The organism is Microbacterium galbinum, assembly GCF_023101185.1.
Classification (GTDB): Bacteria; Actinomycetota; Actinomycetes; order Actinomycetales; family Microbacteriaceae; genus Microbacterium; species Microbacterium galbinum.
Window position 1 is genome coordinate 2120318 of record NZ_CP078077.1, and the last position, 909169, is coordinate 3029486.

General features: G+C 69.2%; 858 protein-coding genes, 14 tRNA genes, 1 other RNA gene and 4 riboswitches (2 of these 877 cut by a window edge). Of the genes, 522 read left to right on the forward strand and 351 right to left on the reverse strand.

What is annotated here, in order from left to right; translation table 11 throughout:
* Positions 1-54, reverse strand: the beginning of a protein-coding gene (upp, locus tag KV396_RS10310) for a uracil phosphoribosyltransferase (RefSeq protein WP_247623271.1). The gene continues 579 nt to the left of window position 1, outside the view; the window shows 54 of its 633 coding nt (coding positions 1-54); its start codon is at positions 52-54; its stop codon lies off the left edge, out of view.
* A 91-nt stretch (positions 55-145) separates the two neighbouring features.
* Between upp and KV396_RS10315 the strand changes: the two genes are divergently transcribed.
* Complete coding sequence (locus tag KV396_RS10315) at positions 146-601, forward strand: nucleoside deaminase (protein WP_247632814.1); 456 nt, start codon at positions 146-148, stop codon at positions 599-601.
* 17 nt (positions 602-618) lie between these two features.
* Here the strand turns inward: KV396_RS10315 and KV396_RS10320 are convergent, their stop codons facing one another.
* Positions 619-1590: a cation diffusion facilitator family transporter gene (locus KV396_RS10320; protein WP_247632813.1), complete on the reverse strand. Its 972-nt coding sequence runs from the start codon at positions 1588-1590 to the stop codon at positions 619-621.
* 60 nt (positions 1591-1650) lie between these two features.
* On the opposite strand from KV396_RS10320, the gene proC reads away from it, so the two are divergent.
* A complete protein-coding gene (gene proC / locus KV396_RS10325) occupies positions 1651-2490 on the forward strand; it encodes a pyrroline-5-carboxylate reductase (RefSeq protein WP_247955664.1) in 840 nt (279 codons plus the stop codon).
* 2 nt (positions 2491-2492) lie between these two features.
* On the forward strand, positions 2493-2780 hold the full coding sequence (locus tag KV396_RS10330) for a DUF1905 domain-containing protein (protein WP_247623267.1): 288 nt from the start codon (positions 2493-2495) through the stop codon (positions 2778-2780).
* A gap of 31 nt (positions 2781-2811) precedes the next feature.
* On the opposite strand, the gene KV396_RS10335 is transcribed toward KV396_RS10330, so the two are convergent.
* The gene (locus KV396_RS10335) at positions 2812-3483 is read right to left on the reverse strand and encodes a potassium channel family protein (protein ID WP_247623266.1); all 672 of its coding nucleotides are present in this window, start codon (positions 3481-3483) and stop codon (positions 2812-2814) included.
* On the reverse strand, positions 3476-4906 hold the full coding sequence (locus KV396_RS10340; protein WP_247955665.1) for a TrkH family potassium uptake protein: 1431 nt from the start codon (positions 4904-4906) through the stop codon (positions 3476-3478). The genes KV396_RS10335 and KV396_RS10340 overlap by 8 nt, the downstream gene beginning before the upstream one ends.
* A gap of 104 nt (positions 4907-5010) precedes the next feature.
* Here KV396_RS10340 and KV396_RS10345 point away from each other — a divergent pair, with 104 nt between their 5' ends.
* The 9 genes from KV396_RS10345 to KV396_RS10385 all read left to right on the forward strand — a co-directional run bounded on the left by KV396_RS10345 (position 5011) and on the right by KV396_RS10385 (position 9619).
* Positions 5011-5427, forward strand: a complete 417-nt coding sequence (locus tag KV396_RS10345) for an ArsR/SmtB family transcription factor (RefSeq protein ID WP_247623264.1) — start codon at positions 5011-5013, stop codon at positions 5425-5427.
* A gap of 270 nt (positions 5428-5697) precedes the next feature.
* Complete coding sequence (locus KV396_RS10350; protein ID WP_247623263.1) at positions 5698-5889, forward strand: helix-turn-helix domain-containing protein; 192 nt, start codon at positions 5698-5700, stop codon at positions 5887-5889.
* Positions 5890-6025: 136 nt separating this feature from the next.
* Positions 6026-6124: a 30S ribosomal protein bS22 gene (locus tag KV396_RS10355; RefSeq protein ID WP_003792170.1), complete on the forward strand. Its 99-nt coding sequence runs from the start codon at positions 6026-6028 to the stop codon at positions 6122-6124.
* A gap of 97 nt (positions 6125-6221) precedes the next feature.
* A complete protein-coding gene (locus KV396_RS10360; protein WP_247955666.1) occupies positions 6222-6524 on the forward strand; it encodes a rhodanese-like domain-containing protein in 303 nt (100 codons plus the stop codon).
* Positions 6521-6784 carry a glutaredoxin family protein gene (locus KV396_RS10365; protein ID WP_247623261.1) on the forward strand — a complete coding sequence of 88 codons (264 nt, stop codon included), beginning with the start codon at positions 6521-6523 and terminating at the stop codon, positions 6782-6784. The genes KV396_RS10360 and KV396_RS10365 overlap by 4 nt, the downstream gene beginning before the upstream one ends.
* Positions 6781-7083 (forward strand): Dabb family protein, encoded by a 303-nt coding sequence (locus tag KV396_RS10370; RefSeq protein WP_247632810.1) that lies wholly within the window; start codon positions 6781-6783, stop codon positions 7081-7083. Before KV396_RS10365 ends, KV396_RS10370 begins: the two co-directional genes overlap by 4 nt.
* A gap of 145 nt (positions 7084-7228) precedes the next feature.
* A complete protein-coding gene (locus KV396_RS10375) occupies positions 7229-8041 on the forward strand; it encodes a basic amino acid ABC transporter substrate-binding protein (RefSeq protein ID WP_247955667.1) in 813 nt (270 codons plus the stop codon).
* Between the two features lie 79 nt (positions 8042-8120).
* Positions 8121-8867, forward strand: a complete 747-nt coding sequence (locus tag KV396_RS10380) for an amino acid ABC transporter permease (RefSeq protein ID WP_247955668.1) — start codon at positions 8121-8123, stop codon at positions 8865-8867.
* Positions 8864-9619: an amino acid ABC transporter ATP-binding protein gene (locus KV396_RS10385; protein WP_247623257.1), complete on the forward strand. Its 756-nt coding sequence runs from the start codon at positions 8864-8866 to the stop codon at positions 9617-9619. Before KV396_RS10380 ends, KV396_RS10385 begins: the two co-directional genes overlap by 4 nt.
* Positions 9620-9684: 65 nt before the next feature.
* Here the strand turns inward: KV396_RS10385 and KV396_RS10390 are convergent, their stop codons facing one another.
* The 5 genes from KV396_RS10390 to KV396_RS10410 form a co-directional block, all read right to left on the reverse strand.
* The gene (locus KV396_RS10390) at positions 9685-10776 is read right to left on the reverse strand and encodes an ABC transporter ATP-binding protein (RefSeq protein WP_247955669.1); all 1092 of its coding nucleotides are present in this window, start codon (positions 10774-10776) and stop codon (positions 9685-9687) included.
* Positions 10773-11567 (reverse strand): ABC transporter permease, encoded by a 795-nt coding sequence (locus tag KV396_RS10395; protein ID WP_247632808.1) that lies wholly within the window; start codon positions 11565-11567, stop codon positions 10773-10775. Before KV396_RS10395 ends, KV396_RS10390 begins: the two co-directional genes overlap by 4 nt.
* Entirely contained in the window at positions 11564-12520 is a 957-nt protein-coding gene (locus tag KV396_RS10400) for an ABC transporter permease (protein ID WP_407665509.1), read from the reverse strand. The genes KV396_RS10395 and KV396_RS10400 overlap by 4 nt, the downstream gene beginning before the upstream one ends.
* A complete protein-coding gene (locus KV396_RS10405; RefSeq protein WP_247955671.1) occupies positions 12499-13638 on the reverse strand; it encodes an ABC transporter substrate-binding protein in 1140 nt (379 codons plus the stop codon). Before KV396_RS10405 ends, KV396_RS10400 begins: the two co-directional genes overlap by 22 nt.
* 146 nt (positions 13639-13784) lie before the next feature.
* Positions 13785-14300, reverse strand: coding sequence for a GNAT family N-acetyltransferase (locus KV396_RS10410; RefSeq protein WP_247955672.1), 516 nt, complete (start codon positions 14298-14300; stop codon positions 13785-13787).
* Between the two features lie 125 nt (positions 14301-14425).
* Here KV396_RS10410 and KV396_RS10415 point away from each other — a divergent pair, with 125 nt between their 5' ends.
* On the forward strand, positions 14426-15208 hold the full coding sequence (locus tag KV396_RS10415) for a sulfite exporter TauE/SafE family protein (protein ID WP_247624724.1): 783 nt from the start codon (positions 14426-14428) through the stop codon (positions 15206-15208).
* A gap of 396 nt (positions 15209-15604) precedes the next feature.
* On the opposite strand, the gene aspS is transcribed toward KV396_RS10415, so the two are convergent.
* The gene (aspS, locus tag KV396_RS10420; protein WP_247955673.1) at positions 15605-17386 is read right to left on the reverse strand and encodes an aspartate--tRNA ligase; all 1782 of its coding nucleotides are present in this window, start codon (positions 17384-17386) and stop codon (positions 15605-15607) included.
* Between the two features lie 116 nt (positions 17387-17502).
* On the opposite strand from aspS, the gene KV396_RS10425 reads away from it, so the two are divergent.
* Positions 17503-17901 (forward strand): DUF5684 domain-containing protein, encoded by a 399-nt coding sequence (locus KV396_RS10425; protein WP_247955674.1) that lies wholly within the window; start codon positions 17503-17505, stop codon positions 17899-17901.
* A gap of 1 nt (position 17902) precedes the next feature.
* Positions 17903-18532 carry a histidine phosphatase family protein gene (locus KV396_RS10430; protein ID WP_247623249.1) on the forward strand — a complete coding sequence of 210 codons (630 nt, stop codon included), beginning with the start codon at positions 17903-17905 and terminating at the stop codon, positions 18530-18532.
* A 25-nt stretch (positions 18533-18557) separates the two neighbouring features.
* On the opposite strand, the gene KV396_RS10435 is transcribed toward KV396_RS10430, so the two are convergent.
* On the reverse strand, positions 18558-19517 hold the full coding sequence (locus tag KV396_RS10435; RefSeq protein ID WP_247955675.1) for an NAD(P)/FAD-dependent oxidoreductase: 960 nt from the start codon (positions 19515-19517) through the stop codon (positions 18558-18560).
* Positions 19518-19727: 210 nt separating this feature from the next.
* On the opposite strand from KV396_RS10435, the gene KV396_RS10440 reads away from it, so the two are divergent.
* From KV396_RS10440 to ccsB, 6 genes are all read left to right on the forward strand, one after another.
* The gene (locus KV396_RS10440) at positions 19728-20213 is read left to right on the forward strand and encodes a MarR family transcriptional regulator (protein ID WP_247623247.1); all 486 of its coding nucleotides are present in this window, start codon (positions 19728-19730) and stop codon (positions 20211-20213) included.
* A gap of 66 nt (positions 20214-20279) precedes the next feature.
* On the forward strand, positions 20280-20684 hold the full coding sequence (locus KV396_RS10445) for a MerR family transcriptional regulator (protein ID WP_247955676.1): 405 nt from the start codon (positions 20280-20282) through the stop codon (positions 20682-20684).
* 64 nt (positions 20685-20748) lie between these two features.
* On the forward strand, positions 20749-21399 hold the full coding sequence (locus KV396_RS10450) for a TlpA family protein disulfide reductase (RefSeq protein WP_247623245.1): 651 nt from the start codon (positions 20749-20751) through the stop codon (positions 21397-21399).
* Positions 21396-22157 carry a cytochrome c biogenesis CcdA family protein gene (locus KV396_RS10455; RefSeq protein ID WP_247955677.1) on the forward strand — a complete coding sequence of 254 codons (762 nt, stop codon included), beginning with the start codon at positions 21396-21398 and terminating at the stop codon, positions 22155-22157. Before KV396_RS10450 ends, KV396_RS10455 begins: the two co-directional genes overlap by 4 nt.
* A 43-nt stretch (positions 22158-22200) precedes the next feature.
* Positions 22201-23979 (forward strand): cytochrome c biogenesis protein ResB, encoded by a 1779-nt coding sequence (gene resB, locus KV396_RS10460; protein ID WP_247955678.1) that lies wholly within the window; start codon positions 22201-22203, stop codon positions 23977-23979.
* A gap of 4 nt (positions 23980-23983) precedes the next feature.
* A complete protein-coding gene (gene ccsB / locus KV396_RS10465; RefSeq protein ID WP_247623242.1) occupies positions 23984-24961 on the forward strand; it encodes a c-type cytochrome biogenesis protein CcsB in 978 nt (325 codons plus the stop codon).
* Positions 24962-25149: 188 nt separating this feature from the next.
* Here ccsB and KV396_RS10470 read toward each other — a convergent pair whose 3' ends face one another.
* Positions 25150-27102 (reverse strand): YhgE/Pip family protein, encoded by a 1953-nt coding sequence (locus KV396_RS10470; protein WP_247955679.1) that lies wholly within the window; start codon positions 27100-27102, stop codon positions 25150-25152.
* Entirely contained in the window at positions 27099-29870 is a 2772-nt protein-coding gene (locus tag KV396_RS10475; protein ID WP_247955680.1) for an efflux RND transporter permease subunit, read from the reverse strand. Before KV396_RS10475 ends, KV396_RS10470 begins: the two co-directional genes overlap by 4 nt.
* Positions 29871-30010: 140 nt before the next feature.
* Here KV396_RS10475 and KV396_RS10480 point away from each other — a divergent pair, with 140 nt between their 5' ends.
* Complete coding sequence (locus tag KV396_RS10480; protein ID WP_247955681.1) at positions 30011-30631, forward strand: TetR/AcrR family transcriptional regulator; 621 nt, start codon at positions 30011-30013, stop codon at positions 30629-30631.
* Between the two features lie 6 nt (positions 30632-30637).
* Here the strand turns inward: KV396_RS10480 and KV396_RS10485 are convergent, their stop codons facing one another.
* Complete coding sequence (locus tag KV396_RS10485; RefSeq protein WP_247955682.1) at positions 30638-31615, reverse strand: o-succinylbenzoate synthase; 978 nt, start codon at positions 31613-31615, stop codon at positions 30638-30640.
* A gap of 116 nt (positions 31616-31731) precedes the next feature.
* On the opposite strand from KV396_RS10485, the gene KV396_RS10490 reads away from it, so the two are divergent.
* From KV396_RS10490 to KV396_RS10530, 9 genes are all read left to right on the forward strand, one after another.
* Positions 31732-32679, forward strand: a complete 948-nt coding sequence (locus tag KV396_RS10490) for a 1,4-dihydroxy-2-naphthoyl-CoA synthase (RefSeq protein ID WP_247955683.1) — start codon at positions 31732-31734, stop codon at positions 32677-32679.
* Positions 32680-32688: 9 nt separating this feature from the next.
* Complete coding sequence (locus KV396_RS10495; RefSeq protein WP_247632794.1) at positions 32689-33831, forward strand: AMP-binding protein; 1143 nt, start codon at positions 32689-32691, stop codon at positions 33829-33831.
* A 33-nt stretch (positions 33832-33864) separates the two neighbouring features.
* Complete coding sequence (locus KV396_RS10500) at positions 33865-34656, forward strand: class I SAM-dependent methyltransferase (RefSeq protein WP_247955684.1); 792 nt, start codon at positions 33865-33867, stop codon at positions 34654-34656.
* Positions 34657-34725: 69 nt separating this feature from the next.
* Positions 34726-35922: a sensor histidine kinase gene (locus tag KV396_RS10505; RefSeq protein ID WP_247955685.1), complete on the forward strand. Its 1197-nt coding sequence runs from the start codon at positions 34726-34728 to the stop codon at positions 35920-35922.
* Positions 35919-36554, forward strand: a complete 636-nt coding sequence (locus KV396_RS10510) for a response regulator (RefSeq protein WP_247623233.1) — start codon at positions 35919-35921, stop codon at positions 36552-36554. Before KV396_RS10505 ends, KV396_RS10510 begins: the two co-directional genes overlap by 4 nt.
* Positions 36555-36665: 111 nt before the next feature.
* On the forward strand, positions 36666-37427 hold the full coding sequence (locus KV396_RS10515) for an ABC transporter ATP-binding protein (RefSeq protein ID WP_247632791.1): 762 nt from the start codon (positions 36666-36668) through the stop codon (positions 37425-37427).
* Positions 37424-38902, forward strand: a complete 1479-nt coding sequence (locus tag KV396_RS10520) for an ABC transporter permease (RefSeq protein WP_247955686.1) — start codon at positions 37424-37426, stop codon at positions 38900-38902. The genes KV396_RS10515 and KV396_RS10520 overlap by 4 nt, the downstream gene beginning before the upstream one ends.
* Before the next feature lie 100 nt (positions 38903-39002).
* Positions 39003-39629: a 2-phosphosulfolactate phosphatase gene (locus KV396_RS10525; protein WP_247623230.1), complete on the forward strand. Its 627-nt coding sequence runs from the start codon at positions 39003-39005 to the stop codon at positions 39627-39629.
* 63 nt (positions 39630-39692) lie between these two features.
* Positions 39693-40154, forward strand: a complete 462-nt coding sequence (locus KV396_RS10530) for a DUF3054 domain-containing protein (RefSeq protein WP_247955687.1) — start codon at positions 39693-39695, stop codon at positions 40152-40154.
* An 11-nt stretch (positions 40155-40165) separates the two neighbouring features.
* Here KV396_RS10530 and KV396_RS10535 read toward each other — a convergent pair whose 3' ends face one another.
* The 4 genes from KV396_RS10535 to KV396_RS10550 all read right to left on the reverse strand — a co-directional run bounded on the left by KV396_RS10535 (position 40166) and on the right by KV396_RS10550 (position 43481).
* Positions 40166-40654 (reverse strand): SprT-like domain-containing protein, encoded by a 489-nt coding sequence (locus tag KV396_RS10535; RefSeq protein ID WP_247955688.1) that lies wholly within the window; start codon positions 40652-40654, stop codon positions 40166-40168.
* A 54-nt stretch (positions 40655-40708) separates the two neighbouring features.
* Positions 40709-41236 carry a hypothetical protein gene (locus tag KV396_RS10540; RefSeq protein ID WP_247623227.1) on the reverse strand — a complete coding sequence of 176 codons (528 nt, stop codon included), beginning with the start codon at positions 41234-41236 and terminating at the stop codon, positions 40709-40711.
* 92 nt (positions 41237-41328) lie between these two features.
* Positions 41329-42189, reverse strand: a complete 861-nt coding sequence (locus tag KV396_RS10545; RefSeq protein WP_247955689.1) for a spermidine synthase — start codon at positions 42187-42189, stop codon at positions 41329-41331.
* A 32-nt stretch (positions 42190-42221) separates the two neighbouring features.
* Positions 42222-43481 (reverse strand): LCP family protein, encoded by a 1260-nt coding sequence (locus tag KV396_RS10550; RefSeq protein WP_247955690.1) that lies wholly within the window; start codon positions 43479-43481, stop codon positions 42222-42224.
* Between the two features lie 180 nt (positions 43482-43661).
* Between KV396_RS10550 and KV396_RS10555 the strand changes: the two genes are divergently transcribed.
* The 12 genes from KV396_RS10555 (at position 43662) to rpoC (ending at position 63084) form a co-directional block, all read left to right on the forward strand.
* Entirely contained in the window at positions 43662-44951 is a 1290-nt protein-coding gene (locus tag KV396_RS10555) for a sugar ABC transporter substrate-binding protein (protein WP_247623224.1), read from the forward strand.
* Positions 44952-44966: 15 nt separating this feature from the next.
* Positions 44967-45941, forward strand: coding sequence for a carbohydrate ABC transporter permease (locus tag KV396_RS10560; protein WP_247955691.1), 975 nt, complete (start codon positions 44967-44969; stop codon positions 45939-45941).
* Positions 45938-46771 (forward strand): carbohydrate ABC transporter permease, encoded by an 834-nt coding sequence (locus tag KV396_RS10565; protein ID WP_247623222.1) that lies wholly within the window; start codon positions 45938-45940, stop codon positions 46769-46771. Before KV396_RS10560 ends, KV396_RS10565 begins: the two co-directional genes overlap by 4 nt.
* Positions 46768-48252: a glycoside hydrolase family 3 N-terminal domain-containing protein gene (locus KV396_RS10570; protein ID WP_247955692.1), complete on the forward strand. Its 1485-nt coding sequence runs from the start codon at positions 46768-46770 to the stop codon at positions 48250-48252. Before KV396_RS10565 ends, KV396_RS10570 begins: the two co-directional genes overlap by 4 nt.
* 14 nt (positions 48253-48266) lie before the next feature.
* A complete protein-coding gene (locus KV396_RS10575) occupies positions 48267-49130 on the forward strand; it encodes a MurR/RpiR family transcriptional regulator (protein ID WP_247955693.1) in 864 nt (287 codons plus the stop codon).
* A gap of 154 nt (positions 49131-49284) precedes the next feature.
* Complete coding sequence (locus KV396_RS10580) at positions 49285-50958, forward strand: ABC transporter substrate-binding protein (RefSeq protein ID WP_247955694.1); 1674 nt, start codon at positions 49285-49287, stop codon at positions 50956-50958.
* Positions 50959-51076: 118 nt separating this feature from the next.
* Positions 51077-52081, forward strand: a complete 1005-nt coding sequence (locus KV396_RS10585) for an ABC transporter permease (RefSeq protein ID WP_247623218.1) — start codon at positions 51077-51079, stop codon at positions 52079-52081.
* Between the two features lie 34 nt (positions 52082-52115).
* Positions 52116-53066: an ABC transporter permease gene (locus tag KV396_RS10590; protein WP_247623217.1), complete on the forward strand. Its 951-nt coding sequence runs from the start codon at positions 52116-52118 to the stop codon at positions 53064-53066.
* Positions 53063-54754: an ABC transporter ATP-binding protein gene (locus KV396_RS10595; RefSeq protein WP_247955695.1), complete on the forward strand. Its 1692-nt coding sequence runs from the start codon at positions 53063-53065 to the stop codon at positions 54752-54754. Before KV396_RS10590 ends, KV396_RS10595 begins: the two co-directional genes overlap by 4 nt.
* 47 nt (positions 54755-54801) lie before the next feature.
* A complete protein-coding gene (locus tag KV396_RS10600) occupies positions 54802-55407 on the forward strand; it encodes a hypothetical protein (protein WP_247955696.1) in 606 nt (201 codons plus the stop codon).
* A gap of 219 nt (positions 55408-55626) precedes the next feature.
* Positions 55627-59127 (forward strand): DNA-directed RNA polymerase subunit beta, encoded by a 3501-nt coding sequence (rpoB, locus tag KV396_RS10605; RefSeq protein WP_247632778.1) that lies wholly within the window; start codon positions 55627-55629, stop codon positions 59125-59127.
* An 81-nt stretch (positions 59128-59208) separates the two neighbouring features.
* Complete coding sequence (gene rpoC, locus KV396_RS10610; protein WP_247623213.1) at positions 59209-63084, forward strand: DNA-directed RNA polymerase subunit beta'; 3876 nt, start codon at positions 59209-59211, stop codon at positions 63082-63084.
* Positions 63085-63163: 79 nt separating this feature from the next.
* On the opposite strand, the gene KV396_RS10615 is transcribed toward rpoC, so the two are convergent.
* The gene (locus KV396_RS10615) at positions 63164-63760 is read right to left on the reverse strand and encodes a hypothetical protein (protein WP_247955697.1); all 597 of its coding nucleotides are present in this window, start codon (positions 63758-63760) and stop codon (positions 63164-63166) included.
* A gap of 75 nt (positions 63761-63835) precedes the next feature.
* On the opposite strand from KV396_RS10615, the gene KV396_RS10620 reads away from it, so the two are divergent.
* The gene (locus tag KV396_RS10620) at positions 63836-64762 is read left to right on the forward strand and encodes a carbohydrate kinase family protein (RefSeq protein WP_247955698.1); all 927 of its coding nucleotides are present in this window, start codon (positions 63836-63838) and stop codon (positions 64760-64762) included.
* An 86-nt stretch (positions 64763-64848) separates the two neighbouring features.
* A tRNA-Tyr gene (locus KV396_RS10625) sits at positions 64849-64933 on the forward strand.
* Between the two features lie 54 nt (positions 64934-64987).
* Here the strand turns inward: KV396_RS10625 and KV396_RS10630 are convergent.
* Positions 64988-65746: an SDR family NAD(P)-dependent oxidoreductase gene (locus KV396_RS10630; RefSeq protein ID WP_247632775.1), complete on the reverse strand. Its 759-nt coding sequence runs from the start codon at positions 65744-65746 to the stop codon at positions 64988-64990.
* Between the two features lie 49 nt (positions 65747-65795).
* On the opposite strand from KV396_RS10630, the gene KV396_RS10635 reads away from it, so the two are divergent.
* From KV396_RS10635 to KV396_RS10665, 7 genes are all read left to right on the forward strand, one after another.
* Entirely contained in the window at positions 65796-66287 is a 492-nt protein-coding gene (locus tag KV396_RS10635) for an FBP domain-containing protein (RefSeq protein WP_247623208.1), read from the forward strand.
* A 45-nt stretch (positions 66288-66332) separates the two neighbouring features.
* Positions 66333-67130, forward strand: coding sequence for an enoyl-CoA hydratase/isomerase family protein (locus tag KV396_RS10640; protein ID WP_247955699.1), 798 nt, complete (start codon positions 66333-66335; stop codon positions 67128-67130).
* A gap of 119 nt (positions 67131-67249) precedes the next feature.
* Positions 67250-68278, forward strand: coding sequence for a hypothetical protein (locus KV396_RS10645; protein WP_247955700.1), 1029 nt, complete (start codon positions 67250-67252; stop codon positions 68276-68278).
* On the forward strand, positions 68275-69078 hold the full coding sequence (locus KV396_RS10650; RefSeq protein ID WP_247955701.1) for an inositol monophosphatase family protein: 804 nt from the start codon (positions 68275-68277) through the stop codon (positions 69076-69078). Before KV396_RS10645 ends, KV396_RS10650 begins: the two co-directional genes overlap by 4 nt.
* Before the next feature lie 201 nt (positions 69079-69279).
* Positions 69280-70395, forward strand: a complete 1116-nt coding sequence (locus KV396_RS10655) for a M23 family metallopeptidase (RefSeq protein WP_247955702.1) — start codon at positions 69280-69282, stop codon at positions 70393-70395.
* A gap of 68 nt (positions 70396-70463) precedes the next feature.
* A tRNA-Thr gene (locus KV396_RS10660) sits at positions 70464-70535 on the forward strand.
* Positions 70536-70571: 36 nt separating this feature from the next.
* Positions 70572-70645, forward strand: a tRNA-Met gene (locus tag KV396_RS10665).
* A 40-nt stretch (positions 70646-70685) separates the two neighbouring features.
* On the opposite strand, the gene KV396_RS10670 is transcribed toward KV396_RS10665, so the two are convergent.
* The 6 genes from KV396_RS10670 to KV396_RS10695 all read right to left on the reverse strand — a co-directional run bounded on the left by KV396_RS10670 (position 70686) and on the right by KV396_RS10695 (position 75039).
* Entirely contained in the window at positions 70686-71780 is a 1095-nt protein-coding gene (locus tag KV396_RS10670) for an FUSC family protein (protein ID WP_247955703.1), read from the reverse strand.
* Complete coding sequence (locus tag KV396_RS10675) at positions 71780-71986, reverse strand: CDGSH iron-sulfur domain-containing protein (protein WP_247955704.1); 207 nt, start codon at positions 71984-71986, stop codon at positions 71780-71782. The genes KV396_RS10670 and KV396_RS10675 overlap by 1 nt, the downstream gene beginning before the upstream one ends.
* The gene (locus KV396_RS10680) at positions 71983-73020 is read right to left on the reverse strand and encodes an iron-containing redox enzyme family protein (protein WP_247955705.1); all 1038 of its coding nucleotides are present in this window, start codon (positions 73018-73020) and stop codon (positions 71983-71985) included. The genes KV396_RS10675 and KV396_RS10680 overlap by 4 nt, the downstream gene beginning before the upstream one ends.
* Positions 73021-73119: 99 nt before the next feature.
* On the reverse strand, positions 73120-73557 hold the full coding sequence (locus tag KV396_RS10685; protein WP_247955706.1) for an SRPBCC family protein: 438 nt from the start codon (positions 73555-73557) through the stop codon (positions 73120-73122).
* Positions 73558-73618: 61 nt separating this feature from the next.
* The gene (locus KV396_RS10690; RefSeq protein WP_247632767.1) at positions 73619-74089 is read right to left on the reverse strand and encodes a heme-degrading domain-containing protein; all 471 of its coding nucleotides are present in this window, start codon (positions 74087-74089) and stop codon (positions 73619-73621) included.
* Between the two features lie 95 nt (positions 74090-74184).
* Positions 74185-75039, reverse strand: coding sequence for an SDR family oxidoreductase (locus KV396_RS10695; RefSeq protein ID WP_247955707.1), 855 nt, complete (start codon positions 75037-75039; stop codon positions 74185-74187).
* Positions 75040-75133: 94 nt separating this feature from the next.
* On the opposite strand from KV396_RS10695, the gene KV396_RS10700 reads away from it, so the two are divergent.
* The 8 genes from KV396_RS10700 (at position 75134) to glmM (ending at position 82138) form a co-directional block, all read left to right on the forward strand.
* A complete protein-coding gene (locus KV396_RS10700; RefSeq protein WP_247623198.1) occupies positions 75134-75499 on the forward strand; it encodes a winged helix-turn-helix transcriptional regulator in 366 nt (121 codons plus the stop codon).
* A gap of 115 nt (positions 75500-75614) precedes the next feature.
* A complete protein-coding gene (locus tag KV396_RS10705; protein WP_247955708.1) occupies positions 75615-77156 on the forward strand; it encodes an APC family permease in 1542 nt (513 codons plus the stop codon).
* Between the two features lie 81 nt (positions 77157-77237).
* Positions 77238-78080, forward strand: a complete 843-nt coding sequence (truA, locus tag KV396_RS10710; protein ID WP_247955709.1) for a tRNA pseudouridine(38-40) synthase TruA — start codon at positions 77238-77240, stop codon at positions 78078-78080.
* A 74-nt stretch (positions 78081-78154) separates the two neighbouring features.
* Positions 78155-78823, forward strand: coding sequence for an endonuclease/exonuclease/phosphatase family protein (locus KV396_RS10715; RefSeq protein WP_247957582.1), 669 nt, complete (start codon positions 78155-78157; stop codon positions 78821-78823).
* A 32-nt stretch (positions 78824-78855) separates the two neighbouring features.
* Positions 78856-79608 (forward strand): MBL fold metallo-hydrolase, encoded by a 753-nt coding sequence (locus KV396_RS10720; RefSeq protein WP_247955710.1) that lies wholly within the window; start codon positions 78856-78858, stop codon positions 79606-79608.
* Between the two features lie 196 nt (positions 79609-79804).
* Positions 79805-80251, forward strand: coding sequence for a 50S ribosomal protein L13 (rplM, locus tag KV396_RS10725; RefSeq protein ID WP_102194388.1), 447 nt, complete (start codon positions 79805-79807; stop codon positions 80249-80251).
* Positions 80252-80278: 27 nt separating this feature from the next.
* On the forward strand, positions 80279-80764 hold the full coding sequence (gene rpsI / locus KV396_RS10730; RefSeq protein ID WP_247623194.1) for a 30S ribosomal protein S9: 486 nt from the start codon (positions 80279-80281) through the stop codon (positions 80762-80764).
* 15 nt (positions 80765-80779) lie between these two features.
* Complete coding sequence (gene glmM / locus KV396_RS10735) at positions 80780-82138, forward strand: phosphoglucosamine mutase (protein ID WP_247623193.1); 1359 nt, start codon at positions 80780-80782, stop codon at positions 82136-82138.
* A gap of 70 nt (positions 82139-82208) precedes the next feature.
* Here glmM and KV396_RS10740 read toward each other — a convergent pair whose 3' ends face one another.
* Positions 82209-83147 carry a Ppx/GppA phosphatase family protein gene (locus KV396_RS10740; protein WP_247955711.1) on the reverse strand — a complete coding sequence of 313 codons (939 nt, stop codon included), beginning with the start codon at positions 83145-83147 and terminating at the stop codon, positions 82209-82211.
* A gap of 36 nt (positions 83148-83183) precedes the next feature.
* Here KV396_RS10740 and coaA point away from each other — a divergent pair, with 36 nt between their 5' ends.
* From coaA to KV396_RS10795, 11 genes are all read left to right on the forward strand, one after another.
* Positions 83184-84128 carry a type I pantothenate kinase gene (gene coaA, locus KV396_RS10745; RefSeq protein ID WP_247623191.1) on the forward strand — a complete coding sequence of 315 codons (945 nt, stop codon included), beginning with the start codon at positions 83184-83186 and terminating at the stop codon, positions 84126-84128.
* 61 nt (positions 84129-84189) lie between these two features.
* Positions 84190-86037: a glutamine--fructose-6-phosphate transaminase (isomerizing) gene (glmS, locus tag KV396_RS10750; RefSeq protein ID WP_247955712.1), complete on the forward strand. Its 1848-nt coding sequence runs from the start codon at positions 84190-84192 to the stop codon at positions 86035-86037.
* 52 nt (positions 86038-86089) lie between these two features.
* Positions 86090-86449, forward strand: coding sequence for a holo-ACP synthase (locus tag KV396_RS10755; protein ID WP_247632760.1), 360 nt, complete (start codon positions 86090-86092; stop codon positions 86447-86449).
* Positions 86446-87552, forward strand: coding sequence for an alanine racemase (gene alr / locus KV396_RS10760; RefSeq protein ID WP_247955713.1), 1107 nt, complete (start codon positions 86446-86448; stop codon positions 87550-87552). The genes KV396_RS10755 and alr overlap by 4 nt, the downstream gene beginning before the upstream one ends.
* Entirely contained in the window at positions 87549-88034 is a 486-nt protein-coding gene (tsaE, locus tag KV396_RS10765) for a tRNA (adenosine(37)-N6)-threonylcarbamoyltransferase complex ATPase subunit type 1 TsaE (protein ID WP_247955714.1), read from the forward strand. Before alr ends, tsaE begins: the two co-directional genes overlap by 4 nt.
* A gap of 66 nt (positions 88035-88100) precedes the next feature.
* Positions 88101-88724 carry a tRNA (adenosine(37)-N6)-threonylcarbamoyltransferase complex dimerization subunit type 1 TsaB gene (gene tsaB / locus KV396_RS10770; RefSeq protein ID WP_247955715.1) on the forward strand — a complete coding sequence of 208 codons (624 nt, stop codon included), beginning with the start codon at positions 88101-88103 and terminating at the stop codon, positions 88722-88724.
* Entirely contained in the window at positions 88721-89212 is a 492-nt protein-coding gene (gene rimI, locus KV396_RS10775) for a ribosomal protein S18-alanine N-acetyltransferase (protein ID WP_247955716.1), read from the forward strand. The genes tsaB and rimI overlap by 4 nt, the downstream gene beginning before the upstream one ends.
* A complete protein-coding gene (gene tsaD / locus KV396_RS10780; RefSeq protein WP_247632755.1) occupies positions 89209-90276 on the forward strand; it encodes a tRNA (adenosine(37)-N6)-threonylcarbamoyltransferase complex transferase subunit TsaD in 1068 nt (355 codons plus the stop codon). The genes rimI and tsaD overlap by 4 nt, the downstream gene beginning before the upstream one ends.
* Positions 90273-90767 carry a hypothetical protein gene (locus tag KV396_RS10785; RefSeq protein ID WP_247632754.1) on the forward strand — a complete coding sequence of 165 codons (495 nt, stop codon included), beginning with the start codon at positions 90273-90275 and terminating at the stop codon, positions 90765-90767. The genes tsaD and KV396_RS10785 overlap by 4 nt, the downstream gene beginning before the upstream one ends.
* A gap of 6 nt (positions 90768-90773) precedes the next feature.
* On the forward strand, positions 90774-91817 hold the full coding sequence (locus KV396_RS10790) for a hypothetical protein (RefSeq protein ID WP_247955717.1): 1044 nt from the start codon (positions 90774-90776) through the stop codon (positions 91815-91817).
* Positions 91814-92929 (forward strand): hypothetical protein, encoded by a 1116-nt coding sequence (locus KV396_RS10795; RefSeq protein WP_247955718.1) that lies wholly within the window; start codon positions 91814-91816, stop codon positions 92927-92929. The genes KV396_RS10790 and KV396_RS10795 overlap by 4 nt, the downstream gene beginning before the upstream one ends.
* 1 nt (position 92930) lies before the next feature.
* On the opposite strand, the gene KV396_RS10800 is transcribed toward KV396_RS10795, so the two are convergent.
* On the reverse strand, positions 92931-94130 hold the full coding sequence (locus KV396_RS10800) for a class I SAM-dependent methyltransferase (protein ID WP_247955719.1): 1200 nt from the start codon (positions 94128-94130) through the stop codon (positions 92931-92933).
* Between the two features lie 139 nt (positions 94131-94269).
* Here KV396_RS10800 and groES point away from each other — a divergent pair, with 139 nt between their 5' ends.
* The 3 genes from groES to KV396_RS10815 all read left to right on the forward strand — a co-directional run bounded on the left by groES (position 94270) and on the right by KV396_RS10815 (position 97202).
* On the forward strand, positions 94270-94566 hold the full coding sequence (gene groES, locus KV396_RS10805; RefSeq protein WP_017203655.1) for a co-chaperone GroES: 297 nt from the start codon (positions 94270-94272) through the stop codon (positions 94564-94566).
* Positions 94567-94877: 311 nt separating this feature from the next.
* The gene (rarD, locus tag KV396_RS10810) at positions 94878-95813 is read left to right on the forward strand and encodes an EamA family transporter RarD (protein ID WP_247632749.1); all 936 of its coding nucleotides are present in this window, start codon (positions 94878-94880) and stop codon (positions 95811-95813) included.
* 132 nt (positions 95814-95945) lie between these two features.
* A complete protein-coding gene (locus KV396_RS10815) occupies positions 95946-97202 on the forward strand; it encodes an ABC transporter substrate-binding protein (RefSeq protein WP_247955720.1) in 1257 nt (418 codons plus the stop codon).
* A gap of 152 nt (positions 97203-97354) precedes the next feature.
* On the opposite strand, the gene KV396_RS10820 is transcribed toward KV396_RS10815, so the two are convergent.
* The 4 genes from KV396_RS10820 to KV396_RS10835 are packed head-to-tail and all read right to left on the reverse strand — an operon-like array spanning position 97355 to position 101340.
* On the reverse strand, positions 97355-98092 hold the full coding sequence (locus KV396_RS10820) for an ABC transporter ATP-binding protein (protein ID WP_247623176.1): 738 nt from the start codon (positions 98090-98092) through the stop codon (positions 97355-97357).
* The gene (locus KV396_RS10825; RefSeq protein ID WP_407665513.1) at positions 98089-99105 is read right to left on the reverse strand and encodes an ABC transporter ATP-binding protein; all 1017 of its coding nucleotides are present in this window, start codon (positions 99103-99105) and stop codon (positions 98089-98091) included. Before KV396_RS10825 ends, KV396_RS10820 begins: the two co-directional genes overlap by 4 nt.
* The gene (locus tag KV396_RS10830; RefSeq protein WP_247623175.1) at positions 99095-100072 is read right to left on the reverse strand and encodes a branched-chain amino acid ABC transporter permease; all 978 of its coding nucleotides are present in this window, start codon (positions 100070-100072) and stop codon (positions 99095-99097) included. The genes KV396_RS10825 and KV396_RS10830 overlap by 11 nt, the downstream gene beginning before the upstream one ends.
* A gap of 5 nt (positions 100073-100077) precedes the next feature.
* Positions 100078-101340, reverse strand: coding sequence for a branched-chain amino acid ABC transporter permease (locus tag KV396_RS10835; RefSeq protein WP_407665598.1), 1263 nt, complete (start codon positions 101338-101340; stop codon positions 100078-100080).
* A gap of 366 nt (positions 101341-101706) precedes the next feature.
* Between KV396_RS10835 and guaB the strand changes: the two genes are divergently transcribed.
* From guaB to KV396_RS10875, 8 genes are all read left to right on the forward strand, one after another.
* Positions 101707-103209, forward strand: coding sequence for an IMP dehydrogenase (gene guaB / locus KV396_RS10840; RefSeq protein WP_247623174.1), 1503 nt, complete (start codon positions 101707-101709; stop codon positions 103207-103209).
* Positions 103210-103409: 200 nt separating this feature from the next.
* Positions 103410-104453, forward strand: coding sequence for a response regulator (locus KV396_RS10845; RefSeq protein WP_247623173.1), 1044 nt, complete (start codon positions 103410-103412; stop codon positions 104451-104453).
* Between the two features lies 1 nt (position 104454).
* Positions 104455-105441 carry an ATP-grasp domain-containing protein gene (locus KV396_RS10850; RefSeq protein WP_247623172.1) on the forward strand — a complete coding sequence of 329 codons (987 nt, stop codon included), beginning with the start codon at positions 104455-104457 and terminating at the stop codon, positions 105439-105441.
* Positions 105438-106151: a PHP domain-containing protein gene (locus tag KV396_RS10855; RefSeq protein ID WP_247955721.1), complete on the forward strand. Its 714-nt coding sequence runs from the start codon at positions 105438-105440 to the stop codon at positions 106149-106151. The genes KV396_RS10850 and KV396_RS10855 overlap by 4 nt, the downstream gene beginning before the upstream one ends.
* Complete coding sequence (locus KV396_RS10860; protein WP_247955722.1) at positions 106148-107638, forward strand: glycosyltransferase family 2 protein; 1491 nt, start codon at positions 106148-106150, stop codon at positions 107636-107638. Before KV396_RS10855 ends, KV396_RS10860 begins: the two co-directional genes overlap by 4 nt.
* The gene (locus tag KV396_RS10865) at positions 107635-107778 is read left to right on the forward strand and encodes a hypothetical protein (protein WP_247632743.1); all 144 of its coding nucleotides are present in this window, start codon (positions 107635-107637) and stop codon (positions 107776-107778) included. Before KV396_RS10860 ends, KV396_RS10865 begins: the two co-directional genes overlap by 4 nt.
* Positions 107775-108122, forward strand: a complete 348-nt coding sequence (locus KV396_RS10870; RefSeq protein WP_247623168.1) for a response regulator — start codon at positions 107775-107777, stop codon at positions 108120-108122. The genes KV396_RS10865 and KV396_RS10870 overlap by 4 nt, the downstream gene beginning before the upstream one ends.
* Positions 108119-109918 (forward strand): sensor histidine kinase, encoded by a 1800-nt coding sequence (locus KV396_RS10875; RefSeq protein ID WP_247632742.1) that lies wholly within the window; start codon positions 108119-108121, stop codon positions 109916-109918. The genes KV396_RS10870 and KV396_RS10875 overlap by 4 nt, the downstream gene beginning before the upstream one ends.
* 63 nt (positions 109919-109981) lie before the next feature.
* On the opposite strand, the gene KV396_RS10880 is transcribed toward KV396_RS10875, so the two are convergent.
* Positions 109982-111112, reverse strand: coding sequence for an FAD-dependent oxidoreductase (locus KV396_RS10880; RefSeq protein ID WP_247955723.1), 1131 nt, complete (start codon positions 111110-111112; stop codon positions 109982-109984).
* Positions 111113-111150: 38 nt separating this feature from the next.
* On the opposite strand from KV396_RS10880, the gene KV396_RS10885 reads away from it, so the two are divergent.
* The 3 genes from KV396_RS10885 to KV396_RS10895 all read left to right on the forward strand — a co-directional run bounded on the left by KV396_RS10885 (position 111151) and on the right by KV396_RS10895 (position 117534).
* The gene (locus KV396_RS10885) at positions 111151-112266 is read left to right on the forward strand and encodes a GuaB3 family IMP dehydrogenase-related protein (protein WP_247633994.1); all 1116 of its coding nucleotides are present in this window, start codon (positions 111151-111153) and stop codon (positions 112264-112266) included.
* Between the two features lie 59 nt (positions 112267-112325).
* Positions 112326-113078 carry an SURF1 family protein gene (locus KV396_RS10890; RefSeq protein ID WP_247624719.1) on the forward strand — a complete coding sequence of 251 codons (753 nt, stop codon included), beginning with the start codon at positions 112326-112328 and terminating at the stop codon, positions 113076-113078.
* Positions 113079-113277: 199 nt separating this feature from the next.
* Entirely contained in the window at positions 113278-117534 is a 4257-nt protein-coding gene (locus KV396_RS10895) for an ExeM/NucH family extracellular endonuclease (RefSeq protein ID WP_247955724.1), read from the forward strand.
* 80 nt (positions 117535-117614) lie between these two features.
* Here KV396_RS10895 and KV396_RS10900 read toward each other — a convergent pair whose 3' ends face one another.
* Entirely contained in the window at positions 117615-118421 is an 807-nt protein-coding gene (locus KV396_RS10900) for a DeoR/GlpR family DNA-binding transcription regulator (RefSeq protein ID WP_247623164.1), read from the reverse strand.
* Positions 118422-118653: 232 nt separating this feature from the next.
* Between KV396_RS10900 and KV396_RS10905 the strand changes: the two genes are divergently transcribed.
* The 11 genes from KV396_RS10905 (at position 118654) to KV396_RS10955 (ending at position 130416) form a co-directional block, all read left to right on the forward strand.
* On the forward strand, positions 118654-119952 hold the full coding sequence (locus tag KV396_RS10905; RefSeq protein ID WP_247955725.1) for an ABC transporter substrate-binding protein: 1299 nt from the start codon (positions 118654-118656) through the stop codon (positions 119950-119952).
* Between the two features lie 82 nt (positions 119953-120034).
* Positions 120035-120958 (forward strand): carbohydrate ABC transporter permease, encoded by a 924-nt coding sequence (locus KV396_RS10910; protein ID WP_247623162.1) that lies wholly within the window; start codon positions 120035-120037, stop codon positions 120956-120958.
* 2 nt (positions 120959-120960) lie between these two features.
* Positions 120961-121806, forward strand: coding sequence for a carbohydrate ABC transporter permease (locus KV396_RS10915; protein ID WP_247632737.1), 846 nt, complete (start codon positions 120961-120963; stop codon positions 121804-121806).
* Positions 121807-121855: 49 nt separating this feature from the next.
* Positions 121856-122719: a ketose-bisphosphate aldolase gene (locus KV396_RS10920; protein WP_247623160.1), complete on the forward strand. Its 864-nt coding sequence runs from the start codon at positions 121856-121858 to the stop codon at positions 122717-122719.
* Positions 122720-122754: 35 nt separating this feature from the next.
* Entirely contained in the window at positions 122755-124029 is a 1275-nt protein-coding gene (locus KV396_RS10925) for an ADP-dependent glucokinase/phosphofructokinase (protein ID WP_247955726.1), read from the forward strand.
* Positions 124026-125006 carry a class I mannose-6-phosphate isomerase gene (locus KV396_RS10930; RefSeq protein ID WP_247955727.1) on the forward strand — a complete coding sequence of 327 codons (981 nt, stop codon included), beginning with the start codon at positions 124026-124028 and terminating at the stop codon, positions 125004-125006. Before KV396_RS10925 ends, KV396_RS10930 begins: the two co-directional genes overlap by 4 nt.
* 64 nt (positions 125007-125070) lie before the next feature.
* Positions 125071-125583, forward strand: coding sequence for a DUF3817 domain-containing protein (locus KV396_RS10935; protein WP_247623157.1), 513 nt, complete (start codon positions 125071-125073; stop codon positions 125581-125583).
* The gene (guaA, locus tag KV396_RS10940) at positions 125580-127166 is read left to right on the forward strand and encodes a glutamine-hydrolyzing GMP synthase (RefSeq protein ID WP_247955728.1); all 1587 of its coding nucleotides are present in this window, start codon (positions 125580-125582) and stop codon (positions 127164-127166) included. The genes KV396_RS10935 and guaA overlap by 4 nt, the downstream gene beginning before the upstream one ends.
* An 8-nt stretch (positions 127167-127174) precedes the next feature.
* Positions 127175-128560: a glycosyltransferase gene (locus KV396_RS10945; RefSeq protein WP_247955729.1), complete on the forward strand. Its 1386-nt coding sequence runs from the start codon at positions 127175-127177 to the stop codon at positions 128558-128560.
* Between the two features lie 130 nt (positions 128561-128690).
* Positions 128691-129116 (forward strand): YciI family protein, encoded by a 426-nt coding sequence (locus KV396_RS10950; RefSeq protein WP_247955730.1) that lies wholly within the window; start codon positions 128691-128693, stop codon positions 129114-129116.
* Position 129117: 1 nt separating this feature from the next.
* Entirely contained in the window at positions 129118-130416 is a 1299-nt protein-coding gene (locus KV396_RS10955; protein ID WP_407665514.1) for an RNA polymerase sigma factor, read from the forward strand.
* Positions 130417-130476: 60 nt separating this feature from the next.
* Here KV396_RS10955 and KV396_RS10960 read toward each other — a convergent pair whose 3' ends face one another.
* Together KV396_RS10960 and KV396_RS10965 are read right to left on the reverse strand one after the other, a co-directional pair.
* The gene (locus KV396_RS10960; protein ID WP_247623152.1) at positions 130477-130749 is read right to left on the reverse strand and encodes a GlsB/YeaQ/YmgE family stress response membrane protein; all 273 of its coding nucleotides are present in this window, start codon (positions 130747-130749) and stop codon (positions 130477-130479) included.
* A 153-nt stretch (positions 130750-130902) separates the two neighbouring features.
* Positions 130903-131814: a Bax inhibitor-1/YccA family protein gene (locus tag KV396_RS10965; RefSeq protein WP_247955731.1), complete on the reverse strand. Its 912-nt coding sequence runs from the start codon at positions 131812-131814 to the stop codon at positions 130903-130905.
* An 89-nt stretch (positions 131815-131903) separates the two neighbouring features.
* Between KV396_RS10965 and KV396_RS10970 the strand changes: the two genes are divergently transcribed.
* The 6 genes from KV396_RS10970 (at position 131904) to ligD (ending at position 139813) form a co-directional block, all read left to right on the forward strand.
* Complete coding sequence (locus tag KV396_RS10970) at positions 131904-132890, forward strand: glycerophosphodiester phosphodiesterase family protein (protein WP_247955732.1); 987 nt, start codon at positions 131904-131906, stop codon at positions 132888-132890.
* 85 nt (positions 132891-132975) lie between these two features.
* Entirely contained in the window at positions 132976-133941 is a 966-nt protein-coding gene (locus KV396_RS10975; protein WP_247955733.1) for an ABC transporter ATP-binding protein, read from the forward strand.
* Positions 133938-134951 (forward strand): ABC transporter permease, encoded by a 1014-nt coding sequence (locus tag KV396_RS10980; RefSeq protein WP_247955734.1) that lies wholly within the window; start codon positions 133938-133940, stop codon positions 134949-134951. The genes KV396_RS10975 and KV396_RS10980 overlap by 4 nt, the downstream gene beginning before the upstream one ends.
* Positions 134952-135034: 83 nt before the next feature.
* The gene (locus KV396_RS10985) at positions 135035-137497 is read left to right on the forward strand and encodes an ATP-dependent helicase (protein ID WP_247955735.1); all 2463 of its coding nucleotides are present in this window, start codon (positions 135035-135037) and stop codon (positions 137495-137497) included.
* A gap of 70 nt (positions 137498-137567) precedes the next feature.
* Positions 137568-138686, forward strand: coding sequence for an SseB family protein (locus tag KV396_RS10990; RefSeq protein WP_247955736.1), 1119 nt, complete (start codon positions 137568-137570; stop codon positions 138684-138686).
* Between the two features lie 71 nt (positions 138687-138757).
* Positions 138758-139813: a non-homologous end-joining DNA ligase gene (ligD, locus tag KV396_RS10995; protein ID WP_247955737.1), complete on the forward strand. Its 1056-nt coding sequence runs from the start codon at positions 138758-138760 to the stop codon at positions 139811-139813.
* A 1-nt stretch (position 139814) separates the two neighbouring features.
* Here the strand turns inward: ligD and KV396_RS11000 are convergent, their stop codons facing one another.
* Together KV396_RS11000 and KV396_RS11005 are read right to left on the reverse strand one after the other, a co-directional pair.
* On the reverse strand, positions 139815-140858 hold the full coding sequence (locus KV396_RS11000) for an ATP-dependent DNA ligase (RefSeq protein WP_247955738.1): 1044 nt from the start codon (positions 140856-140858) through the stop codon (positions 139815-139817).
* A gap of 112 nt (positions 140859-140970) precedes the next feature.
* On the reverse strand, positions 140971-142422 hold the full coding sequence (locus KV396_RS11005; RefSeq protein WP_247955739.1) for a phytoene desaturase family protein: 1452 nt from the start codon (positions 142420-142422) through the stop codon (positions 140971-140973).
* 84 nt (positions 142423-142506) lie between these two features.
* Here KV396_RS11005 and KV396_RS11010 point away from each other — a divergent pair, with 84 nt between their 5' ends.
* On the forward strand, positions 142507-142995 hold the full coding sequence (locus tag KV396_RS11010) for a hypothetical protein (RefSeq protein WP_247623142.1): 489 nt from the start codon (positions 142507-142509) through the stop codon (positions 142993-142995).
* A gap of 30 nt (positions 142996-143025) precedes the next feature.
* Here the strand turns inward: KV396_RS11010 and KV396_RS11015 are convergent, their stop codons facing one another.
* Together KV396_RS11015 and KV396_RS11020 are read right to left on the reverse strand one after the other, a co-directional pair.
* Entirely contained in the window at positions 143026-144261 is a 1236-nt protein-coding gene (locus tag KV396_RS11015; protein WP_247955740.1) for an acyl-CoA dehydrogenase family protein, read from the reverse strand.
* 103 nt (positions 144262-144364) lie between these two features.
* Entirely contained in the window at positions 144365-145027 is a 663-nt protein-coding gene (locus tag KV396_RS11020; protein WP_247623140.1) for a TetR/AcrR family transcriptional regulator, read from the reverse strand.
* A gap of 172 nt (positions 145028-145199) precedes the next feature.
* Between KV396_RS11020 and sucC the strand changes: the two genes are divergently transcribed.
* The gene (gene sucC / locus KV396_RS11025) at positions 145200-146366 is read left to right on the forward strand and encodes an ADP-forming succinate--CoA ligase subunit beta (RefSeq protein WP_247632721.1); all 1167 of its coding nucleotides are present in this window, start codon (positions 145200-145202) and stop codon (positions 146364-146366) included.
* An 18-nt stretch (positions 146367-146384) separates the two neighbouring features.
* Positions 146385-147287, forward strand: coding sequence for a succinate--CoA ligase subunit alpha (sucD, locus tag KV396_RS11030; protein ID WP_247623138.1), 903 nt, complete (start codon positions 146385-146387; stop codon positions 147285-147287).
* Positions 147288-147354: 67 nt separating this feature from the next.
* Here the strand turns inward: sucD and KV396_RS11035 are convergent, their stop codons facing one another.
* Together KV396_RS11035 and KV396_RS11040 are read right to left on the reverse strand one after the other, a co-directional pair.
* Positions 147355-148269 carry a homocysteine S-methyltransferase family protein gene (locus tag KV396_RS11035; RefSeq protein ID WP_247955741.1) on the reverse strand — a complete coding sequence of 305 codons (915 nt, stop codon included), beginning with the start codon at positions 148267-148269 and terminating at the stop codon, positions 147355-147357.
* Between the two features lie 99 nt (positions 148270-148368).
* Positions 148369-149790, reverse strand: coding sequence for an NCS2 family permease (locus KV396_RS11040; protein ID WP_247623136.1), 1422 nt, complete (start codon positions 149788-149790; stop codon positions 148369-148371).
* Between the two features lie 93 nt (positions 149791-149883).
* Here KV396_RS11040 and KV396_RS11045 point away from each other — a divergent pair, with 93 nt between their 5' ends.
* The 7 genes from KV396_RS11045 (at position 149884) to KV396_RS11075 (ending at position 159852) form a co-directional block, all read left to right on the forward strand.
* Positions 149884-151284 (forward strand): cell division protein PerM, encoded by a 1401-nt coding sequence (locus tag KV396_RS11045; RefSeq protein WP_247955742.1) that lies wholly within the window; start codon positions 149884-149886, stop codon positions 151282-151284.
* Between the two features lie 9 nt (positions 151285-151293).
* On the forward strand, positions 151294-151881 hold the full coding sequence (gene purN, locus KV396_RS11050; protein WP_247955743.1) for a phosphoribosylglycinamide formyltransferase: 588 nt from the start codon (positions 151294-151296) through the stop codon (positions 151879-151881).
* A 45-nt stretch (positions 151882-151926) separates the two neighbouring features.
* Positions 151927-153534 (forward strand): bifunctional phosphoribosylaminoimidazolecarboxamide formyltransferase/IMP cyclohydrolase, encoded by a 1608-nt coding sequence (gene purH / locus KV396_RS11055; protein ID WP_247632718.1) that lies wholly within the window; start codon positions 151927-151929, stop codon positions 153532-153534.
* A 225-nt stretch (positions 153535-153759) separates the two neighbouring features.
* The gene (locus KV396_RS11060) at positions 153760-155295 is read left to right on the forward strand and encodes an AlkA N-terminal domain-containing protein (protein ID WP_247955744.1); all 1536 of its coding nucleotides are present in this window, start codon (positions 153760-153762) and stop codon (positions 155293-155295) included.
* Positions 155292-155789 (forward strand): methylated-DNA--[protein]-cysteine S-methyltransferase, encoded by a 498-nt coding sequence (locus KV396_RS11065; RefSeq protein ID WP_247955745.1) that lies wholly within the window; start codon positions 155292-155294, stop codon positions 155787-155789. Before KV396_RS11060 ends, KV396_RS11065 begins: the two co-directional genes overlap by 4 nt.
* Before the next feature lie 323 nt (positions 155790-156112).
* Positions 156113-158044, forward strand: a complete 1932-nt coding sequence (locus tag KV396_RS11070; protein ID WP_247955746.1) for an ABC transporter ATP-binding protein — start codon at positions 156113-156115, stop codon at positions 158042-158044.
* Positions 158041-159852, forward strand: coding sequence for an ABC transporter ATP-binding protein (locus KV396_RS11075; RefSeq protein WP_247632714.1), 1812 nt, complete (start codon positions 158041-158043; stop codon positions 159850-159852). The genes KV396_RS11070 and KV396_RS11075 overlap by 4 nt, the downstream gene beginning before the upstream one ends.
* Before the next feature lie 86 nt (positions 159853-159938).
* On the opposite strand, the gene KV396_RS11080 is transcribed toward KV396_RS11075, so the two are convergent.
* The gene (locus KV396_RS11080) at positions 159939-160775 is read right to left on the reverse strand and encodes an alpha/beta fold hydrolase (protein WP_247623128.1); all 837 of its coding nucleotides are present in this window, start codon (positions 160773-160775) and stop codon (positions 159939-159941) included.
* A gap of 208 nt (positions 160776-160983) precedes the next feature.
* Between KV396_RS11080 and KV396_RS11085 the strand changes: the two genes are divergently transcribed.
* Positions 160984-161811, forward strand: coding sequence for a hypothetical protein (locus KV396_RS11085; RefSeq protein ID WP_247955747.1), 828 nt, complete (start codon positions 160984-160986; stop codon positions 161809-161811).
* A 37-nt stretch (positions 161812-161848) separates the two neighbouring features.
* On the opposite strand, the gene KV396_RS11090 is transcribed toward KV396_RS11085, so the two are convergent.
* The 7 genes from KV396_RS11090 to KV396_RS11120 form a co-directional block, all read right to left on the reverse strand.
* Positions 161849-163288: a GH1 family beta-glucosidase gene (locus tag KV396_RS11090; RefSeq protein ID WP_247632711.1), complete on the reverse strand. Its 1440-nt coding sequence runs from the start codon at positions 163286-163288 to the stop codon at positions 161849-161851.
* Entirely contained in the window at positions 163285-165519 is a 2235-nt protein-coding gene (yicI, locus tag KV396_RS11095; protein WP_247955748.1) for an alpha-xylosidase, read from the reverse strand. Before yicI ends, KV396_RS11090 begins: the two co-directional genes overlap by 4 nt.
* Positions 165519-166406: a carbohydrate ABC transporter permease gene (locus KV396_RS11100; RefSeq protein ID WP_247623124.1), complete on the reverse strand. Its 888-nt coding sequence runs from the start codon at positions 166404-166406 to the stop codon at positions 165519-165521. The genes yicI and KV396_RS11100 overlap by 1 nt, the downstream gene beginning before the upstream one ends.
* Positions 166406-167371: a carbohydrate ABC transporter permease gene (locus KV396_RS11105; RefSeq protein WP_247624718.1), complete on the reverse strand. Its 966-nt coding sequence runs from the start codon at positions 167369-167371 to the stop codon at positions 166406-166408. The genes KV396_RS11100 and KV396_RS11105 overlap by 1 nt, the downstream gene beginning before the upstream one ends.
* A 58-nt stretch (positions 167372-167429) precedes the next feature.
* Complete coding sequence (locus KV396_RS11110; protein WP_247623123.1) at positions 167430-168737, reverse strand: ABC transporter substrate-binding protein; 1308 nt, start codon at positions 168735-168737, stop codon at positions 167430-167432.
* A 129-nt stretch (positions 168738-168866) separates the two neighbouring features.
* On the reverse strand, positions 168867-169880 hold the full coding sequence (locus KV396_RS11115; protein WP_247955749.1) for a LacI family DNA-binding transcriptional regulator: 1014 nt from the start codon (positions 169878-169880) through the stop codon (positions 168867-168869).
* 201 nt (positions 169881-170081) lie between these two features.
* Complete coding sequence (locus KV396_RS11120) at positions 170082-170540, reverse strand: GNAT family N-acetyltransferase (protein WP_247632708.1); 459 nt, start codon at positions 170538-170540, stop codon at positions 170082-170084.
* 117 nt (positions 170541-170657) lie between these two features.
* Between KV396_RS11120 and KV396_RS11125 the strand changes: the two genes are divergently transcribed.
* Positions 170658-172877: an NADP-dependent isocitrate dehydrogenase gene (locus KV396_RS11125; protein WP_247955750.1), complete on the forward strand. Its 2220-nt coding sequence runs from the start codon at positions 170658-170660 to the stop codon at positions 172875-172877.
* Positions 172878-172976: 99 nt separating this feature from the next.
* Here the strand turns inward: KV396_RS11125 and KV396_RS11130 are convergent, their stop codons facing one another.
* Complete coding sequence (locus KV396_RS11130; protein ID WP_247955751.1) at positions 172977-174443, reverse strand: L,D-transpeptidase family protein; 1467 nt, start codon at positions 174441-174443, stop codon at positions 172977-172979.
* 90 nt (positions 174444-174533) lie between these two features.
* Positions 174534-174938, reverse strand: a complete 405-nt coding sequence (locus KV396_RS11135; protein WP_247632705.1) for a RidA family protein — start codon at positions 174936-174938, stop codon at positions 174534-174536.
* A gap of 25 nt (positions 174939-174963) precedes the next feature.
* Between KV396_RS11135 and KV396_RS11140 the strand changes: the two genes are divergently transcribed.
* From KV396_RS11140 to KV396_RS11155, 4 genes are all read left to right on the forward strand, one after another.
* A complete protein-coding gene (locus KV396_RS11140; protein WP_247632704.1) occupies positions 174964-178299 on the forward strand; it encodes a family 20 glycosylhydrolase in 3336 nt (1111 codons plus the stop codon).
* A gap of 74 nt (positions 178300-178373) precedes the next feature.
* Positions 178374-179561: an ROK family transcriptional regulator gene (locus tag KV396_RS11145; protein WP_247623116.1), complete on the forward strand. Its 1188-nt coding sequence runs from the start codon at positions 178374-178376 to the stop codon at positions 179559-179561.
* A gap of 74 nt (positions 179562-179635) precedes the next feature.
* Entirely contained in the window at positions 179636-180562 is a 927-nt protein-coding gene (locus KV396_RS11150) for an ROK family protein (RefSeq protein WP_247957586.1), read from the forward strand.
* On the forward strand, positions 180555-181334 hold the full coding sequence (locus KV396_RS11155) for a glucosamine-6-phosphate deaminase (RefSeq protein ID WP_247955752.1): 780 nt from the start codon (positions 180555-180557) through the stop codon (positions 181332-181334). The genes KV396_RS11150 and KV396_RS11155 overlap by 8 nt, the downstream gene beginning before the upstream one ends.
* A 68-nt stretch (positions 181335-181402) precedes the next feature.
* Here KV396_RS11155 and KV396_RS11160 read toward each other — a convergent pair whose 3' ends face one another.
* The 6 genes from KV396_RS11160 to KV396_RS11185 all read right to left on the reverse strand — a co-directional run bounded on the left by KV396_RS11160 (position 181403) and on the right by KV396_RS11185 (position 188793).
* Entirely contained in the window at positions 181403-181807 is a 405-nt protein-coding gene (locus tag KV396_RS11160; RefSeq protein ID WP_247955753.1) for an NUDIX hydrolase, read from the reverse strand.
* The gene (locus KV396_RS11165; protein ID WP_247955754.1) at positions 181800-183164 is read right to left on the reverse strand and encodes an FAD-binding oxidoreductase; all 1365 of its coding nucleotides are present in this window, start codon (positions 183162-183164) and stop codon (positions 181800-181802) included. Before KV396_RS11165 ends, KV396_RS11160 begins: the two co-directional genes overlap by 8 nt.
* Complete coding sequence (locus KV396_RS11170) at positions 183161-183532, reverse strand: YrdB family protein (RefSeq protein WP_247955755.1); 372 nt, start codon at positions 183530-183532, stop codon at positions 183161-183163. Before KV396_RS11170 ends, KV396_RS11165 begins: the two co-directional genes overlap by 4 nt.
* A gap of 9 nt (positions 183533-183541) precedes the next feature.
* Positions 183542-185617, reverse strand: coding sequence for a sigma-70 family RNA polymerase sigma factor (locus tag KV396_RS11175; RefSeq protein ID WP_247955756.1), 2076 nt, complete (start codon positions 185615-185617; stop codon positions 183542-183544).
* Between the two features lie 477 nt (positions 185618-186094).
* Positions 186095-187270 carry an N-acetylglucosamine-6-phosphate deacetylase gene (locus KV396_RS11180; RefSeq protein WP_247955757.1) on the reverse strand — a complete coding sequence of 392 codons (1176 nt, stop codon included), beginning with the start codon at positions 187268-187270 and terminating at the stop codon, positions 186095-186097.
* Positions 187267-188793: a family 20 glycosylhydrolase gene (locus KV396_RS11185; protein WP_247955758.1), complete on the reverse strand. Its 1527-nt coding sequence runs from the start codon at positions 188791-188793 to the stop codon at positions 187267-187269. Before KV396_RS11185 ends, KV396_RS11180 begins: the two co-directional genes overlap by 4 nt.
* 52 nt (positions 188794-188845) lie before the next feature.
* Positions 188846-188930, forward strand: a riboswitch (ZMP/ZTP riboswitch).
* 38 nt (positions 188931-188968) lie between these two features.
* Here KV396_RS11185 and glyA point away from each other — a divergent pair.
* Entirely contained in the window at positions 188969-190243 is a 1275-nt protein-coding gene (gene glyA / locus KV396_RS11190; protein ID WP_247623108.1) for a serine hydroxymethyltransferase, read from the forward strand.
* Entirely contained in the window at positions 190240-191118 is an 879-nt protein-coding gene (locus tag KV396_RS11195) for a bifunctional methylenetetrahydrofolate dehydrogenase/methenyltetrahydrofolate cyclohydrolase (RefSeq protein ID WP_247955759.1), read from the forward strand. The genes glyA and KV396_RS11195 overlap by 4 nt, the downstream gene beginning before the upstream one ends.
* A 37-nt stretch (positions 191119-191155) precedes the next feature.
* Here KV396_RS11195 and KV396_RS11200 read toward each other — a convergent pair whose 3' ends face one another.
* Genes KV396_RS11200 through KV396_RS11235 form a run of 8 tightly spaced genes read right to left on the reverse strand, consistent with a single transcriptional unit; the run spans position 191156 to position 198966 of the window.
* Positions 191156-191593, reverse strand: coding sequence for a hypothetical protein (locus KV396_RS11200; protein ID WP_247623106.1), 438 nt, complete (start codon positions 191591-191593; stop codon positions 191156-191158).
* A 59-nt stretch (positions 191594-191652) separates the two neighbouring features.
* The gene (locus KV396_RS11205; RefSeq protein WP_247955760.1) at positions 191653-192375 is read right to left on the reverse strand and encodes a DUF6882 domain-containing protein; all 723 of its coding nucleotides are present in this window, start codon (positions 192373-192375) and stop codon (positions 191653-191655) included.
* A gap of 37 nt (positions 192376-192412) precedes the next feature.
* On the reverse strand, positions 192413-193231 hold the full coding sequence (locus tag KV396_RS11210; RefSeq protein WP_247955761.1) for an HpcH/HpaI aldolase family protein: 819 nt from the start codon (positions 193229-193231) through the stop codon (positions 192413-192415).
* A complete protein-coding gene (locus KV396_RS11215) occupies positions 193216-194001 on the reverse strand; it encodes a 2-keto-4-pentenoate hydratase (RefSeq protein ID WP_247955762.1) in 786 nt (261 codons plus the stop codon). The genes KV396_RS11210 and KV396_RS11215 overlap by 16 nt, the downstream gene beginning before the upstream one ends.
* A 9-nt stretch (positions 194002-194010) precedes the next feature.
* Positions 194011-195177, reverse strand: a complete 1167-nt coding sequence (hpaD, locus tag KV396_RS11220; RefSeq protein WP_247955763.1) for a 3,4-dihydroxyphenylacetate 2,3-dioxygenase — start codon at positions 195175-195177, stop codon at positions 194011-194013.
* Between the two features lie 41 nt (positions 195178-195218).
* Positions 195219-196715, reverse strand: coding sequence for a 5-carboxymethyl-2-hydroxymuconate semialdehyde dehydrogenase (gene hpaE, locus KV396_RS11225; RefSeq protein ID WP_247955764.1), 1497 nt, complete (start codon positions 196713-196715; stop codon positions 195219-195221).
* Complete coding sequence (locus KV396_RS11230; RefSeq protein WP_247955765.1) at positions 196712-197395, reverse strand: GntR family transcriptional regulator; 684 nt, start codon at positions 197393-197395, stop codon at positions 196712-196714. The genes hpaE and KV396_RS11230 overlap by 4 nt, the downstream gene beginning before the upstream one ends.
* Complete coding sequence (locus tag KV396_RS11235) at positions 197392-198966, reverse strand: fumarylacetoacetate hydrolase family protein (RefSeq protein ID WP_247955766.1); 1575 nt, start codon at positions 198964-198966, stop codon at positions 197392-197394. The genes KV396_RS11230 and KV396_RS11235 overlap by 4 nt, the downstream gene beginning before the upstream one ends.
* A gap of 142 nt (positions 198967-199108) precedes the next feature.
* Between KV396_RS11235 and KV396_RS11240 the strand changes: the two genes are divergently transcribed.
* The 3 genes from KV396_RS11240 to KV396_RS11250 all read left to right on the forward strand — a co-directional run bounded on the left by KV396_RS11240 (position 199109) and on the right by KV396_RS11250 (position 202978).
* Positions 199109-200488, forward strand: a complete 1380-nt coding sequence (locus tag KV396_RS11240) for an MFS transporter (RefSeq protein ID WP_247632688.1) — start codon at positions 199109-199111, stop codon at positions 200486-200488.
* 118 nt (positions 200489-200606) lie between these two features.
* Positions 200607-202484 (forward strand): FAD-dependent monooxygenase, encoded by a 1878-nt coding sequence (locus KV396_RS11245; protein ID WP_247957587.1) that lies wholly within the window; start codon positions 200607-200609, stop codon positions 202482-202484.
* A gap of 113 nt (positions 202485-202597) precedes the next feature.
* Positions 202598-202978, forward strand: a complete 381-nt coding sequence (locus KV396_RS11250; protein ID WP_247623096.1) for a VOC family protein — start codon at positions 202598-202600, stop codon at positions 202976-202978.
* A 32-nt stretch (positions 202979-203010) separates the two neighbouring features.
* Here the strand turns inward: KV396_RS11250 and KV396_RS11255 are convergent, their stop codons facing one another.
* The 4 genes from KV396_RS11255 to KV396_RS11270 form a co-directional block, all read right to left on the reverse strand.
* Positions 203011-203406 (reverse strand): VOC family protein, encoded by a 396-nt coding sequence (locus tag KV396_RS11255; protein ID WP_247955767.1) that lies wholly within the window; start codon positions 203404-203406, stop codon positions 203011-203013.
* Positions 203407-203507: 101 nt separating this feature from the next.
* Positions 203508-205247 carry an HNH endonuclease signature motif containing protein gene (locus tag KV396_RS11260; protein ID WP_247955768.1) on the reverse strand — a complete coding sequence of 580 codons (1740 nt, stop codon included), beginning with the start codon at positions 205245-205247 and terminating at the stop codon, positions 203508-203510.
* Between the two features lie 341 nt (positions 205248-205588).
* Positions 205589-206455 (reverse strand): PhzF family phenazine biosynthesis protein, encoded by an 867-nt coding sequence (locus KV396_RS11265; RefSeq protein ID WP_247955769.1) that lies wholly within the window; start codon positions 206453-206455, stop codon positions 205589-205591.
* A 68-nt stretch (positions 206456-206523) separates the two neighbouring features.
* Positions 206524-208170, reverse strand: coding sequence for a thiamine pyrophosphate-binding protein (locus KV396_RS11270; protein WP_247955770.1), 1647 nt, complete (start codon positions 208168-208170; stop codon positions 206524-206526).
* 145 nt (positions 208171-208315) lie between these two features.
* On the opposite strand from KV396_RS11270, the gene KV396_RS11275 reads away from it, so the two are divergent.
* Positions 208316-208834 (forward strand): phosphoribosyltransferase, encoded by a 519-nt coding sequence (locus KV396_RS11275; protein ID WP_247623091.1) that lies wholly within the window; start codon positions 208316-208318, stop codon positions 208832-208834.
* 30 nt (positions 208835-208864) lie between these two features.
* Here the strand turns inward: KV396_RS11275 and KV396_RS11280 are convergent, their stop codons facing one another.
* From KV396_RS11280 to KV396_RS11315, 8 genes are all read right to left on the reverse strand, one after another.
* Positions 208865-210388 carry an ATP-dependent DNA ligase gene (locus KV396_RS11280; RefSeq protein WP_247955771.1) on the reverse strand — a complete coding sequence of 508 codons (1524 nt, stop codon included), beginning with the start codon at positions 210386-210388 and terminating at the stop codon, positions 208865-208867.
* A 127-nt stretch (positions 210389-210515) separates the two neighbouring features.
* Positions 210516-211286, reverse strand: coding sequence for an enoyl-CoA hydratase/isomerase family protein (locus KV396_RS11285; protein ID WP_247955772.1), 771 nt, complete (start codon positions 211284-211286; stop codon positions 210516-210518).
* 14 nt (positions 211287-211300) lie between these two features.
* Positions 211301-212464 (reverse strand): 1,2-phenylacetyl-CoA epoxidase subunit PaaE, encoded by a 1164-nt coding sequence (paaE, locus tag KV396_RS11290; protein ID WP_247955773.1) that lies wholly within the window; start codon positions 212462-212464, stop codon positions 211301-211303.
* Positions 212464-212946 carry a 1,2-phenylacetyl-CoA epoxidase subunit PaaD gene (gene paaD / locus KV396_RS11295; RefSeq protein ID WP_247955774.1) on the reverse strand — a complete coding sequence of 161 codons (483 nt, stop codon included), beginning with the start codon at positions 212944-212946 and terminating at the stop codon, positions 212464-212466. The genes paaE and paaD overlap by 1 nt, the downstream gene beginning before the upstream one ends.
* A gap of 5 nt (positions 212947-212951) precedes the next feature.
* A complete protein-coding gene (gene paaC, locus KV396_RS11300) occupies positions 212952-213767 on the reverse strand; it encodes a 1,2-phenylacetyl-CoA epoxidase subunit PaaC (protein ID WP_247955775.1) in 816 nt (271 codons plus the stop codon).
* Positions 213764-214069, reverse strand: coding sequence for a 1,2-phenylacetyl-CoA epoxidase subunit PaaB (gene paaB / locus KV396_RS11305; RefSeq protein ID WP_247955776.1), 306 nt, complete (start codon positions 214067-214069; stop codon positions 213764-213766). Before paaB ends, paaC begins: the two co-directional genes overlap by 4 nt.
* Positions 214069-215070, reverse strand: coding sequence for a 1,2-phenylacetyl-CoA epoxidase subunit PaaA (gene paaA, locus KV396_RS11310; RefSeq protein ID WP_247955777.1), 1002 nt, complete (start codon positions 215068-215070; stop codon positions 214069-214071). The genes paaB and paaA overlap by 1 nt, the downstream gene beginning before the upstream one ends.
* Positions 215071-215169: 99 nt before the next feature.
* Positions 215170-215589, reverse strand: coding sequence for a pilus assembly protein CpaE (locus KV396_RS11315; RefSeq protein ID WP_247632676.1), 420 nt, complete (start codon positions 215587-215589; stop codon positions 215170-215172).
* Positions 215590-215677: 88 nt separating this feature from the next.
* Here KV396_RS11315 and KV396_RS11320 point away from each other — a divergent pair, with 88 nt between their 5' ends.
* The 5 genes from KV396_RS11320 to KV396_RS11340 all read left to right on the forward strand — a co-directional run bounded on the left by KV396_RS11320 (position 215678) and on the right by KV396_RS11340 (position 223653).
* Positions 215678-217798 carry a RecQ family ATP-dependent DNA helicase gene (locus KV396_RS11320; protein WP_247955778.1) on the forward strand — a complete coding sequence of 707 codons (2121 nt, stop codon included), beginning with the start codon at positions 215678-215680 and terminating at the stop codon, positions 217796-217798.
* 250 nt (positions 217799-218048) lie between these two features.
* A complete protein-coding gene (gene dhaK, locus KV396_RS11325; protein ID WP_247955779.1) occupies positions 218049-219041 on the forward strand; it encodes a dihydroxyacetone kinase subunit DhaK in 993 nt (330 codons plus the stop codon).
* Entirely contained in the window at positions 219041-219685 is a 645-nt protein-coding gene (gene dhaL / locus KV396_RS11330) for a dihydroxyacetone kinase subunit DhaL (protein ID WP_282185339.1), read from the forward strand. The genes dhaK and dhaL overlap by 1 nt, the downstream gene beginning before the upstream one ends.
* Positions 219685-222201, forward strand: a complete 2517-nt coding sequence (ptsP, locus tag KV396_RS11335; protein ID WP_247955780.1) for a phosphoenolpyruvate--protein phosphotransferase — start codon at positions 219685-219687, stop codon at positions 222199-222201. The genes dhaL and ptsP overlap by 1 nt, the downstream gene beginning before the upstream one ends.
* Before the next feature lie 447 nt (positions 222202-222648).
* Positions 222649-223653 carry a hypothetical protein gene (locus tag KV396_RS11340; RefSeq protein WP_247955781.1) on the forward strand — a complete coding sequence of 335 codons (1005 nt, stop codon included), beginning with the start codon at positions 222649-222651 and terminating at the stop codon, positions 223651-223653.
* Positions 223654-223661: 8 nt separating this feature from the next.
* Here the strand turns inward: KV396_RS11340 and paaZ are convergent, their stop codons facing one another.
* From paaZ to KV396_RS11375, 7 genes are read right to left on the reverse strand one after another with little or no spacing between them, the layout of a single operon-like run.
* On the reverse strand, positions 223662-225743 hold the full coding sequence (gene paaZ, locus KV396_RS11345; protein WP_247955782.1) for a phenylacetic acid degradation bifunctional protein PaaZ: 2082 nt from the start codon (positions 225741-225743) through the stop codon (positions 223662-223664).
* Positions 225740-226585, reverse strand: coding sequence for a 3-hydroxyacyl-CoA dehydrogenase family protein (locus KV396_RS11350; RefSeq protein ID WP_247957589.1), 846 nt, complete (start codon positions 226583-226585; stop codon positions 225740-225742). Before KV396_RS11350 ends, paaZ begins: the two co-directional genes overlap by 4 nt.
* A gap of 23 nt (positions 226586-226608) precedes the next feature.
* Complete coding sequence (locus tag KV396_RS11355) at positions 226609-227349, reverse strand: enoyl-CoA hydratase/isomerase family protein (RefSeq protein ID WP_247955783.1); 741 nt, start codon at positions 227347-227349, stop codon at positions 226609-226611.
* Positions 227346-228533: a thiolase family protein gene (locus tag KV396_RS11360; protein ID WP_247955784.1), complete on the reverse strand. Its 1188-nt coding sequence runs from the start codon at positions 228531-228533 to the stop codon at positions 227346-227348. Before KV396_RS11360 ends, KV396_RS11355 begins: the two co-directional genes overlap by 4 nt.
* Before the next feature lie 10 nt (positions 228534-228543).
* Positions 228544-229890, reverse strand: a complete 1347-nt coding sequence (locus tag KV396_RS11365; protein WP_247955785.1) for a dihydrolipoamide acetyltransferase family protein — start codon at positions 229888-229890, stop codon at positions 228544-228546.
* On the reverse strand, positions 229887-230936 hold the full coding sequence (locus KV396_RS11370) for an alpha-ketoacid dehydrogenase subunit beta (RefSeq protein ID WP_407665516.1): 1050 nt from the start codon (positions 230934-230936) through the stop codon (positions 229887-229889). Before KV396_RS11370 ends, KV396_RS11365 begins: the two co-directional genes overlap by 4 nt.
* Positions 230933-232060: a thiamine pyrophosphate-dependent enzyme gene (locus KV396_RS11375; protein WP_247955786.1), complete on the reverse strand. Its 1128-nt coding sequence runs from the start codon at positions 232058-232060 to the stop codon at positions 230933-230935. The genes KV396_RS11370 and KV396_RS11375 overlap by 4 nt, the downstream gene beginning before the upstream one ends.
* A 150-nt stretch (positions 232061-232210) precedes the next feature.
* Here KV396_RS11375 and KV396_RS11380 point away from each other — a divergent pair, with 150 nt between their 5' ends.
* Both KV396_RS11380 and KV396_RS11385 read left to right on the forward strand, forming a co-directional pair.
* Positions 232211-232645: an Lrp/AsnC family transcriptional regulator gene (locus tag KV396_RS11380; protein ID WP_247623073.1), complete on the forward strand. Its 435-nt coding sequence runs from the start codon at positions 232211-232213 to the stop codon at positions 232643-232645.
* Between the two features lie 43 nt (positions 232646-232688).
* A complete protein-coding gene (locus KV396_RS11385; RefSeq protein ID WP_247955787.1) occupies positions 232689-233282 on the forward strand; it encodes a TetR/AcrR family transcriptional regulator in 594 nt (197 codons plus the stop codon).
* A 38-nt stretch (positions 233283-233320) separates the two neighbouring features.
* On the opposite strand, the gene KV396_RS11390 is transcribed toward KV396_RS11385, so the two are convergent.
* Entirely contained in the window at positions 233321-233971 is a 651-nt protein-coding gene (locus KV396_RS11390) for an HAD-IA family hydrolase (RefSeq protein ID WP_247955788.1), read from the reverse strand.
* An 85-nt stretch (positions 233972-234056) separates the two neighbouring features.
* Between KV396_RS11390 and KV396_RS11395 the strand changes: the two genes are divergently transcribed.
* Positions 234057-235181 (forward strand): DUF998 domain-containing protein, encoded by a 1125-nt coding sequence (locus KV396_RS11395; protein WP_247955789.1) that lies wholly within the window; start codon positions 234057-234059, stop codon positions 235179-235181.
* 6 nt (positions 235182-235187) lie between these two features.
* Here KV396_RS11395 and KV396_RS11400 read toward each other — a convergent pair whose 3' ends face one another.
* On the reverse strand, positions 235188-236048 hold the full coding sequence (locus tag KV396_RS11400) for a MurR/RpiR family transcriptional regulator (RefSeq protein WP_247623069.1): 861 nt from the start codon (positions 236046-236048) through the stop codon (positions 235188-235190).
* A 64-nt stretch (positions 236049-236112) separates the two neighbouring features.
* On the opposite strand from KV396_RS11400, the gene KV396_RS11405 reads away from it, so the two are divergent.
* Positions 236113-237015, forward strand: a complete 903-nt coding sequence (locus KV396_RS11405) for an N-acetylglucosamine kinase (protein WP_247955790.1) — start codon at positions 236113-236115, stop codon at positions 237013-237015.
* Positions 237005-237940 carry an N-acetylmuramic acid 6-phosphate etherase gene (gene murQ, locus KV396_RS11410; protein ID WP_247632663.1) on the forward strand — a complete coding sequence of 312 codons (936 nt, stop codon included), beginning with the start codon at positions 237005-237007 and terminating at the stop codon, positions 237938-237940. The genes KV396_RS11405 and murQ overlap by 11 nt, the downstream gene beginning before the upstream one ends.
* A 22-nt stretch (positions 237941-237962) precedes the next feature.
* On the opposite strand, the gene KV396_RS11415 is transcribed toward murQ, so the two are convergent.
* Positions 237963-238280, reverse strand: a complete 318-nt coding sequence (locus KV396_RS11415) for a DMT family transporter (protein ID WP_247623066.1) — start codon at positions 238278-238280, stop codon at positions 237963-237965.
* Positions 238277-238648 (reverse strand): DMT family transporter, encoded by a 372-nt coding sequence (locus tag KV396_RS11420; protein WP_247955791.1) that lies wholly within the window; start codon positions 238646-238648, stop codon positions 238277-238279. The genes KV396_RS11415 and KV396_RS11420 overlap by 4 nt, the downstream gene beginning before the upstream one ends.
* Positions 238649-238785: 137 nt before the next feature.
* On the opposite strand from KV396_RS11420, the gene KV396_RS11425 reads away from it, so the two are divergent.
* A complete protein-coding gene (locus KV396_RS11425) occupies positions 238786-239880 on the forward strand; it encodes a winged helix DNA-binding domain-containing protein (protein WP_247955792.1) in 1095 nt (364 codons plus the stop codon).
* A 33-nt stretch (positions 239881-239913) separates the two neighbouring features.
* Here the strand turns inward: KV396_RS11425 and KV396_RS11430 are convergent, their stop codons facing one another.
* The gene (locus tag KV396_RS11430; RefSeq protein WP_247955793.1) at positions 239914-241356 is read right to left on the reverse strand and encodes an XRE family transcriptional regulator; all 1443 of its coding nucleotides are present in this window, start codon (positions 241354-241356) and stop codon (positions 239914-239916) included.
* 111 nt (positions 241357-241467) lie between these two features.
* Here KV396_RS11430 and KV396_RS11435 point away from each other — a divergent pair, with 111 nt between their 5' ends.
* Positions 241468-243330 (forward strand): phosphoenolpyruvate carboxykinase (GTP), encoded by a 1863-nt coding sequence (locus KV396_RS11435; RefSeq protein ID WP_247955794.1) that lies wholly within the window; start codon positions 241468-241470, stop codon positions 243328-243330.
* 186 nt (positions 243331-243516) lie between these two features.
* On the opposite strand, the gene KV396_RS11440 is transcribed toward KV396_RS11435, so the two are convergent.
* From KV396_RS11440 to KV396_RS11450, 3 genes are all read right to left on the reverse strand, one after another.
* Positions 243517-245418 carry an ABC transporter ATP-binding protein gene (locus KV396_RS11440; RefSeq protein ID WP_247955795.1) on the reverse strand — a complete coding sequence of 634 codons (1902 nt, stop codon included), beginning with the start codon at positions 245416-245418 and terminating at the stop codon, positions 243517-243519.
* A 68-nt stretch (positions 245419-245486) separates the two neighbouring features.
* Entirely contained in the window at positions 245487-245693 is a 207-nt protein-coding gene (locus KV396_RS11445) for an AsnC family protein (protein ID WP_247623060.1), read from the reverse strand.
* Positions 245694-245884: 191 nt separating this feature from the next.
* Complete coding sequence (locus KV396_RS11450; RefSeq protein WP_247623058.1) at positions 245885-247345, reverse strand: MFS transporter; 1461 nt, start codon at positions 247343-247345, stop codon at positions 245885-245887.
* Positions 247346-247489: 144 nt separating this feature from the next.
* On the opposite strand from KV396_RS11450, the gene KV396_RS11455 reads away from it, so the two are divergent.
* Entirely contained in the window at positions 247490-247987 is a 498-nt protein-coding gene (locus KV396_RS11455; protein WP_247955796.1) for a GAF domain-containing protein, read from the forward strand.
* A 24-nt stretch (positions 247988-248011) separates the two neighbouring features.
* Here KV396_RS11455 and KV396_RS11460 read toward each other — a convergent pair whose 3' ends face one another.
* The 4 genes from KV396_RS11460 to KV396_RS11475 form a co-directional block, all read right to left on the reverse strand.
* Positions 248012-249748: a glycoside hydrolase family 35 protein gene (locus tag KV396_RS11460; RefSeq protein ID WP_247955797.1), complete on the reverse strand. Its 1737-nt coding sequence runs from the start codon at positions 249746-249748 to the stop codon at positions 248012-248014.
* Between the two features lie 95 nt (positions 249749-249843).
* Positions 249844-251199, reverse strand: coding sequence for an ABC transporter substrate-binding protein (locus KV396_RS11465; protein WP_247955798.1), 1356 nt, complete (start codon positions 251197-251199; stop codon positions 249844-249846).
* A 76-nt stretch (positions 251200-251275) separates the two neighbouring features.
* Positions 251276-252121 carry a carbohydrate ABC transporter permease gene (locus KV396_RS11470; RefSeq protein ID WP_247624713.1) on the reverse strand — a complete coding sequence of 282 codons (846 nt, stop codon included), beginning with the start codon at positions 252119-252121 and terminating at the stop codon, positions 251276-251278.
* 46 nt (positions 252122-252167) lie between these two features.
* Entirely contained in the window at positions 252168-253085 is a 918-nt protein-coding gene (locus tag KV396_RS11475) for a carbohydrate ABC transporter permease (protein ID WP_247623054.1), read from the reverse strand.
* Between the two features lie 159 nt (positions 253086-253244).
* Between KV396_RS11475 and KV396_RS11480 the strand changes: the two genes are divergently transcribed.
* From KV396_RS11480 to KV396_RS11490, 3 genes are all read left to right on the forward strand, one after another.
* On the forward strand, positions 253245-254243 hold the full coding sequence (locus tag KV396_RS11480) for a LacI family DNA-binding transcriptional regulator (protein ID WP_247957591.1): 999 nt from the start codon (positions 253245-253247) through the stop codon (positions 254241-254243).
* 166 nt (positions 254244-254409) lie between these two features.
* Positions 254410-254895 carry a hypothetical protein gene (locus KV396_RS11485; protein WP_247955799.1) on the forward strand — a complete coding sequence of 162 codons (486 nt, stop codon included), beginning with the start codon at positions 254410-254412 and terminating at the stop codon, positions 254893-254895.
* A gap of 41 nt (positions 254896-254936) precedes the next feature.
* Positions 254937-255740: a hypothetical protein gene (locus tag KV396_RS11490; protein ID WP_247955800.1), complete on the forward strand. Its 804-nt coding sequence runs from the start codon at positions 254937-254939 to the stop codon at positions 255738-255740.
* A 402-nt stretch (positions 255741-256142) separates the two neighbouring features.
* Here KV396_RS11490 and KV396_RS11495 read toward each other — a convergent pair whose 3' ends face one another.
* The 7 genes from KV396_RS11495 to KV396_RS11525 all read right to left on the reverse strand — a co-directional run bounded on the left by KV396_RS11495 (position 256143) and on the right by KV396_RS11525 (position 261739).
* Positions 256143-256445 carry a Fe-S protein gene (locus KV396_RS11495; RefSeq protein WP_247955801.1) on the reverse strand — a complete coding sequence of 101 codons (303 nt, stop codon included), beginning with the start codon at positions 256443-256445 and terminating at the stop codon, positions 256143-256145.
* A gap of 115 nt (positions 256446-256560) precedes the next feature.
* Positions 256561-257034, reverse strand: a complete 474-nt coding sequence (gene ribH, locus KV396_RS11500; protein ID WP_247623052.1) for a 6,7-dimethyl-8-ribityllumazine synthase — start codon at positions 257032-257034, stop codon at positions 256561-256563.
* A complete protein-coding gene (gene ribA / locus KV396_RS11505; protein WP_247623051.1) occupies positions 257031-258296 on the reverse strand; it encodes a GTP cyclohydrolase II in 1266 nt (421 codons plus the stop codon). Before ribA ends, ribH begins: the two co-directional genes overlap by 4 nt.
* Positions 258293-258940 carry a riboflavin synthase gene (locus tag KV396_RS11510; RefSeq protein ID WP_247955802.1) on the reverse strand — a complete coding sequence of 216 codons (648 nt, stop codon included), beginning with the start codon at positions 258938-258940 and terminating at the stop codon, positions 258293-258295. Before KV396_RS11510 ends, ribA begins: the two co-directional genes overlap by 4 nt.
* Positions 258940-259983, reverse strand: a complete 1044-nt coding sequence (ribD, locus tag KV396_RS11515; protein ID WP_247955803.1) for a bifunctional diaminohydroxyphosphoribosylaminopyrimidine deaminase/5-amino-6-(5-phosphoribosylamino)uracil reductase RibD — start codon at positions 259981-259983, stop codon at positions 258940-258942. Before ribD ends, KV396_RS11510 begins: the two co-directional genes overlap by 1 nt.
* 54 nt (positions 259984-260037) lie before the next feature.
* Positions 260038-260184: riboswitch (FMN riboswitch) on the reverse strand.
* Between the two features lie 66 nt (positions 260185-260250).
* Positions 260251-261114: an Fpg/Nei family DNA glycosylase gene (locus KV396_RS11520; RefSeq protein WP_247955804.1), complete on the reverse strand. Its 864-nt coding sequence runs from the start codon at positions 261112-261114 to the stop codon at positions 260251-260253.
* A gap of 61 nt (positions 261115-261175) precedes the next feature.
* Positions 261176-261739 carry a GNAT family N-acetyltransferase gene (locus KV396_RS11525; protein WP_247955805.1) on the reverse strand — a complete coding sequence of 188 codons (564 nt, stop codon included), beginning with the start codon at positions 261737-261739 and terminating at the stop codon, positions 261176-261178.
* A 90-nt stretch (positions 261740-261829) separates the two neighbouring features.
* Between KV396_RS11525 and mfd the strand changes: the two genes are divergently transcribed.
* The 5 genes from mfd (at position 261830) to KV396_RS11550 (ending at position 270843) form a co-directional block, all read left to right on the forward strand.
* The gene (gene mfd, locus KV396_RS11530; RefSeq protein WP_247955806.1) at positions 261830-265411 is read left to right on the forward strand and encodes a transcription-repair coupling factor; all 3582 of its coding nucleotides are present in this window, start codon (positions 261830-261832) and stop codon (positions 265409-265411) included.
* A gap of 87 nt (positions 265412-265498) precedes the next feature.
* On the forward strand, positions 265499-265660 hold the full coding sequence (locus tag KV396_RS11535; RefSeq protein ID WP_247623045.1) for a hypothetical protein: 162 nt from the start codon (positions 265499-265501) through the stop codon (positions 265658-265660).
* Between the two features lie 50 nt (positions 265661-265710).
* A complete protein-coding gene (locus KV396_RS11540) occupies positions 265711-266322 on the forward strand; it encodes a gamma carbonic anhydrase family protein (protein WP_247955807.1) in 612 nt (203 codons plus the stop codon).
* Entirely contained in the window at positions 266315-269257 is a 2943-nt protein-coding gene (locus tag KV396_RS11545; RefSeq protein WP_247955808.1) for an aminotransferase, read from the forward strand. Before KV396_RS11540 ends, KV396_RS11545 begins: the two co-directional genes overlap by 8 nt.
* A 158-nt stretch (positions 269258-269415) precedes the next feature.
* Positions 269416-270843, forward strand: coding sequence for an APC family permease (locus KV396_RS11550; RefSeq protein WP_247632641.1), 1428 nt, complete (start codon positions 269416-269418; stop codon positions 270841-270843).
* Between the two features lie 63 nt (positions 270844-270906).
* Here the strand turns inward: KV396_RS11550 and gdhA are convergent, their stop codons facing one another.
* Together gdhA and KV396_RS11560 are read right to left on the reverse strand one after the other, a co-directional pair.
* Positions 270907-272277 (reverse strand): NADP-specific glutamate dehydrogenase, encoded by a 1371-nt coding sequence (gene gdhA, locus KV396_RS11555; RefSeq protein WP_247955809.1) that lies wholly within the window; start codon positions 272275-272277, stop codon positions 270907-270909.
* A gap of 143 nt (positions 272278-272420) precedes the next feature.
* Positions 272421-275117 carry a phosphoenolpyruvate carboxylase gene (locus tag KV396_RS11560; protein WP_247955810.1) on the reverse strand — a complete coding sequence of 899 codons (2697 nt, stop codon included), beginning with the start codon at positions 275115-275117 and terminating at the stop codon, positions 272421-272423.
* A gap of 82 nt (positions 275118-275199) precedes the next feature.
* Between KV396_RS11560 and nhaA the strand changes: the two genes are divergently transcribed.
* The 4 genes from nhaA to KV396_RS11580 all read left to right on the forward strand — a co-directional run bounded on the left by nhaA (position 275200) and on the right by KV396_RS11580 (position 279330).
* The gene (nhaA, locus tag KV396_RS11565; RefSeq protein WP_247955811.1) at positions 275200-276366 is read left to right on the forward strand and encodes a Na+/H+ antiporter NhaA; all 1167 of its coding nucleotides are present in this window, start codon (positions 275200-275202) and stop codon (positions 276364-276366) included.
* A gap of 34 nt (positions 276367-276400) precedes the next feature.
* A complete protein-coding gene (locus tag KV396_RS11570; RefSeq protein ID WP_247955812.1) occupies positions 276401-277060 on the forward strand; it encodes a MazG family protein in 660 nt (219 codons plus the stop codon).
* Positions 277061-277193: 133 nt separating this feature from the next.
* A complete protein-coding gene (gene hisS / locus KV396_RS11575) occupies positions 277194-278459 on the forward strand; it encodes a histidine--tRNA ligase (protein WP_247957592.1) in 1266 nt (421 codons plus the stop codon).
* Positions 278460-278517: 58 nt separating this feature from the next.
* Positions 278518-279330 carry an SGNH/GDSL hydrolase family protein gene (locus tag KV396_RS11580; protein WP_247955813.1) on the forward strand — a complete coding sequence of 271 codons (813 nt, stop codon included), beginning with the start codon at positions 278518-278520 and terminating at the stop codon, positions 279328-279330.
* Here KV396_RS11580 and KV396_RS11585 read toward each other — a convergent pair.
* On the reverse strand, positions 279299-279826 hold the full coding sequence (locus KV396_RS11585; RefSeq protein ID WP_247632635.1) for a VOC family protein: 528 nt from the start codon (positions 279824-279826) through the stop codon (positions 279299-279301). The genes KV396_RS11580 and KV396_RS11585 overlap by 32 nt on opposite strands.
* Positions 279827-279909: 83 nt before the next feature.
* Between KV396_RS11585 and KV396_RS11590 the strand changes: the two genes are divergently transcribed.
* Positions 279910-280689: an AraC family transcriptional regulator gene (locus KV396_RS11590; protein WP_247632634.1), complete on the forward strand. Its 780-nt coding sequence runs from the start codon at positions 279910-279912 to the stop codon at positions 280687-280689.
* Here the strand turns inward: KV396_RS11590 and KV396_RS11595 are convergent.
* Positions 280665-281930 (reverse strand): APC family permease, encoded by a 1266-nt coding sequence (locus tag KV396_RS11595; RefSeq protein ID WP_247955814.1) that lies wholly within the window; start codon positions 281928-281930, stop codon positions 280665-280667. The genes KV396_RS11590 and KV396_RS11595 overlap by 25 nt on opposite strands.
* 43 nt (positions 281931-281973) lie before the next feature.
* Positions 281974-282444 carry a PaaI family thioesterase gene (locus KV396_RS11600; RefSeq protein ID WP_247632632.1) on the reverse strand — a complete coding sequence of 157 codons (471 nt, stop codon included), beginning with the start codon at positions 282442-282444 and terminating at the stop codon, positions 281974-281976.
* 101 nt (positions 282445-282545) lie between these two features.
* Here KV396_RS11600 and KV396_RS11605 point away from each other — a divergent pair, with 101 nt between their 5' ends.
* The 10 genes from KV396_RS11605 (at position 282546) to KV396_RS11650 (ending at position 292114) form a co-directional block, all read left to right on the forward strand.
* Positions 282546-282935, forward strand: a complete 390-nt coding sequence (locus tag KV396_RS11605; protein ID WP_247632631.1) for a GntR family transcriptional regulator — start codon at positions 282546-282548, stop codon at positions 282933-282935.
* Complete coding sequence (locus KV396_RS11610) at positions 282932-283966, forward strand: DUF1648 domain-containing protein (protein WP_247955815.1); 1035 nt, start codon at positions 282932-282934, stop codon at positions 283964-283966. The genes KV396_RS11605 and KV396_RS11610 overlap by 4 nt, the downstream gene beginning before the upstream one ends.
* Positions 283966-284940, forward strand: coding sequence for a CPBP family intramembrane glutamic endopeptidase (locus tag KV396_RS11615; protein ID WP_247955816.1), 975 nt, complete (start codon positions 283966-283968; stop codon positions 284938-284940). Before KV396_RS11610 ends, KV396_RS11615 begins: the two co-directional genes overlap by 1 nt.
* 31 nt (positions 284941-284971) lie before the next feature.
* A complete protein-coding gene (locus KV396_RS11620) occupies positions 284972-285631 on the forward strand; it encodes an O-methyltransferase (protein ID WP_247955817.1) in 660 nt (219 codons plus the stop codon).
* A gap of 116 nt (positions 285632-285747) precedes the next feature.
* Positions 285748-287028: a phosphopyruvate hydratase gene (gene eno / locus KV396_RS11625; RefSeq protein WP_247623030.1), complete on the forward strand. Its 1281-nt coding sequence runs from the start codon at positions 285748-285750 to the stop codon at positions 287026-287028.
* Between the two features lie 100 nt (positions 287029-287128).
* Positions 287129-287602, forward strand: a complete 474-nt coding sequence (locus KV396_RS11630) for an FtsB family cell division protein (RefSeq protein WP_247632627.1) — start codon at positions 287129-287131, stop codon at positions 287600-287602.
* A 46-nt stretch (positions 287603-287648) separates the two neighbouring features.
* Positions 287649-288191 (forward strand): DUF501 domain-containing protein, encoded by a 543-nt coding sequence (locus KV396_RS11635; protein ID WP_247955818.1) that lies wholly within the window; start codon positions 287649-287651, stop codon positions 288189-288191.
* A complete protein-coding gene (locus KV396_RS11640) occupies positions 288188-289510 on the forward strand; it encodes a S8 family serine peptidase (protein ID WP_247623027.1) in 1323 nt (440 codons plus the stop codon). Before KV396_RS11635 ends, KV396_RS11640 begins: the two co-directional genes overlap by 4 nt.
* Before the next feature lie 38 nt (positions 289511-289548).
* Entirely contained in the window at positions 289549-291042 is a 1494-nt protein-coding gene (locus KV396_RS11645) for an NAD(P)/FAD-dependent oxidoreductase (protein WP_247632625.1), read from the forward strand.
* 286 nt (positions 291043-291328) lie between these two features.
* Complete coding sequence (locus KV396_RS11650; RefSeq protein WP_247955819.1) at positions 291329-292114, forward strand: cation-transporting ATPase; 786 nt, start codon at positions 291329-291331, stop codon at positions 292112-292114.
* A 17-nt stretch (positions 292115-292131) separates the two neighbouring features.
* Here the strand turns inward: KV396_RS11650 and KV396_RS11655 are convergent.
* Positions 292132-292204 (reverse strand) — tRNA-Leu (locus tag KV396_RS11655).
* Positions 292205-292292: 88 nt separating this feature from the next.
* Here KV396_RS11655 and KV396_RS11660 point away from each other — a divergent pair.
* The 3 genes from KV396_RS11660 (at position 292293) to KV396_RS11670 (ending at position 295508) form a co-directional block, all read left to right on the forward strand.
* A complete protein-coding gene (locus KV396_RS11660; RefSeq protein WP_247955820.1) occupies positions 292293-293540 on the forward strand; it encodes an alanine racemase in 1248 nt (415 codons plus the stop codon).
* A complete protein-coding gene (locus tag KV396_RS11665; protein ID WP_247632622.1) occupies positions 293537-294850 on the forward strand; it encodes a D-arabinono-1,4-lactone oxidase in 1314 nt (437 codons plus the stop codon). Before KV396_RS11660 ends, KV396_RS11665 begins: the two co-directional genes overlap by 4 nt.
* A gap of 91 nt (positions 294851-294941) precedes the next feature.
* Positions 294942-295508, forward strand: a complete 567-nt coding sequence (locus tag KV396_RS11670) for a LemA family protein (protein ID WP_247623022.1) — start codon at positions 294942-294944, stop codon at positions 295506-295508.
* A 33-nt stretch (positions 295509-295541) separates the two neighbouring features.
* Here KV396_RS11670 and KV396_RS11675 read toward each other — a convergent pair whose 3' ends face one another.
* Together KV396_RS11675 and KV396_RS11680 are read right to left on the reverse strand one after the other, a co-directional pair.
* Positions 295542-296495 (reverse strand): hypothetical protein, encoded by a 954-nt coding sequence (locus tag KV396_RS11675; protein WP_247955821.1) that lies wholly within the window; start codon positions 296493-296495, stop codon positions 295542-295544.
* Positions 296492-297748, reverse strand: coding sequence for a winged helix-turn-helix domain-containing protein (locus KV396_RS11680; RefSeq protein ID WP_247955822.1), 1257 nt, complete (start codon positions 297746-297748; stop codon positions 296492-296494). Before KV396_RS11680 ends, KV396_RS11675 begins: the two co-directional genes overlap by 4 nt.
* A gap of 97 nt (positions 297749-297845) precedes the next feature.
* Here KV396_RS11680 and KV396_RS11685 point away from each other — a divergent pair, with 97 nt between their 5' ends.
* Together KV396_RS11685 and ilvA are read left to right on the forward strand one after the other, a co-directional pair.
* Positions 297846-299042 (forward strand): AI-2E family transporter, encoded by a 1197-nt coding sequence (locus KV396_RS11685; RefSeq protein WP_247623019.1) that lies wholly within the window; start codon positions 297846-297848, stop codon positions 299040-299042.
* On the forward strand, positions 299039-300268 hold the full coding sequence (ilvA, locus tag KV396_RS11690) for a threonine ammonia-lyase (protein WP_247955823.1): 1230 nt from the start codon (positions 299039-299041) through the stop codon (positions 300266-300268). Before KV396_RS11685 ends, ilvA begins: the two co-directional genes overlap by 4 nt.
* A gap of 60 nt (positions 300269-300328) precedes the next feature.
* On the opposite strand, the gene greA is transcribed toward ilvA, so the two are convergent.
* Positions 300329-300817: a transcription elongation factor GreA gene (greA, locus tag KV396_RS11695; protein WP_247623017.1), complete on the reverse strand. Its 489-nt coding sequence runs from the start codon at positions 300815-300817 to the stop codon at positions 300329-300331.
* 96 nt (positions 300818-300913) lie between these two features.
* On the reverse strand, positions 300914-301300 hold the full coding sequence (locus KV396_RS11700) for a DUF4307 domain-containing protein (RefSeq protein ID WP_247623016.1): 387 nt from the start codon (positions 301298-301300) through the stop codon (positions 300914-300916).
* A 68-nt stretch (positions 301301-301368) separates the two neighbouring features.
* On the opposite strand from KV396_RS11700, the gene KV396_RS11705 reads away from it, so the two are divergent.
* Positions 301369-301668: a hypothetical protein gene (locus tag KV396_RS11705; protein WP_247623015.1), complete on the forward strand. Its 300-nt coding sequence runs from the start codon at positions 301369-301371 to the stop codon at positions 301666-301668.
* 4 nt (positions 301669-301672) lie between these two features.
* On the opposite strand, the gene trhA is transcribed toward KV396_RS11705, so the two are convergent.
* Positions 301673-302359, reverse strand: coding sequence for a PAQR family membrane homeostasis protein TrhA (trhA, locus tag KV396_RS11710; RefSeq protein ID WP_247957593.1), 687 nt, complete (start codon positions 302357-302359; stop codon positions 301673-301675).
* Between the two features lie 144 nt (positions 302360-302503).
* Between trhA and KV396_RS11715 the strand changes: the two genes are divergently transcribed.
* From KV396_RS11715 to KV396_RS11725, 3 genes are all read left to right on the forward strand, one after another.
* Positions 302504-303283, forward strand: coding sequence for an isoprenyl transferase (locus KV396_RS11715; protein ID WP_247623014.1), 780 nt, complete (start codon positions 302504-302506; stop codon positions 303281-303283).
* Between the two features lie 54 nt (positions 303284-303337).
* A complete protein-coding gene (locus KV396_RS11720; RefSeq protein ID WP_247955824.1) occupies positions 303338-304468 on the forward strand; it encodes an aminotransferase class V-fold PLP-dependent enzyme in 1131 nt (376 codons plus the stop codon).
* A gap of 158 nt (positions 304469-304626) precedes the next feature.
* On the forward strand, positions 304627-306009 hold the full coding sequence (locus tag KV396_RS11725) for a PhoH family protein (RefSeq protein ID WP_282185340.1): 1383 nt from the start codon (positions 304627-304629) through the stop codon (positions 306007-306009).
* A gap of 73 nt (positions 306010-306082) precedes the next feature.
* On the opposite strand, the gene KV396_RS11730 is transcribed toward KV396_RS11725, so the two are convergent.
* The 5 genes from KV396_RS11730 to xseA are packed head-to-tail and all read right to left on the reverse strand — an operon-like array spanning position 306083 to position 310329.
* Positions 306083-307477 carry a class II fumarate hydratase gene (locus KV396_RS11730; protein ID WP_247955825.1) on the reverse strand — a complete coding sequence of 465 codons (1395 nt, stop codon included), beginning with the start codon at positions 307475-307477 and terminating at the stop codon, positions 306083-306085.
* Positions 307474-308133, reverse strand: a complete 660-nt coding sequence (locus tag KV396_RS11735) for a carbonic anhydrase (RefSeq protein ID WP_247632617.1) — start codon at positions 308131-308133, stop codon at positions 307474-307476. Before KV396_RS11735 ends, KV396_RS11730 begins: the two co-directional genes overlap by 4 nt.
* The gene (locus KV396_RS11740; protein WP_247632616.1) at positions 308130-308768 is read right to left on the reverse strand and encodes a DUF4245 family protein; all 639 of its coding nucleotides are present in this window, start codon (positions 308766-308768) and stop codon (positions 308130-308132) included. Before KV396_RS11740 ends, KV396_RS11735 begins: the two co-directional genes overlap by 4 nt.
* Positions 308765-308995 (reverse strand): exodeoxyribonuclease VII small subunit, encoded by a 231-nt coding sequence (locus KV396_RS11745; RefSeq protein ID WP_247955826.1) that lies wholly within the window; start codon positions 308993-308995, stop codon positions 308765-308767. Before KV396_RS11745 ends, KV396_RS11740 begins: the two co-directional genes overlap by 4 nt.
* Before the next feature lie 56 nt (positions 308996-309051).
* Positions 309052-310329, reverse strand: a complete 1278-nt coding sequence (xseA, locus tag KV396_RS11750) for an exodeoxyribonuclease VII large subunit (RefSeq protein WP_247955827.1) — start codon at positions 310327-310329, stop codon at positions 309052-309054.
* 122 nt (positions 310330-310451) lie between these two features.
* On the opposite strand from xseA, the gene KV396_RS11755 reads away from it, so the two are divergent.
* The 3 genes from KV396_RS11755 to KV396_RS11765 all read left to right on the forward strand — a co-directional run bounded on the left by KV396_RS11755 (position 310452) and on the right by KV396_RS11765 (position 313046).
* Positions 310452-311486 (forward strand): 4-hydroxy-3-methylbut-2-enyl diphosphate reductase, encoded by a 1035-nt coding sequence (locus tag KV396_RS11755; protein ID WP_372491953.1) that lies wholly within the window; start codon positions 310452-310454, stop codon positions 311484-311486.
* A gap of 2 nt (positions 311487-311488) precedes the next feature.
* Positions 311489-312280, forward strand: coding sequence for an IclR family transcriptional regulator (locus KV396_RS11760; RefSeq protein WP_247955828.1), 792 nt, complete (start codon positions 311489-311491; stop codon positions 312278-312280).
* A 241-nt stretch (positions 312281-312521) separates the two neighbouring features.
* On the forward strand, positions 312522-313046 hold the full coding sequence (locus KV396_RS11765; protein ID WP_247955829.1) for a DUF6264 family protein: 525 nt from the start codon (positions 312522-312524) through the stop codon (positions 313044-313046).
* Positions 313047-313130: 84 nt separating this feature from the next.
* Here the strand turns inward: KV396_RS11765 and fbaA are convergent, their stop codons facing one another.
* Entirely contained in the window at positions 313131-314159 is a 1029-nt protein-coding gene (gene fbaA, locus KV396_RS11770) for a class II fructose-bisphosphate aldolase (protein ID WP_247623004.1), read from the reverse strand.
* A 187-nt stretch (positions 314160-314346) separates the two neighbouring features.
* On the opposite strand from fbaA, the gene glpX reads away from it, so the two are divergent.
* Both glpX and KV396_RS11780 read left to right on the forward strand, forming a co-directional pair.
* Entirely contained in the window at positions 314347-315333 is a 987-nt protein-coding gene (glpX, locus tag KV396_RS11775) for a class II fructose-bisphosphatase (RefSeq protein WP_247955830.1), read from the forward strand.
* Between the two features lie 181 nt (positions 315334-315514).
* A complete protein-coding gene (locus KV396_RS11780) occupies positions 315515-315802 on the forward strand; it encodes a hypothetical protein (protein WP_247623002.1) in 288 nt (95 codons plus the stop codon).
* Here KV396_RS11780 and KV396_RS11785 read toward each other — a convergent pair.
* Together KV396_RS11785 and KV396_RS11790 are read right to left on the reverse strand one after the other, a co-directional pair.
* Complete coding sequence (locus KV396_RS11785; protein ID WP_247955831.1) at positions 315783-317042, reverse strand: DNA recombination protein RmuC; 1260 nt, start codon at positions 317040-317042, stop codon at positions 315783-315785. The two genes, KV396_RS11780 and KV396_RS11785, sit on opposite strands and share 20 nt — an antisense overlap.
* Positions 317043-317089: 47 nt before the next feature.
* Complete coding sequence (locus KV396_RS11790) at positions 317090-317683, reverse strand: 3'-5' exonuclease (RefSeq protein WP_247632610.1); 594 nt, start codon at positions 317681-317683, stop codon at positions 317090-317092.
* A 59-nt stretch (positions 317684-317742) separates the two neighbouring features.
* Here KV396_RS11790 and KV396_RS11795 point away from each other — a divergent pair, with 59 nt between their 5' ends.
* The 5 genes from KV396_RS11795 to KV396_RS11815 all read left to right on the forward strand — a co-directional run bounded on the left by KV396_RS11795 (position 317743) and on the right by KV396_RS11815 (position 320948).
* Positions 317743-318480 carry a class I SAM-dependent methyltransferase gene (locus tag KV396_RS11795; RefSeq protein ID WP_247955832.1) on the forward strand — a complete coding sequence of 246 codons (738 nt, stop codon included), beginning with the start codon at positions 317743-317745 and terminating at the stop codon, positions 318478-318480.
* A gap of 58 nt (positions 318481-318538) precedes the next feature.
* Positions 318539-319612 carry a redox-regulated ATPase YchF gene (ychF, locus tag KV396_RS11800; protein WP_247955833.1) on the forward strand — a complete coding sequence of 358 codons (1074 nt, stop codon included), beginning with the start codon at positions 318539-318541 and terminating at the stop codon, positions 319610-319612.
* A 123-nt stretch (positions 319613-319735) separates the two neighbouring features.
* A complete protein-coding gene (locus tag KV396_RS11805) occupies positions 319736-320227 on the forward strand; it encodes a hypothetical protein (protein WP_247955834.1) in 492 nt (163 codons plus the stop codon).
* Between the two features lie 62 nt (positions 320228-320289).
* Positions 320290-320523 (forward strand): FitA-like ribbon-helix-helix domain-containing protein, encoded by a 234-nt coding sequence (locus KV396_RS11810; RefSeq protein ID WP_247632606.1) that lies wholly within the window; start codon positions 320290-320292, stop codon positions 320521-320523.
* Positions 320520-320948, forward strand: a complete 429-nt coding sequence (locus KV396_RS11815) for a type II toxin-antitoxin system VapC family toxin (RefSeq protein WP_247955835.1) — start codon at positions 320520-320522, stop codon at positions 320946-320948. The genes KV396_RS11810 and KV396_RS11815 overlap by 4 nt, the downstream gene beginning before the upstream one ends.
* Before the next feature lie 60 nt (positions 320949-321008).
* Here KV396_RS11815 and KV396_RS11820 read toward each other — a convergent pair whose 3' ends face one another.
* Complete coding sequence (locus tag KV396_RS11820) at positions 321009-321788, reverse strand: alpha/beta fold hydrolase (RefSeq protein WP_247955836.1); 780 nt, start codon at positions 321786-321788, stop codon at positions 321009-321011.
* Between the two features lie 81 nt (positions 321789-321869).
* Here KV396_RS11820 and KV396_RS11825 point away from each other — a divergent pair, with 81 nt between their 5' ends.
* Positions 321870-323636 (forward strand): GNAT family N-acetyltransferase, encoded by a 1767-nt coding sequence (locus KV396_RS11825; RefSeq protein ID WP_247955837.1) that lies wholly within the window; start codon positions 321870-321872, stop codon positions 323634-323636.
* Between the two features lie 12 nt (positions 323637-323648).
* On the opposite strand, the gene KV396_RS11830 is transcribed toward KV396_RS11825, so the two are convergent.
* From KV396_RS11830 to KV396_RS11845, 4 genes are all read right to left on the reverse strand, one after another.
* Positions 323649-323924, reverse strand: a complete 276-nt coding sequence (locus tag KV396_RS11830) for a hypothetical protein (protein WP_247622993.1) — start codon at positions 323922-323924, stop codon at positions 323649-323651.
* Positions 323925-323962: 38 nt separating this feature from the next.
* A complete protein-coding gene (locus KV396_RS11835) occupies positions 323963-325168 on the reverse strand; it encodes a N(5)-(carboxyethyl)ornithine synthase (protein ID WP_407665600.1) in 1206 nt (401 codons plus the stop codon).
* A gap of 68 nt (positions 325169-325236) precedes the next feature.
* On the reverse strand, positions 325237-326214 hold the full coding sequence (locus tag KV396_RS11840) for a cation transporter (RefSeq protein WP_247955839.1): 978 nt from the start codon (positions 326212-326214) through the stop codon (positions 325237-325239).
* Positions 326211-326696: a transglycosylase SLT domain-containing protein gene (locus KV396_RS11845; protein ID WP_247955840.1), complete on the reverse strand. Its 486-nt coding sequence runs from the start codon at positions 326694-326696 to the stop codon at positions 326211-326213. The genes KV396_RS11840 and KV396_RS11845 overlap by 4 nt, the downstream gene beginning before the upstream one ends.
* A 151-nt stretch (positions 326697-326847) precedes the next feature.
* On the opposite strand from KV396_RS11845, the gene KV396_RS11850 reads away from it, so the two are divergent.
* Positions 326848-327501, forward strand: coding sequence for an alpha/beta fold hydrolase (locus KV396_RS11850; RefSeq protein ID WP_247955841.1), 654 nt, complete (start codon positions 326848-326850; stop codon positions 327499-327501).
* Positions 327502-327526: 25 nt separating this feature from the next.
* Complete coding sequence (locus KV396_RS11855; RefSeq protein WP_247955842.1) at positions 327527-329191, forward strand: ABC-F family ATP-binding cassette domain-containing protein; 1665 nt, start codon at positions 327527-327529, stop codon at positions 329189-329191.
* 3 nt (positions 329192-329194) lie between these two features.
* Here KV396_RS11855 and KV396_RS11860 read toward each other — a convergent pair whose 3' ends face one another.
* The 3 genes from KV396_RS11860 to KV396_RS11870 form a co-directional block, all read right to left on the reverse strand.
* Positions 329195-329539 carry a LysR family transcriptional regulator gene (locus KV396_RS11860; protein ID WP_247622989.1) on the reverse strand — a complete coding sequence of 115 codons (345 nt, stop codon included), beginning with the start codon at positions 329537-329539 and terminating at the stop codon, positions 329195-329197.
* Positions 329540-329650: 111 nt separating this feature from the next.
* Positions 329651-329950, reverse strand: a complete 300-nt coding sequence (locus KV396_RS11865) for a Fe-S cluster assembly protein HesB (RefSeq protein ID WP_247622988.1) — start codon at positions 329948-329950, stop codon at positions 329651-329653.
* 107 nt (positions 329951-330057) lie between these two features.
* A complete protein-coding gene (locus tag KV396_RS11870; protein ID WP_407665601.1) occupies positions 330058-330564 on the reverse strand; it encodes a GNAT family N-acetyltransferase in 507 nt (168 codons plus the stop codon).
* 90 nt (positions 330565-330654) lie between these two features.
* On the opposite strand from KV396_RS11870, the gene KV396_RS11875 reads away from it, so the two are divergent.
* Entirely contained in the window at positions 330655-331209 is a 555-nt protein-coding gene (locus KV396_RS11875) for a Dps family protein (RefSeq protein ID WP_247622986.1), read from the forward strand.
* 57 nt (positions 331210-331266) lie between these two features.
* Here the strand turns inward: KV396_RS11875 and KV396_RS11880 are convergent, their stop codons facing one another.
* Positions 331267-331779 (reverse strand): DUF6328 family protein, encoded by a 513-nt coding sequence (locus KV396_RS11880; protein WP_247632595.1) that lies wholly within the window; start codon positions 331777-331779, stop codon positions 331267-331269.
* Between the two features lie 65 nt (positions 331780-331844).
* Between KV396_RS11880 and KV396_RS11885 the strand changes: the two genes are divergently transcribed.
* Positions 331845-332051 carry a hypothetical protein gene (locus tag KV396_RS11885; protein WP_247632594.1) on the forward strand — a complete coding sequence of 69 codons (207 nt, stop codon included), beginning with the start codon at positions 331845-331847 and terminating at the stop codon, positions 332049-332051.
* A gap of 4 nt (positions 332052-332055) precedes the next feature.
* On the opposite strand, the gene KV396_RS11890 is transcribed toward KV396_RS11885, so the two are convergent.
* Together KV396_RS11890 and KV396_RS11895 are read right to left on the reverse strand one after the other, a co-directional pair.
* The gene (locus KV396_RS11890) at positions 332056-332646 is read right to left on the reverse strand and encodes a 1-acyl-sn-glycerol-3-phosphate acyltransferase (RefSeq protein ID WP_247632593.1); all 591 of its coding nucleotides are present in this window, start codon (positions 332644-332646) and stop codon (positions 332056-332058) included.
* Between the two features lie 22 nt (positions 332647-332668).
* Positions 332669-333274: a carboxymuconolactone decarboxylase family protein gene (locus KV396_RS11895; RefSeq protein ID WP_247955843.1), complete on the reverse strand. Its 606-nt coding sequence runs from the start codon at positions 333272-333274 to the stop codon at positions 332669-332671.
* A 110-nt stretch (positions 333275-333384) separates the two neighbouring features.
* Here KV396_RS11895 and KV396_RS11900 point away from each other — a divergent pair, with 110 nt between their 5' ends.
* Positions 333385-333534 (forward strand): hypothetical protein, encoded by a 150-nt coding sequence (locus KV396_RS11900; protein WP_247955844.1) that lies wholly within the window; start codon positions 333385-333387, stop codon positions 333532-333534.
* Between the two features lie 23 nt (positions 333535-333557).
* Here KV396_RS11900 and KV396_RS11905 read toward each other — a convergent pair whose 3' ends face one another.
* The gene (locus KV396_RS11905) at positions 333558-335036 is read right to left on the reverse strand and encodes an MDR family MFS transporter (protein WP_247622980.1); all 1479 of its coding nucleotides are present in this window, start codon (positions 335034-335036) and stop codon (positions 333558-333560) included.
* Positions 335037-335202: 166 nt separating this feature from the next.
* On the opposite strand from KV396_RS11905, the gene KV396_RS11910 reads away from it, so the two are divergent.
* Entirely contained in the window at positions 335203-337272 is a 2070-nt protein-coding gene (locus tag KV396_RS11910; protein WP_247957595.1) for an ABC transporter ATP-binding protein, read from the forward strand.
* Between the two features lie 21 nt (positions 337273-337293).
* Here the strand turns inward: KV396_RS11910 and KV396_RS11915 are convergent, their stop codons facing one another.
* The 7 genes from KV396_RS11915 to KV396_RS11945 are packed head-to-tail and all read right to left on the reverse strand — an operon-like array spanning position 337294 to position 344564.
* Positions 337294-338064 (reverse strand): SDR family NAD(P)-dependent oxidoreductase, encoded by a 771-nt coding sequence (locus KV396_RS11915; RefSeq protein ID WP_247955845.1) that lies wholly within the window; start codon positions 338062-338064, stop codon positions 337294-337296.
* 16 nt (positions 338065-338080) lie between these two features.
* Entirely contained in the window at positions 338081-339028 is a 948-nt protein-coding gene (locus KV396_RS11920) for a glycosyltransferase family 2 protein (RefSeq protein ID WP_247955846.1), read from the reverse strand.
* Positions 339029-339051: 23 nt separating this feature from the next.
* Positions 339052-340188 carry a cysteine desulfurase family protein gene (locus KV396_RS11925; RefSeq protein ID WP_247955847.1) on the reverse strand — a complete coding sequence of 379 codons (1137 nt, stop codon included), beginning with the start codon at positions 340186-340188 and terminating at the stop codon, positions 339052-339054.
* 5 nt (positions 340189-340193) lie between these two features.
* Positions 340194-341045 carry a carboxylating nicotinate-nucleotide diphosphorylase gene (gene nadC, locus KV396_RS11930; protein ID WP_247955848.1) on the reverse strand — a complete coding sequence of 284 codons (852 nt, stop codon included), beginning with the start codon at positions 341043-341045 and terminating at the stop codon, positions 340194-340196.
* A complete protein-coding gene (gene nadB, locus KV396_RS11935; RefSeq protein WP_247955849.1) occupies positions 341045-342517 on the reverse strand; it encodes an L-aspartate oxidase in 1473 nt (490 codons plus the stop codon). Before nadB ends, nadC begins: the two co-directional genes overlap by 1 nt.
* The gene (gene nadA, locus KV396_RS11940) at positions 342514-343851 is read right to left on the reverse strand and encodes a quinolinate synthase NadA (RefSeq protein WP_247955850.1); all 1338 of its coding nucleotides are present in this window, start codon (positions 343849-343851) and stop codon (positions 342514-342516) included. The genes nadB and nadA overlap by 4 nt, the downstream gene beginning before the upstream one ends.
* Entirely contained in the window at positions 343848-344564 is a 717-nt protein-coding gene (locus tag KV396_RS11945; protein WP_247622973.1) for an NUDIX hydrolase, read from the reverse strand. Before KV396_RS11945 ends, nadA begins: the two co-directional genes overlap by 4 nt.
* A 260-nt stretch (positions 344565-344824) precedes the next feature.
* On the opposite strand from KV396_RS11945, the gene KV396_RS11950 reads away from it, so the two are divergent.
* The 13 genes from KV396_RS11950 to KV396_RS12010 all read left to right on the forward strand — a co-directional run bounded on the left by KV396_RS11950 (position 344825) and on the right by KV396_RS12010 (position 361046).
* Positions 344825-346516, forward strand: a complete 1692-nt coding sequence (locus KV396_RS11950) for an ABC transporter substrate-binding protein (RefSeq protein ID WP_247632584.1) — start codon at positions 344825-344827, stop codon at positions 346514-346516.
* Positions 346517-346558: 42 nt separating this feature from the next.
* Positions 346559-347554, forward strand: a complete 996-nt coding sequence (locus KV396_RS11955) for an ABC transporter permease (protein ID WP_247622971.1) — start codon at positions 346559-346561, stop codon at positions 347552-347554.
* The gene (locus KV396_RS11960) at positions 347547-348536 is read left to right on the forward strand and encodes an ABC transporter permease (RefSeq protein ID WP_247632583.1); all 990 of its coding nucleotides are present in this window, start codon (positions 347547-347549) and stop codon (positions 348534-348536) included. The genes KV396_RS11955 and KV396_RS11960 overlap by 8 nt, the downstream gene beginning before the upstream one ends.
* The gene (locus KV396_RS11965; RefSeq protein WP_247632582.1) at positions 348533-349390 is read left to right on the forward strand and encodes an ABC transporter ATP-binding protein; all 858 of its coding nucleotides are present in this window, start codon (positions 348533-348535) and stop codon (positions 349388-349390) included. The genes KV396_RS11960 and KV396_RS11965 overlap by 4 nt, the downstream gene beginning before the upstream one ends.
* Positions 349387-350253: an ABC transporter ATP-binding protein gene (locus tag KV396_RS11970; protein WP_247955851.1), complete on the forward strand. Its 867-nt coding sequence runs from the start codon at positions 349387-349389 to the stop codon at positions 350251-350253. Before KV396_RS11965 ends, KV396_RS11970 begins: the two co-directional genes overlap by 4 nt.
* Positions 350254-350281: 28 nt before the next feature.
* Positions 350282-350376: riboswitch (glycine riboswitch) on the forward strand.
* A gap of 1 nt (position 350377) precedes the next feature.
* A riboswitch (glycine riboswitch) is annotated at positions 350378-350474 on the forward strand.
* 54 nt (positions 350475-350528) lie between these two features.
* Complete coding sequence (locus KV396_RS11975) at positions 350529-351710, forward strand: glycine cleavage system aminomethyltransferase GcvT (RefSeq protein ID WP_247955852.1); 1182 nt, start codon at positions 350529-350531, stop codon at positions 351708-351710.
* Positions 351707-352084 (forward strand): glycine cleavage system protein GcvH, encoded by a 378-nt coding sequence (gcvH, locus tag KV396_RS11980; RefSeq protein ID WP_247622966.1) that lies wholly within the window; start codon positions 351707-351709, stop codon positions 352082-352084. Before KV396_RS11975 ends, gcvH begins: the two co-directional genes overlap by 4 nt.
* Positions 352085-352145: 61 nt before the next feature.
* A complete protein-coding gene (gene gcvP / locus KV396_RS11985; protein WP_247957596.1) occupies positions 352146-354986 on the forward strand; it encodes an aminomethyl-transferring glycine dehydrogenase in 2841 nt (946 codons plus the stop codon).
* 221 nt (positions 354987-355207) lie between these two features.
* A complete protein-coding gene (locus KV396_RS11990) occupies positions 355208-356845 on the forward strand; it encodes a peptide ABC transporter substrate-binding protein (RefSeq protein WP_247622965.1) in 1638 nt (545 codons plus the stop codon).
* A 104-nt stretch (positions 356846-356949) separates the two neighbouring features.
* Complete coding sequence (locus tag KV396_RS11995; protein ID WP_247622964.1) at positions 356950-357876, forward strand: ABC transporter permease; 927 nt, start codon at positions 356950-356952, stop codon at positions 357874-357876.
* Positions 357869-358810: an ABC transporter permease gene (locus KV396_RS12000; RefSeq protein WP_247632579.1), complete on the forward strand. Its 942-nt coding sequence runs from the start codon at positions 357869-357871 to the stop codon at positions 358808-358810. The genes KV396_RS11995 and KV396_RS12000 overlap by 8 nt, the downstream gene beginning before the upstream one ends.
* Entirely contained in the window at positions 358807-360486 is a 1680-nt protein-coding gene (locus KV396_RS12005; protein WP_247955853.1) for a dipeptide ABC transporter ATP-binding protein, read from the forward strand. Before KV396_RS12000 ends, KV396_RS12005 begins: the two co-directional genes overlap by 4 nt.
* Positions 360483-361046, forward strand: a complete 564-nt coding sequence (locus KV396_RS12010; protein WP_247955854.1) for a PH domain-containing protein — start codon at positions 360483-360485, stop codon at positions 361044-361046. Before KV396_RS12005 ends, KV396_RS12010 begins: the two co-directional genes overlap by 4 nt.
* 34 nt (positions 361047-361080) lie before the next feature.
* On the opposite strand, the gene KV396_RS12015 is transcribed toward KV396_RS12010, so the two are convergent.
* Entirely contained in the window at positions 361081-361887 is an 807-nt protein-coding gene (locus KV396_RS12015) for a CPBP family intramembrane glutamic endopeptidase (protein WP_247955855.1), read from the reverse strand.
* Positions 361888-361990: 103 nt separating this feature from the next.
* Between KV396_RS12015 and typA the strand changes: the two genes are divergently transcribed.
* The 4 genes from typA to KV396_RS12035 all read left to right on the forward strand — a co-directional run bounded on the left by typA (position 361991) and on the right by KV396_RS12035 (position 367785).
* Positions 361991-363904, forward strand: a complete 1914-nt coding sequence (typA, locus tag KV396_RS12020; protein ID WP_247622959.1) for a translational GTPase TypA — start codon at positions 361991-361993, stop codon at positions 363902-363904.
* Positions 363905-364124: 220 nt separating this feature from the next.
* Positions 364125-365024 carry an aggregation-promoting factor C-terminal-like domain-containing protein gene (locus tag KV396_RS12025; RefSeq protein ID WP_247955856.1) on the forward strand — a complete coding sequence of 300 codons (900 nt, stop codon included), beginning with the start codon at positions 364125-364127 and terminating at the stop codon, positions 365022-365024.
* 107 nt (positions 365025-365131) lie between these two features.
* Positions 365132-366151, forward strand: coding sequence for a glutaminase A (gene glsA, locus KV396_RS12030; protein WP_247955857.1), 1020 nt, complete (start codon positions 365132-365134; stop codon positions 366149-366151).
* Complete coding sequence (locus KV396_RS12035) at positions 366148-367785, forward strand: MFS transporter (protein WP_247955858.1); 1638 nt, start codon at positions 366148-366150, stop codon at positions 367783-367785. Before glsA ends, KV396_RS12035 begins: the two co-directional genes overlap by 4 nt.
* A gap of 3 nt (positions 367786-367788) precedes the next feature.
* On the opposite strand, the gene KV396_RS12040 is transcribed toward KV396_RS12035, so the two are convergent.
* Positions 367789-368337, reverse strand: a complete 549-nt coding sequence (locus KV396_RS12040) for a helix-turn-helix domain-containing protein (RefSeq protein WP_247632571.1) — start codon at positions 368335-368337, stop codon at positions 367789-367791.
* A 105-nt stretch (positions 368338-368442) separates the two neighbouring features.
* On the opposite strand from KV396_RS12040, the gene KV396_RS12045 reads away from it, so the two are divergent.
* From KV396_RS12045 to KV396_RS12075, 7 genes are all read left to right on the forward strand, one after another.
* Positions 368443-369162 carry an AzlC family ABC transporter permease gene (locus KV396_RS12045; RefSeq protein WP_247955859.1) on the forward strand — a complete coding sequence of 240 codons (720 nt, stop codon included), beginning with the start codon at positions 368443-368445 and terminating at the stop codon, positions 369160-369162.
* Positions 369159-369473, forward strand: a complete 315-nt coding sequence (locus KV396_RS12050; protein WP_247955860.1) for an AzlD domain-containing protein — start codon at positions 369159-369161, stop codon at positions 369471-369473. Before KV396_RS12045 ends, KV396_RS12050 begins: the two co-directional genes overlap by 4 nt.
* A gap of 55 nt (positions 369474-369528) precedes the next feature.
* Positions 369529-369876 (forward strand): histidinol dehydrogenase, encoded by a 348-nt coding sequence (locus tag KV396_RS12055; protein ID WP_247955861.1) that lies wholly within the window; start codon positions 369529-369531, stop codon positions 369874-369876.
* Positions 369877-369885: 9 nt separating this feature from the next.
* Positions 369886-370206 carry a ferredoxin gene (fdxA, locus tag KV396_RS12060; RefSeq protein WP_042542002.1) on the forward strand — a complete coding sequence of 107 codons (321 nt, stop codon included), beginning with the start codon at positions 369886-369888 and terminating at the stop codon, positions 370204-370206.
* 10 nt (positions 370207-370216) lie between these two features.
* Positions 370217-371329 carry a succinyldiaminopimelate transaminase gene (gene dapC, locus KV396_RS12065; protein WP_247622951.1) on the forward strand — a complete coding sequence of 371 codons (1113 nt, stop codon included), beginning with the start codon at positions 370217-370219 and terminating at the stop codon, positions 371327-371329.
* Positions 371330-371546: 217 nt separating this feature from the next.
* Positions 371547-372842: a citrate synthase gene (locus tag KV396_RS12070; RefSeq protein WP_247622950.1), complete on the forward strand. Its 1296-nt coding sequence runs from the start codon at positions 371547-371549 to the stop codon at positions 372840-372842.
* Positions 372843-372852: 10 nt separating this feature from the next.
* Positions 372853-373344 carry an SRPBCC family protein gene (locus KV396_RS12075; protein ID WP_247955862.1) on the forward strand — a complete coding sequence of 164 codons (492 nt, stop codon included), beginning with the start codon at positions 372853-372855 and terminating at the stop codon, positions 373342-373344.
* A gap of 18 nt (positions 373345-373362) precedes the next feature.
* On the opposite strand, the gene KV396_RS12080 is transcribed toward KV396_RS12075, so the two are convergent.
* Positions 373363-374766 carry a DEAD/DEAH box helicase gene (locus KV396_RS12080; RefSeq protein WP_247955863.1) on the reverse strand — a complete coding sequence of 468 codons (1404 nt, stop codon included), beginning with the start codon at positions 374764-374766 and terminating at the stop codon, positions 373363-373365.
* Positions 374767-375017: 251 nt separating this feature from the next.
* Complete coding sequence (dapD, locus tag KV396_RS12085) at positions 375018-375959, reverse strand: 2,3,4,5-tetrahydropyridine-2,6-dicarboxylate N-succinyltransferase (protein WP_247955864.1); 942 nt, start codon at positions 375957-375959, stop codon at positions 375018-375020.
* Between the two features lie 86 nt (positions 375960-376045).
* Here dapD and dapE point away from each other — a divergent pair, with 86 nt between their 5' ends.
* From dapE to KV396_RS12100, 3 genes are all read left to right on the forward strand, one after another.
* Positions 376046-377119 carry a succinyl-diaminopimelate desuccinylase gene (gene dapE / locus KV396_RS12090; RefSeq protein ID WP_247955865.1) on the forward strand — a complete coding sequence of 358 codons (1074 nt, stop codon included), beginning with the start codon at positions 376046-376048 and terminating at the stop codon, positions 377117-377119.
* Positions 377101-378318 carry a hypothetical protein gene (locus KV396_RS12095; protein ID WP_247955866.1) on the forward strand — a complete coding sequence of 406 codons (1218 nt, stop codon included), beginning with the start codon at positions 377101-377103 and terminating at the stop codon, positions 378316-378318. Before dapE ends, KV396_RS12095 begins: the two co-directional genes overlap by 19 nt.
* Before the next feature lie 93 nt (positions 378319-378411).
* Complete coding sequence (locus KV396_RS12100; RefSeq protein WP_017203323.1) at positions 378412-378585, forward strand: DUF3117 domain-containing protein; 174 nt, start codon at positions 378412-378414, stop codon at positions 378583-378585.
* A gap of 84 nt (positions 378586-378669) precedes the next feature.
* Here the strand turns inward: KV396_RS12100 and KV396_RS12105 are convergent, their stop codons facing one another.
* Positions 378670-379308, reverse strand: a complete 639-nt coding sequence (locus tag KV396_RS12105; protein WP_247622945.1) for an O-methyltransferase — start codon at positions 379306-379308, stop codon at positions 378670-378672.
* 89 nt (positions 379309-379397) lie between these two features.
* On the opposite strand from KV396_RS12105, the gene KV396_RS12110 reads away from it, so the two are divergent.
* Complete coding sequence (locus KV396_RS12110) at positions 379398-379772, forward strand: Sec-independent protein translocase family protein (RefSeq protein ID WP_247955867.1); 375 nt, start codon at positions 379398-379400, stop codon at positions 379770-379772.
* A gap of 30 nt (positions 379773-379802) precedes the next feature.
* On the opposite strand, the gene KV396_RS12115 is transcribed toward KV396_RS12110, so the two are convergent.
* The 3 genes from KV396_RS12115 to KV396_RS12125 are packed head-to-tail and all read right to left on the reverse strand — an operon-like array spanning position 379803 to position 382761.
* Complete coding sequence (locus KV396_RS12115; protein WP_247955868.1) at positions 379803-380924, reverse strand: Mrp/NBP35 family ATP-binding protein; 1122 nt, start codon at positions 380922-380924, stop codon at positions 379803-379805.
* On the reverse strand, positions 380921-381490 hold the full coding sequence (locus KV396_RS12120) for a DUF1003 domain-containing protein (RefSeq protein WP_247622942.1): 570 nt from the start codon (positions 381488-381490) through the stop codon (positions 380921-380923). Before KV396_RS12120 ends, KV396_RS12115 begins: the two co-directional genes overlap by 4 nt.
* Entirely contained in the window at positions 381490-382761 is a 1272-nt protein-coding gene (locus KV396_RS12125) for a magnesium transporter MgtE N-terminal domain-containing protein (protein ID WP_247622941.1), read from the reverse strand. Before KV396_RS12125 ends, KV396_RS12120 begins: the two co-directional genes overlap by 1 nt.
* An 87-nt stretch (positions 382762-382848) precedes the next feature.
* Between KV396_RS12125 and KV396_RS12130 the strand changes: the two genes are divergently transcribed.
* Entirely contained in the window at positions 382849-383571 is a 723-nt protein-coding gene (locus KV396_RS12130) for a general stress protein (RefSeq protein WP_247955869.1), read from the forward strand.
* Positions 383571-384239 carry an alpha/beta hydrolase family protein gene (locus tag KV396_RS12135; protein WP_247955870.1) on the forward strand — a complete coding sequence of 223 codons (669 nt, stop codon included), beginning with the start codon at positions 383571-383573 and terminating at the stop codon, positions 384237-384239. The genes KV396_RS12130 and KV396_RS12135 overlap by 1 nt, the downstream gene beginning before the upstream one ends.
* Before the next feature lie 11 nt (positions 384240-384250).
* Here KV396_RS12135 and KV396_RS12140 read toward each other — a convergent pair whose 3' ends face one another.
* Both KV396_RS12140 and KV396_RS12145 read right to left on the reverse strand, forming a co-directional pair.
* Positions 384251-385663, reverse strand: a complete 1413-nt coding sequence (locus tag KV396_RS12140) for an aminopeptidase P family protein (RefSeq protein ID WP_247955871.1) — start codon at positions 385661-385663, stop codon at positions 384251-384253.
* 36 nt (positions 385664-385699) lie between these two features.
* Entirely contained in the window at positions 385700-386722 is a 1023-nt protein-coding gene (locus KV396_RS12145; protein WP_247622937.1) for an endonuclease/exonuclease/phosphatase family protein, read from the reverse strand.
* 100 nt (positions 386723-386822) lie between these two features.
* Here KV396_RS12145 and KV396_RS12150 point away from each other — a divergent pair, with 100 nt between their 5' ends.
* Positions 386823-387698 (forward strand): PHP domain-containing protein, encoded by an 876-nt coding sequence (locus tag KV396_RS12150; RefSeq protein WP_247955872.1) that lies wholly within the window; start codon positions 386823-386825, stop codon positions 387696-387698.
* 68 nt (positions 387699-387766) lie between these two features.
* Positions 387767-388633: a DUF817 domain-containing protein gene (locus tag KV396_RS12155; RefSeq protein ID WP_247632558.1), complete on the forward strand. Its 867-nt coding sequence runs from the start codon at positions 387767-387769 to the stop codon at positions 388631-388633.
* 45 nt (positions 388634-388678) lie between these two features.
* Here KV396_RS12155 and KV396_RS12160 read toward each other — a convergent pair whose 3' ends face one another.
* A complete protein-coding gene (locus KV396_RS12160) occupies positions 388679-390202 on the reverse strand; it encodes a DEAD/DEAH box helicase (RefSeq protein WP_247632557.1) in 1524 nt (507 codons plus the stop codon).
* 195 nt (positions 390203-390397) lie between these two features.
* On the opposite strand from KV396_RS12160, the gene KV396_RS12165 reads away from it, so the two are divergent.
* Complete coding sequence (locus KV396_RS12165; RefSeq protein WP_247622933.1) at positions 390398-391114, forward strand: ferritin-like fold-containing protein; 717 nt, start codon at positions 390398-390400, stop codon at positions 391112-391114.
* Between the two features lie 46 nt (positions 391115-391160).
* Here KV396_RS12165 and KV396_RS12170 read toward each other — a convergent pair whose 3' ends face one another.
* Positions 391161-391448 carry a hypothetical protein gene (locus KV396_RS12170; RefSeq protein WP_247632556.1) on the reverse strand — a complete coding sequence of 96 codons (288 nt, stop codon included), beginning with the start codon at positions 391446-391448 and terminating at the stop codon, positions 391161-391163.
* Between the two features lie 5 nt (positions 391449-391453).
* On the reverse strand, positions 391454-391678 hold the full coding sequence (locus tag KV396_RS12175; RefSeq protein WP_247622931.1) for a DUF3107 domain-containing protein: 225 nt from the start codon (positions 391676-391678) through the stop codon (positions 391454-391456).
* Between the two features lie 167 nt (positions 391679-391845).
* Here KV396_RS12175 and KV396_RS12180 point away from each other — a divergent pair, with 167 nt between their 5' ends.
* Together KV396_RS12180 and KV396_RS12185 are read left to right on the forward strand one after the other, a co-directional pair.
* A complete protein-coding gene (locus tag KV396_RS12180) occupies positions 391846-395061 on the forward strand; it encodes an ATP-dependent helicase (RefSeq protein WP_247955873.1) in 3216 nt (1071 codons plus the stop codon).
* Positions 395058-398561: an ATP-dependent DNA helicase gene (locus tag KV396_RS12185; RefSeq protein ID WP_247955874.1), complete on the forward strand. Its 3504-nt coding sequence runs from the start codon at positions 395058-395060 to the stop codon at positions 398559-398561. The genes KV396_RS12180 and KV396_RS12185 overlap by 4 nt, the downstream gene beginning before the upstream one ends.
* Here KV396_RS12185 and KV396_RS12190 read toward each other — a convergent pair.
* Positions 398507-399787, reverse strand: a complete 1281-nt coding sequence (locus KV396_RS12190; protein WP_247955875.1) for a phosphotransferase — start codon at positions 399785-399787, stop codon at positions 398507-398509. The genes KV396_RS12185 and KV396_RS12190 overlap by 55 nt on opposite strands.
* Positions 399788-399858: 71 nt before the next feature.
* Here KV396_RS12190 and nudC point away from each other — a divergent pair, with 71 nt between their 5' ends.
* Together nudC and KV396_RS12200 are read left to right on the forward strand one after the other, a co-directional pair.
* Entirely contained in the window at positions 399859-400734 is an 876-nt protein-coding gene (gene nudC / locus KV396_RS12195) for an NAD(+) diphosphatase (protein ID WP_247955876.1), read from the forward strand.
* On the forward strand, positions 400731-402452 hold the full coding sequence (locus KV396_RS12200; RefSeq protein ID WP_247955877.1) for an ATP-dependent helicase: 1722 nt from the start codon (positions 400731-400733) through the stop codon (positions 402450-402452). The genes nudC and KV396_RS12200 overlap by 4 nt, the downstream gene beginning before the upstream one ends.
* Positions 402453-403256: 804 nt before the next feature.
* Here KV396_RS12200 and KV396_RS12205 read toward each other — a convergent pair.
* Positions 403257-404666, reverse strand: a complete 1410-nt coding sequence (locus KV396_RS12205; protein WP_247955878.1) for a zinc-dependent metalloprotease — start codon at positions 404664-404666, stop codon at positions 403257-403259.
* Between the two features lie 117 nt (positions 404667-404783).
* Between KV396_RS12205 and KV396_RS12210 the strand changes: the two genes are divergently transcribed.
* Together KV396_RS12210 and KV396_RS12215 are read left to right on the forward strand one after the other, a co-directional pair.
* The gene (locus KV396_RS12210) at positions 404784-405869 is read left to right on the forward strand and encodes a YlbL family protein (RefSeq protein WP_247632549.1); all 1086 of its coding nucleotides are present in this window, start codon (positions 404784-404786) and stop codon (positions 405867-405869) included.
* A gap of 57 nt (positions 405870-405926) precedes the next feature.
* Complete coding sequence (locus KV396_RS12215) at positions 405927-408848, forward strand: UPF0182 family membrane protein (RefSeq protein WP_247632548.1); 2922 nt, start codon at positions 405927-405929, stop codon at positions 408846-408848.
* Positions 408849-409007: 159 nt separating this feature from the next.
* Here KV396_RS12215 and KV396_RS12220 read toward each other — a convergent pair.
* Positions 409008-409081 (reverse strand) — tRNA-Met (locus KV396_RS12220).
* 79 nt (positions 409082-409160) lie between these two features.
* On the opposite strand from KV396_RS12220, the gene KV396_RS12225 reads away from it, so the two are divergent.
* Positions 409161-409970 (forward strand): carbon-nitrogen hydrolase family protein, encoded by an 810-nt coding sequence (locus KV396_RS12225; RefSeq protein WP_247955879.1) that lies wholly within the window; start codon positions 409161-409163, stop codon positions 409968-409970.
* A 63-nt stretch (positions 409971-410033) separates the two neighbouring features.
* Here KV396_RS12225 and KV396_RS12230 read toward each other — a convergent pair whose 3' ends face one another.
* Positions 410034-411242 (reverse strand): aminotransferase class I/II-fold pyridoxal phosphate-dependent enzyme, encoded by a 1209-nt coding sequence (locus tag KV396_RS12230; RefSeq protein ID WP_247955880.1) that lies wholly within the window; start codon positions 411240-411242, stop codon positions 410034-410036.
* Between the two features lie 100 nt (positions 411243-411342).
* Here KV396_RS12230 and KV396_RS12235 point away from each other — a divergent pair, with 100 nt between their 5' ends.
* From KV396_RS12235 to KV396_RS12245, 3 genes are read left to right on the forward strand one after another with little or no spacing between them, the layout of a single operon-like run.
* The gene (locus KV396_RS12235) at positions 411343-412956 is read left to right on the forward strand and encodes a S1C family serine protease (protein WP_247955881.1); all 1614 of its coding nucleotides are present in this window, start codon (positions 411343-411345) and stop codon (positions 412954-412956) included.
* Between the two features lie 46 nt (positions 412957-413002).
* Positions 413003-414256: a CDP-glycerol glycerophosphotransferase family protein gene (locus KV396_RS12240; RefSeq protein ID WP_247955882.1), complete on the forward strand. Its 1254-nt coding sequence runs from the start codon at positions 413003-413005 to the stop codon at positions 414254-414256.
* A complete protein-coding gene (locus KV396_RS12245) occupies positions 414253-415689 on the forward strand; it encodes a CDP-glycerol glycerophosphotransferase family protein (RefSeq protein WP_247955883.1) in 1437 nt (478 codons plus the stop codon). The genes KV396_RS12240 and KV396_RS12245 overlap by 4 nt, the downstream gene beginning before the upstream one ends.
* Positions 415690-415730: 41 nt before the next feature.
* Here KV396_RS12245 and KV396_RS12250 read toward each other — a convergent pair whose 3' ends face one another.
* Positions 415731-416801 carry a glycosyltransferase family 2 protein gene (locus KV396_RS12250; RefSeq protein WP_247955884.1) on the reverse strand — a complete coding sequence of 357 codons (1071 nt, stop codon included), beginning with the start codon at positions 416799-416801 and terminating at the stop codon, positions 415731-415733.
* 78 nt (positions 416802-416879) lie between these two features.
* On the opposite strand from KV396_RS12250, the gene KV396_RS12255 reads away from it, so the two are divergent.
* The 6 genes from KV396_RS12255 to KV396_RS12280 all read left to right on the forward strand — a co-directional run bounded on the left by KV396_RS12255 (position 416880) and on the right by KV396_RS12280 (position 422798).
* Positions 416880-418163 carry a CDP-glycerol glycerophosphotransferase family protein gene (locus tag KV396_RS12255; RefSeq protein WP_247955885.1) on the forward strand — a complete coding sequence of 428 codons (1284 nt, stop codon included), beginning with the start codon at positions 416880-416882 and terminating at the stop codon, positions 418161-418163.
* A 2-nt stretch (positions 418164-418165) separates the two neighbouring features.
* The gene (locus KV396_RS12260) at positions 418166-418933 is read left to right on the forward strand and encodes a biotin--[acetyl-CoA-carboxylase] ligase (RefSeq protein WP_247955886.1); all 768 of its coding nucleotides are present in this window, start codon (positions 418166-418168) and stop codon (positions 418931-418933) included.
* Between the two features lie 87 nt (positions 418934-419020).
* On the forward strand, positions 419021-419539 hold the full coding sequence (locus KV396_RS12265) for a PH domain-containing protein (protein ID WP_407665602.1): 519 nt from the start codon (positions 419021-419023) through the stop codon (positions 419537-419539).
* 67 nt (positions 419540-419606) lie between these two features.
* Positions 419607-420758, forward strand: a complete 1152-nt coding sequence (locus KV396_RS12270; protein WP_323131825.1) for a 5-(carboxyamino)imidazole ribonucleotide synthase — start codon at positions 419607-419609, stop codon at positions 420756-420758.
* Positions 420759-420879: 121 nt separating this feature from the next.
* Complete coding sequence (gene purE, locus KV396_RS12275; RefSeq protein WP_247957597.1) at positions 420880-421347, forward strand: 5-(carboxyamino)imidazole ribonucleotide mutase; 468 nt, start codon at positions 420880-420882, stop codon at positions 421345-421347.
* Positions 421344-422798, forward strand: coding sequence for an LCP family protein (locus KV396_RS12280; protein ID WP_247955889.1), 1455 nt, complete (start codon positions 421344-421346; stop codon positions 422796-422798). The genes purE and KV396_RS12280 overlap by 4 nt, the downstream gene beginning before the upstream one ends.
* Positions 422799-422975: 177 nt before the next feature.
* Here KV396_RS12280 and KV396_RS12285 read toward each other — a convergent pair whose 3' ends face one another.
* Positions 422976-423575, reverse strand: a complete 600-nt coding sequence (locus KV396_RS12285) for a hypothetical protein (RefSeq protein ID WP_247955890.1) — start codon at positions 423573-423575, stop codon at positions 422976-422978.
* A 143-nt stretch (positions 423576-423718) separates the two neighbouring features.
* Entirely contained in the window at positions 423719-425482 is a 1764-nt protein-coding gene (locus tag KV396_RS12290) for a DUF4012 domain-containing protein (RefSeq protein WP_247955891.1), read from the reverse strand.
* Positions 425483-425600: 118 nt separating this feature from the next.
* Between KV396_RS12290 and KV396_RS12295 the strand changes: the two genes are divergently transcribed.
* The 6 genes from KV396_RS12295 (at position 425601) to KV396_RS12320 (ending at position 435863) form a co-directional block, all read left to right on the forward strand.
* Positions 425601-426674 (forward strand): glycosyltransferase, encoded by a 1074-nt coding sequence (locus KV396_RS12295; protein WP_247955892.1) that lies wholly within the window; start codon positions 425601-425603, stop codon positions 426672-426674.
* Positions 426675-426878: 204 nt separating this feature from the next.
* A complete protein-coding gene (locus KV396_RS12300; RefSeq protein ID WP_247955893.1) occupies positions 426879-429026 on the forward strand; it encodes a hypothetical protein in 2148 nt (715 codons plus the stop codon).
* Between the two features lie 104 nt (positions 429027-429130).
* Positions 429131-432469, forward strand: coding sequence for a glycosyltransferase family protein (locus tag KV396_RS12305; protein ID WP_247955894.1), 3339 nt, complete (start codon positions 429131-429133; stop codon positions 432467-432469).
* 87 nt (positions 432470-432556) lie between these two features.
* Entirely contained in the window at positions 432557-433426 is an 870-nt protein-coding gene (locus tag KV396_RS12310) for an ABC transporter permease (RefSeq protein WP_247955895.1), read from the forward strand.
* A complete protein-coding gene (locus KV396_RS12315; protein WP_247955896.1) occupies positions 433426-434184 on the forward strand; it encodes an ABC transporter ATP-binding protein in 759 nt (252 codons plus the stop codon). Before KV396_RS12310 ends, KV396_RS12315 begins: the two co-directional genes overlap by 1 nt.
* A complete protein-coding gene (locus KV396_RS12320) occupies positions 434181-435863 on the forward strand; it encodes a glycosyltransferase family 2 protein (RefSeq protein ID WP_247955897.1) in 1683 nt (560 codons plus the stop codon). Before KV396_RS12315 ends, KV396_RS12320 begins: the two co-directional genes overlap by 4 nt.
* A 55-nt stretch (positions 435864-435918) precedes the next feature.
* Here KV396_RS12320 and KV396_RS12325 read toward each other — a convergent pair whose 3' ends face one another.
* Genes KV396_RS12325 through rfbA form a run of 7 tightly spaced genes read right to left on the reverse strand, consistent with a single transcriptional unit; the run spans position 435919 to position 444586 of the window.
* On the reverse strand, positions 435919-437001 hold the full coding sequence (locus KV396_RS12325; RefSeq protein ID WP_247955898.1) for a glycosyltransferase family 4 protein: 1083 nt from the start codon (positions 436999-437001) through the stop codon (positions 435919-435921).
* A 4-nt stretch (positions 437002-437005) separates the two neighbouring features.
* Positions 437006-437923, reverse strand: coding sequence for a glycosyltransferase family 2 protein (locus tag KV396_RS12330; protein WP_247955899.1), 918 nt, complete (start codon positions 437921-437923; stop codon positions 437006-437008).
* 9 nt (positions 437924-437932) lie between these two features.
* Positions 437933-440014, reverse strand: a complete 2082-nt coding sequence (locus KV396_RS12335; protein WP_247955900.1) for an acyltransferase family protein — start codon at positions 440012-440014, stop codon at positions 437933-437935.
* A complete protein-coding gene (locus KV396_RS12340) occupies positions 439995-441296 on the reverse strand; it encodes a UDP-glucose dehydrogenase family protein (protein ID WP_247955901.1) in 1302 nt (433 codons plus the stop codon). The genes KV396_RS12335 and KV396_RS12340 overlap by 20 nt, the downstream gene beginning before the upstream one ends.
* Positions 441297-441300: 4 nt before the next feature.
* Positions 441301-442722, reverse strand: a complete 1422-nt coding sequence (locus KV396_RS12345) for a sugar nucleotide-binding protein (protein WP_247955902.1) — start codon at positions 442720-442722, stop codon at positions 441301-441303.
* On the reverse strand, positions 442719-443717 hold the full coding sequence (rfbB, locus tag KV396_RS12350; RefSeq protein ID WP_247955903.1) for a dTDP-glucose 4,6-dehydratase: 999 nt from the start codon (positions 443715-443717) through the stop codon (positions 442719-442721). The genes KV396_RS12345 and rfbB overlap by 4 nt, the downstream gene beginning before the upstream one ends.
* Positions 443714-444586: a glucose-1-phosphate thymidylyltransferase RfbA gene (gene rfbA / locus KV396_RS12355; protein WP_247955904.1), complete on the reverse strand. Its 873-nt coding sequence runs from the start codon at positions 444584-444586 to the stop codon at positions 443714-443716. Before rfbA ends, rfbB begins: the two co-directional genes overlap by 4 nt.
* A 122-nt stretch (positions 444587-444708) precedes the next feature.
* On the opposite strand from rfbA, the gene KV396_RS12360 reads away from it, so the two are divergent.
* From KV396_RS12360 to KV396_RS12370, 3 genes are read left to right on the forward strand one after another with little or no spacing between them, the layout of a single operon-like run.
* Positions 444709-446646, forward strand: a complete 1938-nt coding sequence (locus tag KV396_RS12360) for a DUF6541 family protein (protein ID WP_247955905.1) — start codon at positions 444709-444711, stop codon at positions 446644-446646.
* 19 nt (positions 446647-446665) lie between these two features.
* Positions 446666-447406 carry a glycosyltransferase family 2 protein gene (locus KV396_RS12365; protein WP_247955906.1) on the forward strand — a complete coding sequence of 247 codons (741 nt, stop codon included), beginning with the start codon at positions 446666-446668 and terminating at the stop codon, positions 447404-447406.
* Positions 447403-447792: a DUF2304 domain-containing protein gene (locus KV396_RS12370; RefSeq protein ID WP_247955907.1), complete on the forward strand. Its 390-nt coding sequence runs from the start codon at positions 447403-447405 to the stop codon at positions 447790-447792. Before KV396_RS12365 ends, KV396_RS12370 begins: the two co-directional genes overlap by 4 nt.
* Before the next feature lie 7 nt (positions 447793-447799).
* Here the strand turns inward: KV396_RS12370 and KV396_RS12375 are convergent, their stop codons facing one another.
* Positions 447800-448816, reverse strand: a complete 1017-nt coding sequence (locus KV396_RS12375; protein WP_247955908.1) for a glycosyltransferase — start codon at positions 448814-448816, stop codon at positions 447800-447802.
* A 102-nt stretch (positions 448817-448918) separates the two neighbouring features.
* On the opposite strand from KV396_RS12375, the gene KV396_RS12380 reads away from it, so the two are divergent.
* Genes KV396_RS12380 through KV396_RS12390 form a run of 3 tightly spaced genes read left to right on the forward strand, consistent with a single transcriptional unit; the run spans position 448919 to position 451826 of the window.
* Positions 448919-449869, forward strand: a complete 951-nt coding sequence (locus tag KV396_RS12380) for a glycosyltransferase (protein ID WP_247955909.1) — start codon at positions 448919-448921, stop codon at positions 449867-449869.
* Positions 449866-451095, forward strand: coding sequence for a lipopolysaccharide biosynthesis protein (locus KV396_RS12385; RefSeq protein ID WP_247955910.1), 1230 nt, complete (start codon positions 449866-449868; stop codon positions 451093-451095). The genes KV396_RS12380 and KV396_RS12385 overlap by 4 nt, the downstream gene beginning before the upstream one ends.
* Positions 451092-451826, forward strand: coding sequence for a glycosyltransferase (locus KV396_RS12390; RefSeq protein WP_247955911.1), 735 nt, complete (start codon positions 451092-451094; stop codon positions 451824-451826). Before KV396_RS12385 ends, KV396_RS12390 begins: the two co-directional genes overlap by 4 nt.
* Here KV396_RS12390 and KV396_RS12395 read toward each other — a convergent pair whose 3' ends face one another.
* Positions 451827-452714 (reverse strand): glycosyltransferase family 2 protein, encoded by an 888-nt coding sequence (locus KV396_RS12395; protein WP_247955912.1) that lies wholly within the window; start codon positions 452712-452714, stop codon positions 451827-451829.
* Between the two features lie 166 nt (positions 452715-452880).
* Here KV396_RS12395 and glf point away from each other — a divergent pair, with 166 nt between their 5' ends.
* The 3 genes from glf to KV396_RS12410 are packed head-to-tail and all read left to right on the forward strand — an operon-like array spanning position 452881 to position 455574.
* On the forward strand, positions 452881-454017 hold the full coding sequence (glf, locus tag KV396_RS12400; protein WP_247955913.1) for a UDP-galactopyranose mutase: 1137 nt from the start codon (positions 452881-452883) through the stop codon (positions 454015-454017).
* Between the two features lie 31 nt (positions 454018-454048).
* Positions 454049-454840 (forward strand): ABC transporter permease, encoded by a 792-nt coding sequence (locus tag KV396_RS12405; protein WP_247622888.1) that lies wholly within the window; start codon positions 454049-454051, stop codon positions 454838-454840.
* Positions 454840-455574 (forward strand): ABC transporter ATP-binding protein, encoded by a 735-nt coding sequence (locus KV396_RS12410; RefSeq protein WP_247632515.1) that lies wholly within the window; start codon positions 454840-454842, stop codon positions 455572-455574. Before KV396_RS12405 ends, KV396_RS12410 begins: the two co-directional genes overlap by 1 nt.
* Before the next feature lie 39 nt (positions 455575-455613).
* Here the strand turns inward: KV396_RS12410 and KV396_RS12415 are convergent, their stop codons facing one another.
* The 3 genes from KV396_RS12415 to KV396_RS12425 are packed head-to-tail and all read right to left on the reverse strand — an operon-like array spanning position 455614 to position 459079.
* Positions 455614-456207 (reverse strand): hypothetical protein, encoded by a 594-nt coding sequence (locus KV396_RS12415; protein ID WP_247955914.1) that lies wholly within the window; start codon positions 456205-456207, stop codon positions 455614-455616.
* Positions 456207-457169 (reverse strand): glycosyltransferase, encoded by a 963-nt coding sequence (locus KV396_RS12420; protein ID WP_247955915.1) that lies wholly within the window; start codon positions 457167-457169, stop codon positions 456207-456209. Before KV396_RS12420 ends, KV396_RS12415 begins: the two co-directional genes overlap by 1 nt.
* Positions 457166-459079: a glycosyltransferase gene (locus KV396_RS12425; RefSeq protein ID WP_247955916.1), complete on the reverse strand. Its 1914-nt coding sequence runs from the start codon at positions 459077-459079 to the stop codon at positions 457166-457168. The genes KV396_RS12420 and KV396_RS12425 overlap by 4 nt, the downstream gene beginning before the upstream one ends.
* Positions 459080-459236: 157 nt before the next feature.
* On the opposite strand from KV396_RS12425, the gene galE reads away from it, so the two are divergent.
* Positions 459237-460244 carry a UDP-glucose 4-epimerase GalE gene (gene galE / locus KV396_RS12430; RefSeq protein WP_247632508.1) on the forward strand — a complete coding sequence of 336 codons (1008 nt, stop codon included), beginning with the start codon at positions 459237-459239 and terminating at the stop codon, positions 460242-460244.
* 12 nt (positions 460245-460256) lie between these two features.
* On the opposite strand, the gene KV396_RS12435 is transcribed toward galE, so the two are convergent.
* Together KV396_RS12435 and KV396_RS12440 are read right to left on the reverse strand one after the other, a co-directional pair.
* Positions 460257-461510, reverse strand: coding sequence for an O-antigen ligase family protein (locus KV396_RS12435; protein WP_247955917.1), 1254 nt, complete (start codon positions 461508-461510; stop codon positions 460257-460259).
* A gap of 41 nt (positions 461511-461551) precedes the next feature.
* Entirely contained in the window at positions 461552-462967 is a 1416-nt protein-coding gene (locus KV396_RS12440) for an O-antigen ligase family protein (RefSeq protein ID WP_247632506.1), read from the reverse strand.
* Positions 462968-463035: 68 nt separating this feature from the next.
* Here KV396_RS12440 and manA point away from each other — a divergent pair, with 68 nt between their 5' ends.
* The 4 genes from manA (at position 463036) to KV396_RS12460 (ending at position 469223) form a co-directional block, all read left to right on the forward strand.
* Positions 463036-464160: a mannose-6-phosphate isomerase, class I gene (gene manA / locus KV396_RS12445; RefSeq protein WP_247955918.1), complete on the forward strand. Its 1125-nt coding sequence runs from the start codon at positions 463036-463038 to the stop codon at positions 464158-464160.
* A gap of 178 nt (positions 464161-464338) precedes the next feature.
* Positions 464339-464656 (forward strand): WhiB family transcriptional regulator, encoded by a 318-nt coding sequence (locus KV396_RS12450; RefSeq protein WP_247622876.1) that lies wholly within the window; start codon positions 464339-464341, stop codon positions 464654-464656.
* A 116-nt stretch (positions 464657-464772) separates the two neighbouring features.
* The gene (locus KV396_RS12455) at positions 464773-467844 is read left to right on the forward strand and encodes a glycosyltransferase (protein WP_247955919.1); all 3072 of its coding nucleotides are present in this window, start codon (positions 464773-464775) and stop codon (positions 467842-467844) included.
* Positions 467841-469223, forward strand: a complete 1383-nt coding sequence (locus KV396_RS12460) for a DUF5719 family protein (RefSeq protein WP_247955920.1) — start codon at positions 467841-467843, stop codon at positions 469221-469223. Before KV396_RS12455 ends, KV396_RS12460 begins: the two co-directional genes overlap by 4 nt.
* A 22-nt stretch (positions 469224-469245) precedes the next feature.
* Here the strand turns inward: KV396_RS12460 and KV396_RS12465 are convergent, their stop codons facing one another.
* Positions 469246-469674, reverse strand: a complete 429-nt coding sequence (locus tag KV396_RS12465) for a hypothetical protein (protein WP_247622873.1) — start codon at positions 469672-469674, stop codon at positions 469246-469248.
* Between the two features lie 79 nt (positions 469675-469753).
* Between KV396_RS12465 and KV396_RS12470 the strand changes: the two genes are divergently transcribed.
* The gene (locus KV396_RS12470) at positions 469754-469960 is read left to right on the forward strand and encodes a DUF3499 family protein (RefSeq protein ID WP_247622872.1); all 207 of its coding nucleotides are present in this window, start codon (positions 469754-469756) and stop codon (positions 469958-469960) included.
* 3 nt (positions 469961-469963) lie between these two features.
* Here the strand turns inward: KV396_RS12470 and KV396_RS12475 are convergent, their stop codons facing one another.
* A complete protein-coding gene (locus tag KV396_RS12475; RefSeq protein ID WP_247955921.1) occupies positions 469964-470773 on the reverse strand; it encodes an RDD family protein in 810 nt (269 codons plus the stop codon).
* A gap of 16 nt (positions 470774-470789) precedes the next feature.
* Here KV396_RS12475 and KV396_RS12480 point away from each other — a divergent pair, with 16 nt between their 5' ends.
* Positions 470790-471782, forward strand: a complete 993-nt coding sequence (locus tag KV396_RS12480; protein WP_247955922.1) for a stage II sporulation protein M — start codon at positions 470790-470792, stop codon at positions 471780-471782.
* A 9-nt stretch (positions 471783-471791) separates the two neighbouring features.
* Here KV396_RS12480 and KV396_RS12485 read toward each other — a convergent pair whose 3' ends face one another.
* Genes KV396_RS12485 through KV396_RS12505 form a run of 5 tightly spaced genes read right to left on the reverse strand, consistent with a single transcriptional unit; the run spans position 471792 to position 477349 of the window.
* Complete coding sequence (locus tag KV396_RS12485) at positions 471792-473099, reverse strand: DUF58 domain-containing protein (protein WP_247955923.1); 1308 nt, start codon at positions 473097-473099, stop codon at positions 471792-471794.
* A complete protein-coding gene (locus KV396_RS12490; RefSeq protein ID WP_247624703.1) occupies positions 473100-474023 on the reverse strand; it encodes an AAA family ATPase in 924 nt (307 codons plus the stop codon). It abuts the gene before it with no gap.
* A gap of 37 nt (positions 474024-474060) precedes the next feature.
* Positions 474061-475299 carry a DUF4350 domain-containing protein gene (locus tag KV396_RS12495; RefSeq protein ID WP_247955924.1) on the reverse strand — a complete coding sequence of 413 codons (1239 nt, stop codon included), beginning with the start codon at positions 475297-475299 and terminating at the stop codon, positions 474061-474063.
* Positions 475296-475937 carry a DUF4129 domain-containing protein gene (locus KV396_RS12500; protein ID WP_247955925.1) on the reverse strand — a complete coding sequence of 214 codons (642 nt, stop codon included), beginning with the start codon at positions 475935-475937 and terminating at the stop codon, positions 475296-475298. The genes KV396_RS12495 and KV396_RS12500 overlap by 4 nt, the downstream gene beginning before the upstream one ends.
* Positions 475934-477349, reverse strand: a complete 1416-nt coding sequence (locus KV396_RS12505) for a hypothetical protein (protein ID WP_247955926.1) — start codon at positions 477347-477349, stop codon at positions 475934-475936. Before KV396_RS12505 ends, KV396_RS12500 begins: the two co-directional genes overlap by 4 nt.
* Before the next feature lie 97 nt (positions 477350-477446).
* On the opposite strand from KV396_RS12505, the gene mtrA reads away from it, so the two are divergent.
* The 5 genes from mtrA (at position 477447) to hpf (ending at position 483063) form a co-directional block, all read left to right on the forward strand.
* Positions 477447-478127 carry an MtrAB system response regulator MtrA gene (mtrA, locus tag KV396_RS12510; protein WP_247632497.1) on the forward strand — a complete coding sequence of 227 codons (681 nt, stop codon included), beginning with the start codon at positions 477447-477449 and terminating at the stop codon, positions 478125-478127.
* A gap of 7 nt (positions 478128-478134) precedes the next feature.
* Entirely contained in the window at positions 478135-479817 is a 1683-nt protein-coding gene (gene mtrB / locus KV396_RS12515) for an MtrAB system histidine kinase MtrB (RefSeq protein WP_247955927.1), read from the forward strand.
* 11 nt (positions 479818-479828) lie between these two features.
* A complete protein-coding gene (locus KV396_RS12520) occupies positions 479829-481538 on the forward strand; it encodes an LpqB family beta-propeller domain-containing protein (protein ID WP_247955928.1) in 1710 nt (569 codons plus the stop codon).
* Positions 481539-481778: 240 nt separating this feature from the next.
* A complete protein-coding gene (locus KV396_RS12525) occupies positions 481779-482312 on the forward strand; it encodes a ComF family protein (protein WP_247955929.1) in 534 nt (177 codons plus the stop codon).
* A 94-nt stretch (positions 482313-482406) separates the two neighbouring features.
* Positions 482407-483063 (forward strand): ribosome hibernation-promoting factor, HPF/YfiA family, encoded by a 657-nt coding sequence (hpf, locus tag KV396_RS12530; RefSeq protein ID WP_247955930.1) that lies wholly within the window; start codon positions 482407-482409, stop codon positions 483061-483063.
* A gap of 60 nt (positions 483064-483123) precedes the next feature.
* Here the strand turns inward: hpf and KV396_RS12535 are convergent, their stop codons facing one another.
* Together KV396_RS12535 and KV396_RS12540 are read right to left on the reverse strand one after the other, a co-directional pair.
* Entirely contained in the window at positions 483124-484461 is a 1338-nt protein-coding gene (locus KV396_RS12535) for a coiled-coil domain-containing protein (RefSeq protein ID WP_247632493.1), read from the reverse strand.
* 77 nt (positions 484462-484538) lie between these two features.
* Positions 484539-485147 (reverse strand): PadR family transcriptional regulator, encoded by a 609-nt coding sequence (locus KV396_RS12540; RefSeq protein WP_247955931.1) that lies wholly within the window; start codon positions 485145-485147, stop codon positions 484539-484541.
* A gap of 165 nt (positions 485148-485312) precedes the next feature.
* Here KV396_RS12540 and secA point away from each other — a divergent pair, with 165 nt between their 5' ends.
* Positions 485313-488114, forward strand: a complete 2802-nt coding sequence (gene secA / locus KV396_RS12545; protein ID WP_247622860.1) for a preprotein translocase subunit SecA — start codon at positions 485313-485315, stop codon at positions 488112-488114.
* A 67-nt stretch (positions 488115-488181) separates the two neighbouring features.
* On the forward strand, positions 488182-489411 hold the full coding sequence (locus KV396_RS12550; RefSeq protein ID WP_247632490.1) for a pyridoxal phosphate-dependent aminotransferase: 1230 nt from the start codon (positions 488182-488184) through the stop codon (positions 489409-489411).
* Here the strand turns inward: KV396_RS12550 and KV396_RS12555 are convergent.
* Together KV396_RS12555 and KV396_RS12560 are read right to left on the reverse strand one after the other, a co-directional pair.
* Positions 489332-490576 (reverse strand): AAA family ATPase, encoded by a 1245-nt coding sequence (locus KV396_RS12555; RefSeq protein WP_247955932.1) that lies wholly within the window; start codon positions 490574-490576, stop codon positions 489332-489334. The two genes, KV396_RS12550 and KV396_RS12555, sit on opposite strands and share 80 nt — an antisense overlap.
* Complete coding sequence (locus KV396_RS12560; protein WP_247955933.1) at positions 490573-491193, reverse strand: SAF domain-containing protein; 621 nt, start codon at positions 491191-491193, stop codon at positions 490573-490575. The genes KV396_RS12555 and KV396_RS12560 overlap by 4 nt, the downstream gene beginning before the upstream one ends.
* Positions 491194-491293: 100 nt before the next feature.
* On the opposite strand from KV396_RS12560, the gene KV396_RS12565 reads away from it, so the two are divergent.
* Complete coding sequence (locus tag KV396_RS12565; RefSeq protein ID WP_247632487.1) at positions 491294-491572, forward strand: helix-turn-helix domain-containing protein; 279 nt, start codon at positions 491294-491296, stop codon at positions 491570-491572.
* Here the strand turns inward: KV396_RS12565 and KV396_RS12570 are convergent.
* Positions 491560-492171, reverse strand: coding sequence for a hypothetical protein (locus KV396_RS12570; RefSeq protein WP_247632486.1), 612 nt, complete (start codon positions 492169-492171; stop codon positions 491560-491562). The genes KV396_RS12565 and KV396_RS12570 overlap by 13 nt on opposite strands.
* 124 nt (positions 492172-492295) lie before the next feature.
* On the opposite strand from KV396_RS12570, the gene KV396_RS12575 reads away from it, so the two are divergent.
* Positions 492296-492682 carry an Rv3235 family protein gene (locus tag KV396_RS12575; RefSeq protein ID WP_247622854.1) on the forward strand — a complete coding sequence of 129 codons (387 nt, stop codon included), beginning with the start codon at positions 492296-492298 and terminating at the stop codon, positions 492680-492682.
* Between the two features lie 24 nt (positions 492683-492706).
* Positions 492707-494191 carry a sensor histidine kinase gene (locus tag KV396_RS12580; protein WP_247622853.1) on the forward strand — a complete coding sequence of 495 codons (1485 nt, stop codon included), beginning with the start codon at positions 492707-492709 and terminating at the stop codon, positions 494189-494191.
* 75 nt (positions 494192-494266) lie between these two features.
* Here KV396_RS12580 and KV396_RS12585 read toward each other — a convergent pair whose 3' ends face one another.
* A complete protein-coding gene (locus KV396_RS12585; protein ID WP_028503730.1) occupies positions 494267-494515 on the reverse strand; it encodes a WhiB family transcriptional regulator in 249 nt (82 codons plus the stop codon).
* A 228-nt stretch (positions 494516-494743) separates the two neighbouring features.
* Between KV396_RS12585 and KV396_RS12590 the strand changes: the two genes are divergently transcribed.
* On the forward strand, positions 494744-495145 hold the full coding sequence (locus KV396_RS12590) for a hypothetical protein (RefSeq protein ID WP_247955934.1): 402 nt from the start codon (positions 494744-494746) through the stop codon (positions 495143-495145).
* Positions 495146-495151: 6 nt separating this feature from the next.
* On the opposite strand, the gene bcp is transcribed toward KV396_RS12590, so the two are convergent.
* Genes bcp through aroA form a run of 3 tightly spaced genes read right to left on the reverse strand, consistent with a single transcriptional unit; the run spans position 495152 to position 498027 of the window.
* Positions 495152-495625, reverse strand: a complete 474-nt coding sequence (bcp, locus tag KV396_RS12595; RefSeq protein ID WP_247955935.1) for a thioredoxin-dependent thiol peroxidase — start codon at positions 495623-495625, stop codon at positions 495152-495154.
* A gap of 9 nt (positions 495626-495634) precedes the next feature.
* Positions 495635-496705: a ribosome small subunit-dependent GTPase A gene (gene rsgA, locus KV396_RS12600; RefSeq protein WP_247622850.1), complete on the reverse strand. Its 1071-nt coding sequence runs from the start codon at positions 496703-496705 to the stop codon at positions 495635-495637.
* Positions 496702-498027: a 3-phosphoshikimate 1-carboxyvinyltransferase gene (gene aroA, locus KV396_RS12605; RefSeq protein WP_247955936.1), complete on the reverse strand. Its 1326-nt coding sequence runs from the start codon at positions 498025-498027 to the stop codon at positions 496702-496704. The genes rsgA and aroA overlap by 4 nt, the downstream gene beginning before the upstream one ends.
* A gap of 50 nt (positions 498028-498077) precedes the next feature.
* On the opposite strand from aroA, the gene KV396_RS12610 reads away from it, so the two are divergent.
* Genes KV396_RS12610 through KV396_RS12620 form a run of 3 tightly spaced genes read left to right on the forward strand, consistent with a single transcriptional unit; the run spans position 498078 to position 500330 of the window.
* A complete protein-coding gene (locus tag KV396_RS12610; protein WP_281731228.1) occupies positions 498078-498740 on the forward strand; it encodes a sigma-70 family RNA polymerase sigma factor in 663 nt (220 codons plus the stop codon).
* Entirely contained in the window at positions 498737-498982 is a 246-nt protein-coding gene (locus KV396_RS12615; RefSeq protein WP_247622847.1) for an anti-sigma factor family protein, read from the forward strand. Before KV396_RS12610 ends, KV396_RS12615 begins: the two co-directional genes overlap by 4 nt.
* 43 nt (positions 498983-499025) lie before the next feature.
* Positions 499026-500330: a GNAT family N-acetyltransferase gene (locus KV396_RS12620; protein WP_247955937.1), complete on the forward strand. Its 1305-nt coding sequence runs from the start codon at positions 499026-499028 to the stop codon at positions 500328-500330.
* A gap of 66 nt (positions 500331-500396) precedes the next feature.
* Here the strand turns inward: KV396_RS12620 and KV396_RS12625 are convergent, their stop codons facing one another.
* A complete protein-coding gene (locus tag KV396_RS12625; protein ID WP_247955938.1) occupies positions 500397-504083 on the reverse strand; it encodes a multifunctional oxoglutarate decarboxylase/oxoglutarate dehydrogenase thiamine pyrophosphate-binding subunit/dihydrolipoyllysine-residue succinyltransferase subunit in 3687 nt (1228 codons plus the stop codon).
* A 158-nt stretch (positions 504084-504241) separates the two neighbouring features.
* On the opposite strand from KV396_RS12625, the gene guaB1 reads away from it, so the two are divergent.
* The 3 genes from guaB1 to KV396_RS12640 all read left to right on the forward strand — a co-directional run bounded on the left by guaB1 (position 504242) and on the right by KV396_RS12640 (position 508199).
* Positions 504242-505696, forward strand: a complete 1455-nt coding sequence (gene guaB1, locus KV396_RS12630; RefSeq protein WP_247955939.1) for a GMP reductase — start codon at positions 504242-504244, stop codon at positions 505694-505696.
* A 128-nt stretch (positions 505697-505824) separates the two neighbouring features.
* Positions 505825-507141, forward strand: a complete 1317-nt coding sequence (locus KV396_RS12635) for a hemolysin family protein (RefSeq protein WP_247955940.1) — start codon at positions 505825-505827, stop codon at positions 507139-507141.
* Positions 507138-508199, forward strand: a complete 1062-nt coding sequence (locus KV396_RS12640; RefSeq protein WP_247955941.1) for a hemolysin family protein — start codon at positions 507138-507140, stop codon at positions 508197-508199. The genes KV396_RS12635 and KV396_RS12640 overlap by 4 nt, the downstream gene beginning before the upstream one ends.
* A gap of 73 nt (positions 508200-508272) precedes the next feature.
* Here KV396_RS12640 and KV396_RS12645 read toward each other — a convergent pair whose 3' ends face one another.
* Complete coding sequence (locus tag KV396_RS12645; RefSeq protein WP_247955942.1) at positions 508273-509340, reverse strand: NADH:flavin oxidoreductase/NADH oxidase; 1068 nt, start codon at positions 509338-509340, stop codon at positions 508273-508275.
* A 56-nt stretch (positions 509341-509396) separates the two neighbouring features.
* Between KV396_RS12645 and KV396_RS12650 the strand changes: the two genes are divergently transcribed.
* The 3 genes from KV396_RS12650 to KV396_RS12660 all read left to right on the forward strand — a co-directional run bounded on the left by KV396_RS12650 (position 509397) and on the right by KV396_RS12660 (position 511886).
* Complete coding sequence (locus KV396_RS12650; RefSeq protein WP_247955943.1) at positions 509397-510230, forward strand: ADP-dependent NAD(P)H-hydrate dehydratase; 834 nt, start codon at positions 509397-509399, stop codon at positions 510228-510230.
* Positions 510227-511465, forward strand: a complete 1239-nt coding sequence (locus KV396_RS12655; RefSeq protein WP_247955944.1) for a hypothetical protein — start codon at positions 510227-510229, stop codon at positions 511463-511465. The genes KV396_RS12650 and KV396_RS12655 overlap by 4 nt, the downstream gene beginning before the upstream one ends.
* 109 nt (positions 511466-511574) lie before the next feature.
* A complete protein-coding gene (locus tag KV396_RS12660; protein WP_247622837.1) occupies positions 511575-511886 on the forward strand; it encodes a thiamine-binding protein in 312 nt (103 codons plus the stop codon).
* A gap of 14 nt (positions 511887-511900) precedes the next feature.
* Here KV396_RS12660 and KV396_RS12665 read toward each other — a convergent pair whose 3' ends face one another.
* Positions 511901-512356, reverse strand: a complete 456-nt coding sequence (locus KV396_RS12665; RefSeq protein WP_247955945.1) for a DUF2000 family protein — start codon at positions 512354-512356, stop codon at positions 511901-511903.
* Positions 512357-512404: 48 nt separating this feature from the next.
* Here KV396_RS12665 and KV396_RS12670 point away from each other — a divergent pair, with 48 nt between their 5' ends.
* Genes KV396_RS12670 through KV396_RS12680 form a run of 3 tightly spaced genes read left to right on the forward strand, consistent with a single transcriptional unit; the run spans position 512405 to position 515059 of the window.
* The gene (locus tag KV396_RS12670; RefSeq protein WP_247955946.1) at positions 512405-513190 is read left to right on the forward strand and encodes a helix-turn-helix transcriptional regulator; all 786 of its coding nucleotides are present in this window, start codon (positions 512405-512407) and stop codon (positions 513188-513190) included.
* Between the two features lie 9 nt (positions 513191-513199).
* On the forward strand, positions 513200-514429 hold the full coding sequence (locus KV396_RS12675; RefSeq protein WP_247955947.1) for an MFS transporter: 1230 nt from the start codon (positions 513200-513202) through the stop codon (positions 514427-514429).
* Positions 514430-514438: 9 nt separating this feature from the next.
* Positions 514439-515059, forward strand: coding sequence for an NUDIX hydrolase (locus tag KV396_RS12680; RefSeq protein WP_247955948.1), 621 nt, complete (start codon positions 514439-514441; stop codon positions 515057-515059).
* Between the two features lie 12 nt (positions 515060-515071).
* On the opposite strand, the gene metX is transcribed toward KV396_RS12680, so the two are convergent.
* Together metX and KV396_RS12690 are read right to left on the reverse strand one after the other, a co-directional pair.
* On the reverse strand, positions 515072-516280 hold the full coding sequence (gene metX / locus KV396_RS12685; protein WP_247632469.1) for a homoserine O-acetyltransferase MetX: 1209 nt from the start codon (positions 516278-516280) through the stop codon (positions 515072-515074).
* Positions 516281-516387: 107 nt separating this feature from the next.
* Positions 516388-517710: a bifunctional o-acetylhomoserine/o-acetylserine sulfhydrylase gene (locus tag KV396_RS12690; protein WP_247632468.1), complete on the reverse strand. Its 1323-nt coding sequence runs from the start codon at positions 517708-517710 to the stop codon at positions 516388-516390.
* 147 nt (positions 517711-517857) lie between these two features.
* Between KV396_RS12690 and KV396_RS12695 the strand changes: the two genes are divergently transcribed.
* Genes KV396_RS12695 through KV396_RS12705 form a run of 3 tightly spaced genes read left to right on the forward strand, consistent with a single transcriptional unit; the run spans position 517858 to position 519981 of the window.
* On the forward strand, positions 517858-518640 hold the full coding sequence (locus KV396_RS12695; RefSeq protein WP_247955949.1) for an SDR family oxidoreductase: 783 nt from the start codon (positions 517858-517860) through the stop codon (positions 518638-518640).
* 2 nt (positions 518641-518642) lie between these two features.
* Complete coding sequence (locus KV396_RS12700; protein WP_247955950.1) at positions 518643-519356, forward strand: uracil-DNA glycosylase; 714 nt, start codon at positions 518643-518645, stop codon at positions 519354-519356.
* Between the two features lie 4 nt (positions 519357-519360).
* The gene (locus KV396_RS12705) at positions 519361-519981 is read left to right on the forward strand and encodes a GNAT family N-acetyltransferase (RefSeq protein ID WP_247622829.1); all 621 of its coding nucleotides are present in this window, start codon (positions 519361-519363) and stop codon (positions 519979-519981) included.
* Here the strand turns inward: KV396_RS12705 and KV396_RS12710 are convergent.
* The 6 genes from KV396_RS12710 to KV396_RS12735 all read right to left on the reverse strand — a co-directional run bounded on the left by KV396_RS12710 (position 519975) and on the right by KV396_RS12735 (position 525929).
* Positions 519975-520766 carry an ABC transporter ATP-binding protein gene (locus tag KV396_RS12710; protein ID WP_247955951.1) on the reverse strand — a complete coding sequence of 264 codons (792 nt, stop codon included), beginning with the start codon at positions 520764-520766 and terminating at the stop codon, positions 519975-519977. The two genes, KV396_RS12705 and KV396_RS12710, sit on opposite strands and share 7 nt — an antisense overlap.
* A complete protein-coding gene (locus tag KV396_RS12715) occupies positions 520763-521554 on the reverse strand; it encodes an ABC transporter ATP-binding protein (RefSeq protein ID WP_247955952.1) in 792 nt (263 codons plus the stop codon). The genes KV396_RS12710 and KV396_RS12715 overlap by 4 nt, the downstream gene beginning before the upstream one ends.
* The gene (locus tag KV396_RS12720) at positions 521551-522423 is read right to left on the reverse strand and encodes an ABC transporter permease (RefSeq protein WP_372491556.1); all 873 of its coding nucleotides are present in this window, start codon (positions 522421-522423) and stop codon (positions 521551-521553) included. The genes KV396_RS12715 and KV396_RS12720 overlap by 4 nt, the downstream gene beginning before the upstream one ends.
* The gene (locus KV396_RS12725; RefSeq protein WP_247955953.1) at positions 522420-523367 is read right to left on the reverse strand and encodes an ABC transporter permease; all 948 of its coding nucleotides are present in this window, start codon (positions 523365-523367) and stop codon (positions 522420-522422) included. The genes KV396_RS12720 and KV396_RS12725 overlap by 4 nt, the downstream gene beginning before the upstream one ends.
* Before the next feature lie 18 nt (positions 523368-523385).
* The gene (locus KV396_RS12730; protein WP_247955954.1) at positions 523386-524903 is read right to left on the reverse strand and encodes an ABC transporter substrate-binding protein; all 1518 of its coding nucleotides are present in this window, start codon (positions 524901-524903) and stop codon (positions 523386-523388) included.
* A 105-nt stretch (positions 524904-525008) separates the two neighbouring features.
* Complete coding sequence (locus KV396_RS12735) at positions 525009-525929, reverse strand: alpha/beta fold hydrolase (protein ID WP_247633981.1); 921 nt, start codon at positions 525927-525929, stop codon at positions 525009-525011.
* A gap of 171 nt (positions 525930-526100) precedes the next feature.
* On the opposite strand from KV396_RS12735, the gene KV396_RS12740 reads away from it, so the two are divergent.
* From KV396_RS12740 to KV396_RS12750, 3 genes are read left to right on the forward strand one after another with little or no spacing between them, the layout of a single operon-like run.
* Positions 526101-526577 (forward strand): carboxymuconolactone decarboxylase family protein, encoded by a 477-nt coding sequence (locus tag KV396_RS12740; protein WP_247622822.1) that lies wholly within the window; start codon positions 526101-526103, stop codon positions 526575-526577.
* Positions 526574-527287, forward strand: a complete 714-nt coding sequence (locus KV396_RS12745) for a tyrosine-protein phosphatase (protein ID WP_247955955.1) — start codon at positions 526574-526576, stop codon at positions 527285-527287. Before KV396_RS12740 ends, KV396_RS12745 begins: the two co-directional genes overlap by 4 nt.
* A gap of 56 nt (positions 527288-527343) precedes the next feature.
* On the forward strand, positions 527344-527814 hold the full coding sequence (locus KV396_RS12750; RefSeq protein ID WP_247632459.1) for an SIP domain-containing protein: 471 nt from the start codon (positions 527344-527346) through the stop codon (positions 527812-527814).
* Between the two features lie 23 nt (positions 527815-527837).
* Here KV396_RS12750 and KV396_RS12755 read toward each other — a convergent pair whose 3' ends face one another.
* From KV396_RS12755 to KV396_RS12770, 4 genes are all read right to left on the reverse strand, one after another.
* Positions 527838-528275 carry a Fe-S oxidoreductase gene (locus tag KV396_RS12755; RefSeq protein WP_247632458.1) on the reverse strand — a complete coding sequence of 146 codons (438 nt, stop codon included), beginning with the start codon at positions 528273-528275 and terminating at the stop codon, positions 527838-527840.
* Entirely contained in the window at positions 528272-529078 is an 807-nt protein-coding gene (locus KV396_RS12760) for an arginase family protein (protein ID WP_247632457.1), read from the reverse strand. The genes KV396_RS12755 and KV396_RS12760 overlap by 4 nt, the downstream gene beginning before the upstream one ends.
* A 68-nt stretch (positions 529079-529146) precedes the next feature.
* Positions 529147-529890, reverse strand: coding sequence for a PspA/IM30 family protein (locus KV396_RS12765; protein WP_247622817.1), 744 nt, complete (start codon positions 529888-529890; stop codon positions 529147-529149).
* A 55-nt stretch (positions 529891-529945) separates the two neighbouring features.
* Positions 529946-531991, reverse strand: coding sequence for a TPM domain-containing protein (locus KV396_RS12770; RefSeq protein WP_247955956.1), 2046 nt, complete (start codon positions 531989-531991; stop codon positions 529946-529948).
* A gap of 122 nt (positions 531992-532113) precedes the next feature.
* Between KV396_RS12770 and KV396_RS12775 the strand changes: the two genes are divergently transcribed.
* From KV396_RS12775 to KV396_RS12790, 4 genes are read left to right on the forward strand one after another with little or no spacing between them, the layout of a single operon-like run.
* Entirely contained in the window at positions 532114-532953 is an 840-nt protein-coding gene (locus KV396_RS12775) for a DUF3097 domain-containing protein (protein WP_247955957.1), read from the forward strand.
* A gap of 43 nt (positions 532954-532996) precedes the next feature.
* Positions 532997-533722 (forward strand): tRNA (guanosine(46)-N7)-methyltransferase TrmB, encoded by a 726-nt coding sequence (gene trmB, locus KV396_RS12780; protein ID WP_247632454.1) that lies wholly within the window; start codon positions 532997-532999, stop codon positions 533720-533722.
* Complete coding sequence (locus KV396_RS12785; RefSeq protein ID WP_247955958.1) at positions 533719-534549, forward strand: CPBP family intramembrane glutamic endopeptidase; 831 nt, start codon at positions 533719-533721, stop codon at positions 534547-534549. Before trmB ends, KV396_RS12785 begins: the two co-directional genes overlap by 4 nt.
* A 38-nt stretch (positions 534550-534587) precedes the next feature.
* Positions 534588-534980, forward strand: a complete 393-nt coding sequence (locus tag KV396_RS12790; protein WP_247955959.1) for a DUF1304 domain-containing protein — start codon at positions 534588-534590, stop codon at positions 534978-534980.
* Between the two features lie 27 nt (positions 534981-535007).
* On the opposite strand, the gene KV396_RS12795 is transcribed toward KV396_RS12790, so the two are convergent.
* The 6 genes from KV396_RS12795 to KV396_RS12820 are packed head-to-tail and all read right to left on the reverse strand — an operon-like array spanning position 535008 to position 538587.
* Positions 535008-535409, reverse strand: coding sequence for a RidA family protein (locus KV396_RS12795; RefSeq protein ID WP_247955960.1), 402 nt, complete (start codon positions 535407-535409; stop codon positions 535008-535010).
* 60 nt (positions 535410-535469) lie between these two features.
* Entirely contained in the window at positions 535470-536447 is a 978-nt protein-coding gene (locus KV396_RS12800) for a zinc-binding dehydrogenase (RefSeq protein WP_247955961.1), read from the reverse strand.
* Between the two features lie 18 nt (positions 536448-536465).
* Positions 536466-536888, reverse strand: coding sequence for an organic hydroperoxide resistance protein (locus KV396_RS12805; protein ID WP_247622809.1), 423 nt, complete (start codon positions 536886-536888; stop codon positions 536466-536468).
* Positions 536889-536914: 26 nt separating this feature from the next.
* A complete protein-coding gene (locus KV396_RS12810) occupies positions 536915-537382 on the reverse strand; it encodes a MarR family winged helix-turn-helix transcriptional regulator (RefSeq protein ID WP_247622808.1) in 468 nt (155 codons plus the stop codon).
* A gap of 36 nt (positions 537383-537418) precedes the next feature.
* Positions 537419-538117: an ion channel gene (locus KV396_RS12815; RefSeq protein ID WP_247955962.1), complete on the reverse strand. Its 699-nt coding sequence runs from the start codon at positions 538115-538117 to the stop codon at positions 537419-537421.
* A 44-nt stretch (positions 538118-538161) separates the two neighbouring features.
* A complete protein-coding gene (locus KV396_RS12820; protein ID WP_247632449.1) occupies positions 538162-538587 on the reverse strand; it encodes a GIY-YIG nuclease family protein in 426 nt (141 codons plus the stop codon).
* A gap of 128 nt (positions 538588-538715) precedes the next feature.
* Here KV396_RS12820 and treS point away from each other — a divergent pair, with 128 nt between their 5' ends.
* Together treS and KV396_RS12830 are read left to right on the forward strand one after the other, a co-directional pair.
* Complete coding sequence (treS, locus tag KV396_RS12825; protein WP_247622805.1) at positions 538716-540485, forward strand: maltose alpha-D-glucosyltransferase; 1770 nt, start codon at positions 538716-538718, stop codon at positions 540483-540485.
* Positions 540482-541942: a maltokinase N-terminal cap-like domain-containing protein gene (locus tag KV396_RS12830; RefSeq protein ID WP_247955963.1), complete on the forward strand. Its 1461-nt coding sequence runs from the start codon at positions 540482-540484 to the stop codon at positions 541940-541942. Before treS ends, KV396_RS12830 begins: the two co-directional genes overlap by 4 nt.
* Before the next feature lie 31 nt (positions 541943-541973).
* Here the strand turns inward: KV396_RS12830 and KV396_RS12835 are convergent, their stop codons facing one another.
* A complete protein-coding gene (locus KV396_RS12835; RefSeq protein ID WP_247955964.1) occupies positions 541974-542366 on the reverse strand; it encodes a VOC family protein in 393 nt (130 codons plus the stop codon).
* A 106-nt stretch (positions 542367-542472) separates the two neighbouring features.
* On the opposite strand from KV396_RS12835, the gene cmtR reads away from it, so the two are divergent.
* Both cmtR and KV396_RS12845 read left to right on the forward strand, forming a co-directional pair.
* Positions 542473-542835, forward strand: a complete 363-nt coding sequence (gene cmtR, locus KV396_RS12840; RefSeq protein WP_247632446.1) for a Cd(II)/Pb(II)-sensing metalloregulatory transcriptional regulator CmtR — start codon at positions 542473-542475, stop codon at positions 542833-542835.
* A complete protein-coding gene (locus KV396_RS12845; RefSeq protein ID WP_407665522.1) occupies positions 542822-544753 on the forward strand; it encodes a heavy metal translocating P-type ATPase in 1932 nt (643 codons plus the stop codon). Before cmtR ends, KV396_RS12845 begins: the two co-directional genes overlap by 14 nt.
* A 61-nt stretch (positions 544754-544814) precedes the next feature.
* On the opposite strand, the gene KV396_RS12850 is transcribed toward KV396_RS12845, so the two are convergent.
* Positions 544815-544887: transfer RNA gene (locus KV396_RS12850), tRNA-Arg, on the reverse strand.
* A 16-nt stretch (positions 544888-544903) separates the two neighbouring features.
* Positions 544904-545710, reverse strand: coding sequence for an SGNH/GDSL hydrolase family protein (locus tag KV396_RS12855; RefSeq protein WP_247632445.1), 807 nt, complete (start codon positions 545708-545710; stop codon positions 544904-544906).
* A 70-nt stretch (positions 545711-545780) separates the two neighbouring features.
* Here KV396_RS12855 and argS point away from each other — a divergent pair, with 70 nt between their 5' ends.
* Both argS and KV396_RS12865 read left to right on the forward strand, forming a co-directional pair.
* Positions 545781-547445 carry an arginine--tRNA ligase gene (gene argS, locus KV396_RS12860; RefSeq protein ID WP_247632444.1) on the forward strand — a complete coding sequence of 555 codons (1665 nt, stop codon included), beginning with the start codon at positions 545781-545783 and terminating at the stop codon, positions 547443-547445.
* A gap of 38 nt (positions 547446-547483) precedes the next feature.
* Positions 547484-548344, forward strand: a complete 861-nt coding sequence (locus KV396_RS12865) for an LmeA family phospholipid-binding protein (RefSeq protein ID WP_247632443.1) — start codon at positions 547484-547486, stop codon at positions 548342-548344.
* Position 548345: 1 nt separating this feature from the next.
* On the opposite strand, the gene KV396_RS12870 is transcribed toward KV396_RS12865, so the two are convergent.
* A complete protein-coding gene (locus tag KV396_RS12870; protein WP_247955965.1) occupies positions 548346-549380 on the reverse strand; it encodes a YhjD/YihY/BrkB family envelope integrity protein in 1035 nt (344 codons plus the stop codon).
* 150 nt (positions 549381-549530) lie between these two features.
* Here KV396_RS12870 and lysA point away from each other — a divergent pair, with 150 nt between their 5' ends.
* The 6 genes from lysA (at position 549531) to KV396_RS12900 (ending at position 556850) form a co-directional block, all read left to right on the forward strand.
* Positions 549531-550949 (forward strand): diaminopimelate decarboxylase, encoded by a 1419-nt coding sequence (gene lysA, locus KV396_RS12875; RefSeq protein WP_247955966.1) that lies wholly within the window; start codon positions 549531-549533, stop codon positions 550947-550949.
* Between the two features lie 21 nt (positions 550950-550970).
* A complete protein-coding gene (locus tag KV396_RS12880; protein ID WP_247955967.1) occupies positions 550971-552275 on the forward strand; it encodes a homoserine dehydrogenase in 1305 nt (434 codons plus the stop codon).
* Positions 552272-553207 (forward strand): homoserine kinase, encoded by a 936-nt coding sequence (gene thrB, locus KV396_RS12885; RefSeq protein WP_247955968.1) that lies wholly within the window; start codon positions 552272-552274, stop codon positions 553205-553207. The genes KV396_RS12880 and thrB overlap by 4 nt, the downstream gene beginning before the upstream one ends.
* A 168-nt stretch (positions 553208-553375) precedes the next feature.
* A complete protein-coding gene (gene rho, locus KV396_RS12890) occupies positions 553376-555307 on the forward strand; it encodes a transcription termination factor Rho (protein ID WP_247955969.1) in 1932 nt (643 codons plus the stop codon).
* A gap of 11 nt (positions 555308-555318) precedes the next feature.
* Entirely contained in the window at positions 555319-556398 is a 1080-nt protein-coding gene (gene prfA, locus KV396_RS12895; RefSeq protein ID WP_247622789.1) for a peptide chain release factor 1, read from the forward strand.
* 32 nt (positions 556399-556430) lie between these two features.
* The gene (locus tag KV396_RS12900) at positions 556431-556850 is read left to right on the forward strand and encodes a phage holin family protein (protein ID WP_247955970.1); all 420 of its coding nucleotides are present in this window, start codon (positions 556431-556433) and stop codon (positions 556848-556850) included.
* Positions 556851-556856: 6 nt separating this feature from the next.
* Here the strand turns inward: KV396_RS12900 and epsC are convergent, their stop codons facing one another.
* A complete protein-coding gene (gene epsC / locus KV396_RS12905) occupies positions 556857-557420 on the reverse strand; it encodes a serine O-acetyltransferase EpsC (protein ID WP_247622787.1) in 564 nt (187 codons plus the stop codon).
* Between the two features lie 10 nt (positions 557421-557430).
* Positions 557431-558369, reverse strand: a complete 939-nt coding sequence (gene cysK, locus KV396_RS12910; protein WP_247955971.1) for a cysteine synthase A — start codon at positions 558367-558369, stop codon at positions 557431-557433.
* Between the two features lie 100 nt (positions 558370-558469).
* Here cysK and prmC point away from each other — a divergent pair, with 100 nt between their 5' ends.
* The 17 genes from prmC (at position 558470) to KV396_RS12995 (ending at position 575340) form a co-directional block, all read left to right on the forward strand.
* Complete coding sequence (gene prmC / locus KV396_RS12915; RefSeq protein ID WP_247955972.1) at positions 558470-559330, forward strand: peptide chain release factor N(5)-glutamine methyltransferase; 861 nt, start codon at positions 558470-558472, stop codon at positions 559328-559330.
* A gap of 38 nt (positions 559331-559368) precedes the next feature.
* On the forward strand, positions 559369-560094 hold the full coding sequence (locus tag KV396_RS12920; RefSeq protein WP_247622784.1) for an L-threonylcarbamoyladenylate synthase: 726 nt from the start codon (positions 559369-559371) through the stop codon (positions 560092-560094).
* The gene (locus KV396_RS12925; RefSeq protein ID WP_247622783.1) at positions 560091-561260 is read left to right on the forward strand and encodes a glycosyltransferase family 4 protein; all 1170 of its coding nucleotides are present in this window, start codon (positions 560091-560093) and stop codon (positions 561258-561260) included. The genes KV396_RS12920 and KV396_RS12925 overlap by 4 nt, the downstream gene beginning before the upstream one ends.
* Complete coding sequence (locus KV396_RS12930; RefSeq protein ID WP_247955973.1) at positions 561257-561760, forward strand: hypothetical protein; 504 nt, start codon at positions 561257-561259, stop codon at positions 561758-561760. Before KV396_RS12925 ends, KV396_RS12930 begins: the two co-directional genes overlap by 4 nt.
* Before the next feature lie 123 nt (positions 561761-561883).
* A complete protein-coding gene (gene atpB, locus KV396_RS12935; protein ID WP_372491578.1) occupies positions 561884-562690 on the forward strand; it encodes a F0F1 ATP synthase subunit A in 807 nt (268 codons plus the stop codon).
* Between the two features lie 46 nt (positions 562691-562736).
* Positions 562737-562973 (forward strand): ATP synthase F0 subunit C, encoded by a 237-nt coding sequence (gene atpE / locus KV396_RS12940; protein ID WP_045258877.1) that lies wholly within the window; start codon positions 562737-562739, stop codon positions 562971-562973.
* Between the two features lie 28 nt (positions 562974-563001).
* Positions 563002-563553, forward strand: a complete 552-nt coding sequence (locus KV396_RS12945; RefSeq protein ID WP_247632434.1) for a F0F1 ATP synthase subunit B — start codon at positions 563002-563004, stop codon at positions 563551-563553.
* On the forward strand, positions 563553-564341 hold the full coding sequence (locus KV396_RS12950) for a F0F1 ATP synthase subunit delta (RefSeq protein ID WP_247622779.1): 789 nt from the start codon (positions 563553-563555) through the stop codon (positions 564339-564341). Before KV396_RS12945 ends, KV396_RS12950 begins: the two co-directional genes overlap by 1 nt.
* A gap of 47 nt (positions 564342-564388) precedes the next feature.
* Positions 564389-566029: a F0F1 ATP synthase subunit alpha gene (gene atpA, locus KV396_RS12955; protein ID WP_247622778.1), complete on the forward strand. Its 1641-nt coding sequence runs from the start codon at positions 564389-564391 to the stop codon at positions 566027-566029.
* 20 nt (positions 566030-566049) lie between these two features.
* Positions 566050-566949 (forward strand): F0F1 ATP synthase subunit gamma, encoded by a 900-nt coding sequence (locus KV396_RS12960; RefSeq protein WP_247955974.1) that lies wholly within the window; start codon positions 566050-566052, stop codon positions 566947-566949.
* 23 nt (positions 566950-566972) lie between these two features.
* Positions 566973-568427, forward strand: a complete 1455-nt coding sequence (gene atpD, locus KV396_RS12965; RefSeq protein ID WP_247622776.1) for a F0F1 ATP synthase subunit beta — start codon at positions 566973-566975, stop codon at positions 568425-568427.
* A 2-nt stretch (positions 568428-568429) separates the two neighbouring features.
* Entirely contained in the window at positions 568430-568690 is a 261-nt protein-coding gene (locus KV396_RS12970; RefSeq protein WP_247622775.1) for a F0F1 ATP synthase subunit epsilon, read from the forward strand.
* Between the two features lie 76 nt (positions 568691-568766).
* Positions 568767-569525, forward strand: a complete 759-nt coding sequence (locus KV396_RS12975; RefSeq protein WP_247955975.1) for a YaaA family protein — start codon at positions 568767-568769, stop codon at positions 569523-569525.
* Positions 569526-569642: 117 nt separating this feature from the next.
* On the forward strand, positions 569643-570425 hold the full coding sequence (locus tag KV396_RS12980) for a DUF5684 domain-containing protein (RefSeq protein ID WP_247632432.1): 783 nt from the start codon (positions 569643-569645) through the stop codon (positions 570423-570425).
* A 108-nt stretch (positions 570426-570533) separates the two neighbouring features.
* Positions 570534-571517: an aldo/keto reductase gene (locus tag KV396_RS12985; RefSeq protein WP_247955976.1), complete on the forward strand. Its 984-nt coding sequence runs from the start codon at positions 570534-570536 to the stop codon at positions 571515-571517.
* 78 nt (positions 571518-571595) lie between these two features.
* Complete coding sequence (locus KV396_RS12990) at positions 571596-572399, forward strand: PP2C family protein-serine/threonine phosphatase (protein WP_247632430.1); 804 nt, start codon at positions 571596-571598, stop codon at positions 572397-572399.
* Positions 572400-572457: 58 nt separating this feature from the next.
* Positions 572458-575340 carry an FtsK/SpoIIIE domain-containing protein gene (locus KV396_RS12995; protein ID WP_247955977.1) on the forward strand — a complete coding sequence of 961 codons (2883 nt, stop codon included), beginning with the start codon at positions 572458-572460 and terminating at the stop codon, positions 575338-575340.
* Positions 575341-575344: 4 nt separating this feature from the next.
* Here KV396_RS12995 and KV396_RS13000 read toward each other — a convergent pair whose 3' ends face one another.
* Positions 575345-576340, reverse strand: a complete 996-nt coding sequence (locus KV396_RS13000; protein WP_247955978.1) for an asparaginase — start codon at positions 576338-576340, stop codon at positions 575345-575347.
* Positions 576341-576426: 86 nt separating this feature from the next.
* Here KV396_RS13000 and KV396_RS13005 point away from each other — a divergent pair, with 86 nt between their 5' ends.
* On the forward strand, positions 576427-576921 hold the full coding sequence (locus KV396_RS13005; protein ID WP_247632427.1) for an OsmC family protein: 495 nt from the start codon (positions 576427-576429) through the stop codon (positions 576919-576921).
* Positions 576922-576935: 14 nt separating this feature from the next.
* Here KV396_RS13005 and KV396_RS13010 read toward each other — a convergent pair whose 3' ends face one another.
* Entirely contained in the window at positions 576936-577733 is a 798-nt protein-coding gene (locus KV396_RS13010) for a lysophospholipid acyltransferase family protein (protein WP_247622768.1), read from the reverse strand.
* 125 nt (positions 577734-577858) lie between these two features.
* Here KV396_RS13010 and KV396_RS13015 point away from each other — a divergent pair, with 125 nt between their 5' ends.
* Both KV396_RS13015 and dxr read left to right on the forward strand, forming a co-directional pair.
* Positions 577859-578845, forward strand: coding sequence for an FKBP-type peptidyl-prolyl cis-trans isomerase (locus tag KV396_RS13015; protein WP_247955979.1), 987 nt, complete (start codon positions 577859-577861; stop codon positions 578843-578845).
* A gap of 35 nt (positions 578846-578880) precedes the next feature.
* Positions 578881-579963 carry a 1-deoxy-D-xylulose-5-phosphate reductoisomerase gene (dxr, locus tag KV396_RS13020; RefSeq protein WP_247632425.1) on the forward strand — a complete coding sequence of 361 codons (1083 nt, stop codon included), beginning with the start codon at positions 578881-578883 and terminating at the stop codon, positions 579961-579963.
* Between the two features lie 3 nt (positions 579964-579966).
* Here the strand turns inward: dxr and KV396_RS13025 are convergent, their stop codons facing one another.
* On the reverse strand, positions 579967-581589 hold the full coding sequence (locus KV396_RS13025; protein ID WP_247955980.1) for a Mur ligase family protein: 1623 nt from the start codon (positions 581587-581589) through the stop codon (positions 579967-579969).
* Between the two features lie 61 nt (positions 581590-581650).
* Here KV396_RS13025 and KV396_RS13030 point away from each other — a divergent pair, with 61 nt between their 5' ends.
* A complete protein-coding gene (locus KV396_RS13030) occupies positions 581651-582964 on the forward strand; it encodes a M50 family metallopeptidase (protein ID WP_247955981.1) in 1314 nt (437 codons plus the stop codon).
* A gap of 9 nt (positions 582965-582973) precedes the next feature.
* Here KV396_RS13030 and KV396_RS13035 read toward each other — a convergent pair whose 3' ends face one another.
* Positions 582974-584857 (reverse strand): chorismate-binding protein, encoded by a 1884-nt coding sequence (locus KV396_RS13035; protein WP_247955982.1) that lies wholly within the window; start codon positions 584855-584857, stop codon positions 582974-582976.
* Between the two features lie 251 nt (positions 584858-585108).
* Between KV396_RS13035 and ispG the strand changes: the two genes are divergently transcribed.
* Together ispG and KV396_RS13045 are read left to right on the forward strand one after the other, a co-directional pair.
* On the forward strand, positions 585109-586239 hold the full coding sequence (ispG, locus tag KV396_RS13040) for a flavodoxin-dependent (E)-4-hydroxy-3-methylbut-2-enyl-diphosphate synthase (RefSeq protein ID WP_247624699.1): 1131 nt from the start codon (positions 585109-585111) through the stop codon (positions 586237-586239).
* 17 nt (positions 586240-586256) lie between these two features.
* The gene (locus KV396_RS13045) at positions 586257-587120 is read left to right on the forward strand and encodes an alanyl-tRNA editing protein (RefSeq protein ID WP_247955983.1); all 864 of its coding nucleotides are present in this window, start codon (positions 586257-586259) and stop codon (positions 587118-587120) included.
* 7 nt (positions 587121-587127) lie between these two features.
* Here the strand turns inward: KV396_RS13045 and KV396_RS13050 are convergent, their stop codons facing one another.
* On the reverse strand, positions 587128-588546 hold the full coding sequence (locus KV396_RS13050; protein ID WP_247955984.1) for an RNB domain-containing ribonuclease: 1419 nt from the start codon (positions 588544-588546) through the stop codon (positions 587128-587130).
* Positions 588547-588638: 92 nt separating this feature from the next.
* Between KV396_RS13050 and KV396_RS13055 the strand changes: the two genes are divergently transcribed.
* The 8 genes from KV396_RS13055 (at position 588639) to KV396_RS13090 (ending at position 599452) form a co-directional block, all read left to right on the forward strand.
* Positions 588639-589409 carry an isocitrate lyase/PEP mutase family protein gene (locus tag KV396_RS13055; RefSeq protein WP_247632419.1) on the forward strand — a complete coding sequence of 257 codons (771 nt, stop codon included), beginning with the start codon at positions 588639-588641 and terminating at the stop codon, positions 589407-589409.
* 45 nt (positions 589410-589454) lie between these two features.
* The gene (locus KV396_RS13060) at positions 589455-591209 is read left to right on the forward strand and encodes a proline--tRNA ligase (protein WP_247955985.1); all 1755 of its coding nucleotides are present in this window, start codon (positions 589455-589457) and stop codon (positions 591207-591209) included.
* 95 nt (positions 591210-591304) lie between these two features.
* Positions 591305-592369, forward strand: a complete 1065-nt coding sequence (locus KV396_RS13065; RefSeq protein WP_247955986.1) for an LOG family protein — start codon at positions 591305-591307, stop codon at positions 592367-592369.
* A gap of 87 nt (positions 592370-592456) precedes the next feature.
* Positions 592457-593440, forward strand: coding sequence for a transcription termination factor NusA (gene nusA / locus KV396_RS13070; RefSeq protein ID WP_247622757.1), 984 nt, complete (start codon positions 592457-592459; stop codon positions 593438-593440).
* Positions 593441-593536: 96 nt separating this feature from the next.
* Entirely contained in the window at positions 593537-593776 is a 240-nt protein-coding gene (locus KV396_RS13075) for a YlxR family protein (protein WP_247622756.1), read from the forward strand.
* A gap of 59 nt (positions 593777-593835) precedes the next feature.
* Positions 593836-596598 carry a translation initiation factor IF-2 gene (gene infB / locus KV396_RS13080; protein ID WP_247955987.1) on the forward strand — a complete coding sequence of 921 codons (2763 nt, stop codon included), beginning with the start codon at positions 593836-593838 and terminating at the stop codon, positions 596596-596598.
* A gap of 134 nt (positions 596599-596732) precedes the next feature.
* Positions 596733-597167 (forward strand): 30S ribosome-binding factor RbfA, encoded by a 435-nt coding sequence (gene rbfA, locus KV396_RS13085; protein ID WP_247622754.1) that lies wholly within the window; start codon positions 596733-596735, stop codon positions 597165-597167.
* 131 nt (positions 597168-597298) lie between these two features.
* A complete protein-coding gene (locus KV396_RS13090; RefSeq protein WP_247955988.1) occupies positions 597299-599452 on the forward strand; it encodes a helix-turn-helix domain-containing protein in 2154 nt (717 codons plus the stop codon).
* Between the two features lie 4 nt (positions 599453-599456).
* Here the strand turns inward: KV396_RS13090 and KV396_RS13095 are convergent, their stop codons facing one another.
* Complete coding sequence (locus tag KV396_RS13095; RefSeq protein WP_247955989.1) at positions 599457-600359, reverse strand: HhH-GPD family protein; 903 nt, start codon at positions 600357-600359, stop codon at positions 599457-599459.
* A gap of 66 nt (positions 600360-600425) precedes the next feature.
* Between KV396_RS13095 and truB the strand changes: the two genes are divergently transcribed.
* The 6 genes from truB (at position 600426) to KV396_RS13125 (ending at position 606710) form a co-directional block, all read left to right on the forward strand.
* Positions 600426-601319 carry a tRNA pseudouridine(55) synthase TruB gene (gene truB, locus KV396_RS13100; RefSeq protein WP_247632413.1) on the forward strand — a complete coding sequence of 298 codons (894 nt, stop codon included), beginning with the start codon at positions 600426-600428 and terminating at the stop codon, positions 601317-601319.
* Positions 601316-601684 carry a hypothetical protein gene (locus tag KV396_RS13105; RefSeq protein ID WP_247632412.1) on the forward strand — a complete coding sequence of 123 codons (369 nt, stop codon included), beginning with the start codon at positions 601316-601318 and terminating at the stop codon, positions 601682-601684. The genes truB and KV396_RS13105 overlap by 4 nt, the downstream gene beginning before the upstream one ends.
* 56 nt (positions 601685-601740) lie before the next feature.
* Positions 601741-602178: a hypothetical protein gene (locus KV396_RS13110; RefSeq protein ID WP_247632411.1), complete on the forward strand. Its 438-nt coding sequence runs from the start codon at positions 601741-601743 to the stop codon at positions 602176-602178.
* Entirely contained in the window at positions 602175-603128 is a 954-nt protein-coding gene (locus KV396_RS13115; RefSeq protein WP_247632410.1) for a bifunctional riboflavin kinase/FAD synthetase, read from the forward strand. Before KV396_RS13110 ends, KV396_RS13115 begins: the two co-directional genes overlap by 4 nt.
* A 200-nt stretch (positions 603129-603328) precedes the next feature.
* Positions 603329-605473 (forward strand): DEAD/DEAH box helicase, encoded by a 2145-nt coding sequence (locus KV396_RS13120; RefSeq protein WP_247622747.1) that lies wholly within the window; start codon positions 603329-603331, stop codon positions 605471-605473.
* Between the two features lie 208 nt (positions 605474-605681).
* A complete protein-coding gene (locus KV396_RS13125) occupies positions 605682-606710 on the forward strand; it encodes an ATP-dependent 6-phosphofructokinase (RefSeq protein WP_247622746.1) in 1029 nt (342 codons plus the stop codon).
* 91 nt (positions 606711-606801) lie between these two features.
* Here KV396_RS13125 and KV396_RS13130 read toward each other — a convergent pair whose 3' ends face one another.
* Complete coding sequence (locus KV396_RS13130) at positions 606802-608898, reverse strand: S9 family peptidase (RefSeq protein WP_247955990.1); 2097 nt, start codon at positions 608896-608898, stop codon at positions 606802-606804.
* 155 nt (positions 608899-609053) lie between these two features.
* On the opposite strand from KV396_RS13130, the gene KV396_RS13135 reads away from it, so the two are divergent.
* From KV396_RS13135 to KV396_RS13150, 4 genes are all read left to right on the forward strand, one after another.
* Complete coding sequence (locus tag KV396_RS13135; RefSeq protein WP_247632408.1) at positions 609054-610379, forward strand: inorganic phosphate transporter; 1326 nt, start codon at positions 609054-609056, stop codon at positions 610377-610379.
* Entirely contained in the window at positions 610376-610711 is a 336-nt protein-coding gene (locus KV396_RS13140) for a peptidase (protein ID WP_247622743.1), read from the forward strand. Before KV396_RS13135 ends, KV396_RS13140 begins: the two co-directional genes overlap by 4 nt.
* A 46-nt stretch (positions 610712-610757) precedes the next feature.
* A complete protein-coding gene (locus tag KV396_RS13145; RefSeq protein ID WP_247632407.1) occupies positions 610758-611666 on the forward strand; it encodes a phosphodiesterase in 909 nt (302 codons plus the stop codon).
* Between the two features lie 88 nt (positions 611667-611754).
* On the forward strand, positions 611755-613215 hold the full coding sequence (locus KV396_RS13150) for an aspartate ammonia-lyase (protein WP_247622741.1): 1461 nt from the start codon (positions 611755-611757) through the stop codon (positions 613213-613215).
* Positions 613216-613281: 66 nt separating this feature from the next.
* Here KV396_RS13150 and KV396_RS13155 read toward each other — a convergent pair whose 3' ends face one another.
* Positions 613282-614151, reverse strand: coding sequence for a fumarylacetoacetate hydrolase family protein (locus tag KV396_RS13155; protein ID WP_247632405.1), 870 nt, complete (start codon positions 614149-614151; stop codon positions 613282-613284).
* 89 nt (positions 614152-614240) lie between these two features.
* On the opposite strand from KV396_RS13155, the gene KV396_RS13160 reads away from it, so the two are divergent.
* From KV396_RS13160 to KV396_RS13170, 3 genes are all read left to right on the forward strand, one after another.
* Complete coding sequence (locus KV396_RS13160; protein ID WP_247955991.1) at positions 614241-615581, forward strand: PrsW family intramembrane metalloprotease; 1341 nt, start codon at positions 614241-614243, stop codon at positions 615579-615581.
* A gap of 202 nt (positions 615582-615783) precedes the next feature.
* The gene (locus KV396_RS13165; RefSeq protein ID WP_247622738.1) at positions 615784-616152 is read left to right on the forward strand and encodes an FKBP-type peptidyl-prolyl cis-trans isomerase; all 369 of its coding nucleotides are present in this window, start codon (positions 615784-615786) and stop codon (positions 616150-616152) included.
* 154 nt (positions 616153-616306) lie between these two features.
* Positions 616307-616861 (forward strand): YceI family protein, encoded by a 555-nt coding sequence (locus KV396_RS13170; protein WP_247955992.1) that lies wholly within the window; start codon positions 616307-616309, stop codon positions 616859-616861.
* Positions 616862-616889: 28 nt separating this feature from the next.
* On the opposite strand, the gene KV396_RS13175 is transcribed toward KV396_RS13170, so the two are convergent.
* Complete coding sequence (locus KV396_RS13175; protein WP_247955993.1) at positions 616890-618182, reverse strand: MFS transporter; 1293 nt, start codon at positions 618180-618182, stop codon at positions 616890-616892.
* A 188-nt stretch (positions 618183-618370) separates the two neighbouring features.
* Between KV396_RS13175 and rpsO the strand changes: the two genes are divergently transcribed.
* The 3 genes from rpsO to KV396_RS13190 all read left to right on the forward strand — a co-directional run bounded on the left by rpsO (position 618371) and on the right by KV396_RS13190 (position 619987).
* A complete protein-coding gene (gene rpsO / locus KV396_RS13180) occupies positions 618371-618640 on the forward strand; it encodes a 30S ribosomal protein S15 (protein WP_017203073.1) in 270 nt (89 codons plus the stop codon).
* Between the two features lie 158 nt (positions 618641-618798).
* Positions 618799-619671: a hypothetical protein gene (locus KV396_RS13185; RefSeq protein ID WP_247955994.1), complete on the forward strand. Its 873-nt coding sequence runs from the start codon at positions 618799-618801 to the stop codon at positions 619669-619671.
* Complete coding sequence (locus KV396_RS13190; protein ID WP_247632400.1) at positions 619664-619987, forward strand: transcriptional regulator; 324 nt, start codon at positions 619664-619666, stop codon at positions 619985-619987. Before KV396_RS13185 ends, KV396_RS13190 begins: the two co-directional genes overlap by 8 nt.
* Positions 619988-619990: 3 nt before the next feature.
* On the opposite strand, the gene KV396_RS13195 is transcribed toward KV396_RS13190, so the two are convergent.
* Entirely contained in the window at positions 619991-620995 is a 1005-nt protein-coding gene (locus KV396_RS13195) for an isopenicillin N synthase family dioxygenase (protein WP_247632399.1), read from the reverse strand.
* Positions 620996-621117: 122 nt separating this feature from the next.
* Here KV396_RS13195 and efeU point away from each other — a divergent pair, with 122 nt between their 5' ends.
* Genes efeU through efeB form a run of 3 tightly spaced genes read left to right on the forward strand, consistent with a single transcriptional unit; the run spans position 621118 to position 624648 of the window.
* Complete coding sequence (gene efeU / locus KV396_RS13200; protein ID WP_247955995.1) at positions 621118-622071, forward strand: iron uptake transporter permease EfeU; 954 nt, start codon at positions 621118-621120, stop codon at positions 622069-622071.
* The gene (gene efeO, locus KV396_RS13205; RefSeq protein WP_247632397.1) at positions 622068-623300 is read left to right on the forward strand and encodes an iron uptake system protein EfeO; all 1233 of its coding nucleotides are present in this window, start codon (positions 622068-622070) and stop codon (positions 623298-623300) included. The genes efeU and efeO overlap by 4 nt, the downstream gene beginning before the upstream one ends.
* A 34-nt stretch (positions 623301-623334) precedes the next feature.
* Positions 623335-624648 (forward strand): iron uptake transporter deferrochelatase/peroxidase subunit, encoded by a 1314-nt coding sequence (gene efeB, locus KV396_RS13210; RefSeq protein ID WP_407665524.1) that lies wholly within the window; start codon positions 623335-623337, stop codon positions 624646-624648.
* A 28-nt stretch (positions 624649-624676) separates the two neighbouring features.
* On the opposite strand, the gene KV396_RS13215 is transcribed toward efeB, so the two are convergent.
* Together KV396_RS13215 and KV396_RS13220 are read right to left on the reverse strand one after the other, a co-directional pair.
* A complete protein-coding gene (locus KV396_RS13215) occupies positions 624677-625540 on the reverse strand; it encodes a serine hydrolase domain-containing protein (RefSeq protein WP_247955996.1) in 864 nt (287 codons plus the stop codon).
* Positions 625541-625550: 10 nt separating this feature from the next.
* The gene (locus KV396_RS13220) at positions 625551-626687 is read right to left on the reverse strand and encodes an acyltransferase family protein (protein WP_247622728.1); all 1137 of its coding nucleotides are present in this window, start codon (positions 626685-626687) and stop codon (positions 625551-625553) included.
* A gap of 111 nt (positions 626688-626798) precedes the next feature.
* Between KV396_RS13220 and KV396_RS13225 the strand changes: the two genes are divergently transcribed.
* Genes KV396_RS13225 through KV396_RS13235 form a run of 3 tightly spaced genes read left to right on the forward strand, consistent with a single transcriptional unit; the run spans position 626799 to position 630077 of the window.
* Positions 626799-628025, forward strand: coding sequence for an LLM class flavin-dependent oxidoreductase (locus tag KV396_RS13225; RefSeq protein ID WP_247622727.1), 1227 nt, complete (start codon positions 626799-626801; stop codon positions 628023-628025).
* Between the two features lies 1 nt (position 628026).
* A complete protein-coding gene (locus KV396_RS13230; protein ID WP_247955997.1) occupies positions 628027-628671 on the forward strand; it encodes an FMN reductase in 645 nt (214 codons plus the stop codon).
* A 53-nt stretch (positions 628672-628724) separates the two neighbouring features.
* Positions 628725-630077 carry an FAD-binding oxidoreductase gene (locus KV396_RS13235; protein ID WP_247955998.1) on the forward strand — a complete coding sequence of 451 codons (1353 nt, stop codon included), beginning with the start codon at positions 628725-628727 and terminating at the stop codon, positions 630075-630077.
* A 37-nt stretch (positions 630078-630114) separates the two neighbouring features.
* On the opposite strand, the gene KV396_RS13240 is transcribed toward KV396_RS13235, so the two are convergent.
* Together KV396_RS13240 and KV396_RS13245 are read right to left on the reverse strand one after the other, a co-directional pair.
* Positions 630115-630804: a response regulator gene (locus tag KV396_RS13240; protein WP_247955999.1), complete on the reverse strand. Its 690-nt coding sequence runs from the start codon at positions 630802-630804 to the stop codon at positions 630115-630117.
* Positions 630801-632081 (reverse strand): sensor histidine kinase, encoded by a 1281-nt coding sequence (locus tag KV396_RS13245; RefSeq protein WP_247956000.1) that lies wholly within the window; start codon positions 632079-632081, stop codon positions 630801-630803. The genes KV396_RS13240 and KV396_RS13245 overlap by 4 nt, the downstream gene beginning before the upstream one ends.
* Positions 632082-632220: 139 nt before the next feature.
* On the opposite strand from KV396_RS13245, the gene KV396_RS13250 reads away from it, so the two are divergent.
* Positions 632221-633660, forward strand: a complete 1440-nt coding sequence (locus tag KV396_RS13250; RefSeq protein ID WP_247632389.1) for a cation:dicarboxylate symporter family transporter — start codon at positions 632221-632223, stop codon at positions 633658-633660.
* A gap of 59 nt (positions 633661-633719) precedes the next feature.
* Here the strand turns inward: KV396_RS13250 and KV396_RS13255 are convergent, their stop codons facing one another.
* A complete protein-coding gene (locus KV396_RS13255) occupies positions 633720-633899 on the reverse strand; it encodes a DUF5302 domain-containing protein (protein ID WP_247622721.1) in 180 nt (59 codons plus the stop codon).
* Between the two features lie 10 nt (positions 633900-633909).
* Positions 633910-634521 (reverse strand): DedA family protein, encoded by a 612-nt coding sequence (locus KV396_RS13260; RefSeq protein ID WP_247956001.1) that lies wholly within the window; start codon positions 634519-634521, stop codon positions 633910-633912.
* A 155-nt stretch (positions 634522-634676) separates the two neighbouring features.
* Here KV396_RS13260 and KV396_RS13265 point away from each other — a divergent pair, with 155 nt between their 5' ends.
* The 6 genes from KV396_RS13265 to KV396_RS13290 all read left to right on the forward strand — a co-directional run bounded on the left by KV396_RS13265 (position 634677) and on the right by KV396_RS13290 (position 642313).
* Positions 634677-636608: a GDSL-type esterase/lipase family protein gene (locus KV396_RS13265; protein WP_247956002.1), complete on the forward strand. Its 1932-nt coding sequence runs from the start codon at positions 634677-634679 to the stop codon at positions 636606-636608.
* 265 nt (positions 636609-636873) lie between these two features.
* Positions 636874-639150, forward strand: coding sequence for a polyribonucleotide nucleotidyltransferase (locus tag KV396_RS13270; RefSeq protein ID WP_247956003.1), 2277 nt, complete (start codon positions 636874-636876; stop codon positions 639148-639150).
* Between the two features lie 213 nt (positions 639151-639363).
* A complete protein-coding gene (locus KV396_RS13275; RefSeq protein ID WP_407665525.1) occupies positions 639364-640392 on the forward strand; it encodes an aldo/keto reductase in 1029 nt (342 codons plus the stop codon).
* 80 nt (positions 640393-640472) lie between these two features.
* Positions 640473-641075, forward strand: a complete 603-nt coding sequence (locus KV396_RS13280; RefSeq protein WP_247622716.1) for a histidine phosphatase family protein — start codon at positions 640473-640475, stop codon at positions 641073-641075.
* Between the two features lie 63 nt (positions 641076-641138).
* Positions 641139-641879 carry a 4-hydroxy-tetrahydrodipicolinate reductase gene (gene dapB / locus KV396_RS13285; protein WP_247622715.1) on the forward strand — a complete coding sequence of 247 codons (741 nt, stop codon included), beginning with the start codon at positions 641139-641141 and terminating at the stop codon, positions 641877-641879.
* Positions 641876-642313: a hypothetical protein gene (locus KV396_RS13290; RefSeq protein ID WP_247956004.1), complete on the forward strand. Its 438-nt coding sequence runs from the start codon at positions 641876-641878 to the stop codon at positions 642311-642313. Before dapB ends, KV396_RS13290 begins: the two co-directional genes overlap by 4 nt.
* Before the next feature lie 11 nt (positions 642314-642324).
* Here KV396_RS13290 and KV396_RS13295 read toward each other — a convergent pair whose 3' ends face one another.
* From KV396_RS13295 to KV396_RS13305, 3 genes are all read right to left on the reverse strand, one after another.
* On the reverse strand, positions 642325-642750 hold the full coding sequence (locus tag KV396_RS13295; protein ID WP_247632384.1) for an OsmC family peroxiredoxin: 426 nt from the start codon (positions 642748-642750) through the stop codon (positions 642325-642327).
* 81 nt (positions 642751-642831) lie between these two features.
* Entirely contained in the window at positions 642832-643407 is a 576-nt protein-coding gene (locus KV396_RS13300) for a DUF4395 domain-containing protein (protein ID WP_247956005.1), read from the reverse strand.
* Positions 643408-643426: 19 nt separating this feature from the next.
* The gene (locus tag KV396_RS13305) at positions 643427-643840 is read right to left on the reverse strand and encodes a thioredoxin family protein (RefSeq protein WP_247956006.1); all 414 of its coding nucleotides are present in this window, start codon (positions 643838-643840) and stop codon (positions 643427-643429) included.
* Positions 643841-643953: 113 nt separating this feature from the next.
* On the opposite strand from KV396_RS13305, the gene KV396_RS13310 reads away from it, so the two are divergent.
* Genes KV396_RS13310 through KV396_RS13320 form a run of 3 tightly spaced genes read left to right on the forward strand, consistent with a single transcriptional unit; the run spans position 643954 to position 645997 of the window.
* Positions 643954-644763, forward strand: a complete 810-nt coding sequence (locus KV396_RS13310) for a thymidylate synthase (protein ID WP_247622710.1) — start codon at positions 643954-643956, stop codon at positions 644761-644763.
* Positions 644760-645236: a dihydrofolate reductase gene (locus tag KV396_RS13315; protein ID WP_247956007.1), complete on the forward strand. Its 477-nt coding sequence runs from the start codon at positions 644760-644762 to the stop codon at positions 645234-645236. The genes KV396_RS13310 and KV396_RS13315 overlap by 4 nt, the downstream gene beginning before the upstream one ends.
* Positions 645236-645997 (forward strand): SDR family NAD(P)-dependent oxidoreductase, encoded by a 762-nt coding sequence (locus tag KV396_RS13320; protein ID WP_247956008.1) that lies wholly within the window; start codon positions 645236-645238, stop codon positions 645995-645997. The genes KV396_RS13315 and KV396_RS13320 overlap by 1 nt, the downstream gene beginning before the upstream one ends.
* Positions 645998-646006: 9 nt before the next feature.
* On the opposite strand, the gene KV396_RS13325 is transcribed toward KV396_RS13320, so the two are convergent.
* Positions 646007-646555 carry an NUDIX domain-containing protein gene (locus KV396_RS13325; RefSeq protein ID WP_247956009.1) on the reverse strand — a complete coding sequence of 183 codons (549 nt, stop codon included), beginning with the start codon at positions 646553-646555 and terminating at the stop codon, positions 646007-646009.
* 62 nt (positions 646556-646617) lie between these two features.
* On the opposite strand from KV396_RS13325, the gene dapA reads away from it, so the two are divergent.
* The 14 genes from dapA (at position 646618) to dapF (ending at position 660432) form a co-directional block, all read left to right on the forward strand.
* Positions 646618-647595, forward strand: coding sequence for a 4-hydroxy-tetrahydrodipicolinate synthase (dapA, locus tag KV396_RS13330; RefSeq protein ID WP_247622706.1), 978 nt, complete (start codon positions 646618-646620; stop codon positions 647593-647595).
* Positions 647596-647648: 53 nt separating this feature from the next.
* The gene (locus tag KV396_RS13335) at positions 647649-649325 is read left to right on the forward strand and encodes a ribonuclease J (RefSeq protein WP_247622705.1); all 1677 of its coding nucleotides are present in this window, start codon (positions 647649-647651) and stop codon (positions 649323-649325) included.
* 67 nt (positions 649326-649392) lie between these two features.
* The gene (locus KV396_RS13340; protein ID WP_247956010.1) at positions 649393-652158 is read left to right on the forward strand and encodes a DNA translocase FtsK; all 2766 of its coding nucleotides are present in this window, start codon (positions 649393-649395) and stop codon (positions 652156-652158) included.
* On the forward strand, positions 652158-652733 hold the full coding sequence (gene pgsA / locus KV396_RS13345) for a CDP-diacylglycerol--glycerol-3-phosphate 3-phosphatidyltransferase (RefSeq protein ID WP_247622703.1): 576 nt from the start codon (positions 652158-652160) through the stop codon (positions 652731-652733). Before KV396_RS13340 ends, pgsA begins: the two co-directional genes overlap by 1 nt.
* Positions 652730-653215, forward strand: coding sequence for a CinA family protein (locus KV396_RS13350; RefSeq protein WP_247956011.1), 486 nt, complete (start codon positions 652730-652732; stop codon positions 653213-653215). The genes pgsA and KV396_RS13350 overlap by 4 nt, the downstream gene beginning before the upstream one ends.
* Positions 653216-653356: 141 nt before the next feature.
* The gene (locus tag KV396_RS13355; RefSeq protein WP_060925763.1) at positions 653357-653665 is read left to right on the forward strand and encodes a helix-turn-helix domain-containing protein; all 309 of its coding nucleotides are present in this window, start codon (positions 653357-653359) and stop codon (positions 653663-653665) included.
* A gap of 24 nt (positions 653666-653689) precedes the next feature.
* A complete protein-coding gene (locus KV396_RS13360; protein WP_247956012.1) occupies positions 653690-653914 on the forward strand; it encodes a DUF3046 domain-containing protein in 225 nt (74 codons plus the stop codon).
* 269 nt (positions 653915-654183) lie between these two features.
* Positions 654184-655233: a recombinase RecA gene (gene recA / locus KV396_RS13365; protein WP_247632373.1), complete on the forward strand. Its 1050-nt coding sequence runs from the start codon at positions 654184-654186 to the stop codon at positions 655231-655233.
* A gap of 245 nt (positions 655234-655478) precedes the next feature.
* Positions 655479-655952, forward strand: a complete 474-nt coding sequence (locus KV396_RS13370; protein WP_247956013.1) for a regulatory protein RecX — start codon at positions 655479-655481, stop codon at positions 655950-655952.
* A 47-nt stretch (positions 655953-655999) separates the two neighbouring features.
* Positions 656000-657547: a tRNA (N6-isopentenyl adenosine(37)-C2)-methylthiotransferase MiaB gene (gene miaB, locus KV396_RS13375; protein ID WP_247632371.1), complete on the forward strand. Its 1548-nt coding sequence runs from the start codon at positions 656000-656002 to the stop codon at positions 657545-657547.
* Positions 657544-658482, forward strand: a complete 939-nt coding sequence (gene miaA, locus KV396_RS13380) for a tRNA (adenosine(37)-N6)-dimethylallyltransferase MiaA (RefSeq protein WP_247956014.1) — start codon at positions 657544-657546, stop codon at positions 658480-658482. The genes miaB and miaA overlap by 4 nt, the downstream gene beginning before the upstream one ends.
* Before the next feature lie 32 nt (positions 658483-658514).
* Positions 658515-659042, forward strand: coding sequence for a dihydrofolate reductase family protein (locus KV396_RS13385; protein ID WP_247622696.1), 528 nt, complete (start codon positions 658515-658517; stop codon positions 659040-659042).
* 48 nt (positions 659043-659090) lie between these two features.
* Positions 659091-659537 (forward strand): GNAT family acetyltransferase, encoded by a 447-nt coding sequence (locus KV396_RS13390; RefSeq protein WP_247956015.1) that lies wholly within the window; start codon positions 659091-659093, stop codon positions 659535-659537.
* A 22-nt stretch (positions 659538-659559) separates the two neighbouring features.
* The gene (gene dapF, locus KV396_RS13395; RefSeq protein ID WP_247622694.1) at positions 659560-660432 is read left to right on the forward strand and encodes a diaminopimelate epimerase; all 873 of its coding nucleotides are present in this window, start codon (positions 659560-659562) and stop codon (positions 660430-660432) included.
* A 32-nt stretch (positions 660433-660464) separates the two neighbouring features.
* Here dapF and KV396_RS13400 read toward each other — a convergent pair whose 3' ends face one another.
* Complete coding sequence (locus tag KV396_RS13400; protein ID WP_247956016.1) at positions 660465-661106, reverse strand: class I SAM-dependent methyltransferase; 642 nt, start codon at positions 661104-661106, stop codon at positions 660465-660467.
* A gap of 68 nt (positions 661107-661174) precedes the next feature.
* On the opposite strand from KV396_RS13400, the gene hflX reads away from it, so the two are divergent.
* Entirely contained in the window at positions 661175-662680 is a 1506-nt protein-coding gene (gene hflX / locus KV396_RS13405) for a GTPase HflX (RefSeq protein WP_247956017.1), read from the forward strand.
* 15 nt (positions 662681-662695) lie between these two features.
* On the opposite strand, the gene KV396_RS13410 is transcribed toward hflX, so the two are convergent.
* Complete coding sequence (locus KV396_RS13410; protein WP_247632365.1) at positions 662696-663361, reverse strand: SIMPL domain-containing protein; 666 nt, start codon at positions 663359-663361, stop codon at positions 662696-662698.
* Between the two features lie 163 nt (positions 663362-663524).
* Between KV396_RS13410 and ssrA the strand changes: the two genes are divergently transcribed.
* Positions 663525-663894, forward strand: a transfer-messenger RNA (tmRNA) gene (ssrA, locus tag KV396_RS13415).
* Positions 663895-663974: 80 nt separating this feature from the next.
* Here ssrA and KV396_RS13420 read toward each other — a convergent pair.
* Positions 663975-664121, reverse strand: a complete 147-nt coding sequence (locus KV396_RS13420; protein WP_247622690.1) for a hypothetical protein — start codon at positions 664119-664121, stop codon at positions 663975-663977.
* 45 nt (positions 664122-664166) lie between these two features.
* On the reverse strand, positions 664167-664337 hold the full coding sequence (locus KV396_RS13425) for a hypothetical protein (protein ID WP_247956018.1): 171 nt from the start codon (positions 664335-664337) through the stop codon (positions 664167-664169).
* 162 nt (positions 664338-664499) lie between these two features.
* Here KV396_RS13425 and KV396_RS13430 point away from each other — a divergent pair, with 162 nt between their 5' ends.
* A complete protein-coding gene (locus tag KV396_RS13430) occupies positions 664500-665579 on the forward strand; it encodes an ATP-binding protein (RefSeq protein WP_247956019.1) in 1080 nt (359 codons plus the stop codon).
* Between the two features lie 12 nt (positions 665580-665591).
* On the opposite strand, the gene KV396_RS13435 is transcribed toward KV396_RS13430, so the two are convergent.
* The 3 genes from KV396_RS13435 to KV396_RS13445 are packed head-to-tail and all read right to left on the reverse strand — an operon-like array spanning position 665592 to position 667260.
* Entirely contained in the window at positions 665592-665822 is a 231-nt protein-coding gene (locus KV396_RS13435) for a three-helix bundle dimerization domain-containing protein (RefSeq protein WP_247632363.1), read from the reverse strand.
* A gap of 45 nt (positions 665823-665867) precedes the next feature.
* Positions 665868-666446 carry a hypothetical protein gene (locus KV396_RS13440; RefSeq protein ID WP_247956020.1) on the reverse strand — a complete coding sequence of 193 codons (579 nt, stop codon included), beginning with the start codon at positions 666444-666446 and terminating at the stop codon, positions 665868-665870.
* 16 nt (positions 666447-666462) lie between these two features.
* Complete coding sequence (locus KV396_RS13445; protein ID WP_247622685.1) at positions 666463-667260, reverse strand: inositol monophosphatase family protein; 798 nt, start codon at positions 667258-667260, stop codon at positions 666463-666465.
* Between the two features lie 549 nt (positions 667261-667809).
* On the opposite strand from KV396_RS13445, the gene KV396_RS13450 reads away from it, so the two are divergent.
* The 3 genes from KV396_RS13450 to KV396_RS13460 all read left to right on the forward strand — a co-directional run bounded on the left by KV396_RS13450 (position 667810) and on the right by KV396_RS13460 (position 670931).
* On the forward strand, positions 667810-669576 hold the full coding sequence (locus tag KV396_RS13450) for an ATP-dependent nuclease (RefSeq protein WP_247956021.1): 1767 nt from the start codon (positions 667810-667812) through the stop codon (positions 669574-669576).
* Between the two features lie 785 nt (positions 669577-670361).
* Positions 670362-670763, forward strand: a complete 402-nt coding sequence (locus KV396_RS13455; RefSeq protein WP_247956022.1) for a hypothetical protein — start codon at positions 670362-670364, stop codon at positions 670761-670763.
* 24 nt (positions 670764-670787) lie between these two features.
* Positions 670788-670931, forward strand: coding sequence for a hypothetical protein (locus KV396_RS13460; RefSeq protein ID WP_247956023.1), 144 nt, complete (start codon positions 670788-670790; stop codon positions 670929-670931).
* Here KV396_RS13460 and KV396_RS13465 read toward each other — a convergent pair.
* The 5 genes from KV396_RS13465 to KV396_RS13485 form a co-directional block, all read right to left on the reverse strand.
* The gene (locus tag KV396_RS13465) at positions 670928-671776 is read right to left on the reverse strand and encodes a hypothetical protein (protein ID WP_247956024.1); all 849 of its coding nucleotides are present in this window, start codon (positions 671774-671776) and stop codon (positions 670928-670930) included. The two genes, KV396_RS13460 and KV396_RS13465, sit on opposite strands and share 4 nt — an antisense overlap.
* A 134-nt stretch (positions 671777-671910) precedes the next feature.
* Positions 671911-671983: transfer RNA gene (locus KV396_RS13470), tRNA-Lys, on the reverse strand.
* A 123-nt stretch (positions 671984-672106) separates the two neighbouring features.
* Positions 672107-673336: an MFS transporter gene (locus KV396_RS13475; protein WP_247956025.1), complete on the reverse strand. Its 1230-nt coding sequence runs from the start codon at positions 673334-673336 to the stop codon at positions 672107-672109.
* Entirely contained in the window at positions 673333-673773 is a 441-nt protein-coding gene (locus tag KV396_RS13480) for a MarR family winged helix-turn-helix transcriptional regulator (RefSeq protein WP_247956026.1), read from the reverse strand. The genes KV396_RS13475 and KV396_RS13480 overlap by 4 nt, the downstream gene beginning before the upstream one ends.
* A 36-nt stretch (positions 673774-673809) precedes the next feature.
* Positions 673810-674598 carry an IclR family transcriptional regulator gene (locus KV396_RS13485; RefSeq protein WP_247956027.1) on the reverse strand — a complete coding sequence of 263 codons (789 nt, stop codon included), beginning with the start codon at positions 674596-674598 and terminating at the stop codon, positions 673810-673812.
* Between the two features lie 103 nt (positions 674599-674701).
* Here KV396_RS13485 and KV396_RS13490 point away from each other — a divergent pair, with 103 nt between their 5' ends.
* From KV396_RS13490 to KV396_RS13500, 3 genes are read left to right on the forward strand one after another with little or no spacing between them, the layout of a single operon-like run.
* The gene (locus KV396_RS13490) at positions 674702-675475 is read left to right on the forward strand and encodes a CoA transferase subunit A (RefSeq protein WP_247956028.1); all 774 of its coding nucleotides are present in this window, start codon (positions 674702-674704) and stop codon (positions 675473-675475) included.
* 1 nt (position 675476) lies between these two features.
* The gene (locus KV396_RS13495; protein WP_247956029.1) at positions 675477-676133 is read left to right on the forward strand and encodes a 3-oxoacid CoA-transferase subunit B; all 657 of its coding nucleotides are present in this window, start codon (positions 675477-675479) and stop codon (positions 676131-676133) included.
* Between the two features lie 5 nt (positions 676134-676138).
* A complete protein-coding gene (locus tag KV396_RS13500; protein ID WP_247956030.1) occupies positions 676139-677323 on the forward strand; it encodes an acetyl-CoA C-acetyltransferase in 1185 nt (394 codons plus the stop codon).
* A gap of 9 nt (positions 677324-677332) precedes the next feature.
* On the opposite strand, the gene KV396_RS13505 is transcribed toward KV396_RS13500, so the two are convergent.
* The gene (locus KV396_RS13505) at positions 677333-677620 is read right to left on the reverse strand and encodes a hypothetical protein (protein WP_247956031.1); all 288 of its coding nucleotides are present in this window, start codon (positions 677618-677620) and stop codon (positions 677333-677335) included.
* Positions 677621-677830: 210 nt separating this feature from the next.
* Between KV396_RS13505 and KV396_RS13510 the strand changes: the two genes are divergently transcribed.
* From KV396_RS13510 to ilvC, 7 genes are all read left to right on the forward strand, one after another.
* Entirely contained in the window at positions 677831-679078 is a 1248-nt protein-coding gene (locus KV396_RS13510; protein ID WP_247956032.1) for an MFS transporter, read from the forward strand.
* Positions 679079-679141: 63 nt separating this feature from the next.
* Positions 679142-680548, forward strand: a complete 1407-nt coding sequence (locus KV396_RS13515) for an alpha,alpha-trehalose-phosphate synthase (UDP-forming) (protein WP_247622671.1) — start codon at positions 679142-679144, stop codon at positions 680546-680548.
* A gap of 40 nt (positions 680549-680588) precedes the next feature.
* Entirely contained in the window at positions 680589-681386 is a 798-nt protein-coding gene (gene otsB / locus KV396_RS13520; protein ID WP_247956033.1) for a trehalose-phosphatase, read from the forward strand.
* A 9-nt stretch (positions 681387-681395) separates the two neighbouring features.
* A complete protein-coding gene (gene ilvD, locus KV396_RS13525) occupies positions 681396-683111 on the forward strand; it encodes a dihydroxy-acid dehydratase (protein ID WP_247956034.1) in 1716 nt (571 codons plus the stop codon).
* Positions 683112-683183: 72 nt separating this feature from the next.
* Complete coding sequence (locus tag KV396_RS13530; protein ID WP_247622668.1) at positions 683184-684986, forward strand: acetolactate synthase large subunit; 1803 nt, start codon at positions 683184-683186, stop codon at positions 684984-684986.
* 2 nt (positions 684987-684988) lie between these two features.
* Positions 684989-685498, forward strand: a complete 510-nt coding sequence (gene ilvN / locus KV396_RS13535; protein WP_247622667.1) for an acetolactate synthase small subunit — start codon at positions 684989-684991, stop codon at positions 685496-685498.
* Between the two features lie 80 nt (positions 685499-685578).
* The gene (ilvC, locus tag KV396_RS13540; RefSeq protein WP_247956035.1) at positions 685579-686607 is read left to right on the forward strand and encodes a ketol-acid reductoisomerase; all 1029 of its coding nucleotides are present in this window, start codon (positions 685579-685581) and stop codon (positions 686605-686607) included.
* A 63-nt stretch (positions 686608-686670) separates the two neighbouring features.
* On the opposite strand, the gene KV396_RS13545 is transcribed toward ilvC, so the two are convergent.
* Entirely contained in the window at positions 686671-689505 is a 2835-nt protein-coding gene (locus KV396_RS13545; protein ID WP_247956036.1) for an FAD-binding and (Fe-S)-binding domain-containing protein, read from the reverse strand.
* Positions 689506-689579: 74 nt separating this feature from the next.
* Between KV396_RS13545 and KV396_RS13550 the strand changes: the two genes are divergently transcribed.
* Complete coding sequence (locus KV396_RS13550) at positions 689580-690242, forward strand: GntR family transcriptional regulator (RefSeq protein WP_247956037.1); 663 nt, start codon at positions 689580-689582, stop codon at positions 690240-690242.
* A 16-nt stretch (positions 690243-690258) separates the two neighbouring features.
* On the opposite strand, the gene KV396_RS13555 is transcribed toward KV396_RS13550, so the two are convergent.
* On the reverse strand, positions 690259-691173 hold the full coding sequence (locus KV396_RS13555) for a hypothetical protein (protein WP_247956038.1): 915 nt from the start codon (positions 691171-691173) through the stop codon (positions 690259-690261).
* 61 nt (positions 691174-691234) lie between these two features.
* Here KV396_RS13555 and KV396_RS13560 point away from each other — a divergent pair, with 61 nt between their 5' ends.
* The 3 genes from KV396_RS13560 (at position 691235) to serA (ending at position 693771) form a co-directional block, all read left to right on the forward strand.
* The gene (locus KV396_RS13560) at positions 691235-691726 is read left to right on the forward strand and encodes a hypothetical protein (RefSeq protein WP_247956039.1); all 492 of its coding nucleotides are present in this window, start codon (positions 691235-691237) and stop codon (positions 691724-691726) included.
* Positions 691723-692055 (forward strand): hypothetical protein, encoded by a 333-nt coding sequence (locus KV396_RS13565; RefSeq protein WP_247956040.1) that lies wholly within the window; start codon positions 691723-691725, stop codon positions 692053-692055. The genes KV396_RS13560 and KV396_RS13565 overlap by 4 nt, the downstream gene beginning before the upstream one ends.
* A 111-nt stretch (positions 692056-692166) precedes the next feature.
* Complete coding sequence (gene serA, locus KV396_RS13570; protein WP_247956041.1) at positions 692167-693771, forward strand: phosphoglycerate dehydrogenase; 1605 nt, start codon at positions 692167-692169, stop codon at positions 693769-693771.
* Between the two features lie 66 nt (positions 693772-693837).
* Here the strand turns inward: serA and KV396_RS13575 are convergent, their stop codons facing one another.
* Positions 693838-694383, reverse strand: coding sequence for a TetR/AcrR family transcriptional regulator (locus KV396_RS13575; protein ID WP_247956042.1), 546 nt, complete (start codon positions 694381-694383; stop codon positions 693838-693840).
* 91 nt (positions 694384-694474) lie between these two features.
* Between KV396_RS13575 and KV396_RS13580 the strand changes: the two genes are divergently transcribed.
* From KV396_RS13580 to KV396_RS13615, 8 genes are all read left to right on the forward strand, one after another.
* The gene (locus KV396_RS13580; protein WP_247956043.1) at positions 694475-696010 is read left to right on the forward strand and encodes an MFS transporter; all 1536 of its coding nucleotides are present in this window, start codon (positions 694475-694477) and stop codon (positions 696008-696010) included.
* Between the two features lie 67 nt (positions 696011-696077).
* Positions 696078-697121, forward strand: coding sequence for a 3-isopropylmalate dehydrogenase (locus tag KV396_RS13585; protein WP_247956044.1), 1044 nt, complete (start codon positions 696078-696080; stop codon positions 697119-697121).
* Positions 697122-697182: 61 nt separating this feature from the next.
* Positions 697183-698283 (forward strand): branched-chain amino acid aminotransferase, encoded by a 1101-nt coding sequence (locus KV396_RS13590; protein ID WP_247956045.1) that lies wholly within the window; start codon positions 697183-697185, stop codon positions 698281-698283.
* A gap of 83 nt (positions 698284-698366) precedes the next feature.
* Positions 698367-699143 (forward strand): fumarylacetoacetate hydrolase family protein, encoded by a 777-nt coding sequence (locus KV396_RS13595; RefSeq protein WP_247632345.1) that lies wholly within the window; start codon positions 698367-698369, stop codon positions 699141-699143.
* Positions 699140-700408 (forward strand): MFS transporter, encoded by a 1269-nt coding sequence (locus KV396_RS13600; RefSeq protein ID WP_247956046.1) that lies wholly within the window; start codon positions 699140-699142, stop codon positions 700406-700408. The genes KV396_RS13595 and KV396_RS13600 overlap by 4 nt, the downstream gene beginning before the upstream one ends.
* Positions 700405-701175, forward strand: coding sequence for a class I SAM-dependent methyltransferase (locus tag KV396_RS13605; protein WP_247956047.1), 771 nt, complete (start codon positions 700405-700407; stop codon positions 701173-701175). The genes KV396_RS13600 and KV396_RS13605 overlap by 4 nt, the downstream gene beginning before the upstream one ends.
* Positions 701176-701187: 12 nt before the next feature.
* Entirely contained in the window at positions 701188-702693 is a 1506-nt protein-coding gene (gene gltX / locus KV396_RS13610; protein ID WP_247956048.1) for a glutamate--tRNA ligase, read from the forward strand.
* A 168-nt stretch (positions 702694-702861) separates the two neighbouring features.
* A tRNA-Gln gene (locus KV396_RS13615) sits at positions 702862-702933 on the forward strand.
* 81 nt (positions 702934-703014) lie between these two features.
* Here the strand turns inward: KV396_RS13615 and KV396_RS13620 are convergent.
* Complete coding sequence (locus KV396_RS13620) at positions 703015-704019, reverse strand: hypothetical protein (RefSeq protein ID WP_247956049.1); 1005 nt, start codon at positions 704017-704019, stop codon at positions 703015-703017.
* A gap of 138 nt (positions 704020-704157) precedes the next feature.
* On the opposite strand from KV396_RS13620, the gene KV396_RS13625 reads away from it, so the two are divergent.
* On the forward strand, positions 704158-705135 hold the full coding sequence (locus KV396_RS13625) for a DNA topoisomerase IB (protein ID WP_247956050.1): 978 nt from the start codon (positions 704158-704160) through the stop codon (positions 705133-705135).
* Here KV396_RS13625 and KV396_RS13630 read toward each other — a convergent pair whose 3' ends face one another.
* Both KV396_RS13630 and KV396_RS13635 read right to left on the reverse strand, forming a co-directional pair.
* Positions 705136-705993: a 3-hydroxyacyl-CoA dehydrogenase gene (locus KV396_RS13630; protein ID WP_247956051.1), complete on the reverse strand. Its 858-nt coding sequence runs from the start codon at positions 705991-705993 to the stop codon at positions 705136-705138.
* A gap of 54 nt (positions 705994-706047) precedes the next feature.
* Entirely contained in the window at positions 706048-706473 is a 426-nt protein-coding gene (locus tag KV396_RS13635) for a MarR family winged helix-turn-helix transcriptional regulator (RefSeq protein WP_247956052.1), read from the reverse strand.
* A 111-nt stretch (positions 706474-706584) separates the two neighbouring features.
* Between KV396_RS13635 and pepN (KV396_RS13640) the strand changes: the two genes are divergently transcribed.
* A complete protein-coding gene (gene pepN / locus KV396_RS13640) occupies positions 706585-709077 on the forward strand; it encodes an aminopeptidase N (protein ID WP_247956053.1) in 2493 nt (830 codons plus the stop codon).
* On the opposite strand, the gene KV396_RS13645 is transcribed toward pepN (KV396_RS13640), so the two are convergent.
* Positions 709074-709604, reverse strand: coding sequence for a GNAT family N-acetyltransferase (locus tag KV396_RS13645; RefSeq protein ID WP_247956054.1), 531 nt, complete (start codon positions 709602-709604; stop codon positions 709074-709076). The two genes, pepN (KV396_RS13640) and KV396_RS13645, sit on opposite strands and share 4 nt — an antisense overlap.
* On the reverse strand, positions 709604-710242 hold the full coding sequence (locus tag KV396_RS13650) for an MBL fold metallo-hydrolase (protein WP_247956055.1): 639 nt from the start codon (positions 710240-710242) through the stop codon (positions 709604-709606). The genes KV396_RS13645 and KV396_RS13650 overlap by 1 nt, the downstream gene beginning before the upstream one ends.
* Before the next feature lie 154 nt (positions 710243-710396).
* On the opposite strand from KV396_RS13650, the gene KV396_RS13655 reads away from it, so the two are divergent.
* Positions 710397-710469, forward strand: a tRNA-Glu gene (locus tag KV396_RS13655).
* A gap of 59 nt (positions 710470-710528) precedes the next feature.
* Here the strand turns inward: KV396_RS13655 and KV396_RS13660 are convergent.
* The 3 genes from KV396_RS13660 to KV396_RS13670 form a co-directional block, all read right to left on the reverse strand.
* The gene (locus tag KV396_RS13660) at positions 710529-711845 is read right to left on the reverse strand and encodes an acyltransferase family protein (protein WP_247956056.1); all 1317 of its coding nucleotides are present in this window, start codon (positions 711843-711845) and stop codon (positions 710529-710531) included.
* Positions 711846-711962: 117 nt separating this feature from the next.
* Complete coding sequence (locus KV396_RS13665; RefSeq protein WP_247956057.1) at positions 711963-713087, reverse strand: DUF4349 domain-containing protein; 1125 nt, start codon at positions 713085-713087, stop codon at positions 711963-711965.
* Positions 713084-713641 carry an RNA polymerase sigma factor gene (locus KV396_RS13670; RefSeq protein ID WP_247956058.1) on the reverse strand — a complete coding sequence of 186 codons (558 nt, stop codon included), beginning with the start codon at positions 713639-713641 and terminating at the stop codon, positions 713084-713086. Before KV396_RS13670 ends, KV396_RS13665 begins: the two co-directional genes overlap by 4 nt.
* 241 nt (positions 713642-713882) lie before the next feature.
* Here KV396_RS13670 and KV396_RS13675 point away from each other — a divergent pair, with 241 nt between their 5' ends.
* Entirely contained in the window at positions 713883-714887 is a 1005-nt protein-coding gene (locus KV396_RS13675) for a TerC/Alx family metal homeostasis membrane protein (protein WP_247622641.1), read from the forward strand.
* 28 nt (positions 714888-714915) lie between these two features.
* Here KV396_RS13675 and KV396_RS13680 read toward each other — a convergent pair whose 3' ends face one another.
* Complete coding sequence (locus KV396_RS13680) at positions 714916-715512, reverse strand: LON peptidase substrate-binding domain-containing protein (RefSeq protein WP_247956059.1); 597 nt, start codon at positions 715510-715512, stop codon at positions 714916-714918.
* A gap of 53 nt (positions 715513-715565) precedes the next feature.
* Here KV396_RS13680 and KV396_RS13685 point away from each other — a divergent pair, with 53 nt between their 5' ends.
* Positions 715566-716063 carry a DUF427 domain-containing protein gene (locus KV396_RS13685; RefSeq protein WP_247956060.1) on the forward strand — a complete coding sequence of 166 codons (498 nt, stop codon included), beginning with the start codon at positions 715566-715568 and terminating at the stop codon, positions 716061-716063.
* Positions 716064-716080: 17 nt separating this feature from the next.
* Here the strand turns inward: KV396_RS13685 and KV396_RS13690 are convergent, their stop codons facing one another.
* Together KV396_RS13690 and KV396_RS13695 are read right to left on the reverse strand one after the other, a co-directional pair.
* A complete protein-coding gene (locus KV396_RS13690) occupies positions 716081-717394 on the reverse strand; it encodes an LLM class flavin-dependent oxidoreductase (protein ID WP_247956061.1) in 1314 nt (437 codons plus the stop codon).
* The gene (locus tag KV396_RS13695; protein ID WP_247956062.1) at positions 717391-718686 is read right to left on the reverse strand and encodes an O-acetylhomoserine aminocarboxypropyltransferase/cysteine synthase family protein; all 1296 of its coding nucleotides are present in this window, start codon (positions 718684-718686) and stop codon (positions 717391-717393) included. The genes KV396_RS13690 and KV396_RS13695 overlap by 4 nt, the downstream gene beginning before the upstream one ends.
* A gap of 187 nt (positions 718687-718873) precedes the next feature.
* On the opposite strand from KV396_RS13695, the gene leuC reads away from it, so the two are divergent.
* The 6 genes from leuC (at position 718874) to KV396_RS13725 (ending at position 725217) form a co-directional block, all read left to right on the forward strand.
* Positions 718874-720313, forward strand: a complete 1440-nt coding sequence (leuC, locus tag KV396_RS13700) for a 3-isopropylmalate dehydratase large subunit (RefSeq protein ID WP_247956063.1) — start codon at positions 718874-718876, stop codon at positions 720311-720313.
* A gap of 2 nt (positions 720314-720315) precedes the next feature.
* A complete protein-coding gene (leuD, locus tag KV396_RS13705) occupies positions 720316-720912 on the forward strand; it encodes a 3-isopropylmalate dehydratase small subunit (protein ID WP_247622635.1) in 597 nt (198 codons plus the stop codon).
* 65 nt (positions 720913-720977) lie between these two features.
* Positions 720978-722345, forward strand: coding sequence for a UDP-N-acetylglucosamine 1-carboxyvinyltransferase (gene murA, locus KV396_RS13710; protein WP_247622634.1), 1368 nt, complete (start codon positions 720978-720980; stop codon positions 722343-722345).
* A gap of 5 nt (positions 722346-722350) precedes the next feature.
* Complete coding sequence (locus KV396_RS13715) at positions 722351-723106, forward strand: lysophospholipid acyltransferase family protein (protein WP_247632329.1); 756 nt, start codon at positions 722351-722353, stop codon at positions 723104-723106.
* The gene (locus KV396_RS13720) at positions 723096-724229 is read left to right on the forward strand and encodes an NAD(P)H-dependent glycerol-3-phosphate dehydrogenase (protein WP_247632328.1); all 1134 of its coding nucleotides are present in this window, start codon (positions 723096-723098) and stop codon (positions 724227-724229) included. The genes KV396_RS13715 and KV396_RS13720 overlap by 11 nt, the downstream gene beginning before the upstream one ends.
* On the forward strand, positions 724135-725217 hold the full coding sequence (locus KV396_RS13725; RefSeq protein WP_247956064.1) for a D-alanine--D-alanine ligase family protein: 1083 nt from the start codon (positions 724135-724137) through the stop codon (positions 725215-725217). Before KV396_RS13720 ends, KV396_RS13725 begins: the two co-directional genes overlap by 95 nt.
* Before the next feature lie 18 nt (positions 725218-725235).
* On the opposite strand, the gene KV396_RS13730 is transcribed toward KV396_RS13725, so the two are convergent.
* Positions 725236-725880: a hypothetical protein gene (locus tag KV396_RS13730; protein ID WP_247956065.1), complete on the reverse strand. Its 645-nt coding sequence runs from the start codon at positions 725878-725880 to the stop codon at positions 725236-725238.
* A gap of 23 nt (positions 725881-725903) precedes the next feature.
* A complete protein-coding gene (locus KV396_RS13735) occupies positions 725904-726389 on the reverse strand; it encodes a DUF3515 family protein (protein ID WP_247956066.1) in 486 nt (161 codons plus the stop codon).
* A gap of 23 nt (positions 726390-726412) precedes the next feature.
* Between KV396_RS13735 and thiL the strand changes: the two genes are divergently transcribed.
* Positions 726413-727408, forward strand: coding sequence for a thiamine-phosphate kinase (gene thiL, locus KV396_RS13740; RefSeq protein WP_247956067.1), 996 nt, complete (start codon positions 726413-726415; stop codon positions 727406-727408).
* On the opposite strand, the gene rsmD is transcribed toward thiL, so the two are convergent.
* A complete protein-coding gene (gene rsmD / locus KV396_RS13745) occupies positions 727378-727983 on the reverse strand; it encodes a 16S rRNA (guanine(966)-N(2))-methyltransferase RsmD (RefSeq protein WP_247622627.1) in 606 nt (201 codons plus the stop codon). The two genes, thiL and rsmD, sit on opposite strands and share 31 nt — an antisense overlap.
* Positions 727984-728044: 61 nt before the next feature.
* Here rsmD and KV396_RS13750 point away from each other — a divergent pair, with 61 nt between their 5' ends.
* The 7 genes from KV396_RS13750 to KV396_RS13780 all read left to right on the forward strand — a co-directional run bounded on the left by KV396_RS13750 (position 728045) and on the right by KV396_RS13780 (position 733700).
* The gene (locus KV396_RS13750; protein WP_247956068.1) at positions 728045-730219 is read left to right on the forward strand and encodes an ATP-dependent DNA helicase RecG; all 2175 of its coding nucleotides are present in this window, start codon (positions 728045-728047) and stop codon (positions 730217-730219) included.
* Between the two features lie 54 nt (positions 730220-730273).
* Positions 730274-730771 (forward strand): pantetheine-phosphate adenylyltransferase, encoded by a 498-nt coding sequence (gene coaD, locus KV396_RS13755; protein WP_247622625.1) that lies wholly within the window; start codon positions 730274-730276, stop codon positions 730769-730771.
* A 63-nt stretch (positions 730772-730834) separates the two neighbouring features.
* The gene (locus tag KV396_RS13760) at positions 730835-731383 is read left to right on the forward strand and encodes a YceD family protein (RefSeq protein WP_247624698.1); all 549 of its coding nucleotides are present in this window, start codon (positions 730835-730837) and stop codon (positions 731381-731383) included.
* 2 nt (positions 731384-731385) lie between these two features.
* Entirely contained in the window at positions 731386-731595 is a 210-nt protein-coding gene (gene rpmF, locus KV396_RS13765; RefSeq protein ID WP_247622624.1) for a 50S ribosomal protein L32, read from the forward strand.
* 88 nt (positions 731596-731683) lie between these two features.
* Complete coding sequence (gene rnc / locus KV396_RS13770; protein WP_247622623.1) at positions 731684-732301, forward strand: ribonuclease III; 618 nt, start codon at positions 731684-731686, stop codon at positions 732299-732301.
* Positions 732294-733157: a bifunctional DNA-formamidopyrimidine glycosylase/DNA-(apurinic or apyrimidinic site) lyase gene (mutM, locus tag KV396_RS13775; protein ID WP_247956069.1), complete on the forward strand. Its 864-nt coding sequence runs from the start codon at positions 732294-732296 to the stop codon at positions 733155-733157. Before rnc ends, mutM begins: the two co-directional genes overlap by 8 nt.
* A gap of 63 nt (positions 733158-733220) precedes the next feature.
* Positions 733221-733700 (forward strand): hypothetical protein, encoded by a 480-nt coding sequence (locus KV396_RS13780; protein ID WP_247956070.1) that lies wholly within the window; start codon positions 733221-733223, stop codon positions 733698-733700.
* 170 nt (positions 733701-733870) lie between these two features.
* Here KV396_RS13780 and KV396_RS13785 read toward each other — a convergent pair whose 3' ends face one another.
* The 5 genes from KV396_RS13785 to KV396_RS13805 are packed head-to-tail and all read right to left on the reverse strand — an operon-like array spanning position 733871 to position 737584.
* Positions 733871-734428, reverse strand: coding sequence for an immunity 22 family protein (locus tag KV396_RS13785; protein ID WP_247956071.1), 558 nt, complete (start codon positions 734426-734428; stop codon positions 733871-733873).
* Positions 734425-735123: a DMP19 family protein gene (locus KV396_RS13790; RefSeq protein WP_247956072.1), complete on the reverse strand. Its 699-nt coding sequence runs from the start codon at positions 735121-735123 to the stop codon at positions 734425-734427. The genes KV396_RS13785 and KV396_RS13790 overlap by 4 nt, the downstream gene beginning before the upstream one ends.
* 10 nt (positions 735124-735133) lie before the next feature.
* Positions 735134-736210: a GNAT family N-acetyltransferase gene (locus tag KV396_RS13795; RefSeq protein ID WP_247956073.1), complete on the reverse strand. Its 1077-nt coding sequence runs from the start codon at positions 736208-736210 to the stop codon at positions 735134-735136.
* A complete protein-coding gene (locus KV396_RS13800) occupies positions 736207-737295 on the reverse strand; it encodes a GNAT family N-acetyltransferase (RefSeq protein WP_247956074.1) in 1089 nt (362 codons plus the stop codon). The genes KV396_RS13795 and KV396_RS13800 overlap by 4 nt, the downstream gene beginning before the upstream one ends.
* 13 nt (positions 737296-737308) lie before the next feature.
* A complete protein-coding gene (locus KV396_RS13805; protein WP_247632318.1) occupies positions 737309-737584 on the reverse strand; it encodes a hypothetical protein in 276 nt (91 codons plus the stop codon).
* Positions 737585-738095: 511 nt separating this feature from the next.
* On the opposite strand from KV396_RS13805, the gene smc reads away from it, so the two are divergent.
* The 3 genes from smc to KV396_RS13820 all read left to right on the forward strand — a co-directional run bounded on the left by smc (position 738096) and on the right by KV396_RS13820 (position 743128).
* Positions 738096-741641 carry a chromosome segregation protein SMC gene (smc, locus tag KV396_RS13810; protein ID WP_247956075.1) on the forward strand — a complete coding sequence of 1182 codons (3546 nt, stop codon included), beginning with the start codon at positions 738096-738098 and terminating at the stop codon, positions 741639-741641.
* A gap of 69 nt (positions 741642-741710) precedes the next feature.
* Positions 741711-742583, forward strand: coding sequence for a signal recognition particle-docking protein FtsY (ftsY, locus tag KV396_RS13815; protein ID WP_247622614.1), 873 nt, complete (start codon positions 741711-741713; stop codon positions 742581-742583).
* A 44-nt stretch (positions 742584-742627) separates the two neighbouring features.
* Complete coding sequence (locus tag KV396_RS13820) at positions 742628-743128, forward strand: DUF2004 domain-containing protein (protein WP_247622613.1); 501 nt, start codon at positions 742628-742630, stop codon at positions 743126-743128.
* 15 nt (positions 743129-743143) lie between these two features.
* On the opposite strand, the gene lipA is transcribed toward KV396_RS13820, so the two are convergent.
* Together lipA and lipB are read right to left on the reverse strand one after the other, a co-directional pair.
* Complete coding sequence (lipA, locus tag KV396_RS13825) at positions 743144-744133, reverse strand: lipoyl synthase (RefSeq protein WP_247622612.1); 990 nt, start codon at positions 744131-744133, stop codon at positions 743144-743146.
* On the reverse strand, positions 744130-744768 hold the full coding sequence (gene lipB / locus KV396_RS13830; RefSeq protein ID WP_247956076.1) for a lipoyl(octanoyl) transferase LipB: 639 nt from the start codon (positions 744766-744768) through the stop codon (positions 744130-744132). Before lipB ends, lipA begins: the two co-directional genes overlap by 4 nt.
* Positions 744769-744864: 96 nt before the next feature.
* Between lipB and KV396_RS13835 the strand changes: the two genes are divergently transcribed.
* Together KV396_RS13835 and ffh are read left to right on the forward strand one after the other, a co-directional pair.
* On the forward strand, positions 744865-745452 hold the full coding sequence (locus KV396_RS13835) for a TetR/AcrR family transcriptional regulator (protein WP_247956077.1): 588 nt from the start codon (positions 744865-744867) through the stop codon (positions 745450-745452).
* A 61-nt stretch (positions 745453-745513) separates the two neighbouring features.
* Positions 745514-747070, forward strand: coding sequence for a signal recognition particle protein (gene ffh / locus KV396_RS13840; protein ID WP_247956078.1), 1557 nt, complete (start codon positions 745514-745516; stop codon positions 747068-747070).
* Here the strand turns inward: ffh and KV396_RS13845 are convergent.
* Positions 746967-747932 (reverse strand): EamA family transporter, encoded by a 966-nt coding sequence (locus KV396_RS13845; RefSeq protein ID WP_247956079.1) that lies wholly within the window; start codon positions 747930-747932, stop codon positions 746967-746969. The two genes, ffh and KV396_RS13845, sit on opposite strands and share 104 nt — an antisense overlap.
* 78 nt (positions 747933-748010) lie before the next feature.
* On the opposite strand from KV396_RS13845, the gene KV396_RS13850 reads away from it, so the two are divergent.
* Positions 748011-748892, forward strand: coding sequence for a LysR substrate-binding domain-containing protein (locus KV396_RS13850; RefSeq protein ID WP_247956080.1), 882 nt, complete (start codon positions 748011-748013; stop codon positions 748890-748892).
* Positions 748893-748952: 60 nt separating this feature from the next.
* Here the strand turns inward: KV396_RS13850 and glpK are convergent, their stop codons facing one another.
* The 3 genes from glpK to KV396_RS13865 all read right to left on the reverse strand — a co-directional run bounded on the left by glpK (position 748953) and on the right by KV396_RS13865 (position 753055).
* Complete coding sequence (gene glpK, locus KV396_RS13855; protein ID WP_247956081.1) at positions 748953-750467, reverse strand: glycerol kinase GlpK; 1515 nt, start codon at positions 750465-750467, stop codon at positions 748953-748955.
* A gap of 35 nt (positions 750468-750502) precedes the next feature.
* Positions 750503-751258 (reverse strand): MIP/aquaporin family protein, encoded by a 756-nt coding sequence (locus KV396_RS13860; protein WP_247622605.1) that lies wholly within the window; start codon positions 751256-751258, stop codon positions 750503-750505.
* A gap of 87 nt (positions 751259-751345) precedes the next feature.
* The gene (locus tag KV396_RS13865) at positions 751346-753055 is read right to left on the reverse strand and encodes a glycerol-3-phosphate dehydrogenase/oxidase (protein ID WP_247956082.1); all 1710 of its coding nucleotides are present in this window, start codon (positions 753053-753055) and stop codon (positions 751346-751348) included.
* Positions 753056-753229: 174 nt separating this feature from the next.
* On the opposite strand from KV396_RS13865, the gene KV396_RS13870 reads away from it, so the two are divergent.
* Complete coding sequence (locus KV396_RS13870; protein WP_247624697.1) at positions 753230-754129, forward strand: sugar-binding transcriptional regulator; 900 nt, start codon at positions 753230-753232, stop codon at positions 754127-754129.
* A gap of 3 nt (positions 754130-754132) precedes the next feature.
* Here KV396_RS13870 and KV396_RS13875 read toward each other — a convergent pair whose 3' ends face one another.
* Positions 754133-755284, reverse strand: coding sequence for a glutamate--cysteine ligase (locus tag KV396_RS13875; RefSeq protein ID WP_247632309.1), 1152 nt, complete (start codon positions 755282-755284; stop codon positions 754133-754135).
* A gap of 208 nt (positions 755285-755492) precedes the next feature.
* Between KV396_RS13875 and rpsP the strand changes: the two genes are divergently transcribed.
* The 5 genes from rpsP to KV396_RS13900 are packed head-to-tail and all read left to right on the forward strand — an operon-like array spanning position 755493 to position 758283.
* Complete coding sequence (rpsP, locus tag KV396_RS13880; protein ID WP_247622602.1) at positions 755493-755930, forward strand: 30S ribosomal protein S16; 438 nt, start codon at positions 755493-755495, stop codon at positions 755928-755930.
* A 6-nt stretch (positions 755931-755936) separates the two neighbouring features.
* Positions 755937-756167, forward strand: coding sequence for an RNA-binding protein (locus tag KV396_RS13885; RefSeq protein ID WP_247622601.1), 231 nt, complete (start codon positions 755937-755939; stop codon positions 756165-756167).
* The gene (gene rimM, locus KV396_RS13890) at positions 756151-756783 is read left to right on the forward strand and encodes a ribosome maturation factor RimM (protein ID WP_247632307.1); all 633 of its coding nucleotides are present in this window, start codon (positions 756151-756153) and stop codon (positions 756781-756783) included. The genes KV396_RS13885 and rimM overlap by 17 nt, the downstream gene beginning before the upstream one ends.
* Positions 756784-756802: 19 nt before the next feature.
* Positions 756803-757498: a tRNA (guanosine(37)-N1)-methyltransferase TrmD gene (trmD, locus tag KV396_RS13895; RefSeq protein ID WP_247956083.1), complete on the forward strand. Its 696-nt coding sequence runs from the start codon at positions 756803-756805 to the stop codon at positions 757496-757498.
* Positions 757499-757542: 44 nt separating this feature from the next.
* Positions 757543-758283, forward strand: a complete 741-nt coding sequence (locus tag KV396_RS13900) for a class I SAM-dependent methyltransferase (RefSeq protein ID WP_247632305.1) — start codon at positions 757543-757545, stop codon at positions 758281-758283.
* Between the two features lie 12 nt (positions 758284-758295).
* Here KV396_RS13900 and map read toward each other — a convergent pair whose 3' ends face one another.
* Positions 758296-759078 carry a type I methionyl aminopeptidase gene (map, locus tag KV396_RS13905; protein WP_247622597.1) on the reverse strand — a complete coding sequence of 261 codons (783 nt, stop codon included), beginning with the start codon at positions 759076-759078 and terminating at the stop codon, positions 758296-758298.
* A gap of 113 nt (positions 759079-759191) precedes the next feature.
* Here map and KV396_RS13910 point away from each other — a divergent pair, with 113 nt between their 5' ends.
* The 9 genes from KV396_RS13910 (at position 759192) to KV396_RS13950 (ending at position 766239) form a co-directional block, all read left to right on the forward strand.
* Entirely contained in the window at positions 759192-759680 is a 489-nt protein-coding gene (locus KV396_RS13910) for an MFS transporter permease (RefSeq protein ID WP_247622596.1), read from the forward strand.
* A gap of 167 nt (positions 759681-759847) precedes the next feature.
* Positions 759848-760195 (forward strand): 50S ribosomal protein L19, encoded by a 348-nt coding sequence (rplS, locus tag KV396_RS13915; RefSeq protein ID WP_247622595.1) that lies wholly within the window; start codon positions 759848-759850, stop codon positions 760193-760195.
* Between the two features lie 117 nt (positions 760196-760312).
* Complete coding sequence (gene lepB / locus KV396_RS13920) at positions 760313-761047, forward strand: signal peptidase I (protein WP_247622594.1); 735 nt, start codon at positions 760313-760315, stop codon at positions 761045-761047.
* A complete protein-coding gene (locus KV396_RS13925) occupies positions 761044-761703 on the forward strand; it encodes a ribonuclease HII (RefSeq protein WP_247956084.1) in 660 nt (219 codons plus the stop codon). The genes lepB and KV396_RS13925 overlap by 4 nt, the downstream gene beginning before the upstream one ends.
* Before the next feature lie 53 nt (positions 761704-761756).
* Positions 761757-762083 (forward strand): DUF2469 family protein, encoded by a 327-nt coding sequence (locus tag KV396_RS13930; protein ID WP_247622592.1) that lies wholly within the window; start codon positions 761757-761759, stop codon positions 762081-762083.
* Between the two features lie 116 nt (positions 762084-762199).
* Positions 762200-762562: a YraN family protein gene (locus KV396_RS13935; RefSeq protein WP_247632303.1), complete on the forward strand. Its 363-nt coding sequence runs from the start codon at positions 762200-762202 to the stop codon at positions 762560-762562.
* The gene (locus tag KV396_RS13940) at positions 762559-764088 is read left to right on the forward strand and encodes a YifB family Mg chelatase-like AAA ATPase (RefSeq protein WP_247632302.1); all 1530 of its coding nucleotides are present in this window, start codon (positions 762559-762561) and stop codon (positions 764086-764088) included. Before KV396_RS13935 ends, KV396_RS13940 begins: the two co-directional genes overlap by 4 nt.
* Positions 764085-765275, forward strand: coding sequence for a DNA-processing protein DprA (dprA, locus tag KV396_RS13945; RefSeq protein ID WP_247956085.1), 1191 nt, complete (start codon positions 764085-764087; stop codon positions 765273-765275). Before KV396_RS13940 ends, dprA begins: the two co-directional genes overlap by 4 nt.
* Positions 765276-765333: 58 nt before the next feature.
* Positions 765334-766239, forward strand: coding sequence for a tyrosine recombinase XerC (locus KV396_RS13950; RefSeq protein ID WP_247956086.1), 906 nt, complete (start codon positions 765334-765336; stop codon positions 766237-766239).
* A gap of 7 nt (positions 766240-766246) precedes the next feature.
* Here the strand turns inward: KV396_RS13950 and KV396_RS13955 are convergent, their stop codons facing one another.
* Positions 766247-766792 carry a murein hydrolase activator EnvC family protein gene (locus KV396_RS13955; protein WP_247956087.1) on the reverse strand — a complete coding sequence of 182 codons (546 nt, stop codon included), beginning with the start codon at positions 766790-766792 and terminating at the stop codon, positions 766247-766249.
* A 300-nt stretch (positions 766793-767092) separates the two neighbouring features.
* Between KV396_RS13955 and rpsB the strand changes: the two genes are divergently transcribed.
* From rpsB to KV396_RS14000, 9 genes are all read left to right on the forward strand, one after another.
* Complete coding sequence (gene rpsB / locus KV396_RS13960) at positions 767093-768043, forward strand: 30S ribosomal protein S2 (protein ID WP_247622586.1); 951 nt, start codon at positions 767093-767095, stop codon at positions 768041-768043.
* 44 nt (positions 768044-768087) lie between these two features.
* The gene (tsf, locus tag KV396_RS13965; RefSeq protein WP_247622585.1) at positions 768088-768915 is read left to right on the forward strand and encodes a translation elongation factor Ts; all 828 of its coding nucleotides are present in this window, start codon (positions 768088-768090) and stop codon (positions 768913-768915) included.
* Between the two features lie 91 nt (positions 768916-769006).
* Positions 769007-769723, forward strand: a complete 717-nt coding sequence (gene pyrH / locus KV396_RS13970; RefSeq protein ID WP_247622584.1) for a UMP kinase — start codon at positions 769007-769009, stop codon at positions 769721-769723.
* A gap of 68 nt (positions 769724-769791) precedes the next feature.
* Positions 769792-770346, forward strand: coding sequence for a ribosome recycling factor (gene frr / locus KV396_RS13975; protein ID WP_247622583.1), 555 nt, complete (start codon positions 769792-769794; stop codon positions 770344-770346).
* Positions 770347-770352: 6 nt separating this feature from the next.
* The gene (locus tag KV396_RS13980) at positions 770353-771492 is read left to right on the forward strand and encodes a phosphatidate cytidylyltransferase (protein WP_247956088.1); all 1140 of its coding nucleotides are present in this window, start codon (positions 770353-770355) and stop codon (positions 771490-771492) included.
* The gene (locus KV396_RS13985; RefSeq protein WP_247956089.1) at positions 771489-772061 is read left to right on the forward strand and encodes a DivIVA domain-containing protein; all 573 of its coding nucleotides are present in this window, start codon (positions 771489-771491) and stop codon (positions 772059-772061) included. The genes KV396_RS13980 and KV396_RS13985 overlap by 4 nt, the downstream gene beginning before the upstream one ends.
* A gap of 158 nt (positions 772062-772219) precedes the next feature.
* Positions 772220-772798 (forward strand): aggregation-promoting factor C-terminal-like domain-containing protein, encoded by a 579-nt coding sequence (locus tag KV396_RS13990; protein ID WP_247632296.1) that lies wholly within the window; start codon positions 772220-772222, stop codon positions 772796-772798.
* A 9-nt stretch (positions 772799-772807) separates the two neighbouring features.
* Positions 772808-773095: a hypothetical protein gene (locus KV396_RS13995; protein WP_247956090.1), complete on the forward strand. Its 288-nt coding sequence runs from the start codon at positions 772808-772810 to the stop codon at positions 773093-773095.
* Positions 773096-773097: 2 nt separating this feature from the next.
* Positions 773098-773814, forward strand: coding sequence for an alpha/beta hydrolase (locus tag KV396_RS14000; RefSeq protein WP_247957601.1), 717 nt, complete (start codon positions 773098-773100; stop codon positions 773812-773814).
* Positions 773815-773820: 6 nt separating this feature from the next.
* Here the strand turns inward: KV396_RS14000 and KV396_RS14005 are convergent, their stop codons facing one another.
* Positions 773821-774876: an AI-2E family transporter gene (locus tag KV396_RS14005; protein ID WP_247622578.1), complete on the reverse strand. Its 1056-nt coding sequence runs from the start codon at positions 774874-774876 to the stop codon at positions 773821-773823.
* A 179-nt stretch (positions 774877-775055) separates the two neighbouring features.
* On the opposite strand from KV396_RS14005, the gene KV396_RS14010 reads away from it, so the two are divergent.
* The gene (locus KV396_RS14010) at positions 775056-777041 is read left to right on the forward strand and encodes a glycosyl transferase (protein ID WP_247632294.1); all 1986 of its coding nucleotides are present in this window, start codon (positions 775056-775058) and stop codon (positions 777039-777041) included.
* The gene (locus KV396_RS14015) at positions 777038-777982 is read left to right on the forward strand and encodes a tetratricopeptide repeat protein (RefSeq protein WP_247956091.1); all 945 of its coding nucleotides are present in this window, start codon (positions 777038-777040) and stop codon (positions 777980-777982) included. The genes KV396_RS14010 and KV396_RS14015 overlap by 4 nt, the downstream gene beginning before the upstream one ends.
* Before the next feature lie 24 nt (positions 777983-778006).
* Here KV396_RS14015 and glgB read toward each other — a convergent pair whose 3' ends face one another.
* From glgB to glgX, 3 genes are all read right to left on the reverse strand, one after another.
* On the reverse strand, positions 778007-780211 hold the full coding sequence (gene glgB / locus KV396_RS14020; RefSeq protein ID WP_247956092.1) for a 1,4-alpha-glucan branching protein GlgB: 2205 nt from the start codon (positions 780209-780211) through the stop codon (positions 778007-778009).
* Complete coding sequence (locus KV396_RS14025) at positions 780208-782187, reverse strand: alpha-1,4-glucan--maltose-1-phosphate maltosyltransferase (RefSeq protein ID WP_407665531.1); 1980 nt, start codon at positions 782185-782187, stop codon at positions 780208-780210. The genes glgB and KV396_RS14025 overlap by 4 nt, the downstream gene beginning before the upstream one ends.
* Before the next feature lie 158 nt (positions 782188-782345).
* Complete coding sequence (gene glgX, locus KV396_RS14030; protein WP_247956094.1) at positions 782346-784418, reverse strand: glycogen debranching protein GlgX; 2073 nt, start codon at positions 784416-784418, stop codon at positions 782346-782348.
* Positions 784419-784510: 92 nt separating this feature from the next.
* On the opposite strand from glgX, the gene KV396_RS14035 reads away from it, so the two are divergent.
* Genes KV396_RS14035 through KV396_RS14050 form a run of 4 tightly spaced genes read left to right on the forward strand, consistent with a single transcriptional unit; the run spans position 784511 to position 789633 of the window.
* Positions 784511-785683: a cysteine desulfurase family protein gene (locus KV396_RS14035; protein WP_247956095.1), complete on the forward strand. Its 1173-nt coding sequence runs from the start codon at positions 784511-784513 to the stop codon at positions 785681-785683.
* Positions 785684-785710: 27 nt separating this feature from the next.
* Complete coding sequence (gene mnmA / locus KV396_RS14040; RefSeq protein WP_247957602.1) at positions 785711-786790, forward strand: tRNA 2-thiouridine(34) synthase MnmA; 1080 nt, start codon at positions 785711-785713, stop codon at positions 786788-786790.
* Between the two features lie 42 nt (positions 786791-786832).
* Complete coding sequence (gene ligA / locus KV396_RS14045; RefSeq protein WP_247956096.1) at positions 786833-789166, forward strand: NAD-dependent DNA ligase LigA; 2334 nt, start codon at positions 786833-786835, stop codon at positions 789164-789166.
* Complete coding sequence (locus KV396_RS14050) at positions 789163-789633, forward strand: hypothetical protein (RefSeq protein ID WP_247956097.1); 471 nt, start codon at positions 789163-789165, stop codon at positions 789631-789633. Before ligA ends, KV396_RS14050 begins: the two co-directional genes overlap by 4 nt.
* A gap of 15 nt (positions 789634-789648) precedes the next feature.
* Here the strand turns inward: KV396_RS14050 and KV396_RS14055 are convergent, their stop codons facing one another.
* Both KV396_RS14055 and KV396_RS14060 read right to left on the reverse strand, forming a co-directional pair.
* Positions 789649-791496, reverse strand: coding sequence for a DEAD/DEAH box helicase (locus KV396_RS14055; RefSeq protein ID WP_407665532.1), 1848 nt, complete (start codon positions 791494-791496; stop codon positions 789649-789651).
* A 48-nt stretch (positions 791497-791544) separates the two neighbouring features.
* Complete coding sequence (locus tag KV396_RS14060; RefSeq protein ID WP_407665533.1) at positions 791545-793257, reverse strand: long-chain-fatty-acid--CoA ligase; 1713 nt, start codon at positions 793255-793257, stop codon at positions 791545-791547.
* Positions 793258-793319: 62 nt separating this feature from the next.
* Between KV396_RS14060 and gatC the strand changes: the two genes are divergently transcribed.
* Genes gatC through KV396_RS14090 form a run of 6 tightly spaced genes read left to right on the forward strand, consistent with a single transcriptional unit; the run spans position 793320 to position 798874 of the window.
* Positions 793320-793619 (forward strand): Asp-tRNA(Asn)/Glu-tRNA(Gln) amidotransferase subunit GatC, encoded by a 300-nt coding sequence (gene gatC / locus KV396_RS14065; protein WP_029259178.1) that lies wholly within the window; start codon positions 793320-793322, stop codon positions 793617-793619.
* Positions 793616-795133 carry an Asp-tRNA(Asn)/Glu-tRNA(Gln) amidotransferase subunit GatA gene (gene gatA, locus KV396_RS14070; RefSeq protein WP_247956099.1) on the forward strand — a complete coding sequence of 506 codons (1518 nt, stop codon included), beginning with the start codon at positions 793616-793618 and terminating at the stop codon, positions 795131-795133. The genes gatC and gatA overlap by 4 nt, the downstream gene beginning before the upstream one ends.
* Positions 795133-796647 (forward strand): Asp-tRNA(Asn)/Glu-tRNA(Gln) amidotransferase subunit GatB, encoded by a 1515-nt coding sequence (gatB, locus tag KV396_RS14075; protein ID WP_247956100.1) that lies wholly within the window; start codon positions 795133-795135, stop codon positions 796645-796647. Before gatA ends, gatB begins: the two co-directional genes overlap by 1 nt.
* 50 nt (positions 796648-796697) lie before the next feature.
* The gene (gene dinB / locus KV396_RS14080) at positions 796698-797954 is read left to right on the forward strand and encodes a DNA polymerase IV (RefSeq protein ID WP_247956101.1); all 1257 of its coding nucleotides are present in this window, start codon (positions 796698-796700) and stop codon (positions 797952-797954) included.
* 37 nt (positions 797955-797991) lie between these two features.
* On the forward strand, positions 797992-798309 hold the full coding sequence (locus KV396_RS14085; RefSeq protein WP_247622565.1) for a hypothetical protein: 318 nt from the start codon (positions 797992-797994) through the stop codon (positions 798307-798309).
* Positions 798293-798874, forward strand: a complete 582-nt coding sequence (locus tag KV396_RS14090) for a nucleoside/nucleotide kinase family protein (protein WP_247956102.1) — start codon at positions 798293-798295, stop codon at positions 798872-798874. The genes KV396_RS14085 and KV396_RS14090 overlap by 17 nt, the downstream gene beginning before the upstream one ends.
* 12 nt (positions 798875-798886) lie before the next feature.
* Here KV396_RS14090 and KV396_RS14095 read toward each other — a convergent pair whose 3' ends face one another.
* From KV396_RS14095 to orn, 6 genes are all read right to left on the reverse strand, one after another.
* Entirely contained in the window at positions 798887-799372 is a 486-nt protein-coding gene (locus tag KV396_RS14095) for a DUF2017 family protein (RefSeq protein ID WP_247956103.1), read from the reverse strand.
* Positions 799369-799665, reverse strand: coding sequence for an ATP-dependent Clp protease adapter ClpS (gene clpS / locus KV396_RS14100; RefSeq protein WP_247956104.1), 297 nt, complete (start codon positions 799663-799665; stop codon positions 799369-799371). Before clpS ends, KV396_RS14095 begins: the two co-directional genes overlap by 4 nt.
* Positions 799662-800009 carry a metallopeptidase family protein gene (locus tag KV396_RS14105; RefSeq protein WP_247956105.1) on the reverse strand — a complete coding sequence of 116 codons (348 nt, stop codon included), beginning with the start codon at positions 800007-800009 and terminating at the stop codon, positions 799662-799664. The genes clpS and KV396_RS14105 overlap by 4 nt, the downstream gene beginning before the upstream one ends.
* 27 nt (positions 800010-800036) lie before the next feature.
* Positions 800037-800669 carry a LysE family transporter gene (locus KV396_RS14110; protein ID WP_247956106.1) on the reverse strand — a complete coding sequence of 211 codons (633 nt, stop codon included), beginning with the start codon at positions 800667-800669 and terminating at the stop codon, positions 800037-800039.
* Between the two features lie 79 nt (positions 800670-800748).
* Positions 800749-800824 (reverse strand) — tRNA-His (locus tag KV396_RS14115).
* A 36-nt stretch (positions 800825-800860) separates the two neighbouring features.
* On the reverse strand, positions 800861-801487 hold the full coding sequence (orn, locus tag KV396_RS14120) for an oligoribonuclease (RefSeq protein ID WP_247956107.1): 627 nt from the start codon (positions 801485-801487) through the stop codon (positions 800861-800863).
* Positions 801488-801547: 60 nt separating this feature from the next.
* On the opposite strand from orn, the gene KV396_RS14125 reads away from it, so the two are divergent.
* Positions 801548-801619: transfer RNA gene (locus KV396_RS14125), tRNA-Arg, on the forward strand.
* A 16-nt stretch (positions 801620-801635) separates the two neighbouring features.
* On the opposite strand, the gene KV396_RS14130 is transcribed toward KV396_RS14125, so the two are convergent.
* Positions 801636-801908 carry a hypothetical protein gene (locus tag KV396_RS14130; protein WP_247622558.1) on the reverse strand — a complete coding sequence of 91 codons (273 nt, stop codon included), beginning with the start codon at positions 801906-801908 and terminating at the stop codon, positions 801636-801638.
* Between the two features lie 191 nt (positions 801909-802099).
* Between KV396_RS14130 and KV396_RS14135 the strand changes: the two genes are divergently transcribed.
* From KV396_RS14135 to KV396_RS14150, 4 genes are all read left to right on the forward strand, one after another.
* On the forward strand, positions 802100-802612 hold the full coding sequence (locus KV396_RS14135) for a single-stranded DNA-binding protein (protein WP_247956108.1): 513 nt from the start codon (positions 802100-802102) through the stop codon (positions 802610-802612).
* 72 nt (positions 802613-802684) lie between these two features.
* On the forward strand, positions 802685-803176 hold the full coding sequence (locus KV396_RS14140; protein ID WP_247956109.1) for a DUF6993 domain-containing protein: 492 nt from the start codon (positions 802685-802687) through the stop codon (positions 803174-803176).
* A gap of 61 nt (positions 803177-803237) precedes the next feature.
* Positions 803238-804917 carry an energy-dependent translational throttle protein EttA gene (gene ettA, locus KV396_RS14145; RefSeq protein ID WP_247622555.1) on the forward strand — a complete coding sequence of 560 codons (1680 nt, stop codon included), beginning with the start codon at positions 803238-803240 and terminating at the stop codon, positions 804915-804917.
* Positions 804918-804923: 6 nt separating this feature from the next.
* Positions 804924-805418: an acyl-CoA thioesterase gene (locus tag KV396_RS14150; RefSeq protein WP_247622554.1), complete on the forward strand. Its 495-nt coding sequence runs from the start codon at positions 804924-804926 to the stop codon at positions 805416-805418.
* Between the two features lie 24 nt (positions 805419-805442).
* Here KV396_RS14150 and KV396_RS14155 read toward each other — a convergent pair whose 3' ends face one another.
* Positions 805443-806330, reverse strand: a complete 888-nt coding sequence (locus tag KV396_RS14155; protein WP_247956110.1) for an acyl-CoA thioesterase — start codon at positions 806328-806330, stop codon at positions 805443-805445.
* Positions 806331-806379: 49 nt separating this feature from the next.
* On the opposite strand from KV396_RS14155, the gene KV396_RS14160 reads away from it, so the two are divergent.
* Positions 806380-807051, forward strand: coding sequence for a hypothetical protein (locus tag KV396_RS14160; RefSeq protein ID WP_247956111.1), 672 nt, complete (start codon positions 806380-806382; stop codon positions 807049-807051).
* Between the two features lie 15 nt (positions 807052-807066).
* On the opposite strand, the gene KV396_RS14165 is transcribed toward KV396_RS14160, so the two are convergent.
* The 4 genes from KV396_RS14165 to pepN (KV396_RS14180) form a co-directional block, all read right to left on the reverse strand.
* Positions 807067-808725, reverse strand: a complete 1659-nt coding sequence (locus tag KV396_RS14165) for an FAD-binding dehydrogenase (protein ID WP_247956112.1) — start codon at positions 808723-808725, stop codon at positions 807067-807069.
* Positions 808722-809171 carry a globin gene (locus KV396_RS14170; RefSeq protein ID WP_247622550.1) on the reverse strand — a complete coding sequence of 150 codons (450 nt, stop codon included), beginning with the start codon at positions 809169-809171 and terminating at the stop codon, positions 808722-808724. The genes KV396_RS14165 and KV396_RS14170 overlap by 4 nt, the downstream gene beginning before the upstream one ends.
* Positions 809168-810244 (reverse strand): mechanosensitive ion channel family protein, encoded by a 1077-nt coding sequence (locus KV396_RS14175; RefSeq protein WP_247956113.1) that lies wholly within the window; start codon positions 810242-810244, stop codon positions 809168-809170. Before KV396_RS14175 ends, KV396_RS14170 begins: the two co-directional genes overlap by 4 nt.
* A 100-nt stretch (positions 810245-810344) precedes the next feature.
* A complete protein-coding gene (gene pepN, locus KV396_RS14180; protein WP_247956114.1) occupies positions 810345-812897 on the reverse strand; it encodes an aminopeptidase N in 2553 nt (850 codons plus the stop codon).
* Positions 812898-813020: 123 nt separating this feature from the next.
* Between pepN (KV396_RS14180) and KV396_RS14185 the strand changes: the two genes are divergently transcribed.
* Genes KV396_RS14185 through KV396_RS14205 form a run of 5 tightly spaced genes read left to right on the forward strand, consistent with a single transcriptional unit; the run spans position 813021 to position 817899 of the window.
* Positions 813021-814205 carry a ferrochelatase gene (locus KV396_RS14185; RefSeq protein WP_247956115.1) on the forward strand — a complete coding sequence of 395 codons (1185 nt, stop codon included), beginning with the start codon at positions 813021-813023 and terminating at the stop codon, positions 814203-814205.
* A gap of 38 nt (positions 814206-814243) precedes the next feature.
* Positions 814244-814729, forward strand: coding sequence for a ribose-5-phosphate isomerase (locus KV396_RS14190; protein ID WP_247622546.1), 486 nt, complete (start codon positions 814244-814246; stop codon positions 814727-814729).
* Between the two features lies 1 nt (position 814730).
* The gene (locus KV396_RS14195; protein ID WP_247956116.1) at positions 814731-815729 is read left to right on the forward strand and encodes an Fpg/Nei family DNA glycosylase; all 999 of its coding nucleotides are present in this window, start codon (positions 814731-814733) and stop codon (positions 815727-815729) included.
* A gap of 35 nt (positions 815730-815764) precedes the next feature.
* Positions 815765-816406, forward strand: coding sequence for an FMN-binding negative transcriptional regulator (locus KV396_RS14200; RefSeq protein WP_247956117.1), 642 nt, complete (start codon positions 815765-815767; stop codon positions 816404-816406).
* Entirely contained in the window at positions 816403-817899 is a 1497-nt protein-coding gene (locus tag KV396_RS14205) for an amidohydrolase (RefSeq protein WP_247956118.1), read from the forward strand. Before KV396_RS14200 ends, KV396_RS14205 begins: the two co-directional genes overlap by 4 nt.
* 61 nt (positions 817900-817960) lie before the next feature.
* Here KV396_RS14205 and KV396_RS14210 read toward each other — a convergent pair whose 3' ends face one another.
* Positions 817961-818446: a Dps family protein gene (locus KV396_RS14210; RefSeq protein ID WP_247622542.1), complete on the reverse strand. Its 486-nt coding sequence runs from the start codon at positions 818444-818446 to the stop codon at positions 817961-817963.
* 140 nt (positions 818447-818586) lie between these two features.
* On the opposite strand from KV396_RS14210, the gene KV396_RS14215 reads away from it, so the two are divergent.
* From KV396_RS14215 to KV396_RS14265, 11 genes are all read left to right on the forward strand, one after another.
* Positions 818587-819123, forward strand: a complete 537-nt coding sequence (locus KV396_RS14215) for a gamma carbonic anhydrase family protein (protein ID WP_247956119.1) — start codon at positions 818587-818589, stop codon at positions 819121-819123.
* 29 nt (positions 819124-819152) lie between these two features.
* Positions 819153-819226, forward strand: a tRNA-Ile gene (locus tag KV396_RS14220).
* A 38-nt stretch (positions 819227-819264) separates the two neighbouring features.
* A complete protein-coding gene (mvk, locus tag KV396_RS14225) occupies positions 819265-820278 on the forward strand; it encodes a mevalonate kinase (protein ID WP_247956120.1) in 1014 nt (337 codons plus the stop codon).
* Positions 820275-821228: a diphosphomevalonate decarboxylase gene (mvaD, locus tag KV396_RS14230; protein WP_247956121.1), complete on the forward strand. Its 954-nt coding sequence runs from the start codon at positions 820275-820277 to the stop codon at positions 821226-821228. The genes mvk and mvaD overlap by 4 nt, the downstream gene beginning before the upstream one ends.
* Positions 821225-822328, forward strand: a complete 1104-nt coding sequence (locus KV396_RS14235; RefSeq protein ID WP_247956122.1) for a phosphomevalonate kinase — start codon at positions 821225-821227, stop codon at positions 822326-822328. The genes mvaD and KV396_RS14235 overlap by 4 nt, the downstream gene beginning before the upstream one ends.
* On the forward strand, positions 822318-823379 hold the full coding sequence (gene fni / locus KV396_RS14240; RefSeq protein WP_247956123.1) for a type 2 isopentenyl-diphosphate Delta-isomerase: 1062 nt from the start codon (positions 822318-822320) through the stop codon (positions 823377-823379). The genes KV396_RS14235 and fni overlap by 11 nt, the downstream gene beginning before the upstream one ends.
* A 14-nt stretch (positions 823380-823393) precedes the next feature.
* Positions 823394-824443, forward strand: coding sequence for a hydroxymethylglutaryl-CoA reductase (locus tag KV396_RS14245; protein ID WP_247956124.1), 1050 nt, complete (start codon positions 823394-823396; stop codon positions 824441-824443).
* Complete coding sequence (locus KV396_RS14250) at positions 824440-825600, forward strand: hydroxymethylglutaryl-CoA synthase (protein ID WP_247956125.1); 1161 nt, start codon at positions 824440-824442, stop codon at positions 825598-825600. The genes KV396_RS14245 and KV396_RS14250 overlap by 4 nt, the downstream gene beginning before the upstream one ends.
* A gap of 15 nt (positions 825601-825615) precedes the next feature.
* Complete coding sequence (locus KV396_RS14255; protein ID WP_247632261.1) at positions 825616-826464, forward strand: transposase; 849 nt, start codon at positions 825616-825618, stop codon at positions 826462-826464.
* Positions 826465-826601: 137 nt separating this feature from the next.
* A complete protein-coding gene (locus tag KV396_RS14260; RefSeq protein WP_247956126.1) occupies positions 826602-827723 on the forward strand; it encodes a hypothetical protein in 1122 nt (373 codons plus the stop codon).
* Positions 827724-827729: 6 nt separating this feature from the next.
* Positions 827730-828542, forward strand: a complete 813-nt coding sequence (locus KV396_RS14265; RefSeq protein WP_247956127.1) for a L,D-transpeptidase — start codon at positions 827730-827732, stop codon at positions 828540-828542.
* Between the two features lie 61 nt (positions 828543-828603).
* On the opposite strand, the gene KV396_RS14270 is transcribed toward KV396_RS14265, so the two are convergent.
* The 4 genes from KV396_RS14270 to KV396_RS14285 all read right to left on the reverse strand — a co-directional run bounded on the left by KV396_RS14270 (position 828604) and on the right by KV396_RS14285 (position 832284).
* Positions 828604-830280: an MDR family MFS transporter gene (locus KV396_RS14270; RefSeq protein ID WP_247956128.1), complete on the reverse strand. Its 1677-nt coding sequence runs from the start codon at positions 830278-830280 to the stop codon at positions 828604-828606.
* Positions 830281-830886: a TetR/AcrR family transcriptional regulator gene (locus tag KV396_RS14275; RefSeq protein WP_247956129.1), complete on the reverse strand. Its 606-nt coding sequence runs from the start codon at positions 830884-830886 to the stop codon at positions 830281-830283.
* Positions 830887-830940: 54 nt separating this feature from the next.
* Positions 830941-831273, reverse strand: coding sequence for a DUF7882 family protein (locus tag KV396_RS14280; RefSeq protein WP_247632256.1), 333 nt, complete (start codon positions 831271-831273; stop codon positions 830941-830943).
* Between the two features lie 84 nt (positions 831274-831357).
* Positions 831358-832284 (reverse strand): helix-turn-helix domain-containing protein, encoded by a 927-nt coding sequence (locus KV396_RS14285; protein WP_247632255.1) that lies wholly within the window; start codon positions 832282-832284, stop codon positions 831358-831360.
* Between the two features lie 164 nt (positions 832285-832448).
* On the opposite strand from KV396_RS14285, the gene KV396_RS14290 reads away from it, so the two are divergent.
* A complete protein-coding gene (locus KV396_RS14290; protein ID WP_247956130.1) occupies positions 832449-833453 on the forward strand; it encodes a YihY/virulence factor BrkB family protein in 1005 nt (334 codons plus the stop codon).
* 11 nt (positions 833454-833464) lie between these two features.
* On the opposite strand, the gene KV396_RS14295 is transcribed toward KV396_RS14290, so the two are convergent.
* Positions 833465-834202 carry an exonuclease domain-containing protein gene (locus KV396_RS14295; protein ID WP_247622528.1) on the reverse strand — a complete coding sequence of 246 codons (738 nt, stop codon included), beginning with the start codon at positions 834200-834202 and terminating at the stop codon, positions 833465-833467.
* Between the two features lie 66 nt (positions 834203-834268).
* Here KV396_RS14295 and KV396_RS14300 point away from each other — a divergent pair, with 66 nt between their 5' ends.
* A complete protein-coding gene (locus KV396_RS14300; protein WP_247622527.1) occupies positions 834269-835168 on the forward strand; it encodes an alpha/beta fold hydrolase in 900 nt (299 codons plus the stop codon).
* Here the strand turns inward: KV396_RS14300 and KV396_RS14305 are convergent.
* Positions 835128-835613: an Lrp/AsnC family transcriptional regulator gene (locus KV396_RS14305; RefSeq protein ID WP_247622526.1), complete on the reverse strand. Its 486-nt coding sequence runs from the start codon at positions 835611-835613 to the stop codon at positions 835128-835130. The genes KV396_RS14300 and KV396_RS14305 overlap by 41 nt on opposite strands.
* Positions 835614-835780: 167 nt before the next feature.
* Between KV396_RS14305 and pdhA the strand changes: the two genes are divergently transcribed.
* From pdhA to KV396_RS14320, 3 genes are read left to right on the forward strand one after another with little or no spacing between them, the layout of a single operon-like run.
* Entirely contained in the window at positions 835781-836902 is a 1122-nt protein-coding gene (gene pdhA / locus KV396_RS14310; protein WP_247956131.1) for a pyruvate dehydrogenase (acetyl-transferring) E1 component subunit alpha, read from the forward strand.
* Positions 836899-837906, forward strand: coding sequence for an alpha-ketoacid dehydrogenase subunit beta (locus tag KV396_RS14315; protein ID WP_247956132.1), 1008 nt, complete (start codon positions 836899-836901; stop codon positions 837904-837906). The genes pdhA and KV396_RS14315 overlap by 4 nt, the downstream gene beginning before the upstream one ends.
* Positions 837903-839258 carry a dihydrolipoamide acetyltransferase family protein gene (locus KV396_RS14320; protein ID WP_247956133.1) on the forward strand — a complete coding sequence of 452 codons (1356 nt, stop codon included), beginning with the start codon at positions 837903-837905 and terminating at the stop codon, positions 839256-839258. Before KV396_RS14315 ends, KV396_RS14320 begins: the two co-directional genes overlap by 4 nt.
* Here KV396_RS14320 and KV396_RS14325 read toward each other — a convergent pair.
* Complete coding sequence (locus tag KV396_RS14325) at positions 839255-839842, reverse strand: TetR/AcrR family transcriptional regulator (RefSeq protein WP_247956134.1); 588 nt, start codon at positions 839840-839842, stop codon at positions 839255-839257. The genes KV396_RS14320 and KV396_RS14325 overlap by 4 nt on opposite strands.
* Before the next feature lie 111 nt (positions 839843-839953).
* Here KV396_RS14325 and KV396_RS14330 point away from each other — a divergent pair, with 111 nt between their 5' ends.
* The 5 genes from KV396_RS14330 to KV396_RS14350 are packed head-to-tail and all read left to right on the forward strand — an operon-like array spanning position 839954 to position 845881.
* Positions 839954-841507, forward strand: a complete 1554-nt coding sequence (locus KV396_RS14330; RefSeq protein ID WP_247956135.1) for a carboxyl transferase domain-containing protein — start codon at positions 839954-839956, stop codon at positions 841505-841507.
* Between the two features lie 5 nt (positions 841508-841512).
* Positions 841513-843447 (forward strand): acetyl/propionyl/methylcrotonyl-CoA carboxylase subunit alpha, encoded by a 1935-nt coding sequence (locus tag KV396_RS14335; RefSeq protein WP_247956136.1) that lies wholly within the window; start codon positions 841513-841515, stop codon positions 843445-843447.
* Positions 843435-844583: an acyl-CoA dehydrogenase family protein gene (locus tag KV396_RS14340; RefSeq protein ID WP_247956137.1), complete on the forward strand. Its 1149-nt coding sequence runs from the start codon at positions 843435-843437 to the stop codon at positions 844581-844583. Before KV396_RS14335 ends, KV396_RS14340 begins: the two co-directional genes overlap by 13 nt.
* Positions 844584-844592: 9 nt before the next feature.
* On the forward strand, positions 844593-845078 hold the full coding sequence (locus tag KV396_RS14345) for a MaoC family dehydratase (protein WP_247956138.1): 486 nt from the start codon (positions 844593-844595) through the stop codon (positions 845076-845078).
* Positions 845075-845881 carry an HpcH/HpaI aldolase/citrate lyase family protein gene (locus KV396_RS14350; protein WP_247956139.1) on the forward strand — a complete coding sequence of 269 codons (807 nt, stop codon included), beginning with the start codon at positions 845075-845077 and terminating at the stop codon, positions 845879-845881. Before KV396_RS14345 ends, KV396_RS14350 begins: the two co-directional genes overlap by 4 nt.
* Before the next feature lie 25 nt (positions 845882-845906).
* Here KV396_RS14350 and KV396_RS14355 read toward each other — a convergent pair whose 3' ends face one another.
* A complete protein-coding gene (locus KV396_RS14355) occupies positions 845907-846494 on the reverse strand; it encodes a histidine phosphatase family protein (RefSeq protein WP_247956140.1) in 588 nt (195 codons plus the stop codon).
* Positions 846491-847330 carry a Sir2 family NAD-dependent protein deacetylase gene (locus tag KV396_RS14360; RefSeq protein WP_247956141.1) on the reverse strand — a complete coding sequence of 280 codons (840 nt, stop codon included), beginning with the start codon at positions 847328-847330 and terminating at the stop codon, positions 846491-846493. Before KV396_RS14360 ends, KV396_RS14355 begins: the two co-directional genes overlap by 4 nt.
* A gap of 83 nt (positions 847331-847413) precedes the next feature.
* On the opposite strand from KV396_RS14360, the gene KV396_RS14365 reads away from it, so the two are divergent.
* Positions 847414-848223: a TrmH family RNA methyltransferase gene (locus KV396_RS14365; RefSeq protein ID WP_247956142.1), complete on the forward strand. Its 810-nt coding sequence runs from the start codon at positions 847414-847416 to the stop codon at positions 848221-848223.
* Here the strand turns inward: KV396_RS14365 and KV396_RS14370 are convergent.
* Positions 848220-848786, reverse strand: coding sequence for a DEAD/DEAH box helicase family protein (locus KV396_RS14370; RefSeq protein WP_247956143.1), 567 nt, complete (start codon positions 848784-848786; stop codon positions 848220-848222). The genes KV396_RS14365 and KV396_RS14370 overlap by 4 nt on opposite strands.
* A gap of 5 nt (positions 848787-848791) precedes the next feature.
* Positions 848792-849619: an SGNH/GDSL hydrolase family protein gene (locus KV396_RS14375; protein WP_247956144.1), complete on the reverse strand. Its 828-nt coding sequence runs from the start codon at positions 849617-849619 to the stop codon at positions 848792-848794.
* Between the two features lie 125 nt (positions 849620-849744).
* Here KV396_RS14375 and KV396_RS14380 point away from each other — a divergent pair, with 125 nt between their 5' ends.
* Both KV396_RS14380 and KV396_RS14385 read left to right on the forward strand, forming a co-directional pair.
* Positions 849745-851487, forward strand: coding sequence for a DEAD/DEAH box helicase (locus tag KV396_RS14380; RefSeq protein ID WP_247622511.1), 1743 nt, complete (start codon positions 849745-849747; stop codon positions 851485-851487).
* A gap of 104 nt (positions 851488-851591) precedes the next feature.
* The gene (locus tag KV396_RS14385; RefSeq protein ID WP_247956145.1) at positions 851592-852686 is read left to right on the forward strand and encodes a VIT1/CCC1 transporter family protein; all 1095 of its coding nucleotides are present in this window, start codon (positions 851592-851594) and stop codon (positions 852684-852686) included.
* On the opposite strand, the gene KV396_RS14390 is transcribed toward KV396_RS14385, so the two are convergent.
* Positions 852683-852916 (reverse strand): hypothetical protein, encoded by a 234-nt coding sequence (locus KV396_RS14390; protein ID WP_247956146.1) that lies wholly within the window; start codon positions 852914-852916, stop codon positions 852683-852685. The two genes, KV396_RS14385 and KV396_RS14390, sit on opposite strands and share 4 nt — an antisense overlap.
* Before the next feature lie 106 nt (positions 852917-853022).
* Positions 853023-853105, reverse strand: a tRNA-Leu gene (locus KV396_RS14395).
* Positions 853106-853217: 112 nt separating this feature from the next.
* Here KV396_RS14395 and KV396_RS14400 point away from each other — a divergent pair.
* Positions 853218-854513: a M20/M25/M40 family metallo-hydrolase gene (locus KV396_RS14400; protein ID WP_247956147.1), complete on the forward strand. Its 1296-nt coding sequence runs from the start codon at positions 853218-853220 to the stop codon at positions 854511-854513.
* Positions 854514-854558: 45 nt separating this feature from the next.
* Positions 854559-855383 (forward strand): undecaprenyl-diphosphate phosphatase, encoded by an 825-nt coding sequence (locus KV396_RS14405; RefSeq protein WP_247632235.1) that lies wholly within the window; start codon positions 854559-854561, stop codon positions 855381-855383.
* A gap of 12 nt (positions 855384-855395) precedes the next feature.
* On the opposite strand, the gene KV396_RS14410 is transcribed toward KV396_RS14405, so the two are convergent.
* Complete coding sequence (locus tag KV396_RS14410) at positions 855396-856244, reverse strand: PAC2 family protein (RefSeq protein ID WP_247956148.1); 849 nt, start codon at positions 856242-856244, stop codon at positions 855396-855398.
* Between the two features lie 124 nt (positions 856245-856368).
* On the opposite strand from KV396_RS14410, the gene KV396_RS14415 reads away from it, so the two are divergent.
* From KV396_RS14415 to lnt, 9 genes are read left to right on the forward strand one after another with little or no spacing between them, the layout of a single operon-like run.
* The gene (locus KV396_RS14415; protein ID WP_247624693.1) at positions 856369-857019 is read left to right on the forward strand and encodes an HAD family hydrolase; all 651 of its coding nucleotides are present in this window, start codon (positions 856369-856371) and stop codon (positions 857017-857019) included.
* On the forward strand, positions 857016-858035 hold the full coding sequence (locus KV396_RS14420; RefSeq protein WP_247956149.1) for a tRNA (adenine-N1)-methyltransferase: 1020 nt from the start codon (positions 857016-857018) through the stop codon (positions 858033-858035). The genes KV396_RS14415 and KV396_RS14420 overlap by 4 nt, the downstream gene beginning before the upstream one ends.
* Before the next feature lie 10 nt (positions 858036-858045).
* Positions 858046-858978 carry a hypothetical protein gene (locus KV396_RS14425; RefSeq protein WP_247956150.1) on the forward strand — a complete coding sequence of 311 codons (933 nt, stop codon included), beginning with the start codon at positions 858046-858048 and terminating at the stop codon, positions 858976-858978.
* Entirely contained in the window at positions 858978-859970 is a 993-nt protein-coding gene (locus KV396_RS14430) for a helix-turn-helix transcriptional regulator (RefSeq protein WP_247956151.1), read from the forward strand. Before KV396_RS14425 ends, KV396_RS14430 begins: the two co-directional genes overlap by 1 nt.
* Positions 859967-860986 (forward strand): helix-turn-helix transcriptional regulator, encoded by a 1020-nt coding sequence (locus tag KV396_RS14435; protein WP_247622497.1) that lies wholly within the window; start codon positions 859967-859969, stop codon positions 860984-860986. The genes KV396_RS14430 and KV396_RS14435 overlap by 4 nt, the downstream gene beginning before the upstream one ends.
* 2 nt (positions 860987-860988) lie before the next feature.
* Positions 860989-861228 carry a twin-arginine translocase TatA/TatE family subunit gene (gene tatA, locus KV396_RS14440; protein WP_247622496.1) on the forward strand — a complete coding sequence of 80 codons (240 nt, stop codon included), beginning with the start codon at positions 860989-860991 and terminating at the stop codon, positions 861226-861228.
* Positions 861229-861285: 57 nt separating this feature from the next.
* Positions 861286-862044 (forward strand): twin-arginine translocase subunit TatC, encoded by a 759-nt coding sequence (gene tatC, locus KV396_RS14445; protein WP_247633975.1) that lies wholly within the window; start codon positions 861286-861288, stop codon positions 862042-862044.
* Entirely contained in the window at positions 862041-864515 is a 2475-nt protein-coding gene (locus KV396_RS14450; protein WP_247632229.1) for a DEAD/DEAH box helicase, read from the forward strand. The genes tatC and KV396_RS14450 overlap by 4 nt, the downstream gene beginning before the upstream one ends.
* A 23-nt stretch (positions 864516-864538) precedes the next feature.
* On the forward strand, positions 864539-866050 hold the full coding sequence (gene lnt, locus KV396_RS14455) for an apolipoprotein N-acyltransferase (RefSeq protein WP_247956152.1): 1512 nt from the start codon (positions 864539-864541) through the stop codon (positions 866048-866050).
* On the opposite strand, the gene KV396_RS14460 is transcribed toward lnt, so the two are convergent.
* The 4 genes from KV396_RS14460 to KV396_RS14475 form a co-directional block, all read right to left on the reverse strand.
* Complete coding sequence (locus tag KV396_RS14460) at positions 866047-866430, reverse strand: RNA polymerase-binding protein RbpA (protein ID WP_247622493.1); 384 nt, start codon at positions 866428-866430, stop codon at positions 866047-866049. The two genes, lnt and KV396_RS14460, sit on opposite strands and share 4 nt — an antisense overlap.
* A gap of 105 nt (positions 866431-866535) precedes the next feature.
* Complete coding sequence (locus KV396_RS14465; RefSeq protein WP_247956153.1) at positions 866536-867312, reverse strand: glycerophosphodiester phosphodiesterase family protein; 777 nt, start codon at positions 867310-867312, stop codon at positions 866536-866538.
* Positions 867309-868235, reverse strand: coding sequence for an SPFH domain-containing protein (locus KV396_RS14470; RefSeq protein WP_247622491.1), 927 nt, complete (start codon positions 868233-868235; stop codon positions 867309-867311). The genes KV396_RS14465 and KV396_RS14470 overlap by 4 nt, the downstream gene beginning before the upstream one ends.
* Before the next feature lie 8 nt (positions 868236-868243).
* Positions 868244-868717 (reverse strand): NfeD family protein, encoded by a 474-nt coding sequence (locus KV396_RS14475; RefSeq protein ID WP_247622490.1) that lies wholly within the window; start codon positions 868715-868717, stop codon positions 868244-868246.
* A 120-nt stretch (positions 868718-868837) separates the two neighbouring features.
* Between KV396_RS14475 and KV396_RS14480 the strand changes: the two genes are divergently transcribed.
* Entirely contained in the window at positions 868838-869602 is a 765-nt protein-coding gene (locus KV396_RS14480) for an SDR family oxidoreductase (RefSeq protein ID WP_247956154.1), read from the forward strand.
* Positions 869603-869666: 64 nt separating this feature from the next.
* On the opposite strand, the gene KV396_RS14485 is transcribed toward KV396_RS14480, so the two are convergent.
* Positions 869667-870263 (reverse strand): HdeD family acid-resistance protein, encoded by a 597-nt coding sequence (locus KV396_RS14485; protein WP_247622488.1) that lies wholly within the window; start codon positions 870261-870263, stop codon positions 869667-869669.
* Positions 870264-870441: 178 nt separating this feature from the next.
* Here KV396_RS14485 and KV396_RS14490 point away from each other — a divergent pair, with 178 nt between their 5' ends.
* Genes KV396_RS14490 through KV396_RS14500 form a run of 3 tightly spaced genes read left to right on the forward strand, consistent with a single transcriptional unit; the run spans position 870442 to position 873643 of the window.
* On the forward strand, positions 870442-870840 hold the full coding sequence (locus KV396_RS14490; protein WP_247957604.1) for a helix-turn-helix transcriptional regulator: 399 nt from the start codon (positions 870442-870444) through the stop codon (positions 870838-870840).
* A 5-nt stretch (positions 870841-870845) separates the two neighbouring features.
* Positions 870846-871256: a VOC family protein gene (locus tag KV396_RS14495; protein WP_247956155.1), complete on the forward strand. Its 411-nt coding sequence runs from the start codon at positions 870846-870848 to the stop codon at positions 871254-871256.
* Positions 871257-871285: 29 nt separating this feature from the next.
* Positions 871286-873643 (forward strand): ATP-binding cassette domain-containing protein, encoded by a 2358-nt coding sequence (locus tag KV396_RS14500; RefSeq protein WP_247956156.1) that lies wholly within the window; start codon positions 871286-871288, stop codon positions 873641-873643.
* Positions 873644-873667: 24 nt separating this feature from the next.
* Here KV396_RS14500 and KV396_RS14505 read toward each other — a convergent pair whose 3' ends face one another.
* Complete coding sequence (locus KV396_RS14505; protein ID WP_247956157.1) at positions 873668-874516, reverse strand: class I SAM-dependent methyltransferase; 849 nt, start codon at positions 874514-874516, stop codon at positions 873668-873670.
* Positions 874517-875023: 507 nt separating this feature from the next.
* Between KV396_RS14505 and KV396_RS14510 the strand changes: the two genes are divergently transcribed.
* Positions 875024-875500, forward strand: coding sequence for a hypothetical protein (locus KV396_RS14510; protein ID WP_247956158.1), 477 nt, complete (start codon positions 875024-875026; stop codon positions 875498-875500).
* A gap of 88 nt (positions 875501-875588) precedes the next feature.
* Positions 875589-876917 carry an MFS transporter gene (locus KV396_RS14515; protein ID WP_247956159.1) on the forward strand — a complete coding sequence of 443 codons (1329 nt, stop codon included), beginning with the start codon at positions 875589-875591 and terminating at the stop codon, positions 876915-876917.
* Positions 876918-876942: 25 nt separating this feature from the next.
* Here the strand turns inward: KV396_RS14515 and KV396_RS14520 are convergent, their stop codons facing one another.
* From KV396_RS14520 to polA, 6 genes are read right to left on the reverse strand one after another with little or no spacing between them, the layout of a single operon-like run.
* A complete protein-coding gene (locus KV396_RS14520) occupies positions 876943-877773 on the reverse strand; it encodes an arginase family protein (RefSeq protein WP_247956160.1) in 831 nt (276 codons plus the stop codon).
* Positions 877774-877820: 47 nt separating this feature from the next.
* Positions 877821-878570 carry a formylglycine-generating enzyme family protein gene (locus tag KV396_RS14525; RefSeq protein ID WP_247956161.1) on the reverse strand — a complete coding sequence of 250 codons (750 nt, stop codon included), beginning with the start codon at positions 878568-878570 and terminating at the stop codon, positions 877821-877823.
* The gene (locus KV396_RS14530; RefSeq protein WP_247622479.1) at positions 878567-879322 is read right to left on the reverse strand and encodes an SGNH/GDSL hydrolase family protein; all 756 of its coding nucleotides are present in this window, start codon (positions 879320-879322) and stop codon (positions 878567-878569) included. Before KV396_RS14530 ends, KV396_RS14525 begins: the two co-directional genes overlap by 4 nt.
* 53 nt (positions 879323-879375) lie before the next feature.
* Positions 879376-880410 carry an LLM class flavin-dependent oxidoreductase gene (locus KV396_RS14535; RefSeq protein ID WP_247632215.1) on the reverse strand — a complete coding sequence of 345 codons (1035 nt, stop codon included), beginning with the start codon at positions 880408-880410 and terminating at the stop codon, positions 879376-879378.
* A gap of 54 nt (positions 880411-880464) precedes the next feature.
* Positions 880465-882141, reverse strand: a complete 1677-nt coding sequence (locus KV396_RS14540; protein WP_247956162.1) for a DUF885 domain-containing protein — start codon at positions 882139-882141, stop codon at positions 880465-880467.
* A gap of 37 nt (positions 882142-882178) precedes the next feature.
* A complete protein-coding gene (gene polA, locus KV396_RS14545) occupies positions 882179-884812 on the reverse strand; it encodes a DNA polymerase I (protein WP_247956163.1) in 2634 nt (877 codons plus the stop codon).
* Between the two features lie 45 nt (positions 884813-884857).
* On the opposite strand from polA, the gene KV396_RS14550 reads away from it, so the two are divergent.
* Entirely contained in the window at positions 884858-885286 is a 429-nt protein-coding gene (locus KV396_RS14550) for a hotdog fold thioesterase (protein ID WP_247632212.1), read from the forward strand.
* Here KV396_RS14550 and KV396_RS14555 read toward each other — a convergent pair.
* Positions 885261-885824 (reverse strand): GNAT family N-acetyltransferase, encoded by a 564-nt coding sequence (locus KV396_RS14555; protein ID WP_247956164.1) that lies wholly within the window; start codon positions 885822-885824, stop codon positions 885261-885263. The two genes, KV396_RS14550 and KV396_RS14555, sit on opposite strands and share 26 nt — an antisense overlap.
* On the reverse strand, positions 885824-886441 hold the full coding sequence (locus tag KV396_RS14560) for an ANTAR domain-containing response regulator (RefSeq protein ID WP_247622473.1): 618 nt from the start codon (positions 886439-886441) through the stop codon (positions 885824-885826). The genes KV396_RS14555 and KV396_RS14560 overlap by 1 nt, the downstream gene beginning before the upstream one ends.
* Before the next feature lie 99 nt (positions 886442-886540).
* Between KV396_RS14560 and KV396_RS14565 the strand changes: the two genes are divergently transcribed.
* Positions 886541-886623 (forward strand) — tRNA-Leu (locus tag KV396_RS14565).
* 15 nt (positions 886624-886638) lie between these two features.
* On the opposite strand, the gene KV396_RS14570 is transcribed toward KV396_RS14565, so the two are convergent.
* The 21 genes from KV396_RS14570 to rpoZ form a co-directional block, all read right to left on the reverse strand.
* Positions 886639-887307 (reverse strand): esterase/lipase family protein, encoded by a 669-nt coding sequence (locus tag KV396_RS14570; protein ID WP_247956165.1) that lies wholly within the window; start codon positions 887305-887307, stop codon positions 886639-886641.
* Positions 887304-888107 (reverse strand): alpha/beta fold hydrolase, encoded by an 804-nt coding sequence (locus KV396_RS14575; RefSeq protein ID WP_247956166.1) that lies wholly within the window; start codon positions 888105-888107, stop codon positions 887304-887306. The genes KV396_RS14570 and KV396_RS14575 overlap by 4 nt, the downstream gene beginning before the upstream one ends.
* A 99-nt stretch (positions 888108-888206) precedes the next feature.
* Positions 888207-889655, reverse strand: a complete 1449-nt coding sequence (gene pyk, locus KV396_RS14580; RefSeq protein ID WP_247632209.1) for a pyruvate kinase — start codon at positions 889653-889655, stop codon at positions 888207-888209.
* A gap of 54 nt (positions 889656-889709) precedes the next feature.
* On the reverse strand, positions 889710-891176 hold the full coding sequence (locus KV396_RS14585; protein WP_247632208.1) for a glutamate synthase subunit beta: 1467 nt from the start codon (positions 891174-891176) through the stop codon (positions 889710-889712).
* Positions 891169-895692 (reverse strand): glutamate synthase large subunit, encoded by a 4524-nt coding sequence (gltB, locus tag KV396_RS14590; RefSeq protein ID WP_247957605.1) that lies wholly within the window; start codon positions 895690-895692, stop codon positions 891169-891171. The genes KV396_RS14585 and gltB overlap by 8 nt, the downstream gene beginning before the upstream one ends.
* A gap of 145 nt (positions 895693-895837) precedes the next feature.
* Positions 895838-896866 (reverse strand): prolipoprotein diacylglyceryl transferase, encoded by a 1029-nt coding sequence (lgt, locus tag KV396_RS14595; RefSeq protein ID WP_247956167.1) that lies wholly within the window; start codon positions 896864-896866, stop codon positions 895838-895840.
* 10 nt (positions 896867-896876) lie between these two features.
* The gene (gene trpA, locus KV396_RS14600) at positions 896877-897680 is read right to left on the reverse strand and encodes a tryptophan synthase subunit alpha (protein ID WP_247622467.1); all 804 of its coding nucleotides are present in this window, start codon (positions 897678-897680) and stop codon (positions 896877-896879) included.
* Positions 897677-898897, reverse strand: coding sequence for a tryptophan synthase subunit beta (gene trpB, locus KV396_RS14605; RefSeq protein ID WP_247622466.1), 1221 nt, complete (start codon positions 898895-898897; stop codon positions 897677-897679). Before trpB ends, trpA begins: the two co-directional genes overlap by 4 nt.
* Positions 898894-899673: an indole-3-glycerol phosphate synthase TrpC gene (trpC, locus tag KV396_RS14610; RefSeq protein WP_247956168.1), complete on the reverse strand. Its 780-nt coding sequence runs from the start codon at positions 899671-899673 to the stop codon at positions 898894-898896. Before trpC ends, trpB begins: the two co-directional genes overlap by 4 nt.
* Positions 899673-899903, reverse strand: a complete 231-nt coding sequence (locus tag KV396_RS14615) for an HGxxPAAW family protein (RefSeq protein ID WP_247622464.1) — start codon at positions 899901-899903, stop codon at positions 899673-899675. Before KV396_RS14615 ends, trpC begins: the two co-directional genes overlap by 1 nt.
* 47 nt (positions 899904-899950) lie before the next feature.
* Positions 899951-900541, reverse strand: coding sequence for a Trp biosynthesis-associated membrane protein (locus tag KV396_RS14620; protein ID WP_247956169.1), 591 nt, complete (start codon positions 900539-900541; stop codon positions 899951-899953).
* On the reverse strand, positions 900538-900897 hold the full coding sequence (hisI, locus tag KV396_RS14625; protein WP_247956170.1) for a phosphoribosyl-AMP cyclohydrolase: 360 nt from the start codon (positions 900895-900897) through the stop codon (positions 900538-900540). Before hisI ends, KV396_RS14620 begins: the two co-directional genes overlap by 4 nt.
* Positions 900894-901655 (reverse strand): imidazole glycerol phosphate synthase subunit HisF, encoded by a 762-nt coding sequence (gene hisF / locus KV396_RS14630; RefSeq protein ID WP_247956171.1) that lies wholly within the window; start codon positions 901653-901655, stop codon positions 900894-900896. Before hisF ends, hisI begins: the two co-directional genes overlap by 4 nt.
* Positions 901655-902494, reverse strand: coding sequence for an ATP phosphoribosyltransferase (gene hisG / locus KV396_RS14635; RefSeq protein WP_247632201.1), 840 nt, complete (start codon positions 902492-902494; stop codon positions 901655-901657). The genes hisF and hisG overlap by 1 nt, the downstream gene beginning before the upstream one ends.
* 38 nt (positions 902495-902532) lie before the next feature.
* Positions 902533-902796 carry a phosphoribosyl-ATP diphosphatase gene (locus KV396_RS14640; protein WP_017202142.1) on the reverse strand — a complete coding sequence of 88 codons (264 nt, stop codon included), beginning with the start codon at positions 902794-902796 and terminating at the stop codon, positions 902533-902535.
* The gene (gene rpe / locus KV396_RS14645) at positions 902793-903413 is read right to left on the reverse strand and encodes a ribulose-phosphate 3-epimerase (protein WP_247624690.1); all 621 of its coding nucleotides are present in this window, start codon (positions 903411-903413) and stop codon (positions 902793-902795) included. The genes KV396_RS14640 and rpe overlap by 4 nt, the downstream gene beginning before the upstream one ends.
* Before the next feature lie 62 nt (positions 903414-903475).
* On the reverse strand, positions 903476-904954 hold the full coding sequence (locus KV396_RS14650) for an RsmB/NOP family class I SAM-dependent RNA methyltransferase (protein WP_247956172.1): 1479 nt from the start codon (positions 904952-904954) through the stop codon (positions 903476-903478).
* The gene (gene fmt, locus KV396_RS14655; RefSeq protein WP_247956173.1) at positions 904951-905871 is read right to left on the reverse strand and encodes a methionyl-tRNA formyltransferase; all 921 of its coding nucleotides are present in this window, start codon (positions 905869-905871) and stop codon (positions 904951-904953) included. The genes KV396_RS14650 and fmt overlap by 4 nt, the downstream gene beginning before the upstream one ends.
* A 19-nt stretch (positions 905872-905890) precedes the next feature.
* Positions 905891-907849: a primosomal protein N' family DNA-binding protein gene (locus KV396_RS14660; RefSeq protein ID WP_247956174.1), complete on the reverse strand. Its 1959-nt coding sequence runs from the start codon at positions 907847-907849 to the stop codon at positions 905891-905893.
* A gap of 16 nt (positions 907850-907865) precedes the next feature.
* Complete coding sequence (gene metK / locus KV396_RS14665; protein ID WP_247956175.1) at positions 907866-909059, reverse strand: methionine adenosyltransferase; 1194 nt, start codon at positions 909057-909059, stop codon at positions 907866-907868.
* Positions 909060-909150: 91 nt separating this feature from the next.
* A protein-coding gene (rpoZ, locus tag KV396_RS14670; protein WP_247622455.1) for a DNA-directed RNA polymerase subunit omega crosses the window boundary here: on the reverse strand, positions 909151-909169 show its final stretch. It continues 239 nt past the right edge of the window; the window shows 19 of its 258 coding nt (coding positions 240-258); its start codon lies beyond the right edge, outside the window — the gene reads right to left on this strand; it ends in the stop codon at positions 909151-909153.

The window sequence follows — 909169 nt, forward strand, 5'->3', positions numbered from 1 at the left end:
CAGCACCGAGAGCTTGTGGGTGACGAGAGGGTGGTCGGCGACGTGAACACGCATGGAATACAGGCTAATGCGCCGAGCGGCCCGGCACGACATCGGATGCGCCGCGCGCGGCGGTCGCCGCATGCTGCTGTCGTAGGCTCGACCCATGACCGCCACCGACCTGCCCGCGATGCGCCGTGCGCTCGTGCTCGCGGCGGAGGCGAGCATCGCGGACGAGATCCCGGTGGGTGCCGTGGTCGTCGACTCCGCCGGTCGCATCATCGCCGAGGGGCGCAACACCCGCGAGGAGACGCACGATCCCACGGGTCACGCCGAGGTCGAGGCGCTGCGCCGGGCCGCGGCATCCGTCGGCTCCTGGAATCTCGAGGGGCACACCCTCGTCGTCACCCTGGAACCGTGCCTCATGTGCGCCGGAGCGATCCTGCAGGCGCGCATCGGACGGGTCGTCTTCGGGGCGTGGGACGACAAGGCGGGAGCCGCGGGGTCGATGTACGACGTGCTGCGCGATCGCCGTCTGCCCTACCGGGCCGAGGTCGTCGGGGGACTCGAAGCGGATGCCGCTACCGCCCTGCTCCGCGACTTCTTCGCCCGCAAGCGCTGACGCTGCGGCCTGGGCGGTCAGTCCGAGGACTTGAAGACGAACGCGTCCGTCGGGGGCTCCGGATCGAGGGCCGGCCGGTACACGTCCGGCTCGATGTAGATCACGCGAGCGGCGGGAACGGCCTCGCGGATGCGTGCCTCGATCTCATCGATGTCGTCGGCGGCCTCGCGCACCGACTTGTCGGCGGTCAGTGCGATCTTCGCCGCGACCATGAGCTCGTCGGGGCCGAGGTAGAGGGTCTTGATGTGGATGAGCTTCTCGACCTCGTCGCCGGCAGCGATCGCGTCGACGATGCGATCGAGGTCGGCGGTGGTGGCGCCTTCGCCGACGAGCAGGCTCTTGGTCTCGATGCCCAGCACGATCGCGATGAGCACCAGCAGCACACCGATCATGAGCGTGCCGATCGCGTCGAACACCGAGTTGCCGGTGATGACGGTGAGCCCGACGCCGAGCAGTGCGAAGCTCAGACCCGCCAGCGCACCGGTGTCCTCGAGCAGAACGACGGGCAGTTCGGGCGCCTTGGAGCGGCGCACGAACGACACCCAGGACTGCCCCTTCTCGCGAACGAGGTTGCTCTCCTTGATCGCGGTGCGCAGTGAGAAGCTCTCGAGTCCGATCGCGATCACGAGCACGACGATCGGCAGCCACCACCACACGGGGTCCAGTTCGTGCGGGTGCGTGAGCTTGTCGATGCCCTCGTAGATGGCGAACAGGCCGCCGAGGGAGAACAGGATGATCGACACGACGAACGCCGAGACGTACCGCTCGCGGCCGTAGCCGAAGGGATGCGCGCGGTCGGCCTCGCGGCGCGACTTGCGTCCGCCGAGCAGGAGCAGGAGTTGGTTGCCGGAGTCGGCGATCGAGTGCACGGCCTCGGCGAGCATCGACGCGGACCCCGAGAGCAGCCAGGCGACGAGCTTCGCGAGCGCGATGCCCATGTTCGCCAGGAACGCTGCGATGATCGCCTTGCCGCCGCCGGATGCACTCATGCGTCGAGTCTAGATCGCCCCCTCTGGGGATCGCAGGTGCGCCCGCCGTAGGATGACGACATGGCTGACTCTCTCCCCGCTCTCGCGTTCCTCGGTGCCGGTTCGATGGGAGGGGCGATCCTGCGCGGCGTCGTCGCCTCGGGTGTCGCCGTCGACGGTGGGATCACCGCCACGAACCGCTCGCGGGTGAGTGCCGCCGACCTCGCCGACCTTCCCGGCGTCACGACCATCGCCCTCGAAGAGCGTCCCGACGGCAACCGCGACGCACTCGCTTCCGCCCGGATCGTGCTGGTGGGCGTGAAGCCGGGGATGGTGCCGGATCTGCTCCGCGAGATCGCCCCGCACCTCGCCCCGGACGCCATCGTGGTGAGTCTCGCCGCCGGTGTGACGCTGGCCACGTTCGCAGACGCGCTCGGCGCCGACGTGCACGTCATCCGCTCGATGCCCAACACCCCGGCGACGGTCGGCAAGGCGGTCACCGGTCTCGCGGCCGGTCCCGCATCGACGCCCGACGACATGGCGCTCGTGCGCCGCCTGTTCGAGACGGTCGGCGCCGTGATCGAGGTGCCGGAGTCGCAGATCGACGCGCTCTCGACGATCTCGGGTTCGGGCCCCGCCTACGTCTTCCTGCTCATCGAGGAATGGACGAAGGTCGGCCTCGGGCTCGGCTTCAGCGAGGCGGACGCCCGCCTGATGGCGGAGCAGACCTTCATCGGCTCGACGGCGCTGCTCGAAGCGTCGGGGGAGACCCCGACCGAGATGCGCCGACGGGTCACGAGTCCGAAGGGCACGACCGAGCGTGCGATCGCGGTGCTGCAGGATGCGCACCTCGAGAAGACGTTCGCGGATGCTTCGGCGGCCGCGCTGGCGCGCGCTCGGGAGCTCGCCGCCGGGGCGTGACCATGCGGCTGCGGTTCTCGGGCGAGATCTGGTTCTGGCGCGGACCCGCGCCGTTCCACTTCGTGACCGTGCCCGAGACCGAAGCGGTGATGATCGGCGAGGTCGCCGCGGTCGTCACCTACGGGTGGGGGATGATCCCGGCATCCGTCACGATCGGCGGAACGCGCGTGACGACGTCGCTCTGGCCGAAGGACGGCGGCTACATCGTCCCGATCAAGAAGGCTCTGCAGGACGGTGAGGGTATCGGCATCGACGACGTCGTCGACATCACTCTCGACATCGACGCCTGACGCCTCGCGCGACCTGTACGAGTCGCGCGCGTCAGCGGTCGAGGGCGGCGAAGCGCTCGATGTCGCTGTTGGTGCCCGAGACGATGATCAGGTCGTGGTTCGTGACGATCGTGTTCGCCTCGGCGTAGCGGAACGGCTTGCCCGGGCTCTTGACGCCCACCACCGTGACGCGGTACTTCGTGCGCACGCCGGACTCGTTGAGGCCGATGCCTCGGATGAACTTCGGCGGGTACATCTTGGCGAGCACGAAGTCGTCGTCGAAGCGGATGAAATCGAGCATACGGCCGCTGACGAGGTGGGCGACGCGCTCGCCGGCCTCGCGCTCCGGATAGATGACGTGGTTCGCTCCGACGCGGGCGAGGATCTTGCCGTGCGACTGCGAGACGGCCTTGGCCCAGATCTGCGGGACCTTGAGGTCGACGAGGTTGGCGGTGATGAGGACGGATGCCTCGATCGACGAGCCGACCGCGACGACCGCCACCTGGAAGTCCTGGGCGCCGATCTGGCGCAGGGCGTCGATGTTCTTCGCATCGGCCTGCACGGTGTGCGTGACGCGATCCGACCACTTCTGCACGAGCTCGAGGTTGCCGTCGATCGCGAGGACCTCCCGGTCGAGGCGATCCAGTTCGCCCGCGCAGGCGGCGCCGAACCGGCCGAGACCGATGACGAGGACGGGAGCGTCGCCCCGGAGGACTTCAACCAACGATCGGCCTTTCCACGGGCAGTGAGTAATACTGCGATCGCGACGTCGCGGCGACTGCCGCGGCGAGAGTCACTGTACCAATGCGCCCCATGAAGATGGTGGCGGCGAGCACGTAGGAGCCGGCGTCGGGGAGCTCGGCGGTGAGGCCCGTCGAGAGTCCGACGGTGGCGAAGGCGGAGATCACGTCGAACAGCACGTGGCTGATGTCGGCCTTCGTGATCTGCGCGATGACGATGGTCGACAGTGCGACGATCGTGGCTCCCCAGGCGACGACGCTGAGCGCGACGCGCTGCACGTCGCTGGGGATGCGCCGGCCGAACACCTCGACGGACTGGCGACCCTTCGCCTCGGACCACACCGCGATCGCGAGCACCGCGAGGGTGGTGACCTTGATTCCTCCGGCGGTCGACGCCGATCCTCCACCGACGAACATGAGCATGCTCGCGGCGACGAGCGACGAGCCGTTGAGGTCGGCCATGTCGATCACGTTGAAACCGCCCGAGCGGGTCATCGCCGACAGGAAGAAGGCCTGGAACGTCGTGTCGGCGGCATCCATCGAGCCGAAGGTCTTCGGGTTCTGGTACTCGAGGATGAGGAAGACCGCGGCTCCGAGGACGAAGAGCAGCACGGTTGTCACGAGTGTGAGCTTGGTGTGCAGCGACCAGCGCTTGACGTGCCAGACGTGCTTGGCCAGCGAGTAGATCACGGGGAAGCCGATGCTTCCGAGGAAGACGCCGACCATCAGCAGCGACAGCACGAGGTAGTCGTCGGCGAACACCGCGACGCCGCCGTCGTTGGGGGCGAAGCCCGTGTTCGTGAACGCCATCGCGGCGAAGTAGGGGGCTTCCCAGAGCGCCGCGATCGGACTCACCCCGGCCATCACGAGTCCGGGGTAGAGGAGCACGGCGAGCGCGCCCTCGATGATGAGCGCCGAGAAGGCGACGGTGCGCAGCAGCTGGCCGACCTCCCCGAGGCGGACGGTCTGGCTCTCGTTGACGACGCCGCCGTGCGCGCGCATCGGGTTGGTGTCGCCCGCGGCGAGGAGCTTGGCGCGCAACCCCAGGCGCTTCGAGATCACCATGCCCATGAGGGAGGCGAGGGTCAGAACGCCGAGACCGCCGATGTTCACGCCGACGAAGATGAGCACGTGCCCGAACGGCGACCAGTGGTTCGCCATGTCGACGGTCGCGAGGCCGGTGACGCAGATGGTCGAGACGGCCGTGAACAGCGCGTCGCTGAGCGGGGTGACGGTGCGATCGGCCGCAGCGATCGGCAGCGAGAGCAGCACCGTGAACACGAGGATCAACAGCGCGAACACCACGATCGCGAGACGCGAGGGCGAGGAGGTGAGGATGTGGCGACCGTGGGCGGCGACATTGCGCAGGCGTTGCTTGGGGGACGACGCAGACACGATGCCCGACATCGCGTCCCCTTTCGTCTGCCTCCGCCGCAGATCGGCGGCGGCTCAGCACCTGCGACCGAGCCCTCGTCATGGTACTCCGTGCCGGGGACGACTACCCTGAACACATGACCGACATCTTCGACGTGATCGCAGACGGTACGAGGCGAGACATCCTCCAGCTCCTCCTGCGGCGCACCACCGAAGGAGAAGCGGGCACGAGCGTCAGCCAGATCGTCGCCGACCTCGGCATCAGTCAGCCCACGGTGTCGAAGCACCTCAAGGTGCTCCGCGACGCCGAGCTGGTGACCGTGCGCGAAGACGGTCAGCGTCGTTTCTACAGCCTCGCGGTCGAGCCGCTCGAGGTCGTCGACGACTGGCTGGTGCCCTTCCTCGTCGACGCGTTCGGCGATGACGCCCCCGACATCGCCTACCCCGGGGCTCCGATCCCCGAGAGTGCCGCGCACGCGGCGGAAGTGGTCGGTCGCGCGGCGGCATCCGCGAAGCACGTAGTCGCCACGGCCCTCAAGCGACTCGGCGCCTGACACCCCGCTCGACACAGTTCGCCCCCGGCGACCGGGGGGCTGTCGTCGGGGGCGATGCCGCGGGCCCCAGCCCGCGTGTCCCGAGGCGGTGCCTGCCCCGGTCCTGGGCCGAGTGTGACACTTCCGGCTGAGTGAACCTCGGAGAGAGGCTATGCCTCTGCTGTGACGAGCGACGGCACCGTGAGTCCCGTTGTTCACACTGGCCCCAAGGGTTTACACGCGTCACTGCCAACCCATAGAGTGTGCTCATTCGAGAAAGGGGTATGTGGGATGCCCGAAGTTCCTGACGTCCGGTTCCTCACTGTTGCTGAGGTGGCCGGGATCATGCGCGTGTCGAAGATGACCGTCTATCGGCTCGTGCACTCCGGCGACCTGCCGGCCATCCGTTTCGGACGCAGCTATCGCGTGCCGGAGTCCGCCGTGGCGGACGCCCTGCAGCGCCCGATCGCCGACGTCGGCTGACCGAGCGGGAGTCCGCATCGTCGGTGTGACGGCGCAGGCCCGACGGTTTGCTAGACTGATCCGAGGCATTTTTCCGTGCCCGTACCCGGGCGTCCGATCATCGCGACGCCCAACCCCCTGACTTAGTGAGGTTTCCGTGGGTTCTGTCATCAAGAAGCGCCGCAAGCGCATGGCGAAGAAGAAGCACCGCAAGCTGCTTCGCAAGACTCGCCACCAGCGCCGCAACAAGAAGTAAGCGGCCAAGACACGAGCGCCCCCGACAGCTCTTCGGAGCATGTCGAATGGGGGCGCTTTGTGTCTCTGCCGAAGGTCCGAGCAGCTCGAAGGAAGCCATGAAGTCGATCACCGTCACCGAACTCGCCGACCGCACGGGCACGCCGCTCATCGACGTGCGCGAGAAGGACGAGTTCGCGGCGGGCCATGTGCCCGGCGCCGTCAACATCCCGATGTCCGAGATCGGCAACCGACTCGAAGAGCTCCCGGCCGAGTCGTTCGACGTGATCTGCCAGGCCGGCGGCCGTTCGGCTCGCGTCGTCGAGGCGCTCGAAGCGCGCGGCTACGACGCCACCAACGTCGAGGGCGGCACGGGCGAATGGATCGCGCAGGGACGCGCGCTCGAGGTTCCCTCGGCGTGACCACGCTGACCCTCATCGGCAAGCCCGACTGCCACCTCTGCGACGTCGCCTCCGAGGTCATCGACGCCGTCGTCGCCGAGCTGCCGGATGCCGCGGCCGAGCGGATCGAGATCGTCGAGGCCTCGATCACCGAAGACCCCGCCCTGTTCGATCTGTGGTGGGAGAAGATCCCCGTCGTCCTGATCGACGGAGAACTGCACGCGCACTGGCGACTCTCGCCGGACCGACTGCGCACCGCCCTCGAGGAGGCCCTGAAGTGACCATCCGCCATGTCGTCTCCTGGAAGCTCGCCTCGGAGGACGCCGACGAGCGCGCCGCGCAGGCCGCCGAGGTGGCCCGCCGCCTCAACGCCCTCGACGGTGTCGTGCCGCAGCTGCTGTCGATCTCGGCCGGCGCGAACGTCGTGTTGCCGGAGTCGAACTGGGATGTCGTGCTCGTCGCCGACTTCGACTCCGTCGAGGCGCTCGACGAATATCAGGTGCACCCCGCGCACGTCGAGGCGGCGGGATACATCCGGTCCGTCGTGAGCGCACGGGTCGCCGTCGACTTCGAGATCTGATCCCCGCACGCGTAACGCACCGAAACAAAACCGTAATCCTGGATCGGGCACTCTTAGTAGGGCATCCACCCGGCACGTGCCAGGATGTTCACCTATCGGCCCACTTCGGTGGGCCTTACCCTGCCATCGACTCTCAGGAGCTGTTATGCACCGTCGCACTACCTTCGCCGGCCTCGCACTCGTGGCTGCCGCAACCCTCGCGCTCGCAGGCTGCGCCGGCGGAACCGACTCCGGAAGCGGGGACTCGGATGCCGGAGATGAGTACGGTCTCGTCAGCGCAGGCACGCTGACCGCCTGCTCCGACGTGCCCTACCCGCCCTTCGAGGTCGAGGACTCGAGCACCGAGAGCGGCTACTCCGGGTTCGACATCGATCTTCTCGACGCGATCGCGAAGAAGCTCGACCTCAAGCTCGCCGTCCAGGACGTGGGCTTCGACGCGCTCCAGTCCGGCACCACGCTCGTCGCAGGTACCTGCGACCTCGGAGCCTCGGCGATGACGATCACGGACGAGCGCAAGGCGAACATCGACTTCTCCGACCCGTACTACGACTCGCTGCAGTCGCTGCTCGTGCGCACCGACTCGGGTATCGAGTCGATCGACGACCTCGCAGGCAAGAACGTGGGCGTCCAGCAGGGCACGACCGGCGAGACGTACGCCACCGAGAACGCCACGGGCGCCGAGCTCGTGCAGTACCCCTCCGACGGCGAGCTGTGGCCCGCGATGCAGGCCGGTCAGATCGACGCCATTCTGCAGGATCAGCCGGTCAACATCGAGCACGAGAAGGCCGACAGCGCCTACAAGATCGTCGAGACGTACGACACCGAGGAATCCTACGGTTTCGCCTTCGCCAAGGGCGAGAAGGACGCGCTCGTCGATGCGGTGAACTCCGCCCTGCAGGAGCTGCGCGACAGCGGTGAGTACCAGAAGATCTACGACTCCTACTTCAGCGCGAACTGATCGTCGTGCGTAGGAGTTTCGGAGGTCCTTCACAATGGCGTTGAAACGGACGACCAGGACGAAGCTGTATCGCCTGGTGATGTATGTGGTGTTCTTCGCGGTCATCGCGGGGATCGCCCTGTCGATCAATTGGGAACGGGCGATCCCCCAGTTCCTGAACGTGGAGGTCGCCGCGAGGCTCTTCCCCGACATCATCACGATCGGCCTGCGGAACACGATCCTGTTCACGATCATCGCTTTCACGGGTGGTCTGCTGCTCGGCATCCTCTTCGCGATGATGAAGCTGTCGAGCATCGGATTGTTCCGGTGGGTGGCTACCGCGTGGATCGAGCTCTTCCGCGGCCTTCCCGCCCTTCTGACGATCTTCTCGGTGGCATTCATCGTCCCGATCGTCTTCGGGTGGAAGGTGCCGGGCGGGCCGGTCGGCGCCGGACTCCTCGGACTCATGCTGGTGGCTTCGGCGTACATCGCCGAGGTCATCCGCGCCGGGGTCCAGGCTGTGCCGAAGGGGCAGACGGAGGCGGCGCGCTCGTTGGGCATGTCGCCGCTGAAGACGATGTTCTGGATCATCCTCCCGCAGGGTTTCCGCATCATCATCCCGCCGATGACGAATGAGCTGGTGCTTCTGTTGAAGGACACGTCACTCGTGTTCATCGCCGGTAGCTTCATCTGGTCGAAGGAGCTCACCACCTTCGTCCGCGACGCGAACACGTCGAACGCGAACGCGACGCCGCTGATCGTCGGCGCCCTGCTGTATCTGGTGGTGACCATTCCGCTCACGCGATACACCGCGTGGCTGGAGCGACGGATGGCGAGAGAACGATGATCACAGAACTGATCGATGTCCACGCTCCGGCGATCGACATCCAGGGTCTCGTCAAGACCTTCGGCGACAACGAGGTGCTCAAGGGCATCGACCTCACCGTCACCAAGGGCGAGGTCGTCTGCGTCATCGGCCCCTCCGGCTCGGGGAAGTCGACGCTGTTGCGCTCGGTCAACCTGCTCGAGGAGCCGACCGGCGGCAAGGTGCTGATCGAGGGGATCGACATCACCGACCCCGAGACCGACATCGACCGTGTGCGCACCCGCATCGGCATGGTGTTCCAGAGCTTCAACCTGTTCCCGCACCTCGATGTGCTCGGCAACCTCACCGTCGCCCAGCAGCGGGTGAAGAAGCGGAGCAAGGCCGAAGCACAGAAGATCGCGATCTCGATGCTCGACCGAGTCGGGCTGTCGCAGAAGGCGGATGCCTATCCGGGGCATCTGTCGGGTGGGCAACAGCAGCGCGTCGCGATCGCGCGGGCGCTGTGCATGAACCCCGACATGATGCTGTTCGACGAGCCGACGTCGGCGCTCGACCCCGAACTGGTCGGCGAGGTGCTGCAGGTCATGCGCACGCTCGCCGACGAGGGCATGACGATGCTCGTGGTCACCCACGAGATGGGCTTCGCCCGTGAGGTCGGCTCGCGCCTGATCTTCATGGACGGCGGTCACATCGTCGAAGAGGGCGACCCGCGCGAGGTCATCGGCAACCCGCAGCACCAGCGCACGAAGGATTTCCTCTCGCGCGTGCTGTGAGACGTTCACACACGACGAGGCCCCCGGAGCATTTCGCTCCGGGGGCCTCGTCGTGTGTGCGGAGTTCAGGCGCGCGGGTGCACGGCTACGGGTTCGGGCGCGACCGCGATGCGGATGCGATCGCCGAAGGCGGGGTGGATGCCGGGGGCGTGCTGCACCCGGACGATCTCTCCCGCTTCGGTGCGAACGAGCGTGCGACGCATGCTGCCGAGGAAGGTGCTCTCCTCGACGATCGCGTCGGTCGCGGCATCCGCCTCCGAAGCGAAGAACACGTTCTCGGGGCGCAGGTACACGTCGACCGGGCCGTCGGCGGGCGTCTGCAACGGCAGCCGCTGCCCCCACACGACGACGTGGTCGCCCTCGGCGACCCCGGCGACGACGCTCGAGAGGCCCACGAAAGCGGCGACACCGGCGGTCGACGGCGTCGTGTAGAGCTGCTCCGGCGACCCGATCTGCTCGATGCGGCCCGAGTTCATCACGGCGATCCGGTCGGAGACGGCGAGCGCCTCCTCCTGGTCGTGCGTGACGAACACGGTCGTGATGCCCAGGCGCAGCTGGATGCGGCGGATCTCGTCGCGCAGCTGCACGCGCACCTTGGCGTCGAGCGCTGACAGCGGCTCGTCGAGGAGCAGCACCTTGGGCTCGGTGACCAGGGCGCGCGCCAGCGCCACGCGCTGCTGCTGGCCGCCCGACAGCTGGTGCGGGTAGCGGTCGGCGAAGTCGGCGAGACCGACCAGGGCGAGAGCATCCTTCGCGCGCTTCGCGGATTCGGATGCCGACACCCCGCGGCGGCGCAGTCCGAAGGCCGTGTTCTCGGCGACGCGCAGGTGCGGGAACAGCGAGTACGACTGGAAGACCATGCCGATGTCGCGCTTGTTGGTCGGGACGCGCGAGACGTCCTGACCGCCGAGCAGCACCGCGCCCTCGTCGGAGCCCTCGAGGCCCGCGAGCACGCGCAGGAGCGTGGTCTTGCCGCAGCCCGACGGACCCAGCAGCGAGACGAACTCACCCGGGGCGATGTCGAGGTCGACGCCGTGCAGCACGCGGTTGCCCGCGTAGCTCTTCACGATGCTCTGCAGCTGCACCCGGGTGCCCTCGCCCGCCTCGGCGAGCAGCAGGTTGTCCTGGGTGCGGGGGAGTGCGTGATCGATGGTCATGAGTGGGCCTTTCCGTTGCCGCGTGCGACGCGACCGATGAGGAGGAGCAGGAGGAACACGAGCGCGAGTGCCAGCAGCGTGAAGATCGCCGGCGCGTACGGGTCCTGCTTCTGCACGACGACCATGGCCGTCTGGAACACCTGCCTGTTCAGCAGCGAGGCGATGGTGAACTCGCCGAGCACCACCGCGATCGAGATGAGCGACGCGGCCAGCAGGCCCTGGCGCAGGTTGGGCGCCAGCACCTTGAGCACGACCGTCGGCCAGCCCGCCCCGAGCGACCGTGCGGCCTCGGAGAGCGTGCGCAGGTCGGCGGCGTCGATCGACGCCTGGATCGAGCGGTAGGCGAAGGGCAGCACCGTGATGCCGTACGCGAACGCGAGCGTCCACGTGCCGGTGCCCACCGAGCGGCCGATCTGCAGGTAGATCGGGGCGAGACCGACGACCAGCACGATCGCGGGGATCGAGATCGGCAGCAGCACCGCGAACTCGAAGATCGGCTTGAGCTTGCCGAAGCGCAGGTTCACCAGGATCATCGTCGGCGCGAGCAGGAACAGCACGATCGCGACGGTGACGACGGCGAGGATGAGCGAGTTGCCGAGACCGGTCCAGATCGGCTTGATCGCGGCGGATGCAGCGGGGTCGAACAGCGCGAGCCAGTGGTCGAACGAGAGCCCGCTCTCGGTGTCGCGGAGTGTGTAGAGGAACGTCGACACGAGCGGGATGGCGAAGAAGAGGCCGACGAGGATGCCGATGACCCAGCGGGTCGTGAGCGAGGGGGCGAGACGGTTCACGACTGCCACCTCGTAGCCCGACGCTGGATCAGGGAGTACAGGGCCATCACGACGCCGACCACCACGATCATGCCGAGGGCGAGCGCACCCGCGAGGTTCTCACGACCGAGCACGGTCTCGCTCGTGAGCGCGGTGCGGATCTGCAGCGGCACGATCTGCGAGCCCTGGCTCGCGAGAGCGGCGGCCGTGGCGTACGACGAGAACGAGTTCGCGAAGAGCAGCAGCAGGCTCGCGAGGAACGACGGGGCGAGCACCGGGAGCCCGATGCGCAGCCAGAAGCTCGTGCGCGTGCCGCCGAGGGTGAGGTTCGCCTCGGCCCACTGCGGCTTGAGTGCGGCGAGGGCCGGCATGAAGGTGATGACCATGAGGGGGATCTGGAAGTAGATGTACGGCAGGATCAGGCCGGGCAGTTCGTAGAGCCACGTGCCGTTCTCGTAGATGTTGATGCCGAACGTGTCCTTGAGGAACACCGTCAGCACACCCTGGATACCCATCATCGCGATGAAGGCGAACGCCAGCATCACGCCGCCGAACTGGGCGAGGACTCCGGCCGCGGCATCCACCGACGAGCGGATCGCGCCCTGCGGATTCATCCCGAGCAGGGCGTAGCATACGAGCGCACCGACGACGGCGCCGACGACAGCGGTCAGGAGCGAGATCCAGGCGGAGTTGGCGAACGTGTTCAGCACGACGGGATCGCCGAGTGCTGACACGTTGGTCCAGGTGAACGAGCCGTCCTTGGTGAAGAAACCGGAGCCGATCGCGAGAAGCGTCGGCACGGCCAGGAACAGCAGGATGTAGGCCGCGAAGGGCACGAGGCCCAACCAGGCCCAGGAAGGCGCGGACCGCCGGGCCCGCGCGGTGTGCGCGGGCCCGACGGGGGTGACGGGGGCGGATGCCGGAGCATCCGCCCCCGTGTCGACGAGAGTCGTCACTGGACCGCCGCTGCCCACTTCTCACCGAGCAGCGTGCCGGCATTGGTGGACTGCTCCTCGGTGGGGACGACCGTCTCCTCGGGAACCTCGGGCAGAGCCGCAGCGAGGTCGGCGTCGATCGTGCCGGCCTCGGTCATGGCCTCCATGCGCACGGGGCGAGCGCCGCCGCCGAGCCACAGGTTCTGCACCTCGTCGCTGTAGAGGAACTCCTGCCACAGGCGCGCCGCAGCCGGGTGCGGGGCGTCGACGTTGACCGCCTGGTTGTAGTAGCCCGCGTAGCCGGTGCCGTCGAAGACCACGACCTCCCAGTTAGGGTTGTCGGCCTTGTGCGAGGCGTTCAGGTAGTCCCAGTCGAAGACAACGGGGGTCTCGCCGCTCGCGACGGTCGCCGTGGTCACGTCGACCTTGAGCAGGTTGCCGGCCTTCTGCAGCTCCGAGAAGAAGTCGATGCCGGGCTGGAAGTCGTCGAGCGTGCCCTCGGACTGGACGGTCGCGAGACCGACCGCGGCGAACGCGGCACCGGCCTGGGTCGGGTCGCCGTTGATCGCGACCGCACCCTTGTAGTCGGCCGAGAGCAGGTCGGCGAGCTCGGCGGGAGCGTCGAACTTCGAGGAGTCGTAGCCGACCGACATGTATCCGCCGTAGTCGCCGACGAAGAGGCCGGTCGGCTCCTTGAGCTCGGCGGGGATGTCGTCCCAGGTCTGCACCTTGTAGGGGGCGAAGTAGTCGGTGTTCTGGAGCGCGACCGTGAGGCCGATGTCGAACACGTCGGGAGCGGTGTCGAGGCCCTTGTTGGTCTCGGCGGCCTGGATCTCCTCGGCGCTGGACACGTCGGGGGAGGCCTCGTTGATGGTGATCTCGGGGTACTTCTCGGCGAAGAGGTCGAGGATCTCGCCGTAGTTCGCCCAGTCGCGCGGCAGCGCGATGACGTTGAGCTGGCCCTCCGCCTTGGCGGCGGCCTCGAGGTCGGCGAAGGTGCCGAAGTCGGCGACGGACGTCGCGGTCGCGGCGTCGGTCGAGCCCTCGCCGGCGTCGGTCGCGTCGGCGGCGCCGGAGCAGGCGGTGAGTGCCAGAGCGGCGGTGGTGACCAGTGCGATACCGGCGCCGATGCGCGCGCGGCGGGTGAAGCGTGCCATGAGTGTCCTCTCGGGTGACCGGCGGTGCGCCGGTTCGGGTTGCGAGAGGAAACTATGGGCCGTGAGTTACCGGCCGGAGCGGCGTGGGTGAACGGAGGGTGACCGGGTGGTGGCGGGGTGGGGTGCGCCCCGTCCTGGCGCGGAGTTCAGGCGGTCTCGACCGTGTATTTGAAACCGAGATGTGACCCGATATACCCCAACTTCTCGTAGAAGCGGTGGGCGTCGGTGCGCGCGGCATCCGAGGTGAGCTGCACCATCGCGGCTCCAACAGCGGGTGCGGCCTGCTCGCCGACCCAGCGCATCACCGCCGATCCGATGCCCGACGACCGCAGGTCGCTCCGCACCCGCACGGCCTCGACGAGCAGCCGCCGGGCGCCCCGACGCGCCATGCCCGGGATCGAGGTGAGCTGCAAAGTGCCGACGATCGCCCCGTCGAGCTCGACGACGAGCAGGTCGTTCGACGGCTCGGCGAGGATGTCGAGGAGCGCCTCGGCATACGCCGGCCGGTCTTCCGCCGAGGCGACATCGCCGCGCGCGGCACTGATCGGGTCGTCGGCGAGCAGGGCGATCACGGCATCCGTGTCGTCGGCCGTCGCGCGGCGCAACACCGCGCTCCCCAGGCGCGACGCGAACGGGTGCGGCAGTGGGAGGGCCTCGATCATGGCTCCAGTCTGCCAGCGGGCGCGTCGCACGCTGACGAGCGGATGCCGGTGCGCGCCCGAGTCTCTGGAATCATGGCCGGGTGGATATCGGCACCGTGCTCGGACTCGAGCAGCTCACCTGGGGGATGCTGCTGCTCGTCGTCATCGCCGCCTTCGCCGCGGGCTGGATCGATGCCGTCGTCGGGGGCGGTGGGTTGCTGCAACTGCCCGCGCTGCTGCTCATCCCCGGGATCGCGCCGATCCAGGCGCTCGCGACCAACAAGCTCGCCTCGGTGTTCGGCACCGCCACCAGCAGCGTCACCTACTATCGGCGCGCGAAACCCGACATCCGCACCGCGATCCCGATGGCCCTCATCGCGCTCGCCGGATCGTTCGGCGGGGCTGCGGTGGCCACGCTGCTGCCCGCCGCGGCGTTCAAGCCGATCATCGTCGTGGCCCTGCTCGCCGTCGCACTCTTCACCGCCTTCCGGCCGCAGATGGGCGCGGCGACCATGCTGCGCTTCCACGGGCACAAGCACCACATCATGGCCGGCGCGGCCGGTCTCGTGATCGGCTTCTACGACGGCATGATCGGGCCGGGAACGGGAACGTTCCTCGTGATCGCGCTCGTCGCGCTGCTCGGCTACGACTTCCTGCAGGCCAGCGCCAAGGCCAAGATCGTCAACCTCGCCACCAACCTCGGTGCGCTGTTGCTCTTCATCCCGCACGGCTCGGTGCTGTGGGTGCTCGGAGGGATTCTCGCGGTCGCCAACGTCGCGGGCAGCTACCTGGGGTCGCGCATGGCGATCTCGCGCGGCACGAAGTTCATCCGCGTGGTGTTCCTCGTCGTGGTGATCGCCCTGATCGCCAAGCTCGGCGTCGACGTGTGGAACGAGAACCTCGCTCCGGCCCTCGGACTGGCCTCCTAGGGGCGGGAGCCTTCGACAGGCTCAGGGGACCAGTCTCGCGGGGCGGGACCCTTCGACAGGCTCAGGGACCCAGTATCAGGACCCGGGTTGCTGAGGTCTTGGATCCGAACTGGGTTGCCGAGGCTGTCGAAGCATCCCCGCCGGCGTCAGCATCCGTTTGCACGGAGTGCGCACGCCTGCACGGCGACACGGGCGGATGCTCCGTGCATGTGTGATGCGTCCGTGCGGGTGTGCGGGGCGGGGCCCTTCGACAGGCTCAGTGACCCCGTCTCTCGGGCAGGGCCCTTCGACAGGCTCAGGGACCCAGCTCAAGTCGAACCCGGGGACGCGACAGGCCCAGCACCCGGAACCGGGTTACTGAGCCTGTCGAAGCATCCCCCAAGGGGGGGCAGAGGGTCAGGCCTCGTCGTCCTCCGGCTCGTAGTCGACGCCGGCCTCGGCGCGCTGCTCGGCCGAGATCGGAGCGGGCGCGGCCGTGAGCGGGTCGTAGCCGTTGCCCGACTTCGGGAACGCGATGACCTCGCGGATGGACTCGGTCTTCGTGAGGTGCTGCAGCACGCGGTCCATGCCCAGCGCGATGCCGCCGTGGGGCGGCGCGCCGAACTTGAACGCGTCGAGCAGGAAGCCGAACTGCTCATCGGCCTGCTCGTCGCTGATGCCCATGACCTCGAAGACCCGCTTCTGGATGTCTTCGCGGTGGATGCGGATCGAGCCGCCACCGAGCTCGGAGCCGTTGCACACGATGTCGTACGCGTAGGCGAGGGCCGATCCGGGGTCGGTGTCGAACGTCGCCTCGAACTCCGGCTTCGGTCCGGTGAACGCGTGGTGCACGGCGGTCCAGGCTCCGGCGCCGACGGCCACGTCACCCGAGGCCACGGCGTCCGCCGCCGGCTCGAACATCGGGGCGTCGACCACCCAGGTGAAGGCGAACTCGTCGGGGTTCAGGTAGCCCAGACGGCGACCGATCTCGACGCGCGCGGCACCGAGGAGGGCGCGGCTCTCCTTCGTGGCGCCCGCGGCGAAGAACACGCAGTCCCCGGCCTCGGCGCCGACGAGCTCGGCGAGACCCGCCTGCTCGGCCTCGGACAGGTTCTTGGCGACGGGTCCGCCGAGCGTTCCGTCCTCGTTGAAGAGCACGTAGGCGAGGCCGCGGGCGCCGCGCTGCTTCGCCCAGTCCTGCCAGGCGTCGAGCTGCTTGCGGGGCTGGCCCGCGCCACCGGGCATGCGCACGGCGCCGACGTACTCGGCCTGGAAGACGCGGAACGTGGTGTCGGAGAAGTGCTCGGTCGCCTCGACCAGCTCGAGGCCGAAGCGCAGGTCGGGCTTGTCGGAGCCGTACTTCGCCATCGCGTCGGCGTAGGTCAGGCGCGGCAGCGGGGTCTGCACCTCGACGCCGATCGTCTTCCACATGGCGACGACGAGCGACTCCATCAGGCGGATGACGTCTTCCTGGTCGACGAAGCTCATCTCGATGTCGAGCTGCGTGAACTCGGGCTGGCGGTCGGCGCGGAAGTCCTCGTCGCGGTAGCAGCGCGCGATCTGGAAGTACTTCTCGACGCCGCCGACCATGAGCAGCTGCTTGAAGAGCTGCGGCGACTGGGGCAGGGCGTACCAGCTGCCCGGGCTCAGGCGCGCAGGCACGAGGAAGTCGCGGGCGCCTTCCGGCGTGGAGCGCGTGAGCGTCGGGGTTTCGACCTCGGTGAAGTCGTCGGCGTGCAGCACGTCGCGGATCGCCTTGTAGACGTCGGAGCGCAGGCGCAGGGCGGATGCCGGGGCCGGACGGCGCAGGTCGAGATAGCGGTACTTGAGGCGGGCCTCCTCGCCGACGGTCTCGCTGTCGGCCAGCGCCGTCGAGACCTGGAAGGGGAGGGGAGCGGACTCGTTGAGCACCTCGACGGTGGTCGCGATGAGCTCGATCTCGCCGGTGGGCAGGTTCGGGTTGGCGTTGCCCTCGGGGCGGCGCGACACCTCGCCCGTGACCTTGAGCACGAACTCGTTGCGCAGCGGGTGGGCGATCTCCTCGTCGCGGATGACGACCTGGGCGATGCCCGACGCATCCCGAAGATCGATGAACGCGACTCCTCCGTGATCACGACGGCGATCGACCCACCCCGCGAGGGTGACGGTCTGACCGATGTGCTCGGCTCGCAGTGAGCCTGCCGAGTGGGTGCGAAGCACGGAGTATTCCTTCTGTTCTGTGAACGGGCGAACCCGCCCATTCTACGGGGGCGCGCGGCGTGTCTCCGGCGGGCGGAGGGGATCAGTAGGGTGGCAGGGAAAAGGAAGGTGCTCCCATGCAACTCGCCCTCGTCCCCGCCGCCGATGTGCCGGTCGTCCCCGATTTCGTCTCCGCGTTCTTCTCGGGGACCACGAGCGTCATCGGCATCATCTTCTACGTGCTGCTGGCGATCGCCTGGTGGAAGGTGTTCACGAAGGCCGGGTACCCGGGCATCCTCGCGCTGATCCCCATCGTCAACGCGATCTTCCTGCTGCGCATCGCCGGGATGTCGGGCTGGTGGGTGCTGCTCTACCTGGTGCCGATCGCCAACGTCATCCTCGCGATCGTCGTCGCGGTCAAGGTAGGCGATCGCTTCGGCAAGGGCGGTGCGTTCTCGTTCTTCCTGCTGTTCCTGATCCCGTTCATCGGATACTTCATCCTCGGGTTCGGGGACTCCCGCTACCGCAAGGCCTGACGTGCCGGCATCCCGTCTGCACCTCGTCCGTCACGGCGAGGTCCACAATCCCGGCCGCGTGCTCTACGGCCGTCTGCCCGACTTCCACCTCAGCGACGACGGACGGCGCATGGCGCAGTCGGCGGCCGAGCACGTCGCCGGTCTCGGTCGCGACGTCGAGGCCCTGCGATGCTCGCCGCTGGAGCGCACGCAGGAGTCGGCCGCTCCGTTCGCCGAGCGCTTCCACCTCGAGCCGGTGCTCGACGAACGCGTCATCGAGCCGACCAACGTCTTCGAGGGCACGCAGATGCGCCGCTCGCTCATGAACCCGCTCAACTGGTGGCATCTGCGGCAGCCCTCGGTGCCCAGCTGGGGCGAGCCGTACGTCTCGGTCGCCGAGCGCATGCGCGCCGCGATGGACGAGCTCTGGCACACCACCGAGGCGGGCGACGCGGTGATCGTGTCGCACCAGGCACCGATCTGGATCACGCACCTGTCGGTCGCCGGACTCCCGCTGCGGCACGATCCGCGCACCCGGCGCTGCGCCCTGTCGAGCGTGACCTCGTTCGAGCGGGTCGGCGACGTGTGGCGTGAGGTCGACTACGCCGAACCCGCGGCGACGGGCGGCGCGGTCGACGTCGGCGCCGTCTGAGGCATCCCGCTCGCGGCCCTGGGAGCTACGCGCCCTCGGCCATCAGCGACTGGATGTGACCGACGGCGGCGAGCTGACCCGCCGCGACCGCCAGCGCGACCGCGGCCATCGCGCCGGGCAGCGAGGCCCGATGTGCGATGTCGCCCGCCGCCGACACCCCGGCGACGGACGTGCGGCCGAAGTCGTCGATCTCGATCGCGCCGGACGGGAGCATCGCGAGTCCGAGCTGCTCGGCGAACGGGGCGCGCTGGCGCGAGACCACCGAGGCGACGAAGATGCCGGCGACGGATGCTTCGCCCTCCGCCGTGGTCAACCTCACCGTCTCTCCCTCCCGCGCGATCGACAGGGGTGACGAGGAGGCGACGACGGCGCCGAGCGCCTCGAGGGTCGCGCGATCCTCCTCCGCGAAGGAACCCTCGGTGGGGAAGACCGTGATCGACGACACGATCCGGCCGAGCAGCCCGATCAGATGGGCGGCGCGGGCGGCCTCGCCGATCACGGCGATCGGCTTGCCCGCATGCTCGTGCCCGTCGCAGAACGGGCAACTGAACGCCCCGACGCCCCACAGCTCCTGCAGCCCGGAGATCGCGGGCAGTTCGTCGGCCATGCCGGTCGCGAGCACGATGCGCCGCGCCGCGACCGTGCCGCCGTCGGCGAGTTCGAGCGTGAACGCCCCCTGCTCTCCGTCGATCCGCTCGACGCGGGCATCGCGCACCTCGACGTCCGCGTACTCCGCGAGCTGGGCGCGGGCGATCGCGCGGAAGTCGGCGGGCGGGGTGCCGTCGTTCGCGGCGACGTTGTGCATGTGCAGCACCGTGCCGTTGCGGTACTCGCCCGAGTCGAGCAGCAGCGCCGAGCGGTGCATCCGTCCCAGCGTCAGCGCCGCCTGCAGGCCCGCGGGGCCTGCGCCGATCACGATCACGTCGTACATGAGGGGTCCTTCCGACCGGTGGATCTTGTGTTCGCGATCAGTCTGTGACTTCATGTCGGGATGAAGTCAAGCGATGGGGCGCGAGGTTGACATCACTAGCTCGGCTAGTAATCTAGTTTTGCGAGCATTGTCCGGATGGTCGCACCAGACGGAGGGAGCGGGACATGATCGAACGGGAAGAGATCGCTGCGAACGAGGATGGCGCGGGCGCCGAGGGGGAGCGCTTCGGGAAGTGGTTGTCCCTGATCAATCAGGAGGACTGAGGTGAGCACCGCGGAGGCTCCCGCCACCATCTGGAACGCGATCGATCAGTCGTACGCGCTCGACGTCGCCCGCGCCGTGGAGCGCGTGCGCGTCGCGGAGGACCAGCTGGCGCGCCGACGTCAGGCGTCGTGTGGACCGAGTCCGCTGCTCCGCGAGATCACCCGGCTCATCGCCGAGGCCGACCATCGCAACGAGGCGATCACTCCCGGTGACCTCGCGTCCGAGTTGCAGGTGACGACCGCCGCGATCTCGAAGGCGCTCGAGAAGCTCGAGACCGCGCGGGTCATCACCACGCAGCGGAACCCCGCGGACAGTCGCTCGAAGCTTCTCGTTCCCCTGCGGCGGATCGATCCCTCGGAGGGGCTCGACGCCACGGCGGTCGCCGTCCACCGGATCGCGACGGACCTGAGCGCCGAGCAGTCGGCGGTGGTGAGCGACTTCCTCGAGAAGGTCGCCGACCTCATCACGAGGGAGTGCCGGGACTGACGGCGTCGCTTCGGCGGTCGAGCGGCGGACCTTGCGTCCACGCTCCGTTTGTGACTTCATGTTGGGATGAAGTCACACGCTGAGCATCCGTGGTCCGTCGGCGATGTCGCGGCCCGCGTCGATCTTCCCACCAACGTGCTGCGCCACTGGGAGTCGGTCGGACTGTTGACCCCCGCCCGCGACGACGCCGGCCGCCGTCGGTACGGCGAGGACGACGTCGTGCGCATCGCCGTGATCCAGCGCAGCAAGGCCGCGGGCATGACGCTCGATCAGATCGCGGTGCTGCTCGACGACAGCAGTTGGGGGCGCCATCAGGTGCTGCAGTCGCACATCGACGACATCGACCGCCGCATGGAGGAGATGCGCCGCTCACGCGCGATGACCGAGCACGCGCTGCGCTGCCGCTCGCACGACATCGCCACCTGTCCGCGTTTCCGGGCCGGCGTCGACGACGTGCTGTCGCGGTTCTGAGGGGCGCCGGTGGCGGCGCCCGCGTCCGGCCTAACCATAGGAACCTCGGCGTAAACTCGTAACCGTGCCACTCGCCTCGAGGATTCACCCGATCCGCAGCGGCCGCCCCTCCCGCACTCGCCGTTCCCGGCGTGCGGTCGGAGCCGCGCTCGCCGCGGTGCTTGCCGTCGGCCTGACCGCCTGTGCTCCGGATGCCGTGAGCGAGTCGTTCCTGAGCGGCGAGAACACCGGCTACGTCGCCGCCGACGGCGCGATCCAGGAGATCCCCGTCGCCGAGCGCGGCGAGCCGATCGACTTCTCGGGCGTCACCGAAGACGGCGAGGCCTTCGACAGCGCCGACATCGCGGGCCAGGTCACGGTCGTGAACTTCTGGTACGCCGGCTGCGCGCCGTGCCGCGTCGAGGCCGGCGATCTCGAGTCGGTGTGGCAGGAGTACGAAGACCAGGGTGTGTCGTTCGTCGGCATCAACACCCGCGATCAGGCCGACACGGCCAAGGCCTTCTCGACCGAGTTCGAGATCACCTACCCGAGCCTGATCGACGTCGACACCGCGCAGGCCAAGCTCGCCTTCGCGGCCGAGACGCCCATCCAGGCCACCCCCACCACGCTCGTGCTCGACAAGCAGGGCCGCGTCGCCGCCCGCATCATCGGGCCCATCGACGGGACCTCGATCCTGTCCACGCTCGTCAAGGACGCGCTCGCGGAGAGCGCGTGAATCCCCAGGACATCATCGGTTCGGGAGCGCTCTGGCTGGCGATCCCGGTCGCTCTGCTCGCCGGGCTCATCTCGTTCCTGTCGCCCTGCGTGCTGCCGCTCGTGCCGGGGTACCTCGGCTTCCTCGGTGGATCCGTGGCTCCGCGCGCGGGCGCGGGCGCGACGGATGCCGTGGCCCCGGGTCGCGGTCGCCTCGTCGTCGGCGTGCTCCTCTTCATCGCCGGGTTCAGTGCCGTCTTCGTCGCGATCACCTCGCTCGGCGGCGTCGCGAGCGTCTTCCTGATCCAGTGGGGAGGGCTCATCACGCGCATCCTCGGCGTCGTGATCATCCTCATGGGCCTCGTCTTCCTCGGGCTGTTCGGCTTCGCGCAGCGCGAGCTGCGCTTCCACGTCGACGGCAAGTACGGCGTCATCGGGGCGCCGCTGCTGGGCATCGCGCTCGGCATCGGCTGGGCGCCCTGCCTCGGCCCGACCCTGACGGCGATCTTCGCCCTCTCCTTCAACGCCGGCGACCCGGTGCGCGCGGGGGCCCTCGGTCTCGCCTACTCCCTCGGCCTCGGCATCCCGTTCCTGCTCGTCGCGCTCGGCTTCGGCTGGGCGACCACGGCCATCGGATTCCTGCGCCGCCACATCCGCGTCGTCAACATCATCGGCGGCGTGCTGCTGATCGCGCTCGGCGTGCTGATGGTGACGGGGCTGTGGACCGACATCATGTCCCGACTGACGGCGGTGATGAGCAGTGTCATCCTCCCGCTCTGATCACGAGACGACCGAGAAGAAAACCCGGAAGAACGAGAGTGCCGTGAGCAGCAAGACGCCCAGGTCCAGCGATCCGCTGCGGCCGTCCGACCACGTCGACGGCGACGACTCGATCACGCAGCCGCGCCTCGGTTTCGTCGGGTGGCTGCGCTGGGGCTGGCGCCAGCTGACCTCGATGCGCACCGCGCTGATCCTGCTGCTCGTGCTCGCGGTCGCCGCGATCCCCGGATCGATCTTCCCGCAGCGCATGGCCGACCCTAACGGTGTCACGCAGTGGCAGCGCGACAACCCCGATCTCTTCCCGATCCTCGACGGCCTCAAGCTCTTCGACGTCTATCTGTCGCCGTGGTTCTCGGCGATCTACCTGCTGCTGTTCACCTCGCTCGTCGGCTGTGTGATCCCGCGCATCCGTCACCACTGGAAGGCGCTCCAGGCACGGCCGCCCCGCACGCCCGCGCGTCTGCAGCGGCTCGACGACTTCCGGGCCGTCACCCGCGACCTCTCCGCGACCGCGGGGAACGGCGAGAAGACGGATGCCGAGGCCGAGGCATCCGCATCGATCGCCGTCGCGACCAAGCAGCTCAAGGCTCTCGGCTATCGCGTCGAGCGCTACGACCGCGGGCGCACCTTCTCGGTGTCGGCCGAGCGCGGGTACTGGCGGGAGACCGGGAACCTGCTCTTCCACCTCGCGCTCGTCGGCGTGCTAGTCACGGTCGCCATCGGCGGCGGTTTCGCGTATACCGGTCAGCGGGTGCTGGTCGAGGGCGAGACGTTCGCGAACACGCTCGTCGACTACGACTCGATGAACCGCGGACGCTTCGTCGCCGACGACGCCCTCGCGCCCTACTCGATGCGCCTCGACACCTTCGATGTCTCGTACACCCCGTTCGGCGAGGCGGGTTCCGGCCAGGCCGGCGACTTCTCGGCCAACGTCACGGTCAAGGAGAACGGGGAGGAGCGCACCGGCTCCATCAAGGTCAATGAGCCGCTGCCCGTCGCCGACGACGACATCTTCCTGCTCGGCAACGGTTACGCGCCCACCATCACGGTGCGCAACGCCGACGGCGACGTGGTGTTCACGAACAGCGTGCCGTTCCTGCCGCAGGACACCAACATGACCTCGCTCGGCGTGATCAAGGTCACCGACGGACTCCCCGAGCAGCTCGGCCTGCTGGGCTTCTTCTACCCGACGACCGCCGTGCTCGACACGGGCGCGTTCTTCTCGGCCTACCCCGCGCTCACCAACCCGACGCTCACGCTCGACGTGTACTCGGGTGACCTCGGCATCAACGACGGCACCCCGCGGTCGGTCTACGTGCTCGACACCACCGACCTCACCCAGCTCACCGGTCGCGCGGTCGACAAGGACTCGATCGAGCTCGCTCCGGGCGAGACCGCCGACCTGCCGAACGGCATGGGAACGGTCACCTTCGAGGACGAGTCGCCCGAGGGTGCGACCGACGCCACGCAGTCGGTCAAGCGCTTCGCCTCGCTGCAGATCCACCGCGACGAGTCCGGCGTCTGGGTGCTCGGCTTCGCGGTGCTCGCGCTCGGCGGACTCATGCTCGCGCTGTTCGTGCCCCGCCGCCGCATGTGGGTCAAGGCCACGGTCGAGGGTGACTCCGTCTCGCTCGAGTACGCAGGCCTCGCCCGCGGCGAGGACCCGACGATCGCGGTGGCGCTCGACGACATCGTCGCCGGCCACGGCCGCCTGCTCGATGCGGCCGGGGGTACGGTCGCCCGCGAACCCGCCGCCGACGACCTCGCCGAAGATCTCGCGGATGCCGACCCGACGGCATCCGACTCCCCGAAAGTAGACTGACACCATGTTCGACCTCGAAGTGATCTCGCCGGTCCTGCTCTGGACCGCGATCGCGATCTACGCCGCGGCTTTCATCGCGTTCGCATTCGACCTCGCGCGCCGCTCGCAGATCTCCGCCGACGCGCAGACCGTGCGCGAGGCCGAGCTGGTCGGCGCCGGCGCGCGCGGGGGAGCGACGCTCACGGCCACCGGAAAGCCCATCGAGCCGAAGCCCCAGCGCTTCGTCATGGCGCGCATCGGCACCTCGCTCACCGTTCTCGCGTTCATCTTCCACCTCGGTGCGACCCTCACCCGTGGCTTCGCGGCCGGTCGCGTGCCGTGGGCGAACCTCTACGAGTTCGCGATGATCGGCACGCTGCTCATCATCGCCGTCTACCTGATCGTGCTGGTCAAGGTCGACCTGCGCTTCCTCGGCACGTTCATCACCGGCCTCGTGGTGGTGCTGCTGGGCCTGTCGTCGACGAACTTCTACGTCGAGGTCACGCCGCTCATGGACCCGCTCAAGAGCGTGTGGCTCGTGATCCACGTCTTCGTCGCCTCGCTGGGCACGGCGTTCTTCGCCCTCGCCTTCGCGCTCTCGGTCATCCAGCTCATGCAGTCGCGGCGCGAGCGCCTCGTCTCGGAGGGTGCGGCCAAGACCGGCCCCGGGTTCCTGCGCACGTTCCCCTCGGCCGAGCGCCTCGAGAGCATGGCGTACCGCTTCACGATCATCGGGTTCATCCTCTGGACCTTCACCCTCATCGCCGGTTCCATCTGGGCCTACTACGCGTGGAGCCGCTTCTGGGGCTTCGATGTGAAGGAGACCTGGACCTTTGTGATCTGGGTGCTCTACGCCGGCTACATCCACGCCCGCGCGACCCGCGGCTGGCGGGGAAACCCCTCGGCCTGGCTCGCGATCGTCGGCTTCACGGCCGTGCTGTTCAACTTCACGATCGTGAACGTGTTCTTCAAGGGTCTGCACGCCTACTCCGGCATCAGCTGAGGCATCCGCCCCTGACATCCACGACGCCCCGTCTCCTTCCGGAGGCGGGGCGTCGTGCGTGTGGGTTCGAAAACGGAGATCGGATGCCGGCGACAGGGCGCGTCGTTCGCGCGACTCGCCGCCGCGCGGCCCGGACGTCTCCGTTTCCCGAGACGGGGTCGGGGAACGAACAGGGCGGATGCCGCGGCTCAGGTCGCGAGCACCGCCGTGGCCGAGGTCGTGCGCCGCAGGGCCACCGCGAGGGTGGTCGCGATGAGGGCGAGCACACCCCAGACGACGAGGCCGGCGACGGCGGAACCGCTCCCGGCGATCAGTCCCGCGAATGCGGGTGAGGTCGGAAGCGCGGCGCCGAGGCCCGCGAGCCAGTCCGGCACGGTCGAGATCAACCCGGTCGCGACGGCCAGCACGCCGATCAGGGCGCTGACCCAGCGTCCGACTCCGCCGAAGATCGCGACGAGCGCCTGGTTCACCGCGGCGAAGACGACACCCGCGAGCACGGCGGTGCCCGCGAAGGTCCACCAGGCGGCCGCATCGTACGAGGCGACGAACTGCACGATGATCGAGACCAGCAGTCCCTGTCCGGCGCCGATCAGCGCCGCGGGCCAGAAGGCGCGCAGTGCGAGCGTCGGCGACGAGCGGCGCGACGTCAGGGTGCGGGCGGTGTGCGCGCGCATGACGATGAACGACGCCAGGCCACCGAACCACAGCACCACCGCGGCGAGCAGCGGGATGGCGGTGGGGCCGAAGATCGTGTCCATCGACGAGGTCGACTCGACCGGGTCGGCGATCACCGAGGCGATCGACGTCGACTCGGAGTCGCTGAACGAGGGGAGCGAATCGGATGCCGTGCGCAGACCGCCGGCGAGGTCGCCCGCGCCGGTCGCGAGGGTGTCGAGGCCCGTCGCGAGTTCGGTGGCGCCGGTCGCGAGTTCGGTCGCGCCGCTCGAGAGCTGGCCCGCGCCGGTCGCCAGCGCGCGGGCCCCCGCGGCCGACTGGTCGACTCCCTCGGTCGCGAGCTGGTTGAGCCCGGCCGAGATCTGGCTGGCGCCGGTGCCTGCCTCGTTCATGTTGGTCGCCAGGGTGGATGCCGCGGCTGGGAGGCCCGTGGCCACCGGGGAGAGGTAGGCCGATGCCGTACCGGCGGCGGTCGCGGAGGTTGCGGCGGACGTCGCCACCTCGCCGAGCTTCGTGCAGAAGTCCGGGTCGGTGACCGACTGAGCGCAGGTGGCGGCGAGCTTGCCGAGTTCTGTGGCCGTCTTGGCCGACTCCGAGGCAGCCGTGTCGAGGAAGGGGGCCCCGCCCTGCGCGGCTCCGACGAGCTTGGCGAAGTCTCCGTTCGGATCGTTCAGCGCGGCCGCCCCACCGGTCAGCCCCGCCCCGAGCTCGCCCGCGGCGCCGGCGAGCTGGCGCGTGTTCGTGGCGATCGTGTCGAGACCGGTCGCCAGCGACGTGGCGCCGGTGCCGAGGTCGCCCGCGCCGGTCGCGAGCTGGGTGGCGCCGTCGGCGATCGCGGCCGCGCCGGTCGCGGCATCCCGTGCGCCGTTCGCCAGGTCGAGTGCACCGGAGGCGGCCTCGCCGATCTGATCGCCGATCGTCGTGAAGCCGACCAGGATGTTCTCGGTCGTGGCCTCCGACAGCGTGGTGCCGAGCGTGGACGCCGCGACGTTCGCGATCTGCCCCGTGATGAGGTCGTCGGCGACGAGACCGTCGTCCGGCGTGGTGACCTCGATCGTCGCCTTCTCGGGCGTGCCCTCGCCCTCGGAGATCGTGCGTCCGGCCGAGGTGGCCGCCGACGAGAAGTCCTCGGGGATGGTGATGACCGCCTGGTAGTCGCCGTTCGCGAGACCTTCGGCGGCGTCGTCCTCGTTGGAGATCACCCAGGTGAGGTTCGAGTCGAGGTCGTCCGACCCCTCCACGAGTCCGGACGCGAGCTGACGCCCGAGGGGTGTGACCTGTCCGTCGATCTCGACCGGCTCGTCGAGGTTCACGATCGCGGCGGTCATCGAGTCCAGGCGCTCGGTCGGATTCTGGAGAGCGGTGACGAGGATGCCGCCGATCGCCGCGGGCAGCAGCAGGATGCCGAGGATCGTCAGCCACGTGATGGGCTTGCGGGAGCGTGCGCGCTCGATGGGGAGGGTCATGCGGTCACCTCGGTGGTTGCGGTCGCCCGTCGCGGGGCGCGGGTGTCGAGAAGGTTCGCGTCGGGCCAGCCGGCCTCCGCGAGGATCGTGCGGGCGGTCGCCGCATCGGACGCCGTGGCGAAGACGGCCAGGGAACGTGTGGCCGCGGCATCCCGCAGCATCGCCGTCACCTGGTCGCGTCGGCCTCCGGACAGTCGGTCGATGCCGTCGACGACCACGACCTCCGAGCGCCCGCGCAGGGCCTCGGCGAGGTCGTCGAGTGCGGCATCCGCATCGTCGACGATCACGCAGCCGACGTGCGCACGCACCCAGGCGGCCCGGCCGGGGAGCAGGTGCCCGGCGACGCGGAGTCGCCCCTCGTCGGCGGACACGCGACCGGCGACGGCCAGAGCGAGGGTCCGCCGCTCACGGGCGTCGCCACCGGTCGCGATCAGCGCTTCGCCCGGAGCGACCCGGAACGACAGGGCTTCCACGACCGGTGCGTCGGTGCTGACCGTGAGCTCGTCGGCCGCGACGACCGAGCCGTCGCCCGGCCACTCGGCCAGATGGCGTTCGCGCTCGACGGCTTCACCCTCGATGTCGACGCGGGGGAGGATGCGCTCGAGCCAGGCGGGGATCTGCCAGGCGTGTTCGCCGAGGATCGCCATGAGGGCGGGGATGAGCGTCATGCGCACGAGGAATGCGTCGATCGCGATGCCGGCCGCGAGGCCCAGCGCGATCGGCTTGAGAGACGAGTCGCCCTCCGGCACGAACGCGACGAACACCGCGAACATGATGAGTCCGGCGGCGGTGACGACCTTCGCCGATCCCGTGAAGCCGCTGCGGACGGCGCGCTGAGCGGCGGCCCGGCGTTCGGCGCGCGAGGCGGAGCGCGAGGCGCGATCGTGCACGAAGTCCTCGCGCATGCGCGAGACGAGGAAGACCTGGTAGTCCATCGCGAGGCCGAAGAGCACGCCCATGAGCACGATGGGCATGAAGCTGATGATCGGGCCGACCTTCGCCACGTGCAGCAGATCGGCGAACCAGCCCCACTCGAACACCGCGCCCACCACGCCGAAGGCGGCGACGATCGAGAGCAGGTAGCCGAGGGCCGCCGTCACGGGCACCCACAGCGAGCGGAACACGATGGTGAGGAGCACGAGCGACAGCCCGATCACGAAGATCCCGAAGGGCAGCAGAGCGCCTCCGAGCTGGTCGGAGATGTCGATCCCGACCGCCGTGAACCCGGTGACCTTGAGGTCGATGCCGAACTCGTCGAGCCACTCGTCGTGGTGCGAGCGAAGTTCACGCACGAGGTCGGCGGTGGCGGGGTCGTCGGGCGCGGTCTCGGGGATGATCTGCACGATGCCGGTGTCGGCGGTCTCGTTCGGGGTCGAGAGCGCGACGTCTTTCACCCCGTCGATCTTCGCGACCGCGTCGCCGAGGTCGTCCATCAGCCCGACTGGATCGGTGGAAGTGACGATCGTGCCGGTGAGGATGAGGGGGCCGTTGAAGCCGGGACCGAACTCCTCGCCCACGATGTCGTAGCTCTGCCGGGCCTCGGAGTCCTTCGGCAGCACGCCGGCGTTGGGGAGGGCGAGGTCGAGGCTGAGGGCGGGCACCGCGACGACGCCGAGACCGAGCACGACGGCGATCGACACGAGCACCGGATGCTTCGTCACACCGCCGACCCAGCGCTCGCTGAACGCCCGGCGGGGGGCGCGCGCGGATCCGTCCTTCTTCGTCGCGGCGCGCTCCCGTCGGGGGCGGCCGACGATGCGGCCCTTCATGAAGCCGAGCACGGCGGGAGTGAGGGTGACCGCGATGGCCACGGCGATCGCGACGGCGACGGAGGCGGCGATGCCCATCGTCGTCAGGAACGGGATGCCGGCGAAGCCGAGCCCGATCAGGGCGATGAGCACGGTGATCCCGGCGAAGACGACGGCCGAGCCGGCGGTGCCGACGGCTCGGGAGGCCGATTCCTCGGGCTCGACGCCGGCGCGCACCTGATCCTGATGCCGGGCCATGATGAACAGCGCGTAGTCGATGCCGACGGCCAGGCCCAGCATGAGGGCGAGGAGCGGGGTGGTCGACGAGACGGTGGCGAAGGCGGTGGCGGCGAAGATGCCCGCCATCGAGATCCCGACGCCGAGGATGGCGGTGAGCAGGGGGAGACCGGCGACCACGAACGAGCGGAACGTGACGATGAGCACGAGGAGCGCGATGATGAGGCCCACCGCTTCGGTCGGCGTGATGCCCGGGATCTCGGTCGCGAAGAGATCGCCGCCGAGTGCGGTCTGCGAGCCGTCCGGCAACGCCGAGCGGAGATCGTCGACCACGGCGCTCAGCTCGTCCTTGGTCGCCTCCGAGACGTCGGTCGACTGACCGTCGAACTGCAGGCGCACGATCGCGGCGGTGTCGTCGTCGTTGATCATGCCGTCGACCATCTCGTCGTAGGGCGATGTGACGGCGAGCACGTCGTCGATGCTGCCGAGTTCGTCGACGGCGTCCTCGATGTGCGCGCGATAGTCGTCGTCGGTGACCTGATCGCCGTCGGCGGCGACGACGACGAACTGCGCGTTCGTGCCGCTCACCTGCGGGAACGAACGGGAGAGCTGCTCGAGGCCGGCCTGCGATTCGGTGCCGGGGATCGAGAACGTGTTGTCCGTGCCGGAGCCGAGCACGAGTGCCCCGGTGCCCGCGAGGCCGAGCACGAGCAGCCATGAGCCGAGCACGCGCCAGGGGTGCCGGAACGACCAGCGACCGAGTGAGGACAGGAGAGTGGACACGCGGGTTCCTCCGGAGGATGGGGGATGAGGTGGATACACAGGTGTATCCAATACATAGATGTATCGTAAGGTCGCCCGCATTCGGAAATCTGTGTGCGGGGTGTGAGAATCGTCACGATCGCGAACACCAGGAGGTTTCGATGTCGATACCGGCAACCCGGAGTCGTGAGAACACGCGCGCCCGCCTGCTCGAGGCGGCCGAGCAGCTCTTCGCGGAGGTCGGCCTCGACGGCGCCTCGGTGGAGGCGGTCTGCGAGCGTGCCGGCTTCACGCGCGGGGCGTTCTACTCGAACTTCGAATCGAAGGACGAGCTCTTCCTGATGCTCGCCGGACGTGTCGCCGAGACGCGTGTGAACGCGGTGCGCGAGCGCGTGACCGAGATCACCGCCGAGGGCGGCTTGGTGCCCGGCTGCGATCCGACCGACCTGCTGCAGAAGGTGATGGACTCCGGAAGCGACGACCGCATGGGCGTGATGCTCATGAGCGAGATCCGCATCCGCGCGCTCCGCGACGCCCAGTTCGGAGCGGCGTACCTGGCACAGGAACGCGAGATGGTCGGCAGCATCGCGCAGATCGTCACGGACATCGTCGACGCCGGGGAGCTGCGGCTGCGAGTGCCGGCCGAGGTCGCCGGCCGCATCCTCATGATCGTCTGGGAGGGCATGACCGTGCGAGGCGCGATGGCCGGGCACGACGACGCCCAGCTGCGCCGCGCGGGCAGCGAGGAACTCGGCCGCCTGGTCGATCTGCTCCTGGTCTGAGGCGCCTCAGCCCGCGTCGAGCACGCGGTAGCTGCGCTCGAGGCGCGCGAACCACCAGTCGCGGCGGTCGTCGTCGGCGGCGAGGCGGTCGAGCGCGGCACCGTCCGGGGTGACGCGGTCGGCGGGGATCACCCCGTCGCGGGGGCGTCGATCGGCGACGTCGTCGAGGAAGAGCGATGCCGTGCCGAGGCCGCAGTCGTAGTCGAGGTGGGGGAGGGCGGCGGCGAGGGCGGCGCCCTGCGAGAGTCCGACGGCGGTGTCGAGGGCGCTCGACACGACCGCCGGAAGCCCGGTCGCGGCGATGAGCTGGAGGGCGTGGGTCACTCCGCCGAGCGGCTGCGCCTTCACGACGATGAGGTCGGCGGCCCCGGCGCGCGCCACGGCCAACGGGTCGGACGACTTGCGGATGCTCTCGTCGGCGGCGACCGGGATGCCCAGGTGCTTCACGCGGGTGCGCAGCTCGGCGAGTTCCTCGACCGTCGCGCACGGCTGCTCGACGTACTCGAGGTCGAACTCGTTCAGCGCGTGCACGGCGTGCTCGGCCTCGTCGATGTTCCAGAGGCCGTTCGCATCGACGCGGATGCGGCCCTCCGGCCCCATCGCCTCGCGCACGGCGCGCACGCGGGCGATGTCGTCGGCGAGCGTCTGCCCGGGTTCGGCGACCTTCACCTTGGCGGTGCGGCATCCGGAGAAGCGAGCGAGCACGTCCGGCACGCGTGCGGCCTCGACCGCGGGGATCGTGGCGTTGACGCGGATGCCGTCGCGCAGGGGTGAGGGTTGCGGACGCCAGGCGAAGTCGATCGCCGCGGCGAGCCAGGTGGCGGCCTCGGCATCCGCGTACTCGGTGAAGGGGGAGAACTCGGCCCACCCCTCCGGCCCCTCGAAGAGGAGCGCCTCCCGGGTGTCGACGCCCCGGAATCGCGTGTGCATCGGCAGGGCGACCACGCGTGCGGTGGAGAGGATCTCGCTGAGTTCGGGCGTCATGGGTCTCATTCTCATCTCCCGCCGCCGTTCCCGTCGCACTTTCCGTCGGTCCGGCCGGATCTTTCCGACGGAAAGTGCGACGGGGGCGCAGCCGCGCGCGGGAATAGGGTGGAGAGGTGACCAGCGCATTCGTCTCCGACCTGTTCGACCCCGCCGAGTGGCAGCTCGCGCCCGGCGCCGAGGACTACACCGACATCACGGCCCACGTCTCGAACGACGGAGGCATCGCGCGCATCGCCTTCCACCGGCCGGAGGTGCGCAACGCCTTCCGCCCCCACACGGTCGACGAGCTCTACCGTGCCCTCGACATCGCCCGTCAGGACCCGCGCATCGGCGCGGTGCTGCTCACGGGCAACGGCCCCAGCGCGAAGGACGGCGGATGGGCGTTCTGCTCGGGCGGCGACCAGCGCATCCGGGGGCGCGACGGGTACAAGTACCCCGCCCCTTCGACAGGCTCAGGGATCGAGGGGGGAGGCTCAGGGACCCCGGCTTCTCCGTCCCCCGCCTCGTTGGGCCGCCTGCACATCCTCGAGGTGCAGCGTCTGATCCGCTTCATGCCGAAGGTCGTCATCGCGGTCGTGCCCGGATGGGCGGCGGGTGGCGGGCATTCGCTCCACGTGGTCTGCGACCTCACGATCGCCAGCGCCGAGCACGGACGCTTCAAGCAGACGGATGCCGACGTCGGCAGCTTCGACGCCGGATACGGTTCCGCGTACATGGCCCGCCAGACCGGGCAGAAGATCGCCCGCGAGGTGTTCTTCCTCGCCGAGGAGTACTCGGCGCAGCGCGCCTATGAGATGGGCGCGGTCAATCGCGTGGTGCCGCACGCCGAGCTCGAGCGCGAGGCGCTCGCGATGGCCCGCACCGTGCTGACCAAGTCGCCGACCGCCATCCGCATGCTCAAGTTCGCGTTCAACGCCGTCGACGACGGACTCGTCGGGCAGCAGGTCTTCGCGGGCGAGGCGACGCGTCTCGCCTACGGCACCGACGAGGCCGTCGAGGGGCGCGATTCGTTCCTCGAGAAGCGCGACCCCGACTGGTCGTCGTTCCCCTGGCACTACTGAGGCACCGTCATGACCGCGCTGATCCCGATCGAAGCCGATGATCCGCAGCCGCTGAGTGTCGCGCTGCGGCGAGCGCTCGACGGGGGCCCGGCGCTCGGCTTCGGGATGCTCGCCGACGTGCCCGATCGGGTTCCGGTGGGCACGGCCGTCGTGATCGCGACCTCCGGGTCGAGCGGCATCCCCAAGCGCGTGGCGCTGAGCGCCGAGGCGCTGCGCACGAGCGCCGAGGCGACCGCCGACCGCATCGGATCGGGCCGCTGGCTGCTCGCCCTCCCGACGGGGTACGTCGCGGGTCTCCAGGTGCTCGTGCGTTCGATCCTCGCGGGCACCGAACCGGTGGCGCTGTCGGGCAGGTTCTCGCCCGAGGCGTTCGCGCACGCCACGCTGTCGATGCTGCGACACGGTGACGAGGCGCTGTACACCTCGCTGGTACCGGCGCAGGTGGCGACGCTGCTCGACGCGGCCGACGATGTCGCCGTGCGCGCCGCGCTGCAGGCCTACCGCTCGATCCTCGTCGGCGGGCAGTCCCTGCCCGAGCCGCTGCGCGAGAGGGCATCCGATCTGGGCGTGCGCCTCGTGCGCACCTACGGCTCGACCGAGACCAGCGGCGGATGCGTCTACGACGGGGTTCCCCTCGACACCGTCTCGGTGCGCACCGTCGACGGAGAGCTGCGCATCGCGGGGCCCATGCTCGCCGACGGCTACCTCGGCGACGATGAGCTGACCTCGCGGGTGTTCGTGCGCGACGAGCACGGCATCCGCTGGTATCGCACGGGCGACCTCGGCCTGGTCGAGAACGGGGTCGTGCGGGTGCACGGTCGCGCCGACAACGTCATCGTGTCGGGCGGCATCAACATCTCCCTCGATCGCGTCGAGCGGATCGTGCGGCAGGTGCCGGGTCTCCATCAGGCCGTGGTGGTCGGCATCGACGACGAGCGGTGGGGCGAGGCATCCGTCATCGTCGCCGCCCGCGGCGAGGTGCTGCGCCGCAGCGAATCAGACCAGCTCGTGCACGCGCGCGACGCCGTCGCCGAGGCGCTCGGCAAGCACGCGCGTCCGGCGCGCCTGATCCTCGTCGACGAGATCGCGACGCTCGCCTCCGGAAAGCCCGACCGCGAGGCGATCCGCCGCATCGCCGCCGAGCTGCGCTGAGGGGCGCCATCGCGGCCCGTGCCAGACTGGGGCATGGCCACGTACACGCACGGACATCACGAGACCGTTCTCCGTTCGCACAGTTCCCGCACGATCGCCAACTCCGCGGAGTATCTCCGCCCGCACCTGGATCCGGCCGCCCGCCTCCTCGATGTCGGCGCGGGTCCGGGCAGCATCACGTCCGAGTTCGCGACCGTCGTCGCGCACGTGACGGCGACGGAGATCGACGCGAACGCCCTCGCGCTCTCCCGGAACCTCGTCGCGGACCGCGGCCTCACAAACGTCGACTTCTCGATCGAAGACGTGCACGCGCTCTCGTTCGCCGACGACAGCTTCGACGTCGTGCACACGCACCAGGTGCTGCAGCACGTCGGCGATCCGGTGCAGGCCCTGCGAGAGATGCGACGGGTCACGGTACCCGGCGGCATCGTCGCGGCGCGCGACGCCGACTACGCCGGGTTCATCTGGTTCCCGCTGCTGCCCGAGCTCGACGAGTGGCTGCGGCTGTACCGCGCGGCCGCCCGGGCGAACGGGGGAGAGCCCGACGCCGGGCGACGCCTGCTCTCGTGGGCGCGCGCCGCCGGCTTCGACGACGTCACGGCGACGGCATCCACCTGGTGCTACGCGACCCCCGAGGAGCGCGCGTGGTGGGGCGGCATGTGGGCCGACCGCATCCTCGAATCGGCGCTCGCGCGCCAGCTCGTCGACAGCGGCCTCGCGGGCCCCTCCGAGCTGCAGACGATCAGCGACGCCTGGAAGCGATGGGCGGATGCCGGAGACGGCTGGTACCTCGTTCCGCACGGCGAGATCATCGCCCGGGCCTGACGGCCGGTCGCGCTCGGGATACATCCCCAGACGGACGCGGCGCGCCCTCCGCTCGCGTAGCGTGAGAGCGTGTTCCGTCCCGTCTCCCGCACCTGGCTCGCCCTCGACATCGTCGGCGCGGTCATCGGTTTCGGTCTCACGGTCGGCATCCCCCTCGTGCCGGGCTCGGGCGGCCTCAGCGTCTGGATCGTCGACGGCGGGTGGTCGGTCACGGCCTACCTCGTCGTCGGAGCGATCGTCTGGGGCGCCGCCGCGATCGCCCGCCTGGCCCCGGCTCTGGCCCTCTGCGTCGCGTGGTTCGGTGCGCTCCTCCAGATGGCTGCGGGGCTGCCACCCGTACCCTTCGACTTCGGCGTGCTGGTCGTGCTGTTCGCGACGGCGGCCTGGGGCAGCCGACGACTGCTGTGGCTCGGCGGCGCCTCGGCGCTCGGCGGCGGGATCGTCGGCGGCGCGTACTTCGGGCTGGCGTGGTCGGGCGAACTGATCACCGACGCCGCGAGCGTGATGCGTGCCGCGCTCACCTCCGTGCTGCTCGGCTCGCTGTTCGTGCTGGCGATGGTGATGGCATGGGGAGCTGGACTGCTCTGGCGGGTCGTCCTCGCCGGTCGCGCCACGCAGGTGGCGCGCGCGCAGGCCGAGACCGTGGCCGCCGAGGAGCAGGAGCGCGTGCGCATCGCCCGCGACATGCACGACGTGGTCGCGCACTCGCTCGCCGTCGTGATCGCGCAGGCCGATGGAGCCCGCTACGCCGCCGCCGCGAAGCCCGAGATGGCGACCGAGGCGCTGGGCACGATCGCGCAGACCGCCCGCGGTGCGCTGTCGGACGTGCGGATGCTGCTCACCCAGCTGCGTCACCGCCAGGGCGACGGACCGCAGCCCACGCTCGCCGACCTGGAGACGCTCTTCGCGCAGGTGCGGCACGCCGGCATCGAACCGCGGATCACGGTAGACCCCGTGCCCCCGGGTGAGCCGCCCGCGGCCATCCAGCTCGCGGTCTACCGCATCCTGCAGGAGGCCCTCACGAACGCGATCCGCCACGGCGACGGAGCGGTCGACGTGCACCTGGCGTGGCTGCCCGACCGGGTCGAGATCCGGGTGGCGAACACCGTCGCGCCGGGGCCTGCTCCCGTGCAGCTGGGGCAGAGCGGGCACGGCCTGATCGGCATGCGCGAGCGCGCCCAGCTGGTCGGCGGTAGTCTGCATGCCGAGCGCCGGGGAGCGCAGTTCCACGTCTACGGCATGCTGCCGATCGGAGTCACGTCATGATCAGAGTCGTCCTCGTCGACGACCAGTCCCTCTTCCGCGCCGGTGTGCGGATGTTGATCGCCTCCCAGCCCGACCTCGAGGTCGTGGGCGAGGCCGGTGACGGGCGCGAGGCTCTCGACGTCGTGCAGCAGACCCGACCCGACGTCGTGCTCATGGACATCCGGATGCCGGTCATGGACGGCCTCACCGCGACCGCCGAGATCCTCCAGCGCCCCGACGCGCCGCGCATCGTGATGCTGACGACCTTCGACCTCGACGAGGCCGCGGCCCGGGCCATTCGTCAGGGGGCGAGCGGATTCCTGTTGAAGGACGCCGACCCCGAGTTCCTGCTCGCCGCCGTGCGCACCGTGCATGCGGGGTCGAGTGTGATCGCAGCATCCGCCACCCGTGAGCTGTTCGCGCACTTCGCGGATGCGCCGACCCCGGTTCCTCCGCAGTTCGCCGACCTCACCGATCGTGAGCGGGAGATCTTCGCGCTCGCCGCACGCGGTCTGTCGAACGGTGAGATCGCGACGCGCGAGTTCCTCAGCGAGGCGACCGTCAAGACGCACATCAGCCGCATCCTCTCCAAGCTCAGCCTGCGCGACCGCGTGCAGCTCGTCGTGTTCGCGTTCGAGCACGGCCTCGCCTGAGATCCGCCTCGGCATCCTCCCTGCGGCATCGTCGGGATCATCCTCCAGGCGGAGGCGGATGCATCCGCCGGGCGACGACCGCGACGGCACCTGCTCCGTAGCGTCGGAGACATGGAGATCACGACCACCGACCTGGGCCTCGCCGCCCGCGTCCAGCACCTGAAGAAGACCTACGGCTCCGGCGAGGGAGTCGTGCGGGCGCTCGACGACGTCAGCGTCGGCATCCGCCGCGGTCAGTTCACCGCGATCATGGGCCCGTCGGGCTCGGGCAAGTCGACGCTCATGCACATCATGGCCGGCCTCGACACCCCGACCGAGGGGCGCGCGTTCATCGGCGACACCGAGATCACCGGTCTCGGCGACCTCGACCTCACCATCCTGCGCCGCCGACGCGTGGGGTTCATCTTCCAGGCGTTCAACCTGGTTCCCACACTCGATGCCCTCGGCAACATCCTGCTGCCGTTCGAGCTCGACGGGCGCCGGCCGAGCGCGCTGGAGCGTGCGCGCATCGACGGACTCGTCGAGACGCTGGGTCTGGGCTCGCGCCTGCGCCACCGTCCGCACCAGCTCTCGGGTGGACAGCAGCAGCGCGTGGCCATCGCCCGTGCCCTGGCCACCGCGCCGGACCTCGTCTTCGCCGACGAACCCACCGGAAACCTCGACTCGAAGACCGGACGCGAGGTGCTCCAGCTGCTGCAGGCCGCCAGCCGGGAGCACGGTCAGTCGATCGCGATGGTCACCCACGACGCCATCGCGGCCAGCCACGCGGACCGCGTGCTCTACCTCGGTGACGGTCGCATCGTCGCCGACCACCCGCGCCAGACCGCCGAGGAGATCTCGGCCTACATGCTCGCCGCCGAGGTGTCGGCATGACCGCCGTCGGCACGCCTTCGGCGGTCGGCACCGTGGTGCCCGAGACCGCCGCCACGGCTCCGCGCCTCGCGTGGTTGCGCGACCGGGGCATGGGCGCCAGCATCCTGGTCGCGGCGCTGTCGGCGGCGTTCGGGGTGATCCTCGTCGAGGTGACGGCGTTCATCGGCGCGGTGCTGCAGGCCGACCCGTTCATCGGCGACAGCGAGACGCTCGCGATCGTCGTCGCCATCCTCTCGGTGCTGCTCACGGCGGTCGCGATGTACGTCGCCGCGATCGTCACCGCCAACACGTTCTCGACGATCATCGCCGGGCGCACCCGTCAGATCGCGCTCATGCGCCTGGTCGGTGCGACCGCGCGCTCGCAGCGTGCGGAGGTCGGGCGACAGGGCCTCGTGGTCGGCGTGATCGGCGCGCTCACCGGCGTGATCGTCGGTGTTGCGCTCGCTGCCCTCGGGGTGCAGATCGGGCGGATGCTGATCGCCGACGTGCCGGCGGACTTCACCCTCGCGCAGCCGTTCCTCGTGCTGCCCGCCGTGGGCGTCGCGCTCACGACCTGGGTCGCGGCGTGGGTCGGCTCGCGACGCGTGCTCACGGTGACGCCCCTGCAGGCGATCGGCGGATCGGTCGAGCGCGCCCACGACGAGGTGTCGGGCAGGGCCGGGCGTCATGTCGGCGCCTGGGTGCTGCTGATCGCCGGTGCCGCCTTGCTCGCGGGTGGGGTGCTGGTTGGACTCGTGACGCCGCTCGGGGTCGTCGTCGCGTTCGTGGGGGGCCTGCTCTCGTTCACCGGTCTCGCGCTCGGCTCGGTGCTGTTCATGCCGCCGGTGCTGCGCCTCGTCGGGCGGATGTTCGGGTCCAGCGCCACCGCGCGCCTCGCCGCCGAGAACGCGCTGCGGTATCCCGAGCGATCGTCGCGCATGGCGATCGGCGTGGTGATGGGCGTCACCCTCGTGACGATGTTCGCGGTTGCGCTGGAGTCGGCGAAGCGGTTGATGATGAATCAGACCTCCGAGGAGGTGCCGCCGGAGTTCTTCGCGCCGTTCGACGCCTTCGCCTCGATCATGATGGTGCTCGTCGCCGTCTCGGCCGTGATCGCCGCCGTCGGCCTCGTGAACCTGCTCACGATCGGTGTCGTGCAGCGGCGCCGTGAGCTCGGGCTGCTGCGATCGATCGGGCTGTCGAACGCCCAGGTGCGCCGCATGGTGCTGCTCGAGGCGACGCACATCACGGTGGCCGCGACGCTCACGGGCCTGGTGCTCGGAGTCGCCTACGGATGGATCGCCGCGCAGTCGTTGCTCGGCTCGGTGCCGGTGCTGCCGGACTTCACGCCCGCCGGGCTCGTCGCTCCGCAGGTGCCGTGGCTGCCGGTGGTCATCATCGTCGTCGCGACGGCGGTGCTGACGCTCGTGGCCGCCGCGACGCCGACCCGGCTCGCGACGCGGGTCGCGCCGGTCGAGGCGCTGGCAGCCGACTGACGGCGGGCTGGAGGGCTCGCTGAGGGGTCAAGACACGCCGCTGCCGCGGTCCCGCGGGCGGCGTGTCTTGACCCCTCACGGTGCGGAATAGGCTGGACGGATGCCGTCGCCGTTCGATCAGTCCACCTATCAGGTCCGCCTCGACTGGGGGCTCGCCGGCCTCGCACGACTCGCCGAGGCCGACGTGGTCGTGATCGTCGACGTGCTGCACTTCTCGTCGAGACTGGCGGATGCCGTCGCCGACGGTGCCGCGATCGATCTGGCCGAGGCGGCGGTGTGGTCGACGGACTCCGTCGCACCGGCGCTCGCAGTGACCGCCGCCGCCGGAGGAGCGACGGTGCTGGTCGGAGGCATCCGCAATGCCACCGCCGTCGCACGCACCGTGCAGGCCATCCAGGAGGAGCGTCAGGCGCGCACCTCGGTCGCCCTCATCGCCGCGGGGGAGCGCGACGGCTCGAACGACGTGCGCTTCGCGGTCGAGGACCACCTCGCCGCCGGAGCGATCATCGCGGCGCTCACCGACCTCGGCATCGATCACACGGCGCCCGATGCGGCGGTCGCGGCGGAGGGCTTCCGTGCTCTGCGCCGTGCGCTCGGGCACCTGGTCTCGGCGAGCGGCTCGGCGCGCGACACCGCCGATGCCGACGCGGTCGCCGCGGCATCCCGTCTCGACGCCGTCTCGGCGGTGCCCGTGCTCCGCGACCGGGCGTTCACGGCCTTCGCCTGAGACAGCCGGCGGCACGCCCGGGGGCAGCACCGTGTGCGCGGGGCACGAGCGTAGGGTCGGGGAATGAGGTTCCTCCCCGCAGTCATCGTCGACGCCGTGCTGGTTCTGATCTTCGCCGTGATCGGCCGCGCCTCTCACGACGAGAGCCCCGCCGGATTCCTGCTCACCGCCTGGCCGTTCCTGGTCGCGCTGCTCGTCGGTCACGCGCTCGCCGCATTGCTGCCCGGTCGCCCGCGTCGGCCGTGGTCGGTGCTGTGGGGCGTGGTCGTCTGGGTCGTGACCGTCGCCGGCGGCACGCTGCTGCGCGTGGTCACGGGGGACACCGCTCAGCTCGCATTCATCATCGTCGCGACGCTGACCCTCGGCGTGCTGCTGGTGGGGTGGCGCGCGGTCACGGCTCTCCTGCGACGCGGGCGCGCCTCGCGGGCAGCGGCCGACGGTCAGCAGGGCGCGACCCTCTCGCACGACGACCCGGAAGAAACGGCCTCCTCGGAGAACGCGAGCGACGGCCCGCGCACGCTCTAGAGCCCAGTGCCCTAGCGCGGCGACTGCGCGGCGAGCTTCACGTCGGCCGTGATCTCGCGCCGCGTCCAGGTGAAGAGGTATCGCTGATCGAAGGTGCGCGAGCACTGGGCGCACGAGGTGGCGCGGGTCGGGCGGCGATGCCGGAAAGTCTCGTGCCCGGCGGGGCAGCGGCCGATCCAGGGCGCGAGCTCGACGGCGGTCTCGCCGTGGTGCGTGGTGCCGCCGACGTAACCGAGGTCGCGGGCCACGCGCTTCCAGGCGGGACCGTGCGCGGCGGCGTGCCCGGCGAGGGCATGGGCGACCTCGTGCAACAGCACCTGATGGATCTCGTCGTCGTCGAACCGTGCCGCGAGATAGCGCGACACGGTGATGCGCTTCTTCGTGTAGTCGCACTGCCCGGCGCGACGCTTGGCATGGTCGAAGTCGAACGACCAGGAGTCGTCGAGGTACATCGTCATGAGCGCCTCACCCCAGATGCGCACACGGTCAAGATCCGCCATGCGCTCAGGCTAAGCCATACCGCCGACATCGGGGTGAACGGCCGGTGCGCACGGTCAGCCGGCGACGAGCTGCGACGGGCGACGGCGCTCGGCCGCGTCGATCGCCAGCAGCGTGACCTCGAGCTCGCGATCTGCCGCGCCGGCCTCGCGGCGCAGGAACAGCGACTGCTTGAAGCTGTCGCGCGCGGTGTCGAAATCTCCGGCGTCGAAGGCATTCTTGCCGCGGTGCTGGTGGGCGAATGCGGCGATCGTGATCCAGCCCTGGCCTTCGGCCTCCTCCGCGCACGCGGCGAGCTCCTGCTCGGCGGCGGCGTGCGCGCCACGGAACTGCTGCACGGTCGCACGCAGCACACGGGCGCGCAGCACGTCCTTGCGCGTGCCCGCCATCCGGGCCTGTCGCACGGTCGTCTCCGCGAGGGCGAGCGCCTCGTCGAGGCGTCCCAGCACCTTCAGCAACCACACGCGCTCCAGCAGAGCGGGAAGGCTGCGCTGATCCTCGATCTCTTCGAGCCGTACCGCGCACTCGTCGATATCGACCAGCTCGCGGAGGTTCTCCCGGTCGTATCCCCGGATGAAACTCATTGCTCTCCTTCCGCAGCGTCCCCGTCCAGTCTGCATGCCGTTCACCCGGTCGTCGGGTCGGCACGCCCGCGTGCCCGCATCCCGGATGCGGATCAGCGCAGGAAGAGCGAGGCGTCGGGTCGCGGAGAGGCCACGGCATCCGCATCGGTGACGATGTGCGCGCCCTGCACGAACGTCTTCACCTCGGCGCCCTGCGCGATCTTCGCCGGATGCGGGCCCGCGGCGAGCAGGCGGGGGAGCCACTCGGTGGGCAGGGGAGAGGCGGATGCCGCGACCACGAGGTTGCCGAAGCGGCGTCCCTTGAGCACCTGCGTGTCGGCGAGCACCGCGACCTCGGGGAGCACCGCGGCGACGGTCGCGACCTGTCGGCGGGCGAAGGCGAGTCCAGGGCCGTCGGCGACGTTGATGAGCAGTACCCCTCCCGGGGAGAGCATCTGCGAGACCTCGCGGTAGAACTCGACGCTGGTGAGGTGCGCCGGGGTCTGCGCGCCGGAGTAGACGTCGGAGACGACGAGATCGCACGCGCCGGTGAGGGCGGCGGGGAGCTTCTGCACGCCCTCGCGCGCATCCCCGATGCGGATACGGATCGACGCCCCCTTCGGGAGCGGGAGATGCTCGCGCACGAGCGCCGCGAGGGGCGCCTCCCACTCGACCACCTGCTGCCGCGATCCCGGACGGGTCGCATCGATGTAGCGCGGCACGGTCAGGGCGCCGGCGCCGAGGTGCACGGCGGTGAGCGGTCCCGCGGGCAGCTGATCGATCACGGCGCCCATGCGCACGATGTACTCGAAGTGAAGGTGCGTCGGGTCGTCGAGATCGACGTGCGACTGCGGGGTGCCGTCGACGATGAGCTCGAATCCGCTCGTGAACTCCGAGGGGGCGATGGTGGCGACGCCGCCGTGATCGAGCTTCGCCTGCGGATGCTCGGTGTCGCGTGCGCGCATCCGTCCCATGCCTGCGAGCCTACGCGCTCGTGCCGCTCCGATCAGCGCTGGCGGCCGTTGGTGCAGGTCTCCTGTTCGGCGGTCTGACCCGAGATGCTCGGGTCGAGCGTGGCGCGGGGCGCCGGGGTCTCGGTCGTCGGCGCGTCGGTGGACGGGGCGGTCCCGGGGTCGGTCGCCGTGCCCGGGTCGACGACCTCGACGCCGCCGTTGTTGGTCGCGTCGCCCGTGAGCTGCACCGGCTGACCGGCGGCGAGCGCGGACCACAGGGTCTCGGCGGCCTCGTAGTTCGGGACGACGCGGTCGCTGTCGTCCGGGTCCTCGAAGACCGGGTACTGCGCGAAGACGAAGTCGCTGAACGGCACGTCCTTGATCGACAGTGCGAGCTGCGCGATGCGCACCGGGTTGCCGAGCTCGGTGCTCGGTTTGATGTTGTCGACGGCCGTATTCGCGAGCCCGAGCACCTTGCTCGGGTCGCTCAGCACCTCGTCGCTGAGGATCTTCTTCACCAGTCGCGACATGTACTGCTGCTGGTTCGAGACGCGCGCCATGTCACTGCCGTCGCCGACCCCGTAGCGCGTGCGGATGAACTGCAGCGCTTCGTAACCCGAGACGGTCCGGGGCCCGGGCGCCCAGTAGTCGATGCCCGCCTTCTCGTCGCGGATGCCGTCTCCGCCGATGCAGACCTCCACGCCGCCGATCGCGTCGGTGATGGCCATGACGCCATCGAAATCGATCTTCGCGGCGAACGGGATCTCGACGCCGCTGAGGTCGGTGATGGTCTTGGCGACGCACGAGAGCCCGGCGTTCTGGTAGATCGAGTTGATCTGCGTCTTGCTGGTGGCCGAGGCGATCGATCCGTCCTCGCGCGTGCACTCGGGCGTCTCGATCATGAGGTCGCGCGGCAGGGAGACGACGGTGACGTTGCGGGGTTCGGCCGACACGTGCACGAGGAGGTTGACGTCGTTGAGGATGCCGCCGTCGGCTTCCGAGCAGCGCTCGCCGAGGAGCCCGCCTGACACCTCGCCGCACTCGTCGGTGCCGATGAGCAGCACGCTGAACTCGCCCGGGAAGGCGCTGATCGACGGGGGCTCGACCTCCGGCGCGTCCTCGAGCGCCACCGCGTCGGCATTGAAGCGATTGATGTAGTCGACGACGACGAAGGCGCCGACGGCGATGGCCGAGACCAGCACGACGCCGAGGGTGATCCCGGCGATCTTGAGGAAGCCCTTCATCGGTCCCGGGGTGGGGAGGGGAGCGTGGCGGGCGACGGTGGATCGGTCCTTGTGGCGGGCGCGAGGCATCCCGAGAGCATAGCCAGGGGCCCGGGAGGATGCCTGTGAAGGCCCCACGGAAACGATTGTCACAAGCATGTGACGATCGTGTGAAAAACTTGCAGGCAATTAGTTAGTCGTAGATACTTATTCGACAGGGCGAGCACCCACTCGTCCATCCCCAGGACGTTTCAAAGAGGAGATCCACTGATGCACAAGCGCATTCTTCCGGTCGTGGCGCTCGGCGCCGTGGCTTCGCTCGCGCTGGCCGGCTGCGCCGGCGGCGGCGACAACGGCGGAGCAGCAGACGGAGAGGGCCAGGAGCTCACCGTCTGGATCATGAAGGGCACGAACCCCGATTCCACCGCCTTCTACGACAAGGTCTCCGCGGCCTTCGAAGAGGAGACCGGAGCGACGGTCAACATCGAGGAGATCCAGTGGGCTGACGCGCACGATCGCTTCGTCACCTCGATCGCCGGCGGCACCACCCCCGACATCGCCGAGACCGGCACCACCTGGACCGCCGAGTTCGCCGACGCCGGCGCCCTCCTCCCGCTCGACGAGTACGTCGACGCCGAGGACGGCCTGCGCGACGACCTGGTCGAGGGCCTCGAGGTCGCGGGAACCTACGACGACGAGCTCTACGGCATGCCGTGGTACGCCGGCGTGCGTTCGCTCGTCTACCGCGCCGACGTGTTCGAGGAGCTCGGTCTCGAGGCTCCGAAGACGTGGGACGACATCATCGCCGCGGGCGACGCGATCAAGGCCGCCAAGCCCGACATGCTCCCGTTCCCGGTTCCGGGTGACGCCGAGTTCCAGGTCTACCCCTGGGTCTGGGGTGCGGGCGGAGAGATCGCCACGAAGGACGGCGACACCTGGACCAGCGAGCTCGACAGCACCGAGTCGCAGGCCGGCATCGAGTTCTACACCGGTCTCGCGACCGAGCACGGCTTCTCCTCCGCAGGTGCCACCACCTGGAAGGAGACCGACCTCCGTGACGCGTTCACGCAGGGCAACGTCGCCATGATGCTCTCGGGCTCGTGGACGCCGAAGTCGCTCATCGAGGCGAACCCCGACCTCGAGGGCAAGATCGGCGCGGCGGTCATCCCCGGCGAAGACGGCGGCATCGCCCCGTCCGTGCTCGGCGGATCGCACCTCTCGGTCTTCAACACGACCAAGAACGCCGACCTCGCGTGGGAGTTCGTCAAGCTCATGACCACCGGTGAGTTCGCCGAGCAGTGGTCGAACGAGACCGGCTACTTCCCGGGCGTCCAGTCCGCGATGGAAGAGGCCCTCGCCTCGACCGACCCGCTCGTGGCACCGTTCGCCGAGCAGATGGTCGACGGCGGAGCATCCGTCCCGGTCACCCCGAACTTCGGCGCCGTCCAGGCGAAGAAGACGACCAACTCCATGATCCAGGCCATCCTCAGCGGGCAGAAGGACGTCGCGACCGCGACGAAGGATGCCGCCGCTGAGATGACGGACCTGCTCAACCAGTAAGGAAGCACTCCTTCCATGTCGATGGTGCAAGCGCCACTGCCGGCCACGAAGGCGGAGTCCCCCTCCGCCTCCGTGGCCGGCGGCCGGAAGCGTCGCGGTCTCTCGATCGTCACGGCCCGCCCCTGGCTCCTCCTCGCGCCCGGGCTGATCATCCTCGCGGTGCTCATGCTCTGGCCGCTCATCCAGGTGTTCATCTACTCGCTGCAGGACTACGGTCTGCGCGAGATCAACACCGGGGAGAACAACTGGATCGGCTTCGACAACTACGTCGAGGCGCTCACCAACCCGACCCTGTGGACGGTGGTCCTGCCCAACACCGTCGGGTTCGCCGCGGTGGCGGTCTTCGTCACCGTGGCGGTCGGCACGCTCGTCGCCCTGCTGCTCGCTCGCCTCGGCACCACGTGGCGCGTCATCGTCTCGAGCTGCATCATGGTCGCGTGGGCGATGCCCGCGGTGACCGGCACCTACGTCTGGACCTTCATCTTCGATGCCGACCGCGGCATCTTCAACTCCGTCCTGCGAGACCTCGGCCTCATGGACCAGTCGATCAACTGGTTCACGAACCAGTGGTCGTTCTACGCGATCGTGCTGCTGAACGTCGTGCACCACGGCTTCCCGTTCGTCGCGATCACCGTGCTCGCCGGACTCCTCGGCGTCTCGAAGGAGATGCTCGAGGCCGCGGCCCTCGACGGCGCCGGCGCGTGGCGACGCTTCTGGAAGATCATCTTCCCGACCCTCAAGCCCGTCTTCTCGGTCGTCATCATCCTGTCGACGATCTGGGACTTCAAGGTCTTCGCCCAGGTGTACCTGATGCCCGGCGGTGGCGGCGGCAACCGCCAGGTGCTCAACCTCGGCGTCTGGTCGTACGTCGAGTCGTTCGGTCAGAACCGCTACGGCTTCGGTGCGGCCCTCGCCGTGCTGCTCACCCTCGTGCTGATCGGCATCACGATCGTGTACATCCGATCCCTCATGAAGGAGGACGAGCTGTGAACCCGCGCGCATCCCTCCGCTCCCGCATCGGTATCGGGATCGCCGTCGCGGCCGTCCTGATCTTCACGCTGTTCCCCGTGTACTGGATGGTCTCCAGCGCCTTCGACAAGAAGGCCTCGAGCGGTGGGCAGTCGCTGCTGCCGCAGGAGTTCACCTTCGACAACTTCGCGTTCGTCCTCACCGAGGGCGGGTTCGGCACCTTCCTGCGCAACTCGGCGATCGTGGCGATCGTCACCGTCGTCGTGAGCGCGCTCGTGTGCCTCCTCGCCGCCGTCGCGGTCGCCCGCTTCAAGTTCAAGTTCCGCACCACGATCCTCATGATGATCCTCGTCGTGCAGATGGTGCCGCTCGAGGCGCTCGTCATCCCGCTGTTCCTCCAGGTGAAGAGCCTCGGACTCCTCAACAGCATCCTCGGTCTGATGGTCGTGTACGTCGCGCTCTCGCTCGCCTTCGGCATCTGGATGCTGCGCGGATTCGTCGCGGCCGTCCCGGTCGAACTCGAAGAGGCCGCCTACATCGACGGCGCGAGCTGGTGGCGCATGTTCCGCTCGATCCTGCTGCCGCTGGTCATGCCGGGCCTGGTCGCGACGAGCATCTTCAGCTTCATCACCGCGTGGAACGAGTTCATCTTCGCGATGACGATCCTCGGCGCGCAGACCGACCAGTACACGGTCTCGATCGGTCTCAAGTCGTTCTTCGGCCTGTTCGCCAACGACTGGGGCAGCATCATGGCCGCGTCGACGATCATCACCCTCCCGGTCATGATCTTCTTCGTGATCGTGCAGCGCCGTCTGGCCTCGGGCATGGTGGCGGGAGCCGTGAAGGGATGACCGACGACCTCGAGCGCCTCGCGAACGGCGTGCTCTGGCCGGGCTTCTTCGGTACCGAGGCGCCCGCCTGGCTGACCTCCGAGCTGCGTGACGGCCTCGCCGGCGTCGTGTACTTCGGCCAGAACGTGGGCGAGGGGCTGTCGGCGCTGAGCGCCGAGATCCTCGCCGCCAACCCGGATGCCCTGATCGGCGTCGACGAGGAGGGCGGCAGCGTCACCCGCCTCGAGTCGGCCACCGGGTCCACGCTCCCCGGAGCCGCTCAGCTCGGCGCACTCGACGACCTCGTCGCGACCGAGCGCACCGGTGCCGAGCTCGCCCGTCGCGTGCGTGCGGTCGGTGCGAACGTCGTGCTGGGTCCCGTCGCCGACGTGAACACCGATCCGCGCAACCCCGTGATCGGCGTGCGGGCGTTCGGTTCCGAGGAGCCGCTCGTCACGCGTCACGTGATCGCGGCGGTGGACGGCATCCAGGACGGCGCCGTCGCCGCGTGCATCAAGCACTTCCCGGGTCACGGCGACACACATCTCGACTCGCACCACGCGCTGCCCGAGATCGCGCTCGACATCGACGAGTACGAGCGCGTGCACCTCGCGCCGTTCCGTGCCGCGGTCGAGGCCGGGGTCGACAGCATCATGACCGCCCACATCGTCGTCCCGGCGTGGGGCGACCAGCCCGCCACCCTCAACCCGCGGGTGCTCGGCATGCTGCGCGAGTGGGGTTTCGAGGGCGTCATCATCACCGACGCGCTCGACATGGCGGCCATCCGGGAGACCGTCGGGATCGGCGGGGGAGCGGCGCAGGCCCTCGCGGCCGGCGCCGACCTGCTCTGCATCGGAAACCCGACGAACCCCGGCGACGATGCCCTCCCCGACCAGGACGAGCGCGACTTCCGCGCCGCGCGCGACGGCATCGTCGCAGCGCTGCGCGACGGGTCGCTCTCCCGTGAGCGCGTCGAGGAGGCCACCGGTCGCGTGGCGGCCCTCGCACGCAAGCTCCGTGCGGCCGCCGCCGAAGTGTCGGACGGCATCGAGGAGTTCGACGCGACCGATGTCGTGCGCCGTGCGATCAGCGTCGTCGGAGACGCCCCGGCTGCGGCATCCGCTCTGTCGGTCGTCGATGCACGCCGCCGTTCGACGCTGGCCGTCGACAGCGCCTCGGCGTACGTCTCGGCGACGCTCGCCGACGACGGGCGCCGCGTGCGCCTCGACGTCGCGCACACCTCGGTCGAGGAGCAGGATCGGGTGCTCGACGACGCGGTGTCGACGGAGGGTACGACCGTGCTGCTCATTGACCGTCCCGATGCGGATGCCGCGCAGCGTGCACTCGTGGAGCGCGCCGCCGTGCGCGACCCCGACGCCGTCGTCGTCAACGTGGGCCTCGCCGCACGCACGGCGCTCCCGCTGCCGACGATCGAGGTGGGAGCCGCCAGCAGGCTGGGCGCGCAGATGGCACGGGAGCGGTTGGTCGGCGCCGCCGGCTGAGACGGGTGCGCACGATGGACGACGACGTTCTCGCGCTGGTCCGCCGCTCGGCCCCGAAGTTGAGCGCGGCCGAGACGCGCGTGGCCGAGCGGATCCTCGACGACCCGATGCTCGTCGTCGAACTCGCGATCACCGACCTCGCCGAGCTGTGCGGCACATCGCTGTCGACCGTCGCGCGCTTCGCGCAGTCGCTGGGCTTCAGCGGTTACCGCGAGCTGCGCGTGGCGGTCGCGCGCTCGGTGACGCTGGCCCAGGCGCAGCAGGCGCGCTTCGGGTTGGATTCGACGACGATCTCGGCCGACGACGGCCCCGCCACGATCGCCGCGAAGCTCGCGGCCCAGCAGATCGACGCGATCGAGAGGACCGCTCACGGGCTCGATGCGGCGACCCTGGATCGGGCGGCGCGGGCCCTCGTCGATGCCCGCCACATCGACCTCTTCGGCCAGGCGGCCTCATCGCTCGCCGCGCAGGATCTGCAGCTGAAGCTCTCGCGCATCGGCAGCGCCGTCTCGCACTCGGCCGATCCGCACCTGGCGCTCACCGCGGCCGCGTTGCGCACGTCCGATGACGTGGCGGTCGCCTTCTCGCACAGCGGCGAGACGGTCGAGACGCTGCGTGCGCTGGAGGTGGCGAGGGATGCCGGTGCGCTCACCGTCGCGGTGACCGGTGTCGCCGACTCCTCGCTCGCGCGGACCGCCGAGCTCGTGCTCCTCACGCACGCCTACGAGTCGCCGTTCCGGATGGCGGCGATGTCGAGCCGGATCGCGCAGCTGGCCCTCGTCGACGTGCTCTTCGTGCGCGTCGTGCAGCACCGCGGCGAGCCCGTGTCGATCCCGCTTCGGCTCACGCACGACGCCGCGGTGCACCACCGGCGCTGAGACCCGGGTCCGGAGATCGCGATACCGGATCGCAACACTCTCGTAACGCGAGAGTCTTGGCATACCAACATCCACTGAGTAGCGTCGAGGGAATCACCATGCGGGCGACGATGCCCGCATGCGCAGCGAAACGCCCCACAGGGAAGGTTCATCCATGCACCAGTCACCACTTCGACGACGCGGTCTCGTCGCCATCACGGGGGCGACGATCGCCGCCCTCGCCCTCGCGGGTTGTGTCGCGAGCGAGCGCGGCGACAACGATTCGGAAGGGTCCGGCGACGTCGACGGCACCTTCGTGTTCGCCGCATCGTCCGACCCGGCCAGCCTCGACCCCGCGTTCGCGCAGGACGGCGAGAGCTTCCGCGTCTCCCGGCAGATCTTCGAGGGTCTCGTCGGCACCGAGCCGGGAACGGCCGACCCCGCGCCGCTCCTCGCCGAGAGCTGGGAGTCGTCGGAGGACGGCATGAGTCACACCTTCACCCTCAAGGAGGACGTGACCTTCCAGGACGGCACGCCGTTCAACGCCGAGGCCGTCTGCGTCAACTTCGACCGCTGGTACAACTGGACCGGCCTCGCCGCGTCCGAGGCCTTCGGCTACTACTACAACAAGCTCTTCAAGGGCTACGCCGACACCGCAGCGGATGCCGTGTACAAGTCGTGCACGCCCGACGGCGACTACTCCGTCACGATCGAGCTGAACAAGCCCTTCGCCGGTTTCGTGGCCTCGCTGTCGCTGCCGTCGTTCGCGATGCAGAGCCCCTCGGCGATGCAGGAGTTCGGCGCCGACGAGGTGGGCGGATCCGCCGAGGCTCCGCAGCTCTCGGAGTACGCCATGGGCCACCCGGTCGGTACGGGCCCGTACCAGTTCGAGGAATGGGCGCCGGGCGAGCAGCTTACGCTCAAGGCCTACGACGGCTACTGGGGTGACGCCGGGCAGATCGACGAGATCATCTTCCGCACGATCGGCGACCCGACGGCCGCCCGCCAAGCTCTGGAGTCCGGCTCGATCGACGGCTACGACCTCGTCGGCCCGGCCGACACCCAGGCGCTCGAGGACGACGGCTTCACCATGGTGTCGCGCCCACCGTTCACGATCCTCTACCTGGCGTTCAACCAGGCGATCCCCGAGCTTCAGGACCCGAAGGTCCGTGAGGCGCTGTCGTACGCAGTCGACAAGGACGCGCTGATCAGCCAGGTGCTCCCCGAGGGCACCGAGAAGGCCATCGAGTTCGTGCCCGAGGTCGTCAACGGCTACAACCCCGATGTCACGACCTACGACTACGACCCCGAGAAGGCCAAGGAGCTGCTCGCCGAGGCCGGCTACGACGAGGCCAACCCGTTGAAGCTCACCTTCAACTACCCGGTGAACATCTCGCGTCCGTACATGCCGGACCCCGAGCAGATCTTCACGGTGCTCTCGTCGCAGCTCGCAGAGGTCGGCGTCGAGACCACGCCGGTCTCGGAGGAATGGGTCGAGTACCTCGACCGCACCACCGGTACGTCGGATCACGGCATCCACCTCCTCGGGTGGACCGGTGACTACAACGACACCGACAACTTCGTCGGCGTCTTCTTCGGCCAGCAGAGTTCCGAGTGGGGCTTCGACAACCCGGAGCTTTTCCAGAAGCTCGAAGAGGCGCGCGGCGTGCCGAACCTCGAGGACCAGACGGCTCTGTACGAAGAGATCAATGAGATGGTCGCCCAGTTCATCCCCGGTGTTCCGCTCGCGCACCCGGCGCCCACACTGGCGTTCGATCCGCGCGTCGAGAGCTACCCGGCCAGCCCGGTGAACGACGAGGTCTTCACGGACATCGTCCTCACCAAGTAGGCCCGACCGACGCGCACCCTTCGTCTCATCGCTCCGCTCCTCGCTCAGGGACCGGCCTCCCGGTCCCTGAGCGAGCGGAGCGAGACGAAGGGTGTGCGCCCGATCTACGGAGATCTCTGTGCTGCGCACCATCGGCGGGCGACTGCTGTTCCTCATCCCCACTCTGATCGGCCTCAGCATCCTGCTGTTCGCCTGGGTCAGAGCCCTCCCCGGCGGCCCGGCCGTCGCCCTTCTCGGTGAGAAGGCGACCCCCGAGGCCATCGAGAGGGTCAACGAACTCTACGGATTCAACAAACCGCTCATCGAGCAGTACTTCGTCTGGGTGACGAGGCTGCTCCAGGGCGACTTCGGCACCTCGATCCAGACCAACCGGCCGGTCGTCGAGGAGTTCTTCCGCCGCTTCCCGGCGACCATCGAGCTCAGCGTCGTCGCGCTCATCTTCGCGGTCGGCGTCGGTATCCCGCTCGGCTACTGGGCGGCGCGCCGCCACGGCAAGTTCAGCGACCACGCCTCGGTCGTGCTGAGCCTGATCGGCATCACCATCCCGGTGTTCTTCCTCGCGTTCATCCTGAAGTACATCTTCGCCGTGCAACTGGGCTGGCTGCCCTCCGACGGCAGGCAGAATCCGAGGATCGACGCCACGCATCCCACGGGCTTCTACGTGTGGGACGGTCTCATCACGGGCGAGTTCGATGCCGCGTGGGACGCGATCCTGCACCTGATCCTCCCGGCTCTGGCGCTGGGCACGATCCCGCTCGCGATCATCGTGCGCATCACGCGGGCGAGCGTGCTCGAGGTGCAGAACGCCGACTACGTGCGCACCGGGCGGGCGAAGGGCGTCGGATCGTCGACGCTCCGCAACCGCTTCATCCTGCGCAACGCCATGCTGCCCGTCATCACGACGATCGGTCTGCAGACCGGTCTGCTCATCTCGGGGGCGGTGCTCACCGAGACGGTGTTCGCCTTCCCGGGGATCGGGTCGTTCCTGGCCCGGGCGATCTTCACTCGGGACTTCCCGGTGCTGCAGGGCTTCATCATCTTCATCGCGATCGCGTACGCGCTGATCAACCTCGCGGTGGACGTCTCGTACAGCTTCATCGACCCGAGAGTGAGGGTCCAATGACGACCATCACCGGCATCCGGAAGGGGGCGATGTCATGAGCGTCGCACTCCCACCCGCCCAGGGCGGCGGCGTGATCGACACCGTCGCGATCGCCCAGGCCGGCATCAAGGAAGGACCCGGCGGGTTCTGGCGCGACGTCTTCCGACGTCTGCGCCGCAACCCCACGGCGTGGATCGGCGCGATCATCGTGCTGCTGTTCCTCCTCGTGGCGGGCCTCGCCCCGCTGCTCGCCCCGTATCCCGAGACCGCGCTCCCCGGGGCGAAGTTCATCACCCCGACCTACATCCCGGGACCGGGGGAGCTGCCGCAGTTCCCGCTCGGCCTGGATCGGTTCGGCGGCGACGTGCTCTCGAAGCTGATCTGGGGTGCGCGGGCGTCGCTGCTCGTCGGCGTCATCTCCACCGCGATGGGACTCGTCGGCGGCATGCTGCTCGGTCTCCTCGCCGGTACCTTCGGCGGCTGGGTCGACACCGTGATCATGCGCTTCGTCGACATCATCCTCTCGGTGCCGAACCTGCTCCTCGCGGTCTCGATCGCGGCGATCCTCGGCCAGACGCCGTTCGCGGTGATGATCGCGATCGGTGCCTCCCAGGTGCCGATCTTCGCCCGCCTGCTGCGCGCCTCGATGCTGCAGCAGCGATCGAGCGACTACGTGCTCTCGGCGCAGACCCTCGGTCTCGGTCGGGGGCGCATCACGATGTCGCACGTGCTGCCGAACGCGATCGGTCCCGTGATCGTTCAGGGCACGCTCACGCTCGCGACCGCGGTGATCGACGCCGCAGCGCTCTCGTTCCTCGGTCTCGGCGGCGGTCGCCCCGAGACGGCCGAGTGGGGTCGCATGCTCACCTACGCGCAGGCGGAACTCTCGATCGCGCCGTGGCTGGCCTTCCTGCCCGGTATCTGCATCGCGGTCACCGCGCTGGGCTTCACCCTGTTCGGTGAGGCGCTGCGCGAGGCCATGGACCCGAGGACGCGTGCCCGATGAACGCCCAGGAGAACACGATGAACGACACCCCGCTCCTCTCCGTCGAGGGGCTCGCGGTCGACTTCACCACCATGGACGGCGTCGTGCACGCCGTCGAGGGGGTCGACCTCGAGATCTCGCCCGGTGAGACGGTCGCGATCGTCGGCGAGTCCGGTTCGGGCAAGTCGACGACCGCGATGGCCATCATCGGCCTCCTCGCGGGAGGCGGCAGGGTCGCCAGCGGCAGCATCCGTCTCGACGGGCGCGACATCGCGCACGCCGGCGAGAACGAGCTCCGCACGATCCGCGGGCGCGACATCGGTCTCGTCCCGCAGGATCCGATGTCGAACCTCAACCCGGTCGCGAAGGTCGGCACCCAGGTCGCCGAGACGTTGCTCGCGCACGGTCTCGCCACGCGGCAGAACGTGCAGCAGAAGGTCGTCGAGGCGCTCACCGCCGCGGGCCTGCCCGATCCCGAGAAGCGGGCGAAGCAGTATCCGCACGAGTTCTCGGGCGGAATGCGGCAGCGCGCGCTGATCGCGATCGGCCTCGCCTGCAAGCCGCGTCTGCTGATCGCCGATGAACCGACGAGCGCGCTCGACGTCACGGTGCAGCGCACGATCCTCGATCAGATCGGTGCGATGACGCGCGAGCTCGGCACCGCCGTGCTGCTCATCACGCACGACCTCGGTCTCGCCGCCGAGCGCGCGGAGCGCGTCGTGGTGATGCACCGCGGCAAGGTGGTCGAGCAGGGCCCCGCCCGCCAGATCCTCGAGGATCCGCAGCATCCGTACACGCAGTCCCTCGTGAAGGCCGCCCCCTCGGTGGCGGCCGCGCGCCTGCGTCCGGAGGCCTTCCAGGTCGAGGAACGAGCGGATGCCCCGGTCGACGCGTCCACGGATTCCGCTTCCGCCGCGAAGGCCGACCAGATCGTCGAGATCGAGGGCCTCACCAAGGTGTACCCGGTGCGCGGACGCGGCGAGGACTTCGTCGCGGTCAACGACGTGTCGCTCGCGATCCCGCGCGGCGAGACGGTCGCGATCGTGGGGGAGTCGGGGTCGGGCAAGACGACGACGGCGCGGATGCTGTTGAAGCTGATCGAGCCGACCAGCGGTCTGATCCGTTTCGAGGGCAAGGACGTCGCGTCGCTCAGTCGTGCCGAGACGCGCGACTTCCGCCAGCGCGTGCAGCCGATCTTCCAGGATCCGTACTCCAGCCTGAACCCGATGTTCACGATCGAGCGTCTGATAGCCGAGCCCCTCGAGTTCTACCGCCGGGGGAGCGGCGCCGAACGTCGTGCGCGCGTGCGCCAGCTGCTCGACGACGTGGCGCTGCCGCAGTCGATGCTCGGGCGGTATCCGTCGGAGCTGTCGGGCGGTCAGCGCCAGCGCGTCGCGATCGCCCGTGCACTCGCGCTCTCGCCCGACCTCATCGTGTGCGACGAGCCGGTCTCCGCCCTCGACGTGCTGGTGCAGGACCAGATCCTCACCCTGCTCGGCGACCTCCAGAGCGAGTACGGGCTCAGCTATCTCTTCATCTCGCACGACCTCGCCGTGGTGCGTCTCATCAGCGATTACGTGTGCGTGATGAAGGACGGCAGCCTGGTCGAGGCCGCGTCGTCGGAGGAGATCTTCACGAACCCGCGCGACCCCTATACGCGTCGTCTGCTCGCCTCGATCCCCGGGAACGAACTCGACATCGCGTCGTGAGGGGCGGGCGGCCGGCGATGTCGCAGGCAATGGATAGCATGTGTCGCATGCGCACTCCTGTTCGATCCGCCGCCCTGCTCGTCGCCGCCGCCCTCACCCTCACCGGGTGCTCGACGCTCATCCCGACCCCGCAGGAGACGAGCGGGTCCTCGTCCGAGGTCGAGGCCGAGGAGACGACGGCGGGCGAACTCGACGGCGTGCCCGCGACGGGAGCCACGATCGCCGGTGACGGCTACACGTTCATCGCGCCCGCGGGGTGGGAGGACCCGCAGCAGGAGATCCCCGGGTTCGATCCCGACAGCTTCGCCGCCGATCTCCAGGACGCCGACGGGTTCGCCGACAACGTGAACGTGCTCAAGTCCCCGGTCGGCGTCGTCACGCCCGACCAGGTCGAGACGCTGGGCTTGAAGGAGCTCGAGACCGTGGGCGCTACCGACGTCGTCGTGCACGACCGCGTCGTCGTCGCGGATTCCGAGTCCGCGCACATCTCGGCGGCGATGTCGAGCGAGGGCGTCTCGTACGTCGTCGATCAGTACTACGTCAGCAGCGCCGACCAGACCTACGTCGTGACGTTCTCCTTCAGCGACACGGTGCCGGCGGTCGAGCGCCAGCAGACCGCCGAGTCGGTGCTCGTCACCTGGACCTGGGTGTGACGCTCGCCACAGCGCGCTGACGGATGCCAATACCGCAGCATCCGATATTGGTCAAGGACTCCACTTGCCATGTCGCAGATTCGTGTCTATAGTTAGTAGTTGCGCTCGCTTCTCCATGCCCTCATATGGTGGTCGGCATTTCGTTGAGCTTCTGAGCGCACACTCCACCTGACGACAAAGGAATCGAGAAGCCCTGCGGGGCTCACGGAGGTTATTCCCTTGGCTGCTGCTCGCAACGCATCCACATCCACCACCACCAAGAACGGACGCGGAGCTTCCCGCCTCTCGTTCGCCAAGATCTCCGACACGCTGACGGTCCCCGACCTTCTCGCCCTCCAGACCGAGTCCTTCGGCTGGCTCGTCGGTAACGACGACTGGAAGGCCCGCGTGGCCGAGGCCAAGAAGGCCGGCCGCACCGACGTCAACGAGATCAGCGGTCTCGGCGAGATCTTCGAGGAGATCTCCCCGATCGAGGACCTCGGCGAGACGATGCAGCTCTCGTTCACGAACCCGTACCTCGAGCCCGAGAAGTACTCGATCGAGGAGTGCAAGGAGCGTGGCAAGACCTACGCCGCTCCGCTGTACGTCGAGGCCGAGTTCATGAACCACCTCACCGGTGAGATCAAGACCCAGACGGTCTTCATGGGCGACTTCCCGCTCCAGACCGGCAAGGGCACGTTCATCATCAACGGCTCCGAGCGCGTCGTCGTCTCGCAGCTGGTGCGTTCGCCCGGTGTCTACTTCGACAAGACGCCCGACAAGACGTCCGACAAGGACATCGTCTCGGCGCGCGTGATCCCGAGCCGTGGTGCATGGCTCGAGTTCGAGATCGACAAGCGCGACCAGGTCGGTGTGCGCATCGACCGCAAGCGCAAGCAGTCGGTGACCGTCTTCCTCAAGGCCCTCGGCATGACGAGCGAAGAGATCCTGGCGGAGTTCGCCGGCTTCACCTCGATCGAGGAGACGCTCGCGAAGGACACCATCGTCACGAAGGAAGATGCGCTCCGCGACATCTACCGCAAGCTGCGTCCGGGCGAGCAGGTCGCCGCCGAGGCCGCCCGCGCGCTCCTCGACAACTTCTACTTCAACCCGAAGCGCTACGACCTGGCGAAGGTGGGTCGTTACAAGATCAACCACAAGCTCGGTCTCGACGCGCCGCTGACGGACTCGGTCCTCACGGTCGAAGACATCGTCGCGACGATCAAGTACCTCGTGCGCATCCACGCGGGCACCGAGACCTTCTCGGGCATCCGCGGCGGCAAGAAGGCCGAGATCCGTCTCGCGACCGACGACATCGACAACTTCGGCAACCGTCGCATCCGCGCGGTCGGCGAGCTGATCCAGAACCAGGTCCGCACCGGTCTGTCGCGCATGGAGCGCGTCGTCCGCGAGCGCATGACCACGCAGGACATCGAGGCGATCACGCCGCAGACCCTGATCAACGTGCGCCCCGTCGTCGCCGCGATCAAGGAGTTCTTCGGAACGTCGCAGCTGTCGCAGTTCATGGACCAGAACAACCCGCTCGCGGGTCTGACCAACAAGCGTCGTCTCTCGGCGCTCGGCCCGGGTGGTCTCTCGCGTGACCGCGCCGGCGTCGAGGTCCGTGACGTCCACCCGTCGCACTACGGGCGCATGTGCCCGATCGAGACCCCGGAAGGCCCGAACATCGGTCTGATCGGTGCTCTCGCGACGTTCGCGCGCATCAACTCGTTCGGTTTCATCGAGACCCCGTACCGCAAGGTCGAGGGTGGCGTCGTCACCGACCAGATCGACTACCTCACGGCTTCCGAAGAGGTCGACTTCAACATCGCGCAGGCCAACGCCCCGCTCGATGCCAAGGGTCGCTTCCGCGAGAGCCACGTCCTCGCGCGCCCCAAGGGCGGTAGCGGTGAGGTCGACCTCTTCCTCCCGGAGGAGATCGGCTACATCGACGTCTCGCCGCGCCAGATGGTGTCGGTCGCGACCTCGCTCGTGCCCTTCCTCGAGCACGACGACGCGCAGCGCGCCCTCATGGGTGCCAACATGCAGCGTCAGGCCGTGCCGCTGCTGCGCAGCGACTCGCCGCTCGTCGGAACCGGTATGGAGGGCTACACGGCCATCGACGCCGGTGACGTGATCACCGCCGAGAAGGCCGGTGTCGTCTCCGAGGTCTCCGCGGACCGCGTCGTCGTCATGCTCGACGAGGGCGGCACGCAGGAGTACCACCTGCGCAAGTTCGACCGCTCCAACCAGGGCACCTCCTACAACCAGAAGGTCGTCGTCACTGCCGGCGAGCGCATCGAGGTCGGAGAGGTCATCGCCGATGGCCCCGCCACCGAGAACGGCGAGCTGGCCCTCGGAAAGAACCTCCTCGTCGCGTTCATGACGTGGGAGGGCTACAACTTCGAGGACGCGATCATCCTGAGCCAGGACCTGGTGAAGGACGACACCCTCTCCTCGATTCACATCGAGGAGTACGAGGTCGACGCGCGCGACACCAAGCTCGGCAAGGAGGAGATCACCCGTGACCTCCCCAACGTCAGCCCGGAGCTGCTCAAGGACCTCGACGAGCGCGGCATCATCCGCATCGGTGCCGAGGTTCGCCCCGGCGACATCCTCGTCGGCAAGGTCACTCCGAAGGGCGAGACCGAGCTGTCGGCCGAGGAGCGTCTGCTCCGCGCGATCTTCAACGAGAAGAGCCGCGAGGTCCGCGATACGTCGCTGAAGGTTCCCCACGGTGAGCAGGGCACGATCATCGCCGTCAAGGAGTTCAACGCCGAGGACGGCGACGACGAGCTCGGCTCGGGCGTCAACCGCCGCGTCGTGGTCTACATCGCCCAGAAGCGCAAGATCACCGAGGGTGACAAGCTCGCCGGCCGTCACGGCAACAAGGGTGTCATCGCGAAGATCCTCCCGATCGAGGACATGCCGTTCCTCGCGGACGGAACGCCGGTCGACATCGTCCTGAACCCGCTCGGCATCCCTGGCCGAATGAACTTCGGCCAGGTGCTGGAGACCCACCTCGGGTGGATCGCCAAGCAGGGCTGGAAGGTCGAGGGCACCCCCGAGTGGGCCGTGCGTCTGCCGGAGCAGGCTTTCGAGGCCGCTCCCGGTACGAAGGTCGCGACCCCGGTGTTCGACGGCGCGTCGGAGGAGGAGATCTCCGGTCTCCTCGACTCGACGCTCCCGACGCGCGACGGCGTTCGCCTGATCGACTCGACCGGAAAGACGCAGCTGTTCGACGGCCGCTCCGGTGAGCCGTTCCCGGCGCCGATCTCGGTGGGCTACATGTACATCCTGAAGCTGCACCACCTGGTCGACGACAAGATCCACGCACGTTCCACGGGTCCGTACTCGATGATCACCCAGCAGCCGCTCGGTGGTAAGGCGCAGTTCGGTGGACAGCGCTTCGGTGAGATGGAGGTGTGGGCCCTCGAGGCCTACGGCGCCGCGTACGCCCTTCAGGAGCTCCTCACGATCAAGTCCGACGACATCCTCGGCCGCGTCAAGGTCTACGAGGCGATCGTCAAGGGCGAGAACATCCAGGAGCCCGGCATCCCCGAGTCGTTCAAGGTGCTCATGAAGGAGATGCAGTCGCTCTGCCTGAACGTCGAGGTCCTCTCGGCCGACGGCACGCTGGTCAACCTCCGCGACACCGACGACGAGGCGTTCCGCGCCGCGGAAGAGCTCGGTATCAACATCTCCAGCCGCTTCGAGGCCGCCTCGATCGACGAGATCTAATCCTTCGGACGGGCCCGGGACGCAATTCCCGGGCCCCCCGAAGCAGACTTCTCAAAAAGAATTTCCGACACAGGAGAACTAGTGCTCGAGTCCACAACTTTCGATGAGCTTCGCATCGGCCTGGCGACCGCAGACCACATCCGCGCGTGGTCCTACGGCGAGGTCAAGAAGCCCGAAACCATCAACTACCGCACCCTGAAGCCCGAGAAGGACGGCCTCTTCGGAGAGCAGATCTTCGGACCGTCCCGCGACTGGGAGTGCGCCTGCGGAAAGTACAAGCGCGTCCGCTTCAAGGGAATCGTCTGCGAGCGCTGCGGCGTGGAGGTCACCAAGAGCTCCGTCCGTCGTGAGCGCATGGGTCACATCGAGCTCGCCGCTCCCGTCACCCACATCTGGTACTTCAAGGGCGTTCCCTCGCGTCTGGGCTACCTGCTCGACATGGCGCCGAAGGACCTCGAGAAGGTCATCTACTTCGCCGCGTACATGGTCATCTCGGTCGACGAGGATGCTCGTCACCGCGACCTGGGAACGCAGGAGAACAACGTCCGTCTCGAGCTGAAGACGCTCGGCGACCGCCGCGACTCCAAGATCGCCGAGCGCCTCGCTCGTCTCGAGGAGGAGCTCGCTGCTCTCGAGGCCGAGGGTGCCAAGGCCGACGCCAAGAAGAAGGTCAAGGACGCCGCCGAGAAGGAGATGTCGCTCATCCGCAAGGGTGCCGACGAGGCGATCGCCAAGCTCGAGCGCGTGTGGGAGGACTTCCGCACGCTCGAGGTCGGCGCACTGCGTCCCGAGGACGACGTCTTCCACGAGCTGCAGGACCGCTTCGGTCAGTACTTCGAGGCCTACATGGGTGCCGAGTCGATCCAGCGTCGTCTCGCCGCCTTCGACCTCCAGGCCGAGGCCGAGAACCTGCACCTGCAGATCGCCGAGGGCAAGGGCCAGCGCAAGATCCGCGCGATCAAGCGTCTCAAGGTCGTCAACTCGTTCCTCGAGACCGGCATGAGCCCGGCCGCGATGGTCCTCGACGTCGTCCCGGTCATCCCGCCGGAGCTGCGTCCGATGGTGCAGCTCGACGGTGGCCGCTTCGCGACCTCCGACCTGAACGACCTGTACCGCCGCGTGATCAACCGCAACAACCGTCTTCGTCGTCTGATCGACCTCGGTGCCCCCGAGATCATCGTCAACAACGAGAAGCGCATGCTGCAGGAGGCCGTCGACGCCCTGTTCGACAACGGTCGCCGTGGTCGTCCCGTCACCGGTACCGGCAACCGCGCCCTGAAGTCCCTCAGCGACATGCTGAAGGGTAAGCAGGGTCGTTTCCGTCAGAACCTGCTCGGAAAGCGCGTCGACTACTCGGGCCGTTCGGTCATCATCGTCGGACCGCAGCTCAAGCTGCACCAGTGCGGTCTGCCCAAGCAGATGGCTCTGGAGCTCTTCAAGCCGTTCGTCATCAAGCGCCTGATCGACCTGGGTCACTCGCAGAACATCAAGGCCGCGAAGCGCGCCGTCGAGCGCACCCGTCCCGAGGTCTGGGACGTGCTCGAGGAGATCATCCGCGAGCGTCCCGTGCTGCTCAACCGTGCGCCCACGCTGCACCGTCTCGGCATCCAGGCGTTCGAGCCGCAGCTCGTCGAGGGTAAGGCCATCCAGCTGCACCCGCTCGTCTGCGCGGCGTTCAACGCCGACTTCGACGGTGACCAGATGGCCGTGCACCTGCCGCTGTCGGTCGAGGCTCAGGCCGAGGCCCGCGTGCTGATGCTCGCGTCGAACAACATCCTGAAGCCGTCCGACGGCCGCCCGGTGACCCTGCCTTCGCAGGACATGATCATCGGTCTGCACCACCTGACCACGGTCAAGGAGGGCGCAGCCGGTGAGGGCCGTGCATTCGGTTCGGTCGGCGAGGCGATCCTGGCGAAGGACGAGGGAACCCTCGACCTGCAGGCCAAGATCCGCATCCGCATCCCGGGTCTGACGTTCCTCGAGGGCGAAGCGCCCGAGGGGTACGAGCGTCACGGTCTCGTGGACGCCTCGCTGGGTCAGGCGATCTTCAACGACGCGCTGCCGAAGGGTTACCCCTTCGTCCGCGAGCAGGCCGACAAGGGCAAGCTGTCGCAGATCGTCAACAAGCTGGCCGAGGAGTACCCGAAGGTCGAGACGGCTGCGTCGCTGGACCGCATCAAGGATGCCGGTTTCTACTGGGCCACGCGCTCCGGTGTGACCGTCGCCCTGAGCGACATCCTGACGCCGCCGAACAAGGCCGAGATCGTCGCGGGCTACGAGAAGCAGGCCGCGAAGGTCCAGTCCCAGTACGAGAAGGGCCTCACGACCGACGCCGAGCGTCGCCAGGAGCTCATCAAGATCTGGACCGAGGCGACCGACGAGGTGCAGGCCGCGATGAAGGCGCACTTCCCGGAGGACAACACCATCAACCGCATGGTGTCCTCGGGCGCCCGTGGTAACTGGCTGCAGATCCGCAACATCGCGGGTATGCGTGGTCTGGTGAACAACCCCAAGGGTGAGATCATCCCGCGTCCGATCATCTCCTCGTACCGCGAGGGTCTGTCGGTGGCGGAGTACTTCATCGCGACGCACGGTACCCGTAAGGGTCTGGCCGACACCGCTCTGCGTACCGCCGACTCGGGTTACCTGACCCGTCGTCTGGTGGACGTCTCGCAGGACGTCATCATCCGCGAAGAGGACTGCGGCACGTCGAAGGGCCTCGAGCTCCCGATCGCCGCTCCGAACTCGCAGGGTGAGCTCGTGCGCGATGCGAACGTCGAGAACTCGGTGTTCGCCCGTACGCTCGCCTCGGGTGTCGTCGACAGCAAGGGCGAGGTCCTCGCCGACGCCGGTGACGACGTGGGTGACGTGCTCATCGACAAGCTCGTCGCGGCGGGTGTCGAGACCATCAAGGTGCGCTCGGTCCTGACCTGCGACTCCGCCGTCGGTGTCTGCGCTCAGTGCTACGGCCGTTCGCTCGCGACGGGTAAGACCGTCGACATCGGCGAGGCCGTCGGCATCATCGCGGCCCAGTCGATCGGTGAGCCCGGTACCCAGCTGACGATGCGTACCTTCCACACCGGTGGTTCCGCGTCGGCAGACGACATCACGCAGGGTCTTCCCCGTGTGCAGGAGCTGTTCGAGGCTCGTACCCCCAAGGGTGCGTCGCCGATCGCCGAGGCCGATGGCCGCATCACGATCGACGAGACGGACAAGGCCAAGAAGGTCATCCTGACCCCCGACAACGGCGACGAGCCGGTCATCTACCCGGTTCTGCGTCGTGCGACGCTCCTGGTCGAGGACGGACAGCACGTCACGGTCGGTCAGCCGATCCTGGTGGGCACGCTCGACCCCAAGGAGGTCATGCGTGTCATGGGTGCCCGCGAGGTGCAGCGTTACCTCGTCAACGGCGTCCAGGGCGTGTACCGCTCGCAGGGTGTGCCGATCCACGACAAGCACATCGAGGTCATCGTCCGCCAGATGCTCCGCAAGGTCACCGTCGTCGATCACGCCGACACGACCCTGCTGCCGGGTGAGATGGTCGACCTCAAGCGCTACCAGGCGATCAACCGCGAGGCCGTGGCCGAGGGCAAGCGCCCCGCGTCGGGCCGTTCGGAGCTGATGGGTATCACGAAGGCGTCGCTCGCGACGGAGTCGTGGCTGTCGGCCGCCTCCTTCCAGGAGACGACCCGCGTGCTCACCGAGGCTGCGATGCAGGGCAAGCGCGACCCGCTGGTCGGTCTCAAGGAGAACGTCATCATCGGAAAGCTCATCCCCGCCGGAACCGGTCTCTCGAAGTACCGCGACGTCACGGTCGAGGCAACGGAAGAGGCCAAGAGCGAGCGCTACCCGAACCGGATCTTCGCATCCGACGGTGCGTACGCCGACGGTGACTTCGGTTACGTCGACTTCGACGCGTTCTCGACGGACGACATCACGCCCGGTACGTACAACTGAGTGTGAGTGAGTGAACGAAGGCCCCGGGGTTCTCCCCGGGGCCTTCGTCGTACCCGCCGGCATCCGAGCGGGCGGATGCCTAGTCGAAGATGCTCGCGATGATGCTGGCTGTGTAGCCGGTGGGCGCGAGGTTGGAGTACTGGGTGTCGATGAGGATGTCGTCGAGCCAGAAGAGGGTGCGCCCGTCGGTCACGGGGTATTGCTCGTTCTGCCAGGTCTTCTCGCAGCGGGTGCCGCCGTCGGGCGTGAAGCAACTGAAGCCCTCGGTGTCGGCCAGATCATTGAGCAGATCGAGCGCGGGTCCGCGGTTCATGCGCTCGATCGTGGTGACGAGGCCGGTGGTGTCGGCGCCGGGGTCGCGCCAGATGCAGGTGAGGGTTCCGTTCGGGCCGACGCCCGACGGTCCGAACGCGGCGTCGTTGAGCGGCGTCTCGCCGAGCTGCGACAGCACGTCCTCGGAGAGGATCGCGCGGCAGTCGGTCGGCAGCGCCACGGCGGCGGCGGTGGGTGTCGGCGACGGGGTGGGGGAGGCGGATGCCGACTCGGTGGGCGATTCCGATTCCGAGGGCGACGGAGAGGCGGAGGAGCCCCCGTCTCCGTCGGAGGCGGCGCCGCAGCCCGTGAGGCCGGCGATGAGCAGGAGGGCCGCGACGGCGGCAACGGAGCGTGCCTTCATAGCCACACCGTACTCCTCGGTCATCCCGAGCCGTGCGAGCGGACGATGACGGCGGGGCGCGGTAATGTCGGGCGGGTGAGCACAGACACTTCTTCCCGATCCGCGGTCGTCATCGGAGACGCCCTGATCGACGAGATCCGCGACGAGGCGGGCATCCGCGAACTGGTGGGCGGGGCCGCCCTGAACGTGGCCGTGGGCCTGCGCAGATTGGGCGTGCCGACGACGCTGATCGCGATGGTGGGCGACGATGCGGCCGGCGAGCACATCCGTGAGTACCTCGATGACCACGGCGTGCGGCTGATCGCCGAGCCGGCCCCGCACGGATCGTCGCGCGCGACCGTGCAGCGCTCCGCCAGCGGCGAGCCGGAGTACGTCTTCAACGAGGCGGCGCAGCGGCGCAGCATCCGCTATTCGGATGCCGCGCGGCGGGCGATCGCCGACTCGGATCTCGTGGCGATCAGCTGCTTCCCGTTCGATGTTCCCGCCGAGGTCGACGCGCTGGCGGATGCCGTCGGCGACGCGCGCCTCGCGATCGATCCCAACCCGCGTTCGGGCATGCTCAGCGACCGGGAGGAGTTCGTGCGAGGCTTCGAGCGGCTCGCCGCGGCGACCGAGATCGTCAAGGTGGGCGCCGATGACGCGACGCTGCTGTACGACGGCGACCTCGACGCGCTGCGCGTGCGTCTGCGCGGCCTCGGCGTGCGCGCGGTGCTGGCGACGGCGGGCTCGGAGGGCGCGGTCATCGAGACGGATGCCGCGACGATCTCCGCGCCGATCGCGACGCTGCCGGGGCCGATCGTCGACACGGTCGGAGCGGGCGATGCGACCCTCGCCGCCGTCGCTGCGGGGCTGGTCGGAGCGCGTCCTGAGGCGGCGGAGGAGTGGCAGGCGCTGCTGCGTCGGGCGATGGACATCGCGGCGGCCACGTGCCGCGCCGAGGGCGGTCTGCTGCGCACTCCCGAGTCGCTCGCGGAGTCAGCGCGCGGCGCGCAGGGCAGCTGACAGCTCGATTTCATCCACCGGCGTTCGGCGGGTACTATAAATACTCGTGCCCCCGGTTGGCTGTTCAAGTTGGACGGGTGCGCTCTGGCGAGTTACCCAAGCGGCCAAAGGGATCTGACTGTAAATCAGACTGCACTGCATTCGGGGGTTCGAATCCCTCACTCGCCACCAGAAAGGCCCCGCGATCGCGGGGCCTTCTTCGTTTCCGGTTCACCTTCGCGGAGCTCACCGCAAGTACGAAGCCCCGTTGAGATCGAGCACCGCACCCGACGCCCACTGCGCCTCGGGCGAGGTGAGGTAGACGACCGCGGCGGCGACCTCCTCGGGCGTGCCGACGCGGCCGAACGGGCTCTGCGCGCGCACGGAATCACCTTCGGCGCCGGCGAGCTTCGACTGCTGCCGTTCGGTCCCGACGAAGCCGGGGGAGACGGTCGCGACGGCGATGCCGTGCGGAGCCAGCGCGACGGCCAGCGACTGGCCGAGCGCGTGCAGTCCCGCCTTCGCCGCCCCGTAGGCGGGGAAGTCGGGCTCGCCGCGGTCGGCGCCGCGTGAACCGATGTTCACGATCGATCCGCCGGCACCCGCGCGGATCAGCGCGTTGGCGACGAGATAGGAGACGTTGGCGGCGGCGCGGAGGTCGACGTCGAGCATCCGTGTCCATGCCTCCTGCCAGGTGGCGTAGTCCACGGCATCCACCCGATGGAAGGTCGCCGGGCTCGGCGCGATCGCCGCATTGTTCACGAGCACGTCGATGACCCCGAGCGCCGCGATCGCCTCGTCGACGATGGCCGCGGCATCCGTCGGATCCGAGAGATCGCCGCCCACCAGGTGATGGCCGTCGCCGTGCAGCAGGGCGAGCGTCTCGGCGGCGGAGTCCCGGTCGCTGCCGTAGTGCACCGCGACGCGATCGCCGCGAGCACTCAGCGCGATCGCGGTGGCCCGGCCGATGCCGCGGGATGCTCCGGTGACGAGTGCGTGTGCCATCCCGCCACTCTACGAGCCGTTCCCACCCGCGAGTTCCTAGACTGGGACGATGCGAGCGCTCACCGAAGCAGACGTCCGGGCATCGTTCGTCAATGCGGATGCCGACGAACTCCGGGTCATGGAGATGCCGCACGACTTCGTGCTGGTCGACTGGGACTACCTCGACTTCTTCGCGTGGCGCGATCCGGGCGCCGGGCGCCGCGGGTACGTGCTGATCCCGCATGACGGCGAGATCGTCGGCATCGTGTTGCGCGCCTCCGACCCGGGGCGCGGCCGATCGGGCATGTGCGACATCTGCCGCACCATGCAGCCGGGCAACCAGGTCACGCTGTTCTCGGCGCGGCGGGCGGGGGAGGCGGGGCAGCGGGGCGACTCGTTCGGCACCTACATCTGCGCCGATCTCTCGTGCCACGAGAACGTGCGGCTCGCACACCCGCTCGCGCCGAACGAGGTCCTGGCCGACGGGCAGGTCGACTTCCGCCTCGACGGCACCCGCCGCCGCATGGAGGCGTTCGTCTCGCGGGTGTGGCAGTACGCCTGACCGCGATTACGCTGGACGCAACGTCCTGTGCTCGAAGGAGAAGCCATGAGCGATGCCATCCTGTTCTCGGTCGATGAGGGGATGGCTCGGCTCACGCTGAACCGCCCGGCTCGGCTCAACGCCTTCAACGCCGATCTCGCGCACGCGTGGCGCGACGCCACGGGCGAGGCGACGTCGCGCTCCGATGTGAAGGCGATCCTGATCGATGCGGCAGGGCCCGCGTTCTGCGCCGGCGGTGATGTGATCGACATGGCGACCACCATGGGGTCGGGCGATGAGATCACGGCTCTGGCAAAGGTCATCAACACCGGGATCCGCTCGCTGACGGAATCGTCGGTGCCGGTCGTCGCGGCCGCGCACGGCACGACCGCGGGCGGAGGACTCGGGATTCTGCTCAGCAGCGACTACGCGGTGGTCGGCTCGCGATCGCGGCTCGGCAGCCTCTACGCGAACATCGGCCTCACCCCTGACCTGTCGGTCTCGGCTCAGCTCGCCCGTGCAGTCGGGCAGCGACGTGCACTGCAGCTGGTGCTGCAGGATCGCCTGCTGACCGCCGACGAAGCGGTGGAGTGGGGCCTCGCGGCCGAGACGGTGACGGGCGAGGACTCGGCGGCCGAGGCCGCCCTCGTGCGGGCTCGCGGCGAGGAGATCGCCCGCTTCTGGCTCGCCGGGGCCGCGGATGCCTACGGGCAGGCGAAGCACCTGGTGCGTGCGCAACCCGAGCGCACCTTCGCCGAGCAGCTGACCGCGGAGGCGCTCTCGATCGGCGCCGCGATGCAGACGCCCGACGCGCAGGCGCGGATCGCCGCGTTCGCCGCCGCGTCCGCGAAGAAGGCCGGCTGACCCGGACTGCACCGACGTCGGCTTTCGGATGCTTGTGCACATCCGGGGCGTCGGGGCAGTGCCCGCCCCTGCTCGCATGGCAGGATGAGGGGCAACGCCGCTAGAGGGGGAGGGTCGTCATGTCCCAGCCGGAGACCGTGACCGAAGAGAAGAAGAACATGTCGCTCCTGATCAGAGGAGCGATCTGGATCGCCATCGGGGCTCTGATCGCCGCAGCGCTCGTCTGCGTCGTGTGGGTGCTGATCGGTGACCAGGACGGCCTGATCGGCCGGGCATTCCTCACGATCCTGCTGTTCGCCGGATTCGCGGGCATCGCGATCCTCGAGGCGGGACTCGCGCCCAAGCGCCCCGACTGGCTGGCGCTCACCAGCATGGTCACCTGGATCATCGCGCTGATCGTCGGTGCCTTCAAGATCTGGCTGCCCGAAGACGACTACTACTTCAACGGAGCGGCGCGGTTCTTCCAGCTGCTCCTCGTGGTCGGCATCCTGCAGCTCGCGCTGCTGCACGTGCGCCTCTTCACCCCGGCGGCGCAGCGCCACCCCACCACGTTCAACCGGGTGATCTACATCATCACGGTCGTCTTCCTCGGCGGCCTCGTGGCGATGCTCGTGTTCTACCTGACCTTCCCCGACTCGTTCGAGTACGTCGAGCTCTACTGGCGCATCGTCGTCGCGCTGACGATCCTCGCCGCCGTCGGAACGACGCTCGTTCCCCTGCTCAACGCGCTCTTCGCTCCGAAGAAGCCGGCTCAGCAGGCGCCTCCGGCCAGCGCGTTCCTCTCGTGGCCGACCTTCGCCGACGGTGTGACCCCGCTGCCCGCACTGCCCGATGGCAGCCCTGACTGGAACGCCTACTACACGGGACAGCCCACGGCCTACGTACCGCAGGCTGCGCTCCCGGCGACGTCGTTCCCGGTGGCTCCCGAGCCGCAGGCTCCCACGGTTCCCGGCGTTCCTCCGGTGCCGACCGCTCCCGCCGAACCCGGATTCGCGTACCCGAGCGCGCCCCCGCAGCCTGCCCCTCCGCAGGCAGCGCCGCCGCAGCCCGCGCCCCCTCAGTCCGCACCCCCGCAGTCGGCGCCCTCGGCTCCGCACACGCAGGAAGCCTTCCCGCCGCCGCCTCCCGCCCCGCGTCCTCCGCAGTGAGCGGCGAGATCGAGGTCGAGCTCGCCGAGCTCGCGCAGGAGATTGCACGCGAGGCCGGTGAGCTCGCGCAGCGTCGTCGCCGCGAGGGTGTCACCCTCGCGGCGACCAAGACCACGCTGGCCGACATCGTCACCGAGGCCGACCGCGAGGTCGAGGCCCTGATCCGCACCCGGCTCGACGCGGCGCGGCCGGGTGACGGGTTCCTCGGCGAGGAGTCCGAGGCGGCGCAGGGCGAGACCGGCATCACGTGGGTCGTCGACCCGATCGACGGCACCGTGAACTACGCCACCGGTATCCCCGCCTACAACGTCAGCATCGCCGCCGTGCGCGGAACGGCAGACCCGGCGAGCTGGCAGCATCTCGCCGGAGTCGTGTTCGCACCGGCGCTGGGTGAGCTGTTCTCGGCCGCGCGCGGGCACGGCGCCTGGCTGGGTGACGAACGACTCGCGGTCACCGACGAGACGCCCGCAGGCGCGCTCCTGGCGACGGGCTTCGGATACGACCCGGCCACGCACGACGGCGACATCGAGACGGTGAGGCGCGTGATGCCGATCGCGCGGGACCTGCGGCGGATGGGAGCGGCAGCGCTCGATCTCGCCTATGTCGCCGCCGGACGTCTCGACGGATATTTCGAGCGCGGTCTGAAGCCCTGGGATTTCGCGGCCGGGGCCCTGCTCGTGCGCGAGGCCGGAGGCGAGGTCTCCCGCTTCGACGTCGACACGGCTCGCCCCCTGATCGTCGCCGGTGGGAGCGCCGTCCACGCGCGCCTGATCGAACGGATCGGCGCGAAAGATGAATGACTCATGGCTTTCCCAGCCGAGGCGAGGTAGTGTTTACGCGATCGTTATTTCCGCCGCCCGAAGGCGGAACATGAGTAAGCGCCCCCGAGCTTGACGTACGACCCCGAGAGAATCGTTTTGCCCTTCGAGAATCCCCAGGCTGAATCTGCGCCCACGCGCCGCTCCAGCCGACTCCGCACTCAGGCCCACGAGGCCACCGCGGTGGGAGAGACGGCGACAGCCTCTGCATCCCCCGCGGCCATCGAGACCTCCGCGCCCCTGTCCCGTCGCGCCGCCCGCATGCTGGCGGCCGAGGCCATCGCCGCCGACGAGTCCGTCGAGAAGATCGCCGCGCCCGACGAGGTCGTCTCCGAGCTCGGCGAATCGACGCCGAAGCCCGCCAAGGTCCCCCTCGTCGTGAGCGACGAGCCGATCATCATCGACGGCCCCGCCATCCCCGCGCCGACCGAGAACCTCATCGACGCGTTCGAGCAGGCTTCGCAGGCGTTCAAGGGGTCGGCGTTCCACCGCGCGACCGCCTCGGTGCCCGTCGAGAAGTCATCGATCGAAGAGATCGTGCACCTCGCCCCACGCCGCTCCGGCCGCATCCGCAAGGTCGTCACCGTCGGGGCCTCCCTCGGTGTCATGAGCCTCGCCGGTCTCCTCGCGGTCTCGATGACCCTCCCCGCCGAAGCCCTCGCCGCCGTGCAGGGCACCTCGGCCGCCTCCGCGTCGCTGGTCGCCCCCGCTGCCGCCGACGAGAAGTCCGCGGCCTCCGATGAGATCCAGGCCTTCGTCACGTCGTCCGACGTGCAGAACGAAGCTCTCGACCGCGGCGACGACTTCAGCACGATCTCCCTCGTCGAGGTCGCCGCCGAACAGGGCATCAACTACTCCAACGAGGTCTTCACCAACGACCCCGAGGCCGCCATCCAGTGGCCGTTCCTCGTCGGCGTCGGCATGAGCTACGGCTACGGCATGCGCAGCGGCCGCCTGCACGAGGGCATCGACTTCGTTCCCGGCAACGGCGCTCCCGTCCAGGCCATCGCCGACGGCACGGTGCGCCTCGCGACCGAGCAGGGCGGCGCCTACGGCGTCACCGTGTACATCGACCACGTCATCGACGGCGAGGTCATCACGAGCCACTACGCGCACATGCAGTACGGCTCGCTGCAGGTGAAGACGGGCGACAAGGTCACCGTCGGAACCGTGATCGGCAAGACCGGCAACACCGGCCGTTCGTACGGCGCGCACATGCACTTCGAGCTCATCGTCAACGGATCGACCATCGATCCGCTGCCGTGGCTCAAGGCGAACGCCGGTCGCTACGAGTATTGACCGGCTCGATTTCATGAGGACGCCACAGTGATGGTATTCTCGTGTGGTTGCCCCGCGAGGGGCAGCACGCCCCGATAGCTCAGTGGCAGAGCACTTCCATGGTAAGGAAGGGGTCGTCAGTTCAATCCTGACTCGGGGCTCGCAGCATTCGTCTCTGCAGAACGCGGATGCGTCGCGGCAGGGTAGCTCAGCTGGTCAGAGCGCACGACTCATAATCGTGAGGTCGCGGGTTCAAGCCCCGCTCCTGCTACAGGAATTCACCCCGGTCTTCGGACCGGGGTTTTCTGTTGCTACCGCACCTCATCCGAGGGCGCATCGGCGGGGGGACGGCTGAGGATCAGGATCCGCCGCAGATGCATCGCCGCGAGCACACCGGGGCCGATCGACTGACGCAACTCGATCGTGCGATCATCGACCGTCTCGAGGAGGAGACGCACGGCGCGGGTCGCCTCTCCTCGAATGCGATGCGCCTCGGCCGACGTCGGATCCTCGAGGGCGATCACGTCGGCGACCGCATGGCAGGCGGCGGTCAGCGGAGCGGGAAGTTCGACATCGAGCTCGATCGCCGCGGGGCGGTCCCAGATCGTGTCCGCGAGCGAGTCGGCGATGTCCCTGATGTGCTGCGAGATCCGCTCCAGCGCCTCCAGTTGTCGGTGCGCATCGTCGGTCTCCCCGCGTCGACCCCACGCACGGGGATTGCCTCGGCGGCTCTCGTCCGCCTCGACGAGAGCGAAGCGCAGCGAACGTGCCGTCTCTGCGAGCGAGGTCGCGTCGTCGGCCCACTGCTCCTTCTCGGGCGGCCACGAATCCGACACCGCCTCACCGATGTCGTGCAGGTGCGTCGCGAGTCGCTCGCGGAAGAGACGCAGGCTCGCCGTCGCCTCGGCGGTGAGCGGTGCCGGCGCGATCGCCAGATTCACGACGAGCCCCACGACGACCCCGACCGACATCTGGGTGAGGTATCCCAGGGAGTAGTCGTCGGCATTCTGCCCGCCGATGATCAGCACGAAGAGCGCGGCCATGGGCACGTACTCGCGCCCCACCCCGAACCACCCCGTGCCCGAGAGGAGCACGCCGAGCCCGACGACGATCGGGATCGACCACCACGTCGGACCCACCGTGAGCACGATGATCGAGGCCAGCCCGATGCCGGCGGCGAGTCCGAGCAGGGTCTGGAGCCCGGACTTCACCGATCCCATCAGCGTCGGATACATGCTCACCAGCGCGCCGAGCGGCGCGTAGTAGGGGTACTCGTCGGTGACGCCCGGCATGTATCGCGCGATGAACCACGCGATCCCGACGGCCAGCGCGGTCTTGGCGACCAGCAGCAGCCGGGCGGGACGCGTCGCCGCCTGCAGCGCCGAACGGAGGGGCGGGCGACGCATCAATCCTCGGTGCGGAAGCCCGCGGGTTTGTGCGTTCCGTCGCAGAACGGCTTGATGGCCGAGAGACCGCAGCGGCAGAGGGCGATCGTGCGCCGGTGGCGCTCGATCGGCGCGCCCTCGGCATCGACAAGGTCGATGTCTCCCCGGACCAGGAGGGGCCCATCCGGGTACGCGGTGATCGTCGGATGCTCGGGCCGGGCACTCACGCGTCCACCCGCTCTCGGAGTGAGGACTCGTTGCGCGACCAGGCCTCGAGGATGTGCTCCCCGACCCAGCCGTCGACGGCGAGGCAGGCGGCAGCTCCGAACATGATGTCCGGCAGCAGATCCGGTCGGTCCTCGGCGAGTCCACCGGCGAGATCGCGTGCGGCGATCTGCTCGTGCACGGCATCCGCTTCGACGTGCTCGTCGAAGTAGTCGGTGACGTCTTCACCGTAGCCGAGTCGGCGCAGGCCGTCGGCATAGAGCTTGTTCGGGATCGACGACGTCATCTCGAAGGCCGCCAGGTGCCCGACGATCGCACCGACCAGTCGACGGTTCAGGCCGAACATCGACATCATGTTGTGCGACGCGAGAGTGATCGCCGGCACATCGTCGACGTAGGCCCCGTACGTGTCGTCGAGGTCCGCACCGCGCATCGCGGCGGCGAAGATCTCCGCGTGCACGCGCTCGGGGCGCCCACCGCCGTACTCGTCGGACTGGATCTCGACGAGCGCCGCCTTCGCGCGGCCGGTGAGCCGCGGGATCGCCCACGAGTGGGGGTCGGCCTCGCGCAGCGTGTAGACGGAACGCTGCAGGAAGAACTCGCGGGCCTGCTCAGGGGTCGCCTTGCGGGCGAGGTAGCGCGAGAGGCTGGGTCCGTCGTCGTCCGCGGCGAGCGTGAACAGCGCGCGCCCGACGGCATCGACGGTGGGCTCCGGCATCTCCGGAAGCGGAACGACCTCGCGCAGACGCTGCTCGAAGGCGGCCTCCAGCACCCCACGGACCGCGATCAGCTCGGGATCCCACTCCAGGCGAGGATCCAGTCCGGGGAGCGAACCGTACGCGGAGGCGTAGAGCAGGAAGAGCGCCAGCTGCACGTCGTCGTCGCGCAGGAGATCGGATGCCGCCGCCACTGCGGCCTGAGCGCTCCGCACGGTCACGGCGTCCGCTTCGCCGGTCAGGCGCTTCCGCACCGCATCGCCGAGTGGGCCGCGTGCGGAGGGGAGCGGGGCGGGTGACGTGAGGAGGGGGGAGGTCATGTGCTTCTCCGATCAGTGAGGCGGGTGCAGTCTTCCTCGGTACCGGTGAGGGCGTCAGGGTCTTGACGGTCGGTTCCCGAGGGCGCTAATGGCTGCCGGTCAGCGAGCGCGCCCCTCGGCGAGGTACGCCAGGCGGTGCAGGGTCTCTGCGTTGCGGAAGCGAAGGAGCGGCGTGGTGATCAGGCTCGGGAGCAGTGTCGCTGGCCCTTTCACCGGCTCTTCATCGATACGCACCAGCGTGCCGCCGTCCCCTGCACGGACCCGCAGGGTGACTCGAGCCTCTCCGATCGGCCAGCCCTTCGCGCGGATGACCATGCGATTCGGGGGTGACCACTCCTCGACGACGGTGGTGTCGTCGAGGAGGGCGGGCCAGACACCGACCGAGTGATGCAGCTGGGATCCTTCGGCGGGCCAGGTCTCATCGACCTCGCGCATCCGCGAGGCGCCGACGACCCAGGCCGGGTACAGCCATCCGTTTTCGAGCACCTCGAAGACATCCGCCGGGGTGCAACGGAGCGTGCGCACGTTCTTCGCCATGCGACCACCATCGCGCGTCGAGCGCCCCGGGCCCAGGGGGTTGACGCGGCGGAGGATCGCCTCAGCGCGAGAGGTGCGCGCGCAGCGCCTCCACGACCAGAGCGTGGTCGGCGTGCATCTCGAGGCCGCTCACACCGATCGCGCCCGCGAGCGTTCCGCCGATCCGGATCGGGAACCCGCCGCCCGCCGCCGCGTACAGCGCGGGGTCGAGACGGGACGACCGCACGAAGTCTTCTCCTCGGGAGAGGAAGTCGTAGTGCACGCCCAGAGAAGAGCGGCCGAAGTGCTCGACGACGCGGAACTTACGCTCCAGCCAGGCGTCGTTGAGGGCGCTCGTACCCGGCGCCGCCATGTGGAAGGCGCGTTGGCCTCCGAGGACGACCGACACGACGATCGGCAACGCGTCGGCGACGGCACGCGCGCGCAGCCAGGCGCCCACCTCCCAGGCATCCGTCACGGTGAAACGATCGACATCCAACTCCCGCTCCTCGGCGGTGATCGCGTCGAGGGCGGCCTGTGCATCGATGCTCATACTCGTGAGACTAGCGGCCCGCCTGCGCCCGGGCGCAGAAAAGCCCGGAATCCGCGAGGGACACCGGGCTTTCTGCGGCGGGAACGCCGTCGAGGTCACGCCAGCGGGCGGAGACCCTCCACGAGAGGAGTGGTCGGGCGGCCGATCAGACGCGCGAGCGTCCCGTCGGTGTCGGCCAGTGCGCCGTCGCGGATGCCCGCGTCGAGCGCGGTGACGAAGCCGACGGTTCCCGCGTCGAGACCCGCGGACTCGAGAGCGGCGGCGTGCTCCTCGGCGGTCAGCGCGCGGTACTCGACGGGGCTGCCGATGACCTCGGCGATCGCGGCGGCGAGCTCGTCGTAGGTCCATGCGACGTCGCCGCCGAGCTCGTACGCCTGGCCGAGGTGGCCGTCTTCCAGCAGCACGACCGCCGCGGCATCCGCGAAGTCCTTGCGGCTCGCCGAGGCCACGCGGCCATCGCCGACGCTGGCCGCCACGACGCCGGTCTCGCGGGCCTGCGCGATGTTGCCTGCGTAGTTCTCGGTGTACCAGTTGTTCCGCAGGATCACGGCGGGGATGCCGGACGCGGCGATGAGCTCCTCGGTCGCCTTGTGCTCGGGGGCGAGCACGAGATCGCTCGTCGGGGCCTTCGGAGCACTCGTGTAGACGAGCTTGCCGACTCCGGCCGCCTTCGCCGCGTCGATGACGGCCTGGTGCTGCGCGGTGCGGCGACCGACCTCGGAACCCGAGATCAGGAGCACCGAGTCGACGCCCTCGAGCGCCGCCGCGATCGTGTCGGCCCGGTCGTAGTCGACGACCGCGGTGCGCACGCCGCGGGCGGCGATGTCGGATGCCTTGGTGAGGTCGCGCACGCCCGCGACGATCGACGACGGCTCCGCGCCGCGCTCGAGGAGGCTGTCGATGACGAGGCGGCCGAGCTGTCCGGTGGCGCCGGTGACGAGAATGGTCATGAGGGTCCTTTCGTGGGAATGACACCTTCGACAACCCCGCGCTGATTCGAAACCTTCCGACCTGCGGGTACCCACTTTGAAGTAAGGTACCTACATGACGGTGAGTTATGCGCAGATCCGGGAAAGCACCCCGCTCGTCTTCGAGCAGGGGTGCAGCACCCGCGTGATCCTCGACCACGTGATGAGCAAGTGGGGCGTTCTCGTTCTCTCGTCGTTGTCGGACGGAACGCTGCGCTGGGGAGAGCTGCGCCGCGAGGTCGACGGCATCAGCGAGAAGATGCTCGCCTCCACGCTGCGCACCCTCGCCGACGACGGCCTCGTGCACCGCGAGTCGTTCCCGACGGTGCCCCCGCACGTCGAATACAGCCTGACCCCGCTCGGGCGCGACCTCATGGAGCGGATGCTGCCGCTGATGGCCTGGATCGCCGACCACGCCGACGGGATGCTCGGGCGAAACTGAACTGCGGGTTTCACACAACTGCGGATTTCGTCGCGTACGCACCCATTCGCGGATGGAATCAGTCGTTCGGAGAAAGTCATTGACGCGATAACCGCAATGGCCCTACTGTCTGACCATGGCAGCTACGACGCCCATCCACCTGGAACGGCCCGACGGCAAGGGGCTGGCGGCAGGCACACTCGGGCTCTGGGGTTCGACCGTGATCGGTCTCGCCTCCACCGCGCCCGTGTACTCGCTCGTCGCCACGCTCGGCTTCGTGGTCCTCGCCGTCGGCGCGCAGGCGCCCATCGCCTTCATCATCGCCTTCGTGCCGATGCTCCTCATCGCGTTCGCGTATCGAGAGCTCAACAACGCCGTGCCCGACTGCGGCACCACGTTCACCTGGGGCACCAAGGCGTTCGGCCCGTGGGTGGGCTGGATGGGAGGCTGGGGCGTCGCCGTCGCGGGCATGGTCGTGCTCGCCAACCTCGCGCAGATCGCCTCGGTCTACTTCTGGTCGCTGATCGGGCAGGACCTCGCCAACAACGACTGGCGCGTGGTCGTGGTGGCCGTCGTCTTCATCGCCGCGATGACGTGGGTGAGCTGGCGTGGGGTCGAGATCGGCGAGCGCATCCAGAACATCCTGCTCGGCATCCAGTACCTCGCCCTCGGCATCTTCATCGTCACTGCTCTCTGGCAGTTCTTCGCGGGAACGGCGCCGAACCCGACGCCCTTCGACCTGGAGTGGCTGAACCCGTTCGCGTTCACCGACTGGTCGGGCTTCACGGAGGCCATCCTGCTCGCCCTCTTCATCTACTGGGGCTGGGACACCTGCCTCGCCTTGAACGAGGAGACCAAGGACCCGAAGCGCATCCCGGGCCGCGCGGCTCTGCTCACCACCGTCATCCTGCTCTTCACCTACGTCGCGGTCACCATCGCGGCCATGATGTACGCGGGCCTCGGCGAGACGGGTACGGGACTCGGCAACGAGGCCAACGCCGACGACTTCTTCCTCGCCATCAAGGACGGGCTGCTCGGACCGTTCGGGTGGGTTCTCGTGGTCTCGGTGATCATCTCGGCGATCTCCTCGACGCAGACCACGATCCTCCCGACCGCGCGCGGCACCCTCGCGATGGGCGTCTATCGTGCGCTTCCCGCGAAGTTCAAGGACGTGCATCCGAAGTACAAGACGCCGTCGTTCTCGACGATCGTCATGGGCGTGGTCGCCTCGGTCTACTACATCGGCATGACGCTCATCAGCGACAACATCCTGCAGGACTCGATCCTGTCGCTCGGCCTCGCCATCGCCTTCTACTACGCGATCACCGGCTTCGCCTGCGTCTGGTACTTCCGTCGTGACATCTTCCGCTCGCCGCGCGAGTTCTTCTTCAAGGGCCTCTTCCCCCTGTTGGGTGGACTGATGCTCACCGGAGCGTTCGTGCAGTCGGCGATCGACATGTGGGACGTCGACTACGGCTACACCGTGCTGTTCGGCATCGGCGGCACCTTCGTGATCGGCATCGGATCGCTGGCGTTCGGTCTCGTGCTGATGTTCGTCTGGTACCTGTTCCCGCGGTCGAAGAGGTTCTTCCGCGGCGAGAGCCTGAACCGCGACACCCAGGTGATGGTGCCGGATGAGCCGGCGACCACCATCCGTTCGATCGACGGCGGCATCTGACCCTTCCCCGGATCGCGATGACGGCCCCGGCATCCGCGGATGCTCCGGGGCCGTCATCGTGGGTGTCCTAGGCTTGTCGACGTGCGCATCCGGCTCGACATCGCCTATGACGGAACCCACTTCCGCGGGTGGGCCCGGCAGCCGACGCTGCGCACCGTGCAGGGCACGCTCGAAGAGGCGCTGGCGCGGATCGTGGGTTCCGACGTGCGGCTGGTCGTCGCCGGACGCACGGATGCCGGAGTGCACGCCTCCGGCCAGGTCGCGCACGTCGACCTCGACGACGCGCAGTGGGCGCGCATCGAGTCCCGGCACGGACGCGCCGCCATCGACCCGGCCGCCTCGATCGCCGGACGGATGCGCGGCGTGCTCGGCGCGTACTCCGACGTGGCGGTGCGCCGCACCTCGATCGCGCCCGAGGGATTCGACGCGCGGTTCTCGGCGGTCTGGCGCCGCTATCGCTACCGGCTCGCCGACGAGGTCGCGGGGTTCGATCCGCTGCGCCGCCTCGACACCACGAGCGTGCGGGGCCGACTCGACGCATCCGCGATGGATGCCGCGGCGCAGACCCTCATCGGTCTGCACGACTTCGCCGCCTACTGCAAGCCGCGTGACGAGGCCACGACCATCCGTACGCTTCTCGACTACCGGTGGACCCGCGATCCCGAGGGAGTGCTGGTCGCCGAGGTCAAGGCCGACGCGTTCTGCCACAGCATGGTGCGCGCGCTCGTCGGCGCCTGCGTGGCCGTGGGGGAGGGGCGACTGGACGTCGGCGACCTTGTGGTGCTGCGCGACGCGCTCACCCGCACGAGCGAGTTCAAGGTGCTCGCCGCGCGGGGGCTGATCCTCACCGAGGTCGGCTATCCGGCCGACGATCTGCTCGCCGCGCGCGCCGAACAGACGCGGGCGCGACGCGACAGCGAGTGAATCAATAACAGACCCGCGCGGCCAAGACAACCCGGAGCCCACCCATAGCGGCCGGGGGTAGCGTGGCAACGATCATGAAGGTCATCTCGTACAACCTCCGCAAGCACCGGGCCGCCAGCGAGCTCGTGGCGCTCGTCGGCGAGCACGATCCCGACATCCTGTGCCTGCAGGAGTGCGACGTGCAGCACCTGCCCGAGAGCATCGGCGGTCTCGTGCTCGCCGACGCGACCCAGGGGAACCGGCTCGGCCTGGCGCTGTACTACCGGTCGAGCACTTTCCGGTTGCGCGAGATCCGGGCGATCGGGCTCAAGAAGTCGCTCCACGACCGCATGCTCAAGCCCGCGCACGAGCGCATCCTCGCCGCGCGGCTGGTCGACATCGACGAGGGGCGCGAGATCATCGTGGGGTCCTTCCACGCGGCTCCGCTCACGGCGCTGAACTCGCTGCGACGGCACCAGATCCGAGCGGCGCTGACGTCGCTGGCGGCCCTCGGCGAGGGGCTGCCGCAGCTCATGGTCGGGGACTACAACTACCCGGTGTTCAAGGAGAATCTCGGCCAGGCCGTGCGGGACCACGGGTACGCCCTGACCCTCAGCGACGATCACACCTACACGCGCTATCGCGTGTTCCGGGGTCACTACGACTTCGCGACGTCGACGGGCTTCGAGATCGAGCGGATCACGACCCTGCCGCAGGGCACCAGCGATCACCGTCCGATCCTCGTCTCGGTGCATCCGGACTGACGCCGCAGACCCGGATGCCGCAGACTCGAAGCATGACGACGATTCCCGCAGTCCTGGTCGGCGGGCCGACGCTGTACTTCACGTACGGCGGTTACGGCTTCCTGACCGATCCGACGTTCGACGAACCCGGTGTGTACGAGGGAGGATCACGCCTGCGCAAGCTGACGGGTCCGGCCGTGCGTCCCTCCGCGCTCGGCCCGATCGACGTGGTGCTGCTGTCGCACGACGAGCACGCCGACAACCTCGACAACGCGGGTCGCGCCCTGCTGCCCGAGGTGCCGCTGGTGCTGGGCACGGCGGAGTCGGCGACGCGGATCCCGCAGGTCGCGGGGCTCGTACCGTGGCAGGAGCATCGGATCGGCGATGTCACCGTGACGGCGGTGCCCGCGCTCCACGGACCCGAGGGGGCGGAGGCCGTGGTCGGGTTCGTCACGGGTTTCGTGCTCGAGGCGCCCGGCGAGCCCACCGTCTACGTCTCGGGCGACAACGCCTCGGTCGATCTCGTGCGCCGCATCAGCGAGCGGTTCCCGGCGATCGCGATCGCCGTGCTGTTCACGGGCGCCGCGAACGTCGGTGCCTTCGGCGACACCGATCTCACGCTGAACGCGCGGACGGCGCTCGAGGCGGCGGGCGTGCTGGCGGATGCCGTCATCGTGCCGGTGCACGCGGAGGGATGGCTCCACTTCTCGGAGACCCTCGAGCGGCTGGTAGGGATCTTCGAGCACGCCGAGCAGGGGCACCGGCTGCGTGTGCTGACGCCGGGGGAGCGGTCCGACCTCGCGTGAGCCCGGTTCGCGTGAGGCCGGTTTGAGGGACCGCGCTCGGTAGCGTATGCTGTCTCTTTGGTGCCCGTGCCGCTCGTCGGCGGGGTGCATCACCCGAACGTGAGCCCTCCACTGGCGTGTTCCTCCCTCTCGGGAAGAACCACCCCGGAGTGGGATTCACGAACTTCTCCGTTCGACACAAGAAAGCAGCACTATCGTGACGCGCACTTACACCCCGAAGGCCGGCGAGGTCCAGCGTGACTGGGTCGTCATCGACGCCACCGACGTCGTTCTCGGCCGTCTCGCCTCGCACGCGGCAACGCTCCTGCGTGGCAAGCACAAGCCCACCTTCGCCAACCACATCGACTCCGGTGACTTCGTCATCATCGTGAACGCAGAGAAGGTCGCGCTCACGGGTCAGAAGCTCCAGAAGAAGCTGGCCTACCGCCACTCGGGTTACCCGGGCGGCCTCAAGTCGGTCACCTACGCCGAGCTCCTCGAGAAGAACCCGGTCCGCGCCGTGGAGAAGGCCATCCGTGGCATGCTCCCGAAGAACAGCCTCGGCCGCCAGCAGCTGTCCAAGCTCAAGGTGTACGTCGGTGCCGAGCACCCGCACGCCGCGCAGCAGCCCCAGCCGTACACCCTCGACCAGGTCGCCCAGTAAGCGCCGTACAGACTTAAGGACATACTCGTGGCTGACATCCAGGACACCACCGAAACCCCCCAGAGCTTCTCGACCTCGACCCCCGAGACCGACGCAGTCGAGGCGGCTCCCCGCCCCGTGCTCAGCGTCCCGGGCGCCGCAGTCGGTCGTCGCAAGCAGGCCATCGCCCGCGTGCGTCTGATCCCCGGCTCGGGAACGATCACGGTCAACGGCCGTTCGATCGAGGACTACTTCCCGAACAAGCTGCACCAGCAGCTCATCAACGACCCGTTCACGGTCCTCAACCTCGCCGGCGGCTACGACGTCATCGCGCGCATCTCCGGTGGTGGCCCCTCGGGCCAGGCCGGTGCGCTGCGTCTCGGCATCGCCCGTGCCCTCAACGGCATCGACGAGGAGAACAACCGCCCGACCCTGAAGAAGGCCGGCTTCCTCTCGCGCGACGCTCGCGTCAAGGAGCGCAAGAAGGCTGGACTCAAGAAGGCCCGCAAGGCGCCTCAGTACTCGAAGCGTTAAGGTCCACTGCTTCCGATGCCGATCTTTGGCACGGACGGTGTGCGGGGGCTTGCCAATGGCATCCTCACCGCCGACCTCGCGCTCACCCTGGCCCAGGCGACTGCTGTCGTCCTGGGCCAGGGCCGTACTGCGGAGGCACGCAAAGCCGAAGGCAAGCGTCTGACCGCAGTCGTGGCTCGCGACCCCCGGGTCTCGGGACACTTCCTGACCGCGGCGGTCGCCGCCGGTCTCGCCTCCTCGGGCGTCGACGTGCTCGAGGCGGGTGTCATCCCGACCCCCGCGCTGGCGTTCCTCGTCGCCGACCGTGACGCCGACTTCGGTGTCATGATCTCGGCGTCGCACAACGCGGCGCCCGACAACGGGATCAAGATCTTCGCGCGCGGCGGCGTCAAGCTGCCCGACGTCGTCGAGCAGCGCATCGAGGCCGCCATGTCCGGCGAGATGCTGCGCCCCACCGGCGAGGGCGTCGGTCGGATCGACCGGTTCTCGGATGCCGAGGACCGGTACGTCGTGCACCTCCTGGGGTCGCTGCCGAATCGGCTCGAGGGCATCAAGGTCGTGCTCGACTGCGCCCACGGCGCCGCCTCCGGCGTCTCGCCCGAGACCTTCCGCGACGCGGGAGCCGATGTCATCGTCATCGGCGCCGAACCCGACGGTCTCAACATCAACGACGGCGTCGGCTCGACGCACCTCGACAACCTCGCGGAGGCGGTCGTGCGTCTCGGTGCCGACATCGGCATCGCGCACGACGGCGACGCCGACCGCTGCCTCGCCGTGGACGCCGCGGGCAACGTCATCGACGGCGACCAGATCATGGCGATCCTCGCGGTGTCGATGAAGGAGCGCGGTCATCTCACCGACGACACGCTCGTCGCCACCGTGATGAGCAACCTCGGCCTGCACGTCGCCATGCGCGAGCACGGCATCACGGTGCGTCAGACCGCGGTGGGCGACCGCTACGTGCTCGAAGACATGAACGCCGGCGGCTTCGCCCTCGGCGGCGAGCAGTCCGGTCACGTGATCATGAGCGAGTTCGCCACCACCGGCGACGGCCTGCTCACCGGTCTGCACCTGGTCGCCGAGATGGCGCGCCAGGGCAAGACGATCGCCGAGCTCGCGGCCGTGATGACCGTCTACCCGCAGGTGCTCATCAACGTGCGCGGTGTCGACAAGGACCGTGTCGATGACGACGAGGTCGTCCAGGCCGCCGTCCGCGCGGTCGCGACCGAGCTGGGTGACACCGGGCGTGTGCTGCTGCGCAAGTCCGGCACCGAGCCGCTCGTGCGTGTCATGGTCGAGGCCGCCGACGCGGAATCCGCGCAGGCGTACGCCGACCGCCTCGCCGATATCGTGCGCGAGCGCCTCGCGCTCTGAGAGCCCGACTCCTCACCGAGCGCAGTCCCCGTCCTGAGCAGCCGCTCGCGCCCCTGCGGCCGACGCGAGCTCAGGTCGGGGACTGACCCAGCTGCTCGATGTAACGCAGGAGCACTCCCTCGCGGAGCGCCCACGGCGAGACCTCGAGCTCGTCCACCTTCAGGACGGTCATCGCCGTGTGCAGCGAGACCGCGGCGGCGACGATCTGGAACGTGCGATCCGGTGTGATACCCGGCAGCTCCTGCCGGGCCGACGCTGGCAGGCGCGCGAGGCGAGGGATCCAGGATCCCAGCGACGCGCGGGGGAGCAGCATCCGCTCGGATCCCGACCACCCGGGCACCGGATACCCGACGAGGCGCGCCAGAGAGCGGATGGCCTTCGACGATCCGACCACGTGGTCGGGGCGGGGGAGGTCCGCGAAGCGGGGCAGCACCTGATCGAGGGTGTCGCGCGCGTGCGCGCGCAGACGCTCGACGTCGTCCTCCCCGGGTGGGTCGTTCGGCAGGAACTGGACGGTCATGCGTCCGGCGCCCAGCGGAACGGATGCCGCGGCATCCGGGAGCTCCTCGCCACCGGCGGCGATCTCGAGCGAACCGCCGCCGATATCGAGGAGCAGGATCTGACCCGCCGACCACCCGAACCAGCGCCGCACCGCGAGGAACGTCAGCTCGGCCTCGGTCTCGCCGTCGAGCACCTGCAGCGGCTGCGCGAGAGCGGCTTCGATCCGTGCGATCACCTCTGCACCGTTCGCGGCGTCGCGCACCGCGCTCGTCGCGGTGGCGAGCAGGGCATCGACGCGCTCCTCCTCGGCGACCCGGCGGGCCTGCGCGACCGCCCGCTCCAGCGCGAGGACCCCCTCTTCGGAGATCGAGCCGTCGGGCAGCAGATACCGCATCAGGCGCAGCACCGAGCGATCGCTCGTCGTCGCGAGCGGACGCCCGCCCGGCCGCACGTCGGCGGCGAGCATGTGGACGGTGTTGGAACCGATGTCGAGGACTCCGAGGCGCACGCGTAGAGACTACCGTCGCCCCGATACGATGGTCGGGTGACCACCGTCGACCCCACGCAGCCCCTCTCGCCGTACCGAGAGATCGGGCGGGCGGAATGGGCGCGACTGGCCGCCGACCTCGATCAGCCGCTCAGCGAGACCGAGGTCGTGGAGATCCGCGGCATCGGCGATCGTCTGAGCCTCGACGAGGTGCGCGAGGTCTACCTGCCCCTCAGCCGCCTGCTCAGCCTGTACGCGACGTCGACCAAGCGCCTCGGCGCTGCGACCAGCTCGTTCCTCCAGGAGGAGGACTCGACGACCCCGTTCGTGGTGGGTGTGGCCGGCTCCGTCGCGGTCGGGAAGTCGACGATCGCCCGTCTCCTGCGCGAGCTGATGAGCCGGTGGCCCGGCACGCCGCGCGTCGAGCTGGTGACGACCGACGGTTTCCTCTATCCGAACGCCGAGCTCGAGCGTCGCGGCCTGATGGAGCGCAAGGGCTTCCCGGAGTCCTACGACCGGCGCTCGCTCATCGAGTTCCTCACCGAGGTCAAGAGCGGGGCGCCCGAGGTGCGCGCGCCCTTCTACTCGCACATGCGCTACGACATCGTTCCCGACGCGCACGTGGTGGTGCGTCGCCCCGACGTCGTCATCGTCGAGGGGCTGAACGTGCTCCAGCCGCCGGCGGCGCCGAACGACGTCGCGGTCAGCGACCTCTTCGACTTCTCGATCTTCGTCGACGCCGACAGCGACCACATCGCGAACTGGTACGTCGAGCGCTTCCTCGCCCTGCGCGAGGGTGCGTTCAGCAATCCGTCGTCGTACTTCAACGTGTTCGCGCACCTCACCGATGAGGAGGCGATCACGACGGCCCTCGGGTACTGGAACGAGATCAACATGCCCAACCTCGTCGAGAACGTGATGCCGACCAAGCATCGCGCCCGCCTGGTGCTGAACAAGGGCGCGGATCACTCGGTCGAGAGCGTGCTCCTGCGCAAGCTCTGACCCGTCGGGCGGGGTCGATTGTTCGGACGGCTCGCAAAAAAACGCGCCTATTCTTGACGGCATGTGTGGAATCGTCGGATACGTGGGCCCGCGCCCCAGCCAGGACATCCTTCTCGCCGGTCTCGCCCGCCTCGAGTACCGCGGATACGACTCCGCGGGCGTCGCGGTCATCGACGGCGACGGAGCGCTCGGCATGCGCAAGAAGGCGGGCAAGCTCAGCGCTCTGCGCGACTCGCTCTCCGACGCCCCGCTGCCCGACGGCACGACCGGTATCGGTCACACCCGCTGGGCCACGCACGGCGGCCCGACCGACGTCAACGCGCACCCTCATCTCGCCGACGACGACAAGCTCGCACTGATCCACAACGGCATCATCGAGAACTTCGCCTCGCTCCGCGATGAGCTGGTGGCCGCCGGCGTCGCGTTCCGCAGCGAGACCGACACCGAAGTGGCCGCAGCCCTGCTCGGCCGTGAGTACGCGCAGAACGGCGGCGACCTGCAGCTCGCGTTCCGCAGCGTCGTCAACCGCCTCGAGGGCGCGTTCACCCTGCTGGCCGTGCACCAGGACCACCAAGGGCTCGTCGTGGGCGCCCGCCGCAACTCCCCGCTCGTGATCGGCCTCGGCGAGGGCGAGAACTTCCTCGGTTCCGATGTGGCCGCCTTCGTCGAGCACACCCGCCACGCGCTCGCGATCGGTCAGGACCAGATCGTGTCGATCACGCCCGACGCCGTCACCGTCGTCGACTTCGCCGGCACCCCGGTCGAACCCGAGCCGTTCGAGGTCTCGTGGGATGCCGCCGCCGCCGAGAAGGGCGGATGGGCGAGCTTCATGGCCAAGGAGGTCTCCGAGCAGCCCGAGGCCGTCGCCAACACGATCCGCGGGCGCATCCACGACGGCCAGGTCGTGATCCCCGAGCTCGACGGACTCGACGACCTCTTCCTCGGTATCAACCGCGTCATCATCACCGCGTGCGGCACCGCCTCGTACGCGGCGCTCGTCGGCAAGTACGCGATCGAGCAGTGGGCCCGCGTCGCGGTCGACGTCGAGCTCGCGCACGAGTTCCGCTACCGCGACCCGGTGATCGGCGCCGACACCCTCGTCGTCTCCATCAGCCAGTCGGGCGAGACGATGGACACGCTCATGGCGGTCAAGTACGCCCGCGAGCGCGGCGCACGCACGCTGTCGATCTGCAACACGCAGGGCGCGACGATCCCGCGCGAGTCGGATGCCGTCGTCTACACGCACGCCGGCCCCGAGGTCGCGGTCGCTTCGACCAAGGCCTTCTCGGCGCAGATCACCGCCCTCCTCCTGCTCGGTCTGCACATGGGGCGCGTGCGCGGCTCGGTCGCCGACGCGTCGACCGACGTCGACGAGCTCAGCGCCCTGCCCGACAAGATCGCCCGGGTGCTCGCCGATGAGAACGAGCACGTCTCCCAGCTCGCCGGTTGGATGGCCGACACCCGCTCTGTGCTCTTCCTCGGCCGCCACGTGGGTTACCCGATCGCGCTCGAGGGCGCGCTCAAGCTCAAGGAGATCTCGTACATCCACGCCGAGGGCTTCGCCGCCGGCGAGCTCAAGCACGGTCCGATCGCGCTCATCGAGCCCGGGCAGCCGGTGTTCGTGCTCGTGCCGTCGCCCCGCCACTCGGCGCTCGTGCACTCGAAGGTCGTCTCGAACATCCAGGAGATCCGCGCCCGCGGAGCCCGGGTCATCGTGATCGCCGAAGAGGGCGACGCCGCCGTGCTGCCCTTCGCCGACGAGGTCATCCGCATCCCGCTCGCCGGCGCGATGTTCGAACCGCTGCTCGCGGTCGTCCCGCTGCAGATCTTCGCGATGGCGCTCGCCACGGCGAAGGGGCTCGACGTCGACCAGCCGCGCAACCTCGCGAAGTCCGTCACCGTCGAATGAGCCGGGTTCGCGGTGCACGGGTCCGACCGTGCGCCGCGAGTAGGCTGGAACCGTGATCATCGGGACCGGCATCGACCTCGTCGACATCCCGCGATTCGAGCGGACCCTCGAGCGCACCCCTCGTCTCCTGGAGCGTCTCTTCGCGCCCGCGGAGCGGAGCCTCCGGCTTCCGTCGCTCGCTGCCCGGTACGCCGCGAAAGAGGCGCTGATCAAGGCGCTCGGCGGCTCGGACGGCGTGCACTGGACCGAGATCGAGATCGCGTCGGAGGAATCTGGTCGGCCGTACTTCGTGCTGGCGGGATCGACGGCCGACGTGATCGTCGAGCGCGGGATCGCGACCCTGCACCTCACGATGAGTCATGACGCGGGACTCGCGACCGCCTTCGTCGTCGCCGAGGGAGGCCAGCCGTGACCGTTCCGTTCCGCGAGGCATCCGTCGACATCGATGCGATCGCCGACAACGTCCGCCACTTCCGCCGTCTGACCGGTGTGGAGGTCATCGCCGTCGTGAAGGCCAACGCCTACGGTCACGGAGCGGCCGCTGCCGCCGTGGCTGCGCTGGCCGGCGGCGCGACGAGGCTCGGCGTCGCCGAGATCCCCGAGGCGCTCGAGCTGCGCCGGCAGGGGATCACCGCCCCGATCCTCGCGTGGCTGCACGCGCCCGGCGAGCGTTTCGACCGTGCGGCGGCCGAGAGCATCGAGCTCGGCATCTCCTCGTTCGATCAGCTGGAGGCCGCCGCGGCGGTCGCGAGCGTCGATCGCCCCGTCGCCGTGCATCTGAAGTTCGAGACCGGTCTGTCGCGCAACGGCATCGCCCCGGCGGACTGGGCACGGGTCCTCGCCGAGGCCGCCCGGCACGAACGCATCGGACGTCTGCGGGTGGTGGGGCTCTTCAGCCATCTCTCCAACACGTCCCTCGACGACGATCGCGCAGCTCTGGCGAAGTTCGAGGAGGGGGTCGAGGTCGCGGCATCCCTCGGCATCCATCCCGAGATCCGGCACATCTCCGCCACGGCCGCCGCGATCGACCGACCCGAGATGCGGCTCGATGCGGTGCGCATCGGCGTCGGCATCTACGGGCTCTCGCCGTTCGACGACCGCACCTCCGCCGAACTGGGCCTGCGTCCGGCGATGACGCTCCGCGGAGCCGTCGCCGCCGTGCGCCGGGTGCCCGCCGGCACCGGCGTCTCGTACGGCTACGACCATCGCACCGACCGCGACACGACTCTCGCGCTCGTGCCGCTCGGATACGCCGACGGCGTGCCCCGGCACGCGTCGGGTCGGCTGCCGGTCTCGATCGGCGGGCAGCGCTTCACCAACGTCGGCCGCATCGCCATGGATCAGTTCGTCGTCGACGTGGGAGACACCCCGGTCTCGATCGGCGATGAGGTCGTGCTGTTCGGCGACCCCACGCTGGGTGTGCCCTCGGCCGCCGACTGGGCGGATGCCGCCGACACGATCAATTACGAGATCGTCACCCGCATCGGAGCGCGCGTTCCGCGGAGGACGACATGAGCGTCGATCCCGCCTTCCTCGGGCGCCGCGAGGTCGCCTCCTCCGACGACATGGAGCGCCTGGGCTTCCTGATCGGCGAGCAGCTCGAAGCCGGCGACCTGCTGATCCTCACAGGTCCCCTCGGTGCCGGGAAGACGACCTTCACGCGCGGCCTGGCCGAGGGGCTCGGTGTGCGGGGGCCGGTGCAGAGCCCGACGTTCGTGATCGCACGCACGCACCCGTCGCTGGTCGGCCGGGCCCCGCTGGTGCACGTCGATGCATACCGGCTCGGCTCCGGAGCGGAGCTCGACGACCTCGACCTCGACCTCGCGCGATCGGTCGTCGTGGTCGAGTGGGGGCGCGGCATGGCGGAGGACCTCGCCGATGCCTGGTGGGACATCGAGCTCGAGCGTCCCGTCGGCGACGACGGCGGCGAGATCGATCCGGCCGAGCTCGACGCCGATGCGCCGCGCTACTTCACCATGACGCGCATCGAGGCCTGAGTCCCCTCGCTCCCGGCGCGACAGCCCGACCGACGGCCACCCGTGAACGGCGACTACCCTGGAGAGGTGATCCTCGCCGTCGACACCTCCCTGGGCAGCGCCGTCGCGCTGATCGATCCCGACGGCGTGCGCCGCGCCGAGGCGGGCACGAGCGACGCGCTCGGGCACGCCGAGGTGATCGGCGACCTGCTCGTCGAGGCGCTGGCCGCGTCGGGCGGCGACGACGTCTCGCACGTCGTCGCGGGCATGGGCCCCGGCCCCTTCACCGGACTCCGCATCGGGATCGCCGCCGCCCGGGCTTTCGCGCTCGGTCGTGGCATCCCCGTGCTCCCCGTCCCCAGCCATCACGCGGCGGCGCTCACGGCGATCGAGACGGATGCCGTCACCGGGCCGTTCGCGATCGTCACCGACGCGCGACGACGTGAGGTCGCGATCACGGTCTTCGACGGCGTCGACGCCGACGAACTTCCGCGAGTGCTCGTCGACACCGTGCTCGTTCCGGTCGTCGACGCGGACGCGCACCTCGACGGCGTCCGCCGGATCGACGTCGCCGCGCTGTCGGCCGTCGATCTCGCTCGCGTCGGCGCCCGGGCTCACGCCGCCGGTCGCGAACTCGCAGGCTCCGAGCCCCTCTACCTCCGTCAGCCCGACGTGAAGCAGCCGGCCGCCCCGAAGCGGGTGGGGCTGTGACCCTGCGCGATGCGACCGCCGCGGACCTCGACGCGATCATGGGGATCGAGCGGCGTTCGTTCCCGACCGACGCGTGGAGCGCCGAGGCGATGGCCGCCGAACTCGTCAGCGAGCATGGGCGCTACCTCGTCGACGATGAAGAGGGCTCGGTCATCGGCTACGGCGGTGTGCGCGCGCTGCGCGGCAGTGCGGATGCCGACATCCAGACCATCGCGTTCGACGCCGACCATCGCGGGGCGGGGCGGGGACGGGCTCTGCTGCGCGCCCTGCTCGATGCCGCGCGCGAGCGCGGGGCGCGCGAGGTGTTCCTCGAGGTGCGAGCCGACAACCCGTCTGCGGAGGGGTTGTACCTCTCAGAGGGTTTCGAGGAGATCGGACGGCGTCCCCGCTACTATCAGCCGGATGATGTGGATGCGATCGTGATGCGGCTCGTGCTGCGCAGGTCGCCGGGGAACGACTCCGGCATGGGGAGCGAGGTGAGCGCATGAGCGAACCGCTGGTGCTGGGGATCGAGACGAGCTGCGACGAGACGGGCATCGGGATCGTGCGCGGACGCACCCTGCTGTCGAACACGATCGCCTCGAGCATGGACGAGCACGCCCGCTACGGGGGAGTGGTGCCCGAGGTCGCCGCCCGCGCGCACCTCGAGGCCCTGCAGCCGTCGATCGACGCGGCCCTGGCCGAGGCGGGCGTGGGTCTCGCCGACCTCGACGCCGTCGCCGTCACGAGCGGGCCCGGTCTCGCCGGCGCGCTCATGGTCGGTGTCGGGGCCGCCAAGGGCCTCGCGGTCGCGCTCGACAAGCCGCTCTATGCGGTCAACCACCTCGTCGGGCACATCGCGGCCGACATCCTCACGGCCGATTCCGAACCTCTCGAGTACCCGACGATCGCGCTTCTCGTGTCGGGCGGGCACACCTCGCTCCTGCATGTTCGCGACCTCACGACCGACGTCGAACTCCTCGGGGAGACGATGGACGACGCGGCAGGAGAGGCGTTCGACAAGGTCGCCCGTCTGCTTTCGCTTCCGTACCCCGGTGGGCCCGAGATCGATCGGGCGGCCGTCGACGGAGACCCGAACGCGATCCGCTTCCCGCGCGGGTTGTCCCGCGCCTCCGACCTGGCGAAGCACCGCTATGACTTCTCGTTCTCGGGGCTGAAGACGGCGGTCGCGCGCTGGGTCGAGAAATGCGAGGCCGACGGCGTCGAGGTGCCGGTGGCCGATGTCGCGGCGAGTTTCCGCGAGGCGGTCGTCGATGTGCTCGTCACGAAGGCGCTCGCCGCCTGCGCGGATCTCGGCGTTCCCCGACTGCTGCTCGGCGGGGGAGTGATCGCCAATCGCCGCCTGCGCGACGTCGCCCTCGAGCGCGCAGCCGCGGCGGGCGTGACGGTACGCATCCCGCCGCTCTCGCTCTGCACCGACAACGGGGCCATGATCGCGGCGCTCGCCGCCGAGCTGATCTCCTCCGGCAAGCAGCCGTCCACGCTCGCCTTCGGCGCCGACTCGACGCTTCCCGTGACGGAGATCCAGGTCGCCGAGGCGGTCACCGTATGACCGACTCCACGGAGCCGACGCCCGCACCGGGGACGCCCACGCCTTCACCGACTCCGCGCATCGACCGGCCGAGCGGCGAGGTCGAGAGCCCGGCAGGTTCCGCACGACTGCCCGGAGCGCGTCGCGACGGATACACGCGGCTGCCGACCGGCCCCGTGGGCATCGAGCCCGTGGTCGTGAGCGGTCCGGATGCGGACGACCCCACGGGTCGCACCGCGTGGGCGCCCGCCGAGACCGAGATGGTCGTCGATGACGCCCGCCTCGCTCCGTGGGCGCTGCTCGCGGCGATCGTCGCCCTCGGCGCCTCGTTCTTCGTCGGCTGGGGCCTGCCGGTGGGGGTGGTCGCGATCATCGCGTCGATCATGTCGTTGCGCCGACCGGTCGAGAGTCGGGGGATGGGGCGCTGGGCGCTCGTGCTCGGGCTGACCGCGACGGTGTACAGCCTGGGCTGGCTCGTCTGGGCCGGCATGCAGTTCGAGAGACTGGGCTGACGCCGGATGCTCGACGCCGAGGAAGCCGTCGAACTGCGCGCCCTGCAGGCGCGCGCGTACGGGCGCGAGGGCAGGTTGACCACCGCTGAGATGGAACGTCTCGAGGAACTCGGTTCCCGTCGTGACGGGGACCCGCGTGTCGAGCATCCCTCCGGTCCGGAGCCGGTCACGCCCGGCGGCGAGGTCGCCTCATCGGAGATCGACGCACACCCGCACGACCAGGAGAGCGCGGAGAATCCGTCCATCGACCGGCCCCGTCGGTCGGCGATACGACGGGCGATCACGATCGCGGTCGCGATCGTCGTGGTGTTCGGGATCGGCGCGGTCGCCGGCTGGCTGCTCACGCGGCCGGCCGAACACGTCATCGTGATCAGCGAGGCGCAGCAGCAGTGGCAGCAGCGCCTCGTCGACGGCGGCGAGTACGACGCCGGTTCGATCCGAGTCATGGCGGTCGAGGCCGACGTGGTCGTGTGGGCCGCGACGAAGGGGGACGGGGCCTCCACGTGCCTCGTGTTCAGCGATGGCGAGGTGTACCGACCCACGTGCAACGGCGCGGATGCGGTGCGCTCCTCGGGGATGGATGCGGTGCTGACCGTCGACGTCGACGACGAGCTCAAGCGCCAGGTGTCGGCGCAGCTGTTCCTGACTCTCGACGGACGCCCGGCGGTCATCGCGAACAGCTTCATGTACAGCGAGCCGGACGACTTCGGTACTTTCTACGACGCGGAAGAGACGAGGATCGCCGAGAACCTCGTGGCGCTCGGGTTCGAGCGGACGAGTCTCTGGATCACCGGGTACGACCGTGAGACTCCCATCTGGGCCGCCACGCGTACTGCAACCGGTGAGACGTGCGTGATCTACGACGGCTCTGACGAATCTCCGCTGTCGTTGTGCGATCCGATCCCGGCGGAGGAGACGGGCCCGCGGTCCCTGGTCTTCGAACGGCCTGACGAGGAGACCGGGGGCACGACCCGCATCTCGTACGCCTACGGGGCGGGGCCGTCGTATCTCGAGATCACCCGCGATCCCGCGCCGGGAAGCGTGGGATGAGCACCGACGAGGAACTGCGCCGTCTGCAGCGCAAAGCGTACGGACGTGCGGGGGGACTCACGTCGGAAGACGCTCGCCGCCTGCGCGACCTGGAGCAGGCGCACGCTGCGATCGTCCGTGAGGTCTCGCTTCCGATCCCTGACGCGAGGGAGACGATCCCAGGTATGACGTCGCCCGCCCCGGCCCCGGCGTCCGATGAGCGGGCCGAGAGCGAACCGGCTCTCGAGGAGTTCGGACCCGGACCGGAAGACGCCGATGCTGCGGCGAAGGATTCCGCGGACGCACGAGAACCGGAGGCGGCTCCGGGGACGCGCGCGGTGCTGCGTCGGCACTGGCGGTTCGTGACGGTGTCCGCAGTGCTGCTGCTCGCACTGGGGATCGGTATCGGCTGGGCCGTCTTCGCGCCGCCGTCCGATGCGATCGCGCTGACCGCGGAGCAGCAGGAGCGGCGTGCTCTTCTCGAAGACGAATCCGACTTCGACCCCGGCACGCTGCGTGCGGTCGGGCAGGACGACGACTCCGGTGCGATCGTCTGGCTGGGCACCAAGGGAGAAGGGGATCTGACCTGCGCCGTCGTCGATGTCGATGTCGCGACGCAATCCCAGTGCCAGCGCACGTCCGATTTCCAGAACGTCGGAATCAACGTCGCGGTCATGCGCCCCGGCGAGACCGTCGACGAGGTGACCGCCGTCTTCACGACGATCAATGCGTACATCGTGGTCGCCACCGACGGGGATCCGATCGCATCGATCCAGCAGTGGGACTCGTCGTCATCGATCCTCGCCCAGTTCGTCGGCGACGAGCGCACGCGGGCCGAGGAACTCGTCGCGCAGGGCTTCGAGATGAACCTGAGCGTCGTCGGCTACTTCCGAGACGAGCCGGTCTGGATGGCGAATCGATACGGCGAGACGGTCGAGCCCGAGGCCTGCCTGATCGTCGATGCCGCACAGCTCGATGCGGTCTGCCTGCCTTCCACGACGGCGATCGACGCCGGCCTGTCCACCTTCGTGTCGGACGACGGATCGGGCTCCGGGCCCGGCTCGTCGCTCACTCTCGCCTTCACCGCGAGCCAGACGCCCTACCTGACGATCACCGAAGCCCGAGCCGGCTGACCTACTCGGCGGCGGACACCCGGTCGGCGAGGATCGCGCGGCGCTGGTCTCCGACCCGCACCAGGATCAACGTGGCCGAGGCACCACCGCGCAGCGTGAGCTTCTTGCGGAACTGCGCCGGGTCGATATCGACTCCGCGCTTCTTGATCTCCAGCGTGCCGATGTCGTTCGCCTTGAGCACGGCATTGATCGACTTCGGGTTCGCGGCCATCGTCTCGCGCACCCGGAAGGACTGCACGAAGGGGCTGGTGAGCGCGGCATCCGAGGTCAGGTAGGCGATCTTCTCGTCGAGCATGCCGGCGTCGAGGCTGCGGGCGACGTCGCCGATCAGACGAGCCCGGATGACCGCTCCGTCGGGTTCGTGCAGGAAGGCGCCGAGCGGGCGCACCTCGGCGTCGACGGCGTCCGCGCCGGCGGTGAGTTCGTGCGAGCGCTCGCCGCGGATCACGAGCGCGGCGCGGCGCACGCCGGCCCGGGCCAGAGCCCCGGTCCAGAGCACGAGCTCGACCACGCTGCCATCGGCGCTGACCCACTGGGCCTCGGCATCGGCCGGCAGCGCATCGCGATCGTGCGCGGGGCCGAGCTTGATCCCGGTCGGCACGCGGGACGCGAGCGCGAATGCCCAGTCCAGCGAGGGGGAGTAGTCGTCGGGCGAAACGCGACGGGTCTCGCTGTGCCCGGCCGTGCGCCGGGCGGGGTCCATCCACACCGCGTCGCGCCCGTCGAGGTCGGCGCTCTCGGCGGCGCCGTGCTGCACAGTCGCGCTCTCACCGAACGGGGCGAGGTTGTACGCCGCGATCGCCGCGGTCACCGGGTCGGCGTCGACCGCGAGCACATCGAGACCGGCTCCGGCGAAGGCGAGGGCATCGCCGCCAATCCCGGAGCCGAGGTCGGCGATGCGGGTCAGCCCGGCGCTGCGCATGCGCTGGGCGTGGCGGGCGGCGACGCCGAGGCGCGTGGCCTGCTCGAGGCCCGCGCGGGTGAACAGCATCCGCTCGGCGAACGGTCCGAACTTCGCTCCCGCCTTCGCACGCAGGTGCGCCTGGCCGACCACGGCCGAGACGAGTTCGGGGGAGTGTCCGTCGGCCCGCAACCGCGACACCGCGCGCGCGACCTCGTCCGTCGACTCGATGCTGCCGAGCGCATCCAGCAACTCCAGCCCGACGGGGGTCAGCAGCGCTTGCAGCTCAGACATCTCCACTCGCACAGCCTACGCGGGCGGCGCGGCTGGCACTCGCGTTGCATGAGTGCCAGCGAAGCGCCTACACTGGCGTTAGCACTCTCGGGTTGAGAGTGCGAACAAGTCTTTCGTGTCAGCGTCAAGAAAGAAGAGGTAGACCGTGTCGGTTTCCATCAAGCCGCTCGAGGACCGCATCGTCATCAAGCAGGTCGAGGCCGAGCAGACCACCGCGAGTGGCCTGGTCATCCCCGACACCGCCAAGGAGAAGCCCCAGGAGGGCGAGGTCGTGGCGGTCGGCCCCGGTCGCATCGACGACAACGGCAACCGCGTTCCGCTCGACGTCGCCGTCGGCGACCGCGTGCTCTACAGCAAGTACGGCGGCACCGAGGTCAAGTTCGGTGCGGACGAGTTCCTCGTCCTGTCGGCTCGCGACGTCCTGGCGGTCGTCGTCCGCTGATTCAGCGTTCCCGAGAAGGGGCCCGGATGCTTCGGCATCCGGGCCCCTTCTTCGTCAGCGCGCGGCGGAGTCGTCGCGCCCGCGCCGTCGGAGCGACGACGGTCGGGGAAGTCGCAGCGCATGCGCCACGGAGGTGAGGCGCGATCCGATCTTCCACGACGTGCTCGTCTCGATCTCGTGCAGCCGTGCGCCTGCCCCCCACCCCGGGAAGAAAGCACAGCATCCGCCATGCGGCATCCGATTCCTGCCGAAATCATCCGGCAGGCCACGGAACCGCCAGCGGATGCGCACCGCGGGCATAGTGTTGTGCGGTGAGTTCCGTCCCCCGCGCTTCGTCGAGCCAGACCTCCGGAGTCGCCTACGCGGGCGGTGCCTATCTGCTGTGGGGCGTGCTGCCCCTGTACTTCCTGCTTCTCGTGCCCACGGGGCCCTGGGAGGTCGTCGCCTGGCGGGTGCTGCTGTCGTTCGTCTTCTGCCTCCTGCTCCTCACCGTCATGCGGGGCTGGACGGCGTTCCTGGCGATCATCCGGCGGCCGAAGCTCCTCGGCTGGACGGCGCTCGCGGGCCTGCTCATCTACGTCAACTGGCAGGTGTTCCTCATCGGCACCCTGACGGGAAACGTGGTCGAGACGAGCCTCGGGTACTTCATCAACCCGATCACGACGGTGCTCCTGGGCGTGTTCGTGCTGCGCGAGCGGATCCGCCGGCTCCAATGGGCGGCGATCGCGATCGCCTCGGTCGCCGTGGTCGTGATCATCGTGGCCCACGGCGAGTTCCCGTGGATCGCCCTCTCGCTGACGGCCTCCTTCGGTCTGTACGGACTCATCAAGAAGCAAATCGGACCGGCGGTGGATGCCGTCAGCGGTCTGACCCTCGAGTCCTTCTGGTTGATCCCGATCGCCGTCGTGCAGCTCATCCTGGTGGCTCAGACCCCAGCGGGCCTCACGATGGGCGTGAACGGCGGATGGCACGCAGTGCTCTTGGCCTGCGCCGGGATCGCGACGGCCGTGCCCCTGCTTCTGTTCGCCGCCGGTGCGCGCCGGATCGATCTCACCGTCATCGGGATGATCCAGTTCATCACCCCGGTGATGCAGTTCGTCATCGGCGTCGTCTTCCTCCACGAGCCCATGCCGGCCGAGCGCTGGGCCGGTTTCGTGATCGTCTGGATCGCGATCGTCGTGTTCGTGATCGACCTGCTGCTCGCCGCGCGACGAGGGCGAAGGACCGCTCCCACGCCCATCGTCTGAAACCGGTATTCCACCGCGTAGCGGATCGTTAACGCACCGAAACACTTGCGACCCCTACGGAGCGCTTCTGCACCCTAGGGTTAGAGCACTCGACTGTGGTCACGTCCACTCTCAGTTACGCAAGGGAGCATTATGAAGGCACTGAAGGGTTCGCGCACCGCGAAGATCTTCGCAGGCATTGCGCTTGTCAGCGCGTCTGCCCTCGTCATCGCGGGTTGCAGCAGCACCCCGTCCGATGACTCGTCCGACGGCGGCGCGCCCGCCACCGATCTCACCCTCAAGCTCGGCTCGCTGCTGCCGAAGACGGGGTCGCTGGCATTCCTGGGACCGCCCATGGAGTCCGGTGTCGGACTCGCGGTCGAGGAGGTCAACGCGGCGGAGGCCGGCATCACCATCGACCTCACCGCCGAGGACGAGGGCGACACCGACACCAAGGCGTACGAGACGTCGATCGAGAAGCTGCGCAACGCTGACGTCAGTGCGATCGTCGGTGCGGCCGCCTCCGGTGTCTCTAAGCTGGTGCTCGACGGAAACGTGAGCGCGGGGATCCTCCAGATCTCGGCGTCGAACACGTCCCCCGACTTCACCGCCTGGGAGGACGACGGACTCTACTTCCGCACCGCCCCCAGCGACCTGCTGCAGGGCGAGGTGCTCGGCAACCTGATCGCCGAGGACGGCGCCAAGACGCTCGGCATCATCTACCAGAACGACGCCTACGGCACCGGCCTGAACGACGCGCTCACCACGACGTTCGAGGGCACCGGCGGCGAGGTCGTCGAGTCGGTCTCGTTCAACGTCGGCGACGCGCAGTTCGATGCGCAGGTCGAGTCGATCAAGGCGCAGAACCCGGATGCCGTCGCGATCGTGTCGTTCGAGCAGTTCAAGACCATCGCGCCGCTGCTGGTGAACGCCGGCATCTCGGCCGACAAGTTCTACATGGTCGACGGCAACCTGTCCGACTACGGCGACGAGATCTCGGTCTCGCTCGAGGGCGCGCAGGGCACGAAGGCGGGCCCCGCACTCGAGGACGACTTCACCGATCGCCTGCAGGCGTCGTGGACGGCTGCCGGCAACCCCGAGGTGAAGGACTTCACCTACGCGGCCGAGGCCTACGACGCCGTGATCCTGGTGGCGCTCGCGTCGCTCGCGGCCGGTTCGACCGAGGGCGCCGACATCGCGGCCAAGATGCAGGAGGTCTCGGGCGGTTCGGGCGACGGTGAGAAGTGCACCAGCTTCGCCGAGTGCGCAAAGATCATCAACGACGGCGGCACGGCCGACTACGACGGCTACTCCGGCGACGTGACGTTCGACGAGAACGGCGACCCGCAGGGCGCCACGATCGGCATCTACAAGTACGTCGCGGGCAACACCATCGAGCGCACCAACTGATCGAATCGATGAGTTGATCGATCGATCACTCGGAAGGCCCCGGATGCTCGCATCCGGGGCCTTCCTCGTACGGGCAGGTAGCCATGACTGCACCGCCGTGCGGCATGCGAAAGGGGCGGGATGCCGAAGCATCCCGCCCCTCGTCGAAGCGCTCAGGCGACGTCGTCGGCGAGCGTCCCGAGGTACAGTCCGATGACCTTGGGGTCGCTCAACAGCTCGCGCCCGGTGCCCTCGTACGCATCCTTGCCCTGGTCGAGCACATAACCGCGGTCGCAGATCTGCAGGCAACGGCGGGCGTTCTGCTCGACCATGATCGTCGTCACACCCGCCTTGTTGATGTCCGAGACGCGGATGAACGCGTCGTCCTGACGCACGGGCGAGAGACCGGCCGAGGGCTCGTCGAGCAGCAGCACCGACGGGTCCATCATGAGCGCCCGCGACATCGCGACCATCTGCCGCTCACCGCCCGAGAGCGACCCGGCGCGCTGCTTGAGACGCTTACCCAGCTCGGCGAAGATGCCGGTGACGAACTCGAGGCGCTCCGCGTAGATCTTGGGGTTCTGGTAGAGCCCCATCTGCAGGTTCTCCTCGATCGACAGCGAGGGGAAGACGTTGTTCGTCTGCGGCACGAAGGCCACCCCGCGCTTGACGAGCTTGTCGGCCTTGAGGCCCACGATGCTCTCGCCGTTCAGCGTGATCTCTCCACCGCGCACGTTGACGAGGCCGAACATCGCCTTGAGCAGCGTCGATTTGCCGGCGCCGTTCGGGCCGATGATGCCGATCAGCTCGCCCTGACGCGCGACGAGATTCGCGCCGTTGAGGATGTTCACACCGGGAAGGTAGCCCGCGTGGACGTCCGTGAGTTCGACGACCACCTTGTCTTCGCTCATGCGTTATCCTTCGTGTCGGAGTCGACGGGATCCGTCGCCTCGAGCTCTGCCTCTGCCTCGGCCTCGATCTGTTCGCGGAGGCGCGCAGCCTCGGCGTCGGCGACGACCGGAATGCGACCGGTGACGGCACCGAGGTCGACGTCCTGGTGGGCGCCGAGGTACGCGTCGATGACCGCGGGGTCGTCCATCACCTGGTCGGGCGGACCTTCGGCGACGACGCGGCCCTCGGCCATGACGACGACCCAGTCGGCGATGTGGCGCACCATGTGCATGTCGTGCTCGACGAAGAGCACGGTCATGCCCTGATCCTTGAGGTCGAGGATGTGGTCGAGCAGCGACTGGGTGAGGGCCGGGTTCACGCCGGCCATCGGCTCGTCGAGCATCACCAGCGTCGGGTCGCTCATGAGCGCCCGGGCCATCTCGAGGAGCTTGCGCTGACCGCCCGAGAGCGCGGCGGCGAAGTCCTTCTCCTTGGCGTCGAGCTTGAAGCGCGCGAGCAGCTCACGCGCCTTGCCCTCGATCTCGGTGTCCTGCGCGCGCCAGAGGAAGGGGAACAGGCTCGACCAGAAGCCCTCTCCGCGCTGCCCGGTGGCCCCGAGCTTCATGTTCTCGAGGACCGTGAGCAGCGACAGCGACTTCGTGAGCTGGAACGTGCGCACCTGACCCATGCGGGCCACCTTGAACGACGGGATGCCCGACAGGTTCTTGCCGTCGAACGACCAGGTGCCGCTGTTGGGCCTGTCGAAGCCGCAGAGCAGGTTGAAGAGGGTGGTCTTGCCGGCGCCGTTCGGTCCGATGAGCGCCGTGATGGCGCCGCGGGGGATCTCGAGGTGCTCGACGTCGACGGCGGTCATGCCGCCGAATCGCCGCTGCACCGCGTCGACGACGAGGATCGGGTCGACCTTGGCGACGCCGGGCTTGACCTCGCCCTTCGTCAGACCGGTGGTCTTCGGACGCTTGATGCTTCCCGTCGCCGGCGCGGCGGCCGGCTCGGGGGTCAGTTCACTTGACAAAGGTCATCTCCCTCTTGTCTCCGAGGATGCCCTGCGGGCGGAAGATCACGAGCAGCATGAGTGCGACGCCGACGACGATGTAGACGACGGTCGCCGCCTGCTTGTCGGTCATCGGCAGCAGGCCGGCATTCGCCAGCTGCGGCAGGAGGCTCGCGAGGAACGCGTTGACCACCCAGAACAGGACCGCTCCGAGCGTCGGGCCGAACACGGTGGCCGCGCCGCCGAGCAGGAGGATCGTCCAGAGGAAGAACGTCAGCGACGTCGAGTAGCTGCCGGGGACGACCGCCGACGGGAGGACGAAGACGATTCCGCCTGCCGCGCCGAGCACACCGCCGACGACCAGCGCCTGCATCTTGTAGGCGAAGACGTTCTTGCCGAGCGAACGCACGGCGTCCTCGTCCTCGCGGATGCCCTTGAGCACGCGCCCCCAGGGGCTGCGCATCAGCGCCCAGACGAGGAGCACGGCGAGGGCGAGCACGATGAGCCCGAACACGCGGTTCCACAGGTCGTTGGCCGTGTACGTCCACGGGCCGAACCCGTAGGTTCCCGGGGGGAACGGGTTCGCATCGCGGAAGCCGCCGTTGTACTGCGCGAGGCCGTCGGCGGAGTTCGTGAACTCGTCGAAGACCTGCGTGGTGAAGAGCAGGCGCACGATCTCGCCGGCCGCGATCGTGGCGATGGCCAGGTAGTCGGCGCGCAGACGCAGGGTCGGGATGCCGAGGAGCACGGCGAAGAGCGCGCCACCGAGCAGGCCGATCAGCATGCCCACGAACCACGGCAGCCCGAACGAGAGCACGGAGATCGCGTAGCCGTAGCCGCCGATGGCCATGAAGGCCGCCATGCCGAAGTTGAGCAGTCCGGCGTAGCCGAAGTGCACGGCGAGACCCGTGGCGGCCAGCGCGTATGCCAGCGTGATGGGGCTGAACAGGTAGGCGGCCGTGTTGGTGAAGATGGATCCGAAGTCCATGATGATCAGCCCAACCTTTCCTTGCGGCCGAGCAGGCCCTGCGGTCTGACGAGAAGGATCACGATGAGGATGACCAGCGCGCTCGCGTACTTCAGGTCGGAGGGGATCCAGAGGGTCGACACTTCGACGGCCATACCCACGATGAGCGAGCCGACGAGCGCGCCGAAGGCGGTGCCGAGACCGCCGAGCGTGATCGCGGCGAAGATGAGCAGCAGCATCTGCATGCCCATGTTCCAGGTCACTCCGGGGCGGAAGTAGCCCCAGAGCACGCCCGAGATCGCGGCGAGCGTTCCGGCGAGGATCCAGACGTACCGGACGACCCGGTCGACATCGATGCCGGATGCGGCGGCGAGCTGCGGGTTGTCTGAGATCGCCCGCGTGGCCTTACCGACCCGAGTGCGAGTGAGGAAGAACGCCACCCCGATGATCACGACGATGCTGACGCCCATCGCGATCATGTCGATGTACGACAAGGAGATGGGTCCGAGCCGGATGGGCTCGGGGCTCGCGCCCGGGAGCTGGTAGGTGCCGCCACCGATCATGTACTGGAAGAGGTAGCGGAGAGCGAGGGAGAGGCCGATGCTGACGATCATCAGCTGCACGATTCCCAGCCCGCGACGGCGTAGCGGCCGCCAGATGCCGGCATCCATCGCCCAGCCCAGCAGCGCGCCGCCGATCACGGCGGCCGCGATGCCGATCCAGGGCGGAAGCATCCACATCGAGGTCGTCACGACGGCGACGAGACCACCCCAGGTGACCATCTCGGCGTGTGCGAAGTTCGACAGTCGCGTCGTGCCGTAGATGAGCGCCGCGCCCATCGACGCGAGCGCGAGGAGCAGGCCGAAGTTCAGGCCGCCCACGAGGCGCGAGGCCAGCTGGTCGATGAAGCTGACGGTGATGCGCTCGCCCTCGCCGAGGAAGAGGTTGAGGATCTTGGTTCCGGTGAGACCGAACTCCACCTCGAACGACGCCGTCGTGCCGGAGATCGGCTGCGTGCCCTCGGGGAGGAGCGACGCGTCGACGATCACACCGTCGGGGAGCGTCTCCTCGTTCACCGTGATCGTGTAGGTCTCCTTCTCGGGCACGTACAGGCGCCACTTGCCCTCGGCATCCGTCTCGGTCTCACCCTCGAAGCCGCTGCCGGAGACCGAGAGCTCGACGCCCTCGACCGGCTCGTCGTCGAAGGTGATGACCCCGCCGAAGTAGAAGTCGGTGACCTCTTGACCGTCGTCTGTCGTCTCTGCCGAGGCGGCGAGCGGCGGCTGCATGAGGATCGCGCCGAGTGCGAGCAGCACTCCGATGAACGCGACCAGCCACGGCTTCTTCCGGTGGACGGCGATTGTTGTGGATCCCACGCAACCTCCAGGGTGAGTGCACCTTCGCACAGACTTCGACCGTCTCGGGTTGGACGACGCACTTGACTGTAGTGGGCGATCTGCGTTTCGCCTACACCTTTAATCTGATCGAAATGAGAGCGGTACCAATACACCGGTGGGCCGATCGGGGTCGTCACGGTGCCCGGCTCCGGGAATGTTCTCGGCCGCTCTCCGCTTAGAATCTTCATACGGTTTCCCGGCCGGATCCGGCCGGCCCCACGAACTCGGCGTCGCGCGACACGCGCAGGAGGAGCATCCATGGAACAGCACGATCCCTTCGGTTTCGTCGGACTGACGTACGACGACGTCCTGCTGCTTCCCGGGCACACGGATGTCATCCCCAGCGAGGCCGACACCTCCTCGCGAGTGACACGTCGCATCTCGGTCGCCACTCCTCTTCTCTCCAGCGCGATGGACACCGTCACCGAGGCGCGCATGGCGATCGCGATGGCGCGCGAGGGCGGCATCGGCATCCTGCACCGCAACCTGTCGATCGCCGATCAGGCGTCGCAGGTCGACCGCGTCAAGCGCAGCGAGTCGGGCATGATCACCGACCCGATCACCACGACCCCCGACGCGACCGTCGAAGAGGTCGACGCGCTGTGCGCCCAGTACCGCATCTCGGGCCTGCCCGTCGTCGACGGCGACGGCCGTCTGGTCGGCATCATCACGAACCGCGACATGCGCTTCGTCTCGGGCTTCGAGCGCCAGTCGACCCTCGTGAAGGACGTCATGACGTCGGAGGGGCTCGTCACCGCATCCGTCGGCGTGGCCGCCGGCGAGGTCATCGCCCTCTTCGCGAAGCACCGCGTCGAGAAGCTCCCCCTGATCGACGCCGACGGCAAGCTCGCCGGACTCATCACGATCAAGGACTTCGACAAGAGTGAGAAGTACCCCCTCGCCACCAAGGACGACCAGGGTCGTCTGCGTGTCGGTGCGGCGATCGGCTTCTTCGGCGACGCGTGGGAGCGCGCCGAGGCGCTGCGCGACGCCGGTGTCGACGTTCTCGTCGTCGACACCGCCAACGGCCAGTCGCAGGGTGTCATCGATCTCGTCAAGCGCCTCAAGGCCGACGAGTCCTTCGCGCACATCGACATCATCGGCGGCAACGTCGCGACCCGCGAGGGTGCACAGGCGCTCGTCGACGCGGGAGTCGACGCGGTGAAGGTCGGCGTCGGCCCCGGCTCCATCTGCACCACCCGCGTCGTCGCCGGCGTCGGTGTGCCGCAGGTGACCGCCGTGTACGAAGCCTCCCTCGCGGCCCGCCCCGCGGGCGTGCCGGTGATCGCCGACGGCGGGCTGCAGTACTCGGGCGACATCGCCAAGGCGCTCGTCGCCGGTGCGGATGCCGTGATGCTCGGATCGCTCCTCGCCGGCACGGACGAGTCTCCGGGCGAGATCGTCTTCCAGTCCGGGAAGCAGTTCAAGCAGTACCGCGGGATGGGTTCCCTCGGTGCCATGCAGACGCGTGGCAAGCAGACCTCCTACTCCAAGGACCGCTACTTCCAGGCCGATGTCCCCAGCGACGACAAGCTCATCCCCGAGGGCATCGAGGGGCAGGTCCCGTACCGCGGACCGCTCGGCGCCGTCGCGTACCAGCTCGTCGGCGGACTCCGTCAGTCGATGTTCTACGTCGGCGCCCGCACGATCGAAGAGCTCAAGACTCGCGGAAAGTTCGTGCGCATCACCTCGGCAGGGCTCAAGGAGTCGCACCCGCACGACGTGCAGATCGTCGTGGAGGCGCCCAACTACAAGAAGTGATCCGCTCGCGCGGATGAGGGGAGGGACGGATGCCGCGGCATCCGTCCCTCGTTCTCTGCGTGGCGTCGCGCGCCGTCAGGCGAAGGGCGTGTGCCACAATCGTGAGGAACCTGCTCGCCCTTTCCCGCGTGCTTCCGGTGGCGAACGCATCGGTGGTATACCGCCCCCAACGGTCGGGAATCTCCCCAAGGAGAGCCGAATTGTCCGTAGATGCCATCCGCGTCCTCGTCGTCGATGACGACCAGGACGTCTCCCTGCTCGTGAAGACGGTGCTCGAGCGACGGGCCGGGTGCGTGGTCGACCTCGCCCCCGACGGTCTCGTCGCGGTCGAGAAGGTCGCCGAGATCCGCCCCGACGTCGTCATCACGGACATCGAGATGCCCGGATTGAACGGACTCGAACTCCTGGCGGAGTTGCGTCGCAAGGTGCCGGCGGTGCCCGTCGTCGTCATGACCGCCCACGTCTCGGTGGAGTACGCGGTCTCGGCACTCCGCGCCCAGGCCGACGAGTTCCTGACCAAGCCGCTCGACAACGCGCGTCTCGTCGAAGTCGTGCGCAACCTCGCCGAGGAAGGCCGCCGCCGTCGCGAGGAAGGGCGCCGCAAGGAGATCGTGCTCGCGGTCGGAGCCCATCCCGACGACGTCGAGATCGGCGTCGGGGGAGTGCTCGCCGCGCACGCCGCCGCGGGCGACGAGATCACCATCCTCACCCTGTCGCGAGGCGCGCGCGGAGGCGATGCCAACAGTCGTCAGAACGAATCGCTGGCCGCCGCCGAGCTGATCGGCGCCCGCCTGTTCCTCAAGGATCTGGTCGACACGGAGATCTCCGGTGGCGGGTCGACCGTGCGTCTGATCGAAGAGGTCGTCGAGCAGATCCAGCCCACGATCGTCTACACGCACTCCGCGCACGACCGTCATCAGGACCACCGCGCCGTGAACGAGGCGACCACGGTCGCCACCCGCCGCGTCGGCACGGTCGCCTGCTACCAGAGCCCCTCGTCGACGATCGACTTCCGGCCCACGCGTTTCGTGCGCATCGACGGCTTCGTCGACCAGAAGCTGCGCCTGCTCGACTGCTTCGGATCGCAGACCGCGAGCCGCGCCTACCTCGAGCCGGAGTTCGTGCGGGCGACCGCTCGGTACTGGTCGCGCTTCGGTGGCGGCGTGGCGGTGGAGCCGCTCGAGATCGTCCGCGAGACGGCGGCCTTCGTCGGCGCTCATGAGCTCACCCGACAGGAGGGCTGACGTGGCCCGCGTCCTCGTGACCGGAGCCGGAGGACCCGCCGGCGTCGCCGTCATCCGCTCGCTGCTGCGCCGCCCGGAGCTGACGGTCTTCGCAGCCGACATGGACGGCTGGGCGGCAGGTCTCTACCTCGTGCCCGCCGAGCAGCGGCGTCTGGTGCCGCCGGGCAAGGCCGACGACTTCGTGCCGGCTCTGGCGCAGTTGGTGGTCGACGACCGCCTCGACCTCGTGATCTCGACCGTCGACGTCGAACTCATCACGCTCGCCCGCCGACGCGAGGAACTCGCCCCCGCCGTTCTCGCCGCGCCCTCGGCCGACACCCTCGACACCGCGCTCGACAAGCTGCTGCTCGCCGAGCGGTGCGCCCCCACCGGACGCGCACCGCGCACCGTGCTGGCCGGTCCCGACGCGCTCGCGATCGAGTGGGAGTTCCCCGTCTTCGCCAAGCCCCGTCAGGGTGCGGGGAGCCGCGGCATCCGTCTGGTGCCCGATCGGGCGGCGCTCGACGCGCTCCCGCTCGACGAGGGACTGATCGTGCAGGACTTCCTGCCCGGTGAGGAGTACTCGGTCGACGTCATCGCCGATGCCGCGGGGAGGGTCGTCGCCGCGGTGCCGCGCACCCGCGCGCGCGTCGACTCCGGCGTTGCGATCGCCGGGCGCACCGTGCACGATCCCGAGCTCGAGGAGACCGCCGCCGAGATCGCCCGGGCGATCGGGCTGGTGGGTGTCGCCAACGTGCAGCTGCGCCGCGACCGCACCGGAGCCGCCGTGCTGCTCGAGGTCAACCCGCGATTCCCCGGCGCGCTGCCGCTCACGATCGCGGCGGGCGTCGACATCCCCTCGCTCGTGGTCGACCTGTTCCTGGGGGCCGAACTGCCCGAGCGGCTTCCGTTCCGGGAGCTCGCCTCGGTGCGCTTCCTCGAGGACATCGTGGTCGAGATCGATGACGTGCTCGTCTCGGAGCACGCCGGTCACCAGGAGGAAGCGTGAGCATCGGCATCCTCCGCGGCGATCACCACGTCCACTCCACCTTCTCCGACGACGCCGTCTCGACTCCCGAGGAGAACGTCGCGGCCGCCGTCGTCGCGGGCCTCGAGACCCTCCGCATCGTCGACCACGTGCGCCGCGACACCACCTGGGTGCCCGAGTACGTCTCCGCGATCGCGGCCCTGCGCGTGCCCGAGGGGCTGACCGTGCTCACGGGGGTCGAGGCCAAGATCCTCGACACCGCGGGCACTCTCGACATCCCCGAACTGCCGGCGGGGATCGATCGCATCCTGATCGCCGACCACCAGTTCCCCGGGGCCGACGGGCCCCTCGGCCCGACCGCCGTGCGCGAACGCATCGCCGACGGGTGGGCGACGACGGACGTGCTCGACGACTTCGTCGCCGGAGTCATCGCCGCGATGGAACGCCACCCGGGCAACCAGCTCGCCCACTGCTTCTCGCTGCTGCCGAAGATCGGTCTCGCCGAGAGCGACGTGGGCGAGGAGCGCCTCGCGGCGTGGGCGCAGGCCGCCGCCCGAACGGGCACGCTCGTCGAGGTCAACGAGAAGTGGGGATGCCCCGAGCCCGCGTCGCTGGCCGCGCTCCGCGCCGCGGGTGCGGAGCTGGTGGCCTCCACCGACAGCCATGATGCCCGTGACGTGGGCCGGTACGTCCGCGTGCGCGACCTGCTCGGAGCGGAGGCGCTGCCGTGATCGACCAGCTCGAATGGTGGCAGACGGCGATCGTCATCGTGCTCATCCTCTGCATCCTCGTCGGCACACTGCCCGTCATCAACACGGGGCTGCAGTTCCTCTCGCTGCCGATGCACGCGTTCCGCAACCACTACGGGAAGGCGGCCCCGCATCACCCGAACGTCGCGGTGATCATCCCCGCGTGGAACGAGGGGCTCGTGATCGGGCCCGCGATCGAACGGCTGCTGCAGCTGCAGTACCCGGAGGAGCGGCTGCGGATCTTCGTCGTGGACGACGCGTCCACCGACGACACCCCCGACATCGTGCGGGCCAAGGCGGCGCAGCACCCGGGACGCGTGGAGCACCTGCGGCGCGAGGTCGGCGGCCAGGGCAAGGCCCACACGCTGAACCACGGACTCGACATCGCCCTCGCCGACCCGTGGACCGAAGCCGTGCTGATCATGGACGCCGATGTCATCTTCGCCCGCGACGCACTGCGCAAGCTCACCCGGCACCTCGCCGACGACAAGGTCGGCGCGGTGACCGCGTACATCGCCGAGGGCAGCCGCGATCGCAACTACCTCACCCGGTTCATCGGGGTCGAGTACATCATCGGCCAGCTCTCCGCCCGACGCACCCAGAACGTGCTCGGGGCGATCGCGTGCCTCGCCGGCGGGGCGCAGCTCCATTCGCGGGCGAACCTCGAGGCGATCGGCGGACGGATCCCCACCGGCACCCTCGCCGAGGACACCATGACCACCTTCGAGGGCCAGTTGAAGGGGCGGCGGGCGGTGTTCGAGCCGTACGCGGTCGTGCTGGCCGAGGAGCCGCGCACGATCGACGCGCTCTGGAAACAGCGTCTGCGGTGGGCGCGCGGCAACGTGCAGTTGACGTCGATCTACAAGCACCTGTGGTTCCGACCGAGCCCCGATCACCAGCTGGGCAGCTTCTCGTTCGGGCTCGCATGGTTCACGATCCTGCTGCTGCCGGCCTTCATGCTGGTCGCGGCGACCGCGCTCGTGATCCTGCTGATCTTCAACAGCGACATCGCGGAGTTCGTCTTCCGGTTCATGTGGATCGCGGCCGCGTGCATCTATCTGTTCTCGATGCTCTATTCCGTGCAACTCGACGGGCGCATCGGTCGGCACTCCTGGCGCGAGGCCATCATGTTCCCGGGCCTCGGCGCGCTCATCCTCATGGCCATCGCGCTGTTCCCCTGGGCGTTCGAAGACGCCGTGCTCGCCCTCGGCGGGTCGCTGAACGACGACACTCTCTTCGTCTGGGCCCTCGTCTTCTACCTCTGGGGCCCGATCTCGATGCTGGGCGTCTGGCTCGCTCGTGCCGTCGAGAAGCTGCCGGGCGGGCGGTTCTTCGCCGGCCTCCTGCTCTACATCTGCGGATACGGCTCGTTGCTGTGCGCCATCACCGTGGATTCCTACATCAAGGAGTGGCGTCGCGCCGACGCCTCTTGGATCAAGACCGAGAAGGTCGGACGGGTCGACTCATGACCGAGATGCCCACACCCCAGGCCGAGGCCGAGGAGATCGAGCAGGACGCACGCTCCGAGAAGCGGCTGGTCTGGCAGGCTCTCGCCGCCATCGCCGTCGTCGTCGTGGTGGTCGTCGTCCGCGAGATGTTCCTCCGATGAGCGCACGCCCGTTGGCCCTCGTGGTCGAGGACGACCTCGACCAGATGTCGCTGCTGCGTCGTCATCTCGACCGCGAGGGCTTCGACGTGTTCTCCGCCGGTGACGCCGAGTCGGCGATCTCGGCCTTCCCGCACATCGACCCCTCGCTCGCGGTGCTCGATCTGCTACTCCCGGGTATCTCCGGCACCGAATGCGCGCGCCTGGTGCGAGAGACGTTCCCGCGGTGCTTCCTCGTGATCAGCTCCGTGCTCGACGTGACGTCGTACCCGACGGCGGATGCCGCGCTCCCGAAGCCCGTGCGCGGGGCAGCCCTGCGCCGGGCCGTCGCGGGAGTCGACCGATGAATCGTTACGAGTCCTTGGGCACGGCAGCCGCCCCCGCTCCCGTGCAGCGCGGGTGGCAGCGGTACTTCGACGACCCCACACCGCTCATGAAGCAGGGCCCCACGGCCATCGCCGTCGGCGTCGCAGGGCTGCTCGTGATCGCGGTGCCCGGTATCCAGGCCACGAATCCGGCGGCGGCGATCGTCGGTATCGCTCTGGTGGGGCTCGTCACCGCACTCGCCGCGGTCCTCGCGGCACGGGGCGTTCACGACGGCTGGATCGTGCTCCTCATCCCCGCGGTGGACATCCTGGCCATCGGAGTGCTGCGTGTCGGCACAGGGGGAACCGCGTCGCTGTTCTCGTCGTTCGTCCTGCTCCCGGTGATCTGGCTCGCCGCCTCACCGGGGTTGCGTCCAGTCTTCCTGATCGGGGTCCTGACGTCGATCGCTTTCCTGATGCCGATCGCGCTCGACTCGGCAGCCGGCGAGCTCGCCTGGCTCCGCGGTGTGATCAGCCCCCTAGTCTTCGCGGTGGCCGGGGCGATCGTCAACGAGCTCTCACGTCTCCAGCGTCTGCGCACCGCTCAAGCGGAGGCGCTCGTCGTCGAGCGCACGGCGGCGCTCTCGGCCAACCTCTCGATGGTCCAGCAGCTCCAGGCCAGCGAGAAGCAGTACCAGTTCCTCCTGGAGTCGTTCAGCAGCCTGTGGAGCTCGATCACCGCCCAGGCGGTCATCGCCACCGACCGCAAGGGCGTCGTGATCGCCTGGAATCCCGGAGCGGAGCGCCTCATCGGTCTGTCCGTGGACGAGGCGCTCGATGATGTGACCGTCAATCGCTTCTTCGATCCCTCGGCACTCGGCCTGTTCGCCGATCCCGCGACTCCCCGCTCGCTCGACGACCCGACCGGGATGCGCGCCCTGCTCGACGAGGTCGACGAGGGCCGCACGGTCGAAGCCGATGTCGACATGACCACCGCCGGCGGATCCAGCGTGCCCGTGCGTCTCACGCTGTCGCTGTACCAGGGGACGGATGGCGCACAGCGCGGCTATCTGCTCGTCATCACGGACGAGACCAAGGCCGTCGAGGTCGCACGCCTCAAAGACGAGTTCGTCGGCATGATCTCGCATGAACTGCGCACGCCGTTGAGCGCGATCATCGGGTTCCTCGACCTGCTGCAGAACGATCCGGAACAACCGTTGACCGCTGACCAGCAGGACTTCGTGGCTGTGATCGAGCGGAACGCGAAACGCCTTCTGAACCTCGTCGGCGACCTGCTCTTCACCGCGCAGGCGGAGTCCGGTCGATTCCCGCTCGAGAAGGCGGAAACCGACCTCTCCGCTCTCGTGCGATCCGCCGTCGAGTCGTCCGGGCCGAACGCTCAGAAGAACGGCGTGGAGCTCCTCTCCGACATCCCGGCGGAACCCATCCGTCTCCTCGTCGACGCCGGCCGAATCGGTCAGGCGATCGACAATCTCCTGTCGAACGCGATCAAGTTCACGCCGAGCGGCGGACGAGTCACCGCACGCCTGGAGATGCGCGAGGGCGAAGCGCGCATCTGCATCGAGGACACCGGTTTCGGGATCCCGGAGGAAGAGCAGGGGATGCTGTTCACTCGCTTCTTCCGCGCCTCGACGGCGACCCGGAACGCGGTGCCCGGGGTGGGGCTCGGGCTGACGATCACTCGCGCCATCGTTCAGGCGCACGGCGGGACCATGAGCATGAGCAGCGAGGTGGGGAAGGGAACCGAGTTCTGGTTCACTCTTCCGGTCGAGCTGCGCACGGAAGCGCTGCGTCTCGAGGGCCTGCGCAACGTCTGACATCCCGGTGAGGGGTCACGACTCGCCGCGTGCGGACGCCGTCCTGCGGCGTGTTCCGACCTCTCAGCTCACCTGGGGGAGCCGGAACGGCTCGGCGGCGCGCGCCGACTCGTCGAGCGCGAGATCCGCGAGCGTCGCCCCGATCCCGGTCGCGAACTTGAACCCGTGACCCGAGAAGCCCGCTCCGACGACGATCCGGCCGCGTCGGTCGAGGACGAACACGCCGTCGTCGGTCGAGGTGTACGTGCAGCTGATCGGCACCGCGCTCGCCGCGTCGAGTCCCGGCATCCACTCGCGCACGTAGCCGGCGAGAGTGTCGAGATGCGTGGGGACGTGCGGGCGGGCGTCGGGGTCGACCTCGTCGCCCACGCGGTGGAAGCCGACCTTCACGCCCTCCCCGGGAGTGGGCATGCCGTAGACGGTCGCCGGGTACTCCGCCGGATCGACGTAGTGGTTGAACGACGGCCAGACGGCGTCGTCGACCGGCGCGAAGTGCGCGGGCGTCTCCTCGGTGACCGTGAGGCGGGGGAGCCCGAGCTCTCCGACCAGGTTCCGGCTCCAGGCGCCGACCGTGACCACCACGGTCTCGGCGCGCAGGTGCGAGCCGTCGGCGAGAGCGATGTCGATGCCCTCCCCGCGGTCGTCGATCGCGGCGACCGGCGTGCTCCATCGCACGTCGCCGCCCGCGGCGAGGATGCGGCGCTCGAACTCGATCAGGGCAGCGGACGCCCGCACGACGCCGGCGTCGGGCGACCACAGCGCATCGCCGTCGAAGCGCATGCCGGCCCAGCGGCGGGTCGCCTCGTCTGCGGAGAGCACCTCGGCCGGGATGCCGCGCGCGGCCAGGCGCTCGTGGATCCGCCGCAGGTCGACATCACCGTGCGTGACGAGGCCGTGCAGCCGCAACAGGGGAGCCCCGCCGACGTCGCCGAGCGAGTCCCACCCCTCCCGCGCACGCACGAGGAGGTCGAGATAGTGATCCTCGTCGTAGGCGTTGTTGAAGTTGCGCGTGGCTCCGTGCGAGGCCCCCTCGCGATGGCCGCGGGCGAACCGCTCCAGCACGACGGGACGCTTCCCGCGTCGTGCGAGCTCCCAGGCGGTGGCGAGTCCCATGACCCCGCCGCCCACGACGACGACCGCTGCGGCATCCGCTCCCATGCATCCTCCCGATGTCGCTCCCAGTCTCCCAGCCATCGACCGCCTCCGCGCCCGGGTAGTCTGGAGTGGTGACCATGGAGATCGAGCTCGGCCGAGGAAAGCGCGCGCGTCGCGCGTACACGTTCGATGACATCGCGGTGGTGCCCTCGCGGCGCACGCGCAACCCGGAGGACGTGTCGACCGCCTGGACGATCGACGCCTTCGGCTTCGGCATCCCCGTGCTGGGGGCGCCGATGGATTCCGTCGTGAGCCCGCAGACGGCGATCATGCTCGGGCAGCTCGGCGGCCTCGGCGTGCTCGACCTCGAGGGCCTGTGGACCCGGTACGAGAACCCCGAGCCGCTGCTCGCCGAGATCGCCGGCCTCAGCGACTCCCAGGCGACCGTGCGCATGCAGCAGCTGTACTCGGAGCCGATCAAGCCCGCGCTCATCACGCAGCGTCTCGCCGAGATCCGCGAGGCGGGCGTCACCGTCGCCGGTTCGCTCACGCCGCAGCGCACCCAGGAGTTCTACGACACGGTCGCCGCGGCCGGGGTCGACCTGTTCGTGATCCGTGGCACCACGGTGTCGGCGGAACACGTCTCGAGCGACGTCGAGCCCCTCAACCTCAAGAAGTTCATCTACGACCTCGACGTGCCCGTGATCGTCGGCGGCGCAGCCACCTACACGGCCGCGCTGCACCTCATGCGCACGGGCGCGGCCGGTGTGCTGGTCGGCTTCGGCGGGGGAGCGGCGTCGACCACGCGCGCGACCCTCGGCATCCACGCGCCGATGGCGACCGCCGTCTCCGACGTCGCGGCGGCGCGTCGCGACTACCTCGACGAGTCGGGCGGACGCTACGTGCACGTCATCGCCGACGGCGGCGTGGGCACCTCCGGCGACATCGTGAAGGCACTGGCGATGGGGGCGGATGCCGTCATGCTCGGCGTCGCGCTGGCCCGCGCCACCGATGCGCCCGGTCACGGCTACCACTGGGGCCCCGAGGCCCACCACCCGAAGCTGCCGCGCGGTCGTCGCGTGCAGGTCGGAGGGATCGGCACGCTCGAGGAGATCCTGTACGGCCCCGCTCCCGTGGCCGACGGCACCGCGAACCTCATCGGCGCGCTGCGCAAGTCCATGGCGACCACCGGATACTCCGACCTCAAGGAGTTCCAGCGGGTCGAGGTCGTCCTCGCCCCGTACGAAGCCTGATCCTCCGTATCGCCGCCGTGTCGTCCGCCCCGCTGTTCCCGCCGACCCTCCGTGAGGTGATGCTGCGCGGGCGATGGATCGGCATGCTGCTGTTCTGCCTGCTGGTGGCCGGCGTGTTCGCCTGGCTCGGCCAGTGGCAGCTCGAGCGTGCGATCGAGACCGACCCGCCCGAGCCGGGCGCGACGGAACAGGTGCAACAGCTCGATGAGGTCGTGGAACCGGGGCAGTACCTTCCCGAGCCGCTCGTCGGTCAGCGGGTCGAGACCTCGGGCACCTGGGTGCCCGGCGACTTCCTCGTCGTCTCGCAGCGCTACAACGACGGCGTCGAGGGCTACTGGGTGACCGGTCAGCTGCGCGTCGCCGAGCGCACCTCGATCGCCGTCGCGATCGGATGGGCACCCGACCGCGAGAGCGCGGACGCGGCGATCGACGAACTGAACGCCGATGACGGCGGCACCGTCGAGATCGCCGGCCGCATCATCTCCGACGAGGGACCGGTCCCGCCGCCGCACGACGAGCCCGACCGGATGAACCGAATGTCGACGGCCGCGCTGCTCAGCTTCTGGCACGACACCGACCAGCTCGACGTGTATCGGCCGTATCTCGCCGCGATCGAGGCATCCGCCGGGCTCGTCGACATCGATTCGCCGGCGCCGAACGAGATGTCGCCGGTCAACTGGCTCAACGTGTTCTACGCCGTCGAGTGGGCGATCTTCGCGGGCTTCGCCTTCTACCTCTGGTACCGCCTGGCGAAGGACGCGTGGGAGCGCGAGGTCGAGGAATTCGAGGACGCCGCCGCGGCGTCCGCCTGACACGCGCACCCCGGGAATGCGGCCGTGCGCGGCCGGTGAGCAGTCGGTGACCAAACGGCGAACACCATTGAGGATGTCGGACCCTCTCCGTAGGGTCGAAGACATGCGCGCGTCCGGACACACGCTCCGGGCGCTCGCACGACAGGCCCCACAAGGGCCCGACGTCACCGAAATCCACAATGTCGAGGAGACCGTTCGCATGTCAGCCCCCCACGACGACGCCCGCACGGGAGTCGATTCGTCAGAATTCCGGAAGCGGGGGCGCACCGGCGCTCTCGCTCTGACCACCGCCGTCGCGCTGACCTTCGGGTCGCTCGCCGCGGCCCCCGCTTTCGCCGAGGAGCCCGTCGATGCCCCCGCATCGTCGAGCACCGAGACCGGGGCTCCGGCGACCCCCGCGCCGGACGACACCGCATCCCCCGCACCGGAGGTGGCCCCGTCGACGCCGCCGGCCGCCGAGGACGAGGCGGACGACGCGGCAGCGGCGCCCGCGCCCGAAGAAGCACCGGCGGCCCCCGCAGAGGATGCCGCGGTCGCGAGCACACCGGCCACCCACACGATCGCCGAGGTCCAGGGCACCGGCGACGTCTCTCCCGTGAACGGTCAGACCGTCACCGTCGAGGGCATCGTCACCGCCGACTATCGGACCGGCGGCTACAAGGGCATCGTGATCCAGACGCAGGGCTCCGGCGGCGCCGAGGACGCGACGCCCGGCGCCTCCGACGGCGTGTTCGTCTTCTTGAACGCCCTCGCTCCGACTCTCGAGATCGGCGACCTCGTCTCGGTCACCGGGCGGGTGAGCGAGTACTTCGGCCAGACCCAGATCTCGCCCACGGCTCTCGCGGGTGTCGAGGTCGTCACGGCCGATGCCGGTCTGCCCGAGGTCACCCCTCTCCCCGACACCGTCGTGGGCGCCGACCGCGAGCAGTACGAGAACATGCTCGTCGCCCCGGCCGGTACCTACCGTCTCGCGTCGAGCCACCAGCTCTACAACTTCGGCACGCTGTGGTTGAACGCCGGGGAGGACCTCAACGTCAAGAGCACCGAGACGACGCGTCCGGGTGATGATGCCGCCGCGATCGCGGCCGCCAACCGGGCGAACCGCATCCTGCTCGACGACGCGTGGTCTCTGCAGGTCAACAACAACAACCACCCGGGTCAGCAGCCGTACTTCACGACCGACCAGGTCGTGCGCACGGGTGACGTCGTCGACTTCAGTGACGCCGGCTACATCCTGCAGTGGGGCTTCGACGACTGGCGGCTGCAGCCGACCGTGCCGATCGACGACTCCTCTCCCGCCGAGCTCAAGGTCGGCTTCGAACCGACCAACCCGCGCCCCGAGACCGCTCCGGACGTGGGCGGCGACGTGCAGGTCGGGTCGTTCAACGTCTTCAACTACTTCACGACGTTGAAGAGCGAGAACCCCGACGCGCGCGGCGCGGCGAATGCGGAGCAGTTCGCGATCCAGAAGTCCAAGATCATCGCGGCGATCAACGGACTCGACGCCGACATCGTCTCGCTCATGGAGATCGAGAACTCGGTCAAGCTCGGCAAGCCGATCGACACGGCGCTCGCCGACCTCGTCGACGGGCTCAACGACGCGGCGGGCGGCGAGGTGTGGGCGTTCGTGCCGACGCCCGAGGCCCTGAACGACGCGGCGACGACCGACTACATCACCAACGCGATCATCTACAAGAAGGATGCCGTCTCACCGGTCGGCGACAGTGCGACCGTGACCGACGAGTCGGTGTGGGGCAATGCCCGTGAGCCGATCGCGCAGGCGTTCGACATCGACGGACGGGTCGTGACGGTCGTTGCGAACCACCTCAAGTCGAAGTCCCCGCCCACCGGCGCGGGGGCCGAGCCGGCCGACGGTCAGGGTTTCTTCAACGCCGACCGCGTGGCGCAGGCCGAGGCGATCCTCGACTTCGCCGGCGACCTCGAGCAGTCGACCGGGAGCAGCGACCTGCTGCTGATCGGCGACTTCAACGCCTACGGCAAGGAAGACCCGATCCACGTGTTCACGTCGGCGGGCTGGAGCGATCTCGTCGCCGACAAGACCGACGGACAGTACACGTACTCGTTCGACGGCGAGCTGGGTTCGCTCGACCACGTGATCGCATCGCCGTCGCTGGCCTCCTCGATCACCGGAGCCGGCGTCTGGGGCATCAACTCGCCCGAGTGGAGCGACCGCGGCTACGCGTTCGGTGCCACCGAGGCGGGTACGCCCTACCGGTCGAGCGACCACGACCCGATCATCGTCGGCGTCTCCGCGGAGATCCCGCCGGTGAGCATCGACGTCGTCACGGTGAACGACTTCCACGGACGCATCGAGGCCGACGGCGCCGCCGCCGGTGCCGCTGTGCTCGCAGGAGCCGTGCAGCAGTTCCGTTCCGAGAACCCGAACACGATCTTCGCGGGAGCGGGAGACCTGATCGGTGCATCGACGTTCACCTCGTTCATCAACGACGACAACCCCACGATCGACGCGCTCAACGCGGCCGGTCTGGATGTGAGCTCGGCGGGCAACCACGAGTTCGACCAGGGCTGGGAGGACCTGCGCGATCGCGTGCAGGACCGCGCGGACTGGGAGTACATCGCGTCGAACGTGTTCGTGACCGAGACCGGCGAGCCCGCTCTGGCCCCCGCCTGGGTCAAGGAGCTCGACGGCGTCAAGGTCGGCTTCATCGGAGCCGTCACCGAGGATCTCGACTCGCTGGTCTCCCCGGAGGGGATCGCCGACCTCGAGGTGCGCAGCATCGCCGACTCCGTGAACGCGGTGGCCGACGATCTGCGCGACGGCGACGAATCCAACGGCGAGGCCGACGTCATCATCCTGCTCGTGCACGAGGGCGCCGAGAGCACCGATGTCGCGGCGGTCACGCCCGACTCGCCGCTCGGTGAGATCGTCTACGGCGTGGACGCCGATGTCGATGCGATCGTCTCGGCTCACACCCACCTCGCCTACAACCACGTCATCGACGGCCGTCCGGTCGTCTCGGCAGGGCAGTACGGCGAGAACCTGGGCCTGATGAACATCCAGGTCGACCCGACCACGAAGGACCTGATCTCGATCACCAACGAGATCAAGCCGCTCACCGCCAACGGACAGCCGCTCTACCCGGCAGTGCCCGAGGTCGCCGAGATCGTCGCGAAGGCGAAGGCCGAGGCCGACGTGCTCGGTGCGGTCGAGGTCGGGCAGATCACGGCGGACTTCAACCGGGCGCGTCAGGCGAACGGTTCGGAGAACCGCGGTGGCGAGTCGACGATCGGCAACTTCGTCGCCGATGTGCAGAAGTGGTCGACGGATGCTGACATCGCCCTGATGAACCCCGGCGGTCTGCGCGCGAACCTCGCGTACGCGTCGAGCGGGGCATCCGATCCCGACGGCAACGTCACCTACCGAGAGGCGGCGAACGTGCAACCGTTCGCCAACACGCTCGTGACGCTCACCCTGACGGGGGAGCAGCTCAAGGGCGTGCTCGAGGAGCAGTGGCAGCCCGCGGGGGCGGCGCGTCCGTTCCTGAAGCTCGGCGTCTCGGAGGGGCTCGTGTACACGTACGATCCCACGGCGGCGCAGGGAGCGCGGATCACCTCGATCACGCTCGACGGAACTCCGATCGACCCGGCGGCCGAGTACACCGTCGCGGCGAACTCGTTCCTCGCGGCGGGCGGCGACAACTTCGTCACCTTCCGAGAGGGCACCGGCAAGCGCGACACCGGCAAGATCGATCTGCAGTCGATGGTCGACTGGTTCGACGCGAACGGCACCGCGACGCCCGATCAGGCGCAGCGCGCCGTCGGCGTCACGGTCAGCCCGGCGGATGCCGACGGGTACAGCGCGGGCGATCAGGTGACCGTCGCGCTGTCGTCGCTCGCGTTCAGCGCGGGAGAGCCGGCGCCGGGCGAGGTGACGCTCTCGCTGGGCGACACCCAGCTCGCCGCGGGCGCGATCGACCCGGCGATCGTCGACACGACCGACGAGGCCGGACGTGCGACGCTCACCTTCACCGTCCCCGCGGGAGTGACGGGTGAGCAGGCGCTCACCGTGTCGGTCCCGGCGACGGGCACGACGGTGCAGGTGCCGTTCACGATCACGGGTGAGGCGGAGTTCGCCGGCACGATCGACCTGGGCTCCTCGAAGGTGACGGCAGGCAAGAAGCTGCAGATCACCGGTGAGGGTTACGCGCCGGGCGAGACGGTGACCGTGCAGCTGCGACCGAAGAAGGGCGCGCCGATCGAGGTCGGCACGATCCAGGTCGCCGGCGACGGCTCGTTCGACGGCTCGGTGACGGTTCCGAAGAACACCAAGGCCGGCGATTACACCGTTGCGGTGTCGCAGTCGGACGGAGACGAGGCCACGGCATCCGTCACCGTCAAGAAGGCGAGCACGATCGGCGGGATCATCGGCGGCATCATCGATTGGATCCTCGATCTGATCGGCGGATGGTGGTGACCCCACCCCGCTGATCGAAGCGGAGGCCGCCGGGAGCGATCCCGGCGGCCTCCGTCGTCGTTCAGGTCGCTGTCAGGTCGTCAGGGGACGAGAACCTGCACGTCGGCCTGCGCGAGGGCTGCGGCGATGTGCGGGGGCGGCGGGGCATCCGTGATCAGGTAGTCGGCCCGGTCGAGTTGCGCGATCTGCGCGAAGAACCGGCGCCCGATCTTCGAGGAGTCCGCCAGGATCGCGGTGCGCTCGGCGCGCTGCATCATCTCGGACATCATCGCGGCGTCGCCGAGGTTCGAGGCCGAGTACCCGCCCTCGTCGACGGCCCCGACGCCGATCAACGCGAGGTCGCAGCGGATGTCGACCTCCGGGCCGCCGGGGGTCATCGTGAACGTCACGGGTCCGGTCGTCGCCTGGGTGATCGAGCGCACCGCACCGCCGAACACGTACAGGTCGCGGAACGCGGTGGGGGCGAGCTCGGCGGGGATCCGCAGGTTGTTCGTCGCGATCGTCAGATCCTGATGATTGCGAAGCGCGCGAGCGACCGCCAACGTCGTCGTTCCGGCGTTCAACATCACCACCGAGCCGTCCTCGATCAGACCGGCGGCGAGGCGGGCGATGCGCTCCTTCTCCTCGGTCTGCACGCGCATGCGCACGTCGAGGGCGCGGTCCTTGAGCGGCCCGGTCGCGGAACTCACGGCACCGCCGTGGGTGCGCACGAGCACGCCTTCGCGGTCGAGTTGATCGAGATCGCGGCGGATCGTGTCGATCGAGACGCCGAAGTGCTCGGCGAGATCGCCGACCGTGACCTGCCCCGTCTGCTCGACGTAGCTGGCGAGATCGGCCTTCCTGCCCGCGGGGAGGCGACGACGATGTGCCGGTGCGGATGTTTCCATGCAGACATCTCTAGCACACGAAAGCGACGAACACCGCAGACTTGTGCAGAAAACGGCATATCGCGTGCATGGCTGATTATCCGCGGAATACCGGTCCCCTGCGGGAGAAGTCTGTAACGACATCTCCAGATTGACGCTTGACGCCGCGGCAAATCCGGGCATAACATGGCTCAAAACCGCATGAACAAGCATTGAAGCGCGTGATGCGGCACGATCTCGAAGAGGAGAAGTGATGAGCACAGTGCGACTGGGGCAGCGACGCATCCGGAACATCGTCGGAGCCGCCGCGGCGGCCGTGACCCTTCTGGCGGTGGCGGGCTGCGCGCCCAGCACCGGCGGCGACAGCGGTGGAGACGGCGGCGACGTGACGATCGAGTTCGCCCAGTGGTGGGAGCCGGAACTGCCCGACGGCGAGTTCCGCGCCCTCATCGACGAGTTCGAGGCGGCGAACCCCGGGATCACGGTCGATCTCGTGAGCGGGCCGTACGCCTCCACCAAGGAGCAGCTGTTCGCGGGAGCCGCGTCCGGCACCATGCCCGATGTCGTCGGTCTCGACGGCGCGTGGGTCAACGACTTCGCCTCGCAGGGAGTCATCGCCGACCTCAGCGCGCTGATGGAGGAGTACGACTACGACGACAGCGAGCTCGCCAGCCAGATCCAGGTCGACGGCAGCACGTACATGATCCCGGTCGTCAACTTCGTGTATCCGATGTTCACGAACGACGCGCTCCTCGCCGAGGCCGGTGTCGACGCTCCGCCCGCCACCCGCAGCGAGTTCGCGGATGCCGCGGAGAAGGTCTCCGCCCTCGGGGGCGACGTCTCCGGGTGGGTCCTCCCGCTCTCCCTCGAAGCGCCGAACGGTGTGCAGAACGACGTCATGTCGTGGGTCTGGGCATCCGGCGGCTCGATGCTGAAGGACGGTCAGCCCGATCTCACCAACGACGACGTGACCTCCGCGGTCGAGTACATCGGCGAGCTGTGGGACGCGGGAGTGATCGCCTCCGGTTCGTTCACGATGAAGGAGCAGGACAAGGTCGAGGAGTTCACCAACGGCCGGGCCGGCATGATGATCGACTCGCTCGCGCACATCAACCTCATCCGCGAGACGAACCCCGACCTCGAGTTCTCGATCTCGGCGATCCCCGCCGAGGACGGATACGAGGGCGAACGCGGCATTCCCTACGCCTCGTGGGGCATCGGCGTGGCCGAGAACTCCGAGCACAAGGAGGCGGCGTTCAAGCTCGTCGAGTTCCTCATGAGCCAGGAGACCAACTCGACTCTGTCGACGATGGCGAAGGCCTTCCCCGGCAACTCGACCTCGGTTCCCGACTTCGTGAACGACGACGAGCTGTTCAAGACCGCGTTCGACATCTACCAGGCCGGCTACCCCGCCAACGAGTTCACCGGGCTGCCGGTGGCGGAGGAGCTGATGCGCCAGTTCGGCGAGCAGCTGCAGTCCGCACTCGACGGGCAGCAGTCGATCCCCGACGCGCTCAAGGCGGCGCAGACGTCCTGGGAAGCGGAGTTCTGAGCTCCTCGCCTCCCGCCTGAACGGGGTGCCGCATCGCCGATGATGCGGTGCGGCACCCGACCAACCTAGGAGCCCGCACCTCATGAGCCTGAGAACGACCGACGACACCGAGGTGATCGTCACCGGGGTGCCGCACTCGCGGCGCCGACGGCAACTGCGCAAGACCACCGAGTCGTACGCCTTCCTCTCGCCGACGATCATCCTGCTGTTCGTCCTGATGATCGTGCCGATCGTGATGGTGATCGGATACTCGTTCCAGGACAACGTGATCCTGAACAAGTCGCCCGAGTTCGTCGGGATCGCCAACTACGTCGAGGTCCTCTCCGACCCCCGCTTCTGGAAGGCCACCGGCAACACGATCCTGTTCACGGTCGCGAGCGTGCTGGCGCACCTGGTGCTCGGTCTCGCGTTCGCGATGATGCTGAACAGTCCGCTCCTCGGCCGGGTCTCGCGCTCGCTGTTCCGGGCCCTCTACGTTCTGCCGTGGCTGTTCACGGTCGCGGTGATCGCGGTGCTGTGGCGCATGCTCCTCGCCCCGAACGGCGTGATCAACTTCCTGCTCAACACCGACATCGAATGGCTCGCCTCTCCGCAGCTGGCGTTGGGCACCATCATCTTCATCAACATCTGGGCGGGGTACCCGTTTTTCATGGTCAGCCTGCTCGCCGGCCTCCAGGGCGTCCCGGCCGAACTGCACGAGGCGGCCACCGTCGACGGCGCCAGCAACGTGCAGCGCTTCTGGAACGTGACGATCCCGCAGCTGCGGCCGATCATCGTGAGCCTCGTGCTGCTCGACCTGATCTGGACCTCGCAGCAGTTCGCCCTCATCTGGATGACCACCGGCGGCGGTCCGATCGACGTCACGGAGGTGCTCAGCACCTTCACCTACAAGCTCGCCTTCGCCAAGTACGACTTCTCGCTCGCCGCCACCTCGGCCGTGCTCGTGCTGCTGATGTCGATGGTGCTCGCCGTGTTCTACGTCCGTCACCAGAAAGCGAGGGACTGATCATGGCGCTCACCGTCAAGAACCGCCGCGTCGTCGCGAAGGGTTCGCTGATGATCGGACTGATCATCGGAGCCGTCTTCGCCGCCGGACCCGTGCTGTGGATGCTCTCGAGCTCGTTCAAGTCCAACACCCAGATCTTCGAGCTGCCCCCGCGGCTCATCACCGACACCTTCTCGTTCGACGCGTACATCGCGATCTTCACGAACGCCGAGACGGTGCGGTTCTTCCTCAACAGCTACATCGTCGCGGGGTCGGTCACGATCCTCACCCTGATCGTCGCGATCCAGGCGGCCTACGCCTTCAGCCGCTTCGACTTCCGGGGCAAGCGCATCCTCAACGTGGTGATCGTGAGCGTGCAGGCCGTGCCGCCCATCACGCTGCTGATCCCGTACTTCGGCCTGATGGTCGGCCTCGGCCTCTACAACTCCTACGCCGGGCTGATCCTCACGTACATGGTGTTCACGCTGCCCTACGCGATCATCATGATGACCGGCTACTTCAACACCCTGCCGCGCGAGCTCGACGAGGCCGTCCGCGTCGACGGCGCGGGGTCGTTCACGGCGCTGTGGCGCATCCTCGTGCCGATCTCGGTGCCGGGCATCGTGTCGGTGGGCATCTACACGTTCATGATCGCGTGGAACGAGTACCTGTTCGCGCTGACGCTCACACGCACGATCGACATGCGCACGGTGCCCATCGGCATCCAACTCCTGATGGGGCAGCACTCCTACGAGTGGAACCAGATCATGGCCATGAGCGTGCTCGGGTCCATCCCCGTGCTCATCCTCTTCCTCTTCTTCCAGCGCTACTTCATCAGCGGCCTCACGGCCGGCTCGGTGAAGAGCTGACCGCCACCCCGCCCGGGGCCCTCGACCATCACGAAAACAGGAGAAACACGTGCTCTACACCGGAAAATCCATCCTCGACGTCGCCAACGCGCACAACTTCGCGATCCCGGCGTTCAACATCAGCGATTGGGCGATGTTCAACGGAGTCATGGACATCAGCGAGGAGAAGAACGCGCCGGTGATCATCGCGATCCACCCGGACGAGGTCTCGCACATCACGACCGACCTGATCGCGGCGATGCACTCCCGCGCGCACCGCTCGAGCGTCCCCGTGGCGATCCACTGGGACCACGGCGGCAGCTACGAGCAGATGATCACGGCGATCAAGGCCGGGTTCACCTCGGTCATGATCGACGCATCGCTGCTGCCGTTCGACGAGAACGTCGCGCTCACGCGCAAGGTCGTCGAGGCCGCGCACGCGGTGGGCATCCAGGTCGAGGGCGAGCTGGGCACGATCGGCGCGAACGACAGCTACGGCGAGTCGGGCGCTGCGGAGATCATCTACACGAACGTCGACGACGCCGTGCGCTTCGTCGAGGAGACGGGCGTCGACAGCCTCGCGATCGCCATCGGCACCTCGCACGGGCTGTACCCCGCCGAGAAGAACCCCGAGCTGCGCCACGACCTGCTCCAGGAGATCAAGGCCGCGGTCGGCATCCCGCTCGTGCTGCACGGCGGATCGGCGAATCCGGACTCCGAACTGCGTCGCGCCGTCGAGCTGGGCATCAACAAGATCAACATCTCCAGTGACATCAAGGTCTCGTACCACAACCGCATGCGCGAGATCCTCGGCACCGACGAGCGTCTGCGCGAGCCGAACGCGATTCAGCCCGAGCCGATCGCCGCCCTGAAGGCGACCGCGGCTGAGAAGATCGAACTGTTCGGTGCGGACGGCAAGGCCGACCTGTACTGACCGGCACGGATCTCGACGCGGAGGACGATCGACGGATGACACGTGATGTGGACGGTCGGCTCGTGCTGGGGCTCGGCGGAACGGTCGACTTCGAACTGCGGTGGGACTCCGCCGTCGTCGGCCGGCTGGCCCGGGAGCATCGCATCCGGCGGCACGAGCTGACCGCCGCGGCGTCGATCGTCGACGAGCGCTCGCTCCTGGTGGCCGTGCTCGCGTTCGTCGCAGCCGGGACCGGGGCCGAGCGCTTCGTCGAGTCCTCCGAGGTGATCGAGCGCTTCGCCGCGCACTTCGACGTGGCCGTGACGCTCGGCGGCACGGGGGTGCGCGCGGGGCTCGTGCTCGACAGCCTCGGCATCCCGAGCGTGCAGCATCTTGTGAGCATCGACGACAACGTCCGCCGTCTGCTGCCGGAGCGCGTCTCGTACGTGTCGTCGGCCGACCGCGACACCCTCGATCCGCACCTGATCGTGCAGTACCCGGTCGGGGCGCACGTGCGGCTGATCGACGGTGACATCGTCTCCCCGAGCGCGAACCGGCTGATCTTCGCGAACGACCCGCCCAATCGCGAGATGCGTCTCGCCGACGATCTGCCGGCGGCCCTGGCAGGAGCATCCGTCTTCCTGGTGTCGGGCTTCAACACCATGCAGGACCACGACCTGCTCGAGCGCCGGCTCGACGAGCTGCTCGTCGCGCTCGCGTCGCTGCCCGACGACGCGCTGGTGTACTACGAGGACGCGGGTTTCTACACGCGGGCCTTCTCGCACACCGTCCGCGACCGGCTGCTCTCCCGCATCGATGTCTACGGCATGAACGAGGACGAACTGCAGGAGTATCTGGGCCGATCCGTCGATCTGCTCGATCCGGCCGATGTGATCGCCGCGCTCACTGCGATCGCCCGGCTGATCCCCGCCCCCGCCCTCGTCGTGCACACCCGGCACTGGGCGATCGCCATCGGATCGGATGCCGCGCGCCACCGCGCAGCGCTCGAGAGCGCCGTCCGGGTCGCGGCGACGCGCTACCGGCTCGGCGACGGATTCTCGTCGTCGGATGCCGAGGAGACGGCCGCGATGGCGCGGAGCCGACGCGGCGCCGAGCTCGTCGCCGCCGTCGAGCGCGGCATCGCCGGAGCGGTCGGCGTGCCGGCTTTCGCCCTCGATATCGCGGAGCCGACGACGATCGGTCTCGGCGATACCTTCGTCGGCGGGTTCCTGGCTGCGCACGCGGATGCGGATGCTGCGCACGCCGATGCGGATGCCGCGCACGCCGATGCGGATGCCGCGCACGCCGATGTGAATGGAGCTGCCCGATGAACCCGATCGCCCTCGCCCCGAACCGACCGGCCGAGCGCTTCTACCGCGGCGGTGAGCGCCTCCGCGCGTTCCGCGGCGATCCGGGGTCCGCGCCCCGCGAACCCGAGGACTGGATCGGATCGGTGACGACGGTCCGCGGCGAGGAGACCCTCGGCCTCAGCACCCTGCCCGACGGGCGGATGCTGCGCGAGGCGATCGCCGACGACCCGATCGCCTGGCTGGGGGAGGAGCACGTCCGCCGTTGGGGTGACGACGCGCGCCTGCTCGTCAAGCTGCTCGACGCGGGGGAGCGGTTGCCGGTGCATGCGCATCCGCACGACGACTTCGCGGCCGGGCATCTCGGCCGCGCGCACGGCAAAGCCGAGGCCTGGTACATCCTCGAGGGCGGGACGGTGCACGTCGGCCTGCGGGAGGACGTGACGGCCGATGCTCTCGCCGATCTGGTCGCGCGCCAGGACGTCGCCGCGCTCCTCGGTCTGCTGCACGCGATCGAGGTCGGGCCCGGCGATGTGGTGTGGGTGCCGCCGGGGGAGCTGCACGCGATCGGCGCGGGTGTTCTCCTGCTCGAACTGCAGCAGCCCGAGGACCTCTCGATCCTGCTCGAGTGGGAGGGGTTCGCGATCGACGGCCCCGGCGAGGGGCATCTGGGTCTCGGGTTCGATCTGGCCCTGACGGCGGTGAACCGCACCGGGCGTGACCGGGCACAGCTCGACGCCCTCGTCCGCACGGCGCCGCGATCGGGGTCGGCGTTCCCGGCCGCCGCCGACGAGTACTTCCGCCTCGATCGGGTTCCGGTCGACGGCGGGCCCGTGATGCTCGATCCCGGGTTCGCGATCGTCGTCGTGGTCGATGGCGAGCTCGCTCTGGGAGGACAGGGGTTCCCCGCGGGGTCGACGGTGCTCGTTCCCGCCGCGGCATCCGAGCGCGCGCTCACGGGTCACGGTGAAGCGCTGGTCGCCCGGCCGCCCGCACCGTGAGGGCGTCGAGCGCGGGCCATCCGCGCCGGATCGAGCGGTGCGGCGCGCCGACTAGACTGGACGCATGCCCGAACCGAAAGTCGCCAGCTTTCCGGCGATCCGCGGTGCGCTGAAGTTCTACCAGATCGCGTCGATCATCACCGGAGTCATGCTGCTCCTGCTGCTGACCGAGATGGTGCTGAAGTACACGCCGATCCACCTCGAACTGTTCCTCGGAGGATCGGGCGGACCGCTCTGGTTCGCCGGCGTGCTCGCCGGCGCCGACTGCGAGTGGTGGTCGCTGTTCGCCCCCTGGACGAACTCGTGCGAGATGACCTCGCTCGGCGACGGCTTCAACGTGTCACTGGCGATCCTCGTCGCGCACGGCTGGTTCTACGTCGTGTACCTCTTCGCGTGCTTCCGCATGTGGAGCCTGATGCGCTGGCCGTTCCCGCGCTTCATCCTGCTCGCCCTCGGCGGCGTGATCCCGCTGCTGTCGTTCTTCATGGAGGCCATCGTGGCCCGTGAAGTCAAGACCTACCTCGCCACCCGAGAGGCCTCAGAGGTCTCCGCTCCCGCCCCGGAAGGTGCCCGTTGACCGAACAGTCCGAGACCCAGCAGCGCCCCGCGCTCGTCGTCGACTTCGGCGCGCAGTACGCGCAGCTGATCGCCCGCCGCGTGCGCGAGGCCGGCGTCTACAGCGAGATCGTGCCGCACACCGCGACCGCCGCCGAGATCGCCGCCAAGAACCCGGTCGCGATCATCCTCTCCGGAGGGCCCTCGTCGGTGTACGAGGAGGGAGCGCCGCGCCTCGACCCCGCGGTGTTCGACCTCGGCGTGCCCACGCTCGGCATCTGCTACGGCTTCCAGTACATGGCCCAGACGCTGGGCGGCGAGGTCGCGAACACCGGCCTGCGCGAGTACGGGGCGACGGATGCCGTCATCACGGGTGACGGCGGAACGCTGCTCGGCGGCCAGCCCGTCGAGCAGAACGTGTGGATGAGCCACGGCGACCAGGTCGCGCGTGCTCCCGAGGGCTTCGACGTGCTCGCGACGACGGACGCGACCAAGGTCGCGGCGTTCGCGAACGAGGACCGCGGCTTCTACGGCGTGCAGTGGCACCCGGAGGTCAAGCACTCCGATCACGGCCAGCGCGTGCTCGAGAACTTCCTGCACAAGGGTGCGGGCCTCGCGTCCGACTGGAACAGCGGCAACGTGATCGCCGAGCAGATCGAGCGCATCCGCGAGCAGGTGGGCGACGCCCGCGTCATCTCGGCGCTCTCGGGCGGTGTCGACTCCGCGGTCTCCACCGCGCTCGTGCACAAGGCGATCGGCGATCAGCTCACCGCCGTGTTCGTCGACCACGGGCTCCTCCGCAAGGGCGAGCGCGAGCAGGTCGAGAAGGACTACGTCGAGTCCACCGGCGTGCGTCTGATCACGGTCGACGCCGCCGACACCTTCCTCGGCCACCTGAAGGGTGTCACAGACCCCGAGGAGAAGCGCAAGATCATCGGACGCGAGTTCATCCGCGCGTTCGAGAAGGTGCAGCTCGACCTGGTCGCCGAGGCGAAGGCCTCCGGCGGCGCCCCGGTCAACTTCCTCGTGCAGGGCACGCTCTACCCCGACGTCGTCGAGTCCGGCGGCGGTGCGGGCACGGCGAACATCAAGTCGCACCACAACGTGGGCGGTCTGCCCGACGACCTCGACTTCGAGCTGATCGAGCCGCTGCGTGCGCTGTTCAAGGACGAGGTCCGGGCGATCGGGCGCGAGCTCGGCATCCCCGAGGCGATCGTCGGCCGACAGCCGTTCCCCGGCCCCGGCCTGGGCATCCGCATCATCGGCGAGGTCACGGCCGACCGTCTGGAGATCCTCCGCGAGGCCGACGCCATCGCCCGTGAGGAGCTCACCAAGGCCGGGCTCGACCAGGAGATCTGGCAGTGCCCCGTCGTGCTCCTCGCCGACGTGCGCTCGGTGGGTGTGCAGGGCGACGGCCGCACTTACGGCCATCCGATCGTGTTGCGTCCCGTGTCGAGCGAAGACGCGATGACGGCCGACTGGACGCGCCTGCCGTACGACGTGCTCTCCAAGATCTCGAACCGCATCACCAACGGCGTGCGCGACGTCAACCGCGTCGTGCTCGACGTGACCTCGAAGCCGCCGGGGACGATCGAGTGGGAGTAGGGGAGACGATGCTCCCCGCGTCGGCGCCGGCCCTGCCGGACGCCGAGTACCTGGTGCTGTCGAGTCGGCTCATCCCCGACCTCGACGGCGGCTACACGATCGCGACGCTGTCGCGCGCCCGGCAGCTGGCCGGTGCGGGCGTGGCCGAGGGGCGTGGGCCGCAGCTGCTCACCTTCGACCCGGGTACCGCGGCCGACCACGCGCAGCACCGGGAGACGTTCGTCTCGCGCGGTGCTCTGGTCAACGCCTCCCGCCTGCGGAATCTCTTCGACGAGGCCGTCGGCGCCGAGGGCGGAGCGGCCGCGTGGCTGCGATCGGTCGCCGATCCCGCCCTCGTCGCGAACCCGGGGGTCGAGTACCGCACGATCGCGGATGCCGAGGGTCGGCCGTTCGTCGCGCTCCCGGTGATCCCGGGCAATCCCGACTGGCACCTGAGCGTCGAGCCGGTGCAGATCTTCGACGCGGACGGAGAGGTCGTAGGCGGCGTCGCCGGTTTCGGCGGACTGTACCGCGCGTGGCTGTCGCACCTGGCCGCGGGCCTCGGCGACCGCCCGATCGTCGTCATCTGCGAATCGCGCCAGCTCGGCGAGCTCATCGTGGGGTGGCAGGACCCGCGCGTGCGCATCCTCCACACGATCCACACCATCCACCTCGAGGCTCCCTACACGGCGGATGCCCCGACCAACGCCCTGTGGACGCGCTGGTTCGCCCTCTCCGACCGTTTCGACGCCGTGATCTGGCCGACGGCGACGCAGCGCGACGACGTCGTGGCACGCTTCGGCACGGCGGCGCGGAACGAGACCGTGCCGAACCCGATCCCGGCCGTCGCGCGCCGCGACGACCTGCGGGAGCCGGGACTGGTCGTGGTGCTCGGACGCCTGGCTCCGGGCAAGCGCGTCGATCAGGCCATCCGCGCATTCCTCGCCGCCGACGTGCCCGACACTCGCCTCGAGATCTGGGGCGGCGGACCGGAGCAGGAGCGCCTGACCGCCCTCATCGCCGAGCTCGGTGCGGCGGATCGCGTCGTGCTCGCCGGGTACACCGACGACCCGGGGCGCGTTCTCGACCGGGCCTCGGTCGTGCTCACCGCCACCGCCTTCGAGGGGCAACCGCTGTCGATCGTCGAGGCGCTGCTGCACGGCGCGCCGGTCGTGTCGTACGACGTGCGCTACGGCATCCGCGACGTCCTGGGCACGGGCGGGGGAGTGCTCGCTCCGAGCGGCGATGTCGATGCGTTGGCCGCCGCCCTGCGCGGCGTGCTGGCCGACCCGGCGCTGCTCGCACGGCTGAGTGCGGAGGCCCCCGACGTGGCCGCGGCATGGAGCCCCGAGAAGTCGCTGAGCGCGCTCACCGCCGTGATCGATGCGGCCGTGCGTCGGCCGCCCCGGCGCTGAGAACACGCTCGAAAGAGCGCTCGAGAAGAAATCTCGGAGAATTCCGGATCGCATGTCGATCCGACGCGTTCCCGTTCGACGTCTTTGATGAGAGGGTCGAGACACGATCCCATCGATCAAGGAGAACACCATGAAGTACATGCTCATCATGCGCGCGACCGACGAGGCCGTCGATGCGTACAAGGAGATCCCCTTCGAGCAGGTCATCGAGGCGATGGGGAAGTACAACGAGTCCATGATCAAGGCCGGCGTGCTGGCAGCGGGCGAGGGACTCACCGATGCCGCGGAGGGCTTCGTCGTCGACTTCAGCGCCGAGATCCCGCTCATCACCGACGGCCCCTACGGCGAGACCAAGGAGCTGTTCAACGGATTCTGGATCCTCGAGGTGTCGAGCCGCGAGGAGGCCGCCGAGTGGGCGAGCCGTGCACCGCTCGGACCCGGATCGTTCCTCGAGGTGCGCCGGGTGACCGACGCCTCGGACTTCCCCGCCGACAACGAGTGGATCGAGAAGGAAGCAGGCTGGCGCGAGGAGCAGGCGCAGCGCGCCCAGCAGTGAGATGCCCCCCTCCTCCGACGATGCGGCGGTGCGTCCCCTTCCCCCACCGGGGACGGTGGAGCGCACCGTCGCCGCGGTCTGGCGCATCGAGTCGGCGAAGATCGTCGGCACGCTCGCCCGCATGGTCGGCGACTTCGGGTGGGCGGAGGACCTCGCCCAGGAGGCGCTGCTCGATGCACTACGGCAGTGGCCGGTCGAGGGTGTGCCCCGCAACGGCGCCGCCTGGTTGACGGCCGTCGCGAAGCGCAGAGCGATCGACGGATGGCGGCGGCAGGAGCGCCTTGACGACCGCATCGCCGTGCTCGCCCACGACCTGGAGCGCGAGCAGGCCGAGGGGACCGACGCCGTGCCCTGGGACCCGGACGCCGTCGACGACGACGTGCTCCGGCTGATGTTCATCGCCTGTCACCCCGTGCTGTCACGCGAAGCCCAGGTGGCTCTCACCCTGCGCGTGGTCGCGGGGCTGTCGAGCGAGGAGATCGCTCGCGCGTTCCTGGTTCCCACGGCCACCGTGCAGCAGCGCATCGTGCGGGCGAAGAAGACGCTGGCCGCGGCGGGGGTTCCGTTCGAGACTCCTCCGCGCGAAGAGCACACCGCCCGTCTCGGGGCGCTCCTCGGCGTCGTGTACCTGATCTTCAACGAGGCCCATGCGGCGAGCAGCGGGCCGGAATGGATGCGGCCGGACCTCGCCGACGAGGCGATCAGGCTGGGGCGTGTGCTGGTCGGGCTCATGCCGCGCGAGCCGGACGCCCTCGGGCTGCTCGCTCTGATGGAGCTCACCGCGGCGCGGTTCCCGGCGCGGACCGATGCGCAGGGCGATCCGGTGCTGCTCGGCGACCAGGATCGACGGCTGTGGGACCGCAGCCGGATCACGCGAGGACGTGCCGCGCTCGCGCAGGCGGATGCCGTCGGCCGAGGCCGTGGCGCCTATGGCCTGCAGGCGGCGATCGCCGAGTGCCATGCCCTCGCTCCGTCGATCGAGGAGACCGACTGGGAACAGATCGTCGTGCTCTACGAGGCGCTCGGGCGGCTCGCCCCGTCGCCCGTCGTGGAACTCAACCGCGCGGCCGCCGTCGCGATGGCGACGGGGCCCGCCTCGGCGCTGAAGGTAGTCGATCAGTTGGAGGCATCCGGAGTTCTGCGCGGCTACCACCTGCTGCCGGCGACACGGGCCGAGATGCTGCGCCGCCTCGGGCGTGAGGACGAAGCGCGCAGCGAGTTCGCGACAGCCGCCGCCCTCACCGGCAACGACCGTGAACGTGCGCTGCTGGAGGCGAAGGCGCGCGGCGAGCGGACATGACTTCGCCCCCACCGGGGACCGGAGGGGGCGAAGCGTCGCGATCAGCGCACGGAGCGGTGATCAGGCCTTACTGCGACTGCCACGACCGACGATGAGGCCGTAGATCAGCAGCACGATGATCGATCCGCCGATGGCGAGGAGCCATGTGCCGAGATCCCAGAACTCGGTGAGCGGGCGGTTGAGGATCAGCGAACCGAGCCACCCGCCGAGCAGGGCGCCGACGACGCCCAGCAGCAGCGTGATGAACCATCCACCGCCCTGCTTGCCGGGCAGGATCAGTTTCGCGATGGCCCCGGCGATGAGACCGAGAAGAAGAAAGCCGAGAAAGCTCATGATGACCTCCTGTGTGCAGACGAGGTTCGTCTGATGGATCAACTCTGCGCTCTCAGGAAGCTTTCAGGAAACCCCTTGCGCGGCGAGGCGGAACATGGCAGGAGGCCCGCCTCCGAAGGGAGACGGGCCTCGTGAGCGACTGACGACGGATCGTCAGTTGTTGCCGCGGACGATCGCGATGATGCGCAGGATCTCGACGTACAGCCAGACGACCGTGACCATGATGCCGAAGGCGCCGAGCCAGCCGTAGACGCGGGGAGCGCCGTTGCGCACACCCTGCTGGATCTGGTCGAAGTCGAGCACCAGCGAGTAGGCGGCCATGATGACCACGAGCACGCCGATGATCAGTCCGAGCGGGATGCCCATGATCTCGGCGCTGTAGAGGCCGAAGGCCTGGCTCGCGGGCAGGACGCCGGTCCACATGAGCACGAGGTTCAGCAGCGAGAAGACGAGGTAGCCGACCATCGCGACCATGAAGATCTTGGTGGCCTTCTTCGACGCGCGGATCTTGCCGCTGGCGAAGAGGGCGAGGGTCACGCCGACGACCGAGATCGTCGCGAGCGTGGCCTGCAGCACGATGCCCGGGTAGAGGACCTCGAAGAACGCCGAGATGCCACCGATGAACAGGCCCTCGAGGGCGGCGTAGGCGAAGATCAGCGCCGGACGCACCTTCTTGCGCGAGGTGAAGGTGATGATCATCGCGAGGACGAAACCGCCGAGCGCACCGATCATCCACGGCACGAGCGACACGGTCGAGAACGAGTTGATGTCGGTGCCGCCGAGCGTCCACACCCAGCCGATGGCCGCGGTGACGAGGAGGATGCCGAACAGGCCGGCCGTCTTCCAGACGGTGTCCTCGACGGACATGCGGTCGGTCTCGATCGAGCCCGCCGGCGGAGCCGCGTACATGCCCTCGAGCTGCGCGTTGGCCGCGGCGTCGACGGTGGCGTGCTGGAACGATGCGGCCTGGGCTCCCCGAGCACCCTGCGGTGCGCCGGGGTAGGTCGCGACATTGCGCGGATCCTGCTGCTTGAAAGCAGGGTTGTTGAATGCGAAGTTGCTCATGGTGGGCCTCACTCCAGAAGGGTGTCGTAGGTCGCTTTCCTCCACGATACCGGCGTGGGGCGCGCGATGGGGTGTTCTACGCTGAGAGCGTGCCCAGGAAACCTCCCCTCGTCATCGGACACCGGGGCGCGCCCGGGTATCGCCCGGAGCACAGCCGCTCCTCGTACGAGCTGGCGCTCGCGATGGGCGTGGATGCCGTCGAACCCGATGTCGTCGCGACGAAGGACGGCGTGCTGGTCGTGCGCCACGAGAACGAGATCTCGGGCACGACCGATGTGGCGGAGCATCCGGAGTTCGCCGATCGACGCACCACCAAGCGGGTCGACGGGCAGGCGCTGACGGGCTGGTTCACCGAGGACTTCACCTGGGACGAGCTCTCGACGCTCCGCGGGCGCGAGCGTCTGCCCGAGGTGCGCGCCACGAGCGCCAGCTTCGACGGCGGGCAGCCGATCCTGCGCCTCGTCGACCTGCTCGACCTCGTGCGGCGCGGGTCGGTCGAGCACGGGCGCGAGATCGGCGTGGTGCTCGAGGTCAAGCACGCCACGTACTTCGCGAGCATCGGTCTCGACCTCGTGCCGCTGATCGAGCGCGATCTGCGGGCCGCCGGCTGGGCGGACGGAGAACTGCCGCTGATCATCGAGTGCTTCGAGCAGACCGTGCTGGGGCAGCTGCGGGCCCGCGGCATCCCGGCCTCCTACATCTACCTGATCGAGTCGTCCGGCCGCCCCTACGACCAGCTCGTCGCCCACGGCAAGAGGGCGCTCACCTACAAGGCGACGGTCGCACCGCGGGGTCTCAACGGCCTGATCGGCGCGGTCGACGGCATCAGCGTGAGCAAGAAGATGCTGCTGGCTCACGGCAACACGATCGTCGCCGACGCGCATGCGCGGGGCCTCAAGGTCTTCACCTGGACGTGCCGGCCGGAGAACGCCTTCCTCGCGCCCGAGTTCCGCGGCGACGGGGGCAAGGGCGCCTTCGGCGACTACGAGGCGGAGTGGGGCGTGATCGCGCGACAGGGGATCGACGGCGTCTTCGTCGATCACCCCGACCTGGGCGTGGCGTTCTTCCGCGGCTGAGGGATCGGGCACCGGCAGAGCCGTCGTCGGAGCGACCCGGCGGTGCGCGGCGGGAGCGTCGGAGCCGGATGCCAGACTGGCCCGCATGAGTGGAATCGTCGTGGAAGACGTCAGCCGGGCCTTCGGGACGGTGCAGGCCGTCCGGTCGGCCACACTGCGCGCGGAACCGGGGCGCGTGACCGGACTCGTCGGGCCGAACGGCGCGGGCAAGACGACCCTGCTCCTGATGCTGGCCTCGCTGCTCGCCCCCGACACCGGCACGATCCGCATCGGCGGCGTCGACCCGATGGTCGATCCGCTGGCCGCCCGCAAGATGCTCGGATGGATGCCCGACGCGCTCGGCGCCTGGCCCTCGCTGACGGCGCGCGAGACACTCGTGACCACGGGTCGGCTGTACGACATCGCACCGACGGATACCGCGCATCGCGCCGCCGCGCTGCTCGACCTCGTCGGGCTCACCCCGCTCGCCGATTCCCCCGCGAAGGTGCTCTCCCGCGGGCAGAAGCAGAAGCTCGGGCTCGCCCGGGCGCTCGTGCACGACCCCCGGGTGCTGCTGCTCGACGAGCCCGCCTCGGGACTCGATCCCGAGGCCCGTGTGCAGCTGCGCGTGCTGCTGCGCCGTCTCGCCGCCGAGGGGCGCACCGTGCTCATCTCCAGCCACATCCTCTCGGAGCTCGAGGAGGTCGTCGACGACGCCGTCTTCCTCGTCGCGGGGGCGGTGGTCGACGCGGCGCCGGCCCAGGCATCCGTCCGCGCCTGGCGGATCCGGCTGGTCGGCGCCTCGACCGATCGGTTGGCCGCCGACGCCTGGCAGGTCGCGTCGACCCTCGGGGTGGCTCCGGAGTCGCTCGGCGCCGACCGCGGAGCCGTACTGATCGGCTTCGAGACCGAGGAGTCCGCCGCGCGCGCGCTGCAGAGGCTGGTCGCCGCGCAGCTCCCGATCTCGGAGTTCGCGCCGGCGCAGAGCGCGCTCGAACACACGTTCCTGCATCTGAATCCGACGGTCGTACCCCCGCCCACGGCTCACCCCGGAACGGAGGCCGGAGCATGAGCATCGCCCATATCGGCACCATCGCCCGTCTCGAATTGACCCAGCGCCTGCGCAGTGTCGGTTGGTACGTGCTGCTCGGCGTCTTCGCCGTGGTGCTCCTCGGGGTCACTGCGCTGTCGTCCGCCGTCTACTCCTACGGCGACGCCCCGGGGGCGGGGATCTTCTCGATCGTCGTGAACATGGTGCTCCTGCTCGTCGTGCTCGTGTCGCCCACGCTGAGCGGCAACGCCATCAACGGAGATCGCGAATCGGCGACCCTCGCCGCGATCCAGGTGACCGCGGTCTCGACCGGCGACATCATGCTCGGCAAGCTCGTCGCCGCGATCGCGACGGGCGGGGCATTCCTGCTCGTCGCGCTGCCCTTCCTCGCCTTCTCACTGCTCGGCGGGGGCGCGGACCCGCTGGTGCTGCTCATCTCGATCCTCGTACTGGCCGCGGAGATCGTCATCGTCGCGGCCATCGGGGTGGGGCTGAGCGGTCTGATCGCGCGTCCACTGTTCTCGGTCGCCACGACGTACCTCGTGGTCGCCGGTCTGGTGATCGGCACGCTCATCGTGTTCGCGCTGGGCGGGCTCGCCGTGCGCGGCGAGGCGACGAACTACAGCCGTCCCTACGACGAGAACGGCCCGATCTGCGACCAGTGGGAGGAGTACACCTACGAGGTGCCGCGCTTCGATCTCGTGTGGTGGGCGCTCGCCGCGAACCCCTTCGTCGTGCTGGCCGACGCCACGCCCACCGAGTACGGAAGCGGCGGGTATCCGGTCGATCTGTTCGGGCAGATCAAGTACGGGGTGCGCAGCGCGCAGCTGTCGCCCCTCGAACAGCGCTGGGACGACTGCGCGGCGGGGAGCCCCGGTCCGACTCCGCGCGAGGTGATCGACTCCACGGTGCCGAGCTGGTTCGTCGGGCTCGGAGTGCAGGTCGTGATCGCCGGGTCGCTGTTCGCCGGGGCGTGGTCGCGCACGCGCACGCCCGCACGGATGCTGCCGCCGGGGACGCGCATCGCCTGAGCTCCGGTCGCGGATGCCGGACCGTGCGCGAGAGGGAAACGGGCGGCGGTGGTGTCGGTGGCGCCGCCTAGACTCGTAGAGCCATGACCGAAGCTCCTCTCATCGTTCCCGGAACCGCCGGCCCGCAGGGTCAGGACGACCTCCTCGCCGGCCTCAACCCGCAGCAGCTCGAGGCCGTCACCTACCGCGGTCCCGCGCTGCTCATCGTCGCGGGGGCCGGATCGGGCAAGACGAGCGTGCTCACGCGTCGGATCGCGTCGCTGCTGCGCAGCCGCGAGGCCTGGCCGAGCCAGATCCTCGCGATCACCTTCACCAACAAGGCGGCGGGCGAGATGCGCGAGCGCGTCGAGGGCCTGATCGGCGATGCGGCACGCGGCATGTGGATCTCGACCTTCCACTCGGCATGCGTGCGCATCCTGCGGCGCGAGGCGCAGCAGTTCGGGTTCACCAAGTCGTTCACGATCTACGACTCGGGTGACTCCCGCGCGCTCATCAAGCGTCTGGTCAAGGAGCACGAGGCCGACGCCTTCGGGCTGACCCCGGCATCCGTGCAGTCGCGCATCTCGAAGCTCAAGAACGAGCTGTCGGATGCCGAGTCCTATGCGCGGCAGGCCAACATGTCGGACCCCGCCGAGCGGATCTTCGTCGAGGTCTTCGCCGACTACCAGCGTCAGCTGCAGAAGGCGAACGCCTTCGACTTCGACGACCTGATCGGGCAGACGGTCTACCTGTTCCGCGCGTTCCCCGAGGTGGCCGATACGTATCGCCGTCGGTTCCGGCACATCCTCGTCGACGAGTACCAGGACACCAACCACGCGCAGTACGCGCTCATCCACGAGCTCACGCGGCCCCTCGCATCCTCGTCGGCACCCGACCCGTATGCCTCGAACGGCATGATGATCTTCGAACCGGAGCCCGAGCCGAAGAACGCCGACACCGCCGGCGCCTCGCTCACCGTCGTCGGCGACTCCGACCAGTCGATCTACGCGTTCCGCGGTGCCGACATCCGCAACATCAGCGAGTTCGAACGCGACTTCCCCGGGGCGCGCGTGGTGCTGCTCGAGCAGAACTACCGCTCGACGCAGAACATCCTCTCGGCGGCCAACGCGGTGATCGGCAACAACTTCGACCGCAAGGAGAAGAAGCTCTGGAGCGACCGGGGCGAGGGCGACAAGATCATCGGCTTCACCGGGTACTCGCAGCACGACGAGGCGCAGTTCGTGGCCGACGAGGTCGAGGCGCTGCACCGCGCCGGCATGCCGTACTCCGAGATGGCGGTCTTCTACCGCACGAACTCCCAGTCGCGTGCGCTCGAGGAGATCTTCATCCGTTCGGCGGTGCCGTACAAGATCATGGGCGGTACCAAGTTCTACGAGCGCGCCGAGATCAAGGACGCGCTGGCGTATCTCGTGGCGGTCGCGAACCCCGCCGACGAGATGGCGGTGCGCCGCATCCTCAACAAGCCGCGTCGCGGCATCGGCGATGTGACCGAGACGGCCATCGCCCGCTTCGCCGAGGAGCAGGGGATCACGTTCCGCGACGCCCTGTCTATGCCGGCACAGCTCGGCTTCGGCCCCAAGATCCAGGCGGCGATCGCGCAGCTCGACGCCGTGCTCACCGAGGCGACGGCCATCATGCTGCCGCCGACGGGCGAGGTGCCGGCTCCGACGACCGTGGCCGACGGCCTGAGCCTGCTGCTCGCCAAGAGCGGTTACCTCGATGCGCTGCGCGCCAGCCGCGACCCGCAGGACGAAGCGCGCGTCGAGAACCTCGACGAGTTCGTCGCCGTCGCCCGCGATTTCGCACGCAACAACCCCGAGGGCACGATCGTCGACTTCCTCACCGATGTGGCGCTCGTGGCGGATGCCGATGACCTCGACGACGAGTCGGGCACGGTGTCGCTCATGACGATGCACACCGCCAAGGGCCTCGAGTACGACGCGGTCTTCGTCACGGGTGTCGAGGAAGACCTCATCCCGCACCGCATCTCGGCCGGCGAGCCCGGTGGTCCGCAGGAGGAGCGTCGGCTCTTCTACGTCGGTATCACCCGTGCTCGCAAGCGCCTGCACCTGTCGCTCGCGATGACCAGGGCGCAGTTCGGCGAGGTGACCGTCGCGATGCCGAGTCGTTTCCTGCAGGAGATCCCGGTCGCTCTGATCGACTGGCGCCAGTCCCCGGGAGACGTCAACTCCCGCGGGGGCATGCAATCGCGCGCCCTCAACGCGCGCCGCGCGGGCGGATTCGGAGGATCGGGGTCGGGGTCGGGTTCCGGCGATCGCTTCGGAGTCAAGCCGCTGCCGGGCCGCGATTCGCTCAAGCCCCTCTCGACCGCCATGGACCGCTTCCCCAACCGCGTCACGGCCAAGGTGCGCGACAACGGCGACCTCGAACTCACCGCGGGGGACCGCATCCGCCACGTCGATTTCGGCGAGGGTCGCGTCGACACCGTCACCGGTGAGGGCGCCAAGCGCATCGCGCACGTGCGCTTCGACACCGCCGGGCAGAAGAAGCTCCTCATCAAGGTCGCACCGATCGAGAAGATCTGACGGCACCGAGCCGGTGCTGCCGGGCCCACTGCCGCCGAGGGCGGAGCCGCGGAGGGTTAGGCTGGCTCATATGGCCCTCTTCTCCCGCCGCAAGAAGTCCGCTGACGACGCCGTCACCTCCGCACCCGACGCCGCCGAGGCGGTCGAGACGCCGGCGGATGAGGCTGCGGTCGCCGCGGCGGAGGAAGCCCCCGCCGCTCCGTCGATCGGCATCTCGGTGCAGGCTTTCCGCGGCGTCGGAGCGGAGGCGGGTCCCGAGGTCTCGCTGCCCGACCCCGACGCGAAGCCCGCTCCGGCCGTGCAGACCGCGCCTACGGCGCCCGCCGCCCCTGCCGCTCCCGCCGCCGAGCCGCGTCTGCCTCTCGCCCCCGCGTCGCCGCCCGAGCAGACCGAGTCCGTTCCCGGCATGAAGGACAACGTGCTGCTGCGCGAGGCCCTGAAGCAGGTCGAGAAGGGCGCGAGCAACGAGCAGCTGCTCGGCGTCATGCGGCAGGCGCTGCAGGGACACCTCTTCATCCGCGTGAACGGCGATGCCCGAGCGCAGATCGCCGAGGGCAAGCCCCTCGCCGTCGCCGTCGTGCGCGACGAGGAGCGCCAGTTCATGCTGGCCTTCAGCTCGGCCGCCGCCGTGCGCGATTCGGTGAAGCTCGAAGCCGACCCGTCCTCGACATCGGCCGTGGCGCAGCCCTCGACCTCCGTCATGCAGCAGGTCGTGGCCGGCGACTTCGCGGGCCTCATCATCGACAACGCCTCGGCGCCGCACCGGGTCGTGTTCCCGACCGAGCTGCTGCAGAAGACCCTCGAGCAGGCCGATGCCGAGATGGCGGTCAAGACCATCGTCGCGGCCCCGCGCGAACAGGACTCCGCGACCCGTGCGGGCGAGGCGCTCGCCGAGACGCGCATGTGGGTGGCCGTGAACGACGGTGGCGCCGACGGCCAGGTGGGTATCGCCGAGGCGCAGACGACCGACGGCAAGCGCTTCCTGCAGCTGTTCTCGCACCCGCTCGAGGTCATCGCCCTCGGCCGCGGCGACCGACCGCTGCCCTTCGAGCCCGCGCAGCTCGCCAAGGTGCTCGCGGGGCACACCGAGATGGCGGGCGTCGTGATCGATCCGGCAGGTCCCACCCTCATCGTCGAACGCGATGCCCTCACGCGCGTGCTCGAACTCGCCCCCGCGACCGAGGACTGACACCACACGGCGGAGGGGCCCTGCTGCGGCGCGCCCTTCCGCGGGCGGCAGCCGCGCTCTAGGGTCGTTGCATGGCCTCCGAACGCGTGCCCGTGACCGTTTCCGACCCGGAGGGGGAGCGCGAGGTCGTGCTCTCCAGCCCCAACCGGGTCGTGTGGCCGGAGGTCGGGATCACCAAGTCCGAGCTGGCCGACTACGTGCAGCGGGTCGCCGATCCCTTCCTCGCGTCGAACGGCGACCGACCGGTATCGCTCGAGCGGTTCCGTGACGGCGTGGGGAGCGAGGGCTTCTTCTCGAAGAATCCGCCGAAGGGCACTCCCGACTACGTCGACGCCGTGACGGTGACCTACAACAGCGGGCGGCGGCATCCGCAGATCGTGCTGAACCGACCGTCGGCGATCGTGTGGGCCGTGCAGATGAACACGATCGTGTTCCACCCGTGGGCGTCGCTCGCGAGTGACCCCGACAACCCCGTCGAACTGCGCATCGATCTCGATCCGCAACCGGGCACGGACTTCGCGGATGCCGTCGCCGCCGCCCACGGCCTGCGGGAGGTGCTGAGCGAGGCGGGCCTCGAGGCGTTCGCGAAGACGAGCGGCAATCGCGGTCTGCACGTGTTCGCGCCGATCGAACCCACCCACGAGTTCCTCGACGTGCGACACGCGGTCATCGCCGCGGGACGCGAACTCGAACGCCGGATGCCCGATCGGGTCACGATGAGCTGGTGGAAGGAGGAGCGCGGAGAGCGCATCTTCATCGACTTCAATCAGGCCAACCGTGATCGAACGATGGCGGGCGCCTACAGTCCGCGTGCCCTGCCGGGTGCGACCGTGTCGACCCCGGTGCACTGGGACGAGCTCGACGGCCTCGATCCGACGAGGTTCACGGTGCGCAGCGTTCCGCAGCGCCTCGACGAGATCGGCGACCCGTGGGCCGACAAGCAGCAGAAGCCCGGGCGCATCGACACCCTTCTCGCCTGGTGGGAGCGCGACGTCGAAGACGGCCTGGGCGAGCTGTCGTTCCCGCCCGAGTTCCCCAAGATGCCGGGGGAGCCGCCGCGCGTGCAGCCCAGCAAGAAGGTGGCGGCGCACTGGGATGCCGACGGGGAGCCTGCCGCGAAGGACTGAGTCAGCCGATCACGTCGGCGAGGTCGTATCCCGCGACCGAGTCGAGCTGCGCGTAGGTGCACGAGCGCGCTTCGCGATCGGGACGCCAGCGTTCGAACTGCACGGTGTGGCGGAAGCGCGCACCCTCGAGCTGGTCGTAGCGCACCTCGAGAACGCGCTCTGGACGCAGGCGCACGAAGGAGACGTCCTTCGATCCGGTGAAGCGCGATCGCTCGCCCTCGCCGGTGACGGCGTCTCCGGCTTCGTCGCGCTCGACCAGGGGCGCGAGCTCCTCGACGAGGTCGCGGCGGCGCGCGTCGCTCCACGCGGCGACGCCGCCCACCTGGCGTAGCGTTCCGTCCTCGTCGTAGAGGCCGACGAGGAGCGAGCCGACTCCCGCGCCGGACTTGTGGATGCGGTATCCGAGCGCCACGACGTCGGCCGTGCGGGCGTGCTTGACCTTGATCAGGGTGCGCTTGCCGGGGGCGTAGGGCTGGTCGAGCGGCTTCGCGACGACCCCGTCGAGCCCGGCGCCCTCGAACTCCGCGAGCCAGCGCACGGCCGCATCGTGATCACGCGTCGTACGGGTGATGTGCACGGGATGCGCCACGTCCGCCAGAAGCGACTCCAGGCGAGCCCGGCGCTCCGAGAACGGCCGGTCGAGCAGGTCGTCGTCGCCCTCCGCGAGCAGGTCGAACGCGATGAACATCGCCGGTGTCTCGGCGGCGAGGCGCGCCACGCGGGAGGCTGCGGGGTGGATGCGCTGGCTGAGCGCCTCCCAGTCGAGACGCTGCTCTCCTTCCGCGCCGGTCGCGACGACGATCTCGCCGTCGAGCAGGCACGGGCGGGGGAGCAGCTCCGGAATCGCCTCCACGAGTTCCGGGAAGTACCGGGTGAGCGGCTTGGCTCCGCGGGATCCGATCTCGACGGTCTCGCCGTCCCACGCGAGGAGCCCGCGGAACCCGTCCCACTTGGGTTCGAAGAGCAGGCCGCCGGGCGTCTTCGCCGGATCGGGCACGGTCGCCGCGGCCTTCGCGAGCATCGGGGCGGGGATGTCGTAGCGCATGCCTCCATCCTGGCGAGCACGTGCGTGCGGCGGAAGGGCACGCGAGGAGTCACGACATGCCGCGCTGGCGCCGCGAGGCGCGGCGTGTCCTGACCCCTCACGGGGAGCGGTGTCAGGGGAAGAGGTCGCCGAGCTCGTGCGGCTCGCCGGCATCGGCGAGGGCCGTGCGGGCGGCGAGCCACCCCGACATGCCGTTGACGCCGGGCCCGGGCGGGGTCGCGGCCGAGGCGAGATAGACGCCGGGCATCGGCGTGCGCCACGGGGCTGCGGAGAGCGTCGGCCGCTGCAGCGCCTGCCGCATCGTGAACGCCCCGCCGAGCACGTCGCCCCGGATCTCGGCCGGGTTGACGGCCTCGCGGGCGGATGCCGGCACCGAACGATGGGCGAGGATCCGCTCTCGGAACCCCGGAGCGAAGCGCTCGACCTGACGCGTGATCAGCTCGGTCGCGTCGAGGTCCGAGTCGAGGGGAACGTGGATGTAGGTCCACAACACGGCCTTGCCCTCGGGCGCGCGGGTGGCGTCGAAGACGGAGGGCTGGACCGCGAGCACGTACGGGCGCTCGCTCACCCGCCCACGGGCGACGGCGTTCTCACTCGCCCGCACCTCCTCACGGGTGCCGCCGAGGTGCACGGTCGGCGACTGCGCCACGTCGGCGTTCGCCCACGGCACCGGTCCGTCGAGCTCGAAGTCGACCTTCGCCGCGGCCGGTCCGTACCGGTAGCGGGAGAGAGCGCGAGCGTACCCGGCGGGGATTCCGGGGTGGGTCAGGGCGAGACGCGGCGAGGTGTTCAGCAGGAGCAGATCGCCGCGCGCGGGATCGCCCCAGTCGAGGATGCCGAGGTCGCGCACGTGCAGCCCCGTCTCGATGCGACCGCCGTGCGCTTCGAGGTCGGCGACGAGCGCGTCGGCGATCCGCTGGGCGCCCCCGCGCGGATACATCCAGCCCTGTGCGTGTCCGAGGGCGGCGAGCAGAAGCCCGGCCGCCGCGCCGGGGAGCGAGGGAACGGGCGCGTTGGCATGCGCGAGCACGCCCGTGATCAAGGCCGCCGCCTCCGGGGTGCGGAAGGCGCGCGAGGCGAGCGGTGTGCCCTGGTCGAGCATCCGCAGGGCGTAACGCGCGGCGGTGAGCGGCTCGTGCGGCCAGCGCGGGATCTGATGGCCGGTGAAGTCGACGACCCCGTCGATGTGCTCGCTCAGCGGCCGCAGTCGGGCGAGCCATGCATCACGGTCGGCCCCGAGGGCGGCGGACGTCTTCTCGATGTCGCGCCAGGCGATCGCCGCACGGCCGCCGTCGAGCGGATGGGCGTAGGAGATGTCGGGACGGATCCAGTCGATGCGGTCGGCGAGGCCGAAGGCGCGGAAGAACGGCGAGGCGAGTGCCGCCGGGTGCACGGCGGAGCAGACGTCGTGGCGGAAGCCGGGAAGGATGCCGTCGGTCGTGCGCACGCCGCCACCGATCGTGTTGGACGCCTCGAGCACCCGCACCTCGTACCCCGCCCTGGCGAGCGACACGGCGCTCGCCAGACCGTTGGGCCCGCTGCCGATGATCGTCGCCCGCACCATGCCGCCAGTCTTGCACGGCCCGCGCCGGGGCGCGGGGAGCGGAAGCGGTCGAGACGGCCCCGGGATCGTGCGATCCTGGAAGGGATGAACGAAGTACAGGGCCCGACCCCGACCGGCACCTCCCGTCCCTACCGCTCCCTCGCGGAGGCGCTGCGCGCGCACCGCATCGACCCGGTGAACCACGAGTTCATCGGCGCGATCGTCGACGCCGTGGGTGTGACCTCGTTCATCGACCGCGGCCGCTACATCGAGGCCCTGCGCCGCGGCGACCACGCCTCGCTCCACATCGGGCGCACCTACACGAACGGGTTCGCCGAGGACGAGACGATCGTCGTCGGATCCACCCCGCTGCGCCTGCAGCCCAGCGAGGGGCGTGCGCCGTACTTCTACGTCACCCACCCGAGCGAGTACGCGCCCTCCGTCCCCGCGCGAGCGGCGAAGCGTTCTTCGACCCCGCGCACACCGTCGGTGCCGCGCGAGAAGGCGCCGAAGCCGGTGACCGAGCGCGACTACGGTGTGTGCGACGTGTGCTTCATGGTCAAGACGCCGTCGGGCGGCTGCGGCTGCGACTGAGCGCCTCTCGCCGGCATCCGTCCTCCACCGTCAGGCGAACGCGCTCATCCCGGTGATGTCGCGCCCGAGAAGCAGCGCCTGCACGCTCTCCGTGCCCTCGTAGGTGTGGATCGCCTCGATGTCGGCGAGGTGCTGCATCACGCCGTTCTCGAGCAGGATGCCGTTGCCCCCGAGCAGGTCGCGGGCGGTCGAGGCGATGCGGCGTGCGGCGCGGGTGTTGTGGAACTTCGCGAGCGACGCCTGCGTCGGACGCAACGCGCCCGCCGTCTCGAGGTCGGCCATCCGGCGGCAGTAGAGCTGCATCGCGGTGAGGTCCTCGAGCATGTGGGTGAGGCGCTCCTGCACCATCTGGAACTTCGCGAGCGGCTTGCCGAACTGCACGCGCTGGGTCGCGTACGCCAGGGCGGCCTCGTAGCAGGCGGTGGCGTGGCCGAGTGCCGACCAGGCGACGCCGGAGCGGGTCGCGTAGAGCACGACCGACGCGTCTTTGAAGCTGTGCGTTCCGGGGAGCACGGCGTCGAGGGGAACGCGCACGTCGTCGAGGCGGATGTGCGCCTGGTGAATCGCACGCAGCGACGCCTTTCCGCGGATGACGGTGCCGGTGTATCCGGGGGTGTCCTGCTCGACGAGGAAGCAGCGCACGGCGCCGTGCTCGTCGGCGGATTCGTCGTCGACGCGCGCCCAGACGAAGGTGATCCCGCCGGATGCCCCGTTGCCGATCCACTTCTTCGTGCCGCTGATGACCCAGGCGTCGCCGTCGCGGCGCGCGACCGTCTCGAGCGAGACCGAGTCCGACCCGTGGTCGGGCTCGGTGAGGGCGAAGGACCCCAGCACGCTCGCGTCGGCGAGAGCCGTCAGCCATTTCTCCTGCTGCGCGGGGGAGCCGAACAGCGCGAGGGTGCGCAGGGCGAGACCGCCCTGCACCGCGAGGATCGTGCCGAGAGAGCCGTCGCCGCGCGAGACCTCCATGTTGACCAGTCCGGCGGCGAGAGGGGAGAGACGCGTGAGGGCGGGGTGCTCGACGCCGTCGACGACCAGATCCATCTCGCCCATGCGGCGAGCGGCGGTCAGCGGGTACTCGGCCCGGTCCCAGGCGTCGGCCATCTGCGGGGCGACCTCGTCGACGTACGCCTGCGCGCGTTCCCAGGCGGCACGATCGGCATCCGGGATGTCGGCGAACACGGCGTAGTAGTCGCTGCCCTGCCGTCCCGTGACGTCGTACGACGAGACGCGCTCGCCGGGCAGGGGGGAGGAATCGATGCTCATGGGGCTCCTTCGTGGCACCAGGTATCGTACTCCTCGAAACTGAGTTCCACGACTCCGGGAGCGCGAAAGCGGAACCCTGCCCGAGGGACCCGCCGCAGAGCGCTCAGTCGAGCTGCGAGCGCAGGCGCCGCGTGACCTCGGCGACCGGCATCGACCGCGGGAACACGGCGACGACGACATCGTCGGGAGCGCTCGCCGTGGCATCCGCCGGCACGCCGTAGCGACGGCGCACGTCCGCCAGTGCCGCCTGCAGGGTCGCGAGAGGCACCTTCTTCGTGCCGCGCAGCAGCTGGCGCAGCACGTGGTTGTGCACCGCGGTCACCAGGGCCGCGAAGCCGACCGCGTCGAGCGGGTCGACGCCGGGGAGGGCCCCGCGCAGGTACTCGTCGAACAGGCGCTCGTAGCGGAACACCGTGATGATCTCGCGTTCGCGCAGCACCGGGACCTCGCGCACGATCCGATAGCGGCGGCGGGCGAGCTCGGGGTCGTGGGCGAAGTGCGAGAAGACCGACTCGGATGCCGCGCACACCGCGCCCCACGGATCGTCGTGCCCCTCGGCGAGGAACACCCGGAGGCGCTCCAGCAGTGCCTCGTGGTCGGCGAAGACGACGTCCTCCTTGCCGCCGAACTGGCGGAAGAAGGTGGATCGCGAGACGCCGGCGGCCTTCGCGATCTGCTCGACCGAGGTCTGATCGAAGCCCTGCGTGTCGAAGAGCTCGAGGGCAGCGGCCACGACGCCGGTGCGCAGTTCAGCGGATTCGTGCATGGCACGAGCCTAGACCTCGCGCTGTCGAGCATGCGGATGGCGTGACGCGGGTAGGCCTCGGCGGAGCAGCCGGGCCCGCAGGAGCGTCCAGTCCGAGGTAGTAGGCTGGGGGACTGGTCGATGTCTCGACATCGAGAGAATTACCAGACAGCAGCCCAGTGAAGGAACCACAGTGGATCTGTACGAGTACCAGGCACGAGACGTTTTCGAGAAGTACGGAGTGCCGGTTCTCGCCGGCATCGTCGCCGACACCCCCGAGGAGGTGAAGGCAGCCGCGGAGAAGATCGGCGGCGTCGTCGTCGTCAAGGCGCAGGTCAAGACCGGTGGTCGTGGCAAGGCCGGCGGCGTCAAGGTCGCCAAGACCCCTGAAGAGGCCTACGAGGCGGCCAAGGCCATCCTCGGCCTCGACATCAAGGGCCACATCGTCAAGCGCGTCATGGTCGCCCAGGGCGCCCGCATCGCCGAGGAGTTCTACTTCTCCGTGCTGCTCGACCGCGCCAACCGCTCCTACCTGAGCCTCTGCTCGGTCGAGGGCGGCATGGAGATCGAAGAGCTCGCCGTCGAGCGCCCCGAGGCCCTCGCCCGCGTCGAGGTGAACCCGCTCACGGGTATCGACAAGGAGAAGGCCGTCGAGATCGCGCGCGCCGCGAACTTCCCCGAGGACCTCGTCGAGAAGGTCTCCGACGTCTTCGTGAAGCTCTTCGACGTCTACAAGGGCGAGGACGCGACGCTCGTCGAGGTCAACCCGCTCGTGCGCACCGAAGAGGGCGACATCATCGCACTCGACGGCAAGGTCACCCTCGACGACAACGCGTCGGAGATCCGTCACCCCGAGCACGAGGCTCTGGAAGACAAGGATGCCGCCGACCCGCTCGAGGCCAAGGCCAAGGCATCGGGTCTCAACTACGTGAAGCTCGACGGCGAGGTCGGCATCATCGGCAACGGAGCGGGACTCGTCATGTCGACGCTCGACGTCGTCGCGTACGCCGGTGAGAACCACAACGGCGTCAAGCCCGCCAACTTCCTCGACATCGGCGGCGGCGCCTCGGCCGAGGTCATGGCCGCCGGCCTCGACGTCATCCTCGGCGACCCGCAGGTCAAGAGCGTCTTCGTCAACGTGTTCGGCGGCATCACGGCGTGCGACGCCGTCGCCAACGGCATCAAGGGTGCGCTCGAGACGCTGGGTGCCACGGCATCCAAGCCGCTCGTCGTGCGCCTCGACGGCAACCGCGTCGACGAGGGTCGCGCGATCCTCGCCGAGTACGCGCACCCGCTCGTGACCCTGGCCGCCACCATGGACGAGGGCGCCGACAAGGCCGCCGAGCTCGCCAACGCTTGAGACTGAAGGACTAGAAGAATGTCGATCTACCTCAACAAGGACTCCAAGGTCATCGTCCAGGGCATCACCGGCGGAGAGGGCACCAAGCACACGGCGCTCATGCTCAAGGCCGGCACCCAGGTCGTCGGTGGCGTCAACGCCCGCAAGGCCGGCACCACGGTCTCGCACACCGACAAGGACGGCAACGCCGTCGAGCTGCCCGTCTTCGCCTCGGTCGCTGAGGCGATGAAGGAGACCGGCGCCGACGTGTCGATCGCCTTCGTGCCGGGCGCCTTCACGAAGAGCGCGATGGTCGAGGCCATCGACGCCGAGATCCCGCTGCTCGTCGTGATCACCGAGGGCGTGCCCGTCGGCGACTCGGCCGAGGCCTGGGCCTACGCCCAGAGCAAGGGCAACAAGACCCGCATCATCGGGCCGAACTGCCCCGGCATCATCACCCCCGGTGAGGCGCTCGTCGGCATCACGCCCGCGAACATCACCGGCAAGGGACCGATCGGCCTCGTGTCGAAGTCGGGCACCCTGACCTACCAGATGATGTTCGAGCTGCGCGACCTGGGCTTCTCGACCGCCATCGGCATCGGCGGAGACCCGGTCATCGGCACGACGCACATCGACGCGCTCGCCGCGTTCGAGGCCGACCCCGAGACCAAGGCGATCGTCATGATCGGTGAGATCGGTGGCGACGCCGAGGAGCGTGCGGCCGAGTACATCAAGGCGCACGTCACCAAGCCGGTCGTCGGCTACGTCGCGGGCTTCACGGCTCCCGAGGGCAAGACCATGGGTCACGCCGGTGCGATCGTCTCCGGTTCGGCCGGAACCGCTCAGGCCAAGAAGGAGGCCCTCGAGGCCGCCGGGGTCAAGGTCGGCAAGACGCCGTCCGAGACCGCCGACCTGATGCGCGCGATCGTCGAGTCGCTCTAAGCGCTAAGCTGTAGGAGAAGGCCCCGGGCTCCACCCCGGGGCCTTCTTTCATGTCCGGGGAGCGCCGTCAGCGGTCGACCAGGGCGTCCCACATGAGGGCGACGTGCCGGGCGTCGGTGCCGCAGCATCCGCCGATCACCCGGACCGACGGCATCCGCTCGGCCAGGGCGGCCACGGCGATCGCCAGGTCCGCCGGGTCGCCCTCGTCGATGGCCTCGGACTCGTCGAGTTCTGCGTGCGACCGACGGGACGCATTGGGGCGGAGTCCGACGATCCTCGGCACCGTCGCCGCGTCGAGGGCGTGCGCGAAGTGGTCGGGATGCGCGCAGTTGAGGAGATAGCCGTCGGCGGGTGAGCCCGCGTCGACCAGATCGATCGTTTCGGCGAGCGTGCTCCCCGTCGCGAGGCGGCCGTCCGTCTCCACGGTGAACGAGATCTCGACGGGGATGCCCTCGTCGCGTGCCGCCCGCACGATCCCGATCGCCTCGGCGGCGTCGGAGAGCGTGTACGCCGCGATGATGTCGACGCCCGCCGCGGTCAAGGACTGCACCTGCGGACGGTGATAGGTCAGCGCATCGTCGGCTCCGGTCGTCGGATCCCACGTCCCGGGGCGGTACCCATCGCCTCGGGGGCCGAGCATTCCCACCAGGCGTACATCGGGCAGGTCGGCGTAGTCCTCCGCGACCGCGCGCATCAGGGACACCGCCTCGCGGTTGATCCGATCGAGTGCCGTCGCGTCGTATCCGAGCCGCGCACCCCAGTCGGCGCTCGCACGCCACGTCGCCGATTCGAGGCGCAGGCCCGCGCCGTTCGCGCGGGCGATGTCGCCGTATGCGCGATAGTAGTCCCGGAGCAGGCGCCGTCCGCGGCGAGAGTCGAGCAGCACGAAGGCCGCGAACTCCGGCAGATCGATGCCGTGATGGAAGATCAGGTCGGTCTCGAGACCGCCGTCGGTGACGTACCGCTGCGCGTCGGCATCCATGGATCCCGGTCTACCACCGCGCGATGGCCCGCGCTACGGGACTTCCGGACACGAAAGAGGGGCGGATGCCGCAGCATCCGCCCCTCCGTCGACTCGCTGTCAGATGCCGATGCCGAACAGTGCCTCGATCGGCCCGCGGGCGAAGAAGATCACGAAGCCCGCGCCGACCACCCAGAGCAGCGGGTGGATCGTCTTGGCGCGACCGGAGAAGGCGTTCACGACGATCCAGCTGATGAAGCCGGCGCCGATTCCGTTGGCGATCGAGTAGGTCATCGGCATGACCGTGGCGGTGAGGAAGACCGGCAGCAGCACGCGGAAGTCGCTGAGGTCGATGTTCTTGATCTGAGCGAGCATCATCGCACCGACGAGCACGAGTGCGGCTGCCGCGACGGCGCCGGGCACGAGCGAGGTCAGCGGGGTGAAGAACATCGCGACCAGGAACATCGCACCCGTGATGAGCGTGGCGAAACCGGTGCGTGCGCCCTCGCCGATGCCGGCACCCGACTCGACGAAGACCGTCGCCGACGACGACGAGGTGCCACCACCGGCGATCGCGCCGATGCCCTCGACGACGAGCGCGGACTTGATGCGCGGGAAGTCGCCCTTCTCGTCGGCGAGGTCGGCCTCCTTCGCGAGGCCCGTCATGGTGCCCATGGCGTCGAAGAAGTTCGAGAACAGCAGCGTGAACACGAACATCACGAGGGCGACGATGCTGACCTTCTGCAGGTCGAAGCCGAAGTCGACCTGGCCGACCAGGCTGAGGTCGGGCAGGCCCACGATCGAGCCGGTGAAGCCGAAGTCGAGGCCGAACGGCCAGATCAGGTTGACGATGCCGCCGAGCACGGTGCCGCCGACGAGGGCGATCAGGATCGCACCCTTGACGCGCAGCGCGGTCAGCACGCCGCCGATGAGCAGCGTGACGACGAAGAGCAGGGTCGGGATGGAGGCCACGGAGCCGCCGATGCCGAGGTCGACGGGCGGCGAGGCGTTGCCGGTCGCCGTCACGAAACCGGCGTTCACGAAGCCGATGAAGGCGATGAAGAGGCCGATGCCGACCGTGATCGCGAGCTTGAGCTGCACGGGAACGGCGTCGAAGATCATCTTGCGCAGGCCGGTCGCGGCGAGCAGCACGATGATGACACCGTTGATCATGACGAGCGCCATGGCTTCGGGCCAGGTCACCGAGCCGACGACCGAGAAGGCGATGAAGGCGTTGATGCCGAGGCCGGCGGCGAACGCGAACGGCAGTCGCGTGATCACGCCGAACAGGATCGTCATCACACCGGCGGTCAGCGCGGTGGCGGCGGCGACCGCAGAGCTGGACAGCACGACGCCGTCGACGTCGGGCGTTCCGAGGATGATCGGGTTGAGGATCACGATGTACGCCATCGTGACGAACGTCACCAGGCCACCTCGGATCTCGGTGCCGAAGGTGGAACCGCGCTTGGTGATCTCGAAGAAACGATCCAGGGCGTTCTTCGGCTCAGCGGCGGTGGGTGCGGGGGACGGGGCAGTTGTCATTCGGGTGAACCTCCGGATGAGACGATATCGTCTCTCCCGCGCCGCGCGCGCCCACCGGCATCCGCCCGGATTCTCGTCGTAGTCTCGAAAGCTATGCAACGCCTTCTCGTCGCCCTCCTCGCCGCGTTCGACGCCGCCATCGCGGCCGCCGTCGGACTCGCCGTGCTGCTGGCGCCGCTGACCCTGCTGTGGACCCTCGCCTTCGGTGCCACGGCCGACTGGGGGGCGCTCTGGCCGCTGACCGGCACGCTCTGGGCGTTCGGGCACGGGGTACCGCTCGATATCACGATCGCGGATGCGGCGCTGGTCGCGGTCGGTGTCCCGGCGGCGGCGGCGTCCTTCACCGTCTCGGTCGCCCCGCTCGCCCTCCTGGTCTTCACCCTGCTGTTCGCGGCGCGCTCGGGCGCGCGAGCCGCGAACGCCGGCTCGTGGGTGACCGGTGTGCTCTCGGGCACGGTCGTGTTCGCCGCGATCGCCGCCGGCGTCGCCCTCACCTCGCGTCTCGACGCGGCGAAGACCTCCCTGCTCCTCGCGATCCTGCTGCCCGCGGCCGTGTACCTCGCGGGTGCGGTGTGCGGAGCGGTGCGCGTGGTCTGGGAGGACGGCGACGGAGGGCCGATCGATGCGATCCACGACCGTCTGGACGCCTGGACCGAGTGGACCCCGGTGCCCGCGGCCATCGTGCGGGGAGCGGCGTTCGCCCTCGTCGCCGTGCTCGGCGTCTCGGCCGCAGCGCTCGCCCTCCTCACGCTGTTCCGCGGCGGTGAGGTCGTCGCCCTCTTCCAGGCCGCACGTGTCGACGTGCTCGGCGCGGTCGTGATCACCCTCGCCCAGTTCCTCTACCTGCCGACGCTCCTCGTCTGGACGGCGTCGTGGATCGCCGGACCCGGATTCGCCGTGGGCGTCGGCACCGCGGTGTCTCCGGCGGGCACGCAGCTCGGCGTCGTTCCCGGCATCCCGGTGCTGGGGCTGCTGCCCGAGAACAGCTCGATCTGGATGCTCATCGTCGTGCTGCTGCCGGTCGCCGCCGGTGCCGTGGCCGGATGGGCCGTGCGCTCTCGCCTGGTGTGGGAGGGGACGCCGCTGCGGATGCTGCCGCGCGCCGTGATCGCGGTCGGCATGGGTGCCGTGACCGCGGGCGTCGCCGCCCTCGCCGCGCTGCTCACCAGCGGGTCGATCGGTCCGGGGCGTCTCGCCGAGACCGGCCCGTCGGTCGGCGCCTTCGCGCTCGCCCTCGGGGGAGAGGTGCTGCTGGGCGCCGCGATCCTGCTGCTGTCGCCGCGCAACCGCGACGAGCTCGCCGAGGAGCGCACCGATCGCTGGGTCGCCGAGATGACGGCATCCGATCTCGGCGATCTGATCGGCGACGCGGCATCGTCGTCGCCGTCTGCCGTATCCGCCGATTCACCAGCGGATGCCGCCCCTCTGCCCTTCGCGGAGACGGCTCCGCTCGACGACGTCACCGGGGAGGGGCGCCCTCCCGCGCCCCGGTAGACTGGGCGCGTGCTCACGGTCGCCGTTCTCATCTCGGGCACCGGCTCGAATCTTCGTGCCCTCCTCGAGGCCGCCCGCCACCCGGACTTTCCCGCGCGGGTGGTCGTCGTGGGCGCCGACCGCGAGGCCAACGGCCTGGCCCACGCCGAGGAGTTCGGCATCCCCAGCTTCACCGTGCCGTGGCACGAGCACGAGAGCCGCGAGGCCTGGGGCGAGGAGCTCGGCCGCCAGCTCGCCGTCTGGAACCCCGACCTCGTCGTGCTCAGCGGTCTCATGCGCCTGTTGCCCGCATCCCTCGTGGCGCAGTTCTCCCCGCGTCTCGTGAACACCCACCCGGCCTACCTGCCGGAGTTCCCGGGCGCGCACGGGGTGCGCGATGCGCTCGCCGCCGGCGCCGCCGAGACGGGTGCCAGCGTGATCGTCGTCGACGACGGCGTCGACACCGGGCCGATCCTCGCGCAGGAGCGCGTGCCGATCCTCGACGGCGACACCGAGCACACCCTGCACGACCGCATCAAGCCCGTCGAGCGCCGCCTGCTGATCGATGTCGTGCGGCGCATCGCGACCGGCGAGCTCGCGCTCGACGCCGCTTCCTGATCCTCTTCCTCCCCTCTCACGCCCGACGCACGAAGGAGCATCACCATGGCCGGCCCCCGCCACGACCCCTCGCTGTACCGCGATCGCGACACGGTGCCGATCCGCCGGGCGCTCGTCTCGGTGAGCGACAAGACCGATCTGCTCGTCCTCGCGAAGGCGCTCGCCGACTCCGGCGTGCAGATCGTGTCGACCGGTTCGACGGCCGCGACCATCCGCGAGGCCGGCTTCGAGGTGACCGACGTCGCCGCGGTGACCGGTGTCGCCGAGATGCTCGACGGTCGCGTCAAGACCCTGCACCCGAAGATCCACGGCGGCCTGCTCGCCGACCTGCGCCTCGAGGACCACGAGCGTCAGCTCGCCGACCTCGACATCGCACCGTTCGAGCTCGTCGTGGTGAACCTGTACCCGTTCGTCGAGACCGTCGCCTCGGGCGCCCAGGGCGACGACGTCGTGGAGCAGATCGACATCGGCGGGCCCGCCATGGTGCGCGCCGCCGCCAAGAACCACGCGAACGTGGCCATCGTCGTCTCGCCGCAGTCGTACCCCGGGATCATCTCGGCGATCGCCGAGGGCGGCACCTCGCTGTCGCAGCGCCGCGAGCTCGCGGCCCGCGCGTTCGCGCACACCGCCGCCTACGACACGGCCGTCGCGTCGTGGTTCGCCGAGGGCACCCTCCAGGACGACGGCGACCTGCCGGCGCACCTGACGATCCAGGCCGAGCGCCTCGCGACGCTCCGCTACGGCGAGAACTCCCACCAGCGCGGTGCGATCTACACGCGCGCAGGCGGTCACGGCATCGCCCAGGCCACGCAGCTGCAGGGCAAGGAGATGTCGTACAACAACTACGTCGACGCGGATGCCGCCCTGCGCGCCGCCTACGACATGATCAAGCCGGCCGTCGCGATCATCAAGCACGCCAACCCGTGCGGCATCGCGACGACCGCTCCGAACGCCCTCGACCCGATCGCCAGCGCGCACCTGCGCGCGCACGAGTGCGACCCGGTCTCGGCGTACGGCGGAGTGATCGCCGCGAACGGCACCGTGACGCTCAAGATGGCCGAGAACCTCAAGGACATCTTCACCGAGGTCATCGTCGCCCCCGCGTTCGAGCCCGCCGCCCTCGAGGTGTTCAAGGCGAAGAAGAACCTTCGTCTGCTGCAGCTGCCGGAGGACTGGCAGCAGGAGCGCATGGACGTGCGCCTCGTCTCGGGCGGACTCCTGCTGCAGGACGCCGACCGGTTCCCCGACGACATCGTCTCGGTCGCCAAGAACTGGGAGCTCGTCTCCGGTGAGCGCCCGAGCGACCTCGAGATGGAGAACCTGATCTTCGCGTGGAAGGCGTGCCGCGCCGTCAAGTCGAACGCGATCGTGCTCGCGAAGGACAACGCCACGGTCGGCGTCGGCATGGGCCAGGTCAACCGCGTCGACTCGTGCCGCCTCGCGGTCGAGCGCGCGGGGGAGCGCGCGGCCGGTTCGGTCGCGGCATCCGACGCGTTCTTCCCGTTCGCCGACGGCGCCCAGGTGCTCATCGACGCCGGTGTGACCGCGATCGTGCAGCCGGGTGGCTCGGTGCGCGACGAGGAGGTCGTGGATGCGGCCCGCAAGGCCGGCGTCACGATGTTCTTCACGGGAGAGCGCCACTTCTTCCACTGAGCATCCGCAGCTCCCTCGAGGCCCTCATCCGCAGACCGCGGGTGGGGGCCTCGGTCCGTCCGGTCTCTCGGCGAGGTGATCGGTGATCGGCGATCGGTGATCGGCGATCGCGTGAGGAGTCACGACACGCCGTCTCGCGCCGCGCGGATGCGGCGTGTCCTGACCTCTCACCGCGATGTCCGATTTCCGCCAGTCGATGTCGGAGGCCCGTGACAGCATGGAGTCATGAGCCTCCCCGTGACCGACTTCGACGAGCGGTACCGCGCGATCGACGCGCGCGACACCCGTTTCGACGGGCAGTTCGTGACGGCCGTCCGATCGACGGGCATCTACTGCCGTCCGAGCTGCCCGGCGCGCACGCCGAAGCCCGAGAACGTGACGTTCTACCCGACGAGCGCCGCGGCGCACGAGGCGGGCTACCGGGCATGCAAGCGCTGTCTCCCCGAGGCGGCGCCCGGGTCGCCGGCCTGGAATCTGCGCGGTGACGCCGCGGCCCGTGCGATGCGACTCATCTCCGCGGGTGTGGTGGAACGCGAGGGAGTGTCCGGACTCGCCGCGCGGCTCGGGTACTCGAGCCGGCATCTGAACCGGGTGCTGGTGAGCGAGCTCGGGGCCGGGCCTCTGGCCCTCGCCCGGGCGCACCGTGCGCACATGGCGCGCATGTTGCTCGTCGGCACCGACATGCCCGTCTCCGACGTGGCGTTCTCGGCGGGGTTCGCCAGCATCCGGCAGTGCAACGACACGATCCGCGAGGTCTTCGCCCTCACGCCCAGCGAGCTGCGCGCCCGACGACGGATGCCGATGGCCGCAGCTCCCGGCACGATCGACCTCGTGCTGCCTTTCCGTGGGCCGCTCGATGCCTCGGGCGTCTTCGCCTGGATGGCGGCCCGCGCATTGCCCGGGGTCGAGGTGGCCACCGAGACCTCGTTCGCACGGCACCTGCGCATGAGCGGAGGGCCGGCGTGGTTCGAGGTGCGGCAGGATGCTGCCGAGCGACTGCATCTGCGCGCCCGGGTCACGCAGCTGGGTGATCTCGCGCCCCTGGTGGGCACGGTGCGGCGCCTGTTCGATCTGGATGCCGACCCGCGGGCCGTCGACGACGCGCTCGGTGCGCACCCCGAGCTCTCACCGCTGGTCGCCGCGACCCCGGGGATCCGAGTGCCGGGAGCGGCCGATCCCCACGAGATGCTCATCCGCGCGATGGTCGGTCAGCAGATCACGGTCGTCGCCGCCCGTACGGCGCTGACCGCGCTCGCCGACGCTCTCGGAGAGCGCACCGACGACGGTGTGCTCTTCCCGACCATGACCGCGATCGCCGAGCACGGCGCCGAGGTGCTGCGGGGCCCGGCCGCCCGCATCCGTGCCATCACCGGCGCCGCTGCCGCGCTGGCGGACGGCTCGCTCACCCTCACGGTCGGTGACGATGGGGCCGAGCAGCGGGCCGCGCTCCTCGCGATGCCGGGCATCGGGCCGTGGACGGCCGACTACGTGCGCATGCGGGTGCTCGGAGACCCCGACATCCTGCTCCCGGGTGATGTCGCGATGCGAGCCGGCGCCGCGGCCTCCGGTCTCCCGGGCGAACCGCGTGCCCTGACGGCGTGGGCGGAGCGGACGGCTCCGTGGCGGAGCTACCTCACCGCGCACCTCTGGCGCGCGGCCCCCGTCCGCTCGGCGAAGCGCGCGACGACCACACCGATCACGAAGACACCGATCTCGACGACACCGATCACGAAGACACCGATCTCGAAGGAGACCCCATGACCGCCCTCATTCAGACCATCGACACCCCCGACGGGGCGTTCACCATCCTCGCCGACGACGAGCAGCGCGTGCTGGCATCCGGCTGGACGGCCGACCGCGGGGCGATCCTCGGAAGGCTCGCGGCGGCCGTGCGCCCGGCAGAGGTGCGCGAGGGCGAGACCGCAGCAGCGTCGGCCGTGCAGGCGTATTACGCGGGGGACCTCGCGGCGATCGACTCCGTGCCCGTGCGTCAGACGGGCACCTCGCTGCAGCTGTCGGGCTGGGCCGCGCTGCGGGAGATCGCCCCGGGCGCTCCGCTCACGTACACCTCCTTCGCCGCCGTGCTCGACAACCCGCGCGCCGTGCGGGCCGCGGCGTCGATCTGCGCGCGCAACGCCCCGGCGCTGTTCGTGCCGTGCCACCGGGTGCTGCGTACCGACGGCACCCTCGGCGGCTTCGCCTGGGGACTCGACGTGAAGGAGCGCCTGCTCGCACGCGAAGAGATGGCGCGCTGAGAGACCGGGGCCGACGGGCCGCGCGAGGGGAAAGGAGGAATTCCTCTTGCGCACAGCTTGTTCACAGCAATAGGCTGGAGGGCTGTCGCACCAACCGGACGACACCGCCGAGCCCTGAGGAGGACACCATGACCACGATCCTGGTCACGCAGATCGCAGCTCTCGGCACGACTCCGGTGCGCACTTTCCACTAGAGCCGCACCGCGTTCCGCGCCCCGCCTCTTCCCCGCCGGACGCCGGACTCGACGAGTCCGCTGCACTCACCGAGACCGCTCGGCGTCCGCCTGCTCCGCAACCTCTTCCGCACGAACCGTCTGAGAGACATGTCTTCCTCGCAGAATCCCCCCGCTTCCTCCTCCCTGTCGACCGCCGCAGCGCTGTGGCGTCTCAAGCCCTTCGTCCGTCCCGTCATCTGGCGGCTCGCCGGCGGTGCCGCCAGCGCGCTCGCCGCGGCGATCATCGCGCTGATGATCCCGATCGTCCTCGAGCAGATCATCCAGGGCCCGGTGCAGACCGGCGAGCTCGGAGCGATCGTCTGGGGCGCGGTCGCCGTTCTCGGCCTCGCCCTCGGGGAAGCCCTGATGGTGTTCCTGCGCCGCCAGTTCGTGCTCAAGCCCTCGACCGAGGTCGAGTACCGCATGCGCACCGATCTCTACGCGCGCCTGCAGACCCTGCCCGTGGCGTTCCACGACCGCTGGCAGTCGGGCCAGCTGCTGAGCCGCATGATGCAGGACATCGGCCTCATCCGCCGCTGGCTCGCCTTCGGTCTCGTGCTGCTCGTGGTGAACATCCTCACGATCATCATCGGAGCGGCGCTCCTGTTCCGGTGGCACTGGCTGCTGGGCACGATCTTCATCGTCACCGCCATCCCGCTGTGGATCCGCGGCTACCTCTTCGAGAAGCGCTACGGCGCCCTCACCCGTCGGAGCCAGGACCAGGCGGGCGACCTCGCGACGAGCGTCGAGGAGAGCGTGCACGGCATCCGTGTGCTCAAGGCGTTCGGGCGCGGCAAACATGCGCTGAGCCGTTTCAGCCGCCAGGCCGAGACGCTGCGCGAGACCGAGATGAGTAAGGCCGGCGCGATCGCCTCGATCTGGTTCTGGCTCGACCTCATGCCGCAGATCGCCTTCGGCCTCAGCCTCATGTCGGGGATCTGGCTCATCTCGCAGGGCGCGATCGACCTGCCCGAACTGTTCGCGTTCTTCGCGATGGCGACGGTGCTGCGCTGGCCGATCGAGTCGATCGGCTTCCTGTTCTCGTTCATGCTCGACGCCCGCACGGCGACCGACCGCGTGTTCGAGATCTTCTCCGAGACGAACACGATCACCGACCCCGAGAACCCCGTGCACATCGAGAACCCGCGGGGCGAGCTGGCATTCCAGAACGCGCACTTCCGCTACCAGGACGCCGGCGCGCAGGAGCGCGACCTGCTCGACGGCATCGACCTCGTGCTGCGGCCGGGCGAGACCATGGCGCTGGTCGGTCTCACCGGCAGCGGCAAGACCACCCTCACGACGCTGCCGACCCGCCTCTACGACGTGACCGGCGGTTCCGTGACGCTCGACGGCGTCGACGTGCGCGACCTGCCGCTGGCCGAACTGCGCCAGCACATCGCGATGGCGTTCGAAGATGCGACGCTCTTCTCGGCGACCGTGCGCGAGAACGTGCTGCTCGGCCGTGCCGAGCTCGACGTGCACAGCGACGAGGCCGAGCGCGTGCTGCGCGAAGCCCTCGACGTCGCCCAGGCGTCGTTCGTCGACGCGCTGCCCGACGGTGTCGAGACGGTCATCGGTGAAGAGGGACTGAGTCTCTCGGGTGGTCAGCGTCAGCGACTCGCGCTCGCGCGTGCGGTCGCCGCGAAGCCGAAGGTGCTCGTGCTCGACGACCCCCTCTCGGCGCTCGACGTCGATACCGAGGCGCTCGTCGAGGAGGCGCTGCGCCACGTGCTCGCCGACACGACCGCGATGATCGTCGCGCACCGGCCGTCGACCGTCGCCCTCGCCGACCGCGTGGCGCTGCTCGAGGCCGGCCGCATCACCGCCGTCGGCACGCACAGCGAGCTGCTGCGCAGCAGCCGCCACTACCGTCACGTCATCTCCAGCCTCGAGGCCGAGGAGGCGGCGCGCACCGGCGCGATCCCCGTGATCCGCGACGACGAGGCCGACGAGGCTCACGACATCGAGGCGGGCATCCGCGCCCACAACGGCGAGCAGCCCGACGAAGATCTGATCACCGAGAAGGAGGTGCGGTCATGAGCGCCCTCATCGGAACGCAGGACGAAGACCGCTCCCGGTACACCAAGGAGGAGAGCAGGGCCATCCGGCAGCGCTCGCTGCGTCTGCTCGGCTCGCTCGTGCGGCCGCTCAAGGCGCGCATCGTGCTGGCAGCCGTCGTGCTCGTGATCTCGACCGCGCTGCAGGTCGCGGGCCCCATCCTCATCAGCATCGGGCTCGACCGTGCGCTGCCGGCCGTGATCGAGCACTCCGACTGGATGCCGACGTTCATGATCGGCGGCGTCTACCTGCTCGCAGGGCTCGTCGCCGCGGTGATGATCGCCTGGTACGTCATCATCGCCGCCAAGCTGACGCAGGCGGTGCTGCTCGATCTGCGCAAGCGGATCTTCCTGCACACGCAGCGTCTGAGCCTCGAGTTCCACGAGTCGTACACCTCCGGGCGCATCATCTCGCGTCAGACGAGCGACCTCGACTCGATCCGCGAGCTGCTCGACGGCGGCCTCAACGAGCTCGTCTCCGGCGTGCTCTTCGGCCTGTTCACCTTCATCGCGCTGTGCATCTGGGACTGGCAGTCCGGTCTCATCCTCGCGATCGCGGGTGTTCCGCTGTTCTTCCTGATGCGCTGGTTCTACTCGCGGTCGCAGCTCGTCTACCGCGAGTCGCGCGTCATCAGCGCACAGGTGATCGTGCAGTTCGTCGAGACCATGACCGGCATCCGCGCGGTCAAGGCGTTCCGCAAGGAGCCCCGCAACGACGTCGCCTTCCAGAAGATCTCGGGCGAGTACCGCGACGTCAACCGCCGTTCGCTGATGCTGTTCGGCACCTTCGAGCCCGGCCTGATGGGCGTCGCGGCGCTCACGCTCGGCATCGTCGTGCTCTGGGGCGGCGTGCGCGTCGCCGAGGGCGCTCTGACCGTCGGCGTGCTGCTGTCGGCGGTGCTGTACGTGCGCAACTTCTTCGCGCCCATGCAGGAGATCGCGATGTTCCTCAACTCCTACCAGTCGGCCACCGCCGCGCTCGAGAAGGTGTCGGGCGTGCTCGAGGAGGTGCCGACGGTGCCCGACCCCGAGAAGCCGGTCGACCTGTGGGAGTCGCGCGGGCACATCGAGTTCGACGAGGTGACCTTCGGGTACAACGGCGAGAAGACGATCCTCCCGAATTTCTCGCTCGACATACCCGCGGGGCAGACGATCGCGCTGGTCGGCACGACCGGTGCGGGAAAGTCGACGCTGGCGAAGCTCATCTCGCGTTTCTACGACCCGTCGAAGGGCACGGTGACGCTCGACGGCGTCGACCTGCGCTCGCTGCACCCGAAGGACCTCCGCCGCGCGATCGTCATGGTCACGCAGGAGGCCTACCTGTTCAGCGGCACCGTCGCCGACAACATCGCGCTCGGCAAACCCGACGCCTCGCTCGACGAGATCCGCGCTGCCGCCCGGGCCGTGGGCGCGGACGGGTTCATCGAGGCGCTGCCCGACGGCTACGGCACCGACGTCAACAAGCGCGGTGGCCGCGTGTCGGCCGGTCAGCGTCAGCTGATCTCGTTCGCCCGTGCGTTCCTCGCCGACCCCGCGGTGCTGATCCTCGACGAGGCGACGGCGTCGCTCGACATCCCCTCGGAGCGGCTGATCCAGGATGCCCTGCAGACGCTGCTCGCCGACCGGACCGCGATCATCATCGCCCACCGGCTCTCGACCGTCGCGATCGCCGACCGGGTGCTCGTGATGGAGCACGGCGAGATCATCGAGGACGACACCCCCGATGCCCTGATCGGCGGCACGGGCAAGTTCGCCCAGTTGCACGCGGCATGGCAGGAGACGCTGGTCTGACGAGACGAGCCGTCGCACGGCACGACGCGGAACGGCGCACCCCGGGAGATCCCGAGGTGCGCCGTCTGCGTGTGGAGCGGCCGCGACTAGGCCTGGATGAACGCCAGGATGTCGGGGTTGATCACGTCGGCGTGCGTGGTGAGCATGCCGTGCGGGTAACCCTCGTAGATCTTGAGCTCGGAGTTCGGCAGGAGCTCGTGCTGCTTCAGCGCGGCATCCTTGTACGGCACGACCTGGTCGTCGTCGCCCTGCAGCACCAGCACCGGAACCGTGATCGACTTCAGGTCCTCGGTCTGGTCGGTCTCGGAGAACGCCTTGATGCCCTCGTAGTGCGCGAGCGCGCTGCCGGTCATCCCCTGGCGCCACCAGTTGGCGACGACGGGCTCGGAGACGGCCGCGCCCTCGCGGTTGAAGCCGTAGAAGGGACCGGAGGCGACGGCCTGGAAGAAGTCGGCGCGGTTCGCTGCGAGCGCTTCGCGGAAACCGTCGAAGACCGAGATCGGCGTGCCCTCGGGGTTCGCCTCGGTCTGCACCATCAGCGGCGGAACGGCCGAGACGAGCACGGCCTTCGCGACGCGCCCCTGGGGCTGGCCGTACTTGGCGACGTAGCGGGCGACCTGGCCGCCTCCGGTCGAGTGGCCGATGTGCACGGCGTTCCGCAGGTCGAGGTGCTCGACGACCGCCGACGCGTCACTGGCGTAGTGGTCCATGTCGTGCCCGGTGCCGATCTGCGAGGAGCGTCCGTGACCGCGACGGTCGCTGGCGACGACGCGGAAGCCCTTCGACAGGAAGAACAGCATCTGCGCGTCCCAGTCGTCGGACGACAGAGGCCAGCCGTGGTGGAACATGATGGGCTGGGCGTCGCGGGGACCCCAGTCCTTGAAGAAGATCTCCGCGCCGTCTTCCGTGGTTACGAATCCCATGTGGGCCTCCATCGTCGGTGCCGCACCGAATCGTGGTCGGTGCGGCGGTGTGGGCTTGTGCGCCCATCGGGGAGTGATGAGCAGGATCAACGTACCCCCGTGCGGCGCCCCGGGACAGGGGTTTCCGGAAGGATTCGACACCTGTTCAGTGAGGTTCCCTCCCCGGTCCTGCTCAGCGCCCCGGCCAGCGGCTCGATAGCATCGGAGGATGGACCCGTTGATGCTCCTCGGGGAGTGGTGGTGGATCGCGGCGGTCGGCGCCGGCGGTGTCACCGCGGGCGCCGTCGGGCTGCGGCGTCGCAGCACGCGCAGTGGTCGACGCCTCGCCGTGGATGCCGCGCGCCATGACCTGCGGGCGGCGAAGGTCGCGGTGGTCGAGAAGCGCGCAGCCGTGAAGATCGCGCGCGCCGATCACACCCGCATCGCCGCCGAACGCACCGCACGCCGGGCGACGGCGGAGCACGTGGCCAGCGCGAAACGGATGCTGCGCGACGCCGAGCGCGATGCGAAGGCGGCCGCGGCCGATGTGCGCGCGAAGCAGGTGCGCCTGAATGCGGCCCGCGCCGCGCTCCCCGCGGCATCCGCCCCCCGCCCGCTGGAGCGGTTGCGCGCCGACCACGATGCGATCGTCGCGCGCTGGATGACCTACGAGACCGATCCCGGTCTGCAGATCGCCTACCCGGCGATGTCCGATGTGAAGCAGCCGGCGACGGCGGCCTACTTCCGCGCGGCGAATCGTGCGGCGGAGGCACGGCGCACGGCGGGGGAGCGTCCGACGCCCGCGGAGTTCGCCGACTATCGCGACGCCGTCGACGCGCTCGCCCGTGCCTTCGAGATCGCCGAGCACACCGCGCGCGGGCGGGGGGACACGACGGCGAGCGTCGGATGGCAGGACGCCGCTCAGGACGCGATCTCGCGCTCCGCCGAGGCGATCGACCGGGCGGCGGGAGCGGCGGCATCCGCCTTCGCCGCGTGGTCGGCGCGCAAGCGCCCGCGCGGCGACGCCCGGGAGGGCCGGGACGACCGCGATCGGTGAGATCCCGCCAGGATCAGCGGGACCCCACCGCGCTCGCTCAGGGAGCGATCGTGCGGCTGCGCACCAGCTCGCGGTACCAGTGACCGGAGTCCTTCACGGTGCGCTCGAGCGTGTCGAAGTCGACCCGCACGATGCCGAACCGCTTGGCGTAGCCGTAGCCCCATTCGAAGTTGTCGAGCAACGACCAGACGAAGTATCCGCGCAGGTCGACGCCGCGCTCGAGAGCCCGGTGCGCCGCGGTGAAGTGCCGACGCAGGTAGTCGGTGCGCTCCGGGTCGGGAACGGTGCCGTCGGCCGAGACCTCGTCGTCGAACGCGGCACCGTTCTCGGTGACCATGAGCGCCTGCTCCGGGAACTGCTCCGAGAGCGACACGAGCAGCTCCTCGAGTCCCTCGGGTGCGATGTTCCAGCCCATCGCCGTGTACGGGCCCGGCTGCTCGACGAACTCGACGAGCTGATCGCTGCCCGGCCAGGCGGTGCCGCCCTCGGTGCCCTTGTGGCCGTCGTTCTGCTGCTTCGGCGAGACGCCGTCCCAGAGCCGCACGGTCGCGGTCGAGTAGTAGTTGACTCCCAGCACGTCGATCGGCTGGTGGATCGTGGCGAGGTCGCCCTCCTGCACGAACGACCAGTCGGTGACGGAGGATGTGTCGTCGAGCAGATCGGCGGGGTACTCGCCGCGCAGCATCGGACCGGTGAACGCGCGATTCGCGAGGGCGTCGATGCGGCGCATCGCCTCGGCCGCACCGTCGCCCTGACCGCGCAGCACATGGAAGTTCAGCGTGACCGAGTAGTCCGGGTCGCCCGTCGAGGTCGCCCGCAGCGCCTGCACCGCGCGCCCGTGCGCGAGGTTGAGGTGGTGCACGGCCGACAGCGCGGACGCCGGTTCGTGGCGCCCCGGTGCATGCCCGCCCTGACCATAGCCGAGGTAGGCCGAGCACCACGGCTCGTTGAGCGTCGTCCACGTGTGCACACGGTCGCCCAGGGCCGTGCCCATGATCTCGGCGTACCGCTCGAAGGCGTCGGTCGTGGAGCGCGCGGTCCAGCCGCCGGCATCCTCGAGGTACTGCGGCAGATCCCAGTGGTACAGCGTGGCGACGGGACGGATGCCGCGAGCGAGCAACCCGTCGACGAGACGCGAGTAGAAGTCGACGCCGGCCTGGTTCACCCCGCCGGACGCCGTGGGGACGATGCGCGGCCACGCGATGGAGAACCGGTAGGCCTGCAGCCCCAGGTCGGCCATCAGGTCGAGGTCCTCCTCGGTGCGGTGGTAATGGTCGCAGGCCACGTCTCCCGTGTCGCCGTTCCACACCTTGCCGGGGGTCTTGCTGAACGTGTCCCAGATCGAGGGGGTGCGCCCGTCCTCGGCGGCGGCTCCCTCGATCTGGTACGACGCGGTCGCCGACCCGAACGTGAAGTCCGTGGGGAAGACGAGTCCCGAGCCCCGGTAGTCGTCGCGGGGGGTAAACAGCGTGGTCATGCGGTGATCTCCTCGAGGTCGGCCGTGTAGGTCTCGGTGCGACCGTCGGGATTCGTGACGGTGACGGCCGCGGTGCCGGTGCCGCCCGCGAAGACGCGCAGCTGCAATCCGTCATGGTAGTCGTAGTCGGGTCGATCGACCCGGGCGCCCCAGGGGAGCACGGTTCCGGGGCGCACGTACAGGGGGAGCGAATCGAAGCCGTGCCGCTCGCGCCGCCACCCGCCGCCGGTCACCGTCTCGCCCGTGAGCAGCGAGGTCCACTCGCCGGCCGGCAGGTAGAACTCGACCTCGCCGTCCTCGGTGAACACGGGCGCCACGAGCAGGTCGGAGCCGAGCATGTACTGACGGTCGAGGTACGCCGTCGCCGGGTCGTCGGGGAACTCGAGCACCATCGGTCGCATGAGCGGCACACCCGTGGCGGCCGCGTCGAGGCCCTGCGCGTACAGGTAGGGCATGAGGCGCATCTTGAGGTGCGTGAAGCGACGCGTGACCTCCACCGCCTCGTCGTCGAACGCCCACGGCACCCGATACGAGCTCGAGCCGTGGAACCGCGAGTGGGAGCCGAGGAGGCCGAACGCGGTCCAGCGCTTGTACACGCCGGCGTCCGGCATCCCCTCGAACCCGCCGATGTCGTGGCTCCAGAAGGCGAAGCCCGAGAGGGCGAGCGAGAGGCCGCCGCGCAGGGTCTCGGCCATCGAGGTGTAGGTCGACGTCGAATCGCCGCCCCAGTGCACGGGCATGCTCTGCCCGCCCGCGGTCGCCGAGCGGGCGAAGAGCACGGCATCGCCCTCGCCGCGCGCCTCGGTGAGCACGTCGTACACGGCGCGGTTGTAGAGGTCGGTGTAGAGGTTGTGCATGCGCTCGGGGTCGGCGCCGTCGGCCCAGACCACGTCGGTCGGGATGCGCTCCCCGAAGTCGGTCTTGAAGCAGTCGACGCCCTGCGCCACGAGTGCGCGCAGCTTTGACTGGTACCAGACCGTCGCCTCGGGGTTCGTGAAGTCGACGAGCCCCATGCCCGCCTGCCAGAGGTCCCACTGCCACACCGAGCCGTCGGCGCGCTTCACCAGGAACCCCTGGTCGGCCGCCTCGCGGAACAGGGGGGAGCGCTGGGCGATGTAGGGGTTGATCCACACGCAGACGCGCAGGTCCTTGTCGTGCAGGCGGCCGAGCATGCCCTCGGGGTCGGGGAACACCCGCGGGTCCCACTCGAAGTCGCACCAGTTGAACTCGCGCATCCAGAAGCAGTCGAAATGGAAGACCGAGACGGGCAGTTCGCGGGCCGCCATCTCGTCGAGGAAGGAGTTGACGGTCTGCTCGTCGTAGTCGGTCGTGAAGCTCGTCGACAGCCACAGTCCGTACGACCAGGCCGGCACCACGGGCGGGCGACCGGTGAGGGCGGTGTAGCGCCCGAGCACGTCCTTGGGGGTGGGCCCCGCGATCACGAAGTACTCCAGCTGTTCGCCCGACACCGAGAACTGCACGCGCTCGACCGCCTCCGAGCCGATCTCGTACGACACGTGTCCCGGGTCGTTGACGAGTACGCCGTAGCCCCTGCTCGAGAGGTGGAACGGCACGTTCTTGTACGCCTGCTCGCTCGAGGTGCCGCCGTCGGCGTTCCACACGTCGACCGTCTGGCCGTTCTTGACGAGCGGACCGAAGCGCTCGCCGAGTCCGTAGATCTGCTCGCCGACGCCGAGGTCGAGCTGCTCGTGCACGAAGACGGATGCCGCCGGCAACCCGCCTCCCTGACGCGCGTTGCTCACGATCCCCGGATCGACCTGCGCGCCCTCGGCGAGCTGGACGTATCCCTGCGCCTTGTGCCCGCTGCCGGTGACCCGGCGTCCGTCGACCGCGAAAGACAGGTCCCACGGGGCACCGGGGGTGACCGTCGCCACGAGGGAGCCCGCGTCGAGGACGCCGCCGGCGTCCGACACCGACACGGATGCCGTGGCACCACCGGCACCGGGGAGGGCGAAGCCGCCGTGCCACCGCCGGCCGGTGTGGTGGGCGATCCGCACCCGGATCACGCCCTCGGCGGGGGAGGAGAGGGTGGTCGTGAGCACGGGCCGGTTGAGGGTGTCGCCGCGCTTGGAGATCACCATCGTCGGAGCGGTGATGACGAGACCTGCGCCGTCGGGGGTCTCGGTGGTCTCGGCGATGTCGTACGCCTCCTGCGCGTACAGCGCGGTGACGCCGGGGCGCAGCTGCCAGAACCCGTCGGTGAACTTCATTACTTGACTGCTCCTGCCGTGATGCCCCGGGTGAGGGTGCGCTGGAAGATGAGGAAGAAGATGAGCGTCGGGATGATGCCCAGCAGGGCCGAGGCGCTCGTGGTGGTGACGTCCATGAGGCGGTCGCCCTGCAGCACGCTGATCGCGACCGGGACGGTCTGGTTGGCGTTCGACGCGAGGAACGTCAGCGGGATGAGGAACTCGTTCCACGTCCAGATGAAGAAGAAGATGAGCAGCACCGACAGCGTCGGGCGGCTGATCGGGAAGACGACGCGCCACAGGATCTGCCAGCGGGTCGCGCCGTCGAGCGAGGCGGCCTCGAGGATCTCCTTGGGGAAGGTGCCGTACACCGACGACAGCAGGTACGTGCCGAACGCGGCCTGGATCACCGTGAACACGATGATGACCGACCAGACGTTGTCGTACAGGCCGACCGATTTGAACATGTAGTACAGCGGGTACAGCAGCGCCTCCTGCGGCAGCAGGTTCGCGAGCAGGAAGAGCAGCACGATCCAGGAGCGTCCGCGCACGCGTCCGATCCCGATCGCGAAGGCGTTGAGCATCGAGATCACGACCGCGAGCACCGAGACGATGCCGGCGATGAAGATCGAGTTCCAGACCTTCTCGGGGAAGTTCACGCGCTCCCAGAACTTGATGATCCCGCCGAAGTCGAGGGTCTCGGGGAAGGCGAGGGGGCCGGAGGTCGCGTAGTCGAGCGGCGACTTGAAGGAGTTCACGAGCACGAGGTAGAACGGCGCGATCACGAGCAGCGCACCGACGATGACGAGCGCCAGCAGGAGCCAGTCGACGGGACGCTTCTTGGTCATGCCGCCGCGCGGACGACTCGCGGCTTTCTTGCCGGTGACGATGGCGGTGGTGGCGTGCATCACAGACCCGCCCTTTCCTTGCGCTCGAGCGAGTTCTGGACGCGGATGAAGATGATCGACACGATGACCACGACGATCGTGAGCACGGTCGCGATCGTGGCGCCGTAGCCGACGTTCCGCTTGGTGAAGAACTCCTGGTAGGCGTAGTACGCCGGGACGAGGGTGGACCCCGCCGGTCCGCCGCGGGTGATGATGTACACCGGGCCGAACACCTTGAGCGCCGCGATGGTGCAGGTGAGGGTGACGACGAAGATCTCGGGGCGGATGATGCTCATCGTGATCGCCGAGAAGCGCTGGAACCAGTTCGCGCCGTCGAGTTCGGCCGCCTCGTAGAGCTCGGGGTCGACGCGCTGGAGCGCGGCCATGAACACCACGACGGGGTAGCCGAGCTGCACCCAGACCATCACGACCATCAGCACGATGAGCGCGGAGGGCATCTGGCCGAGCCAGTCGTAAGCGGGGATGCCGAACCAGGCGAGGATCTGGTTGAGCGCACCGTCGCCGCCGGGGCGCACGATCCAGCCGATCACGATGCCGGCGACGGCGATCGGAAGGATCTGGGGGAGGTAGTAGGTGGCCCGCAGGAAGCTGCCGACCTTGCCGCCGAACTTGCGTCCGACGACGTCGAACAGGAGGGCGGCGACCATGAGGCCGATGATCGTGGGCACGACGACCATAGCGAGGATCATCCACACCGAGTTGGTGAAGGAGGTCCAGAAGTCGCTGTCGGTGAGGATCTTCTGCCAGTTCTCGAGACCGATGAACTCCGGCGTGCGTACGCCCTTCCACTTCGTGAAGGTGAGGTACACGTTCCAGATCAGCGGGACGATGACGACCACGAGCAGCAGCACGAAGCCGGGGAGCAGGTACATCCAGTAGGCCCCGGTCCCACCGCTGCGCTGCGGGATCGACGGTTCTTCGGGCGGCAGCTTGGTGCGGCGGCCCTCGCGGGTGGCGAGTGACATGTTCATCTCCATGAGGGTGCGGGGGCGGCGCCGGTCGGGCGCCGCCCCCGCGGGCGGATCAACGGAATTCGGCGGTGCCCTCGTCGTACTGCTCGCCGAGGTTCGCGTTCGTGGTCTCGGCATCCTGCACGCCGGTGACGAGACCCTGCAGCTCCTGCACGATCACGTCGTAGAAGCCGGGTGCGGGCCAGTCCGGGTAGAACGACAGGCCGTCGGCGTCGAGCACGCCGTTGAACGTCTCGATGAGCGCGGCGCTCTTCTCGTCGGTGATGTCGGCGGTGTCGGCGGCGACGGGGAGGCCGCCGTTGTTGCCGATGATCGCCTGGATCTCCGGGCGCATCGTGATGTCGATGAACTCGTACGCGAGCTCCTTGTTGGCGGCGTTCTCGGGAACGACCCAGAGGTTGCCCGAGGAGCCGAGCGAGAGATCGGCGCCCGGGAAGGCGTTCATCGTCCACTCGAAGCCGGTGGCCTCGGCGACGAAGCGGCCGAACCACCACGAGCCCGACACGAAGATCGGCGAGGTGCCGTTGATGAACGAGACACCGGCGTCCTCGGCCTTGACGGAGGAGACGTCGGAGGCGATGTAGCCCTTGTCGACGTACTCCTTCAGGGTCTCGGTCGCGGAGGTGATCTCCGGACCCTGCCAGTCGACCTCTCCGTCGTAGAGCTGGTAGGCGTCGACGAAGCTGCGGTCGCCCTCGAGCAGGGCGAGCTGGTACCAGAGCTGGCCGAGCGGGTACTCGGCGCCGGCCTCGGCCAGCGGGGTGATGCCCTGTGCCACGAAGGCGTCGAGCACGTCGACGAACTCCTCGTAGGTGGTGGGGATCTCGAGTCCCGCCGCGGCGAAGGCATCCTGGTTGTAGTAGACGCCGACGAACTCGCCGTAGTTCGGCACGCCGAACCAGGTGTCGCCGCCCATCACGCCGTCTTCGGAGTACTTGGCCGTGGTCTGCAGCGACGGGGCGAGCTTCTCGTCCCAGCCGTACTCCTCGACGGCGTCGGAAATGTCGGTGATGAGGCCGGTCGAGGCCAGGAAGCCCGCCGTCGCGTTGCCCTTGTTGAACTCCATCAGGTCGGGGGCGGCGTCGGTGTCGAGCACCTGGCTCGCGGTCTTCTGGATCTGCTCGAACGACTTCTCCTCGAACTCGACCGTCGCGCCGGTCTCCTCTTCGAAGATCTTGATCGCTTCGTCCCAGGCCTTGCCCATGGCGCTGTCGGCGCCCTCGTAGTGCCAGAGCTTGAGGGTCTGGCCGTCTCCGCCGTCGTCGGACGATCCGGCGGTGCAGCCGCTCAGCGCGATACCGGTCGCGGTGAGAGCGGCCAGGGCGGTGAGCGTCTTCGTCCTGCGTGTCGTGCGTGCCATCGTCGGCACTCCTTTCTCGGTGGCCCCGGGGGGCCGAACACTGCATCGGTGGGGTGTTCAGTTGTGGCGATCGCGTGATCGTCGAAGCGTTTCGATCTCGGCGATACGGGAGGGTGGTGTGAGGGGGAGTCAGTCCCGGGGCGGTCGGACGGAACCCGCGCCGTGGTACTCGGGGGCGATGAGGTGGATCTCGGGCGGCACGTTCGTCTCGTCGAGGTGGCGCACGGCGATGTCGACCGCGAGCTCGCACGACTGCTGCGGCACGAGCGGGATGGTGTCGATCGGCGCTGCGAGTACGGAGGTGTCGAAGGATGCCGCGGCCGAGATGACCGAGGCGTCGACGCCGAGCGCGAGGCCGCGTTCGTCCAGCACCTCGAGGAGCACGTCGTGCACGTCGTCGACGGCGTGCACGACGAACGCGCGGATGCCGTCATCGAGAGCAGCCTCGGCTGATCGGCGCACGAGAGCGGGGTCGGTGGCAGCGGCCCCGGTCGCGGTCCAGGTCAGGACGACGTCGCGGTCGGCGGCGCGCTCCTCGACTCCGCGCAGGAGTCGGCGGGGGAAGTTCGACTTGCGGTACGAGACCTCGGTCTGGCCGAGGAGGTGCGCCGCGGCGTGCCCGGCATCGGCGAGCCGATCGATCGCGAGGTGGCCGGCGGCCTCGAAGTCGAGGTCGACGCAGGTGAGGTCGCGCTGATCGTCGGGGAGCCCGATGAAGATCGTCGGCGTGCGCACCGAGCGGGCGATGTCGACGCGCTCGTCGTCGGGCGCCACATCGAGCACGAGGATCGCATCGACGAGGTTCGACGCGGCGACGCGGTTCATCCCATCGGAGGTCTGCTCGTCGGTGAGGAGGAGGATGTCGTAGCCGCGGCGGCGCGCGGCGACGGCGGTGGCCAGCACGAACGCCATGTGCGTGGGGGCGTGCGTGTCGGCGCGCAGCGGCTCGGTGAGCGCGAAGATGTGGGTGCGGCGGCCCGCGAGCATCCGGGCGCCGGCATCGGGCTGGTACCCGAGCGTCTGCGCCGCGTCCTCGATGCGGCGGCGGGTCTTCTCCGACACGGGGCGCTTGCCGCTGAGCGCGTACGACACGGTGCTGATCGAGACACCGGCGGCAGCGGCCACCTCGTGGATCGTCGTCATCGTGACTCCATCGTCGCTCTGGATGAGATTGTCGAAGCGCTTCGCTCAGGCTTCTTCAGCGATGATAGACACGGTTTGTGGTCGAGCGCAACATATTTCTGTCACGCCGAGGGAGACGCGCGCATGCACGGTCGCCCGACGCCCCGGCCGAAGGCGACGGGGTCTCGATGGGGGAGGGGATTCGAGACCCCGCCGCCGGCTTCAGGATGTGATGCGGATCGAGGCGATGACCTCGCCGTACTCCGTCTCGCCGACGGGCGTGAAGCCCACGCGCAGGAAGAACGCCTCGGGGCCGTCGTCTCCGGCCTCGTAGATCACATCGACATGGTCGAGACCGCGGGAGCGGGCTTCCTCGAGCAACTTCTCGACGGCGAACCGGCCGACGCCGCGACCCTGGTCGTCGGCGTCGACGTTGATGCGCCACAGCACCGAGCGGAAGTGATCCTCCGGGGCCTCCGGGTCGAAGTTGGCGCTCACGAAGCCCACGACGGCATCGCCGTCGAGGACGACCCGCTGCCACGACGTGGCCGGGTTGATGACGGTCGCCGCGATCCCGTACGAGACCGGAGCGAGGAACTGCTCCTGCCCGGGCTTGAGCGACATGTTGTTCACGGCGACGATCGTCGCAGCGGAGAGTTCGACCATGCGCAGTTCGGACATGACCCCAGGCTAACCCCTCGCGCGCACGCGCACACTCGATCGGGTCGAGATTTCTCCCACAGCGTTGCGGGTATCTTGGTATCGAGACAAATCGCCCTTGTGAACGGAGATCATCCGGTGACTGACGACGCCATCATCTACACCTACACCGACGAGGCACCGGCGCTCGCCACCGCCTCGCTCCTGCCGATCATCACGGCCTACACCGGTCAGGCGGGCATCGAGGTCGAGACCAGGGACATCTCGCTCGCCGGCCGCATCCTCGCGGCCTTCCCGCAGAAGCTCACGCCCGAGCAGCAGGTGGGCGACGCGCTCGCCGAGCTCGGCGGCCTCGCCACGCTGCCCGAGGCGAACATCATCAAGCTGCCGAACATCTCGGCATCCATCCCGCAGCTCAAGGCCGCGATCGCCGAGCTGCAGAAGGCCGGATACGACATCCCGGACTTCCCCGACGACCCGACCTCGCTCGACGAGAAGGACGTGCGCGCGCGCTACGACCGCATCAAGGGCTCCGCAGTGAACCCGGTGCTGCGCGAGGGCAACAGCGACCGCCGAGCGCCTCTCGCGGTGAAGAACTACGCGAAGAAGCACCCGCACCGCAACAAGGCCTTCGCCGAGGGGTCGAAGACCCGCGTCGCGACGATGGGCCACGACGACTTCAAGTCCAACGAGAAGTCGTGGGTCGCGGCATCCGACGACGTGCTGAGCATCCGCCACACGGCCGCCGACGGCACCGTCACCGTTCTCAAGGAGGGCCTCAAGGTCCTGCCGCGCGAGATCATCGACGCGACCTTCCTCTCGGCCGCGGCTCTCGACGCGTTCCTCGCCGAGACCCTCGCCCAGGCCAAGGCCGATGACGTGCTCTACTCGGTGCACCTCAAGGCCACGATGATGAAGGTCAGCGACCCGATCATCTTCGGCCACGTCGTGAAGGCCTTCTTCGCCGACGTGTTCGCGACCTACGGCACGCAGCTCGCCGAGGCGGGTCTGCGTCCGAACGACGGTCTCGGCTCGATCCTGTCCGGTCTCGCCGATGTCGCCGACGGAACCGCGATCGCCGCGGCCTTCGACAAGGCCATCGCCGAGGGTCCGCGCCTGTCGTACGTGAACTCCGACAAGGGGATCACCAACCTGCACGTGCCCAGCGACGTGATCGTCGACGCCTCGATGCCCGCCCTCGTGCGCAACGGCGGCAAGCTGTGGGGCCAGGACGGCGGCGAGGACGACACCCTCGCGGTCATCCCCGACTCGTCGTACGCCGGCGTGTACCAGGCCGTCATCGACGACGTGATCGCGAACGGCCCGCTCGACCCCGCCACGATCGGCACCGTGCCGAACGTCGGTCTCATGGCGCAGGCGGCCGAGGAGTACGGCAGCCACGACAAGACCTTCGAGATCCCCGCGGCCGGTGTCGTGCAGATCCTCGACGGCGAGGGCAACGCGCTCATCGAGCACGAGGTCGAGGCCGGAGACATCTGGCGCGCCACGCAGACCAAGCACATCGCGGTCATGGACTGGGTCAAGCTCGCGGTCACCCGCGCTCGCGCGACCGGCGACCCGGCGGTCTTCTGGCTCGATGCGAACCGCTCGCACGACGCCCAGATCATCGCCAAGGTGCACCAGGGCCTCGCGCTGCTCGACACGCACGGCCTGACGCTGACGATCCTCGCCCCCGAGGAGGCCACGCGCTACACGCTCGCGCGCATGCGTCACGGACTCGACACCATCTCGGTGACGGGCAACGTGCTGCGCGACTACCTCACCGACCTGTTCCCGATCCTCGAAGTGGGCACGAGCGCCAAGATGCTCTCGATCGTTCCGCTGCTCGCCGGTGGTGGGCTGTTCGAGACGGGTGCCGGTGGCTCCGCGCCCAAGCACGTGCAGCAGCTCGTCGAGCAGAACTACCTGCGCTGGGACTCGCTCGGCGAGTTCTTCGCGCTGGCGGCCTCGCTCGAGCACTTCGCCGACCGCACGGGCAACGAGAAGGCCCGTGTGCTCGCCGAGACCCTCGACGCCGCGACCGGAACCTTCCTCGAGGAGGACCGTTCCCCGGGTCGCGCGCTCGGCACGATCGACAACCGCGGCAGCCACTTCTACCTCGGCCTGTACTGGGCGCAGGAGCTGGCGAAGCAGACGAAGGATGCCGAGCTCGCTGGGGCCTTCGCGCCCATCGCCGCGGCACTGACCGAGAACGAGCAGACCATCGTCGCCGAGCTCAACGCGGTGCAGGGCTCGCCCGTCGAGATCGCGGGGTACTACCGCCCCGACGACGCGCTCGTGGCGGCGGTCATGCGTCCGTCGGCCACCCTGAACGGGATCATCGACGCGCTGAACTGATCGCAGATACGATGAAGGGGCGGATGCTTCGGCATCCGCCCCTTCGTCGTATCCGCTCGTGTTCGGGACTGATCCCGGATCAGCGGTGGACCGCGTCGGTCAGTTGTGGACCGAGACCTCGAGTCCGACCGGCGACCAGTCGTAGACGTACTTCGCGAGGTCGATCGGCAGGTTGACGCAGCCGTGGCTCATCCGGTTGCCGTAGTTGTTGTGCCAGTAGGTGCCGTGGAACCCGATGTTGGTCGTGAACCAGGTGATCCACGGGACGTCCTCGGTGCAGTACGGGGCGCCCTCGTAGCAGCCCATGTCCTGCATACGGGTGTGCGCGAAGACCTTGAACTCGCCCGTCGGCGTGGGCGTGCCGGGGAGGCCCGTCGACACCAGCCAACTGTTGACGACCTGGTCGTTCTCGTAGAGCGTGGCGCGCTGCGTGCTGAGGTTGATATCGATGTGGCGGTAGAGGTTCACCGACTCGAACGGCACCTCGGAGACCGCGAGCGGGAACACTCCGTCGCCCGCCTCGACCTTGGCGGCGACGTCGTCGGCGATGCCGGTCGTCTCGCCGATCGTGCGGCCGGTGACGCCCTCGGTCTCGGCGCGGAGCACATTGCCGGCCGAGTCGACGATGTTGCTCGCGTTCACGGGTGCGCGGTCGACGATCCCGGGCAGCAGGTCGACGGTCTTCTGGATCTCCGCGGCGTCGGCCGAGACGGCCAGCTGGCCGCCCTCATCGGTGACGGTGAGCCACGAGGCGACGACGTCGGGCGTCAGAGGGACCGTGCGCTCCTCGCCCACGTAGAACCCGGCGGTGCCGAGCAGGGTGTTCAGCGAGGCGGCGGTGGTCGCGGCGTCGTCGTCGGAGACCGCAGCTGCGGCCTCGGTCGGGTCGCCCGAGAATTCGACGTTCGAGCCGCCGGCGGCGACGGTGTCGATGATCGCGGCCGTGAGGGCGTCGACGTCGATCGCGGTGCCGGCCTCGGCGGGGGTCGTGACGTACGTTCCGCTGGCGGCGTCGAAGGTGACGCCCGCATCGGTGGGGTCGACGAAGCTGGAGGGCACGGCGTCGCGCAGGGTGCTGGTGGCCGTCGCGGTGTCGAGCGTGATATCTCCCGCGATCGGCTCGCCCATCCACGCGCCGAGGTTCCACATCGGACGCTCGGCGAAGGCCTGGTTGCTGAGCGCTTCACCGTCGAGGGCGATGCCCAGATCGCTACCGGTGAGCACCGTGCCGTCTCCTGCCCCGGTGAGCGTGATCCGCGTGTCGGAGAGGTGCGACTCGATCGCGTCGTTCGCGGCGCCGGGCGTCATCCACCCGACGTTGATGCCGGCGACCGTGGTGCCGGGGGCGATGAGGATCATCGAGGCCGCACCGGCGCCGATGGCCACGACGCCGAGGCCGAGGCCGATCCAGAGGCCCAGGCGGCGCTTCTTGGGGGCCGGTTCGTTCGGAGCCCACGCGAGGGGCTGCTCGCCCGTGGGCGGCTCGGACTCCGCCGCGGTCGGCGCTCCGTCGAGCGCTTCTGTCGCAGCCTCGTGAGTCGAGATCACATCCGTCACGAACTTCACCCCCCGGTTATCTAACGTGCCGTCTTTGACAAGAGTACCGGAGAGCATGTAACGGGGAGGCAACGGTCGCCCGCGGCCTCCCCGTGAGAATCACTCGACGATCGCGATGCCGTCGATCTCGACGAGCATCTCCTCGCGCGGCAGGCCCGTGAAGACCGTGGTGCGCGAGGGCAGCACGCCGCTCGTGGTGTGCGCTTCGACGAACGCCCCGTAGGCGTCGTTCATGATCGGGAAGTCCTCGCGCTTGGTGAGGTACACGCGCAGCATGACGACGTCGTCGAACGTCGCGCCGGAGGCCTCGACGATCGCCTTGACGTTCTCGAGCGTGCGGGTCGTCTGCGCCGCGACGTCACCGGGGTAGAGGTATTCGTTGGTCGCGGCGTCGACCGGGCCCTGGCCGGAGACCTGGACGAAGGGGCCCTTGCGCACGCCCTGCGAGAAGGTGTGGGCGGGAGCGGGGGCGGCGTCGGTGGAGATACGGGTCTTCGCAGTCATGAGGCCAGCCTAGTAGCCTTGTTAGATGCCTCAACAAATTGCGGATGCCGTGGACGGAGCCCCCGGAGAGGCGCTGGTGCTCAGCGCCGAGAAGGCCGCGCAGGGTCGGGTGCGCGTGTACCGCGGGGCGACCGTGGTCGACGGCACGGGTGCGGATCGCTTCGTCGCCGACGTCGCGGTCGAGGGCGCGCGCGTGGTCGCGGTGGTGCGGGAGGGCGCGGAGTCGCCGACCCTCGTGCTGCCCGAGGGGGCGATCGAGGTCGACGCCCGCGGACTCGTGCTCGCACCGGGGTTCATCGACATGCACGCCCACAGCGACCTCGCGGTGCTCGCCGGCGCCGCGCACGACGCGAAGATCCTGCAGGGGGTCACCACCGAGGTCATCGGCCAGGACGGGCTCGGCTACGCGCCGCTCGACGACGCGACCGCACCCGTGATCGCCGCGCAGATCGCTGGCTGGAACGGGCCGACCACCGCGCCGTGGCGAACCGTCGCCGATCTGCTCGACGCGATCGATCAGGCATCCGTCGCGAATGCCGCGATGCTCGTGCCGCAGGGCAACCTGCGGATGATCGTGGTGGGTCACGAGAACCGTCCGGCGACGAGCGACGAGATCGCTCGGATGTGCGCGCTGCTCGCCGACTGCCTCGACGCGGGCGCCTTCGGCATGTCGAGCGGTCTCACCTACACGCCCGGGATGTACGCCGACACCGACGAGCTCGAGGCGCTGTGCCGGGTCGTGGCCGAACGCGGCGGGTATTGGGCCCCGCACACGCGCAGCTACGGCGGATCCGCGCTCGACGCCTATCGTGAGGCGCTCGACATCGGCCGGCGCACCGGGTGCCCGATCCATCTCACGCACGCGACCATGAACTTCGCCCCGAACCGCGGGCGCGCAGACGACCTCCTCGAACTCATCGATCAGGCGATCGCCGACGGCGTGGATGCGACGCTCGACACCTACCCCTACCTGCCGGGGGCGACGACGCTCGCTGCGCTCCTTCCGAGTCGGCTCTCCGAGACCGGCTCGCTGCTGCGCACGCTCGCAGACCTCGACGACGTCGGACGCGAGCGCGTGCGGGTCGAGCTCGAGGAGATCGGCTGCGACGGGTTCCACGGGGAGCGTGCGGACTGGACGCAGATCCAGATCTCCGGCACCGCCAACCCGGAGCTGGCCGACCTCGTGGGACGCACCATCGCCGAGATCGCCGCGACCGAGGGTCGTCGAGCGGTCGACGTGGTGCTCGACACGATCATCGCGGATGCCGGAGCCACGGGCATCCTCATGCACATCGGCGACGAGGCCAACGTGCAGGCGATCATGCGCCATCCGCGGCACACGGCGGGGAGCGACGGCATCCTGATCGGTGCGCGACCTCACCCGCGGGGACGCGGCACCTTCGCCCGCTATCTGGGTCACTACGTGCGCGAGCTCGGCATCCTCACGCTCGAGGAGGGCGTGCGGCATCTGTCGGGTACGCCCGCGCAGCGCCTCGGCCTCGACCGCGGCGATGCGCCCCGAGGCGTGATCCGCGAGCGGTCGACCGCCGACCTCGTCCTCTTCGACGCGCGGACGATCGCCGCGGGTGCCACGTTCGAGTCTCCTCTCGAGCCGCCCGTGGGCGTGGTCGAGGTGCTGGTCGGGGGAGTGCCGGTCGTGGCGGACGGCGCGGTCACGGGCGCCACCCCCGGTCGGGCGCTGCGCATGCCGCCGGCGCCCCACCGCGCGACCGTGCCCCGGATCGCCGCGCGCATCGACGAGAACGCGCCGGGGTTCCGGTGGTCCACGCGCACGCCGGTCGTCGGAGCGGACGACCTGGTCGCCGCGATCCGCCGGCTCGGAGGCGAACGGGCGGAGGACCGGGGTGAGGCGGTTCCCGCCATCCGACTCCGCGTCGATGCCGCGCTGGCCGAGGCTCCCGATTCCGAGGGGCGCATCGGCGCCGAGGCCTTCCGCCTGTCGGTCGATGCCGGGGGGATCGAGATCGTCGGCGCGACACCGGCCGGCGTCTTCCGCGGCGCGACCGTGCTGCGTCAGCTGCGCGATCCCGATGCGGAGGCGGAGGCGGACGCCCTGATCCCGGCCGGCGTCTGGCAGGGCTCGCCGGCGTACGGCTGGCGCGGGGCGATGATCGACGTCGCCCGGCACTTCCGTCCGGCCGACGACGTACGCCGCCTCATCGACCTCCTCGCCGATCACCACCTCACCGTGCTCCACCTGCACCTCACCGATGACCAGGGCTGGCGCTTCGAGGTGCCGGGATATCCCCGTCTGACCGGGATCGGCGCACGGCGCGAGGCCACGCAGCGCGGCCACGGCCCGCTCGCGACCGTGGAGCCGGGCGTGCACGAGGGCTTCTACACGCAGGCCGAGCTGCGCGAACTCGTCGCCTACGCGGCGGAGCGCTTCGTCACGCTGGTGCCGGAGGTCGAGCTGCCCGGTCACATCCAGGCGGCTCTCGCGGCCTACCCCGAACTCGGCAACGTCGACGTGGGTGAGCCGATCACCGGCCCCTGGGAGCGCTTCGGAGTGAACCCGCGCACGCTCGCGCCCACCGAAGCATCGCTCGCGTTCGGGAGGGCGGCCATCGATGCGCTCTGCGACGTGTTCGACGCGGAGTGGATCGGCATCGGCGGCGACGAGGTACCGGTCACCGAATGGGCGGAGAGCCCGGCGGCGCAGGCGCGCATGGCCGATCTCGGTCTCGCCGACCCGCACGACGTGCAGCCCTGGTTCACCGCGCACTTCGCGGCTCACGTGCGCAGCCGCGGTCGCACCGCGCTCGCCTGGGACGAGGTGCTCGAGGGCGATGTTCCCGAGGGAGTGCGCATCCTCGCCTGGCGCGGCCCCGTGGCGATGCGCGAAGCGGTGCGCCGCGGCATCCCGGTCGTCGCCTGTCCCGACCTCGAGGTGTACCTCGACTACGCACAGGCGGATTCGACCGAGGAGCCCATCCGCGTCGGGCCGCCGCTGACGATCGAGCGCAGCTACACGCTGCGGATCGAGGAGGGAGCGGTCGGCGGGCAGGCGAACGTCTGGACCGAGCACCTGCCCACGCGCGACCGTGTGGATTTCGCGATGTTCCCGCGCCTCGCGGCGATCGCCGAGCGGCTCTGGGCGGGCGGGGATCCCGCGCCGTTCGACGACTTCGCGCGCCGGCTCCCCACGCACCTGCGGCGCCTCGCGGCCGCCGGGGTGCGGTACCGTTCCCCTGACGGTCCCTCGCCCGTGCAGCGGCGACCCGGCGTGCCGGGCAAACCGATGACGATCGAGGCCCGCGAGCAGATCGTCGAGGGCCTCGTCGCACGCCTCGTGACGCGGGCGGAAACGGCTCCCGACGAGGCCGTCACACAGAAGTAACGTTTCGGTAACCTCGCGGACTCGCTCGGCGAGCGGGGTTGCGTAAATTATGTTCGTAAGGTCTACTAACAAACATGTCCGTGTCGGATGAACAGCGCCCCGCATCGTCGTCGGAGTACGTCGATGCGAATACGCACGCCTTCGGACCCGGCCGCCACCTGCGCTCGCGGTCGAAGGTCCTCCCTGAGCACGCACGCGGCCACAATCGTGCCCTCGTGCTGCAGACGCTGTACCACGCCGGCGCGATGAGCCGAGCGGACCTCTCCCGCGAGACGGGCCTCACGCGAGTCACCATCTCCGACCTCGTGGCCGAGTTCATCGCCGACGGAATCGTCATCGAGATGGGCGTGCGCGAGACCGCCGGTCCCGGCAAGCCGCCGATCCTCATCGACATCGACCGCGTCGGTCACCAGATCCTCGGACTCGACCTCTCGGGACCGCACGCGTTCATCGGAGCCGTGCTCAGCCTCGACGGCGACGTGCTCGAGCGCCGCGAGGTGCCCCGGCCCGAGTCCGCCGACGGCGACGCGGCCTACGCCGCCACGCTCGAGCTCGCACGTTCGCTGGTCGCCGCCTCGACGCGCCCGCTGCTCGGCGTCGGCATCGGCACCCCCGGTGTCGTGCGCCCCGACGGCATCGTGCTGAGCTCGCCGAACCTGGGCTGGACGAGCTTCCCCCTCGAGGCCAAGCTCGGCGCCGACCTCGACCTGCCCGTACTCGCCCGCAACGACGCCAATGCCGCCGTGCTGGCCGAGTACACCTTCGGCGAGGCGAAGGCCGATTTCATGCTCATCAAGATCGGCCGCGGTGTCGGCGCCGGTCTCATCACCGGCAGCCAGCCGCTGCTCGGCAGCCGCTTCGCCGCCGGTGAGATCGGTCACGTCACGGTCGGCACCGACGGGGGTCCGCGCTGCGCCTGCGGCAAGGACGGATGCCTGGAGGCATGGCTCAGCGAGACGCGCCTGAGCGAGGCCGTCGCCGCCGACCCGTCCGCCCGCGACGAGATCCTCCGCGACGCCGGCACCCGCATGGCGATCGCCATCGCCCCGATCGTCGCCGCCCTCGACCTCTCGGAGGTCGTGCTCTCGGGTCCCGCCGACCTGCTCGACGGCATCCTCATCGACGCGGCCGTCGAGACCCTGCACGCCCGCACGCTGGAAGGCGTGTTCGAGGACGCTCTCATCCGCCTCACCGTGCAGGACGACATCGTCCTCCGCGGAGCCGCGGTGATGGTGCTCTCGGGCCAGCTGGGAGTCTCGTGACCCGCACGACCCCGAGCCCCGGCATCCCGGAGCTCGCGACTCGTCGAGGCGCCGGCGAGTCCGCGGGCGGCGCCGTGCGCGTCGGACTCGATGTCGGCGGCACCAAGATCGATGCCGTCGCGGTCTCGCCGTCGGGCGAGATCATCGGACGCCTGCGGCGCCCCACCGGGTGGGGCGATGACGCCGTGGTCGAGAGCATCGTGCTCGCCGTGCGCGCGCTTGCCGCGGAGAACGCGATCGCGATGGCCGACATCGGCTCGGTCGGCATCGGCATCCCCGGGCTCGTCGACGTCGAGAGCGGGCGGGTCCTGCACGCGGTCAACCTCGGCGTCGAGTCTCTCGACCTCGCCGCCCGCGCCCAGGCCGAGCTCGGCATCCCCTTCCGCGTCGAGAACGACGTCAAAGCCGCAGCGCTCGGCGCCGCCGTGCTGCGCGGAGCGACCGGATCCATGGCCTACCTCAACCTCGGCACGGGTGTCGCCGCCGGCATCGTGATCGACGGCCGCATCCACCGCGGCTCCCGGGGCACCGCCGGGGAAGTGGGGCACATCTCCGTCGACCCCCGCGGACGCGTGTGCGGGTGCGGGCAGCGCGGCTGCATCGAGACCCTCTGCGGCGGCGGCGCACTCGCCAAGGCCTGGGGCAGGTCCGGCGCGCTCCCGGTCAAGGACATCATCGAGGCGGCCGACGCCGGCGACGCCGACGCGATCCGCCTCCGCGCCGATCTGCACCACGGGGGAGCGGCCGCCGTGCGCGTGCTCGTGCTCTCCGCGGATGTCGACACCGTCATCATCGGCGGCGGACTCACCGCTCTCGGCCCACGCCTGGAGGACGGCATCCGCTCGGCCCTGCAGGCGGATGCCGAGACATCGCCGTTCATGCGATCGCTCCACCTCGATGAGCGCATCGAGATGCTTCCCGCGGGGTCACCCGCTGCCGCCTTCGGTGCCGCGCTCGTCGGCGCCGCCGTCCCCGAGAAGGAGATCGTCTTCCATGGCTGAGGTCGTCATCGTCGATAGCAAGGAAGCCGCCGGCTCCCTGGTCGCCACCGAGATCGTCGAGCTGCTCGACGCACGCGCGGACGCCGTGCTGGGTCTCGCGACCGGGTCGACCCCGCTCCCCGTGTACGAGGCGCTGCGCGTGCAGCTCGCCGGTCGCGACCTCTCGCAGGTGCGCGGCTTCGCGCTCGACGAGTACGTGGGCATCGATCCGCAGCACCCTGAGAGCTACCGCTCGGTCATCACGCGCGAGGTCGTCGAGCCGCTCGGCCTCGACCCCCGCCGCATCCACGTTCCCAACGGAGCGATGGAGACGATCCAGCACGCCGGCGACGACTACGAGGCCGCGATCGCCGCCGCGGGAGGCGTCGACCTGCAGATCCTCGGGATCGGAACCGACGGTCACATCGGCTTCAACGAGCCCGGCTCGTCGTTCGCCTCGCAGACCCGGGTGAAGACGCTCACAGCACAGACCCGCGAGGACAACGCGCGCTTCTTCGACTCGATCGACGACGTGCCGATGCACTGCATCACGCAGGGACTCGGCACGATCCTGAAGGCACGCCATCTCGTGCTGCTCGCGTTCGGCGAGGGCAAGGCCGAGGCCGTGGCCGCTGCCGTCGAAGGCCCGCTCACGGCGTCGCTGCCGGGCTCGGCGATCCAGCTGCACCCGCACGCGACCGTCGTCGTCGACGAGGCCGCCGCGTCGCGTCTCGCGCAGGCGGACTACTACCGCTACACGTTCGCGAACAAGCCGGCCTGGCAGGGCATCTGAGCGCGCTCGGACGAGCAGCGGGCGCGCGTCAGGGCTGAGGCGTCACTCCACGCGGAGCGGGCCACGCCTCAATGCGGAGCGGGCCACGCCAGCGGCAGCAGGTGCTCGACGCTGAGGGGAGCGAGGGGGAGCGCCGACACGTCGTCGGGCGTGATCCAGCGCAGCTCCTCGAGTTCGGCCTGCACGCTGACCTCGCTCGGATCGATCGTCGTGCGGAACGCGTCGGCGACCACCCGGTGTCCCGGTTCGTTCGCCGCCGCCGAGACGAACCGGCCGAGGGGTTCGATCGCGTTCTCGTCGAGCTCGAGTCCGAGTTCCTCGTGCAGCTCGCGCAGCAGCGTCTGCGCGGGCGTCTCGCCGTGCTCGGGTTTGCCGCCGGGCTGCATGAACCGGGTGGTGCCGCGCTTGCGCACGACGAGCACGCGTCCGGCGCCGTCGTCGATGATCGCCGCGCTCACGTGGATGTCAGGCATCGGGGGCGAACACCTTTCCGGGGTTGAGGATGCCGAGCGGGTCGAACACCCGCGCGATCTGCCGCTGCAGCTCCCACTGGTCGTCGCCGAGTTCGTCGGCGAGCCAGCGGCGCTTGAGGGTGCCGATCCCGTGCTCGCCGGTCAGTGTGCCTCCGAGGGCGATCGCCGCGCGGAACAGGTCGTCGGCCGCCTGCCACACGTGCGCGGGCGTCTCGGCACCCGCGAACAGGAAGTTCGGGTGCAGGTTGCCGTCCCCCGCGTGCGCGACGGTGGGGATCGTGAGTCCGTACTGCCGCTCGATGCGCGCGATCTCGTCGAACATCGCCGGCATCGCACTGCGCGGCACCGAGACGTCTTCGATGAGGGCGGTGCCCAGCGATGCCATCGCCTGGTGCATCGACCGGCGGATCGCCAGCAGGCGCTCGCCCTCGACGGGGTCGTGCGTCACGGCGACGCTGCCCTGGTGGACGCGCAGGATCTCGGCGATCGCATCGGCCTCCGCCTCGGAGGCGGGCCCGTCTGTCTGGATCGTGAGCTGCGCGGCACCCGGCGTGGGGGCGGGGAGGTCGAGGACGGTGTGCACGGCGGCGAGGCTCGCGGCGTCCATCAGCTCCATGATGGCGGGCTGCGCGCCCGAGGCCGTGAGGGCGGCGGAAGCGGTCGCGGCGCTGCGGACGTCGGGGAACGTCGCGGCGATCGTGCAGACCGTGCCGACGACGCGGCGGCGCAGCTTGAGCGTGGCGCCGACGACGACGCCGAGGGTGCCCTCCGAGCCGATCACGAGCGACGTCAGGTCGAGACCGGTGACGCCCTTCACGCTGCGGTGGCCGAGATGCAGCAGGCGGCCGTCGGCCAGGACGAGGTCGACCCCCAGCACGGCATCGCGCACCACACCGTACTTGGCGCACAGCAGCCCGCCCGCGCCGGTGGCGATGTTGCCCCCGACCGTCGAGATCTCGCGGCTCGCGGGATCGGGTGCCCACCACACGCCGTGCTCGGCGAGGAGACGGTTGAGATCGGCGTTCAGGATGCCGGGTTCGACGACCGCGAGGAGGTCGTCGGGACGCACTTCGAGCACCGCGGTCATGCGGGCGGTGGAGAGGACGATCTCCCCCTCGCCGGCGTTCGCGGCTCCGGCGAGGCCGGTGCCGGCGCCCCGCACGACGACGGGGGTGCGGGTCGCGGTCGCGATGCGCATCGTCTCCTGCACGTGCGCGACGGTCTCGGCGTGCACGATGGCGAGGGGGCGCCCCTCGGCGGCATGTCCGGAGCGGTCGGCCCTCGCCTCCTCGAGCGCAGCCGCGCGCGTGTCGACGAGATCGCCGAGGGCCGCGGTCAGCTGCGCGAGGACGCTCATCCGAGTGCGCGTCGTCCGCTGATGAGACCGGAGACGATCGCGACGAGCGCGAAGGCCGATCCGACCAGGGCCTGATCCATCGACCACCAGGCGATCGTGACGCCCACGTAGATGAGCAGCTCGACCGCGGCGCGCAGGAACGGGTGCACCCTCAGCACGGGGCGAGGCGAGAGGAACAGCGCCCAGACGAGGATCACGACGACCGGGGCGCCGATGCCCACCACGATGCTCCAGGGGAGATCCCAGGTGGCGAAGCCCCAGAGGGCGAGAGAGGCGACGGCCACCACCAGCACGACGGCACGGATGACGTCGATGACCGTGATGACGGGGCGCTCGACGCCGGGTACGGGGGTGGGATCCTGGGGCATGGATCCAGTCTATTCGGCGGGAACCGGCTCCTCGTCCGGTACCACGACGACCTCGGGCGTCACCGCGGCGTCGACCCGGGCATCGGTCTCGGCGGGAGCGGTCTGCGCTGCGGGCTCGTCCTCGACAGGTGCCGGGGCGGACTGTTCGACCGGGGCGGGCTGTTCGACCGGGGCGGGCTGCTCGACCGGGGCGGGCTGCTCGACCGGGGCGGGCTGCTCCACGGCACCGGGTTGGTCTCCGACTAGTAGGGAGATACATGCTTCGCCGGAGCGCCCGGGGAGATTCGTGAGCAGCACGGGGGCACCGAGCGCGCTCGTTACGTCGCCGTACGTGTACGTGAAGGTCACGAGCGAATCGATCTCACCGCGCAGGGTCAACGGCGACGTGAGAACGGCGAAGCCGCGTCCGTTTTCATCGAACTCGGCGCGGACGACTTCAAAACGGCCATCGGCGACTGTTGCATCAACAAACCCCCCGGGCGTCCCTTGAAGCGTCACGACGTACTTGTTCTGGCCGACCCAGTTCTCGCCATCGATGAGAGGCAGACAGCTCACCTCAGCAGAAACGAACTCAGGGATCTTCGCAGGCTCTTCGGGTTCGGTCGGAACCTCCGGCTCTTCCTCGCCAGGATCCTCTCCGCCCGGTTCCTCCTCATCATCCGGAGGCGTCGTCGGCGTGGGGGTGGGCGTAGGTGCGGGGGTGGGAACCGTCCCGGGACCCGAATCGCCGCCGGAGCCCGGTGCCGGATTCGCCGGAGTCGTGACGACGGGGGCCGCGGGGACGTCCGTGCCGGTGTCGGCATCCGTCTCGTCGTCGGCCACCGGGGGAACGGTCTCGTCCTTCGGCTTCTCGACGGGCTCGTCGAGCTCGTCATCCACGGGTTCGGTGCTCATCGACGCGTCCGGTCCGACGTCCGAGGAGATCGACGACGAATCGGAGTCGCCGGCACTCGGCAGTGACGTCGACGGGTTCGCCCCGGCCAGGCCGGGGATGATCGTCGCCGCGGCGACGACACCGGCCACCACGAGAGCGGCCGAACCGGCGCCGACGAGGGCGCCCATGCCCGACAGCATCCCGCCGGATGCTCCGGCAGACCCGCCGGCACCACCGCCGGCCGACCCGCCGGCACCACCGCCGGCCGATCCGCCCGCTCCGCCGGCACCGCCGGCTCCCGCGCCACCGGCGGTCGAGCCCGCCGCGAGGGCGCCGGATCCGCCGTCGCCGGCGACCACGCCGCCGGGCACGCTGGAGGGCATGGCCGCGAGAGCGACGATCGGTGCGCCGCCGCCCTGCAGGGTCGCCAGGTACCCCGCGGCGCCCGTGACGCTGAGCACGAGGGGGAGCAGCACGAGTGCGAGGCGCTTGGAGACGTCCTTGGCCTCGGCGGCCACGATCATGCAGCGAGCGCACTCGTCGAGGTGCGCCTCGATGCGACGGTGGTCACGCGATCCGAGATTGCCGCGCGAGTAGGCGCCGAGGTGCTCGATCGTCCACTGGCACTCCGAGCCGGGGGCCGAGCTGCGCAGGTGCGCCTGGATCCACGCCTCGCGCAGACCCTCGCGGGCGCGGAACGCGAGCTGTGAGACCGCGCCCGACTTCATGCCCAGGAGCGGAGCGACCTCCTGCGGCCGCATCTGCTCGATCTCGGTGTACCAGAGCACTTCCTGCCAGCGCGTGGGGAGACTGCGGAACGCCTGCGCGGTGAGGCTGCGATCAAGGGCGTCGTTCGATGCCTGGTCGGTGCTGTCGGGGTCGGCGACCGCGTCGAGCTCGTCCATCGCGTCTTCGCGGCGCGAGCGACCCCAGGCGGCGGCCGTGTTGCGGATGCTGGTGAAGAGGTAGGCGCGGAACGAGCCGTTGGGCCCACCGCCCTTGACGATCGCCTGGTAGATGCGGGTGTACGACTCCTGCACGAGGTCGTCGGGGTCGATCGATGAGGTGACCGAGCGTGCGACCGCGATCCCCGAGGGGTAGTGGCGACGCCAGAGTTCTCCGAACGCCCCCGTGTCACCCGATCGGGTGCGGAGGATGAGGTCTGCGTCGGCGATCGTGTCGTCGATGTGAGGAGTGTTCTCTTCGTGCACTGTGATCCCTCGGTCGTGGGGCACGGGTATGTGCCTTCACAGAGTGAGACGCGCGATGGGCCGGATCATCACGCGAGTTCTCCATTCTCTCTCGGAACTCGCCCGAGGGCCAGCCCTCGCCGGAGTCCGGGGTCGAAAAAGTCTGGAAAAGAAAAGCCTGGTCAGAATCGGATATTCACGAGTCTCAGAACTTTTCTCAGATTTTTTCCCAGGTTCGCGTAATGAATCGGCCTGCACGTCGTCTCATCTGTAGAGACAGCCACGACGAACTCCACCGGGGGGCGGGGTTCGGGCTCCGATGCAGGGGGTTCACGCATCGGTCGGGCGGGTCGGGAGCCTCGGGGGAGGAGTTCTCGGCCCCCCTCTCTACGTGGGGGAACCCGAGGGTGCCGATCCGGGGGGATCGGCACCCTCCACTCTCTCCGCGCGAAGGGACCGGAGCCGCCTGCGCTGCGCGTCGGCGCGCGGTGGAAGGATCTAGGCCCTGCGGGGCCGCGCCCCGACCCACACGCGCGCCACGCGCAGTTCTGCATCGAGCAGCAGGGCATCGCCCACCATCCCGGTGCGCAGCGCGCCCAGCTCCGAGGCGAAGCCCACGGCTCCGGCCGGGGTCTCGGTCAGCGCACGCACCGCGTCGACGAGCGCGACGCCCGCGGCGACCGCGCGCCGCAGAGCCTCGTCCTGGGTGAGCGTCGAGCCGGCGATCGCCCCCGTCTCGACGGTGCGGGCGATTCCGTTCTCGACCGTCACGCTCACCGCGCCCAGGTCGTAGCGGCCGTCCGCGCTCCCCGCTGCGGCCATGGCATCCGTGATCAGGGCCACGCGCCCGGGAGCGGCGTCGAACACCAGCTTGACGACGTGCGGATCGAGGTGCACGTCGTCGGCGATCGCCTCGAGCACCACGCGGTGATCGGCCGCGGCGGCGAGCACGGGCCCCGGAGCGCGGTGGTGGATGCCGGGCATCGCGTTGAACGCATGGGTGAGGATCGACGCCCCCGCCTCGAACGCGGCGACCGACATGGCGGCATCCGCATCGGTGTGGCCGACGGCGGCCGCGGAGCCTGCCGCGACGATCCGGCGGATCGCGTCGAGTCCGCCGGGAAGCTCCGGGGCGATCGTGATCTGACGGATCGTTCCGCGACCCGCGGCGAGCAGCCGGTCGACGTCATCGGGCAGCGGTGCGCGCAGGAGCGACGGGTCGTGGGCACCGTGGTGCCCCGGATCGAGGAACGGCCCCTCGAGGTGCGAGCCGAGGATGTCGGCATCCGTGTGCACGAGGTCGGCGATCTGTGCTGCGCTGCGTGCGAGTTCATCGAGCGGAGCCGTCACCAGCGACACCACGGCGCGGGTCGTGCCGTGCGCGCGGTGCAGGTCGCGCGCGGTGCGGATGGAGTCGACGCCGTCGTCGAATGATGCGCCGGCCCCGCCGTGCCCGTGGATGTCGACGAAGCCGGGCGTGAGAAGCGCACCGGGGCCGGCGACGGATGCCGCGTCGACGACCTCGTCGGCGGGCGCCCAGTCGGCGCCCGTTCCGCGTGCGGCGACCCGGCCGTCGTCGAAGCGCACCCAGGCGTCGTCGACGATCTCGCCGTGATCCACGACGCGCGCGGAGTGGACGACCAGGCTTCCGGTCGCTGCAGGGTGGACGCTCATCGATCGCTCCAGGGGATGTCTGCGACGGGGTGGAATCGGGTCCCCTCAGCCTTCCACAGCGGAGCGAGGGTGCCGAGCCGCTCGCGGAACGACGACCATTCGCGTCCCTCTCCATGCTGCGGCGACCAGGCGATCTCGGCCTCCGCGGCGGCGCGCGGGAAGACGAGCAGCTCGACGTCGTCGATCGTGCGCGTGGTCTCGGACCACAGCGGCGCCTCGGTGCCGAGGATCGCCGCATCGGGCACGTCGAGCACGGCGGTCGGCTCCCAGTCGTACGCGGTTCGCACGTCGATCACGGCGGCCCAGGTGAGGCCGAGGGGGAACTCCTCGTCGTACTTCATGTCGAGGTACGTGGCATCCGCGGCCGACATGATCAGCGCCCCGCCGCGTTCCACGAAGTGCGCGGCCTCGGCGGCGTGCGAACCGGTGGGGACCTTCATGCCCCAGTACTGCCCGATCGTGCCCTCGGCGATGCCGCCGGCGGCACCCATCTCGTGCCAGGCGACGGGGATCTTCCCGGCATCCACGACGATCTGCGTCGCGCGCGCGGCGAAGTGGTCGAAGTCCTCCTGCGAGGTACCCAGCGACTCGTCGCCGCCGATGTGGAGGTACGGGCCCGGGGTCATCTCGGCGAGCTCGCGCACGACGTCGCGCACGAAGTCGTAGGTGCGCTCCTCGCGGATGCGCACGCTCGAGTGGCCGACGCCCCAGCCGAGGTACGTCTCTCCCGCGACGGGCAGGGGCTGCCCCAGAGTCTCGGACTGCGCGACGAGGGCGTCGTTGAGCACCGGCGCCTCGACGAGCTCGGGGTAGGCGACGCCGACCGCGTGGGTGTGCCCCGGCAGGTCGATCTCGGGGATCAGCACCATGTGCCGCGACGTCGCGTGGGCGACGATCTCGCGGTAGTCGTCCTTCGTGTAGAAACCGCCGGGGTCGCCGCCGGCCGACGTCGCCGATGACCGCTCGGTGAGCAGCGGCCAGGAGTCGATGTGCACCCGCCACCCCTGATCGTCGGTGAGGTGCAGGTGCAGGCGGTTGAACTTGAGTGCGCTGGTGGCGTCGATGAACCGCTTCACCTCGGCGACGTCGAAGAAGTGGCGGGCGACGTCGAGCATCACTCCGCGATGCGTGAAGCGCGGGGCGTCGTCGATCTCGACGTACGGCAGGCTCCAGCCCTCGTCGCCCTCGCGGAGCAGCTGCAGCAGGGTCTGCACGCCGTAGAACAGGCCGGCCTCGTCGGCGCCGATGATCTCGACGTGCGTGCCGACCGACAGGTGGTAGCCCTCGGATGCCGCGGCGTCGGCGTCGATGCGCAGCACGATGTCGCCCGGGGCCGGGGTGTGCGCGGAGGCATCGACGGAGGTGAGGGGAGGGGCGCCGCGCCGTGCGGCCGCGGCCGTCAGGACGTCGGCCGCGGGGGAGGAGCCGTGCACGCGCGTCGTCGCGGTGATCGGCATCCGTCCTTCGTGCACGACGGCGGCGGCGGGCACCGGGACGAGCGGAAGCTGATGTGTAAAGACCATGAACAAACCCTAGCCGCGCGGCGGGGAGTCGACCAGGGGGAATCCGGTATGCTCGATCTGTCGCGACTGGCGTCTGGGTGGGTTACCACCGGGGAGCGACCGACCACGGAATTCGACCGCGCGCCTGGGCCGATGAGAACACCCTTCGAATCCGTCGTCAGAGGAGCCCGTCATCATGACCGACCGTTACTTCAACGCCCCGCTCGCCGAGGTCGATCCCGAGATCGCCGAGGTGCTCGACCGCGAGCTGAAGCGTCAGCAGACCTTCCTCGAGATGATCGCGTCCGAGAACTTCGTGCCCGTCTCGGTGCTGCAGTCGCAGGGCTCCGTGCTCACGAACAAGTACGCCGAGGGCTACCCCGGCCGTCGCTACTACGGCGGCTGCGAAGAGGTCGACGTCGCCGAGGAACTCGCGATCTCGCGTGCAAAGAGCCTGTTCGGCGCCGAGTTCGCGAACGTCCAGCCGCACTCCGGCGCCTCGGCCAACGCCGCCGTGCTGCACGCGATCGCGCGCCCCGGCGACACGCTCCTCGGCCTCTCGCTCGACCAGGGCGGCCATCTCACGCACGGCATGAAGATCAACTTCTCGGGCCGTCTCTACGACATCGTCGCCTACGGCGTGAACCCCGAGACCTCGGTCATCGACATGGACGAGGTGCGTCGCCTCGCGATCGAGCACAAGCCGAAGGTCATCATCGCCGGCTGGTCGGCCTACCCCCGCACGCTCGACTTCGCGGCGTTCCGCGCGATCGCCGACGAGGTCGGCGCACTGCTCTGGGTCGACATGGCGCACTTCGCCGGTCTCGTCGCCGCGGGCCTGCACCCGAACCCGGTGCCCCACGCCCACGTCGTCTCGTCGACCGTGCACAAGACGATCGGCGGCCCCCGCTCGGGCTTCATCCTCACGAACGACGCCGACATCGCCAAGAAGATCAACACGGCCGTGTTCCCGGGCCAGCAGGGCGGCCCGCTCATGCACGTGATCGCCGCCAAGGCGACCGCGTTCAAGCTCGCCGCGACCCCCGAGTTCGCCGAGCGACAGGAGCGCGTGCTGCGCGGCGCCGCGCTGATCGCCGAGCGCCTCTCACAGCAGGACGTCAAGGACGCCGGCATCGCCGTGCGCTCCGGTGGCACCGACGTGCATCTCGTGCTGGTCGACCTGCGCGAGGCCGAGATCGACGGCAAGCAGGCCGAAGACCTGCTGCACGACATCCACATCACGGTGAACCGCAACGCCGTGCCGAACGATCCGCGTCCGCCCATGGTCACCTCGGGTCTGCGCATCGGCACCCCGGCGCTCGCCACCCGCGGGTTCGGCGACACGGAGTTCACCGAGGTCGCCGACATCATCGCGCTGGCGCTGCAGCCGGGTGCCGACGTCGAGGCTCTCCGCGCCCGCGTCGACGCGCTCGCCGCCGGCTTCCCGCTCTACCCGGACCTGCAGCAGTGACCGCGGTCGTCCTCGACGGCAAGGCGGCATCGGCCGAGATCAAGGCCGAGCTGACCGAGCGCGTCGCTGCGCTGCGCGCCCGCGGGATCACCCCGGGCATCGCCACGGTGCTCGTCGGCGCGGACCCCGCGTCGCAGCTCTACGTGGGCATGAAGCACCGCCAGTCCGAGGCGATCGGCATGAACTCGATCCAGCGCGAGCTGCCGGCCGATGCCACGCAGCAGCAGGTCGAGGCGCTGATCGACGAGCTCAACGCCGATCCCGACTGCCACGGCTACATCGTGCAGCTGCCGCTGCCGAAGCACCTCGACACCGATGCGATCCTCGAGCGGATCGACCCCGCGAAGGACGCCGACGGGCTGCACCCGACGAACCTCGGTCGCCTGGTGCTCAACGTCAACAGCCCGATCCACACGCCGCTGCCGTGCACGCCGCGCGGCGTGATCGAGCTGCTGCTGCGCAACGACTACGACCTGAAGGGCAAGCACGTCGTGGTCGTCGGCCGCGGCGTCACGATCGGCCGCTCGATCGGGCTGCTGCTCACGCGCCGCGACATCAACGCGACCGTGACGCTCACCCACACGGGCACGGTCGACATGCCGCGCTACCTCCGCGAGGCCGACGTGATCGTGGCCGCCGCGGGCGTCGCGCACCTCATCCGTGCCGAGGACGTCAAGCCCGGTGCCGCCGTGCTCGACGTCGGTGTGACCCGCACGACCGACCCCGAGACGGGCAAGAGCGTCGTGTCCGGCGACGTGCACCCCGACGTGGCCGAGGTCGCCGGCTTCCTCTCGCCGAACCCGGGCGGGGTCGGCCCGATGACCGTCGCGCTGCTCATGACGAACGTGGTCGAGGCGGCAGAGCGCCTCGCCTGAACGAAGACGCTGACGGCATCCCGCTCGACGGATGCCGTCAGCGTCGGCGCACGCGCGCCTGCACGCTGTCGTAGACCTCGGAGGCCTTCGCCTGCAGCTTGTCGTCGACCTGGTCGTAGATCATCCACCCGACCAGCAGCAGGAGCGGCGGGATCACGTAGCCCCAGAATCCGCGGGCGTCGACGCCGCTCAGCCACACCGTGAGCGCCCAGACGATCAGTTCGACCAGGTACACGAGCACGTACTGGACGACCTTCTCGCCCGCCTTCGTACGGTCGGCGGCCGACTTCGCGGCGGATCGGCGGAAGGCGGCAGCCAGCGTCGGCTTCACGAACAGCGCGGCGAGGGTGAGGATGATCGCCGCCCAGAACGCGTGCCATCCCACCGAGACGCCCCGCAGCAGCAGGCCGATCAGCAGCAGAACCACCACGTTGAACACGTAGAGCGAGCCGAACCGCACGATTGCCTTCTTCATGGGATCAGAATCCCACAGCCCGCGCGGAGTGCGCATCCCCGGAGCGACCGGGGACGATGTCAGCGCTGTCCGCCGAGCGAGCTCTGCACGTTCGAGATACGGGCGTGCTCGTCGAAGCTGAAGGTGGCGGAACCCGTCGCGTCGACGACGGTCGCACCCGAGAAGGCCTCGTCGGTCCAGGTGAGGGTCCAGCCGGCGAGCCGGGCGAGATCCCACACCGCGGTGCGGGCGTCGGGCAGGGAGAAGCTCGCGAGCATGCGCGGCATGACGATCATGGCGTCGGCCACGGTGAGCTGCGGTAGCGGCGCGTCGAGGAGGAAGACGGCGCGTGTGCCGCCGCCGACGGGAGCGGAGTAGTACGGGGAGCGGCCGGTGAGCTCCACGGCGACGCCGCCGACGGTGTGCGCGGCCGCGGCGATCCAGTCCTCGTCGCCCGAGGCATCCGCGGGGAACGGCACCTCGGCCGAGGTGAGTTCGGCGATGCCGTGCTCCTCTCCGTAGGCGCGCAGCTGCGCGGCGATGCCCTGCGGGTCGCCCTGCGGGTGCGCCCAGGCCCAGAGCATCGAGCGCGGCCCCGGGGCGATCGTGGCGATCAGGAGCGCACGCGTGACGAGCTGACGCGAGGGGTCGGCGTTCGCGGTGAAGGTGAGGGTGCCCGCCGTCATGTCGGCGTCCCAGCGATGCTCGCCCAGCGCATCGGCGGCGGACGAGAGCTGATCCTGGCGGATCACGGAGTAGAGGGCGGCACGATCGGCGAGAGGCTGGAGCGCAGCGAAGGTCATGCGAACAGTTTCGTGGCTGAGCCTATGAATCCGCCAGTCAGTAGCTCTGTTTCTCACCCCGGTCCGGAGCATCCGAACCACCCGAGGCGATGAACCGCGCGGCGAGAGCCTCGGATGCCCGCGCGAGCAGCGCCACGTCGGCACCGACGGCCACGAAGTCGGCGCCGACGGCGAGGTAGGCCTCGGCAGCCACCGGATCGAAGGCGTTCACCCCGACCGGGGTTCCGGCCGCCTTCGCCGCGGCGAAGACGCGCTCGACGGCGGCGACGACATCCGGATGCGTCTGCTGACCCAGCAGGCCCATCGAGGCCGAGAGGTCTGACGGGCCGACGAACACGGCATCCACCCCGTCGACGGCGGCGATCTCGCCCGCCGCCTCGACGCCCGCCGCGGTCTCGATCTGCACCGTGAGCGACGTGTGCTGCGCCGAATCGCGCAGGTAGCCGTCGACGCGGTTCCAGCGCGCACTGCGGGCGAGGGCGCTGCCGACACCCCGCACGCCCTCCGGCGGGTAGCGGGTGGCGGCGACCGCGGCCCGCGCCTCCTCGGCGGACGACACCATCGGCACGATCACGTTCTGCGCGCCGAGGTCGAGGATCTGCTTGAGGGCCACGACGTCGTTCGCGGGCGCGCGCACGACCGGTGTCACCGGATACGCGGCGACCGCCTGCAGCTGCAGGAGAACCGAATCGAGGGTGTTGGTGGAGTGCTCCATGTCGATCAGCAGCCAGTCGAGGCCGGAGCCCGCGGTGACCTCGGCGAGCAGCGGGCTGCCCGAGCACACCCACATGCCCACGAGCGGGCGATCGGATGCCGCGAGCCGGTCGCGGAAGGGGGGATCTAGATGAAGCGGCATGCGATCGTTCCCATCGGTCCGTAGTCGCACAGCACCTCGTCGCCGCGCGACACCCACATCGGGCGTGTGAACGATCCTGCCAGGATGATCTCGCCGGCCTCCAGGCGCGCGCCGTGCTGGTGGAACTTGTTCGCGAGCCACGCGACGCCGGTGGCCGGGTGACCGAGCACGCCCGCGGCGACGCCCGTCTCCTCGATCTCGCCGTTGCGCGACAGCACGCCGGGCACCCAGCGCAGATCGATCTCATCGGGACGCTTGCGCACCGAGCCGAGCACCATCGCCCCGTAGGCGGCGTTGTCGCTGATCGTGTCGACGATCGTGCGGCCCTCGAGCTCGATGTGCGAGTTGAGCACCTCGAGCGCGGGGACCGCGTAGTCGATCGCCGCGAGCGCGTCGTCGAGCGTGCAGTCGGGGCCCTCGAGCGGATGTTTGAGCACGAACGCGAGTTCGACCTCGATGCGCACGTTCGAGAAGTGGTCGACGGGGATCTCGGCGCCGGACTCGTGCACCGTGTCGTCGAACATCACCCCGTAGTCGGGCTCGGTGATGCCCGTCGCCTGCTGCATGGCCTTCGACGTCAGTCCGATCTTGCGGCCCACGAGCGTGCGGCCCGCGGCGATCTGCGTGTCGCGCCACACCCCCTGGATCGCGTAGGAGTCCTCGATCGTCGCCTCGGGCCAACGTGACGTGATCCGGGGGATCACCGTGTGCTCCCGGTCGGCCCGGGCCAATTCTGCGGCGATCTGCGCGATCACCTCTGCTGACAGCATCCGCATCTCCTACAGCTGGTGGCCGAGCTTGTACTCGCCCTGCTTGTACTCGGGCATCGATGCCTCGCCCTCGTCCGGCCGCGTGTACGAGAAGCCGTCGGCGCCGATCGTGACCGCCATCTCGCTGGAGTCGGTGCGGGCGACGACGGGCTGAGGGTTGCCGTCGAGGTCGAGCACGAGCGACGCCTCGGTGTACCAGGAGGGCACGACCGGGTTGCCCCACCAGTCCCGGCGCTGGTTGTCGTGCACGTCCCACGTGATGACGGGGTTGTCGGGGTCGCCCGTGTAGTAGTCCTGCGTGTAGATCTCGACGCGGTGTCCGTCGGGGTCGCGCAGGTAGAGGTAGAACGCGTTCGAGACGCCGTGGCGGCCGGGGCCGCGCTCGATCGCGTCGGAGCGGCGGAGCGCGCCGAGCTTGTCGCAGATCGCGAGGATGTTGTGCTTCTCGTGCGTGGCGAACGCGACGTGGTGCATGCGGGGCCCGTCTCCGCCGGTCGCCGCGGTGTCGTGCACGGTGGGCTTGCGGCGCATCCATGCGGCGTACACGGTGCCCTCGTCGTCCTGGATGTCCTCCGTGACGCGGAAACCGAGGTCCTGGTAATGGCGCACCGCGCGGGGCACGTCGGGGGTGACCTGATTGAAGTGGTCGAGGCGCACGAGCTCGCCCGGGGTGTGCAGGTCGTAGCGCCACGAGAGGCGCTCGACGTGGGTGGTCTCGAAGAAGAACTCGTAGGGGAAGCCGAGCGGGTCGACCACGCGCACCGAGTCGCCGATGCCCTGCACGAAGCCGTTCGGCTCGCGGCGCACGTCGCAGCCGAGCTCGGTGTAGAAGGCGACGGCGCGGTCGAGGTCTTCCGCGCTGCGCACCCGGTAGGAGAACGCGGCGACGGCGGCGATCGGACCCCGGCGCAGGACGAGATTGTGGTGGATGAACTCCTCGGTCGAGCGCAGGTAGATCGCATCGTCGTCCTCGGCGGTCACGTACAGCCCGAGCACGTCGACGTAGAACTGACGTGAGGCGGCGAGGTCGGTGACCACGAGTTCCATGTAGGCGCAGCGCAGGATGTCGGGCGGCGTGCTGGTCGGCGTCGCGACCGGGTTGTCGGAGTGGATCGGTGCCTCCTGCGACACGTAGTAGCCGGAGGAGGTGAGCGTCTTCTGCGTCTTGTCGGTCATGTCAGCGTCCTTGCTGTCGATTCCTGCGTGACAGGAGGGGGTCAGTTCTTGCCGAAGGTGGGGTTGTGGGCGCCGCCGAGCGTGATGTGCACGCTCTGCTGGTCGGTGTAGAAGTCGATCGAGCGGTAGCCGCCCTCGTGGCCGAGGCCCGAGGCCTTCACGCCGCCGAAGGGGGTGCGCAGGTCGCGCACGTTGTTGCTGTTCAGCCACACCATGCCCGCCTCGACCGACTGCGCGAAGTTGTGGGCGCGCTTCAGATCGTTCGTCCAGATGTAGGCGGCGAGGCCGTACTTCGTGTCGTTCGCGAGCGCGAGCGCCTCGTCGTCGGAGTCGAACGGGGTGATCGCGACCACGGGGCCGAAGATCTCCTCCTGGAAGATGCGGGCGTCGGGGGCGACATCGGCGAAGACGGTCGGGGCGACGAAGTTGCCCTCGTCGAAGCCCTCGGGGCGCCCGCCGCCGGCGATGAGCCGGCCCTCGGTCTTGCCTACACGTACGTAGCTCATCACCTTGTCGTAGTGCTCGGGGTGGACGAGTGCGCCCACCTCCGTCGTCGGGTCGTGCGGGTATCCGACCTTCACGCGTTTCGCCTGCGCCGCATAGCGCTCGACGAACTCCTCGTAGATCGCGCGTTCGACGAGGATCCGCGAGCCGGCCGTGCAGCGCTCGCCGTTGAGCGAGAAGACGCCGAAGATCGTCGCGTCCACCGCGGCCTCGAGATCGGCATCCGCGAAGACCACGGCGGGCGACTTGCCGCCGAGCTCCATCGACAGGCCCTTGAGGAAGGGGGCGGCGTTGCCGAAGATGATCTGCCCGGTGCGGCTCTCACCGGTGAACGAGATGAGGGGCACGTCCGGATGCTTCACCAGCGCGTCACCCGCATCCTCACCGAGCCCGTTGACGAGATTGAAGACGCCCCGCGGCAGGCCCGCCTCCTCGAAGATCCCGGCCCACAGCGACGCCGACAGGGGCGTGAACTCGGCGGGCTTGAGCACCACCGTGTTGCCGGTCGCGAGGGCCGGGCCGAGCTTCCACGACTCGAGCATGAACGGCGTGTTCCACGGGGTGATGAGCCCCGCGACGCCGATCGGCTTGCGGTTGACGTAGTTCATCTGGCGACCGGGCACCTTGAACGCGTCGTCGGACTGCGCGACGATCAGGTCGGCGAAGAAGCGGAAGTTCTCAGCGGCGCGGCGGGCCTGGCCCAGCGCCTGCGTGATCGGAAGGCCGGAGTCATACGACTCCAGTTCGGCGAGGCGGGCATCCCGCGACTCGACGATGTCGGCGATGCGGTGCAGCACGCGGGAGCGCTCGCGGGGGAGCATCCGCGGCCAGGGGCCCTCGGTGAACGCGCGGCGGGCGGCGGCGACGGCCCGGTCGATGTCGGCCTTCTTGCCCGCGGATGCCGTCGTGTAGGTCGTGTTCGTCACGGGGTCGAGCACGTCGAAGGTGTCGCCGTCGACCGAGTCGACGAAGGCGCCGTCGATGTAGTGCTGGATGTGGTCGGGCAGGTCGGCGGGAATGCGCGGATCGGTCATGACTGGTCTCCGGTCGTCGGGGCGGTGCGGGTGTGCAGTGCGTCGAGGAACGCGTCCATCGTGCGCCAGCGGTGGTTGCGGGCGGCGAGTTCGATCTCGAGCGGATCGGCGCCCGCTCGGATGAGGTCGAGGATCTCGGTGTGCTCCTCGACGGAGTGCTGGGCGCGGCCCGGGATCGACGCGAAGGTCGAATCGCGGATGCCCGAGAGCCGTGACCACCCGCGGTGCACGAGCTCGAGCAGGTGCGGGTTGGGGCACGGCTCGAACAGCACCGAGTGGAACTGGCGGTTGAGCTCGGTGAAGGCGTGGGCGTCGAGGTGGTCGAGCATCCGGGCCATACGGTCGTTGATGCGGGCCGCCTCGTCGAGGGCGTCGTCATCGAGCAGCGGGGCGGAGAGCGCGGTCGCCGACCCCTCGACGATGCCCAGCGTCTGCATCGTGTGGGCGTACTCGCTCTCGTCGACGAGTGTGACCCGGGCGCCGACGTTGCGCTCGAAGGTGACGAGTCCCTCGGCCTCGAGACGGCGGATGGCCTCGCGCACGGGCACGACGCTCATCTTCAGGTCGTCGGCGATCGAGCCGAGCACCAGGCGGTAGCCGGGACTGAACATGTGCCCGGTGATGCGCGAGCGGATCCACTCGTACGCGACCTCGGACTTGCTGGCGGCGGTGGTCGTCATGCGTTCGTGCCCGTCTTGGTCTGCGGGGCGGTCTCGTTCTGCGGGGCGGTCTCTGCCTCGTATCGGGCGCGCCATTCGGCGTTCAGGGGGAACAGGCCGTCGACCGGATGCCCCGCTTCGACCTGCGTCGCGATCCACGCATCCTCGTGCTCCTGGGCGATCGCGGCGTTCGCGATCTCCTCGGCGAGGGCGGGTGGGATCACGATCACGCCGTCGCCATCGCCCACGACGATGTCGCCGGGCTGCACGGTCGCCCCGCCGCAGGCGATCGTGACGTCGATCTCCCAGGGCACGTGCCGGCGACCGAGCACCGAGGGGTGCGCGCCCTGCGAGAAGACGGGGAGGCCGATCTCTGCGACCTGGTCGAAGTCGCGCACGCCGCCGTCGGTGACGACGCCGGCCGCGCCTCGGGTGCGGGCGCGCAGGGCGAGGATGTCGCCGAGCGTGCCGGTGGTTGCATCGCCGCGCGCCTCGATCACGATGACCTCGCCCTCCTCGACGGCGTCGAACGCGCGCTTCTGGGCGTTGTAGCCGCCGCCGTGGCTCGCGAAGAGGTCTTCACGGAAGGGAACGAAGCGCAGCGTCTTCGCGGTGCCCACGATCTTCGAGCCCGGGATGTTCGCGGTGACGCCGTCGATGAAGCACGAGTGATGGCCGCGCTTGCGCAGCTGGGCCGAGAGCCCGGCGGTCGGGGCCTCGAGGAGCTTCGCGCGGAGGGCGGGGGAGAGCGTGGGCCCATCGTCTCGCTTCGCTCGCTCAGGAACCGGGTTCCTTCCCTCCTCGGTTCCTGAGCGAGGAGCATCGCGACGAGACGAAGGGACCGCCACGAGACCGGCGGCCTCGGCGGAGCCCCAGGCCTCGGTGCGCTGCAGGTCGTCGACCGCGGGGAGCGACCCGACCGTCTCGTCGAAGGCGACGTGGCCCTGCGTGACGGTCGTGACGAGCCGGCCCGAGGTGGGCGAGCCCGAAGCGTTGGGAGCATCCACCTCGATCTCGACCACGTCGCCGGGGACGATGACGGATGACCCGGCCGGAGTGCCGGTGAGGATCACGTCGCCGGGCTCGAGCGTGAAGTGCTGCGACAGGTCGGCGACGAGCTGCGCGAGCGGGAAGATCAGCCCGGCCGTCGTGTCGTCCTGGCGGAGTTCGCCGTTGACCCAGGCGCGCACGCGCAGCGCCGTCGGGTCGACCGTGCGGGCGTCGATGAGGTGCGGCCCGAGGGGTGTGTAGCCGTCGCCGCCCTTCGAGCGCACGTTCGATCCCTTGTCGTTCGCTCGAAGGTCGTAGAGGCCGAGGTCGTTCGACGCCGTGACCCACGCGACGTGCGTCCAGGCATCCGCCAGAGCTACCCGCCGGGCGGGGGTGCCGATGACGAGCGCGATCTCTCCCTCGAACGCGAGCAACTCGGTGCCCGCGGGACGCTCGACCGTGCCGCCCGAGACCCCGACGGAACTGGACGGCTTGAAGAAGTACGAGGGGGCGGCGGGGCGACGCCCGCGCTGATCGGCCCGGGAGGCGTAGCTCAGATGGATCGCGATGATCTTGCCGGGGCGGGCGATGGTATCCGTCACGGGGCGCCTCCTCGCGCATTTTCCGACACCTTGTGCGTCGTATCCGAAATCATATATCATCGCTTCCACCCCCGGCAAGCACCTCCGACCGAGACTCGGATGCACGCCGTGACAATGCAGTCACGAACAAAGGAGACACCGCATGAGCGGTCAGTCACAGGCGGGTTTCACACCCACCGGAACCATCGCGACGGCGGCCGACCGTCGCCGCGTCGTCTTCGCCACGGTGGTCGGGACCACCGTCGAGTGGTACGACTTCTTCATCTACGCCACGGCCGTCGGGCTCGTGTTCGGGCAGCTGTTCTTCGCGCCGCTCGGCGCCGACAGCGCCCTGATCGCGTTCGCCACGGTCGGTGTGAGCTTCCTCTTCCGACCGCTCGGAGCGTTCCTCGCCGGCCACTACGGCGACAAGCTCGGACGCAAGACGGTGCTCATGTGGACGCTCATCCTCATGGGCCTCGCGACCGCACTTATCGGTCTGCTGCCGACCTACGAGACGATCGGCATCACCGCCCCGGTGCTGCTCGTTCTGCTGCGCATCCTGCAGGGCATCTCGGCCGGCGGCGAGTGGGGCGGCGCGGTGCTCATGGCCGTCGAGCACGCCCCGCGCGCCAAGCGCGGCATCTTCGGCGCCTCTCCGCAGATCGGCGTTCCGCTCGGTCTGCTGCTGGCATCGGGTGTCATGGCGCTCATGACGGTGATCGCGCCCGGCGACCAGTTCCTCGCGTGGGGCTGGCGCGTGCCGTTCCTGCTCAGCGTCGTGCTGATCCTCGTGGGCTACTACGTGCGTCGCCGCGTCGAGGAGAGCCCGGTCTTCGCCGAACTCGCCGAGCGCAAGGAGAAGGCGAAGATGCCGATCGTGCAGCTGTTCCGCAAGCACGCGCTGCTCGTGATCATCGCCGCGCTCGTGTTCGCGGGCAACAACGCCGTCGGCTACATGACCACCGGCGGCTACATCCAGGGATACACGACCAACCCCGAGGGTCCGATCGGACTCGAGCGCGGTCCGGTGCTGTGGGCGGTCGCAGGCTCAGCGGTCACCTGGCTGATCAGCACGCTCGTCGCGGGCTGGATCTGCGACCGCATCGGTCGCCGCACGACCTACATCATCGGTTGGGTGCTGCAGCTCGGCGGCGTGTTCGCGCTGTTCCCGCTCGTGAACACCGGGGAGATCGGTCTCGTCTTCGCGGGCCTCGCGATCCTCACGATCGGCCTCGGCTTCACGTACGGCCCGCAGGCGGCGCTGTACACGGAGCTGTTCCCGGCCAGCATCCGCTTCTCGGGCGTCTCGATCTCGTACGCGATCGGTGCCATCGCCGGCGGCGCGTTCGCTCCGACCATCGCGACGGCCATCGTGGCGGCGACCGGTTCGACGCAGGCCGTCACCTGGTACCTCGCCGGCATGACCGTGATCGGGCTCATCGCGACGCTGCTGCTGCGTGACCGTTCCGGCATTCCGCTCGGCCCGGATCACGAGGAGGAGCAGGCCGTGAGCCCGATCCACGGACTCGCCCGGGCCTGAACCGCGGATCCGTCCCCGCGCAGTTTCCGTCGGCCCGGTGCGCCCGGGCCGACGGAAAAGTGCGACGGGAGCGCAGAAGCCGCGCACAATGAGAGAAGTTCGGAAGGAATCGACGACGATGCAGTTCCACCACCACGGCTATGTCTCCGGCGACCCGCGCGTGCAGGATGCCGCGGGCACGGGTATCGAGCGACCCGACGACCTGCCCGACGAGGTCGACGTGCTCATCGTCGGCTCGGGGCCGGCGGGAATGCTCCTCGCGGCGCAGATGTCGCAGTACCCGGGCGTGACGACCCGCATCATCGAGAGGCGCGACGGACGGCTCGTGCTGGGTCAGGCCGACGGCATCCAGCCGCGCAGCGTCGAGACCTTCCAGGCGTTCGGGTTCGCCGAGCGCATCACGGCCGAGGCCTACAACATCGGCTGGATGAACTTCTGGGGGCCCGATCCTGATGACGCCGCCGGCATCGTGCGCACGGCGCGCACCGCCGATTACGCCTACGACATCTGCGAGTTCCCGCACCTGATCGTCAACCAGGCGCGCGTACTCGACTACTTCGCCGAGGCGGCCGCCGTCGGGCCCGCACGCATCGTGCCCGATTACGGCGTCGCATTCGAGGGGCTGACCGTGCACGACGAGGGCGAGTACCCGGTCGAGGTGCGCGTGCGGTACGTCGCGGGAGCGCGGACGGGGGAGGAACGGGTCATCCGGGCGAAGTACGTCGCCGGATGCGACGGTGCTCGTAGTCGCGTGCGCGAGGCGATCGGTCGCATCCATGTGGGCGACGTCGCGGCGCACGCCTGGGGCGTCATGGACGTGCTGGTGAACACCGACTTCCCCGATTGGCGCACCAAGTGCGCGATCAACTCGCGCGCCGGGAACATCCTCCACATCCCGCGTGAGGGCGGCTACCTCAGCCGCATGTACATCGACCTCGGCGAGGTCGCGGACGACGACGACCACCGCGTGCGGCAGACCCCGATCGAGGAGATCATCCGTCGGGCGAACGCGATCCTGCACCCGTACACGCTCGACGTCCGCGAGGTGGCGTGGCACAGCGTCTACGAGGTCGGCCATCGCGTGACCGACGGATTCGACGACGCCCCCGAGGATTCCGGGCGCTCGCCGCGGGTGTTCCTGACCGGCGACGCCTGCCACACGCACAGTGCCAAGGCCGGGCAGGGCATGAACGTCTCGATGCAGGACGGCTTCAACCTCGGGTGGAAACTCGGTTCGGTGCTCACCGGCCGCGCGCCCGAGGCGCTGCTTGCGACGTACGGCACCGAGCGGCGGCCCGTCGCGCAGCAGCTCATCGACTTCGATCGCGAGTGGTCGAGCCTCATGGCGCGCAAGCCGGAGGAGATCTCGGACCCGCAGGAGCTCGCGACCTACTACCTCGCGACGGCCGAATTCCCGTCCGGGTTCATGACGCAGTACTCGGCATCGATGATCACGGGGTCGGATGCGCATCAGGGGCTGGCCACCGGCTTCCCGCTCGGGAAGCGTTTCCGATCCGCGGAGGTCGTGCGGGTGGGCGACGGGAACGTGGTGCACCTCGGACACCACGCGCGCGCCGACGGGCGGTGGCGCGTCTACGCCTTCGGCGACGCGTCCGGTGAACAGTTGGCTGCGTGGGCGCAGGCTGCGGCACCGCTCTTCGAGCGATTCACCCCGGCGGATGCCGACGCGGATGCCGTGTTCGACGTGAAGGCCGTGTATCAGCAGCCCTTCGAGGACGTCGAGGTGACGACGACGCCGGCGCTGTTCCAGCCGCGGACCGGGCCGCTCGGTCTCGTCGACTGGGAGAAGGTGTACGCGGCGGGGCCCAGCAAGTGGACCGACGTCGACATCTTCGCCGAGCGGGGACTGTCGCGCGACGGTGTCGTCGTGGTGGTGCGACCCGACCAGTACGTCGCCGCGATCCTGCCGTTGGATGAGGCGGGCGTGCGGGAGCTGGCGGAGTTCCTGGCTGAGGGGATGCTGCCGGCGCGGTGAGGCTGACATTGTCTCCCGCCTGCTCCAGGGTCTGATCTGGCGAATGTCGGAGGTGCGGCCTACCGTGGATGCGGACGGGCGATGACGCTCGCCGTGACCTGAGGAGTGGCGTGATGGACTGGAAGATCGAACTCATCTTCGTGCCGGTGTCGGATGTCGACCGCGCGAAGGACTTCTACGTGAAGATCGGCTTCAACGCCGACCACGACCAGACCCCGACCGAGGGTCTGCGGTTCGTGCAGATGACTCCGCCGGGCTCGGCGTGCTCGATCGCGTTCGGCACCGGGCTGGGTCTGGATCTCGAGCCGGGTCAGCAGAACTCGATCCAGGTCGTCGTTCCGGATGCCGACGAGGCTCTCGCCCACCTGCGGGGCCTCGGGGTCGATGCCCGCGGCGTCGAGGATCTCGACTGGGGGCGGTTCGTGTCGTTCGACGACCCGGACGGCAACACCTGGACGCTGCAGGAGCTGCCCGACTACGGCGCGCAGGGCTGAGGATTTGGGTGGCGCGGGGCTGAGGGGCGCGGTCAGACTCCTTCCGCGACGATCTCGACCTTGAAGCCTGCGGCGTTCTCCACCCATCCGGCGTAGTGGTCGGGGCCACCCGCGTGGGGGTAGCGCTCGTGGTACAGCGGGCGCCAGCCATTCTCCGAGGCGAGCGACATGATCGCGTCGACGGCCGTTGCGGTGCCTCCCTGGAAGGCGAGGTGGTTGACGCCCGGGCGACGGCGGTCATGGCCTCGATCGTCGACGCCCGGTGGGGTCGTGATCGTGAGGTACGGCCCGCTGTCGGCAGCCCAGGTCTGACCCTCCGGCCATTCCTGTTGTAGCGAGAAACCCAGCCGAGGGAGGAGCCATCCCCAGTCGCGGCGAGCGGAATCGGGGTCGGCGACCCATACTTCGACGTGGTGGAGACCGGGCATGGCATCGATTCTCGCAGGGGCAGGGGCAGGGGCAGGGGCAGGGGCAGGGGCAGGGCGACGGACACGGTCCTCACCGCGAACACCCTTCTGCTCGACCGTGTTCATGCGCGGATCGGTATTCGTGTCCGGTGTATCGCTGGCGCTCTTGAGGTCGCGGTCGAGCTCGCGGTCTCGGTCTCGGTCTCGGTGGCGACGGTGGCGCTGGCAGCTGTGGTGGTGCGGGGTACGGGTCGGGGTGTTCGCCATTTCTGGTGGGGGTCCCACCAGGCGGGTCCGCGGATGTGGGGTGTGCCTTTTTGCATGCGTATCTCCCAGCCGGAGGTGTCGAGGGTGCGGTGGTGGTGCCAGCAGAGGGTGACTCCGTTGTCGGTGCTGGTGGGTCCGCCGCGGGAGTGTTCTGTGACGTGGTGGATTTCACACCAGGCGGCGGGGACGTGACAGCCCGGGATGAGGCACTCGCGGTCACGGAGCGTGATCGCCCGGCGTTGGTGGGCGGTGAACACCCGGTCGGTCGAATCGATCCCGATGATTCGCCCGGTGGGGTCGGAGGTGACGCGTTGGATGCTGCCGCCGCACGCGGTGTGCCGGGCCGTCGCGAGGGACACCGGGGTGTCGATGCCGTCGACGTGCGCCCACCCGCGGCCGGACGCATAGTCCTCCGCAGTCACCGACACGACGAGGGTCGGGGCGGCGCCGCCGAGGGAGGGCATGTCGCCGTGTCGGGCGGCGATCCCGAGGGCGGCGGCGAGGGCATCGTGTTGCTTCTGCGCCCGGGACCGGCCATCGAGCATCCCACCGGGGTCGCCCGAGGGCAGGACACCGTCGGACGGGAAGACCGCACCGTCGAGAGGGCGGAGGGAGTCGTCGTATGGGAAGACACGGTCATCGAGAGGGCGGAGGGTGTCGTCGAGAGGGCCGTGCGTCTCGCCGTTCAGTGCATGCTCATCCGTGTCGAGCCTTGCCTCGTCGGTGGCGGGGCCGAACCGCACCCCACTGACCGTTTCCGTAGTAGCTTGCGGTGCCTCGGGGATGGGTGGTCCGTCGACTTTCGGGTTCAGGTACGCGTCCCAGATGCGTCGCAATTGCCCCGCCGTCTCCGGCAGCAGGGACCCGCGGATCGGGATCACCCCGTCCTTGACCCGCCCGAGCACGATCCCCCGGGCGCGCATCGCGCGCTCTTCCGCGGGTTCCGCGCCGTCCGGGTCGAGGTAGGTCACGATCACCCGCGACAACAACTTCAGGTCTTCCGGCGTGGCCGGCGGGCCCGCTTCGAGACGACGCTCGGCATCGGCGTTCCCATCGGCATCCGATGTCCCGGCGCCGTCGACAGCGATGAGCCCCCGCGCGTACTCCGCCAGCTCGACATCCGCCCTCAACCGGTCCGCCGCACCGATCCGCGGCCCCGCCTGCTCCACGGGGCCGGTCGCGGCGAGCAGCCCCGCGACCCCGACCGCCCCATCCAGCAGCGCTTCCCGCATAGCGGGCCACCGGGCGGGAAGCAGCGCACCGGAGGAGAAGTCCAGGTCCCGTCGGACGATCTTCCCGGCTTTCACGACCCGTGCCGCCCCGGCCGCGTCGGTGCGGAGTACGCGTTGGACGAGTTCGTTCATCGTCCGGCATCCGAACCGACCGCAGAACGCCAACTCGCCCGATCCCGCCGGGCGTTGATCGACCGATCCGACCGTCTCCACCACGACGGCGTCGACGAGACGGGCGACCTCACCCGCGGCCCGGAGCACCTGCATCTTCTCCGCATCCGACAACCCCGCCAGCGCGTCCGCGCGCAGCACCGCGGCCAGGTCGGCGGCGACCCGATCCAGAAACTCGGCGGTGCTGTTCATACGCCCCAGTCCACCAGTAGCCACCGACATTCCGAAACGAAAACCCCAGGCCAACGCCAGTATCGACGTGCTTGGTGGAGAACTCCGAACAATACGGCAGCGGTGTAGAACGAGTGCACACGGAGCGGGACCCTTCGACAAGCTCAGGGACCCAGCAGCGACAGGGCCGCGGCCCTTCGTCTCGCTGCGCTCGCTCAGGAACCGGGAGTCTCGCTGCGCTCGCTCAGGAACCGGGAGGCTCGCTGCGCTCGCTCAGGAACTGCGGCCGCCCACGGGGCAGGGCCCTTCGACGGGCTCAGGACCCAGTCGCAAGGTGCGGCCCTTCGTCTCGCTGCGCCCGCTCAGGAACCGTCGGCGGGACGCGGGAAGGCGCCGCCCGCCACGACGATGCCGCCGGACTCCGGGATCGTCACGATCAACTCACTCGGCCGACCGACGTGCGCGCCCTGGCGGATGCGAATCGTCTCTCCCGCGTATCCGTGCTCCCGCAGATACGCGCCGGTCGAAGCCGCCGCGGATCCCGTCGCCGGATCTTCGGTGATGCGTCCGACCGGGAAGAGATTGCGAGCCTCGAACGCGGTCGAATCGTGTGCATGCAGCACCGTCACCGTTCCGAGCCAGCCCTGCGCGCGCATCAGATCGGCGACGTCGGCGGGACGGAAGCGGAACTGATGGAACAGCTCCCGATCGGCGACGACGATGATCGGATGCCAGTTGCCAGCGAACGACTCCTGCACGGGGAACCGCGGATCGACGTCGGCCACGGTGAGACCCAGCAGGTCCAGCAAGCGATCGCGCACCGCCGGGTCGAGCTCGCGCACCTGCGGCTCGACGCTCGTGAAGGACACGGTGATCGCGCCCGCGGCATCCGCCACCGACTCCAGGGCCACCGGCCCCGCCGCGGTCTCGAACACGACCGTTCCCGCCCCGTCGCGTTCGGCGAGGGCGACCGCCGTCGCCACCGTGGCGTGACCGCAGAACGGCACTTCAGCTCCCGGCGAGAAGTACCGCACTCGGTGATGCGGCACCCCATCGACCGCGGAACGCTCCGTGACGAAGGCGGTCTCGGAGTATCCGACGTCGGCGGCGATCCGCAGCATCCGCTCGTCGTCGAGACCTGCGGCGTCGAGCACGACGCCCGCGGGGTTGCCGCCGTCGGGTGTCGCGGCGAACGCGCTGTAGCGCAGGATCTCGGGGTTCTCGGGCATGGATCGGAGCCTAACGGACAGGAACGAACGGACAGGAACGAACGGACAGGAACGAACGGATGCCGCGCCTACGAGTTCACGCGGATGATCTCCTGCTGGTACGGCGCGATCACCTCACCCGAGATGCGCAGGTCGAGCAGCAGGAAGCGGCGGGTCGCGGGATCTTCGGCAGCCCACGATTCCAGGCGATCGAGATCCGCGAGCGTGCGCACGACGACGCCCTCGGCGCCGACCGCTGCGGCGAAGGCGGCGAAGTCGACCTCGGGAATGCGCATCGGCGCCTCGGCGAGCCCCTTCAATCCGTACAGGTTGACCTCGGCACCGTAGGCGGCGTCGTTCCAGATCACCGCCATCCCGCGGCCGGCGGCTGCGCGCACCGCGGACTCGAGATCGGCGATCGCCATGAGTCCGCCGCCGTCGCCCGAGGTGAGCACGACGGTGGCCTCGCGCCGGGCGAGAGCGGCACCGACGACGCTCGGCCAGCCCTGCCCGATCGACTGGAAGGCCGTGCCGATCATCATCATCCGGTCGGGCGCGGCGACCGGCCAGTACATGTTCGCCCAGCCGATGAAATGCCCGCCGTCCGAGACCACCACGCGGTCCTCGGGCAGCAGCGCGGCGATGCGCCGGGCCGCGGAGCGGGGGTCGAGACGCCCGTCGGGGGCGAGATCGTCGCCGTGGTCGTACGCCCGTGCGGCGGCGACGTCGACGCTCTCACGCCACGGCGCACCGATCGAACCCGTCACCCGCTCCACCAGCGCCTCGGCCGCGAGACGTGCGTCGGCCCGGACGAAGCCACCGACGTGGGCGTGCGTGGCCGCCGGGGCGATGTCGATCTGGAACACCTTCGTGCCGGGCGCGAACAGCGCGCCGAAGCGCATCGTGAACTGGTTCAGTCCCGCGCCGAACACGACGGCGACATCGGCCTCGCGGATCAGCTCCATCGCCCCCTCGGCCCCGAAACCGCCCGTGACGCCCAGGTCGAAACGAGTGTCGGGGAAGACTCCGCGGCCGAGGGCGGTGGATGCCGTGAGCGCGCCGGTGGACGCTGCGAGCTCGCCCAGCGCCGTGCTCGCTCCCGACAACCAGGCGCCGCGGCCGGCCAACAGGAACGGCCGCTCGGCGGCGGCCAGGGCGGCGGCGATCTCGTCGAGCATCCCCTCGGCGAACTCCCCGCTCGGTGCCAGCGCTGCCGGCACCCGCGGCTCCGGGGCCGGCGGGACGGGGCCGGCCTCCCGCGCCGCGACGTCATAGGGAATCGCCAGCACGACGGGTACGCGGTAGGTGAGGGCGTGCTCGATCGCGATGACGGTCGTCGCCGCCGCGTCGGCGCGGCCGACGGTATAGGTGCGCGCACCGACCGCCGAGGCGAGGGCGATCTGGTCGACGTCCCACGGACGCGGTCCGGACGTCGGCTCGTCGCCGACCACGAGCACGAGCGGCACGTGCGCCTGCACCGCCTCCGCCAGCGCCGTGAGCGTGTTCGTGAATCCGGCGCCGTAGGTGGAGGTGCCCGCGGCGATCCGGCCCGAGGCGCGGAAGTGCGCGTCGGCGGCGACCACGGCACCCTGTTCGTGGCGTACGGCGGTGAAGACGGCATCCGTCTGCGTCTCGATCGCGTCGAGGAAGTAGGCGTTGCCGTTTCCCATCACCCCGAAGACGGCGTCGATGTGCTGGGCGAGGGTGAGCGCGACGTGCGCGGAGACGGAGGGCATGGCGAAGCCTTTCGAGACAGGGACGGAGAACGAGGTTCCGTATGTGTCTCGCACCCGCGTCGGCGAGGAGTGCTTCGTGCCTCTTTTTCAGGCACCGGTCGCAGGGCGTCCGGACGTGGTCAGTCTATCGCCGCGATGGAGGACAATGGATCGGGTGACTGATGCATCGAACGAGCGCGAGACGCTCACCTGGGACGGCTTCGGCGCCGCCACCCGCGACCTTGCCCGTGACATCCTCGCCAGCGGCTTCGAGCCCGAGGTCGTCGTCGCGATCGCCCGCGGAGGGCTCCTGCCCGCCGGCGCCATCGCGTACGGTCTCGGCGCGAAGAACTGCGGCGCGATCAACGTCGAGTTCTACACCGGCATCGGCACCGTGCTCGACGCTCCCGAGGTGCTCCCGCCCGAACTCGACATGGCATATCTCGACGGGCGCCGCGTGCTGCTCGTCGACGACGTCGCCGACTCGGGCCGCACTCTCGCCCTCGCGGTTCAGTTGCTGAAGGACAAGGGCGCCGACGTGCGCTCGGTCACGATCTACACGAAGCCGTCGACCATCATCCAGCCCGACTACGCCTGGAAGGACACCGATCTCTGGATCAACTTCCCGTGGTCGTTCCAGGGAACCGTGCGCGAAGAGGACCTCGGGCTCGCACCTTCGGCCTGAGCGGATGCCGTAGCCGGCGCTCTTCTCACCTCACTCCCGCAGCAGGGAGCGGAGCGTCTGGATCGTGTCGGCCTCGCCCGGCGCCTTGTCGGGGCGGTAGCCCTTGACGCGGGCGAAGCGCAGCGCGATGCCCCCGGGATAGCGCGGGGAGCGCTGTACGCCGTCGATCGCGATCTCGACGACCAGTTCGGGCCGCAGGAACACGGTGCCCTGCGTGCGTCGGGTCTCGAGCGTCGGGAATGTGGCGGTCTGCCAGCGCAGCAGTTCGTCGGTGAGCCCTTTGAAGGTCTTGCCGACCATGACGAGAGCGCCGGGTTCGCCGAATTCTCCGGCGGGATCGAGTGCCCCGAGATGCAGGTTCGACAGCAGACCCTGACGGCGCCCCGAGCCCCATTCGGCCGCGAGCACCACGAGGTCGTAGGTGAGCACGGGCTTGACCTTGACCCAGGATTTGCCCCGACGACCCGCCGCGTACGGCGAGTCGATGGCCTTGGCGACGATGCCCTCGTGGCCGGCGGCGAGGGCATCGTGCGAGACCCGTTCGGCGGCCTCGGCATCGGCCGTCACCGTTCCCGGGATGCGCCAGGGGCCGGCGACCCGATCGAGCTCTGCGAGCCGCACGCCCAGCGGCTCGTCGATGAGGTCGCGCCCGTCGACGTGCAGCAGATCGAAGAACCACGGGCGCAGGGCGAGCTCGCGCGCGGCGTCTGCCCCGAACCGCGACATCGTCTCCTGGAACGGACGCGGCCCACCGTCCTCGTCGAGGGCCAGCGTCTCGCCGTCGAGGATGAGGTCGTGCGCGGGCAGGGCACGCACGATCTCGACGAGCTCGGGCACGCGGTGGGTGATGTCGGCGAGGCTGCGGGTGTACACCGACACCTCGTCGCCGTGGCGGTGCACCTGGATGCGGGCACCGTCGAGCTTGTACTCGACCGAGGCCTCACCCGTGATGCCGAGGGCGTCGGTCGGGGTCGCGGCGGTGGCGGCGAGCATCGGCAGCACGGGACGACCGACGCGGAGCCCGACCTCGTCGAGCGATTCGGCGCTTCCGGTGAGTGCGATCAGCGCCGTCTCGCCGAGGTCGCCCGACAGCATGGCGGCCCGGCGCACGGCCGGCACCGGACGATCGGATGCGCGGGCGATCGCGTCGAGCAGCACGCCGCCGAGCGCGCCGGTGCGCAGCTCGCCGAGCATGGCCCGGGTGAGGAAATCCCACTCCAGCGCGGTCGCCCGCGCGGCCAGCGCCTGGAGGGTGCTGCTGCGCACGCTCGCGGAGCCGGTTCCGGATGCCGCGGCGAGACGCTCGAACGCCTGATCGACGTCGGTGATCGCGAGCGTCGAGGCGTCGGCGTGGGAGACCTCGAGGGCGCTCATTCCTCGCCATCCGACGCCGAGGCGCCCCTGCCGCGGGGTCGCGAGGAGGAGCCCGGTCAGCGGCGCGATCTCATCGGCGTCGGCCTGGACCAGCAGCCGGGCGAGCGCGTCGATCTTCGCCAGGCGCGAGGATGTGGCGGCGACCTCCTCGGTCGTCGAGACCAGCTGCGAGAGCATCATCTCCGAAGTGTGACACCGGGCACCGACATCCGGCCAGAGCGTTGACAACCCGGAGTCACCGGCTCAGGGGGCGCCCCCGTTCACCGGCGTGCCGGCACGCGCTCCCGCCGCCTCACCGTCCGCCGCCTCAACGACCGCGGAACCGCGGCTTCCGCTTCTGCTGGAACGCCGCGAATCCCTCGCGGTAATCATCGGTGTCGCCGAGCTCCGCCTGGGCCGCGCTCTCGAGCTCGACCGACTCCCACAGCGCCAGCCGCTCGTCGCGGATGCGCGCCACGAGGCGCTTGCTGGCGACGAACGCGGCCGTCGGTCCGAGGGCGGCCGTCGCCGCGGCATCCGTCGTCGCCTCGTGCACCTCCTCGTCGGACAGCACCCGCGAGAAGAGCCCCGCGGTCACGGCCTCGACGCCGGTCATCAGGCGTCCGGTGTAGATGAGGTCGAGGGTGCGGTGCGCGCCCAGGCGATCGAGGAAGAGGGCATGCCCGCCGGAGTCGAGGGTCGCGCCGAGAGCGGCGAACGGCGAGCCGATCTTCGCCGACTCCGCGACGTACACGACATCGGTGGCGATCAGCAGCCCGAGGCCGACGCCGAGGCAGGCGCCGTGGGCAGCCGCGAACGTGGGCGCGGGAAAGCGCGACATCCGCTGCAGGAGCGGGGCGACGAGCCCGCCCAGGTACCCGATCACGTCGTCGTCGCGCGGATCCACGCCCGAGATGTCCCGTCCTGCGCAGAACGCGCGCCCCTCTCCGCTCAGCACGAGGGCGCGCACCCCCGCCGTCTCGGCCTCGGCGTAGGCGGCATCGAGGCCGTGGAGCGCCTGCTCGTCGAGCGCGTTCAGTCGCTCGGGAGCGCGCAGGGTGACGTGGGCGACGTCGTCGGCGATGCGGAGATCGATCATCGGTGCGTTCTCCCTCACACGTCGTAGTCGACGACGACGCGGTCGCTGGTCGGATGGGACTGGCAGGTGAGCACGAACCCGCGCTCGATCTCGTCGGGCTCGAGCGCATAGTTCTCGGTCATCGTGACGCTGCCCTCGACGACCCGGGCCCGACAGGTGCCGCACACCCCGCCCGCGCAGGCGAAGGGGGCGTCGGGGCGCACGCGCAGCGCCGCATTCAGGACCGACTCGTGCGCATTCACGGGGCTCTCGACCGTCGACGAGACGCCGTCGAGCGTCACCTCGATCGTGGTCGTGCGCTCACCCGCCCGCACCTGCACCGGTCGTGCGGCACGGGCGGGCTCGTCGCCGGTGGTGAACAGCTCGAAGCGGATGTGCTCGTCGCCCACGCCGACATCGGCCAGGACCTCGCGGCAGAGGTCGACCAGGGCGAGCGGCCCGCACAGGAACCACTCGTCGACGTCGTCGGGCGGGAGGAGGGTCGTGAGGATCGTGCGCAGCTTCGGCTCGTCGATGCGGCCCGACAGCACGGGAGCGGTGCGCTGCTCGCGCGAGAGCACGTGGTGCAGGGTGAGGCGCGTGGGGTAGCGGTCCTTCAGATCGGCGAGATCCTCGAGGAACATCACGTCGAGCGTCGACCGGTTCGTGTACAGCAGGGTGAACCGCGCGGTGTCCGACCGCGACAGCACCGTGTGCGCCAGGGCCATCAGCGGGGTGATGCCGGAGCCGGCGGCGATGCCCACCACGTGCCGGTGATCGAGGTCGGGCAGGGCCGAGGTGAAGGTGCCCTGCGGGCTCATCACGTCGATCTCGAACCCCGGCTTCAGACCGCTCTGCGCCCAGGTCGAGAACCGCCCGCCCTCGTCGCGCTTGACCGCCACGCTCAGCCGGGTGTCGGCGCCGTCGGCGCGATGCTCGGGAGCACGGCACAGGGAGTACGACCTCCGCACCTCGACCCCGTCGAGCACGGTGCGCAGCGCGACGTACTGGCCGGGCAGGTGGTCGTACTCGCCGGCGAGCGCGGCCGGCACCGTGAATGTCACCTCGACCGCGTCGTCGGTGAGCGGGCGCACGCCCTCGACGACGAGCGTGTGGAAGCGGGCGCGTCGACGCGCCTTCGGCACCTCGCGGGGCGGGGCCGGGGGAGCGGATGCCGTGGCGGGCGCGAACAGCGACATCAGTGCACCTTGAAATGGTCGAAGGGCTCGAGGCAGGCGCGGCACTCGAACAGCGCCTTGCACGAGGTGGAACCGAACCGCGACGCCTCCCGGGTGTCGAGCGATCCGCATCGCGGGCAGCGCACGCTCAGCGTGAGGGGGATGGGTCCGTCGTGCACCGCCGCACGACCCGTCGGAGGGGCGATGCCGTAGCGTTCGAGCTTGCGCTTGCCGGCATCCGACATCCAGTCCGTCGTCCAGGCCGGGGCGAGCACGAGCCGCACCTCGACCTCTCCGAAGCCCGCCGCGGTGAGCGCCAGGATCACGTCGTCGCGGATCGTGTCCATCGCGGGGCATCCGCTGTAGGTGGGGGTGATGTCGACGCGCACCCGCGCGCCGTCGGATTCGACCGCGCGCAGTACGCCCAGGTCCTCGATGGTCAGCACCGGGACCTCGGGGTCGGCGACGGCGGCGGCGATCCGCCAGGCATCCGTCGTCGTCATCGCCGTCACCATGTCGCCCCCGGATGCCGTCGCGCGAGCACCTGCATCTCGGCGAGGATGTGCCCCATCGGCGTGGCATGCGACCCCTGTCGTCCGCCCGCCGACGACGCCGCGACATCGGGCACCGCGAGGTCGGCCCGGGCGAAGACCGTGTCGATCACGGCATCGAAGCCCGCGCGCAGCGATGACGGGCGCGCGGCCGCATCGCCGAGCCGGTCGATCAGCGGGTCGTCGCGGAACAGCTCGTCGACGAAGGGCCAGACGTCGCGCAGGGCGCGGATCATCCGCGAGCGCGACTCCTCGGTGCCGCCCGCGAGCCGGAGCGTCCACTGCACGGCATGGTCGCGGTGGTAGTCGACCTCTTTCAGCGCCTTCTCGGCGACGGCCGCGATGGTCGCGTCGCCGCTCGATCGCAGCGCCGCATAGAGCTCGACCATGTACGTCGAGACGACGAGCTGGCGGGCGATGGTCTGCGCGAAGTCGCCGTTGGGCTGCTCCACGATCCAGGCGCTGCGGAACTCCGGCTCGTCGCGGAAGAACGCCAGATCGTCTTCGCTGCGTCCGTCGAAGGAGCCGGCGTAGCGCAGCAGGGAGCGGGCGTGGCCGAGCAGGTCGAGGGCGATGTTGCCGAGCGCCACGTCCTCCTCGAGCTCCGGCCCACGCGAGATCCAGGCGCCCAGCTGCTGCGAAAGGATCAGCGCATCGTCGCCGAGACGCAGCGCGTACTCGGCGACGTCGGCGGATGCCGCGCGCTCGCCGGATCCCGCGAGCTCCTGCGCGAGGTGCAGCTCCTCGACGGTGACGTCACCGTGCGTGCTCATAGGTGCGGCACCCCTTCGGAGGCCGAGTAGTACACGGCGTGCCGGTAGTTCTTGCCCGCGGCGCTCTCGAAGTACGCGCCCTTCGCATCCGGGTCGCTCGTGGTGATGGCCTCGGCGGGCACCGCCCAGATCGAGACCCCTTCGCCGCGTCGGGTGTAGAGATCGCGCGCGTTGCGTATCGCCATCTCCGCATCCGGTGCGTGCAGGGACCCCACGTGCACGTGGCTGAGCCCGCGGTTCGCACGCACGAAGACCTCCCAGAGGGGCCAGGGCTCGCGGGGGTCGGTGCCGGGGCTCGCCATCAGGCGACCTCCTCGTCGAGTGCCGAGGCGGATGCCTGCCGGCGGGCGTACTCCGCCGCGGCCTCCCGCACCCACGCCCCATCTTCGTGAGCGGTGCGCCGGCGCTCCAGCCGTTCGGTGTTGCACGGTCCGTTGCCGCGGAGTACCTCGAAGAACTCGTCCCAGTCGATCTCACCCATCTCGTACCGCCCGGATGCCTCGTCGAAGCGCAGCTCGGGGTCGGGGAGGGTGACGCCGAGGATCTCTGCCTGCGGAACGAGCATCCCCACGAACCGCTGGCGCAGCTCGTCGTTCGAGAAACGTTTGATCTTCCAGGCCATCGACTGCGCGGAGTTGGGGGACCGGTCGTCCGGCGGGCCGAACATCGCCAGGCTCGGCCAGTACCAGCGATCGACGGCATCCTGCGCCATGCGTCGCTGCTCCTCGGTGCCCTGCATGAGGGTGAGCAGGATCTCGAAGCCCTGGCGCTGGTGGAACGACTCCTCTTTGCAGACCCGCACCATCGCGCGGCCGTAGGGCCCGTACGAGGCGCGGCAGAGCGGAACCTGATTGCAGATCGCGGCGCCGTCGACGAGCCATCCGATCGCGCCCATGTCGGCCCAGGTCGGAGTGGGGTAGTTGAAGATCGAGGAGTACTTCGCCCGCCCGTCGATGAGCTGCTGCATCATCTCGTCGCGGGTAATGCCGAGGGTCTGCGCCGCGGAGTAGAGGTAGAGCCCGTGGCCCGCTTCGTCCTGCACCTTCGCCATCAGGATCGCCTTGCGCTTGAGGCTGGGCGCGCGCGTGATCCAGTTGCCCTCCGGCTGCATGCCGATGATCTCGGAGTGCGCGTGCTGCGAGATCTGACGGATGAGCGTCTTGCGGTAGGCCTCGGGCATCCAGTCGCGCGGCTCGATGCGCTGCTCGTTCGCGATGAGCTCGTCGAAGAGACGTTCCTCGTCGGAGATGCGTTGCTCGTCGGAGACGTCCGCGGTGATCGAGGGGTCTGCGGGGGCGTTCATCGTGGCTCCTCCCGGCCAGCATCTTTACTGACCGATCGTTAGGTAATTCTGTCACGACGGGACGGGATCCTCAAGGCCGGCGCACGCCGGATCCTCGACTCACTGCGAGCGCGAGACCAGCTCCAGCAGCGCTCGGCCGTAGGCCTCGGCGGGATCGGGATGCTCGAACGAGAGGTCTTCCCCCGATATCCGCACCCGCACACGGAAGGTGTCGTCGAGCCGCTCCAGCGAGCGGAAGGTTCCGCGCAGCAGCTCGCGCAACTGATCCTCGCGGGGGAGCCACACGGCATCCGCGAGGGTCACCGCGTCGAGCGCCCACTCGGTCGTGCCGTTGAAGGCGAGGTCGGTGCCGCTCGGCGTCTGCCGCGCCTCGATCGTCATGCCGCTGACGGTGAACACGTCGGCCTCGGACTCGAGCTCCACCTCGTTCGGGAGGTCGAGCTGGAAGCGGTCGCCCTCGATCGGATGCCACACCAGGCCGGCGGCTCGGAGGGCGACGGCGAGGTCTCGGGTGATCACGTCTCCACGCTAGACGACCGGTTGCACGGCGGGGCCGGTGCGCCTGTGCGCCGATCGCGGTGTCGGAGGGATGGGGCAGAGTGAGGGGATGACCTCCGCACCCTCCCTCGGCACCCGCGCGGCCGCTCTCGCCGCCCTCCGCGAGCTGGTCGGCCGCCCCGATGCCGACTTCCACGACGGGCAGTACGAGGCCATCGAAGCGCTCGTCGACGGTCGCCGCCGGGCGCTCGTCGTGCAGCGCACGGGGTGGGGGAAGTCCGCCGTCTACTTCGTCGCCACCCGCCTGCTGCGGGGCCAGGGGGCGGGGCCGACCGTCCTGGTCTCGCCGCTGCTGGCCCTGATGCGCGATCAGATCGCGGCAGCCTCCCGAGCCGGGGTGAGGGCGGTCGCCATCGATTCGACGAACGCCCACGAGTGGACCGACGTCCTCGCGCAGCTCGACCGTGACGAGGTCGACGTGCTGCTCGTGTCGCCCGAGCGCCTCAACAATCCGGCCTTCCGGGAAGAGCGTCTGCCGGCGCTCGTGAGCCGCATGGGGATGCTGGTGGTCGACGAGGCGCACTGCATCAGCGACTGGGGGCACGACTTCCGCCCCGACTACCGACGGCTGCGCGATCTCATCGCCGAGATGCCGGCCGACGTCCCGGTTCTCGCCACCACGGCCACGGCGAACAGCCGCGTCATGGTCGACGTGGCCGAGCAGCTCGGCGCGAGCACGGCGGGAGGCGATCCCGGGGCCGGGGTGCTCACGATCCGCGGACCGCTCGCGCGTACGTCGCTGCGCCTCGGGGTGCTCCGGCTGCGCGACTCCGCGAGCCGACTGGCCTGGCTGTTGAGCCACCTCGACGATCTCCCCGGATCGGGCATCATCTACACGTTGACGGTCGCGGCGGCGGTCGATACGGCGCGACTGCTGCGCGATCACGGGCACGACGTGCGGGCGTACACGGGGCAGACCGACACCGAGGAGCGCGCCGAATCCGAGGGGATGCTCCAGCGCAACGAGGTGAAGGCGCTCGTCGCGACGAGTGCGCTGGGTATGGGGTTCGACAAGCCCGATCTCGGCTTCGTGCTGCACCTCGGCGCGCCCTCGTCGCCCGTGGCGTACTACCAACAGGTGGGTCGTGCGGGCCGCGCCAGCGAGAGCGCCGACGTGCTGCTGCTGCCCGGTGTCGAGGATCGCGACATCTGGCACTATTTCGCGACCGCGTCGATGCCCGACCGTGAACGTGCGGAGCGGGTGATCGGCGCACTCGGCGACGCGCCGATCTCGACACCGGCCCTCGAGGCGATGGTCGACATCCGTCGGACCCCGCTCGAACTGCTGCTGAAGGTGCTCGACGTCGACGGCGCGGTGCGACGCGTGCAGGGCGGGTGGGTCGCGACGGGGGCGCCGTGGAGCTACGACGCCGAGCGATACGAACGCATCGCGGGGGAGCGCGTCGCCGAGCAGCAGCACATGATCGCGTACGAGCAGACCGACGGATGCCGGATGGAGTTCCTGCAGCGCGCCCTCGACGACGACACCGCGAAGCCCTGCGGGCGGTGCGACAACTGCGCGGGCGAATGGTTCCCGCGCGAGATCGGCGCGGCGGCCACCACCCAGGCCTCCCAGTCGCTCGACCGGGTCGGGGTGCCGATCGAGCCCCGCCGCGCCTGGCCCACGGGCGCCGATCGGCTCGACGTCCCCGTCAAGGGGCGCATCGCCGCCGACGAACAGGCGGGCGAGGGGCGGGCGCTGGCGCGATTGACCGACCTGGGGTGGGGTGGCACGTTGCGCACGCTCTTCGCCGCGGGGGCTGCGGATGTCGCGGTGACGCGACAGGTGCTCGACGGATGCGTGCGCGTGCTGGCCGGGTGGGAGTGGTCGCAGCGACCCGTCGCGGTGGTCGCACTCCCGTCGCGCTCGCGCCCCCGGCTCGTCGACAGCCTCGCCCGCGGGCTGGCCGAGATCGGCCGGCTCCCGTACCTGGGCGAGCTCGGTCTCGTCGGCGGCGGTCCGAGCGGTCAGCCCGGCGGTAACAGCGTCTTCCGCCTCGGTGGTCTCTGGGATCGGTTCAGCGCCGATCACCTCGAGATCCCCGACGGTCCCGTGCTGCTCGTCGACGATCTCGCCGACAGCAGGTGGACTCTCACGGTCGCCGCGCGCACCCTTCGGCGCGCCGGCGCGAGCGAGGTGCTGCCGTTCGTGCTCGCCCTGCGCGGGTGACACTGCGCGGGTGATACTGCGCGGGTGACACGGCGCGGGTGACATTGCGCGGGTGACACAGTGGCGTCGAAGAACGCCGAAGAAGAGAGTTCGTGGCCCCGGATCCCACGTTCGACCTTGACAAGACCAGCCGTCCCGAGCATGTTCGACAGTGACGGCGGTGTCGCCTGTTCCAGGTCGCCTGCTTTCGCGACGTCGGCCACGCGGCCGGCATCGACACCCGACGGAAGAGATCGAAGGAGATCGGACGATGAAGAAGCTCATCAACGCCCCGGAGGACGTGCTCGTCGAATCGCTCAAGGGAGTCGCACTCGCGCATCCCGAGCTGTCGGTCGACCTCGAGACGCACGTCATCACGCGGGCCGAGCCGAAGGCGCAGGGAAAGGTCGCGATCGTCTCCGGCGGCGGATCGGGGCACGAGCCCCTGCACGGCGGCTACGTCGGTGTCGGGATGCTCGATGCCGCGGTCGCGGGTGAGGTCTTCACCTCTCCGACGCCCGACCGCGTGCAGGCAGCGACGAAGGCCGCCGACCGGGGGGCCGGCGTGCTGCACATCGTGAAGAACTACACCGGCGACGTGCTCAACTTCGAGATGGCCGCAGAACTCGCCTCGATGGAGGGCATCGAGGTCGGCACGGTCGTCGTCGACGACGACGTCGCGGTGCAGGACTCGCTCTACACGGCCGGACGACGCGGCGTCGGCCTCACCGTGCTGCTCGAGAAGATCGTCGGCGCGGCCGCGGAGGAGGGACAGGACCTCGCCGCCGTCGTCGCCCTCGCGCAACGCGTCAACGGCCAGGGGCGTTCCATGGGCATGGCGCTCACCAGCTGCACGGTGCCGGCCGCCGGCAAGCCGACCTTCGACCTTCCGGACGACCAGATGGAGATCGGCATCGGCATCCACGGCGAGCCCGGGCGCCACCGGGAGCCCCTGGCGCCGGCATCCGACATCGCCCGCCAGCTCGTCGAGCCGATCCTCGCCGACCTCGACTTCGCGGGACCCGCGATCGTGATGGTCAACGGGATGGGCGCGACCCCGCAGATCGAGCTCTACCTGATGTACGCCGAGGTCGCAGCGCTCCTGGAGGCAGCGGGCGTGCAGATCGTGCGCAACCTCGTCGGCAACTACATCACCTCGCTCGACATGGCCGGCTGCTCGGTCACGGTGCTGAAGGCCGACGACGAGGTGCTGCGGTTGTGGGACAGCCCGGTCGTGACCCCCGGTCTGCGGTGGGGCGCCTGATGGCCGCGGATACCGTCTCGATCGCCACCCTGCAGGACTGGATCATCCGCTTCGGCGCGGCCGTCGCCGAGAAGCGCGAATGGCTCACCGAACTCGACTCCGCGATCGGCGACGCCGACCACGGCGCGAACATGGCGCGGGGGATGAGCGCCGTCACCGAGAAGCTCGCAGCGAGCGCGCCGGCCGCGGCGGACGACCTCCTGAAGACCGTCGGGATGACGCTCGTCAGCTCAGTCGGCGGCGCCAGCGGGCCGCTCTACGGCACGTTCTTCCTGCGGATGGGGATGACGACCGGCGCGGTCCAGGATCTCGACGCGACCGGCCTGGCCGCCGCGCTGCGCGCCGGTCTCGAGGGCATCGTCGCGCGGGGCAAGCCCGAGGCCGGGGACAAGACGATGTTCGACGCGATGTCGCCGGCGGTCGATGCGCTCGACGCGGCCATCGCGGGAGGTGCCGACCTGGCCGAGGCGACGCAGGCCGCTGCGGTCGCCGCCGCCACCGGGCGCGACGCGACGCTGCCGCTGGTGGCCCGCAAGGGGAGGGCCAGCTATCTCGGCGAACGCAGTGCCGGACATCTCGATCCCGGTGCCGCATCGACCACGCTGCTCTTCGAGACGCTCGCCGCGGCGATCGCGGCGAGCTGATGATCGGCATCGTCGCCGTGTCCCACAGCGCACGACTCGGGGAGGCGGCGCTCGAGCTCGCCCTGCAGATGGTGCAGGGGCCCGGCGCGCGAGTGCGCGTCGCGGCGGGTGCGGGGACGGATGCCGACGGTACGCCGATCCTCGGCACGGATGCCGTGGCCGTCGCCGAAGCGATCGACGAGCTCGCCGGCGACTGCGACGGTGTGCTCGTGCTCATGGACCTCGGGTCGGCCGTGCTCAGCGCCGAGCTCGCACTCGAACTGCGCCTGAGCGACGTGCCGGTCAGGCTCGCCCCCGCACCGTTCGTCGAGGGTCTGCTCGCCGCCGTGGTGTCTGCGGCGGCCGGGGGAGATCTCGACACGGTCGCCGCCGAGGCGTCCGCGGCCCTCGGAGCGAAGACGGGGCAGCTCGGTGCGGAGGAACCGGCTCCGGAACCGGTGGCTCCGTCCCGACCCGCCGGCGACGCGCAGACCCGCCGCGTGCTCGTGCGCAACCCGCAGGGCCTCCACGCCCGCCCGGCGGCCCTGATCGCCGAGGCTTCCGGCGGCGTCGACGTGCGTCTGCGGCGGCTGCCCGACGGCCCGGAGGCGGCTGCGGCGAGTCTCTCGCGGCTGCTGATCCTCGGCGCGCGCCAGGGCGACGAGATCGAGATCTCGGCGCAGGGTGCGGATGCCGCCGATGCTCTCGATCGGATCGCGGCGCTCTTCGACGACGGGTTCGGGGAGGGTACGGACAGTCTCCCCGGCAACGGCAACGGCAACGGCAACGGCAGCGGCAGCGGCACCGGCACCGGGACGGGCTCGGCGCCGGAACCGGTCGCGCCGCCTCGGGATGCGGCGGGTGCGGTGACCGCGGGCGATGTGCTGCGCGGACGAGGCGTGAGCCCCGGGGTCGCCGCGGCATCCGTCGTTCATCTCGCTCCCGCGCTGCCCGAGCCCGATGGCGGAGTCGTCGTCGCCGAGAGCGAGCGCCCCGCCGAGGTCTCGGCGGTCGAGCGGGCGACCGTCGCGGTCGCCGAGCACCTGCGTGCGCGCTCCGCGGAGTCGACGGGGGAGGCGCGGGAGATCCTCGATGCCGCACGCCTCATCGCGTCCGATCCCGAGCTGCTCGCCGATGCCCGCGCGCTCGTGCTCTCGCAGGGCCGCACGGCCGCGCGCGCGGTATGGGAAGCGGCCCGATCGCACGAGACGGCCCTCGAGGCGCTCGGGGGGCGGATGGCCGAACGCGTCGCCGATATCCGCGACGTGCGCGACCGCGTGATCGCGGAGATCCTCGGACTCGACCTGCCGGGGGTCCCCGAGCGCGAGGAGCCGTTCGTGCTCGTCGCCGTGGACCTCTCGCCCGCCGACACGGCCGCCCTCGGCGGTGGTCGCTGCGCAGCGCTCGTCACCGAGCAGGGCGGTCCCACCTCTCACACGGCGATCATCGCCCGCTCGCTCGGACTCCCGGCGGTCGTCGGCGTCACCGGTGCCACGGGCATCCGCGAGGGGGAGATCGTGCTCGTCGACGGTGATCGCGGCACCGTCGAGGTCGGCCCGGATGAGGAGCGAGTGGCGTCCGCGCGTGCCGCCGCGGTCGTCGTCGAGTTCGACGGGCAGGGCCGCTCGGCGGACGGCCATCCGCTCGCCCTGCTCGCCAACGTCGGAGGTGCGGCGGACGCCCTCGCCGCTGCGGAGGCGCGCGCCGAGGGCGTGGGACTGTTCCGCACGGAATTCTGCTTCCTCGGGCGCACGGATGCTCCCTCCGTCGATGAGCAGGTCATCGCGTACCGCGGGGTGCTCGCCGCGTTCCCCGGTCGCAAGGTGGTCGTGCGCACGCTCGACGCGGGAAGCGACAAGCCCCTGCCCTTCGCGAACGTCGACGACGAGGAGAACCCGGCGCTCGGCGTACGGGGTCTGCGGATCGCCCGTCGCAGCCCGCGTCTTCTCGACGATCAGCTGCGAGCGCTCGCCCTCGCCGCCGCGGCGGAATCGGCCCTCGTCGAGGTCATGGCGCCGATGGTGGCGACCGTCGAGGAGGCGGCGGAGTTCGCGGAGCGGGCCAGGGGCGCGGGGATCGACCGTGTCGGCATCATGATCGAGACCCCGTCGGCCGCCCTGCTCGCCACCGAGATCTTCGAAGTCGTCGACTTCGTCAGCCTCGGCACCAACGATCTCGCCCAGTACACGCTCGCGGCCGACCGGCTCCTCAGCGAACTGGGCGACCTCAACGATCCGTGGCAGCCCGCGGTGCTGCGACTCATCGGCGCGGTAGGCGCCGCGGGGCGCGCGGCGGGGAAGCCGGTCGGGGTATGCGGCGAAGCCGGGGCGGACCCCGCGCTCGCTCCGGTGCTCGCGGGGCTCGGAGTGACTTCGCTCTCGATGGCACCGCGCGCGCTCGGGCGGGTCGGCGCGGCGCTCGCGGCCGTCGATCAGGACGCGTGCCGACGTGCGGCCGATGCGGCCCTCGCAGCGCCGACCGCTTCGGCGGCGCGAGAGGCGGTGGGCGCTGTTCTGGCGGACGTGAGCGGGCTCTGACACCTTCCCTCGCGACATATATGCGCCCACGGGCATGCGATTCGTATCATTCTGATCTCGACCGGTCGTGGAGGCGGGCGGGATGTCCAGAGCAGCCGCTACGCTCGCCCCAGGGGAGGCGTCGGCGGGCGGCGCAGCGGATCATCGGAGGGTCATATGCCGCACGCGCGGTCGTTCACGAAGCTCGTCCTCGGCCTGGTTACGGCCGGGGCATTGTTCGGACTCTCCGGGTGCGCGCCCGAACCCGACTCGACGCCGGATCCCACCCCGACGGCTGCCCCCGAGACTCCGGAGCCCGCGGCCTACGACGGGCCGCTCCACTTCGTCGGTGACGAGCTCGACTGGTTCCTGCCGTCGGAGGACGAGATCGCGGCGGTCATTCCGGGGTCGGCGGATTTCGCGGAGCCATCGGCATCGCTGCTGCAGATCGGCGACGGTGACGGAGCGATGTTCTCCCCGAGTATCTGCGGCACCGTCCAGTCTGAAGCGTCGCTCGGTTCGATCGGCGCGCGCAGCATCACCTGGAAGGCCGAGAACGAGCGTCAGGGGCGCTTGAGCGTGCTGCAGTTCGCGGACGAAGGGCAGGCCGCGCGACGGATGGACGACTACGTGGCCGCGTCGGAGCAGTGCGCGACGTTCACGTTCGACCAGAGCGCGTCGTCGTTCGACAGCGCGGCGATCGACGAGGACGATGTGCGCACGGTCGTCGGATCGATAGAGCTGGGCACGGCCGACAGCGGCTTCCGGCATTACTTCGGGATCGCATCCGTGGGCAATGTGCTGGTGGAGTTCTGGCACTCGTATACGGGAGACTCACTCATCGATGCCGACGCGGCTGCTCGTACGTTGCACGCACGCGCCGCTCAGGCGAAGGAGCTCCTGATCGGTGAACTGACGGCGAATCCGCCGGTGACGCCGGCCGAGCCGCCCGCCGCTGACGCCGCGGAAGCCTGGTCGGAATGGACGATCGGCTTCGACGGTATCGGTCCGCTCCGTCTCGGGGAGGATATCGATGCGGCCATGGCTGCGGTCCCCGGTACCGATATCTCCGCGGCGGAGTGGCCCTCGCGTCCACGCACATTCGTGAGCCCTGACGGGTCCGCGAGCCTGGTCATCAGTGCGCAAGAGGAGGGGAAGGCCATTGCGAGCATCCTCGTCGGCAAGATCTCGCTCTACGGTGAACCTTCCGTTGATGGCGCCATGCTTCCGCGCGCCGCCGGCGTCGGAATCGGAGATCCGATCGAGAAGGCCATGGCATCGTTCCCGGACGGCACCTCGGTCCACGTCGTGGCGGCAGGCCTCGATTTCTACGAGGTGTCGACGCGCGACGGTCGAGTACTGCTCTTTTTCACTGAGCACGACATCGCTACGCCGGGAGCCGCCATCATCGGGATCACCGCCGAAGACGGCACGCTGCGTCGCGAGCACTACTTTGGTGCCTATCTGGAGTAGTCGCCTGCTCAGACAGGCGCTGTCTCGCCCTGGGGTCGCTTGCTCACGAGCGTGAGCACGTCGTAGGTCGCGACGGTCTCGTCGCGCTGATTGCGGATGACGGCGTCCCAGCGCACCTCGCCGTAGTCGTCGGTCTCGCGCGGCGTGATCTGCTTCGCGGTCAGTTCGACGCGGATCTCATCACCCGGCGACACCGGCGTGACGAAGCGAAGGTCCTCGAGTCCGTAGTTCGCGAGCACCGGACCGGGCTCGGGATCGACGAAGAGCCCTGCCGCCCACGACACGAGCAGATAGCCGTGGGCGACCCGCCCCGGGAAGAACGGATTCGCCGCCGCCGCGGCCTCGTCCATGTGGGCGTAGAAGGTGTCGCCGGTGAAGCGCGCGAACGTCTCGATGTCGTCGAGGGTCACGGTGCGCGATCCCGAGGCCACCTGGTCGCCGACCCGCAGTTCGGCGAGTGATCGGCGGAACGGATGCCGTCCGTCGCTGCGCACCGCGGCGCCCGTGTGCCAGACGCCGGTCAGGGCCGTGAGCATCTCGGGCGATCCCTGCACCGCGGTGCGCTGCATGTGGTGCAGCACCGCCCGGATCCCGCCCAGCTCCTCGCCACCGCCGGCCCGCCCCGGTCCACCGTGCACGAGGTTCGGGAGCGGGGATCCGTGTCCGGTCGACGAGCGCGCATCGTCGCGGTCGAGCACCAGCAGTCGACCGTTGAACGGCGCGATGCGGGTCGCGAGCGCCACCGCCTGCGCGGGGTCGTGCGTCGCGATGCTCGTCACCAGCGAACCGCCGCCGCGGGCGACGAGACCTGCGGCCTCCGCGATGGTCGCGTAGGTCAGCATCGAAGCGACCGGGCCGAAGGCCTCGACGCCGTGCACGGCATCCGCCTCGGCGTCGTCGAAGCGCAGCAGGATCGGCGCGACGAAGGCCCCCTCCGAGATCTGTCCCGTGGTTCCGTCGGCGCGACGCACCTCCGGCGTCGCGGTCGTGCCGATCACGATCCGTCCACCGGCATCCTGCAGCGCGGCGACCTGTCGCAGCACCTCGTCGCGCTGGGTGAGCGAGGCGAGCGGCCCCATGGTCACGCCCTCGGCTCGGGGGTCTCCGAGCACCGTGCGCTCCGCGAGGCGGGTGCGCACGGCGTCGATCACGGCGTCCGCCGATCCCTCCGGCACGATGACGCGACGGATCGCCGTGCACTTCTGCCCGGCCTTCGTCGTCATCTCGGTGACGAGCTGGCGCACGTAGGCATCGAACTCAGGCGTGTCGACCGTGGCATCCGTGCCGAGTACCGAGGCGTTGATCGAGTCGGTCTCGGCCGTGAAACGCACGCCCCCGGTCTGCACCGCGGCGCTCCGCCGCAGCGACTCGGCGGTCGAGGCGCTGCCGGTGAATCCCACGATGTCGCCGAGGAGCAGGTGGTCGAAGAGATCGGGCACGCTCCCGCTCACGAGCTGCAGTGTGCCCTCGGGCACCAGGCCCGACTCGATGAGGATGCGCACCATCGCCTCGGCGAGGTAGCCGGTCGGGGTCGCGGGCTTGATCAGCGTCGGCATTCCCGCGAGGAAGGCGGGGGCGAACTTCTCGAGCGCACCCCACACGGGGAAGTTGAAGGCGTTGATCTGCACGGTGACGCCCGGCAGCGTGGTGTGCACGTGGCGGCCGAGGAAGGATCCGTCCTTCGAGAGGGGCTCGACCGGGCCGTCGATGCGCACGGTGCCGTTCGGCAGTTCGCGGCGTCCCTTGCCCGAGTAGGAGAAGAGCACGCCGATGCCGCCGTCGATGTCGACCCACGAATCGGCGGCCGTCGCACCCGTACGGGCCGAGAGCGCGTACAGCTCGTCCTTGCGGGCGGTCAGCGCCAGCGCGAACTGCTTCAGCAGCACGGCTCGCTGGTGGAAGGTGAGCGCGGCGAGGCTCGCCTGCCCGACCGTGCGGGCGTGCACGAGCGCCGCCGCGAGGTCGAGACCCGTGGTCGACACGCGGGTCACGAGCTCGCCGGTCGAGGCGTCGCGCACCTCCGTCGAGGGTGATCCGGCCGAGGGCGTCCACCAGGCGCCCTCGACGTAACTGGGCAGGTACTCGGTCATCGCGTCTCCTTCGGAGAGTCGGGGTCGGTCCAGTCGTAGAAGCCTGCGCCGCTCTTTCGTCCCAGCCGCCCCTCGGCCACCATTCGGCGCAGCAGAGCGGGTGGCTCGAAGCGCTCACCCAACTCGCGGGCGAGCTCCTGGGCGATCCCGAGACGCACGTCGAGCCCCACGAGGTCGGTCGTGCGCAACGGGCCCACCGGATGCCGGTACCCCAGCGTCATGGCGGCGTCGATGTCGGCCGCCGATGCGACGCGCTCCTCGAGCATCCGAATGGCTTCGAGTCCGAGCGCGACGCCGAGGCGCGACGACGCGAAGCCGGGGGAGTCGGCGACCACGATCGGAGTCTTGCCGAGCAGAGCGACCCACTCGCGCGCGGTATCGACGACGGCCGGGTCGGTGGTCGCTCCCCGCACGATCTCGACGAGTGCCGACGAGGGCACCGGGTTGAAGAAGTGGAGCCCGAGAAAGCGCTCCGGCCGTCGGCGGGCGAGCGCGAGGTCGTCGATCGAGATCGATGAGGTGTTCGAGGCGAGCACGGCCTCGTCCGGCAGCACGTGCTCGAGCCGCGCGAGCGCATCCTCCTTGAGAACGCGGTCCTCGGGCACGGCCTCGACGACCAGTGCGGCCCCCCTGCACGCCTCGACATCCGTCGTGACCCGGAGGCGCGCGGCGCATTCGCCCGCATCGAGGCCGGGGTCGCGGTCGGCGGAACGGCGGAGACTCTCGTCGATGCGCAGCGCCGCGGCATCCGCGCCCTCCGTATCGCGCTCGACGACGACCACTCGCGATCCGGCGAGCAGGAACGCGTGCGCGATGCCCGCGCCCATGCGCCCTCCGCCCATCACGCCGACGACGGCCGGCGCGCTCACGAGCGATCCGTGCGATCGAGGAAGGCGGTCATGCGGCGCTCCTTCTCGGGGCTCTCGAACAGCTCGGCCTGCAGTTCTCCGTCGATGTGCGGATGTTCCGCACGCGGCGCGCGGAGGGCGCGCTTGGTGTGCCGGGTGGCGAGCGGGTCGTTCGCGGCGATGCGGTCCGCGAGCGCGTGCGCGGCGGGCAGCAACTGCTCGGGCGGATGGATCGCCGAGATGAGCCCCCAGGCGAGGGCGTCGTCCGCGCCCAGCGCACGGCCCGTGAGCAGGAGATCGGCGGCGCGGGCGTGGCCGACGATCTCGGGCAGGCACCAGGTCGCGCCGGCAGCGGCGAGGATGCCGAGTCCGGTCTCGGGGTTGCCGATGCGGAGCGACGCGGTGGCGATGCGGATGTCGGCGGCGTAGGCGAGCTCCGCGCCGCCGCCCAGCGCGTAGCCGTCGAGGGCGGCGATGACCGGCATCGGCAGTTCGGCCACGCGGAGGAAGGCCGTGGCGTTGATCCCGCGGCGCGCATCGTCGGCGCGGCGCTCGCGCAGTTGGGCGATGTCGGCGCCCGCCGCGAAGTCGCCGCCCGCACCCGTGAGGATCAGCGTGCGGGGGTCGGCTTCCAGCTCGGCGCAGAGCGCGTGCAGGGCATCGATCGTGGCGAGGTCGATGGCGTTGCGGCGCTCCGGTCGGTGGAGCGTGGCGAGCACGCGGTCGTCACGCCGTTCGATCAGCAGCGGGTCGCTCATGCCACCCGCTCCAGGATCATGGCGGTGCCCTGCCCGACGCCCACGCACATCGTCGCGAGTCCGAGCCCCGCCCCCTCGCGCTCCATGCGCCCGAGCAGCGTGACGACGATGCGGCAGCCGCTCGACCCGAGCGGGTGCCCGAGGGCGATCGCTCCGCCGTCGCGATTGACGCGCTCCGGGTCGAGTCCGAGCCGACGGATCGAGGCGAGCGACTGGGAGGCGAAGGCCTCGTTCAGCTCGACGGCCCCGATCGCGTCGACCGCGAGGCCTGTGCGCCGCAGCGCCTTCTCGGTCGCCGGCACGGGACCGAGACCCATGATCTCCGGAGCGAGTGCGGCGGAGGTCGCCGTGACGATGCGGGCACGTGGTGTCAGGCCGTAGCGGCGCACGGCCTCACCCGAGGCGACGATCACGGCGGAGGCCCCGTCGTTCAAGGAGCTCGAGTTGCCGGCGGTGACGACGCGGCCGCCCTCCACGACGGGGCGCAGCGACGCGAGCGCACCGAGGTCGGTGTCGCGGCGCGGGCCCTCGTCGACGTCGACCTCGCCCGCGCGCGTGGGCACGGCGACGATCTCGTCGGCGAAGCGTCCCGCGTCGATCGCGGCGATCGCGAGCCCGTGGCTGCGCAGCGCGAACGCGTCGGCATCCTCTCGTGTGATCCCGTCGTGTCGGGCGACCTCCTCCGCGGTCTCCGGCATCGAGAGCGTGGTGCCTGCGCGCGCGGAGAGGCGCGGGTTCGTGAACCGCCAGCCGATCGAGGTGTCGGCGACGGCGCCCGGTTTCGCCCACGCCCGTTCGGGCTTGGCCTGCACCCACGGGGCCCGGGTCATCGACTCGACGCCGCCCGCGACGAGCAGCTCGGCGTCCCCCGCGCGGATCGCCTGGGCCGCCAGGGCGATGGCCGACATCCCCGAGGCGCAGAGCCGGTTCACGGTCAGACCCGGGACGTCGTCGGGGAGCCCCGCGAGCAGCACGGCCATACGCGCGACGTTGCGGTTGTCCTCCCCGGCCTGGTTCGCCGCTCCCAGGATCACCTCGTCGATCGCGGCATCCGGCACTCCGGCGCGATCGACGGCGGTGCGCACCACGAGGGCGGCGAGGTCGTCGGGGCGGATGCCGGAGAGGGCGCCGCCGTAGCGCCCGATCGGGGTGCGGACCCCGCCGATGAGGAACGCCTCGGTCATGTCGGCCTCCTCACACGCGCCCGTAGGTGCGCAACGGCTGTTCGATCAGCGCGACCAGCTGCCGCAGGAAGCTCGCGGCGTAGCCGCCGTCGCACACGCGGTGATCGAACACCAGCGACAGCTGGGCGATGCGGCGGGCGACGACCTCGCCGTCGACGACCCAGGGTCGCTCGAGCACGCGTCCGATGCCGAGGATCGCCACGTCGGGATGATTGATGATCGCAGCCGACCCGTCGACGCCGAGTCCACCGTAGTTGTTGAGGGTGAAGGTCGAGCCGCGCATCCGTTCGGGCGGCATCGACCCGGCCCGGGCGGTCTCGGCGAGCTCGCGCAGCGCGGCGTCGAGTCGCGCGACACTCAGCTCGTGCGCGCGGGGGACGACCGGCACGAGCAGCCCGCGCTCGGTGTCGGTGGCGACCCCGAGGTTCACGCCCTCGAACGCGATGAGCTCCTCCCCGCCGTCATCCAGACGCGAGGCGAGCACGGGGTGGTCCTCGAGCGCGAGCAGGGCGAAGCGGGCGAACAGCGCGGTCAGCGACGGCGCGCGCTCGCCGGCCGCGGCGATCTCGCGCCGCAGATCCCAGAGACGCGTCGCGTCGACGTCGACCCAGACGGTCGCCTCGGGGATCTCGGCGCGACTGCGGCTCAGGCGGGCGCTCACGGCGCGGCGCAGCGGAGACAGGCGGTCACGGGCGCGCACGCGCAGGCCGTCGATCTCGTCGGCGGACGACGCTGGCCCCGCGGATGCCGGTGCATGCGCGCCGTCGACGGCATGATCGACCGCGGCCCGCAGCACGTCGGCGCGCGTCACGGCGCCGTCGGCTCCGGTCGCGGGGATCGCGTGCACGTCGAGACCGAGGTCGCGGGCGAGCCGACGGACGATCGGAGAGCGCACCGCGACGGTGCGGGCGGAGGGTGCCTCCGCCGTGTCGGCGGGCGTCGCGGCGGAGTCGTGCACGGCCGACCGTCGGCGGCGTCCGCTCGCCGACCGTTCGCTCGTGCCGTAGCCGATCAGCACGTTGCCCGAACCTGCGCGTTCCTCGACTCGGTAGTCCTCGTGCGCCGCGTTCTCGGGGAGGACGGCTTCGGATGAGGCGCTCGCCGCCGCGGCATCCGACACCTCCAGCACCGGGGCGCCGACGGCGATCGTGTCGCCGGCGTCGCCGTGCAGCGCGGTCACCACACCCGCGAAGGGGGACGGCAGCTCCACGACGCTCTTGGCGGTCTCGACCTCGGCGATCGCCTGATCGACGGCGATCGTGTCGCCGATGGCCACGAGCCACTGCACGAGACCGGCCTCGGTGAGACCCTCGCCCAGATCGGGCAGCCGGAAGACGTGCGCGGTGAGGGTGCTCACGATTCGTCCTCCCAGTGCAGCGTGTCGATCGCGTCGAGCACGCGGTCGACGTCGGGCAGGTACCAGTGCTCGAGCTTCGGCGGGGCGTAGGGGATGTCGAACCCCGTCACCTTGCGCACCGGTGCCTCGAGGTGCTCGAAGCAGCGCTCGAACACCCGCGACTGGATCTCGGAGGCGACGCTCGCGTAGCCCGGTGCCTCGGCGATCACGACCGCCCGCCCGGTGGCGCGCACGGCGGCCGTGACCGTGGCGTCGTCGAAGGGGGAGAGCGAGCGCACATCGACGACCTCAACGCTGCGGCCCTCGGCGGCTGCGGCCTCGGCGGCTTCCAGCGCGAGCGGCACGGCCGCGCCGTAGGCGAGCAGCGTCACATCGGTGCCGGTGCGGGCGACCCGGGCGCTGCCGAGGTCGACGCGGAGCGCGGTGTCGACCTCGCCGCGCGTCCAGTACAGCTTCTTGGGCTCGAGGAAGACGACCGGATCGGGCGACTCGATCGCCGCCCGCAGCAGCGAGTAGGCATCCTGCGGGGTCGACGGGCACACGACCGTGAGGCCCGGGGTGTGCGCGTAGTACGCCTCCGACGAGTCGCAGTGGTGCTCGACCCCGCCGATGCCGCCACCGAACGGGATGCGGATGACCAGCGGCATCCGCACCCCTCCGCGCGTGCGGTTCCCGTACTTCGCGACGTGGCTCACCACCTGCTCGAACGCGGGCAGCGCGAAAGCGTCGAACTGCATCTCGACCACGGGGCGCATGCCGTTCATCGCCATGCCCACCGCCGTGCCGACGATCCCGGACTCGGCGAGCGGGGTGTCGAAGCAGCGATCCTCGCCGAAGCGCGCGGTGAGTCCGTCGGTGACCCGGAAGACCCCGCCGAGCGCCCCCACGTCCTCCCCGAAGACGACGACCTCGGGGTCGTCGGTCAGCGCGTCGGCGAGCGCGAGGTTCAGTGCCGCGGCCATCGTGAGCGTCACCGGGGCGCGGCCGTCCGCATCGGCGCCCGAGCGGATGCCGTCGAGATGCGTGCCGTCCTGCGCGATCGTCATCGGGATGCTCCTTCTCGAGAGGCGGACTCCGCCTGGCCGGATGCCGCCGCCGTGCGCTCGATCTCGCCCCGCAGCATCGCCCACTGCTCCTCGAGCAGCGGGGAACGGGTCGCGGTCACGAATCGGAAGAGATCCTCGGGATCGAGGTCGGCGTCGGTGTTCAGCGCGGTGCGCAGCTCGGTCGCGAGGGTCTCGGCATCCGCCGCGAACCGGGCCTCGATCTCGTCGTCGAGCGCTCCGACAGCGCGGAGGTGCGTGCGCAGCCGCCGCAGCGGGTCGCGCTCGACCCAGGCCTGCACCTCGGCGCGCTCGCGGTAGCGGGTGTCGTCGTCGGCGTTGGTGTGCGCCAGCATCCGATAGGTGTGCGCCTCGACGAGCGTGGGGCCGTCGCCCGCGCGTGCTCGCCGCACGGCCGCGCTGAGCACCGAGAGCACCGCGGCGACGTCGTTGCCGTCGACCCGCTGCCCCGGCATCCCGTACCCGATCGCCTTGTGCGCGAGCGAGGGGGCAGCGGTCTGGCGCGAGAGGGGCACCGAGATCGCGAACCCGTTGTTCTGCACGAAGAAGACCACCGGCACTCGGAAGACCGACGCGAAGTTCATCGCCTCGTGGAAGTCGCCCTCGCTGGTGGCGCCGTCGCCGCACAGGGCGAGCACGACCGTGTCGTCGCCGCGGCGCTTCGCGGCGTACGCGAAGCCGACCGCGTGCAGCAACTGGGTCGCGAGCGGCGTGGACTGCGTGGCGACGCGGTGCGCGCGCACGTCGTAGCCCGAATGCCAGTCGCCGGCGAGCAGCACCATGGTCTCCGCTGGCGGGACTCCGCGTCCGATGATGGCGACGGCGTCGCGGTACGTGGGGAACAGCCAGTCAGCGGCGCCGTCGAGCACCCGCGCGGCTGCGACCTGGCAGGCCTCCTGCCCGTGCGACGAGGGGTAGACCGCGAGGCGGCCCTGGCGCACCAGTGCGCTCGCCTGGTCGTTGAAGCGGCGTCCCTCGACGAGTCCGCGGTAGGCGTCGAGCAACGCGCCGCGGTCGGGGAGCGGATAGTCCGCGTCCTCGGTGAGCGTGCCGTCGGGGGCGATGAGCTGTACCGCCTCGTCGCGGGGGAGCATGTCGTCGTTCATCTGGTCGCCTTCCTCGCCGAACCTGATGACGACAGCATGCGCTCTCGCGCGCAGTCGTCCAAGAGGTGCGGCCGAATGCTGGACGATTGCGCGATCGTTGCGCTCGCGCTCGCCGAAGTGTCAGAATTCGACGCGGGACGAAGGAGTGCCATGACCACGCTGGATGAGATCGATCGGGCCATCCTCGACGAGCTGCGACGCGACGCGCGGGCGTCGATGACCGCGCTGGCGGATGCCGTGCACATCTCGCGGGCAGGCGCCCATGCCCGCATCCGACGGCTCACCGATGCGGGCGTGATCACGGGGTACACCGTGCGCACGGATCCCGCGAAGCTCGGCCATCACGCGAGCGCCTACGTCACGCTCGCGATCGAGCAGGCCAGTTGGCAGCTCGTGCAGGATCGGTTGCGGGCGATCCCCGAGATCGAGCACATGGCGCTGGTCGGCGGAGACTTCGACGTGATCCTGCTCGTGCGGGCGAACGATGCGCGCGATCTCCGCCGGATCGTTCTCGAGGACATCCAGGCGATCCCGTCGATCCGCACGACCCGCACGACCCTGATCTTCGAGGACTTCGAGCGCTGAGCGGCCACTCCTCGCCGCGCGGCCCTCGTGCCAGACTGGGGCGATGAGCGCAGCCGACCCCGTCCGTCGCGGGCGCCCCGGGTACGACCGCCGGGGTCTGCTCGACGCGGCGGTGGCGGTGTTCAACGAGTCCGGCTACGACGGCACCTCGGTGGCTGCCCTCGCCGCCCGGCTCGGGCTGTCGAAGGCCGCGCTCTACCACCACTTCTCTTCCAAGGAGGAGATCCTCGAGACGGCCCTCGACGAGGCGCTCGACGGCCTCGAGGGCGTGCTGGCCGCCACGGATGCCGTGCGCCCGGGCGACCGACTGGCCGCGGTGCTCGAGGGCGCCGTCGGTGTGCTCGTGGCGCATCTGCCCTCGGTCACGCTGCTGCTGCGCGTGCGGGGCAACAGCGAGGTCGAACGGCGCGCACTCGAACGTCGGCGCGCCTTCGATCAGGCCGTGACCGCGATCGTGCGCGCGGCGCAGGAGGAGGGCGCGGTGCGCGCCGATGTGGATGCCTCGGTCGCGACGCGCCTGCTCTTCGGCATGGTCAACTCCCTCGTGGAGTGGTATCGCCCGAGCGGTCCCGAAGGGGCCGAAGCCCTCGCCCGCGACGTTCTCGCCGTGGCGCTCGACGGGCTCCGCACGCGCTGAGCCGCGGCATCCGCCTCACCGGCGTGAGGCGCGGGGCGTCAGTCGATCGACAGCGTGAAGCCGTCGTCGGTCGCCGTCACGGCGACGCGGGTGAGGTCGTCGACCTGCACCTCGGGGTCGTGCGCATGGGCGTGCGGGCCGACGCCGACCACGCGCATGCCGGCGGCGTGCGCGGCCTGGATGCCGGCACCCGAGTCCTCGAACACGATGCAGTCGGCGGGATCGACACCGAGCTCCGCTGCGGCGCGGAGGAAGCCCTCGGGGTCGGGCTTCGAGGCCGAGACGCTCTCGGCGGTGATCGTCAGGGCGGGCAGGGGGAGCCCCGCCGCGCCCATGCGCGCGGTCATCAGTTCGACGTTCGCCGAGGTCACGATCGCGTGCGGGTGGGGGAGCAGCGCCTGCAGCAGTGCGGCGGCGCCGGTGATCTCGACGACGCCCGCGACATCGCTGCTCTCGTTCGCGAGCATGACGGTGTTCTCGTGCAGATTGATGGCGTGGTCGCGCTCGGGCAGCAGGATCGACATGCTCTGGTGGCCCTGGCGGCCGTGGATGACCCGCAGCACCGTGGCGGGGTCGAGCCCGTGCGGCTGCGCCCACTCCAACCAGAGGCGTTCGACGACGGCGGTCGAGTCGACCAGGGTCCCGTCCATGTCGAGGAGGACGGCGCGGGCGTGGAGGGTCTCGGTCACCCCTCCAGGCTAACGGCGCGGCGCCGCGGCATCCGCCCCCCATCGGCGAGCGCCGCGACCCTAGGATGGCGGCGGGAGGTGCAGCATGCACGCGATCGCCGAACGGGTCCGCCAGGTGCTCCGGCAGGTGCGGGGGCCGGCGCGCGACGACGCCGTGCTCGAGGCCGCCGCGCTCATCGTCGGGGCGCTGTTCCTCGTGATCGGGTTCCTCGTCGCCTTCCCCGTGTTCTTCGGCCATGAGATGGCGATCAGCGGCACGGGATCGATCGGCAACTTCGCAGCCTACGGGGGAGCGGCCACCGCGGCCCTCGCGTTCGCACTCGGGCGTCTCGTCGCCCGCCCCGAGGATGCCGATCCGGATGCCGTGCGCGACGGGTTCAGCGTGCCGGGCGACCGTCTGCGCTGGTACGACCTGCTCGCGATCGCCTTCGCGCACGCGGCGATCGCCTACCTCGGCTGGCTCGGGATCGCGAAGCTGCTCGAGCAGAGTTTCACGGATGCGCCGGTGTTCGCGTTCCCCGGAGCGGTGCTCATCGGTGTCGCCTTCGCGCTCACCGCCTACGTGTCGTTCCTCAGCTCCGTTGCGCTCACCCCGATGACCCTGTCTCTCGTGCTCGCGGTGTTCCTCGTGATCGGCGCCTTCGCGAGCATGCTCGCCTCGAGCGATCCGCACTGGTGGCGCGACAACCTCTCGGCGCTGGGCATGAGCTCCAACAGCGCCTCGTACGCCTTCAACATCACGCTGATCATCGCGGGCGTCATGGTCACGACGATCTCCCGCTACGCGACCGCGGGCCTTCCCGCGACCGACCCGGTCGATCGGCGCGGCCGCACGATCGTACGTACGGGACTCATCCTCATCGGCATCTTCCTGGCGTGCGTGGGGATCTTCCCCGTCGACGAGTTCTTCGCGGTGCACAACACCGTCGCGACCGGGATGGCGGTGGCCTTCGCCGTGATCGTGGTCGGGCTGCCGTGGCTCCTGCGCACCATCCCGCGCGTCTTCGTGCTGTTGGGCTGGGCGTACGTGCTGGTGATCGTGCTGCTCGCGGTGTTCTTCGCGACCGGGTACTACAACCTGACCGCCGTCGAGCTGATCGCCGCGGTGCTCATCTTCAGTTGGATCATCGTGTTCCTGCGCACGGCGGGCTCGATCCATGAGCGGTCACCGGAGCCCGCGGCGGCGCCGGACGCCGTCGACACCGCCTGAGAACGGCTACTCGCCGCGCAGCGCCCGGGTCGCGGCGGCGCTGCGCTCGAGGGCGTCGACCGCGACGTCGCGGCGCAACTGCGCCGCACCGATGAAGAGGCAGTCGACGAGCGCGAGCTGGGCGATGCGGCTCACCATCGCGCCGGCGCGGAAGCGGGATTCGCGCGCGTGGGTGAGGAGGAGGTGATCGGAGGCGCGGGCGAGGGGAGAGGTACCGGCGCCGGTGATGCCGATCGTGGTGGCACCGGTGTCGCGGGCGGCCTGCAGGAAGAGCACGGCTTCGGGGGTCGTTCCCGAGTTCGAGAAACCGATCGCGACGGTGGGCGAGGTGCGCAGGGCGGCGGCGGCGCTCGCCTCGTGCGCATCGTCGAGGGCGATCGCGTTGTGGCCGATGCGCAGCAGTTTGTGGCCGAGATCGGCGGCGGCCAGGCGACTCGCCCCGATTCCGAACAGCAGGATGCGCCCCGAGCCCTCGATGGCCTCGGCGGCCGCTCCGAGCGCGTCGTAGTCGAGGCGCTCGACGGTCTCCTCGATCGCGAGGCGTTCCAGGGCGGCGAGTTTGCGGGCGGCGTCACGCAGGCTGTCGTCGGCGGCGATCTCGGCGCCGAACCCGCTGTTGGTGCCGAAGTTGACCGATTCGCGCCCGAGCTCGGCGGCGAGGGTGCGACGCAGTGCGGCGTAACCGCTCACCCCGATCACGCGGCAGAAGCGCACGACCGACGCGACCGAGGTGTCGCACGACGCGGCGAGCTCGGTGATCGTGCTCTCGATCACCTGGGTGGGGTTGTCGGCGACGGCGCGGGCGATCCGGGCGAGGGAGGGCGGCAGCGTGTCGACCGAAGCCGCGATCGTCGTCTGGATGCTCATTCATCTCCCTTTCCGGCTGTGAAGAATTCTTTCATGTCGCCGTCAATCTGCGTAGACTATTTTTATGATCTCGATGTCCCGCGTGCTCGCCGTCGACCTCGGCAAGTCGCGCTGCCGACTGGTGGTCGCCGATCCGACACGCCGGCCTGCACATGAGGGTACAGGTGCGCCGGGGCTCGCCGCCGCCGACGGTGTCAGCGCCGCGCTGGCCGCGGTCGAGACCGTGCTCGCCGAGGTACCGGACGGGATGATCTCGGCCCTCTCCATCGGGGCGGCAGGTGCGTGGGCCGCACCCGCCGCCGCGCAGCGCCTGGCCGGTCTCCTCGCCGCGCGCGTGCTGGCCCCCGTCGCCGTGACCTCCGATGTCGTCACCGCCCACGCCGGAGCGCTCGACGGCGGCGACGGCGTGCTTCTCATCGCCGGCACGGGCGCCGCGGCCCTCGGAACGGATGTCGAGGGCGCCCGTCTCGTCGACGGCTGGGGTCCCGACGTCGGCGACCTCGGAAGCGGCTCCTGGCTCGGCCGCGAGGTGCTCCGCGCGGTACTGCGCGCCGCCGACGGTCTCGGGCCCGCGACCTCTCTCACGGAGGCGATCGCGGAACCCGTGGGCGCGGCATCCGACATCATCCCTTGGCTCGCACACGGCGATCCACTCGCCCGACGTCTCGCAACCCTCGCTCCGCTCGCCCTGGATGCCGCCGAGGCTGGCGATGAGGCCGCCGCGGCCATCGCCGCCGAGGCGACCCGCCTGCTCACCGCCTCCGCCGTCGCGGCGTCCACGACGCCCGATGTCGTGCTGCACGGCGGACTCACCGACCACGCCTGGTTCCGTGCGCGGCTCACCGACGCGCTCTCCGCCGCCGGCCGCCGGGTGCGGCCGCCCGTCGGCGACGCGATCGACGGTGCCCTCCTGCTCGCCACCCGCTTCGATCTCCCTCACGAAAGGTTCGTGCACCGTGCCGAATGACGACACCCGACTCACCGCTCTGATCGAGGAGCTGTCGAAGCTCGACACCGAGGCCGCGACCACCGAGCGCGGCGACCTCGATCTGCTGACGAGCGCACAGCTCGTCGAGCGCATGAACGCCGAGGACGCCCGGGTGGCGGGAGCGGTGGCCGCGGAGGCCGCGCAGATCGCCGCCGCCGTCGACGGCATCACCGAGCGCTTCCGTCGCGGAGGGCGCCTCATCTACATCGGTGCGGGGACGGCCGGTCGCATCGGCGTGCTCGACGCGAGCGAGTGCCCGCCCACCTTCGGAACCGACCCGTCGCTCGTGGTCGGCATCATCGCGGGCGGTGAGACGGCGATCCGTTCGGCCGTCGAGAACGCCGAGGACGACGCCGACGCCGCAGCCGCATCACTGGCGGAACTGCAGCTCACCGCATCCGACACGGTCGTCGGCATCTCGGCCTCGGGCCGCACGCCCTACGTGATCGGCGGACTCGACTACGCCCGCGGTCTGGGCGCACTCACGGTCGCGATCGCCTCGAACCGGGCCTCCGCGATCGGTGCCGCCGCCGACATCGCGATCGAGGTCGTGACGGGACCGGAGTTCATCTCCGGGTCGACGCGCCTGAAGTCGGGCACCGCGCAGAAGCTCGTGGTCAACATGCTCACGACGCTCTCGATGATCAAGCTCGGCAAGACCTACCGCGGCGTCATGGTCGATCTTCTCGCCACCAACGAGAAGCTGCACGCGCGGTCGATCCGCACGGTGTCGCAGCTCGCCGGGGTCGACACCGACGAGGCCGCGCGCGCGCTCGTCGCCGCCGACGGATCGGTCAAGCTCGCGGTGCTCATCCTCGCGACCGGCGCGACGCCCGCCGACGCGGCCTCCGCCCTCGACGCGGCCGACGGTCTGCTGCGCGAGGCGATCTCGGCGCTGAGCTGAGCTCGTCCGGCTGCCGCGGGGGTCAGTGCCCGAACTCGATCAGTGCGACGCCGACCGCGATGAGCGCGACGCCCGCGGCCATCATCGCCGAGAAGTGGTCCTTGAAGAGGATGCGGCCCATCACGGCCGTGATCGCCACGCCGGCGGCGGCCCAGATCCCGTAGGCGACGCCCACGGGCATGCCCATCGCCAGGATCGTGCCCAGCAGCGAGAACGCGGCGAGGTAGCCGACGACGATCACGGGGATCCACCGCCGGCGGCGCAGGCCCTCCGAGGCACGCAGGCTCAGTGTGGCGGTGACCTCGCTGGCGATCGCGAGAACCAGCAGCAGCCAGATCATGAGGCGACCTCCGTCGAGGTCGGGCGGGCGTGCGAGCCGAGCTCCACGAGCAGCACGCCGATCACGATCGCGCCGACACCGATGATCTGCACCGTGCCGAGCGTCTCACCGAACAGCACTGTGCCCAGCACGGCGGTGAGCACGACGCCGATCGCCGACCAGATGCCGTAGGCGACGCCCACCGGCATCCCCCGATCGAGCACGACCGAGAGCAACCACAGCGACCCGGTGTACCCGGCGACGACCGCGATCAGCCAGAGCGGATGCGTGAAGCCCTCGGCCGCGCGCAGCGACAGCGTCGCCGATACCTCGAGCGCGATCGCGATCAGCAGGGGCGGCCACGGCGAGCGGTGGGGTCGGTCTGTCATCGAGGGCCTTTCGGGAGCGGCGGTGCCGACGGCGGATGCCGGGGATCGTGCGCCGCAGGGGAGAACGCGTCGGATGCTCGCAGGATTCCCTGTCCGGCAGGTGAACGGGTGTCGGGGGTACCGGGCATCATGGGGACATGAACCGCGCGTCGTTGCGCCGCGAGCGCCTTCGTTCGCATCGGCTCACCGCGCGCGCCGCGTCGGTGGTCGAGGCGGCGAGGCACATGCTGGCGGTGCAGAGCCAGGACTTCACCGCCGGGCGATGGGCGCTGGCTGCCCGCACGCGCGGCACCGTCGCCTTGGAGACGGTCGATCGCGCGTTCGATCGCGGCGACCTCGTGCGTGCCTGGACGATGCGCGGCACCCTGCACACGATCCCGGCACGAGATCTGGGGTGGGTGCTGTCGGTCACCGGGGCGCGTCAGTTGGCGGCCGCCGCGACGCGCCATCGGGATCTCGGTATCGACGACGAGCTGCTGCGACGCGCGGCCCGGATCATCGACCCGGTGCTCCGCGATGGCGGCTGTTCCCGCGCCGAGGCCTTCGCGCGATGGTCGGATGCCGGCATCGACCCGCGGGATCAGCGCGGTGTGCATCTGCTCGGAGCTCTCGCGATGCGGGGCGAGATCTGTCAGGGCCCGGTCGTGCCCGCGACGACCTCCGCGGGGATCACCCGCGAACAGCGCTTCGTCGCGACCGAGGCGTGGATCCGTGACTCGGTGCGGCCCGACGATCCGCTCGCCGAACTCTTCGTGCGCTACGTCGACGGCCACGGGCCGGTGCGCGTCGAGGACTTCGCGTGGTGGTCGGGGCTCACCCTCGGGGCGTCGCGCGAGGCCGTGGCCCGCGCGGGCGCCCGCGTGGTCGAGGTCGAGGAGGGCACCTATGCAGCGGTCGCACCACCGCGTCGCTCGCCCGGGGCGCCACGGGTGCAGGTGCTCGGAGCCTTCGACGAGTACTACATCTCCTATGCGGATCGCACGCTCGTGTGCCCGCCCGAGGGGCTGGCCGCGGTAGGTCCGGGCAAGAACGGCATGGTGCGCCCCGTCGTGGTCGTCGACGGCGAGGTGGTCGGGGTGTGGCGTCTGCCGCCGGCATCCGGACGCGGGGGCGGTGAGGCGGTCGTCGAGCTGTTCGCCGCGGGGGAGCGGCCGGCGCTCGATCCGGAGATCGACGAGCAGGTGCGCGCCGCGCTTGCGCGTCATGCGGCGTTCCTCGGTGCCGCGGCCTGATCCGCGGAGCGACCCGCAGATGGACGCCGCGGATCACTCCTCGGCGTGACGCCCGAGGAACTCGTAGACCTCGCTGTCGTCGACGCCGGGGAAGGCGCCACGGGGCAGCGGCGAGAACATGTGGGTGTGCACGCGGGCGCTCGGCCACGACTTGCCGTTCCAGCGCTCCGTCAGCTCCGACGACGGGCGTCGGCAGCACGATTCGTCGGGGCAGTTCGACACCGCGCGATCGGTCGTCTCGCGACCGCGCCACCAGCGTGCGTCGTCGAAGGGGACGCCCACCGTGATCGAGAACTCGCCGTCGGCCGACGACCCGGTCTGGGTCGAGCACCAGAACGTGCCCGACGGAGTGTCGGTGTACTGGTGATGCTCGGTCGTGCGGTTCTGCTGCGTGAAGGCCGCCCGTGCCTGGAACTTTCGGCACACGCGCTGACCCTCGACGGCCCCGGTGACGTCCATGGGCAGGGGCAGGTCGTCGTTCTCGTAGACACGGGTGATCGCGCCGTCGGAGTCCACGCGCAGGAAGTGCAGCGACATGCCCAGGTGCTGGGTGAGCAGGTTGGTCATCCGCATCCCCGCGGCCTCGTGCGTGACACCGAAGGCGTCGCGGAAGTCCTCGACGGCGAGGTTGCGATCCTTCTTGGCCTGCTGCAGGAAGGCGACGGATGCGGTCTCGGGCAGCAGGCAGCACGCACCGAAGTAGTTGATCTCGAGGCGCTGCTGCAGGAAGTCGGCGTAGTCGGTGGGCGGGGTGTGCCCGAGCAGGCGGTGGGCCATCGCCTGCAGCGCCATGGAGCGCAGGCCGTGGCCGCCGGGGATGGAAGCGGGCGGCAGGTAGATGCGCCCGTTCTCGAGGTCGGTGACCGAGCGTGTGGAGTGCGGCAGGTCGTTGACGTAGATGAGCTCGAACCCGAGGCGCTCGGCCATGATGCTCACGGTGCGGTGGCTGAGCGCGCCCTGCACGTGCCCGGCGGCCTTGAGCTGCTTCTCGGCGAGCTTCTCGATGTCGCCGAGGTAGTTGTTCTGCGCCCGCATCCGCAGCCGGAGCTCGGTGTTGGCGCGGCGGGCCTCCTCCGGGGTCGCGATGGCCTCGCGCTCGCGGCGCTGGAGCTCGCGGTGCAGGCCCAGCACCGACTCGATCGTCTCGTCGCTCATGCCCTTCGTCACGCGCACGGGGGAGATGCCGAGCTGGCGGAACACCGGGCTCTCCTGCGCGCGGTCGAGCTCGATCTCGAGAGCCGCGCGGCGGTTCGGCGGCTCGCCCGAGATGAGGTCGGTGACCTCGGTGCCCGTGGCCTGGGCGATGGCCTGCAGCAGCGAGAGTTTCGGCTCGCGCTTGCCGTTCTCGATCAGGCTGAGCTGCGACCCCGCGACGCCCACGAGCGCGCCGAGCTCGTCGAGGGTGAACCCCTGAGCCTGCCGGTGGTGACGGATGCGATGGCCGAGGGTCGTGAGATGGATGCCGGAGGACGCCATTCCTTGATCTTAGACGAAAGAATCGCGATATTTACGAACGGAATCGTCGAAAAGTCCCGAGGAATGCCGAAGAAGATGGGTTCAACGCCCCACACTTCAAAGGAGCAGCCCATGGCCATCGCCGAAGTCTTCACCCCTCGCACCTCGCCCGTCGCCGCCGCGCGCACCTTCGGCGCAGTGCCGGCCTATGACACTCCCGCGATGGCGGAGCTGGTGGCCTGGGTCGACGAGATGGCGGAGCTGACGCAGCCCGATTCCGTGCACTGGGTCGACGGGTCGCGCGCCGAGAACGACTGGCTGCTGCGCGGCCTCGTCTCCGAGGGTAAGCTCATCAAGCTCAACCCCGAGTGGCGTCCCGGCTCGTACCTCGCCCGCTCGCACCCCAGCGACGTCGCCCGCACCGAGGGGCGCACGTTCATCTCCTCCGAGAAGGAGGAGGACGCAGGTCCCACGAACAACTGGGCACCACCCGCCGAGATGCACGAGAAGATGACGGACCTGTTCGCCGGGTCCATGCGCGGACGCACGATGTACGTCGTGCCGTTCTCGATGGGTGCGGTCGGCGGCCCGCTCTCGCACATCGGCGTGCAGATCACCGACAGCGCCTACGCGGTCGCCTCGATCGGCATCATGACCCGCGTCGGCGATGCCGTCACCCGGCAGATCGCCGACGGCGCCCCGTGGGTGCGCACCGCGCACACCGTCGGCGCCCCGCTCGCGCCGGGACAGGCGGATGCCGAGTGGCCGTGCAACGACGAGAAGTACATCGTGCACTTCCCCGACACCCTCGAGGTGTTCTCCTACGGCTCGGGATACGGCGGTAACGCGATCCTCGCCAAGAAGTGCTTCGCGCTGCGCATCGCCTCGGTGATCGCTCGCGACGAGGGCTGGCTCGCCGAGCACATGCTGCTGATCCGCGTGATCGACCCGCAGGGCACGGCCTACCACGTGGCTGCGGCGTTCCCCTCGGCGTGCGGCAAGACGAACCTCGCGATGCTGCGCCCCACGATCCCCGGATGGAAGGTCGAGACGCTGGGCGACGACATCGCGTGGATCCGTCCGGGAGAGGACGGGCGCCTCTGGGCGATCAACCCCGAAGCAGGCTTCTTCGGCGTCGCTCCGGGTACGGGCGAGGCGACCAACGTCACGGCGGTCGAGACGCTGTGGGGCAACACGATCTTCACGAACGTCGCCCTGCGCCCCGACGGCGACGTGTGGTGGGAGGGACTGACCGACACCGCTCCCGCCGAGCTCACCGACTGGGAGGGCAATGCCTGGACGCCGGACTCCGGCCGCCCGGCCGCTCACCCGAACTCCCGTTTCACCGTCTCCGCGGCCCAGTGCCCGCAGATCGCCGAGGACTGGGAGGAGGCCGTGCCGCTCGACGTCATCCTGTTCGGTGGGCGTCGCGCCAGCAACGTCCCTCTCGTCGTCGAGGCGACCGACTGGACCCACGGCGTCTTCCTCGGATCGAACATCTCGTCCGAGCGCACCGCCGCGGCCGAGGGAACCCTCGGCGAGCTGCGCCGCGATCCCTTCGCGATGCTCCCGTTCTGCGGCTACAACATGGGCGACTACTTCGGTCACTGGTTGAAGGTCGGTCGCGGTCTGCGCTTCGATCGTGCGCCGCGCATCTTCCAGGTCAACTGGTTCCGCCGCGGCGAAGACGGGCGCTTCCTGTGGCCCGGGTTCGGTGATAACTCGCGGGTCGTCGACTGGATCATCCGCCGGATCGCCGGCGAGGTGCCGGCCGTCGACAGTCCGATCGGGCGCCTGCCGCGCACGCAGGACCTCAACCTCACGGGGCTCGACATCCCGCAGGCCGACCTCGACGAGCTGTTCGAGGTCGACCCCGCGGCGTGGCGGATCGAGGCCGATCGCACCCAGGAGTTCTACGACACGTTCGGCGACCGGCTTCCGGCCGCCCTGCGTGCCGAACTGGCGTCGCTCCGGTACCGCCTCGAGAAGGCGTAACCGGAGCGCAGGGCCAGGTGCCGGTTCGGGGGAGCCGGCACCTCTGCGGGTCCCCATCGCAGGACGCGCGCACAGACCCGCGACGGCGGGATGTCGGAGACGAACCCATGGCTGAGTGGTCTCCGGTATCCCGCCGTCGCGTCTTTCCGTGCGCGTCGCGCCGTGTGACCGGGTGCAGCGGTCGGATCAGGCGAGCAGCTGGTGGCGGGCGAGGTCGCGGTACAGCGGCGTCGACTCGACGAGCTCCGCGTGCGTGCCCTGACCGACCACCTCGCCGTCCTGCAGCACGACGATGAGGTCGCTGTCCACGACCGTCGAGAGGCGGTGCGCGATCACCACGAGGGTGCGGTCGGTCGAGACGGCGTCGATCGCCTCGCGCATGCGCTGCTCGTTCACGCCGTCGAGCGAGGAGGTCGACTCGTCGAGCAGCAGGATCGGAGCGTCGGTGAGCAGGGCGCGGGCGATCGCGAGTCGCTGGCGCTCGCCGCCCGAGAGCATCACGCCGTCCTCGCCGACCGGTGCCGCAAGGCCCAGGGGGCTGCGCTCGAGCACGTCGCCCAGGTTGACCGCGCGCAGCACCCGTTCGCAGTCCGCATCGGATGCCGCGGGAGAGGCGAGTCGCAGGTTGTCGGCGAGCGTGCCGGCGAGGGTCGGAGCGTCCTGCTCGACGTAGCCGAAGTGCGCGCGCAGCTCGTCGCGAGGGTAGGTGCGCGCGTCGTGCCCGTGCACGCGGATCGATCCGCCCGTCGGGTCGTAGAAGCGCTCGACGAGCGAGAGGATCGTGCTCTTGCCGGCGCCGCTGGGCCCGACGAGAGCGACGCGGGCGCCGCGGGGAACGGCGAACGAGACGCCGCGCAGCACCTCGCGGTCGGGGGCGTCGGCTGCGGGAGTGGTGTCGAGGGTCGTCTCCGGCTTCTCGACGTGGGCGTCTTCGAGCAGCGTCCGGGCGGCCTTCGCCGCCGCCTCGCGCGCAGCGACCACGTTGTCGGGGTAGCGGAAGTGCACGTCGCGGAACTCGATCGCGGGAGCATCCGGTGCCGTCGCGGTGCGCACGATGTCGGCGGCGATCCGCTCGTCGTCCTGCGTCTCGGTCGGCAGGTCGAGCACCTCCTGGATGCGGCCGAGTGCGCCGAGCGCCTGATTGACCGAGGTGATCGCCCCGAACGTCGTCGCGAGCGGCATGACCAGCAGGAAGAGGAACATGATGAACGCGATCAGAGAGGCGATCGAGAGTGCACCGGCGGCGACGCGGAACCCGCCGACGCCGAGCACCACGATCAGCGAGAGCTGGAGGGCGATGCCCGCGACCGGCACCACGAGCGAGGAGATCTTCGCGATCCGCACGCCGATGCCGTAGGCCTCGTCGGCCGTCTGCGACACGGTCGCGGTCTCGCGCTCGGTCGCGCCGGACGCGCGGATCGTGCGGATGGACCCCACCGCGCGCTCGACACCGGAGGCCAGCTCGCCGACCTTCTGCTGCTGCGCGGTCGAGGCCGTGCGGATGCGGCCGCTGAGCGCCACCACGACGACGACGGAGACGCCGATCACCAGCACGATCAGCAGCAGGAGGATCGGGTCGATCACGAGCATCGCCACGAGGGCTCCCACGAAGAGCACGGCGCTGCCGACGGCATCCGCCAGTCCCTGCGTGAGCACGGCGTAGAGCAGGGTCGTGTCGGTGCCGACGCGCGAGACGAGGTCGCCGGTGCGGCGCGCGTCGAACTCCGAGGTCGGCAGGTGCAGGATGCGGGCGATGAGCTTGCGGCGGCTGGAGAGCACGACCGCGGTGCCGGTGCGCTGCAGCAGGTAGTGCTGGAAGCCGGAGATGATCGACGACACGATCACGAATCCGATCAGCAACCACACCAGGATCCCGAGCGTGCCGCCGGACTGCACGGCTTCGATGACCTGCCCGACGAGCAGCGGTTGGACCAGCGAGGTCGCGGCGCCGAAGACGCTGAGTACGGCTACGACGACGAGCGTGCGCTTGTGCTCGAAGAGGAAGGGGAGGAGCTGGCGGAACGTGGCGCGCGGGCCATCCTGCTGCGCGCCGCGTCCGCGTCGGCGCGGTGTCGCCGTCCGGGACATGGAAGACCTCGTTCTGGGAAAAGGGGGGTACTACGACCGTACTTCGTGCAGAGGGCGTCCGCGCTCGCTCAGGATCGCCCGAACCGGCGGTGCGCAGCCTGCTTCGATACGCCGAGGGCGCTGGCGATGGCCTGCCAGGAGTAGCCGCCGTTGCGCGCCCGGCGCACCTGGGCCTCCTCGGCGCGCGAGATCTCGCGGCGGAGTGCCGTGAGACGGTTCAGCTCGGCGAGGGGCTCGCCCTCGGGGTCGGTCGCGATCGCAGTGCGGATGCTCATGCGTCAACGCTAGTTGACTCAGTTTCGAAATGTCAACTCACATTGACGCGTGCGGATCCCCGCTCCCGTCGCAGTTTCTGTCGGCATGCGGCCGCTCAAGCGACGGAGAGTGCGACGGGAACAGCGCCCGGCACGAGAAACGCCCCCGTCACCTCGCGAAGCGAGGGCCGAGGGCGTTTCCGCGGATGCCGTTACGGCTGCGGCGTCGCCGCCACACCGAGGTCGTCCTCGTAGTCGACGTCCTTCGTCTCCTTCGAGAGCACCAGGGCGATGAACGTGAGAACACCCATCGACGAGAGGTACAGACCCACGAGCCACGGGGCGCCGCCGCCCGCCTGCCACAGCCACACCGCGATGAGGGGTGCGACGGCCGCGCCGAGGATCGACGAGACGTTGTACGAGATCGCCGAGCCCGAGTAGCGCACGTTCGTCGGGAAGAGCTCGGGCAGCAGGGCGCCCATCGGGCCGAAAGTGGCGCCCATGAGCATGAAGCCGAACACGAGGAACGCCTGGGCGAGAGCACCGGTGAACTTCGGGTCGACGGCCGGCAGCAGGAATGCGTTGAACGTCAGACCGAAGATGATGATGAGGCCCGTGACCCAGAGCAGCAGCTTGCGGCGGCCGATCTTGTCGGCGATCGGACCCGACAGCAGGGTGAAGATTCCGAAGAACACGACACCGATGATCTGCATGAGCACGAAGTCCGTGTAGCCGAAGCCGAGACCGGGGTAGAACTGGGCGGCGAACGCCGACGCGTCGAAGTCGTTGCCGGCGGCCTCCGCGGCGGCCTGTGCGGCGGCGGATGCCGTCTCGAGCGAGGCCGCCTTCGTGCCGTACGACAGCGTGAAGTTCGTCATCAGGTAGAACAGCACGTACGTCGCCAGCATGAAGAACGTGCCGAGGATGAGCTGCTTCCAGTGGTGGCGGAAGACGGTCGCGAGCGGGAGCTTGCGGATCGTGCCCTTGGTCTCGGCCTTCTTGAAGGTGTCGGACTCGACGAGGCGCAGACGCACCCAGAGGCCGATGATGACCATCACGGCGGAGAACAGGAACGGGATGCGCCAGCCCCACGAGAGGAACGCCTCGGACTTCAGTGCCGGGTTCTCGGCGTGGGGGAGCAGCCAGTTGATGCTGAGGAACAGCAGGTTCGCGATGATGAACCCGAGCGGAGCGCCGAGCTGCGGGAAGGTGCCGTACCAGGCGCGCTTGCCCTTCGGCGCGTTCTCGGTGGCGACCAGGGCCGCCCCCGACCACTCGCCGCCGAGCGCGAAGCCCTGTGCGAGACGCATGATCAGCAGCAGGAGGGCGGCCACCCAGCCGATCTGCTGGAAGGTGGGCAGGAGCCCGATGAGGAACGTCGCGATACCCATCGTGAGCAGCGAGGCGACGAGCGTCGCCTTGCGGCCGTACTTGTCGCCGAAGTGTCCGAAGACCACCGCGCCGATGGGGCGGGCGACCATCGCCGCGCCGAAGACGCCGAACGAGGCGAGGAGGGAGGTGGTGTCGTTGCCGGTCGGGAAGAAGAGGACCGGGAACACGAGCACGGCCGCCGTGGCGTAGGCGTAGAAGTCGTAGAACTCGATGGTCGTGCCGACCAGGCTCGCGGTGATGACACGCGAGCGGGGATTCGCCGGCGCTGTGGTCGTACTCATGCTGCTCCTTAGGAATAAGTGCCTCGGTATACCGAGACACTCGGGCGAGTTTACGCCTTCCTGAGTGTTCGCTGTACGCCGGGCGGGGTCGGAAGGCTCTGTGTGACGCGATGCGTAGAGTCGGGCCGACGAGGGGACATCTGCATGGCGACCGAAATGCCCGTCTACCGGGCCCCGATGCGTTCACGCGATGACGCCGTGCCGCGGGGTGTCGGCGCCGAGCGGGCGCTCGCGCTCGGGATCTGCGGAATCGGCGGCCGGGTGTCGCCGTCGCCGACGACTCTGGAGTCCGCGCTCGCCCGCGCCGACGAGCAGAGCGGCATCCGTTTGGCGTGGAGGATCGAGCGCTTCGCCAAGGCGCCGATCGGGGCCTACGTCTGGACGCGCGACATCGACGGCCTGAGCTACCTCGGGCGGCTCACCGGTCCGTGGGCCTACGACGCCACGGCGGAGGCGCTCGCCGCGGACCTCGTGCACGTGCGCCGCTGCGACTGGATCCGCGAGCCGATCGAGGAGAGCGTCGTCCCCGGCGCCGTGCAGGCCGCCTTCGGTCGTGGCGGACGCAACTGGCAGCGCATCCGTGCCGAGGGCGTCACGCCGCCCACGGCAGCGATCTGGCAGCAGCACCGCGGCGACGTCTGAGCCCTCGGCTTTCGCCGGCTACGGTCACTCCTCGGTGTCGCCCAGGCACAGTCCGCGCACGAACTCCGCACGCGGCGAGAGCAGTTCCTCGAGTTCGAGCACGACGACGCGGTTCACCCCGGCGCGGGTCGCCGGCGCGGGAACGAACAGCGTGCGCTGCGGACCGTTGCGCCAGTAGCGGCCGAGGAAGAACCCGTTCACGAACGCGTATCCCTTGGTCCACGCGCCGGTGTCGAGGAAGAGGTCGGCCGGAGCATCCAGCACGAGGTCACCCGTCCAGGCGTGCGGGCCGTCGCCCGATCGGGGGGCGGTGCGGGTCGCGACCTCGTCGGCGATGGCCTGCACGTCGAGCGGAGTCGAGGTCCAGTCGCCAAGGGGCGCACCATCGAGCATCGGAGCGCCGATCAGGCCCTTCTCCTCGCCGAGACGATGGTCGTAGTTCACGCGACCCTGCTCCTCGACGAGGATGCTGAGGGTGCGACCGGCGGGGATCCGCAGCGCCTGGTCGTGCCGCGTGCGCGACAGGGTGCCGACGGGCTGGCCGTCGACGCTCACCCAGGCGAGGTCGCGCACCTCCTCGACCGTGAGCAGGCCGGGGCCGCTCATCGGAGGAAGGGCGACGTCGTAGCGCACAAGGGCGCTGAGGTGCCCCAACTCATCGAACGTGGCCGGGAGTGGAGCAGGAGAAGCGGATGCCGCGGCGTCCGTCCAGGCGCCGGCGGGCGTGAGTTCGACGCTCGCGACCGGGGCGGATGCCCGGGGCGCGGGCAGCTCGTCGGGAACCGGCGCGTACTTCGCGATCACGTCGCGGAAGGCGAAGAACTTCGCCGTCGGATCGCCGGCCTCGTCGAGCGGGGCGTCGTAGTCGTACGACGTGACGATCGGGAGGTAGCGACCCTTGTGGTTCGCGCCGTTCGTCAGGCCGAAGTTCGTGCCGCCGTGGAACATGTAGATGTTCACCGACGCTCCTGCGGCGAGCAGGGCGTCGAGATCGGATGCCGCGGCATCCACGTCGGTCGTGTGGTGCACCCCGCCCCACCAGTCGAACCATCCGTCCCAGAACTCGGAGCACATGAGGGGCCCGGTGGGCTGGTGCGCGCGCAGGGTCGCGAGACGCTCGGTGCTGCGCGATCCGAACGAGCCGGTCTTGTGGAGCTCGGGCAGGCTGCCATCGGCGAGCATCTGATCGGTGGGCTGATCGACGGTCGTGAGCGGCACCGTGATCCCGGCCTCGCGGGTGAGGGCGACGAGGGCTTCGAGGTAGGCCTTGTCGGAGCCGTAGGCGCCGTACTCGTTCTCGATCTGCACGAGCACGACGGGACCTCCGCGGTCGATCTGCCGCGGGGCGACGATCTCGTACACGCGGCGCAGGTAGGCGCTGATATCGGCGAGGAACGCCGGATCGGAGGAGCGCAGAGCGCGCTCGCCGGCGGTCAGCCAGGTCGGCAGGCCGCCGTTGTGCCACTCGGCGCAGATGTACGGTCCGGGGCGCACGATCGCGTCCATCCCCTCCGCGTGCACGAGGTCGAGGAAGCGGCCGAGGTCGTTCCATCCGGTGGCGTCCCACTCGCCGCGCCGAGGTTCGTGCGCGTTCCAGGCGACGTAGGTCTCGATCGTGTTGAGACCCATCAGGCGCGCCTTGCGGATGCGGTCCTGCCACTGGTCCGGGTGGATGCGGAAGTAGTGCAGGGCGCCGGCGATGACCTGGTGCTTCCGTCCGTCGCGGAGGAAGTCGGTGTCGCCGATGGTGAAGGAGGTCACGATGTGAAGTGCTTTCGGTAGAGAAGTGGCCGGATCGGGTCCCGAGCTCAGGATCGTTCCCTGAGCCTGTCGAAGGGCCCGATCCGGCCACCGTGTTACTTGTTGACGCTGAAGCCCTGCGAGTTGCCGTACTCGACCAGCGCGTCCTGCCAGGCGATGAGGCCCTCGTTCAGGTCGGTGCCGTTCTGGTAGGCCTGGCCGACGGTGTCACCGAAGATGCTGATGCCGTAGACCTGGTAGGGGAGGTAGCTCCAGTCGGGGACCACGTCCTCGGCCGCTGCGGCGAGTACCTCGTTGATCTTCTGGCCGCCGAAGTACTCCGGGGCGTCGGAGAGGAACTCCTCGCTCGACAGCTCGGCGGAGGTCGACGGGAAGCCGCCGCTCTCGAGGAAGAGCGAGATGCTGTCCTCGGAGTTGTTGAGCCACCACAGGAATCCGGCCGCGAGCTCCGGGTTCTCGCTCTGCGTGGTCACGGCCTGGCCGCCGCCGCCGTTCTCGGCGCTGGCGGGGGTGCCGTCGTAGGTCGGCATCGGAGCGACGCGCCAGTCACCGGCGCCGTCGGGCGCACCCGAGATGAGGTTGCCGGGCATCCAGGCGCCGATCACGAGGGTCGCGATGCTGCCGTCGCCGAGGGCGCGGAACCACTCGTCGCTCCAGCTGCTGACCGGGGCGACGAGGTCTTCCTCGACGAGACGGTTCCAGTTCTCGGTCCACTTCTTCGAACCCTCGTCCTGAAGGTCGATCGTGACGTCGGTGCCGTCGGTCGAGAAGGGCTGGCCGCCGGCCTGCCAGATCATCGACGTCGCGAAGCCCGCGTCGCCGGTGTCGTTGGTGATGTACGCGTCGGGGTTCGCGGCGTGGATCGCCTTCGCGGCCTCGTAGTACTCGTCCCACGTGGTCGGCACGGCGATGCCGGCGGCGTCGAACACGGCCTTGTTGTAGAACAGCGCCATGGGGCCCGAGTCCTGGGGGAGGCCGTAGATGGCGTCACCGTCGGTGACCGAGTTCCAGGTCGAGGCGGTGTAGTCGTCCTCGAAGTCGCCGAAGCCGTACTGAGACAGGTCGACGAAGGCATCCGTGAGGGCGAACTGCGGGAAGGCGTAGTACTCGACCTGCACGACGTCGGGAGCACCGGAGCCCGCCTTGATGGCGTTCTGCAGCTTCGTGTACTCGTCGGTGTTGGTGCCGGCATTGACGACGTTGACCTTGACGTTCGGGTACTCGTCCATGAACGCCGCGGCCTGCGCCTCGGCGGAGGGGGTCCACGACCAGTACGTGATCTCGCCGCCCTTCTCGAGCGCGGCCTCGACCGAGTCGAACGATCCGTCGCCGGCGGCGCTGCCGCCTCCGGTGCCTCCGGTGCTGCAGCCGGCCAAGGCGAGAGCCGCGACGGTGCCGGCGGCGAGCACCGTCAGGGTGCGGCGCGCAGCGGGGTGAGGAAGGTGCTTCATTGCTGTGTCCTTTCGGGAGTGCGATCCAGCATCGGATCGACGTTTTCTGCGATGCGAGGTGCGGGAAGAGGGGTGCTTACTGCTTGACGCTTCCCGCGGTGAGACCTGACTGCCAGAACCGCTGCAGCAGCAGGAAGGCGATCACGATCGGGATGATCGTGAGCAGCGAGCCCATGATCACCAGGTTGTAGATCGGCTGGGATCCGGCCCCGATCGCCTGCGAGCTCCACTGGTTCAGGCCCACGGTGAGCGGGTACCAGGCGGGGTCGGAGAGCATGATCAAGGGCAGGAAGTAGTTGTTCCACGTCGCGACGACCGTGAAGAGGGCGACGGTCACGATGCCGGGTGCGAGCAGGCGCATCGAGATCGTGAAGAACGTGCGGAACTCCCCGGCGCCGTCGATGCGAGCGGCTTCCAGCAGTTCGGTCGGCACGGATTCCGAGGCGAACACCCAGATGAGGTAGAGGCCGAACGGGCTGATCAGCGAAGGGATGATGACCGCCCAGGGGGTGTTCGTCAGACCCAGCTCGCTGAAGAGCAGGAAGGTGGGCACCGCGAGCGCCGTGCCGGGCACCGCGACCGCGCCGAGCACGATCGCGAAGACCGCGCGTCGGCCGGGGAAGCGGTACTTCGCCAGGCCGTAGCCGGCCATGGTCGCCAGCAGCGTCGCGCCGCCCGCGCCGACCACGACGTAGAGCAGGGTGTTGCCCAGCCAGCGCAGGAAGATGCCGTCGCGGAACGAGAACGTCGCGACCAGGTTGTCGATGAACGCGAAGTCGTCGGCGAACCAGAGGCCGAACGAGCTGAAGAGGCCCGACTGCGTCTTGGTCGAGCTGAACAGCAGCCAGACGAGCGGCACGAGCGTGTACAGCGCGTACACGACCATCACGATCAGCAGCGTCTTCGACGACCGCGGGTTCATCGGGTCGTTGCGCTTGCGTGTGGAGCGGGCGAGGGGGAGTGCCATCTCAGCGCACCTCCGACTTCGAGCCGCGCAGTTGCACGACGTAGGCGATCACGGCCGTGATGATGCCCATGATGATGGCGATCGTCGCGGCGTAGTTGAACTGCTGGCCCGCGAACGAGAGGTTGTACGCGTACATGTTGGGGGTGAAGTACGTCGTGATCACGTTCGGGGCGAGGGGGCGCAGGATGTTGGGCTCGTTGAAGAGCTGGAAGCTGCCGATGATCGAGAAGATCGTGGCGATGACGAGCGCGCCGCGCACGGAGGGGATCTTGATGGAGAAGATCGTGCGCCAGGCGCCGGCGCCGTCGAGCGAGGCCGCCTCGTACATCTCGGTGGGGATCGTCTTGAGCGAGGAGTAGAAGATCAGCATGTTGTAGCCGACGAACTGCCACGTCACGATGTTTCCGATCGACACGAGGATCCATTCACGGGCGAACGGAGTGATGAGGTCGCTGCCGAGGAAATCGTTGAAGTTCGACGTCAGACCGAACTGGTCGCCGTAGATGTAGCCCCACATGAGCACCGCGACGACGGCGGGGACCGCGTACGGCAGGAAGATCAGGATGCGGAAGAACGAGGCCCCGCGCAGGCGCGCGCTGTCGAGGGCCAGGGCCGCGCCGAGGGCGAGGGCGAGCATGATCGGCACCTGCACGACGAGGAAGATCAGCACTCGGCCGAACGCCTCCCAGAACTGGGGGTCGGTGAGGGCGCGCACGTAGTTGTCGACGCCGACGAACGCGTTGCCACCGATGAGCTTCTCCTGGAAGAAGCTGAGGTACAGGGCGTACGCGAGCGGGGTGAGGAACACCAGCGCGAACACGAGCATGAACGGGCCGACGAAGGCCCATCCCTTCCAGTCGCGCTTCTCGCGGCGGCGGATGCCGGCGGCTCCGGGGGCCGCAATGATTTCAGTCGTCATCGACGAGACCTTCTCCAAGTCCAGGCGCTCACTGCGCCGTGTGTCAACGTCAACATATGCGATCCGCTGCTAGTGTGTCAACGTCAACACATGAATGGATGATCAATCGTGTCCCTGGAATCCTCGACAGAGCAGTCGCCGCGGCGGCGAGACCCCTCGATGGAAGACGTGGCGCGCGAGGCCGGCGTCTCCGGCCAGACCGTCTCCCGGGTGGTGAACGCGCGCGGCTACGTCGGTGCGGCGACCAGGGAGCGCGTCGAGCAGGCGATGCAGCATCTCGGCTATCGGCCCAACAGTGCGGCCAGGGCTCTGCGATCGGGCCGCTTCCGCGCCATCGGCGTGATCATGTTCTCGTTCAGCTCCTATGGGAACCAGCGCACGCTCGACGCGATCGCCGTGCGCGCCTCGCAGATGGGCTACGCGCTCACCCTGATCCCGGTCGAGTCCAGCGCCCGCGAGACCGTGGCGGGCGCGTTCCGCCGTCTCGAGGAGCATGCCGTCGACGGCATCATCATCGTGGTCGAGGCCCACCAGCTCGATGAGGCGGAGGTCGAGATCCCCGACGGGTTGCCGATCGTGCTCGTCGACTCGAACCGCGGCTCGACGCATCCGTTCGTCGACACCGACCAGGCGCAGGGCGCCCGGCTCGCGACCGAGCATCTGCTCGACCTCGGGCACGAGACCGTCTGGCACGTGTCGGGGCCGACCGAGTCCTACTCCGCCGAACGTCGCCGCGAGGCCTGGCGGTCGACGTTGGAGGCGCAGGGTCGCCGGGTTCCCGAGATGATCCCGGGCGACTGGAGCGCTGCCTCCGGCTACCGGGCCGGTGTCGAGTTGCGCGACCGCGACGACGTCACCGCGGTCTTCGCCGCGAACGACCAGATGGCGATCGGCGTGGTGCGCGCGTTCCGCGAAGCAGGCCGAGATATCCCCGGCGACGTCAGCGTGGTCGGATTCGATGGACTGCCCGACGCGGCGCAGATCTGGCCGCCGCTCACGACGGTGCAGCAGCACCCCGAGAGGGTCGGCGCGCTCGCGGTCGACGCGCTGCTCGCGGAACTCGACGGGGGAGAGGTCGCGCAGACGCCCCTCGTCGGCACCGAACTCGTCGTCCGCGAGAGCACGGCACCCCCGCGCCCCGCTCAACTGGGTCCCTGAGCCTGTCGAAGGTTCCCCCGGAACTGGGTCCCTGAGCCTGTCGAAGGACCCCGCCCCGCGATGCGCGACGGCGGCCTGTGGATAACTCCCGCGGGTGCGCTCAGATTCGGGCTACTTTGTGGCGGTGATGTCGACTCGATACCCCGCTGCCACCCTCGCACTCGCCGTGGTCGCCGCCGCCCTCAGCGGCTGCGCACCCGCCCCGGAAGCCACGCCCACCCCGACGCCGGCGTTCGCCAGCGAGGAAGAGGCGTTCGCCGCGGCGGAGGAGGTGTACCGGGAGTACAACGAGGCGGGGAACGCGCGGATCGCGGGAGAGTCGGATCCGGATCCTCAGGACTTCCTCATCGGAGAGGCGCTGGAGGCTGATATCGACGGGATTCGGTTCCTTCAGGAGGAGGGGCTGCGTCTCGTGGGAGTTAATAGCCTCACGTCATTCACAGGAGTCGACGCTTCGGGGCTTGATAGCGAGCCGACCATCAGTGCACGCATTTGCCTGGACGGAAGCGGCCTCCATGTGCGTGACGCGAACGACGCGGACGTGACTCCGCAGGATCGTGAAGAAGTCGTCGCTCAGCTGGTTACCTTCGTGCGGGTCGGCGATCAGCTCAAGATCACGACCGAGTCCGCTGCGTCGGCGGATGAGTGCTGATGAAGACTAAACGGCTCGGTGCTGTGCTTGCGCTTGTATTCATGCTTTCTCTCCACCCTGCGCCTGCGGTCGCAGCGACGCAGGATTGCGCGCCGGCGATCAAGACCGTGGGCCTCTGCGGCTCCACCGACGGCTCGTCCGTGACGGTCACCGGAACCCAGCCGGGCCCGCAGTACCCCGGCTCGTCGTCGAATCCGGGCTCGAACTCCGGTTACTCGACCCCGGGAACGTCCGCTCCCCGCTACTCCCGTCCTCAGCAGAACTACGACACGGATGACTGTCGCGGTGTCTCCGACCTTCGATGCGTGCGGGGCGCAGAACCCGGTCTGACGCCTGAGGCCCCGGCATCCGCCCCCGCCGCCCCGACGATCTCCATCACCGATCTCGTCACCCTCACCCCGGCGACCGCGACGCCGACCGCCGACCCCTCTAATGTCGGCATCGCCGGGCTCCCCACGAACTTCGTCACGACCGCATCGGTGCACACCCGCACCGGCACCCTCTTCGGCGCACCCCTCACCGCCCGCTTCACCCCGGTCGGCTACGACTTCGCCTACGGCGACGGCACCACCGCCCACACCACCACTCCCGGCGCCACCTGGGACACCCTCGACCAACCCCAGTTCACCCCCACCGCCACGAGCCACACCTACACCGACCGCGGCACCTACGGCACCACCGTCACCATCCACTACACCGCCGAGATCGACCTCGGCACCGGGTGGATCCCCCTCACCGGAACCCTCACCATCCCCGGCCCCACCCAACAGATCCGCATCTACGAAGCCCACACCGCCCTCGTCGCCCACACCTGCACCGAACAACCCACCGCCCCCGGCTGCTGAACACGCACCTGCAGGTGCGATGCACACGACGGCGGGCCATCGACGAGCTCACTCTGCCCCAGGTACCGAGCCTCCCGCCGTCTCATCTGCACGGATCGATCACACCCGCACGACGAAACCACCGGATGCTCCGTGCAGACGTGACATCTCCGTGCAGACGTGCTCGCCTCGCGCTCACCTGCAGGGAATGACGACGTCTGCAGGGAAGAATGCCCGATGTCTCCCTGCGCGTGTGCGTTATCCCTGCGAACGGAGGCCAGCCCCGAGGCTGAGCCACACCTGCACGGCTCGATCACACCCGCACGACGAAACCACCGGATGCTCCGTGCAGACGTGACGCCTCCGTGCAAACGAGCACGCGAGGGACGCGAAAGACGCGCCAGACGTCAGTCGCGGGTGGGCTCAGCGCCAGATCGCGGCGATGGCGGCGTTCGCGGCGGTGAGGATTCCGACTAGCCAGAACATCACCGGGGGCACGGATGCTCCGCGCTTCTGCCGCGCGGTGCCGATGCCGAGCAGTGCGCCGATGACGAGCAGCAGCACGAGCTTCACGCCGATCTTGACGTAGTTCAGTTCGTACGAGATGCCCCACGGGGCGGCGAGAGCGAGACCGGCGACCGCGGCGATCGCCATGCCGATGCTCATCAGCCGCGTGAAGACGCGCTTACCGCCGAAAGCCTGCGCCGCCCACGCTCCGAAGAGCACGGCGAAGCCGATCAGGTGGACGAAGAGAACGATGTGGCGCAGGGTCTCATGACCCTCACCGTACGAGTCCGCGCCTTCCCTCCGCTACGAAGGGAAGGCTGGCCTCAGCGCGCTCTCAGCCCCGCAGCTCCTTGATGACGAGGGCGGTGCGCAGCGCGGCATCCGCTGCTTCGGCGCCCTTGTCCTCCTTCGATCCCTCGAGACCCGCACGGTCGAGACCCTGCTGCTCGTCGTCGAGGGTGAGCACGCCGAAGCCGACGGGCTTGCCGGTGTCGAGCGAGACGCGGGTGAGGCCATCGGTCGTCGCCGCCGACACGTACTCGAAGTGCGGGGTGCCGCCGCGGATGATCACGCCGAGCGCGACGACCGCATCCGCACCACCGGCGAAGGCGGCCTGTGCGGCGACGGCGAGTTCGAAGGATCCCGGCACGCGCACGAGGCGGTGCGTGGCCCGCGCCTCGTTCAGCACGCGCTCGGCCCCGGCGATGAGGCCGTTCGTGATCGTGTCGTGCCAGGTGCCGGCGATGATGACGACGTCGAGTCCGCGTCCGTCGATGTTCCCGGTCGTGGGTGCTCCTGCGCCGCTCATGCGTCGTCCTTCCGTCCTGCGAGGGCGGCCTTGAGCTCGTCCTCACCGATGATGTGACCCATGCGGTCACGCTTGGTCTCGAGATACTGGTGGTTGTTGGGTCCGACGCCGACGATGAGCGGCACCTGCTCGACCACGTCGAGGCCGAGCTCGCGCAGCTGATTCACCTTGTCGATGTTGTTCGTCAGCAGGCGCACCTTCGACACGCCGAGATCGGCGAGGATGCCGGCGGCCGCCGCGTATTCGCGGGCATCGGCCGGCAGCCCGAGAGCGAGGTTCGCGTCGACGGTGTCGAGCCCCTCCTCCTGCAGGCTGTATGCCCGGAGCTTGTTGATGAGCCCGATGCCGCGTCCCTCGTGACCGCGCATGTAGATGACGATGCCGCCGTCCTGCTCGATCGCGTCGAGCGCGGCGTCGAGCTGGGGGCCGCACTCGCACTTGAGCGAACCGAAGGCTTCGCCGGTCAGGCACTCGGAGTGCACGCGCACGAGCGAGGTCTCCTGCGGTTCGCCCGAGACGACGGCGATGTGGTCGGTGCCGGTGACGCGGTCCTTGTAGGCGAGGAACCGGAAGGTTCCGTGCGTGGTCGGCACGGTCGCATCGGCGCGCAGGCTCACGCGGCGGTTGCGCACCGGGCCGTTGTCGCCCTGCGGGTCGATCTCGTTGAGGTGGTCGATCAGCTGCTCGATCGTGATGACGGGCACACCGTCGCGGGCACCGAGCTCGAGGAGCCCCGGCATCCGCATCATGCTGCCGTCCTCGGCGACGACCTCGGCGATCGCCCCCACCGGCTGCAGTCCCGCGAGGCGCATGAGATCGACGGCGGCCTCGGTGTGGCCGCTGCGCTCGCGCACCCCGCCGTCGACCGCGCGCAGCGGCAGCACGTGGCCCGGGCGGATGATGCTCGTGGCGGTCGATTCGGGGTTCGCGAGCACGTTGAGCGTGTGCGCGCGGTCGTGCGCGCTGATACCGGTCGTGACGCCCTCGGCGGCATCGACGCTCACCGTGTACGCCGTGGCGCGCGCGTCTTCGCTCGCGGCGACCATCGGCTGCAGGTTGAGGTCGTCGGCGCGGTCGGCGGGCATCGGCGCGCAGATGAATCCGGACGACCAGCGCACGGTCCACGCGACCCACTCGGGGGTGGCGAGCTCTGCCGAGAGGATGACGTCGCCCTCGTTCTCACGGTTCTCGTCGTCGGCGACGAGGACGGGGCGCCCGGCGCGCAGGGCGTCGAGCGCGTCGGCGATCGTGGAAAGGCTCATCGCGAGCCTCCTTCCGGTGCGGTCCGGAACGCGAGCAGGCGCTCGACGTGCCGGGCGAGGATGTCGGTCTCGAGGTTGACGCGGTCGCCGACGGCGCGGGTGCCGAGGGTCGTCGCGGTGAGCGTCTCGGGGATCAGGGAGATCTCGAACCACTGCTGCTCGTCGGGTCCTGAGCCTGACGGAGGAGGGTCGCTGACCGCGCTGACGGTGAGCGAGGTGCCGTCGACCGAGATCGATCCCTTGTCGACGACGAGCGGGGCGAGGTCGGCGGGAAGGCCGATGCGCAGCACGCTCCACTGCGCTCCGGGCCGCACCTCGAGAACCGTGCCGACGCCGTCGACGTGCCCCTGCACGATGTGCCCGCCCAGGCGCGCGCCGACGGGCATCGCCTTCTCGATGTTGACGCGGGTGCCGACGGCGGCATCGCCGAGCGCCGCGACGTCGAGGGTCTGCTTCATGACGTCGGCGTCGAAGGAATCCGCATCCGAGGCGACCACGGTCAGGCACACGCCCGAGACGGCGATCGACTCGCCGTGCACGGCGTCGGCGGCGGCCTTCGGAGCGCGCACGGTCAGACGCCAGCCGTCACCCGACGGCGAGATGGCGGTGATCTCGCCGATCTCCTCGATGATCCCGGTGAACATCAGACGGCTCCTTCGGTCGACGCGGTGGGGAGAGAAGCGGGATGGGCGATCGCGAGCAGATCGGCGCCGAGGGGCAGCCACTCGTCGATCGTCAGGCGGTGCGCCTCGCCGATGGACGAGACGCCGATGTCGGTGAGGGCGAGGCGGCTTCCGCCCAGCAGCACGGGGGCGATGTAGGCGAGCACGCGATCGGCCAACCCCGCCGCCACGAACGCACTCGCGAGGGTCGGCCCGCCCTCGACGAAGACGCTCTGGATGCCGCGGCCGTGCAGGTCGGCGAGCACCGCGTGCAGGTCGTGTCCGTCGAAGAAGAGGGGAGTGTGCGGATGCCGGCGCACCGCCGCATCCGCCGGAGTGGGGCGCGAGCCGATGACCACCGGGACGGGCTGGTCGGGGAGGAGCGCGTCTCCGTCGCGAGCGGTGAGCGAGGGGTCGTCGGCCAGCACGGTGCCGGTGCCGACGACGATGGCATCGGATGCCGCGCGGCGGCGGTGCACATCGGCACGGGCAGCGGGACCGGTGATCCACTGGCTCGATCCGTCGTCGGCTGCGGCGCGTCCGTCGAGGCTCTGCGCCCACTTCACGGTGACGTGGGGGCGGCCGAGGCGCTGCGCGGTGAGCCATCCCTCGATCACGGCGTGCGCGGCATCCGCCTGCTCGCCGGCCTCGACGCTGACGCCCGCGGCCCGCAGCCGTTCGGCGCCTCCGCCCGACACGGCGCCGGGATCGTCGAGCGCGTAGACGACGCGGCTCACGCCGGCCTCGATCAGGGCGAGCGCGCAGGGACCGGTGCGTCCGGTGTGGTTGCAGGGTTCGAGGGTCACGACCGCCGTCGCGCCGCGGGCTGCGCCGGGGGCGAGCTTCGACAGCGCGTCGACCTCGGCGTGCGGGGTGCCGGCGCCGTGGTGCCATCCCTCGGCGAGGATCGTGCCGTCGGGGGAGAGGATGACCGCGCCGACCTGCGGGTTCACGCCGCGGGGGCCGAGCGCCGCGAGCGCGAGAGCACGGCTCATCGCCTCGCGCTCTGTCTCGTTCACTGCCATCCGTCGTCCTTCTCTGAAGGCTCCGGGGGAGGCGGACGGCGCGCACGGCGGCGCATCGTGCTGCCTCCCTTCCGGACTAGCGGGATCTCTCCCGCATCACCGTCGGTCCCGGATTTCCACCGGATCGGCACCTCGGTCGAAACCGAGACGCTCGCGGACTGTCACCGCCGGTTCGGATTCCCACCGACCCCGGAGCACGTTGATGTTCTGAGTGTACTCAACGCGCCCGCGCGGAATTCATTCCCCGTCATCCGGCGACGTCTCGGCTCATTTCAGCAGGCGCGACAGGCGTCGGTCGGCGAGCATCTTTCCGCCCGTCTGGCAGGTCGGGCAGTACTCGAGAGAGCGGTCGGCGAAGAAGACGCTGCGCACGGTGTCGCCGCAGACCGGGCAGGTCTCGCCGCGGCGGGCGTGCACCTGCATCCCCCGGCGCTTCGCGTCCTTCAGCTCGGCCGGGGGCTTGCCGGATGCCTCGGCGAGCGCCTCGCGCAGAGTCGCCTGCATCGCCGCGAACAGCGAGTCGATCGCCGCGTCGTCGAGCGTCGCGGCGATCGCGTACGGCGACATGCGCGCGGCGTGCAGGATCTCGTCGGAGTACGCGTTGCCGATGCCGGCGATCACCGCCTGATCGCGCAGCAGGCCCTTGATCTGCGTGCGCTTGCCGTCCAGGAGACCGGCGAACACTTCGCGGGTGAAGGCGTCGTCGAGAGGGTCCGGGCCGAGACGGGCGATGCCCGGCACCTCCGCCGGGTCGCGCACGACGTAGACCGCGAGGGACTTCTTCGTGCCCGCCTCGGTGAGGTCGAACCCGCTGCCGTCGTCGAGCGCGACGCGCAGGGCGATCGGCGTCTTGCCGGGCTTGATTATCGTCGTGGGCAGGGTCTCGTACCATCGCAGCCAGCCCGCCTTCGCGAGGTGGAAGACGAGGTGAAGATCGTCTCCGCACGAGAGCACGATGAACTTGCCCCGCCGCGAGGCGCCGCTGATCACGGCGCCGTGCAGCGCGGTGTTGGGCGGGTCGTAGGTCTTCAGCGCGGCGATCGCCGCCACGCTCGTGCGCGTGATCGTGCGCCCCACGACGCGCTCGCCCAGGAAGTCGACGAGCCCCTGCACCTCCGGCATCTCGGGCATGCGAACATCCTGCCACCGGCATCCGACATCGTCACCCCCGGCTCCGGGCGCGAGGGACGGGTCAGAGGACGGGCCAGGCCACCGGGGCGCGGTCGTCGGTGGGGAGGAGCCCCGCGACCCAGCCGTCGTCGCGGCCGCGCGGTCCGGTGAGCAGTTGCCGCTGAAGACCCTCGTAGCGGAAGCCGAGCGCGCGGGCGGCGCGAGCCGAGGGAACGTTCCCGACCACGGCGCGCCAGGTGAGGCGTGCGAGACCCAGCTCGTCGAAGCCCCAGTCGATGACGGAGCGGGCCGCCTCGACGAGATACCCCCGACCACGGGCGGATGCCGCGACCCAGTAGCCGAGTTCGGCATGCCCACCGGCGTCGTGCGGGGTGATGTGGTGCAGCCCGATCGAGCCCACGAGCTCCTCACCCGCGTGCACGCTCCACACCGCCTGCGACCCGTCGGCCCACCACTCGCCGGTCAGACGCACGTATTCGGCGGCGTCCTCGCGCGAGTAGGGCGAGGGCACGGTGGTCCAGCGCGGGATCTCCGGGTCCTGGCACGCGGCCGTGATCGCGTCGATGTCGGCGTCGGTCGGCGCCGCCAGCACGAGGCGCTCGGTCTCCAGTCGCACAGCTTCCATCGGACTACGGTATCGCCCGCGGCGGGCGGCAGAGGGCGCCAGAGGGCGGATGCCGGAGCCGATGTCGGAGGCGGCGGCTAGTCTTGTCCGGTGACTGTTCCAGGGATTCTGCGCGCCTTGGAAGAGGCGTCTCTGTACCGTGAAGCGCTCGGCTGGGCTCAGACCGATGCCGACCTCGGCCTCGTCGACGGGCTCGATGCTCCGGCCCTCGCGGGACTCCTCGCCAAGCGCGCCGCCGCGGGGCATCCGCAGGCGTTGCTCGCCGTCGTGCCTACGGGCCGCCGCGCCGAGAGCCTGGCGCAGGCGCTCGGCTCCTACATCCCCGACGCCGAGGTGCTCACGTTCCCGGCCTGGGAGACGCTGCCGCACGAGCGCCTCAGCCCGAGTCCCGACACGGTGGGTCTCCGACTGCAGACGCTGCGCCGCATCCGCGAGTGGGCGGGCGATCATCCGCTCGTCGTCGTCGCCTCGGTGCGCGCGGCCCTGCAGCCGATCGCCGGCAACCTCGGCGAGATCGAGCCGCTCGAGCTCGCGGTCGGCAGCCGCGGCCTCGAACTCGACACCGTGGCCGCCCGTCTCGTCGAGCGCGCCTACTCGCGCGTCGACATGGTCTCGCGTCGCGGTGAGTTCGCGGTGCGCGGCGGCATCCTCGACGTGTTCCCGGCGATCTCCGAGCATCCGTACCGCGTCGAGTTCTTCGGCGACGAGATCGATCAGATCCGCGCGTTCTCGGTCGCCGACCAGCGCTCCCTCCCCGGCGACATCGGCTCGGTCGACCTGCCGCCCAGCCGCGAGCTGCTGCTCACCGACGACGTGCGCGATCGCGCGCGTGCGCTGATCGGCGGCTTCCCGGCGATCGCGGGCATGCTCGAGAAGATGGCCGAGGGCATCCCGGTCGAGGGCATGGAGTCGCTCCTGCCCGCGGTCGCCGGTCCCCTCTCGTCGCTCGCCGAGTACCTTCCCGCGGGGGCGGCGACCGCCGTGGTCGACCCCGAGCGTTCGAGCGCCCGGGCCATCACCCTCGGCGACACCAATCGCGAGTTCCTCGATGCGGCCTGGAGCGCCGCGACCTCGGGTGCCTCCGCCCCCATCGATCTCGGCGCGGGCGACTTCCTCACGATCGCCCAGTTGCGCGAGGTCGTCCGCGACCGCGGCGGTGTGTGGTGGCGGCTCAGCCCCTTCGGCGCGGGTCTCGGTGAAGACGAGGCCGAGGCGGCGAACCTCGACGCCACCGTGATCCCGTCGTTCCACGGAAACGTCGACGGGGCGATCTCCTTCGTCGCCGGGCGCATCTCCGAGGGCTGGCGCGTCGTGGTCATCGCCACCGGTTCGGGTCTCGTCGATCGCGCCCGCGACGTGCTCGCCGATCGCGGCATCGCCGCTCGCATCCTTCCCGAGTTGAACGATGCGCCCGAGCCCGGCGTCGCGACGCTGCTCACCGGCTCGGTCGAGGCCGGATTCCAGGTGCCGGAGGCGAAGCTCGCCGTCCTCACCGACAACGAGTTCTACGGTCGCACGATCGGCGGAGACCAGCGCGTCGTCAAGAAGCTCGCCTCCCGCCGCAAGAACGTCGTCGACCCGCTGCAGCTCAAGCCGGGCGACTTCGTGGTGCACAACACCCACGGCATCGGACGCTTCGTCGAGATGACGCAGCGCGAGGTCTCGACCGGTGGACGCAACGCCACGAAGTCGGTGCGCGACTACCTCGTGCTCGAGTACGCGCCCTCGAAGCGCGGTTACCCGGGTGACAAGCTCTACGTGCCCACCGATCAGCTCGACCTGCTCTCGAAGTACGTGGGGGGTGAGGGCCCGACCCTGTCGAAGATGGGCGGCAGCGACTGGTCGCAGGCCAAGGGCAAGGCCCGCAAGGCCGTGCGCGACATCGCCGTCGAGCTCGTCAAGCTCTATTCGGCGCGCATGAGCGCCAAGGGCTACGCCTTCGGGCCCGACACCCCCTGGCAGCGCGAGCTCGAGGAGGCGTTCCCCTTCGCCGAGACGGCCGACCAGCTGCAGACGATCGACGAGATCAAGGCCGACATGGAGCGGCCGATCCCGATGGACCGCCTGCTCTCGGGCGATGTCGGCTTCGGCAAGACCGAGGTGGCCGTGCGCGCGGCGTTCAAGGCCATTCAAGACGGCAAGCAGGTCGCGATGCTCGTGCCGACGACGCTGCTGGTGAAGCAGCACCTCGAGACGTTCACCGAGCGCTTCGCCGGATTTCCGGTGAAGGTGCGCCCGCTCTCGCGATTCCAGACCGACAAGGAGGCCGGCCTCACGCTGCAGGGTCTGCTCGACGGCACGGTCGACATGGTCATCGGCACGCACCGCATCCTCACCGACCAGGTGATGTTCAAGGACCTCGGTCTGATGATCATCGACGAGGAGCAGCGGTTCGGCGTCGAGCACAAGGACGCTCTCAAGAAGATGAAGACGAACGTCGACATCCTCGCCATGAGCGCCACGCCGATCCCGCGCACGCTCGAGATGGCGGTCACCGGCATCCGCGAGATGTCGACGCTGGCCACCCCGCCGGAGGACCGGCATCCGATCCTGTCGTTCGTCGGTCCGCGCAGCGACAAGCAGATGGCCGCGGCGATCCGTCGCGAGATCCTGCGCGAGGGTCAGGTGTTCTTCGTGCACAACCGGGTGCAGTCCATCCAGCGCGTCGCCGCCGAGCTCGCCGAGCTCGTGCCCGAGGCGCGCATCGCGGTCGCCCACGGGCAGATGGGCGAGCACGCGCTCGAGCAGGTCGTCGACGACTTCTGGGAGCGCAAGTTCGACGTGCTCGTCTCGACGACGATCATCGAGACCGGGCTCGACATCTCGAACGCGAACACGATCATCATCGATCGAGCCGACCGCTACGGCCTCAGCCAGCTGCACCAGCTCCGCGGACGCGTGGGCCGCGGTCGCGAGCGCGCCTACGCGTACTTCCTGTACGACGAGATGAAGCCGCTCAGCGAGACGGCGGCCGACCGACTGCAGACGATCGCCGTGAACAACGACCTCGGTTCGGGCATGCAGGTCGCCCTGAAGGACCTCGAGCTGCGCGGCGCGGGCAACCTGCTCGGCGGCGAGCAGGCCGGTCACATCGCGGGCGTCGGCTTCGACCTGTATCTGCGCATGATCGGCGAGGCGGTGTCGACGTTCCGCGGCGAGGAGGTCGAGTCCGGTCAGGAGCTGCGTCTCGAGTTGCCGCTCGACGCGCGCATCCCCGAGTACTACATCGACAGCGAACGCCTGCGGCTCGAGGCCTATCAGAAGCTGTCGGCGGCCTCGATCGCGACGGCGAAGGACGACGCGATCGACCTCGTCATCGACGAGCTCACCGACCGCTACGGCACGCCCCCGGCCGAGGTCGAGGGGCTCATCGCGATCGCCCGTCTGCGCCGCCGGGCCGCACGCGCGGGCCTCGCCGACGTCGTCGTGATGGGCTCGAACCTGCGCATCGCTCCGGCTCGTCTCGAGGATTCGATCAAGGTGCGCCTGCAGCGGCTCTACCCGAAGGCGAAGCTCGTCTCCGGCGGCGAGGCGCTGGTCGTGCCCATGCCCACGGTGCCGGCCGCGGTCGGCGTCGGGCTCGAACCCCTCCCGGATGCCGAGCTGCTCGAGTGGGTGGGGCAGTTGTTCACCGCCATCTTCCCGGAGCCCGTGAAGGCCGAGACCGCGTAGCCCCCGAGACCGCGTAGCCCACTAGACCAGCCACGACCGCGCGTCAACGGGGTGTGGCACCGGCGCACGGCGGCGGAGGCTGAAGCCATGTGGACACTTCTGATCATCCTGCTCATCGTGTGGGCCGGCCTCGCCGTCTTCGGCTTCGTGGTCAAGGGCCTCCTCTGGCTCGCCGTCCTCGGCATCGTGCTGTTCCTGGCGACCCTCGTCATCGGCATGCTCCGCCGCACCGCCGCGACCAAGGAGTGACCGCGGAGCAGACCTCCCGCCGCGCGCTCCCGCGCCACTACGCTGTGAGCATGTTGTACGAGCACCTCGGGGCTCGGCCCCGGATCCACGACACCGCCGTCATCGCTCCCACTGCCGTCGTCTCCGGCGACGTCGAGATCGGCGCGGGCTGCCAGGTGCTGCACGGCGCCGTGATCACGGCCGAGGGCGGGCCGATCACGCTCGGCGCGCACGTGATCGTGATGGAGAACGCCCTCGTGCGGGCGACCGCCGCGAACGCCGTGCGCATCGGTGATCACACCCTCGTCGGTACGCTGGCGAGCATCGCCGGCGCGACGGTGGGCGAGGAGGTGTTCCTCGCCTCGGGTGCGCGGGTCTTCAACGGCGCGATCGTGGGTGCGCGCAGCGAGGTGCGCGTCAACGCGATCGTTCAGAGGCGTGCGCGCGTTCCCGAGGGCACGGTCGTGCCGATCGGCTGGGTGGCGGTGGGCGATCCGCTCCAGCTGTTCTCGCCGGATCGGGATGCCGAGATCGCCGCGGCGCAGCCCGATCTCGACTTCCCGGGACACGTGTTCGGCGTCGACCGCGACACCCCGGATCTGATGGTGCAGCTCACCGAGCGCTACGGCTCTTCGCTGGCGCGTCACGCCGACGACCTCCCGCTCGGCGACGCCCGTGGCTGAGGCCGGCGCGGGACTCGTCCGGCCGGACGTCGACGAGGGAGACGCCGCCCGGATCGCCCGCGATCTCTACGGAGCCGATGTCGTCGCACGCGAGCTCGGCAGCAACCAGGACCGCAACTTCCTGCTCACGGAGGTCGACGGTTCGCGCAGCGTCCTCCGTATCGACAACCCGGTGTTCGGCGACGATGCGCGCGACGCCCAGCACGCGGCCCTCGATGCCTACCGGGCAGCGGGCGTGGCCGTGCCCGCCGTGCTTCCGGGACTCGACGGTGCGCTGACCCAGCGCTGGCGCGGATTCGCCGTGCGCCGCAGCGAGTTCGCCGTCGGGGAGGAGCTCGTCGACGCCGGTTATCTCGCGCCGGTCGTGCTCGCCGAGTTCGGAGCGCTCGCGGCGGCGTCGGTGAACGCGCTCGCGCCCCTCCGGCATCCGGGACTCGATCGCCCGCACATGTGGGACATGCGCGTGGCCTTCGACGAGACGGCGAAGCTCGCAGGCTCGATCACCGACGACGCGCTGCGCGGGCGCGTGCTCGCGGCGTCCGAGGAAGCTCGGAAGGCGCTCGCGGCGGTCGAGGGCGATCTGCCCGTCCAACCGATCCACGGCGATCTCACGGACGACAACGTCATGGGGCGGCGAGGGGCCGACTCCCGCCTGCACCCGCACACCGTGCTCGACCTCGGCGACCTGGCTCTCGGGTGGCGTGTGGCCGAGCTCGCGGTGTGCGTGTCGTCGATGCTGCACCACGAACCGGATCGCCCGCTGCGGGTCCTCGACACGATCGCCGCCTTCCACGCCGATGCGCCGTTGAGTGACGCGGAGGCGCGCGCGGTCTGGCCTCTCGTGGTGCTGCGCGCCGCGCTCCTCGTCGCCAGCGGGTGGCGGCAGCTCGAGATCGACGGTGACAACGACTACGCCCGCGAGCGGATCGCGGGGGAGCAGGCGATCTTCGACGCGGCGACCCTCCTGCCGCTCGCGGAGGTCTGCGAGCAGGTGCTCGCACGAGTCGGGGTCGAGGCTCCGCAGTTCTCCGGTCGGGTCGAGGGGGCGCCGCTCACCGCTGTGCTGCCCGACTTCACCGGCACCGTCGAGGCGGTCGATCCGGGCGTCGAGTCCGACGCTCTCGACGCCGGACGCTGGCAGCGAGCGGATGCCGAGGCGGCCCTGGTCGCGTCGGCCCTGGCGGGGGGAGCCGGAGCGGCGCTGCTGCCCTACGGGGTGTTCCGGCTGACACGCACGCGCGTGGACGTCGCGGATGCCGCCCCCACCTGGCCCGTGCACACCGAGATCCATCTCGGCGCCGGCCCTCGCCTCCGCGTGACGAGTCCCGTCGACGGAGCGCTGCGGGCGAGCCGCGAAGAGCCGCGCATCGTGCTCGGGGACGGCTGGATCCTCGATCTGCGCGGGGTCGAGATCGACGACCGGGCGGCGCTGCACGTGTCGGCGGGTGACATGGTGGGGTGGCTCCCGGCGTCCGACACGGATCGCGTGCTCACCCTCGGCCTCCGACGGGCGGATGCCCCCGAACGACCTCCGCGCACTCCCGGCGCCGCCCTGGTCGAGCCCGAGCGGGTGCCGGCCTGGCGCCGTCTCACGGCCGATCCCGCGCCGTTGCTGGGTGTGCCGTCGCGCGCGCAGCACGACGAGTCCGCCGACGAGCTCGCACGCCGGGAGCGGATCTTCGCCGCCGCCCAGGAGCGGTACTACGCGCATCCGCCGCAGATCGAGCGCGGCTGGCGGCACCACCTGGTCGATACGACGGGCCGCGCCTACATCGACATGGTCAACAACGTCGCCGGCCTCGGGCACGGACACCCGAGGGTCGCGGAGGCGGCGGCCCGCCAGCTGCGCACACTCGGCACCAACTCGCGGTTCCTGTTCCGCGACCTCGCGGAGTACAGCGAGCGACTTCTCGCGCTGATGCCGCAGGGGAGCGGCCTCGACACGGTGCTGCTCGTCAACAGCGGCTCGGAGGCGGTCGACCTCGCGATCCGGCTCGCGCAGGCGGCGACCGGGCGGCGCACGATCGTGGCGCTGCGCGAGGCGTATCACGGCTGGACGATGGCCAGCGATGCGGTGACCACGAGCGCCTACGACAACCCGTTCGCCCTCGAGACGCGACCCGACTGGGTGCACGTCGCCGACGTGCCCAACCGGTACCGCGGCACGTATCGCGGCGACGACACGGCGGGGCGCTATCTCGACGACCTCTCGGCCGATCTCGCGGCCCTCGATCGTGACGGCCGTGATGCGGCCGCCTTCCTGTGCGAATCCGTGCTCGGCAACGCCGGGGGAGTGCTCCTACCCGAGGGGTACCTCGCGGGCGCCTACGAACGCGTCCGGGCCGCGGGCGGTCTGTGCATCGCCGACGAGGTGCAGGTGGGCTTCGGCCGCCTGGGATCGACGTTCTGGGGCTTCGAGCGGGCGGGCGTCGCGCCCGACATCGTCACGATCGCCAAGCCCATGGGCAACGGCTTCCCGATCGGCGGAGTGATCACCTCGAAGCGCATCGCGGATGCTCTCGCCACGCAGGGGCAGTTCTTCTCCTCGGCCGGGGGCAGCACCCTGAGTTGCCGCGTCGGACTCGCCGTGCTCGACGCGATGGTCGAGGACGACCTCCAGCGCAACGCCGAGAACATCGGCGCGCGGCTGGCCGACGGGCTGCGGGCGCTCGGCGACGAGCATCCGATGGTGGCCGTCGTGCACGGAGCCGGGCTGTATCTGGGCGTCGAGCTCGTGCGCGATCGCGCGACGATGGAGCCCGCGGATGCCGAGGCCGCCGCGATCTGCGAACGGATGCGCGAACTCGGGGTCGTGGTGCTGACGACCTCGGAACGATCGAACGTGCTGAAGATCAAGCCGCCGCTGTGTCTGACGGCGCAGAGCGCCGACCAGGTCGTCGCGATGCTGGGGCGGGTGCTGCGCGAGGGCTGGTGATCCCAAGATCTTCGAATCGCGCGCATTTTCGTCATGTTAAATGCGCATTTCGAATCGAAATTAGGGGTCGCGGTGAGGAATACCTGTGCTCCATACTGATCCTCAACCGCCGGACGACCCGAGTCCGGCCCCTGGCGCTGTTCCAACGAGGAGTACCCATGGCACTGAAGACGAAGCCGCTCGCCCAGGGCGGCGGAACGCTCAGACGGAATCTCGGCCTGTGGGCCATCGTCGGTCTGGGCCTCGGATACATGACTCCCACCGTGGTGTTCGACACATTCGGCATGGTCGCGCGCGACACGAACAACGTGGTCCCCGCCGCGTATCTCGTCGCCCTCGTGGTCATGGTGTTCACGGCCATCAGCTACGGCAAGATCGCCGGCGCCATCCCGAGCGCGGGATCGGCGTACACCTACGTGCGCGAATCGATCCACCCGAATCTCGGATTCATGGTCGGGTGGACGTCGTTGATCGACTACGTGCTGCTGCCCATGGTCAACTGCCTCATCGTCAAGAGCTACCTCGAGGCGATGTTCCCCGACATCCCGGCGTGGATCTGGGTGGTGCTGTACTGCATCCTCGTCACCAGCATCATCTACATGACCATGCGCGGCACCTCGAACCTGAACGTGATCCTGCTGATCTTCTCGATCATCGTCATGGTCGTGTTCGTGGTGCTCGTGGTCGCGCAGCTGATGCGCGGCGACGGGGCGGCGACCATCCTCTCGGTCGGCGCGTTCCTGCACGACGACGTCACCTTCACCGCCGTGCTGACCGGTGCGACCATCGTCTGCTTCTCGTTCATCGGATTCGACGCGGTCACGATGTACGCCGAGGAGGCGAAGGACCCGAAGGTCATGCCGAAGGCGATCCTGCTCACCGTCCTCATCGGCGGCGGTATCTTCCTCGTCTCCTCCTACGTGTCGCAGCTGCGGTTCCCGGACTGGAACGAATTCGCCCCCGGCGGCGACATGCAGTTCGTCGAGGACTCGACGCTCCCGATCATCGGCGACCTCGTCGGCGGCAACGTCTTCATGGCGGTGCTGACCGCCGCCGGTTTCTGCGCGACGCTCGCCTCGGGCCTCGCCTCGCACGCCTCGGTCTCGCGCATGCTGCTCGTGATGGGCCGCAACAACGTGCTGCCGCAGAAGGCCTTCGGCTACATCAACCCGCGCACCCACACGCCCACGTTCAACATCGTGCTCGTCGGGGCGATCTCGCTGCTCGCGATCCCCTTCACTCTCGAGCTCATCGCCGCGTGGATCAACTACGGTGCGCTGATCGCCTTCACCTTCGTGAACATCTCGGTGATCGCCTGGTTCGCGATCCGCAAGGGACGCCGTAAGACGCCGGCCGACATCTTCAACTTCATCGTGATGCCGACCATCGGCATGCTGCTCACCGGGTTGCTCTGGGTCAACCTGCACCAGGACGCCCTCATCGGCGGCCTCACCTGGACGGCGATCGGGTTCGTCTACCTGCTCGTGATCACGCGCGGCTTCCGCCGGAAGGTCGCGGCCTTCGACGAGAACCAGGCGGTGACCGGGTTCAACAAGGTCGTGAAGGTGCCGGTCGACGAGAGCTGACTGCGCCCGCGCGCACGAAGGGCCGCCTCCCGAGGGTCGTGGGAGACGGCCCTTCCGCAGGGGTCAGATGACGCCCTGCGCGAGCATCGCCGCAGCGACGCGCTCGAAACCGGCGATGTTCGCGCCGGCCACGTAATCACCTTCGACGCCGTAGCGCGCGGCCGCGTCGAAGGACGCCCGGTGGATGTCGCCCATGATCTCGCGCAGCTTGTTCTCGCTGTCGCCGAAGGTCCAGCGCTGACGGGAGGCGTTCTGGCTCATCTCGAGAGCCGAGGTGGCCACGCCGCCGGCGTTCGCCGCCTTGCCGGGGGCGAAGAGCACGCCCGCCTTCTGGAACGCCTCGACCGCTTCGGGAACGCACGGCATGTTCGCGCCCTCGGAGACCGCGCGGACGCCGTTCGCGATGAGGGCCTGAGCGTCGGCGAGGGAGACCTCGTTCTGCGTCGCGGAGGGCACGGCGATGTCGACCGGCACCTCCCAGACGCTGCCGCCCTCGATGAAGCGGGCGCCGGGGCGGCGGTTCGCGTACTCGACGATGCGGGCCCGTTCGACCTCCTTGATATGGCGCAGCAGATCGACGTCGATCCCGGCGTCGTCGACCACGTAACCGGAGGAATCGGATGCCGTCACCGGCACGGCGCCGAGCTGGGTGGCCTTCTGGATCGCGTAGATCGCCACGTTGCCCGAGCCCGAGATGCCGACGCGCTTGCCCTCGAAGGAGTCGCCCTTCACGGCGAGCATCTCCTGCGCGAAGAAGACGGCGCCGTAGCCGGTCGCCTCGGTGCGCACCTCGGCACCGCCCCAGCCCGTTCCCTTGCCGGTGAACATGCCCGACTCGTGACGGTTGGTGACCTTGCGGTACTGGCCGAAGAGATAGCCGATCTCGCGGCCGCCCACTCCGATGTCGCCCGCGGGCACGTCGGTGTGCTCGCCGAGGTGACGGTAGAGCTCGTTCATGAACGACTGGCAGAAGCGCATGACCTCGGCGTTCGAGCGGCCGTGCGGGTCGAAGTCCGAGCCGCCCTTGCCGCCGCCGATGCCCTGGCCGGTGAGCGCGTTCTTGAAGATCTGCTCGAAGCCGAGGAACTTGATGATCGAGAGATTCACCGAGGGGTGGAAACGCAGACCGCCCTTGTACGGCCCGAGCACCGACGAGAACTGGATGCGGTAGCCGCGGTTGACCTGCAGCTTGCCCGAGTCGTCGACCCACGGCACGCGGAAGAGGATCTGCCGCTCCGGCTCGACGAGACGCTCGAGGATGCCGCCGTCGACGTACTCCGGGTGCGCGGCGAGCACCGGTGCGATCGACTGCAGCACCTCGTGCACCGCCTGGTGGAACTCGGGTTCGTGCGGGCTGCGGGTGAGCACCGTGTCGAACACGGGCTGCACGGCGGCGTCGAGCGGGTGGAAGGAGGCAGGGGAGAGTGCGGTCACGCGAAAGACTTTCTGGGGTGGGGGAGGGTGGTGCAGGCGATCGTGTCGCGTGAGGCTTCGCCGGATCAGGCGCGAGTTTTCACTCTATCGCGCGTCCTTCGCGCGCCCTCTCGCCCGGCACCGCCCCCACGAAGACGCGCGGGTCACCCGGTGTTCTGCAGGCCCGCCGCGACGCCGCTGACCGACAGCAGCAGCAGTCGCTGCTGCTCGGCGTCGGCTCCGGAACCCGTCGCCTCGGCATCCGCCGGCGCGCGCAACGCACGCAGTGCGCGCAGCTGGAGCAGCGAGAGCGCGTCGACGTACGGGCTGCGCAGCTGCACTGCGCGCTGCAGCACGGGCTTGTTCTCGAGCAGTCCCTCTCCGCCGGTGAGGCGGATGACCCACTGGCGCGTGAGAGCGAGTTCGTCGAGCACGAGAGCGGCCAGGTCGTCACGATCGCCGAGCGCGAGGTACTCGCGGGCGATGCGCTCGTCGGTCTTGGCGAGGCTCATCGCGACGTTGTCGATCATCGTGCGCAGCAGCGGCCACTCGCGGTAGGCCTCGGTGAGAAGCGCCTCGTCGCCCACGGCCTCGAGCGCGGTGCCGAGACCGAACCAGCCGGCGAGGTTGATGCGGGCCTGGGTCCAGGCGAACACCCACGGGATGGCGCGCAGGTCTTCGAGCGACTCCACCGACAGGCCGCGGCGCGCAGGGCGCGAACCCAGCGCGAGCAGACCGATCTCCTCCATCGGGGTCACGGTCGCGAACCAGGGTGCGAAGCCCTCGGCCTTCACGAGCGAGAAGAAGCGATCGCGCGAGGAGCGGTCCATCACCGCGGCCACCTCGGCGTACCGGGCGGCGGCACCGCTCGTGCGCTGCTCGACCGAGGGGGAGGAGGCGAGCAGAGTCGCCGCGGCCACCTGGTCGATGTGGCGCATCGCGATGGCCGGCTCGCCGTAGCGGGCGAAGATGACCTCGCCCTGCTCGGTGAGCTTGAAGCGGCCGTCGACCGAGTGCGGCGGCTGGGCGAGGATCGCCGAGTTCGCGGGTCCGCCGCCGCGCCCGAGGGCACCGCCGCGGCCGTGGAACAGCGTCAGCTCGATGTCGGAGTCCTGCGCCCACTGCGCGATCTTCTCCTGCGCCTCGTAGAGCGCGAGGTTCGCGGCGACCGGGCCGACGTCCTTCGACGAGTCGGAGTACCCGAGCATGACCTCGAGGCGGTTGCCCGTCTCGGCCATGCGCGCCCGGAACTCGGGGAAGGTCACGGCCTCGGCGAGGATGCCGGGGGCCGCCTGCAGGTCGGCGAAGGTCTCGAACAGCGGCACGACGTCGAGCACCGGGGCGTCGTCGCCGAGCGCGTGGCGGGCGAGACGGTGCACGTTCGCGAGGTCGGAGGCCGCCTGGGTGAACGAGACGACGTAGCGGCCGGCGGCGCGCAGGCCGCGGTCGCGCTGGATCTCGGCGATCGCGCGGAAGACCTCGAGCACCTCCTCGGTCTGGGCGCTGATCGGTTCGTCCGACTCCAGCTCGGCGAGGGCCTTGGCGTGCACCTGGGAGTGCTGGCGCACCTCGAGCTCGGTGAGGTGGAAGCCGTAGGTCTCGACCTGCCAGATGAGGTGCTGCACCCCGCCGAAGGCGTGGCGGCGCGCGCCGGAGGCGACCAGCGAGGCCTGCACCGCGCGCAGATCGGCGAGCAGTTCCTCGGGCGTCGCATAGCGCTGAGCGCCATCGCCCCGGCGCGTCGCCGCGACCCGGTGCGCGAGCAGCAGCAGCACGCGCCGGTGCGGTTCGTCGGGGGAGCGGGTGGCCAGGGCTGCCGCGGCATCCGCATCGGCGCCGGCGAAGTCGTTCCACAGGGCGGTGACCTCGGCGCTGGGCGGCGTGGTCTCGGCATCGAGCGTGAGCGTGCGGCCGATGCGCTCGAGAGCGCGCTCGAGGCCGCGGAGCACGTGGTCCGAAGCGATCTGCGATGCCTCGCGGGTGACGGATGCCGTCACGAACGGGTTGCCGTCGCGGTCGCCGCCGACCCACGACCCGATGCGCACGAACGCCGGGACGACCGGTGCGCTGGCGCCGGACTCCTCGCCGCGGAGGGCGTCGTCGATGCGACGGTAGACGTGGGGGACCGTCGTGAAGAGGGTCTCGTCGAAGACACCCATGACCGTGCGCACCTCGTCGGTCGGAGACGGCTTCTGCGAGCGCAGCGGCGCGGTGCGCCACAGGGTGTCGATCTCCTCGAGCATGCGGCGACGGGCGCGGTGCTGCTCGGCCCCGCCCGCGCTCGCCGCATCGTGCTGCGTCAGCAGATCGGAGAGACGGCGGATGCTCGACGAGACGGCGCGGCGGCGAGCCTCGGTCGGGTGGGCCGTGAAAACGGGGTGGAAGCGGAGACCCGCCAGGCGACGGCGCGCTTCCTCGTCGCCGACCTCGGTGCGCAGACGCGCGTAGGCGGTCGCGACGGTGTCGGCGGCATCCTCGCGGCCGGGCTGACCCGCGCGTTCGCGCAGCACGCGCACGCGCTGGTGCTCCTCGGCGAGGTTCACGAGGTGGAAGTAGCAGGTGAAGGCGCGAGCGACCTCGTCGGCGCGGGCGATCGTGAACGACTCGGCGATCGCCGAAGCCCGCTCGAAGGCATCCGAGGTCGGGTCCTCGTACGCCTGGATGGTCGCCAGACGCAGCCGCTCGACGTCATCGAACAGGTCGTCGCCGCCCGCCTCGCGCAGCACCTGTCCGAGGAGCCCACCCAGCATGCGCACGTCGGAGCGCATCGCGTCGGGTATGCCCTGGCCTGCCTCGAAGCGCCCGATGACGCGGATGGCTTCGGTGTTGGTGGGCTCGGTGAAGACGTGTTCGGGGGTCACCCGTCGAGCGTATCCCGGTCGACGGGGGTGCTCCGAACGCATGACGGCGTGCGACACCGGTGCGCCGCCTAGCATGAGGGGGATGCGCATCTCGGTGAACCCCCTTCGCGGGCAGCAGTTCCCGGCCGTCCTCCTGCTGGTGGCAGCGGGACTCGGCCTCCTTCTCGCGAATCTGCCGACGCACGATCCGATCGCCGCGGCGCTCGACGTGCATCTCGCGGTGCCGGGCGCGAGCCTCGACCTCTCCCTCGCGCACTGGGTGTCGGACGGTCTGCTCGCCGTCTTCTTCTTCGTGGTGGCGATCGAGCTGCGGCACGAGCTCACCCATGGCGAGCTCGACTCGCCCCGCAAGGCCCTCCAGCCCGCCATCGCGGCGACGGGCGGAGTGCTCGTGCCGATCGCGATCTACCTGCTGATCGCGGGTGACGGAGCGACGGCATCCGGCTGGCCGATCCCCACGGCCACCGACATCGCGTTCGCGCTCGGAGTGCTGGCGATGTTCGGACGGGGCCTGCCGTCGACCGTGCGGGTGTTCCTGCTCGCCCTCGCGATCCTCGACGACATCATCGGCATCGTCTTCATCGCGGTGCTGTTCGCCCACGACGTGCAGTGGGTGCTGCTCGCCGCGGCGGTCGTCGCGGTCGCGGTCTTCTGGGTGCTGAGCAGGTGGCTCGGTGCGACCGGGCACACGGGCATCGCCGTGCTCATGGTGCTGGTCGGCGTCCTCTGCTGGGGTCTGGTCGCGGCCTCCGGCATCCACGCCACGATCGCCGGGGTGATGCTGGGCCTGGTGATGGCGCCGACCCCCGCCGGACGTTCTCGTCATGCGCTCGAGCCCACGGTCAACGGCGCGATCCTCCCGCTGTTCGCGTTCGTCGCCGCGTTCGTGGTGATCCCCGCCGTCTCCCCGACACAGCTGTCCCCGGCATTCTGGGCGATCGTGGTCGCCCTGCCGATCGGCAAACTCGTCGGCATCGGTCTGTTCGGGTGGCTCGCGATGCGCATCCGACCGCGCGGGACGGCGCCCGCGCTGGTACTGCCCGACATCCTGGCCGCCGGCGCCCTCGGCGGCATCGGCTTCACGGTCTCGCTGTTGCTCGCGAACCTCGCGTTCGCGTCCGACGACGGCATCCGCGACCAGGCGATCCTCGGCGTCCTGGTGGGGTCCCTCCTTTCGCTCCTCTTCTCGGGGGTGGTCGTGTCGGCGCGAGCGCGGCACTATCGTCGGATCGCAGCGGCGTCGTCCTGACACCCGAGAGGCCGCACCGAGTGAAGGAGCATCCATGACCGCGCAGGCCTCGGACCACGGCGCCGGATCTCCCCGCGATTCCCTCCGCGCGGCGGCCGACACCATGCGCGCCGTGCGCGAGCGATGCGTGTGGTCGCAGCGGATCACGCACCGCGACCTCGTGCCGTACCTCATCGAGGAGTCTCACGAGGTGATCGACGCGGTCGAGAGCGGTACGCGCGACGACCTGCGCGAGGAGCTCGGAGACCTGCTGTGGCAGGTGCTCTTCCACGCCGCGATCGCCGCGCAGGACCCCGACGACCCCTTCGACATCGACGACGTGGCCGACACCCTCACCGAGAAGATGGTGCGGCGGCATCCGCACGTCTTCGCGGGCGAGACCGCGACCACACCCGAAGAGGTGCTCGTGCACTGGAACGCCGCGAAGGCCGCCGAGAAGCGCACGCGCACGAGCGTGCTCGACGGGGTGCCCCGGGGGATGCCGGCGCTGGCGCTCGCGCAGAAGCTCGCCGGTCGCGCGGCCGGCGCAGGGATCGATGCGCCGGTGGCCGACGGTCCGTCGAGCGAGGCCGAACTCGGAGAGGCTCTCCTCGCCCTCGTGGGGCGCGCACGCGCGGAGGGCTGGGACGCCGAGCGGGCGCTGCGCGAACGGCTCCGCGTCCTCGAGCAGGACGTACGGTCCGCCGAGGGCTGAGCGGCGCAGGGTCGCCGAGCCGCCCCCGGGGTCGCTGAGTCGCCCCGGGGTCGCTGAGCCCGTCGAAGCGTCCCAGGCCTCGCAGCAGACCTGGAAAGATGGAGTCGTGGCTACTGTGAACCCGCCGCGCGGCATGCGCGACATCCTCCCCGCCGACAAGGCCCGCCGTGAGCGCGTGCTCTCCGTCATCCGCGAGCGCTACCGGGCGCACGGATTCGACGAGATCGAGACGCCCGTCGTCGAGGAGTACGCGCGTCTGCACGCCGGCATCGGCGGCGACAACGAGAAGCTCGCCTACAACGTGCTGCGCCGCGGACTCGACGCCGATGCCATCCGCGCGGCCGCCGACGACCCCGCCGCGCTGTCCGACCTCGGGCTGCGCTACGACCTGACCGTGCCGCTCGCGCGCTTCTACGCGAGCAACCGGGCGCAGCTCCCCGCGATCTTCCGCTCGATCCAGATCGGTGCGGTCTGGCGGGCCGAGCGTCCCCAGAAGGGGCGCTACCGCCAGTTCGTGCAGTGCGACATCGACATCATGGGCGACGACTCCTCTCGTGCCGAGGCTGAGCTCATGGTCGCGTCGCTCGATGCCGTCGACGCTCTGGGACTGGACGGCGCGACGGTGCGCATCAACGACCGTCGCGTGCTCGACTGGATGCTCGAGAGCTTCGGTTTCGGCGCGGACGAGCGTCCCGGCGTGCTCATCACGATCGACAAGCTCGACAAGATCGGACCCGACGGCGTCGCCGCCGAACTGCGCGAGCGGGCCGTGACCCCGGGCGCCGTCGACGCGTTCGAGGCGTTCCTGCGTCGCCCGCAGACCCGCGAGTACCTGCCCTACGGCGAGGCGCAGATCCGCAAGGCGCTGCCCGCGGACGCCCCCGACGAGATCGTCGATCACCTCGTGGGCATCGGCGAGGCCGTCGCGGTCGGCCGCGCGTCCGAGGCGACGGATGCCGCCGGCATCCCGCTCGTGTTCGATCCGTTCCTCGTGCGCGGCATGGGCTATTACACCGGCACGATCTTCGAGCTCGCGCACCCCTCCGTCAGCTATTCGCTGGGCGGTGGCGGTCGCTACGACGGCATGATCGGTCGCTTCCTCGGGCAGCAGGTGCCGGCGGTGGGCTTCTCGCTCGGGTTCGAGCGCCTCGTCGACCTCGTGACGGCTGGCGGCGACGACCGTGAGGAGGCGATCGTGCTGGTGCACGACGCCGACGTCCCGGTCGCCGAACTTCTCGCGCACAAGACCGCACTGATCGCCGAGGGTGCGCGCGTGCGCCTGGAGCGCCGCACGAAGAACCTCAAGGCGCTGCTCGAGCGGGCGTCCGCCGACGGCTTCACGTCGTTCGCCACGGTGTCGGCCGGGGCGGCCTCGCTGGAGCGCAAGCCGCTCGCCTGACGGTCGGCTCCGCGCCCGCGTTCACGCGGCGTTCACGTCACCGAGGTCGAATCGGGGCATGGGACGAACACGCCTCCCCATCCTCCTCGGCGCCACCGCCCTGACCGCGGGCTTCGCGGTCGGCGGGCGGGTTCTCCTCACGCGCCAGGCGGCGATCGCTCGGCGCCGGATCGGCAAGCCGCTGGGCGAGGACTCGCTGGATGCGGACCGCATCTGGCGACGCTCGCTCGACGGTGAGCCGATCGAACTCCTCGTGCTCGGCGACTCGCTCGCCGCGGGCCTCGGTGCGGCGCGGCGCAAGGAGACCCTCGGCGGACGCATCGCCAAGGGCCTGGCCGTTCGTCTGCACCGCCCGGTGCGGTTGCGCACCGCTGCGGTCGTCGGCTCGGAGTCGCCGGATCTCGACGCGCAGCTCGACGGTCTCGCGGCGGGGTACCGGCCCGATGTCGCGGTGATCGTGGTGGGGGGAAACGACGTGACGCATCGTCTTCCGGTCGCGACATCGGTGCGGCATCTCGATGCGGCCGTCCGGAGGCTGCGGGCGCTCGGCGCCGAGGTGGTGGTGGGCACCTGTCCCGATCTGGGATCGTTGCGTCCCGTGCCGCAGCCACTGCGGCGGATCGTGTCGAGCCTGTCGCGACGGCTCGCGATCGCGCAGACGGATGCCGCGCGCCTCGCCGGCGCCGAGCCCGTCGACCTGCGGCGATCGGTCGGTCCGATGTTCTTCGACGAGCCGGAGCAGATGTTCAGCCTCGACCGATTCCACCCCAGCGCCCTCGGCTACCGCCGGACGGCCGAGGCCCTGTTGCCGGCGGTCTGCCGAGGAGCGCAGCGGTCGGTCAGGACGCGTCCTCACTCGGCGTCGCGCTGATCGAGGCGGCCCACTCCGCGACCCGGCGCGAGCTCTCTTCGTCGGAGATGTCCTCGACGCGGCTCATGACCGACCAGCGCACGCCGAACGGGTCGCGGATGCTCGCGTACCGGTCGCCCGAGACGAAGTGCGAGGGCGCTTCGCGCACCGTCGATCCCGCGTCGACCGCGCGCGCCACCACCGCATCCACGTCTTCGACGTACAGTCCCATCGAATAGCAGTCGTCGTCGCCCTCCGGCGCCGGCACCAGGTGGTAGTCGGGGCTCGGCTCGCCGAGCTGCAGCAGTCCCGAGCCGAAGTCGAGGTCGGCGTGAGCGACCACGCCGCCGAACTCGGTGACGTCGACGACGCGCGCCCCGAAGACGTCGCGGTAGAACGCGATCGCGTCGGCCGCGCGGGGGATCGCGAGGAACGGGGTGAGCGAGGTCGCGCTGTGCGGGCGGCCGGCGGTGGTGTGGGTTCCGGTCACGCCGGTGGTGGGGATGTCTGAAGCCATGCGACGACCGTACGGCGGTGCGGATGCCGTGCGCTTGAAGATCCGCGACAACCCGTGTCGGCCAGGGGATCTAGGGTGGGCGCATGGTGGATCCGACCCGTGGCGTGCTGTATCCCGAACGCCTGCCGACGTTCCACCGGGTGGCGCCCGACGGGGCGGCGACCGAACTCGTGGAGTGGTTCTGGATCCCGGAGTGGCGGCTCTTCGATGGTGAGGTCTCCCGGCAGCACATCGTCGGATACCCCGCAGTGAACCTCGTCGTCGAGCACGACGGCGTCACGGTGTCGGGGGCCACGACCCGGGCGTCGTTCCGAGATCTGCGCGGTGAGGGATGGGCAGTCGGTGCGCTCCTGCGTCCGGCGGCGGTCGGGGCGCTCCTCGACGATCCGGCGGCGTTGGTCGACGGCATCCGCCCGTTCCCCGTGCCGGAGCTGTACGACGCGGTCGCGCAGGCGATGCGCTCGGGCAACGGGCATCGGGAGCGGGCGACCGAGACGTTCGGCGCATGGCTCACGGCGCGGGTCGGCGCGCTCGACGGCGCCGCTCATCAGGCGAACGCGCTCGCGGTCGAACTGTTGGGGGAGCACGGTGCGAGCTCGCCCGAGGAGGCAGCGACGCGGTTGGCCGTGTCGGTGCGCACGCTGCAGCGGATGGCGCACCGCTACGTCGGGATCGCTCCCGCGGCGATGATCCGGCGGCGGCGCCTGCAGGAGGCCGCGCAGCGCGTGCGCGATGATCCGGGTGCCGACCTCGCGGGGATCGCGGCCGATCTGGGGTACGCCGATCACGCGCACCTCACCCGCGACTTCCGTGCGGTGCTCGGGTTCGCCCCGCGCGATTACCGATCGGATGCCGGGGGCTGAGCGCGAGGTCCTCTCGCGCGCCGGGCACGCAGCACGAGGGCTCTCCCACCCACGCCGACGAGCACCACCGCGGTGCCGATGAGCGAAGCCAGCACCGGGAGCGTGTTCACGAGCACCAGGCACCCGAGCGCGCCCACGACCTGCAGCGCACGGGGGAAGCGGCGGGCCGCGCCCTCCTGCCGGAAGGCCGCCGCGTTGGCGATCAGGTAGTACAGCAGCACCCCGAACGACGAGAACCCGATCGCGTCGCGCAGATCGGCCACCAGGACGATGCCGATCACGACCACGCCGATCGTGATCTCGGCACGGCGGGGCACCTGCCAGCGGGGATCGACCTTCGCGAGCACCGCGGGAAGGTCGTGTTCGCGCGCCATCGCGAGGGTCGTGCGCCCGATGCCCGTGAGCAGCGCCAGCAGCGCCCCGAGCGATGCGGTCGCCGCCGCGACGCGCACCACGGGCGCGAGCCACTCCGTGCCGGTCGCCGTGAGCACATCGACCAGCGGGGCGGGGCTGGTCGCGGCATCCGCTCCCAGCGTGAGCATCACGACGGCCGCGACCGCGCCGTAGACGACGACCGCGCCGCCGAGCGCGAGCAGGATCGCGCGGGGGATCGTGCGCGCGGGATCCACGACCTCCTCGCCCATCGTCGCGATGCGGGCGTACCCGGCGAACGCGAAGAACAGCAGCCCGGCACCCTGCAGCACGCCATAGGCCGTCGCATCGGGGAGCGCAGGGGCAGGGATGGCGGGCGATGCTCCGAACCCCGCAGCGACGACGATCGCGAGACCGATCAGCGAGACCACCACCAGAAGGCGTGTGACCAGTGCCGTGCGCGTCACGCCGAAGCAGTTGACCGCGACGAGGGCGGCGACGGCCACCGCCGCGACGAGCGTCTCCCACCCCGCGGGGGCGGCGTAGGCGGCGAAGGTCATCGCCATGGCCGCGCAGCTCGCGATCTTGCCGATCACGAAGCTCCACCCGGCGACGAACCCCCACCAGGGACCGATCTCGGCGCGGGCGTACGCGTAGGTCCCTCCCGCGACGGGATGGGAGGCGGCGAGCTGGGCGGAGGCGGTGGCGTTCGCGTAGGCGACGATCGCGGCGATCGCCAGGGCGACGGGCAGCCCGGCGCCGGCGACGCCGATCGCGGGCGTCCAGACCGAGAAGACCCCCGCTCCGATCATCGAGCCGAGACCGATGAAGACGGCATCGGCGAGTCTCAGTCGGCGGGCGAGGTGCATCCCGTCATCGTCGCATCGATCGGTGAACGGCGGGTGACCCGCGTCAGCGGCGAGCCTCGGTGACCCGCTTCTTCTCGCGGATGTAGACCTCGCGCCGCACGCGGGCCACGACATCCCCGTCGCGATCGGTGATCACGGTCTCGAACCACTCGAGCACCTTCCCACCGCCGTGCGCCTTGCGCCGGATGTCTTCGGCGCGCGCCTTCGACACCGCGAACTCGGCGGTCAGCACTCCGCGTCCCGGTTTGATCAGATCGATCTCGCCGCGGGTGTCCCACACGACGTAGTCCCGGCCGAGCTGGTGCATCACGAGCATGAAGAAGTACGGGTCGGTCATCGCCGACATCGATCCGCCGAACGCCGTCTTGACGTAGTTGCGGGTGAAGACGTTGACGTGCAGCTCGACGGTCGCGTGGGTCCAGTCGTCGCTGAAGCGACGGACGCGGATGCCGCTGAACAGGTTCGGGGCCCACAGGCTCATTCCGATCGCGAGGCGGCGGGGAGTGATGCGCATGGCGCCAGTGTGGCCGAGCGTGTCCGCCGGACGAAGTTCGCTGGAGGATTGCGACAGTTGTTATAGTTCTCCTATAATTACTAGAGAAATGAGGAGGCGAGATGCTCATCAGGGTCGACATCGACAGCACGCGGCCGCTGTACGACCAGGTCGCCGCCTCCGTGCGGGCCGACATCCTCTCGGGAACCCTTCACCCCGGTGACCGGCTGCCCTCCGCGAAGGAGGTCGCAGCGGCCCTCGACATCAACCAGCACACCGTGCTGCACGCGTATCAGGGGCTCCGCGACGAGGGGCTCCTCGATCTGCGTCGGGGGAGGGGCGCGGTCGTCGCCGCCTCGGCCGCCCCGCTCGCCGAACTCGCGAGCGATGTCGCCGAGCTGGTGCAGCGCGCCGCCCGGCTCGGCGTCTCCTCCGACACGCTCGCCGCACTGATCCGCTCCCACCGCGCCGGTACGCCCGGCACCGCAGGCCCCGAGGAGGTCGCCCCATGACCACGCACCCATCCGCGCAGGCATCCGAGAGCCGTCGCGCCCGCGCGGCGTTCCTCGCCGTCGGTGTCGCCCTTCCCGTCGCGCTCGTGGCGATCGGCTCCGCCGTGATCGCCGCGTGGCTGCCCACTCTGCCCGACCCCGTCGTCATCCACTGGGGAACCACCGGCGCCGACGGGTTCGCCGCGCCGACCGCATACTTCTGGTTGCTCCTCGCGGTCGGTCTCGTGCTGCCGCTCGCGCTCGCGCTCACCTCCTTCGGAGCATCGCGCGGCAGGTGGGGAGCGACCACGCGACTGATGGGCGGCTTCGCCGCCGGACTCTCGGCGTTCGCGCTCACGCTGTGCCTCGGGTCGCTCGCGCTGCAGCGCGGACTGGCCGACGCGGCCGACACCCCCGACGTCGGGCTCGTCCTCCTGCTCGCGTTCGTCGTGCTGGCCGCGGGAACGGTCGCGGGGTGGGCCGTGCAGCCGCGCGTCATCGACGAGGCGGCCGGCGTCCTCGAACCCCGGCTCGCGGTGCGGGTGGCCGACGGCGAACGGGTGGTCTGGCTCGGCACGACGACGATGCCGCGCGCGGCGCTGCTGTCGATGGCGGGAGTCACGCTCCTCCTCGCCGTGATCGCGGCCTACATGCTCGCGGCGGGTGCTGCGGGCGGGTGGGTCACCGCGATCAGCGTGATCGTGGTGGGCGGTGCGCTCGCCGTCACCTCCGCGTTCCGCGTGCGCATCACGCCGTCGGGGTTCGCCGCGCGGTCTCTGCTCGGGTGGCCGCGGGCGGTGATCCCGATCGACCGGATCGTCTCGGCGCGCGCCGTCGACATCTCTCCGTTCGGGGACTTCGGGGGCTGGGGATGGCGGATCGCGGTCGACGGCCGTACGGGGATCGTGATGCATCGGGGCGCCGCGATCGAGATCGCACGCCGTGACCGCAAGCCCTTCATCGTCACGATCGACGGCGCCGAAGAAGCCGCCGCGCTCCTCCAGGCCTACGCCGAGCGCCATGCATCCGACAGCGAACGAGAGGCCTCCTGATGACCGCTGCACGCCACTCCCTTCCCCGACGCGTTCCGTGGAGCGCGGTGATCGTGTTCGTCGCGCTCGCCTGCGGCCTCGCCTGGCTCGTGGCGCTGCCGCTGTGGCTCGGCGCGGGGCTCGCCTCGCCGCTCACCCCGGTGCTGCTGCCGGTGATGATGTTCACGCCGGCGGTCGCCGCGCTCATCGTGACCTTCGCGCTCAGGGTCCCCGCCCCGGGCGGTCGCACCCGGTTCCTCGGACTCTGGCCGCTCCGCCCGGCGAAGCGCGTCGTCTGGCTGATGGTGGCGGGATGGCTCGTTCCGCCCGTCCTCGTGGTGCTCACGATCCTCGTCGCCGCCGCACTCGGGTTCGTGCAGATCGACCTCGCCTTCGGCGGATTCGCCGCCCAGATCGCCGCCGCTCTCCCGCCCGGCACCCCGATGCCGCCGATCGAGATGCTGGTCATCGCGCAGTTCGCGATGATCCCCGCCGGCGCCCTCCTCAACAGCGTCCTCGCGTTCGGCGAGGAGCTCGGGTGGCGGGGGTGGCTCCTCCCGGCCCTGCGACCGCTGGGCACGTGGCCGGCGCTCCTCCTCAGCGGAGCGGTCTGGGGGCTGTGGCACAGCCCGGTCATCCTGCTCGGGTACAACTTCGGCCGGATCGACTTCTCGGGCGTGCTGCTCATGGTCGCCGGATGCATCGCGTGGGGCATCCTGCTCGGGTGGCTGCGCCTGCGGTCGGCATCGCTCTGGCCCGCGGTCCTGGCGCACGGAGCGCTCAACGCCGCCGCCGGGCTCGTGCTGGTCGTCGCCGCTTCCGCACCCGACATGGCGCTGGCCGGCCCCCTCGGAGTCGCGGCCTGGATCGTGATCGCCGTCGTGGTGCTCGTGCTCGTCGTGACCGGCCAGTTCCGCCATCAGCCCGAGCTCGCCGACGGGCACGGCCGACTGCTCTCGGTACCGCGCGAGGGGGCGGTGAACCCACCCTCTTGACGGTGTCGGGCTCGGCGGGTTGGCTGAGGCCATGGAATCCACACCGCAGACCTGGTCGGACGCCGACGTCTACCTCGCCGACACCCTCGTCGGGCACGACGATGCCCTGGAGGCCGCGCTCGCCGCGCAGCGCGCGGCGGGCCTCCCCGAGATCGAGGTCGCGCCGGTCGGCGGCAAGCTCCTCCACCTCCTCGCCCGCATCAGCGGTGCGCGCCGGGTGCTCGAGATCGGCACGCTCGGCGGGTATTCGACGATCTGGTTGGCACGAGCGGTCGGTCCCGAGGGGCGCGTCGTGACCGTCGAGGCCGAGGCGGCGAATGCGGCCGTCGCGCGGGCGAGCATCGACGCCGCGGGGGTGGGGGAGCAGGTCGACATCCGGATCGGCCGCGGCGCGGACGTCATGCCGACCCTCGTCGGCGGGTTCGACCTCGTCTTCATCGACGCCGACAAGGAATCGAACACGATCTACCTCGACTGGGCGGCGAAGCTCGGTCATCCCGGCACCGTGATCGTGCTCGACAACATCGGCCGCGAGGGCGAGATCGTGCGCGCGGACTCGACCGATCCGAAGGTGATCGGCACGCGCGATGGACTGCGGATGCTCGGAACCGATCCGCGATTCGACGCGACCGCGCTGCAGACCGTCGGCATCAAGGGTTGGGACGGCGTGGCGATCGCCCTGGTCGTCTGACGTTCGGCTGCTGTTCGCCCCGGGAGGGCTTCGAAGCGTCGGAGGGGGCGGGCTAGACTGGGCGACGGATCGAAGACGCTCCACATCACTTTTCCCCCTGAACAAGGAGCACATCAGTGGCACTGATCGAGGCTGTAGGCGCACGTGAGATTCTCGACTCGCGCGGAAACCCGACCGTCGAGGTGGAGGTGCTCCTCGATGACGGCATCGTCCAGCGTGCCGCCGTTCCCTCCGGTGCCTCCACGGGTGCGTTCGAGGCGTACGAGCTGCGCGACGGAGACAAGAGCCGCTACGGCGGCAAGGGCGTGCTGAAGGCCGTCGAGGCCATCATCGACGAGCTCGGCCCGGCCCTCGAGGGTGTCGAGGCGAGCGAGCAGCGCATCGTCGACGAGATCCTCATCGAGGTCGACGGCACCGAGAACAAGAAGCGCGTCGGCGCGAACGCCATCCTCGGCGTCAGCCTCGCCGTGGCGAAGGCCGCCGCCGACTCGGCCGACCTGCCGCTGTTCCGCTACCTCGGCGGACCGAACGCTCACGTCCTGCCCGTCCCGCTGTTCAACGTCATCAACGGTGGCGAGCACGCCGACAACGGCATCGACATGCAGGAGTTCTTCCTCGCACCGATCGGTGCCGAGACCTACTCGGAGTCCCTGCGCTGGGGCGTCGAGACCTACCACGTGCTGCGCAGCGAGCTGAAGGCCGCCGGCTACGCGACGGGCCTCGGCGACGAGGGCGGCTTCGCCCCCGACCTGCCCAGCAACCGCGAGGGCCTCGACTTCCTCGTCAAGGCGATCGAGAAGGCCGGCTTCACGCCGGGCCGCGATATCGCGCTCGGGCTCGACGTCGCCGCGACCGAGTTCTTCACCGACGGCGTCTACCGCCTCGACAACAAGGACTGGGACGCCGAGGCGCTCACCGAGTACTACGTCGGCCTCGTCAACGACTTCCCGATCGTCACGATCGAGGACGCCCTCGCCGAAGACGACTGGGACAACTGGAAGCACCTCACCGAGGCGCTCGGCTCGAAGGTGCAGCTCGTCGGCGACGACCTGTTCGTGACGAACCCGGCCCGTCTCGCCGACGGCATCAAGCGCGGCGTCGCCAACTCGCTGCTGGTCAAGGTCAACCAGATCGGAACGCTCACCGAGACGTTCGACGCGGTCAGCCTCGCGCAGCGCTCGGGCTACACGGCGATGCTCTCGCACCGTTCGGGCGAGACCGAGGACACCACGATCGCCGACCTGGTCGTCGCGACGAACGCGGGTCAGATCAAGGCAGGTGCGCCTGCTCGCAGCGAGCGCGTCGCGAAGTACAATCAGCTTCTGCGCATCGAAGAGGAACTGGGCGATGCGGCGGTCTTCGCCGGCCGCTCGGCGTTCCCGCGCTACCAGGGCTGATCGCAGCTGAGACATCGACGAAGGAGGAGCCGTGGTACGACGACCGGCTCCTCCTTCGGCGTCTCCGGGGCAGTCCGCGACGGCATCCGGAAAGGCGTCCGTGACCACGTCCGCGTCGCGCCGTCGTCGCGGGGCCGAGGCGAAGGTCGACGTGCGGGAGTGGGCCGCCGGCATCCGTCTCTCGGCGTTCTCGGTCATCATGCTGTCGCTCGTGGTGCTGGGTGCCTGGGTGCTCGTGCCGACGCTCGGCACGTTCATCGACCAGCGGCAGAAGATCGCGGCCCTCGAGGCTTCGGTGCAGGTCAGCGAGGAGCAGATCGCCGAACTCGAGCAGGAGCGCGAGCGCTGGGACGACCCGGCGTACATCACGACGCAGGCGCGTGAGCGCCTCTACTACGTCAAGCCCGGCGAGGTCGTCTTCCTCATCGACAACGACCTCGATGCCACCGACCTCCCGCGCGAGCAGGAGCCGGTGAGCGACACGCTCGAGGAGAAGCCGGCCGACTGGATGCCGCAACTCCTGCGCACCCTGGTGTCGAGCGGTCTGAGCGACACCGCCGCCGTCGCGCAGTGACCGGCGCTCCGAGCATCCTCTCGGCAGCCTCCCCTACGCTGGTGGGGTGACCACGCCGCCTTTCCCCGCGCCCACCGCCGCCGAGCTCGCCGTCGTGTCGGCCCAGCTCGGGCGCCCCGTCCGCGGAGTCGTCGGCATCGCCGCGCGCTGCGCCTGCGGCAACCCGACGGTCGTCTCCACGACGCCCCGCCTGCCCGACGGAACCCCGTTCCCGACGTTCTACTACCTGACGCATCCGGCGGCGACGGCCGCGATGTCGACGCTCGAGGCCACGCAGGTGATGCCCGAGCTGGCCGCGCTCCTCGAGACCGATGACGACGTGGCCGTCGGCTACCTCGCCGCGCACCGGGCGTATCTCGCCGACCGTGCGCAGTTCGGCGAGGTCGCCGAGATCGACGGGATCTCCGCCGGGGGAATGCCGACGCGCGTGAAATGCCTGCACGCACTCGCCGGGCACGCGCTCGCGGCAGGGCCGGGAGTCAACCCGATCGGCGATCTCGCCCTCGCCCGCGCGAGCTGGTCGCCCGAGGTGTGCCGCTGCGATACGCCCGGAGCGGCGCTCCGCGACGAGACGGATCCGTCGGCGTGACGGTCCGGCGGACGCTGCGCACCACCGCCGCGGCGGCGCTGGTGGCGGTGTCCGTCCTGCTCCTGGGCGCGACGGCGACCCCCACTCCGACTCCGGGGCCGGGCACCGGTCCCGTGCCCGACGATCCCTCCGATCCGGTGCGGGCGCAGGAGTACTGGCTCGACGGCGCACGGATTCGCGAAGCCTGGCAGACGACGCGTGGAGAAGGCGTCACGATCGCGGTGATCGACACCGGCATCGGCAAGGTGCCCGAGGCCTTCGGCGACGCGGTCATCGGCGGCACCGACGTGTCGGGAACCGGATCGCCCGACGGCCGCACCGCGTTGGGCGCGGTCGACGGCAACCACGGCTCCTGGGTCGCGTCGCTCGCGGCCGCCCGAGGTGCCGCCGACGGCACCGGCATGATCGGGGTCGCCCCCGAAGCGAATCTCCTGTCGATATCGGTCGGCTTCGGGGCAGCGGCCGCCGTGCCCTTCAGCGAGCAGGTCGCCGAGGCGATGCGCTGGGCGGTCGATCACGGCGCCGACGTGATCAACCTCTCCTTCACCACGAACACGCTCGACTGGGACGAGAGCTGGGACGACGCGTTCCTCTACGCCTTCGACCACGATGTCGTCGTCGTGGTCGCCGCCGGCAACCGGGGGAGCGGCACGAGCATCATCGGTGCTCCCGCGACCATCCCGGGCGTGCTCACGGTCGGCGGCGTCGACCAGACCGGCACGGCCAGCGTCGAGGCGTCGACACAGGGCATCACGATCGGCATCTCAGCGCCGAGCGAGGGGCTGCTGGGCATCTCGGCCGACGGCAAGCTCGCCTCCTGGAACGGCACCAGCGGCGCGGCACCGATCGTGGCGGGCATCGCCGCGCTGATCCGGTCGGCGCACCCGGATATCCAGGCCATCGATGTGATCAACCGCATCATCAAGACCGCGATCCCGGTGCCCGGTGTCACCGAGGTCCCCGATCCGCTCTACGGATACGGACTCGTGGATGCCGCGGCGGCGATCTCCGCCGATCTCCCCTCGGTCGACAAGAACCCGATGGGAGATCTCGCCGAGTGGGTGCGGCTCTATCGCCGGGCCGCGGCGGCCGATCCCGAGCCGGAACCCGAGGCGACGCCGGTGGAGGTTCCCCCGCTCCCCGCCGCCGACGCACCGACCGAACCGGGTTCCCCGCTCCTTCCCAGCGCCGATTCACTGCGCTACGGTACCCTGCCGCTCGTCGCACTCACAGTCCCTGGTATCCTGGTGGGGCTTGGCGTCACCGCAGCTGCCCGGCGCATCCGATCGGCGCGCGTTCGACGTACGCCACATTCCTGACTCCGAGGAGTTGTCCCCCTGTGCCTCAGAACAGCACTGTGCCCAAGATTCTGATCGTCGGTGGAGGCTACGCAGGCTTCTACAGCGCATGGAAGCTCGAGAAGCACCTGCGCAAGGGCGAAGCCGACGTCACCATGGTCGACCCGCTGCCGTACATGACGTACCAGCCGTTCCTGCCCGAGGTCGCCGCAGGTTCGATCGAGGCGCGCCACTCGGTCGTCGCGCACCGTCGCCACCTCAAGCGCACGAACGTGATCACCGCCAAGGTGACGAACATCAACCACGCCGAGAAGGTCGCCACGATCACGCCGCCGTCGGGTGAGCCGTACGAGTTCGCCTACGACCAGATCGTCGTCACCGCCGGTGCCGTGTCGCGCACGTTCCCGATCCCGGGCATCGCCGACAACGCGATCGGCCTCAAGACGATCGAAGAGGCCGTCGCGATCCGCGACCGCGTCATGTCGAACTTCGACAAGGCCGCGTCGCTGCCCGCCGGCCCCGAGCGCGACCGCCTGCTGACCGTCGTCGTCGTCGGTGGCGGGTTCGCCGGCATCGAGGTGTTCGCCGAGCTGCGCTCGCTCGCCTCGTCCCTCGTCGGCAAGTACCCGCAGCTGAGCTTCGAGGACACCCACTTCCACCTCATCGAGGCGATGGGCCGCATCATGCCCGAGGTCTCGCTGCCGACCAGCGAGTGGGTGCTCAAGGACCTCGCCAAGCGCGGCGCCAACGTGCACCTCGACACGCAGCTCACGGGCGCGGTCGACGGCAACGTCGAGCTGTCGACCGGTGAGGTCATCCCGACCGACGTGATCGTCTGGACCGCCGGTGTCATGGCGAACCCGACCGTCGTGCGCGGCGGCGACCTGCCCGTCGAGGAGCGCGGCCGCATCCAGACCCGCGCAGACCTGCGCGTCGGAACCCCGGAGGCCTTCGTCGAGGGCGCCTGGGCCGCCGGTGACGTCTCGGCCGTCCCCGACCTCTCGGGCGGTGGCGTCGGCGGCTTCTGCGTGCCGAACGCGCAGCACGCCGTGCGTCAGGCCAAGCTGCTCGCGAAGAACCTCGTGGCCGTCCTCCGTGGTGAGGACCCCAAGGAGTACTTCCACAAGAACCTGGGTGCCGTCGCCGGTCTCGGCCTCTACAACGGTGTGTTCCAGTCCGGGAAGATCGCGCTCAAGGGCTTCGTCGCCTGGGTCGCGCACCGTGGCTACCACGGGCTCGCGATGCCGACGTGGGAGCGCAAGTGGCGCGTGCTGTGGGGCTGGTGGAACAACCTGTGGCTCGGTCGCGACATCGTGAACCTGCAGACCGTGCAGAACCCGCGCTACGTCTTCGAAGAGTTCGCCGCTCGTCCGCGTCCGGCCGCAGCGCCCGCTGCGCCTGCCGAGACGGCTCCGGCCAAGACGGATGCCGCGGCCGAGAAGGCCGAGAAGGCTCCGGCTGACAAGGCTCCGGCGAAGAAGGCTCCGGCGAAGAAGCCCGCCGCGAAGAAGCCGGCTGCCGAGAAGGCCGCCGAGCCCGCCGCAGCGAAGTAATCCGCGTCATCGAACGCCCCGACTCCCGCCCGGAGTCGGGGCGTTCGTGCGTCACCCCGTATTCGCACGGGGCTCATAGGTGCGATCGCTACTCTCGGGCATGCAAGGGGAGTACTCCCGTCTGCGGTGGTGTCGTCATTACGGACATGTCGATGTGTCCCGGCCCACCGGCCCCGTCCGGGGTGGAGGAGACCTGGCGTCCGCCGTCGCGGACAGCCGTGGATCCCTCGTCTCCTCCCGTCGTGGTTCCCGTGGTCGTCCGCACACGACCCGAAGGAATCGCATCATGGGAAAGCTCTCCCGCCTCATCGGAATGGCCACGCAGGCGCTCGACCTCGACTCCGGTGATCGCCGCCGGGATCAGGCCCCGCCGCAGACCGCGGCTCCGCGACAGCCGGCGCGCGGCCACGACCCCTACTCGCCGCCGCCCGCGCCGGGAGCATATGCCGACGCTCCGCGCGCCGGCGCCGCGGCCTCCGACGCCGACCGCGCGGCGATCGCGCGCTACGACTACCTGATGCAGACCGCCGACCCGCAGCGCATCGAGCAGATGCACCGTGAGGCGTTCGAGCGCCTCACGCCGGCGCAGCGTGCGCAGATCGAGGACCGCATGCGCGCGGAGCTCCCTCCGCACGAGCGCCCGGCGTCCGCGTCGGCCGACAACCTCGCGCGGGCGGCCGGCCGCGCCGAGGCGGCGAAGCCCGGACGGATGCGGGGGCTGCTCTCGCGCGTGCGCGGCGGCGGACGCGGGCTCGGCGCGGCGGGTGCCGTCGGCGGCGCAGCGGTCGGTGTGCTCGGGGCGGTCGCGGGCGGGGCGGTGCTCAGCACCGTCGCCGGGCCGCTGCTCGACCAGGCGGCGAGCCTGAGCGTCGACTTCACCGCGCTCGCCGAGGGCGTCGACCTCGAGGCGATCGCAGCGGGCATCGACGTCGAAGGCTTCGCGGGCGCGGCTGAGGGCGTCGTCGGTTCGGCCGGCGAGGCGGTCAGCGGGCTGGGCGAGACGGCGAGCGGCTGGGGCGACAAGCTCGGGGAGCTCGGGCTGCCCGACATCCGCGATCTCTTCGGGCGGTGATCCGCGACCACGAGGAGTGCCCCCGCTGGGACTCGAACCCAGACTGAAGCGATTTTAAGTCGCCTGCCTCTGCCATTGGGCTACGGGGGCCTCGTCGTGGCCAGCCTATCGAAGCCTTCGCGTGCGATCCGGTCCCGCGATCCGTGACCCTGAGTCCGAGAAGCCGTAGGGTGGGGGAGTGCTCGACCTCACAGCCGAACTGAGCCCCGATCCGCACCGCACCGGGGTGTCCCCCGAGTGGGAGAACCCCGCCAGGTACTGGCCGCGCCTGACGGCCGCGACCGCGCATCTGCCGGCCCCCGTGGCCGTGATCGATCGCGACGCGCTCCGCTACAACGCGATGGACATGCTCGTTCGCGCGGGGGGTCTGCCGATCCGGGTCGCGTCGAAGTCGGTGCGTGTGCGCGCCGTGCTCGACGCGGTGCTGGCTCTTCCGGGCTACCGGGGCATCCTCGCCTTCACGCTCGCCGAGGCGCTGTGGCTGGCCGAGACGCACGGCGACATCGTCATCGGCTATCCCACGGTCGACCGGGCCGCACTCGCGCGGCTCTTCGCCGACGAGCAGGCGGCCCGGCGCGTCACCCTGATGGTCGATGACCCTGCGCACCTCGATTTCATCGACAGCATCGCCGGTCCCGGTCGTCGGCCGGAGGTCCGCGTCGCGATCGACGTCGACGCGTCGTGGCGCTCGGCCCTGCTCGGTCACATCGGGGTTCGCCGCTCGGCCCTCTTCAGTGCGGGTGAGGTCGCGGCGTTCGCCCGCGAAGTGGCGGCACGCCCCGGGTTCCGGCTGGTGGGGTTGCAGATGTACGACGCTCAGATCGCCGGGCAGGGCGACGACGCAGGGTCGGATGCTCCGCTCATCCGTCTCGTCCAGGCGCGTTCCCGGGCCGAGCTGCGGGAGCGGCGGGCCGCCATCGTCTCGGCGGTCGCCGAGGTCGCCCATCTCGACTTCCTCAACGGCGGCGGCACGGGTTCGCTCGAGTTCACGGCGAGTGACGAATCGCTCACCGAGGCGAGCGCCGGGAGCGGTCTTCTCGGGGGCCACCTCTTCGACGGGTACCGCTCGTTCCGACCCGCACCGGCATCCGCGTTCGCGTTCGATGTCGTGCGACGCCCCGCCGCCGACATCGCCACCGTTCTCGGCGGGGGATGGATCGCGTCGGGTCCGCCCGTCGCCTCCCGTCAGCCCCGACCGGTGTGGCCGGAGGGTCTGCGCACCCTCCCGCGCGAAGCCGCGGGCGAGGTGCAGACGCCGTTGCAGGGCCCGGCTGCCGCCTCGCTCGGTGTCGGCGACCGCGTCTGGTTCCGGCACGCGAAGAGCGGCGAACCGGCGGAGCGCATCGATCGCTATCAGCTCGTCTCGGGCGACGAGATCGTCGACGAGCTGCCCACCTATCGCGGCGAAGGAAAGGCGTTCCTGTGACGAGAATCGGCGGCACCTGGCAGAACTGGGGGCGGTCGGCATCCGTCAAGCCCGTCCGTGTCGAGCGCCCGCGCACGCCCGAAGGGGTGCAGCGCGCCGTCGTGGCCGCCGCCTCGCAGGGGCTGACGATCAAGGCCGTCGGCGCCGGGCACAGTTTCACCGGGATCGCGGTCGCCCCGGGCGTGCTGCTCGAGCTCGACGATCTGCAGGGCCTGGTGTCGGCGGATGCCACGACCGGCCGGGTGACCCTGCTCGCCGGCACTCGTCTGCACCGCATCCCCGGTCTGCTCGCCCCGTTCGGCCTCGCGATGGAGAACCTGGGCGACATCGACCGGCAGTCGATCTCCGGGGCGATCTCCACGGGAACGCACGGCACGGGTACCGGTTTCGGGGGACTCGCAACGCAGGTCGTCGGCGTCACCCTGGTGACCGCCGCGGGCGAGTTCCTCCGGGTCGACGACGAGCAGAACAGCGATCTGCTTCCCGCCGTCGCTCTCGGACTCGGGGCCCTCGGGATCCTCGTCGAGGTGACGCTGCAGTGCGTTCCCGCCTTCGTACTGCACGCCGTCGATGCGCCCGCCCCGCTCGCAGACGTGCTCGCGACGCTCCACGATCGCGCGGCGGCATCGGATCACTTCGAGTTCTACTGGTTCCCGCACACCGACGTCGCGCTCACGAAGCGGCAGACCCGTCTCGACGAGTCGGCGGTGCGCAAGCCGCTCCCTCTCTTCGGCAAATGGGTCGACGAGTCGCTGCTCTCGAACGGCGTCTACCGCGCGGTGTGCGCCGCGGGCCAGGTGGTGCCCGCGGTCACGCCCCCGTTCAGCCGCCTCGCCGTCAAGCTCACGGGCGATCGGGAGTACACCGACCGCTCGCACCGGGTGCTCACGCAGTCGCGCAACGTGCGCTTCCGCGAGATGGAGTACGCCGTGCCGGCGGAGCGGATCGTTCCGGTGTTCCGCGCCGTGCAGGCGCTGATCGCCCAGCGCGGATGGCGCATCGAGTTTCCGCTCGAGGTGCGGTTCGCGGCGGAGGACGACCGCTGGTTGTCGACGGCCTACGGGAGAGCCAGCGCCTACATCGCCGTGCACCGCTACTGGCGGGCCGACCCCACGGAGTACTTCGAGGCGGTCGAGCAGATCATGCACGAGCACGGCGGGCGCCCGCACTGGGGGAAGCTGCACACGCTGAACGCCGATCAGCTGCGTGAGCGGTATCCCCGATTCGACGATTTCGTCGCGCTGCGCGACCGGCTCGACCCCGATCGGCTCTTCCGCAATCGGTATCTCGATCGCGTTCTCGGAGCCTGAACGCATTCACAGGTCCGAGACGCGTCATGCCCAGTCCACGTGCAGGCGCGGTGGATAGGATGAGAGAAACACGAGGAAGGGTGGGCCTCTGATGGAATGGCTCGTGCCGGTACTGATCATCGTCGGCGTGATTCTGCTGGTCGGCATCTATCTGTGGGCCACGTACAACTCGCTGGTTCAGTTGAACGTCCGCGTCGATGAGGCATGGAGCGGCATCACCGTCCAGCTCAAGCGTCGAGCCGACCTCATCCCCAACCTCATCGAGACCGTCAAGGGCTATGCCTCGCACGAGAAGGCCGTCTTCGAGAACGTGACCCGTGCGCGCGCCGAGACGCTCTCCGCGAGCGGGCCCGGTGCGGCCGGCATCGCCGAGGGCCACCTGCAGCAGGCGTTGCGCAGCCTGTTCGCCGTCGCCGAGGCGTACCCGCAGCTGCAGGCCAGCACGAACTTCCTCCAGGTGCAGCAGGCTCTCGTCGACACTGAAGACAAGATCCAGGCTGCGCGCCGGTTCTACAACGGCGGTGTGCGCGAGCTCAACACCAAGATCAAGGTGTTCCCGAACAACCTCTTCGCCAAGGGCCTGGGATTCACCGAGCGCGAGTTCTTCGAGGTCGCTGACAGCGGAGCGATCTCCGAGCCGCCGCGCGTCCAGTTCTGATCGCGTTCCGCATTCCGCTTTCGTGAATGACCCTCACCACACGGTGAGGGTCATCTCGTTTCCGGCGAACGTCACGTCTCCCCGCACCGCCCAGTCCTCGCTGCGATAGGTGGTCGTGCGCGAACCGCCGTCGCGAGCGGTGCCGCTGAGGGTCGCCACGAGCTCCCCGCCGCTCGCGGTGAAGCTCGCGCCGTCGTCGGCGAGCACCACGGTCGGCATCGTGTCGATGCGGAATGCGACATCGTCGACCGTGCGGAACTCGGTGCCCCAGGGGATGCGGATGCCGCAGCCGTCGGCCGGGAGGGCCGTCTCCGCCGCGCATGCCTCGAGGAGCTCGTCGAGTCGCTGCTGCGCCGCTTCCGTCGCCTCGGGCCGCAGCGACGTCTCGACCTCGACGTCGTCGGCCGCGCCCGGAAGCGCCACGACGTCGATCGACCCCGACAGGTACGCGGTCGGCGCGGCCGCGACCGTGTAGACGGCGGGGACGAGGGAGAGCGCCTCGGAGGCATCGAGCACCGTGTCTTCGATCGCAACCGCCGTACCCGCTGTCGTCGAGACCGTCACCTCGGCGAGGCCCGATCCGTCCGGGACCCACCGACCGTCAGAACGGGTGAGAGCGAGGTCGGCGTCATGCTCGGCATCACCCAGCAGGAACGACACGTGCGCCACCGCGCTCGATCCCGTCTCCTCTACCGAGACCACGGCGGCCTCGGAGACGACCGAAACCGCGCCGTCGAACGCCTGCAGCGCCTCGTCCGAGACGTCGATCCCGGTGGCCTCCACCGCCGCGGCATCGCCGGACTCGAGCGCCCGGAGATACGCGTGCGCCGCCTCCTCGGCCGAGCCCGCCCGCGACTGCGCCTGCCAGATCACGATGCCCGCACCGACGAGGAGCACGGCGACGATCGCGGCGACGAGCCATCCCCAGGGCCGAGTGCGCCTGCGTCGTGGGCTCGGACGCGGATCCGTCGTGCTCCGGTCGGTCATCCGTCGGCCTCCCGAGCATGAACGTGCCGGCGAACGTCGCCGCCGAGGGCGTGCAGCGCTCCGTGGATCGCGTCGGACGCGTCGCCCCAGCCCGACACCGATACGTGCTCGAGCCGCTGCCAGGCGGCGGCGAGAGCGAGTTCGCGGGCGATCGGTTCGGCGTCTTCGGGTCGGGCCTGCGGCTCCCACCAGGCCGACTGCACCTGCAGCGTGGACGTGGAACGGTCGGCCTTGAGATCGACGCGGGCCACGATGCGGTCGCCGACGAGCACGGGCAACGAGTAGTAGCCGTAGCGACGTTTCTCGGCCGGGACGTAGATCTCGATGCGGTAGTCGAGGTCGAAGGTGCGCAGCGCTCGATCGCGGAACCACACGACGGGATCGAACGGGGTGAGCAGTGCGGCGCTCGCGAGGGCGCGCGGCAGGACGCTGTCCCGGTGCCGCCAGGCGGGGAGCGGGCGCCCGCCGCGCTCCCATCCGCGAACCCGTACGGGGAGGAGCTCCCCGGCATCCGAGAGATCGGCGATCGCCTGGGAGACCGCAGCGCGGTCGCGGATGCGGTAGTAGTCGGCGAGATCGGACTGCGTCGCGACGCCGGACGAACGTGCGGCGCGGCGCACGAGCTCGCGGATCGCGTCGGAGCGGGGAATCGTCCGGGCGCGCACATCGGCGGGGATCACGTGCTCGGCAAGCGCGTAGGTGCGCTCGAATCCCTTGCGACCGCTGATCGCCACGTCGCCCGTGCGCCAGAGGTGCTCGAGGGCGAGTTTGACGTCGTCCCAGTCCCACCACGTCCCTCGCTCGCGCGGTGCATCTTCGCGCAGGTCCACCGGCCGCAGCGGGCCGCGGGAGCGCAATTCATCCTGCACCCAGGTCAGGGTGCGCGCGTTCTGGCTCATCCAGGACTCGTCGCCCGACCAGCGTCGGCGGAAGTCGTCCATCCGGAACTGCCAGAGCGGCCAGTCCTCGATCGGGATGAACGTCGCCTCGTGGGCGAGGTACTCGACGTAGTGGGTGGTGCGTGAGAGGAACACGCGGTCGAGGAGGGCCGGCTCGTAGGCGCCCAGACGGGAGAACAGGGGCATGTAGTGCGACCGGGCGAAGACGTTGACGGAGTCGATCTGCAGCACACCGAGTCGCTCCATCGCCCGGTGCACGTGCCGCGAGGAGACGCCTTTCGGGCGCGCACGTGTGAACCCCTGAGCGGCGAGGGCGATGCGCCGCGCCTGAGCGGCGCTGAGGGTTTCGGTCACGTCGGAAAGCGTAGCCCCGGCCGCCGACATCGCGGGCGCGTGACCGGCCGCCGAAGGATGCGTCTGACGGCATACGGCATCGCCGTAGACTTGGGCGATGAGCGACGAGCAACGACCGCGGTTGAGGGATCTCCTGCGTCCGCGCCCGGTCTCGACCGACCGGACGGTGACGACCGAGGCGGAGGAGGCCGTGCCCCTCCCGTTGCGCATCACGGCGGGCTACGCGTGGCGTCTGCTCCTGATCGCCGCGGTCGTCGCGGGGTTCATCTGGATCGTCATCCAGCTCAAGCTGCTCGTGATCCCGTTGATGGTCGGCATCCTCATCACCGCTCTGCTGTGGCCCGCGTTCGAGTGGATGCTGCGGCACCGGTTCCCCCGGTGGCTCGCCGTCGCGATCTCGATCCTCGGCACGATCGCGATCGTCTCGACCCTGCTCTGGCTCGTGATCTGGCAGATCCGCGCCCAGCTCCCGGACGTGCAGGCGCGCACGGGGGCCGCGGTCGAGCAGTTCCGGCAGTTCCTCCTCGACGGTCCGCTGCACCTGACCGAGAAGCAGATCCAGGGCTACATCGATCAGGCGTTCGAACTCGTCAACGAGCAGGCCCAGCTCCTCCTCAACGGGGCTCTCGCCGTCGGAACCACGGCCGCCCACGTCGTGACCGGCGCCGTCCTGTCGCTGTTCATCCTCATCTGCCTGCTGGCCGACGGAGCGGGGATCTGGCGGTGGACGCTCCGGCTCTTCCCGCGCAAGGCGCGTCCCGCCGCCGACAGCGCGGCCCACAACGGCTGGTCGACGATCGTCAACTACGCACGCACGCAACTGCTCGTCGCCGCGATCGACGCGGTCGGCATCGGCACCGGAGCGGCCCTTCTCGGTGTTCCCCTCGCGCTCCCCGTCGCGGTGCTCGTCTTCCTCGGATCTTTCATCCCGATCGTCGGTGCCGTCGTGACCGGCGCGATCGCGGTGCTGCTCGCCCTCGTCTACAACGGCCCGTGGATCGCCCTGGCGATGCTCATCGTCGTGCTCGGGGTCCAGCAGCTCGAGGGCCATGTCCTGCAGCCGATCCTGATGGGGTCCGCCGTGAAGGTGCACCCCCTGGCGGTCGTGCTGGTGGTGGCCGGAGGATCCATGATCGGCGGCATCCCCGGCGCACTGTTCGCCGTGCCGCTGGCCGCATTCGTGAACGTGGCCGCCGTGACCGTCAGCACCGGGTCGTGGCGCACCGGAGACCAACCAGATGCAGATCTGATCTGGAGCACAGTACCGCGACAGCGGAGACGGAGAAATCGATGAGCGCAGTCCCCAGCCTGACCGAGTTCGAGCACGCAGCTCAGAGTCTGGCTGAGGTGATCTCGCACACGCCCACGCTGCCCTCCCGCGCCCTGTCGGACATCCTCGGCGCACCGGTGCTGCTGAAGATGGAGAACCTGCAGCGCACCGGCTCCTTCAAGATCCGCGGCGCGGCCTACCGGCTGTCGCGGCTGAGCGCCGAAGAGCGCTCTCGCGGCGTGGTCGCGGCGTCCGCAGGCAACCACGCGCAGGGCGTCGCGCTCGCCGCCCAAGCGCTGGGCATCCCGGCGACGATCTTCATGCCGCTGGGCGTGCCGGTGCCCAAGCTGCTCGCCACGCGCGGCTACGGCGCGGAGGTCGTGCTCGAGGGCGAGACCGTCGCCACCTCGTTGCGACTGGCAGCGGAGTTCGCCGAGCGGACCGGAGCCGTGCTCATCCCGCCGTTCGACCACCGCGACGTGGTGATCGGCCAGGGCACGCTCGGCCTCGAGCTGCTCGCCGACGCCCCCGAGGTCGACACGATCGTGCTCGGCATCGGCGGGGGAGGGCTCATCGCCGGCGTGGCCGCGGCGGTCAAGGCGCGCGCCGCCGAACTCGGCCGCGAGGTGCGCATCATCGGTGTGCAGGCCGAGAACGCCGCGGCCGTGCCGCCGTCGCTCGCAGCCGGCCGCCCGGTCGACATCGAGACGCGTCCGACCATCGCCGACGGCATCCTCGTCGCCCGTCCCGGGGCGATCCCGTTCGACATCATCAAGGACCTCGTCGACGAGGTCGTGACCGTCTCCGACGACGATCTGGCCCGGGCGATCCTCGTCCTCCTCGAGCAGGCGAAGGTCGTCGTCGAGCCCGCGGGCGCGGCGGGTGTCGCCGCGATCCTGTCGGGGAAGATCGAGGCGACGGGCACGACGATGGCGGTGCTGTCGGGAGGGAACATCGATCCGCTCCTGCTGCAGCGCGTCGTCTCGCACGGTCTCGCCGCCTCCGGCCGCTACCTGACCATCCGCATCCCCCTTCCGGACCGTCCCGGCCAGCTCGCGCGCGTCTCGGAGCTGATCGCGGAGGCGGGAGCGAACGTCATCGAGGCGATGCACACCCGTCACGGGCACGGTCTGCAGATCAGCGACGTGATCCTCGAACTCAGCGTCGAGACCCGCGGACCCGAGCACTCCGAGCACACGCTCGACACGCTCCGCCGCGAGGGTTTCGAGCCCATCGTCGTTCCGGACTGACGTCGAACGCAGAACGCCCCTCGTGCCTGCGGGCCGAGGGGCGTTCTGCGTGAGGGGGTGTCAGCCGGTGTACGTCTCGACGTTGACGATCTCGACCGAGATCGAGCGCCCGTTGGGAGCCTCGTACGACGACTTCTCGCCGACCTTCAGGCCGAGGATGGCCTGTCCGAGCGGGCTGGCCTCGCTGTACACGTCGAGGTCGCTGCCGACCGCGATCTCGCGGCTGCCGAGGAGGAAGACCTCTTCGCCGCCGGCGACGAGCGCCGTGACGACCGTGCCGGGCTCGACGACGCCGCGGCTGGCCGGTGCCTCGCCGACCTTGGCGGTCTTGAGCAGGTTCTCGAGCGTGCGGATGCGCGCCTCCTGCTTGCCCTGCTCGTCCTTCGCGGCGTGGTAGCCGCCGTTCTCCTTGAGATCGCCCTCTTCGCGGGCGGCCTCGATGCGCTTCGCGATCTCGTCGCGGCCCGTGGTGGAGAGGTTCTCGAGCTCGGCGACGAGCCGGTCGTAGGCTTCCTGCGTGAGGAAGGGAACCTGAGCGTCCGTGGACATGACGAAGCTCCTTCTTTCGGTATCGCTCCCGCTCGCGGCGGGGGATATGCCAAGACGCCCCGGCACTTGCCAGGGCGTCGTCGTTCTGCGTCGAGTCTAAGCGACCCAGCAGGTGTTCACCAAACCTGTCGTGGCCTCGGCCACGGTCGGGATGGTGGCGGCGAGGGCCTGCGCGTGGCTGTCGCCGGCGGGGATCTCGACGACCTTCCACCCGACCACGCCGAACTCCTCGTCGAGGGCCTCGACGATGCAGACCACGTCCTTGCCCTGCACGCCGGTGATCTGGAACCGCACGTCGACGCTGTGCTCGTCGACCAGCGTGTATCCCAGGTCGTCGGCATCGACCTGGTTCATCGACTGCGCCACGATGCCCCACCCGTAGCCGCCGACGAGCAGGATCGCCACGATTCCGGCGATGATCCACGGGGCGCGGCGCCTGCGGGTGCGTCCGTACCGTTCGTCGAGCTGCTCTGGGGTCGTCACGCTGCAGGTCTCCCGATCGTTAGGCTGGTGATTACAGGTTATGCGACCTGCGTACGAAAGGCCGATTCATGCTCGCTCTGTCCGAGACCCCGATGCCGACGCCCACGATGACCGTCGACCCGGAGTCCGTCACCCCCGGCTTCGTCGGGTTCGCGGCGATCGTCGTCGTCCTGATCGCCGTCATCCTGCTGATCTGGGACATGAACCGTCGTATCCGCCGCGTGCGCTACCGCGAGGAGGTGCGCGACGAGCTCGACGCCGAGGAGGCCGCCCGCGCCGCCGACGAGGCGACCGAGACGGATGCCGACCTGCCGATCGTGCGCGAGGGCGACGACGATCCTGCAGACGACGGTCCGCGCCCGGCCTGACCGATCAGACGGGTACGCCGAGCGAGGGCGACAGCGGTGCGAGGGCGATCAGCAGGCACGCCGTCCAGTGGCAGAGGAATGCCAGCACCGTGCACACGTGGAAGATCTCGTGGAAGCCGAAGCGCCCGGGCCACGGGTTCGGCTTCTTGAGCGCGTAGACGATCGCCCCGCCCGTGTAGAGCAGTCCGCCCACGATGACGAGCACCATCATGGCGACGTTCGCGTTGAGCAGGTCGACGATGTACATCACGGCGGCCCAGCCCAGCAGCAGGTAGAGCGCGACGTACAGCCACCGTGGGGCGTGGATCCAGAACACCCGGAACAGGATCCCCAGCAGGGCGCCGCCCCAGACCAGGAAGAGCAGCAGCGTGCCCTTCTCCGGCGGGAGGGCGAGCGTCGCGAGCGGCGTGTAGGTGCCGGCGATCAGCAGCAGGATGTTCGCGTGATCGATGCGCTTGAGCACGACCTTGGAGCGCGGGCCCCAGTTGAAGCGGTGGTACAGGGCGGAGTTGCCGAAGAGCAGCAACGATGACGCCATGAACACCGCGGCGGCCCACTTGGCGGGCGCTCCCTCCGAGAGCACGATGAGCACGACGCCCGCGGCGATCGCCACGGGGAAGGTGCCGGCGTGGACCCATCCGCGCCACGAGGGCTTGACCTCGATCACGGCATCGGCTGCGGCAGCCTCCATGAGGGGCAGCTGGGGGAGGTCGGGGCCGGAGTCTTCGGGAGTGCTCACGTGCACACTCTATGCGCGGTGGCATTCCGCCGGCCGTACATGTCCACAGCATCCGCACCGGCGGCGAGGGGGAGGACGCTGTAGCGTAGGAAGGTGATGTCAGGGGATAACCAGGGGCGTGGGCCGCTGTACCGGCTCTACAGCAACCGGCTGCGCCGCCGCCTCGATCCGGCGTCCGTTCCGCACCACATCGCGATGATGATCGACGGCAACCGTCGGTGGGCACGACAGCTCGGCTACGCCACGGCCGCCCACGGACACCGTGCCGGTGCGATCAAGATGCGCGAGTTCCTCGGTTGGTGCGATGAACTCGGCGTCCGCGTGGTCTCGCTGTACCTGCTCTCGAGTGACAACCTCCTCAAGCGCGACTCGGCCGAGCTGGCGGATCTGATCGAGATCATCGCCGATCTCGCCGAGGGGCTGTCGTGGGAGGGCAACTGGCGCGTCAAGCACGTCGGGCGCTCCGACATCCTTCCGACGGATCTCGCCCGGGTCCTCGCCGATGCCGAGGAGCGCACGAAAGACCACACGGGACTCCACGTCAACCTGGCCGTCGGCTACGGCGGCCGGAACGAGATCGTCGACGCCGTGCGTAGCATCCTGGTGACGCACGAGGCGTCCGGCGGCACGATGGAGGACCTCGCGGCGCAACTCACACCGGAGATGATCGGGGAGCACCTCTACACCGGAGGACAGCCGGATCCCGACCTCGTGATCCGCACGAGCGGCGAGCAGCGCCTCAGCGACTTCCTCCTCTGGCAGAGCGCCCATAGCGAGTTCTACTTCGTCGAGGCTCTCGGACCGGACCTGCGCGAGGTCGACTTCCTCCGGGCGATGCGCGACTTCGCGGATCGGGACCGTCGTTTCGGGCGGTGACGGGACGCCCGAGAGGGAGTCGTCGCCGCGCCGGCATCGTGCCAGACTTACTCGGTGAGCACCATCCACGACTACTTGGCCACGTTCGACGTCGAACCCGGTTATCTCAACTGGGCCGCGTTCGGACCGCTGTCGCCGTCGGTGCGCGAGGAGGTCTTCGCCGACGCCGACCTCCTCGGCAGCGGACGCCCCGCCTCGCTCGCGCTCGTCGCGGAGCGCGTCACCCAGGCGCGCGAGGTCGTCGCCGACATCCTGCAGGCGGATGCCGAGGACGTGACGGTGCAGCCGTCGTCGACCCAGGGACTCGCCCAGGCGCTCTACGGCGCACGGGGCACGGTGATCGCCTCGACCGCCGAGTTCCCCAGCGTCAGCCTGACGCTCGATCGCGCGGCGGCCTTCTCGCAGGGCGCGGTCGTGCCGCGATGGATCGACCCGGCCGACGGCCGCGTGACCCCGGATGCCGTCGCGGAGGCGCTCGATGACGATGTCACCGCCCTCGCCGTGAGCCACGTCGACTTCCGCACGGGCTACCGTGCCGACCTCGCGGCGCTGCGGGAGGTGATCGGCCCGGACCGATTGCTCATCGTCGACGCCGTGCAGTCCTTCGGCATCGTCGACACCGACTTCCGCGTCGCCGACGTCGTCGTGGGGCACGGTTACAAGTGGCTGCGCGCCGCGCGCGGGACCGGCTTCGCCTGGTTCTCGGATCTGGCGCGCGAGCGCCTCGCCCCGGTGCTCAGCGGGATCACCGGCACCGAGGGGGAGGGGCTCGCGGTCGACGAGCGCCCTGCGCCCGCGGCATCCGCTCGCGCCTTCACGACCAGCGGTCCCGACACGCTCGCGGCGGGTCGCCTGGCCGTCGGCGCACGCACCGTGCGCGATGCCGGGATCGCGGCGATCGAGGAGCATCTCGCGGGCCGCGTCGACGCGGTCATCGAGATCGCCGACCGGCACGGCATCACGGTCGTCTCTCCGCGTGAGCGTGAGCGGCGCGCGGGGATCGTCGCCCTCGCGCCGGAGGAGCCGGCCCGCCTCGCAGCCGCTCTCGCCAACGCCGGTGTCGTGGTGACCGCTCGTGGTTCGGCGGTGCGGGTGGCCCCGCACGCCGGCACCGACGACGAGACCATCCGGATGCTCGACGACGCGCTCGCCGGATTCGGCAATGCGACGTTCACCATCGCGTAACACTTCGCTGGCGTGTCGAGCCGGGGAAAAGTCGGCGGCTGGTCGTACCTTCAAGGCATCGGGCATGGTGCCCGATCGGGTCGGCCACAGGCAAGCGACTCGTGACCCCCTGGTCGACTCGTTCGAATAGCCGGGATTCCCCGGGTCGGGAGTGGGTCGTGACCACACGTTCAGCGCAGCAGTCCACCAGCACCGCGCAGCAGTCCACCCGTCAGTCGAATCGACGGGCGTCGTCATCGGATCCGGATCAGGATCTCCGCACCTACGTCCTCGACACCTCGGTTCTGCTGAGCGATCCGCAGGCGTTCTTCCGATTCGCCGAGCACTCCGTCGTCCTCCCGGTGGTCGTGATCACCGAGCTCGAGGGCAAGCGCCACGACCCCGAGATCGGATACTTCGCCCGACAGGCGCTCCGGCACCTCGACGACCTGCGCATCGAGCACGGGCGTCTCGACTTCCCGGTCGAGGTCGGCGAGGGCGGCACGCTCCGGGTGGAGCTCGCCAACACCGACTCCTCGGTGCTTCCCGCGGGCATCCGCCTGAGCGACAACGACACCCGCATCCTGTCGGTCGCGATGCATCTCGCCCAGGACGGCCAGGACGTCACGATCGTCTCGAAGGACCTGCCGATGCGGGTGAAGGCGGCGTCGCTCGGGCTCCGAGCCGAGGAATACCTCGCCGAGCAGGCGATCGACTCCGGCTGGACCGGCATCTCGACCCTGAACCTCTCGGGCGACGACATCAGCGACCTGTACGAGAGCGAGGTCGGCATCAGCGAGGAGGCCCGCGGCCTTCCGGTGAACACCGGCCTCATCATCCACTCGGAGCGGGGTTCCGCCCTCGGACGGGTGACCGGGGAGGGCGAGTACAAGCTGGTCCGTGGCGACCGTGACATCTTCGGGATGCACGGGCGCTCGGCCGAGCAGCGGATCGCCATCGACCTGCTCACCGACCCCGACGTCGGCATCGTCTCGCTGGGTGGTCGTGCGGGTACCGGCAAGTCGGCCCTGGCGCTCTGCGCCGGGCTGGAGGCCGTGCTGGAGCGGCAGCAGCAGAAGAAGATCATCGTCTTCCGTCCGCTGTTCGCGGTCGGCGGGCAGGAGCTCGGATACCTCCCGGGCGACCAGGGCGAGAAGATGGGGCCCTGGGGCCAGGCGGTCTTCGACACGCTCGGCTCGGTGGTCTCGGGCAATGTGATGGAGGAGGTCGTCGAACGCGGCATCCTCGAGGTCCTGCCGCTCACGCACATCCGTGGCCGTTCGCTGCACGACGCCTTCGTGATCGTCGACGAGGCCCAGTCCCTCGAGCGCAATGTGCTCCTCACCGTGCTCAGCCGCATGGGTCAGAACTCGCGGGTCATCCTCACGCACGACGTCGGTCAGCGCGACAACCTCCGCGTCGGGCGCCACGACGGCATCGCCAGCGTGATCGAAACGCTGAAGGGACACGACCTGTTCGCGCACGTCACGCTCATGCGTTCCGAGCGCTCCGCGATCGCGGCCCTGGTCACCGAACTCCTCGAGGGCGGTGAGCTGAGCTAACGGTCCGTCTCATCCGAGAAGGCAAAGAACGCCGGCCCCGAAAGGGACCGGCGTTCTTGCGTGGTCGGACGGATCAGCCCGGGTGCGTCATCGACAGCAGATCGAGCTTCTCGTCGAGCTGCTCGAGGGTCAGGTCACCGCGCTCGACGTAGCCGAGGTCGATCACGGCGTCGCGCACCGTGATGCCCTGGGCGACCGCGTGCTTGGCGATCTTGGCGGCGGCCTCGTAGCCGATCAGCTTGTTCAACGGCGTCACGATCGACGGGCTCATACCGGCGAACGCGGCCGCGCGGTCGAGGTTCGCCTGCAGGCCGTCGATCGTCTTGTCGGCCAGCACGCGCGAGGCGTTGGAGAGCAGACGGATCGACTCGAGGAGCGCCGTACCCATGACGGGGATGGCGACGTTCAGTTCGAACGAACCGGATGCTCCTGCCCAGGCGACGGTCGCGTCGTTGCCGATCACGCGCGCGCACACCATCAGCACGGCCTCCGGGACGACCGGGTTGACCTTGCCGGGCATGATCGACGAACCGGGCTGCAGATCGGGGATGTGCAGCTCGCCGAGACCCGTGTTCGGGCCGGAGCCCATCCAGCGCAGATCGTTGTTGATCTTGGTCAGCGAGACGGCGATGGTGCGCAGGGCACCGGATGCCTCGACGAGACCGTCGCGGTTGGCCTGGGCTTCGAAGTGGTCCTTCGCCTCGGTGATCGGCAGTTCGGTCTCGGCCGCGAGCAGTGCGATGACCTTCTGCGGGAAGCCGAGCGGGGTGTTGATGCCGGTGCCGGTGGCGGTGCCGCCGAGCGGGACCTCCGCGACGCGGGGGAGCGCCGACTGCACGCGCTCGATGCCGAGACGCACCTGACGGGCGTAGCCGCCGAACTCCTGGCCGAGGGTGACCGGGGTCGCATCCATGAGGTGGGTACGACCGGACTTCACCGCGTCCTTCCACAGCTCGGCCTTGGCCTCGAGTGCCACGGCGAGGTGGTCGAGCGAGGGGATGAGCGTGTCGATGAGCGCCTGGGTCACCGCGATGTGCACCGAGGTCGGGAAGACGTCGTTCGACGACTGCGAGGCGTTGACGTGGTCGTTGGGGTGCACGTCCGCGCCGAGGATGCGCGTCGCCAGCGTCGCGAGCACCTCGTTCATGTTCATGTTCGACGACGTGCCCGAGCCGGTCTGGTAGGTGTCGACCGGGAACTCGCCGTCGTGGGAGCCGGCGGCGACCTGGTCGGCGGCCTGCGCGATCGCGTCGGCGATGGCGCCGTCGAGCGTGCCGAGCTCCTTGTTGGCGAGCGCGGCGGCCTTCTTGATCCGGGCGAGGGCTGCGATCTGCGTCGACTCCAGCCCCTTGCCCGAGATCGGGAAGTTCTCGACGGCGCGCTGCGTCTGCGCCCCGTAGAGCGCGTTCACGGGCACCCGCACTTCACCCATGGTGTCGTGCTCGATGCGGTACTCGGTATCGGTCATTCCGAACCCTCCTGCGTTTCGGGGTCGATCCCCACGGTGATGACGGGCACGGCCGTGCCCTCGGCCAGACGGTAGTTGGCGCCGACGATGCCCAGGCGGCCCTCGGCGACGGCGCTGCTGATGATCTCGGACGACTGCAGCAGGTCGGCGACGGTGTTGCGCAGGTGCTCCTGGCCGACGAGTTCGGCGTCGATCTCGGCGACCGTCGTGCCGCCGCTCTCGGCGAGCACCTTGCGCGCGGCCGGGACGATCGGCGCGATCAGCTTCCAGATGTGCGGGGGCACGGGTGCCGCGTCGATCGCGGTGCCGTCGATCGCGGCGCGCACGGCCCCGCACGAGTCATGGGCGAGAACCACGATGAGCGGCACGTTCAGCACCGCCACCGCGTACTCGAGGCTCGCGACGATCGATTCGCCGATCACCTGGCCGGCGTTGCGCACGACGAACAGGTCGCCGAGTCCGAGGTCGAAGATGATCTCGGCCGCGAGACGCGAGTCCGAGCATCCGAACAGGGTGGCGACCGGGTTCTGGGCCTCGGCGAGTCCCTTGCGGCGGGCGACGTCCTGATTCGGATGCCGCGGCTCCTCGTTCACGAAACGGCGATTGCCGTCGCGCATCTGCTTCCAGGCTGCGGCCGGGGTCAGGTCGTGCGTCATGAGGCCTCCGAGAGGGTGCGGATCTGGGGGGTGAGCGAGGCGGCCAGCTCGGCGGTGGAATCGGCCGACCGCGAGCCGTAGAGCAGCACGTAGTCGTCACCGGCCTGCGTGCCGAGGGCGTAGGAGATGTTCGAGGTCGAGTCGCCGGGAGTGAAGACGTCCCACTCGATGCCGTCGATCGTGACGGTGTCGGTGGGGGCCGTCCCCTCGAGGCGCTGCGGTGCCCAGCGGGAATCGGCGTCGAAGGCCTGGGCGACCTTGACGAACCCGCGCTCGTCCTGGGCGGCAGGGGCGAGCGTGATGTCCCACACGACGGTGGCACCGCTCTGCAGCTCGGCCGCGTTCACCCGCCAGAAGTCGCCGAGTTCGGGCACGATCACGGCGCTGTCCATCGTGTTCTCGACGTCGGCGGCGATGCCGGTGAGGTCGACGGACGGCGCGGATGCCGGCTCACCGCGCGGGACGGCGAAGATGATCACGGCCAGCACGGCGAGCGTCGCCAGCAGTGCGGCGATGAGGCTGCGCACGGTCTGGCTCGACCGATAGGCCTTGCTCGACGCGGCCTTGCGGGCGGCCGTCTCCTCCGGGGTCTCGGGGCGCCCGAGTTCCGCGACGATGGGAGCGGGCTTGTTCATCGCTCGTCCCCGCCGTCGGCAGCGGCGCGGGCGGCGTCGAGTCGGCGCTTGGCGCCGAGGAGCCATTCCTCGCAGCGGGCCGCCAGGGCCTCACCGCGCTCCCAGAGCGCCAGCGACTGCTCGAGGGTCGGCGCGCCCTGTTCGAGTTCGGCGACCACGGTGACCAGCTCGTCACGAGCGGCCTCGAACGTCAGCGTCTCGACAGGGGTATCGTTCAGCGCGCTCACTCCTCCATCCTACGGCGTGCCGTCGCGATCGGTGAGCGGGCGTGGGCCGCGCTCGATCAGGATGCCTCGGCGATCTCGCCCTCCGACCGCGCGGCCACCGAACCCCGATCGACCGTGATGGTCAGGGCGCTTCCGGCCGGGGCATGCGCCGCATCGCGCAGGATCACACCGCCCTCGAGATGCGCGATCGCGTAGCCGCGCGCGAGCGTCGCCGCCGGTGACAGCGCACGCAGGGATGCCCGCAGTTCGCTCGTGCGGCGACCGGCGGCATCGAGGTGGCGGGTGAGGGTGTCTCGACCCCGCGAGAGCAGCAGCCACACCTCCTGCGCGCGGGAGTCGATGATCGGGGCGGGGGAGCGGAGCACGGGGCGCGAGCGCAGCTGTTCGAGCTGCGCGATGTCGTGCGACAGGCGCTGGGTGAGTCGCGTGGTCGCCCGGGAGCGCAGCTGTCCGATCAGAGCGCGCTGCTCGCCGACATCCGGCACGACCCGCTTCGCGGCATCCGTCGGGGTCGACGCGCGCAGGTCGGCGACGTCGTCGAGCAGGGGGTGGTCGTTCTCGTGCCCGATCGCACTCACGACCGGCGTCGAGGCGGCGGCGACGGCGCGCACCAGGCGCTCGTCGCTGAAGCCGAGGAGGGTCTGCGGATCGCCGCCGCCCCGGGCGATGATGATGACGTCGACGTCGGGATCCGCGTCGAGACGGGCGAGGGCCGCCAGTGTGTCGGGAACGCAGCGCTCGCCCTGCACCGCCGCGTACTCGGTGCGGAAGCGCACCTGCGGCCAGCGCAGCTCGGCGTTGCGGTGCACGTCCTTCTCGGCGTCGGACCTCTCGCCCGTGATGAGCCCGATCACGTGCGGGAGGAACGGCAGCCGCTTCTTGCGCGCGGGGTCGAAGAGGCCTTCCTGACGCAGCTGCGCGCGCAGCTTCTCGAGACGCTCGAGCTGGTCACCCAGCCCCACGTGCTTCATCGAGGAGACGGTGAAACTGAAGTCGCCGACCTTCACGAAGTAGTCGGCCTTGACGGCGGCGACGACGTGATCCCCGATCCCGAGGTCGGCGGGAATGCGCCCTCGAACGCTCGACCACACTCGGATCGAGATCTGCGCATCGGACTGCACGTCCTTCAGGCGCGCGAAGACGTTGCCGCCGCGGACGTTCCAGGAGGTGATCTCGCCCTCGACCCACACCGTGTTCCAGCGGGCGACGAAGTCCCGGATGGTGGCGTTCAGCCGGGCGACGGAGGTCGGGGCATCCGCCGTCGAATCGCGGGGCGAGACGGCATCCGCCGGCGGGTTCTCGCCGGGGCCGGTGGCTGCTTCGAAGACCGTCATCTGCTCTCGTCCCTGGGGGTTGTCGTGCGGGGGAGGATTCCCGGCTTTCTCAGGGTGGACGCCGGTAGAATCGAGGGGTGACCTCGACTGCCGTTCATCTCCCCATCCCTCGCCTCCCACGCGTGCGTGCGGCGGCCGGGAGGCTTCAGGATAACGCGGTGGCCGGACGCAAGCGCGTGCTGCTCGCCGCGCCGCGCGGATACTGCGCGGGTGTCGATCGCGCCGTCGTCGCCGTCGAGAAGGCTCTCGAGCGCTACGGCGCTCCGGTCTACGTGCGCAAGCAGATCGTCCACAACATCCACGTGGTGAGCGAGCTCGAGGCCAAGGGGGCGATCTTCGTCGAGGAGGTCGACGAGGTTCCGGCCGGGGCGCACGTGGTCTTCAGTGCGCACGGCGTCTCGCCGGCCGTCGTGAACGCGGCATCCGACCGCGGCCTGCACGCGATCGACGCGACCTGCCCCCTGGTCACCAAGGTGCATCGCGAGGCCGTGCGCTTCGCCCGTGACGACTTCGAGATCCTGCTCATCGGTCACGAGGGGCACGAAGAGGTCGAGGGCACCGCGGGTGAGGCTCCGGATCACGTGACGATCGTCAACTCGCCGGACGAGGCCGACACGGTCGTCGTGAAGGACCCGAACAAGGTCGTGTGGCTGTCGCAGACCACGCTCTCCGTCGACGAGACGATGGAGACCGTCAACCGCCTGCGCACGCGCTTCCCAGAACTGCACAACCCGCCGTCCGACGACATCTGCTATGCGACGCAGAACCGTCAGGTCGCGATCAAGAAGGTCGCCGTCGGTGCGGATCTCGTCATCGTGGTCGGTTCCGCGAACTCCTCGAACAGCGTGCGCCTGGTCGAGGTCGCGCTCGAGTACGGGGCCAAGGCCGCGTACCGCATCGACTACGCCGAGGAGATCCAGCAGGAGTGGCTCGACGGCGTCGAGACGGTCGGCGTGACGAGCGGGGCATCCGTTCCCGAGGTCCTCGTGCGCGAGGTGCTCGACGCGATCGGCGACGCCGGCTACCGCGACGTCGAAGAGGTGAAGACGGCCGAGGAGGACCTCATGTTCTCGCTGCCGAAGGAGCTGCGTCAGGATGCTTCGGGCAAGCGCGACGATCGGGCCCTGGGCGGACGCGCGACCGGAGGAGGCGCGTAGCGTTGAGCGCCGCCGAGGCGGAACCCACGCTCATCGGATCGGTGCAGCGGGCTCTTCGCCTGGTCGACATCGTCGCCAACTCTCCCCGTCCGTTGCCGACCAAGATGCTGGCGGCGATCACCGGGCTCACGCCCGGCACCACCTACAACCTCGTGCGCACGCTCATCCACGAGGGGTACCTGTCGGCCGAACCCGACGGGCTCGTGCTCGGGGCGCGATTTCCGACCTTCCAGCGCGAGATCGACACCCGCGGAGTCTTCCTCGCCCGCGTACGGGCGGCGCTGCGGTCGGTCACCGACGAGGTCGGGGCCACGGCGTACCTCTCACGTTACGACGACGGGGAGATGCACCTCATCGACATCGTCGACGCCGAGCAGAACCCGCGTGTCGAGCTGTGGGTCGGACTGCAGTCGAGCGGGCACGCGACGGCGCTGGGCAAGCAGATCCTGGCGGAGCTTCCCGATGACGACCGTCTCGACTACCTCTCGCGTCATCGTCTCGAGGAGCTCACTCCTCGGACCATCAGCGATCGGCGCACGCTGCTGACGCAGCTCGAGCATTCCCCGGGGTGGACCCTCGACCATGAGGAGTACGTCATCGGCGCGACCTGCGTGGCGGTTCCCGTCATCGCGCCCAACGTCACCGCCTCACTCGCGATCTCGCTGCCGTCGGATCAGGCGATCGTCGACCGCGAGCTGGTGGCGAAGCTGCAGAGGGCGGCCCGGCGGCTGTCGATCCAGCTCGGGGCGGATGCGCTCGGCGGGGGCGATCCCGGGCCGGAGTTCACTATCTGAAAAACCTCAGTGGCAGAGGATTCCGCCGTTGCCTATCCTTGTAGGCGTAGGCGTCTGTGCATCACGGCACTACGGGTTGCGAGCAGGATCCCCAGTCCCTCGCAACTGACTGGGATGAGGATGCGTCCCCAGCGCTCCTCGTCCGCGGCCCCGAGAAGTCCCCACTTCTCCGGGGCCGCCACCATTATCGGAGGATCTTCCGCTGGGAGCCCGGGACAGGCGCGGCCGTTAGCATGGCGGGATGAGCGAACAGCGGCCCCAGTACGGCGAGATCGCCACTCCCGAGGAGCAGCGGCGCGCCGCCGGTCTCCCGCCTCTCTCCGAACTGCCGCCGGTCGAGACCGCCGTCGCGCTGCCGGCCGCGGACGCCGCTACGGATGCACCCCGGCGCGCGCACCCGGTGGACCGCTTCGTGACGATCGGACTTCTCGCCTACGGGCTGGTGAACGTCGTGGTCACCGGTCTGCAGTACCTCGACCTTCCCAGCGTGATGAACCAGGTGTTGTCGGTGCTGGGCGCCTCCGGCGAGTTCACCAATTTCGCACAGGGCAGACTCTGGGGGACGATCGCCTCCGTGGTGCTCGTCGCCGGGTGGGCGCTGACGGCGACTCTGTCGATCCGTCGTCTGCGCCGCAGGAAGCTCACCTGGTGGCTGCCCCTGGTCGGTGCCGTGGTGACGCTGGGCATCGCGGCGGTCTGCATCTCGATCCCGATGATGGGAGACCCCGCGTTCGTCGCCTACATGCAGGGCGGCACCGGCTCCTGATCGATCGTGCCCTGCCGCTACGCAGAAGAAGAAGAACGGGTGCCCCGCCTCGCGGCAGGGCACCCGTTCTTCTCGTGCGGTGGGTCAGCTCTTCGACTGACCGTACGAGCCCAGCTGGCGAGTGGACTCGATGACGCGGGCGGCCATCGCGGTCTCGGCGATCTTGCCCCAGGCGCGCGGGTCGTACTGCTTCTTGTTGCCGACCTCGCCGTCGACCTTCAGCACGCCGTCGTAGTTCTTGAACATGTAGTCGGCGATCGCACGCGTGTAGGCGTACTGCGTGTCGGTGTCGATGTTCATCTTGATGACACCGTTCGCGACCGCGGTGGCGATCTCCTCGTCGGTCGAGCCCGAGCCGCCGTGGAAGACGAGGTCGAGGGGCTTGGGGCCCGTGCCGTACTTGGCGGCGACCTCGGCCTGGATGTCGCCGAGCAGCTCGGGGCGCAGCTTCACGCCACCCGGCTTGTAGACGCCGTGCACGTTGCCGAAGGTGAGGGCGGCGATGTAGCGGCCCTGCTCGCCGAGACCGAGCGCCTGGACGGCCTGGTCGACGTCGGAGAAGGTCGTGTACAGGGCGTCGTTCGAGCCCTCGTGCTGGACGCCGTCCTCTTCGCCGCCGACGACGCCGATCTCGACCTCGAGGATCGCGTTGATCGCCTTCATACGGGGGAGGAGGTCCTTCGCGATCTCGATGTTCTCGGCGAGCGGCACGGCCGAGCCGTCCCACATGTGCGACTGGAAGATCGGGTTGCGGCCGGCCTTCACCTCTTCTTCGGAAGCGGAGATCAGCGGCTCGACGAAACCGGCGAGGGCGTCCTTCGGGCAGTGGTCGGTGTGGAGGGCGACCGTGATCGGGTAGTTCTTGGCGACCTCGGTCGCGAAGCGGGCGAAGGCGAGGGCGCCGGTCGCGCGGCCCTTGACGGTGTGGCCGGCGAAGTAGTCCGCGCCACCGGTCGTGACCTGGATGATGCCGTCGGAGCCGGCCTCGGTCAGCCCCTGGAGGACGGAGTTGATCGTCTGCGAGCTCGAGACGTTGAACGCGGGGTACGCGAAGCCGCCGGCCTTCGCGCGGTCGAGCATTTCGGCGTACTGATCCGGGGTGGCGACGGGCATGAGAACTCCTGCGGTAGATGAAGCCTGGGACAGCAGTCACTCTAGCCGGGAGCGTGGACGGATGCCGGGGGCCGGCGTTCGACGCCGGTGCGTGTCTCCTGCTGTTCTGTTAAGAAACGCGAATCCTTCACGGTCTCGCCGGGGAAAACAGGGCGTTTCGCCCATGCTCGCTGGCTAGGCTGACCCCATGGTGAGTCTTACTGCTGATCTGAGCCCGCTTCGACCCGACCGCAACCTCGCGATGGAGCTGGTGAGGGCGACGGAGGCGGCGGCGATCCGCGCCGTGCCGTTCATCGGGCGGGGAGCGAAGGAGGCCGCCGACGGTGCGGCCGTCGACGCGATGCGCGCCTTCCTCGGCACGGTCGACTTCCAGGGGCGTGTGGTGATCGGCGAGGGCGAGAAGGACAACGCTCCGATGCTGTTCAACGGCGAGGTCGTCGGAACGGGACGCGGTCCCGAATGCGACATCGCCGTCGACCCGATCGACGGCACCTCGCTCACGGCTGCGGGACGGCAGAACGCGCTCTCGGTCATCGCGGTCTCGGACCGTGGATCGATGCTCGATGCGTCGACCGTCTTCTACATGGACAAGCTCGTCACGGGGCCCGCAGGCGTCGGTGTCGTCGACATCCGCCTCCCGATCGCCGAGAACATCCGCCGTCTCGCCGGCGCACTCGAGAAGCCCGTCGATGAGCTCGTCGTCTCGGTGCTCAACCGGCCCCGTCACGAGCAGCTCATCCAGGAGATCCGCGATGCGGGCGCGGGGACGCGTCTGATGAGCGACGGTGACGTCGCCGGTGGCATCAACGCGGCACGCCATGACGCGCGCACCGACATGTGCGTCGGCGTCGGCGGCAGCCCGGAGGGCATCGTCACCGCCTGCGCGATCAAGGCCCTCGGTGGACACATCCAGGGACGCCTCTGGCCGCGCGACGATGACGAGCGCCAGCGCGGGATCGACGCGGGACTCGAGATGGATCGCGTGTACGAGGCGGATGATCTTGTGCAGGGCAACAACACGATCTTCGTCGCGACCGGTGTCACGGACGGCCAGCTCGTCGCCGGCGTGCGCCGCGAGCGCGGGTATGTGTACACCGAGAGCGTCGTACTGCGCGGGGCGTCGGGAACGCTGCGACGGATCGCCTCGGAGCACCTCGTCTCGAAGTGGTTGTGATCCTCGAGGGATGAGGCATCGAGGCTTCCGGCGCGTGTCGGGGGCCTCGTCATCGTTACCGACCCGGTATCCCTCCTGCGCGCCCGATCCTGCGATTCTTCGTGGGTCGTGTCAGACTTGAGCCTGGGTTTGTCGCCGAGGACGGAGCCATCTGGCACCGCAGGCACAGGAGGGCGAACACATGACCACGCCGCAGACACGCAGCTCGAAGGCCGCGCCGACGAAGATCGTCACCACCAACACCGGACGCATTCTCCGCGTGAGCGCGGCGGATGCCGAGGGCAGCATCGCGGCGGCCACGCCTGCGGTGCCCGCCGCTCAGCCGGTCGTCGATCCGGCTCGTCGCGCCGATGTGCTCTTCCGCAAGCGCCGTGCCGAGGGGCAGGAGATGAGCGCCTGGTGGATGATCGGGGCCTTCCTCGCGACCAGCGGGCTCGTCATCATCCTGCTCAGTGGCGTTCCGGTGTGATCGGAGCGTCGATCCGATCGCGGACCGCACCGATCTCCGCCTGAGCGGTCTCGCCGCGTACCGGTTCCTCGACCAGTTCTGATGCCGTGAATCGGCGCGCGCTCGCGGTGATGCGCGCCGGCTGGGCATCGAGCGTGGTCGCGTCGATGCCGGGGAACTGGCGTGCGGTCACGAGGACGCGGGTCTCGAGCGACCCGGCGAAGCGGTTGTAGCTGTCGACCGTGCGCTCCAGCGCGCGGCGGAGGTCGTCGGCATGACCTGCGAGGGTTCCGAGGCGGTCGTAGAGCTGCGTGCCGAGGTTCAGGAGCGTGCGGGCCTCGGTCGACACCTCCTGCTGCGTCCACGTGTACGCAACGGTCTTCAGGACGGCCCAGAGATTGACCGGGGAGGCGAGAGCCACGCGTCGACCGAACGCGTAGTCGAGGAGGGTCGGGTCCTCGTCGATCGCGGCGGCGAGCAGGGATTCGCTGGGGAGGAAGCAGATCACGAACTCGGGGCTGGAATCGAGTCCCGCCCAGTACGCCTTCTTCGCGAGAGCATCGACGTGTGCGCGCACCGCCTTGACGTGCTTCTGCATGTGCGCTCGGCGCTGAGCCTCGTGCGCATCTCCCGACGGCAGCGCCGACGCCTCGAGGTAGGCGTCGAGCGGCACCTTGGCATCGACGGCGATCGAGGCACCGCCGGCGAGACGGATCACCATGTCGGGTCGGCCCTGCCCGCGATCCGACGAGATCGTGGCCTGCAGGTCGAAGTCGACGTGCCGCGTCAATCCCGCCGCCTCGACCACGCGCCGCAGCTGGGTCTCGCCCCAGACGCCGCGCGTGGCGGTCGAGCGCAGCGCTCCGGCGAGCGACTCCGTCGTCGCGCGCAGTGCCTCGTCGGACTCCTGCGCTCGCCGCAACTGCTCGGCGAGTGAGCCGAACTGGGCGTGGCGCTCCTGCTCGATCGTCGCGACCTTCTGCTGCATCTGCTGCAGGCTCTCGCGCACCGGGGCGAGGGCGGTGAGCACGGCGTTCTGCTGCTGCACCCGCTGCGCCTCCGCTCGTTGCTCGACGCGCGCGTGCTCGACGGCATCGCGGTAGAGGTCGTACTGGCGATCGCGATCGTCGCGGGCCGCGGCGAGCTCGGCCTGCACGCGGGCGAACTCGGCGGCACCTCGGCCGGCGCGCAGGAACCAGCCGAGCGCCGCCCCGGCGCACAGAGTGGCGATGACGAGGAGAACGATCAGGGGAGCATCCATGTGCTCATGATGCCCCTGGCCGCCGACATTGCCGGGAGGCGTCCCGGTCAGGCGACGGCGCGCTCCTCGCGGACGACCGGCGCGCCACCGAGTCGCAGTCCCAAGATCTCGGCGAGCATCTCGACGTCCGAGGCTGCGGCGCGGCGCGCGGCATCGATCACGATCTGCGCGCAGGCCCGAGCATCCGCCAGCGCATCGTGATGCGAGAACTCGGCGAACCCGGCGGCTGCTGCCGCCTTCGGGAGGCGATACGAGTCGAGCTGGTAGGTCTTGCGCGCGACCTGCAGGCTGCAGAGCGAGCGATACGGAGGGCATACGCCGCCGGTCGCCTCGGATGCGCGGCGGAGCACGTTGAGGTCGAAGCCGGCGTTGTGCGCGACGAGCACATCGGTCCCGGCGAAATCGCACAGGCGGTCGAACTGCTCGGTCCACGTGGCGGCCGTGAGAACGTCTTCGGGCTGGATGCCGTGGATGCGGACGTTCCACTCCTGGAACTCGTCGTGCCCGGGCGGGGGCTGGATCAGCCACCCGGCCTGCGCCACGACCTCGCCGCCGCGCACGCGCACGAGGCCGACGGAACAGGCGGAGGCGGGGCTGGAGTTCGCCGTCTCGAAGTCGATCGCTGTGAAGTCCAGGGGCACGAATCCACTCTCGCCCGGGCGTCCTGTTCGGGGCGGGCGGCGCGCCGTATGCTGACGACATGGCGGACAGCAGAGCGACGTCGTTCGGCGCGCAGGCGCAGGACTACGAGGCGGGGCGACCGGAGTACCCCTTCGACGCGGTGGCATGGATGCTCGAGATTATGCCCGCCGGGGCGCAGCGCGTCGCGGACGTCGGGGCGGGAACCGGCAAGCTCACCCGAGCAATCGCGCACGCTCCGGGGGCTCAGATCGTCGCGATCGATCCCGACCCGGCCATGCTCGCCGCCCTGCGCGAGAACGTGCCGGGCGTGCCCACGTTCCTCGGCACCGCCGAATCCCTTCCGCTGCCGGACGACAGCCTCGACGCCGTCGTGCTCGGCCAGGCCTGGCACTGGGTCGACCCGGTCCGGGCCTCCGCCGAGATCGGACGTGCGGTGCGCGCGGACGGAGCGCTCGGGCTGATCTGGAACATCCGCGACGAGCGCGTCGGGTGGGTGCGCGACCTCAGTCGCATCATGCATCGAAGCGCGGCGGAGGAGGCTCTGGCCGCGGGTGATCCTGTGATCGCCGCCCCCTTCGACACGCTCGACAGCGAGAGCTGGGAATGGTCGCGGCCGATGACACGCGAACAGCTCCACCGCATGGCTTCGTCGCGCAGTGCGGTGATCACCGCGACGCCGGAGGAGCAGGAGCGCATCCACAGGGAGATGGACGCCCTCTTCGACGACCTCGAGTTCACCGACGGAGTCATCGATCTGCCATACGTGACGAAGGCGTTCCGCGCCCGTCGCGGCTGATCGCCACGGGCGAGCGATCCGACGAGGGTACGCGTCACGACAGGTAGACTCGTTCCCCGTGGCTCTCACTATCGGAATCGTCGGCCTGCCCAACGTCGGCAAGTCCACCCTCTTCAACGCACTCACCAAGAACGACGTGCTCGCAGCGAACTACCCGTTCGCGACGATCGAGCCCAATGTCGGCGTGGTGAACCTGCCGGACCCGCGGCTCGACAAGCTCGCGGAGATCTTCGGCAGCGAGCGCATCCTGCCCGCTGCGGTGTCGTTCGTCGACATCGCCGGCATCGTGCGCGGCGCCAGCGAGGGGGAGGGGCTGGGCAACCAGTTCCTTGCGAACATCCGCGAGGCCGACGCGATCGCTCAGGTCGTGCGTGGTTTCGCCGACGACGACGTGGTGCACGTCGACGGTGCGGTGAACCCGGCATCCGACATGGAGACGATCAACGCCGAGCTGATGCTCGCCGACCTCCAGACCGTCGAGAAGGCGATCACCCGGTACGAGAAGGAAGTCCGCGGCAAGAAGATCGACCCGTCGGTCCTCGATGCGGCCAACGCGGCGAAGGATGCTCTCGAGCGCGGTCAGCTGCTCTCGGTCAGCGGCCTCGACCTCGAGCCGATCCGCGAACTCGGGCTCCTCACCGTGAAGCCCGTCATCTTCGTCTTCAACGTCGACGAAGCAGTCCTCACCGACGACGCGCGCAAGGCGGAGCTCGCCGCGCTCGTCGCTCCGGCTCAGGCGATCTTCCTCGACGCGAAGATCGAGTCGGAACTCATCGACCTCGACCCCGAGGACGCCGCCGAGCTGCTCGCGGCGACCGGCCAGGACGAGTCCGGCCTCGACCAGCTCGCCCGCATCGGCTTCGCCACGCTCGGACTGCAGACGTACCTCACCGCCGGTCCGAAGGAAGCGCGCGCCTGGACGATCCCGCAGGGTGCCAAGGCTCCGCAGGCGGCCGGTGTCATCCACACCGACTTCGAAAAGGGCTTCATCAAGGCTGAGATCGTCTCGTTCGAGGACCTCGTCGAGACCGGATCGGTCGTCGAAGCCCGCGCCAAGGGCAAGGCCCGCCTCGAGGGCAAGGACTACGTCATGAAGGACGGCGACGTCGTGGAGTTCCGCTTCAACAACTGAGGTCGGCGCACGAGAAGGTTCCGCGTCTCCGCTTCTCCTGCACAGTCGGCGAGTCTTCCGACTTGTGACCTAATGGTGCATCGCCGTCCCGAACGTGCCCGGTGCGTGCAACAGGCTCGATGCATGGGAATCAGATACTACGCATACGCTTTCGACGCCGAGCACACGGACCGCGCTGTGGCCGATCCGATGAGTTTCATCAGCGACGATCCGCTTGCGGATGCCTGGGGCATGCCGCATGGGGCGCAGATCGCGCAGACCGACTTTCAGCAGTCCGTGCCCAAGGCCGAGATGCTGTACCTCGACAAAGCGTGGCGCGAGCTTCAAGCCCTGACCGGGCCCTCGCCCGAACGGGAGACGCCTCGACCTTCCTATCGCATGTTCGAAGGGCAGGTTGCGATGCACGACCGCGGGTGGACGCCCTTCGTCCGCGGTGTCGCCCCGCGGGAGATCCCCGCCATCGCGGACGACCTGGTCAGCCTCCTCCAAGAAGTGTGCGATCACGCCAGAGCTGATCGCGAGTCTCGCTACGTCGAGGACTTCCTCACGCGTGCGGTCGATTTCGTCGACGGCGTGGCCGCATCGAATCGGGGCTTCGCCTACCTGATCGGATGATGATGACGACTCGCGGCACTGCGATATCATCGAGTGATATCACGATGAAAGGCGGTCGCCGTATGGCATCGATCATCGTTCGCGGACTCGACGAACTGGTCAAGGAGCAACTCGCCCTGCGGGCGCGGGAGCACGGGCGCTCGATGGAGGCCGAGGTGCGCGACATCCTCACCCGAGCGGCAGGTCGCCCGCACATCGGCGTCGCGTTCATGACCGCCGCGCAGGGAATCGGCGGTGCCGATGACCTCGTGATTCCCGAGCGCGACGATGTCGCTCGTGCTGCGGACTTCTCGTGATCGTCCTCGACACGAACGTCGTCTCGGAGGTCATCCGCGCGGAGCCGAACGGTGACGTCGTCGCATGGATGCGATCGCTGACGGGAGAGGTCGCCATCACCGCGATCACGCTCGCCGAACTCCTCGCGGGAGTTCGCAGACTTCCCGACGGACGCAGAAAGGACATCCTGGCGTCCGTCATCGAACGCGCGATCGATCCGTTCCGAGGGAGCCGCGCCATCCTGGCGTTCGACGAGGGCGCGGCCGAACACTACGCGGCCGTCCTCGAGGTGCGTGAGGAGGCCGGGCTCCCGATCAGCACGGCCGACGCCCAGATCGCAGCGATCTGCCTGGCGTACGGGGCGACGTGCGCGACGCGCAACGTCAAGGACTTCGCGCACACGGGTGTCGAGGTGCTCGACCCGTGGGTGACCTCCACCACCTGACCAGGACACAGCGCGGCTTGTCGCCGCCACACAGGGACCGCCGTCACGGGGTCACGGGGGTTACGTCTGACGGCCGAGATCCTGCCTCAGCACCTCGGGCCAGACCTCGATGTCCGCGGGTGCGCGCGCAACCGTCAGGGTCGCGTGCGGGAGCATGCCGACGAGTGCCTCCGCCGTCGACAGCGGATGCCCCGGGTCGTCCGTCCACGCCAGGATCGATGTCGGCACCTCGATGCGGGTGACGGCCTCGGGGGTGGGCAGATCGCTGAGCGCCGCACCTCGCAGAACCGACGGCAGAAGCGCCTCGGTGACGTCGGGCCCCGGATCGGGCACGGCCTCGGCCTCCGGTGAAGGTGCGGGGCCGCGCGTGCTCGCGAGGTACGCCTCCATACCCTCGGCGTCGATGAGATCGGCCGCGGCGCGGTAGCTCGCGGCCTGAGCGGGTCGGGTATCCCACGCCGTGGGCGGCGCCATCAGCGTGAGTCCGGTGAAGCGTTCCGGCGCGATCGTCGCAGCGTGCAGCAGCGTCGCGGTGCCCATGGAGGGGCCGACGCCGTGAACGCGCTCGCCCGGGAACCAGTGGTCGAGCAGTCGCAGAAGGTCGTCGGCGAGGGTCTGCCAGCGGTAGTCCTCGGGGACCTTCCGCCCGGTCGACCGGCCGTGGCCGCGCGCGTCGTAGCGCAGCAGTCGCGTTCCGCTGAGTCCTCGGCCGAGGTCGAGCTCGAGTCCTCGATCGCGCGCCCGGCTCGCGGTGAGGCCGTGCAGCTGGACGACCGGGTGTCCGCCTTCATCGCTCAGGGCGACGGCCAGCTCGGCTCCAGGCACCTCGAATGTGGGCATCAGACTCCTCGATCGATGACGGAACGGGACCGCTCGGGCAGTGGTTGTGAGTTCACATTATCCGGACGATATGGTGCTCCCATGCGCCTGACGAATGTGACGCACCTCCGCCTCCCGTTCGGACGGCTCTGGGGGTACGACGTCGCCGCGTCCGCGCCCGGACGACGCCTCCCCGTGTCGTTCGACCAGCGCCTCCATGTCGGGGCGGGCGATAGACCCGGCTCGTGGATGGCGCTCTCCTTCCGGCTGCCTGCACCGATTCCTCGCGAGTCGATCGCCGACGCCTGGCTGGAGGTGATCGCTCGACATGGCACGCTGCGGACGGCGTTCGTCGCCGGTGCAGACGGCGAGCCGGAGCTCCACGAGATCGAGATCGGTCCCGGCAGTTGGGTCGAACATCAGGTCGGCTCGGGGCAGGCCGTCAACGACGCGTTGCGGGATGTCCTCGATGAGGCATGCTCGCCGTACCGGCATCCGTCGCACCGCCTCTGCGTGTTGGAGACCGCTGCCGGTCTCACGGTCGTGATCGCTGCGGACCACGCGCACGTCGACATGTGGTCGATGCTGGTGATCGCGCGCGACCTGCTGTCCGCGCTCGACGCCGGGCGCGTCGGTGCGCAGCCGACGTCGCAGCCGGCACCGGCATTCGTCGAACACACGCAGACTCTGTTGGATCGGGACGCGGCACCCGACCACGTGCGTCGTCGGTGGGAGGACATCATCGACGGCAGCGGCGGCGTGATGCCGCAGTTCCCGTTGTCGCTGGGTACTCCCGAGCCGCATCGTGAGCGCGTAGAGGTGCGCGATGTGTTCGATGTCGACGATGCCGCGGCCTTCGCCGCACAGGCGCGCGACGACGGCGTCTCGACCCTCGCGCGCGCCGTCGTCGCGATGACCGCGGTGACCCGAGAACTGGCGGATGCCCCGCTTCGCGCCGTGTTCCCCGTGCACAGCCGATTCGAGGACACCTGGCACGACTCGGTCGGATGGTTCATCACCAACTCCGTCCTCGAGTCGGGCGTCGCAGAACCGCTCGCGGCGGCGGCCGCAGTCAAAGAGGCGGTGCAACTCGGCGCCTGGCCGCTCGCGGACGTCCTCGCGCCGTGGGGCGGCATGCCCGTCGCCCCCGGGATGTTCGCGATCTCGTGGCTCGACCTGCGCAGGCTTCCCGTGCGCATCGACTCCGTCGGCCTCGACGCCCAGTACGTCAGCGCGGCGACCGACACGGACGGGGTCATGCTGTGGTTCATCCTGGATGAGTCGGGCCTGCACCTGAGATGCCGCTACCCCGACACGGCGGAGGCTCGCGCGAACGTCGGCGGATGGCTCGACCTCCTCGTCGCCCGGCTGCAGGCGGATGCGCGGTCGTCCGTGCGGGGACGCCTGCAGGTGGCGGGCCGAGAGTTTCGGCTCGAACGGGCGAATCGAGACGACATCGGGGCCATTGCCGCGCTGCTGCTCGACGATCAGTTCGGCCGGGATCGGGAGAGCGTCGAGCTCGAGCGCTATGAGGCGGCCTTCAGCGCGGTCGCGCGCGACGGATCCAACTACCTGGGGGTCGTCCGCGACAGCGACGATCACGCGGTCGCCACGATGCAGCTGACCGTCATCCCGGGCCTCTCCCGCGGTGGGTCGACCCGGCTCCAGATCGAGGGACTGCGCGTCGCTGCAGGGACGCGGTCACAAGGGCTGGGCGCGGCGATGCTCGAGTGGGCGCACGAATTCGGGCGAGTGCGCGGGGCCCGGCTGTCGCAGGTCACCACCGACGATGCGCGGGAGCGTACTCGCGCCTTCTACACCCGACACGGATACCAGACCGCCCATGTCGGGCTGAAGAGGGAGATCTAGCCGAGTCAGCTGCTAGAGCGTCCAGACCGAGAGCATCTGCCAGCCCTCGGGAACCTGCGCCTCGAGCGCGCCCATGTCGTCGGCCGAGATCTCGCGGACGCCGTCTCGGCGATCGAACCGGGCCGTCGCCTGGATGCCCGCCGTGCCCTTGAGCATCCGCACCGGGGCCGAGACGAGGTCGAACCCGTCCGGTGCATGGCTCGAGATCTGCGCGTACACGTCGTCGAGGGACGCGCCGGCGACCTCGACGGTGTGCGACTCGACGGGGCGGATGAGAGCGGCGAGCATCTCCCCAGCCTAGATCGACGGGCGCGGGCGCACGGTCATCACGCCGCCGACGGACGTCGCTCGATCTGCGGATGCGGGTATGCCGGGTCGCGGTCCTGGAAGCTGAGAATGCTCGGATTCTGGACCACGCCGTCGCGGATCTCGATCGCGCGGGCGAGCGTGCTGCTCGCGTCCCAGGAGGCCTCTCCCTCCATCACCGAGCGGAGGAAGGGCAGCGTCGCCTCGCTGATCTCCCAGGTCGCCGAGTTCCAGAGGTACGAGGGGCTGTGGTCCACGGCGTAGTAATCGACGCCTTCGCCGACGGTGAACATCGGGTCGTCGAAGGTCGTGGGCGTCGCCCACTCGAATCCCATGCCCTCGTCGCAGGAGACGTCGATGATGAGACTTCCCGACGTGAATCCCTGCAGGTCCTCCGTGCGCAGATAGGTCATCGGCGCCGCGACGTCCTGCAGTGTGCAGTTGACGACGATGTCGTGCGACGCCAGGAAGTCCGGCAACAGCACGTCACCGGCATCCGTGACGACCGTGCTGAGGTGGGTGGCCCCGCTGCCATCGGTGTTCAGCTGCGTCATGTGCGCATTGTGGATGGGAGAGCCGACGGCCGCCACTCCGCGTTGCGTGAGCACTTGGATGTCGTGAATGCCGTGCGCGTTGAGCGCGGTGACCGCGCCGCGCGCCGTCGCTCCGAAGCCGATCACGACCGCGCTGAGGCGTGGACCGTAGTCGCCGGTCGAGCCGACCAGGCTCAACGCGTGCTGCACCGAGCAGTAGCCCGCGAGCTCGTTGTTCTTGTGGAACACGTGCAGGCTCATGTCTCCCTGCGGCGTCCAGTGGTTCATCGCCTCGAACGCGATCAGCGTGAGGCGGTTGTCGATCGCGGTCTGGGTGATCGCGGCATCCTGCACGCAGTGCGGCCAGCCCCACAGCGTGCGCCCCGCGGGAACGGCGACCACATCGGCCGCCTGCGGCTTGGGCAGCAGCAGCACATCGGCGGAGGCGAGCACCTCGGCGCGGTCGGCGACTCGTCCGACGCGCGACTCGATGTAGCCGGGGGAGAGCCGGAAGTCGGCGCCGTATCCGCGCTCGACGACCATGCGCGCCCGGAGGTCCGGGTCGATGCGGTCGAAATGGTGGGGGTGGATCGGCAGTCGTCGCTCGTTCTCCATCGAGGAGCCGGCGAGGAGACCGAGGGAGAGCAGAGCGGCAGTGGAGCGGGGTGCGGCGTCGGACAACGTGATTCCCATCATCGGAGAACCAGGGTCAGTTCCTTCTCCGACAGTACGCCCCTGGCCTGCGCGGCGGGTGTGCGGCGCTATCGCCCGGTATCCGCCTCGTCCGGAAGCCGTTCCGCCGGGACGATGACGACGTCCTGCACCTTCCAATCGAGATCGGCGATGCCTTCCGATACCTCGGTGATGCGGCGGAGCGATACGCTGCCGCGGCGAGGGACGACGAACGCCTCGACGTGGAACACCTGCCCCTGGTCGCGCAAGCGCACGGCTGCATCCCCCACCCAGGGCCTGCTGCGCAGGTACGAGACGATGTCCCGGGCGAGCGGGTGGGGTGCAGCGCTGTCGTAGGTGCGAGCGCGCTGGTCCATGAGGTCGACGATCGCGGCCTTCGTGTTCTTGACGCCGTCCCAGATGATCCCGAGCGAGATGAAGACCGCGGCGGCGCCATCGAGCCACCACAGACCCACGCCGACCCCGAGCACGCCGACGATCGAGGCGACCGTCGTCTGCCAGTCGGCCTTGGCCATGTCTGCATCGGCGTACAAGAGCTTGTTGTGCAGCACCGGGGCGAGTTTCGCCTTGGCCGGGCCGTAGAAGAAGATCGGGCCGACGACGACGACGGTCATCACCGCGACCATCAGCCAGCCGAGCCAGATCGTCTGTCCGAAGAGCAGCACGGTGCCGATCGTCGGATGCTCGCCCGAGACGAGTCCCACGACGGACTCCCGCGCGAGATTGAGGCCCACGGCCAGGAGGGCGACCCCGGCGACGAGGTGACCCACCCCCATCGCACGATGCATGCCGTACGGATGCGTGCGGTCGGGGCGTCGTCTCACGAAGATCAGCGCGACCAGGAAGGCGATCTGCGGGATCAGCGAGAGCATGTCCTCGATCCAGGCCGTGCGCATGGCCTGCGAGTTTCCGACGACGAGCGCGATCACGGCGATCGTGATGCTCGTGTACCCGATGGTGAACCATTCCCAGCGGATGGCGGAGCGCAGGGCGCGCGTCTGCTCGGCCGGGAGGTCGGTACGTCCGAACTCGTGCGTCGCGGTCACGAGCCGACCTCGTCGTCGAGGTAGCTCTCGAGCTCGCTCAGGAAGGCGTTCTCGCCCAGCGGTACGAGCATCACCAGTGTGCGGCCGTCGGCGCCGTCGATATCGCTGTAACCGCGTGAAACGCCCGCTCTCTCAAGCCAGGGGGTGTCGGAGGTGATCCCGCCCGCGATCAGGTCGAGGTCACCCCTCTCCAGCATCCCGACCAGCGTCTCCTCGCTGCCGACGGTCCATTCGGGTTCCGCGTCGAGGTGGTCGGCGAAGCCGTCGACCAGGTCGACCACACTTCCCGACGGGTCGTCGCCGTCGGCCTGCACGAGCGAGCCGTCGGGGGAGACCCCGACCCTCAACACACTGTGGCGCACCGATGCGAGTGTGTCGTCGGGATCCGCCGGGATCGTCAGGCCGCACCCGGCGAGGGCTACCGTGAGCAGGATCGCGGCGGCGCCGGCAAGGGCGCGGCGGACTGTCTGAGGTGTTCTCACCCCTGCACTCTGCTTCGGGCATCGTCCGCGGAGAAGCCGATTGACGCGACAGAGCCGCAGGGGTAGGCGAGTCGCACTCCCGGCTTCGTGACTTCCGCGACCGCCCGGTACGCTGGGTAAGGCCCACCTCACAAAAGGAGACTGCCGCACTATGGCTGACATTCAGATCTTCGAACCCGCAGGACGCGCGATCCCCTTCACCGCAGAGGGTGAGGGCCCCGCACTGATCCTGATCGCCGGGCACGGTCTGAATGTCACTTACCTCGAGCTGCTGTCGCACTCCGTGTCGGAGGAGGACTTCCGGGTCGTGAGCATCGGCTCGCGTCGCCCCTCGGATGCCGCGGTCGCGATGCACGACCTCGCGCAGGACGTCGTCGACGTCATGTCGCACCTCTCGATCTCGGATGCCTGGGTCGGAGGTCACGCCTTCGGCGGTGCGGTGGCACGCGTCGTCGCTCTCGACCACCACGATCGCGTCAACGGCGTGCTCCTGCTCGGCGTGGACGAGACCGGCCCTTCGGCCGAGGCGCTCGCCGCGATCCCCGCCCCGGCCCGCGACGCCGAGGTCGACGCGCTGCAGGCCGCCGCGTGGGAGACCCCCGCTCCGCTCGCCGAGGGACTCCCGGTGCTCGTGGTGCAGGGCACCGACGACCCGATCGCTCCGGTCGTCAACGGCGAGAAGCTGCAGGCCGTAGCCCCCGACCGCGTCAGCGTCGTGGGCGTCGACGGCGGCGGATACCTCTTCCCGTTCACCCACATGGGGGCGACCTCCTGGGCGATCGAGGACTACCTCGACTGGGACTGACCTCTCGGGCTGAGAGGATGGTCTGATGACCGCCACCCTCGTCGCCCAGAACCTCTCCGGTGGGTACGGCCACCGCGTCCTCTTCGAGGGTGTCGACCTGACGGTCGCTCCCGGCGACGTCATCGGCGTGGTGGGCGCGAACGGCGCCGGCAAGTCCACCCTCCTGCGCCTGCTCGCGGGGGCGGATGCTCCGATCGAGGGGAGCGTCGCGCTCGCGCCGGCCGACGCCTTCGTCGGGTGGCTGCCGCAGGAGCACGAGCGCATCGCGGGCGAGACCGTCGCGGAGTACATCGCGCGTCGCACGGGCTGTGCCGAAGCGACGAGACAGATGGATGCCGCGGCCGAGGCTCTCGGCGATCCCTCGCTCGCGGCCCCCGGTGTCGACCCGGCCGATGCCTATTCGACCGCTCTCGACCGTTGGCTCGCGAGCGGGGCGGCCGACCTCGACGAACGTCTGCCGGCGGTGCTGGCCGATCTCGGGTCGTCGAGCGGCGGCGCGCTGACCCCCGAATCGATGATGACGGCGCTCTCTGGCGGCCAGGCGGCGCGGGTCGGTCTGGCGGCGCTGCTGCTCTCGAGGTTCGACGTCGTGCTGCTCGACGAGCCCACGAACGACCTCGATCTCGACGGCCTGGATCGGTTGGAGGCGTTCGTGCGAGGTCTCCGCGGCGGCGTGGTGCTGGTCAGCCACGACCGCGAGTTCTTGGCGCGCAGCGTGACGAAGGTGCTCGAGCTCGACCTCGCGCAGGGGACCAACCGCCTCTACGGCGGCGGGTACGACGCGTTCATCGAGGAGCGCGCGACGGTCAAGCGACATCTGCGCGAGCAGTACGACGAGTTCGCCGAGAAGAAGGCCGATCTGGTCGCCCGGGCGCGGACGCAGCGCGAGTGGTCGAGCCAGGGCGTGCGCAACGCCATGAAGAAGTCTCCCGACAACGACAAGATCAAGCGCAAGGCGTCTATGGAGTCGAGCGAGAAGCAGGCTCAGAAGGTGCGCCAGATGGAGAGCCGCATCGCGCGCCTCGACGAGGTCGAGGAGCCCCGTAAGGAGTGGAAGCTCGAGTTCACGATCGGGTCCGCACCGCGCTCCAGCACCGTCGTGTCGACGCTGAACGGGGTGGTCGTGCGACAGGGGGCCTTCACGCTCGGACCGGTGACGCTCCAGGTCGACGCGGGCGACCGCATCGGGATCACGGGTCTGAACGGTGCGGGAAAGTCGACGCTTCTGCGAACCCTTCTCGGCACGCGCAGCCCCGACGAGGGGAGCGCGAGCCTCGGCAGCAGCGTGCAGATCGGCGAGATCGACCAGGCGCGCTCCCTCCTCGTCGGCGACGCGGCGCTCGCGGATGCCTTCGAACTGCTCGTGCCCGAGATGGCGTCGGCCGACGTGCGCACGCTGCTCGCCAAGTTCGGGCTCAAGGCCGACCACGTCACTCGGCCGGTCGATGGGCTGTCTCCGGGGGAGCGCACCCGCGCGGCGCTCGCGCTGCTGCAGGCACGCGGTGTGAACCTGCTCGTGCTCGACGAGCCGACGAACCACCTGGATCTGCCGGCGATCGAGCAGCTCGAACAGGCCCTCGAGTCGTACACGGGCACGCTGCTGCTCGTCACGCACGATCGGCGGATGCTCGACGCCGTCGAGACGAACCGGCGCTGGAACGTCACCGACGGGTACGTCGCCGAACTCTGAGCGTCAGCGCCCCTGACGCTTCTTATAGGGCTTGGGCTGGCCCTTCACGATCGGGGCTCTGCCTTTGCCCTTCGACGCCTTGGCCTTGCCGCCCGCCGGGGCGACGTTCTTCGGGGCGGGCGGGGGCGCAGCAGCGACGGCGGCCTGCGCCTCGACGAGGAAGAGTTCGCCGACGTGGGTGAGTCGCGGCGTGCCCTCGCGATTGATCAGCGCGTGCCCGACCTCTTCCTCGAGTTTGTCGAGCGACGTGTAGAGCGAGGCGAGGGGGATGCCGAGCGATTCCGCGGCACGCGGGAAGTGGAGCGTCTCGGCGAGGACGACGTAACGGCGCAGGAGGGCGATCTTCATGGTGGTGCCTTCGGGTCCGCGGCGATCGCGGCTCTGCTCCCAACCTACGGGATCGGCCGGACACAGCGGATGCCGCGGCTCTGGTGAGCCGCGGCATCCGAAGTCTGTGGGTCAGGCGACCTGGGGCAGGACCGCGAACGACACGGCCCCCTCATCGTCGACGCCCGCGTCGAGGATCTTGTCGTCGAGGGCGACGGCGGCGGTCTCATCGAGGAACAGACGCGTTCCCGAGATCTCGACCACCTGGTCCTGCGGCTCGGGATCGGTCGTCACCAGCACGGCCAGGCGGGACTCGCCGCTGGGGCCCTGGGCCTCGGTGGAGTGGATGCGGAGGCCGGCATCCGGAGCTTCGCTCTGGCGGCTCACGAGGGTGGTGACGATGGCGGAGGCGTTATCGGTGAGGGTGAGCACGAGACTCTCCTTCCGGTTGGGGCACGCCGCGGTCGCGACGTGTCCGGGCCACGATGCCGAAACGGGGACGCGCTTTCAACCTCGACGCGCCGGTTCGGAGGAACCTCTCACCTGGGCAACAGCTTTCGCAGGAACACCTGCTCGGTCCCGTCCCCGTCGGGGATCCTCTCGCTCTCCACGTAGCCGCACGCCTCGTACAGGCGGATGTTCGCCTCGCTCAGGCTGCCGGTGAACAGTTCGGCCTCCGGGGCCGCCGATGCCTGCTCGGCTGCTTCCAGGAGCGCCCGTCCGATTCCCTCCCCCTGCATATCGGGGGCGATCGCGATCCGTCCGATCAGGAGGAGGTCGGTGCCGTCTCGGAACCGGATCGCACCGACCACCCGACCGTCGAGACGGGCGGCGAAACCCTCGCCCGCGGCGAGTTCCGCGCGCATTTCGTCGAGGGTCTGCGTCAGCGGCGGCATGTCGGCGCTGCCGTAGATCTGCGCCTCCGAGACGAACGCGGCGCGCTGAATCGTGAGCACTTCACCGGCGTCCTCCTGCCGAAGAGGGGAGATCTCGAGGGTCGGGCCCTCGTGCGGATGATTCTGCGATGTCTTCTCTCGTGCGGTCACCTGCCTACGTTCGGTGTTGCCGTGCCGGGGTGTCAACCCCCTCGGAAAGGCGGATGGTGAACGATACGTTCGCCTTCAGGAGGTCAGAAAATGGCAAGCAAGACCACGTCCACGTCGGCCGCGAAGAAGACCGGCACGAGTAAGCGCGGCGCGAAGACGACGCGCACCCAGAACGCGGAGAAGGGCTTCACCGCCTCGTCGACGCTGGCGGCGAATCTGCAGGCCGTGCTCGTCGATCTGCTCGAACTCTCCCTGCAGGGGAAGCAGGCGCACTGGAACGTCGTCGGTCGGAACTTCCGCGACATGCACCGCCAGCTCGACGAGATCATCGACGACGCCCGAGCATTCAGCGACACGATCGCCGAGCGCATGCGTGCACTGCACGCCGTGCCGGACGGCCGGAGCGCCACGATCGCCGCAGCGACCTCGCTCCCGGAGTTCCCGGCGGGAGAGGTGTCGACCACCGAGACGGTCGACCTCATCACCGAGCGCCTCGAGGCCACGGTCGGCACGCTGCGCGATGTGCACGATGCCGTCGACGACGAGGACCCGACCTCCGCAGATCTTCTCCACGCCATCATCGAACGCCTCGAGCAGTTCGCGTGGATGGTGAGTGCGGAGAACCGAGAGCCGGCGGGGCGCTGAAGGGAGCGATCCGCACGGCCGCGCGTCAGGGGAGCGGCGCGTCGGGGTGCGGTCGGGTCAGTCCTTCGGGCTGTCGCCCGGCCGCACCGAGTTGCGGATGATGCGCGGGAGAACGACCCACAGGGCACCGACCGCGACGACCGCGGCGACGAGGGCGATGAGACCCGCGGTGCGATTCACAGTGAAGTCGACGATGAGAGTGGTCACCCCGATCGTCAGCGCTCCGATGACGAGGAGATCGATCTTCACGATGCGCGCGGCGATGTGCACGAGTTCGGGTTTGCGCCGTCGGCCGAAGAAAGCGCGGTGCATCCCCACCGGCGCGAGGGCGAGGATCGTGGCGATCGCGGCCAGTGCCACCAGCACGACGTACAGATCGCGCTGCAGCTCGTCCATGTCGGTGAAGCGCGGCTGGAAGGCGACGGCGAGCAGGAATCCCGTGAGGATCTGCGTGCCGGTCTGCATCACCCGCAGTTCCTGCAGCAACTCGTCCCAGTTGCGATCGGCCCGCTCGTTGGGGGTCTCGTCGCGACCGTCGGCACGGTCGTCGAACTCGGACTTAGCACTCATGGACTCAGTCTGTCGACTGGGTCGGATGCCTGTCCAGACGCTTGACCGGAGGGGAGAATGACCGCATGACTCTTCCACCGATCCGCGACTGGTGGCCGCAGCTCTCGATCGACGCGCGACGCACCCTCCTCGACGGTGACCTCCCTCACCTCACCGACGCCGTGCGCGAGGAGATCCGCGAGATCACCGGTGCGGTGGTCGGCATGCAGGAGACGCTGTCGGACGAGGACCTCGACTATGCGCGCGCCGAGGTCGAGGCATCCGGGGAGTGATTCCTCAGCCGATGGGCGTATCGGTCGGCTGCTCCTCGCGCAGGCGCGGTTCGGTGCGGCGTTCGGGGCGCACGCCCGCCTTGTCAGCGTAGAAGGCGCGGATGCGGTCCATGTCGGAGCGCACGTCGCCGGTGACCTCGATCGTCGGACCGAGCCCCGTCGTCATGGTCGTTCGGTCGACGAAACCGAGTGTCAGCGGCATCCCGGTCTCGGTCGCGATGCGGTAGAAACCCGACTTCCAGAAGTCGTTGCCCCCGCGCGTGCCGTCCGGGGTGATGACGAGACCGAAGACCTCGCCCGCATGCACCTGGCCGACGACGTCGGACACGACCCGCCCCGGGTTCTCGCGATCGACGGGGACACCGCCGAGTCGTCGCATGATCGGGCCTTTCCAGCCGCGGAAGAGGCTCTTCTTGCCGAGCCAGTGCACGTCGATCCCGAGCCGCCAGGCGATCGCGAGCATGAGGACGAAGTCCCAGTTCGAGGTGTGCGGTGCTCCGATGAGGATCGTGGGCCGCGTGGGGACGGCGTCGTGCCCGACGAGCGTCCAACGGCTGAGGGCCCAGAAGAGGCGGGCTATCGAACGCGTGATCATCTCTCCACCGTAGGGGGAGCGGCTATCCGTCCGCTGGCGACGAGGATTCCTCGGAGTCGCCGGCGAGGCGGATGAGAGCGGCCGCCGTACCCGGGGGAAGCCCCGGCACGGCGTCGACGGGCACTGCGAGCGCCTGCAGCGCGCGACTGAAGTAGTTGCGCAGAGACGCCGCGAGCGTGATGTCGACGATCTGCCGATCGGTGAACCCGAGATCGCGCAGCTCCTGCGAATCCGCATCCGTCATCTCCCGGGGTGTGGTCGACAGGCGGGCCGAATAGCGCACGACCGCCCGCTCGGCCGGGCCGAATCCGCGATCGTCGTGAGCCGTGAACGCCGCCAGGCCGGCCTCGTCGAGCACCCCGACGGCGAGAGCGCGTCGACCGTGCGCCAGCAGACAGTGCGTCGAACCGATCGCGCGTGCGGCGCCGAGGGTCGCAGCCTCGTAGACCCGCACGCCGATCGACGGCACGACGGCCCGTATCAGCTCTTCGAAGGCGGCGTGCGCCTCGGGATTGATCGCCATCGCCTGGGTGTGGACGTAGACGAATCCGTCTTCGGCGATGTCGTCGGCGTACATCTCGGCGGCGTGCCCCACCACGGATGCCGCATCCGGGGGAGTGATGATCATCGCTGCTCCTTCGCCTCGGCTCTCGTGTCCACAGCGAACGTTACGCCGCGCGGGCGCGACGCAACACCCGGATCGACGCCGCTGCCTCAGGACAGGCGTACGATCGAGGGATGACCGATCAGCAGGGAGACACCACCGAGCAGGACGCCGCCCTCGGGCTGGCCCCTCTGCCCGGAACCCTCAACCTTCTTGACGGGGAAGCCGCGGGCGTCTGCAGCGGCGGCGTCTGCCACTTCCCCGCTCCGAAGAAGACGGGATAAGCGCCAGACGCCGCCATGCGGCGTCAGTGTCCGCCGTGGAACTCTCCGCCGGCGTCGTCGGCCGGCTTCCGGACGAACGGGCTCAGCGCCACGGCCGCGAGCGAGATGATGGCCGCGATCAGGAACGCCATGCGCGCGCCCGGTGCACCGGCCAGTGCGGTCGAGAGACCCTGCTCTTCACCTGAGTGCAGGATCGCGGAGTAGGTGACGAGCAGCACGGCGACACCGGCAGCCCCCGCCACCTGCTGCATGGTGTTGAGCACGGCCGAGCCGTGCGAGTAGAGCGAACGCTGCAGTGAACCGAGCGATGCCGAGAACAGAGGCGTGAACGACATCGCGAGGCCGACCGACATCACGGCCTGCACGATCACCAGCACCCACCACTCGGTGTGCTCGCTGACGGTCGAGTAGAAGAACAGCGCGGCAGAGACCAGGATCGTGCCGGGGATCAGCAGCGGGCGCGTGCCGCGCGCGTCGTACACGCGACCCATGATCGGGCCGAGCAGACCCATCAGCACCGAACCGGGGAGCAGGATGAGGCCCGCGGAGAAGGACTCGAGTCCGACGACGTTCTGCAGGTACTGCGGGAGCAGCGTGAGCGTTCCGAACATCGACAGCGCGAGGATCGACATGATGATCACCGAGAAGGTGAAGTTCGTCGAACGGAAGACGCGCAGGTCGAGCAGCGCGTCGTCGACGCGCTGGAGCACGAGCTGACGCCAGACGAACAGCCCGAGCGAGACGACGCCCACGACGAGCGCGATGACGCCCGTTGTCGCGCCGGCTCCGGCGCCCTCGCCGCCGAGCTGGCTGATGCCGAACACGATTCCGCCGAAGCCGAGAGCGGCGAGCGGGATGGAGACCACGTCGAGGGGCATACGGCGCGTCTCGCCGAGGTTCGTCATCCAGCGGATGCCCATGGCGAGGGCGATCAGGGCGATCGGAAGGATGATCGCGAACAGCGCGCGCCAGTTGAACACCTCGAGCACGGCGCCCGCGAGCACGGGGCCCGTCGCGGGAGCGAGGGAGATCACCATGCCGACGCGACCCATCATGCGCCCGCGCGACTGCGGGGGCACGACGTTCATGATCGTCGTCATGAGCAGCGGCATCATGATTCCCGTGCCGACGGCCTGGATCACGCGGCCGACGAGCAGCACGGCGAAACCGGGGGCGATCAGCGACACCAGGGTGCCGAGCGAGAACGAGATCATCGCGGCGATGAACACCTGACGAGTCGTGAAGCGCTGCAGGATGAACCCGGTCGTCGGGATCACGACGGCCATGGTGAGCATGAAGGCGCTGGTGAGCCACTGACCGAGCTCGGGCGGGATGCCGAGGTCGGTGTTGAGGTGGGGGATCGCGATCCCCATGGTGGTCTCGTTGAGGATCGCCACGAACGCGGCGACCAGGAGCAGCCAGATCACCCGCATGTCGGAACGCGCGATCGTCCCGTCGGCGGGAGCGGTGGTCGGGATCGACCCGGTGTCGACGGCAGACATACGGCCTCCAGGGCACAGGAAAGAGAGAGAACGGTGCGCGAGTGCGCCAGGATCATTCAGCGTAACCACAGGATCGGACATTTCATTCCGAGCCGGCGATATATCTGCTGAGGGCGGATGCCGCGACCCCGATGTCCCCACCGCTGGCTACGCTGACCTCATGAGCATGGGCGGCGGATTGGGTGGGAGGCATCCCGGGGGCTTCCGCGGTGTCGACGAAGATGCGCAGCGCCGGCTGAACGCCGAGGCTCCGCGCATCAGCGGGCTCGGAGCCCGCGTGGTGACGCTCTTCCGCCCCTACAAGTGGCGGATCGTCGTGACCGGCATCCTCGTCGTGCTGGGCGCGGGCATCGCCGTGATCCCGCCGCTGATCGTGCAGCGCGTGTTCGACGACGCGCTCTTCCCCGTCGACGGCGGCGGTCCGCACCTCGAGCTCCTGGTCTGGCTCGTGGTCGCGATGATGGGGCTCTTCCTCGGGTCCGCGGCGCTCGGCGTCGCGCAGACGTGGCTCACCTCGACCGTCGGCAACAGCGTCACCGGAGATCTGCGGGTGCGCCTGTTCGAGCACCTCCAGGCGATGGAGCTGGGGTTCTTCACCCGCACCAAGACCGGTGTGATCCAGTCGCGCCTGCAGAACGACGTCGGTGGCGTCTCCGGCGTGCTGACGAACACCGTCACGAGCATCCTCGGCAATGCGGTCACCGTGATCGCCTCGCTCGTGGCGATGATCCTGATCGACTGGCGTCTGACCCTCATCGCGATCATCCTCATGCCGTTCCTGATCATCGTGCAACGCCGGGTCGGGCAGGTGCGTGCGCGGATCGCGGGCGAGACCCAGGAGTCCCTGTCGGAGCTCACCTCGATCACGCAGGAGACCCTGAGCGTGTCGGGCATGCTGCTGTCGAAGGCGTTCAACCGGCAGCGCGCGGAGTCGCAGCGCTACCAGGCCGAGAACCGCAACCAGGTGCATCTGCAGGTGCGCCGGGCGATGAGCGGCCAGGGCTTCTTCGCGGTGGTGCAGGTCATCATGGCGAGCGTTCCCGCGATCATCTACCTGGTCTCGGGCTACCTCATCGCGGGAGGGACCGGCGCGATCACCGCCGGCACCGTCGTCGCCTTCACCACGGTGCAGGCGCGACTCCTGCAGCCGCTCATGGGCCTGATGCGCGTCTCGCTCGATCTGCAGACCTCTTCGGCCCTGTTCGCGCGCATCTTCGAGTACCTCGACCTGGTCCCCGAGATCGAGGACGCCCCCGATGCGATCTCGGTGGCGGATGCTCCGGGGCCGAGAGGGCGCGTCGAGTTCCGCGAGGTCGTCTTCCGCTATCCCGACGCGACCGATGACGCCCGGCCCACCCTCGACGGGGTCTCGTTCGTCGCGGAGCCCGGCCAGCACGTGGCGTTCGTCGGTCCGTCCGGAGCGGGAAAGACCACGGTGCTCTACCTCGCTCCGCGCCTGTACGAGGCCCGCGGCGGAGCCGTGCTCTTCGCCGGCGCCGACGTGCGCACGCTCACGCAGGAGTCGATCATCGACGGCGTGGGCATCGTGTCGCAGGAGACCTACCTCTTCCACGCGACCATCCGCGAGAACCTGCTGTACGCCAAGCCCGACGCGAGCGAGGAGGAGCTGATCGAGGCGACCACGGCGGCGAACATCCACCACATCATCTCGGGGTTCGAGAACGGCTACGACACCGTGGTGGGCGAGCGCGGATACCGTCTGTCCGGTGGCGAGAAGCAACGCATCGCCATCGCGCGCGTGCTGCTGAAAGACCCTCCCGTCCTGCTGCTCGACGAGGCGACGTCGGCCCTCGACACGGTGTCGGAGCGCGTCGTGCAGGAGGCGCTCGACGAGGCCGCGAAGGGCCGGACGACGATCTCGATCGCACATCGACTCTCGACCGTGATGGGCGCCGACGTGATCCACGTGCTCGAGGCGGGGCGCATCGTCGAGTCCGGGACCCACGCCGAGCTGCTCGCGCACGACGGGCTCTACGCCGAGCTCGCCGCCCAGCAGGTGGCCGCGTCCCGTGTGCTCGCGACCGAGGCGGCCGTCGAGATGAGCGTTTCGGGCGGAGTGGCCGGCGCACTGCGCGACCGCCGGGCCGATCGCGCTCCGGAAGACTCCGTGTCGGCAGACGCGGTCGAGACGCTGACGGCATCCGTCCCGCTGACGGCCGCCGTGCCGCTCCTGGATGCCGCGACGGACGATCGGGTCTCCCCGCCGCAGGAGTGAACGGCCGCGACCGGATCGTGATCAGTGCGCCGAGAGGCCGCCGTCGACGAAGAGCGAGTGCCCGGTCACGTAGGCCGAGCCCGCGCCGGCGAGGAAGACCGCAGCACCCGCGAAGTCCTCGGGCAGTCCGTTCCGCCCGATCATCGTGCGCGCGGCGAGACTCGCGACAGCCCGCGGATCCTGCTGCAGCCGGGCGTTGAGCGGTGTCAGGACGAAGCCGGGAACGAGCGTGTTGCTCGTCACCCCGGTGCCGCCCCAGGCTTCGGCCTCGGAGCGCATGAGGGACTCCACGGCACCCTTGGATGCTCCGTAGATGCCGCTCGTGGCGAAGGCGCGGTGCGCCTGCTGCGAGCTGATGTGGATGAGGCGCCCATAGCCGCGCTCCGCCATTCCGGGCGCGAAACGCTGTCCGAGCAGGAAGGGCGCGAGCGCGTTGACGGTCATGGTCGCGTCCCAGTCGTCCTCCGTGATCTCGGCGAAGGGCGGGCGGATGTTGATCCCGGCGGAGTGCACGACGATGTCGGGCTCACCGAAGGGACGTGCCGCGTCTTCGGCGGCGGCGCGGATGCCGTCGCGGAAGCTGAGGTCCCCGACCACTCCCTCCGCGGTCCCGCCGGCATCGCGCAGCGCGTGGACGGTCTCGGCGATGCGCTCGGCGCCGCGGGCGACGATCACGGTGGACGCACCCGCTCCGGCGAGGGCGGTCGCTATCCCGCGCCCGATCCCGGAACTGCCGCCCGTGACGATCGCCGTGCGTCCGGTGAGCGAGAAGAGGCTGTCGAGGTAGGTCATGGGGTCTCCGGGTGCGTCACCAGCTGAGGGCGGCGGTGAGCGAGTGGTCGGGGGAGGCGTGGGCGAACTCGGGCAGCGCCTCGATCTCGGTGACGAACTCCGAGACCGCCGCTGCGTAGGCGGGGTCGCGGTGCGTGCGGGCGATCTCGTGGAGCGGGGGCAGATCCATCGCGACGATGAGCGAGAGGCGGGCGGCGACGGCGTCGTGCGCTCCGGCGTCCTGCAGCACGCGGATGCCGCCGCGCAACGCCGCGAGGTAGTCCAGCAGCACGGGGAGCCGAGCCTTGCCCTGCGTGATCGAGGTGCCGTCGGCGCGGACCCGCCAGTGCGCGACCACATCGGGGATCACGTCGAAGGCGGTCGCCCGGGTGTACATCAGCTGCGCCACGACCTGATCCTCGTAGGCGACTCCTTCGGGGAAGCGCAGGTCTCCCCAGAAGTCGGTGCGGCTGATCTTCGACCAGGCCACGATGTTCGCCGACGCGGCCGGGTGGTCGAGGATCGTCGTGCCGAGGCGCTGCGGGTCCGTGGCCGTGGCTACCCAGGGCTGCACGCGGCCGGCTACGTAGGAGTCACCCTGCGTTCGCGTGCGCACGTACGCTCCCGCCACGAAGTCGCTGCCGCTCTCGGCGAGGGTGCCGGTGAGGCGGGCGAGCGCGGTCGGGGTGAGTTCGTCATCGGCATCGAGGAATCCGAGGAGGGGCGTGTCGACGAGCTCGAGTCCGGCGTTCCGCGCGGCACCGAGACCGTGAGCCTCGTCGCGGCGGAGCAGGCGGAAGCGCGGATCGTCGGCCGCGGCCGCCCGGAACACATCGCCGGTAGCGTCGGTCGAACCGTCGTCGACGAGGATCGCCCGCCAGCGCGGCTCGGTCTGCGCGCGCAGCGAGTCGATCGCGGCGGGGGCGAAGGCGGCGATGTCCCGCCCGGGGACGATCATCGTCACGATCGTGTCGGGTGCGCTCACCCCCCGATTCTATGGCCGCGGGGTCAGGTGAGGACGGCGCGCACCGACTCCGCGACGAGCCGGGCGAGGTGCTCGGGGGCGTCGTCGGGGAGCGCTCCGCGACCGAAGGTGAAGCGCACCGAGGTCTGCGCGATCGCGGGGTCGATTCCGCACGCCAGCAAGACGGGGGAGGGCTCGTCGCTGCCCGCCGCGCACGCCGAGCCGCTCGATGAGACCACCCCGCGTCGCTCGAGTTCGAGCAGCACCGATTCCCCGCTCGTGCCGGCGAACGTGAAGCTCGCGGTTCCGGGGAGCCGCTGCGCAGGGTCTCCCGTGAGCGCCGCCCGTGGCACTGCCGTCAGGACTGCGGAGATGAAACGAGCCGTCGCCCGCCCGACCCGCGTGACGACATGCACCCGTTCGGCCTCGGCCAGGTCGAGAGCCGTGGCCAGCGCCACCGCTCCCGCGACGTTCTCGGTTCCCGACCGACGCCCGCGCTCCTGCCCGCCGCCGTGCAGCAGGGGTTCGAGCGGAACGCGCCCGCGCACGGCGAGAGCGCCGGTTCCCTTCGGGGCACCGAGCTTGTGCCCGGCGATCGAGACGGCATCCGCACCTAGTCCGTCGAGGGGCAGCCACCCGGCGGACTGCACGGCGTCGAGATGCAGGGGCACCCCGGCATCCCGGGCGAGATCGGCGAGCGACGCGGCATCCTGCACCGTGCCGATCTCGTTGTTCGCATGGCCGACGCTCACGAGCGCCGTGTCGTCGCGCAGGAGCGCCTGCAGGTCGGATGCCGCGATCCTTCCGGATCCGTCGACGGGCAGGAGCGACACCTCGATGCCGTGGAAACGGCGCAGGAAGTCCGCGGACTCGAGGATCGACTCGTGTTCGATCGGCGAGACGATCAGATGGCGCTTGCTTTTCGCGAGGGCGCCGAGCGTGATGCCCTTGACCGCCAGGTTGTTCGCCTCGGTGCCGCCCGAGGTGAATACCACGTCAGCGGTACGCATGCCGAGCGCCCGGGCGACACGACGTCGCGCGTCGTCGAGTGCGCTCGCCGCGGCCTCGCCCACGGTGTGGTGGCTCGAGGGGTTGCCGAAGACGTCCGTGAGATACGGCCGCATCGCCTCGAGAACCTCCGGGCGCACCGGCGAGGTCGCGGCGTGATCGAGGTAGAGCACCCGCGTCAGCCGATCCGCAGATCCAGGCCGAGGTCGAGTGCGCGAGCGGAGTGCGTGAGAGCACCGACCGAGATGACGTCGACTCCGGTCGCGGCGATCGCGGCGACCGTGTCGAGATTCACGCCTCCGGACGCCTCGACCGTGGCGCGCCTGTCAATCATGGCGACGCCCGCGCGGAGGTCGTCGAGGGTGAAGTTGTCGAGCAGCACGGTGTGCGCCCCTCCCTCGAGCACGGCGGGGATCTGGTCGAGGCGATCCACCTCGACCACGACGTGCGCGGTGTGCGGAAGGCGCGCGATCGCGGCGCGCAGCGCCGTGGCGGTATCGACGCCGGAGCGGGTGAGGACGGCGAGATGGTTGTCCTTCGCCATCACGGCATCCGACAGGGAGTACCGGTGGTTGCTGCCGCCGCCGCAGGCGACGGCGTGGCGCTCGAAGGCGCGCAGGCCGGGTGTCGTCTTGCGGGTGTCGGCGATCCGAACGGGCGTCTGCGCGACCGCTCGGACGTACTCTGCGGTGACCGTCGCGATGCCGCTCATGCGCTGGGTGAAGTTCAGTGCGACGCGCTCGGCGGTGAGGATGCTGCGCGCCGAGCCCGATACGGAGGCGAGAACGTCGCCGTTCTCGAACGCATCGCCGTCACCGACGTGCAGGTCGACGGTCACATCGGGGTCGGTGAGGCCGAAGGCGGCGGTGAAGACGGTGCCGCCGCTGAAGACGCCGGGCTCGCGCGCGACGAGATCCGCGGTGGCCGTCGCATCGGCGGGGATCAGTGCTTCACTCGTCAGGTCGCCCCAGGGCGCATCTTCCTCGAGGGCGGCGGCGACGACACGGGTGAGGGTGGCGGCGGTGAGCATCAGACTCCGATCAGGGCGGGTTCGCGGAAGTGGGCGCCGACCGACGCGGTGCGCAGGAGAGCAGCGGATGCCGTCGCCTCGGCGAGCACCAGCAGATTCGCGTCCTCGTGCGCGGCGACGTCGATCGGGGTGGGGAGCGCGGCGCGCCAGGCGCGGATGGTCGCGAGCGCGAGTCGCAGTCCGTCGTCGGTGCGCAGTAGCCCCACCTCGTCCCACATCAGTCGCTGGAGGGCGTTGCGCGAGAACGGCGCGGAGATCGGCGTCGCCGCGTTTTTGACGATCGCGTGCGGCTCCGGCGCCTGCGGCCGACGCCAGGGCGCTCCGATCGCCGCAGCGGCGCGGGCCCCGAAGACGGCGCCCTCGAGCAACGAGTTCGAGGCGAGGCGGTTCGCGCCGTGCACGCCGGTGCGCGCGGCCTCGCCCACGGCGAAGAGACCGGGCATGGTCGTACGACCGTCGAGATCGGTCGCGATCCCGCCCATCAGGTAGTGCGCCGCCGGCGTCACGGGGATCGGCTCGCGCGCCCAATCGAAGCCGCGCTCGCGGGTGACGCGGTCGATCGTCGGGAAGCGCCGAGCCAGGGTCGGGGCGCCGAGCATCGTGGCGTCGAGACGAACGGGCGAACCCTGCCGGGCGGCCTGACGCGCGATGGCCCGCGACACGACATCGCGCGGTGCGAGTTCACCGTCGGGGTGGCTGTCGAACGTGAAGCGGCGACCCGAGTCGTCGATCAGTGTCGCCCCCTCGCCCCGGACGGCCTCGGAGATCAGGAAGGCGGGCTGCGCGTCGAGGATCGTCGGGTGGAACTGCACGAACTCGAGGTCCGCGACCGCCACGCCCGCGCGCAGGGCGGCGGCGATGCCGTCACCGGTCGTGCCGTCGGGATTCGTGGTGTGCGCGTAGAGGTGCCCGGCGCCTCCGGTCGCGAGCACGACGGCATCCGCGTCGAACTCGTCCGACCGCCCGTCGCGCAGCAGACGGATGCCGCGCACGGCAGCCCCGTCGACGATCAGGTCGACGAGGAACGCGTGCTCGACGACCGCCATCCCGGTTCCGCGCACGGCGGCGGTGAGGGCACGGGCGATCTCGGCGCCGGTGGCGTCGCCGCCCGCGTGCACGATGCGCGCGTGGCTGTGCGCGGCTTCGCGACCGAGCAGGAGCGCGCCGTCGGGGGAGCGGTCGAAGGCTGCTCCGCGGGCGATCAGCTCGGCGATCCGAGCGGCGCCGTCCGCGACGAGCACTCCGACCGCCGCCTCGTCCGACAGACCGGCTCCCGCGGTCATCGTGTCGGCGGCGTGCAGGGCAGCCGAGTCGCCCGCCCCGTAGACACCCGCGACTCCGCCCTGCGCGTACCCCGTGCATCCGTCGCCGAGCGTGCCCTTCGTCACCACCGTGACGGTGTGACCCGCCTCATGCGCGTGCAGGGCCGCGGTGAGGCCCGCGACGCCCGAGCCCACCACGATGACGTTCATCGCGCGCTCGCAACCACCGGCGGCTTCGCGGCGAGCATCCGCTCCAACGAGACGCGCGCGGGGTCGGCGACGTCGGACGTGACGGTGATCCGGTTCGGAGTGCGGCCTGCGACGAGCTCCTCGAGCACCCAGGCGAGGTAGCCGGGGTGGATGCGGTACATCGTCGAGCACGGGCACACGACCGGGTCGAGGCAGAAGATCTCGTGCTGCGGGTACTGTGCGGCCAGTCGCTTGACGAGGTTGATCTCGGTGCCGATCGCGAACGTCGTGGGTTCGGTCGCCCCATCGATCGCGCGTCGGATGTAATCGGTCGATCCCGCCTCGTCGGCCGCATCCACGACCTCCATCGGGCACTCCGGATGCACGATCACCCGCACGCCCGGGTGCTCGGCGCGCGCCTGCTCGATCTGCCCGACCGTGAACCGGCGGTGCACCGAGCAGAAGCCGTGCCACAGGATCACCCGGGAGTCCTCGAGGACCTCGGCGCTCGACCCGCCGAGGGGCTTGCGCGGGTTCCACATCGGCATCTGCTCGAGCGGCACTCCCATCGCCTTGGCGGTGTTGCGGCCGAGGTGCTGGTCGGGGAAGAACAGCACGCGGCGTCCGCGCTCGAACGCCCACTCGAGCACGGTCTGCGCATTGGACGACGTGCAGACGATGCCGCCGTGCCGACCCACGAATCCCTTGATCGCAGCGGAGGAGTTCATGTAGGTGACCGGGATGACCGGCACGCGTCCGTCCTCGTCGGTCGCGTCGAGATCGCCGAGCACGTCTTCGAGCTGCTCCCAGCACTCCTCGACCTGATCGATGTCGGCCATGTCGGCCATCGAGCAGCCTGCCGCGAGGTTCGGAAGGATCACGGCCTGGTCGGGGCCCGAGAGCAGGTCGGCGGTCTCGGCCATGAAGTGCACGCCGCAGAACACGATCGCCTCGGCATCCGGTCGGCCCTTGGCCGCCGTCGCGAGCTGGAAGGAGTCGCCCACGTAGTCGGCGTGGCGCACGACCTCCTCGCGCTGGTAGAAGTGCCCGAGCACGACCACGCGGTCGCCGAGCGTCTGCTTGGCGGCGCGGATGCGCTCATCGAGCTCGGCCTCGTCCGCCTCGCGGTAGGCGACGGGGAGCTCTCCCTGACGCGGAGCTCCCGTCGGGATCACGTCGCCCATCGACGAGCCGGGTCCGTACCCGGGGCGGGTGTCGAAGTCCCAGGGGCCGACGGCGAGGTCGGTGGTACAGGTCTCGTCGACGGACGCGCCGGTGACGATCGCCTGGATCGCGTGATCGACCGAGCCGTCTCGCGGCGGGACGGCGGGTGCGGGGACGAAGGTGATGCTCATCGGATGCTCGTTTCTTCGGGACCGAGGGGGCCGCGGGCGGCCAGTTCGACGTCGGTGTTGTCGCGGTACAGGCGGGCGGGACGGTGGCTGCCGGTGCGGAACCGGTCGGTGGGGATGAGGTTGCCGGTCGCCTCGACCTGGCGCCGGAAGTTGGCGGGATCGAGTTGCCGGCCGAGGATCGCCTCGTAGGCCTCGCGCAGGTCGGCGAGCGTGAACTCGGAGGGGAGGAAGCCGTGCGCCACGCGGCTGTAGCCGACCTTGCTGCGCAGACGCCACAGGGCGTACTCGATGATGTCGGCATGATCGAAGGCGAGTTCGGGGAGCGCATCGACGTCGAACCATTCGACGTTCTCGGGCGCGCGCCCGGATGCCCGGTGCGCGGCGCTCTGCGCGAGGACCTCGTCCTGACGCAGAAGCGCCCAGTACACGATCGAGATCACGCGCGTGGGGGAGCGGTCGACGGCGCCGAAGGCGTACAGCTGCTCGAGATACGACGGGGTGAGGCCCGTGGTCTCGGCGAGCGTGCGCGCGGCGGTGTCGATCGGGGATTCGTCGGGGGCGATCCACCCGCCGGGCAGTGCCCAGCGGTCGGCGAAGGGTTCGCGCGTGCGTCGCACGAGGGGCAGCGCGAGCGCGGGAGTGCCCAGTGCCGACGGGCGCAGCGTCAGGATCACGGTGGATCCCGCGACGCGGATGCCGTCAGTTCGAGTCATAGTTACCTTAACCTCCGTCTCGATCTTAGTGTCATCGAGACACTTAGTGCGAGTGGATGACGCTACGCGGCGTCGAGTCCGAAACGTTATGTGACGGCGGAGAGAACTCTTGTCCCCCTGGACGGGGTTTGTTAGGTTACTGTCCTAACAAACCCCGTCGCTCGGCAGAGCAGCCGACGACGGCCACGATCCCCACCCCCGAGGATCGGCTCCACACCCGGAGCACCCCTCCTGCAGTGCAGCACCGAGAGGAATCAAGAATGATCCGTAATGGCAAGCGCAAGATCGCGCTCACCGCGGTAGCGGGGGCATCCGTCCTCGCTCTGGGCCTGACCGCCTGCGGTTCGGGCGGCAGCGGCGACTCCGACGCGAACGGCGACCGCGCCCTCCGCGTCTGGGCGGGCAGCCAGACCCCGATCACGGCCAACTACAACCCCTTCGCGCCCACCGTGCTCCACGGTGCGCTCGGCCCCATCTACGAGCCGCTGTTCTTCTTCAACAAGACCGCGGACACCGAGCCCGTCGGCCTCATCGGCGACACCTACGAGTACAACGAGGACGGCACGGTGATCACCGTCACCATCAAGCCCGACCTCAAGTGGAGCGACGGCGAGCCCCTCACCGCGGCCGACGTCGCGTTCTCGTTCGGATACGAGGCCAACAGTCCCGAGGCCAACGGGCTGGTGTCGGCCGAAGCCACCGACGACACCACCGTCGTGCTCACCTACGACAGCGCCCAGTACACCACCGAGTTCCAGCGGCTCGGCTCGACGTACATCCTCCCCGAGCACATCTGGAAGGACGTCGACGACTACGCCAACTTCGCCAACGAGGACCCGGTCGGATCCGGCGCCTACGTCGTCGACAAGACCACGAGCGAGTCGTACACCCTGGTCGCGAACGAGAACTTCCGCGACGCCGCCGACCTCGGTGTCAAGAAGGTGCAGTACATCGCGGTCGACAACAACCAGACCGCGCAGGACCTGCTCGCGGCCGGAAAGCTCGACTGGACCGGCATGTTCATCCCGAACCCGGATGACGTCACCGCGAACGGCGCGATCGACTGGATCAACACGCCGCAGGACCCGACGGTGCTCTACACCTGCTCCAACGCCGACCTCGGCTGCACGGGACCGCAGACCGATGTCGCCGTGCGCCAGGCGCTCAACGCCGCGATCGATCGCGGCACCATCAAGGAGAAGGCGTTCGTCGACCTGACCGCCGAGATCTCGCCCACCTACGCCCTGCTGCCCCGCGACGAGAAGTGGGTCGCCGACCCCGCGAACGAGCTCAGCCCGCAGGAGGCCAACGCGGCCGAGGCCGGATCGATCCTCGAAGCCGCCGGCTACACGAAGGGCTCCGACGGCATCTACGAGAAGGACGGCGTTCCCGTCGAGCTCAGCCTGACCTCGGTCGACGGATGGACCGACTACAACGACGCCGCGAAGCTCATCGCCGAGCAGGCCGAGGCCGCGGGGATCAAGATCAACGCCTCGACCGTGCAGTGGCAGGAGTTCTCCGACACCCGTCAGAGCGGGGAGTACCAGCTCATCGTCGGCGGCATGATCGGCACCTCGGTCGCCGATCCGTTCCAGATCTACCGCGACTGGTTCGGCGGCACCGCCGTCGCCTCGACCGGCCCCGTCGGCGAGGAGATCCCCACCGGGCGCTGGAACTTCAGCCGCTACGACAACCCGACCGTCGACGCCGCGATCCAGTCCGCGATCAGCACGAACGACGAGGCGACGAAGAAGGAGCTGTACGCGACGATCCAGACCGAGATCGTGCGCGACCTCCCGTACATCCCGCTGGTGATCAACGCCACCCAGACCTTCTACAACACGAAGGACTACACGGGCTGGCCGACGGAGGACGACCTGTACGCGTTCCCGCCGTCCTGGGGCGCGATCGCGGCGGGCTACGTCCTGACGCATCTGCAGCCGGTCGAGTAAGCACCGCCAACGGGGAAGCAGGAAGTCAAGGAAGACGCACACATGAAGTTCTATGCACGACGGATCGGGTTCTATGCCTTCACGCTGTGGGCCGCGATCTCCATCAACTTCCTGCTTCCCCGCATGATGCCGGGCAATCCCGCCGACATCATGATCGCCAAGATGCAACGCGCGGGCGGTGACGTCTCGGAGACGACCATCCGCAACATCAAGCTCCTCCTCGGAGGCGACGACTCGTCGCTGTGGGAGCAGTACCTCTCCTACTGGGGGCGGATGTTCCAGGGCGACCTGGGCGTCTCGGTGACGAAGTTCCCGACCCCGGTCACCGAGCTCATCGGGCAGGCGCTGCCGTGGACGCTGATCCTCGTCGGCACCGCGACCGTGATCTCGTTCATCCTCGGCGTCGTGCTCGGCGCCTGGGCGGGGTGGAAGCGCGGCACGTGGGTCGATCACCTGATCCCCGCCACGACCGTGCTCCAGTCGATCCCGTACTTCTGGATGGCGCTCATCCTCGTCGCCGTGTTCGCGGTCGGCCTCGGCTGGTTCCCGATCTTCGGGGGCTACGACGTCTTCGACTTCCCGGACGGCCCGGAGCCGACCTGGGCGTTCTTCACGAACGCCGTCTCGCACGCGATCCTCCCCGCGGTCACGATCGTGATCAGCTCGGTGGGCGGATGGCTGTTCGGCATGCGCAACATGATGGTCTCGACCCTCGCCGAGGACTACGTTCTCACCGCCGAGGCCAAGGGGCTGCGTCCCCGGCGCATCCTCACCACCTACGCCGCGCGCAACGCGGCCATCCCGTCGATCGCGGGCTTCTCGATCACCCTCGGGTTCGTGGTCGCCGGGTCCATCGTCATGGAGCAGGTCTTCACCTACCCGGGCATCGGCAAGCTGATGTTCCAGGCCGTCACCAACAACGACTACGCGCTGATGCAGGGACTCTTCCTCGTCATCACGATCACCGTGCTCGCCGCCAACTTCTTCATGGATCTCATCTATGGATTCATCGACCCGAGGGCTCGCCAGAATGTCTGACACCAAGCTCACCCCGATGCAGATCGTCAAGGAGCAGCCGACCGACACGCCTGCCACGACCATGACGCTCGCCACCGCGACCGGCCGATCGAGGCGGGGACGCGGACTGATGCCCACCCGCTCGGCGAAGTTCGTGACCGGCCTCGTGCTCGTGCTCGCGATCACGCTGTTCGCGATCATCGCGCCGTTCTTCACGCAGAACCCGCGGAGCACCGACAACGCGGCCCTGCAGCCGCCCTCCGCCGAGCACTGGCTGGGCACGACCAAGCTCGGCAACGACATGCTCGCCCAGCTCGCGATCGGCGCGCAGGGTTCACTGCTCGTCGGCGTCACCGCCGGCGGCATCGCGATCGTGCTGTCGCTGCTCTTCGGCGTGCTCGCCGGATACCTCGGCGGGTGGCGCGAAGACGGACTCGCCCTCATCACCAACGTGATGATCGTCATCCCCGGCCTGCCGCTCGTGATGGTGATCGCGTCGTTCGTGCCGCAGCGCAGTTGGCAGCTGGTGGCGTTCGTGCTCGGCATCACGTCGTGGGCGGGTGCCGCGTACGTGCTGCGGCTGCAGACGCGCTCGCTCCGTACCCGCGACTACGTGTCGGCCGCGAAGGTGGCCGGTGAGCGATCGTTCCGGGTGATCCTCGTCGAGATCATGCCGAACCTCCTGCCCTTGCTGACCGCGCAGTTCCTCTTCGCGATCATCTTCGCGATCCTCGGCGAGGCGGGCCTGTCGTACCTGGGACTCGGCCCGAACTCCTCGATCACGTGGGGCACGATCCTCAACGACGCGCAGTCCGGGCAGGCACTCGGACGCGGAGCATGGTGGTGGTTCGTGCCGCCGGGCGTGATGATCGCGCTCCTCGGCGCGGGGCTCGCGCTGATCAACTTCGCCATCGACGAGATCATCAACCCGAAGCTGCGCAACGCGCCGGATGCCGCACGACGCGTGCGCCGGGCAGCCAAGACGAAGGGGGTCGCGGCATGAGCGACGCCGTCCTCACCGCCCGCGGCGTCTCGATCGAGTACGAGGTCGATCCGCCGGTCAAGGCCGTCCGCAACGTCTCGCTGACCCTCCACCGCGGCGAGATCCTCGGCCTCGCGGGGGAGTCGGGGTGCGGCAAGACCACGCTCGCCTACGGCATGAATCGGCTGCTCAAGGCACCGGCGCTCATGACGAGCGGGGAGATCGTCTTCCACGACCGCGACGGCGACGACATCGACATCGTCGGCCTGCGCGACGACGGGCTGCGGGCCTTCCGCTGGGACAAGATCTCGATGGTGTTCCAGGGCGCGATGAACTCGCTGAACCCCGTGATCGACGTCCGGGCACAGATCTACGACATCTTCGACACGCATCGCCCCGGCATGACGCGCGCGGCGAAGAAGGAGCGCGCCGAGGAGCTGCTGACACTGGTGGGCGTCGATCCCGCGCGACTGACGAGCTTCCCGCACGAGCTCTCGGGCGGCATGCGCCAGCGCATGATGATCGCGATGGCTCTGGCCCTCGACCCGCAGGTCATGATCATGGACGAGCCCACGACGGCGCTCGACGTGGTCGTGCAGCGCGGGATCATCCGCGAGATCATGCGGCTGCGCGAGAAGCTCGGCTTCGCGGTGATCTTCATCACCCACGACCTGCCGATGCTGATCGAGATCTCCGACCGCATCGCCGTGATGCTGCAGGGCGAGATCGTCGAGCAGGGAACCGCCGAGGAGATCTACCGCTCTCCGCAGCACGAGTACACGAAGCGGCTGCTGTCGAGCTTCCCCAGTCTGCGCGGAGAGCGCGGGGACTTCGTCCGCACCGGAATGCACGAGAGTCAGGAGCAGGTGCGATGAGCGCTCACACGGATGCCGGTGCCGCCGCGCGCACGCTCGAGGCGCGGCACCTCACGAAGGACTTCCACCTGCGGTCGGGCTTCAAGACCAGCATCCTGCACGCGGTGAAGGATGTCTCCTTCACGCTCCAGGCGGGCAGGACGATCGCGCTGGTCGGGGAGTCCGGATCGGGCAAGTCCACGATCGCGCGCATGCTGATGAAGCTCGAGACGCCGACGAGCGGGCAGATCCTGCTCGACGGAACCGAGACCGGCACACGGGGGCAGTCGCTCGCCCGCTATCGCTCCGACGTGCAGATGGTGTTCCAGGACCCGTTCGCCTCACTGAACCCGTTCCACTCGATCGTCCACCACCTCGAGCGGCCGCTGCGCATCCACCACCCCGAGTGGAGCGGCGCGCAGGTGCACGAGCGTGCCCTGGAGCTGCTGGACCGCGTGCGGTTGTCGCCGGCGAAGAGCTTCGCCGAGCGCAAGCCCCACGAGCTCTCGGGCGGGCAACGTCAGCGTGTCGCGATCGCGCGTGCGCTCGCCCCGGGCGCGCGGTTCATCGTCGCCGATGAGCCGGTCTCGATGCTCGACGTGTCGATCCGACTCGGGGTGCTCAACCTGCTCGCGGACCTGCAGCGCGAAGACGACCTCGGCGTGCTCTACATCACCCACGATCTCGCCACTGCCCGGCACTTCTCCGACGAGATCATGGTGCTCTACAAGGGCGACGTGGTCGAGCGCGGCCCGGCCGACGAGGTGATCCTGAACCCGCAGCACGCCTACACGAAGACGCTGCTGGGTGCCGCGCCGGAGCCCGAGAATCTCGGTCGCCTGCGCGACGAGGTCAGGCGGGAGCTCGCGGCGGAGACCCGCTAGACTGGGCGCACAATCGAACACGGGCCGAATGACCCCCGCGGGAGAGCCCCGGCGAACGCAGCCGGGCACCGAAGGAGCAAGCCTCCCCGCCAATCTCTCAGGTACGCGTACCGCGCGGTTCCGGCCACTCTGAAAAGCGATCCCGCCCGTCGGGGGATCCGCCGACGGTGAAAGCCCTGCGTCAGCGCGGGCGAAACTCTCAGGCCCATGACAGAGGGGGAGTTCCGAGGAACGGCGGTGCCGTCGTTCCGCCCGTCTGCATCCGGGAGAACTCCATGTCCGATCCCCGTTACACCCCGCTCCGCGAGCGCCATGAGGCGCTCGGCGCGTCGTTCACCGATTTCGGCGGCTGGCAGATGCCGGTGCGCTACACGTCCGACCTCGCCGAGCACCACGCGGTGCGGCAGTCGGCCGGTCTCTTCGACATCTCGCACATGGCGGAGTTCCTCGTCACCGGGCCGTATGCGGGGGAGTTCCTCGACTACGCGCTCGCCGGTCGCATCTCGGCGATGCCCGTCGGCAAGGCGAAGTACTCGCTCGTGCTGGCCGCCGACGGGGGGATCATCGACGACGTCATCGCCTACCGCCTCGCCGACGACCGGTTCCTGGTGATCGCGAACGCCGGCAACCGCGGATTCGTCGACTCCGCCTTCGCCTCGCGCGTGCGTTCGTTCCCGTCGATCATCGAGCGGCAGCAGGAGCGCGCGGAGGGCGAGGAGCGCAGCTTCGCCGGTTTCCTGGGCGACCGGGGCGTCGACGTCGAGGACGTCTCCGATTCCTTCGCCCTGATCGCGGTGCAGGGCCCGGCGGCGCCGGCGATCCTGGCCGACACGGAGGGGATCGACGCGCTCAGCGTGCCGTGGGGCGAGCAGAAGTACTACGCCTGGGCCCAGGCCACGTTCCGCGACGAGCCCCTGCTCATCGCCCGCACCGGCTACACGGGCGAGGACGGCTTCGAACTCCTCGTGCGTGCCGACGATGCCGCGGCGCTGTGGGACTCGCTTCTCGTCGCCGGTGAGCCGCACGGTCTCGTGCCGGCCGGGCTCGCCGCCCGAGACACCCTCCGCCTCGAGGCGGGGATGCCGCTCTACGGGCACGAGCTGACGACCGAGACCAAGCCCGCGCAGGCGGGGCTCGGCCGGGTCGTCGCCGCCGACAAGCCGAGCTTCATCGGCAAGGACGCGGTGGATGCCGCGGCCGACGCCCCCGTGCTCGTGGGGCTCGTCGCCGAGGGCAAGCGCGCCGGCCGGGCCGGCTACGGCGTCGTCGATGCCGACGGTGCCCCGCTCGGCGAGATCACCAGCGGTGCGCTCAGCCCCACCCTCGGCCATCCGATCGCGATGGCCTACGTGACCCCTTCTTCCGCGGAAGAGGGAACCGCAGTATTCCTGGATGTGCGGGGGACGAGGATCCCCGCGACCGTGACCGCTCTGCCTTTCTACCGGAGGACGAAATGACCGATCTCAGCACCCTGCACTACACCGAGGAGCACGAGTGGATCGCCGTGGAGGGCGACACCCTCACCGTCGGCATCACCGACTACGCCGCCGACAAGCTCGGTGACGTGGTCTTCGTCGAACTGCCCGCCGTGGGCACCGAGGTCGCCGCGGGCACCGTCGTCGGCGAGATCGAGTCGACCAAGTCGGTGGGCGAGCTGTACGCGCCCGTGACCGGCACCGTCGTCGAGGTCAACGACGCGGTCGTCGACGATCCCTCGCTCGTCAACGCCGAGCCCTTCGCGGGCGGATGGCTCATCAAGGTCTCCGTCGCGGGCGGAGCGCCCGACGGACTGCTCGACCGCGACGCCTACGTCGCACTCACGGAGGGCTGATCCGCACGTGGTCTCTTTCGCCGATCGTCATATCGGACCCACGGCCGACGCCCAGCGTCGGATGCTCGATGCGCTCGGCATCGGGCCCGACGTCGACCCCGAGGGGCCGCTCGAAGCGCTGATGACCGAGGCGGTGCCGTCGTCGATCTTCACGGCCGCGCCGTCGGAGTCCGCGCTCGCGGACAGCAGCATCCCCGCCGCCGCCAGCGAGACCGAGGCGCTCGCGGAACTGCGCTCCCTCGCCGCGCGCAACACGGTGAACCGGCCGATGATCGGTCTCGGTTACTACGGAACGATCACCCCGCAGGTGATCCAGCGCAACGTGCTCGAGAACCCGTCGTGGTACACGGCCTACACGCCGTACCAGCCCGAGATCTCGCAGGGCCGACTCGAGGCGCTCATCAACTTCCAGACGATGGTCGCCGACCTCACCGGGCTCTCCACCGCCAACGCGTCGATGCTCGACGAGTCCACGGCCGTCGCCGAGGGCATGCTCCTCGCACGCCGCGCGTCGAAGGCCAAGACCGACGTGTTCGCGGTCGACGCCGACGCGCTCCCGCAGACGCGCGCGCTCCTCGAGAACCGGGCGGATGCCGTCGGCATCCGTCTCGTCACGGTGGACTTCGCCGCGGGCGAGCAGCTGCCGGCCGACCTGTTCGGCGTCTTCGTGCAGTACCCCGGTGCCTCCGGTCGCGTGTGGGATCCGTCCGCCGTGATCGATGCGGCGCATCTCGCCGGTGGCCTGGCGGTCGTCGCGGCCGACCTGCTCGCGCTGACCCTTCTCACCTCGCCGGGAGCCCTCGGTGCCGACGTCGCCGTGGGCACGACCCAGCGCTTCGGCGTGCCGATGGGCTTCGGCGGCCCGCACGCCGGGTACATGGCGGTGCGTGCCGGTCTCGAGCGTCAGCTCCCCGGCCGCCTCGTCGGTGTGTCGGTCGATGCCGACGGCAAGCCCGCGTACCGCCTCTCGCTGCAGACGCGCGAGCAGCACATCCGGCGCGAGAAGGCGACCTCGAACATCTGCACCGCTCAGGTGCTGCTCGCGGTCATGGCGTCGATGTACGCGGTCTATCACGGACCCGACGGGCTGACGGCGATCGCCCGGAGCGTCGCCGGCAAGGCCGGGCTGCTGCGCTCCTGGCTCGTCGAGGACGGCGCCGACGTCGTGCACGACGCGTTCTTCGACACGCTGCAGGTGCGCGTGACCGGGCGCGCGGCCGAGTACGTCGAGCAGGCGCACCACGGCTACGGCATCCTGCTGTGTGCGGCGGATGCCGACACCGTGGGCATCTCGGTCGACGAGACCACGACCGTCGATGAACTGCTGCAGGTCGCCCGCGTCTTCGGGGGCCGCGCCGAGCGAGCGTTCGCCTTCGTCGGTGTCGCGAACGCCCTGCCCGAGGGGCTGCTCCGCCGGGAGGAGTTCCTCACGCACCCCGTCTTCCACGCGCACCGCAGCGAGACGGCGATGATGCGCTACCTCAAGAGCCTCGCCGATCGCGACTACGCGCTCGACCGCGGCATGATCCCGCTGGGCTCGTGCACGATGAAGCTCAACGCGGCCACCGAGATGGCGGCGATCACGTGGCCCGAGTTCGCGGGCATCCACCCGTTCGCCCCGGCATCCGACGTCGCCGGCTACCTCGAGCTGATCGATCAGCTCGAGGCCTGGCTGGCCGAGGTCACCGGATACGACGCGGTGTCACTGCAGCCCAACGCCGGCTCGCAGGGCGAACTCGCGGGGCTCCTGGCGATCCGCGGCTACCACCTCGCGAACGGCGACGAGCAGCGCACGGTGTGCCTGATCCCGTCGTCGGCGCACGGAACGAACGCCGCGTCGGCCGTGCTCGCCGGGATGAAGGTCGTCGTCGTCGCGTGCGACGAGCTCGGCAACGTCGACCTCGACGATCTGCGGGCGAAGATCCAGGTGCACGCCGAGGAGCTCTCGGCGCTGATGATCACCTACCCGTCGACCCACGGCGTGTACGAGCACGACGTGGTCGAGATCACCTCCGCCGTGCACGATGCGGGCGGTCAGGTGTACGTCGACGGTGCGAACCTGAACGCGCTGCTCGGTTACGCCCGCTTCGGCGACCTCGGCGGCGACGTCTCGCACCTCAACCTGCACAAGACCTTCGCGATCCCGCACGGCGGCGGCGGACCGGGTGTCGGACCGGTCGCGGCCAAGGCGCATCTCGCTCCCTACCTGCCCTCGCACCCGCTCGCGCAGCGCGCGGAGCACGCGGGAGGTCACGTCTTCGCCGGTGGGGTCGTCTCGGGCGCCCCCTACGGCTCGGCGGGCGTGCTCCCGATCTCGTGGGCGTACGTGCGCATGATGGGCGGCGCGGGCCTGCGGCGCGCGACCGCTGCGGCCGTGCTGTCGGCGAACTACATCGCCGCTCGCCTGGGCGAGCACTACCCGGTGCTCTACACGGGCGAGAACGGTCGGGTCGCGCACGAGTGCATCCTCGACCTGCGACCGCTGAAGGAGGCGACGGGCATCACCGTCGACGATGTCGCGAAGCGTCTGATCGACTACGGCTTCCACGCGCCGACCATGTCGTTCCCGGTCGCGGGCACCCTGATGGTCGAGCCGACCGAGTCGGAGGACCTGGGCGAGATCGAGCGTTTCATCGAGGCGATGATCCAGATCAAGGCCGAGGCGGATGCCGTGGCGGCGGGGCGCTGGCCGGCCGACGACAACCCGCTCGTGCACGCACCGCACACGGCCGTGTCGCTGATCGCGGGGGAGTGGACGCACGCGTACACCCGCGAGGAGGCCGCCTATCCGGTGCACGCGCTGATCACCGGCAAGTACTGGCCTCCGGTGCGGCGCATCGACCAGGCGTACGGCGACCGCAACCTCGTGTGCGCCTGCCCGCCGATCGAGGCGTTCGCCTGATCCGATAACACGCCGACGGCACCGTTTCCTCCCGGAGGCGGTGCCGTCGGAAGTTTTACGGCGTGTTGCCGTGTGTTTCGGCGATGTTTCAGATGGTCACCACTCAGTAACGGTTGATTAGCCGGGCGCGTCGGGCGCCAGATGCCGAGATACTCTGAAATATCCCTACGTGCTCGACGATGAGCGCGCAGTCAGAAGTACACGTCCTAGGAGGACACATAGTGAAGCGCAACAAGATCGCCCTTGCGGGCACCGCGCTGTTCGCGATCGGCGCCCTGGCGCTCGCGGGCTGCGCGAGCGGTGGTGGAAACGACTCCGACGGCGGCAGCGCCGCGGGCGAGGCGAACCCGGACGCCATCATCACCACGAACGGCTCGGAGCCGGAGAACCCGCTGATCCCGACCAACACCAACGAGGTCGGCGGCGGAAAGATCCTCGACGAGATCTTCGCAGGGCTCATCTACTACGACGCCGACGGCGAGCCCGTCAACGACGTCGCCGAGGAGATCACGACCGAGGACCCGCAGCACCTCACGGTCAAGATCAAGGAAGGCCTCACCTTCACCGACGGTGAAGAGGTCACCGCCGACAACTTCATCAAGGCGTGGAACGAGGGCGCGAAGCTCTCCAACGGCCACCTGTCGAGCTACTTCTTCGAGGACATCGAGGGCTTCAGCTACGACGAGGACTCCGAGCTCACGGGCCTGGAGCAGGTCGACGACTACACCTTCACGATCGCGCTGAACAAGCCGGCCTCCGACTTCGCTCTGCGTCTCGGCTACTCGGCGTTCTACCCGCTCCCGGACGTGGCCTTCGAGGACATGGACGCGTTCGGTCAGAACCCGATCGGCAACGGCCCGTACAAGATCGACGGCGACGACGCGTGGCAGCACGACGTGCAGATCGACCTCGTCCGCAACGACGACTACGAAGGCGGCCGCAAGGCAGCCAACGGCGGTCTGACGATCAAGTTCTACGCGACGCAGGAAGCGGCCTACGCCGACCTGCTCTCGAACGAGGTCGACGTCATCGACGCGATCCCGACGAACTCGCTGGCCGTCTTCACCGACGAGCTCGGCGACCGCGCCGTGAACCAGCCCTCGGCCGTGTTCCAGTCGTTCACCATCGGCCAGTTCCTCCCGCACTTCTCGGGCGAAGAGGGCAAGCTGCGTCGTCAGGCGCTCTCGATGGCGATCAACCGCGAAGAGATCACCGAGACCATCTTCTCGGGCTCGCGCACCCCGGCCGCCGACTTCACCTCGCCGGTCATCGCCGGCTGGTCGGACTCGGTCCCCGGTAGCGAGGTTCTCGACTTCAACCCGGAGAAGGCGAAGGAGCTGTGGGCCGAGGCCGACGCCATCTCGCCGTGGGAGGGTGACTTCAAGATCGCGTACAACGCCGACGGCGGGCACGACGCCTGGGTCGACGCGGTGAGCAACCAGATCAAGAACAACCTCGGCATCAGCGCCTCGGGCGACCCGTACCCCACCTTCCAGGACCTTCGCACGAAGATCAACGACCGCACCATCACCACGGCTGCGCGTTCGGGCTGGCAGGCGGACTACCCGGGTCTGTACAACTTCCTCGGACCGCTCTACGCCACGGGCGCCGGTTCCAACGACGGTGACTACTCGAACCCCGCGTTCGACGAGCTCATCTCGGCCGGCATCAGCAACCCCGACTCCGACGCGCAGATCGAGGACTTCACCAAGGCTCAGGAGGTCCTCTTCCAGGACCTGCCCGCCATCCCGCTGTGGTACTCCAACGTGACCGGTGGATTCAGCGAGAACGTCGACAACGTCACGTTCGGCTGGAACTCCGTCCCGCTGTACTACGAGATCACGAAGGCCGGCGAGTAAGATCTAACGGCACTTCACCTGTGAGGCGGTGACGATTTTCGTCACCGCCTCACAGGCTTGTGTTCGCACGGTCTTCTTACTCCCCCCTTCAGAAGGGACAGCGGATGCTCGGTTACATCCTGAGACGTCTCCTGCAGGTGATCCCGGTCTTCTTCGGTGCCACCCTGCTCATCTACTTCCTCGTGTTCGCCATGCCCGGCGACCCGATCCTCGCCCTGTTCGGCGACAAGACCCCCAACCCGGCGGTCGTCGAGCAGCTGCGCGAGCAGTACCACCTGAACGATCCGTTCATCGTGCAGTACTGGTACTACATCACCGGTGTGTTCCAGGGTGACCTCGGCAACACGTTCTCGGGCCGGCCGGTCTCCGCCGTGCTCGCCGCGACGCTCCCGGTCACCGGTCGCCTCGCGGTCATGGCGATCGGAATCGAGTTCACGCTCGCGATCATCATCGGAACGGTCTCGGCGCTGCGCAAGGGCAAGATCTTCGACAACGTGTCGCTCATGGTCGCACTCGTCGCGATCGCGATCCCGATCTTCGTCGTGGCGTTCCTCGCTCAGTACTTCCTCGCGATCAAGCTCGGGTGGTTCAAACCGACCGTCGGCGCCGACAACGACTGGGGCGGTCTCTGGCTCCCCGCCATCGTGCTCGGCTTCAGCCTGTACGCCGTGAGCATGCGCCTGATGAGAAGCTCCGTCATCGACACCCTCAACCAGGACTGGGTGCGCACCGCCTACAGCAAGGGGCTCTCGCGCGGTCGCGTGATCCCCGTGCACGTGCTGCGCAACTCGCTGATCCCCGTGATCACGAACTCCGCCACCAACTTCGGCGTGCTGCTCGTCGGCGCGACCGTCACCGAGGGCATCTTCAACGTGCCCGGCGTCGGAAACACCCTGTTCCAGGCCATCCAGCGCGGTGAGGGACCGACCGTGGTCTCGTTCGTCACCGTGTTCGTCATCCTGTACGTCCTGGTGAACCTGCTCATCGACCTGCTCTACGGTCTGCTCGACCCGAGGATCCGCTATGCCTGACCCCACGACCCAGAAGCACTACGTCGCCCCGGTCGAAACCGAGTCGATCGCGGTAGACGCTGTCCGCATCTCCGAGAAGCCCAGCAACCTGTGGCGCGACGCCTGGAGCGACCTGCGCCGTCGTCCGCTGTTCTGGTTCTCCGTCGTCCTCGGACTCGCGTTCCTGCTGATGGCGGTGTGGCCGACGCTGTTCACCGCCACCGCACCGGACTCCTGCGATCTGGCGAACAGCAACGGCGGCCCGGCTGCCGGGCACCCGCTCGGCTTCACGTTCCAGGGCTGCGACATCTACGCCCGCATCGCCTGGGGTGCGCAGACGTCTCTCGCGGTCGGCCTCATCGCCACCGTGATCTCGTCGTTCCTCGGCCTGATCATGGGCGCACTCGCCGGTTTCTACGGCGGGTGGCTCGACGGTCTGCTGTCGCGCATCGGTGACATCTTCTTCGCGATCCCGTACATCCTCGCGGCCGTCGTCGTCATGACGGTGTTCCGCGACTCGCGTTCGGTCTGGACGCTGGCTCTCGCGATCGGCGGGTTCGCCTGGGCCTCCACGGCCCGTGTCGTGCGAGCAGAAGTGCTGCGCGTGCGTCAGGCGGACTTCGTCGTGGCGTCGCAGGCTCTCGGCCAGTCGAAGTTCAAGATTCTGCTCAACCACGTCATCCCGAACGCGATCGCGCCGCTGCTCGTCGTCTCGACGCTCGGCCTCGCGGCGGCGATCGTGGCCGAGGCCACCCTGTCGTTCCTCGGTGTCGGTCTGGGCAGCGACGTGATGTCGTGGGGTAACGACATCAGTGATGCCCAGGCATCGCTCCGTGTCGCCCCGATGGCGCTCATCTATCCGTCGATCGCGCTGACCCTCGCGGTGCTCGCGTTCGTGACCCTGGGTGAGCTCATCCGAGACGCCCTCGACCCGAAGGCGAGGGCACGCCGATGAGCGAGCGCATCACCGATCAGACGCCCCTGCTGAGCATCCGCGACCTCAAGGTCGCCTTCCGCACCCAGGAGGGTCTGCGCGAAGTGCTCCACGGCATCAGCTTCGACGTCTTCCCGGGCGAGACCGTCGCGATCGTGGGAGAGTCGGGTTCCGGCAAGTCCACGACCGCCACCGCGATCGTCAACCTGCTGCCCGGCACCGGCACGGTCACCGGCGGATCGATCACCCTCGAGGGTCGCGAGCTCACCACTCTGAGCCGCACGGCCATCGAGGGCGTGCGCGGCCGCGACATCGGATTCGTGCCGCAGGACCCGATGTCGAACCTCAACCCGGTGTGGAGCATCGGCTTCCAGGTGAAGGAGGCGATCCGCGCCAACGGCATCGCCCAGGGGCGCCAGGCCGTCAAGGCCCGCGCGATCGAGGTGCTGCAGCAGGCGGGTCTCGCCGACGCCGAACGCCGTCTGCACCAGTTCCCGCACCAGTTCTCGGGTGGCATGCGCCAGCGCGCGCTGATCGGCATCGGCCTCGCGGCCGATCCGAAGCTCCTGATCGCCGACGAGCCGACCTCGGCCCTCGACGTGACGGTGCAGCGCGTGATCCTCGATCACATGGCTTCGCTGACGCGCGACAAGGGCACCTCGGTGCTGCTGATCACGCACGACCTCGGTCTCGCGGCCGAGCGCGCCGACAAGATCATCGTGATGAACGGCGGCAACATCGTCGAGGCGGGCCCCAGCCGGCAGATCCTCGAGGACCCGCAGCACCCGTACACGAAGCGTCTCGTCGCGGCGGCGCCCAGCGTCGCCTCGCAGCGCATCCAGGCGGTCGTGGAGGATCGGGGCATCGAGACCCTCGACGACCTCGCCGACATCCCGCCGACGGTGCGCGTGGCCGGGCTCACGAAGGACTACAAGATCCGTCAGGGCGGCTTCCGCAGCGAGGCCTTCCGCGCGGTCGACGGCGTGTCGTTCGAGATCCCCAAGGGCAAGACGCTGGCGCTGGTCGGGGAGTCCGGCTCGGGCAAGTCCACCGTCGCGAAGATGGTGCTCAAGCTCGAGGAGCCCACTGCGGGAACCATCGAGATCGACGGGCAGGACGTGTCGAAGCTGTCGAACGCGCAGGCGTTCGGTCTGCGCCGCCGCATGCAGCCCGTGTTCCAGGACCCGTACGGCTCGCTCGACCCGCTGCGCAACATCGGCAACACCATCGCCGAGCCGCTGCAGATCCACGGCGTCGGCGATCGTGCCTCGCACCGTGAGCGTGTGGAGGAGCTGCTCGACCAGGTCGCCCTTCCGCGGGCCCTGGCGACGCGCTACCCGAACGAGCTCTCCGGCGGTCAGCGGCAGCGCGTGGCGATCGCCCGTGCCCTCGCGCTCAAGCCCGACATCATCGTGCTCGACGAGGCCGTCTCGGCCCTCGACGTGCTCGTGCAGGACCAGGTGCTGCAGCTCCTGGCCGAACTGCAGTCGGAGCTCGGCCTGACCTACCTGTTCATCACCCACGACCTCGCGGTCGTGCGCGTGTCGAGCGACCTGGTGTGCGTCATGGAGAAGGGCCGGATCGTCGAGCAGGGCACCGTCGACGAGATCTTCGCCAACCCGCAGCAGGAGTACACGGATCGCCTGCTCCAGGCGATCCCCGGCGCGTCCATTCCGCTCGGCGGAAGCGGCGCGTGACCGCTGCCGACAAGCCCGAGGGCGTGCGGATCTTCCGCGCGTCCTCGGGCACGGCCGTGCTCGTGATCTCCGGCGCGCTCGCGCTCTTCCTGCTCGGCGACACGGTCGTGCGGGGCAGCTGGACGCAGATGCTCCTGGTGGCGCCGTGGGTGCTGCTGGGCATGTGGGTCGTGTACGAGCTGAGCTTCGTGTCCATGGTGCGGGTCGACGACGCCGGTGTGGTCGTGCAGAACATGCTCCGGCGCACCTCGTTCGGCTGGGCCCGCGTCCGCGATGTGGACTTCCGCTGGCAGCTCGAGTTCGCCCTCGACGACGACTCGCGCGTCAGCGCCTACGGCGGACCCGCCCGCGCGCGTCCCTCGCGTCGCGATGCGGCAGAGGGCGAAGCATCCAAGGCCCCGGCCGGGATCCGCGATCTCACCGAGATCCGCGACCGCTGGGACGCGGCGACCGCGGCGGATGCCCCGATCCGCCGCGAGTGGGACTCCCGTGCGCTTCTCGCCCTCGGCATCATCGTGCTGTGGGCGATCGGCGCCGTGCTGATCGCGAACGCCGGCTGAACGCGGGCGCGGGTCGCCGGGGCTTCTCGGGCGATCAGCCCGGGAGGCCGAACAGCGTCGGCCACGTCGCCGCCGCCCACGGGTAGCCGACGAACACCGTCGCGTCGATCAGGAAGTGCGCGACGAGGAACGGCAGCAGGCGTCCGGTGCGCAGGAACAGCCAGCCGAACAGCAGCCCCATCGCGAGGTTGCCGATGAAGGCCCCGGGTCCCTGATAGAGGTGGTACGTCGCCCGGAGCAGCGAGGTCGCGATGATGATGGTCCAGGGCGACCATCCGAGCTGCTTGAGCCGGGCGAAGAGATACCCGAGCACGACGAACTCCTCCTGCAACGACGCTCGCGCGGCGGCCAGCAGCAGGATCGGGATCGTCCACCAGTGGGTGTCGAGTCCGCCCGGGTTCACCGCGACGAACAGACCCAGTGCCCGGCCGACGACGTACAGGCCGAGGCCCGGGATGCCGATGGCCAGCACGAGGAGCGCGCCCCGGCCGATGTCGACGCCGACGCGTGTGCCGTCGAGGCCGAGACGGGCGAGGTGCGGTCGACGGTGCTGCCAGAGCAGGAAGCAGACGAGCAGCACCGGTACGAGCGAGAAGCCGATCGACAGCACCTGGTAGATCAGGTCGAAGACCTCGCGGTCGCTGCGTGAGGGATTCAGCGTCGCGGTCTGATCGGCGAGCGGGGTGTCGTCCGTGAGCCGGTAGGCGAGCTGGACGATCGCGTAGATCGCCGACTGGCCGAGACCGAGCGCGAGCACGATCGCGATCTCCCACCACAGCCGCCGCGCCGAGGGCTCGGAGGTCGGGTCCGGGAGCGGTCGGTCTGCGTCTTCGTGCCTCACTTTTCCGATGGTACGGCCTCCGTTCAGCCGGGGGTCCTGCGCGTGCGTTATCCTGGAACGTCGGTTTCCCGACTCCTCCCACTCCTCTTCTTAGGATTCCTGCATGGCTCACGCCCTCCGCTCTGACCTCCGCAACGTCGCCATCGTCGCTCACGTCGACCACGGCAAGACCACTCTTGTCGACGCGATGCTCCGCCAGACCGGCTCGTTCGGTGAGCACTCGCACGTCGAAGAGCGCGCGATGGACTCGAACGACCTCGAGCGCGAGAAGGGCATCACGATCCTCGCCAAGAACACGGCGATCACCTACAAGGGCAAGCACGCCGGCGGCAAGGAGATCACGATCAACGTGATCGACACCCCGGGTCACGCCGACTTCGGTGGCGAGGTCGAGCGCGGCCTGTCGATGGTCGACGGCGTCGTGCTGCTCGTCGACGCGAGCGAGGGCCCGCTCCCGCAGACCCGCTTCGTGCTGCGCAAGGCGCTCGAGGCCAAGCTCCCCGTCATCCTGCTGGTCAACAAGACCGACCGCCCCGACGCCCGCATCGCGGAGGTCGAGGAGGAGGCCCACGACCTGCTGCTGGGTCTGGCGTCCGACCTCGTCGACGACGTGCCCGACCTCGACGTCGACGCACTGCTCGACGTGCCGGTCGTCTACGCGTCCGGTCGTGCCGGTGCGGCGTCGCAGAACCGTCCCGCCGACGGCTCGCTGCCCGACAACGACGACCTCGAGCCGCTCTTCGAGGCGATCCTCGAGCACGTCCCGGCTCCGTCCTACGACGACGAGGCGCCCCTGCAGGCGTGGGTCACGAACCTCGACTCCAGCCCCTTCCTCGGTCGCCTCGCGCTGCTGCGCGTCTTCAACGGCACGCTGAAGAAGGGCCAGACCGTGGCCTGGGTGCGCTCCGACGGCACCACCAGCAACGCCCGCATCACCGAGCTGCTGATGACCCGAGCGCTCGAGCGCTACCCGGCCGAGTCCGCGGGCCCGGGCGACATCGTCGCGATCGCGGGCTTCGAGAACATCACCATCGGCGAGACGATCGCCGACCCCGAGGACGTGCGCCCGCTCCCGGCGATCACGGTCGACGACCCCGCCATCTCGATGACGATCGGCACCAACACCTCGCCGCTGATGGGCAAGGTCAAGGGCCACAAGCTCACGGCGCGCATGGTCAAGGACCGTCTCGACAAGGAGCTCATCGGTAACGTCTCGCTCAAGGTCGTCGACATCGGGCGCCCGGATGCCTGGGAGGTCCAGGGCCGCGGTGAGCTCGCCCTCGCGATCCTCGTCGAGAACATGCGTCGCGAAGGCTTCGAGCTCACGGTCGGAAAGCCGCAGGTGGTCACGAAGAAGATCGACGGCAAGACCTACGAGCCCTTCGAGCACCTCACGATCGACACGCCGGAGGAGCACCTCGGCGCGATCACCCAGCTCCTCGCCAACCGCAAGGGTCGCATGGAGAACATGACCAACCACGGCACCGGTTGGGTGCGCATGGAGTTCATCGTCCCGTCGCGCGGCCTCATCGGCTTCCGCAGCGAGTTCCTCACCACGACCCGCGGCACCGGCATCGCGAACGCGATCTCGCACGGCTACGAGCCCTGGGCCGGATCCATCACGACCCGCCAGAACGGCTCGATCGTCGCCGACCGTCAGGGTGTCGTCACCCCGTTCGCCATGATCGCCCTGCAGGAGCGCATGTCGTTCTTCGTGCAGCCGACCGCCGAGGTCTACGAGGGCATGGTCATCGGCGAGAACTCGCGCGCCGACGACATGGACGTGAACATCACCAAGGAGAAGAAGCTCACCAACATGCGTGCGGCGAGCTCCGACTCGTTCGAGTCGATGACGCCCCCGCGTCAGTTGACGCTCGAGGAGAGCCTCGAGTTCGCGCGTGACGACGAATGCGTCGAGGTCACGCCGGAGGCCGTGCGCATCCGCAAGGTGAACCTCGACGCCAACACGCGTGCGCGCGAGACCGCTCGCCTCAAGCGTCAGGATGCCAACGCCTGAGTCCGAACAGGACCGATAAGAGGGCCTCGCTCCGCAGAAATGCGGCGGCGAGGCCCTTTTTTCATGAAAAGCCCAGGTGGGACTTATATTCCGTCCAGGCTCTGCGGAGGGTTCGTCCAGAAACATGACACAGAATCGATGACTTGCGTCCGATGAGTCGGCTCCCGATGAGCCGCCCTGTCCGCAGGTCCGGGCGCTCGACGACCCGAAAGTCGATTCTTTGCTTCACCTTCAGAACACCCGTGCTTCCCGGCGCGCCCTCGAGGCCGCCACCGCCCACTCCGCCGTCCGCTCTCGTCGGCCGTTGCTGCTCCTCGGCACCGCCGTCGGTGCGATGCTCGGCATCACGCTGACCGCCGGACTCGTCGCGGGCCCGGCCTCCGGCGCCACCGAGACCGATGACGCATCGCCCTCGGCGACCACCGGCACCACCACGACCGTCGAGGCGTCGGACGACGTCGCGGCGACCGCGACCGCCGCGACCGATGCCATTGATGCCGCCGATCAGCTGTCCGCCGAGATCGACGCCGCAGGCTTCGACCTGAGCGGAGTCGTCCCCGCCGTCGAGACCGCGCAGTTGCAGAGCAATGTCGACACCCTCGACGGTCGGAAGGCCGTTCCGGCCATCGAGCTCACTCTCACCACGGTCATCGCCCAGCAGCACACCGAGAAGGTGATCGAGCAGACCGCGGCGCTCCAGTCGGCGTTCACCGCAGCGCAGGAGAAGAAGGCAGCGGACGACGCGGCCGCCGCTGCCGCCGCGCAGGCGCAGGCAGAGGCCGAGGCGGCCGCCGCGGCGCTCGCCTCGTCGAACACCCCCGAGGGGGCCAAGGCGACCGCACGTGTCATGGCGGCCGACCAGTACGGCTGGGGAGAAGACCAGTTCTCCTGCCTGAGTTCGCTGTGGCAGAAGGAGTCGAGCTGGAACTACCAGGCCTACAACCCGAGCGGCGCGACCGGCATCCCGCAGGCGCTCCCCGGCAGCAAGATGGCCTCGGCGGGCAACGACTGGCAGACCAATGCCGCGACCCAGATCGCCTGGGGTCTGGGATACATCTCGTCCGTGTACGGCACCCCGTGCAGCGCGTGGGGGCACTCGCAGGCGATGAACTGGTACTGAGCCCGCAGGCACCCGCGAACGCCCCCGGTAGACACCTTCTACCGGGGGCGTTCGAGCGCTATCGTGGCGAATGACGGCTGGGGCGTCGTCGAACGCGAGGAGAGCCCGTGGACACGGCCGGATGGGACCACGTCCCGCAGCAGGTCTCGACCGGGGCATTGCCCGGGTGGCGAGACGTCGAGCGGCTGGTCGGTGATGCGCACGCGCGCTTCGCCCGGGATTCCGACGGCATAGTCGCCGACTACATCCCCGTGCTCGCCGAGGTCGACCCCGAGCTCTTCGGGCTCGCCGTCATCGAGGTTGGCGGGGGAGTGCACGACGCGGGCGACGCGCAGCATCCGTTCTCGATCCAGTCGATCTCGAAGATGTTCGTCTACGCCCTCGCCATCCAGGAGCACGGGCACGAGCGCGTCCGCGAGATCGTCGGGGTCAACAACACGGGGCTTCCCTTCAACTCGGTGATGGCGCTCGAGCTGAACGCCGGGCATCCCATGAACCCCATGGTCAACGCCGGCGCGATCGCCACCACCGCGCTCATGCCGGGGGAGACGTCCGCCGAGCAGTGGGAGCGCGTCCGTGAGGGTCTGTCGGCGTTCGCAGGCCGCGCTCTCGGACTCGACGGCGTCGTCTACGCCTCCGAGGCGCGTACGAACGACCGCAACCGAGCGCTCGGGCGCCTGCTCACCAGCTATGGACGCCTCGAGGGCGACCCCGACGAGGTCGTCGACGTCTACACCCGCCAGTGCGCTCTCGCGGTGACCGCGCACGATCTGGCGGTCATGGGGGCCACGCTGGCCGACGGCGGCGTCAACCCCATCACCGGGCAGCGGGTGGTGTCGGCCGAGGTGTGCCGTGACACGCTCGCCGTCGTCGCCGCCAGCGGCCTGTACGAGCGCTCGGGTGAATGGCTGTTCGAGATCGGACTCCCGGCCAAGTCCGGTGTCTCCGGGGGCATCGTCGCGGTCGCCCCCGGCAAGGGCGCCGTCGCGGGCTTCTCGCCGCGTCTCGACGAAGCCGGCAACTCCGTGCGCTCGCAGCGCGCGATCGGCTACCTCTCCCGGGCCCTCGGGCTCAACCTGTTCGCGTCCGCACCCGCCGCTGCACCCGCCCCCGAGGAGTCCCGATGACCGAGTCCGCGCCGCAGACCGCGTCCGTCGCCGTGAAGTCGTCCTGGCTTCCCATGATCAGCCTGTTCATGGCGCAGGTGCTGATGTCGTTCAACGTCGCCGCGCTCCCCATCTCGCTGGGTGGGATGGTGAGCGAGTTCGGCGTGCCGCCGACGGTCGCGAGCACCACGATCGTCATGTACGGGTTGGCCGTCGCAGCGCTCGTGATGACCGGTGCGAAGCTCGGTCAGCGCGTCGGATGGGTGCTGATCTTCCGCGTCGTGATCGCGCTGTTCGCGGCATCGTCGGTGCTCATGCTGATCGCCCCGAGCATCGGATGGGCGATCGCGGGTCAGGCGGTGGCCGGTGCCGCGGCGGCGATCATCGTGCCCTCGATCGTCGCGCTCATCGCCGAGAACTACCGCGGCGCCCAGCAGGCGACGGCGATCGGCGCCATCGGTTCGGCGCGGGCGATCTCCGGTGTCACCGCGTTCCTCATCGGCGGCACTCTCGGCACTCTCGTCGGGTGGCGTCCGATGTTCTTCATCGTCCTCGGCATCGCCGTGCTCGTCTTCGCCTTCAGCTTCACGCTGCGCGGAGACCGCGGCGACCCCGGCATCCGCATCGATCTCGTCGCCTCGCTCCTCATCGGCGCGGCGATCGTGCTGCTCACCCTCGGCTTCAACAATCTCAACGGCTGGGGAGCGATCGAGGCGACGGAGGCGGCCCCGTTCGACATCCTGGGGCTCTCCCCGGCACCGCTCTTCATCGTGGCCGGCGTCGTGCTGGGGCAGGGGTTCTTCCTGTGGACGCGTCGGCGGATCGCCGAGGGACGTGTGCCGCTGATCGACCTCAGCATCCTGCGTTCCTCGAAGGAGCGCGCGGCGGTGTACGCCATGTTCATCGTGGTCGCTCTCGAGGCGTGCGTGAACTTCACGATCCCGCTCTACATCCAGATCGTGCAGGGGAGGACTCCCTTCGACACCTCGATCGCGATGATGCCGTTCAACCTCACCGTGTTCATCACCGCGACCCTCGTCGTGCGGTTCTACAAGCGCTACCCGCCGCGTGTGATCGGCGTCTTCGGATTCCTGCTCACGACCGGCGCCCTCGTCTGGCTCTCGTTCGTCGTCAACAACAACTGGGAGACGCTGCCGACGATCCTCGGTCTGGTGGTGTTCGGGATCGGGCAGGGGGCGCTCGTGACCCTCGTCTTCAACGTGCTCGTCACCTCGGCGCCGTCGTCGCTCGCGGGTGACGTGGGATCGCTGCGGGGCACGACCCAGAACCTCGCGTCGGCGGTGGGGACGGCGGTCGCGGGTGCGCTGCTCGTCTCTCTGCTGGGGCTGAGCGTCGGGCGCGCGGTCGTGGAGCATCCGGAGCTGCCGCCGGCGCTCGTCGCGCAGGTCGATCTCGACAGCGTGAACTTCGTGAGCAACGACGACCTGCGCGTGGTGCTCGATCGCACCGACGCGACGCCCGCCCAGGTCGACGCCGCCGTGGCCGTCAACGAGGAGGCCCGTCTGTCGACGCTGCGGCTGGGTCTGCTCGTGCTCGCCGGGATCAGCGCCCTGGCGATCCTCCCGGCCTCCCGACTGCCGCGATACAAGCCGGAGGAGATCCCGGATCCGTCGCCCGTGGCCGCGTCGGACTGATCCTCAGCGCAGCTCGGAGATCAGCACGGCGCTCGTGCTCGGGGCCGTGGCCTCGAACACGTGCGGGGCGTCGCCCGGGTAGGTGAGGTAGTCGCCGGGGTTCAGCAGTGCGGCGGCCCCGGCGGGGCCGACCTTCGCCTGCCCCGAGATCAGCACCACGTGCTCGATGGTCCCGGGGTGGTGCGGATCGGAGCGTCGGGCCTCGCCCGGTTCGGCGGAGATCAGGTACAGGTCGCGCCGTGCGCCGGGCGGGGAAGCGGCCAGCAGGGTGGCGCTGTACGCGGCGGCCGAGGACGGGACGCCGCTGAGATCCTCCCGGCGGATGAGCGTGGGCCCGCTCTGGGGCGGGTCTACGAAGACGGCGAACGGCACGTCGAGTGCGACGCCGAGCGCCCAGAGGGTTTCGACGCTCGGGTTCCCGGCTCCGCTCTCGAGCTGCGACACGGTGGCCTTGGAGACGCCGGCGCGCCGAGCGAGTTCCGAGACCGAGAGGGCTGCGGCTTCACGCTCCCGGCGCAGCGTGCGGGCGATGCGGGTGCGGAGATCCTCCATGCGTTCATGATGTCAAACGATCGTTCGCTTGACTAGTCGTCCTTGAATGTTCAGAATGATGGTCATGTGTTCATTGCAGCGAACGGTCCGCGAGGGGATCGCCCCGTGACCGCCGAGCGCGAGGTCTGGCGCGAGGCCCTCGGCGTCGTGCTGGCGACGAGCGCGTACGGCATCTCGTTCGGTGCCCTCGCCGTCGCGGCCGGGCTCGACGTCTGGCAGACCTGCGTGCTGAGCCTGCTCATGTTCACGGGAGGATCGCAGTTCGCCTTCGTCGGGGTCTTCGCGGCCGGCGGTGTCGCGGCGCTCCCCTCGGCGATCGCCTCGGCCGTCCTCCTCGGCGTGCGCAACGTCGCCTACGGCATGCGCATGTCGCCGGTCATCGGGGGAGGGCCTGCGACCCGTGCGCTGGCCGCCCACTTCACGATCGACGAATCGACGGCGGTGGCGATCGCCCAGAGCGATCCGCGCCTGCGCCGGGTCGGATTCTGGGTCACCGGCATCGGGATCTTCGTCGGCTGGAACATCACCACCCTCATCGGCGCCCTCGTCGGCAACGTGCTCGGCGATCCGAAGGACTGGGGGCTGGATGCCGCGGCGGCGGCCGCCTTCCTGGCGCTGCTGTGGCCGCGCCTGCAGCAACGCCAGGCGATCGCCGTCGGGATCGCCGCCGCCGTCGTCGCCGCGGCGCTCACGCCCTTCCTCCTCCCCGGTCTGCCGGTGCTCGTCGCGGCCGTCGTGGCCGTGATCGTCGGGTGGTTCAACTGGCTGGGGCGCCCGGCATCCGATGGCCGCGCAGCGGATGCCGATGAGAAGGGGGAATCATGACCCTGTGGAGTGCGATCCTGCTGGCGGCTCTCGTCTGCCTGTCGCTGAAGGCCGTCGGATACCTCGTGCCGCCGAAGGTGCTCGAGGCGCCCCGACCCGCGCGTATCTCCGACCTGCTGACCGTCGCCCTGCTCGCGGCGCTCGTCGCGGTGCAGACGCTGGGCGACGGTCAGGCGATCGTCGTCGATGCGCGCCTGCCCGCACTGCTCGTCGCCGCGGGTCTGTTGTGGCTGCGGCAGTCCTTCCTCGTCGTGGTGTTCGCGGCGGCGCTCACCGCTGCCCTCCTGCGTCTGTTCGGACTCGCGGCCTGACCGCGCGTAGGATCGGAGGGTGGGCGTGAGTCGGTTGTCGAGAGTTCTGTCGTGGGTGGCCTCGGCCCTGGTCGGTGGCGTCTACGGTGTCGCCGGCACGATCGCGCACAGCCAGACCTGGGGTCCGATCCCGACCGGCATGATCGTCGGAGCGATCGCGTGCGCGGCGATCCTCATCGCCATCCGCGTGCTCACCCACGACCGCGGCGCCGCCGTCGCGGCCGGCCTCGGGATGGTGGGCATGCTGCTCCTGATCTCCGGCCGGGGCCCCGGCGGATCCGTCGTCGTCGAGAACACGCTCGCGGGACAGATCTGGACGTACCTGATCGCCGCGATCGTTCTCGTCGTCATCGCGTGGCCGTCGTTCCGGTCGGTGCCCGTCGCCACGGAGGCGGAGAAGTAGACTGGAGCGGTGACGTATGTGATCGCCCTCCCGTGTGTCGATGTGAAGGACCGAGCCTGCATCGACGAATGCCCCGTCGACTGCATCTACGAAGGCGAGCGCTCCCTCTACATCCACCCGGACGAGTGCGTCGACTGCGGCGCCTGCGAGCCGGTGTGCCCCGTCGAGGCGATCTACTACGAGGACGACCTGCCCGACGAGTGGCAGGACTACTACAAGGCGAACGTCGAGTTCTTCGACGAGGTCGGCTCGCCCGGAGGCGCGGCCAAGGTCGGCGTCATCGCGCACGACCACCCGATCATCGCGGCCCTGCCGCCCCAGGGCGAGTAGGCCGGCGCCCGTGAGCGTCCGCGACCTCGCCGACTACCCCTGGGACGCCGTCGTTCCCTTCCGCGAGCGGGCGTCTGCGCACGCCGGCGGACTCGTCGACCTCTCCGTCGGATCGCCCGTCGATCCCACGCCCGAGATCATCCGGCGCGCTCTCGCCGAGGCGACGGACGCGCACGCCTATCCGCAGACCGTCGGGACACCGGCACTGCGCGAGGCGATCGTCTCCTGGTACGCGCGTCGTCGCGGGGTCGATGACCTCACCGTCGCGAACGTGCTGCCCACGATCGGCTCGAAGGAGTTCGTGGCGCTCCTCCCGACCCTCCTCGGGCTGGGAGAGGGCGACATCGTCGTGCACCCCGAGATCGCCTACCCGACCTACGACGTCGGAGCACGCGTGGTCGGAGCGACGCCGCTTCCCGCCGATGACCCGGCGGACTGGCCCGAGGGCACCAAGCTGATCTGGATCAACACTCCGGGCAACCCCGACGGTCGCACCTGGACGGTCTCGGAGCTCGCCGCCGCGGTGCGCCGTGCGCGCGAGCTGGATGCCGTCATCGCGAGCGACGAGTGCTACGCGGAACTCGGCTGGGACGGTGCCTGGGCGACCGAGGCGATCCCGTCGATCCTCGATCCGCGGGTGACCGGGGGGTCGCGGGCCAACCTGCTCAGCGTCTACTCGCTGAGCAAGCAGTCGAACCTCGCGGGCTACCGCGCCGCCTTCGTCGCCGGCTGCGCGCGCATCGTCGCCGACCTGCTCACCGCCCGCAAGCACCTGGGCCTCATGCCGCCCGAACCCGTGCAGCACGCCATGGCGGTGGCGCTCGGCGACGACGAGCACGTCGCCGCCCAGAAGGAGCTCTACCGCGAACGGCGGGAGCTGCTGCGTCCCGCCGTGGAGGCCGCCGGCTTCCGTCTCGACGGCTCCGAAGCCGGTCTCTACCTGTGGGTGACCGAGGGGCGTGACGCATGGGAGTCGATGGCTCGCCTCGCCGATCTCGGCATCCTGGCGGGTCCGGGTCCGTTCTACGGAGCAGCCGCCGCCTCGCACGTGCGTCTCGCGCTGACGGCGCCGACGGAGCGCGTCGCGGAGGCCGCTCGACGCCTGCACGCCGCCGCTTCGTAGAGAATCTGTAGGTTTCCCCCTCCCAGCGCCGATCCGTTTGGCGGATGCGACAGTAGGCGTGCGGGCCTACTAGGCTGTAAAGGCGATTCGGTCGTGACCCGACCTGGCGCTGTGCGCCGTGCGATCGCCCGCTCCGATGAGATCAGGTTCCAAGGATGACCGATCTGCTCGGGGCGAGACGAGACAGACTACGGGCAGAAACCCCAAGGAGGTCCGCGTGAGTGCAGCGGCAGACCAGCAGGCCACGGCGAAGCTGACGATCGGTGACACGACCGCCGAGTTCCCCGTGCTGCAGGGCACGGCGGGCCACAACAGCATCGACTTCTCGACGCTGACCCGCCAGACCGGCTACACCGGGCTCGACTACGGGTTCGTCAACACGGCGTCGACGAAGTCCGACATCACCTTCATCGACGGCGACAAGGGCATCCTGCGCTATCGCGGGTACCCGATCGAGCAGCTCGCCGGTCGCACCAGCTACCTCGAGGTCGCCTGGCTGCTCATCTACGGCGAGCTCCCGTCGGAGTCCGAGCTGGCCGAGTTCGACGAGAAGATCCGTCGCCACACGCTACTGCACGAAGACCTCAAGCACTTCTTCTCGGCACTGCCGCACACGGCGCACCCGATGTCGGTGCTGTCCTCGGCCGTCGCCGCGCTCTCGACCTACTACGAGGGCCAGACCGACCCGCACAACCCCGAGCACGTCGAGATCAACACGATCCGCATGCTCGCGAAGCTCCCGGTGATCGCGGCCTACGCGCACAAGAAGAGCGTCGGTCAGGCCTTCCTCTACCCCGACAACTCGCTCGGCTTCGTCGAGAACTTCCTCAAGCTCAACTTCGGCGTCAACTCCGAGCCCTACGAGATCAACCCGGTTATGTCGAAGGCGCTCGAGCTCCTGCTGATCCTGCACGAGGACCACGAGCAGAACGCGTCGACCTCGACCGTGCGACTGGTCGGATCGACCGGGGCGAACCAGTTCGCGTCGGTGTCCGCCGGCATCCAGGCCCTTTCGGGGCCGTTGCACGGCGGGGCCAACGAGGCCGTTCTCACGATGCTCGGCCAGATCCGCGACTCGGGTCAGAGCGTCTCGCGCTTCGTCGAGCGGGTGAAGAACAAGGAAGAGGGCGTGAAGCTGATGGGCTTCGGGCACCGGGTCTACAAGAACTACGACCCGCGCGCCAAGCTCGTCAAGGACGCCGCCGACGAGGTCCTCGCCTCCCTCGGCGTCACCGACCCGCTGCTCGACCTCGCGAAGGAGCTCGAGGAGATCGCTCTCGCCGACGACTACTTCCGCGAGCGTCGTCTGTATCCGAACGTCGATTTCTACACCGGCGTGATCTACAAGGCGATGGGGTTCCCCACGCGCATGTTCACGGTGCTGTTCGCCATCGGCCGTCTGCCCGGCTGGCTTGCGCAGTGGCGCGAGCTGCAGCTCGACCCGCAGACCAAGATCGGTCGCCCGCAGCAGCTGTACACCGGGTCCCCGGAGCGTTCGTACCCGAACCGCTGACACGACGCCGATGCCCGTCGTCAGCGCCGAGGCTTTCGTTCCGGTCGATCCGGCGACGGCGTTCGCGGTGTCGCAGACGACCGGCGCGGTTCGCCGGCGCTGGGACGGGTTCATCAGTGAGCAGCATTTCCTCGACGGTGCGCAGAGCGCCGCGAAGGGCGTGCGCACCTTCACGCGCCAGCGGTTCGGTCTGTCGATGGTGAGCCGCTACGCGTCGTACGCTCCGCCGACGAACGTGGGAATGGTCATGGAGACCGGCCCCTGGTTCTTCGAGAAGCTGGGCGGTGGCTGGCGTTTCGTGGCCGCACCCGATGGGTCGGGCACGATCGCGACGTGGAAGTACAACTTCTCGTGCCGCCCGGCCTGGCTCGCGCCGGTGGCTGAACGCGTCGGCGCGGTGATCCTCGGTTTCGAGATCCGGCGGCGCCTCGCAGGGTTCGTCGCCGGATGCACGAACCCCGAGGTCATCCGTTCCGTGCGGAACGGGACCCCGGGGTCGTAGACGTGCGGATGCTGCGGGTCAGCGTCCCTGCGAACCGCGGCCGCCCTGGCGGGACTGTCCACCCTGGCTGCCCTGACGACCCTGGCCGCCCTGGCGCGCGAAACCGCCGCCCTGGCTCTGGCCCTGACCGCCACCGGAGCGGGGGCGACGACGGCGTGCGGGCGGGTTCGCCGCGCCGCTGCGCTCGCCACCGGCGGGGCGCTGCTTCGGAGCCTGACGCTGCGGAGCCTGCACCGGGGCGGGACGCACGTGCGGTGCGCGCTCCGGGACGAGCTCGGTCACGGCGCCGGCGGTGACGTCTTCGAGCGGGGCGACGATCGCGGCCTTGCGCAGCAGGTCCTTGACGTCGCGGCGCTGCTCGGGGAGCACGACCGTGACGACGGTACCGGCGGCACCGGCGCGGGCGGTGCGGCCCGAGCGGTGCAGGTACGCCTTGTGCTCCATGGGCGGGTCGACGTGCACGACCAGGTCGACGTTGTCGACGTGCACGCCACGGGCCGCGACGTCGGTCGCGACCAGCACGCGCACGCCGCCGTCGGCGGGGTCCGACGAGAACGCGCCGAGGTTGCGCTCTCGGGCGTTCTGCGAGAGGTTGCCGTGCAGGTCGACGGCGGGGATGCCCGCAGCGGTGAGCTGCTTGGCGAGCTTCTTCGCCTGGTGCTTGGTGCGGGTGAACAGGATGCGGCGACCGGTGCCGGACGCGAGGTCGCGCACGAGGGTCGTCTTGTTCTCGGTGGAATCGACGACGAGCACGCGGTGCGTCATCTCGCCGACGGGGACGCTCTCCTCGTCGACCTCGTGGCTGACGGGGTTCGAGAGGAAGCGGCGGGCGAGCGAATCGATGCCGCGGTCGAGCGTCGCGCTGAAGAGCAGGCGCTGTCCGCCGGCCGGCGTCGCGGTGAGGATGCGCGTGACGCCGGGCAGGAAGCCGAGGTCGGCCATGTGGTCGGCCTCGTCGAGTACGGCGACCTCGACCGCGCTGAGCCGCACGATCTGCTGCTTCATGAGGTCTTCGAGGCGGCCCGGGCACGCGACGACGATGTCGACGCCGCCGCGGAGCGCCTGCTCCTGCGGGCGCTGGCTGACGCCGCCGAAGACGGTGGTCACGCGCAGACCGGCGGCCTCGGCGAGGGGCGAGATCGTCGCGGCGATCTGCGTCGCGAGCTCGCGGGTCGGGGCGAGCACCAGACCGCGGGGGAGGCCCGCGCGGCGCTGCTTGCCGGACGCGGCGAGGCGGGCGACGAGGGGGAGCGCGAAGGCGATGGTCTTGCCGCTGCCGGTGCGACCGCGACCGAGCAGGTCGCGGCCGGCGAGCGAGTCGGGGAGGGTGTCGCGCTGGATCGCGAAGGCTTCGGTCTTGCCGGAATCGGCGAGAACGGCGGCGAGTTCGGCGGGAACGCCGAGTTCGAGGAAAGTAGGCATGGATGACTCCGTCCGTACGCGAGAAGACACGCACGATAGTGGGCTGAGGTGGGCGACGGCGCTCGCAGGGGGCGTGCGCATCGGTTCGCCGTGCGAAAGGCCAGCAGAGCGCTGGTGATGGGAGCCGGGTGACTCGCTTCGGTCCTCAGAGACCCCGTGACGACGACGACGTTGGCGAGCTCGTGCTCGGGCAACAGCCACAGTCTATCAGCGCCCGCTCCGAGGCGGCCGCAGGTGGGGAAGACCGCGCGTCAGGCGTGCAGCGCCTCGTTGAGCGTGACGCCGACGCCCGCGCGACGCACGGCCTCGACCGCGCCGCTGATCGAGTTGCGGCGGAACAGCAGTCCGTTCTGCCCCGACAGCTCGGCGCCCTTCACGCTGGTGCGGTTGCCCTCGGCCGTCACGGGGCCGTCGACGAGCACGATCTTGGTGCCGGCGGTGACGTAGAGGCCCGCCTCGACCACGCAGTCGTCGCCCAGCGAGATGCCGATACCGGCGTTCGCGCCCAGGAGCGTGCGCGACCCGATCGAGACGCGGTGCGAGCCCCCGCCCGAGAGGGTTCCCATGATCGATGCGCCGCCACCGATGTCGCTGCCGTCGCCCACGACGACGCCCTGCGAGATGCGGCCCTCGACCATCGAGGCCCCGAGGGTGCCCGCGTTGAAGTTGACGAATCCCTCGTGCATCACGGTGGTCCCCGGTGCGAGGTGGGCGCCGAGGCGCACGCGCGAGGCATCGGCGATGCGCACGCCCTGCGGCTGGAGGTAGTCGGTCAGGCGGGGGAACTTGTCGAGCCCCTGCACCTGGATTCCCGCGCGCTGGAGCTGCGGACGCAGGCGGGCGGCATCGGCGGGGAGCACGGGGCCGGCGTTCGTCCAGGCGACGTTCGGGAGGTGACCGAAGACCCCGTCGAGGTTCAGCTCGTTCGGGCGCACGAGCAGGTGCGAGAGCGCGTGCAGACGCAGGTAGGCGTCGGCGGTCGAGGCCGGAGCGGCATCGAGGTCGATCTCGAGCCGCACCGGCTCGACGGTGACGTTGCGCCGCGCGTCGGGACCGGTGAGTTCGTCGAGATCTGCCGCGGCATCCGAGGGCAGGGCGCCGGTGCCGAGGGTGGCGTACCAGGCGTCGAGAACCGTGCCGTCGCCGGCGATGGTCGAGAGTCCGATTCCCCACACGGTGCGCGCATCAGTCATGCCTCCACGGTACCGGCTCCCGCGATCACGCCCGCCCCATGTGACCGGCGTCCGATGACCGCGCGCCGAGGTCATAGGCTGGGGGCATGGTGCTCGATCTGACCGCATCCTCTCTCGACCTCACGCGCGCGATCTGCGACATCGCGAGCGTCTCCGGAGACGAGAAGACCCTGGCCGACGCGATCGAACAGGCGCTCGCGCCGCTCGACCACCTCGAGGTGATCCGGCACGGCAACACGATCGTCGCCCGTACCGACCTCGGTCGCGCCCAGCGGGTGGCCATCGCCGGTCACATCGACACCGTCCCCGTCAACGACAACCTGCCCACGCGCCTGATCGACGTCGACGGCGAGGCGTACCTCTGGGGCCGCGGCACGGTCGACATGAAGGCGGGCACCGCGGTGCAGCTGAAGCTCGCCGCCGAGCTGACCGATCCCGTCGTCGACATCACGTGGATGTGGTACGACAACGAGGAGGTCGAGGCGTCGAAGAACGGACTCGGTCTGCTCGCCGCCGTGCGTCCCGATCTCTTCGTCGCCGACTTCGCGATCCTCGGAGAGCCGTCCGATGGCGAGGTCGAGGGCGGATGCAACGGCACCATGCGCGCGGTCGTGCGCACGAGCGGTGTCCGCGCGCACAGCGCACGCGCCTGGATCGGCGAGAACGCCATCCACCGCGCGGCCCCCATCCTCGCCCGCCTGGGCGAGTACCGGGCGCGCGAGGTGCTGGTCGAGGGTCTTCTGTACCGTGAGAGCCTCAGCGCCGTGCGCATCAGCGGCGGTGTCGCGGGCAACGTCATCCCCGATGCCTGCGAGGTCGAGATCAACTACCGGTTCGCTCCGAGCAAGTCGGCGGCGGATGCCGAGGCTCACCTGCGCAGTGTGCTCGCGGGCTTCGACCTCGAGGTCACGGACTCGGCGGAGGGTGCACGTCCCGGCCTCGACGCACCGATCGCCCAGCAGTTCGTGGCCGCCGTCGGCGCGGAACCGCGCCCCAAGTACGGCTGGACCGATGTCGCCCGTTTCTCTGCGCTCGGCATCCCGGCGGTGAACTACGGGCCCGGCGATCCCCACCTCGCCCACCACGACGAGGAGCGCGTCCCCGTCGCGCAGATCGATGCCGTCGAGCGGGGACTGCGGGCGTGGCTCAGCTCGCACTGAGCGCCGCGCGTCGGTGGGCGCAGATGCCGCTGCCGCTGCGCATCGCCGTCGTCTACCTGATCGCCCGGCTCGTCACGACGGGCTTCCTCCTCTTCGCGGCATCCGCCTCGACGTCGCTGTCGCGCTTCGGAGCGGATGCCGGACTGGCCGACTTCGTGCTCGGCTGGGACGCGCAGTGGTACTGGCTGGTCGCGGAGAGCGGATACCCCTCGACGCTCGAGCTGACCGACGCGGGCACCGTCGTCGAGAACCAGTGGGCGTTCATGCCCGTCTTCGCCTACGCGGCGAAGGCGATCGGGTTCCTCTTCGGTTCCTGGGGAGTGGGGGCGTTCCTGCTCTCGTTCGTGGCCGGCTATCTCGCCTGCCTCGCTCTGCATCGGCTGCTGCGTGACCGGATCGGATCCTCCGCGGCGCTGTGGGCGGTGGTGTTCTTCGCCGCGGGGCCGCTCGCGGCGATGTTCCAGGTGGGATACGCCGAAACGCTGTTCCTGCTCCTGCTCTTCCTGGCACTGGACGCGGTGATCCGCCGCCGGTACGCCTGGCTGTACCTCCTGCTCCCGATCATGGCGTTCACCCGCCCGGGCATCCTGGCGTTCGCGCTGCTGCTCGGCCTCCACGGCATCGCCCGCTGGATGAACCGTCGCCGCGAACCGCTGACCGCCGTCGAGATCGTGCACATCGTCGCGACGGCGGCGCTGGCGACCGTCGCCGGTTTCTCGTGGCAGGTGATCGCCGGTCTCGTCACGGGCGACATGGGCGCGTACCTCGCCACCGAGCTGGCGTGGCGTCAGCACTGGATCAGCGGGGGAGTGGCCGGGTTCGTACCGTTCGAGGGCTGGATCCAGGCGTCGCAGTTCTGGTTCGCGCAGTGGGGTATCCCCGCGTGGTGGGGCCCGATCGGACTCGCGGTCATCGTCGTCGCCACCGGACTCGCGCTCCTGCGCTCGCCGCAGGTTCGAGCGCTCGGTCTCGACCTCCGGCTCTGGAGCGCGAGCTACCTGCTGTACCTGCTGGCGGTGTTCTTCCCGCAGTCGAGCACCTTCCGGCTGCTCCTGCCGATCAGTCCGCTCTGGGGAGCGGTGGCGGTGCCGCGCTCGCGGCTCTGGCGGCTGAGCGTTCTGGCGTTGTGCTTCGTGGGTCAGGGCGTGTGGATCTCCTTCGTCTACGCGCTCGGGAACACGTTCTGGCAGGTGCCGTGAACATGAAGAATCGATGCATTTCTTCACAGGTGACGCTCAGGTCGCGACGACACCGATAAACTCTTCCCATACCACCGAGGAAAGGAAGCCGCGATGGCAGCGATGAAGCCGAGGACCGGGGACGGCCCCATGGAGGCCGTGAAAGAAGGACGACTCATCATCGTGCGCGTTCCGCTCGAAGGAGGAGGCCGTCTGGTCGTCTCCGTGAACGACGCCGAGGCCAAGGAGCTTCACGACGTGCTGGCAGCCGTCGTGGCGCCGGCCTGAGTCACCCCGATCCGTCTCACGGATCAACCGAAGGAGGCGGCGGATCATCGGATCCGCCGCCTCCTTCGTCTGTCGTGGGGAGCGTCAGTCGCGCTCGGCGACGCTGATCAACTGCAGCAGGCCCTCGCCTGCGGGAGACACGGTCGCGAGCACGGCCGACGACTCCTGGGTCTCCTGGATCAGGGAGCGGTAGCCCGCCGTGATCTCATCGCGCTGCACGGGGTCGGCCACGCGTCCACCCGCGAGAACGCGGGGGACGAGCACGATACCGCCGCGGCGGACGAGGCGCAGTCCGTGCTCGACGTAGTCGATGACGTTCTCGGGATCGGCGTCGACGAGCACGATGTCGTAGGCGTCCTCGTTCATGCGGGGGAGCACATCGGCGGCGCGGCCCGTGATGAAGCGGGCGCGCGTGGCCGGGACCTTCGCGTCGGAGAACGATTGGCGGGCCGCGGCGAGGTGCTCGGGCTCGTTGTCGATCGAGGTGAGCACGGCCTGCGGCGCGCCGCGCAGCAGCCAGAGTCCGGAGACTCCGGCGCCGGTGCCGATCTCGACGATCGAACGGGCGGCGGTCGCGGCGGCGAGCACGGCGATCTGCGAGCCGACGGCGATGCTGATCGGCGCCGCTCCGAGCTCGACGCCGTGCGCCCGAGCGCGCGCGATCGCATCCGGTTCCGTGAGGGACTCTCGGATGAAACGTGCGTTCGCGTCGTGTTCGCTCATGACCTGATCCTCCCGTCCACGCTGTGACTCCTCCCAGCGTATTGGCTCGGTGCGCACGCGGAGCGCAGGCGCGGCGGTAGCCTGGACAGATGCAGTTCGGGTTGACCTTCGAGAAGCTTCTGCTGATCGGTCTCATCGCGGTGCTCATCGTGGGCCCCGAACGCCTTCCGCGCATGGCCGAGGGCTTCGCCAAGGTCGTGCGCCGCGCCGGGGAGTACCTCCGCGACACACGCACCCGCGTGCGCGACGAAATGGGCCCTGAGCTCGACGACGTCGACTGGCGCAAGCTCGACCCCCGCCAATACGATCCCCGTCGCATCATCCGGGACGCCCTCCTCGAGGAGCCGGCCCCTCCGACGCATCCGATGGCGGCGGCCGCCGCCATCGCGGAGCCCGAGCCGCGCACGCCGCCGCAGAGGTTCACTCCCGGCGAGCTGCCGCCCTTCGATCTCGAAGCCACCTGATCGCATCGGCGATCGACGGCGGTCGCGACCTCAGCCGAGCGACATCGGCAGCGGGCGACCGGCGAGTCCGCGCCCGCGCCCGGCCAGGGAACGGGCGAGGGTGCGGATGGCCATGGCCGCGGCATCCGTTTCGGCATCCAGCACGACCGGAGCACCCGCATCCCCGCCGGCGCGCAAGGCGGGGCTCAGGGGGATCGAGGCCAGCAGGGGGACGCCGGCTCCGTCGGACGACAGCGCCTCCGCGACCGCGGCTCCACCGCCCGCACCGAACAGATCGACCACGGTCCCGTCGGGGAGGGTGAGCCCCGCCATGTTCTCGACCACCCCGATCACGCGCTGACCGGTCTGGCGGGCGACGAGTCCGCTGCGGATGGCGACCTCGGCGGCGGCCGCCTGCGGGGTCGTCACCACGAGCACCTCGGCGTGCGGCAGCAGTTGTCCGATCGAGATGGCGATGTCGCCGGTGCCCGGCGGCATGTCGATCAGCAGGATGTCGAGGTCGCCGAAGTGCACGTCGGTGAGGAACTGCGACACGGTGCGGTGCAGCATCGGGCCGCGCCAGGCGACCACGCCCTCGCCTTCGCGCAGGAACATCCCGATCGATATGGTCTTCACCCCGTGCGCGACCGGCGGCAGCATGAGGTCGTCGATGCGCGTCGGCTGCGTGCCCGCGGGGATGCCCAGCAACCCGGGGATGGAGAAGCCGTGCACATCCGCGTCGACGAGGCCGACCGCGAGGCCGAGGTCGGCGAGGGCGACGGCGAGATTCGCGGTGACGGTCGACTTGCCGACGCCGCCCTTGCCGCTGGAGACGAGGATCACGCGGGTCAGCGAGTCCGGGCCGAAGGGCATCTGGCGGGGTGCTCTGCCGTCGCGCAGCTTCTCGGTCAGGCGCTTGCGTTCCTCGGGCGTCATCACCCCGACCTCGACCTCGACGGCGTCGATGCCGGGAACGGATGCCGCGGCACGGCGCACATCGGACTCGATCTTCGTCGCGGCCGGGCATCCGACGATCGTCAGGACGATCCCGACGGTGGCGCTGCCGCCCTCCACGGCGATGTCGCGCACCATGTCGAGGTCGCCGATCGGACGTCGGAGTTCCGGATCGGATACCGCGGCGACCGCGCGTCGGACGTCATCGGCGGACGTCATGCGCGCGGGCGACGCGGAGGCCTCGTCGCCACCGGCCCCGTGGTCGGCGCGGGGGAGGCCGCGGGGGCCTCGGGGTCCGCGTCGTGGTCGCCGAGGTCGGCGAGCAGCGCCTTGAGCTCCTGTCGCAGCACGTCGCGCGTGACGACGTGCGAGTTGCGCTCCTCGAGCGCCATGCGCAGCGCGACGATCTCGCGGGCGAGGTACTCGGTGTCGGCGAGGTTCCGCTCGGCGCGCTGACGGTCCTGCTCGATCTGCACCCGGTCACGGTCGTCCTGCCGGTTCTGCGCGAGCAGGATCAGCGGCGCGGCGTAGGAGGCCTGCAACGAGAGCACGAGGGTCAGAGCGGTGAATCCGAGGGCGGCGTCGTCGAACCGCAGGCTCGTGGGCGACATCGTGTTCCACACGATCCACAGGATGCAGAACAGGCTGAGGATCAGCAGGAACGCCGGTGTGCCCATCGCGCGGGCGACCCACTCGGTGAACCGTCCGAAGCGGTCGCGCGAGGTCGGACGCTGACGGGTCGTGCCGCGCCCGAGCGGGGCGTCGAGGCGGGGGGAGCGGGCCATCAGCGCACCTCCGTGGTCGTGTCGTCCGACACCTCATCGACATCGTGCGTGCGCCAGTCGTCGGGCAGCAGGTAGTCGAGCACATCGTCGACGCTGATCGCACCGACGAGCCGGTGCGCGGCATCGACGACGGGGAGCGAGACGAGGTCGTAGCTGGCCAGCAGACGGGCGACCTCGGCCGCGGAGGCCGTGGCGGACACCGGTTCGAGACTGTCGTCGACGATCGCGCCGAGGCGCTCGTGCGGCGGGTAGCGCAGCATCCGTTGGAAGTGCACGACGCCGAGGAGGCGGCCCGTCGGCGTCTCGAACGGGGGAAGGGTGACGAAGACCGCGGCCGCGAGGGCGGGGTGCAGCTCGTGGCGGCGGATCAGCGCGAGCGCCTCGGCGACCGTCGCGTCGGCCGAGAGCACGATCGGCTCGGGCGTCATGAGCCCGCCGGCGGTGTCGGGGCCGTAGCGCAGCAGCATGCGCACGTCTTCGGCCTCCTCCGGCTCCATGAGCTCGAGGAGGTGCTCCAGGCGGTTCGGGGGGAGCTGGGCGAGCAGGTCGGCCGCGTCGTCCGGTTCCATCTGGTCGAGGATGTCGGCGGCGCGCTCGTCGCCGAGGCGGTCGAGGATGTGCACCTGCTCGTCCTCGGGCATCTCCTCCATGGCGTCGGCGAGGCGGTCGTCGGACAGCTCCTCGGCGACCTCGATCATGCGCTGCTGCGGCAGATCGAGGAGCGTGTTGGCGAGGTCGGCCGCGTGCAGCTCGGAGTACGACGCCACGAGCTGTTCGGCGGACTGCGACTCCCCGGGCGCGCGCTCCTCGGTGACCTCGCTCCAGGCGGCGAAGGTCGTCGAGCCCTTCGCGAACGGCGAGGCGCTGGTCTTCGGCTTCCGGAGGAACAGCTGGCTGACGGCCCACTCGCCGAGTCGATTCGGCTCGATGGCGACGTCTTCGATCACGGCCGTGCCGCTGCCGTCGGCGAAGCTCACACGGCGCCCCAGCATCTCGGCGAGGACGCGCACCTCGCCGGCGCGCGGCGAGAAGCGGCGCACGTTGATGAGGCCGGTGCTGATGACCTGACCGGAGCGGATCGAGGTGACCCGACCGATCGACAGGAAGACGTGGCGACGGCCCGGGATCTCGACGACGAGGCCGATCACGCGGGGGGCCGCGGTACTTCGGTACACGATGACGACGTCTCGGACCTTGCCGAGCCGGTCGCCCACGGGGTCGAAGACGGCGCAACCGGCCAGGCGCGCGGCGAATACCCGTTGTGTGCTCACCCACCCAGCGTAGTCCGCGCGGCCCCGGGGCGTCCCCCGGATCGACGCTCCGAGGACGCGCGCATCGAGGCGTGGGACAATGGGCGGATGAGCATGCTCAACCGTCCCGTGAACAGCACCGACACCGGCGAGATGGTGGCGTCCACCCGTGACTACGCCACCGCGCAGAAGACCGTGTCCACGCTGATCGCCGCCGAGATCCCCGCCCGTGACATCGCGATCGTGGGCCAGGGCGTCCGCACGGTCGAGCGCATCACCGGTCGCCTCGGCTACGCGACGGCCGCGCGTTCCGGCGCGGTGAACGGCGTGCTCATCGGCCTCTTCCTCTCGGCGATCCTCGTGATCGGCAACCCCGAGGTCCCGATCCAGCTGTTCCTGGGCTTCGTGCTCATCGGCGTGGCGATCGGCATGATCCTCAGCCTCGTGACCTTCGCGATCGTCCGCCGCCGTCGCGACTTCGCGAGTGTGACGCAGCTGGCGGCCGACCACTACGAGGTCACGGTGCTGCCGGCGTCGCTGGCGAAGGCTCGTCAGGCGCTGGGGACCGCCCGCCAGGCGCCCGTGCGCCCGCCGGTCGATCTCGACGAGCCCCCGCGCTACGGCGAGCGGATCACGCCGGGGAGTCAGGGTCAGGCGCCCGTGCCCTCCGGCGAACCGGTGATCCCGCCGCGGCCCGCCGCACCGGTCGCTCCCGGAGCAGATGCGCCGACCGCGCCCGAGGGCACCGGGCCCGGCGAAACGGAGCAGGGCAAGTCCGCGAAGCCGGGCGAGGGCGACGCTCCCGCCGCAGGTACGCCCGAGCCCGCCTGATGCTCGCATCCGGACGCTCGTCGTTCGAGGTCGCCCTGCCCGCAGGTGGCACGCAGGTCTCGGTCGAGCGCACCCCGGGCGAGGGGCGTACGACGATCCTGATCGCGCACGGTGCGGGCGCCGGAATGGACCACCCGTTCCTCACCGGGCTCGCCGCGGCGTTGACGGAGGCCGGGTTCTCGACCGCTCGGTTCAACTTCCCCTACGTGGAGCAGGGGCGACGGATGCCGGGCCCCGCCGCGCACGCGATCGCGACGTGGCGCGCCGCCGTCGCCGCGGAGCGGGAGCTCGACCCGACGGCGCGGATCATCGCGGCCGGCAAGTCGTACGGCGGCCGGATGGCCTCGATGGCCGTGGCCGAGGGACTCGACGTCGACGCTCTCGTCTATCTCGGCTATCCGTTGCACCCGCCGGGCGCCCCCGAGAAGCTGCGCGCCGAGCATCTGCCGGCGATCGCCGTGCCACAGCTGTTCATCGAGGGCTCGAACGACCCGTTCATCCAGCCGCTCACGCAGTTCGAGGAGGTCGTCGAGACCTGCCGGGATGCGCGCGTCGCCTGGATCGATGGCGGAGGTCATAGCTTCGAAGTGAAGGGGCGCAAGCGTCCGGCATCCGATATCGGTGCCGGGCTCGCGCCCCTCCTCGTGGACTTCGCCGCCCGGATCTGACTCCCGAGGGATCAGCTCTGGACGCGGGCGATCCAGGCCTCGATCTCGTCGGCCGTGCGGGGGATGCCGGCCGAGAGGTTGACGGGGCCGTCCTCGGTCATGAGGATGTCGTCCTCGATCCGCACGCCGATCCCGCGGAGCTCGGCGGGGACGGTGAGATCGTCGATCTGGAAGTACAGGCCGGGCTCGATCGTGAACACCATGCCCGGGGCGACGATGCCGTCGTAGTACATCTCGCGGCGGGCCTGGGCGCAGTCGTGCACGTCGATGCCGAGGTGGTGCGAGGTGCCGTGCACCATGTAGCGGCGGTGCTGGCCGCCGGCCTCGGCGTCGAGGGCCTCCTCGGCCGTGACGGGGAGCAGACCCCACTCCGCGACGCGAGCGGCGATCACGGTCATGGCGGCGGCGTGGATGTCGCGGAAGCGCACCCCGACCTTCGCGGCGGCGAAGGCGACGTCGGCCGCTTCGCGCACGGCTTCGTAGACACGGCGCTGCACATCGGTGAACGTGCCGGAGACGGGCAGCGTGCGGGTGATGTCGGCGGTGTAGAGGCTGTCGGCCTCGACACCGGCGTCGACGAGGATCAGATCGCCGGGCACCACGGCGCCGTCATTGCGGGTCCAATGCAGGTAGCAGGCGTGGGGCCCGGAGGCGGCGATGGTGTCGTATCCCTCCCCGTTGCCGTCCTCGCGCGCCCGGCGGTGGAACACGCCCTCGACGACGCGCTCGCCGCGCGCGTGCGCCACGGCGGAGGGGAGCTCTCGGATGATGTCGTCGAAGCCGGCGGCGGTGATCTCGACCGCACGTCGCATCTCGGCGATCTCGAAGTCGTCCTTGATGAGGCGCAGCTCGGAGACCGCACGGGTCAGCGTCTCGTCCTCATCGAGCACCAGCTCGCCCTCGGCCGGCGCGAACTCGGCCAGGTGCGCGGTGGTGAGGGCGAGGTCGGCGGCGACGCCGGCCAGCGAAGGGCGCGGTCCGATCCAGAACTCTCCGACGGTGGCGTCGGCGTAGAACTCGGTCGTGGTGCGGTCGGCACGCTCGCGGAAGTACAGGGTCACGTCGTGACCGTCGTCGGTCGGGTCGAAGACGAGCACCGAGTCGGGCTCGGTGTCGGATGCCCAGCCGGTGAGGTGCGCGAAGGCGGAGTGCGCACGGAACACGTAGTCGGTGTCGTTGCTGCGCTGCTTGAGCGAGCCCGCCGGGATGACGAGGCGCTTACCGGGGAACGCGGCCGAGAGCGCGGCGCGGCGCACGGCGGCGTAGGATGCCTGCTCGCGCGCGCCGGGAAGCGTCTCGGGACGCTCGGCCCACCCGGTCGAGATAGTGTCGAGGAAGCCCTGCGGGAACGGCTGCTTGCGATTCGTGTTGCTGTTCTCGACGTCGGGTTCGGCGATCGTGTCGCGTTCTGCTGCGGTGCTCATCCCTCAAGTCTCTCACTCGGGGATGCACGCCGCCTCTCAGCCGGCGGGCTCGAGCTGCACCACGAGGGCACGGTGATCGCTGCCGCCGGCGTCGTCGAGCACGACCGAACCGGTGGGCGTCCAGTTCTGCGAGGCCATCACATGATCGATCGGCGCGCCCGCCAACGGGGGCAGCGAGCTGGGCCAGGTTCCGACGACTCCGTTGCCGGTGCGCGAAGCGACATCGCGGCAGTACCCGATGTCACCGCCCTCGACGCCGAGACCGGCCATGTGGTCGATCGTCGCGTTGAAGTCACCCGCGAGGATGAAATCGCCCGCGGGGCACTGGTCGGCGATCCACTGGAGATCGGACTGCCACTGCTGCATCTCCTCTACGCGGGGGGCCACGGCGTGCACCGCCACGACCGTCGGCCCGCTCCCATCGACCGGCATCAGCACGACGCTGGGCACCGAGCCGGTGTTGCTCGTGCCGTCCTGCGACGATTCGATGACCGAGTACTCCCCGAGGTCGGGGGAGACCAGGACGGTCGTCTGCCAGGACTGCGGGCCGTCGGGCACGTCGGGGCGGAACTGCACGTGGTGCACCCACATCGGATGCCCCTGCTCGCGCAGCATGAGCGCGATGCGCTCGCCCACGGCCTCGGTCGTCTCGGGGAGCGCGACGATGTCGGCTCCCTGGTCGAGGATCTCCTGGGCGATCTGGTCGGCCGACACCGCCTCGCCGGCGGTGTTCCAGGTCAGAACACGGACGCTCGTCTCCGTCTTATCGGGGAGGGCCGACGTGCCGAATCCGCGGGTCGCTCCGATGATTCCGGTCGCTCCGGCTCCGAGCAGCGCGACGATGAGGATCGAGGCGGCGAAGCCGCGCAGCGGGCGGGCGAGTAGCAGCAGCAGCGCCAGGAGCGCGATCACCACGAAGATGCCCAGCACCACACCGCGCGCCGCGACGACCTGCGCGAAGGGATAGGTCTGCTCCAGCCGGAAGAACTGCGGCCACACCACGACGGCCGTGGCGGCGGCGAACAGCACGGTGATCAGGATTCCGAGGAGGCGAAACATCCCCTCCAGCCTAGGAGCGCCGCCTGTGAAGTCCCTGCCGCGACAGGCGGGACTGCGCTCCCGTGCGCCCGCCCTCCGCCCCGCTCGGTACGCTCGGAGGATGTCCCCTGAGCACCCCCGTCGATTCGTCGGTCCCGCCGACCTGCATCTGCACTCGAATCACTCCGACGGAACCGAGGCGCCGGCCGAGGTCGTGCGCCAGGCGCACGCGCACGGACTGCGCACGATCGCGCTCACCGACCACGACCGCACGACCGGTTGGGGCGAGGCGGCGGAGGCGACGGCGGCGCTGGGAATGACCTTCCTGCCGGGGATGGAACTGTCGGCGAAGCACGACTGGCGCAGCGTCCACGTGCTGGGCTACCTGTTCGACCCCGACGACGCGGCCCTGCGGGCGGAGACGGATCGCATCCGCGGCGACCGCATCGGCCGGGCCGAGCGGATCGTCCGCAGCATCGGCCGCGATTACGACCTGCACTGGGACGACGTGCTCGCCCAGACCACGCCGGACGCGACGGTCGGTCGCCCGCACATCGCGGATGCGCTCGTCGCACGAGGAATCGTCCGCGATCGCACCGAGGCGTTCGACGGCATCCTGCACCCGCGCGAGGGGTATTACGAGCCCCACTATGCGCCCGATCCGCTCACCGCCGTCCGGCTCATCACGGACGCCGGGGGAGTGGCGATCATCGCCCACCCGGTGACCTCCGGTCGCGACCGTATGATGCCGATGTCGTTCCTGGAGCAGCTGATCGACGCGGGGCTCGGCGGCTTCGAGATCGACCATCGGGAGAACACCGCGGCGGGGAAGGCCCTGCTGCGCGAACTCGCCGCTCGACGCGATCTCATCGTCACCGGCTCCAGCGACTACCACGGCAGCGGCAAGCCCAACCGGCCCGGGGAGAACACCACGAGCGACGAGATGGTCGAGCGCCTGATCGCGAGCGCCTCCGGTACCACACCGCGTTACCCCTGACCGGGCTTCCCGGCATACTGGCGGTCGACTCCCGGCGCTCTCGCCGTCGTCGTCGATACGCTCGCCCGATGCAACGCGCCACCTCGCTCGAGCGCCGGATCGACGCGGCCGCTCACCGTCTGCTCCGCGATGCCCCGGCGAACGGCATCCGCGCGTTCCTCGTCGAGTTCGCCGTCTTCGTGCTCAAGCAGGCCTGGGCCTGCATCTTCGGCGCGGCGCTCCTCGTCGTGATCGTCGTCGCGCGGCTCTGGTATCCCGATGACGTGGCCCTCGCCCGGAACGATGCCCTCACGATCGCCGCCGTGCTCATCCAGGTCGCGATGCTGGTGTTCCGGCTCGAGAGCGGACGCGAGCTGTGGGTGATCCTGCTCTTCCACGTCACCGGCACGGTCATGGAGTTGTTCAAGACCGACGTGGGGTCGTGGGCGTATGCCGCCGACGGCATCCTCCGCATCGGCGGAGTGCCGCTGTTCAGCGGTTTCATGTACGCCGCGGTCGGCTCCTACATGGTGCGCGTCTACCGCCTGTTCGATCTCGGGTTCACGCGCTACCCGCGCCGATGGCTCACCGCCCTCGTCGCCCTGGCGATCTACGCGAACTTCTTCGCGCACCACTACTGGTGGGATGCGCGCTGGGTTCTGCTGATCGCCGTGCTCGTGCTCTGGCTGCCGACGGTCATGCACGCGCGGGTCTGGCGGCGGACGCTGCGCATCCCGCTCCTGCTGGCGTTCGCCGGCGTCGCGGTGTTCATCTACTTCGCCGAGAACATCGGCACGCTGGCCGGTGCCTGGGCGTACCCGGATCAGGCCGACGGGTGGCAACCCGTCTCGCCGAGCAAGCTCGTGTCGTGGTTCCTGCTCATGATCATCTCGGTCGTGCTCGTGACGTGGGTGTACCCGCCGAAGGCCCCGGCGCAGGTCCGAGCCGGGACATGAAAGAGGGGCGGATGCCGCAGCATCCGCCCCTCTTTCGAAACCGTCTCAGGCGCCCGCGACCGGTGCCGCGCCCGCTCCGCCGGAACCTCCGCGACGACGGCGGCGACGGCGAGCCGGGGCGGGCTTTCCGTCGTGGTGCTCCTTGCCCGCACCGTCGTGCGTGCCGGCGCCCTCGGCGCTGCGATCGGCGGCGGGGGCACCGTCGCCGTCACCCGAGGCCGCAGGTGCGGCGCCCTCGGCGAACGTCGAACCGACCGGGTTCGACCCGCCGCGACGGCGACGACGGCGGCGCGTGCCGCCCTCGTCGGTGCCCTCGGCAGCGGCATCCGCTGCGCGCTCGGGGCGCGGGGTGCGCGGGGGACGGGTCGACTCCGCCTTGGGGGCCGAGACGAGACGACCCTTCGTGCCGGCGGGGATGTCGAGGTCCTCGTACAGGTGCGGGCTCGAGGAGTAGGTCTCGACGGGCTCGGGCTGACCGAACTCGAGGGCGCGGTTGATCAGGGCCCACTTGTGCAGGTCCTCCCAGTCGACGAACGTGACCGCGATACCGGTCTTGCCCGCGCGGCCCGTGCGGCCCGCGCGGTGCAGGTACGTCTTGTCCTCGTCCGGGATCGTGTGGTTGATCACGTGCGTGACGTCGTCGACGTCGATGCCGCGGGCGGCGACGTCGGTCGCGACCAGGACGTCCTTCTTGCCGGCCTTGAACGCCGCCATCGAGCGCTCGCGCTGATCCTGGCCCATGTCGCCGTGCACGCCGCCGACGTTGAAACCGCGGTCGCCCAGCTCGTCGACCAGGCGCTGCGCGGCGCGCTTGGTGCGGGTGAAGATCACGGTCTTGCCGCGGCCTTCGGCCTGCAGGATGCGGGCGATGACCTCGTCCTTGTCGAGCGAGTGCGCGCGGTAGACGAGGTGCTTGATGTTCGCCTGCGTGAGGCCCTCGTCGGGGTCGTTGGCGCGGATGTGGATCGGGTTCGTCATGAAGCGACGGGCCAGCGCCACGATCGGGCCGGGCATGGTCGCCGAGAACAGCTGGGTGTGGCGCACGGCCGGCACCTTCTGGAAGATCTTCTCGATGTCGGCGAGGAAGCCGAGGTCGAGCATCTTGTCGGCCTCGTCGAGCACGACCTCGGTCGCGTTCGACAGGTCGAGCAGACGCTGGCCGGCGAGGTCGATCAGGCGACCGGGCGTGCCGACGACGATCTGCGCGCCGGCCTTGAGCTGGTCGATCTGGCCTTCGTACGCCTTGCCGCCGTAGATGGCGACGACGCTGGTCGAGCGGTTGCTGGTGAGCAGGTCGATGTCCTCGTAGACCTGCACCGCGAGCTCGCGGGTCGGCACGACGATGAGCGCCTTCACCCCGTGCTCGGGGTCGAGGCCGAGACGCTGGACGACGGGGATGCCGAAGCCGAAGGTCTTTCCGGTTCCGGTCTTCGCCTGGCCGATGATGTCCTGGCCCGGAAGGCCGAGGGGGATGGTCTGCTCCTGGATGGGGAACGCGTCGACGATGCCCTTCGCAGCGAGCGCATCGACGATGTCCTGATCGATCCCGAGATCGGAGAAAGTAGTCACTGTATTCAGATTGCCTGTCCGGCGGTCGTGCTGAGACCGCCACGTTAACGATCCACGCCGTCTCTTGTGCCACAGGCGCGGGCCCCGCTCCGACGGCGGGGACACGCCCAGCCTACCGGAGGGCGGCCGAACGCCCGAGGAGGACCTCCGCCCCGGGTATTGTGATCGTCGTGGCGAACTCGGTAGGGAGACCTCGTGGTTAAGTGGTTCTGGCAGCGCGACGATGCGCCGCGACGCACTCTCGCCCTGCGCAGCCGGGGCGACCAGGGCGACGCGACCCGCGTGGACTTCGCCGACCTCGCGCCCGAGCTGCCCCGCTTCCTGGGCCAGGCCGCCTACCTGCAGCTGGGGTACTTCGAGACCCTCACCCGTCTCATCCGTGCCACGCCGGAGCTCGCCGAGAAGGAGGCGCTCTCCCGTGCGGCCGGCGCCGCTCTCACGAAGCATCGCGGCATCGTCGAGGTGATCGCCGAGCGCGGCGACGACCCCACGCAGCTGATGCTCCCGTTCCGCGAGAACCTCGATGCGTTCCGCCGCAAGACGATCGGTGCGCGACCGCGCGAGACGCTCCTCGCCGTGTACATCACGGCCGGGATGCTCGACGACTTCTATCTCGCCCTCGCGTCCAGCTACGGCGAGACCGGGCGGCGGATCGCCGAGATACTGCGCGAGGACGACGCCCGCCACGAGATCGTCTCGATCATCCAGGAGACGATCGAGAGCGACGAGGAGTGGCGCTCACTGCTGTCGATGTGGGCGCGACGCCTGGTGGGTGACACGATCCTCGTCTGTCGCTCGGCGCTGAAGCCCGAGGTCTTCGTGGCACCGGACGACGAGCGCATCGAACCTGTGTACACCGAGCTGATGGGCGCGCACGCGCGTCGCATGGATGCGATGGGGCTCGCGTCCTAGACGTGCGGACCTATCCAGACCTGCGGACCTATCTGGACGTGCGGACCTAGATGCCGAGGGCCGCGGTCTTCGCCGCGTCCGAGCGGCGTCGGGCGGCGACCAGAGCGAGAGTCGCGACGACGGCGACCACGACACCGCCGAGGATGCTCGCCAGCCAGAGCCACACGTTGTCCTCGCCGAGACCGGCCCACTGCAGGCCCGTGTAGAGCGCGGCGGTGACGACCGTCGCGATGCCCGGGGTCAGTGCGGCGCCGCGGAGTTCGCGGCCGTCGATGAGGAAATGCGCGGCGATGCCCAGAGCGCAGGCCGCGACGAGGGCGAGAAGGATGTACATCGCGATCAGGCGACGAAGCCGACCCGGCGCGATTCCTCGGTGCCCAGCTCGATGTAGGCGAGGTTCGCGGTGGGGACGATGTAGGAGTTGCCCTTGATGTCGGTGAAGCTCAGGTGCGCGGTGCTCTGGTCGAGCGCTGCCGCGACCTGGGTGCGGATCTCTTCTGCTGCGGTGGCGGTCTCGAAGCTCAGCTCGCGGCCGGTGTTGATGATTCCGATGCGGATTTCCACGCGTACTCCTTGGAGTGTCAGGACGATGTCGTCGTCCGAGGTCTGCGCCAACTCTACCCCGCAGGTGCGTCGCCGGATCGGCGCAGGGGAGCGGTTTCGCCGTGAGCGCACACGCGCCCGACCCGCCGCGGGAGGCGATGTCGGCGCACGCCGCTAGCGTGGAGTGCATGACAGGGGATGCCGCGCAGCGAGCCGTGATCGACGCCGCGGCGACCGCATCCGGAGTCATCATCGGCGCACCGGGAACGGGCAAGACGCGCACGCTGATCGAGCGCATCGGCAGGCTGCTCGACCACGAGGGGCTGCGCCCCGAGGAGGTGCTGGCCCTCACTCCGAGCAGGCAGGCGGCGACGGCGCTCCGCGACCGCATCGGCGTGCGCGTCCGCCAGGCGACGCCGGGTCCGCTCGCGCGGTCGCTCGGATCCTTCGCCTTCCAGATCGTTCGCGGAGCGATGGTGCACGCGGGCTCCGAGCCGCCGGCGTTGCTCACGGGCGCCGATCAGGATCGGATCATCGCCGAGCTCCTCGCGGGCGACGCCGAAGACGGCGGCATCCGCTGGCCCGACGCGCTCAGCGCATCGGTGCGCGGGTCGAAGGGGTTCCGTTCCGAGCTGCGTGCGCTCATCGCCGAGTGCACCGAGCTGGGTGTGCTCCCGGACGAGCTGAAGGCATCGGGCGACCCGATCTGGGCGGCCGCCGCCGATTTCATTGTCGAGTACCGCTCGGTGCTCGACGCGTTGCGCTCGGCGCATCGCGACGCCGCAGACCTGCTCGGCGAGGCGAGCACGATCCTCCGTGAGGCGTCCCCGGGCACGCTCGGCCCCCTGGCGCCCCTGCGCGTGGTGCTCATCGATGACGCGCAGGAGTTGACCCGCGGGGGCGTCGCCGTCGTCCAGGCGCTGCGTGCCCGAGGGGTCTCGGTGCTCGCGTTCGGCGATCCCGACATCTCCTCCGGTGCGTTCCGGGGAGCGAGCCCCGAACTGTTCGCCGACCTCGTCTCGGCGCTCGGAGCGGTGCACGTGCTCGACGGCGCGCACCGCCAGCACCCGGCGCTCACCGCGCTCACCCGCACCGTGACGCAGGCGATCGGGGTCTCGGGAAGGGTCGAGCACCGGCGCGCGCCGCAGGCCGGCCCCATCGAGGGAGCGGATGCCGCCGTCACGTCGTTCCTCGCCCCGTCGCCGCACGAGGAGTTCGACCGCATCGCCGGTGTCATGCGCGAATGGCACCTCATGCAGGGCGTCGCCTGGGATCGCATGGCCGTCATCGCCCACGACACGCGTCAGGTGACACTGCTCGAGACCGAGCTCGCCGCGCGGGAGATCCCGACACGGGCCGCCGGCGTGCAGCGTCCGCTCGGCAGCGAGGGCGTCGTGCGCGACATCGTCGGCATCGTGCGCCTCGCACTCACCCCGGCAGCGGAGCGCACGTCCGCGGAACTCGAAGAAGCCCTGCGCACGCCGTTCGGGGGGATGGACGCGATCGCCCTGCGTCGTCTGCGCGCGCGGCTGCGACACCTCGAGCTGGAACACGGGGGAGCCACACCCGCTCGCGAGCTGCTGCGCCAGGCGATGGCCGACCCCGAGCACTTCACGCTCATCGATGCCCCGGAGTCCCGAACGGCCCGTCGGTTCGCCGAGACGATCGAGGCGGTCTCGGCCGCCGCGCGAACCGGCGAGACGATCCACGACCTGCTCTGGCGGATCTGGGAGCAGTCGCGGGCGATCGACGGCCGCCGCCTGCACATCGCGTGGCGAGAGGTGTCGTCGCAGCCCGGCGGCGCCGAGACCGCGCGATCGCTGGATGCCCTCGTCTCGCTGTTCGACGCGGCCAAGCGCTTCGTCGAGCGCACGCCGAACGAGCGCCCGGAGACGTTCGTCCGCGACATCCTCGACAGCGAGGTGCCCGAGGACTCGCTCTCGACACCCGATCGGCCGGGGCGGGTCACTCTGCTCACCCCGGCGACCGCGCTCGGCACCGAGTTCGACGCGGTCGTCGTGGCCGGCCTGCAAGACGGCGTCTGGCCGAACCTCCGGCTCCGGGGCGGGATGCTGCAGACCTGGCGTCTTCCCGACGCCGTGACGTCGATGCGCACCGGCGTCCCCCTCGAGACGCCGGGCATCCTGGATCGGCGAAGAGGAGCGCTGCACGACGAGCTCCGCCTCTTCGTCCGGGCCATCTCGCGCGCGCGGGACCGGATCCTCGTGACGGCGGTCGACGACGACGACCAGAGCCCAAGCCCGTTCTTCGCGTTCCTGCCGACGCCCGACGCCCCGGAGGCACACGCATCGGCCGAGCATCCGCTCACCCTCCGCGGACTCGTCGCGCGCCACCGACGCACCCTCACGACGGCGACCTCCGACCCGGCACGTCGTCTCGCCGCGGAGCAGCTCGCGATCCTCGCGGCCGAGGGTGTCGCCGGCGCGGATCCGCGGGACTGGTACGGCGTCACGCCACCGAGTACCGATCGTCCCCTGCGGGACCTCGCCGCCGACGGTGCGCGGGTGTCGCCTTCGAAGATGGAGTCCTACGAGGAGTGCGGCCTGAACTGGGTCGTCTCCGCGCTGGGGGGCGACACCGTCATGCCGCCGACGGCGGGGATCGGCACGATCATCCACGAGGCCATGGAGAAGGTGCCGGACGGCGATCTCGAGCAGATGCGGGCGATCGTCGCGGAGCACTGGCCCGAGCTGGACTTCGAGACCGAGTGGATCGGACGCAAGGAGCGGCGTCGAGCCGACCTCTACGTCGACCGGCTGCACACGTACCTCGGCGACGTCCGACGCGACGGAGGACGGGTCGTCGGCAGCGAGACGCGGTTCGATTTCGCCGTCTCCCTGCCCGATGACGACGGCCTCCCGGTCGTGCACGACGTCGGCGACGAGAGAGGAGCGCGCGCGATCGTGAGCGGCTACATCGACCGCGTCGAGGCCTACCCTCCGGGGGCGGGGGAGCATCCCCCGGCGCGGGGGCGCGGGTGGACCGAGATGACCGCGGCCGGCGAGGGCGAGCGCGCGGTGGTCGTCGACCTCAAGACCGGACGCACCGATCCGGAGGCCGACGCGGGAGTCCGTGAGCACGCCCAACTGGCGGCGTACCAGGTGGCGGTCCAGCAGGGCCTGATCGAGGGTGCGCCTGCCGATGCCCTCGCCGGGGCGCGTCTCGTGATCGTCTCGAAGACCCTCGCCAAGAGCGACTACCGCATCGCCCACCAGCACACGCTCGACGACACCGCGCGCGAGGCGTTCCTGCGCCGTGTGGCCGATGCCGCTCGCGGGATGTCGGCCTCGAGTTTCACCGCGCAGGTCGAGTCGCACTGCGCCGACACCCAGCGCCGCATCCACCCCTGTCGGATCCACACCGTCCCGGCGGTGAGCGCGTGACCGGCTGGGGCGGCGGCCTCGGCCTGTCGGCGACCGATGTCGCGGCGGCTCTCGGCCAGCCCTCGCCCACTCCCGCGCAGCAGCAGGTGATCGAGGCGCCGCCGTCGCCCGCCCTCGTCGTCGCCGGAGCGGGCAGCGGGAAGACCGAGACGATGTCGGGGCGCGTGGTGTGGCTCGTCGCCAACGGTCATGTGCGACGCGACGAGATCCTCGGACTCACCTTCACCCGAAAGGCTGCGGGCGAGCTCGCCGAGCGCATCGGCCACCGCCTCGCCGTGATCGACGAGTTCGGTCGCCGCGGTCTGCTGCCGCACGTGCCGGAGATCGTGGCGACGCACGCCCTGCGCCGGGTGGAAGAGGCGGCCGGGGGCCGTCAGCGCGACGTCGTGCGGACGCACGTGCTCGACGAGCTCGCCGGCCGCTACGGCACGGGCTGGGACCCGACCGCTCCGCGTGCGGCCGAGGAGCTGATGATCCGCCCACGGGTGTCGACCTACAACGCCTTCGCCGACGGCATCGTGCGCGAGCACGCCGCTCGGATCGGACGCGACGCCGACGTGGCGATGCTGAGTCAGGCCGCGTCGTGGATGCTCGCGCGAGAGGTCGTGCTGCGCGCCGACCTCCCGGAACTCGAGGGGATCGACTACGCGCTCGGCACGGTGATCGACGCGGTGCAGCGCCTCGCGGGGGAGGCCCTCGACCATCGGGTCGATCTCGACGAGGCCGAGCGTCTCGCGCGCGAGACGGCGCTGTCGTTCGAGCCGTACCGCGGCAACGGCGACGTCGAGAAGGCGGCGGCGAACCTTCTCAGCCTGCCGACGCTCGCCGCGCTCGTGCGCGAGTACATCGCCGAGAAGGGGCGCCGCGGCGTGCTCGACTTCGCCGATCAGGTCGGTGGTGCCTACGACATCGTCGAGGCCGCTCCCGACGTGCGCGCCGAGCTGCGCGAGCAGCACCGCGTCGTCCTGCTCGACGAGTATCAGGACACCTCGGTCATCCAGACCCGTTTCCTCGCCGAGCTGTTCCACGACAGCGCGGTGATGGCCGTGGGAGACCCGCACCAGTCGATCTACGGCTGGCGCGGCGCGAGCGCCGACAATCTGTACGCGTTCTCGAGCGCCTTCGCGCGCGAACAGCGGGCGCAGACGTACAGCCTCATGACCAGCTGGCGCAACGACCGCGGCATCCTCGATATCGCCAATCGCGTGCTCGAGCCGCTGCAGCGGCCGGGGCTCGACGTGCCCCCACTCGAACCCCGTCCCGGTGCGGGCTCCGGAAGCGTCGATCTGCGATTCGCGTTCACGGTCGACGACGAGGCCGCCGATGTCGCTCGCTGGTTCGTCGAGCGACGAGCCGCGCACGATGCATCCGTCGCCGGACGCCCGCACACCGGCGCTCTGCTGTTCCGTTCGAAACGTCACATGCAGACCTTCGCGGCCGCGCTCGCCGCGGAGGGCGTACCGCATCGCATCCTCGGGCTCGGCGGACTGTTGGCGACCCCCGAAGTGGTCGACGTCGTCTCCACCCTGCGCGTGGTTCACGACCCGACCGCGGGTTCGGCACTCATCCGCCTGCTCACGGGTCCGCGGTTCGGCGTCGGGGTGGCCGATATGGCCGCGCTCTACGATCTCGGCCGAACCCTCGCCGAACGCGACACCTCGATGATGCCGCTTCCCGAAGAGGTGCGCGTGCGACTGCGCTCGTCGCGCGGCGCCGATGAGGCGGTGTCGATCGTCGATGCCGTCGACGTGGTGCGCGCCGTGCGCGACGACTATCGCCTGCTGGAGGGATTCACCCCCGACGGGCGATCGCGCATCCGTGCGGCGGGGGAGATGCTCGAGCGGCTCCGACGGGCCTCGTCGCAGCCGCTGACCGAGCTGCTGCGTCTGATCGAACTCGAGCTGCGCCTCGACATCGAACTGGCGGCGAACGAGACCCGGGGGCCGGCACGGGTCGCCTCGACGCAGCTCCGCGCGTTCTCCGATGAGGTGCGTGCCTTCCTTGCGGCCGACGACCGCGGCACGATCGGCAGTCTCCTCGCCTGGCTCGACAAAGCGGAGAGCACCGACGAGCTCATGCCGCGCCCGGAGCCCCCCGAGCCGGGCGTGGTGCAGCTGCTGACGATCCACGGATCGAAGGGGCTGGAGTGGGATGCCGTCGCCGTCGTCCGTCTCGTCGCCGACGAACTCCCCAGCCGGGTCTCCGACACCTCGGGCTGGTTCGGCTTCGGGGTCGTGCCGTTCGCGCTCCGCGGCGACCGCGACGCGCTGCCGCGATTCGATTGGGACCCCGAGAGCGCGGTCGGCGGCGAGCTCGACCCGAAGAAGCGTCAGGCTCTGGCGCAGGCGTCACTGTCCGGCGGGGCGACCAAGGCCAATCCCCAGGGCGGCGCGATCAAGCGCTTCAAGGACGCGTACCGCGCCTATCAGCAGCAGGAGGAACGCCGGCTCGCCTACGTGGCGGTCACACGCGCGCGCACCGACCTGCTTCTCAGTGGTGCGCACTGGGCGGGGCAGAAGGCTCCCCGCACGCCGAGTCCCTTCCTGCTCGAGGCGATCGACGTGCGCGAGCACGAGCCCATCGAACCGGTCGATCCCGACGAGAACCCCTACGACGGGCCGGGAGCGACGATCTCGTGGCCACTGGATCCGCTCGGTGCCCGCCGTCCGCTCGTCGAGTCGGCGGCGGAGATGGTCGCGGGGGCTCTCGCGCGACCCGAGACGCTGATTCCCTCGGAAGAGCTCGAGCGGCTCCTCGCCGAGCGCGCCGCGCGTCTGCGTGGCATCGACGCAGCGGCGCCGACCCGCGTGCCCGCCTCCCGTTTCAAGGACTACGTCACGGACTACGGCGGAACGGTCTCGGCGATCATCCGCCCGATGCCGGAGCGTCCGTACCGGCAGACCCGACTCGGCACGCTCTTCCACGCCTGGGTCGAGCACCGGTCATCGCTCGTGGGCGTCGGTGCCCGCGTCGACGAGGCGCTCTGGGAGATCGACGAGGACGAGGTGGGCGGCGAGATCGGGCCGGCGCCGGGAGAGGGAACCGGCGAAGCGGCGGATGCGGCCGACCTCGCCATCCTCCAGGCGACGTTCGAGCGCAGCGAGTGGGGGGCTCTCCAGCCCATCGCCGTCGAGATCGAGATCGACTTCGCGCTCGGCGCCGGGCTCGCGGATGCCCCCGCTGACCGCGCCGGCGAGTCCGACGCGCACATCGTGATCTGCAAGCTCGATGCCGTGTACCGCCGCGACGATCGTGGAGGCCGGATCGAGATCGTCGACTGGAAGACGGGAAAGCCGCCGAAGGGCGAGGCCGAGCGGGACGAGCGGATGCTGCAGCTCGCGCTGTACCGTCTCGCCTACCACCGCCGATTCGGGGTGCCGCTCGACGAGATCGACGTCGCGCTCTACTACGTCGCCGACGACCTCGTCATCCGCGGAGACCGGGTCTACTCCGAGTCCGAGCTCTTCCAGCGCTGGAGCGCCGCGCGCGCCGCGCGCTGAGCCTCGTCGTCATCGCGTTCGTCGTCATCCGCTTCGTCACCGGCGTCCGCCGGGGCCGTGAAGATATCGCCGACGCCGGTGAGGTCCTCGGTTTCGACGTCGACCATCGCGGCGCGACGCGCCGCTTCGGAGGTGTCGGTCGACGACGATCCCTCCTCCGATTCCTGCGCCCAGAGTTCGTCGGGATTGTAGGCGTCGGTCTGCATCGAGGTGTCGATCAAAGCTGCGGCTTCCGCGGGAACGCGGTCGAGCGCGTCGAGGGCCGAGTCGACCCCCTCGTTCCGCGCGGCGACGACGGCGAGGTCGTCCGCGCGGAGACCCTCGGCGAGCGCCTCGAGGAGGGCAGCCGCATCGTCGACGATGTCGGGGCGGTGCAGCGAGTCCCCGTGCACCAGCCAGCGCGCGAACTCGAGTTCGGCGAGCATCCGTGCGCGCACCTCGATCGCACCGTCCGGTGAACGCTCCGACGACCGGGCGTAGGCGGCCTGCACGTCGGGTGCCGCATCGGGCGCGGCCGAGAGCCAGGCGAGGTCGACGGCCGGATCGCCGACCGAGAGGCCGTGCCAGTTCAGCAGTCCGGTGACCTGGGGACCGCGCTCATCGTCGTCCTCGAGCAGGAAGGAGGTCGACTGCACGCCGTTCAGGGTCACGGTCGACTCGAAGCGCCACAACTCGTCATCGGCGACGGCATCCCGCCAGCGCGCCGTCAGCCGGGCGGGAACGCGGCCGGTCGAGGCCGCGTCGTCGACCAGCCGCCGGATGTCCTCACGGCTCTCCTCGGCCGAGCGTGAGACGAGACCCGCGCTCCGGACGATCGAGACGGGCAGGCCGTGCACGGCGGCGATCGCTGCCCCCATCGACTCCGCCGTGCCGCGTCCGGCCGGTACGTGGGCTGCTTCGACCTGGAAGCCGGGGAGGAGTTCGGTGACGAGGGCGCGACCATCGCCGACGCGGGTCTCGCCCACGTACTCGGGTGCGCGGAACGGGAGGATCGCCCGCGCGCCGGCCGTCAGGGCGCGCAGCGCGAGGGACTCGGCGGCGAGCTCCCGTGCCGTCTCGTCGTCGTCCGCGACGCGGATCGCGAGCTCGCGCCCGTCGGCCAGCGAGGCGACGGCGGAGTCGAAACGTGCGTCACCGTCTGCGCTCAGCGTGCGAGTACCCGTGACCTCCGCGCCGGGCAGTGCCGCCGTCACGGCCGCGGCTAGAGTGAAAGGTGAGCGTCCCATGCCCTAAGGGTAGGTCGGCTCAGGGGCGGTCCCGCCTCCGCCACGCCCGTGAGAGAGGGAGTCGATCACCCATGCACCGCCCCACCCTCGACCGCGCGGCCGAGCTCCGCGAGGAATCCGGCGTCATCGATCGTCTGCGCGGAGAGACGTCGACACGCGTGATCGCCGTCCGCGACGGTCGAGTGCGCGTGACCCATGATCTGCTGGTCCGCGTCGCCCCGACAGAACCCGTCGATGCCACATGGGCGCTCCTCGGGCGCGACGAGTCCGGAACTCCGCTGTTGTTGGCCGCGCTTCCGGCCGAGAGCGCGTCGATCGACGCGGCCCCCGACGAGACGTGGCTCGGGCTGCGTGATCTCGGAGTGCGGCTCCCGGCGCAGGAGAGCGAGATCCTCATCGAGGCGCTGGCGCTCGCCGCCTGGCTGCGCGATGCGCCGTTCTGCCCGACATGCGGCGGAGGCACCGAGATCCGTCAGGCGGGATGGTCGCGTCGCTGTCTGGTCTGCGGGCGCGATCACTTCCCGCGCACCGACCCCGCCGTGATCGTGGCGGTCGAGAGCCGCGACGGCGAGCGACTGCTCCTCGGCGCGAACGCGAACTGGGGCGGTCGGATGTACTCGTGCTTCGCGGGGTTCGTCGAGGCGGGCGAGTCGCTCGAATCGACCGTCCATCGTGAGCTCGCCGAGGAATCTGGGGTGCGTCTCTCCGCGCTGCGCTACGTGTCTTCGCAGGCTTGGCCGTTCCCGCGCTCTCTGATGGTCGGCTTCCGCGCGGTCGTCGACGACGAGGCGGATGCCCGCGCCGACGGCGAGGAGATCGTCGACGTGCGCTGGTTCACCCGCGCGGAGATCACGTCGTCCCTGGCGGGAGAGGGGCCCGTCGGGCTGCCCGGACACGCATCGATCGCGCGCGCACTCATCGTGGACTGGCTCGAGGCGGGCGCGTGAGCGCTCTCGACGCACTCGACGAGCGTCAGCGGCAGGCGGCATCGGTCCTCCGCGGACCCGTCGCGGTGCTGGCGGGGGCCGGTACCGGCAAGACGCGCGTGATCACCCACCGGATCGCGCACGGAGTCGACACCGGCGCGTACTCGCCCGCGCGGGTGATGGCCGTGACGTTCACGGCGAAGGCCGCGGGGGAGCTGCGCGGGCGCCTGCGTGCGCTCGGGGTCGAGGGCGTCGCCGCCCGCACGTTCCACGCCGCCGCTCTCGCGCAGCTCAACTTCTTCTGGCCGACGCTCGCCGGACAGCCCGCCCCGTCGATCATCGACAACAAGGTGCGGATGCTGGGACAGGTCGCCGACGCCATCCGCCTGCGTCCCAGCACCGCGACCCTGCGGGACATCGCGTCAGAGATCGAATGGCGCAAGGTCTCCATGCTCTCGATCGAGCAGCACGCGACCCTGGGACGGTCGGTATCCGGCGTCGATGCGACGCAACTCGCCGAACTGCAGCGCGGATACGAGGCGCTCAAGGACGAGCGCAACCAGCTCGATTTCGAAGACGTTCTCCTGGCGTGCGCCGGGATGCTCGAGGCCGAGCCGCGAGTCGCCGCATCGGTGCACGAGCAGTACCGCCACTTCACGGTCGACGAGTTCCAGGACGTCTCGCCTCTGCAGAACCGACTGCTCGAGCTCTGGATCGGTGACAGGCACGACATCTGCGTGGTCGGCGACGCCAGCCAGACGATCTATTCCTTCGCCGGCGCCGAGCAGCGTTTCCTCCTCGAGTTCGAACGCCGCCATCCCGATGCGACCGTCGTGCGACTCGAGACGAACTACCGCTCGCAGGCTCCCATCCTCTCCGCCGCGAACGCGCTCATGAAGGGGCGCCCCGGCGCGCTGGAGCTCACGCCCGCGCGCGAGCAGTTCGCGACCGAGCCGCCCACCGTCACCGCCTACGACAGCGAGCGCGACGAGGCGGAGGGAATCGCCGCGTCCATCTCGGCACAGATCGCCGAGGGCATCTCTCCCGCAGACATCGCGGTGCTCTACCGGGCCCATGCCCAATCGGCCGCGCTGCAGCAGGCGCTCGCCGCAGAGGGGATCGCGACCACGGTTCTGGGCGGCACCCGTTTCTTCTCGATGCCCGAGGTGCGTCAGGCGATCCTCGCGATCCGTGCTGCGGCCGTCGCCCCGGTGGAGCAGGGGTTCGTCCCTGCGGTGCAGCGCGTGCTGCGCGAGCTCGGACTCACCGAGGAACCGCCGGCGGCGGGCGGAGCCCAGCGCGACGGCTGGGAGGCGCGACGCGCGATCCTCCGCCTCGCCGAGGAGGCCGGGCCCGAAGCCACCTTGCGCTCCTTCGGTGATGCGCTCATGGCCCGGGCGAAGGATCAGCACGAGCCGACCATGCGCACCGTGACGCTCTCGACCCTGCACGCCGCGAAAGGCCTGGAGTGGTTGCACGTGCACCTCGCCGGATGGGCGGAGGGGGCATTGCCGATCTCCTACGCGACGAGCTTCGAATCGATCGACGAGGAGCGCCGGCTCGCGTACGTCGGCGTCACGCGAGCCGCGCGAACTCTGTCTCTGTCGTGGTCGCGCTCGGCGGGACGAGGCGAACGGGCTCCCTCGCGGTTCCTGGCAGAGATCGGGACGACGGGACGCGGCACAGGCATTCTCCGTGAAACCCCACCGCTCGCGAGTCGCGGGACCCGTCCGCGCTGAGCCGGATGATCTCGCTCTCCGCCGAGGGCGTGGCGGCGAGAAGGCGCGCGGCGATCGCTCCGGCGCCAGCGATGAGCACGGCGCGAACGCGTCCGGGGTCGCGAGCGACGAGCTGCGTGTGCAGTCGGGGCCAGGCGGGGTCGAGATCGCGAGCATGGAGATCGCGGCACGTGAGGCACGGCGTGATGCCGGGGACGACCATCGGGCCGATCGTCACCTGATCGCGACCGACGGCGACGGGCAGGTGCGTCACATCGTCGCGGAGGTACGTCGCCAGTTGCATCGCCGCAGCGCTGCCGGCGACGAGCACCACGGCCGCGCCGGACCGGGAACCGTGCTCTCCGATCGGAACGCCCTCGTCGGCGAGGCTCTCCCGCAAGCGATGCTCGGTGCGGGCATCGGTCACGCCGAGACGCTCGACCCAGGCGGCGCGCGGCACGGGCGGGTCGTCGATGAGGAGGTGCTCCAGCCGCGCGAGCAGGGCTCGCGCCTCCTCGCGCGGCGCCCCGAGTCCGTGCGCGATCACGTCGAAGGAGGCTCGGCGGAAGCCGGAACCCATTCGTGACAGCAGCAGCTCCACCCATGCCGCTTCGGCGTCGATGTGCAGATCGCCGTCGAGTCCGAGCTGCAGCGTGCGCTCGTCGCGCCAGAGCAGCGGAAGGGCGGGTGAGAGGCGGGTGAGTGTCGTCGGCGTGAGCGGAGGCATCCACCGATTCTGGACATTCCACGGCGTCCATGGGATGCCGCAGAGACATCCGTGGACAACGCGACTGCTCCTCTCCGATGGGGAGGAGCAGTCGCGGCTCAGACCGGCCGGTCGCCCTCGGGGCGGTCTTCCGACTCGTCTCCACCCGACGAATCTCCGCTCGACTTTTCGTCGGCGTCGCCCGAGAAGTCGTCACCGTCGAGCAGGCGGGCCAGCGCCTCGTCGAACTCGTCGGCGACCGGCTGCTCACCCCGCGCCGTCGCCTGCAGGCGGGCGACGAGGGCCGTCGGGTCGTCGATGTCGTCGGCGGTCGGCATCAGATCGGGGTAGTCCCAGAGCGCGTCGCGGGCGGCGATACCGACGGCATCCGTGACCTGCTGCCACATGGCGGCGGCCTCGCGCATGCGTCGCGGGCGCAGCTTCAGACCGACGAGAGCCCCGAGCGCGTCCTCGGCGGGGCCGCCGACCGCGCGCCGACGACGTGCCGCCTCCGCGAGCCGTGCACCGTCGGGGAGGCGCGAGGTCGCCTGGGTGGTGACGACGTCGACCCAGCCGTCGATCGTCGCGATGAGGTTCTCGAGCCGCGTCAGTGCCTCGCGCTGCGCCTCGGTCTGCGTCGGCAGCAGGGCACCGCCCTCGATCGCGGCCCGCAGCTCCTCGGGGTTGGACGGATCGAGACGACTCGCCACGTCTTCGAGTGCATCCACATCGACCGTCACCCCGCGTGCGAAGTCCGTGATCTGGGCCATCACGTGCAGGTGCAGCCACTTGGCGTGCCGGTACAGGCGGGCGTACGCGAGCTCGCGCGCCGCGAGGTAGAGGGCGATCTGGTCGTCGGGGATCTCGAGTCCCTCGCCGAAGGCGGAGAGGTTCTGCGGGATGATCGCGGCGGTGCCGGCGGGGAGCACCGGGATGCCGACGTCTCCGCCCGAGACCACCTCCAGCGAGAGGTTGCCGAGCACCTGGCCGAACTGCGCGGCGAACACCGAACCGCCGAGCCCGCGCATGAGCCTGCCCGCGCCCTGCACGACGTCGCGCATCTCCTCGGGCACCTGCGTGTCGAGTGCGCTGGTGAGCGCATCGGCGATGCTGGTCGAGACGGGGCCGGCGATCTCCTTCCACACGGGGAGGGTCTTCTCGACCCATTCGCCGCGGGTCATCGCGACCGGCGCCTGGGCGAGGTCGGAGATCGTGGTCGCCTCGCCGAGCCAGAGCCCTGCCAGGGCGAACGCGTCGACGAGCGAGGTGCGCGAGCCGTCGGTGATGCCCTGTCCGTCGCGGTTCGCGATGTGCAGCGCCTGACGCAGCGCGTTCTCCCAGGCGTCGCCGCCGAACGCGCCCTGCAACTGCGACATGATCGTCTGCATCATCGCGGGGTCGAGCGCCAGCCCGTCCATGCCCTCGAAAGCACCACGCAGCGCCTCGGGGTCGATGTCGCCACCCTGGCCTGCGAGCATCCGCCGCAGGAACTCCTGGAAGTCCTCGGGTGTCGGGTCGTTGTCTGCCATGTCGATCGCCCTCTCAGCACGCCTATAGCCGTGCCATCTACGCTAGTCACAGGTTCATGCGAGCGAACCCGATGCGGGCAGATCCCTGTACGCCGCTCGCGAACGACGGAGGATGCTGTGGAACGAACGCGGCCTGTGAAGCTCGGACTCGGCGTCTGGGCGTTGATCGTCGCACTCGTGGCACTGGTCGTCCTCACCTTCCTCCCCACCCCCTACGTCATCCAGCGGCCGGGCCCCGTCTACGACACCCTCGGCACGGCCGCGGGTGCGGACGGGGAGAAGGTGCCGCTCATCAGCATCGAGGGCGCCGAGACGTTCGACACCGGCGGCACGCTCGATCTGACCACCGTCCAGGTCGTCGGCAACCGCGAGCGCACCCCCAGCTGGTTCGAACTCGCGCTGGCGTGGACCGACTCCTCCCGCGCCGTCGTACCGCTCGACTCCGTGTTCCCGGAGGGCGTGACCACCGAGCAGCGCGATGAGCGCAACGCGACCCTGATGGTCGACTCGCAGCACGAGGCGACCGCCGCGGCGCTGGGAGAGCTCGGCTACGACACCGGGGCCGAGGTCGTCGTCGTCGAGGCCGTCGAGGATTCCCCGGCCGAGGGCATCCTCGAACCCGACGACGTGATCACCGCGATCGACGGCGACCCCGTGGTGTCGGCGAAGCAGCTGCGCTCGCGCATCCAGGACATCGGGGGAGCGGAGATCGACCTCACGGTCCTGCGAGACGGCGAGGAGCAGGACGTCACGATCACCCCGCAGGAGTACACCGAGGGCGACACGACCACGTGGCTGATCGGCATCACCCTTCGCACCGACTACGACTTCCCGATCGACGTGACGATCCAGCTCGACAACGTCGGCGGCCCCAGCGCGGGGATGATGTTCGCTCTCGGGATCATCGACCAGCTCACCCCGGGCGAGCTCAACGGTGGCGAGAACGTCGCCGGCACCGGCACGATCGAGGCCGACGGCACGGTCGGCCCCATCGGCGGCATCCGTCAGAAGCTCTACGGGGCGCGTGATGCGGGGGCCGAGTTCTTCCTCGCTCCGGCATCGAACTGCGACGAGGTCGTGGGCCACGTGCCCGACGGGTTGCAGGTCGTCCGCACCGCGACGCTCGAGGAATCGCTCGATGCTCTCGAGGTCATCGCCGACGGCGGAGACGTCTCGGCGCTGCCCGCCTGCACCGCGTCGTGACCTCGCCGTGACCGGGATGACAGCCGCAGCCCAGTAACGCGTGCCTAGGATGGGGGTGTGACCTCGACCTCAGCTCCGAACCCGGCCACTCCTCGAACCTCCCGACGCATATTCGGCATCTCGCTGGTGATCATCGCCGCATTGATCGCGGTGTTCTTCGTCTTCGCGTCGCTCTACACCGAATTCCTCTGGTTCGATCAGGTGGGCTTCACCGGTGTGCTCACGACCCAGTGGGTCGCCACCGTGGTGATGTTCGTCATCGGCTTCCTCGGGATGGCGGTGCCGCTGTTCGTCGTGATCCAGCTGGCCTACCGCCTGCGCCCGGTCTACGTTCGCCTGAGCTCCCAGCTCGACCGCTACCAGGAGGTCATCGAGCCCCTGCGTCGTCTCGCCATGTGGGGTATGCCGATCTTCTTCGGTCTGTTCGCCGGCTTCTCGGCCGCCGGGCAGTGGAAGACGGTGTGGCTCTGGGCCAACGGCGTCGCGACGAGCGACGTCGACCCGCAGTTCGGCATCGACACCGGCTTCTACATGTTCGCGATGCCGTTCTACTCGATCGCGCTCGCGTTCGTCTCGGCCGTGCTGCTGCTCTCGCTCCTGGTCACGGCGCTCGTGTCGTACCTCTACGGGTCGGTGCGCATCGGTCAGGGAGAGCTGCGCATCTCGAAGGCGGCGCGCATCCAGCTCGCCGTCATCGCCGGTCTCTACATCCTCGTGCAGGCGGTCAGCCTGTGGCTCGACCGCTACAAGACGCTGGTCACCCCCGACGACCGCATCACCGGTGCCGCGTACACGGGCGTCAACGCCACGATCCCCGGTCTCGCGATCCTGGCGATCATCGCCGCACTCGTCGCGATCCTCTTCTTCGTCACGGCCGTGATCGGCCGCTGGCGCTTCCCGCTCGCCGCCACGGCGCTGCTGATCGTCGCCTCGCTGGTCGTGGGTGTCGGATACCCGTGGGTCGTCACGACCTTCCAGGTGAAGCCGAACCAGAACGCCTACCAGGCCGAGTACTACCAGCGGAACATCGACGGCACGAAGGAGGCGTACGGGGTCGCGAACCTCGAGACGACCACCTTCGAGGCCGAGACGGATGCCGAAGCCGGTCAGCTGCGCGCGGATGCCGACACCACGGCCTCGATCCGCATCATGGACCCGAAGGTCATCAGCCCCACCGTGCGGCAGCTCGAGCAGTACCGCGCGTACTACCAGTTCGAGGAGACGCTCGACGTCGACCGCTACGAGATCGACGGCGAGATGCAGGACACGGTCGTCGCCGTCCGCGACCTCGACATCACCAAGCTCGGCGAGGGCGACAACTGGAACAACCGTGTCGCCGTCTACACGCACGGTTACGGCCTCGTCGCTGCCGCGGGCAACCAGCGCACGAGCGACGGCGAGCCCGTCTTCCTCGAGCGCGGCATCCCGTCGTCGGGCTTCCTGACCGACCGCGAGAACTTCGAGCCCCGCGTCTACTTCGGTGAGAACTCGCCCGAGTACTCGATCGTGGGAGCCCCGGAGGGCGCCGACCCGGTCGAGATCGACTACCCGCGCGGCAAGGACGGCGCGAGCGAGACGAAGACGACGTTCAACGGCGAGGGCGGCCCCGCCATCGGCGACACGTTCACGAAGCTCCTCTACGCGCTCAAGTTCCAGTCCGAGCAGATCCTCTTCTCGAATCTGGTGAACGAGGACTCGCAGATCCTCTACGACCGCGACCCGAAGACCCGTGTGGGCAAGGTCGCTCCGTACCTCGAGCTCGACAGCGACCCGTACCCCAGCGTGGTCGACGGCCGCATCGTCTGGATCGTCGACGGCTACACGACGAGCTCGACGTACCCCTACGCGACGAGCGTGAGCCTCTCCGACGCGATCACCGACTCGAACACGCGGGCACCGAGCCTCGCGATCGACGAGATCAACTACATCCGCAACTCGGTCAAGGCGACCGTCGATGCCTATGACGGCACCGTCACGCTCTACGCGTGGGACGCCGAGGACCCGATTCTCAAGACCTGGCAGAAGGTCTACCCGTCGACCGTGAAGCCGATCAGCGACATGTCGGGCGAGCTGATGAGCCACGTCCGCTACCCGACCGATCTGTTCAAGGTGCAGCGCGACATCCTCGGGATCTACCACATCGACACCGCCGGGTCCTTCGCCCAGCAGGACAACCGCTGGCAGACCCCGAACGACCCGCGCAGCGACGCGATGCTGCAGCCGCCGTACTACCTGACCATGCAGATGCCGGGGCAGGACAGCGCGCGGTTCTCGATGTTCTCGACGTTCATCCCGGCGTCGCAGGGCGCCGGCAGCAGCCGAGACGTGCTGATGGGTTATCTGGCCGTCGATTCGGATGCCGGTGCCGAGGCGGGTGTCAAGGCGGAGGGCTACGGCCAACTGCGCATGCTCGAGATCAACGACGACACGACGGTGCCGGGTCCCGGTCAGGTGCAGAACACCTACAACTCCGACACGGCGGTCGTCCCGCAGCTCAACCTGCTGCAGCAGGGAGAGTCGGAGGTCATCTACGGCAACCTGCTGACGCTCCCCGTGGGTGGCGGTCTTCTCTACGTGCAGCCCGTCTACGTGCAGTCGTCCGAGGGCACGCAGCTCCCGCGCCTGCAGAAGGTGCTCGTCGCCTTCGGCGACAGGGTCGCGTTCGAGAACACCCTGACCGAGGCGCTCGATTCCCTCTTCGGCGGTGATTCCGGTGCCACCGGAGGAGATGACGAGGTCGAACCGGTCGACCCCTCTGAGGTCGACCCCGACACGGGTGAAGTGCCGACCACCGAACCGACCGAGCCCACGACGCCGACCGACGAGCAGGCCGCAGCCCTGGCCGACGCGCGCCAGGCGCTCCTCGACCGCGACACCGCTCTGAAGGCCGGTGACCTCGAGAAGTTCGGCGAGGCCGACAAGCGTCTCACCGAGGCCGTGCAGAAGCTCCTCGACATGGAGTCCACGTCGGGGGAGTGATCCTCGGACCGCTCTGACGAATGCCGCATCCCTCGGGGTGCGGCATTCGTCGTTCCCGGGTGTCGGCGATCGTGTCGGTCCACGCATCCACCGGGCACAGCGAAAGGCCCCTGATCTGGATTTCTCCTGATCAGGGGCCTTTCTTGTGTCGCATTCTCGTTGCGGGGACAGGATTTGAACCTGCGACCTCCGGGTTATGAGCCCGGCGAGCTACCGAACTGCTCCACCCCGCGGCACAAGGAATAGCCTAACACGGGAATCGGGAGTGCGCGAATCGAGGCGCACTCTGCGGCGATGCGGGAGGATGAGGGCATGTCCGTGAGCCCCGCCGTTCCCGTCGCCGTCTGCCAGTTCGCGCCCACCGATTCCCGGGAGGGCAATCGCGAGCGCATCGCCGAACTCGTGGCGGATGCCGCGGCGCGGGGCGCACGTCTGATCGTGCTGCCCGAGTACTCGAGCTACTTCGTGAATCCGATGGACGAGACTCTCGCCGCACACGCGGAGACGCTGGAGGGCGACTTCGTGCAGACGCTGATCGCGCTGGCGGGGGAGTACGCGGTCGTGATCGTCGCCGGACTCGTCGAGAAGTCGGACGACACCCATCGCGTCCGGAACACGGTGGTCGCCGTCCGTGGCGACGGCATCCTGGCCGTCTACCGCAAGCAGCACCTCTACGACGCGTTCGGGCAGACCGAGTCGGACTGGGTCGAGCCGGGAGAGGTGGGCGAGGCGGCGACGTTCGACCTGGCAGGCCTGCGCTTCGGCCTGATGACCTGCTACGACCTCCGCTTCCCCGAGGTGGCCCGCACCCTCGTCGACGCGGAGGCGGACGTGCTGGTGGTGCCCGCCGAGTGGGTGCGAGGTCCGCTCAAGGAGCATCACTGGACCACCCTGCTCGCCGCCCGGGCGATCGAGAACACGGTCTACGTCGTCTCCGCCGACCACCCCGCGCCGATCGGCGTCGGCCACTCGCAGATCGTCGATCCGCAGGGAGTGGTGCTCGCCGGTGTCGGCAGCGCCGAGGGCATCGCCGTGGCGCCCGTCGAACGGGCGGTCATCGACCGCGTCCGCGAGACGAACCCGTCGCTGCGGGTGCGCCGGTACGCCGTCGTTCCGCGCTGACCGGCGAGCTCTCCGCACCTCGTTGCGGAGCCTTCGGCCCCCGTGGGCCCGCTGGGGGAGCCTTCAGTCCCGCAGGCGCGCCAGGCGCGAGACGGCCTCGTCGATGACCGACACCTTCTTGCAGGCGGCGAAGCGCACGATGCCCGCGTACTCCGGGTCGGCGCGGTGCGCCGGCGGCAGGAAAGCTGCCAGCGGAATCGCCCCGACGCCGAAGCGCTCGGGCAGGGTGCGGCAGAACTCCGCACCATCGGCGCCGCCGACCGCCGTGGCGTCGGCGAGGGTGAAGTATCCGCCCTGCGGGGCGAAGACGGTGAAACCCGCGGCCTGCAGTCCGGCACCGAGCACGTCGTGCTTGTGGGCGAGCGTCGCCGCGGCATCCGCGAAGAAGGCGTCTCCCAGGCGGAGCCCGACCGCGACGGCGGGCTGGAAGGGGGCGGCCCCGACGTAGGTGAGGAACTGCTTCACGGTGAGCACGGCGGTGATCAGCGCGGCGGGACCGTGGATCCAGCCGACCTTCCATCCGGTGGCCGAGAAGGTCTTGCCCGCCGAGGAGATCGTCAGCGTGCGCTCCGCCGCGCCGGGCAGTGTCGCGACCGGGATGTGCCGGGCGCGGAACGCCAGGTGCTCGTAGACCTCGTCCGTCACGATGAGTGCGTCGTGCCGCTCGGCGAGGCGAACGATCTCGGTGAGCACGTCCGCGCCGAACACCGTGCCGGTCGGGTTGTGCGGATCGTTCACGAGGATGATCCGCGTACGGTCGGTGACGGCATCCGCCAACCGGTCGAGGTCCGGCTGGAAGTCCGGCACACGCAGCGGCACGGTGCGCAGCGTGCCGCCGGCGAGAGAGACCGCGGCCGCGTAGGAGTCGTAGTACGGCTCGAAGACGACGACCTCGTCCTCCGGACCGTCGATCAGGGCGAGGAGCGTCGCCGTGAGAGCCTCGGTCGCTCCGACCGTGACGAGCACCTCGGTGTCGGGATCGACGTCGAGGCCGTAGAAGCGCTTCTGGTGCTCGGCGATGGCGAGTCGGAGATCGGCGGTGCCCCGACCGGGCGGGTACTGGTTCACCCCATCGGCGATCGCCTGCCTGGCGGCTTCGAGAACCTCGGCCGGGCCGTCCTCGTCGGGGAATCCCTGCCCGAGATTGATCGCTCCCGTCGAGGCCGCGAGGGCCGACATCTCTGCGAAGATGGTGGGCGCGACGGCCCCGTCGGGCGAGAGCAGGCCCGCGCCCGCCGCTGTGCGCCGCCATGCACCGGTGATGACACTCATGAAGAACAGGCTATGGCCATAAGGGAAACTCACCTTCGCCATATGAAACGCACAGACTCGGAGAGCACTCTGAAGGGGCGTTGTTGAAGGAGCACACACCATGAACGAAGACAACACCCCCGACCACTCGGCACCCGACGTGCCGTCCACCGAGGCAGCAGAGGTCGCCGACCGTTCGGCGCCGCAGGCCGCCGCTGACATCCCCGCCGCGCCGGCCGCGGAGCCCGCCGCCCCCGTGGCCGCAGAGTCCGCTCCCGCGCCGCAGTCGGCCGCGGGACACCAGGTGCCCTCGACGTTCGCGTCGCCCGCTCCCGCCGCCCCCGCGCCCGTGATCGCTCCGGCCACCGCGCAGCAGTTCGCTGGCTCGACGGCCACGTCGCCGGGAGCCGCGTTCGGTCTCCACTCCGGCGCCGCCCACACCCAGCCCACGGTTCCCCTGGGCGGAACCGCGCCGCTCGGCCTCGGTGACGGACCGGCCGATCCGCACGTGAAGACCAAGGAGGCCAAGCCGCGCGGCGGCGTGCGCCTCGCGGCCATCGTGGTCGCCGCCGCACTCGTCGGAGGCGTCGCGGGCTTCGGCGGCGGCGCGATCTGGAACGCCGTCGGCGCCACGCCCTCGAGCGGTGTCGCAGAGGGCCCGCAGACGGTCACCGTCAACAACCCCGGCTCCGTGAACGAGACCACGGCCGTCGCCACCAAGGCGCTGCCGTCGGTGGTCACGATCGAGGTCGCCGGCACCAGCGAGGCCGGCAGCGGCTCCGGAGTCATCATCAGCGACGATGGCTACGTGCTCACCAACACGCATGTGGTGACGCTCGGCGGTGCCGTCGCCGACCCCACGATCCGTGTGACGACCTCCGACGGTCGCATCTACTCGGCGACCGTCGTGGGGACCGACCCCATCTACGACCTCGCGGTCATCAAGCTCACCGATGCCACCGATCTCACGCCCATCGAGTTCGCGGACTCGTCCGAGCTGAACGTCGGCGACACGGCCGTGGCACTCGGCGCGCCGCTCGGACTGTCGAACTCGGTCACCACCGGCATCGTCAGCGCGCTGAACCGCAGCATCCAGATCGCGTCCTCCGCCCTGCCGGACTCGTCGAGCGAGGACGCCCCGCAGGAACAGGCGCCCGAGGACGGTCAGCAGGACGGCCAGCAGGGTCCGTTCCAGTTCGATCTGCCCGGCAACGGCCAGCAGCAGACGTCGGAGTCGATCTCGATCGCCGTGATCCAGACCGACGCCGCGATCAACCACGGGAACTCCGGCGGTGCCCTCGTCAACAGCAAGGGCGAACTGATCGGTATCAACGTCGCGATCGCCAGCTCCGGATCGTCGGAGGAGTCCGGGTCGATCGGCCTCGGCTTCTCGATCCCGTCGAACATCGCCCAGCGCGTCTCCGAAGAGATCATCGCCGACGGTGCGGCCACGCACGGCCTGCTCGGGGCGTCGGTGCAGGATGCGGCCTCCGTGCAGGGCGCGGATGTCGCAGGGGCGTACATCGCCGACGTGACCAGTGGGGGAGCGGCGGCAGCCGGCGGTCTCAAGGCCGACGACATCGTCACCGCCTTCAACGGCGTGCCGATCACCAGCGCCAGCGACCTCACGGCCCAGGTGCGCGCCGCGGCCGGGGGCAGCGACGCGAAGGTGACCTACATCCGCGGCGGCAAGGAGTACCAGATCGAGGTGACGCTCGGCGAACTCGCCGGCTGATACCACCGCCCGGAGAAGGACGCCACCTCCGCGATAGGCTCGCGGGGTGGCGTCCTTCTCTTTCGGGTCCGGCAATGCGGCCAAGCTGCTGAGGATCCCGCTCTCCCTCGCAGGGCGCCTCGGCACGCTCGTCGTACCGCGCGGCGATCGTTGGGTGTTCGGATGCGGTGCCGGGATCGGTGACGGCGCGCTCGCCCTCCACCGTTACGCGACCGCGCAGGGCCACGAGGCGGTCTGGCTGACCCGATCCCAGCGGGAGGACGACGAGGCGGCGGCGCTCGGCATCCGCACGCTCCGACGATCGAGCATCCGTGGCTGGTGGGCGACCGCACGCGCCGGGGTCCTCGTCGTCACGCACGGTCTCGGCGACATCAACCGGTACGCCGACGGGGGCGGGTTCATCGTCCAGCTCTGGCACGGCATCCCCCTCAAGCGCATCGGTATCGACTCGCCGGCGACGACCCAGGTTCCGAACGTCCCGGGGTCTGCGATCCTGCGGCGGGCCATCGCGATCCTGTACCGGGCCGCCGCGCAGAGGATCCGCGTGCTCCCGGCCGCCTCCGACCGCTCCCGCGGGCGTCTGGAGTCGGCGTTCGGGCTGCCGAGCGACCGCGTCGTCGTCACCGGGGAGCCGCGTGTGGACGTGCTCTCGGAGGGATCGCCGGAGGAGCGTCGCGCACGAGCATCCGCCCGTCTGCGCACGGCGCTCGATGGCCTGGCCGAAACGTCTCGCGTGGTGCTGTACGCGCCCACCTGGCGCGACGGTGCGGCCGACCCCGCCGTCCCCTCGGCCGACGACTGGGTGCGGATCGTCCGAGTGCTCGAAGAGCGCGATGCGACCCTGATCATCCGATCGCATCCGCTCGGAGAAGGAGGGTACGTCCCGCCTCTGCCGAGCCGTCGGGTGCGGATGCTCGGCTCCTCCGTGCTCGCGGACGTGACCCCGGTGCTGCCGGCGGTCGACGTGCTGATCACCGACTATTCGTCGCTCGCCTACGACGTCGGACTCCTGGCGATGCCCGTCCTCTTCCTCGCGCCCGACGCGGAGGAGTACGCGCACTCACGCGGCTTCTACGGTCGCTACCGCGACGTCGCGGGTGCGGATGCCGCGTCCTCCTGGCCGGACGTGCTGGAGCAGCTCGAGGGGCTGCTGTCCGACGAGGCGGCGTTCACCGAGCGGGCCGCCCGTTCCGCTACGCTCAGCGCGGAGATGCACGCATTCCGCGACGGCCGAAACACCGAGCGGGTCTATGGTGCGATCCGCGCGCGGGGAATCCGCGCACCGAAGGGAGCAGTATGACAACGGCCCGGATCGATGAGTCGGCGCAGACGCTGGTCATCGCAGGAACCGGACCGCGCCCGGCGCACGCCGAGCTGGTCGGCCCGCGCGCGCGGGTCGACGCCCGTCTGTCGGGTGCGGGGAAGACCTGGAAGGCGGTGTTCGCGCTGCAGGCCGCCCGGTGGGGTGGCCCCGCACTGCCGCTTCCCGCCGGCGAGTACCGCTTGACGGTCGCCGAGACCGCGTTCGACGACATCGACGTTGCTCCGGTGCTGCTGCCCGGGCTCCGCGTCGAGGTGGCCGGGGACACCGTGCGCATCGCCGCACCGATCGATCCCATCTACGAGACCGCCGAGGGGCAGGCCACGCTCGAGGAGCGCTACGTCGCCCAGGCGGGCGGCACAGAGAATGCGGTGTTCTTCGAGAGCTTCTACGGCCGGAGCGTCGGGTGCAATCCGCAGGCGATCGACCGCGAGATCGCGAAGCGCGCCCCCGACGTGCGTCGCTACTGGAGCGTGGTGGACTTCTCGGTCCCCGTGCCGGAGGGGGCGATCGCCGTCGTCGAGGGAAGCCCGGAGTGGTGGCACGCTCGGGGAGCGGCGCGCCTGCTCGTCGTCAACGACTGGCTGCGCCGGAGATTCGCCCGCAAGCCCGGCCAGAAGGTGCTGCAGACCTGGCACGGGACTCCGCTCAAGCGGCTCGCGCTGCATCGTCCGGGATTCGACCCGCGACGAATGGCGGCCGTCGTCAAGGAATCACGGCGGTGGGACGTGCTGCTCGCGCAGAACACCTACGCCGAGCGCATCCTCAAGAAGGCGTATGCGTTCTTCGGGCGTCCGATCTGGGTCGAGGGATATCCACGCAACGACGCGCTCGCGACCACCGATCCGGCCGTGATCCGCGCGGCGCTCGGCATCGGAGCCGACGAACGCGTGCTGCTGTACGCACCGACGTGGCGCGACGACCGCACCGAGATGGTCGACTTCATCGACGCCGAGCGGCTGGCCGAGCAGACCGATGCGGTCGTGCTCGTGCGCGGGCACTCCCGCACGCTCGACGCCGGACGAGACCATGCCGGTGCGCGCGTGATCGATGTGACCGGCTATCCCGAGACGGCGCAGCTGCTGCTCGCGGCCGACGCCCTCATCACGGACTACTCCTCGGTGATGTTCGACTTCAGCGTCACCGGCAAGCCGATGTACTTCCTCGTGCCCGACATCGAGCACTACCGCGGAACCCTGCGCGGGTTCTACTTCGATCTCGGCGCCCGGGCTCCCGGGCCGCTCGTGGGGAGTCAGGACGAGCTCGTGCGCGCGCTCGCCGCGCCCGACCACGAGCAGGTGTACGCCGAGCGCTACGACGCATGGCGGCGTCAGTTCAACGCGCGCGATGACGGGCGAGCGGCCGAGCGCGTCGTCGACCGCATCCTCGACCAGGGCTTCCTGACGGCCTGACCCGCGGCCGCGGGTCCTCGGCCTGCCATGGCCGGGGCAGGTCAGGGCAGCGGAGTGTTGCGGGTGCCCAGGCGGGAGGCATCGACGGTGTCACCGGCTCCACGCAGAACGCCGCCCAGGAACCCCCAGCCCCAGGCCAGGTGCATCGTCGGCAGCACGAGCAGCGTCCACAACCGCTGTCGGATGCCGCCACCGCCCGGTGCGGCGGCGACGGCGACGACGAGCAGCGCGTAGGCCGCGAGCGGGGCGTAGACGATCGAGGCGATGAGTGAGGCGAGGCCGCTGAGCACCCCGGTGAGCTGCAGGATGCCGATGATCACCGCGACGATCGTGAGCAGCACCAGAACCGGCGGGGCGAAGAAGCGGATGCCGTTGCGCCGCCCGAATCGCCGCACGAGCTCTCCGCGCCAGGCGCCGGTCGCGCGGAACTGGCGCGCCAGGCGCACCCAGCTCTCGCGGGGCCAGTACGTGACGGCGAGAGTGGGGTCGAACCAGACACGATGACCGGCCTGGCGGATGCGGAGGTTGAGCTCCCAGTCCTCGCCGCGTCGGATCGTCTCGTCGAAGAGACCGACCTCATCGAGGACCTCGCGGCGCATCACGCCGAGGTACGCGGATTCCGCTTCGCCCTCGTGCGCGCCGCCGTGGTAGGCGCCGCCTCCGAGGCCGACGGGGGAGTTGTAGAGGCGTGCGACGGCCTTCTGGAACGGTGCGCGGCCCTCGGCGTGCATCACACCGCCGACGTTGGACGCGCCCGTGCGCTCGAGGGTCTGCATGGCACGGGCGGCGTAGCCGGGGGAGAGCTCCGAGTGCGCGTCGACGCGGATCACGGTCGAGTACCGGCCCGCGCGGATCGCCGCGTTCAGGCCCACCGGGATGTGCGCGGCGGGGTTGTCGACGAGGCGGATGCGCTCGTCGTCGGCGGCCAGTCGGTTCGCGATCTCGGTCGTTCCGTCGGTCGAGGGTCCGAGGGCGAGGATCAGCTCGACGGGAACGTCGAGATCCTGGGCGAGGACGGACTGCACAGCGTGCTCCAGATACCCGCGTTCGTTCAGCACGGGCATGACGAAGGAGACCCCGACGGGCGGCGCGTGCGAATCGTCATGCTGCATCCGTCGATCATGTCATGGGGCGTCGGACGTTCGCTGATCGAGATCTCGGCCCCGCTCCCGGCTCGGTATCCTGGAGGGATGGGTGCGATCTCCGACGCGAAGAAGGCGTACCGTCTGCTGAAGCGGGCGGTCGCGTCGAGGACGGCCGTGCAGCGCGTGCGCCGCAGCCTCGCGGTCAGCGAGCAGTTCCCCGAAGGGCACTTCAAGATCGCCGTCTACTTCGCCGATGGTGCGGTGAACATGTACCAGATGCGGCAGTGGTACCGGCCGCTCGCCGAACTGTCGAAGCGCTGGCCGGTCGTCGTGCTCGCGCGGCAGGCGACGGGTGCCGAGAAGCTGCTCGCCGAGGACGCCCCTCCGGTCGTGTTCGTGCCGACCGTGCGCAACCTCGAGAAGTTCGTCGCGCAGCACGACATCCGCATCGTGCTGTACGTCAACCAGAACACCCGCAACTTCCAGATGTTCCGGTACGGACGCCGGTGGCACGTGTTCATCAACCACGGCGAGTCCGACAAGATGTACATGACCACCAACCAGTACAAGGCGTACGACTACGCGATGGTGGCGGGTCAGGCGGCGCGTGACCGTCTCTCGCGCACTCTCTGGGCCTACGACGTCGATCGGCGCACCATCGAGATCGGCCGTCCGCAGGCCGATCACTATTCGGGCGAGCTCCCCTTCACGCCGGACGACCGCACCGTGGTGCTCTATGCGCCCACCTGGGAGGGCGACCGACCGAGCGCGCACTACGGGTCGATCGCCACGCACGGCGAGCGGCTGGTGTCGGCACTGCTGGCCACCGGATCGCACCGCGTCATCTACCGGCCGCACCCCCGCAGCGGTGTCGTCGACCACGAGTACGGGGCGGCGCACCGTCGGATCATCGCCGCGATCGCCGCGGCGAACGCCACCGACCCGCGCGCTCAGCACGTGTACGACGACGGCCCCGAGCTCGGGTGGCAGCTGTCGGCCGCCGATGTGGCGGTCGTCGACATCTCCGCGATGGTCTACGACCGTCTCGCCTCGGGCAAGCCCCTGATGATCACGCGTCCGGTCGACGAGCGCGCCTCGATCGACACCACGGGCTACCTCTCGGACTGCGAGTGGCTGACCGCGGATGCCGCCGCCGACATCGTGTCGGAGGTCGAGCGGGTCCGCGCCGACGATGCGGCGATCGCGCGTCTGCGCATGTGGGTGCAGCACTACTTCGGTGACACGACTCCGGGCGCCGCGACGGCCAAGTTCCACGCGGGCATCGAACAGCTCATGGCCAAGTGGGACGACTGGGAGGCGCACGAGATGGGTGCCGTCCGGCCGGATCTCGACGACGATGACGAAGAGGGCGACGAGGAGGAGATCTGATCATGGATCTCCCGCTCGCGCGAGACGTCGCCCCCCGGATCGAGTACGTGCCGGCGTCGGCATCCACGAACGCCGATCTGCGGCTGCTGGCCGAGGATCCGCTCGGCTGGCCGCACCTGTCGACCCTGATCACACGGAACCAGACCGCCGGTCGCGGACGGCTGGATCGCGTCTGGACGGCTCCCGACGGGGCGGCGCTGGCGATCTCGGTCGTCGTGCGCGTCTCGGTGGAACCGGTGCTCCGCGGTTGGATCCCCCTGATCGCGGGGATCGCGATGGCGGATGCCGTCGCCGCACAGCTGCCCGCACGTGCGGTGGGCGTGAAATGGCCGAACGACGTGCTCGTCGACGAGCGGAAGATCTGCGGCATCCTCGCCGAGGCGACGTCGGATGCGATCATCGTCGGCGCCGGCGTCAACACGGCCATGACGGCGGCGCAGCTGCCCGTGCCCACCGCGACATCGTTCGCCGTGGAGGGGGCCGCCGCCGATGAGGATCGGCTGCTCGCCGACTACCTCCGAGGATTCGACGCGCACCTCGCGGCTCTCGCCGAGGCCGACGACGCGGTCTCCAGCGGCCTGCACGCCGCGGCGACGGGCCGGATCACGACCCTCGGTCGCACCGTGCGGGTGTCGTTGCCGGGGGAGCGGACGCTCGACGGCATCGCGCGCGAGCTCGACGACGAGGGGCGTCTCGTGGTGCGTCACGGCGGGGTGGATCATCCGATCTCCGCCGGTGACGTCGTGCACGTGCGCCCTCTCGCGGACTGACACGCCGCCCGCCCACGCGTCGATGTCGGAGATCACGGGCACAATGGTGGGGTGACGCAGCCTGTGACGCTCAGCGGTCGGCCGATGATGCCGCCGCCCGGTGCGCCGTCCGAGGAGCGTCTGATCGCACGCTTCCGTGGTCACGCCCGTCGCCTCTTCTGGTCCGCGCTCGTGCTGGTGGCCACCTTCGGGGCGACCGCCTACTTCTACGACAACCTTCCAGCGCCGTTCGAGAACTGGATGCTGCTGTCCGCCGCCGGCGGGGTGGTGCTGCTGCTCGTCGTGATTCCGTTCACGGTGTGGCTCGCACGTTCGACGACGGTGACGACCCGGCGGGTGATCGTCCACGGCGGTGTGGGCGCGCGCAACCGCCGCGAGATGTCGCACGCGCGCGGGTACACGATCGGAGTGCGCCGCGGACCGCTGCAGCGGATATGGGGCACGGGGACGATCACGCTCTCCAACGGTGTCGACGCTCCGCTGCGATTGGTCAACGTGCCGAACGTCACTCTCGTGCACGAGACCCTGGCCGATCAGATCGAGGTCAGTCAGATCCTCGCCCACCGCGACGCCCAGACCGGCACCGAGGGCTTCGCATCCGCGTGACGCGCGCCCGCACTGCGGTGCGCCTGGGATCTCGAGATGTCATCCGCACCGATGACGATGCGCGAGAATGGTCGAGACGAAAGGGAGACGGCACATGGCTTTGCGTGTGGGCGTGATCGGCGGCGGACAGCTGGCTCGGATGATGATCGCTCCGGCGGTCGAACTGGGGCTCGATCTCCGAGTGCTCGCCGAGGGCGAGGGGATGTCGGCCCAGCTCGCCGCGACCGCCGTCGGCGATTATCACGATCTCGAGACCGTGCGCGCCTTCGTCGCCGACGTCGATGTCGTCACCTTCGACCACGAGCACGTGCCGCAGGACATCCTGCGCGCCCTCGTCGCCGATGGCGTGGCCGTGCACCCGGGCCCCGACGCCCTCCAGTTCGCCCAGGACAAGCTGGTCATGCGCGCGCGCCTGGCGGACCTCGGAGTGCCCCAGCCCGACTGGGCTGCGGTCGCCTCCGAGCAGGAGCTGCAGTCCTTCCTCGACGCCCACGACGGCCAGGGCGTCGTCAAGACGCCGCGCGGCGGGTACGACGGAAAAGGTGTGCGCGTCGTCCGTGCCGCGAGCGATGCCCGCGACTGGTTCGCCGCCGTGCCCGCGGGCGAAGCTCTGCTGGTCGAGGAGCTGGTGCCCTTCGTGCGCGAACTCGCGCAGCAGGTGGCGCGCCGCCCGAGCGGTGAGATCGCGGCCTATCCCGTCGTCGAGACCGTGCAGCGCGATGGCGTCTGCGCCGAGGTGATCGCGCCGGCACCGGCGGCCGCCGAGCGCCTCGTCGAGGTGGCCGAGAGCATCGGCATCCGCATCGCCGAGGGGCTCGGCGTGACGGGGATGCTCGCCGTTGAGCTGTTCGAGACCGACGACGAGCGCATCCTCGTGAACGAGCTGGCCATGCGCCCCCACAACAGCGGTCATTGGAGCCAGGACGGCGCCGTCACCGGGCAGTTCGAGCAGCATCTGCGCGCCGTGGCCGACCTCCCCCTCGGCAGCACCGCCCCGCGCGCACCGTGGTCGGTCATGGTCAACATCCTCGGCGGTCCCGCCGAGGGAGGGCTCGGGGAGCGCTTCGCGAGCGCGATGGTCGCCCACCCCGAGGCGAAGATCCACACCTATGGCAAGGATCCGCGGCCCGGGCGCAAGGTCGGCCACGTGAACGTGTCGTCGAGCGATCTCGACGACGCGGTCTACGTCGCGCGCGCCGCGGCCGCCCATTTCGCCTGATTCGCCGCACGAGGGTGCCGATCGGCCGCGTGCCGTGGGGGCAATCTCCAGCACCAGACCGTAGCCTGTTCTGGTGACCGAGCCACTGCACTCCTCCGCCGCGCCCCTGGTCGGCGTCGTCATGGGATCCGACTCCGATTGGCGCGTCATGAGCGACGCGTCCCAGGCGCTCACCGACTTCGGCATCGCGCACGAGGTCGAGGTGGTGTCGGCGCACCGCACGCCGGACAAGCTGATGAGCTACGCCCGCGAGGCTCGTGCCCGCGGCATCCGCGTCATCATCGCGGGCGCCGGCGGCGCGGCCCATCTGCCGGGCATGCTCGCCTCGATGACGCCGTTGCCCGTGGTCGGTGTGCCCGTGCCGCTCGCCTACCTCGACGGAATGGATTCGCTGCTGTCGATCGTGCAGATGCCCGCGGGCATCCCCGTCGCCACGGTATCGATCGGGGGAGCGCGCAACGCCGGTCTGCTCGCCGCTCGGATCCTCGGGACCGCCGATGAGGCTCTCGCCGACCGCGTCGAGGACTACGCCCGCGAGCTCGAGGCCCAGGTCGAGGCCAAGAACGAACGGCTGAAGGACTCCCTGTGACCCTCGCGCCACCGCGGGCGGGTGGGCGGCCGCTGATCGAGACCCGGCCCATGCGGCACCCGGACTCCACCGACGAGGGGGCGATGGCGAAGCGCGGCTGGTGGCTGGTCGCGCTGAACGTGCTGATCCCCGGTTCCGCGCAGATCGTCGCGGGGAACCGTCGACTGGGGCGCATCGGTCTGCGGGCGACTCTGCTCGCCTGGTTCCTCGTGATCGTCGCGGCGGGTCTGGCGCTCTTCGCGCGCCCCGTGCTGCTGTGGCTGACCGTGGGCGCGGGATGGTTCTCCGCTCTCATTCTCACGCTCGTGCAGATCCTCCTCGTCGTGTACGTGGTGCTCTGGGCCGTGCTCACCTTCGACGTGCTCCGCATGGTGCGATTGGTGAAGGTGCCGACGGCATCCCGGTTCGCGATCCCGGTCGTCGCCCTGATCCTGCTGGGGCTCGTCGGCGGGGGAGCGGCCTATGCGGCGACGGTCGTGGGATCGACCCGCAACACGATCAGCTCGATCTTCGGGCAGAGCGGACCGAGCCTGCCGCCCGACGACGGCTACTACAACATCCTGCTGCTCGGCGCCGACAGCGGTGACGGCCGCGACTCCATGCGCTTCGACAGCATCTCGGTGGTCTCGGTCAATGCCGACACCGGAGCGGTGACGATCACCGGAATCCCGCGCGAGCTGCCGAATGCACCGTTCAGCGAGGGCAGCCCGATGCAGGAGCTCTACCCGAACGGATTCGAGGGTCACGGCTCGTCCAGCTGCGGGTGGAACGGATGGATGAACCACGTCCGCAACGCCGCCGAGGTGTGCCGCGATGACAACGGCACGGGTCTGTACCCGAATGCGCAGGCTCAGGGCTCCGAGCCCGGCATCGAAGCGACGAAGGATGCCGCGGAGGGTGTGCTGGGGATCAAGATCCCCTATTACGTCTTCGTCGACATGCACGGCTTCGCCGATCTGGTGGACGCACTCGGCGGTGTCGACATCACCGTGACGGAGCGTCTGCCGAAGGGCGGACCGCCCGAGGGGTGGCACGGGACGGATGTGAACGAGTGGGCGATCGGCTGGATCGAGCCCGGCGCGCAGCACATGGACGGCGACACGGCGCAGTGGTACGCGCGCTCGCGGTACACGACCAGCGACTGGGATCGTATGAAGCGCCAGCGCGAGCTGCAGGCGGCGATCCTCGCGCAGTTCACCCCGCAGACCGTCCTGACCCGGTTCAATGAGGTGGCGGCGGCCGGTACGGCGCTCATCAGCACCGACCTTCCGCAGGACAAGCTTCCGGAGTTCTTCGATCTGATGATGAAGGCCAAGGAGTTGCCAGTGAACACCATCGAGCTCACGCCGGAACACGGCGTCGACGAGTTCCAGCCGGACTACGCCTACATCCACGAGATGATCCAGCAGGCGCTTCACCCGCCGACGCCGACGCCGACTCCCGCTCCCTGACGCGGAGGGTGACGGCGGAAGCTCGTCTCCGGGCATGAATGTGCCCACGGCCTCCTCGGGAGAGTGTGGAGGAGGCCGTGGGCTTCCGGTGTATCACCGGATTCGCCAGACGACGGTGATCGGAGGGGGAGGGATCACCGTCGTCCAGTCGACCGCCGCACGAGGCGGCGATCAGATCTAGGCGCGCTTGCGGCGGGCGGCTCCGATGACCACGAGGCCACCGCCGACCGCGAGTGCCGCAGCACCGCCGCCGATCACCCAGGGCGAGATGCTTCCACCGGTGAGCGCGAGTTCGATGGAGCCGTCACCCGTGAGCGGCAGTTCGGTGCCTGCGGCCGCGACGCTCGGGTCGTGGTCGCAGCTCGACGTGCCGCTGACCGTGATGACGGCGGTGTACTGGCCGATGCCGGCGACCGATGCCGCTCGAGCCGCGGCGTTGGCACCCGCGCCCGTGAACGTGATCGCATACGCGCCGGAGCCCCCGGACGGCGGGCGGAACGAGACCGTGAGGCTGCCGTCGGCAGCGGCGGTGTTGCCCGAGATCTCGGACTCGTCGGCGCGGAGGCCGGAGACGGAGACGCCGACGACCTCGGAGGGCTGGAACGATCCGGCCCCGAAGACGATGGTCGAGACGTCGCAGATGTCGATGATCGGGTCGTTGACCGTCACACTCGGCTTGTCGGCATAGGAGTCGGACGACGCCGCAGAGGCGGCGGTCGGCGCGGCGAGAATGATGACGCCAGCGGCAAGGCTGATAGCAGCCAGTTTCTTCAGCATGATGTTTCCCCAGAATTTCACGCGGAATCACACCCGGATACACCCCTGCATCCGACTGCGTGGACCCTCCCTGCCCCCACGGCAGGTTTTTAGAGCCCAGATATTCCCCAGTGAGATGAAGGTACCCCATCCCGGAGAGAAAGTCACGACGTGCAGCGCAGTTCTTCGCGTGTCGCCTTCGGTGGATCGATCGTGGGCGTCTGCACGACCGAGTTGATGCGCTCTCCTGCACCGTCTCCCTGGAATTGCACGGTGACGGTGGTGGACTCGCCGGGGGCCAGCAGAACGTCGTGCTGCACGACGGAACGCGTCCCGAGGAGCGTGGTCTGCACGGGTTCCTCCTCGCCGTCGCGATCGGCTCGCGACAGTGTCGCTCCTTCCGGGCCGTAGATCGCGACGAGCGTGCGGGTGCTGCCCGGCGGGACGCCGAAGTTCCCGCCGCCCGTGACGTACGGGGGAAGAGCGGTCGCGGCGTCCGCCGGCGCATCGTTCGTCCAGGTCACGCTGACCTGCGTCGTCGGCGTGCCCGCGCAGCTGCCGATCGCCGTGGCGACCGTGGCGTGCGCGTAGAAGTCCATCTTGCCGCCGGTGGTGTCGTTGATCAGCACGCCCACATGCGTCCCGGCGTCCGTGTCGGCCGGGAGCGTGCCGCCGACCGTCGAGGCGGCGAGGACGCTCTGTTCGTCCTCGTGCGCGCTCCAGATGCGGATTCGTCCCTCGTCCGCCGAGGTGGCGAGGGCCCCGAGCAGCGCGCGCGGATCACCGCCGGCGAGTGCCGCGCCGAAGAGGCCGGTGGCGGCTTGGGCGAACACCTGGTCCTGGACGACCGGATCCGGGATCGCCGCATAGATCTCCGAGAGCAGGATGTTCACCACGTTCTCCGAGGTCGCGGTGAACGGACCGAAGCTCAGCTCACCGATCGCATCGAGCAGATGCTTCGCGACGACCGTGTCGACCGCGATCACCCCGTCGACGGGGCCGCCGAACACGCCTTCCCAGCGGGTGGCGATCGCGGGGCCCGCCTCGGCGAAGTCGGGGATGCTCGTCAGATTCTGCAGATATCGGCCGGGCCCGTCCTCGAAGAGGGCGACCGTGCTCTCGCTCAGGGGGAGAGGATCCGTCAGCGGCGGGAAGTCCAGAGTGGACGCCTGCCGCTCCAGAGAGATCCTGCCGTTCTCGGCCCGCAAAAGGGCGATCGAACCGATGATGCCGCCGGACGAGCGGAGTTCGGCGTTGTTCTGCATCGCGAGGACGTAGGTGCGGGGGCCTTCGCCGCCGAGCATCGTGGGGAGCAGGATCGCGGCGCCGTTCAGCGTGCCGACCACCGTCGCGGCCTCGGTGACGTTCGTGCGCACCTCGCGCACGGCATCCGCCAACGGGGGAAGGGTGGCATCGGCGTCGATGCCCTCCGCTCGTTCGAGCGCCTCATCGAGTACGTTCGAGGCCTCCGCGAGCGGCTCTCGGATCGTGGCGAACGGGGCCAGGTCGATCGCGCCTCCGGAGAGACCGAGACTCGCCAGATCGACCTCGGCGGCGACGTCGAGCAGCGGTGTGAGCGCGTCCGTCCCGACGCTGTCGGCGATGGCGGCGATGTCGCTCACCGCACGGAAGTTGGGGCCGACGAACGGCACGGCGGCGAAACCCTGCCACACGAAGTCGGAGGTGAGGTCGTTCGCGGATGCCGCGTGCCGGGCGATGCTGCCGGAGACGTCCGCGGCCCTGTCGAGGTCACCCTCCGCGATCGCCGCTTTCAGATCCGAGGACTGCTCGGCGACGTGCGTCAGGTTGTCGACCGCCCCGATCCCTCGAATCGTCACCCAGCCGAGGGCGAGGACGAGGAGCGTCAGGACGATGCCGACGGTCCACCCCACCCATCGGCGCCGTCGTGGAAGTCGCCCGTCGCTCACGTGAGCATTCAAGCATGAACGCGGGGTGCGGGCGAGGATGCTGAGCGAACGCTGTCAGTCCGTGCGACGCGTCGGCGTCCTCCGGGCCGGAAGCGGTCGACGCAGATACTCTGAGCGCATGGGTGCTCGACTGCGTGTGGTTCTGGATCAGCTCGTGCAGGTGGTCGACCCGGATCACGCTGCCGCCGCGATCGAACTCACACGCGGACTCGTCGCGACAGCCCCCTCGGGGTGCGATGTCGAAGCGATCGTCGCCGCGGGTAGCGAGGTGTCGATCCCCGGCGTCACCGAGGTGCGGACTCTCGGACTGGCCCGCCGGGAACTGGCGGCGTCGTGGCAGCTCGGGATCGCCGCCGGCGCCGGTGGAGGACTGATCCACTCGCCGACGCTGATGGCACCGCTGGTGCGGCACGACCGCACCCACGACAACGATCAGACGACCGTGACGGTCTGGGGTCTCGAGGCCTGGGACGCGCCGAACAGTTTGTCCCGCGCCGCGGTCGCGTGGCAGAAGGCGATGCTACGCCGCGCCGCGAAACATGCGGATGCGGTCGTCGTGCCGACGCACACGATCGCGCAACGGATCCAGGAGATCGCCCGTGTCGGAGATCGCGTGCGCGTGATCGCGGGGGCGGCACCCGAAGGCTTCGTTCCGCCGTTCGACGCCGCCGAGCGGCGCGGCGGGCTCTCCCTGCCCGAACGTTACGTCGTCGTGCACGGCACCTGGGACTCGGTCTCGGACGGATTCCGCGGCGCGCTGGCGGCCGGGGCGCACGCCGTGGTGCTGGATGCGGCGGAGGGCACGGAGCCCCGCTACTCCGACATCGCGTCCTCCGCGGGACTGGCCGAGTCGCGCGTGCATGTCCGGGGTGCCCTCGACACGTCCGACCGCGCCGCCGTGCTCGCCGGAGCCGCTGCCTACGTCGCGAGCAGTCCGACCGCCGCCTGGCCCTGGCGTGCGGTGGAGGCGATGCGTCTCGGTGTACCGGTGGTGGGTGTCGACTCGGGAACGCACCGGGACGTGCTCGCCGACGGCGGGCTGCTCGTCGACGCGGGTGACCTGGCCGAAGCGGTCGAGACCGCGACCGGGGGCGAAGGCGCTCGGCTCTCGGTGCTCGCGGCGGACCGCTCACGGGCGTTCTCGTGGGCCGGATCGGCCGAGCGCGTGTGGGGTCTGCACGCGGATCTGTGACGGTGGGACAGCGCCTGGGAGGTGCCTTCGGATCGAAGGGACACGCCGACACGCGGTAGCCGATATTCCGTAACAGTGGCATCATCACGTGACTTCCGTCACACTGGTCACATGTCTCGACGTGCCCCACGCTCGCGAAACAACCGGAAGATTACCCGTCTCCTCACTTGTTTCCTCGCTGTCACCGCTGTTATCGCCGGAACCGTGCTCCCGGCCGGTGCGGCATCCGCGGCTGCCCCTGTCGCGGCCCCCGCGGCGACGACGGTCTCGAACGCCGTCTCACAGGTCGTGGGAGACCCGGCGGCATCCGGCATCGTGAAGTCCACGCTCGTGGGCTTCAATCCGGGAAACATCATCAGCGACGCCGTGTTCACCAACAAGGGCACGATGACCGAGGCGCAGATCCAGGCGTTCTTCAACAGCAAGGTGTCGAGATGCCTGGGCGGCACCGACGAGAACGGCAAGCCGATCGTCTGCCTCAAGGACTTCAAGATCACGTCGGTCACGCGTCCGGCTGATCAGTACTGCAGCGGGTACTCGGGAGCGGCGAACGAGTCGGCGGCGCGGATCATCTATCGCGTCTCGCAGGCGTGCAACATCAACCCGCAGGTTCTGATCGTCATGCTCCAGAAGGAGCAGGGCCTCATCACCCACACGTGGCCGAGCGCATGGCGATACAACATCGCGTTGGGCCAGGGGTGCCCCGACACCGCTCCGTGCGACCCCAACTACATCGGCTTCTTCCACCAGATCTACGGCGCCGCGCGTCAGATGCAGATCTACATGGAGGGGCGCTGGTTCCAGTGGTACGCCCCGGGCAAGACCTGGAACATCCTCTACAACCCCAACGCCAATTGCGGATCCTCTCCGGTGTACGTCGCCAACAAGGCGACATCGGCGCTCTACTACTACACGCCGTACCAGCCCAACGCGGCTGCGCTCCGTGCCGGATACGGCACCGGCGACGGATGCTCCGCCTACGGCAACCGCAACTTCTACAACTACTTCACCGACTGGTTCGGGTCGACGCAGCAGAGTCAGAGCTCCGGTCAGAACCTCCGGCTGGGAACAGACATCTACTTCGTCTCCGCCGGTGTGCGGTATCACGTCACACCGGAGGACTGGCCCGAGTACCAGGCCAAGTTCGGGGCCTACCGCCAGGTGACATCTCTTTCGGGTTACGGTGACGGCGGCAGCACGTCGCGATTCGTCCGGAACTCGTCGACCGGTGTGATCGCTTACTTCGATGGAGGTAAGACGCATCGCTTCGCTAGCTGCGACCTCGTTGCTGCGTGGGGGGGAGCATGCGCCCGGGTCGTGCAGATGGCCGACGCTGACTTCGCACGCATCGGGGCGGGGCCTGAGATGACGGCGTTCGCGCGCGTTGCGGCGAACGGTACCGTCCACCGCATCTCCGGAAAGACACTGATCCCGCTGTACGATGCCGCCGCGCGCATCGCCGCCAATGGTGGCAAGGTCGACCCTTACGCCGCCGTGATGACTCCATCGCTGCGCTCGAGGATGACGATCAGTTCTCAATTCCAGTTCGCGCCCGGCCAATTCGTTTCGGCCAACGGCACTTCAGAGGTATACCTCGCCACGCAGGACAACCGGCTTCTGCACTTGCCGTCGTGGGATCTGGCGCAGGACATCGGGCTCAGCCGCACGAAGGTTAGCGTGCCTGCAGCGAACTTGAACGGGAGACAGAAGGGGGTTTTCGGTGCTCTTCTGGCCTGCGGCGGAAAGTTCTACCTCCCTTCCGGGGCGAAGCTGAGCGTTCTCAATCGTGGGAACGTGACGGGAATGACCCCTACGAGCCTCGACGCCGCGACATGCGGGCGCCTGAATCTCACCGGTACGCCCGTCGCAACCGAGTCCTTCGTGCGCTTCCAGGGCAGCGACGCGGTTCTGCATGTCACCGGTGGTGTCACTCGTCACGTCGTGACGACCGCTCAGGTCCGCGCACTCGCCGGCGGAACCTATCCACCGATCGTCCAGCTCCGCGCCGGTTCCGCTAGTGCGTTCACGGCCGGACCGGCGTACATGCAGACCGGAACACTGGTTCGGTCGGATGGAACGGCCGAGGTGTACCTGGTCGACGGCCTCTCGCTGGTGCACCTGCCGTCTTGGGAAGTCGCTACAGCGCTCGGCATCCCTCGCTCGGTGAGGGTGGAGAGTGTCGCCGCCCTCTCGACGTTCGAGCGGCGTTCGCCGGGCCTGACGACATTCGTCCTCTGCAACAACGTCGCCTTCTCCGCAACGGGCGGTACGTTCACGAAGGTGACTCCCGCCCCGGGCACGGTGGTGACGGCGCTCACTCCTGAGACCTGCGCGGCGCTGAACATCAGGTAGTTCCGGCCGGCGGTCGATGCACGCGCCTCCTGCTCGTGCGAATAGGCTGGAGACCAATAGCTGGATTCCGCCATGGGAGGCGGGGATCGATGGGATGGGCACCGATGGGGTTCTGGAAGCAGAAGCATGCGGCGACGGACGATCAGACCGGACCAAATGAGATCCTCCATCCCGAGCGGGTGACGTCCAAGGAGTATTACAGTGCTCTGCTCGGCATCGACTTCGGCGACGATTTGGCGGCCGCGGAACACTACCTCGCGGATGGATGGCGGGAAGGCGTAGTTCCGCATCCATTCGTCGATAGGCCGATGGTCCGTGCGTCGATGGACGCTGCAGTCACGCTTCGTGATGAACTGCGCGCGTTTGCCAGTTCGACGCAGGCACGCCCCGCGCTCGGCGCGCTCGGTGGGATCTGGGAAGCGTCTGCGAAAGAGGAGCGCGGACGCGGATTACGCCCCGTCGATGCCGCAGCTTTTCTCGCCGGAACCCCCGAAGAGCGCGACGCCCTGCCTGTACGAGGCGGGGCGACCTGGGGTGAGTTGCGGCGTATCCTGGCCGCCTCCACCCGCGTCGTTCCGCGCATGCAGGAAGCGCGCATGTTCGACCTCGAGCACTACTCGTCACTGACCGGACGAACTTTCTTGGGATGGCGGGCCGCCCTTGACGACTACATCGTCCGTGGCGAGCGCGAAGGCGCGACACCCAATTGGGCGTTCGAACCGGAATGGTTCGCGGCCCATGACCGGAGTCAGACCCGCGGATCGCGCGCCTTCAATCAGCTCTTCCAATACGTTTCGAGCGACGAGCGGGTGAGTACCACCCCGGCAGACAGAACCGGTCGTACGCTCGCCGAACTCCTCCGATCTCACGACGATGCGGTCCTTGAAACGTTCGGTGGGGGAGCCACAGACATACGATCCGCGAAGGCGGCCGCGGCGGCCTCCGTTCCTCGCCTTCCCGCGGTAACCCAAGGACGGCGTGTTCCGCTCCGAGGCGGGACGAGTCTTGATGTCGCAGTCATCGTCGATGCGCGACACCTGGTATCGGAATCGCACTACGAAGACCTGCGTACGCTCGCGCGCACTCAAGATCCCGCAACGCGAGCAGTGTTCGTCGTCTGCGATGCGGATGACGGACACGAGCCGCCGCTCTCCACGCTCTTCGAGGAGGAACGCTTCCACGTGCTGGACGCGGAGCTCGGTGAGCCACTTGGCGCAGTCGCGGCTCGTATCGTGGACGAGGGGGGCTTCTCGGCGTGGTCCCTGTGGCGGCCGGGGCAGCAGTGGAAGCCCGCAGGGCTGTCAGACGCCTCTCGGGCGCTGGATGCCAACCCCGATTCCTCCGGGGTCGGTGCTTACACTCCGCAGGCTCCACAGCAGTGGGGAGAACTGGAGGGGGCATTGTGGCGGACTCGCCTGGATGCCGCGGGGATCGTCTTTCGGACGGACCGGATCGCGCCCGATCCCGACCTGGACTACGGTCTGAACGCAGACGCGGTGGCTAGGCTCGCGAAGGCCGGCGATGGGATCGTCATCGAGGGGGATCGGTTCTGGGCGAGGCGGTACGACGGAGGTGTCTTCGCGAATCGTGCGGGCGCCAATAGCGCTCGAAAGTCACACCTTCCTGCTGTCGACTGCTCGCTCCCCGAGTCGACGGACACGACGGTCGTTGTTCCGACGTTTGAGGATTGGCGGATGACGGTCGACGCGGTCGCTGCTGTACGCGATCAGCGAGATGCCGCCGTGATCGTCGTGGACAACGGCTCCCGTCGTGCGGTAGGAGCCATACTCCGACAGGCGTTCCTCGGTGACGAGCACGTGCAGTACGTGCGGTTGCCCGTGAACACAGACTTCGCCGTGGCCAGCGATTTCGGAGCGCGGATCGCGAAGTCGCGGAACGTCGTTTTCCTGAACAATGACACCGTCGTTCAGGAGGGATGGCTGCGCCCTCTGGAGCATGCTCTTGCCGACGCTGTCGCCGTCCAACCGCTTCTTCTTTTCGCGGACCGAACGGTGCAGACGGCCGGGACGGTGTTTGCGGGCGGACTGTCGTCTCCGCGTCATCTCCTCTCAGGCTTCCACAGAGAGGACGTCCCTCGCGAAGTAGGTGAGTACTCGTTCTCGGCGCTCACTGCCGCATGCCTGGCCGTCTCGCGCGAGGACTATCTTGATACAGGTGGGTTCGATGCCGAGTATGTGAACGGCATGGAGGACGTGGACTTGTGCCTCCGCTTGGGGAACTCGACCGGCAGGCCACTTCGCGTCGTGCCGGAGTCGACTGTCGTACATCTCGAGAGCAAGACGGAGGGACGATTCGCGCACGTCGTCCCGAACCGTCGGCGCTTCTCCCAAGTCTGGCGTGATGAACTGCTCGGAGAACTCGACGATCGGAACGTCCTCGAAGGTTCGCGCCTGCGAGTCTCCGACATCCGGTGGCGCGACCAGCGAGGATTTCCGCTGAGGGAACCTGAGTGGCAGATCGAGCGAATCCCGAGTCTGATCGTCGATGAGCGCCCTCCGCGGCTGCGCTGGGCGGTGAAGATCTCTAGCCCCGGGACCCTCCTCGGTGATCTGTGGGGTGACACGTTCTATGGCCAGGATCTCGCATGCGCACTCAGGCGTCTAGGTCAGGACGTGGTCGTCGACCGTACGAGCTCTTGGGAGCGTCCTGGAGCGGGAGACGATGAGGATGTCACGCTCACACTTCGGGGATTGAACCGGTTCACACCCCGTCCGGGATCGGTGAACCTCTTGTGGGTGATCTCACATCCCGATCGCGTGACCGTCGATGAACTGCGCAGCGGTTGGGATCAGGTGTACTCCGCAGGGGCGACATGGGCGGCACACCACTCAGCCCGAGCCGGTATCGCGATCACGCCGCTGCTGCAAGCAACGGATCCCGCTCGTTTCCGCCCGTCCGAGGAGGAACTGCCCCGGAAGGGTGTGCTTTTCGTCGGACGCACGCGCGGTGAGAGGCGCCCGGTAGTGCTCGACGCCGCAGAGGTCTCCGACGATCTCTCTGTGTACGGAGACGACGGATGGGAGCGATACATCGACCAGCGGCACATCGCAGGAACGGTCCTCCCGAACGCGCAGCTGCCTCGTGCGTACGCAGAAGCTCGTGTGGTGCTCAACGACCACTGGGGCGACATGCGCCGGGGCGGGTTCCTCTCGAATCGGCTCTTCGACGCGGCCGCAACCGGCGCGAGGATCGTGAGCGATGACGTCACCGGCCTGACGGATGTTTTCGGCGAGCAGGTGCGAACGTATTCGACACATGCGGAATTGCAGGCGCTTCTCACTCCCGATTCGGAGGCATGGCCTACCGAAGCGCAGATGAGGGCGAGTGCGGCGCGCGTGGCCGCCGATCACTCCTTCGACGCACGTGCGCGGGTTCTTCTGGACGACGCGCTTCGCCATCGCTCCAAGGATGCTGGACGCTGAGTGAAACGACCACTCAGGTGGCCTAGGTAGGATGTTTCGGGCGTCTGCGAACTGCGGATCGCCCAGCCATCGGGAGAGGACCGCAACTTGGCAGGAACGTTCGTCGATGTCTCGGAGTATGATCGCCCGGGGCGCGGAGGTGGCATTCTCGATGTCTTCCGTTGGCACTACCTGCTTCGCGTGCTCATCCGCAAGGGAACTGCCACGCGCTATCGAAACTCCACTCTCGGTTGGATCTGGTCGTATGTAAAGCCCGGTTCCCAGTTCCTCATCTACTACTTCATTATGGGGATCGTGCTCCAGAATCACCGTCTGGACAACTATGCCGTGTACCTCTTCAGCGGGATCGTGATGGTGAACCTCTTCAACGAGGCGTTCGGCAATGCGACGAATTCCATTGTCGACAATCGCGCCCTCGTGAGAAAGATCTATATGCCGAGGGAGCTATTCCCGGTGGCTGCGATCGTCGGCGCAATCGTCCACTTCCTGCCGCAGCTGGCTATCCTCCTCGTGGTATGTCTGCTGATGGGTTGGGTGCCGACGGTCATGGGCCTTGTCGGTGCTGTGCTCGGATTCCTTCTCATACTCGCCTTCTCGCTCGGTCTTGGCTTGCTTTTCAGCGGTCTGAACGTTCGTTATCGTGATGCGCAGAACTTCGTCGATCTGATCAAGATGTTTTCCACATGGACGTCTCCTGTGTTGTACAGCTGGATCCTGATTGCGGAAGCGTTGCGGAACTACCCGTGGGCGTCCTTCCTGTACACAGCGAACCCGATCACGATTGCCGTGGAGCTGTTCCATGTCGCGTTCTGGGAACCGACGGTCTCCGATCCGCAGGGACTTCCCGACTTCTTCGGTTGGGCCGCCCTCGCGGCCGTGGGAGTGACCATTGCCACGCTTCTGATCGGACAGGCCGTCTTCCGACACTACGAACGAACGTTTGCGCAGGATCTCTGATGTCACGAATCGAAGTCCTTACCCAGTCCACTCCGAGCATCGTCGTCGATCATGTCTCGAAGCGCTTCCTCAAGAGGAACTCCCACTCGTTCAAGGAGGCATTCGTCGGTTGGATCCGCGGCCGTCGCGTCCGCGCCGATACTTTCACGGCACTGCGCGACCTCACTTTCCAAGTTGGAGAGGGCGAATCAGTAGCAGTCCTCGGGTTCAATGGTTCGGGGAAATCCACATCGCTCAAGCTGGTTTCCGGAGTTCTCGAACCCGATGAGGGAACGGTATTGACCCGTGGTCGCGTTGCCGGGCTGATCGAGGTCGGAGCGGGGTTCCACCCCGATCTCACGGGTCGAGAGAACGTCTTCTTGAATGCTGCGATCCTCGGGATGGGTCGCAAAGAGACGGAGGCACGCTTCGACGCGATCGTCGAGTTCTCCGAGATTGGTGACTTCATCGATCAGGAGGTGAAGCACTACTCGTCGGGGATGTTCATGAGGCTCGCCTTCTCCGTTGCGATTCACGTCGACCTCGATATTCTCCTCGTCGATGAGGTCCTGTCGGTGGGAGATGCGCCCTTCCGCGAGAAGTGTCGCGCCAGGATCAAGGAGCTCGCGGAGACTGGTGTGACGATGCTCGTCGTGAGTCACGACATGAAGATGGTCGAAGAGCTCTGTGAACGTGGCATCGTCATCAACCGTGGCACGAAGATATTCGACGGGCCCATCGCGGACGCGATCAAAGTTCTCAAGGAGAGCACTCGATGACCGACGAAATCACGTTGTCCGTTATCGTACCGACGCACAACGTGCGCACCTGGGTCGTGGAGACTCTGCGATCGATACTCGCCCAGCGCGTTCGCAGCATGGAGGTCATCGTTGTTGATGACCATTCCGAGGATGGAACGGTCGATGTCGTCGATCGTCTCGCTCTCGAAGACCCGCGTCTGGTCCTCGTGCGTGCAACCGAACGTGGTGGAGGATCGGCCCGCAACGAAGGAGTGCGGCTCGCCCGGGGCAAGTACATCATCTTCGCTGATGGAGACGACATTGTGCCGGAGGGTGCGTATTCCGCACTGATCTCCTCGCTCGAGGACAGCCGCTCGGACATGGCCGTCGGCGACTACCTCAAGTTCTCGCCGAACTCGACGTGGCGCCCGACGGCTAGTATGAAGGCCTTCGATGCCCCCGCTCGCGGTGCGGTGCTCTCAGACATCCCGACGATGATCTTCAGCAGGCCGTGTTGGAACAAGGCGTTCGATCGGGAATTCTGGGAGCGGCATCGCATCCGCTTCCCAGATGTGCCGAGATCAAACGACATCGTGCCCATGGTTACCGCCTATGTCAAGGCGCAGAGCATCGATGTCGTCGAAGACGTCGTTTATCTCTACCGCGACCGCCCCGGCTCGACGTCGATGACTTCTAAAGCCTCGTCCTCCGCTTCGTTCCTCAGCTACGTGGGGCAGGAGAAGATCTGCGCGCAGCTCATCGCCTCGGTCGAGAACGAGGAGTTGCGTTCGCGCTACTCCTCGCTTATCCATGATCGAGATGGGTTCTTCCACGTTCGCAAGTTCTTGATGTCTTGGGAGCATGCGCAACCGTCCGACGATGCAGCGATCTCGTCCTTCCAGGAGCTGCTTGCGATGGTGGAGCCAGCCGCAGGTTGGATCGACAAACGGAAGCGGCTGGCACTGAACCTCTTCGCCGCCGGTCATATTCTTGCTGCGCGCGCGGTGGCACAGCTCGTTGACGGTGGTTCTTGGCGCACGGATGAGGGGTTGCTACGCCTCCGTTCGGTCGGCGCATTGCTCAAGGCCGCGGATGATGCCGCCCCTGGGCTGGTCCGAGAGCACGAATTGCTGTGGGCCGTCGCTGAATCGCTCACCAACGTCCGGATCACCGATGACGAACTCGAGCAAGAGTGGCTGCGACTCGCGCTGGACGGGGTGGAGCGTTTCGGGGCGGCCATCCGTGAGCTGGTCCCAGAACTCGCCGCGCAGGATATTGCGAGAGTCGCGCGCCGTCAGAGGGACCTCGGGGGAACGATCACCCCATTGTTCGGTAGCGACCCGCTTCGTGTGCACGCCCGCGCAACCGCTCCGGGTGCTGTTCCCGTCCTGTGGAGTCGCGATGTGATCGTCATGCCGCGACGGCATCGCTGGCGTTCGGCCGAAAACGGGGCCACTTGCGAGGCAGAGTTCGCGGTCTCTCAGCTCCCGCACGGCGTCTTGGTCCAACCGGCGTTTCTACTCGACGACGATCTCGTCGTCTCTGGCTACGCCGACTCCGAGGTGCCCGAGTACCGACCGTGGGAGAACGTACTGTACGAGCAACGAGGAGCGTGGGTACGGCTCGAGCGGCGTGCGCACTGGGTTGTACGAGCCCCGCGTCGACTGGCGATCCGGGCGATCTCGTTCATGCGTCGCGCAGCCGGCAACTCTTCCTAGCAGTCAGCGGGGTGTCGCTCCCCGCTCATGCCGAGGGAGGCCGAGGGAGAACGGCTCAATCCGTCGTCGTGGTACTGAGCTCGCGGAGTGCGTCACGATAGGCGAGAGAAACCGTCCAGGGGCTGATGCCCTCGTTGAATCGCTCGAAGTCTGAAGCCTCGACGCCTTGGGTCAGACCCCCGTCGCTGAGCAGTTCTGCGAGAGATCGGACGGGATCTGCGACATCGAAGAACGACACCCAAGGCTGGTCGCCGAACTGCTCGCGGAGGTGAGGAAGCCCAGGGAGCACCGCGGGAACCTCCATGGTGGCAGCGAGATGAAGACTGCCGGAGTTGAGGATGGCCCGATACGGGAAGACAGCGATATCCGCCGCTCGATACCATCGGGCGACATCCGCATCGGGTACGGACTCGAACGAGGTGACAATCCGCAGGCCTGCGGGCTTGAGATCGTCGAACTGAGCGATCGATTCGGGGCTCGCGGACCCAGCCAGGAGGAGGACTGGCCTTCTTCCGTCAGAATCGCGAGCAGAGGCGGCGGCCTCGAGGAGGAGGTCGATGCCCTTGTAAGGACGTATCTGGCCGAGGAACAGGACCGCTCGATCGTCAGGGCTCAGATCGAAACTCTGGCGCGCCTCTTCGCGCGAGACGTCGGAGTCGTACACCCCCAGATAACTGGGGTGAGGTATCTGGACGACCTTCTCAGGGGGGAGGGCCACGACATCGGCGACGAGCTCTGCGGTTGAAGGTGCCATAACGTGGATCAGATCCGCGGCCCCGGCGAGCACGCCGTAGAGGTCGCGCTCTGCAGCGGGGTGGACGAGTTCGTGGGGGAGCCGGTTGTGCACCGTCCAGACGATCCGAACGCCTCTTCGCCGCGCGTCCTCGAGCGCCGTCTCGACGGCTCGGACCCGTCGGGCTGCTGCGCGGTGGCTATGCGCAGCTTGCGCGATCGGCGCCGTCCAGTGAACATGCAGAACATCTCCGTCGCCCAGGACCACCAGGGTCTTGAGGAGGGACTCATAGGCCGACCGCTGGATCAATTGGTATCCGGCGGCTCGTGGAGCCAGGTTCATGAGATTGAGGTACGGGTTTCCCGTCCATGAGGGGAAGACACAGAGGCTGGGGCCAGACTTCACAGCATCATCCTATTCCGGATCGGCGGATGATCCGATTGCGTACGCGACGGTAGAAGGATCGAACGGGGTGCAACGATTCGTGACGGAGTAACTCGAACTCGCGTTTCATCAACTCCTCCGTTTCACGGAGGCGGCGCTCGAAGTAGAGCGCTCCGCCGGCACCTTCCCGAGCGATGAGCGCCCGGAATTCCTGGTCGCGGACGAGCGCGTCGACGCGTCGATGCTCCTCGCTCGATTCAATGACGCTATTTCCATCAACGCCGCTTGACGATGGACGCTGATGCCAGTACACCAGTGGTTCCGTGTCGAGGTACTCAAGTGCACTGTGCTGAAGAACTCGAGAATTGAAAACCCAGTCACCGATGACCGAAAGAGAGTCGTCATAGAGCCCCAACGCATCGTGCAGCTCGCGTCGATAGAGGAAGGCGATCGGCACGAACTGGTTGAAGCGTTGCTGGTCCATGAGAAGAGGCGCAACAGAATTCGGGAGGAAGGGCTCTCGATTCGTCTCGATGAACGAATCGCCGTCTCGCTCCTCCCAGACGATCTCGATGCGTGAGACGACTCCGACGCGCTGCGGGTTGTCGTCGAGATAGCCGACAGCCCGAGCCAGAAAGCTTGATGCCCAGGAGTCGTCGTCATCGTGGAGGATGACGAGATTGCCGCGCGCCTCCCTCACGCCTGCGTTCGCGGCCTGCCATCGCCCCTGCGGTGTGGCGTGGGCGACGACACGTGTCCGCGCTCGAGTCGCACTCGGCGCATCGGCGAGCACGGCTTCGACCACTCCCGGAGCGCCGCCATCGTCGACGATGATAAGTTCCCAATTCGCGTAGGTCTGGGCGCCGATACTCCGCAGCGCTCGGCGAAGAAAAGCGGGGCGGTCCTTCGTTCGAGTGACGATAGAGACGAGAGAAGCAGGCATGGTTTTTTCCTAGGGGGATGTTGAGGGCGCCGCGTCGAGAAGCGCAGTGATCTCGTCGAGGAGATACGGCGCCAGGGAATGACTGAACGACGCCGTGATGTGGTGGAGATCTCGGTAAACGACCACACCGCCGGCGACCATCGGACAGACGCCGTCGGGGTCGCAATACGCGCCGCGAAGGTCGACCGGAGTGACTCCCGATTCATCGGCTGCGAGGGCGAGCGGATCCTCACGAAGGAAGTCAGCGGCCGCGAATGCGCACGTCTCGAAGGTGAAACTGCTCGTCGACGTCACGCAGTCGGCTGACGATTGTGCGATACCTGGATTGTCCAGGACAGGGATCACTTGGATGCCCTGCTCTCGCGCGGTTCTCCAGCGCTCGGCGAACCGTTCTGCGCGTTGCTGACGCACTTGGTCGGTCGCTTCGAGCTGATTCCATGCGGTCACGACGATGGCATCGTATCCGTTGCTCAGCAGATCTTTCTGCAGGGACGCTTGGCGGGCAGCGCACTTGGGGTCGGGATCTGCAGACCACACGCATCCGCGTCCCACATACACATCGATCGACCAGCCGGCATCGGCAGCGACGTCTCGCAGCCCAGGAACGAGCATGGCGGCATGAGAATCTCCTGTCAGCGCGATTCGGACCGCTTCTGGATCGTCGGATCCGATGTGGCAGGGTTCGAGTGCTGTCTCGGCGGCGGTGTAGCAATCGAACGCGCCGTCCGTGTCGTCGTAGAGACCGCCTAGTCCCGGTATGAGATCCGCGCTGGGTACCGGGATATCCCGGGCGCCCTCACAGCTCGGATTCAGCAGTATATTCGCCCCCCGGCAGGAAGCGGGATCGGCGACCTCGGCCTGCGCCCGCTCGGTTTGCGCCTGCGTGGAGGCTGCGATCGAAAGCGCGGGGAGTCCTGCGGCGGCGACGACGAGCAGCATCGCGACCAGGGTACCCGCGAGAATCGCGCGGGGCCGAAAAGTTGCGAGCCGTCCGAAGCGGAGAGGGTCCTCGACGAATCTCTTGCCGAGAGCGGCAAGCACGCACGTCGTGATGACGAGGAGGATGTTCTGCCAGAGTTCGAGGTCGGCCCCGAGAATTGCGGGGGCGATGACCACGAGCGGCCAGTGCCAGAGGTAGATCCCGTATGAGTTGTCGCCCAACCACTGGATCGGCTTCCATCCCTGCATGGAGGCGAGACGGAACGGCGGCGCTGGGCCGATGAGCATCAGCAGCGCCGTGGCGGAAACCGGAAGGATCGCCGCATACCCGGGGAAAGGAGTGGCAGAGTCGAAGGCGAATGCGGAGAACAGGAGCGCGGCCCACCCTGCTATCCATATCAGCGATCGAAGAAGAGCGGGCACGATGATCGACGGGATTAGGGCGACGAGCGCTCCGAACCCGAACTCCCACATACGAACGGGCGTCGCAAAGTAAGCGAACGAGGGAGCGGCGAAGGTGGTGACGATGCTCAGAACGAGGCTGCCGACAGTGATAGCGAGCAGAAGGGCGACGAGTGCGCGCCGTCCGTACTTCTTGGTCAGAATCGCCGTGGTTGCTGCGATAACGAGAAGCGGCCAAACGATGTAGAACTGTTCTTCGACCGAGAGAGACCAATAGTGCTGGGCGATCGGTGGCGCATTCTCAGCGGCGAGGTAGTCGACCGCATCCGCGGCCAGAACCCAGTTCTCGACGTACAGCGTGCTCCCGACGATCGAACGAAGATACTGCGTGACCAAGGCGGGCGGCGCGAACAGCACGGTGAGAGCGGTGCTGGCGAGGAGCACCAGAAGTGCTGCCGGCAGGAGACGTCGCGCTCGGGCAGCCCAGAACGCTCCGAGTCGGAGGTTTCCACGCTCTCGCAAACGAACGAGTTGTCCGGTGATCAGGTAGCCCGAGATCACGAAAAAGACATCAACGCCGATGTACCCGCCTTCGATCGCCTTCGGCCAGACATGAAAAAGCACCACCGCAGCGACGGCGAATGCACGCAGCGCCTGGATATCCGCCCGAGGGGTATGGCTGGTCGGCGTTGCCGTTGCTTTGACCGCTTTCTCGCGATCTCTGCGAAGGTTAGCGCCGGCCGAGGCCACGGTACGTCCAACCGGCAGCACGCCATCGCTCGGGATCGAGGCAGTTGCGGCCGTCGATGACCTTCTTCTCGGCGACAGCACTCGCGATGGCATCGGGACTCAATTCGCGGAACTCGTCCCATTCCGTGACGACGACGGTGACTTCGGCCTTCGCGACGGCTTCTTCCAAGGACTCGGCGAACACGAGGTGCGGCCGAGCGCGACGCGCGGTTCCGACGGCCTCCGGATCGTAGGAGACGACATCCGCCCCCAAGCCGTGCAAGCGCGTCGCGACGTCGAGCGCGGGGGAGTCGCGGGTGTCGTCGGAGTTCGGCTTGAAGGCGAGTCCGAGGATCGCGATCCGCCTCCCTGCCACCGATCCTCCGAGTGCTTCTTCGACGAGTTCGACGAGACGCGTGCGCTGGCGCAGGTTGATCTCGTCCACCTCACGGAGGAAGCGGAGGGCTCGTCCATGGCCGAGCTCTTCCCCGCGGGCGGCGAACGCTCGGATGTCCTTCGGTAGGCAGCCTCCGCCGAAACCGACCCCCGCGTTCAGGAAACGTCTTCCGATCCGGACGTCGTGGCCGATAGCATCCGCGAGTTCGGTGACATCCGCGCCGGTGGCATCGGCGATCTCGGACATCGCGTTGATGAAGGAGATCTTCGTCGCGAGGAATGCGTTCGCGGCGACCTTGACGAGCTCGGCTGTCGCATAATCGGTGACGAGTCGTGGGACTCCGCCCTTCAAGGCGGTCGCGTAGACGGCATCGAGGATCTCCACCTCCGCGCCGTCTCGAATCGCCGTACCGTAAACGATGCGGTCCGGCTGGAGCGTGTCCTGCACGGCGAAGCCTTCGCGCAGGAACTCCGGATTCCAGGCGAGCATCGCCCCGGTCGGCGTGACCATATCGGCGAGCCGCTGGGCGGTGCCCACCGGCACGGTCGACTTGCCGACGACGAGATCCCCCGGCGCGAGGTGGGGGAGGAGGCCAGTGACCGCTGCGTCGACGAATCGCAGATCAGCGCCATCACTGTCCTCGCGTTGCGGCGTGCCGACTGCGATGAAATGGACGGTGGACCCGGTGAGCGCGGCCGGGTCGGTCGTGAACCGAAGATTTCCGGAGGCGAGCGACTCCCGTAGGAGGTCGTTGAAGCCCGGTTCGTAGAACGGCGCCTCGCCAGCGGCCAGCCGCTCAATCTTCGCGTGGTCCACATCGAAGCCGATGACTTCATGGCCGATCGAAGCCATGGCTGCCGCATGCACGGCTCCGAGGTATCCACAGCCGATGACACTGAGTTTCATTCCCTCAACCCTTCAGACCTGCGACGTAGGCGCGCAGGGAGTCGTCTACCGGAGCGGGCGAGAAGCCCGATGCGATGATCTTGGTCAGGTCCAGACGGCTGTTCCGCGGACGCGGTGCCACCGGACCGGTCGCCGAGGCGAAGTAGTCCTCCGTCCTCACGGCCGTGACGCGCTCGGGGTCGTGGCCGCCGAGACGGAAGACTTCGCGCGCGATCTCGGCCCAGGACCGGGCATCGCCCGATCCGGTCACGTTGTAGACGCCGTAGGCGGCATCCGATTCGTAGAGGTGCGCGATCGCGTCCGCGATGTCCGAGGTGAAGGTGAGGCGCCCGAACTGGTCGCCTACGACCCGCGGGTCGATTCCACGCTCGGCGAGCGAGTGCATGGTCCGGACGAAGTTGCCTCCCTCGCCGATGACCCAGGAGGTGCGCACGACGTAGTGCCGCGACGCCGTGGATGCGGCGAGGTCACCGGCCGCCTTGGTCTGGCCGTAGACGCCGAGCGGGCGCAACGGGGCGTTCTCGTCGTAGGCGCCGTCGACCGTTCCGTCGAAGACGTAGTCGCTCGACACATGCACCAGGGTGATGCCGTGATCGTCGGCGACACGGGCGAGCGCGGCGACCGCGGTCGCGTTCGCCGCCCACGCCTGCTCTCGGCCCTCCGGAGTCTCAGCAAGGTCGACCGCGGTGTACGCGGCGGCGTTGACGATCAGACCGTAGTCGCGCCACCGCCGAGCGGACGAAAGGTCCGAAGCGGTCACATCGATGTCGTCGCGTGTGGCGTACTCGATGTGGGCGGCGTCTCCGAAACGAGCGCGCAACGCGAGTCCGAGTTGCCCGGAGGCCCCGAGGACGAGGATGCGCTTCGGCGGGATCGGGGTGACGTCGGCGAGCCGGGGGTGCGCCTTGTCCTTCTCCGAGATCTCGACATCGGCGAGCGGGATGGGCCACGCCACCGCGGCCGTCTCGTCGCCGAGGTTCAGGAACGAATACGAGGCATCGGGGGACCAATGGTCGTTGACGAGGTACGTGTACGCCGTGTCGGCCTCGAGCGTCTGGTACGAGTTGCCCACGCCCCGAGGGACGTAGATCGCCCGAGACGCGTCGATCTCCGTGGTGAACACGGTGCCGAAGGTCGGTCCTTCGCGCAGGTCGACCCACGCGCCGAAGATGCGCCCGGTCGCCACCGAGACCCACTTGTCCCACGGCTCCGCGTGGATACCACGCGTCGTGCCGACGGCGTCGTTGAACGAGATGTTGTTCTGCACCGGGCCGAAGTCCTCGAGCCCGAGCGCCAGCATCTTCTCGCGCTGCCAGTTCTCCTTGAACCATCCGCGCGAGTCCCCGTGGACGGGCAGTTCGAACACGACGAGGCCCGGGATGGGCGTCTCGATCCGTTCGAGCTGCTTCCCGAACGCGGTGCTCACTGGCCCTTGCCCGCGTAGAACGCCTCGACGGCGTCCTTGGACGGCGCCCACCAGGCTTCATTGTCGCGGTACCACTGGATCGTCGAGGCGAGTCCGGCCTCGAAGTCCGAGAACTGCGGAGCCCAGCCGAGCTCGTCGCGCAGCTTGCTCGAGTCGATCGCGTAGCGGAGGTCGTGGCCGGCGCGGTCGGTGACGTGATCGTACGCGTCCGCAGGCTGGCCCATCTCGGTGAGGATCAGCTCGACGACGGACTTGTTGTCCTTCTCGCCGTCGGCGCCGATGAGGTACGTCTCGCCGATCGCGCCCTTCTCGAGGATCGTCAGCACGGCCGAGGAGTGGTCGTCGGCGTGGATCCAGTCGCGGACGTTGTGCCCGGCACCGTAGAGCTTCGGACGGATGCCCCGGATCACGTTCGTGATCTGACGCGGGATGAACTTCTCGACGTGCTGGTACGGGCCGTAGTTGTTCGAGCAGTTCGAGATGGTCGCCTGGACTCCGAACGACCGCACCCACGCGCGCACGAGGAGATCGCTCCCCGCCTTGGTCGAGGAGTAGGGCGAGGACGGGTTGTACGGCGTCGACTCGGTGAAACGCTCGGGATCATCGAGTTCGAGGTCGCCGTAGACCTCGTCGGTGGAGATGTGGTGGAGACGGACGTCGTGTCGTCGTGCGGCCTCGAGCAGGGTGTACGTGCCGATGATGTTGGTGTCGAGGAACGGCCGGGGGTCGTTCAGCGAATTGTCGTTGTGCGACTCCGCGGCGTAGTGCACCACGGCATCCGTGTCGGCGAAGAGGCCGTCGACCAGGCCGGCATCCGTGATGTCGCCATGGACGAACGTGAGCCGATCCTCGGGGAGTCCCTCGAGCGACCGCCGGTTCCCGGCGTAGGTGAGGGCGTCGAGCACCGTGACGTGGTGCTCGGTGTTCTCGATCACGTGGTGGACGAAGTTGGAGCCGATGAAACCGGCCCCTCCGGTGACGAGCAGACGGGTCATGCGTGGCCTCTCTTGAGGATGTCGAGCAGATAGGCGCCGTAGCCGGACTTGAGGAGCTTCTCGGCGCGTTCGCGCAGCTCGTCGTCGCTGAGGAAGCCCTGGCGCCAGGCGACCTCCTCCGGCATCCCGATCTTCATGCCCGTACGACGCTCCATCGTGCGCACGTACTCGGCGGCGTCGGTCATCTGGTCGAACGTTCCCGTGTCGAGCCAGGCGGTGCCGCGCGGGAGGACCTCGACCTGGAGCTTGCCACGCTCGAGGTACTCACGGTTGATATCGGTGATCTCGTACTCGCCGCGGGCGCTGGGCGCCAGATTACGAGCGATCTCGATCACGTCGTTGTCGTAGAAGTAGAGGCCGGGAACGGCGTAGTTGCTCTTGGGGGAGGCGGGCTTCTCCTCGAGCGAGACCGCGCGTCCTTCGGCGTCGAACTCGACGACACCGTAGGCCTCGGGCTCGGCGACCCAGTACGCGAAGACCGCCCCGCCGTCGATGTTCTCGAAACGCTGCAGACGGCTGCCGAGCCCCGGACCGTAGAGCAGGTTGTCGCCGAGGACCAGGGCGACCGAGTCGTCGCCGATGAAGTCCGCGCCGATCGTGAACGCCTGCGCGAGTCCGTCCGGAGAGGGCTGCTGCGCGAACGTCAGGTTCACGCCGAACTGCGACCCGTCGCCGAGGAGGCGCTCGAAATGCGCCGCGTCGTGCGGCGTCGTGATCACGAGGATGTCGTTGATCCCTGCCAGCATCAGCGTCGAGAGCGGGTAGTAGACCATCGGCTTGTCGTAGACCGGGATCAGCTGCTTCGAGACGCCCAGCGTGATCGGGTGCAGCCGCGTGCCGGACCCGCCGGCGAGAATAATGCCTTTCACGCCTCTATGTTGTCACACCGTGCCCGGATCACCCTGTCCGGCCGCAGGGGGAGCGCCCTCGCCGAGATCGCAGCCCAGCCGGGATATCCTGGTTCGGTTGTCGGTGAGAGGGTCTGGAATACATGGAAATGCTCGAACTGCTCTGGCCTGCCGCCGTGCTTCTCGCGCTGTACGCCGTCTTGGGCGGAACGTTGGCGTGGCTGATCGGACTGCGCGGGCTCTGGGCCGTGGCCGCCGCACCGGCGTTCGCCATGACCGTGGTCGGGGGTGCGAGTCTGCTCGCCGGCTTCGCCGGGATCGGCTGGTCGATCGTGCCGTGCCTCGTCCTGGCTGCGGTGATCGGCGTGGGGATCCATCTCGTACGCCGCCGCGGACGGCGTGGCGTGACCTCGTCGCCGTCGACGTCGCGGTGGTGGACCATCGGCGCCGCTGTGGCCGCAGCGGTGGTCATCGGACTGCAGATCTTCGCGGTGATCGGTCAGCCGTCGGCGATCTCGCAGACGTTCGACAACGTGTTCCACCTCAACGCCATTCGCTACATCATGGACACCGGCGCCGCCTCGCCCCTCGAACTCGGGCAGATGACGAGCCCGAACGGCGGAGTTCCTTTCTATCCGTCGGCCTGGCACGCGACCGCCGCCATCGTGGCGCAGCTGAGCGGGGTCGGCATCCCCGCCGTCGTCAACGCGCAGACGCTCGTGATCGCCGCGGTCATCTGGCCGCTGAGCGCCATGCTCCTGGCGCGGACGCTCATGGGGAAGTCGGCGACCGTCACCGTCACCGCTGCGATCGTGAGCTGCGCCATCCCGATGTTCCCGATCCTGCCGATGGACTACGGCGTCCTTTACCCGTTCCAGCTCGCTCTCGCCGTGGTCCCCGTCACGGTGGCGGCGACGGCATCCGCCTTCGGAATCGGAACATCGGCGAAGGACCTCGCGCCGGGCTGGTGGGGTTTCGTCGCGCTCGGCGCGATCCCCGGCGTCGCCCTCGCGCACCCGGGCGGATTCGTCGCCTGGCTCGCGTTCTCGGTGCCGATCGTTCTCGTCTTCGTGGTGCGCCTGTGGCGCGCGCATCGATCCGGTCGGGTTCGCGCGGCACTCGCCGCCGGCGTCCTCGCTTACTTCGGCGTCGGTGTTCTCCTGCTCATGGTGCTGCGCCCGCCGCTGCCGACCCGCGGGTGGCCGACGGCCCTCACTCCCGGACAGGCGGCGCTCGAAGTCGCGCAGGTGTCGATGTTCTACGGAACGATCGCAATCGGCGTCGCGATCGCCGTGCTCCTCGGCCTCTTCTGGGTTCTGAAGGAGCGCAGTGAGGCGCTCGTGGTCGGTGCGGCTCTCTGGGCGATCGGCGCGATCCTTTTCATCGTCGTCATCTCACTGCCCATCGGTCCCATCCGGGATGCGCTGACGGGGAGCTGGTACAACAACTGGCCGCGTCTGGCGGCGGTGTTCGGGATCGCGCTGGTCCCGCTCGCGACCCTGGGGATCGCGCGCACGGTCGAGGCGATCGGGCGGCTCTGGTCGCGGGCCCAGCCCGACGGACATCTCCTGCGCGTGATCGCCGGCGTCGTCGCCGCCGCGATCGGCTTCGTGGTCCTGCCGCTTCCCGCCATCCCGGCCGCCGTCGCGCAGGCGCAGATCCGCTTCGTGCTGGACGAGGGTTCTTCCCTCATCAGCTCGGACGAAATGGCCCTGCTCGAACGCCTCCCCGAGCACGTCCCCGCAGGCTCCGTAATCGCCGGTAACCCGTACACCGGCACCGCACTCGCGTACGCGATCGGTGGGCGCCAAGTGCTCATGCCGCACATCCTGGTGGACGTCTCCGACGATGCGGCGACAATCAACGACCACCTCGCCGACGCCGAGTCGATGCCCGCCGTGTGCGATGCGGCCGAGGCGCTCGACGTCCGGTTCGTCCTCGATTTCGGGGATCGGGAGGTGCACGGCGGATCGCATCCGCTCGCAGGCCTCGAGGATCTCGAGGAATCGGGAGCGGTGCGCCTGGTCGACAGCCAGGGCGATGCCAGACTGTACGAAGTGACCGCCTGCGGTCTCGGCTGAACACGGAGAGACTTCCCTCATGAGCGACACCACGCGCATCGATCGCGTCCTGGTCCTCGTCCCCGCGTGGAACGAGGAGCGCAGCGTCGGCGACACCGTGCGCGAGATCCGGGCGGCCTCGTCGCGGTACGACGTCGTCGTGATCGACGACGGGTCGACCGATGACACGGCCGAGGTGGCCCGAGCCGCCGGCGCGGCCGTGCTCTCCCTGCCCTTCAACCTGGGCGTGGGCGGTGCGATGCGCACCGGGTTCACCTATGCGGCGCGCGAGGGCTACGGAGCCGCGATCCAGGTGGATGCCGATGGGCAGCACGACCCCGTCGACATCGATCGGGTGCTCGCCGGCCTGGAGCACGCCGACATCTCGATCGGCGCGCGCTTCTCCGACGTCGGCGACTACTCGGTGCGCGGCCCCCGGCGCTGGGCGATGCTCTTCCTCGCCTCGGTGGTGTCGCGCATCGCCAAGACGCGGTTGACCGATGTGACGAGCGGTTTCCGCGCGGCGAACACCCGCGCGATCGCCCAATACGTGCACTATTACCCGGCCGAGTATCTCGGTGACACCCTCGACTCACTCGTCGCCGCGCTGCACGCCGGGCTGACGGTCACGCAGGTCGGCGTCGCGATGCGCCCGCGTGCGCATGGCAATCCCAGCCAGGGCCCGCTCGGTTCCACGGTCTACCTGCTCAGGTCGGTGTTCGCGCTGCTGCTGGCCGCGATGCGACGTACTGGCTCACAGCGACAGGAGGAACGCGCATGATCGTCTTCGTCGGGATCGTTCTCGCCGTCCTGATCGTCGTGATCGTCCTGTGGATGCTCCTCACGCGCAAACTGCGCGAGAAGTACGCGGTCCTCTGGCTCGTGATCGCCGTCTCGGTGCTCATCGTCGGGCTGTTCCCCGGCCTGCTGGGCGGGCTCACGGCGTTGCTCGGTGTGCAGGTCCCCTCGAACCTGCTCTTCGCGACCGCGATCCTCCTGCTCCTCGGCGTCGCCCTGCACCTCTCGTGGGAGCTCAGCCAGGTCGAGGAGGAGACGCGGCGACTCGCGGAGGAAGCAGCCATCCTCCGCACGCAGCTGGAGAGCGTCGAGGGCAGGCTCGCGAAGCTCGAGGCTCCCCGGACGGGGTCGGACGGCGAACCCTCCTGACGGGGCGTCAGCGCCGAGGCGGGGTGACCGCTCGGGCGACGGCGCGTCGGCCACCGCTGAGTGCTCCGCCGATCCAGCTCGCCCGGTACTCCCAGGTGAAGCGCTCGGGGACGATCTCCCGTGCGCGTCCCGCACGGAGCAGTGACAGCGCGGTGCGCAGCCTGCGGGAGCGACCGAAGGCCAGCTCCTGACGGGAATCGGTCGCGTCGTCGGTGCGACGCGCGGCGAGGGTGTCGACCATCAGTTGGCGCCAGCCCACGTAGGCCCAGAACGTCATCCGGAAGATCGACCGGGGGCTCCGTGAACCTTCGAAGCGCTGGGACTGCGCGAGCACGTTGGTGATGGAACTGCGGATGCTTCCGCTGCCCAGCCTGCTCGGGTCGCCGAACACGTTCGCATCGTGCTGGACGTAGTCCTGGACGACGTCGTCGATGATGCGGGTGCCCCGGTGCGCCGACGCGACGACGGCGAGCCAGTGATCGTGCGCGGCCGCCCGAGTCGAAGCTCGGGGGAACGGCAGTGCGGTCGGCAACACTTCGGGGTGGAACACGCAGAGCGAGCCGGTGAACTCGTTGGAGAGGATCGTGAAGATCGCGCCGTGGTCGTGACGCGTCGTACGGCCCGTCTCCACTTCGGAGGGGTACGAGACGAGCCGGGCCTGGGCCGAGACGAGAGAGACCTCGTCGAGGTGCGGGAGGAGCTTCTCGATCTTGTCCGCGTCCCAGCGGTCGTCCTGGTCGCAGAGGGCGATCCACTCGCTCCGCTCGTCGACGGCGAGGAGGCCGCGTTCGAAGTTCAGGTAGAAACCGAGCCGTGTGCCGTCGCCGACGATGCGGAATCGGGCGTCTCCCTCGGTGATCTCGGCGACCAGCGCGGCGATCGGCTCGGGATCGCCGTCGACCGAGATCACGCACTCCCACTCGCGGACCGTCTGCGCCTGCAGGGAGGTCAGCTGCCGGCGGAAGAGCTCCGGGTCGGGGGAGTAGGCGGCGAGCACGATCGTGCCGAAGGGATGTGTCGACACAGGCGGCCTTCCGAGTCTGCGGGGATTGAACAGCGAATGAAGCTAGTCTAAATGCGCCATGCTCGTGATTCCCTTCTCCGTCCGTCGTCCGGTGCGTCTCGGATGAGTGCTTCCCCCGTGTGGGCGGTGTTCTCGACGTTCCGTCCCGGTGACGCCGCTCTGGACGCCGTCTCCTCCGTCGCCGAACAGGTCGAGGGAGTGATCGTCGTCGACGACGGCTCGGGGCCCATCGCCGAGGCGGTACTCGACAGGCTCGAGAGCGCGGGGGCGATCGTCGTCCGCAGGCCCGACAACGACGGGATCGCGGCGGCGCTCAATGACGGGATCGCACGCGCGCTCGACGCCGGTGCCGCCTTCGTGATCACCTTCGACCAGGATTCCCGGGTGGCGGAGGGGTTCGTCCGGAACCTCGTCTCCGCCCATGACGTCGCGACCCGTGCCGGTATCCACGTCGGCCTCGTCGTGCCGGAGTACTTCGCCGGCGTGCGTCAGCAGACGGGGCCTGAGGCGACCTTCGGTGACGCCGCCAACGTCATCCAGTCGGGGATGCTGATCCCCGCGGCCGTGATCGCCGAGGCGGGACCCCTGCGGGAGGATTTCTTCATCGACCTCGTCGACATGGAGTTCGGGCTGCGGGTCCGCGCCCGCGGTTGGCGGGTACTCGCCGCAGGAGGGGTGCGGATGGAGCACACGCTCGGCACCCGGTACCGGCGCGAGTTGTTCGGCCGCACGGTCGTGCTCCCGGGGGTCCCCGCGGAATTCAGCCTGAGCACGCCATTCCGTTACTTCTACCGCGTGCGGAACCGCCTGATCCTCAACCGCGAGTACTTCCTCTCCGCACCGGGGCAGATCATCCGGGAAACGCTGCTCGACGGCATCCACTTCGCGAACGCCTGGTGGGTCGCGAGGCCGCGCCGCGCGCTGGCGCGTGTGTACCGGGCCGCTCTCGTCGCCGCCGTGCGCGGTCGGATGGGGCGGATGCCGGACGCGCTGATGCCGATCGCGGCCGAGATCCGGTGGGACGCCCCCGTGGTCGCGGAGGGGGAGAAGTGAGCGGGCCCATCCGGACGGCGGTCGGCCGTCTCAGCGGGTTCACGATCTCCGTCGGCGTCGTGACGCTGATCGGGATCGTCTCGATCCCGCTCCTGACCTCGTCCCTCGGGAAGTCGACCTGGGGAACGCTCGCACTCGTGCAGACCGTCTCGCAGTTCGGCGGCATCCTCGTGGCCTTCGGCTGGGGAGCGACGGGTGCGGCCACCGTCGCCGGCATCCCCATCGGGCAACGCCAGGCCTTCTATCGCACGTCGCTGCGCGCCCGCGCGTTGCTCTACGTGCTCGTGCTGCCGGTCATCGCCGTGATCCTGACTCTCCTCACACGCGGCGACGTGCTGATCTCGGTGCTCGGCGCCGCGGTGTACCTGTTGCCGCAGCTCGGGGCGATCTGGTACTTCACGGGCGAGGGCAAGCCGATGCGCCTGTTGCTCTGCGACACGCTCCCGACCGTTGCGGGAGGCATCGCCGGCGTGATCGGCGCCGTCGTCACGGGGGAACTCTGGGTCTACCTCGTCGCGCAGGGCCTCGGCTTCATCGGTGCTGTCGTGCTCGACGCCGTCGTCGTACTGCGAGGTTCGTTCGGAGCCGCGCACACTCCGGTTCCCCTGCGCACCGCGCTGAGCGGGCAACGGCATGCCGTGTCGGCGACGCTCGTCAGCGGTCTGTACGTCACCCTGCCGATGGTGGCCGTGCAGGCGTTCCTCCCCGGGCTTCAGCCGATGTACGCGTTTGCCGACCGTCTCTTCAAGTACGCGTCGGTCGCTCTGCTCCCCATCCAGCAGTACTTCCAGAGCTGGGTGCCCGACCCCGAAGCCGACTTCCGTCGCCGTGCCCGGATCGCGACCGTCGCCGCCATGCTCATCGGCGTCGTCGGCGGCACGTGCATCGCGGTGCTGAGCCCCTGGGTCTCCACGCTCCTCTCGGTGGGGGAGATCAGCGTGCCGTGGCAGGTGTCGCTGCCCCTCGGCGTCGCCTTCGTGGGCATCGCCACGGCCGCCATCGTCGGCTACGCGTGCCTGGTCGTCGTCGGGCGCGTGCGCGCGCTCGCCGTGTCGACGCTCATCGGTGCGATCGTCGGAGCGCCGCTGATCCTCGTCTTCGCCGCAGCCGGATCCGTTCCGCTCGTGGCCTGGGCCGTGGCGATCTCCGAGCTCTGCGTCGGCGGCTATCAGGTTCTCGTCCTGCGGCGGGAGCTGCGCAAGCCGATCACGGAGGTGGCGTCATGAGCGCGGTGCGGGTGAGCGTCTGCATGGCGACGTACAACGGCGAGCGGTTCCTCGGCCCGCAGATTGAGTCGATCCTGCGGGAGCTCGAACCCCAGGACGAGCTCGTCGTCGTCGACGACGCCTCGAAGGACGGAACCGTCGCCGCGCTGGAGGCTTTCGACGATCCGCGCATCCGCGTGCACGCACGCCAGGAGAACCGCGGGTACGTCAAGACGTTCGAAGAGGCTCTGGGACGGGCGACCGGAGACATCCTGATGCTCTCCGATCAGGACGACGTCTGGGTGCCAGGGCGTCGCGCGCTGTTCGTGGCGGCGCTCGAGGACTCCGCCGTCGCGGCATCCAACCTGGTACTGCTCGGTTCGGACGAACCGCTGCCGAATCCGCTCACCCGTCGCCCGTGGCGGCTGCGCGCCGCGTGGTCCCGGCAGGGCACCCGTAACGCGCTGCGGATCTTCGCGGGCATGGCCCCGTATTACGGATGCGCGATGGCGATCCGCCGCGACGTCATGGATCGGATCCTTCCGTTTCCGGACTACCTCGACGAGAGCCACGACCTCTGGATCGCGCTCTTCGGCAATGCGCACCGCACCATGGCGCACATCGAGACGGCGACGATCCGGCGACGCATTCACGACGCGAACGCCTCTCCGTCCCGTCCGCGTGGCATCGGAGCGGTGCTCCGCGCGCGCGTGATGCTGCTGCGTGCGTGGGGGAGCGCCCGCCGCCGCTGATCAGCGGAGGATGTGCCGCCAGAGGGCGCGGCGTCCGGCGGCATCGCCACGACGGAGCACCGTCGGCACCGTCGTGAGAGCGTGGAGCCGCGCGAACAGGCGGGCTCGGGCCGCTCGGGCCGTTGATCGCCATCCGCGCGTATCCGCTCGTCGCGCGGTCTCGAGGAAGAATCGACGGTCGTCGGTGAAGCGGGAGCCGTCGAGGATCGCCTTCTGTGAGGCGCTCTCGGTGTGCCGGCGGTAGGCGAACACCTCGTCGTCGATCACGACGAGCGATCCGCCCGCGAACGCGATGTCGAGCAGGATCGCGAGGTCGAGCACGATGGGCAAGTCGTCGCGGAACTCGTGAGCCCGGATCGCCTCGGTGCGGAAGAGCAGCGAAGGCCAGTACAGCCAGTTCCCCTGCGTGAGACTTGTCGCGAGGCGCTCGTCCGACAGCACGGCGTCGCCCGTTCGCGTGTCGGGGCGGAGCATTCGCTGCTTCACGCGATCGACGAGAGGCAGCGACGGTGCGCCGTTCTCGTCGATGACCTGCACGCCCGGCTGGAAGACGGCGGCATCCGGATGCCGTCGCACGGCGTCGCGCAGGGCGGCGACGTAACCCGGCAGGAGCAGATCGTCGCTGCCCAGCACCACGAGGTGATCAGCCGTCGCGAGCCTCACACTGGCGCGGAAGTTCTCGATGATCCCGACATTCACGTCGTTGCGCACGTACCGGACGCGCGGGTCGTCAAGCTGCGCGAAGTACTCGGCCACGGTCGGGTCGGGATACGCGTCGTCGATCACCGTCAGCCGCCACTCGGGATCGGTCTGCCCGAGCACGGATTCGACCGTCTGCCGCAGCAGCAGGGGGTCGCCCCAGAAGGGCAGCATGATATCGATGGTCATCGTGCCTCCAGCATACGAGCGAGCGGCGGTTTGGCTGCACGGCGGCGTGCGCGGCGAGACGGCGGCGAGTTCTGTCCCAGGTAGCATGGGAACGCCAACGGCCGCCCCCGACGGGTCCGGCCGCGACGGGTCCTTCGACAGGGATCCAGACAGGAAAGAAGCATCCATGGACCTCCTCATCGTCGGCTCCGGTCTCTTCGGACTCACCATCGCCGAGCGGGCAGCCGCGGCCGGACGCAAGGTGACCATCCTCGAACGACGCCACCACATCGGCGGCAACGCGTACAGCGAGGCCGAGGCCACCACCGGCATCGAGGTCCACCGCTACGGGGCGCACCTCTTCCACACGTCGAACGCGACGGTGTGGGAGTACGTCAACCGCTTCACCACCTTCACGAACTACGTCCACCGGGTGTACTCCGCTCACAAGGGTGTGGTCTATCCGCTGCCGATCAACCTCGGCACGATCAACCAGTTCTTCCAGTCCGCGTACAGCCCCGCCGAGGCGCGGGCGCTCATCCAGGAGCAGGCCGGCGAGTTCGACCCGGCGTCGGCGAGCAACCTCGAGGAGCGCGGCATCGGCCTCATCGGACGCCCGCTGTTCGAGGCGTTCATCCGCGATTACACGGCCAAGCAGTGGCAGACCGAGGCGAAGGACCTCCCGGCCTCGATCATCAGCCGCCTCCCGGTGCGGTACACGTACGACAACCGATACTTCAACGACACCTGGGAAGGGCTGCCGACCGACGGGTACACCGCCTGGCTCGAGCGCATGGCCGATCACCCCAACATCGACGTGCGTCTCTCGACCGATTTCTTCGACGAGGCGCAGCCCCTCAACAAGGCGGCGGTCGTCGGGCAGGTACCCATCGTCTACACCGGTCCCGTGGATCGCTACTTCGACTACACCGAGGGCGAGCTGAGCTGGCGGACCATCGACCTCGAGGAAGAGGTCCTCGACATCGGCGACTTCCAGGGCACCAGCGTCATGAACTACCCGGACGCCGACGTGCCCTTCACCCGTATCCACGAGTTCCGCCATTTCCACCCCGAGCGCGCGGATCGCTACCCGAAGGACCGCACGGTCATCATGCGGGAGTTCTCTCGGTTCGCGGGTCGCGACGACGAGCCCTACTACCCGGTGAACACCGCGACCGACCGTGAGCGCCTCCTCGCCTACCGCGAGCTGATGGCGGGGGAGAAGGACGTGCACTTCGGCGGACGCCTCGGCACCTACCAGTACCTCGACATGCACATGGCCATCGGCTCGGCGCTGTCGATGTGGAACAACACGCTCGCCTGATCGGCGACCGGACGATGTTCCTCACACCGGGATGAGCGAGACCTCGATCGGCGCGCCGGGTTCGGCGCGGCGCTACCTGCACTCCCTCTGGCTCCTGTCGGCCCGCGATCTCCGCGTGCGCTACGCCACGAGCTGGCTGGGATATCTGTGGTCGGTACTCGACCCTCTGCTGATGAGCCTGATCTACTGGTTCGTCTTCACCCAGGTCTTCTCGCGAACGGTCGGTGAGCAGCCCTACATCGTCTTCCTGATCTCGGCGCTCCTGCCGTGGGTGTGGTTCAACTCGGCCGTCACCGACTTCACCCGCGCCTTCAGCCGCGACTCCAAGCTCGTGCGCTCCACCGCGATCCCGCGATCGATCTGGGTCAACCGGATCGTGCTGAGCAAGGGCATCGAGTTCCTCTGCTCGCTGCCCGTGCTCGCGGCCTTCGCGATCTTCGCGGGTGCGACGGTGTCGTGGCAGCTGCTGTGGTTCCCTGTCGCGGTGCTCCTGCAGGCGGTTCTGCTGGTGGGCCTCGGACTCCTGGTGGCTCCGCTGTGCGCGCTGTACGCCGACCTCGAGCGCACCACCCGCCTGATCCTGCGCGTGCTGTTCTACGCCTCACCGATCATCTACGCCGGCTCCGACCTCCCGGGGGCTTTCGGCGAGTTCGCGGCGGCCAACCCGCTGTTCGGCATCTTCAGCCTCTACCGGGTCGCGTTCTTCCCCGATCAGTGGAACCCCACCGAGATCCTGGGCGCGGTGCTCGTCAGCGCCCTCATTCTGGTGCTCGGCATCCTCGTCTTCCGGCGCCTCGAGCCCGCTGTCCTGAAGGAGCTGTGATGAGCGCGATCGAGGTCGTCGATCTGGGCGTCCGCTTCCGCCGTAATCGCCGAGGCCGCCGAAGTTTCAAGGATCTCTTCGGAGGCAAGGGCCGCGGCAAGCGTCCCGGCGAGTTCTGGGCCCTCCGGAACGTCTCGTTCACGGTGCAGCCCGGCGAGTCCATCGGTGTCGTCGGTCGCAACGGCCAGGGCAAGTCCACGCTGCTCAAGCTCGTGGCCGGGGTGCTCCTCCCCGACGAGGGGCGCGTGGACGTCCACCAGGGCGTCGCGCCGTTGATCGAGCTCACCGGAGGTTTCGTCGGCGATCTCACGGTGCGCGAGAACGTGCGTCTCACCGCGGGATTGCACGGGATGAGCCGCGCGGAGATCTCCCGTCGGTTCGACGGCATCATCGCGTTCGCCGAGCTGCAGGACTTCCTCGACACCCCCTACAAGCATCTGTCGAACGGTATGAAGGTGCGTCTCGCCTTCTCCGTCGTCTCGCAGCTCGAAGAGCCGATCCTTCTCGTCGACGAGGTGCTCGCGGTGGGGGACAAGGCCTTCCGTGAGAAGTGCTATCGCCGCATCGACGAGCTGCTCGCCGAGGGTCGCACGCTCTTCTTCGTGAGCCACAACGAGCGAGATCTGCGTCGGTTCTGCGAGCGCGGTCTCTATCTCGACAAGGGGGCGCTCGTGCTCGACGGCCCGATCGGCGACGTGCTCGACCGGTACAACGCCGACAGCACCCCGGCCTGAGCCGGCAGCCCCGGCCTGAACGGAATGCCGCGCCCCGGATCAGATCTCGATGAGATCCCGAAGCGCCTGGAGTCGCTCACGAGCCGTCGTCACAGAGTCCGTCGTGCCCCCGCCGCTCTCGGCGGCGGAGCGGACCTCGCTCAGCGCCGCGGAGTACTCCGAGACGGCGGTGAACCAGGAGTCCGAAATCGACGTGGGCGGCGTCGTCTCCGCCAACCGCTGAGCATCCTGCTGCAGCTGATCGACGACTCCGACGGCGTCCTGCCCGCTGAGCTGAGCCAGCATGTCGAGGCCGCGGACGCCGTCATCGAGGCGGGGCTGCACCTGTGCCACGAAAGCGGAGAGGTCGGGTGCCGGCGCGACCGGGGGAGTGCCCGGCTCCTCGGACGGGTTCTCGGAGGCTCCTGGATCGGGCTCACCCGACGGCGACGGGCTCGCGGTCTCCGAGGACGACGGTGACGGCGACGGGGAGCCGCCCGGCGTCTCACCGCGGAGCAGGAAGAACCACAGGAGCGCCGCCACGATCGCGAGCGCCAGGATCACCGAACCGATGATGATCCAGATGCGTGCACGATTCTTCGGTTTGGGTGGGATGGGGGCCCAGCGCAGTTCCGGCTGAGGGGTGTTCGACATCACGCCTCCAGGGGCGGCATCGGCTGCCAGGAGCGATCCCGGGAGATCTTCCGCCCCTCCTTGAGGCCGCGGAACAGATTGCTGGTTCCGCGCACGGTGCGCTCGACGAAGACCAGGCGGATCAGCTCCTTGGCGAAGGTCATCGCCGTGCCCAGGCCGAAGAGCACCGGGTTGTAGGTGTCGTGGATGCGGTAGTAGTGCTTGATGTGGGCACGGTTGCGCATGATGTAGAAGCGATACGCGTTGCTCGACGCGTTCATGTGGCGGATGCCCATGTCCCACTGCTTGATCTCGCGGGTACGGCGCAGCACGAACTCATCGACGATCACGGCGGTCGTGAGGCGCGATGCCAGCCAGCCGTACATCTGATCGTCCCAGTAGATGAAGAAGCGATGGTCGGGGAGGCCGATCCGCTTCACGATCGAGCGGTGGATGAACATCCCCTCGAAGCATCCGCTGTTCATCTCCTTGAACCCCGAGGCGTCGAAGCCGGACGGCGCGAACGGGATCGGGATCCCCATGCGCTCGGCGATCCGGTACTGCCAGTAGAACTCGCTGCCGTCGTAGTCGTAGCGGCGTCCCTGGATGCTCTTGAACCGCGAGGACCACTTGCCCATCTTCGCGAGACCGTCGGGGATGACCTCGACGTCGTCGTCCATCATCCAGATCCATTCGGAACCCAGCTCGTACGCCGTGCGCATGCCTTCGCTGAACCCACCGGATCCGCCGGTGTTCGTCTCGAGGCGGCGGTAGACGATCTCGGTGCCGATGCCCGCCCGGAACGACTCCACGACCTCGGTCGTGTCGTCGGCGGACGCGTTGTCGATGATCACGACGTGGCCCGGCTTCGGGTCCATCGTCGTGATGCTCTCCAGCAACCCGGTGAGCAGGTGCGAGCGGTTGTAGGTGACGATGACGATCGTCGCCGTGGCCGGGTCGAAGGCGACGGATGCCGCGGTCATGCCTGCTCCTCGAAGATCTGCTCCCAGGATTCTGGCGAGACGAGTCCGGGCAGCGCATCGCGGTACTGCTTCTGCAGCTCCGGCCACCTGCGCTGCAGTTCTGCGTGGAGGCGCACGCTCTCGCGCAGCATCCGGCGGTACTTCGCGCGGTCGCGCGTGTAGATGTTCTTCCCCGACCCGTCGGCCGTGCTGACGAGTGCGCTGTCGAAGACCGGAAGGCGCCACCAGTGCGCATCGTCCTTACCGAACTCCACCTCGGGCTGGGCCACGTTGGCGGGATTCGGCTTGTGGAGCCAGTGCGCGATCAGCGTCGTCAGGGTGAACTTGCGCAGCGCCAGGCCGCTCGGGCTGTCGTACTCGTGCCGTGAGCGCTGTCGCTGGAAGACCTGGCGTCCACGACGCGAGTGGAGGACGGCCGTCGGGTCCTTATGGATCACGGTCTCGGGGTACTCCGACGACAGCGCTCGGGCGGCCGGCATCGCGGTCGCGAGCGTGCGCCGCATGTGGTCCGGGCCGGAGAGCACGTCGCGCAGGGCGCGCGCACGGAGGGCCACCGGGTAGTACTGCATCATCATGAGGTGCTTGAGGTCCACGCGGCGGCTGTGTCGGATCAGGCGCCCGCCCTTCGGGGCGTTCGAGTGGAGGAGCCCCGCCACGATGCGGTTGCGGGCATGGAAGTACGCCTGCCAGTCGATCGAGTCGTCCTTGTTGAGCCACGACACGTGCCACAGGGCGACGCCCGGCATCGACACCGTCGGGAATCCGGCCTCGCCAGCGCGCAGGCAGAACTCGGCATCGTCCCACTTGATGAACGCGGGGAGTGAGAGACCGACCTTGCGGATCGCATCGAGGGGGATGAGACACATCCACCAGCCGTTGTAGGCGGAATCCATGCGCATGTGCAGAAGCGGCGACTGGCGCAGGTTCGAGGCGCCGAAGTCGTGCGGCATCTCCTCCTGATAGAGGTTGCGCCACATGAACGGCGCTTCGTCGACGACCTCGGCCCAGCCGTGCAGCTTGGGCCGGTCGAGCAGATCGAACATGTGGCCACCCACGAGCACCGGGTTCGTGGCGTACCGCCCGAAGACGACGGAACGGCGCAGCGACTCCGGCTCGATGCGCACGTCGTCGTCGAGGAGCTGTACGAAGTCGCTCTCCGGGCGCTGCAGGGTCTCGTGCATCGCCCGGGCGAAGCCGCCGGAGCCGCCGAGGTTCGCCTGCCGGATCACCTGGAGGGTCTCGCCGAGCTCGGCCGCGACCTCCGTGAATCCGTCCTGATCGGCGACGAGCTGGGTGCCCTGGTCGACGAGGAAGATGCGGTCGACGAACTCGAGAGCATCGGGCGATGCGGCGAGGGCCTGCAGGGTCTCGACGCAGTAGTCGGGCTTGTTGTAGGTCGTGATTCCCAGCGAGGCCTTGCCCGTGCGGGCCGGCTCCTGCTCGGTGGTCCACTCGGCGCCCTCGAGGATGACGTTACTCTCGTCGGCGACGACGTCGAACCAGAGCCATCCGCCGTCGCTGTACTGGGTGAGTTCGAGGTCGAACGTCGTCGACGATTCGCCGGTGACCTCGCTCGTGGCGACGCGCTGACGCACACCGGAGCCGTTCGATCGGTACACGAGGAGGGTGGCGGATCCGCTGGTGCGGACGGTCAGCTGCACCTGGCGGATGCTCGTCCAGTGCTGCCAATACGAGGCGGGGAACGCGTTGAAGTACGTGCCGAGCGACACTCGTCGGCCAGCGACGATGCGGGCGCGGTGGCGGCCGAGGATGTTGCCGAGATGCGCACGGTTCGAGACGCGCACCGGCTCGTTCTCGATGACCGACCACGTCTCGGGGTCGGCGTACAGCGGGAGGAGGTCGGGGTCGCGATCGAGCGGGAAGACGACGTTCTGCAGGACGTGGGCCACGGGGGAGTTCTCCGGAGGGGTTTGCGCCGACTGCCGCCGGACGGGCGGAGCAGTGGACTCTGCGAGCAGTGAGTAGCCTACCCTCCACCACCTCGGGATCCGCGGAGAGTCGGCGGGTCCCGGGCGGTGTCGAGGGCGCGGGATAGGATGGCGGGCGATGAAGGTATTGATCACCGGCGGTGCGGGATACATCGGATCGACTGTCGCGACGGCGTGCCTGGAGGCCGGGATCGAGACGGTCCTGATCGACGATCTGTCGACCGGGCTGCGCGCGTTCGGCGAGGGGCGGGGCCTCTACGTCGGCGACATCGCGGATGCCGAGGTCCTCGACCGGGTGCTGGCCGACCACCCCGACATCGACGCCGTGGTGCACTGCGCCGCGCGGATCGTGGTGCCCGAGTCCGTCGACGATCCCCTGGGCTACTACGACACGAACGTGGGCAAGACGGTGCTGCTCCTCGCACGCCTCCGCGCGGCCGGAATCGATCGGATCGTGTTCAGCTCCTCCGCCGCGGTCTACGCGGCCGAGACCGGCGGCGGGGTCGACGAGTCCGGGGCGCTCGCACCGTCGAGTCCGTACGCCTCGACGAAGGCCATGGTCGAGCAGATCCTCCGCGATGCGGCGGTGGCCGGCGACTTCCGCGCGATCGCTCTGCGCTACTTCAATCCGATCGGTGCCGACCCCCGCCTGCGCACCGGGCTCCAGAACCCGCGACCGACCCATGCGCTCGGCAAGATCATGCAGGCGAAGGCCGAGGGCGTGCCGTTCACGATCACCGGCACCGACTGGCCCACGCGCGACGGTTCCGGCCTGCGCGACTACATCCATGTGTGGGACCTCGCCCTCGCCCATGTCGCCGCCGTGCAGCGCTTCGACGACATCGTGACGACGCCGGATCCCTACCGGGTGATCAATCTGGGCACCGGCGACGGCGTCACCGTGCGCGAACTCGTCGCCGCCTTCGAGCGGGTGACGGGGGAGACCCTTCCCGTCGTCGATGCGCCGCGTCGCGCAGGGGACCAAGCCGGAGCCTTCGCGATCGTCGATCGAGCGCACGATCTGCTCGGTTGGCGCGCGGAGCGATCGACCGACGACGGCGTGCGCGATGCCCTCGACTGGGCGGAGAAGCTGCCCGCCGTGCGCGCCGCCTCCGACGCGCTCTGATCGAGCGTTCGCTCAGCCCTGCGCGCGCAGCGTCGGGATCACACCCGTGTGCGCGGCGTCGATGTTCTCCCGCCAGGAGCGCGACTGGCCGGCGCGCAGCGCGCAGAGCACGAGCAGGAACCACCCGGCTCCCACCAGGGTGAAGCTCTCGAAGACCGAGTCGACGGCGAGCGTGATCAGAGTGATGGGCGTCCACGCGTAGACGACGGAACGGCGCACGCTCGCCACCAACCAGGAACGAACGAGCGCGACGCCTCCGAGCAGGAGGAACAGCACGAGTCCGGCGGTGCCGAGCTGGAGCAGGACGTCGAAGAAGGCGTTCAGTGCGCTTTGATGACGATCGTCGAGCAGGAAGTTGATGTACGTGAAGGGGTATTCGCCCCGCGCCCATGCCCCGAACCAGCCCCAGCCCTCGATCGGCTTGAGGGCGACGAAGTCGAGGATGGTGTTCCACAGGGTGGCGCGGATCGAGAAGTCCGAACCCGCGTCGAGCAGCGCGATGATCTGGTGCCGGAAGGCGAAGGCCACCGCCACGGCAGCGGTGACGAGCACGCTGAGCGACCATTGCACGATGCTGCGTCGGGCCGGGGGCGAGTGCCGCACCAGGGTCAGCGCCGCCGTCACGATCCCCACCGCGGCGGCGAGGACGAGCACGGTCGGGGAGGACGAGAAGGCGGCGAGGAGTGCCGCGAGAGCGATGGACGGGATGGCGATCGCTCGACTCACGGACTGGGTACGCCACTCGATCACGAAGGTGATGAGGGCGATCACGGCGACGAAGCCGAGCATGTTCCGGCTGCCGAAGATGCCCTGGACGGGGCCGCCGGCCGCGAGGTTCCCCTGGATCCCGAGCGCGACGAACGGCACGTCGAGCAGGATGCCGGAGAGGGTCTCGAGCGCGAGGGAGACGACGAGGAGTCCGCGCAGCGCATCGCCGAGAGCGCGGACGGTCTGCAGGGTGTCGCGGATATGCCCGACGGTGAGGGCGAGGAACGCGTAGCCGAACAGCGACGACCACCCCAGCAGCGTCTCGCCGCGGTCGGTCGTCCACACCAGGCTCACCAGCGCCCACCCGAGGAAGGCGTAGAGCGAGAACGGTGCCAGGCGCAGCGCGGAGAGCTCCTCGCGCCGCGCCCACAGGATCGCCGCTCCGAGCAGGCAGAGCACGGCGATGATCGTCGCGAGCGTCACACGCGAGGTCAGTCGCTCGATCGCGAACGATCCGAACACGGCGGTGATCACCGCGAGCGTGAATGCCCTGGCCATCTCGACCGATCCGAGGAGTCGGACCGCACGGGTGGTCGACGTCACGGGATCCGCCGGGCGCGCGCGCCGCGGTCGAACAACTGCTCCCGCTCGCCGACGCCGATCAGGGGCACCGACTTGAGCTTGAACGTGAACATCACCAGCAGCATCCATCCCCAGAGCATGATCGGGGTCGACTCGGAGAGTCCCTGCACCAGCAGCACGATCGTGAACATGCTCGGCAGGAGCGTGATCGGCGAGAAGTTGCGCGAGGAGTTGAGATCCCATCGGGGGCGGTCGACGGCGAAGAACCACGACCGCCAGAGCAGGCTCAGATACGAGATGCCCATCAGGATCACGCCGAGGACGCCGAGCTGCATGAGCACGTCGAGCCACATGTTGTGCGCGTGGAAGACGGTGAGGCCGTGGTCGACGATCCAGCCGTCGAAGGCGGGATCGTCGGGAATCCACGGACTCGAGAAGCCGTTGCCGAACAACGGATGCTGGGCAGCGCGCTCGAGCACCGCGGTCCAGATCTTGTCGGAGCGCCCCGTCAGGTCGGCGCTGCGTCCGACCAGGCCGAGCAGCGGCTCCCGGAGCAGCCACACGGCGGCGGCGAGCACGGCGGAGCCGCCGATCGCGATCACGTAGATGCGCGTGCGGTCCCCGGGCGTGCGCGCGCGACGCATGACGAGGGCGACGGCCAGCGCGACGCCCACGGCGGCGGCGCAGATGAGGGCGGTGGTCGAGGCGGTGCGCACGAGGAAGAACGCGGCGAGCAGCATCCACAGCGCGAGCGTGGTCCGCCAGCGCGCGCGGGCGGCGAAGAGCACTCCGAAGGTGAGGATCGCGAACAGGGAGATGATCGCGAGGATGTTCGCGTTCGCCACGATGCCCTGGAGCCGACCGCCGTCGAACAGGTTGTCGCGCACCCAGTACAGCTGCGGGTCGATCCCGTCCTCGGGGATGACGGCGAAGTTCGGAAGCAGCGGGCCGTGGATCACCAGCGACACCCACAGCTCGAGCGCGATCGAGAGGCCGAGGATCCACTTGAACGTCGACGAGAGGGCACGCACGATCTCGTGCCACGTCAGCACGTGCGCGACGAACAGTCCGTTGACGGTCACCGCGGCGAGGAGCAGCCAGGTGAGCAACGTCGGTCCCCGCCACTGAGACCACGCGACCGAGACGAGCGCGAGGGTCGTGTAGGCGAGAGCCGTCCACGGCAGGCGCCGCCAGCGGAACGCCTGGGGGCGGTTGCGCGCCAGCATCGGGACGCCGATCGCGACCGTGGCCAGCGTGAACACGACGAGCACGACGGCGGCGCCGAGCATTCCGAGGAGGTTGTAGACGGCGGTGTGCGCGAACGTGACGAAGAGCGTGAGGATCACGTAGCCGCGCAACAGCAGATGCCCCGTCGATTCCCGCTCGGGGGCGGTCGGCGGGGCGCTCACCGGATGCTGGGTGTACTGGGCCATCGCGATCAGGGTACCGCGAGGCGGTCACGTGCGTCTGTGAGCGGCGTGGCGCGCTCTACGCTGGGAACATGCTGCTGCACCTCACCAATGCACCCCGCGACTACGCCTGGGGATCGGAGACCCTTCTCGCCGAGCTCGAAGGGCGTGCGCCGAGCGGCGCCCCCGAGGCGGAGGTCTGGTTCGGGGATCACCCGGGCGACCCCGCGGATGTGGTGGGCGGCGGCACGCTCGATGCGGTCACGGGCGGAACGCTTCCGTACCTGCTGAAGCTGCTCGCCGCCGCTCAGCCGCTGTCGATCCAGGTGCACCCGACCCTGGCGCAGGCGAAGGAGGGCTGGGAGCGCGAGAGCGGCCTCGCGCTCGACGATCCGCAGCGCAACTATCGCGACGCGAACCACAAGCCCGAGTTGCTGGTCGCGCTGAGCGAGCGCTTCGAGTCGCTCAGCGGCCTGCGCCCGGTCGCACAGACGTTGCAGCTCATCGATGCCCTCGCACCCACCGCCGCGGTCGTCGTGCTCCGCGAGCGTCTCTCCGCCGAAGGTGACGTCCTGCGCGACACCCTCGAGTGGCTGCTCGACGGGTCGGCGGGCGAGGCCGTCGACGGCGTCATCGACGCGGTCGTCACCGCCTCCCGCGGGGACGCGGGGGAGTGGAGCGACACTCTGCGCGCGATCGCGCGGATCGCCGACACCTACCCCGGTGACCCGGGGGTCGTGGTCGCGCTGCTGATGAACCACCTCGTGCTGCGCCGGGGCGAGGGCGTCTTCCTGCGGGCCGGTCTCCTGCACGCCTACCTCTCGGGCCTCGGCGTGGAGATCATGGCCGCCAGCGACAACGTGCTCCGCGGGGGACTCACGCCCAAGCGGATCGACGTGCCGGAACTCCTGTCGCTCGTCGACACCGCCCCCGGGCTGGTCCCGGTGCTGCGCCCTGCCGAGGAGGGCGCGATCACGACGTACGACGTGCCGGTTCCGGACTTCGCGTTGCGCCGCATCGTGCTCGACGGCTCGCCGACGAGCGTGCCCGTCGACGGCCGGACCATGGTGCTCGCCACGGGCGGCACGGTTCGCGTCGAAGGCGCGGATGCCGCGATCGATCTGCCCGTCGGGGCCGTCGCCTATGCGTCCGACGACGAGACCGAGCTGCGTCTGTCCGGCCTCGGCGAGGTCTTCATCGCGTCTCCGGGGCACTGACGCGCGACGTCTGCGCCCGAGTCCACCTTCGGGCGCGCGACACGCCGATATACCGTCAAGAACCTTCAATACATGATTGAGGGTTTACGATCCGCGACTTGACCCGAGCGAATGACACGGGTGTAATTAGTGGTGCACGGCCCGGCGGGGGGCGAGATATGAGGGGTTGGAGGTCGAGATGACGGGATACCGATCCGACGTTCCGGAGAACTGGTTCGTCGACCCGGTCAACCTCGGTGTACCCGGGGTTCGAAAGGTCGAGGCAGACGACGACAATGCTCTCGCCTGGCAGACCGACGCCCTGTGCTCTCAGACCGATCCCGAGGCGTTCTTCCCGGAGAAGGGTGGCTCGACGCGAGACGCCAAGCGCATCTGCACCTCGTGCGACGTGCGCGGGGAGTGCCTCGAGTACGCGCTCAACAACGACGAGCGGTTCGGTATCTGGGGCGGTCTCTCCGAGCGCGAGCGTCGCAAGCTCAAGCGCCGCGCCAGCTGAACGGCGACGCATCCGCCGATCAGCGGTCTCCCGGATGGAATCCGACCGGGACCTTCGCGGGCGCGCCGCACCGGCTGCCTTCTCCCGCGTCGCACCGCGCTTAGGCTGACGATGTCATGCCAGCCCGAGTTCACGCCATCATCGTCGCGCGCCCCGGTTCCTCAGCCCGCGCGCAACTGCTCCGCACCCTCGAGGCGCTGAGATCGCAGACCGCACCGGTGGAAGCGGTCACCCTCGTGGTCTGCGGCGACGCCGCATCGGCTCGTACCAGCGAGGCCGTCGCGCAGACGGTCGAGGGGATCGTCGAGGCCCGGCACTCCACCTCGTTCGCCGAGGCCGTCGAACTCGCGCGTCCCCGGGTCGCCGAGAACAGCGCCGTATGGCTCCTCTCACACGACACGGCGCCGCACCCTCGGGCCCTGGAGCGCCTCGTCGGGATGCTCGAGCGTTCGCCGTCGGCCGCGATCGCGGCACCGAAGCTGGTCGCCACCGACAACGATCGGGAGATCGTCTCCCTCGGCGTCAGCATGACGAGCCTCGGCCGTTCGGTCGAGCTCTCGGCGGGTGAGCTCGACCAGGGACAGCACGACGGTCTCGATGAGGCGCTCGCGGCCGACATCCGCGGCATGCTGATCCGCAGCGAGGTGCGCGATGCGCTCCGCCCGGACCCGGCGCTCGCCGGAGCCGATGAGGGCCTCGATCTGGGCGTGCGCGCTCGTCTCGGCGGCGGACGCGTGGTCCTCGCCCCGACCGCGCGGATCTCGGTCTCGCCCGACGGCCCGGCATCGCTCCCTCGCGGCCGCTCCCGGCGTGCCTATGTGATCCGCCTCGCCCAGCTGCATCGCCGCCTCGCCTATGCGCCGGCGATCGCCGTGCCGCTGCACTGGATCGCGCTCCTGCCCCTCGCGCTGTGGCGCTCGATCGCGCACCTCGTCGGCAAGCGCCCCGAGGAAGTCTTCCCCGAGTTCGGTGCCGCCGTGGTGGCGATGCTCCGATTCGGAGCGCTCGCCCGTTCGCGTGCCGCCATCCGATCCTTCCGCACCTCGTCGTGGGCCAGCATCTCGCCCCTGCGCGTCACGGGCTCGCAGCTCCGCCGTCGTCTCGACGACGGCCACGGTAGCGAAGGCGGCGCCGTCAGCGAACTGCACTTCTTCGGCGGCGGTGGCGCGTGGGCCGTGCTGGCCGCCCTCGCCGTGAGCGTCGCGTCGTTCACCTCTCTTCTCGCCTGGCCCTCGCTCGGCGGCGGAGCCCTCCTGCCGCTCCGGCAGACCGTCGCGGGACTCTGGCAGGACGCGGTGTGGGGAGTCCGGGGGCTCGGCCTCGACGTCGTCGGTCCGGCCGATCCCTTCGCCGGTGTGGTCGCCGTTCTCGGCTCGCTCTGGCCGGGATCGCCGTCCTTCGCCCTCGTGCTCCTGTGGGTGCTCGCGCTGCCGCTCGCTGTCCTCGGCGGTTGGTTCGCCGCGACGCGGGTGACGGATCGCGCGGGGCTCCGCATCTTCGCGGGAGTCGGATGGGCCCTGGCGCCGACGTTCCTCACCGCGCTCGTCGACGGCCGCCCGACCGGCGTTCTCGTGCATCTCCTCCTGCCCTGGCTATTCCATGCGGCGGTCGTCGCGCATCGATCGTGGGGAGCGGCGGGGGCGGCATCGCTGGTGTTCGCCGCCGTGGCCGCATGCTCGCCGTCACTCGTCCCCGCACTTCTCGTGCTCTGGGTCGTCGGGCTCGGGATCACTCTGGGTACGGCCCAGTTCCGTGGCGCCGTTCGCCTGCTCTGGACCCCGATCCCGGCCCTCGTGCTCTTCGCGCCGCTCGCGTACGCGCACCTCGTCGACGGATCGCTCGTCGCGCTCCTGGCCGATCCCGGGGCGATCTGGGCCGGCCCGCAGGCGGCGGCGGATGCCGCAGGGCGCCTCGCCCTCGCGACGGGATATCCCACCGCGGATGCCGCAGGGTGGGCGGCTTTCCAGATCGCGCCGCTCGGCGCCTGGGCGGCCGTGTTCAGCGCGCCTCTCGCCCTTCTCGCGCTCGGTGCGGCCGTCGCGCCGCGCTGGCGTGCGGGTATCACCTTGCTCGTCATCTCGCTCGCCGGCTTCGCGACGGCGTTCCTGGCCGTGGGCGTCACGGTCAGTTTCGCGCAGGGCACTCCGGTCGCCATCTGGCCGGGTGCCGGGCTCTCGCTCGCGTGGATCGGCATCGTCGGTGGCGCGGTCGTCACCCTCGACACCGCTGTCACGCTGCCGCGACTGCGCACGGCCGTCACCGGCATAGCCGCGATTGCTCTGGTGGTCGGAGCGGTGCCGGCCCTCACGGCTCTCCATCTCGACGCATCCGCTCTGCGCAACGGGCCCAATTCGACGCTTCCCGCGTACGTCGCGGCGCAGGCCTCCGGGGATCAGCCGATCAGCACGCTCGTCCTCACGCCGCAGAACGACGGCGGACTCGCCGCCGAGGTGGTCTGGGGTGCGAGTGAGACCCTGGGTGCGCAGACCACGATCCTCTCGACAGCGGAGCAGCCGCGAGGGACCGACATCGCCGCCCTCTCGGTCGACCTGCTCTCGGCGCGCGATTTCGATGCGCCGGGGGAGCTCGCCGCCCACGGGATCAGCTACGTGCTCGTCGCGCAGGTGCCGGGCGATGAGGCCGACCAGGCTCGTTCGATGCGGACGTCGGCGATCACTGCGATCGATCAGCGCGCCGGGTTCGTGCACGCCGGCACCACGGATCGCGGCGTTCTCTGGAGGGTCGACACCGACATCGCCGCACCGGCGACTCTCACGAACGCGCAGGAACATCAGGCGCGACTCGTCGTCACTCTGCAGCTGATCTTCCTGTTCGCCGCTCTGCTCCTCGCTCTGCCCACCCGAGCGTCGCGACGCGCGGCGCGTGCACAATCCCGCATCGTCGGGCGTGCGCCCGAGGAGCCACTCGTCCTCCCACGGCATCGCGAGGAACTCGCGGAAGCCTCGATCGTCGAACCGGGCGGAGTGGACGAACTCGCCGAGGCCGCGATCGTCGGTGAGACGCCCGCGGATGCACTCGAGGAGGCCGTCGCACCGGACGGCGAGACCTCGAGGAACGACGTGGAATCACGCGGAGAGGCCGTTGACGCGCCGACAGGAGATGCTGCCGTCGACGATGACGCCGCCGATTCCTCCGGAGACCCCGAGACCGAGGAGAAGCAGCGATGAGCCGTACGCGAGTCTTCCGAGTGGTCGCCACCGGTGCGCGCGTCGCCGTCGGAGCCGCCGTCGCGATCGCCTGCGTCGCCGGCGTCGTCACCGCGATCCACGCACCGTGGCCCGAGGTCGCGCACGAACCTGCGCAGGTGGAGGTCACGCCGCTTCCCGGAGCGCCGATGCTCGTGTGCAACGGCGACTTCCGCGCGATCGGTCGCGACTCCTCCGACCCGCTGAGCATGCGCTCGGCGGGGTCGCCGTCGGTCACCGTGGACGGGACCGGTGGCGCTCCGGCATCCGCACCCATCGCCGTGCCCGATCTCATCGGCGGTGCCGAGGTCGACCGATTCACCGGAAAGGTCGTCGACCGGAGCGCGCCCCTCATCGCCGCGACCGAGTCGATCTCGGTCTCGGCGACGGATCTGGCGGGCTTCGCCGCCCTGCCCTGCGGGGAGAGCAGGTTGGAATCCTGGCTGGTCGGAGGAAGCGTCGCCACCGGGACCAAGGACATCGTGACCCTCACCAACGCGGCGGCGGTGACGTCCACCGTAACCCTCTCGACGTACGGCGATTCGCGGAGCAACCGCACCGTGATCGTCCCGGCGATGACGCAGGTCGCCCTTCCGCTCAGCTCGATCGCGGCGGGCAACACGACACCCGTGGTCGAGGTCACGGCCGAGGGGGCTCCTGTGAGGGCGGTTCTGCAGTCCTCCTTCGTGCGCACGCTCGACCCGGCCGGCATCGACCTGCAGGAAGCGGTTGCCGGGCCGCAGCGGCATCCGGTGATCGTCGGTGTGCAGTCGTTCGACGGCGACGGTGACAACGCCGACATGACGGTGCTCCGGCTGCTTTCGGCCGGTGAGGACGGGCGAGCCGTCGTCGCGGTGCGCGCGGTCGGTTCACCCGAGGTCGTCGAGGAGTTCACAGTGGATCTCTCAGCCGACACCCCGGCGGAGGCGTCGCTCAGCGCCCTCGCGCCCGGGTCGTACTCGGTGTCGATCGACGCCGACACCCCGGTGGTCGCGGGTGTCCGTCAGCAGAACGGATTCGGCAAGGGCGCGGACTTCTCGTGGATGACACCGGCGCCGGAGATCGGCACGGACGCCCTCTTCGCGGTGCCGAACGGACCCCAGCCGGCGCTGTACCTCATCAATGAGGACGGTGCCGATGCGACCGTCACCCTCGAGAACCTCGGCAGCGGGAACTCACGCGAGGTCGTCGTGCCCGCCGGCAGTTCGGTGGCGGCGACACTCAACGGCGATACGGTCTATCGACTCAGCACCTCTGACGCCGTGCGCGCGGCGATGAGCATGTCCGGTGCCGGAGCGCTCGCGACGTGGCCTCTGCAGCCGAGCGCGGGCGCGGAGAAGAGCATCACGGTCTACCCCTAGACACGGGGTCGATGCGCTCCGGTCAGTGGTCGTGGCCGAGGTCCCACGGCTCGCGGCCGACGTACTCCGCCGCTGCCCGGAAGACGGCGCTCTCGATCGCCATCCGTCGGTGCGCGTTGTCGTCGTGGCCGGGAGGGAGCAGACGCTCGATGGGCAGGCGGAAGAGCACGATACGTGCGTGCTCGCGATCGAGGTACCAGCGCGGCACCTCGTCACCCGCCTCGAATCCGGGCATCGCACCGATCTCGAATCGCACGTCCTGCAGCTCCGGCCACGTGCCGCGGAGGAACTCGACGGCGGTTCCCACCGAGAGGTCGAACCGGTCGAGGCGTCCGTCCAGCGGAGCCAGGGGAGGCCGCACGACCTCGCTGCGGCCGAGACGGCCGTGGCGTCCGTGCCGCGCGCCTCGCCGAGGCGTCTCGGGGGTGCGGGTGGCGCGTCGACGGGGCATGACGAAAGTCTAGGCCGTGTGCGGCGTCGGACGGCGCGGCATCCGTCGTGGACGCGCACCGGACCGTAGCCTGGCACGGATGGACGGACGACTCTGCTCGAAGGTGGGCTGCGCGCGCGAAGCGGTGGCCACACTCACGTACGACTACGGCGACCAGATGGCCGCGCTCGGTCCGCTCGGACTCGAGCGTCACCCGCACGCTCACGACCTGTGCGCCCAGCACGCCGACCGGTTGTCGGTGCCCGCAGGGTGGATCGTCGTGCGCCACGAGGCGCTGCGCGCCTGAGCGTCAGACCCCGACGCGGCGCCCCGAGAGCCGCTCGGCGCGGGCATCCGAGGCGATGAGTGCGCGTCGCTCCCGCTCGCGACGGATCACCGTGATCGCGACCAGGGCACGCTCCGGCGAAGCCTGCGGCAGGGGGGAGACGAAGGCGGATGCCTCGGCGAGCAGCTCGTTCGCGACGCGCGCGCGTGCCCCGGGAACGAGCTGGTGCGCCGAGGCGAGGAACTGCGAGATGCGCCGCGCGAGACGGTCGGGCAGACGCGCGACGTCGGCGATCTGCGACCAGCCGAGGAGCTCACCGGGCATCACCGGAACGCTCTGGGCAAGCTTAGGCGTGCGCACGCGCTGGCTGTAGGTGCCCGCCACGAGATCTCCCAGGCGCTGGGACCGTGCGGTGAGGGCGCCTGAGAGGACGGCGAGGCCGCCGAAGGTCATGTAGATCTCGAGCACGCCGAGAAGCGCGCGGATGAAGGCGTGACGGAATCCCGTTGCGCCGCCGTCGATCCGGACGATGCGCCCGCCGACGGCCAGCTTGCCGAGGCTGCGGCCCTTCGTCAGCATCTCCATGCTCAGGGGGAGCACGAGGAAGCTCACCGCGAGAGAAGCGATGGTCGCGATCCGGTCGGTCGCCTCGGTGAGAACACCGGCATCGAGCAGCCAGACGCGGAGGAACAGCCACAGGATGAAGACCCCGTAGCCGAGCAGCATGTCGATGAGCGCACCGAGAGAACGCATGAGGAACCCGACCGGCTGGACGTCGATGGCGACGGCTTCGCCGGACAGCATCTCGTCGGTCGTATCGATCGGCACGGACATGAGTACAGTAAATCAGGTGGATGCCGATGCGTTGACCGATGCACGCCGCGCCGAGTGGGCGCGGCTGGATGAGCTCAGCCGCGCCTCGCTGGACGGCGCGGCGGTCGACGAACTCATCGTGCGCTATCGCGCCGCGTCAGCGGATCTCGCCGAGCTCAAGACGTCGGTCGGCGACTCGCCGCAGGGTAACTACCTTTCGACGATCCTCGTTCGCGCTCGCATGCGACTCACGGGTGCTTCGGACAGCGTCCTGACGCAGGCGGCGCGATTTTTCGCCGATCAACTTCCGGCGGCGCTGTACCGCCTTCGATGGACGACGCTCATCGTCGCAGTCTCCTTCGTCGTGATCGCACTCGGAACGGCGTTCTGGATATCGAACGACCCCGCTCTGATCGCTACACTCGGGCCTCCGGACGCGCTGCAGCAGTACGCCGACGAATCCTTCACCGGTTACTACACCGAGAATCCTGCTGCGGTGTTCATGGGGATGGTCTGGACGAACAACGCCTGGATCGCGCTGCAATGCGTGCTCTTCGGGGTCACGGGAATCTGGCCGCTCTACATGATCGTGCAGAACGCTTTCGGTCTGGGTGTGTCCGGCGCCGTCATGATCGCGCACGGCCACGGCGACGTCATGCTGCTGTACATCCTTCCGCACGGAATGCTCGAGCTCACGTGCATCTTCGTCGCGGCTGCGGCAGGTCTACACGTCTTCTGGTCGTGGGTTGCTCCAGGGAACCGTACGCGCACGGAATCCCTGGCGATCCAGGGGAGGTCACTCGCAACGGTGGCGTTGGGACTCGTCTTCGCTCTCTTCCTCGCCGGCCTCGTCGAGGGTTTCGTGACCGGCTGGGCTCTGCCGTGGCCGCTCAAGATCGGCATCGGCGCGGCGGCGCTGGCCGTGTTCCTGATCTACATGCTCGTCGTCGGCGGACGCGCCTATCGCCGCGGCGAGACGGGTGATCTCGTCGAGTACGAGGCGGGCACCCCACGACTTCTCGCGGGGTGACCGGAGCGCTCAGAGCCGGCCTGCAGCCTTGAGCTCGAGATAGCGGTCGGCGATCCGCGGCGGGAGATCCTCGGGGTCAGCGGAGATCGCTTCGCCGCCCGCTCGGCGGATCGCGTCCGCCACGTTCTCGGCGTCGCGCAGAGTGCGCTCGGCGGCCGCGGCGAGGTAGACCTCCTCGCGCGAACCGCGCTGCTGCGCCAGCTCGACGATCGACTCGTCGGTGACGGAGCCCACGAGGATCGACGTCGCCCGCGAGGCATCCGGAAAAGCGCCGAGGAAGCCTCGCGCCGATTCCGCGGCGTCCTGCGCGGTGAGTACGACGATCAGCGAGGGGCGAGTCGTCAGCGTGCGCACGGCTGCGAACGCGCCGTGCCAGTCGGTGTCGACGAGGCGCGCGTGTACCGGGGCCATGGCGTCGGTCAGCGCGGGCAGGAGAGCATTGCCCTCGACACCGGTCACCCGTGCCCGGACGACACGGTCGTACATCAGCAGGTGCACGTGGTCGCCCGCGCGTGCCGCGAGAGCCGCGAGGAGGAGGGCGGCCTCGAGCGCGGCATCCGCTCGTGTTCCGTCGCCCACGCGGGCTGCCGCGGTGCGTCCGGTGTCGATGATGATGACGACGTGCCGATCGCGCTCCGGCCGCCAGGTGCGCAGCATGGTGGTGCCGGCGCGGGCAGTTGCCCGCCAGTCGATCGATCGCACGTCGTCGCCGCGCACGTACTCGCGCAGCGAGTCGAACTCGGTGCCCTGACCGCGCACCTGGATGCTCGTGTTGCCGTCGAGCTCGCGCAGCCGGGCGAGACGTGAGGGGAGGTGCTTGCGGGACGAGAAGGCGGGGAGCACTCGGATCGCTCCCCGCACGCGGTGGACGGCTTGCCGTCCGGCGAGACCGAGGGGGCCGCGCGAGCGGATCACGACGAACTCGCTCACCAGTTCGCCGCGGCGACGGGGGAGGAGCGGGATGTCGACCCGACGGCGCTCGCCGCTCGGGATGTCGAGGGTCTGCCGTGCCGTTCCCGCGCCGGCCGTCGGTTGCCAGGCGTCGCGGAGAAGCGCGTGCAGTTCGCGGGACCCGTGATTGTGCACGGCGACGCTGACCGGCACCGCCTCGCCCAGCCGCGCACGAGCGGGCACGCGCCGGGTCACGGTCACCGACCGCGGGCTCGCGCTGAAGACGACGTCGATGATGACCAGCACCACGCAGAGGCCCAGCCACGCGCCGAGCACCGCGTACGGCGGAAAACCCGCGAGCCCGGCGATGACCAGCGGTACGACGCCCGCAGCCACGGCGAGCGCGAGGCGACCCGTGACGAACACTTAGATCGGTACCCGGGTCTGCTGCACCACGGAGGTCAGCACGGCATCCGCCGAGACGCCCTCCATCTGCGCGTCCGGGCGCAACTGCAGACGGTGGCGCCAGACCGGTACGAGCATCGTCTGCACGTGATCGGGCGTGACCGCCGTCGAGCCGTTGAGCCAGGCCCAGGCCTTCGCCGCCGCGAGGAGGCCCGTCGAGGCGCGCGGGCTGGCCCCGAGCTCGACCGATGGGGACTGCCGCGTGGCGCGGGCGAGGTCGACGACGTAGGCGAGGACGTCGTCCGTCACCTCGACGCGTCCTGCGGCGGCCTGCGCTGCGCGGATCTCGTCGGCGGTGACGACGGCTTCGACGCCGGTGAGCTCGCGTGGCGAGAAGCCGGAGGCGTGCTTGCGCAGCACGGCCACCTCGGCGTCGCGCTCGGGCATCCCGACCACGAGCTTCATGAGGAACCGGTCGAGTTGAGCCTCGGGAAGCGAGTACGTGCCCTCGTGCTCGATGGGGTTCTGGGTCGCCGCGACGAGGAACGGGTCGGGGAGGGCGCGGCTCGTGCCGTCGGCCGACACCTGGCGCTCCTCCATCGCCTCGAGGAGCGCCGCCTGGGTCTTCGGGGGCGTGCGGTTGATCTCGTCGGCCAGGAGGATGTTCGTGAACACCGGGCCGGCGCGGAAGTCGAACTCTCCCGTGCGCGCGTCGTACACGAGCGATCCGGTCACGTCGCCGGGCATCAGGTCGGGAGTGAACTGCACGCGCTTGGTGTCGAGGCCGAGGGCCCGGGCGAACGAGCGCACGACCAGGGTCTTCGCGACACCCGGGACGCCCTCGAGCAGCACGTGTCCCCGGGCGAGCAGAGACACCAGCAGGCCGGTCACCGTGCCGGCCTGTCCGACCACGGCCTTGTCGACCTCGCTGCGCACGCGGTGCATCGCCCCGCGCAGGGCCGTGTCGTCGGCGGGATTGTACTCAGCGGTCACGGGTGTCCTCGGCTTCCGTCGTGGATGGAGTGTGTGCGGATGGTGCGTCCGTCGCGCGGGCGGTTCGGTGCGTCTTCTCGACGGCCTCTTCGAGCTCGGCGAGGCGCCGAGCGAGCTCGACGAGTGCGGCGTCGTCGGTGGGCAGCGGGCCGGCGAGGAGCGCCTGGAGCGTGCCCCGGGGAATGCGCAGACGATCGGATGCCGCATCGGCGACCTCGTCGGATGTCGCGCGTGCCGTCAGCCCGAGTCGCCGGGCCAGGCGCCGCTGCGCGCCGTCGCGGATCGCGAGCGCTGCGTGCGGGGCATCCGCCGCCTTCGCCGTCAGACGTGCGCGACCGTGCATCGTCTCGGAAGCGCGGACCGTGACCGGCAGCGTCTCGGCGACAAGCGGACCGAACCGTCTGCCGCGCCACAGGGCGGCCGCAGCGCCGGACAGCATCAGCAGGATGATCGCCGGGGTGACCCACGGCGGCGTCAGAGTGCCCAGCGTGTCGGGAGACGTCGCCTCGATGTCGGAATCGCCGAGCGAGGGGACGTACCAGACCACGCGATCGGTCTGGCCGAGCAGGGCGAGCGCGAGCGCGGCGTTGCCGTTCTCGGCGAGATAGGCGTTGCTGAACAAGCGGGAGCCGTCGACGATCGAGGTGCGTCGACCATCGCTGTCGTCGATGAGCACGGCCGCGCCCTCTTCGTCGCCGAAGCACCACTCCACGCCGGAGTGAGGAGTCATCAGTCGATCGGGTTCGATCGTGCCGACCTCGGCGAACTCCCCGGCGGTGCACTGCGCGTCGACCTCGGCGAGCGGCGCCGAGGAGTAGGCGCCGAGATCGAGGTCGTCGAGCAGGTGAGCTCCCACCGAGAGGAAGACGACACGGTCGGCCGGCCCTATCAGGTCGGCGAGACCCTCATCGCTGAGTGTGTACGGATTGGTCATGACGAGCGTCGTGCTCTCGTCCAGAGCGTCCCGCGCCTCGACGTGCGAGCGATACACGTCGACCTCGACCCCCTGGTCCCGCAGGATCTCGGCGAGCGCCAGCGCGCCCGCATCTCCACGGCCCTCGGGGTCGAGTGAACGGCGCTCGCTCGGGGCGGTCGCGGCGATCTGGAGCCCCACCCACGCCACACCGACGACGAGCGCGGCGACGATCACCCAACCGATGATCGAGCGCAGGCGTCTTGTCGGTTCCGCGGTGGTAGGAGGGGTGATGCGCTCCTCGGTGACGGTCATGCGGTCACCACCGCCGGCCTGCGGGACCGCAGGCGCTCGTCGGTGGCGGCCAGGGCGGCGTAGGACTCGGGCGTCGCGGGGTGACGCAGGTAGCGGACGTCGTCGAACGCTGTCGCGGCGCTGCGCATCGGTGCCGACTCGTCGGGGAAGACCGCGCTGGCCTCTCGGGCGATGGCCTGGGCGGTGGCGCCCGGAGCAGGGTCGATGATGTCGCGCTCGAGGAGGTCACGGGCGATCGCGCGGAACCTCAGGACGGTGGCGGCATCCCAGTCCTCGGCACGGGCGCTGCGTTCCGCCTCGGCGCGCAACTGGGCCGCCGAGCGGTCGTCGTCGGCACCGAGGAGGTCGGTGCGGGCCCGAGCGACGGAGCGGGAGCGTCGCGGGCGCCCCCAGACGATCAGAGCGACGATCAGCGCGGCACCGATCAGGATGCAGACGATGACGAGGGCGGAGGGACCGACGGCTGCGCCGTTGTCAGAGCTGAAGAGGTTGCCGATGAATCGGGCGATGTCCCGCGCGAGGTAGTCGAACCACGAGGGCTCGGCATCGGCGTAGCGCGGATTGCTCAACTCTTCTTCGGCCCAGCGGCGCGCGTCGTCGCCGTCCGGGACGAACAGGTCGTCGAACGGTCGGATCATGCCCGGGGGTCACCGTCGCCCGGAGCGGTCCACGGTGCCGCTGCGGGCGGTGCCGCCGCGGGTGGTGTCGCGGGAGCGGGCGGTGCGCTGTACGCCGGGGGTGCGGGCGGTGCGGTGTACGCGGGGGGAGTGGGCGGGGCGCCGTAGGTCTGCGGTGCGGGCGCGTAGCCGTACTGCGGGGGCTGCGGCGGGGAGGAGGGCTGCGCCGGCTGCTGCGCGTATCCGTACGGTCCGGGATACCCGGGCTGTTGCGGCGCACCCGTGGGCGCGGGATACGCGTACGACTGCGAGAGGAGGACGTAGTCGGGCACGGCCTTGGGCGGGGGTGCGCTCGAGACGGCCCGCGCCGGGTCGACCGCGTAGGGGTCCCCGAGCTGCTCCTCGGTCCACCCCATGTCGCTGCGCTCCACGTAGGAGACGAGAGTCTGGTCGAGCCCCTCATACCGCATACGGGAGTCGAGGTAGATGAGAGCCGCGCTCGTGCTCTGCACGACCAGAGTGATCGCCTGGAGCACGAGGGTGAGGATCTGCGGTGCGAGGAGCAGGAGGATCATGCCGATGATCGCGCTGGGCTCGGGGTCGCCGGTGGGCACGAGCACCGTGCCGAACATCTGGGCGAACAGCTGCGCGGGCACGGCCACCACGTTCATCGCGATGCCCATGATGAAGCTGATGATGAAGCTCACACCGAAGGCGACCCAGAAACGGCCGCGGATCAGCCGCCACGAGCGCACGATCGCGTCCTTGAGCCGCGCGCGCTCGAACACCAGGATCGAGGGCACGAGCATCAGCTTGGTGCTGAGCCAGACATAGAGGGGGATGCAGGCGAGGAAGAAGATGACCACGACCAGCACGATGAGGCCGACCGTCTCGGGGGAGGCTCCCATCCCGCCTGCGATGCCACCGGCGATGATCCCGAACAGGATGAGCGCGACCACGATGATGAGGCCGAACACGGCGACGATGACGAGCGCCGAGTATGCGACGAGACGCCAGAAGGCCGGAGTCATCCGGTGCCACAGCATTCGCAGCGTGGCCTTCTCGCCGATCGTGGCGTAGCTGACGTCGGCGGCGATCACGCCCTGCATGATCGCGGTGACGGCGACCGAAGCGAGACCGACCAGGATGCCGGCGATGATGTTGATCGCGATGGTTCCGGCAGCGACCGCCTCGAAGTCAGGGCTCGCGGTCGACACGGTCTCGAGTCGGGAGAAGGTCGTGAAGAGGACGAGCCCCATCGCGAGCGCCGCGAGGATGAGGACGGCGAGCTGGAGGATGACGGCGAAGCCGAACAGAACCTTGGGGTTGTGCCGCAGCGCGGCGAACGCCTTCCCGAGCAGCATTCCGAACGTCATCGGATGCAGGGGGATGATGCCCTTCTTCCGGGCAGGGGTCCAGGTCTGGGCGCTCACAGCACTTCCCTCCGTCGTGCGCCTCCATCGTGCCATATCCCCGGTGTTGGCGCGCAGACCTGGGGAACGTGAGACCGAGTGCCATAAGGTAACAGTTATGACCTCACGCATCCTTGTGGTCGATGACGACACCGCGCTCGCCGAGATGATCGGCATCGTGCTGCGCACCGAAGGATTCGAGCCCGTGTTCTGCGCCGACGGAGCACGTGCCGTCGACGAGTGGCGCGCACAGCGCCCGGACCTCGTCCTCCTCGATCTGATGCTCCCCGGCATGGACGGGATCGAGATCTGCACGCGCATCCGCGCCGAGTCCGGTGTGCCCGTCATCATGCTCACGGCTCGCACCGACACCGCTGACGTCGTTCGGGGTCTCGAGGTGGGCGCAGACGACTACATGGTCAAGCCGTTCAACCCGAAGGAATTGGTCGCCCGCATCCGCACGCGGCTCCGTCCCGTGCCGCAGACGACCAGCGAGCAGCTCCGCGTCGGCGATCTGACCGTCGACGTCGATGCGCACGAGGTGCGCCGCGGCACGGACCCGATCGCCCTCACTCCTCTCGAGTTCCAGCTGCTCGTCGCTCTCGCCTCCAAGCCGCAGCAGGTGTTCTCCCGCGAGATGCTGCTCGAACAGGTCTGGGGCTACCACTACAAGGCCGACACGCGTCTCGTGAACGTGCACGTGCAGCGACTGCGCGCGAAGGTAGAGCTCGACCCCGACAACCCGCGGATCGTGATGACGGTCCGCGGAGTCGGCTATCGCGCCGGGAGCGCTGTCTGACACGCCCATGGCCGTGACGACAGCCACCACCACGGCGGTCGCCGTTTTGCGCGATTGGCGCGGCTGGCCGACGGTTCTGGGCTCCCTTTGGCGCAGATCGCTGCGGTTCCGCACCCTTGCGGTGACCCTGCTCGCGACCTCCCTCGCGATCCTCATCACCTGCGTCACCATGGCGCTCGTGATCCAGAACGACCTCTTCGTCTCGCGCAAGAACCAAGCGCTCGAAGACGCCCGACGCGCGGTCGACGTCGCCCAGAGCACGCTCGACGTCGCCGAGGTCGGCGACGACCCGGCAGCCCTCGCCGACCTGTGGAACACGATCCAGGCCGGATTCGCGCAGAACTCGAACGCCGATCAGCTCACCGGCATCCGGATCGACGCCGATGCGAACGGCGTCCGCCTCAACGGCTTCACGGCCGGACTCAGCGCGAGCCTGCTCAGCGACGGCCTCCGCGCACGCGTCGTGGAATTCGACGACCGCCAGGCCTGGCAGTCGGTCGCCCTCCCCGTCGAAGGCGGGGGAGAGGTGCCGGGCATCATCGTCGGGCAGCAGGTCGTCGTACCCGAGGCGGGCCCCTTCGAGATCTATTTCGCGTACGACCTGTCGGATGCCGATCAGACCCTCGTGTTCGTGCAGCGGACGCTGTGGATCGCGGGGATTGGCCTGGTCGCGATCGTCGCGGCCATCTCGTGGATCGTCCTGCGCACGGTCTCGACGCCGATCATCCAGGCGGCGGAGACGAGTGCGCGACTGGCCTCGGGCGATCTGGCCGTGCGCCTGGAAGTGCACGGTGAGGATGAACTCGCGACGCTGGGCCGCTCGTTCAATGCGATGGCCGACAGCATCGAGGCGCAGATCAAGGAGCTCGGGGAGCTGTCGATGGTGCAGCAGCGGTTCGTGTCCGACGTCTCGCACGAGCTCCGCACGCCGCTGACCACGATCCGTCTCGCCGCCGACATGCTCAACGATCAGCGTGCGGACTTCGACCCGGTCACGGCGCGGGCGGCCGAGCTCATGCACGCCCAGGTGCAGCGCTTCGAGACGTTGCTGTCGGACCTCCTCGAGATCAGCCGATACGACGCAGGGTCGGTGCAGCTCGAGCTGGAGGCGACGAGTCTCGCGCACGTCGCCGAGGACGTCATCGAGCAGATGCGTCCTCTCGCCGACGGTCACGGCACGGAGCTGCGGCTCGTCGCTCCCGGGGGATATTCCCCGGTCGACATGGATCCGCGTCGGGTGCGCCGCGTGCTCCGCAACCTCATCGGCAACGCGATCGAACACGGTGAGGGGCGTCCGATCGTCGTCACCGTCGACAGCAACCAGCACGCGGTCGCCGCCGGGGTGCGCGACTTCGGGTTGGGGATGGACCCGGCCGATGCCGAACGCGTGTTCGACCGGTTCTGGCGCGCCGATCCGTCGCGTCAGCGCACCATCGGGGGTACCGGACTCGGGCTGTCGATCGCGCTCGGCGATGCCACACTCCACGGGGGCACCCTGTCGGTGTGGTCGGAGCTCGGCGCCGGCACCAACTTCGTGCTCACCCTTCCTCGCCACGGCACGACGCTCGACGGGCCGAGCCCTGTTTCCGTCGAACCCCAGGACTCCCTCGCCGAACTCGGCGATGCCACGCAGCCCCTCTCGCTCACGGACGTGCGACGCGAGATGCTCGACGGGGGTGAGGCCCCGTGAGTGCTGCACGGATGAGGAACCTCCTGCGGGGCATCGCGCTCGCCGCAGCGAGCCTGGTGCTGCTCACCGCGTGCACCGGTCTGCCGACGTCCGGTGACGTGAACGTGGGCCTGGAGCTGGGCGAGTCGCCCGACGACGCGGACTTCCTCCCTCTCGCCTCCGGCCCCGCGCCGGGTGCGGGCCCCCGGGAGATCGTCGAGGGCTTCATGGAGGCGGCGATCACGCCGGCCGAGAACTGGGAGATCGCCCGCCGGTTCCTCACTCCCGACATGCAGCGATCCTGGCGCCCCAGCACGGGTGTGGCCGTCGACGCCTCCGCCACGGACCGGGCCGTATCCTCTTCGGTGCTCGACGAGGACGTCGACGACGCGGATGCCGCAGACGTGCAGGTGCAGCTCGACCAGGTGGCGAGCGTCGATTCCTCCGGGGAGTACTCCTCGGCGGCGGGGCCGGCGAACCTCGCCTTCGCCCTGGAGCGCACCGATGCGGGGGAGTGGCGCATCTCGCAGGCGCCCGATGGCATCGTCATCGATGAGGAGCGTTTCTCGACCGTGTTCGAGGGGTATCCCCTCCAGTACTTCGACCGCACCTGGTCGCGACTCGTGCCGGATGTGCGCTGGTTCCCGCGTCGCACGAGCATCGCGACGACCGTGGTGCAGGCTCTGATCAGCGGGTCGCCGAGTTCGTGGCTCGAGCCCGCCGTGCAGACGGCCTTCCCCGCCGATGTGCAGCTCGCGCAGGATGCCGTGCCGATCAATGCCAATCAGGTGGCGGAGGTCGCCCTGACCCGCCCGGCCGCGGCTCTCGAGACGCAGACGCTCGCCCGGATGCGCACGCAACTGCAGGAGACCCTGCGCGCATCGGGGGTGCACGTGTCGCAGGTGCGGTTCACCGTCGACGGTCGCACGCTCGACGCCGGGGTCGTGAACGTCGTCGTGCCCCCGCAGGAATCCGGCCCGCTCGTGCTCACCGATGGCGCATTCGGCACCATCGTGGGAGACGAGGTCTCCCCGATCGACGGACTCAGCGACGAGATCCTGAGCATCTCGGAGCCGATCGCCGCGATCGACGTCGCGGCGGACGACGGGATGGCGGCGGTCCAGCTCGTCGATGGACGCGCGTATCTGGTCGGCGACGGCCGACTCGATGAACCCGATGTACGGGGCGGTCTCATCGCTCCGTCGCTCGATCCGTACGACTACACCTGGACGGTGCCGACGGCGAGTCCCACCGAGGTGCTCGTCTGGGGCAGCGACCGGATGTCGCATCCCGTGGCGAACGCGTGGCCTGATGCCTCGGCCGTCCTGCAGATGCGGGTATCGGCGGACGGCTCGAGGATCGCCGCGGTGATCGAGGTGGGCAGCCAGCGCTGGGTCGTGGTCGCCGCGGTCGTGCGTGATGAGAGCGGTGTTCCGACCGAGCTGGGACCGATGAAGCAGCAGACCCGTGTCGACGGCGACGTGCAGGGACTGGTCTGGGTCGGCGACTACCGCCTGGCGGTGCTGGCGGACTCGCCGAGTCCCGACTTGCTCACCCAGGTGGTCGGCGGGACCGCGACGGTCGAATCCGCCCCGACCGGCGCGACCGCGCTCTCCGGCGCCAGGACCGTATCGGGCGTGCGGGTGCTGTCGACCGACGGCGCCCTCCTCGCGCACGCCGGATCGGCGTGGCGAGAGGTCGCGACCGGTGTACGCGTGCTGGCCACGCGCGCGGGGCAGTGACGCCCGTCTCTTCCTGCACCAGCGTGGGAGAGCCCTCTCCTCTTCCGAAACGTGGGCGTACGGACGGACGGTCTGCCGTCGGCGCGTGAAGATCGACGGATGCCTGCGATCTCGAACCTCGCATCCCTCGCTGATGAACTGCTCGCCTTCCTCCTGGCCGCATCGCGTGCGGGCTGCAGTGCAGGGGGGACGGTGCTCTGCGCAGGGTGTCGTGCCGAGCTGCGCCCCGCGCCTCGGACGGTGCGCACCCCGCGCGGACTCGAGGTGCGGGCGGCTCTGGATTTCACGGGTGTCGCCGCACGGTGCATCCGGCGGCTGAAGGGCGAGGGCGAGACTCTGCTCGCGGCCCCGCTCGGCGCCGCGCTCGCCGGGGTGCTGGCGCCGCTGGTGGCGGACGCGCATCATGTCGTGCCGGTGCCCACGTCGGGGTCGGCCTTCCGGAGACGGGGTTATCGGGTGCCGGAGCTCCTGCTGCGCAGAGCCGGTGCCGCTCCGGCCCCGTTGCTGCGGTCAGTCGCACGTCGGGCGGATCAGCGCGGCCTCGATGCCCGGGCGCGAGCCGCGAACGTCCGGCGCAGCATGACCGCCCGTCGGCGTGGCGACGGTGCTCCCGTGCTGGTGGTGGACGATGTCGTGACCACCGGGGCGACGCTCGACGAGGCCGCGCGAGCGCTCACCGAGGCGGGCTATCGGGTCGTCGGTGCGGTCGCGCTCGCCGCCACGCCGCGTCACGGGAGACTCATCGGAGACTCTTCCCCGACACGGAGGAAGTGACCCGTGACATCCGCACCCAAGCGGACTAGCGTGGGGGGTCACAAGGCGACCACGGTCCGCCCTTGGCCGGGAGGACCGGGACAAGGAGGCAGCAATGGAAACGAGCATCGTTGGCGTCGGAGTGGGTATCACCGATCGCTTCCGAACCGTTGTCGAAGAGAAGATCGCCAGGATCCAGACATTCGCGGCTCGCGCGCAACGACTGGACGTGAAGGTCACCCACCGGGTCTACCGCAACGGCCAGGTGCCGGAGGAGACCGTCGAGCTCACGCTGGTGAGCAAGGGCCCGGTCGTCCGTGCCGAGGCGACCGACGGCGACAAGTTCGTCGCACTCGACCTCGCGGTCGACAAGATGGCTGAGCAGTTGCGCCGTGCCAAGGAGAAGCGAGTCGACGGGCGGCAGCACCCCCGCGGCGCGCACTTCGAGAAGGGCAGCGGCGCCCTTGAGGGGATCGATGTCGAGCCGGCATCCGTCGACGTCCTGCGGGCCGTGGCCACCGGCAACATCCCGGTGCAGAACGACGAGGAGGAGACCTACTCGCCCGTCGTCATCCGCACGAAGAGCTTCGATGCCGAGTGGATGACGGTCGAAGAGGCCGTCGACCGGATGGAACTGGTCGGACACGACTTCTTCCTGTTCGTCGACGCTCGTACCGATCACCCGAGCGTGGTCTACCGCCGCAAGGGCTGGGACTACGGTGTCATCGCGTTGAGCGCGCAGGCCCCGCCCGCTGAGGCTCTCGCCTCCTGATAGCACGGAAGCGGCCCGGCCCCGAAAGGGGACCGGGCCGCTTTTCTCGTATGCGGAGCGTCAGTCGAAGATGCCGTCGAGGAGGCTGCCGATGACGAGGCCGCCGAGGATGCCGGAGGCGATGTCGCCGCCCCCTCCGCGTCGGCCGCCGCCGCCCCAACCGCCGCCGCCCCATCCGCCGTCGCCGCCCCAGCCCTGATCCTGCGGGCGGGAAGAATCGATGTCGCGCTGAGCGAGCTGGAGCGCCTCGGACGCGAGGTGTGCCACGCGTCGCGCGACGAGGAGCGCCTGCTCGCGCGTCTCTTCGGCGGGCAGGAGGTCGTTCAGATCCACCCGCAGCCGCTCGGATTCGGCAAGGCGCGTGCGGGCGTCGGCGCCGATCCACCCGCGGTGGCCGGAGATGAGACCGCGGGCGACTCCGAGCTGGCGGTCGGCGTCATCGATGGCGTGCTGCACCTGGGCGACAGAGGGGAGCGGGTTGGCGGCACGGTGCTCGGCGGTCGCGATCGCCTCGTCGAGGCCGGTGTTCGCGTCGCGCAGGCGAGAGAGTTCGGCGAACGGATCGTTCGGAGTTCCCGAGGGGGTGAGAGCGCTCAGCGCTTCCTGGAGGGCGGAGACGGCGGCGGCGACCGCGGGAACCTGCGGTGCGTTGCGCGCGGCGATCAGGTCACCGCGTGAGTCGGCGATGACCTCGGCCAGAGTGGACTCCGCGCGCAGCGCTTCGATCTCGAAATCCTCGACGGCGTCGAGCAGGGTGGCGGCGCGTCGGGTCGCCTCTGTGGCGGTCTCGAGTGCGAGGTTCGCCTCCTCGTTCTGCTTGGCGGCGCGGCGACGCTCCGAGACCGAAGCCCCGTGCACAGCGAAGGCGATGAGCTGCTCGGCCTCGCGTGCGCTCGCGGTGATCTGCGTCATCGCCGAGGGGGCGTAGCGGGAGGAAAGACGCTCGATCGTGGCGGTCGTCGCCGGGATGCGCGCACTGAGAGTCTCGGCATCCGCCCGCACCTTGGCGATCACCTCGGGTGCCCGCCGCACCTTCGCGACCGACTCGGCGAGGACGGTGGTCTTCTCGTCGAGGAGATCCTGCGCCCAGTCGCACAGTTGGATGATGCGCGCGTTGCGCGTGCGCAACTCCTCCGGGGTGTCGGGGATCTCGTCGTGGTTGAGCTGGTGCAACTGGAACGCTTCGCGCAGGTGGGTGCGGACGGCGGCGAGCGCCTTCTTCAGATCGCCGGTCAGCGATTCCCCGAGCTCGGCTTCGGCGAATGCCAGCTCGTCGGATGTCGATCGGATCCGCTCATCGGCGGAGACGAGCGCCTGCTCCGCCCGGCGTGCGAGATCTGCGTCCTGGACCGCGAGGGCTTCCTGTTCGCGTTTGCGTCTGCCCCAGATACCTGCCATGACCCGATCCTACTTTCCACGGACGAGCGGATGCCTGTGCATCCGCTCCAGGCGAACGCGGGTTTCGCGGCAATGCCTCAGATCAGCACCGCGCCGCCGGAGCTCTTCGACGGGCGACCGCGCTTGGGGCGCTCCTGCGTGAGGCCGAGGGCGAGGGCGTGCCGGGGGTGCGCCGCGAGCCGCTCCTCGAGATGGGTGAGCCAGCGATCCTCCGCCTCCGCCGCGAAGATCAGGGAGTCCATGACGAGCGAGCGGGCGAGCTGCTCGGCGTCGTCCGCATCCCCGATGGTCGTCGCCTCCGCGCGCAGGCGGACCAGGTGCCCCCGCGTCTCGGCGCGCTGCGCCCGGATGGCCGCACGCGCGTCGACGCCGGGCAGTGTGGCCGCCACGGCCAGCTTGATCGCGACCTCGTCGCGGACGGCGGTCGCGCGGACGACGGGGGAGGAGAGCCATTTGGCGACCTCGGCCGATCCGTCGGCGGTGATCTGCCAGTAGATGTGCCCCTGGGCATCCGCATCGAGTCTCGTGACGAGCCCGTCCCGCTCGAGCCGTTCGAGCGTGTTGTAGATCTGACCGACGTTGAGCGGCCAGCGCGCCCCCGTGCGTCGATCGAACTCGTGCCGCAGCTGGTAGCCGTAGCACGGCCCCTGGTCGAGGATCGCGAGCAGACTCTGCCGAACGGACATCGTCACCTCCTGAAGTGTTTTCCCAGCATATGCATACCTGGAAAAGCGTGGGAGCGCGGCCATGCAGGCGACGTGGAGGTCACGGCCCGGTAACATGACAACACATGCCTGGGGCACGCTCCGTCGTGCGCCGGCACTTTACCCACCAACAGGGAGATGACATCCGTGGCCAATCCTCTTGAGAAGCTGCTGCGCGCCGGCGAGGGGCGGGTCATCCGCCGCCTGAACCAGGTGGTCAAAGCCGTGGGAGCGCTGGAAGAGGACATCTCCAAGCTCACCGACGACGAGCTGCGCAACGAGACCGCCGAACTGCGTGCACGTTTCGAGAAGGGCGAGACGCTCGACCAGCTGATGCCCGAGGCGTTCGCCGCCGTCCGCGAAGCGGCCAAGCGCACGCTCGGCATGCGCGCCTACGACGTGCAGATCATGGGTGGCGCCGCGCTCCACCTCGGCAACATCGCCGAGATGAAGACGGGTGAGGGAAAGACGCTCGTCGCGACGTTCCCCGCCTATCTCAACGCGATCGCCGGCAAGGGCGTCCACGTCATCACGGTCAACGACTTCCTCGCGAGCTACCAGGCCGAGCTGATGGGACGCGTGTACCGCGCCCTCGGCATGACCACGGGCATCATCGTCTCGGGTCAGACCCCGGCCGTGCGCCGCGAGCAGTACGCCGCAGACATCACCTACGGTACGAACAACGAGTTCGGCTTCGACTACCTGCGCGACAACATGGCATGGCGCAAGGAGGACCTCGTCCAGCGCGAGCACTTCTTCGCCGTCGTCGACGAGGTCGACTCGATCCTCATCGACGAGTCCCGCACCCCGCTCATCATCTCCGGTCCGTCCTCCGGCGAGGCCAACCGCTGGTTCGCCGAGTTCGCGAAGATCGCCCGCACCCTCGAGGTGGGCGTCGACTACGAGGTCGACGAGAAGAAGCGCACCGTGGGAGTGCTCGAACCCGGCATCGAGAAGGTCGAGGACTACCTCGGCATCGACAACCTCTACGAGTCGGCGAACACCCCGCTCATCTCGTTCCTGAACAACTCGATCAAGGCGCTCGCGCTGTTCAAGAAGGACACCGACTACGTCGTGATGAACGACGAGGTCATGATCGTCGACGAGCACACCGGCCGAATCCTCGTCGGACGCCGCTACAACGAGGGAATCCACCAGGCGATCGAGGCGAAGGAAGCGGTGCCGGTCAAGGCCGAGAACCAGACGCTCGCGACCGTGACCCTGCAGAACTACTTCCGTCTCTACGAGAAGCTCGCCGGTATGACCGGTACGGCCGAGACCGAGGCCGCGGAGTTCATGTCGACGTACAAGCTCGGCGTGATCCCGATCCCGACGAACCGGCCGATGATCCGCAAGGACCAGCCTGATCTGGTCTACAAGAACGAGACCGCGAAGTTCGCCCAGGTCGTCGAGGACATCGCCGAGCGCCACGCCGCAGGTCAGCCGGTCCTGGTCGGTACGACGAGCGTCGAGAAGAGCGAATACCTCTCGCGTCTGCTCGCGAAGAAGGGCGTGAAGCACGAGGTGCTCAACGCGAAGAACCACGCGCGCGAGGCCGAGATCGTCGCCCGCGCCGGACGTCTGGGAGCGGTCACGGTCGCGACGAACATGGCCGGTCGCGGTACCGACATCATGCTCGGTGGAAACGCCGAGTTCCTCGCGGTCCAGGAGCTCAAGTCGAAGGGCCTCGACCCTGTCGAGACGCCCGAGGAGTACGAAGCGGCCTGGGACGAGACCTATGAGTCGATGAAGGGCATCGTCGCAGAGGAGGGCGAGAAGGTCACCGAAGCCGGCGGTCTCTACGTCCTCGGAACCGAACGGCACGAGTCGCGTCGAATCGACAACCAGCTGCGCGGTCGTTCCGGCCGTCAGGGCGACCCGGGCGAGAGCCGGTTCTACCTCAGCCTCACAGACGACCTCATGCGCCTCTTCCAGTCGGGGGCCGCCGAAGCGATCCTCTCGCGCACGAACTTCCCCGACGACGTGCCGATCGAATCGGGTCTGGTCTCGCGTGCCATCCGCAGCGCGCAGTCGCAGGTCGAGGCGCGCAACGCCGAGATGCGCAAGAACGTCCTGAAGTACGACGACGTCCTCAACCGTCAGCGCGAGGCCATCTACGCCGATCGCCGGCACATCCTCCAGGGCGATGACATCGCCGGTCGGGTGCAGCACTTCATCGAGGATGCCATCAGCGGCGTCGTCCGCGATCACACGGGCGAGGGCCACAACGAGAGCTGGGACTTCGACGCTCTGTGGACCGAGCTCAAGACCCTGTACCCCGTGAGCGTCACGATCGACGAGGTCGTCTCCGAGGCGGCCGGTCGCAAGGGCGGCATCACCGCGGACGGACTGACCCGTGAACTGCTCTCCGACGCGAAGATCGCGTACGAGGCCCGCGAGGAGACACTCGGCGAGGCGGCGACGCGCGAGCTCGAGCGGCGCGTGGTGCTGCAGGTTCTCGACCGTCGCTGGCGAGACCACCTCTACGAGATGGACTACCTCAAGGACGGCATCGGACTGCGGGCGATGGCTCAGCGCGACCCGCTCATCGAGTACCAGCGCGAGGGGTACGCGATGTTCCAGTCGATGATGGGACAGATCAAGGAGGAGTCCGTCGGCTACCTCTACAACCTCGAGGTCGAGGTGCGCCGTGCGGGCGACTCGCAGGTGACCGAGGTCGAGGCGAAGGGTCTCGCCGAGGGAGCCACCGAACAGCGTCTGGAGTACTCGGCCGCCAACGACGCCGGCGAGGTCGAGGTCCGCAACGATCGCGGTCAGGTCCAGCAGGCGGCGACCGACCGCCTGCGGCAGGCCGCTGCGCGCACGCAGGCACCGCAGGCCGAGCCCGAGGAGGCCCCGCGCGGAGCATTCGGGCAGCGCACGGATGCTCCGGCTCCGGCCGCCGGCAACCGCGAGCAGCGTCGGGCGCAGGGCAAGAAGAAGAAGTAGATCTCACCCGGAGAAGAGGGCCAGTCCATGTGGATTGGCCCTCTTTTCGTCCCTGTAGGCTTGGGCGATGACACCAACGCGCCACTTCGACCAGTCGTCGAAGCTCAAGAACGTCCTGTACGAGATTCGCGGAAACGCCCTCGTCGAGGCGGCGCGATTGGAAGCAGAGGGTCACAAGATCCTCAAGCTGAACACCGGAAATCCTGCAATCTTCGGCTTCGATGCGCCGCAGCAGATCGTCCAGGACATGCTCGCCGCACTGCCGACCGCACACGGGTACAGCGACAGCAAGGGTATCGTCTCGGCACGCCGCGCGGTCGTCAGCCGCTATGAGGAGATCGAGGACTTCCCGCGCTTCGGACCGGAGGACGTCTTCCTCGGGAACGGCGTCTCCGAGCTCATCACGATGACCATGCAGGCGCTTCTCGACGAGGGCGATGAGGTGCTGATCCCGGCGCCGGACTATCCGCTCTGGACCGCGATGACGAGCCTGGCCGGAGGGACGCCGACCCACTACCTCTGCGACGAGGACAACGGCTGGCAGCCGGACCTCGAGGACATCCGCTCGAAGATCACGCCGCGCACCAAGGCGCTCGTGATCATCAACCCGAACAACCCCACGGGTGTCGTGTACTCCCGCGAGGTCCTCGAGGGGCTCGTGCAGATCGCGCGGGAGAACCAGCTGCTGCTGCTCTCGGACGAGATCTACGACCGCATCCTGTTCGACGGCGCGGTGCACATTCCGACCGCGACGCTTGCGCCCGACCTGCTCTGCCTGACCTTCAACGGTCTGTCCAAGACCTACCGTGTGGCCGGGTATCGCTCGGGTTGGCTCGTCATCACCGGGCCGCAGCAGCACGCGAAGGGCTTCCTCGAGGGCATCACCCTCCTCGCCTCCACCCGTCTGTGCCCGAATGTGCCCTCGCAGCATGCGGTGCAGGCGGCGTTGTCGGGAGTGCAGTCCATCGACGCGCTGATCGCGCCGAGCGGGCGGCTGCACGAGCAGCGCGATGTGGCCTGGCAGGGTCTCGAGTCGATCCCCGGCGTATCGTGCGTCAAGCCCGAGGGTGCGCTCTACGCGTTCCCGCGACTCGATCCGAACGTGCACGAGATCCGCGACGACGCGCGACTGGTGTACGACCTGCTGGTCTCCGAGCAGATCCTCCTCGTGCAGGGCACCGGGTTCAACTGGCCGACTCCCGATCACCTCCGCATCGTCACGCTCCCCGAGCCGCGCGTGCTGAGCGAAGCAGTCGAGCGGCTCGGGAACTTCCTCGCGAGCTATCGGCAGAACTAGTCGTCGGCGCGGCACCCGGGGCCAGCACGGCCGCCAGGCGCCGCGCGCCGGCGACGAGTGCTGATCGCGGGGTCAGATCCGACATCGGTCGGGCGTGCAGGAGAGCGGCGTCCGCCGCGCGCTGGTCGTGCGGAAGGAACAGCGGATCGGTGATGCCGGCGAACCGATCGAGCGTGTTCCGGATCTGCCCGCGGGCATCCAGGCCCAGGGGCCCCGGGCGAACCTGATTGACGACGACGGTGACCGGCGTCGGAGTCGTCAGGTTGCGCAGCTCGGCGTAGTCGCGGAGGAATCGGCTGATGCCGAGGGGGTCAGCCGAGGCGACGGCGATGATCGCATCCGCCTCGTTCAGGGCGGCCGTCGTCGCGGCGTGCCGGCGGGGGCCGAGAACGTCGTACGTGGCTTCTTCGTCCGCATCGAACGAACCCGCCACATCGATGACGGTCTCCTCGGTCCATTCCCGGCAGGTCTGCAGGGCACGGGTGAGGCGGGAGGCCGAGAGCTCCGGCCATCGGCTGGGGCGATTGATGCCGGGGAGCACATCGAGGTCTCCGGCGCTCGTCGGCACCGCGGTGGCGAGGCGGGTGAGTTCCGCGCTGTCGAGCCCGCCGAGCTCGGCACGGCGGCAGGCGGCGGCGATCCCGGGGGCGTCATCGCCGAGACCCAGGAGCAGGGCGAGGGAGGGCGCGACGGTGTCGGCGTCGACGAGGGCGGTGCGTCGACCGAGACGCGCGAGTTCGACGGCCAGCAGCATCGCGACGGTCGAGCGTCCGGGGGAGCCGTGCGGTCCCCACACGGCGATCAGACGATGCGGGAGGTCGCCGCGCGCGGGGTCCTGGATCGTTGCGGGCGTCCGGAGCGCGCGTGAGATCTGCCAGCCGGTGGCATCGACGGGCAACCCGGGCCCGATGCCGAACTTCTGGAGCAGGCGACTCTCCGCACCGCCCAGGGCGAGGATCCGTACGCCCGCCCGGTCGCAGGCCGACACCAGCTCGGGCGTGAGGGTTTCCCGGCTCGCGGGCATCACGAGCGCCTGGGCGCCGGAGAGGAGCGTCGTCGCCGAGGTGGCCGAGACGATCGCGATGATGTGCTCGCCCTCGAGTTCGAGCTCGCGGGCGAGAGCGCTCGCGCGCGGCTCCTCGACGGCGAGGATCAGTCCCGTCATGACCCCGCACCGACCGGCACGACCGAGAGGGCTGCGCCGCCCGAGATCGCTGCGAGCACGTCGGCGACAGCGGCGCGGTCGACCACGATCTCGACGGCGCTGCGCGAAGCGGAGAGCATCCCCTCGGAATCGAGCACCTCCGCCACGATCGCATCGGCGACGAGGATGCGCGGCGCGTCGTGCGTGCGGCCGTCCTCGAGCAGCGGCGCCTGCCAGAGCTCGACGACCGTGCCCGCGTCGACGCCCTCGGGGATGCTGATGCTGCTCTCGATGACGAGCGTGGTGCTCCGACTGTCGTCGGCCCTCCCGGATGCCGTGTGCGGGACGAGCTCGCCCTCCGCGATGGTCCGAGCGGCGACCTGACCGGACTCAAGATCCTGGGGCTGCAGGTAGTCGTCGGTCAGCGCTCCGAGGGAGACGTCGACGACGCGGAAGTCCGCGGCGGTGATCGCCTCGCCCTGGATGATCGTGCGGTCGGCCTGCAGGATCGGCGTCGCGGAGTCCGCGGAGGACACGATCAGCCAGACTCCGGTGATGGAGACCCCGACGAGGGCGATGCCGATGAGGAAGCGGAGGTCGCCCCAGAAGGCGCGACGCGGCCGAGAGAAAGTGCTCATGGCGACCCATGCTCACAGATATCCGCGAAACGGGCCGAGAGTTATCCACAACGACGACGCCCGGACGCGGTGCGGATGCCGTGCGGGGCAGAATGGGTGCATGCCCGATCCGTCTCGCGTCGCTCCGCGCTACCTCGCCCCCGCGCAGGTGGCGGAGTTGTTGAGCGTCGAGATCGACGAGGTGATCGAGCTCGTCCTGGCCGGGCGTCTGCGTGGCGCTCAGCTCGGAGTCCCCGCACGATGGCGCATCGAGGAATCGAGTATCGAGGGGTATCTGGCCGCGCAGTCGGAGGAATCCCGTCGGATGGCGCTCTGGCGTCAGTCACAGGAGGCGAGCTTCCCCGAGATCTGGGGAGCCTCCACCGCTCACAGACGCTGATCGCCGGCGAGCCGGATGGCGACCAGGGCCTCGAAGGGCACGATCCGGAAGCTCTGCACCGCACTCGCCAGTCTCGCGGTGCCCGCATCGTGCACAGCGAGATCGAGGTGATCGGCGCCCGCACGATCGATGGTCCCGTGCACGTCGTCACCCCTCGTGGTGGTGAGGTGGAGCGCGACGCGTCGGCGCGCCAGGTCGCGGAGCACGAACCCGAGGGTCATCCTCTCGCGCAGGATGCTGGGGGGATCGGCGTCCTCCTCGAGACTGCTCAACAGCATTCCGTGATCGCTGCCGAGGCTCTGGATCGCGCGCAGGGGGACGACGAGCATCGATCGGGAAGCGAGAGCACCGAGCGCGGTGGAGATCTCGGCCGCGAGCCAGTCGGCGCCCACGGTGCGCAGGATCACCGGCATCCGTCGCCCGTTCGCGAGCTCGATCACGATCGACGCACGCCGTGCGCTCATCGCACGCAGGCGCGTTCGCAGCGCGAGCTGTGAGATGCGCACACGCTCCGACTCCGCATCGAGAGCGGCGCGCTCCGCCTCCCACTCCGACGCGAGCTGACCCTCGAGGTCCTCAAACAGCCTGTCCCAGTTCATCGGATCGAGCGTAGGGGAGGGAGAAGGGCGACATACGAGTTATCCACATACCTCTGTCGAAGGCCCCTGCGCGCGGGCTTCCGCGTGCTCTACTGGCTCGCGTTCCCCGACTGAGAGTGTGACGATGACGCTTCATGAGTACTTCGCGCGGCAGCCGACCCCGACCGTCGAGCTGCCCGATCCGGCCCCGCTGCTGCGCAGCCTCACCCAGGGTGTGCTCGAGGTGCTCGCCGGTGTGCGGGAGGTCGATCAGCTCGCTCGATGGTTCAGCGAAGACGCCTACCGCAGCCTGGTCACGCGATCGAACCTCTCGGCACGGGCGCGCAGCGCACGGGGAGTGGTGCCGGCCCGCCCCAGCTTCGAGATCCGTTCCCTGCGCATCTCCGCTCCCGTCGACAGCGTGATCGAAGCGGTCGTCATCGTGGCAGGCCCCGGACGCACGCGCGCCGTCGCCGTGCGCCTGGAGGGGTTGGATCGGCGCTGGCGCGCGACGTCGCTGGCGATCCTCTAGAGCGAAGGACCGTAGGCTGGAGGGGTGTCGACCCTCACTGATCTCGCCCATGCCCAGGGCCGTCTGAACGACGGCGATGTCGAGTGGCTGCATCGCCTGGCCGGGGACGGTCAGCTGCTCGCCGATCTCTCATCGGCCGACATCGTCGTCTGGGTGCAGACCGACGACGGCTCCTTCATCGCGGTGGCCCATGCCCGCCCGAGCGGCGCGGCGACCCTCTTCTACCGGGACATCGTCGGGGAGCGCGTGCGTCCGCAGTGGCGTACCCAGGTGCAGGGGGCGTTCGATACCGCGGAGATCGTGGACTCGTCCTCACCCGATTGGTTCGAGGAGACGCCCACGCGGGTGCGCGCCGTGCCGATCGTGAACGCGCGGCGCTCGGGCGACGTGCCACCGTCCGTCATCGGTGTCGTCACCCGGCACACGAACCTCGGTGAGGCGCGCACGCCCTCCCGTCAGCAGATCACGTTCGACGACTGCGCCAACGATCTGTTCCGGATGATCGCCGACGGCAGCTTCCCGGATCTCGCGGCCCCGACCTCGCCGCGCCGCGGCGCTCCCCGTGCCTCGGACGGTCTGATCCGCATCGACGTCGACGGCATCACCACGTTCGCGAGCCCGAACGCCCTGTCCGCCTTCAACCGCATGGGATTCGACGACGAGCTCGAGGGCGAGTCCCTCGCCGAGGTGACGACCCGTCTCGTCCCGCCCTCCCGGCAGGTCGACGAGTCGCTCCCCGTCGTCGTGACCGGACGGGCGCCGTGGCGCACCGACATCGAGGCGCGCGGGGTGACGGTCTCCCTCCGAGCGATTCCGTTGAAGGATCACGGCACGCGGATCGGCGCGATCCTGCTCTGCCGCGACGTCTCGGAGCTGCGTCATCAGGAGCAGGAGCTCATCACCAAGGACGCGACGATCCGCGAGATCCATCACCGCGTCAAGAACAACCTGCAGACGGTGGCCTCCCTGCTGCGCATCCAGGCGCGCAGGACGCACTCCGACGAGGCCAGGGACGCGCTCACCCAGGCGATGCGACGCGTTGACGCGATCGCGGTCGTCCATGACACGCTCGCCCAGGGACTGACGCAGAAGGTCGATTTCGACGAGGTCTTCCATCGCGTCCTCAAGCTGGTCGCCGAGGTCGCCTCCGCTCCGAACACACGGGCGCAGACGCAGTCGACCGGTCGGTTCGGCGTGCTGCCGAGCGAGTACGCGACCCCACTGGCGCTCGCGCTCACCGAGGTCGTCACCAACGCCGTCGAGCACGGGCTCGCGGGCCAGGAGGGCCTCGTCACGATCGACGCGGCACGCACCGAGGAGAACCTCCGGGTCACGGTGCACGACACCGGACACGGGCTGCCGGAGGGGCGAATCGGTCAGGGCCTCGGCACGCAGATCATCCGCACGCTCATCCAGGGCGAGCTCGGCGGCACGATCGAGTGGCGCGGCAGCGAGGGCGAGGGGACCTCCGTGGTCATCGACATCCCGCTGCGGTGGCTGCAGAAGTGAGCCCTCGGGGGAGCTGAGGGCACGCGAAAGCCCCGCCGGACGAGGAGTTCTCGACGGCGGGGCTTTCGTGATGCGTCAGGAGGCGCGGCGGGCGCGTGCGGCGCGGCGCTTGAGGGCGCGACGCTCGTCTTCGGAGAGGCCGCCCCAGACACCCGAGTCCTGGCTGGACTCGAGCGCGTACTGCAGGCAGATCTCGGTGACCGTGCAGGTGGCGCAGACGGTCTTCGCCTTCTCGATCTGGTCGACGGCCGGGCCGGTGTTGCCGACCGGGAAGAACAGCTCGGGATCGACGGTCAGGCAGGCGGCTTTGTCGCGCCAGTCCATGGGGGCTCCTCGGTGTGGATTTCAGAATCGCGATGCGATGTCTCGATTCGGGTGACGGCTCGGGATCCGTTACCCTGTGTGAGATGCGGACGGTTGCCCGCGAAGTGTGATGCGGGCAGAGAGCCCGCCCCACGCCGCTGTGGGAGCACATGACTGTTTCTATTGTGTTACAGGAAACCTTCGAAATCAAGGCTTTTTGCCATTCACTCTCGATTCCCAGGAGACTCCGTGCGCGCACCCGGACTCGCCCTCGCCGCCGCGGCGGTGCTCGCCGCCGAGGGGGCCGCTCTCGTGGTCTTCGCCCTGATCGAGCTGATGGGGATCGGTGCCGGCGACGCGGCATCCGTGCCCACGGCTGTCGCGCTGATGGTGCTCACCCTGATCGGTGCGGCGGCGCTCTTCGCCTTCGCCTGGGGTGCGCGCGCGGGGCGCTCCTGGGCGCGATCCGGGGGCGTGGTGTTCCAGATCCTCGCGGTCGTGATCGCTCTCGCGTCACTGACCCTGCAGCCCATCCCGTGGGCGTTCGTGCTCGGGGCGGGTTCGCCGGGACTGCTCGGGTTCGTGCTCCTCATCGCGAGCACGCGGCGCGAGGCCGAGCTGCACGAGAACGACGGGCCCGCGGGCGACTGACGCGCCTCAGGCGTCGATGCCGAGCAGCTTCCGCAGCCGGGCCACGTGTCCCGTCGCCTTCACGTTGTAGAGGGCGTGCGCGATCACGCCGTCCTCGTCGATGACGAACGTGGAACGGATGACGCCCTCGATGACCTTGCCGTAGTTGACCTTCTCGCCCCAGGCGCCGTAGGCGCTGTGCACGGCGTGGTCGGGGTCGCTCAGAAGCGTGAAGGTCAGGCCGTCGCGCTCGCGGAAGGTCGCGAGCTTCTTCGGCTCGTCGCGCGAGATGCCGATCACGCGGTAGCCGGCGCCCTGGAGCGAGGAGATGCTGTCGCGGAAGTCGCACGCCTGCGTGGTGCAGCCGGGGGTCATCGCGGCCGGATAGAAGTAGAGCACCGTCTTCTCGCCGCGCAGATCGGAGAGCGAGACGCTCGTACCGTCTTGGTCGAGAAGGGTGAAATCGGGGGCGGGCGTTCCGGCTTCGAGGCGCTGAGTCACCCGTCCAGCCTATCGGCCGGTCGCCTGCTCCGCCTTGTCGGCGAACGTCTGCAACAGGCGTTGCAGAGAGTCCAGGCGGGCGAGGCCCGTCTCGCTGAGTTCGCCGCGCTCGGCCGCCTCGATGAGGGCGCAGTCCGGGGCATCCGCGAGGTGCGTGCATCCGCGCGGGCAGTTCTCCGCGATCTCGGCGAGTTCGGTGAAGGCCGCGAGGATGTTCTCGGGCTTCACATGCCCGAGGCCGAACGATCGCACACCCGGGGTGTCGATGACCCATCCGTTGCCGGTCGGCCCCTGGTAGCGCAGAGAGACCGTCGACGACGACGTGTGCCGACCGCGTCCCGTCACCTGGTTCACATGCCCGGTCGCCCGACCGGCGGTGGGGACGAGCGCGTTCACGAGCGTCGACTTGCCGACACCCGAGTGACCGACGAACACCGTGGAGTGCCCGACCAGCGCGGACCCGATCTCGTCGATCGGCATGACGTCCTGGGCGCTGGTGAAGACGGTCAGATCGAGTCCGTCGAAGTGCGACAGGAAGTGCGCGGGGTCAGCCAGATCGGTCTTGGTCACGACGAGGAGCGGGCGGATGCCGGCATCGAGGGCGGCGACGAGATAGCGGTCGACGAGGCGTTCGCGGGGTTCCGGATCGGCGGCCGCGACGACGATGAGCATCTGATCGGCGTTCGCGACGATCACCCGTTCGACCTGATCGGTGTCGTCGGCGCTGCGGCGCAGGAGCGACGTGCGATCGACGATCCCGACGATGCGGCCGAGCGTGCCGTCCTCCCCGGAGAGGTCGCCGACGACGCGTGCCCGGTCACCCGTGACGATGGGGTTCCGGCGCAGTTCCCGGGCGCGGGCAGCGGTGATCGTGCGCTCGGTCGGGGAGTCCTCGTCGAGCAGCACGGAGTATCGGCCGCGATCCACGCCGAGCACACGACCGATCTCGGCATCCTCGTGCGCAGGCCGACGCTTGGTCCGGGGCCTGTTCGCCTTCGGATTGGGGCGAGAGCGGATCGCGCTCTCGTCGTAGTCCTCGAAGTCGTCCTCGAGGTCGTCGTCGCCGTCGAGCCAGCTCACGCGGCCGCGCCTCGCAGCATCCGCTCCCACAGCAGCGTGAACTCGGGCAGCGTCTTCGCGGTGGTGCCGATGTCGTCGATCTCCACCCCGGGCACCCGGAGTCCGATCAGCGCGCCGGTGGTCGCCATCCGGTGGTCGTGGTGAGCGGCCCAGGTGCCGCCGTGCAGCGGGCGGGGGATGACCCGTAGACCGTCGGGGAGCTCCTCCGCCTCGCCGCCGAGCGCGCGGAGGTTGTTGATGAGAGCGGCGATCCGATCGGTCTCGTGCAGGCGGATGTGACCGATCCCGCGGATCGTCGTGGGGCCGTCGGCGAAGGCCGCGAGGCCGACGAGGGTCGGGGTGAGTTCGCTCGCCGCCGACAGGTCGAGGTCGAGGCCGCGGATGACGCCGCCGGAACGGACGGTCAGGGCTCCGCCGTGCCGGCTGGCGTGGGCGCCCATCGCCTGGAGGATCTCGGGCAGCAGCGCTCCGGGCTGGGTGGAGTGCGCCGGCCAGCCGGTGATCGACACCGCCCCTCCGGTCACCATCGCCGCCGCGAGGAACGGGGCGGCGTTGGAGAGATCCGGTTCGATGGCGATCTCCTTGGCGCGCGGAACGCCGGCTTCGACGAGCCATTCCCCGGTCGCCGGACGTTCGATGCGGATGCCGCGACGGCTGAGGGCCTCGATCGTCATGTCGATGTGCGGGAGGCTCGGCAGGTGCTCTCCGGTGTGCACGAGGTGCAGGCCGACGTCGAAGCGCGGAGCGGCGAGCAGCAGACCCGAGACGAACTGGCTCGAGGCGGAGGCGTCGATCTCGACGCGTCCACCGCGGATGCGTCCGTGCCCGCGGATGGTGAACGGCAGCGCCCAGGTGCCCTCGTCGTCGATGTCGACCCCGAGGTCGCGCAGGGCGCTGATCAGGCCGCCCATGGGGCGGTGCAGGGCAGTCTCGTGCGCGGTGAGGTGCACGTCGTGGGCCGCGAGGCCCGCGAGGGGCGCGATGAACCGCATGACCGTGCCGGCCTGGCCGCAGTCGACCGTGGTGCCCCCGGAGAGCTTCGCAGGGGTGACGACGAGGTCGGGTCCGAACTCGCCCCCGGCATCCACCTCCTCGATGCCGACGCCGAGCGCACGCAGCGCGTCGACCATCCGGCGGGAGTCGTCGGAGTGCAGTGGACTGATCAGACGACCGGGGCCGTCGGCGATCGCGGCGATGATGAGCTCACGGTTCGTGAGGGACTTCGAGCCGGGGATCGTCAGCGTCGCGTGGATCGGATCGTCGAAAACCGGCGCGGTGTAGGCGCCCGTGACGGGGGGAGGGGAATACCTGTTGGCGCTCATCGGTTTCCACCTTAGTGAACGGCGGCGTACCCGCCGAGGAGGAGAGCAGGATGCTGGCGACCTTGGAGCGTGGGTCGGTGGACATCAGCGGCCTAGACTGGCCCGTGATGGATGACACCGCAACCGCAGCGACCTCGAGCGACTCTCAGCGTGAGTTCGAGGAACAGGCGATCCCGTTCATGGATCAGCTGTACGCCGCCGCCATGCGCATGACGCGCAATCCCGCTGACGCCGCCGACCTCGTGCAGGAGACGTTCGTGAAAGCGTACGGCTCGTGGGCGACCTTCTCGCAGGGGACGAACCTCAAAGCGTGGTTGTACCGGATCCTCACGAACACGTACATCAACATCTACCGCAAGAAGCAGCGCGAGCCGTTCCAGGGCACGATCGACGAGCTCGAGGACTGGCAGCTGGGCGGCGCGGAATCGACGACCGCGTCGCACAGCAGGTCTGCGGAGGCCGAGGCGATCGATCACATGCCGGCGTCCGTCGTGAAGGACGCCCTGCAGGCGGTTCCCGAGGACTTCCGGTTGGCGGTGTACCTCGCGGATGTCGAGGGCTTCGCCTACCAGGAGATCGCCGACATCATGAAGACCCCCATCGGCACCGTGATGAGCCGTCTGCACCGTGGCAGACGGATGCTGCGGGAGCTGCTGGCAGATTACGCCGCGGAGCGGGGCATCGCCGCGGCTGAGAAGAGGAGCGGGAAATGAGCGACTGCGGTTGCGACAAAGCGCGTCAGGATCTGGAGGAGTACCTCCGCAACGAGGTGTGCAAGACCGAGCACACCGAGATCCGAGAGCACCTCGAGAACTGCCCGTCGTGCCGCGATGAGGTCCTCGTGGCGAAGACGCTCACCGAGGTCATCGCGCGCGCCTGCAAGGAGACCGCTCCCGAGGAGCTGCGTGATCAGGTGTTCGCCCGCCTGCGTGAGGCGCAGGCCGCGCAGCACTGACATCTCGGGCTCCGATGTCGTCAGCCACCCGTAGGGTGGAGGCATGACGCTCATCGACGCCCGCGACATTCCCGCCGACGCGACTTCCCGCGACCGACTGAACGGTTCGGGTCTCGATTATCGCGTGGTCGATCTGAGTGACGACGCGGCCGCGACGCCCTTCCTCCGCGCGGTCGGCCGCGGATTCCTCGGTGAGGAGTCGACCCCCGAGGCGCTCGCCCACAGCCGGCAGACCGTTTCGCAGCGTCGGACGACCGGGGTCTTCGAGACCGACGCGGTCTCCGGCGACCTCCCGGTCGCGACCATCGACTCGTGGGTGACGCCCCTGACGGTGCCCGGGGGAGCGGAGATCGGGATGTGGGCGATCAGCGGGGTGACCGTCGCCGCCACGCATCGGCGTCGGGGCATCGCTCGTTCCCTCCTCGAGGGCGAGCTGCGCGCCGCCCACGGCGCAGGGATCGCGCTCGCCGGGCTCACGGTGTCGGAGGCCACCATCTACGGCCGCTACGGCTTCGGGTCGGCGTTGCCGGCCGTGCGCTTCAGCGTCGACACCCGGCGGGCGGGATGGGGCGGGCACGAACCGTCCGGACGCCTGGAGTACCGCGAGCGCGCGCAGCTCGTCGACGATCTCGCGACGGTCCACGAACGGGCCCGTCGCACGCGCGCCGGCCGCATCGCCGGGTGGGCGGGGCGATGGGAGCAGTTCGCCGGTACCGCCCCGGGCGAGACCGATCGCGACAAGGTGCGCGGTGTGCGCCACGTCGATGCCGACGGCGAGACCCGCGGTGTGCTCGTATACACGGTGACCGATCGCAGCGGCAGCTTCCGATTCGGCCTGAACGTGCGGATGCTGGTGGCCGAGACCGCGGATGCCCGTGCAGCGCTGTGGCGGTTCGCCCTGCAGCACGACCTCGTCGACGAGGTCACGGCCGACCTGCAGACGGCGGATGACCCGTTGCCGTGGCTGGTGGCCGATCAGCGTGGCGTCACGCAGGAGGTGCACGACCACGGCTGGCTGCGAGTGCTGGATGTCGCTCGAGCACTGAGCGCGCGGAAGTACTCGGTTCCGGTCGATCTGGTGCTCCGCATCCACGACCCCCTCGGCTTCGCTGCGGGGGACTGGCGACTCCACGTCGACGTCTCGGGCGTGGCGACCGTCGAAGCGGCGGAATCCGCCGCACCGGATGCCGTCCTCGGCGTCGCCGCTCTGTCGTCGCTGTACGCGGGGGCGGTGCGCGCGACCGCGCTCGCCGGAGCGGGCCTCATCGATGCCGAGGCATCCGTCGTCGACCTCCTCGACCGTGCTTTCTTCACGTCTCCCGCGCCCTCGCTCGACATCTGGTACTGATCGCGCGGAGCGTACGCAGAAGGGCCCCCGACCGGAGTCGGGGGCCCTTCTGCGTACGAGTGAACGTCAGGCCGTGGTCAGCGCTTCGCGCAGGAGCGTGGCCTGCTCGGCGGCGTGCACCTTCGACGACCCGGTCGCGGGCGACGCCGACGCGGCGCGAGCGACCGGTCGGAATGCGCGGTCCCCGGGAACGTCCGCGAACGCGAGTGCCAGGAACGGCCAGGCGCCCTGGTTCTCCGGCTCCTCCTGCACCCACACGAGCTCGGCGTTCGGGTACGAGTCGGTGATGGCCTTGAGCTCGTCGATCGGCGTGGGGTAGAGCTGCTCGAGACGCACGAGCGCCACCTCGGGGTTCGGGTTCTTCTCGAGCTCGGCGCGCAGATCCCAGTGGACCTTGCCCGAGTGCACGAGCACGCGCTTGACGGCGCTGCGGTCGAGAGCGCGGTCGTCGTCGATCACCGGCTCGAAGCGCCCCTGCGTGAACGCCTCGACGGGGCTGGTCGCGCCGCGCAGACGCAGCATGGCCTTCGGCGTGAAGACGATCAGCGGCTTGCGCGGACGGGCGTACGCCTGACGGCGCAGCAGGTGGAAGTACGAGGCCGGCGTCGACGGACGCGCGACGATCATGTTCTCCTGGGCGCAGAGCTGCAGGAACCGCTCGATGCGTGCCGACGAGTGGTCGGGCCCCTGGCCCTCGTAGCCGTGGGGGAGCAGCAGGGTGACGCTGGACTGCTGGCCCCACTTCTGCTCGGCGGCCGAGATGTACTCGTCGATCACGGACTGGGCGCCGTTCACGAAGTCGCCGAACTGCGCCTCCCAGAGGACGAGGGCCTCGGGGGCCTCGACCGAGTAGCCGTACTCGAATCCGAGCGCCGCGTACTCGCTGAGCAGGGAGTCGTAGACGAAGAAGCGGCCCTGGGCGTCGGAGAGGTTGGAGAGCGGCAGCCACTCCTGGCCGTTCGCACGGTCGTGGAGGGTGGCGTGGCGCTGGACGAACGTTCCGCGGCGCGCATCCTGACCCGCGAGGCGCACCGGGGTGCCTTCGACGAGGAGCGATCCGAACGCGAGCAGCTCACCGAAGCCCCAGTCGATGCCGCCGTTGCGGCTCATGTCGAGGCGCTTCTCGAGCAGCTGCTGGATCTTCGGGTGCACGGTGAAGCCCTCGGGCTTGTTCACGAATGCATCGCCGATGAGCTGGATGACCTCACCCGCGACACCCGTGACATCCGGTGCGCCGACCTGGCCGTCGACCGGCGGCAGCTCGGGCGCGATCGGGGTGGCCCCGGTCTCGGCGGCATGCGTCTCGGCGAAGGCGATCTCGAGCCGGTTCTGGAAGTCGGCCTTGGCCTCGTCGTACTCCTGCTCGGTGATGTCACCGCGACCGACGAGCGACTCGGTGTACAGACGGCGCACGGAGCGCTTGGCCTGGATCAGGTCGGTCATCAGAGGCTGCGTCATCGAGGGGTCGTCGCCCTCGTTGTGACCGCGACGGCGGTAGCAGACGAGGTCGATCACGACATCGCGGTGGAAGCGCTCGCGGTACTCGAAGGCGAGCTGCGCGACGTGGATCACGGCTTCGGGGTCGTCGCCGTTCACGTGGAAGACCGGCGCCTGGATGGTCTTCGCGACATCCGTGGCGTACACCGAGGTGCGGCCGTCGTTCGGGGTCGTGGTGAAGCCCACCTGGTTGTTCACCACGACGTGGATCGTGCCACCGGTGCGGTAACCGCGCAGCTGCGACATCTGCAGGGTCTCGACGACGACGCCCTGACCGGCGAAGGCCGCGTCGCCGTGCACGAGGATCGGCAGCCAGGCGAACGTCCCGATCGGCTTGCGGTCCTGCTTCGCGCGGACGATGCCCTCGAGCACTCCGTCGACGGTCTCGAGGTGCGAGGGGTTGGCTGCGAGGTAGACCGGGAGCTCCGATCCGTCGTCGGCCACGAAGGTGCCCTCGGTGCCGAGGTGGTACTTCACGTCACCGGAGCCGCGCTGGTTGCCCGGGGTCTGGGTGCCCTCGAACTCCTGGAACACCTGGCCGTAGGTCTTGCCGGCGATGTTCGTGAGCACGTTGAGGCGGCCGCGGTGCGCCATGCCGATGGCGGCGCCCTCGAGGCCGGCGGTCGCGGCACCCTGGAGGATCTCGTCGAGCAGCGGGACGAGCGACTCGCCGCCCTCGAGCGAGAAGCGCTTCTGGCCGACGAACTTCGTCTGCAGGAAGGTCTCGAACGCCTCGGCCTCGTTGAGCTTGCGGAGGACCCGCAGCTGCTCGTCGTGGCCGGGCTTCTGGTACTTGACCTCGACCTTCTCCTGGAACCAGCGGCGCTGCTCCGGGTCCTGGATGTGCATGTACTCGATGCCGAGCGTGCGGCAGTACGAGTCGCGCAGGACTCCGAGGATGTCACGCAGCTTCGCGACGCGACGTCCGCCGAAGCCACCGGTGACGAACTCGCGGTCGAGGTCCCAGAAGGTGAGCCCGTGGCTCTCGATCTCGAGGTCGGGGTGCGAGCGCTGGCGGTACTCGAGGGGATCGATGTCGGCCATGAGGTGGCCGCGGACGCGGAAGGAGTTGATGAGCTCCTGCACGCGGGACTGCTTGTCGACACGCTCGGCGAGGTCGACGGCGATGTCGGGGTTCCAGTGGATCGGCGCGTACGGGATGCGCAGCGCCGCGAAGATGTCGTCGTAGAAGCCGCGCTGCCCGATGAGGAGCTCGTGCACCTTCTTGAGGAACTCGCCCGATCCCGCGCCCTGGATGACGCGGTGGTCGTAGGTGCTGGTGAGCGTGATCGTCTTGCCGATCGCCAGCTCGTTGAGCGTCTTCTCGCTCGCGCCCTGGAACTCGGCCGGGTACTCGAGGGCGCCGGCGCCGATGATGCAGCCCTGGCCCTTCATCAGACGCGGGACGGAGTGCACGGTGCCGATGCCGCCCGGGTTCGTGAGCGAGACCGTCGTGCCCTGGAAGTCGCCGGCGGTGAGCTTGTTGTTGCGCGCGCGGGTGACCAGGTCTTCGTAGGCCGAGAGGTACTCGGTGAAGGTCATGGTGTCGGCGCGCTTGATGCTCGGCACCATGAGGGCGCGCGTGCCGTCGGGCTTCGGCAGATCGATCGCGATGCCGAGGTTGACGTGCGCGGGGGCGACGACGGAGGGCTTGCCGTCGACCTCGGCGTAGAACACGTTCTGGCTGCGGAACTCGTCGAGCGTGCGGATGAGCGCCCAGCCGATGAGGTGGGTGAAGCTGATCTTTCCGCCTCGGGTGCGCGCCATGTGGTTGTTGATGACGATGCGGTTGTCGATCATCAGCTTGGCGGGGATGGTGCGGACGCTCGTCGCGGTGGGGACGGTGAGCGACTCGTCCATGTTGGCCGCGAGCGTCTTGGGCATGCCTCGGAGGACGGTGACCTTGTCTTCCTCGGCCTCGTCCGCGGGGGCCGGGGACGGGTCCTTCGCGGCGGGCTTGGGCGCCTGCGCCGGGATCGGAGCCGCCGCTGCCGGCTTCGCCGTCGTGCGCGCCACGGGCTGCGATCCGATCACGGGGATCGGAGCCGTCACCGGGTGGGCGGGCTGCTCGGCCGCCGGGGTGCTGGCGGGGGCGGTCGCACCGGCGTTCTCGGAGTGGTACTTCTCGAGGATCGGCCACCATTCCTTGTCGACGGAATCGCGGTTCACCTTGAACTGCTCGTAGAGCTCTTCGACGAGCCAGGAATTGGCTCCGAACCCCCCGTCGCCCCCGACGCCGGTCACCTGGTTCGACACGCTCGATCGCCCTCTTTCATCGCTGAAGATTCACAGTGCTCGCGGGACGCAGGATGCGCCCAGGTCCGCACACTCTCGATCGACAAGCCTAACGTGTTTCCCGGTGCGAATCTTCGACGCCATGCCCAGGGAGTGCTCGATCTCGATACCGTGGAGTCATGGAGTTCTCAGGTGCGCAGCCGACCGTCGATCTGACCTATTCCGACGTGTTCCTCGTGCCGCGACGATCGTCGGTCACCAGCCGGCTCCAGGTCGACCTGGCGCCGCAGGACGGCACGCCCGCGACCCTGCCTCTCGTGGCGTCGAACATGAACTCCGTGACCGGGCCGCGCCTGGCCGCGGTGATGGCGCGACGCGGAGGTCTCGGGGTGCTGCCGCAGGACATGCCCCTCCAGGATCTCGACGCGGCGATCCGCGATGTGAAGGCGCAGCCGGTGCTGTGGGACACGGCTCTCGTCCTGCCGCCCCACGCATCGGTCGCCGACGCCCTCCGGCTCCTTCCCGCCGCGCCGGGGCACGGGATCGTCGTCGCGCACGGGGCCGCGCCGATCGGCGTCGAGGACATCCTCGGCATCCTTCCCGCGAATCGGCTCGCGACTGCTCTGCCGGACGCGCAGCTGGGCGACCTCGTGCATCGGGGGACACCGTCGATCGACGCCGATGATATCGGATCCGAACGGCACGCCTTCGACGTGATCACCGAGGCCGGTGCCGAGATGGTCACGGTCGTGCACCACGGGCATCTCGTCGGGACGCTGAGCGCGCGCAGCGCCCTGCGCTCCACTCTCTACCGCCCCGCACTCGATGCCGACGGACGGCTCACCGTCGCCGCAGCGGTGGGGATCAACGGCGACGTCGCCGCGAAGGCGACCGCGCTCGCGGGTGCCGGGGTCGACGTGCTCGTGCTCGACACGGCGCACGGCCATCAGGACGGGATGCTGCGCGCCCTGCGCACCGTGTCTGATCTGAACCTCGGGCTCCCGCTCGTCGCCGGGAACATCGTGACCGCCGACGGCGTGCACGATCTCGTGGATTCCGGAGCCTCGATCCTCAAGGTCGGCGTCGGTCCGGGCGCGATGTGCACGACCCGAATGATGACCGCCGTCGGCCGCCCCCAGTTCTCGGCGGTGCTCGAGACGGCGCAGGCGGCCCGCGAGCTCGGTGCGCACGTCTGGGCGGACGGAGGGGTCCGGTACCCGCGCGACGTCGCCCTGGCGCTCGCCGCGGGCGCGGCATCCGTGATGATCGGCTCCTGGTTCGCCGGGACGATCGAGGCCCCGGGCGAGTTGCAGCGCGACGCCGAGGGACGCATCTTCAAGGAGTCCTGGGGGATGGCGTCGACCAAAGCGGTGCAGGCCCGCTTCGGCAGGCTCGACGCCTACGAGCGGGCGCGCAAGGAACTCTTCGCCGAGGGCATCTCCTCGTCGAAGATCTACCTCGATCCGCTGCGGCCGGGCGTCGAGGACCTGCTCGACATGATCACCTCGGGCGTGCGCTCGTCGTTCACCTACGCCGGAGCATCCTCCGTCCCGGAGTTCCACGATCGCGCGCTCGTGGGTCTGCAGTCGGCCGCGGGCTACGAAGAGGGCAAGGCGCTGCCGGTCAGCTGGTAGCGGAATCGCGCGCGGGTGACGCGACCGCGCGCGAGCGCGTTCGGTAGAATCGTCCACACTATGGACGACCCTCCCAGTTGCAGTAGATCGCCCCACCGTCCCCCTCTCCCGCCGGAGAGGAACCTCTGATGGACTACGTCATGTTGGGCGTGGGGCTCCTGCTCACGATCGGCACCGGTCTGTTCGTCGCGAGCGAGTTCGCACTGGTCAATCTCGACCGCGCGGATCTCGAAGCGCGACAGGCGCGTGGTGAATCCCGACTCGCCCTCACGATCGGTGCTCTCAAGCACACCTCGACGCATCTCTCGTCGGCCCAGCTCGGCATCACGCTCACGACGCTGCTGACCGGTTACACGATGGAGCCGGCGCTGTCGAACCTGCTGCGGCCGACCCTGGTCGCCTGGCACATTCCGGAGCCCGCCGTCGCGCCCATCGCCACCGTCGTCGCGATGTTCGTCGCCACGGTGCTGTCGATGATCCTGGGCGAACTCGTGCCCAAGAACTTCGCGCTCGCCCTGCCGCGCGCCACCGCCAAGCTCGTGGTTCCGTTCCAGGTCGCTTTCACCACCGTCTTCAAGCCCGCGGTCGTCGTGCTCAACGGCAGCGCCAACGGCGTGCTGCGCAGCATGGGCATCGAGCCGAAGGAAGAACTCTCCGGGGCGCGCAGCGCCGAGGAGCTCTCCTCGCTCGTGCGCCGATCGGCGAGCGCCGGTGTGCTCGAAGCCGACACCGCGACCCTGCTCGACCGCACCCTGACGTTCTCGCGCCTCACGGCGGCGGACGTCATGACCGCACGCCCGAGCATGCACGCGATCGCGGCCGGGGATTCGGCGGACGACGTCATCCAGCTCGCCCGTCGCACGGGGCACAGCCGGTTCCCGGTGTACGACGACGATCTCGACGACATCATGGGGGTCGTGCACCTGAAGGCGGCGATCTCGGTGCCGCGCGACCGTCGTACCGAAGTGCCGGTCGGCGCGCTCGCGACCGACCCCCTGCGCGTTCCCGAGACAGTGCACATCGACGGTCTCATCTCCGAGCTGCGTGCCCGGGGGTACCAGCTCGCGGTCGTCGTCGACGAGTACGGCGGGACCGCCGGTCTCGTTACCCTCGAGGATCTCGTCGAGGAGATCGTCGGTGAGGTGTCGGACGAGCACGACCGCACGCGCGCCGGCGTGATCCGCGGACGCGACGGCCTCACCTTCCCGGGCGAGCTGCGCCCGGACGAGCTGCGCAGCCGCGCGGGTATCGACGTCCCGGAGGGCGATGTGTACGACACGGTCGGCGGCTACGTGATGAGCGTCCTCGAGCGCGTCCCCGCGGTCGGCGACGAGGTGTCGCTCGACAGCGGCACGCTGCAGGTGATCCGCATGGACGGCCGCCGGGTGGATCGCATCCGCTTCGTTCCGAGACCCGTCGACGCGGATGAGGAGGTGACCCGATGAGCGATTGGGGAGGACTCGCCTGGCTCGTCGTGCTGCTGGTCGCGAACGCTTTCTTCGTCGGCGCGGAGTTCGCGGTGATCTCGGCACGCCGCTCGCAGATCGAGCCGCGTGCCGAACAGGGATCGCGCGCCGCGAAGACGGCGTTGTACGCCATGGAGCACGCGACGCTCATGCTCGCGACCTCGCAGCTGGGCATCACCATCTGCTCGCTCCTGATCCTGAACGTCTCGGAGCCCGCGATCCACCATCTCCTGGCCGTGCCGCTGCACGCGCTCGGGTGGCCCGACGGGGCCGTCGACGCGGTCTCGTTCACCATCGCCCTGCTGATCGTGTCGTTCCTGCACGTGGTCTTCGGCGAGATGGTTCCGAAGAACCTCGCGTTCTCGGTGCCGGATCGCGCCGTGCTGATCCTCGCGACCCCGCTCGTGTGGGTCTCGAAGGTGTTCATGCCGGTGATCTGGCTGCTCAACGCGGCCGCCAACGGTGTGCTGCGGCTCTTCCGCGTCGAGCCCAAGAACGAGGCGGCTTCGACGTTCACGCTCGAGGAGGTCGCGACGATCGTCGATCAGTCGCGCCGCGAAGGGGTGCTCACCGACACCGCGGGGACCGTCGCCGCCGCGGTCGAGTTCACCGACAAGAAGGCGCGCGATGTCGCGGTCCCGCTGGGCGACCTCGTCACGCTGCCGGCCACGACGACCCCCGACGACATCGAGAAGGCGGTCGCGCGGTACGGGTTCTCCCGCTACGTGATCGTCGACGCCGAGGGCGCGCCGATCGGGTACGTGCACCTCAAGGACATCCTCCGAGCCTCGGACGGCCCGGATGCCGAGGTGAAGATGGTCGAGCCGCTTCCCGCCAAGCGCATCCACCACATGGTGCCCGTGCAAGAGGACACCGACCTCGAGGACGCCCTCGCGGTCATGCGCCGCGCCGGGCGTCACCTGGCCAAGGTGCGCGACGCCCGGGGTGAGACCACCGCCGTGCTCTTCCTGGAGGACATCCTCGAAGAGCTGGTCGGGGAGGTGCAGGACGCGACGCGTCGCGTCCGCGGGCACTGATGATGCACACGAAGGCCGCCGACTCGATCAACGGGTCGGCGGCCTTCGTCGTGCGCGGATCGGCCGCGAGGCCTCAGCGCCAGCGCGCGCGGTCGTACTGCGGGGGCCAGGCGACGTCGACACCGAGATCGTGCGCGGCGCGCAGGCCGAAGTGCGGGTCTCGCAGCCACTCGCGCCCCGCGAAGATCGCATCGGCGGCGCCGTCGGAGAGCACCCGCTCCGCCTGCTCGGCGGCGGTGATCAGCCCGACCGCCGAGACCGGGATGCGACCGCCCTGGCGGACGGTCTCGGCCAGCGGCACCTGGTATCCCGGGAACACGCTGATCTGCTGGTGGGCGACGAGACCGCCGCTGGAGACGTCGATGAGGTCCGCGCCGTGCGCGGTCGCCCAGTCCCCGACCTGCGTCGCCTCGTCGGCGGTGAATCCGCCCTCGGCGTGATCGGTGGCCGAGATGCGCACGAACACGGGGACTCCGGGACCCGCGACGTCGCGTACCGCATCGAGGATGCGCAGCAGGAGGCGGGCGCGGTTCTCGAGCGAGCCGCCGTAGTCGTCATCGCGCCGGTTCGACAGCGGCGAGAGGAACTGGTGCACGAGGTAGCCGTGGGCGCCGTGGATCTCCAGCACGTCGAACCCGGCGTCGAGCGCGCGACGGGCGGCGTCGGCGAAGCCGGAGACGACGCGTTCGATTCCCTCGGCATCGAGGGCCTCGGGCTCGGCGAATCCCTCGAACGCGAGGGCGGACGGCGCGGTCGTGGTCCAGCCGCCGTCGGCGACCGGAACCGATCCGCGCAGCTCCGCCCAGGGCCACCAGGTCGAAGCCTTGCGGCCGGCGTGGGCGAGCTGGATGCCCGCGAGCGAGCCGCGCTCGTGGATCGCTCGGACGATCGGCACCCACGCATCGCGCTGCTCGTCGTTCCAGAGTCCGACGTCGCGCGGGGAGATGCGGCCCTCGGGAACCACGGCGGTCGCCTCCGCGACGATCAGACCGGCGCCGCCCGAGGCGAACTGCGCCAGATGCGTGTGATGCCACTCCTGCACCACACCGTCGATCGCGCTGTACATGCACATCGGTGACACCCAGAGACGGTTGGGGAACTCGACGGAACGGATGCTCAGGGGAGAGAAGAGAATGCTCACCGTTCGACGCTACCGCCGCTCGCACGGCCCGAGGGCCGTCGCACTAACGTGGAGTCATGGTCGAGGTTCGCGAGTGGTCCCGCAGCGATACGGCGCGGTTGTTCCGGGTGCCGTCAGCCGACGACGACAAGTACTCGCGCGGTGTCGTGGCACTGCGCACCGGCTCTGCGGCGTACCCCGGCGCGGCGGTGCTGGGCGTCGAGGCCGCGTGGCGCGCCGGCGCGGGGTTCGTGCGCTTCGTCGGCGACGGCCGAGTGTCGGACGCCGTGCTCGCTCGTCGTCCCGAGACGGTGACGGGGAGCGATGTCGGGCGCACGCGCGTGGACGCCTGGGTGATCGGGTCGGGGACGGATGCCGCGCAGCGCAGCGCCGACGAAGAAGCGGCGCTGCGCGCCCTGCTGACCGGGAGCACCCGAGTCGTGGTCGACGCCGGAGCACTCGACCTCGTCGACCGCCCGACCGCTCCTGTGCTGCTGACGCCCCATGCGGGGGAGTTCTCGAAACTGCGTGCGCGCCTGCGTCTGGCCTCTGCCGAGGAAGATCGCGCCGGCGGCGCCGCCGAGGTCGCTCGTGCGCTCGGCGTCACCGTGCTGCTGAAGGGCGCACGCACACTGATCGCGACGCCCGACGGGGGAGCGATCGCCGTCTCGGCGGGGACCGGCTGGCTCGCCGCGGCGGGCACGGGCGATGTGCTGGGCGGAGTACTCGGTGCGTTGCTCGCCGCGAACCCCGGTGCTCCTCTGGAAGAGGCCGCCGCCGCGGGAGCGTGGCTGCACGGCTACGCCGCACGGATCGCCTCCGGGAGCGCGAACGGTGAGCCGGGGCATCCGATCGTCGCCTCGGACGTCGCGCAGGCCCTGCCGCGCGCGATCGCGGACGTGCTGGCGTGAAGCAGGGGGCGGAACGACTCATCGCGCTCTGGGTCGTCTTCGTCGCGGTCCATGCCCTGACCGCGTGGCTGGGGTGGGTTTACCCGAGTCAGCCGATGGGCGATGTGGTGCTCGTCTACGAACCCTGGGCGACGGCGGCGGTGAGCGGGGGACCGATCGTCGGGATCACCGAGACCTGGGTGTACCCGCAGCTCGCCCTCGCGCCGATCCTCCTGGTGAAGGCGATGGCGGTCCCGTTCGTCGGACTCCTCGGCGTCTCCGGGGCATATCTCGTCGCCTGGGCGATCCTCGTGACCGCTCTCGACGCGCTCGCCTTCGCCGTGCTGCTCGGGCGCTCGCCGTCGGCACCGCGTCGCACCGCCGCATGGTTCTGGAGCGCCGCGCTCCTGCTGCTGGGGCCGATCGCGCTCTACCGGCTGGATGCCGTCACCCTGCCCATCGTCGTGATCGCCGGTCTCTGGCTCGTCTCGCGCCCTGCGCTCGCCGCAGCCCTCCTGACGATCGGCGCGTGGATCAAGATCTGGCCCGGAGCGGTGCTGCTCGCGGCACTGATCGCCGGGCGCCGTCGGCTGCGCATGATCATCGCGGCTCTGGTGGTGACGACGGCCGTCATCGCCGGTCTGCTGCTGCTCGGAGCGCACGAGCATCTCTTCGGCTTCCTCACCGAGCAGGGCGGACGTGGTCTGCAGATCGAGGCGGTCGCGGCGACGCCTTTCCTGTGGGCGGTCCCCGGCGGATCCGCGGGCATCGAGTACAGCTTCGACATCCTCACGTTCCAGGTCGCCGCTCCGGGCGCCGAGGTCGTCGCCGCGGCGCTCTCCGGAGTCATGGTCGCGGTGGTCGCCGGCATCCTCGCGCTCGCGGGTTGGATGGCGATGCGCGGGGCCGCGTTCGCCCGGCTGTTCCCACCGCTCGCGCTCTCGCTCGTGGCGGCGCTCATCGTGACCAACAAAGTCGGCTCCCCGCAGTTCCAGGTCTGGCTGATCGCGCCCGTGATCCTCTGGCTCGTGTTCGACCGGGCGAGGGCGGTCCTGCCCGCGGTCGTGGTGCTCGCGCTCTGCGTCCTCACCTGCCTCGTCTATCCGCTCGGCTACGACGCGCTGCTGCAGGGACAGGTCCTGCCGATCGTGGTGCTGTCGGTGCGCAACCTCTTGCTCGTCGTCCTCCTCGTGATCGGCATCCGCGCCGTCGTGCTCACTCCCGCCGACGGCGAGGACCGGAGCCGGAGCCTATGATGCATCGTGTGGCAGCGGCGGCCGCGCAGGTCCTCGCCTCGATGCTCGGCTCGGACCCCGCCGGCCGAGAAGTCGCTCCCACCGCCATCGAAGAGACACGAGGTTCCCCATGCTGATCGCCTTCTCCGTCGCTCCCTCCGGCACCGGCCGCGAAGACGGCTCCGTCCACGTCGCCGTGGCCGCCGCCGTGCGCGTCGTCCGCGAGTCCGGGCTGCCGCACCGGACGACGAGCATGTTCACCGAGATCGAGGGCCCCGACTGGGACACCGTGATGGACGTCGTCAAACGCGCCACCGAGGCGGTCATGCCCTTCGGCTCGCGCGTGTCCCTGGTGCTCAAGGCCGATATCCGCCCCGGCTTCACCGGCGAGCTCGACGGCAAGATCGAGCGTCTCGAGCGTGCGATCGACGAGGCCGAGTAGAACGCACACGTCGTTCAGGCGTGCATGCGGGCGCCCTTGAGCATGCGGTCGACGGCGTTGCGCGGACCCCGCAGCGCGAGTCCCACGAGATCGAGGTCGGCCGCTGCGACGGCCGCGACGGCGGCGCGATTGGCATCGTCGTGCCCTGTCGCGAAGAGCTCGCGGGTGTAGACCGCGAGCGCGACATCGTCTCGGGCGGAGGCCCGATCGCGAACCGAGCGCAGGAGACCGGAGTTCCCGGTCATGACGAGCACGGGCTGACGCAGCATCGGCAGATACGTCGTGCCGTCGCGGTCGCGGTAGGGTCCGCCGGTGAGATCGGGGGCACTCACGGTGATGCCGGAGATCAGGAAAGCGGTCACGTTGAGCTCCTGCCAGGCGGCGAGGTCGTCGCCGAGGAGGACGACGACCTTCGTGTCGAAGCGGGCGGTCTGTTCAGCGGTGATGCTCGTCGGCAGCGCGGTGGTCATGTATCCACGATCGCGCCGGAAGCCCGCGGCGTCTTGTACGTTTCTTGCATGGTCGATCGCGTGCACGCCTGGCATCCCGAGGTGCCCGCGGTGCGGGAGGTGTATCACGCCTCCTTCGAGCACGCGTACCCGCTTCACGCCCACGACGTCTGGACGGCGATGCTCGTGGACGAGGGAGCGGTCGCCTACGGTCTCGATCGTTCGTCGCACATCGCCGCGCCGGGTGCGGTGACGCTGCTGCCCCCGGGCGTCCCGCACGACGGGCGTTCGACCGTGGACGGTCGCATCTATCGCAAACGTGTCGTGTACTTCGATCCGGCGTGGCTTCCCGCCGAGGCGGTGGGCAGGTCGGTCGTCCACCCGACGGTGCGCGACCCACGAGCGACGGCGGCGGCGCGACGCATCCACGCCGCCCTCGCCCTGCCCGGTGACCTGCTCGCCGCCGAGCATTGGACGCTCGCGCTGAGAGGGCGCATCCTCGCCCATCTCGGGCCATCGACCGTTGCCTCTCGCGACACGCCGCTCGCTCGCCGCCTCCGGGCGCTCATCGACGATCGTTTCACGGAGTCCTTCACCCTCTCCGAGATCGCCACCGCATGGGGAGCGCATCCGAGCCATCTGACGCGTTCCTTCACGCGCACGTACGGCATCGCGCCGCATCAGTACGTGCTGAGCCGACGCATCGATCTCGCGCGGAGGCTCCTGGTCGACGGCATCCGACCGTCCGACGCCGCGGCGCAGGCGGGGTTCCACGATCAGGCCCATCTCACGCGACACTTCCGGCGCGTGCTCGGGACGACCCCCGGTGCCTTCGGGCCGTCGGCGGGCCGGTAGGCTGGACCGGTGAATCCCTCGACTGAATCGAGGGGTGCGGCGAAGAGGGCGCTCCTCTCTCTCGCCATCGGCAGTTTCGGCATCGGCATGACCGAGTTCGTCGTCATGGGCCTGCTCCCGAACATCGCCTCCGACCTGCTTCCCTCCCTCTGGGCCTCGAGCCAGGAGGATGCGCTGAGCCAGGCCGGATGGCTCATCTCGCTGTATGCGCTCGGCGTCGTGGTGGGCGCGCCGACCATCGCCGGTTTCGTCGCGCGCTTCCCGCGGCACCGCGTCATGATCGTCCTGGCGATCGCGCTCACGGTCTTCAACGCCCTCACCGTGGTGCTGCCGACGTTCGAGCTGGTCGGGGCGTCGCGCTTCCTCGCCGGCCTCCCGCACGGAGCCTACTTCGGCATCGGCGCTCTCGTCGCGGCCGACGTCATGGGGCCGGGCAACCGCGCCAAGGGCGTCGCCTTCATCCTCACCGGCCTCACGGTCGCGAACGTCGTCGGGGTTCCGCTCGGCACGTTCCTCGGCCAGGCCTGGGGATGGCGCGCCGCGTTCGGCGTCGTCGCCCTCGTCTTCGCCCTCGCGACGATCTGCATCGTGTTCTTCGTGCCCGAGCACCCGGGTTCCCCCGGCCGGACGATGCGTCAGGAGCTGGGCGTCTTCCGCATCCGGCAGGTCTGGTTCACGCTGGGCATCGGCGCGATCGGCTTCGGCGGCTTCTTCGCCGTGTACAGCTACATCGCCCCGTTGGTGACCGAGGTGGCCGGGTCGCCGGAGTGGGTGGTGCCGATCGTTCTGGTGCTCATGGGCATCGGCATGACGGTCGGAAACCTCGTGGGCGGTCATCTCGCCGACATCGATCTGCGGCGCACGCTGCTGTTCGGACTCGCGGCGATGGCGGTCGTCTTCGCCCTGCTCGCCGTGTTCTCGTTCTGGATCATCTCGCTGAGCCTGCTGGTGCTCATCGTCGGCTTCGTGTCGTCGGTGCTGAGCCCGACGATCCAGACCCGTCTCATGGACGTCGCCGGAGACAATCAGTCGATCGCCGCGGCCATGAACCATTCGGCGCTGAACATCGGCAACAGCCTCGGGGCGTTCCTGGGTGGCGTCGTGATCGCCGTCGGCTGGGGCTTCACGTCTCCCGCGTGGACGGGTGCCGTGCTCGCGATCGCCGGTCTGCTGATCGCTCTGCTCTCGTACCGCGTCGAGGCTCGTCGCTCCGCTGCCCTGGTGGGCGCATCGTCGTAGGGTGAGGGGATGCTCATCCCCGATGCTCTTCCGGTGGCCGGAACGGCCGTGCTGGTGCGTGACTCGACCGGCGGCGTCGAGGTGCTGCTGATCCGTCGGCCCGAGCGGGGTTCCTTCGCCGACGCGTGGGTCTTCCCGGGCGGCAAGGTGGAGGAACACGATCGGCGACACGGCTCCGGGGATATCGACGACGCGCGACGCGCCGCCATCCGAGAGACGCAGGAGGAGGTCGGCCTCGAGATCGCCGGTCTGTCGGCGTTGTCGCAGTGGCATCCGCCCGCCGAGGCGCCCACGCGGATCCGGACGTGGTTCTTCCTCGCTGCGGCACCGGATGCCACGCCCGTCCCGTCGCCCGACGAGGTCGTCGAGTACGCCTGGACGACCCCGGCACAGGCGCTCGAACGGCACGCGACGGGGGAGTGGACTCTGTTCCCGCCGACGTGGATGACACTCCACGGTTTGATCGCGGTCACCGACGCCGCTTCCGCGCTCGCCGCGCCGTCGACACCGGCCCTGTTCCGAACGCGCGTGATCCCGACGGATACCGGGCGCGACTTCGCCTGGGAGCAGGGTCGTCTGCTGACCGGTGGACTCCCGTGGCGTTTCGTCGAGGAGTGGGCCGGCGAGTGAGCCGTCGGGGCGTCAGCTGTCGAGCAGTCGCCGCAGGTGAGCGCCCACGGCCTCGTTCTCGATGAGGAACCCGTCGTGCCCGAAGTCGCTGTTCAGCACGACCGCGTCGTGGCCGTCGAGGGTGTTCGGGATGCTCCGGGCGATGCGGTGCTGGCCATCGACCGGGAAGAGGCGGTCGCTGTCGATCCCCAGCACGAGCGTCGTCGCGGTCACGGTGCGCAGAGCCTCCTCCACGCCGCCGCGGTCGCGCCCGACGTCGTGCGAGTTCATGGCCTCGACGAGGGTGATGTAGCTGTTCGCGTCGAAGCGGCGCGTGAACTTGTTGCCGTGGAAGTCGAGGTACGACTCGACGGCGAAGCGCCCGCCGTGCCCGAGCGGTGAGACCCCCGACTGCCAGGAACGCTGGAACCGCTGATTGAGCTCGATCGGGCTGCGGTAGTTCAGCAGAGCCATCCGTCGGGCGAGGGCCAGACCCCGGTGCGGGCCGTCGCCGTCGCCGAGGTCGTAGTACTCGCCGCCCTGGAACCGCGGATCCATGCGGATCGTCTCGAGCTGCACGGTGTTGAGCGCGATCTGGTCGGCGGTGGTCACGGGAGGCGACGAGAGCACGGCGAGCCGTTCGACCCGTTCCGGATGCGTCACCGCCCACTCGAGCGCGTGCATACCGCCCATCGAACCGCCGATGACCGCGGCCCACGTGTCGATGCCCAGGGCATCGGCGAGGCGCACCTGAGCGGCGACCTGATCGCGGATCGTCAGGTACGGGAAGCGCGAGGCCCATTCGTAGCCGTCGGGGGCGACGCTCGCGGGTCCGGTCGAGCCCTGGCAGCCGCCGAGCATGTTGGGGGCGACGACGAACCAGCGGTCGGTGTCGAGGGGTGCGCCGGGACCGGTGAGCTCTTCCCACCATCCGGCGGTCGGATGCCCCGCACCGGCCTCGCCGCGCACGTGGCTGTCGCCGGTGAGGGCGTGCAGCACGAGCACCGCGTTGTCGCCCGCGGCGTTCAGCTCGCCCCACGACTCGTAGGCGATGCGGATGCTGGGGAGCTCGGCCCCGCTCTCGGTCCGGAATACGCCGGACCGCGCGAAGCGGCGTCCGCCCACGGGGTCGCCGTCGCGCCAGGCGCCGGTCGCCGGAGGTCGCGCGCGGAGGAGCCGGACGTCGGCCTCCGTCACGAGCGCCGAGGGCACCGTGTCTTCAGAGGTCGTCTGCCAGTCCATGCTTCCATTCTCGCGTGACCTGCGGGTCGGGCGGCGAACGTTACGCCGCCGGAAGACACGGATGCCCCGGACTCCGGGAGTCCGAGGCATCCGTGGTGGACGAATCGTCAGGCGCGAGCGGCCTCCGAGACGCGACGGGCAGCGGCCAGGGCCTGGTCGAGGTCGGCCTTGAGGTCGTCGACGTTCTCGATGCCGACCGAGAGGCGCACGAGGCCGGGCGTGACGCCCGCCGTGAGCTGCTGCTCGGGAGTGAGCTGCGCGTGGGTGGTCGATGCCGGGTGGATGACGAGCGAGCGCACGTCGCCGATGTTCGCCAGGTGGCTGAACAGCGAGAGGCTGTTCACGAACTCGCGACCCGCCTCGACACCGCCCTTCAGCTCGAACGACAGCACCGCTCCGACGCCCTTGGGCGCGTACTCGTTGGCCTTGGCGTACCAGGGGGAGGACGGCAGCCCCGAGTAGTTGACGGTCGCGACGTCGTCGCGTCCGTCGAGCCACTCGGCGATCTCCTGCGCGTTCTGCACGTGGCGCTCGATGCGCAACGACAGCGTCTCGACGCCCTGGATCAGGTTCCACGCGCTCTGCGGGGCGATCGCGGATCCGAGGTCGCGGAGCAGCTGCACGCGGGCCTTGATGATGTACGCGAGCGGGTCGCCGACCGCGGTCGTGTAGCTGGCCCCGTGGTACGAGGGGTCCGGAACGGTGAGCCCCGGGAACTTCTCGACGTTCTTCGACCACTCGAACGAACCGCCGTCGATGATCACGCCGCCGATCGTCGTGCCGTGGCCGCCGAGGAACTTGGTGACCGAGTGGATCACGATGTCGGCGCCGTGCTCGAACGGACGGATCAGGTACGGGGTGGCGATCGTGTTGTCGACGATGAGCGGCACACCGCTGGCGTGGGCGACGTCGGCGACGGCGCGGATGTCGAGGACGTTGATCTGCGGGTTGCCGATCGTCTCGGCGAAGAACAGCTTGGTGTTCGGGCGGACGGCGCGGCGCCACTCCTCGGGGTCGTCCTGGTTCTCGACGAACGTGACCTCGATGCCGAGCTTGGCGAGCGTGTACTTGAAGAGGTTGTAGGTGCCGCCGTAGATCGAGCTCGAGGCGACGAAGTGGTCGCCGGCCTCGGCGATGTTCAGGATCGCGAAGGTCGATGCCGCCTGGCCGCTCGAGAGCACCAGTGCTCCCGTGCCTCCCTCGAGGGCCGCGAGGCGCTGCTCGAGGACGTCTTGCGTCGGGTTCTGGATGCGGGTGTAGATGTTGCCGAACTCGGCCAGGGCGAAGAGGTTCGCCGCGTGGTCGGCGCTGTCGAACACGTACGACGTGGTCTGGTAGATCGGCGTGGCACGTGCCTTCGTCACCGGGTCGGGCGCAGCGCCGGAGTGGATCTGCTTGGTCTCGAAACGCCAGGTCTCGGGTGCGGACATGTTGTTCCCCCTGGAACGATCGATGGTCGGATGGCGGATGCCGTTTCAGTGAGAGTACGGAATATTCCCTCCTGTCAACAATGAGTGGGAAATGTGACGTAACAGTCCCGATCGGCGAAAAACCGCGGAACATCGTACGGTGGAGGCATGGTGAACAGACGTGCAGTTGTGACGGGAGCGAGCTCGGGGATCGGGGCGGCGACGGTGCGGGAGCTCCGCTCGCGCGGATGGGACGTCGTGGGCGTCGCCCGGCGGGAGGATCGCCTCACCGCCCTCGTGGCCGAGACCGGGGCATCCGCCATCGCCTGCGACCTGACCGACTCCGCCGCCGTCGATGCCCTCATCGCCGAGCTGGAGGCCAGCGGCCCCGTGCACGCGCTCGTGCAGGTGGCCGGGGGAGCGCGCGGGACCGACCGCATCGAGGATGCCTCGGTCGAGGACTGGCAGTGGATGTTCGACGCGAACGTGCTCTCGACGCAGCGGCTCGTGAAGGGCCTGCTTCCGCTGTTGCGCCGCGCCGCAGCGGCCGACGGCCACGCCGACACGGTGTTCGTGACGTCGACGGCGGCCCAGACCGCGTACGCGGGCGGAGCCGGGTACAACGCGGCGAAGGCCGCCGAGGCGATGCTCGTCCGGGTGCTCCGTCAGGAGCTGAACGGCGAGCCGATCCGCGTGGTCGAGGTCGCACCGGGAATGGTGCACACCGAGGAGTTCACCCTCAACCGTCTCGGCGGGGACTCCGTCGCAGCCGAAGCCGTCTACGCCGGGGTCGAGGCTCCGCTCGTCGCCGGAGACGTCGCCGACGTCATCGCCTACGCGCTCGATGCGCCGGGGCACGTGAACCTCGACCTCGTCACGATGCGTCCGGTCGCGCAGTCGGCTCAGCACCTGCTGGCGCGCGGACCGCTGCGCGTGCGCTCCGCCGAATGACGATGGCCCGCACCCTCGCCGAGCTCGCCGCGGATGGCGAGATCGACCCGGGATGGGCGGAGGCGCTCGCGCCCGTGCAGCACGACATCACCGCCCTGGGCGAGCGTCTGCGCGGCGAGGTGCAGGCGGGGCGCGGATACCTTCCGGACGGCGCGAACGTGCTCCGGGCGTTCCGGCGACCGCTCGCCGATGTGCGGGTTCTCATCACCGGTCAGGATCCCTATCCGACCCCCGGTCATCCGATCGGACTCTCGTTCGCGGTCGACCGCGACGTGCGGCCGCTGCCGCGCAGCCTCGCCAACATCTACCGCGAGCGGGAGAGCGATCTCGGCATCCCGCCCGCGCCGCACGGCGACCTCTCGGCGTGGAGCGATCAGGGGGTGCTGCTGCTCAACCGGGTGCTGACCGTGCAGCCGGGCGTGGCGGGCTCGCACCGGCGGTGGGGGTGGGAGAAGGTCACCGAAGCCGCGATCCGGGCGCTCGTCGCGCGCGACCGCCCGCTCGTCGCGATCCTGTGGGGCAAGGACGCCGAGAACCTGCGTCCGCTCCTGGGGGCGACGCCGATCATCGCGTCGGCCCACCCCTCGCCGCTGTCGGCGCGTCGTGGTTTCTTCGGGTCCCGCCCGTTCTCGCGCGCGAACGAGCTGCTCGAGGGCCTGGGAGCGGCGCCGATCGACTGGCGGGTAGAGGGCGAACGCCCCGGATCCCTAAGCTGATCGCATGCAGTTCGAACCGGGGGACCGACGTCGCATCCTGCCGCGCCACCTGCGTCCTGCGGCGGCCCCCGAGATCTTCTCGTACACGATCCGTCCCGCCCGGCCCGGTGATCTGCCCTCCGTGCGCGAGATCTACAACCACTTCGTGAGCAACTCCGCCGTCACGCTCGACGAGAAGAGCAGCAGCATCCCGTACTGGCGCGACAAGTTCGCCCTGCTGGATCGGCTCGGGCTCCCGTTCCTCGTCGCGGTGTCACCTTCCGGGGTGGTCATCGGCTATGCGCTCGCGCAGCCCTGGGCGGGCAAGAACGCCTATCGCTACACGGTCGAGGACTCGATCTATCTCGGCCCTGGTGCCGGCGGAAAGGGCCTCGGTGGCGCGCTGCTCCAGGCGCTGATCGACGCCTGCGAGCAGTTCGGCATCCGCGAGATGGTCGCGGTCATCAGCGACAGCGGTGCCGAGGCGTCGATCCGTCTGCACGCTCGCCTCGGTTTCGTGGAGGCGGGGCGCATGGCCCGGGTCGGCCACAAGTTCGGTCGCGAGCTCGGCACCGTGTACATGAAGCGCGCGCTGAGACCGGTCGCGCGCCGCCGTCGGTTCCTGGCCTCCGGTCGCGGTCACTGATCGCGCGGGATGACCGGGATCGCGGCCAGCAGAGCCTTCGTGTAGTCGTGCTGCGGGCGCAGGAGCACGTCGCCGGTCGTGCCGCGCTCGACGATCCGGCCGTCCTTCATCACCACCACGGTGTCGCTGAGGTTCTGCACCACACCGATGTCGTGCGACACGAGTACGAGGGTGAGGTCGGTCGTCCGTCGCAGATCGACGAGGAGCTCGAGGATCTGCGCCCGTACCGTCACATCGAGGGCCGAGAGCGGCTCGTCGCCGATGAGGATGCGGGGGCCGTGTACGATCGCACGAGCCAACGCGATGCGCTGTCGCTGCCCGCCGGAGAACTCGTGCGGATATCTGTCGCCGGCATCGGGCTCCAGCCCGACCCGGGCGAGCACCTCGCGCACACGCGCCCGATGATCGCCGTCGACACCGAGGGCCCACAGCGGCTCGCGAACGATCTGCCCGGCGGTCATGCGCGGGTCGAGGGAGGCGTAGGGGTCCTGGAAGACGAGTCCCGTCTGTCGGCGCAGCCACCGGAGGGACGTCGCGGATGCCGAGGCGTCCACGCGCCGTCCGTCGACGGTCACCGTTCCCGATGTCGGTCTGTCGAGGCCCAGCAGCAGGCGCACCAGTGTCGATTTCCCCGAACCGGACTCGCCGATGATCCCGACGGACGAGCCCTCGATGATGTCGAGATCGGTCGGCTCGAGCGCCGTCTGCCGACGTGTGCGCTCGAGCGGCGAGCGCTTCGGGACGATGAACTCGCGGGTCAGCCCGCGCGCTTCGACGAGACTCATGCGATGCCTCCGTCCGGGCGCCACAGCGTCGCCGTCGCATCGCGGAGCAGCCCCTGCGTGATCGGCGAGCTCGGTGCGGTGAGCAGCGTCGAGACCGGAGCGGACTCGACGACGCGCCCGTGTTCGAGAACCACGCCCTCGGTGGCGACCTGTGCGAGGACGGCGAGGTCGTGGGTGATGAAGACGAGCGACATGCCCTCGTCCTCGACGAGGTGCAGCAGGAGCGCCAGGATCTCGGACTGGATCGTGACGTCGAGCGCCGTGGTCGGCTCGTCGGCGATGAGCACGCGCGGGCGGCAGGCGAGTGCCATCGCGATCGCGACGCGCTGGCGCTGGCCGCCGGAGAGCTGGTGCGGGTAGCGATCGACGATCGACTCCGGATCGGGGAGCCGCACGCGGGCGGCTTCCTGAACCGCGCGTGCGCGCGCTTCGCGTCGCCCGATGCCCTCGTGGATGCGGATCGCCTCGGCGATCTGCCGACCGACCGTGCGGATCGGATTGAGGGCCGTGCGCGGCTCCTGGAACACGATGCCGATCTCGTCACCGCGCAGTCGGGCGAGCTCGCGGTCCGGCATCCCGATCAGTTCCGTGCCGTTCCAGCGGATGCTGCCCGCCGCCTTCGCGCCGTCGGGCAGGAGCCCGAGGATCGCGAGAGCGGTGAGCGATTTGCCCGACCCGGACTCGCCGATCAGGCCCAGACGGGCGCCGTCCGCGACCTCGAACGAGACGCCGTCGACGACGCGACGCCCGTCGATCTCGACGGTCAGGCCTTCGACGACGAGGCTCATGCGACCACTCCGGGGGTGTGCGTCTCGGCGCGGCGGTGGCGCAGCGTGGGGTCGGTCGCTTCGCGCAGGGCGTCGCCGAGGAGATTCAGGGCGAGGACGGTGAGGGTGATCGTGAGACCCGGCCAGATCACCGAGAGCGGGTGCACGCCGATGTAGCGCTGCAGGTCGGCGAGCAGCAGGCCCCAGCTGGGCTCGACGACCGACGCGCCGAAGCCGAGGTACGACAGTCCGGCTTCGGCCAGCACGGCGACGGCCATCGACCACGACAGCTGCACGATGAACACCGGAGCGACGTTGGGGAGGAGGTGGCGCAGCAGGCTCTGCGCGGGGGTGAGGCCGGATGCCTTCGCCGCGAGGATGAAGTCGCTCTGCTGCACCCTCCGCAGCTCGGGGCGGGTGACGCGCGCGATGTTCACGCCGAAGCCGATGCCCACGGCCCAGATCACGACCCAGAGGGAGCCGCCCCAGACCGAGGAGATCATCATCGCGATGAGGAGCACCGGGAAGGCGATCAGGATGTCGACCAGAACCGCGATCGTCTCGCGCAGCCACCGGGCGGTGAGGGCGCCGAGCGCGGCGAGGGCGATGCCGACGACGGTGGCGACGACTCCGGCACCGATGCTGACGAACACCGTCGTGCGCGCCCCCGCCATGATCAGGCTCAGGATGTCGCGGCCGGTGTCGTCGGTGCCCAGGAGGTGCGGCCAGCTCGGACCGAGCCACCGGTCGCTGATGGTCGAGGATTGCGGGTCGAACGGCGTCCAGAACAGCGCGACGAGGGCTGTCAGGCCGATGAGGGCGACGACGATCAGGCCGAAGGCGCCCGTCGGGGTCGCCCACAGGCGGCGGAGCCACAGCGGAGCCATCATGCCTCCCTCTGGCGCGGGTCGATCGTACGGTGGAGCAGGTCGACCAGGAATCCGATCACGAGCACGAAGCCGGTGAGCACGAGGAGCTCGCTCTGCACCTTGATGAGGTCGCGGGTGCCGACGTCCGCCACCAGCATCCGTCCGATGCCCGGGAGGGTGAACAGCTGCTCGATCACGACGGAGCCCACGATGATGCCGGCGACCTGCAGGCCGAGCACCGTGATGATCGACAGCCCGACGGCGGGGATGCCGTGTCGGATCAGCGCCTGCGTACGCGTGAGTCCCTTGGCCGCCGCCGTGCGGACGAAGTCCTGGCCGGCCGCCTGCAGGGTCGCACTGCGCACGAAGCGCATGAGCATGGCACCCTCCACGATCCCGATCGTGAGAGCCGGCAGGAGGAGCGCCTCGATGGCCTCGCCGGGCGTGCTCCACCCGGTGCGGGGGAAGCCCTGCGGGGGCAACCACCCGAGCCAGACCGAGAAGACGACGATGAGCATCATGCCGGCCCAGACGACGGGGACGGCGGCGAGGGTCTGCGCGCCGACACTCAGCGCGGTGCCGGCGCGCCGTCCGCGAGCCAGCGCGGCGAGGATGCCGAACGGGATCGCGATCACGACGGCGATGAGGAGCGACATCAGCCCGAGCGGCACCGTGACCTGCGCCTTGAGCAGGAGCTCTTCGCCGACCGAGGCGCCGGAGAGCAGTGACGTGCCGAGGTCTCCGCGGAAGATGCCTCCGATCCAGTCGGTGTACTGCGACAGGAGCGGCCGGTTCAGGCCGAGCGATTCGCGCAGCGCTTCGACCTCGGCCGGCGATGCCTGGGTGCCGGCGATGAGCTGGGCGACATCACCCGGGAAGACGCGCAGGGTGAGGAAGATGAGGGCGCTCGCGACGAGGAGCCCTGCGATGAGCAGGGCTCCTCGGACGAGCGCGTAACGGATCACGGAGGACGAGACCGCCGCTTACTCGGCGGACGAGACCGTCACGCCGGCCAGGTTGATGCGCGAGTTGATCGAGTCCTCGGGGAAGCCGGTGACGATCGGCGCGACCGCCGTGATCGTCTGTCCGTTGTACAGCCAGTCGGCCGCGTGGTCCTCCGAGACGATCCGCGCCGCCTGGGCGAGGAGATCGGCGGACTTGTCGGGGTCGACCTCGGCGAGGGCCTCGGCGTAGAGGCTCTGCACCTCGGCGTTGTCGTACCCGAAGTAGTAGTCCGGGTTCGCGAAGTTGCCGAAGTCGCGCGGCTCGACATGCAGCACGTAGCTGAGGTCGTAGTCGTGGTTCGTGTAGACGTCTTCGAGCCAGGTGGCGAACTCGACCGAGTCGACGTCGAGGGTGACGCCCACCTTCGCGAAGTCCGAGATGAGCACCTTCGGCACCGTGGTGCCGTAGAACGAGGGGATCGTGAGGGTCAGCTCGAGATCCTCCTGCCCGGCCTCCGCCAGGAGTTCCTTCGCGCGCTCGGGGTCGTAGGAGACGACATCGGAGAGGTCTTCGTAGCCCGGGTCGAGCTCGGGGATAGGTCCGTAGAGCGGGGTGCCCGCGCCGGCCGCCTCGATGAGCGCGTCGTGGTCGATCGCCAGGCGCAGTGCCTCGCGCACGCGGACGTCGTCGAGCGGCGCCTTCGCGTTGTTGAACGCGAGCGTGGCCTTGTCGGTGGTACGACCCGTGGTGAGGGTGAAGTCGCCCGAGTCCTCGAGCTGCGGCGCGAGGTTCGGGTCGACGGCGGTCAGCACGTCGACGTCGCCCGCGATCGCGGCGTTCACACCCGCGGTGAAGTCGGGGATGTACTGGAACTCGACCGACGCGACGCCGGCGGGCTCGCCCCAGTAGGCGTCGCTGCGCGCGAACGTGATCGTGCTGCCCTTGTTCCAGCGGGTGAGGGTGAAGGGGCCGGTGCCGTTCTCCGCCGTCTGCAGATCGGTGGTGTCGCCGCTCTTGAATACCAGGCCGGCGGGACCGGTCAGGGCGAAGAGGAAGTTCTGGTTCGGCTCGGAGAGCACGATCTCGACGGTCTTCTCGTCGGGCGCGGTGATCGAGGAGACCGAGGCGAACTCCGCGTTGCCCTGGATGGTCTCGTCGGTGCGCACCTGCTCGTACGAGGCGACGACATCGGCCGACGTCAGGGGCGAGCCGTCGTGGAAGACCACTCCGTCGTTGAGGGTGAACGAGTAGGTCAGGCCGTCGTCGGAGACCGAGTAGTCCGAGGCGAGGCGCGCCTCGATCTCGTTGTCCTGGGTGCGGGTGACCAGGCCCTCGTAGATGTTGTCGATGAGGATCTGCTCGAGTGCCGCGCCACTGGTGTGCCGGATGTCGAGGTTGGTCGGCTCGAGCACGAGACCCACGTGGAGGGTCGCGTCGGGGTCGACCTCACCGGTCGAGGTGGCGGCGGGCTGCGGACTGCCGGAGCACGCGCTGAGGATGACAGCGGTGGCGGCGAGCGCGGAGATGAGCGCTACGCGTCGGGAGCGTCGGAACATGATGGTTTCCTCTCGGTGCGGCAGGTGCTGTGTGCCGGTTGAACGAGCCTAGGGATGAGCGAGAAATCGAAGGGTGCGGTGTGGAACGCGACGTCACATTCCGTTTCACACCGACGCGGAGGCTGCGGCGACGAACTCGGCGAGTTTGACGGGAGCGGTCTCCTGAACGTTGTGGGTGGCATCGAACACCACGACGCGTGCGGTCGGGATGCGGCGCTGCAGGTCAGCGGCATCCGCTTCGCTGACGAATCCCCGCGTCGCCCGGATCAAGGTCAGGGGAGCGCGGACGGCGGCGAGGTCGTCCCATCCCGTCTCGTGCAGGACGGACGGTGCCGCCGGGGTGCCCGGGGCGTGGGATGCGAGAGCCTGCGCGGCAAGGTGCGCGAAATGGTGCTTCCACTCGATGCGTCCGTCCGGTCGCACGCGGGTGTTCAGGAACACACCTCGCTCGGTCTCGGGGCGTGTGCCGCCGAACCCGAGCGCGATCGCCTTGTCGACGAGTTCATCGCGGGTCGCGAAGTCCACGGGCCCGGCATAGAACTCGCGGAGGGCCGCGGGACCGGCGGAGGTGTCGATGCCGGGGGTGATGTCGACGACGATGAGCTCGGCGACGAGATCGGGGCGGCTCGCCGCCAGCGCCGCGCCGGTCAGGCCGCCCAGGGACTGTCCGACGACGATCTGCGGTACGTCGGTCCAGGCATCGAGCGCCGCGGCCACGTCGACGGCGAGGGTGCGCGGCGTGTAGTCGAGGTCGTCGCGCCAGGACGAGTCTCCGTGCCCGGCGAGGTCGATCGCGAGGAGCGGGGTGCCGAGGGCGAGCGCTGTGGTGTCCCAGGTGTGCGCGTTCAGGCCGGCACCGTGCAGCAGCGTCACACGGGCGGGTTCCGTCCCGAAGCGCAGCGCGCTGACCGTGCGGCCATCCGGCAGGGGGAGGGTGAGCCGTTCGACCGGAGGAACGGGGACGCCGAGCGCCTCGGCCTGCGCGGGAAGATAGCTGAACTCGCTGATGTCGATCGCCACGCCCATATTCTGCGCCCCTGGAGCAAGCATCGCGAAATGGCGGATCAAAGTGAGCATCTAAAACCCTAAAACGCTTGTCTAAAAGTTCAGCAAACGGCTTGCAGGGTTGGCTTCGTGCATTTCTTGATGGCGGAATGCGTCGGCCGTTCGACACCGACAGCCGAATATCATGGAGTCATGAGCGAGACGCGAGTGCACCTCTCCAAGACCGAGCCGACCGCCTACCAGGCCCTCGATGCGTTCTCCCGCACCGTCGGAGAGATCTGCGCCGCCAATGGCATCGACGATCGTCTCAAGGAGCTCGTCATGATCCACTGCTCGCAGCTCAACGGCTGTGCCTACTGCACACGCATCCACGTCGACCGTGCCGAGGCTGCCGGTATCGACGCCGACACCATGATGCAGATCGCGACCTGGCGCGAGAGCGGCGTGTTCAGCGAGCGCGAACGCGCAGCGCTCGAACTCGCCGAGGCGTTCACGTTCATCTCGGAGGAGGGCGTGTCCGACGAGGTGTACAACCGCGTCGGCAGCGTGTTCACCGAGAAGGAGTACGCAGCCCTGAGCTGGGCGTGCGTGTCGATCAACGCGTTCAACCGCGTCGTGGTCGCCGGGCGATACCCCGTACCGGCCCGTTCGCCGCAGGCCCGACCATGAGCGTGCTCGAGGTCGGCGGCGTCAACAACGTCCGCGACGTCGGCGGGATGCCGGCGGCAGGCGGTCGCATCCGTCAGGGCATCCTGTTGCGCTCCGGTCAGCTCTCCGGAGCGACGGCGAAGGGGGCCGAGGAGCTCCGCGGCCGTGTCGCGCACATCGTCGATCTGCGCGACGGCGAGGAGGTGGCGGCGGAGCCCAGCGAGATCGTCGGTCCGGATACCACCCACCTCCCGCTGTTCCTGGGGTCCGTGCGCTCGTTCTTCGAGACCGACACGAGTCTCGAAGACCTCTACCTGCATCTCCTCGAGGAGAGCGGTGGGAGGCTCGTCGAGGCCATCCGCATCATCGCGGCGGGAGAGCCGACGCTCGTCCACTGCACGGTCGGCAAGGACCGCACAGGGGTGACGGTCGCACTGGCACTGTCGGCGGTGGGTGCCGATCGCGAGGCGGTGATCGAGGACTATGCGCTGACCGAGTCGCAACTCCCACCCGAGCGGAACCGACGGATCGCCGCATACCTGACCGAGCTCCACCCCGAAGCCGTCAACGCCGTCGCTCTCGCGACGCAGTCCCCGGCTCCGGTGATGCGCCGTCTTCTCGAGATGGTCGACGAGCGCTGGGGGTCGGCGGCCGACTATCTGCGGGCGCAGGGGATGACGGATGCCGAGCTCGCGGCGCTGACCGCGGCACTCGTCGAGCCCGTCGGGTGAGGCGAATCGCGGAGCAAGGTTAGGCATGCCTTCATCGGTGTTACGATGGAGGAACCATGGACACCTCGTTCGACATCCGCAGCACACGCGCAGCGCGCCGTGCCGCTCGTCAGCGCTCGCACCACCTCGTGACGGCCGATGAGAAGTCGCTCGTCGACCTCGAGATGTTCCTCGCCACGCTCCCGCTGTGCGCATCGGGCCGGGTCTTCATCGAAGTTCCGACCGCTGCCGATATCCAGGTCATCGACGCGCCGGCACGCATGACCGTGACCTGGCTGGCACGCGCAGACCGCTCGGGTGCTCCGGGTTCCGGTCGTTCCTGCGCCCCGGGTCAGGCACTCGCGCGCGCCACGTGCGCGTGGGCCGACGAGATGCTCTGCGATGACGAGGTTTCCACCCAGGTCACGCTTCTCGGCGGTTACCTCGGCACCGCCGACATCGTCGATCACCTCACGACGAGCCTCGCGGTCGAGGCGACGTCGATCCACGCTCCCGAGCGCTTCGGTCTGCTCCCGATCGATCGCTGAACGTTCCGACCCATCGCTGACCGTCAGCGGGAGCGGCGCACGTAGTTGCCGTCCTCCAGCCCGGCTTCGATCTCGAAGCGGTTGCGCAGCGGGTCGCGCCCGGCGACGAAGTACAGCACCGGCATGAGGAAGCCGTACCGCAGCCACTGAGCCTTGTGGACCGCTTCGTGACGCAGGACGGCGTCGGTCGGACGCGCGTCACCGGTGAGGAAGCATCCTCCGACGCACACGCCGCCGCGGTTGAAGGTCCACGTGGGCATTCCCCGGAAGATCCAGAGTCCGCCGCGGCGTTCGACGGGACCGGTGCTCCACAGCGACCCCCAGAGCCATCCCACGGCCGTACCCCAGGCGTAGCCGATCCGGCTCACGGGGGAGCGGAGGAGGAAGGAGGGGATGCGGCGGTCGAAGCGTCGGCCGCGGGCCAGCGCCTCCTCGGCCGCGGGTCTCCAGTCCGTCGTCATGCGACGGCACCGATCAGACGCAGGATCGCACCGAGGTCGTCCACCGCGTCGGCGGGCGTGCGCGGGGCGAAGCCCGAGATCGTGGCACCCGCGAGCGGGATGTCTTCGCGGAGTCGGCGGATGGCCGAGGCGAGCGCCGCCGGGGTCGTGCCGAACGGCGCGGGATCGGAGACTCCGGTGATCTCGGCGGGATCGAGCACATCCACGTCGATGTGCACCCAGACACGTGAGGCGCCGGTCGTGCGGACGGCATCGAGCAGCGCGTCCGTGTCGTCGAGGTCGGCGACCTGCAGGTGGGCGAACGAAGAGATCTCGTCGACCTCGGCATCATCGAGGGCGCGCATTCCGACCGTGACGATGCGCTCACGGGGGAGGGCAGAGGTGAGCGCGAGTTGCGGCTCTCCCTCGCCCAGGATCGCGCGGAGCGCCATGCCGGAGAACGCCCCCGACGGAGAGGTCTCCGGCGTATTCAGGTCGGCGTGAGCGTCGCACCACACCACGGCCAGGTCGTCGGTGCCGCCGGGCAGCGCGTCGAGGGCGGCGACCGTGATGCTGCAGTCTCCACCGATCAGCACGCTGTACTCGTCGGTGAGGTGCTCGCGGATCAGTTCGCGGGTGCGCAGCAGAGCGCTGAGTCGCCGCACGCCGGTCCCCAGCGACTCGCCGGCTTCGACCGGCACGTCGAGCGTGGTCGTGCGGGCGCGCGGCAGGTCGCCGGCGATGGCCGATGCGCCGTCGACGAGGAGCATCGCGCGTGCGGCCGGTGATCCCTGCCATTGCGGGACGACGAGGAATCGCACCATGGGTGCCTCCCGGGAAAGAGGAAGTGCGGATGCCCCGGACGGCGAGTCCGGGGCATCCGCGGGGTGGATCAGTTGCCTTCGAGGGCCTGACGGGGAGCGGTGCCGCCGGCCTTCAGCTCGGCGAGGCGCGCCTCGACCTCGGTGAGCTCGCCGAGGTCCTCGAGGCTCTCGAACTGGGCGTCGAGGCTCGACGCCGCGAGCTCGATCTTGCCCTGCGCGATGGCCTCCTGACGGCGGACCTTGTCTTCGAAGCGGCCCAGCTCGCTCGTGGGATCGAGCACGTTGATCGATCCCACGGCGTCCTGCACCTTGGTCTGCGCCTCGGCGACCTTGGCGCGTGCGAGAAGCTCGCTGCGCTTGTTCTTGAGCTCGCCGAGCTTGTCCTTCATGCCGTTCAGGCCGCTCTTGAGCTTGTCGACGATCTCGGTCTGAGCGGCGATCTGCGGCTCTGCACCGCGGGCCTCGCGCTCGGCGCTGATCTGACGCTGCAGCGCGATCTTCGCGAGGTTGTCGAACTTGTCGGCGTCGGCGGTGTCGCCGGAGCCGCGCATCTCATCGGCCTTGCGGCTGGCAGCGAGGGCCTTGTTGCCCCACTCGGTGGCCGACTGCACGTCTTCTTCGTGGTCGCGCTCGAGCAGGCGCAGGTTGCCGATCGTCTCGGCGATCGCGGACTCGGCATCGGCGATGCTGTTCGTGTAGTCGCGCACGAGCTGATCGATCATCTTCTGCGGGTCTTCGGCAGAGTCGAGGAGCGAGTTGATGTTCGCGCGGACGAGGGTCGAGATTCGTCCGAAGATGGACTGCTTGGTCATGCGAGGTTCCTTTCAGAGGGTCGGAATCGAAGTCTTGTCGAGTGGCCTATGAGGTTCAGAAGCGCCCACCTCCCGAGCGGCCGCTGCGCCCGCCGCTGGAGCGGCCGCCCCCGAAGCCGGAGCTGCGGAATCCACCGCCTCCGCTCGAGCGCCAGCTGCTGCTCCGGGAGGAGGATCGACTACCACCACCACCTCCGCCCGCGAGGAGGCCGCCGATGATGCCGCCGAGGATGTCGCCACCGAGGCCGGAACCACCGGACGAGCCGGAGCCCCCAGAGTTTCCGAACGGTCCGCTGCCCCAGCCGTCGTATCCACGGGAGTTGTACGCGGACACGTCGGCGGACGCGGAGGAGATCGCCTGGCGTGCGAGATCGAGGGCGCGGGTGGCCTCGGTGAGTGCGGCGTCGGGCGAGGTGGTGCGGAGGGTGAGTGCCTGCGTCAGGCTCGCATCGGCCTGCGAGAGGCGGGTGCGAGCGGTGGACCCGACCGTTCCGCGTCGGGTCTCGATGAACTCCCGGGCGGTGCGGATCTCGGAGCCCGCCTGGGTCAGGGTCTGCTCGAGCATCTGCTCCGCGCGCCGAGTGCGCTCGAGCGCCTCGCGCCCCTGCGCGATCGCGGCATCGATCTGGGCGTTCGCGGCAGACAGGGCATCGAAAGCGCGCTGCGGATTGCGCGCGGTGCCGCTGAGATCGGCCTGCGCGGCCTGCAGGTACTGCAGGGTCGTGGACGCGGCTGCGGAGAGTGCTCCGCCGGTGTCGGGGAGCTGCTGCGCGGCGGCGACATCGGCCTGCAGCTCGGCCACGAGCGCCCGCGACTGTGTCTCGACGGCGGCGAGATCCGAGCCGAGCGCCGTGATCGCCTGCACGAGTTGTGTCGCCTGGGCGACGGATTGCTCGGCCGTGCGGATGGCGAACGCTGCTTCGCCCGTGCGGCCGGCCGCGATCGCCTGGTCCGCCGCCTCGATCGCGTGGTCGGCGAGGCCCGCACGCTCCTGAGCCTGGGCGGGGTTGTCGGCGACGGTGCTCAGCGCTTCGCCCGCGTACGTCGCCGAGAGCGCGGCCAGGGCCGGCGCCGCTCCGGCGAGTACGGGCGCGAGTGCGGCGCGCTCACGACGCACGCGTTCGAGTTCCTGCGGGGCGTTCTGCTCGAGCTTGCGGAGGGAGTCGAAGGCTTCGGTGTTCGCGTCGAGGACGTCGTCGATCTCGTCGGCGATCCGGATGATCCGGATGTTCCAGGCGCGCTGCTCGTGCACCGTGTCCTCGATCTCGTCATCGAGCTTCTGCTTGAGGTCGAAGGCCTCCGACAACTTCGCCTTCGCCTGATCGACGGCGGTCGTGAACTCGGCCGTCGCGCTCTCACCGAACTGCGCGATCGCGAACCCCAGCTCCTCGCGGCTCGAGGTGATGGCATCGTCGGCCTGCACGAGAGCGGAACCCGCCTTCGTCTGCACCTGCTCATCGGTCAGCGTCGAGAACGGGTCGGCGGGATCCGGATGCTCCGGCATCGCCCCGCGCTTGCGGATCGCGGCTGCCCGGCGGCTCCGCCGGACGAGAGCGATGACCAGCCACGCCACGAGAGCGAGAGCGATGAGCCCGGCCACGACGAGGAACGCCTGCAGGGCGCCCGCGCCGCCATCGCCCTGGATCTCGTCGGCGGCGAGGAGTATCGCTCCGTCCCAGTCGTCCTGTGCGAGCAGGGGCTGGATCTCCTGCTCGATGTCGTCGAGGCGGGAGTTGCTCAACGGCCCGCCCTCGGCCGCGGAGATGTAGTAGCTGCGCTGATCGGTCGCGATCGCGAGCAGGTACTGATCGGGACCGAGGTTGCTGCGCGTCGCCGTCGTGTCCGCCCATTCGACGCGGTCGCTCGGCGAGGTGAACTCGTCGACGAAGACGACGAAGAGATCGGCGGGCGAGTTCTCGGTGAGCTCCTGGAGCCGCGTTTCGACGGCGTCCTTCTCACTCGTGCTGAGGACACCCGCGGCATCGGTCACGTACCCGGAGTCGAGCGTGAGGGGATCAGTCGCGGAGGCGGCCCCGGAGGTGACAAGACCCGCCGCGACGGCGACGACCGCGGCGCTCAGCGCCAGCCACCGTGTCTTCATCGTTTTCCCTCCGACCGGCAGGCGAGCCCCATATCCCGAGTCTATTCACACAGCCCGACACGCGACAGCATCCGAGAGCGGATCGCCGTTCGCCCTCAGCGGAGACGCATACGCTGGAAGGCATGGACGACAGGTACGGATCGGATGTGCTCGCATCGGGTTGGCGCGAGCGCGGTGCAAAGCAGGTGCCGACGGTCCCCGCCGAGCTCGATCTCGTCGTCGAGGTCGCCGACGACGGGTACTGCGGAGCGGTCACTCGCGTGCAGGGCAGAAACGTCGAGCTCGAGGACTGGAAGGGCCGCAGGCGTCTGTTCCCGCTCGGCGGCGGCTTCCTCATCGAGGGCAGGCCCGTGCGGCTGGCGCCCCCGGGACCGAAGACGCAGGCACCGCAGCGCACGGCATCCGGATCCTTCGCCGTCGGAGACCAGCGCGCGCGCATCGCGTTGCCGAGCCGCATCCTCGTCGAGGGCAAGCACGACGCGGAGCTCGTCGAGAAGGTGTGGGGCGCCGATCTCCGCGTCGAGGGCGTCGTGGTCGAGTACCTGCAGGGCGTGGACCTCCTCGACGAGCTGCTCGCCGACGAGCCTCCGTCCGCGAAGCGGCGTTACGGCGTGCTCGTCGATCACCTCGTGCCGGGCTCGAAGGAGTCGAGGATCGCGGATGCCGTCGCCCGGGGGCCGCACGGGCGCCACGTGCGCATCGTCGGGCATCCGTTCGTCGACGTGTGGCAGTGCGTCACCCCGCGGGCACTCGGTATCACGCGCTGGCCCGAGATCCCACGGGGTACGGATTGGAAGACCGGGATCTGCCGCGCCTTCGGATGGCCGCACGAGACCCAGGCCGACACCGCGCGTGCGTGGCAGCACATCCTGAGCAAGGTGCACAGCTACCGGGACCTCGAGCCGGCGCTGCTCGGCCGGGTGGAAGAACTCATCGACTTCGTGACGGAACCCGTGAGCTGACCCGTGCACCGGTCGAGGGGACGCACCCGGCTACCCTGGAAGCATGCCCGAACCCCGAACCTTCCGTGACGAGCCGGTGTCCTTCGTGCGCCGGAGCGGGCGGATGTCCGAGGCGCAGGACCGCGCCTTCACCGACCTCGCCCCGCACTACCTGCTCGACGTGCCGCGGGCCGTCGCGTGGACCTCGGTGCACCCGGAGGCCCGCCTCGACGTGGCCGCCGAATACGGTCGCGACGCCGCGCTGATCGTCGAGATCGGCTCTGGGCAGGGCCACGCGATCGTCGCCGCTGCGGCCTCGCGCCCTGATGACGACTTCCTCGCCGTCGAGGTGTTCCGCGCGGGACTCGCCCGTACCATGCTCGATGCCGACCGGGAGGGCGCGAAGAACCTGCGGGTCATCGAGGCGAACGCGCCCGAGGTGCTCTCGTCGTACCTGCCGGAGGCCGCCGCCGCGGAGACCTGGATCTTCTTCCCCGATCCGTGGCACAAGAAGAAGCACACGAAGCGTCGCCTCGTGCGTCCGGGATTCGCCGACAACGCGGCCAGGGCACTGGTCGACGGCGGCCTGCTCCGTCTCGCGACGGACTGGGAGGACTACGCGCTGCAGATGCGCGAGGTGCTGGATGCCGAACCGCTCTTCGAGCGCGCCTTCGAAGGGGAGTGGGCCGAGCGCTTCGACGGACGCGTCATGACGGCCTTCGAGCGCAAGGGCATCGCGAAGGGGCGCGATATCCGCGACCTCGTCTACCGACGTCGCCCGCGCCCGTGACCGACGTGCGGAGCGACCTGCGCACCCGGGGCATCGTCCCGGCGGTGCTCGTCTGCGCCGCCGCCCCCGCGTTCTTCGTGGCGGAGATCGCCTGGCTCGGATGGGTGCTGCTGGCGATCGGGATCGGCGTCTCCTGGGCGATCGAACGCGGACGGGTCACGGCATCCGCCCCCTCGCTCACGCGCGACCTCTCGCTCATCGCCCTCGGCCTGCTCGTCGTGAGTGTGATCCCGCTGGCCGCCGAACTCGACAACCTCGCGATGCTGCGCTTCACCCTCGCGCTCGGCGGCGCGGTCGCTCTGCCCTATCTCGTGTCGCGCTTCGTCTATCGCGACCGGGCGATCTCTTTCCCGTGGCGGGCGCACCGCCGGTGGGGCCGGTTGCAGTGGGGCTGGCTCGTCGCCGTCCTCGTGCTCGGCTGGCTGATCCTGCCGTTCTACTTCATCACGAGCGGCGTCTACGCCAACTGGCCCGTCGTCGACACCCCCGATCTGATCGCGCGCCTCTTCGTCGGTGTCGGCGCGGTCGGCATCTGGGACGAGCTGTTCTTCATCTGCACCGTGTTCGCCCTGCTGCGCCGGCACTTCCCGGACGCGGTGGCGAACGTGCTGCAATCGATCGTGTTCGTGTCGTTCCTCTGGGAACTCGGCTACCGGGAGTGGGGCCCTCTCCTGACGATCCCGTTCGCACTGCTGCAGGGGTTCATCTTCTTGCGCACCCATTCGCTCGCCTACGTGGTCACGGTGCACCTGCTGTTCGACGCCGTCGTCTTCGCCGTTCTGGTGCACGCACACAATCCCGGACTGCTGCCGATCTTCCTCGTCTGAGGCCGCGCGCGAGGGCGCGAGTCTGCGACAATCGGAGGATGCTCATCGCCGGACTCGTCCTCGCCGCGGCCGCTGCCGCGTTCCACGTCTTCATCTTCGCGCTCGAGTCGCTGAAGTGGACCGAGCCCGAAACGCGCAAGATCTTCGGCGTCGCCAGCGAGGCGGATGCCATCACGATGAAGCAGCTCGCCTTCAACCAGGGTTTCTACAACCTCTTCCTGGCGCTCACGACCCTCTTCGGCATCGGGTTCACGATGTTCGGGTTCGTCACGATCGGGCTGACCCTGGTCTTCGCCGGCACCGGGATGATGCTGGCCGCCGCTCTCGTGCTCGTGCTCGCGGACCGGACGAAGGCGCGTGCTGCGGCGATGCAGGGCACCCTGCCGCTCCTCGCGGTCGTCGTCACCGCGATCGGTGCATCGCTCGCCTGATCGCGGCACCGGATCGCCGGACGCCCGTCAGGCGCGCACGACGGCGGCGACGGCGCTGATCTCGATCAGCGCGCCGGGAACGCCGAGCGCGGAGACGATCGCGGCGGTCACCAGCGGAGGCTCGCCGTCTCGCGCGAGCCGTGAGGCGACCGCGCCGTAGGCGGCGCGAAGATCCGCATCCTGGTGGATCAGCACCGTCCAGCTGATCACGTCGTCGAGCGTCGCCTCGACCGCCGCCAGAGCGATCGCCGCATTCTCGACCGCGCGGATCGACTGCTCTGCGGCGTCGTCGGAGACGATCTTCCCGGACTCGTCGACGCCGTTCTGGCCGCCGACGTGGATCGTCGTCGCTCCCGGCGGGACGACGGCGACGTGGCTGAACGCGGGACTCTTGACGAGCCCTGCCGGTCTGATCAGTGAGATGTCCATGAACGCAGTATGGGCCGGGTCGCCGACATCGGCGACCCGGCCCATACCGGTCGGAGCGTGTCAGAAGCGCAGCAGCACCTTGCCGACACGACCGGGGGTCTTGCTCAGGCGAACGGCATCCGCGATGTCGGCGGCGTCGAAGGTGCCGGCGACCGGGAGGGTGAGCGTGCCGTCGGTGACGCGCTGGATCAGCTCGGTGAACAGTGCTCCGCGGGTGGACGCATCCATCGTCTGGATGACCTTGCTGCCCCAGAATCCCTTCACCGTCGCCTGCTTGAAGATCACATCTGACGAGGCGATCTCCATGACGGGGGAGTTCATCGCGCCGAAGGCCACGAGCGTGCCGCCCTCGCCGATCAGCGACAGCACGTCGCCCGCCGACGATCCGCCGACCGAGTCGACCCCGGCGACGATCGCGGCACCGCCGGTCAGCGCGGCGGCCTGCTCGCGCCAATCCGTCTGGTCGGTCGCGATGACGTTCTCGATGCCCTGCGCGCGCAGCTCATCGACGCCGGCCGAGCGCCGCACGAGGCCGAGCACGTTCACACCGCGTGCGGCGCCGAGCTGGGCGAGCATGCGCCCGACGGCGCCGTTCGCCGCGTTCTGGACGATCCAGTCGCCCTCGTTCACATCGAGGAACTGCAGCAGGCTGATCGTGCTGAAGGGCATCGAGACCAGCTGCGCGGCGCTCTCGTCGGAGAGGCCGTCGGGCACGGGGATGAGCCCTGCGGCGTTCGCGACGATGTACTCGGCCCAGGCGCCGAAGGTGCCACCCGTCGCGACGCGCTGGCCGACGACGAGATGCTCGACGCCGTCGCCGAGGGCATCGACGACGCCGAGCGCCTCGGTGCCGGAGGCGGCGGGCAGTTCGGGCTTGAATCCGTAGGTGCCGCGCACGGTCCACAGATCATGGTTGTGGATGGGGGAGAGAGCGACGCGCAGGCGGACCTGGCCGGGCCCCGGCTCGGGAACGGGCCGCTCTTCGAGGGCGAGGACGTCTTCGGCTTCGCCGAAGGTGTGGTGGATGAGTGCGTGCATGGACATGCTCCTTCGGTCTCAGTCGTCGGAGACGGTGATCGTGACGTCGATGTTGCCGCGGGTCGCATTCGAGTACGGGCACACCTGGTGCGCGGCATCCGCGAGGGCCTGCGCCTGCTCGTGGGGGAGCGTGGGGATCACGACCTCGAGTTCGACGGCGAGGCCGAAGCCGCCCTGGCCGTTCGAACCGATGTGCACGCGCGCGCCGACCGAGGAGTCCTCGATCTGGACCTTCTGCGCCCGGGCGACGGACTGCAGCGCGGAGTGGAAGCAGGCCGCGTAGCCGGCGGCGAACAACTGCTCGGGGTTCGCCCCGTCGCCGCTGCCGCCCATCGCCTTCGGAATGGCGAGATCGAACTCGACGCGACGGTCGTCGGTGGCGACGTGTCCGTTGCGGCCGGCGCCGGTGGCGAGTGCTTCGGCGGTGTACAGAGCTTCCATGGGTGTGTTTCCTTCCGGGAGGGTGGTCATTCGGAGCCGCGGGCGCGAGCGGCGCCGGCGGGGGTCGGAGTGGATGCCTGGAGGAGGCGCGTCAGCTCGTGGAGCTCGCCGATCAGACGCAGTCGGTGCGCGTCGTCGTGGATGCCGGAGAACCCGGCGACCTCGGCCGGGATCTTCGCCAGGTCGCCGCGGAGCTCCTGACCCTCCGCGGTGAGCTGCACGGTCACGACCCGCTCGTCGGCGGAGCTGCGCTGCTTGCGTACGAGCCCCGACTGCTCGAGCCGCCGCACGAGCGGGGAGAGCGTGCCGGAGTCGAGCTGCATCGCCTCGCCGAGCGATCCGATGGTCTGCTCGCCCTCGTGCCAGAGGATCGCGAGCACGAGGTACTGCGGGTAGGTGAGTCCCCACGGCGCGAGGAGAGCGCGATACGCCTGCGTCGTCGCGCGGGCGGCGGAGTACAGCGAGAAGCACACCATCTCATCGGTCACGGCCATGACACGAGTATTGCACGCAATTCAATTCTGCACAATTCAACTGTCGGGCTGTGCGTCCTCACGCGGAGAGGTGGCGCCGCGCAGGATGCGAGCGAAGGCGGTGAGGAGGAAGAGCTGGCCGGTGATGGCCTCGACGACCGCGATCGTCTGCCCGATGGTTCCTTCCGGGACGAGATTGCCGTAGCCGGTGGTCGTCAGCGTCGTGAACGAGAAGAAGAGCTGATGGGCCAGCGAGTCCTCGTGCGCATCCGCGAACACCGGTTGCGGGGAGAGCAGGCCGAGCAGGTTGTACGCGAAGGCGAAGGCGATCCCCACGAGCACGTATGCCGTGATCGCCGCGAGGAGCGCTTCGAGGTTGAGCCCTCGACGACGGATCTGGTGGGCGATGATCGCGACCGGCGCGATGAGCAGCGCCACGAGTGTCGCCGACGAGAGCCCGATGTCGAGCAGTTTCTGCTCGGTGCCCAAGAGCACGGCCACGACCGCCGCTGCTCCGGCGACCGAGAGGATCACCCAGCTGGTGCGCTGCAGTGCGGCGTTCGCGCCGGTGACACGGAAGACGACCGCGACGGTCGCGAGGATCAGCAGGAAAGCGAGTGGGCTCGGGTTCGTCGACTTCTGGTCGGTCGAGAGTGCGTACGACACCACGAGGAGCACGAGCACGCCGCAATAGCCGATGACGCCCTCATTCGGCCGGCGCCGACCGTCACCAACGTTCTCGTCGTGGCTGGACACGCCGCCAGTATGGCACCGCGGGTGCGACGCATCCACCGTGGTGCTCAGCCCCGCAGCGCCTCGCTCACCCACCGTGCGTACTGGTTCCACGGCGGCCCTGCGCGTCGCAGGAGCCGGGTGTGCGCTTCGAGCGCCGAGCTGAACTCGAACCACTCGCCGCCCTCACGCCACTCGGCGAACTCCCGATGTCGCTGCTGCTCGAGTGCGCGGTCGCCGCGCTCGAACGCGAGCAGCTCGTCATGGTGGATGCGAGCGAGCCTCTGCCGGGGGTGCGCGCTCGTGCCGATCTTCACCCGTCTGTCGTATCGGAGGTAGTAGACGACGTCGACCCGAGGACGCGGCAGGTCGTCATCGGGCACATCCCCGTACCGCCAGCCGCAGATCGCACAGATCCATCGGTCATCACGACGCTCGCCGTCGACCCCGCCGCACAGGTGGCAGGGCCCGGGGAGGAACGTGGGCCGGGTCATGTGTCGAAAGGCTAGGCGCACCCTCCGACATCGCGTCGGTACACCTTCGTCGTCCGAACCCGCAAGGGGTGACGTTCCCGGGGTCGGATGTGACAGGTTGGGCGCATGTTGCGAGACGGGAGAAACGCATGAGCACTGCGGCCGATCCGGCACCGCCCACGGCATCCATCCCCATCCTCACCCAGGAGCCGTTCCCCGACACCCCGGGCAGTCCCGCGCCCGAGTGGTTCAAGACCGCGGTGTTCTACGAGGTCCTCGTCCGCTCGTTCAAGGACGGCGACGGCGACGGGTCGGGTGACTTCCGCGGACTGATCGACAAGCTCGACTACCTGCAGTGGCTCGGGGTGGACTGCCTCTGGATCCCGCCGTTCTTCCCCTCTCCGCTGAGGGACGGCGGGTACGACGTCGCCGACTACACGGGCATCCAATCCGACCTCGGCACCACGGCCGACTTCCAGGAGTTCCTCGACGCGGCCCATGCGCGCGACATGCGGGTGATCATCGACTTCGTCATGAACCACACCAGTGACGAGCATCCGTGGTTCCAGGCGAGCCGGAACGATCCCGACGGGCCCTTCGGAGACTTCTACGTATGGAGCGACACCGACGATCTCTACGAGGACGCGCGGATCATCTTCGTCGACACCGAACCCAGCAACTGGACCTGGGACCCGGTGCGCCAGCAGTACTTCTGGCACCGCTTCTTCTCCCACCAGCCCGACCTCAACTTCGACAACCCGAAGGTGCACGAGGCGATGATCGACGCCATGCGGTTCTGGCTCGACATGGGGCTGGACGGATTCCGCCTCGACGCCGTCCCGTATCTCTACGAGCGCCCGGGCACCAACGGCGAGAACCTGCCCGAGACCCATGACTTCCTCAAGAAGGTGCGGCGGATCGTCGACGACGAGTACCCCGGTCGGGTGCTGCTCGCCGAGGCGAACCAGTGGCCGGCCGACGTCGTCGACTACTTCGGCGACCCGGAGGTCGGCGGCGACGAGTGCCACATGTGCTTCCACTTCCCGGTGATGCCGCGGATCTTCATGGCGGTCCGACGGGAGTCCCGGTACCCGATCAGCGAGATCCTCGCCGAGACGCCCTCGATCCCCTCCGGATGCCAGTGGGGGATCTTCCTCCGCAACCACGACGAGCTCACGCTCGAGATGGTCACCGACGAGGACCGGGACTACATGTGGAGCGAATACGCGCAGGATCCCCGGATGAAGGCCAACATCGGCATCCGCCGTCGCCTCGCGCCGCTCCTCGACAACGACATCGATCGCATCGAGCTGTTCACGGGACTCCTGCTGTCGCTGCCCGGATCGCCGGTGCTGTACTACGGCGACGAGATCGGGATGGGTGACAACATCTGGCTCGGCGATCGCGACGGCGTGCGCACTCCGATGCAGTGGACCTCGGATCGCAACGCGGGTTTCTCGACCGCCAACCCCGGACGGCTCTCCCGTCCGATCGTGCAGGACCCCGTGTACGGGTACCTCGCGGTGAACGTCGAAGCTCAGCAGGAGGACCGGTCGTCGCTGCTGCACTGGACGCGGCTGATGATCCACGCCCGCAAGAAGCACCCGGCCTTCGGGCTCGGCAGCTTCAACGACCTCGGGGGATCGAACCCCGCCGTGCTGTCGTACACGCGCGAGCACACCAATGACGACGGCACCGTCGACGTCATCCTCTGCGTCAACAACCTGTCGCAGTTCCCGCAGCCGGTCGAACTCGACCTCCGTCGCTTCGAGGGGATGGTGCCGGTCGAGCTGGTCGGCGGCGTGCCCTTCCCCCGCGTCGGCGAGCTGCCGTATCTGCTGACGCTCGGTGGACACGGCTTCTTCTGGTTCCAGCTGCAGGAACCCGCCGACGATGCCGATGAACGGGGGATGCTGTGAACGTCGTCGCTCCGGGAGTCCTGGAGGAATACCTCGTACGCACCCGCTGGTTCGCCGGCAAGAGCCGACCGTTCCACGTCTCGCGGGTTCGGCGGATCGCTGACCTCGAGGGCCCGGACCAGGGCGTGCGGGTGGCGGTCTTCCTCGTGACCGTCGACTACTCCGACGGCGAGGCGGGTCACGAGACCTATCAGGTCCCCCTGTCGATCTACGACGAGGCGCAGGAGGCGATCGCCCACGCGTTCATCGGGGCGGCGGAGGACGAGGGGCGCATCCGGCACGTCTACGACGCCGTGCACGATCGTTACGCCATGGCGCTCTGGCTCGACGGGCTCGTGGCGGCGGAGCACAGCGCGACGTTCGACCGGGGAGGACTCCGTTTCCATCGCGTGCCGGGAACCGATCCGCTCGACCCGGGGCTGCGGGCATCCCCGCTGAGCGGCGAGCAGTCCAACTCGTCGATCCGCTTCGACGACGTCGCGATCATGAAGGTGTTCCGCAAGGTGACCCCGGGCGCGAATCCCGACATCGAGATCCATCGGGAACTCACCCGGCAGCACTCGGAGCACGTCGCCGCGCTCTACGGCTGGGTCGAGGCCGATGTCGACGGCGAGACCGTGCAGCTGGCGATGATGCAGGAGTTCCTGCGCACCGCTTCCGACGGGTTCGAACTGGCGACCGGGAGCGTGCGATCCCTGCTCGCCAACCCGTCGCAGAGCGTCGAGGAGTCGGGAGCGGACTTCGCCGGCGAGGCCGCGCGCCTCGGAACTGCGGTCGCCGAGGTGCACGCGGCACTGCGCGGCCGGTTCCCCTCGGAGACGCGTGATGCGGCCGCCGCGCAGGCCCTGGCGCGTGCGCTGGAGGATCGGCTCGACCACGCACTCGGTGTCGTGCCGGAACTCGCACCGTACGCCGAGCGCCTTCGGGCGATGTACGCGACGGTGGCCGCGCTCGGCCGGCTCGACGTGCAGCGCGTGCACGGCGATCTTCACCTGGGGCAGACCCTCCGCACCGCGCACGGGTGGCGCATCGTCGACTTCGAGGGTGAGCCGGGGCGCCCGTTCGCGGAGCGCTCGCTCCCCGATTCGCCCTGGCGCGATGTCGCCGGGATGCTGCGCTCCTTCGACTACGTGCCCGGCACGGTGGCCCTCACGCAGGCGACGGAGGAGGGGGCCGATCCGGATGCCGAAGACGATCTGCGCGCCGATCTCGCTCGTGAGTGGGCGCGTCGGGCGCGGGGGCATTTCCTCGATGCCTACGTCGGCGCGCTCTGCCGTTCCGAGTCGGTCGGGGCGGATGCTGCGGCGCCGGGGGAGGAGGAGCAGATCCTCGCCGACAACCGCACGCTGCTCGACGCATACGTCGCCGACAAGGCCGTGTACGAGGCCGTCTACGAGAAGCGCAACCGCCCCGCGTGGATCGCGATCCCGCTCGCCGCGCTCGCCGAGGTGGTCTGACGACGCGGTTCGGTGGGTCTGCTCCGGTGGATCAGGATGCCGAGAGTACCGAGAGCACGTTGCCAGCCGGATCCCTGAACCAGGCGATGTCCGGCCCGCGATCGGGCCCGCCGCGCATGATCCCCTTGGCGTCGGTGCCCATCTCGTCGTCGTAGATCTTCGTGACCACGCCCCGGCCGTTCAGATCGTCGACCGCGGCCTCGACGTCGTCGACGGGGAAATTGAGGATCGTGAAGCTGGCCGGTGTGTGATCGGGTTTGGCGTACACGAGGATCGACCCTCCGTCGGGCAACCGGATGTCGAGGAACCCCATCGCGTTGGTCGTGACGTCCAAGCCGAGGGTGTCGCCGTAGAAAGCGCGGGCCGCGTCGATCGAGTCGACGCTGAACCCGCTGAACGGATGCGTGATCTGGAAAGCGGTCATGGAATCAGCATGCGCTCGTTGCGGGGGCGTGTCCAGAGGCGGAGTCCGGGATGGAGCGACGCCTCGCCGATTGTCGACTATTCATCATTCGCTGTATAGTCACCGCATGCTGACCATTGCCTCCCGGATCGATGTGATGAACCGTCTCGGCCGTGCCATGGCCGATCCCACGCGTTCGCGGATCCTCCTGCAGCTTCTCGACGGCCCCGCGTACCCTGCGCGCCTCTCGGAGACGCTCGCCCTCTCGCGCACGAACGTCTCGAATCACCTGTCGTGCCTGCGGGGATGCGGGATCGTGGTCGCGACGCCGGAGGGGCGGCAGACCCGCTATGAGATCGCCGACCCCCACGTGACGAGGGCGATCACCCTTCTGGTGAACACCGTGCTCGCGGTAGACGACGGCGAACCGTGCACCGACGAGAACTGCGACGTGCCGCTGTGCTGTTCACCCGCCGATGTCGACCTGTGATGCGTGCTGCGGTCCGGTGACCGCAGCGGCAGGGGCGGTCGGGCACACGGATGCCGAGCACGAGGTGCGTCCGCCGCTCTGGCGTGATACCGCGCTGCTCCCGTCCGTCATCGCCGGCGTGATGCTGCTCGCCGGCTACGTGCTCGAGTGGAGCGGGTTCCCCATCCCGGCCCTCGTGCTGCAGGGGGTCGGCCTCCTCGCCGGCGCGTACACCTTCGTGCCCGGAGCGCTTCGCCGCCTGGCGCGGGGGCGCCTCGGCGTCGGGCTGCTGATGACCATCGCCGCGATCGGAGCGGTGGCTCTCGGTCACGTGGGAGAGGCAGCGGCATTGGCTTTCCTGTTCTCCCTCGCCGAGGCGCTGGAGGACCGGGCGATGGACCGAGCGAGAGAAGGCCTCCGCGCTCTTCTCTCGCTCATCCCCGAGACGGTGCGCGTGTCGAGGCTGAGCGGCGACGCGAGCATCCCTGTCACGGAGGTGCGCGAGCTCGACGTCCTCGTCGTCGGGGCGGGAGAGCGGATCGCGACCGATGGCGTGGTCGTGGACGGGCGCTCGAGCATCGACACGTCCGCCGTGACGGGCGAGTCGATCCCGGTCGTGGTCGGTCCGGGGGAGGCGGTGCCGGCGGGTTCGGTGAACGGATCGGCGACGCTCCGCATCGAGGCGACGGCCGACGGACGGGACAACTCCCTCACCCGGATCGTCGAGCTCGTCGAGCAGGCGCACGCCCGCAAAGGCGAACGTGCGCGCCTGGCCGACCGGATCGCCCGCCCGCTCGTGCCGGTGGTGCTCATCGTCGCCGCCCTGATCGTCGTGTTCGGGTTCGTGGTCGGGGACCCCGGCCTGTGGGTCGAGCGCGCCCTCGTCGTCCTCGTGGCCGCATCCCCCTGTGCTCTCGCCATCGCCGTTCCCGTGACCGTCATCAGCGCCATCGGCTCGGCATCGAAGTTCGGCGTCGTCATCACCTCGGGCGAGGCGTTCGAGCGGTTCGGAACCATCCGCACGATCGCATTCGACAAGACCGGCACGCTCACCCGCAACGAGCCCGAGGTGGTCGCCGTCGCCGCGGCCCCCGGCCGCACGCGCGAGGAGGTCCTCGCACTCGCCGCCGCGCTCGAGAGGACGAGCACACACCCGCTCGCCGCCGCGATCGCACGCGCGGCGGCGGACGCTCCCGCGGCGACCGAGGTCGTCGAGGATGCGGGCCACGGTGTGACGGGTCGTGTCGGGGCCACTCGCGTCCGCGTCGGAAGTGTGCGGTGGCTCTCCGAACTAGGCGACCTCGAGGGCGCCGCCGAAGAGATGGCGGACGACGGGATGACCGTGGTCGCGGTCGAGGTCGATGCACGGATCGCGGGGGTCGTCGGTGTACGCGATGAGCTGCGCCCCGAGGCGGCGGAGACCATCTCGTTGCTCGAGGAGCAGGGCGTTCGCGCCATCATGCTCACGGGCGACAACGAGCGCACCGCCCGCGCGCTCGCCGCCCGCGCGGGAGTGAGCGACGTCCGTGCGGAGCAGCTCCCCGCGGACAAGGCGGCCGCCATCACCGCCCTCCTCGCCGAGGGGCCGACCGCGATGGTCGGTGACGGCATCAACGACGCTCCGGCACTCGCGACCGCGACCGTCGGCATCGCCATGGGAGCGGGCGGTTCGGCGGCGGCCGTCGAATCCGCCGACATCGCGTTCACCGGCCACGACCTCCGCCTCCTGCCCGCAGCCCTCGCCCACGCGCGCCGCGGGCGCCGGATCATGACCGTCAACATCGGCCTCGCCCTGGCGATCATCGTGGTGCTGTTCCCGTTGGCCCTGTTCGGAGTGCTCGGCCTGGCCGGCGTCGTGCTCGTGCACGAGATCGCCGAAGTCGTCGTCATCCTCAACGGGGTGCAGGCCGCCCGGCGCGCGGCATCCGTGCCCCGCTGACCGCATCACCCGGAAACGGAAGAAGGACCGCCCTCATGGACGGTCCTTCTTCGCGTATACGTGCCCCCGACAGGAGTCGAACCTGCGACCTACGGTACCGGAAACCGGCGCTCTATCCACTGAGCTACGGAGGCGTACCGAACGACGATATCACTGCTCGGGGGTGGTCTCCGACTCGCCGGCGATCGTGACCGGCGCGCCGCTGAGCGCATCGAGCGCGGCGGCGACGCGTTCGGCGAGGTAGCGGTGCCCGGCGGAGGACGGATGCTTGCGCCCCACCTCGACGTCGATGACCTCGAGGTAGTTCTGATCGGTGATCCAGTCCTCGGCGACGGGGGAGACGTACCACCAGCCGCGGGCGGCGGCGAGATCCGCGAGGTCGGCGTCGATGCGCGCGGTGCCGGCACCGACGGGGAGCTCGTGCGGGGCGGGTCCGAGGATCACGATCGTCGCCTCGGGGTACTTCGCCGCCATCGCATCCCAGGCCGCGTTCACTGCCTCACGGTATCCGGCCGCGCCCTGCTCACGGTCGTTGATCGAGCCCTGCAGGATCACGAGGTCGGGAGACAGTGCGGGATCGAGTGCCGCGATGCGCTCGCCGAAGGCGGGTCCGTCGAGTCCGGGCTTGAGATAGCCGCTGCCGCGCACACCCTTCACGATCGTCTCGCCGTCGAGCAGATCGGCGAGGAGATACGCGTATCCCTCGGTCGGGACGGTGGCGGCCGAGCCGTACGTCCAGGAGTCGCCGAAGACGAGCACGGTCGGGTGCTCCGGCAGGACGAGCGGAGCCGGTGCGATCGCGGCGGCGGGCTCGCCTTCCGCGGCGCCGACGGGGGCGGTCGAGGGGAGCGGTGCCCAGGGGCGCCAGACGCCGAGGACGCCCGCGACGACGGCGACGGCGAGCACGGCGGCGACGCCGGCGAAACGCAGTCGGCGGCGGGCGTGAGCGACGGTCATGGCATGAGGGTAAGTCACAGATCGGTCTGCGCAAATTCGACACCGTCCCGAGCCGTAAACTTGGTGGTCTATGAATCCTGAAACGCTCGCCGAAGCCCTCCTCGCAGTCCTCGCTCCGATCGCGGACGAGCGACGCCCCGGCGAGCCCCTCGGGCTCTCGGCATCCGACATCGTCCTGGAGCGCCCGCGCAACCGCGACCACGGCGACTGGGCCTCGAACATCGCGATGCGCCTCGCCAAGCCGTTCGGCACGAACCCGCGCGAACTCGCGCAGCAGATCGCCGACGGTCTGGTCTCGGTCGACGGCATCGCCACCGCCGAGGTCGCGGGCCCCGGATTCATCAACATCCGTCTCGAGGCCGCTGCCGCGGGCGCGCTGGCGAAGACGATCGTTGACGCGGGCGTCGCCTACGGCACGAACTCCTCGCAGCAGGGCGTGAGCGTGAACGTCGAGTTCGTCTCGGCGAACCCGACCGGACCGTTGCACATCGCCCACACGCGCTGGGCGGCGCTCGGTGATGCGATCGTCCGCCTGCTCCTCGCCAGCGGCGCGCACGCCGTGCGGGAGTACTACATCAACGACGCCGGCGCGCAGATGGACCGCTTCGCATCGTCGCTGGTCGCCGCCGCGAAGGGCGAGCCGACCCCCGAGGGTGGATACCCGGGGGAGTACATCACGGCGCTCGCCGGTCGCATCCTCGAGGCGCGCCCGGATCTGCTCGACCTCTCCGACGAGGAGCAGCTCGCGGTCGCCGGCGACCTCGGATACGAGTACCAGCTCGCCGAGATCAAGAGCTCGCTCGACCGGTTCAACGTGCCGTTCGACGTGTGGTTCTCGGAGCGCACGCTGCACGCCAAGGACGCGTCGGGCACGAGCCTGATCGACCAGGCGGTCGAGCGCCTGCGCGAGCAGGGCCATGTCTTCGACGAGGACGGCGCCGTCTGGGTGCGCACCACCGACTTCGGCGACGACAAGGATCGGGTGATCCGCCGCTCGAACGGCGAGTACACCTACTTCGCCGCGGATGCCGCGTACTACCTCAACAAGGGCGACCGCGGATTCGAGAACAAGATCTACCTCCTCGGCGCCGACCACCACGGGTACGTGCACCGCCTCAAGGCGGTCGCCGGTGCGGCGGGCGAGGATCCGGAGCGCAACGTCCAGGTGCTCATCGGGCAGATGGTGTCGATCAACGGCGCCCGCCTCAGCAAGCGCGCCGGCAACATCATCGAGATGGACGACCTGCTCGAGTGGCTCGGCGCCGACGCCCTGCGGTATTCGCTCGAGCGCTCGCCCGCGGACTCGCCGCTCGATCTCGACCCCGAGCTGCTGCAGAAGCGCACGAACGACAACCCCGTCTTCTACGTGCAGTACGCGCACGCCCGCACGCACAATGTCAGCCGCAACGCGAACGATTCGGGCGTCGACCGCTCCGAGTTCGCCCCCGAGACGCTGACGCACGAGTCCGAGGCGGCGCTGCTCGGCGCACTCCAGGAGTTCCCGCGCATCGTGGCGTTCGCCGCCGAGGTGCGCGAGCCGCACCGCGTCGCCCGCTACCTCGAGGAGCTCGCGGGCCTCTATCACCGCTGGTACGACAACTGCCGCGTGATCCCGCAGGGCGACGACCCGATCGAGAGCGTGCACCGCACGCGTCTGTGGCTCAACGACGCCGCCGGACAGGTCTTCCGCAACGGGCTCGACCTCCTGGGCGTCTCCGCACCGGAGCGCATGTAACCCCCGTCCGCACCACCGAGGTAGGGCAGGATGACCCCATGAGCGAAGACAACCGCACGCTGCCGTACCCGGAGCCGGATGCCGAGCATCCGACGCTCGTCCTCCCGGGCGCCGGGACCGGGACCGACGACGGCGTCGCGAGCGCTCCGCAGCGTCGTCGCCGACGCTGGCCGTGGGTGGTGCTCATCGTCGTCGTCGTGCTCGCGGGACTCGTGGTCGCGGCGGAGTTCGTCGCGCGGGCGATCCTTCCGGGAGTCGTGCGCTCGCTCGTCATCGACCAGCTCGACCTCCCTGCCGATCAGCAGCTCGACGTCGACGCCGACGGCATCCTGCTGCCGCAGCTGATCGGCGGACGTCTCGACAGCCTCCACCTGTCGACCGACGCGGTCACCCTCGAGGGGATCACCGGTGCGGTCGACGTGACCGCGACGGGGGTGCCGCTGCGCGGCGGCGATCTCGCGGGCGCATCGGGCACGATCCGCATCGACGAGGATCAGTTCACCTCGCTGCTGGCGACCACCGACCTGCCGGTCGACACGGTCGCTCTCGACGAACCGAACGCCACCGTCAGCGGGTCGATCACCGTTCTGGGCCTCGCCGTCCCGATCTCGCTCACCCTCACGCCCGGAGCGCTCGACGGCGACCTCGAACTGACGCCGGTGTCGTTGAGCGTCGGCGGGATCGAGATCGACGCCTCGCAGGTCGGATCGAACCTGGGGTCCATCGGCGCGGATCTCACCCAGCCGCAGCGGATCTGCATCGCCGACCAGCTCCCGGCTGGCCTCACGCTCACCGGGCTGGAGATCGACGGATCCGTGGCCGTGATCGACATCGACGTCGACGGAGCCATCGTCACCGACGAGAGCCTGCTCGAGAAGGGCACCTGCCCCGCCGGGTGAGTCAGGCGTCGCGGGCGGCTTCCTGAGCGGCGCGCAATTCGTCGGTCGCGATCTTCACATCGATCTCGGCCCGCTGCACGCGACGCTGCGGGAAAGTGGTCGCGCCGAAACGAGCGCGCACCCGGTCCTGCCGCTCCTCCTCGCCCGTGACGATGTAGGCGCACGAGATGAGCATGACCTGCGCCGACAGGTTGAGCCAGATCAGGAGGGCGAGCAACGACGCGAACGAGGCCAGCAGAGGATTGCTGGTCGCGCCGCCGACGAAGAGCGAGGAGAGCTCCTGGAGCACCAGGAGGCCGACGGCGCCGAGAAGGGCACCGCTCCAGAGGGACCGCGCCGACGGGCGGACCCCGGAGAGCACGAGGAACACGGCGATGAGCAGAGCGGTGTTCAACGCGAAGACGATCACCAGCGAGAGGATCCGCACGCCCCAGGTCGCCAGCGCGGAGTCGGTGGGGAGCCCGAGCAGATCGCTCACCCAACCGACGCCGATCCGTCCGACGATGGAGAGGAATGCCGCCGCGATGAACGCCGCCCCGATGCCGATCGCCAGGGCGAGGTTGCGCAGGATCACCCAGATGAACAGGACGTCGCTCTGCGCGGTGCCCGAGATCACACGAACGGCGGTGCGGAGCGACCCCACCGCACCCAGGGCGGCGCCGATCAGGGCGATCGCCGACACCGCGCCCGCCAGCGAGAACGAGATCGGTTCCCGGAGATCGGCCGGATCGATGACTCCGTCCTCGCCGATCAGACCGGGCACGACGGATTGCACGGCGTCGATGATCGCGTTCCAGGCCTGCGGGTTCCCGGCGAGCCACAGTGCCGCGATCGAGAATCCCAGGAGCACGCCGGCGAACACGCTGAACAGGGCGCGGTAGGTGACGCTGTCGGCGAGCATCGGGCCGCGGCGCTCGCTGTAGAGGAGAAAGGCCCGCACGGGCTTGCGCTGGAGCGCCCAGCGCGTGACGGCTGCGATGGCACGCGGGATCGGCCCGGGGCGGGCAGGGGCTTCGGACGTCGACGGGGCTTCCACGTTCTCACCCTACGAGTGAGCGCCGGCCGCCGTCACAGGGGTTGCGGGACGGGCGTCACCATGGCTAGGGCGGCATGCGCCGTGCCCTAGAATCGGGGTCAGTCTCGTCGTGCGCTTCCCGCCCGAGTCCCGCTCCACGATTGGTGTTCCTTGCTTCCCGCTGCCGATTCGCTCGCGCCCGAGTGGCTCGCCGTTCCCGATGACGCGAATGATCTCGCGGCTGGTGTCTGGCCCGCGCGCGCCGCCCGAGACGCCGACGGCGTCCTGACCCTCGCCGGGGTGGATGCCGCGACCCTCGCCCGCACCTACGGCACCCCCCTTCTGGTGCTCGACGAGGACGAGGTGCGTCAGCGCGCACGGGAGTTCCGTCGGGCCTTCGACCAGGCGGCGTCGGAACACGGCACGGTCGCGCAGGTGTACTACGCCGGCAAGGCGTTCCTGAGCGCCACCGTCGCGCGGTGGGTGGTCGACGAGGGACTCCGCGTCGACGTGTGCACCGGGGGAGAGCTCGAGGTGGCGCTGGCCGCGGGAGTCGCCCCGGCATCCATCGGCTTCCACGGCAACAACAAGTCGACGCGCGAGCTCGAACGAGCGGTCGAGGTCGGTGTGGGCAGCATCATCGTCGACAGCGCGATCGAGATCGAACGACTCGCGGCGATCACCGCCCGCGTGGACGCGGTGCAGCGTGTGCTCGTGCGCGTGATCAGCGGCGTGCACGCCGAGACCCACGACTTCCTCGCCACCGCGCACGAAGACCAGAAGTTCGGATTCCCGCTCGAGGATGCCGAGATCGCCGTTGCTCGCATCCGAGAGATCCCCGGGCTCGACTTCGTGGGTCTGCACTGCCACATCGGGTCGCAGATCTTCGGCGTCGCCGGGTTCCGCGAGTCCGCCTCGCGCGTGCTCGAGCTGCACGCGGCGCTGCTCGAGGGCGGTGCGGTCCCGCAGATGAACCTGGGAGGCGGCTTCGGCATCGCCTACGTCCGCAGCGATGACCCCACTCCGATCGACGTCCTCGCCGGTGAGATCGTGTCCGCCGTCGCCGAGGGCTGCGCCGCGCGCGGCATCGCCGTGCCCGCGCTCTCGTTCGAGCCCGGCCGCGCGATCGTCGGAACGGCGGGCGTCACGCTCTACGAGGTCGGCACGACCAAGGACGTCACCATCGACTCCGGTGCCGTCCGGCGCTACATCAGCGTCGACGGCGGGATGAGCGACAACGCTCGTCCGGCGCTCTACGGTGCCCAGTACTCCGCGCGCATCGCCTCGCGCGTGGGGATCGGCGCCCCGCAGCTGAGTCGCGTGGTCGGCAAGCACTGCGAATCCGGCGACATCGTCGTCGATCACGAGTACCTGCCCTCCGATCTGGTACCGGGCGACCTGCTCGCCGTGCCGACGACGGGCGCGTACTGCGTCTCGCTGTCGAGCAACTACAACCATGTTCCGCGTCCGCCGGTCGTCGCCGTGCGCGACGGTCGCTCGAGGGTCATCGTCCGCGGTGAGACCATCGACGATCTCCTCTCCCGTGACGCGGGCATCGACGGGGCGAACGCCCCCGAGGGAGAGAAATGACCCACTTCCGAAGGAGCAACAATGGCTGAGTACCGACGACTTCGAGTGGCGCTTCTCGGCGCCGGAGCGGTCGGATCCCAGGTCGCCGACCTCCTGCTGCGCCACGGCGACGAGCTCGCCGACCGCGCGGGCGCCTCGCTGGAGCTCGCCGGCATCGCCGTGCGCGACGTCGATGCTCCGCGCGACGTCGACCTTCCGCGCGAGCTCTTCACCACGGATGCCGAGTCGCTGATCCTCGGATCCGACATCGTGATCGAGCTCATGGGCGGTATCGAGCCCGCACGCACGAGCATCCTGCAGGCGATCGGCTCCGGCGCCGATGTGGTCACGGCCAACAAGGCGCTCCTCGCCACGCACGGCCCGGAGCTCTTCGAAGCCGCCGACCGCGTCGGTGCCTCGGTGCACTACGAGGCCGCTGCGGCCGGCGCCATCCCGATCATCCGCCCGCTGCGCGATTCACTCGCCGGCGACCGCATCGTGCGCATCATGGGCATCGTGAACGGCACGACGAACTACATCCTCGACCGCATGGACACCGAGGGCGCCGACTTCGCCGACGTGCTCGCCGACGCGCAGCGTCTCGGATACGCGGAGGCCGACCCCACGGCCGACGTCGAAGGCTACGACGCGGCGCAGAAGGCCGCGATCCTCGCGAGCCTGGCTTTCCACACCGCCGTGCCGCTCGACGCGGTCTACCGCGAGGGCATCACCACCGTCACCGCCTCGATGATCGAGGAGGCCCGTGCCGCGGGCTTCGTGATCAAGCTCCTCGCCGTGTGCGAGCGCCTCGACGTCGACGGAACCGAATCGATCTCGGTGCGCGTGTACCCGGCACTGGTACCGCACTCGCACCCGCTGGCGTCGGTGCACGGCGCCAACAACGCGGTGTTCGTCGAAGCCGAGGCCGCCGGCTCCCTGATGTTCTACGGCGCGGGCGCCGGCGGAGTGCAGACCGCCTCGGCCGTGCTCGGTGACGTCGTCTCCGCCGCTCGCCGCCACATCGCCGGGGGCGTGGGCGTCGGCGAGTCGACGCGGGCGAACCTGCCGGTCGTGCCCATCGGGCACGTCACGACCCGTTACCAGGTCACCCTCGAGGTCGCGGACGCTCCGGGTGTGCTCGCCACGGTCGCGGGCATCCTGAGCGACGGGGGCGTCTCGGTCGCCACGATCGTTCAGACGGTCGAGGGCGACGAGGAGCCCACCGCGCGACTCATCATCGGCACGCACCGGGCAGCCGAGCAGTCGCTCAGCGCCGCGGTCGCGGCACTCGCCGACAGCTCGGTCGTCGAGCGCGTCGTGTCGGTGCTGCGCGTGGAAGGCGAGTGACGGTGGCGGAAGGGCGCACGATCGAGGTCCGCGTTCCCGCCACGAGCGCGAACCTCGGGCCGGGATTCGACACCCTCGGCCTCGCACTCAGCGTCTACGACTCCCTCGTCGTCACCGAGCTCCCGGCGGGTGAACTCGACATCGAGGTGTCGGGTTCGGGTGCCGAGGAGATCCCGCGCGATGCGTCGAACCTGATCGTCCGCACGGTCGAGCACGTCTACGCCGATGCCGGCCGGTCGATGCCGGGTCTGCGGATCGTGGCCGAGAACGGCGTGCCGCACGGCCGCGGCCTGGGCTCCTCCGGCGCGGCCGTGGTCGCCGGGGTCCTGATCGCGAAGGGCCTCCTCGCCGGAGACGTCGAGATCGGCGACTCCGATCTGCTGCGACTCGCGACCGAGCTCGAGGGGCACCCCGACAACGTCGCGCCCGCCCTGTTCGGCGGCCTGACGATCGCCTGGATGAGCGAGCGCGGCGCGCAGCACAAGAAGCTCCTCGTGCACCGGGGCGTCTCGCCCCTCGTGCTCGTGCCGGCGTACACGATGTCGACGTCGCAGGCGCGCTCTCTGCAGCCACCGCAGGTGTCCACTGCGGATGCCGTGTTCAACGTGTCGCGTTCGGCGCTGTTGATCGCGGCGCTGACGCAGAGCCCCGAGCTCCTCCTCGACGCGACCGCCGATCGGCTGCACCAGGATTACCGCGCCGAGGCGATGCCCGAGACTCAGCGGCTGGTGCAGGCCCTGCGTGCGGCCGGTTTCGCCGCCGTGGTGTCCGGTGCCGGCCCCAGTGTGCTGGTGCTCGCCGACGGGCCGGGAAGCCGTCAGGATGCGGTCGAACTCGCCGGGCGAGTGACCGACACTCCGTGGGAATCCCTCCTGCTCGCCGTCGATGTGCGTGGTGGTACAGTGGGGGATCGAGCGGAGGGCTCCACGTAACGTCTTCGTGAATCTGGCCCCATTGCAACTCTTGCAAGACCCGCACGTCCAACCTCATGGCACAAGTGCCCAGGCCGGCTGGCGCCGAGCGTCAGCCCGTGCGAACGCGCGCAGCACCCGTTGCGCGTGTGGACCGCTCACTACCCCCGAGAAATAGAGGGAGTACTCGTGGAGAACTTCTCCGAGACCCAGAACGACCAGGCCGCCCCGGTCGTCGATGCCCCGGCAGCAGCCGGCACCGACGCATCCGCTGAGGCGGCACCCGCCCGCAAGCGCGCACCGCGACGTGCGACGACGGCGACCGCCGCGGCGAAGGCCGAGAAGGCGGCAGAGGCCGCGCCGGCCGCCGATGCGGCACAGGCCAAGGCAGATGCCGCAGGCGACAGCGCCGAGGCCGCTCCGAAGGCCAAGGCGCCGCGCCGCAGCCGCGCCAAGAAGGCGGATGCCGAGGCTCCCGCCGCGGAGTCCGCGGGTGAGACGCCCGCTGCGGAGAAGGCTGCCGAGAAGGCGGCTCCCGCCCAGGCCTCCGACGAGAAGTCGACGGAGAAGCCCGCTGACGCCGGCGCTGCGGATGCTCCCGCCGAGCAGGCCCCCAAGACCACGGGACGCGGTCGCCGCGCACCGAAGAAGACGGCGGAGTCCGACGCTTCGGCCGCCGACGCCCCTGCCGCCGATTCCGCTGCCTCCGACAACGCTCCCGCCGCGGACAACGCCGGTGAGGGTAGCGACGGCGGAGACGAGCAGAGCGGTCGCGGCCGCAACCGCAACCGCAGCCGCAACCGCGGACGCGGCCAGAACGGCACCGGTGCCGCGCAGGAGCAGCAGGCGCAGCCCGCCGGCGACGACGAGCAGGGCGGCAACGGCCGCAACCGTCAGCGCAACAAGCGCCGCGGCAACGCGCAGACCGACGAGTTCGACACCGAGATCGGTGAGGACGACGTCCTGATCCCGGTCGCCGGCATCCTCGACGTGCTCGACAACTACGCCTTCGTCCGCACGACCGGTTACCTCGCCGGCCCCAGCGACGTCTACGTCTCGCTCGGGCAGGTCAAGAAGTACAACCTGCGCAAGGGCGACGCGGTCGTCGGCTCGATCAAGCAGCCCCGCGAGGGCGAGCAGCAGGGGCGCCAGAAGTACAACGCCCTGGTCAAGGTCGACTCGATCAACGGGCTGTCGATCGACGATGCCGCCACGCGCGTCGAGTTCGGCAAGCTCACGCCGCTCTACCCGCAGGAGCGCCTGCGCCTCGAGACCGCGCCCGAGAAGCTCACGCAGCGCATCATCGACCTGGTCGCGCCGATCGGCAAGGGCCAGCGCGGCCTGATCGTCGCGCCGCCGAAGGCCGGCAAGACGATCGTCCTGCAGCAGATCGCCAATGCGATCGCGCAGAACAACCCCGAGGTCCACCTCATGGTCGTGCTCGTCGACGAGCGCCCCGAAGAGGTCACCGACATGGAGCGCACGGTCAAGGGCGAGGTCATCGCCTCGACGTTCGACCGTCCGGCCGAGGACCACACCACGGTCGCCGAGCTCGCCATCGAGCGTGCGAAGCGCCTGGTCGAGCTCGGTCGCGACGTGGTCGTGCTGCTCGACTCGATCACCCGTCTCGGCCGCGCGTACAACCTGGCGGCTCCGGCTTCCGGCCGCGTGCTCACCGGTGGCGTCGACGCGTCGGCGCTCTACCCGCCCAAGCGCTTCTTCGGCGCCGCGCGCAACATCGAGAACGGCGGATCCCTCACGATCCTCGCCACGGCTCTCGTCGAGACCGGCTCCAAGATGGACGAGGTCATCTTCGAGGAGTTCAAGGGCACCGGCAACAGCGAACTGCGCCTGTCGCGTTCGCTCGCCGACAAGCGCATCTTCCCGGCCGTCGACGTGAACGCGTCGAGCACCCGCCGTGAAGAGATGCTGCTCTCCTCCGACGAGGTCAAGATCACCTGGAAGCTCCGTCGCGCCCTCGCCGGCCTCGACACCCAGCAAGCCCTCGAGGTCGTGCTCGGAAAGCTCAAGGAGACGCAGTCGAACGTGGAGTTCCTCGTGCAGATGCAGAAGTCGATCCCGACCCTGCCCGCAGGTTCGCACGACAACAACATCCGCTGAGCGGAGAGTCCGTGTTCGAGTCCGTCCAGGCTCTGATCGACGAGCACCGCCGGGTCCAGGAGGAACTCTCCGACCCGGCGGTGCACGCCGACGCCGCGCGTGCCAAGCGTGTGAACCGCCGCTATGCCGAGCTGTCGCGCATCGTCGCCGCGTACGAGGCGTGGGTCGCGGCATCCGACGACCTGGATGCCGCGCGCGAGCTCGCTCGTGAGGACGAGGCCTTCGCGGCGGAGGTCCCCGGACTCGAGGCCGGACTGCAGGCCGCGCAGGAGAAGCTCCGGCGACTCCTCATCCCGCGTGACCCGGATGACGCCCGTGACGTGATCATGGAGATCAAGGCGGGGGAGGGCGGCGCCGAGAGCGCGCTCTTCGCGGCCGATCTGCTGCGCATGTACGTGCAGTACGCGGCGTCGATGGGATGGAAGACCGAGCTGCTCGAGCGCAACGAGTCCGACCTCGGCGGCTACAAGGACGTCCAGGTCGCGATCAAGGGCTCCTCCACCGACCCGGCGCAGGGCGTCTGGGCGCACCTCAAGTACGAGGGTGGTGTGCACCGCGTGCAGCGCGTGCCGGCGACCGAGTCGCAGGGACGCATCCACACCTCGACCACCGGTGTGCTCGTCTTCCCCGAGGTCGACGAGCCCGACGAGATCGAGATCAACCAGAACGATCTCAAGATCGATGTCTTCCGCTCTTCGGGGCCGGGTGGGCAGTCGGTCAACACGACCGACTCCGCGGTGCGCATCACGCACGTTCCGACGGGCATCGTCGTCTCCATGCAGAACGAGAAGTCGCAGCTGCAGAACCGCGAGGCGGGAATGCGCGTGCTCCGTGCGCGGCTGCTCGCGAAGCAGCAGGAGGAGCTCGATGCGGCGGCATCCGATGCTCGCCGGTCGCAGATCCGCGGCATGGACCGGTCCGAGCGGATCCGCACCTACAACTTCCCCGAGAACCGCATCGCCGATCACCGCACGGGATTCAAGGCGTACAACCTCGATCAGGTGATGGACGGCGCGCTCGGACCGATCATCGAATCGGCGATCACGACCGACGAAGAGGCCCGGCTCGCCGCCGTCGGCACCGAGTCCTGATCCGCACGCCGCCGGAGCGCTAGGCTCGGCGCGTGATCACATTCCTCTTCCGCACCCTCATCTACATCCTGTCCGCGGGGCTCGGGCTGATCGCCGCCGATCTCCTGCTCGACGGGTTCCAGATCGAGTGGTCGAAGTGGTGGGGCTTCGTGCTCTGCATTCTGATCTTCGCGCTGCTGCAGAGCATCCTCTCGCCGTGGATCAGCAAGATCGCCGACCGCTACGCGCCGGTGCTGCTCGGTGGAATCGGCATCTTCTCGACCCTGGTGGCGTTGATCATCGTCGTGCTGCTGCCCATCGGGGGTCTGCGCATCGTCGATGTCACCGGCTGGTTGCTCGGAGCGGTGATCGTCTGGCTCATCACGGCGCTGGGCACGGTGCTGCTGCCGCTGATCTTCCTCAAGCGCCGAGTCGGCGACGCGCGCGAGAAGCGAGATCGTCGCACACGCTGAGCGGACTCAGATCGAGTAGTCCGGCACGGTGAGCAGCGCGCGCGTGTCTTCGCCGCCCGCGCGCTGACGCGGCTTGGCCGGGACGCCGACGAGCACGCTGTCCGCGGGCGCATCCCGGGTGACGACGGCGTTCGCTCCGACGAAGGAGTGCGCCCCGATCGTCACGGGTCCGAGGATCTTCGCTCCGGCTCCGACGGCGACACCGTCGCCGAGTGTGGGGTGGCGTTTGCCGGTGGAGCGCGAGCGCCCGCCGAGCGTGACCCCGTGGTAGAGCATGACGTCGTCGCCGATCTGCGAGGTCTCGCCGATCACGACGCCCATGCCGTGGTCGATGAAGAAGCGGCGGCCGATCCGAGCCCCTGGATGGATCTCGATGCCCGTGAACCAGCGGGCGAGCTGCGAGTTGGCGCGTGCGAGGAAGCGCAGCCGCCGTCGCCACAGCGCATGCGAGACGCGGTGCGCCCAGATGGCATGGAGTCCGGGGTACAGCAGTGCGACCTCCGCGGCGCTGCGGGCCGCGGGATCGCGGAGCCGGGCAGCGGCGATGTCCTCGCGCATTCGACCGATCATGCGGTGGTCGTCAGTCCTCGCGCAGGTCCGCGAACAGCGCGGTCGACAGGTAGCGCTCCCCGGTGTCGGGAAGGACGACGACGATGTTCTTCCCCGCGTTCTCGGGGCGGGAAGCGACCTGCAGAGCTGCCCACGTCGCTGCGCCGCACGACATGCCGACGAGGAGACCCTCGCGGGCGGCCAGCTCCCGAGCCACCCGGATGGCGTCGTCGAACTCGACGGGGATCACCTCGTCGATCACCTCACGATCGAGGATCGCGGGGACGAAATTCGGCCCGATGCCCTGGATCTTGTGCGGGCCGGGGTGGCCCTCGCTGAGCATGGGGGAGTCCTTGGGCTCGACGGCGATGACCTGCACACCGGGCTTGGCGGCCTTGAGCGCCTGTCCGGTGCCGGTGACGGTGCCACCGGTGCCGACTCCGGCGATGAAGATGTCGACCTCGCCGTCCGTGTCGCGGAGGATCTCCTGTGCGGTGGTCTCACGGTGGATCTGCGGGTTCGCGGCGTTCTCGAACTGCCGCACCCACACCGCGCCCGGGGTGTCGGCGACGATCTGCTTCGTGATCTCGATCGCACCGCTCATGCCCTTGGTCGGGTCGGTGAGGACGATCTCTGCGCCGAAAGCCTTGAGCAGCACACGGCGCTCCTTCGACATGGACGCGGGCATGGTGAGGATCACCTTGTAGCCACGCGCTGCCCCGACCATCGCCAGGGCGATGCCGGTGTTGCCGCTGGTCGACTCCACGATCGTGCCGCCCGGCTGCAGTTCACCGGATGCTTCGGCGGCGTTGATCATCGCGATGCCGATGCGGTCCTTCACGCTGGAGGCGGGGTTGTAGTACTCGAGCTTCGCGAGGACGGTGGCGCCGAGGCCCTCGGTCACGCGGTTCAGACGGACCAGCGGCGTGTTGCCGAACGCGGTCGTGATGTCGGAGTGGATGCCGGGCATGGAGGAGCCTTCCTGTGCGGGTCGCTTCGCTCTCAGCCTATGGGAGGGGTGCGGGGGAGAGGGCAATGTGACACCCGGCGGGCGCTCTACGCTGGAGATCATGCCCGACACGTCTTTCGCCGCACTCGTCCGTGCGGCCGCTCAGCGCCTCGCCGATGCCGGTGTGACCGATCCACTCGTCGACGCGGAGCTCCTGGTCGGTCACGTGCGGGGTCTGCGTCGCGGCGAGGTGCAGGCGGCCGTCGTACGAGGCGACGTGATGAGCGACGCGGATGCCGAGCGGCTCGATGCTCTCGTGACGCGCCGGGAGTCGCGGGAACCCCTGCAGCACATCACCGGCACCGCGCCGTTCCGGCATCTCGAGCTGGCCGTGGGCCCCGGGGTGTTCGTCCCCCGACCCGAGACGGAGATGGTGGTACAGCACGCGATCGACGCGCTCCTGCACGCACCCGATCCGCAGCCGATCGGCATCGATCTCGGCACGGGGAGCGGGGCGATCGCACTCGCGATGGCGACCGAGGTGCCGCACGCGCGGATCTACGCCGCGGAGCTCTCGCCCGAGGCGCACGCGTGGGCGAGCCGCAACACCGCCGATGCCGAGAACCTCATGCTGGTGCTCGCCGACATGGCGGATGCCTTCCCCGAACTCGCCGGTGCCGCCAGCGTCGTCATCTCGAACCCGCCGTACGTGCCGGACTCGGCGATCCCGCGCGACCCCGAGGTGCGCCTCTTCGACCCGGCGATGGCGCTGTACGGCGGCGAGGACGGTCTCGATCTCGTGCGCGCGCTCAGCACCAATGCTCTGCGGCTGCTCCGTCCCGGCGGGCTGCTGGTGATCGAGCACGGCGAACTCCAGGGGGCCGAGATCCGCGGCATCCTCGAGCGCGACGGCTGGCGTGCCGCGGCGACGCACCGCGACCTCACCCTGCGCGACCGCGCCACCACGGCCATCCGCCCCTGATCCGCTCTCTCGGCGGCCTCCCGTAGAATCGGAACGACATGTCCTCCATCTTCGACTGCGGCGACGAGGCGCAGCTGCTCGCCGGTATGCGCCATGCGCGCCAGGCGATCGGCCGCGGCGAACTCATCGTCATGCCCACCGATACCGTCTACGGCGTGGCCGCCGACGCCTTCTCGCCCGCTGCCGTGCAGCGGCTGCTGGATGCGAAGGGACGGGGGCGCGATCAGCCGCCGCCCGTCCTCATCGGCACCAAGGAGACGCTGACGGCTCTCGCGGAGTCGGTCCCCGAGCCGGTTCAACGCCTCGTCGACGCCTTCTGGCCCGGCGGGTTGACCATCGTGCTCCCTGCTCAGCCCTCGCTCGTCTGGGATCTCGGCGAGACCCGGGGAACCGTCGCCGTGCGGATGCCCGAGGGGCGCGTGGCGCTGGAGCTGCTGGCCGAGACCGGACCGCTCGCGGTCTCGAGCGCGAACCTCACGGGTCAGGCCGCAGCGATCTCGGCCTTCGACGCCGAGAAGATGCTCGGCGACAGCGTCGCCGTCTACCTCGCAGACGGAATGAGCCGCGACGGTGTGGCCTCGACGATCGTCGATGCCACCTCGCTCGTGCGTCCGCCGGCGGATTCGGATGCCGGACGCGTGCGCATCCTGCGTGACGGGGCGATCAGCCGGGAGCAGCTGGAGGAGGTGCTCGGCGATCTGCTCGAGCCCGCCCCGGAGCCGGATTCCGCGGCGCCCGCGCCTCGACAGGACGGGGATTCGTGAAGCAGTACCTCTTCACGATCATCCTGACCGCCGCGATCACCTTCGTACTGACCTGGGCGGTCCTGCGGGTGAGCCTGCGGTTCAAGCTGTACCCCGAGATCCGTGATCGCGATGTGCACACACGTCCCACTCCGCGGCTCGGCGGGGTCGCGATCTTCCTCGGCATCGCCGCCGCGATGGGGATCTCAGCAGCGAACCCCTTCTTCCAGAGCATCTGGATGCCGCCGCAGACGATGTGGTCCATTCTCGGAGCCGCACTGCTGATCGCCGTGATCGGCGTTGTCGACGACCTCTGGGACCTCGACTGGATGATCAAGCTCGGCGCGCAGTTCCTCGCGGCCGGGATCCTCACGATCGGCGGAGGGCTGCAGATCCTCTCCCTCCCGTTCGGCGATCTCATCGTCTTCTCGAGCTGGCTGAGCATCACGATCACGATGTTCGCGATCGTCGTCGTCATGAACGCCGTCAACTTCATCGACGGCCTCGACGGCCTCGTCGCCGGGGTCTGCCTCATCGCCAACGGCGTCTTCTTCGCCTACTCCTACATCTTCACGCGCGACTCCGGCGCCTCGAGCTACTTCAACCTCTCGACCTTCATCGCCGCCGTCCTCATCGGCGCCTGCATCGGTTTCCTGCCCTGGAACTGGAGTCCGGCGAAGCTGTTCATGGGCGACTCGGGCGCACTCGTCCTCGGCCTGCTGATGGCCGTCTCCGCGATCTCCCTCACCGGGCAGATGGATCCCTCCGCGCTCGACCCCGAGCGTCTCGGGCGTTCCCAACTGCTCGGTGCGTTCATCCCGATCCTGCTGCCGCTGATGGTGGTGCTGCTGCCGTTGCTCGATTTCGGCCTGGCGGTGCTGCGCCGCATGCATGCCGGCAAGTCGCCGTTCTCGCCGGACCGCAAGCACCTGCACCACCGTATGCTCGACCTCGGTCACCGCGACCGTGATGCCGTCCTCATCTTCTACGCCTGGACGGCGGTGATCTCGCTCGCCGTCCTCCTCATGTACGTCGGAGCCCGCGAGGACTGGCCGGGCCAGTACCTTCCCGGTGTGGGCTTCGGTGTGGTCGGGATCGCGGCCTGCCTGGTTCTCACCCTGAAGCCCTCGCGACGTGCGATCGCCGCAACCCCCGACTCCGACCCGACCCCCGTGGAGCCCTCATGAGTCCGAACCCCGTTTCCAGCACGCCGATCCTTCGACGCACTCTCATCTGGTCGGGAGCCGCCACCGTGGTCCTCGCGATCGCCGCGGCGGTCGTGGGCTACCTCGTCGGGCAGGAGAACGGGCTGATCAGCGGCCTGCTCGGTGTGCTCATCGCCGCCGTGTTCCTCGGGATCACCGGTGCGAGCATCCTGATCGCGAACCGATGGTTCGGCGAGCCGCTCTACGTCCAGTTCTTCTTCGCGATCGTGCTCGGCGGGTGGCTGCTCAAGCTGATCGTGTTCTTCCTCGGCGTCATCGTCCTCAAGGACCAGCCCTGGCTCGACCCGGTGATCTTCTTCGTCGCGATCGTCGCCGGCGTGCTGATGTCGCTGATCGTCGACGCCGTCGTCCTCATGACGATGCGCCTTCCGAACGTCAGCGATGCATCGCTTCCCTCGGTCGCGCCGGAGGACGTCGCTCCAGGGGCCCCGACCGCCGACGAGGACCCCCAGAGGTCTTAGGGCCGCCTCATACTCTGATAGTGTTGAAACGTGCCCGCCGCTCGCCCGCGAGCGCTTGCGCTGTGAAGCACACCGACCATCGTCGCCCCGGTTCTGACCGGTGCCCCGAAGCTGGAGCCCGCGCTGTTTAATCTTGCTGCGACCCTGACGCCACGACTTGCCACCGATGACGAGTTCCACGCTCCGTCGATCGCGGAGTTCTTCCCCGATGCGGTGTTCCAGATCGGCGACCTGGTCATCCACCGCATCCACCTGATCCAGTTCCTGGCCACGATCGCGGTCGTGCTGATCCTCTGGCTCGGAACGCGCAACATGCGCGTCGTCCCCGGGCGCTTCCAGAGCCTCGTCGAGATGGGCCTCGACTTCGTGCGAGTGAACGTCGCCGAGGACCTGCTCGGGCGCAAGGACGGCCGTCGCTTCCTTCCGATCCTCGCCACCATCTTCTTCATGGTGCTGTTCATGAACATCACGGGAATCATCCCGTTCCTGAACATCGCGGGTACGAGCATCATCGCCGTCCCGCTGCTGCTGGCCGTCGTCAGCTACGTCACCTTCATCTACGCCGGCATCAAGAAGAGCCCCAAGGGCTTCTTCAAGAACTCGCTGTTCCCGTCGGGCGTCCCCCCGTTCCTCTACATCATCGTGACGCCGCTCGAGTTCCTCTCGACGTTCATCATCCGGCCCGTCACGCTGACCCTCCGACTGCTGATGAACATGATCGTCGGGCACCTGATGCTCGTCCTGTTCTTCTCCGCAACGCAGTTCTTCGTCATCACTCTCGGAGGGTGGTGGACGGCACTCGGCGCGGGCACGCTCGCGTTCGGCTTCGCGTTCACCCTGTTCGAGATCCTGGTGGCGTTCCTGCAGGCCTACGTCTTCACCATCCTCACCGCGGTCTACATCCAGCTCGCGGTCGCAGAAGAGCACTGAGCGGGTCGGCAACAACCGCCTTCCCACCCAACGAAAGGAAAAACCCGTGGACGCAACTACGGTTCTCGCTGAAATCTCCGGCAACATCGGCACCGTCGGCTACGGCCTCGCGGCTATCGGACCGGCCATCGGCGTGGGTATCGTCGTCGGCAAGACGATCGAGGGCGTCGCCCGTCAGCCCGAGCTGGCCGGTCGCCTCCAGGTCCTCATGTGGATCGGTATCGCCTTCACCGAGGCGCTCGCCTTCATCGGCATCGCGACCTACTTCATCTTCCAGTCCTGACAGACACCCTCTGCGATAAGGAGACAGGATGCTGAACGCTCTTGTCACGTACGCGGCGGAGGAGGCGGACCACAATCCGCTCATCCCCGCCTGGTACGACATCATCTGGTCGGCGGTCTGCTTCGTCGTGATCCTGGTCGTCGTCTGGAAGGTGGCGCTGCCCAAGCTCTACACCCTCCTCGACGCTCGCTCCAACGCGATCGAGGGCAACATCGCCAAGGCCGACGAGGCCCAGAAGCAGGCCGAGGCGGCTCTCGAGGAGTACACCCGTCAGCTCGCCGAGGCACGCACCGAGGCCGGTGAGATCCGAGAGGCCGCCCGCGAGGACGGCAAGAAGATCGTCGCCGAGGCCAAGGAAGCCGCTTCGTCCGAAGCAGCTCGCATCACGGCGACCGCGCACACGCAGATCGAGGCCGAGCGTCAGACCGCTCTCGTCTCGCTGCGCAGCGAGGTCGGCACGCTGGCCATCGACCTCGCCGGTGGCGTCGTCGGTGAGACGCTCTCCGACGATGCCCGCGCGACGGCGGTCGTCGACCGCTTCCTCGCCGACCTCGAAGCATCCGAGAAGGCGGCTCAGTAATGGGCAGCGCGACCACTCAGGCACTCGCGGCATCCATCCAGACGCTTGCCGCAGCGAAGGACGTCACCCTCGACACCGCGCGGGAGCTCTTCGCCGCCGCGCACGCCGTGGGCGATTCGTCTCAGCTGAGCGGCGCGCTGGCTGACCCGGCGGCCCCCGCAGCGGCACGGCAGAACGTCGTGACCGCGGTGTTCGGCGGGCTGTCGGCGAACACGCAGGCCGTGCTCAAGACGGTCGTCTCGGAACGCTGGTCCAACGCCGACGAGCTCGTCGACGGCATCGACGAGCTCGCGATCCGCGCCTCGGCGATCGCCGAGGCCGGCGCCGACATCGAGGGGGAGCTGTTCGGCTTCTCCCGCGTCGTCGCCGCGAACCCCGAGCTCGAGCTCGCACTGGGAAGCCGTCTCGGCGGTCAGGACGCGAAGTCGGCTCTCGTCGAGCGTCTGCTCTCCGGAGCGACCAGCGCCCCCGCGGCCCTGATCGTCTCCTCCCTCGTGCGTCAGCCGCGCGGGCGTCGGATCCGTCAGCTCCTCAACCGCGCCATGCGGATCGTCTCCGACCAGCGTGACCGCGTCGTCGCGACGGTCTACAGCGCGAGCGAGCTGAACGACGCGCAGCGCGCCCGCCTCGGCGAAGCGCTCTCGCGACGCTACGACGGTCAGGTGGCGCTCAACGTCGTCATCGACCCGACGATCATCGGTGGTCTGCGCGTGCAGATCGCCGACGACGTGATCGACGGCAGCATCTCCGCACGACTCGCCGACCTTCGCCAGAAGCTCGCGGGCTAACACGACTTCGCGCGGGGAACCGCGCACCCAGATACAAAGGGAAGACAATGGCAGAACTATCGATCAGCCCCGACGTCATCCGTGACGCGCTGAAGGACTTCGCCGCCGCTTACGAGCCCACCGGGGCCGCGGCGACCGAGGTCGGCACGGTCATCGACGCCGCTGATGGCATCGCGCACGTCGAAGGACTGCCCGGTGTCATGGCGAACGAGCTCGTGATCTTCGCCGACGGCACCAAGGGCCTCGCCCAGAGCCTCGACGAGCACGAGATCGGCGTCGTGGTCCTCGGCGACTTCGCCGGCATCGAGGCCGGTCAGGAAGTCACCCGCACAGGTGAGGTCCTCTCCGTCCCCGTCGGCGACGGCTACCTCGGCCGCGTGGTAGACCCGCTCGGAAATCCGATCGACGGGCTCGGCGCGATCGCCACCGAGGCCGTCCGCGAGCTCGAGCTGCAGGCGCCCGGCGTCATGCAGCGCAAGTCGGTGCACGAGCCGATGCAGACCGGCATCAAGGCCATCGACGCGATGATCCCCGTCGGCCGCGGCCAGCGTCAGCTGATCATCGGCGACCGCCAGACCGGTAAGACGGCCATCGCGATCGACACGATCATCAACCAGAAGGCCAACTGGGAGTCGGGCGACGTCAACAAGCAGGTTCGCTGCATCTACGTCGCCATCGGCCAGAAGGGCTCGACCATCGCTTCGGTGAAGGGCGCGCTCGAAGAGGCCGGCGCTCTGGAGTACACCACGATCGTGGCCGCTCCGGCATCCGACCCCGCGGGCTTCAAGTACCTCGCCCCCTACACCGGTTCGGCCATCGGTCAGCACTGGATGTACGGCGGCAAGCACGTCCTCATCATCTTCGACGACCTGTCGAAGCAGGCCGAGGCCTACCGCGCCGTCTCCCTTCTGCTGCGCCGCCCGCCGGGCCGCGAGGCTTACCCGGGTGACGTCTTCTACCTGCACTCGCGTCTGCTCGAGCGTTGCGCGAAGCTGTCCGACGAGCTCGGCGCCGGTTCCATGACGGGCCTCCCGATCATCGAGACCAAGGCGAACGACGTCTCGGCGTACATCCCGACCAACGTGATCTCGATCACCGACGGCCAGATCTTCCTGCAGTCCGACCTCTTCAACGCCAACCAGCGTCCGGCGGTCGACGTGGGTATCTCGGTGTCGCGAGTCGGTGGTGACGCTCAGGTCAAGTCGATCAAGAAGGTCTCCGGAACGCTGAAGCTCGAGCTCGCGCAGTACCGCTCGCTCGAGGCGTTCGCGATGTTCGCCTCCGACCTCGACGCCGCCTCGCGTCGTCAGCTGTCGCGCGGTGCACGTCTGACCGAGCTGCTCAAGCAGCCGCAGTACTCGCCGTACCCGGTCGAGGAGCAGGTCGTCTCGATCTGGGCCGGCACCAACGGCAAGCTCGACACGATCGAGGTCGAGGACGTCCTGCGCTTCGAGCGCGAACTGCTCGACTACCTGCGTCGCAACACCTCGGTGCTCGACACCCTGCGTGAGACCAACGTCCTCAGCGACGACACGGTCGCGGAGCTCGAGAAGCACACGGATGCCTTCGTCCTGGAGTTCCAGGGTGGCAAGGGACACGCCATCGGCGCCCCGGGCCACGAGGAGCACGCCGCTGCGGAGGCAGACGACGTCAACCAGGAGAAGATCGTCAAGGGTCGTCGCGCGTAATCGCGTGAGGTACTGATTTCATGGGCGCTCAACTCAGGGTCTACAAGCAGAAGATCAGTTCTGCTCAGACGACCAAGAAGATCACGAAGGCGATGGAACTCATCGCGGCTTCGCGCATCCAGAAGGCGATGGGACGCGTCAAGGCGTCCACCCCCTTCGCGCGGGCCGTGACGAGGGCCGTGTCCGCCGTCGCGACGCACTCGAACGTCGACCACCCGCTCACCCGTGAGCCCGAGAACATCAGCCGCTCCGCGGTCGTGATCTTCTCGTCGGACCGCGGTCTCGCCGGTGCCTTCAACTCGCAGATCCTCCGTGAGGGTCTCGAGGTGGCGGAGCTGCTGCGCGGTCAGGGCAAGGAGCCGGTGTTCTACCTCGTCGGTCGCAAGGCCGTCGGCTACTTCCAGTTCCGTCGCATCGCGGCGGCAGCGGAGTGGACCGGCGACACCGACACCCCGTCGTTCCACACGGCCGAAGAGATCTCGTCGACTCTGCTCGACGCGTTCTCGCGCGGCGGTGCGGGCGGCGGCGTCGACGAGATCCACCTCGTGTACAACCGCTTCGTCAGCATGATGACGCAGTCGCCGGAGTCCGTGCGCCTGCTTCCGCTGGAGATCGCGGAGGCCGACGAGTCGGAGGCGGGCAGCGCTGTCTACCCGCTCTACGAATTCGAGCCCGACGCCGAGACCGTGCTCGACGCGATCCTGCCGGTGTACATCCAGAGCCGCGTCTTCAACGCCCTCCTGCAGTCGTCTGCCGCCAAGCAGGCTGCGACGCAGAAGGCGATGAAGTCCGCCAGCGACAACGCCGACAAGCTCATCACCGACTACACCCGTCTGCGCAACAACGCGCGCCAGGCGGAGATCACGCAGCAGATCGCGGAGATCGTCGGCGGCGCCGACGCCCTCTCGTCTGGCAAATAGACCATCAGGAAAGAGACGAAGAAATGACCACCACCGCTACGGCTGACCAGCCCGCGACCGCGGTCGTCGGGCGCGTCGCACGCGTCAACGGTCCGGTTGTCGACATCGAGTTCCCGCACGACTCGATCCCCGGCATCTACAACGCGCTGAAGACGACGATCACCATCGGCGAGGAGTCGACCGAGATCACCCTCGAGGTCGCTCAGCACCTCGGTGACGAGCTCGTCCGCGCCATCGCCCTGAAGCCGACCGACGGCATCGTCCGCGGCCAGGAGGTTCGCGACACCGGAGAGGCCATCTCGGTCCCGGTCGGCGACATCACCAAGGGCAAGGTCTTCAACGTGATCGGCGAGGTCCTCAACGGCGAGCCCGGTGAGACCCTCGAGGTCACGGAGCGCTGGCCGATCCACCGCAAGGCGCCCAACTTCGACCAGCTCGAGTCGAAGACCACGATGTTCGAGACGGGCATCAAGTCCATCGACCTCCTCACCCCGTACGTCCAGGGTGGAAAGATCGGTCTGTTCGGTGGAGCCGGTGTCGGTAAGACCGTCCTCATCCAGGAGATGATCCAGCGTGTCGCGCAGGACCACGGTGGAGTCTCGGTGTTCGCCGGTGTCGGTGAGCGCACCCGTGAGGGCAACGACCTGATTCACGAGATGGAAGAGGCGGGCGTCTTCGACAAGACCGCGCTCGTGTTCGGCCAGATGGACGAGCCGCCGGGGACGCGTCTTCGCGTCGCACTGTCGGCTCTGACGATGGCGGAGTACTTCCGCGACGTGCAGAAGCAGGACGTGCTGCTCTTCATCGACAACATCTTCCGCTTCACGCAGGCCGGTTCCGAGGTCTCCACGCTGCTCGGCCGTATGCCGTCCGCCGTGGGTTACCAGCCGAACCTCGCCGACGAGATGGGTGTGCTCCAGGAGCGCATCACCTCGACGCGTGGTCACTCGATCACCTCGCTGCAGGCGATCTACGTGCCGGCCGATGACTACACCGACCCGGCTCCGGCGACCACCTTCGCCCACCTCGACGCGACGACCGAGCTCTCTCGTGAGATCGCTTCGAAGGGTCTGTACCCGGCCATCGACCCGCTGACCTCGACGTCGCGCATCATGGATCCCCGCTACCTGGGCGAGGACCACTACCGCGTCGCCACGACGGTCAAGCAGATCCTCCAGAAGAACAAGGAGCTGCAGGAGATCATCGCCATCCTCGGTGTCGATGAGCTCTCCGAGGAAGACAAGATCGTCGTGTCGCGTGCGCGTCGCATCCAGCAGTTCCTCTCGCAGAACACCTACATGGCCAAGAAGTTCACGGGTGTCGAGGGTTCGACCGTCCCGCTCAAGGAGACCATCGAGTCCTTCGATGCGATCACCCGCGGTGACTTCGACCACGTGGCCGAGCAGGCCTTCTTCAACGTCGGTGGTATCGGCGACGTCGAAGAGCGCTGGGCGCAGATCCAGAAGGAGAACGCCTGACCATGGCGCTCAACGTCAGCCTCGTCTCCGCCGACGCGGAGGTCTGGACGGGGGAAGCGAGCCTCGTGATCGCCAAGACCGTCGAGGGTGAGATCGGCTTCATGTCCGGTCACGAGCCGGTGCTGGCCATCCTCGCCGAGGGCCAGGTCCGGATCACCCAGACCGATGGCACCAAGGTGCTCGCGAACGCGCAGGACGGGTTCCTCTCGATGGAGGGCAACGTCCTGACGATCGTCGCCGGCAACGCGGCGCTCATCGCCTAGCAGTCGACTACATGCGTCCGCCTCGGACCCGGTCTCCGGGTTCCGAGGCGGACGCATCTGTATTCCCCGAGGACCCATGAAGATCCTTCTCCCTCCGTCCGAGACCAAGCATCCCGGCGGTACCGGTGATCCCTTCGATCCCGCCGCAGTGGCGCTGCCGGGTCTGCACGAGCACCGCACGGCGGTGATCGACGCTCTCGTCGATCTCGCGGCCGATGAGGATCAGGCTCGACGGGTGCTGAAGCTGAGCGAACGCCAGGTGGGCGACATCGTCCACAATCGGATGCTGCGGAGCGCACCGACGATGCCCGCGATCGACCGCTACACCGGAGTGCTCTTCGATGCGCTCGACGCGCGCACGCTCTCTGCGGCGTCGCGCCGCTGGCTGGGGGAGCACGTGTGGATCCACTCGGCACCGTTCGGGCCGGTGGGAGCGCTCGACGGCATTCCTTCCTACCGCCTCGCGGCGGGCACCGCCCTCCCGGGACTGGTGGCGATGCGCCGGCACTGGGCCGATGCCACCAGCGCCGCCCTCGCCGAAGCGGAACCCGCGTTCGTCCTGGATCTGCGGAGCGAAGCATACGTCGCACTGGGACCGATTCCCACTTCCGTGCCGTCGGCCTACGTCCGGGTCGTCACAGACGATGGCGACGGGGGAGCGCGGGCTCTCAACCATTTCAACAAGAAGTCGAAGGGTCAGCTCGTCCGCGCTCTCTCGGAGAGCCGGCCGCGGATCGGCTCGCTGCGATCGCTCCTCATCTGGGCGTCGAAACACGACATCGTCCTTCGGCGCACCGAAGACGACCGGGTGCTCGAGCTGGTCGTCACGGAGTGACGCCCGTCCGCGCATGGGGAGATGTCCCCGTGCGTGTCGTTGCCGCGTCGTTATCTGCACCGCTATGGTGGGTCTCGCGGCGTGGATTACGCCACCAATTCGGATCCGGAGGGGATCATGAATCCTTACTACGACTCGAGCTACTGGGCATTCCTCGGTGGCGTCATCATCTTCAGCGTCATCATCGGCCTCGCCGCCTACGTGCTCGTCTCCCTCTTCTTCATGAAGATCTTCGAGAAGGCCGGTGTCGAGGGCAAGTGGCGCGCGTGGGTGCCCGTGTACAACTACATGGTCTTCGCCAAGCTGGGCGACATGTCGCCCTGGCCGGTGCTGATCGTGATCGGTCTTTCGCTCATCCCGTACCTGAACTTCCTCACCGGACTCGCGGCGGCAGCGCTCTTCGCCGTCATCGCATGGCGCGTCGGACTCAAGCTCCAGAAGGATGCGGTGTGGGTGGTCCTGTGGATCTTCCTCTCCATCGTCTGGCTCGGCATCAACGCGTTCGACAAGTCGCGATGGAACCCGAACATTCAGCCCGCTCCGTGGGCCGGAAACGGATTCTTCGCTGACCGCACCGTCTGGGCGGGCATCCCCGTCCAGCCTTCTGCCGCCGCCCCGCAGGCCGGATACGGCGCTCCCGGTTACGGCGCGGCCCCGCAGGGGTACGCACCCCCCGCTCCGCAGGGCTACGCGCCGCCGGCTCAGCCCGGATACGCACCTCCCGCACAGCCCGGATACGGCACCCCCGCGGCGCCCCCGGCGAGTGCACCCGCTACGCCGCCCGCGCCGCCGGCTCCGGCCGCGCCGCCCGCGACTCCGCCGGCACCGCCCGCTGCTCCGCCGGCACCGCCCGCTGCTCCGCCTGCTCCGCCGACGGACCCCACGCAGCCTCCGGCCTGATCGTCCCGTGCGAAGAGCCCTCGACCTCACGGTCGGGGGCTCTTCCCGTCTTCACGGCGCTTCGGCCCGTCGCCGAAAACCGGCGCGCCGCTGGGATAGCGTGAGGGCATGGTCATGTCACAGCGCCGCGTCGGTGCGTCCGGACTCCTCGTCTCCGCCACCGGCCTCGGATGCAACAACTTCGGGCGGGCCGGCACCGCCACCGAGACGATCGAGGGCACGCGCGAGGTGATCTCCGCGGCGATCGCCAACGGCATCACCCTGTTCGACACGGCGGACATGTACGGCGCCGTGGCCGGAACGAGTGAGACGCTCATGGGGGAGGCTCTCCAGGGGCGGCGCGACAGCGTCGTGCTCGCGACGAAGTTCGGTCACGAACGTGACATGGGCTACGCCTTCCCCGCAGCCCGAGGATCTCGGCGCTACGTCCGTCGCGCGGTCGAGGAGTCCCTGCGTCGTCTGCAGACGGACTGGATCGATCTGTATCAGTTGCACCTGCCCGATCCTGAGACGCCGATCGCCGAGACCACCGATGCTCTCGACGAGCTGGTCCGTGAGGGCAAGATCCGCTATTACGGTCACTCGAACTTCACCGGTTGGCAGATCGCCGAGGCCGAGTTCACCTCCACCGCTCGCTCGAGCGGTCGCTTCGTCTCGGCGCAGAACCACTACTCGCTGCTCGCCCGCGCCGCCGAGAGGGAGGTCCTCCCCGCGGTCGAACGGTACGGGCTGGGTTTCTTCCCGTTCTTCCCCCTCCACAACGGGCTCCTCACGGGCAAGTTCACCCGCGAGGGTGGACCCGCGAGCAGCCGGATCATGTCGTCTCGGCGTCACGTGTGGGAGAACGCGCCGTGGGAGGCGTTGGAGGCGTATCGCGTGTTCTGCGAGGAACGCGGGATCACGATGGTCGAGGCGACGTTCGGCTGGTTGCTGTCCCGTCCCGCGGTCTCCAGTGTCATCGCGGGCGCGACGTCGGCGGCGCAGGTGGAGTCGAATGCGCGCGCCGGCGATGCGTGGCGACCCGACGCCGAGGAGCTCGCCGTCATCGATGCGCTCTTCCCCCTGCCTCAGGACCCGGGGGCGCAGGTGTGAGCGCAATCAGCGATTCGACTACGATGTGTGAGTACCTCGCGGCCGTCCGATCCGCCGCGGGACCATCGGAGGCAGCACGTGGCTGAGACGACAACGACGACGCGTAGCGTCACGGTCGCGCAGCGCCCGCTGCTGCTCTCCTGGGCGGGCACGACTGATCAGGGGCGCCGTCGCGACACGAATCAGGATGCATTCCTCGCGGAGTATCCGCTGTTCATCGTCGCCGATGGAATGGGTGGACACGCAGGAGGCGAGATCGCCAGCCGCAGCACGGTTCAGCGGCTGCAGGCACTGGTCGATGACGGATCCGTGGAGCGGCCGGCGATCGAGAAGGCGCTCGAGCTCGCGGTGGCGGACATCGCAGATCACCCCGAGACCACCGACGAGGGAACCGGGACCACGCTGACCGGCGTGTTCCTGGAGCTTCAGGACGGGGAGCCGCACTGGGTGTCGCTGAACATCGGCGACTCACGCGTGTACCTCCTGCGCGACGATCGCCTCGTGCAGGTGACGACCGATCACTCGGTCGTCCAGGAACTCATCACGGCGGGGAAGCTGAGCCCGGAGGAAGCGGAAGGGCATCCCTACAGCAACGTGATCACACGGGCGGTCGGGGCGAGCGAGCTGACGCCGCCGGACTACCTGACGATCGAGGTCCGCGCCGGCGATCGGTTCGTGATCTGTTCGGACGGTCTCACCAAGGAGCTCACCGACTACGGCATCCAGCACTTCCTACGGGAGAACCCCGAACCGGGGCCGGCCGTCGACGCGATGCTCGCCGCGGCCCTCGAGAACGGCGGCCGAGACAATGTCACCGTCATCATCGTGCAGGTGACCGATCCTGCGGACTCCTCCTCCACACCGGACGAGAACGGCGAATAGCCCCGATCGCCTGTGAGCGGAGACCCTCCGCCGATCCCCATGCCGTCGAATGGAGGGCATGGATCCCCTCCCGATCGTGCTGCCGGCCACGCAGGTCCCGCCTCGACGCGCCCCTTTGCCGTTCCTCGCCGCCGGTATGCCCGTCGTCGCCGGCGTCGTTCTCTGGCTGATCACCGGCTCGCTCTTCTCCCTCTGCTTCGCCGCGCTCGGCCCCGTGATGATGGTGGCCTCGCTCGTCGATTCGGGGCGCGGTCGTCGTCGGGAACAGCGACGCATCCTCGAGGAGGATGAGCGGTCATGGGCGGTGGCGGAGGAACAGCTCTCCGCGCTGCACGGGGAGGAGAGACACCGCCGCTGGGGCCAGCACCCCGACGCGGCCACCTGCACGCAGGAACCGCCGCTGCGCGGCACGGAGCCGCCCGAGGCGAGGACGCCCGTCGTGGTCGGTTCCGGTGCTGTCGCCAGCATCATCCGTACGACCGGTGGTGACGGTGAGCGGGCACGTGAACTCCAGGAACGTGCGCGTGTGCTCGAGTCCGCACCGATCATCGTTCCCCTGGGCGCGGGAATCTGCGTGCGGGGCCCGCAGCCTCTCACCCTCGCAGTGGCGCGTGCGCTGGTACTGCAGCTCTCTCTGCGGTTCGCGCCGGGACAGCTGAAGCTCGTCGGCGAGGGGTTCCCCGACGGGGACTACGCCGGGCTTCCGCACTCGTCGTCCCTCCGGCGAGGATTCCGCCTCGGTGTCGGACCCGCGTCGATCCGGGAGGTCGAAGCGGACGCGACGATCTGGCTGGCGCGGTCCGGCGAAGAAGTACCCGACGGCATCCTCACCGTCCTGGATCTGCAGGAGCCGCGGGAGGCCACGCTTCGAACCCCGGAAGGCGTCGTCACGATCGCCGCCGAAGGGGTCTCCCGCCAGCAATTCGAGACGATCGCCGCCCGCCGACTCGCCTCGGACGACGAGGCGGATGCCGTGCCGGAGGCGGTGGAGTTCGCTCAGCTCGTGCAGACACCGGCCGAATCAGGACTGCGGGCGGTCATCGGTCGAGGAGCCGGTGCGGACGGAGAGGTCGACATCGTCGAAGACGGTCCGCACGCCATCGTCACCGGCACCACGGGTACCGGCAAGAGCGAGCTCCTGGTGACCTGGGTCACCGCGATAGCCGCGTCGTACGGCCCTGAGCGAGTGAACTTCGTCCTGGCCGACTTCAAGGGCGGGACGGCGTTCGAACCGCTCCGGGCGCTGGCCCAGGTGACCGCGGTCATGACGGATCTCGACGAGGCGGGAGCGCGACGCGGCGTGGAGAGCCTGCGCGCCGAACTGCGCCGTCGGGAGGGCGCTCTCGCCGCAGCCGGTGTGCGCGATATCGCCGACGTGGAGATTCCGCGACTCCTGATCGTCGTGGACGAGTTCGCGGCCCTCTTACAGGACCATCCGGATCTCGGCGCCGTCTTCACCGACATCGCCGCGCGAGGCCGCGCGCTGGGGATGCATCTGATCCTCGGCACCCAACGCGCCTCCGGGGTGGTGAGGGACTCCCTCGCCGCGAACTGCCCGTTGCGGCTCAGCCTTCGGGTCAGCGATCCGTCCGACAGCCGCGCGATGATCGGGACGGCGGCCGCGGCGGAGATCCCCGGGGGAGTGAGCGCCCGAGGCCTCTGCCTCGTGCGCCGCCCGCAGGACGACGATGCCGAACCCCTTCGCGTCGCGTTGACCCGTGAGGACGACCTGAGCGGGGTGGCGAATCGCTGGGCGCACCTGCCCAGGCCCGCGAGTCCCTGGCTGCTTCCGCTCGCCGAGGTGATCCCGCTGCCGGAGGATGCGACGAGGACGGGGAACTCGGAGATCCTCTGGGGAGTCGCCGACGTCCCGGAGTCGCAGGAGCAGCCGCGGCTCGTCATCCGGGCGGGCCAGGATCGCGGGATCGCCGTGATCGGCGCTCCCGGGTCGGGGCGCACCGCCGCTCTCCGCGTGCTCGCCGCACAGGTCCCGGAGGCGCTGTGGATCCCCGCCGACCCGGAGCGGATGTGGGACGTCGTCCAGTCGCTGGTTGAGGGACGGACACGGATGCCCGCGCTCGTCCTCTGCGACGACCTCGATGCCCGTGCCGCGGAGCTGCCGCCCGAGTATGCGCAGACTCTGGTGCAGCGGTGGGAGCAGATCCTGCGCGGTGCGACCGGGAGCAGCGTCGTGATCACTGCCACGCGGTCGAGCGGAGCCGTCGGGCGCGTGCTCGACGCGCTGCCGCGCCGAGCGCTGCTGCGCGCCGCGAGCAGGGTCGATCACGTCGCCGCCGGCGGCGAGAGCGCGACGTTCGACGAGCGTCGTCCCCCCGGTCGTGCTCGCCTCGACGGCCACGAGACGCAGTTCTTCTGGAAGCCCGACGGAGCTGCGAGTGACGGACGCGCGATCGGCGGCGAGGGGCCGGAGCGCTGGGAGCCGGGAGCGGGGCTCCATGCCATCGTCACGGCCGGGGCCGCGTCGCTCGTCTCCGCGGTTCAGCAGGCGTACCCCTCCGCGCGGGTGAGCGTGATCGGGTCGGGGGCCGTCATCGGTGCGGGGCAGGGCTTCACGCAGACCCCGGGCGGAGAACACGAGCCGGTCGTCCTTCTCGGCGATGCCGATGCCTGGCAGCGCGAGTGGTCGCTCTGGCAGCGCGTCCGCACGGACGGCGAGGTGCTCATCCGCGCGGAGCGGCCTTCGGATCTCCGGCAGCTGGTCGGGCACCGGGAACTGCCGCCGTTCGCGCGGCTTCACGCCGGACGGGTGTGGGCGGTGCGCGGAGCCGAGGCACCGCGGCGACTCGTGGTTCCCGCGCTCCTCGGTGAGCGGGAAACCTGGAGACGTGAGCCCGCGCCGGTGACGGCAGCGAGCGTCGGTGCGCAGCCGCCGGCGGACCAGCCCCGCACACGACGGAGCCTGCGGGAACGTCGGGGATGAGGCGTCAGATACCGGGGGAGACGAGAACCCGACCGACCGGCTGTCCGCCGCCGAGCACGTCGAGCGAGAGCGCGTCGGCCAGGTCGGCGACATCACGATCCGTGAGTGCCCCGGCTCGCGCGAGCAGCGTCGCAGCCACGATGGTCGATGCGCGTGCTCCGCCGTCGAGCATCTTCAGGGCGACGGTCGTGCCGTTGGGGGCCACCATGACCATGACGCCCTCGGCGCCTCCCTTGGCGAAGACTCCGAGCTTCTCGATGGCGACGGTGTCGGGCCGCCCGGGACCCTCGATGGTCCAGGGGTGCTCGCGCACCGCGCGCACCAGGGAACCGGCGACGCGGTGAAGGGCGAACGGCGAGCGATCCGATGCCGTGCCGATCCGGTGGATCGCGCGGGCGAGGCCCGTCAGCGTCATCGCGTAGACCGGTGCGCCGCAGCCGTCGATCGACGTGTGGGAGATCTTCTCGCCGGTGAGACGCTCGATCACCTCGCGGATGTGCGCCTGCAGAGGGTGGCCCTCCTCCAGATACCCCTCCGTGGGCCAGCCGGTGGCGATGCAGGCCCGCAGCATCGCGGCGTGCTTGCCCGAGCAGTTCATCCGCACGCTCGCCTGCTGGCCGTGCTCCCGCACCATCTCGTCGCGGGTCGCCTGATCGCTCGGCCAGGCCGGCGGGCAGGCGAGCGCGTCTTCGTTCAGACCGCCGGCCGTCAGCATCTCCCGCACCGCGGCGGCATGCCGATCGGTCCCGATGTGACTCGCCGTCGACAGAGCGAGGTGCTCGCCCTCGAGCGCGGCTCCCGCCGTGATGCAGGCGACCGCCTGCAGGGGCTTCATGCTGGAGCGCGGCAGGATGAGCGAATCGGCGTTGCCGAGACGCGCGACCACCTCTCCCTCGGAGGAGAGCACCACCGCCGCTCCCGCGTGTCGCGACTCGACGAAGCCGCTCCGCTCTACGACGGCGAGTTCGACGGAATCCTGAACGGTGAGAGTCTCCAGCACCCGTCCAGACTATCCCCGCCGCCCGACGAGTCGCCGAAGCGAGTGCGGCGCCGGGAGTGTCGGCGAGCGGTGGCACACTGGGGAGCATGGCAGAACACGCAACGCGCATCCTCGGAGAGCACCGTTATGCGCTCACGAGCATCTGGACCGGTAACACCGGGACCGGCACGAGCGGCTACCGCGACTATCGGCGCGACGTCGAGATCTCCGTCGAGGGAAAGCCGATGCTCCTCGCATCCGCCGACAAGCCTTTCCGCGGCGACCCCGCGCGATGGAACCCCGAGGACCTCCTCGTCGCAGCGCTGTCGGAATGCCACCTGCTCTCGTACCTGCACGCGTGCGTCACCGCGGGCGTGGTCGTCCTCTCCTACCGCGACGACGCGACCGGCACGATGCGCGAAGACGGCGCGGGCGGCGGAGCGTTCTCCGAGGTCACGCTGCACCCGCAGGTCGTCGTCGCCGACGCTTCCATGATCGAGGCCGCGGAGCGCGCGCACGTGCAGGCCAACGAGTGGTGCTTCATCGCGAACTCGATGAACTTCCCCGTGCGGCACGAGGCCACGGTGACCGCCCTCGGCTGAGCGCTCGACGACCGTCAGCGGCGCTCGTGCGGCAGTGCCTGCTTGATCTTCTCGATGGCTCCCTGCGCGGGAGCTTCGTTGTAAGCGCCGGCGAGCTCCTGGCCCGAGAGTGCGTGGATCGCGGCCATGATCTCGTCGGTCGCGAGACGACGCGCTCGACCGCTCGTCGCCGGACCGTGCGGGGCGAGATCGAGGGGTTTGCCGAAACGCACCGTGATGCGCTCCTTCGTCGTGGGGATCTTCGCGCCGACCGGCATCACCTTGTCGGTTCCGATGAGCCCGACGGGGACGACGGGCGCTCCGGTCTGCAGAGCCAGGAAAGCGACGCCCGTGCGGCCCTTGTAGAGCCGACCGTCGGTGGAACGGGTGCCCTCCGGGTAGAGCGCTACGGCGAGTCCCTCATCGAGCAGCTGGCGCTGCAGGTCGAGTGCGTCCAGAGCAGCCTGTCCGGCACCGCGGCGTACCGGTATGGCTCCGATGGATTCGAAGAAGGTCTTGCTGAGCCAGCCCTTGGCGCCGGTGCCCTCGAAGTAACTGGATTTCGCGAGGAAATGCACCGGACGGGGGGCTGCAACCGGGATCGCGATGGAATCGATGAAGGACAGGTGGTTGCTGGCGAAGATCACGGCCCCGGTGCGCGGGACGTTCTCCTTGCCCTCGACGCGCGGACGATAGATCAGCCGGGCGAGCGGGCTGATGATGCTGCGCCCCAGCGCGTAGGCGAATCCGGCGTGACGAGGCTCCGCTGACTTCGAGGTCTCTGCGGTCTCTGCGGGGGACGATTCCGGGTCCACGGACGGCTCAGAGGTCATCAGAGAAGGCTACTCCGAGATCCATGCCGGCACTGGAATGAAGCGGTTGTGTCGCGTCTCCCAGCGCGGGCCAAGCGAAATGCGAGAGGATGAAGCGTCCCGCCCGCGATCTCGAAGGCTCAACTGTGCGCAAGCTTCCGCTCCTCCTCCTGTCCACCGTCGCCGCGGCGACCCTTCTGCTGGCCGGCTGCTCCGGCAGCGCTGAGCCGGAGAGCTCGGCCACGCCGGAGGAGACCGCGGGAGCGACGTCGTGCCTCGCCGACCTCGCATCCGGTGCCGGATCCGACGCCGTCACGGTCGAGGGAACGGACGGCGACGCGAAGGTGACGGTCCCCGCAGGCACCGAGATCACCGAGCCCGAGCGTTCGGTGATCACCGAGGGCGACGGCGACGAGGTGCTTCCCGGCGACCTCGTCTCGCTGCGTTACCAGCTCGTCGACGCGACGACCAACGAGGTGTTGAGCAGCTCCGAGCGCGGCCCGGACGGCATCCTCTCCGCGTTGCTCGCTTCGCAGCAGCAGCAGATCTCCGACCCCACGCAGTCGACCGTGTTCACGGTCGCAGCGGAGTGCCTCCCCGTCGGGTCGAGCGTCGTGCTCACCCTCCCCGCCTCGCAGGAGGGCCTGAACCCGAGCGTGCTCTACGTCCAGACGATCGAGAAGCTCCCGACCATCGCATCGGGTACCGACGTCGAGCCCGAAGCGGGGATGCCCACCGTCGAGCTCGACGCGGACGGCGCCCCCACCATCACTCTCCCGGACGGCGACGCTCCGGCCGAGACGAAGGTCGCGGTCCTGAAGCAGGGCGACGGCGCGACGGTCGCCGAGGGTGATCTCGTCACTGTTCAGTACCGCGGCATCAAGTGGTCGGACGGGGAAGAGTTCGACTCCAGCTGGAGCCGCGGAGCGGCCCCGGCGCAGTTCCCCACGACGGGTGTCGTGACCGGCTTCAAGAAGGCGCTCGAAGGCCAGAAGGTCGGATCGCAGGTCATCGTGACGATGCCGCCGTCCGAGGCGTACGGCGCGAGCGAGGGCAACGAGCTCCAGAACGAGAGCCTCGTGTTCGTCGTGGACATCCTCGCGACCACCCCGCCGGAGCAGGTCCAGCAGTAAGCCGCGGAGCCGAGGGCGTGTCATAGGCTGACGACATGCAGCGCATCATCGTCCTCGGCTCCACCGGCTCCATCGGCACGCAGGCGCTCGACGTCATCCGTGCCAACCCGCGCCGTTTCGAACTGGTCGGTCTCGCTGCAGGCTCGAACGCAGAGATGCTGGGCGAGCAGGCCGAGAGCTTCCGTGTCGAGAGCACCGCTCTGGGGGCGGTCGAGGCCGAGCAGCTCGTGCGCGACGTCGACGCCGACGTGGTGCTGAACGCGATCACGGGATCGATCGGCCTCGGCTCGACACTCGCCGCTCTGAAGGCCGGACGCACGCTCGCCCTGGCGAACAAGGAATCCCTCATCGTGGGCGGCGAGCTGGTGCTCGCCGCGGCACGGCCCGGGCAGATCGTGCCCGTCGACTCCGAGCACTCCGCGATCGCGCAGGCGCTCCGCAGCGGAACGCACGCGGAGGTGCGTCGACTCGTCGTCACGGCATCCGGCGGTCCCTTCCGCGGGCGCACCCGGCAGGAGCTCGCCGAGGTCACGCCGGCCGAAGCCCTGGCCCACCCGACCTGGGATATGGGGCGCATGGTCACCACCAACTCCGCCACCCTCGTCAACAAGGGCCTCGAGGTCATCGAGGCGCACCTGCTCTTCGGCATCGCCTACGACGACATCGACGTCGTGGTGCACCCGCAGTCGATCGTGCACTCGATGGTCGAATTCATCGACGGCTCGACCATCGCCCAGGCATCGCCGCCCGACATGCGCCTGCCGATCTCGCTGGGACTCGACTGGCCGAACCGCGTCGGTGGGGTGGGGCGCCCCCTCGATTGGAGGACCGCGTCCTCCTGGACGTTCGAACCTCTCGACGAGGAGGCCTTCCCCTCCGTCGCGCTCGCGAAGACCGTCGGACGTGCGGGAGCGACGTTCCCAGCCGTCTACAACGCCGCGAACGAGCAGGCGGTCGACGCCTTCCACGAAGGACGACTGCCGTTCCTGGGAATCGTCGACACGATCGCCCGCGTCGTGGATGCGCACGAACCGCCCGAGCAGCTCACGGTGGAGTCGCTCGCCGCGGCCGAGCTCTGGGCGCGGCAGAAGGCGGACCGGCTGATCGCCGCCGCCTGAGCCTCAGTCCTCGTCGGGGTAGGGCACGGGCCAACGCGAGTCCGGCACCGGCCACCCGGCCGCGCGCAGAGCGCGGCGAGCGAGTTCCCTGGCCGAGTACGGCGTGCGCACACCGCGGATATCGCGGTAGTCCTGGTGCCCGGGCCCTGCCCAGAGGATCGCATCGCCGTCCCCGACGAGCTCGACAGCGGCGACGATGGCCGTCTCCGGCGGCGAGTACTCGTGGATCTCGGCATCCGGACGTGCTTGCCGTGCGCCCGCCACCAGCGTCGCACGGATCGACTCGGGATCCTCGAAGCGGGGGTGGTGATCGGTCACGACGAGGATGTCGCTGCCCTGCACGGCCGTGCGGGCCATGTCGAATCGCTTGCTCGCGTCGCGGTCGCCATCGGCGCCGAAGAGCATGACGACGCGTCCCGGCGTCACGCGACGCACGGCGGCGAGTGTCTTCTCGAACGCGTCGGGGGAGTGGCCGAAGTCGACGAAAACGGCCGGGCCGCGTTCGCCCGACACGAGCTGCGTGCGCCCGGGCAGGTACGCGCGGATGCCGCCGTCGCGCTCGAGGGCCGTGACGATCCGCTCCCAGGCGTAGCCGCCTTCGAGGAGCATCACGATCGCCAGTGCGGCATTCGCGGCCATGTGCGGGCCGATCACCGGGACCGTCGTCGTCAGGGTTCCCGCGGGGCCCGCGAGGGTGAAGGTGGTGCCGGCGGCGCGCTCGTCGTCGATCGTGACGACCCAGTCCGCTTTCGCTGCGGCCTCCGGGTCGGCGGCGATCAGCGGGGTGCCCACCGTCACGACCGGGATCTCGGCGCGTTCGACGACGATCGCGCCGGAGGGGGAGTCGAGGCAGATGACGCCGCGCTTCGACCGGTCGGGGCGGAAGAGCGGCAGCTTGGCCTCGAAGTACTCCTCCATGTCGGCGTAGTCGTCGAGGTGGTCGTGGCTGAGGTTGGTGAAGCCGGCCACGTCGAAGTGGATGCCGTCGACGCGGTGGCGCGAGAGCGCCTGGGCGCTCACCTCCACGGCCACGGCCTCGACCTCGCGCTCGCGCATGAGGGCGAGGAGGGCGTGGAACTCGGATGCTTCGGGCGTCGTCAGTCGCGAGACGATGACCTCGCCCGCGATGTGCCGTTCGGCGGTCGAGGAGAGCCCGGTGACGACGTCGATCTGGTCGAGGATGCCGGCGAGCAGATGGGAGACGCTCGTCTTGCCGTTGGTCCCGGTGGTCGCGAAGAGCAGGGGGAGCGGATCGTCGGCCCCGGTGCCGTAGACCCAGGCGCTCAGGTCGCCCAGGACCGCGCGCGGATCGTCGACGATCAGGATCGGGAGGCCGACCGACTCGGCGATCGCGGCGCCGTCGTCGTCGGTGATGATCGCGACCGCTCCCTTCTCGGCGGCCGCGGCCGAGAACTCGGCGCCGTGGCGGTTCACGCCCCGGATCGCGACGAAGGCCTCTCCCGCGCGGAGGTCGGCGGTCGCGAGGGTGATGCCGCTGACGGCCACCCCCTGCAGCTCGCCGCGCGTGTCGCGAGCGAATCGGGAGGCGAGTTCGGACAGCTGACGCCGGGGCGGGTTCGCGGGGCGGAGCACGGGAGGCAGGCTCGGTTGTTGTTCAATCGACATGTCTCTTCCATGATCTCACGTGCCGGGCGTATTCCTAGGCTCCAGGCAGTAGCGTTGGCGCGTGGAAACCCTGCTCTATGTGGGTGGCATCCTGTTCATGCTGGTCGGGCTCGCGCTCTCGATCGGACTGCACGAGATCGGTCACCTCCTGCCCGCGAAACTCTTCGGCGTGCGCGTCGGCCAGTACATGATCGGCTTCGGGCCGCGCATCTGGTCGCGCCGGATCGGCGAGACGGAGTACGGGTTCAAGCTGCTGCCGATCGGCGGGTTCATCTCGATGTCAGGCATGTACCCGGCCTCGAAGAACTCCCGCGCAGCAACAGGGATCTTCCGGTCGCTCGTCCAGGACGCGCGCGCCGCGAACGACGAGACGATCGCGGCGGGCGAGGAGGACCGCGTCTTCTACAAGCTCCCGGTCTGGAAGCGCGTGATCGTGATGCTCGGCGGGCCGTTCATGAACCTCGTTCTGGCGCTTCTCATCTTCACGGTTCTCGCTTCCGGGATCGGACTGCAGCAGGGCACGACGACGATCTCGTCGGTGACGGAGTGCGTGCTGCCGGCCGGTTCGTCGCAGACCGAGTGCACGGCCGACGACCCGGCCTCACCGGCGGCCGAAGCCGGGATCCTGCCCAACGACATCCTCGTCTCGATCGACAGCACCCCGGTGTCGACCTTCGCGGAGGCCACCGCGATCGTGCAGGCGGCGCCGGGCGAGACGCTCGACGTGGTCGTGCGGCGCGGCGGCACCGAGCAGAACCTCGAGATCACCCCGATCGTCGCCGAGCGCACGCTGACGGATGCCAGTGGCCGCCCGATCCTCGACGACGCCGGGGATCCGGTGGTGAAGGAGGTCGGCTACGTCGGGATGTTCGCGCAGATGGGCTACGTCCCGCAGCCGCTGTCGGTCGGACCCCAGATGGCCATCGAGAACGTGGGCCGTGTCGCGAATCTGATCGCGACGCTGCCCGTGCGCCTCTGGGACGTCGGCGTCTCCCTGTTCACCGGGAGCGAGCGTGATCCGAACGGACCGCTCAGCGTCGTCGGCGTCGGTCGGCTCGCCGGTGAGGTCGCCGCGACCGATGCGCCGGTGCTCAACCGTTTCGCCGTGCTGCTGAACCTGCTCGGCTCGTTGAACATCGCCCTCTTCGTCTTCAACCTGATCCCGCTGCTGCCGCTCGACGGCGGTCACATCGTCGTCGCGCTGTGGGAGGGGATCAAGCGCGGATGGGCGCGCCTGTTCCGTCGCCCGCCACCCGCACCGGTCGACGCCACGAAGCTGGTGCCGCTCACCGTCGTGGTCGCGGTCCTGCTGATCGGGATGGGCGCACTTCTGCTCCTCGCCGATCTGTTCAACCCGGTGAACTTCCTGCAGTAGGGGGTCCGCTCAGCGGAGTGCGTGAGCGACGAGGCGTTCCAGGGTGCGGATGCCGTCGCGCGACAGGATCGACTCGAGGTGCCCCTGCACCGACGAGAAGCGCGGCCCGCGCAGAGCGTAGACGGCACCGCTGGTGGAATCGGCCGAGACCTCGGCGTCGCCGATGACGGTCGCACCGGGGGAGACCCGCGCGGTGAACGTGTTGTAGAAGCCGATCGACGCGTCCTCGCCGAAGACCGGGACCGACTTCTGCAGACCCTGGTGGGGAGCATCCAGCGGGGTCAGCGCGATGCCGAGGGAATCGGCGAGGATCTGGTGGCTGAGGCAGACCGCGAGGAGCGGTGCCCCCGCCGAGCGGCGGCGCGCGACGACGCCGCGCATCCGCGAGATGCGCGGGCTCTCGGTGTCGCGCGGGTCTCCCGGCCCGGGACCCGCGACGACCAGGTCGACCGCGTCGATATCGGCGTCGTGCACATCGCTCCACGTGGCGATCCGCACGTCGAGACCCAGGTGCCGCAGCTGATGCGCCAGCATCGTCGTGAAGCGGTCCTCCGCATCGACGACGAGTGCGGTGCGCCCGGCGAACGGACCCGAATCGTCATCGCCCTGCGGGTTCAGCCAGAAATCCGCCAGGCGTGCGTTCCGCGAGGAGAGCAGCGCCGCGACCGTGGGGTCGTCGGCGAGCGTCAGCGGGGCGCCCGGGGCATCCGCATCGCTGCGCTGCTCGGCGACACGGTCCCGATCGATCGCCCCGATGGCGCCGAGCACACCGGCAGCCTTCCCATGGGTCTCGCTGACCTCACCGTGCGGATCGGAGTGGCGCACGAGCGTCGCCCCGACGGGCACCCGCACCTCCCCGCCCTTCAGATACACGGTGCGGATGAGGATGGGGGCGTCGAGGTCATGACCGCCGTCGAGGTTCGGGGTGAAGAGCGCGGCGACGCCGGAGTAGTAGCCGCGCGGTTCGCGTTCGTGCCGGTGGATCACCGCGCAGGCGTTCTGCATGGGAGACCCGGTGACGGTGGGGGCGAACATCGTCTCGCGGAGGATGTCGCGCGGGTCGAGTCGGCTCCGGCCCCGCAGCATGTACTCGGTGTGCGTGAGCCGGGACATCTCCTTGAGGTGCGGCCCCGTGATGCGACCGCCGTCGGAGCAGACCGCGCTCATCATCTTGAGCTCTTCGTCGACGACCATGAAGAGCTCCTCGGTCTCCTTCGTCGATGACAGGAAGTCGACCAGTGTCTCCTTGGTCGCTCCTCCCGCGGGGTGGCGGAACGTGCCGGAGATCGGATTCATCGTGACGATTCCGTCGCGTGCGACGACGTGCGCCTCGGGGCTGGCGCCGACGGCGATGTGACCGGGTGTGAAGACGGCGAAAGTCCAGTAGGCGCCGCGCTCGTGCGTGAGCAGTGCGCGGAACCAGGTGAGGGCCGCGGTGCGCTCGTCGACGTCGATGCGTGCGGTGAAGTCGCGCCGGATGACGAAGTTCGCGCCCTCGCCGCGGCCGATCTCGTCGGCGATGACGCGTTCGACGATCGCGGCGTACTCGTCGTCGGCGATGTCGAAGCCGTCGTCGTGTAGGGGGACCCGCGCTTCGGGCAGCGCGGTGAGGAGGTCGGGCGTCGGGAGGTGCAGATGCTCGTCGACGACGATGCAGCGCAGCGGCGCACCGTCGTCCTGCGAGACGAAACCGCGCTCGCGCACCTGGCGATACGGAACGAGGGCGAACACCTCGCGGGCGGCGCCGTCGACGGTCAGCGGGATGTCGGCGAGCAGATCGACGTCGACCACCTCTCCGGTGAGCAGCTCGACGGTGTCGGCGCCATCGCGCGCGATCAGCACGAAGGAAGAACGCGGGTCGGCCGTGAGCGCGGCGAGTCGTGAGAGGGTCATCGATGGTCTCCTGGGCAGGGCTCCGGCTCGGCGCAACGAAAAGACCGCCCCGGAGGCGGTCTGGATTCGTGGGAACGCGAACACACCGCCTAGGAGGCGGGCCACCAGGTGAAGTTCGCGAGCATGGGGCGAAACTACCACACCGGGGGTGCGTCGGCCGGGCGGATGACGGCCCGTTCCCCCGGCTCCGCTTCCAGCCTGCGCCCATCCTGGCGGCGTAGTCTGGAGCAGTGCCAGCAGTGAACCTCGGAATGCCGAAGATCCCCGAAGTCCTCGCCCCGCGCCGCAAGTCTCGCCAGATCAAGGTGGGCAAGGTGCTCGTGGGTGGGGATGCTCCCGTCACCGTTCAGTCGATGACGACGACGAAGACGACCGACATCAACGGGACGCTTCAGCAGATCGCCGAGCTCACGGCGTCCGGCTGCGAGATCGTGCGAGTGGCCGTTCCCCACCAGGACGACGCGGATGCGCTCAAGATCATCGCGATGAAGAGCCAGATCCCCGTGATCGCCGACATCCACTTCCAGCCGCGTTACATCTACACGGCGATCGACGCCGGATGCGGTGCCGTGCGGGTGAACCCCGGCAACATCCGCGAGTTCGACGGCAACGTCGGCAAGATCGCCGAGGCGGCGAAGGCCGCGGGCGTCTCCCTGCGCATCGGCGTGAACGCCGGTTCGCTCGACCGGCGCATCCTCGCCAAATACGGCAAGGCCACCGCCGAAGCGCTCGTCGAGAGCGCGGTCTGGGAGGCCTCGCTGTTCGAGGAGCACGACTTCCACGACTTCAAGATCTCCGTCAAGCACAACGACCCGATCGTGATGGTGAAGGCATACCGTCAGCTCGCCGAGCGCGGCGACTGGCCCCTCCACCTCGGCGTCACCGAGGCGGGACCGGCGTTCCAGGGCACGATCAAGAGCGCCACCGCGTTCGGCATCCTCCTCGGCGAGGGGATCGGCGACACCATCCGCGTCTCGCTCTCCGCCCCGCCGGCCGAAGAGGTCAAGGTCGGGCATCAGATCCTGCAGTCGCTGAACCTGCGCGAGCGCAAGCTCGAGATCGTCTCCTGCCCCTCGTGCGGCCGTGCGCAGGTCGACGTCTACACGCTCGCCGAGAACGTCACCGAGGGCCTCAAGGACATGACGGTGCCGCTGCGCGTGGCCGTCATGGGCTGTGTGGTCAACGGGCCGGGCGAGGCGCGCGAAGCAGACCTCGGAGTGGCGTCGGGCAACGGCAAGGGCCAGATCTTCGTCAAGGGCGAGGTCATCAAGACCGTGCCCGAAGCCGACATCGTCGCGACGCTGATCGAGGAGGCGAACCGGATCGCCGCCGAGATGGGTCCCGAAGCCCCGCTCGGCACCGCGCAGGTCGTCACCGTCTGACCCGGCAGAGAGAAGCAATGTCGTCGACAGTCGTGTCGTTCGCCGACGGTTCCGTCCGGGGCGAGAGCGTCATCACCCGTATCGAGCCGGTCGACGACGGCGCCGTGGTCGTCGTCGAGGCGACGCCCTTCCACCCGGTCGATCACACGTGGCCCGATCAGCCGGGCGATACGGGAACGATCGTCGTGGGCGAGGAGAGCGTCGCGGTCGCGGAGGCGGTCATGGCCGCCGTCAGCGATGAGGGCGACTTCGCGATCGGCGCGGCGATCCCGGTGCGACGCGGGGCCGACGGGTGGACGTGGTTGGTCGCCCATCGCCTCGACGGCTCGGCGCCTGCGGGATTCACGGAGGGCGCGGCGGCCCGCCTCGTGGTCGACGAGCCGCACCGAGCGGGACTCAGCCGTGGTCATACGGCCTGCCATCTCGCGTCGCTGGCGCTCGATCTGGCCGTCGCCGACCTGTGGCGCAAGGACCCGGGAACCGATGCCCTCGGTACGCCCGACTTCGAGGGGCGGGCGAATCAGTCCAGCCGTATCCACGAGGACGGCAGCGTCGACGAGTATCGCCTGGGAAAGAGCCTGCGGCGCGCGGGCTTCGACACCGAGACGTTCGCGGCGACGCTCGCCGAGCGGGAGGCATCGATCAACGCGCAGTTGACCGCGTGGGTGTCCTCCGCCGCGGCCAGCCGGATCGTCGCCGAGGGGCCGACGATCGTCGACCGGCGCCGGTGGCACTGCGAGCTCCCCGAGGGGGAGGCGGTGATCCTCTGCGGCGGTACGCACGTGGATTCGCTGGCGGCGTTCGAAGCGATCCGGGTGTCGCTCGATCTGAGCGATCCGCAGCTGCTCGTGATGACGACGACCGTCGTCCCCGCGGCCTGACGCACGGTCAGTCCAGGGAGAACTCGATCTCGCCCGCACCGATGTCCGCACGCGCGACACGCAGGCGGATGACGTCTCCCGGGCGCGCATCGATCGGAACGGGTGCGGATGCCGTGACGGCGGGGTCCGCCAGTTGGATCCGCGCGCGCTCCCCGCGGAGCTCGATGATCGTCGCATCGACCCGGGAACCCACCAGCGGGGTGATGAGCGCGGCCTCGACGGCGTTCACGGTGGCGGCGTCGAGCCGGGAGGCGCGCTGCGACGAGTCCTGCATCAGACCGGGCAGGTCGGCGAGCGAGTCCCGCACCCACGAGGGCACGGCTTCACCGCGGGACACGGCGAGGCAGATCGTCAGCGTCCATCGGTCGACGAGTCGGCGCAGCGGCGCCGTCGCGTGGGCGTAGGGCGCGGCGATCGCGGCCTGCACGGTGTCGGTCGGTGTCGAGCCGTCGAAAGTCACGTAGCCGGCACCTCGGAACAGGGTCGCGGCCGCCTGCAGCACGGGAAGTGTCAGCGGGTCGGTGCGATCCAGGTCCCGGAGGAAGTCGCCGTAATCGCCGGTGGTCCAGGGCCGTCCCAGCGCCGCCGTCTGTCGGCGGAACGTGTCGAACGCCGCGTCGTCGGGGCGGGGCATCGTGCGCAGGATACCCACCTCCGCCTCGAGCATGAGCGAGGCGGCCGCCATGCCCGTCATGAGCGACAACTGCGCGTTCCACTCCTCGACGGGGAGGGGGCTGCGCCGTCGGATCGCGTATCCGCCGGCGTCGGTCCGGACGACCTCTTCGTCGGGCAGGTTCAGGCTGGCGCCGCCCCGGGCTCGCTCCTGCGCGATGCGCAGCCGGCCGATCTCGGGCAGGAGGGAGACGGGTCCGTCCTCGCCACGGTCGACCGCATCCTGGGCGCCGGCGTACTCGAGTTGCACCCGCGACCGGATCAGCGCTCGTTCGAGTGAGGTGTCGACGACGGTTCCGTCACCGTCGAGACCGAAGGTCCATACGAGAGCGGGGCGATCGACGTCGGGGAGCAAGGAGGCGCGGTCCTCGCTCAGCACGGGCGGATGCAGCGGGATCGATCCATCGGCGGCGTAGAGCGTCTGGCCGCGGCGCCGCGCCTCGACATCGACGGCGCCCCCGGGGGAGACGAAGCCGGGGACATCCGCGATCGCGTAGCGCACGGTGTACCCGCGGCCGGCGCGCTCGAGATGGAACGCCTGGTCGAGATCGCGGGAGCCGGGCGGGTCGAGCGTCGCGAACGGCACGTCGCGCAGGTCGAGCTCGGGCGGCGGCGAGGGGGAGGAGAGTGCTTCGTCGAGCGCTTCGGCGGGAAAGTCGACCGGGGCATCGAGGTCTGCACGCAGTGCCGAGAGCGCGACGGCGAGCTCGGTCTGCGCGGCGGAGGGGTCGACGTGCGAACGACGCTGCGGCATGCGTCCACACTAGGCGGATCCTCACGCGGAGGATCGTCACGGGGCGGTTCCCGGCGGCCCGATCGTCGGGGGTTCGCGTTAGCGTGGAGGACATGACCACTTCAGCCAAGGCTCAGACCCTCGTCGACCTCTATGACGCCCCCGAGATCCTCCGCGTCGTGAACGTATGGGATGTGGTGTCCGCGCGAGCGGTCGCCAAGCTCCCCGAGACCCGGGCGATCGCGACGGCCGGTCACGGCATCGCCGCATCGTTCGGCTACGACGACGGCACGATCCCGCGCGACATCATGCTCGACATGGTCGGCCGGATCGCGGCATCCGTCCACGTGCCGGTCACCGCCGACCTCGACGACGGTTACGACGACGCGGGGGAGACCACGCGTCTCGCCATCGCCGCCGGTGTCGTCGGCGCGAACGTCGAGGATCGCCTCAAGCCCCTCGACGAGTCGGTCGCCGTGGTGGAAGCCATCGTCAAGGCGGCCGAGGCGGAGGGCGTGCCGTTCGCCCTCAACGCACGCACCGACGCGTTCGTCCGCGCCGGCGGGCGCCCGGTCGAACAGAGCGTCGCCGACGCGATCCAGCGCGGTCGCGCGTTCATCGATGCCGGCGCCACGTCGGTGTTCGTACCCGGCATCCTCGACGCCCACGTCACTCGCCAGCTGGTCGAGGGCATCGGCGAGCGGAAGGTGAGCGTGATCGGCTTGCCGGGCGCGCTCAGCGCCGCCCAGTACGAGAAGCTCGGCGTCGCCCGTATCTCCTACGGCCCGCTCCCGCAGCGAGCCGCGTTGACGGCGCTGCAGGAGCTCGCCGCCAGCCTCTACAAGGGTGGCGTCGTGCCCGAGGGTCTCCCGGCGCTCAACTGAGTCATCCGCCGAAAGACGACGACCACGGGTCAGTAGACTTGGCCCGTGGTCACTCGTCTTTCGAACTTCTTCCTCCGTACTCTCCGTGAAGACCCTGCAGGTGCAGAGGTCGCGAGTCATAAGCTGCTGATCCGCGCCGGCTACATCCGGCCGCAGGCGGCGGGCATCTTCGCGTGGCTGCCACTGGGCCTGCGGGTCAAGTCGAAGATCGAGACCGTCGTGCGCGAGGAGATGGCCGCGGCCGGCGCGCAGGAGGTTCACTTCCCGGCGCTCATGCCGCGCGAGGCCTACGAGGCGACGGGACGATGGGACGAGTACGGCGACCTGCTCTTCCGCCTGAAGGACCGCAAGGGGGGCGACTATCTGCTCGCGCCCACCCACGAGGAGGCCTTCACGCAGCTCGTGAAGGATCTCTATTCGTCGTACAAGGACCTGCCGCTGACGATCTACCAGATCCAGGACAAGTACCGCGATGAGGCCCGCCCGCGTGCCGGTCTGCTGCGCGGACGCGAGTTCACGATGAAGGACGCCTACTCCTTCGACGCGTCCGACGAGGGGCTGGAGGCCAGCTACCAGGCGCAGCGCGATGCGTACGAGCGCATCTTCCAGCGCCTGGGGCTCGAGTACGTGATCGTTCAGGCGGATGCCGGGGCGATGGGCGGCTCGCGCAGCGAGGAGTTCCTGCACCCGACCCCGGTCGGCGAGGACACCTTCGTGCGCAGCGCCGGCGGATACGCCGCGAACGTCGAGGCGTTCACCACCGCCGTGCCCGACGCCGTCGCCTTCGACGCCGATGCCGCGCCGATCGTCTTCGACTCGCCGGACACCCCGACGATCGACACGCTCGTCGCGCATTCCAACGCCGTTCTCGACGGGGAGTACTCGGCCGCGGACACGCTCAAGAACGTCGTCCTCGCCCTCACGCACCTCGACGGCACGCGCGAACTGGTCGTCGTCGGCATCCCGGGCGACCGCGAGGTCGACGAGAAGCGCGCCGAGGTGGCCTTCGCGCCGGCCGAGGTCGAGACCGCCACCCCGGAGGACTTCGCGAAGCATCCGCTGCTCGTGAAGGGCTACATCGGCCCGTGGTCGAGCACGGGCGCGGTGCTGGGCGAGGAGTCCGCCACCGGGATCCGTTATCTCGTCGACCCGCGGGTCAGCGAGGGCACCAGCTGGATCACCGGGGCGAACATCGACCAGAAGCACGCGCACTCGGTGGTCGCCGGGCGCGACTTCACAGCCGACGGCATCGTCGAGATCGCCAACGTGCGCGCCGGCGACCCCGCCCCCGACGGCTCCGGACCCGTGGAGCTCGCGCGCGGCATGGAGATCGGGCACGTCTTCCAGCTCGGGCGCAAGTACGCCGAGGCGCTCGGTCTCAAGGTGCTCGACGTCAACGGCAAGCTCGTCACGGTCACGATGGGCTCGTACGGCATCGGCGTCACGCGCATCCTGGCGATCATCGCCGAGCTCAACAACGACGACAAGGGGCTCATCTGGCCCGCGTCGGTCGCGCCCTTCGACGTGCAGGTCGTCGCCGCCGGCCGCGACCAGATCGCGTTCGACGTCGCGGCGGAGCTCTCGTCCGCTCTGGAGGGCATCGGGCTCGACGTGCTCTACGACGATCGCCCCAAGGTCTCACCCGGTGTGAAGTTCGGCGATGCCGAGCTCGTGGGCGTGCCGAAGATCGTGATCGTCGGGCGCGGCGCGGCCGAGGGCCAGGTCGAGCTGTGGGATCGCGTCACGGGTGACCGCGAGGCCGTGTCGATCGCCGAAGCCGTCGAACGACTCTCCCGCTGACGATCGAACGAACGCCGCGTCCCGTCGGGGCGCGGCGTTCGCGTTCTCGGTGTGGCACCTCGCGCCCGTTCAGCGGGTCGTGACACGCTGGACGCATGATCGACGAACCGCTCCCCGACGCCCTGAGTGCCGAGATCAACGCCGTGCTCGACGATGCCGGAGTGCATGCCGACCGTCGGCTCGTGATGAGGATGCTGCGCACCGCGATCCTGCTGGGGGAGGACGGCACCGACCGTCTCGACCTCAAGATCGCTTCAGCGGCGCTCGCGGAGATGCGCGACGCGTTCCGACTGTTCGCGCCGTACCGCGGTGTGCCCAAGGTCACGGTCTTCGGATCCGCTCGCACGCGCACCGACGATCCGCTGTACCGGCAGGCCCGCGACGTCGCGGCGGCGCTGGCGACCGATGGATGGATGGTCGTCACCGGTGCAGGGCCGGGGATCATGCAGGCCGCGGCGGAGGGAGCCGGGCCCGCGCTCTCGCTCGGTGTCTCGATCCGCCTGCCCTTCGAAGAGAAGCCCAACGGGATCGTGTCGTCCGGTCAGGACCACGTCGTGGCGATGAAGTACTTCTTCACCCGCAAGCTGATGCTCATCAAGGAGTCGGAGGGGTTCATCTGCCTGCCCGGCGGGTTCGGCACGCTCGACGAGATGTTCGAGCTCCTCACCCTGCAGCAGACGGGCAAGGCGGAGCCGATGCCGATCGTGCTCCTCGACGAGACCGGTGGGCGATTCTGGGAGGGGCTGCGCAGTTTCGTCGACGAGCACCTCGCGCCGGCGGGGGTGATCTCGGAGGGCGATTTCGATCGAGTGGTGATCACGGACTCCGTCGACGCCGCGCGGGCGGAGATCACGGGGTTCTGGCGCAACTACGATTCGCTGCGCTGGTTCGGGGACACCCTGGTGCTGCGGCTCCGGGCGGAACCGACGGATGCCGAGCTCGCCGACCTGAACGAGCGCTTCGCGTCGATGTTGGCGTCCGACCGCATCGAGCGCGCGACCCCGCGATCCGTGGAGATCGCCGATGGCGATGCCGTCGACCTTCCTCGCCTGGCGCTCCGCCTCGATCAGCGACGCGTGGGCGACCTGTTCCGATTGATCGGCGCGATCAACGCCCTGCCCTCCGCGGATGAGCTGCCGGAGAGGTCGCCGTCGGCCTGACGTGGCGACCCGTGGCGGGGGCGGGGTATCGTTGTACGGATGTCGCGTGTGTGATTCCGCGCGACGAGAGCTGAATAGGGAGCCGTCATGGATATCGAACTGAGCCTGCTGCGTGGAATCGAGAAGGAGAAGGGGATCCCCTTCGACGAACTCGTCGCGATCATCGAGCAGGCGATCCTGACCGCCTACTCCAAGCATGTCTCGGCCGAGGGCGACCTTCCCGAGGGCGTGCGCGTCGACCTCGATCGCAAGACCGGTCACGTCGCCGTTCTGCAGGCGGTCTCCGACGACGAGGGCGCCATCATCGGCGAGGAGGACGCGACGCCGAGCGACTTCGGCCGCATCGCCGCTTTCGCCGCCAAGCAGGTCATCAGCCAGCGCCTCCGCGACATCGCCGACGAGGCCGTGCTCGGCGAGTTCCGCGGCAAGGAGGGCGACATCGTCGCGGGCGTCATCCAGCAGGGTCCGAACCCGCGGATGATCCATGTGGATCTCGGTTCCGTCGAGGCCATCCTGCCCCCCGAGGAGCAGGTTCCCGGCGAGGAGTACACGCACGGATCGCGCATCCGCGTCTACGTGACGAGTGTGGCGAAGGGGCTGAAGGGCCCGCAGATCACCGTCTCGCGCACGCATCCCGGTCTCGTCCGCAAGCTCTTCGCGCTCGAGGTCCCCGAGATCGCGGCCGGCCTCGTCGAGATCGTCTCCCTGGCCCGCGAGGCGGGGCACCGCTCGAAGATCGCGGTCAAGGCCAACGACCCGTCCATCAACGCCAAGGGCGCCTGCATCGGCGAGCTCGGCCGCCGCGTGCGCGCCGTCACCGAAGAGCTGTCGGGGGAGAAGATCGACATCGTCGACCACGACCCGGAGCTCGCGGCCTTCGTCGCGAACGCGCTCTCCCCGGCGAAGGTGACGAGCTCGTTCATCCTCGACGCCACCACCAAGGCCGTCCGAGCCCTCGTCCCCGATTACCAGCTCTCGCTGGCCATCGGCAAGGAAGGGCAGAACGCCCGTCTCGCCGCGAAGCTCACGGGCGCCAAGATCGACATCCAGCCGGACAGCGTCCTGGACTGAGCGCCCACCGTCCGCTCGGCACGCGCCGCCCGCGTACCGAGCGAGAGGAAACGCAGGTGTAAGATGGAACCCGTACGAACGTGCGTCGGCTGTCGCATGCGTGCTCCCCGCTCCGCCCTCCTCAGGGTGGTGTCCCAGAACGGAATCCTCATCATCGATGAGCGCGCCGTCCTGCCGGGGCGAGGCGCGTGGATGCATCCGACGCAGGAATGCATGGCGTCCGCACTGCGGCGCCGCGCTTTCGGACGAGCACTCCGTGTGTCCACCCCTGTGGACACGCAGACCATCGAGAAACGGCTGAACGGCTATGGAAACAAAGTGAACGGCTCGAAATGAGACCCGTCCGCGACTAATGGTCTGCCCTGTCTGGGCAGACTGCCCCAGACAGGAGAATTGTGGCTGGTAAACCACGCGTACACGAGATCGCCGCCGAACTCGGCGTCGACAGCAAGGTCGCACTTGCAAAGCTGAAGGAACTCGGCGAATTCGTCAAGAGTCCCTCATCGACCATCGAACCGCCGGTGGCGCGCAAGCTGCGCGCGGCGATCGATGCCGACCCCTCGCTCAAGGCATCCGCCGAGACTGCTCCGGCTGCGAGCCCCGCCGCCAAGCAGGCAGCCGCCAAGCCGTCAGCGGCCAAGCCGGCCGGCAAGTCGGCGCCGACCCCGGGCCCCAAGCCCGGTCCCAAGCCCGCACCCGCACCGGTCGTCGAGACGCCCGCTGCGGAGGCTCCCGTTGCGGAGTCGTCCGCGCCCGCCCCGGCGGCCCCTGCACCGGAGGCACCGGCACCCACCGCGCCCGCCGGTGACAGCGGCGCGCCCAAGCCCGGCGCTCCGCGCCCGGGGAACAACCCGTTCTCGTCGGCCCAGGGCATGGGACAGCGTCCCACCGGTCCTCGCCCGGGGAACAACCCCTTCGCTTCGGCGCAGGGCATGGGACAGCGCCCGACTCCGGGCAACATCCCGCGCCCGCAGGCGCCGCGCCCCGGTGCACCCCGTCCGGGTGCTCCGCGTCCCGGCTCGCCCCGTCCCGGTGCCCCTCGCGGTGGCCAGGGCGGTCGTCCCGGTGCTCCGTTCCAGCAGCGTCCCGGCGGCCCCGGTCGTCCCGGTGGCGCCGGTGGACCCGGTGCCGGTCCCGGCGCACGTCCCGGTGGTGGCTTCGCCGGTCGTCCCGGTGGTGGCGGCGGTCGTGGCCGTGGTCCCGGCGGTGGTACCGCCGGTGCGTTCGGTAAGGGCGGCGGCAAGAGCAAGCAGCGCAAGTCGCGGCGGGCGAAGCGGCAAGAGTTCGAGATGCGGAGCGCCCCGGTCGTCGGCGGCGTCAACGTCACCCGTGGAAACGGGGAGATCATCCGCATGCGCCGTGGTGCGTCGATCGCGGACTTCGCCGACAAGATCGAGACGCTGACCGGTTACACGGTCCAGCCCGGAACCCTCGTCACGATTCTCTTCAACCTGGGTGAGATGGCCACGGCCACCGAATCCCTCGACGAGGCCACGTTCGAGGTCCTCGGCGAGGAGCTCGGCTACAAGATCCAGATGGTCTCGCCCGAGGACGAGGACAAGGAGCTCCTCGAGGGCTTCGGTCTCGACCTCGAGAAGGAGCTGGAGGAGGAGAGCGACGACGACCTCGAGATCCGCCCGCCGGTCGTCACCGTCATGGGTCACGTCGATCACGGTAAGACCCGACTGCTCGACGCGATCCGTCAGACCAACGTCATCGAGGGCGAAGCCGGCGGCATCACCCAGCACATCGGTGCCTACCAGGTGTGGACGGAGCACGAGGGCATCGAGCGTGCCATCACCTTCATCGACACGCCGGGTCACGAGGCCTTCACGGCCATGCGTGCCCGTGGTGCCCAGGTCACCGACCTCGCGATCCTCGTGGTCGCGGCCGACGACGGCATCATGCCGCAGACGGTCGAGGCGCTCAACCACGCCCAGGCGGCGAACGTGCCGATCGTGGTCGCGGTGAACAAGGTCGACAAGCCGGACGCCAACCCGTCGAAGGTGCGCCAGCAGCTCACCGAGTACGGGCTGGTCGCCGAGGAGTTCGGTGGCGACGTCATGTTCGTCGACGTCTCGGCGCGTGCCAACACCGGCATCCAGGAGCTCCTCGACGCCGTGCTGCTCACGGCCGACGCGGGTCTCGACCTCACCGCCAACCCGAACAAGGCCGCTCGCGGTGTCGCCATCGAGGCGAAGCTCGACAAGGGCCGCGGTTCGGTCGCGACGGTGCTCATCCAGTCCGGAACGCTCCGCGTCGGAGACGCGATCGTCGCCGGCACCGCCTACGGACGTGTGCGTGCGATGGCCGACGAGAACGGCGAGCAGGTCCTCGAGGCCTACCCGTCGCGTCCGGTCCAGGTTCAGGGTCTGAACTCGGTGCCCCGCGCCGGTGACGTGTTCATCGTCACCGACGAGGACCGCATGGCTCGCCAGATCGCCGAGAAGCGTGAAGCGGTCGAGCGCAATGCGCAGCTGGCCAAGGCCCGCAAGCGCATCTCGCTCGAGGACTTCACCCGTGCGCTCGAAGAGGGCAAGGTCGAGTCGCTCAACCTCATCATCAAGGGTGACGTCTCGGGTGCCGTCGAGGCGCTCGAGGAATCGCTGCTCAAGATCGAGGTCGACGACTCCGTCCAGCTGCGCATCATCCACCGCGGTGTGGGTGCGATCACCGAGTCCGACGTCAACCTCGCGACGATCGACAACGCGATCATCGTGGGCTTCAACGTCCGCCCCGACACGAAGGCGCGCGAGCGCGCCTCCCGCGAAGGCGTGGACATCCGGTTCTACTCGGTCATCTACAACGCGATCGACGAGATCGAGAACTCCCTCAAGGGAATGCTCAAGCCGGAGTACGAAGAGGTCCAGTCGGGTGTCGCCGAGATCCGCGAGGTGTTCCGCTCCTCGAAGTTCGGCAACATCGCCGGTGTCATCGTGCGATCGGGAACGATCACGCGAAACGCCAAGGCCCGCGTCATCCGCGACGGAGTCGTCCTCGCGGACGGCCTGGCGATCGAATCGCTGCGTCGCTTCAAGGACGACGTCACCGAGGTGCGTACGGACTACGAAGCCGGTATCGGCCTCGGCAAGTACAACGACATCCAGATCGGTGACGAGATCGAGACGACCGAGCTGGTGGAGAAGCCGCGCGGCTGATCCTCGTTGAGTCGCTCCGGCGATGGATGCCATCGGGATAACGGGAACCCCCAAGACCCCGACTATCCCGATGGCATCCATCGCCTCCGCAACAGTTTCACGCCGCTGCGGCGGTTGAAGAGAGAGAATCAAGCATGGCTGGAGAACGACAGGCTCGCCTCGCCGACCGGATCCGCGTGATCCTCGCCGAGCGGCTCGAGAAGGGGCTGCGCGACCCGCGGCTCGGCTTCGTGACGATCACCGACGTACGCGTGAGCGGTGACCTCCAGCACGCGTCGGTGTTCTACACCGTTCTCGGCACCGAGGAGGAGCGCATCGCCAGCGGCGCGGCGCTGACCTCGGCCACGGGGATGCTGCGCAGCGAGGTGGGGCGACAGCTCAGCACCCGTCTGGTGCCCACGCTGGAGTTCATCCCCGATGCGCTCCCGGAGAACGCCGACCACATCACCGCGCTGCTGCGTCAGGCTCAGGAGCGCGACGCCGAGGTGGCGAAGCTCGCCTCCTCCGCCTCCCACGCCGGCGACGCCGACCCGTACGTGCGCGCGGAGGATGAGGACTCCGACCGCTGATCCCGCCTGCGCGGAGACGCGTTGGGTATATCGCTCGATGACCGTCGCGGTCGCGGTTCTGCTTGCTACCGTCGCACCGGATGAGAAGCGTCTCATCCGGTGCGAGGGGGTGCATCATCGACGGCGCAGTGGTGTCCGGAGGAACGAGTCACGCGTGGGCGACGGTCGGTCCGTTGCTCGGCGAGCTGATCGACGAACAGATCGGGTGCGCGCCGCACGTGCTGTCGCGCCTCATGGTCGATCTGCACGCGAATGCGCCCACGATCCGCCAGGTGGCGGCCGCGTTGACGCGCGGGCAGCGCCAGGGGCTGCTTCCGCTGCCGTCTCCTCTCCCGATGGTGCCCGCCGTCGTCGAGGCCTTCAGAGGGCTCGATCTCTCGGCGCGTGATCGCGCCCTTCTCTTCGCGCTGGCCGTGACGCTGACCGACGAGCTGGAGCCGCTCCTGGCCTTCGACGGACGCACGGCCGAGGATCTCGCGGCATCCGCGATCGGCGGGCATCTCGACCTGCACGCGGGCCGCATCCGTCTGCAGGACCGGCGACTCGCGATCTGGATATCCGCGGGCATGGGGTCGGGCGAGGCCGCCCGGGTGCACGCGCGTCTGCACGAGGTTTTCGCGCGGCAGCGGCGCACGATCGAGGCGGACTGGCATCGAGCGCGCGCGTCGCTGGAGATGGACCCCGGATCCGCCCGCGAACTCACGCGGATCGCGAGAGGGCTGTCGGAAGCGGGGCACGCCGATCGCGCCCTGATGATCGCGCGCGAGGCGGCCGCGCACGCCGCGGGGCGGGATCTCGACGAAGCCCGGATGGTCGCCGGCGCGGCCGCGATCGGGGGCGGGTACGCGCTCGAGGCTGCCGCCTGGCTCGGCACCCTGTTCCCGCACGGAACGGAGCGCTATCGGCTGCAGGGCCTCGCCGGCCTGCTCATCGCACAGGCTCACCTGCAGGGGTCGGTTCCCGAGATCGACCTGGAAGCGCTGCGCCCGGCCTCGGATGCACCGGAGGACTGGTACTCGATCGCTCGGGGAGCGGCGCTGGCCGTGCCCCTGTGCGCGGAGCGCGGTGACCGACGGGGCATGCGCGCCTGGCGGGAGTCGCTGCGGTACGCCTCTGCCCGGGTCGGTGTCGAGTCGAAGCTCCGAGACCCCGCAGTCGCTCTCGCGTGGCTGCTCGTGGGCGAGTCCGAAGAAGACGATGCCGAGGGCACGGGTCCGGTGACGGGTGGCCTGATGCGCGCGCTGACCTCCGCTCTCGACGGACGGATCGACGTCGGGCTGCGCCTGCTCGCCCATGAGGACGCGCTCGCGTCCGGGGTGGATCCGCTCGTAGAGGGATTCGAGCGGAGTCCGCTCGTCGATGCGTACCGCGCGGTCGCGCACGCCCTGCTCCTGGTCTGGCGCGGTGACATGGGCGAGGCACGCGAGCATCTGCTCACGGCATCCATGACGCTCCCGGTGAGCATGCCGTTCGCCGGACTCGGTGTCGTTCTCGCCCGCAGGCTCGACCTCGCCGTGCTCGGAGAGCTGGGACCCTTCGCTCGTGCGCTGACCTGTGCGCTGCCGTCGGCTCAGCGGATCGATCTGCTGGTCGATCAGGGTATCGAGGCGTTCCTCGACGGAGATTTCGACGGAGCCGCCGGATTCGTCCGGCTGTGGCGCGAGCTCGGGGCACCGCAGACGTCGTTCGCCGTTCCCGGACTCGAGGAGATCCGCCCGGGCGGTGACGAGGAGCCGGCTGTGCGTCTCATCGAGCCCCCGGAGGTCAGCCTCGCCCGCTCGCTCCGTACACGCGTCGCCACCGCTCCCGATGTGCGCTGGCACTCCGAGCGCGACGAGGTCCTGCGCGCGGCCCGCACTCTGCGGTCGCCGTTCGCGCGCGCTCGCATCGAGGCGATGCTCGGTACCCGTGCGGCGATCCGCGGGGAGGCGGTCGTCGCTCGCGAGCACCTGCGCACGGCGCTCAGCCTGTTCGAGCTCTCGGGGGCTCACGCCTGGGCGCGATCGGTCGTGCGCAGGATCGCGACCCTCGACGCCGATGACGCATCGTCGGCGATCGATCCGCTGGCGGCGTGCCGGGCGGCATGGTCGCAGCAGCTCACCGCGCGCGAGCTCGAGGTCGCGATGCGAGCGGCGGCCGGCGCGAGCAACCGGGAGATCTCGGAAGCACTGGTGGTGTCGGTGCGCACGGTCGAGGTGCACATCGGACGGGCGTTCGCGAAGCTCGGCGTGCGCTCGCGGGTCGAGCTCACCGTGCTGGCTCACCGGACCAATCAGCTGCTGTGAGGAGTCAGCGCGGTAGCGCGATCTCTCCGTTCCCGGCCTCGGCGAGCCCGTCCGCGACGAGCGAGTCGATCGCGCGATCCCGTTGCAACGGATCCGGCCAGTCCGGCAGCAGATCCTCCAAGGCGATGCCTGCGGGGGCGATCTCCCTAAGTACGCGCAGCACCGCGCCGCGCGCCTGCCGATCCGATCCTTCGTAGGCCGCCTGCTTTCGGCGGGTATCCACTGTCGCGGGACTCCCTGCGGCGAGCCACGCGCACCGGTCGGCGATCGGGCACTCTTCGCAGAACGGCGCGCGTGCGGTGCACACGGTGGCGCCGAGCTCCATGACGGCGGCGTTGAACACCGCGGCGGCGGAGTCGTCCACCGGCATCTGCGCCTCCATCAGGGCGAGGTCGCGCCGTGAGGGAGGGCCCGGGTGCGCGCTGCCGTCGACGGCGCGCGCAAGCACGCGGCGGGTGTTGGTGTCGACCACCGGATGCCGGTCGCCGTAGGAGAAGACGGCCACCGCGCGGGCGGTGTAGTCGCCGATCCCGGTGAGCGCGAGCAGCGCGGGGACGTCTCGGGGGACCGTTCCGTCGTGCTCGCGGACGACCTCCGTCGCCGCGCGGTGGAGCCAGAGCGCGCGGCGCGGATAGCCGAGGTTCGCCCATTGCTGCACGACCTCGGCGGGGGAGGCCGTGGCCATGTCCGCCGGCGACGGCCAGCGCTCCAGCCACGCATCGAGACGGGGGATCACGCGGGCGACGGGCGTCTGCTGCAGCATGAACTCGCTCACGAGCACGCCCCAGGCGCCGAAACGCTCGTGGAACTCCGGCCGACGCCAGGGCAGATCGCGAGCCGCGGAACGGTACCAGTCGATGACCGGGGCGGCGATCTCCCGGTCGCGGTTCTCGGGCGTCTCCGGCATCCGACAAGCCTATTCGAGCCGCGACCGCGTGTTCGCCCGTGCGGCCGGGCACCGTAGGCTGGAGGGATGGTTCTGCCGGGCATCCTCCTCGTCGACAAGCCCGCAGGGCTGACCAGCCACGACGTCGTCGCGCGCACGCGTCGTGCGTTCGGCACCCGCAAGGTCGGGCACGCCGGCACGCTCGACCCGATGGCGACCGGACTGCTCGTGATCGGCATCGAGGGCGCCACCCGGCTCCTCACCTACATCGTGGGCGCCGGCAAGACCTACGAGGCGACCATCCGTCTCGGACAGGCCACGGGCACCGACGACGCCGACGGAGAGATCACCGCGCACGCGGATCCCGCCGCCTGGGCGGACGTCTCCGACGCACGCATCGCCGCGGAGATCTCGGCCCTGACCGGTGAGATCTCGCAGGTTCCCAGCGCGGTGTCCGCGATCAAGGTCGACGGTCGCCGCGCATACGATCGCGTCCGTGCGGGGGAGGAGGTCGTCCTCGACGCAAGGAACGTCGTCGTCTCGCGCTTCGATGTCGTCGGCGACAGAGCGGGTGACGGCATCCGCGATCTCGACGTGATCGTGGAGTGCTCGTCCGGTACGTACATCCGGTCGTTGGCCCGCGACCTCGGTGCCGCGCTGGGCGTCGGCGGGCACCTCACCGCGCTGCGGCGTACCCGGGTGGGGTCGTTCGACGTCGCGGATGCCGTCGACATCGATTCCCTCGAGGGGGCTCCGGTCCTCACCCCTGCGCAGGCCGCGGAGCTCATCCTGCCCGTGCTGTCCGTCTCCGCCGAGGAAGCGCGGGATCTGCGCCACGGGAAGAGACTCGCCGGCCAAGCCGGCCGGATCGATGCACCGCTGGTCGCGGCCATCGACGACGAGGGTGTTCTCGTCGGTGTCGTCGAGAAACGCGGAGGCGACCTCAAGAGCGCCATGAACATGCCGGAGAGTGCCCGATGATCCTGTGGTTCACCCTCGCCCAGATCGTGGTGGCGGTCGTCGCCGGAGCGTTCTGCGTCGTGGCGGGACTCGCCGGCCGTCGCCCGACCGACTGGTCCGTCGGCGCCGTCGCCCTCGTCGAGGCCCTGCTGGTCGCCCAGGTGGTCACCGCGATCATCGCTCCGCTCGTGGGGAACCCGCCCACGGGGGACCTCCTCGAGTTCTGGGTCTATCTCGTCTCCGCCGTGCTCCTGCCGATCGGGGCCGTGCTCTGGGCGTTGATGGAGCGCAGCCGCTGGAGCACCGTCATCCTCGGAGTCGCCGCCCTGGCCATCGCGATCATGGTGTGGCGCATGCACGTCATCTGGACCGTGCAGATCGCGTAACCCGGAGCCGCACACGGACGTCGGTCCCCTCTGGCGCATCTAGGATGGAATGCGCTATGAGCACCACCGCCCCCACCACCAGGATGACCGGAATCGGTCGCGTCCTCGTGATCGTCTACGCCGTCATGGCGCTCGCGGCCACCGGCCGGAGCTTCGTGCAGATCTTCCGACGGTTCGACGAGGCTCCTCTCTCGTACTCGCTCTCGGCCGTCGCCGCCGTCGTCTACATCCTCGCGACCCTGGCGCTCGTGCTCGCGAGGCGGCGCGGCTGGTACACCGTGGCCTGGGTGGCGATCGTCTTCGAACTCACGGGTGTCCTGGTCGTGGGCCTGCTCAGCATCCTGATCCCCGAGCAGTTCCAGCACGAGACCGTGTGGTCGCTGTTCGGACGCGGATACCTCTTCATCCCGCTGGTGCTCCCGGTGTTCGGCATCTGGTGGCTGCGGACCAACCGGCCGGACGTCGCACGGACGACCGTCGAGGTCGACGCGTGATCGTCTTCCGCGATCTCGCCGAGGTCCCGGAGGGCTTCGGCCCCAGCATCGTGGCGATCGGCAAGTTCGACGGGGTGCACGCCGGCCATCGTGCCGTGATCCGACGGCTCGAGGAACGAGCGGCCGAGACGGGCGCGCGTTCCGTCGCCGTCACCTTCGACCGCAACCCGCTGGCGATCCTGCGACCCGACCGCTGCCCCGAGAACGTCGTGACGGTGGAGCGCAAACTCGAGCTCCTCGGCGAGCTCGGTCTGGATGCCACGCTGCTGCTCACCTTCGACGAGGAGATGGCCTCGCTCAGCGCCGAGGACTTCGTGACCGAGATCCTGGTCGCGGCTCTCGGGGTCTCGACCGTCCTCGTGGGCGAGGACTTCCGCTTCGGGAACCGCGGTGCGGGCACCCCCGAGCTGCTGCGCGAGATGGGGCCGAGCCACGGGTTCACCGTCGAGGTGGTCGATGACGTCTACCTTCCCGGCTCCGCACGACGGGTGTCGTCGACGTGGATCCGCGAGCTCCTCATCGCCGGCGATGTGACCGGCGCCGCACGGGTGCTCGGACGCTCGCCCGATGTGCGCGGCGTCGTCGTCCACGGCCTCAAGCGGGGACGGGAGTTGGGATACCCGACCGCGAACCTGTCGGCCGTCGTCGATGCGTTCGTCCCGGCCGACGGCGTGTACGCCGGGTGGTTGATCGACCACGACACGGGCATCCGTCACCCCGCCGCGATCTCCGTCGGGACGAACCCGACCTTCGACGACGTGCTCGAGCGTCAGGTCGAGGCGCACGTGCTCGGCGAGACCGGTCTCGACCTCTACGGGCACGACGTCACCGTCGAGTTCACCGAGCGCCTGCGCGGCATGGTCGCCTTCGAGGGCATCGAGAAGCTCACGGCGCAGATCGCCGCCGACGTGAGCGATGCGGAGCGCGTGCTGCGCGAGCAGACCGCCTGATCGGTCCGCCGCGCGCGTCGCCACGGGGGTTCCTCGCCCGGGATGGCGTAGAGTGGTCGCAGTCATCGTCGAATCTTCCGCGTCCTGCGCGCATCGGCGAGATGATCGATCTACATCCGCACGGTCCTGGCTCACGCCACACGCGGACAACAGAGCGCCGGAGCCCCTGGGGCGTTCCGGCCTTCACGCTCAGGAGGAGCATGCCGACCACGGCAACCGCCGCCACACGGCGCAAGAAGTCGTCTCGTCGCGATGACGAGGCGCCCCTCATCCCGATCCTCGCGCGCAAGGTGCGCGAGATCGAGGCCAAGTCCCAGCGCGGAAAGCTGGGACCGACCAACCGCGTCAAGTTCCAGGTGATCGCGTTCCTGGTGCGCGAAGAGCGCGCCAGGGTCAAAGCGGATGCCGACATCGGTGATGCCGCACGCGCCGAGCTGCTCAAGCGGCTCGACGGCGTCGCGACCATCCTCGCCAAGACGGCGGCGCGCGACACGTCGCTCATCCAGCTGCTCGAAGCGGACCAGGCGACCTCACCGGTCGCCAAGCGCATGCGCCGCGACTGGCTGCTCGAGTCCGGTGCGGAGCTCGCTCCGGAAGAGTTGATCATCGCCGATGCCGCGCCGGTACAGATCTCCGTCGTTCCCGCGGCCATCGCCGAGCGTCAGGTGACCCCGCCGTCGGTCGAGGCCCGTCAGCTCGCGAACCCGTTCCTCGCCCCCGATCTCACGCCGCGCGTGACCACCACCCCGCGCCGTCGCCTCGACGGCTGGGAGCTGATGGGCCCGCTGTACAAGGCGTTCGAGACCGGTGCGGGCGGCTCGGCCGCCAGCATGGAGCTGCCTCCGGCACCCGAGTACGACCACATCTCGCCGAAGGGTCTCGAGGTGATGGTGCATCAGTCCCGCTTCCTCGAGGCGGTTCGCGACGGGCATCGCAGCTTCCTCCTGGCCGATGAGCCCGGCCTCGGCAAGACCGCCCAGTCGGTTCTCGCCGCCTCGGTCGCGGGCGCCTACCCGCTCCTGGTCGTGGTCCCGAACGTCGTCAAGATGAACTGGGCGCGCGAGGTCGAGCGGTGGACGCCGCAGCGGCGTGCGACCGTGATCCAGGGCGACGGCGACGACATCGACGCCTTCGCCGACATCTTCATCGTCAACTACGAGATCCTCGATCGCCATCTCTCGTGGCTGTCGTCGATCGGACTGCGCGGCATGGTCGTCGACGAGGCGCACTTCATCAAGAACCTGTCGTCGCAGCGCTCGCAGAACGTGCTGTCGTTGGCCTCTCGTGTGCGCGAGCGCACGCCCGGCGGGAAGCCGCTCATGCTGGCCCTGACCGGTACGCCGCTGATCAACGACGTCGAGGACTTCGACGCGATCTGGCGGTTCCTCGGCTGGACCACGGGGGAGAAGCCCGGTCCGGAGCTCATGGAGAAGCTCGACGCGACAGGATTCACTCCGGCCGACAAGGCGTTCTACCCCGAGGCGCGCGACGCCGTCATCTCGATGGGGATCGTCCGCCGCAAGAAGAAGGACGTCGCAGCCGATCTGCCCGACAAGCTGATCGCCGATCTCCCCGTGCAGCTCGACGACGAGTTCGGGCGGAGCATCCGCCAGGCCGAGCGCGAGCTGGGGGAGCGTCTCGCCGCCCGCTACCGTCGGATCATCGAGGCCCGTGGCGATCGCGGCCTCGCGCCGGGCGAGATCGACGACGACATCGTGCGTCTCGTCGCCCAGAACGAGCTCGAGGAGTCGAAGGCAGCCGGAACCGGGGGCGACAACGTCTTCACCATGGTCCGGCGTATCGGCCAGGCCAAGGCGTCGCTCGCCGCCGACTATGCGGCGCAGCTGCAGCGCTCGGTGGGCAAGGTCGTGTTCTTCGCGAAGCACATCGACGTGATGGATCAGGCGGAGGCGCACTTCGCCGCCGCGGGCATCCGCTCGGTCTCGATCCGTGGCGACCAGACGACGACGGTCCGTCAGCAGGCGATCGACGACTTCAACGGCGACCCCGAGGTCGGCATCGCGGTCTGCTCCCTCACCGCAGCGGGCGTCGGTCTCAACCTGCAGGCGGCGTCGAACGTCGTGCTCGCCGAGCTGTCGTGGACGGCGGCCGAGCAGACGCAGGCCATCGACCGCGTGCACCGCATCGGTCAGGACGAGCCGGTCACCGCGTGGCGCATCATCGCCGCGCACACGATCGACACGAAGATCGCCGAGCTCATCGATCAGAAGCAGGGCCTGGCCGCTCGTGCGCTCGACGGCGAGGCCGTCGACGATGCGGCAGCCGAGCCCGTGCAGCTCGGGGCGCTCATGCATCTGCTACGGGAGACGCTGCGCAGCGCGTGAAAAGTCGTTAAGAATCGCGATTCTTGATCGCGATTCGAGGGCCGAGAAGGGCCATTCGGAGAAGTTGTGCCGGATGGTCCTTTTTCTTCGGCAAGATCTCCGGTTTTCGACATGCTCGAATGGCGCTCGACGGGCGCATGGCACTAGTGTCGATCGCAGGCAGCGTCGCCTTTCCCCTTTCCTTCTCCCGAGCGTCTGAGGCAACAGCATGAAGATCGGAATCCTGACGAGCGGTGGCGACTGCCCCGGACTCAACGCGGTGATCCGCGGCGTCGTGCTCAAGGGCACGACCACTTACGACATCGAGTTCGTCGGCATCCGCGACGGGTGGCGAGGGGTCGTCGACGGCGACTTCTTCCCGCTCACGCGCCACGAGGTCAAGGGCCTCTCGAAGGTCGGCGGAACGATCCTCGGCACCAGCCGGACGAACCCGTACGAGGGGCCGCGGGGCGGCGCCGAGAACATCGCGAAGACGCTCGCGGCGCACAACATCGACGGCATCCTGGCGATCGGCGGAGAGGGCACGCTCGCGGCCGCCAACCGTCTCGCGAACGACGGCATCAACGTGATCGGTGTGCCGAAGACGATCGACAACGATCTGCGAGCGACCGACTACTCGTTCGGCTTCGACACCGCGGTGAACATCGCCACCGATGCCATGGACCGCCTGCGCACCACCGGCGATTCGCATCAGCGTTGCATGGTGGCCGAGGTCATGGGCCGCCACGTCGGGTGGATCGCACTGCACGCGGGTATGGCCGCCGGCGCGCACGTCATCTGCATCCCCGAGGTGCCGATGTCGATCGACGAGATCACCGCTCTCGTCTCGAGCGCGCACGACCGCGGTCGTGCGCCGCTCGTCGTCGTCTCCGAGGGCTTCACGCTCACCGGGATGGACACCGCGTACAGCGACAAGGGGCTCGACGCGTTCAACCGTCCCCGGCTCGGTGGCATCAGCGAGGTGCTCGCCCCCGAGATCGAGCGCATCACCGGTATCGAGACGCGTTCGACGGTGCTCGGACACATCCAGCGCGGAGGGTCTCCCTCCGGATTCGACCGGGTCCTCGCGACACGCCTCGGCCTGCACGCGGCGGATTCGCTCGTCGCCGAGTCCTGGGGCCGCATGGTCTCGCTGCGCGGCACCGACATCGTCGAGGTGCCGTTCGCCGAGGCGCTGGGCGAGCTGAACACGGTTCCCCGCAGCCGCTACGACGAGGCCGCAGCGCTCTTCGGCTGAGCGCGTCAGGTCGAATCAGGCGATCGCGCCGCATCGGGCCGCTCCTCAGCGGAACGGACCCATGCGGCGCGATCGCCTTCTCTTCGCGCGGTCAGTCGGCGAGGCCGAGCGTGTCGAGCAGCCAGGCGAGCTCGAACGCACGCTCGCGCCAGGAGTTGTAGCGCCCGCTGACCCCGCCGTGCCCGGCGACCATCTCGCACTTGAGCAGGACGTCGGATGCTCCGGCCTCCCGCAGACGGGCGACCCACTTCGCCGGCTCGACGTAGAGGACGCGCGTGTCGTTGAGCGACGTCACCGCGAGGATGCGCGGGTACTGCACGCCGTCGCGGACGTTCTCGTACGGCGAGTAGGACTTCATGTACGCGTAGACGTCGGCGTCGTGGAGTGGATCGCCCCACTCGTCCCACTCGATGACGGTGAGGGGGAGCGACGGATCGAGGATGGTCGTGAGGGCGTCCACGAACGGGACGGCGGCGAGCACGCCGGTGAACAGTTCGGGAGCGAGGTTGGTGACGGCGCCCATCAGGAGTCCGCCGGCGCTGCCGCCCTCGGCGACCAGGCGGTCGGGAGCGGTCACCCCGGTGTCGACGAGGTGACGCGCGCTCGCGACGAAGTCCGTGAAGGTGTTGCGCTTGTGCAGCAGCTTGCCGTCCTCGTACCACTGGCGGCCCATCTCGCCGCCGCCGCGCACGTGCGCCACAGCGAAGACGACGCCGCGATCGAGTTCCGACAGGCGGGCCACCGAGAACCCGGGATCGATCGAGTGCTCGTAGGAGCCGTAGCCGTAGAGGTGCAGAGGGCGCGGAGTTTCGCCGGGGGTGCCGAACTCCTTCTTCCACACCAGCGAGATCGGCACTCGGGTGCCGTCGTCGGCCGTCGCCCAGTCCCGCCGCTGCCCGTACTCGGTCGGGTCATAGCCGCCGAGCACGGTGACGCGCTTGCGGAGCAGCAGCTCCTTCGTCGCGAGGTCGAGGTCGTACACGGTGCCCGGAGTGACGAACGACGTGTACCCGAGGCGCAGGAAGGGGGAGTGCCACTCCGGGTTGCCGCTCACTCCGGCCGAGTACAGCGGTTCGTCGAAGGGGATGTCCGCGACGGCATCCGTCGTGTAGTCGAGCAGACCCACCCGCTCCAGGCCTTCCGCCCGGTACTCGACCGTCGCGAAGTCGCGGAACGCATCGACGCCGAGCAGCCGCCGACCGGGCTCGTGCGGCAGGATGATGCGTCGCGCACCCTGGGGTGCCTCGGAGGCGACCGAGACCAGTTCGAAGTCGAGGGCATCGTCGTTGTGGAGGATGAGCAGCCGGTCCTCACCGTCGACGACCGCGTGCTCGACCGAGTACTCGACGCCTTCGGCGCGCGGCCAGACGATCCGCGGCTCCGCCGTGAGAGGCCCGGCGAGATCGACCAGGTACTCCTCGCTCGTGATGCTCGAGCCGACGCCGATGACCAGGTACTTCCGGCTGCGGGTGATGCCCGCGCCGAGCCAGAACTTCTCGTCGGGTTCGTGGAACAGCTGGACGTCCTCGGACACCGGGGTTCCGAGCGCGTGCAGCCAGAGAGTGTCGGGACGCCAGGCGTCGTCGCGCGTCGTGTAGAGGATGGCCGAGCCGTCGGGCGTGAAGAACGCGCCGGCGGTGTTCGGGATCTCGTCGGCCAGGGTCTCGCCGGTGGTGAGGTCGCGCACACGGATCGTGTAGACCTCGTCGCCCTCGAAGTCGGTCGACCAGAGCAGCTTGGTCGCGTCGTCGGAGGTGTCGAACGCTCCGAGGGAGAAGAACTCGTGACCCTCGGCCTCGACGTTCCCGTCGAGGAGCACGACCTCGCCGGGAACGGCGACGTTCGGCGTCAGCTGCGGGGGAGTCCAGTCGTCGGTGTCGGCCGCCGCACGGCAGTGGATCGGGTACTGCGCCCCCTCGACCGTGCGGCTGTAGTACCACCAGTCGCCGCGGCGGGTCGGCACCGAGAGATCAGTCTCCTGCACGCGGCCCTTGATCTCCTCGAACAGCGTCTCGCGGAGTCCGGCGAGGTGCGCGGTCTCGGCATCCGTGTGCGCGTTCTCGGCCTCGAGGTGCGCGACGACCTCGGGGGACTCCTTCTCGCGCAACCATTCGTACGGGTCGTCGAACGTGTCGCCGTGGTGGGTGCGGAGGGTCGAGCGTCGGTCTGCGATCGGGGCGTTGGTCACCGCTCCACGCTATCCCAGGTCGAGTTGACCGGCACCGGGGACGGTGGGAGGATTCAACGGGGCCGGTTAACGGAAGTCAAACCCACGGTGAACTCTTCGTTCGTCACGTCGATCTCGTCGACATCTCCCTCTTCCTCAACGACCGAAAGCGAACGGTGGAAACCGCAGCCCTCCTCGTCGTGCTGGTGATCCTGCTGGCACTCTTCTTCGACTTCACCAACGGCTTCCACGACACCGCGAACGCGATGGCCACGCCCATCGCCACCGGTGCCCTCAAGCCCAAGACCGCCGTGCTCCTCGCCGCGGTGCTGAACCTCGTCGGCGCCTTCCTGTCGACCGAGGTCTCCAAGACCGTCTCGCACGGGATCATCCACGAGGACGGCATCCAAGCCGCCGTCTTCCTGCCGATGATCTTCGCCGGGCTCATCGGCGCGATCACCTGGAACATGCTCACCTGGCTGCTCGGGCTGCCCTCGAGCTCGTCGCACGCGCTGTTCGGCGGTCTCATCGGCGCCACGCTGGTGGGCGTGGGTGTGCAGGGAATCGACTTCGGGATGGTGCTGTCGAAGATCATCCTTCCCGCCCTGATCGCGCCGGTCACCGCCGGGATCATCGCCTTCGTCGCCACCAAGGCGGCGTACTCGATCACGCGTCGCTACGACGGCAAGCCCGACGGCCGTGACGGATTCCGCTGGGGGCAGATCTTCACGTCCTCGCTCGTCGCACTCGCGCACGGAACCAACGACGCGCAGAAGACGATGGGTGTCATCACCCTCGCCCTCATCACCGTGGGATGGCAGAACGCCGATCAGGCCGACCCGTACCTCTGGGTGATCATCGCCTGTGCGGTGACGATCGCTCTCGGCACGTACCTCGGCGGATGGCGGATCATCCGCACCCTCGGCAAGGGACTCACCGACGTGAAGCCGGCGCAGGGCTTCTCGGCCGAGAGCGCGACGGCGGCCACGATCCTCGCCTCGAGCGCATTCGGCTTCGCGCTCTCGACGACGCAGGTCGCCTCCGGCTCGGTGATCGGTTCCGGTCTGGGCCGCCGCGGGTCGACGGTGCGCTGGCGGACGGCCGGTCGCATCGCGATCGGCTGGCTCCTCACGCTTCCGGCCGCCGGCGCGGTCGGCGCGCTGGCGGCGCTCATCGCCCTCTGGCTCGGAGGCTGGGGCATCGCGATCGACGCGGTCCTCGCCCTCGCCGTCATCATCGGGCTCTTCCTGCGCTCGCGGCGTGACGCGGTCACGCCCGCGAACGCGATGAGCGATGTGGCCGAGTCCGGCCTCGCGATCGATCTGCCGGATGCCCCGCCGCCCACGCGCCGCCAGCAGCGGATCGAGCAGGCCAAGGCCGAAGCCAAGGCCCGCAAGCAGGCGAAGGCGGATGCGCGAGCGCAGGGCAAGAACGGCACGCGCACCAAGAGCACGACCGCGGTCCGCGACGAGGCCGGCACCGAGAAGGGAACGGGCGAATGAGCGTCTCCATCGATTGGCTCGCCTTCTTCCAGGTGTTCGTCGCGGCGCTGATCGGCGCCGTCGCGATCGTCACCTTCTACGCCTTGGGTCTGCGCCTGCTGGTGCGCAGCGGGCACGCTCCCGTCGTGAGCCCCGCGGAGTTCACGGACGCGATCACGGTCATCACCGAGAAGGACCTCCGGCGAGCCGAGAAGCAGGCCGCCAAGGCGGCGCGCAAGAGCCCGCTCACCGACGGGCAGAAGCGCCTGTCGCTCGTCGGTGCGTACGGATGCTTCGCCCTCTGCGCGCTCGCGGTCGTCGCCGGCATCATCATCATCGTCGTCGGCCACTGACGGGCCAGGGCGCTCCGGCGTCCCACCCCCGTCGTAGGCTGGTGCCATGCCAGGGCCCTACGTCTTCGGTCGGCATCAGCCGGCGTCGCACACGATCATCCATGTCAGCGACCCGCACTTCCTCGCCGGAGGCGCGCGCTTGGGCGGGCGCTACGACGTCGACGACACGTTCGCGCGCACGTTGGTCGCGATCCGAGCGGTTCACCCCACTCCGGCAGCGATCGTCCTCACCGGTGACCTGACCGATCTGGGGGAGCCCGACGCCTATCGTCGCCTGCGTGCCGCGGTCGAGCCGGTCGCCCGGGAACTCGGGACGCAGGTGATCTGGGTCGCGGGCAACCACGACGAGCGACCCGCGCTGCGGGAGGGACTGCTGGACGCGCCCGCGACGGAGGAGCCCGTCACCGGTGTCTGGGAGATCGACGGTCTGCGTATCATCGCGCTCGACACCTCGGTGCCCGGCTGGCACCACGGCGACCTCGACGACGGCCAGCTCGCCTGGCTCGCCGACGTTCTGCGGACCCCGGCTCCGCAGGGCACGCTGCTGGCCATGCACCACCCGCCCCTGCCGAGCCACCTCCCGCTGTTCGACATCCTCGAACTGCGCCATCAGGAGAAGCTCGAGGCCGTGATCCGGGGGAGCGACGTGCGGGGCATCCTCGCCGGTCACCTCCACTACTCGTCGACCGGGGTGTTCGCCGGGGTGCCCGTGAGCGTCGCCTCCGCCACCTGCTACACCATGAACGTCGCGCGTCCGGCGGCCGAGGTCAACGGGATGGATGCCGCGCAGGCGTTCAACCTCGTGCACGTCTACCCCGACACCATCACGCATACGGTCGTGCCGGTGACGACGGCGCCCACCGGCGAGTACTTCTCGGAGGCGTGGCTCGAGAAGATGGCGGCGCTGGATCCCGAGGCGCGTCTGGAGGCGTTCTCGCGGAAGCCGACGCGCTGATGCGGTGCCCCGAGCGCGGCGAAGGCGCGGGCGTAGACTGGAGTCATCCCCCACTCCACTCATTCGCCACGACCCACAAGGATGTGACATGGCATCTGCCGCGCCGACCCTGACCCGTACTGAGACCGACTCCCTCGGGAGCATGGAGATTCCCGCCGACGCGTACTGGGGCATCCACACCGCCCGCGCCGACGAGAACTTCCCGATCACGAAGCGCCCGATCTCGGTCTACCCGGATCTTGTTCGCGCCCTCGCGATGGTCAAGCAGGCCAGTGCCCGCGCGAATCGCGAGATCGGAGTGCTCGATCCGGAGCGGGCGGATCTGATCGACCGCGCGGCCCAGCGCGTCATCGACGGCGAGTTCCACGACCAGTTCACGGTCGGGGTGATCCAGGGCGGTGCCGGCACCTCGACGAACATGAACGCGAACGAGGTCATCACCAACATCGCGCTCGAGATGGCGGGACACGAGAAGGGCGACTACGCGTTCCTCTCGCCGATCGACCACACCAACCGCAGCCAGTCCACCAACGACGTGTACCCGACCGCCGTGAAGATCGGCCTGTCGCTGACCCTGCGGGCGCTGCTCGAGGAGCTCGACCTGCTGCGCCGATCGTTCCTGGCGAAGTCGGGGGAGTTCCACGACGTACTGAAGGTCGGACGCACGCAGTTGCAGGACGCCGTGCCGATGACGCTCGGCCAGGAGTTCCACGGTTTCGCGACGACCCTCGGCGAGGATCACAGCCGGCTCACCGAGAACGCCTCGCTCATGTTCGAGATCAACATGGGCGCGACGGCGATCGGCACCGGCATCACGACCCACTCCGACTACGCGCCCGCCGTCCTCAAGCACCTGCGTGAGATCACCGGCCTCGACCTCGAGACCGCCACCGACCTCGTCGAGTCGACGAGCGACACCGGTGCGTTCATGTCGTTCTCGTCGTCGCTCAAGCGCAACGCCATCAAGCTCTCGAAGATCTGCAACGACCTGCGCCTGCTCTCGTCGGGACCGCAGGCCGGTTTCGGCGAGATCAACCTCCCCGCCCGCCAGGCGGGCTCGAGCATCATGCCGGGCAAGGTCAACCCCGTCATCCCCGAGGTCGTCAACCAGGTCGCCTTCGCCGTCGTGGGCGCGGACATGACGGTGACGATGGCGGTCGAGGGCGGGCAGCTCCAGCTCAATGCCTTCGAGCCGGTGATCGCGCACTCGATCTTCCAGTCGATCACCTGGATGCGCCAGGCGATGTGGACCCTCCGGGTGAACTGCGTCGACGGCATCACGGCCAACCGCGACCGCCTCGGGACCATGGTGGGTGCCTCGGTCGGCGTGATCACGGCGCTGACCCCCTTCATCGGGTACGCGGCCGCGGCAGCGCTCGCGAAGACCGCTCTGCTCACCAACCGGAGCGTCGCCGACCTGGTCGTCGAGGCCGGCCTCATGTCGCGGGAAGAGGTCACCAAGCAGCTGTCGCCCGCGCGTCTGTCCGGACTCGAGGCCGTCACGGCCGCGATCCCGATCATCCCGACCGACGATCTCATCGAGATCTGAGCGGAGACGGAAGAAGGGCGGATGCTTCGGCATCCGCCCTTCTTCGATTCCGCGTACCGACGACGATCAGTCGAGGATGCGGCAGTGCGTCGTGAGTTCGCCGATGCCGTCGATGCCGACGGTGACGGTCGAACGGTCGCGGAGGAAGATCTGCGGATCGCGGGAGTAGCCGGCACCGCCCGGGCTGCCGGTGGAGATGAGCGTGCCGGGCAGCAGCGTGAGCGACTGCGAGAGGTGCGCGATGAGCGTCGCGACCGAGCGCACCATCTGGCCGGTCGTCGCGTCCTGCACGGTGTGACCGTCGACGACGGTCCAGATGTGCAGATCCTGCGGGTCGGCGATCTCGTCGGCGGTCACCGCGAAGGGACCCGTCGGAGTGAAGCCGTCGAAGGACTTGCAACGCGACCACTGCGCCTCCGCGAACTGGATGTTCCGCGCGGTGATGTCGTTGACGACCGTGTAGCCCCAGACGTGGGAGAGCGCATCGCTCGCCGCGACGTTCTTCGCCGGGGTGCCGATCAGAACACCGAGCTCCGCCTCGTAGTCGACCGCTTCGCTGAGGGTGCGGGGCCAGGACGTCGTCTGCTGGTGACCCGTCAGCGAGTTCGGCCACAGGGTGAAGACGGTCGGTGCGGCGTCGGTCTTGAGACCCAGCTCGCTCGAGTGGGCCGCGTAGTTCAGTCCCACGGCCAGCACGGCCGGGGGTGCCAGAACCGCCGAGGCGAACGACCAATCGGCGAGCGGATGCCGGGGCGCGGCGCCGTCGGCGAGGGCGGAGCGGAGCAGGTCGAGTGCGGTGTCCCCGCGTTCGATGAGCTGCTGCAGCGTCGCCGGAGCGTCGGTGAGGAGGTCGGAGACGAGGATGGCGTCGGCGTCTTCCACCACGGCGAGAACCGCAGAGGGGGAATCCGGACGGCGCAGATGAGCGAACCGCATGCCTCTACGCTACCCGGTGGCTGCGCACTGTCCGCGGAGGCGTCCGGTATACCGCTACCGGCATCGCTGTGGCCCCTATGCTCGTGGCTATGAGTTTCGGAGGACCGTCCCAGCCGCAGCAGCCCTCGCCGTACACCCCGCCGCCGGCTCCGCAGCAGCCTCCAGCCGTGCAGCAGCCTCCCGCCCCGCAGCAGGCGCCGGCCCCCCGGTTCTCGCAGCAGCAGTACGCGCAGTCGGCCTACACGCCCCGGCAGTTCTCGCAGCAGCCGGCGTATGCCTCGGCTCTCGCGCAGCCGACGCCGTACACTCCGCCCGCCCCGGCCGCGCCCTCTCCCGCTGAGGGGCTGCCGGCGCTCCCCGTGCCGACGCGCAAGGGGCGCAGCGTATCGATCTGGCTCTTCGGATTCCTCGGGCTGCTCCTCCTGGCGCTGATCGGGTACTTCGTCGTGGCACTCGGGCCCTCGGCATCCGTCATCGGGCTGGTGCTCGCGCTCATCCCGCTCGCGATCGTGTTCCTCGGCGTGAGACTGATCGATCGATGGGAGCCTGAGCCCAAGAGTCTCGTGATCTTCGCGATCGCGTGGGGTGCCGTCGCCGCGGTCGGCCTCACACTGCTGGTCGATCTCGCGCTCACCTTCGCCTTCGGTTTCCGCTCGGAGGAGCTGGCCGCGGTCGTGCAGGCGCCCATCGTCGAGGAGTTCTGGAAGGGATTCGGCGTCTTCCTCATCTTCCTCGTGGCACGTCGCGCGTTCGACGGTCCGATCGACGGTGTCGTCTACGGCGCGCTCGTCGGCGCGGGGTTCGCGTTCACCGAGAACATCCAGTACTTCGCGATCAGCCTGATCGAGGGCGGGGGAGAGCAGCTCTCGGTGACCTTCGTCGTGCGTGCGCTCCTCTCCCCGTTCGCCCATGCGATGTTCACGTCACTGACGGGCCTGGCGATCGGGCTCGCGGCGCGCCGTCACTCCTCGGCATGGGCGGCCCTCGGCGCGGGGCTCCTCGGCCTGCTGGGCGCGATCCTGCTGCACGCGCTGTGGAACGGATCCGCGACCTACGCCGACTTCTTCCTGCTGTATTTCACGCTGCAGGTCCCGCTGTTCGCCGGGTTCATCATCGGCATCGTCGCGCTGCGCCGGGAGGAGGCGCGACTGACGAAGGCGCGTCTGGGCGACTACGCGGCAGCCGGGTGGTTCACTCCCGAGGAGGTCACGATGCTGGCGACTCCGGCGGGGCGCAAGGTCGGGATGGCCTGGGCGGCGCGGTTGCGCGGAGATCGTCGACCCCTGATGCGCGAGTTCATCAAGGACGCGACGACACTGGCATCCGTCCGCCAGCGGGCGATCACCGGACGGGATCCGCTCGCGTCGGACGACGAGCGCGCGCTCCTCATCCGGACCCGCGCGACGCGCGCCGCGCTGCTCGCGTACTGAGCGACCCGGGGTGGGGCCCCGCCCCGGACAGACTCAGCGCCCGGTGCTGCGGCGATGCCTGCATGTCTCCCGGGCGCTGAGTTGGCTTGAAACCAGGGTGCACCCGCCTCCCGGGAGTGTCAAGGGCGACTTCGTCGGGTGTTCGCTGTGAGCAGGTGCGGTCGCGTTGACCGGTCGGCGTGCACTCGGGTTGGATGGAGTCATGACTGATCGTACGAAGCCCGAGTTCGACGCCCCCACCGGTCCTGCCCCCGCAGAGCTGGTCATCCGCGACATCATCGAGGGTGACGGCACCGAGGCCAAGCCCGGCGACACCGTCACCGTGCACTACGCCGGTGTCGAGTTCGAGTCCGGCGAGGAGTTCGACTCCTCGTGGGGCCGCGGTGAGACCATCCAGTTCCCCCTGCGCGGCCTGATCCAAGGCTGGCAGGACGGCATCCCCGGCATGAAGGTCGGCGGCCGTCGCGAGCTCACCATCCCGCCGCACCTCGCCTACGGACCGGCCGGGGGAGGACACTTCCTCTCCGGCAAGTCGCTGATCTTCATCATCGACCTCGTCGCCGTCGGCTGACCCCACGACGTTCACGAAGACGCCTCGTCCCGTTCGCGGGCGGGGCGTCTTCCGTTGCACTCAGGAGATTCTTATTCATGGGAATATATCTTTCGAGAGCACGGTTCCCTTTCCTGTCGCCATTCGAGCGGCCCCCACGTCCCAAGGAGATCCCATGACCAGCATCGACATCCCCGGCTACCGCCCCGGCACCTACGTCCTCGACCCCTCCCACAGCGAGGTCACCTTCAGCGTCCGTCACATGATGATCTCTAAGGTGCGCGGCACCTTCGGCGTGAAGAGCGCGACGCTGACCGCTCCCGAGAACCCGCTCGAGACCAAGGTCGAGGCGAGCGTCGACGTCTCGTCCGTCGACACGAAGGACGAGGGTCGCGACCAGCACCTGCGTTCGGCCGACTTCTTCGACACCGAGAACTTCCCGACCATGGACTTCGTCTCCACCGGTGCCCGTGCCGAGAACGGCGAGCTGTACGTCGACGGTGACCTCACCATCCGCGGCATCACCAAGCCCGTCAGCTTCGAGGTCGACTTCGGTGGCTTCGGTTCCGACCCGTGGGGCAACTACAAGGCCGGCGCGTCGGCCAAGGCCGTCATCAACCGCGAGGACTTCGGCCTGACGTGGAACGCCGCCCTCGAGACCGGCGGCGTGCTCGTCGGCAAGGACGTCACGATCAACCTCGACCTGCAGGCTGCACTGCAGCAGGACTGATACGCGTGCGCTGAGGACCCCGTGCCGTTCACGGCTCGGGGTTCTCTGCGTCGTAGTCGCGGAAGCGCGCGCTGCGCCGCATGAGGACGGCGACCAGCGCGATCACGATCACCCCGCCCAGCACGGGCGGGAACCAGAGCGCTGTGAACGTCGAGAGGGTGCCTGCGTAAAGCGCGCCGACCCGGGGCCCGCCCGCCACGACGACGATGAAGACGCCCTGGAGGCGGCCGCGCATGGCATCGGGCACCGCCGCCTGCATCATGGTGTTGCGGTAGATCGAGCTCACGTTGTCGGCCGCTCCGGAGAATGTGAGCGCGATGCACGCCACGACGATGAGGGCGATGTTCGGTGCGGCCTCGGAAGCCGGCGGGAGGAAGACGCCCGTGAGCAGGACGATCCCGAACGCCAGGATCGACGCGCCGTACGCCTGGACGGCGCGGGCGATGCCGCGTCCGTGCCAGCGGTACTGCACCACGCGGCCGGAGAACAGGCTCGAGGCGAAAGTGCCCAGTGCGACGGCGGCGGTGAGGAGGCCCGTCGTCACGGCGCCGCCGCCCAGCAGGATCGTGCCGAGGGCGGGGAAGAGCACGAGCGGCTGGCCGAAGGTCATCGCGATGATGTCGACGATGTACTGCATGCGGATGTTGCCGGCCCGTCGGAGGAATCGCCAGCCATCGACGAGGGAGGCCAGTCCGGGGCGCACGATGTCGCCTTCGGGGCGGAGTGCGGGCAGGGTCCAGAGTCCGAGGAACATCGACAGCATGAGGACGACGTCGATCGTGTAGGTCCATCCGTACCCGGTCAGGGCGACCAGGATCCCGGCGAGAGCCGGGCCCGCCATGACGGTGAGACCCATCGAGATCCCGTTCAGAGCGGATGCCGGCGCGAGCAGGTCGCGCGGGATCAGGCGCGGAACGATGGCGGTGCGGGTCGCCATGCCGACCGAGTTCGCGGCCGCGGTGATCATGCTCAGGGCGTAGAGCCACCAGATCGTCTCCGAGCCGGTCCACGTTAGCGCGGCGAGCAGCGCTGTGGACGCGAAGGTGACCGTCGCGGCGATGAGTGCGACGCGTCGTCGGTCGAACGCGTCGGCGAGCATGCCGCCGTAGAGTCCGGCGAGGATCATCGGGATGAGCCCTGCGACCGCGATCATCGAGACCGCGAAGGTGCTGCCGGTGAGTCTGAACACGTGCAGCATCACGGTGACGAGTGTCAGCTGCCCGCCGATGCCGGCGAGGGCCGATCCGATCCACATCCGAGCGAACGCGGGGCTCGCCTTCAGAGGGGAGAGGTCGATGAGATGTCCGCGTGATCCGCTCATCGCGATGCCTGGCCGTGCTGCACCTCTCGAGCGTATCCGAGGGGGAACGGGTGGGCGCGGATCGCGGTCGTCGGCAGGGGGCTGGGGCTGGTAGACTCTTCAGGTTGCCGTTTGATCGGCCGCGGATAAAGAGAGCCCTCGCATCAGGCGTCGGGCGCCGCGCAACAAGCTGAAAGGGGATCGAATCTATGGCACTCGAAGCAGACGTCAAGAAGGCGATCATCGAAGAGTACGCGACGCACCCCGGTGACACCGGATCCCCCGAGGTGCAGGCCGCAATGCTGACGCAGCGCATCAAGGACCTCACCGAGCACCTGAAGGAGCACAAGCACGACCACCACTCGCGTCGTGGTCTGTTCCTGCTCGTCGGTCAGCGCCGTCGTCTCCTCGGCTACCTCCAGAGCGTCGACATCGAGCGTTACCGCTCGCTGATCGCTCGCCTGGGTCTTCGCCGATAAGGCAGAGCACGCCAGCGTACAATCGCGCAGAACATTCTTGAGAAGGCCGCCCCAGGTGTGGGGCGGCCTTCGTCATTTCCCGGAGGGGTTGATCTCGCTCCCGCTTTCCCGTAGGAAAGTAAGAAGCTTTCCCCGTGGAAAGCGGAGGAGGTCGAATCATGGACCAGAAGCCCGTCGCGGGCCAGGAGGCGCTCGTTCCGCCCGATGCGGAGACTGCCCGGCGGTATCTCGAGGAGGCGCGAGCGGTGACCGGTCGTCGGCAGCGCGCCGTCGATCGGCGGGCGCTCGCATGGTTGCAGATCGTCAGTGCGGTGGTCACGGCCGCCTTCCTCGTGGCCAGCGTGATCGCACTTCGCCTGCCAGCGGACGGCGGAGCGCAGGCCCTTCTGTTCGGCTTCCTCGTCTACGGTCAGATCTTCAGCGGCTCCGCTCAGCGCAGCGGACTGCAGTGGCGTTTCACCCGCGGGCAGTGGCCGTTCGTGGTCTCCGGTGCAGCCGCGATGGTCCTTGCACTCGTCGCCTTCGGGTTCGCCGTTTTCGTGCCCGACGTTCCGTGGTGGGTGACGGTGCTCCCCGGCGCACTCGTCCTCCTCGTCTTCGGCGGGTACGGGGCCGTGCGATTGGCGCGCGCGTCGAGCGACCCGCCCGGACCGGACGTACCCCGCGTGCCTCTACCGAGGGGTGCCCGTGTCGGCACGCTCGGCGTCGGTGTCGTTCTCGGAGCGCTCCTGATGCTCTCCGTCGCCCCGGCGGGCGTCCTCGCGAGCGTGCTCCTGCTGCTGCTCGCCCTGTGCGTGCTCGCCTGGTTCTGCGCCGGTGCGACCGATCTCGGTCTTCCCGCCATCGGTGCGCTCTGGCGGTGGCCGCACGAGGTGGGTCTCGCGATCGGCTTCACCCTTCTGGTCGGGCTGACGGTCTTCGACGTCGGGCGCGCGGAGGGCGGAGCGACAGTGGGTGAGATCGCCGGATGCGGCGTCGTGCTGCTCTTCGTCGGATTGACGTTCGTGCCGGGGCGTGGTGCGCGTGGCTGACCGGTCAGCCCATCCGCGCACGCGACTCGATGACAACTTCGCGTCGCCGCTCCGGTTCTCGCTGTTGGCGACGCTGAGTGAGGGAATCGAACTCGACTTCGCGACGCTGCGCGAGATCCTGCAGTGCGCCGATTCGCCGCTGAGCAAGTCGATCAGCCACCTGCACGCCGCAGGTTACGTCACGGTGCGCAAGGCGAGTCTGGGGAGCAGGCAGCGAACGTGGGTGCGCTCGACCGGCGAAGGGCGGGAAGCCTTCGCCGGTCATCTCCAGGCGTTGCGGGAGATCGTCGCACTCGGCGGCGGCGCGTCGTTGTGAGGGTCAGGCGTCGGCGCCCACGAGGTCGGCATGATGGATCGCCGCGACGTCGGGGTGTGCGCGCAGCCGCGACTTGAGCGCGTTCTCGCCGTAGAGAGCGTGGATCGGGTTGCTCGGATCCTCGGTCACCCCCGTAGCCTCGGCGGCGAGATCGGCGGGGAGCTCGATCAGCGGCAACCGCTTGTCGAGCGCGGGGTTGAAGAAGAACGGGATCGAGATGCGCTCGTTCGGCGCCTGCGGAGAGACGACGCGGTGGTTGGTGGCCTTGAGATAGCCGCCGGTCGCGTACTCGAGGAGCTCGCCGATGTTCACGACGAAGGCTCCGGGCACCGGGGGAGCGTCGACCCACTCGCCGTCGCGCTCGACCTGCAATCCGCCCTTGCCGGGCTCGACCCACAGCAGCGTGAGCACACCGGAGTCCTTATGCGCACCGACGCCCTGCTGGGGTTCCGGCTCATGCGTGCCCGGGTAGCGGACGATCTTGATCAGGGTGGAGGGTTCGCCGAAGTGCTCGTCGAAGTACGACGAGTCCGCACCGAGGGTCTCGGCCCACGCGCGCAGGAGCTTGCGCGCGACCTCCGAGAGGGTCGCGTGCCACTCGGCGACGATCTCCTGCAACTCGGGCTGCGCGGCGGGCCAGAGGTTCGGTCCGATGAGGCGGTTGAACGCCGGGCCGCCGTCGATCGCGTCGCGCTCGGGGCCGATGTCGATCTGCTCGCGCCAGTCGACCTTGCCCTGCGTCCGCTCGCCACCGATGCGCGTGTACCCGCGGAAGTGCGGGCTGTTGACGTTCTCGATCGCCAACTTGTCGGCCTCGGGCAGTGCGAAGAAGTCCAGCGCGGCCCGGTGCAGGCGTGCCTCGAGGGCGGGGGAGATGCCCGTGCCGGTGAGGTAGAAGAACCCGACGTCGTGCGTGGCGGCGCGCAGGTCCTCGCGGAAGCGCGCGGCGGCCGCGGGTCCCTCGTCGAGCTGGGAGAGGTCGAGGATCGGGAGCGAGAGTTCAGCCATGGCACGAGAGTACGTCGCCGCCGCGCCGGGACGGGCGTGTGTTGCGGAGGATTACCGCGGTGCTAAAGTCTCGTAGGTAAGGGATGCCTTACCTCAGTAATATTCTGCAGAGAGATCCCTCCGTGCTCGCCACTTTCCTCATCGGCCTCCGTGAAGGCCTGGAAGCCGCCCTCGTCGTCGGCATCCTCGTCGCCTACCTCGGACGCCTCGGTCGGCGTGACGTGCTGCCGCGGCTGTGGGCCGGCGTCGGCCTCGCGGTCGCCCTCGCGCTCGGCATCGGTGCCGTCCTGACCTTCGGGTCGTACGAGCTCACCTTCGTGGCGCAGGAGCTGATCGGCGGCCTGCTCTCGCTGCTCGCGGTCGCCATGGTGACGTGGATGATCTTCTGGATGCAGAAGGCCGGGCGCACGATGAAGGCCACGCTCGAGGGCGGCATCGACCGTGCGCTCACGCAGGGCGGGCTGTGGGCCCTCGTCGCGATCGGCTTCGTCTCGGTCGCCCGCGAGGGGATCGAGACCACCCTGCTGCTGTGGTCGATGGTGCAGTCGTTCGGCGACGCGCCCTCCGCTCTGCTCGGAGCACTCCTCGGACTCGCCGCCGCGGTGGTGATCGGTGCCCTGATCGCGCGCGGTGCCGTGCGCCTCGACCTGCGGCGCTTCTTCGCCTGGACCGGCGGCTTCCTGGTGATCGTCGCCGGAGGCGTGCTCGCCTACGCGTTCATGGATCTGCAGGAGGCCGGGGCACTGCCTGGACCGTTCACGGCCGCCGCCCCCATCGATGCGGTGACCGGTGCCGTGGCCGTCGGCTGGCAGGCGTTCCCGTTCGGGTGGGCGTTCGACGTGACGTCGGCGATCGCTCCCGACAGCGCGTGGGCCGCCATCCTGCAGGCCACCGTCGGCTTCATGCCGCGGATGACCTGGCTACAGGTGACCGCCTGGGCCGTCTACATCGCGGTCGTCGGCTTCCTCTTCGTGCGCGGTCTCCGCTCGCGTCGTCCCTCGGCATCCGCTCCGCTCGTCTCGTCGAACGCCGCGGACGCATCGGTTTCCTCACCCACACAGCAAGGAGCAGCATGACCACCTCCCACCGGATCCTCGGCGCCGTCGCCGCGACGGGCGCGGCCGCGCTCGTGCTCAGCGGGTGCGTCGCGAAGAGCGATGTCACCGCCGGCGCGGCCTTCGACGTCTCATCGACCGACAGCGCCTGCTCGGTATCGGGCACCACGGCCGAGAGCGGCACCCTGACGTTCGAGGTCACCAACGACAGCGGTCAGGTCTCGGAGTTCTACCTGCTCGCCGACGACGGGCTGCGGATCGTCGGCGAGGTCGAGAACATCGCGCCCTCCGCCTCGCGCACCCTGACCGTCGTGGCGCAGCCGGGCGACTACTTCACGCTCTGCAAGCCCGGGATGATCGGCGAGGGCGTCGGCAAGTCGGCGTTCACCGTCACCGGTGAGCGCGTCACGGTCGACGGTCCCGACGCCGAGCAGAAGCAGCAGGCCGTCGACCTCTACGCCGCCTTCGTGAAGGACCAGGTCGGCCAGCTCGTTCCTGCGGTCGAGGACCTCGTCGCGGCATACGAGGCGGGCGATGACGACACCGCTCGGAGCCTCTTCCCCCTCACGCGCGCCTTCTACGAGCGCATCGAGCCGGTCGCCGAGGCGCTGGGCGACCTCGACCCGCGCATCGACTACCGCGAGGTCGACGCCGTGGCCGAGGGGCTCGACTGGACGGGCTTCCACCGCATCGAGAAGGACCTCTGGGTTCCCGCGCAGGACGCGTTGAACGCGGACGGCGAGACGCCGGCTTGGCAGGATTGGGCGCCGTCGACGACCGAGGAGCGCGCCGACTTCGGCGACCTGCTGCTCGCCGACGTGCAGGAGCTTTACGACTACGTGCACTCCGACGACTTCACCGAGACGCTCGACGATCAGGGGATCGGCGGAATCTCCAACGGCGCCATCGCGCTGCTCGACGAGGTCGCGACGGGCAAGATCTCCGGCGAGGAGGACTGGTGGTCGGGCACCGATCTCTACGACTTCGCCGCGAACGTCGAGGGATCGAAGATGGCGTTCTCGCTGGTGCAGGACTTCGCCGAGGCGCAGGGCGACGACGGGGCCGCGCTCGTCGCGGAGATCGAGTCCGGCTACGCGGCGCTCGAGGAATCGCTCGCGGCGCACGGCTCGCTGACCGACGGCTTCGTCGGGTACTCCGAACTCACGGATGCCGACAAGCGCGAGTTCACCGACCTCATCAACGCGCTCGCCGAGCCGCTCTCGCAGCTCACCGGCACGGTTCTCGACTGAGCATCGGGATCGACGGAAGGGTACGATCACGCACGTGAACGACACAGGAGCGGATGCCGCGGCCGACTCGTCCTCCGACGAGGCGGTGGCCGCGGCATCCACTCCGACCGGCCTCAGCCGCCGGGGCCTGCTCGGCCTGGCGATCGGCGGGGGAGTCGCGGGCCTGGCCGTCGGTGCGGGCGCCGGGCTGTCCGGCGGCGTCGCCCTCGGGCGCGCACGGGCCGCCGAGGACGCCCTCGCCGCCTATGACTTCTTCGGGGGGCATCAGGCGGGGATCACGACGCCGGTGCAGGATCACCTGCATTTCGCGTCGTTCGACATGATGCCGCGCACGGATCGCGACGATCTCGTCTCACTCCTGCAGGACTGGACGTACGCGGCATCGCGCATGACCCAGGGCCTCGACGTCAGCGCGACGGGAGCGGTCGGCGGGTCGGCGGAGGAGCCGCCGGACGATACCGGCGAGGCGCAGGGCCTCCCTGCTTCCGGGCTCACGATCACGATCGGCTTCGGTCCCGGTCTGTTCGAGAACGAAGACGGCGACCGGTACGGGATCGCCGCGTCCCGTCCCGCCGCTCTCGTGCGGCTTCCCGCCTTCCTCGGCGACGACCTCGACCCGCAGGCCTCGCACGGCGACCTCTGCATCCAGGCCTGCGCCGACGATCCCCAGGTGGCCGTGCACGCCATCCGCAACCTCAGCCGCATCGCCTTCGGCCGCGCGCGTCTGCGCTGGTCGCAACTGGGCTTCGGCAAGACCTCGCGCACGACAGCGGCGCAAGCCACTCCGCGCAATCTCTTCGGATTCAAGGACGGCACCGCGAACATCCTCGCCGACGACACCGCCGCGCTCGACGCCCACGTCTGGGTCGCGGACTCCGACGAACCGGCCTGGATGGCGGGCGGGTCCTACCTCGTCGCCCGCAAGATCGCGATGCTCATCGAGACCTGGGATCGCGTGCGGCTGTCGGAGCAGGACACGATCATCGGACGGGACAAGGGGGAGGGTGCGCCGCTCTCCGGGGGCACCGAACTCACCGAGCCCGACTTCTCCGGATCCGCGATCGACGCCAACGCGCACGTGCGGCTCGCCCACCCCGACCAGAACGACGGCATTCGGATCCTGCGGCGCGGGTACAACTACGTCGACGGGAACAACGACCTCGGGCGGCTGGACGCCGGGCTCTTCTTCCTGTCGTACCAGCGCGACCCCGCGCAGTTCATCACGCTGCAGCGCCGGTTGTCGACCGACCTCATGAACGAGTATCTGCGCCATGTCGGCTCGGGGATCTGGGCGATCCCACGCGGGGCGACCGCAGGGTCGTACATCGGGGCGGAACTCTTCGCCTGATCCGCCGCCCGGCGAGCGGCGGAGCGGGTCACTCCGGGATCATGCGCATGATCGCGGCGGTGGCGGCATCCGCCCCGAAGTGATCCTCGGCGGTGATCGTGACGACGGCGTCGCCGGCGAAGATCACCAGCTGCCCGTAGGCGCCGTGCAGGCGCCATCCCGCGCCCGGCCCGTCCCACCCGGCCAGCGCGTACCTCTCGTAGCCGGGGTTCTGGCCGCACGCGACCCACTCGGAATGCATCCGGTCGATCCAGTGCGCGTCGATCAGGCGGTGCCCCTGCCACTCTCCACGATCTCGGATGAGGCGTCCGATCCGGGCCATCTCCTCGGTGCGCAGGAAGAGTCCGCCACCGGCGACGATCCGGCCGTTCGGGCAGCGCTCCCACTGCGTGTCGACGATGCCGAGCGGCGCGAACAGGCGCGGTTCGAGGTAGGCGTGCACGTCGCCCACGTGCTCGGCGAGCACGCGCATCGCCGTGTACGTGCTCGCGTTCGAGTACTGGAAGGCACGTCCGGGCGTCGGTCGGCGGAGGAACTCCGCCGCGAGGTCGGGCCAGTCCGTCATCATCGTCTCCGACCACGGGAGATCGATTCCGCTCGACATGGTGAGCAGGTCGCGCAGCGTGACCTCCTCGACCCCGGCGCCGAGCTCCCATCCGGGAAGGGAGGCCGCCACGGGTGCATCGACGGAGATCAACCCTTCGTCGGCGGCGATGCCGGCGGCGAGCACGCACACGCCCTTGGCGACCGACTGGATGTCGATCCGCTCGTCGGGCGCCCAGCGATGCTCGGCGGTCTCGTCACCGACGAGGATGTGCAGACCGAGGGCGCCGAACCCGTCGGTCTCGATCTCATCGACGATGCGGTCGCGGAGGGTCGAGGCTCGGGTCACGTCGTCCAGGCTATCGCGGCCGTCGCGAGCCGGTCGGGTCGTTGCGCCGTCCCTCGCGGGAGGTCAGTTCGGGGTCGCGGAAGAGCCACTTCGGTCGCGGCTCGACGAGGGGGCGGAACACCCGTCGGACGGGCTTCGTGGCCAGCGCGAGCGCGACGACGACCGAGAGCAGTGTGACGAGCGGCAGCCAGATCCAGGTGGGTTCGAGGTCGCGCAGGATGCCGGACTCGCGGAACGGGTAGAGAACGAAGGAGTGCAGAAGGAAGACGTACATCGTGTACTGGCCGAACGTGGTCCACCAGTACGTGCCGCGGGGGATCAGCGCGAAGAACGCCGCGCACAGCAGCACTGCGAGCAGCATCAGCGCGATGCGCACACCGCCGGCCCACCACTGCTCGCCGCCGAGCCCGAGGTCGGCGTAGGAGTCCTCGTAGAAGAGCCAGTGGCGCAAATCGAACTCCTGCCAGAACGGGAGCCAGTTCCAGGCCGCCCACCCGGTGCCCGCGAGCACGGCGACCGCGACGACCCGGATCCACCACGGGCGGAAGTCGAGCAGGCGCAGACGGGCCACGACGTCCCGTTCGCGCAGCCACCAGCCGAGGGTGAAGAACGGCAGGAGGCCGAGGGTGCGCGAGAGCGAGAAGGTGCTGTCGATGTTGGGGAGGTAGCCCACGCCGATCGAGATCGCGACGGTCCAGAGCAGCGGCCAGCGCAGTAGCGCGAGGTAGGGGAGGACGAGGCGGAAGATCCCGAGGGCGAGGAGGAACCAGAGCGTCCAGGACGGCTGCGTCGGGTTGGGGTTCGCCTGGCCCTCGACGAGCCACTTCGTGAGCGTCCAGAGCGTCTCGAAGATGATGTACGGCAGGAGGATGTCGGTGATCACCCGAGCCATCTGCGTCTTGGTCGGCGAACCCGACTTCGAGAAGTATCCCGAGATGATCGCGAACGCCGGCATGTGGAAGGCGTAGAGGGCGAGGTAGAAGGCGAACGCGATGTCGGAGTCGTAGATGAGACGCTGGATCGCGTGGCCCAGCACCACCAGCACGATGCAGGCGTAGCGTGCGTTGTCCCAGAACGGGACGCGGCGTCGGGGGCGCGGAGTGGTTCCTGTCGCCGGCGGTGTCGAGTCCGCTCCGGTGGTGCTCATCCTCCGAGGCTACCGCCGGGAATAAAGTTGGTGCGATCGCGTTGACTCATATACATTCAAGTGAATAGAACCGGGTGCAATCATCGGGTTCGGAGAAGTTGGAGAGAAATCATGAGCGAGCAGTCAGGGGCACCCGCGATGCAGTTCGGCATCATGTCGGTGAGCGACATCACGCGCGACCCCACCACCGGAGTGACGCCGAGCGAGCAGGAGCGCATCAAGGCGACGCTGGCGATCGCGAAGCACGCCGAAGAGGTCGGCCTCGACGTCTTCGCCGTCGGCGAGCACCACAACCCTCCGTTCTGGTCGTCCAGCCCCACCACGTTCCTCGCCGCCCTCGCGGCGCAGACCGAGCGCCTCATCGTCTCCACCTCGACGACGCTCATCACGACCAATGACCCCGTGCGCATCGCCGAGGAGTACGCGATGCTCCAGCACGTGTCCGACGGTCGGATGGACCTCATGCTCGGGCGCGGTAACACCGGCCCCGTCTACCCCTGGTTCGGCCAGGACATCCGCCAGGGTCTGCCCCTCGCGATCGAGAACTACGCGCTGCTGCACAAGCTGTGGCGCGAGGACGTCGTCGACTGGGAGGGCAAGTTCCGCACGCCGCTGCAGGGCTTCACCTCCACCCCGCGCCCGCTCGACGGCATCGCGCCGTTCGTGTGGCACGGATCGATCCGCACGCCGGAGATCGCCGAACAGGCCGCCTACTACGGCGACGGCTTCTTCGCGAACAACATCTTCTGGCCCAAGGAGCACTACCAGCGCCTGATCGAGCTGTACCGCCAGCGCTACGCCCACTACGGCCACGGCACGCCCGAGCAGGCGATCGTCGGTCTCGGCGGACAGGTCTTCATGGCGGCCAAGTCGCAGGACGCGGTGAACCAGTTCCGCCCCTACTTCGACAATGCACCGGTCTACGGTCACGGTCCGAGCATGGAGGACTTCACCGAGATGACTCCGCTCACGGTCGGATCGCCGCAGCAGGTCATCGACCGCTACGCCGGCATGCGCGACCACTACGGCGACTACCAGCGTCAGCTGTTCCTGATGGACCACGCGGGTCTCCCGCTCAAGACCGTCCTCGAGCAGCTCGACATCCTGGGTGGCGAGGTCGTGCCCGTCCTGCGCAAGGAGCTGGCGGAGAACCGTCCGGAATCGGTGCCGGATGCCCCGACGCACGCCGCGCGAGTGAAGGCGGAGTTCGGCGACGGACCCACCCGCCAGGCCCGCCCGGGCGCGAACCGCGGAGACAACCTCACCGGCGACAGCCCCTACCAGGACACGCCGGCCCCCGCCGGCGCGTCGTTCGGCCTCGGCCGCAAGGAGGCGTGAGATGACCTCGCGTCGCATCGCCGTCGTCTCGGCCGGACTCTCGAACCCGTCGTCCACCCGGATGCTCGCGGATCGACTCGCCGCGGAGACCGTGAAAGAACTCGCCGCTCGCGAGATCGACGCGACGGTCGACGTGATCGAGCTGCGCGACTACGCGCACGACATCACGAACAACCTGCTCACGGGATTCGCTCCTCCCGCCCTCGAGACCGCGATCAACACGGTCGTCTCGGCGGACGCCCTCATCGCGGTGACGCCGATCTTCTCGACGAGCTACTCGGGACTCTTCAAGTCGTTCATCGACGTGCTCGACCCCGACGCGCTCACGGGAAAGCCGGTGCTCATCGGTGCGAATGCGGGCACGGCCCGTCACTCGCTCGCGATCGACTACGCCATCCGGCCGCTCTTCGCCTACCTCCACGCCGACGCGGTCTCGACCGGCGTCTTCGCGGCCTCGAGCGACTGGGGCGGCGCGGGCGACGACGTCGCCCCGCTCGCCAAGCGCGTCGAGAAGGGTGCGCGCGAGCTGGCCGACGTCATCGCTCGCCGGGAGGCAGCGGTCGCGACCGATCCGTTCGACCCCGCGACCTACCTCGGCGAGGGACGCTCGTTCGGGCACATGCTCGGAGGCCTCGCCGGCGAGTGAGCGCGGGGCATGACGCCATCGAGAATGTCCGTGGGGCATCGTACGGTGGCGTCATGTCAGCCTCCGAAGCAATCGCCGCCCTCCGTCGTTCGTTCGCGGGGCGGATGCTGCTGCCCGACGATGCCGGTTTCGACGCCGCACGAGCGCCGTGGAACCTCTCGATCGATCAGCACCCCGCGCTGGTGGCGAATCCTCGAGACGTCGACGATCTTCGGGCGCTGCTCGTCGCGGCACGCGAGACCGGGATGCCCCTCGCGGTGCAGCCCGGCGGTCACGGGGCGGGGAGCGATGTGACCGGGGCGATCCTGGTGCGCATGGCCGACTTCGACATGCTCGACATCGATACGGCTGCGGGGACCGCCGTCGTCGGTGCCGGTGTGCGGTGGGGGCGCGTGATCGAGGCGCTCGAGGGCTCGGGATGGGTCGCTCCGGCAGGGAGCAGCCCGGTCGTCACCGTGGCCGGTTACACGCTCGGCGGCGGTCACTCCCTGTTCAGCCGCACGGCGGGTCTCGGGTCCGACAACCTGCGTGCCGCGTGGGTGCTGCGCACCGATGGGCGCCACGAGCGCGTCGACGACGGGAGCGACCCCGATCTCATGTGGGCACTGCGCGGCGCGGGCGGGGTCGTCGGCATCGTCACGGCGCTCGAGATCGATCTGGTGCCCGCCCCCGCCGTCTGGGGCGCGACGCTGGTCTTCGACGTCGCGGATGCCGAGGCGGTCCTCCGCGGGGTGCGCGACCTGGCCCCGATCGCACCGCCGACGCTGAACGCGTCGGTCACGTCGACCCGCATGCCCGACGCGCCGCAGCTGCCCGAAGCGATTCGCGGCAAGAGCTTCGTGACGGTGCAGCTCATCTCGACCGCGGGCCCGGCCGATGATCTGCTCGAGCGCGTACGGAGCGTTGCGCCCGTGCAGCGAGAGGCGGTGGGGGATACCTCTCCCGTCACCATCGCTGCGCAATCGGGGGAACCGACCGAGCCCACGCCGAGCCGTGGTGCCTCGGCGGCGCTGGCCGGGCTCGACGACGACACGATCGATGCGCTCCTCTCGTTCCATCTGCACGATGACCAGTGGCCGGTGATCGGAATCGAGTTCCGCATGCTCGGAGGGGCGCTGGCAACACCGCGGCGCGCGGGATTCGCCGGTCTCGAATCGGCCGGATGGCTCGTGTACGCGCTCGCTCCGCTGTTCCCGGGCGCTCCGGTTCAGCCCGGTGATGCGAGCCTCGCGCGTTTCCGCGAGATCGTCGCACCGGCATCCGCCGAGCGCACGGTTCCCACCTTCCTCACGCCCGGGCAGACGCTCGCCGGGGCGGCGACCGGCGAGGCGCTCGCACGCCTGCGTGCGGTGCGGGAGCGGTTCGACCCGGATGGCCTCCTCCACCACGGACGTCTTCCGCGCTGAGCGTCCCGCATGCACGGCGGCCGGTGCAGGCGTGGGCTCAGGTTCCGTCGCCTCGTCGCCACGTGTACTCGGTCTCCGGGCGACCGCGGGCGCCATAGCGTGCCCCGCGGTCGGCGAGGCCCTCAGCGGCGAGGTGTTCGAGGTACCTCCGAACGGCGACGCGCGACATCCCCAGCTCGGCCGCAGCCTCGGTCGCCGAGAGCGGTCCGCTGCGCCGCAGCGCGGCCGTCACCCGATCCAGAGAGGAGGGGGAAAGGCCCTTCGGCAGGGGAATGCTCCCGGTCGACCTCCCCAGCAGCGCGTCGATCTCGGCCTGGGTCGCCTCTCCGTCCGTCGCCCGCGCCTGCGTGCGATGCGCGCGGTACTGCGCCAGTCGCTCCTGGAAGACGGAGAACGAGAACGGTTTGACGAGGTACTGGAAGACACCGAGCGCCGCCATCTGACGGACCGTCTCGGCGTCTCGCACCGCGGTGATCGCGATCACGTCGACGGCGGCGGAGCGGGCGCGGAGGGTGCGCAGCACATCGAGTCCGGAGCCGTCGGGCATCGTCACGTCGAGGAGCACGAGGTCGAATCCGTCGCCGTTCGCGCGGTCCAGGATCGCCTGCACCGCGGCGCGTGCTCCGGTGCACTCCCCGGCGACGACGAACCCATCGAGCCGGTCGATGTAGTTCCGATGCAGCTCGAGCGTGAGGGCGTCATCGTCGACGAGCAGCACTCGGATCATCGCCTGCCCCGCCCGCGCGCAGCCGGAAGGGTCACGTGGAAGGTGGTCGGATCGTCGCGGACCTCGATCCGACCACCGGCATCGAGCACGAGAGCGCGCACGAGCGCCAACCCGACCCCTCGCCCTGCGGCGCCCGCTTCCTTCGTCGAGAATCCGGAGGCGAAGATCTCGTCGCGCAGCGGAGGGGGGACACCGGGGCCGCTGTCGGCCACGTCGAGCTCGATCCCGTCGCTCGGCGAGCGACGCAGCGTGACCGACACCCATCTGTCGTCGGCATCCGTCACGGCATCCATCGCGTTGTCGATCAGGTTGCCCAGGACCGACACGCTGTCGACGGGCGACAGCGGCGTCGGCGGAGTATCGGGCGCGATGGTCATGCGCCAGTCGATTCCGCGCTCCTTCGCCTGGGAGGCCTTGCCGAGCAGCAGTGCTCCGACGGTGGGGTCGCCGTGCCGGCGGGCGGTGACCTGGTCCACCAGCGACTGGCTCTGCCGCGAGGTCTCGGTGAGGATCTCGATGGCCTCGTCGATGCGCCCCAGTTCGAGAAGCGCGACAGCGGTGTGCATGCGGTTGCCGTGCTCATGTGTCTGAGCGCGCAGCGCGTCGCCGAGGGTACGGATCGACTCGTAGGACGACACGGCGTCTCTCACCTGACCCGGAGGCAGGTCCCCGGCGATCCGTCGAGTGATCCGCCGTGCCGCCCAGGCGCCGAGTGCCCCGGCCGCCACGAGTGCGGCGGTGATGCCGAGGGAGAGGGGCAGGCGTCGCAGCAGCGTTTCGCTGATGGTCTCTGTGGTGACGCCCGCGGCCACCCAGCCGAGGAGACGCCCGTCCGCGCCCGTCACCGGGACGATGGTGCGGACCGAGGGGCCCAGTGTGCCGGTGAACTCCTCGGTGAGAGGCTGCGGGCGATCGGGGATGGTGCCGAGGTAGGGCTTCCCGATCTCGTCGAGGTCGGGATGGGTCACGCGGATGCCGGTGGTCGTCATGATCGTGATGAAGTCGAGCCCCGCGGCGTCGATGACCTCCAGGGCGTACGGTTCGAGCGTGCGCGTCGCGCGCTCCCGGTCCGCGTCCGCGAGCGACGAGGAGACGAGCGGTGACGCGGCGAGCGCGACGGCGGTGGACGCGGTCACCCGCTCGGCCTCCGCACGCGTGGCGCGCTGCGCCTCGACGACCAGGAACAGCGCCACCAGGGCGCCGATGACGACGGCGGACACCAGCAGGGCGAGGAACACGCGCGAGGCCGCGCTGCGGTCGGTGCGGGCGTGCGACATCGCGTCTCCCTTCGTCTGCGGTGGCGAATGTGACCAATACGACCACAAATGGTGCCGTCGCGGGAAGTCGGCGAACGTGGGCACACCGCCGGCGACGACGCCGGTCCCGAACGACGACGTTCATCTCCGAGGAGGAACAATGGCCATCACCACCGGATTCAGTCTGCCCGGCTTCCACTGGAGGCGCGGCAAGCAGTCCTGGGACCGTCACACCTGGCTCTACGTGTCGGTGATCATCGCGGTCGTGCTCGGCGCACTCGTCGGGCTGATCTGGCCCGAGGTCGGGCAGAGCTTCGAGCCGCTCGGCAAGGGATTCGTGGCGCTGATCAAGATGATGATCGCCCCGATCATCTTCTGCACGATCGTCGTCGGGGTCGGGTCGATCGCCAAGGCCGCGACGGTCGGGAAGATCGGCGGACTCGCGCTGCTGTACTTCATGGTGATGTCGACCTTCGCCCTGGCCATCGGGCTGGTCGTCGGCAACCTCATCCACCCGGGATCGGGCCTCGACATGGCCGGCGCGACGTACGACGCCGACACGGCGGAGGCGAAGAGCACCCAGGACTTCATCCTCGGGATCATCCCGGCGACGTTCTTCTCGGCGTTCACCGGAGAGAGCGTGCTGCAGGTGCTCTTCATCGCGCTGCTCACGGGCTTCGCGCTGCAGGGGTTGGGCGACCGCGGCGCACCGATCATGGACGCGGTCAAGAACCTCCAGAAGGTCGTTTTCCGCATTCTCGGGATGATCCTCTGGCTGGCACCACTCGGCGCGTTCGGAGCGATCGCCGCGGTCGTCGGCAAGACGGGCATCTCGGCGATCTGGAGCCTCGGCATCCTGATGGTGGCGTTCTACATCACGTGCATCCTGTTCATCGTCGTGATCCTGGGCGTTCTGCTCTACGCCGTGACGCGGGTCAACATCTTCCGGTTGATGAAGTACCTGGGTCGGGAGTACCTGCTGATCGTCGGCACGTCGTCGTCGGAGTCGGCCCTTCCGCGGCTGATCGCGAAGATGGAGCACGTCGGGGTGTCGAAGCCCGTCGTCGGCATCACCGTTCCCACCGGTTACTCGTTCAACCTCGACGGAACGGCCATCTACCTCACCATGGCCTCGCTGTTCATCGCGACCGGCATGGGGCAGCCGATGTCGATCGGCGAGCAGATCGGTCTGCTGGTCTTCATGATCATCGCGAGCAAGGGAGCGGCCGGGGTCACCGGCGCGGGACTCGCGACGCTGGCCGGGGGACTGCAGGCCTACCGTCCCGATCTCGTCGACGGCGTGGGCGTGATCGTCGGCATCGACCGGTTCATGTCCGAGGGACGCGCTCTCACCAACTTCACCGGCAACGCGGTCGCGACGCTCCTGATCGGCACGTGGACGAAGCAGATCGATCGCGATCGGGTCGGTCGGGTGCTCAGGGGCGACCTGCCGTTCGACGAATCACTGCTGGACGGGGTCGACGACCACGGGATGTCCGACGGCAGCGAGGCTGCTGACGTGCACGAGCTCAAGGAGTCCGCGCTCGACGAGATGTCGGCGAAGGAGGAGCGCGCGCGTCGGCGCGCGCTGCAGAGCTGACTCGAACACCGGATGAAGGATGCGGGAGCCGACGGACATGTCGGCTCCCGCATCGGTGGTCAACCGCTCTTGCGTCGGAACTCGCGCCGCGTCTGCGGGGCCGCACCGCCGTGGACGGCGGAATCGCCATCCAGGTGGGACTCGCCCTGGCGGTGCTGCGCGTTCTTCTTCTCGAGCGCTTCCTTGAACTTGCGCTTCATCTCCTCGGAGGAGGAGGTGGCGCCTTCTTCGGTGCTCATGTCCGCCAGCCTAGGCCACCGGCGTCTCGTCCGGGAGGTCTCGCCTGCTGCGGCGCGTGATCAGATCGATGAGCAGACCGAGACCGATCGCCACCGCGACCGACACGGGGACCGCCACGATCGGTCCGCCGGGGAGGACTGCGGCGACGGCCGCGCCGACCGAGGCCTGGTACACGGCCCATCCGAGTGCTGCCACGGTGACCAGGGCGAGATAGCGCGGAGGATGCACGCGGGACGCTCCGGCGACGAGGTTGATCGCGAGACGGGCGAACGGAACGAACCGTGCGGTGAAGAGAACCGTGGCCATCCCGCCGTCCAGTCTGCGGCGGGCCCAGTCGAGCGCCCGTCGGACGCGCGGCGCGCGCATCCACCCCCAGCGTTCGGTTCCGACGAAGCGCCCGATCAGGTAGCACGCGATGTCGCCGAGAGCCGCCGCGGCTGCGGCGCAGGCGATGACGGCCCAGAGCGGGGGAGCGCCCGTCGAGACGGATGCCGCCCCCATAGCCGTCACCGCGACCTCTCCGGGGATCACCACCAGGAAGGCGTCACCGAACACGAGAAGGCACATGACCGCGAGCGCCCAGGGGCCGGCGAGGACATCGGCGAGGAGATCGGTGGGCACGTCCTCAACGGTGCCCTCCGACGGTGAACGGCAACTGAAATCCGGATAGCCGGTGACGGGCTTTCGTGCATCCGGTGAACATCTGGTGCGCGCCCCGTGAATCGGCCTCGACCGTCGATCCCTGCCTCCATCCTGGGGGTGTGAGAGTCGCGATCGTGACAGAGTCCTTCCTTCCGCACATGAACGGTGTGACCGGATCCGTCCTGCAGATCCTGCGTCACCTCGAACGACACGGGCACGATGCCCACGTCATCGCCCCCGCCGCGAACGGGATGCCGCAGGACATGCACGGTGCCCCGATCGAGGCGATCCCGAGCCTCGCACTCCCGGGGTACCGCAACGTCCGCGTCGGCACATCGCCGGCCTCGCGTCTGGCGGTCTCCCTCCGGCGCTTCCGCCCGGACGTCGTGCACCTGGCGTCACCGTTCGCGCTGGGATGGCGGGGCGCGCTCGCCGCAGAACGGCTCGAGGTGGCGTCGGTCGCGGCCTACCAGACCGACGTCGCGGCTTACACCGAGCGCTATCGCGTCGCCGCGACGACGGGGATCGCACAGACGCACATCGCCCGGCTCCATCGGCGCGCGACGCTGACCCTCGCCCCCTCGTCGGATTCCGCCCGGCAACTCGAGCACCTCGGCGTCGACCGGATCCGCCGGTGGGGGAGAGGCGTCGACGCGGAACGCTTCCAGCCCGCACGCCGTGATGAGAGTCTGCGCGCCCGGTGGGGTGGGGAAGTCGTCATCGGGTACGTGGGCCGCCTCGCCCCGGAGAAGCAGGTCGAGGACCTCGTCGCTCTGCGTTCCCTCCCCGGCGCGCGCCTCGTCATCGTCGGAGACGGACCGAGCAGAGCGCGCCTGCAGGCGATGCTGCCGGATGCCGTCTTCCTCGGTCACCTCGACGGCGATGCGCTCGCCACCGCCGTCGCCTCGTTCGACGTCTTCGTGCATCCCGGGGAGAGCGAGACCTTCGGACAGACGTTGCAGGAAGCGCACGCGAGCGGTGTGCCCGTGGTGGCCACCGGTCGCGGCGGGCCCCTCGACCTCGTCCGGATGGGGATCGACGGATGGCTTTACCGCCCGGGAGACCTCGACGACCTACGGATGCGGGTGGCCGACCTGGCGGGCGACGCGCGCAAACGCCGGGCGTTCGGTGAAGCCGGCCACGACGCGGTGCAGGAGCGTTCCTGGGACAGCGTGTGCGGACGACTCCTCGAGCACTTCGACGAGGCCCGCACGTTGAAGCGGGTCGACACCTCGCTCCGCGCTCGCCGCAGCATCCGGCCCGAGACGCCCCTGCCCGTCGTCCCCGCACGGTGGCAGAGGTACATCGCGCTCGGGGACTCCCTCACCGAGGGGCTGTGCGATCCCGCCCCCGACGGCGCGCTGCGCGGATGGGCCGACCGCCTCGCCCTCCTGCTGGCCTCGCGGGGAGGGCTCCACTACGCCAATCTCGCCATCCGCTCCAAGCGGGTCGCCGATGTGTGCGGCCCTCAGCTGGACCGCGCCCTGCAACTCCGTCCCGACCTGGTCTCCGTGCTCATCGGTGCCAACGACCTGGTGAAGCACCGTGTCGACATCCCCGCGCTCGCCGCAGAGCTCGAGCGTGCGATCGTGCGTCTGCGGGCGACGGGAGCCACCGTCGTCCTCGTGACGCCGTTCCTGCCGGGTCGGCGTGCGGCGGCGATCTACACGGCCCGGTTCGCGGCGTTCGCCACGGCGCTCGGCGGCATCGCCGCGCGTACGGGCTCGGTGCTGATCGACACCGACCTGCACCCGGCGCTGCGCGAGCGCGAGCACTGGGGGGAGGACCTCGTGCACCTCAGCAGCAGTGGTCACCGCTTCCTGGCGTATCGCGCGGGCGAGATCCTCGGGGTTCCGCACGCCGAGGCCCTCGGCGCCCTCGACGCCTCACTGCACGAGCAGATCGACATCGGTACCGGACTGTGGTGGTCCCGCCATGCCCTGCCCTGGGTGTGGCGCCGGCTGCACGGCCGTGCAGCCGGCGACGGCCGTGTCGCGAAGCACGACGACTACGTCTACCTGGGGCGCTCGACGGCGCAGCGCGGCGTACCGGCGCGGCGGGGGTGAAATCGGGCGTCCCTGGTAGGGTTGGGGAGGCTGACCTGTGTCGGCCGGACAACTTCACATCGACTCATGGAGCGATCGGCGGAGGAGCTGGTCCCCTGTGGTGGGTTCCTCGGCAGACGTCATGTCGGGTGGCTTTCTACTGGTGGCCAGCGCAGGCGACATTCGCGAGAGTGCTCGCGCGCCCTTATCCTGCCGTTCCGCTCCTTCATGAACACGCTCGCGCGTCACACGGATTCGCGAGTCTAAACAAAGAAGGAGAGACCTCTTGGAAGGTCCTGAAATCACCGCCACCGAGGCCGTTCTCGACAACGGCCGCTTCGGCACCCGTACCATCCGCTTCGAGACCGGCCGCCTCGCGCAGCAGGCTCAGGGCGCAGTCGCCGCGTACCTCGACGGCGAGACCATGCTCCTCTCGGCCACCAGCGCCGGCAAGCACCCGCGTGAGGGCTTCGACTTCTTCCCGCTGACGGTCGACGTCGAGGAGCGCTCCTACGCCGCCGGCAAGATCCCCGGCTCGTTCTTCCGTCGCGAGGGTCGTCCCTCCACCGAGGCGATCCTGGTCTGCCGTCTGATCGACCGTCCGCTGCGTCCGTCGTTCGTCGACGGCCTGCGCAACGAGGTCCAGATCGTCATCACGGTCCTCTCGATCGCTCCGGGAGAGTTCTACGACGCTCTCGCGATCAACGCGGCATCCGCGTCGACGCAGATCTCGGGTCTCCCGTTCTCCGGCCCCGTCGCCGGTGTGCGCCTGGCGTTCATCCCCGGCCAGGGCGAGCACGCCGACCAGTGGGTCGCGTTCCCGACGGCCGAGCAGGTCAGCGAGGCCGTGTTCGACCTCATCGTCGCCGGTCGCGTGGTCACCAAGGCCGACGGCACCGAAGACGTCGCGATCATGATGGTCGAGGCCGAGGCGACCGAGGGCAGCTGGAACCTCATCAAGGCGGGCGCCACCAAGCCCGACGAGGCCGTCGTCGCCCAGGGCCTCGAGGCCTCGAAGCCGTTCATCGCGCAGCTCGTCAAGGCTCAGGCCGAGCTCGCCGCCACCGCGTCCAAGGAGCCGGGCGTGTACCCAGTCTTCCCGCCGTACTCGAGCGAGGTCTACGACTTCGTCGCGGGTCGTGCGTACGACGAGCTGGTGAACGTCTACCAGATCGCCGACAAGACCGAGCGCCAGAACGCCGACGACGCGATCAAGGACCGCGTCAAGGCGGAGCTCATCGCGGCGACTGAGGCTGGTGAGCTGCCCGCTGGCGCACCCCTCGAGTTCTCGGGTGCGTACAAGTCGGTCACGAAGAAGATCGTCCGCGGTCGCATCCTCACCGAGAGCGTCCGCATCGACGGTCGTGGCCTGGCCGATATCCGTCCGCTCGACGCCGAGGTGCAGGTCATCCCGCGCGTGCACGGCTCCGCGATCTTCCAGCGCGGCGAGACCCAGATCATGGGCGTCACCACGCTGAACATGCTCAAGATGGAGCAGCAGATCGACTCGCTGTCGCCCACGACGAGCAAGCGCTACATGCACCACTACAACTTCCCGCCCTACTCGACCGGTGAGACCGGCCGCGTGGGTTCGCCGAAGCGTCGCGAGATCGGGCACGGCTTCCTCGCCGAGCGCGCACTCGTGCCGGTGCTGCCGAGCCGCGAGGAGTTCCCCTACGCGATCCGTCAGGTCTCGGAGGCGCTCAGCTCCAACGGTTCGACGTCGATGGGTTCCGTCTGCGCGTCGACCCTCTCGCTGCTGAACGCGGGTGTGCCGCTGCGCGCCCCCGTCGCCGGTATCGCGATGGGTCTCGTCTCCGACGAGGTCGACGGTGAGACCCGCTACGCCGCCCTCACCGACATCCTCGGTGCGGAGGACGCGCTCGGCGACATGGACTTCAAGGTCGCCGGTACCAGCGAGTTCGTCACGGCGATCCAGCTCGACACGAAGCTCGACGGCATCCCGTCGTCGGTGCTCGCGGGTGCGCTGACCCAGGCGCGCGACGCGCGTCTGACGATCCTCAACGTCCTCAACGCCGCGATCGACGCGCCCGACGAGATGGCGCCGACCGCGCCGCGCGTCATCAGCGTCCAGATCCCGGTCGACAAGATCGGCGAGCTGATCGGCCCGAAGGGCAAGACGATCAACGCGATCCAGGACGAGACCGGCGCGCAGATCTCCATCGAGGAGGACGGCACCGTCTACATCGGCGCGACCGACGGCCCCTCGGCCGAGGCCGCCCGCGCTCAGGTCAACGCGATCGCCAACCCGACCAACCCGGAGGTCGGCGAGCAGTTCCTCGGCACCGTCGTGAAGATCGCCACCTTCGGTGCGTTCGTCTCGCTGCTGCCCGGCAAGGACGGCCTGCTGCACGTCACCGAGGTACGCAAGCTCGCCGGTGGCAAGCGCGTCGAGAACGTCGACGACGTGCTCTCGGTCGGTCAGAAGATCCTCGTGAAGATCACGAAGATCGACGACCGCGGCAAGCTCTCGCTCGAGCCCGTGATCGACGAGGCCCCCGCGGCCGACGCCGCTCCGGCCGCGGAGGCCGCGGCCGAGTAATCGGCTCCGTACGACGAGGCCCGGTGCCTTCCCGCAGGGGAGGGCATCGGGCCTCGTCGTTCTCGTGATCGAACTGTTATGGGAAGTTTGCCCGCCGTTCCGTGGATTGGTCGGCGAGTTCGCCGGTTTCGCATACCCTCGAAGTACGCACCGGGGGGTGCATGAATGCAGGTACGAAGATCGGATCGCACCGATCGACGTGGGGGTGAGAGTATGCGATTGTTCGGTGTAGGCGCAGGGGCCCCGGATGATCGCGCGCTCGCACAGGGTGCGGAGCATCCTTCCGCCCCGATCCCGATCGTGGGTCCGGGGGTCGGCGAGACCATCCGCGTCCCGCTCGGTGAGACCGGGCTCGAGACATTCCCGCTCATGCTCGGCGCCGCCGAGTTCGGGTGGAACGTCGATCTCGAGACGAGCCACGGCATCCTCGATCGCTACATCGAGTTCGGCGGCAACGCCGTGCACACCGCCGACGGGTTCTCGGGCGGTCGCAGCGAGCACATCATCGGTCAGTGGTTGCGGTCCCGCGGGCTGCGCGACGAGGTCGTGCTGAGCGCGCGCATCGGTGCGCACGCGGACAACCCGGGGCTCGGGTCGGTCAACCTCGTGCGCGCGGTCGAGGGGTCGCTGACGCGGTTGGGCACCGAACGCATCGACGTGCTCTACCTCGATGCCACTCTCGACGCCACGACGAATCTCGAAGACACCCTCGCGACCGTGGAGTGGCTGGTCGACGCCGGCAAGGTGGCGGCCGTCGGCGCGTTCGGATTCGCACCGGAGCGTCTGGTCGAGGCGCGCATCCTCGCGTCGGCGGGCTATCCCCGCATCGAGGTCGTCGACGCCCCGTACAACCTGATCCGCCGCCAGTCGTTCGAAGGTGATCTCCGCCTCGTCGCCGGTGCGCAGAACCTCGCGGTGACTCCGTCGCACGCGCTCGAGCACGGATTCCTCTCGGGCCGCCACCGGAACAAGTCCGTCGCCTCCCGCGGAGTGCGGGGCGAGCAGCTGCGGGGCAACCTCAACCGTCGCGGCATCCGCATCCTCCGCGCGCTCGATCAGATCGCGGACGAGCTGAGCGTGCCGGTCGCCGCCGTCTCGATCGCCTGGTTGCTCGCCCAGAGGTCGATCGTCGCACCGATCGTCAACACCTTCGCCGCCGAGCACGTCGACGAGCTCATGCAGGGGGCGGGCGTCGCCCTGTCGCGCGCGCAGCTCGCCGATCTCGCGCGAGCAGGCACCTGAGCGGCTTCACACGACTGTCATATGCGTGGCATAGGGTGGAGTGAGAGCCCGGCAGATGCTGGCGATGAAGCGAGCGAGTAGTGACGCACTATATCTATCTGGTCAGACACGGCGAACATCAGGATGCCGAGCACGGCCTGGCCGACGGACCCCTTTCCCCGCGTGGACAGCGCCAAGCCGAGTTGATCGCCGACCGCCTGGGCGGACTCCCGCTCGATGCCGTCTGGCACTCTCCGCTGCTGCGGGCGAACGAGACGGCACGGGCGATCGCGGCCCGCCTGCCCTCCGTCGATCCCAAGCCGACCTCGTTGCTGTTCGACTGCGTCCCGACCGGCATGACCGAGGAGACTCCGGCCGCGTTCGAGCCGTTCTTCGGATCGATCACCGACGCGGAGATCGAGGCCGGCGGCGCGCAGATGTACGACGCCGTCAATGAATTCCTCGTGCGCAAGACCGGCGAGGTGCACGAGGTTCTCATCACCCACAACTTCGTGATCTCGTGGTTCGTGCGCGAGGTGCTCGGGGCGCCGGAGTGGCGGTGGATGACGTTGAATCAGGCCCACTGCGGTCTCACCGTCATCGCGCAGAAGCAGGGCCGTCCGTGGACGCTGCTGAACCACAACGACACCGGCCATCTGCCCATGGAGCTCCGCACGGGTATTCCGGACGCGATCCCGGTCTGAGTCGACGGCGGTTACCGCGCGCCCCCGGCCGTGCCGCGCAGTGCCCGAAATAGACTGGTACCCATGACCACGCAGGTAGCAATCGTCGGCGGGACCGGCAAGCTCGGGGCGATCATCCACGCCGTCATCGACGACCTGGACGGGTTCGAGGTGAGCCGCATCCTGTCCTCGTCGAGCGACCTGTCGGAGCTCGTGGGTGCCGACCTGGTGATCGACGCGTCGACGCCCCAGGTGAGCATCGACGTCGTGCGCTCGGCGGTCGAGCACGGGCAGAACGTGCTCGTCGCGACATCGGGCTGGTCGGCCGAGCGCATCGCGCTCGTGCGACCTCTGGTCGAAGCCGCAGGGACCGCCGCGGTGTTCATCCCCAACTTCTCGCTCGGTTCGGTGCTCGGCTCCGCTCTCGCCGCTGCAGCGGCACCGTTCTTCGACTCCGCTGAGATCGTCGAGGCGCATCGCGAGACGAAGATCGATTCGCCCAGCGGCACTGCCGTGCGTACCGCCGAACTCATCGCGGCCGCGCGTTCCGAGCAGGGGCCGGTGAGCGCCCCGCACGCCGATCAGCGGGCCCGAGGTCAGCAGGTCGGCAGCGTCCCGATCCACTCGCTCCGTCGTCCCGGTGTGATCGCGAAGCAGGAGGTGGTGCTCGCGGGACCCGGCGAGTCGCTGACGTTCACGCACGACACCGTCGAGCCCGCCCTCGCCTATGCCCCCGGCATCCGTCTCGCGGTGCCGTTCGCTCGGGACGCGACGGGGGTCGTCGTCGGTCTCGAGAACATGATCGACATCGGCATCCGCTCATGATCTCCCGCATCGGCGTCGGAGTGATGGCCCTGTGCCTCGCGCTCTACATCGTCGTGGTGGGCTATCGCGCCGTGCTGATGCTCGGCACCGGCGAGCCGATCGCGATCGCGATCGGCGTCGCGCTCCTCGTCATGCCGTTGATCGGCGCCTGGGCGCTGATCCGCGAGATGCAGTTCGGCTTCGCCGCGGACCGGCTCGGGCGCACGCTCGATGCCGAAGGCGGGATGCCGGAGGCGGAGACGGAATTGACCCCGAGCGGACGCATCGCCCGGGCGGATGCCGACCCGCTGATCGAGCGATACACCGCCGCGGCGGAGGCCGCACCGGAGGAGTGGCGCGCGCGATTCCGGCTGGGTGTGGTGCAGGATGCCGCGGGGCGACGCAAGGACGCCCGCGCGAGCATCCGCGAGGCGATCAGGCTCTCGCGCGGCTGATCGCCGGCGACTCAGGCCAGAGTGGCTTCGAGGGTGATGTCGATGCCCGCGAGCGCCTGGGAGACCGGGCATCCGGACTTCGCCCCTTCGGCGATCTCCTGGAACGCCTCGGGGGAGAGCCCGGGCACCACCGCGTTGACGTTGAGGTGGCTGCCGGTGATGCCGACGCCCGGCTTGAAGGTGACGGATGCGCTCGCGTTCACGCGCTCCGGCGGGGTGCCGTTCTCGCTCAGCGCGTGAGCCAGGGCCATGCTGAAGCACGACGCGTGCGCGGCGGCGATGAGCTCCTCCGGGGTCGTGGTGGTGTCGCTGCCCTCACTGCGTGCCTTCCAGTCGATGGGGAAGGTGCCGAGCTTCGACGACGAGAACGCGACGGTGCCGGAGCCCTCCGCCAGTGATCCGGTCCAGGTGGTGGTCGCTTCGCTGGTGACGGGCATGATTCCTCCGGTTCTCGCACTGCGGATGCGCAGCGTCGCGTCGTCGCCAGCCTAGCGAGCGGCGCTCTCCGGGGGAACGTGTCAGGCCGTGCGCGTGCGTCCGAGGAGTCCCGCGCGCTGGAGCAGCAGGTACAGCTGGCAGCCGAGGCACAGGCCGATGGCGGCGTTCAGGAACGCGGCGATGAACGCGGCGGCGGTGGCGATCGGGAGCGCCCAGGGGACACCGGCGAGCTGGAGGACGAGGCCGACGGTCACGACGAACAGACCGACTCCCTGCGCGAAACGCGGCGGACGGGGGTCTTCGAGCTCGGTCGGGGGCGCGAGACGCGGACGGATCGCGCGGCGGAAGAGCACTCCCCACGGGGCGGTCGCGGGGGAGAGGATGCTCCAGAGGAAGAGCAGCGCGATCACCGCGGTGAGAAGGAAGGCGGGATCGAGTGCGCGATCCGAGAGCGGTGCATCCGCTATCACCCATTGGCTGCCGGACGTGAACGTCGAGCCGGAGAGAGGCTGGTAGGCGAACCACCCGAAGGCCGCCACGCCCCGAGCCGTCGCGAGTCCGGTGAGTCCGAGGAACGTCGCGATCAGCAGCAGGACGGCCGTGATGGTCGCGGCGAAACGCGGACCGCGGGGATCGATGCCGGCGGGAGAGGACATGGGTGCTCCTGACGTCGTCTCAGAGGGAGGAGAGGGCTTCGGTGAGGGCGCGTCGCTGCGGCACGCCGTGGAATCGGGAACGCACGGCACCGGACTCGTCCACGAGGAACGTGGTCGGCGTCTGGAGCACGTGATAGCGCGAGGAGAGGTCGGGCCGATGGGTGAGGTCGACCTCGATATGACGGAGGCCGTCGCCCTCCTCGGCATAGGAGCGCAGCATCCGGCGCACCTGCGGGCAGCGTGCGCACATCTCGGTGCTGAACTGCACGAGCGTGGCTTTCGATCCGAGCTCGGCGGGAACGGCATCCTGTGCATCGAATCGCAGCGCTCCGCCCGCCCTGCGGCGTCCGTCCCGACGCTTCGCGACTGCGCCGATCACGACCGCGAACGCCACGAGCGCGGCGAGGATCGCGAGGGCGACGACGGGAGACATGCATCGAGGGTACGGCGCGGGTGCGGATGGAGGGGCCGATGTGTCCGACGATGACGGCAGCGGGCGGATGCACCTCCGCCCGTGTCGTGATGCGGGAAGGTATTCTGGCTCTCATGAGCGCAGCCGTCCCGACGCCGTACGAAGACCTCCTCCGCGACGTCCTCGAGAACGGAACGCACAAGTCCGATCGCACCGGAACGGGGACGACGAGCGTGTTCGGTCGGCAGATCCGCTTCGACCTGTCGCAGGGTTTCCCGCTGATCACCACCAAGCGTGTGCACTTCAAGTCGATCGCCTACGAGCTGCTGTGGTTCCTGCGCGGCGAGTCGAACGTGCGATGGCTGCAGGAGAACGGCGTGACGATCTGGGACGAGTGGGCGGACGACGCCGGGGAACTCGGTCCCGTCTACGGCGTGCAGTGGCGTTCGTGGCCGACACCGGCGGGGGAGAGCATCGATCAGCTGGCGGAGGTCATCGAGCAGATCCGCCGCTCGCCGGATTCTCGTCGCCTGATCGTGTCGGCCTGGAACCCCGCCGACATCCCCGACATGGCCCTCGCGCCCTGCCACGCGCTCTTCCAGTTCTACGTCGCCGACGGCAAGTTGTCGTGCCAGCTCTATCAGCGCAGTGCCGACATGTTCCTCGGCGTCCCGTTCAACATCGCGTCCTACGCGCTCCTCACCCTGATGATCGCCCAGCAGGTCGGCCTCGAGCCCGGCGACTTCGTGTGGACGGGCGGCGACTGCCACATCTACGACAACCACATCGAGCAGGTCACCGAGCAGCTCACCCGCGACCCGTACCCGTATCCGACGCTGCGCTTCGCGCGCACGCCCGAGTCGATTTTCGACTACACGTTCGAGGACTTCGTCGTCGAGGACTACCAGCACCACGCCCCGATCCGCGCGGCGGTAGCGGTATGACCTGGGTCGGCCTGATCTGGGCGGAGGCGGCCGGTGGCGTCATCGGCGCCGAGGGCGGCATGCCGTGGCACGTTCCCGAGGACCTGGCGCACTTCAAGGAGGTCACCCTCGGCGCCCCCGTCGTGATGGGGCGCAAGACGTGGGACTCGCTGCCCGAGCGGTTCCGCCCGCTGGCCGGCCGCGAGAACATCGTCATCACTCGCCAGCAGGACTGGAGCGCCGAGGGGGCACGCCGAGCGGCGACCGTCGCCGAGGCGGTGCGCGGTCAGGACCGGGTCTGGATCATCGGGGGAGCCGAGATCTTCCGGCAGGTGATCGGCGACGCCGATCGGCTCGAGGTCACCGAGCTCGACCTCGACGTCGACGGCGACGCGTACGCGCCCGCGAAGACCGGATGGCGCCTGGTCGACGAGGGGGAGTGGCTCACCTCCCGCACCGGCGTGCGCTACCGCTTCCTCGGATACGAGCGCTGATGCCCACCGCGCTGATCACCGGAGCGAGCGCCGGCCTCGGGGCCGAGTTCGCACGTCAGCTCGCGCGGCGCCGCGCCGACCTCGTGCTGGTCGCGCGGTCGGAGGAGGCCCTGTCGACGTTCGCGGCCGAGCTGCGCAGCGAGTTCGGCGTCGCCGTCGAGGTGCTTCCGGCCGATCTCGCGATCGAGGAGGGCGTCGAGCGGGTCGAGCAGCGACTCGAGCGCGCGGACGACCCGATCGACCTGCTCGTCAACAACGCCGGGTTCGGTTTGCCCCTGCAGTTCGCCGACAACGACATCGCCGACGAGGTGCGTCACCTGCGGGTGCACGTCGAAGCCTCGATGCGCCTCATGCACGCGGCGCTGCAGACCATGCGCGGTCGGGGAGGGCGCATCATCAACGTGGCCTCGGTGGCCGGATTCATCTCGCGTTCGACCTATTCCGCCTGCAAGGCGTGGCTGATCCAGTTCAGCCGGTGGGCCAACGCCGAATACGCACGGGACGGGGTCAGCGTGACCGCGCTGTGCCCCGGGTTCACCCACACGAGCTTCCACGAGCGGATGGGCCTGGCTCCGGGGCACGAGGGCGTTCCGGCGATCATGTGGCTCGACGCGCGCGACGTGGTGCGCGAGGGACTGCGAGACGCCGCGCGCGGGAAGTCCGTGTCGGTGCCGTCGCTGCGGTACAAGGTGATCGTGGCCGTGGCGGGTCTGCTTCCGCGGTCGGTCACGGCAGGGATAGCTCGGCGCGGACGGGTGTGACGATTCGGCTCAGCGGAACCGTCCCAGGCGGATGCCGGCGAGGGCGAGCGCACCGATCGTCTCGCCGTCCCTGATGCGTCCCTCGGCGATCATCGCGAGCGCATCGGCGAACGGCACCCAGGAGACCTGGTCGATGCCCTCCTCGCGCTGACTCTCCGCAGCCGTCGCCGGGTCGGACGCGGTCAGTCCACGGGCCAGGAAGACGTGCTCGGAAGCATCCGCGACGCCGTTGAGCGCGTTCATGATGCCGAGCTCGTGCCATTCGGATGCCGTGAATCCGGTCTCCTCGAGAAGTTCGCGTCGCGCGGCGACGAGCGGATCCTCGCCGTCGCTGCCGCCGGCGGGCACCTCGACGGAGATCCCCGTCGTGTAGCGCTCGAGGGTGACGAGACAGACGCGCTCCTGGTCGTCGAGCGCGACCACGAAGACGGCGGGATGCTGCATCCGCACGACCCCGTAGATGCCGTCGTCCCCGCCGGGGCCGGTGACCTTGTCCTCGCGTACCTCGATCCAGCGGTTGGCGTAGACGGTGTCGGACTCGTGCGTGACCCATGCCATGCCACGAGCCTAGTTCGCGGCCGCGTCCTCGTGAGGTCGGGCCGAGACGATACTCTGGTTGCATGACGCACTCGGGCAACCCTTTCGGACAGGTTCTCGTCGCGCTCGTCACTCCGATGACGGCCGACGGCGAAGTCGACTGGCCCGCCGTCGAGAAGCACATCGATGACGTCATCACCGCCGGTGCTGACGGTGTCGTCGTGACGGGAACGACCGGCGAGACCTCGACTCTGACGGACCCCGAGAAGCTCAAGCTCGTCGAGATCGGCAAGTCCGTCTCCGCCGGTCGCGCCAAGATCATCACGGGAGGCGGGTCGAACGAGACCGCCCACGCGATCGAGCTGTACAAGGCGAGCGAGAAGGCCGGCGCCGACGGCATCATGATCGTCACGCCGTACTACAACAAGCCGACTCAGGCCGGCATCCTCACACACTTCCGTCTGGTGGCCGATGCCACCGACCTGCCGGTGATCCTGTACGACATCCCCGGGCGCACCGGAGTGCCGATCAAGTACGAGACCATCCTCCGCCTGGCGAAGCACCCGAACATCCTCGCGGTCAAGGACGCCAAGGGCGACTTCTCCGAGGTGAGCCGAGTGCTCAACCAGACCGATCTCATGTACTTCTCGGGTGATGACGCGAACGTGCTCCCGCACCTCGCCATCGGCGCGACGGGCCTGATCGGTGTGACCGCGAACATCACCGCGACTCCCTACCGCACGATCGTCGACGCCGTGAACCGGGGCGATCTCGCCACCGCGACCGCCGAGCACAAGCGTCTCGAGCCGCTCGTGCGCGCGGTGATGACCCACGTTCCCGGAACGGTCGCCGCCAAGTACATCCTCCACGGCCTCGGCCGGATCTCCAGCCCGCGCGTGCGCCTTCCGCTCGTCGGGCCGGAGGAGTGGGAGGCCGCACTCATCGAAGACGAGCTCGATCTCGTCGCCGGCGTCCCGGGCGCCGATTTCTCGAACTTCCGCCCCGACCGCAACGCGGCCGCCGGTGGTGCCCTGCCCAAGGTGCACGGCACGACGCGCTGAGTCGCGTCGCCATGAACGAACGGACGCGCCGAGTGTCCGACTGAGGAGACAGCATGTCCATTCCCCTGGCCGAACCGTCCGCTCTCGACGAAGGAACGCTGCGGGTCATCCCGATCGGCGGTCTCGGCGAGATCGGTCGGAACATGACGATGTTCGAGTACGACGGCAAGATCCTGATCGTCGACTGCGGTGTGCTCTTCCCCGAGGAGCACCAGCCCGGCGTCGATCTGATCCTCCCGGACTTCGAACCGATCCGCGACCGCCTCGACGACATCGTCGGCGTCGTGCTCACGCACGGGCACGAAGATCACATCGGCGCGGTTCCGTACCTCCTGCGCCTCAAGGGCGACATCCCCCTGATCGGGTCGGGTCTGACCCTGGCGCTCGTCGAGGCGAAGCTCAAAGAACACCGCATCAAGGCGTTCACGCTGACGGTCAAGGAAGGCCAACAGGAGAAGGTCGGCCCCTTCGATCTCGAGTTCGTGGCCGTGAACCACTCCATCCCCGACGCTCTGGCCGTCGCCATCCGCACGCCGGCGGGCATGGTGCTCGCCACCGGTGACTTCAAGATGGACCAGCTGCCGCTCGACGGACGCATCACCGATCTCCGCGCGTTCTCGCGCCTGGGGGAGGAAGGAGTCGACCTCTTTCTGGTGGACTCGACCAATGCGGATGTGCCGGGCTTCACCCCGACCGAGCGGTCGATCGGTCCGGTGCTCGACCAGGTGATCGGCAAGGCGCCGCGACGGGTGATCGTCGCGAGCTTCTCGAGCCATGTGCACCGCGTGCAGCAGGTCATCGACGCAGCGCACGCCCACGGGCGGCGCGTGGCGTTCCTCGGCCGCAGCATGGTGCGCAACATGACCATCGCCGAGCAGCTCGGGTACCTGAAGGTGCCGGCCGGTGTGCTCATCGACTTCAAGAAGGCGCGCGACCTCCCCGACGAGCAGATCGTCTACATGTCGACCGGTTCGCAGGGCGAGCCGATGGCGGTGCTCAGCCGCATGGCGAACATGGATCACGCGATCGAGGTCAGCGAGGGCGACACCGTCATCCTCGCCTCGAGCCTCATCCCGGGCAACGAGAACGCCGTCTACCGCGTGATCGACGGCCTCACCAAGCTCGGTGCGAACGTCGTGCACAAGGCGAACGCCCGCGTGCACGTCTCGGGACACGCCGCGGCGGGGGAGCTGCTCTACTGCTACAACATCCTCAAGCCCAAGAACGTGCTGCCGGTGCACGGCGAGTACCGTCACCTCATCGCGAACGCCAAGCTGGCGCAGGACACGGGGATCGCCGAGGAGCGCACGATCATCGCCTCCAACGGCACCGTCATCGACCTGCGCGACGGCGTGGCGTCGGTCGTCGGACAGCTCGACCTCGGCTTCGTGTACGTCGACGGCTCGACGGTCGGCGAGATCACGGATGCCGATCTCAAGGACCGTCGGATCCTGGGCGAGGAGGGCTTCATCTCGGTCATCGTGGTGGTGGATGCCGCGACCGGACGCATCATCTCCGGGCCGGAGATCCACGCGCGCGGTGTCGCCGAGGACGACTCGGTCTTCGACGACGTGACGCCGAAGATCGTCGCCGCGCTCAAGGAGGCCTCCGGCAACGGTGTGCGCGACACCCATGCGCTCTCTCAGGTCGTGCGTCGCACGATCGGCCGGTGGGTCAACCAGCGTCTGCGTCGCCGTCCGATGATCGTCCCTCTCGTGATCGAGGCGTGATCAGCGGGATCGGCTGAAAGCCGCGTCGATACGCGGGAATGTCGGCCGTGGGCCGTAACGTGAGGGCATGGCCAGGAGTACGACCAAGTCCGAGCGCGCGTCCGGGAGCGCGCCGTCCCGCCCCTCGCGGCGGGCGGCTCCCCAAGCCTCGCCTGCGCCCAAGAAGCCGGCAGCGAAGAAGCCCGTCCCGAAGAAGTACATCGACGAGCTCGACAAGCCGCCGGTAGCGGTCCGGGCGTGGACGGGGCTCGCACACGGCGTGGGTGGGCTCTTCCGCGCCTTCGGCCCGGAGACGCTGGAGAAGGACGACCGTCGTGACGGCTTCCCGTTCCTGCTGGTTCTGCTGGCGATCCTCGGTGCGGTGAACGAGTGGTTCTTCATCGGCAACGAGGTCGCCGCGAACATCAGTGCGTACTCGGTGGGGATGCTCGTCGGGCGGATCGCCTTCTTCATGCCGGTGCTCCTGCTCCTGCTCGCCGGTTGGCTGTTCCGCCATCCTTCCTCGGTGCACGACAACGGACGCATCGGAATCGGTTTCGGTCTCTTCGTGCTCGCCCTCGCGGGCATCAGCCATGTCGCCGCCGGTGCTCCGAACGGCGCGGGCGGGGTCACGCGACCGCAGCCGAGTCAGGGACCGACGGCTGTGAGTGAAGGCGGAGGCCTCGGTGGCTGGCTCGTCGGTGAGCCGCTCGCGCTGGTGCATCCCGCCGTGGCGTACGTCGTGCTCGGGCTCATCATCGTGCTGAGCATCCTCATCCTCACCAAGACGCCGCCCAACCGCATCGGGCGACGCCTCGGCGACCTCTACGCCTGGATGTTCGACGCCGAGCGCCCGGAGCCGAAGGCGGAGACGCCCGAGATCGACGATGCCGACAAGACCGACGACGAGAACGTCCTGCCCTGGTGGCGCCGCAACAAGAGCGGCCGCGAGGAGGACCCCGACGAGGGCACCCTCGGCTCCGACGACATCACTGCGCTCCTCTCGACGGCGGAGCCGACCCCGGCATACGACCAGGCCGTCGTCGTCGAGAACCCGTACGACTCCGCCACCGAGGTTCTGTCCGATGTGCGCTCCGTCGCCGATTCCCTCGCCGAGCAGCAGACGACGGCCCTTCTCGACGACGATTCCGACACCGGTGAGGTGCCCGAGCTCCCGGGCCTCGACGGCTTCGGGACCGAGGGCCCGGGCGACCGCGGCCCCCAGGCGCCGGTCGCGCCGTACATCCTTCCGTCGCCGGGCCTCCTGGTCGAGGGACCGCCCCCGGTCATGCGCTCCGAGGCGACCGACAAGGTGATCGAACAGATCACCAGCGTGCTCACGCAGTTCAAGGTCGACGCGAAGGTCACCGGCTTCTCGCGCGGACCGACGGTGACGCAGTACGAGGTCGAGGTGGGCCACGGCGTCAAGGTCGAGAAGATCCTGCAGCTGAGCAACAACTTCGCCTACGCCGTCGCCTCGAACGACGTGCGCATCCTCTCGCCGATCCCCGGTAAGAGCGCGATCGGTATCGAGATCCCGAACGCCGACAAGGAGATGGTCGCGCTCGGCGACGTGCTCCGCTCACCGGCCGCGCAGAAGAGCACGCACCCGATGACGATCGGCGTGGGCAAGGACGTCGGCGGCAACATCGTCATCGCGAACCTGGCGAAGATGCCCCACCTCCTGGTCGCCGGTTCCACCGGTTCCGGAAAGTCCAGCTTCGTGAACTCGATGATCACGAGCCTGCTGATGCGTGCGCGCCCGGCGGACGTGCGCATGGTGCTGATCGACCCGAAGCGCGTCGAGCTCACCAGCTACGCGGGCGTGCCGCACCTGATCACTCCGATCATCACCAACCCGAAGAAGGCGGCCGAGGCGCTGCAGTGGGTCGTCAAGGAGATGGACATGCGGTACGACGACCTCGCGTCGTTCGGATTCCGTCACATCGACGACTTCAACCGCGCGGTGCGCGCCGGCGAGGTCGAGGTACCCGTCGGCAGCGAGCGCGTGCTCAAGCCGTATCCGTACCTCCTCGTCGTGGTCGATGAGCTCGCCGACCTCATGATGGTCGCTCCGCGCGACGTCGAGGACTCGATCGTGCGCATCACCCAGCTCGCCCGTGCATCTGGTATCCACCTGGTCCTCGCGACCCAGCGCCCGAGCGTCGACGTGGTGACCGGCCTGATCAAGGCCAACGTACCTTCCCGCCTCGCGTTCGCGGTGACGAGCGTCACCGACAGCCGCGTGATCCTCGACAGCCCGGGTGCCGACAAGCTCATCGGACAGGGTGACGCGCTGTTCTCGCCGATGGGTTCCTCGAAGCCGTTCCGTCTGCAGGGCGCGTGGGTCGACGAGAAGGAGATCGACGCGGTCGTCAAGCACGTGACGCGACAGGCCCGGCCCGAGTACCGCAACGACGTCCAGGAGGCGCTGGAGCCGCGCAAGAAGGAGGTCGACGAAGACATCGGCGACGACCTCGAGCTGCTGTTGGCCGCCGCCGAGCTGGTCGTCTCCTCGCAGTTCGGTTCGACCTCGATGCTGCAGCGCAAGCTCCGCGTCGGCTTCGCCAAGGCCGGACGCCTGATGGATCTGCTCGAGTCGCGCGAGATCGTCGGCCCGTCCGAGGGTTCCAAGGCTCGTGACGTGCTCGTCACGGCGGAGCAGCTCGGGGGAGTGATGGCGAAGCTGCGCGGTGAGGATGTTCCCGCAGCGCCCAGCGCGGCACCGGCGGCTCCCGCCCCGGCACCGGCGGCGGCGATGGCCTCCGATCCTCTTGACGCGCAGTTCGAGGGTCTTCCCGTCGTCGAGGCCGAGGGCGATGAAGATGCCTGGGGCCTGACGGGACGCGACTGATGGCGATTCCTCGGCAGCTGCCCAACGCGATCACCATCGCGCGCATCCCGCTCGCGGTGGTGTTCTTCGTCCTGCTCCTGCTCGGAGGTACCTACGGGGTTCCCGATCTCGCGCTGCGCTGGACTGCGGCCATCCTGTTCATCTTCGCCATCTCGACCGACTGGGTCGACGGCTACCTCGCCCGCCGCTACGAGATCGTCAGCGATTTCGGCAAGCTCTGGGATCCGATCGCCGACAAGCTGTTGACGGGGGCCGGTTTCATCGGACTCGCGATCCTCGGCGAGGTGTCCTGGTGGATCGTTGCGATCATCCTTGTTCGCGAGTGGGGCATCACGATCCATCGCCTGATGATCGTCAACGAGCACGTTGTCGCGGCGGCATGGATGGGCAAGGTGAAGACCGCCGTGCAGGGTGTCGCTCTGGCCTGGGCGCTGATGCCTCTGCACGTGGTGATCGGCCTTCCCGCCTGGACCCTCATCACCTTCGTGCTCATGCTCGTGGTGCTGGTGCTGACCATCTGGAGTGGGATCGACTACGTCGTCGCCCAGGTGCGCGGAGCGCGTCGGAGCCGATGACCGACCTCGCGGCATCCGTGGTCGAGACGCTCGGGCGTCGCGGCTGGACACTCGGCGTGGCGGAATCGCTCACGGGCGGGGCATTGATCGCCGAACTCGTCGGCGTGCCGGGTGCGTCCTCCGTGGTTCTCGGCGGAGTGGTGGCGTACGCGACGCCGGTCAAGCACACCCTCCTCGGCGTGGACGAGTCGCTCCTCGACCGTGAGGGTCCGGTGCATCCCGAGGTCGCGCGGCAGATGGCTCGGGGCGTTCGGCGCGCTGTGAGCGTGGACGACATCGACGCGGCGGTCGGCGTCGCGACGACGGGAATCGCCGGCCCCATCTCGCCCGATGGGCAACCGGTCGGAACCGTGCACATCGCCGTCGCCACGCCGGAGCGCGTCGAGGCGCGATCGTTCCTCTTCCCGGGTGACCGGAATCGGATCCGGTCGGCGTCCGTTCGAGCCGCCCTCGAGATGCTCCGAGAAATGTGCCGGGAATAGTCGCCGTCGCGACGAGGTTATTGATTTCGTGCTCACACTCAAACCACAGAGTGCAGTTGTAGATTTTATGAAGGTCGGCGAGGTTATACTGGCCATCACTTCGGGGGAGACTCCGAGAAACCGATTGGGGAGGAGGTTCCGATGATTCTTGTACGACAGGAAATCGGCGATGTGCTGAGGGACTTCCGTCTGCAGAAGGGGCGCACCCTTCGGCAGGTCGCGAGCAAGGCTTCCGTGGCGCTCGGCTATCTGAGCGAAGTGGAGCGCGGTCAGAAGGAAGCGTCGAGCGAGATCCTCGCATCCGTCGCTGATGCGCTCGACGTCCCCATCTCCACCATCATGCGCGAGGTCGGAGATCGCATCTCCGTGCTCGAGGGCATCCAGGTGTTCCCTGACGTCGTTCCCGACGATCTGGTCGCCTCGATCGAGCCCGAGCTCTCGCTCCACTGATCCGACGCACCCCGTCGTTGCGCGATGCGTCGAAGTGAGTTCCTGCGTGCCGTCGAGGACGAGTTCCCCGGACGCACGTCGTCGTTGTTGAATGATCTGGTGCTGACCCCACTCGCGGGTCGCACCGCGAAAGAGGCGCTGGCAGCGGGGATTCCGCCGCGAGAGATATGGTTCGCGCTCTGCGACGAGATGGAAGTGCCCGAGAACCGACGGCACGGCGCCGGTCGGCTGGAGCCGCGTCAGCGCTGAGTTCGCGCATGCGTTCGATCGATGTCGAGATCGGATGCCGGGATCCGGCGTGTCGTCGAATATTCGTTCGAAGCGGGCGTAGTCTTCTGCACAGTGGTTCAGACGCTCGTGTTCTCCACTGTTCGTGTGACTCGACGACGCAATGTCGGAGGCTCCTCGTACGGTGAAGACATGGCCACCGAGCCATACGCCTTGTCGGAGAGTTGCTTCCAGCCGGAAGCGCCGCGACAGCCTACAGGCGGCACCACGCGAAGCAGAAGGAGCACGACATGCCATCTCCCGCCGACCGCGAGAAGTCCCTCGAGACCGCACTCGCCCAGATCGACCGCCAGTTCGGAAAGGGCTCGGTCATGCGGCTGGGCAGCGACGAGCGCGCACCCGTCGCGGTCATCCCCACCGGCTCCATCGCCCTCGACGTCGCTCTCGGCGTTGGAGGCCTCCCGCGTGGCCGCATCGTCGAGATCTACGGCCCGGAGTCCTCGGGTAAGACCACGCTCACGCTGCACGCGATCGCCAACGCCCAGCGCGCCGGCGGTATCGCGGCGTTCATCGACGCCGAGCACGCGCTCGACCCCGATTACGCCGCCAAGCTCGGCGTCGACATCGACGCCCTGCTCGTATCGCAGCCCGACACGGGGGAGCAGGCGCTCGAGATCGCCGACATGCTCGTGCGCTCCGGCGCCATCGATCTGATCGTCATCGACTCCGTGGCAGCGCTCGTGCCCCGCGCCGAGATCGAAGGTGAGATGGGCGACTCGCACGTGGGTCTGCAGGCGCGACTGATGTCGCAGGCGCTTCGCAAGCTCACCGGTGGTCTGAACCAGACCAACACCACGATGATCTTCATCAACCAGCTGCGCGAGAAGATCGGTGTGTTCTTCGGCTCTCCCGAAACGACCGCCGGTGGTAAGGCGCTCAAGTTCTATGCATCGGTTCGCCTCGATATCCGTCGTATCGAGACCCTGAAGGACGGCACCGACGCGGTGGGTAACCGTACCCGTGTCAAGGTCGTCAAGAACAAGATGGCCCCGCCCTTCAAGCAGGCGGAGTTCGACATCCTCTACGGAGTGGGTATCTCGCGCGAGGGTAGCCTGATCGACTTCGGCGTCGAGCACGGAATCGTCAAGAAGTCGGGGTCGTGGTACACCTACGACGGCGATCAGCTCGGCCAGGGCAAGGAGAACGCCCGCACGTTCCTGCTGAACAACACCGACGTGGCGCTCGCCATCGAGACGCAGATCCTGCAGAAGCTTGGCATCGGCGGTGCATCCGCTCCCGCTGCTCCGGCAGATGAGCTCGCCGAGCGTCGACCGGCCTGATCATGAACGGTGAGAACGGGGGCGGTCCGCATCAGGACATCGGGCGGATCGCCCCCGTCATCCCTCTTTTCGGAGCGCGGGGCGTCACCCCGCCGACCGCGACCGCGAAGACTCCCGATACGGCGGTGGAGCCACGCGCTCCAGTATCCGCTTCCGTCTCAGTCGTCTCGTTCGTCGACGACCGAATCGCCGGCGACGATGCGCTGGACCCGGTCGAGGTTCGAAAAGCGGCCGAAGAGAGTCTGGTGCGCAAGCTCCGTACTCGATCGCTGTCGGTCTCCGAAGCCCGGCAGGTCTTGAGGACTCACGGGCTCGATGGCACACAGATCGACGACGTCATCGACGACTTCCTCCGGCGCCGGTATCTCGACGATCAGGAGCTCGCGCAGATGCTCGTGGCCGCGGGGGTCGATCGCAAGGGCCAGGGTCGCGTCGCCATCTCCCGCTCGCTCTCGCAGCGCGGGATCCCGCGCGACGTGATCGCCGCAGCGCTCGACGAACTGCCGGACGACGACGCGGAGCGCGCGCTGGACTTCGCTCGCACCAAGGCCCGCTCGCTCAGCCGCCTCGACCACGACACCGCTCTCCGGCGTCTGCTCGGACAGCTCGCTCGTCGTGGGTACGGCGGATCCGTCGCGACGAACGCGGCGAAGACGGCGTTGAACGAGGCATCGTTCGGGACGAAGAGCTCTGGCGTGCGCTTCGTCGAGTCGGACTGACGCGTCAGCCCGGAGGAGCCGTCTCCCGCTCGTACAATGGAGAGATCATGACTACTCCGCGCAGTGAACCGACGATCATCACCTCGTCGTCGGCAGCCGTCGACGCCGACGGTCGTCAGAGATCCTACGAAGTGCGCACGTTCGGCTGCCAGATGAACGTGCACGATTCCGAGCGTCTCTCCGGCTCATTGGAGAGCGCAGGCTACGTTCGCGCCGCGGCCGGTGACGAAGCCGATGTCGTCATCATCAACACCTGCGCGGTGCGCGACAACGCGGCGGGGAAGCTCTACGGAACACTCGGCCAGCTCGCAGGCGTCAAGCGCCGCAAGGACGGAATGCAGATCGCGGTCGGCGGATGTCTCGCGCAGATGGACAAGCAGACCGTGCTCGACAAGGCTCCGTGGGTCGATGTCGTCTTCGGCACGCACAACATGGGCTCGCTGCCGCGTCTCCTCGAGCGCGCACGCCACAACGGCGATGCCGAACTCGAGATCCTCGAGTCGCTCGAAGTGTTCCCCTCCACGCTCCCGACCAAGCGCGACGCCGCGCACAGCGGCTGGGTGTCGATCTCGGTGGGCTGCAACAACACCTGCACCTTCTGCATCGTGCCGAGCCTGCGCGGCAAGGAGAAGGACCGGCGTCCCGGCGACATCCTCAACGAGATCCGACTGCTCGTCGAGGACGGAGCGATCGAGGTCACCCTCCTCGGACAGAACGTCAACTCCTACGGGGTCGAGTTCGGTGATCGTCAGGCGTTCAGCAAGCTGCTGCGTGCCGCCGGCGAGATCGAAGGGCTCGAGCGCATCCGCTTCACCAGCCCGCATCCCGCCGCGTTCACCGACGATGTGATCGATGCGATGGCCGAGACGCCCAACGTGATGCCGCAGCTGCACATGCCGCTGCAGTCCGGCAGCGACCGCATCCTCAAGGCCATGCGCCGCTCCTACCGCAGTGAGAAGTTCCTCGGCATCCTCGATCGGGTGCGCGATCGGATGCCCGACGCGGCCATCACGACCGACATCATCGTCGGTTTCCCCGGCGAGACCGACGAGGATTTCGAAGACACGATGCGCGTCGTCGAGCTCTCGCGGTTCTCCAGCGCCTTCACGTTCCAGTACTCGATCCGGGAGGGCACCCCTGCCGCGACGATGGAGGATCAGGTTCCCAAGGCCGTCGTGCAGGAGCGCTACGACCGCCTGCTCGCGTTGCAGGAGCGGATCTCGCTCGAAGAGAACCAGAAGCAGGTCGGTCGGTCCGTCGAGGTTCTCGTCTCGACGGGCGAGGGGAAGAAGGACGCCGAGACGCATCGGCTCACCGGACGCGCTCAGGACAACCGTCTCGTGCACTTCGAGGTCACACCGGGCTCCGACCTGCCCCGTCCGGGCGATGTCGTCACCGTGACGATCACCCACGCGGCGCCGTTCCATCTCCTCGCTGATGACCCGACCGGTGCGCCGTTGCAGATCCGCCGCACGCGTGGAGGCGACGCCTGGGATCGCGCGCAGTCCGAGTCGTGCGCGGTCCCCGCTCCGGTGGGCGACGGCGGTCCGCGGGCCGTGTCCCTCGGGCTCCCCACCCTGCGTGTCGGAGTGTGAACGAGTCCGCCGATACTGCGCCCGAGGCGGCGCCGCGTCTCTGGGCGGTTGTCGGCGCGACCGGTACGGGCAAGAGCGAACTCGCACTGAACATCGCCGAGGGACTGAGATCACGCGGGAATCCGGCTGAGATCATCAACGTCGACGCGATGCAGCTGTATCGCGGTATGGACATCGGCACCGCCAAGCTTCCTCTCGATGAACGACGGGGAATTCCGCACCATCTCTTCGACGTCCGCGAGGTCGACGAGGAGGCGGCGGTCGCCTGGTACCAGCCCGAGGCGAGGGCCGCCGTCCTCGACGTGCAGAGCCGCGGTGGTGACGCGATCCTCGTCGGCGGGTCGGGACTCTACGTCTCGAGCGTCGTCTTCGACTTCCGGTTCCCGCCTCGTGACGAGTCCGTCCGCGTGCGCCTCGAAGCGGAACTCGCCGAACACGGAGCGGACGCCCTGCTCTCTCGGCTGAAGGGAGCGGACCCTGCGACGGCGGCGCGTATCGATCCGAAGAACTCCCGCCGCATCGTGCGTGCGCTGGAAGTGCTCGAACAGGGAGCCACCACACACGGCGCCGCTCTGCCGACCACGCCGACGCTCTGGCAGCGGAGCACGCGCGTGATCGGTGTGCACGTCGAACGCTCCGCACTCGTCGAACGGCTCGACGCCCGCGTGGAGCGGATGTGGGCCGAGGGGCTTCTCGGAGAGGTGGAGCGGCTCCGCTCTCAGGGACTCGAACGAGGCGTCACGGCCAGCCGCGCGATCGGTTATGCGCAGGCGCTGGGTCAACTGGACGGTCGTCTCGACCAAGCCGAAGCCATCGCCGAGACCCAGGCCCTCACCCGCCGTTACGCGCGGCGACAGGTGTCGTGGTTCAAGAGGTACCCCGCGATCGAATGGGTCGAGCATCCGATCGATGTCGCGGCGCTGATCGCCGACTGACCGATGTCGGTGGTCGCTGGGATCATGACCACATGGCGACCCATTTCTACACGGCCTCGAGCCTTGACGGTTTCATCGCGACGGCGGATCACTCCCTCGAATGGCTGCTGAGCCAGGACTTCGACCAGGACGGTCCCATGGCCTACCCGGCGTTCGTCGAGGGGATCGGTGCTCTCGCGATGGGCGCATCGACCTACGAGTGGCTGTTGCGCGCGCAGGGCGAAGAACCCTGGCCCTATACGCAGCCCACCTGGGTGTTCACGCATCGAGAGCTCGCTGTTCCCTCCGGCGCCGACGTGCGTTTCGTCCAGGGAGAGGTCAGCGACGCGCACGCCGCGATGCGGCTCGCAGCCGGCGGCGACGACATCTGGGTCGTCGGTGGTGGCGACCTCGCCGGCCAGTTCGCCGACGCCGGTCTGCTCGACGAGGTGTGGATCCAGTTCGCGCCCGTGACGCTCGGGGCTGGGGCGCCCCTGTTTCCCCGCGCCCTGGAGTTCGAGCTGCTCGACGTGGCTCGTAACCGCGGCTTCCTCTGCGGTCACTACCGCGTCGTCGGGTAGCGCCCGCCCCGGATAGGCTCGTTCTTCGGCGCGATCCGGGAGGCGTCGATGAACAGGAGCACCATGGCGTGGAACGTGCGGACATTCGAACAGGCCGACACCGATGCGGTCATCGAGCTGTGGACCGAGGCCGGACTCACACGGCCCTGGAACGATCCCCGCCTCGACATCGAGCGCAAGCTGCGCGTGCAACCCGAGCTGTTCCTCGTCGCGACGGACCCGGAAGGTGTGACGGTCCTCGGTTCGGTCATGGCCGGGTACGACGGCCATCGCGGATGGCTCTACTACCTCGCCACAGCGGCTTCCCATCGCGGCCGCGGCGTCGCGCGTGAACTGGTCGCCGAGGCGGAACGGCTGCTGCTGGCGCTCGGATGCCCGAAAGTGCAGCTCATGGTCCGCGAGGGCAACGAAGGGGTGCTGGGCTTCTACGATGCGCTCGGATACGAGCGGTTCGCGGTGGCGAACACCGGCAAGCGGCTCATCGCCGACGCATAGCCGAGATCCCTAGACTGGGAGCATGGTCGCATTCACCAAGGGTCACGGCACGGGCAACGATTTCGTCATCATCGCCGACCCCGACGGTGCTCTCGACCTCACCGCCGATCAGGTCGCGGCACTCTGCGATCGTAACTTCGGTATCGGCGCCGACGGTGTGCTGCGAGTCGTCCGCTCCGCCGCGATCGCCGACGGTGCTGCAGCGCTGGCCGAGGAGCCGGATGCCGAGTGGTTCATGGACTACCGAAACGCCGACGGTTCGATCGCCGAGATGTGCGGCAACGGCATCCGTGTCTTCGCGCACTACCTCCTGTGGGCGGGACTCGCCGTCATCGAGTCGGGGTCGACGCTCCCGATCGGAACCCGCGCCGGGGTGCGCGACGTGACCCGCAGCGAGAACGGGTACCAGGTCGACCTCGGCCGCTGGCGTCTCGACGGCGACGATCCGCTGGTGACCGCCAGCGGGCTCGCGGTCACCCGACCCGGTCTGGGAATCGACGTGGGAAATCCGCACGTCGTCGTGGCCGTCGCGAGCGAGGCGGAACTGGCTTCTCTCGACCTCCACCGACCTCCGCTCCTCGATCCGCTCCCGCCCGCCGGTGCCAACGTGGAGTTCGTCGTGCCGGGCGAACCCCTGGTGCGCGACGGCATCGGCCATGTGCGCATGCGGGTGTTCGAGCGCGGGGTGGGCGAGACTCTCAGCTGTGGAACGGGCGTGGCCGCCACGGCTCTCGCCGTTCGTCACTGGGCGGGGGAGCAGGCACCCGACAACTGGCGTGTCGAGGTTCCCGGCGGAACGCTCGGAGTGCGGATGTTCGCCGCCGAGGACGGAGAGCACGTCGCTCTCGCCGGTCCCGCCCAACTCGCCTTCCACGGCGAGATCGAGCTCGCCTGAGCTCAGCGCCCCGCCCGCGGGTCGCCGACGCCTCAGGCGATCGTGATGGGCTCGGTCGGGGGAGTCCCGTGCTTGCGCACCTTGAGTACGCGGTAGCCCTTGCTGGTCGCGGTGCGATAGACCGTGAAGCCGGGGTGGAACGTCGAACCGATCCAGCGCTGGAGGGAGTCGGCGCCGAGGTTTCGCTGCACGACCAGCCAGGCGTCACTGCGCTCGTCGAGGCGCGGAATCCACTTCTCGAGCAGATCGTGCAGAACGTTCTTGCCCACGCGGATCGGCGGGTTCGAGCGGATCGTCCGGAAGGTCACATCGGCGGGAACATCCTCGGGCAACGAGGCGTTGACATTGGTGAGCCCGAGAGCTGCCGCGTTGCGGCGGACGAGATCGAGGGCACGCTCGTTCACATCCACGGCCCAGACCTTCGCATGGGGCGCGGCGAGTGCCATCGATAGCGTGATGGGACCCCAGCCGCTGCCGAGGTCGAGAAGATTGCCCCCCGGAGGAACGGGAGGCATGTTGGCGAGAAGCACTGACGTACCGGCGTCCAGGCGATCCGGGCTGAAGACACCGCCGGCGGTGGTGAGTTCGAGCTCGCGGCCTGCGAGCGTCACACGGATCGTTCGCAGGTTCTCAGGACTGGCCGGGGCCGCAGTGAAGTAGTGATCGGACCCCATACGGTGAGCGTACCGGAGAGCGCGGGCTAAGGTTAAGGCTCGAAACGAAAGCAAGAGATCAGGGACGGATGACGGAAACCACCACACAGCACGAAGACGGCGATGCACTCGATCGTGTGCTCGCTCATGCCGAGAGTCGCTCGGAAGTCCGCGTGTTCGGAGCAGCACAGGCGCTGCAGGACCGGTCGACGGCGGCGCACGCCGCATCGGACGGTGACCAGTGGGACCTGGAGGATCGTCATGCGCTTCGTCGCGTCGGCGGCCTCTCGACCGAACTCGAAGACGTCACCGAGGTCGAGTACCGGCAGCTCCGACTTGAGAACGTCGTGCTCGTCGGGGTCTACCCGCAGGGCGCGCAGACCGACGCCGAGAACTCCCTCCGCGAACTCGCGGCCCTTGCCGAGACCGCGGGCGCCGTCGTGCTCGATGGTGTTCTGCAGCGTCGGCCCCACCCCGACGCCGCCACCTACCTCGGTCGCGGAAAGGCCCAGGAACTCAAGGACATCGTGGCCGCTGTCGGTGCGGACACGGTCATCGCCGACACGGAGCTGGCGCCGAGCCAGCGCCGTGCGCTCGAGGACGTCGTGAAGGTCAAGGTCATCGATCGCACGACCGTGATCCTCGACATCTTCAGCCAGCACGCCAAGAGTCGTGAGGGCAAGGCGCAGGTCGAACTCGCCCAGCTCGAGTACCTCCTGCCGCGTCTGCGCGGCTGGGGTGACTCGATGAGCCGCCAGGCGGGTGGACAGGTCGGTGCCGGTGGCGCCGGAATGGGCTCGCGCGGCCCGGGTGAGACCAAGATCGAGCTCGACCGCCGACGCATCCGCACGAAGATGGCGCTTCTGCGTCGTCAGATCCGCGACTTCGGTCCGGCTCGCGAGGCGAAGCGCGCGGAGCGCAAGCGCAACACGATCCCCTCCGTGGCGATCGCCGGGTACACGAACGCGGGCAAGTCGAGCTTGCTCAACGCTCTGACGAGCGCCGGCGTGCTCGTCGAGAACGCCCTGTTCGCGACGCTGGATGCGACCGTCCGCCGCTCCGAGACCGCTGACGGACGCGTGTTCACGCTGACCGACACGGTCGGGTTCGTCCGCAACCTGCCGCATCAGCTCGTCGAGGCTTTCCGGTCGACGCTCGAGGAGGTCGGTGACGCCGACGTCGTGCTCCACGTTGTCGACGGCTCCCACCCCGATCCGGCCGGTCAGTTGCAGACCGTTCGCGATGTGATGGGCGACGTCGGTGTGCGCGACATGCCCGAGCTCGTCGTCTTCAACAAGGCCGACCTGATCGATGACGACGAACGACTCGTGCTGCGCGGTCTCGAGCCGAAGGCGCACTTCGTGTCGTCGCGCTCGGGGGAGGGCATCGCCGAGCTTCGTGCCGCGATCGAAGACGCGCTCCCGAAGCCGGCCGTCGAGGTGCACGCCGTGGTTCCGTACGATCGGGGCGACCTGGTCGCCGCGATCCATGAGACCGGGATGCTGTTGGCCGTCGACCATCGCGAAGACGGCACCGCGGTCCACGCTCGGGTGTCGGAGCGGCTCGCCGCCGATCTCGCGCCCTACGCGAGCTGAGACCGACCGCAGCGGTCAGGAGGCGATGAACCGCCCCTCGACCGTGGCGGAGACGACGATCTCCTCCGGTTCGTACTCCATTCCGGGTGAGGCGTCTGCCATCGCGAAAGCCGCCCCGCGCGCCTTCAGCATGGGTGCCGCGGGCTGCGCCTCGCGATTCGAGATGAGTCCGACATCGGCGATCTCGACGGGCGTGACCGAATCGCGTCCGAGGGCGCCGGCGTAGGCCTCGGCGCGGGTGACGGCGACACCGACGGCCGCGGCGGCGACCTCGCGCTCGATGCGAGCCCGCGTCTCGGGCGTGAGGTGCCAGTTCACCCAGCCGACCTCGACGCCGTCCCAGGCGGAGATGTCGGACACCCAGATCGACAACTCGGATGCTTCGGTGAACGTCGCTGTGAAGTCGATGCTCGCGTAGTACACCGGAGCGAGTCGCTTGCCCTCGTTGTTCCATGGCCTCTCGGCGCGCACCGAGAGGCGCTTGCTCGACCAGTCGACGACTGTCTGAGCGTCGCTGCGCTCGGTGATGCTCGCGCGCAGAGGTTCGGCGAGACGCATGACGGTGTCGACGACCGCCGCCCGCTCGGGGCCCTCGGAGCGGACGGTGACGCGGATGGTGGCGCGCTCCGGCGCGACGCGCGCCTCGTGCTCGCCGCGGACGGTGACGGTGACATCGCTCATGGGGCCGACTCTACGCCAGGCACCTGACGCACGGATGACGGCGACTGCTCAGCGCCGGGAATGGCAGGTGCGCAGGATCCGTTGTATCCTGTGAAGCTGGGTGCCACGGCATCCGGATGAAAACTCCACAGTGCGACAGCGGCTCCTTCGAGAGAAGGACCACGGGGCTGATCGGTTTCGACAGCGCCTGTGAATCCACGAGAAGCGGGCCGAGGATGCAGAGTTATCTCGTAAACGCTCTCTGCAAAACAATAGTTGCCGAAACCAAGCGCAACGACTTCGCCCTCGCTGCATAAGCGAGCCCGATAGTCCGTCAGGCCGTATGTGATTCCGATACGGATCCTGGCGTCATCTAGGAATCTTGCTGCGTGGTGGCGTCTGGACGCCACGTGGGACTCTTCCCAGGCTGGGCTCGTCGACTTAGGTGTCTGTGACAAAGGTCGGAGCCGAGCAGAACGTCTTCACAGACTGCGCCCGGAGAAGGCGTGGAGACTCAGCGTTGGACGGGGGTTCGATTCCCCCCAGCTCCACCAGGTCGCTGTCGCGAAGGAGAAGGCCCTCGGGTTCCCACCATGTGTGGGAGCCCGAGGGCCTTCTTTGTGGGCGACGGCGGTTACTTCTCCGCCGACACGTCGTCACCGTGCGTCGGCGGTACCGTGGGCGGCTCGCCCTTGGCATCTTCTGCGCCGAGGTTGTCGTTCTCCTCGGGGCCCGGGGACTGTTCCGTGCTGATGTCGTTGCGATCGCTGTCTGCGTTCATGGCGTCACCTTCTTTCTCGGTCGGATGGGGGAGTGATGCGGCGCTCTAGAGCGGGATCGTCGGTTCCTGCGGGTTCGGCGCCAACGGCTCGTCCGGGTTCGGCGCGAGCGGTTCGTCCGGAACGGGTGCGAGAGGCTCGCCCGGGGTGGGATCGAGCGGCTCGGGCCTGGTGGGCTGCTCGCCCGGTGCGAGCGGAGTGGAGAACGGGTCGGACATGTGCGCTCCTTCCGCGGCGCGATCTGCGTCGCTGGTCCTGAGCGAACCACGCACAGCCATCTCTGTCTGCTCCCTTGCCCTTTTCGCGCGGATGTGATGCCGTGCAGGCCTTCCGCACGAGGGGTCCATGGTGCACTCTGGGAGCGACCGAGAGGGGCAGTCATGGGAGAGTTCGTCATCGGAGCGACGATCGAGGGTGCCGAGCCGGTGCAGCTCGACCCACGACGATTCAACCGGCACACCTTCTGGTGCGGCCAGAGCGGCAGCGGCAAGACGTACGCGCTGGGCGTGGTGCTCGAGCAGCTGCTCCTGCACACGGAGCTCCCCGTGCTGGTCTTCGATCCCAACGCGGATTTCGTGCGGTTGCGTGAGATCCGCCCCGGCACCGATGACGCAGCGGCGCGCCGACTGGGCGATCTCGATGTCCGTGTGTTCCGCTCCGGCCGTGCGGAGGGCGAGCGCCTACGGGTGCGCTACGTGGACCTCTCGCCGGCGGCCAAGGCCGCTGTGCTGCGCATCGATCCGATCGCGGATGCCGAGGAGTACAACGCGCTGCTGCACACGCAGGTGTCGTCCGGGCAGTTCGATTCGGCGGAGATGATCCGCGGCCTCCGCGAGAGCGGGGAGGCGGTGAAGGTGCGACTCGCGAATCGCATGGAGAACCTCCAAGTGCTCGAGTGGGAGCTGTGGTCGCGTGGTGCGGCATCCGTCGTCGACGTGATCAGCGAGCGCCCGAGGGCGACGGTCCTCGACCTCGGAGGCTTCGATCATCCGGCCGAACCCGGCGTCGCCGCCCTGGCCGTTCTGGAGGATCTCTGGGCGCGTCGGGAAGAGCGCCGACCGCTGCTGATAGTGATCGACGAGGCTCATAACCTCTGCGTTCCGGAGCCGACGACGGCCGTGGAACGGGAGTTGACGGCACGCCTCGTGCAGATCGCCGCGGAGGGGCGGAAGTTCGGGCTGTGGCTCTTCCTGTCGACACAGCGCCCCACGAAGATCCACCCGAACGTGCTGTCGCAGTGCGACAACCTCGGGCTGATGCGCGTCAACGCTCCACGCGATCTCGCCGAACTCGCCGAAGTGTTCGGGTTCGCCTCGGAGGACGCCATCCGTCGTGCGCAGACCTTCGCGCAGGGTCAGGCGCTGTTCGCCGGCGGTTTCATCGCCGAGCCGACGTTCGTGCAGATGGGAGCGCGTCTCACCGAGGAGGCGGGCGGCGACGTCCGTGTACCGATCGCGTAAGCTTCGACGGGCTCAGGACTCCTCGGGGATCGGCGTCTGCACGGGGATGGCTCCGGTCCGCAGACGCTCGACGGTCTCCTTCTCGACGAGAACCGGCACGTAATCCTGGATGCGCCCGCCGCTGAGGCGTTCGTGCTCCTCGTGGGCGATGTGCTCGATGCTCTCCCGCGGAACGTCGGGAAATCGGGTGGCGATCCGGTCGAGCATCGCGGCGGTGTTCGCTTCGTCGTTGCGTTCGCTCATGGGCCGATTGTCTCCCGGCTGCCCGGCATCCGCAATGGAGTCCCCTCAACCGGCGCCTTCGATGAGGAGGAGGCCCTGCTTGGTGTCGGCGAGCTTCACCCACCCATCGCCGAACAGGTAGGTCATGCCGTACCCGTCGTCGTCGGTGCCCATCGCGTACTGCGGATCCTCGGTGATGTACACGCCCTCGGGACCGTCTTCGCGATGCCACCCCGCGGCCAGGAGCGACGTCTGCGCATCGCTCGCCGCGCCCGCGCTCAGCTCGGCCCAACCGTACAGCTGGCCGTGATCGGAGGCGACGGCGTAGTCGCCCCAGAAGCAGAGGAGGCCCTCGTCCTCCGAAATGGTTGTGTCGCCGATGACGAAGTCCTTGGTCTCGGCCGTCCACCCCGCTTCGGTGAGCGCGGCGACCGTGCCGGGCGAGATCATCGACTCGCACGTGAGCGCTCCGGAGGTGGGGTCGGGGTCCGGCGTCGCGGCCGGCTCGACGCTCGCCTGCGGCGCCGACGTCGCGGGATCGGTCGTCGGGGTCGGGGCGGTCTCGCCAGGGGCGGAGCACGCCGTCAGAGCGGCGAGGAGGAACGCTGCTCCGGCGGTGATGGAAACGATGCGGGGAGGGATCATCGCGGGCCTCGGGAGATCAGGGATGCAGGAAGGTGAGGAAGGCGTCGTGCAGGATGCCGTTGGTGGCGAGTGTCGAGCGCGTCGAGATCGTCTCGGCCCCCGCGTAGTCGGTCATCGTGCCGCCCGCCTCGCGGACGATCGGCACTGCGGCCGCGATGTCGTACTCCTTGACGTCGAACTCGGCGACCATGTCGAGGCGTCCCTCGGCCAGGAGCATGTACGAGAAGACGTCACCGTAGGCGCGGTCGCGCCACACCCGGTCCGCGAGCGCGATGAGAGTGTCGATGCGTCCGGCATCCGCCCACTGCGCGATGCTCTGGAAGCTGACGCTGGCGTCGTCGAGCGACGAGACGGAGGAGACGTGCAGTCGGCGCGGCTCGTTCTCCGTCGCCGTCCAGGCACCCTCCTCGGGCGAGGCCCACCAGCGTCGGCCGAGCGCGGGCATGCTGACGACGCCGACCTGCGGAACGCCGTCGACGGCGAGGGCGATCATCGTGCCCCAGAGCGGCACACCGCGCAGGAAGTTGGCGGTGCCGTCGATCGGATCGATGATCCACTGGCGGTGAGTGTCGCCTTCGGCGCCGAACTCCTCGCCGAAGATGCCGTCCTCCGGGCGCTCGGTCGCGAGGATGTCGCGGATCGCGCGTTCGGTCGCGAGGTCGGCATCGGTGACGTGGGAGTTGTCGGCCTTGGTCGAGATCTGCAGATCGGCGGCGTCGAACCGGGGGAGCGACTGCGCATCGGCCGCGTCGGCCAGACGCAGGGCGAGTTCGAGATCGCTGCGGAAGTCGGATGCGCGGGGGATGGCGGTCACGCCACCAGCGTAGTCGCCCGTGCCGAGGGTCTCGATCGGGGCATGACCGTGCGGCGACGCGGCCGAGAAGAGGTGCCCGAGAAGCAGAAAAGCCCCAAAGACTGGCGAGAGTCAACGAGGCTGATCCGTGCACCCCCTGGGACTTGAACCCAGAACCCACTGATTCAGAGAGCTTGGGCCTGGGTCCCCGTCGTCCCCCGATCTGACCGGAAAGCCCCGAAACACACGGGTCGCGGGATAACGACCGGGGATGTCCGGGAGGAGCGGCGGCCTGTTTTCGCGCTGATCCGGCCTCGCGGAGCCGCCCGCCCGCGAGCGCCCATTTGCCACGAGAGAACGCCCGGACCCTCCCCACCGTAGGGGCCCGGGCGTCCTGACCTTGAGGCTCAGGTACAGCGACGCATAACTCAGCTCGTCGAGAACAAGCTCAGCCCTCAGTCGTATGTCCGAGCCGTCTCAAGAACTCCCCGCTCGCGGCGTGGAGGGCCATCATTGCGTGCGAACCGATACAGTCAGCATCAACACATCTGGCAAAGACGCGGGGGCAAAATGATTCTCGAGGCAGTGACTATCAGCGGGTTCCGATCTATCGACGGACCTTTGCGCGTCCCTGTTGGGTCACCCACCGTCCTGGCGGGTCACAATGATGCTGGGAAGAGTGCAGCGATTGAGGCCATCGCGTTTCTTCTAGACGCCGTCAAATTGTCAGACCGTGATCGCACCTACGACAAGACTGGCCCAGACGGCCAACTCACACGTGTTAGTGAGACTGTCGTTGAGGGAGAGTTCAAGCTTCGTCCGGAAGAGCAACAGTATTTCGATGGAGGTGCCACCGCTCGGCTTCGACGCATCTACAACGAAAAGGGCACCGCGTTGGAGGTGCTGTCGGCAGTGCCGGTGGACGAGCGCCTGCAAGATCTCAACGCGCAGGACGTCAAGACTCTGAGGTTCCGCCTGCAGGGCCTCGGTATGAGTGACCAGGGCCTGAAGGCAGACCTGATCGACAGGCTTAGCTCACTGCTGCCTGATGCAGAGAAGGTTGAGCAGTGGGTCTCAGCTGCAGCCGAGATCAAGCGGTTACTCCCCCGAGTGCAGCGGTTCGATGCGACGTCGACGCAGGACCCCGAAGACGCCATCCTTGCGACGCTGAAGACGTCGTACGCAAGCCACACACAGGACGAGGAAATCAAGGGCGATCTGGACACCATCACACGCACGTTGCAAGAACGCGTCGCGGACGACGCCGAATCTCTGAGACAGCACCTCAAGAAGACTTGCGAAGACATCGGCGAGATTGCGATTCACCCGTCTGTGCGTCTGGACAGCGGCCTAAAGTCAATCGAAGTCAGTGCGACGAACCAACGGGGCGAAGCAGTCCACTTAGGCCAGTCAGGCGCGGGGCGAACACGGCGAATTGCCCTAGCTGTGTGGGAGTTCAATGCCGACTTGCTAAGCGGCTCCGACACCGATGTTGTTCTGCTCTACGACGAGCCGGATACGCACCTTGACTACAGTCACCAGCGCGGATTCATGAAGCTCTTGAAGGCGCAGTCTGAGATAGAGAACGTTAGGGTCGTTGTAGCCACCCACTCTATGAACCTCATCGACGGTGTCGACATCGCGAGCATCGTTCACCTTCGTCATGTCAACAGTCGCACCACCGCGGATCAGGTAACCGACGATTCAGAGGTCGGTTCGCATCTCGGTTCTATTGCAGCGTCGCTCGGACTCCGGAACACCGTGCTTCTACATGAGCGCCTCTTCGTTGGAGTTGAAGGAGCGACCGAGAGTCGGGCACTTCCAGTGCTCTTCAAGCTGGCAACAGGTCGACACCTACAAGCCTGCGGAATCGCGGTTTGGCCGTGCGACAACAACGACGGTGCGTTGCGATTCGCTCAGTATCTCCACCATCATGGCCGCGACGTTGTTCTTGTCGTAGATGAAGATTCGCGCGACCTGAAGGTCTTTTCGGAAGCCTCTCTGAGCAGGCACGATCTGAGCCTTCAAGATCACGTGATGACGGTAGGCACAAGGGAACTAGAAGACTGCTTCTCAGACGCTCAGTGGGCTGCATGCGCAAACCGCGAGTGGCCTCGAGTGGATGAACAGCCATGGTCGGACGACGATTTTGCGGCGCATCGGGCAGGCAAGTTCAGCTCACTCGTTGAGAAGATGGTCCGAGAAAACAGCTCTGTCGAGGTCAGTGGCAAACCGGAGATTCTTAGCAAACTAGCGGTCGGCCTGCACTCCGCTGGAGACGTTCCCGAGCCACTCCATGCCCTCTTTTCTGAGCTGATTAGACGCGCCGAGTACTAAGAGAGCGACGCGCGAGCATACGGGCGCGACGCTGTTGGGGCGTAGGGGTAGACCACCTATGGAAGCCAACCGAAGCCACCCACTCTGTGCTGTGCTCTCGATCATTCTTTCCGCACCATCGACATGCGTTGGGCATCGGCGCGGCTGCGTGGCGAACCGTCGATCGTATCGAAGTAGTCATCTCCAGCTTCCTCCTCTCCATAGCTAGTAATCAATCATCAACCTCAGACATTCGGTCGGAGCGCCGGGATGCCGCCGAGGATGCCGAGGGCGACGGGGTACTCAGGGAGACCGACAGCGGCACCCTTAAGGATGCGGGTCGCCTCCCGGCTGAGGATTTCGCGGATGTAGATATCTGCGAAACCGCAAGGACACGACACGCGACGGCTACGACATCGCTTACCGCGTGCACATCTACCCGAGGTCCGGAGACCGGCGCATCAACACCATCACGAGCATTGAGGTCAAGGCTAGGTTGAAGGACAGGCGAGATCAGCACTCCGCTCGGGCGAAGAAGAAGCTCTCCGCGAGCACCAGCCACGGAGCTTGGACAGCGATCAACGCCGTCTTCAAATACGCGCACCGGTACGGCCTGATCACAGCGAACCCGTGCGAGGCCGTCAAGAAGCCCCGCGTGAAGGTCGAGAAGCGGCGCGAGTCCCCGTTGCAGCCGGGGCATGTCGCCCAGCTTGCCCGCCTACTCGACAGCCACGCTCCCTACGGGCTGTTGGTGCGGTTCGCCGCGCACATTGGCCTCCGCGAGGGCCGAGCTAGCAGCGCTCACCGTGGCCGACGTCACGAGCATGGGCACGGTCGCGAGCAAGGTCCGGGTCGAGCGGTCGGTACGCCGAGTGAAGGGCGGATGGAAGTCGGACGCGCCCAAGACGGCGGCGGGGCGGTGCTCTACGCCTCTGCCCCGAGCGCTACGCGACGAACTCGTGGCCCCTCTCGCCAAGCAGTCGTACCGGGGCAACCCCAGTGCCGCTCTGTGGCCAGGGCGAGTCCCCGGGAGCGGCGGCGACCCGCGCGGGCTGGACTACAAGCGACAGTTCGACGTCGGCTCGGCCATCCGCTACTACTTCAAGCCGGCGCTGAAGGAACTGTGGCTGGTCGGCGTCCGGTGGCGCGACCTCCGCCACCACTACGCCACGGTCATGATCTCGATGATCGGCAAGGGTGCTCAGTAGACGATCTACGAGGTCAGCCGATGGATGGGGCACGCGAGCTACCAGACGACGGTAGACGTCTACGGCCACCTGCTCGAAGCCAAGCCGAACGTGGACATTCTGGACGACATCATGACGGCGGCGGAGGCGGACGCCGGAACGGTCACCCCGCTCAGGCGTGCGATCTAGGAGCGGCGAGCGAGCGCGTCAGACGAGAACCACTGGACCAGCGGTACCGCGAGCAACACGGCAGCCTCGGCTTCGGCCTGGGTCGGCTTGCGGTAGCCGTTCCCTCCATGTCTGCTCTCCTGATCGACCCACAGCGCCTCGGCCATCTGGACAGCGACGTTGCCGTGCGACGGGCCGAACGCGATGGCCCAGTCCTTCTGCGCCTTCATGTCGCGCACCATCGACCCAAGCGTTGCCTTGTTGTTCTTGGGTGAAACCTTGTCGGTGCCCGCCTCCTCGACCGCTTTGATCGCCTTCTCGTAGGCCTCCTCGGGATCAGGTGACCTGCCGAACGCGGCATGCCACGCCTCCGCCAACAGCGCGCCCGCGTCGCCAGAGTTCGCGATCGTTTCTTCGGCAGCAAGCGCGACGCCCTCGGGTACCCGTTTCTCTAGTGAGACGTGACCGTCTCTTCTACCGACCGCCCACTCCGAACCAGCGTCGCGCAGCAAGTCCTCTAGAGCACCTTTGAACTCATTGGCTTGCCACCCGAGTCGCTCTGTATGGAATAAGAGAAAGTCGACGAAGTCCAGGAACTCCTCGGCGCCCATGGCCTCTTGGACACCCGTCACGCCGGACTGTCGAAGGTTCAGCAGCAAGGATCGTGAGCGCCTCGTCGCGGTCTCGAACTCCTGCAGAAGCTCAGGATCAGCGGAGTACCCGCCGTCGATCGTGCCGTGATTCGTTCTCCGCAAACCCATCACGGCAGTGGCCCACAAGATCAGCGGACGAAGCATCCATGCGGGAATACCGGTGTGAAGGACGGCCAATTCAGCTGGATCAGATCGTCGGGAGCGCCACTGCATGAGTTCATCTTCCCGTGGGATACCGACGTTGCCAATTGGGACACGCACTGTTTTCGCGCTGTGTCGCGATTCAGGAGGCCGGCAAGGACATAGAAAAAGCCTCGGAGATGGCGAGATCTCTGAGGCTTATTCCGTGCACCCCCTGGGACTTGAACCCAGAACCCACTGATTAAGAGTCAGTTGCTCTGCCGATTGAGCTAGAGGTGCGTGGTCCGGGATGACCCCGACCGAGGAATTACATTACCAGGGGATCGACGCGGTGCGAAATCGAGACCGCACCCCCGGGAGTGTCGCAGCGATCGCGGTGGCGCGACGCTCCCGGGCGGATGATCAGGCGGCGTCTCCGACGAGGATCGCCTGGGCGTCTTCGGCGGCGGGAACCGCACCGTGCGAGTCGATGTGGGCGAGAGCACGCCGTCCCAGGAAGACCGTGAGAGCGGCGATCAGGACGGATGCTGCGGCGAACAGGTACGGGACCGTCACGTTGAACGAGTGCCACAGCAGTGCGGCGAGGGGAGGGGCCATCGCCCCGCCGAGGAAGCGCACCGCCGAGTACGACGACGAGGCGACCGAGCGGGGAAGGTCGGTGGCCTCCATGACCGCCTCGGTGAGCACGGTGTTCATGATGCCGAGCAGGAGGCCGCCGATGATGATGCACACGACGAGGGCCGCAGGGTCGCCGGCGAGGAAGCCGGCCGCGACGAGATCGACCGCCAGCAGGGGCAGCACGGTCACGATGATGCGGGTCCGCGGCATCCGGCGCATGACGAGCGGAGCGACCCAGACGCTCGTGATCGCGAGCGCGACGCCCCAGCCGAAGAACGTGAAGCCGATGCCGAGTGCGCCGAAGCCGAGAGGGAAGGGCGAGAAGGCGAGGAGCACGAAGAAGCCGATGTTGTAGAACAGCGCGGCGACGGCGAGGATCGCGAGCGCCGGGCGGCGGAGCGCGGTGAAGGGGGCGGAGAACGGCACCGGAGTGCGCTTCTCGGCGGGGCCGCGCAGCAGCACGAGGACCGCGACGAACGCGATCGCCATGAGGGCGACGACGCCGAAGAAGGGTCCGCGCCAGCTCATCTCGCCGAGGAGCCCGCCCAGGAGCGGACCGATCGCGATGCCGAGACCCAGTGCCGCCTCGTAGAGGATGATCGCTGCACTGCTGCCGCCGGACGCCGCGCCGACGATCGTGGCGAGAGCGGTGGAGATGAAGAGCGCGTTGCCGAGGCCCCACCCGGCGCGGAAGCCGATGACGGCGTCGACGCTGCCGCTGAGGGCGCAGAGTAGGGCGAACGCGACGATGAGCGCGAGTCCGATGAGGAGAGTCGCCTTCGCGCCGATCCGGCTCGAGATCCAGCTCGTGACGAGCATCGCGAGGCCCGTGACGAGCAGATAGCTCGTGAAGAGGAGTTCGGTCTCGACGGGCGAGGCCTGCAGGGACTCCGCGATCGCCGGGAGGATGGGGTCGACCAGTCCGATGCCCATGAACGCGACGACGCAGGCGAAGGCGACGGCCCACACCTGCGCGGGTTGCTTCCAGACGGAGGGGGTGGCGGTCGTGTTCACTGCGAGGAGTCCTTTCGGTCGGTGGGGTCGGTGTGCGCGGCGAGGATCTCGGCCGCACGGGTCAGAATCGCCCAGTCGGCGTCGTCGAGCGCGTGAAACCGCGGCGCGAGCGTGTCGCGGAACTCATCGCGCCAGGCGGCGAGAGCACCGGCTCCGGCGTCCGTCGCCTCGACGACCACCGCGCGGGAGTCGGCGGGGTCGGGGGAGCGGCGCACCAGTCCGTCGCGCTCGAGCGCGCCGATCAGGCGGGTCATTCCCGGTTGCGTGGTGCGAGCGGCTGCGGCGAGTTCGCCGACTCGCGAGGCGCCCTGTCGGCCGAGCAGGCTGAGCACCCGCCACTGGGCGGCGGGTGCCTCGTTGCCGGCATCCTGCGCGGCGATGCGGCCGAGCGCATACGCAGAGAGCACGATGGAGGGGATCACTTCCGCACGTTGCATACCAATGAGTATATACCCGATGGTATGTAATGGGTGTCAGTGGCGAGCGCCCGCGATCCTCGCTGAGAGTTCGTGGGCGTGAGCGAGCAGCGTGCGGCCGAGGTGCGCGAGGCGATCAGGGCCGAAGCGGAACTCCACGCCCGTCAGGCTCAGAGCCCACTCCGGACGGCCGTGGCGATCGAACACGGCCGCGCCGATGCCCCAGCTGCCCTCCACTATGAGGCCGGGATTGACCGCGAAGCCGCGTTCCTTCGTCTCGGCGAGGCGCGCACGCAGCGGCTTCTGCGCATGCGGGCGGCCCCACGTCGACGCGAGCTCCGGATGTCGACCGAGATACGCATCCACATCGTGGTCGGGAAGGAACGCCAGGATCGCGAGGCCCGCGCTCGCCACGCCGAGGGGGAAGCGCACGCCCTCGCTGAGCACGAACGAGCGGATCGGGAAGGCGCCTTCCTCACGGAGGAGGCATACGGTCTCATCGGCTCGTCGTACCGAGAAGAAGGCGCTCTCCTCGGTCTTGACGGCGAGCGACCGCACGATGTCGCGCGCGAGAGCGGTGACGTCGTAGCGCGCGGCTGCGGCGTTGCCCATGAGGTACAGCTCGGGCCCGGGCATCCAGCGGGCGGTCGTGTCGTCGCGATCGACGAGTCCCTCGGCGCGGAGCGCGCTGAGCAGGCGATGCGTCGTCGACCTCGACAGGTCGGCGGCGTGGGCGAGCTCCTGGAGTGCCATCCCATCGGGGCGCCCGCCCGAGACGAGGCGGAGGAGTCCGGCCGCCCGTGCGATGGCCTGCGCTCCCGGTACGCTCGTCGGCGCTCGTTCCATAATGTGGACGCTACTCGGCGAAACGTCCACATCGCAAGCATCCGCTGTCGCTCCCACCGCGCGACCGTCAAGCTGGAACGAACGCCCGTTCGAAGGAGTACGCGTGATCGACAAGCACTGGCCCTCTGCCGCGGAGGCGGTCGCCGACATCCCCGACGGAGCGTCCCTCGCCGTCGGCGGGTTCGGCCTCTCCGGGAACCCCATCGCCCTCATCGAAGCTCTGCTCGCCCAGGGGACGACGGACCTGAGTGTCGTCAGCAACAACTGCGGCGTGGACGACTGGGGTCTCGGCATCCTGCTCGGGGCGCACCGCATCCGCAAGATGACGTCGTCGTACGTGGGCGAGAACAAGGAGTTCGAGCGTCAGTTCCTCACTGGTGAACTCGAGCTCGAGCTCACCCCGCAGGGAACCCTCGCTGAGAAGCTGCGTGCCGGCGGGTCGGGGATCGCCGCCTTCTTCACCCAGACGGGCGTCGGCACGCAGGTGGCCGAAGGTGGTCTGCCGCGCAGATACGCTCCCGACGGCACGATCGCCGTCGCCTCGCCCGCCAAGGACGTGCGCACCTTCGGCGAGGGGGACGACGCCCGCGAATACGTCATGGAGGAGGCGATCACCACCGACTTCGCCCTCGTGCACGCTGCCGTCGGAGACCGCCACGGCAATCTCGTCTTCACCAAGGCCGCACGCAACTTCAACCCGCTCGCCGCTATGGCGGGCCGTATCTGCATCGCGCAGGTCGAACACCTCGTCGAACCGGGCGAACTCGACCCGGACAGGGTGCACCTGCCCGGCGTGTACGTGCACCGCGTCGTCGAGGTCGGACCCGACATCCCCAAGCGCATCGAGCGACGCACCGTCGCCACGGAAGGAGCCTGACATGGCGCTCACTCGAGACCAGATGGCCGCCCGCGCCGCCGCCGAGCTCGAGGACGGCTCGTACGTGAACCTCGGCATCGGGCTTCCCACCCTCGTCCCGAACTTCGTACCGGCGGGCGTCACCGTGGTGCTGCAGTCCGAGAACGGCATCCTCGGCGTCGGCCCGTACCCGACGGAGGATGCCGTCGACCCCGATCTCATCAACGCGGGTAAGGAGACGGTCACCGTGCTCGCGGGATCGGCGTTCTTCGACTCGGCGACGAGTTTCGGCATGATCCGCGGAGGGAAGATCGACGCCGCGATCCTCGGTGCCATGCAGGTGTCGGCGACAGGAGACCTGGCGAACTGGATGATCCCCGGGAAGATGGTCAAGGGTCCTGGTGGGGCGATGGACCTCGTGCACGGCGCCGCGCGCGTCATCGTGCTCATGGAGCACGTCGCGAAGGACGGATCCGCCAAGATCGTCGATCGGTGCTCCCTGCCGCTCACCGGTCGGGGGGTGGTCGACCGCATCATCACCGACCTCGCCGTGATCGATGTGACCGAGGCCGGCCTCGTGCTCGTCGAGACGGCTCCCGGAGTCACCGCCGACGAGGTTATCGCCGCCACCGAGCCCCCGCTGACACTGTCGCCCGCGCTCGCCGGTCTGAGAGGCTGAAGGACATGCACGACACCGATATCGTCATCGTCTCCGCCGCCCGCACCCCGCAGGGTCGTCTCAAGGGTCAGCTCGCGGCCTTCACGGCCCCGCAGCTGGGCGCCTTCGCGATCCGCGGTGCGCTCGAGCAGGCATCCATCCCCCCGGAGGACATCGACGCCGTCATCGTCGGGCAGGTCCTCTCGGCGGGATCCGGGCAGAACGCCGCGCGTCAGGCGGCCATCGGGGCGGGCATCGGCTGGGACGTGCCCGCGCACACCGTCAACAAGGTGTGCCTCTCGGGCCTCACCGCGATCATCGACGCCGCCCGCATGATCCGCACGGGAGATGCCGAGGTGGTCGTCGCGGCCGGCATGGAGTCGATGACCCGCGCCCCGCACCTGCTCATGGGGTCACGTGACGGATGGACCTACGGCAGTGTCGAGGTGCTCGACCACATGGCCTACGACGGGCTCACCGACGCCTATGACCGGGAGAGCATGGGAGCATCCACCGAACGGCACAACGCCCGATACGAACTCACGCGCGAGGCTCAGGACACCGTCGCCGCGCTCTCGCATCAGCGTGCGGCGGCCGCCCAGGCTGCGGGCGTGTTCGACGACGAGATCGTCACGGTCTCGGTGCCTCAGCGCCGCGGGGAACCCCTGATCGTCACCGCCGACGAGGGAATCCGCCCCGACACGACGGTGGAGTCGCTCGCAGGACTCCGTGCCGCCTTCGCGGAAGGGGGCACGATCACAGCGGGCAACTCCTCGCAGATCTCCGACGGAGCCTCCGCCGTCGTCGTCACGACGCGGGCGCTCGCCGCGGAGAAAGGATGGCCCGTCCTCGTGACGGTCGGCGCGAGCGGCCAGACCGCTGGTCCCGACAACTCCCTTCAGGCGCAGCCGGCGCGCGCGATCGAACGCGCGTGCGAGAAGCAGGGGATCTCACCGTCCGATCTCGATCTGGTCGAGATCAACGAGGCGTTCGGCGCCGTGGTCGCGCGTTCGCAGGTCGAACTCGGCCTGGATCCCGCGCTCGTCAACATCCACGGGGGAGGGATCGCGATCGGGCATCCGATCGGCGCATCGGGTAATCGCCTCGTCGTGCACCTGGCGCACGAACTGGCGCGTCGCGGCTCCGGCACGGCGGCCGTCGGCCTCTGCGGCGGTGGCGGTCAGGGCGAGGCGCTGATCCTCACCCGGTGACGCGCGGACTCAGGAGGAGCGGCGGCGCTTCTGCGCCGCCGCCTTCTGCGCCTGCTTCTCGTCGCGGTTCGCGCGCTTCGCCTGCGCGGGGGCGAGGGGCGAATCCAGGGCGACCTCGAGACCGCGGTCGAAGCGGCGGGTGTCGCGCACGGCGCCGATCGCGAGGGCGAAGGTGATGGCCCAGCTGATCCAGGCGAGCGCGGCGCGCCAGGTGACGGGGGACTCGCGGGTGCCGCGGAGGAGCGAGACACCGGTGGTGATCGCTCCGAACAGGCCCGTGCTGAACAGATAGCGCATGCCCCTACGCTACCGCCCGACTCCCGGTCGGGGCGGGGGATTGACACGAACGCCGGATGCCGGGCATACAGCCCCTTCGGATCGGCACTCGCTATCATGGGTGTCAGTCGCGGCTCGTCCGCGACCGTAGAACCGTGTATCTACCGGCCGTCGGCACTCCGACGGACAGCGGCGGCACCCGACCACCGCGTCCGCGGGCGCGCGAGAGCCATGACCCAGACACACACCTCCACCGAGCCGAGCCTCTTCCGTCTCGCCGGCTTCCCCTACTTCCTCATCGCCTTCATCGCGAGACTGCCCTTCGCGATGATGGTCGTCGGCGTGCTGACCGTCGTCGTCTCGGCGCGCGGATCGCTGTCGCTCGGCGGGCTCACCTCCGCCGCGGTCGGCCTCGGCACCGCGTGCTTCGGCCCGCTCCTCGGCGCCGCCGCGGATCGCTACGGACAGCGGACCGTGCTGCTGATGCTCGCCATCGCGAACGGCACGATGATGGTCGTGTTCACCCTCGTCGTCTACGGCGACGCGGTCGACGGCCTCGTTCTCCTGGCCGCAGCCGGCATCGGAGCGACGGCCCCGCAGGTCTCGCCGCTGTCGCGTGCGCGGCTGGTCACGATGATCAGCGAGCGGATGCCGGAGACCCGCCGGGCTCGCACGGTCTCGGGCACCATGGCCTACGAGTCCGCCGCCGACGAGACGGTGTTCGTCTTCGGACCGTTCATCGTCGGCATCCTCGCGTCGCTGATCGCGCCGTGGGCTCCTCTCGTGGGCGCGGCGGTCCTGACGATCGTCTTCGTCGGTGCGTTCGCCCTCCACCCGAGCGGTCGACACGTCGCCGCCGTGCGCGGGGCCGACGGGGCAGCGCCCTCGGCGGTGTCGGAACTCTTCCGCCCGCAGCTCGTCATCGTCGTGATCGGCATCCTCGGCGTCGGCATGTTCTTCGGCACCATGCTCACCTCGCTGACGTCGTTCATGGCGGACCGGGGCGCCTCCGAACAGGCGGGTCTGCTCTACGGTGTGATGGGCGTCGGCTCGGCCGTTCTGGCGCTCGGTGTCGCGTGGCTTCCGGTCCGCTTCTCGCTCCGCGCCCGGTGGCTGGTGTTCTCGGGCATCCTCTTCGCGGGCTCGCTCCTGCTGGGCGTCGTGGATTCTCCCGCGATGATGATGCTCGCTCTCGGCATCATGGGGGTCGGCATCGGCCCGACGCTCGTGACGCAGTACAGCTTCGGCGCCGCGCGCAGCCCGCTCGGACGCTCGGCGACGGTCATGACGATGCTCGGCTCGGGGATCGTCGTCGGCCAGTCGATCGGTGCGGCCGTCGCCGGTGAGCTCGCCGAGAACGTCGGCACCTCGGCGGCGCTCGTGCTGCCGATCGTCGCGGCCGGGGTCGCGTTCGCAGCGGGTCTCGTCAACTGGGTGCTCAGCCGCACGCATGCGCGGAACGTGGTCGTCGCGGCGTGACGCGGTGAACCGGGGCCGCGAACCTCGATAGCCTGGGGGTACCCCCTGGTGTGAGGAGCCATCTTGGCAGCTGCAGAGTTCGTCGTCGTCGCCAACCGTCTTCCCGTCGATCGGGTCGAAGGCCCCGACGGGGAGGAGACCTGGCGCACGTCGCCCGGCGGACTCGTCGCGGCTCTCGAGCCGATGATGCGCAGCACCCACGGCGCGTGGGTCGGCTGGGTCGGCCAGCCCGACGTCGAGCGCGACCCCTTCGAGGCCGACGGCATCCACCTCATCCCGGTGTCCTTGAGTGCGCAGGAGGTCGCGGAGTACTACGAGGGCTTCGCCAACGACACCATCTGGCCGCTGTACCACGACGTCATCGCGCCCCCGCAGTTCCACCGCGAGTGGTGGGACGCCTATGTCACCGTCAACCGGCGCTTCGCCGAGGCGGCGGCCGCCGCGGTCGCGGAAGACGGCACGGTGTGGGTGCACGACTACCAGCTGCAGCTCGTTCCGCAGATGGTGCGTGAGCTCCGCCCGGACGTCACGATCGGGTACTTCCACCACATCCCCTTCCCCGCGCACGGCCTCTATGCGCAGCTGCCCTGGCGCGACCAGGTGCTGCAGGGCCTGCTCGGAGCCGACGTGATCGGGTTCCAGCGCGCGCAGGACGCCACCTACTTCCTCACCGCCGTGCGGCGCCGCCTGCGTTACGAGGTCAAGGGCGCGAACATCGCCGTCCCGCAGGACGACGGCTCGATCCGGACGGCCGTCGCCCGCGCCTTCCCGATCTCGATCGACACCGCTCCCTACCTGGATCTCGCTGCGAACCCCGCCGTCCAGGCCAGAGCCGCGGAGATCCGTGCGAGCCTCGGCAACCCGAAGCGCATCCTGCTGGGCGTCGATCGCCTCGACTACACCAAGGGCATCCGTCACCGGATCAAGGCCTACGGCGAGCTCCTCGCCGAGGGGCGTCTGAGCGTCGACGACGTGACGCTCGTGCAGGTCGCGAGCCCCAGCCGCGAGCGCGTCGACGCCTACGTGCATCTGCGCGACGAGATCGAGCTGGCCGTCGGGCGCATCAACGGCGACAACGACACGATGGGTCACACCGCGATCCGCTATCTGCACCAGGGGTATCCCCGCGAGGAGATGGTCGCACTGTACCTCGCGGCCGATGTCATGCTCGTCACCGCTCTGCGCGACGGCATGAACCTGGTCGCGAAGGAGTACGTCGCCACGCGCGTCGACAACCGGGGAGTGCTCGTCCTCAGCGAGTTCACGGGCGCCGCCGACGAACTCCGCCAGGCGGTGCGCGTCAACCCGCACGACATCGAGGGCGTCAAGGCAGCGATCATGACCGCGGTCGAGATGACACCGGCCGAACAGGGCAAGCGCATGCGCTCGCTCCGCCGCCGTGTGCTCGAGAACGATGTGGACGCCTGGTCGTCGTCGTTCCTCTCCGCGCTCGACGACGCACGCCGTTGAGCCGCCCCGCATCTTCCCGCCCCCACGACTGGAGACACCCATGACCAGCCCCTGGATCCCCGGAACCCCCTCGCCCGAACTGAGCGCGCTCGCGCGTACCGAGCGTCTCGTCGTCGCTCTCGACTTCGACGGCGTCGCCTCGCCGCTCGTGCCCGATCCCATGGCGGCCCGCGCGCTGCCGGAGACCGTGGAACAGATCCGTCGTCTGACGGCCCTGCCCGACACGATCGTCTCGTTCGTCTCCGGGCGCAGCCTGCACGACCTCCGCATCATCACCGAGCACGAGGACGACTCGCCGGTCGCCCTCGCGGGATCGCACGGCGCGCAGTACTGGTTCCCCGGCGAGGGCGAGGCCGCACCGACCGGCGACGCCACCGAGGAGGGTGCCCGAGAGGAACTCTGGGCGGCCGCTCGTCCGATCATCGACCGCTACGAAGGCGCCGAGTTCGAGCCGAAGACCTTCGGCATGGGCGTGCACACGCGACGGGCGGATCGGGAGACCGAGGAGAAGCTCTTCGCCGAGATCGACGCGCTCGCCGCCGAGCGGTTCCCGCACTGGCGCCGTCGCGCGGGCCATCGCGTGCTCGAGTTCTCGTCGCGGACGGAGGGCAAGGACGCCGCGATCGCAGTGCTCCGCGAGCGCTTCCACGCCACCGGCATCCTCTTCGCCGGCGACGACGTCACCGATGAAGACGCCATGCGCGTGCTGCAGCCGGGCGATCTCGGCGTGCGCGTCGGCCCGGGGGAGAGCGCCGCGGCGCTGCGCGTCGACGGACCCGTCGATGTCGCACGCCTTCTCAGCGCGCTGGCGGACGAGCGGGCCGCCGGGCAGGAATAGACTGCCTGCATGTCTCCGCACGATCCTGCCAGCGCGTCCATCGACATCAAGCCCCGCAGTCGTGTCGTCACCGACGGCATCGAAGCCACCACCTCACGAGGCATGCTGCGTGCCGTCGGCATGGGCGACGAGGACTGGGATAAGCCCCAGATCGGCATCGCCTCGAGCTGGAACGAGATCACGCCCTGCAACCTGAGTCTCGACCGGCTCGCGCAGGGTGCGAAGGAGGGCGTGCACTCGGGCGGCGGCTACCCGCTGCAGTTCGGCACGATCTCCGTCTCCGACGGCATCTCGATGGGCCACGAGGGCATGCACTTCTCGCTCGTCTCGCGCGAGGTCATCGCCGACTCGGTCGAGACGGTCATCATGGCCGAGCGCCTCGACGGAACCGTGCTGCTCGCAGGCTGCGACAAGTCCATCCCCGGCATGCTCATGGCGAGTGCGCGCCTGGGGCTGTCGAGCGTGTTCCTCTACGCCGGCTCTATCGCGCCGGGATGGGTGAAGCTCTCCGACGGCACCGAGAAGGACATCACGATCATCGACTCCTTCGAGGGCGTCGGCGCCTGTCGTGCGGGTCGCATGACGGAGGAGGACCTGAAGCGCATCGAGTGCGCCTTCGCTCCCGGAGAGGGTGCCTGCGGCGGCATGTACACCGCCAACACGATGGCCTCGGTGGCCGAGGCCCTGGGGCTCAGCCTTCCCGGCTCCGCGGCGCCGCCCTCGGCCGACCGTCGCCGTGACTACTTCGCCCACCGCTCCGGCGAGGCCGTCGTCAACCTGCTGCGCCAGGGGATCACCACGAAGGACATCCTGACGAAGGAGTCGTTCGAGAACGCGATCGCCCTCGCGATGGCGCTCGGCGGTTCGACCAACGTCGTGCTGCACCTGCTGGCGATCGCTCGCGAGGCCGAGATCGACCTGAGCCTGCACGACTTCAACCGCATCGGCAGCAAGACGCCTCACGTCGCCGACATGAAGCCCTTCGGCAAGTACGTGATGAACGACGTCGACCGCCACGGCGGCATCCCCGTGATCATGAAGGCGATGCTCGACGAGGGCCTGATCCACGGCGACGCACTCACGGTCACCGGCAAGACGGTCGCCGAGAACCTGCGCGACCTCAACCCCGATCCCGTCGACGGCGACGTCATCCACACGTTCGACAACCCCATCCACGCGTCCGGCGGCATCACGATCCTGCACGGCTCGTTCGCTCCTGAGGGAGCGGTCGTGAAGTCCGCAGGCTTCGACGCCGACGTGTTCGAGGGCCCGGCGCGCGTGTTCGAGCGCGAGCGCGGAGCGATGGATGCTCTGGCGAACGGCGAGATCAACGCCGGCGACGTCGTGGTGATCCGCTACGAGGGCCCGAAGGGCGGGCCAGGCATGCGCGAGATGCTCGCGATCACCGCGGCCATCAAGGGCGCGGGACTCGGAAAAGATGTACTACTCTTGACGGACGGACGATTCTCAGGCGGCACAACCGGCCTGTGCATCGGCCACATAGCACCCGAAGCGGTGGACGCAGGTCCTATCGCCTTCGTGCGCGATGGTGATCTGATACGGGTCGATATCGCAGCTCGCTCTCTCGACCTACTCGTCGACGAGGCGGAGCTCGCCTCCCGCCGCTCTGGCTGGGAGCCGCTTCCCCCGCGCTATACCCGTGGCGTTCTTGCCAAGTACTCACGCCTCGTGCGGTCCGCCGCCGAAGGCGCGACGACGGGCTGATCCCGACTCGTTCGGCACGCAGCATCGTCGTCTCCGGCATCCGATGCCCTACAGAACACCAGAAGGAAAGTCATGACTGCTGACTCCGTCTCGGCTGTGCCGAGGCCGCCCGCCCGTCAATCCAACGCCCCCGAGATCACCGGCGCCGAGGCCGTCGTCCGTTCGCTCGAGCTGCTCGGGATCACCGACGTCTTCGGACTTCCCGGCGGCGCGATCCTGCCCGTGTACGACCCGCTCATGGACGCGTCCGACCTGCGTCACATCCTCGTGCGCCACGAGCAGGGTGCCGGCCACGCGGCCGAGGGCTATGCATCCGCCTCCGGCAAGGTGGGCGTCTGCATCGCGACGTCCGGACCCGGAGCCACGAACCTCGTCACCGCGATCGCCGACGCCTACATGGACTCGGTTCCCCTGCTCGCCATCACCGGACAGGTGTTCTCGACGCTGATGGGAACGGATGCCTTCCAGGAGGCCGACATCGTGGGAATCACGATGCCGATCACGAAGCACTCCTTCCTGGTGAAGGACGCCGCCGATATCCCCGGCGCGATCGCCGCCGCATACGAGGTCGCATCGACCGGCCGTCCCGGTCCCGTGCTGGTGGACATCACGAAGGACGCGCAGCAGGCGATCGCACCGTTCGTCTGGCCGCCCAAGGTCGATCTGCCCGGGTACCGCCCCGTCACCAAGGCGCACGGCAAGCAGATCCAGGCCGCAGCCGCCCTGCTCGCCGAGGCCAAGAAGCCCGTGCTCTACGTCGGTGGCGGCGTGATCCGCGGACGCGCGTCCGCCGAACTGCTCGAACTCGCCGAGTCGACCGGTGCGCCCGTCGTGACGACGCTCATGGCCCGCGGTGCGTTCCCCGACTCGCACCCGCAGCACCTGGGCATGCCGGGCATGCACGGCACGGTCCCGGCCGTGCTCGCGCTGCAGGAGGCCGATCTGCTGATCTCGCTCGGCGCCCGCTTCGACGACCGTGTGACCGGTAAGGCTGCGCTCTTCGCGCCGAACGCGAAGGTCGTGCACGTCGACATCGATCCCGCCGAGATCTCGAAGATCCGCATCGCGGACGTGCCGATCGTCGGCGACGTGCGCGACGTGCTCGTCGACCTCGAGGCCGCCTACCGCGGCGCGATCGGCAGCGCGAAGCCCGACACCGAGGAGTGGTGGTCGTACCTCGACGGACTCCGCAACGAGTTCCCGCTCGGCTACACGCCTCCGACCGACGGCCTGCTCGCGCCTCAGCACGTGATCCAGCGCATCGGCGAGCTGACGGGCCCCGAGGGCATCTACGCGGCCGGCGTCGGACAGCACCAGATGTGGGCGGCGCAGTTCATCAAGTACGAGCGCCCGAACGCCTGGCTCAACTCCGGCGGCGCCGGGACCATGGGGTACTCCGTGCCCGCGGCCATGGGTGCCAAGGTCGCCGAACCCGACCGCGTGGTGTGGGCGATCGACGGCGACGGATGCTTCCAGATGACCAATCAGGAGCTCGCGACCTGCGCGATCAACAACATCCCGATCAAGGTCGCGATCATCAACAACTCCTCGCTGGGCATGGTGCGCCAGTGGCAGACCCTGTTCTACGACGGGCGCCACTCCAACACCGACCTGAACACCGGGCACGGCACGGTCCGCATCCCCGACTTCGTGAAGCTCGCCGAGGCCTACGGATGCCTCGCGATCCGCGTCGAGAAGGAGGACGAGGTCGATGCGGCGATCCAGCTCGCCCTCGAGACGAACGATCGCCCCGTCGTGATCGACTTCGTCGTCAGCGCCGATTCCATGGTGTGGCCGATGGTGCCCCAGGGCGTCAGCAACAGCTACGTCCAGTACGCCCGCGAGCACGCGCCCGCATTCGACGAGGAGGACTGACCATGTCGACCCACGTGCTGAGCCTCCTGGTCGAGGACACTCCCGGCCTCCTCACCCGCGTCGCAGGGCTCTTCGCCCGGCGCGGATTCAACATCCACTCGCTCGCCGTCGGTGTGACCGAGGTGCCCGGCATCTCGCGCATCACCGTCGTCGTCGATGTCGACGAGCTGCCGCTCGAGCAGGTCACCAAGCAGCTCAACAAGCTGATCAACGTGATCAAGATCGTCGAGCTCGACTTCGCCACCTCGGTGCAGCGCGAGCACATGCTCGTGAAGGTGCGCACCGACAACGCCACCCGCTCGAACGTGATCGAGGTCGTGAACCTCTTCCGCGCCTCGGTGGTCGACTACGCCGCCGACGCGCTCGTGATCGAGGTCACGGGCGACAAGGGCAAGGTCGACGCGATGCTCCGCGCGCTCGAGCCCTTCGGCATCAAGGAGATCGCGCAGTCGGGCCTCCTCGCCATCGGCCGCGGCGGCAAGAGCATCACCGAACGCGTCCTGCGCGGCTGACCCAGACCACCCCATCCATCCGCTCCACCGCCGTCCGGCACGGAGCGAGAAGAACCGCCACGAACAAGGAGAAACACACAGTGAGCACCGAGATCTTCTACGACGCCGACGCCGACCTGTCCCTGATCCAGGGCAAGAAGGTCGCCATCGTCGGCTACGGCTCGCAGGGCCACGCCCACGCGCAGAACCTGCGCGACTCGGGCGTCGAGGTCGCGATCGCCCTCAAGGAGGGCTCCAAGTCGGCTCCGAAGGCCGAAGAGGCCGGCTTCGCGGTCAAGACCGTCGCCGACGCCACCGCCTGGGCCGACGTCATCATGATCCTCGCGCCGGACCAGCACCAGCGCACGATCTACAGCGAGTCGATCGCCCCCAACCTGACCGCGGGCAAGACCCTCGCCTTCGCGCACGGCTTCAACATCCGCTTCGGCTACATCGATGCTCCCGAGGGCGTCGACGTGATCCTCGTCGCTCCGAAGGCGCCGGGCCACACCGTCCGTCGCGAGTTCGTCGCCGGTCGCGGCATCCCCGACATCATCGCCGTCGAGCGCGACGCCTCGGGCAAGGCCTGGGACCTCGCACTCTCGTACGCGAAGGCCATCGGCGGTACCCGCGCCGGCGTCATCAAGACGACCTTCACCGAGGAGACCGAGACCGACCTGTTCGGCGAGCAGGCCGTGCTCTGCGGTGGCGTCAGCCACCTCGTGCAGGCCGGTTTCGAGACGCTGACCGAGGCGGGCTACCAGCCGCAGATCGCGTACTTCGAGGTGCTCCACGAGCTCAAGCTCATCGTCGACCTCATGTGGGAGGGCGGCATCGCCAAGCAGCGCTGGTCGATCTCCGACACCGCCGAGTTCGGCGACTACGTCTCGGGCCCGCGCGTCATCGACGAGCGCGTCAAGGAGAGCATGAAGGGCGTGCTCGCCGACATCCAGTCGGGTGCGTTCGCGAAGCGCTTCATCGACGACCAGGACAACGGAGCCGAGGAGTTCCTGGCGCTGCGCGCCAAGGAGGAGCAGCACCCGATCGAGGTCACCGGTAAGGAGCTGCGTTCGCTCTTCGCATGGAAGCAGCAGGACGAGGACTACGTCGACGGTAGCGCTGCGCGCTGATCGACCGATAGACGAGAGCGGGCGTCCCGGAAGGGGCGCCCGCTCTTTCGCGTCCGGTGGCGGTCAGGGGCGGGTGAGCTCCTCGAGCACCTCGACGACGTGGCGGTACGGCTGTCCCGTGGCGCGGGTCATCCCGATCTCGCACGTGCGGTTCGCGGAGACGAAGGCGTCGAAGCCGCCCCGATCGGCATCGGCCGCACGTACCTCCTCCGATTCGACCGCGGTCGCGCTGGCGGTGAGCTCGGGGTGCAGCATGCCCCGATCTCCGGCGAAGGCGCAGCATCCCCAGCCGTCGGGAACGAACACGTCCGTGGCGACGGCCGCGGCGATCTCGGTCAGCGCGCCGGTCGCTCCGAGCGCGGTCGTCGAGCAGGTCGGATGCACCGCCACACTGTCGAGCTTCGCCTGAACGGTCACGCGGGGGAGCACCTCCCGAGCGATGTAGGTCGTCGCGTCCTCGATGACGAGGCCTGCGTACTCCGGATACTCGGAGACGGACTTCGCGAGCATCGTGTGGAGCCCCTCGGTGCAGGAGGCGGCATCGCACACGACCGGGAGCTCGCCGAATCGGCTCGCCTCCCAGAGGCTCGACAGCACGCGCTTCGTCATGCGGTCGTAGCCCGCGAGGTGCCCCTTCGACTTCCAGGGCGTGCCGCAGCACATTCCGCCGGCATCCTCCGGGATCACCACGGCGATCCCGGCCCGATCGAGAAGCGCGCGGACCGCGTCCCTCGACCCCTCTCCGTGCCCCTCCGCGCCGAACATCGTGCCGATGCACGCCCCGAAGAACACGGCACGGGCGTCGGACGGGTTCTGGGCGGACGGCGCCTTCGTACCGCCGCGCGGGAGTCCGCCGTCGTAGAGAGGGATGGTATCGGATCCCAGGATCGCTCGTCCGACCCGGGTCGCACCGGTCACGATCGGGGCGGGCAGGGCGGAGGCGAAGGTCAGCGCCGTACCGCCGACGCGCGTCACGGCGCCCCAGCCCTTCGCCGCGGCATCCCAGAGGCCGTCCTCGATCTTCGACGCTTCCTCGGCGCGCAGGCGACGGACGAGATCGCCGGTGTTGATGTCGACGGGGCACGCGACTGCGCACATGCCGTCGACCGCACAGGTCTGCACTCCGTCGTAGTCGTAGTCGGCGCGCAGGTCCTCGAGAAGCGCGGTGTCTCCCTGCTCCTCGGCCCAGGCCATGTCGCGCCGCAGTACGATGCGCTGGCGCGGGGTGAGGGTGATGCTCTTGCTCGGGCACGTCGGCTCGCAGTAGCCGCATTCGACGCACCGGTCGACCTCCTTCTCGACCGTCGGCACGCGCTTGAGGTCGCGGAGGTACGAGTCCGGGTCGTCGGAGAGCACGACGCCCGGATTGAGGATGCCGGCGGGATCGAAGAGACGCTTGATCGACCACATCATGTCGGTCAGCTCATCGCCGTACTGACGGCGGACGAACGGCGCCATGATGCGCCCCGTCCCATGCTCCGCCTTCAGCGAGCCGCCCTGGCCGAGCACGAGCTCGACGAGGTCGTCGGTGAAGCGCCGGTAGCGCGCGACGCTGTCGGGATCGTCGAAGCGTTCGTTGAGCAGGAAGTGCACGTTGCCGTCCTTGGCGTGACCGAAGATAACCGAGCCCTCGTAGTCGTGCGCGGCGAACAGCTCGATCAGGCGCTCGCAGGTCACCAGCAGACGGTCGACCGGCACGACGATGTCTTCGAGCAGCGCGGTGGTGCCGGACGGACGTGCTCCGGCGACAGCGGTGTAGAGGCCCTTGCGCACGTGCCACAGCGCCGCGCGCTCCGAGGCATCGGTGGTGAGCGCCGCCTCGATCGCGAGGGGGAGGTCGGCGAAGTGTGCGAGCGCGGTCGCACTGTCGATCGCCAACTGCTCGGTGCTGCCGGCATGGACCTCGACGAGGAGTGCCGCGTGCTGATCGACATCGATGTCGGCGATCGCGGCGGGCACGTCGCCGAGCCCCTGTGCGACGCGGAGTGAGGCGGCATCGAGGAGCTCGATCGTGGCGAGCCCGAGGTCGCCGAGCCCGGGGAGGGCGGCCATCGCATCGGAGAGCGTGGTGAACACGAGCAGGCCGGTGGCGATCGCGGGACGGATAGGTATGGTGCGGAAGCGCGCCTCGGCGACGAAGGCGAGTGTGCCCTCCGAGCCGATCACGAGGTGCTCGAGGATGCGCACCGGGGTGTCGAAGTCGAGGAGGGCGTTGATGCCGTAGCCCATCGTGTTCTTCATCGAGAACTGGCGGCGCACGAAGGCGACGTTCGCGGGGGAGGACAGCAGCTGTGCTCGGAGGGCGAGGAGCCCCGCGGCGAGGTCGGGATCGGAGTCGCGCAGGCGCTCATCGGCGTCGGGAAGTGCGGTGTCGAGGACGGTGCCGCTCGGCAGGACGAGGAGCAGAGACTCCACGGTCCGGTAGGAGTTCTCGACGATGCCGCAGGCCATGCCGCTGGAGTTGTTCGCGACGACACCCCCGATCGTGCAGGCGATCTCGCTGGCGGGGTCGGGGCCGAGCTTGCGACCGTGGCGCACCAGACGCGTGTTCACCTGGCGCACGGTGGCGCCGGGGCCGACCCGCACCGAGGCGCCGTCGTCCTCGACGCGGATGTCGCGGAACCCGCTGCGCGTGTCGACGAGGATGTCGCCGCTGACGCCCTGTCCCGAAAGGCTCGTGCCCCCGGAGCGGAACGTGAGCGTGCGCCCCGCTGCGCGCACGGCATCGAACACCCGGGCGACTCCCGCGGCGTCGGTGGGGGAGAGCACGGCATCCGGCACGAGCAGGTAATGGGAGGCGTCGTGCGCCCGGGCGAACCGGTCGATCGAGCGGGCGTGCACCTCGGTCGACGGTCCGAGGATCGTCGGATCGAGTGGTTCGGCGAGAGTGATCGACACGGGAGGCTCCTCGGCGCTGACGGAAGATTGTCTGACAAGTGTACCGATGACCACGATCTCGCTAATCTGAGTGGGTGAACAGTCCCACGGATGCCCCGCTCGCGGTCGTCGGCGTCGTCGATGCCGTCACGTCACGGCTGCGGGATCGCATCCTGAGCGGGGACCTCCGCTCAGGCTCGGCGCTCACCGAAGCGTTCGTGTCGGAGGAGTACGCGGTCGCTCGGCCGAGTGCGAAGGCCGCGATCGAGCAGCTCGTCGCCGCGGGCCTCCTCGAGCGCACCGCGCACCGCAGTGCCCGTGTCGTGGCGATCGACCCGGAGACCGTACGCGACGTCTATCGCACCCGGACGCGACTCGAGAGCGCGGCGTTGCGAGAGCTCGCCGGCACGCGCACGGTACCGGCCGCGGCGATCGCGGCGAACGCCGAGATCCAGGCGATGCCCGCGGGGCCCGATCCCGCCACCGTCGATCCCGATCTGCGCTTCCACACGGCGCTGATCGATGCCCTCGGCAGCGCTCGAACGGGCCGGATGTACCGCAGTGTGCTCGACGAGGCGCGGATGTGCATGGCGCAGGTGCAGGGCCGTCGTCTGCTCGAGGCCGGCGTCATCGCCGCCCAGCATGCCGAGATCCTCGACGCTTTGGCGGCCGGTGAAGCAGAGCGGGCCACCGCCGTTCTCGGCATCCACCTCTCGTCGGCGCAGGAGCGCCTCGTCGACGCTCTCGGCGCGGACTGAGCGACGAATCCGGCGATCAGCTCGCCGGGGCCTCTTCGACGACGAGCGGGGCCTCCGCCGGGTCCGCCCACACCGGTGCGGGCAGCACGGTGTCGACCTGTCCGGCCTGGATCGCGCGGAGAGCCTCGGTGATCTCCTCGTCGTTCTCGGGGACCGGGAGGCCGCAGGCGCGCAGCTCGGAGCCGAACTGGAGGGTCAGACGGATCTTGCCGGCCTCGACCGCTTCGGCGGTGGTGCCGGTGCGGATCTCGCTGCCGGTCTGGATCGCCGACACCTCGTCGCACACGTGATAGACGGCGCCGCCGTCGACCCACACGACCTCGTCCTTGCCCAGCAGCTGGATCACCGCGGACTGATCGGCCGTGTACTGCTCGACGGAGGGCGGGTCGAAGTCGACGCCGATGAACACCGCGATCGCCGCGAGCACGATGCCGACGATGCCCGCCGTCGTCTTCTGGCCCTTGTCCATGTCCTTATTGAGGAAGACCAGGATGATCAGGGGGAGGAACGCCACGATGGCGATGATCGCGCCGAGCTGATTCTGCACGAAGAAGCGCACGGTGTCGGATCTCCGCGCGGGATCCAGGCGATTGGCCTTCTTCCAGAGCACCGACCCGGTGATCGAGAGTGCGGCGATGACGACGAGCAGCACGAGCAGCGCGATGAACGCCCACTGCGGGAACTGCGCCGTGACGCCCTGCTCCTCGAGCAGACCGGTGTCGGGGTCGCGGACGAACGTGCCGTCCTCGCCGACGAACACGCGCTGACGGAGCAACCAGAAGATGCCGACGGCCTCACCGACGATCGCGAGGAGCCACAGCGCTCCGGCGATCCAGCGGAAGCGTGTGGCCTTCGCCTTCGCTTCGGGGGTCGGCTTCCAGTTCGCGGGCGGTTCGACACCCTCTGCATTCGTTGTGCGCTGCTCAGCCACGATGGCCCCCTCCTCGGTCGTGACGCCGAGCCTAGTGGACGAGGTGTCCTACGCTGGAGACATGACCTCCGATTCCGATGACGCCCTGAACTGGGACGGGGATGAGGACGCGTCGCTCGCGCGTCCGGCTCCGGTGAAGCGCGAGAAGATCGCCGCCGAAACGCCCGCCCCCGTCATCGCCGATCGCGTCGAGGGTCCGTCGCAGGACGCCGCGCCCCTCGGGGACGACCGAGCGGAAGAGGAGGACGAGCGCGCACCGCTGAGCACGGCGATGCTGCTCATCACGGGTGTCGTCGGTGGTGTGTACCTCCTGTACTCGATCGGCTGGGTGGTCGGTGGTCTGCGGCTCAAGCCGCTCGCCAACTTCTTCGTCGCCGACGAGATGTTCGTCCCGTGGTTCGTGCTGGCGGTCGCCGCACCCGCGCTGTGGTTCCTGGCCACGTGGGTGCTCACCCGCGGGCGGGCGTCGTGGGTGCGGGCATCCCTTCTCCTGCTCGGTGTCGTGCTCCTCGTGCCGTGGCCGTTCGTGACCGTGGGGGTGATCGGAGCATGAGCGCCGAGCAGAGCATCGACAGCGCGCGCACCTCGCCGCGCTGGATCACCGGCCTCGTCCTGGGGCTGGCCGGGCTGTTCTACGCCTACGCGGTGTGGAACGCCATCGCCCATCTCATCCGGATGGCGCAGGGTGGGCTGACCGCTGGGGGGTGGATCACGCTGTTGTTCGGCGTCGTGTTCCCCGCGATCGTCTTCGTGTTCGCCTCCGCGATCGGACGTCGGCGCCGCGCGGGCGAACTCGCGCTGGCGCTGCTCGCCGGCCTCGGGATCGTGGCGGTGTTCTGGCTCTGCGTGCTGTCGTTGAGCCTCGGACTCATCGCCGCCTGACGGGCGTCACACGGTAAAGCCGAGCGATCCCCTCGGGTACAGTGGAGGAGATCGCGCCCCCGAAGGCGTGCGGCGCATCGGCCCCTATTGTGTTGCCCCGAAGGATCCACTGTGCCGAAGCCCGTAGTGCTCATCGCCGAAGTTCTCTCTCCTGCCACGATCGAGGCCCTGGGCCCGGACTTCGATGTCCGCAATGTCGACGGCACCGATCGCGAGGCGCTGTTCTCGGCGCTGTCGGAGGCGGATGCCGTGCTCGTGCGCTCGGCGACGCAGATCGATGAAGAGGCGCTGACGCACGCGCCGAAGCTGAAGGTCGTCGCCCGCGCCGGCGTCGGACTCGACAACGTCGACATCAAGGCGGCCACCGCGGCCGGCGTCATGGTCGTCAACGCGCCGACCTCCAACATCGTCTCGGCCGCCGAACTCACCGTCGGTCACATCCTCAGCCTCGCGCGCCGCATCCCCGCCGCGCACGCCTCGCTGTCGGCCGGGGCCTGGAGGCGCAGCTCCTTCACCGGAGCGGAGCTCTTCGAGAAGACCGTCGGCATCGTCGGCCTCGGCCGCATCGGCGCGCTGGTCGCCGCGCGTCTGGCCGCGTTCGACATGCGCGTCGTCGCCTACGACCCCTACGTCACCTCGGCGCGTGCGCAGCAGCTCGGTGTGCAGCTCCTCTCGCTCGACGAGCTCGTCGCCGAGTCGGACTTCCTCACGATCCACATGCCGAAGACGCCCGAGACCACGGGGATGATCGGTGCGGAGCAGTTCAAGGCCATGAAGCCGACCGCCTTCGTCGTGAACGTCGCGCGTGGGGGGCTCATCGACGAGGAGGCTCTGCGCGAGGCGCTCGTCGCGGGCGAGATCGCCGGCGCCGGCCTTGACGTCTTCACGTCCGAGCCTCCGGTCGAGGGCGGGAGCGCCCACGCGCTCCTCGACCTCCCGAACGTCGTCGTCACCCCGCACCTCGGTGCCAGCACCGAGGAGGCGCAAGAGAAGGCCGGTGTCTCGGTCGCCCGCTCGGTGCGCCTCGCCCTCGGTGGCGACCTGGTGCCCGACGCGGTGAACGTCGCCGGTGGTGTCATCGACCCGTACGTGCGCCCCGGCATCTCGCTCGTCGAGAAGCTCGGCCAGATCTTCGCCGCTCTCGCGACGTCGCCGCTCACGAGCCTCGATGTCGAGGTGCACGGCGAGCTGAACGACTACGACGTGAGCGTCCTCAAGCTCGCGGCTCTCAAGGGCGTCTTCACGAACATCGTGAGCGAGACGGTGTCGTACGTCAACGCTCCGCTGCTCGCCGAGCAGCGCGGCATCGCGGTGCGTCTGCTCAAGGACGACGTCAGCGCCGAGTACCGCAACGTCATCACCCTCACCGGTGCTCTCTCCGATGGTTCGCAGCTCTCGGTGTCGGGTACGCTCACCGGCCCGAAGCAGGCCGAGAAGCTGGTCGGCATCAACGACCACGCACTCGAGCTCCCGATCGAGAAGCACCACGTCGTCATGCTCTACACCGACCGTCCCGGAATCGTCGCGGTCTACGGGCAGAAGTTCGGCGAGGCCGGCATCAACATCGCCGGCATGCAGATCGCCCGCGAGGCCGCCGGTGCCCAGGCGCTGAGCGTTCTCACGCTGGACTCGCCGGTCTCCGACGAACTGCTCGACGACGTGCGCGATGCGATCGACGCCGACCTGTTCCGTCAGATCGAGATCACCGACATCTGATCACGGCGGGGTGTTCGAGGGCGGGGCGCGCGAGCGCCTCGCCCTTCGTCGTCGACGGGATGCCGATCACGGAGCCGTCGTGCCGAGGACGAGCGCGATCAGTGCGGAGAGTTCGTCGGGCCGGGGGACGAGATGCTCGGAGCCGTTCACGTCGAGGGAGTTGTTGAAGTAGAGGCCGTCGCTGAGCAGCATGACGAGGTCGAGCCCTGCCTGGTCGCGCACGTGCGGACGGATGGTGTCCTCCCAGCGCCTGCGCGAGTCCCGAAGGGCGTCCGCAGCGGCGACCGAGCCGCCCTGGGCGAGCCGTGAAGCGGTGACCAGCGCACGGTCGAGCGCGTCGTCCTCCATGACGGAGGTGCGGATGTAGTACGACACGGGGCCTTCGTCGGCGGCGTTCATGCGTGCGAGGTCGGCGGTCGTCAACTCCTCCAGGCGCTGCAGGAGCCCGGCGACGAGCTCGTCTTTCGATCCGAAATGGTAGAGCAGACCGCCCTTCGAGACGCCGGCGGCCTTGGCTGTCGCCTCGATGGTGGCGGCCCGCTCGCCCTCGGTGAGGACGAGCTCTTCGAAGGCGTCGAGCACACGCTCGCGGGCGAGGGGTGGTCGGGGCATCGGGTCCTCTGCTCAGTCGATCAGGGCGGGTTCTGTTACTATACCAGCCGGACGGTTTAGTAATGCCGCCGCAGAAAGTGAGAGGTGTGACATGACCCGGACCGCGTCGATCCCGACGGCAGGAACGGATGCCCCCCGCGTTGGAGCCCGCGGATGGGCCGCGCTCATCGTGCTGATGCTGCCCGTGCTGCTGGTTTCAGTCGACAATACGGTGCTCAGCTTCGCGCTGCCCGAGATCTCCATCGCGCTCGCGCCCTCCGGTGCCGAGCAGTTGTGGATCATCGACGTCTACCCGCTCGTGCTCGCGGGACTCCTCGTGACGATGGGAACGCTGGGCGACCGGTTCGGCCGCCGCAGGATGCTGTTGATCGGCGCGAGCGGATTCGCCGCGGTGTCGGTGCTCGCCGCCTTCGCCCCGACCGCCGGTCTGCTCATCGCCGCCCGTGCGCTGCTGGGATTCTTCGGCGCGATGCTGATGCCCTCGACCCTCTCGCTGCTGCGGTCGATCTTCGTGAACCGCGATCAGCGTCGGCTCGCGATCGCCGTGTGGGCCTCCGCGTTCTCGGCGGGCTCCGCGCTCGGACCGATCGTCGGCGGGTTCCTGCTCGAGCACTTCAGCTGGGGCTCGGTGTTCCTCATCGCCGTCCCGGTGCTCATCCCGCTCCTCATCGCCGCGCCGCTGCTCGTTCCCGAGAGCCGCGACCCGAACCCCGGACGCATCGATCTGCTCAGCATCGCCCTGTCGATGGCCGCGATGATCCCGGTCGTCTACGCGATCAAGTCGCTCGCGGTCGACGGACCCTCGGTCGTCGCCGGTGCATGGGCGCTGCTCGGGGTCGTGATGGGCGTGCTGTTCGTGCGCCGCCAGCTCCGCGCGGAGATCCCGATGCTCGACATGGCGCTCTTCCGGCGCGGCACCTTCTCGGGGGCGATCCTGGTGAACCTCCTCAGCGTCGTCGCGCTCGTCGGATTCCTGTACTTCGTGTCGCAGCATCTGCAGCTCGTGCTCGGCCTGTCGCCGATGATGGCCGGTCTGGCCCTCGTGCCCGGCATGGCCGTGATGATCGTCGCGGGGCTCGGCGTGGTGCCGATCTCGCGACGCGTGGCGCCCCACCTCGTCGTGCCGATCGGTCTCGCGTTCTCGGTGGCGGGGTACCTGATCGTGGCGTTCACGACCCACGAGCACGGTGTCGCTCCGCTCATCATCGCCTTCGTGGTGCTCGGCATCGGCATCGGCGCCGCCGAGACGATCTCCAACGAGCTGATCCTCTCGAGCGCGCCGGCCGAGAAGGCGGGCGCGGCCAGCGCGGTCTCGGAGACCGCGTACGAACTCGGTGCGGTGCTCGGCACCGCGGTGCTGGGCGGCATCATCACCGCGTTCTACCGCGCTGCGATCGTGCTTCCGGCGGGGCTGCCCACGGAGACGGCGGATGCCGCGCGCGAGACGCTCGCCGGTGCCTACACCGCCTCGAACGAGCTCTCGGGCACGCTGGGCGACGAGCTGTGGCAAGCGGCCGCTGACGCCTTCGGCTCGGGTGTCTTCATCACCTCGCTCATCGGCGCGGGACTCGTCGTGGTCGCGGGCGTCATCGCCGCCGTCACACTGCGCACGCGCACCCCGCGCTGACCAGTACGCTGGGGGAACCGAGCCGTCGACACCGACTCGCGGCTCGGTTCCCGAAGCAAGGAGTGTCATGTCGCGTGTCGTGAAGCTGGCCGTCATCCCGGGTGACGGCATCGGTCCCGAGGTCATCGCCGAAGCCGAGAAGGTGCTCGACGCGGTCACCGCCGAGACGGACGTGACGTTCGACAAGACCCGCTTCTCGCTCGGAGCCGCCCGGTTCCTCGAGACCGGAGACACGCTCACCGACGACGACCTCGCCGCGATCTCCGCCCACGACGCGATCCTGCTCGGCGCGGTCGGCGGAACGCCGGGCGACCCGCGGCTCAAGAACGCGAACATCGAGCGCGGTCTGCTCCTCAAGCTTCGTTTCACGCTCGACCACTACGTGAACCTGCGCCCCTCCAAGCTCTTCACGGGCGCCGCGGGACCGCTCGCGAACCCCGGTGACATCGACTTCGTCGTCGTGCGCGAGGGCACCGAAGGTCCCTACGTCGGCAACGGGGGAGCGATCCGTCAGGGCACCCCGCACGAGATCGCCAACGAGACCTCGGTGAACACGGCGTTCGGCGTCGAGCGCGTGGTCCGCTACGCGTTCGACCTCGCGGAGCGTCGTCGCAAGAAGCTCACGCTCGTGCACAAGACGAACGTGCTCGTGCACGCCGGTGCCATCTGGCAGCGGATCGTGAACGAGGTCGCGGCCGAGCATCCCGATGTCGCGGTCGACTACCTCCACGTCGACGCCGCCACGATCTTCCTCGCGACGGATCCCGCGCGTTTCGACGTCATCGTCACCGACAACCTCTTCGGTGACATCCTCACCGATCTCGCCGGTGCCGTCACCGGCGGAATCGGACTCGCCGCCTCGGGGAACATCAATCCCTCGGGCGCCTTCCCGTCGATGTTCGAGCCGGTGCACGGTTCGGCGCCCGACATCGCGGGGCAGCAGAAGGCCGATCCGACGGCTGCGATCCTCTCGATCGCGCTGCTGCTCGACCACCTCGGCCTCACGGCCGAATCCGCACGCGTCAGCGCGGCGGTCGAGGCGGACATCGCGAGCCGTGACGGCGCGCGCACCACCGCCGAGATCGGCTCCGCGATCGCCGCACGCCTCTGATCCGCAGGCGTAGGCTGGAACCGCGCGAGGACGCGTACACCCCTCAGAACGGAACATCACCATGACGACCATCGACGCACAGGCAGCAGTGGCTCCGCTCGATTTCGCTGTGACCAAGAACCTCGCCGCGGCATCGCCCGCTCGGGTCGCCGAAGTGCTGGAGAACCCCGGCTTCGGCGTCGCCTTCACCGACCACATGGTCGACATCTGCTGGTCGCTCAAGGGCGGCTGGCACCGACCGCGCGTGCAGCCCTACGGGCCGATCCCGCTCGACCCCGCGGCATCCGTGCTGCACTACGGCCAGGAGATCTTCGAGGGCATCAAGGCCTACCGCCACGCCGACGGGTCGATCCACACCTTCCGTCCCGACCGCAACGCCGCTCGCCTGCAGGCGAGCGCGCGTCGCCTCGCGCTCCCGGAACTCCCGACCGAGTACTTCATCGAGTCGCTGCGTCAGCTCATCGCCGTCGACGGACGCTGGGTGCCGTCCGGTGCCGATCAGAGCCTCTACCTCCGGCCGTTCATGTTCGCCAAGGAGGCTTTCCTCGGCGTCCGCGCCGCGCAGAAGGTGGCCTACTACGTCATCGCGAGTCCCGCGGGTGCGTACTTCACCGGAGGCGTGAAGCCCGTGCGCATCTGGCTCTCCGAGGAGCACTCCCGCGCGGGTCGCGGTGGTACGGGCAAGGCGAAGACCGGTGGGAACTACGCGTCGAGCCTCCTGCCGCAGGCGCTGGCGAGCTCGAAGGGCTGCGACCAGGTCGTCTTCCTCAACGAGAAGAACGACGTCGAGGAGCTCGGCGGCATGAACGTGGTGTTCGTGTTCAAGGACGGTCGCATCGTCACTCCCGAGTCCGACAGCATCCTCGACGGCATCACGCGCGACTCGCTGCTGCAGCTCGCCGAGGACCGTGGGTACACGGTCGAGCGCCGGGCGATCTCGATCGACGAGTGGCGCGAGGGCGTCGCCTCGGGCGACATCACCGAGGTGTTCGCGTGCGGCACGGCCGCCGTCGTCACCCCGATCGGTGCGCTCGTGGGCGAGGGCTTCGACGAGCCCCAGCCGATCGGCGAGCTCGCTCTGTCGCTGCGCGAAGAGCTCACCGACATCCAGTACGGGCGCCGCGAGGACCGCCACGGCTGGCTGCTGCGCCTCGACGCCTGACCGCTCACACGCCCCCGAGACCCCGCTTTGCCGAACCGGCGAAGCGGGGTCTCGTCGTCGGGGCCGCTGGATAGGCTGGAGTCATGAAGATCGCCCGATTCAGCCATGACGACGCCATCCTCTTCGGGATCGTCGACGAGAAAGATCTCGTCGTCCTCTCGGGCGACCCTCTCTTCGCCGGCTACGAGCCGACGGGTGACCGGGTGCCGATCGCTGACGCCGTCATCCTCGCCCCGGTGATCCCGCGATCGAAGATCGTCTGCGTCGGCAAGAACTACCACGACCACGCCGCCGAGATGGGGGGAGAGGCTCCCGAGGAGCCGCTGCTCTTCCTCAAGCCGAACACCGCCGTGATCGGCCCGGGAGACACGATCGTGCGCCCGGCGATCTCGGAGCAGACCGAGTACGAGGGCGAACTCGCCGTCGTGATCGGCAAGGTCGCGAAGAACGTCTCGGCGGCGGATGCCCTCGACTACGTGCTCGGATACACGATCGGCAACGACGTGACCGCCCGCGACCTGCAGCGTAAGGACGGCCAGTGGGCGCGAGCGAAGGGCTTCGACACCTTCTGCCCGCTCGGCCCGACGATCAACACCGACTTCGACCCGTCCGAGGCGACGATCGAGACGCGCGTCAACGGAGAGGTCCGCCAGAAGGCGCCGCTGACCGACATGATCCATTCGGTCGAGGAGATCATCGCGTACGCGTCGGCCGTCTTCACACTGCTCCCGGGTGATGTCATCCTCACCGGAACGCCCGCGGGCGTGGGCACCTTCGCGGCCGGTGACACGGTCGAGGTCGAGATCACGGGTCTCGGCATCCTGCGCAGCGCCGTGCGCGACGCCGTTCCCGCGGCATGAGCGCGCCGGCCCTCACCGCCGCGCAGCAGTCGGCGGTGCAGCGCCGCACGGTCCTCGTCCTCTCCCTCGGGCAGGTTCTCGGAGGGATCGCCTTCGGCGCGACCGTGTCTCTCGGCGCGCTCCTGGCCGCCGACATCTCGGGAGACGACGCACTGTCGGGGCTCGCGACGGCGTCGGTCACGCTCGGCGCGGCGCTCTGCGCGATCCCGCTGGCGCGTCTCGCCGCGCGGGTGGGCCGTCGAAGGGCACTGACCCTCGGTAACCTCTTCGCGCTCGTCGGGATCGCGGTCGTCATCCTCGCTGCGTCGCTGCGCGTCTTCCCGCTGCTGCTGGCGGGCATCCTCATGATCGGCGCGGGCAACGCGGGCAACCTGCAGTCGCGCTTCGCCGCGACCGATCTCGCCGTTCCCGCCCATCGAGGCCGCGACCTGTCGATCGTCGTCTGGGCGACGACGATCGGTGGCGTCGCCGGCCCGCTGCTGCTCGGGCCGGGGGAGATCGTCGGCGCCGCGATCGGGATGCCGCCGCAGACCGGGTCGTACGTCTTCTCGTTCGTCGCGCAGTCGGCGGCCCTCGTGCTCTACCTCGTCGCGCTGCGCCCGGATCCGCTGCTGGCCGCGCAGCGCATCGCGACCGTCGCGGCGGCGGCCTCGAGCGTCCAGGCCGTCGACCGCCCGGTCGTCGCGCGCTACGCGATGTTCGCGATCGCGGGTTCCCACGTCGTGATGGCCTCCGTGATGGCGATGACCCCGATCCATCTCTCGCACATGGCGCACAGCATGCACGCGGGGCACGATACGGCGGCTGCCGCGGCCGACGTCTCGCAGCTCGTCGGGATCACGATCGCGCTCCACGTCGCCGGCATGTACGCGCTCTCCCCGGTCTTCGGCATCCTCGCCGACCGCTGGGGGCGGCTGCAGGTCGTGCTGTTCGGGCAGGTGCTGCTCGGCGGGTCGTTGATCTTCGCGATCTTCGCCAACGACCGGGCCTGGGGCGTCATGGCCGCCCTCATCCTCCTCGGTCTCGGCTGGAGCGCCGCGACCGTCGCCGGTGCCGCGCTGCTGACCGAGTCGAGTGCACCCGAGCTGCGCACGCGCCGGCAGGGGCGCAGCGACTCGCTGATGAGCCTGTCGGCGGCCGCCGGCGCGGTGCTGGCCGGGGTCATCCTGTCGAACTTCCAGTACGCGGGACTCGGGATCGCGGCATCCGTCCTGGTGCTGATCATCGTCGCGCTGTCACCTCTCGGCCGCCGCGCACGCTCGTGAAGTCCTGGGCGGGAGTGGGGGAGGCGTACGCGACCTCGTACGCATCGCTCTGCGCGGGCATGGTCGGCACCCTGCTCGACGCCCTCGGGCCGGCTCGGGGACGCTCGCTGCTCGACGTGGGCGCGGGAACCGGAGAGCTGGTCGCCCGCGCGACAGGAGCCGGGTGGACGGCGACCGGTTGCGAGCCCGAGCCGACGATGCGGGAGGTCGCCGGGCGTGCGCATCCCGGACTGGAGTTCGTCGCCGCGGCGCTCCCCGAACTCCCGTTCGCATCAGCGTCGTTCGATGCGGTGACGGCGAACTTCGTGCTCAACCATGTCGTCGATCCGCGAGCATCGGCCCGGGAGATGACCCGGGTGGCGTCGCACGGTGGTCTGCTCGCCGGCACGATCTGGACATCGTCTCCGTCGTGGTTCTGGCTCGAGGTATGCGAGCGGGCAGGCGTGATGCCTGCCGCTGGCGAGCGGCTTCCGGCGCATAAGGACTTCGAGCGCACCGTCGGCGGCTTCTCCGCGATGCTGACGGATGCCGGTTGGCGGGACACCTCGACGATCGAACAGACATGGACGTGGGAGGCTGCGCCGGAGACCCTGTGGAGCTCGGCGGAGGGCGGCGTCGCCTCGGCGGGCCAGTTCTACCGCAGCCTCGATCGTGAAGAGCGTGCACGCTTCCGATCCGGTTTCGATGAGGCGTGTGCCGTCCACGCGCGCGGCGGGATGCTTCCCCTGCGTCATTCGGCGGCGGTGGCGGTGGGGCGCGCGCTCTAGAATCGAAGGGCTATGGCTACTCCTCACCCCCTCACCACGACCGCCAGCGGTGCCGACGTCCGCGTCCGCTTCTGCCCGTCGCCCACCGGCCTGCCGCACGTCGGCATGGTTCGCACCGCTCTCTACAACTGGGCGTACGCGCGCCACAACGGCGGCAAGCTCGTCTTCCGCATCGAAGACACCGATGCGGCGCGCGACAGCGAGGAGAGCTTCCGGCAGCTCGTCGACGCCCTCACGTGGCTGAAGATCGATTGGGACGAGGGCGTCGAGGTCGGCGGACCGCACGAGCCGTACCGCCAGTCGCAGCGCCACGACATCTACCGGGGTGTCATCGACAAGCTCATCGCGTCGGGTGCGCTCTACGAGAGCTACTCCAACGCCGAGGAGATCGACGCCCGCAACGAGGCCAACGGTCGTGCGAAGCAGCTCGGCTACGACAACTACGACCGCACGCTGACCGAGGAGCAGAAGGCCGCCTTCCGCGCCGAGGGCCGCCAGCCCGCTCTGCGCCTGCAGGTGCCGGATGAAGACCTCACCTACGTCGATCTCATCCGCGGAGAGGTCACCTTCCCCGCCGGGTCCTTCCCCGACTTCGTCGTGGTGCGCCCGAACGGCATCCCGCTGTACACCTTCGTGAACCCGGTCGACGACGCGCTCATGGGCATCACGCACGTGCTGCGCGGCGAAGACCTCATGCCCTCGACCGCCCGACAGCTCGCGCTCTACGCCGCGCTCATCGATGCAGGCGTCACGACGTTCGTGCCGCGCTTCGCCCACATGCCGCTCGTGCTGGGGGAGACGGGCAACAAGAAGCTCTCGAAGCGCGACCCGCAGGCCGACCTGTTCCTGCACCGCGAGCGCGGCTTCATCCACGAGGGTCTCCTCAACTACCTCGCCCTGCTCGGCTGGTCGATCGGTCACGATCGTGACGTGTTCTCGCTCGACGAGTTCATCGCCGCGTTCGACATCGAGAACGTCAACCCGAACCCGGCCCGCTTCGACCAGAAGAAGGCCGAGTCGATCAACGGCGACCACATCCGCATGCTCGACCTGAAGGACTTCGCCGAGCGCACGATCCCGTATCTCGCCGCGGCCGGGCTCTTCGACGAGCCGACCCATGAGCAGCTCGTGCTGGCGTTCCGCGCCGCGCCGCTCGTGCAGGAGCGCGTGCAGTTGCTGGGGGAGGTGCCCGGCATGCTCGGCTTCCTCTTCACCGACGACATCGCCTACGAGGCCGATGCGCTCAAGGGCCTCCCGGCGAACGCCGGCGAGGTGCTCGACGCCTGCGTCGCGGCCCTGGAGCCCGTCACCGAGTTCACTCCGGAGAGGATCCAGGATGCCCTGGCGACGGCGCTCGTCGAGAACCTCGAGCTCAAGCCCCGTGTCGCCTACGGCCCGCCGCGCGTCGCGATCACCGGTCGCCGCGTGTCGCCGCCGCTCTTCGAGTCGATGGAGCTGATCGGCAAGGACGAGACGCTGCGTCGCCTGCGTCTGCTGTCGGAGACGCTGGCGGGCTGAGACGCCCGACGAACCGCCTGGAGGAGGACCCCGTTCGCGGTGGTCCTCCTCTTCGCGTTCGGGGCACGCGCACGGGAGCGCGACACGCGCGGCGGGAGCCGCTCCATTTGGCGCTTCCCGATCCGTCCGGTAGGCTTGACTCTCGGTGCGAGGCTCCGGTTTCGCCCTTGGGGTATGGTGTAATTGGCAACACGGCGGTTTCTGGTTCCGTTGTTCTTGGTTCGAGTCCAGGTACCCCAGCAAGACGAAGAGGCCCGGAATTCCGCGAGATGCGGAACCCGGGCCTCTTGCTTTGCCCGCGGGGAGCGGGCCCCGGAGGGCCTACTCGCACTCCCCGATGAACTCGAGGTAGCAGACGGCCTCGTGGGTCACGGCGGGCTCGTAGTCGTCGTTCGACACCTCGCGGGTCGCGGTCTCCGCGGTCTTCGTCAGATGCCCGAACGACCCGAGCGACGAGACGTACATGCCCTCCTGGTCGAGGCCGCGCATCCGGTCGATCTCGGTGCGGTGCTGCGTGCAGAGCAGAGTCGCCGCACCCGTCAGCTCGACATCCGCGCAGGCGCCGGCGTACTGCGCCTCCATGAGGCCGATGCAGTCGGTCCAGTCCTGGTTGACCGTGCACGGGCTCACACCGTCGTCAGCGACGTTGTAGAGGCCCGTCTCGTACTCCTCGGTGTGGAACGTCTCGGGCTTCTCGGCGACATCGGTCTTGGTCCAGTGGCGCGCGGTCGTGAACGCGATCACGACGACGATGATCGCGGCGATCAAGAGGGCGCCCACGATCGAGAGGGTGACCCACAGGCCGGTGCGCTTCTTCTTGGCGGGGGCTTCCTCTCCCGGCGTTCCGTACGGTGTGGTCGCTGCGTACGGATCCCCGGGCCCGCCGTAGGGCGCGCCCGTCGGGCCGTCGTGCGGCGCGGTCGCGGCGAAGGCGGCCGGCGCGGCGAACGCAGCGGGCGTGGCTCCGTATGCGGCGGTCGGGGCATCGGATGCCGGTGCCTGATCGACGGGCGGCGACGGCTCCGCGGGCGGAGCGGCGGGCGGGGGAGCCGCGGCGAAGCCGCCGACCGGTGCGCCGGTATACCCGTCAGGCCGAGAAGAAGGTGCGGGCGCGGCCTCGGATGCAGGTGCAGGCGCGGGGGCCGCGGCCTCGGGCGCCGGGGGAGCGGGCTGACTGATCGACTGCCAGTACCCGTACCAGCTCTGGCTGGCCTGGGGATCGGCGACGACCTGCTGGGCCTCGGCATCCGAGAGCTGGATGCCCAACGACTGGCGCGCCTGCGCATTCAGGAGGTACGAACGGAATTCATCGAGTGACAGGCCCATGCTGGCGATGATGGCAGAAACCCGCAGCGCGCGACAATCCGGTTGGGTATTCCTCCCCATGCCCGCCGCACCTAGCAGAGCGCACGCGAACGTGACCAGCCCCTTCTCGGATCGGGTGCCGGCGGGCAGAGTGCTGGCATGGCAGCTCTCGTGCGCGTGATCCCCGGTGAAGACCTCGGCTTCCGAAGGATCCGATCGGGATCCGGCTTCCGTTATGTCGACAAGGCCGGTGACGCCGTACAGGAGGCCGATCGGGAGCGCATCCACGACCTGGTCATCCCGCCGGCGTGGACGGACGTCTGGATCGCCGCGGACCCGCTCGCGCACATCCAGGCCGTCGGCGTCGACGGAGCGGGGCGCAAGCAGTACCTGTACCACCCGCTCTGGCGGGTCAAACGGGACCGCCACAAGTTCGGCCGCGCGCTGGCCCTCGCCGAAGCCCTTCCGCATGCGCGGGGACGGGTCACCCGAGCATTGCAGCACGAGACCCTCTCCCGCGAGAAGGTGCTGGCCACCGCATTCCGGTTGCTCGATGACGGAGCCCTCCGGATCGGGTCGGAGCGCTACCTCGTGCGCCACGGCAGCCGCGGCCTGACGACGCTGCGCCGCCGTGACGTGCACGTCGAGGGGAACGTCGTGTCGCTCTCGTTCCCGGCGAAGAGCGGGCAGACCGCGGCGATCGAGATCACCGACGACGTGCTCGCGGCCGTGCTCGACGATCTGGCCGCTGGCCCGGACCGGGCGCCGCTCCTCGCGTATCGGCGGGGACGTCGGCGCGTGAAGATCACGCCCGCCGAGGTGAACCGCTACCTCAAGGACGTCACGGGCGACGCGTTCACGGCGAAGGACTTCCGCACCCTCCACGGCACGATCCTCGCGGCCGACGCCCTCGCGCGCATCGGCCCGCTCGACTCCCGTCGGGATCGCGAGCGCGCCGAGCGCCTCGCCGTACAGGCCACGGCCTCCGCGCTCGGCAATACGGTCGCGGTCGCCCGGGGCAGTTACATCGATCCCCGCGTCTTCAAGCTGTACTCCCGCGGGAAGACGCTCGACCTCTCGGTCGCCCCGGAGACCGCGATCCGCCGTCTTCTGGGCGACACGAGGCGGCGTCGCTGATCAGCTCTCGCGGGGGTAGGTGTAGAAGCCCTCACCCGTGGCCACGCCGAGCTTGCCCTGGTCGATGTATCGCTCCTTGATGAGGTCGGCGAATGCCTGCTGCTTCGCGTCGCCCATCCGCGAGATGTTGTAGGCGGTCGTGAGTCCGACGATGTCGTAGATCTCGAAGGGGCCGGCGGGTGCTCCGGTGCCGATGCGCCATGTGGCGTCGATCGCCTCCGGCTCCGCGATGCCGTCGACGAGCAGCTCGCCCGCAGCCTGGAGGAAGGGCACGAGGAGGGAGTTGAGGAGGTAACCCGCCTTCTCCTTCTTGATCTCGATCGGCACCATGCCGATGTGGCGTGCGAACTCGACGACCTCGGCATACACCGACGGGTCGGTGGAGGGAGTGCCCATCACCTCTGCCGTGTTGTGCGACCAGATCTCGTTGGCGAAGTGCAGGGCGAGGAAGCGGTCGGGGCGCCCCGTCGAATCGGCGAGCGCGCTCGGGAGAAGGGTCGACGAGTTGGTCGCGAAGACGGTCGACGACGGCGCGGCCTCCGCCACGCGCCGGTAGATGCCCTGCTTGAGCTCGAGGTTCTCGGGAACGGCCTCGATCACGAGGTCGGCTGCGGCGACGGCGTCTTCCAGATCGGTGGTCAGACGGATCCGCGGGATGGCCGCGTCCGCGCCGCCGTCGGCTGCGCCCTCCACCGAATCCGCGACGTACCGCGCGGCCAGTCCGCGGAATCGCTCGCCGGCCCGCTCGAGGGACGCATCGTCGATGTCGTAAGCGGTGACGTCGAATCCATGGAACGCGGTCTGGAACGCGATCTGCGATCCGAGGACGCCGGTGCCCAGGACGGTGATGTTCTTCATTTCTCTTCCTTCTTCTGCGGCCTCGTGGGCCGTTCTCGGGACGACGCGTCCGGGTCAGGACGGGTCGGCGGTGCGGTCGAACCTTTCGAGATCGTGCGCGAAGCGGGCGACCTCGCCGTCGGACCACCGAGCGAGGTGCGCCTCGACGATCCGCTGGAGCGACGTGAGCGCACGGTGGAAGGCATCCGCGCCGTCCTCCGTGAGCTCGAGCGGGCGTCCGCGTCCGGTGTCGTTCGGCGTCTCGCGGACGAGTCCGAGACGGATCAGCGCTGCGAGCTGGCGTGAGACCGTCGATCGGTTGAGGCGGAACATGCGGGCGATATCGGTGGAACGGATGCCGGGCTGCTCGGCGATCGCCATCATGATCGACTGCTCGGTCATCGAGAGGGGAGTCTCCTCGTCGCGCGCGTCGGCGAGGCCGCGGCGGGTGATCGCGACGAGAGAGCGGAGCACGCTCATGCTGTGGTCCTGACGATCCATGTCCATCTCACCCTCCTGTTGCTTGATGCAACGCTACGCCTATGTGTTGCATTCCGCAACATACGCACGGGATGGCCTGCACCCCGACGGTGCGGATGGGAGGATGGAGGGATGGAAACCGCCAACCTCACCCGTGACGAGACCGCGGCGCGATCCGCCGCGATCACCGCGCACCGGATCCGTGTCGAGCTCGATCTCGCGGGCGCTCCCGAGCGCGCGCGGACGGGCTTCCACTCCCGGACCACGCTCGAGTTCGACGCCACGGCGACCGAGACCTGGCTCGACTTCATCGGGGAGTCGGTCGAGCGCGTCGTGGTCAACGGCGACGAGGTCGAAGTCGAGTACGACGGCGCCCGCATCGCTCTGCGCGGTCTCGCGGCCACGAACACGGTCGTCGTCGATGCCGTCGGTGCCTACAGCCGTTCGGGCGAAGGTCTGCACCGGTTCCACGATCCCGCCGATGGCGAGACCTACCTGTACACGCAGTACGAACCGGCGGACTCGCGCCGGGTCATGGCCTGCTTCGAGCAGCCCGACATCAAGGCGTCGTACACCTTCGTCGTCGATGCGCCGGCCGGCTGGGAGGTCCTCTCCAACCAGGCCGCCGTACGCACCGAGGCGGGCGTCGGCATCCAGCGCGTCGAGTTCGCTCCGACGCTGCCGATCTCGAGCTACATCACCTCGGTCGCTGCGGGCCCCTACGCCCGTGTCGACGGGGAGTGGCAGGGCGGCGACCAGCGCATCGCGCTCGGGGTGTTCGCCCGCCGATCGCTCGCCCAGTACCTGGAGGCGGAGGAGATCCTCGAGGTCACCCGTCAGGGTCTGGACTTCTTCGCGGAGGCGTTCGCCTATCCGTATCCCTGGGGCAAGTACGACCAGATCTTCGTGCCCGAGTACAACCTCGGGGCGATGGAGAACCCGGGGCTGGTCACCTTCACCGAGGCGTACCTCTCCCGCGGCGCGGCGACCGATGCCCAGCGCGCGGCACGAGCGAACACGATCCTGCACGAGATGGCGCACATGTGGTTCGGCGACCTCGTGACGATGCGCTGGTGGGACGACCTCTGGCTCAAGGAGTCCTTCGCCGACTACATGGGTGCCCATGCCTCGGCCGCCGTGACCCGTTACACCGATGCCTGGGTGACGTTCGCGGCACGGCGCAAGGCCTGGGCCTACCAGCAGGATCAGCTGCCGACGACGCATCCGATCGTCGCCGACATCACCGATCTCGAGGCCGCCAAGCTCAACTTCGACGGCATCACGTATGCGAAGGGCGCGTCGGTCCTCAAGCAGCTCGTCGCCTTCGTGGGCGAGGACGCGTTCTTCGAAGGAGCCCGCCGTTACTTCGCCGCCCACGCGTTCGGCAATACGACGCTCGACGACCTGCTCGTGCAGCTGAGCGCCGTCTCGGGCCGAGACATGGGCGAATGGTCCCGGGCGTGGCTGGAGACGACGGGCATGTCGACGCTGTGGCTGGAGGAGACGGACGATGCGGATGCCGCAACCCGTGTGCTCGTGCAGACCGACCCGCGTCCGCACCGCCTGCGCATCGGTCTGTACGCCCGCGAGGGGGAGCGGCTCGTGCGTCGCGAGCAGATCGCCGTCGATATCAGCGAGGAGCGCACGTCGATCGTCGTTCCCGAGGCGGATCTCGTTCTGCTGAACGACGACGACCTGACCTATGCGAAAGCGCGTCTGGATGAGCGCTCACTCATCGCCGTCGAGGAGTCGCTGTCGGCGATCGACGACCCGCTCGCGCGTGCACTCGTCTGGTCGTCGCTGTGGAACGCCACCCGCGACGGCGATCTCGACCCCCGGCGGTATCTCGGCATCGTGCGCGCGCACGCACCGCTCGAATCCAACAGCGGGCTCCTCACCGGCGTCCTCGCGAACGCCGCGTTCGCGATCCGCCACTTCGTCGCGGACGCGCATCGCGACGCGGAGCAGCGGTCGTGGCTCGCGGCGTCGCTCGTCGCCGTGTGGGACGCGGATGCCGGCAGCGATGCACAGCTGTCGTGGGCGCGCGCCTTCGCCGGGGCATCCGCGTACGACGACCACCATGCCGAGCAGGTGCGGGAACTGCTGGGCGGGCACGTGCCCGACGGCCTCGTCGTCGACCCCGACCTCCGTTGGCAGCTGCTGACCGCGTTGGCGACCACCGGGCACGCCGATGCCGCGGAGATCGCCGCCGAGCTCGAGCGCGATGACACCGGCAGCGGCCGGACGGCCGCGCGTCGCGCGCTGGCCTCTCGTCCGGAAGCCGACGTGCGTGCTGCGGCCTGGGAGGCGGCCTGGAACGACCTCTCGCTCAGCAACGACCACCTCGATGCAGAGATCGGGGCGTTCCGTGCCGGCGGACGCCGTGAGCTCATCGCGGGCTTCGATGCGGAGTACTTCCGCCGCATCGCCGACGCGTGGCGGAGCCGCAGCATCGAACTCGCGCGGCGCCTCGTGCTCGGGCTGTTCCCCTCGTCGGACACCACTGACGCGGCCGACGCCTGGTTGGCCGAGAACGCGGAGGCGCCCGCTGCGCTGCGCCGACTCGTGATCGAGCAGCGCGATCACCTCGCCCGCGAGATCCGCGTGCGGGCGGCGCAGAGCTAGGGCGTCCGCGGTTCGAGGGTCGTTCCCATCACCCTGCGCACGATCCACGGATGCGCGCGATCGTCGTCGATGTGGGTCATCCCGAGGTTCTCGGCGACGCCGCGCGAGGCGCGGTTCTCGGGATGGATGATCGCCGTCAGCACGATCGGCGCATAGCGCTGTCGTGCGAGCTCGACGCACGCGTGCGCGGCCTCGGTGGCGAAGCCCCGTCGTTGCATCTCCCGTCGCACGTGGTACCCGACCTCGAGCACACGCTCGTCGTTCACCGATTGCCAGGTGAGCCCGCAGTCTCCGACGAACTCGCCCTCGTGGGTCTCGATGATCCACAGGCCGTGGCCGTCCTCGGCGTAGCGAGTGCGCATCCGTGCGATCCAGTCGGCGCTCTCCGCCCGCGTCTTCGGTGCCGGGTAGTAGGCCATGACCTCGGGGTCGCCGAGCATCGCCGCGACGCGGTCGAGGTCGTCATCGACCATCTCCCGGAACCGCAGGCGTTCGGTCGGGTGGGGGAGGAGGCTGAGTGTCGACATCAGATGTCGAGCGATTCTCCCGGCTCGAGCGCGAAGAACTCGCCGCCGCCCTGCTGAGTCGCCCACTCCAGACGCTGGCGGTGCATGGTCTTTCCCGCCACCGAGAGTGTCATGTCGTGCGTGCCGAAAGCTCGGCGGGGCTTCACCGCGAGGACGTAGTCGATCGCCTCGCCGATCTTCAGCCACGGGGCACCGAGGGGTGCCGCGAGAGTGCCGACCTCGACGCCCTCCGGCACGGCGTAGGAGTCGCCGGGGTAATACAGCTCGTCGTTCACGAGCACGCCGACGTTCTCGATGACGGGGATCGACGAGTGGATGATCTCGTGCGTTCCGCCGAAGAAGCGCAGAGTGAATCCACCGACCGTGCGCGTCTCGCCGGGGGAGACGACGGTGATCTCGTAGCCCTCGGCCGCGCGGGCGACACCCGCCGGTCCGAAGATCGGAACGCCCGGCGCCATCCGTAGGATGCGGTCGAGATGCTCCGGCGTCCAATGATCGGGGTGCTCGTGGGTGAGCACGACGGCGACGACGTCGCCGAGGTCGTCGAGCGGAGTCGTGAAGGAACCCGGATCGATGAGCAGGGTCTCACCGTTCTGATCGATGCGGAGGCTGGCATGTTCGAACTTGGTCACGCGCATGCGTCGAGTCAACTCCCTCTCCGTGCGCCGTGCAAACCCTTGACCTTTCCTGCGCCACGCCCGGGCGACGCGATGCCGGGGCCTCGATTTGGCGTCGTGAGAAATGCCGTGGCATACTTGAACGGTTGTCGCGCGACGGAAACGAAACGCAGACGGCCCCATCGTATAGCGGCCTAGTACGCCGCCCTCTCACGGCGGTAACGCGGGTTCGAATCCCGCTGGGGTCACACAACAAGAGAAGGCCCCCGGTTCTCCGGGGGCCTTCTTCGTGCGTCGACGTCCGGTCTCAGGTCGCGCGCTTCGCGCCGGTCAGCCACAGCGCGACCGCCGTCGTCACCAGAGCCGCCGCGGCGAGCGGGAAGTCGAGCCCGTACATCGTGATGCCGATCATCGGGGAGACGAACACGAGCACTGCGGCGGTCGTCGCTACCGGGGAGGGGAAGCGCGCGGGTGTCTGCTGCGGAGCCTTCTCGAAGCGCACGAGCCACAGCGATGCCAGCCACACGGCGCCGAGGACGATCGCGAAGAACAGCGGACGCGTCCACCACCATGCGGCGCTTCCGGGGGTGGGCATCGGCAGGGGCAGCAGCAGCTCGGTCCCGATGAGCACGAGGATCACCGGGAAGTGCCAGAGGTAGATCGTCATCAGGCGGGAACCGATCAGGAAGACCGCGCCCTGCGCCGGTCGCGTGCGCATGAGAGCGGTCAGCGGCTGGCGCAGGAGCGTCAGCCCCGCAGCCTGCACGATCGCCAGCAGCGCCATCGGCGCGGTCGGAGGCCACTGGTTCGTGAGCATGCTCGCGGGATATCCCGCGATCGCGACGAGCGCCCAGAGCGCGCCGTAGCCGGCCACGAAGATCGCCGCGAGCTGCCACCGACTGCGCCGCGCGAACCAGCCGTCGTACAGGAAGAAGCCCACCTGTTGCGCGAACAGCCAGATGAAGACGATGTTCGGGATGCCGAAGATCTCCTGGCCGAATCCGTACCCCGTCGGCGGCACGCGATCGATGCCCAGCAGCTCGCCGAGAACCAAGAAGCGGAAGGCGTCGACCGCGAAGCCGGCGAGCAGCAGCACGATGAGCACGCGCGCGCCGAACCGCTCGTGCAGACGCATCATGAACGGCGCGCACGCCTGAGCGACCAGATATGCGGCGAGGAACCACAGCGGTGAGCCGACGCCGATCGCGATCGAGTCCACGAAAGCGGGATCGAGGTCGATCAGCCGTGTGACGCCCAGGGCGACCGTGAAGAACACGAAGACCGGGAGTGCGGGGCGGGCGAGGCGGGCGAGCCGCACGCGCACGAAGCCGTCGGCCGTCTCTCCTCGGGCGGTCGCGGAGCGCCATCCCGCGCGCGCCGCGTATCCGCCGACGACGAAGAACAGCGGCATGATGTTGACGATCCACGTGCCGGCGACGAACCAGGACTGCAGCTCGACGGTCTTCTCGATCACCAGAGATCCGTCCGAGCCTCGGCCGACGCCGGTGAACAGGATGTGCACGAAGACCACGAGGAGCACGCACGCCACGCGTGCGAGGTCGAGCGTGAGGTCTCGTCCGGCGGGGACGGTGCGGGTCGTCGTGTCGGCGGCGGCGCGAGTCATGCCGAAGACTCTAGCGCCGCGGGGCCGTCGCCCAGGTGCCCGTGCCGTCACCTGGGGAGAAAGCGCCGAAGGGGCACCCGCAGAGTATGCGGGCGCCCCTTCGGGTTCGAGCGTCGGTCAGGCCTCGACGTCGGATGCCGCAGCCGTCGCAGCGTCTCGTCGCATCCGGCGGGCCCGCCGGATGAGCCAGATCACGAGCACCACGGCGCCGGCGATCGCAGCCCAGGGGAGGAGGAAGCCGACGGCGATCACGAGAGCGTTGAGCGAGACGATGAGCCCGTTCCATCCTGCCCACAGCCCGTCACCGAACCCCGAAGGATCGGCGGTCGTCGTCGTGGCGGTCCGGGTCAGCTGCACCTGGAGGCTGGACATCGCGACCTGGTCGTCGAGCGCGGCGAGCTGCTGCTCGTAGGACTCGAGCTGCGCCTGGCGGTCGGTCAGCGCGACCTCGGCCTCGATGAGCTCCGAGACGGATCCCGTCTGCGCCATGAGTTCGGTGAGCCGCTGGACCGAGGCTTTCGTCGCGTCGACACGCGCCCGGAGATCCACGGCGACGTCGGTGACGTCCTGGCGGGAGATCGACGACGACAACACCTCCCCGGATTCGTCGAGCTCGGCGATGACCGCCGCCAGGTCGGCGGACGGTACGCGGATGCTGATCCACCCGTACCCCGAATCCGCCGGAGCGGGCTCCGACGCGCCGTCGACGGCCAGGGCCTTGCCGACCTCGGTGCTCTCGACGTACCCGCCGTGCTCCTCGGCCAGCGCGCTGATGGCGTCCGCGGCATCCGCGATGTCCTCCACCTCGAGCGTGGCGTTCGCGTTCGCGATGATCTCGCGGTCGGCCGTGGCGAGGTCTCCGCTCGCGAGCGAACTCGATTCGGCGGCGCCGTCGAGGCTCGCACTGCGATCGCCGGAGACACCCTGCTCGGGCATCGCGACACCCGGGACGGGCGCATCGACGGCGGGGGAGCTGAAGCCATCGGCCGTGCTCGAGGCGCCGCCGGAACCGACGACGCCGAGGATCGGGGGCGTCACCAGCACGCCGACCGCGAAGGCCGCGGCGACGCCGACACCGGTCAGCCAGCGACGGCGGCGCGCTCCCGCACGCGCAGGGGCCACCTGCGGGGCCGGGCCGGGAGCGCGCTCCTCGGCGATCTGGGCGAACACGGCGGTCTCGATGCGCGTGACCGCCTCATCCGACAGCTCGGGCAGCTCTTCCGGGGTGGTCTGGTCGTTCATGCGTCTCTCACTTCCTGGACGGCGCCCCGCAACTGGGTGCGCACTCGGGAGAGACGGTTCCGAACGACAGCGTGACTCACACCCAGCTCCTCCGCGGCCGCCTGATAGGCGTACCCCTCGGTGGCGCAGAGGCGGAAGATCTCGCGATCGATCTCGTTGAGGTTTCCCACCTCATCGGCGATCCGAGCCGCGAGCGCCGCCGTGATGACCTGCTCCTCGACGTTCACCGTGTCGGGGAGGGAGTCATCGAGCGCGTCGGAGGTGTGCGCCTGATCCCGCCGCCGTTGCCGCAGACGATTCGCCGCCTGGAAGCGGCAGATCGTCGCGAGCCACGGCAGGATCGACTCGCCCTGGAGGTCGAGTGCGGGGAGCTTGCGCCAGGCGACCAGGAAAGTCTCCTGGGCGATGTCCTCGGCATCCGCGGGGGAGGCGAGGATGCCGTAGGCGATCCAGTACACGGGTCGGACATGTGCGCGGTACAGCTTGCGGAAGGCGCTCTCGTCACCTGACGCGGCCTGCGCCGCCCATCTCTGATCACTCGTCTGCGTAGGCATCCTGATTCCGTTCGGTGTCTCTCACCCGGAAAGTGTCGAGGGATGCCCCATCGTCTCAGAATCTTCCGCGCGCCGATATCGTCGGCGCTCCGATAGCATTGCGTCTGCGAGGGGGAGTATCCCGGATCCGCGCGTAACGTCATCACGAGCACCAAGGCCGCTGCTCCGGGCGCGCGACGCACCGTGTGCGGGGGAGAGACTCTCGATCCTTCTAGACCCTTCGCGAAAGCTGTCGTTCCCCGTGGAAATCCCTCTCTGGTTCGAGATCACCTCGATGATCGTCCTCACGGTCATCCTCATCGGCGACCTCCTGCTCATCCGGCTCCGGCCGCACATCCCCTCCACGAAGGAGTCGACCCTGTGGGTCGTCTTCTACGTCGGGCTCGCCCTGCTGTTCGCCCTCCTCCTGGGCAACGTCGGCGGGTGGCAGAACGCCGGCGACTTCATCACCGGGTGGGCGCTGGAGTACAGCCTCTCGGTCGACAACCTCTTCGTCTTCGTGCTGATCATGGCCCAGTTCGCCGTGCCGCGGCGTCTGCAGCAGCAGGTCCTCATGGTGGGCATCATCATCGCGCTGCTCCTGCGCGGTGCCTTCATCCTCGTCGGCGTCACGATCATCGAGAACTTCTCCCCGATCTTCTACATCTTCGGCGCCTTCCTCGTGTGGACGGCGATCCGCCAGGCGATGCCCGAGGGCGACCACGATGGCGAGGTGCAGCGCGAGAACTTCATCGTGCGCCTGCTGCGCCGCCGGATCGACATCAGCGAGACGTACGACGGATCCAAGATCCGCACGACCGTCGACGGCAAGCGCATGTGGACCCCGATGATCATCGTGTTCATCACGATCGGCGTGACCGACCTGATCTTCGCGATCGATTCGATCCCCGCGATCTTCGAGATCACGACGAACGGGTTCCTCGTGTTCTCGGCGAACATCTTCGCGCTCATGGGCCTGCGTCAGCTGTACTTCCTGCTCGGTGACCTGCTCGACCGCCTGCGTTACCTCCATTACGGCATCGCGGTGATCCTCGGGTTCATCGGCATCAAGCTGATCCTGCACGCCCTGCACGTCAACGAGCTGCCGTTCATCAACGGCGGTGAGCACGTGGAATGGGTGCCCGACATCGACAACATGGTCTCGCTCGGAGTCATCCTGGTCTCGATGACCGTGGCGACCATCGCGAGCCTGATCGCGGCTTCGCGGGAGAAGCGGGCGCAGAAGGTGGCACCGCCCGCGGAGTGATCCCGGAGAGACGCGACTCGGGCGCGGATCACTCCGCCGACCAGAGGATCTCCGCGTCGAGGGTGGCGTCGATCGTCTGACGGAGCAGTGCCCCGACCGATTCCGACTGCAGAAGCGAATAGCGATCGTACTCGCCGAGCGGGGCGATCGCGGCGAGCTGCCAGGACGCGGCGAGGGGATCGTCGGAGAGTTCGGTGTTCGGATCCCAGCGCGCCTCGGGCGCGCGGGCGAGCACGCGCCGCACGATCGACTCGCCCTCGGCGAGCAGGGGAGTCAGTCCGTCGTGCCACTCCAGAGTGGGGAGCGGGGTCAGGGCGGCTCGTGGATGCGGGTCGTCATCGAGCCACTGCTCGACCAGGAACCGTTCCGTGCCGACGGCGAGTGCGTGCAGCACCTCGGTGTCGGCGGACACGCTGACGAGCCGCGCCAGGGTTCCGACGCGACTGCGCTGATCGCCACCGCCCGCCTCGGCGCCGCGCTCGATCAGCACGACGCCGAACTCCGGATCCTCTTCGTCGAGGAGCCGCCCGATCATGGTGAGGTATCGGGTCTCGAACACGCGGAGGGGGAGCGGGGTGTACGGGAACAGCACCGAACCGAGGGGGAACATCGGCATCGGGTTCATGGGATCAGTCAACACCCCGCGCCGCTCGCAGGCCAGCGTCGTACAGTGAAGAGATGCGCAGACCGCTCCCCGTCACTCCCGCGCCCGGTCAGGAATCGGTGTGGGACTACCCGCGACCGCCTCGAGTGGAAGCGGTGGCGGCACGCGTGACGATCCGGCTCGGCGGCGAACTGATCGCGGACACGCACCGGGCGATGAGAGTGCTCGAGACGAGCCACCCGCCGGTCTACTACCTCCCGATCGCCGACTTCGCACCGGGTGCGCTCACCGACGCGGCCGGTTCGTCGTTCTGCGAGTTCAAGGGCGCAGCGCGCTATCTCGATGTCCACGGCGGAGGTGTCGTGCGCGCGGGCGCCGCATGGAACTACCCTGATCCGACGCGGGGTTTCGAAGCGCTCGAGGATCGCGTCGCCGTGTACGCCGGGCCCATGGACGAGTGCACGGTCGGCGGAGAGATCGTCGTCCCGCAGCCCGGTGGTTTCTACGGCGGCTGGGTCACGTCGGCCGTGGTGGGTCCGTTCAAGGGGATCCCGGGCTCGATGGGCTGGTAGTTCCCGCCCGCCGACGATCAGAACGCCCGCAGGTTCGCCTGCAGCCCGCCGTCCGCGTACTCACGGCGCAGGATGCCGCGCCGACGGAGGATCGGCACCAGCTCGTCGAGCGTGCGGTGCAGGGTCACCGGGTGGAAATCGCCCCAGAGCAGTACGCCGTCGTTGCCCCACTCGCCGAGCTCCTCGATCAGGTCGGCGAACTCCGCCGCCGTACCCACGAAGCCGCTCCGATCGCTGATGCGTCCGGCGCGGACGAGGGCGGTGAGGTGCGCGCGCAGGGGGGCGTCCTCGCCGCGGTCGCCGATCAGCCGCTGGATGCTTCCGCGTGACACGTGTGCGCCGAAGATCGACAGATCGAGCGGGCGATCGAGGTCGAGTCCGGTGAGATCGGTCTCGAGGTCGCTCGACTGCTTGCGTGCGATCTGCTCGAGGGCGGCGTCATCGGGATGGGCCGAGGCGGCGACGATCCGGTCTGCCTCCTCGGGCGACGAGACGATGACGGGCTGGATGGCGAACAGGATCTTGATGTCCTCCGGGCGGCGTCCGCGTTCGATCGCCGCATCGTGGATCTTCTTCCGATACGCGCGCACCGACTTCTCGTTCAGCGGCGCGAGCGCGAGCTGCACGTCGGAGTTCGCGCCCGCGAAGCCGAGGCCGCGGCCCGATCCGCCCGGCGACACGATCGCCGGTTCGCCGTCGGTGAAGGGGATCGCGTTGAGCGGCCCGTCGAAGGAGTAGTACTCGCCGCGGTGCTGTACCGGGCGCAGCTTCGAGCCGTCGGCATAGACATCGCTGTCACGATCGAGCACGAGGGCTCCGTCGTCCCAGCTGCGCCAGAGCGCGCGGATGCCGTCGAGCCATTCCTCTGCGCGGTCGTAGGCCTCGTCGTGCCCGAGCTGCGCCGCGCCGGAGAAGTGACGGGCGCTCCCGGTGTCGGTGACGACGTTGAGACCGAGGCGATGTCCGCTCAGATGCTGGAGCGTGGCGAACTGGCGGGCCGACGTGAACGGCAGGGACGCCGCGGGATTCACCGTGGGCACCACGCCGAGATGCTTCGTCGCCTGGAACAGGTAGGGGGCGAGCAGCAGAGGGTCGTGCTTGGGCCCACCGAAGGCGTGGCGCACCCGCAGATCGATCGTCGAGGGCGATCCGAGCGAGGGGCCGTCCTCGATGATCACCAGATCGAATCCGGCCTGCTCGAGCGTGCGCGCCGCTTCCTGGTAGATCTCGGGTCGTGTCCAGTCGTAGTCCCAATCGAGCGACGGGTAGCCCCAGCCCTGCGGTCCGAAGCCGCGCGCGAGGAACCAGCCGAAGTGCTGCGGGCGGCTCATGCGACGACCTCCCGAACGGTCTCGAGCACGCGCGACAGATCGGCGATGAGGTCGTCGATGTCCTCGATGCCGATCGAGAGGCGCAGGGTACCCGGGTGCACGCCGAGCGCGAGACGCTCGTCCTCGGTGCGGTGGGAGTGGCTGGTCGTGCCCGGATGCAGCACCAGGGAGCGGACGTCGCCGATGTGCGTCATGTGGATGAACACGCCGACGCTCTCGACGAAGTCGCGTGCGGCGGGGAGGCCTCCGCGGAGGGTGACGGTGAAGATGGAGCCGAACCCGCCCTGGAGGTAGCGCGCCGCGGTCGCGTGATCGGGGTGGGTGGGGAGACCGGCGTAGTCCACCCGCTCGACCTCGGGATGCTCCGACAGCCATTCGGCGACCGCTTGGGCGTTGCGCGACTGCCGTTCGACCCGCAGTCCGAGCGTCTCGACGCCCTGACCGATGAGGAAGGCGTTGAGCGGGGAGGGTGAGGCACCGAATCGAGGAGCCACGCTCTCCCGGGCGTACGCGATCCGCGCGTTCCCACCGTGCCGTGCGGCGACACTCGGCTCGCCGTTGCGGCCCGGGAGAACGAGATGGGGAGCATTGTGTCCGGCGACCGCCGGGTCGAAGCGGCCGTCGTCGACGATCACACCGCCGAGCACCGAGCCGTGCCCGGCCAGGAACTTCGAGGCGGAGTGCACCACGATCGCCGCTCCGTGCTCGAGCGGACGCACGAGGAACGGCGTCGCGAGCGTGTTGTCCACGATCAACGGGATCGCCGACTCGTCGGCGACCGCGCTCACCACGGCGATGTCGAGGATGTCGTTGCGGGCGTTGGCGATCGACTCGGCGAACAGGGCCCGGGTGTTCGGACGGATGGCGGCGCGCCAGGCATCCGGATCGGCGATGTCGTCGACGAACGTCGTCTCGATCCCCAAGCGGGAGAGATTGTCGAGGAAGAGGCCGCGACTTCCCTCGTAGATGTGCGTCGACGAGACGATGTGGTCGCCGGCGCCCGCGACCGTCAGAAGGGCGGTCACGACCGCCGCCTGACCGCTCGCGACGAGCAAGGCGTCCGCCCCGGACTCGAGCGCGGCGATCTGCCGCTCCACGGCCCGAACGGTCGGATTGCCCGTGCGGGTGTAGCCGAAGCCGGCGCCGGTGCCGAAGTGATCGGCGGCGTGATCGAAGTCGTCGAACTCGAAGCCGGCGGTCAGGTAGATCGGCGTCGCGCGCGCAGCGGCGGAGTCTCGCGTCCTCGCGGCGTGCACGGCGCGAGTCGCGAAGCGGGCGTGGTCGGCGGTCATGCGATGCCTCTCGATGATTCGGGTGAACAGTAGAGTGTCACGGCGCGTCATCGGGCGCCGAAGCGGTGGTAACCTGACGTCATGCGGATCGTGCTCCTTCTTAGCGGCCGCGACGAGACCTCGTTCTGAGCCCCTCCTCGTCGCGGAGTCCATCGTGGGCCGAACCGCCAGCTTCAGGAGAAGAGCCATGAACACCCCCGCAGTCGACGTCGATTCCTCACGCCCGAGAACCCTGGCCGAGAAGGTCTGGGACGACCACCTGGTCGTCAAGGGCGAGAACGGTGAGCCGGATCTCATCTACATCGACCTGCACCTCGTGCACGAGGTCACCAGTCCGCAGGCCTTCGACGGTCTGCGCTCGGAAGGGCGACCGCTGCGCCGCCTCGACCTCACGATCGCCACGGAGGACCACAACACTCCGACGTGGGAGATCGACAAGCCGATCGCCGATCTCACCAGCCGCACCCAGATCGAGACGCTGCGCCGCAACGCCGCCGAGTTCGGAGTCCGCCTGCACTCCCTGGGAGACGCCGAGCAGGGGATCGTCCACGTGGTCGGCCCGCAACTCGGACTCACCATGCCGGGCATCACGGTCGTCTGCGGCGACTCGCACACCTCGACCCACGGTGCCTTCGGCGCCATGGCCTTCGGCATCGGTACGAGCGAGGTCGAGCACGTCATGGCGACCCAGACGCTGCCCCTGAAGCCGTTCAAGACGATGGCGATCAACGTCGAGGGAACGCTGCGACCCGGCGTCACCGCCAAGGACATCATCCTCGCCGTGATCGCGAAGATCGGCACCGGCGGTGGCCAGGGCTACGTGCTCGAGTACCGCGGCAGCGCGATCCGCGCCCTCTCGATGGAGGGGCGCATGACGATCTGCAACATGTCGATCGAGGCAGGTGCCCGCGCCGGGATGGTCGCACCCGACCAGACGACCTTCGACTACCTCGAGGGGCGTCCGCACGCTCCGAAGGGCCAGGACTGGGAGGATGCCGTCACCTACTGGCGCACGTTGCCCTCCGACGACGGGGCCGCCTTCGACGCCGAGGTGTTCATCGACGCCGACGACCTCGAGCCGTTCGTGACCTGGGGCACCAACCCCGGACAGGGAAGTTCGCTCTCGGCGGCGGTGCCGGATCCCGCCGCGATCACCGATCCGAACGAGCGCGCCGCCGCGGAGCGCGCACTCGAGTACATGGACCTCACGCCGGGGACGCCTCTCAAGGAGGTGCCGGTGGATGCCGTCTTCATGGGGTCGTGCACGAACAGCCGCATCGAGGACCTGCGCGCCTTCGCATCGATCATCGAGGGCAAGAAGAAGGCGGACGGGGTGCGCGTGATGGTGGTGCCGGGCTCGGCGCGCGTACGCCTCGAGGCCGAGGCCGAGGGGCTCGACCGGATCATCAAGGACTTCGGCGCCGAGTGGCGTTTCGCCGGGTGCTCGATGTGCCTGGGCATGAACCCCGACCAGCTGGCACCGGGGGAGCGCTGCGCATCGACCTCGAACCGCAACTTCGAAGGCAGGCAGGGCAAGGGCGGGCGCACGCACCTCGTGTCGCCCCTCGTCGCGGCGGCCACGGCCATCCGCGGAACCCTGTCGAGCCCGAGCGATCTGGAGGTCTGATCATGGAGAAGTTCACCACCCACACCGGCATCGCCGCTCCTCTGAAGCGGTCGAACGTCGACACCGACCAGATCATCCCCGCCGTCTTCCTCAAGCGGGTCACCAAGACCGGCTTCGAGGACGCGCTGTTCCACGGCTGGCGGCAGGACCCCGAGTTCGTGCTCAACCAGCCGTCGTATCAGGGCGCCTCCGTGCTGCTGGCCGGCCCCGATTTCGGCACAGGCTCGAGCCGTGAGCACGCCGTCTGGGCGCTGCGCGACTTCGGCTTCAAAGTCGTGCTCAGCCCGCGCTTCGCCGACATCTTCCGCGGCAACTCGGGTAAGCAGGGCTTGCTCGCCGCAACGATCTCCGAAGAGGATCTCGAGCGTTTCTGGGCCGAGATCGAGCGGAATCCCGGGGTTCGGATGACCGTCGACCTCGAGGCGCGCACCGCGTCGATCGGCGACATCCAGGCCGAGATCGGTATCGACGATTACACTAGATGGCGGCTCCTCGAAGGGCTCGATGACATCGGGCTCACGCTGCGCAACGAAGACAAGATCGCGCAGTTCGAGGCCCGTCGCGAGTCGTGGCGGCCCCGGACCCTTCCCGTTCAGTAACGCGGTGGAGGCGGGTGGCTGAGGGGCACCCGCCCCGAACACAGTGAACTGAAGTGAGGCTCCGAATGACGACACCCGTGCGCGACGCTCTTCCGGACGGAGTCCCCGCACTCACCGGAGACGTCCTCGCGATTCGAGGCGGACGCCCGCTGCGCGGCCGCGTCGACGTCAAGGGGGCGAAGAACCTCGCCACCAAGGCGATGGTCGCCTCCCTCCTCGGTGAGACCGTCAGCACCCTCCGCGACGTGCCAGCGATCAGCGACGTCGCGGTCGTCCGCTCCCTCCTCGAGGTGCACGGCGTGCGCGTGTCCGAGGGCGACGAGCCCGGTGCGCTCGTCTTCGACCCGAGCGACGTCGAGTCGGCCCACTTCGAGGAGATCGACGCCCACGCCGGTGCATCGCGCATCCCGATCCTCTTCTGCGGCCCGCTCCTGCACCGTCTCGGTCAGGCGTTCATCCCCGACCTCGGCGGGTGCCGCATCGGCGACCGCCCCATCGACTTCCACCTCGACGCGCTCCGCAAGTTCGGCGCCGTCGTCGAGAAGCTCCCCAGCGGCATCCGTCTGTCGACCCCCAACGGTCGCCTGCACGGCGCGAACATCCACCTCCCGTACCCGAGCGTCGGCGCGACCGAGCAGGTCCTGCTGACGGCCGTGCGGGCGGAGGGCGTGACGGAGCTGCGCAACGCGGCGATCGAGCCCGAGATCATGGATCTCATCGCTGTGCTCCAGAAGATGGGCGCGATCATCTCGTACGAGCCCAACCGGGTCATCGTCATCGAGGGCGTCGAGAAGCTCCGCGGCTACGACCACCGGTCGATCTTCGACCGCAACGAGGCGGCTTCCTGGGCCTCCGCCGCTCTGGCGACCGACGGCGAGATCTTCGTCGGCGGCGCGAAGCAGCAGGAGATGCTGACCTTCCTCAACGTCTTCCGCAAGGCGGGCGGATGGTTCGACATCCAGGAGGACGGCATCCTCTTCCGTCGTGAAGGCGAGCTGCGCCCCGTGGTCGTCGAGACCGACGTCCACCCCGGCTTCATGACCGACTGGCAGCAGCCCCTCGTGGTCGCCCTCACCCAGGCCAACGGCCGGTCGGTCGTGCACGAGACGGTGTACGAGAACCGCATGGGCTTCACCGAGGCGCTCGTGAAGATGGGCGCCGACATCGTCGTACACCCGCGCGGGCTGCAGGCCGGACCGCGCCGCGTGCCGCGCCGCGACCTCGAGCAGGCCGCCGTCATCACGGGGCCGACCCCGCTGCACGGCGCCGACATCGTCGTGCCCGACCTCCGGGGCGGGTACAGCCACGTGATCGCGGCGCTCACCGCTTCCGGCGAGTCCAAGGTCTCGGGGGTCGACATCCTCAGCCGCGGCTACGAGAAGTTCCTCGCGAAGCTCGACGCGCTCGGCGCCGACTTCGACGTCCTCCGGTGACGCCGATGCGCAACAGGTCGCCGGAGACGACGCGGCCCAGCATCTTCTGGCCGGTCGCAGTGATCGTCCTCCCGCTCGTCTCGTTGATCGCGAAGATCCGGGTGAGGAACCCGGAGAAGCTCCCGCGCGACGGGGCGTACGTGCTCGCGCCGAACCACTATTCGGAGTTCGATCCGCTGATCGTGGCGGTCGCCGTGTGGCGGATCGGACGCGCACCGAGGTTCATGGCGAAGGAGAGCCTCTTCCGTGTGCCGGTTCTCGGATGGATCCTGCGCAGGACGGGCATGATCCCCGTGGCGCGTGCGTCGTCGGCCACGGCGGCCAAGCAGACGATGCGGCAGTCGAAGGAGATCGTCGAGCACGGTCGCGGGGTCATCGTCTACCCCGAGGGCACCCTCACCCGCGATCCAGACCTGTGGCCCATGCGCGGTAAGTCCGGCGCGGTCCGCCTGGCACTGACCGACGGCATCCCGCTGATCCCGATGGCCCAGTGGGGCACCCAGGAGATCATGGGCCGGTACCAGAAGGGGCTGAGCCTCTGGCCGCTCCGGAAGCCCGTGGACGTGATCGTCGGCGACCCCGTCGACGTCTCCGACCTCCAGGGACGTGGCGGCGACCAGGCCGCCCTGAACGAGGCCACCACGCGGTTGATGAACGCGATCACCGTTCTGCTCGAAGAACTGCGCGACGAGAAGGCTCCCGCCGAGCGGTGGAACCCGTCGACGCACGGTCAGAAGGAGACGGGGCGCCTTGACTCCTAAGCGAACGACGCACCAGGGGCCGCGCGTCGCCGTGATCGGCGCCGGCAGCTGGGGCACGACCTTCGGCAAGATCCTCGCCGACGGCGGCGCCCAGGTCACCATGTGGGCACGTAGAGCCGAGCTGGCGCAGGAGATCAACGAGGCCAAGCGCAACTCGCGATACCTCCCCGGCATCAACCTTCCGCGGTCGATGGCCGCGACGCATGAGCTCGCGACCGCGCTCGAGGGCGTCGATCAGGTCTACCTGTCGGTGCCCAGCCAATCGCTGCGCGAGAACCTGAAGGCGTTGCGGCCGCTGCTCGCCGGCTCGGACGCCAAGATCGTCAGCCTCATGAAGGGCGTCGAGCGCGGCACCGGACTGCGCATGAGCCAGGTCATCCAGCAGGAGCTCCGCTGCGATCCCGACCGAGTGGCCGTCGCTTCGGGACCCAACCTCGCGCTCGAGATCGCTCGGGAGCAGCCGACGGCCGCCGTCATCTCGTCGCGCAGCCAGGAGACGGCCGAGACGGTCGCCCGCGCCGCGCGCAACGACTACTTCCGCACCTTCGTGAACACCGATGTGATCGGCACCGAGTTCGGCGGAGTGCTCAAGAACCTCATCGCCGTCGCGATCGGGATCGTCGACGGCGTCGGCTACGGCGAGAACACGAAGGCGTCGATCATCACCCGCGGACTGGTCGAGATGACCGACTTCGCGGTCGCCAACGGTGCGCACCCGGAGACCCTCCAGGGGCTGGCGGGACTGGGCGATCTGATCGCGACCTGCCAGTCGCCGTTGAGCCGCAACAATACGGCCGGGCGTCTGCTCGGCCAGGGGTACAGCTTCCAGGACGTCGTCAAGCAGATGCAGCAGACCGCCGAGGGACTCGCGTCCGTCGCGCCGATCCTGCAGCTGGCACGCGAGTCCGAGGTGCACATGCCCATCGTCGAACAGGTGAAGATGGTGCTCGACGGCAAGATGAGCCCGCGCGACATCGCACCCCACCTGACGACGGACGACGACACCCCGCAGGGGGAGAGGACCAACCATGGACAAGCAGACGGTGGTGGTGCTGTTCGGAGGGCGCTCCAGCGAGCATTCGATCAGTTCCGCAACGGCGGGCGGAGTGCTGGGCGCGATTGATCGTGGTCGCTACGACGTGATCCCTGTCGGGATCACCCGCGAGGGCGCCTTCGTTCTCGAGGACGACGACCCGGCCAAGTTCCCGCTCGATGCCGCGCACCTCCCTGAGGTGGTCGACAACGGCACCCGCGTGCTGTGGCCCGAACCCGGTGGAGACCGCACGCTGCGCGTCGTCCGTGTCGACGGAACGATCGACGGTCTCGGTGAGATCGACGTGGTGCTCCCGATCCTCCACGGCCCGCACGGAGAGGACGGCACGATCCAGGGGTACTTCGACACCCTCGAGGTGCCGTACGCCGGTGGCGGTGTGCTCGACTCGGCGCTCTGCATGGACAAGCACTTCATGAAGATCGCGCTGCAGGCAGCCGGCATCGTCGTGGCGCCCTGGGTCACGGTTCGGCGCCGTGCATGGGAGCAGGATGCCGCGCAGGTGCGCGCACAGGCTGCCGAACTGGGCCTCCCGCTGTTCGTCAAGCCCGCGCGTGCGGGCTCGAGCGTCGGCGTGTCGAAGGTGGAGGCGCTGGACGAACTCGACGCGGCGCTCGCGATCGCGTTCGCCGAAGACGACAAGGTACTGATCGAGACCGGCGTCAGCGGACGTGAGATCGAGGTGGCGGTGCTCGAAGGCGCCGACGGCGTGCGCGCATCGCTGCCCGGCGAGATCGTGCTGACCTCGCGCGGGTTCTACGACTTCGAGGGCAAGTACCTCGGGGGAGACGGCGTCGATGTCGTGTGCCCGGCCGTGCTCACGGATGCCGAGATCGCGGCGATCCAGAGCGCGGGTGTGAGCGCGTTCGAGGCCGTCGACGGTCGCGGGTTGGCGCGCGTCGACATGTTCCTCACTCCGGAGGGCGACCTCGTCGTCAACGAGCTCAACACGATGCCGGGGTTCACCCCGATCTCGATGTTCCCGAAGTGCTGGGTGGCCTCCGGTCTCAGCTACGGCGACCTGATCTCGGAGCTCATCGAGGCGGGCCTGCGTCGCTGATCGGCGACGCGAGGTGCCTCAGCCCGCTGTCGGAGGCTGAGGCTGGCCGGGGTGCGGTCCCGGGTACTGCTGCTGCGGGTACTGCTGCTGCGGATACGCCTGCTGGGGCGGGTACGCAGGTGCGGAATGCCCGGCGCCGTACGCACCGCTCGGCGCCGCCGGGCCGGCTGCAGCGCGGTGGACGATCGCGGCCACGAGAGCGGTGACCCACCCCCAGACGAGCGCCCAGGTGACTCCCGCGGTGCTGATCGTGAAGAACTGCACCTGGTAGATCTCGATCTGCGTGGGGTCGATCTGGAGGTACGCGAGCGTCAGCGGCGCACGGACGAGACCGGCGGCTGCGGACGCGATCATCACGGCGCCCCAGGTGCCGAAGAAGACGGCGGCGCCGCGCCCGGGAAGAGCTCCGCGGACGATCATTCTCACGAAGAGCCAGGTCAGGCCGCTCAGCACGACGAGGGCCAGGAGCATGCCCAGGACCGGCAGCGGCGAGCCTCCGCGGCCGAAGCCCCACCCGAGCGGATCGGGCAGGATCCAGGCCCGCGGGACGTTCGGCACGCCGCCGAGCACGAAGAGGTAACCGGCGAGGGAGCTGAGGAGAGCGCCGACGCCCACCAGGACGGCGGCGATGACGGGAGTTCGATTCGCGGGCTGAGGGTTCATGCCGCGAGTCTAGGAGACCGCGCTCAGCCGGCGGGGGACTCCACGCGGTCGGTGCATTTCGCGGTCGCCCGCTCGAGCCCGGGCTGGATGCTGGCGGAGAGCTTCTCGACGACCGTGCGGAAGTCGATCTCGGCGCCGCGTCGGATGATGACCTCGACGGCGGGGTCGCGCCCGTAGGTGACCAGGCGTTGACGCTCCTCCTCCTGGTCGAGCACGAGCCAGTCCACGCTGCCGATAGTGGTGCAGACGAGATCCGACGGTGCGGGCGGGGCGACGCCGCAGCGGAGCACGATCGTCGGATCACCCCATGCTCCGGTGGCCTGGGCATCCGTCCACACCCGGTCGAAGCCGGCGACGTTCTCGGGCAGCAGCACCGATACGTTCGCACAGGCCGGGTTGTTCGCGTCATCCGCGGGCTCGAGGTGGATCGTCGTGGAGCATCCGGCGAGGGCGATCGCAACGGCTCCGGCGACCGCGACGGCAGCAGCGAGGCGACGGAAGAGGGGCATGCTTCCAGGCTACCTTTGAGTTCATGCCCTCCCGACCCGAGAACCACGACCCCCTGCTCGGCGAGCTCTCGGAGGGAAGCATCCTGCGCGCGATCCTGTCGCGCACGCCGCCCGGATCGCTCACGATCCTCGGTCCCGGAGACGACGCGGCGGTGATCTCCGCCCCATCGGGTTCGGTGGTCGCGACGACCGACACCCTCGTGCACGGTCCCGACTTCCGTCTCGCCTGGACCTCCGGCTACGACCTCGGGTGGAAGGCCGCCGCGGTCAACCTCGCCGATGTCGCCGCGATGGGGGCCCGTCCGACAGCCCTGCTGGTCGCCCTCGCCGTCCCTCGCGATCTGCGGCTGTCGTTCGTCGAGCGGCTGGCCGACGGCTTCCGCGACGCGTGCGAGGCGCTCGCGCCGGGGTGCGCGGTGGTCGGGGGCGATCTGACGGTCTCGGATGTGCTGACCGTCGCGGTCACCGCCCTCGGCGATCTCGAGGGGCGCTCGGCCATCACCCGCTCGGGCGCGCGGCCCGGGGAATCCGTCGCCATCGCCGGTGAGCTGGGCCTCGCGGCCCGCGGGCTGGCGGTGCTGTTCGGTCGTTTCCGCGACGGTGAGACGCCTGTCCCCGTCGATCCGTCGAGGCTCGGCGACGGTGAGGCGGCCGCGGTCGCCGCCCAGCTGCGACCGTCACCGCCGATCGGCCTCGGACCGATGGCCGCCGTGACGGGTGCGACCGCGATGATGGATGTGTCCGACGGGCTCGCGCTCGACGCCGGTCGCCTGGCGGATGCCTCCGGTGTCACCCTCGCACTCGACGGGCACGCGCTCGGCTCGGATGCGCGTCGCGCCCTGGCCGGAGGTGAGGACCACGCCCTTCTGGCCACCTTCCCCGAGGGGATGCTCGCTCCGGGCTTCCGCGTGATCGGACGCGTGGTCGAGCCATCCGGTGACGGTGTGCTGTGCGATGGCGAACCCGTGGATGTCCGGGGATGGGACCCCTATCGCGACTGGGATTCCGCCGCGGGCTGATCGCGATCCGCGCCGTCGAGCGGCTGCCCCCACCACACGGTGGTGTCGCCGTAGGTCTTCTCGCGCACGAGCTCGAGCCCCGCGGCGTCGAGATCCGGGGGTGTCGATCGGCGCGCACGCTCGACCACGACCAGTGCGTCGGGGGAGAGCAATGGCGCGAGGGCGACGAGATCCGCGGTCATCGCCTCGTCATCGAGGTCGTACGGCGGGTCGGTGAACACCAGGTCGAACGGGCCCTGCGCACGCACGAGGAACGGATGCACGGCGCTCTCGTGCACGCGGGCCGCCGCGACTCCGCCGGCGCGTGCGACGGCCGCGGAGTTCTTGCGCACGATCGCTGCGGCGGCGCGCCCCCGTTCGACCAGATCGGCGCTGCGAGCGCCGCGGCTGAGCGACTCCAGCCCCAGGGCGCCGGAGCCGGCGTACAGATCGAGCACCCGGGCGTCATCGATGGCGCCGAACGACTCGAGCGCTCCGAAGAGCGACTCCCGCACCCGATCGCTCGTGGGGCGGGTGCCGGCGTCCGGCACCTCCAGGCGCGTTCCTCCGGCCGTACCGGCGATGATCCTCGTCACCCGTTCACGATACGACAGGCGGAGTGACGCGGGTGTCGGTGGCGTTCCCTAGACTCGATGCATGTCGCTCACCCTGGATTCGTCGCTCGACGACGCGTTGGGTACGACGACCGCGAAGACGCTGGATCGGGCGTTCTCGATGCGCACGGTGGGCGATCTTCTCTCGCACTATCCGCGCCGCTACGCCGATCCGGGCGAGCTGACTCCGATCCGCGAGCTCCCGCTCGGCGAAACGGTGACGATCGTGGCCGAGGTGCTCTCGTCGAGCTTCCGTCGCATGCGCAATCGCAACGGGGCGATGGTGGACGTCGTGATCGGCGATGGGATCGGTCGGATGTCGCTGACGTTCTTCGCGAAGAACATCGGTCAGGCGGAGTGGCGCTCGAACGATCTCGCGGTGGGCCGGCGAGGCGTGTTCTCCGGCAAGGTCGGGGAGTTCAACGGCGTGACGCAGTTCGCGCATCCCGAATACGAGTTGTTCGATGACGAGGATTCCGCTCGACGCAGTGCGGATGCCCGCGCTTCGGTGCCGATCCCGATCTACCCGGCGACGTCGACGGTACAGACCTGGCAGATCGCGAGATTCGTCGGTCGGGTGATCGATGCGCTCGTCGACGTGCCCGATCCGCTCCCGGAATCCGTGCGATCCCGAGAGGAGCTCCTCACCGCGCGCGAGGCCATCGAGCTCATCCATCGGCCCCGCACCAAGAACGACATCGATCCTGCGGTGCGCACTCTGCGCATGCACGAGGCATTGACCCTGCAGACCGCTCTGCTCCAGCAGCGTGATGCGGTGCGCGCGCTCTCCGCGACCCCCCGCGCCGCGTCGCCGGGAGGGCTGCTCGAGCGCTTCGATGCCGCGTTGCCCTACACGCTCACGCCCGATCAGCAGACGGTCGGTGCGCAGATCGCCGAAGACCTGATCGGCGCGTGGCCGATGAACCGGCTGGTGCAGGGCGAGGTCGGTTCGGGAAAGACGCTCGTCGCGCTGAGGGCGATGCTCCAGGTGGCCGAGAGCGGGGGACAGGCGGCGCTCATCGCCCCGACCGAGGTGCTCGCGGGGCAGCATCTGCGCTCGATCACCAAAATGCTGGGTCGCGAACTGGCTCCGCTCGTGATGCCGACTCTCCTCACCGGCCAGATGCCGGCTGCCGAGCGACGCAAGGCCGCCCTGCGCGTCGCCTCCGGCCAGGCATTGATCGTGGTCGGCACCCACGCACTCCTCGGCGAGAAGACCACGTTCGCCGACCTCGGTCTCGTGGTCGTCGATGAACAGCACCGCTTCGGCGTCGAGCAGCGCGAGGCGCTGCGCGCGAAGGGCTCGAGCCCGCATGCACTCGTGCTCACCGCGACACCGATCCCGCGCACGGTGGCCATGACGGTCTTCGGCGACCTCGACACCTCCGTCATCCGGACGATGCCTGCGGGGCGCGCGGGTATCGAGTCCTTCGTCGCTCCGCTCGCCGAGCATCCCGGGTGGTTCAACCGTGTCTGGGAACGCGCGGCCGAGGAGATCGCCCAGGGGCGTCAGGTCTTCGCGGTGTGCGCGGCCATCGACACGACCAAGAAGACCGGCGAGGCGGGGGAGCAGCCGGCGATCGCGTCGGAAGGCGGGAACGGCCCGCGCTGGGGCGTCGTGCAGCTCGATGAGGCGCTCGCGACCCATCCCACACTCGGCGGGTTGCGACGTGCGGTCCTGCACGGGCGGATGCCGTCCGACGAGAAGGATGCGGTCATGCAGGCGTTCTCGCGCGGCGAGATCGATCTCCTGCTCGCGACGACCGTGATCGAGGTCGGCGTCGACGTCCCGAACGCGTCGACCATGATCGTGCTCGACGCCGATCGCTTCGGCGTGTCCCAACTCCACCAACTGCGTGGACGCGTCGGTCGCGGTGGCGTCCCGGGGCTCTGCCTGCTGGTCACGGAGGCCGAGTCCGGCTCCGTCGCCCGTGAGCGCGTCGATGCCGTCGCGGCTACGCTCGATGGCTTCGCGCTTGCCGAGGTCGATCTCGAGCTGCGCGGCGAAGGCGACGTGCTCGGCGCCGCCCAGGCGGGCGTGCGCTCCTCGCTCAAACTCCTCCGGGTCGTGAAGGACGCGGGCCTCATCGTGCGTGCTCGCGAGCTGGGTGAGGAGATCCTCGCGGCGGACCCCGACCTCGTGCGACACGCCGGTCTGCGCGACGCGATCCTCCGGCGAGTGAGTGACGAGGACAGAGCCGCGCTCGCGAAGAACTGAGCTCGATGTCGCCTCACGGGGAGTGCATTGAAGAGGTGCCCTAGGCTGGTGGGCATGAGCAGCAGGATCGCCGTCGTCCCCGGTTCCTTCGATCCGCCCACGCTCGGACACCTCGATGTGATCCGGCGGGCCGCGACCCTGTTCGACGAGCTCCATGTGCTCGTCGTGCACAACCCCGGCAAGGAGGCGATGCTCCCGATCGCTCAGCGCATGTCCTTGCTGGAGCGATCGATCGCCGACGACGGGATGCCCGGCAACATCATCATCGGCTCGTGGAGCATGGGGCTGCTCGTCGACTACGCGCGCGACGTGAATGCGGGAGTCCTCGTCAAGGGCATCCGATCGCAGATCGACGTGGCCTACGAGTCGCCGATGGCGATCGTGAACCGCCACCTCGCCGACATCGAGACCGTATTCCTCCTGCCCGATCCCGCGCACGCGCTGGTGTCGAGCTCACTCGTGCGTCAGGTGGCCTCGCTCGGGGGCGACATCTCCCCGTTCGTCCCGCCGGTGGTGGCCGAGTTCCTCGACACGGGCGCCCGGGGGATCTGAGACGGAGCGTTCGTCCAGCCCCGCGCCGGTGAGGGCCGGTAGCATTGTCGGGTGCGATCCCGACTGAACGGCCCCTTCATCCTGCCCGTCCGCGACATCGTCCGGCGGCCGGGGGAGATGCGCGAGCATACCTTCACGGTGACGCTTCCCGAGCAGTGGGGCGAGGGGATCGTTTCGTTCGAGAAGGGCTCGAACCTCGACCTCGACGTGCGACTGGAGTCCGTGCACGAGGGGATTCTCGTCTCCGGAGCGGCCGACGCGGAGTACGTCGGCGTGTGCGGTCGATGCCTCATCGACATCGCTCGGCCCGTCGAAGTCGAGTTCCAGGAGCTTTTCGCGTATCCTGGTGAGGAAGAAACTGACTTCGAGGTTCAAGACGACCACGTGGATCTTGAAACTCTCGTCAGGGATGCGACCGTTTTGGCGCTTCCATTTCAGCCGGTGTGTCAGCCGGATTGCCTGGGTCTCGACCCGGAAACGGGCGAAAGGCTGACCGCGAGCACCGGGACGGAGCAGGCCGCTCCCATCGATCCTCGATGGAGTGCGCTCCAGCAGATCACAGACCAAGACGGAACGGCACAGAGCCGCGCCGCCGAGAAAGAAGAGAGCTAGTCATGGCTGGTAACCCCCCGAAGCGCAAGGTTTCCCGTTCGAACACCCGCTCGCGCCGCGCGCAGTGGAAGGCGGCGCCCGTCGCCCTCGTGAAGACGATCGAGAACGGCAAGGTCGTCTACAGCCGTCCGCACCAGGCGAAGGTCGTCACCGACTCGCAGGGCACCGAGCTGTTCCTCGAGTACAAGGGCCGCAAGGTCGCTGACGTCTGAGTCGCGAGTCATCGTGACGGAGGTCCCTGAGGGGAAGCGACCTCTCCCAGCCAAGCTCCGCGTCGATATCGACGCGGAGCTTCTGGAGTTGGCGCTCACTCATCGTTCCTACGCCTACGAGCACGGTGGCATCCCGCACAACGAGCGACTCGAGTTCCTCGGGGACTCGGTGCTCGGGCAGGCGGTGACCGTGATGCTGTTCACCACGCACCCCGAACTCGATGAGGGGCAGCTGGCGAAGCGCCGAGCGAGCGTCGTGTCGACCGTGGCGCTGGCCGAGGTGGCACGAGGAATCGATCTCGGCAGTCACCTTCTCCTGGGACGCGGCGAAGAGCAGACCGGTGGACGCGACAAGGACTCGATCCTCGCCGACACCATGGAAGCCGTCATCGGCGCGACCTACCTTTCGGCGGGTCCGGATGCAGCGACCGAGCTCGTTCTGCGACTCACCCGACCGCTGCTCGACGACCCCGAGCGCTACGGCGCGGCGATGGACCCGAAGACCAGCCTGCAAGAGCTGGCCGCACGTATCGGCGCGACCCCGCCCGTCTACGGCGTGGTCGCCAGCGGTCCGGATCACGATCGGCGTTTCACGGCGACGGTCGTCGTCGGCGATGTCCGGATGAACGGCCTGGGCAGCAGCAAGAAGACGGCCGAGATGGCTGCGGCGCTCAGCGCCTGGCGCTTCCTCAGCGAACGTGCCTGAGCTTCCCGAGGTCGAGGTCGTCCGAGCGGGGCTCGCTCCCGCCATGACCGGCGCGATCATCACGGGTGTCAGCGTGTTCGATGAGCGTGCCCTCACCCGGCATCCGGCCGGCGCCGCGGATTTCGTGCGTTGCCTCGAAGGGCGCCGTGTCGTCACGGCCTCGCGGCGTGGCAAGTTCCTCTGGCTGCCGCTCGAGTCCGACGATTCCGCCCTGATCGCGCATCTCGGGATGAGCGGGCAGATGCTGCTGCGCGCGCCGGATGCTTCGGCCGAGCGTCACGAGCGCATCCGGCTGCACATCGAGCATCCGACGCACGGCGAGCTCGCCGTCGTGTTCGCCGACCAGCGCACGTTCGGATCACTCGCCGTCGACGCTCTCGTCGCCGACGGCCCGAGCGCCGTGCCGTCGCAGGTGCTGCACATCGCCCGCGACCCGATCGATCCGTTCTTCGACGACGTGATCTTCCGCGCGGCCCTGGTCAAACGCGGCAGCGCGATCAAACGGGTTCTCCTCGACCAGACGGTCGTCAGCGGCATCGGCAACATCTACGCCGACGAGGCTTTGTGGGCCGCTCGCATCCACCCCGAGACCCCGGCCGAGCGACTGTCGACGCAGGCCGTGCGTCGGCTTCTCGGCGAGGTCCGCTCCGTGCTCGCCAAGGCCCTCGCCGAGGGTGGTACGAGTTTCGATGCACAGTACGTCAACGTGAATGGTCAGGCCGGGTACTTCGCCCACTCGCTCAACGCCTACGGGCGTCAGGGCAAGGCCTGCCCGCGTTGCGGTGGTCTAATACATCGCGAGGCCTTCATGAACCGTTCGAGTCATTACTGCCCGAGGTGTCAGCGACGGAGATGACGGCGATCCCGTTTGTGCGGCTGAGTGTCGTGATAGCCTCGCAGCTTCGCCGAAGGGATGAAGATGAGGCAGGCACGTTCCCACTTCTCGAAGAGTGAGCTTCTGCGGCGCGCGCAGATCGCGCTTCCGGCTTGTGCGTGCTCGATTACCGATTCGACGGTCACTCTGCTCGGGCAGCCCGAGGTCTACTGGACCAACACGGCGCTGGCCCATGAGGGGAACCCCATGTTCGCCTGGTTGCTCCGGGCTGGTCCCGGATGGTTCCTTGTGGGGGAGTTCGTGTGGTGCGCAATCATTGTCGCCGTGGTTGCTCTGCTTCCGGGGCTGTTCGGACTAATGACCGCCACTGCGGTTTCAGTAGGGCACACCTATGGGGCGCTCACATGGTTGATCATCGTAATCCCGATCATCGGACTTTATCCGGTCTTCTTGCTCTACTCGATCGCTCCGGTCTACCAGACCTACCTCTATTTGCGCCCCCGGCTACGCTCAATCACGGCTGACGGGGCCACCGTCAGCCGCGCACGAACATCGGTCGCGTAGCTCCCAACGAGCACTCTGACTCGCAAGATCGACGATCTCCGTTTGCCCGCCGAACGATGCTCGGAGTACTTCCAACTGCTGGTGATCTGCGCCTACCCTGGCCCGACCAGAGCAAGGATGCGATCGGGCGTGCGTCTGAGGCGCGTTCGAACTCCGAAGTGATCGCCGGATCAGCCCGCGAACAGGCCGATGTAGGCGAGTCCGTTGTACAGCTTGGTCGTATCGGAGACCACCTGGGTCGGATCGCCGTAGACGAACATGGCGTTCGCGTCGTGGATGCCGAGTTCAGCGCACTTCTTTTCGATCGCTGCTGCCGAGACTTCCGATTCGAGGGTGCTCTCGGCGACGAGCTCCGAGACCGAGCGCGGGACATCGTGGTGGATGACGAGCAACAGGTCTTCGTCGTACACGTGTTCTTCGTCGAGATCGACGCTGAATCCTATACCGGCATCGACCGCGGATGCCTCCTCATCCTGCCAATAGGAGTCGGGCACCTCGAAGTTGGAGATGAACTGCGCTTCGGTCTGCGCTGTCGTGCCGATCCAGAAGTGGAGTGCGGTAGGGAGCTTGGGCGGCCCGTACGCGTCGACCCAATCGAACAGGGTTCCGGGGCGAAGTCCCTCGCGCCGTTCGATCTCGGGAAAACCCCCGCGGGGAGTGCGGGTCAGCGCTTCGTCCACGAGAGCTCGCTTGTACGCCTCGGTCGCGGCATCGGGAGCCGCGCTCACTCGTCGTGCCCGACGGCCGGGGACTCCGCTGCAGGCGACTCCAGCGCCGAGCGCGCGGGCCCATAGGTCAGCGGCACACGCAGCGTCAGCTCTTCTGCGGCATCCCAGAAGCCCTCGTCGATCTCGTCGACACGAGGGGCGAGCTCACCCGCGACCGCGCGGTAGACGTCGTCTATCGTGCTGACGTCTTCGGACTCCGTGATCGGGCGGATGAGATCCCAGAACTCCTGGAGCGCGGTGTTGGTGCGGTGCGCCCCGCATTCGGAGAGCGCCGCGCGGGCGGTTTGCACTTCGGCGATGCCCCAGTTGCCCAGGAACTGGAGAAGGCCGCCGTTGTATCCGTCGGCGACCAGCCGCCAGAGCGCAATCAGCGCTCGCGAACGGGGGGCGAGGGCATCGGGTTTCCACTCGGCGGACTCCAGCTCCGCGAGGGCTTCTTCGAAGAGGGCGTCCTGTTCGATGCTCCAGACGCTCAGGGCGTCCCCTTCCGAGGTCTGCCCGGCAGCGGGCCAGTTCACACCGTGGCCGGAATCGGTGAGGATCCAGCCCGCGCGCTCCGCAGCACTCATCGCCGCGACCGTCGGCCCCACCGAGGTAAGCGGGGCGGCCAACGCGCGGCCGTCATCGAGGTGCACGAGGATACGCTTCTCCTTGAATGTCACATCCACGATGTGCGCTCCGACCACAGGGGCCATCCGTTCCTCCTCAGAGCTTCTTCTGCCACGCCCCGGCATACGAGACCGGTACGAAACCGATCGCCTCGTTGATGTCGAGCATCGGCCGGTTCTCCTCTGCGTTGAAGGTCGAGACCCGCGTCGAGTCGGGCGCGAGTTCGCGCCACCGCAGCAGGTTGGCGCACTTGACGATGGTGCCGAGCCGATGCCCGCGGTGCTCCCGAGCGACGAGCGTGCCGAACTGATGCGTCACGCCCGCGCGGTCCTCGCCGATGAGCAGCTCGTTGTACGCGACGATCGCGCCGGTCGGCACATGTCGCACCGCGGCGACGGAGACCATCTGGCCGGCGCTCGTGAGGCGGGCGTCACGACGCACGACGCGTGCGGCATCCCACTCCTCGGCGTCGAACTCCATGTCGCCGCTGGGCGCATCGGTCACCAACCGTGCCAGTACGTCGGCGTAGCCGTCGCGCAGCTCCGGCGGGGTCGGCAGATTCCACTCGATGCGGCGGTAGTCGGAACCGGCTCGGCTCATCGCCTGCTCCAAAGTGTCGCGCAGCGGCGCCGGGTCGGCGGTGAGATCGAGTTCGCTGTTGCGTTCGACCTGCTCGAGTCGGTAGCCGCGCGCCTCCAGCAGGTCGGTCAGCGCGATCGCGGGCACTCGTCCCCATCCGGTCTTCGGGACCAGCATCCGATCAGCCTCGATCGGGCGGTGCAGGCTCCAGATCTGGAGGATGTCGCGTCCTCGTGCGCGCGCCTCGTCCTCAGCGCGATCGAGCAGAGCCTCCTCGACGCCTTCGTTCCAGTGCTCCTCCGGCACGAGCAGGTCGAGCTCGGCTGCCCGTGCCCCCGCCTCCTGGGCGTAGTCGACGGTGACGGCACCGACGATGCGGTCGCCCCGTCGGGCGAGGAAGCCCGTGTGCAGTGTGTCGGTCGTGTCGTGCCACGCGGGCAGCATCTGCGCGGCGGTCGGTGCGAGATCGGGCAGGCCGACCATCTCGTCGCATACCCGGTGGCCGAGCTCGCCATAGGCGAGGAACCCCGCGGCGTCGGGGTCGTCGAGCGTCGGGGGAACGGCGAGGGGGACGATCGTCGTCGGGGCGGTCATGTCAGTTCTTTCTTCCAAGCGCCCTCGTAGGCGCGCGCGGTGAAGCCGATCGCTTCGTTGATGGCGAGCATCGGCCGATTCTCTTCGGCGTTGTAGGTGATGACCCGCTGGGAGGTCGGCGCGACCGCAGTCCAGCTCTGCAGGGCTGCGCATTTCACGCGCAGCCCGAGTCGGTGTCCGCGGTGCTCGCGCAGCACCAGGGTGTCGTGCTGGATCGTCGTCGTCGATCCGCTCGTGCCGGTGCCGAGTTCGGTGAACGCGGCGAGTTCGCCCGTGACGATGTGCTGGGCGGCGGTGACCTGGAGAGTGTGACCCGCCTCGGCCTGCCGTTGCTCCATGCGGCGCACGCGTGCCGCATCCCATGCCTCCTCGTCGGCGTCGAGGTCGGCCGACGGTGCGTCCGTCGACATGCGCGACTTCAACCAGGCGTACCCGTCGAGGTGTTCGGCCGGTGTCGGCAGCGTCCAGCGCACGACCCGGTAGCCGCTCGATGCGGCCTCCGCCTCGGCGAGGAGCTCGGCGCTCCGCGCGCGGGCGACGTCGTCGAGGTCCAGCAGGCTGATCCGGTACACCTGCTCGAGCGAGAAGCCGCTGCGGGTGAGGAAGCGGGCGACATGATCGTTCGGGACGCTGCCGTGCCCGGTGGGCGATTCGAGGCGCGCCCCGTCAGCGGTGGGCTGTTCCGTCCAGTTCTGGATGACACGGCGGCCGTGCGCTCGCGCAGCCTCCTCGACGTGAGGGAGGATCGCCCGCCCGATGCCGCGCCCCCAGGCGAGGGGACGCAGCTCGATGGTCGCGATCGCCACACGCGACCCCGCCTCGTGGGGGAGATCGACGACGACGCGACCGATCATCTCGTCGGCGAGCCGAGCGGTCCACACGAGCGTCGTCTGCTCCTCGCGCGACCGCAGTCGGGGGAGGAGTTCGGCCGGCGAGAGATCCTGCTCGTCGCGTCCGGTGAGTTCGCGGTAGACGAGGTTGCGGACGCGGGCGAGCTCACGGAACTCGCCCGCGTCCGCTGCATCCGCCCGGGCCGGAACCGCGAGCGGATGCAGGGTCGCGCCTGCGCTGAGGGGGATACTCATCCGATTCTCCTTCTCAGTGCATCTGACGCTGGAGGTGGTAGGCGAGGATCGCCGCGCTCTCCTGGGGGCTGCGGTGCTGTTCGTGGAGGAACAGCGGTGCGGCCGGAGCGAACTCGCGCTTCGGTCGGCGGGGGCGTTGCGTCCGGCGGAGCAGCCAGAGGCCGATCCGCAGTGACAGGCGATCGCCGAGCGACAGGGCGCGCAGTTCTTCGGGTTCGGGGATGTGCAGGACCGTGCGGTCCTGAGTATCCGGTGGGTGGGTGATGTTGCGGGACAGCGTGATGTTCACGGTGGTTTCCTTCGAAAGGGGTGTGCAGAAACGCGGAAGACGCGGCGTCGACGGCCGGACGGCCGGACGGACGGATGCGCAGAGGGCGCGGAGAGCGGATGCCGAGAGGCGTGAGCCGCGGATCGATGACGATCAGCGGCGGTGGCGCACAGGGCGATCGACGCGGACGGATCCCCGAGGGGATCAGTCGAGGGCGGGCGCTGTTCTAGGAGACAGCGTTGCCGTCGACGCCGAGGTCGGTTACCGAGTACGCAAGGCGCGGCGCAGTGGAAGCGTGCGCGACCAGACCGTTGGTCTGTGCGGAGAGCTGAATGTTCATCATCGGTAACCTCCCTTCTTGAGGTGTCGGTGGCCCAAGCTAGCGAACGTTCGGGCGCCGAGTCAAGCATTCTCCCAGTTTCACGGCGTGTCGCGCGTGTCGGTCTCCGGTGCTTCCCGCGCGGTCTCCCGGCCGAATCCCGCGTTTCCGGTAACGTATGGGCGTGATTCTCCCCGAACGATCGGTGCCCCGATGCATCTGAAGAGCCTGACCCTCAAGGGCTTCAAGTCGTTCGCGCAACCGACGAGCTTCGTCTTCGAACCCGGTGTGACGTGCATCGTGGGACCGAACGGCTCCGGTAAGTCCAACGTCGTCGACGCTCTCGCCTGGGTGATGGGGGAGCAGGGCGCGAAGACCCTCCGCGGCGGCAAGATGGAGGACGTCATCTTCGCGGGCACGTCGACGCGCGGCCCGCTGGGTCGTGCCGAGGTTCAGCTGACGATCGACAACAGCGACGGTGCGCTTCCGATCGAGTACGCCGAGGTGACGATCAGCCGAACGCTCTTCCGCAACGGATCGAGCGAGTACGCCATCAACGGCGACAGCTGCCGGCTCCTCGATCTGCAGGAGCTGCTCAGCGATTCCGGCCTCGGTCGCGAGATGCACGTGATCGTCGGGCAAGGGCGTCTCGATACCGTTCTGCAGGCGTCGCCCGAAGATCGGCGCGGCTTCATCGAAGAAGCAGCCGGCATCCTCAAGCACCGTCGACGCAAGGAGAAGACGGTCCGCAAGCTCGACGCGATGGAGACGAACCTGACGCGTCTGAGCGATCTCGCGGGGGAGATCCGTCGCCAGCTCAAGCCGCTCGGTCGTCAGGCCGAGATCGCCCGAGAGGCGCAGTCGATCGCTGCCGTCGTGCGCGATGCGAAGGCACGAATCTTCGCCGACGACGTCGTGGCCCTTCGCACGGCGCTGGCCGACCACACGCGCACGGAGAACGAACGGCACACCGAGCGCCTCGTGCTCTCGGACCAGGCCGAGACCGTGCGGGCGAGCATCCACCGGCTCGAACAGGATCAGAACTCCGTCGCCGTCGATCAGGCGCGCAGCGTCGCGTTCGGGCTGGAGCAGGTGCAGGAGCGCATGCGCGGTCTCTACACGCTCGCCAATCAGCGCCTCGCCCTCCTCGGCACCGAGGACGACGATGCCGCGGTCAACGCGGTCACCGTGACGCAGGCGACGATCGACGAGGCCAGGGATGAGATCACCGAGATCTCGGCCGGTCTCGGTGACGCCCAGGACGCGGCCGTCGCGGCCAGCCGGGAGGTCCTGAACGCCCGCGCCGAGCTCGACACGCTCGACGTCGACATCGCGGAGCAGAGCGCTCTGGTGTCGGAGTACGACATGCGTCTCTCGGAGCTGCGCGGCACCGCCGACGCGGCCGCCTCCGCACTTGCCGCCGTGCGCGGCGCGGTGCTCCGCCAGGAGAACGCGCTCGAGGCCGCGAACGAGCGGCGGCGAGAGGCGTCGGAGGCGCTCGAGGCGATCGACGATGCCGAGGCGCCCGAAGGTTCTGCGGCCGATTACTCTGCGGCGTACGAGAATGCGCAGCGCGCGGCGACCGCGGCGGAGGCTGAGCGCGAGACTCTGCGCGAACGGCTGCACGCCGCCGAGCGCGAGGTGGACTCGTTGACGGCCAAGGCGGCGGCGCTCGGGAGCGCGCTGGCGTTGTCGGGTGGTTCCGCCGAGATCGTGAAGGCGGGTGGCCCGGGGATCCGGGGTCTCGTCGGCGACGCGGTGCAGGTCCGATCGGGCTTCGAAGCCGCGGTGGCCGCCGTGCTCGGTCCACTCGCCGAGGGTGTGCTCGTCGATACAGCCGCCGATGCGTTCATGCTGGCTGCCGAAGCGGCCGACCAGCGGAGGGGAGTGGTCGACTTCGTCGCGGCCGAGACCGCGCGTCGTTCGGTTGAACTCCCGCAGTTGCCCGGAGTGACCCCGGCGGTTTCGGCCGTCGATGCGCCCGCGGGAGTGCTCGGTATCCTCGCCCACGTTCTCATCGCCGACGATCTCGATGCTGCTCGCGCTGCGCGCACCGCTCTGGATGCACTCGACGACGAGTCGACCACGATCGTCACCGTCGGCGGAGACGTCGTCACCGCCCACAGTCTGCGCACCGGGTCGGGAGGCGAACGCTCGCGCCTCGAGCTCGCGGCCGAGCGCGACGCCGCCACAGAGCGGCTCGCCGAGGTGCAGGTGATCGTGGATTCGCTCCGCGAGGCACGGGAAGACGCGAACGAGGCCGTCGAGACGACGCGGCGCCAGTCGAAGGACGCCCTGCGCGCACTGCGCGAGCTGGACGCGGCCCTGGCCACGCACGCCGAACAGGTGAACCGCATCACGGTGCGTCACGAAGCCGCGGTCGCCGAGTGCGAGCGTCTCGAGACCGGTCTCGCACAGGCGCAGTCGGCTGTGGCGGATGCCGAGGCGAAGGCGGAGTCCGCGAAGACCGCGCTCGACGATGCCGTCTCCGCTCCCCGTCCCGTGCTCGATGCCTCGGCGCGTGACGGTCTGCTGGAGGCGTTGGAATCCGCGCGCGAGGGCGAGGTGCGGGCGCGGCTCGAGATCGAGACGCTCCGCGAACGCGTGCGTGCGGCGCAGTCGCGGGTGACCGCCCTGGAGCGCCAGCGCGAGCAGGAGCGGGATGCCGCCGCCGAAGCTGCCCGCCGTGCCGTGATCCGCCGTGCGCAGCGCGAGGCGGCCGCCGGTGTCGCCGAGGAGCTCCCCCGCGTCCTCGACTCGCTCGACCGTTCGGTCACCGAGGCGCGCGTGGCGCTGGCCGAGGCCGAGACGGCTCGGGCGGCCCAGAACCAGGAGCTCACCGCACTGCGGGCGCAGGAGTCCTCATTGCGGGAACGCCTGGCCGGGCTCACCGAGAGCGTGCACGGCCTCGAACTGCAGATCCACGAGAAGAAGCTCCACCTGACCGGGCTGCTCGAACGCGTCGCCTCCGAGCTCGCGCTCGACGAAGACATCCTCGTCGCCGAGTACGGCCCCGATCAGCCCGTTCCGCGCGACGTCGCCGAGGTCTCGGATGACCACGAGATCGACGTCGACCTGACCATCCCGTTCGACCGCCGCATCCAGCAGCGACGCCTGGCCGACGCCGAACGCAAGCTCGCACAACTCGGCCGGGTGAATCCGCTCGCGCTCGAGGAGTTCGCCGCGCTGGAACAGCGTCACGCGTTCCTCACCGAACAGCTCGCGGATCTCACGCAGACCCGTCAAGACCTGATGACGATCATCGCCGACCTCGACGAGCGGATGCAGACCATCTTCGCGAGCGCGTTCGCGGATACCCAGGAGGCGTTCGGCGAGGTCTTCCCGCTGCTGTTCCCCGGCGGTACGGGCAGCATCTCGCTCACCGACCCCGACAACATGCTCACGACCGGGATCGAGGTCGCCGTGCGCCCGGTCGGGAAGAAGATCGAACGGCTCTCCCTGCTCTCGGGCGGAGAGCGCTCACTCGCAGCCGTCGCTCTGCTCGTGGCGATATTCAAGGCGCGTCCGAGCCCGTTCTACATCCTCGACGAGGTCGAGGCCGCGCTCGACGATGCGAACCTCGGCCGACTTCTCACCGTCTTCGAGCAGCTGCGCGAGACCTCGCAGCTGCTCGTGATCACGCACCAGAAGCGCACGATGGAGATCGCCGATGCGCTGTACGGCGTGTCGATGCGTCAGGACGGCGTCTCCGCGGTGGTCGGGCAGCGCGTGGGCGATCGCGCGGCCGCGGCGAGCTGAGGCCTCCGAGCGAATCGCCGGGGAACAGCGGCGGACTCCGCGAGGCCTCCCGCCCCGTAGGCTGGGGGGATGGCGGAGAAGTCCTGGTCCCTCGGTCGCGCACTGCGCGGCATGTTCGTCAAGCCCACGATCGATGAGACGACCTGGGACGACCTCGAGACGGCGCTGATCACGGCGGACTTCGGTCCCGACATCAGCGAGCGCATCGTCGAGGAGCTCCGGGCGAAGGTCGAACGGTTCCGTACGACCGACCCGAAGGACCTCCAGCGGATGCTGCGCGAGACGCTCGAGGAGCACTTCGCGAAGTTCGACACCACGCTCAAGCTCACCGAGCGCCCCGCCGTGGTGCTCGTCGTGGGCGTGAACGGCGTCGGGAAGACGACCACGATCGGGAAGTTCACGAAGTTCCTGCGCGGATTCCAGCGAAGTGTCGTCGTGGGCGCCGCCGACACCTTTCGCGCGGCGGCCGTCGACCAGCTCGCCACCTGGGCCCAGCGCGGCGGCGCCGCGATCGTGCGGCCTCAGCAGGAGGGCCAGGACCCCGCATCGGTGGCATTCCAGACCGTCGAGTACGCGCAGCGCGAGGGGATCGAGATCGCGATCATCGACACCGCGGGCCGGCTGCACACCAAGGGCGGCCTGATGGACGAGCTCGGCAAGATCCGGCGTGTGGTCGAGAAGCAGGCGCCGATCAGCGAGGTGCTGCTGGTACTCGACGCCACGACCGGGCAGAACGGGGTGATGCAGGCGGAGTCCTTCCTGCAGCACGCGGGGGTCACGGGACTCGTCCTCACGAAGCTCGACGGGTCCGCCAAGGGCGGTTTCGTTCTGGCGGTTCAGGAGCGCACCGGCATCCCCGTCAAGCTCCTCGGTCAGGGTGAGGGCATCGATGACCTGACCGGATTCACCCCGCACGTGTTCGTGCAATCACTTGTCGGATGACGACGGGACTACCGTCGCGAGCATGAGGCTGGTTTCATAGCGGTATGGCGATCGAACACGACTACTTCGGGCTCCTGTCCTCAGGGCCGGACGGATCGATCTTCTGGTCGGAGACGGTCGAACTCGGCGACCAGAGCGTCACCGTCGACCTGACCGCGCCCGATCAGGACGATGTGTCGTCCGAGGCGCTCGATATTGCCGCCTCGCTGATCGCCGGGCTCGAGAACGTCGACGACACGGCACGTCGCGGGATGCTGTCGGAGGTCGACGATCGCACGAGCGAGGTGACTGAGTACATCCTGCAGCAGCAGGAGGCCTACGGTGACGACCTCCCCGATGTCCTCGTCGACATCTCGGGCGACGCCGCCGTCGACATCATCCGTTCTCTCCGGCTCATGAGCATGACGATCCTCGCCGACGAGCACGGCGGGTCCGAGCCGTTCGCGGTGCTGGAGTACGCGCTCGACGCCGCCACCACGGACGACGTGCTCCTGGTGAACCTCGGTTCCGACGGCAGCGTGCAGTCGGTGATGAGCGCCGACTGACGCGACGGTCTGTGCTCAGACCGCCTGGGCGAATCCCAGATCGGCGCTGTCGGCGATGTGGGCGAGGTGCGCGGGGATCTCCCGTCCCTTCGACACCATCGACTGCGCCCACAGGCGGCCCGCACGGTACGACGAACGCACAAGGGGCCCGGCCAGGACACCGAGGAACCCGATGCGCTCGGCCTCGTCCTTGAACTCGACGAACTCCGCCGGCTTCACCCAGCGCGCCACCGGGAGGTGACGCGGCGACGGGCGCAGGTACTGCGTGATGGTGATGATGTCGCACCCGGCGTCGTGCAGATCCTGGAGCGCCTGGACGACCTCCTCCGGTTCCTCACCCATGCCCAGGATGAGGTTCGACTTGGTGATGAGGCCGGCGTCTCGCGCCTGTGTGATCACGTCGAGCGAGCGCTCGTAGCGGAACGCCGGGCGGATGCGCTTGAAGATGCGCGGCACGGTCTCGACGTTGTGCGCGAAGACCTCGGGGCGCGCATCGAAGATCTGCCCCAGGAACGCCGGATCGGCGTTGTGCTCGTTGGCCAGCAGCTCGACGCCGGTGTTCGGATTGAGCTCGTGGATCTTGCGGACGGTCTCCGCGTTGAGCCAGGCTCCCGTGTCCGGCAGATCGTCACGCGCGACGCTGGTCACCGTCGCGTAGCGAAGGTTCATCCGCACCACGCTCTCGGCGACCCGACGCGGCTCGTCGGTGTCGTAGTCGGCGGGCTTGCCGGTGTCGATCTGGCAGAAGTCGCACCGGCGCGTGCACTGCGAGCCCCCGATGAGGAAGGTGGCCTCGCGGTCCTCCCAGCACTCGAAAATGTTGGGGCACCCGGCTTCCTGGCACACGGTGTGCAGGTCCTCGCTCTTCACGAGCGACTGCAGGGCCGTGTACTCCGGGCCCATCTTCGCCTTGGTGCGGATCCATTCGGGCTTGCGTTCGATCGGCGTCTCGGCGTTTCGTACTTCGAGGCGGAGGAGCTTGCGCCCCTCGGGGACGGCGGTCATACGGTGACTCCTGAGTACTCGGTGGCGAAGGTGCGGATCACGGAGGAGAGGACGTCGGCGGGGGAGACGTCCGCCCCGACGATCTCGCTGATGGTGGTGACGCCGGCGTCGGTGATGCCGCACGGGATGATGTCGCGGAAACCGGCGAGGGAGTTGTCGCAGTTGAGCGCGAACCCATGCATCGTCACACCCTGCTGCACCCGCACGCCGATCGCGGCGACCTTGTCCTCGGACAGCGGGCGGCGCACCCAGACGCCGCTCCTGCCCTCGACCTGGTAGCCGTCCACGCCCAGCGGTCCGAGGACGTCGATCAGCAGACGCTCCAGACGGCGCACGTGGGCGACGACGTCGAGTGGCTCCTCGAGTCGGACGATGGGGTATCCGACGAGCTGACCCGGTCCGTGCCAGGTGATCTTCCCGCCGCGGTCGACATCGATCACGGGCGTCCCGTCCGCGGGGCGTTCGTGCGGCTCGGTGCGCTTGCCGGCGGTGTACACGGCCTCGTGCTCGAGCAGGATGAGCGTGTCGGGGCGCGTGCCGTCGACCACGTCCGTGTGGATCCGTCGTTGAAGATCCCAACCCTCGGCGTAAGGGACGAGGTCCGGAGCGAGTCCGCCCGTCACGATGTCCAGCATCCGATCTCCCATCGAAGCGCATTGTTGTAACGCGTCCAACAATACGCCTCTCGATGCGCGCCGCGACGCATCGGCGCGGCGCGGTACCGTGAAGGCATGAAGACCACCGGTCGTGCCGGACGCCCGAAGGCGTCGTCCCGCGAGACGCTCGCCGAGGCCGCCTGCGAACTCTTCCTCGAGCAGGGGTACGAGTCGACCTCCATCGCCGAGATCACTCAGCGGGCAGGGGTGAGCCGGTCGAGCTTCTTCAACTACTTCGCGTCGAAGAGCGACGTGCTCTGGTCGGGGCTCGACGCTCGCATCGCTGAGGCGTCCGATGCTCTCGACGTCCTCGATCGCGACGCGAGCGACGCGGACGTCCGCCTGATCCTGCTCACAGCGGTGCGGGAGTTCGCCCCCGACCCCCTGGCCCTCGCACTGCGGAACGTCGCGGCGATGGGCCTCGAGGACGAACTTCCGCGCGACGCGGGTGTGCGCCAGGCGCGGCTGGCTGCGGCGATCGCACAGGCCGCCCGTACCTCGGGGATCGATGAGATCCGCGCCGACATCCTCGGTGCGGCTCACGCCGCCGCGGTGCTCTCGTCGCTGCGGGTCTGGGCGGAGCAGGGGGCGGGTCGTGCGGCACCCGAGAACGTGCTCCGCGATGCGCTCGACCTCATCGGCGACCTCCGCTGGTCCCGCTGATTCGACAAGCCGGGTCGAGCCGACGATCCGCGTCGGTCGACTCGCGTAGAATCGGAGCACCATGGCTACGTTTGGCACGCTCTCCGATCGGCTCACCGAGACCTTCCGCAATCTGCGCACGAAGGGAAAACTCAGCGCGAGCGATGTCGACGGCACCGTGCGCGAGATCCGCCGCGCACTCCTCGACGCCGACGTCGCACTCACGGTCGTCAAGGACTTCACGGCGAGGGTCCGCGAACGTGCGCTCGGAGACGAGGTCAACAAGGCGCTGAACCCCGCCCAGCAGGTCGTTCAGATCGTCAACGAGGAGCTGGTGCAGATCCTCGGCGGAGAGCAGCGTCGTCTGCAGTTCGCGAAGACCGCTCCGACCGTCATCATGCTCGCCGGCCTCCAGGGCTCGGGAAAGACGACGTTCGCCGGAAAGCTCGCCAAGCAGCTCGAGGGCGAGGGGCACACGCCTCTGCTCGTCGCCGCGGACCTCCAGCGTCCGAACGCCGTGAACCAGCTGCAGGTCGTCGCCGAGCAGGCCGGCGCCACCATCTACGCCCCCGAGCCCGGCAACGGTGTCGGCGACCCAGTGAAGGTCTCGCGGGACGGTGTCGAGCACGCGCGCCGCCAGCAGCACGACGTCGTGATCATCGACACCGCCGGACGACTCGGCGTCGACGCCGAGCTCATGAAGCAGGCGGCCGACATCCGCGCGGCGGTCCAGCCCGATGAGGTCCTTTTCGTGATCGACGCGATGATCGGTCAGGATGCCGTCAACACGGCGAAGGCGTTCCAGGAGGGCGTCGATTTCACCGGTGTCGTGCTCTCGAAGCTCGACGGCGACGCGCGTGGTGGAGCCGCGCTCTCGGTCGCGTCGATCACCGGTCGCCCGATCATCTTCGCCTCCACGGGTGAGCGTCTGGAAGACCTCGAGCCCTTCTACCCGGATCGCATGGCGAGCCGCATCCTCGACCTCGGTGACATCCTCACTCTGATCGAGCAGGCGCAGCAGGCGTTCGACGAGGAAGAGGCGATGAAGGTCGCCGAAAAGCTCGCGACCGAGCAGTTCACCCTCGAAGACTTCCTCGAGCAGCTTCAGCAGATGAAGAAGATGGGCTCGATGAAGAAGATGCTGGGGATGCTCCCCGGCATGGGCCAGATGAAGCAGCAGCTCGACGACTTCGACGAGCGCGAGATCGATCGCACCGAAGCGATCATCCGGTCGATGACGCCGGGCGAGCGCCGCAATCCCAAGGTTCTCAACGGCTCGCGCCGCCTGCGCATCGCCCGGGGTTCGGGCATGACGGTCACCGACGTGAACCAGCTCGTCGCCCGCTTCGAACAGGCCGCGAAGATGATGAAGACCGTCGCCCGCGGCGGTACCCCGAACATCCCCGGCATGGGCCCGGTCCCTGGAATGGGACGCCCCGGCGCATCGTCCAAGCGCGGGAAGAAGGGCAAGTCGTCGAGCGGATCGCGCTCGGGCAACCCGGCCAAGCGTGCGGCCGAGAACTCCGGAGCCGTCGCTACCGCGCAGCCGACCGGTTCGGGATTCGGTCTGGGCGGCGGTGCGAAGGCGCCGACCGAGGCCGATCTCGCCGAGATTCAGAAGCTGTTCGGCAAGAGCTGACGGCCCGCCCGGGCATCGCCGCGAACTGCCCGCCGACCAATGCGGCGAGGACGACGGCGATCCCGACTCCCTGCATGCCGGTGAACGACTCGCCGGCGACGACGACGCCGAGGAGCGTCGCCACCACCGGGGAGAGCAACGCGAGCAGTCCGGGCGCGATCACCGGCAGTTTCTGGATGCCGCCGAACCACAGGGTGTAGGCGAAGATGCCGCCCACCGTCGCGAGCCACGTGTAGCCGAGTGCGGCCGTCGCGTCGATCGCGGGGGGCGTTCCCTCGATCAGGAGCGTGAGGGGCAGGAGAACGAGACCTCCGGCGCCGAGCTGCCACCCCGCGTAAGTGATGGGACCGACCCCCTTCGGCCGTCCCCAGCGCTTCGTCAGGACCATTCCGGCGCCGGTCGCCGTCACGCCGCCGAGCGCCGCGAGGACTCCCCACGCGTCGAGCCCCGCCGACGGCCCGAGGACGATGAGTGCGACGCCCATCGTGCCTCCCAGTGCCGCGGCCGCGGAGAACGGACGGATGCGTTCGTGCAGCACGAGCGCACCCAGCGCGAGCACGATCAGCGGTTGAGCGCCGGCGACCGCGGCAGCCACCCCTCCCGGAAGACGCTCGGCGGCGAGGAAGAGCAGGGGGAAGAACGCCCCGATGTTGAGCGCGCCGAGCACCACCGCCTTTCCCCACCAGGCGCCGCGGGGGAGTCTGCGCGAGAGCAGGATCGCGACGACCCCGGCGGGGAGAGAGCGCAGGAGTCCGGCGAAGAGCGGATGCCCTGGCGGCAGCATCTCCGTCGTGACGAGGTAGGTCGTTCCCCAGGCCATCGGTGCGAGGGCGGTGAGGAGCAGGATGCGAAGACGGTTCATGTTCTCAGCATGGGCACGCAGTCCGCATGAATCCAACGCATTCTGAACATGCCGTTCATGACGTGAGATCATGTGCAGATGGAGCTTCAACAGATGCGCTACGTCGTCGAGGTGGCCGCGACGCGGAGCTTCACCCGAGCCGCCGAGCGGTGCTTCGTCACGCAGTCCGCGCTGAGCCACCAGATCGCCGCCCTCGAGCGGGAGCTGGGTCAGCGACTGTTCATCCGGTCGAGCCGCGGTGTCCGGCTGACCGAGGCGGGGGAGGCTTTCCTCCCACCGGCGCGCAGCGCGCTCGCTTCTGCGCAGCAGGCCGTCGACGCCGTGGCCGCCGAGCCCGATCAGCTGGACGGCACCGTTCGGATCGGAATCATCCCGACGGTCGTCGCCGTCCGCGTTCCGCGCCTCCTCGCGTCGTTCCGAGCCGCACACCCCGCCGTACGGGTCGAACTGGAGATGGGCAACAGCGATGACCTCGTCGCGAAGATCCGGCGCGGCGATCTGGATGTCGCGCTTCTCGGGCTGCAACCGGGCGCCGAGCCCCGCGGCGTCGGATACCGGGAGCTCGCCGTCGATCATCACGTCGCGGTGCTCCCGCGTGCCCACCGACTCGCGGCGCGCACCCGACTGAGACTCGGCGATCTCGCCGAGGACGTCTTCGTGGACTTCCCGGCCGGGACGTCGGGGCGAGCCCAGAGCGACGTCGCCTTCCGGGCGGCGGGCGTCGATCGCGACGTCGCATTCGAAGTCGACACGGCCGGAGTCATGCTCGGCCTGGTCGCCGAGGGACTCGCGGTCGCGCTCCTCACTCCGGGGGCGGTTCCCGCGGGTATGGCCGGGGTGAGCACGGTCACGGTCGCCGACGGCCCGAGGCGAGCGGAGTACGTCGCCTGGGATCTCGACTCGCCTCGGCGTGTCGCTCGTGCGTTGCTGACGGTGCTTGATGGGGAGGCATCCGTCTGACAACGGCGACGGGGCGGGCCCGGAGTTCCCTCCGGACCCGCCCCTCGCGGTGATCGGTCGTTACTTGACGTCCTCGTCGACCCAGTCCATCGACTTGGTGACGGCCTTGCGCCACAGGCGCAGCTGGCGGTCGCGCTCGTCACTCTCCATGGAGGGCTCCCAGCGACGGTCTTCCTGCCAGTTTGCGGAGAGCTCATCCAGGCCGCTCCAGAACCCGACGGCGAGGCCGGCGGCGTAGGCGGCGCCGAGGGCGGTCGTCTCCGCGACGACCGGTCGCACGACCGGCACGCCCAGGACATCGGCCTGGAACTGCATCAGAGCGTCATTGGCGACCATGCCGCCGTCGACCTTGAGCTCCGTGAGGTCGACGCCCGCGTCCGCGTTGACCGCGTCGAGCACGTCGCGGGTCTGGAAGGCCACGGCCTCCAGTGCGGCGCGCGCGATGTGGTTCTTGTTCGCGTAGCGGGTGAGGCCCACGATCGCGCCACGCGCATCCGGTCGCCAGTACGGTGCGAACAGGCCCGAGAACGCCGGGACGATGTACACGCCGCCGTTGTCCTCGACCTTGTCGGCCAGTTCCTCGACCTCGGGGGCCGAGGAGATGATGCCGAGCTGGTCGCGCAGCCACTGGATTAGCGATCCGGTGACGGCGATCGAACCCTCGAGCGCGTAGTGTGTCGGAGCGTCGCCGAGCTTGTAGCCGACGGTGGTGAGCAGACCGTTCTTCGAGTGGACGACCTCCTCGCCGGTGTTGAAGATGAGGAAGCAGCCGGTTCCGTAGGTGTTCTTGCTCTCACCGGTCTGGAAGGCGGCCTGTCCGAACGTCGCGGCCTGCTGGTCGCCGAGGATGCCGGCGATCGGCGTCTCGCGCAGCAGCGAGGAGTCCTCCGCCGCACCGTAGACCTCGGAGGAGGAGCGGATCTCCGGCATCATCGAGCGCGGCACGCCGAACGCCTCGAGGATGTCGTCGCGCCACTCGAGCGTCTCGAGGTCCATGAACATCGTGCGCGAGGCGTTCGTGACATCGGTCACGTGCACGCCGCCGTCGACGCCGCCGGTGAGGTTCCACAGCACCCAGCTGTCGGTGGTGCCGAAGATGAGGTCCCCGGCTTCCGCCTTCGCGCGCGCACCCTCGACGTTCTCGAGGATCCACGCGATCTTCGTCCCCGAGAAGTACGTCGCCAGCGGGAGTCCGACGATCGGCTTGAAGCGCTCGACTCCGCCGTCGGCCGCGAGGCGGTCGACGATGTCCTGCGTGCGGGTGTCCTGCCAGACGATCGCGTTGTAGGCGGGCTTGCCGGTCGTCTTGTCCCAGACGACGGCCGTCTCGCGCTGGTTGGTGATGCCCACCGCCGCGATGTCGTGACGGGTGAGGTCGGCGCGGCTCAGTGCGAGGCCGATGACCTCCTGCACGTTGCGCCAGATCTCGGAGGCGTCGTGCTCCACCCAGCCGGCCTTCGGCAGGATCTGCTCGTGCTCCTTCTGGCCCGTCGCGATGATGCTGCCCTTCTTGTCGAAGATGATCGCGCGGCTGGAGGTGGTTCCCTGATCGATGGCGAGGATGTAGTCAGCCATGGTGTGTTCTCCTTTGAAGTGGGATTCGGGTGGCGTCAGGCTGCGAGGCCGAGCAGGGCGGGGGCGGCGAAGGCCGCGATCGCACCACCGATGAGCGGTCCGACGACCGGCACCCACGAGTAGCTCCAGTCGCTCGAGCCCTTGCCCTTGATCGGGAGGATCGCGTGGGCGATGCGGGGGCCGAGGTCACGGGCCGGGTTGATCGCGTAGCCGGTCGGTCCACCGAGCGAGGCGCCGATGGCGACCACGAGCAGCGCGACGGGCAGCGCGGTGAGCGGTCCGAGGCCTCCGGGCACGCCGACCTCGATGTCGCCGTAGTCGGCGAATCCGAAGATCACGAACACGAGGACGAACGTACCGATGATCTCCGTGACGAGGTTCCAGCCGTAGGACCGGATCGCGGGGCCGGTCGAGAAGACGCCGAGCTTGTTGGCGGCCTCCGGCTCCTCATCGAAGTGCTGCTTGTAGGCGAGCCAGACGACGATCGCACCAAGGATCGCACCGAGCAGTTCTGCGGCGGTGGCGACGAGGAACATCGTGAAGGTGATCTTGCCGGCGATCGCCAGGCCGATACCCACGGCCGGGTTGAGGATCGCACCCGAGTACGCCGAGACGATGACACCCGCGAACACCGCGAGGCCCCATCCCCAGTTGACCATCAGGAAGCCGCCGCCGAAGCCCTTGTTCTTCGCGAGGGCGACGTTGGCGACGACACCGCATCCGAGAAGGACCAGCATCGCCGTGCCGACGAACTCCGACAGGAAATAGAGACCGAGATTGACATCAGGCATGTCTTCTTTGACCTTTCTTACGTGTCACGTCATCCCTGCCGTGACACTTCTTGGGTTACGCCGCGGGGAGGCGGCGGTTCCGTCTCGTCAGCCGCGGGTGCGGGACGAGATGTCGAGGCCGTGCCGCTCGTTCAGCAGCTGGCGGGTCTGTTCGAGTTCAGCATCGTGCCTCGAACGGTCCCAGTCCAGTAGGGGAGCGAGCGCGTCGGCGATCTCATCGAGGACCTCGGCATCGGCATGACCGGTGAACGCGATGCTCGTGCGACGCAGGATGACGTCCTGCAGGCGCGCGACGAGCTCGTTCTGCACCATCCACTCGAGCTCCCGGGTGGAGAGGTCGCCGCCGGCGAGCGGGGCGTCCGCTCCCTGCTCGACGTACTCCCAGACCTGAGCGGCGCGGGTGCCGTAGCGGGAGAGGAGCTTCTCTGCGCGGTCTCCGGCGCCCGCGAGGTTCTCCTGGATCCAGATGCGCTTCGCCTTCTCGGTGCGCGGGAAGTCGCGGCCGCCGCCGATGGCGCGGCCTGCGGTCGAGACCGTGCGGGTGCGGTTCAGCAGGCCGAGCACGACGTCGGAGAGCGACTCGCCGAGCGCACGGAACGTCGTCCACTTGCCGCCGACCAGGCTCACGAGCGGGACGGCGCCCTTCTCGTCGACCTCGATGCGGTAGTCGCGCGAGACGAAACCGGGTGCGGTGTCCTCGTGACGGGGGAGCGGACGGATGCCGGAGAACCGGTACACGATCTGCTCACGGGCGACCGCGATCTGCGGGAAGACGTGGTGGATCAGGTCGAAGAAGTAGTCGACCTCCTCCTCGGTGCAGACGGCGACCTCGCGGGGATCCGCGTCGATGTCGGTCGTTCCGACGAGCACCTTGCCCTTGAGCGGGTAGATCAGCACGATACGACCGTCGGAGTGCTCGAAGAAGATCTCGCGTCCACGCGTGGCGGCGAGCAGCTCCGGGTGGTCGAGCACGATGTGCGACCCCTTGGTGCCGCCCATGAATCGCGTGTCGGTGCCGAGGGCGTCGTTCGTAAGGTCGGTCCAGGGGCCGGAGGTGTTGACGACCACGTCGGCCTTCACCGGGAACTCCGTGCCGCTCTCGCGGTCACGGAGGACGATGTTCTCGCCGTCGCGGGCGATCGCCTCTACGTAGTTGAGCGCGTGCGCGCCCGGGTGCGCGGAACGGCCGTCCTGCAGGACGTCGAGGGCCAAACGCTCCGGGTCGTGCATGGACGCGTCGTAGTACGTGGCGGTGTACTTGATGTTCGGGTCGAGCGCGGGCAGTTCGGCCAGCGAACGCTTGCGGCCGAGGAACCGGTGGCGCGGAACGCTACCGCCGTCACGGGAGAACGTGTCGTAGATCGTCAGACCGATCTTGATGAGGAACGCACCGCGCTCCTGCGGCTTGCCGCTCTTGTGCGTGAGAAAACGCAGGGGCGCCGAAAGGATGCCCGAGAACGTCGAGTAGATCGGGATCGTCGTCTGCAGCGGCTTCACGTAGTGCGGAGCGATGCGCAGGAGGCCGTTGCGCTCTTCGACCGACTCGCGAACGAGGCGGAACTCGCCGTTCTCGAGATAGCGGATGCCGCCGTGGATCATGTGGCTGGACGCCGACGATGCCCCGGAGGCGAAATCGCCGCGTTCGACGAGGACGACGTCGACGCCCTGGAGGGCGAGGTCACGGAATGTCGATATTCCGTTGATGCCGCCGCCGATGAGCAGCACCGTCGTACGTCCGGATTCGCGGAGCGCGCGTACGTCGTCGCGCTCGGCCGATGAGTGTGTCGATTCGATCATTCTCGAGCTCGCTTCCTTGCTTGCCCCCCAGCATCGACCTCTCGTCCGCTGCGCGCAAGCCCAGTGCACATATGTGCAAGGATCGAGGGCAAGGAGGCGGTCTTGGCTGATCACAGTGCACATCCGCGTGACGGGAAGCTGGTCGCCGCGCTCACCGCGGCCCAGCTCTACTACATGCAGGACAAGACGATGGAGGTCATCGCGCGCGAGCTCGGCACCTCCCGCTCATCGGTATCTCGTCTTCTGAGCTATGCCCGGGAGAGCGGTCTGGTCGACATCCGCATCAATTCGCCTCTCGAGCGGCTCGGCATGCTCGAGCAGCGGATCCGGGATCGTCATCGCATCGTGGCGCACGTCGTTCCCATGCCCGAGATCGTCAGCGAGGTCGAGCGCCTGGAACGGGTGGCGTTGACCGCGGGGCGACTGCTGTCGCAATTCGTCGACTCGAACATGATCATCGGCGTGGCGTGGGGGTCGACCATCAGTGCGGTCAGTCGCGGCCTCACGCAGAAGGAGACGCACAACACGACATTCGTGCAGTTGAACGGTGCGGGCAACACCCAGACCAGCGGTGTCGAGTACTCGAGCGACATCCTCCAGCGCTTCGGCAGCGCGTTCGGTGCGCAGGTGCAGCAGTTCCCGGTGCCGGCGTTCTTCGACGACCCGGCGACGCGCGAGGCGATGTGGCGGGAGCGGAGCACACGGCGTGTGCTCGACCTGCAGTCGAAAATGGACATCGCGGTCTTCAGCCTCGGATCGCCCGCGGCCGAGGTGCCGAGCCGGGTGTACGTCGGCGGATACCTCGGGCGCGACGACTATCGGAGCCTGCGCGAGGACCATGCGATCGGAGACGTCGCGACCGTCTTCTTCCGCGCCGACGGCTCCTGGAAGGACATCCGTCTCAATGCGCGAGCGACCGGCCCGACGCTCGATCGCCTGCGACGCGTACCCCGACGGGTCTGCGTCGTGTCCGGCATCCCCAAGCTCGCCAGCCTCCGTGCGGCGATCGCCGCGGATCTGATCACGGATGTGGTCCTCGACGAGGGACTCGCGCGCCGCCTGGCGGAGGACTGACGGTCAGGCTTCGTGCGTCGAGGCCTCCGGGCCGGAGCGGAACTCGCGGATGAGGTGCTGCACGACCTCTCCGAGGTCGCCCTCGGCGGCGTCCGCCACGGCCACCTGCCGCGCATAACTGGCTCCATCGCGCAGGATCGTGCCGACGCTGCCGAACTCCCGTTCGCATCCGAGCGCTCGTGCCACGGGCGCGAGTTCGTCGAGGGTCTCGGCGAGGTGATCCCGCACGTCGCGCTGCGCGCCGGAGTCATCGACGATCACCCGGGCGTCGAGCCCGTAGCGCGCCGCGCGCCATTTGTTCTCGCGGTGGAACCAGGAGGGCAGAGCGGAGAGCGGGCGTCCCTCGTCGAGTTCTCGCGAGAAATGCTCGACGAGGACCTGCACGAGCGCGGCGACCGCGGCGAGTTCGGGGAGCGTCGACATCCCGTCGCAGGCGCGCACCTCGATCGTTCCCCAGCGGGGTGCGGGCCGGATGTCCCAGCGGACCTCGGAGGCATCCTTCATCACGCCGGTGCGCACCATGTCGTCCATGTACGACTCGAACTGCGCCCAATCGTGCAGAGGCCAGGGGAGCCCGGCGGTCGGCAGCTGCTGGAACACCAGCGCGCGATTGGAGGCGTACCCGGTGCGCTCCCCGGCCCAGAACGGACTCGATGCCGCGAGTGCCTGCAGGTGAGGGAGGTACGCGGTGAGCGCGTTGATGATCGGGAACACCTTGCGATGGTCATCGACGCCGACGTGCACGTGAATGCCCCAGATCATCATGTTGCGGCCCCACCACTGCGTGCGCTCGATCAGCGTGTGGTACCTCGTCTTATCGGTGACCTGCTGGTCGTACCACTGCGCGAACGGGTGGCTGCCGGCCGACAGCAACTCGATCCCGATCGGGTCGGTGGCCCCGCGCACCGCGGAGATCGCCCGGGCGATGTCGTCGACGGCGTGGGCGACGGACTCGCCGACGCCGCTCGTGACCTCGATCGTGTTGGTGAGGAGCTCACCGGTGACGGTGTGGCGTTCGCTGGCGCTCTGTTCCTCGAGAACGGCGAGGAGTTCGGGCGCTCGTCCGGCCAGATCACCGGACGCCGGATCGGCGAGCATGATCTCCCACTCCAAGCCGACGGTGGAGCGGGCTGAGGGGGCGAACTCGAGCGTCACGTGCACATTCTGGCACGCGGCCGACGCGACACGGGAAAGCCGGAGTCCTCACGTTTCGCGCCCGGGCTCGGCATCTGGCAGAATAGAAGGTCGGACGGCATGCTCGACCCTCTATCCAGCTTCCGTCCTCCTCTTTGAGCTTCCGCCGGATGTGCACCCCACTCTCCAGGCGACCAGTTCGTTTCCTTCCACACAATTCAGGAGAATCGTGGCTGTCAAGATTCGTCTCAAGCGCCTGGGCAAGATCCGTGCGCCGTACTACCGCATCGTCGTCGCCGACTCGCGCACCAAGCGCGATGGTCGCGTGATCGAGGAGATCGGCAAGTACCACCCCACCGAGGAGCCCTCGTTCATCGAGGTCGACTCCGAGCGTGCGCAGTACTGGCTCTCCGTCGGCGCGCAGCCGACCGAGCAGGTCGCCGCGATCCTCAAGATCACGGGCGACTGGGGCAAGTTCAAGGGCGACGCCGACGCGAAGTCGACCCTCAAGGTCGCCGAGCCGAAGGCCGCCTTCGAGGTCGACTCCTCGAAGAAGTCCGTCGTCAAGCCGAAGGCGGAGAAGAAGGTGGAGGCTCCCGCTGAGGAGGCTCCCGCCGCCGACGCCGACGCGGAGGCCGCCGAGGCTCCCGCCGCCGACGCAGAGTAATCCGTCGTGCTCGCCGCCGCGCTCGAACACATCGTCAAGGGGATCGTCGATCACCCGGAGGATGTGCGCATCACCGCATCCACGTCGCCGCGAGGCGATCTCCTCGAGGTGCGCGTGCACCCCGATGACCGTGGACGCGTGATCGGGCGCGGCGGCCGCACCGCCAAGGCACTCCGTACGCTCGTCGCCGCCCTGGCCGACGGCCGTCGCGTGCGCGTCGATGTCGCGGACGACTGACGTGGTGCCGCAGGACACCCCACAGGGCAAGAACCAGCTCCGGGTGGGGCGCCTCGTGAAGGCCCATGGCCTCAAGGGCGGGCTCAAGCTCGAGCTGTACACCGACAACCCGGAGCGTCGCTTCGTCACGGGAGCCGAGTTCACGTTGCAGGTGCCCGAGGCATCTCCGTGGCACGGCAAGACGATCACCGTGCGCGAGTACCGGGTGATGAACGGCAACCCGGTCGCCTTCTTCGACGACGTCGACGACCGCACCGCCGCCGAAGGCCTCGTGCGGGCCATCCTCTGGATCGACCAGGACGTCGACGAAACCGAGGACGACGCGTGGTTCGACCACCAGCTCGTGGGCCTCGATGTCGTCCGTGACGGCGCCGTGGTCGGACGCGTCCAGCGCATCGAGCATTTCCCGGCGCAGGATCTCCTCATCGTCAAGTCCGGTGAGAGGGAGATCATGGTGCCGTTCGTCTCGGCGATCGTTCCGACCGTCGACGTCGCTGCCGGTCGAGTGATCGTCACCCCGCCGCCCGGGCTCTTCGAGGAGCTTCCGGATGCCGACGACGACTCGGCGGCGGCCGAGGAACCGCTCGCAGCCGAGGATTCCCCGGCGGCCGAGTAGCCGCTGAGAGGTCACTCCCGTGCGCATCGACGTCCTCTCCATCTTCCCGTCGTACTTCGACGGTCTCACGCTCTCCCTGCTCGGCAAGGCGCGCGATGCGGGCATCCTCGACCTGAACGTCCACGACCTCCGAGACTGGACGTCGGATCGTCACCGCACCGTCGACGACACTCCGTACGGCGGGGGTGCCGGAATGGTGATGAAGCCGGAGCCCTGGGGGCTCGCACTCGACGAGGTCGCCGCGGCCACCGAACGTCCGACGATCATCTTCCCGTCGCCGGCCGGTGAGGTCTTCACGCAGGCCACCGCGCGCGATCTCGCGACGCGCGAGCACATCGTCTTCGGCTGCGGCCGGTACGAGGGCATCGACGAGCGGGTCTTCGAGTACGCCGCGGCGCTCGGCGAGGTACGTCTGATCAGTCTCGGCGACTACGTGCTCAACGGCGGCGAGGTGGCGACGATGGCGATGATCGAGGCCATCGGACGCCTGGTGCCGGGAGTCGTCGGCAATCCCGAGAGCCTGGTCGAGGAATCGCACGAGGACGGCCTGCTGGAGTACCCCTCGTACACGAAGCCGGCGGTCTGGCGGGAGCGCGCCGTTCCGGAGGTGCTCCTCAGCGGGAACCATGCGCGCATCGCGCAGTGGCGCCGTGATCAGCAGTTCGAGCGCACACGAGCGCGTCGACCGGACCTGCTCGCCGACGACGCCGACTGACGGGGACGGATAGACCTCCTCCTTCTCGGTGATAGCGTCCGAGGATGATCGATCGCGTGCTCGCGGATTCCTTCCAGACCATCGGAGCGGACTACGACCGCTATCGACCGGGCTTCCCGGATGCCGCCGCAGACCTGATCCTGCCGGAGCGGGTCGGGGCGGTGCTGGACCTCGGTGCCGGAACCGGCAAGTTCACCGAGCTTCTGGTCGGTCGCGCGACCTCCGTCCAGGCAGTCGAGCCGTCCGAACCGATGCTCGACGTGCTGCGGGCGAAGCTGGTCGATGTGGCGGCGCATCTCGGCACGGCCGAGAGCATCCCCCTCTCCGACGCCTCCGTCGACGCGGTCACGGTGGCGCAGGCGTTCCACTGGTTCGAGCGCGAGGCGGCGTGTGCCGAGATCGCTCGCATTCTGACGCCCGGTGGTGTCCTCGGGCTGGTCTGGAACCACTCCGATCCCGCCTGCACCTGGGACCGTGCTGCTCACCGCATCGCTCATCCGGCAGTGGGCGCCGACGATCAGACGACCGGGAGTGCCGTCGAGGATCTTCCCGGCTTCGAGTTCGACTCGCGTGCGGTGATCGCGTGGTCCGAGAACATCTCACGTGATGACTACCTGCGTCGGTGGGGCACGATCAGCAGTGTCCTCGTCGCCGACCGCCGATCGAAGACCGAGATGCTCGCGGCGATCGAGACAGTCCTCGACGACGCCCCCGAGACGAGTGGGCGGGCGGAGCTGGTTCTCCCGCAGCTCACCGAGGTGTACAGGTACCGCCGGACGGCGTGACCGCGAGGACGCTCAGTCGACCCCGAGGAACGATCGGTCGGTCAGCACGATGGGTCCGTCCGCGGTGATCGCGACGGTGTGCTCCGAGTGCGCGCCGCGCGAACCGTCGACGCTGCGCAGAGTCCAGCCGTCGGGGTCGGTCACCAGCTCGTCGGTCGTCGCGAGGAACCAGGGCTCGAGTGCGAGCACGAGTCCGTCGCGGAGCGGGAATCCGCGTCCGGCGCGACCGTCGTTCGCGACGTGGGGGTCGCCGTGCATCGTGCGACCCACTCCGTGCCCGCCGAAGTCCGTGTTGATCGAGTACCCCTCGCCATGGGCGACGGCTGCGACGGATGCCGAGATGTCGCCGATCCGGTTGCCGACGACGGCCGCGGCGATGGCGGCATCCAGTGCGCGCTCCGTCGTCTCGATCAGCCGGAGGTCCTCGTCGCGCGGGGTGCCGACCACGAACGACACGGCGGAGTCGGCCACCCATCCGTCGACGGATACGGCGAAGTCGAGCGAGACGAGGTCGCCGTCACGCAACGTGTAGTCGTGGGGGAGCCCGTGAAGCACTGCGTCGTTCACCGATGTGCAGATGACCTTCCCGAACGGGCTCGCACCGAAGGACGGGTGGTAGTCGATGTAGCAGGACTCGGCACCGCGCTGACGGATCAGGTCATGGGCGCGACGGTCGATCGAGAGGAGGTTGGTCCCGACCTTCGTGTCGGAGCGCAGTGTGGCCAGCGTCTCCGCGACGAAGCGGCCGGCTGCGCGCATCTCGTCGATCTCGGCAGGGGTGCGCAGTTCGATCATTCGGGGGAGTCCTCTCGTCCTCGTCCATTCTCCCCGATCCGGGCGGACGCGGCGTCGCCGCGCTCACAGCGAACAGCCGTGCGAGCCGCCGCCCACCGGCATACCATCGGAGCATGTGGTTGCGACGGGCGTTCTTCCGCTGGCTCCTGCCGGCGGCCTTCCTCCTGCCCCTGTGGCTCCTCGTCGGATGGGGAGTGTTCCAGGGCGGATGGGCCATCCTCTGGGTGCTGTTCATTGCGATCCCGTCCGTGTTCCTGGGCCAGTTGCTCCTCACCCTCCTCACTCGTTCGCGACCGTCGGTGCGCGCCGACCGCGCCGTGTCGTGGTGGGACGTGGCAGGGTTCACGCTCTGGCACGGTCTCACGATCGCGGTCGGATGCTTCATCCCCGGGGTCTTCCCGTGGCTGCTGACCGCCGCGGTGATCGTCGGCCTCGCACTCGTCTGGTTGCAGGGGTGGCAGCTCTGGAGCGAGGCGAAGGGGAGCGGGGCGCGGTTCCGCGAGACGATCGCCTGGTCCTCGTTCCCGGCATCCGATGACGCATCACCGGAGCCTCGCCCGCGCGAGGTCATCATCGTGCAGGAGAAGGACCCGCTCGGCTGAGACGCGTGTTTTGGCGGCTGCGGTCATCCATGGCAGAATAGATGTTTGTGCCGTGACCGGTTCTGCCTCAGGGGAACCCGCGGATGCTTCGGCCCCGTACGGTGCACACCCATTCTTGTTCCTTCCACCATGCATGCGACCTGAGGCGAGTGCAGAGAGAGACGATCATGCAGATCCTCGACGCCGTAGACGCGGCTTCCCTCCGTTCGGACATTCCGGACTTCTTCCCCGGTGACACCGTCAAGGTGCACGTCAACATCACCGAGGGCAGCCGCTCGCGTATCCAGGTCTTCCAGGGCGTCGTCATCGGCCGCTCGGGCGACGGCGTGCGCGAGACCTTCACGGTCCGCAAGATCAGCTTCCAGGTCGGCGTCGAGCGTACCTTCCCGGTGCACTCGCCGGTGATCGACCACATCGAGGTCGTCACCCGCGGTGACGTCCGTCGCGCGAAGCTCTACTACCTGCGCCAGCTGCGTGGCAAGAAGGCGAAGATCAAGGAGAAGCGCGACCGCTGAGTCGCCGCATCTCCACAGCACCCCAGGACACGATGTCCTGGGGTGCTTTGTTTCGTCCCCGGTATGCGAACCTTGATACTGCCGCTCGATGGCACGCACGACTGACGAAGGATGCCGATGACCTCTGAACCCTCCGCCGCGCCCGCCACGGGCACGAGGCGGCGCCGTGGACTGCTGGTCTTCCTGCGCGATGTGCTGATCATCATCCTGATCGCCGCGCTCGTTTCGTTCGTGGTCAAGACCTTCATCGTCCGCTCGTTCTACATCCCCTCGGCATCCATGGAGCGCACGCTCATGGTCAACGACCGCATCCTGGTCGATGAGCTCACGCCGCGATGGACGGGATACGAGCGCGGCGACGTGGTGGTGTTCCAGGACCCGGGCGGATGGCTGGGCGACCAGCCGCAGCCGCCGGCATCCCCTCCGCTCGTGCAGGCGATCGACGGCGTGCTGACCTTCATCGGCATCTCCGCCTCCGATTCGCAGGACCATCTCGTCAAGCGCATCATCGGCCTCCCCGGCGATCACGTCGTGTGCTGCAACGCACTCGGACAGATCACGATCAACGGCGCTCCGATCGACGAGCTCGACTACCTGAACCTCCCCGAAGGGAACACCGCGGCGTCGAACGAACCTTTCGACGTCGTCGTGCCCGAGGACTCGCTGTGGCTGCTCGGCGACAATCGCACTCGCTCGCGGGACTCGCGAGCGCATCAGGAGCTTCCCAGCGGCGGCTTCGTCCCGGTGTCGAACGTCGTGGGGAAGGCCTTCCTGACGACCTGGCCGTTCGGGCGGATCGGGGCGATCGACGGACACCACCAAGCCTTCGACAGCGTTCCGGACGAAGAATGACGGTCGTTTCCCCGAGCCTCACGCTCGAGCGGCGCATCCTCGGCGACAGCGCCCTGATCATCTCGCTCGACGAGGTCGGTCGCGGAGCGCTCGCGGGTCCGGTCGCGGTGGGCGCGGCGGTGATGGATGCCGCCGGAGCGCGACGTCGTGTGCCCGAGGGGCTCCGCGACTCCAAGCTCGTCACCGAGCGACGTCGACCCGACGTCGCGGAACGGGCGACGGCGTGGGTGCGCGCCTCGTCGGTCGGATGGGCCAGTGCCGCGGAGGTCGACGAGGTCGGAATCATCCGGGCACTGGGTCTGGCCGCCTCCCGTGCCGTCGATGCGGTCGTCGCGCAGGGCACGTCGACCGCGGGGGCGGTCGTGCTGCTCGACGGGAACCATGACTATCTCTCGGCCGTGCATCATTCCGTGCTCGACGTGCGTCCGGTGATCAAAGGCGATCGGGACTGCGCTTCCGTCTCGGCCGCATCCGTGATCGCGAAGGTCGCGCGCGACGCGCACATGGCCGAGCTCCATGCCGACTACCCGCAGTACCAGTGGGATCGCAACAAGGGATATGCGAGCACCGAGCATCGAGAAGCCATCCGCACGCTCGGACTCTCCCCGCTGCATCGTGCGTCGTGGGCGATCGCCGATGCTCCCGCCCTGTTCTGAGCGCCGGGTGCGGTGCCGCACGCGGGCTCTTGCGACCCTAGGATGGAACCACCATGGATGAGGAAGCCTTCGACGACTACGACCGCGAGCTCGAGCTCGCGCTGTTCCGCGAGTACCGAGACGTGGTCTCGCAGTTCCAGTACGTCGTCGAGACCGAGCGTCGGTTCTATCTGGCGAACGATGTGAACGTCGTGCGGCGCGACACGGAGCACGACTTCTACTTCGAGATCTCGATGAGCGATGTGTGGGTGTGGGACATCTACCGCGCCGATCGCTTCGTGAAGGCCGTGCGTGTGCTGACCTTCAAGGACGTCAACGTCGAGGAGCTGCAGCGCCGGGAGTTCGAACTTCCCCAGGAACTCTCGCTCGACGGCGAGTGAGTCGGGAAAGCGCACCTCTCCTGCACCACTGACGCCTGAGGGCCGGGTTTCCGCCGTGCGGTGGACGCTCGGAGACCGCCCCGCCGCGCGGGTGCCACGATCGTCATGCTGTCGGAATGGCAGCGAAGGATGACCTCGGTAGAGCCGGGGAAGAACGGGCGGCGCGGCATCTCGTCGGCGCCGGGTACACACTCCTGGACCGCAACTGGCGTTGCGCGCAAGGTGAGATCGACATCGTGGCTCTTCAGGGCGAGGACCTCGTCTGCGTCGAGGTGAAGACGCGGCGGACGGTCGACTACGGGCACCCGTTCGAGGCGATCGACGCGCGCAAGAAGCGGCGGATGTGGGGGCTCGCCCACGCCTGGGCCGTCGCGCATCCGCTTCATGCTCGGGGGCGTCGGATCAGGCTCGATGTGGTGGGGATCGTCGGTCACGACCCGTCATCCGGGTCGCTCGAGCACGTGGCGGACCTCGTATGAGCACCACACGCACCTGGGCGGTCGCCATCACAGGGGTGGACGGGCACATGGTCGAGGTCGAGGCGGACCTCTCGAACCAGACGCCGGAGTTCAAGATCATCGGGCTGCCCGACAAATCGCTCGGAGAGGCGGTGCAGCGCGTGCACAACGCATGCAAGAACTCCGGACTCGACCTCCCGCGGCGAAGGATGACGGTGAATCTCTCGCCGGCCAGCCTGCCGAAACACGGATCGGGCTTCGACCTCGCGGTCGCCGTCGCGACACTCGCTGCGGGGGATGCGATCTCCCCGCGATCGATCCGGGGCACCGTACACGTCGGCGAGCTCGGTCTCGACGGTCGTGTTCGACCGGTGGCCGGAGTGCTTCCCGCGGTGTTCGCGGCGGCGAGGGCAGGGTTCGAGCGCGTGATCGTGCCCCAGGCCAACGCCGCCGAAGCGCGACTGGTGACCGGGATCGAGGTCCGCGGGGCGCGCTCGCTCGCGGAGGTGGCGGTCTGGCACGGGGCGGATGTCGAGATCCCCGAGGTGCCCGTCGAAGAACCGCCCGCCGTGGAGGAGGAACCGAGCGAGTCGCTCGACCTCGCGGACATCGTGGGGCAGGAGTCGGCGGTCGAGGCGCTCGTGGTCGCCGCAGCGGGTGGGCACCACATGCTCCTCAGCGGTCCCCCTGGCGCCGGCAAGACGATGCTCGCGCGACGCCTCCCCGGAATCCTTCCACCGCTCACCGAAGGCGAAGCACTCGAGGTCGCCTCGATCCGCTCGCTGATGGGTGATCGAGTGGCGTGCCTCGACCGGACTCCACCGATCGAGGCACCGCATCACAGCGCATCCGTCGCCGCGCTGGTCGGCGGCGGATCGCGGGTGGCGCGTCCCGGCGCGATCGTGCGCGCCCATCGCGGCGTGCTGTTCCTCGACGAGGCGGCCGAGTTCTCAAGGGTGGCTCTGGACGCGCTTCGCCAGCCGCTCGAATCCGGCGCGATCGAGGTGATCCGCTCGGGGTTCACCGCACGGTTCCCCGCGCGCTTCCAACTCCTGCTCGCGATGAATCCGTGTCCGTGCGGCAATTACGGCGTGCGCGGCGCGGAATGCACCTGCCCGGCGCAGGCGATCAGGCGATATGCGACCCGGCTCTCGGGACCCCTCCGCGACCGTGTCGACATCGAGTTGCGCGTCGCGAGAGTGGCTGCATCGCGCGCGACCGCAGGTGGCCGCTCCGAATTCTCGACGGCCGCCGCTCGACAACGCGTCGCCGATGCGCGGGGGCGTGCGGCCGCGAGGTGGACGGGGACGCCGTGGTCGCGGAACGCCGACATCCCGGGGACGTGGCTCCGGCAGGGGGAGTTCCGCCTGGACTCCGCGGATCGTCAGCCGCTCGATCGGGCACTCGAACGGGGAGCGCTGACCCTGCGCGGCTACGACAGGGTGTTGCGGTTGGCGTGGACGATGGCCGACCTCGCCGGGCTCGCGCGTCCTCGACAGGATGAGATCGGTCGAGCGCTGCTCCTCAAGAGGGGGATGACGCCGTGACCCACGAGATGATCGACGACCGGGAGGTCGTGCATGCGGCGTCCGCTCTCCGAGCAGGTGAGGCGGGCGCATCGACGGAGGCGATCGCTCGCGCGACGTGGTCGGTGCTCGCGGAACCGGGCGACGGCGTCGCGGGCTCGCTGATCCGGGAACTCGGTGCCGCCGGTGCCCTCGAGCTTGCCCTCGATGCGCCGAGTCCGGCGGATGGTCGTGTGGACGGCTCCGCACGGGCGCATCGCGCGTTGGCGGAAGGGAGAGCGCGCTGGCGGCCGCGTGCGCAGACCCGTGCGTTGGTCGACGCCTTGCACGGTGCGAGCCAGGTCGGTGCGCGCCTGGTGATCCCCGGCGACCCGGACTGGCCGGATTCGCTGGACGACCTGGGGGAGCACGCTCCACCGGCGCTGTGGGTTCGCGGGGACGCCCGACTCCTGAGGGCGACCCCGCGCGTGGCCATCGTCGGCGCTCGCGCGGCGACCGGGTACGGCGAGCACATCGCCGCCGAGATCGCCGGAGATCTCGCCGCGGGCGGTGCGACGGTCGTCTCGGGCGGGGCGTACGGCATCGACGGCGTCGCGCATCGTGCGGCGCTCGGAGTCCGAGGGGCGACCATCGCGTTCCTGGCCGGCGGTGTGGACCGCGCGTATCCCTCCGGACACCAGGAGCTCTTCACCCGAATAGCCGGGCACGGGGCGGTCGTCAGCGAGTTGCCGTGCGGAGCCGCACCGACGAAGTGGCGCTTCCTGGCCCGAAACCGTCTGATCGCGGCACTCGGCCAGGCGACCGTGGTCGTCGAGGCGGGATGGCGGAGCGGCTCCCTCAACACGGCGGGTCACGCGGCGGCGCTGGGGAGACCCCTCGGAGCCGTGCCGGGGCCGGTGACCTCGGCGGCCTCAGCGGGGTGCCATCGCCTGCTCCGTGAGTACGACGCACGCTGTGTGACCTGCGCAGCAGAGGTCCGCGAGCTCTGGGGCGACGACACGCAGGAGGCGTCGGCTTCGCGGCGCCAGGATCCGGATCGCACCCGTCTGCTCGACGCTCTCGGAACGCGGACGCCGCTCGACGTCATGGAGATCTGTCGACGCAGCGGTCTCGCCCCCGACCGGGTGCGCGCGCTGCTCGGTCTGCTCGACCTCGAGGGGATCCTGACACGATCGGATGCGGGGTGGGTGCGCGCGGCGAACCGCTGATCGAGCCGCGGCGGCGAGGTGCGATCTCTCGCACCGTCATCCGGTGCATGCTGGAGCCATGCAGCTCGCCGCCGCCGTCCAGGCCTTCACGGAGTACCTCGAGCGGGTGCGCCGGCTGTCGGCGGCGACGGTGCGCGCCTATCGCTCCGACCTGCGGGACCTGACAGCGTCGGCCGGAGACATCACGATCGGCGACGTCGATCTCGACGTGCTCCGAGACTGGCTGTGGAAAGCGACCCAGCGCGGAGATGCACGGTCGACGTTGGCGCGCCGCGCGGCGGCTGCGCGATCGTTCTTCACCTGGGCGACCGAGCACGAGATCATCGCGCACGATCCGAGTCTCCGTCTGATCGCTCCGAAGCGCGGTCGCACCCTGCCGGTCGTGGCCTCGAAGGACGCGATGAGTTCGCTTCTCGAGCAGCACCGCAGCCGCGCGACCGCCGGCGGAGATCCGCTCGCTCTCCGCGACCATGCGATCCTCGAGACGCTCTACGGCTCCGGCATCCGTGTCTCCGAACTCTGCGGACTGGACATCGACGATCTCGACGTCGATCGCCGTACCGCGCGCGTGCTCGGCAAAGGCGCCAAGGAACGAGTCGTGCCCTTCGGGGTGCCCGCCCGGGAGGCGCTGAACGCGTACCTGCGGCGCGCGCGGCCGGCGCTCGTCGCCCGGAGCGATGCTTCCGGTGCCGCCGTCTTCCTCGGCAGCCGCGGCGGGCGAATCGGACCGCGTGCGGTGTACTCGCTGGTGGCAGAAGTGCTCGGCCCTCTCGTGGGGTCGGAGACGGTCGGTCCACATGCACTCCGGCATACGGCGGCGACGCACCTCCTCGACGGCGGCGCCGACCTGCGCGCCGTGCAGGAGATCCTCGGCCACGCCAGCCTGGGTACCACCCAGATCTACACGCACGTCTCCGCCGAGCGACTGACCGCCACCTACCGCCTCGCGCACCCGCGCGCCTGAGCGGGCGTCACGAACCGTCGCAGCACGGCAGAAGGACCGCTCTGGCCGGTGCGCCGAAGAGCAGGAGCGGATTGATGTAGACACGGTCGAGGCGCACCCCCACGTGCAGGGTGCCGACCACGCTGTGCCCACCCTGAGCGACGACCCCCACGATGTCTCCCGCCACCACGGTGTCGCCGGGATTCAGGGGAGAGGCGAGCGGCTCGAAGGTCGAGACGTATCCGGCGCCGTGGTCGATCGTGAGCAGCGGACGGTCGACGACGGTTCCCCGGAAGGCCACGACGCCGTCCGCGGGTGCACGGACCTTCTGTCCCGGAACGCCGGCGATGTCGATCCCGCGGTGGCCGGCCCCGTAGGCGTGAGCGGGAGCGCGGTACGGCGCCGTCACGGTTCGCGGGCCGTCGAGGGGCCAGCGCCACGCGGCGTCGTTCTCCGACGAGTGGGGCCGGACGGAGGAGCCGGGCTCGAGGGCGGCGATCGCAGGATCGTGCGCGCCGAAAGCGAGCGCGATGAGGAGGGCGGCGATCAGGAAGACACGTCCGGGCGGGGTCATGCCGAGAGTCTGCGGGTCGTTCAGGCGGACGAGACGTGAGTCCGAGCGACAGGCCCGGAGGCGGGGGAGAAGTGCGCGATGTCGCCGCCCGTGGAGAGCAGGACAGGCGGTCGTTGTCCTGTATGCTGGAGGGGCACCTCGAAATCGGGGTGACTACGCGTGCCCAGAGCGACTCCGGTCGTGGCATCCACTCCCACAGGTCCTTCCTCGGAAGGCGGGTGTGCGCCGGGCACCAGGAAGTCCGATCGAACGATCGGCGAAAACCTCAACGGCGCACCGCGCCAGAACAAGGAGACGACCATGGCTGTGGTCACCATCCGCCAGCTGCTCGACAGCGGCGTGCACTTCGGACACCAGACCCGTCGGTGGAACCCGAAGGTGAAGCGCTTCATCCTCACCGAGCGCAGCGGCATCCACATCATCGACCTGCAGCAGTCGCTCGGCTACATCGACAAGGCCTACGACTTCGTCAAGGAGACCGTCGCCCACGGTGGCACGATCCTCTTCGTCGGCACCAAGAAGCAGGCGCAGGAGATCCTCGCCGAGCAGGCCACGCGCGTCGGTCAGCCCTTCGTCAACCAGCGCTGGCTCGGTGGACTCCTCACGAACTTCCAGACGATCTCCAAGCGCCTCGCGCGCATGAAGGAGCTCGAGGAGCTCGACTACGAGACCCCGGCGAACAGCGGCTTCACGAAGAAGGAGCTCCTGCTCAAGAAGCGCGAGCTCGACAAGCTGCACAAGTCGCTCGGTGGAATCCGCAACCTCACCAAGACGCCGTCGGCCATCTGGGTCGTCGACGCCAAGCGCGAGCACCTCGCCATCGACGAGGCCAAGAAGCTCGGCATCCCCGTGATCGGCATCCTCGACACGAACGCCGACCCGGACGACTTCCAGTACCCGATCCCCGGCAACGACGACGCGATCCGCTCGGTCTCGCTGCTGACGCGCATCATCGCCGACGCCGCTGCCGAGGGCCTGCAGCAGAAGCACAACCCGGAGACGGGCGACGCCGAGCCTCTCGCCGACTGGGAGAAGGAGCTCCTCGAGACTCCCGCCCAGGAGGTCCAGGAGTCCGCTGACGCCGCTGCCGTCGAGACCGCGGCCGACGAGGCCGCCGTCGTCGAGACGCCCGCCGCCGACGAGACCGCTGCCGACGCGGCCGGTGCCGAGGCTCACGACGAGGCGATCGCCGCCGCTTCCGGTGAGGAGACCGCTGAGGTCGCCGCCGCCGAGGCCGCAGACGCCAAGTAATCCCGCGACCACCACACACATCACGAAGCAAGGAGCCACCACACATGGCCAACTTCACCATCGCTGACCTCAAGGCGCTGCGTGAGCAGCTCGGTACGGGAATGGTCGACACCAAGAAGGCGCTCGAGGAGGCCGACGGAGACGTCGAGAAGGCCACCGAGATCCTGCGTCTCAAGGGTGCGAAGGGCAACGCGAAGCGCGCTGACCGTTCGACCAGCGAGGGACTCGTCGTCGCTCGCGAGCAGGCCGGTGCCGTGACGCTGATCGAGCTCGCGTGCGAGACTGACTTCGTCGCCAAGAACGACCGCTTCATCGCGCTGGCCGACAAGGTCGCCGACGCCGCTGCAGCCGTCAAGGCCGACTCGGTCGAGGCGGCCCTGGCCGCCGACGCGGCGGGTCAGTCCGTCGAGCAGCTGATCTCGGAAGAGGCTGCGATCATCGGCGAGAAGGTCGAACTGCGTCGTGTGCGTACGATCGCCGGCGACAACGTCGAGGTCTACCTGCACCGCACCAGCAAGGACCTGCCGCCGCAGATCGGTGTCGTCGTCGCCTACTCGGGCGACGACGCGGACACCGCTCGCAGCATCGCGCAGCACATCTCGTTCGCCAACCCGTCGTACCTCTCCCGCGAGGACGTTCCGGCTGACGCCGTCGAGAAGGAGCGGGAGATCGTCACCGAGATCTCGCGCAACGAGGGAAAGCCCGAAGCGGCTCTCCCCAAGATCGTCGAAGGCCGCGTCTCCGCGTTCATCAAGCAGGTCGCCCTGCTGGAGCAGGACTACGCCAAGGACAACAAGCTCTCTGTCGCCCAGGTGGCGAAGGACGCCGGTATCACCGTGACGGACTTCGCGCGCTTCAAGGTCGGCGCGTAGCAGAGTCGAAGGGGTTCGGATCGGTGAGATCCGAACCCCTTCTTCATGCCCAGAAGGCACTATCTTGAATCGGGACGAGAGGACAACACCCATGACCGAACGCACCGGACGCCGCCGCGTCCTTCTCAAGCTCTCCGGAGAGGCATTCGGCGCCGGTCAGCTGGGTGTCAACCCGGATGTCGTCGGCCAGATCGCGCGCGACATCGCCGCAGCCGTCGACCGCGTCGAGGTCGCCATCGTCGTGGGCGGGGGCAACTTCTTCCGCGGCGCCGAGCTGAGCCAGCGTGGCATGGACCGAGGGCGCGCCGACTACATGGGCATGCTCGGAACCGTGATGAACGCGCTCGCGCTGCAGGACTTCCTCGAGCAGGCCGGGGCGGCGACGCGTGTGCAGTCCGCGATCTCCATGACCCAGGTCGCCGAGCCCTACATTCCGCGCCGGGCGGAGCGTCACCTCGAAAAGGGCCGCGTCGTCATCTTCGGTGCCGGTGCCGGCCTCCCGTACTTCTCCACCGATACGGTCGCCGCTCAGCGCGCGCTCGAGATCGGCGCGGAGGAGGTCCTCGTCGCGAAGAACGGCGTCGACGCCATCTACACGGCCGACCCCAACAAGCACGCGGATGCCGAGCGCATCGAGCGGGTCACGTACAGCGACGCGCTGCAGCGCGGGCTGAAGGTCGTCGATTCGACCGCCTTCAGCCTGTGCATGGACAACAACATGAACATGCGCGTCTTCGGCATGGAGCCCGCGGGCAACGTGACGCGCGCCCTTCTCGGTGAGCCGATCGGCACCCTGGTCACCACCTGAGTGTGTGACGCGGCGGAGAAGGCTTCGCCCGATAGAATTTGCAGAACACCCCGACGATAGGAGTCACCGTGATCGCGGACGTCCTCGCTGAAACCACCACCCGCATGGACCGGGCGGTCGAAGCTGCCAAGGAGGACTTCTCCACGGTGCGCACCGGTCGCGCGAACCCCCAGCTCTTCCAGAAGGTCCTCGTCGACTACTACGGAACGCCGACCCCGATCGGTCAGCTGGCCTCGATGGTCAACCAGGAGGCGCGCACCCTCGTCATCACGCCGTACGACAAGTCGGCGCTCAAGGCGATCGAGCAGGCCATCCGCGACATGCCGAACCTCGGGGCGAACCCGACGAACGACGGCAATCTCGTGCGCGTGACGATGCCGGAGCTGACGGCCGACCGTCGCAAGGAGTACGTCAAGCTCGTCAAGTCGAAGGGCGAGGACGCGAAGGTCCACGTCCGCGGCATCCGCCGCAAGGCGAAGGACGACCTCGATGCGCTCAAGAGCGAGGTCGGTGAAGACGAGATCGCGCGTGGCGAGAAGGAGCTCGATGCTCTCACCCGCCAGCACGTCGACCTCATCGACGACGCGCTCAAGCGCAAAGAGGCAGAACTCCTCGAGGTGTGAGGACGGATGTCTGACACGCGAGATTCCGAGGACGGTGCGCCGTTGACCCGCCGCGAGGCGCGGGATGCGACGACGCCGGACTCGGGCATCCCGTTGGCGGACGGGGCGTTCCCCGCCTTCGACGCCTCGCTCATCCCGCCCCGCCCTCCGCTCCCGGACGAGCCGGCCGTGGTGATCCCCGACATGATCGACACGGCGGACCACAACGCCATCCGTGAACAGTGGCGGGCGAAGCGCGACGAGTTCGGAAGTCACGTCTCGCATGCCCGAGACCAGATCGACCAGGCGAACGAGCGGATCAAGCAGCGCACGGGACGTGACCTCGTGCTCGCGATCCTCATCGGCCTCGCGTTCGGTGCGGCTCTTCTCGGTTCCCTCCTGTTCATCAAGGTGCTCTTCGTTCCGTTCGCCCTGGCGGCTGCGCTGCTCGGGGTCTACGAACTCGCGCGGGCTCTCCGCGCATCCGGCCGCCGGATCGATGTCGTCCCGCAGCTGGTGGCTGCCGGCGCGCTCGTGCTCTCCGGCTATTTCGCGGATATCTGGCTGTGTTGGATCGTGCTGTTCCTCGCCGTGGCATTCGTCATCGTCTGGAGGCTCATCGCCCAGATGTTCGCTCAGGACGGGCGCACCTACGGTGATGTACTCGCGGATGCCGTCATCGGCGGCTTCGTGCAGGTCTACGTTCCCTTCCTCGCGGCCATCGCGCTGATCCTGCTCGGGCAGGAGGGCGGTCAGTGGTGGGTGCTCGGCTTCATCGCCATCGCGGTCGCGGCCGACACCGGCGCGTACGCCGCCGGCCTCGCCTTCGGGCGGCATCCGATGGCTCCGCGGATCAGCCCCAAGAAGACCTGGGAGGGTTTCGCCGGTGCGGTCGTCGCCTCGCTGACCGCAGGTGTGTTGCTCGCGATGTACCTGCTCGAACTGCCGTGGTGGGGTGGGATCGTCTTCGGTGCCGCCATCCTGCTGTCGGCGACACTGGGCGATCTCGGTGAGTCGATGCTCAAGCGCGATCTCGGGATCAAGGACATGAGCTCCTGGCTTCCGGGGCACGGCGGTCTGCTCGATCGGCTCGACAGCATCTTGCCGTCGACGGTCCCCGCCCTCTGCCTCTACTTCCTCCTCTCTCCCTGGGTGGTGCTGTCATGAACGACCAGAAGACCGAAGAGCAACAGCCCTCCCGTGCGGCCTTCGCCGTCGCCTCGGGGCGCACCAAGGGATATCACCCCGCGGCCGTCGACACCTTCCTCGCCTCGGCGCGCGCCGCCTTCGAGCACGGGGGAGATCTCGGTGCGGCGGATGTCCGCACGGCCTCGTTCCCGCTCGTGAAGGGCGGCTACGTGGTCGCTGACGTCGACGCCGCGCTGAGCCGTGTCGAGGACGCGTTCGCGGCGCGCGAGCGCGATCGGGCCGTGCGTTCCGAGGGCGCGGGCGTCTGGGTCGAGCAGGCACGCGACGAGGCTCAGGTGATCCTCGACCATCTCGCGCGTCCGCGCCGTCACCGCTTCGCCCGCACGGGTGCACTCACCTTCGGATACCGCGTCGACGAGGTCGACCACGTGGCGACGCGCATCGTGCGCTACCTTCGCGACGGCGATGCGTTGAGCGCGGAACAGCTCCGTTCGGCGGCCTTCCGTATGCAGCGCGGCGGTTATCGCGAAGAGCAGGTGGACGCCCTGCTCGACGCGGCGATCGACGTGATCCTCGCCGTCCGCTGACCTTCTCATGGCCGTCCCAGGCAGTCTTGCGTAGACTGTCGACCATCGTGAACTCCCGAAACGACATGACACCCGCACGACGTGACGCCTCGCCGGTACCTGTGGCGACGGCGAATTCCGCGCATCGTGGTACTCGTCGATGGTCGCGTCGCCGCGGTGTGGTCGCGGCGTTCGCATCGCTCGCGGTCGTCGGTTTCGCGGCCGCGATGGTCGCACCGACCGCCGTCGCTCTCGCGGATCCGCCCGAGCAGGAGACGCCGGACAGCGCGTACTCCGTCGCACTCGAAGACACCCAGAATCTGACGGTGACGGTCGAAGGTGCCGAGATCGCTCCGGTCGAGCGCGGATCCTTCGAGGTCTACGTGACGCCGAAGCCGACTCCCACGCCCACGCCGACGACGGCCTCCAAATCGAACTCGGGAGGGACGGCCCCCGCGGCCCCGCTCTTCTACACCGGTGGCGGTGCGCCGGCGGACTGGATGGCTGCCGCGGGAATCGCCGAAGCCGACTGGGGCTACGTCGATTACGTCGTGTCGCGCGAGAGCGGGTGGAACCCGAACGCCACGAACAGCAGTTCGGGTGCCTGCGGCCTCGTGCAGGCTCTGCCCTGCAGCAAGGTGCCGGGCAACGGGTACGACCCGGTGGACAACCTGCGCTGGGCGAGCGGCTACGCGACCGGGCGCTACGGCAGTTGGGCCGGTGCCTACAACTTCTGGATCAACAACCACTGGTGGTGAGCAGGCACGATGCCCCGCTCCCGCAGGCGGCCTCCTTCGCGATCTGAGGCCGACGAGTCCTTCGAACGCCTCCTCGCGGGGTGGAAGCGTACCGAGACCCGTCGCGGTGCGGAGTGGACCGTGCAGCCCGTTTCGGCGATCCAGGCTCAGAAGTCCTACGTGTGCCCCGGTTGCTCCCGCACGATCGAACCGGGCACCGCTCATCTCGTCGCCTGGCGCGCCGATGGAGTCCTCGGCGATGCCGCCGACCTCGCCGCACGCAGGCACTGGCACACACACTGTTGGAGGCAATCGTGACCATCGAGATCCGCGGACCGCTCGAACTGCCCGCACAGCGGGACGACATCGAGCTGCGTACGGCCGACGGCCTCACTCTCGTCGGTGAACTCGCGCTCCCCGAAGCGGCCGATCCCGTCGCGACCCTCGTGACTCTGCACCCGCTCCCCACCGCGGGAGGGTTCATGGACTCGCACATCCTGCGCAAGGCCGCGGCGCGCCTCCCTGCCCTCGCGAACCTCGCCGTCCTGCGGTTCAACACGCGGGGGACGACGTCGCCGCGTGGCACGAGCGAAGGGGCGTTCGACGGGGGAGAAGCGGAACAGTTCGATGTGGCCGCCGCGATGGAGTTCGTCCACGAGCGCGAGCTGCCGCGCCCCTGGCTCCTCGGATGGTCGTTCGGCACGGAGCTGGCCCTCAAATACGGGCGGGATCACGACATCGCGGGCGTCATCCTGCTCTCTCCGCCCCTGCATCGCGCATCGGACGCCGAGGTCGCTGCGTGGGCGCAGTTCGATCGGCCGGTCGTGATCCTCGTCCCCGAGTTCGACGACTACCTCCGGCCCGAGCAGGCGCGTGAGCGCTTCGCCTCGATCCCGCATGCGACGCTGATCGCCGTCGACGGCGGCAAGCACCTCTGGGTGGGGGAGTCGCAGACGCGCCGTGTGCTCACCGAGATCGTCGCGGCCGTCCACCCGGCGGCCCTCCCGCTGCCGACAGAGTGGCCGGCATCGCGCTGAGCGGCGTCAGAGCTCGTTCATGCGGGGGATGAGCACCTGGCGGTAGATGATCAGAATGCTCGCGGCGACGGGGATCGCGATGAGCGCTCCGAGCAGTCCGAGCAGGCTGCCGCCGGCGAGGGCGGCGACCACGACGACCGCACCCGGTACCGACACGGCGCGGCTCATGATGCGCGGAGAGATCACGTACGCCTCGATCTGCATGTAGATCAGGTAGTAGATGCCGGCGGCGATCGCGGTCGCGGGGGATCCGAGACCCGGGATCAGGCAGATGAGCACGATGAGCGTGGAGCCGGTGAGCGTACCCACGAGCGGGATGAGCGAGAAGAAGAACGCGATGACCGCGAGCACGGCAGGGAAGGGCGCCTGGATGATCGAGAGGAAGATCGCGCTCAGCACGCCGTTGATCACGCCGAGCGAGACCTGTCCCATCACGTAGTACCCGACCGAGTCGGTGATCTGGTCGGCCAGGTCGATGAAGCGCTCCCGCTTCGAGGCCGGCGCGAGCTGGTAGACGGCGCGCTTGAGTGAGGGAGTGGATGCCGTGAGGTACACCGTGAGGATCAGCACGATGAAAGCGCCGAACAGGCCGGTGATGATCGAGGTGCCGACCACGATCACGCTCTCGGTTATCGTTCCCCAGTTCTCGAGCAGCCAGTCGGTCGCACGCGTGAACGTGTCATCGATGAACGAGGGCTGCAGGCCCGGGAAGACATCGCTGATCCAGTCCTTCACGTCGCCGATGTAGGTGCTCTGCAGGAACAGCGTGATGCGCCGGACGAGCTGGCTGATCTGATCGACCAGGATGGGGAGCACCATCAGGACGATGCCCGCGAAGACGCCCAGCACTCCGAGGATGGTGACGAGCACCGCGAGCCAGCGGGGGAGCTTGCGGCGTTCGAGGAATGCGACCACCGGGTCGAGTCCGAGGCTGAGGAACAGCGCGGTGCCGACGTACAGCAGGACGGTGGAGAGGTTCTGCAGGCTTCCGATCAGGAGGATGCCGAGGCCCACTCCGAGCGTCGCCACCAGGGCGGTGCGGAAGGGGTTGTGGATCTTCATCTCGACTCCTCGTGTCGGGGTGCTGCCAGGCTACCGATCGTGCCACGCGCAGCCCGCGCGACGTGCCGTTCCACACCGGGGGAATCACCCTTGTGGGCAACACACAGGTGGTTTCGCTAGTCTGAAATGTCGAGTGTTGCGTCCCGGCCGATCGTGCGGGATGCGTGAGGAGACTATTCGTGCGTTTCGTATGGGCCGTCGTGGCCTTCGTCCTGGCCGCGGCCCTGATCGGTGCCGGCATCGCTCAGCGCACCATCTTCATGGGGCCGGATTCGGTGCAGGAGAAGGTGCAGATCGAAGAGCCTGCGCCGTTCATCCTGCTCGACGGGGATGTGCTGCGTGCCCACCCCGGCGCGCAGACGCTGCTGATCAGCGGCGACGGCGACATCTTCTCCGCTTACGGACGCACGGCCGACATGGAGGCGTGGCTCGCCGACTCCGACTACAACCAGGTGACCGTCGACGACGACGGATCCTTCCAGGTCGAACACATCGCCGCGCCTGCGGCCGAGGATGACGCGGTCGATTCGGGAGACGCGGAGACGGAGGAGCCGACCGCCGAGGACGACCCCGCTGCAGACAGCGGACGCAACCCCGTCGGATCCGACCTGTGGCTGAACTCCTTCAGCGACACCGACTCGCTGTCGCTCGACAATCTCCGTCTCCCCGAGGGAGTCAGCGTGCTCGTCGCCTACGACGGGACCGAGAACGCGCCCGACGACATCGTGGCGTCCTGGCCGCTCGACACGTCCACCCCGGCCGCAGGTCCGCTCATGGCGGGCGGCGGTGTGCTGTTGCTGGTGGGGCTGATCCTCTACGTGCTCGGCATCCGTCATCAGCGTCGCGGTCGTGGTCCGCGTCGCAAGGGCCCGGGTCCGCTCCCGGTGACCGAACCCATCGACGTCGCTTCCCTTCCCGCGGGCGAACGCGCGGCCATAGAGAGCGGAGCGACCCCGGCGAAGCCGCAGGCCACCGACGACGACGTCCAGGACGCCGAGATCGTCGATGAGCCCGCTGCGCCCGCAGACGAGAAGACCGGCGAGAAGACCGACGAGCAGACCGAGGGGAAGTCGACGATGAAGGCCGCAGATCCCGCTCGTCGGCGTCGCCGTCTCCTCGTCGTCCCGGTCCTCGGGCTCACCGCGGTGCTCGCGGCCGGTTGCTCGTCCGATTCGTGGCCGCAACTGGGCGCTCCCGAGGCGACGCCGTCGCCCACTCCGACCGTGATCGCCCCCGAGAACCAGAAGCCGCCGGCCGTCACCGAGGGTCAGGCCGAACGCATCCTCGGCGAGATCTCCACCACACTCGTGGAAGCCGACACGAACCGCGATCTCGATCTCGCCAAGACGCGGCTCGACGGACCGGCGCTCACGGCTCGCACGACGGACTACGCGTTGCGCACCGCGATCCCCGATTCTCCCGTTCCCGCCGCGATCCCCACCGACGACGTGGAGGTCGTGCTCCCCGAGGCGACCGATCGCTGGCCCCGCACGACGCTCCTGCTCTCCAAGAGCGCGGACGACGAGACCGTCCCGCCCGTGCTGCTCACCATGACGCAGCAGGATCCGTGGTCGAACTACAAGGTGACGAACATCGCGGAGATGTCGGCGGACGCGGTGTTCCCGGACGTCGCCGCCGCCTGGCTCGGCACCGCGCTGGTCCCGGATGACTCCGCCTTCCTCAGCATTGCTCCCGGTGAACTCGCCGCCGCGTTCGCGGACGTCGTCGATACGGGGGAGAAGAGCGCCTCCAACGGGCTCTTCGACGATCTCTCGCAGAAGCTCGCGACCTCGATCCGCGACAGTCGGCAGACGGTGGTCCAGAACCTCATCGACAACGGTGCGGCCGAGACGTCCGAGGTCAGTTTCGACATGGCGCCGACCGATACCCCCGCCGTCTCGATGACGACCCTCGACAGCGGAGCGATCGTCGGCATCACGCTGACCGACGCCGAGACCGTCAAGCCGACGTCCGCCGACGCCGTCATCCGCTTCGGGGACAACGCGAAGGCCAATGCTCTCACCGGCGTCTCGGAGTCCGCGAAGGGCGTCGTGACGACCTATGAGTTCCAGCTCTTCTTCTCGGTGCCCGCGCAGGGATCCACCGAGCAGATCAAACTCCTGGCATCGCGTCAGGATCTCGTCTCCGTAGAGGTGATCAAGTGACCGAGTTGTCTCCTGCGGCGCTGCGTGGTGCCGTCGATCTGTCGAGCCTGCGCAACCGGCCGGCCGCTCCCGCGCCCGGCGCCCCGGCGGCGCCCGCCGCGGGCACCCCCTTCGCCGATCTCGTGATCGACGCGACCGACGAGACGTTCGGCCAGGTGCTCGAGCTGTCGCGCACGGTGCCGGTCGTCGTCGACCTCTGGGCAGAGTGGTGCGGGCCGTGTAAGCAGCTCAGCCCCATCATCGAGAAGGTCACCCGCGAGCTGGGCGGGCGTGTGCTGTTGGCGAAGGTCGATGTCGATGCGAATCCGCAGCTGGCGCAGAGCTTCCGTGCGCAGTCCATCCCGATGGTGGTCGCCCTGATCGCCGGACAGCCCGTTCCGATGTTCAACGGCGCCGTTCCCGAGGAGCAGGTGCGCGCGGTCTTCGCGCAGCTGCTGCAGCTCGCCGCGCAGAACGGCGTGACCGGTTCGCTGGCGGTCGATGGCGCGCCGGTCGGCGAGGAGGCTGCGGCTCCCGAGGAGCCCGCACTGCCGCCACTTCACGCCGAGGCCTTCGCTGCGATCGAGGCGGGCGACTACGCCGCCGCGATCGTCGCGTACGAGAAGGCGCTCGCGGAGAACCCCCGCGACGAGGACGCGATCGCCGGGCTCGGACAGGTGCGGTTGCTCGATCGCGTGCAGTCGCTCGATCTGCAGACCGCTCGTGCCGCCGCTGCGGCGGCACCGCTCGACATCGCGGCACAGTTCGACGTCGCCGACCTCGATCTCGCGGGCGGGCACGTCGACGATGCCTTCGGACGCCTCCTCGATCTGTTCGCACAGCTCCCGTCGGATGAGCGCACACCGGTGCGCGAGCGTCTCGTCGAGCTCTTCGGACTCATCGGTGCCGGCGACCCTCGCGTCATCTCGGCGCGGAACCGCCTCACCTCGCTCCTGTTCTGATCACCGCTTCCGGCTCGGGTCGCCCTAGCCGCGAGTGACGCTCGGAACGTGGGGGTCGGTCTGGTACCGGAGCCACAGCGTCGACAGCGCGGGGAGGGTGATCGTCGCCGTCGCCGGACCGCCGTCCTCCACGTGCGCGACGACGACACCCAGATTTCCCGATCCGCGGCCTCCGAACGCCGAGGCATCCGTGTTGAGGATCTCCTCCCACACGCCTTCACGGGGGAGTTCGAGGCGGTAGCCGACGTGCTCGATGCCGGAGAAGTTGCTGATCACGACGACGCGTCCGCCGTGACCGTCGCGGCGCTCGAACGCGATCACGGTCGGATCCCAGCTCGGTGCTCCCAGACGTGAGAACGACGAGGCATCGCTGTCGCGGGCCCACAGCGGCGCCTGCACGCGATACGCCGCGTTGAGAGACGCGACGAAGTCCTGCAGCTGGGCGTGGGACGGCTGGTCGAGCAGCCACCAGTCCAACTCACGTGACTCCGACCATTCGGCGAGCTGACCGAACTCCTGGCCCATGAAGAGCAGCTTCTTGCCGGGGTGGCCCCACATGTAGCCGAGGTAGGCGCGCACGTTGGCGAGCTTGTGCCAGTGGTCGCCGGGCATCTTGGTCACGAGGCTGCCCTTGCCGTGGACGACCTCGTCATGGCTGATGGGCAGCAGGTAGTTCTCGCCGAAGGCGTACACGAACGAGAACGTCATCTCGCCTTCGTGGTGCGCGCGGTACATCGGGTCGCGGGCGATGTACTGGAGCGAGTCGTTCATCCAGCCCATGTTCCACTTGAAGCCGAATCCGAGACCGGCATGGTCGGTCGGTGCGGTCACTCCGGGGAAGCTCGTCGACTCCTCGGCGATCATCATGATCCCGGGGTGCAGTCGATACGACGTCGCGTTGACCTCCTGCAGGAACCGGATGGCCTCGAGGTTCTCGCGACCTCCGTGGATGTTCGGCTCCCACTCGCCCTCGTTGCGCGAGTAGTCGAGGTAGAGCATCGATGCGACGGCGTCGACGCGGAGACCGTCGACGTGGAACTCGTCGAGCCAATACAGCGCGTTGGCCACGAGGAACCCTCGCACCTCGGGGCGGCCGTAGTCGAAGATGAGGGTTCCCCAGTCCTGGTGCTCGCCACGACGCGGGTCCGGGTGCTCGTAGAGGGGCTGGCCGTCGAAGCGGGCCAGCGCGAAGGCATCCTTCGGGAAGTGCCCCGGAACCCAGTCCATGATCACGCCGATGCCCGCCTGGTGCAGACGATCGATGAGATAACGCAGATCGTCGGGCGTCCCGAACCGGCTGGTGGGCGCGTAGTAGCCGCTCACCTGATAGCCCCACGACCCGCCGAACGGATGCTCGGCCACCGGCATGAACTCGACGTGGGTGAACCCCGTCGTCGTCACGTGCTCGATCAACGGCTCGGCGAGGTCCCGATACCCGAGACCGCCCCGCCAGGAGCCGATGTGGACCTCGTAGACGGAGAGAGGCTGCGCGACGGCATGCGTGGCGGCGCGTCGGGTCATCCATGCACCGTCGCTCCAGACGTACGACGATGCCGTGACGACCGACGCCGTGTCCGGCGGCACCTCGGCCCACTGCGCCATCGGGTCGGCCTTGAGGATCCACTCCCCGGAGCGCGTACGGATCTGATACTTGTAGCGGGTGCCGACCGCGAGATCGGGCACGAACAGCTCCCAGACGCCGCTGGCGCCCATGGAGCGCATGGCGTGGGACTCTCCGCTCCATCCGTTGTGGTCGCCGATCACGCGCACGGCCGTGGCGTTGGGCGCCCACACGGCGAACGCGACCCCCGTCTCTCCGTCGACGTCGCCGGGATGCGCCCCGAGCACGTGCCAGAGGCGTTCGTGCCGGCCCTCGGCGATCAGATGGATGTCGACGTCGCCGAGGGTGGGCGCGTGGCGATAGGGGTCGCCGACGACGGTCTCGTCGTCGTCTCCATAGGCCGTCGCGAGACGGTAGGGCACGGGCGGGCCGTCGTGCTGCGCCTCCCAGATCCCCTGAGCGACGTGGGCGAGGTCGAGCCGCTGTCCGTTGCCGAAGACGGCGGCGACCGACGAGGCGAGCGGTCGGCGCGCGCGGATCACCGTGACGGTGCGGTCGGCGCCATCCTTGTGCGGGTGGGCGCCGAGGACGGCGTGCGGGTCGTGGTGGGTGCCCGAGGACACCGCCTGCCACTCGGCGGATGCCGTCAGGTCGTCGATGGAAGTCATGGGCGGTGCCTCACCTTCAGGATGTGCACGGGCTCGGCGAAGGCGTCGAGGCGCACGTAGTTGTGATCCGACCAGGTCCACACCGCTCCCGTGAGCAGATCCTCGACCTCGAACTGCTCACCGAGGGGGACCCCCCAGCGCGAGGTGTCGAGGTGCACGGTGGTCTCGCGGACGGAATGCGGGTCGACGTTGGCGACGACGATCAGCGTGTCGGGGGAGCCGGTTCCGGTGAAAGCAGCATCCAGGTGCTTGCTGTAGACCAGCACGTGGTCGTCGTCGCTCCAGTGCACGTCGAAGTTGCGGAGCTGACGCAGCGCGGGATGCTGTCGGCGGATCTCGTTCAGTCGGCGCAACAGCGGAGCCAGGGACTCGCCGCGGGCTTCGGCGCCGTCCCAGTCGCGGAACTTGAACTCGTACTTCTCGTTGTCGATGTTCTCCTCGGACCCGGGACGGGCGACGTTCTCGAGGAGCTCGTAACCGGCGTACACGCCCCACAGCGGTGCGGCGGTCGCGGCGATGCAGGCCCGTACCCGGTACGCCGCGCGCCCGCCGAACTGCAGGTACTCGGTGAGGATGTCGTGCGTGTTCACGAAGAGGTTGGGGCGCATGTAGTCGCTGGTCTCGTGCGACACCGAGGTCAGGAACTCCTCGAGCTCGGCCTTGGTGTTGCGCCACGTGAAGTAGCTGTAGCTCTGCTGGAAGCCCACGGCGGCGAGCGCGCGCATGACGGCGGGGCGGGTGAAAGCCTCGGCCAGGAAGATGACGTCGGGGTCCTGGGCGTTCACGGTCGCGATGAGCCACTCCCAGAACTGCAGGGGCTTGGTGTGCGGATTGTCGACCCGGAAGATCTTCACGCCCTGCGCGACCCAGTGCTGCACGATCCGGAGCATCTCGGCGTAGATGCCCGCCGGGTCGTTGTCGAAGTTCAGCGGGTAGATGTCCTGGTACTTCTTCGGCGGGTTCTCGGCGTACGCGATCGTGCCGTCGGGCAGCGTGGTGAACCATTCGGGGTGCGCGGAGACCCACGGGTGATCGGGTGACGCCTGGAGGGCGAGATCGAGCGCGACCTCGAGTCCCTCCTTCTTCGCCGCGCGGACGAACGCACGGAAGTCGGCGGCGGTGCCGAGCTCGGGGTAGATGGCGTCGTGCCCTCCCTCGGCCGCGCCGATCGCGTAGGGCGACCCCGGGTCGCCGGGCTCGGTCGTCAGCGTGTTGTTGCGTCCCTTGCGATTCGTCGTACCGATGGGATGGATCGGCACGAGGTAGAGCACATCGAAGCCCATGGCCGCGACACCGGGCAGCCGCTTCGTCGCGCTGCGGAACGTGCCGCTCTTCACCGTTCCGTCCTTGAGGCGCTTGGCGCCCTCGGAGCGGGGGAAGAACTCGTACCAGGACGCGACGCCGGCGGCGGTGCGGTCGACCACGATCCGATGGTCCGGCGTCGCGGAACGGAGGGTGGTGACGGGTCGATCGGCGAACGCGCGCGCGAGGTCGGCATCCGTCGACAGTGCCGAGGTCGTTGCGGCGTCCCCGGTGGCGAGGGAGGCCGCCGCTGCGGTCAGCCGCTTGCGCTCCGCCGCCGGACGATCGCGCTCCGCCGCCGCGCGCTGGAGGATCTCGGCACCGAGCGCTGCCATCACCGGGATGTCGACCCCGGCGGCGACCTTGAGCTCCGCGGCGTGCGCCCACGTCGCGAAATCATCGGAGAACGCCTCGAAACGGTACGTCCACGATCCCTGGGCATCGAGCGCGATCTCCGCCGCCCAGGTGTCGGTGCCGTCCTGGCGGGGAGCGAGTCGGTGCAGGCTCTCGGCGCCGTCCGGTGCGGTGAGCCGGAGATGGACCCCGATGATGTCGTGACCCTCTCGGAACGAGACCACGCTGAACGGGACGACCTCGCCGACGAACGCCTTGGGCGGGAACCCACCGGGAACGGAGGGCTGCACGTTCGTGAGCGGGAGTCTTCCGGTGGTCACCCCTTCGGCGATCGGTTCGTCCGCGCGGGGACGCAGGGGGATCTGGGCGGGGCTCCGAAGAGCCGAGGGAGAACTTCCGACGCGTGCAGCCACATCCCGAATGTACCGCTCCGGTCAGACCTCCGATACCGGGTGGACAAGCGCGTCGCGACCCGACATCATTCGACCAGGAAAAGTCGCATCGACGTGCCGGCGACGGGGAGGACGTCACCGGGCGCGAACACCTCGCGGTCGCCCGACGGACGCTCGTCCGCGCTGGACCAGAGCGACACGAAGCGGGTGGCGCCCTCGATCTCCTCCGGCAGCCGTACGTCGATCGGGGACTCGGTGCCGTGCACGATCAGGAGGATGCGATTCGCGTCCTCGGCATCCGGCGTGGATGCCGCGACGTACTGGAGCGTGCGGTTGCCCGGATCCGTCCACTGATCGCTCTCCATCGTCTCGCCGTTCTGGTCGAACCAGTCCATCACCGAGGCGTTCGGGATGTGCTCGCCGAGGCGCGCGTACCGGCTCGGGCGCAGCGCGGGGTTCTGCGAGCGCAGCTCGATCAGGCGTGCGACGTGCGCCTGCAGGTCGAGCTGCCACGGTTCGTAGTCCCAGGCCAGCCACGTGAGGGCGGAGTCCTGTGCGTAGGCGTTGTTGTTGCCCCGCTGCGTGCGACCGACCTCATCGCCCGCGGTGAGCATGGGGATGCCGGCCGAGAGCAGCAGCGTGCCGAGGAGATTGCGCATCGCCTTGCGCCGGGCGGAGAGGATCGCGGCATCGTCGGTCGGCCCCTCGACACCGTGGTTGAAGGCGCGGTTCGTGTCCGCGCCGTCACGATTGTGCTCGCCGTTGGCCTCGTTGTGCTTGACGTCGTACGAGACGAGATCGTGCAGGGTGAAGCCGTCGTGCGCTGTGACGAAGTTGACGCTCGCGAGCGGCCCGCGCTTCTCGTCGAACGTGTTCGACGATCCGGCGAGTCGCGTCGCGAATCCGCCGATGCCGACCGGCGTCGACGCCCGACGCGCGTAGTCGATGTCGCTCAGCCAGAAGTTGCGCACGCGGTCGCGGTAGCGGTCGTTCCACTCGTGCCACCCGGCCGGGAAGTTGCCGGTCTGCCATCCGCCCAGCCCCACGTCCCACGGCTCGGCGATCAGTTTGGTGTCGCGCAGCACCGGATCGTTCGCGATGGCCGTCAGGAGCGGATGCTCGGGGGAATAGGTGTGGTCCGCGTCGCGGGCGATCGACGTCGCGAGGTCGAAGCGGAACCCGTCGATCTGCATCTCCTGCGCCCAGTAGCGCAGGGAGTCGAGCACGAGGCGCGCACCGGCATCCGTCGACGTGTTCAGGGTGTTGCCGCAACCGGTCGTGTCGATGTACGCGCCGCTCGCGTCCTGGCGGTAGTAGTTCGCGTTGTCGAGACCGCGCAGGCTGGAGCGGGGGCCGCCGATGCCCTCTTCCGACGTGTGGTTGTAGACGACGTCGAGGATGACTTCGAGCCCGGCTTCGTGGAGCAGACGCACCATCCCCTTGAACTCCGCGAGGACCGATTCGGGGCCCTCCTTGCGTGCATCCTCCGAGGCGTAGGCGGTGTGCGGGGTGAAGAAGTTCAGCGTGTTGTAGCCCCAGTAGTTCGTGAGCCCGCGCTCGAGCAGGCGCGGCTCCGGGACGAACGCGTGCACGGGGAGGAGTTCGATCGAGGTGATCCCGAGCGCGTGGAAGTACTCGATCATCGCCGGGTGGGCGAGCCCGGCGTAGGTGCCGTGAAGGGCGGGCGGCACATCGGGCTGTCGCTTGGTGAGGCCCTTGAGGTGGCCCTCGTAGATGATCGTGCGGTCGAGTGGGATACGCGGCTTGCGGGAGTCCCCCCAGTCGAAACCGTCGACGATCACGACCGACCGCCATTCCTCGTACCCGCCACCCTGGGCGAGGCCGCGGGAGTAGGGATCGAGAAGCAGCGTCTCGGGGTTGAACGTATTGCCCGGTCCGTGCGGGCCACCGACGCGGATCGCGTACCGGGTTCCGGGCTGGAGGAGCGGCGTCGTGACCTCCCACACCCCGCCTGGAAGGCGCTCGAGGGAGACCTGGTCGGTCGCCCAGTCGAGATCGGTCGCGTCGAACACCACGAGTTCGACGGAGGACGCATTCTGCGACCAGACGCGCAGCGTGCCGACCCCGTCGTGCAGACGCACGCCGAGATCGTCGAGGGTGGTGCCGCCGGGCGCGGCGAAGACTCGGGTCTCGGGCATGAATACACCCTAGAGTGCTGTGCTCGGGTGTCGGACCAGTGAGAACCGGGTTCCGTGCGCCGATGCACGTCGGAATGGGGGAGAGTGGAGAGATGCACTATCTCGACCACGCCGCGACGACTCCGCTGCGCCCGGAGGCGCGCGATGCCTGGCTCGCCGCGAGCGAGACGATCGGCAATGCATCGTCGACGCACGGCGCCGGACAGGATGCCCGTCGGCTCCTCGAGGAGTCGCGTGAACGGGTGGCCGAGGTGCTCGACGCCGACCCGATCGAGATCGTCTTCACCTCGGGCGGGACCGAGTCGATCAATCTCGCGCTCCAGGGGAGCTGGCGCGCCCGCGCTCAGGGACGCGACGCGATCGTCCTGCCCGACGGTGAGCATCACGCGACCATGGACACCGTGGAGTCCCTCCAGAGCGAGGGGGCGGTCGTGCGCCCCGTCGCCCTGACCTCGACGGCGCTCATCGATCCGGGGCGCTTCGCCGCGGCACTCCCCGGAGCCGCCCTCGCCACCGCATTGGTCGCGAACAACGAAGCGGGCACGGTGAACTCCGCCGCAGAGCTGGCGTCCACTGCGGCGGAGGCCGGCGTGCCCCTGCACCTGGATGCCGTCGCCGCGCTCGGCCATCTGCCGCTGTCGTTCCGGCGACTCCGCGGTGACGCCGGAACGGGGGTCGGGCTCGTGGCCCTCAGCCTCGCCGGGCACAAGATCGGAGCGCCCGTCGGCGTCGGTGCGCTGATCGTCGCCCGGACCGCGCGCATGGCTCCGTTGCTCCGGGGCGGGGCGCAGCAGCGCGGCCTTCGCGCCGGCACCCAGGACGTCCCGGGCGCCGCCGCCTTCGCCACGGCTCTCGAGCTCGCCGAGCGTGAGCGTCCCGCCGAAGCGATCCGACTCGGCGCGCTGCGGGACCGGTTGGTCGCCGGCATCCGAGCGCGGGTACCCGAGGCCGTGCTGCTCGGCGACCCGGTCGATCGGCTCCCGGGCAACGCGCACCTCCTCTTTCCCGGTGCGGTGGGGGAGAGTCTGCTCTTCCTGCTCGACACCGCGGGCGTCGCCGCCTCGACCGGGTCCGCGTGTCAGGCGGGGGTCGCGGAGCCCTCGCACGTGGTGCGGGCGATGGGGCGGAGCGAGCAGGATGCGCGGAGCGTCCTGCGGTTCAGCCTGGGACGAACGTCGACGGACGACGACGTCACCGCCGTCGTGGAGGTGATCGGAGACGCCTATCTCCGCGCATCCGGCTCCGGTACAGCCCCACGCTCGTAGACTGGATCCATGCGAATCCTGGCGGCGATGAGTGGCGGAGTGGACTCCGCCGTTGCCGCGGCGCGCGCGGTCGAGGCCGGCCACGAGGTCGTGGGGGTGCATCTCGCGCTCTCGCGTGCCGGTGGCACTCTCCGCACCGGCAGCCGCGGATGTTGCACGATCGAGGACGCCATGGACGCGCGCCGCGCGGCGGACCGGCTCGGCATCCCCTTCTACGTGTGGGACTTCTCGGAGCGGTTCCGCGACGACGTGATCGACGACTTCATCTCGGAGTACCAGGCGGGTCGCACCCCCAACCCGTGCATGCGCTGCAACGAGAAGATCAAGTTCGCGGCCCTGTTGGAGCGGGCGATCGAACTGGGCTTCGATGCGGTCTGCACGGGGCACTACGCCACACTCTTGGACGGCGAGGGCGGGCTCGAGCTGCATCGCGCATCCGACAACGCGAAGGATCAGTCCTATGTGCTGGGAGTGCTCACGGCCGAGCAGCTCGCGCACACGTACTTCCCGCTGGGGACGACGCCGTCCAAGGCTCTGGTGCGCGCGGAGGCCGCGGAGCGCGGCCTGAGCGTCGCGCAGAAGCCCGACAGCCATGACATCTGCTTCATCCCCGACGGCGACACGCGCGGCTGGCTGGCCGAGAAGGTCGGCACCGCGACCGGCGAGATCGTCGACCGCAGCGGCGCCGTCGTGGGCTCGCACGAGGGGGCGCACGGTTATACGGTCGGACAGCGCAGAGGCCTGAAGCTCGGCATCCCGGCCGCCGACGGCAAGCCGCGCTTCGTGCTCGAGGTCCGTCCCGTGTCGAACACGGTCGTCGTCGGTCCCAAGGAGGCGCTCGCGATCCGCGAGATCTCGGGCGCGAGATTCAGCTGGGCGGGGGCAGCGCCGACGGCATCCGACTTCGACTGCCACGTGCAGATCCGCGCCCACGCCGAGCCGGTCGAGGCGACCGCTTCCGTCGATGCAGACGGCGTGCGGGTGGTGCCGGTCGTGCCGCTCGACGGCGTCGCCCCCGGACAGACCGCGGTGCTCTACGTCGGTACGCGCGTGCTCGGCCAGTTCACCATCGACCGGACGGTCTCGGCGGTTCCGGTCGACGCCTGAGCGGAACCGCCGAATGTCGGTGCCCGCTCGTAGACTTGCCGGGTGCCCGACATCATCTCGCTCGAAGACGCCCGCACCGAGGCCGAGGAGCTGACCACCCGCATCCTCGAAGCGAAGGATGCCTACTACGGTCGCGATACCTCGCTGGTCGACGACGCGACCTACGACGGGTGGATGCATCGGCTCGAAGAACTCGAGCGTCTGCATCCCGAGCTGCAGGGTCAGGATTCGCCCACGCAGATGGTCGGCGCGGCCGAGACGACCGGGCTCGCGACGATCGAGCACGCCGAGCGCATGCTCAGCCTCGACAACGTGTTCTCCCTCGACGAGCTCCGGGAGTGGGCGGCGAAGACCCGCGCCTCCGCCGGTCGTGATGTCGCGTGGCTCACCGAGCTGAAGATCGACGGCCTCGCGATCAATCTCCGCTACGAGAACGGCGTCCTCACCTCCGCGGCCACGCGCGGCGACGGACGGGTCGGCGAGATCGTGACCGAGAACGCGCTGCGGCTGCCGGAGATCCCCGAGCGCCTCGACGGCGAAGGGCATCCCGCGATCGTCGAGGTGCGCGGCGAGGTCTTCATCCCGGTGGCCGCGTTCGAGCGACTCAACGCTGCGCAGGCGTCCTTCCGGGAACGCGCCTACTCCGATGCGCTCGCGCGCTGGGAGGCCCGCACCGGTGCGAAGCGCCCGTTCGACGAGGAGAAGGCGCGTACGGCGGCCGCTCGTCGTTTCCCCTCGTTCGCCAACCCCCGCAATGCCGCCAGTGGCGGGCTGCGCCAGCAGATCGACAAGAAGGACGGCCTCGAGCTCGAGGCGGGACTGCTGCGCATCGAATCCCTCGCTCTCTATGTGCACGGCATCGGCGCCTGGCAGAACCCGCCGGTCGCGGCTCAGAGCGAGGTGTACGAGCTCCTCTCGACCTGGGGCCTCCCGACGAGCCCGCACGCGAAGGTCTGCGCGAGCATCGACGAGGTCACCGACTTCGTGGAGTACTTCGGCGAGCATCGTCACGACATCGAACACGAGCTCGACGGCATCGTGGTCAAGATCGACGAGCTCGAACTCCACGACGAGCTCGGCGCGACGAGTCGGGCGCCCCGATGGGCGATCGCCTACAAGTACCCGCCCGAGGAGGTGCAGACGAAGCTGCTCGACATCGTCGTCTCGGTCGGGCGCACCGGGCGCGCCACACCCTTCGCGGTGATGGCCCCGGCGCAGGTGGCGGGTTCCGTCGTGCGCCAGGCCACGCTGCACAACAAGGACGTGGTCAAGGCGAAGGGCGTGCTGATCGGAGACACGGTCGTGCTCCGCAAGGCCGGCGACGTGATCCCCGAGGTGCTGGGCCCGGTCGTCGAGCGTCGCGACGGGTCGGAGCGCGAGTTCGTGATGCCGGAGGTCTGCCCCGAGTGCGGCACAGAGCTGCGGGCGATGAAGGAGGGCGACATCGATCTGCGTTGCCCCAACGCCCGCTCGTGCCCCGCCCAGGTGCGCGGTCGTGTCGAGCACATCGGTTCGCGTGGTGCGCTCGATGTCGAGGCGCTCGGTGAGGTGACGGCGGCCGCGCTCACTCAGCCGACGTCACCGGCGGAGCCCCCGCTCGTGACCGAGGCCGGTCTGTTCGACCTGTCGTTGGAGCAGCTGGTCCCGATCGAGCTGTTCGTGCGCGACGCCGAGACCGGCCTGCCCAAGCAGGACGACGACGGCATCGTCAAGACCCGTGCGCCGTTCCGTCGCAACCCGACGGCAGCCGAGAAGAAGTCGGGTATCGAAGGTCCTCAACCGTCGTCCCAAGCCGTGACGCTGCTGGCGGAGCTGGAGAAGGCGAAGACCAAGGAACTCTGGCGCCTGCTGGTCTCGCTCAACATCCGTCACGTCGGACCGGTCGCGGCGCGCGCACTGGCCCAGTGGTTCGGCTCGCTCGATGCGATCCGTGGGGCGTCTCGCGAGGAGCTGGCGGCCGTCGAAGGAGTGGGCGGGATCATCGCCGACTCCCTTCTGGCATGGTTCGACGTGGATTGGCACGTCGCGATCGTCGATCAGTGGGCGGCGGCGGGAGTGCAATGGGCGACCCCCGGACACCCCGGCCCCGGAGCCGCCGTCTCGGCCGGAGGCGTGCTCGAGGGGCTCACGATCGTGGCCACGGGGTCGCTCGACGGGTACACGCGTGAAGGCGCCCAGGAGGCGATCATCCAGGCCGGCGGAAAAGCGGCCTCGAGCGTCTCGAAGAAGACCGACTTCGTCGCCGCAGGACCGGGGGCCGGATCCAAGCTCGGCAAGGCCGAGGAACTCGGCATCCGCATCCTCGACGCCGCGCAGTTCCACCTGCTGGTGACGGAGGGACCCGAGGCACTCGGCGAGGTGTCTTCGGCGGAATGAGGCGTTACGGTCCGCTCATCGTCGCCGAGGGCGCGCTCGTCGTGGGTGACCCGGGGCGCGGCCACCTCCGCCTCACGGAAGACGTCGTCGCGCACCGGCACGGGGCCGGAGCAGGCCGGGTGTTCGCGTGGGAGCACCTCTCGTCGGTGCGGTTCGACGTTCCGACGACGGGATTCCGTTACCCGGGGCTGGCAAGCACGATCGGGCTGGGAATCCTCGCTGCGGCGGCGCAGGAGGATGTCGGTATCGGACCGGATGACGGTTCGGTGGAGCTCATCGTCCGCGGCGAGGCGCAGCGCCTCGATCTCGGACGCCACCACGTCGGAGGGTACTGGCGCCCGACGGTCGTCGGTGCTCAACTGCTGCTCGACCAGTTGATCGGTCACCCCGAGCAGCGCCTTCTGCTGGGGCGACCCGAGGTGCTGGTCGATCTCGCGGCGAAGCTCGCGCGGCGCGAGGCCGGCTAGCTCCGCCGCGAGCGCTCAGTTCTTGTGCCGCGGCTTGCGGAACGGCTTCTCCTCGCGGTCGCCACGCGGCGGACGGCTGTCGTCGTTGCGGCGCGGACGATCGTCACGGTCGCGCCGGTCGAAGCGAGCGCCGCCCTCACGCGGCCCGCCGCGTCGCGCACCCGGTCCACGATCCGGCTTGATCTCGATGAGCTGGCCCGAGATGCGTGTGCTGCTCAGCTTCTCGAGAACGGCCGGGTCGAGGTTCGCGGGAAGCTCGACGATCGAGAAGTCGGGGCGGATGTTGATCGCCCCGAAGTCGTCGCGTCCGAGGCCGCCCTCGTTCGCGAGCGCGCCGACGATCTGTCGCGGCTCGACACGGTGGCGCCGGCCGACCTCGATGCGGTAGGCGGCGTAGTCGCCACGCCCGCGGCGTTCGGTGCGGGGCTCGCGGGAGTCGCGCGCGTTGCGTTCGCGCGGCGGGCGGTTGTCGGCGGCGACGGCCTTCGCGAGAGGGTCGTCCGCCGGGTCGAGCAGCAGGGGAGTGTCCCCCTGGGCGACGATCGCGAGGGCCGCGGCGACATCGCCCTCGGGGACGTCGTGGTTGCGGACGTAGTGGGCGACCACATCGCGGAACGACTCGATCCGGGCGGCGTCTCCGAGAGCGGCGGTGATCGCGTCGTCGAACCGGGTGAGGCGCGTGGTGTTGACGTCTTCCGTGGTCGGGAGCTGCATCTGCGTCGGCTCCTGACGCGTCGCCTTCTCGATGTGCTTGAGGAGGTAGCGCTCACGCGGAGTGATGAAGCTGATCGCGTCACCGGTGCGACCGGCACGGCCGGTGCGACCGATGCGGTGCACGTACGATTCCGTGTCGGTCGGGATGTCGAAGTTGATGACGTGGCTGATGCGCTCGACGTCGAGGCCGCGCGCGGCGACATCGGTGGCGACGAGGATGTCGAGCTTGCCGTCCTTGAGCTGGTTGACGCTGCGCTCGCGCTGCACCTGCGGCACGTCGCCGTTGATCGCCGCGGCCGAGTACCCGCGCGCACGCAGCTTCTCGGCGAGCGTCTCGGTCTCGTTCTTGGTGCGGACGAAGACGATCATGCCGTCGAAGTTCTCGACCTCGAGGATGCGGGTCAGCGCATCGACCTTCTGCGCATAGGACACCACCAGGTATCGCTGGGTGATGTTCGTGCCGGTCGCGGTCTTCGACTTGATGCTGATCTCTTCGGGATCGCGCAGGTACTTCTGCGCCAGACGGCGGATCTGCGGCGGCATCGTGGCGGAGAAGAGGGCGACCTGCTTCTCTTCGGGCGTCTGCGCGAGGATCTGCTCGACGTCTTCCGCGAAGCCCATCTTGAGCATCTCATCGGCCTCGTCGAGCACGAGGTACTGCAGCTCGGAGAGGTCGAGCGTGCCCTTAGCGAGGTGGTCCATGATGCGGCCGGGGGTACCGACCACCACGTGCACGCCGCGGCGGAGAGCCGACAACTGGACGCCGTAGCCCTGGCCGCCGTAGACGGGCAGCACGTGGACGCCCTTCATCTTCGAGGCGTACGACTCGAATGCCTCGCACACCTGGAGCGCGAGTTCGCGGGTCGGGGCGAGCACGAGGGCCTGCGGCGTCTTCTGCGAGACGTCGAGACGCTCGAGGACGGGCAGCGCGAAGGCCGCGGTCTTTCCCGTGCCGGTCTGCGCCATGCCGACGACGTCGCGACCCGCGAGGAGCGTCGGGATGGTGGCCGCCTGGATGGGCGACGGGGTCTCGTAGCCGAGGTCACGGATGGCTTTGAGGACGGGCCCGGTGATGCCGAGATCCTCGAATCCGGGGGTCGCGGGGGAGTCCTCGGGGGCGTCGGTCAGCACTGCATCTTCAGGGGTCACTTCCCAAGGGTAGCGCCCCGAGGGTGCTGCGCGCCTGTGAGGGCGTCCTCAGGAACCGCTGGTGAGTGCGAGAAGACGCTCCTTGACCTGCCGCCGGAGCACCTTTCCGATGAGGGATTTCGGCAGTTCGTCGACCACGAACAGCCGGCGCGGAACCTTGTAAGGGGTGAGGATCCCCCGCACGAACTCGCGGATTGCTTCGACGTCGACGTCGACACCGCCGTCGACGACGATCGCTGCGGCGACCTCTTCGCCGGAGTGCGCGCTCGGAAGGCCGATGACCGCGGCATCGACGATCTGCGGATGCTGCCGCAGCGCGTTCTCGACCTCGGTGGGGGCGACGTTGAACCCGCCCGTGATGATGAGCTCTTTGATGCGGTCCACGATCCGCACGAAGCCGGCGTCATCGATCGTGACGATGTCACCCGTGCGATACCAGCCGTCGGCGAAGACGGCATCCGTCTCCTCCGGCTTGCCGTAATAGCCCGAGAAGACCTGCGGACCGCGCACGACGAGCTCGCCCGCCGATCCGGCCGGGACATCGACCGTCGGATTCTCGGGATCGACCACGCGGCACTCGGTACCGGGCAGCGGGAGACCGACGGTGCCGGGCACGCGGTTGTCGGCGACGGGGTTGGCCATGAGCACGGGGGAGCACTCGCTGAGTCCGTATCCCTCGACGAGGAAACCGTGCGTCGCCGCCTCGAAGGGGACGACGAGTTCGTGGGGCAGCGCCATGGCGCCGGAGATCGCGACCTCGATGCCGTCGAGCGAGACGCCCTTCTGGTTCGCCGCCGCGAGCAGGCGATCGGCGATCGGCGGCACGAGGGGCAGGAACGTGGCGGGGTGCTTCTTCATCGCGTCGAGCACGAGATCGGGGTCGAACTTGGGGAAGAGCACGAGGCGCGCGCCCATCGACATCGCGAACGTGAGGCACAGCGTGAGGCCGTAGGCGTGGAACATCGGGAGGACGGCGTAGACGACGCAGCCCTTGCCGCGCTGGATCGACGGGACCCACGCCTTGGCCTGCGCGGCATTGGCCAGGAGGTTGCGGTGGGTCAGCGAGGCGCCCTTGGGGGTGCCGGTCGTGCCCGACGTGTACTGGATGATGGCGAGGTCGTCCGTCGAGGGGCGCGGATGCGACTCCGGAATCGGGTCGTGGGAGACGAGCGACTCCCAGGTCACCGTTCCACGGACGCGAGTGGTGAGCGCCGCGCGGGATTCCCGAGCCTTCCCCACGGGAAGGCGCAGCGCGATGCGGGTGAGGAACGGCATCGCCGTGGTCACGTCGACCGAGACGAGGGTCGACACCGCGAGATCGGACGGGAACTCCTGCACGGTCGAGACGACCTTGTTCCAGACGATCGCATGCTTCGCGCCGTGGTCCTCGAACTGCTTCCGCAGCTCGCGGGGCGTGTACAGCGGATTGTGCTCGACGACGACCGCTCCGAGCCGCAGGACGGCATAGAACGCGACGATGTGCTGCGGGCAGTTCGGCAGCACGATCGCGACCGGGTCGCCCGCGCGCACGCCGAGATCGCGGAGTCCGCCGGCGACGCGGTCGATCGCATCCTGCAACTCGGCGTACGTGGTCTCGCGGCCGAAGAACTGCAGAGCCGGTGCATCGGGATAGTCCCGCACCGACTCGGCGACGATGTCGATCAGGGATCCCGAGACGGGAGCGAGGTCTTCCGGGACGCCGTCTGCGTAGCTGGCGACCCACGGGCGAGGAGGCTGGAACGTACTCACGCGCCCCAGCATAGGGGGAGGGATCGAACGCACGGAGGCGGCTGTGGAGGAAGCCGCTGACTAGACTTGCAGGCGTGTCTGAAATCACCCCCGAACTCGTGCGCCATCTCGGTGTGCTCGCACGCATCCAGCTGAACGACGACGAGGTGTCGCGGCTCACGGGCCAGCTCGACGCGATCGTCGACAACATCGCGAAGGTGTCGGAGGTCGCGACCGCCGACGTCGTCGCGACGAGCCACCCGATCCCGCTGAGCAACGTCTTCCGTCCCGACGTCGTCGGGCAGACGCTGACGCACGAGCAGGTGCTGCAGAACGCTCCGGATGCTGCCGACGGCCGCTTCCGCGTCACCGCGATCCTGGGAGAAGAGCAGTGAGCGACATCATCCGCCTGGACGCCTCCGACCTCGCGGCGAAGCTCGCCGCCGGGGAGGTGTCGAGCGTCGAGGCGACGCAGGCGCACCTCGACCGCATCGCCGCCGTGGACGGCGACGTCCATGCCTTCCTGCACGTGAACGCAGGGGCGCTCGAGGCCGCAGCGGCCATCGACGCGCGCCGTGCCGCGGGTGAGGAGCTGGGCCCGCTCGCCGGTGTGCCGCTCGCGATCAAGGACGTGCTGGTCACGACCGATCAGCCCACCACCAGCGGCTCGCGCATCCTCGAGGGATACCGTTCGCCGTACGACGCGACGGTCGTGGCGCGCTCGCGCGCCGCAGGTCTCGTGCCCCTCGGCAAGACCAACATGGACGAGTTCGCGATGGGCTCGTCGACCGAGCACTCGGCTTACGGCCCCACCCACAACCCGTGGGACCTGGAGCGCATCCCGGGCGGTTCCGGCGGTGGGTCGGCTGCAGCCGTCGCCGCTTTCGAGGCCCCGATCGCGCTCGGCTCGGACACCGGCGGATCGATTCGCCAGCCCGCGCACGTGACCGGCACGGTCGGCGTGAAGCCGACCTATGGCGGGGTCAGCCGGTACGGGGCGATCGCCCTGGCGTCCAGCCTCGACCAGGTCGGCCCCGTCTCGCGCACCGTCCTCGACTCCGGACTCCTGCACGATGTCATCGCCGGTCACGACCCGAAGGACTCGACGTCGCTGAAGGACGCCTGGCCGTCGTTCGCCGAGGCCGCCCGCGAGGGCGCGCGCGGCGACGTGCTCAAGGGTCTCAAGGTCGGTGTCATCCGCGAACTGCCCGACAGCGGCTTCCAGCCGGGTGTCGCGGCATCCTTCCGCGCCTCGCTCGCGCTCATGGAGGCGCAGGGAGCCGAGATCGTCGAGATCGGCGCACCGCACTTCGAATACGGTGTGGCGGCGTACTACTTGATCCTCCCCGCGGAGGCGTCGAGCAACCTCGCGAAGTTCGACTCGGTGCGCTTCGGCCTGCGGGTCACTCCGGACGGGACCCCGACCGTCGAGGACGTCATGTCCGCGACGCGCGACGCCGGTTTCGGCGACGAGGTCAAGCGCCGCATCATCCTCGGCACCTACGCGCTGTCGGCGGGATACTACGACGCGTACTACGGCAGTGCCCAGAAGGTGCGCACGCTCATCCAGCAGGACTTCGCCGCCGCCTTCGCGGAGGTCGACGTGATCGCGACGCCGTCGGCGCCGACGACCGCGTTCAAACTCGGCGAGAAGATCGACGACCCACTGCAGATGTATCTCAACGACATCACGACGATTCCCGTGAATCTCGCGGGTGTGCCGGGGATCTCGATCCCGAGCGGTCTGGCGGACGACGACGGTCTCCCCGTCGGCATCCAGTTCATCGCTCCGGCGCGTGAAGATGCCCGCCTCTACCGTGTGGGAGCCGCACTCGAGACGCTCCTCGTCGATTCGTGGGGCGCCCCGCTGCTCACCCGCGCACCCCAGCTCGCAGGAGGGAACCGCTGATGGCCGCCGCCAAGCTCATGGACTTCGACAAGGCCCTCGAACTGTTCGAGCCCGTGCTCGGATTCGAGGTGCACGTCGAGCTGAACACGAACACGAAGATGTTCTCGGACGCGCCGAACCCGGCGAACGAGGCGTATCACGCCGCGGAGCCGAACACGCTGATCGCGCCGGTCGACCTCGGTCTCCCCGGCTCACTGCCCGTCGTGAACGAGACGGCGATCCGGTCGTCGATCAGCCTCGGGCTCGCCCTGGGCTGCTCGATCGCGGAGTCGAGCCGTTTCGCGCGCAAGAACTACTTCTACCCCGACCTCGGGAAGAACTATCAGATCTCGCAGTACGACGAGCCGATCGCGTACGAGGGGTCGGTCGAGGTCGAGCTCGAGGACGGCACGCTCATCACGATCCCGATCGAGCGCGCGCACATGGAGGAGGACGCCGGCAAGCTGACCCACATGGGCGGAGCGACCGGTCGTATCCAGGGTGCGGAGTACTCGCTGGTCGACTACAACCGCGCGGGCGTGCCGCTGGTCGAGATCGTGACGAAGGTCATCACCGGCACGGAGCACCGCGCTCCCGAGGTCGCCAAGGCCTACGTCGCCGCGATCCGCGACATCGTGCGTGGACTCGGCATCTCCGAAGCCCGTCTCGAGCGGGGCAACCTGCGCTGCGACGCGAACGTCTCCCTGCGACGCCGGGGCGAGGAGAAGCTCGGCACCCGCACGGAGACCAAGAACGTCAACTCCATGCGCTCGGTCGAGCGTGCGGTGCGGTACGAGATCCAGCGCCAGGCGCAGATCCTCGCCGACGGCGGCTCCATCACGCAGGAGACCCGCCACTGGCACGAGGACACCGGAACCACGTCTCCGGGTCGTCCGAAGTCGGATGCCGATGACTACCGCTACTTCCCGGAGCCGGATCTCCTCCCCGTCGAGCCGGCCGCTGCACTGATCGAGGAGCTGCGGGCGGCACTGCCCGAGCAGCCCGTCGCGCGGCGTCGTCGTCTGATGACCGAGTGGGGCTTCACCGATCTCGAGTTCCAGGACGTGCGCAACAGCGGCATCCTCGACGAGGTCGAGGCGACGATCGCGGCCGGGGCCGCGCCCGCGGCGGCTCGTAAGTGGTGGACCGGCGAGATCGCCCGTCTCGCCAACGCCCAGGAGAAGGATGCCGCTGCCCTGGTGAGCCCGCAGAACGTCGCCGCCCTGCAGAAGCTGGTCGACGCGGGAACGCTGACGGACAAGCTCGCCCGCCAGGTGCTCGAGGGCGTCATCGCCGGCGAGGGAACGCCGCAGGAGGTCGTCGACGCCCGTGGCCTCGCGGTCGTCTCGGACGACGGCGCGCTGATCGCGGCGATCGACGATGCGTTCGCCGCACAGCCGGACGTGCTGGCGAAGATCAAGGATGGCAAGGTGCAGGCCGCCGGTGCCGTGATCGGTGCGGTCATGAAGGCGATGAAGGGTCAGGCGGACGCCGCGCGCGTGCGCGAACTGATCCTCGAGCGCGCCGCGCAGTAGGTCCTGTTCTCCCTCGGGCCGGTGTCGGTGGTCCGAGGGAGAATGTTCTCATGGGGCACGGAGACGGCAGAGGGCGCATGGTGTCGTCGGCGGGAGCCGACGACACGGGAACGCGCATCCTGCACGTCGACATGGATGCCTTCTACGCGGCTGTCGAGGTGCTCGACGATCCGGGTCTTCGTGGTCTCCCGATCATCATCGGAGCGCCCGATGGGCGGTCGGTCGTCTCGAGCGCGTCGTACGAGGCGCGTCGCTACGGGGTGCGCTCGGCCATGCCGGTCTCCCAGGCGATCAGGCTCTGCCCCTCGGCGCGGATCGTGATGCCGCACTTCCACCGGTATCAAGAGGTCTCCCGACAGGTGATGGCGATCTTCGAGTCGTTCACGCCGCTGGTCGAGCCGCTGTCCGTCGACGAGGCGTTCCTCGATGTGCAGGGCGTGCGCCGGTTGTGGGGGAGCCCGGGGGTGATCGCCCGGCTCGTGCGCGAGCGCGTGGCGGACGAGGTCGGTATCACGTGCAGCGTCGGCGTCGCGGCGACCAAGCACGTCGCGAAGATGGCATCGACGATCGCGAAACCCGACGGAATGCTCGTCGTGCCGGCGGCACGCACGCTCGAGTTCCTCTCGCCGCGGCCGGTCCGCGCGATGTGGGGTGTCGGCCCGAAGGCTGCGGAGGCACTCGAGGCGCGCGGCATCCGGACCATCGGCGACATCCGTGAGTCCTCTCCGGAGATGCTCGACCGCGCCGTCGGCTCGGCGCTGAGCACCCGTCTGGCGCAGCTCGCCCGCGGAGAAGACGCCCGAGCCGTCGACACCGAGCGTGTAGAGAAGAGCATCGGACACGAGGAGACGTTCGAGCACGATATCCTCGATCGTCCGTTCCTGCGAGCGGAACTGCTGCGGCTCGCGGACCGCGTTGCCGCGCGTCTTCGTCGTGCGCAGTGGGAGGCGGCGACGGTCTCGATCAAGATCCGCTTCGACGACTTCCGCACCGTGAACCGCTCTCAGACGCTGTCGGAACCCACCGCGGTCGGACAGCGCATCGGCGAGGCCGCTCAAGCGCTGTTCGAGCAGATCGACCGTCGTGACCCGATCAGGCTCGTCGGAGTGCGTGCCGAGAAGCTGCAGCCGGCGGGCGGCGGTGGGATGGGGCTGTGGGACGACGACGAGGACTGGAGGCGGGTCGAGGGAGCGGTCGACGATGCCGTGGCTCGCTTCGGGACTGCGACCATCACGCGCGCGCGGCACATCGGGCGCGGCGAAGGGCGCGGTGCTGCACAGCATCCTCGGGCGCACGGCGTGGATTGACGCTCCGCAATCCCTTGCGGTCGACTAGCGTGGTCCCATGCCGAACATTGCACTGGAACTCGGAAAGCAGGCCGCGTCCATCGGGGTCAAGAGCGCATACGGAGAGCCGCAGGACGTCGACGGCGTCAGCATCACTCCCGTCGCCTTCACCTACTCGGGCTTCGGCGGGGGAAGCGGCGACGGCGCGGAAGGCGGTGGCGGCGGCGGAGTCTCCGTTCCCGTCGGCGTCTACGTGCGTCGCGAGGAGGGGCTGCGTTTCGAGCCCAACATCGTCACGCTGCTGGTCGTGGCGGTGCCATTCGTCTGGGTCGCAGGCCGAGCTCTCTCACGCATCATCCGTGCTCTCAAGAAGTGATGATCCTGTCGCTGCGGCGCTCGCCCGCGCGGCGGGGCTGATCTGCGACGATCTCCGCGCGTTGGCCGCGTCGAACCCGGTCGTCCTCATCGACGGCTGCAGCGGCGCGGGGAAGTCCACTCTCGCGGCGCGGGTCGCCGAAGAGTGGCCGCTCGTCGGTCGTGTGCAGGTCATCGCCCTCGATTCGCTCTATCCCGGATGGGACGGCCTCGATGGGGGAGTCGAGCGGGCGCTGGAGGGAATCCTCCGGCCGCACGGGCGCGGGAAGCTCGGCGCATGGCAGCGTTGGGATTGGGAACGCGCTACCGAGGCGGAGACGCATGCGGTCGATCCTGCGCTCGGAGTGATCGTCGAGGGCAGCGGACTGTTGACACCGGCCACGGCAGCCCTGGGCGATGTGCGGGTGTGGCTCGAGGCTGAGGAGCCGGTGCGCAAGCGCAGGGCGCTGACGCGCGACGGCGAGACCTACCGTCCGCACTGGGATCGTTGGGCGGCGCAGGAGCGCGCGCACATCGCGCGTGACGACCCCCGGTCGTTGGCGACGCGGATCATCGAGATTCCGTGACCCGCGGGCGCGTCAGTCGCCCATCTCCGCATCGATGAGGAGCTCGAGGCGGTACCCGATCCAGTCGTAGATCCCGAAACGCGGATCCTCGGGGTCGTGGTCGTCGTCGTCGATGATCCCGAGGCGGGTGGCGAGGACCAGGCGGATCGCGTTCAGAGTGCGCAACCACGCATCGACCTCGCCGCGCGGGACCTCGAGGGTGTGGGCGCGGAGCATGTCGTCATCGGTCATCGACGCGCGGAAGGACTGGAACGGGGCGAGTGCGCGGCGGACCACGTCGGCATCTGCGAGGCGGCGCTCGAGCAGATCGTCCCGGGTGGCCTCGGCGAAATCGCGTGACGCGTGCTCATCGTCGGGATAGGGGGTCGGTGCGAGACGATCGAGGGCCTCGTCGTTCGCATCCGCGGACGACAGCAGCGTCGTGTACTCGTCGACGACCTCGTCCAGTCGTACGCCCTCGAGGGTGACGAGGGTGATCTCGACGGCAGCGGCGCTCACTGCGGGGCCTTCCGCACGGTCGCCCAGAGGCCGTACTCGTGCATGGCCTGAGCGTGGACCTCCATGGTCTCGCGGGGCCCCGTGGCGACGATCGCGTGCCCGTCGTGGTGCACGGCGAGCATCAGCGACGTCGCGCGATCGATCGAGTAGCCGAAGTACGTGCGGAACACCCGTACGACGTAGCTCATGAGGTTGACCGGATCGTTCCAGACGACGACCTGCCAGGGCTCGAGCGGCGCGGCGCGGAGATCGATGTCCTCCACGACGTCCGGGACCACCGCAGGCGTGCTCATGCCCACCCCAGATCGTGGAGCTGCGCGTCGTCGAGGCCGTAGAAATGCGCGATCTCGTGCACGAGTGTGGTGTGGAGCTCGTCGCGGAGCTCCCCCTCGTCCTCGCACACGGCGAGGTGGGGTTCGCGGTAGACGACGATCCGGTCGGGGAGTTCGCCCATCCCGTACTGGGTGCGCTCGGTCAGGGCGAGACCGTCGTACAGGCCGAGGAGGTCGAGGCTGCCGTCCTCCGGGCGGTCCTCGACGACGAACACGACGTTGTCGAGTCCGTCGACCATGTCGTCGGGCAGCCGATCGAGCTCGTCGACGACGAGGGTCTCGAAGGTCGCGGCATCCATTTCCATCGTGTTCAGCCTAGGGGCCGCGCAGGATCAATGCAGGAAGACGAGGAGCCCGGCGACCGCGATGAAGAGGATGCCGAAGACGGTGTTGAGGGTGCGCTGGCCCCTCGCCGTGCGCGTGAAGCGTCGGAACGGCCGGGCGGCTGCGGCGAAGAAGCCCCACATCACGAGGACGTCCACGACGATGACCGTGGCCAGGAGGATCAGGTATTGAGGCAGTTGGGGTTCGTCGAGGCGGATGAACTGGGGGATGAAGGCGAGGAAGAACACGATCGCCTTGGGGTTGAGCAGGTTGACCCAGAAACCCCGACGGATCATGGACCAGTGGCCCTCGTGCGCATCGACCAGGTCGAGTGCGTCGTCGGCGACGGGCGCCGTGGGCTTCGCCAGGATCAGGCGCAGGCCGAGGTAGACGAGGTAGGCCGCGCCCGCGTAACGGATGCCGTTGAACAGCAGTTCGGACTGCGAGACCAGCAGCCCGACTCCCGCGGCCACCACGACCACGTGCACCACGAGGGCGAGCTGCTGCCCGATGATGCCCCAGATCGATCGACGCCAGCCCTGGGAGAGGGCGTTCGACATCGTATTGATGGCGCCGGCGCCCGGGGTGAAGCTGATCACCACGGAAGCCGTCAGAAGCGAGAACCAGACCGCGAGTGACACCTCGTCAGTCTAGGGGCGCGACTCGGAGCGAGATCCCGCAAAGCGAAAGGCCCGAGTCCGGGGACTCGGGCCTTTCGTATGGGGTGAGTAACGGGACTCGAACCCGCGACATCCGGCACCACAAGCCAGCGCTCTACCAGCTGAGCTATACCCACCATGTGCCTACCGGAGCAGGCAACCAGACGAGTCTATTACATGTTTGGGGTGAACTCCGACACGGTGCGCTGAGCGATGGTCTTCGCGTCGTCGCTCGAGGGGCCGGGCTCGTCGACGAACACCGCCTCCCGGTAGTAGCGGAGCTCACGGATGGACTCGAGGATGTCTGCGAGCGCGCGGTGCCCGCCGTCTTTGGACGGGGCCTGGAAGAAGACTCGCGGGTACCACCGGCGCGAGAGCTCCTTGATGCTGGACACATCGACGTTGCGGTAGTGCAGCCACTGGTCGATCTTCGGCATGTACTTCGCGAGGAACATGCGATCGGTGCCGATCGTGTTGCCGGCGAGGGGAGCCTTGCGCTCGACGGGGACGAAGCGACGGATATATGCGAGCGTCTGCGCCTCGGCCTCCTCGAGCGTCACCCCGAGCGGGATCTCCTCGATCAGGCCCGACTTCTCGTGCATTTTGGTGACGAAGTCGTTCATGTTCTCGAGCGAGGCGGCGCTCGGGCGGATCACGATCTGGAATCCGGGATCGACGGGTTGGAGTTCGAAGTCCGTGATGACGACGGCGATCTCGACGAGTTCGTCGATCGAGAGATCGAGCCCCGTCATCTCACAGTCGATCCATACGAGACGATCGTTCTCCGACGCAGATACCATGCCGTCATACTATCGACGGCTCCGACATCGGAGCGCGAGCACGGTACGGTAGTGCTATTCGCCTCCGTAGCTCAGCGGAAGAGCAGCGGCCTTCTAATCCGCCGGTCGCAGGTTCGAATCCTGCCGGGGGCACGACTGCGTCATCGGTTCACGAGTAACGCAGCGCGGATACCGCATCGTCGACCCGCCAGAACTCGCCGATCAGTCGGAACGCACCGGTCTCGAGGTGGAGACGCTCGGCGCGATAGCGCAGACCGAGCGGATCGGTGGCGACGCGAAGGTGGCCGAGGACTCGACCGGACGCGTTGTCCTGCACACGCCACAACTGATCGGCGGCGCGGATCAGGTGTTCACGCGTCGAGGCGATGCGGGGCGTCGTCCAGGGCTGTGCGGTGGTGGGTGCGATCAGTGTGTCGTTCATGAGTTCTCCTCTCACCTCGAACGTATGACCGACCACCGACATTCGGATCGATGGCCGGGGGCACTCTTCCTGCACGCTGACCGGGGATTCCCGTTCGTCCACCAACCGCGTGATCCGTGTCCCGCAGGGCCAGCTGCCTGCCGCAGTCTGGAGCGAGCCGAGCGGAAGACTCGGGAGCGAAGGAGAACGAGATGATGGATACCGTGACGATCGTCGGCAAGGTGGCGACCGACCCCAACCAGGCGCAGACGGGCGGAGGCGTCGCCGTGACGAACTTCCGTCTCGCGAGCACCCATCGCCGATTCGATCAGTCGGCCCAGGCCTGGGTCGATTCCGGAACGAACTGGTACTCCGTCGCCGCGTATCGGCAGCTCGGCGAGCATGCGAAGGCCTCGCTGCGCTCCGGCGACAGTGTGATCGTCACCGGGCGTCTGCGGATCCGCAACTGGGAGAGCAACGGCAAGAGCGGCACGAGCGTCGACATCGACGCGGATGCGATCGGGCACGACCTCCGGTGGGGGACGACGGCCTACCTCCGTTCGAGCCGCACGACGCCGACCAGTGAGGCGCCGGCCGCGGCGAACGACACGCACGGAGACACTCGCGGCGACGAGGAGTCCGCGCCGCTCGCGCTCGACACGGCATGGGCCGAGACGGACACCCCCGCGGTGGACGAGGAAGCGACGGCGACGGCACTCTACTGAGCCCGCGAGAGGCCGCGACTCCCGCCGTGTCGTGTGACGGCGATCGTCGGCACGTCCCCGTAGACTCGGGGCGTGCTTCGACGATCGGTCCTCCCCGTCATACGCGCGGTCGTCGGTGCGTCCGTCGCTGCGGCCGCTGTCCTCGTGCTCGCGGGCTGCGTAGGCGGCCCCGATCCCGCGCCCACGTCTTCGGCTCCGTCGCCCTCGGCGACCGACGCCCCCGTGGAGGTCGCCTTCGTGCCCGACGGCTCCGCCGAGGACAACCTCCCGATCTTCACTCAGACCGCGCAGGGCGTGTGGGATTCGGAGCAGCGCGGCGAGGGGCGAGCGTACATCGACGCACTGGTGGGCGTCGGCTTCGACAAAGCGGCGATGCAGGTCACCAACGACCAGTCGACCGTGGGGAACGCAGCCGAGAGTCTGCAGTTCTCGGTGCGTTGGGGCGACACCGAGTGCCTCATCGGCCAGGTCGGTCCGTCGACGGGCCAGCTGGTGACGCAGGTGATGCCGCAACTCGCCGAGGGACGATGCCTCATCGGCACCACGCGCGCGATCGACTGGTGACCCGCACTCCAGCCGGTAGGCTGGAGTGTCGATCAGACGCCGACAGAAGGAGCGATTCCCGGTGGCAGAGTACATCTACTCGATGGTCCGTGCGCGCAAGGCGGTGGGCGAGAAGCTCATCCTCGATGACGTCACGATGGCCTTCCTCCCCGGAGCGAAGATCGGCATGGTCGGCCCGAACGGTGCCGGTAAGTCGACGATCCTCAAGATCATGGCCGGCCTCGACACGCCCTCCAACGGCGAGGCGAAGCTCTCGCCGGGGTTCAGCGTCGGCATCCTGATGCAGGAGCCGGAGCTCGACGAATCCAAGACGGTGATCGAGAACATCCAGGACGGCATCGCCATCAAGGCGAAGGTCGACCGTTTCAACGAGATCTCGGCGCTGATGGCCGATCCCGACGCCGACTTCGACGCTCTGCTCGCCGAGATGGGCACCCTGCAGGAGGAGATCGACGCAGCCGACGGATGGGACCTCGACTCCCAGCTCGACCAGGCGATGGATGCGCTCCGCACCCCGCCGGCCGATGCGGCGATCGCTCCACTCTCCGGTGGTGAGAAGCGCCGCGTGGCTCTCGCCAAGCTGCTGCTGCAGAAGCCGGATCTGCTGCTGCTCGACGAGCCCACCAACCACCTCGATGCCGAGAGCGTGCTCTGGCTCGAGCAGCACCTGCAGGCGTACAAGGGCGCGGTCATCGCGATCACCCACGACCGGTACTTCCTCGACCACGTCGCCGAGTGGATCGCAGAGGTCGACCGTGGTCGCCTGATCGGCTACGAGGGCAACTACTCGACCTACCTCGAGAAGAAGGGCGAGCGCCTCGAGATCCAGGGCAAGAAGGACGCCAAGCTCGCGAAGCGCCTCAAGGAGGAGCTCGAGTGGGTCCGCTCCAGCGCGAAGGGGCGTCAGACCAAGTCGAAGGCGCGTCTCGCCCGCTACGAGGAGATGGCATCCGAGGCGGAGCGCACCCGCAAGCTCGACTTCGAGGAGATCACGATCCCCGCCGGTCCTCGACTCGGCAGCATCGTCATCGACGCGAAGAACCTGCAGAAGGGCTTCGACGGTCGCTCTCTCATCGATGGACTCAGTTTCAACCTGCCGCCCAACGGCATCGTCGGCGTGATCGGCCCGAACGGCGTCGGAAAGACCACGCTGTTCAAGACGATCGTGGGCCTGGAGCCGCTCGACGGCGGCACCCTGAAGATCGGTGAGACGGTCAAGATCAGCTACGTCGACCAGTCTCGCGCGAACATCGACCCCGACAAGACGCTGTGGGAGGTCGTCTCCGACGGACTCGACTTCATCACCGTTGGCAAGACCGAGATCCCGTCGCGCGCCTATGTGTCGAAGTTCGGTTTCAAGGGGCCGGACCAGCAGAAGAAGGCCGGTGTGCTCTCCGGTGGTGAGCGCAACCGTCTGAACCTCGCCCTCACGCTCAAGGAGGGCGGCAACCTGCTGCTCCTCGACGAGCCCACCAACGACCTCGACGTCGAGACGCTGAGCTCGCTCGAGAACGCGCTGCTCGAGTTCCCCGGCTGCGCCGTGGTCATCACGCACGACCGGTGGTTCCTCGACCGCATCGCCACGCACATCCTGGCGTACGAAGGCACCGACGAGAAGCCCGACCAGTGGTACTGGTTCGAGGGCAACTTCGAGGCCTACGAGGAGAACAAGATCGAGCGCCTCGGTCCGGACGCGGCGAAGCCGCACCGGTCGACGCACCGCAAGCTCACGCGCGACTGAGCACCGATGTCCGACTCGAGCACAGCGGCAGGTCCTCGTCTGCACATTCCCATCCACCTGCGGTGGGGAGATCTGGACGCATTCAACCACGTCAACAACACCTCCATGCTCAAGCTCCTCGAAGAGGCGCGTGTGCGGGCGTTCTGGCGTGCGGGACCGGGGGAGGAAGCCCCCTCGACCGCTGTGCTCGATTCGGGCATCGATGAGGGCGTGCTCACGCTCATCGCCCGCCAGGAGATCGAGTACCTCGCGCCGGTGCCGTACCAGCGCCGGCCGCTCGAGGTACAGATGTGGTTCGGAAAGCTCGGCGGTTCGAGCGTCGAGGTCTGCTACGAGGTGCACAACGACCCCGCGTCCGAGCCGCGCACCATCTACGCCCGCTCGACCGCGATCATCGTGCTCGTCGACGCCCGCACCGGGCGGCCGACCCGCCTCACCGGAGAGATGCGCGAGGCGTGGGAACCTTACGTCGGCGCGTCGATCGAGTACGCGCACCGCTGAGCGGGTCGAGCGCTGGATCGGGGATCAGGCTCCTTCGGGCACGCGGATCATGATCTCCTGCGCGACGCTCGCGACCAGAGCTCCGTCACGCGTGTAGATGCGTCCCGTCGCGAGTCCGCGACCCCCGCGGGCATTCGGCGACTCCTGCACGTAGAGCAACCACTCGTCGACCCGCGCCGGACGATGCCACCACATCGCGTGGTCGAGGCTCGCCACCTTCAGCCCGGGAAGCGCCCAGTAGACGCCGTGCGCCCGCAGGATCGACTCCTGGATCGTCATGTCGCTGAGGTACGCGAGAGCCGCGCGGTGCAGGCGCGGATCGTCGGGAAGCGGTGCACGCATCCGCATCCACACCGCCTGACGGGGTGCCCGCTCGTCACCGCTCGGCAGATAGAGCGGGTGGTCGACGTGACGGATGTCGGCAGCGCGGTCGGTCAGCATCCGCACCGTCCCGCCGGGCAGACCCTCGACCGTCGCCTCATCCGGGGCGAGTGTCTCCGGATCGGGGATTCCCTCGGGTAGCGGCTCGGCATGCTCGACGCCGGGATCCTCGTCCTGGAACGAGGCGATCATCGAGAAGATCGGCACCCCGTTCTGGTAAGCCTGCGACCGACGGGTGGAGAACGACCGCCCGTCGTGGATGCGATCGACCGCGATCGTTATCCCCTGTGCGGAATCGCCCGGGCGCAGGAAGTAGCCGTGCATCGAATGCACCGGTCGGTCCTCGGGGAGCGTGCGCTCGGCGGCGATGAGGCTCTGGGCGAGCACCTGGCCGCCGTAGATACGGCCGGTGGGCATCGGGTGCGACGCGCCGGTGAAGATGTCCTCCGTCGTACGCGCCTGCGTCGAATCGAGATCGAGCACCTCGAGCAACTGCTCGACGGTGCGGACGGCGTGGCTCTCCGCGCTCATATCTCCCTCTCCGCGGCCGGACCACCGCTCCGTTGATAGTTTAGAACCCGTGCCCCACGACCTCCTGCTCGCCGACCGCGAGACCGCGAAAGACGTCCTCACCTTCCTGGGACGGGCGGCGCGGATCACCGACGAGGGGGTGCGTCTGCAGGCGACGAACGGAGTTCTCGCGTTGACCACCGCGGCGCTCGCTCCGCAGGGGCTGTTCGACCAGACCCCCACCGTGCTGGCGATGCGCATCGTCCATGCCGATCCCGAGCTGCAGTGCGACATCGTGGTCGACCGACTCACGGCCGGTGACGACGACGTTCGACTCGCACTGCCCGAGACGGGTCTCTCCCCGGCGTGGGCGGGTGTCGCGCCGCCGCGAAGCGGATGGGAGCAGATCGCCGAGCTTCCGGCATCCGTCATCGCGAATCGTGCCCAGTGGGGGATCTCCGCCGTCGCGCGCGGAGCGACTCCCGGCGCCGGAGAGGAAGCCGTCCGCGCGTTGCGTGCGGCCATCTGGGGCGAACCGGACGAGGACCTGGCGGGCCTGCCGCGCGGGATCGCCTTCGCGGCCGACGCGCTGGGATTCATCTCGGGTGAGGAGCAGGTGCCGGTGACGCGCTCGGGGCGATGGTCGCGCCTTGCATTCCGTCGCGGGCATGTACTCGCGCGCGGTCCCGTCGCGACCGGACTCACCGCCGTGCGGGGTACGGGACTCCAGGGCTCGATCTAGCCGCCGGCTGCCGGCTCATCGCGCCGCGGCGCGTCCTGCCTGCCGTCCCGAGAACAGGCAGCCGCCCAGGAACGTCCCTTCGAGCGCGCGATAGCCGTGCACGCCACCGCCGCCGAAGCCGCTCGCCTCGCCTGCCGCGAAGAGACCGGGGATGGCAGAGCCCTGACCGTCGAGCGCACGCCCGTCGAGATCGGTCTGGATGCCTCCGAGCGACTTGCGGGTGAGCACATGGAGCTTCACGGCGACCATGGGTCCGGCGGATGGGTCCTGCAGACGATGCGGTGCGGCTGTGCGGATGAGCTTGTCGCCGCGATAACTGCGCATCGAGCGGAGCATGCCGATCTGGGCATCCTTGGTGAACTCGTTCTCGATCTCCCGATCACGCGCCTGCACCTCGCGCCGCACGTTCTCGACGTCGAGGTGTTCTCCGCCCGGATGGGCCTGCATCTGCTCGAGCAACGACTCGAGATCGTTCTCGACGATGAAGTCAGCGCCCTCATCGAGGAACGACTGGACGGGGCCGGTCGGTCCCTTGGCGAGACGCGACTTCAGCAGCAGCCCGACGTCCTTCCCGGTGAGGTCCGGGTTCTGCTCGCTCCCGGAGAGCGCGAACTCCTTCTCGATGATCTGACGGGAGGTCACGAACCACGAGTGGTCGTGGCCCGTCGTGCGCAGGTGAGCCAGGGTGCCGAGCGTGTCGAAGCCCGGGTACAGCGGGACGGGCAGGCGCGAGCCGGTCGCATCGAGCCAGAGCGATGAGGGACCGGGGAGGATGCGGATGCCGTGCGACGGCCAGACCGGATCCCAGTTCGTGATGCCCTCGACGTAATGCCACATGCGGTCGCCGTTGATCAGCCGGGCGCCGGCCTCGGCGGAGACGCGCTGCATCGAACCGTCGACGTAGGCGGGCACGCCGGTGAGCATGTGGGCCGGGGGAGTGCCGAGCCGCTCGGGCCAGGCCGCACGCACCAGATCGTGGTTGCCGCCGATACCGCCCGAGGCCACGATCGTCGCGCCCGCGCGGATCTCGAAGTCGCCGACGATCTCTCGGGAGGAGGGGATGCCGCGCTCCTCGCCGTTCGAGGCGAGGATGTCGCCGCGTGCACCCGATACGGCGCCGTCGGCCGTGAGGAGTGCGGTGACGCGATGGCGGGGCAGGACGGTGAGCCGCCCCTCGCGCTCGCCCTGTTCGACCCGGGCCGCGAAGGGAGCGACCACTCCCGGACCGGTGCCCCAGGTGATGTGGAAACGCGGCACGGAGTTTCCGGGGCCGATCGCCCCGTAGCCTCCGCGTTCCGCCCATCCCACGACGGGGAAGAAGCCGACGCCCCGTTCGCGCAGCCAGGCGCGCTTCTCCCCGGCGGCGAACTGCAGGTAGGCCTCCGCCCATCGGCGCGGCCACTCGTCCTCCGGGCGGTCGAAACCGGCGGAGCCGAACCAGTCCTGCGTCGCGAGCTCGATCGAGTCTCGGATGCCGAGGCGTCGCTGCTCGGGGGAATCGATGAAGAACAGTCCGCCGAACGACCACCACGCCTGTCCGCCGAGGTTCGTGCGTGGCTCCTGATCGATGAGCACGACGCGGCGACCGGCGTCGAGCGCCTCGGAGGCGGCGACGAGTCCGGCCAACCCCCATCCGATCACCAGGACATCCGTGGACAGGGGCGTGTTCGTCATGGTGTCTCCGTTGATTCCTGACGTGAGCGGGTCTCGAGCGTGGGGCGTCCGTCGGCGCCGGCACCGATTCCCGACGGCTCGAACGTGTTCACCATGGCATATGCGGCGCGCTCGAGGTAGTCCCAGAGCGTGGATTCGTGCAGAGGCGACAACTCCGCCTCGTCGACGGCGGTGCGCATGCAGCGGAGCCAACGATCGCGGGCGTCGGGGTCGACGTGGAACGGCATGTGGCGCATGCGCAGCCGCGGGTGCCCACGGGTCTCCCCGTACGTGGTGGGCCCTCCCCAGTACTGCTCGAGGAACAGCAGCAGGCGCTCTTCCGCGGGACCGAGATCCTCCTCGGGGTACATGGGCTTCAGCACCGGATCGATCGCGACCTCGCGGTAGAACACCGAGACGATCTTCGCGAACGTCTCGCGGCCGCCGACCTCGTCGTAGAACGTCACTTGTCCGTGCTCCCGTCGCCCGCCGTGGGTTTCTTACGCCGCCAGATCCCGCGGTCGGGGATCACCGGAACGCCGGTCACGGCGTTCGGACGCGTCTTGGGGGGATTCGCTCCACGGACGCGTCGCGCTCCGTCGAGGCCGGTGGGGATAACGGCCTGCATGCGGGGGATCGCGATCTCCTTCTCGGCCAGTGCCGAGCGCAGACGCTTGCGCAGCTCCTGAGCGACGTCGTCCTTCGCATTCGCGCGGGCTTTGATCACGATGCGCACGACGAGGGCGTCGCCCTCGATCGATTCCAGGCCCCACAGCTCGGGCTTCTCGACGATTCGGGTGCGCCACTTCGGGTCCTTCGCGAGGGCGAGGGCGGTGTCGAGCATCGTCTGCTCGACCACTTCGAGATCGGAGTCGACGGGCACGCCGATGTCGATGATCGCGCGGGCCCAGCCCTGCGACATGTTGCCGATGCGCAGGACCTCGCCGTTGCGCACGTACCAGAGGGTGCCGTTGACATCGCGCACCTGCGTGATGCGCACGCTCACGTACTCGACCACGCCGGTCGCGAGACCGAGGTCGACGACGTCGCCGATGCCGATCTGATCCTCGGCGACGAGGAAGATGCCGTTCAGCACGTCCTTGACGATGTTCTGGGCGCCGAAACCGAGGCCGGCACCGACCGCGGCGGTCAGCAGCGTCAGGGAGCCGAGCAGGCTGTTGTCGATCGCGTTCACGATGAGCACGAGCGCGATGATCACCAGCATCACGTTCACGATGTTCTGGAGGATCGACCCCAGGGTGCGTGTGCGCTGCACGAGGCGCATGTCGGCGAGCGGTGAGCGTTCCAGGGCCTGCGTGTCGTCGACGGATGCCTTGTTCTTCGCGCTGTCGACGATGCGGTGCACGACCCGACGGATGACCACGCGCAGCACGAGGGCGATGAGCACGCAGCTCACGATGATGATCGCGACGGCGAGGGCCTTCATGCCCACTTCACCGAGAACGCGGACGACGTCCGCCCAGATCGCTGGGACGTCGGTCGGCTCGACAGGATCGGTGTTCTCGAACGGAATGATCATCGCCATCGATTCTAGCGATCGGGTCTCGGCGCGGGCTGGGTACGAGAAGGGGCCCGGGGCGACGTCGTCAGACGCACCCCGGGCCCCGTCACGCAGACGGTCAGTCGTCGCTGTCGCGGGACTGCGCGGTGAGCGCGCGCTCGACGTCGGCGAGGTTCTCGAGCACGAGGCGGCGCAGCGCCGGCGCGGCATCCTGATGCTCGGACAGCCACGCGCGCGTCGCGTCGCGAAGAGCGACATCGGCCAGTGCCGTCGGGAACAGACCCGTCACGAGGTACTGCGCGATCTGATAGGTGCGCGACTCCCACACGGGGAGGAGCATCTCGAAGTACGGCCCGACGAACTCGCGGAGAGCTTCGGTACCCGCGGGGTGCACGAAGCCGAGAGCCGCGGAGCGGACGATCGTGTTCGGGGCATCGTCGCGGTCGACGAGAGAGGCCCACGCCGCCTTCTTGGATGCGACGTCGGGGAGAGCAGCACGTGCCTGCGCGGCGAACTCGCCACCCTTGGAGGTGTTGTCCGCGGCGAGAGCGGCGTCGATCGTCGCGGCATCCGTGGCCCCGATGGTCGCGAGGCCCACCAGCAGCTGCCAGCTCAGGTCGGCATCGATCTCGAGACCGGGCAGCGTCTCCTCGCCCGAGCGCAGGCGACCGACGATGCCCGCGTGCTCCGGCGTCACGAGAGAGGTGGCGAAGGCGGTGACGAACTGCAGCTGGCTGTCGCTGCCGGCCTCGGCCGACTCGGCGAGTGCCCACAGGCCGTCGGCGACCTTGAGTCGCGCCGCGTCGCGCTCCTCGGGCGCGACGTAGAGCGTCGCCGCCGTGCGCAGCTGCGCGAGCGTCGTGCGCACGGTCGTCGACTCGCTCTCCCGGCCGATGTTGCCGAGCACGAGATCGATGTAGTCGGATGCCGCGCTCTCGGCGTCGCGGGTCTGATCCCACGCCGCACCCCAGACGAGCGAGCGCGCGAGCGGATCGTGGATGTCGGCGAGGTGCGCGATCGCCGTCGCGAGCGAGCGCTCGTCGAGGCGGATCTTCGCATAGGCGAGGTCCTGGTCGTTCAGCAGCACGAGGTCGGGCTGGGCCAGGCCCTGCAGCTCCGGCACCTCGGTGCGATCGCCGTCGACGTCGACCTCGACGTAGTGCGTGCGGCTGAGTGCACCGTCGGTCAGGTTGTAGAACCCGATGCCCAGACGGTGTGGGCGGATCGTCGGGTAGTCGGCCGGGGCGGTCTGCGTCACGGCGAAGCGCGAGATCGTGCCGTTGCCGTCCTCCGCGATGACGGGCTCGAGGGTGTTGACCCCCGCGGTCTCGAGCCACTTCTTCGACCACGTGCTCAGGTCGCGTCCGCTGGTCGCCTCGAGCTCGACGAGCAGATCGCTCAGCTCGGTGTTGCCCCACGAGTGCTTCTGGAAGTACTGCGAGACACCGGCGAAGAAGGCCTCGATGCCCACCCACGCGGCGAGCTGCTTGAGCACGGAGCCGCCCTTGGCGTACGTGATGCCGTCGAAGTTGACCTGCACGTCCTCGAGGTCGTTGATCTCGGCGACGATCGGGTGCGTCGACGGGAGCTGGTCCTGGCGGTACGCCCAGGTCTTCTCCATCGCGTTGAAGGTCGTCCATGCCTCGGTCCACTCGGTGGCCTCGGCGGTCGCGATGGTCGACGCCCACTCGGCGAACGACTCGTTCAGCCAGAGGTCGTTCCACCACTTCATGGTCACCAGATCGCCGAACCACATGTGTGCGAGCTCGTGGAGGATCGTGACGACACGACGCTCCTTCACGGCATCCGTCACCTTGCTGCGGAAGACGTAGGTCTCGGTGAAGGTGACAGCGCCGGCGTTCTCCATGGCTCCGGCGTTGAACTCCGGTACGAAGAGCTGATCGTACTTGGCGAACGGGTAGGGAACGCCGAACTTGGACTCGTAGTAGGCGAAGCCCTCACGGGTCTTGTCGAAGATGTAGTCGGCGTCGAGGTGCTGCCAGAGGCTCTTGCGTCCGTAGACGCCGAGGGGGATGACGCGGCCGGATGCGCTCGTGAGCTCGGAGAAGGTCGACTCGTACGGGCCGGCGATCAGGGCCGTGATGTACGAGGAGATGCGGGGGGTCGGCTCGAAGCCCCAGGTCGCGGTGACGTCGTCGTCGTGCACGATGGGCTCGGGCGTGGGGGAGTTCGAGATCACCTTCCAGGCGGCGGGCGCCGTGATCGTGAACTGGAACGTGGCCTTCAGATCGGGCTGCTCGAACACCGCGAACACGCGACGGGAGTCGGGCACCTCGAACTGGGAGTAGAGGTAGACCTCGCCGTCGACGGGGTCGACGAAGCGGTGCAGGCCCTCGCCCGTGTTCGTGTAGAGGCAGTCGGCGTCGACGACCAGCACGTTCTCGGCCTGCAGGCCCGTGAGGGTGATGCGCGAATCCGCGAAGACCTCGTTCGGGTCGAGCTGCTCGCCGTTGAGCGAGATCTCGCGCACGTCGCGCGCGATCAGATCGATGAACGTGAAGCTGTCGGGCGTCGCGGTGAAGCGGACGACGCTCCGGGATCCGAAGATCTCGGCGCCCTTCGTCAGGTCGAGTGCGATGTCGTACGACTCGGTGCCGACGACGTCGCGACGCTCCTGCGCTTCGATACGGGTGAGGTTCTCTCCAGGCACAGCTTTACTCCCAGGGGTGAGGGGTCGTCGCCGGGGAATGGCGCAGTTGGCGCCGACGGCAACCATGACAGACTACGCCAGCGCGCGACCCTCGCCACTCCGTCGAGGTGAAAGGATAGGAGGGTGAGCGCGATCGAACCCGTAGTCGTCCCCTTTGCCTCTGCTGCCGCGGCCGCAGGTGCAGCCATCGTCACGACCCCCGTCGCCTACGACGGGATCCTCCTCGCCGGCTTCGGCGGACCGGAGGGTCAGGAGGACGTGATCCCCTTCCTGCGCAATGTGACGCGAGGACGTGGCATCCCCGACGAGCGGCTCGAAGAGGTCGCGCATCACTACCGTCATTTCGGCGGCGTGAGTCCGATCAACGGTCAGAACCGCGCGCTCAAGGCGGCGCTCGAGGCCGAACTCGCCGCGCGGGGCATCGATCTGCCCGTGTACTGGGGCAACCGCAACTGGACGCCGTATCTCGCGGACGCGGTGACGACGGCATCCGACAACGGTCACTCGACGCTGCTCGCCTTCGCGACGAGCGCGTACAGCTCGTTCTCGAGCTGCCGGCAGTACCGCGAGGACTTCGCGGGCGTTCTGCAGGAGACCGGCCTCGGTGACAGCGTCACGATCGACAAGATCCGTCCGTTCTACGACCACCCCGGATTCGTCGACGCCTTCGAGACCGGCGTCCGCGAAGCGATCGAGGGCTTCCTCGCCGACGGGATCGCGGCATCCGACATCCAGATCCTGTTCTCCACGCACAGCATCCCGACGGAGGACGCGCAGCGCTCCGGCGCTCGCGACATCGACTGGGGTGAGGGCGGCGCGTACGCGGCGCAGCACGAGGCCGTCGCGGCCTGGGTGATGGACCGCGTGCTGCAGACGCTGCCGGCCGGTGCCGGTGTGTCGTGGGAGCTCGTCTACCAGTCGCGCTCGGGCCCCCCGTCGCAGCCATGGCTCGACCCCGACGTGTGCGACGTCATCGCCGAGCTGCCCGGGCGCGGACGCCGGGCCGTCGCCGTCGTTCCGCTGGGCTTCATGAGCGACCACATGGAGGTGCTCTGGGACCTCGACACCGAGGCCAAGGAAGCGGCGGAGGAAGCGGGACTCGCCTTCACCCGCACGCCCACCCCGGGTGTGTCGCCCACGTTCGTCGCCGGGATCGTCGACCTGATCCAGGAGCGTCTCGAGGGGCGTCCGCGGAGTGAGCGCCAGCACCTGACCGACCTTCCGGGCGGTTTCGACGTCTGCCGTCCCGGCTGCTGCGAGAACGTGCGCGCCGGCTTCAAGCCGGCGGCCGCGGGCGTCGCCCCGTAGTCCGACGCGATGTCGGTGGCGTCAATAGAATGGAGGCCATGCGCATCCACATCGCCACCGATCACGCCGGTCTCGAGTTCTCGACCCAGTTGCAGGAGCATCTGCGCGCGGCGGGCCACGATGTCACCGATCATGGGCCGATCGCGTACGACGCGCTCGACGACTACCCGGCGTTCTGCATCCGTGCCGCACAGGCCGTCGTCGCCGACCAGGCCGCGGGGATCGAAGCCGCCGGCATCGTCTTCGGCGGGTCGGGCAACGGCGAGCAGATCGCGGCGAACAAGGTGCAGGGCATCCGCGCCGCGCTCGTCTGGAACCTGTCGACCGCCGAGCTCGCCCGCGAGCACAACGACGCGAACGTGATCTCGATCGGCGCCCGTCAGCACACGTACGACGAGGTCACGTCGTTCATCGATCTCTTCCTCGCCACGCCCTTCTCGGGCGAGGAGCGCCACGTTCGCCGGATCGGGCAGATCGCCGACTTCGAGCGCGACGGCTCACTGCTGCCGGACCCGCGGGCCTGACATGCCCGAGGGTCATTCCGTCCACCGGATCGCGCGCCAGTTCGACCGCAACTTCATCGGGAAGACGCTCTCCGCCTCCAGCCCGCAGGGCCGATTCGCCGAGGGGGCCGCGGTTCTCGACGGCCGATCCGCCGTGAGCGTGCAGGCCGTCGGCAAGCAGATGTTCCTCGAGGCCGAGGGCGACGTGTGGCTGCGCGTGCACCTCGGCCTCTACGGCGCCTGGGACTTCGCGGGGGAGATCCTCGTCGACCCGACGATCGCCTCGGCGAACGGTCGGATGGGGCAGACCAACCAGCGCGGCACGGTCATCGACGAGGAGATCCTCGACGACGCCGGAGAGAACTCGCTCGCGTCGATCGGCGCCCCGCGGCGCACGCGCGTGCATGTGCGCATGTCGGAGCAGACCAAGGGCCTCGCCGACGAGGGCGTGGAGTGGCCGCCGCCCGTGGTCGGGCAGGTGCGGCTGCGTCTGATGACCGACATCACCGCCGCCGATCTCCGCGGCCCCACCGCGTGCGTCCTGCAGACCCCCGACGAGATGCTCGCGACCATCGCGAAGCTCGGACCGGACCCGCTCGTCGGAGACCCCGTCGAGAACGAGGAGCGCTTCGTCCGCGCGGTGCGCAAGAAGCAGACCGTCATCGCCCTGCTCCTGATGGACCAGTCGGTCGTGAGCGGCATCGGAAACGTGTACCGCGCCGAGATGCTCTATCGGCAGCGGCTCAACCCGCACACCCCGGGACGCGACGTTCCCGAGGACGTCGTGCGTGCCCTCTGGCACGATTGGGTGCGGCTGCTGGCGATCGGCGTCGAGACCGGCCAGATGATGACGATGGACGACCTGTCGCCCGAGCGGTACCGAGCGGCCATGGCGAGCCGTGACGACAGGCACTGGGTCTACCACCGAGCGGGTCTGCCGTGTCGCGTGTGCGGTACCGAGATCGCCCTCGAGGAGATCGGCGCGCGCAAGCTCTACTGGTGCCCGCGCTGCCAGGCGTGAGATCCCGGGCTCGAGTCGAGTCCTAGGCTGGGAGGATGCGTCAGAATCCCAGCTTCACTCTCGCCGATCAGGCGGAGATCCGTCGCGTGATCGCGGCGAATCCCTGGGCCACGATCACGAGCAGCACCGCCGATGGACTCGTCGCCTCGCACTACGCCGTACTGCTGGACGACGCGAGCGACGACCTGACGGTGGTGGGTCACGTCGGCCGGCCCGATGACCTCATCCACGGACTCGGCGACGGTGAGATCCTCATCGTCTTCCAGGGGCCGCACGGTTACATCTCGCCGGGTTGGTACGGCGATGTCGCCGCTGTGCCGACCTGGAACTACACCGCGGTGCACCTGTCGGGCGTGCCCGAGATCCTGAGCGCCGACGAGAACCTCGCGGTGCTGGACCGTCTCGTCGACCGTTTCGAGAGTGAGCTTCCCGATCCGCGACGGATGTGGGAGCGGCCGAACGATGCGGCCTTCATCGAGCGTCTTGCGGCCGGCACCGTCGGCTTCCGGTTGACCCCGACGCGCGTGGTCGCGAAGCGCAAGCTCAGCCAGAACAAGCCCGCGGAGACGATCGAAACGGTCATCGGCGAACTGAACGGCGAGGGGCCGTACGCCAACCCGGCGTTGGCATCGGAGATGCGTCGGGCGCAGGACGCACGGAAGGAGAAGCGGGCATGAGCGTCGTCGGTGACGAGGTCGGGATGATCCGCGGGGTTCGCATCGCCGGACCCGGTCGCGAGTTCCTGATCGACGAGGAGCCGGTGGACATCGTGATCGCGGACGGACGGATCGCCGACATCGCGCCCGCCGGCGCCCTGCGCCCGACCGGTGCGGTGCTCGATGCCGAGGGGGCGTGGGCGGTGCCGGGGCTCTGGGACAACCACGTGCACACGGTGCAGTGGGCGTTGGCGGCCGAGCGCGAATCGCTGGGTGACACGCCCTCGGCCGCCGAGGCGGCGTCCCGGATGGGGGCGGTCGCGCCTCTGTCGGACGGGCGGCGCGTGGGAACGGGGTATCGCGACGCGCTCTGGGACGACCGCCCGACGCTCGCCGTGTTGGACGCGGCGACCGGTGAGGTGCCGACGTACCTCATCAACGCCGACGTGCACAGCGTGTGGCTGAACTCCGCGGCGCTGCGGCGCGAGGGCATGTCGACCACCGACGGGGTGCTGCGCGAGGAGGGGGCATTCGAGATCTCGCGCCGTCTGAACGCGGTCGACCCCGAGCATGCGGACCGCGCAGTGCAGAAGGCGGGGGAGGAGGCCGCGGCTCGCGGGGTGACCGGGATCGTCGACTTCGACATGGCCTGGAACGCGGATGCCTGGCCGCGCCGTGTCGCGAGCGGGTTCGCCGCGCACCGGGTGGAGTTCGCGGTGTACCCGTTCGACCTGGCCCGGGCGGTGGCGGAGGGTCTTCGTACCGGTGAGCTCGTTGACGATGCGGACCTTCCGCAGGCGGGACGAGGCCTCATCCGGGTGGGACCGTTGAAGATCATCAGCGACGGCTCGCTCGGCACGCGGACCGCGGCGTGCACGCACGCGTACCCGGGCGATCCCTACAACTTCGGGGTGATGACGGTTCCCCGCGAGGAGCTGATCGGACTGCTCACCACCGCCACCGGCGCGGGCCTCGCCGTCGCCGTGCACGCGATCGGCGATCGCGCGGCCTCCACCGCGCTGGACGCCTTCGCCATGACCGGGGCCGTGGGCTCCATCGAGCACGCGCAGCTCGTCCGGCACGCCGATCTCGCACGATTCGCCCGACTCGGCGTCACCGCGAGTGTGCAGCCGCAGCACGCGATCGACGACCGCGATCTCGCGGAGCGGCTGTGGGCGACGCAGGATTCCCTGGGGTATCCGCTCGCATCGCTGTTCGCCGCGGGGGCCGATGTGAGGTTCGGTTCCGATGCACCGGTGGCTGCCCTCGACCCCTGGCAGGCGATGGCCGCCGCCGTCACACGTACCGAGAACGCGCGCGACGCCTGGCATCCCGAGGAAGCGGTGACCTTCGATCAGGCGCTGCAGGCGAGCATCCGATCGACGAGCGTTCCCGGAGCTCGCGCCGACCTGGCGTTGTGCGCCGCGGATCCGCGGCGAGCGACGGGGACGCACCTGCGCGACATGCCGGTGGTCGCGACACTGCTCGCCGGTCGCGTCACCCACCGGGCCTGAACAGGACGAAGGGCCCCGGGATCGAATCCCGGGGCCCTTCTGTCGTTCTCGTGCGACGAGATTACGCGGCGATGTGCGAGACGAGGAACCAACGGTCCTTCTCGAGGCCGCGCATGATCTCGATCGCGACGTCCTGGCTCGTGAGGTCGACCTCGTCGAGGCCGTCGATCGCGGCCTTGGTGTCGACCAGGATCGCGTCGATGTCGGCGATCACGGCGCGGACGAGTTCGTCCGACTGCGTGAAGCCGGCGGGGACGCCGGTCTCGCCGGCCTTCGCGGCGACCGCGCTCACACGGGCGTCGATCGGGAGACCGAGGGCGACGATGCGCTCCGCCGCGGTGTCGGCGAAGTCGCCGGCGTGGGCGACGATCGTGTCGAGGAGTTCGTGGACGCCGACGAAGTTGGCGCCGCGCACGTGCCAGTGCGCCTGCTTGCCGTTGATCGTGAGCGCCTGCAGGCCCAGCACGACGGGCGAGAGGAACTGTGCGGCGGCAGCAGCCACGGTGGGGTCGCTGGCGGTGGTGGAAACGGTCTGTACCTTGCTCATCTTGTGCTCCTCCGAGGTGCCTTTTCGTACCTGATGAAGACAACGCTACTCAGGTTGAAACATTCCGCAAGCAAGCTGAGGCTCCGCTAACCGCCCCGAAAATCCGCGGAATCACGGGGATGTGAGGATAGTCTCGCCTCATGAGCATCGCATCCGGAGCATCCGTCCTCGCCCTCCCCGATCGGGAGCCGTCGATCGATCCCGAGGCGTTCGTCGCCGAGGGTGCTCGCATCGTCGGTGACGTCACTCTCGCAGAGTCGTCGAGCGTCTGGTACAACGCGGTTCTCCGGGCCGATTCGGCCTCCATCGTGATCGGAGCGGGCAGCAACGTGCAGGACAACGTCTCGGTGCACGTGGACGCCGGACACCCGGTGCTGATCGGGCGCCATGTGTCGATCGGGCACAACGCCGTCGTACACGGATGCTCGATCGGCGACGGTTCGTTGATCGGCATGGGGGCGGTGATCCTCAGCGGCGCGGTGATCGGGAGCGGATGCCTGATCGCGGGCGGTGCCGTCGTGCTGGGAGGCACTGAGGTGCCGGACGGATCTCTCGTCGCGGGTGTTCCTGCGAAGGTGCGTCGCGCCCTGACCGAGGAGGAGCGTGCCGGACTGCTCTCGAACGCCGACATCTATCTCGCGCACCAGAAGGTGCACGCGCGCGCGACGGAGGTATGACCCGGGGCACCGCTAGGCTGGACGTACACGGGGCGGTGGCCAAGCTGGTCAAGGCAGCGGGCTCATAACCCGACGATCGTGGGTTCAAGTCCCACCCGCCCTACCGTGCCGTGACAGTGGATTAGGCTTGCCTTAGTAAAGATGAGAATCACGGCTTCCGACGACAGCAGAACACCGGGCGAATCCTTCGCCGCTCCGCAGAGGGGCGCGCACGACAGCGACCCGGTGATCGGCGTAGGCACCGCGTCGGGCAAGGCGATCCTCTTCGGGGAGCACGCCGTCGTCTACGGGCACCCCGCGATCGCCCTTCCGCTGCGCGATCTTCGCGTTCGTGCCGAGGCGGAGCCGCTGCCCGAGCGCCGTCTTCTGCACAGCGCGCTCTACACCGGTGACCTCGGTCGGGTTCCCGCCCGCCTCGCCTCCACCGCTCGCGCGGTTGAGGCGACGATGAGCGCGGTCCGCGCCGACGGCTCCGGGGTGCGGGTGCACGTCGAGAGCGATCTGCCCGCGGAACGCGGTGTGGGATCGAGCGCCGCGGTGTCGGCGGCCATCGTGCAGGCCGTCGCCGCCGCCTTCGGTCACGAACTCGATCCCACCGAACGTCATCATCTGATCCAGATCGCGGAACGCGCCGCGCACACGTCGCCCAGCGGGCTCGACGCACGCACGGTCGTCTCCGACCGGCCGGTGTGGTTCCAGGACGGCAGCGCGCACGATCTCGAGGTCGCGGGTCCCCTGTCGTTCGTGATCGCCGACTCCGGAGTGCGGGGACGCACGCGCGAAGCCGTCGCCGCCGTCCGCGCGCTGCGCGACGCCGATCCGATCGCCGTGGAGCGGCGGCTCGATCGGCTCGGAGCGCTCGCCCGCGAGGGTCGGGCGGCGCTGGCATCCCCGAACCCGGAGGAGATCGGCGTCCGAATGGACGAGGCGCATGCGCTGCTCGGGGAGCTGGGAGTCGGAGATCCCGCGCTCGACCGGCTCGCCGGCATCGCCCGCACGGGCGGCGCGCTCGGAGCCAAGCTCACCGGAGGCGGTCGGGGAGGATGCGTGCTCCTGCTGGCGCGTGATCCCGATCATGCGACGGAGCTCGCGCACGACCTTCGCGGACGAGGCGCCGCCGCCACCTGGACCACCGAACTGAGAGGAACGCGATGACCGCCGTCACGGCCCGCGCCCACCCGAACATCGCCCTCGTCAAGTACTGGGGAAAAGCGGACACGGCGTTGAACCTGCCCGCGACGGGCAGCCTCTCGATGACGCTGGACGTGTTCCCCACGACCACGACCGTGACGCTCGCGCCGGATGCCGCGCACGACGAGGTCGTGCTCAACGGAGCGGTCCGTGAGGGAGTGGTCCGTGATCGTGTCGTGCGCTTCCTCGATATCGTGCGGGAGATGGCCGGGTCCCGGACCGCGGCCGTGGTCGATTCCGTGAACACGGTGCCCTCCGCCGCCGGTCTCGCCTCCTCCGCGTCGGGGTTCGCCGCCCTCGCCGCGGCGGCGTCACGTGCGTACGGCCTAGACCTCGACCGAACGGCGCTCAGCCGACTCGCCCGCCGCGGGTCCGGATCCGCGGCGCGATCGGTGATCCCGGGATTCGCGGTGTGGCACGCAGGCAGTGACGAGGAGTCGTTCGCCGAGCCGCTCGACGCCCCCGATCTCGCGATGGTGATCGCGATCGTGAATTCCGAGGAGAAAGCCGTCTCGAGCCGCGACGCCATGAAGCGGACGGCGCTCACGTCGCCGTTCTACCCCGCGTGGGTCTCGTCGACGACGGAGACGCTGTCGGCCGCGGTGCAGGCCAGCCGTGACGGCGACGTCGAGCGCCTCGGGCGGATCACCGAGACGAACGCGCTCCGCATGCACGCGGTCATCCAGTCGTGCGATCCGCCCGTGCGGTACCTGTCGCCGGTGAGCGTCGCCCTCTTCGACCTCGCGGAGTCGCTCCGAGCCGACGGTCTGCCGGTCTACGCGACCGCCGATGCAGGGCCCAACGTCGTGTTCCTGTGTCGACCGAAGGACGCGGATGCCGTGGCCGCGGCGGCCCGTCCGCTCGCGGAGACCATGATCGCGCGTCCGGGGCCCGGAGTGGAGGTGCTCGCATGAGCCCGGTCATCACGGTCCGCGCACCGGGCAAGCTGTTCATCGCGGGGGAGTACGCGGTCGTCTCGCCGGGCGAGCCCTCCGTGCTGGTCGCCGTCGACCGGTACGTGTCGGTCTCGGTGTCGGAGAGCGTCGGAGCCGGGAGCATCCACTCGCCCGAGTACGGGCGTTCGCCGCTGCTGTGGACCCGCAGTGCCGACGGACTGCGCATCGATCCGGAGCACCACCCCTACGACTACGTGCTGGCGGCGATCACGATCGTCGAGAGGCTCCGCGCCGACCTGCGGGTCGCCCCGCGCTTCTTCGATCTGCGGATCGAGAGCGGTCTCGACGACGTCAGCGGACGCAAGTTCGGCCTGGGCTCCTCGGCGGCGGTCACGGTGGCGACCGTGCGCGCACTCGACGAGTTCTACGGGCTGGGCCTGGATCGCCTGGCGGCGTTCAAGCTGTCGATGCTCGCGACGATCCGGGTCAACCCCAGCGCATCGGGGGGCGATCTGGCAGCGAGCGCCTTCGGCGGATGGATCGGCTATCGCGCGCCCGACCGGGATCTCCTCGGAGAGAGGTCCGAGAGCGGACCGATCGCACCGCTGCTCGCGGACGAGAACCTCTGGGCGGGCCTCCAGATCGTGCGTCTGCATCCGCCGGAGCAGCTGCGGTTCGTGGTGGGCTGGACCGGTGAACCCGCGTCGACGGCGCGACTCGTCGACGAACTCGGCCGCCGAACGCTGGCGGGAGCGGTCGATCACCCCGCGTTCCTGCTCGACTCGCGCGCGTGCGTGTCGGGCCTGTGGGAGTCGCTCTCGCGCGGCGACGACGCGGCGACCCTCGACGGCATCCGGGAAGCCCGACGACTGTTGCAGCGCCTCGGCGCCCAGGCCGGTCTGCCGATCGAGACCGCGCAGCTCGCGGTGCTGTGCGATATCGCCGAGGCGGCAGGGGCGGCCGCGAAGCCCTCCGGCGCGGGCGGCGGCGACTGCGGCATCGTGCTCGCTCCCGTGCACACCGATCTCGCCGACATCTTCCGCGAGTGGGAGCATCACGACGTGCGCCACCTCACGATCGGCGTGCACCCGCCCGAGGGGGTGCTCGATGTCCTCTGAGCGCAAGGACGATCACGTGCGGCTCGCCGCAGCTCAGCAGGACGAAGCGCGCATCGCATCGAACGGCTTCGACGACGTCGCGTTCGTGCACCACGCCCTCGCGGGGATCGATGCTGAGCGCGTCAGCCTCGCGGGTGATCTGCTGGGAGCACGCTGGAGCGTGCCTCTCTACGTCAACGCGATGACCGGCGGAAGCGAGAGCACCGGACGCATCAACCGCGACCTCGCGATCGCCGCGCGGGAGGCGGGAGTGCCGCTGGCTTCGGGATCGATGAGCGTCGCGCTGGAGAATCCCGCTCTCGCCCCCACGTTCCGTGTGCTCCGCGAAGAGCATCCCGACGGGTTCCTCTTCGCCAATCTGGGTGTCGAACGCACGCCGGACGACGCGCGCCGAGCGATCGATCTGATCGAGGCGAACGCCTTGCAGGTGCACGTCAACAGCGTGCAGGAGACGGTCATGCCCGAGGGACGCCGCGCGTTCTCGTCGTGGCAGCGATCGCTCGAGTCCCTGGTGGCGGCCGTCGACGTGCCGGTGGTCGTGAAGGAGGTCGGTTTCGGGCTGAGCGCCCGCACGCTCGCCCTCCTCGCCGATCTCGGCGTCGCCGCCGCGGACGTGTCCGGTCGCGGAGGAACGGACTTCGTCCGTGTCGAGAACGCCCGCCGCGGGGGAGAGGGCTACGCCTACCTGGCGGGATGGGGGCAGTCGGCCGTCGAGTGCCTGATCGACGCCCCAGCACCCGCCCCGGTCCTCCTCGCCTCCGGCGGCGTGCGCACTCCGCTCGATGCCGTGCGCGCCCTGGCGCTCGGCGCACGGGCGGTGGGCGTCTCCGGCCCGTTCCTCAAGACGGTGCTCGACGGTGGTCCCGAGGCGCTCGCCTCGCGCCTCGGGGAATGGACCACGCATCTCACAGCGCTCTCGGCGCTCCTCGGCGCCGCAGCGACCTCCGACCTGGTGCGCACCGATCTCGTCGTCACCGGCGACACCGCAGACTTCTGCCGCGCGCGGGGCATCGACCTCGCGGCCCTCTCGCGGCGCTCCGACGCACGATGACCGAAAGGCTCCCCATGTCCGACGCCCTGTTCACCCCCATCCCCACGCGCTGGGTCGGTCCGCTGCTGCTCAGCGGCGAGGTCGAGGGCGAGCAGTCCGTGCCGCTCGCGACCTACGAGTCGCCGCTGTGGCCGTCGGTGGGGCGGGGTGCCCGGGTATCGCGGCTCGTCGCCGGCGGCATCCGCACCACTGTGGTGGACGAGCGGATGACGCGATCCTCGCTGTTCGTCGCGCCATCGGCGGCCGATGCGGTCGTTGCAGCCCGCAGCATCGAGGCGCGCCGAGACGAGCTCGGAGCGGTCGTCGCGGAGCGCAGCCGTCATGCGCGCCTCATCGACCTCGACACCGAGATCGTCGGACACCTGCTGTTCGTGCGGTTCGCGCTGACGACCGGCGACGCGTCCGGCCACAACATGGTGACTCTGGCAGCCGAGGGGCTCATGGAACGGGTTCTCGCCTGGCATCCCGAGTTGGAGTACGGCTCGATCTCGGGCAACTACTGCTCCGACAAGAAGGCCACCGCGGTGAACGGCATCCTCGGTCGGGGGCGCAACGTGATCGCCGAGATCCTCATCCCCGCCGACATCGTCGAGCAGCAGCTGCGTTCGACGGCCCGTCGCATCGTCGAACTGAACGTGCGCAAGAACCTCGTGGGTTCCACGATCGCCGGGGCGTTGCGTTCCGCGAACGCGCACTACGCGAACATGCTCCTCGCGTTCTACCTCGCCACGGGGCAGGACGCGGCGAACATCGTCGAGGGCTCGCAGGGCATCACCTATGCCGAGGAGCGGGGAGACGGCGACCTGCTCTTCTCCTGCACGCTGCCGAACCTCATCGTCGGCACCGTCGGCAACGGCAAGGACCTCCCGACCGTGGAGGACGCGCTCGAGCGTCTCGGCTGCCGCGAGGAGCGCGCGCCCGGAGGCAACGCCCGCCGCCTCGCCTCGCTCATCGCCGCGACGGTGCTGTGCGGCGAGCTGTCGTTGCTCGCGGCCCAGACCAACCAGGGAGAACTCATGGCCTCGCATCTGTTGCTCGAGCGTCGTCAGGGAGGTGCGAAGTGACCGTCGTCGGCATCCACGACCTGTCCATCGCCACCGCGAGCCGCTTTCTCGATCTCGCCCTCCTCGCGGAGCGCGCCGGCATCGATCCCGACAAGTATCGGATCGGCCTCGGTCAGGATCAGATGAGCGTCCCCGCCCCCGATGAGGACATCGTCACGATGGCGGCCGCGGCCGCGATGCCCATCGTCGAGCGCCATGGAGCCTCCGGCATCCGCACCGTGCTCTTCGCGACCGAGTCGGGAGTCGATCAGTCGAAGTCGGCGGCGGTGTTCGTGCACGAGCTCCTCGGACTGGACCCCGCGACGCGCGTCGTCGAGCTCAAGCAGGCCTGCTACTCCGCCACGGCCGCTCTGCAGTTCGCCCTCGGGATCGTCGCGCGCCAACCGGAGGAGTCGGTGCTCGTGATCGCGGCGGACGTCGCCCGATACGCGGTCGACACCGCCGCGGAGCCCACGCAGGGCGCTGGTGCCGTTGCGATGCTCGTCACGCAGGATCCCGCGATCGCCGAGGTCGAGCCGGCCACCGGCATCCACACCGCCGATGTCGACGACTTCTGGCGACCGAACGACAGTGACACGGCCGTCGTGAACGGCAAGCTCTCGATCGACGCCTATCTCGACGCCTTCGTCGGGGCATGGGACGACTATCGAGCGCGCGGGGGCGCGGCGATCGAGTCGATCGACTACTTCTGCCACCACCAGCCGTTCACGCGGATGGCGGTGAAGGCGCACCAGCGCCTGGCGGTGCACACCGGCGCCGCGCTGACACCCGCTCAGATGGAGTCGACCACTCGGTACAACCGTCGGTTGGGCAACTCGTACACGGCATCCCTCTACTTCGCTCTCGCCGCCCTTCTCGACGGTGAAGACGACCTGACCGATCGGCGCGTCGGGATGTACAGCTACGGCTCGGGCAGCATCGGCGAGTTCTTCTCGCTGCGAATTCGTCCCGGCTACCGCACGGCACTCCGTACCGAGGCGACGAAGCGCATCCTCGATTCCCGGGAGCCGCTCGACGTCGATGCGTATCGGGCGCTGCACGCCGCGCACTCGGCGTCGAGCGAGGTCGACCGTGAGATCGCGCCGACATCGCCGGCGCCGTTCCACTTCATCGGGGTTCAGGGGCGCGCGCGCCGGTACGCCCGCACTGACGCATGAGGTAGCGTTCGGAGCATGACGGCCGGCGACGAGCTGACGACGATCGCGACCGAGCTGTACGTGCGTCCACTCGGCGAGTTCGTGAGCGCCCGTCGTGCGAGCGCGAAACAGGCCTCCGACCGCGGGCTCGCGGCGGAGATCGCGACGCTGCGCAAGCCGTCGATCGCCGCCTGGGTGGTGAACGTCTTCGCGCAGGAACGCGCTGCGGAGCTGGGTGAGGCGCTGCGACTCGCTCGCGAGCTCCGTGAAGCTCAGGACGATCTCGATGCGCCGGCACTGGCTCGGCTCGGTCGCGAGCGCCGGGCGCTGACACGCAGGCTCGCCGAGCAGGCCCGCGACCTCGCGATCGCCCGCGGCGAGAAGGTCACTCCGGGCACGTTTGATGCCGTGCAGCAGACGATCGGCGCGGCGTTCTTCGACGAGGCGGCATCGATCGCCGTCGCATCCGGACGGCTCATCCGGGAGATCGACCCCTCCGAGAGCGTGGCGCTCGGCGACGTCATGGCCGGGGGACCGGTGCACGGGGGAGAGGCCGCTCCCGAGCACCATGTGGACGAGCTGGCGGAGCGGCGTCGCAAACGTCAGGCCGAGCGTGCCGTGCGCGATGCGGAGGATGCCGTCGCGTCCGCCGAACGCGCGCGGGCCGCGGCGGAGAGCGCGGGCCGCGATGCCGACCGTCGCATCGACGAGGCGAGCGCCCACGTCGTCGCTCTCGAGCGGGAGCTGGCGCGCAACCGCGTCGAGTTGGACGGTGCGCGGCAGGACGCCGACGCGGCGAGATCGCGCGTGGCCACGGCGACGGAGGCCGTCCAGGTCGCCTCCGATGCCCTCGATCGGGCGCGCGCGGACCTGGACTCCGTATGAACAGATGACTGTATGCGAAGGAATTGAGTCTGATATCAGTATTCCGGTGGCGCTGAACCGTTCCATTCCCCTAGATTGAGGTCGCTGCCCCTCGGCAGACGCCGCCCGAACGGCGCCTCCCAACGAAGGAATCCTCTGTGACTCGCTCGCGCCTCGCCGTGGCCTCGCTCAGCGCCGCCGCGCTCGGCATCGCCGCCGTCCTCGTGCCCACCGCCTCCATCGCGGAGCCCATCACCGAGACGCCCGCGGCGTCTGCGCAGGTCATCTGGGCCGATGCGGCCGACGACTTCACGGAGATCCCGTTCACGGGTCCCGCCGAGTTCACCCTTCTGGACGCGTGGCAGTGGACCGCTCCCGCGGAGAGCAGCGGCTCGACGCTCGCCGAGTACGGAACGTTCGGCGAGAACGGCTTCACCTCCAACGGCACGTCGCCCGTCGCACTCGTCCACGGCCTCCCCGCCCCCATCTCGGGTGCGGAGCTGTCCGGCTTCCTCGCCGACAGCGCGACGAACCTCGGACCCGAGGCGTTCACGGGCGTCTTCATCGCCGACACGTCCGAAGAGGTGCCTTTCGTCACGACGATCACCACCGTCGACGGCTTCCACGGCGAGGACACGCTCTGGCAGGGTGGGACCACCACCGAGGAACTCGCAGCCGAGCTCACCGCCGAGGGCGCCTCGGTCGTCGGCTACCTGGTGGTCTTCCCGGGTGTCGTGCCCACCGGATCGCCGATTCCTGACGACGAGCCGCAGCCGGAACTCCTCCGCAGCAGCGGTCTGCTCGACGACACGCAGACGCTCGACGAGCTGTTCGCCGCGCAGAGCGGGGGCGCCGCGCTGCGCGCCGCTGCCGTTCCTGACGCCGCGGGCATCGCCAGCTTCCGCATCGGCGAGCTCACCACGTACTTCACGCCGCAGCCCACCGCCGCCCTCGCTCTCAGCAGCGCGTCGATCACCGTCGCGCAGGCGACGACCACCGGCTTCACGGTGAGCGGCAGCGGCTTCGCCCCGGGTGAGATCGTCAGCTCGGGCATCGGTACCGGCGCCATGGGCGACAGCCTGCCCGACACCTTCATCGCGGATGCCGACGGCAACGTGAGCGGCACGATCGTGCTCCCCGCGGCCTGGGCCGCCGCCGGCGACTACTTCATCGTCCTCGTCGGTGAGTCCTCCGGTCAGGTGGCGTCGAGCGCTCTCGCGATCACCGGTGCGGCCCCGGTCGCCGTCCCGGTGCCGGGCGAGGCCACGTACACCGGCTGACACCCGGTGCCCGACACCACCAACGTCCCGCGGCGGCGCACGATTCTCATCGTGGCCGCCGCGGTCGTCGTGTGCGCCGCGATCGTCGTCACCTGCGTGGTGATCTTCGGTCGCGGTCCGGCAGTCGCCGAGCCCGCACCGACCAGTTCGTCGACCCCCGTCGCGACGCCCGACCCGACGCCGACACCCACGCCGACGGCGGAGGAGCCGGTTGCCGATGTCCATGCGCCCGCGGAGTCGACCGTCGCCGCCGTGATCGGCGCCGAGATCGCGGTCAGCGCCGAGCCCGGTGGTGCAGCGGCGCAATCGTTGCCGAACCCGCAGTCGTCCGGAGCGCCTCTCGTCTTCCTGGTCACCGCTCAGGAGGGGGACTGGTTGCAGGTCCAACTCGCGCAGCGGCCCAACGGAAGCCTCGGATGGATTCGCTCGGACGCCGTTCAGCTCTCCACGACCTCCTACGCGCTGGTCGTGACGACGTCGACCAACACCCTCGATCTCTACGAAGGCGGGGAGCTGCGGCAGAGCTATCCGGTCGCGACGGGCACGGGCGGTACGCCGACCCCGAAGGGGCAGTTCGCGATCACCGAGCTGCTCGCTCCGACGAACAGCGGTTACGGCCCGTACGCCTACGGTACGACGGCGTTCTCCGACGCCCTCAACTCGTACGGCGGTGGCCCGGGTCAGATCGGCCTGCACGGCACCGACGACGAGGCGAGCATCGGCTCCGACGCCTCGCACGGCTGCGTGCGCCTGTCGAACGCCGACATCACGGCGCTCGCCCAGCTCCTGCCCCTCGGCACACCGCTGCAGGTGCGCTGAGTCCGAGGTCACCGCAGACGGAAGGCCCCGGGCGCGCATGCGCCCGGGGCCTTCCGTCTGATCACCGCGAGGAACGCCTCGTCTCGGCATCCGATTTGGACGGGGCGTCCGGAGCATCGCCGTGGGCGCCCACCGTCGGCCGCGCACGCAGCTCGGCCTCGAGCTTCTCGGCTTCCTCGCCCGTGATGGCTTCTCCCCGCGCGACGAGTCCTGCCTGATCCGACAGGGGGATCTGCTTGAGGAACAGCGAGAGCACGAGCGCGAGCACGATGAACGGCACGAGGTACCAGAACACCGGGGCGAGGGCGTCGGCGTACGCGGTGACGATTCCGTCGCGCACCTCGTCGGGCAGCGAGTTGAGGGTGGCCGGGTCGATCGTCGCGGCGGATTGCGCGGCGTCGGAAGACGACGCCCCGGCATCCGTGAACACGCCGAGCAGGTTCTCGGTGAGACGGGTGGTGAAGATCGTGCCGAACACCGCCGTCCCGAGAGAAGCCCCCACCTCGCGGAAATAGTTGTTCGTGCTCGTCGCGGTACCGATCTCACCGGCCGGAACGGCGTTCTGCACGACCAGCACGACGACCTGCATGATGAGGCCGAGTCCGGCGCCGAAGACGAACAGGAACACGCAGATGAGCCAGATGGGCGTCTCTGCCGACAGCGTGGTCATGGCGACCATCGCGATGCCGGTGAGGATCGTTCCGACGATCGGATAGGCCTTGTAGCGGCCGGTCTTCGAGATCGCGATGCCCGAGAAGATCGAGGTTCCGATCAGTCCCACCATCATCGGGATCATCAGCAGTCCGGATGCCGCGGCGGAGGTGCCGGAGGACATCTGCAGGAAGGTCGGCACGAAGCCGATCGCGGCGAACATCCCGATGCCGAGAACCAGCCCGATCGCGGTGGCGTTCACGAAGATCGGATTGCGGAACAGGCTCAGCGGGATGATCGGGTCCTGCACGCGGGACTCGGTGATTACGAACGCGGTCGCCGCGACGATCAGTCCCGCGCCCCAGGCCCACGTGGCGATCGACGACCAGCCGAAGTCCTTATCGCCACCGAAGTCGGTGAAGAAGATGAGGCAGGTGGTGGCGATCGAGAGGAAGATGACCCCGAACACGTCGATCGGCTTCTCGGCCTTCTTGCTGGGGAGCTTGAGGGCGACGAGGGCGATGATGAACGCGGCGATGCCGACGGGGATGTTGATGTAGAACGCCCACTGCCAGGTCATGTGATCGACGAAGAATCCGCCGAGCAGCGGCCCGGCCACAGCGGAGAGGCCGAAGACCGCACCCAGGGGGCCCATGTACTTACCGCGCTCGTTCGCCGGCACGATGTCGGCGATGATCGCCTGCGAGAGGATCATCAATCCGCCGCCGCCGAGGCCCTGCAGCGCGCGGAAGACGACGAACATCCAGAAGTCCGTCGCGAACGCGCAGCCGACCGAGGCGAGGGTGAAGAGCGCGATCGCCACGAGGAACAGGTTCCGTCTGCCGAGCACGTCGCCGAACTTGCCGTAGATCGGCATGACGATGGTGGTCGCGAGGAGATACGCCGTGGTGATCCACACCTGATGGTCGACGCCGCCGAGTTCGCCGACGATCGTCGGCATCGCGGTCGAGACGATGGTCTGATCGAGGCTGGAGAGCAGCATCCCGGCGATCAGGGCGCTGAAGATGATCCAGATGCGGCGCTTGGTGAGCAGGAAGGGCGCATCTGCCGTGGCGGTGGTGGACATTCAGTGGGCTTTCTGTGCGGAGGTGAAGAGGTCGCGGGCGATGTCGAGGCGTTCGGCGACGAGTCGGCCGAACGGGATGGGGGACTGGTGATCCAGGATCTGAGCGACGGCCATGCGGATACAGGCGCCGACGGTGTGGACGACGACCTCGGCGCGCATCGTCTGATCGGCGCCTTCGCGGCGCACGATGAGGGCGACGTCGCGGCGCTCGTTCTCGGCCAATCGCTCGAACGCGCCCTTCAGCAGTCGCGGTTCGTGCTCGATCACCTGGAGGAGGGCGGGGGCGTCGGACAGCGGGTCGAGCATCTCCCAGCGACGGACCACGACGTCGACGAAGTCGTCGAGCAGGTCACCGCTCTTCGCCACGAACTCGTCGTCGAGCTCGACGAGGCGCGGATCGATCTCGGTGTATCCGAAGACCGCGTTTTCCTTGCTCTCGAAGTAGTTGAAGAACGTTCGGCGGGAGACCCCCGCCTCGGCGCAGACCTCTTCGACGGTGAACCCGGCGAAGCCGCGCTCGATCGTCAGGCGTCGAGCCGTGTCGGTGAGTGCGCGGATGGTCTCGCGCTTGCGAACATCGCGCAGCGAAGGTGCATTGTTCTCCATAGAGTGCAAGTTTGCACTTCAAACCTTGGAGTGCACTGAATAGAGGGGGGCGGGTCAGCCGCGCGAGGCCTCCAGGCGCGCATCGGAACTGATCTGCTCATCGATCAGAGCGATCCCGCCGGTCGAGTTCGCAGAATGCGCGAGCGCCTCGATCCACTGGCGGCTCAGTTCCGGCGGCTCCGCCTCATCGAAGACGAAGCGGAGGGGAATGGAGGGGTGCAACCAGATCGTCGATCGGCCAACGGCATCCGTCTCCGGGTGCTTCCACGACAGCGTGAAGCTCTCGTTGCGCCGGAGCTTGGTCGAGATCACAACCTTCAGGTGCGCGAGTGCGCGATCCTCGATGCCGATCGGTTCGGCGCTATCGCCGTAGTAGAGACTGCCCACAATCGGACTCTACGGTGCCCCGCGACGCGCGGCCTCCCGCGCGGAACGACGCGCCGCTGACGCGAAACGTCCGTGCGCCCGATGTCATCTGCGCGCCTGGGCCGCGGTGGCCGACGGCGCCACCCCGTACTCCGAACGGTATGACGCGGCGAAGCGCGACGGGTGGCTGAAACCCCAGCGTCGTGCCACCACCGCGATCGAACCATGGCCCCCGTCGGAGAGGTCGCGATGCGCGCCCGCCAGACGCGCGCGGCGCAGGTACTCGGCCGGAGTCGAGTCCAGCGCCCGGCGGAAGGCGTACTGCAGGCCGCGTGTCGAGATGAACGCGGCAGCGGCGACGTCGTCGATCGTGATCGGGCGGTGCGCGTTCTCGTCGATGAACACGAGTGCTCGTCGCACGGCGATCGGAGCGGCCCCGCGCTGAGCCGCGCGCGACATCGAATCGTGGATGCTGGTGGGGAAGACCGACAGCGTGACCGCCAGCGCATGGCGCTCGAGCTCGGCGCGCAAGATGCCGTCGGCGGCGGTATCGGCGACCGCATCCTCGAGATACGCGACCGTGCGCTCCCAGTGGCGTCCGGATTCCTCGTCGCGCGGGGCGAGGCCGGACGATCGGAGTGTGAGTCTGTCGTCTCCGGTGATCTGGCGTACGCGTGCCTGCGCCGCCGCCCGGTCGATCACCAGGGCGCGCACGCGCGCGGTGTGCTCCCAGCGCGCATGCACCTGAGCGCCGTCGGTCAACCACGGCTGGCCGGCGTCGATGGACTCCCTCCCGGAGCCGACCTCGGCGTTGGGCGCGGCGACCCGGCAGACCAGGAGCTCGTTCTCCGGTTGCGCGACGGACTGCACCTCCGCCGCGAGGTCGTACCGCACGAGCGTCAGACTTCCGAGTTCGGCCGACGTCCAGTCGAACATGAAGCGATCCGGATCCACACGCTGCAAGGAGGCAGAGGGAACGTATTGCCGCCAGGTCTCCTCGACCCGCTCGACCTCGTATGATCTGAACCTCACCGCGTCCCCCTCGTGGCGCCACCGATATATTCCAGTGCGTTCGGATGGTACCGGACGGTGATGCTGCTCATATTCACGGATAGCGGCGGGCGTCACACAGCGTCAACCCCCTTGTTCCCGGGCGCCGTCGTGTGCCAAGTTCGGCACCGACTCTCAGGAGGATGATGGCGACTCAACAGTCGGACGGCCCGCCGGCACCGCACGATCTCGGCGCCAGGTCCTGGCGGTTCGTGGCGCGCGGAACCGCGCGCAAGTTCGCCGACGACGGCGCTGCCGACATCGCGGCGGCGCTGACCTTCCACTCCGTGCTGGCCCTCGTACCGGCCATGCTCGTCGGCGTCTCGGTCGTCAGCCTCCTCGGAAGCGATTCCACGGCGGTGGCGTTCGTTCTCGAGGTCGTGCGCGCCGTCGCGCCCGAGGAGACGGCGATGACGATCGCAGACGCCGTCGACGGCCTCGCGGACTCCGCTCTCGCGGGCCCCGCGCTGATCATCGGTATCGGACTCACGATCTGGGCCGTCGCCCGATACATCGCCGTCCTCGGCCGCGGGATGAATCGCGTCTACGATGTCGACGAGGGACGCTCGCCCTGGGCTCTCAAGTCCATGCAGGTGGCGGTGGCGCTCGTCGTGCTCCTCGCCACGGCGGCTGCGGTGGCCGTGGGCGCCGCGAGTTCGTCCGTCGCCGCGGCCATCGGCGAGCAGCTCGGCGGCGGAGAGGCCGCACTCCTGGTCTGGCGGATCGCGCGCTGGCCGATACTGGTCGTGATCGTGGTCGCCACCGTAGCGTTCCTGTACGACCGTGCGCCGAACATCCGTCATCCGCGATTCCGTTGGCTCAGTTGGGGTGCGGCGCTGGCGATCGTCGTTCTCGCCATCGCCTCTCTCGCGTTCGGGCTGTACGTCTCGAGCATCGTCGACTACGAGCGCGTCTACGGGCAGCTCGCCGGCATCATCGTGCTCCTGCTCTGGCTGTGGATCGCGAACCTCGCTCTCGTTCTCGGAGTGGAGTTCGATGCGTCGCTGGAGCGTGCGCGGGAGCTGAGCGCGGGGATCCCGGCAGAGGCGAGTCCGCGCCTCCCGCTGCGGGATCGATCACGGGTCGCCCGCAAGCAGGCGCGACGGAGCGCTGAGATCGCCGAGGCGCGTCGGCTCCGCGATCGGCCGTGATCGCGCGATCGTCAGAGGAGCGGGTTGGCCGCGTCGACGGCGTGCGGACGCACCGGCCACGTACCGTCGACCGCGTCTTCCGGATCGAGGCGGCCGATGCTGATGAAGTACTCGGTCAGGCTCTCCGCCTGAGCCCGTGCCCACCCGATCTGCCGCGTGTGCAGATCGTCGAGAGTGTCGGGCAGCGAGAACTGTCGCGCGATCGCCTGGGCGACCCGGCCCGCGGCGATGGCGTCGGCCGCGGCCTCGTGTGCGCCGTCGAGGGCCACCGCGTAATGGGCGGCGACGAGGCTGAGAGTGCGCTTGCCCCTGCGGTAGCGATCGACGGCCTTGTCGATCACGAAGGGATCGATGATGGGCGCGGGATCGGACAGCGGGGCCAGTCCGTGTCGGACGGCCTCGTGCGCGAGGAGTGAGAAGTCGTAGGAGGCGTTGTACGCGACGACGGGGATGCCCTGATCGAGGAGCGAACGCAGGGCGATCAGCACCTGGGCCACGACTTCGCGTGCGGGGCGCCCCTCCGCCCGTGCCCGAGCGGTCGTGACGCCATGCACCGCGGTCGCCCCCTCCGGGATATCGACACCGGGGTCGGCGAGCCAGGTACGGGCCACGATCTGGTGGCCCTCGGCGTCGAGCACGCCGACATGCGCGGTGACGATGCGATCGGATGTGACGTCGATCCCCGTCGTCTCCAGGTCGAACACGCCGACACGGCGCAGCCAGGGCGGGAGCGGGAGATCGTCGGCCATGGGCCCACGCTAGATCCGGGCTCGGACATTCGGAGGGAGGCGCTCGGGAATCCGTAGACTCGTGACATGACCGTGCCCTCTCCGTACACTGACCGCCTGGCTCGACTTCCCGTCGAGCGACGGGAGGCAGAAGTGCGCGGTGGCACGACGGCGTACTGGGTGTACGGCCCCGAGGATGCCGAGACCACGATCGTGGCCGTGCACGGCTTCCGCGGAGAGCATCACGGGCTGGAGCCCGTTCTCGCCTTCCTCCCGGAGGCACGCGTGATCGCGCCCGATCTGCCCGGCTTCGGTGAGACGGCTCCGCTTCCCGGACGCACGCACGACCTCGACGAGTACGCGGCGTGGCTCGGCGATTTCGTGGCCGAGGTCGCCCCCGGCGCCGTCATCCTCGGCCATTCGTTCGGGTCGATCGTCACGTCCGCGGCCGTGGCGCGCGGGCTCGTGACGCCCCGCCTGATCCTCCTCAATCCCATCGGGGCGCCGGCGCTGGAAGGCCCCAAGGGTGTGATGACTCGGCTCGCCGTGCTGTACTACGCCCTGGGAGCGCGTCTGCCCGAACGCCTCGGAACCGCGCTTCTGCGCAACCGCCTCATCGTGCGGGTGATGAGCATCACGATGGCCAAGACCTCCGACCCTGCTCTGCGCCGATTCATCCACGATCAGCACGACACGTACTTCTCGCGCTTCTCGGATCGCGACGTGCTCCGCGACGCCTTCGTGGCGAGCGTCTCGCACGACGTGCGCGGGTTCGCTCCCGACATCCACGTCCCGACGCTGCTGGTGGCCGCGCAGCGCGACGACATCACGCCGATCGAGGCCGAGCGCACGCTCGCGACCCTCTTCGACGACGCGTCGCTCGTCGAGATCGCCGAGGTCGGTCACCTGATCCACTACGAGACGCCGGCCGAGGCCGCCGGTGCGATCAGACGCTTCCTCCGGATTCCCGTCGCGCGAGGCCGATGAGTCCGGCGACGCGGAACGGGATGACCTCGCCCATCGCGAGAGACGTCTCGGTGCGCTCCACGCCCTCGATCGACAGGATCCGTGCGTCGGTGTCGAAGAGGTGACGCGCGTCGCGGCAGGCGACCCGTGCGAGCAGGTCGATCGAGCCGCTGAGCCCGTGCGCCTGCACGACCTCCGGGATGCGGGCGAGCTCGTTGATGATGCGCGGGAGCTCGGTCTGCCGCACTCCGATGCTGACGAACGCCTGCAGCGGGAAACCCAGCACGTCGGGGGAGAAGGCGCGTTCGTAGGAGAGGAAGATCCCGGTCTGCTCGAGCCGGGTCATGCGCGCCTGGATCGTGTTGCGCGACAGCCGCAGGGTCTCTGCGAGCGCGACGATCGTGACGCGCGGGTCGTCGGCGAGAGCGGCGAGGATCTCGAGGTCGGTGCGGTCCAGTCCTGGCATAGTGCCAAACGATAGCAGCACGGATTCCTCGGATGCTTGGCAACATGCTCAAGCCCCTCTCGGATGCTTGAGCGACGTGTTCAGCGGACGTACGCTCGGGGCATGCCGGCATCGTCGCCGGCTCCAGCGCGAGAGCCTCACGAGGGCTGCTGAGAACGAGGAGGACGATGATTTCACCGCAGATCACTCCCATCGCCGACACCGAGCAGGATCTGGAGCTCACCGAGCGCCTCCTCGCTCCGGACGGCACCCGCGTGCGGCATCCGCAACTCGACCCCTTCGTCGCCGACGTCGACCATGACGTGCTGCGCGGACTGCTGCGCGACATGGTGGTGCTGCGGCGGATCGATGCCGAGGGCGTCGCGCTCCAGCGGCAGGGTCAGCTCGGCCTCTGGGCGCCGTGCCAGGGGCAGGAGGCGACGCAGATCGGCACCGCCCGGGCGCTGGAGGACCGCGATTACGTCTTCCCGAGCTACCGCGAGACCGGCGTCATCTACGCCCGGGGCGCTCAGCCCGGCGACTACGTGCGCATGTGGCGCGGTGAAGAGGGATCGGCGTACGATCCGGCCGAACTGCGGGTCGCACCGCTGCAGATCATCATCGGTGCGCAGACGCTGCACGCCGTCGGCTATGCGCTCGGCATCCGGCACGAGGGGGCCGACGAGGTCGCCGTGACCTACTTCGGCGACGGTGCCACCAGTCAGGGCGACGTGAACGAGGCGATGATCTTCGCCGCCTCGTACCGCGTCCCCGTCGTCTTCGTCTGCCAGAACAACCACTGGGCGATCTCCGAGCCGGTGGCGGTGCAGTCGCAGTACCCGATCGCCGGTCGCGCCCCGGGCTTCGGCATCCCGAGCCTGAGGGTCGACGGCAACGACGTCCTCGCCTGCCTCGCCGCGATGCGGTGGGCGCTCGATCACGCTCGTTCGGGCAGGGGACCCGCCTACATCGAGGCGGTCACCTACCGGATGGGGCCGCACACGACTGCCGACGACCCCACGCGCTACCGGCCGGAGGGCGAGCTCGACGCGTGGCGCCGCCGCGACCCGATCAGCCGTCTCGAAGCGCACCTGCGCGCCGCGGGCGAGCTCTCGGAGGAGTACATCGCGCAGACGCAGGAGACCGCCGACGCGGTCGCCAAGGAGATGCGGGCGCAGTGCCTCGGCATGGTGACCCGTCCGCCGCTGGCGGTCTTCGACGGTGTCTATGCCGAACCGCACACGGGTCTCGACCGCCAACGCGAGGAGTACGCCGAGTACCTCGCCGGCTTCGAGGAGGCGACGGCATGACGGAGCTGACTCTGGGCAAGGCGCTCGGCGCGGGATTGCGGAGGGCCATGCGCGACGACGACCGGGTCGTGCTCCTCGGCGAGGACATCGGCAAGCTCGGCGGCGTCTTCCGGATCACCGACGGTCTCCTCGACGAGTTCGGCGCCGGTCGTGTGATCGATACGCCGCTCGCGGAGTCCGGGATCGTCGGAACGGCGGTCGGACTCGCCTTCCGCGGCTATCGCCCGGTGGTCGAGATCCAGTTCGACGGATTCGTGTACCCGGCCTTCGATCAGATCGTGGCGCAGGTGGCGAAGCTGCACTATCGCACGCAGGGGCGGGTGAAGATGCCGATCACGATCCGCATCCCGTGGGCCGGGGGCATCGGCGCCGCCGAACACCACTCGGAATCGCCCGAGGCGTACTTCGTCCATACCGCGGGGCTGCGCGTCGTGGCCGTCTCGAACCCCGAGGACGCCTATCGCAGCCTGCGGCAGGCGATCGCCTCCGACGATCCGGTGATCTTCTTCGAACCGAAGCGCCTCTACCATCACAGGGGCGAGGTCGACCTGGATGCGCCGCTCGCGGATGCCGTCCCGATGGGGCTCGCCCAGGTGGTCCGCGGGGGGACGGATGTGACCCTCGTCACCTACGGCGCGATGGTCTCCACCGCGCTCCAGGCCGCGTCGGCCGCGGAGGACGAGGGCGTATCGATCGAGGTCGTCGATCTGCGCTCCCTCTCGCCGGTCGACTACGACACGCTGGCCGCCTCCGTGCGCAAGACGGGTCGCGTCGTCGTCGCGCACGAGGCCTCGCGGGAGGCCGGTGTCGCCGCCGAGGTGATCGCGAGCATCACGGAGTTCTGCTTCGAGTACCTCGAGTCGGCGCCCCTGAGGGTGACGGGGCACGACGTGCCGTACCCGCCGGCGAAGCTCGAGAAGTACCACCTTCCCGATCTCGACCGGCTGCTGGATGCGGTGGATCGCGTGCTCGATCGCGGCGCGCGAACGGGGGTGGACGCATGATCGCCGAGTTCCGACTCCCCGACCTCGGCGAGGGCCTCACCGAGGCCGAGGTCGTGCAATGGCTGGTCGCTCCCGGTGAGCAGGTCGCGCTCAACCAGACGCTGGCGGAGGTCGAGACGGCGAAAGCGGTCGTCGAGCTCCCCTCGCCCTATGAGGGAACGGTGGCCGAGCTGCACGCCGACGCCGGAGAGACCGTCGCGGTCGGCTCGCCCCTGATCGCATTCGAGGTCGTGGGCGAGGAAGCGGATGCCTCCGCTCCGACGGCCGGAGCGGAGCGGGCTCAGCCCAATCTCGTCGGATACGGGGCGGCCCCATCGACGTCGGGGCGGCCTGCACGTCGCGCGCGGCGCGCAGCAACGAGCGTGCCGGTGATCGATGCGGCCGTGATCGAGGCCGCACCGCACGACGCGTCCCCCTCGGTCACGGTCGAGCCGGCGGTCGTGGAGCGCCCGCGCTCGACCCCGCCCGTGCGCGCGTATGCGAAGCGCGCGGGCGTGGATCTCGCCGTGGTCGCGGCCGTCGTCGGCGATCGCGTGATCACCCGCGCAGACATCGATTCCTTCGCCTCGACCGGGGCGGATGCCGGAGGTCGGACAGCCGCGGCGCCACGGCGCGAGACCTCTCCCGCGTTCGGCGCATCGGAGGAGGGGGCGCGCGAGGTGCGCATCCCGATCCGGGGCGTGCGCAAGCACACGGCGGCCGCGATGGTCGAGAGCGCCTTCACCGCGCCGCACGTCACGGTCTTCCACACGGTCGACGTCACGGCCACGGTCGAACTGCTCGACTCGCTCCGCGCCGATCGTGTCTGGAGCGAGCACCGCATCGGCCCGCTCGCGGTCGTCGCCAAGGCCGTGTGCCTGGCGCTCGGTCGAACGCCGGGATTGAACGCGCACTGGGACGAGGCGGCCGGGGAGATCGTCCAGTACTGCTACGTGGACCTCGGTATCGCTGCGGCGACGGACCGCGGACTCATCGTGCCGAACATCCGCGATGCCGAGGGTCTCGGCCTCGGCGGCATGTCGGATGCGATCCGCGATCTCGCGGCCACGGCTCGCGCGGGGAAGACCACACCGGCGGAACTCCAGGGCGGCACGTTCTCGATCTCGAACATCGGGGTCTTCGGCATCGATGCCGGCACGCCGATCCTGCCGCCGGGGCAGTCGGGAATCCTCGCGGTGGGTGCGATCCGACGCCAGCCCTGGGAGTACCGCGGCGAGATCGCGCTGCGCGACATGATGACGCTGAGCCTCTCGTTCGATCACCGTCTGGTGGACGGGGCCGAGGGTGCGCGATTCCTGCGCGATGTCGCCGACGTGCTGCAGGAGCCGGGTCGGGCGATGCTCTTCGGTTAGCTGCGCAGCGCCGCGGAGGCCATGCGCGCCAGCACGTCGCCGGTGGCCGCGTGGCGGCGCGCCGCAGCACGGGTGCTGTGCGGCGTGGAGTTGATGAGGCCGAAACAGGCCTGCACGCGCAGGCGCAGCTCGTCGCGGTCGGCTGGAAGCAGGGGAGCGAGCGTGTCGATCCACAGTTCGATGTAGTCGCGCTGCACGTGCCGGACATCGGCGCGGTCGTCGTCGGCCAGGTGCACGACATCCCGGTCCTGCACCTGGATCACCGCGGCGTTCCGCAGAGCGAAGTCGACGTGGAAGCGGATCAGCGCCTCCATCCTCTCCTCGGCGTCCGCGTCGGCGGTCGCCACGCGTGTGCCACCCGTCAGCAGATCGTGACTGACCTTCACGAGCACGGAGCCGAGCAGCGCCTGCTTTCCCGCGAAATGGCGGTAGACGGCGGGGCCGGAGACGCCCACGGCAGCCCCGATGTCCTCGAGGCTGACGCCGTTGTAGCCGCGGGCGGCGAAGAGCAGCGCCGCCTCGTGACGGATCGCATCCGAGCGCTCCGCCTTGGCGCGATCACGAGCGGTGATCGGGGTTGTCATCTCAGTTAATCCTCGCTAACCTGAATAATCGGGTTAGTGCACACTAACCGAAGGATCGTGTGCAGCGCCAGCACCGTGGCTGCGCCGAAGCGTGTCGAGGAGGACACCGCGATGCCCGCAACCCAGCAGGCCCTCGCCGAGCAGTTGCACGAGCGACTCGCCGCCGCGGCACTCGGTGGCCCGGAGGCCTCGCGCCAGCGCCATGTCGCCCGGGGGAAGCTCCTGCCGCGCGAGCGCGTCGACCGACTTCTCGACGAGGGGAGTCCGTTCCTCGAGGTGGCGCCACTCGCGGCGGACGGGCTGTACGACGGCGAAGCGCCGGGAGCCGGAGTGATCGCCGGCATCGGATTGGTGCACGGCCGGCACGTGATGGTCGTCTGCAACGATGCGACCGTGAAGGGCGGCACCTACCTCCCGATGACGGTAAAGAAGCATCTGCGCGCTCAGGAGATCGCACGCGAGAACCGTCTGCCGTGCCTCTACCTGGTGGATTCCGGCGGGGCGTTCCTCCCCAAGCAGGACGAGGTCTTCCCCGACCGCGACCACTTCGGTCGCATCTTCTTCCACCAGGCGCGGATGTCGGCCGAGGGCATCCCGCAGCTCGCGGCGGTGCTCGGATCGTGCACCGCGGGTGGCGCCTACGTACCGGCGATGAGCGACGAGACGGTCATCGTGCGCGGGCAGGGCACGATCTTCCTCGGTGGTCCGCCGCTGGTGAAGGCCGCGATCGGCGAGGTCGTCACGGCGGAGGAGCTCGGCGGGGGAGAGATGCATGCGCGCCGCAGCGGCGTCGTCGATCACCTCGCCGAGGACGACGAGCATGCGCTCGAGATCCTCCGGGACATCGTGCGCACGCTCCCGGCACCGCGCGAGCCGGTCTGGGAGGTCGTCCCGACGCGCGAACCCGACGAGGCGGGGTCGCTGTACGACGTGGTCCCCGTCGACGTCAACGCCGCGTACGACGTGCACGCGGTGATCGATCGCCTGGTCGACGGCGGCAGCGTCCGCGAGTTCAAATCGGAGTACGGCACGACACTGGTGACCGCCTTCGCCCGGATACACGGGCATCCCGTGGGCATCGTCGCGAACAACGGCGTGCTCTTCAGCGAGTCCGCGCTCAAGGGAGCGCACTTCATCGAGCTGTGCGATCAGCGGGGCATCCCGCTCCTCTTCCTGCAGAACATCACCGGCTTCATGGTCGGCTCCGACGCCGAAGCCGGCGGGATCGCGAAGGACGGCGCGAAGATGGTCACCGCCGTCGCGAGCTGCCGGGTGCCGAAGCTGACCGTGATCATCGGCGGATCCTTCGGCGCGGGCAACTACTCGATGTGCGGGCGCGCCTACTCGCCGCGCTTCCTGTGGACCTGGCCCGCGAGCCGGATCTCGGTGATGGGCGGTAACCAGGCGGCGTCCGTCCTGGCGACCGTGAAGGAGGACCAGCTCACCGGCCGCGGAGAGTCCTGGACCCCGCAGCAGCGCGCGGACTTCGAAGAACCGATCCGTGCCCAGTACGAGGAGCAGGGCGAGCCGTACTACGCGACCGCCCGCCTCTGGGACGACGGGATCGTCGACCCGCAGCAGACGCGGCAGATGCTCGGGCTCGCGCTCGACGTCGTCTCGCGCGCGCCGCTGCCCGAACCGCGCTTCGGCGTCTTCCGGATGTGAGTGGGATGAGCGAGCACCTCTTCGACACGGTCCTCGTCGCGAACCGCGGCGAGATCGCACGGCGCGTGATCCGCACCCTCACCGCGCTCGACATCCGCAGCGTCGCGGTCTACAGCGACGCCGATGCGGATGCCCCTCACGTGCTCGAGGCGGACGTGGCGGTGCGGATCGGCCCGGCCCCGGCGAGCGCTTCGTACCTCGACATCGACGCGATCATCGCGGCGGCCGTCGACACGGGCGCCCAGGCCATTCACCCCGGCTACGGTTTCCTCTCCGAGAGCGTCGGCCTCGCCGAAGCCTGCCGCGCGAACGGCATCGTCTTCATCGGCCCCGGCATCGAGGCGCTGCAGATCATGGGGGACAAGGCGCGCGCCCGCGAGCATGTGGTGCGTCACGGCGTGCCCGTGGTCCCGGGCTTCGACGCCGCGGGGCTCGACGACGCGCGGATCGCGCACGAGGCGGATGCCGTCGGCTACCCGCTGCTCGTGAAGCCGAGTGCCGGCGGCGGCGGGAAGGGGATGGAGGTCGTCGCGGCGGCATCCGATCTGTCCGGTGCGCTGGCTTCGGCACGCCGCGTCGCGGCAGCGGCCTTCGGCGACGATTCCCTGGTTCTCGAACGCCTGCTCCGGCGTCCCCGGCACATCGAGGTGCAGGTGTTCGGTGACGTCCACGGCACGGTCATCGCCCTCGGCGAGCGCGAATGCACGCTCCAGCGGCGGCACCAGAAGGTCATCGAGGAGGCGCCGTCGGTCGGCATCTCCGCCAGCGCCCGGGAGGACCTCTTCCGGGCGGCGGTGCGCGCTGCCGAGAGCGTGTCGTACATCGGGGCGGGCACGGTCGAGTTCCTGATCGACGCCGACGACCCGACGGAGGTGTTCTTCATCGAGATGAACACGCGCCTGCAGGTCGAGCATCCGGTCACCGAGGAGGTGACGGGTCTCGATCTCGTGGCGCTGCAGCTGCGCGTCGCGGCCGGGCTCGCCCTCGATGCCGCGCCCGCCGTGCACGGTCATGCGGTCGAGGCGCGCGTCTACGCCGAGGCGCCCGAACGGGGCTTCGTACCCTCGACGGGGACCGTCCTGCTCTTCACACCCCCGCCGGGTGTGCGCGTCGACTCCGCCATCGAGAGCGGATCCGACGTATCGGGGTTCTACGACCCGATGATCGCGAAGATCATCGCCGTGGCAGACGATCGCGAGACCGCACTGCGGCGTCTCGACATCGCTCTCTCACGCACCGTCGTGCTGGGTGTCGAGACGAACATCGCGTTCCTGCGCACCCTCTGCCAGGACGAGCGCGTGCGAGCCGGCGACCTCGACACCGGGCTCATCGAGACCCTGCTCCCGATCGCACCGGAGCCGCCGTCACCCGGCATGCTCGACGCGGCTTCGCGGGTTGTGCTCTCCGACCCGGCGGACGCCGATGCGCTGTTCCCCTGGAACGACGGCTCGGGATGGCGTCTCAGCGGCGTTCCATCGGCCGCAGCGGCGCGAGTGTTCCTCACCGACGATGACGCCGTCGTGGAGGCGTCACCCCTCGACGGCGTGCGGCGCCACGCGGTCGCACGAGCCCATGCGGACGGAGCGATCTGGGTCGCCGAGGACGGGCGCGGCGTGCGCCTGCGCCCGCTCGACCGTCGCGCAGCGCTCGATCGTCGCCTCGCTGCCCGGTCCGACGCGGCATCCGCCACCGAGCCGGAAGGGCGTGCGCCCATGCCGGGGAGCGTGGTCGCGGTGCACGTGCAGGATGGCGACCACGTGAGGGCGGGAGCAGCGCTCGTGTCGATCGAGGCGATGAAGATGGAGCACCCGGTGCTCGCTCCGCACGACGGTGTCGTGCGGGTGCTCGTGGCCGTGGGCGATCAGGTGCGGCGCGGCGAACCCGTCGTGCGCGTGATGACGGATACGACGACGGAGGAGACAGACACATGGACGACCTGAGCCCCGAGGAGCGTGAACTCGCCGGCATGGTGCGCGAATTCGCCGAGACCGTCGTCGCTCCGCGCTCGTACGAGGCGGACCGCACGCACACCCTGCCGATGGACGTGGTCGCGCAGATGGGAGATCTCGGACTGTTCGGCCTGCCCTTCCCGGAGGAGCACGGGGGACAGGGCGGTGACTATCTCGCGCTGGGCATCGCGATCGAGGCACTCGCCCGGGTCGATCAGTCGATCGCGATCACGCTCGAGGCCGGTGTGAGCCTCGGCGCCATGCCGATCTTCCGCTTCGGCACGGAGACGCAGAAGAACGAGTTGCTCCCCGACCTGCTCGCCGGCCGCGCCCTGGCCGGCTTCGGGCTCACCGAACCGGAGGCGGGGAGCGACGCCGGTGCCACGCGCACGACCGCACGACTCGACGGCGAAGACTGGGTCGTCGACGGCACCAAGCAGTTCATCACGAACTCCGGCACTCCGATCACGCGTTTCGTGACCGTCACGGCGGTGACGGGGAGTATGGACGGTCGCAAGGAGATCTCGACCATCATCGTGCCGAACGGCACGCCCGGTTTCACGGTCGAAGCGCCGTACGACAAGGTGGGGTGGAACGCCTCCGACACGCATCCGCTCACCCTCGATGGGGTGCGGGTTCCCGCCTCCAACCTGCTCGGTGAGCGGGGAGAGGGCTTCCGCAATTTCCTCAGCATCCTCGACGAGGGGCGCATCGCCATCGCCGCACTCGCCACCGGCGCGGCCGAGGGCTGCCTCGAGGAGGCCGTCGCCTATGCGAAGAGCCGCACGGTCTTCGGCAGCGCGCTGAGCACGCGGCAGAACGCCCAGTTCACGCTGGCACGCATGCGGGCGCGTGTGCAGACGGCCCGTCTCGCCTGGCACCATGCGGCACGGTTGCGCGACGAGGGCCGCCCGTTCGCGGAGCAGGCGGCGATCGCGAAGCTCGTCGCGGGCGAGGCGGCGATGGACAACGCTCGCGATGCCACGCAGATCTTCGGCGGCAACGGGTTCATGAACGAGTTCCCCGTGGCGCGCCACTACCGCGACTCGAAGATCCTCGAGATCGGTGAGGGAACGACCGAGGTGCAGCTGCTCGTGATCGCGCGAGGCCTCGGACTCGCCGGGTAGCGTGGGGGCATGAGCGCGCAGGAGATCGTCCAGAGGGGCCTCTACTTCGAGGAGTTCGAAATCGAGACCCGCTATCTGCACCGCCCGGGTCGCACAGCCACCGAGGCCGACAACGTGCTGTTCACGACCCTCACGATGAACACGCAGGCCCTGCACCTCGATGCGGCGTTCGCCGAGGCGCAGGAGCCCTTCCACGACCGCCTCATGAACTCGATGTGGACGCTCTCGACGATGGTCGGCGCATCGGTCGCCCAGCTGACGCAGGGCACGCTCGTCGCACAGCTCGGACTCGGCGACATCCGCTTCCCGCATCCGCTCTTCGCGGGCGACACCCTGTACACCGAGAGCGTCGTGACCGGCATGCGGCCCTCGTCGTCGCGTCCGGCCCAGGGGATCGTGGAGATCGCCCACACCGGCCGCAACCAGGACGGCACGATCGTCGCGACCGCCACCCGCTCGGTGCTCGTGCGCCGCCGGCCCGAGGAGACCTCATGACCTTCGCCCTGGGACCCGGGCTCCTGTTCTGCCCGGCGGACCGTCCGGAGAGATTCGCGAAAGCGGCCGAACGGGCGGATGCCGTCATCCTCGATCTCGAGGACGCCGTGCTCCCGGCGGCGAAGGCCTCCGCGCGCGAGAACGTGCGGACGGCCGCCCTCGATCCGGCGCGCGTCATCGTGCGCGTCAACGCGCCGGGCAGTGCGGAGTTCGCCGCCGATCTGGCCGCCGTGGCTGCCTCGCCGTTCCGGACGATCATGGTCGCCAAGACCGAGGATCCGTCGGCGCTCGACGTCTTCGACACGGACTACGCCGTGATCGCTCTGTGCGAGACCGCCCGAGGGGTGCAGGCGGCCGAGAGCATCGCGGAGCACGAGCGGGTCGTCGCTCTCATGTGGGGTGCGGAGGATCTGGTCGCCTCGCTCGGCGGCACGTCGAGCCGTCGTCCGGACGGCACGTACCGCGACATCGCCCGATACGCGCGTACGCGGGTCCTGCTCTCCGCCGGCGCGCACGGCAAGGGTGCGATCGACGCCGTGCACGTCGACATCGACGACGTCGACGGCCTGGAGGAGGAGGCCTCGGATGCCGTCGCCTCCGGGTTCCGCGCGACGGCGTGCATCCACCCCTCGCAGGTGCCGGTGATCCGCGCGGCCTACCGTCCCGATCCGGCGAGCGTCGAGTGGGCGCGCGGAGTGCTCGCGGCGGCAGAGGAGGAGCGGGGCGTCTTCCGGTTCGAGGGCCGGATGGTCGACGAACCGGTGCTGCGGCACGCCCGCTCGATCGTCGCGCGGGCGAACTGAGCGGGCACTCGACCGCCCACGCCTCTCAGAGCAGAACGGTCTCTTCGAGCAGGCGCAGCGAACCCGGGGACGCCTCGAACCGCGTTGCGGAGCCGTTGCGGATGATGTCGCCGACGCGGGGGAGCGTGCCTCCCGAGACGTGGTCGATCAGCGAGCGGATCACGCCACCGTGCGCGACCACGATGACGGACTCCGCAAGGGGAGCCGAACGGCGACGCGCATCGAGGGCGATCCGATCGAGCGCCCTGAGCGCTCGATCAGCCACGCCCTGGAGGGTCTCGGCGCCGGGGACCTCGGCGTCCCAGTCGCCGTAGGTCTCGAGGTAGTCGGCGACGAGCATGCCCTCGCCCTCGCCGAACTCGCGCTCGCGCAGATCCGCATCGAGTGCGGGAGCGTCGAGTCCGAGTTCCGCCGCGATGATCTCCGCCGTCTCATGGGCTCGCTTCAGTGGGCTCGCGTAGATGGTGTGGTGCACGCCGTCCGCGAGCCGTCCCGCCGCCCATCGGGCATCGGCCCGGCCGGTGTCGTTCAGCGGGATGTCGGTCGATCCCTGGATACGGCGGGCCAGGTTCCAGTCGGTCTGGCCGTGGCGGACGAGGGTGAGCAGAGTCACGAGAGAAGCTCCTGCAGGGCGGGGAGCACGTCGCTGGTGCCGGCGGCGATGGTGACATCGGCCCAGGCATCCGCGCGGGTCGGCTCGCGGTTGACGATGATCAGGGGGATGCTGCGACGGCGCGCGCGCTCGACGAGCCGCACGCCGGAGTTCACGACGAGCGAGGAGCCGGCGACGATCATCGCCGTGCTCGACCGCAGCAGGGACTCCGCGGCGCGGAAGCGGTCCTGCGGAACGTACTCGCCGAAGAACACGACATCGGGCTTGAGCATGCCGTCGCAGACGGTGCATCGGGGGATCACGAAACCCTCGATGCTCTCGGGGAGAACATCGCCGTCCGGCGCGAGCGGCACGTTCTCCGGCACCGTGATCCAGGGGTTGAGTTCTTCGATCTGCCCGGCGACGTCGCGGCGGTCGAAGACCTGCCCGCAGTGCAGGCACAGCACGCGGCGCATCGTGCCGTGCACCTCGATCACGTGCGAGCTCCCGGCTCGCAGGTGCAGACCGTCGACGTTCTGCGTGATCACACCGCTGACGACGCCGGCGGACTCCATCTCCGCGAGCGCATGGTGCCCGGGGTTCGGATCGGCGCGGGCGAACGCGCGCCACCCGAGATGACCGCCGACCCAGTACCGACGCCGCGCGGCCTCGTCGCCGAGGTAGGTCTGGATGGTCATCGGGTTGCTCCGCGGCGTGGCGCCCTCGCCGCGATAGGCGGGGATCCCCGAGTCCGTCGAGACGCCCGCGCCCGTGAGGAGGGCGATGCGTCGACCTCGCAGGAGGTCGGCCGCCTTCTCGATGCGGAGCCGGAGCTCGTCGTCTGCGATCGTGGTCACTGATCCTCCCCGTGTGATTCTACGGGGCCGGCCGATGCCCGGCTCCCTCGAGGCACGGCCCGCGCATGGGAAGGTGGGAGTCTATGGACATCCTGCACATCGACTCGTCGACGGACCCGCGACTCGACGAGTACCGGTCGCTCACCGACACGGCCCTGCGGAGCATCCGGGAACCGGCCGGCGGACTGTACATCGCCGAGTCGTCGAAGGTGATCGAGCGCGCGATCCGTGCGGGGCATTCGCCGAGGTCAGTGCTGGTGCAGGAGCGGCGGCTCGACGGCATCCGCAGCATCGTCGCCGGGTTCGACGTGCCCGTGTACGTGGTGCCCGACGACGTCGCCGAAGCGGTCACCGGGTTCGCTGTCCATCGCGGGGCGATCGCGTCGATGCACCGCCCGCGCCTGCCGTCGGTCGCTGAGACCCTGGGCGGGCGGAAGAGCGCTCGGTCGCGCATCGCGATCCTCGAGGGGCTCGCCGACCACACGAACATCGGGGCGCTGTTCCGGTCGGCCGCGGCACTCGGCGTCGACGCGATCCTCATCTCGCCGGACTGCTCGGACCCGCTGTACCGCCGCGCGGTGCGCGTCTCGATGGGCACCGTGTTCCAGGTGCCGTGGACGCGGATCCCGGAGTGGCCCGAGGGCATCCATGAACTGCAGGATGCCGGCTACGTCGTCGCGGGCATGACGCTGGGCGAGGGAGCGATCACTCTCGACGACCTCGTCGCCGAGGATCATGACAGGCTCGCGCTGGTGTTCGGCACCGAGGGCCATGGCATCACGCCCGCCACCGACGCGATCCTCGACCGCCGGGTCACGATACCGATGATGGGCGGCGTCGACTCCCTCAACGTGGCCGCCGCATCCGCGGTCGCTTTCTACGCCACCCGTTAGCCGAGGCCCGAGGCGGTGTAGAGGGAGCCCACCGCAGCCGCGAGCGCGGTGAGCCGAGCCTCCCGATCCCCGGCGAGCTCGATGACCGTCGCGCGATCGCCGCGCAGGTCGCGATCATCGTAGATCTCAAGGAGAGCGGCATCCATCGCGGAGCGCAGCGCGGGATCCTCCTCGTCGTGCACCCAGATGCGGTCGTGCGCGTTCAACGGCAGAGTCGCGACCACGTCCACATCCCGCATCGCGTCGGCGGAGACCGCCTCGGCGCGCCCGAGGACCTCCGCCGGCACACTTCCCCGGCCCAGGTCTTCCCACGCCCGAAGATAGGCGAGGAAATCGAGGGGACCGCGCTCCGCGATTACGTGCTCGTCCGCGCGGAGCGCGACGAGCCGTCGGGCGCTGATCGTCAACTGGGCGAGGAACGACGCCGGCCCCGGATCGTCCTGCCCCTCACCGAGCACCTCGAACGGATCGGGGAGATGATCGAACCCCGGATGGAGGCCGAGGAAGTCCGCGATCAGAGTGCTCTTGCCGCTCGCATGCGTGCCGGACACGACGATGCGCACGGGCGTCAGTGGGTGTCGGGGAAGACGATCGGCGAGGGCTCCGGGCGCTTCGCCGCGATGTGGTCGCCGGAGGACTGGTGCCGGAGTCGGCGCAGCACCCACGGTACGAGGTGCTCGCGCGCCCATCCGAGGTCCTCACCGCGCGCTTCGCGCCAGGTGCGAAGGGGGAGCGGCTCCGGCTGCAGGGACTCGAGATCGTTCGGCACGTTCAGGGCGCGCAGCACCATCCGTGCGACCTCGTGGTGGCCCAGAGAGTTGTAGTGGAGCCGGTCGTCGTCGAAGAAGCGCATGTCCTGCACGACCTTCAGCGCCCACTGATCGGCGACGATGCAGTCGTGCCGCTCGGCGATCGCGCGGACGTTCTCGTTGTAGATCGCGACCTTGCCTCGGAACGCACGGAAGACCGGGGTGAAGGCGGTGTCGATGCCGGTGAAGAGCAGCACGGCCGCGCCGGTGGAGGCGAGCCGGGTGACGGCATCCTCCAGCTGGGCCGCGATCGCATCGGGGTCGGTGCCGGGACGGATGACGTCGTTGCCTCCCGCGCAGATCGACACGAGGTCGGGGTGCAGTGCGACGGCCGGTTCGATCTGGTCCTGCACGATCTGGGAGATCAGCTTTCCGCGCACGGCGAGGTTCGCATACGCGAAGTCGTCGACCTGCGCGGCGAGGACCTCCGCGACGCGGTCGGCCCAGCCACGGTGGCCTCCCGGTGCGGCGGGATCGGGGTCGCCGATGCCCTCGGTGAACGAATCCCCGATGGCCACGAAACGACGCCACGGGTGCACCGACTCGTTGGGGACGTAGGGGGTCCGGGTCGAATCCTGGTCTGTCATCCAGCTCTCCTTCGCGAACGCGCGCGGCTCGACGATCGCGGCTGCGCAGTGACCGAGCCTACTCCGCCGGGCGCGTCGGGGAGGGGCGCGCGCCGATGTCCGACGGAGCGATTATCGTTGAGCCGATGCTCTCTCCGTCCTTCCCACAGCGCGCCCCCTGGGGAACCGCGAACAAGCTGCGCGCCTGGCAGCAGGAGGCGCTCGAACAGTACTTCGCCGCCGACCAGAGGGACTTCCTCGTGGCCGCGACGCCGGGCGCCGGAAAGACCACCTTCGCCCTCACTCTCGCGGTCGAACTCATGCGTACGGGCGAGGTCAATCGCATCATCGTCGTCGCCCCCACCGAGCACCTCAAGACGCAGTGGGCCGATGCCGCGGCGCGGGTGCACATCCGCCTCGATCCGCGCTTCCGAAACAGCGACTGGGCGCCGGCGCGCCACTATCACGGAGCGGTCGTGACCTACGCGCAGGTCGCGGCGAAGTCGTCCGTGCACCGGCACCTGACCGAAGACGCCAAGACGCTGGTGATCCTCGACGAGGTGCACCACGGCGGCGACGCGCTCAGCTGGGGCGATGCGATCCGCGACGCCTACGGCCCCGCGAAGCGGCGGCTCCTGCTCTCCGGCACGCCGTTCCGCAGCGACACCGCACCGATCCCGTTCGTGGAGTACCACCCCGACGAATCCGGTGCGCGCATCTCTCGCACCGACTACAACTACGGCTACGGCCGCGCCCTCGCCGACGGTGTCGTGCGTCCCGTGCTCTTCCACATGTACGCGGGCAAGATGCGCTGGCGCACGACGTCGGGCGACGAGCTCGAGACGCACCTGGGGCAGGACAACACCAAGGACGTCACCTCGCAGGCCTGGCGCACGGCGCTCGACCCGGAGGGGGAGTGGATGCCGGCGGTGCTCTCCGCCGCCGACCGCCGCCTCACCGAGATCCGTCACCACGTGCCCGATGCGGGTGGTCTGGTGCTCGCGACCGATCAGACGGTCGCCCGTGCCTACGCCAAGATCCTGCACAGCATCACCGGCCAGCAGGCCACGATCGTGCTCTCCGACGACGCCACCGCCTCGGAGCGCATCGAGAAGTTCAGCGCGGGCGACCAGCGCTGGATGGTGGCCGTCCGGATGGTGTCGGAGGGCGTCGACGTGCCGCGCCTCGCGGTCGGCGTGTATGCGACCTCGTCGTCGACGCCGCTGTTCTTCGCGCAGGCGATCGGTCGATTCGTGCGCGCGCGTCGTCGGGGCGAGGCTGCCAGCGTCTTCCTCCCGCAGGTACCCGTGCTCATGGGCCTCGCGAACGAGATGGACAAGCAGCGCGACCACGCGCTCGACCGGCAGTCGAAGGACGACGACGGCCTCGAGGACTCCCTGCTCGAGAGCGCCAACCGCGAGGAGGAGACCTCCGACGCGCTCACTCAGGAGTTCAGCTATCAGGCGCTGTCGTCCGTCGCGCACTTCGACCGGGTCGTCTTCGAGGGCCAGGAGTTCGGGCAGTTGGCCGAGCCCGGCACCCCCGAAGAAGAGGAGTTCATCGGGTTCCCCGGCCTCCTCGAGCCCGAGCACGTGCACGAGCTGCTCATGCAGCGGCAGTCCCGGCAATCGCGGCTGCGCGAGGCGCGTGAAGCCTCGGCCGGCCCGACCGAGACGACGACCCTCCCGCCGCCTCTGCACCGCACCCTCAAGGAGCAGCGTCAGCTCCTCAACAGCCTGGTCGGTCTCTACGCACGGCAGAAGGGCGAACCGCACGGCGCGGTGCATGCCGAGCTGCGCCGGATCTGCGGCGGGCCGGCGGTCGCGCAGGCCACCGTCACCCAGTTGCAGTCCCGGATCGAGATCCTCCGCAAGCGCGTACGCTCCTGAGCGCTTCGGATCCCCGAAATGCTGGCAATCCCGGCGTCGGCTGCGTTCCCACGCCTTCCCGCGGATAGCGTGGAACGGTTGTCCACGCACCCGAGGAGTCAGACATGACCGCTCCGCTCGCCGCCGAACCCACGGCCGCCGACCGTCGCCGCTGGGCGCGCTACCTCGTGGAGGAGCGCGCCGAGGGAACGGTGTATCAGCGTCTCGCGGCGCGCCGGACGGGGGAGGAGCGCGACATCCTGCTGCGCCTCGCCGATGCCGAACGGCGCCACGAGCAGCACTGGCTCGACCTCCTCGGCGGGGAACCGGCTCGCCTGCCCCGCGCCGGAGTCCGCTCGCGGCTACTGGGATGGATGGCCGGGCGCTTCGGCTCGATCTTCGTGCTCGCGCTTGCGCAGAGCGCCGAGGCGCGGTCGCCCTATGACGCCGAGCAGTATGCGACTCCGGCCATGCGTGCCGACGAGAAGGTGCACTCCGAGGTGGTGCGCGGTCTCGCCGCCCGTGGTCGCCGCCGTCTGTCGGGGTCGTTCCGGGCCGCGGTGTTCGGGGCCAACGACGGGCTCGTCAGCAACCTCGCGCTGGTGCTGGGCATCGGGGCGACCGGAGTCAGTTCCGGGTTCGTGCTCTTCAGCGGGATCGCCGGTCTCCTCGCGGGCGCGCTGTCGATGGGTGCGGGGGAGTTCGTCTCCGTGCGGTCCCAGCGCGAGCTCCTCGCGGCGACCGAGGCGAACGAGGATGCCGCGGCATCCGCTCACGATCTCGACATCGATGAGAACGAACTCGCCCTGGTGTACCGCGCCCGCGGCGCGGACCCGGAGGAGGCCCTCGCGAAGGCGCGCCGCATCGTGACGGCGGCCCAGGCGGGCGTGCGGCGCACGGCGACAGGACCCATTCGCACCCACGGCGACGTGCACGAGGTCGTCGGCAGCGACTGGACCGCTGCGATCTCGAGCTTCCTGTTGTTCGCCTCCGGAGCGATCATTCCCGTGCTCCCGTGGATCTTCGGTCTGCAGGGTGCCGCCGCCGTCATCGTCGCGCTCGTGCTGGTGGGCATCGCGCTGCTGAGCACGGGAGCCATGGTCGGCATCCTCTCGGGAGGACCGCCGCTGCGCCGGGCCCTGCGCCAACTGGCGATCGGGTTCGGCGCCGCGGCGATCACGTATCTGCTCGGTCTGCTGTTCGGCGTGGGCGCGGTCTAGGACCCGTCGCCGTCGCCCTGGGCGCCACGGGTCGGAGCGTCGCCGCCGGGCATCCCACCGCCCTGACCGCCGCCGGGCTGGCCGCCCATCCCACTCGTGCCGCCCTCTCCGGCCGTCACGGTGGTCGTGGATCCATCGACGACCACGTCGTAGCTGTCGCCGCTCACGATCCCGGCACCCGAGTACACGACCGTGGCGAAGGCCTTCGAGGCGGTGTACTCGGCGACCACCGTCGCCGGATATGCGGCGCAGCGCGCTTTCGTGTTCGCCCACGGACGGCGCGAGGGGGCAAGCAAAACGCCCCGGCGGATCCAGGGGATCCACCGGGGCCATCTGTGCGCGGAGGGGGACTTGAACCCCCACGCCCTTACGGGCACTACGACCTCAACGTAGCGCGTCTACCATTCCGCCACCCGCGCAGGTTTTGGATGATCGTTGCCGACCGAAGAATGACATTACCACCTTCTGGTGTCGGCCTCGAATCGGGCGTGACGCCCGGGCGTGGCACGCGCTTTCGATAGCCTGGTTCGCATGACCGAACCCTCCCTGCCCGAGGTCGCGCGCATCGCGAGCGAGCTGATCCGCTTCGACACCTCGAACTTCGGAGGCGGCAACGCGAAGGGGGAGCGAGAGGCTGCGGAGTACGTGGGTGCGTACCTGTCAGATCTCGGGCTCGAGGTCGAGTACTACGAGCCCGTCCCGCGTCGCACGAACGTGATGGCACGGGTGCCGGGTCGCGACCGCTCGCTGCCGGCGCTCGTCGTGCACGGGCACCTCGACGTGGTCCCCGCCATGGCGGAGGACTGGACGGTCGATCCCTTCGCCGGGATCGTGCAGGACGGGATGCTGTGGGGGCGCGGCGCCGTCGACATGAAGAACATGAACGCGATGATCCTCACGGCCGTCGCCGACATCCTCCGCGCGGGCGAGATGCCGGCGCGCGACCTCGTCCTCGCGTTCTTCGCCGACGAGGAGAACGGTGGCGTCGAGGGATCGGCGCTCGTCGTGCGCGACCGCCCCGAATGGTTCGCCGGTGCGGCGACCGCGATCAGCGAGGTCGGCGGATACTCGATCACGGTCGACGACCGTCGGGCCTACCTGTTGCAGGTGGGCGAGAAGGCGCTGATCTGGATCCGGCTGGTCGCGAAGGGACGGGCGGGCCACGGCAGTCGTCTGCACGACGACAACGCGATCACGGCGCTGGCCGAGGCCGTCGCGGCGATCGGTCGCACGCGCTGGCCGATCCGGCTCACGCCGACCACCACCGCGCTCCTCGAGGGACTGAGCGCACTCACCGGGCGCAGCGCCGACGATCCGGACGCCCTGGCATCGGCCGCCGGTCCCGCCGAGGCGTTCCTGCGATCGTCGTTCCGGACGACGACGAATCCCACCGGCCTCACCGCCGGGTACAAGCACAACGTCATCCCGGAGCGCGCCGAAGCGCTCATCGACGTGCGGGTGATCCCCGGCACGGAGGACGAGGTGCTGGCCGAGCTCCAGCAGATCGTCGGCGACGACATCGTGATCGAGACCGTGGTCCGTGACATCGGTATGGAGACCCCGTTCGAGGGCGAGCTCGTCGAGGCCATGGTCGCGAGCATCGGTCGGCACGACCCCGGTGTGCCCGTCATCCCGTATCTGCTGGGGGCCGGAACCGACAACAAGGCGCTGTCGACCCTCGGGATCACCGGATACGGGTTCGCGCCGCTCCGGCTGCCCGCAGATCTCGATTTCACAGGCATGTTCCACGGAGTCGACGAGCGTGTGCCCGTAGACTCGCTTGTCTTCGGTCAGCGGGTGCTGGCCGATCTGCTGCGCACGTACTGAGCGCTCCCGCCGGCTCCGTGCCGCCGTCGACCCTGAAGGCCCTCCATGCATCTCTTCGAAGCGCTCATCCTCGGTATCGTCCAGGGGCTGACCGAGTTCCTGCCGATCTCCTCCAGCGCCCACCTGCGCATCGTCGGTTCGTTCCTGCCCTCGGGCGAGGACCCGGGTGCGGCGTTCACCGCGATCACCCAGATCGGCACCGAGGCGGCCGTGGTGGTGTTCTTCTGGCGCGACATCGTCCGCATCGTCACGCAGTGGTTCCGGTCGCTCGTCGGCAAAGCCCCGCGCACCGATCCCGACGCGCGGATGGGCTGGATGATCATCATCGGCAGCATCCCGATCGTCATCCTGGGCCTGTTCTTCCAGGATCAGATCGAGAGCGTGTTCCGCTCGCTCTGGGTGGTCGCGATCATGCTGATCGTGTTCGGCATCCTGCTCGGCATCGCCGATCATGTCGGAGCGAAGAAGCGCACGCTCAACCAGCTCACCTACCCGCACGGTGTCGCCTACGGATTCGCCCAGGCCCTCGCCCTCGTCCCGGGCGTCTCGCGCTCGGGCGGCACGATCACGATGGGGCTCTTCCTCGGCTACGAGCGCGCCGCGGCGGCCCGCTACGCGTTCCTCCTGGCGATCCCCGCCGTCTTCGGCAGCGGCTTCTACCAGCTGGCGAAGAGCTGGAACGAACCGGCGTTCTTCTCGCTCGGCGACACGCTGGCGGCCACCGGTATCGCCTTCGTCGTCGCCCTCGGGGTCATCGCGTTCTTCATGAGCTGGATCTCGAAGCGCAGCTTCCTGCCGTTCGTGATCTACCGCATCGTGCTGGGCACGGTGATCCTGGTCCTGCTCGCCACCGGAGCGATCGCCGCCTGAGCGCCGACGCACTCAGCGCTTGTGGTCGCCCGGACCATCACCGCGCCGACGCAGGTACTTCTCGAACTCCTGGGCGATCGCATCGCCCGACGCCTCCGGCGAGTCCCATGTGTCGCGGGTGCGCTCGAGCTGGCGGATGTACTCGGTCATCTCCTCGTCGTCCGCCGCGGCCGCGTCGATGGATGCCTCCCACGCGGCGGCTTCCGTGCGCAGTGCATCGCGCGGCACCGACACCCCTGTGAGCTCTTCGAGGCGATCGAGCAGGGCGAGGGTGACCTTCGGCGACGGAGTCGCATTCGCAACGTAGTGCGGCACGCTCGCCCACAGGGTCGCCGTCGGGATGCCCGCCGACTCGGCGTAGTGCTCGATGACGCTCAGGATGCCGACGGGGCCCTCGTAGAGGGACTTCTCGAGTCCGAGCTCCTCGCGCGCCTGCTCGTTCTGGCTGGCCGCGAAGATCGAGATCGGCCGGGAGTGCGGCACATCGGCGAGCATCGCGCCGAGCATGATGAAGCCGCTCACGTCGTCGCGCAGCGCGACGTCGATGAACTCGGCGGCGAACGACTGCCAGGTGCGAGCCGGTTCGACTCCGGTGAGCAGCCAGAACTCGGGCCCGTCGCCCGCGTCGCGCGGACGCCACAGCGTCGCTTCCGGCCACTTCAGGCGCCGACGACCCTCCGTGTCGAGCTGGGTCGACGGACGCGTGTACTGGTAGTCGAAGTAGAGCTCGGGGTCGACGGTGTGCACGAGGTCGTACTCGCTCGTGGCGCGCAGGGCCGCGAGGGCACCGCTGGCCGCTTCACCCGCGTCGTTCCAGCCGTCGAAGGCGACGATCACGATGCGCGAACCGAGAACATCCATCGTGATCCCCTTTCGATCGAGTGACGGTGTCGTCTCCCCAGGCTAGTCGCGCTCGGAGGAAGACGGGTCCTGCGCCGGATAACATGGCTCGGTGAGCACACAGCCCCGCGCGGTCCTCTGGGACATGGATGGAACAGTCGTCGATACCGAGCCGTACTGGATGGCGGCCGAGACCCGGCTCGTCGAGTCCTTCGGCGGGACCTGGACCCACGAGGACGCGCTGCAGCTGGTCGGCAGCGGACTGATCGACAGCGCGATCATCCTGCAGAACGCGGGCGTGCGCATGGAGGCCGAGGCGATCGTCGCCCATCTGACCGATGAGGTGCAGAACCTTCTGCGCACCGAGGGAGTGCCCTTCCGCCCCGGCGCACGCGAGCTCCTGCTCGACCTGAAGCAGGCGGGGATCACGACCGCGCTCGTGACGATGTCGCTGCGACGGATGGCGCTGAGCGTCGTCGATCTCATCGACTTCCCGGCCTTCGATCTGGTCGTCGCCGGCGACGACGTCGACAACCCGAAGCCGCATCCGGAGCCGTACCTGCAGGCCGCCGCCCTGCTCGACATCGACATCACCGAAGCCATCGTGATCGAGGACTCGCCGACCGGTGTCCGTGCCGGGATCGCCTCCGGCGCCGTGACCCTCGGAGTCCCGCACATCGTGCCGCTCGACGACCTCGGTGCGCACGAGCTCTGGCCGACGCTCGACGGCCGCACCGCACACGACCTGGTCGACCTCCTCGACCGCCATTCCGCCACGACGGGAGCCACCCGATGACCGCCTCCGGCACGCACCGTCCGAGCGGCCCGTTCCGCGAGGGCGACCGCGTCCAGCTCACGGGTCCCAAGGGCCGACTGCACACCGTCACCCTCCGGGAGGACGGCGAGCTGCACACCCACCACGGGGTGCTGCGCCACCGCGATCTCATCGGCCTGCCCGACGGATCGGTGGCCGCGAACAGCTCGGGTCACGAGTATCTCGCGCTGCGCCCGCTGCTGAAGGACTTCGCGATGTCGATGCCCCGTGGCGCGGCGATCGTCTATCCGAAGGATGCCGCCCAGATCGTCATGCAGGCCGATGTCTTCCCCGGAGCGACGGTGGTCGAGGCCGGAGTGGGGTCGGGTGCCCTGTCGCTGTCGCTGCTTCGTGCGGTGGGGCCCGCGGGCAGACTCGTATCGTTCGAGCGGCGAGAGGACTTCGCCGAGGTCGCCCGCGGCAACGTCGCGACGTTCTTCGGCGAGCAGCCGGACACCTGGAGCGTCGTCGTCGGCGATCTCGTCGAGCAGCTGCCCTCCGCGCTTCCCGCCGGATCCGTCGATCGCGTCGTGCTCGACATGCTGGCCCCGTGGGAGTGCATCGACGTCGTCGCCGACGCGCTCACGCCCGGGGGAGTGGTGCTCTGCTACATCGCGACCGCCACGCAGCTCTCGCGCGTCGCGGAGTACATCCGCAACACCGGACTGTTCACGGATCCGGACGCCTCCGAGACGATGGTGCGCGGCTGGCATGTCGAGGGCCTCGCGGTGCGTCCCGATCACCGGATGGTCGCGCACACCGGCTTCCTTCTGACCGCGCGTCGTCTGGCTCCGGGCACTGTCGCACCCTCCGTGAAGCGTCGCGCCTCGAAGTCCAGCTACGGCGACGACGACGTGGAGCAGTGGACCCCCGGTGCGGTCGGCGATCGAGAGATCACCGACAAGAACTTGCGCAAGCGGGCGCGTGAGGCTGCGCGCGCCGCCGAGGGCGCGCGCATCGCGACGGCATCGCGCGAATCGGAGCACCCGACCGAATAGACTGGAGGGCGTGCGTAAAACGTCCGCCGTTCTGGCCACTCTCAGCCTCGCCGTCCTCGCTCTGACGGGGTGCACCGCTGCTCCGACCTTCGATGGCGCCGCGTGCGACCGCTCCGGCGGCTCGAGCGGTCTTGCCGACGCAGTGACCGTCGAGGGCAATCTCGGCGCCAAGCCGGATGTGAGCATCTACACGCCGCTGCACGTCGAGAAGTCGGCGACGACGGACGTCGTCGTCGGCGACGGTCGTGCTGTTCAGAACGGTCAGCAGCCCTTCGTCTACGAGCTCACCCTCTTCAGTGGCGAGACGGGCGAAGAGGTCGCCGGCACTCCGTACGACCCCGCTCAGGGGCCGCTGACGAGCCTCGACATCCAGGGTGCGCGTTTCCCGGCTCTCGCAGACGCACTGAAGTGCGTCACCCAGGGGTCTCGCACGGTGGTCGCTCTGACCGCGGATGATGCCGGAGCGGAGGCACTGCAGAGCTTCGGTCTCGATGCCGACGACACGATGGTGTTCGTCGTCGACACCATCGACGTGCTCCTGCCGAAGGCCGAAGGCTCCCTGCAGTTCAACGATGCTCGCGGCATGCCGACCGTCGTCCGTGCTCCGGACGGCACTCCCGGCGTGATCATCCCCAACTCCGACGCACCGTCCTCTCTGGTCACGCAGACGCTCATCCTCGGTGAGGGCGACGACGTCGAAGCCGATCAGGTGCCGATCGTCCAGTACACCGCGCTCAGCTGGGACGACAAGACCGTGATGACGCAGACGTGGGGCAAGGCGGTCTCCACCGACCTGCAGCAGGTGGCACCGGCCGTGGCCCAGGAGCTGGTCGGCAAGCCCGTCGGCTCCCAGGTGCTCGTCGTGACTCCGGCTTCCGACTCGGCCCCCGCCGTCGTCTACGTCGTCGACATCCTGGGCGCCATCACGGTACCGACTCCGTGATGGCCGCCCGTATTCCCGCCGAGGAGCGCCTGACGAATCTCGTCGTGGCTCTCATGGCGACGGAGATCGGGCTCACGAAGCAGCAGATCCTCGACAACGTCTCCGGGTACCGCCAGCGCGCGGATGCCGGGACGCGGTCGGATGCCCTCGAGAAGATGTTCGAGCGCGATAAGGACGAACTCCGCTCGCTCGGTGTGCCCGTCGAGACGATCGGCGACGCCGCAGACCCGAACGATCTGCGTGAGGCGCGCTACCGGATTCCGCAGGCGGAGTACGACCTGCCGAGCGACATCGACTTCACGCCCGCCGAACTCGCCGTGCTGCGTCTCGCGGGCAGCGTGTGGAGCGCGGAATCCGCATCGGGCGATGCGCAGTCCGGTGTCCGGAAGATCCGCGCCCTCGGGATCGACGGTGACGAGCCGATCATCGGGTTCGCGCCGCGAATCACGGCGCGGGATGCCGCGTTCGGTCCGCTCCAGGAGGCGATCGAGAAGAGCCGGGTCGTCGCTTTCGACTACCTGAAGCCGGGGGAGGATGCTCCTCGTCGTCGCCGGGTCCAGCCGCTCGCGCTGGTGGACTACGAGGCGCGCTGGCACGTGTTCGGCATCGACATCGACGCCGCCGGCGACCGTACGTTCCTGCTCAGCCGCATCGTCGGGGATGTGACGGTGACCGCGACGACCTTCGACCCCGTCCTGCGAGACGGAGCGGGTGACCGCGCGCTCGCGGGACTCGAGGAGGTGGCGTCCCAGAACTCCGCTCTGCTCGAGATCACTCCGGGTACGGAGGCGTCTCTGCGGCTCGGGCGGAGGGCGGTCCCGGCGGTCCAGGGCATCCGCGTCCCCTTCGTCGATGTCCACATCCTCGCCGACGAGCTCGCCTCGTACGGCCCCGAGGTGCGTGTGGTCGAGCCCGATGAGCTCCGCGACGCGGTGGTGTCGCGTCTCCGCGCGGTCGCCGAGGCTCACGCCGAGCGGGAGGTCCGCCGATGAGTGCGAAGAAGCCGTTGCTCGCCGGTGATCGGGTGCGTCTGTACCTGACCCTCGTGCCGTACCTTCTCGAACACGGACAGGTCTCCCTGGCCGAGGCATCCGCGGAGTTCGGCGTGACCCCGCGCGAGATGCGGGCGATGGTCGAGAAGCTGACCGTCATCGGCCTTCCCGGCGAAGCCGGGTTCTGGCAGCAGCCGCAGGAGATGTTCGACATCAACTGGGATCTGCTCGACCAGGAAGACGTCATCGAGATCACGAACGACGTCGCGCTGCGCCGTGTGCCGCGGTTCACGGCGCGCGAAGCGGCAGCACTGCTCGCCGGGCTGCAGATGGTCGCTGCGGTGCCCGCGGTCTCGGACTCGGGGCTCGTCGCCGGTCTCATCTCGAAGCTCTCCCGAGGAGCGGCCGACGCTCCCGCCGAGGTGGTCATCGCGCCCACCGCGGTCGACGAGGTGCGCGAGGCGGTGTCCCGTGGGGTGCAGGAGGGGCGCGCGATCTCGTTCACCTATCAGGCGCCCGACGCGCAGCCGACCACGCGCACGGTCGATCCGGTGCAGATCCTGATCACCAACGGCCAGTGGTATCTGCAGGGATGGTGTCATCTGCGTCAGGCGATGCGCACCTTCCACCTCGACCGGGTGAGCCGCCCGCAGCTGACCGACATCCCGATCACGCACGCGGGCGAGCACGTCCCCGAGGCATTCGCCGAGGTGGCGGACGACCGCGAGGTCACCGTGCGCGTTCCCGAACGACTCGCTCCGCTCCTGGGTGGGCTTCTCTCCGCGGATGAGGTCGAGACCCTCGATGGCGTGGTCACGGCGCACCTGCACCTCGCAGATCCGCGCGGTATCAAGCGCATCGCGGCCCGTTTCGGGGGAGCGCTCGAGGTGCTCGAGCCCGGCATCGCGCGCGCGGCGACCCGGGAATGGGCGTCTGCGGGACTCGCGCTCTACCACCGCCCATCCACAGCACAGCCGGGTAGACTGGCGGAATCGCCCACCGACGACGGGAACTAGAGATGTTTGCTGGACTGCAGGGGTGGCACCTCCTGATCGTGCTCGCCGTGATCCTCCTCCTTTTCGGCGCGGCAAAGCTGCCCGCCCTCGCGAAGAGCGTCGGCCAGTCGGCCCGCGTCTTCAAGGGAGAGATGAAGGCGATGAAGGAAGAAGACGGTCCGGCGGCCGCGGAGAACGCGGCAGTGGACCCGACCACGGTGAAGAACTCGGGCTCAGAACCTGAGACTCCGCCGCGCGCCTGACCGCTCGTGGCAGTGATGGACCCGGCCGCGAAGGCGAAGCCGGACCGCGACCGGCGGATGTCTCTCGGAGCGCACCTCGTCGAGTTGCGCCGCCGTCTGATGATCGCCGCCATCGCGCTGGTCGTCGGCATGGTGCTGGCGTTCATCGTCGCGGATCCGATCATCCACTTCATCACCGAGCCGATCCGTCTCATCACCGAGAAGCGGGGCGACGACTTCAGCGCCCTCAACTTCTCGACCGTGACCTCCGCGTTCGACATGCGCATGCGCATCGCCCTGTCGATCGGTCTCTTCGCCTCTGCACCGGTCTGGCTGTGGCAGATCTGGGCGTTCATCATGCCCGGCCTCACGCGTAAAGAGGTGCGCTACACGGTCGGTTTCGTCGCAGCCGCCGTTCCGCTTTTCCTGGGCGGGTGCTACCTCGGCGTCATGATCATGCCGCACATCATCGAGCTGATGTGGAGCTTCACGCCGGAGGGCGGGACGAACTTCTACGCCGCCCAGGACTACTACGACTTCATCTTCAAACTGATGCTCGTGATCGGCGTCTCCTTCGTGCTGCCGGTCTTCCTCGTGGCACTGAACTTCGCCGGCATCATGTCGGGGCGCGCGATCCTCAAGGGATGGCGCGTCGCGATCATCATCGCCACGGTCTTCGCCGCTCTCGCGACGCCGGCCGCCGACGTGGTGAGCATGCTGATGCTCGCCGGCATCCTGATCGTCCTGTACTTCGCAGCCGCCGGTCTGTCCCTGTTGTTCGACCGGCGCAAGCGCAAGCAGGATGCTGCCGCCGGCCTCCTGCCGGACGCCGCATGAGTTCGCCGGCGGAGCGATACGCCGCTGCGCGACAGGCATCCGAGCACCCCGAGACCTCCGCGTTCGCCGCCGGCCAGCGCTTCGATCTCGATCCGTTCCAGATCGAGGGCTGCCATGCGCTCGAGCGCGGGAACAGCGTCCTGGTCGCGGCGCCGACCGGGGCCGGTAAGACGATCGTGGGCGAGTTCGCGATCCATCTCGCGATGCAGACCCCCCGCGACAAGGCGTTCTACACGACGCCGATGAAGGCGCTCTCGAATCAGAAGTTCCGCGAGCTCGTCGACGTCTACGGAGCCGACGAGGTCGGGCTGCTCACCGGTGACACCAACATCAACGGCAACGCACGCATCGTGGTGATGACCACCGAGGTGCTGCGCAACATGATCTACGCCGACTCCGCGGCGCTGCGCGACCTGCGCTACGTCGTGATGGACGAGGTGCACTACCTCGCCGATCGATTCCGTGGCGCGGTGTGGGAAGAGGTCATCATCCACCTGCCGTCGCAGGTGCGTCTCGTCTCGCTGAGTGCGACGGTCTCGAACGCCGAGGAGTTCGGCGACTGGCTCGACACGGTGCGCGGCGACACCGAGGTGATCGTCTCGGAGATCCGCCCCGTTCCGCTGGAACAACACGTGCTCGTGCGCGACGATCTGCTGCCCCTGTTCGACGACCGGGCGGGTGTGGCCACGGCTCAGGTGAACCAGGAGCTGATGCGCATCCGCTCGTTCACGGGCTCGCACTACGACAACAACCGTCGCGCGCAGTCCTACGTCAGCAATCGTCACGCCGGCCGACAGGCCAAGCGCCCTCCGCGCGGAGGGCAGCGTCCGGTACGTCCGTCGAACGCGCGCCGCATCGAGCGGATCGATCGCCCGGAGGTCATCCACCTCCTGGAACGCGCGAATCTGCTGCCGGCGATCTTCTTCATCTTCAGTCGCGTCGGCTGCGATGCCGCCGTCGCGCAGGTGCGCCGCTCGGGTATGCGTCTCACGTCGCAGGAGGAGCGCGCCGAGATCCGCGCGATCGTCGAGGAGCGCACCCGCACGCTCCAGGAGGAGGACCTCGGCGTCCTCGGCTACTGGGAGTGGCTCGACAATCTCGAGCGCGGCGTGGCCTCGCACCACGCGGGCCTGCTGCCGGCGTTCAAGGAGGTCGTCGAAGAGCTCTACCAGCGCAAGCTCGTCAAGGTCGTCTTCGCGACCGAGACCCTCGCACTCGGCATCAACATGCCGGCGCGCACCGTCGTGCTCGAGAAGATGGAGAAGTTCAACGGCGAAGCCCGCGTCGCGATCACCTCGGGGGAGTACACGCAGCTCACCGGTCGCGCCGGGCGCCGCGGCATCGACGTCGAAGGCCACGCGGTGGTGCAGTGGACCGAGGGCATGGATCCGCAGGCCGTGGCCGCTCTCGCGTCGCGGCGCACCTACCCGCTGAACTCGAGCTTCCGGCCGACGTACAACATGGCCGTGAACCTCATCGACCTGTTCGGCAAACCGCGAGCCCGCCAGATCCTCGAGTCGTCGTTCGCGCAGTTCCAGGCCGATCGCGCCGTGGTCGGTCTCGCCCGCCAGGTGCGCGAGGCCGAGGTGTCGCTCGCGGGCTACGAGAAGTCGATGTCGTGCGAGCACGGTGATTTCGTGGAGTACTCCACGATTCGCCGCGAGCTGAGCGACCTCGAGAAGAAGAACCGGCAGGACTCGGGAGCCCCGCGTTCGGCCCGCGACAAGCGGCTGAAGCGCATCCAGCAGCTCCGCACGAAGATGCAGCGGCACCCGTGCCACAGTTGCCCGGATCGCGAAGCGCACGCCCGGTGGGCGGAGCGCTACTGGAAGCTGAAGCGTCAGACCGACCGCATCCGCCGTCAGATCGAGACCCGCACCGGAACGGTGGCCCGTGTCTTCGACCGCGTGGTCGAGGTGCTCGAGACGCTCGACTACCTGCGCTCCGACGGCGACGAGATGACGCTCACCGAGGCGGGCCGCACGATGCGGCGCATCTACGGCGAGCGGGATCTGCTCGTGGCCGAGTCGTTGCGTCAGGGGCTGTGGTCGGGCCTCGACGCGCCCTCGCTCGCGGCCATGGCCTGTTGCCTGGTCTACGAACCGCGGCGCGATGAGGCGAACTCGGGGGAGCGCGGTCTTCCGCGCGGCGCGTTCCGTGCCGCATACGAGAAGACGACGGCGCTCTGGGCCGTCCTCGATGATCTGGAACAGGATCACCACCTTCCCGGCTCCGAGCCGCTCGCCGCCGGCCTCGCCGGGGCGATGCACTCCTGGGCTCGCGGCGGGATGCTGGATCGGGTGCTCGTCGATGCCGATATGGCGGCCGGCGACTTCGTCCGCTGGGCCAAACAGACGATCGACCTCCTCGACCAGCTCTCGATCGTCGCCGAGGACGGAGCGCTCGCCCGCACGGCCCGCACGGCGCTCGACGGCGTGCGCCGCGGCATCGTCGCCTACTCCTCGATGTGACCGGGGCGAACATGGCTGAACGCATGATTCGACCGCGCCCGCTCCTGCCGTTGTGGGCGGCGTCGATCGCGGCCGCCGCCGCGGCGCTGCTCATGAATCTCGCCTACCCGGCGGCCGCGATCTGGGTTCTCGCGTTCCCGGCGACCGCGCTGCTGCTGCTGGCGTTGATCGGCCGCCGCGCGGGCGGAGCGCTGCTGGTCGGCCTGGTCTACGGCATCCTGTTCTTCGCTCTTCTGGTGTCGTGGACCTCGAGGTATCTGGGCCCGGTTCCCTGGGCTGCTCTCAGCGTCCTCGAGGGCGGCCTGACGGCTCTCGCCCTCATCCCGATCACCCTCGCCTACCGGTGGATCCCTCGCGCGCTTCCCGGCGCCTGGGGGCGGATGCTGGTGCTCCCGGTCGTCGTCGCAGCCCTCTGGGTCGGCCGGGAGGTCTTCGTCGGCTCCTGGCCCTATGGCGGCTTCCCGTGGGCACGGATCGGGATGAGTCAGGCCGAGAGCCCGCTCGCTCCGGTGTCGTCGTGGCTCGGCGTCGGCGGTCTCGGGTTCCTGATGGTTCTCGTCGTGGCGATGCTGATCGAAGCGGTGCGGCTGAGGCTGTGGCGGCGCCCGATGCCGCTGCTCGTTCCCGCAGCACTCGCGGTCGTGCTGCTCGCGACGCCGCAGTTCCCGACCGCTCCCGCGGGTGAGATGCGCATCGCCGCCGTGCAGGGAAACGGTCCGACCGGGTATTTCGACGAGCGCACGCCCTTCGCCGTGGTCCGCGCGCAGACCGAAGCCACCGAGCCCCTCTACGGCGAAGACGTCGACCTCCTCGTCTGGCCGGAGGGCAGCCTCGACACCGACCCCTTCCAGAACGAGACGCTCGCGCGTCAGCTGACGCTGGTCTCGACCCGGATCGACGCGCCGGTGCTCGCGAACGCCGCGACCGCCCGCAACGACCTCTACTGGAACACGTCGATGCTGTGGACGGATGCCGGGGGAGCAGAGCAGATCCACGACAAACGGCATCCGGTGCCCTTCGGCGAGTACGTTCCCGATCGCGACTTCTACTACGCCCTGGCCCCCGATCTGATCGGCCTCATCGGCCGCGAGTACACCCCGGGGATCAACCCGCCGCTCATGGACATCGACGGCGCCCTCGTCGGTCTCGCGATCTGCTTCGACGTCATCTACGACGACGTCATTCACGAGAGCGTGACGGGCGGCGCCGAGGTCCTCGTGTTCCAGACCAACAACGCGGACTTCCGCGGGACCGCCGAGAATCTGCAGCAGCTCGCGTTCGCGCGGATGCGAGCGATCGAGACCGGCCGCAGCGTCGTCAACGTCTCGACGGTGGGTACGAGCCAGATCATCCGTCCGGACGGGTCGACGATCACGAGCCTGGACGCAGATGAGGCCGGGGCGATGCTCGAAGATGTCGAGCTCCGCTCCGGCCTCACGGCGGGTGTGGTGCTGGGTCCCTGGGTGCAGCAGATCCTGCTCTGGGGTGGGCTGGGCGCGCTCGCTCTCGGGTGGTGGCGCGCTCGTCGGGCTTAGGCCCCGATCTTCTCCCGCGTCGGGTCCTCACCGGCTCCGCGGCGCGCGCGGATGAAGGCGAGGCGCTCCTCGAGCAGTTCTTCGAGCTCGGCGCGCGTGCGGCGCTCCAGCAGCATGTCCCAGTGGGTGCGGGCGGCCTTCTCGTCGGTCGCCTCGAGCGTCACGGCCTGGCCGTCGACGTTGAGTCGGGCGTCGGCACCGCAGGAGCGGCATTCCCAGGTCTGGGGCGGCTCGGCGTCGGCCGCGAACATCAGGTTCGTGACGTGGCCGCAGGTGTCACAGGTATAGGTGGTCTCACGGCGCTCCATGAAAACGACGCCCTCTTCGCTCTGTAGGCTCTGGGCGCCGAGTCGGATGCCGCGCAGGCTGCGATCTGCCATTGTGTGGTCCTCTCGTCGCTGTCAGGTATAACGCTCCAGCCTGTGCGCTTCATCCACGTCCCCGGAAACTCGGCGTTATTCACAGGGGAATCCCAGCGCGGGAGGTTATGAGGGCGACAGCGTGTCGAGGGCGAGATCGGCGCGATCCGAGACGATCCCATCGACGCCGAGGGCGATGAGTCGGTTCATCTCCGCGGCATCGTTCACGGTCCACACGTGCACCTCGACGCCCCGGGCATGCGCGGCGCGGAGCAGCGCGGCAGTGAGCACGGTCAACGGCCCCTGCCGCTCGGGGATCTGCAGGGCGTCGATGTCGCGGAGCACCCGTGCGGGGGAGAGGCGCAGGACGGACAGCGCGCGCACCGTCGCGATGGTTCGGCTTCCCCCCGATGTCGCGGGGCGAAGCGCGGCGCCCGCGCGGAGGACGGCGGCGACGGTCGCGCGCCGGTGGGCATCGGAGAAGCTCGTCACGAGGGTCCGATGCGTGTGATCGGCGAGGATCGGCCCGAGGGGCTCCGCCGCGGCGGCGGTCTTCACGTCGATGTTGAAGCGCACGGTCGGGAACAGGTCGAGGGCCTCGGCGACCGTGAGGAGGCCGCCGTGATCGGCGAAGAGACGGACGAGGTCGCGGGTGCGCACCTCGCGGACCGCTCGGCGGTCGCCGGTCAACCGCTCGAGGGTCGCGTCGTGGAAGAGCACGACGTCGCCGTCGGCCGTGACCTGGCAGTCGGTCTCGACGTACTCCACCCCGGCGGCGTGCGCAGCGGCGAAGGCTGCGGCGGTGTTCTCCCAGACGCCCGAGTCCTCGCCCGCCGCGGTCACGAGACCACGGTGGGCGAGGACTCGGGGATGCCGTGCCTTCGCGAAGTACGGGTGCGTCACACGCCCGGCGGGGGAGTGGGTGCCTGACCGGGCTTCGGCGTGAACGCACTGCCGATGCCCTTGAGAGCTTCCGTGAGTTCGCTCGGGATGATCCACAGCTTGTTGGACTGACCTTCGCTGATCTTCGGCAGCATCTGCAGGTACTGGTAGGCGAGCAGCTTGTCGTCGGGGGCGCCCTGGTGGATCGCCGTGAACACGTTCTGAATGGCCTCCGCCTCACCCTGCGCACGCAGGACCGCGGCCTGCTTGTCGCCCTCCGCGCGGAGGATCTCGGCCTGACGTGCACCTTCGGCCTCGAGGATCGCGGACTGCTTCGTTCCCTCAGCGGTCAGGATCGCGGCGCGACGGTCACGCTCGGCGCGCATCTGCTTCTCCATCGAGTCCTGGATCGAGATGGGCGGATCGATCGCCTTCAGCTCGACGCGGCCCACGCGGATGCCCCACTTGCCGGTCGCCTCGTCGAGGACGACGCGCAGCTGACCGTTGATGTTGTCGCGGCTCGTGAGCGCCTCTTCGAGGTTGAGTCCACCGACGACGTTCCGGAGCGTCGTGGTCGTGAGCTGCTCGACGGCGCCGAGGTAGTTCGCGATCTCGTAGGTCGCGGCACGGGCATCCGTCACCTGGAAGTAGACGACGGTGTCGATGGAGACGACCAGGTTGTCCTCGGTGATGACGGGCTGGGGCGGGAACGAGACGACCTGCTCGCGCATGTCGATCAGGGGGCGCAGTCGGTCGATGAACGGCACCAGGATGTTCAGACCGGGGGTGAGGGTCTTGTGATACCGGCCGAGCCGTTCCACGACCCCGGCCGTGGCCTGCGGGATGATGCGGATGGAACGCGCGACGGTCACCACCACGAAGATGATGACCGCGATCGCGAGGATCCAGAGGATCGCGGTGGGGATGAACGAGGCGTCGTTCACGGAGTCTCCTAGTCGTTGACGGGACGGACGATGGCGGTGGCGCCGTTGATCGCCGTCACGGCGATCGGCGATCCCTGGGGGATCGGTACGGGCGTGGCGGAGCGAGCGGTCCAGGTGTCGCCGTTGCTGAGCTTTACCTGTCCGGAGATCTGCGTGATGTCGTGGAGCGCGGTTCCACGGAGGTCGAGGAGAGCATCGACGTTCGACTTGGTCGGATCCTCGCCGCGCCGCAGCCGCCGGAGAAGCGGCGGTCGCAGGAAGAGGATGAACAGCGCCGCGGCTGCCGCGGCGACGATCACCTGCGCCCAGACCGGGATGCCGACCAGATCGGTGAGCAGTCCGATGGCGCTGCCGAAGCTGAGCATCAGGAACGTGAAATCGAGCGTGAGCATCTCGATCACGAGGAACGCGGCGATCAGGACCAGCCAGCCGATCCAGGCCCATTGGTCGATGAACTGTACGAAAGTCGAGACGGTGTCCATGCGGCCTCCTTCGCGGTCAACCTATCACGGGGCCCGACGCCGTATCGGGCGGCGCGGGGCGCTCTTGATAGTCTGAGTTGCCGCGTCATCGCGGCGTTTCACGCACCATGAGGAGTCACCGTGACCGCTGTTCTTCCCGCAGGATCTCTCGACGGCAAGGTCGCCCTTGTCACCGGCTCGTCGCGGGGGATCGGCGCCGACACCGTGCGCTACCTCGCGGAGGCCGGGGCGGATGTCGTCATCAACTTCCGCAACAAGGCCCCGCGCGCCGAGAAGCTCGCCGGTGAGCTGCGCGAGCTCGGACGCCGCGCGCTCGTCGTCGGAGCCGACCTGACCGACCCCGAGTCGGTCGCGGCGATGTTCGACGCCGTCACCAATGAATACGGTCGTCTCGACGTGCTCGTGCTGAACGCCTCCGGAGGCATGGAATCCGGCATGGCCGAGGACTACGCCCTCACGCTCAACCGCGACGCGCAGCTCAACGTGCTCCGCGCAGCCGAACCGCTCCTGGGCGAGGGCGCGCGCGTGATCTTCGTGACGAGCCACCAGGCGCACTTCATCCGCACCACCCCGACCATGCCCGAGTACGAGCCGGTCGCTCTGTCGAAGCGCGCCGGCGAGGATGCGCTGCGCGAGCTCATTCCCGGCCTCGCCGAGAAGGGCATCGGCTTCACGGTCGTCTCCGGCGACATGATCGAGGGCACGATCACGGCGACGCTGCTCGAGCGAGCGAACCCCGGAGCGATCGCCGAGCGCCGCGAGTCCGCGGGCAAGCTCTACAACGTCTCGGAGTTCGCGGCCGAGGTCGCTCAGGCGGCCGTCGATCCCGTCCCCGCCGACAACACCCGCCTCGTCGGTGACGTGAGCGCGTTCGTCGCCGAGTAGCACCCGCACGCGAATCGGCCCCGTGCTCCACCTCGGAGCACGGGGCCGATCTGCAGTGCGGATGTCAGTGCGCGGCGTCCTCCTGAACGGCGGCCGTGAACTCCTTGGCGTCCTTTCCGAGCGTGATGGCCCGGACGATCTGCACGATGCCGAGCGCGACGAGCGAGATGCCGAGGATCAGCCAGAAAGCGAACCCCGCCACGAGCGGCGAGAACAGCACGATGATTCCGGCCACGATGCTGAGGAGCGCGTAGAGGAGGGTCCACACGCGCGATCCGTCCTGACCGAGCAGGCTCAGGGCCACCACGCCGTCGACGATCCAGCTGATGCCGATGAAGATGACGACGACGAAGGCGAGAGCCGCGGCGGCCGCACCGAGGTTCGCGAAGGCGATGATGCCGGCGACGATGTAGAGCAGGCCGAGGAGGATGTGCCCGACGCGCGACCAGCCGCCGCGGGCGCCCGAGAAGATGCCGAGGCCGATGTAGACGAGACCCGCGACGACGAGGTAGGCGGCGAAGATCGCGGTGACGACGACGGCGGACTTCACGGGCCAGACCAGCAGCACGATGCCGGCGATGAGGGCGAGGACGCCCGAGACGGCGAGCGTGATGCGGATCGACTTGAACAGCGATTTCGCTTCGGAGAGTGGTGCGGACATGGGGGACCCTTTCTGAGAGAATCCTGTGTGGATGACCTCAGAGTAGCGCCGTCCATCCTCGCCGTGGGGCTCATCTCGTGAGGGGACGTCGCGCAGGGTCATGCGCCGATGCGGGGCGTCATGGCAGGATCGACACGTGACTCCCGACGTGGATGCTCGCCTGCGCGAGCTTGTGTCGATGCGTAAGGTGCGGGACCGCATCGACCGCGACTACGCGAAGCCTCTCGACGTGGAGGCTCTCGCTGCCGGGGTGCACCTGTCTGCGGGGCATCTCAGCCGCCGGTTCCGGGAGACCTACGGCGAGTCTCCGTACTCGTATCTCATGACGCGCCGGATCGAGCGGGCGATGGCTCTGCTCCGACGCGGGGACCGTTCGGTCACCGAGGTGTGCTTCGAAGTCGGCTGCTCGTCGCTGGGCACGTTCAGCAGTCGTTTCACGGAGCTGGTGGGTGTCCCACCCAGCGTGTACCGTGAACGCGCCGCCCACGTCGACGGGATCCCCGTCTTCCAGGCCAAGCAGGTCACCCGGCCGATCAGGAATCGAGAAGCGCCGCCCCGCGACGCCCACCTAGCGTGAACACCATGAAGATCAGCATCCACTACGCCTTCCTCCCGCACACCGACGCCGACGCGGCTCTCGCCTTCTATCGCGATGCCCTCGGCTTCGAGGTGCGCAACGACGTCGGATACGACGGCATGCGCTGGCTCACCGTCGGTCCCGAGAATCAGCCGGAGACCTCGATCGTGCTCCACCCGCCGGCGACCGACCCGGGTCTGACCGACGACGAGCGCCGCACGGTGCTCGAGCTCATCGCGAAGGGCAGCTACGGGGCGCTCACGCTCGCCAGCGACGACCTCGACGCCCTCTTCGAGCGGCTCGTCGAGAGCGGCGCCGACGTCGTGCAGGAGCCGATGGATCAGCCGTACGGCGTGCGCGACTGCGCCTTCCGCGACCCCGCGGGCAACCTGCTCCGTATCAACCAAGCCGGCTGAGAGATCAGCCTCGTCTCCGAAGGATGCCGATGACCACCGTCGACCACCCCGCTGACAGCCACGACCTCATCCGCGTTCAGGGTGCACGTGAGAACAACCTCAAGGACGTCAGCGTCGACATCCCGAAAAGACGGCTGAGCGTCTTCACCGGCGTTTCGGGATCGGGCAAGAGCTCGCTCGTCTTCGACACCATCGCCGCGGAGTCCCGCCGGATGATCGACGAGACCTACAGTGCCTTCGTCCAGGGGTTCATGCCCTCGGTTCCGCGGCCGGACGTCGATGTGCTCGAAGGTCTGACGACGGCGATCATCGTCGATCAGGAGCGCTTGGGGGCGAACCCGCGATCGACGGTGGGCACCGTGACCGATGCGAACGCGATGCTGCGCATCCTCTTCAGCAAGCTCGGCACCCCCTACATCGGCGGACCGACCGCCTTCTCCTTCAACATCCCCACGCAGCGCGCGAGCGGGGTGATGACCGGCCCCGGCGGTGAGAAGAAGATCGTGAAGGACGCGATCTACCTCGGTGGCATGTGCCCGCGGTGCGAGGGCAGGGGAGCGGTGTCCGACCTCGACCTCGCGCAGATCGTCGACGAGTCCAAGTCCCTCGACGAGGGCGCCATCATGGTGCCGGGGTACACGGCGGACGGCTGGATGGTGAAGGGGTTCTCGCAGTCCGGGTTCTATCCCGGTGACAAGCCCGTCGCCCAGTTCTCCGAGAAGCAGCGGCAGCTGTTCCTCTACGGAGAGGTGACGAAGGTCAAGATCGCCGGGATCAACATGACCTACGAGGGACTGATCCCGAAGATCACCAAGTCGATGCTGTCGAAGGACCTCGATGCCCTGCAGCCGCACGTCCGTGCGTTCGTCGAGAAGGTCGCCACCTTCGCGGTGTGCCCGGAATGCGATGGGACCCGTCTGACGGAGGGGGCGCGGTCGTCGAAGATCGACGGCATCAGCATCGCGGATGCCTGCCGCATGCAGGTCACGGATCTCGCTGAGTGGGTGCGCGGGCTCGACCTCCAGGGCGCGGGACCGCTGCTCGAAGCCCTGAGCGCGAACCTCGACGCCTTCGTCACCCTCGGGCTCGGGTATCTGAGTCTGGAGCGCCCGTCGGGCACGCTGTCCGGGGGAGAGGCGCAGCGCATCAAGATGCTCCGCCACCTCGGCTCGTCGCTGACCGACGTGACCTACGTGTTCGACGAGCCGACGATCGGCCTGCATCCGCACGACATCCAGCGGATGAACGGCCTGCTCCTCAAACTGCGCGACAAGGGCAACACCGTGCTCGTGGTCGAGCACAAGCCCGAGACGATCGTGATCGCCGACCACGTCGTCGATCTCGGCCCGGGCGCGGGCAGCGCCGGCGGCGAGATCTGCTTCCAGGGCACGGTCGAGGGGCTCAAGAGGAGCGGGACGCGTACGGGGGAGCACCTCGACGACCGCGCCGTGCTCAAGGACGCGGTGCGCGCGGCGGACGGGGCGATCGAGGTGCGTGGTGCGACCGCGAACAACCTCCAGAACGTGGACGTCGATATCCCCACGGGCATCCTGACGGTCGTCACGGGTGTCGCCGGCTCCGGGAAGAGTTCGCTGATCCACGGCTCCGTCTCGAAACTCGACGGAGTCGTGGCGATCGACCAGGGTGCGATCAAGGGTTCGCGTCGGAGCAATCCCGCCACCTACACCGGGCTGCTCGAGCCGATCCGCAAGGCGTTCGCGAAGGCCAATGGCGTCAAGCCGGCGCTGTTCAGCGCGAACTCCGAAGGGGCGTGCCCGACCTGCAAGGGCGCCGGTGTCATCATCACCGAGCTCGGCTTCATGGACACGATCGAGACACCGTGCGAAGACTGTGGAGGAAAGCGCTTCCAGGCCGCGGTTCTCGAGTACAAACTGGCGGGCAAGGACATCACCGAGGTGCTCGATCTGCCGGTGTCCGAAGCGCGGGTGTTCTTCTCGGAGGGTGACGCCAAGATCCTGGCGGTGACGGCGATCCTCGGCCGGCTGGACGACGTCGGTCTCGGGTATCTCTCGCTCGGACAGCCGCTCTCGACCCTGTCCGGCGGTGAGCGTCAGCGCATCAAGCTGGCGATCCAGATGGGGGAGAAGGGCGACGTCTACGTGCTCGACGAGCCGACGACCGGTCTCCACCTCGCTGATGTGCAGAAGATCCTCGGGCTCCTCGACCGTCTCGTCGAGTCGGGCAAGACCGTGATCGTGATCGAGCACCACCAGGCGGTGATGGCTCACGCGGACTGGATCCTCGACATCGGTCCCGGCGCCGGGCACGACGGCGGCCGTGTCGTGTTCGAAGGCACGCCCGCGGATCTCGTGGCAGAACGCTCGACGCTCACCGGCGAACATCTCGCGGCCTACGTCGGAGTCTGATCCCCGACGAGCTGAACCGATATATCAGTCCCGTCGAGCGATGATCGTGTAGGTGCAGGGGAGCAGATCGCGCTGGTCTTCCGGCCATGCGTATCCTCCGGGCACCTCCACCATCCGCGGGCTGAATCGCCAGGGGAGTGTGCGGCCTTCATCGACGTGCACGATGCGCAGGCCCGCACCGAGGAGGGCGCCCAGGATCTCGGCGAGCGAGTGCGGCCACTCGTAGGTGCGCGTGTGCGACACGGTGCCGTCGCCCGCGTAGGTGCTCGCGTCGTCCCAGACCTGCGCCGACCCGTCGCCGAAGTACCGATAGCGCGCGGTGAGCGTCTCCGCGTCCTCGTCGAGCGCGTACAGCGCAGGATGCCCGTCGCGGATGAAGAACGTCCCGCCGGGGCGCAACAGCTCCTGGATCTGCTGGGACCAACGGTCCAGATCGGAGAGCCAGCAGATCGTTCCGATGCTCGTGTAGACGACATCGAAGTCACCGGAGACCGCGGCCCTGGCGTCGAGCACGTCGGTTTCGACCCACTCGGCGTCGACGCCGTGCTCCTCGGCGAAGGCTCGTGCCGTCTCCAGGGCCGGCGCCGAGAAATCGACGCCGGTGACTCGTCGTGCACCGGCGCGCGCCAGCGAGACGGTGTCGGTGCCGATGTGGCACTGCAGGTGGCACACGTCTAGTCCGACGATGGATCGTGCGGGCAGGAATCGTTCGAGCACCGGGACGTCGTGGCGGACGACATCGCTGAGGTGCTCGGGGTCATCGAACGACTCGCGCTCGTACGACACCGCGTGCAGCGGCACGCGGTCGTCCCAGTTCTCACGATTGGCCTCGCGCGCCGCCGACCAGTCGATCTCCACGTGTTCGCCGTTCATGGCACCAGCCTAGCGAAGCGGATTCCGTTATAACCGATAATGCACATTATGTCAGTCCGTGTGAGAACCACCTCGCCCGACAGATTCCGTGAGCTTCCCCGTCAGTGAATTGGATGCCGAGTCTCTGGCTCCCCTTAACCCCCGAGAGATCGGATCGCTGGGTCTTGACGACGATCTTGTGCGAGACCCGCTCGTGTAGAGCGAAGAACTCGACGGGACTTACAACGATGAAGACCCTCTGGACAGCGCCCCGCTCCCAGCTGATCACTTCTGGCGCGGATACGCGCTTGCGAGGCGAGTGCGGTCCGCCCTGCCTGCGCCCTGGACAGTGGTCGTCAAAGAACCTGAGAAGCTCCGCGAGGTCGAACTCTCTCTCTACGACCGCTGAGATCGCCATGGGGACTTCTCCCCTGGTTCCTACGGGGCGTACGTCGTCGGCGTGTGGTTGACTGGCTCGCGGTTCACATTCGTATGCCGATTCATCGGCTCACTCCACGGGGGAAGAAAATGAAACGTCAGATCGCAGCCTGGACTATCGCCGTCGTCGCGGTCCTCGGAATCGCTGGCTGTTCCAGCACGCCGAGCGCCGACACGGACAGTTCGACGTCGAGCGAGAGCTCCGCCCCCGCCGAGCAGACCACGGATCAGTCCGTCGCCGACGCCTGCGCATCCGTGGGAAGCCAGATCTCGGGCGTCGCGACCGAGCTATCCTCGCTCGACATGAGCGCGGCGATGTCCGACCCCGAGGGAACGGTTGCCACGTTCACCGAGACCGTCGATGCGATCGGTGCCGCCGCGGAGTCCGTCTCCAACCAGGAGGTCAAGGATGCCGTGACCGCGGTGCACGAGGACTTCACGTCGCTGCGCGATCTTCTCAAGCGTGTCCTGGTCGATCAGGACACGTCCGCCGCCGCGGAGGCGTCGACGCTCACGACCGACATCCAGGAATCGACTCAGGCGTTCTCGACGCTCTGCGCTGGCTGAGCGACCGGATCCTCGGGGCCCGGCGAGCGATTGCGCGCCGGGCCCGTCGTCTGCGTCGAGGCCGCGGTGACGCGAGTACCGTGGAAGGGTGACGCACGCTCCCCTCTCCCCCGTCTCGAACCCCGGGTGGCGAGCCTGGCTGATCTGGTCGGTGGGCGTCGCGGCTTACGTCGTCGCCATCACGAACCGCACGTCGTTGGGCGCCGTCGGTGTCGACGCGGCCGATCGTTTCCAGGCGGATGCCTCCACCCTCGCTCTCTTCGCGGTCGTGCAGCTCGCGGTGTACGGGGGGATGCAGATTCCGATCGGTGTACTCCTCGACCGGTACGGCTCGCGTCCGATCATCACGATCGGGATGTTCCTGATGGCTGCGGGTCAGTTGGTGATGGCCTTCTCCCCCAGCATCGGCATTGCGATCTTCGCCCGTGTGCTGCTGGGTGCCGGAGACGCGGCCGTCTTCCCCGCGGTGCTCCGATTGGTCGCGGTGTGGTTCCCCGCCCAACGCGGCCCCGTGATGGTGCAGTTCACGGGCATCATCGGACAGGCGGGGCAACTGGTGGCGCTCGTCCCTCTGGCCGCTCTCCTGCACGCCACGAGCTGGACGATCACGTTCGGGAGCATCGCCGGGCTGGGCGTGCTCTTCACGATCCTCGTCGCTCTGGTCATCCGAAACCGCCCCGCCGAGCAGGACGCCGATGTGACGGTGAACACCGACACCGGAGTGGTGCGCGTGGTGACCTCGGCGATCGACACCGGTGTCGGCATCCGCGCCGCCTGGGCGCACCCGGGAACGAGGCTCGCGTTCTGGTCGCACTTCACGACTCCGTTCGCGGGTACGGCGTTCATCCTGCTCTGGGGAATGCCGTTCCTCACTGCCGCGCAAGGTCTCACGGCGGCACATGCCGCGGGACTCATATCCGTATATGTCGTTGCCGGCATGATCTTCGGCCCCATCATCGGCGACCTCTCGCGCCGACTGCCGAACCATCGGTCCCTCGCCCTCGTGCTCCCCGCGGTGGGCCTGCAACTGATCGCGTGGTGCGCCGTGATCGCATTGCCCGGGGCCGCGCCGATCTGGTTGCTCTACGTTCTCGCGATCGCCCTCGCGACCGGTGGCCCGGCGTCGATGATCGCCTTCGACCACGCCCGCACCCATAACCCCTCGCATCGGCTGAGCACCGCCACGGGCGTCACGAACGCGGGAGGATTCATCGCAGCTCTCATCGCGATCTTCCTGATCGGACTGTTGCTCGACCTCCAGGGCGCGGGCACGCCCGAAACCTATTCGCTCGACGCGTTCCGCATCGCCTTCCTCGCCCCGATCCCGCTCTGGATCATCGGGTGCGTGTTCATCGTGATCGAGCGCAAGCGCACGCGGGTCCGGATGGGACTCGACCCGGAGCGACGTCGCCGCTAGACGCGTCGCCTCCGAACTATCGACCTCAGACGGCGCGGAGCAGCGGGAGGAAGGTCTCGAGGATGAGCTCGACACTCACGTGTTCGGGTACGTCGGCGTCACCGGCCTCGAACTCGGCGAGTTCGATCCCGCGGACGGAGCCCGCGGGGAGCGCCGCGAAGATCGCCGCGAAGATCGCCGCGATCTGGTGGGGCAGCATCCCCTCCCCGACGCGATAGGCGGCGGGAATGTACCCGGGTTCGAGCACGTCCCAATCGACGTGGATCCAGACGGGCCGGCCGTCGATGAGCTCGAGAACGCGCTCGAGCGTGCTGTCGGCGGGGGCGAGAACGCGCACTCCGGCGCCGGCGAGGAGGTCACCTTCGGCCGGATCGATGTCACGTCCGCCGACGACGATCACCTGGGTCGGGTCGATCCCCGCGCCGTGTCCGCTGTCCCACAGTCCGCAGGCCGCGGCGAGGACCATGCCGCCGAGATAACCGGAATCGGTCGTGTCGGGCGTGTTGAAGTCGCCGTGCGCATCGATCCAGAGCACGACGGCATCCGGGTGCCGCTCCGCGACGGTCGGGAGCGTGCCGAGGCTCGCGGCGCACGTGTTGGTCGCGAGCAGCGGGACGGTCCCGGCGTCGATGGCGCCGGCGACCGCGTCCCGCAAGCCGTGCAGCGTGTCGTTCGCTTCGGGAAGAGCGGTGCTCCAGTCGTCGGTGCGGGAGGGACTCGGCGTGCCGATCGTCGTCGCAGGGGTCCGGAGCAGCGTAGACAGTGCATCGCCGACGCGACGTGCGCCCACGAGTGCGCCGTCCGTGCGGTCGGCCACGCGGCCCTGGGAGACGATGAGAGAGAACGCTGCAGGCATCCTCCCACTCTCCCACGCGGCGCGGATGGGGGCCAAAACCGTCCCCGTCACCGCTTTCGTGGCGTCCATCCCGACGGCGAGGTACCGTCCTGCAGCGCCCGCTCGCGATCGACCGCGTCAGACCAGCCCTGCGCAGCTCCGTCGCCATCGAAGCCGCCGCGCGCGACGCGCATCCCCACATCGGGGTGATGCATCCGAGGGGCTCCCCCGCGGCGGACCGAGGCGCGCACACTCCAGGCGTCGTCGGCGAAGCCGCCCCCGCGGAACGTGCGGTACTCGTCGTAGCGTGCGGGGTCGAGCAGGTCCCAGCACCACTCCCACACGTTGCCGAGGGTGTCGAACAGGCCGTACAGGTTCGGGATCTTGCCGCCGACCGGTTGCGGGGTCATCACGCCATCGGCGGCTGTCCAGGCGGCATCCGCGAGCGGCGCGTAGTGGGGGCCGACGGACCCCGCCCGGCACGCGAACTCCCACTCGGCCTCCGTGGGCAGCCGGAACCCCTCGGACGAGACGTCCCAGCTGACGTCCTCCCCGTCGAACAGATAGGCGTGTTCGAGCCCTTCCCACTCCGAGAGCGCGTTGCAGAAGTGCACGGCCCGCAGCCAGCTGATGTCGGTCGCCGGTCGGCGGGGATGCGGAGCGGCTGCGTCCAGGACCTCGGCCATCTGCTCCTGGGTCACCGGGTAGACACCGATCTCGAAGGGCTCGAGATCCACCGGACGCTGCGTCTTCGTGCGCGCATCCTGCAGCACGATCGAACCGCCGGGGATGCGGCGCAGTTCGATGTCGCTCGTCACCCCGGAGTCCGCTCGGTCCACACCGGGTACTTCGCGGTCCGGCCATCGCCCGACGACGTGCGCGTGACCCGACGCCGGACCCAGGGGCCGACGTGCTGTCGATAATAGGCGAGCCCGCTCGGTCCCGCTCCCCCGCGCTCGCTCGGTGCCCACCAGGTCTCGGGCGGTTCGTACCCCAGCGCGTGCAGCACGCGCGCTGCGACCCGATGATGGCCCGCGGCGTTCATGTGCAGGCGGTCCTCGGACCAGTACGCGCTCTGCGCGAGTTCCCGATCGGGCCAGTTCAGGGCGCGCACCACGTCGGGGCGATCGGCGACGCGTCGCAGCACGGCTTCGGAGAGCTGATCTCCGCGGCGCTGGATCAGGGACCCCATCGGAAGCTGTCCACTGGGGTTCGCGCCGGAGAGCAGGATCATCGTGACGCCCTCCTCGTCGCATCGGCGGAGAACGCGGCTGAACGCGTCGGCGATGTGCTCGAGGTCGGTGCGCGGTCGGAGCATGTCGTTGCCCCCGCCGTTGAACGACAGATGCGTGGGACGCAGCGCCAGAGCGGGTTCGAGCTGCTGCTCGACGATCGGCCACGCGAGTTTGCCGCGGATCGCGAGATTCGCGTACTGGATGGGATGCCCGGCCGCATCGGCCCACCCCTGGGCGGCGATGTCGGCCCACCCGCGCTCTCGGCCGTCGGGAAGAACGTCGCCGACCCCCTCGGTGAAGGAGTCCCCGATCGCCACGAAACGCACGTCTGCCATCGGACAAGCCTATTCCTGCGGGACCGGACCCCGTACCGATCCCGCAGGCCCGATCAGGCGCGCTTGTCGAGCAGAGCGCGCACGCGCGGGATGACCTCGCTGCCGTAGAGCTCGATGCTGCGCATCATCGCCTCGTGCGAGAGCGTTCCGGTGGCGTACTTCAGGTCGAATCGGCCCAGCCCGAGGGTGGTGATCGTGTCGGCGATCTTCGCGGCCACCCGGTCGGGAGAACCGGCGTAGATCGCGCCCTCCGGCCCGATGTCGTTCTGGAAGCGGGCACGGCTGTACGCGGGCCAGCCGCGTTCCTTGCCGATCGTGTTGTTCATCGCCTCGAAGCCCGAGTACGCGGCGTCCCATGCCTCCGCATCGGTGTCGGCGATGTGGCCGGGCGAATGAACGGCGATCGGATGCTTCGTCGTTCCGAAGGAGTCGACCGAGCGGTGATACAGATCGACGAACGGCCGGAATCGCGCGGCCGGACCGCCGATGATGGCGAGCATGAGACCGAGTCCGTGGCGTGCGACGCGCACCACGGACTCCGGGCTGCCGCCCACGCCCACCCAGGTCCGCAGACCCTTCTCCGTCTTCGGGAACACATCCGCGTTCTCGAGCGATGCGCGCATGGACCCGGACCAGGTCACCGGCTGCTCCTTCAGGAGTTCGACGAAGAGTTCGAGCTTCTGCTCGAACAGTGCGTCGTAGTCGCGGAGGTCGAAACCGAACAGCGGGAAGGATTCGATGAACGAGCCGCGACCGAGCACGACCTCCGCGCGACCGTTCGACACGGCATCGAGGGTCGAGAACCGCTCGAACACGCGCACGGGGTCGTCGGAGGACAGAACCGTGACCGCCGTGCCGAGGCGGATGTTCTCGGTGCGCGCGGCGATCGCCGAGAGCACCATCTCGGGAGCCGACACCGCGAACTCCTTGCGGTGGTGCTCCCCCACCCCGAAGAAGTCGACGCCCACGGCATCCGCCATCTCTGCCTGCGCGATGACGTTGCGGATCGTCTGGGCGCCGCTGAGGAGGGTGCCCTCGGCGTCGCGGGTGATGTCGCCGAACGTGTCCAGTCCGAATTCGATGCTCATGTCATGCCTTCCTATTCAGGTGAATGAACATCGCCGGAGTGTCGGACATTCCCGTCATCGTGGAAGCAGCACACCACGCAGGGTGTCGAGACCGACGCCGCCGATGTCGAGCGCACGCTTGTGGAATGCCTTGAACGAGAAGTCCTCGCCCTCCTGCTGCTGAACGGCCTCGCGCACCTGCTCCCAGATGCGCTGTCCGACCTTGTATGACGGAGCCTGCCCCGGCCAGCCCAGGTACCTGTTGACCTCGAACTGCACGAACTGGTCGGACATGTTGACGTTCTGGCGCATGAACTCGAGCGCGTAGTCGGCATCCCACACGCCCGCTCCGTCGAGACGCGGCTTACCGAGGTGCACGCCGATGTCGAGCACGACACGTGCCGCACGCATGCGCTGACCGTCGAGCATCCCCAGCCGGTCGGCCGGGTCGTCGAGGTACCCGAGCTGCTCCATCAGGCGCTCGGCGTAGAGCGCCCACCCCTCGGCGTGACCCGAGGTGCCGGCGAGCAGGCGACGCCAGGAGTTGAGCTCGGAACGGTTGTAGACGGCCTGCGCGATCTGCAGGTGATGACCCGGCACACCCTCGTGGTACACGGTGGTGAGTTCGCGCCAGGTGTCGAACTCCGTCACACCCTCCGGAACGGACCACCACATGCGTCCGGGGCGCGAGAAGTCGTCGGTGGGCCCCGTGTAGTAGATCCCGCCCTCCTGGGTCGGCGCGATCATGCACTCGATCGTGCGGATCGCCTCGGGGATGTCGAAGTGCGAGGCGGCCAGCTCGGCGACGGCGCGGTCGCTCGTCTCCTGCATCCAGCGCTGCAGCGCATCGGTGCCGACCAGTTTGCGCGCGGGATCGGCCTCGAGATGCGCCACGGCTTCTTCGACCGTGGACCCCGGCAGGATCTCGTTCGCGATCGCGGTCTGTTCGGCGACCATCCGGGCGAGTTCCTCGCGTCCCCACTCATAGGTCTCGTCCAGGTCGATCGTGGCTCCGAGGAATCGGCGCGAGTTGAGCGCGTAGAGCTCGCGACCGACCGCGTCGACCTCGGTGGCCTCGGGCACGAGTTCCTCGGCGAGGAACCGTCGCAGTTCGCCGTATGCGACGCGCGCGGCGGCCGAGTTGTCAGCCAGGGTGCGCGCGAGGGATGCCGGAAGCTGGCCGCTCTCGGGCGTGGCATCGGCCACGAAAGCGGCGAAGAAGCCGTCATCAGCCGTGTACCGGTCGATCCGGGTCGCCACCTCGACGACCTGTCGGCGGGCCGGCGTCACTCCGCGCGCGATGCCCTCGCGCAGCGTCTCGGTGTAGCCGCGCAGCGCGTCGGGCACCGCGGCGAGGCGCGTGGCGATGACCGACCAGTCGTCGGCGGATGCCGTGGGCATGAGGTCGAATGCCGAACGCACATCCTGTGCCGGTGAAGCGATGACGTTGAGGTCGCGCAGATGCCAATTCGCCTCGTGGAGTTCCAGCTCGAGACGCAGCTCGGCGCCGAGGTCGGCCTTCGTGACCTCGTCGATCGTGTCGACCGGCTCGAGGGCCGTGAGCGCGTCGAGTGTCTGCCGTGTCGCCGCTGCGATCGCCTCGTGGCCGGCCGGACTCAGATCGCCGAAGCGGTCGTTGACCTCGTCCCGCCCGATGTAGGTGCCGAGCGTCGGAGCCAGCTCGACCAGAGTGTCGACCCAGTCCTCGGCGACCTTGTCGATGGCGGTGGGAGTGCGCGGGATGGAAGTCATGCGATCCACACTAATCCTCGGACGCCGCCGGCCGTGGTCAGTGTGCGGCCTCGTTCCAGTCGTGCCCGCGCCCCACCTGCACGTCGAGCGGCACCGACAGATCCGCGGCGTCGCCCATGCGCGTGCGCACGATGCGCTCGGCGGCATCCCACTCCCCCGGGGCGACCTCGAGCACGAGCTCGTCGTGGATCTGCAGCAGCACCCGCGAGCGGAGCCCTTCGCGGCGGATGTCGTCGTGGATGTGGAACAGCGCGATCTTCATGATGTCGGCGGCGCTGCCCTGGATCGGGGCGTTCAGCGCTGCGCGCTCGGCGTTCTCCCGCAGCACGCGGTTCGGGCTGGCGAGGTCGGGGAACGGGCGACGGCGTCCGAAGATCGTCTCGGTGTAGCCGACCTCCTTGGCCGCGAGAACGGAGGCGCGCAGGTAGTCACGCACGGCGCCGAAGCGCGCGAAGTACTCGATCATGAGCTGCTTCGCCTCGGACTGCTCGATACGCAGCTGCTTCGAGAGGCCGAACGCCGAGAGGCCGTAGACCAGGCCGTACGACATCGCCTTGACCTTGGTGCGCATCGCGGCGGTGACATCGCCCGGCTCGACCCCGAACACCCGAGCGCCGACGAACCGGTGGAGGTCCTCTCCGCTGTTGAAGGCTTCGATCAGGCCCTCATCGCCCGACAGATGCGCCATGATGCGCATCTCGATCTGGGAGTAGTCGGCCGTGAGCAGCGCTTCGTAGCCGTCGCCGACCTGGAACGCGCTGCGGATGCGCCGCGATTCCTCGGTGCGCACCGGAATGTTCTGCAGATTCGGGTCGGTGCTCGAGAGCCGCCCGGTCTGGCTTCCGGTCTGCACGTAGGTCGTGTGGATGCGCGCGTCGTCGCCGATCGCCGTGTCGAGCGACTCGATGATCTGACGCAGCTTGGTGGCCTCGCGGTGCTGCAGCAGCAGGTTGAGGAACGGGTGCGGGTTCGACTCCTGCAGGTCGGCGAGCACGGCGGCATCCGTCGAGTAGCCCGTCTTCGTCTTGCGCGTCTTGGGCAGCTGGAGATCTTCGAAGAGAACCTCCTGCAGTTGCTTGGGCGAGCCGAGGTTGAACTCGCGGCCGACGATGCCGAACGCCTCCTGAGCGATGCCCTCGGCGCGGGTCGCGAGTTCGCCGGAGAACGTCGACAGCACCTCGTGGGAGACCGCGACCCCGGCCAGTTCCATGTCGGCCAGCGCGAGCAGCGTGGGCAGCTCGATGTCGGTCAGCACGGCGGCCACCGACTCGGGGATGTCGTCGCGCAGCGCGGTCGCGACGCGCAGCGCGAACCACGCCTCCTGCGCGGGGGTCGCCCCCTCGGTCTCGGGCACGAGCTGAGACGGGTCGGCCTCGGGGAGCTTCTCACCGAGGTAACGCTCGACCAGGTCGCCGAGAGTCTTGTCGGGGAAGCTCGGGCGCAGGAGCCAGCCGGCGAGGCTCGTGTCGTACGCGAGACCGCCGAGGCGGATGCCTGCTCGGTTCAGCGCCTTCAGCTGACCCTTGGCGTCGTGCAGGACCTTGGGGCGATCGGACTCGAGCCAGGAGCGCAGCTCGTCGGCCGCGGCATCCGTCCAATCGGTCTCGCGAAGCTCCGAGTCGGACGCGACCCCCAGACGGACCGGAAGCCCGCTCTGCGTGAGCACACGGAGCGCGAGCTCGCCCTGCACGGCTTCCGCCCACGTCGCGAGTTCGGCAGCCACCACCTGCTGCGGAACCGGCAGCTCGACCACCGCGGCCGGGTCTTCGGCGACCTCGCCGGCGCCGACGGCTTCGAACACGCGCGGCAGCAGTGTGCGGAACTCGAGGCGCGCGAAGATGTCGCGCACGGCCTGCGCGTCGATGGGAGCGACTGCCAGATCGTCGGGTGCGACGGGGAGCTCGACGTCGGTGAGCAGACGGTTGAGCTTGCGATTGCGGCGCACGTCGTCGATGTGATCGCGCAGGTTCCCTCCCACGACCCCCTTGATCTCCTCGGCACGAGCGAGCAGATCGTCGAGCGACCCGAACTGCGTCAACCACTTCACAGCGGTCTTCTCGCCCACCTTGGGCACGCCGGGCAGATTGTCGCTGGTCTCGCCCACGAGCGCGGCAATGTCGGGGTACTGCTCGGGACGCACGCCGTAGCGCTCCTGCACGGTCACCGGGTCGTATCGCTTGAGCTGGGACACGCCCTGCACCGACGGGTACAGCAGCGTGACGTCGTCGTTCACGAGCTGGATGGTGTCGCGATCGCCGGAGACGACGAGCACCTGATAGCCCTGCTCCGCCCCCTGCGACGACAGGGTGGCGAGGATGTCGTCGGCCTCGATGCCCTCTTTCGTGAGCACCGGGATCGACATCGCCGCGAGGCAGTCCTGCAGGAGCGGGATCTGACCGCGGAACTCCTGCGGCGTCTCGGACCGCGTCGCCTTGTACTCGGGGTACTCATCGGTGCGGAACGAGTGCCGCGAGGTGTCGAACGCGATCGCCATGTGCGTCGGCTGCTCGGCCTTGATGAGGTTCACCAGCATCGACAGGAACCCGTAGATCGCGTTCGTGTGCTGGTTGTCCTTGGTCGTGAAGTTCTCGACCGGCAGCGCGAAGAAGGCGCGATAGGCGAGCGAATGGCCGTCGACGACCATGAGGGTAGGCTTTGCGGAGTCCGTCACCCTGTCAGCCTAACGAGGACCACGGACACGCGCTGAGGAGGATGCATGAGCGACGTCGCGACGAGCGAAGGACTCGAGTGGGCCACGGCCCGTGGAATGGGCGCCCTGGCCGAGAAGATGGGCATCGAGTTCACCGAGTTCAGCATCGAGCGCTCGGTCGGCACGATGCCGGTCGAGGGCAACACCCAGCCGGTGGGCCTTCTGCACGGCGGCGCATACGTGGTGCTCGGCGAGTCACTGGGGTCGATGGCGGCCAATCTGCACGCGGGCCCCGGGCGGCTGGCGGTCGGTGTCGACATCAACGCCACGCACACGCGTTCCGCGACCTCGGGGATCGTGACCGGGGTGTGCACGCCGATCCATCTCGGACGCAGCATCGCGGTGCACGAGATCGTGGTGACCGACGATCAGGGACGCCGCTGCTCGACCATCCGCATCACCAACATGATCAAGGACGCCCCGAAGGCTCGGTGATGCCCTCATCCAGCAGCCGCTGGAAGAGGACGTGGTCCTGCCACTCCCCCGCGATCTCCAGATAGCGCGGGGCGATGCCGATGCGTGTGAAGCCGTTCGCGGCGAGTACCCGCTGGGAGGCGGCGTTGTGCAGCAGCGTCGCCGCCTGCACGCGGTGCAGTCCCAGGGAATCGCGCGCGTGACGGAGCACTGCGGCGACCGCGCGCGTCGCGAGTCCGCGTCTCGTCGAGTCCGCGGCGATCCAGTAGCCCAGATCCCCGCTGAGGAACGGCCCGCGCACGATGCCGTTGAGGTTCATCCTGCCGACGATCCGCTCGTCGGGTGCCGTCACCACGAATCGGATGCTGCGCCCCGTCTGCGCTTCGGCGACGGTGCGGTGTACGTCCCGCTCCTGCCACTCCTCCGTGAAGAACTCCTCGCTGCGAGCGGGTTCCCAGGGAGCGAGGTGGGCACGATCGGCCGCGTACGCGCGCGCGAGAGCAGCGCCGTCGCCCGTGCGGACCGGACGGAGAGTGTGCTCGGGGTCGAGCCGGAACACTACTTCTTCGGAGCGAGCTGTTCGATGATCGCCTTGGCGACGTCCTGCATCGTGAGACGACGATCCATCGACGCCTTCTGGATCCAGCGGAACGCCTCGGGCTCGCTGAGCCCCATCTTCTCGTTCAGCAGGCCCTTGGCGCGATCGACGAGCTTGCGGGTCTCGAAGCGCTCGACCATGTCGGCGACCTCGGCCTCGAGCGTGATGATCTGCTCATGGCGCGCCAGTGCGATCTCGATCGCTGGCAGCAGGTCGTTCGGCGTGAACGGCTTGACCACGTAGGCCAGAGCGCCGGCCTCGCTCGCGCGCTCGACGAGTTCCTTCTGGCTGAAGGCGGTCAGCAGCACGACCGGGGCGATGTTGCCCTTGTGCAGCTTCTCGGCGGCGCTGATGCCGTCGAGCTGAGGCATCTTGACGTCCATGATGACGAGGTCGGGACGCAGTTCGGTCGCGAGCGCGACAGCGGTCTCGCCGTCGCCGGCCTCTCCCACCACGTCGAAGCCGTTGTCGCGGAGGATCTCGACGATGTCGAGACGGATCAGCGATTCGTCCTCGGCGACGACGACGCGTCGGGGTGCGGATGACGTGGGCTGTTCAGCCAGTTCTTGCTCGGTCACGTACCCATCCTACTGGAGTGCGTCTCCGCCACGGCCGTGCGCGTCGGCACGGCGTCGGGACGGCTGCTTCTGCGCTACAGTCGTAGTCGCGATACACGGGCCGGCGTGGCGGAATGGCAGACGCGGAGCACTCAAAATGCTTTGTCCGAAAGGGCGTGTGGGTTCGAGTCCCACCGCCGGCACACAGACAGATCGACTCATCCCGCCATGAGTTCGAGTTCCTCGACGACCCGCGGATCGGCGAGGATCCGGAAGTGCCCTCCGGTGTCGAGTCGGACGTTCTTGGCGCCCGGCAGCTCGCTCCCCTCAGGGATGTGCGGGTCGAATCCCGCGTAGATCGAAACGATCCGCGCGTTCGCATCGACGCTGCGGGAGAGCGCGACGATGCCCGGATCCTCGGGCGAGAACGCACGCAGGGTGCGCGAGGGGATCCGCCTCGCGTAGCGCGAACCGCGGAACGGCGTCGCGACCGCGAGCATCGCTCGAACGCGAGCGCCCTCCCGCCCGGTCATCACCATCTTCCCGGCAAGTCCCCCTTTGCTATGGGCGACGAGGATCACGTCATGCAGATCGTTCTCGTCCAGATAGTCCTCGACGAGCGCCGCCATCTCTGCGACCGGACGCTGGCTGCGCTCCAGCGTCTCGAGCACGTGAACCCTGTGTCCTCGGTCGTTGAGTCGAGCGACCAGCGGCTCCAGGAATCGCCACGTCTCATAGACACCGGGGAGGATGACCAACGGTGCACGCTCCCCCTCGGCGTAGGCCTCCGCGCTGCTCCGACTCAGGAACGCGCGCGCCTGCCAGTACCCTGCGTAGGCGTAGTCGGCCGCCCACCAGGCTGCCTTGCGGATCGCGCAGTCCGTCATCGCTCCCCGTCATCGCTCGCGAGCGCGCGGGCAGGAGCAACGCCGGCGTGGTCGAGGATCGCTGAGCACACCGCCCGTGGTTCCGAGCGATGCACCACGTGACGACCGCCGGGGATCTCGACGAGATGCGAGACGACCGCTCGGTCACGAAGGCGGCGGCACCACGCCGACCCGGCGATGGGATCGTTCAGGCCTCGGATCACCAGCACCGGCATGAGAAGCCCTCCGACGACGTCCTCCAGCGCGTACCGCAACATGTGCCGCGCCTGTGCGAGGTACCACGGCACCCCGCACCGCAGGTAGTCCGCGAAGACGAGGGCGTTCGTCGCCGGGCTCTCCCCCACGCTGTCGAGCGCGAGCGCGAACGCCTGGGCAGGGAGCGAACGGTGCTCGTCGTCCGCGACCGGGCCGATCAGCACCAGGGAACGGACGAGATGCGGCGCGAGGTGGGCGACCTCTGCAGCCCATTGCGCGCCCATCGAGTGCCCCACGAGGATCACGGGGCCGCCACAGAGGATCGGGAGGAGTTGTATCAGCAGCCGGGCCATCCGACCGATGTCGACATCCTCACGGGGTTTCGGCAACCCGCCGAACCCCGGCAGATCCACCGCCACGACGGGGGCTTCCGCGGACAGCATCCGCAGAAGGCGTCGATGGTACCGGTGCGACATGCCGATGCCGTGCACCAACACCACCGTCGGGACCGGCGCGGTCGGGACCAGCGGGTGGTGCCGCGCCGTACCCGTGACGATTCCGAAGACGGTTCCGTCGAGAACGAGACGGCGACGGCGGAGATCCATGTTCGCACGCTACCCGTGCGAGGCGATGTGCGTCACCGGGTTGACGTGGCGAACGACGAAGGGGCGGAGCCGAAGCCCCGCCCCTTCCAAACCCTCGGGTCAGACGCCTTCCTTGTAGATGGGAGCAGCGCCGTTGACGGCGTCTCCGACCTTGTGGACGCGGATGTCGTTGGTCGAACCGGCGATTCCGGGAGGGGACCCGGAGATGACGACGACCTTGTCGCCCTCGACGGCGAGGCCGTTGGAGAGCAGGTAGTCGTCGACCTGCAGGTACATGAGGTCGGTGTGCTGCACCATCTCGACGAGCGTCGACTGGATGCCCCAGGTCAGCGCCATACGACGACGGATGTCGGGCTCCGGCGTGAACGCGAGCATCGGGATGCGCGAACGCAGGCGCGACAGGCGACGAGCGCTGTCACCGGACTGCGTGAACACGCAGAGGAACTTCGCCTCGACGAACTCCGCGACCTCGAGGGCGGCGAGCGTGATCGCCCCGCCCTGCGTGCGCGGCTTGGTCGTCAGCGGTGCGATGCGCTCCAGGCCGTGCTCTTCGGTCGACTCGACGATGCGGGCCATGGTCTCGACGGTGACGACCGGATAGTCGCCGACGCTGGTCTCGCCCGAGAGCATGACGGCATCCGCACCGTCGAGCACGGCGTTGGCGACGTCCGAGGTCTCGGCGCGCGTCGGGACCGGGCTGTTGATCATCGACTCGAGCATCTGCGTCGCGACGATGACGGGCTTCGCGTTGCGGCGAGCGAGCTCGACGGCGCGCTTCTGCACGATCGGCACGGCTTCGAGCGGCAGCTCGACACCCAGGTCGCCGCGGGCGACCATGATGGCGTCGAACGCGTCGACGATGCCCTCGAGCGCGTCGACCGCCTGCGGCTTCTCGACCTTGGCGATCACGGGGACGCGCACGCCCTCCTCGGCCATGATCTCGTGCACGCGCGTGACGTCCTCCGCGTTGCGGACGAACGAGAGGGCGATCAGGTCGGCGCCGATGCGCAGACCCCACCGGAGGTCCTCTTCGTCCTTCTCGCTCAGCGCCGGAACGTTGACCGCGACGCCGGGGAGGTTGATGCCCTTGTTGTTCGAGACGGCACCGGCGACGACGACCTTGGTGGTCACCGTCACGCCGTCGGTCTCGACGACCTCGACGCGCACCTTGCCGTCGTCGATCAGGAGGTAGTCTCCCGGCTTGACGTCCTGGGGCAGGCCCTTGAAGGTCGTGCCGGAGATGTCCTTGTTGCCGACGATGTCTTCGGTCGTGATCTTGAAGATGTCGCCCTGGGCGAGCTCGTAGGGGCCGCCCTCGAACTTGCCCAGACGGATCTTCGGCCCCTGCAGATCGACGAGGATCGCGACCGCGCGTCCCGAGTCCTCTGCGGCGCGCCGCACGTTCGCGTAGTTGTTCTCGTGCACGGAGTAGTCACCGTGGCTGAGGTTCAGGCGTGCGACATCCACACCGGCGTCGATCAGCGCACGCACGGTCTCATAGGTGGAAGTTGCGGGGCCCAGGGTGGCGACGATTTTCGCGCGTCTCAACAGATTCTCCAGGGGATAAAGGGATAGAACTCGGGCGACACTGCCGGCCTCAGCCTACGCGGGCTGAAGGCCGATAGCGACATCGTGCGGCTGAACGGGAGACGGCAGAACGGTGCTGCCCATCAGGTACAGGTCGACGCTCGCGGCCGCGGCGCGGCCCTCGGCGATGGCCCACACGATGAGCGACTGTCCGCGTCCGGCATCACCCGCGACGAACACGCCCGGGATGGTCGACTCGTAGGTCGCGTCGCGCCGGAAGGCACCGCGATCGGTGAGCTGCGGACGGGTGTCCTCGGTGAAGCCGTCGGTCTCGGGACCGGTGAAGCCCATTGCGATCAGCACGAGGTCCGCGGGGATCTCGCGCTCCGTGCCGCTTTTGGGCACGCGGCGTCCGTCGATGTACTCGGTCTCGGCGACGCGCAGTGCGCGCACCTCTCCGACCTCGTTCGAGAGGAACTCCACGGTCGACGCGAGGAACACGCGCTCCCCGCCCTCCTCGTGGGCGGAGGAGACCTCGAACACGGTCGGCATCATCGGCCACGGCTGGTGGTCGGGGCGCGTGTCGCTCGGCTGCTTACCGATCGCGAGGTTGGTTACGCTCAACGCACCCTGGCGGTGCGCGGTGCCGATGCAGTCGGCTCCGGTGTCTCCACCGCCGATGACGATGACGTGCTTGCCCTCGGCCGAGATCTGGTCGGTGACCGTGTCTCCGGCGACGGCATGGTTCGACTCGACGAGGTACTCCATGGCGAAGTGCACGCCGTCGAGGTCGCGGCCCGGGATCGACAGGTCGCGGGGAACCGTCGAACCGGTGGCGATGACGACCGCGTCGTACCGGGCGCGCAGGTCGGCCCACGAGATGTCTTTGCCGATCTCGACGCCCGCGCGGAAGCGGGTGCCCTCCTCCTGCATCTGGCGCAGGCGCGACTCGAGCTGCCCCTTCTCCATCTTGAAGTCCGGGATGCCGTAGCGGAGCAGGCCGCCGATGCGGTCGTCGCGCTCGAAGACGGCGACGGTGTGCCCGGCGCGCGTGAGCTGCTGCGCGGCGGCGAGTCCGGCCGGGCCGGAACCGACGACCGCGACGGTCTTGCCGGTCAGGCGCTCCGGAGGCTGCGCCTCGACCCATCCCTTGGAGAAGGCCTCGTCGATGATCGAGACCTCGATCTGCTTGATCGTCACGGCGGGCTGGTTGATGCCCAGCACGCAGGAGCTCTCGCAGGGCGCCGGGCACAGACGGCCTGTGAACTCCGGGAAGTTGTTCGTCGCGTGCAGGCGGTCGATCGCCGCGCGGCCTTCGCCGCGCCACGTCAGGTCGTTCCACTCCGGGATCAGGTTGCCCAGCGGGCACCCCGAGTGGCAGAACGGCACGCCGCAGTCCATGCAACGGCCCGCCTGGCGGCGGAGCACCGCCTTATCGCCCGGCTCGTAGACCTCTTTCCAGTCCATGATGCGGACGGGAACCGGACGGCGGGCGGGGAGCTCGCGCTCGGTTACCTTCAGAAAGCCTTTGGGATCAGCCACCGGTCACCTCCAGGATGCGGTTCCAGACGATGTCGCCGTCGGGGTCGATCCCCTCGGCCACTGCCTCCTCGCGCATGCTGCGCACGGCGGCGAAGTCACGCGGGAGGACCTTGACGAACTCCGCCGAGACCTCGGCGAAGCGGTCGAGGAGTTCGGTGCCGAGCGGCGACGCAGTGCGTTCGACGTGCTCGACGAGGAGACTGCGCAGCACCTCGAGATCGGCGCGGTCGAGCGGCTCGAGGAGCAGCTCGCCGCTGCCGAGGGACTGCGCGTTGATCTTGGCGGTGTCGAGCGCGTGCACGTACGCCACTCCCCCGGACATACCGGCGCCGAAGTTGCGGCCCGTCGAGCCCAGGATGACGGCCAGACCACCGGTCATGTACTCGAGCGCGTGGTCGCCCACGCCCTCGACGACGGCGGTGGCACCGGAGTTCCGGACGAGGAAGCGCTCGCCCACGACGCCCGAGATGAACATCGTGCCCGCGGTCGCTCCGTAGCCGATGACGTTGCCGGCGATCACGTTCTCCTGCGGCGCGATCTGCGAGCCGCGGGGCGGCCGGATCGTGATGTCGCCACCGGAGAGGCCCTTGCCGACGTAGTCGTTCGCGTCGCCCTCGAGCCGCAGCACGATGCCCTGCGGCATGAAGGCGCCGAGCGACTGCCCGGCGGTGCCGTGCAGAGTGACGTCGATCGTGCCGCGGGGCAGCCCGGCCGCGCCGTGACGCGCCGTGACCTGGTGGCCCAGCATCGTGCCGACCGCACGCTCGGTGTTGGCGATGGGCAGCTCCACGACGACGGGCTCTCCGTTGAGGAGGGCGTTCTTCGCGATGTCGATGAGCTGCACGTCGAAGTGCTTCTCCAGCTCGTGGTCCTGCGTCCGGCCGCTGCGACGCGGCTCGCCGGCCGGGAAGACCGGTCCCTCGAGCACGGGCGTCAGATCGAGGCCGTCGGTCTTCCAGTGCTCGATGGCCGCGTTCGTCTCGAGCAGCTCGGCGCGTCCCACGATCTCGTCGATCGAGCGGAATCCGAGCTCTGCGAGCAGCTCACGCACCTCTTCGGCGATGAACTCCATGAAGTTCACGACGAACTCGGGCTTTCCGGTGAACCGCTCGCGCAGCGCCGGGTTCTGCGTGGCGACGCCGACGGGGCAGGTGTCGAGGTGGCAGACGCGCATCATGATGCAGCCGCTGACGACGAGGGGCGCGGTCGCGAAACCGAACTCCTCGGCGCCGAGCAGCGCGCCGATGATGACGTCACGACCGGTCTTCAGCTGCCCGTCGACCTGCACGACCACGCGGTCGCGCATGCCGTTGAGCATGAGGGTCTGCTGGGTCTCGGCGAGACCGAGCTCCCACGGCGTTCCGGCGTGCTTGAGGGAGTTCAGCGGGCTGGCACCCGTTCCCCCGTCGTGGCCGGAGACGAGGATGACGTCGCTGAGCGCCTTCGCGACGCCGGCCGAGACCGCGCCGATGCCCGACTGGCTGACCAGCTTCGTGTGGATGCGCGCCTCGGGGTTGGCCCTCTTCAGATCGAAGATGAGCTGCTTGAGGTCCTCGATCGAGTAGATGTCGTGGTGCGGTGGCGGCGAGATGAGGCCGACACCCGGGGTGCCGCCGCGTGTGCGCGCCACCCAGGGGTACACCTTCTGCGGCGGCAGCTGACCGCCCTCGCCGGGCTTGGCGCCCTGCGCGAGCTTGATCTGGATGTCGTCGGACTCGGTGAGGTACTGGCTCGTCACGCCGAAGCGACCCGAGGCCACCTGCTTGATCGCGCTGCGGCGCTCCGGGTCGAGCAGACGCTCGGAGTCCTCACCGCCCTCACCGGTGTTCGACTTGCCGCCGATGCGGTTCATCGCGATCGCCAGCGTCTCGTGCGCCTCCTGGGAGATGGAGCCGTAGCTCATCGCTCCGGTCGAGAAGCGCTTGACGATGGCGGAGACGGGTTCCACCTCGTCGATCGGAACCGGCTTGCGGGTTCCGGTGCGCAACGTGAACAGACCGCGCAGGGTCTTGAGCTCCGCCGCCTGGTCGTCGACGAGCTTGGTGTACTCGCGGAAGATGTCGTAGCGGCGGGTGCGCGTGGAGTGCTGCAGCTTGAACACCGTCTCCGGGCTGAAGAGGTGGGGCGAGCCGTCGCGGCGCCACTGGTACTCGCCGCCGGTCCACAGGCGCTCGTGCGCACGGGCCGCGGCATCCTCCGGATAGGCGTAGTCGTGACGGGCCTGGTTCTCGGCGAAGACCTCGTCGATGCCGATCCCGCCGAGCTTCGACTCGGTGCGGGTGAAGTAGGCGTCGATGAACTCCTGGCTGAGGCCGACGGCCTCGAACACCTGCGCGCCGGCATACGACGACACCGTGGAGATGCCCATCTTCGACATGATCTTGAGCACGCCCTTGCCGAGCGCGTAGATCAGGTTGCGGACGGCCTTCTCCGGCGAGATGCCGGTGATGTAACCGGTGCGCACGAGGTGCTCGACCGTCTCCATCGCCAGGTAGGGGTTCACGGCGGACGCGCCGTACCCGATGAGCGTGGCCACGTGATGGACCTCGCGCACGTCTCCGGCCTCGACGATCAGGCCGACCTTCATGCGGTTCTCGCGACGGATGAGGTGGTGATGCACCGCCGCGACCATCAGCAGCGACGGGATCGGCACGAGATCCTTGTTCGAGTCGCGATCCGACAGGATGATGAACTCCGCGCCCGCCTCGATCGCCGCATCGACCTCTGCGCACATCTCATCGAGACGATCGGTGAGCGTCTGGGGTCCGGCGTCGAAGTGGTAGAGACCGCGGATGGTGACGCTCGAACGGTCGGGCAGCGCCTTGTCGATGTGACGGATCTTGGCGAGCTCGTCGTTGTCGATGACCGGGAAGTCGAGCGATACGGTGCGCGTGTGCTCGGGGCCCCACGACAGCAGGTTGCTCTCGGGGCCGAGTCCGAGCTTGAGGCTCGTGACGACCTCTTCACGGATCGAGTCCAGCGGCGGGTTCGTCACCTGGGCGAACTGCTGCGTGAAGTAGTCGAACAGCAGACGAGGACGCTTGCTGAGCACGGCGATGGGCGTGTCGGAGCCCATGGCACCGAGCGGCTCCGCGCCGTTCTGGCCCATCGGGGTCAGGAGGATGCGGACCTCTTCCTCGGTGTAGCCGAACGTGCGCTGGCGGCGCGTGATGGATGCCGGCGGGTGCACGATGTGCTCGCGCTCGGGCAGTTCGGCCAGACGCACGGAACCCGCGTCGAGCCACTCCTGCCACGGCTGCTGAGTGGAGAGCTCGCGCTTGATCTCCTCGTCCTCGACGATCCGGCGCTGCGCGGTGTCGACGAGGAACATCTTCCCCGGGCGCAGGCGACCGCGGCGCTTGATGCGCTCCGGCTCGAAGGTGAGCACGCCGGTCTCGGAGCCGATGACGATGAGACCGTCGGTGGTCTCCGTCCAGCGCCCCGGACGCAGACCGTTGCGGTCGAGCGTCGCGCCGACGAGCGTGCCGTCCGTGAAGATGAGTGCGGCCGGGCCGTCCCACGGCTCCATCTGGTTCGAGTGGTACTCGTAGAAGGCGCGCAGCTCCGGCGTGATGTCGGTCTGCTTCTCGTACGCCTCGGGAACCATCATCATGATGGCGTGCGGCAGGCTGCGGCCGGTCAGCGTGAGCAGCTCCAGAACCTCGTCGAAGGAGGCGGAGTCGCTGGCGCCGTCGGTGCAGATCGGCAGCAGGGGGCGCACGTCGCCGAGCAGTTCGGACTCGAGCTGCGACTGACGGGCGCGCATCCAGTTGCGGTTGCCGCCGACGGTGTTGATCTCGCCGTTGTGGGCGAGCATGCGCAGCGGCTGCGCGAGCGGCCACGACGGGAAGGTGTTTGTCGAGTAGCGGGAGTGCACGACCGCGAGCTCGGAGGCGAAGCGCTCGTCCTGGAGGTCCGGGTAGAACGGCTCGAGCTGGAGTGTCGTGACCATGCCCTTGTAGCCGAGCGTGCGGCTCGACAGCGACACGAAGTAGGCGCCGAGCTCATGGCCTGCGCGCTTGCGGAGACGGTAGGCGACTCGGTCGAGCGCGATGTCCGTGAGGGGCGCATGCGCGTGGGTCGTTCCCCCGGCGCTCACGAAGAGCTGCTCGAAGGCGGGACGGGCCTCGTCGGCCAGCTTGCCGAGGTGCTCGTTGACCGTGGGGACCTCGCGCCAGCCGAGGACGCGCAGGCCCTCGGCGCGGGCGATCTTCTCGATGCCGGCCTTCTGCTGGCGGCGATCGCTGGAATCGCGGGGCAGGAACGCGAGCCCCGCGGCGTACTCCCCCACCGGCGGCAGGTCGAAGTCGGTGACCGCGCGGAGGAACGCATCCGGCATCTGGGTCAGGATGCCCGCTCCGTCACCGGTGCCGGCATCCGAGCCGATCGCACCGCGATGCTCGAGGTTGCGCAGCGCCTCGAGCGCGAGCGCGATGATGTCGTGCCCGGCGTAGCCGCGCAGCGTCGCGACCATGGCCAGGCCACAGGCATCCTTCTCGAACGCCGGGTTGTACATGCCCTGCTTCGGGGGATAAGCGCCGGAGGCGCCGTAAGGGGGCTGGAAGTACACCAGTTACCGTCCTCAGATATTCAAGTGACACCGGGGACGACGTTGGCCCGCTCGTTCAGTGCAATGGTTCTCTCGCGCCACGAGGTGGCGGCTATCGGGAGCCGTTCTCGCTCGTGGGAGCGGTGCTTGTGGCGGTAGCTCCTGCGGTGACGTCGTCTGCCGGAGGCTCGCTCACGTCCACGAAGTCAGAGGGATTGTCCTGCGATTGTACATCAGCGTCGTCCTGGTCCTTCCGCGACCGGCCGGGCACGTACGGCGACGGCTCGAGTCCGGGGTGGCGACGCGTCTGCACGACGAGGATCACGAGACCCACGATGATGCCGAGGATCGCGGCTGCGACGTTGCTTCGCAGGCCGAGGATGATCTCGCTCGGATCGATGCGGATCGACTCCCAGACGACGCGCCCTGCGCTGTACCAGATGAGGTAGATCGCGAAGAGGCGGCCCCACTGGAAGAACAGCTTGCGACCGAGCCACAGCAGCACGATGACGCCCAGGCCGTTCCAGATGACCTCGTAGAGGAAGGTCGGGTGGAAGAGCGTGCCCTCCGGGAGTCCGGGCGGGAAGGCGCTGTTCGTCGACTCGATCTCGAGTCCCCAGGGCAGATCGGTCGGGAGGCCGAAGAGCTCGTGGTTGAACCAGTTGCCGAACCGGCCCATCGCCTGCGCGAGGAGCAGTCCCGGCGCGAGGGCGTCGGCGAAGGTCCAGAACCGGATGCCGGTCCACTTGCAGCCGAGGTACGCACCGACTGCACCGCCGATGAGGGCGCCGAAAATGGCGATGCCACCCTCCCAGATCGCCCAGACGGATCCCGGCTGGAACGGGTTCCAGGTGTTGATGCCCTCGCCGAAGTAGTCGTTCGGGTGGGTGGCGACGTGGAAGATCCGCGCACCGATGATGGCGAGCGGGACCGCGAGGATCGAGATGTCGATGACGACCCACGGCTCCGCTCCGCGCTTGGTGAGGCGGTGGTTGGTCAGCAGCGTGGCGACGATGATCCCCGCGATGATGCACAGCGCGTAGTAGTGAATCGTGAGCGGCCCGAGAGTGAAGGACGACACGGGCGGGCTCGGGATGCTGGTGAGCACGCCGGTGAGGGTGCTGTGGAGCGCGAGGGACATGAGTGCGATCCTACTTCTCGGTGACGGGGCGCGACGACGACGTGCCGTCGGCCAGGGTTCGGGTGACCTCGGCGAGAGCGTCGAGGCCCCCGTCGCGGAGGGCGCGGACGAGCGCCGTACCGACGATCGCACCGTCGGCGTACTCGGACACCGCGGCGATCTGCTCGGGCGTGGAGATGCCGATCCCGACGCAGGCACGGGTGGCGCCCTGTGCGCGCAGGCGCCCGACGAGGGTACGGGCGGCGCGGTCCAGTTCGGCCCGCTCCCCCGTGATTCCCATGGTCGAGACGGTGTAGACGAAACCGGTGGACGAACGCACGACCAGGGCGAGTCGTTCATCGGACGAGGTCGGCGCGGCGAGGAAGACCCGGTCGAGGCCGGTGCGCTCGCTCGCGGCGATCCACTCGTCGGCGACCTCGGGCGTGATGTCGGGGGTGATGAGCCCCGCCCCACCGGCGGCGAGCAGGTCGTCGGCGTACCGGTCGACGCCGTACTGCACGACCGGGTTCCAGTAGGTCATGACGAGGACCGGAACATCGGTGGCCGCGGTGATGGCGCGCAGCGCGGTGAAGAGATCGGCCGTCCGGAAGCCGGCGGCCAGCGCGGCGGTCGTCGCCTCCTGGATGACGGCGCCGTCCATGACCGGATCACTGTAGGGCGGTCCGAGCTCGATGATGTCGACCCCGTTGCGGGCGAGGGTGATCGCCGCCTGGATGCTCGTCTCGAGGTCGGGGTAGCCGACCGGGAGGTAGCCGACGAAGACCTTGCGTCCCTCGGACTCCGCCTTCTCGAAGGCGCGCTCGATGCGACTCACTGATCTCCTCCATCGGTCGTCGAGGCGTCGTAGAGGTCGAAGTAGGTCGCGGCCGTCGCCATGTCCTTGTCCCCGCGTCCCGACAGGCACACCGCGATGACGGCATCCGGTCCGAGTTCGCGTCCGATGCGCAGCGCACCGGCGAGAGCGTGGGCCGACTCGATGGCCGGGATGATGCCCTCGGTGCGGCTGAGCAGGCGCAGCGCCTGCATCGCCTCGTCATCCGTGGCGGGGATGTATGCGGCTCGCCCGATGTCGGCGAGCCACGAGTGCTCCGGCCCGACCCCCGGGTAGTCGAGGCCGGCCGAGATCGAGTGGGACTCGACGGTCTGGCCGTCGCCGTCCTGCAGAACGTAGGTGCGCGAACCGTGGAGCACACCCGGACGGCCGCGCTCGATCGACGCCGCGTGCCGCGGGGTGTCGACGCCGTCGCCCGCGGCCTCGACGCCGTACAGTCGCACGCCCTCGTCGTCGAGGAACGCGTCGAACATGCCGATCGCGTTGGAGCCCCCGCCGACGCACGCGACGACGGCGTCCGGAAGGCGTCCGACCTCGGAGAGGAGCTGCTCGCGCGCCTCTTCGCCGATGATCTTCTGGAAGTCTCGGACCATCGCCGGGAACGGGTGCGGACCCGCGGCGGTGCCGAAGATGTAGTTGGTGGTCTCGACCGAGGCGACCCAGTCGCGGTAGGCGTCGTTGATCGCGTCCTTCAGGGTGCGCGAGCCCGAGGTCACCGCGACGACCTCTGCACCGAGCAGCCGCATGCGCGCGACGTTGAGCGCCTGGCGCTCGGTGTCGACCTCGCCCATGTAGATCGTGCACTCGAGTCCGAAGAGCGCGGCGGCGGTGGCGGTGGCGACTCCGTGCTGCCCGGCACCGGTCTCGGCGATGACGCGGGTCTTGCCCAGGCGCTTCGTCAGCAGCGCCTGCCCCAGAACGTTGTTGATCTTGTGCGAACCCGTGTGGTTGAGGTCCTCGCGCTTGAGGAAGACGCGCGCTCCCCCGGCGTGCTCGGCGAAGCGCGGCACCTCGGTGAGGATCGACGGGCGTCCGGCGTAGGAGGTCAGGAGCCCGGCGAGTTCTGCACGGAACTCCGGATCGGCGACCGCGGCCTCGTAGGCCGCCGTCAGTTCGTCGATCGCCGCGATGAGCGATTCCGGCATGTACCGGCCACCGAAGCTTCCGAAGTACGGACCATGCTGTTCACGCAGGCTCATTCGCCGGCCTCCAGGAAAGTGGTGAGTGTCGCGACCGGGTCGCCCGTGACGAGCGCCTCGCCGATGAGGACGACGTCGGCGCCCGCACCCCGGTAGTGAGCGACGTCGGCGGGTGTGAGGACCGCGGACTCGGCGATCTTGATCGCGGAGTCCGGGATGCGGTCGGACAGTCGTCCGAAGAGATCGCGATCGAGCTCGAGCGTCGTCAGGTCGCGTGCGTTCACCCCGATGAGCGGTGCACCGAGATCGATCGCCGCCTCCAGCTCGTCGGCGGAGTGCGTCTCGACGAGCGGCGTCATACCGAGCTCGCCGATGAACCCGAAGAGCTCCCGCAGCACGGCAGGCTCCAGTCCGGCGACGATCAGCAGCACCAGGTCGGCGCCGGCCGCGCGTGCTTCGAGCACCTGATAGCGGGTGGCGATGAAATCCTTGCGCAGCACCGGCAGCGATACGCGGGCGGTGACGGCCTCGAGGTCGGCCAGACTGCCACCGAAACGACGCTCCTCGGTCAGCACGCTGATCGCCGACGCACCGCCGGTCTCGTACAGCGAGGCCTGGAGTGCCGGATCGGGGATGTCGGCGAGTGCCCCGCGCGACGGACTCGCACGCTTGACCTCGGCGATGATCTTCACTCGCTCCGCGGGCGCGAGGAACGACAGCGCATCCTTCGCGGCGGGCCGCGCGAGGGCTTCGCGCTCGACCTGCACCAACGGACGCGACAGGGCGCGACGCTCGGCGTCTGAGACAGCGCCGGCCGTCAGGTCGGCGAGAACCACTAGTGCGCCTTCGGCGAGTACTTGGGGCCCTTCACGCCGTAACCGGCCTTGGCGAGGATCCAACCGACGAGCGCACCGATCGGGATCAACGCGGCCGTGATCCAGACGAGGGTCGGCTGCTCGAAGCAGAACGCGACCGTGGCGGCGGTGAAGCCGATGAGCATGATCACGACAGCGGTCCAAGCCGCAGGCGAGTGTCCGTGGCCGGGGTCGGCGATCGGGTTGGTCATGGTCTCCTCCGGGGAACGACAGCGGGATCGGATTCAGTCTATCGGGGTCATCGGGTCGGATCGGTTCCGCGGGACAGGTCGTCCCAGGAATCGATCGCATCGACGGGGCCGTCGGTGTGGGCGGGGATGTCGTCTCCCGTGCGGTACCGACGCCCGCCGCTCTTCCAGCGTCGCCACGTGCACAGCGCGAACACCGCGGCGGCGAGGAGCAGCACCCACCCGACCAGTGCGATGACCGGCCAGGCTGAGGGGGTGATCGACGCGACGACCGACTCGACGGCGGAATCACCGGCGAGTCCCGTCGCCTCGGTCACCGTCGGAGCCACGGCCGACAGCGGCACCCCGACGAGCAGCTGGAGCGTCGACCACCCGAGGAACACGGCAGCCACGGCGGCGAGCACCGCGAAGATCAGGCGCAGTACCGGGCCGGCGATCGACAGCGCCGCGCCGAGGGCGAGCACGGCGAGACTCAGCGGGGCGAGCAGGACCAGAGCGGATGCTCCAGGGACGAGGATCTCGGCCCCGGCATCCGCTCGCTGCACGGTCAGCCAGGTCTGCGTCGAGGAGATGATCCCGATCGCGCCGGCGAGAAGGAACCCGAGGAGGGTGATCGAACGTCCGCGTCGCGCCACGTTCATTCGGACGCGCCCCCGGCCACGGCTTCGAGATCGGTCGTGTCGAAGCACGTGCGCGTCCCCGTGTGGCACGCGGGGCCCGTCTGATCGACCGAGAGCAGGATCGCGTCGCCGTCGCAGTCGAGTCGGGCTCCGTGCACGACCTGGATGTTGCCGGAGGTGTCGCCCTTGCGCCAGTACTCCTGGCGGGAACGCGACCAGTACGTCGCGCGACCGGACGTGAGAGTGCGCCGCAGGGCCTCCTCGTCGACCCACGCCATCATGAGCACCTCGTGCGAGTCGTACTGCTGCACGATCACCGGGGCGAGCCCATCGGAGTTCCAGGCCACCTGGGCCACTCTGGCATCGAGATCGGTCATCTGACCAGCACTCCTTCTGCGCGCAGCGCATCCTTCACATCGCCGACGGTCAGCGCACCCGTGTGGAACACGCTCGCGGCGAGCACGGCATCGGCTCCCGCGTGGATCGCCGGGGCGAAGTGCTCCACGGCACCGGCACCACCGGAGGCGATCACGGGGACGGTCGCGACCTCACGCATGAGGCTCACCAGCTCGAGGTCGAAACCGTCGCGCGTGCCATCCGCGTCGATCGAGTTCACGAGAAGCTCTCCGGCCCCGCGCTCGGCAGCTTCGCGCGCCCACTCCAGGGCATCGAGCGTCGTCTGCGTGCGGCCTCCGTGCGTGGTGACGACGAAACCGGTGGCGGTGTCCCCCGCGCGCTTGACGTCGAGCGACAGCACGAGCACCTGTGCGCCGAAGCGGTCGGCGATCTCGCCGATGAGGTCGGGCCGCGCGATGGCCGCGGAGTTGACGCCGACCTTGTCCGCACCAACGGCCAGAAGCCGAGCGACGTCGTCGACGGTGCGCACTCCCCCGCCGACGGTCAACGGCACGAAGACCTGCTCCGCCGTGCGCTGCACGACGTCGTAGGTCGTCGCACGGGCGTCGACCGTGGCCGTGACATCGAGGAAGGTGATCTCGTCCGCGCCCTGAGCGGCGTAGTGCCGGGCGAGTTCGACAGGGTCCCCCATGTCGCGGAGGTTCTCGAAGTTCACGCCCTTCACGACGCGGCCGTCGGCGACGTCGAGGCACGGGATCACGCGCCGCGCGAGAGCCATCAGAGCCTCGCGGCGTGGATGGCGGTGACGAGGATCGCCCGCGCTCCGAGCGCGTAGAGGTCGTCCATCACCTGGTTCACGCGCTTGCGCGGGATCATCACCCGGACGGCAACCCAGGCGGGATCGCGCAGCGGCGAGATCGTCGGAGACTCTCGCCCCGGAGCGATCGCGACGGCCTGATCGACGAGTTCGGCCGGCAGGTCGTAGTCGACCAGCACGTAGCGGCGGGCGACCATCACCCCGCGCAGGCGACGCAACAGCGTGTCGGTGCCATCGGCATCGCCGTCACGGCTGATCAGTACGGCCTCGGACTCGAGGATCACCGGGCCGAAGATCTCCAGACCCGCCTGACGGAGGGTCGTACCGGTCGAGACCACATCGGCGACGGCATCCGCCACTCCCAGGCGCACGGCCGACTCGACGGCACCGTCGAGCTGCACGAGTTCGGCGGTGACACCGTGCTCGCGCAGGAAGGCTCCGACGAGGCCCGGGTAGGCGGACGCGACGCGCACGCCCTCGAGGTCCTCCAGCGAGGAGAAACGCCCCGGAGGGCCCGCGAAGCGGAATGTCGAGCCACCGAATCCGAGCTGCTCGATCTCGCGCGCGGGCTGCTGCACGTCGAGGAGGAGGTCACGACCGGTGATCCCCACGTCGAGCGCGCCGGACGCCACATAGGTGGCGATGTCGCGCGGGCGGAGGAAGAAGAACTCGACGTCGTTCTCGGCGTCGATCACGTGCAGGGTCTTGGGGTCGCGCCGGCCGGCGTATCCGGCCTCCGCGAGCATCTCGGCGGCGGTCTCGGAGAGAGAGCCCTTGTTGGGAACGGCAATGCGCAGCATGTCTGACTTTCAGATCGAATCGGGATGGGCGGAGCGCATCACAGATGTCGATAGACGTCCTGCAGGGAGAGTCCCTTCGCGAGCATCATCACCTGAACGTGGTAGAGCAGCTGGGAGATCTCCTCGGCAGCGGCCTCATCGGATTCGTACTCCGAGGCCATCCAGACCTCGGCGGCCTCCTCGACGATCTTCTTGCCGATGGTGTGCACGCCGCCGTCGAGCTCGGCGACCGTGCCCGATCCCTCGGGTCGGGTCTCGGCCTTGACGCTGAGCTCGGCGAACAGCTCGTCGAAAGTCTTCACGCTTCCAGGCTACCGGCTCCCGCGAGGCCCCTGAGCCGCGTGACGGCGGCTTCGACGTCGTCGGCACCGTACACCGCCGATCCCGCGACGAAGGTGTCGGCCCCCGCGGCTGCGGCGATCTCGATCGTGCGATCGGAGATCCCCCCGTCCACCTGCAACCAGACATCGGATCCCCGACGCCGCGCCTCGTCGGCGAGTCCGCGCAGCTTCGGCATGGTCTCGGGCATGAACCCCTGGCCGCCGAAGCCGGGCTCGACGGTCATCACGAGGATCTGATCGAACTCGTCGAGGATGTCGTAGAGACTCTCCCCCGCCGTCCCCGGCTTGATCGCCACGCCGGCACGCGCACCGATGTCGCGCAGACGGCGGGCGAGCGCCACCGGATCGGCGGCGGCCTCGAGATGGAACGTCACGCTCGCGGCCCCCAGCTCGGCGTAACCGGGAGCCCAGCGGTCGGGATCCGAGATCATCAGATGCACGTCGAGCGGGATCGGACTCGTCGCCTGGATGCGCTCGACCATCTGCGGTCCGAACGTCAGATTCGGCACGAAGTGGTTGTCCATGACGTCGACGTGCGCGAAGTCGGCGGAGGCGATCTTCGCGAGGTCCCTCTGCATGTTGACGAAATCGGCGGCGAGGATGCTCGGGTTGATGCGCGGCGCGCGGGGAAGCTCCACGATCACTCTCCCTTCGGTACGCGCTGCAGGAGCGCGAGGAACATGGCGTCGGTGCCGTGACGGTGCGGCCACAGCTGGACGGAACCGGACTCGGCGCGGCCGTCGGATGCGAGATCGATCGGCGAACGGGAGATCTCGGAGATCACGGCCCGGGCATCGAGCTCGACGAGGTCCTCCCTCCCGCGGAGAACCTCCTGCACCACTCCGGTCGTCTCGGCGAGGTGAGGCGAGCAGGTGACGTAGGCCACGATGCCGCCGGGCGCGAGGGCGTCGACCGCCGCCGACAGCAACTGCTCCTGGAGCGGAACCAGCTCGGCGACATCGGCGGGTGACTTGCGCCAGCGCGCCTCCGGGCGTCGCCTCAGCGCACCGAGACCGGTGCAGGGAGCGTCGACGAGCACGCGATCGAACTCGCCGGGGCGAGAGGCGGCGAGCACACGGCCATCCTCTTCGTGCACCGGGATGTCTCCGGGGACCGGGCGCAGCGCGCTGCGCACCAGCCCCGCGCGGGTCGGGACCACCTCGTTCGCTTCGAGCACGGCACCGGTCTCGTGGGCGATCGCGCCGAGCAGGGCGGTCTTGCCGCCGGGGCCCGCGCAGAGGTCGAGCCACTTCTCTCCCGGGGCGATCGGCTTCGCCGCGGCGAGAGCCAGCGCGACGAGCTGCGAGCCCTCGTCCTGCACGCGGACGGTTCCGCGCGCATCGGTGATGATGCGGTGGGGATCGCCGCCGGGCGATCCGAACGCAGTCGCGGCATACGGGCGACGGGGCTCCGCCGGCTCGGCGAGCCCGGGAAGGGCGACCAGCGTCACCTCGGGAGAGGCGTTGTCGGCCTCGAGAAGCGCATCGAGCTCCGACACCCGGCCCTCGGCGTCGAGCGCACGGCGAAGCGCACGGATCACCCAGACGGGATGCGCGCTGCGCAGTGCCAGGCGCTCGTCGTCGGACCGCGCGGACGATTCGATCTTGTCCTGCCACTCGCCCGGCGTCTCGCGCGAGACGCGGCGGAGCACGGCGTTGGCGAAGCTCGACGCTCCCCGGCTCACCTCGGTGGCGACGATGTTCACCGACTCGTTCACCGCGGCGTGGGATGCCACGCGCGTGGCGAGCAACTGATGCACGGCCAGGCGCAGCGCATCGAGGACGGCAGGATCGATCGAGTCGACCGGACGATCGGCGGCGGCGGAGATGATCGCGTCGTAGGTGCCGCGACGGCGGAGCGTGCCGTAGGTCAGCTCGGTCGCCAGCGCCGCGTCCTGCGGAGTGAGACCGGCTTCGCCGATCGCGTGCGGCAGCGCGAGGTTCGCGTAGGCGTCGTCTTCGGACACGGCACGAAGCACTCCGTAGGCGACCCGTCGTGCGGGCTGCACGGTGCGGGCCTGCACCCGCTGACCGCTGCCCCGTGCCGATCGCTGCGTGGCATCGGTCCGGGGACGGGAGGGCCCGGGCTTGCCCTGGCGCCGTCGCTTGTCGTCGCTCATGATCCTGCACGCATCCCTTCGGCATCCCGCTGTCCGCGCCACCAGTCGGCGGCGTTCATCGCTCCCTTGCCCGCGGGTTGGACGCGCGTGACGGCGAGCGGGGCCGACGCGGTGCCGATCAGCACCGCCGTCTTCGTCGCGCTGATCTCCCCCGGTGCGAGCTGAGCCGTGTCGGCAGCAGGAGCGGCTTCGAGGATCTTCACCCGCTGTCCGCCGACGGTCGTATGCGCGCCGGGTTCGGGGGTGACCCCGCGGAACCTCGCGAAGACGACCTCGACCGGGGCCGACCAGTCGAGGGCGCCGTCCTCGAGCGTGAGTTTGGGGGCGAAGGAGGGCTCTCCCGTCTGGGGAACGGCGCGGGCGCTGCCGTCGGCGATCGCGGCGACCACGTCGGCGGTGAGCGCCGCACCGTCGTCGGCGAGTGTCGCGAGGGCGACGTCCGCGGTCGACGATTCGGGAAGCGCGATCTCCCGCGTCGCGAACACATCGCCCGCGTCGAGCTCTGCGACGAGCCGGAACACGCTCGCGCCGAGCACGGGATCGCCGGCGATCAGCGCGCGCTGCACCGGTGCGGCGCCGCGCCACGCGGGCAGGATCGAGAAATGCAGGTTGATCCAGCCCTCGCGGGGCCCCGAGAGGAGCGGCTCCCGCACGAGGCCACCGTAGGCGACGATCACGCCGAGCTCCGGCTCGAGGGCGAGGATGCGTTCGGTCGCCTCGGCGTCGAGGCGGGCAGCGGCGATGACGGGGATGCCGAGCTCGACAGCGGCCTGGGCGACCGGGGACGGCGTGAGCACCCGCTTGCGTCCGAGCGGCGCGTCGGGTCGTGTGACGACACCGACGACATCGTGCTCGGTCGCCAGGCGGCGGAGCGTGGGAACGGCGGCGGCCGGTGTGCCGGCGAAGACGAGGCGCATGAAAGGTTCTCCGGAGGGATCAGAGTTCAGGATCGAGGATATCGAGGCGGACGGTGAGGGTGCTCCGCGGATTCTTCCCGCGGCCGCGGCGGCTGGCGACCGCTTCGGCGACGACGGCGGCGCGCAGCGCGGTCACCACCCGTGTTCCGGCGCCGTACTCGAATCGTACGAGCGCGCGCACGCGGGCAGGGATGTCGTCGGACTCGACAGGCACGGGGCCCAGCACGGCATCCGAGGGCAGCGCGAGCTCTCCGAGCGCGATGAGCGCGCGCGAGACGGCGGCCGCCGACCCCTCGACGAGAGCGACCCGCGTCGTGGGCGGCATGTGCAGGGGTGCGCGGCTCTCGAGCTCGGAGCGGGCGTAACCGCTCTGGTTCCAGGTCGCCAGCGCGCGCGCGGCCTGGCCGTTCACGCCGACGAGGTGGATGGGTGCGCCGTGAGCCGCGAGGGCCGCAGCATTCGACCACCAGCGCAGACACGACTCGCCGATACGAAGGTCCGGCGACTGCAGCATCCGCGGGCCGTCGAGCAGGACGACCGCTCGATACCCGCCGTCGGCTGCGGGTTCGGCACCGCGCGTCGCCACGACCAGCGCGGGCTTCGCATCGACCCGCTCGACGGGGTGCGCACCGTCCGCCACGATCACACGGACTCCCGGGAAGGCGCGTCCGAGCTCATCCGCCGTGCGCTCACTGCCCGAGGATGCGAGGCGCAGCTTCGTCGACGAGCACGTCGGGCAGGTCCAGGCGCGTGCGCTCCGACCGCACCAGCCGCACACCGGCACCGCGCCGCGATGGCGTGCGCCGAGGGGACCGCCGCAGTGCGCACAGCGCGCGGGTGCCCGGCACTCGGCGCACACCAGGGAAGGAGCGAACCCGGGGCGCGACACCTGGACGAGCACGGGACCCTCCGCCGTCGCCTCACGGGCGGCGAGGAAGGCCGACGAGGGCATGCGCTGCGCGGTGGGCTGCTCCATCTCCTGCGGCGTGCTCAGGATGACGCGGGGAAGGACGCGGCGTGTCGCTCGGATGTCGCGGAGCCACCCGAGGGCGACGAGACGTTCGACGTCGGTCGTGCGGGTGTGCCCGGCGAGGAGCAGAGCGGACCCCTCTTCGCCCTGGCGGAGGAGGGCCGCATCGCGCGCGTTGACGTACGGGGCCAGCGGCTCGCCGAGCAGCGGGTCGCCGTCGTCCCAGATCACGACGAGTCCCGCCCGCACGGGCGCATAGACGGCGGAGCGGTTGCCGACGACGATGCAGGGCGCGTCCTCGAGCGAGCGGAGGAATGCGCGGTAACGATCCGGGTTCGTCTGGCGCGAGTCGTAGCGCACCACCTGCTCCGCCGGCACGAGGTCGGCGAGGGCGGCGAGCACCCGATCGAGATCACGGTGATCGGGAACGACCAGGATCGATGATCTCCCGGCGGCGAGAGTGCGCACGGCTGCGCCGGCGAGAAGCACGGCCCATGCCGGTCGGCCGTCGTCGAGACCCGGAATGGCCTCGACCGCCGCACGTCCTCCGTCGCTCAGCGTCTCCCCCAGTCCGTCGTACAGGGAGACGACGGCCTCCGCTGCGGCGACGACCTCGGCGGACGGCTCGAACGGCGAGGAGTCGGCGGTCCAGGCCTTCTCGACGCGCACCTGCCGCTTCGGGATGACGAGGCGGAGGATGTCGGATGCCGAACCCGCCGCGCGATCGGCGACCGCTCGGGCGAGCCGGTGCAATCGCTCCGGCAGCACCTGGACCGGAGAGACGACGGTGTCGACCTCGGACAGAGGCCGGTCGGCGTCGTCCTCGGTGCCGACCTCGACGACGTAGCCGTCGATCACCCGCCCCGCCGTGCGCAGCGGCACTTTCACGCGCACACCGGGCGCGACCTCGCCGAGCTCGGCGGGAACCGCGTAGTCGAAGAGACGGTCGAGCTGCGGCAGCGGCGAGTCGAGCAGCACACGCGCGATGCGCCGGCTCTCGGCGCTCATGGGAGGTGGCGTTCCGTCACAGGCCGGCGGCGCGGCGCAGCTCGTCGACCCGATCCGTGCGCTCCCACGTGAAGTCGGGCAGCTCTCGGCCGAAGTGACCGTAGGCAGCGGTCTGCGCGTAGATCGGGCGCAGCAGGTCGAGCTGTTCGATGATCGCCTGCGGTCGCAGATCGAAGACCTCGTTGATGGCCCGGGTGATGATCTCGTCGGAGACCTTGCCGGTGCCGAAGGTCTCGACGTAGAGGCCCACGGGGCGCGCGACGCCGATCGCGTAGGCGACCTGCACCTCGAGCCGGTCCGCCAGTCCGGCCGCGACCGCGTTCTTCGCGACCCAGCGGGTCGCGTACGCGCCCGAGCGATCGACCTTGGACGGGTCCTTGCCGCTGAACGCTCCCCCGCCGTGGCGCGCAGCCCCGCCGTAGGTGTCGATGATGATCTTGCGTCCGGTCAGGCCGGCGTCGCCCTTGGGGCCGCCCGTGACGAACGGGCCCGCAGGGTTGATGTAATACGTGACGTCATCGAGATAGAGGCCCGTGGTCTCGAGCACCGGCGCGATCACGCGCTCGCGCACCAGGGACTTGAGCTCGTCCTGAGAGATGTCGGGGTGGTGCTGGGTCGACACGACGACCGCGTCGACGGTCTTCGGGGTGAAGCCGTCGTAGCCGAGCGTGACCTGCGTCTTGCCGTCGGGGCGGAGGAAGGGGAGCTCGCCGCTGCGGCGGACCTCGGTGAGGCGTTCGGCGATGCGATGCGCCGTCCACGCCGCCATGGGCATGAGCTGCGGCGTCTCGTTCGTCGCGAATCCGAACATGATGCCCTGATCGCCGGCTCCGAGCCCGTCGAGCGGGTCGACGGAGGAACCGTCGCGGTGCTCCTGCGCGTTGTCGACGCCGTGCGCGATGTCGGTGGACTGCTCGCCCACGGAGACGCTGACGCCGCAGGAGTCGCCGTCGAAGCCGGTCTCGCTGGAGGTGTAGCCGATGCCGTTGACCACCTGGCGGACGATCGTCGGGATGTCGACGTACGCCTCGGTACGGATCTCGCCGGCCACGTGCACGAGGCCGGTGGTGACGAGGGTCTCGACCGCGACGCGGGAGTCCTGGTCCTTCGAGAGCAGACCGTCGAGGATGCTGTCCGAGATCTGGTCGCAGATCTTGTCCGGGTGCCCTTCGGTGACGGACTCGGACGTGAACAGACGCAGGGCGCTCATCGGGGACTCCAGAACGGGATCGGAAGGGGAAGGGCTGATGAACCCATTCTGGCCCGCGCCACCGACAGAGCGGGTGCGCGGGCCGCGAATATCACTCTGCGTGACGCAGG

Bases quoted from the DNA above. Each gene is read 5' to 3' on its own strand.
- KV396_RS10315 (WP_247632814.1), top strand. From the start codon at position 146: ATGACCGCCACCGACCTGCCCGCGATGCGCCGTGCGCTCGTGCTCGCG.
- KV396_RS10320 (WP_247632813.1), bottom strand. From the start codon at position 1,590: ATGAGTGCATCCGGCGGCGGCAAGGCGATCATCGCAGCGTTCCTGGCG.
- proC (WP_247955664.1), top strand. From the start codon at position 1,651: ATGGCTGACTCTCTCCCCGCTCTCGCGTTCCTCGGTGCCGGTTCGATG.
- KV396_RS10330 (WP_247623267.1), top strand. From the start codon at position 2,493: ATGCGGCTGCGGTTCTCGGGCGAGATCTGGTTCTGGCGCGGACCCGCG.
- KV396_RS10340 (WP_247955665.1), bottom strand. From the start codon at position 4,906: ATGTCGGGCATCGTGTCTGCGTCGTCCCCCAAGCAACGCCTGCGCAAT.
- KV396_RS10345 (WP_247623264.1), top strand. From the start codon at position 5,011: ATGACCGACATCTTCGACGTGATCGCAGACGGTACGAGGCGAGACATC.
- KV396_RS10350 (WP_247623263.1), top strand. From the start codon at position 5,698: ATGCCCGAAGTTCCTGACGTCCGGTTCCTCACTGTTGCTGAGGTGGCC.
- KV396_RS10360 (WP_247955666.1), top strand. From the start codon at position 6,222: ATGAAGTCGATCACCGTCACCGAACTCGCCGACCGCACGGGCACGCCG.
- KV396_RS10375 (WP_247955667.1), top strand. From the start codon at position 7,229: ATGCACCGTCGCACTACCTTCGCCGGCCTCGCACTCGTGGCTGCCGCA.
- KV396_RS10380 (WP_247955668.1), top strand. From the start codon at position 8,121: ATGTATGTGGTGTTCTTCGCGGTCATCGCGGGGATCGCCCTGTCGATC.
- KV396_RS10385 (WP_247623257.1), top strand. From the start codon at position 8,864: ATGATCACAGAACTGATCGATGTCCACGCTCCGGCGATCGACATCCAG.
- KV396_RS10390 (WP_247955669.1), bottom strand. From the start codon at position 10,776: ATGACCATCGATCACGCACTCCCCCGCACCCAGGACAACCTGCTGCTC.
- KV396_RS10405 (WP_247955671.1), bottom strand. From the start codon at position 13,638: ATGGCACGCTTCACCCGCCGCGCGCGCATCGGCGCCGGTATCGCACTG.
- KV396_RS10410 (WP_247955672.1), bottom strand. From the start codon at position 14,300: ATGATCGAGGCCCTCCCACTGCCGCACCCGTTCGCGTCGCGCCTGGGG.
- KV396_RS10415 (WP_247624724.1), top strand. From the start codon at position 14,426: ATGCTGCTGCTCGTCGTCATCGCCGCCTTCGCCGCGGGCTGGATCGAT.
- KV396_RS10425 (WP_247955674.1), top strand. From the start codon at position 17,503: ATGCAACTCGCCCTCGTCCCCGCCGCCGATGTGCCGGTCGTCCCCGAT.
- KV396_RS10435 (WP_247955675.1), bottom strand. From the start codon at position 19,517: ATGAAGTCACAGACTGATCGCGAACACAAGATCCACCGGTCGGAAGGA.
- KV396_RS10445 (WP_247955676.1), top strand. From the start codon at position 20,280: ATGAAGTCACACGCTGAGCATCCGTGGTCCGTCGGCGATGTCGCGGCC.
- ccsB (WP_247623242.1), top strand. From the start codon at position 23,984: ATGTTCGACCTCGAAGTGATCTCGCCGGTCCTGCTCTGGACCGCGATC.
- KV396_RS10470 (WP_247955679.1), bottom strand. From the start codon at position 27,102: ATGACCCTCCCCATCGAGCGCGCACGCTCCCGCAAGCCCATCACGTGG.
- KV396_RS10480 (WP_247955681.1), top strand. From the start codon at position 30,011: ATGTCGATACCGGCAACCCGGAGTCGTGAGAACACGCGCGCCCGCCTG.
- KV396_RS10485 (WP_247955682.1), bottom strand. From the start codon at position 31,615: ATGACGCCCGAACTCAGCGAGATCCTCTCCACCGCACGCGTGGTCGCC.
- KV396_RS10495 (WP_247632794.1), top strand. From the start codon at position 32,689: ATGACCGCGCTGATCCCGATCGAAGCCGATGATCCGCAGCCGCTGAGT.
- KV396_RS10500 (WP_247955684.1), top strand. From the start codon at position 33,865: ATGGCCACGTACACGCACGGACATCACGAGACCGTTCTCCGTTCGCAC.
- KV396_RS10510 (WP_247623233.1), top strand. From the start codon at position 35,919: ATGATCAGAGTCGTCCTCGTCGACGACCAGTCCCTCTTCCGCGCCGGT.
- KV396_RS10515 (WP_247632791.1), top strand. From the start codon at position 36,666: ATGGAGATCACGACCACCGACCTGGGCCTCGCCGCCCGCGTCCAGCAC.
- KV396_RS10520 (WP_247955686.1), top strand. From the start codon at position 37,424: ATGACCGCCGTCGGCACGCCTTCGGCGGTCGGCACCGTGGTGCCCGAG.
- KV396_RS10525 (WP_247623230.1), top strand. From the start codon at position 39,003: ATGCCGTCGCCGTTCGATCAGTCCACCTATCAGGTCCGCCTCGACTGG.
- KV396_RS10530 (WP_247955687.1), top strand. From the start codon at position 39,693: ATGAGGTTCCTCCCCGCAGTCATCGTCGACGCCGTGCTGGTTCTGATC.
- KV396_RS10535 (WP_247955688.1), bottom strand. From the start codon at position 40,654: ATGGCGGATCTTGACCGTGTGCGCATCTGGGGTGAGGCGCTCATGACG.
- KV396_RS10540 (WP_247623227.1), bottom strand. From the start codon at position 41,236: ATGAGTTTCATCCGGGGATACGACCGGGAGAACCTCCGCGAGCTGGTC.
- KV396_RS10545 (WP_247955689.1), bottom strand. From the start codon at position 42,189: ATGGGACGGATGCGCGCACGCGACACCGAGCATCCGCAGGCGAAGCTC.
- KV396_RS10550 (WP_247955690.1), bottom strand. From the start codon at position 43,481: ATGCCTCGCGCCCGCCACAAGGACCGATCCACCGTCGCCCGCCACGCT.
- KV396_RS10555 (WP_247623224.1), top strand. From the start codon at position 43,662: ATGCACAAGCGCATTCTTCCGGTCGTGGCGCTCGGCGCCGTGGCTTCG.
- KV396_RS10560 (WP_247955691.1), top strand. From the start codon at position 44,967: ATGTCGATGGTGCAAGCGCCACTGCCGGCCACGAAGGCGGAGTCCCCC.
- KV396_RS10570 (WP_247955692.1), top strand. From the start codon at position 46,768: ATGACCGACGACCTCGAGCGCCTCGCGAACGGCGTGCTCTGGCCGGGC.
- KV396_RS10575 (WP_247955693.1), top strand. From the start codon at position 48,267: ATGGACGACGACGTTCTCGCGCTGGTCCGCCGCTCGGCCCCGAAGTTG.
- KV396_RS10580 (WP_247955694.1), top strand. From the start codon at position 49,285: ATGCACCAGTCACCACTTCGACGACGCGGTCTCGTCGCCATCACGGGG.
- KV396_RS10590 (WP_247623217.1), top strand. From the start codon at position 52,116: ATGAGCGTCGCACTCCCACCCGCCCAGGGCGGCGGCGTGATCGACACC.
- KV396_RS10595 (WP_247955695.1), top strand. From the start codon at position 53,063: ATGAACGCCCAGGAGAACACGATGAACGACACCCCGCTCCTCTCCGTC.
- KV396_RS10600 (WP_247955696.1), top strand. From the start codon at position 54,802: ATGCGCACTCCTGTTCGATCCGCCGCCCTGCTCGTCGCCGCCGCCCTC.
- KV396_RS10615 (WP_247955697.1), bottom strand. From the start codon at position 63,760: ATGAAGGCACGCTCCGTTGCCGCCGTCGCGGCCCTCCTGCTCATCGCC.
- KV396_RS10630 (WP_247632775.1), bottom strand. From the start codon at position 65,746: ATGGCACACGCACTCGTCACCGGAGCATCCCGCGGCATCGGCCGGGCC.
- KV396_RS10635 (WP_247623208.1), top strand. From the start codon at position 65,796: ATGCGAGCGCTCACCGAAGCAGACGTCCGGGCATCGTTCGTCAATGCG.
- KV396_RS10640 (WP_247955699.1), top strand. From the start codon at position 66,333: ATGAGCGATGCCATCCTGTTCTCGGTCGATGAGGGGATGGCTCGGCTC.
- KV396_RS10645 (WP_247955700.1), top strand. From the start codon at position 67,250: ATGTCCCAGCCGGAGACCGTGACCGAAGAGAAGAAGAACATGTCGCTC.
- KV396_RS10670 (WP_247955703.1), bottom strand. From the start codon at position 71,780: ATGCGTCGCCCGCCCCTCCGTTCGGCGCTGCAGGCGGCGACGCGTCCC.
- KV396_RS10680 (WP_247955705.1), bottom strand. From the start codon at position 73,020: ATGACCTCCCCCCTCCTCACGTCACCCGCCCCGCTCCCCTCCGCACGC.
- KV396_RS10685 (WP_247955706.1), bottom strand. From the start codon at position 73,557: ATGGCGAAGAACGTGCGCACGCTCCGTTGCACCCCGGCGGATGTCTTC.
- KV396_RS10690 (WP_247632767.1), bottom strand. From the start codon at position 74,089: ATGAGCATCGATGCACAGGCCGCCCTCGACGCGATCACCGCCGAGGAG.
- KV396_RS10695 (WP_247955707.1), bottom strand. From the start codon at position 75,039: ATGACCATTCTCGTCACCGGCGCCACCGGACAGCTCGGCCGCCTCGTC.
- KV396_RS10700 (WP_247623198.1), top strand. From the start codon at position 75,134: ATGACGGTGAGTTATGCGCAGATCCGGGAAAGCACCCCGCTCGTCTTC.
- KV396_RS10705 (WP_247955708.1), top strand. From the start codon at position 75,615: ATGGCAGCTACGACGCCCATCCACCTGGAACGGCCCGACGGCAAGGGG.
- KV396_RS10715 (WP_247957582.1), top strand. From the start codon at position 78,155: ATGAAGGTCATCTCGTACAACCTCCGCAAGCACCGGGCCGCCAGCGAG.
- KV396_RS10720 (WP_247955710.1), top strand. From the start codon at position 78,856: ATGACGACGATTCCCGCAGTCCTGGTCGGCGGGCCGACGCTGTACTTC.
- glmM (WP_247623193.1), top strand. From the start codon at position 80,780: ATGCCGATCTTTGGCACGGACGGTGTGCGGGGGCTTGCCAATGGCATC.
- glmS (WP_247955712.1), top strand. From the start codon at position 84,190: ATGTGTGGAATCGTCGGATACGTGGGCCCGCGCCCCAGCCAGGACATC.
- tsaE (WP_247955714.1), top strand. From the start codon at position 87,549: ATGAGCGTCGATCCCGCCTTCCTCGGGCGCCGCGAGGTCGCCTCCTCC.
- tsaD (WP_247632755.1), top strand. From the start codon at position 89,209: ATGAGCGAACCGCTGGTGCTGGGGATCGAGACGAGCTGCGACGAGACG.
- KV396_RS10785 (WP_247632754.1), top strand. From the start codon at position 90,273: ATGACCGACTCCACGGAGCCGACGCCCGCACCGGGGACGCCCACGCCT.
- KV396_RS10790 (WP_247955717.1), top strand. From the start codon at position 90,774: ATGCTCGACGCCGAGGAAGCCGTCGAACTGCGCGCCCTGCAGGCGCGC.
- KV396_RS10795 (WP_247955718.1), top strand. From the start codon at position 91,814: ATGAGCACCGACGAGGAACTGCGCCGTCTGCAGCGCAAAGCGTACGGA.
- KV396_RS10815 (WP_247955720.1), top strand. From the start codon at position 95,946: ATGAAGGCACTGAAGGGTTCGCGCACCGCGAAGATCTTCGCAGGCATT.
- KV396_RS10820 (WP_247623176.1), bottom strand. From the start codon at position 98,092: ATGAGCGAAGACAAGGTGGTCGTCGAACTCACGGACGTCCACGCGGGC.
- KV396_RS10830 (WP_247623175.1), bottom strand. From the start codon at position 100,072: ATGGACTTCGGATCCATCTTCACCAACACGGCCGCCTACCTGTTCAGC.
- KV396_RS10835 (WP_407665598.1), bottom strand. From the start codon at position 101,340: ATGCAGCCGCCGCTCGCCGCCTCGGCAGAGACGACAGACGACGGTCAA.
- guaB (WP_247623174.1), top strand. From the start codon at position 101,707: ATGGAACAGCACGATCCCTTCGGTTTCGTCGGACTGACGTACGACGAC.
- KV396_RS10865 (WP_247632743.1), top strand. From the start codon at position 107,635: ATGACCGAGATGCCCACACCCCAGGCCGAGGCCGAGGAGATCGAGCAG.
- KV396_RS10870 (WP_247623168.1), top strand. From the start codon at position 107,775: ATGAGCGCACGCCCGTTGGCCCTCGTGGTCGAGGACGACCTCGACCAG.
- KV396_RS10875 (WP_247632742.1), top strand. From the start codon at position 108,119: ATGAATCGTTACGAGTCCTTGGGCACGGCAGCCGCCCCCGCTCCCGTG.
- KV396_RS10880 (WP_247955723.1), bottom strand. From the start codon at position 111,112: ATGGCTGGGAGACTGGGAGCGACATCGGGAGGATGCATGGGAGCGGAT.
- KV396_RS10885 (WP_247633994.1), top strand. From the start codon at position 111,151: ATGGAGATCGAGCTCGGCCGAGGAAAGCGCGCGCGTCGCGCGTACACG.
- KV396_RS10890 (WP_247624719.1), top strand. From the start codon at position 112,326: ATGCTGCGCGGGCGATGGATCGGCATGCTGCTGTTCTGCCTGCTGGTG.
- KV396_RS10895 (WP_247955724.1), top strand. From the start codon at position 113,278: ATGTCAGCCCCCCACGACGACGCCCGCACGGGAGTCGATTCGTCAGAA.
- KV396_RS10900 (WP_247623164.1), bottom strand. From the start codon at position 118,421: ATGGAAACATCCGCACCGGCACATCGTCGTCGCCTCCCCGCGGGCAGG.
- KV396_RS10905 (WP_247955725.1), top strand. From the start codon at position 118,654: ATGAGCACAGTGCGACTGGGGCAGCGACGCATCCGGAACATCGTCGGA.
- KV396_RS10910 (WP_247623162.1), top strand. From the start codon at position 120,035: ATGAGCCTGAGAACGACCGACGACACCGAGGTGATCGTCACCGGGGTG.
- KV396_RS10915 (WP_247632737.1), top strand. From the start codon at position 120,961: ATGGCGCTCACCGTCAAGAACCGCCGCGTCGTCGCGAAGGGTTCGCTG.
- KV396_RS10925 (WP_247955726.1), top strand. From the start codon at position 122,755: ATGACACGTGATGTGGACGGTCGGCTCGTGCTGGGGCTCGGCGGAACG.
- KV396_RS10930 (WP_247955727.1), top strand. From the start codon at position 124,026: ATGAACCCGATCGCCCTCGCCCCGAACCGACCGGCCGAGCGCTTCTAC.
- KV396_RS10935 (WP_247623157.1), top strand. From the start codon at position 125,071: ATGCCCGAACCGAAAGTCGCCAGCTTTCCGGCGATCCGCGGTGCGCTG.
- KV396_RS10945 (WP_247955729.1), top strand. From the start codon at position 127,175: ATGCTCCCCGCGTCGGCGCCGGCCCTGCCGGACGCCGAGTACCTGGTG.
- KV396_RS10950 (WP_247955730.1), top strand. From the start codon at position 128,691: ATGAAGTACATGCTCATCATGCGCGCGACCGACGAGGCCGTCGATGCG.
- KV396_RS10955 (WP_407665514.1), top strand. From the start codon at position 129,118: ATGCCCCCCTCCTCCGACGATGCGGCGGTGCGTCCCCTTCCCCCACCG.
- KV396_RS10960 (WP_247623152.1), bottom strand. From the start codon at position 130,749: ATGAGCTTTCTCGGCTTTCTTCTTCTCGGTCTCATCGCCGGGGCCATC.
- KV396_RS10965 (WP_247955731.1), bottom strand. From the start codon at position 131,814: ATGAGCAACTTCGCATTCAACAACCCTGCTTTCAAGCAGCAGGATCCG.
- KV396_RS10975 (WP_247955733.1), top strand. From the start codon at position 132,976: ATGAGTGGAATCGTCGTGGAAGACGTCAGCCGGGCCTTCGGGACGGTG.
- KV396_RS10980 (WP_247955734.1), top strand. From the start codon at position 133,938: ATGAGCATCGCCCATATCGGCACCATCGCCCGTCTCGAATTGACCCAG.
- KV396_RS10985 (WP_247955735.1), top strand. From the start codon at position 135,035: ATGACCGAAGCTCCTCTCATCGTTCCCGGAACCGCCGGCCCGCAGGGT.
- KV396_RS10990 (WP_247955736.1), top strand. From the start codon at position 137,568: ATGGCCCTCTTCTCCCGCCGCAAGAAGTCCGCTGACGACGCCGTCACC.
- ligD (WP_247955737.1), top strand. From the start codon at position 138,758: ATGGCCTCCGAACGCGTGCCCGTGACCGTTTCCGACCCGGAGGGGGAG.
- KV396_RS11000 (WP_247955738.1), bottom strand. From the start codon at position 140,858: ATGCGCTACGACATCCCCGCCCCGATGCTCGCGAAGGCCGCGGCGACC.
- KV396_RS11005 (WP_247955739.1), bottom strand. From the start codon at position 142,422: ATGGTGCGGGCGACGATCATCGGCAGCGGGCCCAACGGTCTGGCGAGC.
- KV396_RS11010 (WP_247623142.1), top strand. From the start codon at position 142,507: ATGAACGAAGTACAGGGCCCGACCCCGACCGGCACCTCCCGTCCCTAC.
- KV396_RS11015 (WP_247955740.1), bottom strand. From the start codon at position 144,261: ATGAGCATCGATTCCTCCCCCCTGCCCGGCGAGCGCGTCTCGTCGTAC.
- KV396_RS11020 (WP_247623140.1), bottom strand. From the start codon at position 145,027: ATGCACGAATCCGCTGAACTGCGCACCGGCGTCGTGGCCGCTGCCCTC.
- sucD (WP_247623138.1), top strand. From the start codon at position 146,385: ATGTCGATCTACCTCAACAAGGACTCCAAGGTCATCGTCCAGGGCATC.
- KV396_RS11035 (WP_247955741.1), bottom strand. From the start codon at position 148,269: ATGGATGCCGACGCGCAGCGGTACGTCACCGACGGCGGTCTCGAGACC.
- KV396_RS11040 (WP_247623136.1), bottom strand. From the start codon at position 149,790: ATGACAACTGCCCCGTCCCCCGCACCCACCGCCGCTGAGCCGAAGAAC.
- KV396_RS11045 (WP_247955742.1), top strand. From the start codon at position 149,884: ATGCAACGCCTTCTCGTCGCCCTCCTCGCCGCGTTCGACGCCGCCATC.
- purH (WP_247632718.1), top strand. From the start codon at position 151,927: ATGGCCGGCCCCCGCCACGACCCCTCGCTGTACCGCGATCGCGACACG.
- KV396_RS11060 (WP_247955744.1), top strand. From the start codon at position 153,760: ATGAGCCTCCCCGTGACCGACTTCGACGAGCGGTACCGCGCGATCGAC.
- KV396_RS11065 (WP_247955745.1), top strand. From the start codon at position 155,292: ATGACCGCCCTCATTCAGACCATCGACACCCCCGACGGGGCGTTCACC.
- KV396_RS11070 (WP_247955746.1), top strand. From the start codon at position 156,113: ATGTCTTCCTCGCAGAATCCCCCCGCTTCCTCCTCCCTGTCGACCGCC.
- KV396_RS11075 (WP_247632714.1), top strand. From the start codon at position 158,041: ATGAGCGCCCTCATCGGAACGCAGGACGAAGACCGCTCCCGGTACACC.
- KV396_RS11080 (WP_247623128.1), bottom strand. From the start codon at position 160,775: ATGGGATTCGTAACCACGGAAGACGGCGCGGAGATCTTCTTCAAGGAC.
- KV396_RS11085 (WP_247955747.1), top strand. From the start codon at position 160,984: ATGGACCCGTTGATGCTCCTCGGGGAGTGGTGGTGGATCGCGGCGGTC.
- KV396_RS11090 (WP_247632711.1), bottom strand. From the start codon at position 163,288: ATGACCACGCTGTTTACCCCCCGCGACGACTACCGGGGCTCGGGACTC.
- yicI (WP_247955748.1), bottom strand. From the start codon at position 165,519: ATGAAGTTCACCGACGGGTTCTGGCAGCTGCGCCCCGGCGTCACCGCG.
- KV396_RS11100 (WP_247623124.1), bottom strand. From the start codon at position 166,406: ATGCACGCCACCACCGCCATCGTCACCGGCAAGAAAGCCGCGAGTCGT.
- KV396_RS11105 (WP_247624718.1), bottom strand. From the start codon at position 167,371: ATGTCACTCGCCACCCGCGAGGGCCGCCGCACCAAGCTGCCGCCCGAA.
- KV396_RS11110 (WP_247623123.1), bottom strand. From the start codon at position 168,737: ATGGCACGCACGACACGCAGGACGAAGACGCTCACCGCCCTGGCCGCT.
- KV396_RS11115 (WP_247955749.1), bottom strand. From the start codon at position 169,880: ATGACGACGATCCACGAGGTGGCCGCTGCCGCCGGTGTCTCGATCAGC.
- KV396_RS11120 (WP_247632708.1), bottom strand. From the start codon at position 170,540: ATGTCCGAACTGCGCATGGTCGAACTCTCCGCTGCGACGATCGTCGCC.
- KV396_RS11135 (WP_247632705.1), bottom strand. From the start codon at position 174,938: ATGACTGCGAAGACCCGTATCTCCACCGACGCCGCCCCCGCTCCCGCC.
- KV396_RS11140 (WP_247632704.1), top strand. From the start codon at position 174,964: ATGCCTCAACAAATTGCGGATGCCGTGGACGGAGCCCCCGGAGAGGCG.
- KV396_RS11145 (WP_247623116.1), top strand. From the start codon at position 178,374: ATGTCCGTGTCGGATGAACAGCGCCCCGCATCGTCGTCGGAGTACGTC.
- KV396_RS11155 (WP_247955752.1), top strand. From the start codon at position 180,555: ATGGCTGAGGTCGTCATCGTCGATAGCAAGGAAGCCGCCGGCTCCCTG.
- KV396_RS11160 (WP_247955753.1), bottom strand. From the start codon at position 181,807: ATGCCTGACATCCACGTGAGCGCGGCGATCATCGACGACGGCGCCGGA.
- KV396_RS11165 (WP_247955754.1), bottom strand. From the start codon at position 183,164: ATGAGCGTCCTCGCGCAGCTGACCGCGGCCCTCGGCGATCTCGTCGAC.
- KV396_RS11170 (WP_247955755.1), bottom strand. From the start codon at position 183,532: ATGCCCCAGGATCCCACCCCCGTACCCGGCGTCGAGCGCCCCGTCATC.
- KV396_RS11180 (WP_247955757.1), bottom strand. From the start codon at position 187,270: ATGAGCGTCCACCCTGCAGCGACCGGAAGCCTGGTCGTCCACTCCGCG.
- KV396_RS11185 (WP_247955758.1), bottom strand. From the start codon at position 188,793: ATGGTCTTTACACATCAGCTTCCGCTCGTCCCGGTGCCCGCCGCCGCC.
- glyA (WP_247623108.1), top strand. From the start codon at position 188,969: ATGACCGACCGTTACTTCAACGCCCCGCTCGCCGAGGTCGATCCCGAG.
- KV396_RS11200 (WP_247623106.1), bottom strand. From the start codon at position 191,593: ATGAAGAAGGCAATCGTGCGGTTCGGCTCGCTCTACGTGTTCAACGTG.
- KV396_RS11205 (WP_247955760.1), bottom strand. From the start codon at position 192,375: ATGACCTTCGCTGCGCTCCAGCCTCTCGCCGATCGTGCCGCCCTCTAC.
- KV396_RS11210 (WP_247955761.1), bottom strand. From the start codon at position 193,231: ATGCCGCTTCATCTAGATCCCCCCTTCCGCGACCGGCTCGCGGCATCC.
- KV396_RS11215 (WP_247955762.1), bottom strand. From the start codon at position 194,001: ATGCTGTCAGCAGAGGTGATCGCGCAGATCGCCGCAGAATTGGCCCGG.
- hpaD (WP_247955763.1), bottom strand. From the start codon at position 195,177: ATGACCGACAAGACGCAGAAGACGCTCACCTCCTCCGGCTACTACGTG.
- hpaE (WP_247955764.1), bottom strand. From the start codon at position 196,715: ATGACCGATCCGCGCATTCCCGCCGACCTGCCCGACCACATCCAGCAC.
- KV396_RS11230 (WP_247955765.1), bottom strand. From the start codon at position 197,395: ATGACGACCACCGCCGCCAGCAAGTCCGAGGTCGCGTACGAGTGGATC.
- KV396_RS11240 (WP_247632688.1), top strand. From the start codon at position 199,109: ATGAGCGGTCAGTCACAGGCGGGTTTCACACCCACCGGAACCATCGCG.
- KV396_RS11245 (WP_247957587.1), top strand. From the start codon at position 200,607: ATGCAGTTCCACCACCACGGCTATGTCTCCGGCGACCCGCGCGTGCAG.
- KV396_RS11250 (WP_247623096.1), top strand. From the start codon at position 202,598: ATGGACTGGAAGATCGAACTCATCTTCGTGCCGGTGTCGGATGTCGAC.
- KV396_RS11255 (WP_247955767.1), bottom strand. From the start codon at position 203,406: ATGCCCGGTCTCCACCACGTCGAAGTATGGGTCGCCGACCCCGATTCC.
- KV396_RS11260 (WP_247955768.1), bottom strand. From the start codon at position 205,247: ATGAACAGCACCGCCGAGTTTCTGGATCGGGTCGCCGCCGACCTGGCC.
- KV396_RS11265 (WP_247955769.1), bottom strand. From the start codon at position 206,455: ATGCCCGAGAACCCCGAGATCCTGCGCTACAGCGCGTTCGCCGCGACA.
- KV396_RS11270 (WP_247955770.1), bottom strand. From the start codon at position 208,170: ATGCCCTCCGTCTCCGCGCACGTCGCGCTCACCCTCGCCCAGCACATC.
- KV396_RS11275 (WP_247623091.1), top strand. From the start codon at position 208,316: ATGGATCGGGTGACTGATGCATCGAACGAGCGCGAGACGCTCACCTGG.
- KV396_RS11280 (WP_247955771.1), bottom strand. From the start codon at position 210,388: ATGATGCTCTCGCAGCTGGTCTCGACGACCGAGGAGGTCGCCGCCACA.
- KV396_RS11285 (WP_247955772.1), bottom strand. From the start codon at position 211,286: ATGATCGATCTCCGCATCGCCGACGACGTCGCCCACGTCACCCTGCGC.
- paaE (WP_247955773.1), bottom strand. From the start codon at position 212,464: ATGTCGCTGTTCGCGCCCGCCACGGCATCCGCTCCCCCGGCCCCGCCC.
- paaD (WP_247955774.1), bottom strand. From the start codon at position 212,946: ATGACGACGACGGATGCCTGGCGGATCGCCGCCGCCGTCGCCGACCCC.
- paaC (WP_247955775.1), bottom strand. From the start codon at position 213,767: ATGAGCACGCACGGTGACGTCACCGTCGAGGAGCTGCACCTCGCGCAG.
- paaB (WP_247955776.1), bottom strand. From the start codon at position 214,069: ATGGCGAGCCCCGGCACCGACCCCCGCGAGCCCTGGCCCCTCTGGGAG.
- paaA (WP_247955777.1), bottom strand. From the start codon at position 215,070: ATGAACGCCCCCGCAGACCCCTCGATCACCGCGGACGTCTCCGACGAG.
- KV396_RS11320 (WP_247955778.1), top strand. From the start codon at position 215,678: ATGACCTCCGCACCCTCCCTCGGCACCCGCGCGGCCGCTCTCGCCGCC.
- dhaK (WP_247955779.1), top strand. From the start codon at position 218,049: ATGAAGAAGCTCATCAACGCCCCGGAGGACGTGCTCGTCGAATCGCTC.
- dhaL (WP_282185339.1), top strand. From the start codon at position 219,041: ATGGCCGCGGATACCGTCTCGATCGCCACCCTGCAGGACTGGATCATC.
- ptsP (WP_247955780.1), top strand. From the start codon at position 219,685: ATGATCGGCATCGTCGCCGTGTCCCACAGCGCACGACTCGGGGAGGCG.
- KV396_RS11340 (WP_247955781.1), top strand. From the start codon at position 222,649: ATGTTCTCCCCGAGTATCTGCGGCACCGTCCAGTCTGAAGCGTCGCTC.
- paaZ (WP_247955782.1), bottom strand. From the start codon at position 225,743: ATGACCGAGTACCTGCCCAGTTACGTCGAGGGCGCCTGGTGGACGCCC.
- KV396_RS11350 (WP_247957589.1), bottom strand. From the start codon at position 226,585: ATGGGCGGAGGGCGCATGGGCGCGGGCATCGCGCACGCGTTCCTGCTC.
- KV396_RS11355 (WP_247955783.1), bottom strand. From the start codon at position 227,349: ATGAGCGACCCGCTGCTGATCGAACGGCGTGACGACCGCGTGCTCGCC.
- KV396_RS11360 (WP_247955784.1), bottom strand. From the start codon at position 228,533: ATGACCGAGGCGTTCCTCATCGGCGGGGTCCGCACCCCGATCGGGCGC.
- KV396_RS11370 (WP_407665516.1), bottom strand. From the start codon at position 230,936: ATGACGATCGCGCAGGACGGCACGCATCTCGACGGCATCCGCTCGGGC.
- KV396_RS11375 (WP_247955786.1), bottom strand. From the start codon at position 232,060: ATGAACGACGACATGCTCCCCCGCGACGAGGCGGTACAGCTCATCGCC.
- KV396_RS11380 (WP_247623073.1), top strand. From the start codon at position 232,211: ATGACCACGCTGGATGAGATCGATCGGGCCATCCTCGACGAGCTGCGA.
- KV396_RS11385 (WP_247955787.1), top strand. From the start codon at position 232,689: ATGAGCGCAGCCGACCCCGTCCGTCGCGGGCGCCCCGGGTACGACCGC.
- KV396_RS11395 (WP_247955789.1), top strand. From the start codon at position 234,057: ATGCACGCGATCGCCGAACGGGTCCGCCAGGTGCTCCGGCAGGTGCGG.
- KV396_RS11400 (WP_247623069.1), bottom strand. From the start codon at position 236,048: ATGAGCATCCAGACGACGATCGCGGCTTCGGTCGACACGCTGCCGCCC.
- KV396_RS11405 (WP_247955790.1), top strand. From the start codon at position 236,113: ATGATCTCGATGTCCCGCGTGCTCGCCGTCGACCTCGGCAAGTCGCGC.
- KV396_RS11415 (WP_247623066.1), bottom strand. From the start codon at position 238,280: ATGATCTGGCTGCTGCTGGTTCTCGCGATCGCCAGCGAGGTCACCGCC.
- KV396_RS11420 (WP_247955791.1), bottom strand. From the start codon at position 238,648: ATGACAGACCGACCCCACCGCTCGCCGTGGCCGCCCCTGCTGATCGCG.
- KV396_RS11425 (WP_247955792.1), top strand. From the start codon at position 238,786: ATGAACCGCGCGTCGTTGCGCCGCGAGCGCCTTCGTTCGCATCGGCTC.
- KV396_RS11430 (WP_247955793.1), bottom strand. From the start codon at position 241,356: ATGGCGTCCTCCGGCATCCATCTCACGACCCTCGGCCATCGCATCCGT.
- KV396_RS11435 (WP_247955794.1), top strand. From the start codon at position 241,468: ATGGCCATCGCCGAAGTCTTCACCCCTCGCACCTCGCCCGTCGCCGCC.
- KV396_RS11440 (WP_247955795.1), bottom strand. From the start codon at position 245,418: ATGTCCCGGACGGCGACACCGCGCCGACGCGGACGCGGCGCGCAGCAG.
- KV396_RS11445 (WP_247623060.1), bottom strand. From the start codon at position 245,693: ATGAGCATCCGCACTGCGATCGCGACCGACCCCGAGGGCGAGCCCCTC.
- KV396_RS11450 (WP_247623058.1), bottom strand. From the start codon at position 247,345: ATGAGTACGACCACAGCGCCGGCGAATCCCCGCTCGCGTGTCATCACC.
- KV396_RS11455 (WP_247955796.1), top strand. From the start codon at position 247,490: ATGGCGACCGAAATGCCCGTCTACCGGGCCCCGATGCGTTCACGCGAT.
- KV396_RS11465 (WP_247955798.1), bottom strand. From the start codon at position 251,199: ATGAAGCACCTTCCTCACCCCGCTGCGCGCCGCACCCTGACGGTGCTC.
- KV396_RS11470 (WP_247624713.1), bottom strand. From the start codon at position 252,121: ATGAACCCGCGGTCGTCGAAGACGCTGCTGATCGTGATGGTCGTGTAC.
- KV396_RS11475 (WP_247623054.1), bottom strand. From the start codon at position 253,085: ATGACGACTGAAATCATTGCGGCCCCCGGAGCCGCCGGCATCCGCCGC.
- KV396_RS11480 (WP_247957591.1), top strand. From the start codon at position 253,245: ATGGAAGACGTGGCGCGCGAGGCCGGCGTCTCCGGCCAGACCGTCTCC.
- KV396_RS11490 (WP_247955800.1), top strand. From the start codon at position 254,937: ATGCTTTCTCTCCACCCTGCGCCTGCGGTCGCAGCGACGCAGGATTGC.
- ribH (WP_247623052.1), bottom strand. From the start codon at position 257,034: ATGAGCGGCGCAGGAGCACCCACGACCGGGAACATCGACGGACGCGGA.
- ribA (WP_247623051.1), bottom strand. From the start codon at position 258,296: ATGAGCCTTTCCACGATCGCCGACGCGCTCGACGCCCTGCGCGCCGGG.
- KV396_RS11510 (WP_247955802.1), bottom strand. From the start codon at position 258,940: ATGTTCACCGGGATCATCGAGGAGATCGGCGAGATCACCGCCATCTCG.
- ribD (WP_247955803.1), bottom strand. From the start codon at position 259,983: ATGGCAGTGAACGAGACAGAGCGCGAGGCGATGAGCCGTGCTCTCGCG.
- KV396_RS11520 (WP_247955804.1), bottom strand. From the start codon at position 261,114: ATGCCCGAGATGCCGGAGGTGCAGGGGCTCGTCGACTTCCTGGGCGAG.
- KV396_RS11525 (WP_247955805.1), bottom strand. From the start codon at position 261,739: ATGGAAGCTGTGCGACTGGAGACCGAGCGCCTCGTGCTGGCGGCGCCG.
- KV396_RS11535 (WP_247623045.1), top strand. From the start codon at position 265,499: ATGTGGACACTTCTGATCATCCTGCTCATCGTGTGGGCCGGCCTCGCC.
- KV396_RS11540 (WP_247955807.1), top strand. From the start codon at position 265,711: ATGTTGTACGAGCACCTCGGGGCTCGGCCCCGGATCCACGACACCGCC.
- KV396_RS11550 (WP_247632641.1), top strand. From the start codon at position 269,416: ATGGCACTGAAGACGAAGCCGCTCGCCCAGGGCGGCGGAACGCTCAGA.
- nhaA (WP_247955811.1), top strand. From the start codon at position 275,200: ATGCGCATCTCGGTGAACCCCCTTCGCGGGCAGCAGTTCCCGGCCGTC.
- KV396_RS11570 (WP_247955812.1), top strand. From the start codon at position 276,401: ATGACCGCGCAGGCCTCGGACCACGGCGCCGGATCTCCCCGCGATTCC.
- hisS (WP_247957592.1), top strand. From the start codon at position 277,194: ATGCGCGACATCCTCCCCGCCGACAAGGCCCGCCGTGAGCGCGTGCTC.
- KV396_RS11580 (WP_247955813.1), top strand. From the start codon at position 278,518: ATGGGACGAACACGCCTCCCCATCCTCCTCGGCGCCACCGCCCTGACC.
- KV396_RS11585 (WP_247632635.1), bottom strand. From the start codon at position 279,826: ATGGCTTCAGACATCCCCACCACCGGCGTGACCGGAACCCACACCACC.
- KV396_RS11590 (WP_247632634.1), top strand. From the start codon at position 279,910: ATGGTGGATCCGACCCGTGGCGTGCTGTATCCCGAACGCCTGCCGACG.
- KV396_RS11595 (WP_247955814.1), bottom strand. From the start codon at position 281,930: ATGCACCTCGCCCGCCGACTGAGACTCGCCGATGCCGTCTTCATCGGT.
- KV396_RS11600 (WP_247632632.1), bottom strand. From the start codon at position 282,444: ATGCGCATCACTCCCCGCCGCCTCGCGATCGGAATGAGCCTGTGGGCC.
- KV396_RS11605 (WP_247632631.1), top strand. From the start codon at position 282,546: ATGCTCATCAGGGTCGACATCGACAGCACGCGGCCGCTGTACGACCAG.
- KV396_RS11610 (WP_247955815.1), top strand. From the start codon at position 282,932: ATGACCACGCACCCATCCGCGCAGGCATCCGAGAGCCGTCGCGCCCGC.
- KV396_RS11615 (WP_247955816.1), top strand. From the start codon at position 283,966: ATGACCGCTGCACGCCACTCCCTTCCCCGACGCGTTCCGTGGAGCGCG.
- KV396_RS11620 (WP_247955817.1), top strand. From the start codon at position 284,972: ATGGAATCCACACCGCAGACCTGGTCGGACGCCGACGTCTACCTCGCC.
- KV396_RS11650 (WP_247955819.1), top strand. From the start codon at position 291,329: ATGGGAAAGCTCTCCCGCCTCATCGGAATGGCCACGCAGGCGCTCGAC.
- KV396_RS11670 (WP_247623022.1), top strand. From the start codon at position 294,942: ATGGAATGGCTCGTGCCGGTACTGATCATCGTCGGCGTGATTCTGCTG.
- KV396_RS11675 (WP_247955821.1), bottom strand. From the start codon at position 296,495: ATGACCGACCGGAGCACGACGGATCCGCGTCCGAGCCCACGACGCAGG.
- KV396_RS11685 (WP_247623019.1), top strand. From the start codon at position 297,846: ATGAGCGACGAGCAACGACCGCGGTTGAGGGATCTCCTGCGTCCGCGC.
- ilvA (WP_247955823.1), top strand. From the start codon at position 299,039: ATGAGCGCAGTCCCCAGCCTGACCGAGTTCGAGCACGCAGCTCAGAGT.
- greA (WP_247623017.1), bottom strand. From the start codon at position 300,817: ATGTCCACGGACGCTCAGGTTCCCTTCCTCACGCAGGAAGCCTACGAC.
- KV396_RS11705 (WP_247623015.1), top strand. From the start codon at position 301,369: ATGCTCGCTCTGTCCGAGACCCCGATGCCGACGCCCACGATGACCGTC.
- trhA (WP_247957593.1), bottom strand. From the start codon at position 302,359: ATGGAGGCTGCCGCAGCCGATGCCGTGATCGAGGTCAAGCCCTCGTGG.
- KV396_RS11715 (WP_247623014.1), top strand. From the start codon at position 302,504: ATGTCAGGGGATAACCAGGGGCGTGGGCCGCTGTACCGGCTCTACAGC.
- KV396_RS11730 (WP_247955825.1), bottom strand. From the start codon at position 307,477: ATGACCGATACCGAGTACCGCATCGAGCACGACACCATGGGTGAAGTG.
- KV396_RS11735 (WP_247632617.1), bottom strand. From the start codon at position 308,133: ATGACGCACGACCTGACCCCGGCCGCAGCCTGGAAGCAGATGCGCGAC.
- KV396_RS11740 (WP_247632616.1), bottom strand. From the start codon at position 308,768: ATGAACAAGCCCGCTCCCATCGTCGCGGAACTCGGGCGCCCCGAGACC.
- xseA (WP_247955827.1), bottom strand. From the start codon at position 310,329: ATGACGGTCTTCGAAGCAGCCACCGGCCCCGGCGAGAACCCGCCGGCG.
- KV396_RS11765 (WP_247955829.1), top strand. From the start codon at position 312,522: ATGAGCGAACAGCGGCCCCAGTACGGCGAGATCGCCACTCCCGAGGAG.
- fbaA (WP_247623004.1), bottom strand. From the start codon at position 314,159: ATGCCCGTCGCCACCCCGGATCAGTACGCCGAAATGCTCGACCGCGCG.
- glpX (WP_247955830.1), top strand. From the start codon at position 314,347: ATGGTGAGTCTTACTGCTGATCTGAGCCCGCTTCGACCCGACCGCAAC.
- KV396_RS11780 (WP_247623002.1), top strand. From the start codon at position 315,515: ATGACCACGCCGCAGACACGCAGCTCGAAGGCCGCGCCGACGAAGATC.
- KV396_RS11785 (WP_247955831.1), bottom strand. From the start codon at position 317,042: ATGGATGCTCCCCTGATCGTTCTCCTCGTCATCGCCACTCTGTGCGCC.
- KV396_RS11795 (WP_247955832.1), top strand. From the start codon at position 317,743: ATGGCGGACAGCAGAGCGACGTCGTTCGGCGCGCAGGCGCAGGACTAC.
- KV396_RS11805 (WP_247955834.1), top strand. From the start codon at position 319,736: ATGGGAATCAGATACTACGCATACGCTTTCGACGCCGAGCACACGGAC.
- KV396_RS11810 (WP_247632606.1), top strand. From the start codon at position 320,290: ATGGCATCGATCATCGTTCGCGGACTCGACGAACTGGTCAAGGAGCAA.
- KV396_RS11820 (WP_247955836.1), bottom strand. From the start codon at position 321,788: ATGCCCACATTCGAGGTGCCTGGAGCCGAGCTGGCCGTCGCCCTGAGC.
- KV396_RS11825 (WP_247955837.1), top strand. From the start codon at position 321,870: ATGCGCCTGACGAATGTGACGCACCTCCGCCTCCCGTTCGGACGGCTC.
- KV396_RS11830 (WP_247622993.1), bottom strand. From the start codon at position 323,924: ATGCTCGCCGCTCTCATCCGCCCCGTCGAGTCGCACACCGTCGAGGTC.
- KV396_RS11835 (WP_407665600.1), bottom strand. From the start codon at position 325,168: ATGGGAATCACGTTGTCCGACGCCGCACCCCGCTCCACTGCCGCTCTG.
- KV396_RS11850 (WP_247955841.1), top strand. From the start codon at position 326,848: ATGGCTGACATTCAGATCTTCGAACCCGCAGGACGCGCGATCCCCTTC.
- KV396_RS11855 (WP_247955842.1), top strand. From the start codon at position 327,527: ATGACCGCCACCCTCGTCGCCCAGAACCTCTCCGGTGGGTACGGCCAC.
- KV396_RS11860 (WP_247622989.1), bottom strand. From the start codon at position 329,539: ATGAAGATCGCCCTCCTGCGCCGTTACGTCGTCCTCGCCGAGACGCTC.
- KV396_RS11875 (WP_247622986.1), top strand. From the start codon at position 330,655: ATGGCAAGCAAGACCACGTCCACGTCGGCCGCGAAGAAGACCGGCACG.
- KV396_RS11880 (WP_247632595.1), bottom strand. From the start codon at position 331,779: ATGAGTGCTAAGTCCGAGTTCGACGACCGTGCCGACGGTCGCGACGAG.
- KV396_RS11885 (WP_247632594.1), top strand. From the start codon at position 331,845: ATGACTCTTCCACCGATCCGCGACTGGTGGCCGCAGCTCTCGATCGAC.
- KV396_RS11890 (WP_247632593.1), bottom strand. From the start codon at position 332,646: ATGATCACGCGTTCGATAGCCCGCCTCTTCTGGGCCCTCAGCCGTTGG.
- KV396_RS11895 (WP_247955843.1), bottom strand. From the start codon at position 333,274: ATGATCATCACTCCCCCGGATGCGGCATCCGTGGTGGGGCACGCCGCC.
- KV396_RS11900 (WP_247955844.1), top strand. From the start codon at position 333,385: ATGACCGATCAGCAGGGAGACACCACCGAGCAGGACGCCGCCCTCGGG.
- KV396_RS11905 (WP_247622980.1), bottom strand. From the start codon at position 335,036: ATGTCTGCCGTCGACACCGGGTCGATCCCGACCACCGCTCCCGCCGAC.
- KV396_RS11910 (WP_247957595.1), top strand. From the start codon at position 335,203: ATGGGCGGCGGATTGGGTGGGAGGCATCCCGGGGGCTTCCGCGGTGTC.
- KV396_RS11915 (WP_247955845.1), bottom strand. From the start codon at position 338,064: ATGACCTACCTCGACAGCCTCTTCTCGCTCACCGGACGCACGGCGATC.
- nadC (WP_247955848.1), bottom strand. From the start codon at position 341,045: ATGCTCACCGCCGCCACCCTCACCCGTGTCGTCGCCGCCGCCCTCGAG.
- nadB (WP_247955849.1), bottom strand. From the start codon at position 342,517: ATGAACGTCATCGTGGTGGGCTCGGGCGTCGCGGGCCTCACCGCGGCC.
- nadA (WP_247955850.1), bottom strand. From the start codon at position 343,851: ATGAGCATCACCTTCGTCCCCGCACCCGCCGTCCCGCCGCGAGACGGC.
- KV396_RS11945 (WP_247622973.1), bottom strand. From the start codon at position 344,564: ATGACTCGAACTGACGGCATCCGCGTCGCGGGATCCACCGTGATCCTG.
- KV396_RS11950 (WP_247632584.1), top strand. From the start codon at position 344,825: ATGATCCGTAATGGCAAGCGCAAGATCGCGCTCACCGCGGTAGCGGGG.
- KV396_RS11955 (WP_247622971.1), top strand. From the start codon at position 346,559: ATGAAGTTCTATGCACGACGGATCGGGTTCTATGCCTTCACGCTGTGG.
- KV396_RS11960 (WP_247632583.1), top strand. From the start codon at position 347,547: ATGTCTGACACCAAGCTCACCCCGATGCAGATCGTCAAGGAGCAGCCG.
- KV396_RS11965 (WP_247632582.1), top strand. From the start codon at position 348,533: ATGAGCGACGCCGTCCTCACCGCCCGCGGCGTCTCGATCGAGTACGAG.
- KV396_RS11970 (WP_247955851.1), top strand. From the start codon at position 349,387: ATGAGCGCTCACACGGATGCCGGTGCCGCCGCGCGCACGCTCGAGGCG.
- KV396_RS11975 (WP_247955852.1), top strand. From the start codon at position 350,529: ATGTCCGATCCCCGTTACACCCCGCTCCGCGAGCGCCATGAGGCGCTC.
- gcvH (WP_247622966.1), top strand. From the start codon at position 351,707: ATGACCGATCTCAGCACCCTGCACTACACCGAGGAGCACGAGTGGATC.
- gcvP (WP_247957596.1), top strand. From the start codon at position 352,146: ATGCTCGATGCGCTCGGCATCGGGCCCGACGTCGACCCCGAGGGGCCG.
- KV396_RS11995 (WP_247622964.1), top strand. From the start codon at position 356,950: ATGCTCGGTTACATCCTGAGACGTCTCCTGCAGGTGATCCCGGTCTTC.
- KV396_RS12000 (WP_247632579.1), top strand. From the start codon at position 357,869: ATGCCTGACCCCACGACCCAGAAGCACTACGTCGCCCCGGTCGAAACC.
- KV396_RS12005 (WP_247955853.1), top strand. From the start codon at position 358,807: ATGAGCGAGCGCATCACCGATCAGACGCCCCTGCTGAGCATCCGCGAC.
- typA (WP_247622959.1), top strand. From the start codon at position 361,991: ATGGCTCACGCCCTCCGCTCTGACCTCCGCAACGTCGCCATCGTCGCT.
- KV396_RS12035 (WP_247955858.1), top strand. From the start codon at position 366,148: ATGACCGAGTCCGCGCCGCAGACCGCGTCCGTCGCCGTGAAGTCGTCC.
- KV396_RS12040 (WP_247632571.1), bottom strand. From the start codon at position 368,337: ATGGAGGATCTCCGCACCCGCATCGCCCGCACGCTGCGCCGGGAGCGT.
- KV396_RS12050 (WP_247955860.1), top strand. From the start codon at position 369,159: ATGACCCTGTGGAGTGCGATCCTGCTGGCGGCTCTCGTCTGCCTGTCG.
- KV396_RS12075 (WP_247955862.1), top strand. From the start codon at position 372,853: ATGCCCGTCGTCAGCGCCGAGGCTTTCGTTCCGGTCGATCCGGCGACG.
- KV396_RS12080 (WP_247955863.1), bottom strand. From the start codon at position 374,766: ATGCCTACTTTCCTCGAACTCGGCGTTCCCGCCGAACTCGCCGCCGTT.
- dapD (WP_247955864.1), bottom strand. From the start codon at position 375,959: ATGACTGATGCGCGCACCGTGTGGGGAATCGGACTCTCGACCATCGCC.
- dapE (WP_247955865.1), top strand. From the start codon at position 376,046: ATGGTGCTCGATCTGACCGCATCCTCTCTCGACCTCACGCGCGCGATC.
- KV396_RS12100 (WP_017203323.1), top strand. From the start codon at position 378,412: ATGGCAGCGATGAAGCCGAGGACCGGGGACGGCCCCATGGAGGCCGTG.
- KV396_RS12105 (WP_247622945.1), bottom strand. From the start codon at position 379,308: ATGAGCGAACACGACGCGAACGCACGTTTCATCCGAGAGTCCCTCACG.
- KV396_RS12110 (WP_247955867.1), top strand. From the start codon at position 379,398: ATGCAGTTCGGGTTGACCTTCGAGAAGCTTCTGCTGATCGGTCTCATC.
- KV396_RS12115 (WP_247955868.1), bottom strand. From the start codon at position 380,924: ATGACGTCCGCCGATGACGTCCGACGCGCGGTCGCCGCGGTATCCGAT.
- KV396_RS12120 (WP_247622942.1), bottom strand. From the start codon at position 381,490: ATGGCCCGCTCCCCCCGCCTCGACGCCCCGCTCGGGCGCGGCACGACC.
- KV396_RS12130 (WP_247955869.1), top strand. From the start codon at position 382,849: ATGAGCATGCTCAACCGTCCCGTGAACAGCACCGACACCGGCGAGATG.
- KV396_RS12135 (WP_247955870.1), top strand. From the start codon at position 383,571: ATGCTCGCATCCGGACGCTCGTCGTTCGAGGTCGCCCTGCCCGCAGGT.
- KV396_RS12140 (WP_247955871.1), bottom strand. From the start codon at position 385,663: ATGAGCACCGCAGCAGAACGCGACACGATCGCCGAACCCGACGTCGAG.
- KV396_RS12145 (WP_247622937.1), bottom strand. From the start codon at position 386,722: ATGTTTCGCCTCCTCGGAATCCTGATCACCGTGCTGTTCGCCGCCGCC.
- KV396_RS12150 (WP_247955872.1), top strand. From the start codon at position 386,823: ATGTCCCCTGAGCACCCCCGTCGATTCGTCGGTCCCGCCGACCTGCAT.
- KV396_RS12155 (WP_247632558.1), top strand. From the start codon at position 387,767: ATGCAACGCGCCACCTCGCTCGAGCGCCGGATCGACGCGGCCGCTCAC.
- KV396_RS12170 (WP_247632556.1), bottom strand. From the start codon at position 391,448: ATGTACATCCTTCTCGCCCTCGTCGCGGCCTGCGCTCTGGGCATCGCC.
- KV396_RS12180 (WP_247955873.1), top strand. From the start codon at position 391,846: ATGACAGGGGATGCCGCGCAGCGAGCCGTGATCGACGCCGCGGCGACC.
- KV396_RS12190 (WP_247955875.1), bottom strand. From the start codon at position 399,787: ATGGGACGCTCACCTTTCACTCTAGCCGCGGCCGTGACGGCGGCACTG.
- nudC (WP_247955876.1), top strand. From the start codon at position 399,859: ATGCACCGCCCCACCCTCGACCGCGCGGCCGAGCTCCGCGAGGAATCC.
- KV396_RS12205 (WP_247955878.1), bottom strand. From the start codon at position 404,666: ATGGCAGACAACGACCCGACACCCGAGGACTTCCAGGAGTTCCTGCGG.
- KV396_RS12225 (WP_247955879.1), top strand. From the start codon at position 409,161: ATGTCCGTGAGCCCCGCCGTTCCCGTCGCCGTCTGCCAGTTCGCGCCC.
- KV396_RS12230 (WP_247955880.1), bottom strand. From the start codon at position 411,242: ATGAGTGTCATCACCGGTGCATGGCGGCGCACAGCGGCGGGCGCGGGC.
- KV396_RS12235 (WP_247955881.1), top strand. From the start codon at position 411,343: ATGAACGAAGACAACACCCCCGACCACTCGGCACCCGACGTGCCGTCC.
- KV396_RS12245 (WP_247955883.1), top strand. From the start codon at position 414,253: ATGACAACGGCCCGGATCGATGAGTCGGCGCAGACGCTGGTCATCGCA.
- KV396_RS12250 (WP_247955884.1), bottom strand. From the start codon at position 416,801: ATGCAGCATGACGATTCGCACGCGCCGCCCGTCGGGGTCTCCTTCGTC.
- KV396_RS12255 (WP_247955885.1), top strand. From the start codon at position 416,880: ATGGGTGCGATCTCCGACGCGAAGAAGGCGTACCGTCTGCTGAAGCGG.
- KV396_RS12260 (WP_247955886.1), top strand. From the start codon at position 418,166: ATGGATCTCCCGCTCGCGCGAGACGTCGCCCCCCGGATCGAGTACGTG.
- KV396_RS12265 (WP_407665602.1), top strand. From the start codon at position 419,021: ATGCCGCCGCCCGGTGCGCCGTCCGAGGAGCGTCTGATCGCACGCTTC.
- KV396_RS12270 (WP_323131825.1), top strand. From the start codon at position 419,607: ATGGTCGAGACGAAAGGGAGACGGCACATGGCTTTGCGTGTGGGCGTG.
- purE (WP_247957597.1), top strand. From the start codon at position 420,880: ATGGGATCCGACTCCGATTGGCGCGTCATGAGCGACGCGTCCCAGGCG.
- KV396_RS12285 (WP_247955890.1), bottom strand. From the start codon at position 423,575: ATGCTGAAGAAACTGGCTGCTATCAGCCTTGCCGCTGGCGTCATCATT.
- KV396_RS12295 (WP_247955892.1), top strand. From the start codon at position 425,601: ATGGGTGCTCGACTGCGTGTGGTTCTGGATCAGCTCGTGCAGGTGGTC.
- KV396_RS12305 (WP_247955894.1), top strand. From the start codon at position 429,131: ATGGGGTTCTGGAAGCAGAAGCATGCGGCGACGGACGATCAGACCGGA.
- KV396_RS12315 (WP_247955896.1), top strand. From the start codon at position 433,426: ATGTCACGAATCGAAGTCCTTACCCAGTCCACTCCGAGCATCGTCGTC.
- KV396_RS12320 (WP_247955897.1), top strand. From the start codon at position 434,181: ATGACCGACGAAATCACGTTGTCCGTTATCGTACCGACGCACAACGTG.
- KV396_RS12330 (WP_247955899.1), bottom strand. From the start codon at position 437,923: ATGCCTGCTTCTCTCGTCTCTATCGTCACTCGAACGAAGGACCGCCCC.
- KV396_RS12340 (WP_247955901.1), bottom strand. From the start codon at position 441,296: ATGAAACTCAGTGTCATCGGCTGTGGATACCTCGGAGCCGTGCATGCG.
- rfbB (WP_247955903.1), bottom strand. From the start codon at position 443,717: ATGACCCGTCTGCTCGTCACCGGAGGGGCCGGTTTCATCGGCTCCAAC.
- KV396_RS12360 (WP_247955905.1), top strand. From the start codon at position 444,709: ATGGAAATGCTCGAACTGCTCTGGCCTGCCGCCGTGCTTCTCGCGCTG.
- KV396_RS12365 (WP_247955906.1), top strand. From the start codon at position 446,666: ATGAGCGACACCACGCGCATCGATCGCGTCCTGGTCCTCGTCCCCGCG.
- KV396_RS12370 (WP_247955907.1), top strand. From the start codon at position 447,403: ATGATCGTCTTCGTCGGGATCGTTCTCGCCGTCCTGATCGTCGTGATC.
- KV396_RS12380 (WP_247955909.1), top strand. From the start codon at position 448,919: ATGAGTGCTTCCCCCGTGTGGGCGGTGTTCTCGACGTTCCGTCCCGGT.
- KV396_RS12390 (WP_247955911.1), top strand. From the start codon at position 451,092: ATGAGCGCGGTGCGGGTGAGCGTCTGCATGGCGACGTACAACGGCGAG.
- KV396_RS12395 (WP_247955912.1), bottom strand. From the start codon at position 452,714: ATGACCATCGATATCATGCTGCCCTTCTGGGGCGACCCCCTGCTGCTG.
- glf (WP_247955913.1), top strand. From the start codon at position 452,881: ATGGACCTCCTCATCGTCGGCTCCGGTCTCTTCGGACTCACCATCGCC.
- KV396_RS12405 (WP_247622888.1), top strand. From the start codon at position 454,049: ATGAGCGAGACCTCGATCGGCGCGCCGGGTTCGGCGCGGCGCTACCTG.
- KV396_RS12410 (WP_247632515.1), top strand. From the start codon at position 454,840: ATGAGCGCGATCGAGGTCGTCGATCTGGGCGTCCGCTTCCGCCGTAAT.
- KV396_RS12415 (WP_247955914.1), bottom strand. From the start codon at position 456,207: ATGTCGAACACCCCTCAGCCGGAACTGCGCTGGGCCCCCATCCCACCC.
- KV396_RS12420 (WP_247955915.1), bottom strand. From the start codon at position 457,169: ATGACCGCGGCATCCGTCGCCTTCGACCCGGCCACGGCGACGATCGTC.
- galE (WP_247632508.1), top strand. From the start codon at position 459,237: ATGAAGGTATTGATCACCGGCGGTGCGGGATACATCGGATCGACTGTC.
- KV396_RS12435 (WP_247955917.1), bottom strand. From the start codon at position 461,510: ATGGCCAGGGCATTCACGCTCGCGGTGATCACCGCCGTGTTCGGATCG.
- KV396_RS12440 (WP_247632506.1), bottom strand. From the start codon at position 462,967: ATGGCCCAGTACACCCAGCATCCGGTGAGCGCCCCGCCGACCGCCCCC.
- manA (WP_247955918.1), top strand. From the start codon at position 463,036: ATGCTGCTGCACCTCACCAATGCACCCCGCGACTACGCCTGGGGATCG.
- KV396_RS12450 (WP_247622876.1), top strand. From the start codon at position 464,339: ATGACGGGATACCGATCCGACGTTCCGGAGAACTGGTTCGTCGACCCG.
- KV396_RS12455 (WP_247955919.1), top strand. From the start codon at position 464,773: ATGCCAGCCCGAGTTCACGCCATCATCGTCGCGCGCCCCGGTTCCTCA.
- KV396_RS12460 (WP_247955920.1), top strand. From the start codon at position 467,841: ATGAGCCGTACGCGAGTCTTCCGAGTGGTCGCCACCGGTGCGCGCGTC.
- KV396_RS12465 (WP_247622873.1), bottom strand. From the start codon at position 469,674: ATGCCCCGTCGACGCGCCACCCGCACCCCCGAGACGCCTCGGCGAGGC.
- KV396_RS12470 (WP_247622872.1), top strand. From the start codon at position 469,754: ATGGACGGACGACTCTGCTCGAAGGTGGGCTGCGCGCGCGAAGCGGTG.
- KV396_RS12475 (WP_247955921.1), bottom strand. From the start codon at position 470,773: ATGTCCGTGCCGATCGATACGACCGACGAGATGCTGTCCGGCGAAGCC.
- KV396_RS12490 (WP_247624703.1), bottom strand. From the start codon at position 474,023: ATGCACCGCGTGCGCAGCGAGGTCGACAAGGCCGTGGTCGGACAGGCC.
- KV396_RS12495 (WP_247955924.1), bottom strand. From the start codon at position 475,299: ATGACCGTCACCGAGGAGCGCATCACCCCTCCTACCACCGCGGAACCG.
- KV396_RS12500 (WP_247955925.1), bottom strand. From the start codon at position 475,937: ATGATCCGACCGTTCGACGACCTGTTCGTCCCGGACGGCGACGACGCG.
- mtrA (WP_247632497.1), top strand. From the start codon at position 477,447: ATGACCTCACGCATCCTTGTGGTCGATGACGACACCGCGCTCGCCGAG.
- mtrB (WP_247955927.1), top strand. From the start codon at position 478,135: ATGGCCGTGACGACAGCCACCACCACGGCGGTCGCCGTTTTGCGCGAT.
- KV396_RS12520 (WP_247955928.1), top strand. From the start codon at position 479,829: ATGAGGAACCTCCTGCGGGGCATCGCGCTCGCCGCAGCGAGCCTGGTG.
- hpf (WP_247955930.1), top strand. From the start codon at position 482,407: ATGGAAACGAGCATCGTTGGCGTCGGAGTGGGTATCACCGATCGCTTC.
- KV396_RS12535 (WP_247632493.1), bottom strand. From the start codon at position 484,461: ATGGCAGGTATCTGGGGCAGACGCAAACGCGAACAGGAAGCCCTCGCG.
- KV396_RS12540 (WP_247955931.1), bottom strand. From the start codon at position 485,147: ATGTCCGTTCGGCAGAGTCTGCTCGCGATCCTCGACCAGGGGCCGTGC.
- KV396_RS12550 (WP_247632490.1), top strand. From the start codon at position 488,182: ATGACACCAACGCGCCACTTCGACCAGTCGTCGAAGCTCAAGAACGTC.
- KV396_RS12555 (WP_247955932.1), bottom strand. From the start codon at position 490,576: ATGACGGGACTGATCCTCGCCGTCGAGGAGCCGCGCGCGAGCGCTCTC.
- KV396_RS12560 (WP_247955933.1), bottom strand. From the start codon at position 491,193: ATGAGCACTTTCTCTCGGCCGCGTCGCGCCTTCTGGGGCGACCTCCGC.
- KV396_RS12565 (WP_247632487.1), top strand. From the start codon at position 491,294: ATGCCCGATCCGTCTCGCGTCGCTCCGCGCTACCTCGCCCCCGCGCAG.
- KV396_RS12570 (WP_247632486.1), bottom strand. From the start codon at position 492,171: ATGAACTGGGACAGGCTGTTTGAGGACCTCGAGGGTCAGCTCGCGTCG.
- KV396_RS12575 (WP_247622854.1), top strand. From the start codon at position 492,296: ATGACGCTTCATGAGTACTTCGCGCGGCAGCCGACCCCGACCGTCGAG.
- KV396_RS12585 (WP_028503730.1), bottom strand. From the start codon at position 494,515: ATGGACTGGCGCGACAAAGCCGCCTGCCTGACCGTCGATCCCGAGCTG.
- aroA (WP_247955936.1), bottom strand. From the start codon at position 498,027: ATGAGCGCCAACAGGTATTCCCCTCCCCCCGTCACGGGCGCCTACACC.
- KV396_RS12610 (WP_281731228.1), top strand. From the start codon at position 498,078: ATGCTGGCGACCTTGGAGCGTGGGTCGGTGGACATCAGCGGCCTAGAC.
- KV396_RS12615 (WP_247622847.1), top strand. From the start codon at position 498,737: ATGAGCGACTGCGGTTGCGACAAAGCGCGTCAGGATCTGGAGGAGTAC.
- KV396_RS12620 (WP_247955937.1), top strand. From the start codon at position 499,026: ATGACGCTCATCGACGCCCGCGACATTCCCGCCGACGCGACTTCCCGC.
- guaB1 (WP_247955939.1), top strand. From the start codon at position 504,242: ATGGAGTTCTCAGGTGCGCAGCCGACCGTCGATCTGACCTATTCCGAC.
- KV396_RS12635 (WP_247955940.1), top strand. From the start codon at position 505,825: ATGGACTACGTCATGTTGGGCGTGGGGCTCCTGCTCACGATCGGCACC.
- KV396_RS12640 (WP_247955941.1), top strand. From the start codon at position 507,138: ATGAGCGATTGGGGAGGACTCGCCTGGCTCGTCGTGCTGCTGGTCGCG.
- KV396_RS12650 (WP_247955943.1), top strand. From the start codon at position 509,397: ATGGTCGAGGTTCGCGAGTGGTCCCGCAGCGATACGGCGCGGTTGTTC.
- KV396_RS12660 (WP_247622837.1), top strand. From the start codon at position 511,575: ATGCTGATCGCCTTCTCCGTCGCTCCCTCCGGCACCGGCCGCGAAGAC.
- KV396_RS12665 (WP_247955945.1), bottom strand. From the start codon at position 512,356: ATGACCACCGCGCTGCCGACGAGCATCACCGCTGAACAGACCGCCCGC.
- KV396_RS12670 (WP_247955946.1), top strand. From the start codon at position 512,405: ATGGTCGATCGCGTGCACGCCTGGCATCCCGAGGTGCCCGCGGTGCGG.
- KV396_RS12680 (WP_247955948.1), top strand. From the start codon at position 514,439: ATGCTCATCCCCGATGCTCTTCCGGTGGCCGGAACGGCCGTGCTGGTG.
- metX (WP_247632469.1), bottom strand. From the start codon at position 516,280: ATGGACTGGCAGACGACCTCTGAAGACACGGTGCCCTCGGCGCTCGTG.
- KV396_RS12690 (WP_247632468.1), bottom strand. From the start codon at position 517,710: ATGTCCGCACCCGAGACCTGGCGTTTCGAGACCAAGCAGATCCACTCC.
- KV396_RS12695 (WP_247955949.1), top strand. From the start codon at position 517,858: ATGGTGAACAGACGTGCAGTTGTGACGGGAGCGAGCTCGGGGATCGGG.
- KV396_RS12700 (WP_247955950.1), top strand. From the start codon at position 518,643: ATGGCCCGCACCCTCGCCGAGCTCGCCGCGGATGGCGAGATCGACCCG.
- KV396_RS12705 (WP_247622829.1), top strand. From the start codon at position 519,361: ATGCAGTTCGAACCGGGGGACCGACGTCGCATCCTGCCGCGCCACCTG.
- KV396_RS12710 (WP_247955951.1), bottom strand. From the start codon at position 520,766: ATGAGTCTCGTCGAAGCGCGCGGGCTGACCCGCGAGTTCATCGTCCCG.
- KV396_RS12715 (WP_247955952.1), bottom strand. From the start codon at position 521,554: ATGAGCCTCGTCGTCGAAGGCCTGACCGTCGAGATCGACGGGCGTCGC.
- KV396_RS12720 (WP_372491556.1), bottom strand. From the start codon at position 522,423: ATGATGGCTCCGCTGTGGCTCCGCCGCCTGTGGGCGACCCCGACGGGC.
- KV396_RS12730 (WP_247955954.1), bottom strand. From the start codon at position 524,903: ATGTTCCGACGCTCCCGACGCGTAGCGCTCATCTCCGCGCTCGCCGCC.
- KV396_RS12735 (WP_247633981.1), bottom strand. From the start codon at position 525,929: ATGGGCGTGGCGATCGACATCAGCGAGTTCAGCTATCTTCCCGCGCAG.
- KV396_RS12740 (WP_247622822.1), top strand. From the start codon at position 526,101: ATGAGCGAGACGCGAGTGCACCTCTCCAAGACCGAGCCGACCGCCTAC.
- KV396_RS12745 (WP_247955955.1), top strand. From the start codon at position 526,574: ATGAGCGTGCTCGAGGTCGGCGGCGTCAACAACGTCCGCGACGTCGGC.
- KV396_RS12750 (WP_247632459.1), top strand. From the start codon at position 527,344: ATGGACACCTCGTTCGACATCCGCAGCACACGCGCAGCGCGCCGTGCC.
- KV396_RS12755 (WP_247632458.1), bottom strand. From the start codon at position 528,275: ATGACGACGGACTGGAGACCCGCGGCCGAGGAGGCGCTGGCCCGCGGC.
- KV396_RS12760 (WP_247632457.1), bottom strand. From the start codon at position 529,078: ATGGTGCGATTCCTCGTCGTCCCGCAATGGCAGGGATCACCGGCCGCA.
- KV396_RS12765 (WP_247622817.1), bottom strand. From the start codon at position 529,890: ATGACCAAGCAGTCCATCTTCGGACGAATCTCGACCCTCGTCCGCGCG.
- KV396_RS12770 (WP_247955956.1), bottom strand. From the start codon at position 531,991: ATGAAGACACGGTGGCTGGCGCTGAGCGCCGCGGTCGTCGCCGTCGCG.
- KV396_RS12775 (WP_247955957.1), top strand. From the start codon at position 532,114: ATGGACGACAGGTACGGATCGGATGTGCTCGCATCGGGTTGGCGCGAG.
- trmB (WP_247632454.1), top strand. From the start codon at position 532,997: ATGCCCGAACCCCGAACCTTCCGTGACGAGCCGGTGTCCTTCGTGCGC.
- KV396_RS12790 (WP_247955959.1), top strand. From the start codon at position 534,588: ATGCTCATCGCCGGACTCGTCCTCGCCGCGGCCGCTGCCGCGTTCCAC.
- KV396_RS12795 (WP_247955960.1), bottom strand. From the start codon at position 535,409: ATGGACATCTCACTGATCAGACCGGCAGGGCTCGTCAAGAGTCCCGCG.
- KV396_RS12800 (WP_247955961.1), bottom strand. From the start codon at position 536,447: ATGCACGCACTCATCCACCACACCTTCGGCGAAGCCGAAGACGTCCTC.
- KV396_RS12805 (WP_247622809.1), bottom strand. From the start codon at position 536,888: ATGGAAGCTCTGTACACCGCCGAAGCACTCGCCACCGGCGCCGGCCGC.
- KV396_RS12810 (WP_247622808.1), bottom strand. From the start codon at position 537,382: ATGGCCGTGACCGATGAGATGGTGTGCTTCTCGCTGTACTCCGCCGCC.
- KV396_RS12820 (WP_247632449.1), bottom strand. From the start codon at position 538,587: ATGACCCGGCCCACGTTCCTCCCCGGGCCCTGCCACCTGTGCGGCGGG.
- treS (WP_247622805.1), top strand. From the start codon at position 538,716: ATGAGCACTGCGGCCGATCCGGCACCGCCCACGGCATCCATCCCCATC.
- KV396_RS12835 (WP_247955964.1), bottom strand. From the start codon at position 542,366: ATGACCGCTTTCCAGATCACGCATCCGTTCAGCGGGTTCAGCGTCGAC.
- cmtR (WP_247632446.1), top strand. From the start codon at position 542,473: ATGCTGACCATTGCCTCCCGGATCGATGTGATGAACCGTCTCGGCCGT.
- KV396_RS12845 (WP_407665522.1), top strand. From the start codon at position 542,822: ATGTCGACCTGTGATGCGTGCTGCGGTCCGGTGACCGCAGCGGCAGGG.
- KV396_RS12855 (WP_247632445.1), bottom strand. From the start codon at position 545,710: ATGACCGTCGCTCACGCCCGCCGCCGACTGCGTTTCGCCGGCGTCGCC.
- argS (WP_247632444.1), top strand. From the start codon at position 545,781: ATGAATCCTGAAACGCTCGCCGAAGCCCTCCTCGCAGTCCTCGCTCCG.
- KV396_RS12865 (WP_247632443.1), top strand. From the start codon at position 547,484: ATGAGCGAAGACAACCGCACGCTGCCGTACCCGGAGCCGGATGCCGAG.
- KV396_RS12880 (WP_247955967.1), top strand. From the start codon at position 550,971: ATGGCTGAGTACCGACGACTTCGAGTGGCGCTTCTCGGCGCCGGAGCG.
- epsC (WP_247622787.1), bottom strand. From the start codon at position 557,420: ATGATCGGTCGAATGCGCGAGGACATCGCCGCTGCCCGGCTCCGCGAT.
- cysK (WP_247955971.1), bottom strand. From the start codon at position 558,369: ATGCCCGGCATCCACTCCGACATCACGACCGCGTTCGGCAACACGCCG.
- prmC (WP_247955972.1), top strand. From the start codon at position 558,470: ATGCCCGACACGTCTTTCGCCGCACTCGTCCGTGCGGCCGCTCAGCGC.
- KV396_RS12920 (WP_247622784.1), top strand. From the start codon at position 559,369: ATGTCCTCCATCTTCGACTGCGGCGACGAGGCGCAGCTGCTCGCCGGT.
- KV396_RS12930 (WP_247955973.1), top strand. From the start codon at position 561,257: ATGAGTCCGAACCCCGTTTCCAGCACGCCGATCCTTCGACGCACTCTC.
- KV396_RS12945 (WP_247632434.1), top strand. From the start codon at position 563,002: ATGCTGAACGCTCTTGTCACGTACGCGGCGGAGGAGGCGGACCACAAT.
- KV396_RS12950 (WP_247622779.1), top strand. From the start codon at position 563,553: ATGGGCAGCGCGACCACTCAGGCACTCGCGGCATCCATCCAGACGCTT.
- atpA (WP_247622778.1), top strand. From the start codon at position 564,389: ATGGCAGAACTATCGATCAGCCCCGACGTCATCCGTGACGCGCTGAAG.
- KV396_RS12960 (WP_247955974.1), top strand. From the start codon at position 566,050: ATGGGCGCTCAACTCAGGGTCTACAAGCAGAAGATCAGTTCTGCTCAG.
- atpD (WP_247622776.1), top strand. From the start codon at position 566,973: ATGACCACCACCGCTACGGCTGACCAGCCCGCGACCGCGGTCGTCGGG.
- KV396_RS12970 (WP_247622775.1), top strand. From the start codon at position 568,430: ATGGCGCTCAACGTCAGCCTCGTCTCCGCCGACGCGGAGGTCTGGACG.
- KV396_RS12975 (WP_247955975.1), top strand. From the start codon at position 568,767: ATGAAGATCCTTCTCCCTCCGTCCGAGACCAAGCATCCCGGCGGTACC.
- KV396_RS12980 (WP_247632432.1), top strand. From the start codon at position 569,643: ATGAATCCTTACTACGACTCGAGCTACTGGGCATTCCTCGGTGGCGTC.
- KV396_RS12985 (WP_247955976.1), top strand. From the start codon at position 570,534: ATGGTCATGTCACAGCGCCGCGTCGGTGCGTCCGGACTCCTCGTCTCC.
- KV396_RS12995 (WP_247955977.1), top strand. From the start codon at position 572,458: ATGGATCCCCTCCCGATCGTGCTGCCGGCCACGCAGGTCCCGCCTCGA.
- KV396_RS13005 (WP_247632427.1), top strand. From the start codon at position 576,427: ATGGCAGAACACGCAACGCGCATCCTCGGAGAGCACCGTTATGCGCTC.
- KV396_RS13010 (WP_247622768.1), bottom strand. From the start codon at position 577,733: ATGACCTCTGAGCCGTCCGTGGACCCGGAATCGTCCCCCGCAGAGACC.
- dxr (WP_247632425.1), top strand. From the start codon at position 578,881: ATGCAGCGCATCATCGTCCTCGGCTCCACCGGCTCCATCGGCACGCAG.
- KV396_RS13025 (WP_247955980.1), bottom strand. From the start codon at position 581,589: ATGTCGATTGAACAACAACCGAGCCTGCCTCCCGTGCTCCGCCCCGCG.
- KV396_RS13035 (WP_247955982.1), bottom strand. From the start codon at position 584,857: ATGACCCTCTCACGACTCGCCGCGCTCACGGCCGACCCGCGTTCTTCC.
- ispG (WP_247624699.1), top strand. From the start codon at position 585,109: ATGCCGAAGATCCCCGAAGTCCTCGCCCCGCGCCGCAAGTCTCGCCAG.
- KV396_RS13045 (WP_247955983.1), top strand. From the start codon at position 586,257: ATGTCGTCGACAGTCGTGTCGTTCGCCGACGGTTCCGTCCGGGGCGAG.
- KV396_RS13050 (WP_247955984.1), bottom strand. From the start codon at position 588,546: ATGCCGCAGCGTCGTTCGCACGTCGACCCCTCCGCCGCGCAGACCGAG.
- KV396_RS13055 (WP_247632419.1), top strand. From the start codon at position 588,639: ATGACCACTTCAGCCAAGGCTCAGACCCTCGTCGACCTCTATGACGCC.
- KV396_RS13065 (WP_247955986.1), top strand. From the start codon at position 591,305: ATGATCGACGAACCGCTCCCCGACGCCCTGAGTGCCGAGATCAACGCC.
- nusA (WP_247622757.1), top strand. From the start codon at position 592,457: ATGGATATCGAACTGAGCCTGCTGCGTGGAATCGAGAAGGAGAAGGGG.
- KV396_RS13075 (WP_247622756.1), top strand. From the start codon at position 593,537: ATGCGTGCTCCCCGCTCCGCCCTCCTCAGGGTGGTGTCCCAGAACGGA.
- rbfA (WP_247622754.1), top strand. From the start codon at position 596,733: ATGGCTGGAGAACGACAGGCTCGCCTCGCCGACCGGATCCGCGTGATC.
- KV396_RS13095 (WP_247955989.1), bottom strand. From the start codon at position 600,359: ATGCCGGAGACGCCCGAGAACCGCGACCGGGAGATCGCCGCCCCGGTC.
- truB (WP_247632413.1), top strand. From the start codon at position 600,426: ATGGTTCTGCCGGGCATCCTCCTCGTCGACAAGCCCGCAGGGCTGACC.
- KV396_RS13105 (WP_247632412.1), top strand. From the start codon at position 601,316: ATGATCCTGTGGTTCACCCTCGCCCAGATCGTGGTGGCGGTCGTCGCC.
- KV396_RS13110 (WP_247632411.1), top strand. From the start codon at position 601,741: ATGAGCACCACCGCCCCCACCACCAGGATGACCGGAATCGGTCGCGTC.
- KV396_RS13120 (WP_247622747.1), top strand. From the start codon at position 603,329: ATGCCGACCACGGCAACCGCCGCCACACGGCGCAAGAAGTCGTCTCGT.
- KV396_RS13125 (WP_247622746.1), top strand. From the start codon at position 605,682: ATGAAGATCGGAATCCTGACGAGCGGTGGCGACTGCCCCGGACTCAAC.
- KV396_RS13140 (WP_247622743.1), top strand. From the start codon at position 610,376: ATGAGCGTCTCCATCGATTGGCTCGCCTTCTTCCAGGTGTTCGTCGCG.
- KV396_RS13145 (WP_247632407.1), top strand. From the start codon at position 610,758: ATGCCAGGGCCCTACGTCTTCGGTCGGCATCAGCCGGCGTCGCACACG.
- KV396_RS13150 (WP_247622741.1), top strand. From the start codon at position 611,755: ATGGCATCTGCCGCGCCGACCCTGACCCGTACTGAGACCGACTCCCTC.
- KV396_RS13155 (WP_247632405.1), bottom strand. From the start codon at position 614,151: ATGCGGTTCGCTCATCTGCGCCGTCCGGATTCCCCCTCTGCGGTTCTC.
- KV396_RS13160 (WP_247955991.1), top strand. From the start codon at position 614,241: ATGAGTTTCGGAGGACCGTCCCAGCCGCAGCAGCCCTCGCCGTACACC.
- KV396_RS13165 (WP_247622738.1), top strand. From the start codon at position 615,784: ATGACTGATCGTACGAAGCCCGAGTTCGACGCCCCCACCGGTCCTGCC.
- KV396_RS13170 (WP_247955992.1), top strand. From the start codon at position 616,307: ATGACCAGCATCGACATCCCCGGCTACCGCCCCGGCACCTACGTCCTC.
- KV396_RS13175 (WP_247955993.1), bottom strand. From the start codon at position 618,182: ATGAGCGGATCACGCGGACATCTCATCGACCTCTCCCCTCTGAAGGCG.
- rpsO (WP_017203073.1), top strand. From the start codon at position 618,371: ATGGCACTCGAAGCAGACGTCAAGAAGGCGATCATCGAAGAGTACGCG.
- KV396_RS13185 (WP_247955994.1), top strand. From the start codon at position 618,799: ATGGACCAGAAGCCCGTCGCGGGCCAGGAGGCGCTCGTTCCGCCCGAT.
- KV396_RS13195 (WP_247632399.1), bottom strand. From the start codon at position 620,995: ATGGCTGAACTCTCGCTCCCGATCCTCGACCTCTCCCAGCTCGACGAG.
- efeO (WP_247632397.1), top strand. From the start codon at position 622,068: ATGACCACCTCCCACCGGATCCTCGGCGCCGTCGCCGCGACGGGCGCG.
- KV396_RS13220 (WP_247622728.1), bottom strand. From the start codon at position 626,687: ATGAGCACCACCGGAGCGGACTCGACACCGCCGGCGACAGGAACCACT.
- KV396_RS13225 (WP_247622727.1), top strand. From the start codon at position 626,799: ATGAGCGAGCAGTCAGGGGCACCCGCGATGCAGTTCGGCATCATGTCG.
- KV396_RS13230 (WP_247955997.1), top strand. From the start codon at position 628,027: ATGACCTCGCGTCGCATCGCCGTCGTCTCGGCCGGACTCTCGAACCCG.
- KV396_RS13235 (WP_247955998.1), top strand. From the start codon at position 628,725: ATGTCAGCCTCCGAAGCAATCGCCGCCCTCCGTCGTTCGTTCGCGGGG.
- KV396_RS13240 (WP_247955999.1), bottom strand. From the start codon at position 630,804: ATGATCCGAGTGCTGCTCGTCGACGATGACGCCCTCACGCTCGAGCTG.
- KV396_RS13245 (WP_247956000.1), bottom strand. From the start codon at position 632,081: ATGTCGCACGCCCGCACCGACCGCAGCGCGGCCTCGCGCGTGTTCCTC.
- KV396_RS13250 (WP_247632389.1), top strand. From the start codon at position 632,221: ATGGCCATCACCACCGGATTCAGTCTGCCCGGCTTCCACTGGAGGCGC.
- KV396_RS13255 (WP_247622721.1), bottom strand. From the start codon at position 633,899: ATGAGCACCGAAGAAGGCGCCACCTCCTCCTCCGAGGAGATGAAGCGC.
- KV396_RS13275 (WP_407665525.1), top strand. From the start codon at position 639,364: ATGCGATTGTTCGGTGTAGGCGCAGGGGCCCCGGATGATCGCGCGCTC.
- dapB (WP_247622715.1), top strand. From the start codon at position 641,139: ATGACCACGCAGGTAGCAATCGTCGGCGGGACCGGCAAGCTCGGGGCG.
- KV396_RS13290 (WP_247956004.1), top strand. From the start codon at position 641,876: ATGATCTCCCGCATCGGCGTCGGAGTGATGGCCCTGTGCCTCGCGCTC.
- KV396_RS13295 (WP_247632384.1), bottom strand. From the start codon at position 642,750: ATGCCCGTCACCAGCGAAGCGACCACCACCTGGACCGGATCACTGGCG.
- KV396_RS13300 (WP_247956005.1), bottom strand. From the start codon at position 643,407: ATGTCCTCTCCCGCCGGCATCGATCCCCGCGGTCCGCGTTTCGCCGCG.
- KV396_RS13305 (WP_247956006.1), bottom strand. From the start codon at position 643,840: ATGTCTCCCGTCGTCGCCCTCGCGATCCTCGCCGCGCTCGTGGCGTTC.
- KV396_RS13310 (WP_247622710.1), top strand. From the start codon at position 643,954: ATGAGCGCAGCCGTCCCGACGCCGTACGAAGACCTCCTCCGCGACGTC.
- KV396_RS13315 (WP_247956007.1), top strand. From the start codon at position 644,760: ATGACCTGGGTCGGCCTGATCTGGGCGGAGGCGGCCGGTGGCGTCATC.
- KV396_RS13320 (WP_247956008.1), top strand. From the start codon at position 645,236: ATGCCCACCGCGCTGATCACCGGAGCGAGCGCCGGCCTCGGGGCCGAG.
- KV396_RS13325 (WP_247956009.1), bottom strand. From the start codon at position 646,555: ATGGCATGGGTCACGCACGAGTCCGACACCGTCTACGCCAACCGCTGG.
- dapA (WP_247622706.1), top strand. From the start codon at position 646,618: ATGACGCACTCGGGCAACCCTTTCGGACAGGTTCTCGTCGCGCTCGTC.
- KV396_RS13335 (WP_247622705.1), top strand. From the start codon at position 647,649: ATGTCCATTCCCCTGGCCGAACCGTCCGCTCTCGACGAAGGAACGCTG.
- KV396_RS13340 (WP_247956010.1), top strand. From the start codon at position 649,393: ATGGCCAGGAGTACGACCAAGTCCGAGCGCGCGTCCGGGAGCGCGCCG.
- pgsA (WP_247622703.1), top strand. From the start codon at position 652,158: ATGGCGATTCCTCGGCAGCTGCCCAACGCGATCACCATCGCGCGCATC.
- KV396_RS13350 (WP_247956011.1), top strand. From the start codon at position 652,730: ATGACCGACCTCGCGGCATCCGTGGTCGAGACGCTCGGGCGTCGCGGC.
- KV396_RS13355 (WP_060925763.1), top strand. From the start codon at position 653,357: ATGATTCTTGTACGACAGGAAATCGGCGATGTGCTGAGGGACTTCCGT.
- KV396_RS13360 (WP_247956012.1), top strand. From the start codon at position 653,690: ATGCGTCGAAGTGAGTTCCTGCGTGCCGTCGAGGACGAGTTCCCCGGA.
- recA (WP_247632373.1), top strand. From the start codon at position 654,184: ATGCCATCTCCCGCCGACCGCGAGAAGTCCCTCGAGACCGCACTCGCC.
- miaB (WP_247632371.1), top strand. From the start codon at position 656,000: ATGACTACTCCGCGCAGTGAACCGACGATCATCACCTCGTCGTCGGCA.
- KV396_RS13385 (WP_247622696.1), top strand. From the start codon at position 658,515: ATGGCGACCCATTTCTACACGGCCTCGAGCCTTGACGGTTTCATCGCG.
- KV396_RS13390 (WP_247956015.1), top strand. From the start codon at position 659,091: ATGAACAGGAGCACCATGGCGTGGAACGTGCGGACATTCGAACAGGCC.
- dapF (WP_247622694.1), top strand. From the start codon at position 659,560: ATGGTCGCATTCACCAAGGGTCACGGCACGGGCAACGATTTCGTCATC.
- KV396_RS13400 (WP_247956016.1), bottom strand. From the start codon at position 661,106: ATGGGGTCCGATCACTACTTCACTGCGGCCCCGGCCAGTCCTGAGAAC.
- hflX (WP_247956017.1), top strand. From the start codon at position 661,175: ATGACGGAAACCACCACACAGCACGAAGACGGCGATGCACTCGATCGT.
- KV396_RS13410 (WP_247632365.1), bottom strand. From the start codon at position 663,361: ATGAGCGATGTCACCGTCACCGTCCGCGGCGAGCACGAGGCGCGCGTC.
- KV396_RS13420 (WP_247622690.1), bottom strand. From the start codon at position 664,121: ATGAACGCAGACAGCGATCGCAACGACATCAGCACGGAACAGTCCCCG.
- KV396_RS13425 (WP_247956018.1), bottom strand. From the start codon at position 664,337: ATGTCCGACCCGTTCTCCACTCCGCTCGCACCGGGCGAGCAGCCCACC.
- KV396_RS13430 (WP_247956019.1), top strand. From the start codon at position 664,500: ATGGGAGAGTTCGTCATCGGAGCGACGATCGAGGGTGCCGAGCCGGTG.
- KV396_RS13435 (WP_247632363.1), bottom strand. From the start codon at position 665,822: ATGAGCGAACGCAACGACGAAGCGAACACCGCCGCGATGCTCGACCGG.
- KV396_RS13440 (WP_247956020.1), bottom strand. From the start codon at position 666,446: ATGATCCCTCCCCGCATCGTTTCCATCACCGCCGGAGCAGCGTTCCTC.
- KV396_RS13450 (WP_247956021.1), top strand. From the start codon at position 667,810: ATGATTCTCGAGGCAGTGACTATCAGCGGGTTCCGATCTATCGACGGA.
- KV396_RS13460 (WP_247956023.1), top strand. From the start codon at position 670,788: ATGGGGCACGCGAGCTACCAGACGACGGTAGACGTCTACGGCCACCTG.
- KV396_RS13465 (WP_247956024.1), bottom strand. From the start codon at position 671,776: ATGCAGTGGCGCTCCCGACGATCTGATCCAGCTGAATTGGCCGTCCTT.
- KV396_RS13480 (WP_247956026.1), bottom strand. From the start codon at position 673,773: ATGCAACGTGCGGAAGTGATCCCCTCCATCGTGCTCTCTGCGTATGCG.
- KV396_RS13485 (WP_247956027.1), bottom strand. From the start codon at position 674,598: ATGGAACGAGCGCCGACGAGCGTACCGGGAGCGCAGGCCATCGCACGG.
- KV396_RS13495 (WP_247956029.1), top strand. From the start codon at position 675,477: ATGGCGCTCACTCGAGACCAGATGGCCGCCCGCGCCGCCGCCGAGCTC.
- KV396_RS13500 (WP_247956030.1), top strand. From the start codon at position 676,139: ATGCACGACACCGATATCGTCATCGTCTCCGCCGCCCGCACCCCGCAG.
- KV396_RS13505 (WP_247956031.1), bottom strand. From the start codon at position 677,620: ATGCGCTATCTGTTCAGCACGGGCCTGTTCGGAGCGATCACCACCGGT.
- KV396_RS13510 (WP_247956032.1), top strand. From the start codon at position 677,831: ATGACCCAGACACACACCTCCACCGAGCCGAGCCTCTTCCGTCTCGCC.
- otsB (WP_247956033.1), top strand. From the start codon at position 680,589: ATGACCAGCCCCTGGATCCCCGGAACCCCCTCGCCCGAACTGAGCGCG.
- ilvD (WP_247956034.1), top strand. From the start codon at position 681,396: ATGTCTCCGCACGATCCTGCCAGCGCGTCCATCGACATCAAGCCCCGC.
- KV396_RS13530 (WP_247622668.1), top strand. From the start codon at position 683,184: ATGACTGCTGACTCCGTCTCGGCTGTGCCGAGGCCGCCCGCCCGTCAA.
- ilvN (WP_247622667.1), top strand. From the start codon at position 684,989: ATGTCGACCCACGTGCTGAGCCTCCTGGTCGAGGACACTCCCGGCCTC.
- KV396_RS13560 (WP_247956039.1), top strand. From the start codon at position 691,235: ATGACCTCCGATTCCGATGACGCCCTGAACTGGGACGGGGATGAGGAC.
- KV396_RS13565 (WP_247956040.1), top strand. From the start codon at position 691,723: ATGAGCGCCGAGCAGAGCATCGACAGCGCGCGCACCTCGCCGCGCTGG.
- KV396_RS13575 (WP_247956042.1), bottom strand. From the start codon at position 694,383: ATGCCCCGACCACCCCTCGCCCGCGAGCGTGTGCTCGACGCCTTCGAA.
- KV396_RS13580 (WP_247956043.1), top strand. From the start codon at position 694,475: ATGACCCGGACCGCGTCGATCCCGACGGCAGGAACGGATGCCCCCCGC.
- KV396_RS13585 (WP_247956044.1), top strand. From the start codon at position 696,078: ATGTCGCGTGTCGTGAAGCTGGCCGTCATCCCGGGTGACGGCATCGGT.
- KV396_RS13590 (WP_247956045.1), top strand. From the start codon at position 697,183: ATGACGACCATCGACGCACAGGCAGCAGTGGCTCCGCTCGATTTCGCT.
- KV396_RS13595 (WP_247632345.1), top strand. From the start codon at position 698,367: ATGAAGATCGCCCGATTCAGCCATGACGACGCCATCCTCTTCGGGATC.
- KV396_RS13600 (WP_247956046.1), top strand. From the start codon at position 699,140: ATGAGCGCGCCGGCCCTCACCGCCGCGCAGCAGTCGGCGGTGCAGCGC.
- gltX (WP_247956048.1), top strand. From the start codon at position 701,188: ATGGCTACTCCTCACCCCCTCACCACGACCGCCAGCGGTGCCGACGTC.
- KV396_RS13620 (WP_247956049.1), bottom strand. From the start codon at position 704,019: ATGGGCCTGTCACTCGATGAATTCCGTTCGTACCTCCTGAATGCGCAG.
- KV396_RS13625 (WP_247956050.1), top strand. From the start codon at position 704,158: ATGGCAGCTCTCGTGCGCGTGATCCCCGGTGAAGACCTCGGCTTCCGA.
- KV396_RS13630 (WP_247956051.1), bottom strand. From the start codon at position 705,993: ATGAAGAACATCACCGTCCTGGGCACCGGCGTCCTCGGATCGCAGATC.
- KV396_RS13635 (WP_247956052.1), bottom strand. From the start codon at position 706,473: ATGGATCGTCAGGACCACAGCATGAGCGTGCTCCGCTCTCTCGTCGCG.
- pepN (WP_247956053.1), top strand. From the start codon at position 706,585: ATGGAAACCGCCAACCTCACCCGTGACGAGACCGCGGCGCGATCCGCC.
- KV396_RS13645 (WP_247956054.1), bottom strand. From the start codon at position 709,604: ATGTCGACACTCAGCCTCCTCCCCCACCCGACCGAACGCCTGCGGTTC.
- KV396_RS13650 (WP_247956055.1), bottom strand. From the start codon at position 710,242: ATGCGCGTGACCAAGTTCGAACATGCCAGCCTCCGCATCGATCAGAAC.
- KV396_RS13660 (WP_247956056.1), bottom strand. From the start codon at position 711,845: ATGACTCGCGCCGCCGCCGACACGACGACCCGCACCGTCCCCGCCGGA.
- KV396_RS13665 (WP_247956057.1), bottom strand. From the start codon at position 713,087: ATGAACGACCAGACCACCCCGGAAGAGCTGCCCGAGCTGTCGGATGAG.
- KV396_RS13670 (WP_247956058.1), bottom strand. From the start codon at position 713,641: ATGCCTACGCAGACGAGTGATCAGAGATGGGCGGCGCAGGCCGCGTCA.
- KV396_RS13680 (WP_247956059.1), bottom strand. From the start codon at position 715,512: ATGAACCCGATGCCGATGTTCCCCCTCGGTTCGGTGCTGTTCCCGTAC.
- KV396_RS13685 (WP_247956060.1), top strand. From the start codon at position 715,566: ATGCGCAGACCGCTCCCCGTCACTCCCGCGCCCGGTCAGGAATCGGTG.
- KV396_RS13690 (WP_247956061.1), bottom strand. From the start codon at position 717,394: ATGAGCCGCCCGCAGCACTTCGGCTGGTTCCTCGCGCGCGGCTTCGGA.
- KV396_RS13695 (WP_247956062.1), bottom strand. From the start codon at position 718,686: ATGACCGCCGACCACGCCCGCTTCGCGACTCGCGCCGTGCACGCCGCG.
- leuC (WP_247956063.1), top strand. From the start codon at position 718,874: ATGAACACCCCCGCAGTCGACGTCGATTCCTCACGCCCGAGAACCCTG.
- leuD (WP_247622635.1), top strand. From the start codon at position 720,316: ATGGAGAAGTTCACCACCCACACCGGCATCGCCGCTCCTCTGAAGCGG.
- murA (WP_247622634.1), top strand. From the start codon at position 720,978: ATGACGACACCCGTGCGCGACGCTCTTCCGGACGGAGTCCCCGCACTC.
- KV396_RS13715 (WP_247632329.1), top strand. From the start codon at position 722,351: ATGCGCAACAGGTCGCCGGAGACGACGCGGCCCAGCATCTTCTGGCCG.
- KV396_RS13725 (WP_247956064.1), top strand. From the start codon at position 724,135: ATGGACAAGCAGACGGTGGTGGTGCTGTTCGGAGGGCGCTCCAGCGAG.
- KV396_RS13730 (WP_247956065.1), bottom strand. From the start codon at position 725,880: ATGAACCCTCAGCCCGCGAATCGAACTCCCGTCATCGCCGCCGTCCTG.
- KV396_RS13735 (WP_247956066.1), bottom strand. From the start codon at position 726,389: ATGCCCCTCTTCCGTCGCCTCGCTGCTGCCGTCGCGGTCGCCGGAGCC.
- thiL (WP_247956067.1), top strand. From the start codon at position 726,413: ATGCCCTCCCGACCCGAGAACCACGACCCCCTGCTCGGCGAGCTCTCG.
- KV396_RS13750 (WP_247956068.1), top strand. From the start codon at position 728,045: ATGTCGCTCACCCTGGATTCGTCGCTCGACGACGCGTTGGGTACGACG.
- coaD (WP_247622625.1), top strand. From the start codon at position 730,274: ATGAGCAGCAGGATCGCCGTCGTCCCCGGTTCCTTCGATCCGCCCACG.
- rpmF (WP_247622624.1), top strand. From the start codon at position 731,386: ATGGCTGGTAACCCCCCGAAGCGCAAGGTTTCCCGTTCGAACACCCGC.
- KV396_RS13780 (WP_247956070.1), top strand. From the start codon at position 733,221: ATGAGGCAGGCACGTTCCCACTTCTCGAAGAGTGAGCTTCTGCGGCGC.
- KV396_RS13790 (WP_247956072.1), bottom strand. From the start codon at position 735,123: ATGGCCCCTGTGGTCGGAGCGCACATCGTGGATGTGACATTCAAGGAG.
- KV396_RS13795 (WP_247956073.1), bottom strand. From the start codon at position 736,210: ATGACCGCCCCGACGACGATCGTCCCCCTCGCCGTTCCCCCGACGCTC.
- KV396_RS13800 (WP_247956074.1), bottom strand. From the start codon at position 737,295: ATGAGTATCCCCCTCAGCGCAGGCGCGACCCTGCATCCGCTCGCGGTT.
- smc (WP_247956075.1), top strand. From the start codon at position 738,096: ATGCATCTGAAGAGCCTGACCCTCAAGGGCTTCAAGTCGTTCGCGCAA.
- ftsY (WP_247622614.1), top strand. From the start codon at position 741,711: ATGGCGGAGAAGTCCTGGTCCCTCGGTCGCGCACTGCGCGGCATGTTC.
- KV396_RS13820 (WP_247622613.1), top strand. From the start codon at position 742,628: ATGGCGATCGAACACGACTACTTCGGGCTCCTGTCCTCAGGGCCGGAC.
- lipA (WP_247622612.1), bottom strand. From the start codon at position 744,133: ATGACCGCCGTCCCCGAGGGGCGCAAGCTCCTCCGCCTCGAAGTACGA.
- lipB (WP_247956076.1), bottom strand. From the start codon at position 744,768: ATGCTGGACATCGTGACGGGCGGACTCGCTCCGGACCTCGTCCCTTAC.
- KV396_RS13835 (WP_247956077.1), top strand. From the start codon at position 744,865: ATGAAGACCACCGGTCGTGCCGGACGCCCGAAGGCGTCGTCCCGCGAG.
- ffh (WP_247956078.1), top strand. From the start codon at position 745,514: ATGGCTACGTTTGGCACGCTCTCCGATCGGCTCACCGAGACCTTCCGC.
- KV396_RS13845 (WP_247956079.1), bottom strand. From the start codon at position 747,932: ATGAACCGTCTTCGCATCCTGCTCCTCACCGCCCTCGCACCGATGGCC.
- KV396_RS13850 (WP_247956080.1), top strand. From the start codon at position 748,011: ATGGAGCTTCAACAGATGCGCTACGTCGTCGAGGTGGCCGCGACGCGG.
- glpK (WP_247956081.1), bottom strand. From the start codon at position 750,467: ATGGCTGACTACATCCTCGCCATCGATCAGGGAACCACCTCCAGCCGC.
- KV396_RS13860 (WP_247622605.1), bottom strand. From the start codon at position 751,258: ATGCCTGATGTCAATCTCGGTCTCTATTTCCTGTCGGAGTTCGTCGGC.
- KV396_RS13865 (WP_247956082.1), bottom strand. From the start codon at position 753,055: ATGATCGAATCGACACACTCATCGGCCGAGCGCGACGACGTACGCGCG.
- KV396_RS13870 (WP_247624697.1), top strand. From the start codon at position 753,230: ATGCAGGACAAGACGATGGAGGTCATCGCGCGCGAGCTCGGCACCTCC.
- rimM (WP_247632307.1), top strand. From the start codon at position 756,151: ATGTCGCGGACGACTGACGTGGTGCCGCAGGACACCCCACAGGGCAAG.
- KV396_RS13900 (WP_247632305.1), top strand. From the start codon at position 757,543: ATGATCGATCGCGTGCTCGCGGATTCCTTCCAGACCATCGGAGCGGAC.
- map (WP_247622597.1), bottom strand. From the start codon at position 759,078: ATGATCGAACTGCGCACCCCTGCCGAGATCGACGAGATGCGCGCAGCC.
- KV396_RS13910 (WP_247622596.1), top strand. From the start codon at position 759,192: ATGTGGTTGCGACGGGCGTTCTTCCGCTGGCTCCTGCCGGCGGCCTTC.
- rplS (WP_247622595.1), top strand. From the start codon at position 759,848: ATGCAGATCCTCGACGCCGTAGACGCGGCTTCCCTCCGTTCGGACATT.
- lepB (WP_247622594.1), top strand. From the start codon at position 760,313: ATGACCTCTGAACCCTCCGCCGCGCCCGCCACGGGCACGAGGCGGCGC.
- KV396_RS13925 (WP_247956084.1), top strand. From the start codon at position 761,044: ATGACGGTCGTTTCCCCGAGCCTCACGCTCGAGCGGCGCATCCTCGGC.
- KV396_RS13930 (WP_247622592.1), top strand. From the start codon at position 761,757: ATGGATGAGGAAGCCTTCGACGACTACGACCGCGAGCTCGAGCTCGCG.
- KV396_RS13935 (WP_247632303.1), top strand. From the start codon at position 762,200: ATGGCAGCGAAGGATGACCTCGGTAGAGCCGGGGAAGAACGGGCGGCG.
- KV396_RS13940 (WP_247632302.1), top strand. From the start codon at position 762,559: ATGAGCACCACACGCACCTGGGCGGTCGCCATCACAGGGGTGGACGGG.
- KV396_RS13950 (WP_247956086.1), top strand. From the start codon at position 765,334: ATGCAGCTCGCCGCCGCCGTCCAGGCCTTCACGGAGTACCTCGAGCGG.
- KV396_RS13955 (WP_247956087.1), bottom strand. From the start codon at position 766,792: ATGACCCCGCCCGGACGTGTCTTCCTGATCGCCGCCCTCCTCATCGCG.
- rpsB (WP_247622586.1), top strand. From the start codon at position 767,093: ATGGCTGTGGTCACCATCCGCCAGCTGCTCGACAGCGGCGTGCACTTC.
- tsf (WP_247622585.1), top strand. From the start codon at position 768,088: ATGGCCAACTTCACCATCGCTGACCTCAAGGCGCTGCGTGAGCAGCTC.
- pyrH (WP_247622584.1), top strand. From the start codon at position 769,007: ATGACCGAACGCACCGGACGCCGCCGCGTCCTTCTCAAGCTCTCCGGA.
- KV396_RS13980 (WP_247956088.1), top strand. From the start codon at position 770,353: ATGTCTGACACGCGAGATTCCGAGGACGGTGCGCCGTTGACCCGCCGC.
- KV396_RS13985 (WP_247956089.1), top strand. From the start codon at position 771,489: ATGAACGACCAGAAGACCGAAGAGCAACAGCCCTCCCGTGCGGCCTTC.
- KV396_RS13995 (WP_247956090.1), top strand. From the start codon at position 772,808: ATGCCCCGCTCCCGCAGGCGGCCTCCTTCGCGATCTGAGGCCGACGAG.
- KV396_RS14005 (WP_247622578.1), bottom strand. From the start codon at position 774,876: ATGAAGATCCACAACCCCTTCCGCACCGCCCTGGTGGCGACGCTCGGA.
- glgB (WP_247956092.1), bottom strand. From the start codon at position 780,211: ATGACTTCCATCGACGACCTGACGGCATCCGCCGAGTGGCAGGCGGTG.
- glgX (WP_247956094.1), bottom strand. From the start codon at position 784,418: ATGCCCGAGACCCGAGTCTTCGCCGCGCCCGGCGGCACCACCCTCGAC.
- KV396_RS14035 (WP_247956095.1), top strand. From the start codon at position 784,511: ATGCACTATCTCGACCACGCCGCGACGACTCCGCTGCGCCCGGAGGCG.
- mnmA (WP_247957602.1), top strand. From the start codon at position 785,711: ATGAGTGGCGGAGTGGACTCCGCCGTTGCCGCGGCGCGCGCGGTCGAG.
- KV396_RS14050 (WP_247956097.1), top strand. From the start codon at position 789,163: ATGAGGCGTTACGGTCCGCTCATCGTCGCCGAGGGCGCGCTCGTCGTG.
- KV396_RS14060 (WP_407665533.1), bottom strand. From the start codon at position 793,257: ATGCTGGGGCGCGTGAGTACGTTCCAGCCTCCTCGCCCGTGGGTCGCC.
- gatB (WP_247956100.1), top strand. From the start codon at position 795,133: ATGGCCGCCGCCAAGCTCATGGACTTCGACAAGGCCCTCGAACTGTTC.
- dinB (WP_247956101.1), top strand. From the start codon at position 796,698: ATGGGGCACGGAGACGGCAGAGGGCGCATGGTGTCGTCGGCGGGAGCC.
- KV396_RS14085 (WP_247622565.1), top strand. From the start codon at position 797,992: ATGCCGAACATTGCACTGGAACTCGGAAAGCAGGCCGCGTCCATCGGG.
- clpS (WP_247956104.1), bottom strand. From the start codon at position 799,665: ATGAGCACGCCTGCGGTGGTCCCGGACGTCGTGGAGGACATCGATCTC.
- KV396_RS14105 (WP_247956105.1), bottom strand. From the start codon at position 800,009: ATGGAAATGGATGCCGCGACCTTCGAGACCCTCGTCGTCGACGAGCTC.
- orn (WP_247956107.1), bottom strand. From the start codon at position 801,487: ATGGTATCTGCGTCGGAGAACGATCGTCTCGTATGGATCGACTGTGAG.
- KV396_RS14130 (WP_247622558.1), bottom strand. From the start codon at position 801,908: ATGAACGACACACTGATCGCACCCACCACCGCACAGCCCTGGACGACG.
- KV396_RS14135 (WP_247956108.1), top strand. From the start codon at position 802,100: ATGATGGATACCGTGACGATCGTCGGCAAGGTGGCGACCGACCCCAAC.
- KV396_RS14150 (WP_247622554.1), top strand. From the start codon at position 804,924: ATGTCCGACTCGAGCACAGCGGCAGGTCCTCGTCTGCACATTCCCATC.
- KV396_RS14155 (WP_247956110.1), bottom strand. From the start codon at position 806,330: ATGAGCGCGGAGAGCCACGCCGTCCGCACCGTCGAGCAGTTGCTCGAG.
- KV396_RS14165 (WP_247956112.1), bottom strand. From the start codon at position 808,725: ATGACGAACACGCCCCTGTCCACGGATGTCCTGGTGATCGGATGGGGG.
- KV396_RS14175 (WP_247956113.1), bottom strand. From the start codon at position 810,244: ATGATCATTCCGTTCGAGAACACCGATCCTGTCGAGCCGACCGACGTC.
- KV396_RS14190 (WP_247622546.1), top strand. From the start codon at position 814,244: ATGCGCATCCACATCGCCACCGATCACGCCGGTCTCGAGTTCTCGACC.
- KV396_RS14195 (WP_247956116.1), top strand. From the start codon at position 814,731: ATGCCCGAGGGTCATTCCGTCCACCGGATCGCGCGCCAGTTCGACCGC.
- KV396_RS14200 (WP_247956117.1), top strand. From the start codon at position 815,765: ATGCGTCAGAATCCCAGCTTCACTCTCGCCGATCAGGCGGAGATCCGT.
- KV396_RS14205 (WP_247956118.1), top strand. From the start codon at position 816,403: ATGAGCGTCGTCGGTGACGAGGTCGGGATGATCCGCGGGGTTCGCATC.
- KV396_RS14210 (WP_247622542.1), bottom strand. From the start codon at position 818,446: ATGAGCAAGGTACAGACCGTTTCCACCACCGCCAGCGACCCCACCGTG.
- KV396_RS14215 (WP_247956119.1), top strand. From the start codon at position 818,587: ATGAGCATCGCATCCGGAGCATCCGTCCTCGCCCTCCCCGATCGGGAG.
- mvk (WP_247956120.1), top strand. From the start codon at position 819,265: ATGAGAATCACGGCTTCCGACGACAGCAGAACACCGGGCGAATCCTTC.
- mvaD (WP_247956121.1), top strand. From the start codon at position 820,275: ATGACCGCCGTCACGGCCCGCGCCCACCCGAACATCGCCCTCGTCAAG.
- KV396_RS14235 (WP_247956122.1), top strand. From the start codon at position 821,225: ATGAGCCCGGTCATCACGGTCCGCGCACCGGGCAAGCTGTTCATCGCG.
- fni (WP_247956123.1), top strand. From the start codon at position 822,318: ATGTCCTCTGAGCGCAAGGACGATCACGTGCGGCTCGCCGCAGCTCAG.
- KV396_RS14245 (WP_247956124.1), top strand. From the start codon at position 823,394: ATGTCCGACGCCCTGTTCACCCCCATCCCCACGCGCTGGGTCGGTCCG.
- KV396_RS14255 (WP_247632261.1), top strand. From the start codon at position 825,616: ATGACGGCCGGCGACGAGCTGACGACGATCGCGACCGAGCTGTACGTG.
- KV396_RS14270 (WP_247956128.1), bottom strand. From the start codon at position 830,280: ATGTCCACCACCGCCACGGCAGATGCGCCCTTCCTGCTCACCAAGCGC.
- KV396_RS14275 (WP_247956129.1), bottom strand. From the start codon at position 830,886: ATGGAGAACAATGCACCTTCGCTGCGCGATGTTCGCAAGCGCGAGACC.
- KV396_RS14290 (WP_247956130.1), top strand. From the start codon at position 832,449: ATGGCGACTCAACAGTCGGACGGCCCGCCGGCACCGCACGATCTCGGC.
- KV396_RS14295 (WP_247622528.1), bottom strand. From the start codon at position 834,202: ATGGCCGACGATCTCCCGCTCCCGCCCTGGCTGCGCCGTGTCGGCGTG.
- KV396_RS14300 (WP_247622527.1), top strand. From the start codon at position 834,269: ATGACCGTGCCCTCTCCGTACACTGACCGCCTGGCTCGACTTCCCGTC.
- KV396_RS14305 (WP_247622526.1), bottom strand. From the start codon at position 835,613: ATGCCAGGACTGGACCGCACCGACCTCGAGATCCTCGCCGCTCTCGCC.
- pdhA (WP_247956131.1), top strand. From the start codon at position 835,781: ATGATTTCACCGCAGATCACTCCCATCGCCGACACCGAGCAGGATCTG.
- KV396_RS14315 (WP_247956132.1), top strand. From the start codon at position 836,899: ATGACGGAGCTGACTCTGGGCAAGGCGCTCGGCGCGGGATTGCGGAGG.
- KV396_RS14320 (WP_247956133.1), top strand. From the start codon at position 837,903: ATGATCGCCGAGTTCCGACTCCCCGACCTCGGCGAGGGCCTCACCGAG.
- KV396_RS14325 (WP_247956134.1), bottom strand. From the start codon at position 839,842: ATGACAACCCCGATCACCGCTCGTGATCGCGCCAAGGCGGAGCGCTCG.
- KV396_RS14330 (WP_247956135.1), top strand. From the start codon at position 839,954: ATGCCCGCAACCCAGCAGGCCCTCGCCGAGCAGTTGCACGAGCGACTC.
- KV396_RS14335 (WP_247956136.1), top strand. From the start codon at position 841,513: ATGAGCGAGCACCTCTTCGACACGGTCCTCGTCGCGAACCGCGGCGAG.
- KV396_RS14340 (WP_247956137.1), top strand. From the start codon at position 843,435: ATGGACGACCTGAGCCCCGAGGAGCGTGAACTCGCCGGCATGGTGCGC.
- KV396_RS14345 (WP_247956138.1), top strand. From the start codon at position 844,593: ATGAGCGCGCAGGAGATCGTCCAGAGGGGCCTCTACTTCGAGGAGTTC.
- KV396_RS14350 (WP_247956139.1), top strand. From the start codon at position 845,075: ATGACCTTCGCCCTGGGACCCGGGCTCCTGTTCTGCCCGGCGGACCGT.
- KV396_RS14365 (WP_247956142.1), top strand. From the start codon at position 847,414: ATGGACATCCTGCACATCGACTCGTCGACGGACCCGCGACTCGACGAG.
- KV396_RS14375 (WP_247956144.1), bottom strand. From the start codon at position 849,619: ATGACAGACCAGGATTCGACCCGGACCCCCTACGTCCCCAACGAGTCG.
- KV396_RS14380 (WP_247622511.1), top strand. From the start codon at position 849,745: ATGCTCTCTCCGTCCTTCCCACAGCGCGCCCCCTGGGGAACCGCGAAC.
- KV396_RS14385 (WP_247956145.1), top strand. From the start codon at position 851,592: ATGACCGCTCCGCTCGCCGCCGAACCCACGGCCGCCGACCGTCGCCGC.
- KV396_RS14400 (WP_247956147.1), top strand. From the start codon at position 853,218: ATGACCGAACCCTCCCTGCCCGAGGTCGCGCGCATCGCGAGCGAGCTG.
- KV396_RS14405 (WP_247632235.1), top strand. From the start codon at position 854,559: ATGCATCTCTTCGAAGCGCTCATCCTCGGTATCGTCCAGGGGCTGACC.
- KV396_RS14410 (WP_247956148.1), bottom strand. From the start codon at position 856,244: ATGGATGTTCTCGGTTCGCGCATCGTGATCGTCGCCTTCGACGGCTGG.
- KV396_RS14415 (WP_247624693.1), top strand. From the start codon at position 856,369: ATGGATGGAACAGTCGTCGATACCGAGCCGTACTGGATGGCGGCCGAG.
- KV396_RS14420 (WP_247956149.1), top strand. From the start codon at position 857,016: ATGACCGCCTCCGGCACGCACCGTCCGAGCGGCCCGTTCCGCGAGGGC.
- KV396_RS14430 (WP_247956151.1), top strand. From the start codon at position 858,978: ATGGCCGCCCGTATTCCCGCCGAGGAGCGCCTGACGAATCTCGTCGTG.
- KV396_RS14435 (WP_247622497.1), top strand. From the start codon at position 859,967: ATGAGTGCGAAGAAGCCGTTGCTCGCCGGTGATCGGGTGCGTCTGTAC.
- tatA (WP_247622496.1), top strand. From the start codon at position 860,989: ATGTTTGCTGGACTGCAGGGGTGGCACCTCCTGATCGTGCTCGCCGTG.
- tatC (WP_247633975.1), top strand. From the start codon at position 861,286: ATGTCTCTCGGAGCGCACCTCGTCGAGTTGCGCCGCCGTCTGATGATC.
- KV396_RS14450 (WP_247632229.1), top strand. From the start codon at position 862,041: ATGAGTTCGCCGGCGGAGCGATACGCCGCTGCGCGACAGGCATCCGAG.
- lnt (WP_247956152.1), top strand. From the start codon at position 864,539: ATGATTCGACCGCGCCCGCTCCTGCCGTTGTGGGCGGCGTCGATCGCG.
- KV396_RS14460 (WP_247622493.1), bottom strand. From the start codon at position 866,430: ATGGCAGATCGCAGCCTGCGCGGCATCCGACTCGGCGCCCAGAGCCTA.
- KV396_RS14475 (WP_247622490.1), bottom strand. From the start codon at position 868,717: ATGGACACCGTCTCGACTTTCGTACAGTTCATCGACCAATGGGCCTGG.
- KV396_RS14485 (WP_247622488.1), bottom strand. From the start codon at position 870,263: ATGTCCGCACCACTCTCCGAAGCGAAATCGCTGTTCAAGTCGATCCGC.
- KV396_RS14490 (WP_247957604.1), top strand. From the start codon at position 870,442: ATGCGTAAGGTGCGGGACCGCATCGACCGCGACTACGCGAAGCCTCTC.
- KV396_RS14495 (WP_247956155.1), top strand. From the start codon at position 870,846: ATGAAGATCAGCATCCACTACGCCTTCCTCCCGCACACCGACGCCGAC.
- KV396_RS14500 (WP_247956156.1), top strand. From the start codon at position 871,286: ATGACCACCGTCGACCACCCCGCTGACAGCCACGACCTCATCCGCGTT.
- KV396_RS14505 (WP_247956157.1), bottom strand. From the start codon at position 874,516: ATGAACGGCGAACACGTGGAGATCGACTGGTCGGCGGCGCGCGAGGCC.
- KV396_RS14510 (WP_247956158.1), top strand. From the start codon at position 875,024: ATGAAACGTCAGATCGCAGCCTGGACTATCGCCGTCGTCGCGGTCCTC.
- KV396_RS14520 (WP_247956160.1), bottom strand. From the start codon at position 877,773: ATGCCTGCAGCGTTCTCTCTCATCGTCTCCCAGGGCCGCGTGGCCGAC.
- KV396_RS14530 (WP_247622479.1), bottom strand. From the start codon at position 879,322: ATGGCAGACGTGCGTTTCGTGGCGATCGGGGACTCCTTCACCGAGGGG.
- KV396_RS14535 (WP_247632215.1), bottom strand. From the start codon at position 880,410: ATGAGCATCGAATTCGGACTGGACACGTTCGGCGACATCACCCGCGAC.
- KV396_RS14540 (WP_247956162.1), bottom strand. From the start codon at position 882,141: ATGACTTCCATCCCGCGCACTCCCACCGCCATCGACAAGGTCGCCGAG.
- KV396_RS14550 (WP_247632212.1), top strand. From the start codon at position 884,858: ATGAGCGACGTCGCGACGAGCGAAGGACTCGAGTGGGCCACGGCCCGT.
- KV396_RS14570 (WP_247956165.1), bottom strand. From the start codon at position 887,307: ATGACGGACTGCGCGATCCGCAAGGCAGCCTGGTGGGCGGCCGACTAC.
- KV396_RS14575 (WP_247956166.1), bottom strand. From the start codon at position 888,107: ATGGATCTCCGCCGTCGCCGTCTCGTTCTCGACGGAACCGTCTTCGGA.
- gltB (WP_247957605.1), bottom strand. From the start codon at position 895,692: ATGTACAACCCGGCGTTCGAGAAGGATGCCTGTGGCCTGGCCATGGTC.
- lgt (WP_247956167.1), bottom strand. From the start codon at position 896,866: ATGTCCCTCGCGCTCCACAGCACCCTCACCGGCGTGCTCACCAGCATC.
- trpB (WP_247622466.1), bottom strand. From the start codon at position 898,897: ATGAGCCTGCGTGAACAGCATGGTCCGTACTTCGGAAGCTTCGGTGGC.
- KV396_RS14615 (WP_247622464.1), bottom strand. From the start codon at position 899,903: ATGACCAACCCGATCGCCGACCCCGGCCACGGACACTCGCCTGCGGCT.
- KV396_RS14620 (WP_247956169.1), bottom strand. From the start codon at position 900,541: ATGAACGTGGCGCGACGCGGACGTTCGATCACCCTCCTCGGGTTCCTT.
- hisI (WP_247956170.1), bottom strand. From the start codon at position 900,897: ATGACCGATCTCGATGCCAGAGTGGCCCAGGTGGCCTGGAACTCCGAT.
- hisF (WP_247956171.1), bottom strand. From the start codon at position 901,655: ATGGCTCTCGCGCGGCGCGTGATCCCGTGCCTCGACGTCGCCGACGGC.
- hisG (WP_247632201.1), bottom strand. From the start codon at position 902,494: ATGCTGCGCATTGCCGTTCCCAACAAGGGCTCTCTCTCCGAGACCGCC.
- rpe (WP_247624690.1), bottom strand. From the start codon at position 903,413: ATGCAGAGGGACCTCGCGAAGATCGCCTCCGCCGACTTCGCGCACGTC.
- KV396_RS14650 (WP_247956172.1), bottom strand. From the start codon at position 904,954: ATGAGCGACGACAAGCGACGGCGCCAGGGCAAGCCCGGGCCCTCCCGT.
- fmt (WP_247956173.1), bottom strand. From the start codon at position 905,871: ATGCGCCTCGTCTTCGCCGGCACACCGGCCGCCGCCGTTCCCACGCTC.
- KV396_RS14660 (WP_247956174.1), bottom strand. From the start codon at position 907,849: ATGAGCGCCGAGAGCCGGCGCATCGCGCGTGTGCTGCTCGACTCGCCG.
- metK (WP_247956175.1), bottom strand. From the start codon at position 909,059: ATGAGCGCCCTGCGTCTGTTCACGTCCGAGTCCGTCACCGAAGGGCAC.